Raw genomic sequence first — 904818 nt, 5'->3', positions numbered from 1 at the left:
GCGATCCTGACCGGCGGCCAGGCGATCTCGGAAGATCTCGGCATCAAGCTCGAGAACGTCACGCTCAACATGCTCGGTCGCGCCAAGAAGGTGATGATCGACAAGGAGAACACCACGATCGTCAACGGCGCCGGCAAGAAGGCCGACATCGAGGCGCGCGTGGCCCAGATCAAGGCGCAGATCGAGGAGACCACCTCGGACTACGACCGTGAGAAGCTTCAGGAGCGTCTCGCCAAGCTCGCAGGCGGCGTCGCGGTGATCCGCGTCGGCGGCGCGACCGAGGTCGAGGTGAAGGAGCGCAAGGATCGCGTTGATGACGCGATGCATGCGACCCGCGCGGCTGTCGAGGAAGGCATCGTCCCGGGCGGCGGCGTCGCCCTGCTCCGTGCTTCCGAGCAGCTCAAGGGCCTGCGCACCAAGAACGACGACCAGAAGACCGGCGTCGAGATCGTGCGCAAGGCGCTGTCGGCTCCCGCTCGCCAGATCGCGATCAACGCCGGTGAAGACGGTTCGGTGATCGTCGGCAAGATCCTGGAGAACAAGGCCTACAATTACGGCTTCGACTCCCAGACCGGCGAATATGCCGACCTCGTCAAGAAGGGCATCATCGACCCGACCAAGGTGGTCCGTACCGCGATCCAGAACGCTGCCTCGGTTGCCGCGCTCCTGATCACCACGGAAGCCATGGTCGCCGAGCTGCCCAAGAAGGGCGGCGCCGGTCCCGCGATGCCTCCGGGCGGCGGCATGGGCGGCATGGACTTCTGATCCAGCCTTTCAGGCAATCTACGAAATGCGAAACCCCGGCAGCGATGCCGGGGTTTTTGTCTGGGGGAATGCAGAAGCAGTGGCCTCGTAGCCCGGATGGAGCGCAGCGCAATCCGGGACAGTGCGTCCATCGCAGGCAGTCTTCCCGGATTTCGCTGCGCTCCATCCGGGCTACGAAGGTGCCCGAGAGGTGCCCCGGAATGACGCCCCCCTCACTCCACCTTCCCAAGCCGCTCCATGTGCGGATCGCCGTTTTCGTCGAGCGACCAGAAGATCCGCGTCACCTTGCCGACGAGGTTGTCCATCGGCACGAAGCCGAACGCCGACATCATGCGGCTGTCGGTGGAGTTGTCGCGGTTGTCGCCGAGCACGAAGAAATGACCTGGCGGCACGGCGTAGACGCTGGTGCTGTCGAGGAAGCCATTGTCGACGCAATCGTAGGTCACATAGCTCGCGCCGTTCGGCAGCGTCTCGCGCCAGCGCTTGGCCCTCGCATCATCATCGCCTCCGCAGGCGGCACCGGCGAACACCTCCTTCAGCGCTACGCGCGTCACCGGCTTGTCGTTGAGGAAGAGCTGCCCTCCCCGCATCTGCACGCGGTCGCCGGGCAGGCCAACCACGCGCTTGACGTAATCGACCGAGATGTCCTTCGGCGTGCGAAACACGACGATGTCGCCGTATTCGGGGTCGGCGGCAAGGAAGCGGCCCGAGACCCAGGACGGCGCGAAGGGAAAGGAATAGCGGCCATAACCGTAGGCATATTTGGCGGCGAACACGTAGTCGCCGACGACCAGGGTCGGCGTCATCGAGCCGGACGGGATGTTGAACGGCTGGTAGAGGAAGAAGCGAACCAGGAACGGCGGCGACCACAGCACCGGGATCAGCAGGATCAGGACGACGATCGCCTTCCAGTCGCTGGATCGCGCCGCGGGGCGGATCGTTTCCTGAAGCACAGTCATGCGCCTTCCCTGATCAAGACCATAGTCGTGCCGAGATTACGCAACCTGCGCGCGCGGGCAATCCCCAGCGAACTCCAATTGGTCGCGCGTTGCGCGGATCGCGTTCACCGCAGGGCAACGACAACATTAGATGTGAAGGGCCGCCCGTGGGCGGCCCTTCTGTTTCAAGCGCTCTCGGGCGCCTTCAGGCGCACGAGCCGGGTCAAGAGGGCATCGAGGCCCTGGCCGTCGCCGGCATGGAGGTCGATGCGGCCGACCTTCTCGACCAGCCGCTCCAGCGACTCCAGCTCCTTGAGCCGCAGCAGCAGGGGGTTCTCCTCCATCAGGCGGGCGGTGTTGAGGAGCGAACGCGTCGCCGCGGTCTCCTCCTGCCGGCGGATCAGGTTCGCCTTCGCGACCCGCTCCGCCTCCACCACCTTGTTCACCAGCTCCCGGATCTCGCCGGGCAGGATCACGTCCTTGACGCCGAGCTCGGTCACCTCCACGCCAGACTCCGCGACGCGTGCGCGCACATAGTCGCGCAGCTCCGCATCCAGCGCCGCCTTCGCAGACAGCACCTCGTCCAGCGTCCGGCCCGCGACCGCTTCGCGGATCGCGAACTGCACCAGGCGGTACAGCCACGCATCCACGTCGGGCACGGTCGCGACCGTCCGCTCGGGATCGACCACCTTACGGAACGCCGTCAGCGTCACCCGCAGCGCGATGCGATCCTTGGTCAGCATCTCCTGCGCGGTGATCTCGACCGCCTGGGGCCGCAGGTCGAGGCGCTTCACCTCGATCTTGCGGCCGACGGTCCAGAAGGCGTGCCGGCCGGGCGCGAGCCGCTCGGTGAGCCGGCCCTCGACATAGAGCAGGCCCGCCTCGTGGTTCTCGACCACCGTCTCCGACGTCACGGCCGAGCGGTTGCGCTCGATCATGGCCAGATGCCGCGCGCTGACCTTGGGATCGGCGGACACATCGATGCGCTCGACATCGATGCGCGTTGCGATCTTCCAGTAGACGCGCACTTGCCAGGGCGTCATCAGATGCACGGGCCGGCCGTCGAGGCTGACGATGGCGATCTCGTCCGCCCTGGTCTCGACCGCCTCGAACAGCTCGGCGGCCAGATCGGGCCGCGCGGCCTTCAGCACCGCGTAGCGCTCCGCGGAAAATTCGCTGCGGACCACGTCGAGCACCTCGGCCTTCAACTCGTGCAGGGGATCGAACAGCCGGTGCTTGCCGGGCGCGAGCACGCGCACGAGCTGCCCGTTGCGCGTCAGCAACGCACGCTCGCCATCCTTCACCGTCACGTTCAGCATCAGCAAATGCCAAGTCTTCTCAGACGTCATGGCACGCCTCCATCATTTGCGCCCGGCCGGATGCCGGACGACAGGTTTCGTTAGCAAAGGATTTGAGGACACGGACGACGCTTCCCATGACATCGGCGGACCGGGGCTTGAGCTTGCATGACGACGGGCGCACGCGCGCGATCGCGCGAGGTGTGTCGCGCGGCCATGCGGAGCCACCCGGCATCAGCGCAAGCGGTATCTACCCGCGGCGCAAAGCCGGTCTCACAGTGTCTAGGTTCGGACGGAAAGCCTTGCGGCAAAACGGCCGGACTGCGACTGAAGCGCGCGTCCGGTCCCCTTCAGAGGAATCAGCTTTTCAGGCTGAAACGGAGCGCTTGGAGCGGGATTCGACCCCGCGACCCGATGATTTTAACGTCACCTGCTCTACCCAACTGAGCTATCCTTCGTGGGGCAAGAGACCGGAATCGAACCGATGCCTTCGGGTGTTCAGCCCGACGCTCTCCATGAGCTACGTCCTGCTTTGTCCTTCATTCGGCGGAACACGAAACCGGAGACCGGCTCGCGCCAGCCGGGATCTCAACGAGCCCGGACACATGGCCTAGCGAAGGACGGCGCTAATAGACCAGGCACGTTCGGGTTGCAAGGGGCTCGTTCAAGATTTTTCGTCGCAGCTTGCGCGCTGTGACGCGACGATCACAGCGAGACATCGCCTCAACTGCGCGACATCTCCTGGAAACACGCCCTCACCCAGTCGATGGTCACACGCGTTGCAGCGTCGCGCTTGAGATGGTTTTGCACCAGCAGCCAGACATCGCGGCGCTTCTGCAGCAGCGTGGCGCGCAGGCGGCGATCGCCGAGCAGGTCCGCGCAAACATACTCGGGCAACACGCCGGCGGCCTGATGCGCGCGGATCAGGTTGCGGATGACGCGAACGTTGTCGGTGACGCAGCGCGCGCGGGCTTTCTTCGTGCGCAGGAATTGCATCTCGGGAATGGCCCCGAGCTCGTCCGGATAGGCACACAGCATCGGCTCGCCCTCGGTCGTCACAGGCTCGAAATAATAGATCCGGATATCGCCGAGCTTTGAGATCGCGAAGTCGCCCTTGTCGGGTTTGCGCAGGCGGATGGCGAGATCGGCCTCCCAGCGCGAGAATTTGACGTTCTCGCTCGAGGTGAGGAATTGCAGCGTCAGGCCGGGATTGGCACGCAGGAAGTCGCTCGCGCGCGGCGACAGCACTTCCTCGGCGACCGTGTTGGTGGAGGCGATGCGCAGGCGTCCCACCGGGCCTTCCAGGCTCTCACTGAGGCGACCGATCTCGGCGGCATGCGCGGCCATCGCCTCGACATGCGCCAGCACCGCCTCGCAACTCCGCGTCGGCCTGCGGACGCCGTCGGCGGCCTCGAACAGACGCAGACCGAGCGCACGCTCGATGCGCGACAGCCTGCGCCCGACCGTCGTCTCGTCGATGCGCAGCCGCGCGCTGGCGCCCGCATAGGTGCCCTCGTCCCTGACGGCAGCGATGATGCGCAGATCGTCCCAATTCATCGTGTGAGGTTATACCGATCGGGGGGAGCCTGCAATATCGCAGCCACCCGCTGCAATATCCCTGCATATCGGCAGGCGTTGCCGGGGCTATGTTTGTTCAGCCTTTTTGCCCCGGAGATTGCCAAGACCATGACGACCGCAAAGACCCTGCTGCAGCTCGCCGGCGCCGATCTCAACCCGCCGCGTCTTGCCGACGCCGCGCTGGTGCTGATCGATATCCAGAACGAATATCTCGAAGGTCCTCTCGCCTTGCCCGACGCGAGATCCGCGATCGCGCGGGCGGCGGCGCTGCTGGCGCGGGCTCGCGAGAGCGGAGCCGCGATCATCCATATTGCCCATCGCGGCAAGGCCGGCAGCCTGTTCGATCGCGGCGCTGAGCGCGGCGCCATCGTCGCCGAGCTGAGCCCCCGTGCCGGCGAGCTGGTGATCGAGAAGGAGCTGCCGAATGCGTTCGCCGGCACTGATTTGCGGGCGAACCTTGCCGCAACCGACAGGAAGAACATCGTGCTGGCCGGCTTCATGACGCATATGTGCGTCAGCTCCACGGGGCGCGCCGCGCTCGACCTCGGGTTTCGCACGACGATCGACGCCGACGCATGCGCCACGCGCGACCTGCCGGACGGCCGCGGCGGCACGCTGGACGCCCGGACCATCCACGAGGTTGCGCTCGCCGAGCTATCCGACCGCTTCGCCATCATCGCGCGCGGCGATGCACTGAAATAACGGAGCAACGCGATGCTGCAACTCTATTTCTCGCCGATGGCCTGCTCGCTTGCGAGCCGCATCGCGCTGATGGAAGCAGGCCTCGATGCGCGCTATCATCTGGTGCATCTCAGGACCAAGCAGGTCGTGGACGACGACAGCGACTTTCGCGGCGTATCGCCGAAGGGAGCAGTGCCGGTCCTCGTGCTGGAGAACGGCGAACGGCTGACCGAAAGCGCGGCGGTGCTGCAATACATCGCCGATGCGAAGCCGGAGGCCGGCCTTGCGCCGCGGCTCGGCGATCCCGATCGCTATCGCCTGCAGGAATGGCTGAGCTTCATCGGCGCAGAGATCCACAAGGCGTTCCTGTTTCCAACCTTCTGGTACAGCGACGAAGGCTCGCTCGCCAAGCCGCGCGCACGGATCCCGCAGACCCTGTCGGTGCCGTCAGCGCACCTTGCCGACCGCGAGTTCCTCGTCGGCAACGGCTTCACCGTCGCGGATGCCCATCTCACCTGGGCCCTGCTGCTGCTCCGTCCCGCAGGGGTAGACATCGCGCAGTGGCCGTCGTTGTCGGCCTATCTCGAACGCATGCAGGCGCGGCCCACCATAAAGGAAGCGGTCGCAACCGAGATGGCCTTGCGCAAGACGCTTGCGACGAGCCCGGCGTGACACGTCACTGGCACAGAGGTTGGCGATTGGGCTAGATCTTGCGACCGACTGGCATTGGACGACGGGAGCAAGATCATGGCGCCGCACGACACTACGAGGGTATTGGCCGGCAAGGTCGCGTTGGTGACCGGCGCAGGGCGCGGGCTCGGCCGCGCCTTCGCGGAGAAACTTGCCGGCCTCGGCGCTGATGTTGCCGTCCATGGCATGCGCGAGAACGGGCCGGCGGAATATGGTGAGGGCACCACCCTCACCGCGGTGGCCGCAGAAATCGGCCAGCAATTCGGCATCCGCAGCCAGCGCGTGCTGGGCGATCTCACCAAGGGCGAGGACATCGCGCGCGTGATTGCGGAGACGGAAGGCGCGCTCGGCCCGATCGACATTCTCGTGCACAATGCCGGCGGCGACATCGCAGCCGCCGGAGGCAAGCCCGATCCGAACGACGCGGTGAACATCAGGGAAGCCGACGTACGCGCGGTGCTGGAGCGCAATCTGCTCTCGACCATTCTGACCTGCCAGGCTGTCGCGCGCGGCATGATGGAGCGGCGGCGCGGGCGCATCGTCACGCTGGGCTCGGTCGCCGCTTTCAAGGGGCGCACCCAGGGCTCGATCTATGCGGTGTCGAAGGCCGGCGTCACCCACTACACGCGATGTCTGGCCGATCAGCTCCGCCCCTACGATATCGCCGTCAATTGCATCGCGCCTGGCGATACCCGCACCGGCCGTTTCCTCGGCACGCGCGCAGTGGACCCTGGCAGGATGGTCGAGACCGGCACGCTCGACCGGATCGCAACCGTCGACGAGATCGCCCGGGTCGTCGAATTCTTCGCAGGCCCCATGGGCGCGTTCGTGTCCGGCCAGGTGCTCAGGATCGACGGTGGAGGACAGTGCTGGCCGGGCTGACACGCCGCGCAAAAAGAAAGGGCCGCTGCGAGCGGCCCTTTCGATCAACCGGTATCGGCGAAGATCAGTCCACCCGCGCCAGCACCGCGAGCTTGCGGATGCCCTTGTTGCGGTAGGCGTCGAGGAACGCGTAGTAATCCTTGAACGACACGCAGCCGTTGGAGTCGCCGTTCGGCCCGAGCATGAAGGTGTGCGCGAGCAGGCCGTCGCGGCCGTAGATCGCGCTCTCGCCGCCGATCGGGGTCAGGCGCAGCGCCGGCACGCCGTGGAACAGCGCTTCGCGCGGCTTCAGCGTGTAGATGTGCGGCGGCGTCACGCCGCGCATGCGGGTGCGCTGCGAGCGCGGATCGTCGAGATTGGAGCCGAGGCCGGAATGCGCCTCGAGCTTGGTGCCATCCGGCAGGTAAACCGTCTTGGCGGTGATGTCGTAGACCGCCGTGTCGCGCTCATAGGGCGGCGCGCCGCCGAACATCGGGTTCTGCTCCTTCGGCGCGATGGCCGAGGTCACGCTGGCATCGGCCGAGGCATAGGCGAGCAGTCCCCCGGACGGCTCACGCTTGCCCCAGAGCTTTTCCACCATCGACTGGCGCGGACCGGTGATCGACATCACCGCGGCCTTGGCGCGGTCGGCGAAGGATTTTGGCTTTGCCTCGGGCGCCGGCACGATCTCGGCCGGGTCGGCCGAGGCCAGTTGCATCTGGCCCTCGGGCGCACGCTTGGCCTTGGCGGCATCGGCGACCTTCTCGGTCAACGTCACCTTGGCCGCTGCCGGCTTCAGCGCATCCGCGACCTTCGCGATCACGCTCTGCTTCGGGGCGTCTTTGGCCGCAGCAACCTGGGTCGCGGGCGTGGCGCTCGCCGCATTCGATGGCACGCCCTGCGTGGCAGCGGCGGCAAAGCGCTCGTTGAACATCTCGCGCGAGATCGGAGCTGCGACCTGGAGCCGGTCGGGCAGCAGCAGGGCAAAGGTCTCGTTGATGGCCTCACTGGCCTCGCGCAGCACCACCTTGGGTGCACGCTTGATCACGGGCTCGTCGTAGCCGATGCTGCCGACGGTCGGATAGACGCTCGCGCCGAAGACGTTGCTGTAGATGGTCCAGCCGGCGCCCATCACGACGCAGCCGATCGCCGCGGCGCCAAGCCAATTGGTGGTGGTCATTTTCCGGGAAGGCTTCCGAAGAAAATTCTTGCCAGGATTTTTGGACTTCCGTGCCGCGTTACTCTGCGCAGCGATACTCGTACTCATTCGCCTTGCGTCCAGGACGGTGTCACTCAGTCCCCCTTCGAAGCGCCGCTGGTCACGATCCGGGAACAGCATCTCGCAGAGGGTCGGAGCGTCATTAAGGCGACTTTTAGTTAAATGCGGATTAAGTTCAGGCAGATGTAGGGCAACTCGTTAACGCTGTCTCATTCTGAGAAAAAAGCCCGCAGAACTACGGACTTAGTCGCGTTTGTTAACCATAATTCTCGGCTGGATCGGGCGATCAGCGAACGTCTTACGGCCGCCTCTTTAGGTACATCCAACCAAGTCATTTTCGTGGTCTTCAATGCCCTGATGATAACGGGGAAGCATTGCGCGAGGCTGGTGCGCGCCATCGCCCATTCGCGCCTCTCCCCGCTCGCGATGAGAGGGAGAGGCTTGGCGCTCACGCGACACGGCGCCCTGACTGAAAGTTGATCGCATCGGATCTGGAAAATGCCGCAGCGCGAAAATAGCTGCGAGAAGCGGCACTATTCAGCAGCCTCTGCGTGTGATACGGTACCGTATCAGCATCGCCTTGAACTGTGCCGAGCACGCGAACGGAGGCTGGCATGAGAGGGATCGCACCCGCCGGATTTTTCATTCTGGCGTGGTCGTTGTTGTTGACGGGATACGCGGCCGCGCAGCCGGCCAATGCGGGCTGCACGCCGTCGCCATCAGCAGCCGGAACACAGACCTGGCGCTGCGACAACGGCATCACGATCGTTGCGGAGAATGGCGCCAGGTTTGAACTTAAGGACGCCAACCGCGACGGACATATTGACTCCGTGGAGTTGAGCAGCAAGGCGCTGCTGGTCGATGTGCCCAAAAAGCCCGGCGGCAATCCTTTCAAGGTGCTGACGCCACGGGCGATCGCCGCGGTGCGCGGCACGAAATGGGCCGTCGATGTCGCAGAGGCGAAGACCGCGGTGTTCGTCGCCGACGGCCGTGTCGGCGTCTCCCGCGGGAGCGGCGGGCGCGGCGTCGTGCTCGGACCGGGCGAAGGCGTCGACGTCGAGGCGACCGGCCCGTTGACCGTCAAGACATGGGGCCAGCCGCGCGTCGACGCGCTGATGGCAAGACTGGGCCAATAAGACTGGGCCAATAAGGCTCCGACAATACGATTAACGCTCGCGCAGCAAGGCCCGGGCGACAAAGAAGATTGCATGACCTAATGACTCGACGCGTTCAGATTCTGGTGGCCCTCGTCCTCACCGCGCTGTGGGGTGCCGGCATCTATGTCGGTCACGCCAACGGTCATCTGCGCTTTCTCGATCGCCTCGAGGCGACGCTGACGGATTGGCGGACGCAGGTCCGCGGCGTGCAGGCGCCGCCGGATCTCGTCACCATCGTCGCGATCGACGACACCGTGGTGAAGCGCGGCGGCAGCTATCCGCTGCCGCGCGCCGATCTCGCCCGCGTCGTCGACACCATCGTGCAGTTCAAGCCGAAGGTCGTCGCGATCGACCTCTTGCTGGTCGACCGCAGCGCCGCGATAGGCGATGCGACGCTGGCCAGCACGCTCGCCACCGGTCCCATGGTGCTTGCCGCCGCAGCGATCTTCCCGTCCGCCAGCGAGACCGTGGCGCCCAGCAGCCAGGGTCCCCTCGCCGTGCTGCCGCAAGCCGAGCGCTTCCTGCTGCCGCTGCCGGCGTTCGCCGACCACGCCGAGGTCGGCGTCGTCAACGTCGCCACCGGGCAATCGGGCTCGCCGCTTTCGGTGCCGATGCTGTTTCGGACCCACGACAAGGTCGAGCTCTCATTCCCCTTGCGCGTCGCGACCCGCGCGCTCGACAAGCCGCTGACGATCGCGCCGGACCGTCTCATGCTGGGCGATCGCGCGGTGCCGACCGACAGCGACTTCGCGCTGCCGATCACCTATTACGGCCCGCGCCGCACCATCCGCACCGTCAGCGCGCAGAGCATCTTCGACGGCACGCTCAATCGCGCGGCGATCGAGAACCGGATCGTGGTGATCGGCGCCTCGGTCGCCGGCGGCGGCGACTTCTATCCGACGCCGTTCGATTCCCTCATGCCCGGCGTCGAGGTGATCTCCACTGCGATCACGCATCTCGTCGCCGGCGACGGCATCACGCGCGACCACAAGGTTCATATCATCGATGCGCTCACTGCGATCCTGTTGCCGGTGCTGCTCGTCGGCCTGCTCGCCTGGCGACGCAGCGCGCTCGGCATTGTCGCGGCAGCCGTCGTGATGATCGCCTGGGCCGGGCTCAATTTGTTCGCCTTCACACACGGCCTCTGGCTGAACGCTGCAACTACGCTTGCAGCGACAGTGCCACCGGTTGCGGTCTTTGCCGGCGTGCAGCTCTGGGCCGGCGGCCGCAAGGCGCAATATCTCACCGCCAAGAGCAGGTCGCTGGCGCAGTTCCAGGCGCCGGCCGTGCAGGAATGGCTGGCGCGCGATCCCGATTTCCTGGCGAAGCCGGTCCGGCAGGATGCGGCCGTCGTCTTCATCGATCTCTCGGGCTTCACCGCGCTCAGCGAACGGACCGATCCCGATGCGTTGCGGGACATCCTGAATGCGTTTCACGCGCGGATCGACACGGCTGCGACCGCGTGCGGCGGCATCGTCACCGGCTTCCTCGGCGACGGCGCCATGATCCTGTTCGGCCTGCCCGGTGCGATGCCCGATGATGCGGCGCGCGCGCTCAAATGCGCCATCGAGCTGCATCGCAGCGTCGATCGCTGGATCGCATCGCTGCCGCCCGCAATCGGGGATCAGCTCGGCTTCAAGATCGGCGCGCATTGCGGCCCGATCGTCGCCTCGCGCCTTGGCGGCAGCCATCAGCACATCACGGCGACCGGCGACACCGTCAATGTCGCGAACCGGCTGATGGAGGTCGCGGCCCAGAACGGCGCGCAGCTCGCGCTGAGCGACACGCTGCTGGATGCGGCCGACTATCTCGGCGACCCCGACAGCACGTTGAGAGGCCCGCTGCGCACCCAGGTCCGCGGCCGCTCCGGCACGGTTGCGGTCTGGTTCTGGCGCGACGAGAGCAAGCCGGGCGCGTCGGCGGCCAACGCGGAGATAACCGGCTGATTAGTCACCGCTCTGCGCCCAACACTCCGCCGTCGTCCCGGCGGAGGCCGGGACCCATAACCACAGGGAGCAGTTTGGCGAAGACCGGTTATGAACAGATCTTCGCGCGGTACCGATACCCGCGCTCATCGATAGATCACGCGGTATGGGTCCCGGCCTTCGCCGGGACGACGATGAGGAGAAAGCGTGGCTTCCTCAAAACCCGCTACCGCGCTTCCGGCGGCGGCGAGCGGTCCAGCACATCGCCCCTGGCGTCCTCGAGCAGATCGATGCCGTAGGTTTCGACCACGAGCGGGCCGCGCTTGCGCTGCAATTGCGCGATTTGCGTCACCTTCGCAAAAAGGCCGTTGAGGGCGGGATGCCCCTCGCCGCGCAGCTCGTCGACATAGAGCAGCTTGCCGGCGAGCAGCTTGGGATCGGGCTCGGGCATGTTGACCCAGCGGATGCGCTGGTTCTGCTGCACCACGCAGGTGCCGCGCGGCAGATAGAAGGCGAGCCAGCCGGTGGTGCCGTAATCCGGCGCAAGCACGCAGGTCGCACCATTGCGCGCGCGCTCGGCTTCGATCTGCGCCGCGAGCTCGCGCCAGCCGACGCCGACGCTGCGCACGGTCGCGTCGCGGCGATAGCCCGACAGCCAGCCGGTGTTGGCCTGCACGATCAACGCTGCAAACATCACGATGCCGGTGGGTGCGGCCCAGCGCAGGCAGAAGTCCGCCAGGCGCCGCTGGCGCGGCTTCCACTGCACGAGATTGGCGGCGGCCGCGGCCGCGATCACGAAGGGCGGATAGACGGGCGCAAACCAGTTGGCCTCGACGCGGGCATGCAGCGAATGCCAGACGAAATAGGCGACGATGGTCCAGAACATCGTCTCGATCAGCACGCGCGAGGCCAGCGCGCCGGCCCGATGCCAGGTCAGCGCGTGCAGGCCCATCGCACCGAGGATGAAGACCAGCGGGGTCGCGAACGCGACCTGGGTCGGGATCAGCTCGGCGATGAAGACCGGACGGAAGTCCTCGATCTTGGCGCGCCCGAGCTGCTTTGCGAACGAGACCCATTGATGGTCCGCGTTCCAGAGGATCACCGGCGAGAACAGCGCCAGGGCCACGAGACCGCCGAGATAGGGCCAGGGGGAGAGAAACCACCGCCTGAGCTTCGGCACGGACGCGAGCCAGATCAGGATGGCGGCGCCAAAGAACATCGCGGTGTATTTCGACAGCAGCGCCGCGCCGACCGCGGCGCCGACCGCAAGCCACCAGACGCCGCGGCCGGTCTCCAGCACTTTTGCGAGGAAGAACAGCACGAAGCTGGAGGCGACCAGCAGCGGCGCATCGGGCGTCACGATCAGCGTGCCGACGGAGGCCAGCAGCGTCACATTGAGCAGGATGGCGCTGGTCGCGGCGACACGGGCGCCGCCGAACAGGATCGCCGCGGAGCGGTAGATCGCATAGCTCATCGGCAGCGCGAGCAGGATCGAGACCAGGCGGACGCCGAGCTCGGTGTCGCCGGCGATCATGGTGCCGGCGCGGATGACGTAGGCGACCATCGGCGGGTGGTCGTAGTAACCACCGGCCAGGTTCTTCGACCACATCCAGTAATAGGCTTCGTCGAAGGTGATCGGCGTGAAGGCGGCCGCGACGAGCCGCAAAGCCACCAGCGCGAGAATCGCCAGCGCGGTGTTGCGGACGATCCGCGCGTCAGCTCCGCCCATCTCGCGCTATTTCTTGCGCCAGACGAACAGTCCGGACATCGCGTAGTTCCACACCACGCCCATCAGCGCGCCGGCCATGCCGGCCAGCCACCAGATCGGCTCCTGGTCGTAGACCGAGAAGGCGACGCCGACGTTGGCGAGCAGACCGACGCTGCACACGATGTAGAAGGCGATCAGGCCGCGCAGCAGCGCAAATCCCTTCAGCCGCTGGTCGCGATAGGTGAGGAAGTTGTTGAGGATGAAGTTGCTGGTCATGGCAACGATGGCGCCGGCGGCCTGCGCCTCCGCGAACGGCGCCTTGAACAGCTGGAGGGCGATGAACAGCGTGGTGAGGTGCACCACGAGGCCGATGCCGCCGACCATCGCGAACAGGATGAAGCGCAGCGAGACGATGTCGTTGGTCAGCTTGGCCAGCACGAGGCCCAGGAAGTCGAGCGCGACCATGGAATCCAGCTTGCTCTCGCCGTGCTGGCGGGCGCCGAAGGTGTAGGGAATCTCGACGGCGCGCAAGCCGCCATGGGCGGTCGCGACGACGTCGAGCAGGATCTTGAAGCCGTGCACCGACAGCTTTGGCGCAAGCTGCTCGAAACGGTCGCGGCGGATCATGAAGAAGCCGCTCATGGGATCGGCGATCTCGACTCGCAGCATCTTCCTGGCGACCTCGGTCGCCAGTGCGCTGGCGCCGGCGCGCTGCTTGTTGAAGCCTTCGCTCTTGTAGCCCTCGATGTAGCGGCTGCCGACCACGAGCTCGGCCTGGTCGCTGGCGAGCAGCAGCAGCATCTTCGGCAGTTGCGTCTCGTCGTGCTGGAGGTCTGCGTCGATCACGGCCACATAGGGCGCGCTGGAGGCCAGGATGCCCTCGATGCAGGCGCCCGACAGGCCGCGGCGGCCGATGCGGCGGACGCAGCGCACGCGGCTGTCGCGCTGCGCCAGCGCGCGCACGACGTCCCAGGTGCCGTCGGGCGAATTGTCGTCGACGAACACGACTTCCCAGGCGACGTTGACGAGCGTCGCCTCCAGGCGCCGGTACAGCACCGTGACATTGTCGCGTTCGTTGAAGGTCGGGACGATGACCGACAGTTCCGGCCCCTCTTGAGCCTGCGGCGGATGGTCGGAGCCCGGTCTGATCGCTTCATTCATGACGGCAGCGTATATCCGCCGCGTCCTGCGCTGCCAAGCCGGGGTTTTGAGGGGGGACGGGCCAAAACGGGCCCTAAAATGCCAACGACCCCGGAACGGCGGACCGCGCGTACATCCGGCGCAGGCCCAAGCTATTCCAAGGTCGTCCCAGCGCCGGAGTATTTCTCTCAACGTCGCCGTTAGAAGCTAGATGGGGACGGTAAATCCGCTTTTCAAGGGGATAAAAGCCCCTTTCCGGGATTAGTTCGGGACTTCCTTGATTACCGGGCCCCGCGGCGCGGGCGCGGCAGGGGCTGCGGGTGCCGCAGCAGGAGCCGGCTCGGCCTTGGCCGGCTTGGGGGGCTTGCCGTACTGGCCGATCGGCCCGAAGACGACGGCGACCGCAAGCACGACCGCCGCGACGATCGCGCCCAGAATGCCCCCCACCGACTCAGACGACATGGAAACCCATCCCTGTTCCAGATGCGGTGAGTGATACCACGGATGAACGCAGCGCCGGAAGGGCCACGGGACCGCGGCGGTCGATCGAGCTATTTCTGCGGTGGCCTGTGTTTGACGAAGGCCGTCACGATGTCCTTCTGCGCCGACTCCACCGCCCTGTTCGCGGTCGCGAGATGGGCGCCCGCATCGATGTTTGGATATTGGCTGGTGAGATAGTCCAGCAAGGCCACCCGGTAATATTGCCGCTCGGACGGACAGGCGCCTGCGACCGAGCGGCCGAAATCCTGCTCCGACAGGCCCTGATTCGAGTCACGCGAATATTCCCGCGCCAGGCAATGCCAGTAATCGTCGCGGCCCTGCATCGCGAGCTTCTGCGCATTCTTGTCGTCGTCATCGTCAGCCATCGCACTAGTCGTCATGGCCCCGGACGTCATGGCAGCAGATGTCATCATCATGAGCGCCGCTCCCACCATCAGCATCCGCATCTTGTTCTCCTTGTGCGCAGACGATCTTCGCGAGCTTAGACGGGACGCGGCAACTGGCCAATCACAACTGGTTTGATTAGGATGCCGGCCTCCCCTCCACGTCGATGCGAGATCCTTCCGTGGCCAAAGCAAAAACCGTATCCAAAAAATCCGGCAACATCTTCATCGGCATCGGCGGCTGGACCTTCGAGCCGTGGCGCGGCGTGTTCTATCCGGAGAAGCTGACGCAGGCGAAGGAGCTGTCCTACGCGGCCTCGAAGCTGACCTCGATCGAGATCAACGGCACCTATTACGGCTCGCAGAAGCCGGAGAGCTTTCGCAAATGGGCGAGCGAGGTGCCCGAGGGCTTCGTATTCTCGGTGAAGGGGCCGCGCTTCGCCACCAATCGCCGCGTGCTGGCCGAGGCCGGCGACTCCATCAAGCGGTTCTATGATTCCGGCGTGCTGGAACTCGGCGACCATCTCGGTCCCGTGCTGTGGCAGTTCGCGCCGACCAAGAAGTTCGACAGCGCCGATTTCGGCAAGTTCTTGGAGCTGCTGCCGCGCAAGCTCGACGGACGCGCGCTGCGCCACGTGGTCGAGATCCGCCACGACAGCTTCTGCACGCCTGACTTCGTCGCACTGATCCGCGAGTTCGAGACGCCGGTGGTGTTCGCCGAGCACGGCAAATATCCGGCGATCGCCGACGTTGCCGGCGATTTCGTCTATGCGCGGCTGCAGAAGGGCAATGACGAGATCAAGACCTGCTATCCGCCGAAGCAGCTCGATGCCTGGGCGGAGCGCTTCAAGGATTGGGCTTCGGGCGGTGAACCGGACGACCTGCCGAAGGTTGACAAGACGAAGCCCAAGAAGGAGCCGCGCGACGTGTTCGCCTATGTCATCCACGAGGGCAAGGTGCGCGCACCGCACGGCGCCATGGAACTGATCGCGCGGGTGAGCTGAGGATGGTTCATGGCCAAGGCAAAAAAGCTGTTCACCATCGGCTATGAGCAGACGCCACCCAAGGCGGTGCTCGACGAGCTGGAAGAGGCCGGCGTCAAGCTCGTCGTCGACGTGCGCGCGGTGACGTCGTCGCGCCGGCCGGGCTTTTCCAAGAAGCAGCTGTCCGCCGGACTCGACGAGCGCGGCATCGCCTATGTCCATCTCGCAGCCCTCGGCACGCCCAAGGAGGGCCGCCTCGCCGCCCGCAGCGGCCAGTACGACGTCCTGGAGAAGATCTATTCAAAGCACCTGAAGACGCCGCAAGCGAAAGAAGAGATGGACGAGCTCTCGGCGCTGGTGAAGAAGGCCGGCCCGGTGTGCCTGCTCTGCTACGAGCGCGACCACACCCACTGCCACCGCCAGATGATCGCGGAGATCATCGAGGAGCGCGATGGGGTGACGGTGAAGAATCTGGCGGGGCGGCAAGTGTAGTTGCCTGTCATTCCGGGGCGCGCCTCTTGGCGCGAGCCGGGAATCCATCGAGCGGCAGGGATGGTGGATGAATGGATTCCGGGCTCGCGACTTCGTCGCGCCCCGGAATGACGTGTGGAGACTCACCCCTCGCCCGCCAGCCGGAACGTTCCCTCCATCATCTGCACGCAGCTGCCGCCGACATGGGCGGAAACGATCTTGCCGTCCTGCTTGCGCACGCGTGTCAGGAGAATGCTGGGTCGGCCCATGTCAAAGCCCTGGCCGACCGTGAGCTTCAACTCGCCCTCGCGTGTGGGATCGAGATCGGCGAACAAAGCCGCCGCTGCGACCGTGGCGCTGCCGGTGGCTGGATCCTCGGCGAGACCGCCGGCGCCGCGCATGAACATGCGCGCCTGGATATCGCTAGACGCCTCCGCCGCGGGCACATCGCGCGTGTAGAACCACACCGAGCGGGCGTCGTCGCGCGGCAAGACCCTGCCGAACGCGGCCGCGTCGGGCCTTGCCCGCTTGAGCGCATCGCGCGAATGCACCTCCGCCACGAGGAACGGCGTTCCGACGCCGACGACCTGCGGCGCATGGTGATCGGTCCTGATGTCATCAGCCGTCAACGAGATGCAGGCCGCAACGTCAGCGGCTGAAACCTCCGCCAGCCGCGACAGCGGCTGCGGCGCGGTGAGCTCGGTACTGACCACGCGCCCCTGCTCTCTCCGAATGTCGACCGGCACGAGCCCCGCCTTCTCCTCGAACAGCAGGCGCGGCTTCGGCTCCTTCGCGAGACTCGCCAGCACGAAGGAGGTGCCGACATTGGGATGGCCCGCGAACGGCATCTCCCTCACCGGCGTGAAGATGCGCACCTCGGCATCATTGGCCTTGTCGCGCGGCGGCAGCACGAAGGTGGTCTCGGAATAGTTGAATTCGGTGGCGATCGCCTGCATCTGCTGCGTCGTGAGCCCGGCGGCGTCGAGCACCACGGCGAGCTGGTTGCCGCCGAAGGCGCGGTCGGTGAACACGTCGACGGTGATGTAGCGGCGCTGCATCGTCATTTCCCCATGCAAATGGCGGCCACGACCGGCCGCATCGCGCAGCACTCTACAAGCCGAAAACATCGCTCGTCATGCCCCAAAATTGAGTGCAATCGGAGCAATGGCGGAAAGAGATTCTAGAAGCGAAAGAGCTGATGTGGCGATGCGAGCACTTGTGCGCGCTCGTTCTTGTCGACGATCAGGACATCGAGGAATTCCCGGTTCTTCGCGTAGGTCTGCGTCGCCTCGAACTGCGTGTGCGGCCAGTCGCTGCCCCACAACAGGCGATCGAGGCCGTAGGCGTTGCGCAGCAGCGGATAGGCCTGCTTTGCAAAGTCTTCGCCTGCAGCGCCGTTGCGATACGGCGCGGATATCTTGACCCAGACGTTCTTCGTCGCCCCCAGCTTCAGCACCGACTGGAAGCCGGGATCGGCTACACCGAGCTTCGGGTCGGGCAGCGTGTAGTGATCGAGCACGACAGTGACGCCATGATCGAGCAGCTGCGGCGCAAGCGCGGCGAGATCGGCCGCGTTGCGCTGGATCTCGACCTGCCAGCCCATCGCTTTCACGTGTCCGAGCAGCGCCTTCCATTCGCCGGCCGCGAGATCCGGCATGGGCTGGCCGACGAGATTGAGGCGAATGCCGACCACGCCGGCGCGGTCGAGTGCGCGCAGCTCGTCCGCAGATGTGGCGGGATCGACCACGGTGATGCCGCGCAGTCGGCCACCCGCCTGCTTCAGACACGCGACCAGGTAGGAATTGTCGGTGCCGAGAAAGCTCGGCTGCACCAGCACGCCATGGGTCATGCCGCCCCGATCGAGCTGCTCCAGATAGAGCGCCAGCGGCGCATCGTAATCGGGTGCATAGCGCCGGCTAGGTGCGAGCTTGAGACCGCGGTGAAACACATGGGCATGGGTATCGATCGTCGGCAAGGCCGCCTCACTCCTGGCTGTGGTCGCGGCCACCGTGACGAGCGACGCAAGACCCGCGCCAAACTGGCGGCGCGTGAGGCCGCGCGGGACAGATGTCATCGTGACTTCTCCCCATCCGACGTCAGGCGCGCGTCGCCGCGGCCTGTTCAAAGACCTTGCCGCGGGTTTCGGGCAGCAGCAGCACCGCGACCAGCACCAGCGAATAGGCGAAGGCCGCATCGATGCCGATCGCAGGTCCAAGCCCGATGTGATCGCTGAGGAAGCCGACCAGGAACGGGAATGCGGCGGAGACGATGCGGCCGAAATTGTAGCAGAAGCCGACGCCGGTGCCGCGCACGCCGGCCGGATAGAGCTCGCTGAACAGCGCCGCCATGCTGGCGGGGATGCCGGCGGAGAAGAAGCCGAGCGGAAAGCCGAGCACCAGCATCTCGCCATTGGTCAGCGGCGCGAAGATGTAGATCAGCACGGTGATGATGCAAGCGGTGGCGAAGAAGGCGACGTTGGCCCGGCGCCCGATGCGATCGCTGATGATGCCGCTGGTCACGCAGCCGCAGAAGAAGGCGACGATGATGACGGCGAGATAGCCGCTGGAGCCCAGCACCGACAGGTGCCGCACTTCGCGCAAGTAGGTCGGCAGGAAGGTGGTGAGCGCGGCATAGCCGCCATGGGCGCCGATGCCGAACAGGCCGCCGATCAGGGTCGAGCGCAGCACGTCGCGATGGAAGATGCCGGAGAGCGTGGCGAAGAACGGCGTCTTCTCGGCTGCGACCGCGCGCGGCGGCTCCTTCAAGCCGCGGCGGATGAAGATGATGAGCAGCGCGGGCAGCAACCCGAGCGCGAACAACAGCCGCCAGGCGATGTCGGCCGGCGCATAGGTGAAGACCAGTGCCGAGAGCAGCACGGCGGCGCCCCAACCCACGGCCCAGGCGCTCTGCACCGAGCCGAGCGCCTTGCCGCGATGCTCGGGCCGGATGATCTCGGCCATCAGCACCGCACCGCAGGCCCATTCGGCGCCGAAGCCGAGGCCCTGGATCGCCTTGAGCACCAGAAGCTGTGTGTAGGTCATCGCAAAGGCGCAGGCGAAAGTCGCGAGCGCAAAGGTGGCCACCGTGATCTGCAGCGCCTTGACGCGGCCGAAGCGATCGCCGAGCGCACCGCCGAACCAGCCGCCGAAGGCGCCGAAGAACAGCGTGATCGAGCCGAGCAGACCCGCATCGGCCTTGCTGATGCCGAACGCCGCGATCAGGGCGGGGATGGCGAGGCCGAACATCTGAACGTCGAGCGCATCGAGTGCCCAGCCGCCAAAGCTTGCCCAGAACGTGCGCCGCTCCAGCGGCGAGCTTTCGCTGTACCAATTCGACATGTTTCCTACCCCTGTACGCGTTATTGCTTGATGACGTTGAAAGGCCGCTTCACCGGATCTCGGCGTGATAGCGGAAGCGGTCGGCGGGTCCGCGCGACCGGCGCCATTCGATCGGGCGCCGCTCGAGGTCGAGCGCGAGGCGCTCGATCACGATCAGCGGCGCATGGGCCTCGAGCCTGAGCAGGCGCGCCTGCATCTCGTTGGCGGTCTCGACGGTCAGGATTTCCTCGGCCGAGACCACAACCTCGCCGCAACGCTCCTCGTAGAGCGGGTACAGGAGGTCGCCGAATTCGGCCGTGTCGATGTCGAGGATCGGCGCGAAGCGCGACTGCTGCAGCCAGATCTCCTCGGCCAGCAGCGGCACGTCGTCGATCAGACGCAGGCGCGACAGGCTGATCACGGGCTCACCGACGGGAATGCGCAGCGCGGATGCGACCGCCGATGTCGCCGGCACGCTTTTGCGCCGGATGATGCGGCTGTTCGGCACGCGCCGCTCGCCGCTCTCGGACTGGAAGCGGAAGAAGCGGAACAGCGAGGAATTGAAGCGCGCGCGGCGCACGAAGGTGCCGCGGCCCTGCTGCCGCTCCAGAACGCCGTCGCTGACAAGCTGATCGATCGCCTTGCGAACGGTGCCGATGGCGACGCCGTAATGCGCAGCCAGTTCGGCTTCCGACGGGATCGGCTCGCCCGGCCGCCATTCATTGCGGTTGATCCGCGCGGCGAGATCGTCGCGCAGGCGCTGGTAGCGTGGCAGGCGGTCGTCGAGCGGCGCTGAATTCATTTAGTCATATAGATGACTAGATGAGACGGGAGTCAACCGCTACCATAATACCGTGTGCCGTTGGGCAGCGCGGGGTCCCGAGGCCGGGCCGGCGGACTTTGCGAGCCCGGCCTCGTCTCGCCTCAGTTCGTCTTGGGCATGCAGGGTGGCTGCTTGTACGGCGCAGAGGTGAATGCCCCTACTGCTGGAGCCCGCACGCAGTCCGCAGCAGATGTCTGAGGCGGCGCGCGCCGCGGGGCGACGTCGCGTGCGGCTGCCGCCTCGGTTTGGTAGAGGGCGGCAGCAATCAGGGCGGCCGAGACAAAGCTCAATCGGGTCATTGGTTTTCTCCAGAACAAACGGAAGGCCGATGGTTCGGCTTCCTGAGTGCAGGAGCGGAGAAGGCCGCACGATATTTCATCACGCCCGTTCAACGACACGCGAGCTTCGGCGGAAGGTGCCCTACCCGAGCTGGAACACCGCCACCTTCTGCTCGTAGCCGCGCACCTCGACCTCGCCGAGCGGGACGGCATCGTCGCCGTCCGCGCCCAGCGCGTCGCGCACGGATGCGGAGATCAGGAGCTGCGAGCCGAACTCCTTGTTCAGCGCCTCCAGGCGCGACGCAAAATTCACGGTGTCGCCGATGACAGTGTATTCCTTGCGCCGGGGCGAACCGATATTGCCGGCGACGACCTCGCCGAAATGGATGCCGATGCCGATCCGAAGCGGCCAGCTCGTCTCCGCGTTGATGTGGTCCATGGCGGTCAGCATCTCGCGGCCTGCGGCAACCGCGCGGTGTGCGGCGTCGGAGGCCTCCAGCGGCGCGCCGAACAGCGCGAGGAAGCCGTCGCCCAAAAACTTGTTCACGATGCCGCCCTCGCGGTCGAGGATGTCGACCAGCACCGCGAAGGCGCCGTCGAGCCGGTCGACCACCTCCTGCGGGGTGCGCGTCTGCGCACCGGCGGTGAAGCCCCGGAAATCGACGAACATCACCGCGACGCGGCGGACGTCGCCGCCTGCGCTGGTTCCCGCCGTCATCAGCCGCTCCACCACCTGCGGGGAAACGTGCTGGCCGAACAGGTTGGTCACGCGGTCGCGCGCGGTCGCGGCAGCGATGCTCGCGGCAAACTGGCGGCGGAGCTGCGCGCCGACGGATCCTGCGAGCACGCCGCAGACCAGGATGACGGTGCTGCGCACAACGTGGAAGTAGATCAGCGGCTCGCCGGCGTCGTTCACCGAATTATAATACAGCGCGACAGCCAGGAGCTGGGCCCCAGCCACAAATCCCGTAAAGGTCGACAGCCAGAAATCGAGCCGCAGCGTCGAAAGAATGACGAAGATGAAATAGACCAGCGGCAGCACGAAACCGAGCGCGGGCCCAGCGCCCATGCTGCGGATCTGCAGGATCAGGATGATCGTCGGCAGCGACGTTTCGATGAAGGCGCCGACATAGCGCCTGATCACCGGGAGGTCGCGATCGAGCTTCAGGTTTCGCCTGATCTGGCCGTGAACCCAGGCTTCGAAGAGGATGAAGCTTCCTAAAAGGATGTATTCGCGGACGAGGCCCTCCGTGCCGCGCCAGACCCGGTTCACGAGAGCAGGGTCGATCAGGAAGGTCGAGGTGAGGAACAGGATCATGACACAGCCGGTGATGATCAGTGTCCGCACCCGCAACAGCTCGGTACGCAGCACTTCCCTCATCAGCTCGCGCTCGAACTCCTCCGACATCACGGCATGCTGCCGGGCCTTCCTGCTCGCAAAGCTGACCATTCCACCCCTCGATTCCGGGGCATTGTGCCTCAATCCAGCGTGCGGCGGAAGCGCGTCACGGCGATGGTCATGGCGATCAGCATCAGGGCCGCCAGCGCCAGCGCGTCGAAGCGCAGGTTCTCCATGGTCGCGCCCTTCAGCATGATGGCGCGGACGATGCGCAGGTAATGCGTCAGCGGCAAGGCCTCGCCGACATATTGCGCCCAGGCCGGCATCCCTGCGAACGGGAACATGAAGCCGGAGAGCAGAATGCTCGGCAGGAAGAACATCATCGACATCTGCATCGCCTGGAGCTGGTTCTGCACCAATGTCGAGATGGTGTAGCCGATCGACAGATTGGTGGTGATGAACAGCGTCGAGAGCAGCGCCAGCAGAAACAAATTGCCGAGCACGGGCACGCCGAACAGGCCGACGCCGATGCCAATGATCAGGAAGGCCTGGACGAAGCCGACCAGCACGTAGGGGATGATCTTGCCGAACATCACCTCGACCGGCTTGATCGGCATCGACAACAGGCTCTCCATGGTGCCGCGCTCGACCTCGCGCGTGACCGAGAGGGCGGTGAAGATCAGCATGGTCATGGTGAGGATGGTGCCGACGAGGCCCGGCACGATGTTGAGGCTCGAAGCTGCGGCGGGATTGTAGCGGGCATGTGCTCGGATCTCGAACGGCATCTCCGGGGGATCGCCGATGTAGAGATCGTGCTTGAGCGCGGTCTGCACGACCATGCCGAGCGAGCCGATCGCCGCGCTCGCCGCAACCGGATCGGTGGCGTCGGCCGCGACCAGCAGCGCAGGCTTGTCGCCGCGCCGCACCGCCCGTTCGAAGCCGCGCGGGATCTCGACGCCGAACAGCACCTTGCCGGATTTCAAGAGATTGTCGAAATCGTCGACGTCGTGCACCTCGTAGAGGAAACGGAAATAGGCGGTGTTCTCCAGCGCCTTCAGGATCGAGCGGGCGAGATCGCTGTCCTCCTGCAGCAGCACCGCGCTCGGAAGACGGTGCGGCGTGGTGTTGATGGCATAGCCGAACAACAGGAGCTGCATCACCGGCAGCATCACGATCATCGCGAACGAGACGCGGTCGCGCCTCAGCTGGATGAACTCCTTGATCAGCATCGCGTAGGAGCGCTTCCAGAAGCCGAAGCGTTCGCGGATTTCGTGCGTTGGGGCGGGTTGATCGGCTGCGCTCATTGGAAATTGTCCTTGGAGCGGCTCATCAGCTCGATGAAGACGTCTTCGAGCGATGGCGACGATTTATGCCAGTGCAGATCGCTCTTGTCGCGCCACGGCGCGATGCTGGCTTCGAGCGCGGCGACGTCGCGCCCGGAGACGTGCAGCGAGGTGCCGAACGGCGCCACCATGTCCACGCCCGGCTTGCCGGTGAGCGCGGCCGTGAGTCCGTTCAGATCCTCGCCGGTGACGGTGAAGGTCGTGAGCGCCGACTTCGCGATCACCTCGTCCACCGTGCCGTGTGCGAGCAGATGGCCGTAGGCAATGTAGGCGATCTCGTGACAGCGCTCGGCTTCGTCCATGTAATGGGTCGAGACCAGCACGGTGAGACCGTCGGCCGCGAGCGCATGGATCTCGTTCCAGAAATCGCGCCGCGCCTTGGGATCGACGCCCGCCGTCGGCTCGTCCAGCAGCAGCAGTTTTGGGCTCGGCAGCGTGCAGGCCCCGAGTGCCAGCCGCTGCTTCCAGCCGCCGGAGAGCTCGCCGGCAAGCTGCTCCTCGCGCCCCGAGAGCCCGAGCCGCTTGATCATGTCGCGTGCCGCACCACGCGCGTCAGTGAGGCCATAGAGCCGCGCGACGAATTCGAGATTCTCCCGCACCGACAGGTCCTGGTACAGGCTGAAGCGCTGCGTCATGTAGCCGACCTGGCGCTTGATCTTTTCGGCGTCGCGCCGGATGTCGTAGCCGAGACAGGTGCCCTCGCCGCTGTCGGGCGTCAGCAGGCCGCAGAGGATGCGGATGGTGGTGGTCTTGCCAGAACCGTTCGGCCCGAGGAAGCCGTAGATCGAGCCGCGCTTCACCTGCATCGACAGATCATGCACGACCTCGCGGCCGCCGAACGATTTCGTCAGCCCCTTGACGTCGATCGCGATGCCGTTGCCGCCGTTCATCGCTTGTCCGCCACGGGAGTCTTCGGATTGAGATAGACGTCGATCGGCTGCCCCACGCGAAGGGCGTCGGGACGCGAGGGCCGCGCCTGGATCAGATAGACGAGCTTGCTGCGCTCCTCGAGGCTGTAGATGACGGGCGGGGTGTATTCCGCCGAGGTCGCGATGAAGTAGATCTTCGCGGTGAGATCGGCGGCGCAATTGTCGCAGGCGATCCGCACGGTATCGCCGATCGTAAGCTTCGGCAGCTCGGTCTCCGGCACGAAGAAGCGCAGCTTCATGTTGCCGGGCGGCATGATCGAGAGCACCGGCCGCTGCGCCGCCACCATCTCGCCTTCACGGAAATAGATCTGCTGGATGGTGCCGGCGACGGGAGCAAAGCCCTTGCGCCGCGCCATCCGCGTCTCCGACGTCGCCACCCGCGCTTCTGCGACACGCAGGGCGGAGACGGCCGAGTCCAGATTGGCCTGCGTGCCGGAGCCGGTCTTGTTCAACGAGGCTGCACGGTCATAAGTCTGCTGCGCATTCGCCAGCGTCGCCTTGTTCTGGTTGAGATCGGCAAGCTGGAGGTCGTCGTCGACCGAATAGAGCTGATCGCCGACCTTGACCTCGTCGCCCTCGCGCACGCCAAGCTTCGTCACCCGGCCCGCTTCATCGGGGCTGACAAAGATCATGTCGGCCTCGACCCAGCCCTGGAAGCCGGGATCGCGCTTCTCCTGGCATCCGGCAAGGCCGGTTGCGAGCACGAGCGCCAATGCAAATGCAGGAAATACCCGCGACGACCTCATGTCGTCCTCCGTTCGCCAAAAATCAAATCAAGATGGACGCGCAGCATGTCCTGCGCGTCGAGCGGCGCATGCCGCGCAAAGAGACTCTGCCAGATCACCGCAATCATCGCGGGCGCGACCAGGATCTGCGGATAGCGTGCGAGATCCTTCTCGCGGATCTCGCCGCGGGCAATCCCGAGCTCGATCAGCGCACGCATGGCGGCGATCCCGCGCGAGACGACCTCGCGGTAGTAGAAGTCGGCGACCGCTGGGAAACGCGGCCCCTCCGCCACGATCAGGCGCACGAGATCGCCGCGCCGGGTGCCGATCACCTCCTTCAGGAAGTTGCCGGCGAAGGCTTCGATGAGGTCGCGTACCGAACCGGCCGGAGGCGGCAGCGCCGTCAGGCGCGCCACCACAGGCACGATGACGATGCGCACCAACTCCTCGAACATCGATTCCTTGTCCTTGAAGTGCAGGTAGATCGTGCCCTTGGCGACGCCGGCGCGCTTGGCGATGTCGTCGAGCCTGGTCGCGGCGAAGCCGCGCGCGATGAATTCCTCCATCGCCGCCTCCACGATCGCCGCACGCCGCTCCGCCGCGCGCGTAGCGCGGTTCGAGGCGGGTGTTTCCACGCTGCCAGCAGGCGCAGAGCCCTTCGCGCTGGCGCGAGTTGCGGACGGCAAAGCGGCTTGGGTCGGCTTCTTGGTCATTTGCAATATATGACTGACTGGTCAGTCATAGTCAAGACAGTGAAGCAGTCCTATTCCAACCAATGAATTAGCCTTGACTAATGCATTAGCCAACGCTAATTTAACTGCATGATCGAAGCCACGCCAAACCCCGTCACCACCGTCATGCGCGCCCTCGCCGATCCGACGCGGCGCGCCGTGTTCGAGCGTGTGTTCGAGAGCAAGGAGATCAGCGTCGCCGAGCTGACGCGCGGCAGCGGCGTCACGCAAGGCGCGATCTCGCAGCACCTGAAGTCGCTGAAGCAGGCCGGCCTCGTCGCCGAGCGCGCCGAGGGCCGCAACGTCTACTACCGCGCCGCGCCGCAAGGACTCGAACCGCTGGTGACCTGGATGGATCATTACGGCGTCTTCTGGCGCGAGCGCTTCCAGAACCTGCGTGACCTCTTGAAGGAGATCGAACCGTGAGTGCAGCCGCGTTGAAAGCCGAAACAAGAGACATCGTCATCGACGAGGTCTTCCCTCACACGGCCGAAACGATCTGGAAGGCGCTGACCAGCGCGCAGCTGATCGCGCGCTGGCTGATGCAGCCGACCGGCTTCGAGGCCGTCGAAGGCAACGCCTTCACGTTCCAGACCAAACCGGGCGGCAACTGGGACGGCGTGATCCATTGCCGGGTTCTCGAGGTCGTGGCTTTCAGGCGCCTCGTCTACGCCTGGAAAGGCGGCGATGAGCGCAACAGCGGCTACGGCGCGCCGCTCGACACTGTCGTGACCTGGTCCCTCACCCCGGTCGAAGCCGGCACGCGGATCCGCCTGGTCCATGCGGGCTTCGTTCTGCCCAGAAACGAGTCGGCCTACACGGTGATGAGCGGCGGCTGGAAGAAGGTCGTCCGCCAGCTCGACGAAATCAGTGGCGAGAAGTGAGGAGTTATCGCGATGACAAAGCCCTATACCGGCGGCTGCGCCTGCGGCGCGATCCGCTATTCGATTCTCGGTGAGCCGCTGTTCAGCAATCACTGCCAGTGCCGGGACTGCCAGCGGGAAAGCGGCAGCGGCCACGGCTCCTACGCGACCTTCGCGCGCGCCGGCGTCACGCTGACCGGCGAGGCAAAGCACTGGGACATGGTCGGCGACAGCGGCAATGTGAAGACGCGCGGCTTCTGCCCGCAGTGCGGCCTGCCCGTCTATCTGACCTTCGCTGCCATGCCCGACATCTTCACGATCCGCGCCGCGAGCCTCGACGAGCCCGCCCGCTACAAGCCGCAGGCGGTGACCTACGCTGCGCGCGGGCACGGCTGGGATCAGCTCCACCCGGACTTGCCGAAATTCGAAGGCATGCCGCCGGCATAAGGTACCGGCGCTAGCCAAAGTCCAGCACCATGCGGCCGTCGATCTTGCCGGCCTTCATACGATCGAAGACGTTGTTGATCTCGGCGAGCGGCACCTTGGTCACTTCGGCCTTGACCTTGCCATCGGCGGCGAATGCGATGGCCTCATCCAGGTCGCGGCGGGTGCCCACGATGGAGCCGCGCACGGTGATGCGCTTGAGCACGACGTCGAAGATCGGCGTCGGAAATTCGCCCGGCGGCAGGCCGACGAGGCTGACGGTGCCCTTCCGCCGGACCATCTTCAGCGCCTGGGCGAATGCCGGGGTCGAGACCGCTGTCACCAGCACGCCGTGGGCTCCGCCTCCTGTTGCCGCCAGGACCTTGTCCACCGCATCGGCTGCAAGCGCGTTCACAGCGAGCTCGGCGCCAGTCTCGCGCGCGAGCTTGAGCTTGTCTTCGGCGATGTCGACGGCCGCAACCTTGAGTCCCATCGCCTTGGCGTACTGGACCGCGACATGGCCGAGCCCGCCGACGCCCGAGATCACGACCCACTCGCCGGGCTTTGCCTCGGTCTCCTTCAAGCCCTTGTAAGTGGTGACGCCGGCGCACAGGATCGGCGCGACGCCAGCGAAATCGATCGTCGCCGGCAGCTTGGCGGCGAAGGCGGCCGAGGCGATGACATATTCGGCGAAGCCGCCGTTCACGCTGTAGCCGGTGTTGTGCTGGTGCTCGCACAGTGTCTCCCAGCCGGTCTCGCAATATTCGCAAGCCATGCAGGCGTCGTGCAGCCAGGCGACGCCGACGGCATCGCCGACCTTCAGGTTCTTCACGCCGGGCCCGAGCGCTGCGACGATGCCGGCGGCTTCATGGCCGGGGATGAAGGGCGGTACCGGCTTCACCGGCCAGTCGCCGGACGCCGCGTGCAGATCGGTGTGGCAGACGCCGCAGGCCTTGACCTTGACCAGGACCTCGCCGGGACCGGGCTGCGGCACCGGCACCTCCTCGATCACCAGCGGCTTGCCGAATTGTTTGACGACTGCGGCTTTCATGGTGGGCATGGGTCTGCTCCGTTTGAATTGCGGAAACAGACTAGCGACGACGGGCGATGCGCCTTTGATTGGAGTCAAACCGCACAAAGATTACGCAAAGCGCTCGCGCGATCGTGACATCGCGATGACAACGCGGCGCAAAGCGTGACAGGCGTGTCAGCTGTGGAACTTCAGACCGTCGACGATCTTGTCGATCACCTTGCGCTCGGCGCGCATCGCCATGCCGACGAGATTGAGATCGGTGCGCGCCACCGCCCTCACCGCCTCGCGATTGGCGGCATCGTGCGTGGTCTTGAACATGTCCTCGGTGTAGACGGCGGGCTTGACGTTGCGCGTCAGTGCACGATCGAGTGCGCGCGACAAGGCCGGGCCATCGGCGCCGTAGATCAGGATCGGCTGGCCGATCAGTGAAAGATATTTCGTGCCCGAGGCGTCCTCATAGGGCTCGCCGATGCATTCGGGAAACGCAGCCGCGATGCCGCTGGTGAGAAAGGCCGCAACGTTGAGCTTCTGCCAGGCCTGAAGATCGGTGCGGATCACGACGGCGATCTTGGTCTCGAACTGCATGTGTTTCCTCAACTGTCATTCGCAAGCTCGATGCTACGCATCGCCTCGGAATGACAGCAAGAGGAATCACCCCTTGGCGTCGCAAGCCCAGGCGCGGATCACGCATTCCTTGCCGCCGTATTTGTAGCATTCGCGCGTAGCGGCGTTGAGCGAGGCCGAGATCTTCGGCTTGACGGCATAGCCGTAAGCGCCGCAGGGGTTGGTCATATCGACCGACATCGCTGCGCAGGCGCGCTTCATCGTCACGGTGGTGCAATCGCCCCTGCACTGCTTCTGCGCCGCGGCGCGGGCTTCGTGCTCGGCGCTGTAGTCATAGGCCTGGCCATAAGCCCCACACTTGCCGACTGCGATGGCGCCGGCGGCATGCGCATGCGTGATGTGGCGAGCGCCCGCGACGCAGACCGACAGCGCAAAGAAAAACATCGCGCAACGGCGCGCGACGACGTTCGAAGCCATGGAAAAAACCCTCACCCCCAAGGCAAGTGACGGCAACTCTAAGCGGCGGTCGTTTCCAGATGGTGAACGGGTGGTTGAAATCGGGACGCGTCGCGGGATAACTTGTCTCAAGTCGCGGCACCGCCGGCCGTCACTGCAGGGTTCGAGAGGCTCCCTTGAGCTACATCAGCGTCCAATGGCTTCACGAGTTACCAGATGAACCGGTCTGGCTGCTCAGCGAGCTCGACGAGCAGAGGTGGGAAATTCGCAAGATCGAGATCTTCCGGGACGGCACCAAGGGATATGCCACGCAAGACGAAGAGGCCGGAGGTACCCGTCCCGGCGAACGCCCCGTGCCGTCGCTCGACGAGATCGCGACGGACCCGCAGTTCATTGCTCGCGAAATCACGAAGGAAGAATTCGAGCAAGCTTGGGACGCTCGCAGTTCTCTGCAATAGGAGGTGCCGTAGGGTGGGCAAAGCGACTTGTCCGCCGTAGCTCGGAGAGCGAAGGCGGAAGCGTGCCCACGAATTGCAGATGGCAACGAAGAGATGGTGGGCACGGCGCTATGCGCCTTTGCCCACCCTACGGCATCACGGCGCAGACTATCCCCGTCTCGCCGCTTCCAATGCCTGCGGCGTGTCGATATCGAGGAAGGCGCTCTCACCATCAACGGGCACTTCGGCGACGGCCTCGGTGTGCTTGGCGATCAGATGCCGCGCGCCGACGTCGCCGTCGAGCGTCATCAACTCCCTAAAGAAACGGCGCGACCACAGCACGGGATTGCCGCGGCGGCCTTCGCTGACGGGGACGACGATGAGATTGCCGCGGTCCGGCGCAAAACTGTCGATCAGGCGATCGATCAGACCGGCGTCGATCAGCGGCATGTCGCCGAGGCAGACAAGCGCGCCATCGCAGGTCTCGGGCACGGCCGCGATACCGGCCTTGACCGAGCTGGCGATGCCGCCGGCGAAATCCGGATTCCTGACGAATTTCACCTTCAGGCCCTGCAGCGCCTGCTCGACCAGCTCGGTCTGATGGCCGGTGACGACGATCACCTCGGAGGCCTTCGAGGCCAGCGCCTGCTCGGCTGCGATCCGTACCAGCTTCTTGCCGTCGAGCTCGGCGAGCAGCTTGTTCGGCCCGCCCATGCGCGTGGAACGGCCGGCCGCGAGCACGATGGCCGCGACCTGGCTGTTGCCCTCGGTCTCCGGCTGCGCACGCGGCTGCGGCCGCGTCACGATCTCCATCAAGAGGCCGCCGACGCCCATGCCCATCAGCTCGGACCGCGTCACCTTGATGCCGGCGAGGAGCCGCATCAGGACCCAGTCGAATCCGTTCTCGACCGGCGAGCGCGCGCAGCCCGGCGCGCCCAAGACCGGCACATTGCCGGCCCGCGCGATCAGCAAGAGATTGCCGGGGTCGACCGGCATGCCGAAATGCTCGATCTCGCCGCCGATTCCGGTGACGGCCGCGGGGATCACGTCACGACGATCGGCGATCGCGGACGCCCCGAACACGATGACGAGCTCGGCACCGAGACTCAGCAATTCCTTGATCGCACCCGACAGAGCGCGCTCGTCGTGCTGGACCCGCCGCTCGGCGATGATGCTGGCGCCGGCCGGCGCAAGGCGCTCGGCGGTGACGCGCAGCGTCTTGTCGATCACCTTGGACGAAAGCCCCGGCAGCAGCGTCGAGACCACGCCGACGCGCTTGATCACGTAAGGCGCGATCTTAAGGACGTCCTTGCCCGCGGCCTTCACCGCGGCATCACGCAAGTTTCCCTCGACACCGAACGGGATGATCTTGACGGTGCCGACCATCTCGCCCTCGACCACCGGCTTGTAGGCGGTCAGCGTCGCAAAGGTGATGGCTTCGTCGATATTGTTGATGCGGTCGACTGCGGCGCGGTCGATCACCAGCACGCCCGGCTGCGCGGCGAACAGATTGGCGCGGCCGGTGAAGGCACGCTCGACATGGATGCCCTCGCCGCCGACGGCAAGCGCGATGCTGGCGGCCGCGACGTCCTCGGAGACGTCGCCCTCATCCATGCGCACCACGACGATGTCCTTGATGCCGGCGCGCTCGAGCGACTCGACCTCGGCAGGGCCGATCGTCGTGCCCTTCTTCAGCACCAGCGGTCCCTGGCGCAGGGTGTGAACGGTCACCCCGCCGATCGCATCCCTGGGGCTCGCCGGGCCGAACTTCATGCCGCTTCTTCTTTTTCTTTGGGAGGCAGGCGGAGCACCGCCGTGATCTCAGCCATGATCGACACCGCGATCTCGGACGGCGAGACCGCACCGATCGCCAGCCCAATCGGCGCATGGATGCGCGCGATGTCGCTTTCCTTGGCGCCCTGCGCCCGCAGCCGGTCGCCGCGCTTGGCATGCGTCTTCCGCGAGCCGAGCGCGCCGATATAGAAGCAGTTGCGCTCGAAGGCGTGCAGCAGCGCAGGATCGTCGATCTTGGGATCGTGCGTCACCGCGACGAACGCCGTATAGGCATCGACATTGAGCGGCGGCAGCGCGGTGTCGGGCCATTCGGCAACAAGCGGAATGTCGGGGAAGCGCTCGGGGCTTGCGAACGCGGTGCGGGGATCGACGACGGTGACGTCATAGCCGAGCGAGCGCGCCAGCGGCGCCAGCGCCTGGCTGATATGGACCGCGCCGATGATCACGAGCTTTGCGGTCGGCGCGTAGACGTTGAGAAAAAGCTTCTTGCCGCCGGCCTCGACATTGGCGCTCTTGCCCATGCGAAGCTGCTTCTCCAGCTCGGCCCGCAGCGGGTCTTTTGCGAAGTCCGCAGCCTTCACCAGGCGCTGCTCGCCGCTCTCGGGGTCGGTCACCAGGATCACGGGCCGGCGTGCGGCGCGCTCGGCATTGAGTTCGTGCAAAATCGCGAGCTTCACGGCTAGCCGACCTTCTCGACGAAGACGCGGATGGTGCCGCCGCAGGATAGCCCGACATTCCAGGCGGTCTCGTCAGCGACGCCGAACTCCAGCATCTTGGGCTTGCCGCTCTCGATCACGTCCATGGCCTCGGTGACCACGGCGCCCTCGACGCAGCCGCCGGAGACGGAGCCCAGGAATGTCCCCTCGTCGTTGATGACGAGGCTCGAGCCCGCCGGGCGCGGGGCCGAGCCCCAGGTCTCCACAACCGTCGCCAGCGCGACGCCACGGCCGGCCTTCTGCCAGTCCTCCGCCGCCTTCAGGATATCCTCGTCGCGATCGAGCATGGCTGGCCTCTCAAGCTGCGGAGCGGATCAGGCTGCGGTGATGCGGCGGCAGCGGCTGGGAGAGCGTGGTGATCAGCTCCTGGATCGAACTCAAATTATGTACCGGGCGGAATTCGTCAACGTGCGGAAGCATCATTTTGATGCCCTGAGCCTTGGCCTCGAAGCCGCCGAACCGCAACAGCGGGTTGAGCCAGATCAGCCGCCGGCAGGACCGGTGCAGCCGATCCATCTCGAAGGCGAGCCTGGAATCGGCCTCCCGCTCCAGCCCATCGGAGATCAGGAGCACGATGGCGCCCTGGCTCAGCACCCGCCGCGCCCACAATTTGTTGAAGTTGTGCAGCGAGGCCGAGATCCGCGTGCCGCCGGCCCAGTCCTCGACCGAGGCCGAGCAGCTCGCCAGCGCCTCGTCCGGATCGCGCTGGCGCAGCGCACGGGTCACGTTGGTGAGGCGCGTGCCGAACAGGAACACCGAGACGCGTTTTCGCGCATCCGTGATCGCATGCAGGAAATGCAGGAACAGGCGGGTGTATTCGCTCATCGAGCCCGAGATGTCGAGCAGCGCGACGATCGGCGCCGGCTTCTCGATCCGGCCGAGGCGATGGATGTCGATGATTTCGCCTCCGGTGCGCAAAGAGGCGCGCAGCGTGCGGCGGAGGTCGAGGCGCAGGCCGCGAGCATCAGGCCGATGCCGGCGCGTCAGCAGCTCGGCCTGCGGCAGGTGCATCCGCTCGACGGCGCGGAGCGCCTCGGTGATCTCCGCCGCGCTCATCTGCGCAAAATCCTTCTTCTGAAGAATCTCCTTGTCGGATACCGACAGGCGCAGATCCTGCTCCTGGTGCTGCGGCGTCTCGGTCATGCGCGGCTGCGACATCGCCTCCTGGACGCGGCGGGCGCCGGCCTGCGGCTTCTTCTTCGCCTGCTCCGGCAGCGGCACCGAATCCAGCATGTGCTTCCATTCTTCCGAGGCGCGGAAGAACAGGTTGAAGGCCTGCTTGAAGATCAGCGCATGCTCGTGGCGCTTGACGAAGATCGCCTCGAGCGTGGTGAAGACATCGGACCGGTTGCCGATGTCGATCACCTGCAGCGCGCTCATCGCGTCGATGACCGCGCCGGGACCCACCGGCATGCCCGCCGAGCGCAGCGCGCGGGCAAAGCCGACGATGTTGTCGGCGAACTGCTCGGTCTGCTCGGGGGCAAGGTGGTTGATGGCCATGGTCAATCCTCGCTCTGTCATTCCGGGGCGTCGCGAAGCGACGAACCCGGAATCTCGAGGTTCCGGGTTCGATGCTGCGCATCGCCCCGGAACGACGACGACTAATTCTCGCTCGTCGCTTCCTTCAGCACCTTCTGCAAGGCATCGCCCTGCATGCGGGTGATGTCGTCCTGGTATTTGAGCAGCGCGCCCAGCGTGTCGCCGACCACTTGCGGGGTCAGCGAGCGGGCATCGAGCTCGGACAAGGCAGTCGCCCAGTCGATGGTCTCCGCGACGCCGGGGGACTTGTAAAAATCCTGGTTGCGCAGCGCCTGCACGAAGCGGACGACCTGCTGCGACAGCTTTGCGGAGATGCCGGGCACGCGCGTCTTGACGATCGCAAGCTCGCGCTCGGCGGCGGGATAGTCGACCCAGTGATAGAGGCAGCGCCGCTTCAGCGCGTCGTGGATCTCGCGGGTGCGGTTGGAGGTGATGATGACGATCGGCGGATGCGGCGCCTTGACGGTGCCGAATTCGGGGATGGTCACCTGGAAGTCACTGAGGATCTCAAGCAGGTAGGCCTCGAACGCCTCGTCGGCGCGGTCGAGCTCGTCGATCAGCAGCACCGGCGGGCCGGCGACGTCGGGCTCCAGCGCCTGCAATAGCGGCCGCTTGATCATGTAGCGGTCGGCGAAAATGTCGCTCGAGAGCTGATCGCGATCGGTGTCGCCGGCGGCTTCCGCCATCCGGATCGCGATCATCTGCGCCGCGCTGTTCCACTCGTAGACCGCGGAGGAGACGTCGAGGCCTTCGTAGCACTGCAGGCGGATCAGCTTGCGCCCCAGCGCCGCCGACAGCACTTTTGCGATCTCGGTCTTGCCGACGCCGGCCTCCCCTTCCAGGAACAGCGGCCTGCCCATGCGCAGTGACAGATAGGTCACCGTCGCCAGCGACCGCTCGGCCAGATAGCCGCGCGAGGTCAGGAGTTCGAGCATCGCGTCGACCGATGCCGGCAATCCAACTGAAGTATTGGCACCGGAAGTATTGGCCGCTGAAGTCATGAAAGGCCAGTCTCGTTTGCGCCCTCACACGGGGCAAGTATCGGGCCGGGGAGTGAGGTCACCTCACTCCTTGGCGTTGGCGGCATCGAGGGCGCGGCGCGTCAGCACCCCGATCAGATGGGCGCGGTATTCGGCGCTGCCGTGGATGTCGCTGTTGAGGCCGTCCGCCGGCACGTCGATGCCTTCGATCGCCTTCGACGCGAAGCGCTTCTTCAGCGCTTCCTCGAATGCGGTGACGCGGAACACGCCTTCGGACCCGGCGCCGGTGACGGCGACCCGCACGTCCGACGGACGGCGCGCCACGAACACGCCGACCAGCGCGTAGCGCGAGGCCTGGTTGCGGAATTTGACGTAAGCCGCCTTCTTCGGCAGCGGGAACATCACCTTGGTGATGATCTCGTCGGCTTCGAGCGCGGTCGAGAACAGGCCCTGGAAATACTCCTCGGCCTTGAGGCGACGCTTGTTGGTGACGATGGTGGCGCCGAGCGCGAGCACCGCAGCCGGATAGTCCGCGGTCGGATCGTTGTTGGCGAGCGAGCCGCCGATCGTGCCCCGGTGGCGCACGGCGGGATCACCGATCCCGCCGGCAAGGCTCGCCAGCGCCGGGATCGCCTCACCGACGATCGCGGAGGTCGCGACCTCCGCGTGCTTGGCGGTGGCGCCGATCACGAGCGAGCGGCCCTTCATCTCGATCGTGTTGAGCCCCTCGATGTGGGAGAGGTCGACCAGATGCGGCGGACTGGCGAGGCGCTGCTTCATGACGGGAATCAGCGTGTGGCCGCCGGCGATCACCTTGGCGTCCTCGTTCTTCACCAGGAGGTTGGCCGCCTGGCGCACGGTGCCCGGGCGATGATATTTGAATTCGTACATCTGAATGTCCTGATCGCGGGGTGCGCGTTACGCGAGATCGGATTTCGCCATCGCCTTGGCGCCGGCGGAGATCGAGGCGACGATGTTCTGGTAGCCGGTGCAGCGGCAGAGATTGCCTTCCAGCTCCTCGCGGATGGTGTGGTCGTCGAGCTCGTTACCCTTGCGGTGCACGATGTCGATCGCGGTCATGATCATGCCCGGCGTGCAGAAGCCGCACTGCAGGCCATGGTGCTCCCGGAAGGCTTCCTGCATCGGATGCAGCGGCGCGCCGTCGGCGGCCAGTCCCTCGATCGTCTTGACCTCGTGACCGTCGGCCATCACGGCGAGCGTGGTGCAGGACTTCACGGCCTTGCCGTCGAGATGCACGACGCAGGCGCCGCACTGCGAGGTGTCGCAGCCGACATGGGTGCCGGTCAGGCGCAGATTCTCGCGCAGGAACTGCACCAGAAGCGTGCGGGGATCGACGTTGGCCGTCACAGGATTGCCGTTCACGATGAGGGAGATTTTTGCCATAAGCACTCTCTATCAGCGCCCCGACGGGTCCCGTCGAAGCGGTTCTTATAATTATTCCAACCCATCATATGGACCATTGTCCCCTGGGGCAACATCACCCCGGACGCAAGGCGCCATGCCGAAAGGCGATAGGTTTCAGCCCTGTACCGCTAGCCCTGTACAGCTTTGGCGAAGTTCGCGAAAAACTCGTCGGCCAGCTTCTTGGCGGCGCCGTTGATCAGACGCTGGCCGAGCTGGGCCAACTTGCCGCCGATCTGCGCCTCGACGTCGTAGGCGAGCAGCGTGCCGCCGTCCTGCTCCGCGAGCTTCACGGTTGCGCCGCCCTTGGCAAAGCCGGCCACCCCGCCCTCGCCTTCGCCTGAGATCTTGTAGCCGTTCGGCGGGTCGAGATCTGAGAGCATCACCTTGCCCTTGAAGCGCGCCGACACCGGACCGACCTTCATTTTTGCCGTTGCACGGAAGCCGCCGTCCTCGGTCTTCTCCAGCTCCTCGCAGCCGGGGATGCAGGCCTTCAGCACCTCGGGATCGTTGAGCTTCTCCCACACGGCCTCGCGCGACGCTGCGAGCTGGACTTCGCCGTTCATTGTCATGGCCATGGGGTGCCTCCCGGGATCGCGTCAGAATAATATTGCTCAAGTAACGCACGGAGGCCGCAAAGGAAAGGGCACCCCCGGTCACGTGCAATGCATATTCGCACCTGCAAAATGCTTGCGCGAGCGGATTTGGATTGGCAGAGCCGGGCCGTGATGGTTAGGTCCCGCACGATATGAGCACATCCCTCTCCCCCCTGCTCGCGCCGATGCTGTCGAGCGCAGCCATGCGCGCCGTCTGCGACGACCAGTCGACCCTGCAGAACATGCTCGATTTCGAGGCAGCGCTGGCACGGGCCGAGGCCGCTACCGGCGTGATTCCCGCGGCCGCTGTCGGGCCAATTGAAGGCGCCTGCAAGGCGTCTCGGTTTGACATTGCGGCCCTCGCAGACGCCGCAACGCGGTCCGGCAATCTCGCGATTCCCCTGGTCAAGGCGCTGACCGCCAATGTCGGCAAGGCCGATGCGGAGGCCGCGCGCTACGTGCATTGGGGCGCGACCAGCCAGGACGTCATCGACACCGCGACCATGCTCACCCTTCGCGCCGGCATCGATGCACTCGACGCCGACTTCAGCCGCGCCATCAAGGGTTTTGCGGCGCTCGCCCGCGCCCACCGCAACACCGCGATGGTGGCGCGGACCTGGCTCCAGCACGCGCTGCCGATGCCGTTCGGGCTGAAGGCCGCCGAATATGCCGCAAGCCTCGCCCGTGCCCGCTGTCGCCTCAGGCGGCTCCGTCGCGAGGGGCTGGCACTGCAATTCGGCGGCGCCGCCGGCACGCTCGCCGCCCTCGGCGACAAGGGGCTCGTCGTTGCGGAAAGATTGGCGCAGGAGCTCGATTTGCCGCTGCCGGAAGCCCCCTGGCACACCCATCGCGACCGCATCGCCGAGGCCGCTTCCTGCTTTGCAATTCTTGCTGGAAGCTGCGGCAAGATCGCGCGCGACGTCTCGCTGCTGATGCAGACCGATGTCGGCGAAGCCTTCGAGCCCGCCGGCGAAGGCCGCGGCGGCTCATCGACCATGCCGCACAAGCGCAACCCGGTCGCCGCCGCCAGCGCGCTCGGCGCAGCCACCATGGCACCGCAGCTCGCCGCGACGATTTTTGCCGCGCAGGTGCAGGACCATGAGCGCAGCGCCGGGCCCTGGCACGCGGAATGGCCGACGCTGCCGCAATTGATGCTGGTGGCCTCCGGCGCGCTCGCGGCGATCGTCGACATCGCCGAGGGCCTCGACGTCGATGCGGCGCGCATGCGCAGCAATCTCGATGCGACGCACGGGTTGATCATGGCCGAGGCCGTCACCTTCGCGCTGGCCGAAGCCATCGGCAAGAGCGATGCGCATCACCTGATCGAGGCCGCGAGCAAGCGCGCGGTCGCCGAGAAGAAGCATCTGCGCGAGGTGCTGTCAGGCGATTCGCAGGTCACCGCGCATCTGCCGCCGGAAAAAATTGCGGCATTGTTCGAGCCGATGGCCTATCAAGGGGCGTCACAGGCCTTGATCGACCGCCTGCTCGATTCGTTGGATCTCTCCTGATGACATTGCCGGGCTTGACCCGGCAATCCATCATCCTGGATAGATTCCGCTTCTTAGATGGATGCGCGGGTCAAGCCTGCGCATGACGAGGAACATGCCATGCCCATGATCGATGCCGACGGTTGCCTCATCAACGTCTCCGTCGAGGGCCGCGACGGCGGGCCGACCCTGATGCTCTCCAACTCGCTCGGCTGCACGCTGCAGATGTGGGAGCCGCAGATGAAGGCGCTGACGCAGATCTTCCGCGTCATCCGCTACGACCGCCGTGGCCACGGCAAGTCGAACGTTCCGCCCGGCCCCTACACGATGGAGCGCTTCGGCCGCGACGTGCTCGCGATCCTCGACGACCTCAACATCGAGAAGGTGCATTGGTGCGGCCTGTCGATGGGCGGCATGGTCGGGCAATGGCTGGGCGCCAACGCGCCGGAGCGCTTCGGCAAGCTCATTCTCGCCAACACCTCCTGCTATTACGCCGAGCCGACCAAATGGCTGGAGCGCATCGACGCCGTGAAGAAGGGCGGCATCGCAGCGGTCGCCGACGCCGTGATTGGGGGCTGGCTCACCCAGGATTTCCGCGAGCGCGAGCCCGAGATCACCGCGAAAATGAAATCGATGCTGCTCGCCTCCCCCGTCGAAGGGTATCTGGCCTGCTGCGAGGCGCTGTCGACGCTCGACCAGCGCGCGCTGCTGCCTGACATCAAGAGCCCGACATTGGTGATCGCCGGCCGTCACGACATGGCGACGCCGATCTCGGCCGCCGAGCTGATCCGCTCCAACATTCCCGGCGCCAGCATGACCATCATCGACGCCGCGCATATTTCCAACGTCGAGCAGCCGCATGCGTTCACGGATGCGGTGGTGGGGTTCTTGACGCAGCGCTAGCCACAGCCGTCATTGCGAGCGCAGCGAAGCAATCCAGACTGCCTCCGCGGAAAGATCCTGGATTGCTTCGCTGCGCTCGCAATGACGAGGGAGGACACCATGGACGATCAGAAGCGCCGCGATGCCGGCATGAACGTGCGCCGAAAGGTGCTGGGCAATGCCTGGGTCGACAAGTCGATCGCGAACCGCAATGCCTTCAACACCGATTTCCAGGACCTGATCACGCGCTACGCCTGGGGCGAGATCTGGACGCGGCCGCATTTCGACGAGCGGACGCGGCGGGTGCTCGTCATCGGCACCATGGTCGCACTCGGGCAATGGGACGAATTCCGCCTGCACGTGCGCGCGGCGCTCGCCGAGGGCGGTTTCACGCCCGATGACATCAAGGAAATCCTGCTGCAGCAGGCGATCTATTGCGGCGTGCCGGCGGCGAACCACGCCGTCAAGGAAGCCTCAGCGATTGTGCAGGAGCTCGGCCTGCTCAAGAGCTAGCGGCGCGACGGCCGCGACGGCCTTGGGTGCCGCCTCCGGTCGCTCGATCACCAGCACGATCGCGGCCCCCAGCAGCAGCAGAAGCTCGGTGGCGTGCAGGCGGAGGGCGGCCATCTCGCCGACCTTCGAGGCCATGACCATGCTGGCAAACGAGATCAGGCTGCCGATCACGAGCGCAATGGCGAGCGCCTCGTCACTGCCGCCGCTCCTGCGGGTCCGGGGAATGCACAGCAGCGCGAGGTAGATCGCAAAGAACGCCACGACGGTCAGCCGTCCCAGCGCCAGCAGCCAGGCGGCCCGCACCGTGTCCATCCCCGCCATCTGGAGGTGGTCGCTGAGGAACAGCGCCACCGCGACGCTCGGACGCTCGTAGAGACCGTGCACCGGTGCAACAACGATGTTGAAGGCGACCAGCGCCCAGGCCGGGATGAAATAGGCCGCAAGCAGCGCGCCATTGACCGAGCCGATCCGCCAATTCCTGAACATGCCGCTACCCGCTTCGCCTGCCATCCGCCTTCGAGGGGAAGGCTTTGCGGGGAGCTAACTCGCATGAGACCGTGGCGGCAATTTAAACCCTTTGTTTACCTTAACCGGCCCCCCGCAGACGTCGTCATTCCGCCCAGACCCGGAATCTCGAGATTCTCTGGTGCGCAATTGCGCACCGTAGCTCGGCTCTTCGAGCCGCCCCGGAATGACGCCAAAGAAAAAAGGCCCCGCCTTTCGGCGGGGCCCTCCCACTCCCGGGCTCCCTACTCGTCCTGGCTGCGCTGGCCACCCTGCTGCTGGCCGGGACGTTCGCCCTGGCGCATCGGGTCCTGCTGCTGCTGTCCGGGTTTCTGGCCACCGCCCTGCTGCTGTCCGGGTTTCTGGCCGGGGTTCTGATTCTGCTGACCCGGATTCTGGTTCTGCTGCTTCGTCATCGGGGGAAACTCCCTTGTTGGACGTCAGAGAACGGTGATAACGGCCGATCCCGAGTTTGGTTGCCCTGGGAACCCGGTTCCTCGCAGGTGCGGAACCCGGAAACGAAAAATGACCTCTGTACAAGACCTTCTGCCGAGGCGTGAGCTGTTGCGGCGGCCAGTTCCCTCCTGTTACAAAACCAGCAGAACGCTCAAGGGCTGCCGGGGCCCGAGAAGAAACTCCATCACTCTCTCTCGAAGAGCTCCCTTTGAGCCGCGTCAGGTTTGGTAACGGCAGCCTATGGATTATTTCGCCCAGCAGCTCATCAACGGCCTCGTGCTCGGCTCCATCTACGGCCTGATCGCGATCGGCTACACGATGGTCTACGGCATCGTCGGCATGATCAATTTCGCCCACGGCGACGTCTTCATGATCGGCGGCTTCATCGCCCTGATCACCTTCCTGATCCTGGTTTCGCTCGGTCTCACCGCGATCCCCGTGATCCTGCTGGTCGTGCTGCTGGTGTCGATGGCGATCACCGCGCTCTACGGCTGGACCATCGAGCGCATCGCCTACCGGCCGCTGCGCCATTCCTTCCGCCTCGCCCCGATGCTGTCGGCCATCGGCATGTCCTTCGTGCTGACCAATTATTCGCAGGTGGCGCAGGGCGCCCGGGTCAAGCCGATCCCGCCCTTCATCACCGGGGGCTACACTTTGCATGAGAGCACGGACGGCTTCGTCATCCAGCTCTCCAACATCCAGATCATGGTGGTCGTCACCACCATCGTGCTGCTGGCGATCTTCACCTGGCTGGTGTCGCGCACGCGGCTCGGGCGCGACATGCGCGCCTGCGAGCAGGACCAGACCATGGCGGCGCTGCTCGGCGTCAACGTCGACCGCACCATCTCCATGACGTTCGTGATCGGCGCGGCGCTCGCCGCGGTCGCCGGCCTGATGTACCTGCTCTATTACGGCCTGGTCGACTTCTTCATGGGATTCGTCGCCGGCATCAAGGCGTTCACCGCCGCCGTGCTCGGCGGCATCGGCTCGCTGCCGGGCGCAATGCTCGGGGGTCTTGCGATCGGCCTGATCGAGACGTTCTGGTCGGCCTATTTCTCGGTCGAATACAAGGACGTCGCGGCGTTCTCGATCCTGATCGTCGTGCTGATCTTCATGCCGACCGGCCTGCTCGGCCGTCCCGAAGTCGAAAAAGTCTGACGGTCGCGCGTGATAGCTCCCTCGACCAATACGGCCAAACCTGCAACGGGCATCCCAGCCCTCTTCAAGACCGCCTTCATCAACGCCCTCGTGGCGCTGGTGCTGTTCGCGCTGATGGTCGGCATCCGTACCGAGGCGGGCTCCGACGGCCAGCTCACCTATTGGACGCGTTTTGGCGAACTCGCCTCCCTGGTCGGCATCGTGTTCGGCGGCTCGATCGTGATCGAGCTGCTGCGGCAATGGATCGGCCCGGCCGGAACCGAGAAGCTGGTGCCGCCCGTGGTGCAAAGCGGCCTGTCGTTCGTCGGCCGCTATCTCGCGCCGGCGCTCCTGATCTTCACCCTGCTGGTGCCTGTCATCTTCTATAACCAGCGCTACATCCTCGACCTCGCGATCCTGGTGCTCACCTACGTCATGCTGGGCTGGGGATTGAACGTCGTGGTCGGTCTCGCCGGCCTGCTCGACCTCGGCTACGTCGCCTTCTATGCGGTGGGCGCCTATTCCTACGGCTTGCTCGCCACCAATTTCGGCTGGTCGTTCTGGATCTGCCTGCCGCTCGCCGGCATCCTCGCCGCATTCTGGGGCGTGCTGCTCGGCTTTCCCGTGCTGCGGCTGCGCGGCGACTACCTCGCCATCGTGACGCTGGCCTTCGGCGAGATCATCCGCCTCGTCATCATCAACTGGCAGAGCCTGACCGGGGGCCCGAACGGGGTCTCGGGCATTCCGCGTCCCACCTTCTTCGGCATCCCGCTCGACAACAGCGATGACGGGTTAGCGGCAAAACTCGGCATCGAGTACTCCTCGACCCACCGCATCATCTTCCTGTTCTATCTGATCCTGGCGCTGGCGCTGCTCACCAACTGGGTGACGATCCGCCTGCGCCGCCTGCCGATCGGCCGCGCCTGGGAGGCGCTGCGCGAGGACGAGGTCGCCTGCCGCGCGCTCGGCATCAACACCACGACGACGAAGCTTACGGCGTTTGCGACCGGCGCCATGTTCGGCGGCTTCGCCGGCGCGTTCTTCGCCACCCGCCAGGGCTTCATCAGCCCGGAATCCTTCACTTTCCAGGAATCGGCGCTGGTGCTCGCCATCGTCGTGCTCGGCGGCATGGGTTCGCAGCTCGGCGTCGCGCTCGCCGCGCTCGCCATGATCGGCGGCTTCGAACTGTTCCGTGGCCTGGAGGGCTACCGCATGCTGGTGTTCGGCATGGCGATGGTCCTGATCATGATCTGGCGGCCGCGCGGCCTGATCGGCCATCGTGCCCCGACCGTGTATCTGACCAAGGCGCAGGCGATCTCCTCCGACCTCGTCAAGGAAGGGCACGGATGAGCGGCGACAAGACTGGCGATAAGATTCTTGGCGTCGACCGGCTGACCATGCGCTTCGGCGGCATCGTCGCCGTGCAGGACCTCTCCTTCGCCGCCGAGCGGACCAAGATCACCGCGCTGATCGGGCCGAACGGCGCCGGCAAGACCACCGTCTTCAACTGCATCACCGGCTTCTACAAGCCGACCGGCGGCACCATCCGCCTCACCCATGACGACGGCCGGGTCATCGCGCTGGAGCGGCTGAACGATTTCCGCATCGCCAAGCAGGCCAAGGTCGCGCGCACCTTCCAGAACATCCGCCTGTTTCCCGGCATGACCGCGCTGGAAAACCTGATGGTGGCGCAGCACAATGCCTTGATGCGCGCCTCCGGCTTCACCTTGCTCGGCCTCGTCGGCGCGCCCGTGTACCGGGACGCCGAGAAGCACGCGATCGATCTCGCCACCGACTGGCTGAGGCGTGTCAACCTGCTCGACCGCGCCGACGACGCCGCCGGCAACCTTGCCTATGGCGACCAGCGCCGGCTCGAGATCGCGCGCGCGATGTGCACCGAGCCCGCGCTGCTTTGCCTGGACGAGCCCGCCGCCGGTCTCAACGCACGCGAGAGCGCCGCTCTGAGCGAGCTCTTGCTCTCGATCCGCAACGAGCTCGGCACCTCGATCCTCCTGATCGAGCACGACATGTCGGTGGTGATGGAAATCTCCGACCACATCGTGGTGATGGACCACGGGGTCAAGATCGCGCAAGGCACGCCGCGCGAGGTCCGTGACGATCCCAAGGTGATCGCCGCCTATCTCGGCACCGACGAGGAAGAGGCGGTGGCCGTGATGGAGGGCGGGACGTGACGGCGGCACCCACTCCCCTGCTCGCGATCCGGTCCTTGCGCGCCGCCTACGGCAAGATCGAGGCGCTGAAGGGCGTCGACGTCGAGATCAATGCCGGCGAGATCGTGGCCCTGATCGGCGCCAACGGCGCCGGCAAGTCGACGCTGATGATGACGATCTTCGGCAAGCCGCGGGCCCGGGCCGGCCAGATCCTGTACGAAGGCCGCGACATCACCGACGTGCCGACCCATGAGATTGCGCATTTGCGCATCGCGCAATCGCCGGAGGGCCGCCGCATCTTCCCGCGCATGAGCGTGGCGGAAAACCTCCAGATGGGGGCCGATGCCACCGAATGCACCGATGCGGAGCGCGAGGCGACGCTCCAGCGCGTCTTCACGCTGTTTCCACGGCTGAAGGAACGCTACGCCCAGCGCGGCGGAACCCTGTCCGGCGGCGAGCAGCAGATGCTGGCGATCGGCCGCGCCCTGATGAGCCGTCCCCGCCTGCTGCTGCTCGACGAGCCCTCGCTCGGGCTTGCGCCGCTGATCGCCCGCCAGATTTTCGACGCGATCCGCACCCTGAACCGACAGGACGGCCTGACCGTCCTGATCGTCGAGCAGAACGCCAATCACGCCCTCAAGCTCGCCCACCGCGGCTACGTCATGGTCAATGGCCTGATCACGCTGGCCGGGACCGGCGCCGAGTTGCTGCAGCGCCCCGAGATTCGCGCCGCCTATCTGGAAGGCGGCCGGCACGGCTGAGCGCGGCCATCTGCAGCGCAATGCGGCGAGATATCTCCGCCAATGCCCGTATTTTGCCGGTGACTTCTCCTCGAATTCATTCAAGAATGGCGCCGGTTTGGACCGGGCATGCCCGGCGACTTCCACAGGCGACCACCCGCGAGGTATCTCATGAAATCACTGAAGCTCATCGGTCTGGCATTCGGCGCGTCGATCGCGCTATCGAGCGCGGCATTCGCGCAGGATGTCACCATCGCAGTCGCAGGCCCGATGACCGGCGGCGAGTCGGCCTTCGGCCGCCAGATGAAGAACGGCGCCGAGATGGCGGTGGCCGATATCAACGCCGCCGGCGGCGTCAACGGCAAGAAGCTTGCGCTCTCCGTCGAGGACGATGCCTGCGATCCGAAGCAGGCACGCTCGATCGCCGAGAAGATCGCCGGCGCCAAGATCCCCTTCGTCGCCGGGCACTATTGCTCGTCGTCGTCGATCCCCGCCTCCGAGGCCTATGCGGACGGCAACGTCCTTCAGATCACCCCGGCCTCGACCAACCCGCTCTTCACCGAGCGCAAGCTCTGGAACGTGGCGCGCGTCTGCGGCCGTGACGATCAGCAGGGCCTGATCGCGGCGCAGTACATCGCCAAGAACTACAAGGGCAAGAACATCGCCATCCTCAACGACAAGACCACCTACGGCAAGGGTCTTGCGGACGAGACCAAGAAGGCGCTCAACAAGGCCGGCATCACCGAGAAGATGTACGAGTCCTATAACAAGGGCGATAAGGACTTCAACGCGATCGTCTCGCGCCTGAAGCGCGACAACATCGACCTCGTCTATGTCGGCGGCTACCATCAGGAGAGCGGCCTGATCCTGCGCCAGATGCGCGACCAGGGTCTCAAGACGGTGCTGATGGCCGGCGACGCGCTCGCCGACAAGGAGTACGCCTCCATCACCGGCCCCGCCGGCGAAGGCACCCTGTTCACCTTCGGCCCCGATCCGCGCAACAAGCCGACGGCCAAGAAGATCGTCGATGCCTTCAAGGCCAAGAACATCGACCCCGAAGGCTATACGCTCTACACCTACGCCGCGATGCAGGTGTGGTCGCAAGCTGCCAAGAAGGCGGGCACCACCGACGCCAAGAAGGTCATGGAGGCGATGAAGGCCGGCAAGTGGGACACCGTGATCGGCCCGATCGAGTATGACGCCAAGGGCGACATCAAGCAGATCGACTACGTCGTCTACAAGTGGGACGCCAAGGGCGGCTACTCCGAGATCAAGGGCAACGGCACCTAACGCGCTTGCCGGGCCTCAGGCTGCCATCCAACCCTCACACGCCCCGGCTTGCGCCGGGGCGTTTCTTCTTGCGCCAGGGTCAGACGGCTGCGGGCAGCTCGCCGCCCGCAGCAGTCTGGGCCTTCCGCAGTGCTTGCAGGAGGTCGTTCGGCCGAAACGGCTTTTGCAGGCAGACCACATTGGCGAGGTGAGGCGCTTGGTCCAGGAAATCGAGCGTCGTCATCCCGGACACCGCAATGATGGGAAGTCCCGGCGCACGCTCGCGCAGGCTCGCGATGACGTCGACGCCGCTGGTGTCGCCAAGGAAGATATCGACGATGGCCGCGTCACACGGGCTTTCCGCGAAAGCTTTCAGCCCGGCCGCGCCGCTTTCGGCCTCCACGACCTCGAAACGATTGACCCGGAGCACGATCGCGACCATCGCGCGGACGTCCTTCTGGTCGTCGATGACGAGAACGCGGGGCATAGGGAACAACTCCCGGATATTGAGATCAAATCGAATGATTCAAACCTGGAACCCACCACGGCGGAAGGGCATTATGGCACCGTTCAGTAAAGCGCATCTTACCCGACCCTATTCCGTGTCCCCACCAAAATTAAGTAAGCTGTAACCTTCGGTTGAGTCGCGGCCGTAACGGCACACGATACGAGCCTATAACCCGCTACCATAGAGCTGGCCCACGGCAATCCGAATGACGTCGATGACGATGGCGAAGACCGGTCTGCGAGAGGTGGACGTGACCGCAACGATCGACCGAAGCACATTCCTTTCGACCCTGCCGGCCACCCCGACCGACCGCACCGCTGCATTGGCGATCGTCGGCGTATCCGCAATCCTGTTCGCGCTGGCCGTCCCTTTCGCAGGTATCCCGCTCCTGCCCTTTCCCGCCTTTGTCGCGAGTTATCAGTCCGCCCTCGCCGTCAGCGACATCGTCACCGCGGTGCTGCTGCTGTCGCAGTTTTCGGTCTTGCGGACCCGCGCGCTGCTGTGGCTCGCGACCGGCTATCTGTTCACCGCCGCCGCCGCGCTGGTCCATGCCCTCACCTTCCCCGGCCTGTTCACGCCGACCGGGCTGTTTGGCGCGGGTCGGCAGACCACGGTCTGGCTCTACATGATCTGGCACGCCGGCTTCCCGCTCTGCGTGCTGGGCTATGCCTGGTTGAAGGAGGCCGATGGCGGCGCCAGGATTCGCGGTACGACGACCGGCGCGATCTGCACCATCGTGTTCGGCGTCATCGCCGCCATGGCCTTCTTCGCCTGGATCGTCACCGCCCAGCACGACCTTCTCCCGGTCCTGCTGCGCGATGGCCGCTACACGCCGACCATGATCGGTGTCGTCTCCTTCGTGTGGTCGCTGAGCTTTGCCGCGCTCGTCTCGCTCTGGTTCCGCAAGCCGCATACGGTGATCGACGTCTGGCTCATGGTCGTGATGTGCGCCTGGCTGTTCGACATCGCGCTCTCGGCGATCGTGAACGTCGCGCGCTTCGATCTCGGCTTCTATGCCGGCCGCCTCTATGGCCTCTGCTCGGCGACCTTCGTGCTCGCGGTGCTCCTGGTCGAGAACGTCCGCCTTCAGGCCCAGACCGCGGGCATGGTCGGCGCATTGAAACGCCGATCGGACGCCGAGCGCGACTATCACGCCGAGCGCGAGCGGCTGTTCACCGCCGTCGTGGAATCCTCAAACGACGCCATCATCACCAAGTCGCTCGACGGCACCATCACGACCTGGAACAGCGCGGCCGAGCGCGTCTTCGGCTACTCCGCCGGCGAGGCGGTCGGCCGCTCCATCGACATCATCATGCCGGACGACCAGCGAGAAGACATCGCCGAGAACCTGGCGCGCACCCGCAATGGCGAGGTCATCGACCAGCAGGAGGCGGTGCGGCTGCACAAGAACGGTCAACCGATCGACGTGGTGTTGAGCCAGGTCCCGCTGCGCTCGACCGACGGCAAGATCATCGGCGCCTCCAAGGTGGCCCGCGACGTGACGGAGCGGAGGCGGGCCGAGATGGCTCTCAATCGCGAGATCGAGGAGCGCCAGCGCATCTTCGAGACCTCGCAGGACCTGATCCTGGTCACCGACGGCTTTGGCAATTTCATCCAGGTCAGTCCCAGCGTGAAGACCATTCTCGGCTTCAGCCCGGAGGACATGGTCGGGCACAGCGCGATCGAGTTCATCCACCCTGACGACCTCGAGAAGACCCGGGGCGAGATGCGCGCGGCGCGGCGCGGGGCGGTCAAGCGCAGCTTCGAGGCGCGCTACTACCACCGCGACGGTCACGAGGTCACGCTGAACTGGATGGGCACCTGGTCCGAGCCCGTGAAACGCCATTTCTTCATCGGCCGTGACCTCACCGAGAAGCAGGCCGCCGAGGCCCAGCTGAGGCAGGTCCAGAAGATGGACTCCATCGGCCAGCTCACCGGCGGCGTCGCCCACGACTTCAACAACGTGCTGACCGTCATCACCGGCACGATCGGCATCCTGGCGGACGCCGTGGCCGACCGGCCGGAGCTTGCCGCCATCACCAAGCTGATCGACGATGCCGCCGAGCGCGGCGCGCAACTGACCAAGCATCTGCTCGCCTTCGCCCGCAAGCAGCCGCTCCAGCCGCGCGAGATCGACGTCAATGCGCTGGCGCTCGAGGCCGCCAAGCTGCTGCATCCGACGCTCGGCGAGCAGATCACCATCATGCCGCAGCTCACCGAGGATGCCTGGCCGACCCTGGTCGATCCGGGCCAGCTCTCCACCGCGATCCTCAATCTGGCGCTGAACGCGCGCGATGCCATGCCCGACGGCGGCACCCTGGTGCTGGAGACCCGCAACGTCTTCCTCGACGACGGCTATGCGAGCATGAACCCCGACGTCACCGCCGGCAATTACGTGATGATCGCGGTCAGCGACACCGGCAGCGGCATTCCGGCCGATCTGATCGATCGGGTGTTCGACCCGTTCTTCACGACGAAGGAGGTCGGCAAGGGCACCGGCCTCGGGCTCAGCATGGTGTTCGGCTTCGTCAAGCAGACCGGCGGACACATCAAGATCTACAGCGAGGAAGGCCACGGCACGAGCGTGAAGATCTACCTGCCGCGCTCGACCGGCGTGCAGGAGACCGAATTCGAGGTGCTCCAGAACGTCCCCATCACCGGCGGCGACGAGAAGATCCTGATCGTCGAGGACGACGCCTTGGTCCGGCAATATGTGGTGACCCAGGTCAAGAGCCTCGGCTATGCCGCGCTGGAGGCCGCCAACGCGGCCGAAGCCCTGATCATCATCGATGCCGACAAGGAGATCGACCTGCTCTTCACCGACATCATCATGCCGGGCGCCATGAACGGCCGTCAGCTCGCCGACGAGGCGGCCCGCCGCCGCCCCGACCTGAAGACGCTGTTCACCTCGGGCTACACCGAGAATGCCATCGTCCATCACGGCAGGCTCGATTCCGGCGTGCTGCTGCTGGCAAAGCCCTACCGCAAGTCCGAGCTTGCCAAGATGCTGAGGACCGCGCTCGCCAGTTGAGCCGGCGGCATCCCTGCGCTATCGCAAAGACGAACTCCTTCAGCGCACGAGGCCTGTCTTGAAGAACCTGCTCACCGACATCGCCGGCGTCCGCGTCGGCCATGCCGAGGACGCCAAAGTCGCCTCCGGCGCGACCGCGATCATCTTCGACCAGCCCGCGGTCGCGGCGATCGACGTCCGCGGCGGCGGCCCCGGCACGCGCGAGGACGCACTGCTCGATCTCGCCAACACGGTCGAGCGCGTCGACGCGATCGCGCTGTCGGGCGGCTCTGCCTTCGGCCTCGATACCGGCGGTGGCGTGCAGGCCTGGCTCGCCGAGCAGGGCCGCGGCCACCGGGTTCGCGAAGCGCTGATCCCGATCGTGCCGGGCGCGATCCTGTTCGACCTCCTCAATGGCGGCGACAAGGCCTGGGGACGCTTCTCGCCTTATCGCGACCTCGGCTACGCCGCGGCCGCCGCGGCCGGCACGGACTTCACACTCGGCAGCGTCGGCGCGGGCCTCGGTGCCACCACGGCGACGTTCAAGGGCGGGCTCGGCTCGGCCTCGGCGGTGACGCCTGACGGCGTGAAGGTCGCGGCGATCGTCGCCGTCAACGCGGTCGGCACTGTCACAGTCGGCGACGGGCCCTGGTTCTGGGCGGCGCCGTTCGAGGTGGGCGGCGAATTCGGCGGACGCGGCCTGCCCGACAAGTTCACCGACGACATGCTGCGCATGCGCATCAAGGGCGGTCCCGCGGCGACCGCGCGCGAAAACACCACCATCGGCGCCGTCGTCACCGACGCGGTGCTGACCAAACCCCAGGCCAAGCGGCTGGCCATGATCGCGCATACCGGCTTTGCCCGCGCGATCTATCCGGTGCATGCACCGACCGACGGCGACGTGCTGTTTGCGGCGGCGACCGGCGAGAAGCCGATCGAGCCGCTGGCCGGCCTCACCGAGCTCGGCACGGTCGCCGCCAACGTCGTCGCGCGCGCGATCGCCCGCGGCGTCTACAGCGCGACGGCGTTGCCGTTCCCCGGCGCGCAGCCGGCGTGGAGGGACAGATTTGGCTAGCGCCTCACATCCGGTGTCATCGCCCGGCGAAGACCGGGCGATCCAGTATTCCAGAGACGGAAGTGATTTTGCCGAGGGGCCGCGGCGTACTGGATGCTCCGGTCAAGCCGGGGCATGACAGCGTCATTTTTGGAGAGAGCTCTCGTTTACACGCTCATCGACATGGATGAGCCGGCAGTCGCTGAGGCGCCTTGGCCCTGTCCGCCTTGCCGCTGCATCAACTGCGCGAACAGATCGTAAGCCGAATTGGCGGAGGACCTGGACGCGCCCGGCACCGTGGTCGACATCTTGAAGCCGTCGGCATAGGTGACGGTGGTGGTGGTCGAGCCGTCGGCATTGGTCGTCGTGGTCGAGGTCGATCCGCCGCTCGATGACGACGAGGAATCCGAGCCGCTGCCGGAGGCCTCGTCCGCGCCGTTCGCCCCGTGGGCATGGCGGTGACCGCTCTTCAGCGCCTTCGACATCTCATCCAGACTGACGCTGCCGTCCGAGTTCGAATCCATCTTGGAGAATACGTCGTCGGCCTGCGCCAGGTTGGTGCCACCGGCACCGAGCGCGCCCTCGAATTCCGACTTGGTGATGTTGCCGTCGCCGTCGGCATCGATCTGCGAGAACAGGTGCTTCAGCGCGGCATCGCGGCCCGACGAGATCGAGGACGTCGAGCTGGACGAGGTCGAGGTCGTCGCGCCGCTGGTGCCGTCCGAGGACTGGCTTTGCGCGGCGAACAACGCGTTCATCGTCTCCGGCGAGATCTGCGGATATTTGCCTGCATTGACCGACGAGGTCGCGCTGCCGCTCGTGCCGCTGCTGCCGCTGTCGATCGCGAACGGATTGGTCGGCGCGCTCTGCGAGGATCCCGTCTTCTGCGTCGACGACGACGATTTCGAGTTCGTCAGCGACTGGATCGCGTCGAGCGCACTCGAGACGGCACCAAGAGCGAACAACATTGCACAACTCCAACCGATGCGGCATGCCGCAGCCAATGTTCCGCAGGTGAAGTCAGCAAGCGTCGTGCCAGCGCGAAAAGTTCAATGAAATCCGCGTCCGTCACGCTGTGCAGGTCGCGGGAACACCGGCAATTCATGCCGGTCGCGGCAGAAATTTCCGCCCACAGGAAGCGCGCTCCTCCTGCATTGCCCGCCACGGAGGCCCATGTTAGGCGAGGCCCATCGTCGTCCGGCCGCCACGGGAACAGCGCCATGACCCAAGCCTTCGCCCACCGCCCCCTGGCCATCGCGCCCTCGATCCTGGCCTCGGATTTCTCCAGGCTCGGCGAGGAGGTGCGCGCGGTGGACGCCGCCGGCGCCGACTGGATCCATCTCGACGTGATGGACGGGCATTTCGTCCCCAACATCTCCTACGGCCCCGACGTCATCAAGGCGATGCGCCCGCACACCAAGAAGATCTTCGATGCGCATCTGATGATCTCGCCCTGTGATCCCTATCTCGAAGCCTTCGCGAAGGCCGGCTGCGACCACATCACGGTGCATGCGGAGGCCGGTCCCCACCTGCACCGCTCGCTCCAGGCCATCCGCGCGCTCGGCAAGAAGGCCGGCGTCTCGCTCAACCCGGGCACGCCGATCAGCGCGCTCGAATACGTCCTCGACCTTGTCGACCTCGTGCTGGTGATGTCGGTCAATCCGGGCTTCGGCGGCCAGGCCTTCATTCCCTCCGCGATCAACAAGATCCGCGACATCCGTGCGATGGTCGCGGGCCGTCCGATCGACATCGAGGTCGACGGCGGCGTCGGCCCCGACGTCGCAGGCCCGCTGGCAGCTGCCGGCGCCAACGCCTTCGTCGCCGGCACCTCCGTGTTCAGGGGCGGCACACAGGACGCCTACAAGACCAATATTGCCGCGATCCGCAGTGCGGCGCTCGGGGCGCGCGGCGAGGCCATCTGACGGCTATTCGCGCTCCGAACCGGCCTTGCGGCCGCCGCGACCAACAGGAATGGACGAAATCCGCGCCACTCCGTTTTCCGCAGGCCTGCGACGCCTGCGCGCCGAGGCCCTGCAGGACGGCGAAAAGGTGATCTGGCAGGGCCAGCCCGACGGCGTCGCCCGCGCGATGATGTGGCGATTTCTCTGGTGGATCGGATGTCCCTGGCTGTTGCTGACCGTCGTCGCCGTCAGAACCGATTGGATCGACCAGGCGGCCCACCCTCTCGCGATGCTCGGGGTTGCGATGGTTGCGGCCCCGCTGGTGATGCTACTTCAAGATCTGCAGACGCTCTATCTGATCACCGATCGCCGCGCGCTGATCCTGCGAACGGCCTGGGGCCGACGGACGGTCAGCCAGACGCCGTTCGAAGCCATGGACGCCGTCTTCGAAATCCTCGACATCGGCCGCGGCGCCGGCCACCTCAACTTCGCATCAAGGCGATCACCCCGCTCGCCCGATGCCGACTACACCGGCCGCTGTGGGTTTCGCTGTGTTCGCGACGCTCCGCGCCTGCGTGACATCCTCGAAGCTGCGCGCGCAGGCAAGTTACGGCGGCCGCCCCACGAGAAAGCTGCGGTTCTTACGGGCGCTGCGGAGCGAACTGCCTAAAATTACAACCGCGACCCGTACTCATCCGGGCTTCACTGATTCGCGCAAATCACTGCAAGTGATTCCCGCCTGCTTTTGACGGGAGCACATCATGACGACGACCCTGGTCTGGACTGGCGTGGCGTTGTGGATTGGTTTCAGTGCATTTGTCGTGTTCGGCCCGTCGGCCGGACCGGTCGAGGCCCCGGCACGTTCGGCCCGCAGCATCCGTCGCGACCGCTATCGGGCCTGACGCCCATGCAGATCGCCCTCGTGAAGCGCCTGCCGAAACGCAGGTGCCGGATTCCGCGGCGCCCGCATCCGAGCCTCGACTATTTCTTCGGTCGGCTCGAACGCACTGACGGCGCGCCGGTCGACGATAACAGGCTCGACAATTCGGAACTGGACCATCCGTCTCAGCGCCACCACTGACGATCTTCTTTTTCGGAACGCCCCCATGAAACCGCATTGCCCGAACTGCCTGAAGGAAATGACCAAGGCATCCGCGTCGCGTAACCTGTTCAATTGCGAGCCCTGCCGCGAGATCATCCAGTATTTTGGCGGCAGCGCGGACCACGGCGAGCCGGGGCCGCAATTCTCCTGGCCCATCCGCCGCAAGCGCGTCGTCCACACCGCGCACGCGGCCTGATTTCGTCTAAAGCGCGATGAAATTTGGATGAATCGTCATCGCGCTTCAGGTTGTCGTTTGCGCACGATCTTTCCGGAAAACCGCTTCGCACTTTTCCGGATCGTGCTTTAGCCGATCTCCTCTTCATCCGCGGCCATCCGCGGCGGCCGCACCACTGTGACGGTACAGGCCGCCTCCGCGGCCACCTTGGCCGAGACGCTGCCGAGCAGCGTGCGGCGGAACGAGCTCTGCCGCGCGCCGATGATGACGTGGTCGACCTGGTTGACCTCGGCGAATTCCAAGAGCGCCGCCGCGGGATCGACGGCCTCCAGCACGTGAACCGACAGCCGGCTCTCGTCGAGCTTCAGGGGCGTTGCCCAATGCCGGAGCGCGACCAGTCGGTCGATATGCTTGTTCGAGCCTTGCTCATCCAGCGTCCGGTCGATCGCGATGCGGTTCAGCTTGAGCACGTTGACGCAGGCAAGCCGCGCCGAGGGCAGCGTGGCGAGAATGCGTTCGGTGGTGACGCGCAGCGCTTCGTTCAGCTCCGGCGCGCCTTCCGCCGTGTCGAGTGCGACGGCGAGGATCGGGCTCGATGCGATCTGAGCTGCGACATCCGATTTCGCGCGCGGGGCCATGACGCCCTGGTTGAAGCGCCGCCGCCAGGCGACGCTGAGCGGATCGTGCTTCAGCCGCTCCGAACGCGCGGTGAGCCTGACCTGGTCGGGATAAGCGAGATCGAAGGCGAGCTGGGATGCCGTCGGATAGCGCCACACCGGCTCGATCTCGAGGCAGCGCAGCACCACCTCCTGGAGCCAGGGCGGATAGTCGGCGCGAAGCGCGCGCGGCGGATGCGGATCGCGCCAGAGCCTGCGCCGCATCGCACGCAGCGTCTCGCCCTCGCCGAACGGACGCTCGCCGGTGGTGAAGAAATAGAGCAGCACGCCGAGCGAAAACAGGTCGCTGCGCGGATCGTCGCGCACGCCCAGCAGCCGTTCCGGCGCCATGTACGGCGCGGTGCCGTAAGGCAGGCGGAACTCCTCCTGCAGGAGATCGGGCAGATGGTCGTGGTGCGACAGGCCATAGTCGATCAGCACCGCCTCGCCGCTCTCGCGGAACATGATGCTGCTCGGCTTGATGTCGTGATGGATCACGTTCTGCCGGTGCAGGTCGGCCAGCGCGGTCGCGACCTTGGCGACGAGTTGCCGCGCCTCGTCATACGGCAGCGGCAGGTCGGGCAACCGCTTGTAGAGCGTGGTCCCGGGGATGCGCTCGATCACGACATAGGCCTGGTGCGCGAAATCGCCGGTGCCGAAACAGGTGGGCACGTGCGGTCCCGCAAGCCGCGGCAGGATCATCATCTCCATCTCGAAGGAGACGATCGCGGCGGGGTCCTCGCCCTCCGACACCCTGGGGATCTTCATCAGCAACGGCACGTCGATGCCGGGATGGGTCACGGTCCACAGCGTCGCCATGCCGCCGGCATGGACGCATTCGCCGATGGTGTAGCCGTCGATCACCGCGCCTGACTTGACCAGGGGTTTCGGCATCGGCTTCTAGCGTCCCTGCGATAGCCGGTCGGCGAGCCAATGCGGCAGGCCGTTCTCGCGGATCCGGCTCGCGGCCGTCTCGATGTCATAGGGCGCGCGGCAATAGGTGATCTGGCACGACACCGTGTCGAACAGCACGAAGGCCGCGGACGGATCGCCATCGCGGGGCTGGCCGACCGAGCCGAGCACGGCGAGCCATTGCCGTCCGCGCAGCAGCGGCACCGCGACATCGGTCTTGGGCACGAGGCTCGTCATCTTCGCCGTCACCGACATCGAATAGAGCGCCGGACGATGGATATGGCCGCAGAAGGTGACATGAGCGGGGGTCGAGATCAGGCTCTTGGCGGCATCCGCCGTCGAGCGGACGTAATGCCAGCGCTGCGGGCTGGAGGCTTCCGAATGCACGAACAGGCGGTCGCCGTCCTCCACCAGCATCGGCAGTTCGGCCAGGAATCGCCGCTGCGCGGCGTCGAGCCGGCCGCGGGTCCATTCGATTGCGATCTGCGCCTCGGCGTTCATGGTCTCGGCCGAGGAATTGACCGCCTGGTCGTGATTGCCGCGCACGGCGACGGCCCCCTGCGCGACCAGCTCCATCGCGGTATCCACCACCCATTCCGGATCGGCGCCATAGCCGACGAAGTCGCCGAGCAGGACGAACCGCTCCGCGCCCTTCGCACGCGCGACCTTCAGGCAGGCCTCGAACGCCTGCCGGTTGCCGTGGATATCCGAGAAGACAGCGAGAAGCACGCACCCTCCACCCCAAAGGTCTTATCGGAAGCCGATAAGGCCAAATTGAGGGACGTCAAGAAGATGCGCCGGCGCGGGGCGGTTTTCCAGCTTGGTCCTGCGCCGATGGTGAAGGGCCTATTGCTCGTCTTTCGGCGGCATCCGGGGCGGCGGGATCGGCGTGAACACGGCGCCTTGCGCGCCCGCCGGCGGCGCGAGGAATTCGCCGGTCGAGGAATCGCCGCCGCTGGTCTCCAGAATGGTCTTGGGCGTCACATATTCCCGGACCATGTCGATCAGGCTGCCGTCGCCGCCGCCGAAATCGGCGGCCCGGCCGCCTTGCGGATGTCCGAGCGCGATCTCGTTCTCCGCCGCGTGGGTCTTGTCGGCGAGCCTTTCATTGTAGGGCACACGGAAGGCGCGCGGGATGCCGCTCGGGCGATTGTCCTCACCGAGCTCCTCGACCCAGAGATAGATCGAGCCGGGATCGCCCTCCAGCGAATGCGGCTCGACAATGCGGGCCTTCAGCAGCTTGAAGGAGGTGGGCAACCGGTCGGCGCTGGCCCAGCCGAGCAGGCCACGCATCTCGGTGAAGCTGACGATATAGAAGGCGCTGGTCACGACCACCGCGACTGCCTTGAGCGACCAGTGCAGCCGCGCATAGACCAGCACGACCAGCAGCAGCGCGCCGATGACGGCGTAGGCGACCGACAGCGTGAGGATGACCGTCTGCAGGCTACTCACGGCGCACCCTCACAGCGTTCTTGCTCACACCGGTCTTCGGATCGACATCAGCGCCGTTGCGCCAACTGCTGCGGAACGTCTCCAGCAGCGATTTCGGCCGCTGATCGACATTGACGACCTTGCCTTCCGCATCGATGCGGAATCGGACCGCGGTCTTCTCGTCGCCGGTGTGGTCGAGCGTGAACTTGTTGTCGAAGATCACCTGCGCGGTCGGATTGAGCTTCTGCACCTTCACATTGGCCGTCACCGGCTCGCCGGTCGTGGCGACGAAATGCGAGACGTTGACGGTGTATTCGCCGGCGAGGATGCCGCGTATCGTGACGATCTCCTCGCGGATGGGCGAGGCGATCTTCTTGCCGGCGACCATGATGAAGTCGTTGGCGCCGCCGCGGTCGTCGCGGTCGAGCGTGAGGAAGCCGGCCTCGCGGTGGCGATACCAGGCGATATTGCCGGCAGGATCCTGCACGAACAGGTCGAGATCGTCGGGGTGGTTGTCCGGCCAGTCCAGCGTGATCATGAACTCCGCCTTGGAGTCGATCTTGCCGTCCTTGGCGTCCGGGGACACCGCGAGCAGCGCGAGGAAGAACAGGAAGGCGATCACCTGGAGCGCCTTGAACAGCATCACGCCGAGCGGATCGAACGGCTCCTCGCGCGGATAGAGACCGAAATCATCCATCATGACGGCGATCCGGCGCCTTTGATTGCAGCGCCTTTGCGCTCCAGCACCGGCGTCACATAGGTCTCGGTCAGCACCACCGCATCGGAGAACACCCGCTGGGTCGCGGCATCCAGCATGTAGTACTGGATGCGGACCAGGATCGAGCCGACGAGGCCGGCCAGCGTCGTGTACATCGCGACCGCCATGCCGTCGCTCATCAGCCCCATCGAGGAGCGCATCGCGACCTTGTCGGCGGCATCGAGCCCCGCGATCGGCGCCAGCATGATGATGAAGCCGATGATGGTGCCGAGCAGGCCGAGCTTCATCAGCGTGTCCGAGACGAAGGCGCCGAAGCCGTTGGAGCCGCGCAGGCGGTCGGCGAGCGTCCGCAGCAGCAGCGTCTGGTCCACGGGGCGGTAATCCTGCGCCGCGGCCTTCGTCACCAGGCTCTCGATGTGATCGCGCACCAGCCCGCGCGGCAGCGCCGTCGCACGGGCATCGAGCACCCTGCCGCCGTCAGGCGCCGCGAGCGCCGCCCGGCAACGCCGCGCCGCAGCCCCTTCACGGGCGATCGCCCGCGTGCGCAGGAAGCAATGGCCGCAGGTGAGGACATAGAGCAGCGCGATGATGCTGGAAATGTAGGTCCGATCCGAGGTCAGCATCAGATGGATCAGGCCGAAGCGCCAGAGCAGCACGACGGCGAAGATCGACAGCCCGGTGAAGATCATCCAGAACAGCAGCGCGCTGCGCTCGGATGGATCCGCAGCAGACCCGGCGATCGGTCCAATCGTCATCGAACTCATGCTGCACCGCTCCTCGCCCGCAACGATGGGCCTATAAGATTCCTGCCCGATTAGATCAAAGCCGCCGCGCCCGGTCCAAAGACCCATGCCCAATCCGGCTTGGGAAATTTGCCCGAGCTGCAATCCTGCCGCACCCCGCAATTGGCAAGGCGCGGCGGCGTTGTTAGGCTGATCCTACCAAACGTCGGGGGTGATCGCATGCGCCTCGTGCTTCAGCTTGTTGCCCGCCTGCTGCTCATCGTGGCGCTGTGCCTGGGCGCCGCGGCCGTATGGGCCACTTTCGACGCCTATCGCAGCATTGACCGGGCGACCGCGGCCTCGGCGCAGCGGGTCGCGCAGGCGCTTCAGGCGCTGTACTGGCACGAGCTGTTGTTGCGCAGCAGCAGAGCGCGCGAGCACCTGCTGCCGGTTCCGGAATGGCGCACGCTGGAGACGATGAAGCTGATCTCGCCCGGCGTCTGCGTCGAGTTCCAGCCGGCGACCGCATTCGAGAAGCCGCTCTGCGGCCAGAGCGAGGGGCTGGGCAAGACCCCGCCGCGCTGGTTTGCAGCGATCGTGCCGACCTTCCTCGGCAGCCATGCCGAGGTGGTACGGCCCGTCAGCCCGCGCGCCGCTGCCGCCGGCACGGTGGTTGCGACGCCCGATGCGGCCGCCGCGATCTCGCTCGCCTGGGAATACATCCTCAACGTCATCGACGTCGCGCTGCTCATGGCGGCGGCGATCGCCCTGCTCGCTTCGCTCGCCATCGCGCACGCGCTGGCGCCGGCGCGTGCGATCGTCACCGCGCTCCAGCGCATGGCGCGCGGACAGTATCGCACCAAACTGCCGCGCTTCCGCTCGATGGAGCTGGCGATGATCGGGGGCGCCGTCGGCGAGCTTGGCGGCCGGCTGGAGGAAGCGACCGAACAGCGCGCGGCGCTGACGCGGCGGTTGATCGAGATCCGCGACGACGAACGCCGCGCCCTCGCCCGCGAGCTGCACGACGAGTTCGGGCAGAATCTTTCCGCCATCCTCGCCTTTGCCAACACCATCGAGACGGCGAGCGCGAAGGAGAACAAGGACAACGGCATCGCGCAGGATGCGCGCATGATCTCGCAAGCCACCCATCATCTGATGGCCTCGCTGCGCGATGCGCTGAAGCGGCTGCGCAATCCGCTGCCCGAGGAGCTCGGGCTCGAGGCAAGCCTCATCAATCTCGTCGACAGCTGGCGCTCGCACAGTACGGCACGGCCGACGATCCAGCTCGACCTCAGAGGCGACCTCACCGACATCAGCGGCCCGGCCGCCACCACCGCCTACCGTGTCGCGCAGGAGTGCCTGACCAACGCGCTGCGTCACAGCGCGGCGCGCGAGATATCGTTGCGCGTCGAGCGGCGCGCGGGCGAGGACGATGCGCTCTTGATCCGTGTCGAGGACGACGGCGGCGGCGATGCGGAGCGGGTCGCGCAGTCGGCCGGCTTCGGCCTCACCGGCATTCGCGAGCGCGTCGCGGCGGCCGGCGGATCGCTATCGATCCTCCCCGCCACGCGCGGCCTCAGCGTCGCCGCCACCATCCCGCTCGCCGCGTGAGGCCGACGTGAACGATGTCGCGGCAACAGGCATTTCCGTGCTGCTGGTCGACGACCACCCGATCGTCCGCCAGGGCTACCGGCGCGTGCTGGAGAGCCAGGGCGACCTGCACGTCGTGGCGGAGGCCGACAACGCCGCGGATGCCTACGGCGCCTTCAAGGCGCACGACCCCGACGTCGTCGTGCTTGATATCTCGATGCCCGGAGCGAGTGGGCTGGAGGCCATCCGCAACATCCGCGCCCGCAGCCCGCGGGCCCGGATCCTCGTCTTCACCATGCACAACGAGGCCGTGCTGGTGAAAGCAGCCTTCAGCGCCGGCGCCTCCGGCTTCGTCACCAAGAGCAACGAGCCGTCCGCCGTCGTGAATGCAATCCGCAGCGTCGCTCGCGGCGAGCGCGCCATGAGCGACGACATCGCCCACATCCTCGCCGAGGACAGCCTGTCGCCGACCGGCTCGGTGCTGGACCAGCTGGGCGAGCGCGAGATCGAGATCCTGCGCCAGTTCGCCGGCGGAGCTACCACCGAAGAGATCGCGACACACCTCAATCTCAGTGTAAAGACAGTCCAGAACTATCACTATCTGATCAAGACCAAGACCGGCGCGCGCACGGACGCTCAACTGGTGCGGCTCGCCGCGACGTGCGGGCTGACAAAGATCTAGCAGCGGGGCTGCCGCTTCCCCCACACTTGAAGATCTTGAATCTGCCGGGCGGGATGGAACGGAGGCCATCCAGCCCCGGTTAGGAGTAGAGTGGAGGAGTAAATCGCCATGAGTAAGGCTCATCACAAGGCAATCGACCATCCCCCGATCATTACCGTAGGCGAGCTCATCGACGAACTTTGCCGCCTGCCGGATACGGCCGTCGTCCACTTCCGCTGCCCCATGCTCGAGCAGGAGCTGACGTTCTACCGCCTTCGAAAGCGGTCAAAGGATGTCGTCGAAATCGCGGTCAATACATATCCGGAGAGCCCGCCGGTCGTACCGGCCAACAGCGGGTTTCACCCGCGCAGGCACACAACCGCCTCGCCCTCCGTTCACGAGAGCGCGCTTCTTCACAAGGCAAGAGGGTGATAGTCCGCAGCACGCATCGAACAGGTGCTGCAGTCTACCCAGCCTTCGGCCCACAAGGCACCGGTCGACATGCTGAGCTGCAAGTTCACGATGTCGCGGCCAAACCGAAGGTGACACCCGTCAGTTGTTCCGCCGCCATCCACAGGCGGCGGGCAACCGAGGCATCCTTAGCAGCATCCGGGACTCTTGCAGGCGCAGGATACCCCTTTCGCTCCTTCGCGCCGTCCGGGCCGTAATAGCCGCCGGGTTTGGCCACCGGCGAAGTGGCAGCAAACAATTCAGGCAGGGCTCCTTGCGCCGCACTCTGGCCCACCAGCGGCGTGAAAAGCGGGCCAATGAGCTTGTAGAACCCAGTCATGTTCGATTGCAGGTTGGTGATTGCGATGCCGGGATGCGCACCAAGACTCGCGATCGGCGACCCGGCGGCCTCCAGTCGTCTTTGCAATTCCAGCGCAAATATCAGGTCCGCAAGCTTTGATTGGGAATAGGTGCCGTACAACGGCACATAGTTACGCTCTGACTGGAGGTTGTCGAATTCGATGCGGCCACGGTGAACGACTTCACTCGCAAGCGTGACAATCCGTGTGCCCGGCTGCGACTTCAGGTGCGGAAAGATCAATGCGGTCAAGGCGAACGGCCCCAAGAAATTCGTCGCGAATTGGCGCTCAAAACCGTCCGGTGTCAGCTCCCGCTTGGGCACCGCCATCACGCCCGCATTGTTGATCAGCATATCAATGGACGGTCCGGGGAAACGTTGATCGACAAACCTTGCGAATGCTCGGACGCTGGCCTGGGATGCGAGGTCGAGTACCGCGGGAACGAGCCGGGCCTCGGACACCTCCAGCTGGATTCGCCGAACCGCGTCCATGGCCTTGTCTTCGCTGCGGGCCGGCAAGATGATCTCCGCCCCTCGCCTGGCGAGTTCGAGCGCCGCATGAAAGCCAACTCCGGAGTTGGCCCCGGTGATCAGGACACGGCGGCCGGTCTGAAGCGGAATATCCTGCGCAGTCCAAGTCATCAAAGATGCCTTTCGTGTTTTATGAGTGAGTAATCACTCATATGACGTGAAAAAGAGAATTCGGTCACGGGCGAGTTGCGATCGCGCGCCACAAGGTTTCAAAGCCTGCGCGCTTGTATTCTTCGAGACGATCCGGTTCGCGCGCGATGAAGTCCAATGTCATCTCTCCCAACGCTTCGAATGTCGCTCCGACGAACGCGGGCGGCTGCGAGCGTAACGCGCCAGTCTCGAGCCCTCGCAGCAACGCAGTCGCGATATCGCGCGTCGTGCGCAACGCCGCGTCTCGGCTCTCGACTGTGATGCGATCCGATACGTTAAGCTGCTTAAGGGCCTTCTGCCTCGCCGGATTCAACGCACCCCAGTCAATGTACTCGTCCCAGACCATTCGCCAGCGACCACGAAAATCGCTTTCACGCCGGAAGCCGGCAATCATCGCCATCCCGATCTCCTGCTTCAGCGTGACATAGAGTTCGTTCAACAGCGCATCCTTGCTCTTGAAATAGGAGAAGACTGTCCCTTCGGCGACCTTGGCATCGGCGGCAATCCTGGAGGTCTGCGCGCTTAGTCCGTAAGCGGCGACATTTTCCGCCGCCGCAGCCAGGATCGCATCTCGCTTTTCTTCGCTTAAAGGACGGGCCATGATCGTTTCATGAATGATTACTCACTCATTTATCATCGTAACTCATGGATGTAAAGGGACTGACCACGAGAACTGATTGGGAATCCCGAATGCGCCCCTAAACCGACTTCAACCCGCGCAGCACCAGCGCGAGCGTCGCATCGACGCGCGCCGGGAGTTCGGCGTCCTTCCACTCGTCGGCGTGCGCCGGATGATGGAAGCGGCAGGTCGCATCGAAGATCGCGCGCGCGGTCGCCTTGACGTCGTCCACGGCGAATACGCCCTGGCTGACGCCATCGGTCAGGATCGCCGCGATTTGGTCGATCATGGTGTCCTTGTGACACTTGACGGCCGCACAGGCCTCGCGCGCCAGCGTCAGATAGGTCTCGAACATCTCGGGGTCGTCGAGCACGCGCGAACGCTTGGCTGCGAACAACGTGCGCAGCCAGCGATCGAGCCTGTCAGGCGCCGAGCCCTGCTCCCTGGCGATCGCCAGAAGCGGCGCGTCGATGCGATCGAGCCAGCGTTTGGCAACGGCCTCGCGCAGCGAGGCCTTGCTTGGGAAATGGCGATAGACGCTGCCGTGGCTCACATCGAGCGCACGGGCAACGTCAACCACGGTGGCCTTGGCAAGTCCGTAGCGCCGCAAGACGTCCTCGGTGACTTCGAGGATCCGCTCCGGCGTCAGGATAACGGCTTCATTCATGCCAGCACCTTGTTCCCGTTCAGGGTTCATCCGGCGACGGCGCTGATTCCGAAGCGCCCCTCACCGGTCGTTCGGAAAGCTCTCGCCTTAATGAGGCAGTTTTGCAGCCTGCGCCGCGATCTGGCGCGCCACCAGCAAATTGAGCCAATGCCCAATCGTGCCGGTGAAATTGAGGATTTCGGTCGTCATTGTCTTCAGTCTCCATTCGTCCACGGCTCCCACCCCTTAACTAGGTCCCTCGATCCGCTGTTTTTTCGGACCTCGGGCTCCCCTGGCAGGATGGCCGCGGGACGCCCAATCGGAGCGTCCGGGAACGGATATACACGTCTCGCTGACAGATTTCAATATCTGTCAGTCAATGATCCGTGATTGACAGTTAATATTTGTGGCCCCGCGCCGCCACCCCCGCCGGCCGGTCCGGTGGATAGGTCGGCGATCCCCCTCTTCCGGGGCCCAGACCGTTTGTTTCGCTCTGCCCGCTCTGTTAAATCACGGCGTAAAAAGCATTTTGGCCGGCGCCCCCCTTGAGGACCGCCCGCCCACCTTCCTGGAGCCGTCAGATGATCCCCCGCTATACCCGTCCCGAAATGGCCTCGATCTGGGAGCCGCAGACCCGGTTCAAGATCTGGTTCGAGATCGAGGCGCACGCGGCGGACGCGCTCGCCGAGCTCGGGACCATCCCCAAGGAGGCCGCCAAGACGGTCTGGGCCAAGGCCAAGGACGCCACCTTCGACGTCGCCCGCATCGACGAGATCGAGCGCGAGACCAAGCACGACGTCATCGCCTTCCTCACCCACCTCGCCGAGATCGTCGGCCCCGAGGCGCGCTTCGTGCACCAGGGTATGACCTCCTCCGACGTGCTCGACACCTGCCTCAACGTCCAGCTCACCCGCGCCGCCGACCTCCTGCTCGCCGACCTCGACAAGGTGCTGGCCGCGCTGAAGAAGCGCGCCTTCGAGCACAAGATGACGCCGACCATCGGCCGCAGCCACGGCATCCATGCCGAGCCCGTCACCTTCGGCCTCAAGCTCGCTTATGCCTATGCCGAGTTTTCGCGGGCCAAGGAGCGGCTGATCGCGGCGCGGAAAGAAGTCGCAACCTGCGCCATCTCGGGCGCCGTCGGCACCTTTGCTCAGATCGACCCGCGCGTCGAAGAGCATGTCGCGAAAGCCATGGGCCTCGTGCCCGAGCCGATCTCGACGCAGGTGATTCCGCGCGACCGCCACGCCATGTATTTCTCGACGCTGGGTGTGATCGCCTCCTCGATCGAGCGCATCGCGGTGGAGATCCGCCACATGCAGCGCACTGAGGTGCTGGAGGCCGAAGAGTTCTTCTCCGAAGGGCAGAAGGGCTCCTCCGCGATGCCGCACAAGCGCAATCCGGTGCTGTCTGAGAACCTCACCGGCCTCTCGCGCATGGTGCGCGCCTATGTGACGCCGGCGCTGGAGAACGTCGTGCTCTGGCACGAGCGCGACATCTCGCACTCCTCGGCCGAGCGCATGATGGGCCCGGATGCCACCGTCACGCTCGACTTCGCGCTGGTGCGCCTTGCCGGCCTGGTCGACAAGCTGCTGGTCTATCCCGCCAACATGCAGAAGAACCTCGACCGCCTCGGCGGCCTCGTGCATTCGCAGCGCGTGCTGCTGGCGCTGACGCAAAAGGGCGCGAGCCGCGAGGACGCCTACAAGCTGGTGCAGCGCAACGCCATGCCGGTCTGGCGCGGCGAAGGCGACTTCCTCCAGCTCCTGAAGAAGGACGCTGAGGTGAAGAAGTATCTCAGCGACGCCGAGATCGAGGAGCAGTTCGACCTCGGCTATCACCTCAAGCACGTCGACACGATCTTCAAGCGCGTGTTCGGAGAGAGCTGACATTCTTCGTCATTCCGGGGCACGCGAAGCGTGAACCCGGAATCTCGCGCTACAATCTCCAGATTCCGGGTTCGATGCGTCGCATCGCCCCGGAATGACGACAAAACCAGCAAGAAACGGATCCCCCATGCCCATCGTCAACCGCATCGCCGCCCTCTCCGACGAAATGGCCGCCTGGCGCCATGACTTCCACGAGAACCCGGAGCTGCTCTACGAAGTCCACCGCACCGCCGGCATCGTCGCCGACAAGCTGCGCGAGTTCGGCTGCGACGAGGTGGTGACGGGCATCGGCCGCACCGGCGTGGTCGGCGTGATCCGCGGCCGCAAGTCGGCCTCCGGCAAGACCATCGGCCTGCGCGCCGACATGGACGCACTGCCGATCATGGAAACCTCGGGCGTGCCCTACGCCTCGAAAGTCCCCGGCAAGATGCACGCCTGCGGCCATGACGGCCACACTGCCATGCTGCTCGGCGCTGCAAAGTATCTCGCCGAGACGCGCAATTTCGACGGTACTGCGATCATGATCTTCCAGCCCGCCGAGGAAGGCGGCGGCGGCGGCAAGGCCATGGTCGAGGACGGCCTGATGACGCGCTGGAACATCCAGGAGGTCTACGGCATGCACAACATGCCCGGCCTGCCCGAAGGCCATTTCGCCACCACGCCCGGCGCGATGCTGGCCTCCTCCGACAACATCCAGATCACGGTCCACGGCAAGGGCGGCCATGCCGGTGCCGGCCCGCACAAATCGGTCGACAGCGTGCTGATCGGCTCGCAGATCGTCAATGCGCTGCAATCGATCGTCGCGCGCAACGTCGACCCGTTGAAATCAGCCGTCATCTCGATCACCCAATTCCACTCCGGCACCGCCTTCAACATCATCCCTGAGGTTGCCGAGCTCACCGGCACCGTGCGCACCCTCGATCCCGAAGTGCGCGATCTCGTCGAACGCCGCATCGCCGAGGTCGCCGAGAGCGTCGCCCGCGCCTATGGCGGCTCGGCCGAGACGAAATACACGCGCATGTATCCGGTGACGATGAACCATGCGCGCGAGGCCGGCCTTGCCGCCGACGTCGCCCGCGACATCGTCGGCACCGAGCGCGTCAACGACAAGTTCATCCCGATGATGGGCGCCGAGGATTTCTCCTTCATGCTGGAAGCGCGCCCCGGCGCGATGGTGCTGGTCGGCATGGGCGACGGCAACGAGTGCCACCATCCGGCGTACGTGTTCAACGACAACATCCTCGGCCACGGCGCCTCGTTCTGGGTGCGCATGATCGAGACGCGGATGCCGGCGTAGCCGACGCAATTTGCGATCCGGTGGGCAAAGCGACTTGTCCGCCGTAGCTCGCAAGAGCGGAGGCGGAAGCGTGCCCACCATCGCGGTCTCCGCTGGGATGGCGGGCACGGCGCTTCGCGCCGTTGCCGACCCTACGAGCTACATTCGGGCAACCCGTGAGGTTCCGAAGCCTTGCCCAATAGGCTCAGCGATGCATGCCTAGTCTAGTTGCAAACTTCCGCTTGCATCATCCCGGCGCTACCCGGCCTCGGATCGCGCACAATGCGACACCCTTTGGCAACCGGCCTGCATCCGGCACTCGTGCAGATGATCTGCCCTGAGGCTTGCGGGGTCGACGGCGCGGCCTCCGTTTGTTTTCGATCGGTGTCCCGCCGCCGCGAATCCTCGCGCGTGGCGACCGGCTTCTTCTCCTGGATCTTCTCGCACTCGTTGTCGTCGCCGACGCGATAGCCGGCGCGGCAGGTGATCTTCACGCATTGATCGCCGTCGGCCTTGAAGCCGAAATTGCACACCAGCGGACAGACCCGTCCCGGCTTCGCCTTGAGCGCATCGAGTGCGTCGACGCTGGCAAGCTTCGCGTCGAACTGGGTGCCGGCGTATTTGTTGAACAGCGTCAGCGAACGCTGCGCAGCCGGCGTCCACTCGCCTTCCGGAGCCGCCGTGAGGCAGCCGATGCGGCGCAACTCGCTCTGCACGGATTTCGTGAGATCGGCTGCGGATAATGTTGAGGTCGTCCCGGGCGACAGCGCCGCGACTTTTTGCTCGGGCTCGGGCAACTGCCGCTCCGCCGCCGGCTTTACCGCCTGCTCCGCTTTCTCGGCAGCTTGCCTCGCGGCAAGCTCGGCCTTCGCCTTGTCCGCCGCCTGCTTTTCGGCCAGCGCTTTCGCAGCTGCAGCCTCGGCGATCTTGCGCTCGCGTTCGGCCGCTTCAGCCTTCGCCTGCTCGATCTGCTTCTGCTTCTCCGCAGCGACCCGGGCCTCTTCGGCCGCCTTGGCGGCAGCGGCCGCCCTCTCCTGCTCGGCCTTCTGGGCGCGCTCGGCAATCAGCCTCGCCTTTTCCTGCTCGGCCGACTTGGCCTTCTGTTCGGCCGCAGCGCGCGTCTCCTCGGCTGCGATCTTGTTCAACTGCCCCTTGGCGAGGTTGGCATAGAAGCCGTCGGGATATTGCGCCAGGAATGCCTCCCAGCCGTCGCGCGTCGCGAGCTGGAGCGCAAGTTCGTAGTCTCGCCTGAGTTCTGACTGCGGATTTGCCTGCGGACCCGTTGCGACCGGCCTGGCTGGAACCAGCGGTACGTCATCGCCTCCCAGCGAGCCATATACGAAGGGTTCCTGCTTGTTCGCTGTGCTCCTCAGCACATCGTCGCGGACGAACCCGAAGGCCTTGCGCAGGTCGAGCCCAGGTTTCGGCAGATGGTCGCTCAACGACACCGCGAACGGGCTGTTGCGGGAATCGCCATCCGACGCCGTCGAGCCCGCCTTGGCCGCGAACGCGATCATGGTGTTCGGGCTGGTTGGCTCGACCTTGGCAAGGCCGCGACCGATCGCACGCGAAGCCACGGTGCGCTTCATCGTCTTCGAAAAGGGATTGTCGCGGCAGGCATCGAGGATGACGAGCCGAAGCTGCTTGGCGGGCTCGATGCTCACCAGCACGCGGTCGATCGGCAATGCTTCGTCGTAAACATCGGTATCGGACTCGAGGGCGGCATCGGTCGGGATCAGATAATTGGTGCCGTCCACTTCGAGGCCGTGGCCGGCATAGTAAATCACGGCAACATCCGCATCGCGGGTCCGCGCGCCGAACTCGCGCAGCGCCTTGCGCATTTCGGGCGCGCTCAGGTCCTGCCTGACGTCGACCGTGTCGAAGCCGGCCTTCCTGAACATGCCGCCCATCAGGATCGCGTCGTTCACAGGATTGGCGAGCTTGGGCGCGCTCTTGTAGGCGGAATTGCCGATGACCAGCGCAACGCGCTTATCGGCATGCGCGGGCGCGCAGCCGAGCCAGATCACCAAACCGAAAAGAATAATGGGCCTGAGCCCGATCACTGAAGCCCCCGAACACGATGCCTGGCCATCAATTGCAGATCTCACCGGTGATCTTATTGGCGGGGTTGGACGGATGTGAAACCAACCCGAGGCGGCAACCTTTGGAAACCGGCCTGCATCCAGCGCTCCCGCAGACCATCTGCCCCGACGCCTGCGGCGCCGATGGCGCGGCTTCCGTTTGCTTGCGATCCGTGTCCCGTCTCCGCGACTCCTCGCGCACAACGGGCTTCTTCTCCGGGATTTTCTCGCACTCATTGTCGTCGCCGACGTGATAGCCGGCGCGGCAGGTGATCTTCACGCATTGATCGCCGTCGGCCTTGAAACCGAAATTGCAGACCAGCGGACAGACACGCCCCGGCTTCGCCTTCAGCGCATCGAGCGCGTCGACGCTGGCAAGCTTCACGTCGAATTGGGTGCCGGCATATTTGTTGAACAGCGTCAGCGAGCGCTGCGATGTAGCGTTCCAGTCGCCGTCGGCGGCAGCGGAGAGGCAGCCGACGCGGCGCAATTCGCTCTGCACGGATTTCGTGAGGTCGGCCGCCGATAACGGTGACGTCGGCCCGGGCGACAGCGCCGCGACCTTTTGCTCGGCCCCGGGCAACTGCCGATCGGCCGCCGGTTTTGCGGCCTGCTCCGCCTTCTCCGCGGCCTGCTTTGCGGCAAGCTCGGCCTTGGCCTTGTCCGCCGCCTGCTTCTCGGCAAGCGCCTTTGCAGCCGCCGCCTCCGCGGCCTTGCGCTCGCGTTCGGCCGCTTCGGCCTTCGCCTGCTCGATCTGCTTCTGCTTCTCCGCCGCGATGCGCGCCTCTTCGGCGGCCTTGGCCGCCGCGGACGCCTTCTCCTGCTCGGCCTTCTGGGCGCGCTCGGCGATGAGCCTCGCCTTTTCCTGCTCGGCCGCCCGCGCCTTTTGCTCGGCCGCGGCGCGCGTCTCTTCGGCGCCGATCTTGTTCAGCTGGCCCTTGGCGAGGTTGGCATAGAAGCCATCGGGATACGCCGACAGAAACGCTTCCCACCCATCGCGCGTCGCAAGCTGGAGCGCGAGCTCGTAATCCCTGCGAATGGCCTCCTGCGGGTTGCCCTGGGGACCGGTTGCCGCAGGTTTCACGACGAGGGGCACGTCGTCGCCGCCGAGCGAGCCGTAGACATAGGGCTCCTGCTTGTAGCCGGTCGCCTTGAGCACGTCGTCGCGCACGAAGCCGAAGGCCTTGCGCAGATCGAGTCCCGGCTTCGGCAAATGGTCAACCAGCGCCGCGGCGAACGGACTGTTTCTGGCATCGCCGTCCGATGCGGTCGATCCCGCCTTGGCCGCAAAGGCAATCATGGTGTTCGGGCTGGTCGGCTCGACCTTGGCGAGGCCACGCCCGATCGCGCGCGAAGCCAGCGTGCGCTTCATCGTCTTCGCGAACGGGTTGTCGCGGCAGGCGTCGAGGATGATCAGGCGCAGCTGCTTGGCCGGCTCGACCGCGAACAGCGCACGCTCGACCGGAATGGTCTCGTCGAGCACGTCGCCGTCCGTCTCCAGCGTGGCGTCGGTCGGAATGAGGTAGTTGGTGCCGTCGAGCTCGATGCCGTGGCCGGCGTAATAGATCACCGCCATGTCCGCATCGCGCGTCCTGCCGGCAAACTCACGCAACATGCGCCGCATCTCGCTGGCGCTGAGATCCAGCCTGACATCGACGGAATCGAAGCCGGCCTTCTTGAACATGCCGCCGACCAGGGTGGCATCGTTCACGGGATTGCTGAGCTTGGGCGCGCTCTTGTAGGCGGAATTGCCGATGATGAGCGCGACCCGCCGGTCGGCATGCGCCGATCCGCAGGCAAGGCTCATCGCAAAAATCACCAAAACAAATAGTCGAACCGGAATCACTTGCGTCCCCCCGGATGCAATTCCATGAGAATATTCGGAGTATGGCCGAATGCCAAATCCTCCCTATGTGACTATTGTCACACAAGGCGTCGCGGACGGCTCGTTGATCGTGCGGCGAAGCGCCGCTCCACAGTCCGGCTAGGCCGAGGTCAGATGCGCCTCACCTCCTGCGGTTGCACCGGGGCCCGGATCGCGAAAGGCGCGTGCTGCGCAGACCCCGTCAGCGGGCAACAGAGCGCAGGCCCGTTGGCTCGTCCGCCTTCAACATGCGGGATGTAGCCTCGTCCGAGGCGAGAGGCAGGGTGAACTGAAAGACGGCGCCCCGAGGCTCGTTTGCGCCGGCCCACATCTGTCCGCCATGCGCCTCGATGATCGAGCGGCAGATGGCGAGGCCCATCCCCATGCCTGTCGGCTTGGTGGTGTAGAAGGCCTCGAACAGGCACTCGACATTCTTCGGATCCAGTCCTGGACCGGAATCGCGCAAGGTGACGTGCACGCCGTTCGATACATCCCGATCGGTGCTGATCAGCAACTCGCGTTTCCCTTCGCCAACCGCGGCCATCGCCTCGATCGCGTTGACAATCAGGTTGAGCACCACTTGCTGAAGTTGGACCCGATCTGCCTGAAGGGTCGGCAAGCCTTCGGCAAGTTGCGTTCGTACCGCAACGCCGTTCTTGAACGCTTCGCTGCGGGTCAGCGCGATGACCTCGAGCACCGCCTGGTTGATATCCATGTCCTCCTTTTGCGGCGCCGCCTTCCTTATCAGCGCCCGGATCCGGCCGATGATGTCGCCGGCGCGCATGCCATCGCCGGTGATCCAGTCGAACGTCTGTCGAACCCGCCCCAGATTTGGCGGTTGAGCTTCCAGCCAATTCAACCCGGCCTCGGCATTCGCCACGATCGCGGCGATCGGCTGGTTGACCTCATGGGCAATCGAAGCCGTGAGCTGCCCCATCGTGGTGACGCGATTTGCGTGCGCGAGCTCCATCAGGGCTTCGCGGTAGAGCCGCTCGTGCTCGCGAGCTTCGGCCTCTGCCCGCTTGAGAGGCGTCAGATCGAGGACAAAGCCGACCCCTTGATCCGCACCTGGTGCAAACATCGTCCCGCCAATCAGCACGGAAACACGGCTTCCATCCTTCCGGACATACTCCTTCTCGAACGGCTGGGCCGTCCCGACCCGCTTCAACTCCGCCACGGTTTTTACGTCGCGGTCGCGCCATTCCGGCGGCGTCAGATCGTATCGATGCAGGCGCCCCGAGGCGAGATCGTCCCGGTCGTATCCGACGATGCGCAGGAACGCGTCATTGGCCTCGAGAATGCGCCCCTCGACCTCCCAGATGATGATCCCGATGATGTTGGAGTCGAACAGGCGCCGGATCTTGATATCCCGCGCTGCAAGATCGCTCTGCAGTTGAATGTTCTCCTCGGTCGTCTGTCTCCGCCGTTTCGCTTCGAGCCGCGCGAGCGCCAACGCCGCTCCCGCCAGCGCGACGACGAGGACGACGGCGCCGGCAATCAGCCAGGTCCAGCGCTGCTCGAATGCTTCGGCATGCGTCTCCCGGTCGGCGAGCCGAAAGCGCTCGTGATCCACCATCTGGTCGATCTGCGAGCGGATCTCATCCATGCTGCGGATCATCGCCAGCGCCGCCTGCCCGGACGTGCCGGCGGTCTTCACCATCTCGTCGATCTCGCGCAGCTTGGCCGAAACGGTCAGCGCCAGGTGTTGCGCGCGCAGACTCTGCAACGGATCGTCCGCGACCAGCACCAGCAGCGCCTGCGCCTCGCGCCGCACACCTTCGTCGGAGACGCCGTAGGCTTTGAGATAGGTGGGGTCGAGGGTCATTAGATACCCGCGCCGTTCGGTCTCCAGCTCGGCGGTGATCGAACGCAACCGATCGAGTGTTTCGAGCACCTGGCGGCTATGCCCAAGCAGGTCATGAGCCGCCTGCCGCTCCTGCTGATATTGCAGACCGAGAAAGCCGGTCGCAGCGAACAGCGTCAGAAGCGCCACGACCGCCACGATCAGCGGACGAGCCAGCCATCGCAAAGACGGGACCAGAGCAGGAACTGACATCGGCCTTGGGTCTTCGATGCTCGTGTGACAGCGCGTCTTCTGGTGTCGACGCCTGAGCGTGATAGAATAATAGCATGGTTAGGTGGGGTGGAACCCGACATTCTCGCCCTCCAAGGTTACACCGGTCTGGCCAATCGTCGCGCGAAGGCCGCAACATCACCGGTATGGCTCGTGTTGCGAATGATTGCCCGTCGCAGGGAGAGGCAACATGACGTACGCACAGAGCGGTCGGAGTCCGACCAGCCGTCGCAGCTTCGTTAGGGGATTGGGGGCGGCGGGCGCAATCTTGCCGGCGCTGGCCGCGCTGCCACGCTGGAGCTTCGCCGAGGATCGCGCAGCGACGTACGCCAACGCAAACATCGATTGGCAGCAGTTTGCGGGACAGACCATCTCTCTTTCGGGCGCGATCCATCCCTGGTCGAATGCGATCACGCCGCTGCTGCCGGAGTTCACCCGGCTCACCGGCATCAACGTCACCATCGATTTCCAACTCGAAACCACGTTCCTCGGCGCCTTGGCGATCAGACTCGCCCGCGGCAGCGCGACGCCTGACGTCTTCATGTTCACGACCTATGGCCAGGGCATCGCGGGAGGATGGCTCGAGCCATTGAACGGCTATTATTCCAACCGATCGCTGACCGATCTCGGCTGGTATGACGAGAGCGACCTGCTCAAGACGGCTCGGGCCTTCCCGCTTTGGTCCGACGGCGAACGGTACGCCATACCGATCACCTCCGAAGCGATGACCATGTTCATCAACGGGGACGCGCTGGCCGCCAAGAACCTGCCCGTTCCGCAGACGTTCGAAGAGCTGCTCGTGACCGCCAAGGCGCTCAAGTCCAGCGAGATGTCGGGGATCGCCATGCGGGCCCAGGCCGGCGGCAATTCCTCCCCGCCGGCCATGGGCTTCGTGTTCTCTCACGGCGGCGCCATGGTCAAGGACAACAAGGCGGTTTTCGCAAGCCCCGAAGCGATTGCGGCCGTCGAGATGTACGGACGTCTGCTCAGCCAGGCCGGGCCTGGCGGCGTCGGCAGCTATGAATGGTACCACGTGCTCGACGACTTCCTGCAGGGACGGACGGCAGTCGCGATCGACAGCAGTAATTTCGCAACCGACATCTCCAATCCCGCCAGGAGTCGCGTCGCGAAGCAGGCCCAGTTTGCGGTCTTTCCGCATGTCCCTGGTCGCGCCCCCGTGCCCTTCATGTCGCACTGGCAGGCCTGCATCAATTCAAAATCACGAAACAAGCGGGCGGCTTTCCTGTTCCTGCTCTGGGCGACAAGCAAGCCGACATCGCTGCAGACTGCGGCAGCAGGGCTGGCGACGACACGCGTGTCGGCGTGGTCCAGCGAGGGCTTCAAGAAGGCATTCGGCCCGCAAGCCGCCGAGGCGGCGCTGACCAATTTGCAAAATGCCGATGTCGACCGCGCCAAGGCGATCCTCTTCCATCCGCAATCGAGACCGATCCTGGATGCGTTCATGATCGGCGTCAATGAAGTGGTCAACGGCGAGAAATCGGCAAAGGATGCCATGACCGGAGCGGCCGCGCAGGCCAATGCGGCGATCCGCGGGTAGCGCCTGATCGAGACGACGATGCTGGCTGAGAAGGTCGGACTCGTAGGGTGGGTTAGCCCGCGGCCGCGCGAAGCGCGGTCCGAAGGCGTACTAGCGGACTGCGCTTCGCGCAGCCGCAGAGCTAACCCACCCTACGCGTTGCTCACCCCTGATATTGCAGCACGTGCATGCCGGCGTTCCAGTCGGAGACGAACATCAGCCCGTCGGGCCGGACGTAGGCGTCACAGGTCTTGGCCGCGAGGGCGACATTCGGGCGGGGGTCGATGAGCTTCTTCGGCGTCGGCGGCACCCAGTAGGCGATCTCCTTCGGTGCGAAAGCATCCTTGACGTCGAACACTCTGACGCCGGCATTGTTGTAGGTCGCGAAGATCGTCTCCTCGCTCTGGAACGAGCCCGGGCGGTTCTCGTGGAGATTATGCGGACCAAAGGTGCCGTTCGTGCAGAAATCACGCTCGCGCGGGGTCGGCAGCGTTGCGATCGGCACCGGATTCTCCGGCGCGCGCACGTCGAGCACGAAGGTGTGGAACAGGCCCTTGGCGCATTTCTCCGCGTTGGCTTCGTCCGCGACGATCGCAAGCTGTCGCTTGGGCAGCGGCAGCGGTGTATGCGTCCCGCCGGCGAAGGGCGGCGACCAGTTGATGTGGGACAGCAGCTTTGGATTGGCGGGATCGCTGATGTCGTGGATGGTGAAGCCGCCATCGCGCCAGGCCGCATAGCCGCGATCGCCCGCCGTGATCATGTGATGAAGCGCGAAGCGCTTGCCCTTGGGCGTCGGCGGCTCGCCGGCCGCGCGGTTCATGCCGGGCAGCCACCATTTCGCGACGATCTCCGGCTTCGTGATGGTCTTGAGATCGACCACGCACAGGATGTGGTCGGTGAAGCCTTCGAAATGCGCCGACACATAGGCATAGCGGCCGCCGGGCCACCACAGCCGGTTGATGCCGAAGCCGGGCATCTCGAGGAACGCGATCTCGCGCATCTCGCCTGGTTTCGAGATGTCGTGGATCGACAGGCCGGAACGGAATTTCTTGGCCTTGGTGATGCTGTCGACCAGCGTGTTCTCGAAATAGCCGCGCATGTTGTCGTAGGACTGCATCGCGACAATGTTGGCGCCGTTGGCGACCAGCAGCAGGTCCTCCGCCGCCTGCAAATGATGGGTGCGGGTGTATTGCCCCGCGGTGAAGAAATTGACCGGCTTCAGCGCACGCGGATCGGAGGCGTCCAGGATCGTCACGCCGTCGCTGAACATGTGCCCGACATAGACGTGCTGCCGGTTGAACATCACCTGCACGCTGTCGGGCCGGCCGCCGATGTCGCTGTAGGAGACGTGCTGGATGCCCTTGCCGATGCCCTCCGGCGGAATGTCAGGCTCTGAAGCCGACGCGGATTTCGGCCACCCCGACAGCGCGGCGGCTCCGAACACACCCGACAAATGCTGAAGGTGGCGGCGACGAGAGACTTGAGGCATCGGTTTCCCCCCATTTTTTTGAAGGGATGATGCTCGCATGACGCGAGGCATGCAAGCCTCGCGTCGCGAGCCCTCAGCTAGACCTGCACCACCTCGTGCCGCATCACGAACGGTGCGAGCAGCGTATGTACTTCGCCGGCGACGATTTCGCGCTGGTCCGCCGGCACGCCTGCAAGGGTCACGGTGGCGATCGAGCCGTGGCTGCCATGCGCACCGACCTTCACTTTGCAGTCGATGCCACGCGCGGTCAGCGGCGCCAGCACCTTGGTGAACACGCGCTGCGCGGCGTCCCAGCGCAGCTGCGGCTTGAACACCTTGCCGACGCCGGTCACCGGCATCGGATCGATCGGGATGACCTGTACCGGAACGGCGGCGCGCTCGGGCGTGCGCTCCCGCACCCACGTCTCCAATTCGCCCGGCTCAACGCTGGCGCCCGGCTTCAGCTGCACGTAGCCCACGGGCAGTTCACCTGCGTAAGCGTCGGGCTGGCCGACCACCGCGGCGAAGCCCACGGCGGGATGGCGGAACATGATCTCCTCGATCGGCGCCGGATCGATGTTGTGGCCGCCGCGGATCACGAGGTCCTTGGCGCGGCCGGTGATCCAGAGATAGCCGTCGGCATCGAGGCGCCCGAGGTCGCCGGAATTGACCCAGACCTCGTCGACGAAGGCGCCCTTGTTGTGCTCGTCGTTGAGATAACCGCCGAACACGCCGGGTCCCGCCATGATGACGACGCCGATCTCGTCCGGTGCGCAATCGCGGATCAGCCGGCCGTCGGCATCGAGCTGCACGATCCGCACGCGCGCATAAGGCATGGGAAGGCCGACTGAGCCGAGCCGGATCGGCCGCCCCGGATAGGCGAGCGTGTGCACGCTCGAGGTCTCGGTCATGCCGTAGACCTCGACCACCGGCAGCTTCAGCTTGTCCTGGATCGCCGAGCCCACCGCGACGGGGATCGCCGATCCGCCGCCGGCGGCATATTTCAGGCTGGAGATGTCCGCATTGCCTGGCGGCACCGCAAGCGTCGCAGCCAGCACCGTCGGCACGCTCGACAGCGCCTCGGGCTTATAGCGCTCGACCAATCCCCAGATGTTCTTCACCGAATTCGGATTGCGCCAGCCGCTCGGCGACAGCACGACCAGCGAGCCGCCGCTCGACAGCATCAGCAGCACCTGCGTCAGCGATCCCCCGACATGAAACAGCGGCATGCCGAACAGCAAATTGGAGCCGGGCTTCGATTTGAGCAGCAGGCTGAGCGCCCAGGCCTGGTAGACCTGGTTGGCGTGGGTATGGCGCACCAGCTTTGGCGTACCGGTGGTGCCGCCGGTGTGGAAATAGGCGGCAATGTCGGCACCCGAAATCTTGCGCCCGCTGATAAGCCGGTCCGCCGGCTGCTGCTTGATCAGGTCGTTGAACGCAAAGATGCCCTTGTCCGGATCGCCGCCACCGAACACCTGCACGATCGCCTTGAGATGCTTTAGCTGCGGGCGGATCTGCTCGACCTTCTGCCAGATGTCGGTGCCCGGCATCGGCCCGAGCGCCACCAGGATCTTCGTATCCGCAGCCTCCAGGATCTCCGCGATCTGGTGCGGCTCCAGCAGCGGATTGACGGGATTGGCGATGCCGGCCGCTTCCGCACCGAACAGCGTCACGAAGGCATCGGGCACCAGCGGCAGCATGAAGCTGATGACATCGCCCTTCTCCGCGCCGAGCGCGTGAAACATGTTGGCGGCTTGCGTGACGCGCGCAATGAAGTCGCGGTAGGTGACCACGACCGGCGTGTCGGACGGATCGGCATTCTGCAGGAACTGGATCGCCGCGCCGTCGGGATTGCGCGCCGCACCAAGCTTGATGGCGTCATACGTGCTCTCGGCCGCGACGCGGTCCGCGTAAGGGACCTGCTCGAAGGCCCGGACCTCATCGTCGGTCAAAAAGTCCGGATAGTCGTTGCCGATCAGCCGATCGAGCGCATGGATGCCCGCCATGGAATTTCGTCCTCCCTCGGATTTCCTCGCCCCCTGTCTTTTGACATTTTGGTTTGGCGAGACCCGGCCGATGGCCGGCCGAGCGGGACCACAATGAGGGATGATTTGGCGCTCGTCCATGGCCTGGCGGCTGCGACGACACCGCCGGATCGAACGGAATTTGAACCTCCGCACCCGATCGGGGGACCAAGGACTGGCATCAGATTCGCCTGCCAGCGTCCTGCCGCAAGACTTAAGGTGATCATGACCACGCCCCTGCGGAATCGCATTGCACCGGTGATCGTCGCGTTTGCGATGGCATCGGCGGTCCCCCTGCCCCGCGCCGCGCTCGCCGCGGATAGCCAGCTCGAGAAGATGCGCGCCAAGATCGCGGCCTTCATCGGCGACAAGATGGAGAAGCTGGGCGGGTCGCGCATCGTTTACAGAGTGGACGCCGATGGCTTGCGCGAGAGTGCCGCCACGGACCTCCGCGATGACGTCTACAAGACCCTGCGCGAGGGCAAGATCGCTTTCTCGGGTCTTGCGATCCGCGACGGTGGGGTCGAGGTGAAGGTCGCGGACGCCAAGGGCCGCGAAGAGCTGAAGCGCAAGCTCGCGGCGGCCGCGGAGGGGTTGCCCGCGCGTGCCCTCTCCGTGATCGACGGCGGCGACGGGCAGGTCAAGCTCAAGCCGACTGACACCGCATCCGCCGCAGGGCTGCGCGACCTCGTCGAAGATTCCATCGCGATGATCGAGCAGCGCCTCAAGGATGCCGGCATCAAGCTCGCCAGCGCCCAGCCTGATGGCACGGACCGCATCCGCATCTTCGTCCCGGGGATGATGGAGCCCGAGCGCGTTACCGCGATCTTCGCCACGAAGGTCAAGGTCAGCTTCCGCATGGTCGATCTCTCGATGCCGGCGGAGCACGCCGAGCTCGGCACGCCTCCAGCGGGCTCCGAAGTCCTGTTCGGCTTCAAGGAGAAACGCGCCTATCTCGTTGCAAAGGACAGCGCGATCGAGGGGGACGACATCAGCTATGCCGGTCCGGGATTGGCGAGCGGCACGAACGAACCGATCGCCTCGTTCCGCTTCAATGGACGCGGCGCGCGGCGCTTCGCCCACATCACCGAAGAGAACATTGGAAAGCCCTTCGCCATCGTGCTCGACGACAAGGTGATTTCCGCCCCGGTGATCCGCGAGCCCATCACCGGGGGCTCCGGCCAGATTTCAGGCAATTTCACCCTGGAGGAAGCAAGCAGCGTCGCCATGTTGCTGCGCGCCGGGTCGCTGCCCGGTCACCTTGCCCTGGTCGAACAGCAGGTGATCCAGCCCGCCGCCAAGCCCTGAGGCGGTGACCGCCCCGTTCCCCTTATCAGGGCCGCCCGAAACCGTCCACGACGCCAAAGCTGCACCCCGCGCCCCCGAATCACGGGCGCTTCACGGGTCATACGCACAACCAACGGGCAATTGCCGAAACGCCCGATCAGGCTAAAATTTGCCTCTTGCGGCATGGCGGCCGAAGGCTTCATTTCAAGCGGACGTCATTCGATTTCGGCTATAGGTGCCGCAAATACCGAGCAGGACTGAAGGCCTTACGCGGGGTTAGTACCATGCCGTCCGGCAGTGCAGACATTTCCTCGATCCTCGACCGCATCCTCGATGCGGCCACGGACAATCTCAGGATCGCGAAAATCCTGGTCCAGATGGGCCTCGATCCGAACAACGTCACCTACGACGCGATCTTCAACCGGCTGCTGGAGATCTTCGTCCAGAACATCACGCTGGCGAACCTGTTCGCCGCGGTCGGCGCCGGCTTCTTCGTCGCCACGCTCCTGATGCGGACCATGGTGCCCCTGCGCGTCGCGAACATGATCGGCTGCGCGCTCTTCGCCGTGTTCGGCGCGCTCTCGGCCAATGTCTCGACGTTCCTGCTCTATCTGCTGCTGCTTCCGATCAACGCTCTTCGCCTGCGGCAGATGCTCAAGCTGGTCAAGAAGGCGCGCCATGCCGCCGAGGGCGACATGTCGATCGAATGGCTCAAGCCGTTCATGACCGAGCGCAAATATCGCCGCGGCGACACGCTGTTCAAGCTGGGCGACCCGGCCAAGGAGATGCTGCTCACGGTCACCGGCAAATTCCTGGTTAAGGAGATCAACGTCGAGATTCTGCCGGGAGCGCTGATGGGCGAGCTCGGCTTCCTGACGCCGGACAACCGCCGCACCGGAACGATCGAGTGCATCGAGGACGGACAGGTCCTGACGATCACCTATGACCGGCTGCTCGAGATCTACTTCCAGGACCCGCAGTTCGGCTATTACTTCCTGGTGCTGACCAGCCAGCGCCTCCTGCAAAACATCGATCGGCTGCAGAAGCAGCTCAACGCGGCGCGGACGACGACCACCAACAGGATCGCCTGATCCCCGCTCAGCTCAACAGCAGCGCCATGCCGGGATCGCCCTTCTCCATCGCGCGTCGATAGGCCGCCCGTGCACTGACGCGGCCGAGATATTTGACCACGTTCGGGCAGCGCGACAGATCGTAAGGCTGGAAGTAGCGCATCGTGGTGAGCGAGAAGCCCGTCATGATGTCGGCGGTGGTGAAGGTCTTGCCCGCCAGATATTCGGCATCACGAACGCGCGCATCGACCAGATCGAAGGCGCGGTCGACGCGCCCCCTGGTCGCGGCCAGCATCGGATTGTCCTCGGCGAGCTTGAGCCGGTTCAGGATCATCAGCCGGCCCATGCCGGCCTGCAGCGTGCCGTTGGCGAAGTGAAACCAGTACAGGAACTGCGCGAAATCAGGATCGTCCGGGCGGAGTGCCAGGCGGCCATTGCCGTATTTCGCCATGAGGTAATCGACGATGGCGCCGGATTCGGCGAGCACGAGATCGCCGTCGGTGATGACGGGCGCGGTCCCGATCGGATGCAGCGCCTTGTAGTCGGGCGGCGCCAGCATGGTGACGGGATCGCGGGTGTAGTGCTTCAGCGCGTAGGGGATTTCGAGCTCTTCGCACAGCCAGACGATGCGTTCGGACTGCGACTTGCCGAGATGGTGGACGGTGAGCATGGCGCCTCCTGGGCAGACGACGCGGGCGAAGGCGTCGCGTGTGTCGGTCGTGACGTTGCATCATACTCCGTCATTGCGAGCGCAGCGAAGCAATCCAGACTGCCTCTGCGGAAAGATTCTGGATTGCTTCGCGGAGCCTGTCATCGGGCCGCGCGTTGCGCGGACCCGTTGGCTCGCAATGACGGGGTGGAGAGAGCGCCCCTACCCCGCCTCGTCCGCGACCATCCGCGCCACCACGCGGTCGCGGCGGATGAAGTGGTGCCAGATGGCGGCGATGACATGAACCGCGATCAGGGCCAGCAGCACATAGGCAAAGAGGATGTGGCGATCCTCATAGGCGCGCGCGACCTCGCGGTCGGGAGAGGTGAATTGCGGCACGTGAAACAGGCCGAAGAAATCCGAATAATCCGGCGTGTGCGCGCCGGAATGCGCCCAGCCGAGCAGGATCACGACGATGACGGCAAGATACAGCGCGCCATGGCTGACGCGGGCGAGGAGCTTCTGCCAGGGCTGGCTGTCGGCCGGCAAAGCCGGCGTCGGATTGGCGACCCGCCAGACCAGGCGCAGCAGCGTGAGCAGCAGGATCGCATAACCGATATCGGCGTGGATCGAGCGGTAGAAGAAGCGGTCGGGGCGCGCCGGAATGTGGTTCATCCACCAGCCGAAGCCGATCATGCCGATGATCGTCAGCGCCAGGATCCAGTGCAGCCAGCGGGAAATGCTGCCCCACCCGGCATTCGTGTTTCTGATCATGTCGGCTCCCCGGAATTTTGCGGACATGCCCCTGCCCGCAGCGCAGCACGGCTGCTGATAGCGGGAACAGGCGGCCATCGCGAAATTGAATCGTTCCAAACTGACCCAAAGCGGGTCCGCCGCAAAACCGCCCCAAAAACCGAATGGTAACCATGACGCCTTAAGGTAACGACGTGACCAATTCCCTGACGATCCTGGTATTCGATTCCGGCCTTGGCGGGCTCACGGTGCTCCGTGAGGTCGTGGCCGCGCGCCCGGACGCCCATTACGTTTACGTCGCCGACGACGCCTTCTTCCCCTATGGCCACCACAGCGAGGACGAGATCATCGCCCGCGTCGTGCCGCTGATGGGGGAGCTGATCGGCACGCATGATCCCGACCTCGTCGTCATCGCCTGCAACACGGCCTCCACCCTGGTCCTATCGCACCTGCGCGCCGCTTATTCCCTGCCCTTCGTCGGCACGGTGCCGGCGATCAAGCCGGCCTGCGCCCTGTCGAAGACCCGCCGCGTCTCGGTGCTCGGCACCAAGGGCACGGTGAAGCGCGAATACACCAAGGCGCTGATCCGCGATTTCGCGCAAGGCTGCGAGGTGACGCTGGTCGGCTCGCCCGAGCTCGCCTCGCTCGCCGAAGCCGAGCTGAGTGGCGCTTCCGTCAGTGACGACGCCATCCGCGCCGAGCTCGCGCCCTGCTTCGTCGGCGAGGAAGCGGACGCGCGCACGGATACCGTGGTGCTGGCCTGCACACATTATCCGTTGCTGCTCGACCGCTTGAAGAAGCTCGCGCCCTGGCCGGTCGAGTGGATCGACCCGGCGCCGGCGATCGCCCGCCGCGTCTCGGACCTGCTGGGTGCGCGCATCGGCGGCCTCGCACAGTCCGCCGAGATGATCTTCACATCGAACCGCGTGCATGGTCTCAGTGCCACGCTGACGCCGTTCTTCGGCGGGCGCGCTGTGGCCTGACCTTGCGCCCCAGCAGCGCGCTGCTAGGCTCTGCCGTCGTCATCTCCGCGCAGGTCATCACATGTCGATCCCCGCAACGCCGCTCAATCGCCTCCGCCAATTGTGGACCGAGGGGCGCCCCGCCTTCGGCGCGATCGCGACCATCCCGAGCGTGCAGCTGGTGCAGATCATGGCGCGCTCGCTCGACTGGATCATCGTCGATCTCGAGCACGGACCGATCGGCCTCACCGAAGCGCATGCGATGATTGCCGCGACGACGGGCACGCCGTGCACGCCCCTGGTGCGGATCGCTGCAAACGAGCCGTGGCTTGCGAAAGCGCCGATGGACATCGGCGCCTTCGGCATCAACTTCCCGATGATCACCAATCGCGCCGATGCCGAGAAGGCGGTGCGCAGCGTGCGCTATCCGCCGCGCGGCGATCGGCTTTGGGGTCCCTTCCACGCGCCGTTCCGCTGGGGCAAATCGATGCCTGATTACATGGCCTCTGCCGACGACGAGATGATCTGCATGGTCACCATCGAGCATGTCGAGGCCGTCAACCGCATCGACGAGATCATGGCAACACCCGGCATCGACGTCGCCGTGATCGGTCCCGGCGATCTCGCGACGTCCATCAACAAGCGCGGCCAGATGGACGATCCGGAATTGCTTGCGCTGGTCGCGCGCGCCGAGGCGGGCATCCTCAAAAGCGGCGTGCCGATCGGCGGCGTGGCCCGCACCGCCGACCAGGCCAACGCCCTGATCGACCGCGGCTACCGCGCCATCGCGCTCGGTTTCGACTGGTCGCTGTTCCAGCGCGGCATCATGGCCGCGTTCGAGGGGATCAGACGTTAGCCCTTGGGCTATCGAGCCTTGCCGGGAACTGCGGCGCTGCTAGGGTCGGCCGTTTCAAGGGAGGAAAATCATGCTCAAAAAGACTTTGCTCGCTCTCGTCTTCACCGGCCTTGCCGTTGCGGCCGTCGCCCAGCAGCCTGGCATCAAGCGCACCCCGCTTCAGAAGGTCGAGTTTCCGGACGGTTACAACACCATCACCGCCATCGCCGAAGTTCCGGCGGGCGGTTCGGCCGGACGCCACACGCATCCCGGAATTGAGACGGGCTATGTCCTGGAAGGCGAGCTCAGTCTCCTGATCGACGGGCAGCCGGAGAAAACCCTGAAAGCCGGTGATTCCTACCAGATCCCGGCCGGCGTCGTGCATGACGCCAAGGCCCATGGTGATAAGGCTATGAAAGTGCTTGGAGTTTACGTCGTCGACAAGACCAAGCCGCTGGCCTCGCCGGCACCCTGATGCGGCGAACCGACCGGCCCCAAGCGGGTTGGTTCGTGCTAGAGCAGGCGGCGAGCGGGCGCCCGTTCGCTGCCCATTTTTTCATCCGCCGGAACCGAAAGAGCGATGCGCGGGACACCCAAGACCGTTTCGCTGCCGCGCCGCCTGATTTGCGACCTCATGCGCGCCTCGATGGACGTGCCGTTCGTCTCGCTCTCCCGTTCGCTCGATATTCGTCCCCTGCTGGAGGCCCGTGCCGGCGCACTGGCGCCCGCCGGCTGGGCGGCGATGTTCGTCAAGGCCTTCGCCCTGGTGGCCAGGGACGAGCCGGTCCTGCGCACCGTCTACGCCAAATGGCCCCGGCCGACCCTCTACGAGCTGCCGAAGAGCGTGGCGACGGTGGCCATTGCCAGGGTCGAGGACGGCGAGGAATGCGTGCTGCCGCAGCGAATCGCAGCCCCGGAGGCCCTGCCGCTGGCCCAGGTCGACGCCGAGATCCGCCGCGCCAAGACGGCCCCGATCGAGGACGTCCCGATGTTCCGCAAGATCATGCGGGCGACCCGCCTGCCGCTGCCGCTCCGGCGCCTGTCCTGGGCGATCGGGCTCAATTTCGGCCGGCAGCGCGGTAACTGGTTCGGCAGCTTCGCGGTGAGTTCTGTGGCCGCTTATGGCGGGGGCGAGCTCCACCCGATCACGCCGGGCCCCTTCATCGTCAGCTATGGGGTGGTCGAGCCCGACCAGACCATCCATGTCGTGATCCGCTGGGATCACCGGGTCACGGACGCGGCCCCCGTCGCCCGGGTCCTGACCCGGCTGGAACAGGTCCTGAACACTGAAATCGCTGCCGAATTGCGGGCGGCTGGACCAAAGCCGATCCGGGCGGTCAGGACTTAAAGACGGTCATTCCGGGGCAGTGCGCAGCACCGAACCCGGAATCTCGAGGTTCTCAGGTGCGCAATTGCGCACCGGAGTTCGATGCTGGCGCATCGCCCCGGAACGACGGGCTAAAGAATTGACAGCGAACCCCAAACTCCCCTAAAAGCCGCCTGCTCGCGGGCCGATTTCGGCCCGCGAAGCGTTTCGCGACCCGTGGTCCTCTCCCTCTAGCTTTGGGGATCGGACCTGTCGGTGCCGGGCCTGGCCCGTCACACAGGAGGGCGCGTTTCCTCAAACCATGCAACCGAAGAGGACGCGATGACTAAGCGCAGTGAGGCGAAGTACAAGATCGATCGCCGTATGGGCCAGAACATCTGGGGCCGCCCGAAGAGCCCCGTGAACCGCCGCGAATACGGCCCCGGCCAGCACGGCCAGCGCCGCAAGGGCAAGCTCTCCGACTTCGGCGTGCAGCTCCGCGCCAAGCAGAAGCTGAAGGGCTACTACGCCAACATTTCCGAGCGGCAGTTCCACGGCATCTATGTCGAGGCGAGCCGCCTCAAGGGTGACACCGGCGAGAACCTGATCGGCCTCCTGGAGCGCCGTCTCGACGCGGTCGTGTACCGCGCCAAGTTCGTCTCGACGATCTTCGCCGCCCGCCAGTTCATCAACCACGGCCACATCAAGGTGAACGGCCGCAAGGTCAACATCTCGAGCTACCAGCTCAAGGTCGGCGACGTGATCGAGGTCAAGGAAGCCTCCAAGCAGCTCGCCCATGTGCTCGAAGCCAGCCAGCTTCCCGAGCGCGACGTTCCCGATTATCTCGAAGTCGATCATGGCAAGATGACCGCGAAGTACTCGCGCATCCCCGGCCTCTCCGACGTGCCGTTCCCGGTGCAGATGGAGCCCCATCTGGTCGTCGAATTCTATTCGCGCTGATAGTTCGACAGGACGATCTTCAAAGGCCCCGGTTTTCCGGGGCCTTTTCGTTTGAGGCCACCACTCCATCTCGCGATCCTCGTGTGCTACAGTTGCGAGCGATGGAGCTTGATCATGACGCGTCCCCTCGACGAGACCTTTGACAAGGTAGATGATCGATCTCCTCTGAAGCTAACAACAATGGAAGAGGCCGACTTAAGAGAGGCAGAAGCTGAAATCGCCCGCGGCGAGTTAGCGAGTGCCGACGAAGTTCGCGCCATGTGGAAGAAACACGGTTTGTGATGCTCTACACCCCTCCCCCGATCGATCCCAAGGCGCCGACGGTGCGCATCAATCTGCTCTCGGACACGCAGACCAAGCCGACCGCGGGGATGCGCGAGGCGATGGCGCGGGCCGAGGTCGGCGATGAGCAGGTCGGCGACGATCCGACCGTGAATGCGCTGTGCGAGCGCGTGGCGGATCTGCTCGGCAAGGAGGCTGCGGTCTACATGCCGTCGGGCACGATGTGCAACGTCACCGCGACGCTGGTGCATTGCCGTCCCGGCGACGAGATTTTGGCGCACGAGACCGCGCACATCATCGCCCGCGAAGGCGGCGCGCATGCCGCGATCGGCGGCTTCCAGGTGACGCAGCTCAAGGGTCCCGACGGCCAGTTCACGCCGGAGACCTTTCGCAAGGCGCTGCATCCGCGCACGCGCTACCAGCCGCCGCAGACCGTCGTCAGCGTCGAGCAGACCGCCAATATCGGCGGCGGCACGATCTGGAAGAAGGCCGCGCTCGACGAGATCGTCGCGATCGCGAAGCAACACGGCCTCGTCACCCACATGGACGGTGCACGTCTCCTCAATGCCACCGTCGCCAGCGGCATCTCCCCGCGTGACATGACGGCGGGCTGGGATTCGGCCTGGATCGATTTCTCCAAGGGCCTGGGCGCGCCGATCGGTGGCGTGCTTGCGGGCTCGCGCGCCTTCATCGATGCGGTGTGGCAATGGAAGCAGCGCCTCGGCGGCTCGATGCGGCAGGCCGGCATCTGCGCCGCTGCCTGCATCTACGCGCTCGACCATCACGTCGAGCGCCTCGCCGACGACCACGCCAATGCGCGCGCACTCGCGCGCGGGCTGTCGCAGATCTCCGGCATCGAGGTGCAGGAGCCCGAGACCAATCTGGTGTTCTTCAAGCCCGACGGCGCCGGCATTCCCGGCGACAAGATGGTCGCGGCACTGCGCCAGCGCGGCGTGACGCTCGCGATGATGGACGGCCGCATCCGCGCCTGCACCCATCTCGACGTCAATGCGGCCCAGGTCGAGGAGACGATCGGATACGTCCGCGAGATCGTGCGCGGGGCGTAAAGCCCAGTCCAGTAGCCCGGATGGAGCGCAGCGAAATCCGGGATTTATCCGCGCGTGAGGAAGTCCCGGATTGCGCTGCGCTCCATCCGGGCTACGAAGACGGCGAGAGTCTACCGCCCCATCGCCTGATAGATCAGCGTCTTCAGCGCCAGTTGGATCCGGCCGCGCTGCGAGGGGGTCTGCACCATGAAGATCCCGAACAGATCGTCCTCGGGATCGATGAAGAAGAACGTGCCGCCGACGCCATCCCAGCGATACTCGCCCAGCGGCCACGAAGTCTCGTCCGGCACCGACGTGCGCACGGCGAAGCCGAGGCCGAAGCCGGAGCTGCCGCCCGGATAATAGTTCTGGTCGCGCGCGATCTTCGTTTCCGGCCCGATATGGTCCGACGCCATCAGCGCGATGGTCTCCGGCTTGAGATAGCGCCGGCCTTCAAAGGTGCCGCCATTCAGCAGCATCTGCGAGAAGCGCGCGTAGTCGCCAATCGTCCCGACGAGGCCGCCGCCGCCCGACTCCCATTTCAGCGGTTTGCGGGGATCGCGGACCTGCGTCATCGGGCTAATCGCACGATCCCCAGGCATCGGCTCGGCGATGCGCGGCCACTTGGCGGGATCGGCGACATAGTATGCGGTGTCCGTCATCCCGAGCGGATCGAGCAGCCGCTCCTTCTCGAACTGGAACAGCGATTTCCCCGAGATCACCTCGATGATGCGGCCGAGCACGTCAGTGGAGAGGCCGTAGTCCCAGATCGTGCCGGGCTGCTCGGCGAGCGGCAGCGTGGCGATCTTCGCGACGAGTTCGGCATTGGTCAAAGCCTTGTTGTCGAAAAGACCGGCGTCGGCATAGAGCTTGTTCACCGGGCCCCCGCCATAATAGCCGTAAGGAAGCCCGGCGGTGTGGCGCATCAGATCCTTGACCGTGACCGGGCGATTGACCGGCTCGAACGCCAGCGAGACCTTGCCGTCCTCGGCCTTCGTCTCGACGCCGACCTTCATCTCACCAAAGGCCGGAATGTACTTTGCGACGGGATCGTCGAGCGAGAGCTTGCCCTCCTCGACCAGCATCATCGCCATGACCGTCGTGACCGGCTTTGACATCGAGTAGAGGCGGAAGATGGTGTCGGCGCTCATCGAGAGCTCGGTCGCAGCGTCGCGAACGCCGAAATTCTCGTAATAGACCGGCTTGCCGTGCTGCTGCAGCAGCAGGATCGCGCCCGGGAACGTTCCCGCGACGATCTCCTTCTGGATGTAGTCGGAGACCTTTGCGAGGCCTTCGGGCGAGAACCTGCGCGCGGCGCGCGCCTCCGAGCCCGCTTGCGCACCGGCCGCACTCAACAGCAGAACGAGCGCCGCGAACAGCGCACGGCGCCCGCTCATGTCAATTCTCCATGGCTTCATAAACCAACAGCTTCAATGTCCGCTGCACGCGCTGGCGCTCGGTCGGGGTCTGCTCCAGCAGCACGAAGAACATGTCCTGCTTGGGATCGATCACGAAATAGCAGCCGGAGGCGCCGTCCCACTTCAATTCGCCGAGATCGCCGGGCGGCGGCGGTTTTGCGTTGCCGGGATCGGTGCGGACCGCGAGCCCGAGACCGAAGCCGAAGCCGTCGCCGGGGAAATAGAAATAATCGCGATCAACGCCGGATTTCGGACCGATCTGATCGGTCACCATCAGCTTGAACGTCTCCGGCTTGAGGATGGTCTTGCCGTCGAGACTGCCGCCATTGAGCAGCATCTGCGCAAACCGCTTGTAGTCCGCCATGGTCGTCACCATGCCGCCGCTGGCGAACATGATCTTCTTGGCGACCGTCGGATCGTTGATGCGGCCGACGCGGAAATCGGCGTCATTCGGCACCGGCTGCGCCAGCAGCTTCTGCTTCTCGGGATCGGTGACGAAGAAGCCGGTGTCGACCATGCCGAGCGGGGTGAGCAGCTTTTCCTGCATGATGTCGATCAGCGGCTTGCCGGCGGCGACCTCCATCACGCGCGCGAGGATGTCGGTGGAATGGCCGTATTGCCACAGCGCGCCCGGCTGGTTGTGCAGCGGGAGTTTCGCGATTCGCTCGGCGAACTCGGCGAGATCGAAATCGCCGGCATAGATATTGGCGTCGCGATAGGCCTTGCGCACCAGGCTGTCGCCGTAGAAGCCATAGGTGACACCGGAGGTGTGCGTCATCAAATCGTGCACTGTCATCGGCCGGTTCGGCGGCACAAGCTCGAGCGACTTGGTGCCATCTTCGGCCTTCTTCTCGACGCCGACCTTCACATTGGCGAAGGACGGAATGTATTTCGAGACGGGATCATCCAGCTTGATCTTGCCGTCCTCGATCAACTGCACCGCCACCACCGAGGTGATCGCCTTGGTCATCGAGAACAGGCGGAAGATGGTCTTGTCCGTGATCGGCGCCTTGCTGACCACGTCCTGTACGCCGAAGGCTTCGTGGTAGACCGGCTTGCCGTGCTGCTGGATCAGCACGGTTGCGCCGGCGATCTTGCCGGTCGCGACCTCGTTCTTGAAGAAGTCACTGATCCTCGAGAGCTTGTCCTGGTTGAAATGCGCGCCGGCAGGAATCTCGTAGGTACCCTCAGCGTGCGCCAGCGACAGCAGGCCGAACGACAACAATGCGCCATAGACAAATGGGCGCAGTCCAACATGAAAATTCATATCCCCTCCCCGGAACATGGTCCGGCGGAGTGTACTGACAGCGTCATCAGGCACAAGGGCTGCTGTGTTGCGCCAGCGCCTCGGCATGGAGTTTGGCGCTTGGCTCGGCGAAGCAGCAGAACACCACGCGGGTGACGGATGGCGCGGCGGCGAGCCCTTCGATGGTCGTACGCACGGCAATATCGGCGGCCCGTTCGGCGGGAAAGCGGAAAATGCCGGTCGAAATCGCGGGGAATGCCACCGAGGTCAGCTTGTGCTTGCCGCACAGCTCCATCGAGCGACGATAGCAGGAGGCGAGCAGGCCGTCCTCGCCCAGCGTGCCGCCATTCCAGACCGGTCCGACCGTGTGGATCACGTGGGCGGCCTTGAGCCTATAGCCTTTGGTAATCTTGGCGTCGCCGGTCTTGCAGCCGTGAAGCATCCGGCATTCGGCGACCAGGTCGGGCCCGGCCGCGCGATGGATCGCGCCATCCACGCCACCCCCGCCAAGGAGCGACGTGTTGGCGGCATTGACGATGGCGTCAACGCTCAGTGTCGTGATGTCGGCAACGACGACGTCGAGCTCCGCGCCGCCAATCCGGCGCGACAGCGCGGTCACGGCCTTAGGCCGCGACGACGACGCCCTTCTCGGAGAAGAGCTGCTGCAATTCGCCGGCCTGGAACATCTCGCGGACGATGTCGCAGCCGCCGATGAACTCGCCCTTCACATAGAGCTGCGGGATGGTCGGCCAGTTCGAGTATTCCTTGATGCCGTTGCGCAGCTCGGCGGATTCGAGGACGTTGAGGCCCTTATAGCCGACACCGATATGGTCGAGGATCTGGACGACCTGGCCGGAGAAACCGCACTGCGGAAATTGCGGCGTACCCTTCATGAACAGAACCACGTCGTTCGACTTCACTTCGTTGTTGATGAATTCCGCGATGCTCATATCCGTGTCCTTCTGGGGCAGAGCCCTCACCAATTGCTTCGGGCCGGCTCGGCCGATTTAACCCGATACCTGCCTATATATGTAGCCCAAACCGTTGTGCATCCAAAGTAAAATGGCGGCGAACGGCCCCCGTCGCGGGCTTCTCCCGGCCTTGGGCGGCCGGCCCCGGCAGCGCCAGGCCATTGCATGATGCCCCGAATATCATCACCGGGGAGGACTTTCATACCGTAACGGAGCCCCTATCTAGGACGAACCTTGGTTTTGGAACCGGGCAACGCCAACAACGTTCTCTTGTCCTGTCTGGAGAAAAACGTGACGAAACCAGCCTCCGCCACGGCCGCCCCCGCGCTTTCGTCACCATCCTCCGAGGAGGGCAGTATTGCCCGGCGGTTGGAAGAGGCCTTTCTCGCGGTTCGCAACCAGACCGAGCGCCGGGCCGCGCCGCTGTCGCCCGAGGACCAGCAGATCCAGTCCATGCCCGATGCGAGCCCTGCGAAATGGCACAGGGCCCATACCACCTGGTTCTGGGAGCAATTTTTGCTCGGCGAGCACGCCCCCGGCTATAGGCCCTTTCACCCCGATTTCGCGTTTCTGTTCAATTCCTATTACGTCAGCGCCGGCCCGCGCCATGCCCGCAACCATCGCGGCGACATCACCCGTCCGAGCGCGGACGAGGTCGGCGCCTACCGCAGATATGTCGATGCTGCCGTCGTCAAATTCTTCCGCGAAGCGAGCGATGACCAACTCCGGGCCCTGGCGCCACTGGTCGAGGTCGGGCTCAACCACGAGCAGCAGCATCAGGAATTGATGTTCACCGACATCCTGCACGCCTTCGCGCAGAATCCGGTCTATCCGGCCTACGACCCGGACTGGCGCTTCCCGGCGGCGACGCGTACCGGCGACGAGTGGCTGACGCTCAACGAAGGCATCCACACCGTCGGCCATGTCGATGACGGCTTCCATTTCGACAACGAGAAGCCCGCCCATCGCGCCCTCGTCGGCCCGGTCAGGGTCGCGCGCAATCTCGTCACCAATGCCGAATGGCTCGCCTTCATGCGCGACGGCGGCTACCGGACGGCAACGCTGTGGCTGATGGACGGCTTTGCCGCGGCCAGCAAGGAAGACTGGCAGGCCCCGGGCTATTGGCGCGAGGTCGACGGCGCATGGCAGGTCATGACGCTGGCCGGCCTCAAGCCGGTCGATCCCGACGCGCCGGTCTGCCATGTCAGCTATTACGAGGCGGATGCGTTCGCGCGCTGGGCAGGCAAGCATCTCCCGACCGAGATGGAATGGGAGGTCGCGGCGCGTGCCGGACAGCTCAACGACGCCTTCGGCATCGTCTGGCAATGGACCCGCAGCTCCTACTCGCCCTACCCCGGCTATCGCGCCGTCGAAGGCGCGCTCGGCGAGTACAACGGCAAGTTCATGATCAATCAGCTGGTGCTCCGCGGCTCATCGCTTGCAACTCCAGAGGACCACAGCCGTATTACTTATCGCAACTTCTTCTATCCGCACCATCGCTGGCAGTTCACAGGACTGCGGCTCGCCGATTACGTCTAGTCCTTAATCCGACGACAGATGCGCGCCGGACAGCGCGTTCAGGAGAGTATCATGAATGTGCACGCCAGCGCTTTGGCCGAAGCCCATCTTCCCGACGAGCAGACCACCGCCTTCGCCCGCGAGGCTATCGAGGATTTGTCGCAGCAGCCGAAGAAGCTGTCGCCGAAATATTTCTACGATGCGACCGGGTCAGAATTGTTCGAGGCGATCACGCGCCTGCCGGAATATTACCCGACGCGCACCGAGCTCTCGATCCTGAAGGAGCGCGGCAGCGAGATCGCGAAGATCATTCCCGAGCATGCCGCGCTGGTCGAATTCGGGGCGGGCGCGACCACGAAGGTCCGCCTCCTGCTCAGCCACTGCAAGTTCGCGGCCTATGTGCCCGTCGACATCTCCGGCGATTTCCTGGCGGCGCAGGCGAACGGGCTCAAGCGCGACTTTCCCGCGCTCGGCATCTATCCGGTCGCCGCCGATTTCACGACGCCGTTCGAGCTGCCCAAAGCGGTCGCATCCATGCCCAAGGTCGGCTTCTTCCCCGGCTCGACCATCGGCAATTTCGAGCCGCATGAAGCCCAGGCCTTCCTGAAGAGCGCGCGCCAGATCCTGGGCAAGGGTGCGCAGATGATCATCGGCGCCGACCTCGAGAAGGACGAGCGCGTGCTCCATGACGCCTATAACGATGCCGCCGGCGTCACCGCGCGCTTCAACCTCAATGTCCTGGTGCGCATCAACCGCGAGCTCGGCGGCAATTTCGACCTGTCCGCCTTCACCCATCGCGCGATCTACAATCGCGAGCGGCACCGTATCGAGATGCACCTGATCAGCAGGAAGAGCCAGACCGTGCGCCTGCTCGGCACCAGCTTCTCGTTCCGTCCGGGCGAGAGCATTCATACCGAGAACAGCTACAAATACAGCATTGAGCGCTTTGCCGCACTGGCGCAAGGCGCTGGCTGGCGGGTGCGCGAAAGCTGGACGGACCCGGCGAAGATGTTCTCGGTGCATGCGCTGGAGGTCGCGGAGTAATCCTCATCGCTTCCCGGTATTTGAGAGCGCTTTCCCCGCGGCGCATCCTTCGAGACGCCCGCTTTAAGCGGGCTCCCCAGGATGAGGGCGGAGCGTGCGGCAGCAGTTTCCACGAGCCGCGATGCTGATCAGCCTCATCCTTGTAAGTTTCGACTCACTGGATCGGATAGAGTGTCCGGTGCGGTAGCGGACGGGAGACCGCCTCATCCCAGGGCTTTGAAGCCCGAGCCTCAGCGCGGCGCCCCGTCCGTTGTTCCATTGAACCCGAACAGTCGCGAGGGCCGCCTGGCGAGCCCGATTGCGCAAGGATGGGTGCAGATGGACGCGATCTATATTGGCATTGATGTATCGAAGGACCGGCTGGACGTGCATTTGCGTCCGAGCGGGGAAGCCTTTGCCGTGGCGCGTGACGGCAAAGGCTTGGAAGACCTTGTTGCTCGTCTGCAGGCCTGTTCGCCAACGCTGATTGCAGTGGAAGCGACGGGCGGCTTCGAGACCATTGTCGCGGCGGCGCTGGCCGGCGCCCAACTGCCGCTGGTGGTGGTCAATCCGGCCCAAATCCGGCACTTCGCGCAGGCCGTTGGCCAGCGCGCCAAGACCGATCCGATCGATGCGGCAGTCATCGCGCGGTTTGTCGAGGCGGTGAAGCCGACGCCGCGTGCCATGCCAGATCAGGAAGCCCGGCTGCTGGCCGAACTGGTCAGCCGCCGACGGCAGATCATCGAGATGATCGTTGCCGAGCGCCAGCGCGAGAAGCGGGCCGAGAATGTCCGCGTTCGCAAGAGCCTTGCCCGCCACATCAAGGTCCTCGAGAAGGAGCTGCTGGAGATCGACAACGACATCGACACGCTGGTGCGCGGTTCGCCGGTCTGGCGCGCCAAGGAGGAGTTGCTGGTGAGCTTTCCGGGTGTAAGCAACACGCTCGCCCGCACCTTCCTGGCCGAGGTGCCCGAGCTCGGCACCCTCAATCGGCGCCAGATCGCAAGCCTCGCCGGCCTTGCTCCGTTCACCCGCCAATCCGGCCGCTGGAAGGGCAAGAGCATGATCGGCGGCGGGCGAGCCGCACTGCGCGCCGGGCTCTACATGGCCGCTCTCTCGGCCAGCCGACACCATCCGCAGCTCAAGCTCTTCTATCAACGCCTGCTGATCGCCGGGAAGCCGAAGATGGTGGCCCTCATCGCCGTCGCTCGCAAAGTCCTCACCATCCTCAACGCCATGCTCAGGGACCAAAAACAATGGCAACCCGCTTGACGAAGAACACAGTCGCTGAGGAGACCGCGGAGCGGTCGTCTCGAAGGACGAGGCGACGCTCAAACCGCTCGACGCCGAGGTTCAGTCCTCCCCGGCCTCCTCCACCTTCGATCCCAGCGACACCGACTCCCACACCGCCACCACGATCAGGATCACACTCGTCGCGACCGAGAGCCAGAGCGGCGACAGATCGGCTGCAAACCACCACAGCACCAGCAGCAGGATGATGCCGATGCCGTGCGACAGCTGAAGGAAGCCGCGGATCGAATGCTTGAACAGGATGGTGCCGATCAGGAACACCAGGGGACCGCCGATCGTGCTCACGATCGTCCTGAAATCGGAGTGGCCGGTCGGGTGCTTCAGCACCAGCTCGTCCGAGACCGCGGTCAGGATGATGCCGGCGACGATCGGCGTGTGCAGATAGGTGTAGGCGAGCCGCGCCAGCCGGCCGGATTCGGTGGATTTCGAGATGCGCTCGGAGCCGGCCTCGGCGCCCTTGTGGAAATAAACCCACCACATCGCGATGCTGCCGACCAGCGCCGAGACGAAGGCCACAATATTCGCAGCCGTCCATTCCAGTTCGGCAAAGGTCGCGCCGTTGACCACGACGGCCTCGCCCAGCGCGATGATGATGAAGCCGGCGCAACGCTCGGCCATGTGGTTGCCTTCGACCGCCCAGGCCTCGACCGACGAGAATCCCAGATTCGGGACCCAGAACCGGACCGCGGGCGAGACATACTCCCAGGCGACCGCCGCGATCCACAGCCATAGCCGCGTCTCTCCCTCGGAGAAACCGCCGGCGATCCACAGCACCGCCGAGATCGAGAGCCACGTCAGGATGCGGATCGCGTTGTGCCGCACCGCCGTGCGATGGCGCGGGGTCGCAAACAGCCAGAACGCGGTGCGTCCGACCTGCATGGCCGCGTAGGCGATCGCGAACCAGAGACCCCGTCCCTCGAAGGCGGTCGGGATGGTCGTCGACAACACGAGGCCACCGAGCATCATCAGGAAGATCAGGATGCGAACCGGCGTCAGATCGGGATTGAGCCAGTTGGTGACCCAGGCGGTGTAGACCCACACCCACCACACCGCGAGAAACAGCACGGTAACATGCACAGCGCCAAGCAGCGTGAAATGGTGCAGCAGCGTGTGCGAGATTTGCGTGACGGCGAAGACGAAGACGAGGTCGAAGAACAGCTCGGCATTGGTGACGCGGCTAGGCTGGTTCGGCAGGATGACGCGAAACATCGCGCCGCGCGAATTCTCGGCAGCCATCGTCGTCTCCCGTCGCGCTCGTCAGGTCAGGTGCCGGGTACCCCAGGTACCCCGGTTTGCAGCGCCAGTGCATGCAGGACGCCGCCCATCTGGCCGCGCAGGGACTGATAGACGATCTGGTGCTGCTGGACGCGGGACTTGCCGCGGAAGGATTCCGAGATCACGGTCGCGGCATAGTGATCGCCGTCACCGGCGAGATCACGGATGGTCACCTCGGCATCGGGGATCGCTGCCTTGATCATCGCCTCGATATCGTGGGCGTCCATGGGCATTCGGGTCTAGCTCCTTATCTCGGCTGCAGAGCGCAGCCTCGTCTTCGAATCGCTCGCCGGGGTCCCCGGGACCGGCGGGCCAAACTTAGCGTGAACGGTCTTCTACGTCACGCTTTCCGGCACTATATCCCTGATCTCATCGGGACAAAGGCACGACAAAGTGCCGCGCGCGGCAGATTGATCGAAAAGGCGTGAAATCATGAAGCTTCCAGGGCCGGACCACCCCATCACCATCACCCCAAATCCCCGGCGCGTCCGCGTCACGGCGGGCGACATCGTCATCGCCGAGACCAGCAAGGCGCTGACCTTGAAGGAGGCCAAATATCCGGCGGTGCAATATGTGCCGCGGGAGGACGCCAACATGGCGCTCTTGGAGCGCACCGACCGCGTCACCCATTGCCCCTACAAGGGCGACGCGAGCTATTACAGCGTCAAGGCCGACGGCAAGACGCTCGACAACGCGATCTGGACCTACGAGACGCCCTTTCCCGCCATGACCGAGATTTCCGGCCATCTCGCCTTTTATCCGGACAAGGTGAGGATCGAGGAAGTGGGCTAGGTTCAGGGCACTCTGACTCCGGGCGATCATCACCCCGTCTCAGTCGATGCTGCTATCAAATGCCGCGCAAGGCCGGAAGACTGATTGCACTCTCGTTGCTCGGGGCGGCCGGCGTCGTCATTGCGGTGACTGCTGTCGGGCTCGGGTTTCGCGCCTATCGCCAGCATCTTGCGGCGCAAACTCTCGCCATCCGCTCCCCCAAGGGGGTGCAGGAGGGAGAGTTCGTCGTCATCGGCGGCATCAAGCAATGGATTCAAATCCGCGGCGAGGATCGGGATAACCCGGTTCTGCTGTTCGTCCATGGCGGGCCCGGCGGCACTACCCTGCCCGTCTCGTCGGGCTGGCGTTCCTGGGAAAAGCATTTCACTGTTGTGCAGTGGGACCAGCGCGGTACCGGCCGCACTTATGGTGCCGCTGGAGAGACGCTCGCTCCAACGATGACATTGGAACGAATGACGCAGGACGGCATCGAACTGGCCGAATATCTGCGCGCGCACTTGCACAAGCACAGGATTGTCCTGGTCGGACACTCCTGGGGCTCATTCCTGGCAATTCACATGGCGAAGCAACGCCCCGACCTGTTCTGGGCCTATGTCGGCACAGGCCAGGTCGTCGGCAGGACGACCTTCGAGAAGGCATTCGAGCTCAAGATTGCCCGCCTGCAAACACTGGCGGCGTCGACCGGCAACAACGAGGCGCTGGCGGAGTTGGCGCCGATTGCTGCACGACCGACCATGAGCGAGGAAAATCGCCTGATCGCCGAAAAGTGGAGCCGCGTGCTGGCCCTTCCCGTCGATCGCATCCAGCTGGCTGGCGCGATCCCGCCCCGCTTCATGCCGGATTTCTCGCTGCTTGATTGGTACAACTGGCGCAAGGGCGTCGCCTTCTCCACCAAATATCTGACCGGACCGAATGGTCCGATGGTTCAGCACGAGGTGGCCTCAATAGGACTCGAATTTTCAATCCCCATGTTTTTCATCGAGGGCGATTCGGATGGCGCGACGCCGGGCGGACCTGCCGAGCAATATTTCAGTCAGATCACCGCACCGCATAAGGAATTTGTCTGGGTTCGCGGCGGCGATCATTTTCTCCCGTTCAACCGTCCCGACGAGTTTCTCGCGGAGTTGCTGGCTCGCGTCAGCGCTCGCAATTGAGGACCCTGCGCCTTGCGAGCCGGTCGAGCGGCTTCGCCGCTACGCCCGGAAGATCGTCAGCCCCAGTATCAGCAGCGCCAGGAAGATCACCACGAAGACGTAGAACAGGAAGCGGGCGACATCGGCCGAGGCGGCCGAGATGCCGGTGAAGCCGAACACACCGGCAACGATCGAGACCAGCAAGAAGATCAGTGCCCATTTCAGGATCGTCATCACCAGCTCCGAAATTGTGCCGCCACTGCGGCCCTCAAGCCCCTTTGCGCGAACGCCAACCTTGCTACGCGGAACTGGTTCCTATCGTCCCAGGAGGGTTGTGGGGCTCACACACCCCTTGCTGAATCCGGTTCCGGGCGGCACAGTCCGTCGCGGGACAGGAGCGCAATGGGGGCGACCATGACGACGATGTCACATACAGCGACGATCGGCCCGGAGGCGCAAGCTGCACCAAAGGCCAAGGCGCGCAACCTGTCGCTGGATCGGGCCCGCACCTTCCTGACCCTGGTGGTGCTGCTGCACCACGCCGTCATCCCCTATACCTACTTCGGTCATACCGATCCGAAATTCTTCTTCGGCTTCGACATGATCGTGCTCGCCACCGACAGCTTCTTCATGGCGATGTTCTTCTTCCTGTCGGGCTTGTTTGCCTGGTCGGGCATCGCCCGCAAGGGCGCGCTGAACTATCTGGCAGATCGCCTGCTTCGGCTTGGCCTGCCGTTCGTGATCTGCGCATTCACGATCATCCCGCTCGCCTATTACGCCATCTCGCTCCGACACCATCCCGAGATCGGCTTTTCGGAATACTGGTGGAATATGGTCACGAAAGGCCCGTGGCCGAGCGGGCCGATCTGGTTCCTCTGGGTCCTGCTCGGCTTCGACGTGGTAGCCTGCATACTGCATCGGCTGTCACCCAACCTGCTCGATCCGATCAACCGCCTCTCGCTGCAGGGCCGCCGTCGGCCCGAGTTGTTCTTCGCGGTCATGCTTGCCGTCACCGCGGCGTTCTATGTTCCCGGGCTGATGTATTATGGACCAAGCAACTGGTTCGAGTTCGGGCCGTTCTCGGTGCAGCACGGGCGTGTGATGCTCTATGCGAGCTACTTCTTTTTCGGCGCCGGCATCGGCGTCGCGAATATGGATCGCGGCCTGCTTGCGGCAGACGGCCGGATGGCGAGGGTCAGCTGGGACTGGCTGGTCCTGGCGATCGTTCCGTATTGCCTGCTCTGGGTGCTGATCTTCATCAAGCGTGAAATCTTGGGAAATCCGTCGCCGCTGCCGAACTGGTATGAGGGGCTCTATGCCCTCTGCTTCGCTGTCTTCAGCGTGGCCATCATGTTCATGATCCTGGCCTTTTTCCAGAGGTTCAAACAATCAGGCTCGGCCAAGCTGCTCGATCCGATGCAGGCGGACGCCTACGGCATCTTTTTGGTGCACTACCCGATCGCGCTTTGGCTGCAATACTGGCTGTTCGACTATGACCTGCCAGCGATCGTCAAGGCGACGATCGGGTTCGTGCTGACAGTCGCGTTCAGTTGGGCGCTAACGCGCGCCTTGCGCCAGATCCCCGGCGCAACGAAGGTGCTTTGAGCGGAAGATCTCTCCATTCGTCATTGCGAGCGTAGCGAAGCAATCCAGAGTCTCTCCGCGGAGACAGTCTGGATTGCTTCGTCGCTTTGCTCCTCAATGACGGAGGGCGTGGCAGCAGCTCAGGCCGCCTTGCCGCCCATATATTCCGGCAGCCAGCGCTCGAACGATTTGCGCAGCGTGTCGATCGTAACCGGCGCCTCGCCGGCAATGGCGATCGCGTCGCCACCGGTGGTGCCGATCCGCACGCAGGGCACCTCGCAGCCGCGCATCTTGGCGAGCACGCGGCCGGCTTCGGTTTCCGGCACGGTGACGAGATAGCGCGCCTGGTCCTCGCCGAACCAATAGGCCTGCGAGACAAGCGACGTCGGCGCCGCCAGCAGCTTTGCACCGATGCCGCCCGCCATCGCCATCTCGGCGAGCGCGATCAGCAGGCCGCCGTCTGAGAGGTCGTGCACGGCGGTCGCGGTGCCCGCATGGATCATGCCGCGCACGCAGTCGCCGTTGCGCTTCTCGGCGGCGAGATCGACGGGCGGCGGTGCGCCCTCCTCGCGACCGCAGATGTCGCGCAGGTAAACGGACTGGCCGAGCCAGCCATGGGTCTCGCCGATCAAGAGGATCGCCTCGCCCTCGGCCTTGAAGGCCAGCGACGCAGACTTGGTGAAATCGTCGAGCAGGCCGACACCGCCGATCGAGGGCGTGGGGAGGATCGCGCGGCCGTTGGTCTCGTTGTAGAGCGAGACGTTGCCGGAGACGACCGGGAAGTCGAGCGTGCGGCAGGCTTCCGAGATGCCCTTCAGGCAGCCGACGAACTGGCCCATGATCTCGGGACGCTCGGGGTTGCCGAAATTGAGATTGTCGGTGATCGCGAGCGGCTTGCCGCCGACCGCGGTGATGTTGCGCCAGGCTTCGGCGACGGCCTGCATACCACCTTGATAAGGATCGGCCTCGCAATAGCGCGGCGTGACGTCGACGGTCAGCGCCAGGCCCTTCGGCCCGTCCTGGACGCGCACCACGGCGGCATCGCCGCCGGGGCGCTGCATGGTGTTGCCGAGGATGACGTGGTCGTACTGCTCCCACACCCAGCGCTTGCTGCACATGTCGGGCGTGCCGATCAGCTTCTCCAGCGCACTACCTAAGCCCATCGGCGCGACCACGTCGCGCGCGTGCACGACCGGCAGCGCGGCGGACGGGACATGCGGGCGGTCATAGACCGGCGCCTCGTCGCCGAGCTCCTTGATCGGCAAATCGGCCATGACGTCGCCGCCATGCTTGACGACGAAGCGCTTGCTCGGCGTGGTGTAGCCGACAATCGCAAAATCGAGCCCCCACTTCGTGAAGATCTCCTCGGCTTCCTTTTCCTTCTCGGGCTTGAGCACCATGAGCATGCGCTCCTGGCTCTCCGAGAGCATCATCTCATAGGCGCTCATGCCGGTCTCGCGGGTCGGCACCGCGTCGAGATCGAGGTCGACGCCGAGATCGCCCTTGGCGCCCATCTCGACCGCCGAGCAGGTCAGGCCCGCCGCACCCATGTCCTGGATCGCGATGACGCAGCCCTTCTCCATGATCTCGAGGCAGGCCTCCAGCAGCAGCTTCTCGGCGAAGGGATCGCCGACCTGCACGGTCGGGCGCTTCTCCTCGGACTTGTCGTCGAATTCTGCGGAGGCCATCGAGGCGCCGTGAATGCCGTCGCGGCCGGTCTTCGAGCCCAGATAGACGATCGGCATGTTCACGCCGGAGGCGGCCGCATAGAAGATCTTGTCGGCATCGGCGAGGCCGACGGCCATCGCGTTGACGAGGATGTTGCCGTCGTAGCGCGTGTGGAAGCGCACCTGGCCGCCGACCGTCGGCACGCCGAAGGAATTGCCATAGCCGCCGACGCCGGCGACGACGCCGGAGACGAGATGCCGGGTCTTGGCGTGCTCGGGCGCACCGAAGCTCAGCGCATTCAGGCACGCGATCGGCCGCGCGCCCATGGTGAAGACGTCGCGCAGGATCCCGCCGACGCCGGTGGTCGCGCCCTGATAGGGCTCGATGTAGCTCGGGTGGTTGTGGCTCTCCATCTTGAAGACCACGGCCTGGCCGTCGCCGATGTCGATCACGCCGGCATTCTCGCCGGGGCCCTGGATCACCCAGGGGGCCTTGGTCGGCAGGCCGCGCAGATGGATGCGCGAGGACTTGTACGAGCAATGCTCGTTCCACATCGCCGAGAAGATGCCGAGCTCGGTGAAGGTCGGCTCCCGCCCGATCAGCTTCAGGATGCGCTCATACTCGTCGGGCTTGAGCCCGTGGGCGGCAACCAGTTCGGGGGTGATCTTGGGTTCATTCTTCATGGATTCGGGGCTTTCGGCGGCGGTTTGGCCGTTCTTAGGAACATCGGGGGCTCGCGAAAAGCCCTTTATGGCGCATTTTCCCGCTGTCCCACGTTTTGCGCCGGGGGCCCCGCGGGAACGGGAATTGCACGGCGCGGACGGATCGGATTTAAGGGCAATGTACCCGTAATTGAAGGCCCATTTCCTTGCACGAATTGACCAAAATGGCTGCTTCCCCCCGCCCCGAGCTGCATGTCGCGACCGAGGGGGAATTTGCGGGCTGGCAGACCTGGATCCGCGACAGCTTTGAGAATCATATCGGCCCCTTCTGGCACCGCCTGGAGGCGGACGGCAGCGTCCGCTGCGCCTTCCGGGTCGAGAAGAAGCACCTGAACGGCTCCGGGAACGTCCATGGCGGCTGCTTCATGGCCTTCGCCGACTACAGCCTGTTCGCGCTTGGCCGCCACGCCCTGGCCGGCAAAGGCGTGACGGTCAATTTCGCCTGCGAATTCCTCGATGCGGGACATGAGGGCGAGCTGATCGAGTGCACCGGCGAGGTCACCCGCGCCGGCAAGTCGCTGATCTTCCTGCGCGGGCAGATGACCGCCGGTGAGCGGCTTCTGTTCACCTTTTCCGGGACGATCAAGCGGGCGAAGTGGAAGTCGCTCCCTCAGCCAAACGCATAGCTCGGCGCCTTCCCTTTTCGCCGCCCCTCGCCCAGACTTGCGGCAAGCGCGTTCGCGCCGGGGAGCAGAAACAAGGTGCCGCAGAGCACATCGCCGAGGGGTCGCGCAGCGGCCGCCGTATCGTCGCCGCTGTCATCCATGGCCGCCACCGGCGCCCGCAACTGGCGCGACTACGCGCTACTGTTCGCGCTGGCCTGCTGCTGGAGCTCGACCTATCCGCTGGCAAAACTGGCGCTGGACACCATCCCGCCCATCACCTTCATCTCCGCGCGCTCGTTGATCGCCGCCGCCTTCCTGTTCGCGATCCTGTGGATGCGCGGCACCAAAATTCCCACCGACGCGAAGGCCTGGAAGCTGTTTGCGACCCAGCAGCTGATCAACTCGACCTTCCCGTTCCTGATCATCACCTGGTCGCAGCAATATGTGCCGGCCTCGAACACGGTGGTGCTGGCCTCGACCACGCCGATCTTCGCCTTCCTGATTACCTCGCTGATCACGCGGCACGAGCCGGCGACGCTGCTGAAGCTCGCCGGCGCGATGTTGGGACTCGCCGGCACCGTCGCCATCGTGGGGCTTGATGCGCTCCACGGCTTCGGCAGCGAGATCGTGGCGGAGATCGCGATCCTGCTCGCCACCATCTCCTTTGCCTGCGCGACCATCTTCGGCCTCAGGCTGTCCGAGTACGATCCGATGGTGGTGGCGGCCGGTTCGCTCCTGTTCGGCGGCCTCGTGCTGCTGCCGCCGTCGCTGATCATCGACCAGCCCTGGACGCTGCATCCGACGCCAACGGCGATCATCGCCACCATCGTGATGGGTATCGTCTCCAGTGCCCTGGGCCTGATGCTGTTCTACGTCTGCCTCGGCCGGCTCGGCACGCTGACCACCAACGCGCAAGGCTATTTGCGCATTCCGATCGGCGTCGGACTATCGGTGCTGCTGCTCGGCGAGAGCGTGCCGTCGAACCTGGCGCTGGGCCTTCTGCTGGTCATGGCGGGCGTCGCCGCGATGACGATTCCGGCCGAACGACTGAAGCTGCGCTAGCTCACGTCGAGAGCTGCTTCTCCGCAACCGACAGCCATTCGGCCTGCGCATCGCGCAGATATTTTGGCGCGCGGCGCATCTGGATCAGGAGCTCGTTGAAGACCATGCGCGCCTCCGCGGTGCGGCCGACCATTTGCAGCAGCATGCCGTAGCGCACCCGCGCCTCGGCGCCGGGGAAATAGCCGGCGAGCGCGTGATATTCCTCCAGGGCCTCGTCGAGCCGACCGACCTCGGCCAGCGCGCGGGCATAGAGCAGATGCGCGTCGGCGGAATCGAAATCCGGCCATTGCTTCTGGAGATCGTCCAGCGTCGCCAGCGCATCGGCCGGGCGCTTGGCGGCAAACTCGCCGCGCGCCTTGCCGAAGGCATAGGCGGGATCGTGGCCCATGGGCAGCTTCAGGATGTGAACATAGTGCGCTTCCGCTTCGCTGAAGCGGCCGATATTTGCGCACTCTTCCGCCAGCGCGGCGCGGTTGGCGATGGTGTCGGTGCCGGCCAGCCGGTCGGACAATTCGCGGTAGCGCTTCTCCGGATCGAGGCGATTGGCGAAACGCTGGCGCGCCTGCCGGGCGCCAGGGCTGGAAAACCATTCCGGAATGAGTTCGACCGCGATATAGGCCAGCGCGCCCATCATCGGGACCAGCAGGATGATGAAGGCCCAGGGCCGCAGCCGCCCCGTGCGCGAGGCGTGATAGATCAGCGTGATATCGAGCAGCAGAACGACCAAAGCGACGGGCATGTGACATCCACGGGGCACAACGACAGCGCACGCTTCCTGATATCGCAACCGGCGCGACCGAACAACCTGGAGTTGCCAGTCTTCGCGGAAATCAGCGGCCCAGGACGCATGCGCCGAGATGGCGACGTGGAGTCAGTCGCCTCAATCGCAAGGCAGGTTCACGGGATCGCAGCCAGAAAGCGGTCTACTGCTTGGCGTCGTCCGCCAGCATCTTCCGGTACTTCTCGACGTCGCGCGTCACGAGCTGCTGCAACAGCTCCGGCGTGTGCTCGTTGTCGTCAGGCGCGACGGTGGAGAGGTCGGCAAAGCGCTTCTTCACCGCCTCGGTCTCCACCGCCGTGCGAGCCGCAGCGTTCAGCTTGGCAATGACGGCCTGCGGCGTGCCCTTCGGCGCGAACAAGCCGTTCCAGCCCTGCGCCTCGAACTCCGGCAGCCCGGCTTCAGACGACGTCGGCAGCTCGGGCAGCGTCGCGAGCCGCACGGTCGAGCCGACCACGAGGCCCCTCACCAGCTTCTCGTTGATCGACTGCGAGACCGAGGCGGCGGCATCGCAGACGCCGTCGATCTGGCTGCCGACGGCATCCGTCAGCGCGGGCGCGGCGCCGCGATAGCCGACCAGCGTCGCATCGATCCCGGCGGCGGTGACGAAGCTCTTGCAGATCAGGTAGTTCGACGAGCCGACACCGGCATGGCCGAGATTGATCTTGCCCGGATTGGCCTTGGCGTAGGCGATGAACTCCTTGAGGTCCTTCGCCGGAAAGTCCTTGCGCAGCGCGATGATGCCGAACGTCTTCGCCACCATCGCGATCGGCACGAAGGAGTCGGGCGTGAACGGCAGTTTTGGATAGATCGTGTAGGTCGCGGCATTGGTGCCGGCATTGCCGATCGCAATCGTGTAGCCGTCAGGCTCGGCGCGCGAGGCGCGCGCCAGCGCGGTCGAGCCGCCGGCGCCCGCAACGTTCTCGATCACGATGGTCTGGCCGAGCGCGATGCCCATCTGCTCGGCCACCGTGCGCGCGATCACGTCCGAAGTGCCGCCGGCCGCGAACGGCACGATCATGGTGATCGGACGCTTGGGATAGTCCTGCGCGAATGCGCCTGTTGCAAACGCCAGCGCCGCGACCGCGGCGAGAGCACGCTTTACCACGAACGGGATCACGCGGCCTTTTCCAGATGCTGGGCGAGGCCGGCGAACAGGCCGCGGCCGTCGGTGCAGCCCATGATGTCTTCGACGTGGTTTTCGGGATGCGGCATCATGCCGAGCACGTTGCCCCTGTCGTTGACGATACCGGCGATCGACTGTGCCGCGCCGTTGATGTTGGCGGCCTCGTCGACCACGCCGTCGGCCGAGCAGTAGCGATAGAGCACCCGCCCCTCGCCCTCGAGCCGCTTGATGGTTTCTTCGTCCGCCTCGTAATTGCCCTCGCCATGGGCGACCGGCACGCGGATCACCTGGCCGGCATTGTAGCCGCGGGTGAACGGGGTGTCGGAGCGCTCGACGCGCAGATGCACGTCGCGGCAGATGAATTTCAGCCGCGCATTGCGCATCAATACGCCCGGCAGAAGGCCGGATTCGCAGAGGATCTGGAAGCCGTTGCAGACGCCGAGCACGAGCCCGCCCTTGGCCGCGTAATCGCGCACCGCATCCATCACCGGCGCACGCGCGGCGATTGCGCCACAGCGCAGGTAATCGCCATAGGAGAAGCCGCCCGGCACGACCACGAGATCGGTGCCTGATGGCAGCGACGTCTCGGCGTGCCAGACCATCGCCGGCTCGCTGCCGGAGATCAGCCTCAATGCGCGCGCCATGTCGCGCTCACGGTTGATTCCGGGAAAGACGAGGATGGCGGCTTTCATGGCAGAGGTTCCGACGGTGATGGGAATCGGGCTGGCCAAAGGGCCAATTCGTGAAGAGACATAGCCATTTGACGGGGATTTTACCAGTGCTAGCCTTGCCGGGCGGTCTTGTACACAGGCCATAGCCACGGCACTTTTGCCCGACGATCTTGCCCGGGATTGAAGCCATGAACGTCCCGTCGCGGCCCGCATCCCCCTCCGAGCCGGTATCCACCGAGGGCGTCATCGCTGCCGGCGCCTATGTCGACGGAAGGCGCGTCGCCAACATCGCCATCAGCGAAGCGTCGAGCTGGCGGGCCAAGCCCGGCCACGTGGTCTGGATCGGCCTGCATGAGCCCGATATGGCGCTGCTCGGCGCGGTGCAGAAGCAGTTCGACCTGCACGAGCTCGCGATCGAGGACGCCAACCACGCCCATCAGCGGCCCAAGATCGAGCAATATGGCGAGGCCCTGTTCATCGTGGCGCGCACGGCGCAGCTGATCGATGGCCGCATCGCCTTCGGCGAGACGCATATCTTCGTCGGCGACGGCTATCTGGTCTCGGTGCGCCATGGCGCCTCGACGTCCTACACCCCGGTGCGCGAACGCTGCGAAAGCTGCCCGCGGGCGCTCGCCCGCGGCGAAGACTACATCCTCTACGCCATTCTCGATTTCATCGTCGACAACTACTCGCCGGTGCTGGAGAGCATTCACGAAGAGGTCGAAGGCATCGAGGACGACGTGCTCGCCCACGCGATCACCAGGGCGCAGATCGAGCGGCTCTACATGCTGCGCCGTGACCTGTTACGGCTCCGCAACGCGATCGGACCGCTGGTGGAGGTCTGCCGCCGGCTCGAGCACGACGAGCTGTCGATGGTGCGCGCGACGATGCAGCCCTTGTTCCGCGACGTCACCGACCACGTCAGGAACATCCAGGAGCGCATCGATTCCATGCGCGAGGTCCTGGCCTTCGCCTTCGAGGCGAGCTTGCTGGTCGGTCAGGCGCAGGAAACCGCGGTGTCCAAGAAGCTCGCCTCGTGGCTCGCCATCATCGCGATCCCGACCGCGCTTGCGGGCATCTACGGCATGAATTTCAAGCACATGCCGGAGCTGGATTGGGAGTACGGCTATTACATGCTGCTCGGCGTGATGCTGGCGGCCTGCGGCGCGCTCTACTGGCGTTTTCGGCGGGTGGGATGGCTGTGAGCTGCGAAAGCGCTCAGCAATAACTTCGTAGCCCGGATGGAGCGCAGCGCAATCCGGGACGGCCTCTCCGCAGCGCGGGGCCCCGGATTTCGCTTCGCTCCATCCGGGCTACGCTCAGTCCAACCTAGACGATCTCCACGCGATAATTCTCGATCACGGTATTCGCCAGCAGCTTGTCGGCGGCTTCCTTCAGCGCGGCTTCCGCCTTGGCCTTGTCAGCACCGGCGAGCTCGATGTCGAACACCTTGCCCTGGCGGACGCTGGCGACGCCGTCGACGCCGAGCGACTTCAGCGCGCCTTCGATGGCCTTGCCTTGCGGATCGAGGATGCCGGTCTTCAGGGTAACGGTAACACGTGCCTTCACGTCTATATCCCTCTTAGCTCTTCACCAGCACCGGGCCCGTGCCCTGCGGACGCTCGTTCTCCATGAGGATGCCGAGGCGCTTTGCAACTTCGGTATAGGCCTCGAGCAGGCCGCCGAGGTCGCGGCGGAAGCGATCCTTGTCGAGCTTCTCGTTCGACTTGATGTCCCACAGACGGCAGCTGTCCGGTGAGATCTCGTCGGCGACGATGATCCGCATCATCTCGTTCTCGAACAGGCGGCCGCACTCCATCTTGAAGTCGACGAGGCGGATGCCGATGCCGAGGAAGAGGCCGGTGAGGAAGTCGTTGACGCGGATGGCGAGCGCCATGATGTCGTCGATCTCCTGCGGCGTCGCCCAGCCGAAGGCGGTGATGTGCTCTTCCGACACCATGGGGTCGTTGAGCTGGTCGTTCTTGTAGTAGAATTCGATGATCGAGCGCGGCAGCTGCGTGCCCTCCTCGATGCCGAGACGCTGCGACAGCGAGCCGGCAGCAACGTTCCGCACCACCACCTCCAGCGGCACGATCTCGACCTCGCGAATCAACTGCTCGCGCATGTTGAGGCGGCGGATGAAATGGGTCGGCACCCCGATGTCGTTGAGGTGCTGAAACAGGTACTCCGAGATCCGGTTGTTGAGGACACCCTTGCCCTCGATCACCTGATGCTTTTTCGCATTGAACGCGGTGGCGTCGTCCTTGAAGTGCTGGATCAGGGTACCGGGCTCCGGGCCTTCGTAGAGAACCTTTGCCTTGCCTTCATAAATGCGACGCCGACGGCTCATTGGGATGTACCGTGTTTTGTTGAAATCCATGAATTTGGTGTGCTCCGGTTGACTAGGATTACGACCCACAGCGGAGCTGCCGTGAACGGCCCGGAACCCATCCATAACCCAAGGAAACACTGAGGAAACAGAACGGGAACCAAGCCTTTAGGCAACCTATCCGATTGGCTGTCCGAGCACAATCGATCCGGCCGTCCGGCACCAACTTATACCGTCTTGCCTGCGGCTTAACGGCTCGTTGTTTTGCCGATTCGTGCTCCTTATCTAGGCATGCGCCGGGGCTCCCGCAACGAGGGGTCGCCGGGTCCAGTCAGCAGGGAATTGGAAGACGCATGAGCGAAATCAGCAAGCGCCAGGAAGGCTTCGAGAAGAAATTTGCCCTCGACGAGGAGCAGAAATTCAAGGCGGAGGCCCGCCGCAACCGTCTGCTCGGCCTGTGGGCGGCCGAAAAGCTCGGCATATCGGGCGACGCCGCCACCGCCTATGCCAAGGAGGTCGTCGCGGCCGATTTCGAGGAAGCCGGCGATGCCGACGTCCTGCGCAAGGTCATGGCCGATTTCGCCACCAAGAGCGTCGCGGTTACCGAGCAGGCGATTCGCGCCAAGATGAGCGAGCTGCTCGCGGTCGCGGCCGCCGAGGTGAAGGCAGGGAAATAATACGTTCAGATCCGACGCCGCCGCGCAACGACCTTGCGCGCCGGCGATTTTTTTCGCCTACCCCGGATGTTCGAAACGTCGCCCGTGGCGTAGTCGCGGCGGATGGTCTCCAGCAAGCGCTGAGCGGCCGCACTCAGAAAGCCGCCGCGACGGGTCACCAGGACGATGTGCTGGTCCGCAGCGAGATCGCCGACGGTGATCGTCGAGATCGCCCCCGCACGCAGTTCCTCCGCCACGTGGCTTTGCGCCAATAGCGCAAGGCCAAAGCCCGCCTCCACGAGCCGCTTCTGTGCGGTGAGGCTGTCCACCGCCGTCCACTCCACGTCCCCGAGGCCTTGCGTCAGGAACAGCGCGAACACGTGCGCGGCTGCGATCTCACGGCGGCCGCGCGTTTCCGGGAACGCGATCCAGCGTTCCCCGCGAAGCTCGGCAAGCCGTCTCACGCGCTTGCCGGCGAGCGGATGATCGGACGCACAGACCACCTGCAACGCTTCGCTGAGCACCAGCTCACAGGCGAGATCGCCGGCCCGGTCGGTGTTGTAACGCAGGCCGATCGTGGCCTCGCCGCGCCGGATGAGATCAGAGACCTCCGCGCTGGTCGCGGTCCGCAAGGCGAGCGCGACCGCGGGATTATCCGCGGCAAACCGTTTCATGATGCCCGACAGGCGGCCGTCGGCGAGCGTGCCGGTGACGGCCAGCGAAACCGGCCCCGAATTCTGCTTGGTCAGCGCGAGTATCGCCTGTTCGGCGTCCTGCGCCGCCGCGACGGCGCGCTCGGCATAGGGGATCAGCACGCGCCCGGCGTCGCTGAGCCGCGTACGGCCCGCGATCCTCTCGAACAGGGGCACGCCGAGCTCCTGCTCCAACAGCGCGATGCGGCGCGAGATCGCCGGCTGCGAACGATGCAGGAATTTTGCGGCATTCGAGATGCCGCCCCTGCGATGAACGATCAGGAAGGTGTTGAGGGCATCGCTGTCCATGGCGGACACCTCATGCAAAAAACTGATGATGCTGAGAGAAATAACAAATTTGGCGGATGACGAAAACGGGCCTAAGGCTGCCGCGTGTGGACGAGTTGAAGCGGAGACAAGTCATGACGAGCCAAGTGGACAAGGCGAGAGCGTTTCGCGCCCTGCATGAGCGCCCCGGCGCGTTTATCATTCCCAACCCCTGGGATGCCGGCACCGCAAAGCTGCTCGCCGCCGCCGGCTTCGAGGCGCTCGCAACCACAAGCCTCGGCCTTGCCAACATGCACGGAAGCTCGACCGTCAGTCTCGATGCAATCCTCGACAATTGCCGCGTGATCGCGAAGGCCACCGATCTTCCGGTCAGCGTCGATCTGGAGAATTGCGGCGCCCACGATCCGAGACGCGCAGCCGAAGCGATCCGGCGCACCGCCGAGGCCGGTGCGGTCGGCGGCTCGATCGAGGACTTCACCGGAGACCGCGAGCGGCCGATCTACGACTTCTCGCTCGCGGTCGAGCGCGTCCAGGCCGCCGCCGAGACAGCGCGCTCGCTGTCGTTTCCGTTCACGCTGACGGCACGCGCGGAAAACCTCCTGCACGGGCGCAACGATCTCGACGACACGATCCGGCGGCTCCAGGCGTTCGAGGCTGCGGGGGCCGATGTCCTCTACGCACCGGGGGTCCACGACCTCGCCACGATCAGGACGGTCGTCACCTCGGTCGGAAAGCCATTCAACCTCGTGATGGGTTTTGCCGATCCGACGCTGACGCTCCCGCAATTGTCCGCGGCCGGCGTCAAGCGCATCAGCGTCGGCGGCGCCATGTCGCGTTATGCGCTGGCCGCGTTCCTGAAGAGCGCGCGCGAGATGAAGGAGAACGGCTCCTTCACCTTTGTTCGCGAGATGGCACCGATCAAGCAGCTGCGCGACGCATTCGCGTCGGTCAGCCCTTCCTAAAGCCGTACTCCGGCACGCTGCCGCCGGCGCCGTAATCTTTGTACGGCAGAGACTTGCCGCTCATGGTGATCTGGACGCGATCGCCCCTCGGGTTGGCGACGCGCTCGATCCCCATGTCGAAGTCGATCGCCGACATGATGCCTCCCCCGAGCCTGGCTCCGATATTTCTGGCCAGGCTGATGGGACCATCGTCTTTCGCAACACACCCACTCTTTGCTAACACCACCTTGTGATCGACCTTTGGTTGCAATTCATCAGACTAAAATCTAAGATGTTATTGATAGCAGCCTTAAGGGGAGGCGAAAATGAACGAAATGGTTGCGAGGCAAATCACCGACCAGGCCCAGGCGGTCCAAACCCAATCCGGTACCTATACCTGGTACCTCAACGCGTATCAGCTGCACGGCAACCTTTGGCTGTCCTGGCAGACCACCGCGCCGTTCAGGGCCCAGCAGGGACAAGTCATGGTCTATTCGAGCCAGTTTTTCCCATCCAATCCCCAAGACAATGTCAAGGCATGGCAGTGGGATAACGTCAGCTCGAGTGGATGGGATTCCGGTCTGCCTTATGGCACCGGCTGGTATTGCGCGTGGAATGCGCAACGCAGTCCAAACGGACCTTACGCCTACGCTGTGCAGCTCGTTACGGCTTAGCACGGCCGGCGTCGGCTGGTTCGTCAAGGAGCGCACGGTTTCGGAGCGCCATGCCGGCGCGGATCACTTTCAACACAGAAGCCGTGACGCCGCGCTCAAAAAGCGCGGCGCGTGGTCGTGACGACGTCGCGTGGCGCGCCGTCAGGTTGCGCGCGACGGCAGCCTCCGCAAAGCAATCCATCGCCCGCGCACCACGCAGGATTGGATGGATTGCTTCGTTGCTTCAGCGCAAGTTGCTTCGCAATCTTGTTGCAAGCTCCCCGCAATGGCGGTTGAGCCCCCTCACCCTTCCTTGAAGCCGTACTCCGGCACGTTGCCGCTGGCGCCGTAATATTTGTACGGCAGGAATTTTCCGCTCATGGTGATCTTGACGCGATCGCCCTTCGGGTTGGCGACGCGCTCGATCCCCATGTCGAAGTCGATCGCCGACATGATGCCGTCGCCGAACTCTTCCTCGATCAGCGCTTTCCAGGCCGGACCGTTCACCATGACCATCTCGTAGAAGCGATAGATCAGGGGATCGGTCGGCGGCATCGGCGTGCCGGTGCCGCGCATCGGCACCTCGTTGAGCATCGCGGTCTCGGCCTTCGAGAGGCCGAACAGCTCGCCGGCGTTCGCCGCCTGCGGCTTCGTCAGCTTCATCTGGCCCATGATCGCGCCGACGATCAGCACCTCGGAATAGCCGCCGATCTTTTCGCAGATGTGTTTCCAGCTCCAGCCCTTCTCGCGCTTGATGTCGAGCAGTTTTTCGGTGAGGTCTTCGCGTTTCATGTCAGGGTCTCCTCTTCAAAAGCATGATCCGGAAAGGTGTGAAGCGGTTTTCCGTAGATCATGCGTCTACAAATCAGGCGGTCATTCCGGGATTGGTCCCGGGTGTCCAGGCCTGTCGTTGCTCTTCACCGCTGGATGCGATCGAGAGGCCAGGCTTGCCGATATGCACCAGGGGTACGTTGCGCGGATCGTGGTCCGGCGTCTCGGCGGCGAAGGTCTTGCTGCGCGCCACCAGGAAATCGATGATGTGGTTGCGCAGCGCATAGTAGAGCGGATGGCGGTGCAAATCGGTGCGGGCGCGATCCCTCGGCAGCGGATTCTCGACGACCTCGGCCAGCACCGCCCCGGGCCCGTTGGTCATCAGGAAAATCTTGTCGGCGAGATAGATCGCCTCGTCGACGTCATGGGTGATCATGAACGCGGTTTGCCCGGTCTCCAGGCAAATCCGCCGCACCTCGTCCTGCAGCGTACCGCGCGTCAGCGCGTCGAGCGCCGAGAACGGCTCGTCCATCAGCATCATCTTCGGCGTGATCGACAACGCGCGCGCGATGCCGACACGCTGCTTCATGCCGCCCGACAGCTCCGAGGGGCGCTTGTGCTCGGAGCCGGTGAGGCCGACGAGGTCGATGAACGTCTGCGCATGCGCCTTGACCTTCGCGCGGTCCCAGCTCCGCCATTTCGAGCTCACGGCATAGGCGACGTTGCCGAGCACGGTGCGCCAGGGCAGCAGCGCATGGCTCTGGAAGATCACGGCGCGGTCGAGGCTGGTGCCCGAGATCGCCTGCCCGTCCACGATGACCGCGCCTTCGCTCGGCGCATCGAGGCCGGCGAGGATGTTCAGCACCGTGGTCTTGCCGCAGCCGGAATGGCCGATCACGCAACAGAACTCGCCGCGCGCCATCGACAGCCAGAGGTTCTCGAAAATGGTGGTCGTGGCGCCACCTGCACCGGGATAGCGTTTGGCGATGCCTTCGATGGAGACGAATTTGTCGGTCACAGCCTCTACTCCGGAAAGGTGACCATGCGCGTGAAGCGCGCGAGGATCTGGTCGAGCAGCATGCCGACGATCCCGATCAGGAGGATCGCGATGATGACGTTGGTGATCGAGAGGTTGTTCCACTCGTTCCAGACGAAGTAGCCGATGCCGGTGCCGCCGACGAGCATCTCGGCCGCGACGATCACGAGCCAGGCGATGCCGATCGAGATGCGCATGCCGGTCAAAATCGTCGGCGCCGCCGCCGGGAGGATCACGGTGAAGGCGCGCCTGACGGTGCCGACCTCCAGCGTGCGCGCGACGTTGATCCATTCCTTGCGCACGCTGGCGACGCCAAAGACGGTATTGAGCAGCATCGGCCAGATCGAGCAGATGAAGATCACGAAGATCGCGGACACCGAGGAGTCCTTGATGGTGTAGAGCGCCAGCGGCATCCAGGCCAGCGGCGAGATCGGCTTCAGCACCTGGATGAACGGATCGAGCGCCTTGCTCAGCAGCGGCGACATGCCGATCAGGAAGCCGAGCGGGATCGCGACCAGTACCGCGAGCAGATAGCCGGTGCCGACGCGCGCGATGGAATAAGCGAGCTGGATGCCGAGGCCCTTGTCGTTCGGCCCGTTGTCGTAGAATGGCCGCTTCAGATGATCCCACAGCTTGGCCCCGACATCGAGCGGGCCGGGCATGGCGGATTTGCCCTGCGTGGCGGTGAGGCCCATCAGCTTGGCGTATTCCGGGCTCATCGTCGTCACCGGCGCGGTGGAGCGCGTGGCGAGATGCCAGATGCCGAGGAAGGCGGCGAGGAGCGCGATGGAGACGAGGCCGGCGCGGAGACGAAGGGAGGATGTCATCGGGCAGAACCTCTCCACCCGTCGTCCCGGCGAAGGCCGGGACCCATACCGCGGAATCTATCGATTGTTGTCAGTAGCAGTACCGAACGACGAGTCTTCGCCAAACGGCTCCCTGGGGTTATGGGTCCCGGCCTTCGCCGGGACGACGCTGAGGAGAGAGCGTGGCACATCACGACTGCTTCCTGATCTTGAAGCTCGCCACATAATCCTCAGGCTTGGCCGGATCGAAATTCTTCCCCATCACCGCGAACGACTTGTAGCTGCTCGCTGGCGGCGACAGGCCCATCTCGGTCATCAGCTTCTTGGTGTCGGTGGCGAGATACACTTGCTCGGCCACCGCCTTGTAGTCGACATCGCCCTTGATCTGGCCCCAGCGCTTCATCTGCGTCAGCATCCACACCGCGAAGGACTGCCAGGGGAACGGATCGAAATCGACGCGCTTGGCATCGGTCTTCACCCCGCCGAGGCCGTCGGCATAGGTGCCGGTGAGCACCTGCTCCAGCACCGTGACCGGCGCGTTGATGTAGTTGGCCGGCGCGATCGCCTCCGCGATCTGCTTGCGGTTCTCCGCCTTCGACGCATAGGCGGTGGCATCGACGATGGCGCGTGTCAGCGCCGCAAAGCTGTTCGGCGCTGACGTGATGAATTCGCGGCTGGCGGCGAAGCTGCAGCAGGGATGGCCGTCCCAGATCTCCTTGGAGAGCAGATGCATGAAGCCGACGCCGTCATAGATTGCGCGCTGGCAGATGTTGTCGGGCGCGAGGAAGCCGTCGATGTTGTCGGCGCGCAGATTCGCGACCATCTCCGGCGGCGGCACCGAGCGCAGTTGCACGTCGGTGTCAGGATCGAGGCCATGCTCCGCCAAATAGTAGCGCAGCAGGTAATTGTGCATGGAATAGTCGAAGGGGATCGCGAATTTCAGGCCCCTCCAGTCCTTTGGGTCACGCTTGTCCTTGTGCTTGCTCGCCAGCACGATGCCCTGCCCGTTGATGTTCTCGATCGCGGGGACGGCAAAGGGGATGGCATTGGCCCCGAGGCCGAGCGAGATCGCGATCGGCATCGGCGCCAGCATGTGCGCGGCGTCGTATTCCTTGTTGATGGTCTTGTCGCGGATCACGGCCCAGCCCGCGGTCTTGACCACTTCGACGTTGAGGCCGTGCTTGGCATAGAAGCCCATCGGCGCCGCCATGATGATGGGCGTGGCGCAGGTGATCGGGATGAAGCCGACCTTGAGGTCCTTCTTCTCGGGCGCGCCCGTCTGCGCAAGGACCTCGGTCGCCGTCTTGAGCGGGAAGAACTGCGAGAGGGCCGCGAGCGCCGTGGATGCGCCGACCGACTTCAGGAAGGCGCGCCGCGCCACGTCCTGCGGAAACATCGCGCGCATCACGGCGGAGGCGACGACGCCCTCGTAGCGCTTCTCCTCGCTCTCGACGGGGTCACAGCGCAGCGCCGTGGCCTGCTCATGCTCGGCCGCGGATTGATGCTGGCCGCAGGCGCAGCCGGCTCGAAGGTTGCGATCGGGATCAAACGGATTGTCGAACGTGGACATCGGCCCTCCTGCGCGTCATTGCGAGGAGCAATTACGCAAGGAGCATGCCACGGCCTTCAGAGCAGCCACTGCCTTGATGACGCAGCACTTTCGCCTGCCCTTGGCCACTACGAAAACTCGTGATAAACGATATTTCGTAGTTCAATGACGAGATTTCGTAATGGCAACGACGCCAATGCCCGTCCACGATGACGTGGCCCCCGCCATCGACCCGCGCATCGCGGCGTTCGAATCTTCGGTCGAGGCGACGCTGCTGGTCGATCCCTTCAGCGACCAGATCGTCGACGCCAATCCCGCCGCCTGCGTCCTGCTCGGCTATGACCGCACGCTGCTGCGGCAGACCAGGGCCAGCACGCTCCACGCCGGCGAGCTCCCGGCCCTCACCGTCTTCACCCAGGCGGTGCTGCACAAGGGCGCCTACTGGACCACGGCGCTCACGCCCCGTCACGCGACGGGGCAAAATCTCCAGCTCGAATATGCCGGCTGCCTGCTGCCGCATGACGGCCGCTCGCTGCTGCTGCTGACGCTGACCGACCTCGAAGCGCGCCGCCGCCGCAATGTCGATGCCGCCGCCGAAGACCATATGCGCGGCGGCATCTCGACCTGGCAGCGGGTCGAGCGCGTGTTCCAGGACATCGAGCGCGAGAACCAGCTGATCCTGCGCGCCGCCGGCGAAGGCATCTATGGCGTCAACGCGGAAGGCAAGACCACCTTCGTCAACCCGGCTGCCGAGCGCATGCTCGGCTGGACCGCCGAAGAGCTGGTCGGCAAGGAGATCCACCCGATCGTCCACCACACTCATCACGATGGCCGGCACTATCACAACCACGACTGTCCGATCTATGCCGCGTTCCGCGACGGTGCCGTGCACCAGGTCGATGGCGAAGTGTTCTGGCGCAAGGATGGCTCGCCCGCCTGGGTCGAATACACCTCGACGCCGATCCGCGATCGCGGCGTCGTCGTCGGCGCCGTCGTGGTGTTCCGCGACGTCAGCCAGCGCCGCGAGGCCGACGAGAAGCTGCATGCGGCCCTTGCCGAAGTCGACCGTCTGCGCGAGCGGCTCGAGCTGGAGAACGCCTATCTGCAGGAGGAAATCCGCATCGAGACCAATCCGCGCGGCATCATCGGCCAAAGCGAGGCGATCCAGAAGACGCTGCGCCAGGTCAAGCTGGTGGCGCCGACCACCGCGGCGGTGATGATCACCGGCGAGTCCGGCACCGGCAAGGAGCTGATCGCGCGCGCCATCCACGAGGATTCCACCCGCCGCGACCGCCCGCTGATCCGCGTCAACTGCGCCGCGATCCCGCGTGAATTGTTCGAGAGCGAGTTCTTCGGCCATGTCCGCGGCGCCTTCACCGGCGCAACGCGCGACCGCATCGGCCGCTTCGAGCTCGCCGACGGCGGCACGCTGTTCCTCGACGAGGTCGGCGAGATCCCACTCGAACTGCAGGGCAAGCTGCTGCGCGTGCTGCAGGAGGGACATTTCGAGCGCGTCGGCCAGGAGCGCACCCGCGCCGTCGATGTCCGCGTCATCGCCGCGACCAACCGCGACCTGAAGCAGGAGGTGCAGCGCGGCCGTTTCCGCGAGGACCTCTATTTCCGCCTCAACGTGTTCCCGATCGAGACCGTCCCCTTGCGCGAACGGCGCGAGGACATTCCCCTGCTCGCCCAGCACTTCTTGACGCGCGAGGGCAAGGCACTGAAGTCGAATCTGCGCCTCTCCGAGGGCGATGCGCGGCGGCTCGCCCGCTACGACTGGCCCGGCAACGTCCGCGAATTGCAGAACGTGATCGAGCGCGCCGCGATCCTGTCGCAGAACGGCCGCCTGCGCATCGATCTGCCCGACGCCTCCGGTGCGCAAGCGCCGAGCGGCGCCACGCGCCAGAAGGCCGACGCGCGCCCCGTGGTCATGACGTCAGCCGAGATGCGCGACCACGAGCGCGCGAACATCATGGCCGCGCTAGAGGCTTGCGCCGGAAAAGTGTTTGGCCCCGGCGGCGCGGCCGAAATGCTTGACGTCAAGCCGACCACGCTGGCCTCGCGGATCAAGGCGCTGGGAATAGCGCCTCGTCCGCGGGCCACGTGATCGCCGGCGCTCACGCCGCCTTGGTCGTCACATCAGTTGCAATCGGAAGCCCCTGCTCGATCGGCAACGAGGGATCCCGCGACCATTCGTTCCAGGAGCCGAAATACATCCGCACATCCTTCACGCCGGCGTTCTTCAGCGCCAGGAAGGTGTTCGAGGCACGCGCACCCTTGAAGCAGTAGAGATAGACCGGCGTGGTCGTCGAGATGCCGACGGTCGCGCATTCGGCCAAAATCTCGTCCTTGGACTTGAAGCGCGGACCTTCGGCGGTCGGCTTCATCATGCGGTACCATTCCAGCCACACCGCGCCGGGGATGCGGCCCTTGCGCGGGCAGAAATCCTTCCCATACGGAGAGGAGCTGTCGCCGATCCACTCGTCGACATCGCGGACGTCGAGGATGGCGATGCCGGGCTTGCCGACGGCGGCGAGCATGGTCTTGGCATCGATCAGGATCTCGCCGGCTTCCGGCAGAACCGCGAACGAAGCCTTTGCCGGCGTCGGCACATCCTTGGTGACCGGAAAACCGGCGGCCGACCAGGCGTCGAAGCCGCCATGCAGCACCTTCACCTTGGGATAGCCGAGCATGGTGAGCAGGTAATAGCCGCGGCAGGACTGGCCGAAGCCGGAGTTCATCGACTGCTCGTAAATCACGGCCGTCTCCTTGCCGGAGAGCCCGGCACCGCCGAACGCGTCGGCGAACTTGGTCTTCAGTTCGGCCATGCCTTCCGGCGTCGAGGTCGCCAGGAACGTGAAGATTTCATGCACGTTCACCGCGCCCGGCACATGGCCGGCGGCGTAGGCGTCGGGATTGCGGGTGTCGATGACGACACATGGCTCGGTCTTCAAGAGATCGGCGAGTTCGACGGCAGTGATCAGGACGTCAGTCATGGCAGCCTCTCCGTTGAGGTTGGGGGGTCACAAGGGTCGTCGTCTTAGGGTCGCGTCTTAGGTCTTCTTGGGGTTGGACTCGTAGAACTCAGGAATCGGCGAGCATCTTGCGCAGCTGCTTGGTGGCGGGCGTGACGATCGCGACGAAATAGGCCTCGCGCAGGCGCCGCTGCGCGCGGTGGCTTTTGAGGTAGCCGCGCGCGCCACAATGCAGCATCGCCGCATGCGCCGCCGCGACGCTGGCTTCGCCCGCGCGAAGCCGCAGCGCGATCACCTTGCGCCAATAGGTCTCCTCCTCGTTGTAGGGATCGCGCGCCAGCGCCATGGTCTCGGCTTCGAGCTCGGCGGCGAGATCGCGGAAATGCACCGGCTGCTGCGGCAAATAGCGGTTGATGTGGCCGAGCGAACCATCGACCTCGTCCATGATGTTGATGCAATCGCGGATCACGCCCAGCGCCATGCCGGCCTGGAGCAGGATGAAGCCGGCGCGGATCTTCTTGACGAAGGGCGCGGCGGGATCGGCGAGGATCAGCTCATCCGGCACGAAGACGTCGCGGAACTGAACGCCGTAAGTGCCGGTGCCGTCCATCGCGAGGAACGGCTTGCACGGCGTCAGCGTGATCGCGGGATCGGAGCAATCGGCGAGGAACATGACAGTGCCGGGCTCGCCACTTGCGATGCCCTGATCGTCCTCGCGCTCGAAAATCGTGCCGAAGAAATGATCCGGGCCGAGATTGGAGACCCAGGGCAGCGCACCGCGCACGATGTAGCCGCCCTCGACCTTGCGCCCTTTCAGCTTCAGCTTCTCGATGCCGAAAAAGCTCTTCATCGGATTGGACAGCCCGGTGCCGCCGAGCACGCGCCCTGTCGAGAACGCATCGCCAAAACGCCGCGCCAGCTTCAGATTGGTCGAGTTGGCGGCGTACCAGACCAGTGTGTTCTGGCACCAGGCCATGAAGGCGGTGGCGCCACAGACCTCGCCGATCGCAGCCATCGACTCGATCGCGCAGCGCAAGTCCGCGGGACCTTCCAGGGGCATGTGACTGCCCCAGGCGCCGACCGCGCCGAACGCGCGCAGCACCTCGGCCGGATAGACCGAGCCGTCGTCGATGCCGGCAGCGAGCGGCGCGAGCTGCTCCCGCGCGATCCGCGCCACCTCCCCTGCGATGGACGGTGCGGGCTGATCCAGAACTTCGACCCGCGATAAAGCCAGTGAACCCATGATCGTCTCCCGCACCGTTGTCCCTGTTGCTAGATCCCGACCTCGAGATTGACCGGGCGGGTGAACGTGTTGGCGACCGGCGACCATTTCTTCACATGGGCGACCAGCGCGTTGATCTCGTCCTGCGAGATGCCCTCGCACTCCATGTCGACCTTGACGCGCACGTCGGTGAAGCCGACCGGCTTGTCCGAGGTGTCGCCGGTGCCCCAGACCGCGGTGATGTTGAGGTCGCCTTCGAGCTCGAGCTCGAGCTTGTTGACGATCCAGCCGCGATGCACGGCGTTGGCGTGCAGGCCGACCGCAAGGCAGGAGCCGAGCGCGGCGAGCGAGGCCTCCGACGGATTGGGCGCGGTGTCGTCGCCCAAAAGGCCCGGCGGCTCGTCGACGATATAGGGCGGCAGGTTGCGGATGTAGTTGGCGTGGCGGAATTTTCCTTCCGCGACCGTCTTGCACTTCAAGGTCTTGATGACCTTCGGATTCGCCTTGCCGTTGGCGATCAGTTGCTCGAGGCCATTCTTGTCGATGGGTGCGAGGCAACCCGTCAGCACTGTCTTTTGAACGACGGCAGTCATCAATCTTCTCCCTGGCAGAAGTGGAAATCGGCAGGATACCGAACGGTCTGTTTCCTTGCATGGAGCGTGCCAGAGCCCGCCGAAAACAAAATGCGAAGCTTTGGAGCCGCTTAAGCCTCCCTGCCTGCGGATTGATCAGCGGCCGCTTGCTCAAAGGCGATGCAGATGGGCGGCCTTTGCGAATCTTTTCAGCGCGGAAGAGATGCGGCTTGCTGATGCAGCACGGCTGCGGGTAAGTTTGTCACCATGGCAAAGACGTCATCGAGAAAGCATTCGCCGCACGCCGCCGCTGGCGAAGATGAATCCGCACGCGGGCGCCTGCTCAGCGCCGCAACACATCTCTTCTGCAAGAACGGCATCAACGCCACCGGCATCGACGCGATCATCGAGGAAGCCGGCACGGCGAAAACAACACTCTACAAATTGTTCGGCTCCAAGACCAATCTCGTCAACGCGGTGCTGGAGAGCGAAGGCAAGCAGTGGCGCGAATGGTTCATCGGCGCCATGGAAGCGGGCGGCGGCGACGCGCAGGCGAAGCTGACGCGGATCTTCCCGGCGCTGAAGAGCTGGTTCGCGGAAGAGCGGTTCTACGGCTGTCCCTTCATCAACGCGGTCGGCGAGCACGACAAGGACGCAAAACAGTTCCGCAACATCGCGCTGAAGCACAAGAAGATCGTGCTCGGCCACATCGAGAAGCTCGCCGGCGAGCTCGGCTCCAGCGAGCCCGCGGTGCTGGCGCACCAGCTCGGTCTCATCATCGACGGCGCCATCGTCGCGGCGATGATCTCGCGCGATCCGGGCGTGGCCGATACGGCCGCGCTCACCGCCGGCCCCCTGCTCGGCCAGGCGAAAGTAAAGAAGAAGCGTGGGGCGGATCAGCTCGAGGCGGTGTAAACGCGCTGGTCTCGTAGCCCGCATGCAGCGAAGCGGAATGCGGGGGCACCGTCCCGGATTACGCTCCGCTCCATCCGGGCTACGAAGATCTCGTAGGGTGGGCAAAGGCGCGAAGCGCCGTGCCCACCATTCCTTGCCAGATTTGTCGAACCATGGTGGGCACGCTGCGCTTTGCCCACCCTACGAGACTGGTAGCCCGCATGAGCGCAGCGACATGCGGGACCTTGCCCCGGATGTCGCGGTGCCTGTCATCGGGCGGCGCGTTGCGCCGAACCGTTGGCTCACCGGGCTACGACGTTGTCCCAATCCGCCCCTCGCCGCACACCTGCACCAACCCGCACCTTCCTGCACAGCCGCAGTCCCGGCAGCGCCCATTTACCTTGCGTCAAGCACGGCCGGCACAATCGGCTTCTGGCTTAAAAGGCTGTTAGGAGCCGTCGTCGTTGTTGGCCCCTGGGATATTGGGACGCTCTGCAATGCAATCGAACGAGGCACTCTACAGCGCGCCGAGCTGGCGCCTGACGCGCTGGCTGGCCGATGCCGGGCCGGGCGCGCCCGACGACATCCGTGCCGCGCTGATTGCCCAGCTGCACGGCTCCCTGCCGGTGTTTGCCGCCGGCGCCGTCAACACCATTGCGGTCGCCGCCGTGATCGCAGCGCGCAAGCAGACCGCCCCCTTCATCGTCTGGCTGGTCATGGAGATCGCGATCTGCCTCGCCCGTCTCCTCGTGCTTGCCAGCGCGCATCGCAAGGCGCGTGAGCACCGCCCCACTCCCACCGACCTTCATCTCCTGCTTGCGGTCGCCTGGAGCGCCAGCGTCGGATTTGGCGCCATCGCCAGCCTTGCGAGCGGCGACTGGGTCGTCGCCATGCTGGCGTCGCTGTCGGCCGCAGCGATGGTCGGCGGCATCTGCTTCCGCAATTTCGGCGCACCACGCCTCGCCGGAACCATGATCCTCTTGAGCCTTGGTCCCATCATCCCCGGCGCCGCACTCGCCGGCGAGCCGCTGTTCTACATCGTGTATCTGCAGGTGCCGATGTATCTGGCTGCGATGACGGCTGCCGCTTTCCGTCTCAACCGGATGCTGATCGCAACCATGCGCGCCGAGCGCGAGAACAGCCATCGCGCCCATCATGACGCGCTGACGGGACTGCTCAATCGGGCCGGCCTCGTCGAAGCGCTCGGCACGAGGCTCGCGGCGCGCGCCGAACGCTCCTTCGCGGTGATGTTCTTCGACCTCGACAATTTCAAGCCGATCAACGACACGTTCGGACACGCGGCGGGCGACGAAGTGCTGAAAGCGGTGGCCGCGCGCGTGCGCCGGGTGTTGCCTGACGGCACCGTGGTTGCGCGGATGGGCGGCGACGAATTCGTCGTGGTCCTCGACGGCGTCACTCCCGTGCTGGCGCAGGAGACGGGACACCGCCTCATCGCCGAGGTTGCCGCTTCCTATGAGCTCAGTGGCGAGGTGCGCGCCAGTGTCGGAGCCAGCGTCGGCATTGCGATGTCACCGGATCACGGCGCCGAAGTCGCCGAATTGCTCGCGATCGCCGATGCCGCGCTCTACGATGCGAAGTCGGGCGGCAAATCCCGCTGCTGCCTCGCATCGGTCGAGACCAACGTGGCAGCGCTGCGCCGGATGCAACAGAGCGAGCCGGGCGGCCCCATCGCAAGCGCGGCCTGATGTGGAATTTTGTAGGGTGGGTTAGTCCTGCAGATACGCAAAGCGCATCTGCGCGGCGTAACGCACCACTTCTGTTTCTGTAGACACGAAAGCGGTGGGTTACGCCTTGCGGACTGCGCTTCGCGCAGCCGGATGGCTAACCCACCCTGCAAGAGTCTCCCTAGCTGCTCGTCACCTGCCGGACCGGCGGCGGCTTCCACGTCCCGTTGATGATCGAGGGCGACTTCTCGTTCGGCCAGTACATGCGCAGCATCAGCACGAACTTGCCCGCCGGCGCAGGAAGCCAGTTGCTCTCCTTGTCGGGACCGGGATTGTCCTTCTGAAGGTAGAGATCGACCGAACCGTCCGGATTGGCCTTGAGGTTCTGGCGGGCACTGATGGACTGGCGGTTGATCGGATTGGCGACGAAGAAATAGTTTTCGTCGTACATCGTGAGCGACCAGAAGCCTGCGACGGGAGGAAGTTGCCCCTTCGGAAAACGCATGACGTACTTGTTGCTGCCGACATACTCTTTCCCGTCGGCGTCCTTCTGGGATGTCGGATAGCACGCATCCTGGATTCGGTTGGCGCCAAGCCCGATGGCCGTGACAAGCGCACGGTTGAAATAATTGGTGCCGTAGACGCCGGCTTCGCTGTCGAAGGCCCAGCCGTTGATGTTCTTGATCGCCTTGTTGACCTTGAACTGGAGCATAATGCGGTCGAACGCCACCTGTGGGACTCGCTTGGCGAAGGCAACGTCGAACTTGCCCGCATCAAAATCCTTGCCGGGGACGAGGCCGATCTGCGCGAACCTGGCGACCTCGGGCGCATCGGCGGCGGCCGGCGGATTGCGCTTCATCAATTGCGCGAGAAGGGTGAAATAGGCCGCGGCGTCCATGCGGTTGACCTGGTCGCGAACCGGCGTCTTCATGTCGATCGACGCATCGACCTTTCCTGCCGGCGGCGTATAGGACTTGCCGTAGGCGCTGAGAGGGACGATCTTGAACTCGTCCTGCGCGGCGTGCACGGCCGCATAATCCTCCGGTGTGCCGGTGCAGTAGATGCGGCCCAGAATCCACACCATGCTCGTGGGTGATTTGTATTCCTTGACGCCGGCGGGAAGCGTTCCCTTCCAGCCCGGACCGGTGATCGCGTAAGTCTGCGCCTTGGTGCCGGTGGTGCGCTTGCCCGGCACCTGGAACACATTGGTCCAGCCGTCCAGCATCGGAAACAGGAAGTAGCGGTCTTTCATATCAGGCATACTCAGGACCCAGGGCTCGTCGCCCACGTCGATCCAGGCCGTCGTGTAGAGGGTGTCGGCATTGGGTGCCGTGACATCCCTGAAGCTGGCATCAGGGTACTTGCGCAACTTGACGAACTGCCCCATCGGCCCGTGCGTGCCCTCCACCGCCGCAACGTTCGTCATGACCCGGCGGGTCATCTCCATCGTCACCAGCGGATATCCGTAGATATAGGCGTCCTGGGCGAGCCAGAAATCGTCGCCGCCCTCCAGGGCCCTGACGACGGGGCCATCAAAGTCGGCGCGTGCTGCGCGGGACATCGCGAGAACCGATACAGCGGCGCTGAAGGTGGCAAGTGCTTGGCGACGGCTGATTGACATACCGAACCCTCCCTGTTGCGCTCAAAAGCGTAACGGGCCGGGTTCCCTGTTCTTTGACATGCATCAATGGGGCGATCTGGCCTTGGGCGCAGCGCACTTCACACATGTCGACATCAACTAAAGGTAGAAGTGGTTGTTAAGCCAACGCTAACCTTCCCGAAGACGACGCGTGCTCGCTCTTGGCGCTTCCAACTCGTAGGGTAGGCAAAGGCGCGCAGCGCCGTGCCCACCACCTCTGTCTCCGCGTCGTCGGTCAACATGGTGGGCACGCTTCCGCCTTCGCTCTTCGAGCTACGGCGGACAAAGCCCTACGAGGCCGTGCCTGAGCGCGTCAGCGGCTCGCCCGTAACGAGCTGAGCTCGAAATCGGCGGCCTGTTTCTCGATGAAGGTCTTCGGGCAATCGGCGACAGCGAGGTCGAACAACCGCAAGGCTTCTTCCCTGGAGCCGCGTTGCAGGGTAAGTTCAGCGGCAAAGAAATGCGCCTCGCAGACCTGCCCCTTTCTTTTCCTCGGATCCGGATCGTTTGCGGCGTCGAACACTTGCTCCGGCGTCTTCGTGCCAAGAAAGAGGTTGATGATCGGCGCAGGCCATTTCGTCATGTCGAGCTGCGTTGCAGCCTCGGCCAGCCGGCCTGGTTCATGACTGCGACTTGCAATGATCTCACGCCACAATGCCGCATAGGCATTCTTGCGATCGAGCCGGACTGCCTCGTCCAGGTCGGCCAACGATTTGGCAAGCGAACCGGCCTGCCAATGAGCACTCGCGCGGGCGCGATAGGCACGGACGTCCCGGGGATCGAGTTGCACGAGTTGATCGTACTCAGCAATCGAGCGGCTGAAGTCACCCTTGGCTTTGTACGCGTTGGCGCGCAGCCCGAGTGCATCCTTGTCCCTGGGATCAAAGCGGATCGCCTCATCAAAGTCTGCGATGGCGCGATCGAGGTCCCCTTTCGCGTAATGGGCTTCTCCCCGTGCACGCAGCGGAGGGCCATCCCCCGAAGCAAGTCTGGTTGCCTCACCATCGACAGACGCGGAAACGGGGTCGCCATCTTGCCCCTGAATAGGCGCCTTGCTAGGTTTTTTTCGATCCTGACGCACCTGCTGCATGGCCTCGGTATAGTCGGCAATGGCGCGGTCATAATCGCCCTTTTGTGAGCAGGCGACGCCGCGCCAGAAGTAGGCCGATGGGCTTCGTGGGTTAATCTCGACGATTCGGTCATAGTCGGCGATGGCGCGGTCGAACTCACCCAACTGAAGAAAGGATTCGCCGCGGAAATAATAGAACCCTTCGCCCTTTGGCTTGATCTGGATGGTTTGATCGAGCGCGGCCAATGCGCGCTCCCTGTCACCCTTGGCGAAGTAAACCCGGCCGCGGCACAATTGGCCGCCGCCACTTTCCGGGCTGATCTCGACCACTCGATCACAATCGGCCATGGCACGCGCCGGATCCCCGCTGCGGATGTAAGCGAGGGCCCGGTCGACACGCGCTTTGACGTTGTCCGGATGGATCTGAAGGGCCTGATCATAATCGGCGATGGCACGGACGAAATCTCGGCTCGCCTGGTAGACTTGAGCGCGCCCCAAATAAGCGTAGGTATTCTTGGGATCGACCTCGATGACTTTGGCGTAATCGGACAGCGCGGCCGCGGGCGCTCGCTTTCGAACATGCGCATAAGCCCTGCTCAGCCGGGCGGGCAGATTGTCCGGATAGCGCTCGATGATCCGATCGTAATCAGCGATCTCGAGGTCGATCTCGCCTTTCTGCTGGTAGAACATAGCGCGGCGGAGATAAGCCATGACCACGCCTTGCGACATGGTTGGAGCAGCCTCGATCATCGCGGTGCAGCCTGCGATGCGGTCATCAACGCTGAAATTTCCGACCGCGTTGCACTTGGCGGTCAGGGGCATTTCCGCACGTGCGGCTGATACTTCGATCAAAGTCGCCAGCGCCAAGACACCGAAGCTTGCTGCCGCACAAATGAGTGTGCGGCCCACCATTTCAGACATGCAGTCCCCATTTCAATTCCCGGGGACGTCATAGCAACCGGCGACGCGTCTGCACAGCCCTTGGTTGCGGCATTACAAACCACAAACGCGGTTTGGTTGGGTGGGCAAAGGCGCGCAGCGCCGTGCCCACCACTTCTGTCTCAGCTCGTCGATTGGCATGGTGGGCACGCTTCGCTTTGCCCACTCTGCGAGACCTGTGCCGACGAAACCTACGTCGCCTGCTCCACCATCCCCTGCAGCCGCACCAGCTCCGCCTCCAGATCGCGCTCGACATCCGCCGCCCGGATCTCCAGCACGCGATAGTCCCGTGCCTCGAGCCAGGTCCGCCGCGACGCGCGGTCCGCGGCGATGGCTTCCCCCTCGCCCGGGTTCACCAGCTCGATCGCGATCCGGTGCGGGAACGAGACGAAGTCGGGGATATGACGCCCGACCGGGGTCTGGCGCTTGAACCCACCTGCAAAGCGCCGGTCGCGGGTCAGGGCCTGCCAGAGCAGGCGCTCGGCGTCGGTCGGGTTGCGGCGGAGCAGGCGGGCGAGGCCGCGCACGGTCGAGCCGCTGTCGGGCACGCCGCCGCCCTGGCCGTGCTCGGCCAGCAGCGCGCGCAGGCGCGTTGCCTGCTCGCCGTCGAGCACGCCGCCCTTGGCCGGGCCCTTGCGCCCCTCGGCGATCGCCATGATGACCCCGTGCAGGGTGTGCATGTCCTGCTTGGTCGGCTCCATCCGGCTAAAAATGTTGCGCAGGTTGACCAGCATGGTGTCGCGCTTCTCGGCCGGCCGCAGGAACTCGACCTTGTCGAGCTCGCGCACGAGATTGTCGAAGAAGGCCTGCATCTGGTGCTGCGAGGCGCGCTCGGAACGCTCGGGCATGGCGTGCGGCAGCTCGCCTGATGTCATCAGCTTGAACCATTCGTAGCCGATCAGCAGCACGGCCTGAGCGAGGTTGAGCGAGGCGAAGCCCGGATTGACCGGGAAGGTGATGATGCGGTTGGAGAGCCCGACCTCCTCATTGGTCAGGCCCCAGCGCTCCCGGCCGAACAGGATACCGGCCTTGCCGCCGGTCGCGACGTGCCCGGCGATCTCGCTAACCGCGGTCTCCGGCCCGACCACGGGCTTGGCCTGGTCGTGGGGACGAGCCGTGGTGGCGAACAGCAGGTCGAGGTCGGCGACCGCCTGCTCCACCGTGTCGAACAATTCGACCTTTTCCAGAATGTGGTCGGCGCCGGCCGCGGCCCGCTGTGCCGCGATGTTGGGCCAGCCGTCGCGGGGGTTGACGATGCGCAAGGCGCTCAGAGCAAAATTGCCCATGGCGCGCGCGGCCATGCCGATGTTTTCGCCGAGCTGCGGCTCGACCAGGATCACGATGGGACCGTCGAGGGAAAGGCCCGCCTTGGTCTTGTCAGTCCCCGACATCTCGTTTCGCTTTCACACTGGTTCTCAAGGCCTTGGAAAGGCTCTCTTCAGGAATTGATTCAAAGCCGGGCCTTGCCCCGCTCCCGGGCCGTCTGCCCGTTCGCCTGTCGTTTGCCTGTCCTGACAAAATTCTCAAGGGAAATAACGGGTTGGATTCAACTTTTGAATCTCGCTTGAAACCTCACCCCGCCCCGGGCCCCGCTCCCCATCTGTGGAAGCTGGATGGGCTAAAAGTGCATAATCACTTGGCTTTCGCCCGCTGCTATCAGGTGCTAAGAGGCGGCGGATATTCACGTTGGCGCGCCAAAAGCGCCGTTCCCAAGAGGGCTTCCCCGATCATGGCAAAAATCAAGGTATCCAATCCCGTCGTCGAACTCGATGGCGACGAGATGACCCGGATCATCTGGCAGTACATCAAGGACAAGCTGATCAACCCGTTCCTGGATGTCGAGCTGCAGTATTTCGACCTGGGCATGGAGTACCGCGACCACACCAACGATCAGGTCACCATCGACGCCGCCGAGGCGATCAAGAAGGTCGGCGTTGGCGTCAAGTGCGCCACCATCACCCCGGACGAGGCCCGGGTGAAGGAGTTCAACCTCAAGCAGATGTGGAAGTCGCCGAACGGCACCATCCGCAACATCCTCGGCGGCGTGATCTTCCGCGAGCCGATCATCTGCAAGAACGTGCCGCGCCTCGTTCCCGGCTGGACCAAGCCGATCATCATCGGCCGCCACGCCTATGGCGACCAGTACCGCGCCACCGACATCAAGTTCCCGGGCAAGGGCACCCTCTCGCTGAAGTTCGTCGGCGAGGACGGCACCGTGATCGAGAAGGAAGTGTTCAAGGCTCCGGGCGCCGGCGTCGCCATGGAGATGTACAATCTCGACGACTCCATCATCGACTTCGCTCGCGCCTCCTTCAACTACGGCCTGCTGCGCGGCTACCCGGTGTACCTGTCGACCAAGAACACGATCCTCAAGGTCTATGACGGCCGCTTCAAGGACATCTTCCAGGAGATCTTCGACAAGGAGTTCAAGAAGGAGTTCGACGCCAAGGGCCTGACCTACGAGCACCGCCTGATCGACGACATGGTGGCCTCGGCCCTGAAATGGTCCGGCGGCTATGTCTGGGCCTGTAAGAACTACGACGGCGACGTGCAGTCCGACACGGTCGCGCAGGGCTACGGCTCGCTCGGCCTGATGACCTCGGTGCTGCTCACCCCCGACGGCAAGACCGTCGAGGCGGAAGCGGCCCACGGCACGGTGACCCGCCACTACCGCGAGCACCAGAAGGGCAAGGAGACTTCGACCAACTCGATCGCGTCGATCTTCGCCTGGACCCGTGGCCTGTCGCACCGCGCCAAGCTCGACAACAACGCCGAGCTCGCCAAGTTCGCCGCCACGCTCGAGAAGGTCTGCGTCGACACCGTCGAGGAAGGTTACATGACCAAGGACCTCGCGCTCCTAGTTGGCGCCGACCAGCGCTGGCTCTCGACCACCGGCTTCCTCGACAAGGTCGCCGAGAACCTGGTCAAGGCGATGGCGGCGTAAGCCGACCGTAATTTCGCCCGACTGGGCCAGACATCATCATGGGCCGCGCGACAAGCGCGGCCCATTTTTTTGAGAGCTTTCGCGGAGACCGCCATGTTCATCAAGCTTGCCGCCCCCAGCCTGTTCCTGCTCGCCGCAATGGCCGGGCCGGCTGTCGCCGATCCCCTACCTGAGGCCATCGCCGCGCCTGGCGAGACCGCCGTTCTCAGCGTCCACGCCGAGGGCGCGCAGGTCTATGAGTGCAAGGCCGGCACCGACGGCAAGCTCGCCTGGGCCTTCCGCGAGCCGATCGCCACCCTGCTCTCCGAGGGCAAGACCGTCGGCCACCACTATGCCGGCCCGAGCTGGGAGCTCGCCGACGGCAGCGCCGTCGTCGGCAAGGCCACCGGCAACGCGCCCGGCGCAACGGCTGCCGATATCCCCTGGCTGAAGCTTGAGGTCGCCTCCCGCCGCGGCAGCGGCGTGCTGTCGCCGGTCACCACCGTCCAGCGCATCAACACCCATGGCGGCAAGCTCGAGGGTTCTTGCGACAAGGGCGGCGAGTTCAAAAGCGCGCCCTACTCGGCCGACTACGTCTTCCTGAAGAAGGGCTGACCGCTCAGCGGTCGGTGTCTTCCTTCTCCGCCTGCGCCAATTCCGCCGCCGCGAGATCGCCGCTGTCGGCCAGCCGCGCCTTGGCGGTGGTATGGACGTGATCGGCCAGCGTCGGCATGCGCGCGATCAAAGCGTGAAAGTCCTGGGCGTCGAGTACGAGGAGGCGCGTCTTGCGCGTCGCCGTAACGGTGCCGCTGCGTTTTGTCTTATGCAGCAGCGCGATCTCGCCGAAGAAGGTGCCGTCGGCAAGGCGCACCTGCTGGCTCGGCAGCGCGATCTCGACCTCGCCGGCGGTGATGAAATACATCGACGAGGCCGCATCGCCGCGCCGCACCAGGATCTCGCCCTGCTCGATGGTGCGCGCGCGCAAGAGGCGCATGATGTCGGCGATCTCGGCCGCGGACAGATGCGAGAACAGCGGCACCCGCGCCAGCATGCCCCAGGTGACGACGAAGTCCCGCCGCTTCACCTCTTCGGCGAACGCCGAGGAGATGATCGCGACCGGCAGCGCGATCATGGCGAAGCCGCTGATGATGGCGAAGGTCGAGATGAATTTTCCGAGCGGCGTCACCGGCACGACGTCGCCATAACCGACGGTGCCGAGCGTCACGATCGCCCACCACATCGCCTGCGGGATGGTGCCGAGCTTGTCCGGCTGCACGTCGCGCTCCACGGCATAGAGCAGCGAGGCGAAGGTCAGCACCGCGCCGATCAGGATGACGATGCAGCCGATCAGCGCGCGCCGCTCGGCATGCACGGCGGCGAGCAGCGAACGCATCGCCGGCGAATAGCGGATCAGCTTGAAGAACGGCAGCACGCCGAGCCCGGCGAGCGTCGCGTGCCGGCCCGTGGCGAGCACGATCGCAGCCGGCAGGAACGCCATGAGGTCGATGATGCCGAGCGCGGAGAAGGCATAAGAGAGCCGATCGGACAGCGCTGAGCCTGTGCGCTGGGTGTGCCCCGCCACGGTCCACAGCCGCGCCGCATATTCCAGCGCGAACACGATGACGGCGAGGATGGCGATCGCACTGAATAGCGTGTCGAACCGCGCGTCGAGCTCCGGCACCGAGGCAAGGATCATCGCGGCCACATTGAGCACGATGACGCCGATGATGAGCTGGATGAAGCGCGACCCGACCGAATAGGCCAGGGGATCGTGCTCCAGCAATTCGTAGAGGCGATCCCGGAAGTCGGGATCGCCAAGCCCACGTCCTCGCGGAACGAGGCGCATGGGCCTTTAAGCGCCTGCCATCGCTTTTTCGATCGCCGCCAGCGCCGCGGTGGCGTTGGCGCCGTCGGGGCCGCCGGCCTGCGCCATGTCGGGCCGGCCGCCGCCGCCCTTGCCGCCGAGCGCTTCGGAAGCGACGCGGACGAGGTTCACGGCGTTGAAGCGCGCGGTGAGGTCCGGCGTGACGCCGACCACGACGCCGGCCTTGCCATCCCCGGTGACGCCGACGATGGCGACGACGCCCGAGCCGATCTGCTTCTTGCCGTCGTCGGCAAGGCCCTTGAGATCCTTCATCTCGATGCCCTCGACCGCACGCGCCATCAGCTTGACGTCGCCGACCTCGCGCACGCCGCTCGCCGCGCCGTTGCCGGCAGCAGCGCCGCCGCCCATGGCGAGCTTCTTGCGGGCGTCGGACAGCTCGCGCTCGAGCTTCTTGCGCTCCTCCATCAGCGCGGCGATGCGCGCCGGCACGTCGTCGATCGAGGTGCGCAGCTCGTTGGCCGCGGTCTTCGCCAGCGCCATGGTCTCGTTGGCGTGTTTTCGCGCGTAGTTGCCCGTCAGCGCCTCGATACGGCGCACGCCCGAGGCGACCGCGCTTTCGCCCGTGAGCGTGATCAGGCCGATGTCGCCGGTGCGCTTGACATGCGTGCCGCCGCAGAGCTCGACCGACCAGCCGAGCGCATTGGCGCCGCGCTCGCGCGCGGTCCTGCCCATTGAGACGACGCGGACCTCGTCGCCATACTTCTCGCCGAACAGCGCACGCGCCCCCGCTTCACGGGCCTCATCGACGCCCATCACGCGGGTGGTGACCTCGTCGTTCTCCAGCACCACGTCGTTGGCGATGTCCTCGACGCGGGCAAGCTCCTCCGCCGTGATCGGCTTCGGATGCACGAAGTCGAACCGCAGCCGGTCCGGCGCGACCATCGAGCCGCGCTGGGCGATGTGGTCACCGAGCACCTGGCGCAGCGCCTCGTGGATCAGATGCGTCGCCGAGTGATGCGCGCGGATCGACGAGCGCCTGGAATGATCGACCTCGAGCTGCAGCGCGGTGCCGAGCTTGAGCTCGCCGCTCTCGACGGTGCCGATGTGGACGAAGAAATCGCCGAGCTTCTTCTGCGTGTCGGTGACGCGGACCTTGATGCCGCCCTCACCCGTCAGCACGCCGGTGTCGCCGACCTGGCCGCCGGACTCCGCATAGAACGGCGTCTGGTTCAGCACGAGCGCACCGGTTTGGCCGGCCTTGAGACTGGCGACCTCCGCGCCGTCCTTGACCAGCGCGGACACGACGCCCTCGGCGCTCTCGGTCTCGTAGCCCAGGAACTCGGTGGCACCCAGCTTCTCGCGCAGCGGGAACCAGATCGCCTCGGAGGCAGCCTCCCCCGAGCCCTTCCAGGACTCGCGCGCCTTGGCTTTCTGGCGCTCCATCGCGTCGGTGAACGCAGCCTGGTCGACGCCGATGCCGCGCGACTTCAGCGCGTCCTGGGTCAGGTCGAGCGGGAAGCCGTAGGTGTCGTACAGCGTGAAGGCGACGTCGCCGTCGAACATGTCGCCCTTCTTCAAGGACGCGCTCTTCTCGTCCAGGATGGCCAAGCCGCGCGCAAGAGTCTTGCGGAAGCGGGTCTCTTCCAGCCGCAGCGTTTCCTCGATCAGCTTCTCGGCGCGCATCAGGTCGGGATAGGCCTGGCCCATCTCGCGCACCAGCGCCGGCACCAGGCGATGCATCAGGGGCTCCTTGGCCCCGAGCAGCTGCGCATGGCGCATCGCGCGGCGCATGATCCGGCGCAGCACATAGCCGCGGCCCTCGTTCGAGGGCAGCACGCCGTCGGTGACGAGGAAGGCGGAGGAGCGCAAATGGTCGGCGATGACGCGGAACGAGCCGGCGGTCTGCTCCTGCGGCCCGCTGCCGAGCGCGGACGCCGTCGCATCGATCAGATTGCGGAACAGGTCGGTCTCGAACACGCTCTCGACGCCCTGCAGGACGCAGGCCATGCGCTCCAGGCCCATGCCGGTGTCGATCGAGGGACGCGGCAGATCCACGCGCTCCTCCTTCGTCACCTGCTCGTATTGCATGAACACGAGATTCCAGAATTCGAGGAAGCGGTCGCCATCCTCCTCAGGAGAACCGGGAGGGCCACCCCAGATATGGTCGCCGCGATCGATAAAAATCTCCGAGCACGGGCCGCACGGCCCGGTGTCGCCCATCGCCCAGAAATTGTCCGAGGTCGGGATGCGGATGATGCGGTCGTCGGAGAAGCCGGCGATCTTCTTCCAGAGCCCGTGCGCCTCGTCGTCGGTGTGGTAGACCGTGACGAGCAGCTTGTCCTTCTTCAGCCCGAACTCCTTGGTGATCAGCCTCCAGGCGAGCTCGATCGCGCGCTCCTTGAAGTAATCGCCGAACGAGAAATTGCCGAGCATCTCGAAGAAGGTGAGATGGCGCGCGGTGTAGCCGACATTGTCGAGGTCGTTGTGCTTGCCGCCGGCGCGCACGCATTTCTGCGAAGTGGTCGCGCGCTGATACGGCCGCTTCTCCACCCCGGTGAAGACGTTCTTGAACTGCACCATGCCGGCATTGGTGAACATCAGCGTCGGGTCGTTGCGCGGCACCAGTGGCGAGGACGGCACGATCTCGTGGCCGTTCTCGGCAAAGAAGTTCAGAAAGGTCGACCTGATCTCGTTGACGCCGCTCATGTTCATCCAATCGGGTGTGCTTGGGCCCGCTGCCGCCGTCCAAACCGGAAATTAAGGCTGATATCTGCGGGCCAAAGCGCTTTTAGACAAGGCCAGCTTCGCTGTCCAGAAACTGTGCAAGGAGATCAGAGGGTTGCCGCAGGCGCGCAATCCGGTTGAAAGCCGCTGAAGTCGCGTTGACAGGCTTGGCTAGCCTGTGGTCTGTACCCATCTGTATCGTACGGCCACGTCGGGAGAGACCGGCTTTAGGCAGCCGGCGCCGAAGGAGCAACCGCCCCGGAAACTCTCAGGCAAAAGGACCGCGTGGCTTTGACAGCATCTGGAAAGAGGCGCCGACGGGCTTAAGACCCGGACTGCGTCCGCCGACGGGATAATACTCTCAGGCACAGCGACAGATGGGGCTTCGACTGGTGTCCATGGGGAATCCTCCCCGGGAACCGCCGAGGGCCCCTGAGATGCTAGCGCACAGCCAAGACTCCCTGAAACGTACGCCCCTCCACAGCCTCCATGTATCCATGGGCGGCAAGATGGTGCCCTTCGCGGGCTATGACATGCCCGTGCAATACCCCGCGGGCGTGCTGAAGGAGCATCTTCATACCCGCACCAAAGCCGGCCTGTTCGACGTCTCCCATATGGGCCAGATCGCGCTCCGGCCAAAGTCGGGCAAGGTCGAGGACGCCGCCCGCGCGCTGGAACGGCTGGTGCCGCAGGATATCGTGGCAATCGCCAAGGGGCGGCAGCGCTACGCCCAGTTCACCAATGCGGATGGCGGCATCCTCGACGACCTGATGGTCGCCAATTTCGGCGATCACCTGTTCCTGGTTGTCAACGCCGCCTGCAAGGAACAGGACGAGGCGCATTTGCGCGCGAATCTGTCCGACGACTGCATCATCGAGCAGCTCGCCGACCGCGCGCTGATCGCGCTGCAAGGCCCGAAGGCGGAAGCGGCGCTGGCGAAATTCTGTGCAGAGGCCCCGGCCATGAAGTTCATGGACGCCGGCCCGCATGAGGTCGCCGGCATCAAGTGCTTCGTCTCGCGCTCCGGCTACACCGGCGAGGACGGCTTTGAGATCTCGGTTCCCACCGCCGATGCCGAACGCCTCGCCAAGATGCTGCTGGACAATCCGGACGTGCTGCCGATCGGCTTAGGTGCCCGCGACAGCCTGCGGCTGGAAGCGGGCCTCTGCCTCTACGGTCACGACATCGACACCACCACCACGCCGGTCGAGGCCGCGCTGGAATGGTCGGTGCAGAAGAGCCGCCGCACCGGCGGCGCCCGTGCCGGCGGCTTTCCCGGCGCCGCGAAGATTCTCGCCCATTTCGACAATGGCGCATCCCGCCGCCGCGTCGGCCTGCTCGCCGAGGGCCGTGCGCCGGTGCGCGAAGGCGCGCTGCTGTTTGCCGACAGCGCGGGCGGCGAGCCCATTGGAAAGGTCACGTCGGGCGGTTTCGGCCCGAGCCTGAGCGCACCGGTGGCGATGGGCTACGTGCCCGTGAGCCTGAGCGCGCTCGGCACAAAACTCTTCGCCGAGGTGCGCGGCCAGCGATTGCCGCTCGCAGTCGCTGCCATGCCCTTCGTGAAAAACACCTACAAACGCTGAGGACGAGACAATGACCACGACGCTGTACACTTCCGACCATGAATGGCTCGCCATCGACGGCGATACCGCCACGGTCGGCATCACCGATTACGCACAGCAGCAGCTCGGCGACGTCGTGTTCGTCGAATTGCCCAAGGTCGGCCGCACCTTGAAGAAGGCCGAAGCCGCCGCCGTCGTGGAATCGGTGAAAGCAGCCTCCGACGTCTACGCACCTGTTACCGGCGAAGTGCTCGAGACCAACGAAGCGCTGGCCGCCGAGCCGGCGCTGATCAATTCGGATGCGCAGGGCGCGGCCTGGTTCTTCAAGATCAAGATTGCCGACAAAAGCGAGCTCGGCGGCCTCATGGATGAAGCCGCCTACAAGGCACATACGGCTTAGGGACGATGGAGCAAGCGATGACCGCGCACCGTAAATCCAGCGGCGAGACCGCCGCCAGTTTCGTTCGCCGCCACATCGGCCCCTCCGCGCGCGATGTCACCGCAATGCTCGAGGCCGTCGGCGCCAAGAGCGTCGACGCGCTGATGGCGGAGACGCTGCCGGCCTCGATCCGGCAGGCCGCCCCGCTCGATCTCGGCAAGCCGCTCAGCGAGACCGAGGCGATCGCGCATATGGCCGAGCTCGCCGCACAGAACCAGGTCTTCACCTCGCTGATCGGCCAAGGCTATTCCGGCACCATCCTGCCCGCGGTGATCCAGCGCAACATCCTGGAGAACCCGGCCTGGTACACGGCGTACACGCCCTACCAGCCCGAGATCAGCCAGGGCCGGCTGGAGGCGCTGTTCAACTTCCAGACCATGATCTGCGACCTCACCGGGCTGGACGTCGCCAACGCCTCGCTGCTCGATGAGGCGACCGCCGCGGCCGAAGCCATGGCGCTCGCCGAGCGCCACTCGCAGGTGAAGGCCAAGGCCTTCTTCGTCGACAAGGACGTGCATCCGCAGACGCTGGCGGTGATGCGCACCCGCGCCGAGCCGCTCGGCTGGAATCTGGTCGTCGGCGATCCCCTCACCGATCTCGACAAATCAGACGTGCTCGGCGCGCTGCTGCAATATCCGGGTTCTTCCGGCGCATTGCGCGACCTCCGCCCCGCGATCGCCGCGCTGAAGGCCAAGGGCGCGCTCGCGATCGTTGCCGCCGATCTGCTGGCGCTGACGCTGCTCGCCTCGCCCGGCGAACTCGGGGCCGACATCGCAATCGGCTCGGCCCAGCGCTTTGGCGTGCCGATGGGCTATGGCGGGCCGCACGCGGCCTATATGGCGGTGCGCGATGCGCTGAAGCGCTCGCTGCCCGGCCGCATCGTCGGCCTCTCCGTGGATTCGCGCGGGATGCCGGCCTACCGCCTCGCGCTGCAGACCCGCGAGCAGCACATCCGCCGCGAGAAGGCGACCTCCAACATCTGCACCGCGCAGGTGCTGCTCGCCGTGATCGCCGCGATGTATGCGGTCTATCATGGCCCCGAGGGACTTTCGCAGATCGCGCGGACCGTGCATCGCCGTACCGCCGTGCTCGCTTCCGGCCTGCGCAAGCTCGGCTTCGCGCCGCAATCGGAATCCTTCTTTGACACGCTCAGCGTCGATGCCGGCGCCAAGCGCGCCGAGATCGTCGCGCGCGCGGCGGCCGAGAAGATCAATCTCGGCGTCGGTGAAACGGCGCTTCGCATCGCGCTCGACGAGACCACCACGCCGGCGACGGTAGAAGCGGTCTGGCGCGCGTTCGGTGGCCAGCTTTCCTACGCCGAGTTGGATGCGACCACGCGCGAGGCGCTACCGGAGGCGCTGAAGCGCACCACCGCGTTCCTGACCCATCCAGTGTTCCATGCGCATCGCTCGGAAACCGAGATGCTGCGCTACATGCGCAAGCTCAGCGATCGCGACCTCGCGCTCGACCGCGCGATGATTCCGCTGGGATCCTGCACCATGAAGCTGAACGCGACCACCGAGATGATGCCGCTGACCTGGCCGGAGTTCGGCAGCCTGCATCCCTTTGCCCCGCGCGAGCAGGCCAAGGGTTATCACGCGCTGTTCGCGCGGCTGGAAAAATGGCTGTGCGACATCACCGGCTATGACGCGATCTCGCTGCAGCCGAATTCCGGCGCGCAAGGTGAGTACGCCGGCCTGCTCGCAATCCGCGGCTATCATGCGGCGCGTGGGCAAAGCCATCGCAAGATCTGCCTGATCCCCTCCTCCGCCCACGGCACCAACCCGGCCTCGGCCGCGATGGTCGGCATGGACGTGGTGGTTGTGTCTTGCGAGAAGAACGGCGACGTCGACGTCAACGATCTCCGCGCCAAGGCGGAAAAGCATTCGAACGACCTCGCCGCGGTCATGATCACCTATCCCTCGACCCATGGCGTGTTCGAGGAGCACATCAGCGAGATCTGCGACATCGTGCACGGCCATGGCGGCCAGGTGTATCTCGACGGCGCCAATCTCAACGCGCAGGTCGGCCTGTCGCGGCCCGGCGACTACGGCGCCGACGTCAGCCATCTCAACCTGCACAAGACCTTCTGCATCCCTCATGGCGGCGGCGGCCCCGGCATGGGCCCGATCGGCGTCAAGGCGCATCTCGCGCCGTTCCTGCCCGGCCATCCCGCCACGAAGGGCGACGCTCCGGTCGGCCCGGTCTCGGCCGCGCCGTTCGGCTCGGCCTCGATCCTGACCATCTCCTACATCTACATCTTGATGATGGGTGGTGAGGGCCTGAAGCGCGCCACCGAGATCGCGATCCTCAACGCCAACTACATCGCGGCGCGCCTCGATGCGCACTTCCCGGTGCTCTACAAGAACGCCAGGGGCCGCGTCGCGCATGAGTGCATCGTCGATCCCCGTCCGCTGAAGACGACGTCCGGCGTCACCGTTGACGACATCGCAAAACGCCTGATCGACTACGGCTTCCACGCCCCGACCATGAGCTTCCCAGTGCCGGGCACGCTGATGATCGAGCCGACCGAATCGGAATCCAAGGCCGAGCTGGACCGCTTCTGCGACGCCATGATCGCGATCCGGAAGGAGATCGCCGAGGTCGAGGCCGGCCGCTTCAAGATCGAGGCCTCGCCCCTGCGCAACGCCCCGCACACCGTGCATGACATCGCCGATGACGACTGGAAACGCGCCTACACCCGCAGCGAGGGCTGTTTCCCCGACGGCGTCTCACGCACCGACAAATACTGGTGCCCTGTGGGGCGCGTCGACAACGTCTACGGCGACCGCAATCTGGTGTGCTCCTGCCCGCCAGTGAGCGACTACGCGGAGGCCGCGGAGTAAGTCGCGACGGAGTTTTTCGTAGGGTGGGCAAAGCGAAGCGTGCCCACCACCTCGCGCTTGTTGGAAGATGGTGGGCACGGCGCTGCGCGCCTTTGCCCATCCTACGGCACTGCATTCTGAACGCATATCAGGGTTTGACCAGCGAGCGCGTCTCGCGATCCCATCGCCAGAGCCGTTCGTTGGTCAGCTCGGTACCGCCCCACCAGCGATAGATCCGGTTGTGGCGCCACATATCGTCCTCGCGCGCAAAAATTGAACGCCCGAGTTCGGTCAGCGTGACCTTCCACTCGCTTTTGCCGAAATAGCGAGCCTCATTGTCGAACGCCGGATCGCCCAACAGGACCGGCGGCGCCGAATGTGCCCCCAGTTCGAGCAAGGCATGGTGCGCGTCGTTTTCGTCGAACACATCGCGCATCCACCAGGCCTCGGTGACACGCCTTGGGTCCGTGTGCCCGTCGTTCACAAAGTCCAGAATATCCATTTCGCTGGCACCTAGGCCCGTCACGCTGTCCGGAAGCTCTTCAAGCAACGCGATGAGCGCCGGCCGAAGTCTCGGCAGGATCGTCAGATCCGTCATCAGAAGATCGAAACAGGGCTTTGGCGTTTCAGCCCGATAGGCTCGCCAGGCGCGGCTTGCGGCCACCAAATGGGTGTCGGTCACCTTGAAGGCCGGCAGCTTCCATTTTGCGACAGATTCTGGAGCATAGTGCGCAACATGATCGTCTGTGTGCACCAAACTCAGCTTCGTTGTGATCTCCTTGTAGGGGCGAAGCAGGTCCAGCAGCCAGACCAGCACAAGCTGATCGTTTGGTCGAGGATCGACCCATATTTCAATTGAGTCGAACTTCGCACACAGCTCGAAGAAACCGATATCACGCGCTCCGAACCCCTCCAGCGAGCCGCGACAAGCGTCATCGAGCCAATGATCGCCGGGATTACAGTGCTTTGCCGATCGGCGCTCCAGCCCCGTCAAAAGCCGCTCCTCGGAAGGCAATTTCCTCCAGACGAAGCGTGGATAGAATCCAAGCACGACGTTCGCGACGCGCGACTGGCGAAGCACGTTTTCGTCAAGATGGTTCGTGGATAAAATCAAATGGGACACGGTCGCCTCTCAAAATTGCTACGCAATACGGGAATGCTGAGAGCCATGCGCACGCCTTAGTCGAGCGCGACCAACGCGCAGGTTTCGGCGTCCCATCGCCAAAGCCGTTCGTTGGTGAGAAGCGTGCCACCCCACCAGCGGTGGATCGGGTTGTGCCGAAGGAAATCGTCTTCTCCTGCCAGCACCGCCTTCCCGAGATCAGTGAGCGATAAGCGGGACCGCTTGTATCGCCTGACGGACGGCATCCTCGTGCATGGCGAGCGAGAACGGCCCCTGCTCCAGCCCGGCTACGGCCGGCATCGGACATCGCGCAAGTCCGTCAAGCAGCGCGCCGACTACCCAATAGTCGAAGACGCGCCGCTCGTTGCGCTTCTGATGTCCCGGGAACACGTCGAAGGGTTGCACTTCGCCCAGCGCAATCAAGTCCAGCATCAGCGTTTCCGTGGTGCCAAGACCCGTCGTGGCGCCCGGGAGCTCTTCGAGCAGGTTGACGACGCAACGCTCAAGCTGCGGAAGCAGGCTCAACTCGGTCTTGAGGAGGTCGAACCAGGCCTGCGGCGTCGGCGCGCGATACGCTCGCCATGCGCGGCCAGCCAGTTCGAGATGATCTCGCCCGAGCTTGATAGCCGGCGGATCCAGCTTCGCGAGTCGTTCCGGCTCGACGTCCCCGACGGCCATGTCCAGTGACGTATGGCGAATTTGGAGATCGCCGCTCTCTCGCTGCCGCAATGGTCGAGCAGCCATTGTGCATTTGGCTTCGGCCCGATCCATAGTTCGGCCGAGTCACATTCCGACAGCAACGCGATCAGTCCGCGCCCGTTAAAGCTCCATTTTTCCAGACGCCGGATTGGCGTGTCGTCCAGCCAATGAAGTCCGTGTGGCTGCGCCATACGCGGCGCGAAGAACGCGTGAAGCTCGGCATCGGACGGCAGCGGTCCCCAGACAATCCGACGCTCGATCGCAATCACGAGATCGCCAAGCCCGGCGCTTTCGAAAGCTCCGGCGGCCGACGCGTCTGTCGTCAGAACAAGCCGCGTCATGCTCATGACCTCACGGCTTCACCAAAACAGCACCGTAACGCCATAGTCGGTCGTTGGTCAGGTGGGTGCCGCCCCACCAACGGTCGATCGGATTGTGGCGGCTGAAATCCTCCTGATGAGCCAGGACGGCTTTGCCGTACTCGGTTAGCGACAGGCGGCTGCGGAGATAGACTTGGTGCCGAGCTCCCACGTTCTCGCGGTCGATTGTGCGCAGTTCGTCGCCCAAACCGGCCACTGCGGGCTTGGGACCGAGGGCGAGGCCTTCGAGCAAATATCCGAGTTCGATCTCACCGAACACATATGTGCGCCGTTGCGAACGGAGGTGAAACAACCCATTCGTATTCGCGTAGCCTCTGGCAAGCATCTCCAGAAATCGCATCTCGGTAGCACCGAGTCCCGTCAATGGAGACGGGAGTTCTGCCAGAAGCTCGAGCAAGGCCGGCCGCAGCATCAGCAAGGCGCTCAAATCGCGGTGAAGCAGATCGATGCAAGCCTCGGGGGTCGGCGCGCGGTAGGCCGACCACGCCAGTCTGGCAATCTCGAACTCCTCCGCACCGACGTCCGCGACAGGAATATGCGGCTCGCCTTTGGCGAAATCATAGTCGGGACTGAACATCAGATCGGAGTCCAGCAATCGCAGCCCGAGCTTCTGCGCCAGCGCAGGACAGCTGCTGAGGTGATCGAGCAACCAGACGAGTTGCAGCTGGTCTCGGGAAGTCGCTCCGAACCAGAGTTCGATCGTGTCGTACGGCTCGCAAAATTCGGCCAGCGACAATTCGCGACCCTTGGCGCCCCGTGGCCAGCGGACCCAATCCGACCAGTGATCGGCCGGGCCGAGATCTGCCGTGTAGGCAGCGAAATAAGCCGAAAGCTTTTCCGCCTGCGGGAGCGGCCCCCACTCAAACTGAAAATGGAACGGTATGACGATCTCGGCCAAGCCCGATCGAGCAAGCTCACTCCCGCCGCCCCAGCCAGTCAAGATCAGACGCTGCATCGCCCCACCCCACTGTCACGCCCAAAACGAAACGGGCACCGAAGACGTCGGCAACTCAACGTCCTCAGTGCCCGCTCCTCGCGAAAGGCTTTCGCGTTAAGGCTTACTCGTCCCCCGGCTCCTCGCCGTCGGCGTCGCTCTCGGGCGTGCCTGCGAGAATCTGCTCGGAGATCAGGCCGGAGTTCTGGCGGATCGAGGTCTCGATCTTGGCGGTGATGTCGGGGTTGGCCTTCAGGAACGCTTTCGAGTTCTCGCGGCCCTGGCCGAGGCGCTGGCTGTCATAGGAGAACCAGGCGCCGGACTTCTCGACGATGCCGGCCTTGACGCCGAGATCGAGGATTTCGCCCATCTTGGAGACGCCCTCGCCGTACATGATGTCGAACTCGACTTGCTTGAACGGCGGCGCCAGCTTGTTCTTCACCACCTTCACGCGGGTGGTGTTGCCGACCACTTCGTCGCGCTCCTTGATCGCGCCGATGCGGCGGATGTCGAGGCGGACGGAGGCGTAGAACTTCAGCGCGTTGCCGCCGGTCGTAGTTTCGGGCGAACCGTACATCACACCGATCTTCATGCGGATCTGGTTGATGAAGATCACCATGGTGTTGGACTTGTTGATGGATGCCGTCAGCTTGCGCAGCGCCTGGCTCATCAACCGCGCTTGAAGTCCCGGCAACGCATCGCCCATCTCGCCTTCGAGTTCGGCCTTCGGCACCAGCGCCGCAACCGAATCGACCACCAGCACGTCCACCGCGCCCGAGCGCACCAGCGTGTCGCAGATTTCCAGCGCCTGCTCGCCGGTGTCGGGCTGCGAGATCAGGAGCTCGTCGATGTTGACGCCCAGCTTGCGGGCATAGACCGGATCGAGCGCGTGCTCGGCATCGATGAAGGCGCAGATGCCGCCCTTCTTCTGCGCTTCCGCCACCGTATGCAGCGCCAGCGTGGTCTTGCCCGAAGATTCCGGCCCGTAGATCTCGACGATGCGCCCCTTGGGCAGGCCGCCGATGCCGAGCGCGATATCGAGCCCAAGCGAGCCTGACGACACCGCCTCGATGTCCATCGACCGGTCGCTCTTGCCCAGCTTCATCACCGAGCCCTTGCCGAACTGCCGCTCGATCTGGGAGAGCGCGGCGGCCAGAGCTTTACTCTTGTCCATGGAAGATCCTTCGACGATACGCAGGGCAGTTGCGGACATTGGGTCGTGCTCCTTATGGCGAGGATTCGCTAGGGGGACAAACGATTGAGAGGCGGGCCGGCGATAAAAACAATGTACCCCATTTGTTCTAGGTTCGCAATATGTTCTTTTGGGAATTGGGGTACTGTCCGTATTTGCCCCCCAGTGTCCTAGTTTGTTCTGAGGGCTGTCCTGATTTGCAGAACCGTTGACTTGGCTCAATTGGCGCCAGTCGTCTGGCGAGACCGTGAGCCATGGTCGAGACCGCGAAACAGAGCGAGGTAAAACAGCCAAAGCCGTCCCGGCTGGAGGAGGCGCGGCGGATCATTGAAGAGTACGCCGCCGAGCTGCGGGAGTTGATCCAAAAGCTCCGCCGCAAGATGAACTAACGCTCATATCCCCAGGTATAGGTAGCGGCACAGTGCAAGGCATGAAACCCTGCGCTTATGAGAAATGAGACTGCTTGGATCGTTGTGCCCGCTGTGTTCGTGGCAGTTTTACTGGCGGGAATTCTGTTGCTGCTTGGTCACGGCTGATCTCGCCGTCATAAATCCGTAATCTTCCGGCACTGAACCTTCCCACTGTTCCTGATCTTGTCTGGGATGGGGCAACGAGAGATGGGGAGCGTAGAGTGTGATGGCTGAAAATGCGTGCATCGATGCGGCTGTGCGCAGTCGCGTTTTGGAAACTGCCCATCAAGAACTAGCGAAGTTCGAGCGGACGGAAAAAGAGTTCCGCAAGAAAGACAGAGAGGAGCGCGCCGCAGAGCTGCGGCTGCCCCTTGAGGAAATCAAAGTTCATTGAACCAGGGGCCGCCTCAGTTGGCGGCCTCTTTCATGGCTTGCGTACCAATCTTCTCGGCTGAGGAACTTTCAGCCTAGCGGCGCATCTCTACGATGCCCCCAGCACGAAAGGTGCCCCCCCGACTGCTGGAGGAAAACCCCATCAGCGGGTTGGCGGCCCCCAATTGGGGCCGTTTATATAGCGCCTCCTCAGTTGGCGGCCTCATCCATTGTCTGAGTCTTTCTCTTCGTCTTCCAATAGCGCGATATTCGCTTCAAGCCTCTCGAGCAGGCGACGCGCATCCAGGACAGCACCCGCTCTCCGCCTGATTGAATTCGAAGCGCCCCCAGGTTGCGGAACCAAGGAACCTAACATGAGTTATGCTCCCCGGATTGACCGGGAGGCGCTTATGGCAACAGGCGACTTGGAATGGCTTTCCGAACAGATCGAACTAAAAATGGAACGGATGCGCGCCAAGACGGAGCGCGAGAGGGCAATGCTTCAGCGATCTTTCGAATTGCTTGCCAAAACAAAAGAGCTGCTTAGCGAGCCTGCACCGGAGGTCTGGCCGTCGAGACAGCCCCAAAAGTAGGTCGTGCCTCAGTTTGAATTTTGCGGGTGCTTAGGAACCAATCCGCGCTTTCGTACTTGGGCCCGGTCATTGGGTTACGTCATGACTGCGCATCACGAAGAGAAGTCGTCGGCTCCGGCTCCGCCAAAGACGGCACCAAGGTGCCCGACCTGCGCATCCTTTCCCAGACTGGCATATTCGATGCTGGATCCCCGGCGCGGCCGAACTGTACGCCTTTACGAATGCCAGTGCGGCGAACGTATTTGGGACGATTAAGGCCGACGCCGTTGACGTAGTTTGTGCTCGGATTCGCTAGCAACCATCGGTTAATAGGCGCATTGTTCCTGCATCACCGGCCAAGGCTCTGCCCGTAGGCGTCGGTGGCTGAGAGACCGAGAGCGCTCCCGCCTGCAAAGCGAAGGGAGCGCCGTCATGGCCGACCATTCCCAGATCCATCGCGCGCGTAATCTGGCTGCCGAGATCGCGGAGCAGAACGACAAAATCCGCCAGATAACGGCTGAAGCGGCCGAAGCGCTCAAGCTGCCCCAGCCCGACACCTTCCTTGGGCGCAAAACCCAAGAGCCGTTCCGGGACGAAGACCCGCTGAAACGCGTGGATATTCATAACCTCATCCACAGCGAGTTGCAGCCGCCGAAGCAGTAGGGCCGCCCATAAGAACTGGCACAAGCTGCGTAGCGTTGATCCTGCTACCGCGCTGTGCTGCCGTATGGGCAATGACCCTTGGTACAAGGTTCTTGTGATCGTTTGGGACAACCTGTCGGTGGCGGTGGTTGCCGTCGCCATCCTCATGTTTGAAGGCCGCCTCCGTTGGCGGCCTCTTCCCTATCCACATCGACCGGATCGAAACTGCCCTCCAACAATTGGAGCCAGGCTGTCCGCATTTGATCACAAGTGTCCCAGTTTGCTCTGAGGGTGTCCCAACTCTCGTGGCGTCCTCAAGAAGCTTCGCGGCCTCCTTGAACCAAAGGCCCGCCATATAGGACCGAACTATCTGGATCTTGCGCCGGCTGTGCACGTCGCGGTGTTGTGCCGCCGATTCTGTTGCTGATTGGCCGCGTCACAAGCCTGTGGCATGGCCGTTGCACATTGAGCTCAACTGAGATTTCAGCGCTCAGTTAGAAAATAAAGCGCCGCCGGGACGCTTATTTCGAGCCCGGCCGCGCTTTTCTCAATCCTGATACGGCCATTCGCCGTCATAAATCCGTAATTCTACGGCACCCGAACCTTCCCGCTATTCCCGGTCTTGTCCAGGGATCAGCCACTGAAAGACGGGGAACGTGAGTGATGACGGAACCGACCCATCTTGGCGTAGCGCCAAAAGATCGCCTGTTGGACGCAGCCCGCAAAGAGCTGATCGAGTTCGAACGGCGAGAAATGGAGTTTCGCAGGAAGGACCGCGAGGAGCGTGCGGCGGAGCTTCACCTTCCTCTGGATCGGATCAAGATCCACTGAGCCGACGCCGGCAGTTGTCGCTTCCAGAACCTTTGCAATGCGCCCGGGTTATCCCGGCATGTATCGCCTCTGGTATTTTGCCGCCTTCATCGCGGTCACTGCGACCGCCTTCGGCGCCTTGGTGGCGTTCGACAAATTCCTTGGATGACCCGAGGCCGCCTCAGCGGACGGCCTCTTTCATGTGTCCTCATCACCGCAACGTCATCGCCGATGCGGGCGAACCCGCAGGCCCGTCCTCTTGAATGCGAACGAGAAATCGCGGATCAATTCCCTCACCTCCGGCGCAAGGCTCGCGGAGCCGAAGCTGACGCGCCATCAAAGACACAGCCGCCGCGTGCCGTCATGCTTCCGCAGTCCTGCGAAACGTTTCGGTGCCTAACGGTATCTAAATACTACCATCAAGCCATTGATTGCGCGTGACAATCCCACGGCGGCCTACTGTGCATGGGGTTGTTTTGCAGCTTTTTGCAGGACCTGGGGGGATGTCCATGGCGCCCCCATCCGCGCGCGGGGCCATGCTGGCCCGGAGCCGGTCGACGTCTGCCTCTGCGTCCCGTGATCCCTAAAGCAGCACCAGCAATGCGATGCCGATTACCAACACGACGAAGCCCGCCGCTGTCGCGGCGGCAAATGACCGCTCTACGTTATCCATGATGCCACCCCGTTGCCGGCGCACCACGTTTCCCCCATGGCACGACCGGACGTTGCGGAATCTCGCCTGCTGCTGTGGCTCGAGTGGTGCGATCGGGTGGCCAAATTGGGACCGGTGCGGGGCCAGTCTGCGGCCTGCTCAGCGCTGCTTTCGTTTTCGCCGTCAGGCCTCTGTAAGCCAACGCGCCTAGTGTCGATGAGCCCGGTGGACCAACACCGGGCCTCCATACCAGTCGACGACCCCGCTCTCCCCGAGCGGGGTTTTCTGTTTGCGGGCCCATGCGCGGTGACGCCGGTGCCGATTCGATTCGCGAGCGTGTCAGGCTGCCGTAAGCTCAGCCGGGTAGGCTCGCTTGGCTTATGGTGTTGCAGCCCAGCACCTCAGCCTCCAATAACCTTTGCCCCGCTTGGCTCTCCCCAAGCGGGGTTTTTTCATGCGTGCCCGCCGTTCACGCGCCGCTCTCCTCCCGCGTCAGCCGCAGCGAGAAGGCGCGGATCGCGGGCGCCGCCAGCAGCACCATGGGCAGCATCGCGGCCCATGCGATCAGCCATGACACCATCCAGTGCCGAACGAACAGCAGCGCGCCATCAGCGGGAAAGCTGGCGATTCCCGCCGCGATCAGCGAGGTCAGTCCGGACTGGATGACGCCGAAGACGAAATGACTGTAGCGGCGGGGAATGCCGAGCATGACGCGCCCTTGTGCTTACCGTCATGCGGCCAAGCAAGGCACGTGCCGCCTCGCGCACCGGGACGCACCTGATCGCCTGCCATTCAGCGCCCGCGCTTTTTGAATCCGGAGACTGATCTGGATCAAGAGTCTTGGGCAGCATCAGCATTGAACTGGCTCCGTGGTTCTCCGGCCATGAACAAAGTTCCTGGCCGGCCGATGGCGTGCGCGCTTTCGAGATTTCCGTGAGCTATCCAAGAGTTACCGGCAGATTTCACTTGTCCCTGGGAATATTATGTCGGCCAACATGTTTTCAGTGATCGAGGGTGAATCGTGGGAGGTGACCATGAATCACAGGGGCGTCGAGTTCACCGTCGCCAAGACCGCAATTCCCGGAGTCTGGCAGTGGCAGTTCCGCATCGGGGAGCAGGTCAAGTCCGGCAAGACCGAGACCAAGATCGACCTGTTGGCGATCCGGCGGGTGCAGCTGCGCATCGATCGGGAGCTCAAGGCCATCGGGCGCAAGACGGCTTGATCGAGTCGGCCTGAGGCGGAGCGGCGGTGTCGCGGACATCCTTGCGCGGCGCGACATCCCCTGACCGAAGCCGCATGTCCTCCGTAGACGCCCGGAATTGATCTGCCGGGGGTTTGGGATTGCACTGGCCCGCCCATGGCCTTGGAGGCGGGGCCTTCACGTGCGACCGGTGCCAGCCATGCCGCTTTATTTCTTCCGAATCCGCAACGGCCGCTATTCCGGCTGTGCGGACCAGGCGACGGAATTTTCCGATCGCGATTCCGCCTGGAAGGAGATGACCAGCGTCTGCGCCGACATGGCCGCCGGGATCGCCCGCAAGCTCCAGGAAAATTCCGAGTGGCACATGGAGCTCCTCGACGAGGCCAAGGAGCCGGTGTTCCGCATCCGCATCGTCGCCGAGACGCTCGACTAGGCGCGAGGGCGTGGTCCCTCAATCGGCGCTGGGCAGCCGCCGCATGGTGAATTCGATGTCGCCGCCGGGCAGTTCGCGCCATGTCTCGACCGCGCTCATATAGCCGGCCTTGGGATAGCGGGCGAAGAAGGCCTCCGCCCTCGCCCGCGCCGCCGCACGCGGCAGCGTGAAAGTCTCGCGCAGATAGCCGTCACCGGAGCGTTCGCCCGGCTTATTGCCGCCGGTGTTGCGCCGGCGCGCCATGCGCTCGGCGAGATCCCGCGGACGATCGGCCATGATCGTGCCCTCCTCTACGCAATACCTGCGCTCAATGTAGGGAGTGGCCGGGCAAGGAGGAGTCCCGGCCGGAGGGCGCCTGCCGCCCCCGGCCAAAGGCTCAGTTCGCGGCTGTGCCGGTCTTGCTCTTCTTCGGAGCGCTGGTGGCGGCCGCCTTCGGCGCCGCCGGCTGCTTCGGCGGATCGGAGCGCATGCCGCCCCAGGGATCGTTGGACGCCTTGGCGTCCGGAATCTTCTTCAGCGTTTCCTTGTAGGCTTTGTCACGCTCGGCTTCCGCAGCCTTCTCCTCCGGGGTCTTGCCCGGGCCGTCCTGCAGCAAATTGAGATTGGGCATTTGCGCATAGGCCGGTCCCGCCAGCACGGCCAGCACCGCGGCCAAACGGAAAAGCTTCATCTTTGACTCCTCAGATCATTTCATGGAGGCCCGGCTCGCCGTGCCTTGTCATCCCAGCGCGGCCGCTGGGAGGGCCGCAGGGACCGCTACGATCGGCACGATTTCGGCGCGTGCAGCCAGTCGTCCCAGATCGGGCCGCACTTTGTGCACCCGTTCAGCGCAAGACCGAGCGCAACCAGACAAAAGACGAGGACATACCGACGCAACATCGCCCACCCGTTACCCAACCACGGCATCATATCGGGCCAAGTCGGGCATTTTCAAGCCGACAGGACCGGCACGGCCGGGTGACTTTGCCGCGCCGATGCGGGCAGAATGGCCGAAACATCCGGCAACCATGGAGGAAACCACAGCAATGCCATCGCAGCCAGAAGCCGAGTTCGGCATCAATGATGCCCGACGCATCCTCGGCGAGGTCTTTGCGCCCTGGGTCCAGGATCTCAACCTCTCGGTCGAGCGCATCGAGCACGTGCCGCCGCCGGATGAGCCCGACTGGCAGCCGGGTGCGCTGCTGCGCATGGCGTTTTCGGAGCGGCTCTGCCGGAGCGGCGGAGTGGTATGCGGCCAGGCGCTGATGGCCCTCGCCGACACCGCGATGGTGATCGCCATCCTTGCCGCCAATCGCGGCTACCGTCCGATGACCACGGTCGACCAGACCACGCATTTCATGCGCGCGGCCTCCTCCTCGGACGTGCTGGCGGATGCGCGCGTCGTGCGGCTCGGACGCACCATGAGCTTCGGCCGCGTCACCCTGCTCTCCGCCGTCGACAACAAGCCGGTGGCGATGGTGTCGAGCGCGTTCGCGATGTTGCCGGGCTGAGCCTCATCCGAAAAATGAGAGCCGCGTGAGCGCAAGGCGCAGCGCGGCTCTCGATGACGTCGAAACCAGACCGAGGCACGATTGCGATCATGTCTCGGTCGGCACGCTTCAATAATTACTTGCCGAGGATCTCGTCGGCCGCAGTGACGACGCTGACGGTCGGGTTCTTTCCGCAATAGGCACCGAACTTCTTGGCGTTCTCGATGAACACCTCGGTGTCGATGATCGCGTTGTCTTCGTCGCCCTTGTACCAGCCGTCCATCCAGGTCAGCACGACCGCGATGTTGTCTTCGCCGCTATCGAGGAATTGCTTGCAGGTCATGGTCGAGAGGTCCCACTTGACGGCGTGGGCGGGCATCGACGTCAGCGAGAGCGCTGCGGCGAACAGAAGCGAAAGCGTGGTCTTCATCAGTATCTCCATCGGCGCGTAACGCCATAAAGGAAAGGATCGTGAGGAAAGTCGGCGGGACATGACGCACCGCTTCAACGTCGTAAACGAAGTCTGAAGCGCCATGCAAGTAGCGCCAGTATTGAGTTCATTTCAACGTAATTTCTATGCACTATTTCACAATCGTCACGATGGATTAACGCCGATGATCGAGAAGCGCGCAGCACAGCGTCACCGTGTTTTCAAGGGTGGAACGATCACCTTCGAAGACGGCGGCATCGGGTGCACTGTGCGAAACATGTCGGCAGGCGGCGCGGCGATCGAGCTCGAGAGCCCCGTCACATTGCCGCAATCGTTCACACTCTCGATCGCGCGCGACAATTTCGTGCGGAATTGCCGCCCCGTGTGGCGCAGCGACAAACGCATCGGCCTCGCTTTCGTGCAATAGCACTCGCGATGTGAACGAGCGTTCGCATCACATGCACAACACGATATTGCCTGCGGCGACGCCAGCGCAGTCCGACGATCACGAGCGTGATGATCGCGAGCGTGATCGCCGACGTCGCCGCAAGAAATCGTCCGCCCGGACGATCGATCGTGCGCGACCAGAGCGAAGGCGCCTCGCCCGGCCGCGCCAGGCGGAACGCAACGACGCTGTCGCCGATCGATGTGCCGGCTTCGGAATGGCCGCCGGCGCCGATCGCGACATATTGCTCGCCCTTCCAGAGATAGGTCATGGGATTGGCGACGCCCGGCACCGGCAGCCGCCCCTGCCACAGCTCCCTGCCACTGCGCGCATCGAAGGCCCGCAAGTAAGCATCCATCGCGCCGGTGAAAACGAGACCGCCAGCGGTGACCGCGAGTCCGTTGAGGAGCGGCGCGCCCCAGGGCAGTGGCACGCCGAGCGGCGCCAGATCCTCGGTGGTGCCGACCGTCGAACGCCAGAGAATCCTGCCCGCCTTCAGATCGACCGCAACCATCTCGCCCCAGGGCGGCTTGTTGCAGAGGAAGCCGAGCGGCGACGTCACCATCGCGCGCGACATCGCGAACGGCGCGCCGCGCTGCCGGCCGAAATCATGACCGGGCGGCGGATTGAAGCCGGCGGCTTCCGCGCGCGGGATCAGCTTGATGAGATGAACGGCACGGCTGGTGTTGGCGTAGAGGATCTGGTGGACCGGATCGTAGGCCGCGCTGCCCCAGTTGACCCCGCCGCCGGTGAAGGGAAACTCCAATGTGCCCTGCACTGACGGCGGCGTGAACAGTCCCTCGTTGCGCGCCGCTGCGAACTGCCGCTCGCACGACGAGCGCATCAAGCCGGGCAATAACGAGAGCACGTCATCGGTCGAGATCGTCTGTGACGTCAATGCCCGCACGTGGGTCGGAAACGGCTGCGTCGGCGACAGCTTCTCGCCTTCCGCGCCACCTTGCGGCACCGCGCGCTCCTCGACCGGCCACACCGGCTTGCCGGTGTCACGGTCGAGCACGAAGACAAAACCCTGCTTGGTCGGCTGGATCACGACGTCGCGCTGCCCGTCGCCCGTGTCGAGACGCGTCAGCGTCGGCTGCGCCGGCAGATCGTAGTCCCAGACGTCGTGATGCACGGTCTGGAAGGCCCATACGAGTTCACCGGTTTCGATGCGCAGCGCGACCACCGAATTGGCATGCTCGTTGTTGCCCGGTCGTTTGCCGCCCCAAAAGTCCGGCGACGGCGAGGTCGTGGGCAAGAACACGAGCCCGCGCGTCTCGTCGACCGACATCGGTGCCCAGACATTGGCGTGGCCGGCCTCGATGCCGTCGCGCTTGAGCGGCTCGAAGGTCCAGCGCGGCTCGCCGCTACGCGCATCGAATGCGCGCACCATGCCGCTCGGCGCATCGACGCGGCTGTTGTCGCCGATCGAGGAGCCGACCACGACGACGCCGCGCCCGACCGCCGGTGGCGAGGTGATCTGGAATTCGCCGGGCCATTCCAGCCGCATGCCGATCTCGAGCTTGATCTCGCCGCCCTTGCCGAAACCGGCACAGGGAATGCCGGTCCTCGCATCGAGCGCAATCAGGCGGACGTCGTTCGTGCCCATGAAGATCCGCGATCGGCAAACGGCATTCGCGGGCGCGTGGTCATCGACCCAGTACGTGACGCCGCGGCAGACATAGCGATTGGCGGGACGCTGATTGGTTGCGATTTTTGGATCGAAGCGCCATTTCTGCACGCCGGTGCCGGGATCGAGCGCGATCACCTCGTTGAAGGGCGAGCAGAAGATCAGACTGTCCTCGACGAGCAGTGGCGTCGCCTGGAATTTGGTTCGCCGCATCACTTCGGGTGGGCGCGCAGTGAGATCGCCGGTGTGATATTCGAAGGCGCGAACGAGTTGGCCGACATTGTCGGGCGTGATCTCTCGCAAGGGCGAGAAGCGCGAGCCGCCGGGATCGCCGCCCCAGCTTTCCCAGGCGGCGCAGGGGGGCATCGCAAGCAGCAAGAGCGCAACGAGCGCTGGCGGAATTCGCAGGCGGGTCCGCAAACGCCCGCCTCCCCCTATTTCGGCTTCTTGGCGGGTTCGCTCGGACGGGCCCCGCCCCACGGATCGTACTTTTCCTTCGGCTCGGGAATGCGCTCGAGCGCGGCCTTGTAGGCTTTCTCGTCGACCTTCGGCTTGTTGTCCGCCGGCTTGGGGCCGTCATTGGGCTGGCGCCGCCCCTGCGCCTCGGCCGAGCCGCACGCCAATGCCAGCACCGCAGCCGCTATGACCAAAATCTTCATTGATGCAATCCCCCTCGCGTGGGGTACAAACTAGCCTGCAATCCCGTAATAGCAAATGCCGCGGGTTCCGCGCCTTCAGCAAATTTTGATCGGGGCGGACTTCGCCGGATCGCATTCGTGCCTATCTGTTGGCCCGCAGGGGACTTTCACGGATGTTGCGGATCATTGCCAATGCGGCGCTGCTGGCCGGCGCGCTCGCGCTCGGTGCTTGCGGCTTTGCCGACAGCCGGGCGCCGGTGCCCGAGTTCATGCGCATCAAGGAAGCCGAGCAGCCTCCGCCGGAGCCGCCCCCGGACATCAAGCGCGTGGTGCGGGAGCAAATCGACGTGGTGTTTCTCGCCACGTCCTATCCACGTGAGATTCATGTCGCCCCGCCCCATCACGAGGCGCGTGGACCGGGCTGGACCGCCTGCGTCCGCGCGCAGCTCACCTCCGCAACCGGCACCCCGCTCGGCGCACAGACCTACGTCGTGACCATCAATGGCGGAAAGGTCATCGATCGCCGGCGCGCCGAAGCCGACGACATTTGCGGGACCGAGACTTACGAGCCGATCTAGGAACAAACCGCCGTTAACGAAGGTGCGGTTCCGGGAAAAACCAGCATTGCGAGCGGGAACGATCACCGCCTCCCCTTCTTGTTACCGCCGAGGGCAGTTTCGGAGGAGGACATGATGAGGACGTTGACTATTGCGCTATTGGCGGGCGTTGGTGCTTTGGCAGCCGCATCGGGCGTGAAGGCTTCGGATATCTACACGAGCAGCGAATACACCAATCCGGAACTCGTCCAGCAGGTGCGACTTGTCTGCGACGACGCCGGCCGGTGCTATCGCACGCGCGGCGGTTCGCGTGTCATCGTGCGCGATTCCTACAACTACATGCCGCGCGAGCGCTACTACGAGCGCCGGACGTATCACCGCGACTGGGATGACGGCCCGCGCGCCGGCGTCGGCATTCGCACACCTGGCGTCAGCGTCGGTGTGGGCGTCGGCGACGACCGCTGGTGATCGACGAAGGCTTGACGGGCGGACCGGGACGAGACAGCTCGCCCGGTCCGCTTTCGCATGCCGAATGAACGGAATCAGGCGGCGACGGATTGCTGCTGCTTACTCTGCATCGTGACTTCAGGTTTCGAGCGGATCGGCCGGCGTGACGAAGCGCGTCAATGACGGCAGGTGAGCGATGAAGCGGGCGAGCACCATGCCGGCGCACATCGCCGCAACGAAGATGACGGCGGAGACCGAGCCGAATCCGAGCGCGGTCAGCGCCGGCCCCGGGCAGAAGCCCGCCAGTCCCCAGCCGATACCGAAGATCGCGGGACCTGCGACGATCCTGGGATCGATGTCTCGTCGTGTCGGCAGATAAAACCGATCGGCGAAGAACGGACGCGCGAGCTTGAGGACGCGGCTGAAGCCGATGAAGGTCACGGCCACCGCGCCCGCCATCACGAAGGCGAGGCTCGCATCCCATGTCCCTGCCGGAATGCCGCCGATGTCGAGGAAGTTCAGCACCTTGGCCGGGTTCGACATGCCGGAGACGATGAGGCCGATGCCGAAGATCAGGCCGATCGCGAATTGAACGAGAATTGCCATTGCAATCAACTCCAGTGCCGCATCACGAAGACGGTCGCCATGCCGGCGGCCATGAAGGTCATGGTCGCGACCAGCGAGCGCACCGACAGCCGCGACAAGCCGCAGACACCATGGCCGGAGGTGCAGCCACTGCCCCACACCGAACCGAAACCCGTGAGCAATCCGCCGACGATCAGGACCGCCGGCCCTGCCGCGATCGTCTGCACCGGCAGGTCTCCGGTGACGAGCAGCACCAGCACGGGCGCGGCGACGAGACCGGCGACAAAGGCAAGGCGCCCGGCGAATTCGCGGTCCTCGTAGGGCGGAAACAGCCGCGCCGCGATGCCGCTGACGCCGGCAATCCGCCCCGTCGCCCACATCAGCAGGACGGCCGCGAGGCCAATCAGTGCTCCGCCCAGGAGCGAGGCCATTGGTGTGAAAGGTGTCACGATCATTGTGATCCTCCAGTTCGGGGAGCAATCCTATCGCATCCATCCCTACAATCGACGCTCCGATGCTCAACGAGACGTTAATATTACCACTCGAATTGAAGCGGCGTCCCAACGGTATTTTCCAATCTTTGCGCTAAGCATGACCCGTAACACGGGCTCAGCTCGCGTGAACGGGGACGACGGGACGTGGTCGACATCGCGCATCAGGCTGCGATCAATTCGGCATCGGCAAGGGATGTCGCGACAGCGCGCGCGCGCGTCCCGCTTGCGGCGATCGACACCGGCCAATGGCGCGCGCTCGCACAGCGCGCGATCGAGCCGAACGGATATTACCTGCCCGCCTGGGAGCTGGCCGTCAGTGCCACCGCGCGCGGCCGCACGGACGCCGCGGCGCTAGCCGCGTTCGACGCGCCCCGGCTGATCGGGCTACTGCCGGTGATCTCGCTCTGGCGCGCCTGGAAGATTCCCCTGCCCGCGCTGGTGAGCGCACATCCCTATGGCACGCTGTGCAGCCCGCTGATCGACCGCCATGCGCCGATCGAGGTGGCCACGCGTCTGTTGCAGCAGGCACGCGAGGCCGGCGCCCATGCGCTCGTGCTGACCGACGTCGCGCTCGACGGCGCGGCGATGGCATCGCTCGATCAGGTCCTGAGCCGCGACGGCCTGAAGCCAAGAATCCTCAGCTCCTACATCCGCGCCAGCCTCGACGCGACACAGGATGGCGAAACGCTCTTGCGCGGCGCGCTTGGCGCCAAAAAGCTCAAGGAGCTGCGCCGCCAGCGCCATCGTCTGGAAGAGCACGGCTCCGTCGTGTTCGAGGTTGCACGCAGTCCCGACCAGATCGGGCCGGCGCTCGAAGCATTTTTGCAGCTCGAAGCCAGCGGCTGGAAAGGCAAGCGCGGCACCGCGCTGATCCAGCATGCGGGCGATGCGACCTTCATCCGCCGCGCCGTACCGGCACTGGCGGAGACCGCGCAGTGCGAGATCGTCACGCTTCGTGCCGGCACGAATCCGATCGCCGCCGGCATCGTGCTGCGGCATCAGGACCGCGCCTTCTTCTTCAAGCTCGGCATCGACGAACGCTTTGCAAAATATTCGCCGGGCATGCAGCTCACGCTCGACCTCACCCGCCATCTCTGCGCCGATCCCGCCATCGCCAGCGCGGATTCCACGGCGAGCGCCGACCATCCCATGATCAACCCGATCTGGCGCGGACGCTTCGTGATCGGCGACGTGCTGATCCCGCTACGGCGGCACGATCCAATCGTGGCACTGGTTCACGCAGCACTGATCGGCCTCAACGCCGCGCACGATGCCGCGCGACGCGTGGTCCGCCTGCTTCGAAAATAAGAAGCTACTCCGCCGCCTGTGCGTTGATCTCCTCGGAGACCTGGCGGATGGCGCGGGCGAGCAGGTTCGGATCCTGCGCGCCGGAGACCGCGTATTTCTGCGCGAAGACGTAGGTCGGCACGCCGGAGATGCCCTTCTCGGCCGCCTCCTGCGCGTCCGCCGAAACGCGTGCGACGTCCTCGTCGGTGGCAAGGCGCTTGCGCACGTCGTCGGCGTCGAGGCCGACGTCGGCGGCCGCCTGCACCAGCACGTTCACATCGGTGAGATCGCCGCCGTCGCGGAAGTACAGCTCCATCAGGCGCTGCTTCATCTCGGGCGCCTTGCCGATGGCTTCGGCCCACAGGATCAGGCGATGGCAGTCGGTCGTGTTGGGCTGACGCGCGACCAGCTCGGGCTTATAGACGAGGCCCTCCTCGCTCGCGGCCGCGACGACGCGTCCCGCAATGCCCTTATAGGCCTCGACCGAGCCGAACTTCTGGGTGAGATAAGCCTCGCGGCTGATGCCCTCGCGCGGCACCCAGGGATTGAGGAAGAAGGGCCGGAAATTCAGCTTCACCGGAACGTCGGGCACCAGCGCCAGCGCGCTCTCGATCCTGTGCTTGCCGATATAGCACCAGGGACACACCACGTCGGAGACGACGTCGATCTGGAGCGGTTTCAGCGTGCTCATGTCAGGCGCCTCCTTCGGGCACTTCGAGGGTTCGTCGGAAGATAAGCCGAACCGGGGGCGGCGCAAGGCACCCGTCCTGCATGGCTCACGACTTCACCTCTGCGGTTATTGTGACCGGTCGCCCTCGCCCCGATAGTTGCGGCCACGATGCAGCCCAAGGGGAGACCGCGATGACCGCCATTTTCAAGCCGGAAGGCCATCAATTCCGGGCGACCGAGCATGCCGGCGGTCCGTGGTCGACGGACATGCTGCAGGGAAGCGCCACCACTGCACTGATGACCCGCGACGTCGCGCGGCTCGCGGCGGAATCCGGCTTTGCGGTGCGGCGCCTGACCTTCGATCTGTGGCGGCCGGCAGGCCTGCGCCTGTTCAGGACCGTCACCGAACTGCTGCGCGACGGCCGCAAGGCCAAGACCTTGCAGGTGCGGCTGATGGACGGCGAGACCGAGATCGGCCGCTGCACGGCGCTGCTGACGGCACCGAGCGCAGAATCGCCGCTCGATCCCTTCGCCGGGCCCACGGCGCTCGACACGCGGCCCGAAGCCGGCAGCCCGCCGCCGGCCTTCGCGCAGAAATGGAGCCGTTATTTCCAGAACGTCTCGGTGCGGCTGATCGAGGGCGCACTGGAGAAGCCGGGCCCGGCAGCGGCCTGGATGCGGCTCGATGCGCCGCTGGTCGAGGGCGAGCCCAACACGCCGCTGCTCCAGGCCGTGCAGGCCGCGGACTTCGCCAGCGGGGTCGCGCAGATCGTCGACATGCGCGACTGGACCTTCATCAACCCGGAGATCAGCCTCTACTTCTTCCGTCCGCCGGAGGGCGAATGGATATTGATCCGCGCCGCGACGCGCGTCGGCGCTCATGGCGCGGGCCTCACCACGGCGACGCTGAGCGACCTTAAGGGTCCGTTTGCAGAGGTGATGCAGGCCATGAGCTTCGAGCGGCGCGAAGCCGTGCAGGCTCAGGCGTCCTGAGCCGCAAGCGCGATCAGAGCTGCCTCGGATGCGACATCGACCGGCATGAACATCTCGACGCGCAGCTCCTGCAGCGTCACGTCCTGCGGCGTGCCGAGCGTCAGCACCGCACCGATCAGTCCAATGCCGACGTCGCCCTTGCACAGGCGCACCTCGCAGAGCGGCCCCGGCACGGCGTTGTCCTCGGTCACAGGCGCAGGAAGTTGCGGCAGCCGCATTAATTCGCGCCAGGTCGATTGCAGGGCCTCATCGAGCGGCGCGGCCATCGCCTCATGCCGCGCCCGCGCCAGCAGCGCGGCCGCAACGGTCGGCCAATTCTCGACGAACGGCTTGAGCTCGTCCGGCGCGAGGAACATGCGCATGTGATTGAGCGGGCGCTGCATGCGCGCCGGGCCAAGCAGCATGGTCATCAGGCGCGATGCCGCGCGATTGGCCTGCATCACGTTCCAGCGCCGGTCGGTGACGATCGCGGGGAACGGCTCGTGACGGCTGAGCAGAAGATCGATGGCACGCCGCGCCTCGGCCAGCTCCGGCGCAGACAGATCGCGCTCACCATATTGCCGCGCGAAGCCGCCGGCCTCGAGCAGCGCATTGCGGTCACGCAGCGACAGGTCGAGCGCGGACGCAAGCTGCAGCAGGATGTCCCGGCTTGCCGCCGCCTTGCCGGTCTCGACATAGCTCAGATGCTTGATCGAGATGCCGGCCTCGAACGCCAGCTCGGCCTGGCTCAGCGTGCGACGCGTGCGCCAGCCACGCAGGAGGTCACCGACGGGATTGGCCGGCCGCAATCGCCGGAACGCGCGTGTGTCCATGCGCCGATTATGCGAGCGCAGCTCCCTCCTGTAAACGGCGCTACCGCAGGCCGGCGGCCATCTGCTTCAAGCGCTCGGCGGTACGCTCATCGGCCGGGAAGAACGTTTCCAGCGCCAGCTCCGACAACGTGATGTCGACGGGCGTGCCGAACACCATGGTGGTGGAGAAGAAACTGAGGATCTCCCCGTCATGGCGCAGCTTGAAGGGGATCGCGACATTGTCGCTCGACAGCGGCGCCGATCGTGCCGGGATCGGACAGCTCTTGAGGTCGTTGTAGAGCTTGATCAGTTCCGGATCGGCCGTCGCCTCGCATTGCCGGTGCAGCCGCTCCAGCAGATGCCCGCACCATTCCGCGAGATTGACCGTGCGCGGCGCCAGCGCCTCGGGATGGAAGGCGAGCCGCAGCACGTTGACGGGTTGGCCGAGCAGCCGCTGCGGGATGCCGGCGAGCAGCGGCGCCACCATGCGGTTCGCAGAAACGAGATTCCAGTGACGGTCCACTGCAAGCGCCGGATTGGGCTCATGTGCTTTGAGGACGAGGTCGATCGCCCGGCGGGCTGACTTCAAGGCGGGATCCTCCAGCGGGCGCTGCGGGAAGGCCGGTGCGAAACCGGCCGCGACCAGCAGCACGTTGCGTTCGCGCAGGGGCACGTCGAGGCGTTCGGCGAGCCTCAGCACCATGTCGCGCGAGGGCGCGGCGCGGCCGGTCTCGACGAAGCTCAGGTGCCGCGCCGAGATCTCGGCTTCGCCCGCCAGATCGAGCTGGCTCATGCGGCGGCGCTGCCGCCATTCGCGCAAATGGTCGCCGATATGGACCGGCTGGCTACGTTCGGCCTGGGCCGTGGATGCATGTGCGTTCATGACCAAAAACCTAGCATGCGGATTTCGGCCCTTCCATTACCCACGAGGTAATCGAATTGGCCCACGCGGCGACGCATCTTCGGTCGCAACAGGAGATGACCATGATCGCGCTGCTGCTCTACCGGACCGTCGCAGACCACGTCTTGCCCTGGGCGATGGCATTCGCAACCCGGATGCTGGCGCGCAGCCTCAACATGCCGGAGCCGCTGGTGCATTCGACCGGCGACTATGTGGTCGCGCAGGTCATCGCCTTCGAGCACGGCGTCGGCAGGAGCCTCTGCCCGTTCCGTCTCGCCCGCCTGCTCCGCGCCTGGTGGCGCGGACTGCACTGAGTTTCACCCCGCGCCCACCCCAACCAAGGAGACCACGATGATCGATGCATCCACCTTCCTGCGCCGCGCCCTGCTCGCCGACGCCGTCTTCAGCGGCGTTGCCGCCCTCGGCTTCACCTTCGGCGCGAGCGCGTTCGCAGCGCTGTTCAACCTGCCCGAAGCGCTGCTGCGCGAGACCGGCCTGTTCCTGATCGCCTACACCGCCCTGGTCGGCTGGCTCGCCTCGCGGGCCACGGTGGCGAAGCCGCTCGTGCTGCTGGTCGTGATCGGCAATGCGGCCTGGACGGTCGGCAGCATCGCACTGCTGTTCTCGGGCGCGGTGTCGCCGAACCTCGCCGGCGAGCTCATGGTCGTCGCGCAGGCAATCGCCACCGGCGTGTTTGCCGAGCTGCAATTTTGGGGATTGCGGAAGAGTGCGGGTGTGGTGACGGCGTGAGGCCACATACTTTCTGTCGTCGCCCGGCCTTGTGCGCAATCGCGCACTGGACCGGGCGACCCAGAATTCCAGAGGCAGTAAACGTATGCGGAGAAGCTGCGGCGTACTGGATGACAGTTGAGCCGGAGGCTTAAGGGCGGGCTACGCCCGCGCGCGGCCGTTGGCCTTGCCGAGGGCGTGGCCGTTGAGCTTTTTCTTTTTGGCCGCCTTTGTGGGCGCCTTCTTGGCCGCCTTGGCTTCCGTGCGCGCCTTCACCTTGGCACGCTCAGCCCGCTCCTCGGCACGCAGCTTCTTGCGCTTGGCCTCGCAGGAAACGCACTTGCAGCCGATCGGCTTCAGATAGGCTTTGAAATAGTCGGTGCCGTAGTCGTAGTTGATCTCGTCGCCCGGCTCGATGTTCTTGATGGCGCGGATGAAGACCTTGCGTTCGCGCGGGCGGACGTCCGATTCCGCATTGGGCCGGCAGGAATGGTTGATGTAGCGCGCCAGATTCTTGCGCACCGAGCCGTCGATGGTCCAGCGGCCGTTGAGCTCGAACAGATATTTGTTCTCGATCTCGTCCTGCTCGGGGATTCGCGAGTCCAGGATCGGTCCGTAATAACGGATGATCCGGGTTCCCTTTTTGATCGGTTTGGTGGCGAAGAGGCCGAGCCCGGTCTTGGAGCGGCCGACGCGATAGGGTTTGTTCGACGATGTGGCTGGCATGATCAGGAGAACGAGGACGCGTACGAGGCCGCATGAGCTTCAAGCGAAGCCGCTCTTCTAGAACGATTCCGCGCCGCTGTCAGGTCTCTCGCGGGCCTGTTTGAACCTTGCCCACAATGAAGTCGTCAGATGGTACGGAGTTCCCGCTGCATTCGAGGTCTCGTGACGATCCGCATCACCTCCGCGTGCCTCGAGATCTTGCTGACGAGCACCGTCCTCGATGGCGCGAACGCCCAATCCGTGGGCACCGCCTATAGCTCGACGGCGCCGAAGAACTGCCGGCAGGTCGGCAAGCCCAGCGAGCTCGCGACGATGCGCTAAAGCGCCGAACAGCCGCTACACGGGAAGTTTCGTGGTGATAGGCGCCGTCAGCATCGACTCGAGCAGCCGCTCGGCCGTCGTTCCCTCGGGCAGCCGCTCCAGGATATCCTTCAACCGCCCGTCGAGCAGCAGCGTGGTGAAGCCGTGCACCATCGACCAGGCGCGCGCGATCGCGGCGCCCTGCTCCAGCGTCAGCGCGTCGCCGCTAATCTGCTCCTGCCGCATCGCGCCGATGGCGTTGGCGAGCCCGGCAAAAGAAGCCTCCGCCGCCTCGTGCAGGGAGGGACGGGAATAATCGAGCCGCTCGGTGCGAAACATGATTCCGTACATGCCGGGATGAGCCTGTGCATAGGCCACGTAGGCTTTCGGCCGCGCCAATGCGCGCGCAAGCGGCGTGGGGGCGGTATCGCAGGCCGAGGCCATCGCCGCATTGAACTGGCGGAAGCCGACGGCCGCGAGCTCGCTGAGAAGGCCGGTGAGATCGCCGAAATGATGGGTGGGCGCGGCATGCGAGACACCCGCCTCGCGCGCCACCGCCCGCAAGGTCAGACCGGCGAGGCCGTCACGCTCGAGCACGCGTTCGGCGGCCTGGAGCAGCGCTTCGCGGAGGGCGCCATGATGATACGGCGTCTCGGTTTTCGCGCTCGTCGTGCGGCGCGAGGTGCGCGATGCCGAGGTCGACGTCATTTTTCCGGGGGCACGCGAGCTTCGCGCCGTTTCGCTCTTGGTGTCGGTCTTGGCCATTTGCAAGCTATATGACGCAATATTGACAGTGTAAAGATTTCACTTGACGGACGCCGCGATTGGTCCTATTCGATCTTTACGATGTAAAGATAAGGAGGGATACGCCGTGCAGCACGACGCCGTCACCGAGCGCCGCAACAATATCGCGCCGATCCCGTTCGAAGCCGACGCGCCCCATCTGAAAATCGTCGGCGAATTGCCACGCGAGCTGAACGGCACGCTCTATCGCAACGGCCCCAATCCGCAGTTCGATTCTCCCGGCGCGCATTGGTTCGTCGGCGACGGCATGCTGCACGCCTTCCATCTCGATAACGGCCGCGCCAGCTACCGCAACCGCTGGGTCCGCACGCCGAAATGGCTCGCCGAGCACGATGCCGGCCGCGCGCTGTTCGGCGGCTTCGGCCGCAAGCTGCCGGATGCGCCCGCAAGCCTCACCGACGGCGGCGTCGCCAACACCAACATTATCTTCCATGCCGGCAAGCTGCTGGCACTGGAAGAGGCGCATCTGCCGACCGAGATCGAGCCGGGCACGCTGGCCACGCGCGGCTATCACAACTACCAGGGCCGCGTCGCCGGCAGTTTCACGGCGCATCCGAAGGTCGATCCCGTGACGGGCGAATTGGTGTTCTTCGGCTACAACGCCGCGGGACCGCTGACGCCTGCCCTCTCCTTCGGAACGATCGACGCCTCCGGCAAGGCGACACGCTTCGAGCGCTTCGAGGCGCCCTATGCCAGCATGGTGCACGACTTCATCGTCACCGCGAACCATGTGCTGTTTCCGATCCTGCCCATCACCGGCAGCATGGAGCGCGCGATGAGCGGACGGCCGCCCTATGCCTGGGAGCCGGACAAGGGCGCCTATGTCGGCGTGATGAAGCGCAGCGGTACGGCGAAGGACATCGTCTGGTTTCGCAGCGAGGCCTGCTACGTCTTCCACGTCATGAATGCGTGGGAGGACGGAGACCGCATCGTCGCCGACGTCATGCAGTTCGAGGAGGCGCCGTTGTTTCCGCATCCCGATGGACGGCCGACCGATCCGGAGAAGGCGCGCGCCCGCCACTGCCGCTGGACCTTCGATCTCACGGGGAATACCGACCGCTTCCAGCAGACCTATCTCGACGACCTCACCGGCGAATTCCCGCGCATCGACGATCGCCGCGCCGGGCTGAAGAGCCGTCATGGCTGGTACGCCTGCGCCAATCCAAGACTGCCGATGTTCGGCGCGTTGTCCGGCATCGTCCATGTCGACGGCAACGGCAGACGGCTCGGTCATTACCTGCTGCCGGCCGGCGACACCATCTCTGAGCCTGTCTTCGTCGAGCGATCGAAGGATGCACCCGAGGGGGACGGCTGGCTGCTCGCGGTGGTCTGGCGCGCGCGCGAGAACCGCAGCGACCTCGCCGTGTTCAATGCCACCGACATCGAGGCCGGCCCCGCCGCATTGGTGCAGCTCGGTCACCGCGTGCCAGACGGCTTTCACGGCAATTGGGTGGGTGCGGCGTAGCGCCCCCCGGAGCGACATCGCGAATGAGGTCTCCCATGCACACGCCCTCCCTCACCGCAGGTTGCCTTGCCCTCCTTGCCCTGACCGGCACCGCGCTCGCATTGCAGATGATCCGGTTGCGGCGGAGCCGCCATACCGTCTTTAACGGCGGCATTCTGCTCTGCCTCGGCCTTTTGATCGCCTCCGCGCTGCCGCTCCTGGCACGCCTCCCCTGGACGGAATTGGCCGAGGAGGCCTCAGACCAAGCCGTTGCAGCCCTTCATTTTTTAGAGGTCGCCTACGTCATTTTGACACTGTAAAGATTTTGCTTGACCCGGCATCGCCCCTGGATTACTAATCTTTACATCGTAAAGATCGGTTCGACCGAGGCGGCCCATGGCGATTTTCCTGATCCTCGCGCCCTACGGCGCTTTCACCTTCCTCATGCTGGTGACATCGGCCGCGGTCAGCGTGGTCACGGCCTCCGCGATCTGCCTCGCCACCGTCGCGATCGATGTCGCGCGCGGCCGCTCGGTGAAGGTCCTGGCCGCGGGCTCCGCAATCGTGTTCGCCGCGATCGGCCTCTATCTCGCGCTGATCGACCCCGCCCTCGGCCCGCTCGGCGTGAAGCTGTCGGTCGACATCGGCATCTTCGTCATCTCGCTCGGCTCGATGCTACTCCGCCATCCCTTCACGCTGCAATATGCGCTCGAATCCGTCCCGGCCGAGACCGCGGCAATGCCCGGCTTTCTCACGGCCAATTACGTCATCACCGGCGCGTGGACAGCCGCCGCGCTGCTGATGGCGGCCGCCAATCTCGTGCTGCTTTACGTCCCCGGCCTGCCGGTCTGGTCGAGCCTTGCGGTGGCCTTCGCCGCCCGCAACAGCGCGATCTACTTCACAAAATGGTATCCCGAGTATCGCCAGATCAAGTACGGTACGCCCGCCCGCGCTCTTCCCGACGCCGGCTGAACAGGATTGACGATGAAGGACGTATTCGCCCGCCTCGCCTCCGACTTCCTCTCCGCCATCGTCTTCCTGGCCGTCTACCTCATCACCGACAACGTCGTGCTGGCAACGTCGGTGGCGATTGCCGGCGCGATCGCGCAGGTGATCTACGCCCGGGTGAAGGGGCAGCAGCTCAACTACATGACCTATGCGAGCCTCGCACTCGTCGTCGTGCTGGGCACGGTCACGCTGCTGACCAACGATCCCCGCTTCATGCTGGCAAAACCTTCGATCGCGCATTTCGCGATCGGCGCCATCATGCTCAAGCGCGGCTGGATGCTGCGCTACATGCCGCCGATCGTCACCGAGACCGTTCCGGAATATGTGACCGCTGCTGGTTATGCCTGGGCCGCGCTGATGTTCGTGATCGGCGCCGGCATGATCGCGGTCGCCGCCACAGGCGATCTGAAGCTGTGGGCGTTCTACATCACGGTGGTCGCGGGCGGCGCCAAGATCCTGGCCTTCGCCGTGCAGTATGTGGTTCTCAGGCTCATCGTCACCAGCCGCCGGCGCGCCGCTGCCCGCGCCTAAATGCCTCCAATGCAGGGTTAGGCAGGAACTGCGAGTTGGGCTATAGGCTCGCTCAGGACTGGCCGCGGATCGTCGCGGCCCGCCGGGATTTGTTCGGGGAGACGGGAATGGCCGTAGACGGCAACTGGAATCTGACCATGACGACGCCGATGGGCGAGCGCCAGGCGACGCTGAGCCTGAAGGCTGCGGGCGGCTCGCTCACGGGCACGCAGGGCGCGGAAGGTAATACCGCCGAGATTTTCGACGGTACCGTCTCCGGCGACAACGTCTCCTGGAAGGTTTCGATCACCAACCCGATGCCGCTCACGCTCGAATTCACCGGCACGGTCTCCGGCGACAGCATCAACGGCGAAATGGGCATCGGCCCGATGGGCAGCTTCCCGTTCACGGGCGCGCGGACGTAAGCGCGCTGCACCGATGCGTGCGCTCCGTCTCATCGCGGCGACGATCCTGTGTGTCGCGACACAAGCAGCGCGCGCGGATGACACCGAACCGGCGTGGCGCGCCAGCGCGCTCGCCATGGTGCCGGCGGGCTATGTCGCCGGCCTCGCCTATCGTACCGAAGGTGCGACCGGATATCTCGCGGTCTATCCGGCGACGTCGAACGATCCGAAGACACCCGCAAGCGTGTTCGCCGCGCGCCAGGTCCTCATCGTCACGCTGACGGCTGATGCGACGCGCGCGGTCTCGGCCGAGTTGAAGCCGCGCAGCGAGCCGGCCCCCGACAACGACGACAACGATTTCGCGAAGCTGCACGCCGAACTTGCCGCGAAACGCGCAAGCCTGCCCGAAGGCACCGAGCCCTGCGATCTCGGCGCCTGGTCCATCGACAAGGATCCGAACGGCCTCAACGTGCGCGCTGAACCCTCCGTGAAAGCGCGCGTGCTCGGCACGCTCCCGCCGCCCTACCGGCTCAAGCTCGGCGGCGCCGAGAACACGCCTGACGGCGGCTGGCTCACCGAATTCCGCATCATCGGTTTCAGGGACGGCTGGTTCCTGATCGAGGGCGCCAAGCCGCCGGGCAAGGATTACGAGGACGACAAGCGATACCCACGCAGCGCGCCAAAGCCCTACGCGGGGCGCGGCTGGGTCGCTTCCAACAAGGTCGGCGCGAATTACGCCAATGGCTACACACGCGCGGGCGGGCTGTTCCAGGCGCCCTTCGTCGATGCCAAATGGATGCCCGCCCAGCACGAGCTCGGCGGCCCGATTGACGGCGACGGCGGACCAAAGCGGCTATTGGCCTGCAGCGGCTTCTGGGGCCTCGTCGAGAGCCACGACGGCGTGCGTGGCTGGTGGCGTTCGCTGTGCTCCAACCAGGTCACGAATTGCAGTTAGCTCGATAGGACGGGTTGGTGGGCGCCGGCGCTAGACCGCCGCATCCTGCACCGCAATGCAAACCGAGGCCGACTTTCGAATTGCTCCCACGGAAAACCCTGGGGTCCCTCGCGCCTGCCTCCAGCGAAATCCCGGCGATGCCGTCAAGGCTATTGTCTTCTGACGCCGAGTTAGAATAGCCTAGCAAAGATTGCAATAAACTTACCCGCAACCTTGAGGGGCATGCGTGTTTGGGATATTGGAAGATATTTATTCAGCAAACATACTCACGACTAGCGATCTAAGAACAACCCTCGCAACCGCTCTCAAGATCGCGGATTTTGAGCTGACCATCTATGCGGCGGATCCCTACGTGTCCGGTCGCTGGTGTCTGTGCTTGCCTCGCGAATCTACTGCCGGGAACGAAGATCCCATCATCCAAGGTGACGAGGCCCTGACGATCCGTGGCTACCGAATCGTCGACTTGGCAAAGTACACGATCTTCGAAAAACAGAGATGCGCTCGCCTAGCGTACAAGACCAATGTTCAATTCGAGCCGCAATCCCTGGACGTTCTGATCAAGATTGCGTTCGTCCATCTCAGCTACAACATCATCTACTTGATCCGCTCGCGGATTATCTCGCAATCCTATCGCTCGCGCGATCTGGATACGTTCTGGCACAGGGCCATCAATGACGTCATCCTGCCGCTGATTAATTGCGAGGCTGGCTCCGTATTCGTCAGGGACGACCGGAATCATCTTCTCAAGCTGCGAGGCTCATCTGGCCTTGAGACGCTATCAAGGAGCAACAGGAGCAAGCTGCAGAAAAGAGATGTGTACTACCTTCCCGACGATCAATCTTGGGTCGTTCAATCGCTCAAGCAACGACAGTCAATCTACGAATTCAATGGATTCTCTCCTCTTCCGAAGGGACGATATTCAGAGCGCGTAAGCTCGGAAATCTGGTCTCGCGCCTATGTACCCATGCTCATACGAGCTCAAGAGCGGGACATTGCGAATGACGCCGAAGCGACCGACCCACTCCCCCCCAACGAGTATCCCGCGGGCCTCTTGCGGCTCGTCAATCCAAAATTTGGAAATTGCAGGCCACGCCATTTCTCGTGGCACGACAAGTTTGTGATTGATTTTATTGTCGATGTGAACACCGTGCTGACACGCCGGTACCTCGAATTGAGCAAGGCACACGACGACATCGAGCAAGTCTGCCACGCACTTGGCTCCGAGATCGCCACGATTACACGAAATGCCGAGTTCATCCGCGACAATTTGTTTGGATCTGACGAATTTCCGGCCGTTTGCGATCTTTCACAGATCAAATTCGCGCCAGTGTTTCGAAATCTCGAAATCGCTCTGAGCGACATCAAATTGTATGTAGATGACATCCACTTTCAGTTTGAAAAGGTTCGAAAGCTCGCCATTGACGGCGACATCAAGGGAAAGACCACAGATCGGCTGTTCTCCGACGTCTTCATGAAGCTGGTAAACTCGGCAGATGCGTTAGCTCGCATCTATGGGCGCAAACGAGTGGCCATCAACAATCTGAAAGAAAGCAAGCTGGACGAGCTGCCAAGAGTAGTGGGCACCTCGGCCGCATGGCTTTCTGTGTTCAGAAACCTATTCGAGAACAGCGTCAAGTACGCCAATGCGGGCGACGATCCGGAAATCACGATCACCTGGAGCGAGATAGACGAGCAGCGCATCGCGATCGATTTCTGCGACAATGGTCCGGGCATTCCAGATGAAGAGCGTGACCGGATATTTCTCGACGGCGTGAGGGGCCGACTCGCGATCGAGTCTGGTCAAAAGGGCACAGGAATCGGCCTGGCATATTGCCGCGAAGTTGCCTCCAAATGCTCCGCTGACATCGAATTGGCCAAGCATGCGCGCGGCGCCCGATTCCGTGTTTTGATGAGGAGATCGTAGTGGCCATATTTTGGATCGATGAGGACAGCCCACAATTCGAGTTTGATCGTGAGCGCCTCAGAGCAAGAGGTTCGAAAGTCGATGACATCTTGGACGCAACGACCGCATATGCGCGACTGACAGACGTAGACCCCAATCACGTAACAGGTATGATTGTGGATGTAATGCTTCGTCCAGGGAGCGACCTTGGAAGGTTCTCTCCCGAGAAATGCGACGGCACTCGTCGCGTAGGTCTCATTCTTATAGACGAACTCAACGCCTTCTGGGGCGAGCGGCTCCGACGAAAATTCATCATCTATACCTGCGCCACGGCGGAAGACATCCGCGGTGCCATTCGGGCAACGCAGAAGAGGTTCAATATCCCGGTTCTTCCAAAGAGTCCCGACATCGTGGGCTCGAAGTTTGCGAAGATTGTCCTGAATTACTTCAAGTCTGGAGAAATCGAGGATGAGTTCATCAGACGCTAGTCACCTCATTGAAATCCTCATCCTGATCGTCGCCCTGGTAACCATGATTGCCACGATCGCCATCGGCGTGTTCGCCTTCAGAGGTTGGCGGGAGACGAGAGAGATGATGAGCCGCATCGAGAGCGGCGAACAGAAGATCTCAGAAATCCGACAGAGACTTCAAACTTACTCTCTGGTCGTAGACCTTGTACTCGAAAAGACGTCCCTGATACGAAAAACAATCGCCAGCACCAGAATGCAGCAATACGTACTGTCTCTTGACCCGGAGATTGCACGGGACGAGCTCAGCGAAGAGGTCAATACACGAGAAACATTCGACAATATTACGCAACGCCTCAACGAAATTGAGTGGCTTCTGGCCAAAAACGACCATGAGCATCGTCTCTTCTCGTCCGATCAAATTGACGTCGGCCTTGCCATCGAAGCCCTCGTCCAAAGATACGGGGACGGCGCTACGATCGAAATCTTCGATCGTCTCGCTCGTCTACCCACTGACAATCAGGAAAGTTACAAGAGGGCAAGATCACAATTGCTAGAGAGGATGACACGCGTCAACGGTTTGCGGCGTGTCTATCCCTCTAGCGCATGGACTGGACTACTCAGCCCAAATTCAACTCCTTGAAGAAGTCGTTCCCCTTGTCGTCGATGATGATGAACGCCGGGAAATCGACGACTTCGATGCGCCAGATCGCTTCCATGCCGAGTTCGGGATATTCGAGCACCTCGACCTTCTTGATGCAGTGCTCGGCGAGGTTCGCCGCGGCGCCGCCGATCGAGCCGAGATAGAAGCCGCCGTATTTCTTGCAAGCCTCGCGCACGGCCGGCGCGCGGTTGCCCTTGGCCACCATCACCATCGAGCCGCCGGCGGCCTGGAACTGGTCGACGAAGGAATCCATGCGGCCTGCGGTGGTCGGACCGAACGCGCCGGAGGCATAACCCTCGGGCGTCTTGGCGGGACCGGCGTAATAGACCGGGTGGTTCTTGAAGTAATCCGGCAGCGGCTCGCCTTTCTCCAGCCGCTCACGCAGCTTGGCGTGCGCGCTATCTCGCGCAACAATCATGGTGCCGGTCATCGAGACCCGGGTCTTGATCGGATATTTCGAGAACGTTGCAAGGATGTCCTTCATCGGCTGGTTGAGGTCGATCTTGACGACCTCGCCACCGAGCGCTTCTTCGACCTGCGGCAGGTACTGCGCCGGGTTGTGCTCGAGCTCCTCGAGATAGACGCCGTCCTTGGTGATCTTGCCGAGCACCTGGCGGTCGGCCGAGCAGGACACGCCAAGCCCGATCGGGAGCGAAGCACCGTGGCGCGGCATGCGGATCACGCGCACGTCGTGGCAGAAATATTTCCCGCCGAACTGCGCGCCGACGCCGAGCGACTGCGTCATCTTGTGGATTTCCTTCTCCATCTCGACGTCGCGGAAGGCGTTGCCGTCGGGCGAGCCGTGGGTCGGCAGTGCATCGAGATAGCGGGCGGAGGCGAGCTTCACCGTCTTCATGCAGAGCTCGGCCGAGGTGCCACCGATCACGATGGCGAGGTGATAGGGCGGGCACGCCGCGGTGCCCAGTGTCAGGATCTTCTCCTTCAGGAACGCGAGCAGCCGGTCCTTGGTCAGCACCGAGGGCGTGGCCTGGAACAGAAAACTCTTGTTGGCGGAGCCGCCGCCCTTGGCCATGAACATGAACTTGTAGGCGTCGTCGCCCTCGGCGTAGATCTCGCACTGCGCCGGCATGTTGTTGGCGGTGTTCTTCTCCTCGTACATCGAGAGCGGCGCGACCTGCGAGTAGCGCAGATTGCGGCGCAGGTAAGCATCGCGCGCGCCTTCCGACAGCGCCGCCTCGTCGTCACCGTCGGTGATGACGTTGCAGCCCTTCTTGCCCATGATGATCGCGGTGCCGGTGTCCTGGCACATCGGCAGCACGCCGCCGGCGGCGATGTTGGCGTTCTTCAAGAAGTCCAGCGCGACGAACTTGTCATTCGGGCTCGCCTCACCGTCCTCCAGGATCGAGCGGAGCTGCTTCAGATGGCCGGGGCGCAGATAATGGTTGATGTCGCCAAAAGCCGCCTCCGACAGCGTCTTCAGCGCCTCGCGCGACACCACCAGCATGTCCTTGCCGAGGACCTTCTCGACCCTGACGCCCTCGGACGAAATCTTCTTGTAGGGCGTCTCGTCCTTGCCCAGCGGGAACAGCGGGGTGTGCTTGTAGGGCGGAACGGGCTTGGACTGGTCGGGGAAGGCAGTGGGAGCGTTCATGGGGCGAATCTCGGGGTTTTGGAGCCCTGGCGGGCCGCTAGCATAGAAGCGTTCTAAGCTTTTTTGCCGCAAAGGGAAGGCGTTCTGGCGCGGTCGGGGCATCTGAATTCGGCGACAAGACGGCCCCTTTTCCGGGCCGATGTCGGCAAAGATGCGCGGCCGCCATTGTCTCCGGGAAAGGTCCGGATGCACCCTTGCGCTCCGCGCGCGACGAAGGTTGAATGCGCGCCCTCAGGGGCATTTCATCATGATTTTCAAACTGAACGTCCGCGGCGCGATTCTGGTCGCCGCCGCCATCACCGGACTTGTGGCTCTCGCCTCGCCCGCGCGCGCCGATCGCTGTGACGACAGCGCCAAGGAGCTGGCAAACCAGATCGATCGCCTCAAGGTGAATTTCCGGGCCGCCAACATCGTGTACCTGACGCACCCGGCCGCCAAGGAGCTGTCGGTGGGTTGCCGCGGCGACAAGTATTCGATCGAGCTCTATGCCAAGGGCGATCGGAAGCCGACGCCGGAATTCCTTGCGCTGGTGGGATCGATGGCGGCGATCGTCTTCACCGTGACCAAGGACGACACCACGACGGGCGCGACGCGCTGCCTGAAACGGATGGGCCTGTTGCGCGGCGACAAGATCAGCATGCGCTACCGGCGGCTCAACATGGAATGCACCCGCACTAAGACAGATGCGTCGATCGCGATCACGCGCGGCAAGGACGAGTAGAAGGGACTTCGCCTTCTCTCTTGCAGCGGACACGGCGGCGCACGTGTCGCGACACCAGCCACCACACACTCCGTCATTGCGAGCGTAGCGAAGCAATCCAGAATCCCTCCGCGGTGACAGTCTGGATTGCTTCGTCGCTTTGCTCCTCGCAATGACGGGGAGAGGTCTCGGCGTCGCCATCACATCACGCGGATGAGGCGCAAGAACAGCCTCTCCCACCCACCAATCCCTCGCATTTTAACGATTGCCTTGAAGGAAATTTCGCTCCTGTCGGGGCAGGCTGAATTGTTTCCATGTGTGAGGATTTGTGGATGAAGGTTTCCACCGTTGCGCCGCCGCCGATCGCGATCGTGGTGCCGAGCTACGACACGACCAAGCCGCAAGACGACCAGACCAAGACCAAGGACACTGATCCGACCTACAAGCCGCAGCCGCCCGCGCCGCTGCCGCCGGGTCAGGGCACGCGGATCGATCAGCTCGCCTGATCGGCTTTGCCAGAGATGAAACGCCCGATCCGGTCGATCGGGCTTTTCGCGTGTCCGGCCGCATCTTTGCCGGATAGCGGGACCACACTCGTGCGCGCTCGGGTCTGAGAGCTGCGCATGATCGTCCGCCTTCTGCTGCAGAACACGATCTTCACCGTCGCGATGGGCGCGCTGCTGTTCGCGTCCGCCGGCACGCTGCACTGGCCGTCGGCCTGGCTGTTCCTCATCACCTCCGCCCTGCTCGGTCCGCTCTGCGGCTGGTGGCTCTACCGGCTCGATCCGGCGCTGCTGGCGGAGCGCCTCCGTCCGGTCATCCAGAAGGACCAGCCGCCGGCCGACAAGGCCTTCGTCACCGCCCTCATTGCAGCGATGCTGGCCTGGCTGGTCGTGATGGGGCTCGACCGGCGTTGGCTTTGGTCCGACATGCCGCTTGCCCTGCAGGTCCTCGGCTTCGTGCTGTTCGTGCTCTGCATGCTGTTCACGATGTCAGTGTTCCGTGAGAACTCGTTCGCCGCGCCCGTGGTGAAGCTGCAAGCCGAGCGCGCGCAGCGCGTGATCTCGACCGGGCCCTACGCGCATGTGCGTCATCCCATGTACAGCGGCATGATCCTGTTCTTCGCCGGCCTGCCGCTGCTGCTGGGCTCGTGGTGGGGACTGGCGATGGCGCCGCTGTTCCTTGCGCTGTTTGTCGTTCGCATCGGCATCGAGGAGCGCACGTTGCGCGAGGGCCTGCCGGGCTACATCGATTATGCCGCGCGGGTGCGCTATCGCCTGGTGCCCGGTGTGTGGTGAGTGCGCATACGCCCGTACGACAGGCGGAGGTCTTCTGGACCGACTAATTGTCCAGCTCGCGATAGCGGCGGAAGATGCCCTGCTCGTTGAACGGAATGCGGCGTTCGCTGTCGAGATAGGCCTTGATGTTCGGGCGCGCGGCAACGCGGTCGTGCAGGCCGACGAGGCCCGGGATGTCCGTCTCGAACGCTTTCATGCGCTTCGGAAACGCGTAGCGCAGTCCGGCGACGATCTGGAATAGCGAAAGGTCGACATAGGTGAGCCGGCGACCGGTGACGTAGGCGCCGCCGTTGCCGGCGAGAAGCTGCTCGAAATAGCCGAGATATTTCGGCACGCGCTCGTCCCAGAAATCGGCCGTGCGTTTCTTCGCCGGCGCCTTCTGGTCCTCGTAGTACATCGAAGGCCCGAGCGGATGGTGGGTGTCGTGAATCTCGACCACGAAGTCGGTGATGGTGAGCTGGAGCTGGTGCACCCAGAGCCGGCCGGCTTCCGGCTTCGGCGCCAATCCGTGGCGGCTGCCGAGATAGAGCAGGATATTGGCGGTCTGGCCGATCACGAGCTTGCCCGCTTTCAGGAACGGCGGCGCAAAGGGCGGCGTGCCCTTCTGCGCTTCCATCATCTTCATCATCGCAGCCGAGCCGCGCGCAGCGCGCGCGACATCGACGTAAGCGGCACCCGCCTCCTCCAATGCCAGCCGCACATATTCGCCGCGGCCCTGGATCTCGGGCCAGTAGTAGAGTTCGTATTTCATGGGAGGGGTCCGTGAGCGTGGGGGCAACCGGACCAATCTAGCATGCAGCCGAAGGTTCCGTCAGGGTTGGACGGAACGGCGGTATTCGCCGTCATTGCGAGCGTAGCGAAGCAATCCAGAAATGCCTCTGCGGAGACAGTCTGGATTGCTTCGTCGCAAGAGCTCCTCGCAATGACGAAGGAAAGAACTCAGCCCCTCAATTCGCCGCGAAACAATACAGCAGGCCGTCGCCGCCGGTGCTCTTCAGATCGGCCTGCGAGCAGCCGCCGTCCGGACCGCGCGAGGGGTGAGAGCTGTTCCAGGACTTCGACGGCTCGTCATCGCGCAGGCCCTTACGATCGGCGTGGCCGACGACCGCCGCGCCTTGCGTGCTCGACGTCCAGTTCTTGCAGGTCTTGTCGTCGCCTGCGGCAAATGCGGTGCCGTCGGCCTGCGATCCCGTGAGGATGTCGTGCCGGTTCGGCGTGTCGCCGGCGCCGTTGATAACCTCCCCCTTCTCGCTGAGCGCGGTCTGCTTGGTGAGATTGTTGGCCGCGCTGTGCAGGTCGGCAACGTCCTTTGCGATCACCGCGCCCTTGGCGTTCTGCCACGGTCCCTTGCCAATGCGGTCGCGGGCGTTGACGGCCGGCTTGCCGTCGGCAGCCTGCGTCGACAGATAAGCGCGCCAGGTTTTGGGGCCGGCGCCGCCGGTCTGCGCGAGCCTCGCGCATTGCGCATCGGCCCCCTCCAGGCCGCCGAGATCGGCTCCCTTGCCCGGGCCGCTGGAGGTCACGAAGAACGTCATGTCGGCTGACTGCGCGTGCACGGATGGCGCTGCGAGCAAGGCCAGCGTGAGCGCGAGCCCTGAAATCGCCACGGATCTCTCGATACGGATCATCTTGTCCTCCCGGTTGTGTTTTCGTTGGCCGCCTGATTTTCAACCCGACGCACGCCCGCTTATTCCGATGCCGCGCTGCGAGACGCCCAAAAGAAAAGGGCGCCGTGCCGAAGCACGACGCCCTGGTTCCTCATCTCGTCTGCGATCAATTGGCCTGCTGGATCGCCGACAATTCCCAGCCGCCGTTCGGGCGACGAGCGAAGGTCCAGACCTCGGTGACCTCGCCCGGCTGCTCGCTGCCGGCGACGACCGCGCCGGTGTTGCGGTCCACCGTCTTGTCGGTGAGCGCGAAGCGCAGCGCCACCGTGGCGTAGTCGGTCTCGCCTTCGCGCCAGGCTTCCGCGAGGTCGCCCTGCAACAGCTTGACGTTGCTGGTCTTGTTGACGACGTTGCGCGCGCGGTTCTGATTAAGGTCCTGCTCGAAATAGGAGACCATTTCCGGCGTCGCGAGCGTGTGCAGCTTGGCCACGTCCTCGTTCGACCAGGCGGTCTGGATCTCGCCGAGCAGACGCTCGAACGCCTCGTAGTCATCCGGCTTGATCTCGAGCGGCGCGTTGTTGGCGCCGAAGCCGAAGCCACCAAGGCCACCGCCAAGTCCGCCACCGAGGCCGCTGCGATAGTTGGTCTGCGGACCCTGGCCATTACCTGCGTCAGCATTGGCATAGGCCGCCTGTGGCGAGTGGCGGCGCTGCCACCAGGACATCGCGAGCCGCACCACGAACACCACGAGCACGATCTGGATGATCAGGCCGAGGATCGACGACAGGCCACCGAGGCCGCCGAACAGGCCGCCGCCGAACAGCATGCCGAGCAGGCCTGCGCCGAGGAAGCCGGCCGCAAGGCCGCCCATGAAGCCGCCGGCGCGGCCGAACAGGCCGCCGCGCGCGGGCGCAGCTGCAGCCGAATTCATGCCTGCGCCCGGCTGGGTGTAGGTGCGGTTGAACTGCGAGGTCGAGCCCGGCGCGGTCGTGGTCGACGGCGGAGCCGAATAGGTGCGCGAGCCGCGCGAACCCGACGACATGCCGCCACCGACGCGCGCGTCGGCGGACGAGATCGCCAGCGCGGTCGGCAGCGCAAGCGCCAGCACGACGGCGATCGTCTTGAAGAGAGAGCGGGATCGTTGCGAGAAAGTCATGTGCGTTTCCCAAATCCCCGGCATGGGGACGTGCCCCTAAGATGGGCAGACTTCCCGAAAAGTGAAGCCGGTTTCGGGACCGATGGCTGCGGCCCTCAGTCGCGGGGATGTGGCAAAAGCCCATATTTGACGGGGGTTTGGCCGGGTGCGCCGGGGGAACCGTGGTCGCCGGTTACCGGCGGGTTTACGAGGTGAATTCCGCATTTTCCTCGCGTCCTTCTCATTTCGAGGAGCCATTGCGACGAAGCCCGATGTCGTCCTGGCGAAAGCCAGGACCCATTACCCCAAGAGGCGGTTTGGCGAAGACTGGTCGTTCGGGATTGGCGACGTGCGCGAACGCGAGATCACGCGGTATGGGTCCTGGCTTTCGCCAGGACGACGGTGGAGATAGTTGGGCGCCTGTGCACGGGCACGACGTTTACCCCTGCTTCGTCATCGTCTCCTTCACCGCGGCCACGAGCTGGCTGAGGGTGAACGGCTTTGGCAGGAAGTCGAACTGCTGGCCTTCGGGCAGACTCTTCTCGAAGGCGTCCTCGGCGTAGCCGGAAACGAAGATGAACTTGATGTCGGGGTTCTTTTCCCGCATCGCCTTCAGCAGCGTCGGGCCGTCCATCTCCGGCATCACGACGTCGGAGACGACGAGATCGATCGCGCCGCTTTGCTCCTCCAGCACCTCCATCGCCTCGACGCCGTTCTCGGCCTCGACCACGGTGTAGCCGCGCGAGCGCAGGCCCCGGGCGTTGAGCGCGCGCAGGCCTTCCTCGTCCTCGACGAGAAGGATCGTGCCCTGTCCGGTGAGATCGGTGCGGGGCTTGGCCTCTGCCGGCGCGGCGGGAGCAGCTTCCTTCGCGGCGCCATTGGTCGCGCTGGCCGCGGCCGCGGGCTGCTCGACCTGCACCTCCGGCTCGGCGTGATGGCGCGGAAGGAAGATGTGGAACGAGGTGCCCTGCCCCGGCTCGGAATCGACGTAAATGAAGCCGCCGGTCTGCTTGACGATGCCGTAGACGGTGGAGAGGCCGAGGCCGGTGCCCTTGCCGACCTCCTTGGTCGAGAAGAACGGCTCGAAGATCTTGTCGCGGATGTCGGCGGGAATGCCGGTGCCGGTGTCGGCGACCTCGATGCGGACATAGTCCGCGGCCGGCATGCCCTTGTAGGCGAGCTTGCCCGCATCCTCGGTCGTGACGTTGGCCGTGCGGATGATCAGCTTGCCGCCGTCGGCCATGGCGTCGCGCGCGTTGACCGCGAGGTTGACGATGACCTGCTCGAACTGGGAGACGTCGACCTTCACCGGCCAGAGGTCGCGGCCGTGGATCAGGTCGAGCTTGACCTTCTCGCCGATCAGCCGGCGCAGCAGCATGGTGAGATCGCTCAAGGCATCGCCGAGATCGAGCACCTGCGGCCGCAGCGTCTGCCGCCGCGAGAACGCCAGCAGCTGCCGCACCAGGGTCGCCGCGCGCGTCGCGTTCTGCTTGATCTGCATGATGTCCTGGAACGACGGATCGGTCGGCTTGTGCGCGTTCAGCAGGAAGTCGTTCGCCATCATGATGGCGGAGAGCACGTTGTTGAAGTCGTGGGCGATGCCGCCGGCGAGCTGGCCCACCGTCTCCATCTTCTGGGACTGGTTGATCTGGTTCTCCAGCGCGCGCCGCTCGGTGGTCTCGAGCATGTGCACGATGGCGGCTTCCGCCTCGTTCTCGGCCGCATCCACCGGCGTGACGAAGAACTGGCCCCAGCGCTCCTTGGTCCCTTCCAGCGCCACCTCGACCGGCGCGACGTCGGCCTGGCCTTCGGCGGCCTGGTTGATGGCCGTGATCAGCAGATGACGATCGCGCGAATTGACCGCGCGGAAGATCGACTTCGAGGCACTGTCGAGCCCGAGCGCCTGCCCGAGCTTGGCATAGCGCGCATTGGCACGCACGACGTTGCCGGCGCGGTCGACGGTCGCGATCGCCATCGGAGTATGGTCGAAGAAGCGCATGAAGCGCACTTCGGCGGCCCGGTCAGGATCGCTGCGCTCGTCGCGGGCGCGGCTGATGACGAGGGTGCGCGACGGTCCCGGCGCGCCGTCGGCGCCGAAGGCAAGCTTGTGATAGAGCCGCACCGGCATGGTCTTGCCGGTCCGCATACGCAGGTCGATATCGAAGACCTCGGTCTTCACCTCGCCCGGCACCGCCACGATCGCCGTCAAGAGCGAGGCGCCGTCGCCGGAAACGATGTCGGTGAGTTTCAAGCCGCCCGAGCCAATCTCAGCCAGGTCATAGTCGAGCCAGTTCGCCAGCGTCGCGTTGACATAGGCGAGCTCGCCAGCCGGATTGACCGAGAAGAAGCCGCACGGCGCGTGGTCGAGATATTCGATGGCGTGCTGAAGCTCCTGGAACACGTCCTCCTGGCGCTCGCGGTCGCGGGTGATGTCGGCGATCGACCACACCGCGTATTTCGCCTCGCGCTTGCCGGTGCCGAGCGGGCGCACGCGCATGCGCAGCCAGCGGCCCTGGCTGCCGTCCTGCCCGGAGATGCGCACCTCCTCCTGCTGGCGCTTGCCCTCGCGGGCGGCCTTGAGCAGGCGGAACACGGCTTCGGAGACGTCGGGGTTGCCGATGAAGACGCGCTCCACGGGGCGCACGTCCTGCGGGCCGCTCGCGCCGGTCAGCGTCAGATAGGCCGCGTTGGAATAGACCACGTGTCCGCGCGCATCGGTCACGGCGAGGCCGTCGAAGGCGTGATCGGAGATGCGGCCGATGATGGGATCATCGAGATTTCGGTCGGCGAAGCGGATGATGCCGGCGGCAAAGGCGAACAGATTGAACAGCCCGACCATGGCCAGCACGGCGAGGATGCCGAGGATATAGGGCTGCGCCTGCGCGCGGCCGAGCGTCATCAGCCCGACGGCGACCGCGACGAGGCCGGCGGCCACCAGCAGCACCAGCGCAATGCTGCCCGAGCGCGGCGACGGCTCGTTCGCCGCAACGGGCTCGCGTGTGAGGTCGTGGTCGGTCTCAGCAGTCATCTCGAGCTGGCGCAGCCTGTTGGCAGAGAATCAACGCGCTGCCGCGCGCGCAGGGCCTTCCCTGCCTCATCAGGCCCCGCAGGCGCAAGGGCAGCAGGGTCGAAAGGTACGCTGATTCCCAGATTACAGCCATTTCCGGTACTTTTCGGGGGTTTTAGCCGCGCCCGGCGCGGAAACCCTGTTTCAGCCGCATGACGTAGCCGATGACCTCGGCGACCGCATGGTAGTGCTCGGTCGGGATTTCCTGGTCGATGTCGACGGTGGCATAGAGCGCACGGGCGAGCGGCACGTTCTCGACGATCGGGATGTCGTGCTCGCGCGCGATCTCCCGGATCTTGAAGGCGAGATTGTCGACGCCCTTGGCGACGCAGATCGGCGCCGACATGCCGCGCTCGTAGGACAGCGCCACCGAATAGTGGGTCGGGTTGGTGATGATCACCGAGGCCTTGGGAACCGCCGCCATCATGCGCTTCTTGGCGCGCTGCTGCCGGAGTTGCCTGATCTTGCCCTTGATGTGGGGGTCGCCTTCGGACTGCTTGAACTCTTCCTTGATCTCCTGGAGCGACATCTTCTGCCGCTGGAACCAGCTGCGGTACTGGAAGAAGTAATCGGCGATCGCGACGATCGCGAGCGCCGCGACCACCGCGCCGAGCAGGTGGACGGTCATGCTGGTGGTGGCGCCGAGCATGGCGGCCGGGTCGAGCCTGACCATCGCCTCCATGCGATGCCGTTCCGGCCACAGGATCATGGTCATGACCACGCCAAGCACGATCAGCTTGCCGAGGCCCTTGAGGAAGTTCGCCGCCGCCTGCTTGCCGAAGATGCGCTTGAAGCCGGCGCCGGGCGAGAGCTTGCTGAATTTGGGTTTCAGGGATTCGGCCGACCAGACCAGGCGGTGCTGCAGCATGTTGCCGGCGATCGCCGCCAGCACCAGCATCAGCAAGGGAACGCCGACCGCCGCGAGCACGGCGACCTCGATCTGCTGCATCAGCTTGAGCAGGTTCCCGCCGTCGGTCTTGATCATCCAGGAATTGGCGAGCAGGTTGCGCATCGGCGTCACCAGCCCGCTGCCGACCGAGCCCGAGAAGGTCGAGACCACCAGCGTGCCGCCGGCGATCATGAACCAGGTGTTGATCTCCTGGCTTTTGGCGACGTCGCCACGTTCGAGCGCATCGTCGAGACGCTTTTGTGTCGGGTCTTCTGTTTGACTTTCTGGATCGTTGTCTTCCGCCATCGATCCCTCGTTACTTGAGCGGCATCATCTGGTGCATCACACCGATGAAGTAGTCGAGATAGGTGCCCATCATCGCGGTGAGCACCACGGCGAGCACCAGGAAGCCCGCGAAGATCGACAGCGGCACGCCGACGAAATAGACCTGCATCTGCGGCATCAGCCGCGCCAGCACGCCCAATCCGATGTTGAAGACGAGGCCGAACACCAGAAACGGCCCCGAGAGCTGCAGGCCGAGCCGGAACGCGGCGGCGAAGGCTCGCGTCGCGAGCGAAGCGACATCCCCGCTCGACACCGTCTCGCCCGGCGAGAAGATCGAGTAGCTGTCGTTCAGCGCAGCGATGACGAGGTGATGGCTGTCGGTGGCGAACAGCAGCGTCACTCCCAGCATGGTCAGGAAGTTGCCGACCAGCACGCCCTGCTGTCCCTGCGTCGGATCGACCGAAGTGACGAAGCCGAGTCCCATCTGCTGCGCGATCACGGATCCCGCGACCTGCAACGCGGACAGCGTTACGCGCGCGGTCGCGCCCAGCACGATGCCGATCACGATCTCATGCAGCATCAGCACCAGCAGCGGCGCCAGCGACCCCATGTCGACGTGGTAGGCGTTGCGATGCAGCGGCAGGATGATCAGCGTCAGCAGCAGCGCGATCGACAGCTTGATCCGCGTCGGGATGTTGGTCTCGCCGAGACCGGGCAGCAGCATCACCATCGCACCGACCCGGGCGAAGGCGAGCATGAAGGACGCGGCGAGCGCCGGCAGCAGCGAGACGTCGATGCGCATAGCGGCCGCATTGTGCCTCAGCCGCCGATGATTCGCGACGAGATCCGCAGCATGTGGGCGTGGAGCGAGTCGGCCATGAACGGTAATGCTAGTAGCATCGTGGCGAAGATGGCCAGGATCTTCGGGACGTAGATCAGCGTCTGCTCCTGGATCTGCGTCAGTGCCTGGAACAGCGACACGATCACGCCGACCACGAGGCCGACCACCATCAGCGGCGAGGACACGATCACGATGGTCCAGATCGCATCGCGCGCGACGTCGAGGGTCTCAGGTCCGGTCATTGCAGAATTCCTTTATTCAATTTACGCCTCCTCACCGCTGTTCCGAGCAATGCGAAGACCTATCCCCTCGTCATTGCGAGCGAAGCGAAGCAATCCAGACTGCCGTCGCGGAAAGATTCTGGATTGCTTCGCTGCGCTCGCAATGACGCCTGGGGCGAGCGCCAGCGCGAAAAATCAGATCGGCATCTTCATGATGTCTTCATACGCGGCGATCACGCGGTCGCGGACCGACACCAGCGTGGAGACGGCGACGTCGGTGTCGGCGACTGCCGTCACCACGTCCATCACGTTGGCCTTGCCGGCGGCCATCGCCACCGTCTGCGCGTCGGACTTGCGGCCGGATTCCATGACGCTGCCGACGGCGTCTTTCAGCAGCGAGGCGAAGGATTGCCCGCTCGCTTCGCTGCCCTTGCCGGTACCGCCGTTCTCCAGCACCCGGGCAAGGTTGGCATAGGCGTTCGCGGCGATTGTCGGTGATGCCATGGCTCAAATGTCCTGTTCAGCTCTTGAGGATGTCGAGCGTGCGCTGGATCATCCGGCGCGTCGCACTGATGATGTTGAGATTGGCCTCGTAGGACCGCTGCGCATCGCGCATGTCGGTCATCTCGACCACCGAGTTCACGTTGGGAAATTTGACGTTGCCGGTTGCGTCCGCCGCCGGATTGTTCGGCTCGTATCTGACACGGAAGGCGGACTGGTCAGGCTTGATCTTGCCGAGGGTGACGACCTGCGCATCGAGGGTGCGGTCGAGCGCGGAGGAAAAGGTCGGAACCTTACGCCGGTAGGGATCGCCGCCCGCGGTCTGCGAGGTCGAATCCGCGTTCGCGATGTTTTCCGAGATCACCCGCATGCGTCCGGCCTGCGCGCGCAGGCCGGAGGTCGCGATCGCCATCGAGCGGGCAAAGTCGCTGCTGTCATTCGCCATCATCTGCCTCCGCTAGTTCTGCTGTTCCCGGATCATGACCTAGCCCTTGCCGATCGCGGTCTTGAGCAGATGCAGGCTCTTGGAATAGAGCGAGGTCGCCGCCGCGTAGTCCATCTGGTTGCTGGCCGCCTTCATCATCTCCTCCTCGAGATTGACGGCATTGCCCGCGGGGCGGGTCTCGAAGCCCGCGTTCTTGTTCTGGTCGAATCCGGAGGCCGCGCCTGACGGCTTCATGTGCGAGGCGCTGGTGACGGTCATCGCCAGCGGGCCCATCGAGCCCGTGACGGCGCCTGATTTGTCGAGCTTCGGCTCGACCAGGTCGCGCGGCCGGAATTTGGGCGTATCGGAGTTGGAGACGTTCTCGGACAGGACGCGCTGGCGCTCCTGATGCCATTGCATCTTGGTGCGAAGCGCCGACAGCACCGGGAGGTCGTTGATGGACATCGTTGCGGCTCCTTCCGCCGTCGGACTTGTGTCCGAAGCTAGGCAGAATTTGCCGCCTGTATGGTTAACAGGTGGTTAAGGATGCCGCCGGGACATGTTCCGGGGCGGGACACGACCTTGCGATCCCGTGATTCTACGCATCAAAAAGCGGCATTAACCCAACCGCTTGGCGGCCCACACACGGGCCAAGAAGTCGTTTTGGATCGAGCGATTCATAGGTTATTAAGAGTTGGGGACGGCAAAACTTGCCGTGGAACGTTAAGAGATCGCAGTTTGGGGCATCGTACGCCGGTGGTTGGCGCAGCTGACCACGGGCGCGAGAAAAGCGCCATTTGTCGGGGACAAGTATGCAAGGCAGCCCTATCACCTTCATCGTCGCGTTCATCGTCGTTCTGGCGTTGATCGGCGTCGCTGCATGGCTGGTTCGCCGATTCGCCGGCAACCGGATCGGCGCCAACACCCAGCGCGGCCGCATGCCCCGGCTCGCCGTGATCGATGCTGCCGCGGTCGATGGCCGGCGCCGCCTGGTGCTGGTCCGGCGCGACAATGTCGAGCATCTCCTGATGATCGGCGGCCCGACCGACATCGTCGTCGAGCCCAACATCGTGCGCGCCGCGCCCGGCCGTGACCAGCTCCCGCAGCGCGCCAACGCCGCCGAACCGCCGCGCCTCGCCCCCATGCCCGATGCCGGCGCCTGGGCCGACGAAGCGCCACGGCCCGAGCTGCTCGATCATCCCGAACCGCAGATGCCCGAGCCGCCGCCGCGGCCCGCGCGGCCGCCCTTCGCCGACGAAGTGCGCCGGCCCGCACCCGCTTTGGCCGAACGCCGTGGCGAGCCGGCCCTGCCCGGCTTTCCGCCGGAGCCGATGGCGCCGCGTCCCGAGCGCGAGCCGCGGCCAGAACCGCTTCCGCCGCGCATTGCCCGCAGCGAGCCGCCGCTGATGCCGCGTCCGCCGCGCCAGAGCGAGCCGGTGAAGGTCCCGCCGGTGCGCGCCGAGCGCGCAGCCGCGCCGCCGCCTCCGCCGGTGCCGCAGGCCGCGCCCGTTCCGCCGCCGGCACCCGCTGCCGCTGCGCCCTCGAGCGCCGAGCAGAATCTTGCCGAAATGGCGCAGCGGTTAGAGGCTGCCTTGCGCCGCCCGGCCGGCGAAACGGTCGCGCCCCCGGTTGCGCCGGAGCCGCCAGCCGCTCCGGCGCGCGTGGCGCGCGGCGAGCCGCCGGCACCCCCGGCCCCGCCGCCGAAGCCCGCCGCGGAGAAGACCAGTTTTGAAAATCTCGAAGACGAGATGGCCTCCCTGCTCGGCCGTCCGAAGCCGTCTTCGTGAGGCTGCCGGCCCTCCCGCGTAGAGTTCTTTTTCTTTCTGTCCTGATCGGCGCGGCTTCGCTCGCGATGCCTGCGCATGCGCAGGACATCAGCATCAATCTCGGCGGCGGCGGTGCCGGCGGCGGCGGCGTTACCGAGCGCGCGATCCAGCTGATCGCGCTGCTCACGGTGCTGTCGATCGCGCCGTCGATCCTGATCATGATGACGTCGTTCACGCGCATCGTGGTCGTGCTGTCGCTGCTCCGCACCGCGATGGGTACGGCGACCGCGCCGCCGAACTCGGTGATCATTGCGCTCGCGATGTTCCTCACCTTCTTCGTGATGGGGCCGGTACTGCAAAAATCCTACGACGAGGGCATCCGTCCGCTCGTCGCCAACCAGGTCAGCGTCGAGGACGCGCTCCAGCGCGCCTCCGTCCCCTTGCGCGGCTTCATGCAGAAGAACGTGCGCGAGAAGGACCTCAAGCTGTTCCTCGACCTCTCCGGCGAGCCGCCGCCCGCCACCCCCGACGACCTCGCCCTGCGCATCCTCGTTCCCGCCTTCATGATCTCAGAGCTCAAGCGCGCCTTCGAGATCGGCTTCCTCTTGTTCCTGCCCTTCCTGATCATCGACCTCGTCGTCGCCTCTGTCTTGATGTCGATGGGCATGATGATGCTGCCGCCGGCGACGATCTCGCTGCCGTTCAAGCTGATCTTCTTCGTGCTGGTCGACGGCTGGTCGCTGGTGGCGGGGAGTTTGGTGCAGAGTTACGGGGGCGGGTAGCCTGGTTTTGCAGGAACAATCAGCGACGCATCTTCCCGTCCTCAGCGATAGCCTCCGGCCTCTCCTCGTCATTGCGAGGAGCTCTTGCGACGAAGCAATCCAGACTGCCTCAACGGAAAGACTCTGGATTGCTTCGCTACGCTCGCAATGACGGAGAATGCGGCGAAGGGTCGGGCCGCGCTTCGCGCAGCAAGACGCAGGCAGAGGCCGGGCGGTCCCCTACCCCTTCACATCATACTGCTTGCTGAGATGGTCGCCGATCTGGACCAGCATGGCGACGCTTTCGGGGAAGCCGGGCCGGTCCCGCGTCGCCTGATCGGCGTCGGCACGGAACTCCCAGCTGTCGCCGTCACGAACGATGGAGATGGCGAAGCCGTCCGGGCCATCGACATGGGCCTTCAATTCGGCCCGCGCCATGGCGATGAGTTCGGCTTCGGTCTTGGTAGGCTTGCTCATATCGTCCCTCTCCCGGCATGAAGACGTGCAGGTTGCCGCCTCGCGCGACAGCTGTCGAGAGGTCCAGAGGTAGCAGGGTTCCTAGCGCGTCATCTTGATCTGCCGCACGGCGGGGATCGTGGGCAGCGAGCCGGTGTGGTCGCTCTCGTCCCTGGCCTGCGGCGAGGCCGGCGCGCGGGCCGTGGCGTCGGGGAAGCGCTGCTTCATCTCGCGCAGGAAGCCGTCGAGCGTGTCGACGCTGGCGGCGAGCTTGGCGATCTCGGCGAATTCGGCGCTGGAGGCCGCGGCCGGCTTGCTGGCGATGTCGAAGGCGAGACGGTCGGCGCTCTCGCTCATCAACGGCGCGTATTTCTCGCGGAAGCGCGACAGGCCGATCGAGTCATCGGCGAGCGCGTAGCCGACGGCGGCGCGGATGATGTCGCTCTTCTCCACCGCGTTGAGCGGCTTGAAGTCGCGGAAACGCTCGCCGTAGTACAGCTCGATCTGCTCGGCGGACTCGCGCCAGCGCCGCGCCGCCCAGAAGATGTCGGAGCGCAGGCGGAGCACCTCGCGCCCGGAGACGTTGGAGACGATGTCGAGCGCGAGATCGTGACGGCCGACGTCGCTCTGCGCGCGCGCTTCGAGCAGCAGGCGCTGCTGCCTGAGCTCGCCGGAGAGATCGCTGATGCGGCTTGCGCGCAACGCCGAGATCGCCTTGTCCGGCCTGCGGTTGGCGAGATAGATCATCGACAGGCGCGCGGCAACCTGGGCGCGGGCGGCGCCTTCGAGGCGGTGGTCGACCTGGTATTGCAGGAGCTCGGCGGCCTGGTCGAGCAGATCGATCGAGGCGAGACGGTCGGCGAGACGCCGGATCAGCTCGTCGCCGCGACGGCCGATCGGCGTCAGCTCGCGAAACTCGTAGAACATGCCGAGCGCTTCGACCACCGGCAGCTCGTCGCCCTTGGGACCCAAGAAGATCTGCGTGAACAGCTCGGAGGCGAGGTCCTGTGCCTGGCGCGAAGCTTCGGCGTTCGGCTGCAGCCTTGTCGCGGTGCGCGCCGCCGTGAGCGCGTCACGATAGCGCCCGTTCGCGGCATACAGCTGCGACAGCATCTGCAGCGTCTTGACCTCGATCGCATCGCCGCGCCAGGTCATCGACAGCGTCTCGAGCTCGCGCAGCGCGTCTTCCTTGCCGATCTCGTCGCGCTTCTGACGCAGCGCGACCTCGAGCTGCTTGGCCTCTGCCGCAGCCAGACGATCGCTCGAGGCGACCGCGAATTTGTAGTCGTCGAGCGCATCCTTGTCGTGGCCGAGCGCCTCGGCGAGCCGGCCGCGCAACACCGCAAAGCCGGGTGCCGCCTCCGGCGAGACGCCGACGACCTCGAGCTCGCTGCGGCGCTTCGAGGCGCCGGCATAGTCCTTCACTTCGAGCGAAGCCCGCATCGCGTCCATGGTCACGATGCGCTGGATGTCGAGCGGCAGCGAGGCGATGGCGAATTCGACGTTCTTGAACTTCTCGCGCGCGTCCGCCCATTTGCCCTGACGCGCATAAGCGAGCGCCTTCCACAGCAGGGAGTCATGGCTGTTGCCGATTACAGGATTGGCGAGGTCCTTCAGGCCTTGCGCCGGCCGGCCGATCAGGATGCTCGCGATCGCGTGCATGATCAGCGCACCGCTCTCCTCCTTGTTGAGCGGATCGGCCAGCATCAATTCGGTCACGGCCTTGGCTTCATGATACATCGCGCGGGACATGTAGAACTGCGCGAGGTCGAGCCGCGGCAGCGAGCGCTGTGCGGGATCGACCGCGGAGATCGCCATGACCAGATCGCTCTGCCGCGTCCAGAAATTCTCCGACTGCCCCTTGCGCCAGCCTTCCGGGCTGAAGATCGGGCGCACTGCGGTCGGCGCGCGCTCGGCGGAGATGTCGACCGGCGACAGCGTCAGCCCACCCTTCTTGCCGAGGATGACCTTGTCGGAGCCGACCTCGACGCCGATGTCGTCGGAGTTCGGCCGGATCGCGATGCCGTGCGCGGACTCCAGCAGCGAGAGATCGACGAGGTCCTGCCGCTTGATGAAGCCGCGCACCGGCCGCTGCGCGGTGACGATGTAGAGCGTGTCGCCGGCGTCGGGATCGGTCAGCTTGTGCAGCTGGCCCGGGTTGGCAAAGGGGATCGCGATGTTGGCGAGTGCGGGATCGGTGATGTTGCGCGACATCATCAGCGGCAGCGGCGTTGCCTGGATCTTGTCGGCGAGGGTCAGCAGCCAGTTGGTCTCCTTGCCGACCTCCTCGCTCGTCAGCGAGTAGACCAGCGGCCGGGTGAGACGGATGCGCACCGCCTGTCCCTTGTCGAGTGGCACGCGTCCGACCTCGCCGATCATCGCGCCGCCCTTGGTGCGGATCGCCTCGACGTCGATCGGCTTCGGCGTGTCGAACACCAGCCAGATGGTATCGCCGCGGCGGAACGCCGCCGCAGCGGTCGAAACCTGCAGCGGGAACGTGACGCGAAGGCCATCGCTGTCGCGGCGCGCATCGACGCTGGCGACAGCGGGCTGCGGCGTCGGCGCCTCGGCCTTGGCGGCTTCCTTGACCGGCTCCTTCGCCACTTCCTTCACGAGCTCTTTGGGCGCCTCGGCCATTGCGGGAACGGCAGGCGCAGCCGGAGCTTCGGCAACAGGCGCTGGCCTCGCCACCTCCTTGGGCGCTTCCGCGGCGTGCGCAGCCTCGGTCGCGGGAGCCGGCGCCGGCTTCGGTGCTTCGGCGACCGGCATCGCGGCGGGCACTTCCGGCTTCACTTCGATCTTGGCGTCGCGCGCGATCGTCTCCGATGTCGGCGGCGTAATCTCGCGGCGAACCTCCTTCGGCTTCTCGGCAGCCGGCTTTTCCGGCGCAGGCGCCGGTGCATGGCCCGCGGGCTTGGCCTGCGCGATCGCCGCCTCCGGCGTCATGGCCGTCTTGCCCTTGTCCGGCTGGAAGGAGACGTCGACGACGTAGTTCTTGTCGTCGCGGAAGGAGTGCACGTCGGAATCGCCGATCAGCGCGATCTCGACACTGGTCTGGTCGATGTCGGCCTTCTGCTTGATCGAGGCGACGTTCGGCGGCGCGGCGACGACGGCGTCCGCGAGGTCGAAATTGAGGTTGGCGTTGAACATCAGCGTGAGCTTCTGCTCGTTGAGCACGGAGGACACGCCGACGCCGTCGGGCATCTCGAACACGAAGCGCACGAAGGTCGGCTGCACCGAGGCGCGGACACGGATCTGCGGTCGCTTCTTGGTCTCGGCCGCGGCGCGCTGGGCGCGCAAGGCACGTTCGGCGAGACGCGCGCGCTCGGCAAGTTCCTTGACCACGTCCATGGGCAGGCTCGGCGGCGGCCCCTTCCAGCCCTCCGGCAGCAGGTCGACGAAGGTGCGCTCGCCGGCATTCATGGTGTTGACGGTGACGCGTCGCGCCAGCGACAGACGGATGGCGCCGCCGTCGGGGTCGCGGCGGGCGGAGTTGACGTAGTCGGGCGCGCCTTCCGGAACGCGGTCGACGGGAACGTCGACGGGACGGTCGAAGCGGATGATGAGGATGGAGCCGGCCGTCGTCACCTCGGACGGAACATCCTCGCCGAGCTTGATGACAAGACGGGCAAAGCCGCCGCCGGCCGAAAAACTCGCCTCGCCGCGGATCGGATCGGCGGCTCCGGCTGGCACCGTGAGGCCGATCAGCAAGCAGGCTGCCAGCACCGGCGCCTTGCGGGCATGACGCGACAATCCCCGCACCAAGGCGCGGGCTCGCGACACAAATCCAGCGGCAGCCTCTCGCGCCATTTGCGGCATTTCTTCCGGTTCGGCGGTTCACGCCGGCAACTGGTGCCGGCCCATGCCCTCGAATGTAGGTTTTGCCAATTAAGGACTTCTTAAGTATGAGCCCTCAATTCGGCTTTTGCGTCGGCTTGCCGTCGATCTTGGGCAGGTCGCCAGCCGAGGCGGATTGATCGCCGCCGCCATTGGCGCGGCGGGCCATCTCGACCGTGAGCCGCTCGGCGGCCTCCGGCGACATCAATCCGAGGATGTCCGACATCTTTCGCGGCGCGATCGCCGAGGCGATCTCGATCAGCACGCCCATCTCCAGCCGGTCGAACACCCGCGCGGCGTCCTTCGGCTTCATGCCCTCATACATGGTGACGAGGCCCTTCATGCGCTGGGCTTCGGCGGCCTTCTGCTCGGCCTGGGTCGCGGAGATGCGGGTTTCCACCGCCTTCATCTCCTCGACCTTGTTCTCGATGCGCTTCTCGGCGGATTTGAGCAGGCTTTCGCGGATGTCGATCTCGCGCTGGCGGGCCTCGATCTCCTGGCGGCGCGCCTGCAGTCGCTCGAGGATCGCGCGTTCCGAGGCCGAGACCTGCGGCTGGCCTTCCTCCACCTTCACCACGGTGCCTTCGGGCTTGGTCTCGGGCGCGGCGGGCTTCGGCGCCTCCTTCGGAGCGCCATGGGTCGAGCCGGTGATGTCAGGGTCCTCGCGACCGGTCGGGAAGTTCAGATTCTCCTGCGCCCAGGACTTTTTGACCTGTTTCGGCTGGTAGTCGAAGACATAGCCGCCATTGATCATGAGGCCCGCGACCTTGAGCGTGGCGAGACCTGCGACGGCGACCAGGACGACCGGAATGACGCGGATGTTACGAAAGGACTTCATACCCTGTCTTCATGCGGCAAGGCCGTTGGATCGACGGCGCTCAGAGAAGGCTTCGGCTGCAGCCGCCACCGCCTTCGCCGACGACGGCTTGGCTACGGGCGCGGATACCGTTTCCGGATTGGTCACGGGCCGCGCGGCGATTGCGATCTTGGACAGGCGCCGCACCACGTTGTCGGCTTCGCCGAGCTGCTTGTAGAGCTGGTCCGACATCTGGGTCGCCGCCGCGAGCTGGCTGCCGAGGTTCTCGTTGACGTCCCGCACGGCGAGCTTCAGCCCGCCGATCGCGCGCTCGGCGATCTCGGTCGCGGTGATCAGCTCGGCGATGACCGCCTTCAGCGAATGCTCGTCCGCCTTCAGCCGCGTCAGGCGCTTGTTCAGCAGGATACAGTAGCCGATCGTGAGCATCAGCAAGATAGCCACCAGCGTCTCGATCGCCATTCCCAGGGAGTGGTTCATGGGGCCTCCATCATCTTGTTCTGCTCGTCCACCTTCTCGAACATCGCAAGTGTCGTACTTGGCTTGCGCAGGGGTTTCGTCACGCGGATCGCGACACGGTCGCCGACCCGGCCCATCCGCCCCTCGGTCAGCGTGACGTCGCCGCAGCGCACGGTCACGTTGGCATCGGCGCGCATGTCGAGCGGCAGCGTGTCGCCGACCTTCAGCCGCATCAGCTGCTTGAGCGGAATATCGGCCTCGTAGAGCACGGCATCGACGGCGATCTCGGCCTGGTTGATCTCGGTGGCGAAATGGCCCTCCCAGATCGGGTCGCGGCCGAACTTTTCGCCCATGAACATCTGGAGCAGCACGCCCCTGATGGGTTCGATGGTCGCGTAAGGCAGCAGCAGCTCGATATTGCCGCCGCGGTCTTCCATGTCGATGCGCAGGCGCACCAGGATCGCGGCGTTGGCGGGACGGCTGATCGCGGCGAAGCGCGGATTGGTCTCAAGCCGGTCGATCGTGAAGGTCACGGGCGACAGCGGCCGGAACGCCTGCTCGGCATCGGCCAGCACCACCTCGACCAGGCGCTTGACCAGCTCGGTCTCGATCGTGGTGTAGGGCCGGCCCTCGATGCGGAGCTGGCTGGTGCCGCGGCGGCCGCCGAGCAGCACGTCGATCATCGAGTAGATCAGGTTGGAATCGACCGTCGCCATGCCGAAGTTTTCCCACTCTTCGGCCTTGAACACCGAGAGCACGGCGGGCAGCGGGATCGAGTTCATGTAGTCGCCGAAGCGCACCGAGGTGATGCGGTCGAGCGAGACTTCGACGTTGTCGGAGGTGAAATTGCGCAAGGAGGTCGTCAACAGCCGCACCAGGCGGTCGAAGACGATTTCGAGCATCGGCAGACGCTCGTAGGAGACCATCGCCGAATCGATGATCGCGCGAATGCCGGAGTGGTCGTCGAGCGTGACGTCACCGACGGTGAAGCCGAGGAGATTGTCGATCTCCTCCTGCGACAGCACCCGCTCGCCGGAATTCTTGCCGCTGCCGAGATCGCGGCTGCCGTCCTCGACCATGGCCGCCCATTGCAGGGCCATGGTCTCCGACAGCTCGTTTTCGGCAGCGGCCTTCGCGGCCTCCGCGGGATCCTCGGAATCGAGCGACGCCTCCCATTGGGCGGCAATCGCATCCTGGTCCATTTGCTCGTTGCCGGCCATGACGCTAGCCCGTCACCTTCCGCAGCATCATCACTGGATCACGACTTCCTTGAACAGCACCGCGCTGACCTGGATCGGCGCGACCGCCGCGTTGACGCGCTTGGTCAGCTCTTCCTTGAGGCGGAAGATGCCGGCGGAGCCGTTGAGGTCGGAGGAGCGCAGCTCGCGGACATAGGTCTGGAAGATGTCGGTGACGCGCGGCATGGTCGGCTTGATCGCCTCGATCTGCTTCTCTTCCTTCAGCTCCAGCACAATCTTCAGCTTCAGATATTGCACGCGCTCGCCGGGCGCGCCGGCGAGGTTGACCATGATGTCGGGCACGTCGACGAAAGCCGGCGGCTTCGGCGGGGGCGCCGCCTCGGCGTGATGCTCGTCGTCGCCGTGACGGAAGAAGAAGAACCAGGTCGCCGCACCGCCGCCGAGGACGGCGAGCAGGCCGACAGCCATGATGATGAGCTTGAGCTTGTTCTTCGGGGGAGTGGCTTCGGCGCCTTCAGCGGCTGCGCCGCCTTCCGCTTCATTCTCTGCCATGGTCGCCGGGCTCGCTCATCTCTTAAAGGAATCGAAAGAGCGAAGCCCCCTGGCAGACAGTGACGCGATACGAATGTCCCAGCGCAATGCGCTCCTCTTGCCCGCAAACGCTACGGTAATAATGGTTAACGGTTTCTTTCGATTGGGCCCCAGCTAGGAAAAATCTGCCGGGCAAGCATGGCTAACAGAACCTTTCTGCCGCCTTCCCGCACCCTCGAAAAATCTTCAAATAATTGAAATTACATACATTTTCAGGTTGGCACGGCTTTCGCTGAGAGAGGGCCGAGACCGAAGGGTTTGGGAGAACCCGACGGTGTCGTTCACGGGGTCGGCCGAGGCGCTTGGGAGAGCGAGGTGGCAGATCCCACTCAGGGGAGATCTTCCGATGCAGAACGCGCTTCTGATCGGCTTGTCACGGCAGATGACGTTGGAACGGCAGATGGATGTCGTCGCCAACAACGTCGCCAATGCCAACACCAACGGCTTCAAGGCCGACCATTCGCTGTTCGAGGAGTACCTCAACTCGAACGCGCGTGAGGACAATTTCATCGGCTCCGACCGCCGGGTCTCCTATGTGCAGGACCGCGGCACCTTCCGCGACGTCGGCCAGGGGCCGATGGAGCCGACCAACAACCCGCTCGACATGGCGATCAGCGGCAACGCCTTTTTCGCCGTGCAGGCCAACGGCGCCGAGCGCTACACCCGCGACGGCAAGTTCACGCTCAACAGCACCGGCCAGCTCGTCACCTCCGACGGCAACCTCGTGCTCGGCACCGGCGGCCCGATCACCTTCCAGCCGACCGACCACGACATCAACGTCGCCCCCGACGGCACCGTCACCGTGCTCGAAGGGACCGCCAAGACGGACTCGATCCGCGGCAAGATCCGCATGGTCTCGTTCGACGATCCGGCCAAGCTGACCAAGCTCGGCACCAACCTCTACAGTGCGGGGTCGGCGAACCAGCAGGCCGACACCAAGTCGACCGTGCAGCAGGGCTACATCGAGAAGTCGAACGTGAACTCGGTCGGCGAGATGACCCGCATGGTCGAAGTCATGCGCAGCTACACCGCCATCGCCAACCTGCTGCAGCAGCAGAGCGACCTCCACAAATCGGCGATTGAGAAGCTCGCCGACGTCCCGGCCTGATTGAGGGAGAACTGACATGCAGGCGCTTCACACCGCAGCGACCGGAATGGCGGCACAGGAACTCAACGTTCAGGTGATCTCCAACAACATCGCCAACCTCCGCACCACCGGCTTCAAGAAGCAGACCGCGGCGTTCCAGGACCTGATCTACGAGCACGTGCGCCGCGTCGGCGCGCAGGCCTCGGACCAGGGCACCATCGTGCCCGTCGGCGTCGACATCGGCGGCGGCGTCAAGACCGTCGGCACGCCGCGCAGCATGACGCAAGGTACGCTGTCGCAGACCGGCAACGACCTCGACCTCGCGATTTCGGGCGAAGGCTTCTTCAAGATCCTGATGCCCGACGGCACCTACCAGTACACCCGCGACGGCACCTTCCAGATGGACAATCAGGGCCGCGTCGTCACCGCGCAAGGCAACCCGGTGCAGCCGACCATCACCATCCCGAACAACGCCTCGGGCATCGCCGTGAACGAGCAGGGCCAGGTCTCGGTCACGTTGCCGGGCTCGTCGACCTCCTCGATCATCGGCACGATCAACGTGACCCGCTTCATCAACAAGGCGGGCCTGCAGCCGGTCGGCAGCAACCAGTTCACCGAGACGCCGTCCTCGGGCCCGCCGCAGGACGGCACCGCCAACACCGAGGGCTACGGCAAGGTCACGCAGGGAAGCCTCGAGCAGGCCAATGTCGACGTCGTCTCGGAGATGAGCGACCTGATCGCCGCCCAGCGCGCCTACGAGATGAACGCCAAGGTCATCAGCGCTGCCGACCAGATGATGCAATCGACCACGGCGCTGTTCCGCTGAGGTGATGACGATGATCCGGACCACAATCGCCACGATCTCCGCGCTCCTGCTGCTGGCCCTGCCGGCACAGGCCGCCGACGACGGCATCGCCGCGCCGACGTTGCGCGCGAACGTCACCGTGACCTCGGACGTGGTTCGGGTCGGCGACCTCATCGACAATGCCGGTTCGGCCGCGCTGATCCCGGTCTACCGCTCGCCAGATCTCGGCACCACCGGTGCGCTGCCGGTCGCGCAAGTCCTGTCGGTGTTGCGCGCCAAGCAGGTGATCGGCGTGATGACCGGCGACATCAGGGAAGTCCAGGTCACCCGCCTCGCCCGCACGCTCGCCAACAGGGACCTCGAAAACGCGGTGGCGTTCGCGCTCGAGCGCCGCTTCGGCCTTGGCGATGCCGCCAACATCACCGTCACCTTCGACCGCGGCGTCTCCGACATGCGGCTGGACGCCTCCAACACCGGCGCGCTGCTGCCGGTCGCAACCCGCTTCGACGCGCGCAGCGGCCGTTTCGACATCGCCTTCGAGATCAACAACGACAACAACCCGACGCCGACCAAGCTGCGCTTCACCGGCACCGCGATCGAGACCGTGGAAGTCGCCGTGCTGACCCGCGACATCGACCGCTCCGACATGCTGAAAGCCTCGGACATCTCCCTGGAGCGCCGGCCCAAGGCCGAGGTCACCGGCGAGCCTGCCTCGCGCGATCGCACCATCGGCATGCAGCTGCGCCGGCCGATGCGGGCGGGCACGCCGATCCGCGTCGCCGACATCGTCAAGCCGGACTTCGTGCAGCGCGACCAGAGCGTCACCATCATCTACCAGGTGCCCGGCCTCTACCTCACCACGCGCGGCAAGGCGATCGAGAGCGGTGCCGAGGGCGACACCGTCTCCGTGCTCAACCTGCAATCCAAGCGCACGCTGACCGGGGTCGTCACCGGCCGCGGCCAAGTCACCGTGCAGGGTGCCAGCCAGTCCGCGCCGGTGGCGCCCGCGGTCGAGCAGACCTCCTCGCTCAAGCGCGATGAAGCGCCCGCGCCGGTCGACACTGCAGCCCTCATTCGTAACCTGGTCCAGGCCCCCGCCTCGCCAGCCCAGGTCGCCCAAGCCCAGATCCCGCAAGCCCGCATCTCGCAAGCTCCAGCCAAGTCAGAGTAAGTCATGTCCTCGTTCAGTTCGGCTTCCCGTCTTCGTCGCATCGCGATCTCTGCCTTGCTGCTGGCCTCCTGTGCGCTGGGTGGCTGCTCCTCGATCGACCGCCTGTCGCAGATCGGCGAGCAGCCGAAATTGTCCGCGATCGACAATCCGACGACGCAGCCCGGCTACAAGCCGGTGCAGATGCCGATGCCGAAGCCGGAGGTCGCCTCGTACAATCCGAACTCGCTGTGGCGCAACGGCAGCCGCGCCTTCTTCAAGGACCAGCGCGCCACCCATGTCGGCGACCTCCTGACCGTGACCGTGAACATCACAGACAAGGCCAACCTCTCCAACGAGACCCAGCGCAGCCGCACCAACAAGGAAGATTCCGGCATTACCGACTTCATCGGCGCGAAGACCATCACGCAGGCCAACAAGATCCTGCCCGGCCGCATCCTCACCGCCGACGCCACCGCCTCCAGCGATGGCAAGGGCTCGGTCAATCGCACGGAAGCGTTGCAGACCAATGTCGCCGCGGTCGTCACCCAGGTGCTGCCGAACGGCAATCTCGTGGTCGAAGGCAAGCAGGAGATCCGCGTCAACTACGAGATCCGCGAGCTCGTGGTCGCCGGCATCGTCCGCCCCGAAGACATCCAGAGCGACAACACCATCGATTCCAGCAAGATCGCGCAGGCCCGCATCGCCTATGGCGGCCGCGGCCAGATCATGGACGTGCAGCAGCCGCGCTACGGCCAGCAGGTCATGGACGTGCTACTGCCCTTCTAAGCCTTCAAGAGCTCCCACATCGTGTTCGCGAACCTAGGCGCGAACGACGGTGTACTACGCGGCCTCCGGTAGCTCCCCTGCCGGAGGCCGCATGTATTTTGCCTGCGCCGCCATAGCGGCGCAGGCTTCTTTTAGAGCAGCTCGATCCCGCGTGCTTGCGCCCACCGCTCGAGGATCTTGCACTCCTCGGGATGCGGTACACGGTTCGCGAACCCACGAACCTGGACCGCGCGCGCACGACGATCCAGCTCGATGGTCAACAGCCGATCTGGAGCGCCTGCGGCGCGGCGGCGCAGCGACCAGATCGACGCATGCCCGGCGATGCATTTGGACGCGTAGGTGGCAACGCAATGGCGCATGCTCCGCGTCTCAGCCACGAGATCGGCTGCGGTACGCAGTTGAACCACGACGTAGTCCTCCCGCCTGCCTCGAACCTTGGACGACGGGCTCCATGACCAGTCCGCGATCGCCGCGCCCGGCCAGCTGTCATCGACGGGACCCGTTGCCGATCGGTGCGCACGGTTCTGCGCAGCCTCCGCGCGACGGCGCGCAGCCTCGATGCGGGCGATCTCTTCGAGATCGTGATGCCACTCGCGCATCAGCCGGCCGAGCGAGGCCAGCGAGCGCCCCTTGAGGCTGAACTCCGGATCGCGCCGATAGCAAGCGGCGAGGTAATCGCGGAGATCGTCCATCTCCTCGACCGTGGTGGGATGCGCGCAGAAAAAGCGCACCACCTCACGCCAGAAGCCATGCTCGGCACGGGGCGTCTGCGTGATCCTGGAGCGTGCGATCTGCATCGCAACGCCGGGATCGCTCGCATAGGTTCGCGCGATCGCCTGCCAGATCGCGGCCTCGAAGCCGACCTTCCCCAAGGGATTGAGGAACGCGTGGACCTCCTTGCGAGACAGCCATTCGGCCGCACCGGCAGCGTAGAGCGAACCACCACTGGCCGCCACGATGTACCAGCGCTTGCGCAACACGATCTCGTGGATGCCCAGTCCCGCGCCGTCGATCCAGATCTGCTCCAGATGTTCTGCGACAGGATAGCGCGCGAAGAGATAGCGGGCGGCACCAAGACGAAGACGCGCGACGTCGCGCGTCTTCAGCCGCGGCTTCCAGGCCGAAGCGTCGCGCACGACGTCGGCCTCGAAGCCACGCCTGGCCTCTTTGATCGCATTCTCGAAATCCGGTGGAGGACGCGTCCGCTGCGACACATGCCGCAGCGAAAGCTCGTAGGCTTCAACCCGCGCGCGCTCGGCCTCCTGCCGGCGCTGAATCAACGAATGTGCCATTGTCGTTCAACATGATTGGATGACTGTCAGCCGGACGCACTGAGAGCGTCGGCACGGAGCGTGTCGATCGCCACAAAGTACTCACAGCTGGTCTCCTCATTGTTGAACGCGCAGGTTGAATGGGACGGGGCTCATATACCCGATCCCCGGCGGGCGCAAGATGCGTCCTGTCTGAAATTCAGAAACTGCAAACGGCGGGGCGGGTCCGCGACATTCTTGCAACGCCGCCACCACACATTCCGTCATTGCGAGCGCAGCGAAGCAATCCAGACTTCCTCCGCGGAAAGATTCTGGATTGCTTCGCTACGCTCGCAATGACGCCGCGGAGTGAGCACTACTTGAACTCCGCCTCCACCACGCCCAGCCCGTCCAGCTCCATCCGCACCTTGTCGCCGGCCTTCAGCCACAGCGTCTTCACGAGGCTTCCGGTGAGAACCAGCTGCCCCGCATGCAGCGCCTTGCCTTCCGCGGCGAGATGATTGGCGAGCCAGGCGAGTGCATTGTGGGGATGGCCGAGCACGTCGGCGCCGGTGCCGTGGCTGACCTCCTCGCCGTTGACGATGGCGCGGCCCTTGACCGATCTCAGGTCCGGCACCGACGAGCGCGGCACGGACGGGCCCAGCACGCAACCGGCGGCGAAGAAGTCGTCGGCGATCAGCGTCGGCGCGCCCATCGTCTCCCATTTCACGTAGCGATCGTCGACGATCTCGATCGCGGGATGGTAGGACTCGACCGCCTCACCGACCCATTCGGCCGTGAACGGCGCCTCGCCGGCGGCAAGGTCGCGCTTGAGCCGCACCGCGATCTCGCACTCGACGCCGACGCGGACATATTTGGAGGCCTGGAGCTTCGCACCGCTGTCGTGCACGCTCTTCTGGAACACGCCGCCGCCGCAGGGATGGGGGATGCCGATATACTCCTGCATCACCTGGCTGGTGCAGCCGATCTTGTAGCCGACGAGCGGCCCGACATGCGGCAGCAGGAGATCGTGCAGCGCGCGCTGGACCTGGTAGCCTTCGGCCTCGTCGGCCGGGGGAACCTCGAGGGCCGCAAGCGGCGCATGGTTGCGGCGCGCCAGCGCGATCGCCTTTGCGGCTTCGAGAATGTTGTCCATTGGCGCCGCCTCCCACGCTACGCAAATCGAGGGCGGCACTTCAGCATCCCCGCTCCGGCCTGACAAGCGCGGGCGGCGGGCAGCCTCACGGCTTGACGAGGCCAAGCCGGATCAGGCTCTCGGCGGTCGCAAGGATCGCCTCCTCATTGGACCGCGCCTGCCAGCCGAGCAGCGACCGCGCCTTGGCGCTGGTGGAATGCCGCACCCTGCCGAGCATCGGCACGACCGCGCGCAGCAGCGGAATCCGGTTCGCGGCCAGCCGCACCACCCAGTCCGGAGCCTGGAGCCGTGGAACCCGGCGCGCCGCCGGCCCCAGTTCCCGCCGCAGCACCTTGCCGATGTCGAGAATCGACATCGTTTCTCCGGACACCGCGATGAAGCGCTCGTCCTTGGCCTGCGGCGCGGTCATCGCCCGCAAGTGTAGGTCTGCGACATCGCGGACATCCACTACGCCGAAATAGACCCGCGGCACCGCCGGCATGGCACCGTCGAGCAGCGATTTGACGATCTCGATCGAGCCGGAGAAGTCCGGCCCCAGCACGGGACCGAAAATGCCGGCGGGATTGACCACCGACAGCTCGAGCCCGCCGCCCTCGCGCGCGACAAAATCCCAGGCCGCCCGCTCGGCCAGCGTCTTGGACTTGATGTAGGGCTGCACGTCACTGCCTGTGAGATTGGTCCAGTCGGTCTCGTCGAACGGTTTTTCGCGCGGCGGGTGGCCGTAGCCGATCGCGCCCAGCGACGAGGTGATGACGACCCGTTTGACGCCGGCCTCGCGCGCGGCCCGGAGCACCCGGAGCGTTCCGTCCCGGGCCGGAATGATCATTTCGTTCTCGTCCTTGGGAACACTGGTCGACAGGGGCGAGGCGACATGGAGCACGTAGTCGCAGCCCGTGGTCGCCTCCTGCCAGCCGTCATCCCGGGTCAGGTCGGCGGTGAAGAGGGCGAGGCCCTCCGGCGCAGCCGCCCCGCCCTCGCGCAACATGGCCAGCACGTCGTCACGCCGATCCGGCCGCCGCACCGTCGTCCGCACCGTGTGGCCGGCGGCCAGAAGCTGCAGGATGACATGGATGCCGACGAAGCCCGACCCGCCGGTGACCAGCACAGTGCTCATTGAAAAATTCCCTCGTTACCCAAGGCGAGCGAATAAGTTCCGCCACCCTGCTCAAGGCCGCATCTGGTCACTATCTCACCGGGGACAAGTAGAATGGATTTCGAGACCGGTATGGAAAACCTGACCAGCCCTTGCGACGGCGACTGCGATTGCAGCCCCGACCCTGCCCTGCTCGCCGACTTCAAGCGCGCCATCCATGCGCTCGGCGGCAAGTGGAAACTGGAGATCCTGTTCGCGCTGATGAACGGCGCGGTCCGCTTCGGCGCGTTGCGGCGCGCGATCGGCGGCATCACCCAGCACATGCTGACCACGCAACTGCGCGAGCTCGAGCAGGACGGGCTGGTGTCCCGAACCGCCTTTGCGGAGAAACCCCTAAGGGTCGAGTACGAGCTGACGGACGCGGCCTACGGCCTGTTGCCGGCATTTAAGGAAATATTGAGCTGGTCGAGGCTTTATGGGGACGCACGCCTCGCGGCGTCGCAAGAAGCCTGATTGCAGCGTTGCTTGATGCTGCTGGATCGGCCGTTCAGCATCCGAGCCGATCTCGTTGATGCGACTCGCAAAATCTTCCGCACCTGAAGTGAAGGCTGTTTCTCATCCGAACTCACGTGATCTCGGAGGAATCGAGTCCAGCCCATTGATCGCGATTCACTTTTCGCGATTGCGCTCGCGCGGATGCGCGCGGCGGCAGGCGACAGGCAAAATGCCGAGCACGGCGCGAAATGGCGCCTTGCGTCCAAAAACAAAGAGCCGCATCGCTGCGGCTCGGACTTATTCGTCGCGATAGACCTTCTCGCGTTTCTCGTGGCGCTCCTGCGCTTCCACCGAGAGCGTCGCGATGGGCCGGGCTTCGAGCCGCTTCAACGAGATCGGCTCGCCGGTGTCCTCGCAATACCCGTAGGTGTTGTCCTCGATGCGCTGGAGCGCTGCGTCGATCTTGGCGATCAACTTGCGCTGGCGGTCGCGGGCGCGGAGTTCGATGGCGCGGTCGGTTTCGGACGATGCCCGATCGGCAAGATCGGGGTGGTTCACGTTCTCCTCCTGCAGGGCTTGCAGGGTGAGCTTGGACTCTTTGAGGATCTCATCCTTCCAGGCGAGGAGCTTCAAACGGAAGTACTCCTTCTGCCGGTCGTTCATGAAAGGCTCTTTTTCGGTCGGTCGGTAGTTTTTCAACTTTTCCAAGGGCGGCCTATCTGTCTAAGCAACGACTCGCAAACGGAACGGGGTCCGTTGAGCGGGGCGTTATATAGCGGCCTCCTGTGACAGACAATATTGTCCTCATCGCCCGGCTGCCCGCCCCAAGCCCTTGCACAGGAAGGTTTATCCTGGAGGACCCGGGGCGCGGCCGGAGGCCTAATATCCGACCGTGAAGCGCTGCTTTTGATGGGCCGGCCGCTCGATCTCGTCAGCGAGCGCGATGGCGTAGTCGGCGAAGCTGATCCAGCTCTTGCCGTTCGCATCTGCGAGAAGCTGGTCGGTCCCGAGCCGGAACTTGCCGGTGCGTTCCCCCTCGATGAACAGCGCCGAGGGCGAGATGAAGGTCCAGTTCAGGTCCTTTTCCTGCCGCAGCAGATCCAGGAAGGCGGAGCCTGCCTCGGCTTCGGCCTTATACTGGGCCGGGAAATTGGGAGTCGTGACCAGTTTCACGCCCGGGGCGACCTCGAGGCTGCCGGCTCCGCCGACCACGAGATAACGGCCCACGCCCGACGCCTTGGCGGCGCCGATCAGCTTCTGCGGATCGCTGGCCAGGAAGTGCACGGAACTCACGGCGACGTCGTGGCCGGCCCACAGCTTGGTCAAGCCAGCCTGGTCGAGCACGTCACCCTTGGTCGGCGTGACGTTCGGCAGGGCCGCGATCTTCTCCGGGTTCCGGGCAATGGCGGTCACGCTATGACCGCGACGCGACAGCTCCTTGGTGATCTCCGACCCTGCCCGGCCCGAGGCGCCGGCGACTGCGATTTTCATTGGAAGGCTCCTTTGCTTCTGTGGTAACTAACGGTGACTAGATATCGCAAAGAATGCTGGTGTTAAGAGAGCACTTTGTGCTTACCTGATTACGCTGGAGTAACCGGCACAACGAACCGGCGCGCGCAGGCGTCCGGAATGGATCGAGGACCCCGACGATGAAGCCCGACGTCTATGCAGCGAATTGCCCCACGCGCCAGATACTCGACCGCGTCGGCGACAAATGGGCGGTGCTGATCCTCTTGCTGCTGCGCGAAGAGCCGATGCGCTTCAATCAGTTGCGCCGCACGATTGAAGGCATTTCGCAGAAGATGCTGAGCCAGGTTCTCAAGTCGCTCGAACGCGACGGGCTAATCAAACGCCGCGCCATCGCAACCGTGCCTGTGACGGTCGAGTATTCGATCACGCAGCTCGGGCTGACGCTCGCCGCCGCCGTCGATCCCCTGCGCGATTGGGCCGAACAAAATCTGAAAGACGTGCTCGCCGCCCAGCGCCGCTACGACGCGCAACAGAAGGAGGAGGCGGCGTAGGATGTGAAGTGGACTGACCGAAGACCCGTCATCCTGAGGTGCGAGCAGCGCGGAGCAAAGGGCCGCGCTGGGAGCCTCGAAGGATGCACGGCCGAGATACTTCAGCGGGGCCGTCGCCCTTCGAGGCCTCCGCTTCGCTCCGGAGCCTCAGCGACTGTGTTCTTCGTCAAGCGGGTTGCCATTGTTTTTGGTCCCTGAGCATGGCGTTGAGGATGGTGAGGACTTTGCGAGCGACGGCGATGAGGGCCACCATCTTCGGCTTCCCGGCGATCAGCAGGCGTTGATAGAAGAGCTTGAGCTGCGGATGGTGTCGGCTGGCCGAGAGAGCGGCCATGTAGAGCCCGGCGCGCAGTGCGGCTCGCCCGCCGCCGATCATGCTCTTGCCCTTCCAGCGGCCGGATTGGCGGGTGAACGGAGCAAGGCCGGCGAGGCTTGCGATCTGGCGCCGATTGAGGGTGCCGAGCTCGGGCACCTCGGCCAGGAAGGTGCGGGCGAGCGTGTTGCTTACACCCGGAAAGCTCACCAGCAACTCCTCCTTGGCGCGCCAGACCGGCGAACCGCGCACCAGCGTGTCGATGTCGTTGTCGATCTCCAGCAGCTCCTTCTCGAGGACCTTGATGTGGCGGGCAAGGCTCTTGCGAACGCGGACATTCTCGGCCCGCTTCTCGCGCTGGCGCTCGGCAACGATCATCTCGATGATCTGCCGTCGGCGGCTGACCAGTTCGGCCAGCAGCCGGGCTTCCTGATCTGGCATGGCACGCGGCGTCGGCTTCACCGCCTCGACAAACCGCGCGATGACTGCCGCATCGATCGGATCGGTCTTGGCGCGCTGGCCAACGGCCTGCGCGAAGTGCCGGATTTGGGCCGGATTGACCACCACCAGCGGCAGTTGGGCGCCGGCCAGCGCCGCCGCGACAATGGTCTCGAAGCCGCCCGTCGCTTCCACTGCAATCAGCGTTGGCGAACAGGCCTGCAGACGAGCAACAAGGTCTTCCAAGCCTTTGCCGTCACGCGCCACGGCAAAGGCTTCCCCGCTCGGACGCAAATGCACGTCCAGCCGGTCCTTCGATACATCAATGCCAATATAGATCGCGTCCATCTGCACCCATCCTTGCGCAATCGGGCTCGCCAGGCGGCCCTCGCGACTGTTCGGGTTCAATGGAACAACGGACGGGGCGCCGCGCTGAGGCTCGGGCTTCAAAGCCCTGGGATGAGGCGGTCTCCCGTCCGCTACCGCACCGGACACTCTATCCGATCCAGTGAGTCGAAACTTACAAGGGTGACGGATAACGTGACTACGCCTGCCCCGCCTTCGCCAGCTCCACCTCGACGCGCAGCTCGATCTCCGAGAGCACGGAATCCAGTCCGGGATCGCCCGAGGACGATTTCAGGTTCGCCGCGGCGTCGCGCAGCCGCATCACGGTCGAGGCGTCGAGATTGCCGGACAACAGCCCCATCTTGAGCTCGTCGAGCACGTCGAGCGCGGTCCTGCCGCGGGCGACCGAGCGCTTGCGGCGCTCGACCGGATCCTCCTCGACACCTTGCAGCGCGAGCAGTGCGTCGATGTTGGCGGCGGCCTTCGGTGCGGCAGCGCTCCGCGTCTCCTGCGCCGACGAGGTGTCGGGCAGCACGAAGGTACCGGAGCCGGTCCGTCTGGCCTGGCTGGCCGGCGTTCCAAGCGTGGTGCCGTTCGGTCCGTAGATGCGCATCGGAAGCAATCCGGGTGATCGATGCGCCACATTCGCCGTTTTATGGTTAACGACGCGTAAACAGCCCGGCAAAATCTGCCGACAGGCGGCAGTTTCGCTCCTGAAGGCGAACGCCCGCTGATACCGGTCGAAACAGATTTATTCAACCTATTCAACCGCCTAATCCCTCTGCCCCACGTTGGCACAGCGCTCGCAAGGAAAGCGCCGGACCAGCTCGTCATGGGAGTGTCGTGCAGGTCTTGTCGATTTGAGGAGGCTCTTTGGAAGCCTTGGGGAGCAGAGGATGCCAGGCGTTCGTTGGGTGAGGATTGTTGGAGTGGCCTGCGCCGCGCTGTCAGCGCTGGCGTTGTCGGTCACGTCGGCTGCTGCGACCTCGCGCATCAAGGACCTCGCCAATATCGAAGGCGTGCGGCAGAACCAGCTCATCGGCTACGGCCTCGTCGTCGGCCTCAACGGCACCGGCGACACGCTCAACAACATCCCCTTCACCAAGCAGTCGCTGCAAGCGATGCTCGAGCGCATGGGCGTCAACATCCGCGGCGCCACCATCCGCACCGGCAACGTCGCCGCCGTGATGGTGACGGGCAATCTGCCGGCCTTCGCCACCCAGGGCACGCGCATGGACGTCACGGTGTCCGCGCTCGGCGATGCCAAGAACCTGCAGGGCGGCACCCTGCTCGTCACCCCCCTCCTCGGCGCCGACGGCAATGTCTACGCGGTGGCGCAGGGCTCGCTCGCGATCTCCGGCTTCCAGGCCGAGGGCGAGGCTGCCAAGATCGTGCGCGGCGTACCGACCGTGGGGCGCATCGCCAACGGCGCCATCATCGAGCGCGAGATCGAGTTTGCGCTCAATCGGCTGCCGAACGTGCGCCTGGCGCTGCGCAACGCCGACTTCACCACTGCCAAGCGCATTGCGGCGGCGGTCAACGACTATCTCGGCGTCAAGACGGCCGAGCCGATCGATCCCTCGACGGTTCAGCTTTCGATCCCGCCGGAGTTCAAGGGCAACGTCGTCGCCTTCCTCACCGAGATCGAGCAGCTCCAGGTCGACCCTGATCTGGCCGCCAAGATCATCATCGACGAACGCAGCGGCATCATCGTGATGGGCCGCGACGTTCGCGTCGCCACCGTTGCGGTCGCCCAGGGCAACCTCACCGTCACGATCTCCGAGAGCCCGCAGGTGAGCCAGCCCAACCCGCTGTCGCGCGGCCGCACCGTGGTCGCGCCGCGCAGCAGCGTCAGCGTCGTCGAGGACGGCAAGAAGCTGGCGCTGGTCAAGGACGGCGTCTCGCTCCAGCAGCTCGTCGACGGCCTCAACGGCCTCGGCATCGGCCCCCGCGACATGATCAGCATCCTCCAGGCGATCAAGGCTGCCGGGGCGATCGAAGCCGACATCGAGGTGATGTGATGCAGACGAGCACAATCAACACTCCGCACCTCACGACGTACTCCCCGACCTTCTCGGTCGAGAGCCGCAACGGCCGGCCCGATTTCGAGCTCGCCGCGGCCCTGCAAAAGGTCTCGCCGCAGCAACAGGCCAAGTCGCAGAAGACCGCCACAGACTTCGAGGCGATGTTCCTCAACAGCATGTTCTCGCAGATGACCTCGGGCCTGAAGGGCGATGGCCCGTTCGGCAGCACGCCCGGTACCGGCGTATGGCGCTCGATGCTGACCGAGCAATATTCCAAGAACTTCGCCAATGCGGGTGGCGTCGGTGTCGCCCGTGACGTCTATCGCACCCTGATCATCCAGCAGGCGAAAACCACTCTCCGTACGGCATAAGGTCCAACGAGATGAACCAGTTCAACGCCTCACGTCAGCCGATGCAAGCGCAGCGCCCGAACAACGCGCCCGCCAGCGCCGAGGCGCGCAAGCTCGCAGAAGACCTGATGGACGCAATGAGCGCCCTGCTCAGCCTGATCGAGCGCGAGACCGAGCTGGTGCGGGCCGGACAGGTCCGCGAGGCCATGACCCTGGAGGGCAGAAAGCAGGAGCTGTCGCGCAACTATGTCGGCGCCGTCAGCCAGCTCAAGGCGAACCAAGCCCAGCTTGCGAAATCCGCGCCCGAGCTGCTCTCGACGCTGCATCGGCACCACGATGCGTTCCGCGCGATGCTTCAGGTCAACCTCACCGTGCTGGCGACCGCGCATGCGGTCTCCGAGAGCGTCGTGCGCGGCGTCAACGCCGAGATCCAGAAGCGCAACGTACCGAATACCTATACTGCCGCCGGGCGTCGCGCTGCTCCCGGCCCGCGCCACATCACTCCACTCGCGGTCAGCCGCTCGCTCTGAGCGGACGAAAAAACCGGCTACAATTTTACGAAAAACCGCGTGGCGTTGTCGTCGCGTGATTAGGCACGTTTCGTTACCGGGTCTTCAGTCCTGGTGTTCCATGGTTGCGTATTGAGAGGGGTTGGGATTTGACTCACGTAAGGCAACCAGGAGGCTGCCATGAGTACAGATTTCAGCATTAGGCCGGTGGGGATACCGGCCCCCGTGCAGATCATAACGACGTCGAATTCGGCGGCGGTCGATGCCGTGCAAACCGATTTGCCCGTGAGCCAGACGGTCGCCGCGAGCGATACCAGCGCCCCCGTCCGCAATGATCTGCCGAACAACAACGAAAACATCTCGCGACAGGTCGTGTTCGACCAGGCAGCCGCATCCTTCGTTTTCCAGGTGGTCAACGACAAGACCGACGCGGTGGTCAACCAGTTCCCCGACGAAGCGATGCTGCGCCGGCGCGCCTATTTCCATGCAGAGGACCTGAAGTCCAAGCCCTCGCGTCCGCTGAACACGGACCTCAGCGCCTGACGATCAGGTGTCGAGCATGGTCACGGTGTTGGATGCACCGGCGCGCTCCTGGCGAAGCTGCGCGCGAAATCCCGATGCTGGATCAATATGCTGTCGACGAGCCGCTCGCGATGTCGGCCGTGACAGGCCTCATCACGGACGGCCGGACAGACCCGCAGCGATGTTCCGGTTGATCTCGATCAGCGGACGGAAGTGATCGAACTGCGGGCTCATCTGCAGCGCCGCGGTCTGGCTCAAAACGAACACGCTGATGTTGGCGATCTTCTGCCGGACGTCGATCGGCTGCGGATTGCTGTCGCGCATGGCTTCGCTCAGGAAGATCGTCCAGAGCTTGCGATTGAACATCAGCGCCTGCATCGTCTGCTCACTGAGCGGATCGGCATTGTTCACCGCATCCTGGAGCTTGTTGGCGGCCTTGAGCAGAGTCTGCGCCTCGATGTCGCGAGGAGATGCGGTGGTCGTTGCGACACGCGCATAAGCCGAGGCAGCGGAATTCGACATCAATCACACCCTGGAAGTTTACCTAGCCCGTTGAACGCGCTTAAGGATTTCTTTCCCAACCCTAGGCAGCACCGCTTAAGATTTGCTTACGTGTGTGCTTGGAAGCACTCCGGATTATTACGGGTCGCGGAGTTTCTTCGTCAGCGCAAACGCTAGATGCACGCACGCGCGATGTAAACTCGCTTCGCGTGATGCGCGTCGATCTCAGCTAATCTTGTCTTAGCGATCTCCCTCAAAAGAACGGCGGAGCGTTAGCTCCGCCGCGCTATCCTCATCAGTGATCTTGCGCTGCGAAACTAGCGGAGCAGCTGCAGCACGCTCTGCTGCGACTGGTTGGCCAGCGACAGCGCGGAGACCGCGATCGACTGGCGGGTCGACAGCGCCTGGCTGTTGGCCGCTTCCTCGTTGGTGTCGGCGAGCGTCAGGTTGGACGAGCCGGTCTGCAGCACGTTGATCAGGTTCTTGGAGAAGTCCTGACGCACCTGCACGATCGAGAGGTTCGAACCGAGCGAGGAGCCTTCGGAGCGCAGCCTGCTCGAGGCGGCATTGAGGCTTGCCAGCACCTTGTTGGTGGCGCCGTTGTCGATGAAGTCGACGCCGTTGACGAGGTTGCTGAGGCCGAGGCCGGCCGCGTTGAATACCACGCCGTTGATGCTGAGCGTCGAGCTGCCGGTCTCGTTGAAGACGAGCTTCAGCGTATCGCCGTTGAGCAGGTTGACGCCGTTGAAGGACGAGTCCTGCGACGTCGTGTCGATCTGCGCCAGGATGTTGTTGAACTGGTTGACCAGGTTGGAGCGTGCGGTCTGCGCGACGGGATCCTGGACCGGCGGCTGTGCCGTGGTGAAGGCCAGAACACCGGTGATCGTGCCGCCGACGGTGCCGCCCGCAGTCGTCGAGCCGAGCGTCGAGGAGGCGTATTCGTTGACGGTCGTCACCGTGAGCACGCCGTTGGCGTCGATCGTCGCCGTCAGGTGGTTGGCCTGAAGCTGCGCGTTGAGCTGATCGAGCGTCTTGACCGTGCCGTTGGTGCCGTCCCCGAAGGTGACGTTCACCGGCGTGCCGCCGTTGAAGGAGGTGAAGGTCAGCGTCTTGCCGCTGATGCCGCCGACGCCCGAGGTGCGCGCCGCGGTGAAGGCGGTCGCCGTTCCCGTGTTGCCGCTGAGGCCGAACGCGCTGAGTGCATTGCCGGTGCCGGTGATCGAGAGGTCGGCGTTGATGCCAGTGGAGAGCGCAAGCTGGCCGCTGCTGTTGACCGACGACGGGATCTGGCCCGAGGTCGTCGTCAGCGTCGCTGCGCCATTGAAGATGCTCGCGGTCTTGACGCCGGTGGCAAGGTCGATCGAGTTGAGCAGATCGGTGAGCGTGGCGCTCTGGATGTAGACCGTCGAGTTGCCGTTGCCGTCGGTGACGACGTTGCCGCTGACGCCGTAGCCAGTGGCCACGCTTGCCGCCGATTGCGGCGTCTGCGCGTTCTTGAAGGTGATGGTGTGGCCGTCGATGTTCAGCGTCGAACCGTCTTGAACGAGACTGCCCAGCGAGCCGGCGGTCGTCGACCGGTTTGCGGTCACGTTGGCGTTGCCGGCGCCGGTCGCCGACGTCAGGCCAAGCTTGTTGAGGAAGTCGGCCTTGCCCGTCACGCTCAGATCGGCACCGGTCGAGCTCTTCAGAGTAACCGCGCCCGCCGTGATGGAAGATGCCACCTGAAGCGTGCCGACAGGACCGGCCGCGCCGCTGACGGCGATGGTCGCCGCGCTCGCGCTGATGGTGGCGGTCTTGACGCCGCTGGCGAGGTCGATCGCGCTGAGGACGTCGTTGATGGTCGCGCCGGGCGCAGTCGGCGTTCCCTCATAGACGATCGAATTGCCGTTGCCGTCGGTGGCGATGTGCCCGCTGGCATCGAGGCCCCAGCCGGTCGGCTGCGTACCCGGAGCAATGCCGGTGCGGAAGGTGATGGTCTTGCCGTTCACGGTGATGGTGTCACCGTCCGCCGGCGGCGTGCCGAAGGTGGTGGATGCCGTGGTGCCGAGCAGCGTGGCGGTTCCGGACAGCGCAGTGGTACCGTCGACGGCGGTCACTGCCGTGCCGGTAAAGGTGCCTGCGCTCGAGCCCAGCGAGGCGCCGAGCGCGGCGGTGCCGGTCACCGGGGTGACGCCTCCGGGGGCGCCGGTATAGAGCACGTTGCTCTTGGCGGTCGCGCTCGCATAGGAGGTCGTGCCGCGCAGGTCGGCGGGCGTCGCGCCGGGAATCGTGGTGGAGACGTTCGACTTGGTGGAGTAGCCGACCGTGGTCTGCAGCGCCTGGTTGGCGATCGACTTGGCGCTGTCGATCAGCTTCTGCAGCGAGGTGATGCCGGTGTTGGCCGCCTGCAGCACCTGCACACCGTTGTTGATGCCGTCGAGCAGGTTGCTGATGTCGCTCGCCCGGTTGTCCAGCCCCTGCGCCGTGAAGAAGTTGGTGGGATTGTCGAGCGCCGTGTTGACCTTCTTGCCGGTCGCGAGGCGCTGCTGCGTCGTGGCCAGCAGGTCGGCCGTCGACTGCAGCGACAACAGGTTCTGGCGAACTGACGCCGAGAGAACGATGTTGGACATTGGCGAGTCTTCCTCTTGAACCGGATACGAATCGGCCGCGCGGGTCTGGAGAGCGGGCTTTTGTCCAGTTTTAGGAGGTGTCCTTTAAAGTATGGTTAACGCCGGTTTAAGGGATAGGGTTAATGGCCGGTGAACGCCCCTGCCCGCCTCCGGACGCAAAAAAGGGCGGCGGGGCAAATCGCCCCGCCGCCCGATTTTATTGAGTAATTTCAGCCGCTTGTTAGCGGAGCAGCTGGAGCACGCTCTGCTGCGAGGTGTTGGCCAGCGACAGCGCCGAGACCGCGATCGACTGACGGGTCGACAGTGCCTGGCTGTTCGCCGCCTCGACGTTGGTGTCGGCCAGCGTCAGGTTGGAGGAACCGGTCTGCAGCACGTTGATCAGGTTCTTGTTGAAGTCCTGACGGATCTGCACCACCGAGAGGTTCGAACCGAGGCTCGAAGCTTCCGAGCGCAGCGTGCTCGAGGCGGCGTTCAAATTGGTCAGCACGCGGTTGGAGGCGGCGTTGTCGATGAAGTCGACGCCGACGGTCAGCGCTGCAAGACCCAGACCCTTGGAGTTGTAGGTCACACCGGTGATGTTCAGGCTCGACTTGCCGGTCTCGTCGAACACCAGCTTGAGCTGGTCGCCGTTCAAGAGGTTGACGCCGTTGAACGAGGAGTCCTGCGAGGTCGTGTCGATCTGATTCAGGATGTTGTTGTACTGCGACACCAGGTTGGCACGCGCCGTCTGGGCAACGCCATCCTGGACGGGGTTGGAAGCCGTCGAGAACGTCAGCGCCGAAGTGAGCGTGCCGCCGATCACGCCGCCCGCCGCAATCGAGCCGAGCGTCGAGGATGCGTAGTCGTTGGACGCGGTGATGGTCAGCAGGCCGTTGGCGTCGATCGTCGCAGCCAGGTTGTTGGCCTGAAGCTTGGTGTTGAGCTGATCGAGCGTCTTGACCGTACCGTTGGTGCCGTCGCCGAAGGTGACGTTGACCGCCGTGCCGCCGTTGAAGGAGGAGAAGGTCAAGGTCTTGCCGGCGATGCCGCCGATGCCGGAGGTGCGGGCCGCGGTGAACGCGGTCGCATTGCCGGTGTTGCCGGCGAGGCCGAGCACGTTCAACACATTGCCGGTGCCTGTGATCGACAGATCGGCGTTGATACCCGTCGAAAGCTTCAGCGCGCCGGACGAGTTGATCGTCGAGTTCGACTGGCCGGTGGCGGTCGCAAGCGTCGCGGTGCCGTTGGCATTGATCGTCGCGGCCTGCACGCCGGTGGCAAGGTCGATCGCCTTCAACACGTCGTTGACCGTGCCGGCCTGCAGATAGACCGTCGAGTTGCCGTTGCCGTCGGTGAGGACGTTGCCGCTGACACCGTAACCACTCGGAACGACCGGCGCACCGGTCGAGCCCGGGATCGGCGCGTTCTTGAAGGTGATGACGTGACCGTCGACGTTCAGCGTCGCGCCGTCCGCGATCGTCGCACCCAGCGAGGCCGCGCTCGTGGTCCGGTTGACGTCGATCGTGGCATTGCCTGCACCGGTGGACGTGGTCAGGCCGAGGGCCTTGAGCAGGTCGGCCTTGCCGGTGACGCTCAGATCTGCACCCGTCGAGCTCTTCAGCGTGACGGCGCCGGCAGCAGCGGTCGAGACCGCAGCACCGGGCTGGCTGGCGCTCACGGAGATCGTCGCAGCACCCGAAGTGATGGATACCGTCTTGACGCCGCTGGCAAGATCAATCGCGGACAACAGATCGTTGACGGTCGCCGTCGGGGTGCCCGCGGTGCCGAGATAGACGGTGGTGTTGCCGTTGCCGTCGGTGACGAGGTTGCCGCTGACGCCCGAACCGGCCGGAACAGCCGTCGACGCCGGAGCAGCACCCGAACGGAAGGTGATGGTCTTGCCGTTCACGGTCAGCGTGTCGCCATCGGCGGGCTGGGCGTTGCCGGCCAGACCGGTTGCGGTAGTGCCGTTGGTGGCGATCAGGGTGATGGCGCCGGACAGCGCCGTGGTGCCGTCGCCGGCCGTTGTGCCGGTGCTGGCAAACGAGCCGATGGTCGCGCCGAGCGTGGTGGTGCCGTTCGCCGCGGTAGTGCCGCCGGCCGTGCCGTTATAGAGCACGTTGCTGCTCGCGGTCGCGCTGGCAAAGGACGTCGTGCCGCGCAGGTCGGCCGCCGTCGCACCCGAGATCGTGGTGGAGACGTTGGACTTGGTGGAGTAGCCGACGGTGGTCTGCAGCGCCTGATTGGCGATCGACTTGGCGCTGTCGATCAGCTTCTGCAGCGAGGTCAGGCCGGTGTTGGCGGCCTGCAGCACCTGCACGCCGTTGGCGATGCCATCGAGCAGGTTGTTGATGTCGCTGGCGCGGTTGTCCAGCGACTGGGCCGTGAAGAAGTTGGTGGGATTGTCCAGGGCCGAGTTGACGCTCTTGCCGGTCGACAGACGGTTCTGTGTGGTGGCGAGAAGATCGGCGGTGGACTGGAGAGAGAGCAGGTTCTGGCGAACCGACGCAGAGAGAACAATACCGGACATGACTCTTACCCTTCTGGCTTACGCGTCTTCGTTCGATCGCTTCTGGATCGAGTGACGGCCACAGGGTGCGCTGACATGGCTAACAAAGCGTGAAACGAACATGGCCCGCATAAGCGCCGGTTCACCATAAACCATTGTGACGTGTTGGCTGGCCACGCAATCAGTCTGAAATCGTTGGCGATTCTGCGCGCTTACTCTCCATTAACCATAACCGCTGGTTACTTTTTCGATCCCTCCCCGCCTCCTCCGTTTCCGATTGGCGACAAAAAAGAAAGCGGCGGGGCCGAAGCCCCGCCGCCTGATCTTGCTTGCGATGTCAGCCGCGACTTAGCGGAGCAGCTGCAGCACGCTCTGCTGCGACTGGTTGGCCAGCGACAGCGCGGAGACCGCGATCGACTGGCGGGTCGACAGCGCCTGGCTGTTGGCCGCCTCGACGTTGGTGTCGGCCAGCGTCAGGTTGGACGAGCCGGTCTGCAGCACGTTGATCAGGTTCTTGTTGAAGTCCTGACGAACCTGCACGATCGTCAGGTTCGAACCGAGGCTCGAAGCTTCCGAACGCAGCGTGCTCGACGCGGTGTTCAGGTTGGTCAGCACCTTGTTGGTGGCGGCGTTGTCGATGAAGTCGACACCGCCGGTCAGCGCAGCAAGGCCCAGACCCTTCGAGTTGTAGGTCACGCCGGTGATGCTGAGGTTCGACTTGCCGGTTTCGTCGAACACCAGCTTGAGCTGGTCGCCGTTCAGGAGGTTGACACCGTTGAACGAGGAGTCCTGCGCCGTCGAGTCGATCTGGTTCAGGATGTTGTTGTACTGATTGACCAGGTTCGCACGCGAGGTCTGGGCAACCGCATCCTGGACGGGGCTGGAAGCCGTCGAGAACGTGAGCGACGTGGTCAGCGTACCGCCGATCGAACCACCTGCGGCGGTCGAGCCGATGGTCGAGGACGCGTAGTCGTTGGTGGTGGAGATCGTCAGCAGGCCGTTGGCGTCGATCGTCGCCGTCAGGTTGTTGGCCTGAAGCTTCGTGTTCAGCTGATCGAGCGTCTTGACCGTACCGTTGGTGCCATCGCCGAAGGTGACGTTGACCGCCGTGCCGCCGCTGAAGGAGGAGAAGGTCAAGGTCTTGCCGGTGATGCCGCCGACACCGGAGGTACGAGCCGCGGTGAACGCGGTCGAGGTCCCGGTGTTGCCGGCGAGGCCGAGCACGTTCAACGCGTTGCCGGTGCCGGTGACCGACAGATCGGCATTGACGCCGGTCGAGATCTTGAGCTGGCCGGAGGCGTTGATCGACGAGTTGGTCTGGCCAGTGGCCGTCGCAAGCGTCGCGGTGCCGTTGGCGTTGATCGTCGCGGTCTGCACACCGGTGGCAAGGTCGATCGCCTTCAGCACGTCATTGAGCGTGCCGGCCTGCAGATAGACCGTCGAGTTGCCGTTGCCGTCGGTGAGGACATTGCCGCTCGCACCATAACCACTCGGAACGCTCGGCGCACCGGTCGAGCCCGGGATCGGCGCGTTCTTGAAGGTGATGACGTGACCGTCGACGTTCAGCGTCGAACCGTCCGCGATGGTCGCACCCAGCGAGGCCGAGCTCGTGGTCCGGTTGACGTTCACGGTGGCGTTGCCGCCGCCCACAGCCGTCGTCAGGCCGAGGGCCTTGAGCAGGTCGGCCTTGCCGGTGACGCTCAGATCCGCACCCGTCGAGCTCTTCAGCGTGACGGCGCCGGCAGCAGCGGTCGAGACCGCAGCACCGGGCTGGCTGGCACTCACGGAGATCGTCGCAGCGCCGGAGCTGATGGACACCGTCTTGACGCCGCTGGCGAGGTCGATCGCGGACAACAGATCGTTGACGGTCGCAGCCGGAGTACCGGCGGTGCCGAGATAGACGGTGGTGTTGCCGTTGCCGTCGGTGACGAGGTTGCCGCTGACGCCCGAACCGGTCGGAACGGCGGTCGAGGCCGGAGCCGCGCCGCTGCGGAACGTGATGGTCTTGCCGTTCACGGTCAGCGTGTCGCCGTCGGCAGGCTGGGCATTGCCGAGCAGGCCGGTCGCTGTCGTGCCGTTGGTGGCGATCAGGGTGATGGCGCCGGACAGCGCCGTGGTACCGTCACCGGCTGTTGCGCCAGTGCTGGCAAAGGAGCCGATGGTCGCGCCGAGCGTGGTGGTGCCGGTCGCCGCCGTGGTGCCGCCAGCCGCGCCGCTATACACGACGTTGCTGCTCGCGGTCGCGCTGGCGAAGGAGGTCGTGCCACGCAGGTCGGCCGCCGTCGCACCCGAGATCGTGGTGGAGACGTTGGACTTGGTGGAGTAACCGACGGTGGTCTGCAGCGCCTGGTTGGCGATCGACTTGGCGCTGTCGATCAACTTCTGCAGCGAGGTGATGCCGGTGTTGGCAGCCTGCAGCACCTGCACACCGTTGGCGATGCCATCGAGCAGGTTGTTGATGTCGCTGGCGCGGTTGTCGAGCGACTGGGCAGTGAAGAAGTTGGTGGGATTGTCCAGGGCCGAATTGACACTCTTGCCGGTCGACAGACGGTTCTGCGTGGTGGCGAGAAGGTCAGCGGTGGACTGGAGGGAGAGCAGGTTCTGACGAACCGAGGAGGAGAGAACAATACCGGACATTGAGTGTTACCCTTCTGGTACGCAACGCAACAAACTTCGATTAGGATTAATCGATGGCCGGGACGGTGAACGTTTGGGGCTAACAAAGCATGAAGCATATCGCGCGAGTCCTTGCGCGGATTCACCATATGCGCGTTCAGGGCCAAATCGCGCTCGCTCATATCGCCATGATCGGATGACGCTTTTTGGTGCAGCGGCGAGACATTTGCGACTTGTCAACCATAACTCAGAGTGAGCAATTGGCTGCATCCGGATCCATCGTCCGCGCATCGCCGAGCGGCAATCTGATGCCGCCAAAAAGAAAGCGGCGGGGCCGAAGCCCCGCCGCCTGATCTTGCTTGCGATGTCAGCCGCGACTTAGCGGAGCAGCTGCAGCACGCTCTGCTGCGACTGGTTGGCCAGCGACAGCGCGGAGACCGCGATCGACTGGCGGGTCGACAGCGCCTGGCTGTTGGCGGCTTCAGTGTTGGTGTCGGCCAGCGTCAGGTTGGACGAACCGGTCTGCAGCACGTTGATCAGGCTCTTGTTGAAGTCCTGACGAACCTGCACCACCGAGAGGTTCGAACCGAGGCTCGAAGCTTCCGAACGCAGCGTGCTCGAGGCGGCGTTCAGGTTGGTCAGCACCTTGTTGGTGGCAGCGTTGTCGATGAAGTCGACACCGCTGGTCAGCGAGGCAAGGCCCAGACCCTTCGAGTTGTAGGTCACGCCGGTGATGCTGAGGTTCGACTTGCCGGTTTCGTCGAACACCAGCTTGAGCTGGTCGCCGTTCAGGAGGTTGACACCGTTGAACGAGGAGTCCTGCGCCGTCGTGTCGATCTGGTTCAGGATGTTGTTGTACTGATTGACCAGATTGGCACGCGAGGTCTGGGCAACCGTATCCTGGACGGGGCTGGAAGCCGTCGAGAAGGTCAGCGACGAGGTCAGCGTACCGCCGATCGCACCACCTGCGGCGCTCGAACCGATGGTCGAGGACGCGTAGTCGTTGGTGGTCGAAACGGTCAGCAGGCCGTTGGCATCGATCGTGGCCGTCAGGTTGTTGGCCTGAAGCTTCGTGTTGAGCTGGTCGAGCGTCTTGACCGTACCGTTGGTGCCATCACCGAAGGTGACGTTGACCGCCGTGCCGCCGTTGAAGGAGGAGAAGGTCAAGGTCTTGCCGCTGATGCCGCCGACGCCGGAGGTCCGAGCCGCGGTGAACGCGGTCGCGGTTCCGGTGTTGCCGGCCAGGCCGAGAACGTTCAACGCGTTGCCGGTGCCGGTGATCGACAGGTCGGCATTGACGCCGGTCGAGAGCTTGAGCGCGCCGGACGAGTTGATCGTCGAATTCGACTGACCCGTTGCCGTCGCAAGCGTCGCGGTGCCGTTGGCATTGACCGTCGCGGTCTGCACGCCGGTGGCAAGGTCGATCGCCTTCAGCACGTCGTTGAGCGTGCCGGCCTGCAGATAGACGGTCGAGTTGCCGTTGCCGTCGGTGAGGACGTTGCCGCTGACGCCAAACCCGGTCGGAACGCTCGGCGCACCGGTCGAGCCCGGGATCGGCGCGTTCTTGAAGGTGATGACGTGACCGTCGACGTTCAGCGTCGAACCGTCCGCGATGGTCGCACCCAGCGAGGCCGAGCTCGTGGTCCGGTTGACGTTCACGGTGGCGTTGCCGCCGCCCACAGCCGTCGTCAGGCCGAGGGCCTTGAGCAGGTCGGCCTTGCCGGTGACGCTCAGATCCGCACCCGTCGAGCTCTTCAGCGTGACGGCGCCGGCAGCAGCGGTCGAGACCGCAGCACCGGGCTGGCTGGCACTCACGGAGATCGTCGCAGCGCCGGAGCTGATGGACACCGTCTTGACGCCGCTGGCGAGGTCGATCGCGGACAACAGATCGTTGACGGTCGCAGCCGGAGTACCGGCGGTGCCGAGATAGACGGTCGTATTGCCGTTGCCGTCGGTGACGAGGTTGCCGCTGACGCCCGAACCGGTCGGAACGGCGGTCGACGCCGGAGCCGCGCCGCTGCGGAACGTGATGGTCTTGCCGTTCACGGTCAGCGTGTCGCCGTCGGCAGGCTGGGCGTTGCCGAGGAGGCCGGTCGCTGTCGTGCCGTTGGTGGCGATCAGGGTGATGGCGCCGGACAGCGCCGTGGTACCGTCACCGGCTGTTGCGCCAGTGCTGGCAAAGGAGCCGATGGTCGCGCCGAGCGTGGTGGTGCCGGTCGCCGCCGTGGTGCCGCCAGCCGCGCCGCTATACACGACGTTGCTGCTCGCGGTCGCGCTTGCGAACGAGGTCGTGCCGCGCAGATCGGCCGCCGTCGCACCGGAGATGGTGGCGGAGACGTTGGACTTGGTGGAATAGCCGACCGTGGTCTGAAGCGCCTGGTTGGCGATCGACTTCGCAGAGTCGATCAGCTTCTGCAGCGATGTGATGCCGGTGTTGGCAGCCTGCAGCACCTGCACGCCGTTGGCGATGCCATCGAGCAGGTTGTTGATGTCGCTGGCGCGGTTGTCGAGCGACTGGGCGGTGAAGAAGTTGGTGGGATTGTCCAGGGCCGAGTTGACGCTCTTGCCGGTCGACAGACGGTTCTGCGTGGTGGCGAGGAGGTCAGCGGTGGACTGGAGGGAGAGCAGGTTCTGACGAACCGATGCGGAGAGGACGATACCTGACATAACTCTGTTACCTTTCTGGTAAACGACGCTACTGTTACGCGTCTGCTTGGATCGAGATTGACCCAGCGACCGGCGGACCCTGGCGTCGAGACCTCTAACGAAACATGAAATGAAACCGGCGCTTTCGCCCGGTCGGCGTATGATTCGGACGATCCAGCCGCCGCCGACGCTGCGCCGCCACGCAATTCCGACGTTGATATAATTGATCTTTTCCGTCCGAACGCCGGCGATTTAGAACTCGTTAACTAATGTTGAGAGAGTATTGCACCCTGATCCGCCGCAACTCACGCTCGGTTACGAAAGCGTTGATGGAGAACAGGCAATGGCTCTCAAGGTCGAGCTCAAACCGCACGAACGCATCATCGTCGGCAATTCCGTGATCACCAACACGGACCAGCGGGCTCGTCTGCTGATCGACGGCGAGAACGTGCCGATCCTGCGCGAGCGCGACATCCTCACGCCCGAGACCGCCGACACACCCGCCAAGCTCGTCTATCTGGCGGTCCAGCTCATGTACATCTCGCCGGATCCGCAGACCCAGCACGGCACCTATTTCAACCTGGTGCGGGACATCGTCACCGCGGTGCCGAGCTCCTGGCCGATCATCGAAGGCATCAACAACAACATCCTGAACGGCGACCTCTATCGGGCGCTGAAGGAAGCCCGCAAGCTGATCGCCTATGAGGAGAAGCTGCGTAGCCAGTTCGAGGCCACCCATCCCAAGGTGGAAGCGGCCAAGGACGACGTCAGCACCGCCGCCTGACGACCGTCCGCGCGGACGACCAAGCTCCGCAAACGACAACGGCCCCGGATCGCCTCCGGGGCCGTTGTCGTTTTCAACCCTGCGTCGCGCTATTGCGCCACGAGCGGTGGCGCCTCGACGTCGATCACTCCGCCGCTCCGCCGTCCGCCGAACTCCAGCACGGCCGCAACCAGCGCATCGATATCGGTCTCGTTCGTGCGGTGATTGACGATCGCGGCGCGGATCGCAAACTTGCCGTCCAGCGTCGTGCTCGAGGGCGCGGCGATGCCGGACTCCTGGATGTCGGCAACGATCTCGCGATTGACCGCGTCGCCGCACCGATAGCGGAAGCAGACGATGTTGAGATTCACCGGCGCCAGCAATTCCAGCCGCGGTTCGGCCAGCACGCGCGCCTCCAGATATTTGGCGAGCGCGCAGCTTCGCGCGATCACCGTACCCAGCCGGTCGGTGCCGAACGTCTTCAACGTAAACCAGGTCTTCAGCGCCCGGAAGCCGCGCGACAAATCGGGGCCGAGATCGCAGGGCCAGACCGCCCCCGCCGCCAGCCCCCTCGCCTCGCGGCTCAGATAGGCCGCCGGCTGGGCGAAGGCCTGCCGGTGCTGCTCGCCGTCGCGTACCAGCAGGAAGCCGGCGTCATAGGGCACCTGCCCCCATTTGTGGAAGTCGAGCGCAATGGAGTCGGCTAGCTCAATGCCGCCGAGCAATGGCGCGAGTTCGGGAGAGAGAATTGCGAGCGCGCCAAAAGCGCCGTCGACGTGAAACCAGATTCCTTCGCCGCGGCACAGCTCCGCGACGGCCCTGAGATCGTCGATCGCACCGACATCGACCGTGCCGGCGGATGCGACGACCAGGAACGGCTTGAAGCCGACCTCGCGATCGGCCGCGATCTGCGCACGCAGCGCGGCCACATCGATGCGGTGATCTGCATCGACGCCGATCTTGCGCAGTGCATCGGTGCCGAGCCCGGCGATGTCCATCGCCCTGGAGACACAGCCATGCGCGGTCCGCGACGTGTAGGCCGTGAGCAGCGCGCCGTCATTGCCGATGCCGTGCTGCCGCGCCAGCGTGCCGAGCGCAGCGTTGCGCGCCACCAGCACCGCAATCAGATTGGCCATCGATGTGCCCGTGACGAAGATGCCGCTCGCGTCTTCCGGGAAGGCAAACAGGCGGCGCATCCAGTCGACGATCTGGCGCTCGACCTCGATCGGCATGTGGTCGCGGCCGCCGAGATTGGCATTCAGACCCGCGGCGAGCATCTCCGCGACCATGCCGACAGCCGTGCCGCCGCCATGCACCCAGCCCATGAAGCCGGGATGAACGTTGCCGGTCGCGTAAGGCGCGACATGCGCTGCGAACTCGCGATAGACATCAGCGAGCTCGCTTGCCTCGCGCGGCACGTCGGATTTGATGGCCGCGCGGACATCATCGGGAATCGGCTGCCAGACGGGGCGCGCGCGGACGTTGGCGATGCCGTCGATCGCCTCGTCGAGCATGCGATGGGCAAGCGCGCGGAATTCGCTCCAGTCCTGCGGATCGAGCGAAGTGTGCGTGACGGAGCCTTGCGTGTTGCGGATGATCTCGTTCATGCTGCAGCCCCCTCGCCCGCCTTTACGTGCCGCGACAGCATCGCCGTGAACGCGGCAAAGATCTTGCGCATCTGCGGCGGCTTGTATGGAAACACGGCCGGCGGATCCATGTTGTGCACGACGGCGGTGTTGTCGGCCTCGAACACCAGCAGCTCGCCGTCCTGGTTCTCGGCGCAGTCGACGATGAAATAGTCGAGGCCGACGCGCCGGCTCATCTCGTCGAGCGCATTCTTGTGGCGCGCCGCGAAGGCGTGATCGAAGTCTTGCATGAAGACGGCCTCTTCAGCGCGCTTCTCCTCGCTGAACGCCATGTAGGCGTTGAGATACCAGATGTCCCAACGATCGGCGATCGCCATGTGACAGGCATAAGGCTTGCCGTCGACCATGGTGAGCCGGATCTTGCGAAAGAGCCCGTCGGAGCTCGCGTAATTGACGAAACGCGCGACGAAAAAGTCCTGCTCCTGTCGCTCGGCCAGATAGGCCTTCAGCGCCGCAGCATCGTCGACCTTCGCGAGCCCGACGCCGGCGTGCGTGCCGCGCGGCCGCACGATCATTGGAAAGTGCAATTCGCTCGTAATCTCCGCGCAAGCGATCCGTCCCTCTGAGAGAGCCGTCAATTGCGCACGGGTCGCGTTGGCGGTCACGGGAATATCGAGACCGGGGATATCAGCCAGCAACCGATAGAGCTTGTCGCGATCGAGATTGCCAATCAGCTCGGGGCGATTGAGCAGCGGCCGCGGCCAGCGCGGCGCGGCCTGTTCGATGACGGCGAGTGCCTCGCGGCATTCCGCGGAATCGGAGGCGACCACGATGGCCACGTCATGCTCGGGCAACGTCTCGGGCAGGCCGACGCCCTTCACCACGTAGAGCGTCAGCAGCTCGATGTCGGAGCCTTCGAGCAGGAACTCGATCGGGGTGTTGCCGCCCATGTCGATATCGGCCGCGAGCGCCAGCACGCGCATGCGCGGTTTGGCAGCCGCGCAGGGCGTGCGAAACAATTGATGGAAGGCAAGCACCTCGGTCTGGATCACGAGGCCGGCCTCCTTTTCGCCGAGCAGCTGGGCAATCAGCGACAGGTCCAGCCCCTCGCCTGCCTCCGCGATTCCTTCCGCGATCCGCTCCAGAAGCTTCTCGCGCAACGGATGCAGATTGCCGCCCTCGAAGGCCCGGCGCGTCAACTGCGCAAAGCCGATACGGTCGGAATGGGCTGGCGCGGTGGCGCCGTTCGGGGCGGAAACAGGATGCAGCATCTTAGGCCTCGAGCACGAACTTCCCCGGCGCAGCCGTGGCACCGTCGAGCAGCAGCTCGATCTTCACCAGCATGTGGGCGATGCGATCGAGGATCTGCTGCAAATTGCGTTGCGATTGTGCGGCGTCCGCCGACCAGGCTTCGGTAACGAGCCGCGCGCCGACACACAGCCGCAGCAATCCTTGCTTGCCGTCCGCCCGCTCAAGCCGTACCGGCTGACCAACGAGGCAGCGTTGTGCGGCGACCTGCCGGTCCGCCGCACTACCGCCGATGTCGCTACTCATGTCACGCGCCAGAGCGCGATGCACCGCGCTGGTGTCCGCGATAGAGACCGGCTTGCCGTTGCGCAGCAACGCGAACGGAAAGATCGTGGCCGCCGCAAATTCCTCGTCATTCACGCCGGCCTGCCCGGATGCATTCGGAACGGCCTGAAACGATGGCGACAGCGCGATCATGCTGTCGATGCCGGTGGCGAGCTCGGCCAGCGCCTTGGCGCGGAATGCGCCCGGCACGGCATAGTAGCTGCCGATCTCCGCCAGTGCGGCCTCCCAGCGCAGCCATTGACCGAAATTCGGCCGGCGCTCGAATCGCGAGCGCAGCGCCGTCCAGGCCGTCGGCCAGTCGCAGCGGCCGGCATAGTCGAAGATGCCCGGCGCCATCGCGCCGATTCGGTCGATCGACCGCGACAGGCCCTTCGGCACCAGCAGCGCGCCGCTGAAGGCGGGGCCGCCGAAGAATTTCGAGCCTGTCATCAACACCATGTAACCGCGGTCGAGATAGGAACGCAGCCGGCGGCGACCGAGTCGCGCCTGGCAGGCATCGACGACCACCTGAACCTTGCGCGGCCAGCGCCGCGCGATCTCATCGAGGCAGGCAGCACTCGGCGCGCGCCAGCCGAGTTTTGACGAATCCATGATGTGCAGAAGAACGCACCGGCCTTGCGCGAGGCTGTTCTCGATTGCACGCATTACTGCAGCGTCGGCATCGGCGCGCATCGCGATGTCGGACGCGGCGGCGTCGAGCAGCGGCACCGCGATGCTGTCACCAGCAAGCCCGGCCACCGCATCGTCCTTGCGCACCGCAAGGCCGCTCGCCGTCAGCGTGCTGAAATGGCGCCCGCCCGCAGTATGGGCCGTCCCGCTTCCGGTCTGATCGGCGCCGACCACGATCGTCAACGGCGGTGCGCCCAGCACCGCGCGCGCCAGGAACAGGGCATGGAGCTGGGAGTCGGTGCCTGACGGCGAGAACACGATGTCGACGCGCGGCGAGAGCTGGAGATGGCCGCGCAGCTCCTCGCGCATGCCCTCGCAGCGTGCGTCGAAGGCGACCTCGACCTCGTCGAACAGGCATCTGTGCATGAGCTCTTCGCGCGCCAGCGCAGCGCGATCGTAGGCGGCTTGCGAGATCGTGGACGCGGTCGACGAAGCAAAATTCCAGATCTCCGGCTCCGGCGATGGCGCACAGCCATAGGCGTTGACGCGATCGTCAGGATCGAGCGTCAGGCGCGGATCGCCGCCGGAGACCAGCAGCGTGTCGAGCGGCGTGAAGAGATCGCGCAAGCGATAGCGCGAGCCGCCGTCGGACGCTCGTTCGATGTCTGGCAGACGGGATGCGCCGGTGCTCATCCCGAAGCGCTCAGGCCGCGTCGGCCGCCGCCGCAGGCGCCGGCGCGAACTGAGAGGCGATATCGCCGTGGAATACCGACGGCCCGACATGGTCGAGCGAGCTCTGGATGTCGGCCCAGATCTCGCCGCCGATATCGGTCCAGCGCTTGCAGAAGGCGAAGTCCTCGGAGAGATAGGTGCCGGTCGCCGGATCAATCATGCATTCGAACAGCGCAAACCGGTTCTGGCTGGCCGCCAGCGTGTCGTGCGAATGCTCGCGGAAGAACTGCAGGTTCGCATAGTCCGGATGGCGGCACATCGCTTCCAGCACGTGACGCCGGATCATGAGGAAGCCCGTGCCCGCATAACGCACGCGGGTAAAGCCGTTGACCACCACGATGCGGTCGGGATCCTCGATCTCGAGCACGTAGTCGAGCGAGGCAGCCGGCACATCCGCCCGACCTGACTGGATCGCACGCGCGGCCTTGTCCCAGTTGACCCGCTTGATCGGATAGCAGCCCGCAACGACGTCGGCGCCGCATTCGATCAGCCGGAACACCTGCTCCGGCTTGAAGCCGATATCGGCGTCGATGAACAGGAAATGCGTCGCCTTGGGATCGTCCAGGAACATCGCGACCAGATTGGCCCGCGCCCGCGTGATCAGCGCGTCGCCGTCGCGCAAGTGCACCTTGAGCTCGAGATTGGACATGCCGTGCACGGCGCGCTGGAGCGCGAAGATCGAGCTCGCATAGATGCTCGACACCTGCCCGCCGAAGCAAGGCGTTGCCACCACCAGCTGCATCCTGTCAGACATCGACCGCTCCGCCCCCGCTTGCAATCCTCACCAAGAGGTAAACAGGCATGGTTAACGACGTCTTAACGCAACCTTACAGGAACTTGACGAGCGAGAGCTGGGCGAGTTTTGAGGTGGTCTGGTAGGACGCCTGGAGCGCATTCTGCAGTGCCAGGATCTCGCTCGCGACCTGATCGGGCGAGGCCGATTCCGCCTGGTCGACGATGGTCTGGAGCTGCGCCTTGGCCTGGGTCTGGCGCGTGGTCGCGTCCTTCATCGTGTTCTGGGCCATCGCGATGTCGGTCTGGATGTCCTCGATGCGCTGCTGGCCGGGCTGCTGGGTCAGCGCCTGGGTCACCCGCAGGCTCAGCGCCGAGACCTGCCCGCCGGAATACTGCCCGGTCGGCGAGGTCGAGAACGTCCCGAACACGGCGATCGCCTGCAACTGGCGACGGATCGCGTCCTCGTTCGCCTGGGCGCCATACTGCACCGTGACGGAATCGTCGACCCGCGCCATCGCGGTGGAGCGCGGCGAGCCGGGCCCGTCATTGCCGAGGTACCATTTCACGGTGTTGGCCGAGCCGTTCACCAGCGTCGTCGCCGAGCTCGCCGGCGAGGAGCCGACGCGCAGCGGCGGCTGCGTGGCGGTCACCGGCGTCGCGCTGAAGCCGAGCGAGCCCAGCGCACTCGTGTTCGAGCTCGTGATGTTCAGGCTCGCCGCATCGTCGGTGTTGATCGTGATCGCGCCGCCATGAACCGTCGACGGCTTCGACGTTCCCGTGATCCCGTCGATCTTGCTCAGCAGGGTCTGGATGCTGTCGGTGACGTTGAGCTGGTTGCCGGTCGCGCCCGAGCTGACGAAGGTGAGCGTGGTGCCGTTGACGGTGATGGTGTCGCCGGCGACGAAGCCCGGCGAGATCGAATCCGAGGGGCTGGTGCCGGACAGCGCGGTCGCACCGCTGATCGGTGCGGGCGGAGCCGCCTGGTTGGTCTTGGCACTGCCGATCGCGGAGCTCGCCGTGTTGAAGAAATTGTCGCCGGCCGTCACGGCCGACGCCGCAACCAGCGAGGTGTTGGCGAGCTTCTTGATCGCCGTGTTCAGCGCCGTGTTGAGGTTCGCCGCGGTATTGTTCGGGTTGACCGGGACGCTCGCGTCGATCGCAAAGCTGCCGAGCGGCGTCGGCGTCGCCGAGGACGCTGTCAGGTCGATCTGCTCGGTGGTGCCGTCCGGCAGCGTGAACTGAATGCTCAGCTTGTCGCCGTTGCTGGGATTGTTGCCGTTGAGATCGACCGAGAACGACACCGGCGAGCCGCTCGGGCCGGTGACGGTCGCACCCGTCAGCGTCGAGGACACCGACTTGATCTTGAGCCCGAACGGAGATCCCGCGACGTCTTCCGATACCTGGACCGAGCTCGGCGTCGGCTGCGTCTGCACCAGCCGCCCCATGCCGTTAGCCCCTAAGTCGGCGGCCTGGCGCTCCGCCATCACGGTCTTGAAGCCCGCCTGCGTCGTGGTGCCGTTGATGATGTCGCCGGCGTCCGCAACCGACTGCGTGTTGACCGCCGTTCCCGAGAACAGATAGCGGTTGCCGGTCTGCGTGTTGAAAACGCCGACCATGGAGCCGAACTGGGCGGCGGCGGTGTTCTGCGCGATCGTCTGTCCGTTGACGTTGAGATCCTGCGCGGTGTTGGCCGAGCCCGTCTGCACCGTGCTGCGGATCTTCGTCAGCGACTGCAGCGCGGTATTGGCGAGGTTGATGCTGACGTTGACGTTCGTGATCGTGTCGGTATAGGCCGCGATGTTGGAGAGCTGCGCGCGCGAGGCGATCGCAAAGCCCTCGTTGGTGCCCATGCCGGAATAGTTCTGCGACAGCTTGCCGGTCGAGAGCTGCGTCGACAGGTCGGTGAGCTGCTGATTGATGTTGCGGATCTGCGAGCCCAGAACCGACGAGGAGTAGTTGATGCTGCTGATCGACATCTTTCAGAGCCCTGTACTGGTTACCTTTGAGCCTGGATCAACGTGTTCATCATGCTCTGCACCACCGACATCACGTGGGCGTTGGCGGCATAGGCATTCTGGAGCTGGATCAGGTTCGACATCTCCGAGTCCAGATTGACGCTGGAGGTCGAGTTGAACTTGGCCTGGAGCGTCGAGACCACGACGCTCTGGCCCTGCTGCAGCTGGGTGGCCTGGGTCGAGGCGTTGGCCTGGATGCTCAGGAACTGCTGGAGGTAGTTCGAGACGCTGCCGGTGAAGGGCTGGTTCGCCGAGCCGAGGCCGGTCGTCGGCGAATAGGAGAACACCGCACTGGTGAGCTGCGAATAGAGATAGTCCGAGCGCGTGGTGTCGCCGGCGGGCGTCACCGGCGAGGTATTGTAGACCGACAGCCGCGTGGGATCGCTGACCAGCTGCGTGTTCACGGCGATGCGCCCGGCAAGCCCGGTCATCTGCGAACCCGATGCCGTGATTGCACCGGTGTAGAGCGCCTGGCCGCCATCGGTGAACACCGCCAGCTGCGGACTGCCCGAAGTCAGCGACGAGATCGTCTTGGTGGTCGAGGCCGAATTGACCTTGGCAAGGCCGCTGTTGTCGTCGGTGACCCGCAGCGTCGTGGCGGTGGCCGGCGACGGCGCGGCGGAGAACGTCAGGTGCGAGCCCGCCAGCGCGGTATTGAGCGCGGAGGCGATCGCGCTCATGCCGCCCGAAAAATTGACGCCAACCTGCATCGGGTTGGCGTTGGTGGCGTTCTGGAGCGGCAGCGCCGCCGGATCGGTCACGTTGACGAGCGTGATCTGGCGCTGGGTGTTGGTCGCGGTGTCGGTATAGGTGATGTTGACCGTATTGCCCGGCAGCGCACCGGCAAGGTCCAGGTCGAAGCCGGCCGGCGGGCCAGCGACCTTGCTGCCGGCCGTGGTCTTGTCCGACAGCGCGCTCGACATCGCGGCGGCGAGCTGGTCGATCTGGGTCTGCGCCTGCACCAGCGTCTGGTCACGCAGCTTCAGGTCGGCCGCGATCTGACCTGAGGAAACCACATTGTTGGCGACGACGTCGACCTGCGAGCCGTTCGGCAGTTTGATGTTGAGCGCGCCGACGCCGGACTTGGCCGGGTCGGTGTTGTAGAGCGAGGTCGCCGACAGCGCGCCTGCCGAGGCAAAGGAGAATTGCGAGGCGAGCCCGGCGCCGACGAGCTGGACGCCGGTCGTGGTGTAGATGTTGGCCTGGTTCGAACCGTCGGTGGTGACGCGGACGTCGACGTATTTCGACAGCGTGTTGATGGCCTGGTCGCGCTGGTCCATCAGCGTCGCAGCCGAGGGATCGTTGGCTGACAGGCCCTGAAGCTTGGTGTTGATGTCGGCGATCTGCTGCATCGCCGCGTTGGCGGCTTGCGCCGAGGTGCCGAGATCCTGCTCGACGTTGGAGCGCAGCGACTGGATGCCCTTGGTGGTGACGTTGAGCTGCTGCGCCAGCGCCTGCGCCGCGCCAAGCGCAACGGTCTGCGCCGACGAGGCGCCCGAGCTCGTCGACAGCGCCTGGAGCGCCGTGGTGAATTTGTTCAGCGCGCTTTCGAGCGTGCCGCTATTGCCGGGCGTGCCATAGACACTCTGAAGCTGCTTCAGGATGTTGGCCATCTGGTCGGCGTAACCGCTGCCACCGGTCTCGGTGCGCAGCTGGTTCAGCACAAAAGTGTCGAGCTCCCGGCTGACGCCGGTCGTCATCGCCGTCGATCCGAAATCGCCGGTGGTGACCTCGATCTGGTTCGCCCTCTGGACGACGTAACCCGGCGTCTGCGAGTTGGCGACGTTCGAGGAGACGATCGAGAGCGCGGCCTGGTTGGCACGCAGGCCGCTCATCGCACTGGCGAGGGCTGAACTCAAACCCATGTGTACTTACCCGCCTTTGGTTACGTCACGCGCCGATCAGCGCAACACGTTCAGGAGGTCCTGCACCATCGAATTCGCGGTCGTGATCACCTTGGTGTTGGCCGAATAGGCCTGCTGGGTCACGATCAGCTTGGTGAACTCGTCGGCGATGTCGGTGTTGGAGCCTTCCAGCGACGAGCCGCTGATGGTGCCCGAAGCGCCGTCGATCGCGGGGCCCGACTGCTCGGTCGCGGCGTAGGCGCCGCCGTCGAGCGCCTTCAGGTAATTCGTGCCGTTGAAGTGCGACAGCGAGACCTGTGCGAGGTCGAGGTTCTGGCCGTTGGAGAAGGTGCCGACCACGAGGCCGTTGTTGTTGACGGCGACGGAGCGGAGCTGACCGGCGGCATAGCCGTTCTGGGTGATGGTGTTGATGGTCACCGCGCCGCTGGTGCTGGCATATTGCGTCAGGCCGCCCTGAGAGATGTTGAAAGCGAGCGAGCCGAGCTGCTGGCCGCTGACGCTGACATTGTTGATGGTGACGCCCGAGGTGCTCGGCGAGGTCAGTGAGCCGTCGGCAGCAAAGGTGAAGGCCTGCCCGGTATTGACCCAGCCGACCGTCGTGCCGGTCGCGTTCGGATCGGTCTGGTAGAACAGGTTCCAGGTGTCGGAATGGCCGGTGCCCAGCGAGGCGCTGTCGGTCTTGGCCCAACGCAGCTGCAGGTTCACCGGCGTGCCCGCGGCGTTGTAGGCGGTCACCGCACCGCCGCTGATCGATTCCTTGGTGAAGGTGGCGATGTCGTTGCCGATCACGCCGCCGGTGCCGGCCGTGCCGCCGCCGCCGCGGTTCTTGGAAATGGATGACGTGAAGCCGAGCGCGGCGAAGGCGCTGGAGTTGTTGCTCGTCACCGTCAGGGTCGGATTGGCGATACCGGTATTCAGAGTGATCACGCCGTTGGTGATCGACGAACCGCTCGCACCGCTGAGGTTGTCGATCTTCTGGAGCAGGGTCGCGATATCGTCGGTGACATTGATCAGGTTTGGGGTCGCAGCGCTGGCACCGGAATTCACGAAGGTGATCGTATTGCCGGCTCCCGTGCCATTGACCTGGATGGTATTGCCGGCCACGAACGGCGTTGAGAGGACTTCCGCACCGCCGGGCGTCGCGCTGCCGCCGAGCACCGTAGCACCCGTGATCGCGGGAGTGGACAGCACGTTACCGCCGCGCGTTATGCTGCTGAGGCCGAACAGGCCTGCCGCAGTGCCGCTGATCGTCACGTCGGCCGTGGTGCTGGTCGTGATCTGGATGTTACCGCCCGCGGTCATTGTCGCGGTGGCGGGAGCGCCACCGGCACCCAGGGTGATCGCATTCAGGACATCCGACATCAGTGCGCCGGTGGGCGAAAGCAGACCAATCGTGGTCGTGGCGCCGACCGTCGAGGCGCCGGAAACGGTGGCGTCAAAGTTGATGGTCTGGCCGTTGACCTTCAGCGTCTTGCCGGCCAGGCTGGTGAGAAGGCTTGTGTTGAGATGCGGGGTCACGGCGGAATCGAGAGACGTGGCGCCAGTTGCTGCCGCCGAAGCGCTGTCCTGCAGCGTCACCGTGCCGGTCGCGGTCGTCGCCGTATAGGCCGAGCGCAGATTGCCGGTAGCGGCTGCGCCGGAGACCGTCGCGTTCGTGTAAGGCGGCGGCGGCGTGCCGACGATCAGCGGGTTGGCGGCGAAGTCGGACGGGTTCAGGCCGCCGGCAGCCAGCAGCGTGCCGCTCGCCGCGGTCGAGCTCGCCGCCGTGTTCGGCTTGGACGGCAGGTTCGCAGCGTACTGGATCGAGGTGGTCGCCTGCGCCGGGATGAAGTTGTTCTGGAATTTCAGGACCGTCGCCACGTTGCCGGTCGGGTTGCCGGTCTTGGGGTCGACCGTGGTGCCCATCAGATAGTAGCCGGCGCCGTTGACCAGGTTGCCGTTGGCATTGAGCTGGAAGTCGCCGCGACGGGTATAGTAGGTGACGCCGCTGAACACCGGCACGTTGTCGACGACGCCGGTCGCCTTCTGGATGGAGAAGAAGCCGTCGCCGGTGATCGCCATGTTGGTGGCGACGGTGGAGCCCGAGATGGTGCCCTGCGTGGTGATGGTGGCCTTGGCGTTGGCCGTCACGCCGCCCGCGACCTGCTTGCTCGGAACCGAGGAGTCGGGAATGAGATCGACGAAGCTGGTGCCGATGCCCTTGTAACCGGTGGTGGATGAGTTCGCGATGTTGCCGGAAATGTTCTGCAGCGCGTAGGACTGCGCCTGCAGACCACCCACCGAGGTGTTCATTGCATCGAAGATACCCATAACTTTGTCTCCAAATCCGATCTCGGCGGCCGGTCGACCATGGCCGCAGTCGGAGGAGACAGTCGCAAGGGCTATGCCAATGCGGGTATCTTCATGAAATCAATGACTTAATGAAAAAGCCTCGGTCTGATGACCGGGGCACAATTGCCGGGACCGGCAACAATTGCCGGGACATCCTGTCGTTCCGGAGCGATGCGCAGCATCGAATCCGGAACCTCGAGATTCCGGGTTCGGTCCTGCGGACCGCCCCGGAATGACACCTCAACTCACTACGTCGCCGAGGCCGCAGCCGGGTGGAAAACCAGCCCGAAACCGTCGATGCAGTAGCGCAATCCGGTCGGCTTCGGACCGTCGTCGAAGACGTGACCGAGATGGCCGCCGCAACGCCGGCAATGCACCTCGGTGCGCACCATGCCGTAGGTGCGGTCCTCGGTCTTGCCGACATTGCCCTCGATCGGCTGGTAGAAGCTCGGCCAGCCCGTGCCGCTCTCGAATTTGGTATCCGATGCAAACAGCGGCAGGTCGCAGCCGGCGCAGGCGAAAATGCCCTTGCGATGCTCCTTCAAGAGCGGGCTGGAGCCCGGCCGCTCGGTGCCGTGATTGCGCAGGATCTCATATTGCTGCGGCGTGAGCTGGGCACGCCATTCGGCCTCCGTCTTGGTGATCTCGAACGTTTCCGCGGCCTTCTCGCCAGCCTCGGCAGGTGATCCTCTCAGCCAGCGGAAGGCCGAAAGGCCGAACAGGCCGGCGACAGTCGTCAGCAGGATGCGGCGGTCAAACATCTCATTCTCCGTGCGCGGGAAGTCCACGCCCTGAGATACGGGCTCTAACGGCCGACGTTACACTTCCGGGCGGAGGATTTCTCAACTTATTGCGAGACGCTCTGGTCCTGGACAGCCGGTTCCGGAGCCTGCTTCACGTCTTGGGCCGCATGTTCCGGTGCAGGCGCCGGCCGCGGCCGCACGCCGGGCGGCGGACGGCGCGGCCCGGTCCCGGCGGCGCGGTTGGCTTCGGCGAGACGGGCCTCGCGCTCCCTGTCCTTGACTCTGGCCCGTTCGCGGTAGCGGGCGAGCGAGCCCGCGGCGGCGGAGCTCGCCCTGCCCCAGATGCCGACCAATTGGCCGGCAACGCGGCCGGTCGCCCCGCCGGCCCAGACCAGCTCGAACGGCGAGAACAGCTTCCAGCGCTCATCGCCCCACAGGATGCTGCGCGCGATCAACTGTCCGGCCATGGCCGAAGTGTTCATGCCCTGGCGGCCGAATCCGCTCGCCACCCACAGGCCTTTGCGCAACTGGCCGATCTGCGGCATGCCGTGCACGGTCTGGCCGGTGGCGCCGCCGAACGTCTCGGTGATCTCGACGTTGCCGAGCTGGGGGAAGATCGTGCGGATGCGCCGCTTGACGCTGCCTGCAAAACGCTGCGGTCGCGCGGCCCAGGTGGTCTCCGGGCTCTCCCACATCAGGCGGTCGCCATCGACGATGCGGAAATGATCGACGCCGTCGGAATCCATCACCGATCCCTTGAAGGCGATGATCTCCTGCACGCGCTCGCCGAGCGGCGCGGTGATGCCGGCGTAGCGCCAGACCGGCAGCAGCGTCTCCGACAGGCGTCTCAAGGGCGCGCCGAGATGGATGTTGCCGGCGAGCACGATGTGGGTGGCGCGTAGCCGCGCCGATGGCGTGACGATGCGCTTGCGGATGCCGGAATGATCGATGCTGACGACCGGCGTGTCCTCGAAGATGCGGGCGCCTGCCCGCCGCGCCAGCCCCGCAAGGCCGTGCACGTATTTGCGGCCGTCGACCTGGAACGCCCTCGGGTAATACACGCCGTGGAAGTAACGATCGGTCTTCAGCACCTCGCGGACGCGATCGACCTGCCAACCCTCGACCTCGGTGTCGAAATCCTCGTTCAGCATCTGCAGCCGGCTGATCAGGCGGTCGCCGGCATCGACGTTGGAGACCTCCAGCACGCCGTCGCTGGGAGCGATCCCCGGCATGTTCTCCTCGGTGGCGTTGGCGCGGACGAATTCGGCCCCCTCCTTCGACAGCGCCCACAATTCGCGGGCGTCCTCGAAGCCGATGCGCTCGATCAGCTCAGTGAGCGGCAGCGCAAAGCCCGGCATCACGGTGCCGAGCTGGTTGCCGGAGGCATTCCAGCCGACATGGCGGCCCTCGAGCACTGCGACGCTGGCCCCGAGCCGGGCTGCCTCCAGTGCGATGGAGAGCCCCGCAAGCCCGGCTCCGATCACGCAGATATCGGCGTCGAGCTCGAACGACAGCCGCGTGCGCTCGCGAAGGCCGGCTTCTTCCTGGGACACGCTTGTGAAAGTCTCGCTCATGTCGTTTTCTTAGAGCATGAACCGGAAAAGTGTGCAGCGGTTTTTGCGAAAAGATCCTGCTCAAACCAACAACTTAAATCGCGATGACGATTTGTTCTTGCCTCATCGCCGCTTTAAAGAACCGATCGGGCGCTTGTCACCTTGTCCTCAACTGGCGTCTGTAGATTATCCTGGACGTGGAACGATTCGAGAATGCCATGCGCCGTTTGATGCTGCTGCGTCACGCCAAGACCGAGACTGACGCGCCAAGCGGCCGCGACCAGGATCGCCGCCTCGACGACCGCGGCCACAAGGATGCCGCGCAGATGGGCGACTGGATCGCCAGCCATCCGCCCTTCCCCGATACCGTGCTGGTGTCGCATGCCGTCCGGACACGGCAGACCTGGGACATCGCCTGGACGACGATGAAGGACCGCGTCCGGGCGCCGCAGGTCGAGGTCCTGCCCGAACTCTACGGCGCCGATCCCGCGCAGATCCTGGAATCCATTCGCACTGCAACGATTCCCGCCGATCCGAAGCGGTTGCTGCTGGTCGGGCACAATCCCGGCATGCACGAGATCGCCCTGATGCTGACCGGCGGCGGCGATCACGCCGGCGCCAAGGCGCTCGCCCACAACCTGCCCACGGCGGGGCTTGCGATCTTCGACTTTGACGTCAAGGATTGGGGGGACGTGGCCTACCGCCGCGGCAAGCTGGTGCTGTTCGTCAGTCCCAAGCTGCTTCGAACGGCCTGAGACGCGCGGGCGCCGTCTCGACCGGAAGTGGACACCGGTTCGCGTCAAGAAAACGCGTCCAAACAAGAAGCTGGAGCTCCGTTCCGATTCCATCGGAACGAAAATGGCTCTAGACTTCCTGACTGGAAGACTGGAGGCGCAGATGTTCAAGTCCATCCTCGTGCCCATCGACCTTGCCGACACCGACCTCGCCAAGCCGGCGATCGCGACCGCGGCCACGCTGTCGCAGACCTGGAGCGGCACGGTGCGCCTGCTCAACGTGCTGCCGATGACGCCGGTGATGCTCGCCGAATATGTGCCGGCCGATTTCGACGAGCAGCAGCGCCAGACTTCGGAGGAAGCCCTCGCCATCGTCGCGCGCGAATCGGGCATCGAGGCTGCTCGCATCTCCAGCGTGGTTCGCCAGGGCGGCATCTACCACGAGATCCTCGAGGAAGCCGTGCACATGAAGGCCGATTTGATCGTGATGACCTCACACCGGCCGGCGATGCGCACCTATTTCCTCGGCTCGAATGCCGGGCACGTCGTGCGCTATGCCAAGTGCTCGGTGCTGGTGGTGAGGCACTGAGGGGCAGCGGGCCCGCAATTCGTAGCCCGGGTGAGCGCAGCGACACCCGGGGCCGCTCGCTCCGCGAAATCCCGGATATCGCTTCGCTCATCTGGGCTACGAGACCGTGTGTTGCCCGACGGGCAAAACACCCAATCTCTCGGTCAATGCGCATCGCCAAAAATATTCCGCTTTACCGAATTTCGGAAACGGCGTATTCATCGCCGCAACCCGGCCCAAGGAAGAGGGGCGTATCGCGATCGTCACGAACGCGGGCCGGGCGGCGGTGGACGCGGGCCACATCGGCGCGAAGGGTTTTGCAGGGCGGGCAACCGTGAGCAAGGACGTCGCGCAAACGACCGGTGCGGCTCTCGTACGGCAAAATCGTGTGGTCCTGGCGCCCGGGGTCTGTGCGCCAAGTCTTGCGGTGATGTGGCGGCCCGACCGGGTCCGCGCGTCAGCAAGCCGTGAGGCGACGGGGGCAATAGTGCATCGCTCCCCGGGGAGAGCACGACATAAGCCGTAACACCACTGCGCAGGGAAGGCCGGATGTTTGGCTTCACCTGTATGCCGCTGTGCAAATTCTTGTCGCCACCTTCCGCACAGTGGACCGTGGGTGCCCGGCCGGCACCCGGCCTTCCCTGCGCCCTCTTTCATTGGGGGCGAGATGACAGGCAAAGCTCGGGCGAAATCAGCCGCGAGGATGCGAAGCTGTGTCTGCAGGGGCGTAGGATGGGTAGAGCTCTTGCGAAACCCATCATGCTTCCGCAAGTGGAAAGGGTCGATGGGTTTCGCTGCGCTCTACCCATCCTACGAGCTCTGCAATGAGGATACGAACTGAAAGAGCCGGGCAGGCACCCAGCACTCCGTCATTGCGAGGAGCGCTTGCGACGAAGCAATCCAGACTGCCTCCGCACAGGCATTCTGGATTGCTTCGCTGCGCTCGCAATGACGATGTCGAGAGAGCTCTGCACGAAAACTCTGCTCGTGCCCCGGACGCTGCGCAGCACGAAGTGATGCGCTGCAGAGCCGGGGCCCATGATTCAGCGAACCCTGCGGCTTGCTGGGTCCCGGCTCTGCGCAGCAGCGTAAGAACGCTGCAGCGCGTCCGGGACACAAGAGCGAGCAGCAACGCTCGCTCAGCCAAAGCTTACAGATACCGCGACAGCTCGGCCTTGAACTGTCCGTACACCGCGTCCTCGATCTGGCTGCGATTGATGCCGATGTCGCGCAGGGCGCGGTCGTCGAGCTCGTTCAGGGTCTTGACGGCGGAGCGGCGCTCCAGGCGGTCGAACAGCGCGTAGGCGGCATTGGCGAGCGTTGCAAAAAATCCGCTCGACGAGGATGGGCGTAAACTCCGCCCGGCAGTTTGCGAGATCGTGGTCATGTTTCTTCTCCGGCGTATCGTCCCGCGCGGCGAAGCAGGCGCCGTTGGCGCCGACGCTGTCGGCGCCTGCACCTCATTTGCCGTCGGATTGCTCTCGCTCCCCTCGGCTCAATCGCGGAACTTGATGGAACTTAAATGCTCCAGTACACTACTCGGAGCAAGTAAAACATTGCTCTCGGTGCAATAATGTCCAAGTTCGAGTACGTGAAGCTTGCCGATGCCATTGCCGCGGATATCTCTAACGGCACGTTAAGGCCCGGCGACCGGCTGCCGCCGCAGCGCAATTTTGCCTATGATCGCGGCATCGCGGTCTCGACCGCGAGCCGGGTTTATACGGAGTTGCTCCGCCGTGGCCTCGTGGTCGGCGAGGTCGGCCGCGGCACCTTCATCTCCGGCGACATCAGGCGCGAGGTCGAGGCGCTGAGCGAGCCGCGCGATGCTCGGATCGATTTCGAGGTCAATTATCCGTTATTGCCGCAGCAATGGGCGATGATCGCCAAGAGCCTCGCGGGGCTCGAACGCGTCGACGCGCTCGAATCCGCTTTGCGCGTCTCGACCAGCACCGGCACCAAGAGTGCGCGCCATGCGGCGGCCGCCTATCTCGCCCGCAAGGACTTCACGCCGCAAGCCGAGCAGATCGTCTTCACCGCCAACGGGAAGCAATCGCTCGCGGCCGCGCTCGCAGCGCTCGTTCCCACCGGCGGACGCTGCGGCGTCGAGGCGCTGACCTATCCTTACGTCAAAAGCATCGCAGCGCGGCTCGGCATCACGCTGGTCCCGATTCCAATGGACGAATTCGGCGCGCGTCCCGATGCCATCCAGAAGGCGCACCGCGAGGCGCATCTGTCGGCGCTGTACCTGCAGCCCATCATCCAGAATCCGCTCGGCGTCACCATGAACGCGACCCGGCGTGCCGACATCATGCGCGTCGCCGAGAAACTCGATCTCACCATCATCGAGGACGCCGTCTACGGCTTCCTCGCCGACGACACGCCGCTGGCCACCCTCGGGCCGGACCGCTGCATCGTGATCGACAGCCTTTCCAAGAAGGTCGCGCCGGGCCTTGCACTCGGCATCCTCGTCACACCGCCTCACTTGCGCGAGAGCGTGATGAGTGCGGTCCGCACCGGCGGCTGGATCGCCTCGGGCCACGCGCTCGCGTCCGGCCAGCGGCTGATGGCCGACGGCACCGTCGCCGAGCTGACGCGGCTGAAACGCATCGACGCCGCACGCCGCCAGCAGACCGCGGCAAGGCTGCTCGCCGGCTACCAGATCGCGGCCGACACACGCGCATATCATTTGTGGCTGACGTTGCCGTCGCACTGGCGCTCGCAGACCTTCGTGGCCGCAGCAGCAAGGCGCGGCATCGCGCTGACGCCGTCCTCGACTTTCGCGATCGCGCATGGCCATGCACCGAATGCGGTGCGGCTCGCGCTCGCTCCGCCCACCCCGGAACAACTCGATTCCGGCCTGCGCACAATCGTCTCGCTGCTCGGCACCAAGGAAGAGGATTTCGACTCGACGGAGTAGCTTGCTGTGAAGATTAAGGCAGCAGGGCCTTCGGGACGCGATCGAAGCTGTAGCTCTGCGGCTGGTTGCGCCGCACGAAGCCGCCGACCTGCCAGGCGAACAGCGCGGCAAAGCCGAGGATGAACAGCACGCCGGCGAATTCGCCGATCATGAGTGCGCGGATCAACAGCCCGGCCATCGCCACAGCGAGCGCCGCCAGGAACGCCAGCACCGCCGCATAGGTCTTGCGGCCGAGGCCTGCGGTCAATTCGGCGCGGCTGCCCGCTTTCGCCATCCGTGCGTGGAGCTCGATGAGAAAATCGCGAAAGCCGTTGTCCTGCGGCGCCATCAGGGCCGCGGTCTGCCAACTCGTCGACAGGATCGCGATGCGGCCGCCGCCGCTGTGGCTGACATCGGCGCGAAAGCGGTGCTGCTGCATCGACACCGGACGGAACGACAGCCGGATCGCCGAGATCTCGTCATAGCGCCACAGGCCCGAACTGCCGGCGATGTGCCAGGACAGCCCCTCCTCCGTCAGCTCGAAGCGATGCGCCGAGCCGATCAGCGAGGCCTTGTAGGCGTATCTCGTGGCCGCCTCGGCTCCGGAAACCTGCATCTCGAAATCAATCCCGTCCGCGATCCGCTTGCGCGATCGCCCTCGCCCATCCTACAAGCGAGGCATGGCTGAGACGACCTTTTTTCCGCGTCGCCTGATTCTCGGCGCCGCAATGATCTCCGGCGTGCTGCTCGCGCTCGCGGTGCACATGCTGGGCGCGCGCTACGGTCTCGACCTCGGTGGTCTCTGGCGCTCCGACACGCATGAGTTCATTCCGGCTGGCGCTGCGATCGCCTGGTGGCTGATCGCAACCGTCGGCTTCTCCGGCGGCTATTTCACCGCAAGCCTGATGCAGAGCGCAGTCTCCGGCCAGATCCCGCAGCGCATGCGGCAATTCCTGATCGCAGTCGGCGTGCTGCTGCTTGCGGGTGCCGGCCAGGTGGCCTCGGCGCCGAGCCCGATCCCGACGGTCTCGGGCGTGCTGGCCGGGCTTGCTGCATTGTGCCTCGGCGCCGTGATGGCGTTCTGCGGCGCGCATTTCGCGCTGCGCCGCGGCTGATCCTTCAGGCCGAGACGCGCAGCCGAGGCCGGTCCAGCATCATCGCGACTTCCGAGGCAGGTCGCGGCTTGCTGAACAGATAGCCCTGCGCCTGGGTGCAGCCCTCGCGCCGGAGCAGCTCGAGCTGCGCGTCGTTCTCGACGCCTTCCGCCGTGGTGACGATGCCGAGGCTGCGGCCAAGGCCGGTCACGGCGCGGATGATCGCCATGGAATCCTCGCGCGTCGCAAGCTCCGACACGAAGGAGCGATCGATCTTGATCTTGTCGAACGGGAAGCTGCGCAGATAGCTCAGCGACGAGTAGCCGGTGCCGAAATCGTCGAGCGAGATCCGCACGCCCATGGCCCGCAGCTCGTGCAGCGTGGTGAGCGTCGCCTCGCTGTTCTGCAGCAGCACGGATTCGGTGATCTCGAGCTCGAGGCGGTGCGCCTCAAGTCCCGAGGCGGCCAGCGCCGCGGTCACGGATGCGATCAGGTTCGGGCTCTTGAACTGCACCGGCGACAGGTTGACGGCGACGTCGACATCGTCGGGCCAGGTGGCCGCGTCGGTGCAGGCGGAGCGCAGCACGAATTCGCCGAGCTGGACGATGAGTCCGGTTTCCTCGGCGAGCGGAATGAAGCTGACGGGAGCGATCAGGCCGCGCTGCGGATGATTCCAGCGCAACAGCGCCTCGAAGGCGACGACCCGGCCGCTGGCGACGTCGCGGATCGGCTGGTAGTACGGCTGGAATTCGTCGCGCTGCAGCGCCGCGCGCAGATCCATTTCCAGGAGGCGCCGGGCCTGCGCGCGCGCATCCATGCCGGTCTCGAAGAAGCGATAGGTGCCGCGGCCGTCCGCCTTGGCGCGGTACAGCGCGAGGTCGGCGTTCTTGAGCAGCTCGTCCGGATTGCTGCCGTCCTGCGGCGACAGCGAGATGCCGATCGAGACACCGATCACGATCTGATGGTCGTCGATCTCGTAAGGCGCCGAGATCACCTCGACGAGGCGGCCGGCAAGCGACCGCGCAGCGGCTTCCTCCGACCGTCCGATCTGGACCACGGCGAATTCGTCGCCGCCGAGCCGCGCCACCGTGTCGTGTTCGCCGACGGTGGCCTTCAGCCTGCGGCCGACCTCCTTGAGCAGCGCATCGCCGATGGGATGGCCGAGCGAGTCGTTGATGTCCTTGAAGTGGTCGAGATCGAGACAGAGCACCGCAAGCTGGTCGTCCGACTTCGCCCGGTGCAGTCCCTGCTCGAGCTCCTCATGGAACAGCACGCGGTTCGGCAGGCCGGTCAGCGCGTCATGTCGCGCCATGTGCGAGATCTTGTCCTGCGCCGCCAGCCATTCGGTGATGTCCTCGAAGGTCGCGACCCAGCCGCCGCCCTGCATCGGCTGGTTGACGACGCGGATGGAGCGGCCGAACCGGTTGATGACGTCGGTCGTGGTGCGGCCCTCGCGCGCATCGGCGACGAGCCGCGCAAAGAATTCATCCGCATCGCCCAGCCACTGGCCCTTGGCCTGCTCCTCCCTGAACACGTCGACCAGCAGACGGCCGGTCAGCGCGATGTCGGTACGGCGGAGCATCGACGCATATCGCTCGTTGAACAGGATGATCTTGCCGTCCGCATCGAACATGCACAGTCCCTGCGACATGTTCTCGAGCGCGGAGTCCAGCACCAGTTGCTGGCGTCCCAGTTCGCCCTTGGCGCGGCGGTCGAGCAGCGCAGCAACGAGCGCAATCGCGATGATCGCAACCGCGGCGGTAGCCGTGAGGAAAGACATCGAGGCAGGCGGAACCGCGAGCCCGCTGATCGCGAGCGTCGGGTCCGGCGTCAGCAGCACGGCGCCCATCGCGGTGAAATGATGTGCGACGATGGCGAGCGTCAGCAAGGCGGTCGCGCTCAGCGCATGGGAGATATCGTCGCGTCGCGCGGCGACGAACAGCGCGAGCGCGGCAAAGACAACTCCGAGCAGCACCGAGGCGGCAACCGTGCTTCCGACCCAGCCCACGCGGGCCGGCATCTCCAGCGCCGCCATGCCGGTGTAATGCATCGCCGCGACACCGCCGCCGACGATGGCACCGCCGACGACGATCCAGGCCGCGCGCGAGGACGACACCGCGATGCTCAGCCCGACGAAGGTCACCGAGATCGCAAGGATCAGCGAAAGAATCGTGACCGGGATGTTGTAAGCGCCGGCATCGCCCGGGCCGTAGGCAAGCATCGCGATGAAATGCGTCGCCCAGACACCGCATCCGCTGACGACAGCATCCAGTGTGATCCAGGCGAGGCGCCCCGGTCCCCGCGTCGCGCGCGCCCGGTGAAACAGGCTGATCGCCGCGGCGCTGGCGAGCAGGCATACTGCTCCGCCAAGCGCAACCAGGCTCCAATCATGCTGTTCGGTGAGACAGTAAAGAACTTGATACATTGCCGGCCCCTATGGGACCCGCACTTGAACCGACAGTGGTGGACGATCGGTAACCGGCTATGTGCCGGTTCCGCGGATGGTGAACGGGAGATGTGTTCATTCGCTCGGATTGTTCATCCTCGCGAGGGCGCGCCGATCCCGATCGCCGCGGCGGCAAGCAGCAGGACGGAGGCCGATACGGCCAGCGAGGCGTGCAGGCCGGCCATGAAGGCCCCCTCCGAGGCCACCAGCGAGCCGAACAGCGCAACGCCGAGCACGCTGCCGGTCTGCCGCGTCGCGTTCAGGACGCCGGCCGCGATGCCGGAGCGCGCCTTCTCGACACTGCCCAGCAGGGTCGAGGTCAGCGGCGGCACCAGCAGCCCGAGGCCGCCGCTGATCGCGATCATCTGCGCGCAGATCATCCAATAGCGCGTGTCAGCCTCGATCCAGAGCAGGCCGAGACAGCCCAGCGCCGAGATACTGGCGCCGACGACGATGGTCGGGCACGCGCCGATGCGCTCGGCAAGGCGCGGCGCCAGCAGATTGACCGGCAGCACCGCCGCCATCATTGGCACGAAGGCGAGCCCGGTCCACCACGCCGACAGCCCGTTGATCCTCTGGAAGTAAAGGCTGAGCACGAAGATCAATCCGTAGATCGCGATGTTCACCAGCAGTCCGACGAGCGCGGTGAGGGTAAACAGCCGGTGACCGAACAACGACAGAGGCAGCATCGGTTGCGCCGCTCGGCTTTCCCGCCAGACAAACAGCACGCCCACGACCAGGGCCGCCGCGAAGGCCGCGAGCACGGCCGGATGATCCCAGCCGAGCGCGCCGCCCTCGATGATCGCGCCGGCCAGCGCCCCCAGCGCGCCGATCGCTGCGAGCTGGCCGGGCAGATCGATCTCGCGCGAGGGCGCGCGCGTGGTCTCGGTCGCATAACGCCAGCTCAGCCCAAGACCCATCAGGCCGATCGGGAGGTTGACGAGGAAGATCGCGCGCCAGCCGACCAGGGTGATCAGCACGCCGCCGACGAAGGGACCCGCGGTGAGCGCCAGGCTGGCGCCGGCAGCCCAGATCGCAACAGCCCGGCCCCGCGCACGATCGTCTGTATAGGCATGATTGAGCAGCGCCAGCGAATTCGGCACCAGGATCGCCGCCGCCAGCCCCTGGACCAATCGTGCCGCGATCAGCACGATGGCGTTGGGCGACAGCGCGCACGCGAGCGAGGCGGCGGTAAAGATGGCGAAGCCCGCCATGAAGACGCGCTTGGCGCCGATCCGGTCGCCGAGCGCGCCCGATGTCAGGATGAAGGCTGCAAAGGCGATGGTGTAGGCGCTGACCACCCATTGCAGCTCGGCCACCCCGCCGCCGAGCGTCTTGCCCATCGCATCGAGCGCGGTGTTGACGATGGTGACGTCGAGCTGCACCACGCCATAGCCGAGGCTCATCGCGGCCAGCGTCAGCAAGGTCGCAAGACGCGAGCCGGCACGCTGCGCGCGGGCCGCGTCGTCGAAGGATTCATATTTGATGGTGTTAGCTCGCATGCTGCACCTCGATTGCAGCCCCATGCGAAAACATACGCTTGCGCCGCGCCATCATGTTTCGATTATGGTCGAAACATCATCGCGCGATGAATCGTAGTCCTTCAGTAACAAACGACGAAGCGCCACGCCCTGCTCGCGGTGCAAGTCCCGTGCGCGCGCAAGCATGGGAACAGGGCGAGATTGTCTCTGTTGACCCTTTCATGTTCCCCTCTAGGCGATGAACCTCATGGCAAGAGTTGGCAACTCCTCAATTCCGTCTGGCGCACGATCAGAGTTCGGCAAGACCGCAACCATCTTTGTTGTCGGATGCCTGATCGGCGCCCTGTTCGCCGGCAGCACCATCGCAACCCCGCTCTACGTCATCTACAAGCAGCAGTTCGGCTTCTCCCAGATCACCCTGACGCTGATCTATGCCGTCTACGTCGTCGGCAATCTGACCGCATTGCTGGTGTTCGGCCGGATGTCGGACCAAGTCGGGCGGCGGCGCACGGCGGTCATTGCCATCGGCATCGCCATCACGGGCGCATTGGTCTTCCTGCTCGCACACGGTGTCGCCTCCCTTTACGTCGCACGGGTGCTGAGCGGCCTCGCCATCGGGATCGGCGCCGGAACCGGCACTGCCTGGCTCGCCGAACTGATCGCCGAACAGGACCGTTCCCGCGCCACCGTGATCGCGACGATCGCGAATTTCACCGGTCTTGGTCTCGGCGCGTTGATCGCCGGCCTGCTTGCCGAATATGTCGCGCTTCCGCTGCGAACGCCGTTCATCGCCTATCTCGCGGTGCTGGTCGTTGTCTCGATCCTCCTCGCCTTCGCGCGCGAGACCGTCGATCGGCCGCTGGCCGCGTTCGCGCAGCTGTCGATCCGGCCGCGTGCCGGCGTTCCGTCGTCGATCCGGCCGCGCTTCGTGGCGCCCGCGGTGACAGGCTTCGGCGCGATGGCCCTCGTCGCCTTTTTCGCCGCGCTGGCACCGAGCGTGCTCGCCAACGAGCTTCATGTCACCAGCCATGCCGTCGCCGGCGCGATCTTCCTCGAGCTGGCAGCCGCTGTGGCGCTGGTCATCGCGCTGACGCGCTCACTCTCCAGCCGCACCGCCATGCTGTGGTCGCTCGGCCTGATGTTGCCGAGCCTTGCCCTGCTCGTGACGGCACAATTCGTGGGTTCGCTCGCAGTCATGATCGCCTCGACCGCGACCTGCGGCGTGGCGGCGGGCCTCGGCTATCGCGGCAGCCTGCAGGTGGTGAACCAGATCGCGCCGGATGGTCGCCGTGCCGAGGTGGTCTCGGCCTATTTCATCTGCTGCTTTCTCGGAAACGCGCTTCCGGTGATCGGGATTGGCGTGCTCTCGAGCCTGACCAGCCTGACCGTGGCGAGCCTGGTGTTTGCCGTGACCATTGCGGCCTTCGCGGTGATTGCCCTGATGTTCGGACTGAAATACAAGGCCGGGCCGGCGGCGCCGCAAGACGAATAAGGGAGACGCCGCACGGCTGCACGGCGTCTCCAGACGAGACTGGGTCGCTAGCTCGCCGCGCGCAGATTCACCTTGCTCTCGGCTAGCGCCGTCAGCTTCTTGTCGGTCGCCTTCTCCTCCTCCAGCGTCTTGGCCAGCACGGTGGCACAGTCGTTGCGGCCGAGCTGCTTGGCCCAGGCGATCAGGCTGCCGTAGCGTACGATTTCGTAATGTTCGGCGGCCTGCGCCGCATTGATCAGCGCGGCGTCGAGCACCGCCTTGTCGGCGACTTCGCCGGCGGTCTCATCGGCCTCCTCGATGATGCCGTCGATGGCCGGGCAGTCGACCGCCTTCACGGCAACGCCGTGCATCCTGAACACTTCCTCGAGCCGCGTGACATGTTGCTTGGTTTCTTCGAGGTGCGTCAAAAAGCCCTGTTTCAGCTGCGGATCGGTGGCCTTGCTGGCCATTTTCGGCAGCGCCTTGGTGAGCTGCTGCTCGGCATAGTAGATGTCCTGGAGCTGGTGCACGAACAGGTCGTTCATGGTCTTGATGTCCTTTGTGAACAGTCCCATCGTTCCAATCCTCTCGGGTTTCGGGAACACGTAGACGCCGGCCTGCACGAAAAGCCGCTTATTCCGCCATGTTCGGTTACTGATGGGCCGCTAACGAGAGCCCGGCATCGACGTTCCATAAAAGCCAGCATCGCTTGAGCTGGAACAATGCAGGCGGCAGCACGATATGAAATCGTGCCGGCATGTGAACGTACGATCCGGGCCTATCTGCCGACTCATGTGCTTAACGCGCGCCCGATGTGAACCGCATATGACAAAAGTAGTCGGTCTGGCGCAGAACCTATCCTTGTCAAGGGCTGCACAAGTCACTGTTTTTGCCTTAAATGAGCTGGATCATATCCAGCGATCGACACTGCCTTCGGCAACGATCGCGCCCGACTGGCCAATGCCCGGCCGGGTCGGTCTTGCCCCCCGCCGGGAGGATGAATGCACGGACTGCTGACCGCGCTGAAACGCGGCTTCAAGAGATGGATTGGCTGGCGACGGCTCGGAATTGCCGCGAGCGTGTTCATCATCGCCTTCGCCATCACAACGCTGGTGCGGACCCTCAAGGGCATCGATACCGGCGTGATCCTGACCGCGTTAACCGAGATTCCCCGCGGCAGCATCGGGCTGGCGGCGATCTGCGTCTTCTTCGCGTTCTGTACGCTGACCTTCTACGACTTTTTTGCACTGCGAACGATCGGCAAGAAGCACGTTCCCTATCGCATCGCAGCGCTCTCCAGCTTCACGTCCTATTCGATCGGCCACAACATCGGCGCCACGGTTTTTACCGGCGGTGCGATCCGCTTCCGGATCTATTCGGACTATGGGCTGAACGCGATCGACGTCGCGAAAATCTGCTTCCTGTCGGGCCTGACCTTCTGGCTCGGTAACATCTTCGTGCTCTCGATCGGCATGGCCATCCATCCGGATGCCGCGTCCTCGATGGATCAGCTCCCCTCGTCGCTCAACCGGTTGATCGCGCTCGGCGGCCTCGCCTCGATCGGCGCCTATCTGGTCTGGCTCTGCATGGGCGAGAAGCGGCGCGAGCTCGGGCAGAAGGGCTGGAAGGTGGTGCTGCCCTCGGCGCCCCTGACGCTGGTGCAGATCCTGATCGGCGTGGTCGATCTCGGCTTCTGCGCCACGGCGATGTACCTGCTGATGCCGGCCAATCCGCCGATCGACTTCCTCTCGCTCGCCGTGGTGTTCATCTTGGCGACGCTGCTCGGCTTCGCCAGCCACGCGCCCGGCTCGATCGGCGTGTTCGACGCCGCCATGCTGGTGGCACTGCCCGAATTCGGCCGCGAGCAGCTCCTGGCGACGCTGCTGGTGTTCCGTCTGCTCTATTTCGTGATCCCGTTCGGCCTCGCCATCTCCATCATGGGCACGCGCGAGCTCTGGATGAACGTGGTCGAGCCTTGGCAGGAGCGACGGCGGCTGGCGGAGGCCTGCGCCCAGGCCAATCTGCCCAAGCAGGTGGCGCCGATGGAGCGCGAACGGCTGCTGCGGCAGGCCAATAAACGGTAGGCTGCGATCTGGAGCCGGAAGGCTTGCGGGCGGGGAGGCAATCCCCTCTTATTTCCGCCTCAACTTTGCCGTTGAAAACGCGGGCCATGATCCCTGTATCCCTTCGCACCCTCTCCGCAAGCGTCCTGCTGCTTGCCGGAATTCTGGCCGCTTTGCCGCTTCCGCGCGCAGCGGCGCAGGACGCCGGCGCCATGCAGGTTTCCTGGGAGGTGCGCAACCGCTTCCGCCTGTTCCGCGAGGAGCGCGACTTCCTGCTCCATGTCGAGAATGCGCGTAACCGCAGCATTCTGGCCGCCGAGCAGTCGCTGGAGCTGCAGAGCGAGGGTCGTGGCTGGGCCCGCAACATGGTCAACCGGCTCTGCGTCGACCTGCAGGGCCGGGTCAACCAGCCCTGCACCCGCGACAACGTCAAAGAGAACTACATCACGCCGATCGACCATCCCGTGACCGTGCGCCTCGTCGGCGCGGTGCCGGTCGGGGCCACCTGTGCCTGGTCGTTCGACGACGGCGACGGACCGCAGGCCTCGACCTTCGACTGCGCCGAGCCGGTCAATCTGCGCGTCCGCTACGGCAAGCAGACGGTTGCGACCGTCGACGTCTCAGCCGGCTCCGACCCGACCCAGCGCGTCCAGACCGAGATCCAGGTGCGCGACGTCTTCGTCGCCGGCTTAGGGGACAGCATCGCCTCGGGCGAAGGCAATCCGGACCGCCCATTGGCGCTGTCGGACGAAGGTTTCTGCTTCCGCTCCTATCTCGGCACCGCCGGTGCGCAGTACTACCGGCCGAGCCGCCACGGCTACAAGGGCGGGCGCGCCTGCGAGGCGCCGGACACACTCGCCAACTGGCAGCACTACAGCGCGCTGTGGTTCAATGCACCCTGCCACCGCTCGCTCTACAGCTACCAGGCCCGCACCGCGCTGGCGCTCGCGGTGCGCTATACCCACATCGCCGTGACCTATCTGCCGCTTGCCTGCACCGGCGCCAGCATCGGCGACGGGCTCCTGGGCTCGCAGCGTGCCCGCGAATGTCCGCCCGGCAAGACCGGCGTCTGCAACACCAGCGTGAACGCGCAGGTCGCCGAGCTGCGCGAAGCGCTCACCGCGGCAAAGAAGCGCCAGCCGGACCGCACGCTCGATCTCGTGCTGCTGTCGGTCGGCGCCAACGACGTCTATTTCTCCGGCCTCGTCGCCGACGTCATCGTCGACACGGCGACCGAGCGCGCGCTGTTCCGCCGCTCCGGCGTGATGGCGAGCGTCGACGATTCCCGCGACGCGCTGTCGCGCGAGCTGCCACAGAATTTCGTCAAGCTGCGCGAAGCGCTGAAGCCGCTGGTCGGCGGCGACCTCTCGCACGTGGTCTATGTGTCCTACGCCAATCCGGCGCTCGCCGACGGCGGCGTGCCCTGCCGCGGCGGCCGCGCCGGCTTCGACATCCATCCGTCCTTCAACGCCGATCCGCAGCGCCTCGCCCGCGTCTCGACCTTCGTCGACACGGAATTTCTGCCGCAACTGAAGGGGCTGGCCACCTGCACGCGCGGTGCACTGTGCCGCGATCCCGAAGCCGACCGCATGACCTTCGTCGACGCGCATCAGGCCGCGTTCGCCGATCACGGCTTCTGCGCCCATTCCGGCAACGATCCCGAATTCGACCGCAGCTGCTTTGCCGAGAACGGCCAGAGCTTCAACCCCGATATCGTGAGCGCGGCGAGCCAGCCGATGCTGTGCGGCCGCGGCGCCTCGGAGTACCGCGCCTATCTCCCGCGCGCGCGCTGGATCCGCGACGCCAATGACAGCTATTTCGCCGCGATGACCTATCCGCAAGGCTTGCCGGCCGCGAGCCAGCCGACCGACATCCACGATGCGACCTGGGGCGTGCTCTCCGCCGTCTATGGCGGCGCCGTGCATCCAAGCGCCGAAGGCCACGCCGCAATGGCGGATGCGGCATTGCCCGCGGCAAGCGCAGTGCTCGGCCTCGATGCCGTGCCGCCCGGCGTGACGCGCGGACTGCTCGCACCGCTGCTGCCGAGCGCAAGGCAGTAGAAGTGAAGCAAGCTCTCTCCTCGCCGTCATTGCGAGGAGCTCTTGCGACGAAGCAATCCAGACTGTTTCCGCGGATACATTTCTGGATTGCTTCGCTGCGCTCGCAATGACGAGCTTGGGGTTTGCACTTTCCACACTCTCGGTGTCATCGCCCGACTTGATCGGGCGATCCAGTACGCCGTGACGGTCGTGCTGAATCGAGAAGCCGCGGCGTACTGGATTCCCCGCCTTCGCGGGGAATGACAGCGGAATGTGTGGCAATCGTCTTCGCCATCCCCCCGTAACGTTCCCCCAACCTGCCGTTCCATCAATCCAAAAACGGCATCGATCGATACTGCCTTGAACTTGGACACCTTGCCGCACGCGCCTCTAGGACTCGCCTTGAGGAAACATTCGAGTTCTAAGGAGGCGCGTGATGAGCGCAGTGGTGTCCGCAGCGGACGTGAGAAGATCTCGCGTCAGGCTGCTCATCGTGACCATGTTGTTCCTGGTCACCACCGTGAATTATGCCGATCGCGCCACGCTCTCGATCGCCGGCCCCGCGCTCTCGAAAGAGCTGCATCTCGATCCCGTCGCCATGGGCTGGATCTTCTCGGCCTTCGGCTGGTCCTATGTCGTAGCGCAGGTGCCGGGCGGCTGGCTGCTCGACCGCTACGGCTCGCGCCTCGTCTATGCCTTCAGCATCATCATCTGGTCGCTGTTCACGCTGATGCAGGGCTGGGTCGGCTTCCTCAGCGCCGGCGCTGCCATCGTCGTGCTGTTCGCGCTCCGCCTCCTTGTCGGCGTCGCGGAAGCACCGTCCTTCCCCGCCAACGCCCGCATCGTCGCCGCCTGGTTTCCCGGCAACGAGCGCGGCACCGCATCGGCATTCTTCAATTCCGGGCAGTATTTCGCCACCGTGATCTTCGCGCCGCTGATGGGCTGGATCGCGCACACCTATGGCTGGCGCTTCGTGTTCTTCGTGATGGGCGCGCTCGGTGTCGTCATGGGCCTCGTCTGGCTCAAGACCATCTACGGCCCGAAGGAGCATCCCTCGATCAACGAGGCGGAGTTCGACTACATCAAGGAAGGCGGCGCGCTGGTCGATCTCGACGCGCCCAAGGACGATCAGCTGCGCGAGCGTGCGCCCGAGGCCGGCTCCGGCTGGGACCACATCCGCCAGCTGCTCTCCAACCGGATGATGCTCGGCGTCTATCTCGGCCAGTACTGCATCAACACGCTGACCTATTTCTTCCTGACCTGGTTTCCGGTCTACCTCGTCAAGGAACGCGGCCTGTCGATCCTGCAGGCCGGCTTCGTCGCGACGCTGCCCGCCCTGTGCGGCTTCATCGGCGGCGTGCTCGGCGGCATCATCTCGGATGCGATCCTGCGCCGGACCGGCTCGCTGACGATGGCGCGCAAGATCCCGATCGTCGGCGGCATGCTGCTGTCGATGTCGATCATCGCCTGCAACTATGTCGACGGACAGGCGATGGTGGTCGGCTTCATGGCGCTCGCCTTCTTCGGCAAGGGTATCGGCGCGCTCGGTTGGGCGGTCGTCTCCGACACCTCGCCGAAGGAAGCCGGCGGCGTCTCCGGCGGCCTGTTCAACACCTTCGGCAACCTCTCCTCGATCACCACCCCTATCGTGATCGGCTACATCCTGGCGGCGACCGGCTCGTTCAACGGCGCGCTGGTGTTCGTCGGCCTCAACGCGCTGGTGGCCGCCTTCGCCTATCTCGTCATCGTCGGAAAGATCGAGCGGGTGACGCTCAAACGTTCCTCCTGAGGGCTCCCATGGGAGCTTGACCAGGCAACTCAACGGCGGCTTCACGGCCGCCGTCTTTGTTTTGGGGATGATCGATGCTAGAAGTGCCGGGGAAACGCCTTATCCATCTAAGGCATGTATCGATGTTCGACCTCAACCAGCTCCGCTGTTTCGTCACGGTGGCGGAGGAATTGCATTTCGGCCGCGCCGCCGCGCGGCTGAACATGACCCAGCCGCCGCTGTCCCGGCAGATCCAGGTGCTCGAGCACATCATCGACGCGCCGCTGCTCGAGCGCACCAGCCGCTCGGTGCGCCTGACGCCGGCGGGACGCAGCTTCCTGCCGGAGGCGCGGCGCATCCTGAAGCTTGCCGAAAGCGCCTCGCAGGTCGCCCGCCGCATCGCGCTCGGCAAGACCGGCTCGCTGAAGATCGGCTTCACCGCTGCCGCCGCCTACGGCTTCCTGCCCGAGCTGGTCGCCGCCTGCCGCGCCAAGCTGCCCGAGGTGGACTTCTCACTGAAGGAAATGGTGTCGGGCGATCAGTTCGAGGCCCTGACCTCCGGCCAGATCGACGCCGGCCTGCTCAGGCCCCCGATCGCGCGGCCCGAGCTGACCAGCCGCCGCGTCGTCGCCGAGCCCCTGCTCGCCGCGATCCCGAAGAAGCATCCGCTGGCCAATGCCGAGAGCATCACCATCAAGGACTTCGACGACCAGCCCTTCGTGATGTATTCGCCCTATGAGAGCCGCTACTTCCACGACCTGCTGGTGGCCCTCTTCACCCGCGCCGACGTGCTGCCGCGCTACGTCCAGCATCTCAGCCAGATCCACTCCATCCTCGCCATGGTCCGCGCCGGCCTCGGCCTTGCCATCGTGCCGGCCGCGGCCGCGAGCCTGAAAATATCGGATGTGCGGCTGCGCCCGCTGAAGCTGCGCACCCGCGTCCCGGTCGAGCTGTTCATGGTCTGGCGCCGCGAGGACGAGAATCCGCTGCTGTCGGCGCTGGTCAAAATCGCCGGTGAATTGTCCTCCGCGGAGACGATGGAAGATTGATGCTGAATCCGCATTGGTCGATATAGGCTTTGGCTTGGACGCGCATCGAACGGTCTCCTAAACCACGGCGCATGGACGCGCAGCCTTCTGCTTGCGTCCTCCACAACACGCAATAAGGGAGCCGCGCCCATGAGCAAGATGACCCCGCAGGAAATGGCCCAGAAGATCGGATCGGGCCTCCTGTCCTTCCCCGTCACGCCGTTCAAGGCGGACTATTCCTTCGACGAGGCGACCTACCGCGCCAACATGGACTGGCTGTGCGGCTATGATGTCGCAGGTCTCTTCGCCGCCGGCGGCACCGGCGAGTTCTTCTCGCTGACCCCGACCGAGGTTCCTGAGGTCGTGAAGGTCGCCGTCGACGAGACCAAGGGCCGCGTGCCCGTCCTCGCCGGCACCGGCTACGGCACCGCGATCGCCCGCGAGATCGCGATTGGTGCGGAAAAGGCCGGCGCCGATGGCCTCTTGCTGCTGCCGCCTTATCTCACCCATTCCGAGCAGGAGGGCCTCGCCGCCCATGTCGAGGCGGTCTGCGCCTCCGTGAAGATCGGCGTCATCGTCTACAACCGCGACAACGCCATCCTCCAGCCCGACACGCTCGCGCGCCTCGCCGAGCGCTGCCCGAACCTCGTCGGCTACAAGGACGGCATCGGCGACATCGAGCTGATGACCCGCGTCTACACCAAGCTCGGCGATCGCCTGACCTATGTCGGCGGCCTGCCGACCGCCGAGACCTTCGCGCTGCCCTATCTCGACATGGGCGTGACAACCTATTCCTCGGCCGTGTTCAACTTCGTGCCGGAGTTCGCCACCAACTTCTACGCCGCCGTGCGCAAGCGCGACCATGCGGCGATCCACGCCGGGCTGAAGGACTTCATCCTGCCGCTGATCGCGATCCGCAACCGCAAGAAGGGTTATGCGGTCTCGATCATCAAGGCCGGCATGAAGGTGATCGGCCGCGATTCCGGCCCGGTCCGCCCGCCGCTCACCGACCTCACCGAGCAGGAGGTCGCGGAATTGGCCGCGCTGGTGAAGAAGCTGCCCGCCGCACGATCGTCACAACAGGCTGCAGAATAACAGACGACAACAGGGAGGAGCATGCGATGGCCGAGACTGAGATTTCTGGTGCACCGGTCGTCACGGCGATGCAGGTGATCCCGGTCGCCGGCCGCGACAGCATGCTCCTCAACCTCAGCGGCGCGCATGCGCCGTTCTTCACCCGCAACATCGTCATCCTCACCGACAATGCCGGCCACACCGGCGTCGGCGAGGTGCCGGGCGGACAGAAGATCTGGCAGACGCTCCAGGACGCGCGCGATCTCGTGATCGGCAAGACCGTCGGCGCGATGAACAACATCCTCGCCGATATCAGGACCGCCTTTGCCGACCGCGATGCCGGGGGCCGCGGCAAGCAGACCTTTGACCTGCGGGTGATGATCCATGCGGTCACGGCGATCGAATCCGCCCTCCTCGACCTGCTCGGCCAGCATCTCAACCTGCCGGTCGCCGCCCTGCTCGGCGAAGGCCAGCAGCGCAAGAGCGTCGAGACGCTCGGCTATCTCTTCTTCGTCGGCGACCGCCGTAAATCCAAGCTCGACTACGTCACGGGCGAGACCGGCAAGCCCGACTGGTTCAACCTCCGCCACCAGGAAGCGATGACGCCCGAGACCGTGGTCCGGCTCGCGGAAGCCACCCACGACCATTACGGCTTCGCCGACTTCAAGCTCAAGGGCGGCGTGCTCCGCGGCGAGCAGGAGATCGAGGCCGTCACCGCGATCGCAAAGCGCTTCCCCAACGCGCGCGTCACGCTGGACCCGAACGGCGCCTGGTCGCTGGATGAGGCGATCCGCCTCTGCAAGGACATGCACGGCATCCTCGCCTATGCCGAGGATCCCTGCGGCGCCGAGGCCGGCTTCTCCGGCCGCGAGATCATGGCCGAGTTCCGCCGCGCCACGGGCCTGCCGACCGCGACCAACATGATCGCCACCGACTGGCGGCAGCTCTCCCATGCGCTGCGCCTGGGCGCGGTGGACATCCCGCTCGCCGATCCCCATTTCTGGACCATGCAAGGATCGGTGCGCGTGGCCCAGACCTGCCGTGACAACGGCCTGACCTGGGGCTCGCACTCCAACAACCACTTTGACATTTCGCTCGCGATGTTCACCCATGTCGGCGCCGCTGCTCCCGGCAAGGTCACCGCGATCGATACCCACTGGATCTGGCAGGACGGCCAGGCCCTGACAAAAGAGCCGCTCCAGATCAAGGGTGGCAAGATCGCCGTGCCTGACAGGCCGGGCCTCGGCATCGAGATCGACCGCGCCGCCGTCGAGGCCGCGCATGAGCTGTACAAGAAGCATGGACTCGGCGCCCGGGATGACGCTATGGCCATGCAGGACTTGATCCCCGGCTGGACGTTTGACGACAAGCGTCCCTGCCTCGTCCGTTAAGAAACTCTGGAGGAATGAGATGACTGCGATCCTGAAGAACTTCATCGGCGGCGAATGGGTCGACGGCTCCGGCGTCACCAAGAACATCAATCCCTCCAACACCAACGATCTCGTCGGCGAATACGCCAAGGCCGACAAGGCGCAGACCGAGAAGGCGATCGCCGCCGCCAAGGCCGCCTTCCCCGCCTGGGCGCAGTCGACCCCGCAGGTGCGTTACGACGCGCTCAACAAGATCTCGACTGAAATCCTCGCCCGCAAGGAAGAGCTCGGCCGCCTGCTCGCCCGCGAGGAAGGCAAGACGCTGCCCGAAGGCATCGGCGAGGTCGCCCGTGCCGGCCAGATCTTCGCGTTCTTCGCCGGTGAAGCGCTGCGGCTGATCGGTGAGAAGGGCGCCTCGGTGCGTCCCGGCCTCGACGTCGAGCTCACCCGCGAGCCGGTCGGCGTCATCGGCATGATCACGCCCTGGAATTTCCCGATCGCGATCCCCGCCTGGAAGATCGCGCCCGCGCTCTGCTACGGCAACACCGTGGTGTTCAAGCCGGCCGAGCTGGTGCCCGGCTCGGGCCACGCGCTCGCCGAAATCATCACCCGCTCCGGCATTCCCGCTGGCGTGTTCAACCTCGTGGTCGGCTCCGGCTCGGTGGTGGGCCAGACGCTTCTCGATCATCCCGACGTCGCGGCGATCTCCTTCACCGGCTCGGTGCAAACGGGGCGCAAGATCGCGCAGGCCTGCGTGCTCTCGAACCCGATGAAGAAGTTCCAGCTCGAGATGGGCGGCAAGAATCCGCTGGTCGTGCTCGACGACGCCGACCTCAAGACCGCCGTCGAGGTCGCCGTCAACGGCGCCTATTTCTCGACCGGCCAGCGCTGCACGGCGTCCTCCCGCCTGATCGTCACCGAAGGCATCCATGATCGCTTCGTCGCGGCCATGGCCGAGCGCCTGAGCGGCCTCTCCGTGGACGACGCGCTCAAGGCCGGCGTGCATATCGGCCCCGTGGTCGACCAGAGCCAGCTCGACCAGGACCTGCGCTACATCAAGATCGGACAGGACGAGGGCGCCAAGCTCGCCTTCGGCGGCGAACTGCTCAAGCGCGAGAACCCCGGTCACTATCTGCAGCCGGCGCTGTTCACCGAAGCCAACAACAACATGCGCATCGCGCGTGAGGAGATCTTCGGCCCGGTCGCCGCCGTCATCCGCGCCAAGAACTACGAGGAAGCGCTCGCGATCTCCAACGACACCGAGTTCGGCCTCGCCTCCGGCATCTGCACCACCAGCCTGAAATACGCCTCGCACTACAAGCGCAACAGCGAGTCCGGCATGGTGATGGTCAATTTGCCGACCGCCGGCGTCGACTATCACGTGCCGTTCGGCGGCCGGAAGGGCTCGAGCTACGGCGCCCGCGAGCAGGGCTCCTATGCCCGCGAGTTCTACACCACGGTGAAGACGGCTTATACGTTCCCGGGTTGAGACATCGTAAGGTGGGCAAAGCGAAGCGTGCCCACCGCTTACGCTCGGTGTGAAGACGGTGGGCACGGCGCGTTGCGCCTTTGCCCACCCTACGGTTTCGGAGGCAAGCGCAGATGGACCAGGACGTCGCAGCGAAAGAGCAGCCCCGCTACATCAAGCTCAACGAGCGCGACAACGTCGCGATCGTGGTCAATGATTTCGGGCTTCCCGTCGGCTCCCGCTTTGCCAGCGGCCTGACGCTACGCGCCTTCGTGCCGCAGGGACACAAGACCGCGCTGGTCGACATTGCTGAAGGCGAACCGATCATCCGCTATGGCGAGATCATCGGCTACGCGCTCTCGCCGATCCTGGCCGGCGAATGGGTCGATGAAGCCCGCATCCGCATGCCGGAGGCCCCTGCCCTCGACAAGCTGGAAATCTCCACCGCCGTCCCCGCACCGCTGCCGCCGCTCGAAGGTTTCACCTTCGAAGGCTACCGCAATCCGGACGGCTCGGTCGGCACCAAGAACATCCTCGGCATCTCCTCCTCCGTGCAATGCGTCAAGGGCACGATGGAATATGCGGTGAAGCGAATCCGCGCAGAGCTGCTGCCGAAATATCCGAACGTCGACGACGTCGTGCCGCTGACGCATGCCTATGGCTGTGGCGTCGCCATCACCGCGCCCGACGCGGTGGTGCCGATCCGCACCCTGCAGAACCTCGCGCTCAACCCGAACTTCGGCGGCGAGATCCTCGTCGTCGGCCTCGGCTGCGAGAAGCTGGCGCCCGAGCGCCTGGTGCCGGAAGGCGTGAGCGATGCCATCGTCCGCATGCAGGACGAGGCCTTCGACGGCTTTGGCGCGATCGTCGATGCGATCATGACCCAGGCCGAGGCGCGGCTGAAGGTGCTCAACACCCGCAAGCGCGAGACCTGCCCGGCTTCCGATCTCGTCATCGGCCTGCAATGCGGCGGCAGCGACGCCTTCTCCGGCGTCACCGCCAACCCCGCCGTCGGCTTTGCCGCGGACCTGCTGGTGCGCGCCGGCGCCACCGTGATGTTCTCGGAAGTCACGGAAGTGCGCGACGCCATTCAGCTGCTCACGCGACGCGCGATCAACGAGGATGTCGGCCGCGCCCTGGTGCGCGAGATGGCCTGGTACGACTCTTATCTCGCCCGCGGCGGCGCCGACCGCAGCGCCAACACCACGCCCGGCAACAAGAAGGGCGGTCTTGCCAACATCGTCGAGAAATCGCTCGGCTCGATCGTCAAGTCCGGCTCGAGCGCGATCACTGGCGTGCTCTCGCCCGGCGAGAAGGCGACGCAGAAGGGCATGCTGTTCGCGGCAACGCCCGCAAGCGACTTCATCTGCGGCACGCTCCAGCTCGCCTCCGGCATGACGCTGCAGGTGTTCACCACCGGCCGCGGCACGCCTTACGGCCTCGCGGCCGCGCCCGTGATCAAGGTCGCGACCCGCAGCGAGCTCGCGCGGCGCTGGAAGGACCTGATCGACTTCGATTCAGGCAGCATCGCCACCGGCGAGAAGACCATCGAGGAATGCGGCTGGGACCTGTTCCGCCTGATCCTCGACGTCGCCTCCGGCCGCACAAAACCGTGGTCGGATCGCTGGGGCATCCACAACGATCTCACGCTGTTCAATCCGGCGCCGGTGACCTAGAAGCTCACTGACCATCGATCAGGTGCATGTCGCCCAATGTGACGGGCAGGCTGCGCGTGATCAAGTCCGCGATCGCCGCGCGCAGCCGTTCGCCCGAAGCCAAACCGCCAAATGTCTCATCGACCGGTCCGCTCGGGCCGGCGAGCCGCAGGGTCCCGGTGTTGTCGAGCGGCGCCGCCGCCCGCTTCTCGATCACGTCGAACGACTTGCCGTCGATGATGCGGACTTCGTACAGCGCGTGGATCAGGCCGTAATCGGCAAGGAGCGTCCGGTATTCGGCCATTCCGACGCCCTCGACGTTGCGGCCGTTGCCGAGTTTCGATCTTGCCCGGGTGATGACGATGTAGGCATCCAGCCCCTGCGGGGCGACGTCGCTGCGAACCAATTCCTTGAACGGATCGCTGCGCAGGAGATTGACGGGCGCGACCGCCGAATCCCTGACGGCAGCGAACGCGGCGCGCCTGTAAGTCACCGGCTGCACGCGAAAGCGTCCGCTCAAGAGCTTCGTCGCCTGCTGGACGATCAATTCATCGAGTCCCCATGCGCTGATCGAGGAACTTTGCCCGGTGTTGCCAAGCCCGGTCAGGCCGGCGCGCGTCAGGCTCATCTCCTCACCGATGGCCGAGACGATGCCGACGGTCTTGATCGCCTGGAGCTTCGTCGCGCGCGTTTCGAACGCTGCGGCGGCACCGAGGACGGCGGACGCGACCGCGAGGCCAATCCATAGAGCAGCAATGCGACGCATTGGCGGCTCACCGAATCCTGAAGTCGAACGAATAGGACGCACCGATGCCGACGGTGGTCTGGTTCGACGATCCCCGCAGCTTCACCAGCGGACTGTCCGCGGCATCGCCCAGCAGCTTCTCGTATTCGACATAGGCATGGACCTCCCACTGCGGATTGACGCGGTAGGAGATCTGGCTGCCGAAGCCGACCGAGTGCGCGCCGCCCCTGGCATTGTACATCGGCAACCCCGATGCCAGCGCCTGCACGGCGTCGACGCCGAAATACGGCTCGGTCGCCTTCGTGCTCTTCCAGGTGAAGCGCGGGCCGGCCGAGATCGTGAGTCTCTGGATCAGCGGTACGATGACGTCGGCGGAGACGTCCGCGACTGTTCCGGTATGGCCACCCATGCCCTGGCGCAACTCGCTGCGCAGGCGCAGCCAGTCCACCGGATAATATTCGACGAAGCCGCCGAGCTCATAGGCCGCCTTGACGTCGCCGAGACCTGTCAGCTCGGCATATTTGTCGCTCTTGCGCGAGGAGACGTATTTGAACGCAGGACCCGCGCGAAAATTGCCGACGTCGAGCAGCGCGATGCTGGCGCTGTCGCGCGGACCGCGAAACTGGTCGATCGATCCGGCGCGGCGGATGGTGAAGATCGGGATCGGACGAAACTTGCTGTTCTTCGATCCGACGAAGTCAGGCGTGTATTCGCCACCGATGCCGACCATGACAGTCCAGTTGCCGGACGGCGACGGCAGCATCGGCAGCTCGAATGGCGGAGCCGGCAGCGTGAACGCGGTCTGCGCCGATGCGGATTGCGCGGTCGCCATGATCGCACCGAGTGCGGCAAGACAGGCGGTCGTCCACCGCGCATTCACCGTGAGGCGGAGAGCGGCTTCGTCAATATGCTTCATTTCAGGGCCCCGGACCGGCCTTCCTGGCCGAGTCGACTGGTGTGGTTAGGAGCCCAGCATGTGGTCCGGCAAAATTGCCCCAAGATTGCAACGGCCAATCGTCCCTGCGACATTCCGCGCGGGGTGCGCCAGGGGACCAACATTGCCCGAACATTGCCCGGGACGAGTTCACGCGCACAAGTTTTGACCGCGCGTGCCGTTCAACCTCTCCGTTCCTGCCTTTTATTCGCCAAGCTCGCTGCCTTAAACGGAACCGCGCGCACGAACCGAACCGCCGGACTTCGGCCAGGAAGCGTCAAGATGGGGGCCCTGTCGCCCCAAGACAGTCAAGGACGACCCGCGTGCGCTCGCTCGTGATCGAAGACGAACCGCAGATCGGCGCCTATGTCAGCCGCCTGCTCGGGCAGTTGCACGGCGTCGTCGACCTGGTCGGCTCGATTGCCGATGCCCGCCAGGCGCTGGACAATTTCAAATATGATCTCGCGATCGTCGACCGCATGCTGCCCGACGGCGATGCGCTGGAGGTGGTCACCGCGCTGAGCCAGTCGCCGGATCGCCCCGCGATCATCATGCTGACGTCCAAGGACACCAAGGAGGACGTCGTCGACGGTCTCAACGGCGGTGCCGACGACTATCTCGGCAAGCCGTTCGAACCGCAGGAACTGCTTGCGCGGGTGCGCGCCGTGTTGCGTCGGCCCCGCCTGCTCGCACCTGCCGTGCTGTCGCTCGGCAATGTCGAGCTGCATCTCGGCAGCAACGAAGTCGTGGTCGCCGACAGGAAAATCCTGCTGCGGCGGCGCGAGGCGCTGATCCTGGGCGCACTGCTGATGCGGCGCGACCGCGTCATCACCCGCGCCGCCCTGATCGAGGAAATCTACGGTTTCGACGACGAGATCGAATCCAATACGCTCGAAGCGCAGGTCTCGCGCCTGAGGAAGAAGCTGGCCGCATTCGGCGGCGACGTCGAGATCCGCAGCATGCGCGGCATCGGTTACATCCTGCGGCTGGCAACGCCGCGATGAGGTCGATCGCCCGTACGTTTGCGTTCTCGCTCGGCATCGCCGCCACAACGATCTTTTTGATCATGGTCGCGATCTTCGTCTCGAGGTACCCGTTGGAGGAACGTGAGTTCAGGGCCTGCCGGGTCGTGGCCGCCGTTCTCGATCGCGCCACTGATATCGATGGGCAAAACCTGACGGTACGTGCGACTCCCGCCCTCGAGGAATTGAAGGCCGACAGCCCGAACCTCTGGTACGTCGTATCCGTCGGCGATCTCGTCAGCGAGTATGGTAGCGAGCGCCGGCCGGCGCTTCCTTTCGCATTCCCCTATCGCGGGCCGATCGGCTTGTCCGTCTTCAGCACCCACGACCAGAAGAGCACGTTCTGTCTCGCCGTCGAGCAACGGGGCTCCTTGCGGCTCACGACGATGGTCGGCGAGCCTCAGGTCCGCTTCGGCCGGATGGCAAGAAGCTTCCTCGTCCGCAGCAGCTTTTCGATCATCCTGGTGGCGCTGGCCTTTGCGGCGACCGTCGCCATCGGCTCCGCGCTGGCCGCACGTTTCGTCACGCGCGGTATCGAACGGGTCGCGCACCGCGCGCTCGCGATCGATCCCTCGGCCCCGCAAGGTTTGATATCGCTGTCCGAAGTCCCCTCCGAGTTGAAGCCCCTGGTCGAGGCGCTGAACCGCGCTTTCGGCGAGATCGACGCCTATATCCGGATGCAGCGCCGCTTCCTCGGCAATGCCGCCCATCAGCTCCGCACGCCGCTGACGCTGCTGCGCGCGAAGATCGACGACGTGCCCGATCCGGCCCTGAAGGCCGAGCTGGTGCGCGACGTCCGCCGCCTGACGTCGCTGGTCTCAGCCATGCTCGACCTCGCGCGCCTGCAAAATCACGCGATCGAAAAGCGGCCGATCGATCTTGCCGAGATCACGCTGGACGTGCTCGCCGATTTCGGTCCGTCGGCGCTGGACGCCGGCATCGAGCTTGCGCTCGAGCGGGCCGACGAAGGTCCGTTCCTGGTGCAGGGCGTCGATGCCGCCATACGCAGCGCGCTCGCCAATCTCGTCGGCAACGCGCTCATCCACGCCCGCGGCGCGCGGCGCATCGTCGCCACGCTCGGCCGCGGCAGCATTGCGGTCGACGACGACGGCGCAGGCCTGCCCGACGGCGCCGAGCACAAGCTGCTGGAGCCGTTTCAGACCGGCAACGGCGCAGGCGACGGTGCCGGCCTCGGCCTGTCGATCGTCCGCGAGATCATGGCCGCCCATGGCGGCGAGCTCGTGATCGCCTCCGAGCCCGGGCGCGGCACGACGATGCGCCTGTGCTTTCCGGAGGCTGCCGCCGCGGCCAGATCGCGGCACTTGGCTTTGGAGGCGCGCTAGGGCGTCGCCTTCCGTCCGCGAAACCGTCCGGAAACATTGGCACGAAAAACTTCTTTCCCGTTTCATCCTTTCGCACCAAGCAACCAATATCTGCGCCGACGGCAACAGGAATGTTCGCACACGAGCGAACCTGCCCCGGCATCATCGCGACCAAACCTCCGATTGACATCTTTCACGGAGATTTTCCAAATGCGTGCTCTCTCGATGATTGCCATTGCCGGTGCAATGATTGCCAGCTCCGCTGCCGCGTTCGCCGGCGAGCTTCCCTCCTACGAAGTGAAGTCGTTTCCGATCTCGTCGACGCAGGTGCAGGTGCTCGGCGGCGCCGGCGTCGAGGAGCAGTCGACCGCGCCCGCGATGATCATCGCCGGCATGCCCGCATCGCCCGCGCAGGTCTCGGTGCTGTCGCCGCGCGTGAAGCGGCTTGCGAGCGCGAATTCGCAGAGCGAAGCGCGCTGATCGCTGGCGCCGAGGCGCGCCACCCCATTCGTCCATTTCGCGCGCCGGCATCAACCGGCGCGCGCTCTATTTGCATGAACACCGATCCAAACCCGGCCATTGAGAAACGACTGCTTCCCTGATGCAGCGGCCGCGCGGATGGCTTGAGCGCCTGCGCTTGAATCTTCGCACCTTCTCCTGCAAATCAGTCAGCGGACCCGCAGGATTTTCATGCCATGACCCAGATGAAGGCCGCAGTGATACGCGAGGCCGGCGGACCCGAGATGCTGCGCATCGAGGATTGGCCCGTGCCGACGCCCGCCCCGGACCAGGTTTTCATTCGCGTCAAGGCGTTCGGCCTCAATCGGTCGGAGCTCTTCACCCGGCGCGGTCTGTCGCCGAGCGTGAGCTTCCCGCGCGTGCTTGGCATCGAGGCTGTCGGACTCGTCGAGGATGCGCCGGGTGGCCGGTTTCGCAAGGGCCAGACCGTCGCGACGGCCATGGGCGGGATGGGACGGCAGTTCGACGGCGGCTACGCGGAATATGTTTGCGTTCCGGCCACACAGGTCCAGGCGCTCGAGACCAGCCTGTCGTGGGAGATGCTCGGCGCACTGCCGGAGATGCTCCAGACCGCCTGGGGTTCGCTGTTCACCGCCTTGCAGCTCAAGCGTGGCGAGCGGCTCCTTGTTCGCGGGGGAACGACTTCTGTTGGCCTCGCGGCCGCGGCTATCGCGAGCAGGCACGGTGCCGAGGTGATCTCGACCACGCGCAATCCTGCGCGCGCCGAGCTGATCCGCTCCGTTGGAGCGGATCTTGCCATCATCGATGACGGCCGGATCGCCGAGAAGGTCAAGGCTGCAAGCGGCGGCGTCGACAAGGTGCTCGAGCTCGTTGGCACGACGACGCTGGCCGATTCCCTGCAATGCGCGCGAGTGAACGGCATCGTTTGCATGACGGGTATGGTCGGGGACAAATGGTGGTTCGATCAATTCAGCCCGATGGACGTCATCCCGAACGCCGTCAATCTCACGATCTATTCCGGAGGACCGGACGACTTCATGCAGACGCCGCTCCAGGAGCTGGTACGGCAGATCGAAGCCGGCGCGCTTCGCGTCCAGCTCGGACGGGTCTTTCACCTCACCGAGATCGCGGAGGCCCATCGTTGCATGGATGCCAACGCGGCCGGCGGAAAGATCGTCGTCCTCACGGATTGACGATGGCTACGTCATGCTGCCCGGCATGAAGCAGCGCACGCGCGGGTGGCCGTCGATATAGTGCTTCCACACCATGGTGCGGCCGATCTTGTTCGGCTCGGTGATCACCGCTCCCTCCGGCACGAGCACCCATTCACCGTCGAGATGCACGCGGTAGCGCCCCTTGTCGGATTCCCAGTCGACATCGGCGACCACGTAGCCGTCGGCATCCGAGCAGCATTGCCCAAATTCGCTGTGCAGGCTCTCGAACCAGGGTTTGAGCGGCGAGTTGGCGTAGCGCCCGTCGTCGCGCGCCAGCGCTGATGTCGCCAGCAGCACGGTCAGGCCGAGCAGCATCGCCGCACACGGTCTTGCAAGTGTCATGTCGTCTTCCCGCGGATCGAAGTCAGCGCCGCGAGGGACAGGCGCCACCGTCCGCCTTCCCGCACATTGGCGGCAGGCGCAGAGACGGCGACTCGCTCCCCCAGCAGCTTTGCGACAGCTATGCAAATCCGGCGCCAGCGCGCATTCCGGAGAACTACTGCCGCACGCTGTTGCCCACGCTTGCGTATGCCTGCATGCGTGGCGCGCCCGCGGTTTTGCCGCGCATTTTCGAGGCTTTCCTTGTTGCACCCAGACGTGTACGAACGTGACCGCGAAACTTATCGCATTTGTTTAACCGGCTGTTTCGATTAGAGAATCAGGTGACGGCGTGACTGGCATTGGACCGGCAGCGCTATGAATTCGAGAGAGTTGCTCCCTGGCCAGCAGGACGCGACCGATCTGCCCGCAAACCAGGTGCAGTTTGCGCTGGTGATTTCGCGCATGCTGGAGACGGTGAAGGACGACGCGGACGCGAGGCGGCAGATGGTCTACGACCTTGCCCGCTACAAGCTCCAGGAGCAGTTCACCTACGCCGACGCCAGAAACATCGACCAGATGAAGCGGGCGCTCGAGATCGCCATCGAGGAGGTCGAAAAATTCTCGCGTGACGAGGCGCCGCTGGAGCGCCTGCCGTCGCAGCAACTCGCCTCGTCCAAGGAGACCGGCGGCATTCTGTTGTCCGGCGATGCGACCGTCTTGCCATCAGGAGTCGGCAGGCCGCGCAGCAAGCTGCATGCGCTCTCGGGGCCGCTGCTCCCGGTGATCAAGCGCACGGCGGCCATTCTGCTTGCGGTCAGCGCAGTCATCCTGATCGTTTCGCAGCGGGACAATATCGCAGCGCTGCGCCGGCAGATCGCGTCACAGTCCCCCGAGATCGCGCAGGTGGCGCCCAAGCCGGAGACGACGATCGCGGTCGCCAAGCCGGAGATGGTGACGCCCGCCGCACCTGCCCCAACGCGCGTGCTGCCCACCGACTACGGCATCTACGCCCTGATCGACGACAAGTCGCTGGCGGAGCTATCCGCGACCGGCGTGATGGCGCCCGACATGCGCATTGCGATTTCACCGGAGTTCAGGAAGCCCGATCGGCCGCATCTGCCGAACGGCCGCGTCAAGTTCATCGTCTTCCGTCGCGATGCCGCGGGCGCCATTCCCGAACGCGTCGAGGTTCGGGTCGTGGCGAAGATCGCCAGGGAGTTTTCCAGCGATGCCGCCGGCAAGGCGCTCGGTGGCGGAGACGATGTCGGGGTGATCCGCAACTTCTCCTATCCGTTCCGGGTCTCGCCGATTCCGGGCAAGGCGGATATGTACGAACTTCACTCCGGCGATTCAGGGCTCGATCTGGCGCCTGGGCATTACGTCCTGAGCCTGGGATCGCAGGCCTATTATTTCCAGGTCGACGGCGAGATCACCGATCCCCGACAGTGCCTCGAGCGGGTCGTCGCCGGCAACGGCACCTTCTATGCGCCGTGCAAGAAGGCGCGGACGTATTGACGCTTACAACGACGAGATGAGCGACGAGCGCGCCAAACACTCAGCCGTCATTGCCCGCGAAGGCCGGGCAATCCAGTATTCCAGAGAAAGTGGGGGGATACGGAGAAGCCGCGGCGTACTGGATTCCCCGCCTTCGCGGGGGATGACGGCAGTGTGTAGGGGGATAGCCGTGACGATTACAGCAGTCGCGCAGCAGCCCTACTGCTTCGGCGCCGGTGCCATCATCGCGCCGCCCTTCTTGGCTGCGGGCGCGGGTGCCGGCTTGGTCGCAGCAGCCTGCGCGGGCAAATATTTGGCGACGATGGCGGGATCGACCTGGGCGATGTTGGTATCGGGCAGGCGCGTCCAGGTCTCGTCCTTGCCGAGCAGCGCGATGCCGAGATAGCCGCGCAGTGTCAGGGTCTGGCCATCGGGACTGACCTTCATGTTGGCCTTCCAGATCTGGCCGTCACGCGGATTGAGCACGTTGCCGCCTTCGTACTTCAATCCCTCGCGCTTCATGTTGCGGACGAAGGAGATGCCGAGCACCGGCGCATTCTTGCGATCGTCGGTGCACTTGCTGCAGACCTCGTTCGGATCGTCGCCGGGCCGCGGGAAGGTTTTTGCGATCACACCTTCGAAGACGCCGCTGCGATCGATGAAGAGGAACCATCCCACCGTCTTGCCGTCCTCGACTTTCTGCCAGAGGCCGGCAGCCGTCGGCTCCGCGGTCTGCGCCGCAGACGGGCTCACCACACCGACCGACAGCACGAGCGCGAGGAAGGGCAGCAGCCGAAAGCTGGAAAAGAGAATCCGCATTATCATCACCTTGCTGAGCCAATCGCCTTGCTGAGCCAATTGCCCTGCTAAGCCAAGACTTTGTCAAGCCAAGACTATCCTAAAGCCAAGTCCGGAATGGCCGCACACTACGGCGATTTCGCGAACGGTTCCAGCACCAGAAACATGGGGCATCGCCGCCCCGCCCCCGCGCCGTCAGTTGACTCCGAGCTTCTTTTGCAGGCTGGAGGACGAGGTCGTGTACTGGAACACGAGGCGCTTCTCCGGATAGACATAACGATGGGCTTTTTGCGACATCAGCGCGCCCTCGTGGAAGCCGCACAGGATCAGCTTGATCTTGCCGGGATAGGTGTTGATGTCGCCGATGGCGAAGATGCCCGGCACATTGGTCTCGAACGCGCTGGTCTCGACCGGCACCAGGTTGTTCTCGAGCGCAATGCCCCAGTTCGCGACCGGACCGAGCTTCATGGTCAGCCCGAAGAACGGCAGCATGGTGTCGCAGACGACCTCCGTGATGCTGTTGTCGTTGCCCTTGACCGTCGCACCGGTGAGCTTGCCGTCGGCGCCTGAGAGCGCGGTGACCTGGCCGAGCCGCAGATCCATCTTGCCGCCGGCGACCAGCGCGCGCATCTGCTCGACGCTGTGGGGCGCTGCGCGAAACTCGTCGCGCCGGTGCAGCAGCGTGATGCGCTTGGCGAGCGGATGCAGGTTGAGCGTCCAGTCGAGCGCGGAATCGCCGCCGCCGACGATCAGCACGTTCTTGTCGCGGAACGTTTCCATCTTGCGCACGGCGTAATGCACCGAGGTGCCCTCATAGGCCTCGATCCCCGGCACCGGCGGGCGCTTGGGCTGGAACGAGCCGCCGCCGGCCGCGATCACCAGCACCTTGCATTCGAACACCTTGCCGGCGTCCGTGGTGCAGCGGAATGCGGGATCGCCGATCTTCTCCACCGTCTCGATCATCTCGCCGAGATGGAAGGTCGGGTGGAACGGCTTGATCTGCTCCATCAGCGCGTCGGTGAGCCCCTGCCCCGAGACATGCGGAATGCCGGGAATGTCGTAGATCGGCTTTTCCGGATACAGCTCGGCGCACTGGCCGCCGACCTTGTCGAGGATGTCGACGAAATGCGCCTTCATGTCGAGAAGGCCGAGCTCGAAGGCGGCGAACAGACCGCAGGGGCCGGCGCCAATAATCAGCACATCGGTTTTGATCACGTCGCTCATGTCGTCTCTTTATCGGTCGTTATCGGTTGGACGGCGCCCGTTGGGCAGAGGTGACCCTGCCTGTCTAGCCAACGGGGATGGAACAGGGAAGGCATAAAAGCGGGATCGCCCCGCAGCCGCGCCCACTTGCCGGGCCAAAATAACTGGGCTGTAACGAGGACGGATATGACGGAGATCAATCGGTGAACGCACCAGCCCGCCTCGACACGACGCCGCGCCTTGAGGACTTTCCGTTTCGGCTCAGTGACAATGTCCGCTTCGGCGACCTCGACCCGAACCAGCATGTCAACAACGCGGTCTACGCCACCTATTTCGAGACCGGCCGTGTCACGCTGATGAAGCTTCCCGAATACGGGCTGACCCCGCCGGGCCTCGCCTGGATCATGGTGCGGCTCGACATGCATTTCCGCGCCGAGCTGCACTGGCCGAACACGATCGAGCTCGGCCTCGGCGTTGTCAAGCTCGGACGAACGTCCGTGACCTTCGAGCAGGTCGTGTTTTCGAACGGGAAGTGCGTTGCGTCAGCGACCTCCGTCGGCGTACTGCTCGACGAGGCGACGCGCCGGCCGGCACCGCTGACCGCAGAGGTGATCGAGAAGTTCAGACCCTGGCACAAGCGCGGCATCGAGGTCGCGCCGCCAAGCACCTAGTAATAGCGAGGGACGATCAGGCCTGACGTTCCGGCGTCGCCACGACCAGCCCGTCGAGGTCGTCGGAGACCTTGATCTGGCAGGACAGGCGCGAGTTCGGGCGCACGTCGAAGCCGAAATCGAGCATGTCCTCTTCCATCGGCGTCGGGCTGCCGACCTTCTCGCGCCAGGCTTCGTCGACATAGACATGGCAGGTCGCGCAGGCACAGGCGCCGCCGCATTCGGCTTCGATGCCGGGAATGCTGTTGCGGATGGCAGCTTCCATCACGGTCGCGCCGTTCTCGATTTCCACCGTGCGGGTTTCGCCCTTGTGGTCGACAAAGTGAATCTTGGCCATGTGTGCTCGTGCTGCCGCGATGTTGGGAATGAAGGAGGGTCCGGGCTGTCCTATAACGGGTCGGTTAGCCCGGCGCCATAGCGTTTTCGAGCGGCGTGGATCCCGCCTCGCGCGCAGAAAACGCGTCAAATCAAACGACTAGTGCGCAGGCCCCATATTTGTGGGGGCGACCGCCTAATGCTTCAGGATCGCCGCGATCGCGGCACGGACCTCGGCCACCGCCTCTTTCAGTGCGGCAAGCGCATGCGGTCGATTGTGGCCGGTCCGGACCGCCGTCTCGAGACTGGCGGCAGCATCGGCCACCGCAAAGGCGCCGATCCCGCGGGCCGAGCCTTTCAGCGTGTGCGCGAGCGCGCCGGTCTCGGCCGGCAGCGCCCCCATTGCGGCGAGCAGGCGGACGGCCTGCTCGGCGAACATCGCGAGCACTTCCTGTTCCAGTTCAGTGTCGCCGAGCGTCATCCGGGAGAGGTGGTCGAGATCGAGCGGGCTGTCGATCGGCGCAAGCGGGGGCGAGGGCATCCAGTCCATCCGTTGCAGTTCAGGCGTCATGGCGCTGGCCCCGGCATCGCGCGGTGGTTCCGCCGGTCCGGCGGTACGGTTCGCCCCAGCCAAGCACGGAAATGGTTAACGAAATGTTTGGGCTGATTTACGTAATTCCGCCCGTTTATTGACGAAAAGTCGCCGCAATTGGCCAAGTTCCGTGGAGAATTTCATTTATTGCTAAGGCGTTACGGCCCGATCCTGTTAACGATGATTAAGATTGTCTTAATCGCGGGCATTTCATTCGCGACGCTCTGCCAATAGGATGTTGCGGAAATTGGCGGACAAGCCGTCCGGGTGGGGACGGCTCGGAGATCCGCATAAGCGGCATGATCCGGTCTGTGGGCTTGCGTAGCGCGCAGGGCTCGCGGGGGGCGTGTACAAGTAACGAGGGCTCGGACTGAACATGGCGAACACTCCCAAGAAGGTCAAAGACCCCACAGAAGTTGCGCTTTCTGCGATCCAGGAAGCCCTGAACATCAGCGACACCGCCGCGGACACCAGCCGCAACGCCTCGATGCGGGGCGAAACGACGTCTCAGATGACGCCTCCGGCGCCCCCGGTCTTCGACGAGCCGAGCTGCGAGCCGCGACCCGCCGCCAACGAACGGGCGACCGTGTTCGACCCGGTCGAGGAGCCGCGCACCACGCGCCGCGCCGCCAATGACGACCGCGAGACCATCGGCCAGCTGCTCCAGGCGCTTCAGAAGGGCCGCCCTGCCCGCAGCGTCTATACCTTCGCCACCATCTTCGCCGGCGTCTGGCTCGCCGCCTGCGCCGCGCTGACGGTCGGCTTCCTGCCCTCGATCCAGGCCGCCATGGGCCAGAGCGGCGGCGTGCTGGTCATCGCCGGCCTGATCGCGATGTTCTTCGCGCCGATCATGCTGTTCTACTTCCTGGCGAGCCTCGTCTGGCGCGGCCAGGAAATGCGCATGATCGCGCAGGCGATGGCGCAGGTCGCGATCCGCTTCTCCGAGCCCGAAGGCTCGGCTTCCGATTCCATGGTCACCGTCGGCCAGGCCATCCGCCGCGAGGTCGCGGCGATGGGCGACGGCATCGAGCGCGCGATCGCGCGCGCCGGCGAGCTCGAGACGCTGGTCGCCAACGAGGTCGCCGCGCTGGAGCGCGCCTATAGCGACAACGAAGTGCGCATCCGCGCCCTGCTCCAGGACATCGCGCATCAGCGCGACAATCTGGTCGGCCAGGCCGAGCAGGTCCGCAGCGCCATCTCCGGCGTGCAGATCGATCTGCGCCACGACATCGCGCTGATCTCCGACGCGATCGCCTCGCGCGTCGACGAGGTCGCCAAGTCCATCACCGGCGCGCTCGAAGAGCGCGGCGCCCACATTACCAGCGCCTTAAGCAATGCCGGCGACAACATGATCCTGGCGCTCGGCGAGCGCGGCGGCGACCTGCTCGACCGCCTCGAGGAAGCCAGCAACGAGACCACGCGCGCCGTGCTCGACGCCAGCGAGCGGCTGACCACCAGCCTCAACTTCAAGACCGGGCACGTCCACGACGAGTTCGTCGACCTCGCCGACCGCGTCCACGAGATGCTGAACGAGCGCATCGACCGCATCACCGGCGAGTTCGAGCAGCGCTCCGCCGCGATCGTCGACGGCATCTCCGAGCGCACCGAGCAGGTGCACGACAGCCTGAAGAACTCGTCGGACTCGCTGCTGCTCGAGCTCGAGCTGCGCTCCAACGACATCTCCGCCAAGATCGACGACGCCGGCAGCCGCCTCGCCAACCAGATCATGACGAGCGGCGACAAGGCGAGCGAGGCGCTCGACGCCACCGTCAACACCCTCGTCGCCAAGGTCGTGAGCCAGACCGAGACCGCGCACGACTCGCTGTCGCTGCAGATGAGCGCTTTCGACGAGCTGGTGAAGAACCAGGGCACCGAGCTGGTCGAGAAGTTCGCTCGCGACTCCGGCACGCTGGGCGCGCTGATCACCCGCCACATCTCCGAGTTCGACCGCACCGTGAAGACGTTCGGCGGCGAGATCGTCGAGCGCATGGGCCAGCGTACGCAGGACATCCATGAGTCGCTGAAGACCTATGTCGACAATTTCGACACCCGCTTCACCTCCAACGGCGGCGAGATCACGGCCGTGCTCGACCAGCGCCTGGTGCAGTTCGAGACCACGATCGGCGAACGCGTCAACCATCTCGATGCCTCGCTGAACGGCAAGATCGCCGGTCTCGACGGTACGATCGAGGGCCACATCAAGACCTTCGACGAGCAGCTCGTCGGCCGCGTCGCCACGCTCGAACAGTCGTTCGACAGCCGCGCGAAGTCGATGACCGAGACCATCGACGGCCGCCTCAACACGCTCGCGACGTCGCTCACCGACGGTGCCGCGCAGGCGATCCAGTCGATCGACTCCCGCCTCACCCACCTCACGTTGTCGCTCACCGACGGCGCTTCGCACGCCATCGAGACGATCGATTCGCGCCTCAACCACCTCACGAACTCGCTGACCGATGGTGCGTCGCAGACCATCCAGTCGATCGACTCCCGCCTGACCCACCTCACGACGACGCTGACGGGCGGCGCGACGCAGGCGCTCGAATCCATCGACTCCCGCCTCACCTACCTCACCACCGCCGTCACCAACGGCGCCTCGCAGGCCGTGCAGTCGATCGACACGCGCCTCACGCTGCTGACCTCGACGCTGACCGACGGCACCGCGCAGGCGATCGAGGCGGTCGACCGCCGCATCACCGGCGTCACCGAGATCATCGACGGCCGCAGCACGCACCTGACCGACACGGTCACGGCGCGCTTCCAGGACATCCAGCAGGCCATCGAGACCAAGGTCGGCTCGGTCGCCAACGACATCGACGTGCGCGTGGCGCAGTTCGAGGACCTGCTCGGCTCGCGCGTCGAGGCCGTCGCCGGCCGCATCGAGAGCAGCGGCCGCCAGGCCAGCGAGGACATGATGTCCCGCGCCGAGATGATCTCGACCGCGATCCGCTCCCATGTCGAGGACGCCGAGCGCTCGCTCACCAACCTCGTCGTCAACACCAGCGAGACGATCCAGACCGGTGCGCGCACCGCCCAGCAGTCGCTGATGACGGTCTCCTCCGACGTCAACGCCCAGCTCAAGATGACCTCGACCGAGGTCGAGCGCGCGCTGACCGCGGTCGGCACCGGCGCCGCCAACTCGATCCTGAGCAGCGCCCGCGAGGCGCAGTCGACCCTGGTCGCGGCGTCTGGCGATGCCTCCAACCAGATCAAGGGGCTCGCGGCCGACGTCGAACGCACGCTGTCGGCGGCCGGTTCTGCCACCGCAGCCTCGATCCTGGCCGGCGCCCGCGAGGTGCAGACCACGCTCGTCACGACGTCCTCGGACGCGGCCAACCACGTCAAGACGCTCACCGCCGACGTGCAGCGCTCGCTGTCGATGGCCGGCTCCTCCACGGCGGAATCGATCACCGCCGGCGCCCGCGACGCGCAGAGCGCGCTGATCGCGGCCTCGGCCGAGACCGCAAACCAGATCAAGGCACTGTCCTCGGACGTGCAGCGCTCGCTCACGATGGCGGGCACCGCGACGGCCGAGACCATCATGACCGGCGCCCGCGAAGCCCAGAGCACGCTGGTCACGGCGTCCTCGGATGCGGCAAGCCAGGTCAAGTCGCTCGCGGCCGAGGTGCATCGTTCGCTCTCGCAGGCGGGACAGACGACCGCCGAGACCATCACGACCAGCGCCCGCGACGCCCAGAGCACCCTTCTTGCTGTCTCCGCAGAACAAACCGGACAGGTCCGTTCGCTCGCGGCCGAGATGCAACGCGCGCTGGCGACTGCCGGCGGCGCCACCATCGAGGCGCTCACCAGCGGCGTGCGCGAGGCCCAGGGCACCCTGATCTCCGCCTCGACCGATGCGGCCAGCCAGATCAAGTCGCTGACCACCGACATCGAGCGCACGTTGACCGCGGTCGGCGCCGACACCGCCTCGACCATCCTCAACAGCGCGCGTGAGGCCCAGACCTCGCTGACCTCGACCTCGGCGGATGCCGCGAGCCAGATCCGCACGATCTCGACCGAGATCGAGCGCGCCCTGAGCACGGCCACCACGAACGCGACCAGCGAGATCCAGACCAGCGCACTCAACGCCCAGAACGCGCTGATCTCCGCCTCGAACGAGGCGAGCTCGCGGGTCAAGTCGAGCTCGGCCGACGTCGAGCGCTCGGTGCTCGCCGCCAGCTCCAGCTTCGGCCAGGCCATGACCGGCAAGACCGACGAGATCGTCACCTACGTGCAGCAGCAGGCCGACCGTCTGTCGAACATGATCGACGCCAAGCGCGGCGCGCTGGTCGATGCGATCGGCTCCAAGACCAGCCAGCTCACGCTCGACATCGACCGCGTCACCTCCGACGCGCTGAAGTCGATCGAGACGCGCGGCCATGCCTTCTCGCAGACCATGATGGGCAACGGCTCGGAAGTCGCCCGCACCATCAATGCGGCGAGCGAGATGGCGACCGGCGCGGTCGGCAAGTCGCTCAAGGACCTCGAGCAGGCCTCGCGTTCCGCGATCGACCAGTCGCGCCAGGTCTCGATCGCGGCCGTCACCGAGATGCAGGAGACCAGCAAGATCCTGCGCACCGACACGGTCGCCCTGTTCGAGCGTCTGCGCGAAGGCAACATCCTCCTCCAGGAGGTGCTGACCGGGGCGCACGACAACCTCAACTCGCTGGAGCGGGCGCTGGTGACGCGCGTCGCCGACTTCGTCTCGGCGATGAACGACGTCACCTCGCGCAACGGCGCGGCGACGCAGAACCTGGAAGACCAGCTCAACGTGTTCAACAGCAAGACCACGAAGGCGCTCCAGGATCTCGGCGAGCTGTCGGTCCAGTTCGACAAGCACGGCAAGGCGCTGGTCGATGCCGCGCAGGTCGTGGAGCAGAGCAACAAGAACACCACCGCCTCGCTCGCCGAGCGCAAGCAGGCGCTGGAATCGCTCGTCACCACGATCGACCTGCGCACCGCCGATCTCGACCAGCGGCTGTCGCGCTTCACCGGCCTGCTCGATGAATCGCTGGCCGCGGCCGAAGAGCGTGCCCGCGACATCGCCCGCGTCGTCGCCGAGACCGCCGGCGCAGGCTCGGCCGCGATCACCCGCCAGTTCGAGGCGGTGCGTGCGGCGTCCGAGGAGGAGCACCGCCAGACCATCGAGGCGATGCACGACATCTACCGCCAGACCACGGACGAGGCGGATACGATGTTCAAGCAATCGACCGAGAAGTTCACCAACCTCGTCTCCAGCATGAAGCAGATGGCGTTCGAGATGCACAACGAGCTCGAAGCCACCCGCAACGAGCTGCGCCGCGGCGTGCTCGAAATGCCGCAGGAGGCCGCCGAGAGCACTGCGCAGATGCGCAAGGTGATCGTCGACCAGATCGAGGCCCTCGCCGAGCTCAACCGCATCGTGGCCCAGCATGGCCGCGGCCTCGACGTCTCGACGACGGGCCGCGCTTCTGTCGCCGTCCAGCGTCAGGAAGAACCGATGATGGCGGCCGTCGGCGGCCGGGCGACCGAGACCCGCATGCGCGACACCGGCAGCGCCTCGACGCTGCCGCCGCCGGACCTCGGCATGCCCGCCGCGCCCTCGCGCCGTACCGAAGCGCCGTCGGTTGCGCCTTCCAGCAACGACCAGGGCCGTGACGGCTGGCTGTCGGACCTGCTCAACCGCACGGACGCCAACCAGGGCGCTCCGAATGGCCGTGAGGCTCCCCGTAGCCGTGCGACCCCTGCACCGCAGCCGCAGGCCCCGCAGGCGAGCAGCAATCCGCTGGAATCGCTGTCGCTCGACATCGGCCGGCTGATGGACCGCAACCTCGCCGCCGAGATGTGGGACCGCTACCAGCGCGGCGAGAACAAGGCCTTCACCAAGCGCCTCTACACGCCCGCCGGCCAGAAGGCCTTTGACGAGGTCGCCCGCAAGTACCGCGCCGACCGCAACTTCAAGGGCACGGTCGACCGCTACGTCGCCGAGTTCGAGCGCCTGCTCGACGAAGTCGCCCGCGACGGCCGCGGCCCACAGGAGCTGCGGGGCCACCTGACCTCGGAGACGGGTTTGGTGTACACCCTGCTCGCACATGCGGCGGGTCGGCTGGGGTAAGCGACGGATAGCAACGAACAGAACAGCGAATGAAAACGGAGGCCTCGCGGCCTCCGTTTTTGTTTGGAGCGGCGTCACCGCCCCACGACCACCGTCATTGCGAGGAGCCCTTGCGACGAAGCAATCCAGACTGCCTCCGCAGTGACAGTCTGGATTGCTTCGCTTCGCTCGCAATGACGGGTGGAGAGAGCATGCACCCTCTCGTGCCCCGGACGCAGCGCATCGCTTCTTCAGCGGTGCGCTGCAGAGCCGGGGCCTATGTCGCGGCATTGTAGCACGTTGCCTTCTGGGTCCCGGCTCTGCGCAGCAACGCTAAGCGCGTTGCAGCGCGTCCGGGACACGAAGCGTGCAAACACGCGCCCGCCTACTGCCGCCTGCGCTCCGGAGTCGCCGCCGGCTTGGGCGGCTCGGGCGGCGGGGCGGCTTGCGACGAGTTGCTGGCGCCGAACAGCACGCGGGTCGGGTTGCGGTCGAAATTGTTCACGGCGCGGCTGATGTCGCCGAGCGTACGCCGGCCGTCGCTCATCAACGCGCCCGAGCGCTTGTCGAAATCGTCGGCGAGCTCGCGGATCGACTTCACCGCCTGGAACAATTCGCCGCCGTCCTTGCCGCCGGCCAGCGTGTTGAGGCCGAGCATGAGGCTGTCGGCCTTGAGCATGACGCCGTCGACCTTGGCCATCACGCCATCGATCTTCTCGGAGTTGCGCGCGAGCGAGTTGGTGAAGGTCTCCAGATTCTTCAGCGAGTTCTTCACCGATTCCTGATTGTCGGCGACGATCTTGTTGATGTTCTGCAGCGTGCCGCGGATCGCCTCGGTGACGTCCTGGAGCTTGTTGGGGTCGGCCGTCAGGGTCGGAATGCCGTCCTCGTCGAGCGGCGGCGGCGGAGCCGCCTCCTCGCCGCCCTTGAGCGAGATCGCGGCGACGCCCGTGAGGCCCTGGAATTCGAGGCCCACCAGGGTGTCCTTGCGGATTGGGGCGTTGTTCTCGACCATGGCGAGTGCGACAACCCGCCGCGGGTTGTCGAGCTTCACCGAGACGACTTCACCCACCCTGATACCGTTGAAATTGACGCTGCCGCCGTTGCGCAGGCCCGCCGCCGGACCCTCGAACACGACGCGCAAGGGGCTGCGCTGCTTGGTCGTATGCAGCGACTGGAACCAGAGCACGAAGCCGATCGCCGCGGCGATCACCGCCAGCGTGAACGATCCGATCAGGACGTAATTCGCCCGCGTTTCCATCAGGTGCTCCGGCTACTCAACTCATGACCGCGCGGGCGCGCTTCCCATGGAAATACTGCCTCAGCCAGGGATGCTGCGAGGCCTGCATGTCGGCGATCGACCCTGCCGCAATGATCTTACCGTTCCCTAAAACGGCGATGCGGTCGCAAGCGGTGTAAAGGCTGTCGAGATCGTGGGTTACCATGAAAACGGTCAGACCCAAAGTGCGCTGGAGCGTCCGCACCAGCTCGTCGAAATCACCGGCGCCGATCGGGTCGAGCCCCGAGGTCGGCTCGTCCAGGAACACGAGATCCGGATCGAGCGACAGCGCGCGTGCGAGCGCGACGCGCTTGATCATGCCGCCCGACAGTTCCGACGGGAAGCGCTCGGCAACTTCGGGCTTGAGTCCGACCATGGCGAGCTTGGCCATGGTGATCTCGTCCATCAGCCGCTGCGACACGCGAAGATATTCGCGCATCGGAAACTGGATGTTCTGCCGCACGGTGAGCGAGGAGAACAGCGCGCCCTGCTGGAATAGCACGCCCCACCGCCGCTCGACATTGCGCCGCTGCGACGTGCTCGAGGAATCGAGATCGACGCCGAACACTTCGATGCTGCCTGCGACCTTGGGCACGAGGCCGATGATGGTCCGCGTCAGCACCGATTTGCCCGCGCCGGAAGGACCGACAAAGCCCAAAATCTCGCCGCGCTTGACGTCGAGGTTGAGCCCGTCCAGCACGCGCGTTGTGCCGAACTGCACGGTGATGTCACGGACGCGGATGATCGGATTTTGAATTTCGCCTGCCATCGTCACATCCCGATCGAGGCGAAGAAGATGGCGAACACGCCGTCCATGACGATGACGAAGAAGATGCCCTTCACCACCGACGCCGTGGTGTGCTGCCCGAGCGATTCGGCGCTGCCCTGCACCGCCAGTCCCTCGACGCAGGCGACGATGCCGATCACCGCGGCCATCACCGGTGCTTTCACGATGCCGACGATGAAATGATCGATCGAGATGGCATCGCGCAGGCGCAACAGAAACGCTTCGGGATCGACGCCGCCATAGAGCCAGGCGACGAGACCGCCGCCATAGAGCGCGGCCATCGCGCCGAGGAAGGCGAGAATCGGCAGCGCCAGCACCAGGGCCAGCATGCGCGGCAGCACCAAGACCTCGATCGGGTCGAAGCCCATCGTGCGCAGCGCATCGATTTCTTCCCGCATCTTCATCGAGCCGAGCTCGGCGGTGTAGGCGCTGCCCGAACGTCCCGCGACCATGATCGCGACCAGCAGCACGCCGATCTCGCGCAGCACCAGCACGCCGAGCATGTCGACGACGAAGATGTCGGCGCCGAAGCGGCGGAAGTGGAAGATGCCTTGCTGCGCGATGATGCAGCCGATCAGGAAGGTGATCAGCACGATGATCGGCACCGCGCGCCAGCAGACCTGCTCCATGTGGTGCACGGTCGAGGTCAGGCGGAACGAGCGCGGATGGACCAGCACGCGAAAACCCGCCGCCAGCACCGCGCCGAGCATGTCGATCAGGCCTGCCACGGTGCCGCCGACGCCGGCGACAGTGCGGCCGATCTGCTCCAGCATGCCGGTGATGGTGATCGTTGAGGTCTCGACCACGGGCGTCGCCCGGACCCGCCGCACCTCGTCGACGAGGCTCGAATAATTGGCGGACAGCCCCGCGATCTGCGCCTCGACCGCGCCTTGCGTCAGGCTGCGGCGCAGCCGCTCGATCAGCCAGGCGCCGAACGTGTCGAGCTTGGCGACCTCGGAGACGTCGATGAAGATGCTTTGCGGACCGCCGGCGAGCTTCTCGGCATCCGCCACCATCCGCTCCAGGACCGGCGCGAAGCTCGCGGTCCAGGTTCCGGTGGCGCAGAGTGCCAGCGCGTTGCCCTTTGCAATCCGTTCCAGCTTCGGATCGCTGTTCAAGATGTCCGCTCCCGCGCCGGGGCGCAAGAAACAGATGAATTCAGATAGTTGCGCACGCGCCCTTACCCAGAGAAGGTATCCCCAAGTGGTTAATGTTAGTTGCTACAGGTAACCAGCAGGTTCAGATTTCGCCAGAGTTCAAAATGACTTCCAGCAAAGTTCCGGCACTTCGGGCGCGAATCGAGCGCTTTCCCATTGCCGGCAGTTTCACGATCAGCCGGGGGGCCAAGACCGAGGCCGTCACCGTTGTGGCCGAAGTGAGCCATAACGGCCTCACCGGCCGCGGCGAATGCGTGCCCTATCCCCGTTATGGCGAGACCCCCGAAGCGACCCTTGCGGCCATTGAGGCCATGCAGGGGGCTGTGGCCGGCGGCCTGATCCGGCAGGCCCTGCAAGGTGCCATGCCCCCGGGCGCGGCCCGCAACGCGCTGGATTGCGCCCTGATCGACCTGGAGGCCAAGGCGGCCGGCCGGCGGGCCTGGAGCCTGCTCGAGCGCCCGGCCCCCGGGATGCGCACCACCGCCTACACGATCTCGCTGGGCACGCCCGAGGCCATGGCTGCGGCCACGGCCAAGGCGGCGCACCGGCCGCTGCTCAAGATCAAGCTCGGCGGCGACGGCGACCCCGAGCGCATCGCGGCCGTACGCAAGGCGGCTCCGGAGTCCGAGCTGATCGTCGACGCCAACGAGTCCTGGACCGAAGCCAATCTGGAGCGCAACCTCGCCGCCTGCGACGCTGCCGGCGTCACCCTGGTCGAGCAGCCGCTACCCGCCGGCAAAGACGAGGCGTTGGCGCGGATCCGGCGGCCGCTCGCGGTCTGCGCCGACGAGAGCGTGCATGATCGCTCCTCGCTCGCACCCTTGCGCGCGCGCTACGACGCCGTGAACATCAAGCTCGACAAGACCGGCGGCCTCACCGAGGCGCTGGCGATGGCGGACGCCGCGCAAGCGCTCGGCTTCGAGATCATGATCGGCTGCATGGTCGCGACCTCGCTGTCGATGGCCCCCGCGATGCTGGTGACGCCGCAGGCGCGCTTCGTCGATCTCGACGGCCCCTTGCTGCTCGCGCGCGACCGCGATCACGGCCTGCGTTACGACGGCAGCCTGGTCTATCCGCCGGAGTCCTCGCTCTGGGGATGAGCGGTGAGCCGGTGCCGCGCCGACCAGATCACCAGCGCACCGGCCGCGGCCATCGCCGCCATGACGTAATACAGGCCATCGCCGATGCGGGCATAGATCGCCCCCGACGCGATCGAGGTCGTCGCGCCCAATAGCCCGCTGCATGCGGCGTAATAGCCCTGCCCCCGCGCGAGCTGATGCGACGGCACGCGCTGCACCAGGAGGTTCATGGTGCCGACGATGGTCATGCCGAAGGTCAGGCCATGGCCGAGCTGCACGATCGCGAGCAGCGCCAGCGGCGGCTCGTTGGCGGTGACGATCCAGCGCACCACGGCGCTTAAGCCGCCGATCGCCATCATCGAGGACGGATGCAGCGAGAAACGCGGCGACAGCGCGAACACCACGATCTCGGCGATCACACCGAGCGTCCACAATCCCGCGATCGTCAGCCCACTGATCCCATGGAGCTGCCAGTTGATGGCGGAGAAGGTGTAATAGGCGACGTGGCTGCCCTGGATCAGCGCCGCCGAGGCGATCAGCGCCCAGAAACCGACATCGCGCAGCAGCGCCGTGTCGGCCCGCGTCCCGGCGCTCTTGCGCCTGACGTCGTCGAGCGGCTGAAGCAGCAGGCTGGCCAGCACCGCAACGACCGCCCAGGCGACGATCACCCAGATCAGGTCGCGCGCCGCGATGACGTCGACGAGATAACCGCAGGCGAGCGAGCTCGCGGCGAACGCCGCCGAGCCCCACAGCCGCAAGGGGCCGTAGTCGAGACCGTAGCGGGCGACGCCGCGCAGCGCGTAGGCATCGGTGAGCGGGGTCGACGGCGTCCACATCGCGCAGGTCAGCGCGTAGATCAGGAACAGCGCCAGCGGATGCTGTTGCAGGCCGACGGCCGCAAAGCCGATCGCGGTCGCCAGCACCGACACCATCATCCCGGCGCGAATGGCATGCCGCTTTTCGGCAAAGGCGGTGATCTGCGGCAGCGTGGTGAAGCGCGTGATCGCCGGCAGCGCATTGATGAGGCCGATCCAGGCCGCGTCGATGCCGATCGCCTTCAGCCAGACCGGGAAGAACGGAAGCTGCGTGCCCGACACCGCGAACAGTGCCGAATAGAACAGGGCGAGGCTCACGGCGAATCGCCGCTTCACGGCGGCGGGCGTGGGGATTTGTGATTCGGACTGCATCAAACCAATTGCGATTCGGTCGATATCGTGGTGATCGTTAGTGTAACGCGCACTGATTTGCGCGACGAGATTGTCATGGCCAACGAAGCATTCGCCCTTTCGCCCATGTCTGCCCGCGCGGCCGAGCCGAACGAGCAGGATTACGACGCGATCCGCGAAGCCTTCATGGAGACCGCGCGCGGCCGCTGGTTCCTCGGCGAATATGCCAAGCGCAACCGCAATGCAGATACCCGCATGGTGCTGGATGCGGTCGCGAAAATCGAAGAAACCCTTGCGGCACAGCGACAACCCGTCGTCGAGGACCGCCTGCCGGAGGCGCTGGTCGAGATCCGCCGCGCCATCCGCGAGGCCGAGACGATCGCGCTCGCGGCGTTCGATCCCGCCGCGATCGAGGCGAGCCTCGCGCCGATCCCGCGCGGCGTGCGCATCATCAAGGAGATCTCGTGGCGCTGGCGCGAGATCGGCGCCGACGGGCGAATCTGCGACCTCATTGATTCGCAGCTCGCCTCGATCGAGGCCGCCTGCGGACAGATGTCGACCATCGACCCCCGCGTCGAGCTCAAGGCCGCATTCGATCTGCTCAGGGAACGGATCGAGCAGACCGAGGGCGACGCATCGCCGCAGGCGGAGCGTTCCTCGCCGGCTCCGGCGCAGGAGGCGCCCTCCGCGGTGGCTGAGGCTGCGCCTGCGCAAGCCGCACCCGCCGAGATGGCGAGCGAAGCTCCCGTGGCTTTTACGGAGGCGCCGCAGGACGTCGTAGCGACTCCCGAGCCCGAAGCAGAAATTGAGGAAGCCGGCACTGCCGAAGCGTTCGCAATGGCCGAGCAGGCCATGGATGCGACCGTCGCGCCGGAGGCCGCTGCCGACAGCAACATCGCGCCCGACAACGCCGCGGTTGAAGACGTCGCTCTTGAAGAGCCGGTCGCGGAGCTCACCGCGGTCGTGGAAGCCGCCGACGAGCTCGCGCTCGACGCCGCCGCGGAAGCCGAGGACGAGGCCATCCTCGAGGCCATCGCGCTGGAGATGGCCGCGCCCGATCCGGAGTTCGACGAGATCATCGAGCCGGTCGAGATGGCCGTCGCAGGTCCGGAGCCGATGGTTGCGGAGGCCGCAGCTTCGATCGCCGCCGCGCTTCCTGAGCCGGTCGCACCGGAGCCCGTCGCCGCCGCGGTCGTGGAAGAGCCCGCAGCCGACGCACCGATCGCGATGGACTCGCTGGCACGCCTCACCGACGCCATCGCGGAAGCCGCGGCCGAGGTGATGGAGCAGCAGGCCCCGGCAATGGCGGCCACGGCATCAATGGCCGCGGCGCCGACCGCGACGCTGCCGATGCCCACGCCGCTCCCCGAACCCTCGCTCGGCGCCACCATCCTCGCCAGCGGCATCCTGCAAAAACCCCGCGCGCCCGCCAACGACCCGCTCGCGCCGATCCGCCGCATGACCCAGGCCGAGAAGATCGCGTTCTTCTCGTAAGAGACTACGCTCTCTCCACACCGTCATTGCGAGCGCAGCGAAGCAATCCAGAAACCCTCCGCGGAAAGACTCTGGATTGCTTCGCTACGCTCGCAATGACGAGAGTATCAACTCCGTCATCCTGAGGTGCGAGGCGCACGATGCGCAGCATCGTGCGGGGAGCCTCGAAGGATGAACGGCCCCGATACGGCCGGGCCGTCGCCCCTCGAGGCTCGCCGAAGAGTCGAGCACCTCAGGGTGACGGCGATGGAGTGGAGGACCACGTCATTGTATGTAGGAGGGCCCGCAGAACCCGATCGTCACACCCATGTCCACCGAAGACACCCTCACCCTCTGGCGCCCCGTCGGCCCGAAAGAACTGGAGCTGATCCAGCAATCCGGCATGCGCGCGTTTCCGCCGCGCCTGCAGGACCAGCCGATCTTCTATCCGGTGCTGACGGAAGACTACGCCATCAAGATCGCGCGCGACTGGAATGTCCCGGCGAGCGGCGCGGGGTTCGTCACGCGTTTTGCAGTCAGGCAGAGCTTCATCGAACAATACGATGTGCAGGAAGCGGGCGGGCGCTCACATCTGGAGTACTGGATTCCGGCCGAGGACCTCGATGCGTTCAATGCCGCAATCGTCGGCTTGATCGAGGTCGTCCGCAGTTTCCCCTAGCCGCTCGCGCTTACCCGCAATTCCACACCGCACCGATCGGTGTCCGCGTCCAGCACGGGCCAAAGCTGCCGCCGTTGTAGCGGCCGCCGCCGAAGCCGGGGCGGCCGAAATAGTGCCACTCGCCGTCCCAGCGGTAATATTGCGGAACCGGGTCGATGTACCAGTGGCGGCGTTCACTGCGCGCGAGGCGCCGCATGGCGTCCTTCTGCTTGTAGAGCGGAATGCTGTTGCTCAGCGGCTGACGATAGCCGGGCAGGAAACCGTAGCCCTTCCAGACCGGCTTGGGGCGCTTTTGCACGGGCTCAGCGGGCGCGACAGCGGGCAGCAGCGACAGGATGACAGCAACGAAGAGACACACAAGGCGAGACATGGATCGACCATAGACAGGCGGATGCGAGAAGGCCACTCAAATTCGAGTGGGAGGCTTTGCGCCGCCTCGATCAATATGCTTCGCTATTTGTGGTGCCCTGTCGGAAGGAGCACACATGTCCACGGCGATCTCGACGCTCGGCGGGGTAGGTCTCTTCCTGCTCGGCATGACCGTGATGACGGAGGGCCTGAAGACGCTGGCCGGCTCTGCGCTACGCACGGTGCTCGGCATGGCTGCGTCGACGCCGCTGCTTGGCTCGTTTTGGGGGGCCGTGGTCACGCTGCTGGTGCAGTCCTCCAGCGCAACGACCATGACGACGATCGGTCTCGTCAGCGCCGGCCTCTTGACCTTCCAGCAAGGCTTGAGCCTCGTCTTCGGCGCGAATATCGGCACCACCGGGACCGGCTGGCTGGTCGCGCTGATCGGCGTTCGCGTCTCGCTCACGGCCGCGGCGCTGCCGATGATCTTCGTCGGCGCGCTGACCAGGCTTCTCGGCAGAGGACGAATCTCCGGGGTCGGCGCCGCGCTCGCCGGCTTCGGACTTGTGCTGTTCGGCTTGACGACTCTGCAGCAGGGCATGGGCGGGCTGGCTGAACGATTGCACCCGGCGGACCTGCCCGCAGTCCTCGGCAGTCCCGGGGTGTCATGGTGGTCGGGCCTCTTCGGCGTGCTGGCGCTGGTCGTGATCGGATTGGTCATGACCGCACTGATGCAATCTTCGACGGCCGCGATCGCGGTGACCCTGTCCGCCTATTTCGCGGGCGCGATCGGGTTGGACCAGGCCTGCGCCCTGATCATCGGCCAGAACATCGGAACAGCGACGAGTTCCGCCCTGGCCGCGATCGGCGCGAGCCCGACCGCGAAGCGGCTGGCCATCGCCTACGTTCTTTTCAAGCTGATTGCCGCACTTATCGCGTTGGTGGTTTTTCCCATGGTAACGCCCTTGCTGCTGCGCGCCTCCGACACGATCGATGGCGTCACGCTGCTGGCTGGCTACCACACGGCCTTCAACGTCGTCGGCGTCGCGGTCCTGCTGCCCCTGATCAATCCGTTCACGCGACTGGTCGAACGGATTCTGCCCGAGCGCGGCTCGCCGCTGACGCGATGTCTCGATCCTTCGGCGCTTGGGGCCCCGATCGTGGCGGTGGAAGCGGTACGGCGCACGATCGCGCGCGTGCTCTTGACGGTGTGCAGTTCGGTCGAGGCAAAACTGGCCGGCCGCGCTGGATCGATACGCCTGGGGAAGGAGGCTGTATCCGTAGAGGAGGCGGCCGATGCCGTGCGCCAGGCACAAATATTCCTGTCGGATGTAGCTGGACCGCCTGAGACCGACGACGAGCAACAGCGTCTGACGAGCACGCTGCACGCCCTCGACCACGCGTCCCGGCTGACGGACTTCGCAAGTGGAGAAAACAATTTCGCTTCGGTGGCAGGCGGGCCGGAGGACCTCCGCGCCAGAGAGCTATGTGCCGAAGTCATGCGAAGCGCGGCTGCGATTGCGCGCGGCGTGGCGGCGCCGCCCCGCGTCGACGGATCGCCGCACTCCGTACCCGCCTCGCGTGCCGGCGACGCCATGGCCGGTCCGCGCGCTGACCCGCCCGACGAGGCGATCGCCGAGCTCGATCGTTGTACGACACAGCTCGCAGAAATGCTGCGCATCCATCGCAGTGCGACGCTCGGTGCGGTGGCCAATGGAACCCTGACCGCCGACGCCGCCCTGCTTCGTGTCGAGGCGGTGCGAAACCTCGAAGCCCTGTCGCAGCACGCCTGGCGCTCGGCGGCTCATCTGATCGGGCGGGGCTAGCGCGGAGATATGCTCAAACAGCAGCCTGAAGCACGATGACCGTTCGCCCCAATTTCATTGCGATTCAGATCACGCCCTTACGGATCAGGAAGCAGCCATAGCCCCTGCTGTCGCCGACCTGCACGACACCAAACCCCGCCGCCGCCGCGCGATAAAAATCCGGACGCGAGAGCTTGCCGGGAGTGACAGTGCGGCCAGCGGCGCGCGCGATCTCCGCGAGCACGGCCCGCTGCACGTCGGGCACGCGGTCGGGGTCGTCCACCGGCATCATCACGCGCACCGGATCGGGATCGAAATCGTCGAGCGGATAGACCGACATGATGGCGCGGATGGCAACCTCCATGCTCATGCCCGGCAGCCGGATCAGGCGCTGCGATGTCGTGCTCTGCGCGATGCGGGTCGCGGGATGATTGGCGTCAACGAAAACGAGGTCGTCGCCGTGGCCCATCGAGGCCAGCAGCCAGAGCAGGTCAGGCGTGAGGATCGGATCGATCGATTTCAGCATGTGACGGCACTTCCCCCGAAGCATGTTCTTCGCCGGCGGAACCGGCCATTCACCATAGCAGGTTCCGAGCGTGATTCAGATCACGCAGCATACCATGGTGACTGGGATCACGGACCCCGAACTCGAACGCGGCCAGTCTGCCTCGCAACCAATCTCGCATCGAGATCAGTGCCAGAGGAGCACGCCATGTTCCGCCTAAGACCTTTCCTGATGACGGCCAGCCTCGTGGGAAGCCTGTTCGGCTTCGCCTGCGGCCCGGTTTCCGCACAAGTCGCCCCGGTCCAGCCGGCCCCAACCGCATTGCAAGGGCCGGAGCAGCGCGTGGCGCTGGTGATCGGCAATTCGAACTACCAGAACGCGCCGCAGCTCGCCAATCCCGACAATGATGCCCAGTCGATGGCGCAGTTTTTGAACTCCGCCGGGTTCGAGGTGGTCTCGGCAACCGATCTGGGCCAGAACGACATGCTCCGTGTCGTGCAGGATTTCTCCGCCAAAGTGTCCGCGCGCGGTCCGAACACCGTCGCGATGGTTTACTACGCCGGTCACGGCGTCCAGCTCGCCGGCGAGAACTATCTCGTTCCTGTCGATGCGAAAGTGTCCAGCCCCACCGAGCTCGTCAACAATTCGGTGCGCCTGGTCGACGTGATGTCGACGCTGGAGACGATCCCGAGCCGCATGCGCATCGTCATCCTCGATGCCTGTCGCAACAACCCGTTCCCGACCGTGAACGACGCCGGCCGCGGCCTCGCCATCGTCGATGCGCCGAACGGCTCGATCGTCGGCTATTCGACCGCGCCGGGCGCCGAAGCGCTCGACGGCACGGGCGGCCACAGCCCGTACACGCAAGCCTTCCTGAACGTCGCGCGCGAACCCAATGTACCGATCGAGCAGCTCTTCAAGCGCGTACGCCTCCAGGTGAACCAGACCACCAGCGGCGCGCAGATCCCCTGGGAGAGCTCCTCGCTCACCAGCGACTTCACCTTCTTCGGCGACACCGCGGTCGCCGCCAACCGCGTGCCGGTGAATGCGCCCGTCGTGCAGATGGCCTCCAATTTGCCGAGCCGCTCGACCCGCCAAGCCTATGACTATGTCGTGTCCGAGGGCCGGCCGGAGTACTATCAGGAGTTCATCCGGATGTATCCGCACGACCCGCTGTGCGACCACATCCGCTGGCTGCTCTCGAACCTGCTGATCTCGCAGGCCTGGCACAAGGCGGTGCTCGTGAACTCGCCGCTCGGCTATCAGACCTTCTACGACAGCTACGGCAACAGTCCCTATGCCGTGTCCGCACTGAAGCTCGCAGCGCAGCCGAAACTGATCCCGCTGATGCAGGCGACGAAGTTTCTCGCCCCGCAGAACATTGCCCCGACCTTCAAGATCGGCAATCTCGGCCAGCCCAAATACATGCCGCTGATGCAGCAGGGCAATGGCGGCGCGCAGGTCAATGGCAACCTGCCCGTCGTGCAGAAGCCGGTCGATGGCAACGTCATCGGCAAGCTCGGCAATGGCGGCCAGGTCGGGAGCCTGCCGGTCGGCAACAACCAGCCGAACGGCACGCCGTCGCAGACCCCGGGCAAGATCGTCACCCTGCCTGCGCCGACCAACAACGCTGGCGGTACCGGCAAGATCGTGACGCTGCCCGTGACCAACACCAAGCCGAACGGCGGCAACGCCAACGGCAATCCGGGCAAGATCGTCAGCATGCCGGTCAATGTCGGCAAGGGCGGCTCGACCGTCGACGTGAAGCCTGTTCAGACGCAGAACAACCCGATCCGCGTCAACAACGGCAACACCGGCATCGTGAAGCTCAACAACAATCCGGTGAACAAGGTGCAGGTCCAGAACAACGTGCAGACCAACCGTCCGCAGCTCAACACGACGCCGAACCGCATGGTCAACAGCAACAACAACTTCCGCCAGTCGATGAACCAGGCCCCGAGCACGGGCGGCGGCAACAACCACCGCGGCTTCATGCACTGATCGCACGGGCAGCGCACACACGACAAAGGGGCAGAGCGGAAACGCTCTGCCCCTTCTTCGTGTCGGGGAGTACATATGGTCAGCTGGACTGCGGCTCAGTTCATCGCTTCGGAACGACCGGAGCGCAGGACTCCTCCGACGACCACCGCTCGGTTCGTCGTTGGATCGATAAAATTTTCTGCTTCGCGACCAGCGCCTACGCAACCTGAGTGTGCATTCCATGTTGATCTATATCAACGGGAAGTTCGCGATTGGACGGAGACTGATGAGGGCAGTTTCAGCGAAACGGAGATCACGCGATGTCGAAATTGCGTATCGTTGTTCTTCCAGCAGCGACGTTGATAACGTCGTTGGTCGCGTTCAGCGCGCACGCGCAAACCTGCGCAGCCGGCTACACGATGCATCCACGGCTACATGCCTGCGTCGCAAAGCCAACTTGTGGCGAGGGAGCGACATTGCACCCACGGCTTCATCTCTGCGTCGCCCAACCCGCTTGCGCTACCGGCACATGGCACCCGCGCCTCAATCGCTGCGTCGGCGCTTAGAAGCGGACTGGTCGCGCCTCTTCATTTGATGGCAGCAGAAAATGCCGCCGCACCTCGCACGAACAGACGGGCGAAACTGTGCGCTCGCGCTGCTGCGGCGCGCTCCGTCCTCATCTTGAGGCCGGCCAAAGCGGGCTTCTCGATGGCTGCAGGAAAGACGCTCTCAGGCCACCAGCTTCGCGAACAGATCCGCGTCGACGTTGCCGCCGGAGAGCACGATAACGACATTCTTGCCGGCGACGTCGAGGCGTCCGGCAAGCAGTGCGGCAAGACCGACCGCCCCGCCCGGCTCGACCACCAGCTTCAGCTCACGATAGGCGAACGCCACGGCCGCACCGACTTCCTTGTCCGACGCCGTGACGCCACGCGCGAGCAGCTTGCTGTTGATCGCGAACGTCATCTCGCCCGGCATCAAGGCCATCAGCGCGTCGCAAATGGTGCGGCCGGCCGGCGGATGCGGCTCGCGATGACCTGCGGTCAGCGAGATGCCGTGATCGTCGAACGCCTCGGGCTCGGCCACCACGATCTCGGCTTGCGGATAGCGCGCCTTCACGGCCGTCGCCACGCCCGCGATCAGGCCGCCACCTGAGGCCGGCGCCACCACGATGTCGGGGGCAAGACCGAGCGTTGCCATGTCTTCCGCGATCTCGCGGCCGGCAGTGCCCTGCCCGGCGATCACGAAGGGATCGTCATAGGGTTTTACAAGTGTGGCGCCGCGCTTCTCGGCGATGCCGCGCGAGATCGCCTCGCGATCGTCCTTGTCGCGATCGTAAAGCACGACCTCGGCGCCGTAGGATTTGGTGCGCTCGCGCTTCGACAGCGGCGCATCCGCCGGCATCACGATGGTCGCCTGCATGTCGAGGATCTTGGCTGCCGCCGCCACGCCCTGGGCGTGGTTGCCGGAGGAGAACGCAACGACGCCGCCGGCGCGCTTGTCCTGCGGGATCGAGAACACCTTGTTGAAGGCACCGCGGAACTTGAAGGAGCCGGTGCGCTGGAGCATCTCCGGCTTCAGGAACACCTTGGCACCGACGCGCTCGTTGAGCACGGGAAAGGACAACAGCGGGGTGCGGATGGCGTAGGGCGCAATCACGCGCGCTGCGGCATCGATGTCGGCGGGGCCGACCGGAAGGAGCTGTTCGGTCATGGCGGAATGTTATCGTGGCCGATGAGGCCCGGGCAAGACACCTCCGCGCGATGAGCCCTGGTTTTCAGGCTACGAAACTAACCGGCTCCGCCCCATTCCTGCCTGATAGCACCGCCCCGACCGCCTGGATGCTGTCGATGAAGACCCGCGCCGAGGCCTCCCAGGTGTAGTTGGCGGCGAATTCGACGCAGTCCTGCCGGCAGACGCCGAGCGCGGCGAAGCAGGCATTGCGCAGATCGTGATCGAGCGCGCCGACCGGCGCATCGCCGATGACATCGCGGGGGCCCTTCACCGGGAAGGCCGCGACCGGCAGGCCGCTGGCGAGCGCCTCCAGAAGGACCAGGCCGAACGTGTCGGTCTTGCTGGGGAACACGAACACGTCGGCGGCGGCATAGATATCGGCCAGTTCCTCGCCGTGCTTCTCACCGAGGAAGATCGCATCGGGATAGGCCTCTTCGAGCGCGGCGCGCGCCGGGCCGTCGCCGACAATCACCTTGGTGCCAGGCAGATCGAGATCGAGGAAGGCCTCGAGGTTCTTCTCCACCGCGACGCGGCCGACCGACAGGAACACCGGCGCCGGCAGACAGAGATCGACGGCGCGGGGATGGAACAGGCCGGTGTCGACGCCGCGCGGCCACAGCACGACATTGTCGAAGCCGCGCTCGGTCAGTTCGCGGGCAAGCGCCGGCGTCGCCGCCATCACGGCGCGGCTGGGCGCATGGAAGCGGCGCAGCGCCCGCCAGATCAGCGACCCCGGCACCGGCACGCGGGCGCGGACATATTCGGGAAAGCGAGTGTGGAAGCTGGTCGTGAACGGCAGCTTGCGCTGGCGGCAATAGCGGCGGACCATCAGGCCGATCGGCCCCTCGGTCGCGATATGGATGCTGTCGGGGCGCGCCTCCTCGATCAGCTTGGCGATTCGCGCCGGACGCGGCATCGCGAGGCGCACGTCGCGATAGCTCGGCATCGCGAAGGTGCGGAACGATTGCGGCGTCAGGAACGTGAACTCGACGCCAAGACCTTCAACGCCAAGACCTTCAACGCGAAGCCCTTTGGCGGCATCAGCCAGCTTGGTCAGCGTCCGAACCACACCGTTGACTTGCGGGTGCCAGGCGTCGGTCGCGACCAGGATGCGCATCAAGTGGCCCTTGTTAAGCAGCTCTGGCTGCGACCTGCGGGACTTCTGCCGGCTTCTGCAACTGATCCGCCCAGGTGATGATCTCGAAATGGCCGTCGTCGTGCTCGACCAGGGCCGTGCAGCTCTCGACCCAGTCGCCGCAATTCATGTAGCGAATGCCGGCCTCGTCGCGGATCACGGCGTAGTGGATGTGGCCGCAGATCACGCCGTCGGCGTCGTGGCGCCGCGCTTCGGCCGCCAGCGCCTGCTCGAACGCGCCGATATAGTTGACGGCGTTCTTGACCTTCTGTTTGGCCCATTGCGACAGCGACCAATAGGGCACGCCGAACATGCGCCGGAAGAAGTTGACGAAGCGATTCATCTGGATCGCGAAGTCGTAGGCCTTGTCGCCGAGATGGGCGAGCCAGCGCGCGTTCTGCACCACGAGGTCGAAGATGTCGCCGTGGATGACGAGATAGCGCTTGCCGTCCACGCCGGTGTGGACGGTGTTCTCGACCACGTCGATGCCGCCGAAATGCGTGCCGTAATAGTTGCGCAGAAACTCGTCGTGATTGCCGGGAATGTAGATGATCTTGGCGCCCTTGCGCGCCTTGCGCAAAAGCTTCTGGACAAGGTCGTTATGGGACTGCGGCCAGTGCCAGCTCGATTTCAGCGCCCAGCCGTCGACGATGTCGCCGACGAGGTAGATCGTGTCGGCATCATGGTAGCGCAGGAAGTCGAGCAGAAGGTCGGCTTGAGAACCGCGGGCTCCGAGATGAACGTCGGAGATGAACAACGTGCGAAAGCGCCGCTCCGGGCTCTCGTCACTCACATCGTAACTTCCCATGCGCCAGCCTGTAACAATGTCCCGTGACAGGGGGATGACCGATTGAACCCTTGAGGCACCTTCAAATACGAATCACGCCTTGCCTCGCCCACCCCGCGAATATCAGTCGCATGCGACAATCAGGCGACATGGCGCCGCAGCGGTGCCCGCAAAACCGCGGAACCGCATGGCCTTATTGGTTAACGGGGGAGCAACCGCGCCGCGCGGACGCGCGCCGTCAGTAAAATTTGTGGAAATGATGGATCGGCCCATGGCCGTGGCCGACGCTGAAGCGGTCGGCGGCTGCGATCGCGGCGCTGATCCAGGTCTTTGCGTTGCGTACGGCGCCCTCGAGATCCTCACCTTTGGCGAGCCCCGCAGCGACCGCCGACGACAGCGAGCAGCCGGTGCCATGGGTGTTCTTGGTGGCGACGCGGGGCGCGGCAAGCGCGGTCGTGTGTCCGGACGTGACGAGATAGTCGATGCTCTCGGCGCCCTCGCCGTGCCCGCCCTTGATCAGGACCGCACGGCAGCCGAGCGCCAGCAGCCGGCGCCCCTGGGCTTCGATCTCGGCCTCGCTCGCCGCAATGTGCTCGCCGAGAAGAGCCGCGGCCTCCGGCAGGTTCGGCGTGATCACCGAGGCCAGCGGCATCAGTCTCGTGCGCAAGGCGTCGACGGCTTCGGACGCCAGCAGGCGGTCGCCCGAGGTCGCCACCATCACGGGATCGAGGACGATGTGGCGCGGCTGCCAGCGCGACAGCGCGGCCGCGATCGCATCGATGCTGTCGGCCTGGCCGACCATGCCGATCTTCACCGCGCCGATGTCGAGATCGGAGAACACCGCATCGATCTGCGCGGCGACGAACTCGGCCGGCACGGCGTGAATGCCGGTGACGCCACGCGTGTTCTGCGCCGTCAGCGCCGAGATCACGGAGGCGCCGTAGACGCCGAGCGCGGCAAAGGTCTTCAGATCCGCCTGGATGCCGGCGCCGCCGCTGGAATCCGAGCCGGCAATGGTGAGCGCAACGGGCGTCGTCATCGCCGGATACGTTCGTTTGAGAAGGACACGGCCATGCCCTGTCCTAGCGCGCCCCCGACGTGCCAGCAAGCCGGGCCATGGGCGAGCAAATCAGGTGGAGGGCGGCCCCGGACTGCCCGTCTTCCCGCAATCGTGCACATTCCGCGAAAATATGACCTCGGCATCGCCCGGCCTTGGCATCGATTCCGATGAATGAGAGGTTGGCCCGTGGATTCGTCCACAACGCCATGTTGCGGGCCAGCCTCGGCCCGAAATCCTCTCGGGAACCCGATCATGTGGGCCTATTTCGAACGTCTCCTCGACTCCTCGATGTTCTCCCCGCACGGCATCTGCCTGCTCTGGGAACCCGAGCTGATATGGCTGCATGTGGTCTCGGACGCCTGCATTGCGCTGGCCTATTTCTCGATCCCGTTCGCGCTTGCGATCCTCGTCACCAAGCGGCGCGACCTCAAGTTCGGATGGGTGTTCTGGGCGTTCGCCGTCTTCATCATGGCCAGTGGCCTGACGCATGTGCTGTCGATCTACACGCTCTGGGTGCCGGTCTACGGCATCGAGGGCATCGTCAAGGCGCTCACCGCCGTGGCGTCGGTCGTCACCGCGGGAGCGCTCTGGCCGCTGCTGCCGAAGATCCTGACCATCCCCTCGCCGTTCGAGCTCCGGCAGGTCCGGGCCGCGCTTGAGGAGGAGGAGACCAAGAATCGGGACGCGGCGCAGCTGCTCGGCCAGGTCAGCGAAACCCAGCGCGCGCTGCGCGAGAGCATGACGCGCCTCACCGCCGTGGTCGACACCGCGGTCGACGGCGTCATCCTGTTCGACGCGCAGGCCCGCATTCTCCTGTTCAATCCCGCCTGTGAACGCCTGTTCGGCTATCGCGCCGACGAGGTCATGAATCGCGACATCGGCATGCTGATGTCCAAGGAGAGGCCCTCATCCACCGATCGCGCGCAGCGTTTCGCAACAGGGGAGGCCGTCGGCCTGCGCAAGGACGGATCGAGTTTTCCGATGAACCTGTCGGTGGGCCAGGCGTGGCAGGACGGCGAGCTGATCCATGTCGGCATCGTTCACGACCTGACCCGGCGCAAGCTGACCGAGCAGCAGCTGCAGCAGGCGCAGAAGATGGAGACGGTCGGCCAGCTCTCCGGCGGCATCGCCCATGACTTCAACAATCTGCTCACCGTCATCATCGGCAACGCGGAACTCCTGAGCGAGCAGCTCCGCGAGCGTCCTGACCTCCGCCGCTTCGCCGACGACATCTGCCAGTCGGGCGAACGCGGTGCGGAGCTGACGCAACGGCTGCTGGCGTTCAGCCGGCGCCAATTGCTGCAACCCCGCGCGATCGAGTGCCGCGAGCTCCTGACCTCCATGCACAAGTTGCTCAAGCGCACCTTGCGCGAGAACATCGAGATCAGGACGGCGTTCGGCTCCGGCTCCATCCAGGCCTTCGCCGACCGCGCCCAGCTCGAATCCGCCGTGCTCAACCTCGCGCTGAATGCGCAGGACGCCATGCCATCGGGCGGGCATCTCACCCTCAGCACCGAGCTCACGGCGATCGACGAGCACTATCGCATGCAGCATCCGGAGGTGGAGTCCGGCAGCTACGCCCTGATCGCGGTCACCGATGACGGCGAAGGCATGGCACCTGACGTCATCGAGCGCGCCTTCGAGCCGTTCTTCACCACCAAGGAGGTCGGCAAGGGGTCTGGCCTCGGCCTCAGCATGGTCTATGGCTTCGCCAAGCAATCGGGCGGACATGTCTCGATCTACAGCGAGCCGGGCCTCGGCACGACGGTCCGCATCTACCTGCCGCATGCCGGCGGCGAGACGTCGCTCGCCGACATCGCGGCGCGCGAGGAAGCCGCACCCCGCGGCCACGAAACGATTCTGATCGCCGAGGACGATCCGTTCGTCCGCTCCTCCGTCACGCTGCGCGTGGAGGCGCTGGGATATCGCGTGATCTCGGCCGTCCACGGCAAGGAGGCCTTGCAGCTGCTTCGCACCAACCCGGCCATCGACCTCCTGTTCACCGACATCGTGATGCCCGGCGGCATGAGCGGCTGGGAGCTCGCCGACCAGGCCCGGCGCATCCGCCCCGGCCTCCCGGTCCTGTTCTCGTCCGGCTACGCCCTGGAGACCCTGGTCGAGCAGGGCCGCGCGCACGCCCAATCGATCGTCCTGACCAAGCCCTATCGCAATGCCGAGCTCGCCCGTCGGCTCAGGGAAGCGTTCGCCGCCGTGCCGCTGCCCTCCTAGGGAGGCTCCCGGCAACGGCAAGGCGGCAAGTTCGCTTGCCAAGCCACCCCGGTTTTGGCCTATTAGCCGCCCAGATGCGCTTTCGGAGTGACTGCAATGGTTCCCTTTTTCGTCCAGATCAAATGCAAGCTCGGCCAGTCCTATACGGTCGCCAATGCGCTCGCCGAAGCCGAGATCGCCTCCGAGATCTACTCGACCGCCGGCCAATATGATCTGCTGGTGAAGTTCTACGTCGACAAGGACACCGACATCGGCCACTTCGTCAACGAGAAGGTGCAGGTGCTGCCGGGCATCCAGGACACCCTCACCATCATCACCTTCAAGGCGTTCGGCACGGGCTAGAGCAGGCTGCGCTAAAGCGCGATGAGATTTGGATGAATCGTCATCGCGCTTTAGGTTGTTGTTTGCGCATGATCTTCTCGGAAAACCGCCTCGCACTTTTCCGGATCATGCTTTAGCCGCCCTCCTTCTTCTTGGGCGGCGTCGGTCCCTGTACCGGTGGCAGCGACTTCAGATAAGCGGCCATCGCGGCGCGATCTTCCGCGGTTACCTGCGCCAGGTTCTTGATCACCGGCCGCATCGCGCCCGAGGCGCTGTCGCCCTCGGGCATGTCGCCTGTCTCGAGGAAATCGGCGATATCCTTCTCGCTCCAGCTGCCGATGCCCTGCTGGGTGATGTTCGGCACCCAGCCCTCGCCTTCCGGACTGGGGCCGCCGGCAAAGCGCTGCGCCGTGATGATGCCGCCGAGCAGATTGCGCGGGCTGTGGCATTCGGCGCAATGGCCGAAACCGTTCACGAGATAGGCGCCGCGATTCCATTGCGGCGAGCGAGCAGCGTCCGCGACGAACGGCCCGGTGTCCATGAACAGCAGCTTCCAGATGCCGACATTGCGGCGGATGTTGAACGGAAACGGCAGCGCGTGGTCGCGCACTCTGCCTGATACCGGCGGCAGCGTCTTCAGATAGGCGAAGACATCGCGGACGTCGTCGATCTTTGCCAGATGGTAGGACGTGTAGGGAAACGCCGGGAAGTAGTGCGTGCCCTCGGGCGAGATGCCGCGCATCACGGCGTTGACGAAATCAGCCTCGCTCCACCGGCCGATCCCGTCGGCCGGATCGGGGGAAATATTGGGGACGTAGAACGTCCCGAACGGCGAGCCGAGCGCCAGGCCACCGCCGAGCCGCAGCCGATCGGGCTGATTGGGCACCGCATGACAGGACGAGCAACCGCCGGCATTGAACAGCTCCTGCCCGTTGGCGAGATCGGGCTTGCGTGTCGGTGCCGGCTCGGCCAGCGCCGCCGGGGCGGTCAACCACCAATAGAGGCCGAAAGCCGCGACGGCGGCAATCAGGGCGGCAAGTAGTGTTCGTCGCAGCATTCAATCATTCCATCGTGAGCGCGCGAACTTAAGGGTCATGCCGCGCCCGATCCAGCCACGAATATTTTAAATGGTCCGGCTGTAATACGGGAATAAACTGAAAGACGTACTGTTTGGAAGTTCACAGCAATCAGGCGTCAACAGGGAGAGACTCATGACCAAAGCCGTTTTTGCCACACTGGCACTCGGAGCTGCCGTTGCCTTCGCCGCCCCGGCCAGCGCGGAGAAACTGAAGGCGACACTGGACGGCAAATCCGAAGTGCCCGCCAACACCAGCAGCGCCACCGGAACGGCCGAGCTCGACTATGACGCCGCCAGCAAGAAGCTGTCGTGGACCGTCAACTATTCCGGGCTCTCCGGTCCTGCCACCGCCGCCCATTTCCACGGCCCCGCCGAGGCCGGCAAGAACGCCGGCGTTGCGGTCCCGATCGCCAATGCGGGCTCGAGCCCGGTCAAGGGCGAAGCGACGCTCACCGACGCGCAGGCCGCCGACCTGCTCGGCGGCAAGTACTATATCAACATCCACACGGCGGCGAACCCGGGCGGCGAGATCCGCGGCCAGGTGATGAAGTAACGCGAAAGCGCGGCTTCGTCGCGGAAAGGCCGGACGCAAGGAGGGAGCGTCCGGCCTTTTCGATTCGCGGCGGAGGCCGCTCCGGCAGTCCGCGCTTGTGCCTTGCCAGCCTCGCGCGTTCCGCCGTAAACTTCGGCCTCACCAATTTCCAGAGTGGCACCGTGCGGTTCGTTTCCAGCGTTCTCGATCGGCCCGACAACGCGAGCATCAGACGATCGGCGCGCGGGCCATTGTACGTTCTGGCAGGCCTCATCGTCGCCGGAGCGTTGCTTTCCTCCTCCGGGCCGGTCGTTGCGCAAAGCGACATGGAAAAGCAGGCTCAATGCGAGCTGTCCGCCATCCGCGACACGCGCTCGCCCCTTGCCGTGCAGTACATCCGCTCCGCCTGCAACTGGCTCGTCGTCAACGGCGATTCCCTGCTGAACGCATCCAGCAAGGGCTATTACATCTGCCTCGTGCGGCAGCTCTCGGGCGCGCAGAGCAACGAGGCTGCCGCGGCGATCATGTCGGCATGCCGCGCGTCCAATCCGCTTTGATCCCCCCGCTCAAGTCGCATTCAGCGCCTGGGCGAGGTCTGCGATCAGATCCGACGGGTTCTCGATCCCGATCGACAGCCGGATCGTGGAATCGAGCACGCCGATCTTTTGGCGGATGTCGGCGGGTACGCCGGAATGGGTCATGGTCGCGGGCAGGCTCGCGAGCGACTCGGTGCCGCCAAGGCTCACCGCCAGCTTGAGTATCTGCAGCGCATTGAGGAATTTCACCGCCGCCTCCTTGCCGCCGACGATGTCGAACGAGAAGGTCGATCCCGCCCCCAGGCATTGCCGCGCGAACACGCGGCCCAAGGCTGAGTCCTGCTCGTGATGACCGAGATAGTGGACTTTGGCGACTTTTGGATGGTCGCGCAGATAGCTCGCCACCAGGCGCGCATTCGCATCCGCCTTTTCCATGCGCAGGCTCAGCGTCTCCAATGAGCGGTTGATCATCCAGCACGAATGCGGATCGAGCTGGGTGCCGATGGCGCCGCGCAGCGCCTTGATGCCCTTCATGATCGCCTTCGATCCGAGCGCGGCGCCCGCGATCAGGTCGGAATGGCCGCCGACATATTTCGTCAGCGAATACAGCGACAGGTCCGCGCCGTGCTCGATCGGCCGCTGAAACACCGGGCCGAGCAGCGTGTTGTCGCAGGCGATGATCGGCGTGTGTCCCTGGGACTTGCCGATGGAATCGGCGATGCGGCGGATCATCGCGATGTCGACGAGGCCGTTGGTCGGATTGGCCGGGGTCTCGATCAGGATCATCGAAACCCGCCCCTTGCCCATCGCCTCCTCCGCGGCCTGCCTGACGGAGGCTTCATCGATGCCGTCGGCAAAGCCGACCGCGCCGATCGACAGGCGCGCAAGCGTGTTCGTCAGAAGCGTTTCCGTGCCGCCATAGAGCGGCTGGGAGTGCAGGATGACGTCGCCGGGACGGACGAAGGCGAGGATCGTGGTCGCGATGGCCGCCATGCCCGACGAGAACAGCGCGCAGCTTTCGGTGCGCTCATAGACCGCGAGCCGGTCCTCGACGATCTCGCTGTTGGGGTGGTTGAAGCGCGAATAGACCAGGCCCGCGCCCATGCCTTCCGGCGGCTCGCGCCGGCCGGCGACGTAATCGAAGAAGTCCTGCCCGTCTTCGGCGGTCTTGAACACGAAGGTCGAGGTCAGGAACACCGGCGGCTTGATGGCGCCTTCCGACAATTGCGGATCATAGCCATAGGTCAGCATCAGGGTTTCCGGATGCAGCATATGGTTGCCGATATGGGTCTTCGACGGGAACGGTTTTGCCATGGCCTGTCTCGCTGTTCTGATGCTCGCCGCGCGTTGGAACTCCTGACGTCATGAAGCAGTCGGGAGCGAGATGCGTCGACTCGTGTCAGCGCACGGCCGTTGGCACAAAGATAGCCGCTCTCACGGCGATCCGTCAGGCCTTGCGCACAGAATTTCTGCGGGCCGACTCATTGGCTGGTTATGAGTCATGTAGCCCGGATGAGCGAAGCGACATCCGGGACAGACTATCAGCTAAGGCTCCCCGGATATCGCTTCGCTCATCCGAGCTATGACGCAACAAAAAAGCGGCTGCTTTCGCAACCGCCTTAGTAGCCCGGATGAAGCGGAGCGCACTCCGGGACAGGTCCATCAAGTCACGCAGGCTTCCCGGATTACGCTGCGCTCCATCCGGGCTACAAACGAACTTCGCCCGGTTATTTCAACTTCAGGCGATAGGTTTCGTGACAATCGGTGCAGCGGTCGTTGATCGCGGTGTAGGCCGCCTTCAGGCTCGCGACGTCGGTGATCTTGCCCTTGACGTCGGCGATCGCCTTCTGCACCGGCGGGATCTTGGAGTCGAAATCGGCCTTGTTCTGCCAGACCTTCGGCGAGGCGCCATAGGTCGCGTTGACGACGTCCTGCTTGGGATTGACCTCGAAGGTCTTGGCGATCTTGGCAACATCGGCCTCGATGTTGGCGATGGCGTGATCGGCCGCCTTCTGGTCGAAGGGGATATCGCCCTTCGTCATCTTCTGGATGACGCCATACTGGTTCTTGGCGATCGAGCGCATCAGATTGTCCTGCTGGACGGCAATCTCCTGTTGCGCCATCACGGCGCCCGCGCCCAGCAGGAGGGCGCCCGCGACAATCATCGTCCGTTTCATTGGTCCGTTTCTCCGGCTCTCGAGACGTTCAGGGAATGAGACTTCACCGGCTTCACGGGAAGCCGGGACCCCATCATGGGTAGAACCCCGCGCGGCGCGTTTATTCCCGTGCGCGCGGAGATCGGGTTTTAGAGGCTGTGGCGGCGATGGTGCTCGTTGATGGCGATCCACACCCGCTCCGGCGTTGCCGGCATGTCGATGTGGTCGATCTTGTATTCGCGCCAGAGGGCGTCGACGATGGCGTTGACGATGGCCGGGCAGGAGCCGATGGCGCCGGCCTCGCCCGCCCCCTTCACCCCCAGCGGATTGGTCTTGCAGGGAACGTTGGCCGTCTCGAACACGAAGGCGGGACCATCGGCCGCGCGCGGCAGCGCGTAGTCCATGAAGGTCGCGGTGATGAGCTGCCCGTCGCCCGCGCCATAGACCACCTGCTCCATCAGCGCCTGGCCGATGCCCTGCATGGCGCCGCCATGCACCTGGCCCGCCAAAAGCAGTGGATTGAGCGTCTTGCCGAAATCGTCGACGATCACGTAGTTGACGATCTTGATGATGCCGGTAGCCGGATCGATCTCGACCTCCGCCAGATGCGTGCCGTTCGGATAGGTGCCGTCGGCGCTGGCAAAGGTCGCGCTGCCATTCAGCTTGGCCGGATCGACGCCGGGCCGCTTGGCGAGATCGGCGAACGAGACCGAACGGTCAGTGCCCGAAATGCGGACCACACCGTCGGTGATCTCGAGGTCGCCGGCGCTCGCTTCCAGCGCCTGCGCTGCAAGCTCCTTCAACTTCTTGCCCAGATCTCCGGCAGCGCGCTCCACGCAGACGCCGCCGGTGGGAATCGAGGCCGAACCGCCGGTGCCAAGCCCCGTTGCGATCTCGTCAGTATCGCCCTGGCGGATATGCACACGCTCGGGCGGCAGGCCGAACTGCTCGGCGACGATCTGCGCATAGGCGGTCTGGTGGCCCTGCCCGCTCGACTGTGTGCCGATGAGGACGGTGACGTCGCCATTGGGATCGAGGCGGACATTGGCCGTCTCCTCACCCATCACACCACAGATCTCGACATAGCTCGCGAGCCCGATGCCGCGGATCAGGCCGCCCTTCTTGGCCGCCTTGGCCCGCTTGGGAAACTCCTTCCATTCCGCGATCTCCATCGCGCGCTTGAGATGCGCGGCAAAGTCGCCGGAATCGTAGACCTTGCCGGTGGCCGTCTTGTAAGGCAGCGCCTTCGGCTGGATGAAGTTCTTGCGGCGGATGGCGTCCGGCGTCATGTCGAGTTTTCGCGCGCAGGCATCGACGAGACGCTCGATGACATAGGCTGCCTCAGGACGACCCGCGCCGCGATAGGCATCGACTGGCACGCTATGGGTGAAGATGGTGCGCACCCGGCAGTGGAAGGCCTGGATGTCGTAGAGGCCCGGCAGCATGCCGGCGCCGCCATGCGGGATGTAGGGCCCGAAGGTCGAGAGATACGCGCCCATGTCGCCCATGAGGTCGCAGTCCATCGCGAGGAACTTGCCGTCTTCAGTCAGCGCCATCTTCGCGGTGGTGACGTTGTCGCGGCCCTGCGCATCGCCCATGAAATGCTCGGAGCGGTCGGCAGCCCACTTCACCGCCTTCTTCAGCTTGCGCGCCGCAACTGCCATCAGCGCGTATTCGCGGTACGGAAACAGTTTTGTGCCAAAGCCGCCGCCGACGTCGGGGCAGATCACCCGCATCTTGTCGGTGGGAATGTTGAGCACGTTCTGGCACAGGATATCGCGCAGGCGGTGGCTGCCCTGGCTGCCGACCGTCAGCGTCAGATGGTCGCGCTTGGCGTCGTATTCGCAGACCGCCGCGCGCGTCTCCATGAAGCTCGCGACCACGCGCGGATTGACGATGGAGATTTCGGCCACCGCATGCGCCTTGGCGAACGCAGCTTCCGTCGCCGCCTTGTCGCCGATCGAGACATCGAACAGCACGTTGCCGGCCTTGTCCGGCCAGACCTGCGGCGCGCCCTTCTTCACGGCATTGACGACGCCGGTCACCGCCGGCAGCGGCGACCATTTGACCTCGATCGCCTCGATCGCGTCGCGGGCCTGGTCGATGGTCTCGGCGACGACGAAGGCGATGGAATCGCCGACATGGCGCACCTCGTCCTTGGCGAGGATCGGGTAAGGCGGGCCGGTGAACGGATCGGTCTCGAGGTTGAAAAGGCAGGGCAGATTGCCGAGATCCTTGACGTCATCCGCAGTCAGGATCAGCGCGACACCGGGCAAGCCGCGGGCGCGGCCTGCATCGATGGTGTATTTGGCATGCGCATGCGGCGAGCGCAGCATCAAGCAGCGGAGCGCGGCCTGCGGCGCATAATCGTCGGTATAGCGGCCCTTGCCGCGGATGAGCGCGTCATCCTCCTTGCGCAGCACACTTTGGCCAACGCCGAACTTGATGGGAGCCGCCATTGTCTTAACCCGTCCTATGGTTGTTTTGCCGGCATATTGCCGTGGAAAAAGTGGCAAGGCAAATGGGTTTGGGCAGGCGCATGGGTCGCGGGCGGGGAAAGCGCCGCGCGCCCGTCACCATGCCGTCTAGTTTGCGCCGCGAAACACGACCTCATCCTGAGGAGCCCGCCAAAAAGAAGACGCCGCCCACCTTAGGAAGTTACATCCCACTGCGCCTCCACAGATCCGCTGCGCGATCTCGCAGCCTTTCGATAGCACGCTCGGGCGCGATGTGCTCGATCTCGCCACGCGTCAGGCCGATATCCATCAGCTCCCTGTCGCTCAGATCGTGCAAGGTGACTCGTGATCGCTGGCGCCAGAACGCGCGCCAATATCGCCCGAGCAGGCTCAAGGCGATGGAGAAGTCCAGGCGAAGCCGCGCGGCATCGACCTCCGGCTCGCTCGTGGTGTTCGTCAATTGTGGTGGCATCGGATGCTCCTGCTGTTGTGCCGGCAGGGAGCGTGGCCAATGAAAAGGCCCCGTCCGATGCCGGCGGGGCCTGGTGGAAAAGGTGTCGTCGTCGAATTCCTAGCGCGCGACTCCTTCCACGGCCCAGCCAAAGCGGGTCATGTTCGAGAGGTTGACTTTGCGCACCAATTTAATCATGGGGCGTTACTACCACGGCAATCGCATAAAATCAAGGGATGTGCGGAGGCTGACTGCATCCTGGAGGCGAGCACCTCACTCCGGCGCCTAGCCGCGCACCAGTGAGACCAGCCACTTGCGGCCGAACAGCACGAGGATCGCGAGCGCGTAGACGATCGTGCCGCCGACGGCGAGCAGGGCCAGCGTCGCTTCGTCCTGGAAGTGCATCGAGCCCAGAATGGAATGGCTGAAACGCGCGATCAACCAGAACGCCGCAGCCAGAATGATTCCGATCAGCAGGAACTTGCCGATCGACATCAGCCAGGCGCGGTCCAGCACGAGGAAGCCGCGCCGCACGGCGAAGAACAGCACCAGCAACAGATTGGTCCAGACCCCGACGGCGGTCGCCAGCGCAAGACCGATCTGGGCCAGCGATCCCATCAAGGCGACCTTCAGTGCGACGTTGACGGCGATGCCGGTCAGCGAGGCCCGCACCGGCGTGGCAGTGTCCTTGCGCGCGTAGAACGTCGCGACCGCGCTGCGGATCAGCACGAACGGGATCAGGCCGATGGCATAGGCCGCGAGCGTGGCGCCGGCGGCGGCGGCGTCGGCCTTGGAGAACGCACCGCGCGCGAACAGCGCGCGCATGATCGCATCAGGCACGGTGAGAAACGCTGCGACGAACGGCACCGAGAACAGCAGCGTGAAATCGAAGGCGCGGCGCTGCGCCCTCATTGCGCCGTCATGGTCGTTGGCCGTGATCCGCCGCGACATCTCCGGCAGCAGCACCGTGCCGATGGCGATGCCGATGACGCCGATCGGGAGCTGGTTGAGCCGGTCGGCATAATAGAGCGCCGACAGCGCGCCCGCGGGCAGGAAGGTCGCGATGATGGTGTCGGCGAACAGCGCGACCTGCGTGCCCATCGAGCCGAGTGTTGCCGGGCCCAGCGCCTTGAAGAAGCCGCGGACGTCTTCGTCGAGCTTGAGCGGCGCAAAGCGCGGCAGGCCACCATGACGGGCGAGATCGCCTGCGAGCAGGAAATATTGCAGGAAGCCGGAGATCAGCACGCCCCAGGCGGCGGCATGGCCCGCGGTCGGAAACCAGACGGCAACCGCCAGCGTCATCATCATCGCGACGTTGAGGAAGATCGATGCGGCCGCGGCGCTCGCGAAGCGCTGCATCACGTTGAGCATGCCGCCATAGAGCGTCACCAGCGTGATCAGCAGCAGATAGGGAAAGGTGATCCGGGTCAGCTCGATTGCGAGCTTGCGCTGCTCGGCATCCTCGGAAAAGCCTGGCGCCAGAATGCTCATGGCCTGCGGCATGAACAGCCAGGCGACGATCAGCAGCAGCACCTGCGAGGCCAGCAGCAGGGTGAAGATGCGGTCGGCGAACAGTTTTGCCGCCGCCTCCCCCTTCTCGCCATGGACATGCGCATAGGCCGGCACCCAGGCGGCGTTGAAGGCGCCCTCGGCGAAGATCGCGCGAAAATGATTGGGCAGCCGCAACGCCACGAAAAAGGCGTCGGCCACCGGGCCGGCGCCGAGAATCGCCGCGAGCATGATGTCGCGGGCAAACCCCGTCAGCCGCGAGAGCAGCGTGTAACCACCGACCGTGAAGATGCGTCCGAGCATGCGGACTCTTCTAGAGGCTTATCGGGCAGAGGTCGATTGCATCTTGCGATGCGCATGGCTGCGCCCTCTCCCCTTGCGGAGAGGGCAGCGACGCTGGTAGACGCAGGCTCATTGGGGTGAGGGGTATCTCTCAGCGCATACCGTGCGGAGAGATACCCCTCACCCGGCTTCGCTTCGCGAAGCCACCCTCTCCCGCAAGGGGAGAGGGGAAGAAATCAGCCCGCGAGCGCGCCGCGCACGGCGGCGATGATTCGCTCCTGGTCGGCTTCGGTCAGATAGGCGTGCATCGGCAGGCTGATGACGTCCTGCGACAGGCGCTCGCAACCCGGCAATCCGCCTTCGGCGACCGGATACTGCTTGTAGGCGGTCTGCTGGTGCATCGACTTGCCGTAATAGATCGCGGTCGGCACGCCCTGGGCCTTCAGCGCGGCCGCAAAGCCGTCGCGGTCGGTGCCTTCAGGCAGGCGAATGGTGTACTGCGCCCAGACCGAAGTGTTGCCGGGTGCAAGGCGCGGCACGGTGACGACGTTGCTGAGGCCGCGCGCATAGCGTTCCGCGACCCTGTTGCGGGCGGCGATCTCGTCGTCAAAGATCTTCAGCTTCTCGATCAGGACCGCGGCCTGCATGGTGTCGAGCCGGCCGGTGAGGCCGAGGCGGACGTTGTCGTATTTGTCGACGCCCTGCCCGTGCACGCGGATGCTGCGCAGCGTCGCCGCGAGCTCGTCGTCATCGGTGAAGATCGCGCCGCCATCGCCGAAGCAGCCGAGCGGCTTTGCCGGGAAGAAGCTCGTTGCGGTGGCGAGCGCCAGCGTACCGAGCTTGCGGCCCTTGTAGCTCGCGCCAAAGCCTTGTGCGGCGTCGTCGAGCACGAACAGGCCTTCGGCCCTGGCGATCTCGGCAATGGCGTCGTGATCGGCGGGCTGGCCGAACAGGTCGACCGGAATCACCGCGACCGGCTTCAGGCCCGCTTTCCGGGCGGTCGCGATGCCGCGTTTGAGCGATTCCGGGCTCATGTTGAAGGTCGTCTCGTCGACGTCGACATAAACGGGCGTCGCACCGGTCCGCGCCACCGGCGACGCCGTCGCGATGAAGGTGAAGGACGGACAAAACACGGCATCGCCGGGCCCGACATTCTTCGCCATCATCACCATCAGGATCGCGTCGGTGCCGCTGGCGCAGCCGATCACGTGCTTGGCGCCTGAGTAGGCCGCCAGCTGCTTCTCGAGCTCGAAGACTTCGGGCCCGTTGACGAACTGGCAATGGTCCATCACGCGCTTGACGGCGGCGTCGAGCGAGGCGCCGAGCCGGCGGCGCTGCGAGGCGACGTCGATGAAGGGAATGGGTTCGGAACGCAGATGCTGGTTCATGACGCCTTCTTGAGTAGTCGACATGGAAAGGGATCAGCCGGCGACGCGGCGCGGCTCCTTGCGGGCGGGCGCCGTCGCGGCGGGACGCGAGGGCGTCTCCAGGCACTGCGTCGCGATCTCGAGGCTGGCAACGCCCTCATCGCCCGTGACCGCCGGCGTCTCGCCATGGCGCACGGCTTTAAGGAACGCGATCAGCTCTGCGCGCAGCGGCTCGTCATGGCCGACCGGCAGATGCCGCATCGAATAGCTGCCATCCGGCTTGAAGCCGAAGCACTCGGTGACCTGGCGCGTGAGCAGATCGCCCATCACATATTTGCCGCGGGTCGCGACCGTGACGCTGCGCGCCTTGAACGGCGTCAGCCAGTTGGTGTTGATGTGGGCGAGCACGCCATTGGCGGTGCGGAATTGGAGCAGCGCGATGTCCTCGCGCTCGGCGACCGCGCTCGACAATTGCGGCTGCACCTCGACGATGTCGGATTCGGTGAACCAGCGGATCAGGTCGATGTCGTGCACGGCAAGGTCGATGACGACGCCGACATTGGACATGCGCGGCGGGAACGGGCCGACGCGCGTGATCGCGATGGAGAGAATGTCCTCGCCTGCGATCGCCTGCTTGACGGCGGCAACTGCCGGATTGAACCGCTCGACATGGCCGACCATCAGCGTCACGCCTGCATCTCGCGCAGCGGCGACAATCTCGCGGCCCTCTTCGACCGTGGACGCAATCGGCTTCTCGACCAGGACATGGATGTTCTTGGCGATGCAGGCGAGCGCGACCTCGTGATGCAGATGGGTCGGCGCCGCGATGGTGACGGCATCGACGCCGGCGGCGAAGAGCTGGTCGAGCGTCTCGAAGCCCTGGCAGCCCGCAAGCTCGGTGGTGCGCGTCAGATGCGCCGGTGACGGATCGACGACGCCGACGAGGCTGACGCCGGGAAGACCGCTAAGCACGCGCGCATGGTTGCTGCCCATAACGCCCGCGCCAATCACGCCGACGCGCAAGCCGGCCTTTGCCGGTGCAGACCCTTTGGAACTCATCTGAGCAAACCCCGATTCAACGCAAATCCCCGGGCCGCTTCTAGCACGGGCGCCATATTTGTGGCGAATGCCGGCCTGACGGTCCGGACACGATTTGATTCAAAAAGTTACACGTTCCCCGGGCCTTAAGCCGGAAAAGAGACCGCCTTACCGGCCCGGGTCGCGTGATTCGGAGCCTGCTGGTTACGACCTTTGATAGTCGTCTTCAATCCGGATGATGTCGTCTTCCCCGAGATAGGAGCCGGTCTGGACCTCGATCAGCTCCAGCATGATTTTACCGGGGTTTTCAAGACGATGGACCGCGCCCATGGGGATGTAGATCGACTCGTTCTCGTGCACGGTCTTCACGGTCTCGTTGACGGTCACCTGGGCCGCGCCGCGGACCACGATCCAGTGCTCGGCACGATGGTGGTGCTTCTGCAGCGACAGCCGTCCGCCCGGCTTCACCACGATGCGCTTGACCTGGTGGCGCGCGCCGTTGTCGACGGACTGATAGCTGCCCCACGGACGGTGCACCTTGAGATGCTCCTCGGTGACCTTCGGCGCGACCGTCTTGAGCTTGGTCACCAGACGCTTCAGGCCGTTGGCATCCTTCTGGCGCGAGACGAGCACCGCGTCCGCAGTCGCGACCACGACGAGATCATCGACGCCTTCGAGCGCGACCAGCGCGGAATCGGTGGTGACGTTGCAGTTGCGGGAATCCTCGAACACCGCGGTGCCGTGCGCCGCGTTGCCCTGCGCGTCCTTCTCGGACAGCTCCCACACCGCATGCCAGGAGCCGACATCGGACCAGCCGCAGGACACCGGCACCACGGCGGCGCGCGAGGTCTTCTCCATCACGGCATAGTCGATCGAGATCGCCTTGGCCGCGCCGAACGCCTCGGGCTCCAGCGTGACGAAGCCGAGATCGCGGCCGGCATTGGTGACCGCGTTGGAGACCGTCTCGACGCTTGCCGCATCGACCTTGCGGTATTCGTCGAGCAGGACGGCCGCCGGGAACATGAAGTTGCCGCTGTTCCAGAGGTAGCCCGAATTGACGTAGTCGGCCGCCTTCACGGCGTCGGGCTTCTCGACGAAACGCGCGACCGCGTGAACCTCTCCGGAGATCACGTCGCCCGGGCTGATATAGCCATATTCGGTCGCGGGCCGCTCCGGCTTGACGCCGAAGGTGACGATGCGCCCGGCGCTCGCGGCGGTGAGGCCTTCGCGGCACGCCGCGACGAAGGCGGCATTGTCCTGCACGACGTGATCGGCGGCGAGCGCGAGCACGATCGCTTCACTGGCGCGGTTCTGCGCGAACACGGCGCCGGCTGCGATCGCAGGGCCGGAGTCGCGCCGCATCGGCTCGAGGATCACGTCGGCCTCGATGCCGATCTCGGCGAGCTGCTCCAGCACCATGAAGCGATAGGCCGCATTGGTGATGACGATCGGGCGATCGAACAGCGATGCATCCGAGACGCGCAGCAGCGTGTCCTGGAAGGTCGAGCGCGTGCCGAACAGCGGCAGGAACTGCTTCGGGCGCACCTCGCGCGAGGCTGGCCACAGCCGCGTGCCGGCACCGCCGCACATGATCAGGGGGATAATGCGTTTGTCCATCGTCATCTCAAACCTTGAAGTAGTCCCGATACCAGGTGACAAAATTACGGACCCCCTGCGCGATCGGCGTTGACGGCGCAAAGCCGGTGTCGCGCATCAGGTCCTTGACATCCGCGAACGTTTCCAAGACGTCTCCCGGCTGCATCGGCAGCAATTCTTTGATCGCCGTCCGACCCAGCTCCTGCTCCAGGAGTCCGACGACATGCATCAGCTCCTCGGGGTGGTGGTTGCCGACATTGTAGACCTTAGACGGCGCATTTGCGGCAGCCGGATCATCCACAGGCACCCGATCGATCAGCTTGGACACGACACGGGTGACATCGTCAATATAGGTGAAGTCGCGGCGCATCCTGCCATGGTTAAAGAGCCGGATCGGCCGGCCCTCCATGATGGCGTTCACAAACAGAAACATGGCCATATCGGGCCGTCCCCACGGGCCGTAGATGGTGAAGAAGCGCAAGGCCGTGACCGGCAGCCGGTAGAGATGGCTGTAGGACTGCGCCATCACCTCGTTGGCCTTCTTGGTCGCAGCGTAGAAGCTCACCGGATGGTCGGTGCGGTCCTTGACCGCAAATGGCAGTTTCGTGTTGGCGCCGTAAACGGAGGATGACGAGGCGTAGACGAGATGGCGGCAGCCATTGTGGCGGCAGCCCTCCAGCACGTTGAGAAAGCCCTGCAGATTGGAATCGGCGTAAGCCTGCGGCTGCTCGATCGAGTAGCGCACGCCGGCCTGGGCGGCCATGTGCACGACTTGCGTGAATCGGTGGCGCGCAAACAGCGCCGACATGGCTCCGCGGTCGGCGAGATCGGCCTTGACGAAGGCGAAGCGGGAATCGCGGCTGAGCAGTTCCAGGCGCGCCTGTTTCAGTGCCGGGTCATAATAGCTGTTGAGATTGTCGAGCCCGACGACCGGCCGGCCTTCGGCCAGAAGCTGCCGGGCGAGGTGAAAGCCGATGAATCCGGCGGCACCGGTGACCAAAATCGCCTGATCTGTCATCCTGTTCCCAGGGACCCGATCCCCGGCCTTTCTGCGCCTCTTTAGCCGCCGTATCGAGGGGGTCGCAAGTGTCGCCGTCCGGCCCGTCATAACGGCCGTTCATGACCGCCGCTTATAACCGCTCCTAATCACCGCTCCTAATCACCGCTATTGCAAGATCGGCGCCAAGACCATACCAAAGCGGCCGAATTCGGCGCCTCGCGTCGGGTTGCCACAATCTTCGCAAACCCTGTTCATGCGGGCGAGATGCGCCGAATCCTGCTTTCTGCGGCCAAGATCCTGATTTCCGCGGCGCTGCTCTACCTGGCGCTGCGCAAGGTCGATCTGTCCGAACTGTTTTCGCGTTTCACCGTGACCAGCCTGTTCTGGATCGGCCTCGCGATCGCGATCACGTTCCTGCAGATCTTCGTCGGCGTGCTGCGCTGGCGCGAGATCAGCGCCGCATGCGGCGCGCCGCTCGAGCTCGCCCGCGCGATGCGCTACAACGTGATCGGCTCGTTCTTCAACCAGACCCTGCCCTCCGCGATCGGCGGCGATGCGGTCCGCCTGTGGCTGGTCGCGCGCGCCGGTGCCGGCTGGCGCGCTGCGACCTACTCGATCTTCGTCGACCGCGCGATCGGCCTGATCGCGCTCGCGATCCTCATCGTCGCGAGCCTGCCCTGGAGCTACGCCCTCATCACCGATCCGCACGGGCGCTCGGCGCTGCTGCTGGTCGACCTCGCCGCGCTCGCGGGTGGTCTCGGCTTCCTGGTCTTCGGCGCGCTGAAATGGCGCTGGCTGAAAACCTGGTGGGCCACGCATCACATCCACGCCTGCGCCGTGATTGCGAACCGCGTGATCTTCAGCCGCACGCGCGGACCGATCGTCTCGATTCTCTCGCTTGCCGTACATGTGCTCACAGTCGTCATCGCCTGGTGCGTCGTGCAGTCGATTGCCGCTCCCGTCGGCTTCAACGACGTGTTCCAGCTCGTGCCGCCGGTGATGCTGATCACGATGATGCCGATCTCGATCGCGGGCTGGGGCGTGCGCGAGGCCACCATGGGCCTCGCCTTCGGCTTCGCGGGCCTTGCCGCCAACGAGGGCGTCAACATCTCGCTGCTGTTCGGCGCGGTGTACTTCATCGTCGGCGCGGTCGGTGGCCTCGTCTGGATCCTGAGCGCGGAGAAAGCCGCGCAAGGCTCGGCACCGATCGGAGCGCCGGAGTGAACCTGGCCACCGAAGCCGTTGCCGCCGTGCCCGCGCTGCTTGCCCTGGCGATTGCCGCGCTGATATCGGCCGTCATCACCTCGACAAGCCGCCCCCTGCTCCAGCGCTACGCGCTGGCGCGGCCGAATGCGCGGTCCTCGCATCGTGTCCCGACGCCCCAGGGTGCCGGCATCGCGGTGATATCGGCGACGCTGCTGGTCGCAGCCGTATGGGCGGCCTGGGCGAGCGTCGCGATCCCGCCGGCGCTGGTCATTGCGACAATCGCGATCGCGCTGGTCGGATTTGCCGACGACATCGTATCGCTGCCGGTGACCGTGCGGCTCGTGCTGCAGGCAGCCACCGTCGGCGCCGTCGTGTTCACCGCGCCCGAGACGGCGCGCATCGTGCCGGCGATGCCTCTTGCACTGGAGCGCGGACTCATCCTGCTCGCCGGCGTCTGGTTCGTGAACCTCGTCAACTTCATGGACGGGCTCGACCTGATGACGGTGGCGGAAGTGGTGCCGGTCACCGCGGCGCTGCTGCTGCTCGGATGGCTCGGCGAGCTCTCAGGGCCTGCAACGCTGATTGCCACCACGCTGTGCGGCGCCATGCTCGGCTTTGCGCCCTTCAACAAGCCGGTCGCAAAAGTGTTCTTGGGCGATGTCGGCAGCCTGCCGATCGGCCTCCTGCTCGGCTGGTGCCTGCTCGAACTCGCCTGGCACGGGCAAGCGGCCGCGGCGCTGCTGCTGCCGGCCTACTACCTCGCCGATGCCACCATCACGCTGTTTCGGCGCATCGCGCGCCGCGAGCAGTTCTGGTCGGCGCACCGTTCGCATTTCTATCAGCGCGCGACCGACAACGGTTTTTCGGTGTCCCGGGTGACCGGCGAAGTCTTCCTGCTCAACCTCGTGCTCGCGGGGCTGGCGATCCTCGCCGTTCGCGCCGCGACGATGGCGGTCACGCTGCCCGCGCTGCTCGCCGGTGCGATCGCGGTCGGCTTCGTGCTTCGGCGCTTCTCCCGCCCTCAAGGCTCCTGAGCCAACAGCGCAAGCCGCAGGCCCTCGTCGAGCGAGACCTCCGGCTGCCAGCCGGTCGCGAGCGCCTTGGAGACGTCGAGCTCGAGCGAGCCGATCAGGCTGTCATGCGTATCCTGCCGTCCCATCACGTTGAGGAGCATGCCGAGCAGGTCCGGCGGCATGCGGAACAGACGCGGGATCTTGCCGGAGGCCCGGCCCAGGCGCTCGATGAATTCGGGCGTCGAGACCTGTTCCCTGTCGGCCACCAGGAAGATCTCGAAATTGCTGGCGGGGTCGTGATGGGCGAGCCGGCCCAGGATGAACGAGGACAGGTTCTGCACGGCAAGGAAGGCGCGGTGATTGCGGATCGCGGCAAAGGGCAGCGGCAGTCCCAGGCTGACCGCACGCGTCAACAGCGCGAAATTGCCCTTGGCGCCGGCACCATAGACCAGCGGCGGCCTGATCACCGAGATCTTCATGGCGCCGTCGCGCGCCAGCGTCCTCAACCCCGCCTCGGCCGCGGCCTTGGACATGCCGTAGAGGCCGCGCGGCGTCAGGATATCGTCCTCGCTGAAGGGGGCACGGCCGTCGTTGCTGCGACCGTGCACGAGCACGGTGCTGACGAAGATGAACTGGCGCACGCCGGCCGTCGCCGCCGAGCGCGCCAGATGCAGCGTGCCGGCGATGTTGACGTTGCGGTAGAGCTGAACGGCGTGCTCCTCGTGCTTGTGATGCACGCGCGCGGCGAGATGGACGACGGCGTCGACGCCTTCGAGCGCCGTCTGCCAGTTGGTGTCGGGACCGATCGTCTCGATCACGACCTCGTCCTCGGCGCCTTCGGAGCTGCGCACCGCGCGGCGGACCGACCAGCCGGCGCGTGCGAGCGCGGGCACGACATGACGGCCGACAAAGCCGCTCGCTCCCGTCACCAGCACGACCGGTTTGCTCTCGCTCATCGTTGCTCCGAAAGGTCCGGGTTGCGCAACAATTCGTCGACCAGAGCAGCATAGGCGTTCATCGCGGTGGCGCGATCGAACCTCGCCGCCGCCTTCACAGCGCGCTCCGCCATGGCAGCATCGTCGGAATGGGAGGCCGCGCGGATTGCGTCTGCGAGCTGATCGGCCCGGCCCGGCGTCACGACCCAGCCGAGCCCGTTCTCCACCACCGTCAACGCGGCCTCGGCCTCCGGCTCCGAGACCAGTGCCACAGGACGGCCGACCGCCAGCAGATTGTAGAACCGGCTTGGCACCGACACCCCCGCAACGTCCTTCCGGTATGGAATGATCCAGAGATTGGCCGACGCCAGAAACGCCTCGAGCTCGGCGTCTTCGACCCGTGCCACGAAGGACACATTGGGCAGGTTTGCTTCCGCCTGCAACTGCTTCAGCCGCGCGAAGCCGATGCCCCAGCCGGACAGCAGGAAATGGATGTCCGGCTCGTCCTCGAGCAGGCGCGCCGCCTCGAACACGATCTCCGGATCATGGGTGAAGCCGAGATTGCCCGACAGGCCGACGACGAAACGCGCGGGAATCGCTTTGCGGAACGGATTGTCCTGCGACAGCGGACGCGGCCCGGGCACCAGCGTCGCCCAGTTCGGGATGAAGCGGATCTTGTTCCGTCTCATGCCGGAATAGGTCAAGAGCGGCCGCTCGGCATCGCGGCCGATGGTGATGACGGCGTTGAGCGCACGGAACATCAGGCTGTTGGCGAAGCGCATCGTCCGCGTCACGATCGAGCCCGGCTTCAGCAGGCCCGCCATCACCAGCACGTCGGGAAAGAGGTCGTGCATGATCAGCGCGGAGCGCGCGCCCTTGAGCCTTGCCGCGGCGGCGACGGCATAGGGCAGCATGAACGGCGCCGTGACGGTGAGCACGACGTCACCTGCCTTGAGCTCCCGCATCAAGGCAAGGAATGTGCGCGCCACGAACAGCAGTTCGGACACCCCGCGCCGCACCAGCGCCGCCTTGCCCGCCATCCGGTTCTTGATCGCGACGACGCGCGGCTTTCCGGGACCGGTCTGCGAGGCTGGCAGTGCGCCCGGTGAGCCCGACAGCACGACAACCTCGTGACCGGCCGCGATCCGGCAGGCGATCTCCGCCATGATCGCCGCGGTCGTGCTCGGATCCGGCGGATAATGCTGGCTCGCGACGACGATCTTGCCTTGGGGCTGCATGATCAGGCCGCGGTCGACCCGAATTCCGGGACCGCATCCTTCAGGATCGTCCTGATCGTGGCGCGATCGTCGCGGGCGATCGCCTGCTCAAGTGCCGTGATCCATTTGCGCAGCGTCTGCATCGGCGGCTCGTTCGGCTGCGCCGCCATGATGCCGGCGACGCCGATCTCGCGGGTCGGCTCCTCGGAGGCGAACAGGATCTCGTGCAGCCGCTCGCCCGGCCGCATGCCGGTGAACACGATCTCGATGTCGTAGCCCGGCTGCAGGCCGGAGAGGCGGATCATGCGCTCGGCGAGATCGACGATCTTCACCGGCTGGCCCATGTTGAGCACGTAGACCGAGACATCGGGACGCTGCGTTCCGAGCGCATGCGTTGCCGCCGTGATGACGAGGTCGCAGGCCTCGCGGATGGTCATGAAGTAGCGGACCATGTCGGGATGAGTGACCGTCACCGGACCGCCGGCCTCGATCTGGGCCTTGAATTTCGGCACCACCGAGCCGTTCGAGGCCAGCACGTTGCCGAACCGGACCGAGATCAGCCGCATCGGTGGCCTGGCACTGCTGCTGCCTGCGGCTAGATCGTGGTCGAGCGCTTGGCAGTACATCTCGGCGAAGCGCTTGGTGAGGCCGAGCATCGACACCGGCTCGATCGCCTTGTCGGTCGAGATCATCACCATGCCCTCGGCGCCGGCGGCGTGCGCGGCATCGGCAACGTTGATCGAGCCGAAGATGTTGGTCTTGACGCCCTCGCTCCAGTCGCGCTCGAGGATCGGCACGTGCTTGAGGGCCGCGGCGTGGAACACGATGTCCGGCTTGAACTCGGCCATCAGGCGCATGATGCGCTCGCGGTCGCGGATGTCGGCGATCCGTCCTTCGATCTCGGCAGCCGTACCCTGCGCGGCGAGCGCCTCCGTGACTGCGTAGAGCGCCGGCTCGGAATTTTCCACGATCAGCAGGCGCGCGGCGCCGAAGGCGACGACGCGCTCGCAGATCTCGGAACCGATCGAGCCGCCGCCGCCGGTGACGATCACCGCCTTGCCCCTGATCAGGGCCTCGAGGCGCGCATAGTCGATTGTCTCGCTCGGCCGCAGCAGGAGATCCTCGACCGCGACGGCCGTGAGGCGCGGCGTATCGCCGCTCTCCAGCGAAGGCATGCGGTTGACGATCACACCCAGCTTGCGCGCCCGCATCAGGATCGATTCGGGATGCGCCTCCGGCTCGAACGCCGACGGTGTCATCACGAGACGCGCGATCGGCTTGTTGCGCTTGGCGAAGTCGGCGATGACGTCCTCGACGTCGTCGATGCCGCCGAGCACCGGCACGTTGCGGATCAGCTGGCCGCGATCCGAGCTCGACGGCGACAGCACGCCGACCGGCCAGATCCGCTTGATCGCCCCGCTCTCGATCCCGCGCAGCAGCACCTCGGCATCCGCGGCGCGGCCGATCAGCAGCGTTGGCGCCGCATCGTCGGTGCGGGCATGACGCCGCACCCGCGTGTAGCGGAAGTAGCGATAGGTCATGCGCAGTGCGCTGAGGAACGAGATCTCGAGGAACCAGTAGAGGACGATCGTCACCTTGCCGAGGAAGAACGCGCCGCGGACATTGGGGGCGACGAAGACGTAGTCCAGCACGAGCAGGGCCACCGTCAGCACACTCGCGACGCGGATGATGTTCAGCGCGTCCGGCAGCGAGATGAAGCGCCATTTCGTCGTCGTCAGGTTGAAGACGAAGAATACGACCACGCTGAAGGCGAGGAAGTAGGGCAGGATCTGGAACAGCAGCGGCAGGCGGTCGTAGAAGCCTTCGCCGCCCTCGAAACGCAGGTAGAACGCGGCGAACAGCGCCGCCGTGGTCGCCAGCAGGTCGTGGAGCGCGATCAGAAAATTGCGCAAGGTGAGATGCGAAAGACGCGTCATCCGCCGACCGATGAATATCCCGTTGGGTGCAACCTGACCGCGCTGATAGCCCATCTTAACGGGACTTGCCAGCCGCGCGGCCGCTCAGGAACCGGCTTCCCCCATCTTCGCCTCGGCCTGTTGTGCCCGGATCACCATGCCGCCGGCAACGCCGACACCGATGACATACATCCAGCCCTCGTGAAAATCGAACAGATGGGAGTTCAACAGCGAGGTGAAGACGTTCTGCACCACGACCAGCAGGCCGACCCAGCTGGCGAGGCTATCGCCTCGAAACAAGCGCAGATGCAGGATCCAGATCGCATAGAGAATGGCGATGCCGATGATGCCCCATTGCACGGCGACGTTCAGCGTCTGGTTATGCGGGTTGCCGATCACCTCGGCGGAAGCCTGGTACTGGACCCCGGGCGTCGCAGCCCGCTCGAACAATCCGCGCGTCGAACCCGTCCCGTGCCCCTTGATCGGCGCCTCCGCGAAGAAGCCGAGCGATTTCCGCCAGAATTCCAGCCGCAGGCCCGCCGAGGTCGGCTCGCCCTTCTCCACATAGCGCGTATAGTCGCTGGCAAAGGTGTCGGCGGTCCTGCGCAATTGCGGCGAGGCCTGCCAGGCGAGAAACGCCCCGGCGACCAGAGCGGCCGAGATGATCGCGATGCTGCGCCAGCTCAAATGCAGCAGCGCGAACACGCCGAACATGATCGGAACGGTGACGAGCGCGGTGCGCGACACCACGACGAAAGCCATGTTGACGAAGAAGCTGAGCGCCAGCGCGGTGAGCAGCCCGGCGAGCCAGTAGCGCTTCTCGCGCAGCAGCATCACGACCGGATAGGCGAGCGCGACCGCGCACAGTGCGAATTCCTGGCTCTGGTCGATATAGTTCTTGACGAAGATGCCGCGCTCGGGCGGATCGGTCTTGAGCGCGAGATTCGGGTAGAAGGCGACCAGCCAGGACATCACCGACAGCAGCCCGCAGGACACCAGGAAGGCGACGAAGATCCAGCGTCCGCGCGACGAACGCTCGAAATGGTAGAGCAGGACCGGCAGCACGAGCAGCTTGACGGTCGGATTGACGGCATAGAAGCGCGCCCCCCAGGCCGCATCCGACCACAGCGTTCCGACCAGCGCGAGCACGACCAGCGCGATCGGCGCAATGCAGATCGGCCGCTTCAGCGATTGCAGGAAGGCGCGGACGTCGAGGAACGGCACCATGCAGAGGAGCATCAGGGCGTTGAAGATCCCCGCCAGCGACGTCGACCAGGGCAGCGAGGCCGCGGTGAGGATGGCAAACAGGTCGACCGTCTCGCTCCAGGCTGCCGGGCTGCGCAAGCGGCGCGACAGCATCTGGCCCGCCGTCTCCCGGCCCAGCGTCGTCGCCTGACCTGTCACTTGTGCGGTCACTTGGCCCCTCCCCGCGCGCGATGCACCAGCGCCGTCGTGCTGAAACCCTGGAGGATGTCGACCAGCACGACCACGCCGCCCGCGGCCTCGACCACCTCGTGGCCGACCACCTGCTCGCGGGTGTAGTCGCCGCCCTTCACCAGTGCGCTCGGCTTGATCCGGGTGATCAGCTCGATCGGCGTGTCCTCCTCGAAGATGACGACGAGATCGACCGCTTCGAGTGCGGCGAGCACCTCGGCGCGCGCGCGCTCGTCCTGGACCGGGCGATCGGCGCCCTTCAGCCGTCGCACCGAGGCGTCGCTGTTGAGCCCGACGATCAGGCGGTCGCAGGCGGCACGCGCCGCGGTCAGCACCTTGACGTGGCCGGGATGCAGGATGTCGAAGCAGCCATTGGTGAAGCCGACGCGGAGGTCCTGGCGCTCCCATTCGGCGAGCTGCGCGTCGAGCGTACCAGGCTCAAGCACGATCTTCTCCTCGGCCGCGAGATAAGCGTGCGGCAATATCTTCCGCCTCAGCTCGGCCGCGCTGACGCTGGCGGTGCCCTGCTTGCCGACGGCGACGGCAGCGGCGGCGTTGGCCACGCGCAGCGCCGTATCCCAGTCCGCGCACGCCGCGAGCGAGACCGCAAGCGCGGCGGCGACGGTGTCACCGGCGCCGGAGACGTCGCGCACCTTCACGGGAACGGCAGGAACGTGGACGAACCCGCCGCCACGCGGCACCAGCGTCATGCCGTGCTCGCCCTGCGTGACCAGGATCGCCTCGCAATCGGCGAGCCGCATCACGTCCTCGCTGGCATCGACGATGCTTTGCGGGGTGTCGGCGCGGCTGCAGGTTGCTTCCGCAAACTCCTTGCGATTGGGCGTGAGCAGCGTCGCGCCGCGATAGATCGCCCAGTTCAGGCTCTTGGGATCGACGATGACGGACTTGCCGAGCTTTCGCGCGGCATCAATGGTGTGGCGGATCACGCGCGCGGTCAGCACGCCCTTGGCGTAGTCGGACAACAGCACGATGTCGGCGCGCGCGATCTGCGGCAGGATCGCCTCGATCAGCTCGGTCTCGACCGCGTCGGAGGCCGCGACCGCCTGCTCCCAGTCCGCGCGCAGCATGTGCGTGGAAAAATGCTCGGAGACGAAGCGGACTTTTCGTGTGGTCGGCCGCGACGGATCGCACACCAGCACGCTTTCGATTGCACCATGTTCGGCCAGCGCCGATGCGAGCCGCTTGCCCGCATCGTCATCGCCGACGAGGCCGACGAAAATGCAGCGCGCGCCGAGCGAAGCGATATTGCGTGCGACATTGCCGGCGCCGCCGATATGGATCTCGCTGCGCTGGGCGGCGATGACCGGCGTCGGCGCTTCCGGCGAGATCCGCGACACCTCGCCATAGACGAACTCGTCCAGCATGATGTCGCCGATGCAGAGCACCGTGCGGGCTGAGATCGTTTGCGCAAGCGCGTCGAAATCCAGAATGGGCGTCGCCATGATCAAAAAGCCTCAGCGGAAACGGTCGGGCCGGTCGAGATAGTCCCCGACATAGGCTTTCACCGCGTCCTCGAGTGTCGTGAAGCCGCCGTTATAGCCGGCGCGGCAAAGGCGATCGACCTCGCTCTGGGTGAAGTACTGATAAGCGCCGCGGATGTTCTCGGGCATGTCAATGTATTCGATGTTGGGCCTGCTGCCGAGCGCGGCATAGGCGGCCAGCATCAGATCCTTGAAGCTGCGCGCCTTGCCGGTCCCGACGTTGAAGAGGCCCGAGACGGCGGGCGTTGCCAGCAGCCACATGATGACGCGCACGACGTCGTCGACGTAGATGAAGTCGCGGCGCTGGTCGCCGTCGGCGATGCCCTCGCGATGCGACTTGAACAGCTGCACGACGCGGCCCGCCTTGACGTCGTCGAAGCGGCGCGCCAGCACGCTCATCATCGAGCCCTTGTGGTATTCGTTCGGGCCGAACACGTTGAAGAATTTCAAGCCCACGCATTGCGGCGGCAGCGGATCGCCGTTCGCTACGCGCCCGGCGACCGCGAGATCGAACATGTGCTTGCTCCAGCCGTAGAGATTCATCGGCCGCAGCTTTTTCAGTGCCGGCAACGAGGCATCGTCGCCAAAGCCGGCCTCGCCGTCGCCATAGGTCGCAGCCGAGGAGGCATAGATGAACGGCACGGCGCCCGCCGTGCACCAGTCGAGCAGGCGCATCGACATCCGGAAATTGGTCTCGAACACGTGGTCGCCATCGGTCGCGGTGGTCGCGGAGATCGCCCCGAGATGGATCACGGCATCGAGCTTGCGGCCGTTCAGCCAGTCGAGCAGCTCGGCCGGTGGGACGATATCCACAAGCTGGCGCTTGGCCAGGTTGCGCCACTTGCCGTCATTGCCGAGCAGGTCGCACACAACGACGTCGCTGCGGCCGGCGTCATTCAGCGCGGCCACGACATTCGATCCGATAAAACCGGCCCCGCCGGTCACCAGCAACATTCCACCTACCTGCCCGATTTTCTTAAGGTCCGACCCTGCCGTAGCGCATCATCCGCCAAAGTGTAAGCATTTTGGGCAGGCGCTTTTGGACTCGCGCACTGCCTGCTTTACGTCCCGGCCCGGAGCGGCTAACCGAACCGCCACATCAGCTCGCCTTCGGCCCTATTAACGAATGAACAAAGATTCGCAACTTAGTGAAGATACAGATCGGGACGACACCCGCCCGATTCTGATCATTCCCTACATGTGGATCGGCGATTTCGTCCGGAATCACACCGTGGTGCGGGTCCTGAAGGAGCGCTGGCCGAACCGGCCGGTCGATCTGCTGACCACGTCCCTATGCGCCCCGCTGGTCGATTACATGCCCGGCGTGCGGGAGGGGATCGTCTGGGACCTGCCGCGCAGCCGGCTGGCCGTCGGCCGGCAGTTCGGCCTGGCCAAACTCCTTCGGAAACGGAACTACGGCACCGCCCTGGTGCTGCCCCGGACCTGGAAGGCGGCGATCGCGCCCGCGCTGGCCGGTATCCCGGAACGGGTCGGCTTCGTCGGCGAGTTCCGGTTCGGGCTGCTCAACCGCTGGCGCTGGGGCGAGAAGAAGCTGCCCCGCTTCATCGACAAGAACGCTGCGCTGGCCCAGCCCGACGGCGCCCCCCTGCCGCCGGAATGGCCGGTGCCGCAATTGCGCGTTCCTGCCGAGGACATCGTGCGCTGGCGGCAGGCCAACGGCCTCGGCGCCGGCGCAGCGGTTGCGCTCGCCCCCGGCTCGGTCGGCGTCTCAAAACGCTGGACCTACTATCCCGAGGCCGCCCGCCTGCTGGTCGAGCGCGGGCTCGAGGTCTGGGTGGTCGGCGGCCCCGCCGAAAAGGGCCTCGCCCAGGAGATCGTCGCCGCCGGCGGCCCCAAGGTCCGCGATCTCACCGGCAACGACCTTCGCAACGGCGTCCTCGCCATGGCGGCCGCCGGTGTCGCCATCTCCAACGATTCCGGCCTGATGCACATTGCAGCTGCGCTCGGCACCCCCACCATGGGCATCTTCGGCCCGACCAGCCCCTATCTCTGGGCCCCCCTCAACGGCCTCGCGGCCACCGTGGTCCAGGACAAGAGCGTGCTGTCATGCCAGCCCTGCCAGAGCACGATCTGCAAGATGAACGACCACCGCTGCATGCGGGACATTGCGGCGAGCGAGGTGGTGGGAATTGCGCAGAGGGTGCTGGGTGAGGTGGAGACGCGGTCGGAGACGTGAGGCCGCCGAGGCTCGCGCCTATGGTGACATCTTGCCACTGTTTTGCCCGACGGGTCAAATCGATTTCGTAAAATCAGCAGTTGATCGAATCGGCCGCCAAGCCATTGATTTCACTGTCACCGGCTACTGTGCATGGGGTTGTTTTCACAATTTTTGTTTGCGGCGGCTCAGAGCAGCGGCCGATAGACCTCGCCGATCCGCGCCGCTTCGGCATCGAGGCTGAATCGTTCGAGCACCCGCGCCCGCCCGCGCTCGCCCATCGCGGTTGCGGCAGCCACGTCGCGCATCAGCGGCTCGAGCGCTGCCGCGAGCGCATCGGCATCGCCTGTCGGGATCAGCACGCCTGTGACACCATCCTCAACGACGAGCTCGGCTGCGCCGGCACGCGCGGCGACGAGCGCACAGCCCGCCGCCATCGCCTCGATCAGCGTCAGGCCAAAACCCTCGTTGCGTGAGGTGAAGGCGTAGATCGTCAAGCGCTGATACCAGCGCTGCACCGCTTCGATCGGCAGCTCGCCGGTGATGACGATGCGCGGTTGCAGGCCAGCTGCTTCGATGCGTTTCTTGAGGTCGTTGGCAAAGGGCATTTGCTCGGGCGTGACCTGCCCGACGATGACGGCGGTGAAATCGGGATAGCGCGGCAGCAAGCGGCACATCGCATCGACGAACACGTCGGTACCCTTCTGCGCACGCACGCGGCCGAAGCAGCCGATGGCGAAGCGGCCTGGCAGCCCGGCTTCCGCGAAGGCAGCAGTGCGATCGATCGGCGACGCGTAGACGTCGGTGTCGACGCCATGCGGGATCACCGTCGCCTGCACCTTCAGGAACGACGCCGAGATGTCACTCGTCGCGATGATCGCGTCCATGCGCCGGATCAGCCAGCGCGTGATCCAGCTGTGATGCCGCTGCGCCGCCGAGGTGAACACGAGCTTCAGCGGCCAGCCGAGCGCGCGCAGCACGACGCCCGCGATCATCTCGTTGTTGCGGCGCGCGTGCCAGATCAGGGGTCTCCTGCGCCGCCAGAGTTTCAGCAGATCGGCAACGCTCAACCGCGCGATTCCCTCCGGCGCATCCGAGCCGAACCAGGCGGCGCGATACAGTTTCGCCAGCCGCGGCGCCACCATCCGGTTGGTCGCGGTGACCCCGGAATAGCGCCTGTGCAGATTTGGCACGATCACTTGCAGATCGCCCTGGGAATTCGCCACGTCATGCTCCGTTTCGAAAGGTCCCTATACGCAACATTAAGCATAGTGACCAGTTCAGGGCCGCCGATACCCCCTCTTCACCACGCAAGCGCTAGCTTTGCGCGTTGATCGAGGACGGGTGAGACCATGACTGTGCTAGTCACCGGCGGCGCCGGTTATATCGGAAGTCATACGGTCCTGGCGCTGGCGGAGGCCGGCGAGGACGTCGTCGTGATCGACGATCTCTCCACCGGCTTCTCCGCGTATTTGCCGGAAGGCGTGCCGCTGTTCATTGGCGATGCCGGCGACGAGAACCTGCTCGAAGGCGTGATCGCCCAGCACAACATCGAGAGCATCATCCATTTCGCCGGCTCCGTCGTCGTGCCGGATTCGATGCGCGATCCGCTCGGCTACTACCGCAACAACTTCACGACCGCGCGCAATCTGCTCAACGTCGCCGTCAAGCGCGGCATCGGCCGCTTCATCTTCTCCTCGACCGCGGCGGTCTACGGCAATCCGGACCAGGTGCCGGTGCCCGAGCACGCGCCGACGCGGCCGCTGTCGCCTTACGGCTCGTCGAAGCTGATGACCGAGATCATGCTGCACGACGTCGCCGCCGCCTACGGCATGCAGTACGTCACCCTGCGCTATTTCAACGTCGCCGGCGCCGATCCGCAGGCGCGCATCGGGCTTGCCACCGTCGGCGCCACGCATCTGCTCAAGATCGCGGTCGAGGCCGCGACCGGCCAGCGCGCCAAGATCGACGTGTTCGGCACCGACTATCCGACCCAGGACGGCAGCTGCATCCGCGACTTCATACACGTCTCGGACCTGTCGCAGGCCCATCGCTCGGCACTCGCTTACCTGCGCAACGGCGGCGCCTCGACCACGCTGAATTGCGGCTATGGCCGCGGCTATTCGGTGCTGGAAACCATCGACGCCGTGCGCCGGGTTTCGGGCCGCAGCTTCGCCGTCCAGTACGCCCCGCGCCGGCCCGGCGACATCATGACCATGGTCGCCGACACCAGCCGCATCCGCGGCTTGCTCGACTGGAAGCCGCAATATGACGACCTCGAGACCATCGCGGCCCATGCGCTGGCCTGGGAGGACAAGCTGTTCCGCGAGCGCCATGGCGAGCTCCGCCAGGCCGTCTCGGCCTAGATTCCGTCCGGACGCAAGCCCTTAATTGGGCTTGAAAAACCCCGCTTGAGCGGGCACAGAGGCCCATCGATCCCTGACGCGCGGGCAGGCTTCTCTGCGCCGTCAATGGACTACGGATGGCCCAGTTTCCAAAGAAAATCACCGACGATCCCTATGCGGCAGCGGTCCTGATTCGCCGCCTGGTCACCGAACAGGGCATCGTCTATTGGCGGCGCTACCTCGTCGCCTTCGCGCTGATGGCGCTTGCCGCCGGATCGACCGCGGGCGCGACCTATGTGCTCGGCCAGGTCATCAACCAGGCCTATGTCGACAAGAACATCCCGGGCATCGCGATGTTCTCAGGCATCACGGTGGTCCTGCTCTTCATCAAGGGCGTGGCGACCTATGGCCACATGGTGATCCTGACCAAGATCAGCAACGCGATCCTCGCCACCAACCAGCGTCAGCTTTTCGCGAAACTGATGCGCGAGAGCGTCGGCTTCTTCTCCGAGCGGCACTCCTCCGAGTTCCTGGCGCGGCTGACGGCCGGCGCAAAATCCATCACCGACGTGCTCAACATGCTGGTCAATGCCATCGGGCGCGACCTGTTGATGCTGCTCGCCATGATCGGCGTGATGGTGTGGCAGGATCCGCTGATGTCGTTCATCGGCCTCGTCGCGGTGCCGCCGGCGATGCTGGTGCTGCGCAAGCTGGTCAAGCGCATCAAAGGCCTCGCCTTCACCCAGTTCACCGGCACCGCCGACATCATGGAGACGATGCAGGAATCGCTGCAGGGCATCCGCACCGTCAAGGCGTTCACGCTCGAAGACACCATGCAGAAGCGCATCGACGAGAACATCGCGATCGTCGAGCGCAACGCCAACAAGATGGCCCGCGTCGCCAACCGCTCCAACCCGCTGATGGAGATGCTCGGCGGCTTCGCAGTCGCCGGCTGCCTGATGTACGGCGGCTATGCCGTGGTCGCGCTCAACGCCACGCCCGGCGCGTTCTTCTCCTTCATGACCGCGTTCCTGATGGCGACCGAGCCGGCCAAGCGGCTGGCGCGGCTCAACATCGACCTCAACAGCCAGCTCGTCGGCGCGCGCATGCTGCTCGAAGTCGTCGACAGCCCGGCGAGCGAGCAGTCCGACGACGACAAGCCGGCGCTGAAGCTCACCTACGCGCGGATCGAGCTGCGCGACGTCAGCTTCTCCTATCGCGCCAATGAGACCGTGCTCAACCGCATGAGCTTCACGGCCGAGCCTGGCAAGGTGACCGCGCTGGTCGGCCCCTCCGGCGGCGGCAAGTCGACCGTGCTGGGGCTGCTCCTGCGCTTCTACGAGGTGACGCAAGGCGACGTCGTGATCGACGGCCAGTCGATCTCTTCGGTCGCGCGCAAATCGCTGCGCGCGCAGACCGCCTATGTCGGGCAGGACGTCTATCTGTTCCGCGACACCATCCGGAGCAATATCGCCTTCGGCAAGCCGGGCGCGAGCGAGGGCGAGATCATCGAGGCCGCGAAAGCGGCCTGTGCCCATGATTTCATCATGGGCTTCCCGCTCGGCTACGACACGCCGGTCGGCGAGCATGGCACGCAGCTCTCCGGCGGCCAGCGCCAGCGCATCGCGGTGGCGCGCGCGCTGCTCAAGAACGCACCGATCATCCTGCTCGATGAAGCCACCGCCGCGCTCGATTCCGAATCCGAGCGGCAGGTGCAGGAGGCGATCGAGCATCTCTGCCAGAACCGCACCACCATCGTGATCGCGCACCGCCTGCACACCATCATGCACGCCGATAGCATCCTGGTGGTCGAGGGCGGCGAAATCGTCGAGCAGGGCCGCCACGACGAGCTCCTGCGCCGCGGCGGGCGCTACGCTTCGTTCTTCCGCCTGCAACATCGCGACGCCGGCGCTCTGGCGCCGATCAGCGCAACCGCATAGAGTTCCCTCCACCTCAAGAGCAGCGAGACCGCTTCATGAACGCCGCCTCCTACGTCATCCCGCTTCCGCCCCAGGCTTCGCTTCCCGTCGTCGGGGACAGCGGCCGTTTTCCGGTGCGCCGCATCTGGTGCGTCGGCCGCAACTATCTCGAGCACATCCGCGAGATGGGCAACGACGAGCGCGCACCGCCGTTCTTCTTCGCCAAGCACGCCGACATGCTGGTGCCCGATGGCGCCACCATTCCCTATCCGCCGCTGACCAAGGACCTGCATCACGAGGTCGAGCTGATCGTCGCGCTGAAGAGCGGCGGCCTCAACATTCCCGCCGAGAAGGCGCTGGACCACGTCTACGGCTATGCCGTCGGCATCGACCTCACCCGCCGCGACCTGCAGATCGCCTCGCGCAAGAAGGAGCGCCCGTGGGAGATCGGCAAGTCGTTCGACGGCTCGGCGCCCGCCTCCGCGGTGCAGCCGGCCTCGAAGATCGGCCACCCCTCGACTGGCAAGATCTGGCTCACCGTGAACGGCAAGGAAGCCCAGAAGGGCGACCTCAACGAGATGATCTGGAACGTGCCCGAGATCATCTGGCAGCTCTCCCAGCAGGTGAAGCTCGCCGCCGGCGACATCATCATGACGGGCACGCCGGCCGGCGTGTCGCAGCTCCAGCCTGGCGACAAGCTCGAATGCGGCGTCGACGGCATCGGCACGCTGAAGGTCAGCATCGGCCAGCCGGAGTAGGCTGAACGACATATCGAAATCGAAAGGCCCCGGACGTGTCCGGGGCCTTTTGCATTCTCTACCAAGCCTTCACCGGCCGATTGGCGTGGCTTGCCTGCGGCACACCGCGATTGAGCGACATGTGCGAATGCACGCACAGCCAGCCATCGTTATCTTTCGAAAACACCATCGTCGCCCGGCCCGGCCGCGGAAATGCGCTGCCATCGGAATGATAGCCCGTGCTCGTCCACGGCGCGATCGCGATCGCCATCGCTCCGTCGGGTGATGCCAGAACAGAGGTCTGGTCGAGGACGAAACGGAAGTCGGCCGTCTTCGGCCAGACGTTGTCCCATTGCGTCTTGACCCATTGATCGAGACCGGGAATGACATCGTTGTGCGTGCCGAAGGCGAGCACATCAGGGTGGAAAAGCGGCCTTGCCGAGGCGTAGTCGACCTCGCGGACATAGCCCGCGAAGGTGTCCAGCCACGCGCGAAAGAACTGCGCGATCTCGGTGTTCGCAAGTGGCAAGGGGGCCATTGCCTGCTCCATGTTTGGCGGCTCGATCAAAGGCAATCTTGTTGCCATGCAGCGAACCGTCCAGCAAGATATCTACCTTGGGAGCACCGGTGCAGATTGATCAGCGAACCGGGCTGATTTCATGGAGCCAGACTCATGAGACGCCTTCTCCTGCTTGCGGCTACCCTTGTCGCCACGTCCAGCGCTGCCAATGCGCAATCCAGCCAGCCCTATGCCGGCCTTGAGCAGCGCCCCATCAAGGCGCTGTCGCAACAGCAGATCGACGACCTCAAGGCCGGGCGAGGTATGGGCTTGGCGCTCGCCGCTGAACTGAACGGCTATCCTGGTCCGAGCCATATTCTCGAGCTCGGCGATCGCCTTGACCTGACGCCGGATCAGCGAATTCAGGTTCAACATCTCTTCGATGCCATGAAGCAGGAAGCGGTCCCGCTAGGTAACAAGCTTGTCGAGCAAGAAAGGGAGCTGGACCATCTCTTCTCTGCCCGCATCGTGACGTCGGAGTCGCTCAAGGCGGCTCTCGTTGCCATTTCAGAAACCCAGGCACTGCTCCGCGAAAGCCACCTCAAATATCATCTGTCGACCAGCGCCTTGCTCGATCAGAGCCAAATGCAGCGATACGCGGAGCTGCGAGGTTACCAGCGCGCCGACGGCGCCGAAAGACACAGGCACCATCATTAGAAAATGCTGACTGCGTGGTTTGCTGTTGTTTCGCTTCTCTATGCGACGGTAGGTCAGGCTGGAGGAACGGCATTTCTCGCCTTGATGGCATTTGCCTCGTTTCCAGCAAACGAGATGCGGCCAACGGCTCTGTTACTGAACATCGCTGCGGCAACCTATTCCACGTGGCTCTTCAATCGCGGCAGCCATATCGATTGGGCAAAGCTGAAGCCGCTGCTGATCGCCTCACTGCCGACCACGCTGGCCGGCGCATCCATTGTTCTGGCCGAAGACATCTATCACACGGTCACGGGGCTCGTGCTCATACTTGCCGCTGGCGTCCTGATAATCGGACGGAGCAATGGCGATGCTCCGGATCGTATTACTCCCCTCTGGGCTGCGATATCCACGGGCGCGGGAGTCGGCCTCGTCTCCGGGCTCACCGGCGTCGGCGGCGGTGTTTTCCTCGCACCCATCCTGGTTGGAATGCGCTGGGCCTCACCCAAACAGACTGCGGCGCTCTCCGCACCGTTCATCCTGGGGAATTCCGCTGTGGGTTTGCTTGGCACGCTCCATGCGGGACAAATGCCATCAACCCAGACCTGGCTATACGCCTTGGGTGCCCTCGCGGGCGCAATGGTCGGCACTACGATTGGTCTGCGTTGGCTCTCGCAAACAGCAACGCGTTACATTCTCGCCGCGGTCCTTGGGTCCGCCGGCGTTCAACTCGTAGCCTTCGCTGCGAGATGAAGGCAGGAATCGCAAGGCGGATTAGTTTCCGCCTTCGCTCTTCGCTCTAAGACGGGCAAGTCGCTAATCCACCCTACGCACCTCGGCCTACCGCAGCGCCGACAGCACGATGAGGCCGAGGATCAGCGCCGTCAGCGAATATTTCAGCGTGTAGTAGACGTTGCGGTTCCACTCCTTGACCTTGCGGCTGGCGAGATGGATCTCGTAGAGCTTGCCGAACACCTTGTTGAGCACGCCGACATTCTCGCCCTCGACGTTCTGGGTCGCCGACGCCTTGACGATGTGATGGCTGACCCAGCGATTGATCGCGGTCATGAAGCCGAACTTCATCGGGCGCTCGACGTCGCAGAACAGGATGATGCGGTTGACGTCGGTGGCATTCTCGGCGCTGTGGATGAAGGTCTCGTCGAACATGAAGGCTTCGCCGTCGCGCCAGACGCACTCGACACCATCGACCAGGATCCGGCACTTGTTCGAGTTCGGCGTGACGAGGCCGAGGTGATAGCGCAGCGAACCGGCGAAGGGATCGCGGTGCGCCCCTAACTTGCCGCCCGGCGGCAGCATCGCGAACATCGCGCCGTGCACGCTCGGGATCGACTTGAGCAGCTCCACCGTCTTCGGGCACAGCGTGTTCGCCGACGGCAGGAAGTCATCGTACCATTTCAGGTAAAAGCGTTTCCAGCCGCTCTTGAAGAACGAGTAGAAGCCCCAGTCGTTGTTCTTGGCTGCCGCGCGGATAAAACCTTCGTCGAACAGGCGCACGGCCTCGTCGCGGATCGTCTCCCAGTTCTCGCTGAGGGGCTTGAGCTCCGGAAACTGATCGACCGAGATCACCGGCTTGTTCGGCACCGCCGAGCCGGCGTACATCAGCACGTTGTACGGCGCGAGATAGGTCGAGTGATCGCCAAGCTGGCGCGCGAAGCGCAGCCGCTGCTTGCCGCGGAAGTGAACGTAGATCGTCGAGGCCGCAAGCACATATAAAATGACGAGTTGCGGTGCAAAAAGCTGTTTCAGCATTTCCCCAGTTTCCCAAGTGACCCAGCCGGGGACGTCATCTACTCCGACCCGGCGCGAGCAGCAAGATATTCACCGGTGGGTTGCAATCACGCCGGAGAGAGCAAGGGAACGGAATTTGGGGCTAAACCGGCCGAAACGAACCGAATCAGGCCCGCGACAGCGCCTGGAGACCCTTGAAGGTCAGCCGCTTGGGGTCGGTGACGCCGGCGAGGTAGAGCCGGCGGATGAACGCGATCACGGCATCGCGGTCGCAGTCGGTCAGCGCGACGACGGCGTCGACTGCAATCTTCTGGGCTTCCATTGGGCTCACCTCGGCCTTGCGAGTAACCCCGGCCGAGACAGGCTAGGACTCATCCGTTAAACGCGCGTTAACCGTTTGGGAACCATCGCCGATTCAGCCGGCCCGCCGTATACGCAAAACAACGCATTGCGGCCGGCGCGAAGCGGCTCAGCGCGCCTTGATGCTGTTCTTCAGCAGCGCAAACTGCTTCTTCAGCCGGGGCACGGCGAAGTCGGTAAAGGCCCGCACCTTGGGAACCGAGAGCCGGCCCTGCGGGCAGATCAGATGCGCGGGCATCTCCGGATCCTCATCGTCTGCCAGCACGATCTCGAGCTCGCCGCGCCCGACCTGCTCGGCCACCTGGTACGAATACATCCGCGCCACGCCGCGCCCGGCCACAGCGGAGGCCACCGCCGCGTAGGTGCTGTTGACGACGAGCCGCGGGGTGAACTGCACGGTTCGCGGCGCCGACGAGCCCGCCTGCGGCGCAAAGGTCCAGGAATTGGGCAGATGCGCCATCGCGACGATCTGGTGTTTTGCGAGATCGCCCGGCTCGGTGATGCGCGGATGCTGTTTCAGGTAGCGGGGAGCAGCCACCACGACACGGCTGATCCCGCCGACCCGCATCGCCACCATCGCCGAATCCGCCAGCGGACCGATGCGAAGCGCGACGTCGACGCCCTCCTCGATCAGATTGACCGCACGGTCGAACAGCAGCAGTTTTGCCGATACGGTCGGATAGGCATCGAGGAATGCGTCGAGGATCGGCCGCAGCACCATCTCGCCCGACACCACCGGAGCAGTGATCGTGAGCAGACCACGCGGCGCCGTGCGCGGTCCGGCCGCGATGTCCTCGGCTTCCTCGAGCTCGGTGAGCACGCGGCGGCAGATCGCGACATAGCGCTCGCCCTCCTCGCTCAGCTTGATCGAGCGTGTCGTCCGGTGCAGCAGCTCGGCACCGACGCGCTCCTCCAGGAAGGCGATGGCGCGGCTCACCGCCGCGGGTGAGCGGCCAAGCTTGCGGCCTGCGGCGGCGAGGCTTCCTTCGTCCACCGCAAGCACAAACACGTTCATCGCATCCAGACGATCCATGCGCGTCCCGCCGTCCCCCGAGATTTCAGCTGCAGGCTAGGCGTTCGCTGCGGTCGCGACAACCGCCACCGGGCGACGATCCGGCATTCGTTCGCGCCGCGAAAGAGTGTCTGCCGGGCAGCGGATATTCGCAAGCAAGCCGCCGCAGCGTACCTCAGCGGGCAAGCCAGCGGCTGCTGGCGCAGGTCTTCAAGCCAAAAAGAGGAGTCCGTCATGGGTATCGAGCAGAAAGTCGCCATCATCACCGGTGCATCACAGGGTATCGGCGCCGCCCTGGTGCAGGGTTTTCGCGATCGCAACTATCGTGTCGTCGCAACGGCGCGCTCCATCAAGCCGTCGGGCGACGATGACGTCCTCGCCGTCGCGGGCGACATCGCCGACCGGTCCACCGCCGAGCGCGTGGTGTCGCAGGCGATCGCCCGCTTCGGCCGCGTCGACACGCTGGTCAACAATGCCGGCATCTTCGTCGCCAAGCCCTTCACGCAGTACACGGCCGAAGATTATGCGGCGGTGATGGGCACCAACGTCGCGGGCTTCTTCAACATCACGCAGCTCGCCATTGCCGAGATGGAGAAGCAGGGATCCGGCCACGTGGTCCAGATCACGACCACACTGGTCGACCACGCCAATTCGAACGTGCCCTCGGTACTGGCCTCGCTGAGCAAGGGCGGGCTGAACTCCGCGACCAAATCGCTCGCGATCGAATACGCCAGGCGCGGCATCCGCGTAAATGCTGTGTCGCCCGGCATCATCAAGTCGCCGATGCACGCCGTCGCGACGCATGCGCAGTACGGCGCGATGCATCCCCTGGGCCACATGGGCGAGATGTCCGACATCGTCGATGCCGTGCTCTATCTCGAACGTGCCTCCTTCGTCACCGGCGAGATCCTGCATGTCGACGGCGGCCAGAGCGCCGGCCACTGAGCCGAGGAGAAAGACAATGCCCATCGTCACCATTCAAGTGACCCGCGAGGGAACGACGCCGGGTGCGGCGTCGCTCACGGCGGAGGAGAAGGCGGCGCTGATCAAGGGTTCGAGCCAGCTCCTGCTGGACGTGCTCGGCAAGCCGCTCGAGTCCACTTTCGTGGTGATCGAGGAAGTCGACACCGACAATTGGGGCTGGGGCGGCCTGCCCGTGCAGGAATTCCGGCGCCGCCGCGCCGCCCAGACAGGATGATCCGCGCGCTGTCGCGCGCAGGAGGATGACATGACCAACACAGATTCGAAGCGACACGTCGAGACCCGGCCGCAGCAGCGGCCGGGATCGGCGTCACAACAAACATCCTCACAGCAAACCTGGCGATACGCCGTGGCGGGTTTGTCCGCATCGCTGGTCGGGCTCGGCCTCGCCCGCTTTTCCTATACGCCGCTGATCCCGGCGCTGATCGCAGCAAAGTGGTTCAGCGCCTCCGATGTCGTCTATCTCGGCGCTGCGAACCTCGCCGGCTATCTCGCCGGCGCGCTCGCGGCACGCGCCGTCGCCAGCAAAGTCGGCGCAGTCCGTGCGCTGCGGGCGATGATGCTGCTCGCCACCCTCTCCTTCTTTGCGAGCTCAGCCCCGGTGTCGTTCACCTGGTTCTTCGGCTGGCGCTTCCTGTCGGGGCTCACCGGCGGCATCATCATGGTGCTGGCGGCCTCCGTCGTTCTTCCACACACCTCGCCCGCAAAGCGCGGCATCGTCGGCGGCGTGATTTTTTCCGGCGTCGGGCTCGGCGTCGCAGCATCGGGCACGCTGGTGCCGCTGCTATTGCAACAGGGTTTGCAGCAGAGCTGGTATGGTCTCGGTGTGCTCGCGGCCGTGCTGACGCTCGCGAGCTGGTGGAACTGGCCTGCGGAAACCAAAGGTGATGCCGCGCCTTCGCACCAGGCGAAGCCGCATCGCACCTCGTTCGCCGCCCGTGCGCTGCTCGTTCAGTATGGTCTCAACGCCGTGGCGCTGGTGCCGCATATGGTCTTCATCGTGGATTTCGTGGCGCGAGGCCTCGGACAGGGCATCGCCGCGGGATCGCGCTACTGGGTGCTGTACGGCCTCGGCGCGATCGTCGGCCCGCTCGTCACCGGCCATCTCGGCGACCGCTCAGGTTTTGGTCCCGCCCTGCGTGCGGCGTTCCTGATCGAGGCGGCGGCCGTGCTGCTCCCGACCGTCAGCACCGCGCCGCTCTCCCTGATTGTGTCGAGCGTCGTGGTCGGCGGCTTCACGCCGGGCATCGTGCCGCTGGTGCTCGGACGCATCCATGAGCTCGTGCCTCATTCGACCGAGCAGCAACGCGCGACCTGGAGCCATGCCACCACCAGCTTCGCGCTGTTCCAGGCGGCCGCGGCCTACGGCTTCTCCTGGATCTACGCGCAAACCGGCGGAGACTATCTGGTCCTGTTCGGCCTCGGTGGCGGCGCGGTGGTGCTGGCACTGGCGATCGATCTCGGCCTCGCCCTGATCGTCCCGCGCAGATCCTGAGCGCGATGATGGCAGGCGAGCGGCATTACCCGGCACTGGGCTTCGTCATGCTTTGAGCAAGCGACCTCAGCAACTCGGTTTGCCTCAGGACCAACTCACATTGCTTTCGCGCATGCGTGCCCGACAGCTCAACCAACTCCGCCAGCGTTTTTGCACGGCCTAGCTCCCGCGCATACTCCAAGGTCGCGCCCGCATTGACCTTCATCAGTTCGAGCACGACGGTGCGACACTCGGCTGCCGTTCCAATCACGTCGATGAGGTCGCTTTCCGCGACGACGGTTCCATTGGCCTCTGATGTCACACCGGCCAGCCGTGACTTTGCGAGGTCATTGGCGTAGTTGAGCGCAGCGCTCATGCCGTCCAAGGCGCGGGCTTGATACTCCTTGGCCATGTCCACGATGAGATCAGTGGTGGTACTGCTCGGAGGTTCAGGTCTTGCAACGATAACGGTGGCCGCTTCTTGTACCGGAACAGTCATCGCAGCAGGCGCTGCTTGCGCGATCTGCGGCGCATCCTGGGGGAAGACGGCGACCGAGCCCGGCGGCATGGCCAAGCCCTCGTCGACCGCCCGGCTCACTTCCGCCGCCAGTTCCAGCAGCGAGCGACGCCCGGCGCGGGCAGCGTCAGCAGGCAGCTTTGAGCGCGCCTTTCCCATAATCATCCGACTCCTCGGCCAAGTGCGCCGCGATCCAACCCCACAAACTGACAATTTCGTCCGAAGCTTTGCCCGCCGGTGCGAACTCGGTCACGCCCAACCCTGTTCCGAGCGCATCCTGGTGATCGTTACGCTGCGCAACAAACGGAAGCGCAAGCACACCGAGCGAGCTTAGCGATGTGGCAGCCTCGCTCAGCCGGCCTCCCCGCGTCGGCGTCTGATTGAGGATGAAGGCAAATCGCCGGTTGAGCCTGCGAATGGCGATCAGTGTAGGGATTGCGGCTTCGATATCGGCCGGGCTCGGGCGCGCCGGGATGAGACAGAGATCGGCGCAGGCGATGACGCGCATCGCCAGGCTGTTGGTCGTGGCAGCTGTGTCGATTATGGCAAGCCAGGCGCCTTCGGCCCTCAGGCGCGCGATCAACGGTTCGATCTCGGCAGGATCGGTTACGCGCTCGACGCGAGGATAGGGCTTCTCGCGGCGCTCTTTCCATTTCGAGATCGTACCTTGCGCGTCCGCCTCGATGAGAGCGACGCGCTCCGAGCGCTGCATTGCTGCCACCGCCAGTCCAACGGACAGCGTACTCTTGCCGCTTCCGCCTTTTTGCGTGACCAGGGCAAGGACGTGCATGTCCCGCGCTCCCTCAAGACGGCAACGACGCGGAACTCAGACGTCGTCGGAAATAAACTTCTTGCAGCGCAAAAACACTACCGCAAGTCGCGATTCGTCTCAAGCGAACGCGAGACTATGCCGTATCCTACTCGGCAAGCTCAGGAATACTGCATCACGCCGTCGTCGATCCGGCCAAAGCGTAAGGAGACGATGTCGACCGCGTAGTTCTGGTACAGCCGCCACGGCCGCTTCGAGCCTTGCTTGGGCATTTTCGTGACCGAGCGCTGCACGTAGCCGGAGGTGAAATCGAGCGAGGGCTGCGCGGTGATCTCGGGATCGTCATTGTGCGGCATGCATTGTCGGAAATTGTGCCGGTCCATGTAGTTGATGAGCCGGCAGACATATTCGCAGGTGAGATCGCATTTCAGCGTCCAGGACGCGTTGGTGTAGCCGAAGGCCGAGGCCATGTTCGGCACGTCGGCATACATCATGCCCTTGTAGGTCAGCGTCTTGGCGAAATCGACGGTGCGGCCGTCGACGCTGACCTCGAGACCGCCGACGACCTGGAGCACCAGCCCCGTCGCTGTCACGATGATATCGGCGACGAGCTCGCTGCCGTCCTTGAGACGAATACCGTTGCGCGTAAACGTATCGATCTCGTTGGTGACGACGGCGGCACGCTTTTCGCGGATCGCCTTGAAGAGATCGCCGTCGGGAACGAGACACAGACGCTGGTCCCAGGGATTGTAGCGTGGCGTGAAATGGGTCGCGACGTCGTAGTCGGGCCCGAGTGCCATCTGTACGCCCTTGAGGATGAGGTCCTTCACCTTCGCGGGCCTGCGCCGGCTGAGCTGGAAGAAGAACATCCCCCACATCACGTTGCGCCAGCGGATCAGATGATAGGCAAGCTGCGCCGGCAGATTGCGGCGCAGCTTGTTGGCGAGCGGATCCTGCGCCGGGCGCGACACCACATAGGTCGGCGAGCGCTGCAGCATGGTGACCTGCGCCGCCTTCTTGGCAAGCTCCGGCACCAGCGTCACCGCAGTCGCGCCCGACCCGATCACGACGACCCGCTTGCCCGCGTAGTCGATGTCCTCGGTCCATTTCTGCGGATGCACGATGCGGCCGGCGAAATCAGCCGCCCCCTTGAACTCCGGCGTGTAGCCAGCTTCGTATTTGTAGTAGCCCGAGCACATGAACAGGAAATTGCAGGTGAAGCGCACCAGCTCGGTCGCGCCCTCACCCGTGATACGCTCGGCCTCGACGGTCCAGCGTGCCTCCGGCGTCGACCACGCCGCGCTCTTGACGCGGTGGCGGAAACGAATGTGCCTGTCGATGCCGTTCTCGCTAGCGGTCTCGCGCACATAGTTGAGGATCTGCGGCCCGTCGGCGATCGCTTTCGGATCGGTCCACGGCTTGAACGAATAGCCGAGCGTGAACATGTCGCTGTCGGAGCGGATGCCGGGGTAGCGGAATAGATCCCAGGTGCCGCCGATGCAGTCGCGCCCCTCCAGGATAACGTAGCTCTTGGTGGGGCACCTGCTCTGCAAATGATAGCCCGCGCCGATGCCGGACAAGCCCGCGCCGACGATCAGCACATCGAAATGTTCTTGTTGCATGGTTTCCTCCGCGAAGGAGGATTGTCCGCCCGCCGCCGCTGGCCGTCAATTGGCAATCGGCTGTGCCGCAACTGCAAAGCGAGTTGAATTCCATGCGCCGAAACAACAAAGCCCCGGATCGCTCCGGGGCTTTGCGTCGATGGTCGGTCGAACCAGCAGATCAGTAGCGGTAGTGGTCCGACTTGTACGGACCTTCCTGCTTCACGCCGATGTAGTCGGCCTGGTCCTTGCGCAGCTCGGTGAGCTTGACGCCGATCTTGGCGAGGTGCAGGCGGGCGACCTTCTCGTCGAGGGTCTTCGGCAGCACGTAGACTTCCTTCTTGTACTTGCCGTCGTTGTTGTTGGCGAACAGCTCGATCTGCGCCAGCGTCTGGTTGGTGAAGGACGCCGACATCACGAAGGACGGATGGCCCATCGCGTTGCCGAGGTTCACGAGGCGCCCCTCGGACAGCATGATGATGCGGTGCTTGTCGGGGAACTCGATCTCGTCGACCTGCGGCTTGATGTTGGTCCACTTCAGATTGCGCAGAGACGCGATCTGGATCTCGTTGTCGAAGTGACCGATGTTGCAGACGATGGCGCGATCCTTCATCGCGCGCATGTGGTCGATGGTGATGATGTCCTTGTTGCCGGTCGCGGTGACGAAGATGTCGGCGCGGGGCGCGGCGTCTTCCATGGTCACGACCTCGTAGCCTTCCATCGCGGCCTGCAGCGCGCAGATCGGATCGACCTCCGACACCATGACGCGGCAGCCGGCCTGGCGCAGCGAGGCGGCCGAGCCCTTGCCGACGTCGCCGAAGCCGGCAACCATCGCGACCTTGCCCGACAGCATCACGTCGGTGCCGCGGCGGATGCCGTCGACCAGCGATTCACGGCAGCCATAGAGGTTGTCGAATTTCGACTTGGTGACGCTGTCGTTGACGTTGATGGCCGGCCACAACAGCGTGCCCGCCTTCTGCATGTCATAGAGACGATGCACGCCCGTGGTGGTCTCTTCGGACACGCCCTTGATGCTCTTGGCGATCGCGGCGAAGTAGCCCTTCGGCTTTTCCTTGAGCTGCTTCTTGAGAAGCGCGAAGAAGACTTCCTCTTCCTCGGAGCCGGGCTTGTCGAGGAAGGCGGTGTCGCCGTTCTCGGCGCGCAGACCGAGATGGACGTACATGGTGGCATCGCCGCCGTCATCGAGGATCATGTTCGGGTGACCGCCGCCGTGCCAGTCGAACAGCTTTGCAGTGTAGTCCCAGTACTCGGTCAGCGTCTCACCCTTGACGGCGAAGACGGGAATGCCGGCGGCCGCGATCGCGGCAGCGGCGTGATCCTGCGTCGAATAGATGTTGCAGGAGACCCAGCGGATGTCGGCGCCGAGCGCGGCCAGCGTCTCGATCAGCACGCCGGTCTGGATCGTCATGTGCAGGGAGCCTGCGATGCGCGCGCCCTTCAGCGGCTGCTTCGGCCCGAACTCCTCGCGGGTGGCCATCAGGCCGGGCATCTCGGTCTCGGCCAGCGAGAGCTCCTTGCGGCCGAAATCGGCGAGCGAAATGTCCTTGACGATGTAATCGGTGAAGCCGGGCTTCGCGTTCATGTCTGTTTCCTAATCAGTAAGGGCTGGCGTGTCAGTACCAAGGCAAGCTGAACGCTATGTGGCACCATTTCTCCCTCTCCCCGTTCTTACGGGGAGAGGGCCGGGGTGAGGGGCTCCATCCAAGCACCGAGCTTGCGGAGAGTCCCCCTCACCCGCCGCTTCGCGGCGACCTCTCCCCGTAGCGGGGCGAGGTAAGAGCATTAGAGCGCGCGCTTCAGCTGCTCGACGAGATCGGTCTTCTCCCAGGAGAAGCCGCCCTCGTTGTCGGGCGTGCGGCCGAAATGGCCGTAGGCCGAGGTGCGCGCGTAGATCGGGCGGTTGAGGTCGAGATGGCTGCGGATGCCGCGCGGGGTGAGGTCCATCGCCTTGGCGGCGGCCTTCTCGAGCTGGTCCTCCGACACCTTACCGGTGCCGTGGGTGTCGATGTAGATCGACAGCGGGCGCGCCACGCCGATGGCGTAGGCGAGCTGCAGCGTGCAGCGGTCGGCAAGACCGGCGGCGACGATGTTCTTGGCGACGTAGCGCGCCGCGTAAGCCGCCGAACGGTCGACCTTGGTCGGATCCTTGCCAGAGAACGCGCCGCCGCCGTGCGGGGCCGCGCCGCCATAGGTGTCGACGATGATCTTGCGGCCGGTCAGGCCGGAGTCGCCGTCGGGACCGCCGATGTAGAACTTGCCGGTCGGGTTGATGTGCCAGATGGTCTTCGGCGTGATCCAGTCCTTCGGCAGCGCCTCGCGCACGTACGGCTCGACGATCTCGCGGACCTGGTTCGAGCTGAGATCCGGAACCAGATGCTGGTGCGAGACCACGATCTCGCGCACGCCGACCGGCTTGCCGTTCTCGTACTGGACGGTGACCTGGCTCTTGGAGTCCGGACCGAGCACCTTCTCCTTGCCGGAGTGACGGGCTTCGGAGATCAGGCGCAGGATCTTGTGAGCGTAGAAGATCGGTGCCGGCATCAGGTCCGGCGTCTCGTTGGTGGCGTAACCGAACATGATGCCCTGGTCGCCGGCGCCCTCTTCCTTGACCTCGCCCGGCTGCAGCGCATCGACGCCCTGGGCGATGTCGGCCGACTGCGGATGCAGCAGGATCTCGATGTCGGCAGTCTTCCAGTGGAAGCCTTCCTGCTCGTAGCCGATGTCCTTGATCGCCGCGCGCACGACGCTCTCGATCTGCTCGTTGGTGACGGACTTCGGACCGCGGGTCTCGCCTGCGATCACGACCTTGTTGGTGGTCGCGAGCGTCTCGCAGGCGGCACGGATCTGCCACGGGTCGATGCCGGCTTTCGGCCCCTCGCGGTAGAACAGATCGACGATTTCATCGGAGATCCGGTCGCAGACCTTGTCCGGATGGCCCTCGGACACGGACTCGCTGGTGAAGAGATAGGACGCGCGCATCAAGTAACCCCTTGTTCCGCCAGTCGACGGCGGTTCGTTTGCGATGTTTGCCGTTGGATTGTGTCAATCACGCCGGCGCGAGATGACGTAGGATTCGTCAAGAAACCAGAGGCCGTTGTACTTTCTCAGCACGTCCCTGGCGGCATCCAGAGTGCGGCCGTTTTGAGTCATTTCTGTCAACCGGTCGTCCTCGATCTGAGCGACATACACCGCCGCATTCCACGCTGCAAAGGCCGTCGAGGTTCCGATATTGCCGGTAACCTCGTTGGGCAGAGCTTCCATATCATACCTGAAGATCGAGCGGTTATCAGCATAAGCATTAAAATTTAAGTCGCGGCCCAACGACCCAAGCTCGTACTTCACGGCGCGCAATAGCTCATGACGGCTCACCGAGAAAGGATTTTCTCCGGGCCAGATCGCCTGGATCATTTCCATGCCCGGATCCTGGCCATGGGAGTGGATACCGATCAGCCGTCCACCCGGCCGCAGGGCGCGCGCCAGGGGTGCAATGATCCGCTTTGCCCGGAAATTGACCGAGGACAGCGCACGGTAGGGCTGGGATGCGATGACGAGGTCGAAATTGGCCTCGGTCTGGCCCGGCCGCGGAATGGTCGAATCCAGCAGGAATCTATGGTCCTCGCGATAGAGCACGAGGACGACCGGGCGCTCGTAGAGCGGCATGGCTGTGCGGGGACTGATCGCGGCGCGCCAGTTCTGCTCCAGGAACGGCCGCAGCTCGGCGATCTGCTGCTCGAACTCGCCCGATGATGCGCCCCGCAGCGGGACCTCGTGCCAGACGGTGGCGGCTGCCGCCGCGGGCGAGGCCGGGGTCAGCCAGGGCGCCTCCGAATAGAACATGTTGGTGAAGACGAAAACCGACGCCGGATGCTCGAAAATGCGATCCGGCACCCTCTCGAGCGTCAGCCGCAGGTCCTCGAGGCTGAGCTCCTTGCCGGCCACATAGAACGGCATATGCGGGTAGCGCTGATGTGTCGCGCGCAGCACCCGTGCCAGCACCGTGCCGTCGCCAACGCCGGCGTCGAAAATGCGCAGCGCCGGCGGGCGCGGATGGATGGCGGAAAGCTCCAGCGCGACCCGGTCCGCGATCACCCGCTTTTCGCTGCAGGTGTGGACGAACAGCAGATATTTCTGCCGGTTCTCGAAGAAGCGGAAATTGCCGCGGGGATCGCGCTTCTCGGGCGGCACCTGAAGCCCCCGCGGCGGCGGCAGGCCGCCGGTCGTCGATGCGGCGATATAGGCCTGGATCCGCTCCAGCGTGTCGATGGTGATGCGCTTGCCCTCGCGCAGGCGCTGCACGAGCTTCCCATCGTTCACCGCACGCCGGCCAAACGTCGATTCCGCCATGCCTGCCTTGCGGCAGAACTCGATGATTTGGCTCAGGATTTCGTCGTTCTTCATGGATGGGAGAGCGGTGGGCAGAAGAGTTGGGACCAACTTCCTAGCAAATTCTGCCCACTCAGGAAATCCCTTCTGGAATTTCTCTACATCCGCCTTCTGCGGGCCCGCCCTGTGCTCCAGGAAGACACCCTCATCGTGTGTTTGGCCGCGCCCACACTTGTCGGTATAGATGGCGAAAGGGAATGTTCAGGGCAGCATATGTTGAGGTTGTTTTGGCTCGCCGCGTGTCTGCTGGCGGCGTTATCGGGCGGCGCACGCGCAGGTTACCTGGATGAGAACCCGGACGAACTATTTGCATCCGTCTATGACAAGATCGGCGCCCTGCCCGTCGCGGCCGCACGCGACCCATATGTCTGGCTGCGACTGGAAGAGCTGAAGCGCGAGCCATGCGATCAGAAAAGCATCAGCGATCTCGCGCTGATGCTGGACAAGCTCGGCTACCGGCGACAGGCCGCTGACGGGCTCTACAAGTTCGTCATGAATTGCGGCGCGCCGATCACGGCGCTGCATCGCTCGATCAACATCTACCTCAAGCTCACGGACTATCCTCGAGCTGTGGAAGTCGGCGACGAGTTCATGCGACGCGCTCCGAGCAATCACGACGCGCATTACCTGCGCGGTGTCGCGCTCGAAGGCCTGCAGGACTATCGCCGTGCGCTGGCCGATTATTCCGACGCCATCGAGCTCTATGGCGCGGACAAGAAATCGATCTCGAGCCGCGTCTTCCTGCGCATGGCGGGCGCCTATGCCGCTCTGAAGCAGTTCTGTGAGGCGACGGCCCCGATCAACCGCTGGGTCGCGCTGGATCCGGCGACGCGCGACAACAGCCGGACCCAAAAGATGATCGCCGACTACGAGCGGCAGGGCAATTGCGTCTCGTCGACCGAGGCCCGCAAGGAAAGCTTCCCGATGCACGGGCCGAAGGGCATCGTCACTGTGAAAGCCGAGATCAATGGCGTGCGCGGACTGTTCGTCCTCGACACCGGCGCGAGCTATGTGTCGGTGAAATCGGCGTTCGCAAGCAAGGCCAAGATAGCGGACGGCGGCTCCAGCGACATCACGCTGGTCACAGCCAACGGGGAAGCGAAGGCAAAACTCTCCAAAGCCGACAAGGTCCTGCTGGGCAAGCTCGAAGCGGCCAACGTACCTGTCGCGGTCCTCGGCGGCGACGACAAGGGTTTTGGCGCGGGGGTCGACGGCCTCCTCGGCATGAGCTTCCTGTCCCGGTTCGAGGTCCAGATGGCGAGCGGATCGATCGAGATCCGCACCCGCCAACCCAGGAAATAACGTTGCAGACGGTCACGCCGTGAACCCGAAAAGCGGCGCGGACGACCAAGAGCAGACACTCCCATCAAATCGCCGCAGCCGAGGTCTCCTTGCGCCGTCTGCTCCTGGTCCTCCCTGCCTTGCTCGCCGCCATGCTCTGGTGCGCGCCGGTCTACGCGCAGGCGCGCAACCAGCTCGGGCCGCTCTGCACCACCGAGACCACGCCGGCGGACCAGATGGTCGACGCCTGCACCAAGATCATCGCGCTGAAGGTCTTCAAGGGCGGGCAGCTCGCGACCGTGTATTTCTGGCGCGCCGTGGGCTGGAACAAGAAGGGCGACTACGCCAAGGTCATCGCTGATGCCACCGAAGCGATCCGGCTGCAGCCGAGCCAGGCGGTCTACAATCTCCGGGGCTCGGCCTATTACGACAAGGGCGACTACGACATCGCGATCGCCGATTTCGACGATGCGCTGAAGCTCGGCCCGCCCAGCGGCATCATCTTCCACAATCGCGGAAATGCCTGGCGCGGCAAGCGCGATTACGCCAAGGCGATCGCCGACTACGATGCCGCAATCAAGGCCGATCCGAAATCGGCGTTCTCGCTCCAGAACCGCGGCATCTCGAAGGAAGCCCTCGGCGATCTCGACGGCGCGCTCGCGGACATCAACCAGGCGATCCGGCTCGACCCGTCGCTGCCGCAGCCGCTGATCAACCGCACCGCGATCTGGCGCGCCAGGGGCGATTTCGATCGCGCCATCGCCGACGGGAGCGAGGCGATCCGGCTCGCCAAGGACAAGCCCCCGGTCAACATCATGACGCCGCCGAACAGCGTGCTGATCTCGGGCTACATCCATCGCGCGCTTGCCTATGAGGCCAAGGGCGACTACGCCCACGCCCGCGAGGACTACAAGGCGACGCTCGCGATCGTGGCGTCCGATGCCGGCAGCAAGGCCAACCAGGCCACCGCAAAGGTGCGACTGTCACTGGTGACGGATGCGGCCGCGCCGATCCCGCGCGATGCGCCTTCCCCCGCGACGCAGCCGGCGGCATCCCCTGCCCCGCAGCAGACCGGCGCGGCACCTCTCCCCTCGCCCGCTCCCGCCGGTCGCGGCACGCGCATGGCGCTGATCATCGGCAACGGCGCCTATGCGCATGTGAAGGCGCTGCCCAATCCGCCCAACGATGCGCGCGCGGTCGCCAAAAGCCTGCGCGACATCGGCTTCACCGTGTCGGAGGGCGTCGATCTCGATCGCGCGGCGATGCAGAAGATGACGCGCGACTTTCTGCGCGAGGCCGCGCGGGCGCAAGTGGCATTGGTCTACTACGCCGGTCACGGCGTGCAGGTCGACGGCCGCAACTATCTCATTCCCGTCGACGTCGAGCTCAAGCCCGGCACGGGGATGACCGAGGCGATGATCGACATGGACACGATCATGGCCGGCCTCGACGACCAGGTCCGCACCAACATTTTGATCTTCGATGCCTGCCGCAACAATCCGATGGCGCAGCAGGTGGCGAGCGCCGGCACCAATCGCGGCATTGAGGGGGCCTCAGGTCTCGCCGCGCCCACGAGCCTGGGCGCCGGCGCAACGCTGGGGGCCGGCACCCTGATCGCTTTCGCCACCGCACCGGGGCAGGTCGCGCTCGACGGCGAAGGCGCCAACTCGCCGTTCTCCGCCGCACTGTCCCGCCATATCGGCACGCCCGGGCTGGAGGTGCAGCAGATGCTCACGCGCGTGCGGGCGGAGGTGGTCTCGAGCACGAAGACCAAGCAGGTTCCGTGGTCGAATTCGTCGCTGCTGGGTGAGGTCTATCTGGCGGAGAAGTGAGGCAAGCTTGCATGGTCCACAGCCCGATGAGTGCACCCGGGAACAAGTAGGCTCGCATATCGCCACGCTCATCCGGTTGCGATTGCGGTTCTAGCGAGGGTGACGACATCAGGCACCAGCGCGCTAAAATTGCAACAGCCCACAAGATAGTCGAACGCAACCTGCGGCTGCTCTGTCCTGCCGCCTATCGTTATCCTACAATACCGGCAACACCAACGCGTTGGTGGACTGGTGGTTGGGGGAACTTGTGGGAAAATTCGTTGCCGCCGTCGGCATCGCCCTGTCTGTCTTATTCGGATCACAACCTGGTTTCTCGCAAGGTGCACAATCGAGCGAGGCGGCGCGCAAGGCGGAGCTTGCCGCCGCGTGGCAGGCAGCCGGCAATGCCGGCGCCGCCGGTCCTGCCGACATTCCGCTGATCGATCAGGCGACTTTGAAAATCCCGACCGGCAACTTCTTCGTGCCGAAAGCCGAGGGGGCACGGGTCATGCGCGCTCTCGGCAATGTCGTGCATGAGGCGACATTCGTCGGTCTCGTGCTCGGCACCCGGCAGAACGACCGGTGGCTGGTCGTGATCAACCACATCAAGGAAGGCTACATCAAAGATGATGCCGCCAAGGACTGGAATGCGGACGACCTCCTGAAGAACCTGAAGGAAGGCGTCGAGGAGTCCAACAAGGACCGCCTCGCCCGCGGATTTCCCGAGATGGAAGTGATCGGCTGGATCGAGCCGCCGAAATACGATGCCGTGTCGCACCGTCTGGTGTGGTCGGTCCTCGGCAAGGACAAGGGCGCGCCGGACAACGCCGAAAAGGACGTCAACTACAACACATACGCTTTGGGGCGCGAAGGCTATTTCAGCCTGAACCTGCTGTCGGACTCGGGCCGGATCGCAACGGACAAGGGAGCGGCTCACGAACTGCTCGCCAACCTCTCCTATCAATCCGGCAAGCGCTACGAGGACTTCAGCGCCTCGACCGACCGTATCGCAGAATACGGCCTGCTCGCCCTGGTCGGCGGCGTCGCCGCCAAGAAGCTCGGCCTGTTTGCGGTGCTGCTTGCCTTTGTGCTCAAGTTCGCCAAGGCCATCATCTTCGGTCTGGCGGTCGCCGGCGCCGGCGTGGCGAAATTCTTCCGTCGCAAGCCGCGCGGCGATTCCGCCGGCGGCACGGCATGAAGACTCTCTTTCTGCTGCTGTTCTCCGGGCTGAAATGGGGAAAGCTCGCTACCAGCGGCGGCACCATGCTGCTGTCGCTCGCGGTCTACGCGACGATCTGGGGCTGGCACTATGCGGCAGGCTTCATCGCACTCCTGTTCGCGCATGAAATGGGACACTACGTCGCCGCGCGCCAGCGCGGCCTCGATGTCGGCGCACCCGCCTTCATTCCGTTCGTCGGTGCGTGGATCGCGCTCAAGGACAAGCCGGTCGACGTCGAGACGGAGGCCTATGTAGCGATTGCGGGGCCTGTGGTCGGCACCGCCGCCGCGCTCGCGGTCTATCTGTGGGCAAGATCGGAAGACAGCGCCCTCCTGCTCGCGATCTCCTATGCGGGACTGTTCCTCAATCTGTTCAATCTGCTGCCGATCTCGCCGCTCGACGGCGGCCGCGTGACGGCCGTCCTCAGTCCGCGAATCTGGTTCGTCGGCGTGCCTATCCTGGTTGCACTGGTGCTGTACCGGCCAAGCCCGATGCTGCTCATCGTGGCAATTCTCGCGGCCCCGCAACTGATCAGCGCGTGGCGATACGATCCGCATGCGCCCGAGAACGTCGCCTATTACGGCGTGCCGCTCCAGACCAAGCTCGAATATGGCAGCGCCTATCTGGCGCTCGCAGCCCTGCTCGCGGTCATGACCTACGATGTCCACGAGATGTTGGGGCCGATGACACGGCAGGGGTAGCCGAGGCAGTATCGTCATGCCGAAAACGTCGACACTGCCGGAGGCCCAGAAGCTCCTGGGTCTGGAGGGGTTGCGCTTCCTTGCAACCGTCGCCGTTCTGCTCTGGCACTATCAGCACTTCGCCTTCGCTGGCGGCCCCCGCATCAATCTCACCAGAAGCGAGCTGCCGTTCTATCAGGCTCTGTTCCCGTTCTACGAGGCCGGCGAATACGGCGTCTGGTTCTTCTGGTGCATCTCGGGCTTCATCTTCTTCTGGAAGTATCGCGCCGTCGTCGCCGATCGCACGATCGATGGCCCGACCTTCTTCGTGTACCGGCTGTCGCGACTCTACCCGCTCCATATCGCGACGCTGGTGCTGGTCGCCGTGCTGCAGCCGGTCTATTTCGCGCAGCATGGCTTCTACTTCGTCTATCAGAACAACGATGTCCCACACTTCATCGCGCAGCTGTTCATGGCGAGCGACTGGTTGCCGCCACGCAGCGAAAGCTTCAACGGACCGATCTGGTCGGTCTCGGTCGAAATCCTGGACTATGCGACCTTCTTCCTGACGCTGCGCTTTGTGACCGCATCCCCGCTGCTCAATCTGGTCGTGATCCTCGCCTCGATCACGTTCGGCACCCAGCTCGGAACCAGCCTGGCTTTCTTCTATGCAGGCGGGGTTGCAGCCATGGCCCGGCAGGCCGTCGCCTTGTCCCGGCATCGACGAATGTTGGAGGCGATAGCCGGGTGCGCCGTCATCGCGGTGCCCGCGGCGCTCTGGCTGGCGGACATCGAGCTCGTCCCGGTCGCAGGACCGCTACTACTGACCTATGCCCCGATCCTGTTGTTCTGCTGCTCGGGCCAGCTCACCTTGCCGCGGCGGATCGAGACATTGCTGGAGGCGGCCGGCAACATGACCTATTCCTGCTATCTCCTGCACTTCCCCATCCAGCTCGTCATCGCGCTTGCCTGCGCTGCCATGCAGCGACCGATTCCCTATGGCAGTCACCTGTTCTGGGCGGCCTACGTGCTGCCGACACTCATTGCCTCGCACCTCACCTATCGCTGGTTCGAGGCGCCGGCGCAGCGGCTGATCCGCAGCACTCTGCTGCGCAAAAGAAAAGCGGGGCGGACAAGTCCGGCCCCGCTCTGATGTCGCCGATCGAGCAGCCCTGATGCATCGCTCACGCGATGGGCTGGCTGCGCCGGATCACTGCCCCCACACTTCCTTGGCAATCTCGACCGCAAGGCTCAGCTTGGCCCACTGCTCCTCCTCGGAGAGGATGTTGCCCTCTTCGGTCGAAGCAAAGCCGCATTGCGGGGACAGCGCGAGCTGCTCCAGCGGCGCGAACTTGGCGGCTTCTTCCAGGCGGCGCTTGATGTCGTCCCTCTTCTCGAGCTCGCCGAACTTCGAGGTGATGACGCCGACCACGACGACCTTGTTGCCCTTGGGCAGGAAGCGCAGCGGCTCGAAGCCGCCGGCGCGGTCGGAATCGTACTCCAGGAAGTAGCCGTCGTAATTGGTGCCGGCGAGCAGGGTCTCGGCCACCGGCTCGTAGCCGCCCGAGGAGATCCAGGTCGAGCGGAAATTGCCGCGGCAGACATGCGTCGTCACCACCATGTCGGCGGGCTTCTCGGCCAGCGCGTAGTTGATGATGCGGGCATAGATCTGCTGCAGGCCGTCCGGATTGTCGCCGCGCTCGCGCGCCTTCTGCAATTCGTCCTGCGAGCAGAGATAGGCCCAGACGGTGTCGTCGAATTGAAGGTAGCGGCAGCCGGCGTCATAGAATGCCTTCACCGCCTTGCGGTAGGTCTTGCCGAGGTCCTCGTAGAAGGCCTCGAGATCGGGATAGACGTCCTTGGAGATCGACTTGCGGCCGCCGCGGAAGTGCAGCACGGCCGGCGAGGGAATCGTCATCTTGGCGGTGACGTGGGCCTGGTCGGCGACCTTCTTCAGGAAGCGGAAATGGTCCAGCATCGGGTGGTCATCGGGGAAGTCGAGCTTGCCGATCACGCGCACCGCGTCGTGACGGGTCTGCACGCCCGTGAACTGAATGCCGGTGTCGGGGTGGAACAGCTCGCAGCCGGTGAGCTTGGCCAGGAAATCGAAATGCCACCAGGAGCGGCGGAATTCGCCGTCGGTGGCGAGCTTCATCCCGAGCGAGGCCTGCTTGTGCACGACCTTCTCGATCTCCATGTCCTCGATCTTGCGCAGATCGTCGGCCGAGATTTCGCCCTTCTCCAGACGGCTGCGGGCTTCCTTGATCTTGGCGGGGCGCAGGAGGCTGCCGACCTCGTCGGCGCGGAAGGGGGCTTTGGTTCGCTGCATTCTTGTTTCTCCCAATTTCAGTCGGCGCTCGTTGTACGCCCCTCCCCGCAAGCGGGGAGAGGCAAAGATCAGTGGGCCGCTCCGGCGACACCGAGATGGCGCTCCAGGACCGACGGGTCGGCCTTCAGCGCGGCACTCGGGGCGTCGTGGACGATCGTTCCGCGCTCCAATATCACAACGCGATCGGCAAGCCCCAGAATCTTTTGGGCATTCTGCTCGACGATGATGGAGCAGATGCCTCCAGCCCGGGTGATGGTGCCGATCGCCTTCAGCAGCTCCTCGACGATGATGGGGGCAAGGCCCTCGGTCGGCTCGTCCAGCAGCAGGACCTTCGGGTTGAGGGTCAGCGCGCGGCCGATCGCCAGCATCTGCTGCTCACCACCAGAGAGTTGGTTGCCGAAATTGCTCCGCCGCTCCTTCAGCCGCGGGAACATCTCGTAGACCTTCTCGACCGTCCAGGGGCCCGGCTGGGCCACCGCGGTCATGTTCTCTTCCACCGTGAGCGAGCGGAAGATGTTGCGCTCCTGCGGCACCCAGCCGATGCCGGCGCGCGCCCGCTGGTCGGGCCGCAAGGTGGTGACGTCGGTGCCGGCCAGCACGACGGTGCCGGAGAAGCGGCGGGTGACGCCGACGATGGAGTTGATCAGCGTGGTCTTGCCGGTGCCGTTGCGCCCGAGCAGCGCCAACACCTGCCCTTCGGCAAGACTGAGCGTCATCTTCGGCAGCACCACCGCCTCGCCATAGCCGGCGCGAAGTGCATCGATCGCGAGCAGGTCAGACATTGACCGCCTCCTCGCCGAGATAGACCGCCTTCACCTGCGGATCGCGCGCGACCTGCTCGGGCGGGCCCTCCGTCAGCAGCGCGCCGGAAACCAGCACCGAGATGCGGTCGGCAAAGGAGAAGACGAGATCCATGTCATGCTCGATCAGCAGCACCGTAACGTCGCGCGGCAGCGCGCCGACGACGGCGAGAATGTCATGGCGCTCGCTCTCGGGCACGCCGGCGGCGGGCTCGTCGAGCAGCAGCACGCGCGGCTTGGCGGCGATCGCGACCGCGATCTCAAGCAGGCGCTGCTTGCCGTAAGGAAGCGTCACGGTCTCTTCGTTCATGACGTCGAGCAGATGGAAGCGTGTCAGCAGTTCGGCGATCTCGCCGTTGACGTCGCTGCGCGTCCCCATCCGCCGCCACCAGTCGCCGCCATGGCCGAGGCGTTCGGACACGGCAAGGCCGATGGTCTCGAGCGGGGTCAGGTCGGGATAGAGCTGGTTGATCTGGAAGGTGCGCGAAAGGCCGCGCAGCACGCGCTTGTGCACGGGCAGGTCGGTGATGTCCTGACCTTCAAGCAGGATGCGGCCCGAGTTCGGCTTGAGCACACCGGTGAGCTGGTTGATCACGGTGGTCTTTCCGGCGCCGTTGGGGCCGATCAGCGCGTGGCGGGCGCCCTGCTCGATCTTCAGGGACAGGTCGCGGGTGACGCGCAGGCCACCAAAAGTCTTTTCGAGATTTTGGGTTTCGAGCGCGATGGTCATGCGTCGCTCTCCGGCACGGCGACGACGGCCTTGCGTCCCGCAACCTGCTTGATGATCAGGTTCGGCACATACAGCACCCAGCGATGCAGGCGCTGGCGGCCGACCAGCACGATCACGACCAGCACGAGGCCGATCCAGAACTGCCAGTACTGCGGCGTGATGGTGGAGAACAATTCCTGGAGCATTCGGAACACCACCGCGCCGATCAGCCCGCCATAGAGATAACCGGTGCCGCCGATCACGAGCACCAGCATGAGGTCGGCGGAGCGCTCGAAGGCGAACACGTCGAGCGAGGCGATTGCGGTGGTCTGGGTGAACAGCGCCCCCGCAATGCCGGCATAGAATGCCGCGAGCGTGTAAATCGCGATCAGGCGGCGGTTGACGGGGATGCCGATCGCGGCGGCGCGCAACGGATTGTTCTTGATGGCGCGCAGCGACAGGCCGAACGGGGAATGCACGACGCGGCGGGCGAACAGGAACAGGACGAACAGCACGGCCAGCGAATAGAAGAAGCCGGCCTTGCCGAACATGTCGAACGGGATCTCGCCGAAGATCGGCTGCATCTCGATGCCCTGCAGGCCGTCGGTGCCGCCGGTGATGTTGGAGAAGCGCTCGGCGAGCGCCTCCAGCAGCAGCGCGATGCCGAGCGTGACCATCAACCGGGTCAGGTCGACGCCGCGGATCACCAGGAAGCTGGTGGCGAAGCCGAGCACCATCGCGGCGAGGCCCGCGACGATGAGCGCCAGCACGGGCTCGTTGATGATTCCGTGCAGGGCCAGCAGCCCCGCGGCATAGGCGCCGACGCCGAAGAACGCGGCATGGCCGAGCGAGACGATGCCGGCATAGCCGAGGATCAGATCGAGCGACATCGTGAACAGCGCAAGCCGCAGGATGTCGGTCATGATCAGATAGCGCGTGGGAAATGCGAAACCGCAGGCCAGCACGATGAGCCAGAAGGCGACTTCGCCGTAGTGCCAGCGCGCCTGGCGCTGGGCGTGAAAACCGACGTCGGAAGCAGCGGTCATCGGCGAACTCAACGCGCAGCCGTGCGACCGAACAGGCCGTTCGGGCGCCAGATCAGGATCACGATCATCATGGTGTAGATCACGAAGGGCCCCATCTTCGGCACGTAGTATTTGCCGGCGACGTCGCCGATGCCGAGCAGGAGCGAGGCCAGGAACGGGCCTGTGATCGAGGAAGAGCCGCCGACGGTGACCACGATCAGGAAGTAGATCATGAACTTCAGCGGGAAATAGGGATCGAGGCCGAGGATCTCGGCACTGAGCGCGCCGCCGAGGCCCGCGAGCCCGCAACCGAACGCAAAGGTGAAGGCGAACACCTGCGGCACGTTGATGCCGAGGCCGCTCGCGGCACGCGGGTCGTCGACCGCGGCGCGCAGGCGGCTGCCGAAACGGGTCTTGGCCAGCACCATCTGCAGACCAATGGTGAGCAGGCCGCAGATCACGATGATCATCAGGCGGTAGCGGCCGATGCCGACGCCGAACACGTCGAACTGGCCCTGCAGCGCGGCCGGCAGGTTGATGAACACGCGCGAGGAGCCCTGGATGTAGTCGACGGCTGCGACCGACATGAAGGTCAGGCCGATGGTGAACAGCACCTGGTCGAGATGGCTGCGGGTGTAGAGATGGCGATAGAGCGTGCGCTCCAGCGCGATGCCGATCGCCGCCGATGAGACGAAGGCGAGCGGCAGCGCGGCGAAGAACGGCCAGCCCATCCGGTTGACCAGCACCATGCAGACATAGCCGCCGGCCATGGCGAAGGCGCCATGCGCGAGGTTGACGAAGTTCATCAGGCCGAGCGTGACCGCAAGCCCGCAGGCGAGCACGAACAGCAGCATGCCGTAGGCAACGCCATCGAACAGGTTGGTGAGGATCGCGGTCATCTTAAAGCGGGTGAACCCTGGTAATCACTCGTCATTCCGGGGCAGCGCGAAAGCGCTGAACCCGGAATTTCGTTTCAACAATTTCGAGACCCCGATGCGCGCTAAGCGCGCTCGGGGATGACGCGCTTTCGCGCGTCACTTCTTGGTCTTGCCGAGATCCTTGACGGCCTCGAAGGTCGCGAACTCGACATTGTAGAGCTCGCCGTCGACCTTCTCGACCTTGCGGATGTAGATGTTCTGCACGATGTCGCGTGTCTCGGGGTCGATCGAGATCGGACCGCGCGGGCTCTCCCACTTCTGGCCCTTCATCGCCTCGATCAGCTTGTCGCCGTTGGTGTCGCCATTGGTCTTCTTCAGCGCCTCGTAGATCAGGTGGATGCCGTCATAGCCGCTCACCGCCATGAAGCCCGGACGGTTGCCGAAGGCCTTCTTGTAGGCCGCGACGAAGTCCTTGTTCATCTGCGAGGGGTGCGCCGCCGAGTAGAGATGCGCGGTGACCGTGCCGAGCACGGCGTCGCCCATGTTGTTGAGCAGGTCGTCATCGGTGACGTCGCCCGGCCCGATCACCTTGATGCCGGCCTTGTCGAGGCCGCGCTCGGCATATTGCTTCATGAAGTTGCCGCCCTGGCCCGCCGGCACGAACACGAAGATCGCGTCGGGCTTGGCATCCTTCATGCGCTGCAGGAACGGCGCGAAGTCGGGGTTTTGCAAGGGCGTCTTGACCTCTTCGACCACCTCGCCGCCGCCCGCGGTGAAGTTCTGCTTGAAGAAGTTGAGCGCGTCATTGCCCGGCGCGTAGTCCGAGGTCAGCGTCGCGACCTTCTTGATGCCGTTCTTCACCGCCCAGTCGCCGATGATGGTCGAGGACTGCGCCAGGGTGAAGCTGGTGCGCACGATGTAGGGCGAGCGCTCGGTGATGATGGAGGTACCGGCCGCCATCACGACTTCCGGAATCTTGGCTTGCGTCGCCAGCGGCGCAGCCGCGAGCGCGGCGGGCGTCACGCCGAATCCGGCGATGAAGTTGACCTTGTCGTTGACGATCAGCTCTTGCGCGGCGGTCTTGGTCTTGTCCGGAATCGCCGCATCGTCCTTGAGGATGATCTCGACCTTCTTGCCGGCGACGGTGTCGCCCTTCTGCTGCATGTAGAGCTTGATCGCGTTCTCGATCTGCTTGCCGGTCGAGGCCTGGCCGCCGGTCATCGGCAGGATGAGGCCGACCTTGACCGTGTCTTCCGCCTTGGCGGGCGCGACGGCCGCGAGGCCCGCGATGGCAGCGGCCGCTGCGGTGCGCGAAAAAATCTTGCGTTCGAACATCAGATGTCCCTCCCCTTCATTCCTGACCTCTTGTGAGCCGGACCGAGTGCCCGGTCCTTGCCGCGCTTTACTTACGGACAAGCCATGCCGTGCGGCCACATGGCGTCCTCTGCAACCCCGTTGTCAATCGGACGTTGGGCGACCATTCGGCGCAAGCCGCGTGATCTGCCTCAACGACGGCAGGGAGAGATTTGTACGATTGTACAAATATAATGGTCCTGTCAACGAAAAAGCCCCTCGTGGCGCTGGCCAATTGGGCGGTGGTTGTTGATGCGCCATTTTAAGAAGACCGCACGACGCCGTAGATGGAGGATTCCGCCTCTCATTTGCAGAATTTGGACATCTCACCTGCTTCGCGGTGAGGCCATTTGGGTGACGCTCATCGAGGGGAAATACGTGCTGTATACCGTATCAGCTAAAGTCACCCCTTCAAGGGCAAAATTTGCTTATTATAATACCGTCTTTGTATACATCACCGCCGACCCTCGAATAGGCCAATTTTACATGTTGAGGGCTATAGTTCGTCGCTGACGGCCCATCCGGCGTCCCCTCATCCCGCGCCCGATCGGGCACGACCTAGAAGATATCCATGCGTTCCCGTTCGCTTTCGATCACTGCTGCAGTCGCCCTGCTCGCTTCCAACCTTGCAGGCTGCGGCACGGTCAACGAGAAACTCTCGGCCGGCATGGGCGACTACGTCCCGCAATGGGCCGGCGGTCTTCCGGCGGATGCTCCGCCGCGACCAGGCACGCCGCAATACGACGCCTACATGAAGGAGCGCGAACGCAAGCGGCTGATGCCGGCGGCCGATCGCGAGAAGGAAGAGCAGGCGCAGAAGGGCGCGACGGCGACGACGTCGGCTGGCGCGGTGCGCTGAGAGACAATCGTCATTCCGGGATGGTCCGAAGGACCAGACCCGGAATCTCGAGATTCTCAGGTGCGCAATTGCGCACCATAGTTGGCCTCTTCGAGGCGCCCCGGAATGACTCCCACGATCAATCCACGAACACCACGGTCTTGCGGCCGTTGAGGATCACGCGGTCGTCGAGATGGTAGCGGATCGCGCGGGCAAGCACGCGGCGCTCGATGTCGCGGCCCTTGCGCACGAGATCTTCCGGCGTGTCGCGATGGCTGATGCGCTCGACGTCCTGGTCGATGATCGGGCCTTCGTCGAGGTCGCGCGTGACGTAATGCGCAGTGGCGCCGATCAGCTTCACCCCGCGCTCGTGCGCCTGGTGATAGGGCTTTGCGCCCTTGAATCCCGGCAGGAACGAGTGGTGGATGTTGATGCAGCGTCCCGAGAGCTTTGCCGAGAGATCGTCGGAGAGGATCTGCATGTAGCGGGCGAGCACCACGAGATCGGTCCCGGTCTTGCCGACGAGATCGATGATCTGCCCCTCCTGCTCCCGCTTGGTCTCCTTGGTGACGGGCAAATGGTGGAACGGGATGCCGCCGAAATCGAGCCCGGCATAGACCTCGCGCGGATGGTTGGAGACGATCGCGGTCGGAACCATCGGCAATTCGCCGGTGCGCCAGCGGTAGAGGATGTCGACCAGGCAATGGTCGGACTTCGACACCAGCAGCATCACCTTTCGATGCGCGGCGCGGTCGCGCATCTGCCACTCCATGCCGAAACGCTCGGCGATGGCGGCAAAGCCGGTCTGCAGTGCCGCGAGCTCGACGGCGAGATCGGCCGCGGTGAACACCACACGCATGAAGAAGTTCTTGGTTTCGACGTCGTCGAACTGCTGGGCGTCGAGAATGTTCTGTCCATTGTGGGCCAGGAAGGTCGATACCGCCGAGACGATGCCGGGACGATCCGGACAGGACAGGGTCAGGACATATTGATGATCGGGCATCTTGATGAACAGGCTTGGCTCTTGATGAAGGTTTGTGCAACGGCCGCGGAACACCCCGCGATTTGCGCCCTGCTCTAGCACCGACGCTGGCCTTGCGCCAATCCCGGGCGCAGAGTCAGGATGAACGTACCATTGCGATTTATACCGGAGCTCGCCCATGGCCGACCGCTTGAACGGCACCCGCATCCTGATCCTGGAAACACGCGAGGAGGCGCAGTTTTCCAAGCTTCTGGCCGAACAAGGCGCCGAGGTCGTGCAATGCCCGATGTTCACCATCGAGGATGCGCCGGACCCCGCCCCGATCGAGGCCTGGATTCGCCGCGCCATCGACAGGCCCTTTGAGGACCTCGTGCTGATGACCGGCGAAGGCCTGCGGCGGATCATGAAGCTCGCGCGCGCTCGCGGGCTCGACCAGGCCCTGGTCACCTCGCTCGCCAAATCGCGCAAATTCACCCGCGGGCCGAAGCCCGGCAAGGCGCTGCGTGAAATCTCGCTCGAGGCGCAGCAGACCACGGAGAAGCCGACCACCGAGGGCGTGATCGAGATGCTGGGCAAGCTCGACCTGAAGGGCCACCGCCTCGGCCTGCAGCTTTATCCGGACAAGGATCACAGCGCGTTGACCGGCGCGCTCGCCGCGCAAGGTGCCGAGGTCGACACCGTGCTGCCCTATGTCTACGATTCCAAGGCCGCAGATGCCAGCATCGTCGCCGCCATCGACGACATGGCGGAGGGACGCATCGACTCCATCGCACTGACCAATCTCGGCCAGGTCCGCCGCCTGATCGAAGCCGCCAGGGCGCATGGCAGCGAGGCGAAGCTGCGGGCCGGTCTCGAACGCACGCTGATCGCCTCGGTGGGCCCGGCCGTCTCCGGCGAGCTCGCCGCGCACGGCCTGCGCACCGACGTCTCGCCGGCGGATGAGGCCTATTTCATGCGGCCGCTGATCTCGGCGATGGCGAGTGCGCTGGCGGAACGGAAGCCGCAAGGCGCAGCGAGGTAAGAGCCGAGCGCGGGGGCGGCCTGCAGCGGCTGCGATTGACAGGTGTAGCGTCAGCGCTACGTTGCCGAACAGCAAGAAGAAACAACACAGCAAGAAGAAACAACAAAGGCAGGGAATCGCCGTGACACGCGTCATCGCCTCTTGAGCAGAGGCGCGCGACCTTCAGCGCTCGCACCGTTCCGCATTCGCAACTATCGCTTCCAGTGGCCATCCGACCTGCTCACCTCCTGGGCGTTCGAGATCGAGACCCTGGTGCTCGGCTGGTACATCCTGGTCGAGACCGGATCGGTGCTGCTGCTGACCCTTCTCGCCTCGCTGCAATATCTGGGAACACTGATTGCACCGGCGCTCGGGATGGTCGGCGACCGCATGGGTCATCGCGATCTCCTCGTCGTGCTGCGCCTGACCTATACGGCGCTGGCCTCGACCATCATGGTGCTGGCGCTGACCGGGCACCTGGCGCCGCTCAACGTCATGATCATCGTGACGATCATGGGCCTGATCCGCTCCTCCGATCTCGGCCTCCGCAGCGCGTTGCTCGCCGACATCATGCCGGCCGAGCAGCTGGTCGGCGCGATCAGCCTGTCACGCACGACCCAGGATAGCGCCCGCATTGCCGGAGCGCTGACGGGCGCCGGCCTCTTCGCCGTGCTTGGCATTGGATTGGTTTATGCGGCAGTCGCCAGCCTCTACCTGGTGGCCGCGATTCTCATGTCCTGCCTGACCCGGCCGAAAAGGACCGTTGCCACGACGGACCTGCCGGCGAACAGCCGCGCCGTTTCAAAACTGCTCGACGAGTTGAAGGAAGGGATTGTCTACGCCTGGAATGGCCCTGGAATGGGCGCTGCGCTGTGCGTTGCCTTCCTCGCCAATCTCACCGCATTTCCCTTCACCGGCGGATTGCTGCCCTACATCGCGCGCGAAATCTTTCACACCGACCAGACCGGCCTCGGCTATCTCTCGGCGAGTTTTGCCGTCGGTTCGCTGATCGGCTCCATCACGCTCAGCCTGGTCGGCGGATTGCGCATTGCCCGGCTGCTGATCGGCGCGACGCTGGCCTGGTACGCCATGTTGCTGGTGTTCGTCGAGATCAGGACGATACCCGTCGCCATGGCCTGCCTCGTTCTCGCCGGCATCGCCCAGAGCATGTCGATGATCTCGGCGGCCGTGATCCTGATGCGCACGGCGAGCGCGCATCTGCGCGGCCGCGTGATGGGCGTGCGCATGATGGTGATCTACGGCCTGCCGCTCGGACTGCTCGCGGCCGGCAGCCTGATCGACATCATCGGCTATTCCGCGACGGGGTCGCTCTACGCCGCCGTGGGCGTCATCGCGATGCTGGCGATCGCGATCCGCTGGCGCGCCGACCTCTGGCCGCTGCACGCACCCGCCAACGCGCGATGACGGCGCCTAGTCCCCATAACCACGCAGCCGCTCGACATTGAGGATGGTGACGCCGCCATATTCCAGCCGCAGCAGCCCCTCCTTCTCCAGCCGGTTCAGCGCCCGGTTGGCGTTCTGGCGGGACATGCCGGAGAGCGCGCCGATCTCCTCCTGGGTGATCTCCAGATGCGCCGTCGATTCCGGATAGAGGATCGGGTTGAAAAGCGAGGCGATGCTTCGCGCAAGCCGCGAGGTGGCATCGAGGGTGCGGTTGACCTCGAGCATGCCGATGAACTGGCCGAGCCGCTCGTTGAGCTGGCGCACCAGGAAGCGATTGAAGCCGACGCTGTTCTCGAACAGCCACATGAACGCGCTGCGCTCCATCAGCGCGACGCGGCTGTTGCGCAGCGCCACCACGTCGTAGCGTCGCGGCTCGTTCTTGAGGACGCTGCCCTCACCGAACCAGGCCCCCGCCGTCAGCCCGGCAAGGCTGGTCTCCTTTCCGTCGCGCGACACCCCGCCCATCCGGGCAAGGCCGAACACCATGCCGGCCCAATAGTCGAAATTGTCGCCGCGCATGAACACGGTCTCGCCGGTGCCGTAGGACCGCTCCGTGATTCCGGCGCGGGCGACCTCGATCTCCGCGTGCGTGAGCTCGCGCGACCAGGCGGCAACGCGCTTCAGATGATCCTCTGAAATCATGATCTCGAAGCCAGCCGCACCGTGTCGTCACTCCACCCTTATGCTGCATCGCAACATCATCGTTTCGGCTTCCATCCGACGAAAGATGAAGGCCGCCTCGGTCCGAAAAACTTTGTCGCAGAATTGTCAGGCCGGAGACATTTCAAAATAGCGCTTTCCCCTATTGAGAACCACCTCGGGTGATGCGGCTTTTGATCCCAAACGGGAACGAAAGTGGCGACCGTCCGGTCGAGACCAATAGCTGCATGGTCTGGCCGGCACGGCCGTATTAGGATCGCCCGACAGAACCGACGAAGAGCGCCGCAGAATGCGCCATCACCGGGAGGGATTTGTTTGGTGGCTACCAGTCTCGAAGTGCGCGGCGTGTCCCTGCGATTCGGCGGCGTTCGTGCGCTGACCGATGTCAGCTTCGCCATCAAGGAAGGCGAGCTGTTCTCGATCATCGGCCCCAACGGCGCCGGCAAGACCTCGATCGTGAACTGTATTTCCGGTCGCTACAAGCCGACCGAAGGCCAGCTGTTCTACGGCGATCGCGACATCACCGGCCTGACCCCGAACGCACGCGCCTCGCTCGGCATCGGCCGCACCTTCCAGAATCTCGCGCTGTTTCACCACATGAGCGTGCTCGACAACATCATGGTCGGCCGCCATCACCTCCTGAAGAACAACTTCCTCACGGGCTCGCTGTACTGGCTCACCGGCGCGCGCAAGGAAGAGCTCGAACACCGCCGCAAGGTCGAGGAGATCATCGACTTCCTCGACCTGCAGTCGGTGCGCAAGGCGACCGCCGGCACCCTCTCCTACGGCCTGCGCAAGCGCGTCGAGCTCGCCCGCGCCATGGCGCTGGAGCCGCGCCTCATCCTCCTCGACGAGCCGATGGCCGGCATGAACTTCGAGGAGAAGGAAGACATGGCCCGCTACATCGTCGATCTCAACGAGGAGTTCGGGATGACGGTGGTGATGATCGAGCACGACATGGGCGTGGTGATGGACATCTCCCACCGCGTCATGGTGCTGGATTTCGGCCGCAAGATCGCCGAAGGCGATCCAGGCGCGGTGCTCGCCGATCCCCACGTCAAGCGCGCCTATCTGGGTGAAGAAGACGAGGTGCTGGTCGATCCCGACGACGCTCCTCCGGCGCAGGAGAGCGCGGCATGATGGATTATGCAGGCCGCGTCGCGCAGGCCGACACCTACCCGAAGATGCTGCGCCTCAATGCGAAGGAGCATGGCAACGAGATCGCGCTGCGTGAGAAGGATCTCGGGCTGTGGCGCATTTTCACCTGGAACGACTACCAGAGGCGGGTGCACGATTTTGCGCTCGGCCTCATCGAGCTCGGCCTTGGTCGCGGCGACGTCATCGGCATCATCGGCGACAACCGGCCGGACTGGGTCGCCGCGGAAGTGGCGACGCATGCGATCGGCGGATTGAGCCTCGGGCTCTACCGCGACGTGCTCGACGAGGAAGCCGCCTATCTCCTCACCTATGGCGAAGCCCAGCTGGTCTTCGCCGAGGACGAGGAGCAGGTCGACAAGCTGCTCGCGCTCGCCGACCGCGTGCCGCGGCTCAAGCACATCATCTATTCCGACCCGCGCGGCATGCGGAAATATGACGACCCGCGGCTGATGTCCGCGGAAAAGTTCGCCGAGCTCGGTCGTGCGCGTGCTGCACGCGAGCCGGAGCTTTACGATCGCCTCGTCGACGCAACCAAGGGCGAGGACGTCGCGATCCTCTGCACCACATCGGGCACCACCTCGCATCCGAAACTCGCAATGCTCGCCGCCGGCCGTGTGCTCGGCCATTGCGCGACCTATCTCGCCTTCGATCCGAAGGGGCCGGACGACGAATATGTCTCGGTGCTGCCGCTGCCGTGGATCATGGAACAGGTCTATGTGCTCGGCAAAGGCCTGCTCTGCCGGATGAAGATCAACTTCGTCGAAGAGCCCGACACGATGATGAACGATCTGCGCGAGATCGCGCCGACCTTCGTGCTGTTCGCGCCGCGCGTCTGGGAATCCATCGCCGCCGACGTCCGCGCCAAGGTGATGGACGCGACGCCCTTCAAGCAGCGCCTGTTCGACATCGGCATGAAGTCGGGCCTCGCCGCGCTGGAGCAGGGCAAGCGCTCGGGCTTTGCCGACGCGATCCTGTTCCGCGCGTTGCGCGACCGCCTCGGCTTCACCCGCCTGCGCTCGGCCGCCACCGGCGGCGCGGCGCTGGGGCCCGATACCTTCAAGTTCTTCCAGGCCATGGGGGTGCCGCTGCGCACGCTCTACGGCCAGACCGAACTGCTCGGGGCCTACACGCTGCATCCCGAGGGCAAGGTCGATCCTGACACGACCGGCGTGCCGATGGCCGACAGCGTCGAGATCCGCATCGACAATGCCGACGTCCACGGCGTCGGCGAGATCGTGGTGCGGCACCCGAACATGTTCCTGGGCTATTACAAGAACCCCGAGGCGAGTGTCGCCGACATCAAGGACGGCTGGATGCTCTCGGGCGACGCCGGCTATTTCAATGCCAACCGGCAGCTCGTCGTCATCGACCGCATCAAGGACCTCGCCGAGACCTCGCGCGGCGAGCGCTTCTCGCCGCAATTCATCGAGAACAAGCTGAAGTTCTCGCCCTATATCGCCGAAGCCGTGGTACTGGGCGCCGGCCGTGACGCGCTCGCGGCGATGATCTGCATCCGCTACTCCATCATCTCGAAATGGGCGGAGAAGAACCGCCTCTCCTTCACCACCTACAGCGACCTCGCCTCGCGGCCCGAGGTCTATGCGCTGCTGCAGAAGGAGGTCGAGACCGTCAACGCCACGCTGCCGCCCGCCCAGCGCATCTCGCGGTTCCTGCTGCTCTACAAGGAGCTCGACGCCGACGACGGCGAGCTCACCCGCACGCGAAAAGTGCGGCGCGGCGTCATCAACGAGAAGTACGAAGGGATCATCGACGCCATCTACCGCGGCGATGCCGACATCCCCGTCGACACCGTGATCCGCTTCCAGGACGGCACCACGCAGCGCGTACGAACGACTCTGCGCGTGGTGGATCTCGGCGGGCACGGGCACATGGCGGAGGCTGCGGAGTGAGCTTGCTTCCAGCCCAGCGCGCGCTGCCAGTCGATGCGCCCTCTCCCCTTGTGGGAGAGGGCATCTCCGCTCTTCATCACACCCTCACTCGGGTGAGGGGTGCTCTCTCCACACCGACACTGCCGAGAGAACCCCTCACCCGTCTTCGCTTCGCGAAGCCACCCTCTCCCACAAGGGGAGAGGGGAACAGCGCGCCGGATTTGTCAGTGAGCATCACGACATGAACACCGCCTTCCTCATCCAGCTCCTGGTCAACGGCCTCGTGGTCGGCACGCTCTATGGCGTGGTCGCGATGTCGTTCGTGCTGATCTACAAGGCGACGCAGGTCGTCAACTTCGCGCAAGGTGAATTGCTGCTGGTCGGCGCCTGGGTGTGCTGGGCGTTGCTCGCCAAATACCAGGTGCCGTTCTGGATCGGCATGCCGATCACGCTGGTCTTCATGTTCGTGTTCGGCATCGCCTTGCAGGTCCTGATCCTGCGGCCGATGATCGGCGAGCCCATTATTTCTGTCATCATGGTGACGATCGGCCTCTCCACCGTGCTGCAGGCCACGTTGAAGTGGATGTTCGGCGTCAACCCGCAGCCGTTCCCGCGCGTGTTCGAGAGCCAGTCAGTCAGCCTGTTCGGCCTCCAGATCCAGACCGTCTATGTGATGAGCCTTGTCGTCTCGGTCGCGATGATGATCGGCATGGCCTGGTTCTTCCGCGCCTCGAAATACGGCCTCGCCATGCGCGCCACCGCATTCAACCAGCAGGTCGCGCAGTCGCTCGGCATCTCCGTGAAGAGCGTGTTTGCGATGGCCTGGGCGATCTCGGCGACGGTGTCGGCCGTCGCAGGCGTCGTCGTCGCGGTCGTCAACGGCGTCTCCTCGGGCCTTGCCGCCTACGGCATCAAGGTGTTCCCGGCGGCGATCCTCGGCGGGCTCGATTCCGTCGGCGGCGCCGTGCTCGGCGGCATCATCATCGGACTGCTCGAGAACGTCGCCCAATATGTCGACAGCGAGTATCTGCACTGGGGCAATCTCTACGAGATCGCGCCGTTCTACGTCCTCATCATCGTGCTGATGATCAAGCCCTATGGCCTGTTCGGCACCCACGACATCGAGCGGATCTGACCCATGGCCGGCCCTGCCCTCATCCCTGCTGGTGACTTCCGCACCTCCTACGCGGCCGACACCACGATCTTCCCGACCACGACCAGCCGCAACTTCGCGATAGCAGGCGTTGCGCTCCTCTGCCTCGCGCCGCAATTCTTCAGCGGCTACTGGCTCAGCATCCTGATCCAGATCGGCATCTTCTCGATCGCGGCGCTCGGGCTGAATATCCTGGTCGGCTTCACCGGCCAGATCTCGATCGGACACGCCGCCTTCTTCCTGCTCGGGGCCTTCACCTCGGCCTACATCTCCAACAACGCGCCGATCCCGGTGTTCTTCGCGATTCCGCTCGCGGGTGTCGTCACCGCGCTGGTCGGCCTGATCTTCGGTATCCCGGCGGCGCGGCTGAAGGGCCTCTATCTCGTCATCGCGACGCTGGCCGCGCAATACATCCTGCTCGACTTCTTCTCACGCGCCGAATGGTTCACCGGCGGGTCGGTGCCGGCGAGCGCCGAGCCGTTCTCGATCTTCGGCTACACGCTGCGCGGCGACCGGCAGTATTTCTACGTCGTGCTGGCTTATGTGCTGGCGAGCTACATCCTGGTCACCAATCTGATGCGCACGCGCGACGGCCGCGCGCTGGTGGCGATCCGCGACCATTATCTCTCCGCGGAGATCATGGGCATCAACCTCACCAAGTACCGCACGCTGTCATTTGGTTTGGCTGCTTTCTTCGCCGGCATCGCCGGCGCGCTCTACGCGCACTATCAGCTCGTGGTCTCCCAGGAAGGTTTTGGTATCGAGCGCTCGATCCTGTTCCTGGCCATGATCATCATCGGCGGCACCGGCTCGATCATGGGCACGCTGATGGGCACCGCCTTCGTGGTGCTGCTGCCCGAGGGGATGGAGTTCATCAGCCACTATTTGAAGGGCGGCGCGATCGACAAGGCGCTGTCGCTCAACACCAACATCACCTTCCTGCGCGAGATCGCGATCGGGGTGATCATCATCGCGTTCCTGATGTTCGAGCCGGATGGGCTCGCGCATCGCTGGCGGCAGATCAAGGCGTACTGGAAACTCTACCCGTTCTCGCACTGAGCGCGGCAATCTCACTTAAACAATAAACAGGAGGAACCGACCCATGAAGGCAAAATCACTTTTGAGCACCGCATCGCTCGCGATCGTGATCGCCGCATTCTCGGCAAGCGCGCAGGCGCAGATCGCGATCGGGCATCTCGCCGATTATTCCGGCGGCACCTCCGACGTCGGCACGCCCTACGGCCAGGCGGTCGCCGACGCCTTTGCCTGGGTCAACAAGAACGGCGGCGTCGGCGGCAAGCAGCTCAGCGTCGACACCAACGACTATGGCTACCAGGTGCCGCGCGCGATCGCGCTGTACAAGAAGTGGTCGGCGCCTGACTCCAAGGTCGCAGCGATCATGGGCTGGGGCACCGCCGACACCGAAGCTCTGACCGGCTTCCTCGCCCAGGACAAGATCCCGGACATGTCAGGCTCCTATGCCGCGGCGCTGACCGATCCCGAAGGTGTCAGCGGCAAGGCCAAGCCCGCGCCCTACAATTTCTTCTACGGCCCGAGCTATTCGGACTCGCTGCGCGCGATGCTGATGTGGGCGGCCGAGGACTGGAAGGCCAAGGGCAAGTCCGGCAAGCCGAAGTTCGTGCACATGGGCGCAAACCATCCCTATCCGAACGCGCCGAAGGCCGCGGGCGAAGCCATGGCGCAGGAGCTCGGCTTCGAGGTGCTGCCGCCGCTGGTGTTCGCGCTCACGCCGGGTGACTACAGCGCGCAGTGCCTGAGCCTGAAATCCTCCGGTGCCAACTACGCCTATCTCGGCAACACCGCGGCTTCCAACATCTCCGTCCTGAAGGCTTGCAAGACCGCCGGCGTCGACGTTCAGTTCCTCGGCAATGTCTGGGGCATGGACGAGAACGCCGCCAAGACGGCCGGAGATGCCGCCAATGGCGTGATCTTCCCCTTGCGCACCGCGGTGAGCTGGGGCGGCGATGCGCCCGGCATGAAGACGGTGATGGAGATCTCCAAGATCTCCGACCCGACCGGCAAGGTCTATCGCCCGGTGCACTACGTCGCGGCGGTCTGCTCGGCGCTGTACATGAAGGAGGCGCTCGACTGGGCCGCCAAGAACGGCGGCGCCACCGGCGAGAACGTCGCCAAGGGCTTCTACCAGAAGAAAGATTGGGTGCCCGCCGGAATGGAGGGCGTCTGCAATCCCTCGACCTGGACCGACAAGGACCACCGCGGCACGCTGAAGGTCGATCTCTACCGCACCAAGGTGTCAGGCGCGACCGACGGCGATCTCAACGACCTCATGGCCAAGGGCACGATCAAGCTCGAGAAGGTCAAGACCGTCGAACTGCCGCGCAAGGCCGAGTTGCTGGGGTGGTGAGCCTCTAATCCGTTCGTCGTTCCGGGGCGATGCGAAGCATCGAACCCGGAACCTCGAGATTCCGGGTTCGGTCCTGCGGACCGCCCCGGAATGACGGGACAAAGCCGCGACGAGACCGTGAGAGTAATTGAGCATGAGTGAAACAGCACAGATCGAGCGCCCCTCGCCCACCGCCGTCCCGGCACCGCCCCTTCTCGCCGTGCGCAACATTGAGGTCGTCTATGACGATGTCATCCTGGTGTTGCGCGGGCTCAGCCTCGACGTGCCCAAGGGTGCGATTGTGGCGCTGCTGGGGGCCAACGGCGCCGGCAAGTCGACGACGCTGAAGGCGATCTCGGGGCTGCTGAAGACCGAGGACGGCGAGGTCACGCGCGGAGAGATCCTGTTCGAGGGCGAGCGCATCAACGGCATCGATCCCGACAAGATCGTCCGCCGCGGCATCTTCCAGGTGATGGAGGGCCGCCGGATCGTCGCCGACATGACCTCGCTGGAGAACCTCAAGCTCGGCGCCTTCACCCGCAGGGACCGCGAGGTCGATGCCGACCTCGACATGGTCTTCAACTATTTCCCGCGCCTGAAGGAGCGCACCGGGCTTGCCGGCTATCTCTCCGGCGGCGAGCAGCAGATGCTCGCGATCGGCCGCGCGCTGATGGCGCGCCCGAAGATGATTTTGATGGACGAGCCGTCGATGGGCCTGTCGCCGCTGCTGGTGAAGGAGGTGTTTTCCATCATCCAAAAGATCAACCGCGATCTCGGCGTGACCATCCTCCTGGTCGAGCAGAACGCGCGCGCCGCGCTGTCGGTGGCGAGCCACGGCTACATCATGGAACAGGGCAAGGTCGTGCTCGACGGCACCGCCGACGAGCTGCGCGACAACGAGGACGTCAAGGAGTTCTACCTCGGCGGCGCCGGCGACCAGCGCAAGAGTTTTAAAAACCTCAAGAGCTTCAAGCGGCGCAAGCGTTGGCTGTAGCGTTTTCAAGCGAAGTGGGAACCCGTTCGCGTGAAGAAAACGCGTCAAAACAAAACAGCTTTAACCTTCCAAAACCTGCTCCGCTTCCGTGACTGCGCAGAGAACATGATAGAACGACGACGCAGGAATGGTGTCGACCAGCGATTTGCCGTCGCGATCGAACTGGTCGTACCAGCCGCCCCGAACGGGATGGCTGAGATAATGCCGTTCGAGCCGCACCAGCGCCGCGCGCGCTTCCTCCGCCGCGCCCGCCTCGCCGGACTCGGCCTGCGCGATCCACGCTTTCGCAATCTCGGTCTGCGGCCACAGCCGGCGCGTGCTGCGGCGGATGTTGCCGCTCGCATCGCCCTCGTCGATCAGGCAGCCCGTCGCCTCGTCGCGATAGCGCAGCGCGGTCGCCAGCAGTTCGCTGCGTCGCTGCCCGGTCGGACAACCCGTGATGCGTTCAAATCCCTTCAGCAGCCAGACCCATTCCGCCTGATGGCCCGGCTCGACGCTGACCGGCTCGATCTTGGACCAGTCCTCCTCGAAATACTCCGACAGCACGTGCTTCTGCTTGTCGTAGAGGTTGGCGAGGAACAGCGCGAAGAACTCGCCGGCGCGGTTCTGGAACGACAGATCGTGGGTCGCATCGAAGCACGCGATCATCGCCTCGAACAGATGCATATGCGGGTTCTGCCGGCGCGGCAGCGAGACCGGCAGACCTTCGTGGACGCCGCCATGCGGCGAGCGCAGATGGCCGTCGAGGAAGGCGAGCAGCGCGTCGATCTCGGCGCGCACCTGCGCATCCCTGTCGAGCGCGTAGACCGTCGCGAGCGCAAACAGGATGAAGGCGTGGTCATAGGCGTCGCGCCGGCCGTCCAGCACCGCGCCCTCCGGCGTCAGCCGGTGCACATAGCCGGGCTTGCCGTCGGGCGATTTGGCCTTCGCCAGCAGGTGCTCCAGCCCCTTCAGCGCGATGGCGCGCCCTTCCGGATACCAGCCCATCTGCGCCGCCTTGGCGTAGCAGTAGATCTGGCGGGCCTGCACGAACACGCGCCGCGGCGCGGCGGCATCCGCCGTGCCGTCGCGGTGCAGCCGGTCGATGAAGCCGCCCGCTTCATGATCCCAGCCGACGGTCGACCACAGCGGCATCGCCTCCTCGATCATGCGGCGCTTCAGGCGCGCGACGACGCCGGCCGTCTCCTCCGCCGCCATGATCGGTTCCTCCGCCATCTCACTCTCTCCACGTCCCGACAATGGCCGTCTGATACCCATGCCAGCGGCGGCGTGCAACGGATGCCAACCCGGAAAGATCAGCCATGACCGCCCATTACGACGCCCTCGAGACGCGCGAACAGGCTGCGCGCGAGGCCGAGCTGTTTTCGCGCCTGCCCGCCGTACTGCGCAGCGCGATGACGGCACCCGCCTATGCCGAGCGGCTGAAGGGCGTGGATCCGGACGCCGTGACCACGCGCGCGGCGCTGGCGCGCCTGCCGGTGCTGCGCAAGTCGGAACTGCCGGCCCTGCACAAGGCCTCGGCGCCCTTCGGCGGCTTCGTGGCGGCGGCACCAGGCTCGTTCGCGCGGCTGTTCACCTCCCCGGGGCCGATCTTCGAGCCGGAGGGACGGCAGGCCGATCCGTGGCGCGGCGCGCGGGCGCTGTTCGCGGCCGGGTTCCGCGAGGGCGACATCGTGCTCAACACCTTCAGCTACCACCTCACGCCCGGCGGCTTCATCTTCGATTCGTCGGCGCGCGCGCTCGGCTGCGCGGTGATCCCCGCAGGTCCCGGCAATGCCGAGCAGCAATTCGAGCTGATCGAAGCCTACCGTCCCGTCGGCTACAGCGGTACGCCGGACTTCCTGAAGATCCTGCTCGATGCTGCCGCGACTGCGGGCCGCGACGTCTCCTCGATCAAGCGCGCGCTGGTCTCGGGTGCGGCCTTCCCGCCCTCGCTCCAGGCCGAGATCAAGGCGCGCGGCATCGACGCCTACCAGGCCTTCGGCACCGCCGATCTCGGCCTCATCGCCTTCGAGACCGAGGCCCGTGAAGGCATGGTCGTGAACGAGGACCTGATCATGGAGATCGTCAAGCCCGGCACCGGCGATCCCGTGGCGCCGGGCGACGTCGGCGAGATCGTCGTCACCTCGCTCGACCCGCACCATCCCTGGATCCGGCTTGCGCTCGGCGATCTCACCGCCGCGCTGCCGGGCACCAGCCCCTGCGGTCGCACCAACATGCGCATCAAGGGCTGGATGGGCCGCGCCGACCAGACCACGAAGGTCAAGGGCATGTTCGTCCGTCCCGAGCAGGTCGCCGAGATCGCCAAGCGCCATCCCGCGCTCGGCCGCCTGCGCCTCGTCGTCACGCGCCAGGGCGAAACCGACGCGATGACGCTGAAGGCGGAAACGGCGGCGGCAAGCGAGGCGCTCCGCGAGGAGATCGCTGGCACCTTGCGCGCGGTGACGAAGCTCGGCGGCGCGATCGAGCTGGTCGGCCCCGGCGCGCTGCCGAACGACGGCAAGGTGATCGCGGACGAGCGCTAGAATTTGCGGACCAGGTCGATCACCTCGTCCTGCTGTGGACGGGTGATTTCGGCAAACATCGGGAGCGACAAGATCTGCGCCTGGTCACGAGATGCGTTCGGAAACTGCTCCGTGCGGTAGCCGAGCCGCTGATAAGCGGCCAGAAATGGCAATGCAGTAGGATAGTTGATGGCCGTCTGCACACCATTGGCCTTGAGATAGGCGGCCAATGCATCACGACGCGGATGGCGGATCGTATAGAGGTGGTAGACGTGACTGCGCCTGGGCGCGACCGCGGGCACCATGATGTCCTCGATTTGGCCCAGTCCTGCGTCGTAGACTTTCGCGGCAGCCTGTCGTGCCTCGGTCCAGGCCGCCAGATGCGGCAGCTTCGCCGACAGGATGGCCGCCTGCAGACCATCGAGCCGGCTGTTGATGCCTTCGATCTGGTGCTGATGCTTCACCAACCCGCCATGGCGCGCCAGCATGGTCATGTGCTCGGCGAGTGCGCCGTCATTGGTGACCACCGCGCCGGCGTCCCCCATCGCACCGAGATTCTTGCCGGGATAGAACGAATAGGTCGCGGCCGCGCCGAAGGTGCCGACCATTTGTCCCTTGTAACGTGCCAGATGCGCCTGCGCGCAATCCTCGATCACCCACAATTTGTGCCTGGCTGCGATCGCCATGATCGCATCCATGTCGGCGGGCTGGCCGTAGAGATGGACGGGAATGATGCCGACAGTGCGCGGCGTGATCGCAGCCTCGATCGCCGCCGGATCGATCGTGAAGGTCGCACCGTCGGTGTCGCAAAACACGACCGAAGCTCCGGCGTGGGTGATCATCGCGGCCGTCGAAATCCACGAATGCGCCGTGGTGATCACCTCGTCACCCGGCTTCACCTTCAGCGCCTTCATGGCGAGATAGAGCGCATCGGTCCCGTTGGCACAGGACACGCAATGCTTCACCTCGGCGGCCTCGGCGAATTCCCGTTCGAAGGCATCGACATAGCTGCCGCGAATGAACGCGCTGTCACCGATCACGCCTGCGATTGCAGCATCGATCTCGCTCTTGATGGTCTGATGCTGCAGGTGCAGATCGGCAAAAGGCACGGCCATCGATCGTATTCCCTTAAGTTACCGGTCTAGCCGGCGCGCCGGATTGCCGGCATAGGTGCCCGGCGTTGTAATATCCTTGGTAACCACGGCGCCCGCACCGATCACGACGTCGTCCGTGATCTTCACCGGCAGGATGGTGGCGTTCGAGCCGATCGACACCCGGTTGCCGATCACCGTCTCGCGCCACAGTTCTTTGCGGCCTCGCGCCGGGCCACCGGTCGAAAACGTATCGTTGATGAACATCACGCCATGGCCGACGAAGCAGTCCTCGCCGATCGTCACCAGCTCGCAGATGAAGGCATGCGACTGCACACGGGTGCGCGCGCCAATCGCCACGTCCTTCTGAATCTCGGTGAACGGACCGACAAAGCAATCGTCGCCGATCTTGCAGCCATAGAGATTGCAGGGCTCAACGACCTTGACGCCGACACCGAACGCGACATCGCGAATAGCGGCCTGATGGATATCCGGCTTGTTCATGTGACGACACCCAGGCGGCTCAGCCGCGGTATAAATCGCAGCGGCACCTCCGCGCCGGTCTCGATCGATTCATACAGCGCGGAGATCAGTTCCAGGCTCTTGCGGCCCTCGAGTCCGTCGACCAGCGCGGCGCGCTGGTTCACCAGGCAGTCGACCACATGGTGATAATAGGCCTGATGGCCGAAGCCATAGACGTTGGGCGGATTGACCGAGAACTTCTCGACCACGTCCTTGTCGGACGGCAGCTCGTCGACGAAGCGCCAATGCCGGATCTGATTGACCGCGAAGCCCGAGATTTCCACCGTGCCCTTTTCTCCGAGGATCGAAAGCGATCCCTCCAGATCGGTCGGCCGCGCCGCAGTGGTGGCCTCGACGATTCCGAGAGCGCCGTTACGAAACTTCAGCGTCGCAACCGCAGTGTCCTCGGTCTCGATCTTCGCCAGCGCCGTCACCCCGCGCGCATGCACGCTGACGACGTCGCCGAAGAACCACTCCAGCATGTCGATGTGATGGCTCGCCTGGTTGGTGAGCACGCCGCCGTCATAGGCCCAGGTGCCGCGCCAAGCATCCTGGTCGTAATAGGCCTGGTCACGGCACCAGCGCACGCGCACGGTACCCAGGATCAACTTGCCAAAGCGGCCGGCATCGAGCGCCTCGCGCGCCTTGACGACAGGCACGTTGAAGCGGTTCTGCTTGACGATAAACATCTTCACGCCTGCCTCGTCGCAGGCGAGGATCATGTCGTCGGCATCCTGCAGCCGGAGCGCCATCGGCTTCTCGACGACGACGTGCTTGCCGGCCCTGGCGCAGGCAATGACGTGCGCCGGATGCAGCCCACTTGGTGTCAGCACCGCAACCGCGTCGATGTCCTTGCGGGCGAGAAAGTTGTCCATGTCGTAATCGGCGGGCACCCCGAACTTGCCGGCAATGGCATCGGCGCGTGCGCGGACGGGATCGCAGACCGCAACGAGGCTCGCACCCTCTACGTGATTGCCGCCCAAGAGGTCGGAGTGGCGTTTGGCAATTCGCCCGCAGCCGAGCAGCCCAAATCTAATCATGCAGAGCCTTCATCATACCGGTAAACGCCGGTGAACGCGGACGGGGCCGGCCCAGGCAAGGCCGACCGTCGGCAAGTGCCAGGTTCGTCAAATACAGGCAAAGCAGACGGCAAGGCAAGGCGAGCGCTAGACCAGGCAGCTCGATCCGCCCCGCAACGCCTGTGGCCCCATCCGGGGCAGGACACCGCGAGCGGTCCGCAACGCCCAAGCCGGCTCCTGACGAAGCCGGTTCCGGCGCTGATGCCCCCATATGCGGCGCGCGGACGCGCGATTCCGGGAAACTTGCATGATCCGGCCCCCTGCCGTATCTAACGACTCGAAAGGCGGCTCGCCGCGGGGTTAAGGGCCTGAAATTCCTTCCCCTTTTTGGATCCATCACATTGGCAGAAACGAGCCATCTCACCATCGCCGAAACCGAGACGATTGAGGAAGCCTTCCGGCGCCTCAACGCCAACATGCTCGGGATCCTGTTCGCACAGAATGCGGCCGGACGAATCGTCGGCGCGGTGACCGATGGCGACATCCGCCGACGGATGCTGACGGGCCTCACGATCCACGACCAGGTGGCAGCCTGCATCAACCGCAACTTCGTCTCGGCGCAGGCCGGCGGACCGCGGGAGCAGATCCTCAAGCTGCTCGACCAGCGCGTGCACGTCGTGCCCATCCTCGATACCGAGGGCCGGCTGGTCGACGTGTTCAGCCGCGAGCTGTTCAACCTGTCGGAGGAGAGCGAGGTCTTCGCGCGCGCCCGCTCGCCGGTGCGCATCTCCTTCTCCGGCGGCGGCACCGATCTGACGCACTACTTCGTCGCCAATGACGGCGGCGCGGTGATCAGCGCCACGATCAAGATGTACGCGCATGCAACCCTACGGCGCCGGAGCGATCCCCGCATCCGGATCTATTCGCACGATTTTCGCCGCACGGTGGAAGCCGAGAGCCTCGCCGAGCTCGGCACGGGCGGCGATCTGGCCCTGATCAAATCGGTGGTGCGCCTGATCAAGCCGACCTACGGCTTCGAGCTCGAGGTCTCCGCCGACTTTCCGGTCGGCTCCGGCCTCGGCGGCTCGGCGGTGGTCTCCTCCGCCATCATCGGCTGCTTCAACGAATTTCGCAGCGACCAGTGGGATCGCCACGAGATCGCGGAGATGGCGTTTCAGGCCGAGCGGTTGATGCTCAACATTCCCGGCGGGTGGCAGGATCAATACGCCACCGTGTTCGGCGGCTTCAATCACATGGAGTTCTCCTCCGACCAGAACACCATCGTACCGCTGCGTCTCGACTCCAACATCATCGCCGAGCTCGAGGAGAGCCTCGTGCTCTGCTACACCGGCGCAGGCCGCGACTCCGGGGCGATCCATCGCGACCAGAAGGCGCAGCACGAGACGACCGACGCAGTAAGCGCCGCCGCCAAGCAGAAGGAGGTGACGCGCGAGATCCGCAAGCACCTGCTGCGCGGCCGGCTGCAGGATTGCGGACGCCTCATCGACGAAGCCTGGCACGCCAAGCGCAAGCTCAGCTCCAAGATCTCCTCCGGAGAGCTCGACGCTCTCTACGATTTCGCCAAATCGCACGGCGCCGTCGGCGGCAAGCTGCTGGGCGCTGGCGGCGGCGGCTACTTCCTGTTTTTCGTGCGTCCGTTCGAGCGCTACCAGCTCATCGCGGCGCTCGAACAGCAGGGGCACAGCTGCTCGCGCATCATGTTCGAAGAAAACGGACTGCGGACGTGGAAATCGCGCCTTCCCGCGCGATCCGCCTGACGCGTGTGAGACGAGAATATTGATGACACCGCCCAAACAGCCAGCTCCAGTCCGTATCGGCAACCGCCTCCTGGGCGAGGGCGAGCCCTGCTACGTCATCGCCGAGATCGGCAACAACCATAACGGCGACTTCGACCGCGCCATCGCGCTGGTCGACGCCGCGGTCGCGGCTGGCGCGGATTGCGCCAAATTCCAGATGCGCAAGCTCGACGAGGTCTATCGCGCCTCCTCGCTGTCCGGAAAAGACGACGACCTCGCCGTCGAGTACACGCTCGATCTGCTCCGCCGCTTCGAGCTGACCACCGAGCAGCAGAAGAAGATCGCCGACTACTGCGCCTCGAAGGGCATTCAATATCTGTGCACGCCCTGGGACGCGAAGAGCGTCGCTGTGCTCGAAGGTTTCGGCGTGCAGGCCTACAAGGTCGCTTCTGCCGACCTGACCAACCTGCCCCTGCTCGCCCGGCTCGCCGCAACCGGCAAGACGCTGATCGTCTCGACCGGCATGAGCACCACGGACGAGATCAGGACCGCGGCGAAATTCCTCGACGACCGCAACGCCGGTTATGTGCTGCTGCATTGCCAGAGCACCTATCCCGCAGCGCTGCACAACATCCATCTGCGCTTCATGGAGACGCTGCGCCAGATCCACCCGGTCGTCGGCTATTCCGGCCATGAGCGCGGCACCGCGGTGTCGACCGCGGCGGTCGCTCTCGGTGCCGTCGTGATCGAACGTCACATCACGCTCGATCGCGAGATGGAAGGCCCGGACCATGCCGCGAGCCTGGAGCCGGAGGAGTTCAAGGCGCTCGTCACCGGCATCCGCGAGGTGGAAGCAGCGCGCGGCGAAAAGCTCGCCGAGCGCGCGCTCAGCCAGGGCGAGCTGATCAACCGCGAGAACCTCGCAAAGAGCCTCGTCGCAGCGCGCGACATCGAGGCCGGCACGGTCATCTCTGACGACGACATCGCCGTGAAGAGCCCCGGCCAGGGCTTGTCGCCGCTGAAGATGCCGGCGCTGATCGGCAAGACGCTCAAGCGCAGGATGGCGGCCGACGACTATTTCTTCCAGAGCGACCTCGACACGGGTGCCGCGAAGGCGCGGCGCTACCGCTTCGACCGGCCCTGGGGCGTGCCGGTGCGCTATCACGACACCGAGCGCTTTCTCGAGATCTGCGAGCCCGACATCATCGAATTCCATCTCAGCTACAGCGACATGGAGCGCGACCCGGCGGCCTATCTCTCCGGCACCTACGATCTCGGCTTCGTCGTGCATGCGCCGGAACTGTTCGCCGGCTCCAAGCTGATGGACCTCGCAACGCCCGACGAGGCGCTGCGCCGCTATTCGCTCGAGCAGACGCAGGCGGTGATCGACATCACCCGCGGCCTGAAGAAGTTCTTTCCCAAGACGACGCGTCCGCCGATCGTCGCCAATATCGGCGGCTTCACCATGGACGAGCCGCTGTCCCCGGAGGAGAAGGCCGAGCGCTACCGCATTTTCGCGCAGAGCCTGAAGGAGCTCGACATGGAGGGTGTCGAGCTGACGCCGCAGACCATGGCGCCGTTCCCCTGGCATTTCGGCGGCCAGCGTCACCAGAACATCTTCATCTTCCCGGACGAGTCGGCCGCGTTCTGCGCCAAGCATGACTTGCGCATGTGCGTGGACATCTCCCACACCAAGCTCGCCGCCAATCATTTCGGCTTCGATTTCGCGCAAGGCCTCGCCCAGCTCGGGCCGCACACCGCACACCTGCATTTCGGCGATGCCAAGGGACTGGACGGCGAAGGCCTCCAGGTCGGCGAAGGTGAGATCGACTTCGACGAGATCGGACAGGTGCTGCGCAAGCATGCGCCCACCGCATCCTTCATTCCCGAGATCTGGCAGGGCCACAAGAACATGGGCGAAGGCTTCTGGACCGCGCTCGAGCGCCTCGAGGGACATATCTGATGGCGCGCAAGACGCTGGCCGTGATCGCCGCACGCGGCGGCTCCAAGGGCATCCCGCACAAGAACCTGCTCGATCTCTGCGGCAAGCCGCTGATCGCCTGGACGGTCGAGCAGGCGCGCGCCGCTGAAGGCGTCGACGTGGTGGCGGTCTCATCCGACAGCGACCGGATTCTGGAAGCGGCGGAAGCTGCCGGTGCGGTCGGCGTGCGGCGTCCCGACGACATTTCGGGCGACCTCGCCTCCTCGGAATCCGCCTGGCTGCATGCACTCGAGGCCGTCGACGCGCGGATGGGCCGTTTCGAGCGCATCGTCGCACTGCAGGCGACCTCGCCGATCCGGGAACCCCGCGACATCGAGGCGGCGCTTGCGACCTTCGATCGCGAGCATCTCGACAGCCTGCTCTCTGTTTGCGAGGTCGAGGACTATTTCAACTGGCGCATCGGCCAAAACGGGCCGGAGCCGATCAACTACGACTATCGCAACCGCCGCATGCGGCAGCAGATCGAGAAGCGCTATTTGGAGAACGGCTCGTTCTACGTGTTGATTCCTTCACTCCTGCGCGAGCAGAGCAACCGTCTCGGCGGCAAGATCGGCTTTCACGTGATGGAGCGTCATAAGATGTTCCAGATCGACCGCCCGGAAGACGTCAAGCTCTGCGGCGCCATCATGCGCAGTTATGGCTATGCCTGATCTCAGCGCCTTCTCTCTTGCCGGCAAGATCGCCGTCGTCACCGGCGCCTCGCGCGGCATCGGCGCGGCTATCGCGAGCGGCCTGAAGGACGCTGGCGCCACGGTGTTCGGTCTCAGCCGTTCCGGGGCCGCGCCGCAGGGCGTCACGGCGATGGCCTGCGATCTCTCCGATGACGCCGCGATCGGGCGCGCTTTCGATGCCATCGCGGCGCAAGGCGGTCGTATCGACGCGCTGGTCAACGCGGCCGGGATCAGCCTTCCCCCGCAGGGCGCCGAAAGCGAGATCGCGCGCTTCCGGACTACGGTCGCGACCGACCTCACCGGCGTCTACGCCACGATCCTTGCCGCCTATCCGCTGCTCAAGGCCACGGGCTCGGCCGCGATCGTCAACGTCACCAGCATCAATTCGATCCGCGGTTTTCCCGGCAATCCCGGTTACGTCGCGGCGAAAGCGGGCCTCGCCGGCCTGACCCGCGCGCTCGCCGCCGACTACGCGAGCGACGGCATCCGCGTCAACGCGCTCGCGCCCGGTTACGTCGCGACCGAGATGACCGCGAAGAGTTTTGCCGATCCCGTCATGCACGAAGACCGGCGCCGCCACACCATGCTCGGCCGCTGGGGGCACCCCGCCGACATGGTCGGCGCCGCCGTCTTCCTGGTGTCGGACGCCTCGGCCTATGTGACCGGCCAGGAGATCTTCGTCGACGGCGGCTGGACCGCCAAGGGCCTCGCCATCAACTCGGATAACAAGTCGTGACCGCAACATTGCAACGCATCGGCTTCATGCAGGGACGCCTGTCGGCACTGGTCGACGGCAAGATCCAGGCGTTCCCGTGGGATGAATGGCGCGAGGAGTTTCCCCGCGCCAAGGCGCTCGGCCTGACGCGGATGGAATGGACCATCGATCAGGAACGGCTGCGGGAAAATCCGCTCACGACCGAAGCCGGCCGGGCGGAGATCATCGCCCTGGCACGCGAGAACGGCCTGCGCATTCCGAGCCTGACGGGGGACTGCTTCATGCAGGCGCCATTCTGGAAGGTCGATGCCGTCGTGCGCGACGCTCTCGTCAACGATCTCGATCTGCTGATCGCCGCCTGCAGCCGGATCGGCATCGAGTTCGTCGTGATCCCGCTGGTCGACAATGGCAAGATCGAACGCGAGAGCGAGAGCGACACGCTCAAGCGGGTGCTGATCGCCCGCCGCGAACAGCTTGTGAGGCAGAACGTCAAGATCGTGTTCGAATCCGATCTGCCGCCGCGCGACCTCGCCCGCTTCATGGAGGCGTTTCCGGCAGACGTCTTCGGCATCAACTACGACAGCGGCAACAGCGCCTCGCTCGGCTATGACAGCAGCGAGGAGATCGAAGCCTACGCTCCGCGTATCCTCAATGTGCATGTGAAGGACCGCGTTCGCGGCGGCACCACCGTGCCGCTCGGCACCGGCAACGCCGATCTCGCCAAGACGATCCGGCTGATCGAGCGTTCCGGCTACAAGGGACAGTACATCCTGCAGACCGCACGCGCGGCCGACGGCGACCATGCCGGCGCGCTCGCAAGGTATCGCGACATGACGGTCGGCTGGATCGAGGACGCGGCGCGATGAAGCTCGAGCTGGAAGGCCGCGTCGCTCTCGTCACCGGCGCCAGCCGCGGCATCGGCCTTGCCATTGCCGCCGCACTTGCCGCGGAGGGAGCGAAGGTCGCGCTGGCTGCACGCGGCTCCGATGCGCTGAACGCGGCGCGCGCGGCCGTCGGCGGACAGAGCTCGATCCATATTGCCGACGTCACCGATCCGGCCGCCGCCGCGGCACTGATCCAGGATGTCGAGCAGCACTGGGGCCGCCTCGACGTCCTCGTCTGCAATGTCGGCAGCGGCGCCTCCGTCCCGCCGGGCAAGGAAACCGCGGCGGAATGGTCGCGGGTGATGGACCTCAACTTCTTCGCCACCACCAACACGATCGAGGCCGCGCGGCCGCTGCTGGCGCGCGGCAGCGGCGACCGGTCCATCATCTGCATTTCCTCGATTGCGGGCATGGCGGCGCTCGGCGCGCCCGTGACCTACTATGCCGCCAAGGCGGCGCTGAATGCGACCGTGCGCGGATTGGCGCGGCCGCTGGCGCTCGAGGGCATCCGCATCAATGCCGTTGCGCCGGGCAATATCCTCGCCGCCGAGGGGACCTGGGCGCGCAAGCTCGCCGAGAACAGGACCGCGGTCGAGGACATGCTCGCGCGCGAGGTCGCGCTGCGCCGGCTCGGCAAGCCGGAAGAGGTCGCCGACCTCGTCGCGTTCCTTGCCTCACCCCGCGCCGCCTTCATCACCGGCAGCGTCATGGTCGCCGATGGCGGCCAGTTGCGCAGCTGAACAGGAGCCTCCCAATGGCAAGCCCCTCCTCCCGCTATGATCTCGCCGGACGCACGGCGCTCGTGACCGGCGCTGGCGGCCTGCTCGGGCGGCAGCATGTCGCCGCACTCTCCGAAGCGGGCGCGCGCGTCGTCGTCACCGAAATCGGCCTGGCGCAGGCCGAGGCGGCCGTCGCCGCCCTGAAGCAGGGCGCGCCCTCCGCCGATCTGATCGCGCTCGCGCTCGACGTCACCGCGCAGGATTCGGTGCGCGCCGCGAGCGAGCAGCTCGCGGGCCGCGGCGTCACCGTCGACATCCTCGTCAACAACGCCGCGATCGATCCGAAGGTAACGTCGAGCCCGGGCGTCATGCACTCCTCGCGCTTCGAGGCGTTCCCGGTGCCGCAATGGCAGACCGAGATCGCGGTAGGCCTGACCGGGGCGATGCTGTGCGCGCAGGAATTCGGCGGTCAGATGGCCAGGCGCGGCCGCGGCGTGATCCTCAACATCGCCTCAGATCTCGGCGTGATCGCGCCGGACCAGCGGCTCTACCGCCAACCGCATGTGACGCGCGAGGAGGAGCAGCCGGTCAAGCCCGTGACCTATTCAGTGATCAAGCACGGGCTGATCGGCCTGACGAAATATCTGGCGACCTACTGGGCCGATCACGGCGTGCGGGTCAACGCGATCTCGCCGGGCGGCGTCTTCAACAACCAGGATCCCGCTTTCGTGGAACGACTCACCCGCCTGATCCCGATGGGGCGGATGGCCGAGGTCGACGAATATCGCGCCGCCGTCCAGTTCCTCTGCTCGGACGCGTCGAGCTACATGACCGGGCAGAACCTGGTCATGGATGGCGGCCGGAGCGTGTGGTAGCGGTCCCGCGGCATTGACCAACTTCCGGTTGCTGATCAATGTGCGATCGTCCATCCTCGCGCAAGGCTGGTCAATCTCTTCCACCGGGCTCACCACCCCAAGCCGGCCTCGCCTGGCCCGACAACGCGACCTGAAATGACCGACAAAGTGAGTGACGAGCTGATCACGGCCGATGCGCGGCGCCACGGTCATCCAATTGCGGCAGCGGGCCTCGCCAATACGCTCATCGTCGTGATGGCGATCGGAACCGTGGTCTGGCTCGGCCTGCTGTTCAACACCATGCTGCGGCAGCCGTTCGAGGCGACCGACGATCTGATCTGGCTCGCCAAGCTGCGTAACGACCGCTTCCTCGACCTGCCACTGTCGCCCGCCTGGATGCTCCAGAGTCCGTTCTACCGGCCGGTCGCCGAATTCCTGCTGAAATGCCTGTATACGCTCTTCGGTCTCAACCCGACGCCGTATCGCTATGTGCAGTTCGCCATCTTCCTGCTGCTGATGGGATTGAGCCTTCAGGTGGTGCGGCGATTGGGCTTGCGCCCGGAAAGTGTGCTGCTGATCACCGTGTTCGCGATCGGCTCGCCGTTCATTTCCGGATCGGTCGTATGGATCAGTGAATTGCCGCACGTCCTCGTGCTCGTCTGCTTCGCGGCCTCGCTGCTGAGTGTTCTCTCTGACAACACCGACAGGGTAAAGCTCGCCCTGTGCGGGCTGGCGTATGCGATCGCGCTGCTCTCGAAGGAAAACGGGCTCTTCTTGATCGCGTTCTACATCTACTTCCTGCGCACCGCGCCGCTCAGGGCTGCGATCGTGTTCGGCGGCATCACGCTGGCTTATTTCGCCATGCGCGCCGTCGTGCTCGGCTCCGGCATGGGGACCGCCGGGGTCGATGAGTCCGTCGGCTATTTCTTTCAGATGTTGTCGAAGGAGGAACGTCAGACGTTGTTCCCGGGCCATGCTGTGTACAAGCTCTACGTCTACAACGTACTGGCACAGTTGGGCGCGCTCGCATTCCGCATCACCCAGTGGGGCGTCATCTTCGATCGCCCGCACTACCAGACCATCGTGGAGACCCTCTCGACCGCGCTCATCGTGGCAGGCCTTGTTGCGCTCAGGGGCCGGCCACAGCGCCATACGCTCGTCGTCGTCGTCATCGCAGCGATCGCGATCGGAGGGCCGCTCCTCTCCTATTCCTATGCGCGAGACCGGCATCTTGCCCTGCCCGCCTTCGCCTATGCTTTCTTGCTAGCGATCGCGGTCAACGAGCTTGCGAACTTCTTGCCCGGCCGCCCGCGGCCGACCGCACTGATCGCCTGCGTCTGGGTCGCCTGGTCGCTGCAGGCCGGCCTAATGCTGCGCCAGATCAACTGGGCTTCGGGGGACGTGATCGAGCGCGTCTATCGGGCAAACGAGAAACCGTTCAACCCCACTTTGCCGCCGGACGTCTGGGCCACCGCCCGCGAGCACGCGCTATCGCTGGCACCACCATCACGTCAATGACGCTGAGACTCGCCGGGACGCCTGCTCTACTCGCATCCACAGCGCGATGATGTCACGTTGACGCGGCGCATGGCCCGCGTCGAGCTCGCTGAGCGAGCGGCACAACCGTGACAGCACGTCGACCCTGGGATCGCGAGCGACCCTGGGATCTCCGGCGACCCTGGGACCGCGGGCGACCTTGGGATCGCGAACGTCCCGCTCGACCGACGCGAAGGGATCGGGCTGGTCCACGAGCGAAACGCGCGGATCCGCGGTGATCCTGAACCAGGTCTGTGGCGCGCGACTGTCGACGCGCAGCGTGAATGGCGGCAGGGCCTTGGCCGTGAACACGGCCTCCCATGACGACGTCTCAGCGTCCGACGGTCCGCCGACCACCGACGACGAGACGTCGTCGTAACCGAGCTCTGCAAGAAGCGCGATCAGATGGATGCCGTAGAAGCGGAGAGCGCCGCCGCCACTGGCGTCGAACCGCTTCCAGTTCGCGAGATTGGCGCGGTAGTGATGCGCCATGAAGCTCCAGTCCAGCGAAAGGCCATCGGTTCTCTCGCCGAGCACCGCGCGAAGCCGCTCTGCCCACGGCATGAAACGAAAGGTGTAGCCGACGCGGTAGCGCTTGCCGGTGCGCTCGAATGCCTCGATGAGCTGCGCCGCAAGCTGCGGTGTCGGCGCGACCGGCTTCTCCAGGATCAGCTCGCCGATACCGGGCATTTCTGCCAGCCTCGCCATCCAGCCGGCCTGATCGGCAGGGCGAAGCGCAATCACCGCACCGCTCGCCTGTGCCAACGCCTCCTCGGTGCCGGGACACCAGATCACCTCGGGCGCATATTGGACGAGCTCGCTTCGCCCGCTGACCACGGCGCGGTAGCGCTCCGGCAGCGCCACCCTATTCCCGCACTCGATCAGCGCAGGCAGATATCCATACATCCCGAAACCCGATCCGAGGATCGTGAAGACGGGCGCCTCAGGCATGGAAATCGTCCGCGCCGAGCACGTCGATCACCGGCCCTTTGTAACCGTTGTCCTGGAGATACTGACGGATCTCGCGCGAGATGTGCCAGGCGAGATTGAGCAGCGGCTTACCCTGGTCGCCATGCGCGAACAATTCGTCGTCGGACACGATCGGAATGCGCGTGCCCGGCACATAATGGCCGATCTTGATCGAGCCGGGTTTCTCGTGGACCGCAACGATCTCTTTTTCAGTCAGCCCCAGCAACTTGACCAGGATCGCCGCGCGGCCCGGAAACGCCTTGGCCCTGACAGGACCGTGCGCCGCGATGATCTTCTTCAGCTCTTCGCCCTTGCGCGCCTTCCAGAGCTCGACGTCGCGCGCGAGCTGGGCGAACTCGGCCTGGAAATTGTTTTCGCGCGCGACGATCTCGGCTGCGACAGTATCGCTCTTGGCCGCATGTCCGAGAATGACACGAATATTGCCGCCATAGCGCGCGGGAAATTCGACATTGACGATGTCGAGGCCGAGCGATCTTGCGATGAAGCTGAACGATTTGTACGAATAGGTGCGCGGATGCTCGTGATAGAAGGTGTCGAACTGATGCCGGTCCAGCACCGCGCCGAGATAGTGATTCTCGATCACGATCACCGTCTCGGGCCCGAGCAGCGCCTTCAGCGCCGCGAGCACGCCGTTCAGATCCTCGATATGCGCGAAAACATTGGTGAAGGTGATGATGTCGGGCGTGCCGACGGCGCGACGGATCTCGGCCGCGGTCTCGGTGCTGAGATAGTTCTGCACAACGAAATGGCCCTTGGCGGCGGCGTCCTGCGCTGCGCCGGTCGGCTCGATGCCGGCCGTTGTCGCGCCGGCCTCACGGAAGAAATCCAGCAGGCTTCCGTCGTTGCAGCCGATGTCGAGCGCGATCTTGCCGGTCAGGGGTCCCATCCGTTCCGCGCAGGTCGCCACGAGCCCCTTCATCCCCGAGAGCACGTCGGCGGTGAAGCGAGAGCGATAGTGATAGTCCTTGGGGAAAAGGTCCTCTTTCGGAACCTGGAAGCGCTGATGGCCGGTGGCGCAAGTCGCGCAGAAATCGATCTGAATCGGATATTCGCGGCATACACGCGAATCGCCGACCGCCACCAGGTCGTCGCACAGGGGATGCAGGCCGAGATCGAGCACCGGCACGAGCTTGTCGCTGCCGCAGACCTCGCAACTCTTGATCTCAGTAAGCGGTCTCGTCGACGTGGTGGCCATCATATTGATCCGATTTGAAGGGCGGCTAGTCCCGCCTTGTGTTCATGAAAGCGTCGATCTGGTCAACCATCACCGGCTTGACCGCAGCGCCCTGCTCGAACGCCTTGTACCACTCCACCACGGCGGAGGCGGCACGATCGAGGCCCCAACGCGGCGCCCAGCCGAGCTGAGCCCGCGCCTTGGAACTGTCCAGTGACAGCAGCCGCGCCTCGTGCGGATGCTCTCCCGGCTGCGGCATCTGCTGCGGCGGAACACCCCACAGCAGTGCGAGGCGATCGACCAGCCAGCGCACCGTGCGCACGCTATCTGCGTCGGGACCGAAATTCCATTCGCTGGAGAAGGCAGCCGGATCGCGCCACAGATGTTCGGCGAGCAGAATGTAGCCCGACAGCGGCTCGAGCACGTGCTGCCAGGGCCGCACCGCATCGGGATTGCGGACCGGCACCGGTTGTCCGTTGCGAATCGCGGCGATCACATCGGGGATGAGACGATCCTGCGCCCAGTCGCCGCCACCGATCACGTTGCCGGCGCGGGCGCTGGCGAAGCCGATCCCGTGAGTGCCGCTGAAGAACGACGACCGATACGCCGCTGTGACCAGCTCCGCGCAGGCCTTGCTGCTGGAATAGGGATCCTTGCCGCCGAGCGGGTCGGTCTCGCGGTAGCCCCAGACCCACTCTTTGTTGTCGTAGCATTTGTCGCTGGTGACGTTGACCACCACGCGCACGCCGGAGGTCCGCACCGCCTCGAAGACGTGCACGGTGCCCATGACGTTGGTCGCATAGGTGCCGACCGGATCATCATAGGATGCCCGCACGATCGCCTGGGCGGCCATGTGAAACACGATCTCGGGCTGGAATCGGTCGAACACCGCCTTGACCGCGGCGGGATCGCGGATATCGGCGAAGACCGACGCGATGTCCTGCGCCGTCTGCGCCAGGTCGAACAGGTTGGGCGTCGTCGACGGCGGCAGCGCGAGACCTGCTACCTCGGCGCCGAGATGGCGCAGCCACGCCACCATCCAGCCGCCCTTGAAGCCGGTATGGCCGGTAACGAGGACGCGCTTGCCGTTCCAGAAGCCAGGGTTCATTGCCATCGCTTCCAGGGGGCCTGCCCGCTCTCCCAGAGCTGCTCCAGATGAAGCTTGTCGCGCAGGGTGTCCATCGCTTCCCAGAAGCCGGTGTGACGGTAGGCCGCGAGCTGCCCGTCCTGTGACAGCCGCTTCAGCGGCTCCTGCTCCCAGATGGTGGCGTCGTCCCCGAGATAGTCGAAGATCGCCGGCTCCAGCACGAAGAAGCCGCCGTTGATCCAGCGACCGTCGCCTCGCGGCTTCTCCTCGAAATGCCGGACCACGTCGTCGCCGATATCGAGCGCGCCGAAACGCGCTGGCGGCTGGATGGCGGTGACCGTGGCGTGACGTCCATGAGCACGATGAAACTCCCGCAGCGCGCCGATATCGACGTCCGCGAGCCCGTCGCCGTAGGTCATGCAGAACGCCTCGTTGCCGACATAATCCCTGATGCGCTTGAGGCGGCCGCCGGTCATGGTGTTGAGGCCGGTGTCGACCAGCGTCACCTTCCAGTGCTCGGCGAACTTGTTGTGCACTTCCATCGCATTGTTGGCGAGGTCGAAGGTGACGTCCGCCATGTGGAGGAAGTAGTTAGCGAAATATTCCTTGATGACGTAGGATTTGTAGCCACAGCAGATGACGAATTCGTCGATCCCGTGCGACGAGAAGATCTTCATGATGTGCCACAGGATCGGCTTGCCGCCGATCTCGATCATGGGTTTCGGCTTGATGTGGCTCTCTTCGGTGATGCGAGTCCCGAACCCACCTGCCAGAATCACGGCCTTCATGCTCATACCCGCCCAGCAGAAAACGTCACATCAGAACGATTAGTCCAGTCTTGTCAACAAGATCCAACCGCCCTCGCCCCGTTCCCGGAACGGTTGAAGTTGCCGACTTACCTGCTAAAGAAACGATTGAAGGATGGCAACCCCACCACCGGCGCGCCAGTCCCCTCGGGCGGCCACCGGCTGCCGATTCCCCCACGGGGGAGTAATCCCGCTCGACGGACGTCCTGGAGGATTGATGCGGAAGAAGATCAGCCTTGTGACGCCCTGCTACAACGAGGAGGCGGGAATCCGGGAATGCTACGCGGCGGTCAAGGACATCTTCGACCGTGAGCTGCCGGATTACGAGCGCGAGCACATCTTCTGCGACAACGCCTCGACCGACCGGACCGTGGAGATTCTCAAGGAGATCGCAGCCGAGGATCCCTCGGTGAAGGTCATCGTGAACGCCCGGAACTTCGGCGTGCTGAGGAATACCTACAACGGCGTGCTGGCCTCGACAGGCGATGCCACCGTGCTGTTCATGCCCGCGGATCTGCAGGACCCGCCGTCGCTGATCCCGACTTTCGTCAAGCACTGGGAGCAAGGCTACGAGATCGTGTTCGGCATCCGGGCCCGGCGCGAAGAGCCTCTCATGAGCCGGACCGCGCGGCATCTCTACTACAAGATGATCAGCCGGATGTCCTATGTCGACTATCCGGCCGACGTCGGCGACTACCAGCTCGTCGACCGCAAGGTGCTCGACGCCATGAAGCAATTCGAGGACGTCCAGCCCTTCATGCGAATGATGCCGTTCGAATGCGGCTTTCGCTCGATCGGCGTGCCCTACACCTGGCTGGCGCGCAAGCACGGCATCTCCCGCAACCGGCTGTCGAGCCTGATCGACCAGGGGCTGCTCGGCGCCATCAGCTTCTCGACCGTGCCGCTACGTACCGCGTTCTTCTTCGGACTGATCATCTCGTCGCTGAGCTTTGCCTATGCGTTCGTCGTGTTCCTGCTCAAGATAGCCGGCTTCGACATCGGTCCGCACGGCATCCCCACGATCATCATCGGCCTGTTCTTCTTCGGTGGCGTGCAGCTGTTTTTCCTCGGCGTGCTCGGCGAATATATCGTCGCGATCTACAACCAGGTCCGGCGACGCCCGATCGTGGTCGAGCGCGAACGGATCAATTTCTGACCGACCTGACGTCTGGTGACGACCGGGCCTTCAGGGCTCGTCGGTCAGCCCCGGTCATCGACCTGCCCTCGGTCGATCGATTTCCAAATCAGTGTTGCAAAATGCCGGCGAGATTCATGTGAGCCGGGCGCGAGTGCTCGATGCCCAGTAGCGTCCGCCGGTTATCGTTCGTGCGCTGCAAATGCAGGCTCGCGAGCGTGACCCCGGTGCAGGTGGTGACTGTGCTGCCGCGACCGCCGAACGGCTTGAGGAAGTCGAACACGCGACCGCCGAACATATCCACGACGGACATCTCGCGTGCCCCGAGCGGCGGGATCTCGCCGAAATCCGCTTCGAGCTCCTCGCCATCCTCCCGGATCAGCCTCGACGTCGGCCGCGCGGCATGAGCATATTCGGGATCGGAAGAATGATTGATCAGCATCAGGCTGCTGACGATATCATCGGTCGCGATGACCTTCGGATTGATCCCGGTGAACCCGACATGCGCCTTGAGCCTGCCCTCGTTCAGCGGCCGGGCAAACGCGCCGGTGCGATAGATCGCGACGTTGTCCTGATCCACATAGGTCATGGAATAGCTTGCAGGCGAGGAACGAAATCCATCCATCCGCCCGCGCGACATCACCGCGATGACCAGATAATCGTCCTGAGGCAGCTTGAGCGACGCGAAGAGGCGCGACAGCTCGATCTCGACGGTGGCGCCCGGCGCATAGTTTTCCGGGAACTCGTAGGTCGCCCGGTAGTCACCCTGCCGCGACAGGATGTGCAGCTTGAATCTGAGCTTCTTGCTGAAACCCGAGGCGACGAGGCTGGCGAGCTCGGGAACAAGGTCCTTGACCGTTTCGCGAAAGTTCTTGCGCAGGCTGCCGGCGACGAGGCTGCGGAGATACCGGACGTCGATCGGACGGTACCAGGCGGGAATCGAGAAGCCCATGCGCGACTCGATGCCCGCAAAGGTCGGGAACATGAATCTGGGCTCGTGAGGCTTCCAGGGACGGGACGAGAAACGTGTCACGGGCGGGGCCTCTAGAAATGATGCAAGCTGAACTTGCCGTTGGCAAATTCATAATAGCTGAACGGGCTGGCGATGTTGGTGCCCTTGAACTCGAGCGCAAACCCCTCGGCTGTACCCACCAACCTTTCGGCCTCGGGGAACAGGTCCAGCGTGCTGATGCGGACCGCACCCATCGGCGCGATTTCCGGAAGTACCCGCTCGCCCAAGGCGGTGCCGTCCAGAGCCATGAGCCGGGCCGTCCCCACCGAAACGCCCTGGGGTGCCATGCAGGAGTTCACGAGCACCACACCGGACTCCTTCAGGAACCGTGTAAGATAGGACTGCATCCAGGCGGTGGTCGGAAACGGCGATGGGGCGACAGGCTCGCGCTCATGCGACAATGTGATTGCGCCGTGCTGCGAAAAATATTGTGCGTAATAGCCGGTGGTCACCTTTCGTCCGGGACGTAGCTTGGCCTCATGTTTCGGCACCAGCGCCATCGCCACCGTTCCCGAAACGCGCGGACAAAGCTCGGAGGTCTGCAACTGCAATTGCCCGTTAACTCCGAGTTCCCTGTGGAAATATCCAGCCTGCTTGCCCGCCCCGTCGAACAACCAGACGTGGGCATCCACGTCCGGATGATCCTTCATGAAGATCGAGAAGTAGTTGAATGCGCAGACTTCCGTCGTGACGGTGTCATCATTGCGCAGGTAGAGCACCGCGGGCGGATAGCCCCTTGCGACGGCCTCGCCAATCTGCAATTCACCGGGCATGCGACGAAACTCGGCGGGAAGCGACGATCAGGCCGGATTGGCCGACGGATAGCGAAGATTGCGCCCAGATATTCTCGCCCGCATGCTAAAAATCCTGCACAATTCCACGGATGTTTACGCTCAGCCGTACTTGGAATCAACTATGAACGGAGCTGCACCGCGCCTTCGGAAAACTTGGCATGACGCGGCACCCTCGAAATGACTGGCAGCCATTCGCCGCGTTGGCTCAGCCGGTCACATGCGTAGGCGTGGCCCAGGTGGCAGAACGATAGGGATGTTGCGATGTGGATAAATACGTTGCTCTTGACCTTCGTATTCGTCCTGATTCAGCTCGGCATCGGCCTTTCCATTCTGGCGATCGTGCCGCTGGAGTTGATCAAGAGGAGCCGACTGACGAAGCTCCAGTTCGTGGTGCTGGGATATGCGATCGGCGCTTCCGCCGTGGGCATTCTTCTCGGGTTCTGCTCCGTTCTGATTGACGACATATGGCTTCATCTGGCGATCATGGTTGCGCTGTCCGCCTTCGGACTGGCATGGACCTGGCCGGCCTGGAGCCCGCGCACCGGCGATGCCGGAAATATCCTGCTCTGGTGCATGTTATCGCTCCCGATCGCGCTCGCGACGTGGTGGTGGACGTTCGGTGCATTTTCGCAATTCCCCTACTCCGATATCGGCGCTGACGTTCACTGGATGAAGACGGCGCAGGAATACGCCGACAGCGGTGTCATCAACCCCTACGCGTCGCAATCGTACGTCGACCTTCGCTCTGCATTGGCCGGCGTGTTGTCGGGCACGCTCGGCCTCGATCTCCTGTATTTCGGCTGGACCTACCGCTTCGTCTCGATCCTGTGCTTTCTTCTGGCCTTCTACGCGTTCGCCGAAGGCCTCTATGCGGAACCGATCCGGAGATGGATCACCTTTTTGTTCGCGGCGGCAGGCAACGGCGTCGGGCTGCTGACGAATGGCAGCCTGGCGCTGGCCGGAAGCGTGGTCTTCCTGGGTGTCCTGTTCGCCAATGCCGGGCGGGATGCGAAAGAGGAAATCCCGGCGGGCTCAGTCGCGTTGCTGACCCTGAGTGCGGCGACCTCGCTTCTCACCGCCTTCATGCTCAACAACAACGCGCTGGTGCTGGTGCTGCTGATGGTCGGGCTGCTCCTGCTCAGGATACTGGGCAAGGGCCATCCGCGCGAAAGCATCCTTTTCGTGGGTTGCGGATGGCCCGCGATGTTGCTGCTGGCACACCGTGGATCGTACCTGTTCATCCCGACTGTCCTTGCAGCCTGGCTGAGCTACCTGCTCATCTTGCGCGAGATGTCACGCCGGCCGGCGAAGAGCCTCCGGATTCTCCGCGCCCTATCCGTCGTCCTGCCGCTGATCGTATGCGGAATCGTCGCCACGATCGTGGCGATGCGGCTCGGCTACCTGCCGTCAGCGAACGCCAACGTGGTATTTTCGCACATCACGGGACTGGTGCTGGGCAAGACGATCGAGAGTGGCGAGGAGCTGTTCCTTGGCACCGGCCCGCAGGTCGCAGTGATCGAACTGGGCCGGGCCATAGGCCCGCTGTTTGCCGTCTGCATCGCGATGGCGATGGCCTGGTGGTGGATCGATCGCGCGATCAGTCCCTTGGGCACGGCTGCCACCCCTGTCCAAACCGAACGCATGTCGAAATTGCTGTGGTCGTGGACGATCGGGTGCAGCCTTGCCGTCGCCGTGCTGTCAGGCTTTCCGTTCCTGTACCGCACCACCATGATCGTCCTGGTTCTGCTCACGGTCACGGCAACCGAAGCGTTCTGCCAGTTGCTGGTCGATCCCTCTCCCGCGTCCTTCCGGCGGCGGGCGACTGCGGCAATCACGGTTACTCTGCTCGCCGCCGGCCTCGCACTGGCGGTCTATGCCTTCACTTGGCGGCCCGACCTGCCCGCCGCGCGGTACCAGGATTTCCTGCGGCCGGCCGAGATCGCGGGAGCGGTTCTCCTCGTGGCGCTCGTGCCGGTGGCGCTCATCCGGTCGAGATGGATTCATGTCGGCGCGCTCGCGACCATCATGGGTTTGGGCATCGGCCTCGACCGCGCCGGCGTCGCCGGCATGTCCAAGAGTTACAGCTACGGGCCCCTTCCGGGCGGTGCCACCGCCATCACGCACTACAATGCCAGCGATCTCGACGCCGCACGCTGGCTGCATGGCAACCTCAGGAAAGGCATCCTGCTGTCCGATCCCTACACGCTCGGCATGATCCAGGCCCTGACCGGGGCCCCGGCGGCCTACACGTTCTCGAATCTGGATACCGTCAACGAGGCTACCGCCAAGCCGGTGCGCGCCGTGCTTTCCGCGATCGTCGAACGGGACGACGGAGCGCGGCGGCTGGCCGATGCCTGCGCCTCCATCCGGCCAGTCCTGCAGGAGATCAACCAGGAGACGTCTTTTCAGATGTACCGGGCCGACGCTCTGTCTGGAATTTTGCGACCTGTCCGCCCCCCGAAAACACCGGAGACGGACGAGCCCGAAGCGGCACCTCCGAAAACGCCCAAAGCGACGGAAGAGACGGATCGAGAGCTGATCCAGAGCGTGCTGGGGAGCGGCCAGGACACCTGGCAGCTCGTCGCCGTGATCAATCCCCGTGCGATCGGGTGGATCGATCTCGGCGCCGGTCAACGGCTCTCCTATTTTCCGCCGACGGAGCCGCTGGATCCCGGGCTCATCAAGTCGCTTCGCGCCGGGCCGTTCCAGGCGCTGTTTGCAAACAAGCAGACTGCCATCGTTCGTATCCCGTGCGAGCGCTGACCTCAGGCATTCTCCGTCACGAACCAAAGCGCATCTGGCGCGCAGATCGGTGGCGCGCTATGGACGTGGAAATGACACTCGCCTTTCACCGACAGCTCGATCGATGTCGCAAACTCCCCGACCTATGCTGAGACAGGCCGCTATCCTCGTCGGCGGGCTTGGCACCCGGCTTGGCGAGCGCACCAGGCTGGTTCCGAAGCCGATGCTCGACATCGGCGGGCGGCCGTTCCTCGACACGCTCATCGACGAACTCGTCCGCTATGGCATGTTCGATGAAATCGTCCTGCTTGCCGGCCACAAGGCGGAGATCGTCGAGACGCACTACGCCGCGGCCGCGAGGGGATCCACGCGAATCATCGTGTCGCGCGAGACCGAGCCGCTCGGCACCGGCGGTGCGCTCGTGCATGCGCGCGACTTGCTGCACGACCGCTTCCTGCTGCTCAACGGCGACTCTCTGTTCGACTTCAACCTGCTGGATCTGATCGCGCGTGCGCAGGACGGGCGCGTTCACATGGCGCTGCGCGACGGCGTGATCGGGGATCGCTACGGGCGCGTCGCCCTCGACGGCGACGTGGTCCGTGATTTCATCGCTCCGGGTGCAGGCGCCACGGGTCCGGTCAATGCCGGCATCTACGTCGTCGACAAGTCCGTTCTCGCTGATATCGCGAAGCTGCCCGCTTCGCTCGAGCAGGACGTGTTTCCCGGTCTCGTTTCGCGCGGCGAGCTGCGCGGCACGGCCTATCGCGGCTATTTCATCGACATCGGCATCCCCGATGATTTCGCGCGCGCCGATCGCGAGCTGCGCGAGAAGCTGCGGCGCCCCGCCGTGTTCTTCGATCGCGACGGCGTGCTCAACCACGATTCCGGCTACACGTTCGAGACGCACAAGCTCGAATGGATGGAGGGGGCGCGCGAGGCGGTGAAGGCGGTCAACGACGCCGGCTATTTCGCCTTCGTCATCACCAATCAATCCGGCGTCGCACGCGGCTATTACGAAGAGCATCACATCGTTACCCTGCACCGCTGGATGGCGGACCAGATGGCAGAGGTCGGCGCGCATATCGACGCCTTCGAATATTGCCCGGATCATCCCGACGGAACCGTCGCGCGCTATTGCCGCACGAGCGACCGCCGCAAGCCGGCGCCGGGCATGATCACCGACCTCGCGCAGCGCTTTCCGGTCGACATGACGCGCAGCATGGTGATCGGCGACAAGCCGAGCGACATCGAGGCCGCGCGGGCTGCCGGCCTCCCCGGCCATATGTTCGAGGGCGGCAATCTCGAGGCGTTCGTGAGAGCGCGCCTGAACCCGGCCGGCAAGGCTTAGGCGGCCTTACAAAAACTGCTGCATCCCCGGGCATTTGGCAGCTTTCGGGCGCTGCTCTGTTGCGCGCGACCGCCAGTGTGCTATAGCGGCCATCTTGTTGCGAATACTGGCTTAATCGCCTTCTGGGGTCCGGCATGGCAGATCTGAGGGACGCCCGCGTCCTCGTTACCGGCAGCGACGGCTTCATCGGTTCGCATGTCGTCGAGGAGCTGGTGAAAGCCGGAGCCCGCGTCAAGGCGGTCGTCTACTACAACTCCTTCAATTCCTGGGGTTGGCTGGACACGGTTCCCGCCGACATCATGAAGTCCGTGGAGGTGGTCGCCGGCGACATCCGCGATCCGCATTTCATGATCGCAGCCGCCAGCGGCTGCACCGACGTGCTGCATTTGGCGGCGCTGATCGCGATCCCCTTCTCCTATGTCGCGCCCGATTCCTATGTCGAGACCAATGTGCGCGGAACCGTCAACGTGCTCCAGGCGGCGCGCATGGCCGGCGTGCGCCGCTTCGTGCAGACCTCGACCAGCGAGGTCTACGGCACGGCGCAGATCGTGCCGATCAAGGAGAACCATCCGCTGGTCGGCCAATCGCCCTACTCGGCCTCGAAGATCGCATCCGACCAGATGGCGCTGTCGTTCCAGGCCTCGTTCGACATGCCGGTCGTCGTCATCAGGCCGTTCAACACCTATGGACCGCGGCAGTCGGCACGCGCGGTGATCCCGACCATCATCAGCCAGATCGCGACCGGCAAGCGCAGGATCCGTCTCGGCGCGGTCAGTCCGACGCGCGACTTCTCCTTCGTCACCGATACCGCGCGCGGCCTGATCGCAGGCCTCACCGCGCCGGCCGAACAATGCGTCGGCCAGACCATCAATCTCGGCAGCGGCTTCGAGATCTCGGTCGGCGCGACCGTCGAGATGATCGCCGATGTGATGGGCGTGAAGATCGAGATCGAGACCGACGAGGCGCGCCTGCGTCCGGCCAATAGCGAGGTCGAGCGGCTCTGGGCCGACAATTCCAAGGCCCGCCAGCAGCTCGGCTGGAGCCCGGAGTTCGGCGGGATCGACGGCATGCGCCAGGGCATCGTGAAGACGGTGAACTGGTTCACCAATCCCGCCAATCTCAGCCGTTACAAGGCGGACGTCTACAATGTCTGAGGCAATTGTGGGAACGGCCGCGACCAGATCACCCGCCTTCGATCCGAAAGCCGTGGTCGATGCCGTCCGGCGCGCTGCGGGCACGCCCAATGGCATCCTCGGCCTGCACGAGCCGGTATTTGCAGGCAACGAAGTCTCCTATCTCGAAGAGTGCATCAAGAGCACCTTCGTCTCCTCGGTCGGCCCTTTCGTCGACCGCTTCGAGCGCATGCTGGAAGAGGTGACCGGCGCGAGGCGTGCGGTCGCCGTCGTCAACGGCACGGCGGCGCTGCACGCATGCTTCCACCTCGCCGGCGTCGAGCCAGGCGACGAGGTGATGTCGCCGGCGCTGACCTTCATCGCGACCACCAACGCGATCGCCTATTGCGGGGCGGTGCCGCATTTCATCGACAGCTCGCTCACGACGCTCGGCATGGACCCGCGCGCCCTCGCCGCGCGGCTCGAGGCGATTGCTGAGCGAACGCCCAGGGGCACGATCAATCGCGAAACCGGACGCCGCATCGCCGCGATCTCGCCGATGCACACGTTCGGGCATCCCGTCGAGCTCGACGAGATCGCCGCGATTGCAAGCGACTGGGGCATTGCGCTGGTGGAGGATGCCGCGGAATCGCTGGGCTCGACCTACAAGGGCCACGCCGTCGGATCGCAGGCGCGGCTCGCGGCGCTGAGCTTCAACGGCAACAAGATCGTCACCACCGGCGGCGGCGGCGCCATCCTCACCAATGACGAGGAGCTGGGACGGCGCGCCAAGCATCTCACCACCACCGCGAAGCTGCCGCACAAATGGGCCTTCGTGCACGACGAGATCGGCTTCAACTACCGCCTGCCCAATCTGAACGCCGCGCTGGGCTGCGCCCAGCTCGAGCAGCTCGACGGTTTCCTGGCGAGCAAGCGCCGCCTCGCTGCGGCCTACGACCGCGTCTTTGCGGATGTGCCCGGCGTGCGCTTCTCGCGCGAGCCCGAGGGCACCACGAGCAATTACTGGCTGAACGCGATCCTGCTCGACGAAGCGTATGCGGGGCGGCGCGACGACGTGCTCACGGCGCTGAACGAAGCCGGCTTCGGCGCGCGCCCGGCCTGGACCCTGATGCACCGCCTGCCGATGTTCGTGCAGAGCCCGCGCGGCGATCTCGCCACCGCCGAATCGATCGAGCGCCGCCTGATCAACCTGCCGAGCAGCGCCAGCATCAGGGCCCGCGATGAATAACCGGGCGCGAAAGATCTGCTTCGTCACCGGCAGCCGGGCCGATTTCGGACTACTGATCTGGCCGATGCGCGCGATCCGCGAGACATCAGGCCTGACGCTCCAGCTCATCGCCACCGGCATGCATCTCGCACCGGAGTTCGGCTACACATTCAACACCATCCTCGACGAGGGATTCGAGGTCGACGAACGCGTCGAAACGCTGCTCGCCAGCGACACCGGCGCGGGCGTCGCGAAATCGGTCGGGCTCGGCGTGATCGGATTTGCCGACGCCTTCGCACGGCTGCAACCCGATCTCGTGGTCCTGCTCGGGGACCGGTTCGAGATGTTCGCGGCCGCACAGGCCGCGATGTTCATGCGGCTGCCGATGGCACATCTGTTCGGCGGCGACGTCACCGAAGGCGCGGTCGACGAATCCATTCGCCACGCCATCAGCAAGATGTCGCACCTGCATTTTGCCAGCAATGCGGGATCGGCACAGCGGCTGGTCCAGCTCGGCGAGGATCCGTCTCGCATTCATACCATCGGTTCGGTCGGCATCGACGCCATCAGGCATCTCGACCTCATGGACCGCGACGGTATCGGCCGCGCGATCGGCCTGCCGCTCGGCGAGCGCAATGCACTCGTGACGTTCCATCCGGTCACGGTCGAGGCCGGACGCTCGATGGCTGAGCTGGACGAGCTGTTCGCGGCGCTGTCGAAGCTCGATCCCGCCTTCCGCCTCATCTTCACGCTGGCCAATGCCGATGCCGAGGGGCGCGCGCTGAACGAGCGGACCAAGGCCTTCGCGGCGAGCCGGCCGAACACCATCGCGGTCGCCTCGCTCGGGCAGCTCCGCTATCTCAGCCTGATGAACCAGGTGGACGTCGTGATCGGCAACTCGTCGAGCGGCATCCTCGAAGCGCCGTCATTCGGCGTTCCCACGGTCGATGTCGGCGACCGCCAGAAGGGACGCGAGCGCGCGGCTTCGGTGTTCCACGCCGCGTCCGAACGCGGCGCGATCGGCAGCGCGATCGCGCAAGCGCTTCAGCGTGGCCGCGAGGACACCGTCAATCCCTATGGCGACGGCGCTTCCAGCCGGCGATTTGCCGACATCATTGCCGGCATTCCGGATTTCGGGCAGCTCCTGAAGAAAAGCTTCCACGAACTTCCGGCAAGCGGAGCGCGGCCATGATGACGCACACGCTGATCATCGCGGAAGCCGGCGTCAATCACGACGGCAGCCTGGACAAGGCACTGGCCCTGGTCGATGCGGCAGCCGACGCCGGTGCCGACATCGTCAAGTTCCAGACCTTCAATGCCAAGGCGCTGGCGGGCGGAGCGGCGAAGAAGGCCGACTATCAGCAGCGCACCACGGACGCCGCCGAGAGCCAGCTCGCCATGCTGGAGCGGCTGGAACTGCCGCAGGCCGCTCACCACACGCTGATCGCGCGCGCTGCCGAACGCGGCATCGAATTCCTGTCGACGCCGTTCGACGACGCCTCCCTCGGCTTCCTGCTGTCGCTGAAGCTGCCGCGCATCAAGATCGGATCGGGCGATCTCACCAATGCACCGCTGCTGCATGCGGCAGCGCGGGCCGGCGCGACGCTGATCCTGTCGACGGGCATGGCGACGCTCAGCGAAGTCGAGGAAGCGCTGGGCGTGTTGGCGCATGGCTATGCACAGCGTAACGATCCCGCCGGTATCGCCTCGTTCCGCGCGGCATGGCGCGATCCGGCGGCGCGCGCTGCGCTGGCGCGGCATGTCAGCCTGCTCCATTGTACGACCGAATATCCCTGCCCCATCACGGATGTGAACCTCGCCGCAATGGCGACGATGCGATCCGCATTCCAGCTTCCCGTCGGCTACTCCGATCACACCGACGGTTTCGAGGTTTCGGTCGCCTCGGTCGCGCTCGGCGCCACCATCGTCGAGAAGCACCTGACGCTGGATCGCAAGGCGACCGGTCCCGACCACGCGGCCTCGCTCGAACCCGACGATTTCAAGCGGATGGTCCGCGCCATCCGCAACGTCGAAGCCGCGCTCGGCGATGGCGTGAAGGCGCCGAAGGACTCCGAGGTCAGAAACGTGCCGGTGGCGCGCAAGAGCATCGTGGCAGCGCGCGCGCTGAAGGCGGGCGAGATCATCGGTCCGGCCGACATCACCGCCAAGCGGCCGGGCGCGGGGCGGCCGCCGATCGACTATTGGTCCCTGATCGGAACGGCGGCGCCGCGGGCGCTCGAACCCGACGATCCAGTCTAAAGCGCGATGGGGTGCATCGCGCTTTAGGCTGTTTGTTTGAGCATGATCTTTTCGGAAAACCGCTGCGCACTTTTCCGGATCACGCTCTAGCGGCGAGGCTTTGCGGGAACCCCGCGCAGGACGGACCCGGGCGGCCATGAGCCCGTGACGACCGAGCCCATCGCCACTAGCGTATCGTTGCCGATGGAGACGTGATCGCGGACGCGGCTGCCGAGACCGACAAAGCAGTTGTCCCCGATCTCTGCGCCGCCGCCGACCACCGTTCCCGGAGAAAGATGCGTGTAGTGCCCGACGCGCACGTCGTGCTCGACGACTGCGGCCGAATTGATGATGCAGTGATGGCCGATCATGCTTCGCGCATTGACGATCGCGCCCGGCATGATGACGCTGCCAGCTCCGATCGTCGCCGATGGCGAGACGAACGCACGCGGATGAATCACCGACGCCCAGCGCTTGAGCTGCAGCCGGCCGATCATCTGGCGGCGCGCGGGCCCCGCCTGCATCGTTCCGATCCCGACCACGAAGGCGGCATCCGGATAGTTCGGCGCAACATCATCGGTTCCGAGGTAGCGCGCATCCCCCAGCGTTCCCGGCTGGCGATCGAGGAAACCGACGACGTTGAACTGGCCCGACAGCAGCGCCGCCTCATAGACCATGAAGGCATGTTCGCCGCCGCCAATGATGATCAGATCGTCCATCGCGATTCCCTTGAGCCGCACCGATCTTAGCGACGGGGGCGCGGCACTTCAAACCGCCGGACCGGGCCTGAAAACGCTAGATTTAACAAGGACAACGCAGGGCAGCCTGGCGGGGTTGACGCCGCCTCCCACAGCCGCGATATAGCAGGCTCAGCCGCGGGCGGCCCCCAATATCTGGCGTATACGAGGCAGAATTGCCATGAAATCCTGGCGTAAGGCCGTCGTTGGAACGCAGGCGACCGTGGGCGAGGCCATTGCCGCGATCGAGAGCGGAAGCATCCAGATTGCGCTCGTGCTCGACGACCAGAACCGCCTGCTCGGCGTGGTCACCGACGGCGACGTCAGGCGCGGGCTGCTGCGAGGGATCCCGCTCACCGGGCTTGCCACCGACATCATGAACCGCGCGCCGGTGTCGGCTCCGGCGACGCTGTCCCGCGACGACCGCCTGCATCTGATGCGGCACAAGTCGATCAAGCAGCTCCCGCTTGTCGACGAAGGCGGCCATCTGGTCGTGGTCGAGACGCTCGACGAGCTGCTCGAGCCGCGCCATTATGCCAATCCGGTCCTGATCATGGCGGGCGGGCTCGGCGAGCGCCTGGGGGCGCTGACGCGCGACGTGCCCAAGCCCATGCTCAATGTCGGCGGCAAGCCCCTGCTCGAGACGATCGTCCGCAACGTGGTGCAACAGGGTTTTTCCAATATCTACATCTCGGTCAACTACAAGGCCGAGACGATCAAGGGTCACTTCGGCGACGGCGCCGCCTTCGGCGCCAATATCCAGTACGTGCACGAGACCGAACGCCTGGGCACCGCCGGTGCGCTCGGGCTGTTTCCGACGCCGCCGGATCTGCCGATGATCGTCACCAACGGCGACATCCTCACCACGATCAACTACGGCGCGCTTCTCGACTTCCACAACGGAACGCCGGCGGAAGCGACGATGGCCGTCCGCGAGCACAAGGTGCACGTCCCCTATGGCGTGGTTTCCACGTCGGAAGGCTTCCTCCAGACCATTCGCGAGAAGCCGACCGAAAGCTGGTTCGTCAGCGCCGGCATCTATGTGATTGGAAGCTCCGTCTTCCGCCATGTCGCGCCCGGCGTCAGGATCGATATGCCGACCGTGCTGGAGCGCGTGATCGCCGGCGAGGGACGTGTCGCGGTCTATCCGATCCGCGAATACTGGCTCGACATCGGCCGCCTGGAGGATTTCGAGCAGGCCCACGCGGAGTTTCATGAGGTCTTCCCGTGACCTCGACAAAAGCCGTCGTGATCGGCCTCGGCTCGATCGGCACAAGGCATGCCCGGATCCTGCGCGAGCTCGGCCTCGAGGTCGCGACGGTGAGCCGCCGAGAGGGCGGCGACTATGCGTCGATCGGAGAGGCCGTCGCCGGCGCGCATCCGGATTACGCGGTGATTGCCACCGAAACCGCACGCCATGCCGACGACCTGCAGGGGCTCGCGCAGGCCGGCTTCCGCGGCGCGGTCCTGGTCGAGAAGCCGTTGTTCGCGACGGCGTCGCCGCCGCCGAAATATCCGTTCGCCCATGTCTGCGTCGGATACAATCTGCGCTTCCATCCGGTCATGACGGCCCTGGTCGAGCAACTGCGCGGGCGCGAGGCGATCACGGTCGCCGCCTATGTCGGGCAGGACATCAGGGACTGGCGGCCCGGCCGCGACCATCGCACCACCGCATCTGCGACAACGGACGCCGGCGGCGGCGTCCTCAGGGATCTCAGCCACGAGCTGGATTATCTGCTGTGGCTGTTCGGGCCATGGCACCGCGTCGCAGCGCTCGGCGGCGCGTCCGGCGCGCGCGACATCGACGTCGATGACCATCTCGACCTGCTGCTCGACATGCAGCGCGCGCCGTCGGTGCATGTCCACATGGATTATCTCGACCGCCAGGGCATCCGCCGCATCCGCGTCAATGTCGACGATGACACCATCGAGGCCGATCTCGTCGGCAGCCGCCTGATCGTCAACGGCAAGGCAACGGACATCGCCAGCGAGCGCGACCAGAGCTACCGCGACATGCACGTCGCGGCGATGCGGGGCGCGCGCCCGGCCTGCTCCCTGCCCGAGGCACTCGGCGTCGTGCATTTGATCGACGCCAGCGAGCGCGCGCTGCGCAGCAAGACCTGGGTATCGCCATGAGCCTCGTCTGCACCATCTGCGCGCGAGGCGGCTCGAAGGGGGTCGTCGGCAAGAATGCGCGCGATCTCCTCGGCAAGCCCGTGCTCGCCTGGAGCATCGCGCAGGCGCGCGAGACGGGCCTGTTCGATGCGATCGCGTTCAGCAGCGATTCGGACGCGCTGCTCGAAGCGGCGCTGAAAGCCGGCGCCGATATCGGGGTCAAGCGCCCCGACGAGATGGCGACCGATACCGCGCCGAAACTGCCCGCGATCCGCCATTGCCTCGAGCAGGCCGTCGCGCAAACCGGCACGACACCGGAGATCTTCGTCGATCTCGATGTCACCTCTCCGCTCCGGCTCGCCTCCGACATCACCGGCGCGGTGGCGCTGCTGCGCGAGAGCGGCGCCCGCAACGTGATTACCGGGGCGCCGGCACGCCGCTCGCCCTATTTCAACCTGGTCGAGCAGCGCACCGACGGCAGCGTCGGCCTCTCCAAATCCGCCAATCCGCCGATCACGCGACGGCAGGATGCGCCGCGCTGCTTCGACATGAACGCGTCGATCTATGTCTGGCGCGTCGCGCCGTTCCTGGAGCAGCCCGCGGTCTTCTATCCGGACACACGGCTGTTCGAGATGCCGGAAGAACGCTCGATCGACATCGACTCCGATCTCGATTTCGCGTTGGTGGAACTGCTGCTGCGCCAACGACTGAACGCCTGAGGGGGCTTTAGCGATGACCACGAGCTTCAAGGCTCTGTTCGATCTGACCGGCCGCACGGCCGTGGTGACCGGCGGATGCGGCATTCTCGGGCGTCGCTTCGCCGAGGGCCTTGCCGAGTTCGGCGCCAATATCGCGATCGTGGATCTCGACCCGGCCGCGACCGATGCGGCGGCCGCCGACCTCGCCTCGCGCCACTCCATCCGCGCCAAAGGCTATGGCTGCGACATCACCCGGCCCGACGCCGTGCGCGCCACGGCGGAGGCGCTCGAAGCCGACCTCGGACCCGTTTCGATCCTGCTCAACAACGCCGCGAGCAAGGCGCGCGACCTCGACGCTTTTTTTGCACCCGTCGAGACATTCTCGCAGGACACCTGGCGGGAGATCATGGCGGTCAATCTCGACGGCATGTTCAACGTCGCCCAGGTGTTCGGCGGCCGGATGGCCGAGCGCGGCTATGGCGCCATCGTGCAGACCGCTTCGATCTACGGACTGATGGCCCCGGACCAGCGCATCTACGAAGGCTCCGAATATCTTGGCCGCGCCATCAACACGCCTGCGGTCTACACGGCGTCCAAAGCCGGTGTCATCGGCCTTACAAAACACCTCGCGACCTACTGGGCGGCGAAGGGCGTTCGCGTCAACACGCTGACGCCGGGCGGCGTCGAGAGCGGGCAGAACGAGACCTTCAAGCAGCGCTACGGCGCCCGCATACCGCTCGGCCGCATGGCCCGTGCCGACGAGATGGTGGGCGCGATGCTGTTCCTGGTGTCCGACGCGGCGTCCTACGTGACCGGCCAGAACATCGCGGTCGATGGCGGGCTGAGCGCGTGGTGAGCCGGGCCATGCCATGTTGAAACAGTTGATCCGGAACACGGTGATTTCCAGCGCGGCGTTCGGAATAGCGGCCGTGCTCGGCCTGATTGTCATTCCGGTCATCATCCGAACCTGGGGCGTAACCGAATTCGGCCTCATCGTGCTGGCCCGCATCCTGCTGCCGAGCGGCATGATGGGGCTGCTCGACCTCGGCCTCTCCGAAGTCACGACGCAAGCGGTCGCACGCGCGCGCGAGCATCGCAATTGGCGCGTTGCGGGCCAGCAACTCGCGCTTCTCACCGTGATGGCCGCTGTTCTCGCAGGGCTGCTCGCAGTCACGATCTGGATCAGCGCGCCCTATCTGACCATCGCGCTCCGCGTCGATAGCTCGCACGCCGACAGGTTTTCGCAAATCTTGCGCTACACCGCGCTTGCCAACCTGGTGCTGATCCCCGCGCTCGTCTGGGAAGGCATCGTCAAGGGCTTTGAGCGCTACAATGTCCTGCGGCTGGCCGAGGTGACCTCCACGATCGTCTATGTTGCCTGTACGATCTGGGCGGCCAACTCCGCAGCCTCGTTCGAGCTGGTGGCCTATATCTATCTCGCGAGCACCTTGATGCGCGCATGCCTGGTGTTCACCGCGGCCTTCGTCGCGGTCGTGCGCAAGGTCAGGCTCGCGATGTGGGACGCGCCGATCCGGCGCGAGCTGATCCACCGCTGCGCGCTGTTCGCCCAGGGCAAGCTGACGGGCGGCTTGGCGCTGCCGATTCAGCCTTTCCTGGTCGGCCTCTTGTTCGGGCCCAAGGGTGTCGGCGTGTACGATACGCTGGTCCGGCTGCCCCGGGTGTCAAAGGTCGTCGTCGGTCTCCTGACGTCCGCCTTGCTGCCGGTGGCAAGCCGCCTGGACGAACGCGGCAATGCTGCAGCGTTCCAGCGCCTCGGTGAATTCGGCCTCATCATCCTGCCCATGTTCACGGTACCGCCGCTGATGGCGGCCGCCATGCTGTCGCGCGAGATCATGCAGGCATGGATTGGACCGCAGATGGCTCCCTACGCGTTCTGGATGGGCCTGAGCTTCGTGGTTCCGATCTGCGCTCAGTACCTCGCCTTCGGCAACGTCATGTTCCTGACCCGCACGGACGTGCAGTCGCGCCTGAACCGGCTCATGATCTATCAATTGGCGGTGTGGGCCGCAGTGGCGGTTGCGACGCTGCACCTGTTCGACGAACGAGCGCTGATCCTCGGCCAGGTAGTTGGGAACGCCGTCATTCTGCCGTTGCAGATCGCGGCCGTGAGCCGCGGGTTGCAGCTTGACTCCTACCGCCTCCTTAGAGCACTTCTCGCCCAGGCCGTCATTCTCGTGGTCTTGGGCCTGCTGCTGCTCGAGCTTGCAGACCATTTGGCAATCGACAGCTTCTGGGGACTCGGGCTTGCGATCGCCTCGTTCTGCATGGCGAGCTGGGCCATTCAGTATTTTCTCGTTCTGGAAGACCGCCAGCGGGCGATCTTCGCGGAACTGGGCCATCGCTTCGGCTGGGCGTCGACCTAGCTTGTTAACCTGCACCGACATGTTCGGGAGATCGATGACCGCCTTGGTCGACACGAGGAGACGTAAACGGTGCGCATAGGCCTGGTGGTCGATCACCCCAAGCGTGACCTGCCGGGTGCAGTCATGCTCGGCTATCAACTCGCGCGGCGCGGCGTCTCGGTCGTACTGGTGCCGATGTACGAGCAGGCCGTCGACGTGCCACGGCTCGGGCTCGACGCGCTGGTCGTCAACTATGCGCGCCCGGTCAATCTCGACCTGATGCGTAGCTTCGCCAAGGCTGGCCTTGCGCTTTACGTGCTCGACACCGAAGGCGGCGTGCTCGCCGAGAAGGGCGGTAACTCGCCGCCGGCGATGGCCGCGCACGTCAAGGGCAGTGGCTACGCCGACATCCTCTCGGGCTATTTCTTCTGGGGCAGCCGGCTCCACGATGCCTTCCTGGCGGCGGGAACCATGAAGCCGGAGCAGCTTCACCTCAGCGGATGCCCGCGCTTCGACTTCGCAGCGCCCCGCTGGCGCGCGCTGCTTGACGGCGAGCCGCGCGGCTATCTGCTCGTCAACGCCAATTTCCCGCTGGTCAATTCGCGCTTTACCGGCAAGCCGGGCGGCGAGCGCGAGGCGATGGTGCGGGCCGGCTGGGACGGTGCCTATGTCGACCGCTTCATCGCGGACCTGAAGCAGGTCTTCGCGAACTACCTCGCCGAGATCGACCGGCTCGCCGCCGCGCGGCCCGACCGCACCATTCTCGTGCGGCCGCATCCCTTCGAGAGCGAGGACGTCTATCGCAACGCGCTCGCGCGCCATTCCAACGTCCTGATCGACGGCACCGGCAGCGTGCTCGACCGCATCCGCAACGCGGCCGCGGTCGTGCATCTCAACTGCGGCACCGCCGTCGAATCCGTGCTGCTCGGAAAACTGCCGCTGCAGCTCGAATATCTGAACACACAGGTCACCGCCGGTCACGCCGCGCTGCCCGCGCGCGTGAGCCGCGCGGTCGCTTCGTTCGACGAATTGCTTGGCGCGATCGACCACATCGAGCGCGAGACCGAGACCTTCGATTTCGCGCGTGTTCATGCCGCCGATATCGAGGCCTTCTTCCATCTCAACGATGGACAAGCCGCCGAGCGGGTCGCCGATGTCCTGACTGCTGCAGGCAGTTCGCGCCGGCCTTACCTCTCGCTGCTTGCGACCGTGAAGGGCACGCGCGACAAGCCGAGCATCGGCCAGATCGTCAAGGGCGCAGCCAGCGCCGTGCTCGGATCGGCCGTCACCGAACGGCTGCGCAGCCGATTCAACCCCGCCCGGCGCGACAAGCGGATCGAGCCGGTCTTCGTCAGGACGCTGCTGCAGCGGATCGCAACGCATGACCGTGCAAGCCCGTCGCAATTCACCGCAACACGCGCGCACTGCGCGACGACAGGCTTGCCGCTCGCGAGCATTGCCATCGAACCCGCCCGATAGACCATGACCACATCTGCAAGAACCATTCTCATCACCACGCTCGCCGAATACCAGACCCGGTTCTGGATTCCGGTCGCGCAACGGCTGCGCGCAGCCGGCGATGAGGTCGAGCTGCTCGCCTTCGACGATCGCAGCGCCGAGATGTCGGCGGCCGAGGGCGTGCCTGTCACGAACATGTACCGCGAGGGCCTCAAGGCCGGCCCCGCGCCCGACGACCGCAGCGCGTTCGATGCGCGCGTCGCTGCCTACTGCCTCGACGGCACCAATTTCCTGTTCAGCCATGAGCGCTTCACCTTCGGCATCCGCGATACGGCCGCGCTGCGCCGGCGCTTCATGATCTATGCCAATGCGATGGAAACGGTGCTCGACCGGCTGGAGCAGCAAGGCAAGCGCGTCGAGCTGGTGCAGGAGCTCGGCGGCTTTCTCTCGGTGATCGCGAGCTTCTACGCCGCCAGGCGCCGCAACATCCGTAACTGGTTCATCGAGCCGTCGTTCTTTCGCGGCCGCATGTACTTCACGCCCGACAGCCTCGCTGCGCCCGACGTGATGCCGACGCCGGCGGACGCGGTGTCACCGGAGGTGCGGGCCTATCTCGACGACACGCTGACGCAGCGGGCGATCGTCATCCCCAAGAAGGACCAGCATCATTATTCGGCGGCCTTCAAGAAGGTCGTGAACCTGCGCAATGCCCGCCGCCTCACCGAAAAGCTGTGGGACCAGTTCGCGCTCGGCAAGCATCAGGAGTTCGGACACAATCTGCGTCACGCCCGCGTGCACGCCGCGATGGCGCTCAATGCGACGCGGCTGCGCAAGCTCTACAAGCCGATCCCCGAGGCGCCCTTCGTCTACTATCCGTTCCACGTGCCGGCCGACATGGCGCTGACGCTGCGCTCTCCCGACTACCTCGACCAGGTCGCGACCGTCGATTTCCTGCTGCGCACGATCCCGGATTCGCATGTGCTGGTGGTGAAGGAACACCCCGCCCAGATCGGCGCGATCTCTGCCGACCGCCTGTTCGAGCTGGCGCGCCGATTCGATAATTTCGTGCTGCTGCCGCCGCAGACCAACAATTACACCGTGCTCAACCGTGCCGACGCCGTGATCTCCGTCAACAGCAAGTCGGGCGCCGAGGCCCTGCTGCTCGGCAAGCCGGTGGTGGTGATGGGCGATGCGTTCTACCGCTCCTGCCCGCTGGTCTACGCGGTCGACCGTCTCGCGGACGTGCCTGCGCGGCTGCGCGAGGCGCTCTCCGCCGGCCCATTCGATCCGGCCAAGGGGGCGCCCTATTTCGAAGCGGCCTGGCGCAAGTCTTATCCAGGCGAGCTCTACATCGGCGATCCCAAGCTGCTCGATACGTTTGCGGCCTCCTTGCGTGCCGCGATCGCCGAGCCCGCCCGCACGAATTGAACGGACCCGTCATGCCGCTCGTCTCGATCATCACCCCATCCTGGAACGTCGAAGGCCTGATCGAGGAGACCATCCGCTCGGTGCAGAGCCAGAGCTTTGCCGATTGGGAGCTCCTGATCGCCGACGACTGCTCGACGGACAAGACGCCGCAGATCATCGCCGACATCGGCGCGCGCGATCCGCGCGTCAAGCTGATCCGGCAGGCGAAGAACGGCGGACCGGCGCTGGCGCGCCAGGCCGCGATCGACCGGGCGCAGGGCCGCTACCTCGCCTTCCTCGACAGCGACGATCTGTGGCTGCCCGAGAAGCTCGAGCGGCAGCTCGCCTTCGCGAAGGCGAAGCAGGCCGCACTCAGCTACACCGCCTTCCGCCGCATCAACGAGGCCAACACGGTCACCGGACGCCTGATCGAGGTGCCGGCCTCGCTCACTTACGGTCAGCTCCTGAAGAACACCGCGATCGCGACGCTGACCGCGATGGTCGACCGCGAGATCGCAGGTCCGATCGCGATGAAGAACGAGGGCTATGATGATTTCTGCCTGTGGCTCTCGATCCTGAAGCGCGGCCACACCGCGTACGGCCTCAATGAGGACCTGGCCCGCTACCGTGTCAGGGGCTCCTCGGTCTCCAGCCGCCCGGTACGCTCGGCCAAATGGGTCTGGCAGATCTACCGCAACGTCGAGCACCTCTCCCTGGTCCGATCGGCCTGGTGCTTCGCCCATTGGGGGGCGCGGGCGTGGCTGAAGCGGCGGGAGTTCTAGGCGCATCGCCGGGCACCGAGAGCTGAAAAAAGTGCGAAAACAACCCCATGCACAGTAGAGGTATTTAAATACCCGCATCCAAGCCCACTTGGCTATTGGCGAGTCCGGCCGTTGCCGATACCACTCAGCCCGCTCCTGCCGCGGACAATCTGGAACCGATCATGCCGTTTGAAAGCTACAAGAACAGCCGCATCCTCGTCACCGGAGGCGCCGGCTTCATCGGATCGCACATCTGCGAGCGACTGCTCGATGCCGGCGCCGAGGTGGTGTCGGCGGATAATTATTTCACCGGCAGCCGGCGCAACATCGCCCATCTGATCGCAAATCCGCTGTTCGAGGCGGTCCGGCACGACGTCACCTTCCCGCTCTACATCGAGGTCGACGCGATCTTCAACCTGGCCTGCCCGGCCTCGCCGATCCACTACCAGCGCGACCCCGTGCAGACCACCAAGACCTCGGTGCACGGCGCCATCAACATGCTCGGCCTTGCCAAGCGGCTGAAGGCGCGCATCTTCCAGGCCTCGACCAGCGAGGTCTATGGCGACCCGCTGATCCATCCCCAGACCGAGGATTACTGGGGCAACGTCAATCCGATCGGCATCCGCTCCTGCTACGACGAGGGCAAGCGCTGCGCCGAGACGCTGTTCTTCGACTATTGGCGCCAGCACGGCCTGCCGATCAAGGTCGCGCGCATCTTCAACACCTACGGCCCGCGCATGCAGCCCAATGACGGCCGCGTGGTGTCGTCCTTCATCGTGCAGGCGCTGAAGGGCGAGCCGATCAGCGTGTTCGGCGACGGCGGGCAGACGCGCTCGTTCTGCTATGTCGACGATCTCGTCGAGGCGATCATTCGGCTGATGCTGACGAACGAAGACATCACCGGCCCGATCAACATCGGCAACAATTCCGAGTTTACCATCCGCGAGCTCGCCGAGAAGGTCATCGAGCTCACGGGATCGCGCTCCAGGCTGGAGTTCAAGCCGTTGCCGCAGGACGATCCGCGCCAGCGCCAGCCCGATCTCACCAAGGCGAAGGCCGCTCTGAACTGGGAGCCGAAGGTGGCGCTCGAGGACGGCTTGAAGGAGACCATCGCCTACTTCAAGCACTCGCTGGAAATGGCCTGAGCCCGCTCGCAACTCCCCTCGTCCGCAGCGAGCCTGTCCGCCATGAGCGCACCGTCCAGGATGATCAGCGACCTCCGGTCACGGCTGGACTCGAAAACTGCGCTGACGGTTCTGGTGCTGCTGCACAGCGCCCTCACCTGCCTGTCGCTGATCAAGGTCGCCACCTTCCAGTACTATATCAGCTTCAGCGTGGAGCGCCTCTGGATCGCGGTCATCGTTGCGGCCAGCTTCTCCGTCGTTTCACTGCTGTTCGTCATCGCCCGCTTCAGCTTCGGCTATTTCGTCGGGTTCTATTTCTACACGATGATCCTGGGCTTCCTCTGGATCGACGTGTTCTCGTATTACAGCTACGAGCAATTGCCCGCAGGCATCTCGGCCGCGCTGGCGCTGGTGCTGTTCCTGTTGCCGATGCTATTCGTCAGGGCGCCTCTCCGGCAAACATTGGCGTTGTCGAACGCACATTTCGAGCATCTGCTGACGCTGATCCTGGCCGTCTCGATGATCACCATCGCCGTGGCCGCGACCTACAATTTCCGCCTGGTTTCGGTCGCCCACATCTACGACTATCGCGAATCGCTCGAATTTCCGGCCGCGGTGCAATATCTGACGGGCTGGGTCTCCAGCACGTTGTTGCCGTTCGCCTTCGCCTGCTACTGGCTGCTCGGCCATCGCTGGCGTGCCGCACTGGTGCTGATCCTGCTGCTGTTGTTCTACCCCATCACGCTGACCAAGTTCGCCTTCTTCACGCCCGCCTGGTTGATCGCCCTGGCTGTGCTTTCGCGCCTTCTGGAGGCGAGAACGGCAGCCATCGCATCGATCTTCGTCCCGATGCTCGTTGGCCTCGTCGTGATCGTTGCGACCGGCGCCGCCCTCAACAGCATCCCCGGCAGATACTTCGACATCGTCAACATCCGGATGATCGCGACCGCATCCAGCGCTCTCGACATCTACAACAACTTCTTCTCGAGCCACCCGCTGACCTGGTTCTGCCAGATCTCCGTCCTCAAGCCGTTGATGCATTGCCCCTACGAGGTGCAGCTGTCCATCCTGATGCAGGACGCTTACGACCTCGGCAAATTGAATGCCTCGCTATTTGCGACCGAAGGAATCGCGTCCGTCGGAATCTATCTCGCACCTTTGACCGCGCTCGCATCGGGCTTCGTGCTGGCGCTCGGCAACCGTGCGTCTGCTGGCCTGCCGCCCCGCTTCATCCTGATGTCCGCCGGCGTGCTGCCGCAAACCCTGCTCAACGTGCCGCTCTCGGTCGCCTTGCTCACACACGGCGCCGCGCTTCTCTTCTTGCTCTGGTATGTGGTGCCGCGGAGTGTCTTTGCGCAGGAACGCTCGTCGGACCGGGAGCGCTCCTGCTCGAGCACGGCCGGCTAGCGGGCCGCTGGCGCCATCGCATCGCGAGCCAGCCGGACGAAATCCGCAACGAACGCCTCGACGCGCTGCTCGAGATTCGGCAACAGGTTACGGACGGTCGCAGGCCCGGCCGCCTGCGCAACCTCAGACAGATGATCGGCCAGCGTCTCGGCGTCGTGGATGCCGAAATAGCGCGCACGTCCCTCCGTCTGTTCGCGATGAACGTCGATATCGGACAGGATCATCGGGACGCCGAACGACTTGGCTTCCTCGACCGTCGTGCTCCACCCCTCACACTCCGAAGGATTGATGAGAGCGATCGACGCGCGCAGGAGGGCATAGACGTGATCCAGCGGAATCATTCCGAGATGCCTGAAATTCGCATCGAGACCGCGCGACCTGACTTGCCTCATCGTGGTTTCGAACAGATCGGGGTCACGGGAGTCCTGCGTATTCCCGGACGCCGCGACGACGACGTCCAGCCCGCGGCGTTTCAAAAGATCAAGCGCATCGACGACGATCCGGTGATTCTTGTGCCGCCAGAACTGGTTCGGCAGATAGAAATAGCGTGCCGGCAGGCCGTAGCCTGCGATCACGTCGGACGGATTCGTGGTCAGCAGGCTGGCTGGCGGCTCGGTCGCAAACCGGACCACGGAGACGCCGTTCGACAAGCCCGGATAGAACCTCTTGAGATCGGCAAGCGCGCTTGTGCTGCTCACCATGATGTGTCGGCCGGATGCGATCTGGACCCGAAAGCCGAGATCGCGCCGCCAATAGGCGCTCTTGGAGAAAAGGTGCGGGAGCAGGCGGTGCTGGAAATCCGGGAACCAGGCGATCGCGGGGAACGGCAGGCGCCAGCCGAAGAAGCGCGCGGATTCGAACACCATGTCGATCTTGCGCAGCTCGAATTCGGCGACGGCGCGTCCATCCAGACCAAAGGCGATCGCGCGGGCAAGATTCGTCGCACGGGCAAGACCGGCCGCAGCGTGATCGAACACCGGCGAGCGCACGACCTCGACGGCGGGAATGCCCGCCAGCGCTGCAATCTCCTCAGACTCGTCAGCCGTTCCGGCAAACAGCACGGGCGTCACCGCTCCCGGCGCGTATCTGTTGAGCGCCTCGAACAGATTGCGTTGATAGTTGTAGCCTCCCGCCCACAGGCGGCGCGGTATGTTGGTGAATGCGATCCGCAGCGGCGCAAGCTCAGGCACGAGTTTGGCCCTTGAACCATGCGACGTAGTCGGCGAGCCCCCGCTCCAGCGGAATGCGCCAGTCGAAGTTCATGTCGAGCACGCGCGCGTTGTCGGCCAGCAGGCTGGTCGGGTCGCCCGGCCGCGCGACGCCGGAAAACTGCACGGCCGTTTTGCTGCCCCAATGCCCGATCAGGCCTTCGGCAACGCCGGCGACGCTTACGCCGCGCCCGGAGCCACCATTGATCACGTCAAAATCGTCCCGCCACGCCCCCTCCGCGACACGCGCCAGCAGACGAACGACGTCGCGAACGTCGGTCCAGTCCCTGATTTCGGCCCCTGTTCCTCCGAGATTCAGCGTGCGCTGCTCGTTGCGCAGCCGCGAGCAGATATCCCAGAGCAGCTGCTTGCGAAGGTTCGGACCGTAGACCGAGAACAGCCGCACGACGGCACAGCGAATACCGAAGCTCTGGACGTAGCTTTGACACAGCTGCTCCATCATCAGCTTGTGGTGGCCGTAGGGCGACATCGGCGTCAGCACCGCGCTCTCGGGGATCGGCCCGGCATGATCGGCCCCGTAGACGGCAGCGCTCGACACCACGATCAGCCGGCTCTCGGGCGCAAAGCTTCGAAGCCATTCCAGCAAACGCGCCGTGCTGGCCACGGTCCGCGAAAAGTCCTCGAACGGGCGCTCGATCGACAGTCCGACGGACGACCCGCCGGCCAGGTGGAAGACGTGCGAGGGCAACCCGTGCGCGGCGGCAAGCGCGTTCAGATTGGCGGCGTCGACTTCGCCATTGATCCAGGTCTGCAAGCCGAGCGCGCGTGCATCGGCCGGATCGAGCGCTCCATGACCAACGCCATGGACAGCATGCCCGCCGTCCGCCAGCTCGCGGACGAGATGGCGGCCGATGAACCCGTTCGCACCGGTAACCCACATGGACATGGCGCTACCTGGCTTGCGGACGGTTGGCTTGTGAGCACATTGCAATCCCCGTCGTCATGGCTATTTCTTATCGCTCGTCCGGCGACAACTCCCTAACAATGGTGGCGGGATTGCCTGCCACGATGGAATATGCCGGAACGTCCTTGGTGACCACCGCGCCCGCGGCGACGATGCCGCCCTCACCTATCGTCACGCCTCGCATCACCATCGCACAAGCGCCAATCCACGCATCGTCGCAAATCTTGATCGGACGATCGTCGAGCGAGAGCTTGCGTGGGTGACCCAAGGTGAAAATCTGCTTCGCCTGCTCGTGCCGCTCGGCAGCACGGATCGGATGCGAAAGATTATCGAATATGTTCACCGAATGCGAGATCAGGACGCGGTTTCCGATCTCGATCGAAGCTCCCGACCAGATACGTGTACCCTCTCCGACATAGCACCACTCACCAATCGTAATCCGGCCACCGTGCCCGAGGACCTTCAGCTCGCCCCTGATGTGAGAGCGGCTGCCGATGACGATCCTGTCGCTATCGCCGAACGCGTTCCAGATCCGCGCGGAATGCGCCAGAAATGCTTCCCGGTGCAAGCGGCAGGTCGCCCGCCCCGTCAGGCGCCGGACGATATAGTGAAAGTTGAGGCCATCGATAGCATGCGCACAACGGCGCGCGAGCGTAGAAAGAATGGACATCAGCTCACCCTCTGCGCCGCAAGGCCGAACGCGTTCGGATTCTCAATTGACACCTCCGACGGAGCCATGCCCCCGCCCTCTACTGCATCAGGAAGTGGACATTCATTCAATCAATCGGATGGACGCTGCGGCAAAAATCGTGGCTCGGTCAAAGGCGCCCGACGAGGTCACTGAATGCTCTCCATTGCACGTCTTTGCTGTAAATGTCACGGACGCGGCCTCGACCCAGCGCGGCGATTTCCGCCGATCGGGGCCAGTCCTGTAGGGTTCGCGAGATCACCTCGACGGCCTGTTCCGGCGTAGCGTAGGTCTCGATGGTCACGCCCTCCTGCATGCCGTCCGGATAGCCTCCGGCGTCGGACACCAGCAGGGCGCCGCACCCCATCGCCTCGAAGCAACGCATGTTGCCGCGGTCGGTGCCGGCCATGTCAATCGCACCGTTGAGCACGATCTTCGACGATCCGATCAGCTCGTAGAGATCCCTTCCGAACACGGGGGGGTTCGCGATGGCGGCGATGGCATCCGGACGCCTGTGCCGTCCCAGTGGCAACAATCGTCCGATCGCGCTTTCGGCCAGCCTGGTCAGGCGCGATGCATCGAGACATAGCACGACATTGTGGTCGTCAGCCAGGCGTGCGACCCGCTCCAGCGTCCTGGCACGTACGCGATGATGTCGCGAATAGCCGCCGACGAAGACGACGTCGATCGGACGTTCGCCATGGCCATACTCGTCCATCACGGGATCATGCGCCGGAAAGAACAATTTGGCCCGGCATCCCTTGCCGCGCCATAAGTCGAGGATCGACGGAAAGTTGCCAAGCACGGCGCCGTAGGCCGTGAAATCGGCATTTCCCGACGGCGCCGCGCGCCAGCACAGCGTCGTCTTCACGCACCCCGGCAGCTTGGCGACGAACGCGCTCGGATAACGCACCGGATCGAGGTTGTAGAAAACCTCGGTGGCGTGATGCTCGATCTGTGCAAGCAGGATGGCCTCGAGCGTCGGCCCACCCGGCATGCCCTGCTCGCGCGCCCAGCGCCGCTGCAGGACCTCGTCGTCGCCATTGGTGAAGAAGGCCTCCGGCGATCCATCGAGCACCGGCTGGAGGAAATGCGACGCACCGAACCGGTCGTGCAGAAACACATCCCGCCGCTCCGCGAAGCTTCGGGCGTTCGCCGCGAGCTGGTTCAACCGCGGCAGATAGGACGGATAAAGAGCACTATTTTGGAACAGGCGCATTGCTCAGGCGTACCTTGCCAACATCCATTTCATGTTCAGATACGGCCAGATCCGCCCGACCGTCTCCCAATCCCACGTCTTTGACGTCGTCAAGCGGCTGACCGCTCGGCGCAGGGCCGCTTCATCCACCAGCTCGGCAAAGGCCGGCACCTCGCGGTCAAGCAGGTCTGCCGTCCAGCCGGCCAAAGGTCCGTTCAGCCACTCGGGCATCGGCGAATTGAAGCCGACCTTGCGGCGCGCGGACCGGATCGACTCCGGCATCAGGTTGGCCATCGCCCGCCGGGCGACAGCCTTGGTGTAGCCATCTGCCGACTTGCTGCTTTCCGGAAGCGCCATCGTGTAGGTCACTAGGCGCCAGTCCATGAAGGGCATACGAACCTCGACGCCGTGGGCCATCGAGAGACGATCGAAATTGCGCAGGATCGTGGGCAGCACCGTGCTGTGAAACATGCGGTAGAGCCGCCGGTTCAGGCCGCCCCATTCACGCGGCAGCACGTCGTCCTCGGCAACCAGCGGAAGCAGGCTCGGAAGTTCGCGCAGCCCGCCACGCAGAAAATAGACGCCCTGACGTTTCAAGGAGAGCACGCGCAGGAGGTCCACGCAGCGGCGCGCCAGCGGCGATCGCGAAGCCAGGTCTTCCGCGGCATTCCGGATTCGGAACGCAGCCGCCTGGCCGTCCTGCAAATAGGCCCCCATCAACTCGTCCGCCCCGTGACCGTCGAGTGACACCGTCACGTCGTTCTGCCGCAATTGCCGATAGATCAGCCAGGCCGCGCTGGGCAATCCGATATAGACGTCGTCGAGATCGTCGAGAATCCGATCGAGGTCCGTCAACGCATCGCCCTGTCCGATTTCGAGGAAGGTGGGCTCGACCTTGGCCCAGGCGGCAGCCTCCTCGGCCATCGGCCGCTCGTCATTCAATGCGCCCGGGAACGTCGCGACGAAGGCGTGACGCCACGCGGCGCTGTCGCGCGGTCCCATCCCGGCCTGCTCATGCGCCGCCATGGTGCAGATCACCGCCGATGAGTCGAAGCCTCCGGACAGGCAGGTCCCGATCGGCACGTCGCTGCGCATCCGCAGCGCCACGGCGTCCTGGAACAACTCGCGGAAGCGGGCCACGCGCTCGGATTCCGTGGCCGGCACCGAAGGCAGATGATCGATCGTCCGCCACCAGCGCCTGACGCTGACCTTGCCCTGGCGCAGCCACATGCAATGGCCGGCCTGCAGACGGCGAACCTGCCGAAACAGGGTGCGATCGCTTCCTTCGATCCCGAAAGCGTCGAGCAACAACCGCCGCGCCACCTCCAGGTCGACGGAAGCATCGATCAATCCGCTCCGCACCAGCGCCCGCTGCTCGGAGGCGAAGACAAATCGCTCCGGCGACATGGCATAGAGCAGCGGCTTGATGCCGAAGCGATCACGCGCAAGGAATAATTCGCGCGTGCTCGTGTCGAAGACCGCCAGGGCCCACATGCCGTTGAAGCGCGGCAGCATGTCTTCCCGCCAGGCCTCCCAGGCGGCGAGGATCACTTCGGTATCGGATTGGCTTCGGAACACCGCGCCCCGCGCCTCGAGCTCGCGGCGCAGCTCGAGAAAATTGTAGATCTCGCCATTGAAAACGATGACGTGACGGCCATCCGCCGACAGCATCGGCTGATAGCCGCCCTCGCCGGGATCGATGATCGCAAGGCGACGATGGCCGAATGCGAGCGTCCGGTCCGGGCTGAACCACGTGCCTTCGCCAAACGGACCACGATGCGCGATCAGGCTGGTCAGCCGCGAGATGTCGGCCGGCTCGACCGCATTGCCGCGCAAATCGACGATTCCAGCGATTCCACACATGTCCTAGATGGCCTTCAGGGGCACGAAGCGACTGACAATGGCCCGCAAGTCCTGCAAGCAGGCCCTTCGATACGGTCCCAGCTGCGACACGGCAACTTCGACGACAAAGATGATCGCAGCCGTCACCGACGCGACGAGCCCCACCGACCACCAGGACGGCGCAAGGTGGAACGGTGCGCGGTCGAGGCCGGTGCGCAGCGCCAGCGCCGTCGCGATCCCGATGCCGAGCGGCATCAGCACGCAATGGATGACGCGCGGCCAAATGCCGGAAATGTCAAAACTACGGCGCAGGAGCACGACGATGGTCGCCATCTGCGCGATCATGCCGGCGCAGGCGCTCCAGCCTGCGGCCTGCCATCCGAAGCTCGGCAGTACGATCGCGCTGGTGCCGAGGGTGACGATACCCGTGATCAACGCGATGAGCGCGTTGGAGCGCGAGCGCCCCTGCGCCAGCAGATAAAAGCCGAACACGTTCGCACTCGACCCAAGGATACCGGCAATCGACAGGACGACGAGCACCCGCGCGGCCTCGGCCGCGACCTCCGCGCCGGTCCAGACATGCAGCAGTGGACCGGCCACGGGGATCAAAGCGCCCAAGGCACTTGCCGCAAGGACATTCAATATCCACGACGATCGGAACAGCAGATCGACCTTGCGATCCTCGCTCTCTTTCTGCAGCGTGCTGAAGAACGGAAACAGGATCTCACCGACCTTGAGGATGCCGATATAGGTCGCCTCCTGGAGGCGCTGCGCCACGCCATAGAAGCCGACGAACTGCGGTTGCAGCAGCGCGCCGAGCAGATATCGATCGGCCTGCCCGGCAAGCAGTGCGCCGCCCTGTGCGGCCACCTGCCAGATGCCGAACCGGGCGAGCCTCGCGAAGGCATCGCGATGCAATGCCGGCGGTGCCAGCCACTGACCGATTGCGCTGCGGGACCAGGTCACGGCGATCAGCAGACCGGTCGCAAATCCCAGCGCCTGGCAACCAAGAAACGTCGACGCATATGGCCAGACGGGGATCAGCAAGAGCATCGAGAAAGTCGAGACCACGGTGCTCGCAATGCCGACCAGGGCGATCCGGCGATAGTCCTGACGCGCGGTGAACAGGGCAACGAAAACCGCCGACACGCACTGACATAGCCAGCCGATGCCGGCCAGCGCGAAGGCCCATCCGAGGTCGCCAGCGGCCGGACCGGCCAGATGAAATCCGAGACGCGCAAGGGGAGCCCCGGCAACCAGAAAGAAAACGCTGATCGGGCCGCCCGCGCCGATCGCAAGCATCACCGCGGTCGCGAACAGGCGTCGCGCATCGTCACGATCGGATGGCTCCAGTCGCTGCGCAAGCTCGCGCGCCGTCGAAAGTCCGAGCGCGTTGCTGAACACCAGCGCCGGCGCAATGCAGGCGGTGACCAGACCCGCCACGCCGAACGCAGCGAGGCCGAGATGAACGATCGCGAAAGGCAGGATGGCCAGGTTCAGCACCACGGCCACCAGGAAGGCCATCGCATTCCAGGCGGAGTTCCCCAGCAGATCGGGCGGTCTTTTTCTCGAAGTCATGCCAGCCACCCGGCCGTACCCTCACCAAGCCTTTGCCACCTCGTCAATCAGGGTTCCCCCAAGCAGCGCGAATTCGGGCTAGCAGCCAGTGCACGGATTGTCGATAGTCTGCGGAGGTAACAAAGGGCCGCCTGCGCCAGGCCCGTTCGGGCACGGCAAGTTGCCGGGCCGCATCACGGAATTGGGCTTCCCGGTCTCGCAACCAAGCGCTCAGAGCCCATCCGACTCGCCGTTCTTCGGCGTCGAGCGCGGCACAATGGGCGCAAAGGACGTATCGGTCGTCCCCGGCATCGTCGGCCTCCCGCCGACATCCGCAGGGGGAGCCCCAGGGGCCGCTGCCGGATCCGCCGGGCGCTGGAGCGCCAGAACCTCGCTGCGATCACCCTGCTTGAACGTCACCTCGCGCGCCTGAACCTCCGTCAGCGACCAGCCGCCGAGCGATTCGCCCTGCCGCAGGCGCACGACCTTCTGATCGATGCGGTTGACCAGAATCGCGATGGCGTCGCCCTCGCCCACCACGGCCCCCACCAGAAGCAGCGGTGGCGGCGCCTCGACCGCCTTGGGCGGCGGGGCTGCCTGCACCTCTTCGACCGGAGCCCCGGCGACCGCGCGCGGCGGTGGCCGGCGCGAGGCCGAGAAGATCGGGCGCTCCTCGGTTGCCGTCAGGGCCGAGAGCGGTACCGACCACAGCGGGTTGCCGCGGAGGACCGGTTTGCTCACAGCCGGCGCCGGCCGCGCAATCGGCCTCACTGCGCCGACATCGACGCTCTCGGCGGGACTGCCCGCGGCATCGTCGGGCAGGATGTCGATGCGCGAGGAGGTGGCAGCCCAGGTCGCGGCACTGCCCAGCACCGTCCACAGCGCAGCCAATCCCATCGCTCGAAGCCACCCGGACATTGAATTTCCTTGCAGAGAATTTTCTTGCAGGTCCCCTTCCGCAAGCCAAACTAGGCCCGAAGGGCCCGCCCATCAACCGCCTCGTGTCCGCCCCAAGTCCGGCGGACAGGCAGCAATCCGGGTCCCCACTGTTGCGACGCGTGGAAATGTTGCCCAACAGCCACGATCGGGGAAATTGCGGTCGGAACGGGCAGGAACCCTGCACTATCAAACCCCCGTTCATTGCGAGCCCATGTAAGGCCATGAGATCATGGCGCGCGGGGCCGCGCTGCACGGCTAAGTTGTATGTTTGCTTTGATTTTTTGATTTGAGAGCACCGATGTTCGGACCGGAAATGGCGCGCAAGAGGATCGGACAGCGGCTGCGGTCGGTGACGCGCCACTCGCTGGCGACCCTGCTCGCCACGACCGCGCTCGGCGTCGTCGCCGCCCACGCCGTGGACGCCACCTGGACCGGCGCCAGCACCGACTGGACGGATCCGGCCAACTGGAACCCGAGCGTGCCGGACGGAACCGCGACCTTCACCAGCAGCGGCAGCGCGAACGTCGACAACTTCAACGGCGTCGTCGTCATCGGCACGGTGCAGTTCACGAACACTGCGCAGGCCTACACGGTCACGATCGGCGATGCGTTCATCGTCAACGGCACCGGCATCATCAACGATTCGGGCAACACGCAGAACTTCGTGTCGACGTCCAACGGCATCAATATGGTGTTCCAGAACAGCAGCACCGCCAGCGGCGGAACTGGTGCCGTGACGATCACGAACAGCTCCGGTGGCACCGTCTCGTTCCTCCAGAACAGCACGGCGGGGACGGCAAGCATCATCAACGGCAGCTTCCTCACCTTCGAGGATTCCAGCAATGCCGGCAGCGCCCATATCACCAACAACGCGGGCGGCCAGATCGATTTCTTCACCAGCGCCTCGGCCGGCAACGCCACCATCAGCAATGCCGCGTCGGCCACACTGAACTTCCACAACGCCACCACCGCCGCCACCTCGTCCATCATCAACGACGGAACGGTGAATTTCGACGGCTCCGCCACCGCCGGCAGCGCCACCATCACCACCAACAACGGCGCGACGACGAACTTCTCGGGCGCGGCGACCGGCGGCAGCGCGCGCTTCATCGCCAATGCCGGCGGCACCGTCGACATTTCGGGCCTCACCAGCGGTGGAATGACCACCGGCTCGATCGAAGGCGCGGGCAATTACGTGCTCGGCGCCAACACGCTCACCACCGGCAGCCTCAACACCTCGACCCAGGTCGACGGCGTGATCTCCGGCGCCGGCGGCGGCCTGACCAAGGTCGGCACCGGCACGCTGACCCTGACCAACGTCAACACCTACACCGGTGCGACGACGATCTCGGCCGGAACGCTGGCATTATCCAGCGTCGGCAGCATCGCGAGTTCCAGTGTCGTGACGGTGAATGGAACATTCGACATCTCTGCGGCCTCGTTCCCGATCATCGCCATCACGACGCTCGCCGGCAGTTCGAGCGGCGTCGTCAACATGGGCGCCCACGGGCTGTTCGTCAGCAACGGCTCGACCGAATTCGCGGGCGTCATCCAGGGTACTGGCGGATTTGAAGTCGGCAGCGGCACTCAGACGCTCTCGGGCGTGAACACCTACAGCAACGTCACTCAGATCGACGGAGGCGCCACGCTGGCGCTGAAGGGCGCCGGCTCGATCGCAAGCTCGCTCTATGTCGCCCTCGCCGGCGCCGGCGCCACGCTCGATATTTCCCAGACCAACTCGGGGGCTTCGGTCGGCGGCCTTCTCTCCCCCAGCACCGCCGGCTTCGTCTCGCTGGGATCGAAGACGCTGACGATCACGAACGGCAGCTTCTATGGCGGCGTGATCCAGGACGGCGGCATCGGCGGCGGCACCGGCGGCAACCTCGTGATCGCGAACGGCGCGACGCAGCAGCTGTTCGGTACCAGCACCTATACCGGCACCACGACCATCGCGAGCGGCGGCGAACTCGATCTCATCGATTTCGGCGGCCTCAATGGCAGCATCGCGACCTCCAGCGGCGTCGTCGCCAACGGCGTCTTCGATATCTCGGGCCAGCTCAACGGCGGCACCTCGATCAAGGCGCTGTCGGGCTCGGGCACCGTCAATCTCGGCTTCAACACGCTGACCATCACCAACGCCAGCGGAACCTTCTCCGGCGTCATCGACGATGCCGGCTTCGGCGGCGGCCTGACGCTGACCGGCGGCATGCAGACGCTGTCCGGCAACAACACCTACACCGGCGCCACCACCATCAACGGCGGCACGCTGGTGGTCGACGGCTCGATCCTGAACAGCCCGGTCACCGTCAACACAGGCGGCACGCTCGCCGGCAGCGGCACGGTCGCCGGCGTCCAGGTCAGCGGCGGCACACTGGCGCCGGGCAGCGCAGCGAGCCCGTTCGGGCCGCTGACGGTGACCGGCAGCCTGATCTTCACCGCCGCCTCGACCTATCTGGTGCAGGTCTCCTCCACCAGTGCCAGCCTCACCCAGGTCACGGGCGCGACCGACCTCGGCGGCGCGACGGTGCGCGCGAACTTCGCCTCGGGCACGGTCAAGAAGCAGTACACGATCCTGACCGCGGCCGGCAGCCTCGTCAGCACCACCTTCAATCCGACCGTTCTGTCGAACATGCCGACGCTCAACGCGACGCTGAGCTACGACACCAACAACGTGTACCTCAACGTCAACGTCAACTTCACACCTAGCGGCGGCCTCAACGCCAACCAAAAGAACGTTGCGAACACGCTGACCAACTTCTTCAACACGACCGGCGGCATCCCAGCGGCCTTCGCCGCGCTGAGCCCGGCGGGATTGACCACCGCTTCGGGCGAGCTCGGCACCGGCATCCTCCAGGCCGCGATCAACGCCGACGGCCAGTTCATGAGCCTGATGCTCGACCCGACCATCATCGGCCGCTCCGGCGGCTTCGCCAAGGCGGGCAGCGTCGCGCAATTCGCCGAGAGCGACGACGCTAGCGCCTACGCCAGGATGCGTCCGGCGACTGCGCGCGAGCGCGAAGCCTATGCAATGGCGACCAAGGCGCCGCTGCTCTCCTCGCAGCCGAGCAGCCGCTGGAGCGTCTGGTCGGCGGGCTATGGCGGCTCGGCCGAGGTCGGCGGCAATGCTGCGGTCGGCTCGCAGGACCTGACCGCACGGGTCTGGGGCGGCGCGGCCGGCGCCGATTACAGGATTTCGCTCGACACCCTGGTCGGCTTCGCGCTCGGCGGCGGCGGGCTGAACTACTCGGTCGCGAATGCGATGGGCTCGGGCTCGGCCGACCTGTTCCAGGCCGGCGTCTATGGCCGGCACAATTTCGGACCGGCCTATATCGCGGCCGCCCTCGCCTATGGCTGGCATGACGTCACCACCAACCGCACCGTGGCGCTCGCCGGCTCCGACCAGCTCCAGGGCCGCTACAAGGCCGACAGCTTCTCGGCCCGTTTCGAGGGCGGCTACCGCTTCGCAACGCCGACGATCGGCATCACGCCCTACGCGGCGGCGCAGGTGACGAATTTCAACCTGCCGAACTATTCCGAAACGAGCCTCAATGGCGGCGGGCTGTTCGCGCTGAACTACGCCGCGCAATCCCTCACCGACACCCGCTCCGAGCTCGGCCTGCGCACCGACAAGTCCTACGCGATGCACAACGGCGTGCTGACCTTGCGCGGCCGCGCCGCCTGGGCGCACGACTACAATCCGGGCCGCGCCGTCACCGCGCTGTTCCAGACCCTGCCGGGCACCAGCTTCGTCGTGAACGGCGCCAGGGTCGACGCCGAATCCGCGCTCGCCAGCGCCAGCGCCGAGATGAAATGGCTGAGCGGCTTCTCGATCGCCGGCACCTTCGACGGCGAATTCTCCGGCAACGTCACCAGCTATTCCGGCAAGGGCGTGTTCAAGTACAGCTGGTGAGCTGGCCCTACTTCCCCGCCTGCCACTGGCCGGAGACGCCCAGGATCACCCTGACGCGGCCGGTGGGGGCATCGCCGAGCGCGGTGGTCTGCGGCACCTGGACGTCGAGCTGGTCGACGAACAGGAACGGCATGCCGGCCTCGATATCGTAGAGCAGCTTCTGCAGCGCGGGCTGCTCCAGCTCGCAGCTCACGACGAGGCCGACGAAGCCGTCCTTGGTTTGCGCACCTGATACGTCCACCTGCGAAGACTGCACCGAGCCGCCGACATTGCCGACGGCGGCTGCAACCCGCTGCAACAGATTGGCGCCCGCGACCGTCACGGTCGGCCCTTCCAGGAACGGCGTGCCGGGATGCTCGGCCGCCGACGTCGCGGCGTTCTTGGCGCCGCTCTTGCGGCCGCGCAACTGATCGAGCAGGTCGGAGCTCTCTGCCAGCGCCTGGCGGTGAGCAATGACGTCGGCGATCGAGAGGCCGGCCATCAGCAACAGCCCGCCGGCGATCGCGATGTAGAGCGAGACCGCAATCAGCGGCGAGCCCGTCAGCGCCCGCGCCACGGCGTTTCCGCTCGCAACCTTGCTGCCCATGGCACTGCTCATGGCACGTTCCTCGGTTCGATCTGCGCCTCGATGTGGAAGCGCTCGCCGGGTTCGGAGGGGCTGCGGGTCGTCGGGGCGTAGAAGGTCGCGCGGGTGAAATGCTGGGACTGCTCGATCAGCGGGATCAGCGAGGGCGCATCGCGGGTAATGCCGCCGATCTGAATCTTGTTGCCGGCAACATGCAGCTCGGTGACATAGGTGTGATCGGGCAGCAGCCGGCTCAGCGACTCCAGCACGATCACGCTCGCCGGTGTCTCGTATTTGCGCCGCTCGAGCAGCGCGAGCGGCGAGCGCTCGCCGCCGTCGCTGCCGCGCAGCGCGGCGCGGCGCTGGGTGATCTGCCGTTCGAGCTCGCTCTGCTGCGTGCTGAGGCTGTCGGCGAGATAACTTGCCGCGACCGAGCCGGTCACCGCGGCGACCGCGGCAAGCGCCAGAACGGCTTGCAGCGCGCGGCTCAGCCGCACCGGGTCGACGGCACCGCGCGATTTCTGCTCGAACACCTTGATGCGCGGGCCCTCGGCCGCCTCCGTCACGATCGCGATCGCCGAGGGGTGGAAGCCCGACAGCGCCTCGACATAGCCCATTGCCAGCCGGCGCGGCGCCGCGGCGATCTCCGTGGTGATGCTCTCGCTGCCATGCGCCACCGGCGGACTGCACCCGAACACCGCCTCGGCGGCGCTCCACGGCGTCAGCCGGTCGATCTGGGCCCGCACGATGCCGTCGAGGAAATCGGCCGCACGGGCCGGCAGCTCCAGGGGGCGAAACAGAAAGCGCGTCGGCCGCAGCACGATCTCGACGCGGCTGCCGCGGACGATCTGGGCGAGATTGGCGCCCTCGAACTTGCCGTCCTCGAAGGTGATCTCGTTCGGCACGTTCTCCGACTTCGAGGCCTCCAGCGCGAATGCGCCTGTCCCGGTCTCGACCAGCCGCACCACGCGCGGCGCCACCACCCGTTCCAGGGCGCCCACGATCGTGCCGGCCACGGTGCCGGTCCAGGCGTCGAGAATTCCGCGAAGGGAATTGAGCGAGCTCATCTCACAGAGGCTTTCCGGCAGAGCCGTCGAAGGCGTTGTGCCACGACAATACACGATAGGGCTCATCGCCGCTTTCGAGAAGCAGGATGACGATTTCGGCCGAGCTGCGGCGATGCGACGGGGCCTCGACGGCGACCGTCATCCGGTACGCCTTCGAGCCCTCGATCGTCGCATTGGCGCTGCCGGCAAGCCCGACCAGGGAGCGCGGGTCGATCTTGGGATCGGCGCGGTCGCGCAGCACCTGCTGCAGCGTCTCCGGCGTCATGCCGGGGAGCGCCGCCACCACCTGCGGTGCGGCGTCGAGCACGTTCACGGTGCGCATGTTGCTGAACACGGTGACGAACGGCATCACGCGTTCCACCACGGCGGCGGGAATGCCGCGCACGAGCCAGAGCTCGTCGCTGTGCGGAAACGGCGCGTGACGCGGCAAGTACGGTGCGCCGAGCGTGCGATAATAGGAATCCTCCGGATTGTCCTGTCCGGCCTCCGTCGACGAGCGCCAGGCCAGGATCCGATCGGCATAGGCCGGGGCATCACTCGCGGAGACGCCGAGCGCCGTCATCAGCCCGGCGAGCACCGGCTTCGGCGCCATGTTGAGGTCGATGCGCGCGGCCTCCGAGCGGAACGTCACGCTTACCCGCCCGGCCCCGACGCGGGCATTGAAGGTGCCGCTGGTCGGACGCGCCGCTTCGTTCTGCGCCGTCAGCCGGTAGGCGGCGAGCTCGAGCCCGGCGTTCACCAGCGCATCGGCCTGCAGCCGGTCGGCGTTGACGGCGACCGTCACCGCGGTGTTGGTGACATAGGTCAGATAGATCAGCGCCAGCGCGGCCAGCGCCGCCAGCATCCAGAGCACCGCGACGACGATGAAGCCGCGGCCGTCGCCAGGCGTCGTATGCTCGGACCTCGCGCCGTTCACAGCTGCTGCTCCTCTTTCGTCGGCTGTTGCGGCCGGCTGCCGGCCGCGACGCAGGTCACCGGATTCTTGGCCCGCGCGCATTCGGCCGGTGCGGTGATGTGCGGGATCACCGCGCCCGACACCGCCAGCACCTGTCCGCTGGCGCCGTCACGCACCGTGATGCGGATACGAGCCGGCAGTTGCGGCTGGCCGCGCCAGGTCGGCTGCCACTGACCGTCCTGCCCGGCATAGGCGAAGCTGACGCGGAACGGCGCCCGGATCAGCACGACCTGGTCGACGAAGCGGATCTGTCCGTCCGTCGGCATCGGCTGGAACGGCGCGCGCTCGCGCACCAGCGCGAGCCCCTGCGCGTCAGCCTTCTCGATCAAGCGGATGAATTCGAGCCCGGGGCGCGCGCTCGGGCCGAGCGCGGTGCGCAGGAACGTCACCGACAATTCGGCGCCGTCGAACAGCGGCGCCTTGGCATCGCCGTTGACCGTCATCTGCTCGGCGACCGACAGGTCGGCGATGATGCGGTCGAGCCCGGTCGCAAGTCGTTCGGCGCGCTGCACGCGGGCGATGCCGCGGTTCCAGTTCGGCAGCCATTGCGCCGTCACCGTCGCGAGCGCCGCCAGGATGACGGTCATCAGCAGCGTCGCCAGCAACACTTCGAGCAGGGTGAAGCCCGTCTCATCGGCGAGTGCGCGGCGCAGGCGCTTCATGGCCGGGCCTTCGACGGAGCCTTTCATGGAAAAGCCCTTCATTGCGAAGCCCTCGGCACCAGCTTCACCGTCGTGATCTGGATCGCAGCGCCGTCGGCGCGCTGGAGGCGCAGATTGACGGCCAATGGCACAAAGCGATCGGTGTCGGGATCGCCACCCGTCACGCTCATCGGCGCAACATCGACGCGCCAGCGGCTGCCGGCCATTTCGCCGCTCTGCCGGCCGGGCTTCAGCAGGGCGCGTGCCGGCAGGTTGGCAAGCAGGGTCTCGGCCGTGCCGGCGAGTGCGAGACGCTGGTCGATGGCACGCGTGCCCTTCGCGGTCGTGGCGATGACCGAGCCGATCGTCCCGAGCACGACGGCGATGATCGCGAGCGCGACAAGCGCCTCGATCAGCGTGAAGCCGGCGGCGTCAGAGCAGCTTCTGCGGGACAATCTCGACGCCTCCGGTCAGCCAGTTGACGCGCACCTCGTAGCCCATGCCGGGTCGCGCCAGCGCAATCGTTCCTCCGCACGACATGCCCGACGGAAAGAAGTCGATCGATCGCCCCGTTGCGCGATCGGCGCAGCGCGAGGCAAGCATCGCCTGCATGACCACGTCGCCCGGCAGGCGGATGGTCCGCCCGGTGACGCCGGAACGGATCGCGCGCGCCTCCGCGTCCACCTGCGTCGTCACCCTGACCTGGCGGCGCAGCGCTGCGCTGCGGTCGGCCTTCAGCAGCGCCGCGGTCTCGACCGCATAGCTTTCCAGCCTCGCCCGGGTCGTCGTGCGCGGGATCGCCGGCAGGATGATCGCCGCGAGCAGGCCGATGATCGCGAGCACGCACAGGATCTCGATCAGCGCGAAGCCGCGCGCATCGCGGATGTCCTCAGCGCGCGCCGCTGACAATGTCGGCTGCCGTTCCACTGCCGCCTTCCTGGCCATCCGATCCGAGCGAGATGATCTCGTAGGGCGCGCCCGCGCCCGGCGAACGATAGACGTAGATGTGGCCCCAGGGATCGCTCGGCACCACGCCGCCGCGCAAATAGGGCCCGTTCCAGCCGGACTGGTTGTTGTTGCGGGTCAGCGCCGCGAGGCCTTCATTGGAGGTCGGATAGCGGCCGAGATCGAGATAATAGAGATCGAGCGCGCTGGAAAAACTCTCGATCTGGATCTTCGCCGCCTTCGCCTTGGATTCGCTGAGATAGTTCAGCACGCGCGGGCCGACCAGCGCCATGATCATCCCGATGATGGTGATGACGACCAGCATCTCGACGAGGGTGAAGCCTGCTTCCCCTCGGCGTGCGCGCCGCCGACCGCGGCTTGCTGTTGGATGTTTGGTCACTTCAAGCTTCTCCCGTTCCCTGCCTATCCGACAATCTGGCTCACCGACATCAGCGCCGTCATCACCGACGTGATCAGGCCACCGACGACCAGCGAGATCGCGATGATCGCCGCCGGTCCGGCGATACCGACGGCGCGGTCCAGCGTACGCTGCAGCTTGGCTTCGTAGAATTCGGCGACCCGCCCGGAGAGCATCGGCAATTGGCCGGTCTCGTCGCCGAGCCGGAGCATGCGCACGGCCATCGTCGGCAACGCCGCGGTCTCGGCCAGCGCATCGGAAAGTTTCGAGCCGTGGCGGACGCGGTCGGCGGCCTCGCTCCAGACCGTGGACGGGCCGGTGGTGGCCATCATGTCGATGAGGATGCGTAGCGTGGTGGTGAGATTGACGCCGCTGCCGAGCAGCAGGCCGAGATTGCGGCAGAACAGCGCCGTGCGGTACGCGCTCATGATGTTGCGGATCGCCGGCAGATGCGTGATCGCATGGGTGATGCCGCGGCGGATACGCTCTTGCCGCAGCAGAAGCCATGTCGCGGCGATGACGGTCGCAAGGCCGGCCAGCATCACGTCGGAATTGCCGCGCAGGAAAGTCGAGATGTTGAGGAAGACACCGACGACCGGATCGACCTTGGCCCCGAAATCCTGCAACACGGATGCGAACTGCGGCAGCACGAAGGTGAGGAAGAACAGCAGCACGCAGCCGGCCGCGCCGAGCACGAACAAGGGATAGCGGATCGCATCCGACAGCCGGCGCCTCAAGGCCTCGCTGCGCGCGCGTTCGCCGGCGAGCACTTCCAGCACCTGATCCAGCGAGCCCGAGGCCTCTCCGACCCGGACCAGCGCGATGTACATCGGCGGAAACAGGCCCTCGTGCCGCGCCAGCGCCTCGGCGAAGCTCTCGCCCGAGACGACGCGCGAGCGGATGTCGGCAACGACCGGGCGCAGCCGGCCGAAATCGGGATCGGCCGCGAGCAGCTCCAATCCGTCATTGATGCGAGCGCCGGCCCGCAACAGCAGCGCGAGGTCGCGGGTGAAGATGGTGACGTCTTCCGGCTTCGGCCGGTTGAACAGGCTGGTCACGCGGCCGGCGGCGCCGCCTTCTTCCGGCGTGACGTTGTCGACGAGGACGAGGCCGAGCCGCTCGATCCGCTGCGCAACATCGCTCGCCGCGGGCGCGGCGATGGCGCCGGAGACCAGTTCGCCGTTGGCATTGAGCGCGCGGTAACGATAGTTCGGCATGGGCGTCAGCGCACCGTCGTGACGCGGAAGACCTCGGGCACGGTGGTGAGCCCGGTCCGGCATTTGGCCACCGCGTCCTCCAGCATGGTCGTCATGCCGCCTCGCATCGCGGCGGCGTCGATCGAATGGGAGTCGGTCTGCGGCCCGACCAGCGCGCGAACCTCGTCGGACATTTCGAGGATCTCGAACACGCCGTTGCGGCCGCGATAGCCGGTGCCGCCGCAGCGCTCGCAGCCGCCGGCCTCGTGCACGACCTCGCCGCATTTAAAGCCGATCACCGCAAGGCGCGGATCCTTGGCAAGATCGGCCTCGGTCAATTCATGCGGCACCTTGCAGCGGTCGCACAGGACGCGCACCAGGCGCTGCGCCACCACCGCGCGCAGTGTCGACTTCAGCAGGAAGCCCTCGATGCCGAGATCGATCAGGCGCGGCACGGCGGCGGCCGCCGTCTCGGTGTGCAGCGTCGTCAGCACGAGATGGCCGGTCAGCGCGGCATGGATCGCGATATGGGCGGTCTCGGCGTCGCGGACCTCGCCGACCATGATGACGTCGGGGTCCTGGCGCACGAAAGCGCGCATGGCCGAGGCGAAGGTCAGCCCGATCGACGGCTTGACCTGGGACTGGTTGATGCCGGGGATCTCGTATTCGACGGGATCCTCGATGGTGAGGATCTTTCGCGTCGGCTCGTTCAGGATCGACAGCATGGTGGCGAGCGTCGTGGTCTTGCCGCTGCCGGTCGGACCCGTCACGACGATCATGCCGTGCGGCATCGCCAGGAGGCGCGTCATCACGCTCTCATCGCGTGCGGCGAGGCCAAGCTTGCTCGTCTCCAGGAGACCGCGGTCGCGCGGCAAGAGGCGGATGACGGCGCTCTCGCCGTGCTGCGTCGGCATGGTCGCGACGCGGACGTCGAGCTCGCTGCGCCCGACACGCACGCGCGCGGCGCCGTCCTGCGGCAGCCGCCGCTCCGCGATGTTGAGGCTGGCGAGAATCTTGATGCGTGAGATCAACGCCTGCGGCGGGATGCCGTGCGGCGACGGCAGTGCACGCAAGAGGCCGTCGACGCGCATGCGCACGGCGAGTCCGGCGCGGAACGGCTCGACATGGATGTCGCTCGCGCGCAAGTCCACCGCGCGCTCCAGGAGATCGTTGAGCGCGCGCACCACCGGCGCACCGCTGGCGAGATCGCGCAGGCTTTCGATGTCGTCGTCGGACTGCTGCGCGACGCTCCTGCCGCTTCGATCGGCATTTGCGTCGTCGGCCTCGGCCCGTTGATCGAGCACCGTCGTAATGTCCTCATATGACGCTACGACGACATCGACCGGTGTCCCGAACACGATTTCGGCGGCGCGAATGGCAGCGGTGTCGGAGGGGTCGGCAACGGCCAGCCGAAACGCGTCATCGGTCGAACTGAAGGGAAAAATGGTGGATTCACGCAGGAAACGGCGCGAAAAGCCGTCGAGACGAGGCGCAGCCGCGAGCAGTTGCGGAAGGCTCAGCCGCGGCAGGGCAAAATAGTCGGAGACTTCATCTGCGAATTCGGCTGCGGAAAGATCGGTGGCCTCCCACAATTCGCGCAAGGGGCGAGTCAGCGCGGGATTGGCCGACTTGTCGATATGGGCGTGTGCCCGCTGCGGCAGTGAATATTTTTCCAGGAGGTGCTGCCGGAAGCTATCTGCGGAGCGGTCGCGCATCGCATTCACAGCGTTGACCTTGTTACCTGAATGCAACAACTTAGGGGTTAAGGACGACCCTTTGCCCTTGACTTATTTCTTAGCAAAAACATAATCGTGGCGCAAACAATTGCGCATCCGAACCGAGGGGGATCGGATGCAATTTCCAATCACTCCTAGCGTTGGCAGGCGTATTTTGTTTAGGGTGCTCCAGCCGCTTTTGCGCCTTCGCTCAGCGTTGCCTGGAACGCTCATCCTGTTATCGTCTGCCTTCCTGCTCGGCGCTTGCATCGTCACCGCCGACCAGTCGATCGAGGCCGATCCGAAGGATCCGCGCGCCCAGGACATCGCCGACAAGATCCGTTCCCTCGACCTGCAGCCGCGGCAACCTGCGGATGCGGGCGCGAGCGGCATTGCCCAGGCGAAATCGTCCAAGCCCGCGATCTACCTCAGCGATGGTGCAACGCCGCAAGGTGGCGCGCTCGCCGAGCGCGACGATGGCGGCGGCAGCGGCTACGACCTCAATTTCGAGAATGCTCCGGTCGCCAGCGTGGCAAAGGTCATTCTTGGTGACGTTCTGAACGTCGGCTACACGATCGATCCGCGCGTGCAGGGGACCGTGACGCTGGCCTCGGTGCGCCCCGTGCCCAAGGCGGACGCGCTCTACGTGCTGGAGAACGCGCTACGCATGTCCGGCGTCGCGCTGGTCCGCGATCGCAGCGGCTATCGCCTGCTCCCGGCGCCGGAAGCCGGTCCCGGCGGGGTCGATCGTTCGGTGAATGCAGCGGCCGGCCAGGGCATCACGGTGGTGCCGCTGCGCTATGTCTCGTCGCAGAACATCTTCAAGCTGCTCGATGCCTTCGGTGTGAAGGCCTCGACCATGCGTGCCGACAATGCCCGCAACACGCTGATCGTCAGCGGCAGCGGCAGCGATCGGGCGGCCGCAGTCGACACCATCCTCTCCTTCGACGCGGACTGGATGCGCGGACAATCCGTCGGCATCTTCCCGGTGCGCAATTCCTCGCCGGAGCCTGTCATCACCGAGATCGAGAAGATCATGGATTCCGGTGAAGGCGGCATGAGCCAGAACGTGATCAAGTTCCAGCCGATCTCGCGGCTCAACTCGATTCTCGTGGTGAGCCAGAAGCCGGAATATCTCAAGCGCGCCCAGACGTGGATCGCGCGGCTCGATCGCTCCGACACCGACGGGGTGAACCTGAAGTCCTATCCACTGCGCTACGGCAATTCCAAGCTGATCGTGTCGCTGCTGAACGAGATGCTGCTCAGCCAGGGCTCGGCGAGCTCGACGCTCGACAACGCGTCGAGCCAGATTGCACCGGGCGCCGGGATGTCGACGACGTCCTCCGGCAATCCGGTGGCGTCGCTGAGCGCAATGCCGACTGCTGCCGCGGGCGCGGCAACGCCGGTCACCACGCCTCCGGGATCATCGCTCAGCGCCCGTCCCGCTCCGGCCGCCGCCGCGACGCCGGCGCAGGACAATGGCCTCGGCGGTCCGCCGGGCGGCGGCGCCAAGTCCGGTCTCAACGGCATCCTCCAGAACGTGCGGATCACCGCCGACGTCACCAACAACGCCGTGCTCGTCTACGCCAATCAGGAGGCGCAGCGCATCGTCGAGCAGACCATCCGTCAGATTGACCGGCCGCAGCGCCAGATCGCCATCGAAGCGACGATCGCCGAGGTGACGCTGAACGACCAGCTGAACTATGGCGTGCAGTTCTTCCTCGCCAGCAAGCAGGGCTCGATCTCCAACACCATTTCGGGCATCAGCAACAGTGCCACGATCGGCAGCAACACCGAGCCGGCGAGCAACGCGGTCAATGCCGCCGCCGGCGCCCTGCTCGGCCGCGCGCTGCCGGGCTTCAACTTCCTGATCGGCGCCGAGAACTCGCCGCGCGTCGTGCTCGACGCACTGCACGGCATCACCAACGTCAAGGTGCTGTCGAACCCGTCGCTGGTCGTGCTGGACAACCAGGCCGCGACCTTGCAGGTCGGCGACCAGGTGCCGTTCTCGACGGGCACTGCGACCGTGCTGACCGCCAACAACACCGTGGTCAACACCATCGACTACAAGAACACCGGCATCATCCTGCGTGTGCTGCCGCGCGCCAACGCCAACGGCAACGTCGTGCTCGACATCGAGCAGGAGATCTCGAGCGTCGCCGCCGGCAGTGCCAACTCGTTGACGCCGACGATCTCGCAGCGCCGGGTCAAGAGCTCGATCGCGGTGACGAGCGGGCAGACCGTGCTGCTCGCCGGCCTGATCAGCGAGACCGAGAACAGGCAGCGCCAGGGCCTGCCGATCCTGGATTCCATTCCCGGCATGGGCGATGCTTTCTCGCATCAGACCAACGCGCGCAGCCGCACCGAGCTGATCCTGTTCATCCGTCCGACCGTGATCAAGGACGGCGTCGATGCGCATGTCATCGCCGAGGAGATGCGCAGCAAGATGAACGGCCGCCTGGTCGGGACCAGCAATCCCGTGGTCACCGTGAGCCCGCCCAGGGCGGCGCGCTGACGGCGTGACGGATCAGGCGGCGAACGACGGCACGGGCGCCCCGCTCGCGCTCGGCATCGCCCTGCTGCTGGGGGTGTTCGCGAGCCTCGTCACCGCGCCAGGGGCCGAAGGCCTGTACGGCGCCTTCCTGGCTGCCCTGATGCTGGCGATCGCCGCATACGATGCCCGGCACTACCTCATTCCGAACGAGCTGACGGGCACAGCTTTCGGCCTCGCCTTGCTCCGCGCCGGGGCGCTCGTGCCCGATATCGGCGTGGAGGCGCTGCTCTGGCCGCTCGCCCGCGCCGCAGCCGTGGCGCTGCCGCTGCTGCTGCTGATGGCGCTCTACCGGCGCTGGCGCGGCCGTGACGGGCTCGGGCTCGGCGACGTCAAGCTCGCCGCGGTGTGCGGCGCCTGGCTCGATCTCGTGACCGTGGCCGCGGTCATCGAGCTTGCGGCCCTGCTCGCGATCGCGGTCTACGCCGCCAATGCTGCACTGCGAAAGAGACCGCTGCGTGCGACCGCCTTTCTGCCGTTCGGATTGTTCCTGGCCCCGGCGGTCTGGCTCGGTTGGCTGGGCGAGACCTGGTACGCCAATTGGCTTGGCGGCTGGCCCGGCTAAGGCGCGGTGATAGCAGGAGGAATCGTCATTCCACCGCGCGCGGGAGGCGCCGCGCCGACGGTCGCCGTCTACTGTGCATGGGGTTGTTTTCGCAGTTTTTTGTTTGGGGGCTGGTTCGGGGGCGCGGACGGCCGGGGCAAGCCCGGCGCGGCAAGGCCGTCAGTGCTCGCGGCTCGGCGCCCATTCCAGCGCCCGCAGGCGGGCCTGGGCGATCTCTCCGCGCGTCATCTTGGTGGTGACGGCATCGCGGATCCTGGCCCGCGCCTCGCGCGCCGGCGGGGGCGCTGCGGCCGTCGACAGGTTGAGCCATTTGGAGGCCTCGACGATGTCCTGCGGCACGCCGAAGCCGCGGTCGTAGAGCAGGCCCAGGGAATATTGGGCACGGCTGTCGCCCTGCTCCGCCGCGCGGCGGTACCACATCGCAGCTTCGGTATAGTTCTGCGGCACGCCGCGCCCGGTCTCGAACAGGAAGCCGAGATAGGTCTGCGCCGCCGCGTTGCCGCGCTCGGCCAGCGGAATGAAGATGCGGGAGGCCGCCGCATAGTTCTGGCGCTGGAACGCGGAGACGCCCTGGCGAAGCGACTGGGCCTCGGCCGGCGCGGCAAGGGTAAGCGTCGCGAGCGACACGAGAATAGCGGCGACCCATCCTGTCCGTCGCGCAAAACCGCGCACCACTTCCCGCCGCATCTGTCGGCAAAACCCCTGATCGTGGCTGTCGAGGGTCCCCATCCCGCTCGCTCTCCCTGCTCCGCAGCCAGATTAGTCCGGTAGCACCGCGAAATCCAGAGTGAGTGCCGAGCACAACAACTCGCCGGGCACGGGTTGGCCTAAAGCTCGATGCGACCGAGATGAACCGGCTCTTTGTTCTACACCGATTGGACTTAGGAGACTCCCGCCGGGGCGTTCGCGGTCACCTCGCTGCGCCAGTTGCGCGCTGGTCGACCGAGAAGAGTCTTTATCGCGTTCGCCACGCGATGATAATGCCGCTCAAAAAGAACCGAGAAAACGAATGCCAAGACGTTGGCTACAACAACCGCGACCAGCAGTCGCAACACGGTTACATCCGTCCAAAAGCTGAATATCACACGCTGTATCGTGAGATGAATCAGAAAAAGCGAGAAAGAATAATCTGCAACCACCTTGATGGACGAAGCCAACCGTCGCGGCACGATTCGGATCGCCTGAGTGATCTGCACCAAGCTCACGAACGAGAGGATCAACATCGGATACTGCCGCAAATTCGCGTCATCACCAGGCGTACGCTGGATCAACCAAGTCGCCAGGGTGACTATCAAGGCCAAACACCAGAAGCCCACATTCGCCTTGTGTTCGGTTAGCGCTTTCACGACGAAGTAGGAGGCGAACGCCAATAGCCAAAGCGCGAACAGCGCCCGATCAGTGCCCGGCAAATTCGAGAAATATGCGAGGGGCATAAAAGCAAACATCGCCGCAACGACGCAGCACAGCACTACATTTCGCCCTCGGACCAGGAAGTACAGGGCACCGACAAAAAAGTAGATGTGAAATTCGAGAGCTACCGAAGTGAGCTGTCCCGCCGTCCCAAATGTCGATACACTCAGGCAGCAAGGCACGTTCTGCTGCATGAAGATATTGCCGATGAAGGTTTTCAGATTGGTTGGATCAGCCTTTATTTCGATGTCGTACCATCGAAGAAGCACGGTGACGAGGCCGATGAGCAAGATGGCCGGCAGATACGCCGTATAGATTCTTGCAAACCGTTCTATGCCAAATTCGACAATGCCGTAGCCCGTCGAAGCCGATTTGAAGTCAAGCGTATAGGCAATCAGAAAGCCAGATAGAACGAAAAACAACAACACGCCGTCGGTGGGGATGTATGTCGTTCCAAATCCACCAAAGTTGAAAGCATGACCAACGCAAACCATTTGTGCCGCAACGGCTCTCAGCAAGTCCAAAGTAACCGAGGTGTCGTTTTTTGCCGGATCTAAGCTAAACATACTCGGTCTCCCCATCCGGTCAGCCTCACTCAGGATTCCGCGTTTGGTTCGGTCTTCGGCTGGAAGTAGGTGGCGAGTCGCTCGCTACATATCAGGGCCAAAGCTCCGAGTGTTGGCCCCAGTTTATTTGTCTCAGAGAAATCAGCTATCACAAAAACCATAGCCAGATAAACGAGCGCTGGTGGAAGCATCAGCGCGGTCGTTCGCGACACACCAGGCGTCCATGTTAATATCAGCAGGACGAATAACGGCGCTGCCATACCAGCGGCTATCCGCGAGGCGGAAAGATTGCCTAGCGGCTTCGTGAAATAATCTCCATGGGTGAGGAGAAAGGAGGAGAAATCCGGGTGGACGGGAGAAAGCGCGATAAGGATTTTCGGAATGACTAACGAAATGATGAGTAGTCCAGCGAACGTCAGCCACGCCCAGGAATCCGACCAACGACGCTCAAACCAGAGTATTCCCGGGATGGCAAAAGCGGCAGCAAAAACCACGTCCGTTCGCGCGAAGCTAATGAGGAGCCCGCTCAAGAGCGCTACACCATATCTTTTGGATGCTATTAGAAACAGTTGCCAAAAGAATCCGCCTGCTAAGAAGGCCGACCCCATACGGCCGGGAACGAAGGCGGCTTCTGCGAAAAATGCAACGAAGAGGACAAAGAGAATGTGAATCGATAACGAGGCTGGCCGGACAAGGACGGTCGCCAGGGCAAACGCGGCAATGAACGACGCAGAATCGAACATATAGTTGATAGAAAGATGCGTAACGTAGGTCGAGCGTCCCGAGTTATCGTCGCCGAGAACCCAAACATAACCTTGAACGATCCGCGAAATGAGCGGTCGAATGACGCCTTCCACCAAATTCAGTTTCGTAACGTACGCGATTTCGTTATCCAGGCTGTGTTGCATTGCGGCCCGGAGATAATTGGCCTCGTTCGTGGCTACCGATAAGGCAAGACCACAACAGACCAGCAAGCCGATCCTCGTCCGAGTGGCGAAGTACTTGCGAAAATAAATCAATACCAGGAATGGGGCGAGCGCGACCGGCGCCAAGAGGGCGACCTTCATCGGCCGCCAAGGCAGACCAGTGAGCGCATGCACTACGCGCGCGGGGAACTCGCCGTAGTGCCACAAAACGACCAAGACGCTTGGCACGAGCCAATACACAAACAGCGTTTTGAGCGAAGGTGACGCGTCGTCGGTCTCATTGCCCAGTGATGCCGACATATCCACAACCCGGTTAGCAGCGCCTCGGCACCTAGGCACCGTTGACTGATCTGAAAGAACAGGAACGACGCCATTTAGCAGAGTGGCCGCTAGAACTTCAATAGCCTGGCTATCCCAACTCCTGCTCCCGAATTGCGTAGATTCCAGCGCCTGCCGAGCTTCGGCATCCGCCGCGTGATCTCTTCCAAGATAGGCCCCGGGCCGCAGTCCCGCCGAGTTCAGCAAGCAGAACGAAGGCCCGCAAAGCCGCAACGTTGTTTGCCGAGTTAGGCCTCGTACGTCCCCGCGGAGGGCATCGCAGAACAACCAATCCCGAAGTGTAGGCAAGAAAAAGCTCCGGGCGCGGACGCCCGGAGCTCGTCGAACGAAGAGTCCTAGTGATAGCCGCCTGCTGTTCCCGGCGTGGTGTCCGGATTATTGCCGTTAATCTGGTTGTCCAGGTACGACAGGACGGTGCCGGTGGTGGCCGATCCGAGGTTGTTGACGATCATCGACCGGCCAACACGCAAGCCAGCCGCGCCACTCTGAGCAATTCCCGTGCCGACGTTCTCGGAGATGTTGCTCGCATTGACCTGAATATTGGATTGGTTTTGAACGGTGAGACCGACGAAGTTCTTGTGAATGGACGTGTTGACGATCGATCCCCTGGCGCTTCCTGCAGTGGAGTCCACGAAGACGCCGCCGCCGGTGGCTGCCGCGCCGTTGTGCGAGATGACGCTGTCGCGGATCAGCAGCATCGAGTTGAAATTTGCCGGCACGAACGAAACTCCCTGTGCACTGCCAGCATTGAAGTTCCTGATGGAGCAGTGGTCGATAACCACTGACGCAGCTTGCAAGACATTTACCCCTTTGAGCCCTGTGCCGGCACCATCGATATCCAGGCCGCGCAGAACGACATGATCAGTCGCTGCTGCGTTGACATTGATTCCATTTGTGCCGGATGCCAGCACGCCACCGATGACTCCTTCGCAATAGATGGAAATCGCCTTGGTGATGGTCACAGTGCCGAAACCGGCGGAATCGAGACAATTGATTTCACCACCTGCCGCCGTCTTCGAGATCGCTCCGGCAAAGGTCTTGCAGGGCGCCGTGCGGCTGCACGGATTGACGTCGTCTCCCACGCCAGAAACCCAGGTTCTGGTAGCTTGGGCTTGAGCCGGCTGCGCCGCAATCAAGGGTATGAACAATCCAATGGCAAGGGCGAAGAAGGCAATTCGACGCATTTTATCCTCCGTAATCGCTGACATAGTCAGCTTGTTAGGATGCACTATGATCAAGCGGCCGCGCAGCTCGCAGCCGACAACACAAACGCAACGTTCTGGTGGAACTCCCGCCGCTTCCGGCGGTCGCAATTGGCTTAGGCAGCTTCCGATACTGAAATACGCAAATGCTACCGTGGGTTAAGAGACGTGAAGGTAAATTCAGTCGAGACGAGCCTCGTCGGCTATTTTGCCGGCGCGCTTGTTGCCTCGCGGCCCCCGGCCGACGATCATCGCAAATTGTTAGCTGATGGATTCATTGGAACGGAGGACCGAAGGAGAAAATGGAAGCTTCAGGCGATAGTGTCACGTCATATAATGTCCTCAGCCCGAGAACGATATCGGGAAGCACGCTGTCACCACTCCTGCGATGTCGTGGTTCGAGCTACTCAATCGCAGGGTCTTCCAGTGGTCGCACGGGATCGCGCGAGGTTCAACCTTAGCGTGACTTTTTCATTAGCCAGTTTACGTTGTCAATTTTGAATTTTCCTGCCAATCTCTGGCCGATCCGTCAGCCGAGCATGAAGCCGGCATCGTGGAGGTTGTGGAGAAGGTCAATCAGACCGTTGATCATCGCCGCGTCCTGATTCCCCGCCGCATCGGCGACAGTCGCCTGCTCTGATGGGATCTGCGCATTGGCTGGCGCGGGCATGGCGTCCGGCAGCTCAGACAAAGCGGACAGCGTCGTTCCGCCCGCACTCTGATTGAAGACAAAGCTGCCGTCGGAGACCGCGAGCGGCGCTGCGCCCACGGCACCGTCCCCATTGAGGTCCTGGTGGAATACCGGCTCGAGCGCCTTAAGGCGGGAGTCCGTTCCAGGTACTTCGGGCGTGAGCGTTGAAACGAAGTTGCCGTTGCTGTCCGTGCTCCAGACCGAGAAATAGCCGGTCGAGGCATTCTTCCATGCGACGTCGTAGCCGCCGCCAGAGACCTGCTCGGCGGCAACAGGCGACCAGGCGCCATAATTGCCAGCGATCAGCGCCGCCCCGCCATTCTTCAGGACAGGGCCGGTGCCGCCCGCGCTCGGATTGAGGTAGTAGTTATTTGCGCTCAGGATCAGGCTGGTCGTGCCCGCATTCTCGATCGTGGTGCTCGCCAGAGCGTTCGACGCACCGATACTGCCGTCCCCGTTGAGATCCTGATGAAACGACGTCTCCAGCGATACCAGAGAGGCGTTGCTTCCCGCGACCTCCGGCGTCAGCATCGACAGGAAGTTGCCGTTGCTGTCGGTGCTCCAGATCGAGAAGTAGCCGGTCGAGGCATTTTTCCAGGCGACGTCGTAACCGCCGCCAGAGACCTGCTCGGCAGCCACCGGCGACCAGGCGCCGTAGTTGCCGGCAATCACCGCCGTCCCGCCGATCTTCAGGAGGGGACCGGTGCCGCCTGCGGTCGGATTGAGATAGTAGTTGCCTGCGCTCAGGACCAGGCTGGTCGTCCCCTGGGCTTCGATGGTGATGATTGCAGCACCGATGGTGCCGTCGCCGTTGAGGTCCTGATGGAACGAGGTCTCCAGCGAAATCAGCCGGGAGTCCGTTCCGGGCACTTCCGGCGTCAACGTCGTCAGGAAGTTGCCGTTGCTGTCGGTGCTCCAGATCGAAAAATAGCCTGTCGAAGAATTCTTCCAGGCGACGTCATAACCGCCGCCCGAGACCTGCTCGGCAGCGACGGGTGACCAAGCGCCGTACTTTCCCGCGATCACCGCTGCGCCGCCATTCTTGAGGATGGGACCGGTACCGCCCGCGGTCGGATTGAGCTCGTAGTTTTGGGCGTCGAGAACGAGCGCTGTTGTGCCGACGGATTCGACGGCGACGGGGCCCGTGAGCGTCGAGCTCGCGACCGTTTGATCTGCAAACTGGAAATACTCGACCCCCGTGACCGCGTCGGTGCCGTCGAACGAACTGCCGCGCTGGTCGGCGATCGTAAAGGTCTGCGTCGCCGAATTGTACGAGACGAGATAGTTGGACTGGTTACCCGAATACACCGCCGTGTCCGTGCCGGCTCCGCCGACGATGGTGTCGTTACCGCCGCCGCCGGTGATCGTGTCGTTGCCGGAGCCGCCGTTCAGCGTGTTGGCGATGGCGTTGCCGACGATGGTGTCGTTGCCGGACCCGCCGATGGCGTTGTCGATGTAGGAGCGCGCGTCGTTGTTGTAGAGGTAGGCGTTGTAGACGTTGCCCGAGGCGTAATGGCCGTTGCCGAGATTGGCGAGCTGCGTCGCAGAGAACAGCGAGGACGCGCCGGGATTGAGGTTGATGCTCAGGTTGGTCGTGTAGTTCGACAGGTCGTAGGTATCGACGCCGCCGCCGTCCCACACCGTTTCGTAGATGCGGTTGGCCGAGCCGCCGGCGCCGCCTCCCGGCGCCAGCTGCCCGACGCCGTTGATGAACTCCTGCCCCGTCGTCGGATTCCAGGTGTAGACCGTGCTGCCGCTCTGGGTCGTGTAGTTCGCACCGTACATCGTCTGCAGCGCGAGGATATCGTTGGCCATATAGGTCTGCGGATATCCATACGACTCATTGGTGTAGCCGCTGGTCGTCGACGCACCGACATAGCTGCGATAGCTCATGACGGTGTATTCGCTGTCGTCATGCGCGCTCGGCACCGCGACGTTGGCGGGGCCACCCGTCTCCTGGCTGTGCTTGAGGCCGAGGGCGTGGCCGAGCTCGTGCAGCGCCGTCGTGAAATAGTAGTTGCCGAGCTTGGCCAGCGAGTAGTTGTATTGGGTCCCGAACCAGATGTCGCCGCCGGACGCATAGTTGCCGGGATAGTAGGCGTAGGAGGTCGGATTGGCCGACGGGGACTGCGCGATCATGATGTCGGCGCTTCCAGTCCCGTTGTACTGGATCGTGGCGTTGGTGTAGCCGAGGATCAGCCCGATCGCGTAGTTGATCGCCGCCTGCATCTGAGTGGGCGCCGAGGCGAAACCCGACGAGGTCGGTTCGCTGCTGCCGCCGCTGTAAGGATTGGAGTAATCGCTAGGCGAATCCGGAAAGCTGTAACTGATCGTGCCGGTCCATTTATAGCCCGACAGCAGGCCGTCGATCTCGGCGTTGTTGGTGGCACTGATGGAAACCGAGGTAGCCAATGAACTCTCCGAAGCAATGCATCGCGCGCGATTCGCCGCGCAGGGGCATGATTCTAGCTAGAGAGTTATACGTTTGGTTTAATTTGGGCGTCGGGCCCTCAGTCGGACCGCAACGCCGTGTTAGCCATCAACGTCCGTAATGATACGGAGCAGCGACGGCATTCAGTACCGCGTCTAGCATGTTCCGTAAAGGAAACTATGAAACTGAGCCCACTTTCGGCCGGCCTGATTGGAGCCTTAATTGGAGCCTTGGCCATGCTCGCCGGGCCGGACCGTCAGCCCATCGGAGAACAGCCAGTCATGGCTTCGAAAGCCAATGCGGACGAAAGCAGCAAGGGGAACACCAAGGGGGGACGCGCCCCCTCCATGCCAATGGCCCGCGATCCTTCCGCCGCGGTGGCCGAGGAATTCGAAGCCGCCCGTCGGACGGGAACGCGGCAGGCGTTCGAGCTCTTCATCGCGCGCCACGGCGATGACCCGCTGGCCGAGCAGGCGCGCGCCGAGCTGAAGCGCCTGTCGCGCTGATCCCTTGCGCGGCGCGACCCGCTGCGTCAGGCCAGCCCCGGCCAGTCCTTGCATTTCGACAGGCGGCATCCGCGTCGCGGCCGTCTTGCCGCCTGACGTTTCGGCACTATGGTGGCTCCGCAATCTGTCCCGGAGCCTTTCAAGATGCCTTTTCCGCATGCCTCGGAAGCCCTGTCGCGCTTCACCGTGCTCGATCTGACACGTGTCCGGTCCGGGCCCACCTGCGTGCGTCAGCTCGCCGACTGGGGCGCCAACGTCATCAAGATCGACGCACTGACCGAGGACGTCGGCGGCGAGCAGCCGGGCGGGCCGCGCCGCGGTTCCGACTTCCAGAATTTGCATCGCAACAAGCGGGCCATGACGCTGAACCTGAAGGACGAGCGCGGGCTCGCCGTGTTCAAGCGCCTCGCCGCCAAGGCCGACGTGGTGGTCGAGAATTTCCGTCCCGACGTGAAGAAGAAGCTCGGCATCGACTATGAAAGCCTCGCCGCGATCAATCCGCGGATCGTCTATGGCAGCATCTCCGGCTTCGGCCAGGACGGCCCCTATCACAAGCGGCCGGGCTTCGATCAGATCGCGCAAGGCATGGGCGGGCTGATGTCGATCACCGGCGCGCCGGGCGAAGGCCCGATGCGGGTCGGCATTCCCGTCGCCGACCTCACGGCGGGCCTGTTCTGTGCCATGGGCATCCTCACCGCGCTGCTCGAGCGCGAGGTCTCGGGCAAGGGCCAATGGGTGCAGACCTCGCTGCTGCAGGCCCAGATCTTCATGCTCGACTTCCAGGCCGCGCGCTGGCTGATGGAGAAGGAGGTCGCCAAGCAAGCCGGTAACAACCACCCGACCAGCATTCCGACCGGCGTGTTCAAGACCTCGGACGGGTACATCAATATCGCCACGACCGGCGGGCGGATCTGGGAGCGCTGTGCGCAGGCGATCGGCGCGCCGGAGCTCTACAATCATCCCGATTATGCGACGGCCCCCGCCCGCTCCAGGAATCGCGACGCGCTCAACGCCGAGATCGAGAAGCGCACCGTGACGAAGTCGACCGAGACCTGGGTCCGTGAGCTCAACGAGGCCGGCGTGCCCTGCGGGCCGATCTACGCCATCGACCAGATGTTCGAGGACGCGCAGGTCAAGCATCTCGGCATCGCGCAGGACGTGCCGAACGACGAGGGCCGGCCTATCCGCCTGGTCGGCCAGCCCGTGACGCTGTCGCGCACGCCGAGCAGGATGGTGGCGCGGCCGCCGGAATTCGGCGAGCAGACCGACGAGGTGCTGAAGGAATTCGGCCTCAGTGCGGACGAGATCGCGGATCTGCATCAGCGCAAGGTGGTGTGAAAGAGCGGCAGCTCTCGCAGCCGCCTTTCCGATCCAGCTCGTCACGGCATCACGATCGGCCCGGCGCCGACGGCTTGCGCAAGCGTCTAGATCTTGCGCAAACCGTCGAACCGCGTGTCGACATAGTGGCCAGCTGCATCGACAACCCGGCAAAGCTCTCCGCCGTCATGGTAGAGCAGAACGACCTTGGCGCCCGCTTCGAATTGCCCGGCCGGCGGCCCGCTCGGTAGACCGCGCGAGGCGTAGAACGGCTGCGATCTCGCCACCTCGTGGGTGAACTGGTTGGGCGGCGGCGAGATCAGGCAGTCCGACGGGATCAATGACGACTCCGGCAGCACGATCGCTTCCGGTCGCTTCATGCCCTCCATGTTCCCTCATCCCTGAACTACGCAAGGCCTGGCAGTGCCTTGGCTTAGCAGCGCCTTGGCTTAAGAGTCCTGACTCAAGAGCCGAGGCTGTCCTCGGGCAACGTGATCGGAATCCGCCGGAGCACGATGCCTCTTGTGCTGTCGGCCTGCGCCGCAACTATTCCTGCTTCGGCCATATGGAGGTGATTGGGCAGGTGATACGGCTGAGCGGCGTCCATGTTCACCTGATAGCCGAGATCCTGCAGGCTAGCGATCGTCATCCGGCTCATCGGATTGCCACCTTCATTGACGAAGCCGGTCATCATCTCCGCACCGAACACAGTGTCGCGCCAATGCGAATCCACCGTCCCTTCACCGCCCGTGTTTTCGACGGGAACGGGCAGTGACGTCGCGGAGCCGCGGAGCTTGCCGTATTCGTGCATGGCGTGGGCACCATGGAACGTCGGATTGTGGGTATGGGCGCCTTTCAGCAATTTCTTGTTCGTCCAGATCGTTCCAATGCCGATCACGTGCCCCATCTCGTGCGTGATGACGTCGTTCAGGGTGCCGTCGGCTTCCATGGCGGCGAGGTCGGCCGTGTCGAATTGCATGTCGCCTGTCGCCGGCAGGAACGCGGCGGCCCCGGCATTCTTCGGGCGCAGGCGGCTCGGCCCCGCCTGGCCGAGAACATTGCCGGGCCCGTCGATGTCGGTGCCCTGCGCCGTGATACGGAGATTGTTGATCCTTTCGCCGCCGACCGTGACGTCAGGCAAATCCCCGATGATGGCGTGTGTCCATCGGTTTGCCGCGAGCTTGAAAGCGGCCTTTTGCTTGTCTGTCAGTCCGCCCAGGAAGTGAACCTCGATCGTGTAGCCTCCGGCGGATACGTCCGCGACCGCGTGTGAAATCTCGGCGCCTTTGCGAGCTCGATAGCGTTCAATAGCCATGACATTCTCCAAAAAAATGAGATCAATAAATTTCTATCTACGCTTGTATTGTGATCCCGATTAGCGTCGCTGACAAGTGAGAGAAAGCGTCATGGGGTCTGACTGTTCTCATCACAAAAGCGCGAAAGCCCGGCGCGGCTGCCGGGCATTCGGACTCGCAGGCGCTTCTTGTAGAGAGCTCGCTCAGGTGCCGCTGAAGCGGTAGTTCAACGCGAAGCGCAGAATGTTGTCGGTAACGTGCGAGCGATAGTTGACGAGCAGTGGTGCACCGCTGAGTGCGATGACAGGCGTGGCGAGCGAACCCGACACCGTTCCGAGATCGACATAGAGATATTCGAGCCGGGCGCTCCAATTGTCTGCGAAGGCACCGAGGGCGCCGAGGCACGCGCGAGCGATCTCGTGCACGCAGAAACGACAAAGCCCGGCACGAGGCCGGGCTTTGCTTCTTGTTGACGCCTTGGTTGATGTCAGTACCTGGCAACCACCGGGCCGCCGAACTGATAGTTGATGCCGGCGCGCAGGATGTGGTCGGTGAAGCGCGACGAGGTATTCGCAGCGATCGCCGAAGCCGGCGCGAGCGTGAACGGACCGGCCGAGAAGCGGCCGAGATCCATGTAGAGATATTCGAGCTTCGCGCTCCAGTTCTGGGTGATCTTGCCTTCGACACCAGCGCCGACAGTCCAGCCGACGCGCGTATCGGAACTCGAGGCGGTCGAGGCGATCGCGACGCCGGCGGGCGTGAAGCCGGTCATGGTGCCAGTGGTCTTGATCTCGCCGAAGGCCACACCGCCGGTGCCGTAGAACAGCACCTTCGGGGTCGCCAGGATACCGACGCGACCGCGCACCGTGCCGAACCACTGGAGCTTCTGGTCGATCGTCAGCGTGGTGCCGGCGAGACCGCCAGCGGGAAGGAAGGTCAGCCCGGGAAGACAGGCACCACCTGCAGGCGCGACGCCGCCGCAGTTGAAGAAGGCGCTGCCCTTTTCACCCGACCATTGCAGGTCACCCTCGACGCCGAACACCCAGTTGGCGCTCTGCCAGTTGTAGCCGGCCTGACCGCCGGCGACGCCGCCGTTCATGTCGAACGACGCGCTGGTGATGGAGCCGGCCGGCGGCACGATCACCGCTCCGGTCGCCGTGTTGTTGGTGACGTCGGTGCGCGAACGGCCCCAGCTATAGCCGCCATTGGCGCCGATGTAGAAGCCAGTCCAGCTCCAGACCGGTTCGACCATGACCGGAGCCTTGACGTAGGGCTTTGCTGCCAGATCAGCAGCCAGGGCGCCCGTCGCGAACAGCGACATCGCCGCCGCAACCCCAATCACAACCCGCTTCATGGAAATTCCCCCCTCAGCACAACTTTGTGATCAACACATACCCCTTCGCCTGCCCAAAGGCTGTGCCGCGTCAGCAACATCTGGAAATAATCGAGCTTAAGGTAGCGCTGGCGCCGGAACGCCACCGCCTCCCCTAGATCATTGATTTAAAACAATGTTGGCCCACGGCGCTACCGCGATGTCGCCGTGGTCCGCTGCGTCAGTCCGACGCGGCACAGCAACCTGTCGATGACAGGCCAGAACAGCAGCACGATCGCCAGCGTGGTGATGGTGCCCACCAGGCCGTTCGACCAGAACACCTTGAGGGTCCCGCCGGAGCCGATCATCGACAGGCGGAAGGCATCCTCGGCGCGGTTGCCGAGCACGAGGGCCAGCGTGAACGGCGCCAGCGGAATGCCGATCTTCTTGAAGACGTAACCGACGATTCCGAAGCCGAGCATCAGCCAGATGTCGAACATCGCGTTCTGGATGGCGTAGGCGCCGATCGCGCAGGACACCACGATCATCGGCGCCACCGCCGCGAACGGCACGCGCAGGATCGAGGCGAAGATCGGCACCGTCGTCAGCACCAGCGCGAGGCCGACGACATTGCCGAGATACATCGAGGCAATCAGGCCCCAGACGAAGTCCTTGTGCTCGACGAACAGCAGCGGGCCTGGATTGAGCCCCCATACCATGAGGCCGCCAAGCAGGATCGCGGCGGTGCCCGAGCCGGGAATGCCGAGCGCCAGCATCGGCAGCAGCGCCGAGGTGCCGGAGGCATGCGCCGCCGTCTCAGGCGCGAACACGCCTTCGATGCGGCCCTTGCCAAAACTCTCGGGATCCTTGGCGAAGCGCTTGGCCAGATTGTAGCCCATGAAGGAGGCCGCGATCGCACCGCCCGGCGTGATGCCGAGCCAGCAGCCGATGAAGGAGGAGCGCAGCAGCGTCACCCAATATTTCGGCAGGTCCTTCCAGACGCCGAGCACGACGCGCAGCGAGATGCTCGCCGCATGTCCGCGCAGCGCGAGGCGCTCCTCCATCGTCAGCAGGATCTCGCTGATCCCGAACAGGCCGATGACGGCGACCAGGAAGTTGATGCCGCGAAGCAGCTCGGCCGAGCCGAAGGTCATGCGCAGGTTGCCCGACACCGTGTCCATGCCGACGCCGGCGAGCAGCAGCCCCAGCGACATCGAGATGACCGTCTTGTGCTTGGCTTCGCGTCCGAGACCGACGAAGGAGCAGAAGGTGAGCAGATAGACGGCGAAGAACTCGGGCGGACCGAATTTCAGCGCAAAGGACGAGATCATCGGCGCGAGGAAGGTGATCAGGAGCACCGCGACCAGCGAGCCGACGAAGGAGGACGTGAACGCTGCCGTCAGCGCCTCCGCCGCCCTGCCCTGCTGGGCCATCGGATAGCCGTCGAAGGTGGTCGCGACCGACCAGGCTTCACCGGGGATGTTGAACAGGATCGAGGTGATGGCACCGCCGAACAGCGCGCCCCAATAGATGCAGGACAGCATCACGATCGCCGAGGTCGGGTCCATCGTGAAGGTGAGCGGCAGCAGGATCGCGACACCGTTGGGGCCGCCGAGCCCCGGCAGCACGCCGACGAAGATGCCGAGCACCAACCCGACCATCATCAGCACGAGCGTCTTCCAGGTGAGCAGGACGGCGAAGCCGTGAAGCAGGAGACCGAGAGCTTCCATCGCTGGCCCGCTTAGTGGCCGAAGGCCGCTTCGAGCGGCCCTTTCGGCATGATGACGTCGAAGGCGATGTCGAAGGTGACGAACATGATCGCCGTGAACACAAGCGCGGTGAGCAGCGACTTCCACAACGCGATCTTGCCGACGAGGCGCATGAAGCCTGCGATCAAGAGGAAGCTCGCGACATAGAGGCCAAGGAACTGCGTCACCAGGCAGAACAGCAGGGTCGGCACGAACACCGCCATGACGCGGCGCGCCTGCGCGCGCGTGACGAAGGTCTCTGCCGCCTTGCGGTGGGCGACCAGCGCCACGATCAGGCCGTAGAGGCTGCCGCCGCCGAGGATGATGGAGAGATAGAACGGGAAATAGCCGGGCTCGGGCCCGGTCGCATCCCAGGACGCGCCGGTGCGCCAATTGTCGTAGCCGAGCGTGACGGCAAGCGTGAGAAGAAGGAGACAGACGATGATCTCGATCGTGCCGGAGGAGACGACGGACGGCGAATCGTCTTCGGGGGCGGTCGGATCGTCGACGACGATTTCAAGATCGGTTTTGGACATGCTCTGTTAGGGACGGAGTGCGGCCAATTCCCCCTCTCCCCGTAAGAACGGGGAGAGGGGGAAAAGAGAAAGCTACTTCGCGACGAATCCGGCTTCCGTCATCAGCGACTTGTTGACGGCATCGTCCTCCTCGAGGAATTGCACCATGTCCTTGCCGGTGAGGAAGATCGGCTTCAAGGCCTGCTTCTCCATGTAGTCCTTGTATTCGGCGGTCTGCGTCACCTTGTGGAACAGCTCGACATAGAACGCCTGCTGCTCGGCCGTGACCTTGCCGGGCAGGAACATCGCGCGCAGCATCAGGTACTGGACGTCGACGCCCTCCTCCTTGCAGGTCGGGATGTCGGCCCAGGACTGCGTGTCCGTCACCTTGGCGGTGTAGGAGATGCGCTCCTTGTCGAACACGCAGAGCGGACGCACCTGGCCTGCGCGCCAGACTTCGAGATTTTCGGATGGATTGTTGACGTTGGCTTCGGTGTGGTTGCCGACGAGCTGGGTCGCGGCCTCGCCGCCGGACTTGTAGGGCAGATAAGAGAACTTCGCGCCGGTCTTCTGCTCCAGGAACACGGTGAGCACGTGATCCTCGCGCTTGGAGCCGGTGCCGCCCATCTTGAACGGCGAGCTTGCCGCCTTCGCGGCCTCGATGAATTCCTTCACCGTCTTGGGGCCGGCGCTGTTGTCCCACAGCACGAACTGGTCGAGCGCGATCACCGAGACCGGCGTGAGCTCGCGCCAGTTGAACGGGATCTTCGCCGACAGCGGCAGCATGTAGATCAGCGAATAAGCGATCAGCACCTTGTTAGGGTCGCCCTCGCTGGACTTCATGTACATCAGCGCTTCCGCACCCGATGCGCCGCCCTTGAGCGAGACCACCATGGGCTGCTTCATCAGATTGTTCTTCTGGATCGCGGCCTGCATCATCCGGGCCATCTGATCCGAGGCACCGCCCGCACCCGCCGCCACGACGATCTCGACGGGTTTGGTCGGCTCCCAGCCGGCAAAGGCGGGCGTGCCGCAAAGCGCGGCCGCCAGCGCAATTGCCGCCTTCATTCCATGTCCCACGTGCGTCTTCCCTATGTTCTTGTTCGGATTGGAAATTCAGAGATGAATTCAGCGCCATTGTGCTGGCGAATCCGACCGAGTTCAAGCCACCCCGTGGCATCCCCCGTATGACTTTGGAATGAGACCGGCGCGCCACAAACGACGCGGGCCCCTTCAGGGCCCGCGCCTCAGAAGTTTCGCCGGGGCAGCTGCGGCTCAGACGACCAGTATGTCGTGCTGGCTGAGCAGCACGCCGTTCTGGACGGTGACCAATGCGACCGCCGCGCCTTGGGTCCCGTCGGCGCTGTAGTAGAGCGTCTGGTTGCCGGTGTCGAAATGGAATTGGGAGAAGCCCGAGAACACATCGTCGCCGGACGTCTCGAAGGTGACGTCCATTCCCGCCGTCAACCCGCCGCCGAAACCGCTCGCGGAGACGGCGATACGGTCGTGCGCGGTGGTGTTGTTGAAGTCGCCGATGGTGCTCGGCGCCGACGGCTGCTGGAGGAAGGCGAAGATGTCGTTGCCAGCGCCGCCGGTCATGGCATTGCCGCCGGCCGTTGCGATCAGGACGTCGTTGCCGCCGCCTCCGCTCATCGTCTCGGTGCCGTTGGTGGCGATCAGGATATCATCACCGCCGGTGCCGGTCAGCGCGGTTGCGCCGGCTGCGTTGTTGATGATGGTCGCGGTTGCGATGTTGGACGAGGTCGTCGTCCCGTCGGAGGTCGTGTAGCTGAACGAGCCGCCGGGCGTCGCGTCGTCGGTGAAGAAGGCGTCCCCGAACTGGACGGCACTGCCGCCGGAGCTCGTGGTGATCGTGCCGAGCGAAAGGTGGTCGATGGTGTCGGGGTCGGTGTCGTTCAAGGCGAGGGCCCAGTTGGGAATCTGGACCGTTGCGCTCGCGCCGACATCGGTGATGACAGTCTCGCTCACCGCGGTCGGCGCATCGTTGGTGCCGTTGATGGTGACGGTGACGTCCTGCGTGGTCGACCCGCCATTGTTGTCGGTGATCGTCACCAGATAGTCCTGGGTCAGCGTCTGCCCCTGCGCCAGGAACTGGATGTCGGCGTTGTCGACCGTGAAGTGCCAGGCGACGGATCCGGTGCCGCCGGCCTCGCTGACCGGATCGAGGGTGAACGTGCCGACATAACCGCTGCCGTTCGCCAGGAAGCTCGCGCTGTGCGTATCTCCGGTCTCGGCGTCGGAGAACGATAGCGAGCCCGCCGTGGATTCGCTGGCAGGTCCCGTCGCCGGACTGACATTGACGGAATCGAGGATCATGCCGGTGGCGTCGTCCTCATAGGAGAACTGCAGCAGCGTCGACGACAGCGAGGCGTCTCCAATGAGGTCGAAGGAATAATGGTTGAGGCCGGACGGCACGTTGGCGAGCGACAGGATCGTTGCGCCGTCCCACGAGACCGAGAACGGCGTGTTGACACCCTCCGGGTCGCCGATGACGTCGAAGCTGACGAAATAATGCTGGCCCGGCGTGGTCGCGACGTTCTGCGACAATGTTTCCGGGCTGCCGCTCGTCGGCAGAAGCTCGACCGAATAGTGACCGAAACTGCCGCCGAACTCGAGCTGCGCGACGTGGATGTGGCCTCCGCCGCTCACCGACCAGCCGGCGAGATTGCCGGTCTCGAAATCGCCGTTGACAATCACCGGCGGACCGGCGTCCTCGGTGACCGATCCGCTGACATTGGCGGCGGTGACCTGCGGATTGTCGTTGGCGCCGGCGATATTGAAGGTGAGCGTGGTCGAGGCCTGATGGCCCTGGCCGTCGTCGACAGTGAAGGTGAACTGGTCGGTGACGTTGTCGCCGGCGAGCAGCGCGTCGACCGCCGCATTGGCGACATAGCCGTAGGAGCCGTCTGCATTGAGCACCAGCGTGCCATAGGTGCCGGCCACGGAGTGGCCGACATTGGCGGCGCTGCCGCTGACCTCGGTGATGGTCCGCGGCGTGCTGAGGTCGACCGGCTGGGTCACGTCGAAAATGGCGCCGGTTGCGATTGCCGTGCCGGCATCAGATCCCGCGGTGTCGGATGCCGCGAGGGTCAGTGGCGTCAGAACCAGCGGATCGGCCGCACCGTCGATGGTGACGGTGACGGTCTGGGTCGAATTGGTGAAACCGTCCCAGACGTTGACGTCATACTGCACCGTCAGCGTCTCGCCGAAGCTGAGGAAGTCGAGATCGGCGTCGGCGATGCTGAAGGTCCAGTCGATGCTGCCTGTACCGGTTCCCGTGGAATCGTGCAGCACCGTTGAGAGCGCCGACTGGAGGTCTACGATCGTCTGACTCGGGACGGCAAAAGTGTTGGCCGACCACACCGCCGAATCCAGCACCACGCTGACCGAATGCGTGTCCGACAGATCGACGTCGCCGAAGCTCAGCGTTCCCGTCGGCACCGGGCTCGTGGTGTCAGGCGATTGCGATCCGGTGACGCCAGGCTGCTCCGACAGCGAAGCGGCCTGCGGCCCGCTCGTGATCACCGGCGCGTCGTTGGCGCCGGTGATGACGACGGAGACGGTCTGTGTCGAGCTGGTCGAGCCGTCGGCGACCTTGATATGGTAGTTCACCGTCAGCGTCTCGTTGGCTGCGAGATAGTCGAGATCCTTGTCGGCAATCGCAAAATTCCAGTCGATGCTTCCCGAGCCTGAGCCCGTGGAATCGTGCAGCACCGTCGTCAGCGCCGCGCCGAGATCGGCCTGCGTCGCCGCCGGCGGTGTCGGCCCGGAGGTCGAATCCAGCGTCACCGTCACGGTGTGGGCGTCGCTGGTGTCCTGGTCGGTGAAGGCGAGCGTGCCCGCCGGAACTGTCGGCGTCGTATCGGGCGCGGAAGAGCCCGTGGTGGCATCCTGCTCGACGACGGTGGAGGATTCCGGGCCGCTCGTGATGACGACCGGATGATTGACGCCGAGGATGGTGATGGTGACGTCCTGGGTGGTGGAGCCGCCATGACCGTCGTCGACCGTCACGTGATAGACGAGCTTGAGCGTCTCGCCGCCGTTGAGGAAATTGGTCGAGGCATTGGCCAGCGCAAAATTCCAGTCGACCTCGCCGAACAGATGACCGGTCGAATCCTGCAGCGAGGTGCCGAACGCAGCCAGCAGCTCCGCATTCGTCAGGGGTATCGAGCCGCCGCCCGAACGGGTCGCGGTGACCGTGGTCGAGACCGCATGCGTGTCGGCGAGATCGATGTCGGTGAAGAGCAGGCTGTCGCTGGCATGGAGGTTGCCGGAGGAATCCAGGTTCTGGTCCTCGACGAGCGCCGCCGATTCCGGGCACGACAGGAACAGCGGCCTGTCGTTGGTGCCGACCACGGTCACCGTGACGGTCTGGCTCGAGATTCCGCCGGCATGGTCGTCGAGCTGGACGGTGTAGGTGATGTCGAGATGCTGGCCGGCCGAAAGATAGTCGAAGGCGAGATCGGGCGCCGAGAAGGTGGTGTTGATGATGCCGGTCGAGGAGCCGGACGTCTTGATGACGTTGTCGACGTGGAAGAACGACATCAGCTCGGCATTGCCGAATGGCCCCGGCAGCAGGCCTGCCGTGGCGCCGGACGCGGACACGCCTGTAACCGTCGCGGTGTGCCCGGTGTTGGCGAGATCGTCGTCGGTGAAGTTGAGCGCGACGTGAACCGTGTCCGGCGTGAGCGAGAGCGTCTGGTTCGCCTGCTCGGTGACCGTCGCCGCCGTCGTCATGTTGATCACGGGCTTGTCGTCGGTTCCGGTGATGGTGATCTTGACGGTCTGGATCGCGAAGCCGCCGTGATTGTCGGAAACCTTGACGTCGTAGGTCAGGACCAGCGTCTGGTTCTTGGCGAGGAAATCGAAATCCTCGTCCTCGTCGCTGAAGGTCCATTTCAGCTGACCCGAGCCGTTAGCATCGCTCAGGATCTGCGATTGCATCGCGGTCTGGAACTGCGCAAGCAAGGCGGCAGGGATGACCGTTCCGCCCGACACCACCGCCGAATGCAGCGTCGCGGTGGTCGTATGGATGTCGGTCCTGTCACTGTCCTTGAAACTCATCGTCCCCGACAGCGTGTGCAGCGTGGTTGAATCATTGAGGTTGGCGAATTCGGTGAAGCTGCCCGTCGCGGATGACGAGGTGAAAACCGGCGTGTGGTTGGTCATGGAAAATCCCTGCCTGCGTTGCCATGAAGGCGCCGTCGCATTGGAAAGCGGCGACGTGACTAATCGGTCTGAGAAATCAGACGAAACTCAACGGCTTTGACTCAAAGGCCTTGGCTTAAGGGTGTTGGCTTAAGGGTCTAGGTTCAGGAGCTTTGGCTTGTTCGCGAGGTCGTGCCTGGCGTCGGGATGGTCAGCAGCAATGAAATTCTGGCGCGGCTCGCATGGTCGAAACTACGTCGCTACTTCTACAGCTCGATTTCAGTTCAATGACGTCCGGTTGCAGCACGGTCCGCCGGAACGCTTCACACAATTAACGTCGCCCAATCGACTGGGCCTCAACCACCCGGCCGGACCATCGCCTCGGAAAACGAGACGGTGGAATGCAACCTCTGCGATCTTATGCCGGGGCTCGGCGTGCCGTCAACGTAAACGCGTGGACGCGCGCGTTCACAATCGCGGTTCCGAATGACGGAACCGCCTGTAACGTCTGTGATAATTGGATTTGCGCGATCGCCTGGTGATGGATTGTCAGCAATCGCTTGGGCTCTGCGCGCCGCGCACCTGGCGCAAAAAACCGAGGGCGTGCGCTACTTGCCCTTCCAGACCGGCGCACGCTTGTTGAGGAAGGCGTCCATGCCCTCGCGGAAATCTTCGCTCATATAGGCCTTGAGGATCAGATCCTCGCCTTCCTCGCGCGACAGCGTGCGGCGGATGCGGCGCACCGCTTCCTTGGTCGCCTCCAGCGTGAGCGGCGCGTGGCTGGCGACGAGCTTTGCGGTCTCCTCAGCACGGCGCTGCAGCGTCTCGACGTCGGGCACGACCTCGTTGAGCAGGCCGAGGGCGAGGGCTTCCGGCGCCTCGACCAGGCGCGCCTTGAAGATCAGATCCTTGGTGCGGGCGGGTCCCACCAGTGCGACGACGCGGCTGATGTTCGACATCGAGAGACAGTTGCCGAGCGTGCGCGCGATCGGAAAGCCCATCCGCGTCGTCTCAGTGCCGATACGGAGATCGCAGCAGGCCGCGATGCCGGCGCCGCCGCCGGTGCAGGCCCCCGCGATGGCCGCGATCACGGGCACGCGGCACAGCTCCAGCGTGCCGAGCACGCGGTCGATCCGCGCCTCGTAGTCGAGCGCGTCCTGCGCGGTCTTGAACGCACGGAACTGGGAAATGTCCGTGCCGGAAGCGAAGGCCTTGTCACCCGCGCCGGTCAGGATCAGCGCCTTGATCGAGCGGTCGGCGTTGATCTCCTGGCAGATCTCCGCCATGCGATCATACATGGCGAAGGTCATTGCGTTGCGGGCCTGGGGGCGGTTGAAGGTGATCCGCGCGATGCCGTCCGTGACGGAGTAGAGCAGGTCTTCGCTAGTAGTCGTCGGTGCGTTCATCGCGCGCTCACTTTCTTCACTTCAGTTCGGTCAGGCCGCCCTTAGGCGACCTGATCCTCAAGCGACTTGATCCTTAAGCAACCTGGGCTTTGGCCATCGGCACCACGTCGCGTCCCTTGAGGACGTCCATGGCCGCCAGCACGCCACCGCTCCGGTGCGGAATCTTTGCAAGATCCAGGCCCATCTCGACGCCGGCGAGCGTGCCCATCAGCATCAGATCGTTGAAATGGCCGATATGGCCGATGCGGAACACTTTGCCCTTGACCTTGTTCAGGCCGGTGCCGAGCGACATGTCGAAGTTTTCCAGCACGACCTTGCGGAAGGCATCGGCGTCGTGCCCCTCGGGCACGCGCACGCCGGTCAGCGCCGGCGAATGCGCGGCGGGATCGATGCACTGCGTCTCGAGGCCCCAGACCTTGGCAGCAGCGCGCGTCGCTGCGCTGTGGCGCTTGTGGCGGGACCAGACGTTCTCGAGGCCCTCTTCCTCCAGCATCTTCACGGCTTCACGCAGGCCGTAGAGCAGATTGGTCGCCGGCGTATAGGGGAAGGTGCCGAGCTTGTTGAAGCTGATGACCTCCTGCCAGTCCCAATAGGACCGCATGCCCGGATTGGCCTTGGCAACCGCGAGCGCCTTCTCCGACACGGCGTTGAAGCCGAGGCCCGGCGGCAGCATCAGGCCCTTCTGCGAGCCCGCGACCGAGACGTCGATGCCCCAGGCATCGTGCTCGTATTCCATCGAGCCGAGGCCGGAGATGGTGTCGACCATCAGCAGCGCCGGATGCTTGACGCGGTCGAGCAGCTTGCGCACCTCAAGCGGCGGCGTGACGCAGCCGGTCGAGGTCTCGTTGTGGACGACGCAGACCGCCTTGATGGCGTGCTGCTTGTCCGCGGCAAGGCGCTGCTCGATCTCGGCGAGATCGGCGCCATGGCGCCAGTCGCTCGGGATGAAGTCGACGTCGAGCTTGAACTTGTCGGCGATGCCGCGCCACAGCACGGCGAACTGGCCGGTCTCGCACATCAAAACCTTGTCGCCGGGCGAGAACACATTGACCATCGCCGCTTCCCAGGCGCCGGTGCCGGACGAGGGGAAGATGATCACGGGCTGCTTGGTGCGGAACACGCGCTGCATTGAGGCGAGGACCGCGAAACCGAGCTCGGCGAACTCCGGACCGCGATGGTCCAGCGTCGGCATGTCCATCGCCCGCAGCACGCGGTCGGGCACGTTGGTCGGTCCTGGAATCTGTAAGAAATGCCTTCCAGTATGCACGGTCATAGGCGTCCTTCCCGGTCTAGCCTTGGTTTTGATGGCCGCCGAATAGCACCATTTGACCGGCTTGTCCCCTCTCCTTAAGGCGCTTCCCATGCATAAGCGGCGGACATCCGCCGCCCCTATTCCGCGGCCACCATCTTGCCGGCCGGTCCCCTGCCCTCGACCTCCGCAAACGGCCGTTCCGGGTGCATCAGGAAGGCCGAAAAGCCGCCGAGCAGTAGCAGGCCCATCGACATCAGGAACGGCAGGTACCAGTTGCCGGTCGCATCGATCACGAAGCCCGCGACCAGCGGCGAGACGATGGCGGCGAAGGCCGAGCCGGTGTTCATGATTCCCGAGGCGGTGCCCGAATATTTCGGCGCGATATCCATCGGGATCGACCACATCGGGCCGATCACCAGCTCGGCGCAGAAGAAGCCGGCCGACAGGCACAGCGCCACCACGGTGATGTCGTGGACGAACAGGATCGGCAGCAGCGAGAGCAGCGCCCCCGTAAATCCCGCAACGGTGACGCTGAGCCGCGCCAGGCGGACATTGCCCGTGCGGTCGAGAATCCTGTCCGAGATCACGCCGCCGACGCTGTCGCCGACCACACCGGCGAAGAACACGCCGGAGGCGAACAGCGCCGAGTTCTTGATGTCAAGATTGTAGTTGTTCTTGAAGAACAGCGGCAGCCAGTTGAGGTACAGCCACAGGCACCAGCCGTAGCAGAAATAGGTCAGCGTCACCGGCCACATCCGGCCGAGCAGCGGACCCCATGGCACGCGCGGCCGCTCGCCGGCCGGGCGCGGCGGCAGCGCCGCGAGCTCGGCCTCGGTGATGGAGGCATGGTCCTTCGGCTCGTTGCGGAAGTACCAGACCCAGATCACGCCCCAGATCAGGCTGACGAAGCCGAGCACGACGAAGGCGCCGCGCCAGGTCAGCCACAGGATCAGCAGCGCCACCACCGGCGGCGTCACCGCATTGCCGAGCCGGGCGAAGGAATGGGTCAGCCCTTGCGCAAAGCCGCGGCGATTGGCCGGCGTCCAGTATTGCATCGCGCGCGTTGCGGTGGGGAACGTCGCGCCCTCGCCGAAGCCGAGCGCGAAGCGTGCGACGAAGAGTGCAGCGAGACCGTTGACGAAGCCGGTCATGATGGTGGCGACAGCCCAGATCATGCCACACCAGAACAGCGTCTTGCGCGGTCCGAAATGATCGCCGACCCAGCCGCCGATCACCTGGAACAGCAGGTAAGGATAGGCGAAGGCGGAGAAGACGAGGCCGAGTTGGGTGTTCGACAGGCCCAGCTCCTTCTGGATCTCGCTCGCGGCCGTGCCGATGTTCACCCGGTCGACATAGGTGATGAAATACATCGCGCAGAGCATCGCCAGCACGACATGCGTGGCCTTGAACCGAACCCCCATCTCACCCCTCCCGTATCGCTGTTGTTATGATTGCTGCCCGCCCGTCCCGCGCGGCTTAAGTGCCGACCACTTTCAGATGCGGCGAGGCGTTGCCTTGCGGACGCTGCTCCAAGAGCTTCATCGCGACATCGACGCCACCGGAGCGGTGCGGCACGCCCGCGACCGAGAGGCCCATCTCCACGCCAGTGAGCGCGCCGAGCAGCGTCAACGCATTGCATTCGCCGAGATGGCCGATGCGGAAGACCTTTCCGGCGACCTTCGACAGGCCCGAGCCGAGTGACATGTTGTAGTTCTCAAGCACGACCTTGCGGAACGCGTCCGCATCGTGTCCCGGCGGCATCAGCACGGCTGTCAGCACCGGCGAGAACTCGGACGGTTCCTGGCAGAGCACTTCGAGGCCCCAATGATTGACGGCGGCGCGCGTCGCCGCGGCAAGCCGCTGATGCCTTGCGAAGACGTTGGCGAGCCCCTCCTCGAGCAGCATCGCGATCGCCTCGCGCAGGCCGTAAAGCAGATTGGTCGCCGGCGTGTAGGGGAAGAAGCCTTTTGCGTTGGGCTTGAGCATCTCCTCCCAGTCGAAATAGGAGCGCGGCATCTTGTTGGTCTTGGACGCGGCCAAGGCCTTCTCCGAGATCGCGTTGAAGCCGAGCCCGGGCGGCAGCATGAAACCCTTCTGCGAGCAGCTGACGCTGACGTCGACCTTCCATTCGTCGTGGCGATAGTCGACCGAGCCGAGCGAGGAGATGGTGTCGACCATCAGCAGCGCCGGGTGGCCCGTACGGTCGATCGCGGCGCGGATCTCGGCGATGCGGCTGGTCGCGCCGGTCGAGGTCTCGTTATGCACGACCATGACTGCCTTGATCGTGCGCGCCTTGTCCTCGGCAAGCTTTGCTTCGATCACCGCGGGATCGGCGCCGCGGCGCCAGTCGCCCGGAACGAAATCGACCTCGATGCCGAAGCGGCCGGCCATGTGCCGCCACAGCGTGGCGAAATGGCCGGTCTCGACCATCAACACCTTGTCGCCCGGCGACAGCGTGTTGACGATCGCGGCCTCCCAGGCGCCGGTCCCCGACGACGGGAAGATGATGACCGGGCCCTTGGTCTGAAAAATCTTCTGGCTGCCTTCGAGCACGGTGCGGCCGAGCTCGCCGAACTCCGCGCTGCGGTGGTCGATCACAGGCATGTCCATGGCGCGCAGGACACGCTCGGGGACCGGGCTCGGGCCCGGAATCTGAAGGAAATGGCGTCCCTGGTGCATGAAAACCTCCCTGTCGGCGGGTTCTGGCCGGCTCTGTTGGCTATTTTGCATTCATTTTTTGTCCTTTCAATCGAAATTTGGTATTCGATTGTGGACGTCGACGCGACCTAACGGGCAAACTACTGTGCTGCAAATGAAATCCACGATTCCCGACACTGGGGTTCCGATCACCCCGTCCGCCGGCAATGGCGGCGACCGCCAGGAGGCCTCGCTTCACGGCGAGATCCTGCTGCGGCTGCGCGACTACGTGGTCGAAGGCAACATTCCGGAGGGCGCGCGCGTTCCCGAGCGGCAGCTCTGCGAGATGCTCGGCATCTCCCGCACGCCCTTGCGCGAGGCACTCAAGGTGCTCGCAGCCGAGGGGTTGATCGAACTATTGCCCAATCGCGGCGCACGCGTGCGCCAGCTCAGCCAGCGCGACCTCGAAGAGCTGTTCGACGTCATGGCGGGATTGGAAAGCCTGGCCGGGCGCCTCGCCTGCGAGGCCATTACGGATACGGAAATCACCGCGATCGAGCAACTGCATTACGAGATGTACGGCCACTACCTGCACCGCGACATGCACGGCTATTTCCAGACCAACCAGCGCATCCACGAGAGCATCGTTGCAGCCGCGCGCAACGAGACGCTGAAGACCGCCTACGCCAATTTTGCCGGGCGCATTCGCCGCGTCCGCTACTCCGCCAATTTCGCCCGCAAGCGGCAGCGCTGGGCGGAAGCGATGCGCGAGCACGAGGCCATCCTCGACGCGCTGCGCCGTCGCGCCGGCAGCGAGCTCAGCGACATCCTGTTCCAGCACCTGCGCAACAAGCGGACGGCCGCGATCGAGCACCTGACCGAGCCCCAAGAGGACGCCCCGGCCTCGGCTTGAGGGCGGCCGGCTTGCTCATTTTGAATTCATAATATAATCGGTCAGGAACAATAATGAATAACTCAGCAAGGCTGAGCCTCGCTGAGGCAGTTCGGGATCAGGGATGACAAACGCCTCCTCGCTCGAACGGCGCCTACGGTCGGAAATGACCGGCGACGTCCTGTTCGACCCCTTCAGCCGCGGCCGCTACGCCACCGATGCCTCGTTCTATCAGATCATGCCATCAGGCGTGGTGGTCCCGAAGACCATGGACGAGGCCTTGAGGGCGCTGGCGATCGCCCGCGACGAAGGCCTGAAGGTCACCCCGCGCGGCGGCGGCACCTCGCAATGCGGCCAGACCGTCAATGACGGGCTCGTGGTCGATCTCTCGAAGCACCTGAACCGCATCCTGTCGCTCGACGTCGAAGGCCGCACCTGCGTGGTCGAGCCCGGCATCGTGCTGGACGACCTCAACCGGCAGCTGAAAAAACACGGCCTGTGGTTTCCGGTCGACGTCTCCACGGCCTCGCGCGCCACCATCGGCGGCATGGCCGGCAACAATTCCTGCGGCGGCCGCTCGCTTCGCTACGGCACCATGCGCGACAACACGCTGTCGATGGAGGCCGCGCTCGCCAACGGCACACTGATCCGTTTCGGCGAGGTCTCGCGCGATCTCTCCGACCTCGAGGCCAGCGACAGCACCCGCGCCTTGTTCCGCGACATGCTCGATCTCGGCACGCGCGAGGCCGACGAGATCTCGGCGCGCTTTCCCAAGGTGCAGCGCCGCGTCGGCGGCTACAATCTCGATGCGCTGGTGCCGCGCAACGCACCGAACAACATGGCGCACCTCCTCGTGGGCTCAGAAGGCACCCTCGCCTTCACCACCAAGGTCGAGCTGAAGCTGTGGCCGGTCATCCGCAACAAGGCGCTCGGCGTCTGCCATTTCGGCAGCTTCTACGAGGCGATGGACGCGGCCCAGCATTTGGTCAAGCTGAAGCCGATCGCGGTCGAGTTGGTCGACCGCACCATGATCGCGCTTGGCCGCGACATCGCGATGTTCCGCCCGATCATCTCCGCCGCGATCAAGGGCGATCCGGATGCCGTGCTGGTGGTCGAGTTCGCTGAAGAGGACCAGGCCGACAATCTGGTGCGCCTCAAGCAGCTCAGCGAGCTGATGGGCGACCTCGGCTTCGGCTGGAATAACGAGCCGCGCAAATGGGGCGGCGTGGTAGAGATCACCGAGCCGGCGCTGCAGAGCGGCATCGCCGATTTCCGTGCCGCCGGCCTCAACGTCATGATGTCGATGAAGCAGGAGGGCAAGCCGGTCTCCTTCGTCGAGGATTGCGCCGTGCCGCTGCCGCATCTCGCCGACTACACCCAGCGACTGAACGAGGTGTTCGCAAAACACGGCACCAGCGGCACGATGTACGCGCATGCCTCCGAGGGCTGCCTGCATGTGCGCCCGGTGCTGAATTTGAAGCTGGAGAAGGACGTCAAGGCGATGCGCGCCATCGCCGAAGAAGCCTTCGCGCTGGTGCGCGAATACAAGGGCTCGCATTCCGGCGAGCACGGCGACGGCCTGGTGCGCTCCGAATTCCACGAGACCATGTTCGGCGAGCGTCTCGTCGCCGACTTCAGGGAGGTCAAGCAGCGCTTCGATCCCGCCGGCGTCCTCAATCCCGGCAAGATCGTCGATGCGCCCAAAATGGACGACCGCACGCTGTTCCGCTTCAAGCCGGACTATCGCGTCGGCGAGCTGAAGACGAAGCTCGACTGGTCGGCTTATCCCGGCGCCGGCGGCGGATTCCAGGGCGCGGTCGAGATGTGCAACAACAACGGCGCCTGCCGCAAGCTCGAGGGCGGCGTGATGTGCCCCTCCTACCGCGCCACGCGCAACGAGAAGGATGTCACGCGGGGACGCGCCAACACGCTGCGCCTCGCGATCTCCGGCCAGCTCGGCCCCGACGCGCTCGCCTCCGACGAGATGATGGAGACGCTGAAACTCTGCGTCTCCTGCAAGGCCTGCCGCCACGAATGCCCGACCGGCGTCGACATGGCCAAGATGAAGATTGAGGTGCTGGCGGCGCGCGCCGCCAGCCATGGCTTGAGCTTGCGCGACCGCCTTGTCGGCTACCTGCCGCGCTATGCCGGCCTTGCGTCGCGCTTCGCGATGCTCGCCAACTTGCGCAACCACAGTCCACTGCTGCGAAAGCTGTTCGAGCGCTTTGCCGGCATCAGCGCGCGCCGGGCGCTGCCCGCCTTCCGCAGCGATGTGTTCGTGCCACCCGCTGGCAGCATCGGGCCTGAGGGCGGCCGCGAGGTCGTGCTGTTCACTGATACCTTCAACCGCATCTATGAGCGCGAGAATCTCGACGCCGCGCTGCGCGTGCTCGCGGCCGGCGGCTATCGCGTGCATATGCCCAAGCCTGCGAGCGGCAGCCGGCCGCTATGCTGCGGCCGCACGTTCCTCTCGGCTGGTCTCGTCGACGAAGCCAAAGCCGAGCTCGACCGGCTGGTCTCCGCCTTCGCGCCATACGCGGCGCGCGGCGTGCCGATCGTCGGCCTCGAGCCGAGCTGCCTCTTGACGCTGCGCGACGAGCTATCTTCGCTACGCAAGGACAACGACGCCAAGGCCGTCGGCGCCCATGCGCTGACGTTCGAGGAATTTCTGGTACGCGAGGCCGAGGCCGGACGGCTGCAACTGCCGCTCGGCACCGTGGCCGACAAGGCCGTGGTGCACGGCCATTGCCACCAAAAATCCTTCGGCGCCTTCAAGCCAGTCGAGCAGGTGCTGCGTCTCGTCCCCGGCCTCAAGGTCGAGACCATCGAGTCGAGCTGCTGCGGCATGGCCGGCGCCTTCGGCTATGGCGCGGACACCTACGATGCTTCGATCGAGATGGCCGAACTGTCGCTGCTGCCCGCCGTGCGGCGCGCGGACGAGGCTACGCTGGTCGTCGCCGACGGCACCTCCTGCCGCCACCAGATCCACGACGGCACGAAGCGCGAGGCGCTTCACGTCGCGCGCGTGCTGGCGATGAGCCTCGATCGCGCCACCCCTTCAATCGCCACTCCCGTTACAAAGGAACCAAGCCATGGCTGAACTCACCCTCGACATCGCCCGCAAGATCCTCGACGCCGCCTTCGCAAAATCCACCGAGCTGAAGCTCAAGCCCCTCGTCGTCACCATCCTGGACGCGCGCGGCGTGCTCAAGATCGCGGCGGCGCAGGACGGCACCAGCCTGATGCGCGCCGAGATCGCCCACGGCAAGGCCTATGGCGCCCTCGCGATGGGCATGGGCTCGCGCGCCCTGTTCCAGCGTGCGCAGGAGCAGGCCTATTTCATCGACGCCGTGAACACCATTGCCAAGGGTGCGCTGGTGCCGGTCCCCGGCGGCGTGCTGATCATGGACGGCGCCACTTTGCTCGGCGCCGTCGGCGTGTCCGGCGACACCTCCGACAATGACGAGGCCTGCGCGGTCGCCGGCATCCAGGCGGCCGGGCTGAAGGCCAACGCGGGGTAGATACTCTCCCGTAGCCCGGATGGAGCGCAGCGTAATCCGGGACCTTCGCGCCTCCAGCAAGATCCCCGGATTACGCTGCGCTCCATCCGGGCTACAAGATCGTTCGCTGCCTCTTCACCTCCCCGTCCAGACCGGTTTCCGCTTCTCGCTGAAGGCCTTCAGCCCTTCCTTGGCGTCCTCCGTCATCGCGAGCAGCGCGATCTGGCTTTCGGTGTAGGCGATGCTCTCGTCGAACGACATCGCGGCGATGGCGCGCATGGCGTATTTGCCGCGGCGGATCGCGGTCGGGGATTTGTCGACGATGCGGCCGATCAGCCAGTCGACCTTGGCGTCGAGTTCGGCCGCCGGCACCACGTAGTTGAGGAGCCCCGCAGCCTGCGCCGCCTTGGCATCGAACGGCTCACCCGTCAGCGCCCATTCGTTGACGAGCCGCGGTGGCGCGATCCTCTGCAGCAGGCTCAGCACCTGCATCGGGAACACGCCGACCTTCACCTCGGGCAGGCCGAAGATGACGTGATCGGCCGCGATCGCCATGTCGGTCATGCAGAGCAGGCCCATGCCGCCGGCCATGCAGACGCCGCCGACGCGCGCAATCGCCGGCTTGGTCGCGTTCTGCGACAGGCGCAGCAGATCGGCATAGTCGACGTTGGGTTTGGAATGATCCATCGCGAACGCCGCGCCGGAATTCTGCAGGTCCGCGCCCGCGCAGAACGCCTTGTCGCCCGCGCCAGTCAGCACGATGACGCGGACGTCCTTGTCCTCATGCGCGTCGCGATAGCCCTTGCTGATGCCGGCGATCACCTCGCCGTTCAGCGCATTGCGCTTCTCCGGCCGGTTGATGGTGATCCAGAGCGCCTGCCCGCGCTTTTCGGTGACGACGGCTGCGGTGTCGGTCATGGCACGCTCGCTTCCTTGCTCCCGTTTGCCGCCATTTGCGGCAGCTTGGGCGAGAGGTGCAAGCGCAAACTGTGGCGTGGCGCCGCTTTAGCGCCTCGACGCAATTTGCGGGGCGATCGAAGCGCGAGCCGTGCCTCAGGTCGCGGCCGCTTTCCTGATCCAGACCTTGTTGTCGTGGAACGCGGCCCCGCCGATCGGCGCGATCGTGTCCGCACCCGTCAGCATGTTGATGCCACGGCCGCCGATATGGTTCTTGTTCGGATGAACGGATTCCGCGATCAAGACGCCACGCCGCACGCCCTCGAACAACGTCGCGACCAGCGTGGTCTCGCCGCGGCCGTTGCCGAGCGTCACGGCGTCACCGTCGGCGATATCGAGGAGCGCGGCATCGAGCGGATGGATCATCACGCTCGCTTTGCCCTCGCGTGCCTGCGAGGACGGCGTCTCGTTGAAGGTGGTGTTGAGGAAGCTGCGCGAGGGGCTGGTGGCGAGCCGGAACGGATGGGCCTGGTCGGCCTGCTCGATCACCGCCCAATGGTCCGGCAGATCAGGCATCTTGTCGAAATCGCCCATCGTCACGCCGAACGGCGGGTGCGCCCAATCCGCCCTGAAGTGGAATTTCTTGTCGGCATGGGCAAAGCCGTCGAGGAAATGCGAGGTGCGGAAGTCCGGCTGCAGGTCGCGCCAGAGGTCAGCTTCGAGGCCGGCGATGTCGCCGTGGTTGCTCAGCTTCAGCGTCGCGTTGATCAGTTCGCGCGGCGTCATCTCGAAGCCCGGGTGCTTGGCGCCAAGCCGCGGCGCCAGCGCCTGCAAGACCTCATGATTGGAGCGGCATTCGCCGGGCGGGTCGATCAGCTTCGGCCCGACCGAGATGTGCTGGTGCCCACCGCCGTAATAGAGGTCGTCGTGCTCCATGAACATGGTCGCCGGCAGCACGATGTCGGCCATCTGCGCCGTCTCGGTCATGAACTGCTCGTGCACCGCGACGAACAGATCCTCGCGCGCAAAGCCCTGACGCACGAGCGCCTGCTCCGGCGCCACCGTCATCGGATTGGTGTTCTGGATCAGCATCGCCTTGACCGGCCCCTTGCCGCGCAGCGCCTCAGCGTCGCCGGTAAGGATGCGGCCGATCTTGGACTGGTCGAGCGCGCGGACGCTGTGGTCGATCGCGTCGTGGCCCTCGATGACGGATTCATTGAAGTGCCACAGCGCGTAATTGTTGAAGAAGGCGCCACCGCCCTCATATTGCCAGGCGCCGGTCACCGCGGGAATGCAATTCGCGGCGTGCATCTGCACGGCGCCGTTGCGGCTGCGCGTAAAGCCGTAGCCAAAACGGAAGAAGGTACGTTTGGTCTCCCCGACCGCTTTCGCAAAAGCCTCGATCTCCGCCACCGGCACGCCGCAGATTGCAGAAGCCCATTCCGGCGTGCGTGTCTTCAGATGCGCCTCGAGCTCGGCGGGGCAATCCGTGTACTTGTCCATGTAGGCGCGGTCGGCATGGCCGTCGCGGAACAGGACATGCATGACGCCGCAGGCGAACGCGCCGTCGGTGCCGGGACGCAGGATGATCTTGATGTCAGCCTGCTTCATGGTCTCGTTGTCGTAGATGTCGACCGCGGCGATCTTCGCACCGCGCTCCTTGCGGGCACGCGAGGCGTGCGTCATCACGTTGACCTGGGTGTTGACGGGATTGGTGCCCCAGATCACCACCAAGTCGGACAGCGCCATCTCGCGCGGGTCGACGCCGGCGATCTTGCCGGTGCCGATCGCATAGCCGATGCGGCCCACATTGGCGCAAATCGTTTGATAGAAGCGCGAATACTCTTTCACATGGGTGAGGCGGTTGAGCCCGTCGCGCATCACGAGGCCCATCGTGCCGGCGTAGTAATAGGGCCAGATCGATTCCGCGCCGAACTCGCGCTCCGCCTGGTTGAGGCGCTCCGCGATCTCGTCCAGCGCCTCGTCCCACGAGATCCGCGCAAACTGGCCCGTGCCCTTCGGCCCAATGCGGCGCATCGGGAATGTCACCCTCTCCGGGTGATGGATGCGCTCGGCGTAGCGGGCGACCTTGGCGCAGACGACGCCGGCCGTATAGGTCTGCTTTTTCGAACCGCGGACGCGGCCGATGCTGCGGCCCTCGACCACCTCGACATCGAGGGCACAGGCCGAGGGGCAATCATGCGGACAGGTCGAATGGCGGATTTCGATCTTGGCGTGCTGGTTCATGTCTCAGTTCGTAACACCAAAATACCTGTCGGCCGAGGGCATTTATCCGGCAGTGCCCATGCGATTTGCTCAAACCGCGCGCGCCGGCGGTTCCTGCCGCAACCGCGAAATGCGGCCCAATCCACCGAATCCCCCCGGATATTCCCGGCCAGATCGGCTTTGTGAGGCGTCGACAGTCCGCCTCCCCTGCCGCTACAGTGCCTGTCAACAAGAACGATATCAGGGAGGTGGGCGTGACGGCCCGACAACTCATGCTGGCGCTGGCCGCCGGCCTGCTCGGCGCATTCGCCGCGGCCCCCTCATCGGCACAGGATTATCCGGCGCGCTCGGTCCGCATCATCGTCCCCTTCGGCGCCGGCGGGCCGGCCGATGTCGCTGCCCGGCTGATCGGCAACGTGCTCCAGGAGAGCTTTGGCCAGCCCTTCGTGATCGAGAACCGCACTGGCGCGGGCGGCGTCATCGGCACGATCGAAGCTGCGAAGTCCCCGGCCGACGGCTACACGCTGCTGATGATGTCCAACACCCAGACGGCGAATGAATCGCTGCTGACGCCGGACAAGCGCAAATACGAGCTGATGCGCGACCTCGCGCCGATCGCGCCGGTCAACTATTCCGATCTCGTCATCGTGGTGAACCCGCAAGTCCCGGTGAAGACGCTTGCCGACTTCATCGCGCTCGCCAAATCGCAGCCGGGAAAGCTGAACTATGCCTCCTCCGGCCAGGGCACGCCGTATCACATGGCCGGTGAGCTGTTCAAAGCGATGGCCGGCATCGACGTCGTCCATGTCCCCTACCGCAATAGCGGCGAAGCTCGCAGCGGCGTGATCGGCGGACAGGTGCAGATGATGATCGACGCGGTGCCGGCAATGGCGCCGAACATTGCCGAAAGCCGGGTTCGCCCGCTCGCCACCACAGGCAAGCAGCGCTCCGCGGTGCTGCCGCACGTGCCGACCGCGATTGAAGCCGGCGTTCCCGGCTACGAGGCGACGATCTGGCTCGGGCTGATGGCGCCGGCCGGTACGCCGAAGCCCGTCATCGACAAGCTCAACGCCGCCGTCAACGCAATGGTGAAGCGGCCGGACATCATAAAACTCTGGACCGAGCAGGGTGCCGTACCCATGTCAATGACACCGCAGGAATTCGACAAATTCCTGCGCGGCGACATCGAGAAATGGGCCGATGTCGTCAAGAAGTTCGACAAGTCCTGAGGCCGTACTGCTCATGCCCTCCCTTCAATTCCGGCTCAACGGCGCGGTGATCGCCGTGGACGCCGATCCAGACCAGATGCTGCTCGACGTGCTGCGCAGCCGGCTCGGCATCACCGGAGCGCATTTTGGCTGCGGCGCCGGTGAGTGCGGCGCCTGTCATGTCATGGTCGACGGCCGCGCGATCGCCTCCTGCGACATGCCGATGTGGTCGGTCACGGACAAGGACGTCGTCACGCTGGAGGGCCTTGGCACAGCGGAGCAGCCGCATCCGCTGCAACGCGCTTTCATCGCCGAACAGGCGATGCAATGCGGCTATTGCGTCTCCGGAATCCTGATCAGCGCAGCGGCACTGCTGAAACGCAACCCGTCGCCGACGGAGGCTGAGGTGAGAGCGGCGCTCGATCGCAATCTGTGCCGGTGCGGATCGCATAACCGCATGGTCCGCGCGGTGTTGCGCGCGGCGTCGGAGATGGCGGCGTCATGAGCTTCCCTGCCCCGAAACTGCCGGTCAGCCTGGTGGCCAATCCAAGGCTGTCGTCCTGGGTGAAATTCACCGGTGACGGCCGTGTGGCGATCTCGCCGGGCAAGGTCGAGATCGGCCAGGGCATCGTCACGGCGCTGGCGCAGATCGCAGCGGACGAGCTCGACGTCGGTATCGGCAGGATCGAGATGGTCCGCGCCTCGACGGCGACCAGCCCGAACGAGGGCGTCACCTCGGGCAGCCTGTCGGTCCAGCAATCCGGCCGCGCGCTGCGCCATGCCTGTGCCGAGGTGCGCCAGCGCTTTCTCGCCGCGGCGTCGGAGCGTCTCGGCGTCGACGCAGCATTGCTCGATGTCGATGACGGCACGATCTCGGGTCCCGGCAATGTCAGGACCAGTTATTGGGAGCTGGCCGGCGATGTTTCGCTCGACCACAACGCCACCCCAGGCGCGGCAGCGAAGCTCGCCTCGAGGCGCGCCGTCGCCGGGCATTCCGTCCAGCGCGTGGACATTCCCGACAAGGTGTTCGCCCAGCCGCGCTTCATCCATGACCGGGCATTGCAGGGTTTGCTGCACGGACGCGTGCTGAGGCCGGACATCTCGGGCGCCAGGCTGATCGCGCTGGACGACACAGCCGCACGCGCGGACCCCGGTCTCGTCGCGATCGTCCGCGACGGCGGATTTGCCGGCGTAGTCGCTGAAAGTGAGGCAACGGCGGATGCCGCACTGAAAGTCCTGCGCAAAGGCGCGACGTGGTCGGCGAGCGAGCCGCTGCCCGATGAAGACGATCTCGCAGGCTTCCTAAAAGGCCAGCCGATCGAAACAACCATCATAGACACAAAGCCGGCGTCGTCGCCGCGCGAGCCCGCCCGAACTCTGCGCCGGCAATACACCCGACCCTACATCGCCCATGCCTCGATCGCGCCCTCCTGCGCCATGGCACAGTGGGACGGCGATCGTGTCCATGTCTGGACCCACAGCCAGGGTGTCTATCTGCTGCGCGCCGATCTCGCCATCGTGCTCAAGCTGCCGGCAGGGAACATCGTCGTCGAGCACTTGGAGGGCGCAGGCTGCTATGGACACAATGCCGCCGATGACGTCGCGCTCGATGCCGTGCTGCTGGCGAAAGCGGCCAGCGGCCGACCGGTCCGGGTGCAATGGTCGCGCCACGACGAGATGAGCCATGCACCGTTTGGTGCAGCCATGGCCATAGAGATCGAGGCCGATCTCGATGCGGACAATGAGATCGTTGGCTGGCGCCATGCAATCTGGAGCAACGGCCACGCCGCGCGGCCGGGGCGTGCAGCGCAGCCCGCGTTGCTCGCGGCAACCGAAATTGCAAATCCCTATCCGCGCATGATCTCGACCAATCCGCCCGCAACCAATGGCGGCGGTGGCGACCGCAACTCCGTTCCACTCTATGACCTCCCGGCCTGGACGATCACGAGCCACCGGCTGCTGACCATGCCGGTGCGTACCTCGGCGCTGCGGACGCTGGGCGGACAAGGCAATGTCTTCGCCATCGAGTTCTTGCTCGATGAGATCGCCGCGCTACGCGGCGAGGACCCCGTCGCATTCCGCCTGCGCCATCTCCGTGACGAGCGGGCGCGCGACGTCATCCGCGCCGCAGCCCGACGCGCGCAGTGGAAACCTCAGAAGCAGGCCGGTATCGGTCACGGCGTCGGCTTTGCCCGCTATAAGAACACCGGCGCCTATTGCGCCGCGATTGCAGAGATCGAAGGTGCCGACGACATCCGCGTGAAGCGGCTGACGCTTGCGGTCGATGTCGGAGAGGCCATCAATCCGGACGGCGTCGTCAACCAGATCGAGGGAGGTGCGATCCAGGCGACGAGCTGGGTGCTGAAGGAGCGCGTTCGTTTCGACCGGTCGCGTATCATCTCAACCTCGTGGACGGACTATCCGATCCTGACATTCAGCGAGGTGCCGGCGGTGGATGTCGAGATCATCCAGCGCCCGGAGATCGAGCCGGTCGGCGCCGGCGAAGCCGCGCACGGCCCGGTGACGGCGGCGATCGCGAATGCCGTGTTCGATTGCCTCGGCGTGCGCGTGCGCGACCTGCCGATCACGCGCAACAGGATCATTGCAGCCATGGAGCTTGCATCGTGACGACAGTGAACATCTTGAGCGGCGGCGCGGCGCAAGGCCTGGTGCGCAGCCTCAGTGATGCCTTCAAGGCTGAGACCGGCTGTAGCATTGACGGCGAGTTCGGCGCCGTTGGTATCATGGCCGACAAGCTGCGCGCGGGTACGCCGGCCGATCTCGTGATCCTGACGCAGGCCCTGCTTGCGAAGCTTACCGAGGAGAAGCTCGTTACCCCCGCCTCGATCGCGGATGTCGGCCGGGTGGAGACCGCACTGGCGGTCCGCAGCCGCGACCCCAGGGTGACGGTGAAGACAGAAGCCGATTTGCGCGACGCGCTGCGTTCCGCAGACGCCATCTACGTCCCGGACACGAAGGCGTCGACCGCGGGACAGCACGTCGCAAGGGTGCTGGATCAGCTCGGCATCGCTTACGAGGTCGCATCGCGCTTGAAAATCTTTCCGAACGGCGCGACGGCGATGCGCGAGCTTGCGAACTCGACTGCGACGCGGCCGATTGGCTGCACGCAGGCGACCGAGATCATCGCGACCGACGGCATCGCGCTGTCGGGGGCGCTTCCGCCGGGCTGCGAGCTCGTGACGATGTACACGGCCGGCGTGACCGCGCGGGCTGCACATCCGAAAGAAGCAGCCGCGCTGGTCGCGTTGCTGACCGGCGCAAACCGGAAAGACTTGCGCCAGCGTATGGGCTTTGCCGGCTAGATGCGGCTGGCCGTCCTATTTGTGCAACTGGGTGAGACCAGTCGGAGGACCATCGACCGCGGTCCAGCCGCCGTCAACGAACAACGTGCTGCCGCTGACATAGCTCGCGGCATCCGAGGCGAGATAAGCCACGGCGGTGGCGACCTCGTCGGCGCTGCTCCAACGATTGAACACGGTGTGGCCGGCATAGAGATTGTAGATGTCCGGGCGCTGCTTGAACGGGCCGGTCAGCGCGGTCTCGGCGATGCTCGGCGCGATCGCGTTGACGCGCACGCCGGCATGGCCGACCTCGGAGGCAAATCCCTTCACCAAGAGGCCGATCGCCGCCTTGGTGGAGCCGTAGACGCCAAGGCCGGGCTCGATGGTCACCGCGCGCACCGAGGAGCAGGCAATGATGCTCCCGCCCTTCTGCGCGACCATGATGCGGCCGAAGGCCTGGAAGAACCAGACCGTGCCCTTGACGTTGAGGTTGAGGACGCGGTCGAGATCCTCCTCGGTGTAGTCGAGGATGGTTTTGCGGATGTTGAGCCCGGGCGTCGTCACGGCGATGTCGAGCCGTGGGAACTTTTGCATCACGGTTTTCGCCAGTGCGTTGACGTCCGCAGCGCTCGCGGCATCGCAGCTGGCTGCTTCCGCCCACCCGCCCTTCTCGCGAATGCCGGCGGCGGTCGCTTCCGCAGCGTCAAGCGCGCGATCGGCGCAGACGACGCGGGCCCCTAACCCGGCCAGCGCCTCGGCCGACGATTTGCCGATCCCCGAGGCGGCACCGAGCACCACGGCTGTCTTGCCGGTGAGATCGAAGAGCTTGCGATAGTCGGTCACGGACAGATTTCTCCCTGTTGTCGTGGCGCAAACTACGCAAGGGCGATGCGCCGGCCAAGTGCCGGCGCACGCACGGCAGCTATCCCTTGTATCCCATCAAGAGGCGCGGCAGCCACAGCGAGAACGCGGGAACGTAGGTGACAAACATCAGCGCCGCGATCAGCGCGGCATAGAACGGCAGAATGGTGCGCATCACCGCGCCGACCGAGATGCCGCCGATGGCGCAGCCGACGAACTGCGTCGTTCCGACCGGCGGGGTGTTCAGTCCGAGCGCGCAGTTGATCAGCATCAGCATGCCGAACTGCACCGGGTCCATGCCGGCCTTCATCGCGATCGGCAGGAAGATCGGGGTGCAGATCAGGATGGTCGCCGCCATGTCCATGAACGTGCCAAGCACGAACAGGATGACGTTGATGAGCAGGAAGATCATCCAGGGCTGCGTCGAGACCTTGCTCATGAGGTCGCCGGCGAAATCTGCGACTTCATAGAGCCCCATCAGGTACTGGAACATGGTGGAGACGCCGATCAGCAGCAGCACCACGCCCGTCGTCTTCACCGCTTTGGCCGCGGCCCGCAGGAAGTTCTGCAGGGTCATGGTGCGGTAGATGAAGAAGGTCAGCAGGATCGTGTAGGTGACCGCGACGGCCGCCGATTCAGTTGCCGTGAAGACGCCGGACAGGATGCCCGCCAGGATGATGCCGACGATCAGAAGGCCGGGCAGCGCGGCGGCGAGCGAACGGAACACCTCGGCCCAACCCGGGAACTTGCCGGCCGGATAGCCCCGCTTCACCGCGACCGCGTAGGCGGCGACCAGCATGCACACCATCAGCACCAGCGCCGGCAGGAGGCCGGCGGCAATCAGCGCGCCGATCGAGACCTTGCCGCCGGCGGCCAGCGCATAGATGATCATGTTGTGGCTGGTCGGCATCAGCGCGCCGACCAGCGAGGCATGGGTGGTGACGTTGACGGCGTAGTCGGTGTCGAACCCCTCTTTTTTCATCATCGGGATCATCACCGCGCCCATCGCCGACACGTCGGCCACGGGCGAGCCGGAGACGCCGCCGAACAACGTGCAGGCGACCACGTTCGACATGCCGAGGCCGCCGCGGATGTGGCCGACGAGATTCTTGGCGAGCTTCACGATCTTGTCGGCGACGCCGCCATGCAGCATCAGCTCACCGCTGAAGACGAAGAACGGGATGGCCAGGAACGAGAAGATGTTCATCCCCGACATCATCTGCTGGAAGATGACGGCGACCGGCAGGCCTTCGTAGAGGATGGTGCAGATTGCGGAGAGGCCGATCGCGAAGGCGACCGGGACGCCGAGGATCAGGAAGCCGAAGAAAGTGGCGCCGAGAATGATCAGTTCCATGAGGGGACGACCTCTTCGCCGCGCAGGAGGGCAATGATGTGCTCGATGGAGAAGGAAACGATCAGGATGCCCGAAGCGATCAGCGGCACGTAGCGGATCACTTCAGGCAAGCCGAGATTGGGGATTTTCACCGTACCGACCGATGATCCGAGGATCCAGCCGTTATAGGCCATCGCGATGCCGAACACGGCCACCAGAACATGGATCACGATCTCGATCTTCTCACGCACATGATCCGGAAGCATGACCAGCAGACTGTCCATGCCGATATGTCCGGCATCGCGGACGCCGACGGCGGCGCCGATCAGCGTGACGTACAGAATGAGGACCAGCGCAAGGTTCTCGGTCCAGGTCGGGCTGGAATTGAGCACGTACCGTCCGAACACCTGGTAGAACACGATGGTGACGATGACGAGCAGACCGGTCACCGACAGATACATGCCCAGGCGCGCGATGGGTGCATTGATCCGCGAGAGCAGGCCGGTGGACGGGCGTCCGGCAACCGCCTCCTGCTCGTGATCTGCGACATGTGGGTCTGTCATCGCGCGCCTCCCTCGCGAGGGCCCGGTGTCACCTTGCGGCGACGCCGGACCCGCTCCGCCGTGGTTTACTTCGTGTCCTGGATACGCTTGACGAGGCCCTGCAGCTTCTCGTCGCCGGCGAATTTCTGGTACACCGGCTTCATCGCGTCGACGAACTCCTGCTTGTTGGCGACGGTCACGACCTGGACGCCGGCCGCCTCGACGGTCTTGCGAGAGGCCTGCTCGCGCTCGTCCCAGAGCTTGCGCATGACCGGCACCGATTCCTTGGCTGCCTTGCGGACCATCGCCTGATCCTCCTTGCTCAGCGTGTCCCAGACCTTTTTGGACATCACGAGAACTTCGGGGGCGAGCGAGTGCTCGGTGACGTTGTAGAACTTGGCCGCCTCGAAATGACGCGAGGACTCATAGGAGGGCCAGTTGTTCTCGGCGGCGTCCACCAGGCCGGTCTTGAGAGCGGTGTAGACCTCGCCATAGGGCATCGGGGTCGGGTTGGCACCGAGGCTCTGGATCATGCCGACCCAGAGATCAGATTGCTGGACGCGGATCTTCAGGCCCTTGAGATCCGCCAGCGACTTGACCGGTGCCTTGACGGTGTAGATGGACCGGGCGCCGCTGTCGTAATAGGCAAGGCCGACCAGACCCGCGGGCTCCATGGCCGCCAGGATCTCGTCGCCGATCGGCCCGTCAAGGACCGTGCGCATGTGCTGCGTGTCGCGGAAGACGAAGGGCAGGCACAGGGCGATGGTTTCGGGCACGAAGTTGTTGAGCGGCGATGCGTTGATGCGCATCATGTCGAGCGCGCCGATCTTGAGCTGCTCGATGGTGTCCTTTTCCGAGCCCAGGGCGCCGTTCGGAAACACCTTCACGCCCAGCTTGCCGCCGCTCGCCGTCGCGAGTTGCTTGCCCATGAACTTGACGGCCTCGACGGTCGGGTAGTCGGCCGGATGGATGTCGGCGGAGCGGAAATCGCGGGCGGTCGCCAAGGGCGCTGAGACCGCCAGCACGGCGGCTGCGATGATACCGGTAAGTGTCTTCATCTGGGCTTCCTCCTGAAGTGATTATGTCGTTGTCGGGCAGGCTGCGGGCCGTCTTGGGTCGCTCCACTTCAGGCGTGAAGTCAAGCGCCAATCTCGTCCCTAGGGCGGGCGGCATTCTCTGTCCAAGCCAAATCCAGCATCGATCAATGCAAGAGTTGCATCGATCGATTTCTGGCGCAATTCGCACTATGGTGGGTATGGCGGGCTGGCTCGACGTCGCCGGAGCGTGACTTGACGCCTCCAATGGAGGCCCCTCAAGATGTCGCAAACACCGGACTGTCGCGAGGGAATGCCTATGCCGCGGAAGCTGATCGATATTTCCGTGCCGCTCAGAAACGACGTAACGTCCGATCCGCCCGGTAATCACCCGACCATCAACTATATCGATCACCAGCAGGGCTTGCCGCGCATGCTGCAGTTCTTCGACGGCCTCAAGGCGGAAGACCTGCCGGATGGCCAGGGCTGGGCCGTGGAGCAGGTGTCGCTGTCCACCCACAACGGTACGCATCTCGATGCGCCCTGGCACTTTCATCCGACCATGAACCGCGGCGAGCGGTCATGGACCATCGACGAGGTACCGCTGGAGTGGTGCTTTCAGCCCGGCGTGAAGCTCGACTTCCGGCATCTGCCTGACGGCTATGTCGTGACTGCCGGCGACGTCGAGGCGGAGCTCAAGCGCATCGGGCACAGGCTATCGCCGCTCGAGATCGTCGTCGTCAACACCAGCGCCGGCGCCAAATTCGGCGAGGCCAGTTACGTCAACTCCGGTTGCGGCATGGGCTATGAAGCCACCATGTATCTGCTCGATCGCGGCGTGCGACTGACCGGCACCGATGGCTGGAGCTGGGACGCGCCGTTCGTCTTCACTGCGCAGAAATATGCCGAAACCAGGGACGCCGGCCTGATCTGGGAAGGCCACAAGGCGGGACGGCACATCGGCTATTGCCATCTCGAGAAGCTGCACAATCTCGATCAATTGCCTTCCACCGGATTCACGGTCTCGTGCTTCCCGGTGAAGATCGAACGCGCCTCCGCGGGCTGGACCCGCGCGGTCGCCATCATCGACAACTAGACGCGACGCATCATTCGCCGTCGAGGCCGCTCTCGGCGAGCTCGCGCAAGGCATCGGTGTCGAGCACCACGATGGCACCATGCTCGAGACGAACCCAACCGCGACCGGCCCAGGCGCGCAATTGCTTGTTGATGCTCTCGCGCGTCATCCCCACCATCTCGCTGATCTCCTGCTGGGTGATGGCGAGCGTGCCGCTACCTGAGTCGAACTTGCGCTCCTCGGTGAGGCCGAGCAGCGCGCTTGCCAGCCGCCCCGGCAGATTTTGCAGGATCACCTGCTCGACCTGCTGGCTGGTCCAGCGCAGGCGCGCGCAGAGCAGCTCGATGAACTTCATCGCCAGCGCCGGCTGACTCTTCACGAACGGCAGGAAGTCGCGGCGGTCGATGATGTAGAGCTCGCAATTGGTGTTGGCGGTGGCATCCGCCGATCGCGGCGCACCGTCAAGAACCGCGATCTCGCCAAAAATCTCGCCGGGGCCGATGAGATTGAGAATGGCATTCCGCCCGTCGGGCGATGAGGAGGATATCTTCACCGTTCCGGTGATCACCGCGAACAGGTTGTTGCCGGGATCGCCCTTGGCGGCGATCGTCGCACCGCGCTTCACGGTGGTGTGCTTGGCGTAGCGGCAGAGTTGATCGAGCGCGTCCGGCTCCAGATCCGCGAAGATCGGGTGCTTGCGCAGGACCGATAATTTGTTGCCCGCCGATTGTCGGGGGTCGCCGGTCTTGTCCTGAGGCACGCCGCTGGGCTCCTAAGGCTGCGAGGCACTGGAGTTCCTGCGTAGTCAGTGTTGTCCGGCTTTTCAACCGGAAAGCATGCCCACGGTTTGAGGCAAATGCGGCGAAAATGCCTCCGCCCGGCTCGAAGCCCGCATCCGAAGGATGCGCCAATGCACCCCCGTCGATGCAGAGTTGCAGGCCCCGCAGGTCGTTGTTGTGTTGAGGCGCTGCCGAGCGGCCAACAGCCGACTGCGCTCGAGTGGGCGGCTAGCACATTACTACTGGCACATTAGACCGGGATCTACGATCAAGAGCTTCAACGCCTGGAATCGAGGTCGATCCGGCCTGAGCTGGTTTGCCGATCCGCCCACGCCAGAGCTGCGGCGAAAGTGACGAAGATCGCCACGACGACAATGGTCATCAGCAACGCGTCTGTGGGCATCATACTCCTCCCGGATTGTTTGAGGGCATTATTTGTGACCGGTCCTCGGCGTCATTGATCGGGATCAAAAATTCGGGAGCGTTGCGGAAAGTCTCTCAGGCTGCGGCGAGGGCCTCGACTCGTGCCGGGTCGAGCAGGCTGATTCCGCCGTGAATGATCTCGATCGCACCGTGGCGTTCGAGCTTGGTGAAGGTGCGGCTGACGGTTTCGATGGTCAGGCCGAGATAGTCGGCGATGTCCTGGCGGCTCATCGGAAGCGGAACGGTGTCGGACGACCCCTTGAGCGCCAACAGCCGTTCGCGCCAGCCGAGCAGGAAAGCCGCGACCTTCTCGTCCGCCGAGCGGCGGCCGAGCAGGACCATATGGTCGCGCGCCTGGCTCAACTCGCGAATGGCCAGCTCGTTGATTCGCCTGAGCAGCTGCGGACGGTCCTCGATGAAACGGCCGAAGGGCGCTTTTGCGAACTGGCAGACAGTCACCGCGCCGATTGCATCGGCCGAAAAATTGTGACGCCCGGAAAGATTCATCCCAAGGAAATCGCCGGGCAATGCGAAACCCACGATCTGCCGCCGGCCGTCGGGCAGCAGCTTGTACAGCCGCATGACGCCCTCGAGGACGTTGTAGAACGAGGTCGTGATGTCCTCCTCGGAGAACACGGTCTCGCCCGAAGAAAAATGGACACGGCGTCCGAGATGCTCGAATTCCCTGAGCTCGGCCGGATCCAGCGACGAACAAACTGCCGATCCACGTACGGCACAATCGCTACAGAAATGCCCGCTCGGCTCAATCGTGACCACGGAAGGCTTCATCCACCGCTCCAAGCGTGGGTTCAGCTCCGCCCCCGGCCGAGTCCGCCACGCAGCTGCATTTTACTGCGCCGCCACAAACGCGATTGACCCAGATCAATTTTGGCCTCCCTCCCCCCTCTATTCTGCGCCGAGAGTTCGTCGGGGATCCCGCCTTCCATGTTTCGATACGCGCTACGCCAGGCCCTGATTGGCCTCTTTCTGATCACGCCTGCGCTGGCGGCCCCGACCGCCGAGCAACGCGGCAAGGCCTTTGCTCGGACCAATTGCGCGCGCTGTCACGCGATCGACCGCGTCTCCGAAAGCCCGCTCACGATCGCGCCCCCGCTACGTACCCTGCACCGGCGCTATCCGATCGAGACCCTTGGCGAGGCGCTTGCGGAAGGCATCTACACCGGCCACGCCGACATGCCCGCCTTCGAGCTCAGTCCGGACCAGATCCACGATCTGCTGTCCTATCTGAAGACGCTCGAATAGCTGGCCTCAGACCGCCTGCACCGTCCAGCCGATCAGCTCCTTGGCGACGCGGGCGAAAGCTGCATCGAACGCCGCAACGGCAGCCGCCGGCTCGACCTTGTCGAGCTTCTCGCTGGCCTCGACGAGGCGTGACGCGGCCACCTTGCCGTTCTTGTCGACGATCCGCGCCGACAGGGCGATCTCGACCCTTGTCTCGCCCTCCGTGGCAATCCGGAAGCGTCTGATGTCGATCAGAAGCTGGTAGTCCGCCTGGCCAAGGTCGGTGGTACGCAACGGCGCGTGGGCAATGTCGTAATTTTCAAAGCTGTCGATCAGCCGCGCCTGCACCAGCTTCGGGATGCTGTCGGCCCACAGGAAATCGGCAAAGCCCGGGTTGTCACCCACGGGAGAGAACAGCATCCGCTGGGTCTGGAGCATCGCGACCGCTGTCGGCTCGGGAATGGCCAGCGACGCAGAGAACGTCTTGCCGGCGGGACCAAGGTTCTGCGGCGCGCGCAGGTCGTAGGTGATCTTCTGCGCGGGCGTCCCGCCACCGGTCATCTTCTCGAGGCCCGCCAATATGCCGTCGATCTTGCCGGTGTTGCGCGCGAGCCCGTCGGAGAATGTCTTGAGATTGGCGATGGTGTCCTTCAGCGGACCGGAATTGTCCTCCAGCACGGTGTCGACCCGCCGCAACGCATCACGCGCGGCCTGCGTCATGCTCTGGCCGGCGCCCGCCTCGGCAATCAGGGTCAGGGGCTCGCCGGATTTGGCGACGATCGTGCCACCCTCCAGCGTCACCACCGGCACGCCGGTCAAACCCTGGAAATCGAGACCGACCCTGGTATCGGCGCGCACGGGCGTCGCCGAAGCAACGGAGATCGTCGCGTTGACGAAGCGCGGATTATCCGGCGCCAGTCCGAGCTGGGTCACCTCGCCGACGCGGATGCCGTTGAACAGCACGCCGGCGCCGACCAGCAGGCCCGGTACCGGTCCCTGGAATTGCACGTGATAATTCGTGCGCGGTCCGATGCCGCCGGTGTTGTTCAGCCAATAGACGAAGCCGAACACCGCGAGAATCGCGGCCAGCACGAAGCTGCCGATCAGCACGTAGGGAGCGCGGGTTTCCATGTCTCATCTCATCTCGTGTTGCAGCATCTGCGAGCGCTTGCCGTGGAAATAGGCGCGCACCCAGGGATGCTCGGATTGCAGCAGTTCGCGCATCGGCCCGATCGCGACGATCTTGCCGTCGGCGAGCGCGGCGACGCGGTCGCAGACCGTGGTGAGGCTGGCGAGGTCGTGGGTGACCATGAACACGGTCAGCTCCAGGGTCCTTTGCAGGGTCCTGATCAGCGCGTCGAAATCGCCGGCGGCGATCGGATCGAGGCCGGAGGTCGGCTCGTCCAGGAACAGGATCGGCGGATCGAGCGCGAGCGCGCGCGCCAGCGCCACGCGCTTGGTCATGCCGCCCGACAGCTCCGCCGGATATTTGTCGGCATCCTGCGCCCGCAATCCGACCATCTCGAGCTTGGCGATCGCGATCTCGTCCATCAGCTCCTGGGACAGGACGAGATTTTCACGCAGCGGAAACTGGACGTTCTGGCGGACCGTCAGCGAGGAGAACAGCGCGCCCTGCTGGAACAGGATGCCCCAGGCCGTAGCCGCGCCCTGCGTGCGGCCGCCGATCGGCTGTCCCATGACCTCGATCGTGCCGCTCCGGCGCGGGATCAGGCCGATGATGGTCCGCATCAGCACCGACTTGCCGCCGCCGGACGCGCCCACCAACCCGAGGATCTCGCCCCGCCGCACATCGAGCGAGAGATGGTCGAGCACGGTCTGGCGGCCGAAACCGACCACGAGGTCGCGAACCCGGATCGCGAACTCTTCCCGCTGTTCGCTCATCGTCACATTCCGATCGAGGCAAAGAAGATCGCGAACAGGCCGTCGAGCACGATCACCAGGAAGATCGACTTCACCACCGACGTCGTGGTCTGCCGTCCGAGCGACTCGGCGCTGCCCTTGACGCGCAGGCCCTCGCTGCACGCGACGATCCCGATCACCAGCGCCATGAAGGGCGCCTTCAGGATGCCGACCTCGAAATGGGTGACCGAGATCGCATCGTGCAGCCGCGCGATGTAGATCGCCGGCGCCATGCCGCCGTAGAACTGCGCGACCAGGCCGCCGCCATAGAGCGCGGCAATCGCCCCGACGAAAGCCAGGATCGGCAACGCGATGACCAGAGCCGCAACCCGCGGCAGGATCAGGACGTGGACGGGATCGAGCCCCATGGTCGAGAGCGCGTCGATCTCCTCGCGCATCTTCATCGAACCGAGCTCGGCGGTGTAGGCGCTTCCCGAGCGTCCGGCGACCATGATGGCGACGATCAACACGCCGAGCTCGCGCAGCACCAGGATGCCGACCATGTCGACGGTGTAGGACTCCGCGCCGAACCTGCGGAAGTGGAAGAATCCCTGCTGGGCGATGATGGCGCCGATCAGGAACGTGATCAGAACGACGATGGGGATCGCCTGCCACCCGATACGGTAGAGCTGGTAGACCAGCGACGTCAGCCGCAGCGTTCGCGGCCGGCGCAGCACACCGATCACGGCCATGAACAAGGCGCCAAGCATTTGCAGGAAGATCGTGATGTCCTCCCGCGCGTCGACCGTCGCCTTGCCCAGATCGTTCAACCTGAGCAGGACCGGATTGGACGCGGACGCCGGCGCCGGCGGCTGGCGGTTGACCTGGCGCACCTCGTCCATCAGACCGCTGAAATGATCGGCGACACCGACGAAGTCCGCCGATCTGCCGGATGAGGCGGCTCTGCGTGACAGTTTCTCCAGGACCCAAGCACCGAGCGTATCCAGCGCGCTGATGCCCGACATGTCCAGGGTCACAGCTCTCGACCGATCGACCTCGGCTCCGACCGACCGGGACAGCGTTTCGAGCGTCGTCACATTCGCTGCGGTCCAGGGCCCTTCCGGACGCAATCTCAACGCATCGCCAGAGGGCGTTGCCAGCAACAGCGGTTCGGAGTTCACGCTTCCACCTCATCGGGACAATTGGCCCCCATTCAGCCGCCAGTTCTAGGCCAGCGTGTGGCGGCCGGTTTGACTTGTCTCAAGTGCAGGACCTGCCGACGTCTTGACACAGGTCAAGCGCGGTCGTGCCGGCGGGCCCTAGGGTTCGCTTCATTCAAGGAGACATCAAATCCATGTTCGACAGCGACAGGATGAGCGAAGAACTGCGATCGTTGAAAGTGGACGTCACGCGCCTCTTGAGCACCGCCGGCGAGCAGATGTTCGACAGTTCGAAGGAGCGGGCCGACGCTCTGGCCGACCAGATCAAGGCCGCGCTGGCCGAACTCGGTGAAACCGTCAGCGACGAGCAGGAGCAGCTTCAGGGCCTCATTGCGGAACGCCCGATGACGTCGCTCGCCTCCGCTTTCGCGCTCGGCGTGGTCGTCGGCTTCATGCTGAGGAGACACTAGGTGAATAGCGAGAATGTCGTCAAACATCTGCGCCTCTTGTGGCGCACCGACCGGATCATCGCGGACATCAGGCTGCGCCACCTCCTGATGGGCCTCGGCCTGCGCGCCTTTGCGGCGCTGATCGCGGCGTTCGGGCTCCTGATGCTGGAGCTGTCGGCCTATTTTGCGCTGGTCCAGATCTGGAGCGCCATTGCCGCGGCCGCCATTCTCGGCGCCGTCAATTTTGCCATCGCCGCGGTCCTGTTCGTCATCGCCGGCCGCGCTCCGTCCGGCCGCGACATCGAGTTCGCCAATGAGATTCACGGCGCGTCCATCGAGGCCCTTCAGCTCGAAGCACGCGCGCTTCAGGCTCAGGTGTCAGGCGCGGTGCATCATCCGCTGAGCACGATCATGCCGGTGCTGGTGCCCCTGATCGCGATTATCATCAAGTCTTTGCGAACCACTGCCAAGACAGCTGCCAAGACATCAGCCGCCGCAAATTCGGCCGAAGCGTCCTCCTAGCGGGCGCGCTCAGAGCTTTAGCCGAACGTCGCAGATATCAGGCTCGGTCGGATCCGGCTTGACCTCGAAACCGAGCTGCCGGCACATCTCGAGCATCACGGTGTTCTCCTGGAGCACGTCACCCGAGATCGCCTTCAGCCCTTCCGACCTCGCGTAGCTGATAATCAGCTGCATCAGGGCCCATCCGAGCCCCCTGCCCTTGAGATCGGACCGCAGCAGGATCGCATATTCGCCGCTCTCGTAGATCGAGTCCGAATGGAGTCGGACGACGCCGACCATCTCGCCGGTCGCCTCGTCGAATGCGATGAAGGCCATGGCGCGGGCATAGTCGAGCTGGGTCAGCCGCGCGATGAATTCGTGGGTGAACTCCTTCATCGGCGCGAAGAAGCGCAGGCGAAGGTCGTGCGGCGTCACGTGACGCAGGAATTCATGGATGGTCGGTTCGTCCTCGGGACGCAATGGCCGCACGAAGATCCGCCAACCGTCCTTGAGCTCGAGTCGGCGCTCCCACTGCGACGGATAGGCGCGAACGGCGAAATTGGCGGGACCGGAGCCCACGAATTTCCGCTGCGACGGCCCCACCGCGACACGGGCGTCAACCGCCGTCACGCCGGTCTCATCCGCAAGCAGCGGGTTGATGTCGAACTCGCGAATCTCCGGAATATCGGCCGCCATCTGCGCAAGCTTGACCAGCACCATGGCAACTGCATCCTGCTTGACGGCAGGCACGTCCCGATAGGCACGCAGCAGCCGCGAGACCCGCGTGCGATCGATCAGATCACGGGCGAGTTGCAGATCGAGCGGCGGCAGCGCCAACGCCTTGTCGTTGATGATCTCCACCGCCGTCCCGCCTCGACCGAACACCACGACGGTGCCGAAGGTGGGATCGTCGGCAAGACCGAGGATCAGCTCGCGCGCCTTCGCCTTGACGACCATCGCCTGGACGATGACGCCGCCGATGCGGGCCTCGGGCCGCAGCTTCCTGGCCCGGGCAAGAATATCGGTCGCGGCCGCACGCACCGCCTCCGGCGTCGTCAGATTGAGCACGACGCCGCCGACATCGGACTTGTGCACGATGTCGCGCGACATGATCTTCAGCACGACGGTCCCGCCTTGTGCAAATATCTCGTTAGCGCAGGCCACCGCCTGCTCGACATCACCGGCGGCATAGGTCGGCACCATCGCGATGTCGTAGGCTTCGAGCAGGTGCTTGATCTCGACAGGCTCGAGCCATTTGCGGCCGTCGGCGATGGCTGCGGCGACGATCTGCCTGGCCCCCCGGGCGTCGGGTACAAACGTGTCGGGCATCGCGGGAGGAACCTGGCTCAGCTCCTCGACCACTTCGCGATGCCGGACCAGATGCATGAAACCGCGCACCGCATCGTCCTCGGTCGGGTAGTTCGGCATGCCGGCGTCGGACAGCGCCTGAACGATCTTCTGGTCGGCTCCAACCCAGGCGGCCAGCACGGGCTTCGACCATCGGCCGTGATGCTTGCGATATTTGCCGACGAGCTCCGTCACGGTCGTCGCGATGTCGGCAGCCGAAGCGATCGCTGTTTGCACATTGAGGACGAGAACTGCGTCATTGTCGGTGTCGGCGAGCAGCGCCTCGAGTGCAGCCGCGTAGCGCGATGCATCGGCATCGCCGACGATGTCGACGGGATTTCCGCCGGACCAGGTCGGCGGCAGCACGTCGTCGAGTTTCTTGCGAGCGTCCGCCGAGATTGACGCCGGAATCCCGCCAAGCTCGACCAACCGGTCGACGGCCAGGACGCCGATGCCGCCGCCATTGGTGAGGATGGCCAGTCGCTTTCCGGTCGGCGATTCGACGCGGCCGAGCGTCTCGGCGCAGTCGAACAGCTCGCGCAGATCGGAGACCCGCAGGACACCCGCACGGCGGAACGCCGCGTCATAGACCGCGTCGGCGCCCGCGAGCGCGCCCGTGTGGGTCGCGGCCGCCTTCGCTCCTTGCGCCATGCGGCCGGACTTCACCACGACGACCGGCTTGACGCGCGCCGCGGTGCGGGCCGCCGACATGAATTTGCGCGCGTCCTTGATCGCCTCGATATAGAGCAGGATCGCGCGGGTCTTGTGATCCATCGCGAAATAGTCGAGCAGGTCGGCGATGTCGACGTCGATCTGATCACCGATCGAGACAATGCCGGAGAAGCCAACGCCGCGCTGCGCGGCCCAATCAACCATGCCGGCGGCAATCGCACCGGATTGCGAAATCAGCGCGAGATTTCCTGCGCCCGGCATGTGCGCGGCAAAACTGGCGTTGAGGCTCACTTCCGGCATCATGATGCCGAGGCAGTTCGGGCCGATCAGCCGCATGCCGTATTTGCGGGCTGCGGCGATTGCGGCGTCCTGCAGCGATCCCGGCCCATGGCCCAATCCAGCCGAGACGATCAGCGCACCTGCCGAGCCGCGCCGCCCGGCCTGGTCGATGATGCCCGGAACCTCGCGCGCCGGCGCGGTGATGACCACCAGTTCGGGCACGAATTCCAGCCTGTCCAGGCTCTCCACCGAGGCAACGCCAGCGATCTCCGCATGGCGCGGATTCACCAGGCCAAACTGTCCCGTGAACTCGGCCTTGCGAATGTTTTCCAGGACGGCGCGTCCCACGGAGACAGGACGGGCGCTCGCTCCGACGAGCGCGACTGATCGCGGCGACAGCAGGTTCTTCAGGCGATAGGTGGACATTAAAGCAAATGCGCCCGGTCGGTGGTGGTTCCGATGGTCGAAAGATCAGGCCGGAAACGAGCGGCCAGCCTAGTGAGAGATCATAACCCAGCACGGTGGCTGGCCAATGACGGTCTTCGTCACACCGCCCCAAACGATCTCATTCAGGCGTGAATGATGGTAGGCTCCCATCACGATCGCATCGACGGCATTGGAATTCGCCCAGCTTCCAAGCACCTTGCCGATCGAGCTGCCGCCGCCCGCTGCCGTTTCGAACGAGGCGTAGACACCGTGTTCCCTCAAATGGTCGACGAGTGAGGTCCCGGACTGCACGATCTCGTCAGTCTTGTCATCCGTCACGGTCACCACGCGGACCGAGGCCGCAGCCTGAAGGATGGGCATCGCGTCGCCAACGGCGCGCGCCGCGCGCGCGGAGTGATCCCAGGCGATCATGACGTTCTCGAATTCCGGCCGCAGCACCTCCACAAGCTGTTCCGGGCACAGCAACAGCGGGCGCCCGGATTCGAACAGGAGCGTCTCGATGATGTGCTCCGTTCGGCTGTCATGCGGCTTCACGGGGACCAGGGTGAGATCGCTGAAGCGCGCATGCTCGGCGAGGATCGGCGCGATCTGGTCCGCCGCAACCTTGCCCGATCGGCTTTGGGCCCGAATGTTCGCGCGAGACGCCGCACCCGTGAAAGCATCCAGCAGACGCTGCATCTCGACCGCTCCAGGAGCCCCCTTTGCCTCGGCGGCGTCGGGATCGTCGGGGAGCAGCACCTTCGGTCTTACGAAGAGATCTTCCTCGAGCGCAAGCGCGGTGATCCTGGCACCGAGGTCGGCGGCAACGGCCACGCATTTCTCGATCGCTGCAAGGGCCGGTCCACGCGGCTGGCCGACAAGCGGCAGAAAGACGTCCTTGATGGGCATCGGAATTCTCCTTAGCTACCAGAATAGGCCGGCTTTCGTCGGGACGCTTGATCCTCGTCAAACCTCTGGAACCGCCCGACCGGCAAGGACGGGCGTTGACGGAAGTCAAGGACTGGCCGTGCGCTGCCATTCTATGGATAGTTCGATCGGAGCGGTCCGCCCCGGAGAGACTGATGCGTGCGATGGTGTTGGTGGCCCCGCGAGCGCGGCTCCGGATGGAGGAACGCTCCGATCCAATTCCCGGCGAAGGCCAGATCCGGGTCAGGGTCAGCGCTTGCGGCGTCTGCCGGACCGATCTTCATGTCCTCGATGCCGAACTGCCCGACATCCGCTATCCCATCGTGCCCGGCCATGAAATCGTCGGCCGCGTCGATCTCCTCGGCCCTAATGTCGCAACGCACGTACTGGGCGACCGGGTCGGCATTCCCTGGCTCGGATTCACCTGCGGAAACTGCCGGTTTTGCCGGGAGGGCATGGAGAACCTCTGCGACCGCCCGCTCTTCACCGGCTATACAAGGGACGGCGGCTATGCAACGCACGCGGTGGCCCATGCGCGCTACGCCTTTCCGCTGGGCGAGGCCGGCGACGACGTCGCTCTTGCACCTCTGCTGTGTGCAGGCCTGATCGGTTGGCGTTCGCTGGTCCTGGCCGGCGAGGCCGAGCGGCTCGGCATCTACGGCTTCGGCGCCGCCGGCCACATCGTCGCGCAAGTCGCGGTCTGGCAGGGGCGATCGGTCCATGCGTTTACGCGGCGCGGAGATGTGGTCGCACAGGACCTCGCGCGCCGGCTCGGCGCCGTCTGGGCCGGCGCTTCGGACGAGACGCCGGACACGCCGCTCGACGCGGCCATCATCTACGCCCCTGCCGGCGAGCTCGTGCCGGCCGCGTTGCGCGCCGTTCGCAAGGGCGGCCGCGTCGTGTGCGCGGGCATCCATATGAGCGACATTCCAAGCTTCCCGTATGATCTGCTCTGGCAGGAACGGCAGTTGATCTCCGTTGCCAATCTCACCCGACAGGACGGTCTTGATTTTCTAGGCATCGCCCCACAAGCCGGCGTACGCACCGAAACGACCGCATTCCCGCTCGATCAGGCCAATGAAGTGCTGGACATGCTGCGGAATGGACAAATTCTCGGCGCAGCCGTGCTGAAGCCCTGACCGCATCTTGGGACACCAGCTTCGATGACAGACGAAACGGCTGCCCAGGAACGAGTCTTCGCGACGCTATGTGCGCATCCCGGCGTGACGCGGATCGATACGCATGCCGCGTCGGTCTTTCTCGACGGGCCGCGCGCGCTGAAGATCAAGCGAGCCGTGCGGTTTCCGTTCCTCGACTATTCGACGCTCGAGCAGCGCAAAGCGGCCTGCGAGGAAGAGATCAGGATCAACCGGCCGCTGGCGCCGCAGATCTATCATCGCGTCGTGGCGATCACCGAGGAGATCGACGGATCGCTGAAGGTCGATGGCAGCGGCCGGCCGATCGAGTATGCGGTCGACATGTCCCGCTTCGACGAAAGCCGGACGCTGGATCATCTGGCGAAGGCCGGCCCGCTCGATGCGAACCTCGCCTCGGCAACCGCCGACGCCATCGCAGCTTCGCATGCGGTGGCCCCCCGCGCCGACGGCAAGGCATGGGTCGCCTCCATCCCCGGCCTCATCGATGGAAACAGCAACGGCCTGCGGAAGGGCAACCATATCGCGGCCGAGGCGATCGAGCAGCTCGGCGAGGCCTCGCACGCGATGTTCCTGCGCCTGCGGCCGCTGCTCGAGGAGCGCGGCCAGCAGGGCTTCGTTCGCCGTTGCCATGGCGACCTGCATCTTGCGAACATTGTCTTGATCGGCGAACAGCCAGTTCTGTTCGACGCCATCGAGTTCGATGCACAGATGGCAACCGTCGACGTGCTTTACGATCTCGCATTCGCCCTGATGGACCTGCTAAGCCATGACCAGTCGGCGGCAGCCAACATCGTGCTGAACCAGTATCTCACCATGTCGCCCGTCGAAACGCTCGACGCGCTGTCCGCCCTGCCGCTGTTCATGTCCATTCGCGCGGCGATCCGTGCGCAGGTGGCACTGGCGCGGCTGACGCGGCCCGATGCCGACCGGAGCGGAATTCTCGCCGGGGCGCGGCGCTATTTCGATCTCGCCCGGGCTCTGATCGCGCCTCCCGCCCCCCGCCTGATTGCGGTCGGCGGATTATCGGGCACCGGCAAGTCCGTCCTTGCCCGCGCCCTGGCACCCCACGTCGCGCCGCAGCCGGGAGCCGTCGTGCTGCGTAGCGACGTCGTTCGCAAGCAGCTGTTTCAGGTGGGACATACCGACCGACTGCCACCGTCCACGTACCGGCCTGAGGTCACCGCGCGCGTCTACGAGCTGCTGGCGCAGCGTGCCGGACGGGCCCTAGCGCAAGGCCATTCCGTCATCATCGATGCGGTCTTTGCACGCGAGTCCGAACGGGACGACCTTGCCGCTCTGGCCAGCGAACGCAATGTGCCGTTGACCGGACTATTCCTCGTCGCCGACCTTGCGACCCGTCAAGCCCGCATCGGCGGCCGCCATGGCGATGCCTCCGACGCCACGCAGGAGGTTGCCGCGCAGCAAGAGCACTATAATATCGGTCACATCGGGTGGGCGACCATCGATGCATCCAGCACGCGGGAGCACACGCTCCAGAGCTGCCGGGACGCGATAAGGCAAGCAAGGCAATCTGATTGACGCGGGCAAGGATGTCGCGACCCACCACGAGTTCGACGGCGGCCGCGCCCGCCAAGCCGGCGACGCGGCGCAATGTCCTGCCCGGCCGCCTCAGCCCCGGCATGGCCTGCGACACCGCGTTCCGCATCATCGCCCGCCGTCATCTCGATGCCGTCCTTGCCCAACACGACGGCACGTGCCGCGGCGATCCCGACGCGCTGCATCAGATCCGCATCGCGCTGACGCATCTGCGCACGGCCATCCGCTTCTTCTCCCCGATGGTCGATGACGCGCTGCGGCCGAGCGTCTGGGCCGAGCTGAGATGGCTGAACAGCCAGCTTGGCATGGTCCGGGACCTCGATGTCGCGATCGAGCGGGTCGTCGCCGAGAGCGGCGAAGAGCTCGCCGTGGTCGCCGAGCTCCAGCACTGGGACGAGAAACGCGCCGAGAGCCACCGCCTTCTCGCGCGCGCGCTGCAGTCCGCGCGCTTTCGGCGCTTGGTCGAGCAGACCTCGACCTGGATCGAGAGCGGCCCCTGGTCGACCCGGCGCAGCAAGGAGGCCGTCAGGTTGCGCCGGTGCCCGCTGGCCGACCATGCGACGGCCCGCCTGACCGAGTGGGAGGAGACGCTGCTCAGGAGGGCCCGGAGGCTGCGCAAGCTCGACGTCGAGAAGCGTCACAAGCTGCGGCTTCTCAACAAGCGGATGACCTATTCGGTCGAGTCGCTCGCGGACCTGTTCGCCGACGAATCCTTGACGAAGCAGAAATCGATCCTCAAGCAATTGAGGAAGGCGCAAAAATCCCTCGGACAATTGAACGACGATGCGCGTGGGCAGGCGCTGGCAGCGTCATTGAACGGCGCCGGCCCCGAGGCCGGCATTCGCTTCCTCGACCGCAAACGGGAAAGGAAGCTGTTGCGGACTGCCTCGAAAGCCTATCGGAAACTGGACAAGGCAAAGCCGTTCCGCTCGTCAGATCTTGCGCCGAATTCTACGCCTGACGATTAGGTGTGAACGTAGTCGCCCGGCGCGTCGGGCAGACCGTCGTCAATGTCTCCACCCCTGATCGACGGTGGATCGCAGGGCGCGCCTGAGCGCGCCGCCAGCCATTGGGTCCATTCAGGCCACCACGAGCCCGCGACGTGAGGCGCCAGCTTCAGCCACTCCTCCGGACCGACATAGGGCGCGTCCGCGGCTTTGGTCTTGACCTGGTAGTCGTGCCAGGACTCGTCGGGAGGCGCGACGACACCGGCATTGTGACCGCCGCTGGTCAAGACGAACGTCACGTCGGCATCGACCTGGTAGTGGATCTTGTAGACGGATCGCCAAGGCGCGACGTGGTCGGCGAGCGTGCCGACCACGAACATCGGCGTGTGAATGTCGGAGAGCGAGACGCTTCTGCATTCGACGCGATAGCGACCTTCAGCCAGATCGTTGTCCAGGAACAGCTTGCGCAGATACTCCGAGTGCATGCGATAGGGCAGCCGCGTGGCGTCGGCGTTCCAGGCCATCAGATCGCTCGGCGGCGAGCCGTCGCCCATCAGATAGTCACGCGAGAGCCGCGACCAGATCAGCTCGTTGGAGCGCAGCAGCTGGAACGCGCCGGCCATCTGTGTCGTATCGAGATAGCCGCGCTGCCACATCATGTCTTCGAGGAAGGCGACCTGGCTCTCGTTGATGAAGAGCGTCAATTCGCCGGCCTCCCTGAAATCGGTCTGCGCGGCGAGGAGCGTGATGGTGCCGAGACGGCTATCGCCGTCGCGTCCCATGGCGGCAGCGGCGATCGACAGCAAAGTGCCTCCCAGACAGTAGCCGAGCGCGTGGACCTTCCGGCCCGGCACGATCCGGCCGATCATGTCCAATGCGGCCATCACACCCAGCTTGCGATAGTCGTCGAAGGCCACATCCCGGTCGTTCTCATCCGGATTGCGCCAGGAGATCGCAAAGACGGTGAAGCCTTGATCGGTCAGATATTTGACCAGGGAATTCTGCGGCGACAGATCGAGGATGTAGTACTTCATGATCCAGGCCGGCACGATCAGGATCGGCTCCGGCCGCACCTGCGCGGTCGTCGGATGGTACTTGATCAGCTCGATCAGACCGTTGCGGTAGACGACCTTGCCGGGCGAGGCCGCCACCGTCTTGCCGACGACAAATTGATCGTCGCCCGCCGGCTTCGAGCCGGAGAGCAGGCGCATCAGATCGCTGCACCAATTTTGCCAGCCGAACACAAAATTCTCTCCGCCGCTCTGGAACGCTTTTTCCAGAACCTGCGGATTGGTCGCCGCGAAGTTGGACGGCGCCAGCATGTCGAGCATCTGGCGCATCGAGAATTCGACGATGGCTTCATTTGCATGGGACACGCCGCGTATGCCGGTCGTGGCATCGTGCCACCAGCGCTCGGTGAGCAGAAACGCCTGCGCGAGCAGATTGAAGGGCGCGGCTTCCCATTGCCGGTCCCTAAAGCGGCGATCCCGCCCCTGCGGTCGGATGACGGACCACGGCTCTTGCGACGTCGCGTGCGCGGCAGCTTCCAGGAACCGGCCGGTATCGCGAAAAATGCTGCGGGAAAGCTCCATCTGGTGCTGCGGCGCCGCCGCAAGATGCGCGCCCCAATCGAGCCAGGCGAGCGACAAGGCCACGGGCGAAATCCCGCCCGTGAACCGCGCCAGCATGGCATGAAACGCGCGATCGAGCGGATACGAATCGGATGCGGGCGGGCAATCGCAGGCAACCGGCGTCGCCGCGACCCTTTCGGGACTCGCGGCGGGGACCTGAGCGACCGGCTTGGCCGAGGGAGCTTGCAGCGGCTCTTCGGCCCGTGGAAATATCTTCACGACGCTCATGGTTGATTGTTCCTGCGGGCTTCTGGTCTACGCCTGCGGCAGGATATGGCGACGCTTCCGCTGTGCGTTGAGCTGCATCAAATCCCGGCAGGGATCACGATTGCTCAATCAGGACAAAAACGGCTTTGTCCGTTTGACCTGGGTCAAACCGCACCCCCACGCTCGGGCTAGGTTTTGCGCATTGAAATTCGACATGCCAGCGGAGTTTTCCATGCGCGCCCATCAGATCATGACCCGGTCGGTCATCTCAGTCACCCCCGACACCAGCATCGTCGAGGCGGCGAACATCATGCTGAAGCGGCACGTCAGCGGCCTTACGGTGGTCGACGAGGCCGGCCGGCTGGTCGGCGTCGTCTCGGAAGGAGATTTCATCCGCCGCAGCGAAATCGGCACCGGGCGCAAGCGGGGTCGCTGGTTGCGATTCATCCTGGGTCCGGGAACATCGGCCAGCGACTTCGTCCAGGAACACGGCCGTAAGGTTTCCGAGGTGATGACTCCCTCGCCCGTGACCATCACCGAAGATACGGCGCTTGCCGAGATCGTCGATCTCATGGAGCGGAACAACGTCAAGCGCCTGCCGGTGGTGCGCGGCGACGTGGTCGTCGGGATCGTGTCCCGCGCCAATCTGTTGCAGGCGGTTGCGGGGCTCGCCCGGGACGTGCCGGATCCGACGGCCGATGACGATCACATTCGCAGCCGCATCATCGATACCATGGAGAAGAATGACTGGTGCCCGTTTGGTCTCAACGTCATCGTCCGCGACGGCATCGTCCATCTCAGCGGCGTCATCACCGAGGAACGCGCGCGGCGGGCCGCGGTCGTCGCGGCGGAGAACGTCGAGGGCGTGAAGAAAGTGCACGACCATCTGTGCTGGGTCGACACCATGTCCGGCGTCTATCTGAACTCACCCGAGGACGACGATCTCGCCAAGGCAAGCTGAGAAGCGAACTGAAGGAGTTAGCGCGGCTCAGCGGGGAATGACGGCAGTCGCCTCGATCTCGACGCGAGCCGCCTTCTCGACCAGCCGCACGACCTGGACCAGCGCCATCGCCGGATAATGCGCGCCGAAGATGGCGCGATAGACCCTGCCGAGTTCCTTCAGATTCGCCAGGTATTCGTCCATGTCGACGACGTACCAGGTCAGGCGCACGAGGTGTTCGGGGCGTGCGCCGGCCTCATTCAGGATCGCGGCGATGTTGCTCAGGGTCTGGTGGACCTGCACGACGAATCCGTCGGCCAGCCGCTCGTCGGCATCCCAGCCGATCACGCCACCGGTGACAACGATCCGCCCTTCGGCAGCCATGCCGTTGGCATAGCCTTTCGGCACCGGCCAACCGGACGGCTGGAGGATCTGCGCCACCGAACCTCTGTCATTCTCATCGGCGGTCGGCAGCACCGCAAGCTGCGGGCTTTTCGGCGTCGTCACGGACAATTCTCTATCCTTCTCTCATTCTGCCGCGACGCCTGAGGACGTCGCCGCGGCCTGCGCGAGCTGTCGCAGGGCAAAACGTTTCAACTTGCCAGTCTCTGTCTTCGGGAGTTGCGTCACGAACTCGATGGCGCGCGGATATTTGTACGGCGCGATCTCGCGTTTGACATGCTCCTGCAACTCGGCCGCTAGCCGAGCGTCCGGCGTCACGCCGGGCGCGGCGATGACATAGGCCTTGACGATCATGCCTCGCGCCTCGTCCGGCGCACCGACCACTCCACACTCGACGACAGAAGGGTGCGTCAGCAGCGCCGCCTCGACGTCAGTGCCTGCGATATTGTAGCCCGCCGACACGATCATGTCGTCGGAGCGCGACTGGTACCAGAAATAACCGTCGCTATCCATCAAATAGGTGTCGCCGGTGATATTCCAGCCATTCTGGACATATTTGCGCTGCCGCTCGTCGGCGAGATAACGGCAGCCGGTCGGCCCGCGCACGGCGAGGCGTCCCATCGTGCCCGTCGGGACGTCGTCACCGGCATCGTCGACGATCTTCGCTTCATAGCCTGGGACGGGCTTGCCCGTTGCGCCGGGACGGATCTCGTCCTCGGTCGCGCTGATGAAGATGTGCAACAGCTCGGTCGAGCCGATGCCGTCCATCAGCTTGATGCCGGTCGCCTCGAGCCAGGCGTCGAATGTCGGCTTTGGCAATGTCTCACCGGCAGAGACGCACTTCCGAAGCGAGGAAATGTCGCGTCCCGCAAGCTTGCCGATCATCGCGCGATAGGCAGTCGGCGCCGTGAAGCAGACCGTGGTCTTGTACTGCTCGACCGCCGTCAGCATGTCGTCCGGCGTCGTCTTCTCCAGCACCACGAAAGAGGCGCCGATATGCATCGGAAACAACACGCCGCCGAAGCCGAAGGTGAAGGCGAGCGGCGCCGAGCCGATGAAGCGATCCTTCTGCTCGGCGCGCAGGATGTTGCGCGCGTAGCCATCGCAGACGGCCAGCATGTCGCGATGGAAATGCATGGTGCCCTTGGGATCGCCTGTTGTGCCCGACGTGAAGGCGATCAGGCAGATGTCGTCGGACGCTGTATCGACGCTCGTGAACTCGGGGCTGGCATCGGCGATCAGCGCCTCGAGCGAGTCGGGCGCGCTATTGCCCCAATAGACGACCTGCTTGAGACCGGGCGCAGCTAGCTTCGCCTTTTCCATCTCATCGGCGAGTTTTCCGTCGCAGAGCGCCAGCGTGATCTCCGCCTTCTGGATCGGATAGGAGAGCTCCTTGGCGCGCAGCAGCGGCATCGTCGCCACGCAAATTCCGCCGGCCTTGATCACAGCGAGATAAGTTGCGACCATCATCGGATTGTTGGCCGAGCGCAGCAGCACACGCCCGCCGGTGACGAGGCCCAGCTTGCCGACGAGCACGTTGGCGATGCGATTCACGAGCGCCTGCAGCTCGCGATAATTGTAGCTCACGGCGGGACTGATGACGCAAGGCGCATCACCGTGGCCCTGCTCCACCCACCGATCGAGAAAATAGCTGACGCAGTTCAATCGCGGCGGATAGTGCAGCTCCGGCCGCGTGAAGATGAATTCGGGCCATAGCTCGCGCGACGGCAGATGCTGCCGCGCGAATGTATCGACATGGGCCGTCGCGGCGTTGCCGTCATACGAGCCCGACGCTTGAACCTTGGCGGCGTTGGCCATCGCACGCTCCTTTGCGCATGGAAAGCACCCGGCAGCACTATCTAAAAACATTTTAGGCTTAAAACAATTTGGCGCAATAGGGGATTTTGGGCATCCCGTGCTTTTTCCTGCGGCAAAAGGGATTGGCGGGCCGGCCCGGATGCGGGCTCAGGGCCGCCTGCGCGCGGCCGATTTCTGCGCCGACGCCTTGGTCTTGGCGAGGAGGCGCATCAGCTCGCGCACGTCCTTCGGCGTCAGGTCGACGAAGAGATCGGCGATCCAGGCCTCGTGCTCCGCGGCCATCCTGCGGAACTCGGCGCGGCCGAGCTTTGTGAGGCGGATCACCTGGACGCGGCGGTCGGTCTCCGAGGTGCGCCGGTCGAGATGGCCCGATTCCACGAGACGCTCGACGAGACCGGTGACGTTGCCGTTGGAGACCATCATGCGCTTGGAGACGTCGGAGAGCGTCATGCCGTCGGGCGCCTTGTCGAGCTGCGCCATCAGGTCAAACCGGGGCAGCGTGACGTCGAAGCGCTGCCGCAGCCGGCCGCGCACCTCACCCTCGATCAGGGTGGTGCAGGTCAGCAAGCGCAGCCACAGCCGAAGCTCTTCGGCATGGTCCTCCGGCGTCTCGACGGCCTTGGTCTCGGAATCAAGCATCTGATGCGGTCATTGACGGCAGGCATTGGCGCCGGCACGGATTCCCAACGTTTTGAGCTTCAAATAAATTGAAGCCGGCCGCAAGTCCAAAGCTGCAGCAATCGACCGCACGCCGATTTCTTTAGGCTTCAAATAATTGGCGCGCCGCTTGCATGCGCGCTGTGCCGCGGGATGGCGACGTCTTGAGCCTTGCTTGCCGCGGCAGCCATCATCGGCATAAGCTTGGATTGGAGTAGGCGGCTTGCTGCGCAGGCCCTGATGTCACGAGGGGACAAAAAATGAAAATGCAAAAGACCTTGACCGCAGCCGCCTTGCTGCTCGGCACCGTAATGAGCCCCGCCCTCGCCCAGGAGAAGATCAAGCTCGGTGTGATCGTGACCCTGTCGGGACCCGCCGCCGCGCTCGGCCAGCAGGTTCGCGACGGCTTTGCGCTCGCGGTGAAGGACCTCGGCAGCAAGATGGGTGGCCGCGATGTCGAGGTCGTGGTAGTCGACGACGAGCTCAAGCCGGATGCGGCGGTAACCAAGGTCAAGGGCCTGCTCGAGCGCGAGAAGGTCGATTTCGTGGTCGGCCCGATCTTCTCCAACATCCTCCAGGCGATCCACCGGCCAGTGACGGAATCGAAGGTGTTCCTGATCAGCCCCAATGCCGGCCCGTCCACCTTTGCCGGCAAGGACTGCAACCCGTTCTTCTACGTGACGTCGTATCAGAACGACCAGGTCCACGAGATCCTCGGCAAGGTCGCGCAGGATCGCGGCTACAAGCGCATGTACCTGATGGTGCCGAACTATCAGGCCGGCAAGGACTCGGTCGCCGGCTTCAAGCTCGACTACAAGGGCGAGATCGTCGAAGAATCCTACATGCCGCTGAACACGCTGGACTTCCAGCCGGAGCTGTCCAAGATCTCCTCGCAGAAGCCCGATGCACTGTTCACGTTCATGCCGGGCGGCCTCGGCGTCAACCTCGTCAAGCAGTATCGCCAGGCAGGCCTTGCCGACAGCATCCCGGTGCTCTCGGCGTTCACGGTCGATGAATCGACCCTGCCGGCACAGCAGGACGCGGCCGTCGGCATGTTCGGCGGCGCGAACTGGGCGCCCAATCTCGACAACCCCCAGAACAAGAAATTCGTCGCAGCCTATGAGGCCGCCTACAACGTCGTGCCCGGCACCTACGCCTTCCAAGCCTATGACGCCGCGATGCTGATCAACAGCGCCATCAAGGGCGTGAAGGGCGACCTCTCGAACAAGGAGGCTGTCGGAGCCGCGCTGAAGAAGGCGGATTTCACCTCGCTGCGTGGCGCCTTCAAGTTCAACACCAACGGCTATCCGATTCAGAATTTCTACCTGACCAAGGTCGCCAAGCGTCCGGACGGCAAGTTCCAGACCGAGATCGTCCAGAAGGTCTTTGAGAATTACGGCGACCGCTATGCCAAGGACTGCAAGGCGGCGAACTGAGGCCGCGCGTCGCGTCAAGGGAGGACTGCAATGAAGAGCGAAATCACCGGCATCACGCGGGCCAATGAGGGAATCCAAGGCATTTCCTGGAATATCCTCGGCCAGACCTACGTGCCGAAGAGCTATGCCGAGAACAGCTTCTCCTGGCACGCGACGCTGCCGCCCGGCACATTCGTGCCGCCGCACATTCATCCAGACCAGGATGAATATCTCTACATGCTGGAGGGCAAGCTCGACTTCGTGCTCGGCAATTCGGAGGCGCAGGCAACTGCGGGCGACCTGATCCGTCTCGGCATGGGCGTGCCGCACGGCATCTTCAACAAATCGGAGCAGACCGCAAAGGTGCTGTTCTGGGTCTCGCCGAGCCGCAAGCTGTTCGACCTGTTCTGGGGCCTTCACAACATGAAGGAGCAGAAGCCGGAGGACGTGGTGGCGATGGCCGCCGAGTTCAACATCCACTTCCTGCCGCCGCCGCCCGGCGGCTAGCGGCCCACATCAAGCACGCACCGCCGCGAGTCCCGGGACAGCGGCGAAGCCGGCCTTGGTGGCGTAGCCGCGCACAATCGCCTCGCGCTGGGAATAGCTCAGCACGTTGTCGACATTTTCGAAACCGTCGGGCGCGAGCTGCTCGACGGCGTCGATGACGCCCTCTGGGCCGCCGCGGCGGTTGGAGCGGACGATGTCAGCTGTCATCGGCAGGCGCTTCTTCTCATATTCGAGCAGCGCCTGGCGCGGATGCTCGGCGCGCATCAGCGCGTCCGCGAGGCAGCGTGCATCGAGGATCGCCTGCGAGGCGCCGTTGGAGCCGACCGGGTACATGGGATGCGCGGCATCGCCGAGCAGCGTGACGCGCCCCGACGACCAATAGGGCAAGGGATCGCGGTCGCAGGTCGGGTACTCGTAAAATTCGGGCGTAGCCGAGATAAGACTCTTGACGTCGATATAGGGCACCGAGAAGCGCGCCACGTGCGGCATCAGCTCCTCGCGGCGGCCAGGCCGCGACCAGTCCTCTTTGCGCGGTGGTGGGGCATTGCCCTCGCCGACCTTCACCAGCACCGCCCAGTTGGTCAGTCGGCTTGCGGGGCTCGATCCCTCCGCGATCGGATAGATCACCACCTTGGCATTGAGGCCGCCAGCCACGATCATCGACTTGCCGGTGAGGAACAGCGGCCAGTCGCGAGCACCGCGCCACAGCATCAAGCCGTTCCAGCACGGCGGCCCCTCGTTCGGGAACAATGTCTCGCGGACGCGTGAATGGATGCCGTCGGCGCCGATCAGGATATCGCCTCGCGCCGTGTGGATGTGCGCGCCGGAACGATCGAAGAAATAGGCGGTGACGCCGCCCTCGTCCTGCGTGAAGGCGCCGAGCCGGCAGCCGGTGTGGATTGCGGCCGCACCGAGTCGCTCCTCGACGGCCCGATGGATGACGCCCTGAAGGCGGCCACGGTGGATGGAGAATTGCGGCACGTCGTGGCCGGCGTCGATGCCGCGCGCCTCGCGCCACACCTCCTGGCCATGGCGGTTGAGGTAATAGAGCTGGTCGGTGCGGATCGCGACATCGTCGAGCTTCTGCAGCAGGCCAAGGCCTGCCAATTCACGCATCGCATGCGGCAATGTGTTGATGCCGACACCGAGCTCGCGGATGGTCTCGGCTTGTTCGAATATCTCGCAATCGAGGCCCCGCGAGCGGAACATCAATGCTGTGGTGAGACCTCCGATACCGCCACCGACGATAATCGCCTTCATCGCCCTTACTCCACTCGAAATACGCCAGGCAATGGGGTTAACGTCGCACGGGCGGTCACTCGGCCGCAAGCGGCTTTGTCGCCTCCGCCTTCAGCTCGGCCCGGGTCTTGGGCTTAGCCCTAATTCTCAGCTCCTCGAGATCCTGCCGGTCGCGCACGCTGTTGCGGAAAATCTGATCCTTTCCGGGAAGGTATTGCGGCGGGCAGAAGGCGTCGTCCGCACCGTACCAGGCCGCCGCCTTCATGGTGAAGAAGGGATCGACCAGATGCGGTCGTCCGAGCGCGACGAGATCCGCCCTGCCGGCCGCCAGGATGGTGTTGGCCTGATCCGCCGTCGTGATGTTGCCGACGCACATGGTGGCGACCCGTGCCTCGTTGCGGACCTGATCGGAGAACGGCGTCTGGAACATGCGGCCATAGACCGGCTGCGCATCGCGCACGGTCTGCCCGGTCGAGACGTCGACGAGATCGACGCCGGCCTCGGCAAAGGCGCGCGCGATCGCGACGGCGTCATTACCGTCGATACCACCCTCAGCCCAGTCCGTCGCGGAGATACGCACGGACATCGGCTTGTGCGACGGCCAGACCGCGCGTAGTGCCTCGAAAACCTCAAGCGGGAATCGGAGGCGATTTTCGAGCGAGCCGCCGTACTCGTCGGTCCTGGTGTTTGTCAACGGCGAGATGAAGCTTGCGAGCAGATAGCCGTGGGCGCAGTGCAGCTCCAGCATGTCGAAGCCGCAGCGCTGGCCGCGCTCGGCCGCAGCGACGAAAGAATCCCTCACCGCGTTCATGCTGGCGCGGTCGAGCTCGCGCGGCACCTGGCTGTCAGGAAAATAAGGCAGAGGTGATGCCGAAACCACGTCCCAGCCGCCCTCGTCCAACGGACGGTCCATGCCGTCCCACATCAGCTTGGTCGCGCCCTTGCGGCCGGCATGGCCGAGTTGCAGGCAGATTTTCGCAGCCGAATTGCCATGGACGAAATCCACGATGCGCCGCCACGCGGCCTCGTGCTCGTCGTTCCACAGGCCCGCGCATCCCGGCGTGATCCGGGCATCGCGACTGACACAGGTCATCTCCGTGAAGATCAGGCCGGCGCCGCCGATCGCGCGCGAGCCGTAATGCACGAGGTGGAAGTCGGTCGGCACGCCCTCCTTCGCCGAATACATGCACATCGGCGACATCACCGCGCGGTTGGCGATCTCCATCTCGCGCAAGCGGAACGGCTGGAACAACGGCACTATCGGCTTGCTGGTTTCGACATCGAGGCCGCTGTTGCGAACGTGCCTTGCAAAGGATTTTTCGACCTCGGCCACAAAATCAGGCGCGCGGAGTTTCAGATTGTCGTAGGTGATCGCCTTCGAGCGCGTCATCACGCCAAAAGCGAATTGCACGGGGTCGAAATCCCAGAAGCGATCGACGTGTTCGAACCAGACCAGCGAGACGTCGGCGGCGTGCTGGGTCTTTTCGACCTCTTCACGGCGACCGTGCTCATAGACCTCCAGCGCAGCCTTGATACTGGGAGCGTTCTGCATCGCCTCGGCGAGCGCGATCGCATCCTCCATCGCGAGCTTGGTGCCGGAGCCGATCGAGAAATGCGCGCTGGCCTTGGCGTCGCCGAGCAGCACCATGTTGTCCTTGACCCAGCGCTTGCTGCGGATCATCGGGAAATTCCGCCACATCGAGCGGTTGGTCAGCAGCTTGTGGCCGTCGAGAAACCAGCCGAAGATGTCGGCCATCCGCGCGGCGGACTCCTGCTCGTTCAGCCCGGTCAGCCCTGCCCGCTCGAAGGTCTGCGGATCAGTCTCAAAGATCCAGGTCGAGTGCCCGGCCTCGTACTGATAAGCGTGGGCGATGAACGGCCCCCACTCCGTTTCCTGGAAGATGAAAGTGAAGGCATCGAGCGGCCTGGTCGAGCCCATCCAGGCGAACTTGTTGGCGCGGACATCAACCTCCGGCTGGAAATGGCCCACGTATTTTTCACGGAAGCGGCTGTTGATGCCATCGGCGAGCAGGACGAGATCGGCATCAGCGAACCGGGACTCGTCGTCGATATCCACCTCGAATTGCAGCGCGACGCCAAGCTCTCGCGCGCGCTCCTGGAGGATCAGGAGCAGCTTCTGCCGCGAGCAGCCGCAAAACCCGTTGCCGCCGACCCGGTGCACCGTGCCGCGGAAATGCACGGCGATATCATCCCAGTAGGCGAATTCCTGGGTGATGCGGCGGTAGCTCGGAAGGTCGTGTTTCTCGAAATTGTCGAGCGTGGCGTCAGAGAAAACCACGCCAAAGCCGAATGTGTCGTCGGCCCGGTTGCGCTCGTATACCGTGATGTCGGCACTTGGCCGCTGCTTCTTCAGCAGGATCGCAGCGTAGAGACCCGCAGGTCCGCCACCGATGATCGCGACTTTCATGGGAGCCTCGCCAATTCACCCGGTCATGAAACTATTTTAAGCCTAAAATAATTTCACGCAAGTCCCCGTCGCTGGCCTGGCTGCGGATAATAGCAGCCGGCTCAGTCGCCCCTGAAGACCGGCTTGACCTTGTTGGCGAAGGCCTCGAACGCGCGCTCGAAATCTGCGGTCGTCATGCACAGCGCCTGGGCAACGGCTTCCGCCTCAATCGCCTCCTCCACCGACATCGCCCATTCCATCGCCAGCATCCGCTTGGTCATGGTGTTGGCGAAGGTCGGCCCTTCCGCGACCTGCCTGGCCAGAATCTGCGCCTGGGGCAGCACCTGCTCCGGCGTGACGATCCGACTGAAGAAGCCCCAGCGCTCGCCCTCCTCCGCAGTCATGAACCGACCGGTATAGAGCAGCTCGGAGGCGCGGGACTGCCCGATAATGCGCGGCAGGATGGCACAGGCCCCCATGTCACAGCCGGCAAGGCCTACCTTGTTGAACAGGAACGCGACCTTGGCACCGCTGGCCGCAAGTCTCATGTCGGATGCCATGGCGATGATCGCGCCGGCGCCGGCGCAAATGCCTTCGACCGCGGCCACGATCGGCTGCGGACAGGCGCGCATCGCCTTGACGAGATCGCCGGTCATCCGCGTGAAGGCGGTCAGCCCCTTGGTGTCCATCTTGACGAGCGGGCCGATGATCTCGAACACATCGCCGCCGGACGAGAAATTGCCGCCGGCGCCGGTGACGACGATCGTCTTGACCGCGTCGTCAAACGCGCAGGCACGGAAGAAATCGGTCAATTCCCGGTAGCTCTCGAACGTCAGAGGATTCTTCCGTTCGGGACGATTGAGCGTCACCGTGGCAACACCGTCGACAACGGCCAACAGGAAGTGCTGCGGCGAATAGTCCGCAAGCGGCACGGTCACAGGATTTGCTGGTCTGCTCATGCGATCTCCTTAACTTCCTTGTTCCGGGCCCGCGCCTCGCGCGCTAGATTTCACCACCGGCAACGGCGATTGCTTGTCCCGTGATCGCACCGGCGCCCTCCCCGCACAACCAGAGCACTGCGTCAGCGACCTCCTGAGGCGAAATCAGCCGCCCCTGCGGGTTATGCTTGGCGATCTCGGCGATCGCCTGCTCGCGGGTTCGCCCCGTCTTCTTCATGATGTTCTCGATGCTGCCGGCGACGAGATCCGTGTCGGTGAAGCCCGGACACACGGCATTCACAGTGACATTGCTGCCGGCCATTTCGAGCGCGAGCGACCGCACCAGACCGACCACCGCATGCTTGGCTGCAGTGTATGCGCTGACATAGGCATAGCCTTTGAGCCCGGCTGTCGACGCGACCGCCACGATGCGTCCATAGGGGCGGCCCTTCATGCCCGGCAAGACCGCGCGGATGGCATGAACCACGCCCATAAAATTGACGTCCATCATGCGCGCGAAAAGGGCACTATCCGATTTCACGAATGACGCGGATTCGGCGCTCCCCGCATTGGCGATCAGGATATCGATCGGCTTTCGCGCATGGGCCTCGGCGATGGCGGCGTTGAGCGACACCTCGTCTGAAACATCGGCGACGGCTGCGAAATGCGCAGCTCCCGCCTTGATCGCCTCTTCAAGAGTTGCGGCATTCCGGCCGAGCACCGTCACGGTTGCGCCGGCCCCGACGAGAGCGGCTGCGATCGCGCGGCCGATGCCGCGGCCGCCACCGGTCACCAGCGCGTGCGGCGATTGCGGCAATGCGGACATGCGCTGGCTCCTCGGGATCTGTTGATCGCTCTTTCGGATATATTTTAAACTTCAAATTATTGCAACGAAAGCGCCGATCGTCGCCGTGAACAGCCGCGCGCCAGAGATCGGCCCGGAAATTGCTTTAAGTATAAAATTATCTCTTTCCATCCCCCACAGGCCTGTTAGCATCACGGGGCCAAGCAAAAGGATGTCGCGTGTCGCAGCCTGCGCCAATGATAACAAAGGATGGGCGCTTCGCCTATGAAGCTGCGGGCGATCCCGGCGCAATACCCTTGGTTTTCCTGCATGGCATCGGCGGTGCGGCGCGCGCCTGGCGGCGCCAGCTTGCCACATTCGGCAACCGCTTCCGCGCGATCGCATGGGACATGCCGGGTTATGGCGGGTCCGAACCGCTCGCCAGCGTCAGTATCGCTGCCCTGGCGGATGCGCTCCAGCAATTCATCGAGCAGCTAGGTGCGGCCAAGCCTATTCTGGTCGGCCATTCCATCGGCGGCATGATCGTCCAGAAATGGCTGGTGCAATCGCCGAAACTGGCGCGCGCGGTCGTTCTTGCACAAACCAGCCCCGCATTCGGGAAGGCCGACGGCGACTGGCAGAAATCGTTCATCGCCGCGCGGCTCGGGCCGCTCGATCGCGGCGAGACGATGAAATCGCTGGCGCCCTCGCTGGTGAAGGAACTTGTCGGCGACGGTCCTGATCCGAACGGCATGGAGCTTGCGCGCGAGTGCATGGCGAGCGTGCCGGAGGCGAGCTATCGCGCCATGATGCTGGCCCTGATCGGCTTTGATCAGCGCAGCACGCTCAAGGATATTTCCGTTCCGACGCTGCTGCTGTCCGGCTCCAAGGACAACAATGCGCCCGCACCAATGATGGCGAAGACAGCGACCTATGTCCCTTCTGCCAAATATGTCGAACTCGCCGGCGTCGGCCATCTCGCCAACCTCGAGCGGCCCGACGCCTTTGACGAGGCGCTCGGCTGGTTCCTGAATTCCGTCGCGACCAACGCGTAAGGTGACTACGCAATGACCATGCAAGTCAGCAAGACTATCGGCGCGAGTAACAAGGTCGCGCTGGATGCGCCGATCTTCGACCCCGTCGCATTCCGCCTTAGCGACGAACAGGCCGGCATCATTGCACGCGCGCGGGAGATCGGTCAGAGTGTGTTCGCCGGCCGCGCGGCGATCTACGATCGGGATGCGGTCTTCCCGACGGAGAACTATCGCGATCTGCACCGCGTCGGTCTGCTCGGTATTGCCATCCCCAAGAAGCATGGCGGGCTTGGCGCGAACTACCAGACTTATGCGCTCGCAGCCGCCGAGATCGGCCGCTATTGCGGCGCCACCGCGTTGACCTGGAACATGCATGTCTGCTCGACCCTGTGGTCTGGGCCCCTCGCCGACGATCTCGACATGGATACGGAAACTCGCGCGGAGCACGAGCGGCGGCGCGCGGTCCACTACAAGCGCATCGTCGAGGACGGCGCGATCTACTCGCAGCCTTTCTCCGAGGGTGGCGCGGCGGCTGCGGGCGGTGTCGCCTTCGGCACGGAAGCGAGGCCCGTCGAGGGCGGCTGGATCGTCAATGGCAAGAAGATCTTTGCATCGCTCTCCGGCCACGCCGACTATTACGGCGTGCTTTGCACCGAGATCGAGGAAGGCGAGAAGGCCTCGCGCCGCAACACGCTTTACCTCGCGATCTCCGCAAAATCGGAAGGCGTCTCCGTTGTCGGCGACTGGGATCCGCTCGGCATGCGCGGGACGGTCTCGCGAACGCTGCTGTTCAAGGATGTGTTCGTCCCGGACGATTCGGCGCTGATGCCGCGCGGCGTCTATTTCCAGGCTGCAATGCGCTGGCCGCACATGTTCCTGACGCTGTCGCCGACCTACATGGGCCTCGCGCAAGCGGCCTATGATTTTACGGTGCGCTATCTGCGCGGCGAGGTCCCGGGCATGCCGCCGGTCAAGCGCCGAATGTACCCGACCAAGCAGATCGCGGTGGCGCAGATGCAGATCAAGCTCGAGCAGATCAAGTCGATTTGGTTCCAGGCTGTGACCGAAGCACGCGCCAATCCGAGCAAGGAGCAGGTGTTGCGGGCCTATGCTGCGCAATATTCCGTGATGGAGGGAGCAAATGAGCTCGCGGCGCTCGCGATCCGCACCTGCGGCGGCCAGGCCATGCTTCGCTCATTGCCGCTGGAGCGCATTTACCGCGATAGCCGGTGCGGCTCCCTGATGCTGCCCTGGACGGCCGAGCTTTGCCTCGACCGGATCGGGCGCGAGGCGTTGTACGAGGCCGGCGAAACGGACGACTGACAGTGGACCTCTGTAGTCTGATCGACCGCAACGCGGCATTCGCGCCAGACAAGACGGCGATTGCCTTCGAAGGCGAGCGGCTGAGCTACGCGGCATTCGCCGCGCGCATCGAGCGAACGGCCATGGCCTTGAAGCAGGAGCTCGGCGTCGGCCGCGGCGACCGCGTAGCGATCCTGAGCCTGAACCGGCCGGACTACCTGGTTCTGCTCTATGCCTGCGCGCGGCTCGGCGCGATGCTGGTGCCGCTGAACTGGCGGCTGGCGGTCGCCGAGCAGCTCTTCATTCTCACCGATGCTGGTGCCAAGGTGCTGATGCTCGAGCAGGCCTTTGACGGAGTTCTTTCCGAACTTGCACCAGCGACATCTATCGTCGGCCTCGACTTTACGCCACCACGCGGCACGTCCTTCGAAGGCCTGCTGGCCCGCAGCGAGGGCAGCGGCCACAACCCGCACACCGATCTCTCCTGCCCACTCCTGATCGTTTACACGTCAGGAACGACCGGACGACCGAAAGGCGCCGTACTGCGCCAGGAAGCGTTGTTCTGGAACGGCGTCATGAGCCAGCACATGCACAACATGACGTCTGACGATCATGTGCTGACCGTGCTGCCGTTCTTTCACGTCGGCGGCCTCAACATCCAGACGACGCCAGCGCTTCAGCTCGGCGCGACCGTCACGATCCATGCGCGGTTTGCGCCAGATACGGCGCTTGCCGCTATCGAAAACGAACGGCCGACACTGACGGTGATGGTGCCGGCGATCATCCAGGCTGTGAGCGAACATCCGGCTTGGCCTACGTCCGACGTATCTTCACTCAAGGCCGTCGCGACGGGCTCGACCATCGTGCCGCCTCACCTGATCGACCGCTTTGTTGAGCGCAGCGTGCCGGTCCTTCAGGTCTACGGCTCGACGGAAACCTGCCCCATCGCGGTCTACACGCGGCTTGGCGGCGATCTCTCGCGTGCGGGATCGACTGGACTTGCCGGCCTGTGCTGCGAGGCAAAGGTGATCGACCAATCCGGCGCCGAAGTGCCGGCCGGCACGCCCGGCGAAATCGCGGTGCGCGGCCCCAACGTGTTCTTCGAGTATTGGGGCAATGCGGACGCCACGCGAGACGCGATACACGACGGCTGGTATCGCACCGGCGATATCGGCCTGTGTGACGCGGAGGGCTATTTCTGGGTCCGTGACCGCAAGAAGAACATGATCATTTCGGGCGGCGAGAACATCTATCCGGCCGAGGTCGAACGCGTTCTGCTCGAGCATCCCTATGTCAGCGAATGCGCCGTGATCGGCCGGCCAGACCCGCGCTGGGACGAGGTGCCGATCGCTTATGTCATCCGGCGGTCCGGATGCCGGCTCGAAGCGGACGAACTGAGAGTGCATGTTCAGGCGCAGCTCGCGCGTTACAAGGTTCCGCGTGACATCGTCTTCGTCACCGACCTGCCGCGTACGGCGCTGGGCAAGGTCCAGCATTTCCTGCTCAAGCAGCTTGATGCGCAGTCGCGCGCGCAAGGAGAAGCATCTTGAAGATTGCGGTTCTGGGTGGGGGAAACGGCTCTTTCGCGGCCGCCGGCGATCTTGCGCTGTCGGGGCACCAGGTCCGGCTTTGGCGCCGTGACGCAGACCAGGTGGCGGCACATCGTGACGCCGGCTCGCGCATCGTGGTGAAGGACCATAACGGCCGCCACGACGTGAAACTGACGATGGTCACGACCGATATCGCCGAAGCCATCAGTGGCGCTGAACTGATCCTCTGCCCGGCCCCGGCCTTCGCGCAGCCTGACATTGCCCGCCTGCTCGCCCCGCATTTGCGGGACGGCCAGGTCGTGTTTCTGCCGCCGGCAACATTCGGCTCGATGATCTTCGCGCAGGCCGCGCGGGAGGCCGGCAACCAGGCTTCTGCGAGCTTTGCGGAGACCGGCACACTGCCCTGGCTCACCCGCAAGCACGGGCCATTCGAGGTCGCAATCACCATCCGCGCCAAGCGGCTGCCGGTCGGCGTCTTTCCGCTGGATCAGGCGCCGCACGCGCTCGAAGTGATCGGGCGCGCCTTCCCCGATGCGATCGAGCCATGCGGCGATGCGTTGTCAGGCGCACTGATGAACGCGGGGCCGATCATCCACCCGCCGCTCATCATAATGAATGCGGGCCCGATCGAGCACTTCGAGAGGTGGGATATCCATAAGGAAGGTACGCAAGTTGCGATCCGCCGGGTGACCGACGCGCTCGACGCCGAACGCATCGCGGTGCGCGAGGCGCTCGGCTACGGCGCGCCGCATTTCCCGCTCGCCCACCACTACGCTAGGGAAGGCGAGATCTGGATGTACGGCCGCGGCTCGCATGACCGGCTGACCGATTCCGGCGACTGGCGCGAACGCATCGTGCTGACCGAGCACCGCTACATGCGTGAGGATCTGCGGCTTGGGCTGTCGCTGCTTGTCTCCGTCGCCGGTCTGGCGGGCGTAGCCACGCCGTTGGCCAAGGCTTTCCTGGCCATCGGTGGCGCGGTCTGCGGCGAGGATTTTGCACATGGCGGCCGAACGCTGGATACGCTTGGCCTTGGTAGCTTCAGCAGGGCCGAATTGCAGACGCTGCTTCGCAATGGATTCTGATCGATGACCGGTCGCGCCAACATCGCCTGTCTCGGGGCCGGCCGCATGGGGCGCGGTATCGCCGTCGCGTTCGCCTATGCCGGCCACACGGTCACGATGATCGATGTCAAGCCTCGCTCCGCAGAGGATTTTGCCAAACTGGAAGCAGACGCACTCGGCGAAGTCAGGAAGACCTTTGCCAGCCTCTCGAAGCTGGGCTTGCTGACCGAGGCAGATGTCGATCCACTCATCGCTCGTGTGTCGGTGGTGCCGACCAGCCAAAGTGGCGCAGCGCTGACCGAAGCCGGAATGGTCTTCGAAGGTGTTCCAGAAATCGTTGAGCTCAAGCGAGAGGTGCTGGGATCAGCCTCGACGCAAGTCGGTCCGGACACGATCATCGCATCGACGACGTCCACAATTCTCGTCGACGATCTCTCCGGCGCGATCGTGAACCCTCGTCGCTTTCTCAACGTGCATTGGCTCAACCCGGCCTATCTGATCCCGCTGGTCGAGGTTTCGCCCGGCAAAGCCACCGATCCCGCGATCATTGATGAGGTCAAGAAGCTGCTGGAGGGCATCGGCAAGGTCCCGGTGGTCTGCGCGGCAACGCCGGGCTTTATCGTCCCGCGCATCCAGGCGCTGGCGATGAACGAGGCCGCGCGCATGGTCGAGGAAGGTGTCGCCAGCGCCGAAGAGATTGACAAGGCGATCCGCTACGGCTTCGGCTTCCGCTACGCCGTGCTCGGGCTGCTCGAATTCATCGACTGGGGCGGCGGCGACATTTTGTACTACGCGAGCCGTTACCTCGAAGGCGCACTCGGCAGCGATCGCTATCGCGCGCCGGAAGTGATTTCAAAGAACATGCACGAGGGCCGGATCGGTCTCCGCACGGGCGCCGGCTTCCTCGATTATTCAGGCATGGACGTCGATGCCTATCGCGTCAAGCGGCTTCAGGCCATGGTGGACCTGCTCCGGCATTTCGACCTGGCTCGCCCGCCTGTGCTTGATCGCGGCTAGCCGAAGACGTCCTGGAGCACGCCTTCCCGGACCACCGCGACGCCATCGAGCTCGATGGTCGTTCCCATCATCGGCAGATCGAAATGGCCCGCTGTGTAGCGGCCGGCGAATTCATTCGCGCCGGTAGAGAACAGGAAATTACCGGAGACGGCGCGGATCTCCGTGCCGTTGGTGTCGCGCTGGTCATACATCGACAGCGCCTCGTAACGCGCGCCCGGATTCATGCCGAAGCCGACATGCGACACGGCGTAGGCCTCGCGGTCGCCCCAGGCGGCGAGATAGGCGCGCATCATCGCGGCATCCGTACCCTCGCCTTCCAGTTCGACGACATAGTCGTCCTTCAACGTCATCTTCACCGGCGAGGTCAGGTAGCGCTTGAAGGTCAGATTGATGTCGCCAGGTGCCATCACCAGCGTGCCGTTGATCGTCCCGCTCTTGGGAAAGCTGACGACGATGCCACCGGGCCAATGGGCCAGCGTGCCGGGCTTGTCGGTCCAGCCCCACACACCGACTGTTGAAGCCCCAACCATATCAACGTCGAGCGCCGTACCGGCCTTCGAGGTGACCCGCATGCGCTTGGTTCCGCGCAGCATCTTCGCCGCGGCGCGCACGCGCTTTTCGAGCGCCGTGTCAGGCACCATCCGTTCCAGCGCCTCGGGATGCTCGTTGGAGATCACTAGGATTCGCGCGCCGGCCCTGAGGATTTCAGGCGTCTCCACCGCGTGCATCAGGCCTTCGATGGTACAATCCACGACAAAGCCGGCCTGTTGAAGTGCGGTAATGACCGGACCAAGCTTTTGGATCGCCTCGCTCGCTCCGGTCGAGCGGACCGGAACGATGTTCCGGTTGCGCGGCGTCGGCATTACCACATGGAACGGCCGTGCGCCCATGCGCAGCAGCGCTAGCTCGGCCAGATGAACATTCAACGCGCGCGACTGGGTTTCCGAAAGGATCGCCGCGATATCACCGGCCTTCACGGCGCATCGCTCAAAAATCTCGCAAAATGCGTCGATCCATTTTGCCTCGATGCGATCGGCCAACATGCTTCACTCCCGGTATCGTGGTTTCTTGTTCAGTCAGATCACGCTTCGGGAAAGCCCCGCAAGAGGTACGATCGCAAGGCGCCCAGCAGGGCGTTCAAAATCAACCCCAGCAGCGAGATCGTGATCAACGGCACGAACATGTCGACGGCCTGGAACGTCCGGGCCGCCGTAACGAGGGCATGGCCCAACCCGTCCGTCGACGTGATCATCTCGGCCAGAAACACCACGATGCAGGAAATGACAAGGCCGATCCTGCAGCCGGTCAGGATCGACGGCATCGCCGCGGGCAATACCACCTTGAACAGGATTTCGTAGCGCGGCGTCCCCGCCGCCATAGCCGACCAGATCAGCTTCTGCTCGACAGTCGACGCGCCGTAATAGGTAGACAAAAGAATGGGGAAAAGTGCGTCCGCAGTCACCAACGTGATCTTCGATCCGTGGCCGAAACCGAGCAGTAGCAGGAGTGCAGGATAGAGCGCCACCTTGGGCAACGGCGCCAGTACCCGCACGATCGGCCGAACCACGGCGTTGATTGCCGGACTGGCGGCAGCGGCGATGCCGATACTGACGCCGAGCACAACCGCGATCGCAAAGCCGGCAAACAGCCGGATCAGGGTCGCCGCGATCTCCTGCTGAAACGTCCACGTCACGAGCTGTTGGAGCAACCGGCCGAAGACATAACCCGGCGGCGGCAGCAAGACTGCAGGCGCGAAGCCGAACGACACCAGACCTTGCCACAACGCGATCACCAGCACGATCGGCGCGAGCCCGAAGATGACGTTTGTGGGGAGAATGCGCGATCTCATGAGAAGCTCAGCGGCATGTCGAACTGAGGCTCGGACCAGCGTACCAGCCTGGCGCGGATCCGCTCGAAGATCGCATCGAGGCAGATGCCCATTGCTCCCACGATGATGATCATCGCGAAGACGGTGTCGTATTGCCCCATGTCGAGCGCATTGAACAGGATGTTGCCGGCACCCGACTGACGGGCGATCATCTCGCTAGTGATCATCGTGATCAGCGCCAGCACCAATCCCGTGCGGCATCCGGTCAGGATCTCCGGCAGTGCGGCAGGCAGCACGATCCGGACCAAGCGCTGCAGGGGTGAGAGACCCATCGCCGCGCCTGACCACAGCATCTTCTCTTCCACCGCCTTGGCACCCTCGAAGCTGTGATAGATCACAGGCAGGCTGACGCCGAGAAAGATCACCAGCGTCTTTGTGACGTCGCCGACGCCCAGCCACAGCATGATGATGGGCATCAAGGCTGCCTTCGGAACCGGATAGATCACCATCAGGAGCGGATTGAAAAAGGCTGCGACGGCCCGGCTGCGCCCCATCAACAAGCCAAGTGGAATCGAAAAGAGCACGGCGACACCGAACCCCATCGCCATGCGACGAAGCGAGGCCAGGATGTTGACCAGAGATTCCTTGTCGCCAAGGATATCCGGGATCGCGCGGATCGCCTCGATCGCCGTTGGAAAGCTGTCGTTCTTCAGCACCAGCGCGGCGGCCTGCCATATTGCCAATAGCCCGATGCAGGCCAGCACCGGGGCGGCACGCTTGAGCACGGCGGCCGGCGACATCATGAGGGTCCCGCGGCTCCGTCGCTCTCATCGAACATTCGCTCGATGTCCACGACGTATTTCTGGTAGCGCGGGTCGAGCAGCAGCTCGTTACGGCGTCGCGGTCGCGGCAGATCGATGTCGATGACCTGCCGGATGCGACCGGGAGACTTCGACATCATCACCACCCTGTCGGACAGAAAGACGGCTTCGTCGACCGAATGGGTGACAAACAACACCGTCTTGCGATCGCGCTCCCAGATGTTCAGGAGGTCGTTCTGCAAACGCGTCCGGGTATGAGCGTCGAGGGCACCAAATGGCTCGTCCATCAACAGGACTTCGGGATGGTAGGCGAGTGTCCGGGCGAGCGCGACGCGCTGCTTCATGCCGCCCGACAGCTCCTTGGGATAGAAGTTCTCGTAACCCTTGAGGCCGACCATCTCGATCAGCGCCCGGCTCTGCGCATCTGCTTCCGCGGCCCGCACACCCTGCTGGCGGGGCCCGTACATCACATTGCCGAGCACCGTCTTCCAGGGAAACAGCGCAAACTCCTGAAAGACCGGTCCGCGATCCGGACCGGGTCCTGTGATCGCCTGCCCCCTGATCTTCGCCGCGCCACTGGTTGGGCTGACAAAGCCTCCGACGATGTAGAGCAGTGTCGACTTGCCGCAGCCGGACGGTCCGAGAATGGAAACGAAAGCTCCTTCGTCGATCGTCAGTGAGATGTCCGACAGCGCCAAATGGTCCTTGCGCGCCGAGGTCTGGAAAACCTGTGAGACGCTCTCGATCTCGATGATCGCAGAAGCCGGCTTTTGTGACGTCACCGGTCTCACCCATTCGCTCGATCTCGAAGGCACGACATTCATCCCGCTCTCACCTCACGCGTGCAACATCGCACAACCAGTTTGCTGAATGTCCTCCATCAGCGGCCCGAGCTTAGCAAGAAACTTGCCAGACTGCGGCCATTTCCGTCGCCCACGCGGCCCGTCATTCGAACCAGGGCCATTCTGCCGGGCCTTCATGCGTAACCGCCCCGCCTGGCGCCTGCCCGACCAGCCGCGCATATTTTGCGAGTGCACCCGCACGGTGACGCGGCGGACGTTGCTTCCAATCACGTCGGCGTCCGGAGAGTTCCTGCTCGTCGACCAACAGATCCATCCGCCGGTTTGCAGCGTCAATCCGGATCTTGTCACCGCCCCGCACGAGCGCCAGCGGACCGCCCACGAACGCTTCGGGGGAGACATAGCCGATGCACATGCCGCGGGTGGCACCGGAGAACCGGCCATCGGTGATCAGGGCCACCTTCTCGCCCATGCCTTGGCCGTAGATCAACGCAGTGACCCCGAGCATCTCGCGCATGCCGGGGCCACCGACAGGCCCTTCATTGCGGATAACGAGAACCTCGCCCGCCCTGTAGCTGCGGTCACGAACCGCTTTGACACAGGCTTCCTCGTCTTCGAATACGCGCGCAACGCCCTCGAAGAACTGGCTCTTCAGCCCTGCGACCTTGATGACCGCACCGTCCGGGCAGAGATTACCCTTCAGCACCGCCACACCGCCATCCGGCATGATCGGGGTGCGCGAGGCGTAAACGACTTCTCCATCAGGCGCATTGGCAGCGCCATATTCCTCCGCGAGCGTTCGGCCTGTGATGGTCAGGCAGCTACCATCGACATGGCCACTCTGGATCAACTCGCGGATCACCACGGCAGCACCGCCGATATCGTAGACATCCTTTGCCGTGTATTTGCCGCCTGGCCGCAGATTTCCGATCAACGGTGTCCTGGCAAAAACCTCGCCGACATCATCGATCGTGAATGCGATGCCGGCCTCGTTGGCGATGGCGGGCAGATGTAACGCAGCGTTGGTCGAGCCGCCCGTCGCTGCAACGATCGCCGCGCCGTTCTCAAGGGATTTCCGCGTCACGATGTCGCGCGGGAGCGGTCCGCCGCGCTCCAGCATCTCCATGATCAGGCGTCCGGCGCGGCGCGAGATCTGCGCACGTTCGGCGTAGATACCAGGCACCATCGACACGTTGGGGATGGTCAGGCCCATTGCCTCCGACACCATCCCCATGGTGTTCGCCGTGAATTGGCCCGCGCACGCACCGATAGTTGGCAGGCAAGCCCGCTCGATCCGCTCGAGCGTGGCCGCGTCGATCTCACCGGTCATGAAACTACCGACAGCCTCGTAGGAGTCGAGCACCGTGAGAGTCCGTCCATCAACGCGCCCCGGCAGCGAGCTGCCACCATAGATGAAGATGGACGGCACATTACAACGAACCATGCCCATGATCACGCCGGGAAGCGTCTTGTCGCATCCGCCGTATCCGATCAACGCATCGTAGGCGAGGCCATGGACGACCGCTTCGATCGAGTCGGCAATCAGCTCGCGCGAAAACAGGGAAAACTTCATCCCCTCATGATTCATGCTGATGCCATCGGAGACCGACACGGTCGAGAATTCGCGCGGCGTCCCGCCGGCCTCCTCGATTCCCGTCTTGGCTGCGGCCACCTGGAAATCGTGAGTCATGTTGCAGGGCGTCTGCTCGCCCTTCATGCTGACGACGCCGACCATCGGCCTGGCAATTGCAGTGTCGTCGAGGCCCATCGCGCGCATGAAAGCGCGGTGCGGAGCCCGGTCGAGCCCGTCCGTCGTCACCCGTGATCGCAACTTCTTCATGCGTGCATCTTCTTCATGCAATGTCCCGGGCGACCGGGACGTTGCGATCTCACTCTCCAGATAGTTCGTTCGACCACCTATTGCAGCGGTGCAACGATCGTCGAATGCTTGAACTGAGCGACGTCGAGCTTCGGCAGCATTCCCGTCTCTGCGTAGATGTCGAGCATCTTCTGAATGGCGGGGAAGTTCGGCGCAGCTCCCGGGTCACGGCCGAAGTCGTTCTCCTTGAGCAGGTACGTCTCGAGAACCGGAACGGGAGCCTTCAGTACCTCGGACACGACCTTCAAGGTCTCTTCGCGGTTCGCAAGAGCCTTCTTCATGCCCGACGTGATGTCACGGACATAGGCTTTGACCAGTTCCGGGTTCTTGTCGACGAAATCGGCACGGCAGGCTTCCAAAATGTGCACGATGTTCGGCATGGCCTGCGACAGCGAGAACAGTTTCCTTGTCCCGCCCTTCGCTTCTGCGCGCGCGGCAAACGGCTGGTTCATGTTGACCGCGTCGACACGGCCCTGACGCAGCGCATCTTCAGAAACAGCAAAGCCGACCTCGACCAGCTTGATATCCTTGGCCGGATCGATGCCATTCTGCTTCAGGAGCAGGTTGAACGGCCCCTGCGTGCCGCCGCCGATCACGGAAATGCCGACAGTCTTGCCCTTGAGGTCGGCGATGGTCTTGATCGGCGAGTCATCCATCACCGCCCAATAGACCGAAAAGCCGCCGGGCTTCTCGAAGACATGCTGCGCCACGATGTAGGCCTTGAGATTGCCGCCAACCACGCCGTTGGAAAGCGACAACGGTGCCTGCGTCGCGCAATCCAGAGCGCCCGCCGCCAATGCCTGCGTCATTGGCGCGGTGCCCTGAAACTGGGTCCATTCGATGTTGTAGGTCTTGCCAATATCGGGGAATTCAGCCGGGCGGCGCATCATCCAGTACTTGGACTCCTCGGCCGGGATCGTCCAACCGACGCGGATTGTCTGCTGCGCCCGTGAGGGAGCCGCGACCGCAATCGCGGCCGCTACCGCCCCTGTTGCCAGCATCAACCTCGAAACCGTTCGCATCGCGCCCACTCCGTTGCTCCGGCGCCGACCGGCGCCACCCAACCCGACCGACCCAAATGTTTCATGGTTCAAACAATCAGGCAAGCCATGCAAGTCGGCCCAGTTTCGTCCGAGAGCGCGCAATCTATGGTATGGCGGCGGTCGTGCGCCATTGCGCCGCGACAGGAGGAAGCAACCTATGGCTGATACGAGCAAGACAAACCCGCAGGGGGCCGAGCGGCTTGGCTATGTCGGCCTCGGGCTGATGGGAACGCCCATGACCCGCCGCCTGCTCAAGGCTGGCTATCAGGTCACCGTGTGGAACCGTTCGGAGAGTAAGGTCGCTCCGCTCGTCGAAGCTGGTGCACGGCGCGCGACTAGCCCCCGCGACGTTATGACGAACGCGGACATCGTCTTCATGTGTGTGACGGACGCCGCGGCGGTTGAAGAGGTGATATTCGGAGTTGAAGGCCTTTCGGCCGCCGCCGGTGCGGGCAAGCTCGTCGTGGACTTCTCGTCGATCCATCCCGACGCTGCGCGCGACCTCGCGAGCCGATTGAGGGATACCAACGGCGCAGGCTGGATCGATGCACCCGTGTCCGGCGGTACCAAGGGCGCCGAGGAAGGCACGCTTGCAATCATGGCAGGCGGAGACATTGCCGACGTCGAGAGGGTGCGCTCTTACGTCTTCGCCATGGCACGCAGGTTCACCCATATGGGGCCTACCGGCGCAGGTCAGACGACAAAGCTGTGCAATCAGGTGATCGTCGGATGCGCGATGGCCGTCCTCGCTGAAGCAACCCGCCTTGCGGTGAACGCAGGAATTGATGCCAATCGATTGCCCGAAGCGCTCGCCGGTGGCTTTGCGGATTCCATTCCGCTTCAGCTTTTCGTGCCACGGATGGTCCAGGGCATTCACTCCCCGCCGCTCGGTCACATCGCCACGATGCTCAAGGACCTCGATACGGTCGCCGCGCTCGCGCAGACGACGTCAACGCCGGTGCCGATGGCATCGCTTGCCGGACAACTTTTCAGGCTGGCCAAGGCCGCGCGCGGCGCGGATGCGGACGCGCTGGAGATCTATAAGCTCTCAGCTACAGAACATTGAGCTTCCGAATACGACCAGAGGTCCCTTACGGCGATTTCTTGCGCTCATCATCGGCCAGGAACCGGCCATATGTCCCCTGCGCAAACAGCAGAGGTTCCCTGGCATTATAGATATAGGCCTCGACTGCTCCGAGAAAGATCACGTGATCGCCGCCATAATAGCGGTTGACGGAACGACATTGAAAACTGGCGACGCTCTCGGCGAGCACCGGAGCATTGCCGAGGCCCGGCGCCCAATCGACACCAGCGAACTTGTCTTCGGACGATTTTGCAAACTTGTTCGCAAGCGCCTGTTGCGACGTACCGAGGACATGGACGACGAAGTGGCTGGCGTTCTGGAACACAGGCAGGCTTGAGGAATAGACCCCGAGGCTCCAGAGGACCAGAGGCGGATTCAAGGAGACCGATGCAAACGAATTGCAGGTGATGCCATACGGCTTTCCATCTGCTGCCGTGGCGGTGATGATCGTTACGCCCGTTCCGTATGTGCCCAGCGCATTTCGAAAATCGCGGGGATCGATCGGCGAGCTGTCGCTCGCAAGTTCGTTGGCTGGATCGGGAACGGCCGGCTGCTTCGGCAGATCATTCATCGGCCGGCCTCACAGCGTGAGATTCTCGGACGGCAGGCCTAGCGCCACGCGTCCATAGTTGGTTCCAGCTGCATCAAAATTGAAGGCGAGATGTGAGTTGATCGCGTGTGCATCGCGGAATTGCCGCTGCAACACCCCCGTCGTGAACAAGCCGCGCGCTCCGCTCGCCGCAAACAGCATCGAGACCGCATCTGTACACAAGTTCACCGAGAAGGCCCCGTCGCGCCGATATCGGGTCTTGGCTGACATATCTGAAATATGGCCACGCCTTGCGTTCTCCATGGCATCGATGCAAGCCGAACGCATGATCAGGCGCGCAGCGTCGATCTTGGCGGAAGCCTCCGCAATCTTGATCTGCGTGCTCTGAAAGTCGCTCAGCTTGGCACGGTTGTAGGTGGAAATGCGGTGACGCACGACCTCGATATAATCGTTCAGGCACGCCTGGGCGTTTCCCAGCGCAACACCGGACAAGACGTAAGGAAATAGCGAGAACACAGGTAACGTATATAACGGATTGGGATTGACCCTGGCCCCCGGCGGCCGGCCGCCGGTAAGCTCCCCAACGGCCACCGTCATATCGTCGGCCACGAAGGCGTCCCGAACTTCCACGTCGCAAGAACCGGTCCCGCGCAGCCCGGCGACATTCCAAGTGTCGAGGACCCTATAGTCGCCCTTCGGCAGCAGAAATATCCGGTACTCGATGCCATCTGCCTCATCTTCAGAGGAGACCACGCTTGCGAGCATATTCCATTCGCAGGACGCGACGCCGGAAGAGAAGGGCCAACTTCCGTGCAACCGGTATCCGCCCTTGACCCTCGTGGCGCGGCCGGCTGGAAAGATGAATGAGGAGGCAATCAGCGTATCCGGATCACGGCCCCAGACCAGATCTTGCGCCCTCTGCTCGAACATGCCGAGCATCCAGTGATGGCTCGCCAGATTGGCGAGATTCCAGGCCACCGACGCATCCGCCTGTCCAAGCAGATCGGCGCAGTCAATCAGGGCGACATAGTCGAGCTCGGCACCGCCAATGCGCCTGGGCTGGAGCATCCGGAACAGACCGGCTTCGTGCAGATCCCGTTCGGTCTCGGGCGGAAGGTACCGGAGCTCTTCGGTTCGGGCAGCTCTCTCTCGCAGTCGTGGCAGGAGCGCCCGAGCGTTCGCGATCATTGCGGCGTAAGCGCGCTCGCCGGATCCCGGCCCCTCAGGCTGGCCCACGCTCGGCTCTTGACCAGGCGCCATTCCGCATCCCTCACTTTCCCACATTTATGCGGCGGGAATATCGCCAAATCAAGCCGATCGCTCCGAACCCGGCCGTCGGAAAGGGGGCGATATCGCGGCCCGGCATCGTGAAGCAACGCTCTGCAAGCCGCGCGATGCCAGCCCACGAGGTCAACCGCTCGGGGCTCAAACCGAGGGTTTACCTGATCCGAAGACTCCCCTCTGGACGAATTCCGCAATCCGGCGCTGGTCGTAACCAAGCGTGTCACGCAAGACGTCCAGGGTATGCTCGCCCAACAAAGGTGCGGCCACGGGATCGATCGCGGCGGTTAAACTCATGGTAATCGGCGTCTCGATGTTCGGGACCCAGTCGGCGGTAGGATGCGGAATCCGGCTCAGGCGATGGCGGTCGCGGGCCTCGGGTGCGTTAAAGCCCTCTTCGACGGTGCGGAGATAGCCGACCGGGATCTTTGCCAACTTCATCTTCGCCATCCAGTTCTCGAGGGTATCGCTTGCGAAGACTTCCGCGATGGTTGCCCGCAACAGCTCCTTGTTCTCGGAACGCGCTTTACGCGTTGCGAATTGCGGATCGGTGATGAGATCAGGCCGATTCAGCACCTCGACGACCAGCCGGCGATAGAGCCGGTCGTTGGCGCAGGCCATGTAGAGTGGCCCATCGGAAGCCTCATAGACGCCGACGGTGGGAGATCCGCTCGGCGAATTTCCGAACCGGCCGGGATTTTGACCATTGATCAGATAGGCCATACCGTAGAAACCCGTCATCGCCATTGCTATGTCGAACAAGGCAACCTCGACGTGCTGGCCGCGGCCCAGCCGATCCCGCGCCAGCAGAGCGAGAAGAATGGCGTTACAAGCCGTCATTCCCGTCGCAATGTCCACGATGGGTGGGCCGGTGCGCACCGGAGGACCGTCGGCAAAGCCGTTGAGCGACATGAAGCCGCTTTCCGCCTGGGTGATGGGATCGAAGCCGGGGCGCCAGGCAAACGGCCCGGAGCGCCCATAGGCAGATATCGAGCAATAGACCAGCCGAGGGTTGAGTGGCGCGACCGCGTCGTAGTCGAGTCCGAATTTCTTCATGACCCCGCTCGAAAAATTCTCGACGACCACGTCAGCCTTGCGAATCAGATCCAGGGCGATCTCGCGAGCCTCAGGGACAGCGAGATCCAGTGCGATGCCACGCTTGTTGCGGTTGAGGCTAAGATAAGCAGCAGTCTCGCCGCCGATCTCGGCATGCTCATATGCGCGTGTATCGTCACCGCCATCCGGGTTCTCGATCTTGATGACGCGTGCACCGAAATCAGCCAGCGTCTGCGTGCAGGCCGGGCCAGCAACCACGCGTGTAAAATCGACGACCAGCAGACCATCGAGCGCCGCAGGCCCTTCCGTGACCCGCGACGAACGTTCCGGCAATTGAGGCTTGGTGGACATCGATGACGCTCCCTTACATCGGCTTATGGTCGCCGAATTTCCTGCAAGAGCAAACTTAAAGCGCGGCGCAACCAACTACGCAAGTGCTTCAACCACATACCTGAAAACGCAAAGAGGGCCCGGCAGCCGTCAAGCTGCCGGGCCGTTCGACATTGCGCGCGTACGACGCTGTGCCGCAACTTTGAGCTGCCACGCATGACGGCTACGTTCCGCACCGCGGGAAACCCTGCTCAGCGAAGCAACTTTCGCCAATAAAGCGAATGAGACCAGGCCCAGGGCACCTCTGGTTCAAACAGTCGATAGCCCGCCTGGATGAAGTTGTTCGCAGAAACGGGATTGTCGGTCGTATCAGAGACGATGCTGCCCCATCCGATACGCCGTCCCCTCGCCTCGACCACACGCATCATCCTGCGCTGGAGGCCTCGTCCCCAGTGTCGCTGTAGCACCCCGACCCTGGAGAAGTAGCCGCCATTTCTGACGTGCGTCGACGGAAGCACACCGGCGAAGGCGACGGCATCATCGCCGTGATAGGCCAACCACCACACCCCCAACTCAAACTGAGGCATTACAGCGGCATCGAAGAACGTCAAACGATGCAGATCGGACAATGTATCGACGATGTCGTCGTCGGATGTATCGACAATGCGAATTCTGTACATGAGACGACCTATTCGCCGGGAATGGCGGATGCTGGCGCGACCACCTGAGGGTTCACTTGCTCAGCACGACCTTGACCCCGAGCCAGACGGCTCCCATCAGGCCGGTGGCAAGCACTGTAATTACGGCCTTGAAGGTATAGCTCTGTGCCTGCTCCACGCTCTTTCGCCACCTTCGCAGATGCTGAAAGTCAGCTCTCAGCTCTTTCCGATCGTCATCCTCGATTCCGAAAGAAGCCAGCACCGACGCCACCGCCTTCAATACGATCGCATCGATGTTGTCCTGCTGCAGCCTGTGCTGCTCGATCAACGTCTCTGCGACTATCGCTCTGATTTCATCATCTGGCATCTTCACCGCTTGATGATCCTCGCAACATTTTCGAAACCGCGCTTGGCGAAATAGAAGGAGACGATGAGATTGGCCGTAATCGACGCGAACCCCGCCAAAGGATCAGTGGATCCGAGGCCGAAAACCTTGTCGAAGACGAGGAGTTTCGCAAAATAGAGAGCGACGCAGTACCCCATCAGTTTGTCCGGCTCATACCAGTGCCCGATCTCCGCTCCCGGAGACCGCAGCGGCGCGGGCAACGGGCCCGGCGCCGCGGGCCGGCACGTTCGCGCGTGCACGGCCAGCAATGGTTCGGACGGCGGCACGCCGATCGGCGCTCCAAGAACGCGTATCAAGCGAGTGCGTGGCCGTGATGCGTGGGCCGCCGTCCGATTCTGGAATCGAGACGAAAAAAACCCGCAGCGGATTTCCCCCGCGCGGGTGAACCAAACTCGTCTCGATGATGTCATTCTGCCGGTGTTTTGCCCGACGTGTCAAACCCCGTGTTGCGCGCGATTGTCGTCACGCCAAGCGGACAAGAAAAAGCCCGCCACAGATTGCTCCGCGCGGGCCGAACCGTACTCGTTTCGATGATGCCATTCTGCCAGTGTTTTGCCCGACGTGTCAAACCCAGTGTTGCGCGCGATTGTCGTCACGCCAACCGGACATGAAAAAGCCCGCCGCGGATTGCTCCGCGCGGGCCGAACCATACTCGTTTCGATGATGCCATTCTGCCAGTGTTTTGCCCGACGTGTCAAACCCAGTGTTGAGCGCGATTGTCATCACGCCAAGCGGACATGAAAAAGCCCGCCACAGATTGCTCCGCGCGGGCCGAACCAAACTCGTCGCGATGATGCCATTCTGCCGGTGTTTTGCCCGACGTGTCAAATCGGCGCGCGAAGCAGGAAGTCCCTCCTCCCAGCTCAATATGTGGTGCGCAAGGGGCTTGCTTCAAGCCCCCTGACATCGCGTAGAAGCCTCGACCCGAACAACAAGTCGAGGGGTCACGACATGCCTGTATTGCTTCCGACATCCCGTTCACGAACGAGCGACAGGCGCGCGGCGGCCGCCGGCCATGCGGTCGTCATCGCCGGCGGCGGCCCGACCGGGCTGATGCTGGCGGCGGAACTCGCGCTCGCACAGGTCGACGTCGCAATCGTCGAGCGGCGCGCGGCCCAGGATCTCGTCGGCACGCGCGCCGGCGGCTTGCACGCGCGCAGCATCGAGATCCTCGATCAGCGCGGCGTCGCGGAGCGCTTCCTGCGCGAAGGACAGATCGTCCAGCTTGCCGGCTTCGCCTGGACGAGGCTCGACATCGGTGACCTCCCCACCCGCCACGCTTACGGGCTCGCACTGCGGCAGAGCCACATCGAGCGCATCCTGGCCGACTGGGCCAGAGAGCTCGCGGTGCCGATCTATGGGAATCGCGAGGTGACGGGCTTCGCACAAGTCGAGACCGGCGTCGACGTCGCGCTGTCCGGCGGTGACACGTTACGCGCAAACTATCTCGTCGGTTGCGACGGCGGCCGCAGCCTGGTGCGCAAGACGGCCGGCATCGACTTCGTCGGCTCCGATCCGACGCTGAGCAACCTCATGGCCGAGGTCGAGATGGCGCAAGAGCCCGCGTGGGGTCTGCGTCACGACGCGCTGGGCTTTCACGGCCTCAGCAAGACGGAGAGCGGACGCGTGCTGGTCGTCGTGACCGAAACAACGCGCGAGCGCAGCGGCGAGCCCGGCTTGCGTGATCTCAGCGACGCGCTCGTCGCCGTGTACGGCACCGATTTCGGCGCGCACAGTCCCGCCTGGGTCTCCCGCTTCACCGATGCGGCGCGGCAGGCCGCCTCCTATCGCAGGGGACGCGTGCTGCTCGCCGGCGATGCCGCGCATATCCATCACTCCGTGGGCGGGCAAGGCCTCAACACCGGCCTGCAGGACGCGGTCAATCTCGGCTGGAAGCTGGCGCAGGTGGTCAAGGGCATCTCGCCCGAAGCCCTGCTCGACACTTACCACACTGAGCGTCATCCCGTGGCTGCGCGCGTGCTGCGCAACACCAGGGCGCAGATCGCCCTGCTCCGCCGCGCGGATGACGGACTCATCGCCGCGCGCGAAATCGTGACCGAGCTGCTCGCCATGGACGAACCACGAAAACGCTTCGGCGCGATGATGAGCGGGCTCGACATAAGCTACGATCTCGGCGAAGGCCACGCGCTGCTCGGACGCCGCATGCCCGATCTCGACCTGACGATCGAAGGCCGCTCGCTGCGATTGTTCACGCTGCTGCACGGTGGGCGCGGCCTGCTGCTGAATTTCGGCGAGGCGCCGGATCCCGACATCGCGCCCTGGGCGGATCGCGTCAGTCTCGTGCGCGCCGGTTACGACGGCGCGTGGGAGCTTCCGGCTGTCGGGCAAGTCCTCGCGCCAAAAACCGTGCTGGTGCGACCCGACGGGCACGTGGCGTGGATCGGCGACGAGAGCCGGAGCGGACTTGCCGATGCGCTGACGACTTGGTTTGGACCGGCGGGGGCGTAGCGGACGCACCTCTCACTCGCCGTCGAAACAAACAAGCCCGCGGCATCCCGCGGGCTTGATCTCGTCTCAGTCTCGCGCGGCCTCGATTGAGGCTGCGGTCAATGTTGGATGATCGGGATGCACGATGGCGCGTTCGATTCGATGCAACAACTCGAGCGGGGCCTTGTCAGTGGCCAAGGGCTGCACCGGCCTACCCCACCCCCTGTCGAGAATAGCGTTTGCGGCGGCTACCCGCGCAAACGCATTCGTAGTCTCTCTCTGCATGATTGAAACAAGCACATTGAGCGCGGCTTCAGTCTTGGTTCTCGCCAACAACTCAATATCCACCGTCGTGGGAGCTCTAATATCTGCGCTGGCCACACGCTGAGCAATCGGCTGATATAGCTCAACTCGTCTGTTCACCTTGCTAGTCATTCCGCAATCTCCAAAATCCGCAATAAATCTCAATAAACAAAAAACCCGCTGCGGATTGCTCCGCGCGGGCTGAACCGACCTTTGTCGATGATGTCATTCTGCCAGTGTTTTGCCCGACGTGTCAAACGGACGAATTAGTTCGCCCGCAATTTGGTAGCAATAGCCTTCTGCAACTCCTCCGCTAAGACTCTGTGGTGCTCGGCAAGGCGACCGAACAAGTCTCGCTTTTCGGGGTCTGCCGCTAGGTCGCGAATGATTTCGCACTCTGCGCTGCGCACTGTCAGCCTATTCCATCCCGCCTGAAAGCCGAGAAGTGTGAAGCTGTTCACCCCCGCCGAATCTCTCCTGGCCTACAATAGGAACGTCTCCGTTCCGGATGCTTATCCGGGAATGGACGAGTCGGAGCTGGCGAAGCTGGAGGCGCGGCCATGAAGCCCCACGCCATGAGCTTGTATTTCGGTAGTGGCGCCGGCCACGTTCTGCGCCATCACAACAGTGCCGTGCTGCGATTCAGCTGGCGCGGCAAGCCCGACGGATCGGCCCGCTATGTCGAGCCTGTCAACCGCTACGCGCGCAATGGCGTGGAATATCCCAGCCTTGCCGCCCTGCTGCGCGCCGTCGAGGCCGAGCACGCTCAGAAGCAACCTTGATATGCAGCTGCCCCCAACTCAACATCAACGGTACCGCCCGCAGCGACCTCTTGGATCTGTAGATCGACACCATTCGCGCGCTGGAGCAAGCGATCGGTGCAGGCCTCTACATGCTCATGGAGATGATGGCTGCCAAGCCCACGGCGGCTGCACCCCAAGCAAGCGCATGCAACATCCAGGGCCGCATTGTCTCCTCCCATAGGAGGGAAAGATGCGGGGCGGCTCGCGTGCGCTAATTGAGACAGATCAAAGGCCAAAGACTAGCGCCGCTGCAGCGCCAACAGTGAACACACCAGCGCTAATAGCAAGCACGAGCACTAGTTGTTCTCTGCCCATGCCTCCGATCCTAACCTACGTTAGGCCAGGGCGGTTATGCAGTTTGTGCCACATTATCCTCGGAGTAACTTGAACAACCATTGGCTGTTTTGTTAAGGGTGCCGCAGTAAAATTCTCGCGGGGCGTTGAGTAAGTAAAATGCATTCGAGCAAGGTTACAGGTTGGCTCGACCGCGGCATCCGACTACGGGAGATCGTGCTGATTGCCGCCGCAATGTACGCGGTTTGGACGCCGACTTACTTCCTTCTGGAAACACACCATATCGCTGCACCGGACGGCGAACACGTCGCCCTGATTCTGCCCGCTGGCAGCAGTGATGACCACGGGAATTCCGTTCGCTACTACGGTTTCAAGCAGAGCGCCATCGGCGAAGAAGCAGCATCCCTTGTAGTCTACGAAGGCGCCACACCACTGCCGGCCGACCGCTACGCCTTCGCGCGGTTCAACCCGAAGAACACATGGCGCGCTGTTGATTTCAAGGCGAGCGATGGCAGCGATCCGAGGCACAACGGACGCACATACTATGCCGTCTTGCCGCGAAACTCGAATAGAGAGGCCGGCACCGCGCAGACTTTGGTCAACAACATTGACGGTCTGCGCACGAGAGCACGGTAAATGAGGCGAGGAAGTAGCGACGGGGCAACCGGGTACCTCGGATCTGCAGTGCCCTAGCTGCGGGCGCTAACGACAGGATCCGGTCCTGTCCGCTTGCCAACTTCGGCGGAGCTGTTCCAACCCATCTTCAATCAATCGGAGATCATCGTGAACGTGCTTGATTGCGGAACCGGACGCGGACCTCAATAATTGGCGACGAAGATCTCTCATATCTTCGAGTGCCTGCTGGTTCCTCAAGCGTACATAAGCTGAGACGATTGGTCTACACGACATGGGCGTTCCAAATGCGTTTGTAAAAATGAGTTCTCGAAAATCGAATGGTCAAATATCAGCACAGGGAGATTGTACCGCCCGGTAGCAATCTATTGCAAGCAGCACGGGTTAATGCGCCCGGAGGTTGCCTGGCCGCTATTCCCATTTTGGCACACATGCCCGCGAGCCGGGGCCATTTTTATTTTCGAACGTAGACGTCGCCCCGGATCGGCTCGGGGCCGCTCCGCTAGTACAGTGATGCGTTGCGCGGCTGGGACGGGTTCCGGTGAACCGCACGCAGCACCAACGCTGGGGAACTTTGGAAGCCCCCGCCAACTTTTAAGGGACGACAGCAAGCGCGTATGGAGGACGCTCATGTATCGGCCGTTGGCGGTTTGGGCATTTGCTATTTTTGTTCTACCTCAGAATGCGACTGCCACCGAGTTCACTTCTCGTGCCAAGTGTGCCTGCAGCACTACGTGGCACCGGCACACTGCCGTCGTGCGACACAGGCTCTACAGGGTGAGAACTGCGTATTTGATTGGCTACGACCCACTACCATACCGCTTCGGCTCGACATACGTTTTTGAACCTCCCTACCGCTATGTGCGGCGCTAAACACCGTTGCCGCGGCCAGCCGACCTGAAACGCAATCGGTCTCTCAGCCACAGGCGCCTATGGACGAATTCTCGGCCGGCGATTTTGTGCAAACTACCGGAGATTGCTTTGTTGAAAACTGAACCTTGAAAGCGTCCTTCGCGCCAAATGAGTAAGTCGCTCAAAACGCACAACATATGCGCGAAAATAAACGCCCTGCAGCATATCAAATGTTGTGACACCCACTCCGCCACAAGCGTAGCGTTAACCCATCACCGCAAGGCCCGTGGCAACGATCGGTGATGAGAACGCCAATTGCGCTCCCGTCCCACTCCAGCAAGGGAGCAGAACATGCTGACGCGGCGGCGTTTCAAGCAGACCAGAACTCTCGATCAGCGGCTTGCCGAGGAAGCGGCGCGCCTTCGCGACAAGGCGCGCGCGCTGCCGCCCGGGCGCGAGCGCGAGATATTGCTGCGCAGGGCGCGGCAGGACGAGACGGCGTTGCAGATCGAAGCCTGGCTTCGCTCGCCCGGCCTGAGGGCGCCGATATGATGCAGCAATACCGCGCCTATCTTGTCGGGGAGAACGGGGTGTTTCAGTCCGCCGAAGCTTTCGAGGCACGGTCCGATGCGTCCGCGCTTCTGTTCGCGCGGCGTTTCACGCGCCGGGGCGACGTCGAGGTCTGGCAGCTCGACCGCAGGGTCGGCCTGCTGAAACAGGCGACATTGCCCGTCGCAGCCTCGCCCGAAGACACAGGCCCCGGCAAGCAGCCGCCTCACTCCTCCGCGAGCTTCCGCTCGATATAGGCATCCACCGTTTCGGCAAAGGAGCGCTGAACGCCGACCGCGGCAACATGCAGGTCGAGGGCATCGCGCTGCAGCACGCGCAGGCCGCGCCCGCGGGCGCTGACCGGCGCCGTGTTCAGATATTGGTCGATGGCGCCCTTGGCTTGCGGGATCGCCTTCGGATCGCCCCTTGCGATCAGAAGACGCAAGAGGCTCTGGCATTCGGCCAAGCCGGGCATGGGTTTTTGCCTCAGCCTTGCCGCGACTTCGGCCGCTCGACCGGCTGGGTGTGGGTGCCGAACAGCATCAGCAGAAACGCGACTTCTTCCTTCGAACCGACCTGGATCATGATGATCTCCCTTTCGCTTGGTTGGTCGAGACGAGCGGAAAGGGCGTTCAGGACAATCGGGTTTCGGGATTGTTTCAGGACTGTTTCGTCGTCCGCGACGGGACAGCAGCAGACCAATGGGTGATCCGCGCCCCTGTAGATGTTGATCCAAGCTGGGGCGTTTTCCCGAAATCGACGCAGGGGCTGCATTCGCTTATGTGAATTCAGTTGGGAAAAATAGGTAATGCCTCTGTTCAAAAGTGAACATAAAAAGAGTCCGGGACTATTTTAAGCTTGATCCGCCTGGTGCGCTTAGCCAGGCAACCTCCAACGGCCCCGGCATTTAGGGTTGTGCTGGGGCCGTTTCTAACTGTGCGACCGCGCGGCGTTTGACGATGTTCAACGATGCCATCCTGGACCAGCTGAGGCAGCTGGAACGTGAGGTGATTGAAGGGGAGCGGCGGCTGGCCCAGCAGGAGGCGATGATCGTCGACCTGAAACGGCAACATCAAGATCCGAGTGACGCCGAGGCCGAGCTTGCAATCATGCGCGAGGACCATCGCCAGCGTCAGCAAGACCGGCAACGGCTTCTCTCATTGATGCTGCCTTAGGAAGCGAAATAGTTTTGGGAAGTCGCACATGTATACTGCCGGTGTTTTACCCGACGGCGCAAATTTTACTTAAATCCGGCAAATCAGATTCGGCGAAACAAAATCTGTTCGCGCCAAGCTGGGACATGTCGCCCGCGAGGGGCACAGGTCGAAGAGCTTCGGAGAGACTATCGATGTATTACGTCGCCGCCGCATTGCTGGTGCTGTCGGGACTGTTCTACTCCGCGGGCCATCACGAGCTCGGCCAGTTCGGCGCGGACGTGTGCCGCTATGGCGGCACGTTCTGCGACAACCCGGTGGTCGTCTTCACCGGCGCGGCGCTGGCCGCCGCCTGGGGCATGTTCGTCAGCATCAAGTAGAGGACCGCGTCTCAGGCTCGCGTGCGCCGGTCGCCGCCAACTCTTTGCGGACGGCCGCGGCGGAATTACCGACCTTGTCGACGGCCTTCTGCAGCTCTTCCTTCGACACGCCGAGCGCATGGGTCCAGTACTTGACCTCGAACGCCTCGTGCATGTTGATCTTGCTGCGGTCCGGCTGTGCGCGCTTCGTCAGGTTGTCCATGCGCTGATCCTCCTTGTCGCCAGGAAAACGCGGCAACGGAGCTGCCGTTCCCGAGCGCCGATCATGCAAGCTTTCGCGCCGGCAGCGCGTGCTTCACACGCTCAGCCACAGCATCGAGGCGAGCACCGCCGAGAACGTAAACAAGGCGATGATGGCGATTTTGAAAATCAGATCGGCTGCCAAAGCGAGCCCCCTTTTCACGTCCAACGTCCGCGCCCGAAACACGGGTGGTCCCAGTCTTTGGCGTTTCGGAAGGACAGCAAGCGGCGTGACACGCTTTGGTCACGACCATGAAACGGCAGCGCAACGGCTCCATCGCCGTTTGGTTCCTAACTTCCAGTGCGCACCCTGCGGAATGCTCAGGCCAAGTTGCCGGTGGGCGGGCTGCGACTTAACATTTGTTAGGTGCGCCCGATCTGGAAACGCATTGTCCAGTGTTGCGAAGCCTCGGCGGCCCACAAGGTCCAGGAGCTGGCGCAGTTCGACGGGCGCTACCTGCATTTGTCCTGAGCGTGCGTCATCAAGCGCTCACGGCGCGAACACCTTGCCGGTGTCCATGCGCACGTTGCGGATGGCGCGACTGGCGTGCATGGTCGCGCGGTTGCACATCGGCATGAAGCTGAGCAGGAGCGAACGTCGCCGTGCGCCGGAGCGGTTGCGATGGTGCCTTTATACAGGTGTTTTGCCCGACGGATCAAATCGGGATTCGCTTAATCGGAATCCGCTTTTCCCGGTCAAGGAACCATCGTTCCCCCGCGGCATTTCTTCCGGGCTTCCCCTTTCGCAAACGGAACGCCGGAAAGACCCGAGATCCTACATGAGCGACAGCGCCCTCGCCCCGCCGAAATCCGCCTCGACAGTGCTGAAGCGGCTGGGGCCGGGTCTCATCACCGGGGCGGCCGACGACGATCCTTCAGGCATTGCCACATATTCGCAGGCCGGCGCGCAATTCGGCTACGGACTGTTGTGGACGGTATTTCTGACCACCCCGTTCATGATCGCCATTCAGCTCGTCAGCGCGCGGATCGGCCGGGTGACGGGCAAGGGGCTGGCCGCCAACGTGACGCAGGTCGCGCCGCGCTGGGCGGTGCTGGCGCTCATCTTCATGCTCGTCGCCGCGAACACCTTCAACATCGCCGCCGACATCGCCGCGATGGCCGAAGCGCTCTCGCTCGTCATCGGCGGCCTCAACCACGAGCACGCCCTGATCTTCGCGGCCGGCTCGACCCTGCTCCAGGTGTTCGTGCCCTATCGCCGCTATTCACCGGTGCTGAAGTTTCTCACGCTCGCGCTGTTCGCCTATGTCGCGACCGCCTTCACCGTGAAGATTCCGTGGAGCACGGCGCTGCTCGCCGCAGTGTGGCCGGAGGCGAATGTCAGTGCCGGCTATTTCATGATGGTGGTGGCCGTGCTCGGCACCACCATCAGCCCCTATCTGTTCTTCTGGCAGGCCTCGCAGGAGGTCGAGGAGATGAACCAGGGCGAGCGCGACAAGCCGCTTCGCGAACTGAAGCGCGGCGGCAGTCCGGAGCTCGCGCGCATCAGGGCCGACACCATCGCCGGGATGCTGCTCTCCAATGGCATCGCCTTCTTCATCATCCTCACCACGGCGTCGGTGCTGCACGCCAACGGCGTCACCAACGTCAGTTCGGCAACCGACGCCGCCGAGGCGCTGCGGCCGCTTGCCGGCGATTTCACCTTTGCCCTGTTCGCGCTCGGCATCATCGGCACGGGCCTGCTCGCGATCCCGGTGCTGGCCGGCTCGGCTGCCTATGGCGTTGCCGAGATTTTCGGCTGGCACGCCACGCTCGAGGCGAAACCCGACGAGGCCATCGGCTTCTACACCATCATCGCGACCGCGACCGCGATCGGCTTCGGGCTGGGATTCACCGGCATCGATTCCATGCACATGCTGGTCTGGAGCGCTGTGCTCAACGGCATCGTCGCCGTTCCGATCATGGCGATGATGATGCTCATCGTCTCGAGCCGCACGATCATGGGCCGTTTCAGGGCCCGGTCGTGGCTGATCGCGCTGGGCTGGCTCGGCACCGCCCTGATGGCGCTGGCCGTCCTCGCGCTGCTCGGCTCCTCAGTGATCGGCTGACTAACCTTGCGACAATGCCGCTGTCTACAGGCCTCCCTGCCGAGGTGGGCGTAAGGCGCCCGGCGCGCTACAGCGGGCTTCACGCCGGTCCGTTGTTAGCCTAACAGTTGCAACCTGGGCCCTTTCGAGCTCGCCACAACAAACAAAAAGCCCCACCGGGCGACAGGGAGCGACATGACCAAATCATCAAAAACAACAAACATCGAAATCCTCGCCTGCGATGCCGGCTGGAGAAATTACCATTTCGTCAAGCTGACGACCGAAGACGGCATCGTCGGCTGGAGCGAGTTCGACGAGGGTTTTGGCTCGCCCGGGGTCGGCGCTGCCATCCAGCGCCTGTCCGCCCGCGTGATCGGGCAGAACGTCTTCCAGCACGAGCGCATCTATGCCGAACTGTTCGCTGCGACCCGTCCCGCTGCCGGCGGCGTCGTGGCGCAGGCGCTCGGAGCGATCGAGAACGCGCTGCTCGACGCCAAGGCGAAGTGTCTCGGCGTGCCCTGCTACGAGCTGCTCGGCGGCAAGATCCGCGATCGTGTCCGGGTGTACTGGTCGCATTGCGCGACGTGGCGGATCAATCATCCCTCCTGGTACAAGCCGCCGATCGAAAGCCTCGATGGCGTCAAAGCAATGGGCCGCGAGGTGCGCGAGAAAAAGTTCACCGCGCTCAAGACCAACATCTTCTCCTATGACGACGGCAAGCCGACCGGCTGGCGTCCCGGCTTCGGCTCACCGTTTGCGCCGGAAATCAATGTCGACCGGAAAATCCTGCGCGACCTGCGCATGCATCTCGAAGCGATTCGCGACGGCGCCGGCCCCGATGTCGACATCCTGCTCGACTGCAACTTCAACGCCAAGACCGAGGGCTATCTGAAGATCCTGCGCACCATCGCCGACCTCGACATGTTCTGGATCGAGATCGACAGTTTCAATCCGGAGGCGCTCGGCTACATCCGCAGGCAAAGCCCGCATCCGATCTCGTCCTGCGAGACGCTGCTGGGCTTGCGAGAATTCCTGCGCTATTTCCACGAGCAGGCGATGGATGTCGCGATCATCGACACGCCCTGGAACGGCGTCTGGCAATCGATGAAGATCGCTGCGGCGGCCGAAGCGTTCGAGGTCAACGTCGCCCCGCACAATTTCTACGGCCACCTCTGCTCGATGATGAACGCGCATTTCTGCGCAGCCGTACCGAACCTGCGCATCATGGAGATCGACATCGATCGCCTGTCCTGGGACCGCGAGCTCTTCACACAGGAGCCGGAGATCCAGAACGGCCATCTCGTCATTCCGGACCGGCCCGGCTGGGGCACCGAACCGAATGAGGACGCATTGCGCGCGCACCCGCCGAGAACGAGCGGCGGGCTCCTCAACTATGGCCGCAAGAGCTGACGCGGATTACGGCGTCACGGGATTGACGGTCGGGGATGTCTTCGGCCCCGGCCGCGCCGGCTCGATCGGCGACTTCGGTTCGGTCGGAAGCACTGCAGCGCCCGCGGCGCGAGCGGCTTCGCCCGTCGTCGCATACATCGCGACATGGGCCGGCTGGGTCTTGGCACGGCTCCACGGTCCGTGGTCGACGATCAGCATGGCCGCAATCGTCAAACCAGCCACGATCAGCGCGATCACGCCGGGATGACGGAGCGCCGTGGAGATGGAGTTCGCGAAACGATCAGTCATTGAGGGGTCCGCTATTTTCCTATCGCAGGTTAATTCAATTGTGCCCCTCGGAGTTCCCCATTCGGTCTAAGCAAGTTCCGCGCCAGCCTTCGGAACTTGATCCGTTCATCGTTTCACATCCGGGCGAGCATCGCCGACGAATCCGTCGCGGTTCGGCATCTTCACGGCCGCCAGCGATTTCGCATCGAGGATCGCATCCGCTCCCACCAGTCCGTTCAGGTTCAGGATAAAGGCGGACACCGCATAGACATCCTCATCGCTTAGCGACTGCGGCGCGTTCTGCGGCATGGCGCGACGGATGTAGTCGAACAATGTCGGGGCATAGGGCCAATAGCTGCCGACGGTGCGGATCGGCTTGGCCGTGCCGATCGTGCCCTGCCCGCCGGTGAGCCGATCGCCCAAACCGCCCTCGCCCTTCTCGCCGTGGCACGAGGCACATTGTTGAGCAAACACCTCGCGTCCGTGGCTGACCGAGCCGCTTCCCTCAGGAAGATTGCTGCCGTCGCGTCCGATATCGATATTCCACCCCGCAACCTCGGCGGCTGTTGCTGGTCGGCCGATGCCGTACGGGCTCTGCGCCTGCGCTCCGCTCGAGAAGGCACCCAGGCCGATTGCGAAGCCGATTCCGCAAATCTTACGCCAGCGCATTGGTCACCTCGCCGTCGGCCGCGATGCGCCAGGGCCAGATCGCGTTGTTGTGGTAGAAGTAGTTTTCTCCGCGCACGGCGAGCAACTCGGCCAGCGTCGGCTGCACATAACCGGTCTCGTCAATGGCGCGGCTCTGGATCACGGCGCGCTGGCCGTCCCATCGCCACGGCAGACGAAAGCGTGTCAGGGCGCGCGTCAGCACCGGCTCCTGCAAACGAGCCTCCTGCCAGCTCTTCCCCTCGTCGACGGACACCTCGACGCGCGCGATCTTGCCGTGCCCGCTCCAGGCGATACCCGTGATCTCGTGAAAGCCCGGGGCGCTCAGGCGCTGACCGCCGGAGGGACGGGTGATGATCGATTTGGCTTCCATGTAGAAGGAGAATTCTCGCGCCGTGCCGTCGGGCAGCAGGTCGGTATACTTCGACGTTTCCTCGCGCGAATAAACCGGCTCCGCGGTCACATGCAGACGGCGCAGCCATTTCACGCTCATATTGCCTTCGAATCCCGGCAGGAGCAGCCGCAGCGGATAGCCTTGTTGCGGGCGCAGCCGCTCGCCGTTCTGGCTGTAGACCAGCATCGCATCCTCGAGACATTTCTCGATCGGGATGCTTCGCGTCAGCGCAGCCGCATCCGCCCCTTCCGCGACCACCCATTTGGCTTCTGCCTTCAGCCCGGCCTCCTGAAGCACCAGCTTCAGGCTCACGCCGGTCCATTCGGCACAACTCACGAGACCCACGAGGTCCGAAGCTGTCTTGCCATAGGGCCTGGTGTAGCCGGGATTGCCGGAGCATTCGAGGAAGTGGATGCGCGACTCCGACGGAAAGCGCCGGAGATCGTCCATCGTGAAGACCAGGGGACGTTCGACCAGCCCATGCAGCATCAGCCGATGCTGCGCGGGGTCGATGGCCGGAACGCCGCCATGATGCCGCTCATAGAACAGCCCGTTCGGCGTGATGATGCCGTCGAGCTCCTGCAAGGGCGTCCGGCTGGACGCGGAGATGTATTGCTTGAGGGACTTCGAGATGTTCCTGACGACGCCCTTCTCGAACGGCGATGGCGCGCCATAGGGCTGACCTCCCGTCGGCTCCCCCGGCGCTTTCATCCATTCGGGAACGTTGGGTGGAAGGTTGCCTGTCTCTGCGGCAACGGAAGCGTTCGCTCCAAGAACGGCGCCTCCCGCTGCTGCGGTGGCGGCTGTCAGAAATCGACGGCGCGTGGTCGTCACGGAATCGTCGTCGGGAGGTGTCGTGCTGCTCATTGCGGCCCCTCGGCTGGCGCTGAGCCCGCATCAAACAGTCCGACGGCCGCATTTGCAATTCGCGGCCGTTTCAAAAGCAGGCGATTTCGATCAGAGCTGATCTAAATCGGACGGCAGCGAGAGCAGTTCCTTCCTCGCAGCGCACAAACGCTGCCCGGCTCGATTTACTCGCCCGGAGCAATCGCATTGCTCGGCGTGGGCCGATCAGTGATCTGCTGACCGAACAGGCTGCCGATCAGCTCGACCGCAGTGCGCGCGGTCCGGCCACGTTCGTCGAGGAAAGGATTGAGCTCAACGATGTCGACCGATCCCACCACGCCGGAATCGTGCAACAGCTCCATGATCAGATGTGCCTCCCGATAGGTCGCCCCGCCCGGCACCGTCGTGCCGACGCCCGGCGCTACGCAGGGGTCGAGGAAGTCGACGTCGAAACTGACATGCAGCACGCCGTTGCAGGCCCTGACGCGTTCGATGACACGCCGGATCAGCACCGCAACACCGAATTCGTCGATCTGTCGCATGTCGACAACCCTGATCCGGCGCGAGCGCATCAGCTCCTTTTCGAGCTTGTCGATCGAACGCGCGCCGAACAGATCGAGTCTATCAGGATCGATCGACGCGCGCGGGTCATCGCCGAGCAGGCCATCGAGACCCGGCTCACCGCACAGAAACGCCGCCGACATGCCGTGCATGTTCGCCGTGATCGTCGTCTCCGGCGTATTGTAGTCGGCATGCGCGTCCAGCCAGAGCACGAAAAGCTCCCGTCCGCGCTCTTGCCAGTGGCGCGCCATGGCATTGACCGAGCCCATCGACAGCGTGTGATCGCCGCCGAGGAAGATCGGCAGCGCACCGGTTTTCGCGATGTCATAGCCTCTGCGGCTCAGCACGCGCGTCCAGCGCTGGATTTCGCGGTAGTGATTGGCTTTTTCCGGCGGCCTGTCAGCGAGGTCGCCGACCTCCGCCACGGAGAGATCGCCGTAATCGACGACTTCAAGATCCAGGCTTTCGAGCAGTGTCGCAAGGCCCGCGGTGCGCAGCGCAGCGGGGCCCATCAGCGTACCACGCTGCGAAGCTCCCATGTCGATGGGAGCACCGAGCAAGGCGATGCGCCGGGCTCGATCCGTCATCGTCCGATCGGTCACGGCCGTCTCCCGAGAACAGCAAGGCTGGTGCCAGCCTAACAGAGATTCGCATCCGTCGTTTCACGGGGATCGCCGCCTGTCGACGGGAACAAAATCCCGCGCGCCGAATTGCCCATCCAAGGCCGGTACCCGCCGTCAATTACGGCGCCTGTCGCGGATAGCCAAAGGTCGTCAGACCCGCTGTTCAGAACGAGCGCTCGCGCGGATAGCCAAAGGTGCCGGCCTCCATCGCTTCGTCGGGTTTTGGAGGTCGCAAGCTTGAGCACGGAGATACCGCATCCCGATTCCCAGCCCGGCGTGGCCGAGCGCGCCATCGATGCCGCAACCGACGTATCGCGTACGATCGGCGAGGTTGCGGGCGGCCTGCACGCCGCGGTCGATCGCCTCACCGCTGCAATTGACGAAGCTCGAAAGCCCGGCCGGCCCCTCGCGACGGTTGCGGCCATCACGCGCGAGGCACCGTTGGCCAGCCTGTTCATCGCTTTCCTGTTTGGCATTGCCGTCGCGCGCCGGCGTTGAAATCGAAAGAGCCCGTTCAGGCAGCGCTGACGGCTTCGTACCCAGGCTGGAATTGCTTCTCGAATGCCGCAACAGGCACCGGACGGCCGAAGAAATAGCCCTGTCCTTCCTCGCACCCCATGCTGACGAGGAAATCAGCCGTGGCCCGGTTCTCGATGCCTTCGGCCACGACCGTGAGCCCGAGCTGCTTGCTGAGGCCGATGGTCGAGCCGACGATCGCGGCGTCGTCGGAATCGGCAAGCAGATCGAGCACGAATGAGCGGTCGATCTTGAGCCCGTCGAGCGGAAACTTCTTCAGATAGCTCAAGCTCGCGTAACCGGTGCCGAAATCGTCGAACAGCACGCGGACGCCGAGCTGCTGGATCCGCTTGAACATGTCGAGCACGCGGCCTTCGTCATGCAGCAGGATATCTTCGGTGACCTCGAGTTCGAGCAGCGAGGGCGTGAGCCCCGTCGCCTTGAGCAGCTCCGCAACCGAATGCGCGAGGTCGCCGGAGTCGAGCTGAGAGGGCGAGAGATTGATCGCAACGCGTACGCTGTTGCCGGACAATTCCCACGCACGCGCCTGCCGACAGGCGGTTTCCATGACCCAGCTCGCGATCCGCTCTGATAGCGCCGAGGTATTGACCACCGGCATGAACTCGCCGGGCGAGACGTAACCGCGCACGGGATGCCGCCAGCGGATGAGCGCTTCGGCTCCGAGCAGGCTGCCGTCGACCAAACGAACCTGGGGCTGGTAGAACAGCTCGAACTCGCCGCGATCCGCGGCGAGCGCCAATTCGCTCTCCAGCGTCAGCCGGTTCTCGAGCTCCTGCCTGATCGTGCTTTCGAAGATCACGTGACTGCCGCGCCGCGTCGCCTTCGCGCGGCTCAGCGCCAGATGGCCGTTGCCCAGGAGGTCGTCCGCAGTGTGTCCACCGTCGGGATAGACGGCAACGCCGATGCTGATCCGAACGCGGTGCTGTCGTGTGCCCGTGACGAGCGGCGCTTCGAACGCGCGCGCGATCCGCTCGGCGAATGCAGCAATCGGCTCGCCGACTTCCGCACAGTCGAGCGCGATGGCGAATTCGTCCCCGCTCAGCCGGGCGACGATCGCCTTGCCATCGACTTCGTTGCTGAGACGCTCGGCAACGGCCCGCAGCACGAGGTCGCCGGCCGAATGTCCGAGCATGTCGTTGATCTGCTGGAAGCCGTCGAGCCCGAGCACGAGCAGCGCGACGTCGGAAGACCGCCGCTCCGCCGCCGTGATCAGACCGGTGAGGCCCGCGTGCAGCATGTTGCGATTGGCCAGCCCCGTCAGCGCGTCATGCTCGGCCAGATATCTGACGCGTTCGGCCTCGCGCTTGCGGACCGAAATGTCGCGCAGGATCGCGCCGTACTGGAAGCCATCCGTTCCCTGCCAGCCGGAGAAGCTCGCCTCGACGGCGAAGGTCTCGCCATTCTTGCGCCGGCCTTCGAACTCGACGACGACGGCCCCGCCCGGAACCAGTAGCGCCTGACGGGCGGCATCGCCCATCGACGGCCTCGCCGCGCCGTTCGCCGGCACAGCACAAAGGGTTTCGAACGGCCGGCCAATGATCTCGGCCGGCATGTAGCCGAAGATCGCGCTCGCGCCGGGATTCCAGACCGTGATCCGGTGCTCCGCGTCGGTGCAGACGAGACCATCGCCGAGCGACATCGCGATGCGATGAAAGCGGCTTTCGGCGATGCGCCCCAACAGGCTGCGGAAATCGATCTCGTCGAGCGCGATCGCGGTCAGATAGGCGATGATCGCAATGTGGAACAGCGACGTGTCGATGACGAGGGGCCATCTTGCCTGCACGAGAACCGCGGTCAGCTCGACGGCCGCCCCGGCCGTGACGAGGATTGCGACGCGAACGCCCGGTGCGAAGCGGCGCCACGAATACATCATCATCAGGCAGATTGCGCCGAGGCCCAGGATCATACCGATGTCGGAGGTCCAGCGCAGCGTCCGGTTCTGGAGGATCGATTCCGCCGCCAATGCCTGAAGCACGGGCCCCGAGACAATGCCGCCATTTGGAACGCTGAACCGGTCGCCGAGCTCGAGCGCCGTGGCGCCGACGATGATCTTCTTGTCCCTGAGCTTGTCGAGAGTCGCAGTATCGCCGCGGATCACCTCGACATAGGAGACGCGCGGAATGGACGCCGCCTGAATACTGAAGTCGATCAGGAAAGGCGGTCTCCGGCTGGCGTCCTGTCCTGCCAACACGACGGCCATGGACGGCATCAGGGCATCGCCGAATTTCTCACCGAACGGATAACGACGAACCAACCCGTCGGATTCGACCGCAACATTGACGAGGGCCGGCCACGACTGGTTGCTGAACGGCTTGAGGGGGCGATTGAGGTGAACCGCGCCACCATGTGCCGTCGGTTGCCTGAAGGACGGCAGGATCGTCGAACCGCCGACGTCCCGAAGCGCCTTGACGAAGGCCTCGTCGGAGACCGGATCCGATGGCGTGCTGAAGTCAACGTCGAAGGCGACGTCTTGCACTCCCGCCGCCTCGAGCCTGTGCAACAGCTCGGCGTGCAGCCGGCGCGGCCAGGGCCACACCCCGACCTGGTCGATCGACGGCGCGTCGATGGCGACCACGACGACATTGCCGCTCGCCGCACGCGACTGCCAGGCGAACCGCAGATCGGTGAGCGCATTGCGAAGCGAAGCATGCCACCCCGTGGACAGCACGACCGCAAGCGCGATCACGACGAGAATATGCGGTCGATAGCGTTTCACTTTGCTCCCCTGCACCGACGGCACTTGCCGCCGAGTGCTCCCCCTGTGCCGACTGTACGGTCCTAGTGGTGGCCTCTGCCCCAGTACCAACCGTAGTGGTGGCCGTTATTGCCATTTCCGTTGTGGCCGTTGTTGCCACTGTTACCGTTGTTGCCATTGTTGCCGGTGCCGCCGCTTCCGTTGCCGGTCGCACCCGTCCCACTGCTTCCGGTCCCGGAAGTTCCGGTGGACACGTTGCCGCTCGACCCGGCAGTGGTCGCAACGGTCGTCGTCGCACCCGACGACGTCGACGTGGCGCTGGCCGTTGACGCGCTGCTGCTCGCGACGACCGCCGTCACGGTGGAGCTGTTGGAGGCTGTGGTGGTGGTGTTCGACGAGCTGTCGCTCCACACCGTAGCTGTGCTGGTACCTGTGCTGGAATTTGCGTTGCGCACGCGCCCCGTTGCCACCGCTCCGTGGGCAAGGCCCTTCGTCACCTTGTGGACATTCAGCTTGACCTCGCCGAGCGAGCTCGAGATCCGCACGACGCCAGCCCTGGGCGCCTGGCCTCCGGCCGCCTGATGCGATTGCATCGACGCGCCCGCTGCCTTGGTCCCCTTGTCGATCGGACCGAGCGCGTGGATCGCCTGGCCGTTCGCCGCGTTGCGCGGCGCCGACAATCCCGATTTCGGGACTGGGAGTCGCTCGATCGTCGAGGCGCGCGGCTTGCCATGCTCGATCGGATTGAAGGTGCCGCTGCCGCCCAGGCTGAGCCCGGGCTTGCCATGCTCGAAGGCGGTAGCCGATTGTCCCGGCATGACTTGTGCGATCTGTCCGGTCTTGAAGTCGGAGACCTCGACCTGGCCGCGGAGCACGCCGACCTTGGTGCTGCCCGCACCCACCGTGACGCTGAACTGCGTTCCCTTGACGACGGCGGCGAGATAAGGCGTCTCGACCTCGAAATGCTTGACGTTGCGCTTCTCGACTTCGAGCAGGATCGAACCCGCCTGCTGGATGATGGTGGTCGAAAGCCCGTCCTTCTTCTCGGCAGGTAAGCCCACAACGGAATTGGGCGAGATCAGGATCGTCTCCTCGCCGCGGACGAGCAGCACCCGGCCATTGCGTCCGGTGCGGATAGTGTTGCCGGGCTTGAGGGTCCTTTCCTGGTTCAGCGAGACCTGTTGCGCACCGTCGGTCGCAACCCAGACCTCACCGGTGGCCTTGCTGACCGACCAGACGCCATCGTCCGCGGCGAACGCACCGGAAGCCATTCCCAGGGTCAGCGCCGCCATGAAGGCGCACCGCATTCCAATTCTGCCGAGCATGACGATCCTCAGTCCCCGTGACAGCCGGACCTGAGGCGTATCCAAAATGACTCAAGAGAGGATTAGCAGGAAGAGGTCAGTGGAACTGCCGCATTAACCATTCATTGACCATAAAAACCTATGAAAAATCATGCGGCTAACGAACCTTTACCGCCCCGCGGCAACCACTCCGTCAAACTACGGAGACAGGTTTGTTGCGCGCGTTGAGAAGCGGCATTTCGTTACCGCATTGGCGTTGCTGGTACCGATTTTTGCGGGAGTTCCGCAAGCCTTCGCACAACAGGCGAACCAGCCGGGTTTCGATCCTCGCCAGCCCGAGAAATACTTTGAAAACCAAACCGAGCGGGAAACGCTGAACCGTCCCCCGGTCAAGCTTCCGACCGTCGGCCAAACCAACACCGGCGGCGACACCAAGCCCCAATTTGTCCTGCGCGACATCAGCGTCACCGGTGCTCATGCCATCCCTCGCGATCGTATCGCCGCGGTCTATCAACCCTATCTCGGCAAGAAGGTCTCGCAGGCCGACCTCGCCGCGATCGCCGGCGCGATCAGCGACCTCTATCGGGCCGATGGTTTCCATCTGAGCCGGGCCATCGTGCCGCCGCAAGACATTGCCGATGGCCGCGTCCGGATCCAGGTGATCGAAGGCGCCATCGTGCAGGCCGAGCTGAAAGGCGACGGCGCCGAGCAGTTCGGCGTGAGGCCGATGCTTGGGCCGGTTCTGGCCGAGCAGCCGTCGCAGCTGGCAACGCTCGAACGCCAGCTCTTCCTCATCAACGGCAGGCCCGGCGTCCGGATCACCGATACCGCGCTGGAGGAGATCGGCGGTACGACCGGCCGTTTCCGCCTCATCGTTTATTTGAAGACATGGCACGTCTTCTCGTCGTTTGGCCTGGACAATCTCGGCTCGTCCTCGGTCGGTCCATGGCAGACCTACGCGACGGGCGCGTTCAACTCCTACCTTGCGCCCGGCGATACGCTGGCGGTCAACCTGTCGACCATTGCCAACGACCCGCGCGAGCTCGGCTTTGCCCGGCTGTCCTATGACGCGCCCGTCGGCGTCGACGGCGTGCGGCTCGGCGCGTCCGTCCTCTACAGCGCGGTCCGGCCGGGCGACGCCCGCCGCCTCGACAGCGACATCACCACGACCGAAGCTTTCGAGGTGCGGGCGAGCACGGTGCCCTTCATGTCGCAATCCTCGGCGCTGACGCTGACCCTGGCCGGGACCTTCAGCAACGTGTCGGAGCATGACCTGTACGGCCCCTGGTACAACGACCACATCAGGACCGCGAGCCTGACCGCCGACTACCGGCTCCAGGATCGCTTCGGCGGCACCAACTTCGCGACGCTGACCTACCGCCAGGGCCTCGACGTCTTCGGCGCCTCACATTTCGACGACGATCTGCTATCGCGCGACGGCGCCTCGTCGAACTTTTCGGTGCTGAACCTTTGGTTCACGCGCTATCAGGTGCTCAACGACGTCTGGTCGCTCAAGCTTTCCGCGGCGAGCCAGACGGCATCGCGGCCGCTGTTCACCTCGCAGCAATTCTACCTCGGCGGCGCCGCCTTCGGCCGGGGCTATGGCGCAGCCGAGATCAGCGGCGACAACGGTCTTGCCGGCTCGCTCGAGCTGCGGTTCGACCAGAAGCTCAATTTCCGCTACTGGAGCGGCTACCAGCTCTACGCCTTCGGCGACGCTGGCGCAGTCTGGAACGACGGTTACAGGCTGAGCGACGGCCTGTCGCTGACGTCAGCCGGAGCCGGTGTGCGCTTCTTCCTGTGGGACGACCTCCAGGCCGATCTCGGCGTGGCCGTCCCCTTGAGCTACCGGGCGCCGGACAATGAACGCCGCAGCCCGCGCTTCCTGTTCACGCTGTCGAGCGCGTTTCGGCTCTGCCCCGAGCGTAACAGGGGCGGCTGCCTGTAGCTCGTTTCCTTCGTGCAGCTGACCCGGCACATGACCGTTTTGCGGACTTGCGTACAGACTTGCCTGAATTTAATCCCGTAGCCTGCTCACGATCGCTCGATCCGGGGGGCTCAAATGACCATTTTCAGTCGAAAGTGATTGGGACGGAATCATGAAGAGGGTGTTTGCAATCCTGGCGTTTTTTTGCCTCCTCGGGGTCGGCGAATATTTCATCGTCAGCCGGTTCGCGATTCGCCACGAGGCTTTGACCCTGTTCGACGCCTCGCGCCAGCGGCCGATCTCGGTCGAGATCGCGGTGCGACGCGACTACGAGACCAAGGCCAATCTCGGTCTCTGGAAGCTGCCGCTTGCCATCATCAGCAACGGCAATACCGTCAAGGCCACCGAATATTCCTTCCTCGCCAACGCGCTCGCCGCGCGCGGCTATCTCGTTGCCAGCGTCCAGCAGGACCTGCCGAGCGACCCGCCGCTGATGACCCAAGTCGGTCAGCAATATGTCGGCCGGCGTGAAGTCTATATTCGTTGCGAGGCCAACATCCTCTTCACCCTGGGCCAACTCAAGAAACGGCAAGAGAACGTCGACTACGACCACATCACCCTCGTCGGCCATTCCAACGGCGGCGACGTCTCGATGTATGTCGCCCATCAGCACCCGGAGCTGGTGTCGAAAGTCATCACGCTCGATAATCTGCGGGTCCCTTTCGTCCTCAGCGACAACATGAAGATCCTCTCGTTCCGCTCGAAGGATCCGCATTTCCTCACCGACTCGGGCGTGCTGCCGACCCCGGAAGAGGCCAAGGCGCGCGGCATCGACATCGTCCACACCGGTGCGCAGCACAACGAAATGAGCGACCGCGGTCCCGATGCGGTCAAGGAGAAGATCCAGGCGACGCTCGACCGCTTCCTGCGTGACAGCGCCAGCAGCGCACTCGCTCCGGCTGACACCAAAAGTCCGATGATCATGAACCCCGGCGACTATTAGCCGGCACCTTTGCGGCAGATCAAGGCAGCTCCGGGCCGGCAGGCTAGAAAGGCCATGCAGCGTCGGAGAGGCACGTGTCGCACTATACCGAAAGTCTTGATACGAAGGGCCTAGGCCTGCCGGCAACGAGAACGCCGTCATTCGTGCGGCATCTCTATCGTGCGACCCGCAGGCTGCTGCGGTCGATCATCGCCCGCATCGATCTCTCGCAATTTCCGGGATCATGCTGTGGATGAGCACGGCCGCCGGCGAATGCATGAAGGTTGCCCCATGCACCAGCATTTGAGACGAATTTGCCTGCTGCTCGTCGCGACCTCGAGCTTGAGCGCGTCCTCTGCTCTGGCCGCCGACGCCGGTCACGGTGCCGACCTCGCCAAGCGCTGGTGTGCAAGCTGCCACGTCGTGGCCAGTGGCCAGGCGGAAGCCAGCGCCGACGTCCCATCTTTTGCATCCGTTGCGCGGCGAGCGGAGTTCAGTTCGGAGAAGCTCGCCTTCTTCCTGCTCGACCCGCATCCGAAGATGCCGAACTTTCCCCTGAGCCGAAGCGAAGCCGGCGACATCGCGGCCTACATCGGATCACTGCGTCCTTAGAGGCGTGCCGACCGCGATACCTGCCGCAAATGCAAATCCCTGCCGGAGAACCGACAGGGATCAGCAGAAAGGATGATGGACGGCGAATGAGACATCATTCGGTGGCCCATCATGGACCTGCGCCAGCATCGAAATGCGGATCTTCATGCCGCGCAAGATCAATTTGTAGGCAGCCGGCACACAGTCCAGGAATCAGGATTTGCCCTTGCCTGACTGCATGAGACTGCCGGTCATCTGCCGCATGTGATCTCCGGCGCTGGTGAACTGGCTGCGCAGGAAATCGGACTGGATCCGCATGGCTTCCTGAAGGTCGGTGGCATGCACGAGCTTGCGTGCATGCTCGAATGCCGACTTCATGTTCTGCTCGGTGAAAGCAAGCGCCTGTTTCGACACCTCCGTCCCGGCTCCCGGAACGGACGTCATCGATTTCGTGGCGGCTTCGAAAAACATGCCGAACGCTTTCTCTGCCTGGTCAATTGTCTTCTCGGCCAGGTCGCGCAGTTCGGCCGGAACTTCGAGCTTCGGTTCGATCATGGTCGCACTCCTCCCTTTTTATTGACTGTTACCACATTTGCCTGACCGCCTTCCAGCAGCGAACGCCGGGGCAAACACCCCCGGGAGGCTGGCTTGGGCAGGAAACGGAGAGAAAAAGGCGTGAGATGCGCGGTCCGGCTCAGGACAAGGGGTGTTCGGGAAGGGCTTCTTCGGTGGCGAGGTCTTCAACGAGTTTGATCACCTCGAAACGCTGTCGAGGCGCAAGCTTCAGGAAAGCGCGGAGCAGGCGCAGGCTTTCGACCGTGCCGGTCGCAGGCGCGCCGAGCTTGAGGTGCAGTTCAGCCGCGAAGTTGAGGTTCTTCATCTCGCACCTATGACAAGCATCGGCCATCCTGAAACTGACATCGGGCTCCACGCGAGCGCTGAACACCACAACCAGACACCGTGGCCAGTTCGAACTCTCGGCCGGAGGGCCCGACAGGTTAGCACCCTCAACGACGCATCCGGGCTCAACCGAGGAGGTTGCAATTATGCCAAGGAACAACCCATCCGGCAAGCCCAACCACCGGCGTGGCGATGCTTTGCCTGCATCGCTCCACCGCAATTCCGGATAACAGGAATATGGGCCGTCGTCACCCACCTGCGTCAAGAAGCTGCATTAAATCACGCGCGCAGCACCAATTGCTGTCAACCGCACTGCGTTTCGCCTTGTTTCAGGTGTGAATGGGCATTGGTGGAGGCGCCTAGCGCTTCTTCAGCGTATACACGTAATTGTTGAGTCCCACCTCGGCGGTTGTATCGTCGACGAAATGAACGTCGATCTCACAGCCGGTTTCCAAAGTCTTGATTGACGCGCCGGCAAAGCCGAGCGAGGCAGCAAGCGCCTTCGGATCGGCCATCTTGTCGACACGCTGCATCTCGTCGAATGCGCCCTGGAAGATCATGTCGGGGCCATAATCGGTGACCTTGTACCGCGGCTTGGCACAGGCAAAGGGGCGCGGTCCCGAGATCTCTTTCGCCTTCAGAACGACCGCCTTGCCCAACAGCCGCTCCCGCTCGGTGCCGTCAGGCTTGCGCTGCGAATCGGCCCACGGCGCGACCACGGCGGCCGTGAATGTCCAGGTGCCGACGTAGAAGGGATCTGCGGCCGCAGCAGTGCCCGCGGCGCCGACACAGACGAGAAGGTAAACAGTTCCGGCGAATTTCATCCAACGTATCCCCTTGAGCCTTCGGCTTGGACTCGCCTCTTCGCATCGAGGTTCATCGCTCCCGGCGATATCTCCGCCCCGTGAACCGTTGTTCAAGATCGAACGACCAAGCGTTTGCGAAACGGCCACGCGATCACGGGCGCCATGGCTGATGAACTGATCGATTCGGGCGCGCCTCAGCACAAGGACGACGGCATGCTTTCTCGCTGCGATCTCATCAAGGGCGCCGCGGTCGCGCTTCTCACCTTCTCGATACAAGGCGCACGGGCGCAGGAGACCAAGATGAACCTGTTCAAGATCGTCACCATCAAGGACGAAATCGTCGTCGGATTGTCGGCGGAAGAGCTGCAGGCACTCGGCGGCAATGACGCGAGCGCCGTTGCACATGCGCTCGCACGGAAGGGCGACCTCACCGTCTGGCAATACAACGTGCATCGCGGCCCGAATGGCGAATTGCAGCAGGCGCCGACCGCCAAAATTGGGCTTTTGGCCAACGCCTCGCTGCGGGTCGAGCCCTACACCACGCCTTACCAGATCGTACCTCACCCCTAAGGAACAGAACGGCGCCCCGGCGGTCGGACCGCCGGAGCGCCGCGGTCACCTGCGCCGGTCCCCACGCTCTGTCCCCGTCTCGGTCGCAAAGCCGTAGATCAGCGCCAGCCGGTCCAGGCATTCGCGAAAGCGCCGCCCGAAATAATCATTCCAGCGCTGGGTACGAACGGCACGACGCTGCCCGATTTGGTCCATGGTCAAACCCAGCACCAGCACATCGTGCACCAGCGCGCTGCCGTCGGCGCCGAGTTCCCGCTCGACCCGGTTCAGTCGCAGCACCGCCTGGCGCTGGCTCTCCGTGACAGGCTCGCGCGTGCCGGTCCCATCGACATATTCGCGGGTCGTATCCACCGCCTGAGGTCCCCGCTCCGCCCGCTCCCAATCGTTCTGGAAGGCGCGCCCGCCGCGGTATTGTGCTTCATCGATCTGGTGATGTGCGTGCAGCCGGCCGAGCGGATCGCTGCGGATCGACCGAAGGGCCAGAATCTTCTCGCCAGAATCGAGCGCCAGCGGATTGTCGACCTCCACCTCCGCCACCTCGGCATTGAACGGCACCTCCCGGGACCGCCGGTCGTAGATCTGCGCCAATTTGTAGGACTTGTTGCGTCGGGGACGTGCCACTCGGATGCTCCTTGCAAGACTGACGATTGAATGGACGGCGCGGCTTCAGGCGGGGGAGACCAGCCTCAGCGCGGCCGGAGTTGCGATGCGAGCTGACGCAGCTCCGGAACGGCGCGTCAGGCGCGCATGCGGTGCGCAATAGCTGGAGCCCGGCTGGCGCGGATGGCCGCAGAAGGTGATCTCCTCCCCATCCTTGTCGCCGCCGTAGGGATAGCGGCAGTCGGCCGCCTCGAGCTCGACCAGCTCGATCAGGCGCGGCCGGACGCCGACGCAGCGCAACTTGACCCGTGCGGCGGGCTTCATTGCGGACTTCGGCGGCAGGTTCAGGTTCGGCAGTGCCGAGCGGCGTGGCGAAACCAGAGCCTCGCCCGGCAAAGGCGGAACGATCGAGGGGCTCGTCATCCATTCCGGCACGACGAGTCCGAGCCGCTTGGCGCGGCCGATCACCGCGTTGCGTGTGTAAGCCGTTCCGAATCTTGCGTTAATCTGCCTTCCGATCTCCGCATAAGACATTCCCTTGAGAAAAAAGTCGCGAAGCGCGTCGGAGTGTTCCGACGGCCAATGGCCCGGTTCCATGATGCTGTCCTGTGATGCGCCTCCTCCGACCGCACGATCCGGAGGCGGGACACACATTCCGGTATTCCGAAGTTAGTGTCAAGCTGAAATTCTGATATTCATAATTGCATCAATTCCGAATTTCGGATTACAAGAGGCGACACGATGGGCAATCGAGGGAATCACCATGTTGGACGTTGCAATGATCGAGCGGGGCCTGGAGAAGACGGGCAAGAGCAAGGGCGGCCTGGCAGCTGCCATGGGCGTGCGGCCCGGCGCGGTGTCGGAGATCCTCGGTGGCGAGCGCCTCGTGAAGGCGTCGGAAATCATTCCGATCATGGAATATCTCGAGCTCAATCTCGCGCCGATCATGGGCCGCGTCGGCGCCGGCGCGGTGATCGAGCCGGACTATGAGCAGGTTCCCCCGGAAGGCCTCGGTGACATCGCGCTGCCCTTCCCGATCATGGAAGAGACCGTTGCCTTCGAGATCGTGGGCGATTCGATGCTGCCCAAATACGAGAGCGGCGACGTGATCGTGGTCTACAAGGATCAGCGCCATCCGCTGTCGAGCTTCTACGGCGAAGAGGCAGTGGTCCGGCTCAAGACCGGCGAACGCTATTTGAAGACCATCGAGCGGGGTAAATCCCCCTCCGTCGTCAATCTCACCAGCTTCAACGCCAAGCCGATCGTCGGCGTCAAGCTCGACTGGGTCGGCGAGATCTGCCTGTCGATGCCCAAGGGGCAACTCGAACGGCTGCGCGCCAAGTCGGCGCGTCCCCGCAAGAAGGGCAAGTAGGCGCCCCGGGATTTCCGATTTCTGGAAATCCACCTTGACATTATTCTGTTTTTTAGAAATACTCTGCCGCGCACCCGACCACGGGGTGCGGCAGGATTGCATGATGCAGTATTTCGTCGTGATGATCGACTACGGGCGGCGCGGCCGCGAGGCGGTCGTCGACCCTGAAATCACCAGGCGCGAGGTCATCTCCCGCCTCGCCTCGGGTGAGTATCGGAACGTCTCATTCATCCACGAGATCGCGGAGAACTCGGTCGAGGACGTGACCGAGGCCATCCTGGCCGAGGCGGCCCTCCCCCAGGTCGAGCCTGAGGACGTCGACCTCCAGGCGATCCGCCTCGACCACGCCCGCGACCTGCGCAAGCACGAACGGACGTGATGCGGCCGCGCCGGCCTGCATCACGTCTGGACGAATATTACACCAGGAGAACGGTCGATCCCGTCGTCTTGCGCGCGGCGAGATCGGCATGCGCCTTGGCCGCGTCCTTCAGCGGATAGGTCTGGTGCACCTCGATCTTCACAGCGCCGGACTTGACGACGTCGAACAGCTCGCCCGCCATCGCCACAAGGTTCTCGCGCTTGGCGGCATAGGTGAACAACGTCGGCCGGGTGACGTAGAGCGAGCCCTTCTGGGCGAGCAGGCCGAGATTGAGCGGCTCGACCGCGCCTGAGGACTGGCCGAACAGCGCAGCGACGCCGAGCGGCGCGAGACAATCCAGCGATTTCAGGAATGTGTCCTTGCCGACGGAATCATACACCACCGGCACCTTCTTGCCGCCGGTGATCTCGTCAACCCGCTTCACGAAATCCTCGCGCGTGTAGATGATCACGTGCTCGCAGCCATGCGCCTTGGCGAGCTTCGCCTTTTCGTCGTTGCTGACCGTGCCGATCACGGTCGCGCCGAGATGCTTGGCCCACTGGCTGAGGATGAGGCCGACACCACCGGCCGCGGCATGGAGCAGGATGGTGTCACCGGCCTTCACCCGATAGGTCTGCCGGATCAGGTACTGCGTCGTCAGTCCCTTCAGCATCATCGCCGCCGCGGTCTTGTCATCGACGCCATCGGGCAGCTTCAAAAGACGGTCGGCGGGGATCAGCCGCGCCTCGGAATAGGCACCGAGCGGCGAGGCGCCATAAGCGACGCGATCGCCCGGCTTTAGATCGGTGACATCAGGACCGACCTCCTCAACCACACCGGCCGCCTCGCTGCCGAGCCCGCTCGGCAATTGCGCGGGATAGAGACCGGATCGGTTGTAGATGTCGACGAAGTTGAGGCCGACGGCCGTGTGGCGAATGCGCGCCCCGCCAGGTCCAGGCTTGCCGACACTGACCTCTTCCCAGACCAGGACCTCAGGGCCGCCGGTCTTGTGAAAGCGAATGGCATGCGTCATGGGGTTGCTCCCTTATCGTTGCAGTGATGGTTATCGTTGCAGTGATGGTCCGAGAACCGGATCGGCCTGTGAAATAGGCATTTGGTCCGCCCGTTACAGTACAGAGCCGTAACAAGAATGTCACAGCGAACGACAAACACCCGCCGTTCCGCCTCTGTTCGAAAGAGTTGATGACGGCCTTGGGGCAACCGGCAGTACCTTTTGCGCGGGGATTGGTGGTCGCCTGCGAAGGAGAGCCGAGATGCCAGCTTATGTACAGCATCATCAGGACATCGAAATCGCGCCTGTAATTTGCCCGACGTGCATGGGGTTCCTTCCGATGTATGTGCGCGAGGTCGAGCCGCATTGGAGCCTTGCCAAGATCGATTTCGTCTACGAGTGCGCCGATTGCGGCGCCGAGGTCCGGCAGACGATCTGCAAGCCGGAGCTGTTGCGGCACTGAGCGCGACCGAAGAACCGCTCAACTATTTGCGCTGAACGGAAAAAACGCCGCTCACGCGGATCTGATGTCTCCCAAACGAGGCTTGTTCTTTGCCGGGAACGCAGGCAGAACAAGCCTCAAAGCAGGATCTTTGGGAGCGCCATTTCGTGGCTGATCAGAAGGCCTCGACGTCGATCGAGGCAGTGGAGAGCGGCCTCGCCGCGCAGGGCTATATCGCGAGCCGGCAGATCGCGACCGCCGTCTATTTGTCGCAACAGATCGAGAAGCCGATCCTGGTGGAAGGCCCCGCGGGAGTCGGCAAGACCGAGCTCGCCAAGGCGATCGCCGCCTGGCGCGGCATGAAGATGATCCGCCTGCAGTGCTACGAAGGCCTCGACGAGGCCAAGGCGCTCTACGAGTGGAAATACGCCAAGCAGCTTCTCTACACGCAGATCCTCAAGGACAAGCTCGGCGAAGTGCTCGGCGGCGCGCAAACGCTGCACGCCGCGCTCGATCAGCTCCACGATTTCGGCGACGTGTTCTTCTCCAAGGAGTTCGTCGAGCCGCGCCCGCTGTTGCAGGCGCTGGAGCAGCCGGGCGGCTGCGTGCTGCTGATCGACGAAATCGACAAGTCGGACGCTGAATTCGAGTCGCTGCTGCTGGAGATCCTGTCCGACTTCCAGGTCACGATCCCCGAGCTCGGCACCGTCTCGGCGATCACCCCGCCGACGGTGATCCTCACCTCCAACAGCGAGCGCGACCTGGGCGACGCCCTGAAGCGACGCTGCCTGCATCTGCATATCGGCTTCCCCGAGCAGCGGCTGGAGGAGCGCATCGTGGAAAGCCGCGTGCCCGGCATCTCGCAGACGCTGCGCCGGCAGATGGTCGGCTTCATCCACGAAATCCGCTCGCTGGATCTGAAGAAGCTGCCCTCCGTCAGCGAGACCATCGACTGGGCGCGCGTGCTGGTGCTGCTGCAGGCGACCGAGCTCGACACCGATGTCGTCAAGGACACGCTCAACGTGCTCCTGAAATACGAAGCCGACATCGAGGCGGCAGCGCCGCAGGTGACGACCTTCATTGCCAAGGCGGCCCGGTCCAACGTGTTCGGTTGACGCCGATGCGCGAGAACCTCCATCGTTTCTTTCGGGCGGCGCGCGGCGTCGGCGTCCACGTCTCGCCTGCCGAAAGCATCGATGCGATGCGCGCGGTCTCGCAGGTCGGCTTTTCCGACCGGACCATTCTGCGCGATGCGCTGCTTTTGACGCTCGCCAAGTCGCAGGACGAGAAGCTCGCGCTCGGCGACTGCTTCGATCTGTTCTTCAGCCAGCCGGAACCCCGGCATGAGCAGCCCGAGAGCGCCGACCAGGATGCCTCGCAGGATACGGATCAACCGCCCTCTTCCGGCGCGGCCAGTGATGCCGGCGGCGGTTCACCGCAGCAGGAACTGGGCCCGCTCGCGCAGATGCTGCTGTCGCAGGATCGCAATGCCATCGCGGCCGCAATCGCCAGCGCGGCGGGCGCCGCATCCCTGTCCGACATCCGCTACTCGACCCAGCGCGGCATCTTCTCCAGCCGCATCCTCGACGCCATGGGCCTGCAGCGCCTGCGCGACGAGCTCGACGAGCTCACCGCGACCAATCCGTCGCTGGCCGAACGACTGCGCGCCGCGCTCGATGGTTTGCGTGAGGCGGTGCGCGACACGGTCTCGCAGGGGCTTGCACTCTATGCCCGCGAGGAAGCCGAAAACCTCCGCAACGAGATCCTGCGCAACGCGCCGCTGGCGCGCATCGAGCGGCGTCAGGTCGCGGAAATGCGCGCCCTCATCCGCCAGATCGCGCGCCGGCTGCGGGAACGCTATTCCAAGCCGCGCAAGCGCCAGCGCCGCGGCCATCTCGACGTCCGCCGCACGCTGCGCCGGAACGCGGCCTGGGGCGGCGTGCCTTTCCTCACGGCGTGGAAGCGCAAGCACCGCGACCGGCCGAAGATCGTGGCGCTCTGCGACGTCTCGGGCTCGGTTGCGCAGGTATCCGATTTCTTCCTGCTGCTGATCCACTCCCTGCACGAGGTCGTCGACGACGTCCGCTCCTTCGCCTTCTCCTCGCATCTGATCGAGGTCAGCGACATTCTGGAGAAGAACTCGCCGGAAGAGGCGATGGCCGAGATCATGTCCAAGGTCGGTTTCGGCTCGTCGGACTACGGCTCCTCGCTGGTCGATTTCGAGAAGGAGTTCATGAGCACGCTGACACCGCAGACCACGGTGATCGTGCTCGGCGATGCCCGCAGCAACAACCTCGACCCGCGCGCCGATATCCTGCGCCGCATCTCCGAGCGCTCGAAGCGGCTGGTCTGGCTCAATCCCGAGGGGCGGCTTGCCTGGGGCTTTGGCGATTCCGAGATGCCGCGCTATGCGACCTTTTGCAGCGTCGTGCGCCAATGCGCCACCGCGCAGCAGCTCGAGCGCGCGGTGTCCGACATCGTGGCGACTTATCAGTAGGCGGCGACGACGACCTCTCGCGTCAGGCGGCGGTCAGCTCGGCCTGAATGAGATTGCACTCCCGAAAGTGATACGCGATTTCGTCGAGCGCGCGCTGCTCCCACTCCTGGGCCTGCGCGAGCCAGAACACCCGGCGCTCCGAATCCAGCGCAGCGCGCTCACGGCACAAGGATTCCTGACTGCGAATTTCCACCAGCCTGTTCATGCACTCCACTCCTGCCGTGTGAAGCCATTCCCCGCGAATCAACGTAACAGAGTCCCGAGCCCTCGCCTCATGATTTCTGTGCATATCGCGACGCAGAATGGGACAGCGATGCTTCCCGTGCACCGCGACAATTCGCAGCGCAACATCAAATGCGGATCATCAATTAGTGATCGTCGGGACGATATTCGCGCGCAAACGATCTTAACTCCTGTGGCCGCAATGAAGTGCCGCAATTCGTGAAGAGATGTTCTAAACAGCTGACCGAATTCCCGACTCATTGTCGTCGCACGGTCTTCATGTGGCGCCGCTAACAGGGGCACGCGAACCGGACGATCGCCTGAGGCAACATGAGCAACGATTTCGACTTCGATCTTTCATCCGACCAGTGGGAAGCGCTGAAGGCGCTTCGCAACCCGGTGTCGAACGGTCGCCTCGCGAAGGCCTATGTCGTCGGAAGCCTGGTTGAGCTTGGCCTTGTCGTGGTCAATGACGGCGTTCCGGCAATCACACCGGCCGGCCGCAGGGCGCTGGTGCGCGGATCGTGCAGATTGCTGGACCTCGCCGCTTAACGCAGGCGTCAAAAGATCTGCGCGATCACGATCGCGTAAGCAACGAACACCACCCCAAGTCCCCACACCATCGCCGGAATCTGCGACCGCCGGCCGACGGCCACTTCCAGGGCGATGTAGCTCAGTGTGCCCAGGGCCATTCCGTTGATAAGGTTGTTGGTCAGCACGGTGACGAGCAGCGTCAGCACGATCGGAACCGCATTGACGAGATCGGTCATGTCGATGCGGGCGAGCCCCTGCATCATCAGCACGCCCACGAGCACCAGCGCGGGCGCGGTCGCTTGCGGCGGGATGATGACGAAGATCGGCCAGAAGAACAATGCGAGAAAGAAGAATCCCGCGACGGTCAGCGAGGTCAGTCCGGTGCGGCCGCCGGCCTGCACGCCCGTGATCGATTCGATGTAGGCCGTGACGACGGACGTCCCGAGCAGCGGTCCCACCACCGAAGCCATCGCATCGGTCGCAAATGCTGCGGTGGCGTTCGGGATCGAGCCATCGGGCTTGCGTAAGTTGGCAGCTCCCGTCACGCCGATCAGCGTGCCCAGCGTCGAAAAGAATTCGGCGCACAGGAAATAGAACAGCAGCGGCAGCGCCACGACGAAGTGGCTGAAGAGATAGCCGATGTCGAGCGCCATGAAGGTGCTGGTCGGCCAGCGCGGCCACGCCATGATGGCTGATGGCACCGAGGTCACCATCTTGCCGTTGGCACCCGGAACGAAGAAGCCGATCAGGGTCAGCACTGCGATCGACAGGATCAGCGCCGCCGGCACCCGGCGCGCCACCAGTACCGGCGTGAGCAGGAGGCCGAACAACGTCAGCAGCACCGGCGGGTTGCGCAGGGATCCCATGGCAATGTAGGTCGACGGGTTCTGGACGACGAACCCGGCGCCCCGCAGCGCAATGAAGACGATGAGGGTACCGACCGCCGCCTGGATGCCGATCTTCAGCGCTTCCGGCACGTCCTTCGCGACTTTCTCGCGCAGCTTCGACAGGCTGAGGATCAGGAACAGAACGCCGGTGAAAGCGACCATCGCGAGCGCGCCCTGCCAGGGCATGCCCATCTGCTTGACGATGACATAGGTGAAGATGACGTTCGATCCCATCGCGGGCGCAACCGCGAGCGGCAGGTTGGCCCACAGCCCCATCATGACGGAGCCGAAGATCGCGGCGAGCGCCGTGGCGCTGACGAGATCGGCGCGATCCATCCCGGCGTTGGACATGATCGCGGGGTTGACGGCGATGATATAGGCCATGGCTGCGAACGTCGTTGCTCCGGCCATCACCTCGCGGCCAATGCTCGTGCCACGTTCGGTGAGGCCAAAGGTGCGATCGAGCAGCCCCGAGGCTGCACGCGGTGCCGGCTCGGCGGAAGCGGCCTGCGGCTTCGTCATCTCGTTCATCGCAGTCTTCTCCTACCAGACCACCGGGTGCGCTTCGCCGGTCTGCACGTTGATGAAGCCGAGCGGCGCCTGCTCGCACGGCGCCACCAGCACCCAGCTCCAGGGCGCACAGGTCAGCGTTGCAAACATGAGCCGCTCTGGGAATCCCGGATACCAGCGCGGACGGAACGTCGGCTCGTACATCCAGTCGACCTTGCGGCCTTCTGCATAAAGCGCCTGCATCTCGGCATCGAGCGCCTGCGCCGGACGACAGCTCATCAGCCCGCCGACCTCGAAGCGCACGGTGGCGACGAGCTCGCCTTCGCGCACCAGCGCCCACCCGCCCTGAAGCTCGATCAGCGCGTTCACCGCCTTGGCCATCGCAGCGTCGGACGAGCCGACCACCCAGATGTTGTGCTTGTCGTGCGCGACCGAGCAGGCAACCGCCGTCTCCGGCGTGCGCGGCCCACAGCCGCGCCAGAACATCTTTGCGACGCGCCCGTCGCCGGAGAAGCGGTCGACGATGGCAAACTTGGTGACGGCCTCGCTCTCGTCGCGCTGTACGGCGCCGTCACGCACCGGCAGTTCGATTGTGTAGAATTCGGGATGCCAATGGAAGGGGCGGATCACCGCCGCCTTCATCGTGGTGCGGCCGGGCTCGGCCCGCAGCTCGAAATCTTCAGGCTTGATCGAGCGCTTGATGTTGACAGTCTTCGTTGCCCAATCCGGCCACTGGATGTCAGGCACCTTGCCGAGATAGCGCTTGCCGTCGGAAACCTGCGCGCCATCGGCCCACACCTCGGCAATCGTGAGCTTGGCAACATCCGAGAGCAGCACCACGTCGCCGAAACGCCCAGGAGCCAGGCTGCCGACGAACGGCGTAAGGCGCATGTGCCGCGCCGGGTTGATGGTGAGGCACTGGATTGCGATCTCGGGTGCAAGGCCGGCCTCGATCGCGACCCGCGCATTGTGATCGCTGGCGCCGAGCTCGAGCGTATGGCTGGCGCTGCGGTCGTCCGTGGTGAACGCGATCTGCGACCAGTCCTGCAGACCCTTCGCGAGCAGCCATTTGACGATCTCGTCCATGGCGTAGACGCGCAGCTCGACGAACAGGCCGCGGGTGAGCTTGTCCCAGGTCTCCTCTGGCGTCTGCACTTCGTGGTCGGACGCGAGCCCGGCCGCGGCAAACGCGTTGATGGAGGGCAGATCCCGCAGGCCGGAGGCATGGCCTTCGACAACTCCGCGCGCCGCGAACGTCGCCTCGATCATGCCCCAGAGCCGCTTGTAGGAGGGATTGTCTGGATTCCAAACAGCCGGCCAGTCCATGACTTCGTCGAGCCCGGTGACCATCATGCTCTCGCCCATGAAGCGCGCCTGCTCGTCGTGGCCGTACCAACCGCCACCCCATTCGTAAGCTGTCGGCGGCACCGCCGAGCCCGGCTGCGGAAAGATTTTTAGCGGTGAGCCGCGGCGGCGTGCCTCGAACCAGAATTCGAGATTGCGTGCGCCGTTGACATTCGAGAATTCGTGGCTCGCCTCGCAGGTCCAGGTGTTGCCATGCGGCAGCACCAGCGCCGCCTCCCATTCAGGCGTCAGATGCGAGCTTTCAATATGCTTGTGCACTTCGCCGAAGCCTGGGACGGCCGCGAGATCCTGCCGGTGCACGCGCTCGCGCACCTCGCCGGGATAGCTGCCGGCCGGTCCAACCCAGGCGATACGGCGGCCCTTGAAGACGATCTCCTGATCCTCATTCCAGGTGCGGCTGTGAACATCGAGTAATTTGCCGACCCGCAAGGAGCGATCGGCCGGGCGGCGGCCGAGCGCCGTCAGCACCAGGTCCTGGCGGATGCGAACCTCGTCGGGCGCGTTGATCAGGAGATCATCGGGGATCGCATTCATGGGCTCGCCTCACTCTACGCCAGTGCTTTCGCGCGCCGTGCTTCGCTTGCGCGGCGATTTGCCGGCCTTGCCGGCGCGCGCCCCAGCGGCATCGCGCCGACGGACATCCTTCAAAAGCGTCGTGAGCGCCCATTCGATCGCGTCGGCGATCTCGGCGCTGGACATGTCAAAGTCCTCGCGCATCGCATTCCAGGCCAGCACGTTGTTGAGATAGGACGCGAGCGCCTCCGCCTGGCGGACTTCCTTGGCGGGAAGATGCCGCACCAGCGGCGCCATCGCCTTGCGATGCTGGTCGATCAGGTGCCGCCGAAAGCCGGCGCGCACCCTCCGGCCCGCCCGCGTCATCGCAATGGCACGCGCCAGATGCGGATGACGGTCGAACCGCCTGCACAGCTTGCGGAAAATATCCGGCAGTTCGTCGGGCGAGGTGAAGGGAATATAGCTGAAGACGTTGTCCTCGATCCATTCGCCGGCCGCCGCGAACAGCTCCGCGCGGGTCTTGAAGTGGCGATAGATGGTTCGCTCGGCCACCTTGGCGCGCTTGGCCACCGCGGCCATGGAAACGTCGTCGGCCGCCTCGTCCTCCAGCGTCTGGACAAAAGCGGCGACGATGCGCTGCCGCGTCATCTCGGCATATTCGTCGCGAAGACTGGCGATATGTCGCTTTGCTGTACTCATGTCATAAGTCTGACATCAGGCAAATTGGAGGGTCAAGCCGAGAGTTGAGGCAGGCCGCGCCGCAACAATGGGCGTCGGCCTGCGCGTGGGGGCCGGCGCCCCACGCAAGCACATCGATCGCCGGCCGCCTGAAAAATGGACTTTTGCGCGCCGCCAAAATCGGTTTTGCTCTGCCGAGAACCGCGCGCAACGGCGCCGCGCGGACGGCAAGGGAGCTGGTCATGAACGGGCTTGGCGGATTGAACAAATCGCCTGAGGGCGTGATCGTTGGACTGGTTCAATTGCAGTTGCCTAACGTCGTGACCAAGGCCGATCTGGCCAAGCAGGCCGAGCGCATCGTCTGGATGGTCGGCAAGGCGCGCCGCAATCTCTCCACCATGGATCTGGTGGTGTTCCCCGAATACTCGCTGCACGGCCTCTCGATGGACACCAATCCCGAGATCATGTGCCGGCTCGACGGACCGGAGGTCGCGGCCTTCAAGAATGCCTGCGTCGACAATAAGATCTGGGGCTGCTTTTCCATCATGGAGTTCAACCCGCACGGCAATCCCTACAATTCCGGCCTGATCATCGACGACCACGGTGAGATCAAGCTCTACTACCGAAAACTTCATCCCTGGATACCTGTCGAGCCCTGGGAGCCCGGCGATATCGGCCTTCCCGTGATCGAGGGACCGAAGGGCGCCAAGATCGCGCTGATCATCTGCCATGACGGCATGTTCCCGGAGATGGCGCGGGAATGCGCCTACAAGGGCGCCGAGATCATGATCCGTACCGCCGGCTACACCGCGCCGATCCGCGAAGCCTGGCGCTTCACCAACCAAGCCAATTCGTTCCAGAACCTGATGGTCACGGCGAATGTCTGCATGTGCGGCTCGGACGGCTCGTTCGATTCCATGGGCGAAGGCATGATCGTCAATTTCGACGGCACCGTGCTGGCGCACGGCACCACCGGCCGCGCCGACGAGATCATCACCGCCGAGGTCCGGCCCGACCTCGTGCGCGAGGCCCGCATCAACTGGGGCGTCGAGAACAACATCTACCAGCTCTGGCACCGCGGCTATGTCGCGGTGAAGGGCGGCGCGATGGACTGCCCCTACACCTTCATGCAGGACATGGTCGCCGGCACCTTCCGATTGCCGTGGGAAGATCGGGTGAAGGTCACCGACGGCACCTCGTGCGGCTTCCCTGCCCCGACGCGGATGTTCGGCAGGACTGCCAAGGCGGCGGAGTGACTATGAACCCGACGGACCGTGCGTCCTAAGTAGCCGGCCTGAAGACGATGCAAACGGGACTTCCGACCTTCACGCTCTGGTCCGCCCGAACGATACGGCCAGTGTCGGCATTGCGGCCGAAGAGAACGGCCGTATCGCTGTCTTCATTCGCCGCAAACAGGAATCTGCCCGAAGGATCCAACACGAAAAAGCGCGGTGTCTTGCCGCCGCTCGCGGTCCAATCAACGGGCTTCAATCGTCCGCTCGCAGCATCGACAGCAAAGATCGCGATGCTGTCGTCACCGCGATTCGAGGCATAGACGAAGCGTCCATCCGCCGACACGGCGATCTCGGCGGCGCGGATGTTGCCCGTGAAGGCATCCGGAACCGCGGAAACGATCTGGAACGGGGCAAGCGCGCCGGTTGCGGGGTCGAAGTGGTAAGCCGTGACGGTCGAATCCAGTTCGTTGACGACATAAGCGAGGCGCCCGCCCGGATGAAACGCGACGTGGCGCGGTCCAGCGCCCTCGCGGGTCTGCACCGGTTTCGTTGCCTGCACGAGCTTTCCGGTCCCGGCATCGATTCGATAGGTGAAGACCAGATCGAGACCCTTGTCCGGCACGACGATGAATGCGCCCGACGGGTCGAACTCGACCTGATGCGGCTTGGCGAACGGCTGCTCGACCCGGTGCGGCCCGATCTTCCCTTCCAGCTTGACGAGATCGATCACCGCACCGAGCGAACCGTCGTCCCGGCGCGGCAATAGCGCGAGGGTGGAGGTGATGTGATTGGCGACCACGACGAACCGGTTGCCCGGGTCGACTGCGAGATGGACAGGGTTCTTTCCCTCCGTACTCTGGCGGTTGATCACGCTGAGCTTGCCGCTCGCAGGGTCGATCGCCATCGCGGTGATGTCACTGAGATCGCCATGCACCGTGTAGAGAAACCGGCGCGTCCTGTCGAAGGCGAGGAACGAAGGATTGACGAGATCACCGAGCAGCTGGACGTGGCGCCAGGCCCCGGTCGTATTGTCCATCACATAGACGTTGAGCCCGTCGCCGCGGGCATTGCGCTCCTTCGTGGTGCGCGCGCCGACATAGACGAAAGAGCGAGAGCCTTCGAGCATGGTGTCCTCCTTGTGGGCTCCCAGTGGTTGCGCATGTGCAGCGGGCAATGCAGTGGTCACGACGCCGGCGGCAATGAGCTGCGTGAACACGCGACGCGAGAGGCTCGCCCCATCGGGGCCGACGGACGACGCGTCGTGTACAACAGAATGTCCAGGCGTCATGATCTCCCCATATTGCTTTTTATTTTTTAAAACACAATTTACCGGAGAGCGCAAGGAGGACCTCCGCGCCCGCTTGTGCCGCGCCCGCCGTTGGGCGAAATCTCGATTGTCAGGACCAGCCCGAGTCGCCAATGCCACGCCCCAATCTCGCGACCCAGATGACAGCACGGATTCTCGATTACATCCGTGCCAACGGCTTGCAGGCCGAACAGCATCTGCCAAGCCAGACGCTCGCGGATGCGCTGCGGGTATCGCGTGCGCCGATCAACGCGGCGCTGCAGATCCTCGAAGACATGAAGATCGTGCGCTCCGAGCCCAACCGCGGCTTCTTCCTGGTCAAGGGCGCCGGCGAGCTTCCCGATCTGCCCGATGCGGAGGACACCGAGCCTGAGCGCGAGGACGAATGGTATTTCGCCATCGCAGAGGATCGTCTTGTGGGGAAGCTTCCGGACAAGGTCAGCGAGAACGAGCTGATGCGCCGTTACGGCCTCTCGCGCACGCGCCTGTTGAAGATCCTCACGAAAATTGCCGATGAAGGCTGGATCGAGCGTCTGCCCGGCAACGGCTGGGCATTCGGCCCGCTCCTCACCTCGCGCGAGAGCTACCAGCAGGGCTATCAATTGCGCGTGGCGCTTGAGCCGCAGGCCTTGCTGCTGCCTAGCTTCGAGATCGATCGCGCGGCCTTCGCTGCCGCACGCGAGCAGCAGCAATGGCTGCTCGATGGCGCCTATAAGCGCGCATCACGCTCAGAGATATTCGCTGCGAACGCCGAGTTCCACGAGATGCTGGTGGGCTGCGCGCGCAATCCGTTCTTTCTCGACGCGATCAAGCGCGTGAACCGGCTGCGCCGGCTGGTGGAGTACCGCATCACGGTGGACCGCAGCCGCCTGCCTATCCAGTGCCGCGAGCACATCAACATCCTGACTTTGCTGGAAAAAGGCCTGCGGCAGGAGGCGTCCGACTTCCTGCGCGTCCACATCGAGGGCGCCGGTCTGATCAAGGTCCCCAAGGTCTGATCCAGAAGGTCTGATTCAGACCGTATTGCATTTTATATTATAAAATGCATTAATGCCTGCAAGGCGCCCGCCTGCGGGGAGGTTGGCGTTGCCCGACAAGCCCCAGAAACGCAACCAGGGAACGCGCCAATGTCCGCCAGCACAGCGACCATCGAGCAGACCACCATGCGCAAGGTGCTTTGGCGCATCGTGCCCTATTGCTTCGGTCTCTACGTCATCTCCTATCTCGACCGCGCCAATATCGGCTATGCGGCGCTCCAGATGAACAAGGAGCTTGCACTATCGAGCGAAGCCTTCGGGTTCGCCGCCGGCATCTTCTTCATCGGCTATTTCATGTTCGAGGTGCCGAGCAACGTCGCGCTCAACAAATACGGCGCGCGCATCTGGATCTCGCGCATCCTGATCAGCTGGGGCATCGTCGCGACCGCAACCGCTTTCGTGCAGAGCGCGACGCAGCTCTACATTCTCCGCTTTCTGCTCGGCGTCGCCGAAGCGGGCTTCTTCCCCGGCATCATCATCTATCTGACCTACTGGTTCCGCGCCAAGGAGCAGGCCACGACGGTTGCACTGTTCACCGCCGCCATTCCGGTGTCCTACCTGATCGGCGCGCCGCTGAGCACCTGGATCATGGACCATGTCGGAGGCCTGGGCCTGAGCGGCTGGCGCTGGATGCTGCTGCTCGAAGGCGGCCCCGCCATCGTCGCCGGCATCCTCAACTACTTCATCATGACCGATCGCCCCGAGCAGGCGAAGTGGCTCACGCCGCAGGAGCGCGACTGGCTGACCGACGAGCTGCGCAAGGACCAGGCCGGCCGGCGCAACGTGCAGCACCTCGGAGTCATCGCCGCCATCACCAATCCGAAAGTGCTGTTCCTGTCGGTGATCTATTTCATCTACCAGGTCGGCAATCTCGGCATCGGATTGTGGATGCCGCAGATCATCAAGGGCCTCTCGTCGTCGCTGACGAATTTCGAGGTCGGGCTCATTGCCATGCTGCCCTACGCCTTTGCCACCGTGGTCATGGTGCTGTGGTCGCGCAACTCCGATCGCACCGGCGAGCGGCAAAAGCATTCGGCGATCCCGCTACTCTGGGGCGCGGTCGCGCTCGGGCTCACGGGGCTCGTGGTCCAGCCTGCGATCGCCATGACGCTGATCTCGCTGTCGCTTGCGGGCATCTACGCCTTCAAGTCGCCGTTCTGGTCGTTGCCCGGCCTGTTCCTGACGCGCTCGACGGCGGCGGTGTCGATCGCGGCGATCAACTCGATCGGCAATCTCGGCGGCTTCGCCGGTCCCTACGCCATCGGCGCCATCAAGGACTGGACCGGCAGCACCTATGGCGGGCTCCTGTTCCTCAGTGGCTTGCTGTTCGTATCGTTCCTGATGACCTGGTTCGCGCGGATGGAGAACGCGGACGAGACGCAGACGCAACCGGCCGAGCAACACGCCTGATCTCGCAGCCAGGATGGAAAGATGACCGCCTTCGCAACGCTTCTCAGTGGATCGCAGACCTATCGCATCGCCGACATCGCGGCCGTGGCGGGCGATAGCCTGCTTCGCCTGCCCATGATCCTGCGGATCCTGCTCGAGAACGTGTTGCGCAACGGCGGCGAAGAACAGGATGCATCGGTCGCCGCCATTCTCGGCTGGCTCGCCGACGGGCGCAGCGACCGCGAGATCGCGTTCCAGCCCTCACGCGTTCTCATGCACGACACGACTTGCGGCCCTGCGCTGGTCGATATCGCGGGCCTGCGCGCCTCGCTCGCGGAAGCCGGCGGCGATCCCAACCGCCTCAATCCGGTCCTTCCCGTCGACGTCTCGACCGATCACTCGCTCGGCGTCGACGTGTTCGCGCGCCCGGATGCGATGACGCTGAACATGGCGCACGAGCTCAAGCGCAACGGCGAACGCTATCGCTTCATGAAATGGGCAAGCCAGGCACTCGACGGAGTCCGCGTGCATCCGCCGGGCACCGGCATCATGCACACGCTGAACCTCGAGCGCCTCGCGAGTGTCGTGACGATCATGCCCCGCGACGGCCAGCTCTGGGCCATGCCCGACACGCTGATCGGCACCGACAGCCACACGCCCATGATCAATGGCATCGGCGTGCTCGCCTGGGGCGTCGGCGGGCTCGAGGCCGAAAGCGTGATGTTCGGCATGCCCGTGACCATGAGAGTCCCCGAAGTGGTCGGCGTCCGCCTGACGGGGCGCCTGCGCGAGGGCGTGCTCGCCACCGATCTCGCGCTGACCGTCACCGAACGCCTGCGCCGGATCGATCTCGCCGACCGCTTCGTCGAATTCTTCGGCCCCGGTATAGCCGCGCTCTCGGCCGGCGACCGTGCGGTTGTCGCCAACATGACGCCGGAGTTCGGCGGCAATTCCGGCTACTTCCCAATCGACGCCCGGGCGCTCGATTATCTCGGGCAGACCGGCCGGTCGCGAGAACAGCTCGCGCTGGTCGAGGCCTATGCGCGCCGCCAGAAGCTCTGGTTCGATCCGGCCGTCGAGCCCCGCTACACCGAGACGATCACCATCCACCTCGATGAGATCGAGGTGAGCCTCGCCGGCCCGCGCCGCCCGCAGGATCGCATTGCGGCCGGCAGGACAGCCGGGGCACTCGGCCTGGAGCGCTACGCTGCGACCGCAAACACGGATCGTACGAGCCCACCAGCCGACGGCGCGGTCGCGATCGCCGCGATCACGAGCTGCACCAACACATCCGACGCACGCCTCTTGATTGCCGCCGGCCTCCTCGCCCGCAAGGCGCGCCTGCGCGGGCTCAAGCCGCCTTGCTGGGTCAAGACTTCCCTCGCACCGGGCTCGCCGACTGCTGAGCGTTATCTGAAGCGCGCCGGTCTGCTCGACGATCTCGAAGCGCTGGGCTTTGGCATCGTCGGCTATGGCTGCACGACCTGCATCGGCAATTCGGGGCCGCTGGCGCCGGCCATGGCAGGCCCGGTCGCCGCGAAGCAGGCAAGGCCGGTGGCCGTGCTGTCGGGAAACCGCAACTTTCCGGGCCGTGTGCATTCGCAGATCGAGCTTGCGTTTCTCGCCTCGCCCCCGCTCGTCATCGCCTTTGCACTCGCCGGCGACGTCAACCGCAACATCCTGCAAGACCCGATCGGGCGCGATCATGCCGGCGCTGACGTGCGCCTTGCCGATCTCTGGCCGACCGGCCCTGAGATCGATGCGGCACTGGCCCGCGCCCGCGAAGCAGGCGACTTCAGCCGCGCCTACGACGCCGCAGAAGCGAGCGCCGACTGGGCCGCCTTCGAGGCCCCCGGCACGGCGCTGTTTCCCTGGGACGAGGCCTCGACCTACATTCGCCGCCCGCCCTTTGCGGATTTCGGCCGAGGCACGCGCCTCGGACATTATGCGGCAACGCCGTTGCTGGTGCTCGGCGACGACATCACGACGGACCACATCTCCCCGGCGGGCGCGATCGGAGCGAACAGCGAAGCGGCCCGCTATCTCGTCGCGCGTCGCGAGGATCCGCAAGACCTCAACGTCTTCGCCTCGCGTCGCGGCAATTGGGAGGTGATGCTGCGCGGGCTCTTCACCAACAAGAGCGTGCGCAACCTGCTCGATCCCGACTTGCCGCCCGGGCAGACGATCCTCGCAGGCTCCGGCGAACGCCTGCCACTACGTCTTGCGGCCGACCGCTATGCACAGGAGGGCCGTTCGGTCGTCATCGTGGCCGGTGAACGCTATGGCATGGGCTCCTCACGCGATTGGGCGGCGAAGGGCGTCGCTCTGCTTGGCATCCGCGCCGTGCTGGCGCTGAGCTTCGAGCGCATTCATCGCTCCAATCTGATCGGCATGGGCATCCTGCCGCTGCGCCTCCCCGCTGATCATCGGCCGCAATCGCTTGGGCTCAAAGAGGATGACACGATCGAGATCGACGCGTCCGTCGAAGCTGTCGCGCCACGCGCCGCGATCGGCGTTCGCATCCTGCGGGGCGGCGCCGAGATCGACCGCTTTACGGCCGTCGCCGCAGTCGAGACCAATCTGGAGTGCGAGACGCTGCGCATCGGCGGACTGCTGCCGCTGATCCTGCGTCGGCATTCGACTGAACCGGCCGACCAAGCGCGTAGACCGACCTCCTTACGGCCCGCTGGCGCGCCGGTTTGAGCCGCCTGAACGGCAGATTCCCGGTTTCCAGGAGGTAACCGCGACATTCTGGCACGGTTGTTGCTCCCTTTTGACGTCCAAGACGCGTCAAAGGGGAGTTCTCATGTCGACAATCGCCGCGGCATCCGCCGTCGAGCCGAAGCCGCTTTACACCTCGCTTTTCGTCCAGGTCCTGGCCGCGCTGGTGCTTGGCGTCATCCTGGGGATGGCCGTCCCGGATTTCGCGATCGGGCTCAAGATCCTCAGCGACGCCTTCCTGAAGCTGATCTCGATGATCGTGGCGCCGATCGTGTTCTGCGTCGTCGTCCACGGCATTGCCGGTGCCGGCGACCTCAAGAAGGTCGGTCGGGTCGGCGTCAAGGCGCTGGTCTATTTCGAGGTCATGACGACGGTGGCCCTCGTGGTCGGCCTCCTTCTCGCTTATCTCTTCGGCCCCGGCCACGGCATGAACATCGACCCCTCGACGCTGGATGCCAAGGCGCTCAACACCTATGCCGACAACGCTCACAAGCTGTCCGGCGGCGGCATCGGCGCCTTCCTGATGAACGTCATCCCGACCACCTCGTTCGATGCGCTGTCGCGCAACGACGTGCTCCAGGTGCTGTTCTTCGCCGTGCTGTTCGGCGTCGGCCTCGCTCTGGTCGGCGGCGAGAAGGGCGCGCTCGTCACCTCCATCATCGACGCGGCCTCCACAGTTCTGTTCCGCGTCATGGGGCTGATCGTCCGTATCGCGCCGCTCGGCGTACTCGGCGCGGTCGCCTACACCGTCGGCAAATACGGCGTGGGCTCCTTGAAGCAGCTCGTGTCGCTGGTGATGCTATTCTACGTCTCGGTCGGCATCTTCGTGCTGGGCGTGCTCGGCGGCGTCATGGCGCTCGCCGGCATCAACATCCTCAAATTCCTCGCCTACCTGCGCGAGGAGCTCACCATCGTGCTCGCGACCGCCTCGTCCGACGCGGTGCTGCCACAGATCATGAAGAAGCTGGAGCGGATGGGCGTGAAGGATTCCGTGGTCGGCCTCGTCATCCCGACCGGCTATTCCTTCAATCTCGACGCCTTCTCGATCTACCTGACACTGGCCGTCGTCTTCATCGCCCAGGCGACCAACACGCCGCTCTCGTTCGGCGATCTCCTGCTGGTGCTCGGCGTCTCGCTGATCACATCGAAGGGAGCGCATGGCGTGCCGGGCTCGGCCATCGTGATCCTGGCCGCGACGCTGAACGCGGTACCGAGCATCCCCGCGATCGGCCTCGTGCTGGTGCTCTCGGTCGACTGGTTCATCGGCATGGCCCGCGCACTCGGCAATCTCGTCGGCAACTGCGTGGCGACGGTCGTGGTGGCGGCCTGGGAAGGCGATCTCGACCGTGCCAAGGCTGCCAAGGTGCTCGAAGGCGGCGAACTCGTGGACGTGACGGCGGGATAACCCCGCCGATCAATCATTCCAGCGGAGGAGCGGCGTGCCATACGCCCTCCTCCAGACCGACAGGAAGCGCGGAAACCAGGAGTGGGCCACCGCGCCCTTGTAGGCCCAGGTGCGATATTTCAGGCCCTGCTCCGAGATCAGTTCCTGATAGCCGCCGTGGACCTCGGTCGCGGTGCGAATGTCCTTCAATATCCCTTGCGCGCAGGCCCGATAGGTGTTGCTCCCCGAGGCCTCATCGAAGTCCAGCATGCGATCCGCAAACTCGACATTGAAGGTCGGCCACGACGAACGCCCCTGATAGGCCGGCGCCGCGATCTTGTGGATCATCTTGTTGCGCGGATTATCCACCGACACCAGGAAGTGGAACGTGCTGGGGATGCGGAAGCGCGGCTCGGCGATGATCAGGTCGGCCGTCGCCGCAAACAGCGCGCGCTCGCTGGCATCGCTCATGTCCCAGAAACCGCGGTGCACGCTGACGAAATCCAGCGCGACCAGCGACACCGGCGCGCCCGCCGGACTATCCAGGGCATGCCTGACATAGCCGTCCTTGCCGAACAGGCGGAGCAGGTCCCTCTTGTACTGCGCGAGGTCGCGTCCGAGCAGCCGCTTCAGCTCGTTCTCGCCGACGATCCCGAGCTGCACGCCCCACACGAAGGTCGTGTAGACGCAGGCATTGGTGACGAAACGCCTGCGTTCGGCGCGCGTGTCCGTTGCCGCGGAGCGCGGCCCGCTGGCGTCGCACAGCAAATATCTGGTGCCGTCAGCGTCGAACGACTCCAGCTCGCTCGCGAGCTTCAGGATCGCACGCTTGAGGTCCCCGCCGTACTCGGCCAGCAACAGACGGCCGGCATGCGCGCATTGCGACATCGCCAGATAGGACGACGCCCTCTCCTCGGCAGAGAGCATCTGCTGGAGGCCGGCGATAATGCCGAGCAGCGTGTCCGAGGGCCGCGAGAAATAATTCACGCCGAGATACCGGCCGCGTCCCGCCGGAACGATGGTCGTCGTGACGACGTCGGCGCGAACCGCCTCCAGCAGCAGACGGACGCTCTTTTCGAGCAGACGGGCCCGGCGCACTGCGTCCTGCGCATCCATGATGGTCTCGGGGTCGAGGACATCGGGGTAGAACCAGGCGAAGTCGCGGGGGTAATAGGCGGAGGCGTGCGGTGCGCCGGTGACGAGGAAGGCCTCGGTCACCGAAAAGGCGCTGTCCATCGAGTGCCGGTAGAGGTCCTCGATGGCCGACAACGAATGAGGCGATTGTCGCAGAAATCGATCACCAAGAAAATTCACTGCCTGGAGAGCGTTGGCGACAAAGGTCGCAGCCATCCCCTGATAAAACCGGTTCTCACGATGTGATGGAAAAGAGATATCGCTGTTCATGTCCGTCAATCGGCTGATGTCTCGTGGCTCCGGTGATGGCGGCCACCATTTTAAACATGACTGATTCGTATCTCTACCCGGTGACTTGCGGGTTTGTGACGCTTGCCTAGGCCACCCGCGGCCTGAAATCCTCGATCACCCTGAGCAGCACCCGTGCGCCGGCGTCGGCATCAGCAAGCTCGACGTGCTCGTCCGGGTGATGGCTGATGCCGCCGCAGCAGCGGACGAAGATCATGCCGACATCGGCGATGTCGATCATGGCCATGCCGTCATGGCCTGCCCCGCTCGGCAGCTCGAACACGGAGAGACCTTCCGCAGCGATCGCCTGCGCGATCTGCTGCTTCAGCCAGGGTGCGCAGGGCGCGGTGCGATTCTCGTGAGTGACATCGAGCTGGAGTGCCAATTGCCTGCGCTTTGCGATCGCCTCGATCTGGCGGACGACGTCGGCAACCGCGCGCTTGCGGTGCATGTCGGTCGGCGCACGCATGTCGATGGTGAACGACACTTCGCCCGGAATGACGTTGGTCGCGCCCGGCCTCGCCTGGATGTAGCCGACGGTGCCAACGAGGCCGTCCTCGTCGGTGCGGCAGAACTGCTCGATGGCGCCGATGCATTCGGCAGCGCCGGTGAGCGCGTCGCGGCGTAGCGCCATCGGCACCGTGCCGGCGTGACCGGCCATGCCGGTCAGCCGCGCGGCAAGCCGTGTTGCGCCCGCAATCGCGGTGACCACGCCGACGGGCAGGTTCTGTGCTTCCAGCACCGGGCCCTGCTCGATGTGCAGTTCGAGATAGGCGAGCAGCTCGCGCCGGGCCCGCGCGGCCGCGCCGACGTGACCGGGATCGAGCCCAAACTGAACAAGGGCATCGCGCATCGACACGCCATCGCGGTCGCGCGTGTTCAAAACGCTCTCGTCAAAGGTGCCGGCCACCGCACGGCTGCCGAGCAGGGTCGAGGCAAAACGCACTCCCTCCTCGTCGGCGAAGCCGATGACCTCGATCGCAAACGGCAGGCGCTTGCCGCGGCGATTGAGATCGGCGACGCAGGCGATCGCGGTGATCACGCCAAGCGGCCCGTCCCATTTGCCGGCATCGCGCACGGTGTCGTAATGCGAGCCGAGCATCAGGCAGGGCGCGCCCGGCCGCTCACCTTCATACCGGCCGCAGACATTGCCGATCGCATCGAGATGCGCGCTCATGCCGGCGTCACGCATCCACCCCAGGATCAGGTCCGCGGCCGCGCGCAATTCCTTGCTGAGGTAGACGCGGGTGAGCTTGTCGGGCTCTTCCGAGATCGCAGCAAGCTCGTTGATGCGGCGGACGATCTCCTTGCCGAGCGATGCATCGTGAACGGTACCAGCGCCCATCTCGGCGAGCTTTCCATCTTCTGAGGACACGGCGGTCCTGACGACAATCGATACAAGTTCGGTGCCAGCGAAAATCCTCCGGCACCATCCGAGTCAGCGCGTGGTTAGCATGAATGCGCCTTGTCGGCCGACCGTCCGAAGCCGGTCATGCACATGTGGGAGCCGGTTAAGACTGCTTAACTCCACTGCATACAATCAGACAATACTGCTCATAAATTAATCTGCCACTTTCCTCACCAAGTTCTTGGTCGTTATTATATCCAATATATTTCAATAGCTTAATTGCTATTGCTCTATTCATAGCCTCTGGCACGAAGCTTGCGACATCTGATCCCGGCTCCGCCAGGCCGGCGCAGCCGCGAGATCAAGGCGGGTCATCCGCCAAGGGGAGCGAGCAATGGATATTGGCAGGATTTCACGACGTCATTTGTTGCAGGGCGGCGCGGCCCTCACCCTCGGCGCGGCGGCGGGCCTCCGCCCGGCCTTCGCGGCCGAGACCACCATCGGCTTCATCTATGTCGGCTCGCGCGACGACTATGGCTACAACCAGGCGCATGCACAGGGCGCGGCGGCACTGAAGAAGATTCCCGGCCTCAAGGTGGTCGAGGAGGAGAAAGTGCCGGAGACCGACGCGGTCGAGAAGACGATCGAGTCCATGATCAATCTCGATGGCGCCACCCTGCTCTTCCCGACCTCGTTCGGCTACTACAATCCGCACATGATCAAGATGGCCAGCAAGTACCCGAAGCTGCGCTTCGAGCACTGCGGCGGCCTCTGGAGCGACAAGGATCCCAAGAACGCCGGCAGCTATTTCGGCTACATCGACGAGGCCCAGTACATCTCGGGCATCGTCGCCGGCCTGACATCGAAGAGCGGCAAGCTCGGCTTCGTCGCTGCCAAACCGATCCCGCAGGTGCTGCGCAACATCAACGCCTTCACGCTTGGCGCCAAGTCCGTCAATCCAAAGGCCACCACGCAGGTGATCTTCACCGGCGACTGGTCGATGCCGGTCAAGGAGGCCGAAGCCACCAACAGCCTGATTGACCAGGGCGTGGACGTGCTCACCTGTCACGTCGATGGTCCCAAGACCATGGTCGAGAACGCCGCGCGGCGCGGCGCCTTCGTGTGCGGCTATCACACCAATCAGTCGGCGCTGGCACCCAGGGCCTATCTCACCGGCGCCGAATGGAACTGGGAAGCGCTCTATCCGAAGTTCGTCAAGATGATCGCGGCCGGCGAAGGCATCCCGAATTTCTACCGCGGCGGCCTGAAGGAAGAGATCGTGAAGGTCTCGCCCTACGGCGAAGCTGTCTCGGCCGAGGCGCGCAAGGCGGCCGACGAGGCCAAGGCAAAATTCCTGTCTGCGGAGGGCTTTGCCATCTTCAAGGGCGGCCTCGTCGACAACAAGGGCAAGACGGTGATCGCCGCCGGCACCGACCGAGGCCAGAAGGATCCTGAACTCGAGAAGATGGACTACCTCGTTGAGGGCGTGATCGGAGCGACTTCGTGACCGCGGAAACGGCGGATTCCACGGAAGCGGTCGGGACAGTTGCCCCGGCCGCCGATTCCGGCTTCCTCCAGCGTTACGGCGGCACGATCGAATATGTCCTGATCCCGGGCGCGGCGCTCGTCGGCGCGCTCGCGGTGTTCGGCATCTTCGTCGCGATGTTCGGCAAGAACCCGCTCGATCTCTATTTCTACATGTATTACGGCGCGTTCGGCACCTGGTTCTCCTGGCAGAACACGCTGACGCGCGCGGCGCCCCTGATCCTCACCGCGCTCTGCACGGCGCTGCCGGCGCAACTCGGCATGGTCATCATCGGCGGCGAAGGTGCGCTGCTGACCGGCGCACTGTCAGCGACCAGCGCCGCGCTCATGCTTCAGGGCATGCCGCCGCTCGTCGTGCAGATCGCCATGGTCTGCGCCGGCGTGATCGGCGGCGGCTCGTGGATCATGCTCTCCGGCGCCTTGCGGCAATATCGCGGCGTCAACGAAACCATCTCGAGCCTGCTGCTCGTCTACATCGCCCTCGCGATCCTCAACCATCTCGTCGAGGGGCTGATGCGCGATCCCGCCAGCCTCAACAAGCCGTCGACGCGTGAGATCGGCGCCGCCAACATGATCGGTTCCATTCCGGGCACCGATGTACATTGGGGCCTCGTCTTCGGCCTGATCGCCGCGATCGCCTCTTACATTCTGATCTATCACACCGTGTTCGGCTTCGCCGCGCGCGTCGCCGGCGGCAACATCCGCGCAGCGAAGATCGTCGGCCTCGGCGTCAGCAAGCTGATCCTGACCGTCTGTTTCCTCGCCGGCGGCGCAGCAGGCCTTGCCGGCATGGTCGAGGTCGCCGCCGTGCAGGGACGCACCAATGCCAACCTCGCGGCCGGCTACGGCTTCACCGGCATCCTTGTCGCCTTCCTCGCGCGGCAAAATCCGCTCGCCATCATTCCCGTCGCGATCCTGCTCGGCGGCATCAGCGCCAGCGGCGGCCTGCTGCAGCGCCGCCTGGGATTGCCCGATGCGTCCGTGCTGGTGCTTCAGGGCATCATCTTCGTCTTCGTGCTGGCCAGCGATGCGCTCTACGGCCGCATCGGATTCCTGAAAGGCAAGTCCTGATGGCAGACGGATCGATCGGCCTCTGGACCGTCCCACTCGCCGTGCTCGGCGGCGCCATTCGCGTCTCCACCCCGTTCCTGTTCGTGAGCCTGGGCGAATGCATCACCGAGCGCTCGGGCCGGATCAATCTCGGCCTCGAAGGCACGTTGGTGATGGGCGCGATGAGCGCGTACGGCATCTCTTATGTCACGGGATCGCCGTGGCTCGGCGTGCTCGCCGCCGGCATCACCGGCGCGCTGTTGGGCGCACTGCATGCCGGCATCTGCTCGCTGCCGCGCGTCAACGACGTCGCGGTCGGCATCGCCTTGATGCTGTTCGGCACCGGCCTTGCCTTCTATCTCGGCAAGCCGCTGATCGAGCCCACCGCGCCGCGGCTGCCCGCGATCGATTTCGGCTGGTGGAGCGACATCCCGCAGGTCCGCGCCGCGCTGCGCATCAACGTGCTGTTCCTGATCGGCGTGGTGCTGGCGCCGTTCCTGTACTGGGCCTTCCGCACCACGCGCTGGGGCCTGCTCATCCGCACTGCCGGCGAGAGCTCGGATGCCGCCCGGGCCATGGGCCATTCCGTGCTGCTGATCCGCCTGCGCGCGACCATGGTCGGGGGCTTCCTCGCCGGCATCGGCGGCTCCTTCTTGTCGCTGTTCTATCCCGGGAGCTGGAACGAGGGCCTCTCCTCCGGCCAGGGCATCACCGCCGTGGCGCTCGTGATCTTCGCGCGCTGGGATCCCCTGCTCTGCCTGTGGGCCTCGCTCGCCTTCGGCGGCGCCGCGGCGCTGGGACCGGCGCTGCAATCGGTCGGCGTCACCTCAGGCTATCACCTCTTCAACGCCGCGCCCTACATCCTGACGCTGGCGATCATGATCATCACCTGCTCGCCGAAGCGAACACTGACCGGCGCGCCCGCCGAACTCTCGATCACACGATAACGCACGAGTCATCCATGCCCGAGCGCTACATCAAGTCCGAGCCCTATGCCTGGCCCTATAATGGTGACCTCCGGCCCGAGAACACGGCGCTGATCATCATCGACATGCAGACAGATTTCTGCGGCGTCGGCGGCTATGTCGACAAGATGGGCTACGACCTCTCCCTGACGCGGGCGCCGATCGAGCCGATCAAGAGGCTGCTCGCCGCGATGCGGAAGCAAGGCTTTCACATCATCCATACCCGCGAGGGCCATCGCCCCGATCTCTCCGACCTGCCCGCCAACAAGCGCTGGCGCTCGCGCCAGATCGGCGCCGGCATCGGCGACCCCGGTCCGTGCGGCCGCATCCTGGTGCGCGGCGAGCCCGGCTGGGACATCATCGAGGAGTTGGCGCCACTGCCGGGCGAGCCCATCATCGACAAGCCCGGCAAGGGCTCGTTCTGCGCCACCGATCTGGAGCTGATCCTGCGCGTTCGCGGCATCGAGAACATCGTGCTATCAGGCATCACCACCGACGTCTGCGTCCACACCACCATGCGCGAGGCCAACGACCGCGGCTTCGAATGCGTCCTGCTGCACGATTGCTGCGGCGCCACCGACAAGAGCAACCACGACCACGCGCTGAAGATGATCAAGATGCAGGGCGGCGTGTTCGGCGCGGTCTCGACCTCGGATGCCTTCATCGGAGCGATTTCGTGATCATCGGCGAAACGCCACCGCCGTCAGGTGCCTTCGGCGTCGATGCCGTCGCCATGACCATGCGCTTCGGCGACTTCCTGGCGCTGGACAATGTCGAACTGAAGGTGCGACCGGGCTCGTTCCACGCCCTGCTCGGCGAGAACGGCGCCGGCAAGTCGACCCTCGTCAAATGCATCATGGGCTATTATCACGCGACCGAGGGCGACATCCTCGTCGGCGGCCGCGAACAGGCCATCGCCAACCCGAAGGACGCCCATGCACTCGGCCTCGGCATGGTCTACCAGCATTTCACGCTGGTGCCCGCCATGACGGTTGCCGAAAACCTCGTGCTAGCGCGCGACAATGTTCCGGCCGTGGTGAACTGGCCAAAGGAGATGAAGGAGCTCGAAGCCTTCCTGGCGCGGATGCCCTTCAAGGTGCCGCTCTCAGCCAAGGTCTCCGACATCTCCGCCGGCGAGCGCCAAAAGTGCGAGATCCTGAAGCAGCTCTATCTGAAGCGGCGCTTCCTGATCCTGGACGAGCCGACCTCGGTGCTGACACCGGCGGAAGCCGACGAAGTGCTCGGCATGCTCCGCGACATGGTGGTCAGGGGCGAGCTGACCATCCTGATGATCACGCACAAGTTCCGCGAGGTCATGGCCTTCGCCGACGAGGTCACCATCCTGCGCCGCGGCAAGCTCGCCGGCGCCGGCAAGGTCGCCGAGCTGACGCCGGATGCGATGGCGCGCACCATGATCGGCGCCGAGGAGCTGACCGTGCAGCCGCCGCGCACCGGCGAAGCCGGTCAGGCGCGACTGGAGCTGCAAAAGCTCCGCGCGCTCGACGATGCCGGCGCGATCGCCGTGCACGATGTTTCCCTGACCGTGCGCGCCGGGGAGATCGTCGGCATCGCCGGCGTTTCCGGCAACGGCCAGCGCCAGCTCGTCGAGGTCTTGGCCGGCCAGCGCGAGGCCGAGAGCGGCGAAGTGCGCGTCGCCGGCGATCCCTATCACGCCAGGCGCGAGGAGATGCGGCGCCACAGGATGTCGCTGCTGCCCGAGGAGCCACTGAAGAACGCTTGCGTCGGCGGCATGAGCGTCGCCGACAACATCGCCTTCCGCGAATTCGACCGCGCCCCCTTTGCAAGCGGTGGCTGGTGGCTCAATCGCAGCGCCTTCCATAGCGACGCCAGGAAGAAGATCGCCCAGTACAAGATCAAGACCCGTACGCCGGATACGCCGATCTCGGCGCTGTCGGGCGGCAACGTCCAGCGCGCCGTGCTCGCCCGCGAGCTCGCGGGCGACGTCGAGGTGCTGGTCGCGGCCAATCCCTGCTTCGGCCTCGACTTCGCGGCGGTGGCGCAGATCCACGCCGAGATCATGGCGGCGCGCAACCGCGGCGCCGCGGTGCTGCTCGTCAGCGAGGATCTCGACGAATTGCTCGAACTGTCCGACAGGCTGGTGGTGATGTTCCACGGCGAATTCGTGTATGAAGTACGGACCAGCGAAGCCGACCTCACCGTGATCGGCCGGCACATGGCGGGGCATTGATCGCGGAGGAGCGATGAGCGAGGCAACCGAACGCGACGAACACTTTTTACGTTTGTCCTTCGCGGTCGCCCGGCGCTCGCTCACCCATGGCAACCATCCCTTCGGCTGTATCGTCGTCGATGCCGACGGCAAGGTGCTGATCGAGACCGAGAACGGCTACATGCCGAACCGCGACGGTACCGCGCATGCCGAGCGCCTCGCAGCTACCCAGGCCTGCCGCACGCTCGATCGCGATGTGCTGGCCAAGGCCACGCTCTATTCCTCGGCCGAGCCCTGCGCCATGTGCGCCGGCGCAATCTACTGGGCCGGCATCGGCCGCGTCGTCTATGGCCTCAGCGAGCACCGCCTGCGCGGCGTCACCGGCAACCACCCAGAGAACCCGACGCTGGACCTGCCCTGCCGCGAGGTGTTTGCCAGCGGCCAGCGGCCGACGGAGGTGATTGGCCCGTTGCTCGAAGACGAGGCCGAAGCCCTGCACGACGGCGTGTGGACGAAGTAGCAACTCCGAAAACCGGTATCGTAGGGTGGGCAAAGGCGCCCTTGCGCCGTGCCCACCATCTCGGTGGCAGCAGAAGTGGTGGGCACGCTTCGCTTTGCCCACCCTACGGTAGCTGCGGTTCCCTCCTCAAACGAAGATGGCGCCGCGGAGGCTTGACGCGGCGCCATCGTCTTTCACCTGAAACGCCTCAGGTGATCAGAACTTCACGGTGATACCGGAGTAGAGCGAGGACTCGGTGCAGGACCCGGTGCTCACCTTCGCCCCACCGACCAGGGTGGTGCAGGCAACTGCGTTGTTGTGATCAAGGCCGAACTTGTTCTGCCAATAACGATAGGCCACCCAGACGTCCACGAAGTGCGAGTACTTGTCACCCCAGATCGCCTTCGAGGCATCCATCGTCAGGCGGATCGGCTCCGAGTTGAACTCGACCTTGGTCGGATAGACGCCGTTGGCCACGCTGGCCGGCAGCGGCTCGGTATCCGTTCCCTTCTTGCCATACCAGCCGGCGCGGCCGCTGATCGAGAAATACTGCATGTTCGGCGGCAGGAAGCCGAGGTCCATGTAGTAGTTGGTCTCGATCGCCCAGGTCGGCTTGAACGAGGTGTTGCCGTCGGTCAGACACGGGGCCATCCAGCCTGCGCCGCACTGCGAGAACGAATTGTGGTTCGCGAACTCCCAATACACCAGAGGCGCCACGTTGAAGTAGCCCTTGTAGGGAAGGTCGAAGGCAAACTGCAGACCGGCCACCACGTCGCGCTTGGCGGCGCCGAAATAGCGGTTCTCGGTGTTGGCGTCCATGCCAACCTCGAACGAGATGTTGTGCAGCGGCCCTTGCGTGAAGGCCTTGGTGTTGAAGAGCTCGTTCCAGCCGAAGGTCGAGCGGAACAGGCCATAGATTTCGGTCGCGCCGGCGCAGCTTGCCGGTGTGAATGCGAAGCCTGCCGCCGGCGAAACGATACCGCCGGTCTGCGTGCAGGGACCCGCCGGATCGTTGTGGTCCGACTTGAACATCGAGATGGTGAAGAAGTTGGTGCCGTAAGCCCAGGCGTCGAAGTGGGTGAAGGAGTAGACCTGCTTCGTCGTCTTCGAGTTGATCACACCATTGGTGTTGGTGAAGGCGCCGGGCTGGCTTGCGTCGAAGATGTAGGAGAACGTGACGCGGTTGTCGATCACCAGGAAGAACGGAAGGTCCGGCGCCTTCTTGGCGGCCTTGACCGGCAGATCCGCCGCGTGAGCCCAGCCGCCGATGGCCAGCGTAGCAAGTGACAGCGCCGTTGCTGCAACTGCCTTGAAACGAAACGACATCCTGAATACCCCCAAGTTTGGACACGTAAAAATGAACGCCCTTGGGTGCGACACTTGCGCCGATATCCCGGAGTGAGAAGCCTCAACTTTTTTCAAGGCATGCCGCTTGTTTCGGCAGTGACCGACAGTCTCCTTCGGGATTTTGAGTGCATTTGCGGGCCATGCGCATCGTCACGCGACGATACGCGGCTAGCCATTGCCAGACATTCCCGTTTGATTTTGTTCGCATTTCGTGTCGAACGAACAAGGCGGGCCGAATTACCGACGGCGCATGATGCGGCGATCCGACATTGCATACGCATTCTGGCGCGATTTTGCTCAGCGTCAGGTCAAGGCTGCACAGTGGGTTCCGATTTGGTTTGTACCGTCACAAATTTGCAACAGGCGTCACGCGCGAGCACGGCCCTCATCGGACGGTCCGAAGGGCGCGCGAGCACGATCCGCGCCCGGTGAGAGCCACGACTTGCCGACACCACGCGCCTGCCGAAGCGTTGAGCAAGGGATGACGCTTTTTCACACCTTACGCCGCGGTTCAAACTAGCCCACTATTGAGGCACTTCATCCCATGCAAGCGCATCAGCGAATGTTAGATCCGACGCCTAACGGCCTGCATTCCGGCGAGTCCCCGTTACTTCAGACGCTCGGGCTCACCAAGCGCTATGGCGATTTCCTCGCCAACGATTCCATCGACATCGACATCTGGCCCAAGGAGATTCACGCCCTGCTCGGCGAGAACGGCGCCGGCAAGTCGACGCTGGTCAAGGCGATCTACGGGCTGATCCAGCCGAGTGCCGGCGAGATCCGCTGGCAGGGCGAGCGAATCGTGCTGTCAGGCCCGTCCGAAGCGCGCAGCCGCGGTATCGGCATGGTGTTCCAGCACTTCTCGCTGTTCGACAACCTCACCGTCGCCGAGAACGTCGCGCTGGGCCTCGACGGGAAGGAATCCTTTAAGGACATGTCGGCGCGGCTGGAGCAGGTGTCGAAGACCTATGGGCTGCCGCTCGATCCCAGGCGCGAGGTCTGGCAATTGTCGGTCGGCGAGCGTCAGCGCATCGAGATCGTCCGCGCCCTGATGCAGGATCCGAAATTCCTGATCCTGGACGAGCCCACCGCGGTGCTGACGCCGCAGGAGGCCGACCAGCTCTTCATCGTGCTGGAGCGCCTCAAGGCCGAAGGCCGCGCCATCCTCTATATCAGCCACAAGCTGGAGGAGGTGAAGCGCCTCTGCGACACCGCAACGATCCTGCGCGGCGGCAAGAAGGTCGAGACCTGCAATCCCAGGCTGGAGACCGCAGCTTCGCTCGCCCGCATGATGGTCGGCGGCGAGATCAAGGAAGTGAAGGCTCCCGCCGGCCGGCAGACGACGGTGCCGCGCCTCGTCGTCAACGATCTCTCGCTCGCGCCGAGCGAGGCCCACGGCGTGCGGCTCGAGCACATCTCGTTCGAGCTGAAGGGCGGCGAGATCCTCGGCATCGCCGGCGTCGCCGGCAACGGCCAGGACGAGCTCTTTGCCGCGCTCTCCGGCGAGCGGCTCTCCAAGGATCCCGGCACCGTGGTGATCGAAGGCATCGCCGCCGGCCACCTCTCGATCACGCGGCGCCGCAAGCTCGGCGCGGCTTTCGTTCCCGAGGAGCGGCTCGGCCATGGCACCGCGCCACGCATGAAGCTGTCGGAGAACGCGTTGCTGACCGGGCACGCCGCCAGCGGCATGGTCCATCACGGCTTCATCGACACCGCGGCCACGCTGAAGACCGTCGACCGCGCAACCGAGACGTTCGACGTCCGCAAGGCCAAGCGCGATCCCGAAGCCGCGAGCCTGTCCGGCGGCAATCTGCAGAAGTTCATCGTGGGACGCGAGATCCTGCGCAACCCCGCGGTGCTGGTGGTGAGCCAGCCGACCTGGGGCGTCGACGCAGGCGCCGCCGCTGTCATCCGCCAGGCGCTGCTCGATCTCGCAACCGCGGGCGCCGCCGTGCTGGTGACCAGCCAGGATCTCGACGAGCTCGCGGAGATCGCCGATCGCATTGCCGTGATGTTCCACGGCCGGCTCTCGGCCCCGCTCGCGACAAGTGAGGCGACCCGCGAAAAGCTCGGCCTTCTCATGGGCGGCAGCAGCCTGGAGCCGAAGGAGGCCGCGCATGCAGTTGGTGCTTGAGAAGCGCGCCGAGCGCTCTGGCACGATCGCGCTGGTCTCGCCGCTGATCGCGATCGGCCTGACGATCGTCACCATGGTCATCCTGTTCGCGATCCTCGGCAAGAATCCGCTGCTCGCGCTGCATGCCTATTTCATCGCGCCCTTGACGGACGGCTACTCGCTGCAGGAGATCGCGGTGAAGGCGACGCCGCTGGTGATGATCGCCATCGGCCTGTCGCTCTGTTATCTCGCCAATGCCTGGAACATCGGCGCCGAGGGGCAATTCCTGATCGGCGCCGTCGCCGGAAGCTGGATCGCGGTGAAGACGCAGGGCACCGATGCCGGCGCCTGGGTGTTGCCGGCGATGCTCGTGCTCGCGGCCGCCGCCGGCGCGCTCTATGCGCTGATCCCGGCGATCTGCAAGGTGAAGTTCGGCGCCAGCGAGATCCTGACAAGCCTGATGCTGGTCTATGTCGCCGACCTGTTTCTCGACTATCTCGTGCGCGGTCCCTGGCGCGATCCGCACGGCTTCAATTTCCCGACCACCGCCGAGTTCGATCCGGTCGCAACCGTTCCGCTGTTGATCGAAGGCGGGCGACTGCATCTCGGCTCGATCATCGCACTGCTCGTCGTTGCAGCAGCCGCCATCCTGCTCGGGCGTACCATCAAGGGTTTTGAGATCCGCGTGGTCGGCGCCGCGCCGCGCGCAGCACGGTTCGGCGGTTTCAACGCCAACCAGCTGATCATCCTGACCTTCGCCGTCTCCGGCGCGCTGGCGGGCCTTGCCGGCATTATCGAGGTCGCAGGTCCCGTCGGGCATCTCCAGCCCGGCATTTCGCCGGGCTACGGCTTTACCGCGATCATCGTCGCCTTCCTCGGCCGGCTGAATCCGCTTGGAATATTAATTGCAGGCCTTTTTCTCGCACTGACCTTTATCGGCGGCGAGCAAGCGCAGATCGCGATGAAGATCCCGCTGGATGTCACCAAGGTGTTTCAGGGCATTCTGCTGTTCTACGTGCTCGCCTGCGACTCCCTCATCCTCTACCGCTTCAAGCTGGTCTTCCCGAACCGACAGGTGGCCAGTGGAACTCATTGAAGCCATCATCCTCGCGGTACTCGCCGCCTCGACGCCCCTGCTGATCGCCGCGACCGGCGAGCTCGTGACCGAACGCTCCGGCGTGCTCAATCTCGGCGTCGAGGGCATGATGATCGTCGGCGCGGCCTGCGGCTTTGCCGGTGCGTGGCTCACCGGCTCGATTCTGATCGGCGCGCTGTTCGGCATTGTCGCGGGCGCCCTGATGTCGCTGGTGTTCGCACTGATGGCGCTCGGGCTCGCCGTCAACCAGGTTGCGACGGGGCTCGCGCTGACCATTCTCGGCATCGGACTGTCAGGCCTGATCGGCGCGGGCTTCGTCGGCGAGCGCATCACGCCGGCCGTGCACCTCTATATTCCCGGCCTCACCGACATTCCGCTGATCGGCCGCGTGCTGTTCGGCGAGGACGGCTTCGTCTATTTCTCCATCGCACTGATCGTCGGCGTCTGGTGGTTCCTGTACCGCACGCGGGCGGGATTGATCCTGCGCGCCTGCGGCGACAACCACGTCTCCGCGCATGCGCTCGGCTATCCGGTGCTGCGCATCCGCACCTTCGCCGTGATGTTCGGCGGCGCCTGTGCGGGACTTGCCGGCGCCTATCTGCCGCTCGCCTATACGCCCTTCTTCATTCCCGGCATGACCGCCGGCCGCGGCTGGATCGCGCTGGCGCTGGTGGTGTTCGCGTCCTGGCGGCCTGGCCGCCTCGTGGTCGGCGCCTATCTGTTCGGTGCGGTGACGATCCTGCAACTGCATGCGCAAGGCTGGGGCGTCGGCATTCCCTCGCAGTTCATGTCGGCGCTGCCTTATCTCGCGACCGTCATCGTGCTCGTCCTGCTCTCCCGCGCGCGCACCGGCGGCTCGACCGCGCCGGCCGCGCTCGGCACCGTGTTCGTGCCTGATCGCTAGCGTTTCATTTCCGCGGCGTGCGCGATGGGGCGCGCACGTTGCGGATCGTGGCTTACCCCTGATGTTTGGAGATTGATGATGAGGAAATCACTTCTTGCGCTGACTGCCGGGCTGTTGCTTGCCGGGAGCGTCAGCGCAGCCTCCGCCGCCGACAAGCTGAAGGTCGGCTTCATTTACCTGGGCCCGATCGGAGACCTCGGCTGGACCTACCAGCATGACGTCGGCCGACAGGCGCTGGTGAAAGAATTGGGCGACAAGATCGAGACCACCTATCTCGAGAACGTGCCCGAAGGCCCCGACGCCGAGCGCGCCATCGAGCAGCTCGTCCGCGCCGGCAACAAGCTGATCTTCACGACGTCGTTCGGCTACATGGACCCGACGCTGAAGGTCGCCAAGAAGTATCCGAACGTGCATTTCGAGCACGCCACCGGCTACAAGCGCGACAAGAACATGTCGACCTATTCGGCCAAATGGTACCAGGGCCGCTACATCCAGGGCCTGATCGCGGCCAAGATGTCGAAGTCCGGCGTGCTCGGCTATATCGGCTCGTTCCCGATTCCCGAGGTCGTCTCCGGCATCAACGCGACGATCCTGGCGGCGCAGACCATCAACCCGAACATCAAGGTCAAGATCATCTGGGCCAACACCTGGTTCGATCCGGGCAAGGAGGCCGACGCCGCCAAGGCGCTGATCGACCAGGGCGCCGACGTGATCATGCAGCACACGGATTCGCCGGCCGCCATGCAGATTGCCAGCGAGCGCGGCAAGCTCGCCTTCGGCCAGGATTCCGAGATGATCAAGTTCGGGCCCAAGACCCAGCTGACCTCGATCCTCGACACTTGGGGCCCCTACTACATCGAGCGCGTCAAGGCCGAGCTGGCCGGAACCTGGAAGTCCGAAGACACCTGGGGCGGCCTCGACAGCCACATGTTCGCGATGGCGCCCTACACCAACATGCCCGACGACGTGAAAAAGATGGCCGAGGATGCCCAGGCCGCGATCACCGCGGGGAAGCTGCATCCGTTCAAGTGCCCGGTCATTGGGCAGGACGGCAAGGAGGTCGAGTGCAAGGGCGGCGCCAATCTCGCTGACGGCCAGATCCTCGGCATGAATTTCTACGTGAAAGGCATCGACGACAAGCTGCCGGGCAAGTAGCACGCTTCTTGCATTCCCTAAATCACCTGCTCCTCCCGGAGGAGGTTCGGAGGGGGTGGCCAGAAGCACCCGGCACTTGTGGTCGCCCCCTCTTTCAATTTTCGGCCTGATTATCCCGCCTGCATGGCCCGCGCCGCCGAACTGTGGCGGCGGATGAGATCGGCGACATCCAGGCCCGGGATGGCCCCGTCGATCACCGCCCATTGTCCCGCCACCATGACCCGGTCGGCCCGATGCGCTCCACACAGCACCAGCGCGGCCAGCGGATCGCCATGGCCGGAGAAGCGCAGCTCGTCGAGCTTGAACAGCGCGAGATCCGCCGCCTTGCCGACGGCGATCTCACCGAGCTCGGCACGGCCGACACAGGCCGCCGAGCCCTTGGTGGCCCAGCGCAGCGCATCCTTGTGACTGACCTTGGTCACGCCGTAGCGCGCCCGCTGCAGCAGGAAGGCCGCACGAACCTCCTGCATCAGGTTCGATCCGTCGTTCGAGGCCGAACCGTCGACCCCGATGCCGATGCCGACGCCGGCCTCCTCCATCTCGCACACCGGGCAGCACCCGGATGCCAGCAGCTGGTTGCTGCAGGCGCAATGGCTGACGGTCGTGCCGGCCTTGCCGAGCCGCTTCATCTCGTCCGGATTGAAGAAGATTCCATGGGCGAGCCAGGTCCGCGCATTCAGCCAGCCGCATTGCTCGAGATAGTCGAGCGGACGGCAGCCATACATATCTTGGCAAAATCTGTTCTCGTCCTCGGTCTCGGCGAGATGGGTGTGCAAGCGCACATCGAGCTTGTCGGCGAGATCGGCGGTGGCGCGCATCAGCGACGTCGTCACCGAGAACGGCGAGCATGGCGCCAGCGCGATCTGCACCATCGCATCCGCGCCGCGCTGGTGATGCTTTGCGACCACGCGCGCGCTGTCGGCCAGGATCGTGTCCTCGTCCTGCACGACGCTGTCGGGCGGCAGGCCGCCATCGCGCTGCGACAGGTTCATCGAGCCGCGCGTGAGCAGCACGCGCATGCCGAGCCGCTTTGCGACGCCGACCTCGATATCGACGGATTCCTCCAGCCCCGCCGGGAAGACGTAGTGATGGTCCGTCGTGGTGGTGCAGCCCGAGAGCAGCAGCTCGGACATCGCCACGGTGACGCCGAGTTGCAGCCGCTCCGGCGTCAGCTTCGCCCACACCGGATAGAGCGCCTGGAGCCAGGGAAACAGCTCGCGGTCCATCGCCGCCGGCAGCGCGCGCGTCAGCGTCTGGTAGAAGTGATGATGCGTGTTGATGAGGCCCGGCAGCACGACATGCTCGCCCGCGTCGAACACCGCTACATCCGCGGTCGCAGGCGTGACGCCGGCCGGCACGAGCTCGACGATCCGGCCATCCCTGACCACGATTCCACGCTCGGCACCGTTGGCGAGGATAGCCAGCGGATCCCTGATCCAGATCGGCTTTGCATCGCTCATGAGCCTGCTTCTCCTCACATCTGCTGACGACAGGCCTGCAAGCAGGACGCCAGCCCGAACAGGGTCGTTCACCACTTTGCTTGTTGCGACTTGGCTCCGGTCTTGCAAGACTCTATCGCACGATTCACCGGGCGGAAGCTTTTGGCGCAGCCATGGATTTGAATACCATCACAGCGGTCGCCCATCCGCAAACGCGCGCGCAGCTGCCCGTTTGGACGCCAGGTGATGCTTGGCTCGCGGGCGGCACCTGGCTGTTCTCGGAGCCGCAAGCGCACCTGAAGCGGCTGATCGATCTCACCGATCTGAAATGGCCCGCGCTGACGATCACGGACAGCCATCTCTCCATCGCCGCCACATGCACCGTCGCGCAGCTCGATGGCCTCGCCTGCCCGCCCGACTGGCTCGCAGCACCGCTCATCGGCCAAAGCTGCCGCGCCTTCCTCGCCTCCTTCAAGATCTGGAAGACCGCGACCGTCGGCGGCAATCTTTGCATGTCGCTGCCGGCGGGACCGATGATTTCCCTCACCGCCGCGCTCGACGGTGTCTGCACCATCTGGAAAGCCGGCGGTGGCGAGCAGCGGATCGCCGTCGTCGACTTCGTCACCGGCAACCAGCGCAACCGTCTGACGCCGGGCGACCTGCTCAGGCAGATCGACATCCCGATCGCGGCCTTGAGGCGCCGCACGGCGTTTCGCCAGATCTCGCTCGCGCCAGTCGGCCGCTCGGCCGCGCTCCTCATCGGCAGCTTCGATTCCGATGGCACGCTGACGCTGACGGTCACCGCATCGACGGTGCGACCGATCCGGCTGTCGTTTCCCGAGCCGCCCGATGCGAACACGCTTCGCGATGCAATCATGCAGCAGATCACCGATGATCTCTACCACACCGACATCCACGGCAAGCCGCTCTGGCGCAAGCACATGACGCTGCGGCTCGCAGAGGAGATCCACGGCGAGCTCCTGGGGGCAACATCATGAGCTTCGAGGTCAATGGAACGACGTTCGCGCAGGAGCCGCGCGCCGGGCAGTGCCTGCGCACGTTCCTGCGCGAGCTCGGCCATTTCGGCGTCAAGAAGGGCTGCGATGCCGGCGATTGCGGCGCCTGCACCGTGCTGCTCGACGGCGAGCCGGTGCATAGCTGCCTGATCCCGGCCTTCCGTGCCGAGGGCCGCGCCGTGACCACGATCGAAGGCCTCGGCGGTGACCGCGGCGCGCATCCAATGCAGCAGGCCTTCCTCGACGCGCAGGGCTTTCAATGCGGCTTCTGCACCGCCGGCATGATTCTGACCTGCGCCTCGCTGAACCAGGCGCAACGCACCGATCTCGGATCTGCACTGAAGGGCAATATCTGCCGCTGCACCGGCTATCGCGCGATCGAGGACGCGCTGCTTGGCAAGACCAATGTCGAGGAGAGCGTCGAGGCCGGCGCCGCCTTCGGCCGCAGCCTGCCGGCGCCCGCAGGTCCTGACGTCGTGCGCGGCAAGGCGCGCTATACCTTCGACACCGCAATCGACGGCCTGCTGCACATCAAGCTGCTCCGTTCGCCTCATGCGCACGCCAGGATCGTCGCGATCGACACGTCGGAAGCCCTTCGCGTTCCCGGCGTGCATGCGGTGCTGACGCATGAGGATGCGCCGACCGTCCTGATCTCGACCGCGCGTCACGAGAAGGACTGGATGGACCCCGAGGACACCCGCGTCCTCGACGACGTCGTGCGCTTCATCGGACAGAGGGTTGCCGCGGTCGTGGCCGAGAGCGAGGGCGCGGCCGAGGAGGCCTGCCGGCGGATCAAGATCGAGTACGAAATCCTGCCTGCGCTGATCGATCCGGAGCAGGCGATGGCGCCGGGCGCGCCGATCATCCATCCCGACCGCACCACCGCGAACCGCATCGCCGATCCCCAGCGCAATCTCGCGGCGGAGACGCATGGCGAATATGGCGATGTCGCGGCCGCGCTCGCCACCTCCGCCGTCACTTACGAGGCCACCTTCCACAGTCATCGCGTGCAGCATGCGGCTCTCGAGACCCATGGCGGCCTCGCCTGGCTCGATGAAGCGGGCGTGCTCAACGTCCGCACCTCGACGCAGGTGCCGTTCCTGACCCGGCGCGCGCTGTCGGACATCTTCCAGCTTCCCCAAGACAAGGTCCGCGTGTTCTGCGAGCGCGTCGGCGGCGGGTTTGGCGGCAAGCAGGAGATGTTCGTCGAGGACATCCTTGCGCTGGCCGCACTCAGGACCGGGCGACCGGTGAAGCTGGAGCTGACCCGCGAGGAGCAATTCATCGCGACCTCGACGCGGCATCCGATGCGGGTCCACATCAAGGCCGGCGCCGATGTCGACGGCAAGCTCACCGCGCTCCAGCTCGACGTGCTCTCCAACACCGGAGCTTACGGCAATCACGCCGGGCCCGTGATGTTCCACTCCCTGTCGGAGTCCATCGCCGTCTACAATTGCCCGAACAAGCGGGTCGACGGCTACGCGGTCTACACCAACACGGTGCCGGCGGGCGCGTTTCGCGGCTATGGCCTGCCGCAGACGCTGATCGCGATCGAGGCCGCGATCGACGAGCTGGCCAGGCAGCTCGGCATCAGTCCCTACGAGATGCGCCGACGCAACATCGTCAGGCTGGGCGATCCCATGCTGTCGCCGCCGCCGTCCGAATTTCACGACGTGCTCTATGGCTCCTATGGGCTCGACCAGTGCCTCGACCTCGTCGAACGCGCGATGCAGGCGGACGATCCGCAGCCGGACCTGTCGCCGGAATGGCTGATCGGCGACGGCGTCGCGCTGACCATGATCGACACCGTGCCGCCGGCCGGCCACATCGCCGATGCGATGATCGCGCTCAATGACGACGGCGGCTTCGACTTGACCGTCGGCACTGCCGAGTTCGGCAACGGCACCAGCACCGTCCACCGCCAGATCGCAGCGACGATCCTGGCAACCACCGTCGACAGGATTTGCCTGCGCCAGTCCGACACCGCCCATGGCGGCCACGACACCGGCGCCTATGGCAGCGCTGGCACCTTCGTCGCCGGCAAGGCGACGCAGGCCGCCGCCACGCAGCTTGCGACCGAATTGAAGGCGGCCGCCGCAGACGCCTGGCTGTGCGACGTGGAGAGCTGCGTGCTCGATGGGGACGCCGTCGTCAGCGGCGTGCGCCGCATGCCTTTCGCGGAACTGGCGAAGCTCGCGCACGAGCGCGGCCGGCCGTTCACAGGCACCGGCAATTCCGGCGGCACGCCGCGTTCGGTCGGCTTCAACGTGCAGGGCTTTCGCGTCGCGGTGAACAAGGGCACCGGCGAGCTCAGGATTCTCAGGAGCGTGCAGGCTGCGGATGCCGGCGTCGTCGCCAACCCCATGCAGTGCCGCGGGCAGGTCGAGGGCGGCGTCGCACAGGCGCTTGGTGCTGCGCTCTATGAGGAGATGGTGATCGATACGACCGGCCGAGTCACCAACCCGAAATTCCGCGACTACCACCTGCCCTCCTTCGCCGACGTGCCGCGTACAGAGGTGTTGTTCGCGGAGACGTCGGACGCGATCGGGCCGCTTGGCGCCAAGTCGATGAGCGAGAGTCCGTACAATCCGGTTGCCGCGGCGCTCGGCAATGCGATCGCGGACGCCACCGGCATTCGCTTCACTGCGCCGCCCTTCAAGCCGGACCGGCTGTTTCCGTCGCTGCTCGAGAAGTTCGGCAGTTAGCTGCCGCGATAGGTCGCGTAGCTCCAGGGCGTGACCAGCAGCGGCACGTGGTAGTGATTTTCCGGCTCGCTGATGGCGAAGCGCAGCGGAATCTCGTCGAGGAACGGCGGGTCTGACAGCGGCACATTGCGCTCGGCGTAATATTTGGCGACGCTGAAGCGGAGCTCGTAGCGGCCGATCGGCAATGGACGCCCGCTGATCAGCGGCTGGTCGGTGCGACCGTCCGCATTGGTGACGGTGCGGGCAATCACGCGGCTCTCGCCGAGCGCGGCGAGCTCGACGAGCTCCACCGGGATGCCGGGCGCAGGCTTGCCGGCGTGGTTGTCCAGCACATGGGTCGAAAGCCGGCCATGCACCTTCAGCTTGTCGTCGGCGACGACGAGCTGATCGAGCCGCAACGCCGAGATACGGCCGATCTCCTCGATCGCGCGCCGCGTCTCGGTCTTGGCGATGTTGAGCAGCCGCGTCTCGAAGTCACGCAGCACGGAATCCTTGGTGTGACGACGCACGCAGACGATATAGGGGAAGCCGAACTTTTCACGATACGCGTTGTTGACGCGTTCGAACGCGGCGTATTCGGCCTCCGACAACCGGTCGAGGCCGGCGCTGTTCTGCTCGTCGGTCGATTCTGCCGTCAGGCCCGCCGCACGCTGGGTCTTGTTGGCGAGATCGGGATGCGCCCGGATCAGCGCCAGCTGCACGTCGGGCTCGGCAGCCTGGATCGCCGCCATCAGCGCCGTGTGCAACTGGTTGATGCCGGTGAATGGCCGCTGCTCGGCAAGCTTCTCCGCAATCCACGGCGAGTATTCGACGACGTTGGCGAGCGCGGCGACGAAATCGGCCCCACTGGCGGCATTGAGATCGGCGAGCGAAATCTGCGGCATTGTCCTCACTCGATCTCGAACGCATCGGCGGCGAGATGCGCGTGCTTGTCGTGCCAATGCTGCGCGATCTGCAGCCGGGTCGGCACCCAGACGCGCTCGTGCTTGCCGATATAGTCGAGGAAGCGGATCAGGCCCGCAGCACGGCCGGGCCGACCGGCGAGACGGCAATGCAGGCCGACCGACATCATCTTCGGCGCAGTCTCACCTTCCGCATAGAGCACGTCGAAGGCATCCTTGAGATAGGTGTAGAACTGCTCGCCTTCGGCAAAGCCCTGCGGGTTGATGAACCGCATGTCGTTGGCGTCAAGCGTATAGGGAATGATGAGCTGCTTGCCCTTGGGGCCCTTGATCCAATAGGGCAGGTCGTCGGCGTAGGAGTCGCAGAGATAGAGGAAGCCGCCCTCCTCCATCAGCAGCCGGTTGGTGTTGATCGAGGAGCGCCCGGTGTACCAGCCGAGCGGCCGCGCGCCGGTCGCCTCGGTATGGACGCGAATGGACTCGGCGATCTCGGCGCGCTCCTGCGCCTCGGTCATGTCCTTGTGCTCGATCCATTTCAGGCTGTGGCTGGCGATATCCCAGCCCGCCTCCTTCATCGCGGCTACGATTTCCGGATTGCGCTTGAGCGCGGTGGCGACGCCGAACACGGTGGTCGGCCACTTCCGCTCGGTGAACATCCGCCACAGCCGCCAGAAGCCGGCGCGCGAGCCATATTCGAACATGGATTCGATGTTGGCGTGGCGCTGGCCCGGCCAGGGCTGGGCGCCGAGCACGTCGGACAGGAACGCTTCCGAGGCCCGGTCACCGTGCAAAATGTTGTTCTCGCCGCCCTCCTCGAAATTGACGACGAACTGCACCGCGACCCGCGCCTCACCCGGCCATTGCGGGTGCGGCGGGTTGCGGCCGTAACCGCGGAGATCGCGCGGGTAGCGGGCGTCAGTCACTCAGACTTCCTCGAAGCGGATCGGCAAGGCGCCCTTCCAGAGCACGCTCTTGCCGAGGGTCGCCAGATTCTCCAACCCCGAGGTCACGGTGATGAAGTGATTGCCGGCGAGCTGGCCCATCTTGCTGGCAAAGCTCACACCGCCATAGGCCATCAGGATCTCGGTCTCGCTGATGCCGCCGGGATAGAGGATGATCTGGCCCGGTGCGGGATAGCTGGTGTGGTTCTCGTAGCCGACGCCGAAATCGAGGTCACCGAGCGGCATCCACACCGCCTCGCCGCTCCAGCGCACATGGATGATGTGGCTTTCGAACGGCATGGCCTTGCGGAACGCGGCAACGGTCTTGGGTGCCGCTTGCTCCTCGAAGCGTGCGTCGAAGGTATAGTCGCCGGCGCGGATAACGAGTTTGCTCATCTCATCTCTCTGAATCGGGGGCGATGCGCCCCGCGGGGAACTTTCAGCAAAAAGCACTCCATCGGGCTTCGCGCAAGGGGCGCGGTCCGTCACCTGCGGTCGTAGGACCAGCCGAAAATGCCGCTCCGCCGCACCTCCGGCTCCGGCTCGGCGGTCGGCGCAGCCGCGGCCGGTGCTTCCTTCAGTTCCGCCTGCGGCGGCGGTGCGGGCGGTGCCGGCAGGTTCTCGCATTTCATGGAATAGACCAGCTTGCCGTCCGCGGTCCGCCCGATCGGCGCGCAGGGGTCCGGATGCGCCGCTGAACTCTTCGGGGTGGGTTTGACCTGCGCCGCCGCCGGTGCGGCGATCAGGAGAAGGACCAGCAGATATTTCGACATCGTTGTCGCCTGGAAAGCCAATTCGCCCCATTGAACCGGATTGCAGCGGGCAAGTCCATCGGCGCCGTGGGCCGGTTGCCGAATATTTAGCCGGGACCAAAAAATTTGCTCGCTCCAACGTGAAGGCGGCACCCGCTGATATTCGGAAAGGCGCATCGCCATGTCAGCCGCGACGACGACAACATTTCTCACAGCCGAAACGTCGTCACGGGAGAAACAACGATGCAAAAGACTTTCGCCCTTCTCGGCGCCATGCTGGTTGTCGCCGCCACCGTCCAAACCGCCGCCGCAAGCGACCGCCACCACGCCCGCAAGGCGCACCCCGCTCCCATCACCCAATCGGTGCGCGACTCCAACGCCGCCATGTGGCCGTCGCAGCCGAGCGTGCCAGACTGGTCACGCTACGCCAACGGCGCGATGTCGGCGCCTGCGGGACGGTGATGCTGGAAGCGTGGAGCGCTGTCCCGTCCCTCTCGTGTCCCGGACGCGCAGCAGCGTGTAACGCTGCTGCGCAGAGCCGGGACCCAGAAGCCGCAGGATGCAGTGCCGCGACATCGGCCCCCAACGTCGTCATTGCGAGCGCAGCGAGGCAACCCAGAATTCCTCCGCGGTAAGACTCTGGATTGCTTCGCTGCGCTCGCAATGACGGAGCATGAGGCAGCAGCGTCGCTCTTTCGGCTTGCATTTCAACTTACAGACACGCCTCCGCATCCTCGCGGCTGAATTCGCCCGAGCTTTGCTTGGTCTCTCCACCCTCTCTAGCCAAGAGGGCGCAGGGAAGGCCGGGTGCCGACCTCGCACCCGCGGTCCGCTGCGCGAAGATGTAGCGCAAAGGAACCGCACAGCAGCATACAGGTGGAGCCAATCACTCGGCCTTCCCTGCGCGATGGTCGGACGGCTTATGCCGCGCTCTCCCGGGAGCCGAGTTCATTCTGGCCTCCCTCACTCCCGCGAAATTCACCAGCATCGCGCCGGTTGACGCGATCACCGCATCCGCAAGAGCTTGACCGTAGCAACGACGGCCAGGACCACACGGTTTTGCCGTACGCGCGGCCCGCCATTTCCGCCGCAGTATTCCCAGCCCCGTCGACGAAGCCGGAAACTTACAGACGAGACGAACCTGTCAGCGCCGTTCGTCCGCGCGCGGCCGCGGGCTCACCGGGGACTACCCTCCCTGCCCGCACCTTTCGCGCCCGACGCTGCCGCGTCCACCGCAAACCCGGCTCGCGAAAATGACGACCTCATGATCGCCCCTCAAGGATGAGCCGGGATGGGCGACACATACGACAAATCCGAATTTCGGTAAAGCGAAATATTTTGACATCGGTCGATTGACCCAGCGATCGCGTGTTTTGCCCGACAGGCAGCGCAAGGTCTTGTAGCCCTGGTGAGCGAAGCGATACCCGGGACAGAATCCACGCCGCCTCCTGATGTCGCTTCGCTCATCCGGGCTACAAGCTGGTCGCGCTATTCCAACGGCGCAATGTCGGCGCCTGCAGGGCGTTGATGTGAAAGTGGGAATGCTGCGGGCCTGGCTTCGCGACACGACTGCGAAGCGCCAAAAAAGGAGTGGGTTACGCTTTCGCGAACCCACCCATGGCAATACCTGCGAAGCTGTCCGGCCCGACAGCCGCGTCCGAACTCAATGGTCGTAATTGCCGCAGATGGCCGAGGGGCCTCCGCCGGCACAATAGCCCCCAGGGATGTAAGGGCCCGGAGGACGGTTCGGCCCCCGATAATAGTTGGAACCGCCGTAATAGGCTGGACCACCGTAGTAGCCTGGACCCCGATCGTAATAATAACGATCCTCGTAGTAGTCGCGGCGACGGCTTTCGGCGATCGCGCCGATGGCCAGGCCGGTCGCCGCGCCCATGATGGCAAGGGCTGCAGCATTCGGTCCGCGGCGATAGTAACGGCGCCTGGCCGCGCTGAAATCGGTGGCGTCGGAGGCGGCCTGTCCAGCAACGGCGGCCTTCGGCGGCGGTGTGGTCGAAGCGGCAGCCGACGGCGACGCGGAGACCGCGGCCAGGGCGAGGGTTGCGAACGCGGCCAGCACCGTCTTGCGGCCGGCTGCGGAAATCATGCGTCCAGCACTCATTTTGACCTTCCTATGCTCTCGCCCGATGTAACGCGTGCAAACCATACATAATGCGCAAACCACTGAAATGGTTTCCTGATCGCGGCAATCTGCCACGCTTTGAATGATTGTAAACCGAACGATCCGATCCAGCTTGCGCCACTCAACCTGAGCGGATAATGAACAGCCGCGCCGTTTTTCGGTCGCCGTAAGCGTTTCACGTGAACCAACGCATCAACCGACGCCGTCGGGATCGATGCCAATTTCGAAGGTTCAACGTGACTGACGCGTCCTATTCTTCAAGAGAAATCAGATGATTGCGGTTCGCAAACTGCCGGCGCGCTATGCGCCGATCGTGATGCCATTCGTGCTGTCCATCCTCATGACGGCCGTGGTGTCGGTCATTTCGACGCTCCGGAGCCTCGGCGCAACGCCGGCGTTCCTCGCCACCTGGCCTGGTGCCTGGGGGCTGTCATGGCTCGTCGCCTTCCCAACGCTGCTCGTGGTGCTGCCGCTGGTCCGCCGGATCGTGGCCTGCCTCGTCGCTTCGCCGCCCCAACAAGGCCGATAGAAGGCGCGGACGGCGGCGCACGCAGCCCGCCGCCCCGCTTCAACGCTTTACGACAACGCCCCCAGCACGCCGCGCGTCGCCTTGTCGATCTCCTCGACATAGCGGCGGCGGGCGAAGGTCTCGGTGAGGAAGCCGACCACCTTGCGGCTGTCGGTGGAATCGACCACCGCCAGCATCTCTGCCTCGGCCTCGTCGAACACCGCCATCGCCGATTTCACGTTCATTTCCGGAATCAGCACGATGTCGATCAGGCGGGCCAGCTCGATCACCTGGATGTCGTCGGCGATGGTGTCGAGATCGCTGGAGTACAGGTCGGGCAGCAGGACGAGGCCGACATATTCGTCCGCGTTGTTGACGATGACTATACCGGGCCGCGACCCCAGCGCGAATTCGCGGCGCACAGCCGCGATCGTCGTGGTCGAAGGCACCTTGCCGACGTCCGAGCGCATCAGGCGCTCGACCGTGAGATTGCGCAGCCAGCCGACGTCGTTGGCGCTGCGGATGGTCTCGCCGCGCAGATGCAGGCGCCAGGTCGAGAAGGAGTGGCCGAACATGAAGCGCACGCAGATCGAGGTGACGATGCAGCCGGCCAGCACCACCGCGGTGACGTCGACATTGCGGGTCATCTCGAGCACGAGGAACGACATCGTCAGGGGGCCACCGACGATGGCGACGCCGAGCGTCGCCATGCCCGTCAACATCGCCACCAGCGGATCGATCACGAAGTTCGGGCTGATCAGTTCCAACAGCTCGGCGAAGAACTTCCCGATCAGACTGCCGACGAACAGCGAGGCGAAGAACAGGCCGCCGCGGAAGCCCGAGGCGAGCGAGATCAGGCAGGCCGTCACCTTCAATGCGATGATCAGCGCGATCAGGCCGATCGTCATGTCGTGAAACAGATCGAGCACCATTGCGCCGTGGCCGGCCGCCAGCACCTGCGGCGTGACAATCGCAAAACCGCCGACGATGAGGCCGCCCGCCACCGGACGGAGCCAGACCGGCAGCCAGGCGAACAGGCGCTCGAACATCGGCGAGGAACGCATCACGGCGATGCCGACGCCGCTGGTGATGAGCGCAAGCCCGATCAGCGCCAGATATTGCTCGACACCGACGGCGCTGACCTTGGGGATCTCCAATGAATACGGTGCGCCGCCGAGCCATTGCGCGGTCAGCGCGCCCGCCAGCGAGGCCGCGAGGATCGGCGCGGCGCTGCCGACCGAATAGACGCCGACGATCAGCTCGCAGGCGTAGAAGGCGCCGGTGATCGGCGCACCGAACGCCGCCGCAATCGCGGCGGCCGCACCGCAGCCGACCATCAGGCGCAAATCGTTGCGGCGCAAATTGAAGAACTTGCCGAGCAGCGAGGCGATGCCGGAGCCGATCTGGGTATAGCCGGCCTCGAGGCCGACCGACGCACCGCAGCCGTTGGAGATCAGCGTCTGGCTCGACACCACCACGCTGTCGCGCATCGAGAGATTGCCGCCGCGCAGGGCGTTGGCCTCGATCGGGTCGACCGCGTTGGAGATCTTCATGCGCCGCCGCGACCATTCCATGATGCCGAGCGCAAGTCCGCCGAGCGCAGGCGCGAGCAGCGCAGCCCAGGGGCTCACGCGGGCATTGGCCGACAGGCGAACGTCGACGGGGATGCCGTAGATCACCACATGGGCGATCTGCGCGATCTCGGCCATCAGCGTCACGATCGCGCCGGCAAGCGTGCCGATCACGAGCGCCAGCGGGATCAGGTAGAACTCGTTGCTGCGCAGCAGCGCGCGCAGCCGAACCATGGTGCGGTTCGTTCCCTTGCGATCGACGAGACGCCTGAGCCGTACGAACACCTTCTACCCGCCCCTACCCTTCCGACAGGCCGTAGCCGGTCATGCGCTGGCGGACCCGTTCGATCTCGTCGCTGGAAAGCAGCGGCGGTTGTCCGATCTGGAGGCAGCCGTGATATTGCCGCGCGAGCGTCTCGACCTCGACAGCGAGCCACATCGCCTTGTCCAGCGTCTTGCCGATCGCAATCATGCCGTGATGGTCGAGCAGGCAGGCGAGCCGCCCCTCCAGCGCCCGCACCGCATGCTCGGACAGTTCCTCCGTTCCGAAGGTGGCATAGGGCGCGCAGCGGATGCTGTCGCCACCGGCAGCCGCGATCATGTAGTGCACGGGCGGGATCTCCATGCCCATGATCGCCAGGATGGTGCAATAGGTCGGATGGGCGTGGACGACGGCGTTGACGTCGGGCCGCGACTTCAGGATGTCGCGATGGAAGCGCCATTCGCTGGACGGCTTTTGATGGCGCGCGTGCGAGCCATCCATCGCCATGAACACGATCTGCTCCGGCGTCATGGCGTCGTAGGGCACGCTGGTCGGCGTGACCAGAAGCCCGTCCGCATGCCGGAGACTGATATTGCCTGAGGTGCCCTGGTTGATGCCGAGCGCGTTCATGCGACGGCAGGCGTCGATGATGGCCTGTCTCTTGGCGAGTTCGTCCGCTGTCATCGACATCCCGATGTCCTGGCGCTGGTGAAAGGGGAAGTACGTCAAAGCAACGTGGCAGTGCAAGCGAAAGCGACCGGTCCGTCCCACCGCTGGACGGCGCGCATGCCCCTTCTCGAAATAGACCGTAAAATCAACAAATTAACAGATTGTCGCAGGCCTAGGCGAGGCTCGCCCGGACGGCGGCTATGCCGTTGATCACGAACTGCACCGAATAGGCCGCGAGCAGCATGCCGAGCACACGCGAGAGCACGGCATTTCCGGTGCGCCCGAGGGTGCGGGCGATCAGGTTTGCGGAGAGGAAGCAGAGCATGCAGAGCAGGCACACCGCGAGCACAATCGCGATGATGATCGCGAGCCGCGCGCCGTAGCCGGCGTCGCCCGACAATAGCAGCGTGGTCGCGATCGCGCCGGGGCCGGCCATCATCGGGATGGCCAGGGGAAACACCGCGACGTCGGAGGCATGCTCCGAGGTCGCCTTGTCGGCCTCGCGCGCCTCGCGATGCGGACGGTCGCCGAAGATCATCTGGTAGGAGACGCCGAACAGCAGCAGCCCGCCAGCGATCTGGAAAGCGGGGATGCCGATCCCGAGCTGGCGGAGCAGCCAGTTTCCGACCAGCGCGATCACGACCAGGATCGAGGCCGCGATCAGCGGCGCCCGCAGCGCGATCGTCCGCTTGACCTTGTCAGGCATGCCGGAGGTCGCGGCCAGGAAGGCCGGTGCAAGGCCGACCGGATCGACCACCAGCAGCAGCGTCACGAAGGCGGACAGGGCGAAGTCGAGCATTGGAAAGCGTCTCTGGCGTAGCTCAGGCAGGAAGCCATAGCGGCTCGCGGCCGCCTTCGCGAGGAACATTTGCTCATCCCGACTCTTGATCGGCTGTGGATTTGAGGAAGGCGACGCCTTCCCGTGTCACCTCAAGAGGAGGATGTATGGCTAAACGAGCGAAGAAACGCACGAGCAAGACCGCGGCTCGCCGGCCGCGTCAGGCGCCGAAGATGCTCAGCGACCTGTTCCTGGCAACGCTGAAAGACATCTATTTCGCCGAGAACAAGATCATCAAGACCCTGCCCAAGATGGCCAAGGCCGCGCAGTCGAAGGACCTCACGGCCGCCTTCAACAAGCATCTGCGCGAGACCCAGGGTCAGGTCAAGCGTCTCGACCAGATCTTCAAGATGCTGGGCAAGCCCGCACGCGGCAAGCCTTGCGAGGCCATCAACGGCATCGCGGACGAGGGCGCCGAGATCATGAAGGAGTTCAAGGGAGCCCCCGCCCTCGACGCCGGACTGCTCGCAGCGGCGCAATCGGTCGAGCATTATGAGATCTCCCGCTACGGCACGTTGCGCACCTGGGCCGAGGAGCTCGGCATGCAGGACGCAGCAAGGCTGCTCCAGGAGACGCTGGACGAGGAAGAGGCGACCGATCGCACGCTGACGGAGCTTGCCACCTCCGTCATCAACCTCGAAGCGGAAGACGAGTACCGCGCCGCTGCCTGATGCCGCGCTGTGATGACAGAACGCCGCGGCCGGGCCGCGGCGTTTGCTTGTTGGATCGCACGATGGCGCATGGCACGTCAGCGCCACTGCACTGGATTTCCGGGGAACCAGCCCCATATGCAGGCTTTCCCAGCCCCCGAGTCCGCATCATGCAACCCAAAAATCCCCTCGACTGGATGCTGTCCGAAGCCCTGGACTCGCTGACCCGCGCCGAACGGCTGCGGCACCAGTTCGGTCGCCAGGAAGCCTGCTGGGAGCCGCCGATCGACGTGCTCGAGACCGAGCATGAGCTTTTGATCCTGGTCGCGCTTCCCGGCGTCAATCCGGACAATGTCGAGACCGTCATCCATGACGGCGTGCTCGTGATCTCCGGCCAGCGCACGCTTCCGCCGGAGCTTCGCAACGCCCGCATCCACCGGCTCGAGCTGCCGCAGGGGCGTTTTGAGCGCCGCATCGCGCTGCCCCTTGGCCGCTACGCCATCAGCCGTTTCGTGATGGACGGCTGCGTCGCACTGCGCCTCGCCAAATCCTGAGGTCGATCATGGCCACCGAACAGATGAATACCGCACAGACCAATTCCCAAAACGGCTCCGACGTGAAGATTCCCGAGGACGCACTGATCATCATCCCCGTGCGCGAGATGGTGCTGTTCCCCGGCGCCATCGCGCCGATCGCGATCGGCCGCGCGAAGTCCATCGCCGCCGCGCAGCAGGCGCTGCGCGAGCAGCGCCCGGTCGGCATCGTCCTGCAGCGCAGCCCCGAGATCGAGGAGCCCGGCCCCGACGATCTCTACCGGGTCGCGACCATCGCCAACATCGTGCGCTACATCACCGCGCCCGACGGCACGCATCACATCGTCTGCCAGGGCGTGCAGCGCGCGCGCATCCTCGACTTCCTGCCGGGGACGCCGTTCCCGGCCGCGCGCATCCAGCAAATTCCTGAGCCGACCACGACCTCGCCCGAGATCGAGGCGCGCGCGTTGAACCTGCAGCGCCAGGCCATCGAGGCGATCGAGCTGCTGCCGCAGGCGCCGCCCGAGCTGGCCGCGATGTTCCAGGGCACGAGCGCGCCCGGCGCGCTGGCGGATCTGGCGACCTCGTTCATGGACATCAAGCCGCAGGACAAGCAGGAGGTGCTGGAAACCATCGACCTCGCGCTACGCGTCGAGAAGGTGTCGAAGCATCTGGCCGAGCGGCTGGAGGTGCTGCGCATCACTAATGAAATCGGCCAGAAGACCCGCGCCACGTTCGACGAGCGGCAGCGCGAGGCGATCCTGCGCGAGCAGATGGCGACCATCCAGCGCCAGCTGGGCGAAGGCGACGGCAAGGCCGCTGAGGTCACCGAGCTGACGGCCGCGATCGCCAAGGCCAACATGCCGCCGGAAGCGGAGGCGCATGCCAAGAAGGAGCTGCGCCGCTACGAGCGCATGCCCGAGGCGGCCGGCGAAGCCGGCATGGTCCGCACCTATCTCGACTGGCTGATCGAGCTGCCCTGGGCGCTGCCCGCGGAGAAGCCGATCGACATCAAGGAGGCGCGGCGCATCCTCGATGCCGATCACTTTGGCCTGGAGAAGATCAAGAGCCGGATCATCGAATATCTGGCGGTGCGCAAGCTCGCCCCGCAGGGCAAGGCCCCGATCCTGTGCTTCGTCGGCCCGCCCGGCGTCGGCAAGACCTCGCTCGGCCAGTCCATCGCACGCGCGATGGATCGCCCCTTCGTGCGCGTCAGCCTGGGCGGCGTGCATGACGAGGCCGAGATCCGCGGTCACCGGCGTACCTATATCGGCGCGCTGCCCGGCAACATCATCCAGGGCATCAAGAAGGCAGGCAGCCGCAACTGCGTCATGATGCTGGATGAGATCGACAAGATGGGCCGTGGCGTGCAGGGCGATCCCTCCGCTGCCATGCTGGAGGTGCTCGACCCCGAGCAGAACGGGACGTTCCGGGACAATTACCTGGGCGTGCCCTTCGACCTGTCGCGCGTGGTGTTCATCGCGACCGCCAACATGCTGGACCAGATCCCGGGTCCGCTGCTGGACCGCATGGAGCTGATCAGCCTCGCCGGTTACACCGAGGACGAGAAGCTGGAGATCGCGCGGCGCTACCTGGTGCGGCGGCAGCTCGAGGCCAATGGCCTCTCGGCCGAGCAGGCCGAGATCGAGCCGGAGGCCTTGAAGCTGATCGTCAAGGGCTACACCCGCGAGGCCGGCGTGCGTAACCTCGAGCGCGAGATCGGCAAGGTGTTCCGGCACGCCGCGGTGCAGATCGCCGAAGGCACGGCTGCGAAGGTCGTGGTGAGCCCGAAGGACATCGCCACGGTGCTCGGCCAGCCGCGCTTCGAGGGCGAGATCGCGCAGCGCACCAGCATTCCGGGCGTGGCCACCGGCCTTGCCTGGACGCCGGTCGGCGGCGACATCCTGTTCATCGAGGCCTCGCGCGTGCCCGGCCGCGGCGGCATGATCCTGACCGGCCAGCTCGGCGAGGTCATGCGCGAGAGCGTGCAGGCTGCGCTGACGCTGGTGAAGAGCAGAGCCAACCAGCTCGGCATCGATCCCCAGCTGTTCGAGAAGAGCGACATCCACGTCCACGTTCCGGCGGGTGCGACCCCGAAGGACGGACCGAGCGCAGGCGTCGCCATGTTCACGGCGCTGACGTCACTGCTCACCAATCGTACGGTGCGCAGCGACACCGCGATGACCGGCGAGATCTCGCTGCGCGGCCTGGTGCTGCCGGTCGGCGGCATCAAGGAGAAGGTGGTGGCTGCGGCCGCCGCCGGCCTGAAGCGGGTGATGCTGCCGGCGCGCAACAAGCGGGACTATGACGACATCCCGCAGAGCGCACGGGACAATTTGGAATTCATCTGGCTGGAGCGCGTCGACGAGGCCATCGCCGCAGCGCTCGAGCCGGCGGCAGCCCAAGTCAATGCGAACGTCGATGCGAAGGTCGAAGCGGCGGAGTGATGCGATGAAGAAACTGCTGGAAGAAGCGAAGAGATCGCGGAAAACGCAGCGGCTGCGCCAGCTGCTCGATCGCGCCATCGACCGGGTTCGCGATGCGCTCGCAGGCCCCGGGCCGCGGCTTCAGCCGGTCCCGGTCCGGGTGAAGCGCCGCAAGGGTTGAGCCCTCCGTCTCAGGCCCTCGCGGCTGCCCCAAATAAAAGGCCCCCTCGTTGCGAGGGGGCCTTTGCGTTTATCAGGCCACGGCGTCCTTGGCAGCCTTGACCGGGCGGGCGCGGACGATCTTCCGGGCCGGCTTGGCCTTGAACATCATCTCTTCACCCGTGAACGGGTTGGTGCCCTTGCGCGCCTTCGTCGCGGGCTTCTTGATGACCACGAACTTGGCGAAGCCCGGCACCAGGAACAGGCCGTTCTTCTTGAGCTCCTTGTGGCCGACGTCGGTCAGCGTCTCCATGACGCTCTTGACGTCGCGCTTGGAAAGCTCGGTGGCGGTCGCAATCTTTTCGATCAACTGCGATTTGGACATTTGGGCTGGCATCGTGTCTCCTCTGATTCGTTGCCGGTTGCATATTAGACCAAGCGGCGAAGGCCTATAGCCTTCTGCACAGTTTTGTCGCGATTTTACGGGCTTTTTTGGCCCCCTGTGGCAAAAAACCCTGCTTTTTAGCTACTTCCGGAGCGAAAGAAGCCTCGGGCAGCGGATTTTACCTTGTTTCAAAGGCCCGCACGCAACCTTGCTAAAGCTGATTCGCGGCTTTCGACAAGCGACGACCGAACGACCGCGTGCGATTCACCCTGAAAAATAAGGGTTGGATCGCACTGCAGAGGCTTTTTCTCCCGTTTTTACGGGGAGAAGCGAAGAGGAGGTAGGTTAGACGCGCTCGATGATGATGGCGGGCGCCATGCCGCCGGCGGCGCACATGGTGACGAGACCGCGCTTCAGGTCGCGCCGCTCGAGCTCGTCGAGCACGGTGCCGATCAGGATCGAGCCGGTCGCGCCGATGGGATGGCCGAGCGCGATGGAGCCGCCATTGACGTTGACCTTGGCGCGGTCGAGCTTGAGGTCGCGGATGTATTTTTCCGCCACCACAGCAAAGGCCTCGTTGATCTCGAACAGGTCGATGTCGTCGATGGAGAGCCCGGCCTTTGCCAGCACCTTGCGCGTCGCCGGCACCGGCGCGTTCAGCATCAGGGTCGGCGAGTCCCCCATATTCGCCATCGCGACGACACGGGCGCGGGCTTTAAGGCCATGCGCCCTGGCATAGGCGGGCGAAGCCAGCAGGATCGCGGCGGCGCCGTCGACGACGCCGGACGAGTTGCCGGCGTGATGGACGAAGTCGATCTTCAGGTCCGGATATTGCTGCAGGATCAGGCCGCGATAGGTCGTGCCCTTGTCGTCAAGCGCATAGTCGGCAATGGCGGGGAACGCCGGCTTCAGGCTGCTGAGGCCTTCCATCGTGGTCTGCGGGCGCGGATATTCCTCGTGGTCGAGCGCGAGGCTGCCGTCCTCGCGATGCACGGGCACGAGGCTCTTCTTGAAATGGCCGTTCGCCATCGCGTGCGCGGCGCGCTTCTGGCTTTCGAGCCCGAGCGCGTCGACGTCCTGTCGCGTGATGCCTTCCAGCGTCGCGATCGCGTCGGCGCAGACGCCCTGATGCGACTGCGGATGCTTTGCCCGCAGGCGCAGATTGCCGGAGTCCATCATCATCGGCCCGCCGCCGCGCCGTCCTTCCATCGACATCATCTCGCAGCCGCCGGCGATGACGAGGTCTTCGGCGCCCGCCATGATCGAGGATGCCGCCATGTTGACGCTGGTGATGCCGCTTCCGCAGAAGCGGTCCAGCGTCACCGCGCTGGCGCGCACGTCATAGCCGGCATCGAGCGCCGACATGCGGCCGAGATCGCCGCTTTGCGTTGCGACCTGCGCGCTGCAGCCCCAGACGATGTCGTCGACGTCGGCGGTATTGATGCCGGTGCGATCGGCGAGCGCGCGCAGCACGGTTGCGCCCAGCTGCTGCGGATGAATGCCCGACAGTGCTCCCTTGCCGGCCTTGCCGACGCCCCGCGGGGTGCGGCAGGTATCGATGATCAGCGCGTCGGTCATGGGCGTTGTCCTCTTGTTATGAGTGTTGAGGACGTTTTGAATAAGGGGGAGAGTGGTGTCAATGCGGGACCTCTGCCCTTCGCCTCTCCCCGCTTGCGGGGAGAGGTCGGATTTTACGCGCAGCGGAAAATCCGGGTGAGGGGGAGCTTCGGCAAGGACGGTGACAGATGGATTCGCGGAGAGAGCCCCTCACCCCTACCCTTTCCCCGTAAGAACGGGGAGAGGGAGAAGAGCTACACCCCCGCCGCGTTCTTCGCGATCACGTTGCGATAGAAACTCGCGCTCAGCTTTGCGGTGCGGACCTGGGTGTCGAAGTTGACGTGGTAGAGGCCGAAGCGCTTGCTGAGGCCGAACACCCATTCGAAGTTGTCCATCAGGCTCCAGAGGAAATAGCCACGTACCGGCACGCCTTCGGCGGTGGCGCGCTGCAGCTGGGCGAGATAGTTGCGCAGGTACATGATGCGGTCGGTGTCGTAGATCTTGCCGTCGGGCGAGACCACATCGTCGCCGGAGGTGCCATTCTCGGTGATGTAAATCGCGTCCGTCTTCCAGATCTTCGCCGCAAGCTTCGGCACCCAGTAGATCGTCTCTGGCGCGATGCGGAGCCAGTCCGAACTCATGTGCGGGAACGATTTCGGGATCGGCAGCGGCCTGAAGCCCGCGTCCTCCTCGGACGGCACCACATAGTTCTGCGGTGCATAGATGTTAAGGCCGAGGAAATCGACCGGCGAGGAGATGATCTTCAATTCGGCGTCGGTGTATTTCGGCGCATCGGCGCCGGCATATTTCAGGAAGGCGTCGGTGTAACGGCCTTCCATGATGACGTTGAGATAGCCGGCATTCATCTCGCGCAGCGCGATCTCGGCGGCAAGGACATGCTCGGGCGTATCGATGGCGGGAACGCAGACGTCGATGTTCTCGGCAGGTCCCACCCTGGTGCCGCGGCGGCCATGGGCCCGCACCGCCTGCACCGCGAGCCCATGCGCGAGCGCGCTGTTGTGCCTGACCTGGTTGACCTCTCGTTGCGGCAGCGTCACGCCGGGCGCGTCGATGCCAAGGCCATAGCCGAACTGCACGAAGCGGCCGCTCTCGTTCAGCGTGAACACGTTCTTCACGCGATCGGTCAGGTGCTCGGCGACATAGGCCGCATAGTCGCCGAAGATCTTGCATGTCTCGGTCGAGCGCCAGCCGCCGAAGCGGTCCTGCAGCGATTGCGGCAGATCCCAGTGATAGAGCGTCGCCCACGGCTCGATGCCGTTCCTGAGCAGTTCGTCGATGAGCCGATTGTAGAAGTCGAGGCCATTGGGATTCGGCTTGCCGTCACCATCCGGGAACACCCGCGGCCAGGCGATCGAGAAGCGATAGGCCTTGCAGCCGAGCTCCTTGATGAGCGCGATATCCTCCTTATAGCGGTGGTAGTGCTCATTGGCGCGGTCGCCGGTCGTGCCGTCCTCGATCTTCCCGGGGATGCGCACGAACTTGTCCCAGATCGAGACCCCTCGCCCGCCCTCGTTGACCGCGCCCTCGACCTGATAGGACGAGGTCGCGGTGCCCCAGAGAAAGCCCGCCGGAAAGCCGCTGTCGCGTGAGGCCGCGCCCGCCGGCCTGGCGCCAGCGCCCTCCAGAGGGTTTGCGATTGCTGCCGCGGACAATCCCGCCAGCGCGGCAAACTGGCGACGCGAGACCTTGTCCGACATGTGATGCTGCCCCCGAGGTGGTTGTTGCAGCCGCACAATGACGGGTTACGGGCAATTTGAGAAGCAGTGGAGGCAGGAGCTGACGATGCAAAAATGCAGAAGAGCGCCCCCGCGCCGCAGCGCACTATTCAGGCTCGATGCCAAGTCCCTGGATGATCTTGCCGGACGAGGCGAGCTGATCTTCGAGGAAGCGCTTTGCGCCTGCCGTCGTCACGGCATCGCCGACACGGACATCGAAGCCGAGGGTGGGTGCGCGCTCGCGCACATCGGACGATTCCAAGGCGCGCGCGATCTCGGCGCTTAGTTTCTCGACGATGTCGGCGGGCGTGCCGACCGGGGCCATGAACATGAACCAGCCCTGGAGATCGACGCTTTGCAGCATCTCCGCGATTGCAGGAACGTCCGGCAGGGAGTCAATCCGTTTGGAACCTGCAACGGCAACAGGTCGCAGCGTACCTGCCTTGATGAAGGCCTCTGCGATCGATGCCGATTGGATCGTCACCTGGATGCGACCCGAGATGGCGTCCTGCACAGCATTCGTGGTCGTGTTGTAGGGGATGAGGACAAAACCGGTCCCGGCGCTCTTGTTGATCGCTTGAGCGATCAGGCCCGAGAGGTTGCGCGCACCGTCGACAGCGAGGCTCAGCGAACCCGGTGCCGATTTTTCGAGCTTGATCAATTCCGGCAGCGTATTGGCCTTCACCTCGGGATTGACGAGGAGGACGTGGTTGCTCTTGGCCACCATCGCGACCGGCACGAAGTCCTTCACGGGATCATAGGGGAGCTTCTTGAACGTGTAGGGATTGGTGACGAGCGCCGCCGACGTGGCGAACAGGAATGTGTAGCCGTCTGGCGCTGCACGGGCGACCGCCTGGGTGCCGACAAGGTTTGCGGCGCCCGGACGATTCTCGACGACGAACTGCTGTCCGAAGGTCCGCGAGAGTTTTTCGGTGATGAGGCGACACATCACGTCCGGGCTGTTGCCCGCCGGCTGCGGCACGACGACGGCCACGGGCCGCTGCGGCCACGACTGCGCGAAGGCCGGAACAGAGAAGCAAAGCGCAACGCCGGCGAGCAGCAGACGACGCGATAGTCCGGACATGGTGTTCCTCCCTGAAAGATGCCGCTTTGCGGGCTTTTATTGGTCGCTCGCAGGCCGCAGCCGTCACCGGCTGCGGCCGCTCGATCAGGTTTCGTCTGCGACGACATTCCTGAGCACGCCGAGGCGTTCGACCTCGATCTCGACGACGTCGCCCGGCTTCATCCAGAGCGGCGGCTCGCGCCGTGCGCCAACGCCCCCCGGGGTTCCGCTGACGATGACGTCGCCGGGCTCGAGCCGCGTGAAGGTCGAGCAGTATTCGATCTGGCGCGGGATATCGAAGATCATCTGCTTGATCAGCGCTTCCTGCATGACCTGTCCATTGAGGCGGGTCTGCAGCTTGAGCTCCCCGAGCGGACCGAGCTCGTCCGGCGTCATCATCCAGGGCCCGAATGCGCCGGTATCCGGAAAATTCTTGCCCGGCGTGAATTGATGGGTGTGACGCTGGAAATCGCGGATGCTGCCATCATTGTAGCAGGAGTAGCCCACGACGTGGTCCATGGCATCCGCGCGGGAGATGTAGCGGCCGGCCTTGCCGATGATGACCGCGAGCTCGCCTTCGAAATCGAGATCGGTCGAGACGCGCGGCCGCACGATCGGTTGCAAATGTCCGGTCTGGCTGTTGGCATAGCGCGAGAAGATGGTGGGGTGATCGACCTCAGCGCGGCCGGTCTCTTTGCGGTGGGTCTCGTAATTCAAGCCCACGCACAGGATCTTGTCCGGGTTCGGGATGACCGGCAGCCAGGTGACTTTTGAGATCGGAAGGGCAGCGGCGGAAGACTTTGCATCCGCAACGCCGGCGAAGGCGGCGCCGATGGCGGCCTTGAGATCGGCATAACGCGCTTTGAGCGCGGCGCCGACATCAAAAAAGGTCTCGCCTTCGACAATGCCCCAGGTGGTGCGGCCGTCGATCGCTACGGTGGCAAGTTTCACGGTGTTCTCTCCATTTTCAGATCGGGAATGTTGTCTTGCTCGGCCGGGACGTCGCGAAGACGCATGTCGATCTCGCGCAGGAGATCGCCGAACTCGGTGGCATTGCGCGCGGTGCCGAAGACATAATGATCGGGCCGAACGACCGCCGCGACGACAGCGTGACGGTCGAACCAGTTCGCGAGCACGCCCTCGGTCTCTTCGAGCGCATTCGGCAGACCTGTGCCGGCAGGCGCGACTGCCGCCGCCGATACGTCCGGGCGCGCGGCACAGAGCGCGAGCATCGAAGCGGCAGCATTGCTGCGGCCGTCGATCAACACGCGCCAGCCGGCCCCGGTCACTTCGTCCAGCAAGCGAGCCGTACCGCCGTTCGCTATGCGCGGCTGCGGAAACAGAGTGCCGCGCGCCGGCGTTTCGTGATGTGACAGGCATCCTGCGCGCAGCGGCGGAATGATTTCCTGCCGCGTCAGCAGCAGCGGCTTGCCGCCACCTTCGGCCAGGATTTGCGCATCGCGCCGCCGGGCGGCTGCCGGATCGCGCTCGCAGATCGACTGGCCGATCGCCTTGATCTTGCCGGTCAGCTCGATGACGTGCTGCTTGCGTTCGACCGTGTAACTGTCGAGCAGGCTGTCGGAGGAGACGCTCTTGAGCACATGATCCAGCTTCCAGACGAGGTTCGTGGCGTCTCGCAGGCCCTGGCACATGCCCTGGCCGATGAAAGGAGGCTGCTGATGCGCTGCGTCGCCGGCAATCAGGATCCTGCCGTTGCGCCAATTGGCGGCAACGAGGGCGTGGAAGCGATAGGAGGCTGCCCGCCACAATTCCCCGTCCTGCGGCATGAGCCAAGGCGCGAGCAGCTTCCAGACATTGTCGGGCCGTTCCATCTGCCGCGCGTCCTCGCCCGGCAGCAGCATGATCTCCCAGCGGCGATGGCTCTTCGGGCCGATCAGGAAGCTCACGGGGCGCGCCGGATTGCAGAATTGCGCGGAGCATTGCGGCAGACGGGCAAGCGCGCTCTCGTTCACGCGCACGTCGACCACCAGCCAGGGTTCATCGAAGATGAGATCCTCGAGCGCAAGACCTGCGATCTGACGCACGGTGCTCGATGCGCCATCGCAGCCGAGCACATAGCGCGCCGTCACGGAACGATGCCGTCCGTCGCTGTCCTTCAGGCGAGCCTCGACACGATCGGACGTTTGAACAAGATCGAGCAGCTCGACGCCGAGCTCGGCCCGCACATTTGAGAATTCGGTCGCATGGCGGCGCAGCTCGGCCTCGACCGCGGGCTGGCTGAACACCATGCTCGGCGTGTAGCCGAGCGGATAGGGTCTTGCGACCATGTCGATGCGGCGGATCAACTGGCCGTCGGCGCCAAAATGCTCCGATGCGGTGAAAGGCTCGATATGGGGCGAGATCGCCTCGGTGAGGCCCATATTGTCGAAGTGACGGAAAATCTCGTGATCGAGCGCGATCGCGCGCGGCTTGTCGTACACGCCGGTCAGCCGGTCGATGACCAGCGTGCGATGACCGAGGCGACCGAGCAGGCCTGCGGCAACGGCGCCGGTCGGCCCGAAGCCGACGACGAGCACGTCATAGTCGATGGCGCCAGCCGTATCAGTCATGCGCGCGCCGTCGCGAAGGGAATGGCGAGCTGCGCCGCTTTACAGGCCTCCGACTTCGGCGGGGCGATACCCCATTGATCGGTTCGTCCGGGAGGCCAGACCCAATCATCAGGACCTTTCGCGACATAGCTGTCGTCGATCTGCAAAACCTCGGCGGTGTATTCGATGACGCTCCCTGCCGGATCGACGAAATAGGCGAACACGTTGTCGCCGGGTCCGTGACGGCCGACGCCCCAGCCGATCGGATAGCCGTGATCCACCATGCGACCGGAGCCGCGCATGACGGACTCCAGGTCAGGCATGAGGAAAGCCACGTGATTGAGGCCGTTGCGAGGGGCCTCCGCAAGCACGATCGCGTGGTGGTCGCTGTTGCAGCACAGGAACGCCATCAGCTTGGACCGATCCGATAGCCGGAATCCCAAAGTGTCCTGATAGAAGGTCGAGAGCTTTTCGATGTCGGCGCTGTTGATGTTGACATGCGCCAGCCGCTCGGGGCGATCAGCGATCACGCGCGCCGGCCTGGTACGGTCGCCATGAACGAACTCGATGACGCATCCCTGCGCTTCGCGAACCACGAAACCTGTCCCGCCCGACGGCGCTGGCGACGGCGCGGGTGAGCTGATCACCTCACAGCCGGCCTGCCGCGCACGCGCGAAAAGGTGGTGCAGATCATCATGCGAGCGGGCGCGGAAGCTGATCTTGCGCAGCGATGTCGCCTCACCCGGCGTGAGCTCGAGGATGTGGAAGTCGCTGCCCGTCGCGGCAAGATACACCGTGCCGTCCGCTTCCGCCGCGACGTCGAGGCCCCAGACCTTGCTGTAGAACTCGACCGAGCCGGCAAGCTGCGGCGTCGTCATTTCGACGCTGCGCAGGGCTGTCACCGGAAAGTCGGGCATTGGGCGTCCTTATCAGGGGATGCGAACGTCACCTCATTAATATGTACAAAATCGCACGTAAAGCAGAAATTTATAAATAATCGCCGAGAACTCTGCTAATGTACATAAGTGCTGGAGATTCTGATGGATTGCCCATGAGCACTGACATGAGCACTGACCTGCCAAGCCAAAGGGTCGAGCAACCGGCAACGCTGGCGACCACGATCTACGCACGCCTCAAGGCCGACATCCTGACGACGCGGCTCGAGCCCGGTCGCAAGCTCCAGTCGCGCTTCCTGATGGAGCAGTACAATGTCGGACAGACCCCGCTGCGCGAGGCGCTCAACCGCCTGACCACCGAAGAGTTCGTGGTCGGCATGGAGCAGCGCGGCTTCTATGTGAAGGAGGTCAGCAAGGAGGAGCTCCAGGAGCTGACCAAGACGCGGTGCTGGGTCGAGGGCCTGGCGCTGCGCGAGTCCATGCAGAATGCGACCCAGACCTGGGAAGAGGCTCTGCTGGTTGCGCATCACCGGCTCGATCGTACGCCGCGCTCGCTCAAGCCCGACACATTCGAGGACAATCCGGATTGGGAGAAGGTGCACCGCGCCTTCCACGCGACGCTGATCGGACTTTGCGGCTCACGGCCGCTGCTCGGCTTCTGCGAGCAGCTCGCCGACCGGCTCTATCGGTATCGCATGATGTCGATTGCGAAGGCCTATCCGGCGCGCAAGGTCGGCGCCGAGCACAGCGATATCCTTCAGGCGGTTCTCGCCAGGGACAGCGAGCAGGCCGTGCGCCTGCTTCAGCAGCACTATCAGCGCACGGCCGAGGTCATCTATTCCGATCTCGACGGATTGCTGGCCTAGCTTCGTCTTGGAGACATGGAGCGTTGCGGTCAGCGCGAGCGCTTCGGCAGCTTTGGAAGCTTGCCCGGATCAAACGCTGGTAGCCCGGTTTGCTCGGGCGCCGGCGGCTGCTGCTCCGTCAGAATGAGCGTACCTTGGAGAACCATTCCCGGCACTTGTTGTGCCGTCGCCGTGTAGGTCGCGATTTTGCCGGGGCAGCTTCCCTCGATGTCCAGCGTCAGCTCGTCCTCGATGCCGAAGACCGTTGCGCGTCCGTCGGTATGACGCTTCGTCGACACGGTGGCGGTGAAGCGATCTCCGTCCACCTTGCAGGAGCCGTGATAGGTCATCAGGCTGTCGCGGCCCCAGATCTGGCCGTCTGCAACATGGACGATCCCGGTGCCCTGATCGATCGGCGTCTTGTACCAAGCCGCGTAGGTGCCGTCCTTCAGCATGGGAGCAGTCTCCCCTGGTAGTCCCACACGAACAATCCGCATGATCAGCGCTAAGAAAGCGTTAATCACGCGGCCCGTGACAATCCGGGTTGTCCCTGCGCAGCTCCTCTTCAAGCTCCTCGATGATGCTGTGAAGCAGCCCCGCCGCAAGCGGATCGGTGACTTCCCGTTCCAGGCGACGGTAACGCGCGATCTGGAATTGCCGCTCTTTCAACTGGCGCTCTGTCATCAGATGGGACCCTCCGGCGAAATGACGCGGAGACAGCCCGGCAGTTTCGTTAAAGTTTTCGGATCATTTGACATGGTTTCCGATCGGTAAAGAACCAGGCCAGGTCCATCACGCGACGAGAATTGGACGCCGAATGATCATGTCCCCTCCCCCTCAGCTGCTCGCCCCACCAGTGCGCGACTGCTCAGTCTGTCGGAAGCCTCCATGAGTGCGGCCGCGTAGGACGGCTCCGTGGACGACGGACTGGTCAGGATGGCCCTGGCCCTGTTGTCGAACATCGCGCCACTGCGGCCGTCGAGATCGCGCGCCACCAGGAGCGGTATCAAGCGCTCGGCGTAGGCGTCAGGCTCGACCATCATGAAGCTCGTGAGCCATTCCAAGGCGGCGAAAAGCGCGCGCGAGCCGAGCAGATTGGCGCGGATGTTGGTTTTGACGAAGCCCGGGTTGAGACCGAACACGTCGACATCAGGAAAACGCCTGGCTGCCTCGAGGACGAGCACCTCGTTTCCGGCCACGGTGTTCGAATGCGCCGCGAAGCGTTTGTAGCTTCGCTCCGAGTTCAAATCATCGACATTCGCTTTCTGCTCTGTGCCCGGGAATCCCACGACGAAGATCCGGGGTCTCATGTCGCTCCCGGCGCGCTCCTTGCCGAGACGCGGAGCGATCTCGTTCAGGATGACGCGGCGGCTCAGATAGCTGACGGCGAGATCGCGTTCGATGCCTTCCGATGTCACCTCGCGTTTGGGGCCGGCCATGATGCCGGTCGTGAAGACAACGATGTCGATGTTTCCGGCGGGCAGCGCCTCGCCGATTCGCCTCGCCTCCCGCATCGAGCCGAGGTCGGCCTTCATGAACGTGATGCGCGGCATCTCCTGATCGCGGAAGGTCTGACCGACGACCAGGACATTCGCGCCTCTGGCCGCGAACTGATGACTGAGTGCCCGACCGATCCCGCCGGTGCCGCCGATCACCGCGACACTCAATCCGGTGAGCCGGAGGTTTTCGAGCGACGGCAAAGTCACGTTCAGGTTCTTGTCCAATTCCACGCGTTTCACTTCAGGCGCGCCTTCCGCAAGCATTGGTGAAAATGAGCGACCCGCACCGCAGTCGCGGCGCAGAGCCGATAAGTGGTGCCCCTCAGACGGCGGCCGTCGCGTCCCATGCGGGATAGTCGGTGTACCCGCGGGCATCGCCGCCGAAGAACGTCCGCCGATCGGCCTCGTTCAGCGGCGCGCCGGATTTCAGGCGCTCGATGAAATCGGGATTCGCCAGGATCATCTGGCCGTACGCTTCCAGATCGGCCAGCCCCGCAGCGACGTCCGAACCGATGCGATCGCGCGGACGGCCCGGCCTGTTTACGATCAGCTTGCCGCACCACAGTTTGCGGAGATCGGCGAGCAGGTGATCCTCGCCCTGATGCATGATGTGAAGATAGGCAAGCGAGAGCTTGTCGAGCTCGGCGACCAGATGGCGATAGAGATCCGGTCCTTCGGCGCCTTCGTCGATGCCCCACATCGTGATGCCCGGTGACAAGCGGATCGCCGTCTTGTCCGCGCCGATCTCCTCGGCGATGGCGGCCGCAACCTCGACGGCGAAACGCGCACGGTTTTCGATCGAGCCGCCATACGCGTCGGTCCGCGTGTTCGCGCTCGGCGCAATGAACTGCTGGACCAGATACCCGTTCGCGCCATGAATCTCGACGCCGTCCGCGCCTGCCGCGATGGCGTGACGCGCGGCATCGCGGAAGTCGGCAACGGTCCGCCGCACTTCGTCAATCGTCAGAGAGCGTGGCTGCGGGATATCCTGCATGCCCTTCGGCGTGAACATCGGCGTACCGGGCGCGATCGCGGACGGAGCCACACCCTGCCGGTGGTGCGACGTGTTGTCGGGATGCGACATGCGGCCGGCGTGCATGAGCTGGATGAAGATGTGACCGCCCCTGGCGTGCACGGCGTCGGTCACCTTGCACCAACCAGCGACATGCGCGGGCGTGTAGATGCCGGGCGTCGTCATGTAGCCCTGCCCGTCATCGGAGGGCTGGGTGCCCTCGGTGACGACCAGTCCAACGCCGGCGCGCTGCGCGTAATATTCGGCGGCGAGATCGCCGGGAACGCCATTTGCGTCGGCGCGCGAACGCGTCATGGGCGCCATGACCAGGCGGTTCTGAAGCGCGAGTTCACCCACGCGGACGGGACTGAGTATCGGGTTCATGGCGGGTTCCTTCTCGATGATCCGAGAAGGGAGATGGACCTTCCACTAGATGGAATAAATGCCGTAGAATGGAAATGATTGATCCATATATGGGATAATTTCATGGAGCTGTTGAACGACATGGCGCTCTTCGTCGAGGTCGTGAAGGCCAGGAGCTTTCGGGGCGCCGCAGCGATCCTCGACATGCCCAACTCCACCCTGTCGCGGCGGATCGGCCTGCTGGAGAAGGAAATCGGGCTTCGCCTGCTGAACCGGACGACGCGCCGGATCGAATTGACCGAAGCCGGCCTGCTCTATTTCGAGAGGTGCAAGCGCATCGTCGATGAAGCGCGCCTGGCACACGAGCAACTCGGCGAGATGCTGGCGCAGCCGAGCGGATTGCTACGAGTCTCACTGCCGGTGGACTTCGCGAACACCTATCTCGCGCCGCTGATCACCGAATTCGCGCAGCAATATCCCGGTATCGATTTCGAATTCGACCTGACGCCGCGACGTGTCGATCTCGTCTCCGAGCCGTATGATCTGGCGATCCGCGTCGGAGAATCCGAGGCCTCCCATATGATCGCGCGGCCGCTTGCCCGCCTGCACGGCTATCTCTACGCCTCGCCGCGCTATCTCGAACTCAACGGCGAGCCGCGCGAACCGGCCGACCTCGCGCGCCATCAATGCCTCTGCCAGACGAGGGTCAGCACCTGGACGCTGCGCAGCGGAACGCAAACGGTTGACGCCGACGTCGACGGCCGTTTTCATCTCAACAGCATCGGCAAGCTCCGCCGCCTCGCCACGCTCGACATGGGCATCACGTTCATGCCGCAGGAAATCGTGGCCGACGAAGTTGCGGCCGGCCGGCTACGCCGCATCATGCCGCAATGGCAGGGCCAGCCCATGACCATCTACGCTGTCACCGAGACCAGACTGCTCCCGGCCAAGACGCAGCGCTTCATCGAATTCTTGAGAGAACGGCTGAGCCGGGGGTAGATTCCACCGCCTCCTGGCTTGTCAATTGCGCGGCAAATTCATGTTCATGAAACGGAAGTCCAGGCGGATCCAGGATCTCACGGCACCTCGCCGCTCCTGCGCCTCTCGCCGATGCTGTGCGGCTTGTTGAGGAAGAACTCCCGATTGCCGAGAGCTGCTTCCGCGTATTGATCGATCGCGACCTGGATCGCCTCGATGTGCATGCGGCACCAGCCTTCGAGGCAGGACAGGCGCCGCGCGTGCTCGAGAGCCTTCAGAAATTCCGGAGGCTCCTGCATGTCGGAGAAGTAGGTCGGCCTCTCTCCCTTCATGCCCGCGCCACCTCTCTTGGCGGTACAAGGCTTGGCGGAACAAGGCTTGGCGGAACAAGGCGGCGCTTCCCGACACCGATGCGCGGTGGCGCCGGCCGCCGACGGGGAACGAAGAGGCTGGCGACGACGATCGGGTCGGTGTCCCCGAGAGCAGCCCGCTCCTGGACGAGCCCGCTCATCACGACGCGCATCTTCATGACTTCCTCGGCCACGAAGGTGCAGTCTTCGTCCCGGTTGATTTGCTCATGCATGATGGCCTCGGCCTCACGCATGCTCACACGTAACGCCCTGATGATCTTGCGGATTTCACTGATGCGGTTGTCCATGGCTCGCTCCTTGGCTGGACGTGCAGCATAAGAACAAATCATGAACATTGAGTCAATCGGCCGGAAGTAGAACCCGACCCGGCTCACGTCCCCTTACGGGAGGCGTCGCCGAGTGAGCAGCCTCTTTAGGACGACAGGCGAAGCCAGACATCCTTGCTCACCAGCGTACCACTCGGCGTGGCGATCTCCATGTCCACGACATGCAGAGAGCCGGGCTCGTCGGCATAGATGTACCTGAGGTGCCACATGCGGCCGAGGTCCGGTGAAATGACGAAGTCGTCCAGTCCATCGGTGATGGCTCTGATCGCCTCGCGGTGCGCCAGGGGTGCGGAAAACATCGCATCGATCAGGTTGGCGAGACTCATGCCCTCGACGAGCATGAGGCGCGCAACCTCGTCACCGTAAACGTGTCGGAGCGCCGCAACGATAGCGGCGACAGCGTCCGGATTCTTCAATGACACGACAAAGCAAGCCTCCGGGCCCATGATGCCGGAGGCAGGATATTTTACGCAAGCTCTCTGCGCATGGCGGTGCGGAGTGTTTCCGCCCTGAGCTCCCCCTCCTCTCCGTCCGGGACCCTCGGCGCGGTTAGAACGTCACCCGCATCCCCGCATAGAACGCGCGCGGCCGGGCCGGGCTCAGCGAGCGCGGATCGGTGAAGTCGGCGCCGCCATTGGTGAAGTTGGGCAGAGCTTCGCGGTCGAAGAACTGTCCATAGGTGGCGTAGCGCTTGTCGAAGATATTGTCGACGCGGCCGTAGAGCTGGACGTTCTTCGTCACCTGATAGGAGGTGTGGAGATTGAACACCGTGTAGGACGGCAGCTTCGAGTACTGGTTGGATTCGTCACCGACGAAATACTGGCTGGAGACGAACAGCGCATTGCCGCCGACCTTCCAGACGTCGGTGACGTTGTAGTCGACACCGACCTTGACCCGGTGGCGGGGAATCGCGGGAATCTGGTTGCCGGGCAGGACCTGGATCGTCTCGGTCACGGGATCCCTGAACGGGCTTTCGGAGCCGAGCTCGAAAGCGTCGAGATAGCGTGCGTCGACGAAGGCATAGCTCGCCTGGAACTGCAACGTAGGCGATTTGATGTTGACCTCGGCCTCGAGCCCCTGACGCCGCGTTCTGCCGACATTGGTGAAATAGCCGAAGCCGGTGCGCCCCACTGCGGGAACGGCGACAATGTCGTCATAGTTGGTGGCGCGGAACGCTCCGACCTTCCATCCGAGGGAGCCGATGTTCAGCTCCCTGGTGCCGCGGAAGCCGGCCTCCACGGTCTTGGACACGACCTGCTTCAGCGGCGGATCCGAAACCAGAAACGCTGCGAGCAGGCAGGGCCGGACCGGGTCGGCGCAGCCGAGTTCGAGCGGCGTCGGCACGCGATTGGCCTCGGAATAGCCGGCATAGGCTGTCAGCTCCGGCGTGATCTTGTAGGTGCCGCCGATCACCGGATTGAAGCGGGTGAAGGTGTGGTCGCCGTTGAGACTGGTGCCGAGCTGATCCTCCAGCGTGATGCGCGCCACGTTGAAGCGGCCGCCGCCGGTGATGGCGAAGGCATCCGTGACGTTGAACGTGTCCATCGCGTACAGGCCGTTATATTGATTGACGGTCCGCAGCGAGACGGGACCTGCGACGGTGTCGGGCACGCCGGTCGGCCCAAGGAAGATGCCGCTGCCGCTGACGACGTAGTTCTCTCCGATCGTGCCGATCTCGGCGGTCGCGTTGTAGCGCGTGACACTGGCGTCGTAGCTGGTGCCCATGACGAAACGGTTGTCGTGCCCGAACAGCTGATCGGTGTTGGTGGCCTGCCCCGACACGCCGAACGTGGTCGAGCGTATCGAGCTGCGGTCGATCTCGCCGAGGATCGTTCCCGGCGCAAAGGGATTGGCGAGCTGCACGCCGTTGGTGCCGTTCGCGGGCGTGGTGTCATTGCCGAAGCAGAGCAGCGCTGGATCCGCACCGCATTCCTGCACGTCGGTCGGATTGCCGTCGACCAGCTTCTGCTCGTACCTGCGCAGATGCGCAGTGCCTTCCAGCGTCCAGGTCGGCGTCGCATCGACCTTGCCGGTGAAATTGAGATAACCGACGCGGTTGCTCGTGGTCTGCGGCGTCGTGTAGGTCGCGCCCCAATATTTGTCGAGCAGCTCGGCCGGAACGGTGGCGCTGGCGCCGAAATCGTTCTTGGCGACGCCCATGTTGACGTGGAATTCGCTGTCGCCTTCCTTGTAGCCGACATCGCCGTAGAAGCGCCGCACGGTCGATTGCGAGAAGTTGCGGAAGCCGTTGTCGCGCAGGCCTTCGAGCGCGGCATAGACGCCGTAGTTCTTGTCGACCTGCTTGCCCCATTGCGCAGAACCCTGGATGCGGCCGAACGAGCCGCCCATCAGATCGAGCTCGGCACCCTGATACGTGAAGCCGTCCTTCATTTGCAGGTTGAGCGCACCGCCGAGCGCATTGAGGCCGAAGGCGGGGTTGTTGGTGACGAGCGTCACCGATCTGATCGCGGCGGTCGGGATCAGATCCCAGTTGACGGCGTCCGAGAAGGCTTCGTTGATGCGGACGCCGTTCTGGTACACGGCAAGGCTCTGCGGCGTGCCCGTGACGGGCGAGGCGACGAAGCCGCGGAACTCGACATTGGGCTGAAACGGATTACCGGTGACTTCAGTGATGTTGACGCCGGCGATGTTGTCGCGCAGTGCGTCGGTGACGTTGAGCGAGCCGGTGCGCCTGATCTGGTTGGCATCGATCGCATTGATGGCCGAAGGAACCTTGTCGACATCGAGACCCCTGCCGGTGCCCGGCGAGGTCGGGTAGACGTAGATGCGTGGCTTGGGGCGATTCGACGACGAAGCTCCAGCTTGCGCCACCGGCCGCGTTGGTGTCGTGCGCCTCGCTGTCGACGGCGACGGCGCGGCCACCTCGACCGGCGGCAAGTTCTGGACGTTGGTTTCCTCGTCCGGCGCGGCCCCGGCAGGGCTCGCGGCGACCAATCCCGACAACAGCCCCGTCGACACCGAGGCCATCAACCAACGACGCTTGACCCGAAAACGCTTGCCCATCCCAGCCTTCCCACCCGCAACCACCGGCTGTTCTGATCTTCGCCGTTTGGTGCAGACGAGTGTAATCGGCAGCAGCTCACGCGCCAGCCACAAAAGGTCGGGCAATATCCGCACCCGTTTTCCCGACCAAATCGGGAATTTTTCCCGATCGTGTCGCGCCATCAGGCCGCCGCCGTTGGCACCAGCGCCTCGACGGTCAGGCCGCCGTCGCCGGAGACGACATTGAGCGTGCCGCCCAGTGCCAGGATCCGCTCGCGCATACCGACGAGGCCGAAGCCGAGCTTCTGGCCCGGCTCCATGCCGCGGCCATTGTCGCTGACGCGCACGCGGGCGCAGAGGCGGCCGTCGCGCGTCGGCTGGTCCGCGGGCTCGATCACGACATTGACCGCGGTCGCGCCGGCATGCCGGAACACGTTGGTGAGCGCCTCCTGCACCACGCGGTAGATGGTGAGGTCCGCGGTCTCGCCGGTCGCCCCTAACCGCGGCGAGATCGTGGTTTCGATGGTGACCTCGGGATGCGACTCCCGCCACAGCCGCGACAGCGATTCGAGTGCCTGGCCGAGACCGAGTTCGGCAAGGCCGACGGGCCGGAGGCGCTCCAGCACGCGGCGGGTGAATTGCTGGAGCGCGTTGATCTGCTCCAGGAGGGCGCCGCCATGTTTGCGCACCGCCTCTGCGCTCGGCGCCTTGCCGTCCGCGAGCTTTGCCAGCGCGCTGGCATGGGCGCGCAGCGAGAACAGATACGGCCCGAATTCGTCGTGCAATTCGCGCGCGATCTCCTTGCGCTCGACGTCCTGCAGCGACACCGCGCGCTCGGCGAGGCGCCGCTTGTCCTCGACCGCCTCGCCGAGCGTCGCGGCAAGATGATTGAGCCTGGTGCAGATGGCAGCGAGCTCCGGCGCGCCGCCCGGCGCGACGCGCGCCTCGTAATGTCCGCCTTCGAGCTTCCCCATGACCTCCGCCAGCGACTGGAGCGGCGCCAGCGCCCGGCCGACCACCTTCATCATCAGGAAAAACAGCGCGAGCGCGATCACCGAGCCGACCTCGAGCTGGGTCACGATGCCGTCCCAGATCTCGGCGATCTCGTCATCGGGATGCGAGGTGATCCGCAGCGAGCCCGGTCTGCCATGGATCGACACCGGCACGCTCACGGCAGTCTGCTCGGGATGCACCAGGCTGACGAACCAGGCCGGCGGGGCGCGGGTGTCGTCGTCGGCATCGGGCCGCGGCGGCGTCAGCGGGTTCCCGCCGGCATCGTGAAGCGCGATGCTGACGTGGCGCAGGCGGCTGAGATCGCGGGCGATCTGATTCAGCCGCGCATCCGGATCGGGCGCCTCGTTGAGATCGGCAACGATCATCTCGATGAATTCGCGCGCGAGGCGGATCACGCTCTGGTCCTCGGCCTGCACGCGCGGGCCGGCCTCGGCGACCTGGCGGCCGATATTCACGGCGAGGCCCAGCGCCAGCAGCAGCGCCAGCAAGAGGTTGATGCGCCCGCGCAAGGATAGATTCTGCCACATTGATGTCGCCCATGCCTCGCGAAGGTTGGCCCGCGCCTGTCCGATGACGTTGACAGGGGCGAAGCGCCCGATATCTAATCGAAAGCGTACAGCAATCCCGGCCGGGTTGCATGAGGCGACATGAGGGCGCGCAGCGCTCCTGTTCGGTATCATGCGGCGCGACAACAGGCCGGCGCTGTTACGGGGAAACGCCTATGCGCATTCTGATCGTCGACGATCATCCCATTGTCGCCTCCGGCTGCCGTGCCGTGCTGGCCGACGAGGGCGAGATCGAGATCCTGGAGGCCGCCGACGCCGAAGACGGCGAGAGCATCTTCATCGTCGAGCGCCCCGACCTCTGCATCATCGACATCAACCTGCCGACCGTATCCGGCTTCGAGCTCGCGCGCCGCATCCTCGAGCGCGCGCCCGAGGCCCGCATCATCATGTTCAGCATGAACGACGATCCCGCCTTCGCCGCGCGCGCGATCGAATGCGGCGCCAAGGGCTACGTTTCCAAGACCGGCGATCCCGACGACCTCGTCGAGGCGATCCGCGCGGTGGGCGGCGGCGGCACCTATCTGCCTACCGCGATCGCGCGCAGCATCGCCTTTGCCGGACCGGCGCTGACGCAAAGCCCGCTGTCCAAGCTGAACGCACGCGAGATGGAGATCCTGCGGTTGCTCAGCGCCGGCAAGAGCCTGTCGGAGATCGCCTGGCTGGTGCAGTCGTCCTACAAGACGGTGGCCAACACCTCCTCGATCATGCGACAGAAGCTCGGCGTGAAGACCTCCGTCGAGTTGGTCCGGCTGGCGATCGACAGCGGCGTCGCCTGACGACACGCGCCGCCGCAAATTCGGTCACACAAGCGTTGCAATGTTGATGTGGTTAGGTGCCACTGGAGCTTAGGGCATGACGATTCAGACTGTCTCGACCAACAAATCCTACGGCGGCGTGCAGGGCGTCTATCGCCATGCGAGCCAGGCGACCGGCACCGACATGGTGTTCTCGGTCTACGTTCCGCCGCATGCCGACGGCGCCAAGCTGCCCGTGGTCTGGTACCTCTCCGGCCTCACCTGCACGCATGCGAACGTCACCGAGAAGGGCGAATTCCGCAAGGCCTGCGCCGAGCTCGGCCTGATCTTCGTCGCGCCCGACACCTCCCCGCGCGGGCCGGACGTGCCCGGCGATGCCAACAACGCCTATGATTTTGGCTTAGGGGCCGGCTTCTATGTCGATGCCACGCAGGAGCCGTTCGCGCGCAACTATCGCATGTGGAGCTACGTCACGGACGAGTTGCCGAATCTGGTCGCGGGAAATTTTCCCGTCGATACCAAGCGGCAGTCGGTGATGGGGCATTCCATGGGCGGCCATGGCGCGCTGACGGTGGCGCTGCGCAACCCGCACCGTTTTCGCGCCGCGAGCGCCTTCGCGCCGATCGTCGCCCCCTCGCAGGTACCCTGGGGCATCAAGGCCCTGACCGGCTATCTCGGGCCGAACAAGGATGCCTGGCGCAACCACGACACCGTGGCGCTGATCGAGGACGGTGCGAAATTTTCCGGCTTCCTGGTCGACTATGGCGATGCCGACAATTTCCTGAAGGAGCAGCTCAAGCCGGAGCTGCTGGACGCCGCCTGCAGCAAGGCCAACATCCCGCTGACGCTGCGGCGCCAGGCGGGGTATGACCACAGCTATTATTTCATCTCGACGTTCATGAGCGATCATCTGCACTGGCATGCGGCGAGATTGACGGCGTGATTTCTTCTTCCTTCTCCCCTTGTGGGAGAAGGTGGCGCGCAGCGCCGGATGAGGGGTTGTTTCCGCAGATTCAATGACAGTAGGACTCGCGGAGAGAACCCCTCACCCGGCTTCGCTCCGCGAAGCCGCCCTCTCCCACAAGGGGAGAGGGAAAAAGAGCCCTACTCCGGCTTGCCGTAATTCGGCGCGAGCAGGCGGTTGCGGATCAGGTAGCTCATCGTGCGCGTCCAGGATTCATCGGTGTTGCCGCGCATGTCGGCGCTGGCGGCCGTGATCATGCTGCCGGTCTTCACATCGCGCAGATAGACGTTGAGATTGATGATCAGGTTCGAGACCTTCTGCACCATGCCGGTGATCTCGAGCTCGGCGCCGAGCTGGCCGGCAAGCTTGAGGTCGCAGCCGCCGCAGGCCTGCAAATTGGCGTGACGGGCGGCGTCCCTGACCGGCGCGATGTCGAGCACCTGGAACCTGCCCGACTCTGCCAATTCCTTGCGCAGTTGCTCGCTGATGCGCTGGAGCCGCACCTCCTCCGGCTTGGAGCCGTAGAACTCGCCGGGCAGGCTGGTGTCGATCAGCTCGAAATCGAACACGGCGAGCTTCGGCGGATCGGCGAACGCGGCCGAGCCCGTCAACAGCAAAGCGATGAAACATATCAGCGCTCGCATGATCGTGATTCCGCCTCCTCTCGCCGCGACGACGAAATGCGGGGTTGCATGCCCTGACAAATCGGTCATGCTTGAAGCAGAAACAATTCTCCACCGGCGGTCAAGCCGGGGAGAACGCCTGGAGGAAATATGATCCGATGGTTGGTCGGCCTGATCGGCTGGAGTCTTGCCGCGACGAGCGCGCTCGCGGCCGACCCTGTCGCGATCGGCGTCGGCTATCTCGGAATCGCCGGCACCAGATCGACGCTGTCGCTGGTCGAGCAGCCCGCCGAGAATGACGGCGTCGCCGGCGCCCGCCTCGCCATCGAGGACAACAACACCACCGGAAAATTCACGGGCCAGCGGTTCACGCTGGAGGAGCGCCGCATCAGGGAAGGCGAGGACGCGGTGCAGGCCGCAACCGCGCTCGCCGAGAAGAACGGCTTCATCATCGCCGACCTGCCGGCTGACGCGCTCCTGAAGGTCGCCGACGCCCTGCGCGAGCGCAGCACGCTGCTGTTCAACGCCGGCGCAATCGACGAGCGGCTGCGCGAGGCCGATTGCCGCGCCAATGTCATCCATACCGCGCCGACGCGTGCGATGCTGGCGGACGCGCTCGGCCAATATCTGGTGTGGAAGAAGTGGTCGCGCTGGCTGCTGGTGGTCGGCTCGCATGACGAGGACAAGCTGTTCGCCGATGCGCTCCGGCGCACCGCGGCGCGGTTCGGCGCCAAGATCGTGCAGGAGCGGACCTTCGAGGACAAGGGCGGCGCGCGGCGCACTGACTCCGGCGTCACGCAGATCCAGCGGCAGATGCCGGTGTTCACGCAACAGGCGCCCGCCTACGACGTGCTGGTCGCCGCCGACGAGAGCGAAGTGTTCGGCGCCTACCTGCCCTATCGTACCTGGGATCCGCGGCCGGTCGCGGGCTCGGCCGGCCTCGTCCCGCGCAGCTGGGACGCATCGCAGGACCAGTGGGGCGCAATCCAGATGCAGAACCGCTTCATCAAGCTGAATTCGCGGCGCATGACTGCGCTCGACATGCAGGCCTGGACCGCAGTGCGCATGATCGGGGAAGCCACCTCGCGCACCAATTCCGGCGACGTCAAGAAGGTCACCGACTTCATCAAGGGCCCGGACTTCTCGGTCGCCGCCTTCAAGGGCACGCGGCTCACCTTACGCGACTGGAATCTCCAACTGCGCCAACCGATCCTGCTGGTCGACGGCCGCATGGTGGTGTCGGTATCGCCGCAGGAAGGATTCCTGCACCAGGTCTCCGAGCTCGATACGCTCGGCTACGATCGCCCGGAGAGCAAATGCAAGTTGAAGTGAGGACGCAGATGTTGCGCATGTGGCGTGTGGGGCTTCTCTCCGGACTGGCGCTGGCGGCGGCGCCCGCGCATGCGTTCATCGCCTATGTCTCGAACGAGAAGAGCAACACGGTCTCGGTGATCGACACCGACAATTGGACAGTGACCAAGACTATCAAGGTCGGCCAGCGCCCGCGCGGCATCGATTTCACCCGTGACGGCAAATTCGTGATGGTCGCGGTCGGCGATGACGACACCATTCAGGTGATCGATGCGAAGACGCAAACCGTGGTGGACAGCCTGCCCTCCGGCCCCGACCCCGAATTGTTCGCGCAGGATGCCGCCGGCAAGATCCTCTACGTCGCCAACGAGAACGACAACACGGTGACGGTGATCGACCTCGAGAAGCGCGCGCGCCTCGGCGACATCCAGGTCGGCGTCGAGCCCGAGGGCATGACCATCAGCCCCGATGGCAAGACGCTGATCAACACGTCCGAGACCACCAACATGGCGCATTTCATCGACACGAGCTCGCGCCAGATCGTCGCCAATGTGCTGGTCGATGCGCGGCCGCGCTTTGCCGAATTCAAGCACGACTCTTCGGAAGTCTGGGTGTCCTCGGAGATCGGCGGCACCGTATCGGTGATCGATCCGAAGAAGCACGAGGTGATCGGCAAGGTCACCTTCGAGATCCCGGGCTTGCGGAAGGAGGCGATTCAGCCGGTCGGCATCGGCATGACCAAGGACGACAAGACCGCCTTCGTCGCGCTCGGCCCCGCCAACCGCATCGCCGTGGTCGATGTCGCCTCGCGCAAGGTGACGAAATATCTGCTGGTCGGGCAGCGCGTCTGGCACATGGCGTTCACGCCTGACGAGAAATACCTGCTCACCACCAACGGCGTGTCGAACGACGTGTCCGTCATCGATGTTGCCGCGCGAAAGGTGATCAAGACCATTCAGGTGGGCGAACTGCCCTGGGGCATCACGATCGCGCCATGACCAGCCCTGCCCCCATCGCCGATCCACGCGAGACGCCGAAGCCCGATCCGGCCGCGGTGCCGGCGCTCGCGATCGATGGTGTCAGCCACTCCTATGGCCCGCGTCGCGCGCTGATGGACGTGTCTTTCAACGTGCAGCCTGCGAGTTTTACGGCGCTGCTCGGGCTCAACGGCGCAGGCAAAAGCACGCTGTTCTCGCTGATCACGCGGCTGTTCGGCATCCAGTCCGGCCGCGTCGGCATTTTCGGGCATGACGTCAGCAAAAGTCCCGGCGAGGCGCTGCGGCTGCTCGGGGTCGTGTTCCAGCCGCGCACGCTCGATCTCGACCTGTCGCTGACGCAGAACCTGCTCTATCACGCCGCGCTGCACGGCATCAGCCGCCGCGAGGCCGCTGCGCGCAGCGCCGAGTTGCTTACCCGGATCGGCCTCTCCGAGCGTGCTGCAAGCAAGGTCCGCGACCTCTCGGGCGGACAGATGCGGCGGCTGGAGATCGCACGCGCGCTCTTGCACCGGCCGCGGCTGCTGTTGCTGGACGAGCCGACCGTCGGCCTCGACGTCAAGGCGCGCGCCGACATCATTAGCCATGTCCGCCAGCTCGTGACCGAGCAAGGCATCGGCGTGCTCTGGGCCACACATCTGTTCGACGAGATCATGGCCGGCGACGATCTCGTGGTGCTGCATCAGGGCAAGGTGCTGGCGCAGGGGCCGATGAGCCGCGTCATCGCGGAGGCCAGCGCGCAGGACGTCAACACCGCCTTCATGCGCCTGACCGGCGCGCAAACCATGCCGGGAGGCGGCGCATGAGCAGCATCACCACGCGCGATGCGCCGCGCGGCTTCTCGTTACAGGAGTACATGACCTGCCTCACCGGCATCGTCTGGCGCGAGGGCCTGCGCTTCCTGCATCAGCGCGAGCGCTTCGTCTCGGCGCTGGTGCGGCCGCTGGTGTGGCTGTTCATCTTCGCCGCCGGTTTCCGCCAGGTGCTCGGCATTTCCATCATCCCGCCTTACGAGACCTACATCCTCTACGAGGTCTATATCGCGCCCGGGCTGATGGCGATGATTCAGCTCTTCAACGGCATGCAGTCCTCGCTGTCGATGGTCTACGACCGCGAGATGGGCAACATGCGCACGCTCTTGGTGAGCCCGCTGCCGCGCGGCTTCCTGCTGTTCTGCAAGCTGCTCGCGGGCACCGCAGTGTCGCTGCTCCAGGTCTATGCATTCCTGCTGATCGCCTGGTTCTGGGACATCACCCCGCCGCCGTCAGGCTATCTCACCGTGCTGCCGGCGCTGATCCTGTCGGGGCTGATGCTGGGCTCGCTCGGCATGCTGATCTCGTCGGGCATCAAGCAGCTGGAAAACTTTGCCGGCGTCATGAACTTCGTGATCTTCCCGATGTTCTTCGCCTCCTCCGCGCTCTACCCGCTCTGGCGGGTGCAGGAAGGCAGCCCCTATCTCTACTATCTCTGCGCGGCCAATCCGTTCACCCATGCGGTCGAGCTGATACGTTTTGCACTCTACGGGCAAATCAACTGGATCTCGCTGGCGGTGGTCGCGGCCTGCACAATCGTCTTCATGATCGGCGCAATTCTGGCCTATGATCCCTCGCGCGGGCTGGCGCGACGGGGGCCCGCGGGAGGCGAAGGATGAAGGTTCGGGTTCTGGCGACGGCTGTACTAGTGCTCGCTGCTGCGGGCACGGCCGCGCGCGCGGCCGATCCGCGCTACCCCGACTGGCCCTGCACACAGGCCAAAGTGCCGGAGATCTCGCTGGCCGCCGTCTGGGCCGGTCCTGCGCTCGGTGACGCCGAGACCAAGTGGAAGGACGACGCCAAGGTCAGCGCGCTGGTCTCGAAGCTGGCGGCGCGCAAGACCCCGCTGGATGAGGCCGAGAAGTCGGTGAAGGAGTTCCTGAGCGGCTCCGCCGCCGACAAGACCGCGAACGCCAAGCTGCTGTTCGCCGGCCTGTTCGACACGCTCAACGCCCAGCGCTCCCAGGTCATGCTCGGGCTCGAGCGCGTCAGCCGCAAGCAGCGCGACGCCGCCGACAAGATCCGCGAGGAAACGCTTCAGCTCCAGGCGCTACAGGGCGCGACACCGCGCGACGAAGCCAAGGTCGAGGCGCTCAGCAACGAGCTGATCTGGAAGACCCGCATCTTCGAGGATCGGCACAAGGTGGTGCGCTTCGTCTGCGAGGTTCCAACCTCGATCGACCAGCGCCTGTTCGCGCTCGGCCGCGTGATCCAGCAGGAAATGGAATAGCGTCAGCCAAGCTGACGGCTCACGAAAAGTTCCCGCGATCGCCTCGTGAGCGTTAACTTTTTGCCGCGCTATGTGCCGGAACCAAACCGATTTATGATGGCTTGTCGAAGTCAACTCCAGACGTCGGGAGACCTCGATGGGAACAACAAAATTCATCTTCGCGGGCGCTGCGGTCATCACCATGCTCGCATCCAGTGCTCTCGCTGACGACATGACCGGAATGGTCACGCGGATCGATCGGCTCAACGGCACGATTTCGATCCAGCAGACCCAGAAAGGTACGGTCGGCGCCAGCGCCGGCGGCGCCCAGGAGTACAAGACCAAGGATGCCGCAATGCTGGATGCGGTCCATGCCGGCGACAGGGTGACGTATTCGGCGACCGACACCAACGGCACGGGGACACTCACGAAGCTGCAGAAGCAATAGGCTGGGTTCTTCACCTCTCCCCGCTTGCGGGGAGAGGTCGGAATTCGCACGCAGCGCTCCGTCCACAACGTCATTGCGAGCGCAGCGAAGCAATCCAGAATCTTTCCGCGGAGGAACTCTGGATTGCTTCGCTGCGCTCGCAATGACGCGGAGAAGGCTGCGTATCTCTCTGACACCACCCCCGCGGAGCCTCCCCCTCATCCCACCTCTCTGTAAGCGGGGCGAGGGAGCACACCTGCGCTCGATCGCTACTGTTCCGGCCGAGGCTCCGGGTGCGCGTCTTCCGTGGGGAGTTTCGCGTGCTCCCAGCCATCGGTACCGTCGGGATACCAGGCAACATTGGAATAGCCGTACGCCAAAGCGCGCTTGGCGGCGTTCCAGGACATCCAGCAATCGGCGAGGCAATAGATCACCAGCAGCGCGGACTTGTCGCCGTGCGAGGCAGCCGCGAGGCCGCGCCGGAGATAATCGTCCATGGCCGGCGGCAAATTGCCGTAGCCGGTATCGGGCAGCCACAGGCTGCCCGGAATGTTCCTGCGCGGCGCATCGCGCCACACCGTGCCTTCGGGCAGGTTCTTCGGCTTCGGCGGACGCGGCATCACGTCGATGAACACGCCGCTCTTCGCGCGCCATATGGCCTCGGCGTCAGCTGTAGTGAGCACGCGCGCGCCAACGAGTGTCGCCGGCACCGGCGCGCGGTAATTATCAGTGCGATAGCCCTCGGGCTCGAACGGCTCCTGCTGCTGCGCGAATGCCGGTGCCACCAGAATGACGGCAACCAGGGCGGCGGCAACAGGCTGGCTCATGGCGTCTTCTTGGCGGTCTCCGCACCGAGCGGCCGGTCGCTCTCGTCCAGCAGCGGCACGCCGAAATCGAGCAGGAACTTGTTGATCTCGCCCTGGTTCTCCTGGATCAGCTTGTTGAGCTGCCGCTTCCAGTTCTGATCGGCGGGCCGCACGCCCATGCCGATGCGATAGACCAGCTTCGGGCCCGTCGTTTCCTTCACCAGCGGCGTGACATGGAGCGAAGAGCCGGCCTTCTTGGCATAGTAGCCCGCCATCGGCCCCCACAGCACGCCGGCATCGATCTTGCCGGCGGCGAGGTCGTCGATCATCGCCTGCGCCGAATTGTCGAAGCGCGTGTCGATCATCAGCGGATAGGGCTTTGCATCGCCCATCAGGCCTGCAAGCGCCATGTTGGTCGCCGGCGGCGTGCCGGCGACGATGCCGACATGCTTGCCCTTGAGGCGCGCGTCCTCCAGCGTGTCGACGTCCTCGAGCCCGCTGCCGGCCTTCGCGACGAGCGCATAGGTCGTGCGGTAGTAGGGATTGGTGCCCTGCACGAGGTCATCGCCTTGCGGGAAGCCCATGATGACATCGCAGCGATGCGCGCCCAGCGTCATCCGCACGAAGCCGGTGGCCTGCGGGAAGAACACGTAGTCGAGCTTCTTCTGCAGCTTGTCCGCCAGGAATTCGGCGAGCTTGTTCTCGAAGCCCTCGCCCTTCTCGTTGGAGAACGGCAGATTGCGCGGGTCGGCGCAGACGCGCAGCACCTTTGGATCGACCAGCTCGAACGAGAGGTCTCCGGTCTCGCTCGTCTGCGCCTTGGCGACGTCGCCCAGCACGCAGGCTGCGGCCAGGCTCCACAGCAAGATCAACCAGCGACGATGTCGTCCGGCCTCCGTCATCGCGCTTCCTCCTCGTTTTGTTTGAATGTTATCCATGCAACGCATGACGTGCCATGTTTTGCCAGACTTTGTGCTGGCTGTGCTTTGTTGCAGTGCAATGCGCAAAACCCTTTGAACTGAGGCGGAAAAGTGTCTCGCATTGCTCTCGTGATCGCAGCCTTGTCCCTCGGAGCAGCGACGCTAGCACGCGCCGGGGCAGCCGAATTGCCTGTGAGCGAAGTCGCGCCGGGAATCTTCGTACACTCCGGGACCATCGCCCTGATGAGCCGCGAGAACGAGGGCGACATCGCCAATGTCGGCTTCATCGTCGGCGATGATGCCGTGGCCGTGATCGACACCGGCGGCAGTTTTCGCGAGGGCGAGGCGCTGCTGGCGGCGGTGAAGGCACGCACCACCAAGCCGATCCGGTACGTCATCAACACCCACGGCCATCCGGACCATGTCTTCGGCAATGCCGCCTTCGTGGCGGAGGGAACCAGCTTCGTCGGCCACAGCAAGCTGCCGCAGGCGCTGGCCAGCCGCGGGCCGTTCTATCTCGACAATTTCAGACGCATCATGGGTGGCGAGCTGATCGATCCCGTGAGGATCGTGCCCCCCACCCTGCTCGTGACGGACACACTGACGCTCGACCTTGGCTCACGCCGCCTGACCTTGCGGGCATGGCCGGCCGGGCACAGCGACAACGATCTGACCGTGTTCGACGAGACCACCAAAACCCTGTTCGCAGGCGATCTCGTCTTTCTCCGCCACATTCCGGTGATGGACGGCAGCATTCGCGGCTGGCTCGCCATGCTGAAGGAGCTGGAGGCCATCCCGGCACTGCGCGTCGTTCCCGGTCACGGCCCTGTGAGCGCGTGGCCCGCCGCGCTCAGTGATGAACGGCGTTACCTGTCAACGCTGCTGTCCGACGTCCGCGCACTGAACAAGAAAGGCGAGCCGATCCGCACCGCCGCGGACAAGGCGGCCGCTGAGGAGCGGCCGCACTGGCAGCTGTTCGAGGACTACAACGCCCGCAACGCAACTGCAGCATTTTCGGAAATTGAATGGGAGTAGCGGGCACGCTACGCTCAGGCCGAACTCTGCTTCGCGCGTAGGACCATGACCGGACCATAACCATGACGGGATGCACACGCCGCCTGCCCCTGATCGCCCTGCTCCTCGGCATCACCTTCGCCCTGCCGGCGCAGGCTGAGGAGGCCTACGATCCCTGGCCGGGCCTGGTGCAGGACATCTTCAGCAACCGTCCGATGAACGACGGTGCCGACATCATCGGCATCGAGATGCCGTATCGTGCCGAGGATGCGGCGATCGTGCCGGTGACCCTGCGCAGCAAGCTGTCGCCGGCTGACAGCCGCCGCATCCGCTCGATCACCCTGGTGATCGACCGCAATCCGGCGCCGATGGCCGCGAAGTTCGAGCTCGGCCCGGAGGCCAATGTCACGGAAATCTCGACCCGCGTGCGCGTCAACAACTATACCGACGTCCACGCGGTCGCCGAGCTCAGCGACGGCCAGCTCTACGTCTCGAAAGTCTATGTGAAGGCCTCCGGCGGCTGCTCCGCACCGGCGGGAAAGAACATCGAGGAGGCCAGGAACCGTCTCGGCCAGATGCGCTACCGGCAATTCGCCCGTGAGGACGGTCCCGCGAGCCGCGTCCGCGAAGCGCAGATCATGATCGGCCATCCCAACAATTCCGGGCTGCAGATGGACCAAGTCACGCAGCTCTACATTCCCGCCTTCTTCATCAACCAGCTCAAGCTGACGCAGGACGACAGCCCCGTGCTGTCGATGGAAGGCGGCATCTCGATCTCGGAAGATCCCAACCTGCGCTTCACCTACGTCTCCAACGGCGCCAAGCGTTTTCGCGCGGAAGCCAAGGACACGGACGGGCACGTGTTCCGGAATGAATGGGACGTGGAGAAGCCGGGGACGTAGCGCGCGCGGCTTGCGCTGCCCTTCCCTCTCCCCTTGTGGGAGAGGGTGGCTCGCCGCAGTAGCGGCGAGACGGGTGAGGGGTATGTCTCCGCAGACGAGCGCGCCGTGAGATACCCCTCATCCGGCGCTTCGCGCCACCTTCTCCCACAAGGGGAGAAGGAAGAGACCACCGTTTGCGCAGCAGAAATCAAAAACACCTCACCTCAGCCTCCGCCTGCGCGCGGCGCAAATCATTCACGGCCGAGTTCGCCTGCTCCGAGGTGCGAAATTGCACGCCGAGATTACCGCGGACCTGGGACATGCTGAGCGCAGTCTCTGCGGTCACATAGCGCTCATAGGGCACGATCGAGGCGACCACGTCGATGGAGCAGGAACATTGCTCGATCGCCGACCGTGTCTCTCCATTGGCCTTCATGCAGCCGTAGACATATTCCGCGCGCGCTGAGGTCGGATAGTCATTGGCCTCCCCGGCCCGCGCCACGCAAGCGGTCTCCGCCAATACCGCCAATGCGGCGACAATCGGTCGTAGCTGCCCGGCCAGTTTCATGCGCGTCCTCCCGCTGGTTGCGACCAAAGCTATGCTATGCGTATTGTCCTGAAAAGCATTCTGTCAGAGGAAGCGGCTCACAAGGTGACGAGAGTTTTGGGACGAATATTGGCGCTCGCGGTGACGCTGGTGCTGACGCTGGCTGCACCGGCCCGCGCCGCGGATACCATCCGCCTTGCGGTGCAGAAGACCGGAACATTCTCCTGGGAGCTGGCCGCGATCCGCAGCACCGGCCTCGACAAGGAGGCCGACCTGTCGCTGGAGGTCACTGAGCTCGCCAGCACCGAAGCCGGCAAGATCGCGATGCGTGCAGGCAGCGCCGACATCATCCTGTCGGACTGGTTGTGGGTGTCGCGCGAGCGCGCGCTCGGCGCCAAGCTCACCTTCTATCCCTATTCCAGCGCGCTCGGCGCGGTGATGGTGCCGGCGTCCTCGCCGCTTCAAACGCTCGCCGACCTCAAGGGCCGCAAGCTCGCGGTCGCCGGCGGGGCGATCGACAAGAGCTGGCTGCTGCTGCAGGCGCGAATGAAGCAGGACGGCATCGACCTGAAGTCGGACGCGACCATCGTCTACGGCGCCCCGCCTTTGATCGCGGCCAAGGCCCTCGACGGCGAAATGGATGCGAGCCTCAATTTCTGGAATTTCTGCGCCCAGCTCGAGGCCAAGGGTTTTCGGCGCCTCGCGGGCATCGAGGAGATTTTGCCGAAGCTCGGCGCCAAGGGCGCTGTCTCCGCGGTCGGCTACGTCTTCGACGAGAGCTGGGCCGCGAGCCACAAGGATGCCGTCGCCCGCTTCATCGCGATGACCCGCAAGGCCAAGCAGCTGCTGGTCACATCCGATGCCGCCTGGGACAAGGTCGCGCCGCTCACTGGCACGTCCGATCCGGCCATGCTCAAGACCTACCGCGAGCGCTACCGCGACGGCATTCCGCACCGGAGCATCGACGACGAGGAGAAGGACGCGCGCGTGCTCTATCGCGTGCTGGCCGAGATCGGCGGCCGCGATCTCGTCGGCCCCGCGGCCGAGCTCGATCCCGGCACCTTCTATCACGCCATCCCCGGAGACTGAGGTGCTGCGCCTTCTGTCGTTCGCCCTGTTTCTCGTGATCTGGTGGATTGCCGCACTCCTCGTCGGCGGCGCGAAGCTGCCCTCCCCGCCGGCCGTGCTGCAGGTGATGGTCGCAGAAGCATCAAGCGGCGCGCTGTTCCTGCATCTCGGGGCGACGCTGGCCCGCGTCGCGCTCGCCTTCATCCTGGCGATGTCACTCGGCAGCGCCATCGGCTACCTGATGGGCCGGGTGAAGCTTGCCGACCGGCTCGGCGATCCCTGGCTGATCCTGCTGCTCAATCTGCCGGCGCTCGTCGTGATCGTGCTCGCCTATATCTGGGCCGGGCTCACCGAAGCCGCGGCCATCGCCGCGATCGCCATCAACAAGCTGCCGACGGCCATCGTCACCTTGCGCGAGGGCACGCGCGCGCTCGACCGTTCCCTGGACGAGATGGCGAGCGTGTTCGCGATGCCGCGCTGGCGCGCGTTCCGCCACGTCGTGCTGCCGCAGCTCGCGCCCTATATCGCGGCCTCGGCCCGCTCCGGCCTGTCGCTGGTGTGGAAGATCGTGCTGGTCGCCGAGCTGCTTGGACGGCCGAACGGCGTCGGCTTCGAGATCGGCATCGCCTTCCAGCTGTTCGACACGCCGCGGCTGCTGGCCTATTCGCTGACATTCGCCGCCGTCGTGCTCGTCATCGAGACCTTGCTGGTGCAGCCGTTCGAAGCCCGCGCAAACAGGTGGCGGCCCCGTGCGGCTTGAGGTCGATATCACAGGCAAGACCTTCAGGAGTGCCGCGGGCGGAACGCACGAGGTGCTGGCGCCGGTCAAGTTCGCGCTTCAATCCGGCGAGGTCGGCGTGCTGATCGGCCCGTCCGGCTGCGGCAAGAGCACGATGCTGCGCATCATCCTGGGATTGGACCACGACTTTGGAGGCCGCATCGCGCGGCCGCCGGAGGCGCGGATCGGCATGGTGTTCCAGGAGCCGCGACTGCTGCCGTGGCGCTCGGTCGAGCAGAATGTGCGGCTGGCGGCGCCCGATGTCACCGAAGCCAAGCTGTCCGAGCTGTTCAGGATTTTGGAGCTGGAAGCCCATCGCAGCCACTTCCCCGGCGAATTGTCGCTGGGGCTTGCCCGCCGCGTCGCGCTCGCGCGCGCCTTTGCGGTCGAGCCCGATCTCCTGGTGCTCGACGAGCCCCTGGCCTCGCTCGACGACGCCCTCGCCGGCCGCCTGCGTGACGAGATCGCGACGCTGGTGGCGAGCCGCCCGGTGATGACGCTTTTGGTGACACACAGCCTGGACGATGCAGTGCGCCTGGGCGACCGGCTGTTCTTCCTGTCGCCGCGGCCGGCGCGGATCGTGGCCGAGGTGCCTATCGGCATCCCGCGCGACATGCGCGGCGAAGCCGAGATTGCGGCGATCAAGTCCGGCCTCGCCCAACGGATTCACGGCGACCGCACTGAGCGAGATGTCTCATAGCCGGTCGCCTGGCGGACGTGCTAGACAGGCCGGCGGCGGAGTTGACGATGACGCGAACAGTCACCCTCGCAACGCTTGGTCTTGCAGCGCTCAGCCTCGCACTCGTTGCGATGACGGCGGGCGCGCAGGACATGATGCGTGGCGTCGACCTTACCTCCCCCGCGATGGTCTCGGCCGAAATGACGAGGCCAGAGGTCGAGGCCGTGCTGGCCAAAGCGAGCCCAGCGCAACCTGCCGATTTCACCGGCAAACGCCTGTCGGGTCTCGATCTCTCGGGGCTGGACCTGTCCAACGCGGTTCTCCGCGCCGCGCGGCTCAACAAGACGATACTCCGAGACGCCAGGCTTGACCGCGCGATCCTCGATCAGGCGTGGCTGCTGGATGCGGATCTGACCGGCGCAAGCCTGAAAGGCGCCAATCTGTTCGCCTCGCAAATGGCCCGCGCGCGTCTCGACGGCGCGAACCTGTCGGGAGCGCGCATCGCTGCCGACCTCACCGGCGCCAGCCTGGTCGGCGCCTCGATCGCGGACGCGCATCTTGGCGCCGATATGCGCAACCAGTCGATGGGACTGATGCGCGCGGTGCTGAGATCCGCCAACCTGGAACGGCTGAACGCGCGCAACGCCGATTTGTCGCGTGTCGACCTCGAATTCGCAGTCCTCAGGGGCGCCGATCTGAGCGGCGCATCACTGAAAAACGCCCAGCTCGGTGGAGCCGATCTGACCGGCGCCATCGTCATCGACGCGGACTTCGACGGCGCCGATCTCGTCTCGGCAAAGCTGATCGCACCGAACGGCCTTGACCGCGCCAAAAATTTCGACAAGGCAAAGAACCGCGAGCGCCTGATCAGGGAATGACGGCGCGCCTTTGGGAGGGACTGGCTGATGCGTTGGAATCTGGCTTTGATCGCGTTGTTGACGCTTGCCGGCGAAGCCGCCGCGCAGACCAAGGGCAAGGGCATAAGGCTGTGGAATCTGACGACGGAGACGATCTCCGGCTTCCAGCTCTCGCCCGCCGGCAAGGCCGACTGGGGACCGAACCAGTGTCTCAACGACAAGGACAAGGAGGTCGACCATGACGAGCGGCTGCGCATCACCGGCGTCGAGCCCGGCCGCTACGACGCCAAGGTCAGCTATCCCAGCGCGCGGCAGTGCATCGTCCGCGACATCGAGATCAGGGCGGACGCCGTGTTCTCGATCGCCGACAAGGACCTGAAGGACTGCACGAAGTAGCCGCAAGCACCTCCCCTCATCCTTGTAAGTTTCGACTCACTGGATCGGATAGAGTGTCCGGTGCGGTAGCGGACGGGAGACCGCCTCATCCCAGGGCTTTGAAGCCCGAGCCTCAGCGCGGCGCCCCGTCCGTTGTTCCATTGAACCCGAACAGTCGCGAGGGCCGCCTGGCGAGCCCGATTGCGCAAGGATGGGTGCAGATGGACGCGATCTATATTGGCATTGATGTATCGAAGGACCGGCTGGACGTGCATTTGCGTCCGAGCGGGGAAGCCTTTGCCGTGGCGCGTGACGGCAAAGGCTTGGAAGACCTTGTTGCTCGTCTGCAGGCCTGTTCGCCAACGCTGATTGCAGTGGAAGCGACGGGCGGCTTCGAGACCATTGTCGCGGCGGCGCTGGCCGGCGCCCAACTGCCGCTGGTGGTGGTCAATCCGGCCCAAATCCGGCACTTCGCGCAGGCCGTTGGCCAGCGCGCCAAGACCGATCCGATCGATGCGGCAGTCATCGCGCGGTTTGTCGAGGCGGTGAAGCCGACGCCGCGTGCCATGCCAGATCAGGAAGCCCGGCTGCTGGCCGAACTGGTCAGCCGCCGACGGCAGATCATCGAGATGATCGTTGCCGAGCGCCAGCGCGAGAAGCGGGCCGAGAATGTCCGCGTTCGCAAGAGCCTTGCCCGCCACATCAAGGTCCTCGAGAAGGAGCTGCTGGAGATCGACAACGACATCGACACGCTGGTGCGCGGTTCGCCGGTCTGGCGCGCCAAGGAGGAGTTGCTGGTGAGCTTTCCGGGTGTAAGCAACACGCTCGCCCGCACCTTCCTGGCCGAGGTGCCCGAGCTCGGCACCCTCAATCGGCGCCAGATCGCAAGCCTCGCCGGCCTTGCTCCGTTCACCCGCCAATCCGGCCGCTGGAAGGGCAAGAGCATGATCGGCGGCGGGCGAGCCGCACTGCGCGCCGGGCTCTACATGGCCGCTCTCTCGGCCAGCCGACACCATCCGCAGCTCAAGCTCTTCTATCAACGCCTGCTGATCGCCGGGAAGCCGAAGATGGTGGCCCTCATCGCCGTCGCTCGCAAAGTCCTCACCATCCTCAACGCCATGCTCAGGGACCAAAAACAATGGCAACCCGCTTGACGAAGAACACAGTCGCTGAGGAGCCTGCGAAGCAGGCGTCTCGAAGGATGGCTGCGAGCGAGAGCCGGGCCTGCATGGTTCGAGACGCGCTTCGCGCTCCTCACCATGAGGATCTTAGAGCAGCGCGCCCGGCTTACGCCTTGTCGTTCGGGTGCGGATATTCGCAGCGCCAGCGCACCGCCTGCCATTTCGGATGCTCGCCGACCCATTGCGCGATATAGGGCGGCGCGGCCATCACGCATTGGCGGGGCGACCCCGAATAGTTGAACACCAGATGCTGCTCCTCGCAAGTCGCAGGCGAGAGCACCGCACACACAGTCACCACAAGGTCGATCGGGTTCATTCCGGGATCCTCTCGCCGGGGGCAATCGAGACTAGCACGATAGGTTACGTGTCAGGGAGCGGGAAGTTTCAATCGGACGTCAGGATGGGGGAACTACCTCCGTCCCCTCTCCGCGCACGTCGGTAGAGGCGAAACAAGCGCGCTAAAAATTCACCCCGAACACCAGTCGCGCCTGATGGCGCTCGAAATTGACGAGGTCGAGATTGCCGCCTGCGCCGGTCGGGCGCCCCCAGGCCTGCATGCTCCAGCTCAGGGTCAGCCGCGACTTCTCCGATAGCTGGAAATAGGCCGTCGGCCCGACAAACAGAGCCTGGCCTGAGAACTCGCCGAGGCCGATGCCCTCATATTGCCGGAAATAGCGCATCTCGCCGCCGAGCAGCACATTGGGGCGCACCCGCGCCAGGGCGGCAAACGCCGCGCCGATGGTCGAACTCTTCTCGGACGTCCCCGCCACCTCGAAGCGCGCCCATTCCGGCTGATAGATCAAATTGAGCGCGCCGATGACGAAGTTCGGAACGAGCTCGCGGTCGAAGGCGAGCGTGAAGTCGGTGCCGTACATCCGCCCCTTGGCGCCGCTGGTCTCGTCGATACGGTCGCCATGGAGCTCGGCGGAGATGGTGAGACCGAACGGGGCACGCTCGCGATCAAGCAGGCGGTAACGCAGGTCGAGCGAGGCGCCCTGGAAATTGAACTGGCGGCGGTCGTCGATGTCAGGGACGCCGGTGATGTCGTGCAGGCTGGCCGTGCCGCCGAGCTCGATGCGGAAGTTCGGCAGCGGCACCACTTCGATCTCGACCTCCTGCGCGAGGGCACGATAGGCGCCGCCGCCCTTGCCGAAGCGGCCCGTGGTCTGGGTCTGGAATTCGCGCTCACCGACGTTGCCGACATCGGTGCCGATCATGAAGCCGAAGATGTGCTCGGTATCAAAACCCTCTTCGGCGCCTGCGCATGCCGGCGCGAGCGCGACCGTGCACGCGACCGCCATCCGAATTGTGTGGGCTCCAATGCGCATCCGGCGAACACTACCACGGCTCCGATGGCATTCGCCACCGAAGCCGCGGCAGGTTCGTCAGTCTTACTTGCGCGCAGCGCAGGCGTACATGTTGATTTCCATGCCGACCGGCACTTCCACGATCTTCGGAGCTTTCCAAGCCATTCGGGGTCTCCCAAGGGATTGAGCGCGACATCGCGCGGGGCAAAACCTAGGGCTGCATCATGCACAGCGCAAGCTGGAATCGAGCCGCGAATAAAGCGAACTGTCGAATATTGCTTGCGAATTTCGCTCTCGTGCAAATCGCCTTCGCTCCCAGTCAAGCGCTACCGCAGCAATCGCAGCAGCGCCCGGCCGGCGCGCGAGTTGAGCTCCTTTGCGTCCAGCGTTCCGTCCTTGTCGGGATTGGCCGCGTTGAAGCGCTGCTCCACCACGGACAGATATTCGTCGAGCGTGAGCGTGCCGTCACGATCGGGATCGGCGGCGGCGAGCTCCTTCGCCGTTAACCGTCCGCGCAATTCACGCGCGTCCAGCGTGCCGTCGTGATCGGGATCGAGCTTGGCGAACAGCGCGCTCGCAGCCTTCTTCACTTCGGCAAGATCGAGCGTCCCGTCATTGTCGGTATCGAACATCTTGACGGCGGATGCCGACCAGGCGGGGCCGGACAGAACTGCAAGCGTGAGCGCAAGTGCAACAGAACGACGCGATATCATCAAGACCTCCCAGACCAAGAGCCCCGATTCAAGCGGGATCAAGGCAACATAAGTCGGCAAGGCGAGCCCAGGAAGCGGAATTACAACCCGCGCGCCGCACAACCCCAGGGAACCCAACTGCCCGCACCTGTGCCCGAGCACTGCGCCATGCCGCGGAATTTTTCCAGCGCCTGCACGCAAGTGAGAGTCGTCTGTAAGGTCTCCGTCAGGTGACTGGCATCCGGCGTTCAACATATCCGCGTCGCGATTACGACTTTCGTATTGACGCGTTTTGCATTCGGGCGGAGTGTTGCCGTCGCAGCGTCAAAAGGCGCGCATATTGGGAGGAACGGATGAAACGCTTTGCGATGGCCGCGAGCCTCGTCATGCTTGCATCGACGTGTGCGTACGCACAGACCACCGAGCAGCTGGTCAAGGGCGCGACCGATACATCGAACGTTCTCAACTACGGGATGGGCTACAATCTGCAGCGCTTCTCGACGCTGAACCAGATCAACAAGGACACCGTCAAGAACCTCGTCCCGGTCTGGAACTACTCCTTCAATGACGATCGCAGCGAGGAATCGCAGCCGCTGGTGTACCAGGGCGTGATCTACGTGACCTCCCACAACGCGACCATGGCGGTCGATGCCAAGACCGGCAAGCAGATCTGGAAATCCAAGATCGAATATCCCGCCGAGACGCCGCGCATCGTCTGCTGCGGCATCATCAACCGCGGCGCGGCGCTCTACGACGGCAAGGTGTTCCGCACCACGTTGGATGCCAACGTGATCGCGCTCGACGCCAAGGACGGCAAGGAGCTGTGGCGGCAGAAGGCGGCCGACATCAAGGAAGGCTATTCGATGACGGTGGCGCCACTGGTCGCCGACGGTGTCGTCATCACCGGCATCTCCGGCGCCGAGTTCGGCACCCGCGGCTTCATCGACGGCTGGGATCCGGCGACGGGCAAGCATCTCTGGCGCACCCATTCGATCCCCTCGCCGGACGAGCCCGGCGGCGACACCTGGAAGGGCGACACCTGGAAGCTCGGCGGCGGCTCGACCTGGATCACCGGGTCCTACGATCCCGAGCTGAACACGGTGTATTGGGGCATCGGCAATCCCGGCCCGTTCAATTCGGCGGTGCGCCCCGGCGACAATCTCTACACCTGCTCCGTGCTGGCGATGGATCCCAAGACCGGCAAGATCAAGTGGCACTACCAGTTCTCGCCGAACAATCCGTTCGACTATGACTCGGTGGCCGAGATGGTGCTCGCCGACATGAACGTCGAAGGCAAGCCGACCAAGGTGCTGATGGACGCCAACCGCAACGGCTTCTTCTACGTGCTCGACCGCACCAATGGAAAGCTGCTCGCGGCCAACCCCTACGTGAAGGTCAACTGGGCAACCGGCATCGACATGAAGACGGGCCGTCCGATCGAGACCGATGTCAGCAAGGACGCGCGCGAGGGCAAAAAGGTGACGGTCTATCCGTCGATCCTCGGCGGCAAGAACTGGGAGCCGATGTCGTTCAACCCGCAGACCGGCCTCGCCTACGCCAACACCCTCGCCTTCGGCGGCAGGTACAAGACCGAACCTGTTACCTTCAAGCAGGGTGAATGGTATCTCGGCATGGACCTCACCGACCTCTGGGAATGGGGTGACGGCGCGCGCGGTCATCTGAAGGCGATCGATCCCATGACCGGCAAGGCCAAGTGGGAAGCTCCCGCCGACATTCCGCGCTTCTCCGGAGTGCTGTCGACCGCGGGCGGCGTCGTGTTCACGGGCGCGCTGACCGGCGAGTTCGAGGCTTTCGATGCCGACAGCGGCAAGAAGCTCTGGCAGTTCCAGACCGGCTCCGGCATCGAGGGACAACCGGTGACCTGGCAGCAGGACGGCGTGCAGTATGTCGCGGTCACAAGCGGCTATGGCGGCGTCTACTCGCTGTTCTCCGGTGACGAGCGGCTTGCCAAGGTGCCGCCCGGCGGCTCGCTGTGGGTTTTTGCGGTCAAGCAGTAACCACGGCACGATGCTGAAAGACGTAGCCCAGAAGACGGTGGCGACGATCGCCACCGTCGCGATGCTGACGGTCGCGCTTGCGGCGACCGTCCGCGCCGCCGATGACGCAACCGGCAATCCCCTGCAGACGCAGATCGACCACGGCAAGTCGACCTATGCTTCGAAATGCTCGCACTGCCACGGCCCGAACATGATGAACTCCGGCACCATCACGCCGGATTTGCGCGCCTTTCCCGACGACAAGACGCGCTTCGTCACTACCGTGAAGAACGGCAAGAACAACAAGATGCCGCCCTGGGGCGATATCCTGAGCGACGACGATATCGGTGATCTCTGGGCCTTCGTCTCGAGTCGGAGGAAGCCATGAGACGCTGGCTCGCGGTGTGGAGCGTTGCTGCGATGCTCGCGGCGGCCACCGCGCATGCGGCCGACGATCCGCTGAAAATCTGTCTCGACGAGGACCGGCCGCCGCTCTCGGTGCATCACAAGGGCAAGCCGGACGCCGGCTTCGACGTGCTGCTGGCGCAGGCGATTGCGGAGCGTCTTGGCCGGCCGCTGAAGATCCAGTGGTTCGAAAGCAAGCTGGACGAGGATTCCAGCCCGCAGCTCGAGGCCAATGCACTGCTCTCCGACGGGCGCTGCGCGCTGGTCGGCGGCTACGCGCTGACGATGGATTCCCTCGTCAAGCCCGGCATGAAGACGGCGCGCCTGCCGGACTTCGCCGGGGCCACCCGCGATGACCGGCGCCGCCGCGTCGCGCTTGGCGTGCTCGCACCGAGCCGGCCTTACGTCTATTCGCCCATGACGGTGGTGCTCGGACCGAAGGCGCAGGGGCGCAAGATCGCCGACATCGGCGATCTCGCCGGCCTCCGCCTCGTGATCGAGAGCGGCTCGCTCGGCGATGCCATCCTGATGACCTTCGACAAGGGACGCCTGATCGACAGCATCACGCATCTCGTCCCCGGCCGCGACGACCTCCTCGGCGCGCTCAACCGCGGCGACCATGACGCGACGCTGATTGACCTCGGCCGCTTCGACGCCTATCGCGCCGCGCATCCCGATACGGCGATCACCGCGTCCGGCTACTACTACCCGATCGGCGCCAATCGCGGCTATGTGGGGCTCGCCAGCGAGCCCGCGCTGATCGAGGCGGTCAACAAGGCGCTGACGGAGCTTGCCGCGGAAGGCAAGATCGCAGAGTTCGGCAAGCAGGCCGGCCTGACCTATCTGCCGCCGCGCGAGCCGGCGATCCTGGGCGATGTCTGGATGAAGATCATTCAGCGGTGACGTGACCTCACGTACCTCCACATAGCCGGTGTCATGCCCCGGCTCGACCGGGGCATCCCGTACGCCGCGGCCCGTCGATTGGACCACAACTGTCTCGGGGTGCTGGATCGCCCGGTCAAGCCGGGCGATGACAGCGGAGGGTGTGGTGCGCCCCTCGTGCGACGTTAAAGTGCCGACGTCATTCCGTGCTATGCTTTGCATTTCATTCGCCCATTCGGTGCCCTGTGAATTCACCGACCATTCCTTCTGCCGCCGATCTGCGCGACGTCCTCTCCCGGGAGATCAAGACCCGCGAGCTCGCGCGCGCGCTGATCGTCGTCGGCCCGATGGTGGCGGCCTATTTCATCGCGCGCGAGACGGCGCTGCTCAATCTCGCCCTGGTCGCGGTCTCGCTGCTCATTCCCGCGCTCAGGCTGCACCTTCCGCCCAAGGTGGTCGCGTGGCACTACCTTGCCATTCTCGTCACCTTTTCCGCGCTTTTTCTCGCTGCTCCGATCAAGCCGTTGTTCGCGGTGCTGACGGCGCTTGCCGGCTTCCTGGCGGTGGCGGGGACGCGCTATGGCGAGCATTTCCGCACCCTCGGCAATTGGGTGTTCATTCCCGCCGTCTATCTCGCCTGTGAAGTGCGGGAAGGTGTCAGCGCGTCCGAGGCGCTGCGGCATGCCGGCGTGATCATCGTGTCCTCTCCGATCGCGCTGGCGCTGGTCTGCGCCATCCAGATTTACGACCGGCGCCGGCGCGGCGGTGCCGCTTCGACCTCGTTCGGGCCGCCCGCGGACGCGTGGTTTCTGCCCGCGCTCGCAACCGCCATGGCGGTGTTCGCTGCGGCCGCGCTGGTCGAGCTCCTCGACCTTGCGCAGGGGCAATGGGTGATGTGGTCGGCCGCAAGCGTCGTCGTCGGCGATCTCGCCGCCTCCACCGGCAAGCTGAAGCAGCGGGCGATCGGCGCCCTCGTCGGCGTGCCGCTCGGCTTCCTCGCCGGCATGGCGCTGCCGCAAAGCCGGGTCGGCTATGCGGTCGCTGTGCTCGCGGCCACCCTCACGCTGATCTCGTTATCCCGCTATATCGTCGGCTTCGGCCTGCGCTGCTTCTTCATTGCGCTGGCTGCGTCCTTTGCCGGCGGCGCCAGCGGCATCGCCGAGGAGCGCATCGTCAACGTCCTGATCGGCGGCACCTTCGGCCTGATTGCAGTGGCGCTGACCGAAATCGTCTGGCTGCGGGTCGTACGAAAGGTGCGACCGTCCGGGTGACGCCCAAATGAGCAGCGCCGCTTTCTCGAATGCGCCAATCTGTCTCGCCTGCCGCCCATGCCGGCGCCAGCCCGATGCAGTACCTTCGGCAAAAACCGGGGAGAGAATCATGTCCGCCAAACTCGATCGCCGCCATTTCGTCGCCGCCGGTAGCGCCGCACTCGCGATGCCCTTTCTCTCGCGCAGCGCCTCGGCACAGGGCACACCGCAAGGCACCTGGCCGTCACGGCAGATCCGCATGATTTGTAGCTATCCCGCCGGCGGGCAGACCGACCTGCTCGCGCGCGCCTATGGCGAATTCATCTCCAAGCAGGTCGGCAAGACCGTCGTCGTCGAGAACAAGCCCGGCGCCGCCGGCGCGATCGGCACCGCGGAAGTCGCCCGTGCGGAGCCCGACGGCCACACCATCCTGTGCTCGATCTCGACCACCTACATCATGAACCGGGTGGTGATGAAGAACCCGGGCTACGACATGGACAAGGATCTGACGCTGGTCAGCGTCATTCCGGGCGCCGGCCTGTTGCTGGTGGCGAACCCCAAGACCGGCGTCAAGACGCTGGAGGATTTCGTCGCCTTCGCGCGCAAGAGCGGCAAGGTGAATTTCGGCACCTACAGCGCGGGTTCGGCGCCGCACATGACGATCAACGAGCTCAACAAGCAGTACGGCCTCACCATCGAGCCGGTGCACTATCGCGGCGAAGCGCCGATGTGGACGGGCATGCTGGAGGGCACGCTCGATGCCGCCATGGGAAGCTACACGGCCGCGCAGTCGGTTCTGCAAAGCGACCGCGGCACCGTGTTCGCGGTGCATTCGAAGAAGGTCGACGCAATCCCGACCGTGAAGACGCTGCCCGAACAGGGCGCGACCTCAAAGTTCTTCACGGTGAGCGGTTTCTCGGGATGGGCCGTGCCGAAGGCGACGCCACAGCCGGTGGTCGACCGCCTCGCCGAGCTCTGCGTCGCCGCCAACAACGATCCGAAGGTGAAGGAGGTTCTCGCGACCTTCGTGCTCGAACCCGCGATCGGCTTCAAGGAGACCAACGAGCTGTATCGGCGCGAGCTGCCGATCTGGATCGAGAGCGCAAAGTCGCTCGGGCTCGAGCCGGCCTGAACCTTGGGCAAGGCGCAGCGGAAAAGCGTCCGCTGGGCGGCCCGGCGTCCGACCAAAGCCTAGTGTTGGAAACGCATTTTCACGCTATGATTGTGCCGTTGCCGTGGGGCCGCGTGGGGCGGACAAGAAGGGCCGATCGCATGACACCGGATGCAGTCGCCGTTGGCGTTATGGTCATCCTGCTCTTTCCGATGGGCTATTTCACGCTGGCATCGCCCGCCTTCCTGCTGGTGAAGCTCGATATCCAGCCCGTCGCGCAGTTGCTGCGCGGAATGTTCAACGCCCATTTCCTGGTGATGCGCGTTGCCGGCGTCGTCGGAACGGTGATTCTCCTGCTCGACGGCCGCCTGCTTGCCGCGATGGGCGTCGGCGTGCTCGCGGCCCTGGCGATCTGGGGACGCCGCTGGTTCATGCAACGGATGGACGACCAGCTCAACGCGAGGGACGCCGGCGATACCGAGGCTCCGCGCCGGTTGCGCCGGCTGCATTGGAGCGGAATGCTGGGCAATGCGGCGCTGCTCGTCGCTCTCGTGGCGAGCATTCCCTATATTGCGAGGACTGCGTAACCCCGTCGGCCACCTCGCCGGAAATGCTCCGGCGTGCGCCTAATGTTCGCCCGAGGCCGCCGTGCCCTGCTGGGCCTTGTGGATCGAGGACGGCACCACGCCGAAATATTTCCGGAACACGCGGCTGAAATGCGATGAGCTGGAGAACCCCCAGGAGAACGCCACGTCGGTGATGGTCTTGCCGGCGTGCGCCTCGAGCTCCTGCCGGCAGTTCTGCAGGCGAGCCTGCCAGATGTAGTCGCTCACCGTGGTGCCGCGCTCGGAGAACAGCATGTGCAGATAGCGCTTGGAGCAGCCGAGTTCGGCGGAGATCTGGTCGATGCACAGGTCGGGATCGCGCAGGTGCTCGCGGATGAAGAACTGGGCACGCACATACATCGCTTCGGGCCCGACGCGGTCGAACATCGTGTCGGCTTCGCGTAGCGGCAGCAGCAGCAGGTCGATCAGCGAATCGGCGACGCCGACCGCGCTGTTCGCGGACAGTTTTGCCGCCTCGTCGAAGGTCGCATGGACGAAATCATGGGCGATCCGCCCCGTCCCCGTCTTCGCCGACAATTTGCACGCAGGCATCCGCTGCGAGGGGAATCCGCGGTCGCGCAGCAGCGCCTTCGGCACGATCACCACATCGTGACGCGTGAAGGCGGGACTGATGATCGAATGCGGGCAGGAGACGTCATAGGCGATGATGTCGCCCGGATTGATTTCGATGTGGCGGCCTTCCTGCTCGAAATACGACACCCCGTAGGTCTGGAAGTGAATTTTTATGTACGGGTGTTCATTGGCCTTGGCGCGCGCCATCGTGTGCGCGATGCGATGCTGGCTGACCTCGATCTGGCAGAGCTTCAGGCGCGAGACCGTGGTGTAGTCGATGCGACCTTCGAGCGAGGACGCCTCCAGCGGATCGACGTCGAAATACCCGCACAGGCTCGTCAGCCCGTCGATCCAACTCTGGATCTGCCGCTTCGGCGTCATTCCGGTCGTCGAAAGCGTGTGAATGGTGTCGGACATTAATCCAGCCACTGGTTTGATCCGGAGATTCGACGCGAATCGCGACCAGCGCCACCGGAGCCCTCAGCCGTGATTGCGTGACGTTTACCTCGAATTTGAGCGGTCTTTTGCAACGAGCGCCATCGTTCCATTGCCACTCTTGAAACTTAATCCTCCGCCTTAGTTGCAGCGCCGTCAAGGGGAACCTGAGCGTTGAAGGCAGTGCAAAAGGCTTACCGAAGCCGCTGAATTCGCTACTGCAAAATCAAAATCTTCGCCTCCGTGCGCTGTCAAGCAAACCGCCTTCTCTCTTGGGCAAGTTTCCCGATGGGGAAGTGGTTAGGGATTGCGGCAGGAACAACAAGAACGGGCCGCTCCTGCACGTGGACCCGTGGCTCTCATCAGGAGGAGGAAACACCACAGCATCGTTTCTGGTCCCAAAGTGACCGCCCTGCACGAGCAGACGCCGGACGAGAAGCCCGGTGATTGAGCAATGCTTCGGAAACAATAAACGAGACCAACGGAGGAAATGACTATGCGCAAGGTGCTACTGGCGACCTATCTTGGCTCCGCGGCGGCTCTCGCCGTCGGGAGCGCTTCAGCCAATGACGAGCTGATCAAGATGTCGCAGAACCCGAAGGACTGGGTAATGCCGGCGGGGGACTACGCCAATACCCGCTATTCCAAGCTGAACCAGATCAACGCACAAAACGTGGGCAAGCTCCAGGTCGCCTGGACCTTCTCGACCGGCGTGCTGCGCGGCCATGAAGGCGGCCCGCTGATCATCGGCAACGTCATGTATGTCCATACGCCGTTCCCGAACAAGGTCTACGCTATTGACCTTTCCAATGAGAACAAGATCATCTGGAAGTACGAGCCCAAGCAGGACCCGAACGTCATTCCGGTGATGTGCTGCGACACGGTGAATCGCGGCTTGGCCTATGGCGACGGCAAGATCATCCTGCATCAGGCCGACACCAACCTCGTCGCTCTCGATGCCAAGACAGGCCAGGTGGCCTGGAGTTCGACCAACGGCAACCCTGCGAAGGGTGAGACCGGCACCTCGGCGGCGCTCATCGTCAAGGACAAGGTCCTGGTCGGCATCTCCGGCGGCGAATTCGGCGTGCAGTGTCACGTCACCGCTTACGATCTGAAGAGCGGCAAGCAAGTCTGGCGCGCCTTCTCGGAAGGTCCGGATGACCAGATCAAGGTCGATCCGGCCAAGACGACGTCGCTCGGCAAGCCGGTCGGAGCCGACTCCTCGCTGAAGACCTGGCAAGGCGATCAGTGGAAGATCGGCGGCGGCTGCACCTGGGGCTGGATGTCCTACGATCCCGCTCTGAACCTGGTCTATTACGGGTCGGGCAACCCCTCGACCTGGAATCCGAAGCAGCGTCCGGGCGACAACAAATGGTCGATGACCATCTTCGCGCGCGACGCCGACACCGGCATGGCCAAGTGGGTCTATCAGATGACGCCCCACGACGAGTGGGACTATGACGGCGTCAACGAGATGATCCTCTCGGATCAGCAGATCAACGGCCAGGCGCGCAAGCTCCTGACCCATTTCGATCGCAACGGTCTCGCCTACACCATGGACCGTGAGAACGGCGAGTTGCTGGTCGCCGAAAAATACGATCCGAAGGTGAACTGGACCTCCGGCGTCGACATGGACAAGAACTCGCCGACCTATGGCCGTCCGAAGGTGCTCGACGCAGCTTCGACCGACAAGGCCGGTGAAGACCACAACGTGAAGGGCATCTGCCCGGCCGCGCTCGGCACCAAGGACGAGCAGCCGGCAGCCTACTCGCCGGAGACGCAGCTGTTCTACGTCCCGACCAACCACGTCTGCATGGACTACGAGCCGTTCAAGGTGAGCTACACCGCGGGCCAGCCCTATGTGGGTGCGACGCTCTCGATGTATCCGCCGCAGGGTGAAAGCCACATGGGCAATTTCATCGCCTGGGACGGCAAGACCGGCAAGATCGTCTGGTCGAACAAGGAGCAGTTCTCGGTCTGGTCGGGTGCGCTCGCAACCGCCGGCGGCGTGGTGTTCTACGGCACGCTCGAAGGCTACCTGAAGGCGGTCGACGCCAAGTCCGGCAAGGAGCTCTACAAGTTCAAGACTCCCTCCGGCATCATCGGCAACGTCACGACCTATGAGAACGGCGGCAAGCAGTATGTCGCAGTGCTCTCCGGCGTCGGTGGCTGGGCCGGCATTGGTCTGGCCGCCGGCCTGACCGATCCGACCGCCGGTCTCGGCGCGGTCGGCGGCTACGCGGCCCTCAGCAACTACACGGCGCTCGGCGGTACGCTGACCGTGTTCTCGCTGCCGACGAACTAGGCCTCTCAGCATCGCTCCGGCGCGTGGATCGCTCCACGCGCCGGCTCGTCTCCACCGAACGCCTTCCGAGGAAAAATCTCTTGCGTAAAATCTGCTTTGTCATTGCTGCGATGATCTTCGTTGGGTCGGGAGGAATTGCGACCGCGGACGGTCCGGGCGACCCGGCCGCCGTGAAGAAAGAAGACGACGGGAAATGGCTCGATAAGGAAGGAAACCCGACCTACAAGATTTCGGCCGACGGCACCGTGGACTGGTTCACCTATTCCGGCTACCGCCGCTATCACTCCGACTGCCACGTCTGCCATGGCCCCGACGGCATGGGATCCACCTACGCACCGGCGCTGAAGGATTCCGTCAAGACCATGAGCTATGGCGACTTCCTTGGCGTCGTCGCCTCCGGTCGCAAGAACATCTCGACCGCGCAGGAGAACGTCATGCCCGCCTTCGGCGACAACCCCAACGTCGCCTGCTACATGGATGATCTCTATGTCTATCTGCGCGCGCGCTCCGACGAGGCGTGGGGCCGACAGCGTCCCTCCAAGAAGGAGGAGAAGAATGAGGCCTACACCAAGGCCGAAGACGCCTGCATGGGCAAGAAATGAACGTTGCGAGGACCGCCGGGACTACGTCCTGGCGTCTTACGAGAATTTGAGGAGCTACCAATGAAGACACGTGCCGCCGTCGCTTTCGAAGCAAAGAAGCCGCTCGAGATCGTCGAAGTCGACCTGGAAGGGCCCAAGGCCGGCGAGGTCCTGGTCGAGATCAAGGCAACGGGCATCTGCCACACCGACGCCTACACGCTCGACGGTTTCGACAGCGAGGGAATCTTCCCGTCGATCCTGGGCCATGAGGGCGCCGGGATCATCCGCGAGATCGGCCCCGGCGTGACCTCGGTGAAGCCGGGTGACCACGTCATTCCGCTCTACACGCCGGAATGCCGGCAGTGCAAAAGCTGCCTGAGCCAGAAGACCAATCTCTGCACCGCGATTCGCGCGACGCAGGGCAAGGGCGTGATGCCCGACGGCACCAGCCGCTTCTCCTACAAGGGCAAGCCGATCTACCACTACATGGGCTGCTCGACCTTCTCGAACTTCACCGTGCTGCCGGAGATCGCGGTCGCCAAGATCCGCGAGGACGCGCCGTTCGACAAGAGCTGCTACATCGGCTGCGGCGTCACCACCGGCGTCGGCGCCGTCGTCAACACCGCCAAGGTCGAGCCGGGCGCCAACGTGGTCGTGTTCGGCCTCGGCGGCATCGGCCTCAACGTGATCCAGGGTGCCAAGATGGCTGGCGCCGACAAGATCATCGGCGTCGACGTCAACGACTCCAAGGAGGATTGGGGCCGCCGGTTCGGCATGACCCACTTCGTCAATCCCAAGAAGATCACCGGCGACATCGTCCCGCATCTCGTCAACCTGACCGACGGCGGCGCCGACTACACCTTCGACTGCACCGGCAACACCACCGTGATGCGCCAGGCGCTGGAAGCCTGCCATCGCGGCTGGGGCACCTCGATCATCATCGGCGTCGCCGAAGCCGGCAAGGAGATCGCCACCCGCCCGTTCCAGCTCGTCACCGGGCGCAACTGGCGCGGCACCGCGTTCGGCGGCGCGCGCGGCCGCACCGACGTGCCGAAGATCGTCGACTGGTACATGAACGGAAAGATCCAGATCGATCCGATGATCACCCACGTGCTCAAGCTCGAAGAGATCAACAAGGGCTTTGACCTCATGCACGAGGGCAAATCCATCCGTTCAGTCGTCGTGTACTAGCCCTAAGACATCACACCCAGGAGGATCGACCCATGACTGTTGCACTCCATCCATCGATCGACAACGGCGTCAAGCAGGGGAGCGGCAGCTTTGCCGGCGGCACCCTGGTCTGCAAATGCAGCGACCATCCGGTCAAGGTCGGCGTCAAGGGCGACGTCGCCCACAATCACGCCTGCGGCTGCACCAAATGCTGGAAGCCGCAAGGCGCGACGTTCTCCGTCGTCGCCGTGGTGCCACGCCAGAACGTCACCGTGCTCGAGAACGGCGACAAGCTCCAGATCGTCGACCCCTCGGCGGTGATCCAGCGCTATGCCTGCAAGGCCTGCGGCACGCACATGTACGGCCGCATCGAGAACAAGAACCATCCGTTCTACGGACTCGACTTCATCCATCCCGAACTGTTCCAGGAGCAGGGCTCGCAGGCGCCGCAATTCGCCGCCTTCGTCTCCTCGGTGATCGAATCCGGCGTGAAGCCGGAGCAGATGGCCGGCATCCGTTCGCGGCTGAAGGAAATCGGGCTCGAGCCCTATGACTGCCTGTCGCCGGCGCTGATGGACGCGATCGCGACCCACGTGGCCAAAGCCAAGGCCGCCTGAACAAGGCAGCTTGGACTGAACGGGCCGTCTGAACCGGCGGCCCACGCTCTCGCCACGCCCGTCCGATCGCTGGTTGCCCAACTCCCAACCGGACGGGCCTGGCCCCGGACGATCGCGGCGAAGCCGCCTCCTCGCCTGCGATGGACTGGCGAGAACCATCGGCTCCCTCAGTCCTGGTCTCTGAATGACTGCGCAGGGCCGCCAACTTCCGTCTTGAAGTTTGCGGCGCTTGCGTTTCTCCCTCCCTCGACTGAGGCATCCTGCTTCGTCCGCGCAGTCATACTGTCGGACGAAGCTTTTTTTGTGCACCTCGCCTTCGCGGCCGCAATGAACGCGGCGTGATGCCGCGCCCTGCTTTTGACAAATCATCGATGCAATCTTTTCCCGCCGAGAACACTCGGCTGTGAACGCCGGGCCGGCGCGATCTCTGCTAGGCTCGCGCCGTCACGATGCCGCACGACGTTCAATCAATTAAGAACAACACGGGGGGATCGAGCACATCCAGACATCGCCATCGGCGTTCCTGCCTCCCTCCGGGATTTGCCCGCGCGGGATGACGGCGGGATGTCGCACCACGACGCACAAACCACCGCTGACTCACGTCGGCGATTTGAATTCGGCATGCTTATGAAGAGCGAGGGACGATCATGATCAAGGTGAAGATCAACGGCCAGGAACAGAGCTGGGACGGCGACCCGGATCTCCCGCTACTCTGGTTCTTGCGTGACGAGGCCGGGCTGACCGGGACCAAGTTCGGCTGCGGCCAGGCCCTGTGCGGCGCCTGCACCGTCATCGTCGACAAGCAAGCCGTGCGCGCCTGCATCACGTCCGTGAACGACGTCGCCGGACGCGAGGTCACGACGATCGAGGGGCTGCACCCGAGCGGCGATCACCCGGTTCAAAAGGCCTGGCGCCAGGTCAACGTTCCCCAATGTGGCTTCTGCCAGGCCGGCCAGATCATGCAGGCAGCCGCGCTTCTGATGGACAATCCAAAGCCGTCGCACGACCAGATCCGCGAGGCGATGGCCGGCAACATCTGCCGCTGCGGCTGCTATCAGCGCATCGAGAACGCGGTCCATCTCGCATCGACGGGAGTGTGACATGAATTTCATCGACAATCCCCGCAAGCTTCGCGGCTTCGAAAAGCATATCAGGGTCGAGAAGGTCTCGCGCCGCAGCATCCTGAAGGGGCTCGGCGTCACCGGTGGCTTCGTGCTTGCCGCGCCCGTGATGTCGCGCCAGGCGCTCGCCTATGAGACAGGCGCCGGAAAGATGCCGCACGGCGTCGTGGTCGATCCGCGCGTGTTCGTTTCGGTCGCGCCTGATGGGATCGTCACCATCGTCGGGCACCGCTCCGAAATGGGCACTGGCGTGCGCACCAGCCTGCCGCTGATCGTGGCCGAGGAAATGGAAGCCGACTGGTCCAGGGTCAAGGTGCAGCAGGCCCATGGCGACGAGGTCAAGTTCGGCAACCAGGACACCGACGGCTCGCGCAGCACGCGGCACTATCTGATCCCGATGCGCCAGATCGGCGCCTCCGCCCGCACCATGCTGGAGCAGGCCGCGGCGAAACGCTGGAAGGTGCCGGCGACCGAGGTCAAGGCCGTCAATCACGAGGTCGTCCACAGCGCCAGCGGACGCAAGCTCGGCTTCGGCGAGCTTGCTGCCGACGCCGCCAAGGAATCGGTGCCGAGCATCGAAGGCCTCAAGCTGAAGGACCCCCGGGATTTCCGCTATCTCGGCAAGGGCCAGATCGGCATCGTCGATCTCCACGACATCACCACCGGGAAGGCGCGATACGGCGCCGACGTACGCTTGCCCGGCATGAAGTACGCGGTGATCGCGCGGCCGCCGGTGACCGGCGGCAAGCTGGTCAAGTTCGAGCCGGACGAGGCGCTGAAGGTGCCCGGCGTCGAAAAGGTGATGCAGGTGCAGGGCTGGCCGTGGCCGTCGAAATTCCAGCCGCTCGGCGGCGTCGCCGTGATCGCGCGCAACACCGGCGCGGCGATCAAGGGCCGCGATGCGCTGAAGCTGACCTGGGACGACGGCCCCAACGGCAAGTACGAGTCGGCCGCCTATCGCAAGGAGCTCGAGGAGGCCTCGCGCAAGCCCGGCCTGGTCCTGCGCCAGGAGGGCGATGCGGACGCCGCCCTGAAGGGCGCCGACAAGGTCATCGTCGGCGAGTACTACATCCCGCACCTCGCCCATGTCAGCATGGAGCCGCCGGTGGCGGTGGCCGACGTCAAAGGCGACAAGGCCGAGATCTGGGCGCCGGTGCAGAGCCCGGGCGGCACGCGCGAGGATGTCGCCAAGACGCTCGGCATTCCGGAAGCGAACGTCACCGTCAACGTGACGCTGCTCGGCGGCGGTTTCGGCCGCAAGTCGAAATGCGACTTTGCGCTCGAGGCCGCGCTCCTGTCGAAGGAGCTCGGCGCACCGGTCAAGGTGCAGTGGACGCGGGAGGACGACATACACAACGGCTTCCTGCACACCGTCTCGGTCGAGCGGATCGAGGCCGGTCTCGACAAGAGCGGCAAGGTGATCGCCTGGCGCCACCGTAGCGTGGCCCCCAGCATCGCCTCGACCTTTGCGGCCGGCACGGTGCATCAGGCGCCATTCGAAATCGGCATGGGCCTCGTCGACATGCCGTTCGAGATCGCCAACATCTCTTGCGAGAATCCGGAAGCGGCCGCGCACACCCGCATCGGCTGGTTCCGCTCGGTCTCGAACATCCCGCGCGCCTTCGCGGTGCAGTCGATGGTCGGCGAGATCGCGCAGGCCACAGGCCGCGACCAGAAGGAGACGCTGCTCGCGCTGATCGGAAGTCCGCGCATCGTCAAGCCGGCGGTGAAGGATCTCTGGAACTACGGCGAGCCCTTTGACAGCTACCCGATCGACACCGCGCGCCTGCGCAAGGTGGTCGAGCTGGTCGCCGAGAAGGGCGAATGGGGACGCCAGGTGCCGAAGGGGCACGGTCTCGGCATCGCCGTCCACCGCAGCTTCGTCAGCTACATCGCAACCATCGTCGAGGTCGCCGTCGATGAGAAGGGCAAACTGACGGTGCCGCGGGTCGACACCGCGATCGACTGCGGCACCTATGTCAACCCCGAGCGCATCGCCTCGCAGATCGAGGGCGCGGCGATCATGGGCCTGAGCATCGCCAAATACGGCGAGATCACGTTCAAGGACGGCAAGGTGCAGCAGAAGAACTTTGACGACTTCCAGGTCGTCAGGATGGACGACTCTCCTGTCGTGACCAACGTCTACATTGTGCCGCCCGGTCCGGACACGCCGCCGAGCGGCGTCGGCGAGCCCGGCGTGCCGCCGTTCGCACCGGCGCTGATCAATGCCATCTTCGCGGCGACCGGAAAACGCATCCGGAGCTTGCCGCTCGGCAAGCAATTGGAGGCGTAGACACGGAACAGAGGCGGCCTCGCGCCGTTTCCATCGATCTGACAGGAGCAGATCGATGATCAACATCTCAAGGGCGCTCGCAGTCTCGCTGTCGGGCGCCTTTCTTTTGGCTGCCGCAGGCGCATCCGCCCAGAGCAACGCCACGCCCCCGACCACAGCCACGCGCCCCACCGCGCCGGACCAGAACTCGCTACCCAACGCCAACGCTCCGCCGGCGTCGACGACCCAGACCACCGGTCAGCACAATCCGGATCCGAAGGTTCAGGAGATGAACCAGAAGGAGAAGGACAAGGTGGACCGGCAGGGGAAGTAGGCTGTACGCGCACCGACGTTTCCGCCATCGCCGATGCGCGTTGATGCGCCCTCTCCCCTTGTTGTGGGAGAGGGCAGCGACGCTGGTAGATGCGCACTCACTTGGGTGAGGGGTCTCCATCCTCATGAACGGTTTGCGCGCGGATAGAACCCCTCATCCGGCACCGTAGCCGAAGCTTGGCTTCGGCGTTCTCAAGTACGGCGGCCGAAGGCCGCCTATGCCACCTTCTCCCACAAGGGGAGAAGGAAGAAGGCCCACGCAAAATGCGGCGGACGTTGCCGTCCGCCGCATTCGCCACCCCCCTGCTGCTCCGCCTTCGTCGATCCGCCCGCGGAGCTATTTCTTCAGCGCGAACACCCAGATCACGCCGCCCTGCGGCACGTTGGCCTCGATGCCGATGTTGTTGGTCGCCAGCGCATCCTGGATACGTTGCGCGTCCACGCCCCATCCCGACTGGATCGCGATGTACTGGATGCCGTCGACCTCATAGGACACCGGCATGCCCATGATGCCGGAGTTGGTCTTCTGCTCCCACAACAGCTCACCGGTCTTGGCGTTGAAAGCGCGGAAGTTGCGGTCGTTGGTGCCGCCAGCGAAGACGAGATCGCCCGCGGTTGCCGTGACCGATCCGAACAGCTGCGACTTCGGGAAATTGTGCTGCCACACCTTCTTGCCGGTGACGGGATCCCACGCCTGCAGCTCGCCGAAATGATCGGCGCCGGGCTTTGTCTTCAGCCCGATGTCTTCGGGCTTGGTACCGAGCCAGAGCTCACCCGGCTTGAGCGCAACCTTCTCGCCGGTGAAGCCACCGCAGAAGTTCTCGTTGGCGGGCACGTAGACCAGCTTGGTCCTTTCGCTATAGGCCGCCGACGGCCAATCCTTGCCGCCCCACAGCGACGGGCAGAACTCCACCCGCTTGCCGATCACCGGCTTATGCGCGGGATCGACGATCGGCTTGCCGCTCTCGGCATCGATGCCCTTCCAGACATCGGTCGAGACGAATGGCCAGCCGGCGACGTAGTTGATTTTGGTCGGCGTGCGCTCGAGCACCCAGAAGATCGCGTCGCGCCCCGGATGGACCAGGCTCTTGATGTTGCGGCCATCGCGTTGCAGGTCGATCAGCATCGGCGCCTCGACCTCGTCCCAATCCCAGGAATCGTTCTGGTGATATTGGTGATAGGTCTTGATCTTGCCGTTGTTCGGATCGAGCGCGAGCACCGACGAGGTGTAGAGATTGTCGCCGGGATGAGTCTCGCCGGGCCATGGCGCCGCATTGCCGACGCCCCAATAGATCGTCTTGGTGTCCTTGTCGTAATTGCCGGTCATCCAGGCCGAGCCGCCGCCGTTCTTCCAGTCGTCGCCCTGCCAGGTGTCGTGGCCGGGCTCGCCTTCGCCGGGGATGGTGTAGGTCCGCCACAACTCCTTGCCGTCCTTGGCGTCGAAAGCGGCGACATAGCCGCGCACGCCGAACTCGCCGCCTGAGCCACCGACGATGACCTTGCCGTCGACGATCAGCGGCATCAGCGTCATGTACTGGCCCTTCTTGTAGTCCTGCACCTTGGTGTCCCACACCACCTTGCCGGACTTGGCATCGAGCGCGACGACGTGGTCGTCGGTGGTGGCGAGATAGAGCTTGTCCTCCCAGAGGCCGACGCCGCGGCTGGTCGGATGCAGCTGGAACAGATCATCCGGAAGTTGCCGCTTGTAGCGCCAGTATTCGTCGCCGGTCTTCGCGTTCAATGCTATCACCTGCCCCATCGGGGTCGCCACGAACATCACACCGTTGTTGACGATGGGCGGCGCCTCGTGGCCTTCGACCACGCCGGTGGCAAAGGTCCAGACCGGCGTGAGATTCTTCACGTTCGAGGCGTTGATCTGGTCGAGCGGGCTGTAGCCCTGCCCGTCATAGGTCCGCCGGTAGAGCATCCAGTTGGCGGGTTCCGGATTTTCCAGCCGCTGCGCGGTGACCGGCGTGTAGCTCTCGATCGGACCGGCGATTGCGGCGGTCGCGGCAAGACAGGTGAAGGCGACGAAGCCGGACAGGTACCATTGCTTCCTGGTCATGGACGTTCCCCTTTTCATCCGTTTGAATTCTTGTTGTGAATTCTTGTCGTTCGTCCCGTCGTCCGCCCGTCGGCGGATGCGGCCTCTCGTGACGCGGGCATACCCCGCACCGTCCATCATCCAGGCTGCGCGCCACCTACCTTTCCGATGAAGTTGCCGGCGACGCTGAGCGATCCATCAGCGAGCGCGAGCGGCAGCGCCGCGAGCCGCCGCGGCGCCGGTCCGAACACGACCTGTGCGCCCGCGCGAGGATCGTATTCGGAGTTGTGGCACATGCACTTGAACACCTCCTTGTCGCCGACATCGCTCTTGACCCAGGCGGTGACGGGACAGCCGGCATGCGAGCAGATCGCCGAATAGGCGAGGATGCCATCGACGGCACGCTCACGGGTCTTTTCGTCGAGCTCGTTGGGATCGAGGCGGATGATCAGGATCTCGTTGAGCCGGGATGCACTGCGCACCACCGATGTCTTGGGATCCTTGGGCCAGGCATGCACCGGCGGCCCGCCGGCCGCCAGATCGGCCAACGTGACCGGCTTTCCTTCCCGGTCGCCTTCGGAGAAGACGAGCACGTCACCTTTCTGAGGCCGTTCGTCGGAGCCGGGCGCATCCTCGCCGGCGCGCGCCTGAGTGGAACAGCCGAGGCATGCGGTGGTGGCGAGTGCACCGAGCAACAGCGTTCGCCGCGTCTGCTCGGTGCCCGCGTCAACTTCAGGTTCCGCAGCACTCTCGGAGGGTGAAGATGTGGTGTTGAACGATGCGCAAGCCATGCCCGCTAGCAGGCGCTGGAACTCTGCCGAAAACAAGGCGAAGACTTGGCACCGCAGTGCATCAATATGGCTTTGCTCGCGTTGATTGAATGAGAATGAACGCGAGCAAGCGTGTTTTCGCAAATTCTACTTCGCATTGCGCGAACAGCATGATGATTTTGCAGATCAGACCGATGCTACAGGAATTGGTGCAACGCGCCATCACGCGATGCGTGCTGCACGTTTCTCAGGCACGCATTTTGTATTCACGACCTGAGCACGTGACGCGGTGAAGCGATGCGGCCTGCAACAGTTGCCGACGCCATCTCAAAACTGTCGGCGATGCGACGCGCCTTGTCGATGAGGAGCGCGGCCGCCGGAGGTGGACAGACTTCGCGTGCGGTCTGTTCGAACAGATCGAGCCAGCGATCGAAATGGCCGCCGACCAGGCTCAGCGGCAGATGCGCCCGCATCGGCGAGCCATGATAGCGGCCGCTCATCAGCACGACCGACGACCAGAAATCCCTAAGCTTGGCGAGATGCTCGTCCCAATTCTGCACGATCGCAAACACCGGCCCCAGCAGCGCGTCCTCGCGCACGCGCCCGTAAAAGCGGGTGACGAGTTCCCCGATCATCTCCTCAGTGATCCCGGTCCGCTCGATCGCATCCTGGGTCAACAGGTTCCGTCGCACAGCCGCAGCTTCGCGCTCGGCCTTCAGTCGATCCGACATGTCCTTTGTTTTCCGTTCCGTTGTTCCCGCAAGGCCGCCCGTTCGACATTGTCGGGCCAATCGCGCGCGGCGTCTTTGTCGCAGCGCAAATTGCGGGATCTGGCGGCGGACGCTCGACGCCCGCCGCCGACGCCTTGATCAGGCGTTGTAAGTGTAGAAACCCTGCCCGGTCTTGCGACCGAGATGGCCGGCATCGACCATCTCTTTGAGCAGCGGCGCTGGCCGATATTTGGGATCGTTGAAGCCTTTGTAAAAGACCTCCATGACCGAGAGCATGGTGTCAAGGCCGACGAGATCGGCGAGCGCCAGCGGTCCGATCGGGTGGTTGCAGCCGAGCTTCATGCCGGCGTCGATCTCTTCCGCGGTCGCGATGCCTTCCTGGAGCGCGAAGATCGCTTCGTTGATCATCGGGCAGAGGATGCGGTTGACAGCGAAGCCCGGGCTGTTCTTGGCGGTGATCGCCACCTTGCCGACGCGCTGGGCGAAATCGAGCGCCTTGGCGTGCGTGTCGTCGGAGGTCTGCAGGCCGCGGATCAATTCCAGCAGCGCCATCACCGGCACCGGGTTGAAGAAGTGCATGCCGATGAAACGATCGGGGCGGTCGGTCGCCGCCGCGAGCTTGGTGATCGAGATCGAGGAGGTGTTGGTCGCAACCAGCGTGCGCGGCGACAGCGTCGCGCAGAGATCCTTCAGGATCTTGACCTTGAGCTCCTCGTTCTCGGTTGCAGCCTCGATGACGAGGTCGCAATCCGACAGCTTCGCGCGGTCGGTCGTGCCGGTGATGCGCTTGAGCGTCGCCTCACGGTCGGCCGCCGACATCTTCTCTTTCTTGACCAGGCGCTCGAGGCTACTGCCAACGGTCGACAGGCCGCGGTTCACCGCCGCGTCGGAGATGTCGACCATCACGACCGAGAGCCCGGCCGCCGCGCAGATCTGCGCGATACCGTTCCCCATGGTGCCTGCCCCGATGATGCCAACGCTCTGGATCATTGCCTCATATCCTTCATCCTAGCGGGCCAGCCGGCTACCGGCCCGGCCCCATTGTTTCTGCATCAGGGTCTAGCACCGCCAAGGGACGCCTGCGACCTGATCCTGCCCCTTCCTTAAAGCATCCAAGGAGGGAATAAAGCCGTTCGTCCGCGGCGAAAAGGCATGATTTGGCACCGTTGGAGCCTGTTTTTGCCCGGGTTTGCGCCACATCCCGCCTCCGCCGCCCCTCATCTCACCCGAGACGCAGCACCTTGCCCGGATTCATGATGTTGTCGGGGTCGAGCGCCCGCTTGATCGTGCGCATGATGTCGAGCTCGGTCCTGGAGCGATAGTGCTGGAGCTCGTCGAGCTTCTCGATGCCGATGCCGTGTTCGGCCGAGATCGAGCCGCCCATCGAGGTGATGAGGTCGTTGACGGCCCGTGTGATCGCCGGGGAATACTGGCCGAGCGTGGCGCGATCCATGCCCTTCGGACCCATGAAGGAGAAGTGCACATTGCCGTCGCCGATGTGGCCGAGCGGATAAGGGCGGATCGTCGGCAGGATGTCGAGCGCGGACTTCAGGCCCTTGTCGATGAATTCGGGAATCCGGGAGATTGCGACCGACACGTCGTAGCTCAGACCGGGCCCCTCGGCGCGTGAGGCCTCGGCCACGCTCTCGCGAATGCGCCACATGTTGCGCGACTGCGTTTCGGTTTGCGCGATCACCGCATCGAGCACCCGGCCCGCCTCGAGCTGATCAGCCAGAAACTGCTCCATCCTGTCCGACATGCCTGCACCGCCGTCCTGCCGCGGGCGGGCCGACGACCATTCGAGCAGGAGATACCAATCGGTCTCCGCCTTGAGAGGATCCTGGGCGCCGGGAATATGCCGCAGCACCATATCGATGCATGCGCGGCTCATCAGCTCGCAGGAGCTGACATTGTCGTCGGAGGCGGCATGCGCCTCCGACAGGAGCTCGATCGCAGCACTGGGATCGCGGATCGCGAGCCATGTCGTGCAGACGTCCTTCGGCGTGGGCCAGAGCTTCAGCACCGCCTTGGTGATGATGCCGAGCGTGCCTTCGGCGCCCATGAACAGGTGCTTGAGGTCGTAGCCGGTGTTGTCCTTCTTGAGCGCACGCAGCCCGTCCCAGACATCGCCGTTGGCCAAGACGACCTCGAGACCCAGCACCAGATTGCGCGCATTGCCGTAGCGCAACACCTGCACGCCGCCGGCGTTGGTAGAGAGATTACCCCCGATCATGCACGAGCCCTGCGCGCCCAGGCTGAGCGGAAACAAGCGGTCATGGCGCGCGGCGATGTCCTGAAGCGTCTGGAGGATGCAGCCCGCCTCCACGGTCATGGTGTAGCCGACGGGATCGACATGCAGCACGTGGTTCATGCGGCCGAGCGAGAGCAGGATGCCGCGGTGCGCAGGCCACGGCGTGGCACCACCCATCAGGCCGGTGTTGCCGCCTTGCGGCACGATGGCAATGCCGTTGTCGTGGCAGAGCTTGACGACCGCGGAGACTTCCGCGGTGCTGGCCGGTCGCACGACCGCTGCAGCCTGCCCTGCGAGCTCGCCGCGCCAGTCGGTCACGAACGGCCGTTTGTCGTGCTCATCCAGGATCAGGCCCTTGTCGCCCAAGATGACTCGCAGGCGGTCGAGAACGGCTGGGGTCACGGGCGCGGTCGGAATGGAGGGAGCGGTGACAAGGGCAGCACCCGGCATCTGTTCCTCTCTTTGCGGCTCCTCTGCGCAGCCTTGGGCTGCGCCGGCCCCTTCTTTGTTGTTTTCAGGTCTTGCGTTTGCACGATGAGGCTAGCATGAAGGCCGCGCTTGGGGGAACGTCGCCCGACATGTGGCCCGCGCGGATCTGCCGAGCATGCCGACGGAAAGTGCCCTTCCGCCGAGGCCCCGCATCCCCTAGTGTGCCGGATCAACCCGGATTGGAGATCATGAGCCGCTTCTGGAGTCCCGTCGTCCAAACGCTTTCGCCCTATGTGCCGGGCGAGCAGCCGAAGCAGGACGGCGTCGTCAAGCTCAACACCAACGAGAATCCCTATCCGCCCTCGCCGCGCGTGCTGACGGCGATCGCGTCCGCTGCGGAGCGGCTGCGCCTCTATCCCGACCCGCACGCCACACGCCTGCGCGAGGCGATCGCGGCCCATAGTGACGTTGCGCCCGAGCAGGTGTTCGTCGGCAACGGATCGGACGAGGTTCTGGCCCACACCTTCCAGGCGCTCCTGAAGCACGATAGGCCGCTTCTGTTTCCCGACGTCACCTATAGCTTCTACCCGGTCTATTGCCGCCTCTATGGCATAGCGCATGACGAAGTGCCGCTCGATGCCGCGATGAGGATCGAGATCGCCGGCTACAGGCGGCCGTCGAGCGCCATCCTGCTCTGCAATCCCAATGCGCCCACCGGTATCGCCCTTTCGCGCGAGGCGATCGCCGCACTGCTCGCGGAAAATCCGGACCGGCTGGTGGTGGTGGACGAGGCCTATGTCGATTTCGGCGCCGAGAGCGCCGTGCCGCTCGTTGCGCGCCACGACAATCTGCTGGTCATCCAGACCTTCTCGAAGTCGCGCTCGCTCGCGGGCCTCAGGGTCGGATTTGCCATCGGCCAGCGGCCGCTGATCGAGGCGCTGGAGCGGGTGAAGGACAGCTTCAACTCCTATCCCGTCGACTGTCTCGCGATCGCCGGCGCCGTCGCCGCCATCGAGGACGACGCATGGTTCCTCGAGACCCGCGCCCGTATCATCGCAAGCCGCGACGTGTTGGCGCGCGATCTCGGGCAACTTGGCTTCGAGGTATTGCCCTCGCTTGCGAACTTCGTGTTCGCACGTCATCGCAGCCGGAGCGGTACCGATCTCGCGGCCGCACTCCGCCAGCGCGGCGTGCTGGTCCGGAATTTCAAGAAGCCGCGCATCGAGGACTTCCTGCGCATCACGGTCGGAACGGATGAGCAGTGCGGCCGGCTGATTGAGGTCCTGCGCGGGTTGTTCTGACCAAGGCTTTTCCGGGCGCACGCCGGGCGCTCTGCGACCTTTTTGTGACATAAGCCACATCGGCTGGGTGCGCGACCTGTTAGCGTCGCGCACATGACGAAACCCATCAAGCTCCCCATCATCCTCGCCGCTCTGCTCGTCGCCACGCAAAGCCTCGCCGCCGAGATCGAAGGAGCCGGCTCAACCTTCGTTTCGCCCGTGATGGCGAAATGGATCGACGCGTACAAGGCCAGGACCGGAAACATCGTCAACTATCAAGCGGTCGGCTCGAGCACCGGTGTCGGCCTGATCAAGACAGGAGCCGTCGATTTCGGCGCAAGTGACATGCCGCTCGATCCCAAAGAGCTGGATAGGCTCGGCTTGATGCAATTCCCGATCGTGATCGGGGGCGTCGTGCCTGTCGTCAATATCGACGGCGTCAAGCCCGGCCAGATACGCTTCACCGGCCAGATGCTCGCCGACATCCATCTCGGCCGGCTCAAATCCTGGAACGATCCGGCCATTCGCGCGATCAATCCCGATATCAGGCTGCCGAATGCGCCGATCACGGTGGTCCATCGCATCGACGGATCCGGGACCACGTTCAACTGGTCGAACTACCTCTCGAAGGTCAGCCCGCAATGGAAGACAAGCGTGGGCGAAGGCACCTCGGTCGAATGGCCGCTTGGCCTCGGCGGCCGGGGCAATGACGGCGTCGCCTCGCTCGTCAGCCTGGTCCCAGGCGCGATCGGCTATCTCGAATACACCTATGCGCTGCAGCGGCTGGATCGAATCTCGTTTGGCATCGTGCAGAACAGCGCCGGCAATTTCGTCGTCCCCGATGCCGCCTCGTTCCAGGCGGCAGCCTCGAGCGCGGACTGGAAGGCGGAGAAGGACTTCCATCTCGTGCTCACCAACGCACCCGGCGAAGATGCCTACCCGATCACGGCCACCACCTTCGTGCTGATGCCGAAGACGCCGAAATCACAGGAGCGATCGGCAGGCGTGATCGACTTCGTCCGCTGGTCGCTGGAGAATGGCAAGCCCCAGGCCGAAACGTTGAACTACGTTCCGCTGCCCACCGCCTTGATCGGGCAGATCGAACGCTACTGGCAGCAGAACCTCGACGCCTCCACCGTCTCGGCGTCGGCAACCGCCAAACGCTGAGACTGCTCCCGGACCTGGCGTCGATCGAGATTGACGGCGAATAGCCTCGACCCGATTGACAGCGCGCCATTATTTCAATAATCGTTGAAATATGGAAAAGATGGACGCCGTCGCGGCGCTCGCCGCGCTTGCCCAGGACAACCGCCTCGACGTGTTCCGCCTGCTGGTGCAGGCCGGACCTGACGGCATGGCGGCGGGCGCGGTCTCCGAGGCGCTGGATCTCGCGCCGAACACGCTGACATTTCACTTCGACCGGCTGCGGATGGCGGGCCTTGCCACCGTGCGGCGCGAGGGGCGCTCAATGATCTATGCGGCGCGGTTCGAGACCATGAACGCGCTCGTCGGCTTCCTCACCGAGAACTGCTGTGGCGGAACGTCATGCACGCCGGCCCCCGCCTGCAAGCCCGCGCGCAAGCGCAACAGAGTGCCAGCCTGAAAGGAAGAGCATGAAGCGCCTGCACGTTCACGTGTCCGTCGAGGACCTCTCTCACTCCATCCGATTCTACTCGGCCCTGTTCGCGAGCGAGCCCTCGGTCGTGAAATCCGACTATGCCAAATGGATGCTCGAAGACCCTCGCGTGAATTTTGCGATCTCGACGCGCGGACGCGAGCCCGGTCTCGACCATCTCGGCATCCAGGTCGAGACCGGCGACGAGCTCCAGGAGGTCTATGCGCGGCTGCGTCAGGCTGGCGGCAACATCATCGAACAGGGCGAGACGACCTGCTGCTACGCGAAATCGGAGAAATCCTGGATTGACGATCCCGCCGGCATCGCCTGGGAGACATTCCACACCACCGGCGAGAGCACCGACTACGGCGACGGCACCGGCGAGAACGGCGCGCGGGTTGCACATGCCAAGCAGGCAGAAAAGCAATCGGCCTGCTGCGCGCCTCAGGCGGCGCCGAAGCAATCGTCGGCCTGCTGCTGAAGATCCAGCCATGGACGCGATCATCTACCACAATCCCGCTTGCGGCACCTCGCGCAACACGCTCGCAATGATCCGCCACGCCGGCATCGAGCCGCATGTGATCGAGTATCTGAAGACGCCGCCGTCGCGGGCAATGTTGCAGCAGCTCGTCCAGCGCATGGGGCTTTCCGTACGCGAGCTGCTGCGCGAAAAGGGCACGCCCTATGCCGAGCTCGGGCTCGGCAACGCCGCGCTGACCGACGACCAGCTTCTCGATGCGATGCTGGCGCACCCGATCCTCATCAACAGGCCGATCGTGGTCACGCCGAAAGGCGCAAGACTCTGTCGCCCGTCGGAGCTGGTATTGGATCTGCTGCCGGCGCAGCAGGGCGAGTTCGTCAAGGAAGACGGCGAGCGGGTCCGGCTGGAGCGCGGCGCCTGATGCCAGGGCTGGCGCGCCGTGCCTTCGCCGAATGGCTCGGGACCGCCTTCCTGCTTGCCGCGGTGGTCGGTTCGGGGATCATGGCACAGAAGCTTTCGGGCGGAAATATCGCGCTCGCGCTCCTGTGCAACACGATCGCCACCGGCGCGATCCTGGTCTCGCTGATCCTCACCTTCGCCTCCGTGTCGGGCGCCCATTTCAATCCGGCGGTGACGCTGGCCTTCACCCTGCGCGGCGAGATGGCCTGGAGCAATGCGGCGATCTACGTCGCCGCACAGACCACCGGCGCAATCGCCGGCGTATGGATCGCGCATCTGATGTTCGAGCTTCCGGTCCTCCAGCTTTCCCTGACGCAGCGTACCGGAGCCGGACAATGGCTTGCCGAAGCCGCAGCGACCTTCGGCCTGCTGCTGACGATCTTCGGCGTCGCGTCCCGAACACAACCCGCCGTGCCTTACGCGGTCGGCCTGTACATCACCTCGGCGTACTGGTTCACGGCCTCGACGTCCTTTGCCAATCCGGCGGTCACCATCGCTAGGTCGCTGTCCAATACCTTCGCGGGCATCGCCCCGCAGGGCGTGCCGGCCTTCATCGCTGCGCAGCTCGTCGGCGCGCTTCTCGCCGTTCCGCTTGCGTGCTGGCTTTGGGGCGGCGCGCGGGCGAAGCAGAATGCCCAGCTGCACGCATCCTGACGCCGGGACGGCTGCGGCATTTGCAGCCGGATGAATCGGGTTTTCAAAACGCTCCTGCCGAGTATGCTGTGATCGCCTTCGATGGCGGGCGATGGCTCGCTGCTTTGCTCCAGACGGCGAAATTTGCAGGGACCGCCCGTGACGCGCTTTTGCAACCTCGACATCGATGCCCCGGAGGCATACGGCCGAAACCCGAAGTTCAGGCGCGGATGAACGACTTCGCGCGATCCATCGGCGCCGCCTTCACGCTGATCGGCGAGGCCGACGCCGAGCTTCTCGGCATCGTCGCATTGTCGGTCCGCGTCAGCCTGACCGCGAGCATCGTCGCGCTGCTGATCGGCGCACCGTTTGGCGCCCTGCTTGCGATCACCCGTTTCCGCGGACGGCAAATCATCATCGTGCTGACCAATGCGCTGCTCGGCCTGCCGCCGGTCGTGGTCGGGCTCGCGCTCTATCTGCTGCTGTCGCGGTCCGGCCCGCTCGGGGCCGCCGGCCTGCTGTTCACGCCTACCGCCATGGTGATCGCGCAGACGCTGCTCGCCACGCCGATCGTGGTGGCGCTGGTGCATCGGCCGGCGAGCCTGCTCTGGGCGGAGTATGGCGATCTGGCGCGGATCGACGGTCTGTCGGCCCTGCGCAGCATGGCGCTCCTGCTCGCGCTGGGACGGACCTCGCTGCTGACGGCCTTTCTCGCGGCCTTCGGCCGCGCCATCGCGGAGGTCGGCGCCATCATCATCGTCGGCGGCAACATCCGCGGCTTTACGCGCACGATGACGACCGCGATCGCGCTGGAGACCAGCAAGGGCGACCTGCCGCTGGCGCTGGGTCTCGGGCTGATCCTGCTCGCACTGAGCGTTGCGGTGTCGACCGTCGCCTTCTTGCTAGTTGGCCGCGTTGGGGAAAAATAGCTGCTCGCCGCCGACCTTGTAGCCGGCAATCGCCTGCTGTCCCTTCGGAGACACCAGCCAGTCGATGAAGGCCTGCCCATCCTGTGCCTTCACGTTCGAATGCTTGGCCGGATTGACCAGCATGACGCCATACTGGTTGAAGAGCCGCTTGTCGCCCTCGGTGAGGATGGCGAGCTCGCCGCGATTCCTGAACGACAACCAGGTGCCACGATCCGACAGCAGATAGGCGTTCGAGGACGAGGCCATGTTCAGCGCGGGCCCCATGCCCTGGCCGATCTCGCGATACCAGCTGTCCTTGCCGGAACTGACATCGACACCCGCATCCTTCCACAATCTCAGTTCGGCTGCGTGCGTGCCGGACTTGTCGCCGCGCGAGATGAACGGGGCCTTTGCCGCGGCGATCCTGCGCAGCGCGTCGGTGACGTCCTTGCTGCCGGCAATCTGCGCCGGATCGCTTTTCGGGCCGATGATGATGAAGTCGTTGTACATCACGTCAAAGCGCTTCACGCCCTGCCCTTCCGACATGAACTTGTCTTCGGCAGGCCTGTCATGGACGAACACCACGTCGGCATCACCGCGCCGCCCGATGTCCAGCGCCTGGCCGGTGCCGACGGCAACGACCTTCACGTCGATGCCCTCGGCCTTCGAGAACAGCGGCAGCAGATGGCCGAACAATCCCGACTGCTCGGTCGACGTCGTCGAGGCCACCGTGATGGTGCGATTCTGCGCGAATGCAATGGTGGACCAGAGCAGAACTGCTCCGATGGCGACTATTCTTTTCATGCCTCGTCCTCACACCAGATGCCCGGGAGTTCCAAGCTAACCTTGAGAGCGCACCACAGGAACCCCCACATTCGGTGCAACTCACATTGCTGCGACGCGCCACGCCCGAGTTTGGAACGCCCCCTCCACGCACAGGTTGTCTCGGGCAATGCAGGAGAACAACATGAAGAAGATCATTCTGGCATCGGCGTGCATCATGGCGCTGGCGACCGGCAGCGCCTTCGCTCAGACACAACCCGCTCCAGGCGCGTCCGGTCAAGGCGAGGTCGGTCCCTCGTCGCGAGGCCCTGCCACCAAGGGGATGACGACGGGGCGTTCCTCGAACATGCAGAACGAGGCTGCCGACAGCAAGGGCAAGCAGTCGCCTTCGGCCGGCGGCAGCAACACCAACAACATGGGCAGCCAGGCCGGCGGTGGCGCAGGCTCCGGGAAGTAACCGCGATATCGTGGGAGGGGACGGATGTCCCCTCCTCTCCCACGGGAAGGCAAGATCGATCGGCAGTGTCGCGCCGCGCCACAGATTCGAATCGAGAGCCTAGCCAGCGACGCGCGCATGTTCTGCAATTGGTCCCACCTACATTGACATCGGTGTGACGGCCGGGGCAGTTTTTCACATTGCTGACGAATCAGCGATTGCCTCACGCCGAGTACCTCTTGGACAACTCCCAGTGCTTTCGAGACTGATATCGTTGCTGCACCGCATCCCTGCGGTGAAATGGGCGTTGACCCGGCTTCGGCCCTCGCCGCACGGCGGCGGCATCGACGCCGCCCCGATTGCCGCAAACGACTCACCCGCCCTCATCGTCGACGCTGCAGAAACGGCGCCGGCTCCGAGCGTCAGCATCAGCGCCGATCCACTGCCCAGTGACGCAGACGTCGCAGTCGCCGCGGACGAAGCCACAATCTCTGTCGTCGCGGAGGGCCCCTCGGCAGCGCCGACCGATGAGAGCATCACCGACGATTCATGCCGGGAGACGCCGACAGAAGCCGAGCCGGTCGTCGTGGCGGAGACTGCAATCTCGCCGGCCGACCTCGCGCCCGAGTCGACCAATGTTCCCGAGTTCATCATCGACAACGATCCGCCGGCCGAAGATTCGGCCGACGTTGCGCCCGACGAGACCGAGCAGGCCGTGGGCGCATCTGTCGAGGCCGAACGAGAATCGGTCAACGCCGAGCCCATTGCTATCAGCAGAGATCCATCTCCCGAGCTTCCGACCGGCATCGAGCCCGTCGTCGCGGAGGAGACCGAGGCCGTGTCTGTCGACGGCGCGATCGCGCCGGTTGACGCCCTCGTCGTCAACGACGATCACTCCCCTGGCATTCCCGCGGATGTCGAACCGGCCGTAGCAGACGCACTCTGCGTCGCGCTTGGCGTCAGCGAAGCCGCGGTGGAGGACGTCTCCGAAAGCGGCATCGACAACGCGCCGTCCTCCAGCGACGCGGTCGAGATCGAGCCGGTCCCCGCGAACGATCCTGCGCCGGTCGTCGCCGCAGCCGCCACTGAGAGCTCCTCGGACGACACGCCCGGAATCGTCACGGACATCGCGCCGGAGCAGGACTTGCGCCTCCGGCGCCCGATGTCCGCAGCACACCGAAAGTTCGCGCCAAGCCCGCGGAACCGGCCGATCGTGCCGCGCTGATCCGGCAGCGCTGGACCGAGACCGGGATCAGGATGTGGAATCCGCGGCTTCACGGCACCGGCGATGCCACGCTGAACATCCAGGGCAGCATCGAGCTGCTGCCGCCTGCCCCCGGTGAGACCATGCCGCGCTACGACAAGCTGGAATTCAGGATGCTCGGCGGGCAGATCGTGTGCGAGGGCGTCATCGTCGAGGCGCCCGCGCAGGCCGGCCATCGCAGCTTCACCCGGCTCGCCGAGCCGCGAGTTCCGGACCGGGTTCGTGAATCCGCGCGGGAACGCCAGGCCGCACTCGCCTGATCCTTTTCTCTGCGAAGAATGCTCGCCATATGCTAGGCTGATGCCCCGGCTATGGGAGATCGCATGCGCGCGACATCGTTGCGATTGATCGTCATCGCGGCCCTCTGCTTCTCGCAAGGAGCCTTTGCAGCGTCCAGCAAACGGCCGCGTCACGTGCCGCCAACGGCGCATGCCGCCGATGCCGCACCGCGCTACAAAGTCGACCGGCTTTCGTCCTCGCGTGGCGAGACGATCCTCAACACGCCTGGCCAGACCACCGTGCTGACGCGAGAGGTCCTCGACGACATGAAGGCGACGAGCCTGCGGGACGCCATGCGCTCGACCGCGGGCGTGACGATCGGGCGATAGGCACTTCCTCCCTTCAGGGAATTGGATAGCCCTTCCACACCCACTCCAGCGCCGACGGCAGTGTCTGCGCGATCGTCGGGCGATCGACGTGCTTGGCGTTGCGCACGAACAGGAACTGGTAATGATAGCCCTTCTCCGCCAACACCTTCGCCATCAGGGCGTTCGACAGCGTCCAGTCGTGCATGCCGTCGGGAATGGTGGGGTTCGGATAGAACAGATCCTGGTCGCCGCCGAAGAACCAGAAGCGGATCGGCTTCGTCGGTGCGGCCACCATCAGCGGCACGCCGGGCGGATCGGAGGGGGTCAGCACGCCTGCTTTCCAGATGAGGTTGGGACCGGCCGGCCCCGTCCACGCACTGTGATATTCCCAGGCGCCACCGCGTAGCGACGGATCGTGCGGCCATTGCTGGTTGACCATGGTCGGCGAGAAAGCCAGCACGCGGTGATAGAGATCTGGATAGAACCACGCCATGGTGAAGGCGGCAGCGCCGCTCGAGCTCAGCCCCATGGTCGCGCGGCCATCGGGATTTCTGGTCAGCTTGACGTCGGCGTTCTTCTCGACAAGCGGCAGCACCTCGCGTTCGACGAATTGCGCGTAGACGCCTGACACCGCGTCATATTCGCGGCCGCGCTGGCTGCCCTGCGCGTCCTGGCCGCCATTGCCGATCTGGATCGCGATCATCGGCGGCACCCGCCGCTGCGCGATCAGATTGTCGAGCGTGGTGGCGAGGTCCTTGTAGGCGTTCGAGCCACCGTCGCCGACCACGATGAACGGCGCCTCGCTGCCGCGTACATACTGCGCGGGCACGTAAACATCGACCGTGCGCGACCAGATTCCGGGATGGCTGGTGGTGATGACCATATGCGACTTGTCGTCAGGTGCCGTGACGGTCGTCATGATCGAGGAATTGGTGCAGCCGGCGACGTCGTCGCGGATCAGGCCGGGATTGTAGATCGTGCTCTCCTTCGAGGAGAGCGTGAAGGATTTCGTCGTTCCGCGCGGCACGCCCTCCTTCGCGATCGTCTCCGGCGCGGGATTGTGGGTGGGACCGATGATGAAATTGCCTTCCGCGCCCGGCGGCGGCAGCGTTCCGTCCGGCAATTCGGTCGCGCGCGGGTAATTGGCACTGAGGGGATCGCGCGTCGGCGGCGCCGTCTTGAAGTCGAGACCCGTGGTGTCGATGAAGAACGGTGCGGCCTTGTCGGTGGTGTTGGCGCCCGGCGGCACGGCCATATTCTGGGTGACGCAGGCCGGCTGCGCCACACTTGCCGAGACGGAGACGAAAGCAATCAGCGTCCCCGCGAGGACGGATAATGAAATTGTCATTTCAGCTCCCGGTGCTGACGAGTCTTTCCGGCCCGTCTTGACGCAAAGTATGGCGGCCTCCTTTCGCGCGGTCAAACGTCAACCGGTCGCGTTGCGGCAAGGCCGCCATGCTCAAACCGGAGAGGCGCGCTTATTCCGCGGATACGGCCGGATATTTGACGGCGTGAGGTGGTTGCTGCCGCAGCGAGCGCGACGTAACTTAATCGCCGGTCGCGCCGTACGAGAGTCGCGTCCGATCAAAAATGAAGAACAATTCGGGAGGCAGACTATGAGAAGGCTCGCGGCCGCGCTTTGTGCACTGGCCCTGCTCTCAACTGGCGCGCAGGCGCGGACCATCAAGGATTTCCTGGCAATCGCCATGAAGAACTGGACGGCGCCGTTCGAGCCGTTCCAGCTCATCGGAAACATCTACTATGTCGGCACCGACGGCATTGCCGTCTACGTCATCAAGACGTCGCAGGGCCTGATCCTGATGGATACGGCGATGCCGCAGTCGACCGGCATGATCAAGGACAACATCGCCAAGCTCGGCTTCAAGGTCGCCGACATCAAGATCATTCTCAACTCGCACGCGCATCTCGACCACACCGGCGGCTTTGCCGAGATCAAGAAGGAGACCGGCGCACAGCTCATCGCCGGCGAGCGCGACAAGCCGCTGCTCGAAGGCGGCTATTATCCGGGCGACGAGAAGAACGAGGATCTCGCCTTCCCCGCGGTGAAGGTCGACCGTACCATCAAGGAAGGCGACAAGGTCACGCTTGGCGACACAACGCTCACCGCGCATGCAACGCCCGGCCATTCGCCGGGTTGCACCAGCTGGGAGATGACCGTCAAGGACGGCAGGGAGGATCGCGAAGTGCTGTTTTTCTGTAGCGGCACGGTGGCGCTGAACCGCCTGGTCGGCCAGCCCACCTATCCCGGCATCGTCGATGACTACCGTGCGACCTACGACAAGGTGAAGGCGATGAAGATCGACGTGCTGCTCGGACCGCATCCGGAAGTCTATGGCATGCAGGCCAAGCGCGCGGAGATGAAGGACGGCGCACCGAACGCGTTCGTCAAGCCGGGCGAGCTCGCAACTTACGCAACCAGCCTCTCCGAGGAATTCGACAAGCAGCTCGCGAAGCAGACCGCCGCGCTGGAGAAGAAATAGCGGCCGGCAGGTGCTGCCCGCCTCTCCCCAGCGACGGAGGGGGGTCGGCAACACGTTGTGCCGGCGCCATGGTTAGCAGAGTGTAGCCGCGGCTCTGCAGCACTTTGCAGTTGATAAGGCTCGCTTCCCCCGCCTCGTATCGTTAACGCGGCCTCACCAATGCACGCGGCCGGAAATTCCTGCGGCCGCGTGCAACCTGTACTGGCCTTTCCGCATGGAACCCGTCTAACGCGCCCTTTACCCCTGCCGTGCAAGATCGCTCCCGTTTTGAAGGGATCCGGGGCGCGTATTGCAATGCCTGTCGCCAATTTGAAGTCTCATATCGCCGCCGCGACGCGGCTGTTTCGCGTGCCGGCCGACAATCCGGACCTGACGCGCGCGCAGTTCGACGCCTTCTCCAAGCAGATCCCGCTGCTCTACTTCATCCTCATGAGCAACACGATCGCCGTCGCCTACACCTTTGTGAACGTGGCGCCGGACTGGCTGACGATGATCGTGCCGAGCGTGCTCACCGTGCTGGCGGCTCTGCGTACCTTCTGGTGGCTGCGCCAGCGTCATCTCGTGCGCAGCGATGCCGACATCCTTCGCAACCTGCGCGCCACCAACTGGATGACGCTGCCGATCGGCGCGGGCTTCACCGCCTGGTCCTTCGCGCTCTTCCCTTACGGCGATCCCTTCGCCAAGAGCCAGGTGGCCTTCTACATGGCCGTCACCGTAATCGGCTGCATCTTCTCGCTGATGCATCTGCGCTCCGCGGCGCTGATCGTGACGCTGGTCGTCGACGTACCCTATGTGCTGTTCTTCTGGGCCACCGGCGAGCCGACGCTGAAGGCGATCGCGGTCAACAACCTGCTCGTCTCGGGCGCGATGGTGACGGTGCTGGTCATCTACTATCGCGACTTCGCCGATCTCGTCGCCAGCCGCAAATCGCTGCTCGCACAACAGGCTGCGACGCAAGCGCTGTCGGACGAGAATTTCCGCCTCGCCAATCTCGATTCCCTCACCGAGCTGCCGAACCGCCGCCGCTTCTTCGCCGAGCTGTCGAGTGCCTTCACCGATGCCGAGCGCAGGAACGTTCGCGTCGCGGTCGGCATCATCGATCTCGACGGCTTCAAGCCGATCAACGACAATTACGGTCACTCGGTCGGCGATCGCGTGCTGATCGAGGCCGGCCGGCGCATTCGCGAGGTCTGCGAGGGTTTTGGTCCGCAGCGGGTCGAATTCGCCCGACTCGGCGGCGACGAATTCGGTCTCGTTGTGTGCGGCGATCCCGATGATGCGGATCTGCTCCGGCTTGGCCAGCGCATCGGCGATCAGGTCAAGCTTCCCTATCAACTCGACACCGCACATACGGGGCTGTCCTGCTCGATCGGCTTTGCGTTGTTCCCGCAATCGGCGACGACGGCGGAAGCGCTCTACGAGTGCGCCGATTATTCGCTCTATCACGCCAAGCGCCATCTGCGCGGCCGCACCGTGATCTTCTCGAGCGAGCTCGAGGCCGAGATCCGCAGCCGCGGCGTGATCGAGAACCTGCTGCGCACCGCCGATTTCGGCACCGAGATGGACCTGGTGTTCCAGCCGATCGTGGACGCCATGAGCGAGCACACCGCCGGCTTCGAGGTGCTGGCGCGCTGGCACAGCTCCCGCCTTGGCCTCGTGTCGCCGGCCGACTTCATCCCGGCCGCCGAACGCATCGGCCTGATCCGGCCGCTGACCCAGGCGCTGCTGGTTCGCGCGCTCGCAACGGCCAAGACCTGGCCCGACCACATCCGCCTGTCGTTCAACCTCTCCGCTCACGACGTCTGCGCGGCCGAGGGTATCCTGCCGCTGATCTCGATCATCGAGAAGAGCGGACTGCCGCCGCACCGGATCGACTTCGAGATCACCGAGACCGCCGTTACCTTCGACTTCGTGCGTGCACAGCAGTCGATCGCAACGCTGAAGGCGATGGGCTGTGGCATTTCGCTGGACGATTTCGGCACCGGCTATTCCTCGCTGAGCCACGTGCACCGGCTGCCGCTCGACAAGATCAAGATCGACCGCAGCTTCGTCGCCGACATCAACGACAATCCGGTGAGTCACAAGATCATCAAGTCGCTCACGGGCCTGTGCGACGACATGGAGATCGCCTGCGTCGTCGAGGGCGTCGAGACGCGCGCCCAGCTCGATACCCTGCGGCGGCTGGGATGCGACTTCATCCAGGGCTATTATTTCGCAAAGCCGATGCCGGCCGACGCGATCGGCGACTACCTCGCGAACGAAGGCCGGCGCCTCGGCGGCGCCGGAGCCAAGATCGTGGCCTGAGGCGTAGCTATTTCGCCAGGCTCGGCAGATCGAGCCCTTTGTCACGAGCGCAGTCGATCGCGATGTCGTAACCCGCGTCGGCGTGGCGCATGACACCGCTGGCAGGATCGTTCCAGAGCACGCGCTCGATGCGCCTGGCCGCTTCCGGCGTGCCGTCGGCGACGATCACCATGCCGGCATGCTGCGAATAGCCGATGCCGACGCCGCCGCCATGATGCAGCGAGACCCAGGTCGCGCCGCTGGCGCAATTGAGCAGTGCGTTGAGCAGGGGCCAGTCGGACACCGCGTCCGATCCGTCCTTCATCGCCTCGGTCTCGCGGTTGGGACTCGCCACCGAGCCGCTGTCGAGATGATCGCGGCCGATCACGACCGGCGCTTTCAACTCGCCGCGCGCCACCATCTCGTTGAAGGCAAGGCCGAGGCGATGGCGATCGCCGAGGCCGACCCAGCAGATCCGCGCTGGCAGGCCCTGGAACTTGATGCGCTCCTTGGCCATGTCGAGCCAGTTGTGCAGATGCTTGTCGTCAGGCATCAGCTCCTTGACCCTGGCGTCGGTCTTGAAGATGTCCTCGGGATCGCCCGACAGCGCGGCCCAGCGGAACGGCCCGACGCCGCGGCAGAACAGGGGACGGATATAGGCGGGAACAAAGCCGGGGAAATCGAACGCGTTCTTCAGGCCCATGTCCTGCGCCATCTGACGGATGTTGTTGCCGTAATCGAGCGTCGGAATGCCCTGCGCGTGGAAATCCAGCATGGCCTGGACGTGCTCGACCATCGACGTCTTCGAGGCGCGCTCGACCGTCTTTGGATCAGAGGCGCGCTTGGCCTCCCAATCGGCGAGCGTCCAGCCCTTCGGCAAATAGCCGTTGATCGGATCGTGCGCGCTGGTCTGGTCGGTGACGATGTCGGGCTTGACGCCGCGGCGGACCAGTTCCGGAAAAATCTCCGCGGCATTGCCGAGCAGGCCGACCGAGACGGCCTTCTTCGTCTTCGCGGCGTCCGCCATGATCGCGAGCGCTTCATCGAGCGTTGCAGCCTGCCGGTCGAGATAGCCGGTGCGCAAGCGCATCTCGATGCGGCTCGGCTGGCATTCGACAGCAAGCATCGATGCGCCGGCCATGGTTGCGGCCAGCGGCTGCGCACCGCCCATGCCGCCGAGGCCGGCGGTCAGGATCCATTTGCCGGCGAGGCTGCCGCCATAATGGCGACGGCCGACTTCGACGAAGGTTTCGTAGGTGCCCTGCACGATGCCCTGGCTGCCGATATAGATCCACGAGCCCGCCGTCATCTGGCCGTACATCATCAGGCCCTGGCGATCGAGCTCGTTGAAATGATCGAGCGTCGCCCAATGCGGGACGATGTTGGAGTTCGCGATCAGCACGCGCGGCGCATCGGCGTGGGTGCGGAAGACGCCGACGGGCTTGCCGGACTGCACCAGCAGCGTCTGGTCGCCTTCGAGCTTGCGCAAGGCGGCCGTGATCCGGTCGAAGCTCTCCCAGTCGCGCGCGGCGCGGCCGATACCGCCGTAGACAACCAGCTCGCTCGGACGCTCCGCCACATCAGGATCGAGATTGTTCATCAGCATGCGCAAGGGCGCTTCCGTCAGCCAGCTCTTGGCGCTGATCTCGCTGCCGCGCGGGGCGCGAATGGTGCGGTCATTGTCCAGTCGGCGGTTCATGCGGAACACCTCTTCAGTCAAGTCGCGGAAACGGATCGGTTGGAAGCGCGGCGAGCGCTGCTGCTGGCAATGCATCGGCTTCGATCAGCGCGGCGGCCTTGGCGAGATCGCCGGCCATGTAACGGTCGGCGCCGAGTGCGGGCACCTGCTCGCGTAGCGCTGCGATGACGGCGACCAGCGGCGCGCTGGTCGCGTGCGGCGCGCGCAGCGTGATGCCTTGGGCTGCGACCAGAAGCTCAATGCCGAGAATGGCGGCGAGATTGTCGGCCATGTCGGAGAGGCGCCGCGCGGCATGCGCGGCCATCGAGACGTGGTCTTCCTGGTTGGCGCTGGTCGGCGTCGAATCGATCGAGCATGCGAGCGCGCGCTGCTTGTTCTCGGCGTAGAGCGCGGCCGCCGTCACCTCGGCGATCATGAAGCCGGAATTGAGGCCGGGATCGGGGGTGAGGAACGGCGGCAGGCCGAAATTCAGCGCAGGATCGACCAGCGTTGCGATCCGCCTCTCGCTGATCGCGCCGATCTCCGACAACGCCAGCGCGATTGCGTCGGCGGCGAAGGCGACCGGCTCGGCGTGGAAATTGCCGCCGGAGACGATCTCGCCGGTCTCGACCAGTACCAGCGGATTGTCGGTGACCGCATTGGCCTCGACGATCAGGGTGCGGGCGGCCTGCGAGATGAGGTCGAGTGCTGCGCCCGCGACCTGCGGCTGGCAGCGCAGGCAATAGGGATCCTGCACCCTCTCATCGCCTTCGAGATGCGACAGGCGGATGTCGCTGCCGTCGAGCAGCGCGGTCAGCGTGGCCGCCGCGGCGATCTGGCCGGCATGGCCGCGCAGCGCCTGGATTTCGGGACGGAACGGCGCCGTCGAGGCCATCGCCGCATCGACCGAGAGCGCGCCGGTCACGAGCGCGGCCCTCGCGAGGCGAAACGCGCGCAGCACGCCCGATATGGCGTAGGCGGCCGAGAACTGCGTGCCGTTGATCAGCGCAAGGCCTTCCTTGGGTCCAAGTGTCAGCGGCGCGAGGCCGGCGACGGCGAGCGCCTCGCTGCCGGACACCGTCTTACCGTCAATGATCGCCTGCCCCTCGCCGATCATCACCGCCGTCATATGCGCAAGCGGCGCGAGATCGCCGGAGGCGCCGACCGAGCCCTGCTGCGGCACCAGCGGGTAGACGCCCCGCGCCAACATGCCCTGCAATTGCTCGATCACCGCGCGGCGCACGCCGGAGGCACCGCGCCCGAGCGAGACGATCTTCAGCGCCATCATCAGCCGCACGATCGGCTCCGGCGTCGCCGGGCCGACGCCGCAGCAATGCGAGACGATGAGATTGCGCTGCAGCAGCGCGGTCTGGTCGGGCGGAATGCGCTTCGAGGCCAGCTTCCCGAAGCCGGTGTTGATACCATAGACGGGAACATCGGCCTGCGCGGCCTGCGCAACGATCTGCGCAGCCGCCTCCACACGCGGCCAGAACGATGGATCGAGGACGACAGGGGCGCCTTCGAGTACGCGCACGAGATCGTCGAAGCTCACCGTTCCCGGCTTGACGACGATTGCCGCGCCCTGCTCGGTCACTGTGCCCTCCATACGCGGCGATGCAGCGGATTGAAGCCGATGCGGTAGACGAGCTCGGCGGGACGCTCGATGTCCCAGATCGCGAGGTCGCACCATTTCCCGGCTTCCAGTGTGCCGGTCTCGCCCAGCACACCAAGTGCACGCGCGCCTTCACGGGTGACGCCCGCAAGACACTCGGCCACATTCATCCGGAACAGCGTTGCGCCCATGTTCATCGCGAGCAGCAACGATGTCAGCGGCGAGCTGCCGGGATTGCAGTCGGTCGCGAGCGCCATGGCAACGCCATGCTTGCGGAACGCCTCGACCGGTGGCTTCTGCGTCTCGCGGATGAAGTAGAACGCGCCGGGCAGCAGCACGGCCACCGTTCCGGCTTTCGCCATCGCCGCCGCACCGGCTTCATCCGTGTGTTCGAGGTGATCGGCCGACAATGCGGCGTATTTGGCGGCAAGCGCAGCGCCGCCGAGGTTCGACAGCTGGTCGGCATGAAGCTTCACCGGCAGCCCGAGCCCTCTCGCGGCCTCGAAGACCCGCGCGGTCTGTTCTGCCGAGAACGCGATCCCTTCCATGAAGGCGTCGACGGCATCGGCAAGGCCAGCCTTTGCCACAGCGGGCAACATCTCCTTGCAGACAAGGTCGATGTAGCGATCCTTGTCGCCATCGGCCTCCACCGGCAGCGCATGGGCGCCGAGGAAGGAGGTGCGGATCGCGACCGGCCGCCGACGACCGAGGCTGCGCGCTGCGGAGAGTTGCCGCATCTCGGTTTCAACATCGAGGCCGTAGCCGGATTTGATCTCGACCGTGGTCGCGCCCTCGCCGATCAGCGCATCGAGCCGCGGCAGCGCGCTTGCAACGAGCTCGGCTTCGCTCGCCTTGCGCGTTGCCGCCACCGTCGAGACGATGCCGCCGCCGGCGCGGGCAATCTCTTCGTAGCTTGCGCCCTTCAGGCGCAGCTCGAATTCATGCGCGCGGTTACCGCCATAGACGAGATGGGTGTGGCAGTCGACGAGACCCGGCGTGATCCAGCGTCCCTCGCAATCGATCCGATCGATCGCCTCCGCATCAACGGGAAAATCCGCCTTCGCGCCCGCATAGACAATGCGGCCGCCGCGCGCAGCGATGACACCGTGCTCGATCTCGCCGAGATCGGGACGATCGGCCAGCATCGTGGCGAGCCGGGCATTGTGCCAGATCCGGTCGAAGCGCTCTGCCATGCGGGTATCCATTCGCCGTCGGATGCTTGACTTATATGTCTAGACATATAATCGTAAGGCGGTTCTGTCCAGCCGGCGTGTCATCATGTCCCGACTGCATTTCGCTTCCGCGCTCCTGCCTTCGGGCTGGGCCAATGACGTGCAGGTGGTCGTCACCGCCGGCGCGATCGCGGCGGTGACGCCGGGCGTGCCGCCCGCCGCCGGCGACGAGCGCCATGCCATCGCGCTTCCGGGACTTGCGAGCCTGCATAGCCACGCGTTCCAGCGCGGCATGGCGGGCCTGGCGGAACTGCGCGGCGACAGCACCGACACATTCTGGACCTGGCGCGAGACGATGTATCGCTTTGCGCTGGCAATGACACCGGACGACGTCGTGGCTGTTGCGACGCTGCTTTATATCGAGATGCTGGAGCAGGGTTTTACCCGCGTCGGCGAATTCCACTATCTGCATCACAACCGCGACGGTTCGCCCTATGCCGATATCGCCGAGATGGCCGCGCAGATCGCGCAGGCCGCCGAGGCCTCCGGCATCGCGCTCACGCTACTGCCGAGTTTTTATGCGCATGGCTCTTTTGGAGGCGCAGCGCCGCATGCCGGCCAGCGCCGCTTCATCTGCACGGTCGATCAGTTCGACGCGTTGATGGCGGCCTCGCGCAAGACGATTGCAGCATTGCCGGGCGCCAATATTGGCATCGCGCCGCATAGCTTGCGCGCAGTGACGCCGGACGAACTCACCGCGATCATTCCACTTGCAGAAGGCGGCCCGATCCATATCCACGCCGCCGAGCAGGTCAAGGAAGTCGAGGATTGCCTCGCTTGGTCGGCCCGGCGCCCGGTGGAATGGCTGCTGGAGCACGCCCCGGTCGATCAGCGCTGGTGTCTCATTCATGCGACCCACATGACGACTGAGGAAGTGACGGCATTCGCGAAGACCGGCGCGGTCGCCGGCCTCTGCCCGATCACGGAAGCAAGCCTCGGCGACGGCATTTTTGCGGCACGCGAGTTTCTCGACGCGGGCGGCCGTTTCGGCGTCGGCACCGATTCCAACGTGCTGATCGGCGCCGCCGACGAATTGCGCCAGCTCGAATACGGTCAGCGGCTCAAGCACCGCCAGCGCAACGTCCTCTCCGGCGGCGCAGGTCGCTCGACCGGGCGCTCGCTGTTCGATGATGCGCTTGCCGGCGGCGCGCGGGCGCTGGCGCAGCCAACGGTCGGCCTTGCGTCCGGCGCGCGCGCCGACATCGTCACGCTCGACGCCGCACATCCGTCGCTCGCAGGACGTACGCATGACGCCGTCATCGACGGCTGGATCTTTGCCGCGAGCGGCGCTGCGGTCGATTGCGTCTGGGCCGGCGGCAACAAGGTGGTCGAAGGCGGGCGGCACAGGCTGCGCCAAGCCGCGCGCGAGCGCTTCAACACAGCGATGCGGAGGCTCGTTGCATGAGCCTCACCGCAGACGCAGCCGACCAGCCGACGCTCTACAAGCGCATCCGCGCCGATATCGAGAAGCGCATCCTGACCGGCGAGTGGCCGCCCGGGCATCGCATTCCCTTCGAGCATGAGCTGGTCGCGCGCTACGGCTGTTCGCGCATGACCGTCAACAAGGCGCTGTCGGAGCTCGCGCAGGCCGACCTGATCGAACGGCGGCGGCGCGCCGGCTCGTTCGTGCGCCGGCCTCAGCATCAGTCGGCGGTGCTCAAGATCGCCGACATCCGCGCCGAGATCACCGCGCTCGGCCGCGCTTACGGCTACGAGCTGATCGGCCGCAAGCTGCGCGCGGCGACCGCCGCCGACCGCGACCGTCTCGGCGTCAAGAAGGCCGGCAAGGTGGTCGCGATCACCTGCCGCCACAGCGCCGACAAGGTACCGTTCGCAGTCGAGGACAGGCTGATCGATCTCTCCTCCGTGCCGAATGCGGCGACCGCCGATTTTTCGCGCGAGCCGCCCGGCTCCTGGCTGCTTCACCATGTCCCATGGACAGAGGCCGAGCATACGATCAGCGCCATTGTCGCGGACGATCGCACGGCGGAAGCGCTCGACATCGCCGTCGGCGCGCCATGCCTCGTGATCGACCGCTACACCTGGCGCAGCGCGCGCACCATCACCGCGGTGCGGCTGCTTTATCCCGGTGACTCTCACCGCCTTGTCGCCCGATTCAAGGGAGGCTGAGAGAACGATGTCGGCACAATTCGTGCAACGCTTCGGGCAACGGTCTGCGTGGACCAATAGGGATCAACAGGACGTCAATCCATCGATCGGCAAGAGGACGACAAACATGCGTAGTTCAAAGGTATTTGCGACAATCATTGCGCTTACGGCCGCCACTCCCGTGCTCGCCGACGACGTCAAGGTCGGCGTTGGCATCTCCGGATGGACCGGCTTCGCGCCGCTGACGCTGGCGAAGGAAGCCGGCATCTTCAAGAAGAACGGTCTCGACGTCACCATCAAGAAGATTCCGCAGAAGGACCGCCACCTCGCGATCGCCTCCGGCGACATCCAGTGCGCGGCGACCACGGTCGAGACCTGGATCTCCTGGAACGCCAACGGCGTCGCCACCAAGCAGATCTTCCAGCTCGACAAGAGCTATGGCGCCGACGGCATGGCCGTGCGCAACGACATCGCCGCGATCAAGGACCTGAAGGGCAAGACGGTCGCAGCGTCCGCGCCGGGCACGTCGCCCTATTTCGCACTGGCCTGGATGCTCAAGAAGAACGGCCTCACCACGAAGGACGTGACCGTCGTGAACCTCGAGCCGGCAGCCGCAGCGCAGGCCTTCGTCTCCGGCCAGAACGACGCCGCGATGACCTATGAGCCGTATCTGTCGACCGTACGCGCCGCCCCCGACAAGGGCAAGATCATCGCGACCACGCTGGACTATCCGATCGTGATGGACACCTTTGGCTGCACGCCCAAATTCCTGAGCGAGAACCCGAAGGCCGCGCAGGCGCTTGCCAACAGCTATTTCGAGGCGCTCGACATGATCGCCAAGGACCAGGCCAAGGCCTATGAGATCATGGGCGCGGACGTGAAGCAGACCGGCGAGCAGTTCGGTAACTCGGCAAAGTACCTGCGCTGGCAGGACAAGGCCGCGAACCAGAAGTTCTTCGCCGGCGACTTCCTGACCTTCAATAAGGACGCTGCCGAGCTCCTGCTCGAGATCGGCATCATCAAGGCCGCGCCGAAGGTCGAAGACCTCTACGACGCCAGCTTCATCAAGTAAGCTTCACCGAGCTGCCGGTCCCGCCACGAGGCGGGACCGGCGCGTGATCGACCACCCGGATAGACAGTTTGATGCGTCCCCTGGATCCCGTGACATCGAGGCAGCGCGTGGCCTTTGGCCTCGCGTTCTTCGTGCTTTTCGTTGCCCTCTGGTCCTGGGCGACCTTCGGCGGCCATGTGTCGAAGACCTTTCTCGCTAACCCGCTGACCATGGTGCAGGAAGGTTTCGAGCTGCTGACGAAGCAGGGCTTCGTCTTCGACATCGGCATGACGATCTGGCGCGTCGTCGGCGGCTTTGCGCTCGCGGCGATCATCGCGGTGCCGCTCGGCGTTCTGATGGGCGCCTACAAGCCGGTCGAGGCCTTCCTTGAGCCGTTCGTCTCCTTCGCGCGGTATCTGCCCGCGTCCGCCTTCATTCCATTGTTGATTCTTTGGGCCGGTATCGGCGAGTTGCAAAAGCTGCTCGTCATCTTCATCGGTTCGGTGTTTCAGGTCATCCTGATGGTCGCCGTGACCGTCGGTGCCACGCGACGCGACCTGGTCGAGGCGGCCTACACGCTGGGCGCCAAGGACCGCGGCATCATCCGCCGTGTGCTGCTTCCTTCCTCTGCGCCGGAGATCGCTGAGATCCTGCGGCTGGTGCTGGGCTGGGCCTGGACCTATGTCATCGTCGCCGAGCTGATCGGCTCATCGTCCGGCATCGGCCACATGATCACCGACAGCCAGGCGCTGCTCAATACCGGCCAGATCATCTTCGGCATCATCGTGATCGGATTGATCGGGCTCGTCTCCGACTTCCTGTTCAAGGCGTTCAACGCCTGGCTGTTCCCGTGGAAGCTCGCATGACCATTCTCAAGATCGAACAGGTCTCGCGCACCTTCCCCGCCCGCCACGGCAACGCGCCGACCAGGGCGCTGGAGCCGACCGACCTCACCATCGGCAACAACGACTTCGTCACCATCCTCGGCCCGTCCGGCTGCGGCAAGTCCACACTCCTCCGCATCGTCGCCGGGCTCGACCGCCCGACCGGCGGCCGCGTCACGCTTGACGGGCGCGAGGTGACCGGGCCGGGCGCCGATCGCGGCATGGTGTTCCAGTCCTACACGCTGTTCCCCTGGCTGACCGTGCGCGAGAACATCGCCTTCGGCCTGCGCGAGCGCGGCGTGTCCGAGCAGGAGCGGAACAAGATCGCGGATGCCTTCATCCGCCAGGTCGGACTGTCCGGCTTCGAGAACCATTGGCCCAAGCAGCTCTCCGGCGGCATGCAGCAGCGCACGGCGATCGCACGCGCGCTCGCCAATGATCCAAAAATCCTGCTGCTCGACGAGCCCTTCGGCGCGCTGGACAACCAGACCCGCGCCCTGATGCAGGAAATGCTGCTCGGAATCTGGGAGCGCGACCAGAAGACCGTGCTGTTCGTGACCCACGACATCGAGGAAGCGATCTTCCTCGGCAGCCGCGTCATCGTCATGAGTGCCCGTCCCGGCCGCATCAAGGCCGAGATTACCGTGGACCTGCCGCATCCACGCTCGTACAAGATCAAGACCACGCCCGAATTCGTCCAGCTCAAGGAGCGGCTGGTCGAGGAGATCCGCACCGAGGCGCTGAAGGTTGCCGAACATGCCTGACACTCAGTCCCGCGCCAACGGCGAGCGCGTCCTCGCCGACCTCAACGCACTTCGCGCCATCGGCGCCTACAAGAGCGGCGTGCACAAGCCGACCTTCTCCGAGCCGCACAGGCAATCGCTGCACTGGCTGGTTCAGAAGCTGCCCGACGCGGGCCTCTCGGCTACGATCGACGGCATCGGCAATGTGTTGGGGACGAGCACGAAGGCTGGACCGAAGCTTCTTGCCGGCTCGCATCTGGAGAGCCAGAACTACGCCGGCTGGCTCGATGGCCCGCTCGGCGTCATCTATGCGCTCGAAGCCGCCCGCGTGCTCAATGCCGATCCCTCCGTGAAGGGCGCCGTCGAAGTCGCCGCCTGGTGCGACGAGGAAGGACATTTTGGCAGCTTCCTCGGCTCGCGCTCCTATGTGGGGCAAGTGACGGAGGCTGAAATCGACGCCGCGCGCGATCGCACCGGTGGTCGCGCCATGCGCGATGCGCTCGCCGAGATGGGTCTCTCGGGGCGCGCACGTGTCGCTGTCGAGCCGGGCCGGCACGTCGGGTATCTGGAAGCGCATATCGAGCAAGGCGACACGCTCGAGAGCAGCCATCTTGCGGTTGGGGTCGTGACCTCGATCGTGGGCATCTGGCAATACCGGATCAATTTCAGCGGCGAGCAGAACCACGCCGGCACCACGCGCATGGCCGTGCGCAAGGATGCCGGCCTCGCGCTGGCAAAATTCTGCGTCGCGATCGACGAACGTTTCCCGGCCGCATGCGGTCCGCGCACGGTCTGGACCACCGGCCGCATCACGCTCGAGCCGGGCGCACCGAGCATCATTCCGGGCGGCGCCGAGATGCTATTCCAGATCCGCGACGACAATCCGGCGGTCATCGAACGGCTCGAGCAGTTGCTGCGCACGATGGCGGACGAGGCCAGCGCGAGAGGCCCCTGCACCGTCAGCGTCGATAAAATCCGCACCGGCGCACCGGCGATGATGAACGCGGGCTTTCAGGACGCGATCGAAGCTGCGAGCAAGGCGGTTGCCGGCGGCCGATCCATCCGCATGCCCAGCGGCGCCGGCCACGATGCGCAGATGCTCGCGACCGTCATGCCGGCCGGCATGCTGTTCGTGCCGTCGATCGGCGGCATCAGCCATCACTGGACCGAAAATACCGCCGATGCCGATATCGTCACCGGCGCGCAGGTCTTCGTCGATGCCTGCCGGCGCATCCTGAGCGCTTAGCCGGACGCGGTCCTCCGCATCGCGCCGACAGGACGGCAACCAATCACATTCGTTCGACCTTGAACGCTCCTTGAGCAGGATCGTGCAAGGCCCGATCGCTTTGGGAAAGACGCCGGTTCGCACAACGCCTAGCCTGCCCGCCCCACGCGAGAAGGCTCACATGTCCGACGTCCCCGCCGCAACGCCCGCCTCCATCGTCGAAGCCCTGAAGGCCGTCGCCGGCAATCCGCCGAAGGTCCGCGCCAGCTTTGCCAAGGGCTGGTGCGTTCGCGGCACCTACACACCGTCGGACCGGGCGGGAGAAGTCACGCGATCGCAGAGCTTCACAAGGCCATCGCGCGTGCTGGCACGCTTCTCGGTCGGCGGCGGTAACCCTGCCGTCGCCGATACCAACAATCTGGTGCTGCGCGGCTTCAGCTTCAAGCTCGGCGACGACGATCACCGCTCGGACATCCTCGTGGAGAGCGCGCCCGTGCATTTTGCACGAACGCTCGACCAGATGCTGGCCTTCCTCGAGGCGCGCATCCCGGGGCCGGATGGCAAGCCTGATATGGCGAAGGTGAAGGCGTTCTCGGCGGCCAATCCTGAGACGCTCAATCAGGCGAACTACATCGCCGCGCGCCCGCTGCCCGGAAGCCTTGCCGGCACCACCTATTGGGGCGTGCATTCATTTCCTGCGACGAATGTCGCGAATGAGACGCGCTTCGTCAAATTCAAGGTCGTTCCGGCCGGCGGCGAGATCACGCTCAACGCGGACGAGGCCAGAACGAAGCCGGCCGATTTCCTGCGCGACGATCTGGGTGCGCGGATCGCTACGGGCTATGTCCGCTTCAACGTCATGGCGCTGCTCGACCGCCCGGGCGACCCCACCATGGACGTGACCATACGCTGGCCGGATGAGGATCATCGCGAGGAGGTGCGGCTCGGCACGATCGTGATCACGGGCTTCGAACCGGACCAGGCCTGCGATGCCTCCATCTTCAATCCGGCCAATCTCGCCGACGGCATCGGCCACCCGCCGGACGAGATCTTTGCCGCGCGCCGCGCCGCCTACACCATCTCTCTCGCGAAACGCCGCTGACAGGCGTCCGGCTTCACGCCTCGCTGCTGGAAGCGCCGAGCGCCTCGCGACGCCACACGGCCGGGCTGACGCCGGCGATCGAGGAGAATACGCGCGTGAAATGGCTCTGGTTGGCGAAGCCGGCCGACATCGCGATCTCCGACAGCGGCAGATCGCGGACGCCCATCAATTGCTTGGCCGCCTTCACGCGCTGATGCAGCAGCCATTGGTGCGGTGGCATGCCGACGGAGATGCGGAACGCGCGCGAGAAGTGGCTGACCGAGAGATCGAGCTCGGCCGCTACCTTCTGCAGCGAGAGCTTGCCGCCGAGATCCGCCTCCAGCCGCTCGCACGCGCGCTTCGCCTGCCAGGGCGCAAGACCGCCACGCGCGGGCGCGGACTTACGCTGCAGCCCGCCATAGGTCTGGGCGACATGGGCGGTGAGACCGAGCATCATGTGGTCGATGAAGAGCTGATTGGCCTCGTTCGGCCTGCGCAGCCCTTCCTGCAGCGACGCGCCGATGTGGCGGATGATTCCGTCATCATGGCCGACACCGACCTGGCAGTCGAGATCATCGACCCGCGGTACATGACTCTGTTCCGCGATGCTGTCGAGTGCCGAGCGTGGAATATAGAAGAACAGCGAATGGAACGGCTTGTCGATCACGTAGCGCGGATCGCGCTTGAGGTCGTAGAGGTAGGTGGTACCGGCGCGAACGTCCGCCCTCATGACGGATTTGCCGCGCTCCCAGAGCTCGCAATCCGGGTAATCGTGCAGCTTCAGGCTGACCAGGAAGGCATCCTCCGCGGACAGCGAGCCGGACAGGCCACGCTCCGGATTGTCGTTCCGGGTCTCGGTGACCGCCAGCTCGGCACTACGCAGCGAGCGCGCCACCAGCGCGGGCGGCGCATCCTTCAAACGCAGGAACTGTCCAAGCCTCTGCCCGTAGGCGCCAGCCTGTGTCATCGGGATCGTCCTTCTGTGGAAGCTCAAGTGCAGGCCCCAGGGCCCCACAATTTGCAGGACACATTATCGGACATTCGCCAAGGGCTGTCCACGCACTCGCGCACCGGCCCTATCACAGATTTTCACAAATGCACGACGGATGCCGAGACTTCCCGCCTCAGCGCCGCGACCTAGAAGGAGGTGCCGCCTCCGAACCGGAACTCCTGGACAATGTCGTATTTGCCCTTCGTGATCGGTACGGCGTAGTCGAAGCGCAGCGGTCCGAACGGCGAGGCCCAGATCAGGCCGACGCCGACCGACGAGCGCACCACGTTGCCATCGTCATATTGCAGCCCGCAGGTCGGACAGGCCTTGGTGTTGACCTCGCCGGTGGCGGTCCACGACGTCGGCCCCTGATAGCCCCAGAGCGAGCCGGCATCGGCATAGACCGCGCCCTTCAGGCCGACCTCCTTCGGCAGGAACCAGAACGGCATCTGCAATTCCATGGACGCGCCCCAGTATTTCGTGCCGCCGAGCGCATCACCGTTGGAGCCGTAATTATAGTAGGTGATGTCGCGCGGGCCGATGCCGTTGGAGGCGAAGCCGCGCACGAGGTTCGGGCCCATCTGGAAGTGATCCAGCATGCGCAGATCGTTGTTGCCGATCTTGTTGAGGATGCCGCCCTGCAGGTGGATCACGTTGACGATCTCGGACACCAGCGGCGTGTAGTATTTGGTGTCCACCGCAGTCTTGAGATAGGTGACGTCGCCGCCCACACCGGCGAAATCCTGACGGAAGTCGATCAGCAAGCCGTCCGTGGGGTTCTTGGTGTTGTCGAGCGTGTTGTAGTTCAGCGTGTAGCCGAGCGCCGACGTCCAGGTCGCGCCGTTCGCCAGTTCCTTCCGGACCGGCAGGCTCGACTCGCCATCGCCGTAGCAGCCATAACCGTAGACGCCGGAATCCGTGGCATTGGTCGGGTCCACGCCGCCCAGAACATTCTTGATGTAGGCCGGCGTCGGGTTGTAGGCCAACGACGTATTCGACGCATTGTTGTTGCAGTTGTTGTACGCGCTGGCGAGCGTGATGCTCTGCTGATAGAGCGAGTAACGGAGCTGCAGCGAGAGATCCTCGCGCAGCGCAAAGCCCAGGCGCGGCGAGAAGCCCAGCGTCGTCACGCCGTAGCTTGTATAGCTGTTAGACAATTGTTGGCGCCAATAGGTGTCGAATCCGAGCGCCAGCCGGTAGTCGAGCAGATACGGCTCGACGAAGGACAGCGAGATGCCACGCGAATACTGGCCGTAGCTGACGGACGCCTTGGCATAGAGGCCCTTGCCGAGCAGGTTGCGTTCGGAGACCGAGACCTCGGCCAGCGCGCCGTCGGTCGTGGAATAGCCGCCGGAGATCGAGAAGTCGCCGGTCGACTTCTCCTCCATGTCGACGACCAGGATGACGCGGTCGCTGGAGGAGCCCGGCTCGGTGACGATCTTGACGCTCTTGAAGTAGTCGAGATTCTTCAGCCGACGCTCGGCGCGGTCGACCAGCGCGCGGTTGTAGGCATCTCCTTCCGCGATGTCGAACTCGCGGCGGATGACGTAATCCCGCGTGCGCGTGTTGCCGCGCAGATTGATGCGCTCGATATAGGTGCGCGGGCCTTCGTCGATGTTGAACACGACGGACACGGTGTGCGCCTCGAAGTTGCGGTCGCCGCTCGGCCGCACCACGGCGAAGGCGTAGCCGCGACGCGAGGCCTCGATCTGCATCTCCTCGGTCGACTTCTCGACCGATTCCACGTTGTAGAGCGAGCCGGCACCGACGCGTGAATAGGAGCGCATCGCGCTCGCGTCGAAATTGGCGATGCTGGAGCGGAAATCGACCGAACCGACGCGGTATTGCTGGCCCTCCTCGATCTTGAAGGTGACGTTGAAACCCTTCTTCTCCGGATCGTATTCGGTGAGCGCGGCCACGACCTGGGCGTCGGCGAAGCCGTTCTTGAGATAGAAGCGGCGGATCAGGTCGCGATCGGCCTCGATGCGGTCGGGGTCGTAGATGTCGTTGTTGCCGAGGAAGCTGAGCAGATTGCTCTCATGTGTCTTGATCACGTCGCGCAGGCGCGCGGCCGAGTAGGCGCTGTTGCCGATGAACTCGACCGACCTCACCCCGGTCTTGACGCCTTCCACGATCGTGAAGATGAGATCGACGCGGTTGCTCGGCTGGTCGATGATCTCGGGCGTGACGCGCACGTCGTAGCGGCCGGAGCGGCGGTAGATCTCGGCGATTCGCAGCGTGTCGGACTGCACCAGCGCCCGCGAGAAGGTCCCGCGCGCCTTGGACTGGATCTCGGCCGACAGCTGCTCGTCCTTGATCTTCTTGTTGCCCTCGAAGGCGATGCGCCCGATCACGGCATTCTCGACCACCGACACGACGATGCGACCGCCGGCCTGGTTGATCTTCACGTCCTGGAACAAGCCCGTCGCGATCAACGCCTTGAGGCCGTCGTCGATCGCCGGCTGGTCAAGGCGCCCCCCCGGGCCGGGCTTGAAATAGGAGCGCACGGTCTCGGCCTCGACGCGGCGATTGCCCTCGACGACGATCGTCTCCACCGCCTGCGCGGCCGCCGGCTGCGGCAACAGCGCGACAGGACCCGCACTCGCAATCGACATACCGCACATCACCACCGCGATCAGCCAGGGCCGCAAAAACGACATTCCACACCTCAAGAGCACCTAGCCTGCTCTGAAACGAGACGGCTGTGGCCGCGGTGTGGCTTTGTGATTTCTGCATTGTTTCCGGTCGTTCAATTTGATTGGCGGATCAGCACGCAAAAGCAGCAGCCGTGACGATCGCGCGGGCCTGCGGCGGTGACCGAATGGCATGGAGCCCGCTGCGCATACGGCTTGCCCATGCAGACCTTCAGCAACATCGCGCAACGCTCGGATTCTTTACAGAGGTTTAAGCCGGTGCGAGAGGCCACGACATCAGGAACTCGCATGGGTATTCGTCGATGAACGCGCTTGTCATGACCAGAACGGTGCTGGTCGCCCTCCTCGCCTCGACCTTGGCCGCTCATGCCGGGACGACCGGCAAGCGCGATCAACGACAGACGACACAAAATGCGGTCTATGAGTACGGTCCGCGCGGCCCCAACCACTCCTATCAGTCCGGCCCGCACACGCGCATCTATGTCAGCAAGCGGTCCTGGCTGGATGGAGGGACCGAGTTGCTCCCCGGCGAGCGCAAGTTCAGCGACTACGCCTTCCCGCCCGGCATCTCGTTCGCACGCGAGAACAACAACCGACCGCTCGATCGCCAGCCACTGAGCCCGGGCTCGGATCTGGGCGGGTTCGTGCAGAGAATCCCGATCTCGTGGTGACCGGCTTACGGAAACTCTGCTCATCGTCTCGATGAGCGAAACGACAGTCAATTCGTTGCTTCCATCGGTATTGCGTCGGTCGTCCTCTGGCAATCGCGCGCGAGCGGAGATGACGTGCGCGTGTGCGCATCTGCCGCACGCGGCTTGACGTTCTCCACACTGCTCTCGAACCATTCCAAATCCGCTCATCGCAACTTCAAGCAATTCTATTTTGCGCGTGTGGAATTCCGATCGCTTCACCCATAGAAGTCCGCATCGCTCGACGCGCATCAGCACACAGCTGCGCGCGTTCGCGTGAATCAGTTCGGCGCAATTGGGGATCATCATTGGTGGGCGTTGCTTTGTCGGAGAGGAAACTTCGTTGGTTTGGAAGCGCAGCAGCGATCAACGCCACGATGTTCGGTTCGATCGTTTTCGTATCTGTTGACGTCCTGGCTTCCCGGGCACAGGCCCAGAACAGCAACCTGCCACCGGTCACCGTCGAAGCGCCGAGCGCGCCGAAGACGCGCAACAGCACCGCTTCCAATCAGCGCACGCGGTCGCAACGCGCGGCCACGACGAATCGGCGCGGCAATTTGGCAGCCGATCAGAAACGCGCACCGCAGGCGGCTGGAGGCGCGACTGGTACGACGATCGGCTACGTCGCGACCAGCGGCACTGCAGGCACCAAGACCAACACGCCGCTGATCGAGACGCCGCAGTCGCTCTCCGTCGTGACGAAGAAGGAGCTCGAAGATCGCAACGTCCAGACGCTGAAGGACGCCGTGAACTACACACCCGGCGTCACGACCGCGGCATTCGGTTACGATCCGCGCTTCGACGCCTTTTCCATCCGCGGCTTCGACGTGACCTATACCGGCATCTATCGCGACGGCCTGCGGCAGGGCGGCGGCAATTTCGCCATTCCCAAGATCGAGCCCTATGGAATCGAGAGCGTATCTATCCTCCGCGGCCCGGCCTCCGGCCTTTATGGCCTCGGCTCCCCCGGCGGCATCGTCGACGTCACGACGAAGCGGCCGCCGCAGACGGCGTTCGGCGAGGTGCAATTGCAGGCCGGCAATTACGATCGCTACCAGGGCGCCTTCGACGTCGGCGGCCCGGTCCCCGGCAGCGACCAGTTGTATTACCGGCTGACGGGCCTGTTGCGCGACGCAAAAACCTGGTTTCCCGGCAATGATGACGATCGCGCCTATATCGCGCCGGCCCTGACCTGGAAACCGAACCTCGATACGACCTTCACGATCCTCGGCGAGTATCAGACCAGCCGCACCGCTGCGAGCATCGGCAACGCGCGCACGGTTGATGGCAAGCTGACCAACATCTACTCGAACGATCCGGCGTTCAGCGCGATGGACCAGAAGCAGTTCCGCGTCGGCTACGCGTTCGAGCACAACGTCAACGACACCTGGACCGTCCGGCAGAATTTCCGGTTCTATCAGGTCAACACCGACGCGAAGTACACCCAGATCGATACCCTCGACTTCGCGACCCGGACCGCGACGCGTTCGGCCTGGCGAATTCTCGACAATTTCAAGACCGCCACGCTCGACAACCAGGCCGAAGCCAAGTTCATGCTCGGCGCGGTCAAGAACACCGTTCTGTTCGGCGTCGACTACAGCAATTCCCGTTACGACGACAAGATCGGGTACGGGCCGGCGCCCGATCTCAATCTTGCGACCATGAACTACGGCACGCAGGCGATCGCCACGCCGGCATTCTCGATTTTCACCAAGCAGTCGACCAACGAGATCGGAGTCTACGCGCAGGAGCAGGCCAGGCTCGGCGGATTCATCCTGACGCTCAACGGGCGCCAGAGCTGGGTCTCGCAGAGCACCACGACCACCCTGGACGGGACCCCGGACACCCAGAAGCCGTCGGCCTTCACCGGTCGCGCGGGCCTGAGCTATGTGTTCGACAACGGCGTTGCACCCTATGTCAGCTACGCCACCTCGTTCAGCCCGCAAACGGGCGTCGACGTGACGGGAGCCGCCTTCAAGCCGACCACCGGGGAGCAAACGGAAGTCGGCGTCAAGTATCAGATGCCGAATGTTCCACTGCTGTTGACCGGCGCTGTGTTCGACATCAAGCAGGACAATGTCCTGCGCACCAACCCCGACAACATCGCAGTCCTGGCGGCCACCGGACAGATCGAATCCAAGGGGCTGGAGCTCGAGGCCAAACTGGCGCTCACACCCAGCTTCGACCTCACCGCGGCCTACACCCATCTCAACGTCGTGATCACGCGGGGCAATCCCGATACGACGGGCCATGAGTATTCCGGCATCCCGAGAGACTCGTTCGCGGCGTTCGGCAAGTACACGTTCCAGTCCGGCACGCCGGTGGAAGGACTGGGACTGGGCCTCGGCCTGCGCTATATCGGCGCGAACTTCGGCAACGACCAAAATACTTTCGAGAATGCCGCTGTCACGTTGTTCGACGCCGTGGTCGACTACGATCTCGGAAAGCTCGACCGGAGTTTTCGCGGCGCCTACATGCGCGTGAACGCCACCAACCTGTTCGACAAGACGTATGACACCTGCCAGTCCGGCTATTGCTACGCCAGCGCAAGGCGCCAGGTGATCGGGACGTTGAGCTATCGGTGGTAGCGCGCGCCAGCGTTCGCGGCGCTGATTGCTTAATCTCGTCATTGTGTAATCCAGCTTTCAACACCGTCATCCTGAGGTGCGAAGCTCGCGATGCAAGGCATCGCGAGCGGAGCCTCGAAGGATGCACGGCCGAGATGCAGCCGGGCCGTCGCCCTTCGAGGGCCGCTAAAGAAGCGGCCGCCTCAGGGTGACGGGGATGGATCGACGCACTGCCACCTCGACAGCGTCATTGCGAGCGCAGCGAAGCAATCCAGAATCCCTCCGCGGAAAGACTCTGGATTGCTTCGCTGCGCTCGCAATGACGGAGTATGAGGCGACGTCCTCGCTCCTCCAGCTCGCATCTTGAATGCAGACACGCCTCCACATTCTCGCGGCGCAATTCGCCCGAGCTTTGCGTCGTTACTCCACCCTCTTGTCCAAGAGGGCGCAGGGAAGGCCGGGTGCTGACCTCGCACCCGCGGTCCGCTGCGCGAAGAGGTAGCGCAAAGGAACCGCACAGCAGCATACAGGTGGAGCCAATCACTCGGCCTTCCCTGCGCGATGGTTGGACGGCTTATGCCGCGCTCTCCCGGGAGCCGAGTTCGTTCTGGCCTCCCTCACTCCCGCGAAATTCACCAGCACCGCGTCGGTTGACGCGATCACCGCCTCCGCAAGAGCTTGACCGTAGCAACGACGGCCAGGACCACACGGTTTTGCCGTACGCGCGGCCCGCCATTTCGCCGCAGTTTTCCCAGCCCTGTCGACGGAGCCGGAAACTTACAGACGAGACGAACCTGACAGCGCCGTTCGTCCGCGCGCGGCCGCGGGCTCACCGGGGACTACCCTCCCTGCCCACACCTTTCGCGCCCAACGCTGCCGCGTCCACCGCAAGCCCGACTCGCGAAAATGACGACCACATGATCGCCCCTCGAGGATGAGCCGGGACGGGCGACACATACGACAAATCCGAATTTCGGCAAAGCGGAATCTTTTCGCCGACAGCCCTTGACTCGGCTGCGAAACAGGACCGATGTCGCCCCTGGCCGCCCACGCTCGCAGCCGCCGAGATGCCGCGCAACATCTGTTTACATTCAGCAACATTCGGGCTGCCGAAAGGCCACGATCCCTAGGCTAGTGGTTCCCGCCTCGTCCTGCCTCTCCGAGGGCCGTGAGCGCCCTCCTCCTTCCCGGGCGAGGCCAATGAATCTCAGCCGATTTGATGCCGTCACACTTGTCCGTCGAAATCCCCCTGCCTTCCGCAAAGGAGAACCGTCATCCGACGCCCCGCCTGCTGCGCGAAGTCCTGTCCCGTGCCGGGGTTTGCCTCGCGCTGATACTGAGCGGCTCATTGGCAGGCTGTGCAGTCGGGCCGGACTATGCAGGCCCGCCCAGGCTCGACCTACCGTCGCACTGGATCACCAAGACCGCTGCGCGGCGCGGCGCAGGCACGCTCGATCGCTGGTGGCTACGCCTGCGCGATCCCCTGCTCAACCGCCTGATCGAACAGGCCGTCGAGGCCAATCCCGATGTCGCCAAGGCAAAAGCGGTGGTGCGTGAGGCGCGGGCAACGGTGCAGCAGACCAGCGCCGGCCTGTTTCCGTCGGTCAGCGGCTCGGCCTCGGTGACCGACAACAAGACCAGCTCAGGCTCCGCATCAGCCGTCGTCGACAGCGCGCCCTACACGCTGCACCAGGCGAGCTTCGATTCGAGCTGGGAGCTCGACCTGTTCGGCGGCACGCAGCGAAGCATCGAGGCGGCGGCGCGCGGGGCGCAATCGGCCGAGGAGGATCTGCGCGACAGCCTCGTCACGCTGATCGGCGACGTCGCCGCCTATTACGTCGAGGCACGCGGCTATCAGACCCGGATCGCGCTGGCGCAGCGCACCGCGGTCTCGCAGCGCGACACCGAAAAGCTCACCCGCAGCAAGTACGAGGCCGGCAGCGGCAACGCCGTCGATCTCGCCAAGGCGACCGCACAGGCCGCGAGCACGGAAGCCAACGTTCCGACCTATCAAACCGCGCTCGCCGCCGACATTCACCGGCTCGGCATCCTGCTGGGACGGCCGCCGGATGGCGTCGCTTCGCTGATGGCGCGGTCCGCGCCCGTGCCGGCACCGCGCATGCCGCTGCCGACGGTCCTGCCCGCCGATCTCCTGATGAGCCGTCCCGATGTCGCCAGCGCCGAGCGCAAGCTGGCGCAGGCCACCGCCAAGATCGGCGCGGCCGAGGCCGATCGCTATCCGGCAGTGTCCTTGACCGGCTCGGTTGGTACCTCTGCACTGCGCGCCGGCGATCTCGCCAAATATTCCAGCGTGAGCTGGTCGGTCGGTCCTTCCGTCACCGTGCCGGTGTTCGATGCGGGCAAGCGTCTGGCCACGGTCAAGATCGCGGAAGCGCAGCGCGACCAGGCGTTCGCGACGTTCCACTCGACCTTGCTCACCGCGCTCGAAGATGTCGAGAACGCCCTGGTCTCGCTGTCGCAGGAACGCGTGCGTGCCGCCAAGCTGGCGGAGGCGGCGAAGAACTACCGTGAAGCCGCAAAGCTGTCGCGATCGCTGTTCGAGACCGGCAGCGCGAGCTTCATCGACGTGCTCGACGCCGAACGCTCGCTCTATTCAGCCGAGGATTCGCTCATCCAGAGCAAGGTGTCGGCGGCGAAGGATTACATTTCGCTGGCAAAGGCGCTCGGCGGCGGCTGGGCCGATCCGGTCGACGTGTCGACGCCGACCATCGTCGACACCAACACAGGACCTCACGTCCGGGAGGCGCAGAAGTGACTGTGATCATCACCGTCAAGCGCGTGAAGATCGCGGCCGCCGTGTTTGCTGTGGTCGCGACCGGCATGGTGCTGGCGACGCGGTCGCCGGGGACATCGAGCAAGGCGCAATCCTACATCACCGCGCAGGTCGCGGTCAGCGATCTCCGCGAGGAGGTGCTCGCCAGCGGCACGCTGAAGCCGGCGCGGCTGACCGCGGTCGGCGCGCAGGTGTCGGGCCGGATCACCGCGCTCAACGTGCGCGTCGGCGACACGGTCAAGGCCGGCGACGTCATCGCCCAGATCGACCCCGTCACCAAGCAGAACGATCTGCGCAACTCGGAGGCGTCGCTGAAGAACTATCGCGCGCAGAAGGCCGAGAAGGAGGCCGCGCTGGTGCTGGCCGAGGCCAACCTCGCGCGCCAGCAGGCGACGCTGGCACAGCGTGCGACCTCACGCAGCGATTTCGACAGCGCGGAAGCGACCGTGCGCCAGACCCGCGCCCAGATCGCAGCGCTGGAAGCGCTGATCGTCGGCGCCGAGGCCAGCGTCGAGACGGCGCGGGTGAACCTCGAATATACCCGCATCACCGCGCCGATCGACGGTACGGTGCTCGCCACCGTGGTGCAGGAGGGACAGACGGTCAACGCGGTGCAGTCCGCACCGACCATCGTCGTGCTCGGCCAGCTCGAGACGATGACCGTGCGGGCGGAGATCTCCGAAGCCGACATCGTCAAGGTCAGGCCGGGGCAGTCGCTCTACTTCACCATCCTCGGCGACCAGGATCATCGCTACGAGGCGCGGCTGGAGCAGATCGAGCCGGCGCCCGAATCGATCAAGAACGATGCGAGCTTCTCCTCGACCACGACGTCGAGCTCAAGCTCGTCCAGTTCGTCGAGCTCGACCAGCACGGCGATCTACTACATCGGCGTCTTCAATGTTCCCAACAAGGATTATGCGCTCCGAACCTACATGACCGCCGAGGTGCACATCATCACCGGCGAGGCCAAGCGGGTGAAAACGATCCCTGCGCTCGCCGTGATGCGCAAGTCCGATGGACGCAGCACGGTGCGCACCCTCAGTACGTCCGGCGACGTCAGCGAGCGCGAGGTCAAGACCGGCCTCAACGATCGCACCACGGTCGAGATCAGGTCCGGCTTAGAGGCGGGCGAACGGGTCGTGACCGGCGAGGCCAACGAGCAGACCTCATCGCACGGCATGCCGGGCGGACCTCCCGGCGGGGGAGGTCCCTGACATGATCGACCCGATCATCGATCTCCAGAATATCCGGCGCGAGTTCGCGGCCGGCGACACCATTGTGGTGGCGCTCGACGATTTGTCGCTCAGCATCCAGCCCGGCGAGATGGTGGCGATCGTCGGCTCATCCGGATCGGGCAAATCGACGCTGCTCAACATCCTCGGCTGCCTCGACCGGCCGACGTCCGGGACCTATCGCGTCGCCGGCAAGAATGTCTCCGAGTTAGATGCCGACGCGCTGGCCGCGCTGCGGCGCGAGCATTTCGGCTTCATCTTCCAGCGCTACAATCTGCTCGGCGATCTCACCGCCGCCGCGAATGTCGAGATCCCCGCCGTCTATGCCGGCATCAATGCGCGTGAGCGCCGGACGCGCGCGAGCGCGCTGCTCGAGCGGCTCGGCGTCGGCACACGCGGCGGTCATCGCCCGAACCAGCTTTCCGGCGGCCAGCAGCAACGTATCTCGATCGCGCGGGCGCTGATCAACGGCGCCGAGGTCATCCTGGCGGACGAGCCAACCGGTGCGCTCGACCGGCGCAGCGGCGAGGAGGTGCTGAAGATCCTCAAAGAGCTGCATCGCGAGGGACGGACGATCATCATCGTCACCCACGATGCCGATGTCGCTGCCCGGGCCGGGCGCATCATCGAGTTGCGCGACGGCAGGATCGTGGCCGATCGCCGCATAGAGAGCGCGGGCGCGTCGGAGCCGGTCGCCCGCACCGCATCGAACGGCGGCGTCGGCTGGACCGGCGCGTTGGGACGGCTGCGCGAGGCTTCGCGGATGGCGCTGGTGGCGATGGCCGCGCACCGGCTTCGCGCGTTTTTGACCATGCTCGGCATCATCATCGGCATCGCCGCGGTGTCGTCCGTCGTCGCGCTCGGTAATGCGTCACAGCGCAAGGTGCTGTCGGACATATCGAGCCTCGGCACCAACACGATCGAGGTGTTTCCGGGCAAGGACTTTGGCGATGCGCGCGCCGGCAAGATCAAGACGCTGGTGCTCGACGATGCCCGTGCGCTCGACCGGCAGGGTTTCATTGCCGGCGTCACGCCGACGGTCTCGACCAACACCACGGTGCGCTATCGCGGCAACGAATCCAACGTGCTCGTGAACGGCGTCGGCGAAAGCTATTTCCTGGTCAAGGGCGCCAAGCTGGCGAAAGGCCGCCTGTTCGACGCAGACGCCGTCCGCAACATCGAGCGGCAGGCGGTCATCGACGACAACACCAGAAAGACCTTCTTTGCCGATGACCAGACTTCCGGCATCGGCCGCGTCATCTGGCTCGGCAAGGTGCCGTGCCGCATCGTCGGCGTCATCGCGCAACAGCAGGGCGGGTTCGGCTCGAACCAGAACCTGTCGGTCTACCTGCCCTACACCACCGTGCAGGCGCAATTCACCGGCGACCGCGCGCTGCGCAGCATCCTCTTGCGCATCAGCGACGAGATCTCGACCAATCTGGCGCAGGATGCGGTGACCACGCTCTTGACGCAGCGGCACAACACGAGGGACTTCGTCATCCTCAACACCGACGACATCCGCCGCACCATCACCAGCACGACGCAGACGCTGGCCTTCCTGGTGGCGGCGATCGCAGTGATCTCGCTGGTGGTCGGCGGCATCGGCGTCATGAACATCATGCTGGTATCCGTGTCCGAGCGGATCAGCGAGATCGGCGTGCGCATGGCCGTGGGCGCGAGGCGCAGCGACATCCTCCAGCAATTCCTGGTGGAGGCGACCCTGATCTCGTCGATCGGCGGCATCGCCGGCATCCTGATCGCGGTCCTGCTCGGCATCGCCATCAACGTGGCGGTGCCCGGCTTCGAGGTCAGCTATTCCGCATTCTCGATCGGCGCGGCATTCCTGACCTCGACCGGGATCGGGATCGCCTTCGGCTTCTTCCCCGCCCGCCGCGCCGCCTTCCTCGACCCCGTAGTGGCACTGAGCCGTGACTGACCGTAGGATTGCACCATGACCGTAGTTCTTCGGACGAGACAATCGTCCGCAAATCGACCAACGATCGGCGCCCCCGATGCGATCTCAACCATGACCAACGGCACGCCCAACATCCTGATCGTCGAGGACGACCAGCCGACCCGCGATCTCATCTCGCGTTACCTGCGCGAGCATTCGTTCGCGGTCAGCGCCGTCACCAACGGCAGGGAGATGGACCGCCACCTCTCGCAGAACCGCGCCGACCTGATCGTGCTCGACCTGATGCTGCCGGGCGAGGACGGCCTCAGCCTCTGCCGCCGCCTGCGGATGGAAACGACGACGCCGATCATCATCCTCACCGCAAAGGGCGAGGACCTCGACCGCATCCTCGGCCTCGAAATGGGCGCCGACGACTATCTGCCAAAACCGTTCAACCCGCGCGAGCTGCTCGCCCGGATCAACGCGGTGCTGCGCCGGCACGCGAGCGGTCTCACGGCCGCCTCCACCGCGACGCGGCTGAAGTTCCAGGACTGGACCATCGATCTGCGCCTGCGGGAGTTACGCGACCCCGAGGGCGCACAGGTGCCGCTGACCAGCGCCGAGTTCGACCTGCTGCAAGCCTTCTGCGAGCGCGCCGGCCGTGTTCTCGGCCGCGACAGTCTCTTGAACATGACGCGCGGCCGCCCCGGCGGAAGCTTCGGCCGCAGCGTCGACGTGCTGGTCAGCCGTCTCCGCCGCAAGCTCGACCGCAGCGAAGACACCTCCATGATCAAGACCATCCGCACCGGCGGCTACATCTTCACACCAAGGGTGGAGGAAGCATGAGCCGCGCCGCCGACATCCTGGCGCTGTTCAGCTTCAGGCGGATCAGCGGTCAGATCGCCGCCCTGATCCTGGTCTCGCTGCTCCTGATCCACGTGCTGATCGCCGGATATTTCCTGCTCAACCGGCCGAAGCTGCTCACCGACACGCCGGTCGAGCAGTTCGAGCTGATCGCGCGGATCATCACCAACACGCCCAAGGCGGAGCGCGCTCTCGTCCTCGGCAGCATCAGCCGGACCTTTCCGGCGCTCAAGCTGCAATTGCGGGACGGTGTTTCGACTTCCGTTATGCCGCTGCCGGCGCGGACACCCCTGCCTATCCCGTCCGCACTCGGCGGCCGGGCTGAGCTCATTCGCGGCAGCGGCGCGGAACAGGATCGCGTCTGGTTCTACCTCGCCAAGGACGACGTGCTCGAAGCGACGATGGGATTGCCCCAAATACCGGCCTTCGTCAGCGGCCTCTGGACCTCGACGCTGCTGTTCCTGGTCGCGAGCGTCACGCTGCTCGGCGTCTGGGCCGGCCGCGCGCTGTCCTCGCCGCTCTCGGCCTTCGCGCGCGCGGCGGAGAATTTCAGCCTGAACCGGGCCACGCCGCCGCTGCCGGAAAACGGACCGGAGGAGATCAAATCCGCAGCCAGAGCGCTGAACCGGATGCGCGAGCGCATCACCGCACTGATGAACGACAGGACGCGCATGCTCGCGGCCATCAGCCACGATTTGCGCACGCCGATCACGCGGCTGCGACTGCGCTCGGAATATATCGAGGATCCGGCGCAGCGGACGCAGACCGTGCGCGACCTCGACCAGATGCAGTCGATGCTGGAATCGGTCCTGTCCCTGCTGCGCAGTGAAAGCCCGGTGAAGCCGACACTGGTGGATGTCGCGGCGCTGCTACAGATGGTCTGCGAGCAGTTTTCCGACAGCGGCCATGCGGTGACTTATTCGGGCCCAGATCGCGCCGCCTTCGTGCTGCGGCCGGACGAGATCATCCGCGCGGTCACCAACCTCGTCCAGAACGCAACGCGCTTCGGAACCAGCATCGACGTCGCGCTGTCGATATCGGGAGATCATCTCGTCATCGACGTTTCGGACAATGGACCCGGCATTCCCGACGACAGGAAGACGGCGATGCTGGAGCCCTTCGTGCGCGGCGAGGACGCCCGCACCATGGACGGGACAACCGGATTCGGCCTCGGCCTCTCGATCGCGCAGGCGATTGTGACCGCGCATGATGGAACCCTCGAGCTGCTCGACAACACGCCGAAAGGCCTGTGCGTGCGCTTGCAGCTCGCCAAGACCGGCGCGGTGCCGGAGGCGTCGCGGCCATAAAGTCGCGGCAATCGTCGGGCTTGTCGACCTCGCCCTCCTTCATCCTGCTTCCCCGGAGTTCCAATGTCTTCCGCCGACCGGCCGGCGACACGCCTTGCGACGCGGCTTGCCTTCCTCGTCGCAGGCTTCGGCATCGCATGCTGGGCACCGCTGGTGCCGTTCGCGAAGACGCGGCTCGGCGTCGACGACGGCATGCTCGGGCTGCTCCTGCTCAGCCTCGGCATCGGCTCGGTCGCCGCGATGCTGCTGACCGGGATCATGAGCGCGCGCTACGGCAGCAGGCCGATCATCATGGCCGGCGGGCTCGGTCTCGCGCTGGCGCTGCCGCTGCTGGCCATCACGAGCACGCCAGCGACGCTGGCGCTGGCGCTGTTCGCATTCGGCGCCGCGCTCGGCTCGATCGACGTCGCCATGAACATCCATGCGGTGGAGGTGGAGCGCGCCGCGAAAATTCCGCTGATGTCCGGCTTCCACGCGCTCTTCAGCATCGGCGGTTTTGCGGGATCTGCGCTGATGACCGCGCTGCTGTCGCTGCAGCTCGGCGCGCTCGCCTGCACGCTGATCTGCTCCGCCCTGATGCTGGCCGCGATGGTGGTGACGTCGCCGCGCCTGCTTCGCTCGGTGCAGGTGCAGGACGGGCCGCTTTTGGTGGTACCGCACGGATCGGTGCTGCTGCTGGCGCTGCTCGGCGCCATCACCTTCCTCGTCGAAGGCGCGATGCTGGATTGGGGCGCGCTGCTCGTGATCGGCGCCGGCCTCGTCTCCGAGGCGCAAGGCGGAACCGGCTACATCGTGTTCTCGATCGCGATGACAGTGGGGCGGCTCGGCGGCGACGCCGTCGTCGCGCGCATCGGAGACCGCGCGACATTGTTCTGGGGCAGCCTCATTGCGATCGGGGGCTTCGTGGTGCTGCTCACAGCTCCCATTGCGGCGATTGCGATGGCCGGCTTCCTGCTGATCGGCCTCGGCGCCTCGAACCTCGTGCCGGTGCTGTTCCGCCGCGCAGCCTGGCAGACGGTGATGCCAACAGGGCTCGCCGTCGCCGCGATCACGACCGCCGGCTATGCCGGCATCCTGGTGGGCCCCGCCGGCGTCGGCTTCGTCGCCCGCCTTGGCGGATTGCCGATGGCGTTCTGGCTTCTGGCCGCGCTGATGTGTCTGGTCACACTGTCGGCCCGCATCGTCACACGCCCCGCGGCGTGAGTTGTTTCAAAACCTCTCCAGCCCGATCGATTTGATCATGCCCGCGAGGGTCGCCGAAGTCGCCTCGACGAGGCGCTGGAATTCGGCCGGCTTCGAATCGCTGTCCGGCTCCATGCCCTCGGCACGGTAATTGGCCTGCATCGCCTTGTCGGCCATGGCCATGCGCGTCGCCTGGGCAATCCGGTCGATGATCGCATCGTCGGTCTGCCGGGGCGCGAACAGGCCGAACCAGCCGTCATAGCGGAGGCCCGGCATGCCGGATTCGATGGCGGTCGGGATATCGGGGGCCACGCTCAGCCGCTTCTCGGTGGCGACCGCGATCATCCGGATCTTGCCGGCCTCTCTCCACTGCTGCAATTGCACCGACATCACGGCAATGATGAGGGGGATCTGGCCGGCGAGGAGGTCGTTGCTGGCCTGAGCGATGCCCCGATACGGCACATGGACGATGTCCAGCCCGCCCGCCTGCAGCTTGAATGCTTCGCCGACGAGATGATTTCCGCTGCCGATACCGGGCGTCCCGTAGGACAGCTTTCCCGGATTGGCCTTCGCGTAGGCAATCAGCTCACCCAGATTTGTGACGGGCACCGACGGATGGACGACGAAAACCAGCGCGCTGGTGATGAGACGGCAGATGGCGCGGAAATCGTCCATCGCATAGGACGGATTTTGCGCCAGCAGCGGAATGGCCGCCTGCGTGCTGTCGTTTCCGAGCAGCAGCGAGTAGCCGTCGGGCTTCTCGCGCGCGACCGCCGCCGTCCCGATCGCGCCGCCCGCACCGGTGATGTTTTCGATGAAGACGGGTCCAAGCAGCGACGACATCTTCTCCGCCCAGGGACGCCCGATCTGGTCGCCAGATCCGCCCGCCCCATAGGGAATCACCAGCCGAATGGGACGAGAGGGATAATCGGCGGTGCGCCCGATGCGCGGAATCGCCGCAAGCGCGGCTGCGCCCGACAATGCATGGACGATCTGTCGCCGCGAGAAGGAAGACATGCCCGAATTCCGGAGGCGGTTAGTCGGGGCCCGGGACGAGACCGGCACCTGGACGATCCCATCGCAGCAATCGGCGACCGACGTCAATGCTCCGTCCGGACTATGCGGCGGCGTGACCGCCGGGTCGTGTGCTCTAACCCGCTGCTTTTAAAACAATATTTCGGAGGACGACCGACCCACGCGGTCCACGCAGGGCTGCCGGCCCTGCCCACTGCTTTCGGCCAGTTTACTGTACGGTTCGTTCTGATAGACCACAAAGAAATACCTTTTGACTCCCGTCGCGGGGGTAATGGCGCGTGCCAGATCGTAGCGAAGACTCGTCCATTTCATTTGGGCCATTTCGACTGTTTCCAAAGTCCCGGCTCTTGGAGAAGGAGGGCCTGCCGCTCCATGTCGGCGGCCGCGCGCTCGACATCCTCATCTTCCTGGCCGAGCGGCCCGGTGAAGTCGTCGACAAGAGAGAGCTGGTCAAGCGCATCTGGGCCGACGTCAATGTCGACGAGGGCAGCCTGCGCTTCCATGTCGCAGCGCTGCGCAAAGCGCTCGGCGATACCGGCAAGTCGGCGCGCTACGTCGTCAACGTGCCCGGTCGCGGCTATTGCTTCGTCGCCTCGCTCGCCCCGCCGGCCTCGCCCGCCACGCAGCCGACCATCGACATCCTGCCTCCCCGCGCCCTCCCCGCGCCGCTCTCGAAAATGGTCGGACGGGAGGAGGTCGTCGAAAAGATATCGAACGGACTCTCGCTCCATCGCTTCATGACCCTGGTCGGCCCGGGCGGAATCGGCAAGACGGCCGTCGCCATCGCCGTCGGGCACCGCCGCTCCCAGGATTTTCGCGGGCGCGTCTTCTTCGTCGACTTCGGCCCGCTCCGGGATGCCAGCCACGTCGCAACCACCGTTGCCTCCGCGCTCGGCCTGACCATCAGCGCAGAGAATCCGACGCCGGCCCTGTTGACGTTCCTCAAGGTCGGCCCGGCCCTGCTGATCCTCGACAGCTGCGAGCATGTGCTGGACAATCTGGCTCCGCTCGTCGAGCACATCGTGCGCGAGGCGCCGCAGCTTCGCGTTCTCGCAACCACCCGCGAATCGTTCCGCAGCGAAGGCGAGCGCATCTTCCGCCTGTTCCCGCTGGATTGCCCGCCCGAGCGCGAGGGGATCGATGTCGCCGAGGTCCTCGCCTATCCCGCCGCCCAGCTCTTCGTCGAGCGCATCGCGCAGAGCTCCGGCCCGTTCCAGCTCAGTGCGGACGAAGCGCCGCTGGTTGCGAGCATTTGCCGGCGCCTCGACGGCATTGCGCTCGCGATCGAGCTCGCGGCGGGGCGCGTCAATGCCTACGGCATCGCCGGCACCGCCTCGCTGCTCGACAGCCGCTTCTCGCTGCAATGGCGTGGCCGGCGCACGGCCGTGCCGCGGCACCAGACCCTCGCCGCCGCGCTCGACTGGAGCTATGACCTGCTGCCTGCGGCCGAGAGCGCGACCCTGCGCCGGCTCTCGGTGTTCGCCGGACCTTTCGCGCCGGAGGCGGCTGCCGCGGTTGCATCCGGCGACGGCCTCAGCGCATCGGAAACGCTGGAGGCCATCGACAGCCTGGTCACCAAGTCGCTGATCTCGCCGTCCGGCGCGCGGACGCTGCGCTATCGCCTACTCGACACGACTCGGGCCTACGCCCACGGAAAGCTCAGCGCGCTCGGCGAAACCAGGCAGTTCGCACGCCGTCATGCCGAGTATTTTCGCGATTTCTTCGCGCATGCGGAGGCCGACACATCGACGCCGCTGCCCGAATGGCTCGGCATCTACGGCGCGGAGCTGGACAATGTGCGCGCAGCGCTCGACTGGGCTTTCGCGCCCGACGGCGACACCGAGCTGGGAATCGCGCTGACGGCGGCCGCGGTCACGCTGTGGGTGCGGCTTTCCCTGTTCGCCGAATGCCGCGAACGAAGCAAGATTGCACTCGCGGCGCTCGGCGACACCGGCGACGACCGTATCCGCATGCAGCTCCTGTCGGCACTCGGCTGGTCGCTGATGTATGGCGAGGGCCGCGCGCGCGAGGCGCGCCCGATCCTGGAGACGACGCTCGAGCTCGCCGACAGGCTCGACGACAAGGATTTCCGGCTGCGCGCGCTCTGGGGCCTGTGCATCGACCAGTTCAACAATGGACAGTTCGGCAAGGCCCGCGCGTTCGCCGATCGTTTTGCGAACGCGGCCGCGAACTCTCCCGACAGGACCGACGTGATGCTGGGCGACCGGCTCACAGCCGTCGCGCTGCATTATCTCGGCGACCAGAACGACGCACGGCTGCGCATCGACCGGGTGCATGCATCGCTGCATGTGCTGGCGGAGAAGCCGAAGATCTTCCCGCTCGACCTGAGAATATCCACGCAATATTTCCGCGCTCGCATCCTGTGGCTGCAGGGTCTCGCCGACCAGGCCCAGGCGCTCGCCGCCCGAAACATCGAGGAGGGCCGCGCCAACGGCCACGCCCTGACCTTCTGCAGCGTGCTGGGACAGGCCGCCTGCCCGATCGCCTTCTGGTCCGGCGATTTCGACGCTGCGGAACGCCACGGCACCGAGCTGCTCGAACATACCGAACGGCACGCGATCCGGCTGTGGGGATTGTGGGCGCGGGCCTTCAATGCGGCGGTGATCGCCAGGCGCGGCGACGTCGCGAGCGGCCTGCCGCTGTTGCGCGAGGAGCTCAACCGCGCCGGCGATGCGCGCTTCCTGCCGCGCTTCCTTCCCCTGCTCGGCGAGCTTGCAGCGTGCTTTGGCGAGGCCGACCAGATCGACCGTGGCCTCGACGTGATCGAGGACGTCTTGACCCGCTGCCACGACCGGCAGGAGCTCTGGTATCTGCCGGAGCTGACCCGCATCAAGGGAGAATTGATGCGCCGGAGCGCGAAGCATTCGGGCGACGCGGAAGCCCACTTTCGCGAGGCCATGGGCATCGCGGCCCAGCAGGGCGCGCGCTTCTGGGAACTGCGCTGCGCGACCAGCCTCGCGCGGCTGATGAGCGGGGCCGGTCGGAGCCAGGACGCTCTGGCCATTCTGGAGAACGTCTCCGGATCGTTCACGGAGGGTGCCGAGATCGCCGACCTGCGCACCGCGCGCGAACTGATCGCGCAACTACGGAGCTGACCCGCGCGCTGATGCGCGCTAAAACCGCTTCGCACTTTGCGCTACGCGGCCCTTCGGGTCCGGATCATGCTTTAGCCTCCCGCCGCCACCGCGCGGCGCGGCAGCTTCCAGTCCGGCCGGATGAAGTGACAGGTGTAGCCGTCCGGATAGCGCTCGAGATAATCCTGATGCTCGGGCTCGGCTTCCCAGAACTCGCCCGCGGGCGTGACCTCGGTGACCACCTTACCCGGCCACAGGCCGGAGGCCTCGACGTCGGCGATGGTGTCTTCGGCAATCCGCTTCTGCTCGTCGCTGGTATAGAAGATTGCGGAACGGTAGCTCGTGCCGAGATCATTGCCCTGTCGGTTGAGCGTGGTCGGGTCGTGAATCTGGAAGAAGAACTCCAGCATGGTCCGGAAGTTCGTCTTCGCGGGGTTGAAGATGATCTCGATGGCTTCGGCGTGGCCTTCATGATTGCGATAGGTGGCGTTCTTCACATGGCCACCGGTGTAGCCGACCCGGGTGGAGATCACGCCCGGCTGCCTGCGGATGAGATCCTGCATGCCCCAGAAACAGCCTCCGGCCAAAACTGCGCGCTCAGTCGTCATCTGATGCTCCCAATTGATCGCTCTTTCGGTTCTGCCGCATCATAGGCTCTCGGCCGCCCCGCCGAAAGCCATCCATTGCAGGCATGTCCACCCGGTTCCTAGAGCCGGGTGGACCCAAATTGAAAGCTCGCCTCTAGCCCAATTTGGCGTCGAGCGTGATCGCGGCGTTGAGCACCTTCGACACCGGGCAATTCTTCTCGGCTTCGCCCGCGATCTTGGCGAAACCTGCTTCGTCCAGGTTCGGCACTTTCGCGCGCAAGGTCAGCGCCGACTTGCTGATCTTGAAACCCTTGCCTTCGGGCTCGAGTGTCACTGCGGCTTCCGTCGACAGCTCGTCCGGCGTGAAACCCGCCATCTGCAGGCCGAAGGCGAGCGCCATGGTGAAACAGCCCGCATGGGCTGCGGCGATCAATTCCTCGGGATTGGTGCCCTTCTCGTTCTCGAAACGGGTCTTGAACGAATAGGGCGTGCTGGCAAGCACGCCGGATTCGCTCGACAAATGGCCTGCGCCATCGCGACCCGTGCCCTTCCAGACTGCTGTTGCCTTGCGGATCATCTCAGTTCTCCTTGCTTCTTGTTGGCACCGGCGCTCCGTACCGGCCGAAGGCGACATCAGCGTGACCGCCTATCGCCGGCGCGCGGCGCCCCGCGTTCCGAGGATGCAGTTGCTTCAGGTTGGCAGCTCCTGACCGGCCTGCTCGCGCACGATGTAGTCGGCATACCAGTCCGCCCAGTTCTCGTCGTGACCGCCGGTGCGCCTCTCGTGCTCGCCATGCGCCACTGAGGCTCGGCGCATCGCCGCGGCGAGGTCAGTTTGCGATGCGAATGTCGTGTCGTCTGCCGCAATGCGTCCGGGCAGCCGTGTCGTGACCTCCTGGAACAGCCAGCCATTGCCGTCGGGATCGCTGAACGAGGCGAATGAGCTGTAGCTGCCGCGCTTCGGGTCAGCGCCGCTGACGCGAACGCTGCCGAACAGATACGGCTCATCGGGCCCGGCATGAACATCACCGCCACCGTGGAAGGGCTCGCTGACGGCAATGCCGCGCTCCAGCAGATCCTTCCGCGCAGCCTCCAGATCAGAGACGATCAGATACAAGCCGCGCGCCGAGCCTGGCGCCGCCGCCGTGACGTTCTTGCCGAAGATCACCGAGCAGGCCGAGCCCGGCGGCGTGAACTGGATCACGCGCCAGTCGTCGCCTGAGGCGAAATCGGCATCCAGTCGCCAGCCGAGCCGCGCATAGAACGCCTTGGCGCGGTCGACATCGGACACCGGAATGACAACGACTTCGAGCTTCATATCAACGCTGCGCGATGTTGAAGGCTTGACCGCGGCATCGCGGTCGATTTCGAGTGTGGCCATGTCAAGCTCCCGTGGTGTGAGTTGAGGCGATCGTTCAGGCGACGGCCGGCATCACGATGGTCATCCGCGTGCCACCCTGCCCCGCCTCGCCGTGCAGCCGTGCATGAATGCTGCGGGCGAGCCCTTCGAGGATGCGGCTGCCGGCGCCCTGGAGCGGACCAACCGCACCAATGCCGTTGTCGGCCACCGTGCAGACCCAGGCGCCGTCGCGGCGCGCGACGTCGATGCGGATCAGCCCTCCATTCTTGTTCGGGAAGGCGTGCTTCGCCGCATTCGTGACCAGCTCCGTCAGCATCAACGCGAGCCGATGACGTTGCGAGGACGGCAGTGTGTCGTCTTCGATGGCGGCTTCGCAGCGGATACCGGCCGGCTCCAGCACCGCCTCGGAGAGCGCCCCGCACAGATTTTCGAAGAATGGCGCGACGCAGACTGTCGACGGATCGTCGTTGTCGGACAAGAGCTGATAGAGCCTGCCAAAGGCAACGATGCGCCGCTCGAACCGGTCCACCGCCAGCGAGACGTCCCTGGTGCCGGCCCGCGTGAAGTCGCGGCGGACTGACGCACCCAGCAGCGTCAGCGTGTTCTTCATGCGATGGTGGGACTCGCGCAGCACGAGCTCCCAATCGCGCGACTGATCGTCGCGACCTGCGGCGAATTGAGATCGAACGGCACTGCCGTTCGGCATCGAGCCGATGGCGGACATGACAGCCTCCCGCTGCAATGAGACCTAACTCGAAAGCTATACTGAATGCATCGCCTGCGATTTGCTCGTTAGACTTTGCAAGATTCTGTTATGATCGGCGGCGTCACAATCCGGCATCGGAGACCGTCGTCGCGACGGTCAAGCACACTGACGAATTGTCGCGGGCTGCGTCGTAAGCTGCTCGCGTTTAAGCAAAATTTGCGAGTGTTATTCTCAAGGCGCTCCGGCGATCGCCACGCCATTTCGCCACTTTCGACCAGTTTACTCGCAATGTCGTTCTGCTAGACCAAAGTTGCAGACAGCATCCCCTTCATTGGAACCATTGGCTCGTGCCGGACGCTAACGACCAGGATTCGGCAATCTCCTTCGGGCCATTCCGGCTGTTTGCAAAGTCGCGGCTGCTGGAGAAGGACGGTGTTCCGCTTCATCTCGGCGGCCGCGCGCTCGACATCCTGATCTTTCTCGCCGAACGCGCCGGTGAGGTCGTGGACAAGCGGGAGTTGATCAAGCAGGTGTGGTCCGAGGTGAACGTCGACGAAGGCAGCCTGCGCTTCCACATCACGACGCTGCGCAAGGTCCTGGGCGATGCCGGGGAAGGCTCACGTTACGTCGTCAACGTTCCCGGACGCGGCTATTGCTTCGCTGCTCCGCTGCTCCGCCCTGCTGCTTCGGACGGCCGCGCCAGCCCAGTCGCCTCGCCCCACGCGCTGCCGTCACCGCTTGCGCGGATGATCGGGCGGGACGATGCCGTCGCGAAGATTTCCGCCGAGCTCGCCCTGCATCGCTTCGTCTCCATCGTCGGCCCCGGCGGGATCGGCAAGACCTCGGTCGCACTCGCCGTCGCGCATCGCGAGCTGGAGGCGTTCGACGGCCAGGTGGGCTTCGTCGATTTCGGCGCGCTCACCGACACCCGCCTCATTCCCGGAACGATCGCCGCAGCCCTCGGCTTGACGGTCAATTCCGACGACCCGATGCCGGGCCTGCTGACCTTCCTGCGCAGCCGGCGCACACTGCTGCTGTTCGACAGTTGCGAGCACATCCTCGACGAGCTCGCCCCCGTGGCCGAGCGTCTCGTCCAGGAGGCGAACGAGCTGCACGTTCTCGCCACCAGCCGCGAATCCTTTCGCACCGAAGGCGAGCGCGTGCACCGGCTGTTTCCGCTGGATTGCCCGCCCGAGCGCGATGGACTCGGCATTGCCGACATCCTCGCCTATCCTGCAAGCCAGCTCTTCGTGGAACGTATTGCCGAAAGCCTCGGCGATTTCGAGCTCAGCGAGGAGGATGCGCCGCTCGTCGCCGAAATCTGCCGGCGGCTCGACGGCATTGCGCTCGCGATCGAGCTCGCGGCCGGACGCGTCAACGCCTACGGCATCGCCGGGACCGCCTCGCTGCTCGACAGCCGCTTCTCGCTGCTGTGGCGGGGACGGCGTACCGCGATCCCACGGCATCAGACCTTGGGCGCCGCGCTGGCCTGGAGCTATGATCTGCTGCCAGAAGCCGAAAGCGCGACGCTGCGCGGATTGTCGGTGTTCGTCGGGCCGTTCACGCTGGAAGCTGCGCTGGCCGTCGCGACCTGCCAGGGCATCGGCGAAGCCGAGGCGGTCGAGGCGATCTCGAACCTGCTCTCCAAATCACTGATCGCAACCTCCCCCGCGGAGCGGCGGCTGCGCTATCGTCTGCTCGATACCACCCGCACCTTCGTCGGCAACAAGCTCGTCGAGAACGGGGAAGCGGACCGCGTCGCGCGTGCACATGCCGAGTATTTCCGCGATTTGCTGCGCGACATCGCGCTCAAATCCTCGGGGCTGCAGAGCGCGGGCGGCTTCCTGCCCTATGCGGACCATTTGCCCAATGTCCGGGCCGCGCTGACCTGGAGCTTTTCGGACGGCGGTGACCGGACGCTCGGCGTGGAGCTGGCGGCCTCGGCCGCGCAGTTTTTCCTCGAGCTGACCTTGCTGATGGAGTGTCTTCGCTGGACGCAGCAGGCGCTGGCCGCTTCCGATGCGGGCACATTGGACCGCCGCCAGGAGATGACGCTGCAGGCCGCGCTCGGCGTCTCCGTGATGTTCACGCAAGGCAATACGGAAGCGGTCCGCTCCGCGTTCGCGCGCAGCCTGCAGCTCGCCCGCGAGCTCGAGGATTTGCACTGGCAGCTCTGGCTGCTGCGCGGCCTGCACATCTACCTGACCAGGGTCGGAGATTTTCACGGCGCGCTCGGGATCGGCGTCGACGGCGAGGGTGTTGCGCGCAAGTTGAACGATCCTGCTGCCGCACTGAACGTGGAATGGATGCTCGGCGTCGCGCATCATCTGATTGGCAACCAGGACAAGGCGGTGCAGTTCTGCGAGAGCGCGATGGTGCACAATCCCGGCTCGCAGCGGCTGAATATCGGACATCTCGGCTATGACGACCGCATCGTCGCGCTGGTGGCGCTGGCGCGCGGGCTCTGGCTCACCGGCCGGCCCGATCGCGCGATCGAGGCGGCCAGATACACGGTGCGCGAGGCCGAGCTGCTCGAACAGCCGCTCACGCTCGGCATTTCCCTGATCTGGACCATCTACGTCTTTCTCTGGGTCGGCGACTGGGCCAATGCCGAAACCCTGATCGAGCGGCTGATCGATCATTCGGCGCGGCACTTCCTCGGGCCCTATCACGCGGTCGGGATCGGCCAGAAGGGCGAGCTGCTGCTGCGCCGCGGCGATCTTGCCGGCGGCATCGAGCATCTTCGCCGCAGCCAGGCAACACTCCATGCGACGCGGTACCGGATCATGACGACGGTGTTCGCGACGGCGCTCGCGGAGGGGCTCGCGTCGCAGGACCAGACTGGCGAGGCCTTGCGCACGATCAATGAGGCCATCGCCCAGATTCCCGATCACGGCGAATCCTTCGACATGCCGGAAATGCTCAGGGTCAAGGGCGATATCCTGGCCCGGTCCGGAAACGCGGCGGAAGCCGAAAGCTGCTTGCGCCAATCGCTCGATCTGTCACGCCGGCAATGCGCTCTCGGCTGGGAGCTTCGCGGAGCGATCAGCCTCGGCCGCATCTGGCACCAGGCCGGAAGAGGCCGCGACGCACGCGACCTGCTCGCCCCGCTCGTGGCGCGCTACCAGGAGGGCCTCGCGACTCGTGATCTGGTCGCCGCAACGGGACTGCTGGGCGCGCTGAATTGACAGCGTGTTCAACGAGATACCGCCCAAATCCCGGCTCGCAACTCCTAACAACTTCTAACACGCCAATCCGCAAGCGCCCCGCCATGGTGGTGGCACTTCACGGCGGATGTGACGGGACATGGCTCTTCTCGACGATGTAATCGATGCCAGCGGCGGTCTGGCGCGCTGGAACAGCTTGAACCGGTTCACGCTCCATTTGTCCGTCGGCGGAACGCTGTTCGCAAGCGCCGGACATGCCAGGGAATTCAAGGATGTGACTGCGGAAGGCTCGACCCGGACGCAATCCGTCCGTTTCACCGGCATCACCGGCGGGGAATACTCGGGCTCGTTTCAACCGGATGCGATCACGATCGAAAGCCCCGATGGCGAGGTGCTGCGGGCCTGGAGCAATCCGAGCCTGGCGTTTCCCGAGGCCGGCTCTGCTGCACTCGCGGACGAGCTGCACCTCGTCTACTTCTGCGGCGTCGCGATCTGGAATTATCTGACCAATCCATTCCTGCTCGCCCATCCCGGTGTCGTGCTGGAAGAACTGCCGCCGTGGCGCGAGAACACCGAAACCTGGCGGCGGCTGCGCGCGCAATTTCCCCCGAGCCTGATCACGCTCGCGCCCGATCAGATCTTTTATTTCGACGAGAACGCGCTGCAACGGCGAACGGATCACGATCTCTTCGGGACCAAGGTCGCTCACTACTCCTGGGCTCATGACAGTTTCGGCGGCATCGTGGTGCCGACGCTTCGGCGCGCGCAGGCGCTACAGCCTGACGGAACCGTGATCGCCAAGCCCGTGCTGATGGACGTGGAGATTTTTGATGCCGTATTCGAGTAGCAGCGGCGGCGCGGCAACGAGCGTGCAGGCTTCGGCAGACGATCTGCGATCAAGCCGTCGCTCGATCAGCTATCGCAGCGTCGATGTAAACGGCCTCAAGATCTTCTACCGCGAGGCTGGGCCCGTGGACGCGCCGGCCGTGCTGCTGCTCCACGGCTTTCCCTCCTCCTCGCGGATGTGGGAGCCGTTGCTGCCGCTGCTCGCGGACAAATATCACCTGATCGCGCCGGACTATCCCGGCTTCGGCAACAGCAGCGCACCGCCGCCATCGGACTTCAACTACACATTCGACAACATCGCCGGCGTGATCGGCGAGCTCACGGCGAAGCTTGGTCTCGCCAACTACGTCCTGTTCATGCAGGACTATGGCGGTCCGGTCGGTTTCCGCATGGCGCTGGCCGATCCCGAACGTGTCCGCGGCATCATCATCCAGAACGCCGTTTCGCATGAGCAGGGATTGAGCCCGCTGTGGGAAGCGCGCCGCAAATACTGGGCCGATCCCGCGCATGAGCTCGAGGCGCTCAGGGCCAACTTCACGTCTCTGCAGGCGACGCGGCAGCGCCATCTCGGCTCCAGTCCGCATCCCGAGCGCTACGACCCTGACACCTGGATCGACGAATACGCATTTCTGACGCGTCCCGGCCAGGCGGAGATCCAGACCACGCTGTTTCTGGACTATCGCACCAACGTCGCGTCCTATCCGAAGTGGCAGGACTGGCTGCGCAAGACGCGGCCGCCGACGCTGGTGGTCTGGGGCAAATACGATCCCTCCTTCACCGTCGCCGGCGCCGCCGCCTATCGCGACGATGTGCCGGATGCCGAAGTCCACATGCTCGAAGCCGGTCACTTCGCGCTGGACGAGGCGACCGACGAGATCGCCGGGCTCGTGCGCGACTTCCTCGCACGGCTCGACGGGCGCAAGGGCTGAACAGCGACGGCGTGGCGCTCCGTCGCACCGCACGCAAGGCCGATCGAACTTCCCCGCGCCGTCCTCGCACCACGCCGGCCGGCGCAAGAAATTGAAAAGCTTGACGAAGTCGGACCAAATGCGACGAGCTGTCACATCCTGTGCACTCGCACAAAATCTAACACATCCTAATCACCCCTAACGGGCTTCTTGTCGGGCCCACGCCTATCCTCAGAGCATGGAAAGCCTTCTCGAAAGCCGGGTGACGGGGCTTGAGAGTTTGCCGGTCGCCACCAGCGACCGCGATGCGGAGAGAATGAGCGATGTTTACCGATTTGCAGGCGGCACATGCCTGGATTGATCTTCAGGCCAGCCCGCGGGATCACCAAGAGCATCAGGCCGCACAGCCGATTCCCAGGGAGAGCGGATGGCGCCGGCTCGAGCGCGGCCTGAATGCGGCGATCGAGGACATCACGATTTCGCGATGGGAGGATGCGAGAGACGGCTCGTCGCACGAGGCGACGACACCGGAGAATAACTATTTCGTCGGCATCGCGCTGAAGACCACGCGCGCGAAATTGACGCGTGACCGTCAGATCATTTTCGACGGCACCATGCCCGCAGGCACGCTGTATGTCAGCGCGCCGTCGAAGCCCCTCCGTGCACAATTCCAGGCGCCCTGCGCCTTCCTGCACTTCCACATCCGGGCTGACCAATTCCCGGCGCAATCGCCCGCGACCGACGGGCTTGCCGACCTCGTCCTGCTACGCGATCCGCTCGCCACCGAGCTCGCCAAGGCGCTGATCGAGCATGGCGATGCCGCGGACCGTCAATTCGTGCGCTGTATCGGCCAGACCCTTGCGATGCATCTCACCCGGCTCGAGCCGCAACGCGCGCGGGTCAATGCGTTGCCGAAATGGCGGCTGCGACGCGTCGAGCAGCATATCGCCGATCATTTCGACCGCAGCATCAGCCTGTCTGAACTCGCCAGCGTGGCTGGCCTGTCCAGGATGCATTTTGCGGCGCAGTTCCGGGCCGCGACCGGCTATCGTCCGCGCGAATATCTGCTCAATCACCGGATCGAACATGCGAAGACGCTGCTGGCGACGACCGGACGGCCGCTGGCCGAGATCGCGCTTGCCGTCGGCTTCTCTACGCAGGCGCATTTTTCGACCGTCTTCAAGCGGATCAGCGGCCAGTCCCCGGCACGTTGGCGCCTCGCCGGCAACGGCGAGCGCTGTGAGATCGAACCGCTGCCGCGGCATCGGCCGGCTGCGGACAGGGACTGGATCGCCAGCGCGGCTGCCTAGCCCGTCGTTCCTGCCTTTGGCGCAGGCGCCCTGCCGCTTGCGCCGGCTCGCACCCTCCTCCTCCCGGGTCTGTGAGCCAGCTGGGGCCGTCCCTGCTCCCACACAGGACGGCCCCTTTTTCTTTCTTGGCCCCGGGAATCACCCTTGCGCGCCGGTGCGGCCCGACTCGTACAGGAACCAGATCCGTCGCTCGGCCTCGTCGATCCAGTTCTCGATCAGGCTTGCGGTTGCGACATCGCCATATTCGTCGCAGAGTTCGTGCACGCGCCGCATCTCGCGCGTGAGCTGCTGGTTGTCGCTGCGCAACTCCGCCAGCATGTCCAGGGGATCGACATAGTCGGCGTCGTTGTCGAGGATGCGCTGCTCGCGCGCGATCTGGCCGATCGAGCGCAGCGTCGTGCCACCGATCTTGCGGGCGCGTTCTGCGATGTCGTCGGTCATCGCAAAGATCTGGTCGGCCTGCTCGTCGAGCAGCAGGTGATAGTCGCGAAAATGGCTGCCCGACATGTGCCAGTGGAAGTTCTTGGTCTTCAGATAGAGCGCGAAGACGTCGGCGAGCAGGGCGCGCAGCGCGGCGGGAATGTCGCGGTTCGCGTTAGCGCCGAGATCGGTCGGGCTTTGCAGGTCTGCTTTGGTCATGTTCGTTGATCCGTCGGTGAGGGAACGAACCCTTAGCAGCGCAGCGCTTGTGGTTCTTTCGTCATGCGCGCGACGATTTCGAATTCGCACGCGGGAGCGGAAGCGGGACCGATGCTATTTCCACACCGTCATTGCGAGCGCAGCGAAGCAATCCAGAATCTTTCCGCGGAGGGACTCTGGATTGCTTCGCTGCGCTCGCAATGACGGAGGAGGACGAAACAATCCCTACACCGGATCGAACGCCCGGATCGGCGGCAAATTGCCGGTGAACTTCTCCACCTCGACCGTCGTCAGCTGCCCGGTGCAGCCCTGCGCGAAGGATGAGGTGCCGAGGTCGCGGGTGAGCACGTTGGGATTGCCGTGGACGCAGAGCGGGGCGTCGTCCTCGGGGTCCATCGGGTCGTACCAGGCGCCGGTCGGCAGCTGGACGACGCCGGCCGCGATGCCGTCGGTGACGTGGACGGCGGCAAGGCAGGCACCGCGGTCGTTGAACAGGCGGATGATGTCGCCGTCCTTGATGCCGCGCGCGTCGGCGTCAACCGGGTTCATGCGCGCGACCTCGCGGCCGCGATGCTTGGCAGCCAGCGAATGGCCGCCGAAATCGAGCTGGCTGTGCAGGCGCGTCACCGGCTGGTTGGCGACGAGGAAGCACGGCGTGCCGGGTTTGGGCATGTCGGTATTCTCGAGCCAGACCGGATGGCCGGGACAATCGGCATCGCCATGGGCGGCGATCTTTGCCGAATAAATCTCGATGCGGCCGCTCGGCGTCGGGAGCGCGTGGTTGACCGGATCGTCGCGGAAGCGGCGCAGCCGGCCGCCATCGTCCGGCTGCTGCGGCACGACCAGGCTGCCGCGGCGCCAGAACTCATCGAAGCGCGGCGCCTCCAGGCCACGCTTGGCAAGCGAAGCGCGGGTCGGCTCGTAGAGATATTCCAGCCACTGGCGCGACGTGCGCCCCTCGGTGAAGGGTTCACGCGCACCGAGGCGCTCGGCGAGATCGGCGAAGATCTCATAGTCGTCGCGCGCAAGGCCGAACGGCTCGGCGATCTGATGCATCGCGACCATGAGAGGATCGTTGGTGGAATAGCCGATGTCCTCGCGCTCGAGCGTCATCGTCGATGGCAGCACGATGTCGGCGTGCCGCGCCGTCGCGGTCCAGGCGAGCTCGTGCACAACGAAGGTGTCTGCTTTCGCAAACGCCTTGCGCAGGCGGTTGATGTCCTGGTGGTGGTGGAAGGGATTGCCGCCGGCCCAGTAGACGAGGCGGATGTCGGGATAGGTGCGCGTCTCGCCATTGTAGCGATAGGTGGTTCCTGGGTTGAGCAGCATGTCGGCGATGCGCGCCACCGGAATGAAATCGGCAACACCGTTGCGGCCCTGTCCCAGCGTCGGCCCCGGCACGTCGTTGACGCGGCGGCCGTAATAGCCGATCGCACCGAGCGAATAGGCATAGCCGCCGCCGGGAAGGCCGATCTGGCCGAGGACTGCCGCCAGCACCATGCCCATCCACACCGGCTGCTCGCCATGTTCGGCGCGCTGGAGCGAGTGCGAGACGGTGATCAGCGCGCGCTTCCCGGCGGCGCGACGCGCAAGCTTGCGGATCGTCTCCGCCTCGACGCCGCAAATCGCGGCAGCCCATTCGGCGTGCTTCGCCTGCCCGTCGCTCTCGCCGGTGAGATAGCGCAGGAAAACCGGCCACCCCTCGGTGTAGCGATCGAGGAAGGCCTGGTCGTGCAGATTCTCCGCGACCAGCGTATGGACGATGCCGAGCATCAAGGCGGTGTCGGTGCCCGGCAGGCAACTCATCCATTCGGCGCCGGCCTCGACCGGCAGATCATCGCGCAAAGGACTGACCAGGATGAACTCGCAGCCGCGCCGGCGCGCCGCCGCCATGGCGCCGCGCTCGACATGCTTGCTGATTGAGCCGCCGGCCACCATGGAGTTCTTCAGCGCCATGCCGCCGAAGGCCAGCACGACATCGGTCTCGGTCGCAATCTGCTCCCAGGTGACGTTGCGCTTGGTGATGTCCTCATAGCCCGCCAGGATCTGCGGCAGCAGCACCGAGGACGCGCCGGAGGAGTACGTGTTCACCGAGCGCACATAGCCGCCCATCGCGATGTTGAGGAAACGATGCACCTGGCTCTGGGCGTGATGGAAGCGGCCTGCGCTCGACCAGCCATAGGAGCCGCCGAACACGGCGCCGGGCCCGCGCGTGTCGCGGATGCGGCAGAGCTCGTCGCCGAGGAGGTCGAGCGCCTTCTCCCAGCTCACCGACACGAATTCGTCACGGCCGCGGCGATCGTCGGGGCCGGGGCCACGCTCGAGCCAGCCGCGGCGGATCGCCGGCTGCGCAATGCGCGCCTGATGACGGAGCGCGCCGGGGAAATTGTCGATGATGCCGTTCGGATCGGGATCGCCCGCATAGGCCCTGACCTCGAGCCCGGCCGCGCCGTTGCGCGCCGAGAATACACCCCAATGGGAGGTGTGCGGCTTGAAGCCGTCCGAGAGGTCGAGACCGGGGTCGGGGAAGCCAATCGTATCGTCCATCGCGAGATCCTTGTTCCGGGGCATGGCACGGTTCAGCGACCCCGAGTCAATTCCGGTGGCAGTATACCGATCCACCCCCCGATGTCGTCGGGCTCAGGGTCGGCGGAAATGCTGGGCTCTCGTGCGCAACTACATCTTGGTGGACGTTCAGCGGGCGATCGACGGCGATTCCACCAACAATTTATTCCTTTGTTTTCAACGCTTTATCTGATCGTCTTCGGAGTGCCCCGGTCGAACCATTTGCAAGCCCGCGAAATCTCCCGCAGCGACACCGACATGGAAATGTGCGATATGCCCGCCCCATCCCCGTAAACCAACATCGGTCCCATCATGATCCAGCGCGTTTTGCCCTATGAAGGACTCCTCCACGAGGTGGTCGAGCACAACGGTGTGCTCTACATCGGCGGAATCGTCCCCGAGGACACCAGCCTCGACATGTCGGGCCAAGCCAACGATGTCCTCGGACAGCTTGCGCGCCTGTTGAAGACGCTCGGATCCGACCTCGCCAACGTCCTGCAGGTGACCATCTACATGACCAACTTGAAGGAGAAGGCGGAGTTCAATGCGGCCTGGAAGGCGCATTTCGCGGAAGCTCATCTGCCGGCGCGCGCCGCAATCGGCGTGGCCGATCTCGGTCCGGGCGTCAAGCTCGAGATGACCGCGATCGCTGCGCGGCAGTAGCCGCGCGCGCAGGCGGTTGGTCAGATGACCTTCCTGCCCGGCGTCATTCCTGGAGCGCCTCCTCGCGCCGCGCGCGGATCGTCGGCAGAATGATCAGGATGATCGCGATGGCGGCCGCGGCCAGGAGGCTCGCCGAGATCGGCGACGTCAGCAGCACGGTGGCATCGCCCCGCGACAGCACCATGGCGCGGCGGAAGTTCTCCTCGATAGCCGGGCCCAGAACCAGGCCCAGCAGCAGCGGCGCGGCCGGCAATTGCAGCTTGATCAGGATGTAGCCGAACACGCAGAACACGGCCGCCTCATAGACCTCGAACGTTCCGCTGTTGATGGAATAGACGCCGATCGAGCAGAACACCATGATCGCGGGGAAGAGATAGCGATAGGGAATGGTGAGCAGTTTCACCCACAGCCCGACCAGCGGAAGGTTGAGGATGAGTAGCATCAGATTGCCGACCCACATCGATGCGATCAGGCCCCAGAACAGGGTCGGGTTCTTCGTCATCACCTCCGGGCCCGGATGGATGTTGTGGATGTTCATGGCGCCGACCATCAACGCCATGACGACGTTGGAGGGAACCCCTAACGTCAGCAGTGGGATGAACGAGGTCTGGGCGCCGGCATTGTTCGCGGACTCCGGGCCTGCAACGCCTTCGATGGCGCCCTTGCCGAACTGCTCGGGATGCCGCGACAGCTTCTTCTCCAGCGTGTAGGACGCAAAGGAGGACAGCACGGCGCCGCCGCCGGGTAGAACGCCGAGCAGCGTGCCGAGCGTCGTGCCGCGCAGCATTGCCGGCACCATGCGGCGGAAGTCGTCGCGGGTCGGAAACAAATTGGTGATCTTCTGGGTGACCAGCGACAGCTTGTCGTCCTGCTCGAGATTCTTGACGATCTCGGCAAAGCCGAAGATGCCCATCGCCAGCGGCACGAAATCGAGGCCGTCGAACAGCTGGGGAATGCCGAAGGCGAAACGCTGGCTGCCGCTGTTCAAATCGGTGCCGACGAGGCTCAGGAGCATGCCGAGCACGACCATGCCGATGCCCTCGATGAACGGCCCGCTCGACAGCACCGAGGCAAGGATCAGGCCCAGTATCATCAGCGCGAAGAATTCCTTGGGACCGAACAGCAGCGCGGTCGCGGTCAGCGGTCCCGCGAGGGCTGCAAGAGCGAGCGTCGCCACGCATCCGGCGAAGAAGGAGCCGATGGCGGCAGTTGAGAGCGCCACGCCGGCGCGGCCCTGCTTGGCCATCTGGTAGCCGTCGATCGTGGTCACGACGGAGGAGGACTCGCCGGGCAGATTGACGACGATGGCCGTCGTCGAGCCGCCATACTGCGCGCCGTAATAGATGCCAGCGAGCATGATCAGCGCGGCGTCCGGCTGCAACGCATAGGTGATCGGAAGCAGCATCGCGATGGTCGCAAGCGGACCGAGCCCGGGAAGCACACCGATCAAGGTGCCGAGCAGGCAGCCGAAGAAGGCGTAGAGCAGATTGGCGGGCTGGGCAGCCGTGGCGAAGCCGATCGCCAGATTGTGGAAGAGATCCATCGATCCCGCTCGCTCAGTTGAGAAGGGAGGGCCAGACGGGCAATGGCAGCCCGAGACCATAGACGAAGACGGCAAGGCACAGCAGGATGAGCACCGCCGCGTTGGTCAGCGCGCCGGTCCAGGTGAATTCGGCACTCGCCCTGCTCGACACCATGATCAGGACGAACAACGCGCCGACCAGGCCGAGCGGAAACAAGAGGGCACCGAACAGGATCACGGACCCGGTGATCCAGGCGAGGCCCTTGAGGTCCCATGCGCGCAACACCTGCCGGTCCGCGGCCGGCTTCATCGCACCGAACATCACGACGAGACCGATGGCGGCGAGCACGATCGCGAGCAGGCGCGGGAAATAGCCCGGCCCCATCTTCGCGGCCGTGCCTGCGGGGTATTGCAGCGCCGTCACGAAGAAGAAGATTGCAAAGGCAAGGAACAAGGTGCCGGAGGCAAAGGCCCTGTGATTGCGGATTGCCAATCCCTTCATTCCGGTCCTCCCTCACCCGCTCCCTCGCCTGCACCGGCCTTCGCGGCGCGCTCCTCGAGGGCTTCCATCAGAACCGGCACGCCGATGGCGCAAGCATGCACGCCGAGATGCGCGGCCATCTGGAGAACCTGACGAATCTCCCGCTGCTCAATGCCGAGCCGCAGCGCCCGCCTGATCTGGACACGCTGCCCTTGCGGATTGAGCGCGGTGAAGCAGGCGTTCAGCGCGAGTGAGATCAGGCACTGCGATCGCAGGTCGAGGCCGTCGCCTGCGGACCGATCGGCGAGGAGATCCAGCAGGGCGGCGAAATAACCGGGATCGCTCCGCAGCCATTGCTCGCAGAAATCCGGCCAGTCCCCGAATTGCGCGACGTAGGCTTCGCGTAGCGCCAGCTGCTCTTTCGTGAGTTCGAAATGATCGGGCTGGAGGCCCGCGTTAGCCAATTCCTCGGCCAGAATGCCGATACCGACGTTGCAGCCGTCCAGCCCCTGCATCGTCGCGAGGCGAAATACGTCGATGATCTCCCGCGCCGTCGCGCCCTCCTGAAGCGCGAGGCGAAGGTGCAGCGCGAGGCCGGGGCGGAACAGATGCGTCGCCGATCCATCGAGCGCGACGTAGATCAGCTCGCACATCTTGCGAGACAGCGGTCCCTTCTCTGCGGCATAGCCGCCGTATTTGCCGTAGGCTTCGAGGAACACCGGATCGAGCCGCAGCAGGCCCTCGGTCCAGGGCCGCCAATAGCCGCGCGCCTTGACATAAGCTTCCTTCAGCGCCTGCTGTTCGGGCGTCAGGTCGGACATCGCGATAGCCCCGTCAGGCAATGTTGGTCAGGGTGATGCCGCCATCGACGGTGAGCACCTGCGCCGAGATGAAGCCGGCCTCGTCGCCGGCGAGGAAGCAGATCGCCTTGGCAATGTCGTCGACCGTGCCGAGCCGGCCCAGCGGCGTTCGCGCGACGCGGCGCGCGTCGAGCTCGGCGTTGCGATTGCGCATGGTTCCTTCGGTCGGAATCGCTGAAGGGGCGACGGCATTGACACGGATGTTGCGCTCGCCGAGCTCGGCCGCGGCCGCCCGCGTGATGCCCATGACGCCGGCCTTGATGCCGCTGTAGACGATGCTGTTCTTGGCCGAGATCAGGCCGGCGACCGAGGCGACGTTGACGATGGCGCCGCCGCGCTCGGCATTCATGACCTCCGCGGCGGCCTGGATTCCCCAGATGATCGCCTTGAAGCCGATGTTGAGCATGCGATCGACGGTTTCCGGAGCGATGTCCGGGACGGATTGATAGCGCACCCATGCGGCGTTGTTGACGAGGATGTCGAAGCGCTTCTGACTCTCCGCCAATCCCAGAACCGCCTGCCGCATGCCGTCGCGGCTGGAGACGTCCTGCGTGACGGCAACGGCGTCGCCGCCGGCTGCCTTGATCGCCTCCACGGTGCTATCGACGAATTCGGGCTTCAAATCATTGACGCCGACGATCGCGCCGCGCGCGGCGAGCTTGAGCGCGGTTGCGCGGCCGATGCCGTTTCCGGCGCCGGTGACGAGTGCGACGCGGCCTGCGAGCGTCTGATCCCTGGTTTCGGTCATGGCTGTCTCCCTCACGCTCCTGCCTCGGCAAACGGAGCAACTTCCGATACGTAATTGCGGCCGAACCTGCTGATCAGGCCGCTGGCATCACCCTGGGCCTGGAGCGTGCGGATGCGGCGCAGATGGCGATGCACCGGCACGTCCCACGTGAAGCCCATGCCGCCATGGATCTGCAGCGCACCTTCGCTGATCGAACTGCCATAGGTCACCGCTGCCAGGAACGCGGCATCGCGCTGCACCGGGCCGCCATCCCTAGACAGGCTGCGGGTGATCGCATGACGAATGCTCTCGAGGCCGAGCTTCTGTCGCGCCAGCGCATGGCGGATGGCCTGGTTATAGGACAAGGCGTGGCCGAACTGGCGGCGCGTCGAGGCATGCTCCTGCGCGAGCGCCAGGCATGCTTCGGCCGATCCCAGGATGGCCGCGGCACGGAGCACGTTGGCATCCGAGCTGAGCAGATCCCAGGTGCCGGGCGGCAGGATGGAGCCGATGGGAACCTCGACCTTCTCGAGCCGCACCACGTGCTCCGGCACCGTCAGATCGAGGCCGGCCGCGTCCTCCACCACAACGCCTTTGGCGTCGGCCGGGATCAGCGCCGCGGCGCCGCCGCTCATCCGCACCAGGATATGGTCGACCGACGCCGCGCTGGGAGCGCGCGCGAGGGAACCATTCAGCAGCAGCAACCCGCCGTCCCGTTCGGGAATAGCCTCACCTTGCCACGCGATCGTTGCCAACTTCTCGCCGGACACGATCGCGGCGGCAAGACGCGTCAGCGACGACTGGAGCAGGCGGCTGACGAGAATGGTCTCCAGCAGCGGAAAGCCGAGCAGACCGGAGTGAGCAGCGGCGATCACCGGCACCGCGAAACCGAGCGGCAGGGCCAGTCCCCCCACCTCTTCATCCGCGATGATTCCGAGCAGACCATCGCCGGCGAGATTTTGCGCCTGCTCGCGGACGCCCAAACCGGCACATGCGGTCACTGCGCGTGCCGCGGTTGCCGCGAACTCGTCGGGCTGAAGTCCTTCGGCCATGCTCATCTTCGTCCTCTTCGAATACCTTGCGACAACAATCGTTCACTAGGCGAGATAACCGCCGTCGACCGGCAGGATGACGCCGTTGACATACGATGCCATCGCCGACGCCAGAAAGATCACCGGCCCCGCGATCTCGTCGGGCTGTCCCACACGCTTCATGGGGGTGCGCGCCATCAGCCCGGACAGCCTCGCCGGATTGTCGCGCGTGCTCTCGCTCATCTCGGTCGCGATGATGCCGGGCGCGACAGCGTTGACGCGGATGCCATCGGGAGCGAGATCGCGGGCGAGCGCCTGTGTGAACAGCCTCACCGCGCCCTTGGACGGCGAATAGCCGAGCGCTCCATTCATGCCGCCAAAGGCCGCCACGGATGCAACGTTGATGATGGACCCGTGCGTCTTGCGCAGCGCGGGGATGAAGGCATGAACGACGTTGAAGGTGCCGTTGACATTGACGTCGAAGACCTGGCGCCAGTTCTCGTGGGCGCGCTCGCTGTCGATCGACTCGCGAATGATGATGCCGGCATTGTTGACGATGACGTCAGCGGGGCCGATCTCCTCGTCCACGCGTTTCGCCACGTCACGACAGGCCTCAGCATCCGTCACATCGAGGGAATAGGCGACCGCCTCCTTGCCTCCGTCCCTGATCTCGCGAGCGGCGGACTCTGCCCGGTCCTGCCGCAGATCGGTCAGGACCACCCTCGCCCCGGCAGCGGCGACGCCGAGCGCGATGGCACGTCCGATCCCCTGGCCAGCCCCCGTCACCACCACCAGACGATCGTGCAGCAGGCCCGCGACCTTGCCCTGGGAGGCCATCATTTGCCTCGCGACAGCTGGAGTATCCGGTCGGCGATGATGCCGAGCTGAATCTCGGTCGTGCCGGCATAGATCGTCTCGGCGCGGGCCGCGAGATAGATCGCCTCGAACCGTCGCCGCGCCACCTTGATCGCGGGGTTCTGCGGCAGCGATGCCTGCGACAGCAATTCGATCGCGAGCGCGGCAAAGCGCTGATGCGATTCGCTCCAATAGAGTTTTGCAAGACTGCCGCGCGCGCCGATCTTGTCGCCGCTCGCGAGCGCCTCGACGGCGGTCTCGACATGCGCCTTCAGCACCTCGATCTCGACGGCGACCTCGCCGAGCCTGACCGCATAGTGCCGGTCCGCAACCATGGCCGACAGCGCCGTGTCAGCCTTGCAGGCCGAGATCAGATGGCGCAGCTCGTTCTCGAAGCGCCAGGCGCGATACATGCGGTTGGTCGCCCGCTCGATCTCCAGCACGCGGATGGCCGCGGCCCAGCCCTCGTCGGGCGAGCCGATCGCGTCAGCCTGGGCAACCTCGACCTCGTCGAAGAAGACCTCGCAAAAGCTTTCGCGACCGTCGATCGACTTGATGGTGCGCACGCGCACACCGTTGGCATCGAGCGGCACCGCGAACATGGCAAGGCCGCGATGGCGATCCTCCAGCGGTCCGGTGCGGGCGAGCACCAGGCAGCGCTGCGCGCGATAGGCGCCGCTGGTCCAGATCTTCTGGCCGTTGATGCGCCAGCCGTCACCGTCCCGCGTCGCACGCGTGCGCAGGCCCGCAAGGTCGGAGCCGGCTTCGGGCTCGGAAAAGCCCTGGCACCAGATGTTGCGCATCTCGAGGATCGCGGGCAGGAAACGCCGCTTCTGCTCCTCGGTGCCGACCGCCAGGATGATCGGGCCGGCAAGCTCCTTGCCGATCGAGTTGACGCTTTCCGGCATCGCCAGCCGGCCGATCTCCTGATTGGCGACGAGATGTTCGCGCAAGGAGCGGCCGTGCCCGCCATAGGCCTGCGGCCAGGTGATGCCGGTGAGGCCGGCGCGGTACATCGCCGCCTCCCAGGCCACCGACTGCTGCAGCGAGGGCGCCGCGAACGCGGCGCTGTCGCTGCGGAAGCTGGCGGGCAGATGGGCATTCAGCCAGCGATGCATCGCATCGCGATAGGCTTCGCCCGTCAGGTTCTCACCTGCGACGGATTGCGTCGATACCGCTTCAAGTACACTCATCGCCTGCTTCCCGCTTTCGCCATACGCACCGTCAAGTCCTGCCGGCTATTCGTTCTTCACTGCGACTTTGAGAAGGTCGCAGGCGCTCTCCGAGGCCGGCCGCCACGCATCCTCGGGCGCGATCGTGCCGGTGATCTCGTAATAGTCGTAGGTGTATTTGGATTCCGCCGGTGTCTTGATCCGCGCGACATAGAGCGGACGCATCACCTGCCCGTCGGCCCGGATGCTGACGTTCTTCATCTCGAAATCGTTGACCGGCGTATTCTTCATCTGCCGCATCACGGCATCGCCATCGTCGGAAGCGGCCGCGGCCACCGCCTTCAAATAGTGCGTGATGGCGCTGTAGGTGGCCGATTTGCCCTCGTTGAGCAGCTGACCGCCCGTCGCCTCGGCATATCGCTTGGCGAAGGCCCGGCTCTCCGGGGTCATATCCCAGTAGAACGGCGTCGTCAGCCGGACGTTCTGGAGGTCCTTCAGACCAATCCCGTGAGTCTGGCTGATCATGAGGCCGAGAGGAACGAGCAACTGCGACTTGTTCAGCCCGAATTCCTGCGCCTGCTTGATCGCATTGGCGAAATCAGAGCCCGAATTGGCGAGCGCGATCGCCTTGGCGCCGCTGGCCTGCGCCGTCAGCAGGAACGAGGACAGATCCGACGCATTCAGCGGGTGCAGCACCGAGCCGACCACCTTGCCGCCGCCGGCCTTGATGAAATTGGTCGCATCCGACTGCCAGGCCTTGCCGAAGGCGTAATCGACGGTCAGGAAGAACCAGCTGTCGACCCCCTGCGCGAGCAGCGCCTTCACCGTGGCCTTCGGCTGCGCATAGGTATCGACCACCCATTGGGTGGTCATCGGAGAGCATTTGTCGTTGGTGAAGAACGAGCCCGCCGTGCCGGCCAGCATGTAGGGCTTCTTGCGGTTCTTCATGATTTCCTGCACCGCAAGCGCGATCGACGAGGCCGAGCAGCCGACGATGGCATCGACACCTTCATTGTCGACCCAGCGCATGGCGATGGCGACGCCGACATCTGGCTTGTTCTGGTCGTCTGCGATGACGAGCTCGATCTTCTTGCCGCCAACCGTTCCGCCGAAATCGGCGACCGCCAGCTTGGCGGCCGCGACCGAACCGAGACCGCAATTGTCGGCATAGGGACCATTCTGGTCGTTCATGATGCCGATCTTGACGACGTCGCCCGAGATGCCCTGTGCGGACAGGGGCGCGTGCGCGAACAACAAGGCAATCATGCCGAGCGCCGCAATCGTCAATCTCCTCATTCTATCCTCCTGCTCCTTGCGTTTCCTCTGGGCCCGCTTCTGCGGCCTCTTTTTCGTTGAGTTCAGTGACCCCGACCGGCCGCTCTCCATGCGGGATCAGCAGCGCGTCGAGCGCCACGGCGCCCTCGCCCCTGGCGCGGAGCAGCAGCGGGTTGACATCGATTTCCGCGACCGTGTCGGCATTGGCGGCGGCAAAGCGCGACAACGCGGCGACGGCTTGCGCCGCGGCGTCGAGGTCAGCGCGCGGCCGCCCGCGCGCGCCGTCGAGCACCGCGAATGCCTTGAGCGATTTCAGCATCGCCATGGCCTGCGCCTCGCTGACCGGCGCCATCTGCACGGCGGTGTCCTGCAGGATCTCCGCGAAGATGCCGCCGAGACCGACCATCACCACCGGCCCGAACACCGGATCGATGCGGCTGCCGAGGATCAGCTCGGCGACGCCCTTGGCCATCGGCGCCAAGATCGCACCGTCGATCACTGCATTGGGCGCCCTGGTGGCGACCCGATCGCGCATCTGGGCATAGGCGCGCCGGACGTCGGCTTCCGAGCCGAGGCCCACGACTACGCCCCCGACCTCTGTCTTGTGCGGCAGGTCGGGCGAGGCGATTTTCAGCACCACGGGATAACCGATCTCGGTGGCGGCACGCGCGGCGGCGTCCGCATCCTGGACGAGACGCTCGGCCAGCACCGGCACCCCGGCATCGGCAAGCGCGCGCTTGGCACCAAGCTCATGACGAAAGGCGTCGGCAGCAAGCGGTGCCGCCTGCGCGACCGCCGCAGGCTTGTCCTGCGGGCGCTGCGCCGCGGCCTGCAACCGCGCCAGCGCGGCGACAGTTGCGCAACATCCGTCGAAGCTGGCGATCGTCGGAAAGCCCAGTGCATGCAGCTCGGCCAGCGCGTCCTCGGGACCGTCGACGCAGAGGACGATCGGACGGTGAGGAAATTGCGCGCGCATGTTGCGCAGTGTGTCCATATAGATGGAGCGCAGGCGCGGCAGATGCAGCGAGAACGGCAGCGGCAGGATCACCGTATCCGTTCGCTCGTCCGCCACGACGGCGGTCATGATCTTCTCCAGAAGATCGGGGCGGCTCGACATCTGCGCGGTGGCGTCGACGGGGTTACGGGCGGACGCAAAGGGCACGAGCTCCAGAATCTGGCGCTGCGTCTCCCCGCCGAGTTCCGGCAATGTCAGCCCGACCGCCTGAGCGGCGTCCGCGAGCAGCACGCCGAAGCCGCCCGATGCGGTGAGGATCGCGATACCAGGCCCTTTCGGCAACCGGTCCGGCAGCAGGATCGATGCGGCATGGCCGAGATCGATCAGCTCGTCGATGCTGCGCACGCGCACCGCGCCGGTGCGCGCAAACAGCGCATCGAACACCGCATCCGAGCCGGCCATCGCTCCGGTGTGCGAGGCCGCCGCAGCCTGACCCGCCTCGGATGTTCCGATCTTGATGGCGATGACGGGCTTACCCGCATCGCGCGCCTCTTCGAGTGCGGTGATCAGCCGGCCGGCGTCGCGACAGGTTTCGAGAGCACAGAGAATGACCTTCGTAGCGGGATCGCGTGCCATCCATGCGATGCCATCGGCAATGTCGATGTCGCACTCGTTGCCGGTCGTGATGAAGCGGCTGACGCCGACGCCGCGCTCGCTGGCAAGGCGCATGGTGTAGCTGCCGAGATTGCCGCTCTGCGACACGATGCCGAGCGAACCGGCGGCCGGCATGCCGTGCTCGAGCACGATCGAGAACGTCGCGATGCTCTTCTCGGCGATGCTGACCGCACCGAGACAGTTCGGCCCCAACAGGCGCATGCCGCTGCCCCGCGCAGCAACGCGCAGCCGATCCTGCATCGCGCGGCCCTGCTCGCCGAGCTCGGCAAAGCCCGACGAGAACACGACGACGCTGCGAACGCCGCGGGCCGCGCACTGTTCCACGGCCTCGCCCGCGCGCTCCGCATCGACCGCGATGATGGCGAGATCCGGCGCCTCCGGCAGGTCGGCAACGGAGGCGTAGGCCTTGAGCCCCTGCACCGTCGCGGCCCTGGGATTGACCGGATAGATGCGGCCCGCATAGCCGTGACGGCGCAGCAGATCGACCGGCCGTCCGCCGATCTTGGTCGCTTCCTGCGAGGCGCCGATGACCGCGATCGAGCGCGGCGACATCAGCGCGTCGAGACCCTCTCCCGGCCGCATCTCAGCGTCCCTTGAACACCGGCGCGCGCTTCTCGAGGAACGCCATGCGCGCTTCCTTGGCGTCTTCCGTCTTGGACAGGGCCATCGTGATGTTCTGCTCGAAGCGATAGGCATCGCGCGGCGGCATCAGCTCGACCATGTTCGCCGCGTTCTTGGCGTACTCCATCGCGATCGGGCTCTTCGAGGCGATCTCGCGCGCGAGCTTCATCGCTTCGGGGAGCAGGTTCTCCTTGGTGGTGCAGGCCTCGATGATGCCGAGACGATAGAGCTCGGCGGCCGGCACGCGATAGCCGGTGAAGAACATCCGGCGCATCAGCGAGCGGCCGAACAGCGTATTCAGCATCGCTGCACCGCCGGCGAGGCCAACGTTGATCTCGGGCATGCCGAAGACGGCTTCCTCGCAGGCGTAGAAGATGTCGCAGGAGGCCATCAGGCCGACACCGGCGCCCAGCGCGACACCGTTGATCGCCGCGATGACGGGCTTCGCGCATTCGCGGATGCAATTGCCGGTCTCGCGCGTGATGCGGTTGTGGCTGTGAAACGCGCCGATCTTGGTCGGGTCCGGCCGGTCCTTCAGATCCGCGCCGCTGCAGAACACCTTTCCGGCGCCGGTCAGGATCGCGACCCTGACGTCCTGGCGCTCGGAAATCTCGTCGAACACCGCGACGATGCGGTCGCGCATGGCACGATCGAGCGCGTTCACCGGAGGCCGGTTCAGCGTCACCAGCGCGATGTTATCGGACACTTCGAGGGTGACGATATCTCCTGACATGGGCTTCCTCCGTTGGCTTCTGTTCGTATTGCTTGCGCCGTCTCGACGGCCTGACCGATCGGTCAGCTTTTTGTGCTGATAACACCAACTGCGGCGACTTGCAACATACTGCGTCTCACCTATTGACCGACCGATCGGTCAGCCGATAGATTTCGCGGCAAGCAAGAACGACGCTCGAGGAGGATTTCCATGCCCAGGATCAGCCGACGCCAGGCGACAGCTCTGATCGCCGGCGCTCTCGCCGCGCCGCTTGGCGCGCCTGCAATCGTCCGGGCGCGCGCGTCGCAGATCTTCATCATCGTGCCTTATGCGCCGGGCGGCTCCATCGACAGCCTGATGCGCTCGATCGCGAAAGCGATGGCGGAAAGCCTGGACCAGCCGGTCCTGGTCGACAACAAGCCGGGCGCCAACGGCATCGTCGGATCGCAATACGTCGCGCGCGCGCCGAAGGACGGATCGGTTCTCTTGGCCGGCGGCACCGGGCCGATTTCGCTGAACGTCCTGCTGCGCAAGAACCTGCCCTACAAGCTCGAGGACTTCGCCTCCGTCGCCATGCTCTGCAACGGGCCGCTGTCACTGACCGTGAACGCGCGCACGCCGGCCACCGACGTCAAGAGCTTCGTCGCCTACGCCAAGGGCCGCGACAAGCCACTGTTCTACGCCACGCTCGGTCCGGGCAGCGTCACGCATTTGTTCGGGATCATGATGGGCAAGTCGATGGGATTTGCCGTCACCGAGGTCGCCTATCGCAACAATCCGGCCTCCATCATGGAGACGCTGTCGGGGGAGTGCGATCTCAATTTCGCAACGCCCGCCGCCGTGATCGAGCATGCGCGCGGCGGTCAGCTCCGCATCCTCGCGGTCTCCTCCGAAAAGCGCATGGCGAGCCTTCCAGAGATACCGACGCTGGCCGAAGCCGGCTATCCCGACCTCACGGCCTCGTTCTGGACCGCCCTGCACGCGCCCGCGGGCACGCCGCGCGACGTGGTCGCGCGGCTGAACGCGGGGGCCAACGCTGCTATGCAGAAGCCGGAAATCGCAAAGCAGCTCGAGACCGACGGCCTGATGGTGGATACCGGAGCACCGGAACGGCTCGACGCCCAGTTGACCAAGGACGCCGCGCTCTGGGGGCCGGTGATCAAGGCGCAGAACATCGTTCTGGAGTAAGGCGCGGCCGCCGCCCGCCCGGTCAGCGCGATTTGCGCCGGCCGGCCTTGGGCGGCTCCGTCGCCGGAAGTTCGACAAGCTCGCCGCTGCGCAGGCCGTTGAAGATCATGTCGAAGAAGATCTCCGCGATCTGCTCGGGGGTCGCGGACTTGTTGGGATTGTACCAGCGATGCATCCAGTTGAGCGAGGACAGGATCAGCCGGCCGGTCATGGGGACATCGACCTTGCGGATCTCGCCGGCATCGATCGCTTCCTGGATCAGGCCGCGCAGAAAGTTCTCGAAGCGGTCGCGGCGCGTCAGCCGCTCCTTGTGCCGCTGGCGATCGGGGTCGTTCCAGAACGCGGTCGTCGAGGCGATCCAGGCCCAGCGGTACCGGCGGAAATATTCCGCCGTGGCGACCATGAACGCGCGGATCTTCTGCGATGGCGGCCCGTCAGGAATCCGGTCGCGCACGAACAAATAGAGCTCGAGCGTCGAGCCGACCGCGACGCGTGCATAGATCTCGTCCTTGTTGGAGAAGTGATGATAGAGCAGCGACTTGGAGATGCCGCAGGCGAGCGCGATGTCGCGCATCGAAGTGCCCTCGAAACCCTTGCTGGCGAACAGCCGCCCGGCCTCGGCGAGGATCTGCAGCACGCGGTCCGAGGCCTCGGCCTGGTTCGCAACACCGTCCTTCATCGTTGACAGTTCAGTCATGAACTCCGCAATCCATTCGTCAGCCAGAAGAGTCTTTAGAATGAAACTAGGTTTTCACCGACCGATCGGTCAAGTCCGGCGATTCCCGCGGAAGGAACCATGAGCGCAGTCCGCATCAGGCGCCTCGGCGCGACCAGGGACCTGCTCGGCGAGAGCCCGGTGTGGGACGAGCGCGGGCAGTGCCTCTACTGGATCGACTCTCTGGCCGGATTGATCCACGCGCTAGACCCAGCGACCGGCGCGACCGAGCAGTTCAGCGTGCCCGCGCCGATCGGCTCGCTGGCGTTGCGAGGCAACGGCGGCGCGGTCCTCGCCCTGCGCAACGGATTTGCGGCTTACGATTTCGATAAACGCGCGCTGACGGAGGGCCCATCGATCGGGCTCGACCACCCCAAGGTGCGGCTGAACGACGGCAAGGCCGATCCCCAGGGCAACTTCCTCGCAGGTACGATGCACGGCGATCGTGCTCCCGATGAGGCGCCGCTCGGCGGCCTCTATCGGCTGGACGCAAAGGGCACGCTGCAACTCCTGGAGACGGACCTCGCCGTGAGCAACGGACCGTGCTTCAGCCCGGACGGACGGACCTTCTACATCGCCGACAGCGCAAGGCGGATCATCTGGGCCTATGACTACAGGGCAGACGGCCCCCTCGCCAACAAGCGCGTCTTCATCGACACGGAAGCGCTGGGGTCCGGCTGCGACGGTGCAACGGTCGATGCGGACGGTCATATCTGGTCCGTGCTGGTGCGCATCGGCAAGATCGCGCGGTTTGCGCCGGACGGAGAGATCGTGCGGACGATCGACATGCCGGTCCGTCATCCGACCAGCGTGTGCTTCGGCGGCCCCGATCTCGATGTTCTCTACGTGACATCGATCTCGCGCAGCCACGCGCTCGCCGACGATCACCCCGATGCCGGCGGCCTGTTCGCCGTCGAAGGGCTCTGCGTTCGCGGACTGCCGGCGCACAGATTCGGCCCAGGCTAGCCTTTCCGGCTACCGCGCCGATCTCTTGACCTGCTTCGGCACGTGCTCCGCCATGTAGTCCACGAACACCCTGATCTTTTCCGGCAGATAGCTGCTCTGGAGAAACGTCGCATACATGCCCTCGTCGAAGGTGGAGTTCGTCACCCGGAAACCCGGCAGCAGACGTATCAGGCGGCCACGCTTCAACTCCTCCGCCACGGTGTAATCATCCAGCAGGGCGATGCCGTGCCCGCCGGCGGCGAGATCGCAAAGCACCACCCCGTTGTTGCTGCTGAAGGATGACGGCACCACGATCTCACGCAGCCTGTTCCTGTGCATGAACTTCCAGACCACGTCGTCCGGTCCCATCCAGTAGGTCAGGCAATGGTGGCGGGTGATGTCCTCCGGCTCGCGCAATTTCGGCATCCGGGCGACATAGTCCGGTGAAGCCACGAGAATCCGCTCGCTCCTCAGCAGCCTTCGCTGCATGAGGGCCGGGTCTTTCGCCGCCTGAATCTGGAAGTCGACGTCGAATTCATCTTCGCGAAGCTGGGGGCGCCGCTCGGACAGGCGCAGCTCCACTTTCAGCTCCGGATAGAGCTTCTGGAAGCCCGGGATCAGCGGCGACAGCACCTTGATGCCGAACAGCGTCCGCGAGTGCACCCGCAACGTTCCGCGCGGCGCGGTCTGCAGCGCGAGCGCGGCGGCTTCGGCATCCTCGATGCCGTGCAGCACCTGCTCGGTGCGCTGGAAGAAGATCTTGCCGGCATCGGTCAATCCGAGATGGCGCGTGCTGCGGTTCAGGAGCTGCACGCCGAGCTGCGCCTCGAGCTCGCCGATATAGCGCGACACCGACGCCGGCGAGAGCCCGACGCGGCGGCCGGCAGCCGAGAAGCTGCCCTCGCGCACGGCGCTGACGAACAATTCCATGGCCTGGAGGCGATTCATCGATCTTTTCAGATTCTGCAAAGGACATGCTCAGATTACGTCAATTGTTCGAAAAAGCTCAAGCCCCTAACGTGATGAGAACGCGTCGCAAGAGCGACCACGATCAGCGGAGGAAGCAATCGATGGAATTCGGCGTATTCATTCTGGCGCAGCAGCGCGGCTATCATCAGAGCTCGCAGCAGGTCATCAACAATGCCGTCGAGCAGACCGTCGCCGCCGAGCACGCCGGCTTCGATACCGCCTGGTACGCCGAGCACCATTTCAACAATTACAGCCTCTGCCCCTCGCCGCTGATGATGGTCTCGCATTGCGCGGGCCTGACCAAGCGCATCCGCCTCGGCACCGCCGTCTGCGTGCTGCCGCTGTACAATCCGGCGCGGCTGCTCGGCGAAATCGGCTTTGCCGATACGGTCTCGAACGGCCGCCTCGATCTCGGCATCGGCTCGGGCTACCAGAAGTTCGAGTTCGACCGCTTCGGCGTCGACCTCGACCATTCGCACGCGCTGTTCGCCGAGTTCTACGACGTGCTCCACGCCGGCATAAAAGAGCGCATCTTCTCCTATTCGGGTGAACACCTGAAGATGCCGCCGACCGCGATCGCCGTGCGCACGGTGCAGAAGCCGATGCCGCCGATCTGGGTCACGTCCGGCCACGGCGAGACGCTCGGCCGCGCCATTCGTGACAACCACAACCTCTTCGTCACCGCGCTGCTCAACGGCCTCGACGCGATCAAGGCCTTGCGCGAACGTCTCGAGGGAATCGCGGCGACGGAAGGCCGCTCCATCGACGACACGCGCTTCGGCTTCCTGCGCTGCGCCTATGCCAGCGACAATGACAGCGAGATCCAGTCCTATCTGGACAATGCGCGCTTCCAGCGCCGGCTGTCCGAAAGCCTGAAGTTCCGGCGTGCCCAGAGCGACGACGGCTATCTGATCAAGGAGGAGGCCGGGCCGAACGACATGAGCCTGGAGACGATGCGCAGCAACCTGCCCGTCGGCAGCGTCAATCAGGTGATCGACCGCATGCTGGAAGAGATCAGCATCCTCAAGCCGACCCACATCGCGCTGCAGACCCAGCTCGGCGATTTCGATCAGCGCACGATGCTGCGCCAGATCGAATTGTGGGGCAGCAGGATCATTCCCGCGATCCGGAAGGAGCTGAAATCCGGCCGCGGCAAGGTCGCAGGCGAAGCGGTTCCGGCATAAGCGAGACCGGCGAGGCGCGAGGTTCGGAGGCACGTCATGGGATGTCAGATGGCTCAAATGACCGATTTCCGCTCGGTCGAAGCCGCCGAGTTCCGGCTGGCCATGCGCAACCTCGCGAGCGGCGTCGCCATCGTCGCAACGGGAACGGAAACCACACGGCGCGGGCTGACGGTCAGCTCCGTCACCTCGCTGTGCATGGACCCGCCCTGCCTTCTCGTCGGCGTCAATTCAAGCTCCGAAACGCATGCCGCCATCCTCGCCAACGGCCGCTTCGGGATCAGTCTGCTCGGCAGCGGGCAGGAGGATCTGGCACTGCGTTTCGCCGGCGGCGCCAAGGGCATCGACCGCTTCGCGACGGCGCCATGGGAGCAAGGCGTTCTCGACGTGCCGCTGCTCGGACCGGCGATCGGCGCACTGGAATGCGTGCTCCACCATCACCAGGTGGTAGGCACCCACGGTCTCTTCATCGGCCGGATCGTGGCCACCCGCGGCGGCAACGGCGATCCCCTCGTCAATTTCCAGGGCGCATTGCGCGCGCTGCCGCAAGCCTAGCCGCATCCCTGGTGGCGATCCTGGCATCGTCACCAGACAGGCCGTGAGCGCAAGAAGGAGCCGCGCCGTGATCATCGAATGCCTGGACGGCGGTGCCGTCCGTCTGACCGAGCCATTCGACTTCAAAAGGTTCAAGCTGGTCCTGCGCGCCGATGTCCGCACCGACGCACAGAGCTGGAATGGCATTACCCTTCTCGACGGTCGCAATGCGCTCGTCTCGATCGATCTGGTCCCGACCCTGCCAGGCCGCCCCGACGACGCAAGCTGGGATCAGGGCTATGCGGTGATGGTGGCCAAGGCCCGCGAGCATGGCTGGATCGATGCCGAACGACAGGCGATCCGCGCTCATATCGAACGAATGCCCTAGCCAGCCCTGCGGCCCGACGACGCAACCTGATTGCGCAAACCTCCTTCATGATGCTCGCGCGGTGGCTGCGTCGTCCCGGAATCAGTCAAGCTTGATCCAGACCCCCTTCGTTTGCAGGTATTCGTCGAGCTGTTCGGTGCCGCCCTCGCGGCCATATCCGCTCATCTTGTAGCCGCCGAACGGCATTGCGGGATCGATTGCGTGATAGGTGTTCACCCACACCGACCCTGCACGGAGGCTGCGCGAGATCACATGCGCCTTGCTCACGTCGCGCGTGAAGACACCTGCCGCGAGCCCGTACGGCGTCGCGTTGGCTCTTTCCACGGCCTCGTCGAGGGTGTCGAACGGCAAAGCGGAAATGACCGGGCCGAAGATCTCGTCACGGGCAATCTGCATGTCGTCGGAGACGCCGGCGAACACGGTCGGCTCGACGAAGTTGCCCTTCGCAAGACCGCCCTCCTTCGCGCGCCGTCCGCCGGCCACGACCTTTGCCCCTTCGTCGCGCCCGCTTTGCAGGAAGCCCTCCACCTTGTCGAGCTGTCGCCGGGAGACGAGAGGCCCGATCTCCGTCGTCGGATCCGCGCCATCGCCGATCTTCAGCGCCGAGGCGAACTTGCCGAGCCGTTCGACCAATTCATCGTGGATTTTACGCTCCACGAACAGGCGCGAGCCGGCGATGCAGATCTGGCCCGAGTTGGCGAACGCGGCCATCGCGGCAACAGGCACGGCCTTGTCGAGGTCGGCATCGGCGCAGACGATGACCGGTGATTTTCCGCCAAGCTCGAGAGACACCCGCTTGAGGTTGCCGGCCGACGCGCGAATGATCGCCTGGCCGGTCGCGGTGGAGCCGGTGAAGACGATCTTGTCGACGCCGGGGTGCTCGGCCAGAGGCGCGCCGGCCTCAGGCCCGGTTCCGGTCACCACGTTGACAACGCCGGGCGGCACGCCGGCCTCGTTCATCAGGTCCGCGATCAGCAGCGGAGTCAGCGGCGCCTCTTCCGACGGCTTGAGCACGATCGTGCAGCCGGTCGCGAGCGCAGGTCCGATCTTCCAGACCGATGCGGCCGTCGGTGCATTCCACGGAATGATTGCGCCAACCACGCCGATGGGCTCCTTCCGCGTGAACGAGACGATATCCCCCGGCAGCGAGTTATCGATGGTCTGCCCGTGGAGCGCGGTCGCCATGCCGGCGTAGTAGCGCAGCATGCCGATCACGCGGAGCTTGTTCGCCCGCGTCCGGACGATCGGCATTCCCATGTCGGCCGTATCGGACTGGCTGATCTCCTCCCAGTGTTTCTCGAACAGGTCGGCGACACGCAGCAGCAGCGCCTGCCGCTCGAACGGCTTGAAGCGGCTCCACGGCCCGATGAAGGCGCGACGGGCCGCGGCGACCGCGTCGTTGATGTCGGCCGCCTCGCCGCGCGGGACTCGACCGATGACTTCGCCGGTCGCTGGATTGCGCGTCTCGAAGACCTTGCCCGAGCGGGCTTCCACCCAGGCGCCATCGACGAACATCTTTCGGGTTCGGCCGTCGACCGGAAATCGGATCTCAGCTTTCGTCATCGAAGTACTCCTGTCTCGACGGAGACGAGGACGGATGCCCCACCGCCGTTTGATTTCGAGCTTTCATAGCTGTTATTCTTCGCCTCGGGCAGGGTCCGCAACGATGGCGGGGACTGCATTCTGATGCTCCGCAGTCTTCGGGTCGAACATGGGAGCAGGCGTCATAGCGAATGTCAGGGCTGACCGGCCTTGGAAGGATCGATCGAGATCTGGCGCTTCAGCGTGCGCAGGCCGAACGTCGTTCGCGACTGCCGGATGCCCGGTATCCTGTACAACGCCTGTCGCAGGAAGCGCTCGTAGTGATCGGTGTCCTGCACCACGACCTTGATGAGATAATCGTATTCGCCGGTCACCAGATAGGCTTCCATCACCTCCGGAATTCGCGACAGTGCGGTGCCGAAGCGCTCGAGCACCTTCTCGTCGTGCTTGTCCAGCGTGATCTCGACGAAGGCAATGTTGTTGTAGCCAAGATTGGCGTGATTGAGCACCGCGACATATTTCTCGATCGCGCCGTTTTCCTCGAGGCGCTTCACCCTGGTCCAGCATGGCGAGCTCGAGAGCCCGACCTGCTCCGCCAGCGCGCTCGTCGTCAGGCGGCCGTTCTCGCTCAGAGCCGAGAGAATGCGGCGATCGAGCTGATCGAGCTCCTCGACGGGGCCGCGCTTGGCAGGCATCGGATAATCCTTCTGTATCTTGGTCGTATTACGGGAAAATATTCCGAAATTTTGGCGAATCCGTCGGAATTTTGGGAAATCTTCGCGAATGAAGGGATTATCATTGTGCCGCGAGAGAACCTGACATGCAACCTCAACAGCGCCGCAGCGTCAGCGTGACGGCCACCACGTCCGACCCTTTTGACGGCATCGTCCGGCTTGTCCTCGACGCGGGGCGGTTCGGCTTCGGCCTCGACCAGATCTCGATGACCACGCGCTCCGACGGGAACCGAACCATACGGATGGTTCTTGAAGTCCAGCCGACGGCCGATTGCGCGGACCTTGCGGAACGGCTGTCACGGCATCCGGCGATCATGGACCTTCGCATAGCGGAGCTTTCGCGCGAACAGTCCGATCAACCGGGTGTTGCCGCGTCACACCCCGCAGACGAGCGGATACTCCCATGACCAGCCCCACGCCCCTTCATTTTCACGTTCCGGAGCCTGCAAGCCGTCCGGGAGGCAAGCCGGATTTCTCCGGCGTCTCGATTCCGAAGGCAGGCTCGGTCCGGCGCCCGCCGGTCGACGTGCTCCCCGAGGAGATTCGTGACCTCGCCTACTCGATCATCCGCGTGCTCAATCACGAGGGCCGGGCAATCGGGCCATGGGTGCCGGACCTCTCCCAGGACGAGCTGGTCGCCGGCCTGCGCCACATGATGACCCTGCGCACGTTCGACGCGCGGATGCAGATGGCGCAACGGCAGGGGAAGACGTCGTTCTACATGCAGCACACCGGCGAGGAAGCCGTGAGCTGCGCCTTCCGCATCGCGCTCGGCCCCGACGACATGAACTTCCCGACCTACCGTCAGGCCGGCCTGCTGATCGCGCATGACTATCCGCTCGTCGACATGATGTGCCAGATTTATTCCAATGAGCAGGATCCGCTAAAGGGCCGGCAATTGCCCGTGATGTACTCTTCGAAAAAACACGGCTTCTTTTCGATTTCGGGCAACCTCGCCACGCAGTTCGTCCAGGCGGTCGGCTGGGCCATGGCCTCGGCGATCAAGCGCGACAACCGCATTGCCGCCGCCTGGATCGGCGACGGCTCGACGGCGGAGTCGGATTTCCATGCGGCGCTTGTCTTCGCCTCGACCTACAAGGCGCCGGTCGTCCTCAACGTGGTCAACAATCAGTGGGCCATCTCGACCTTCCAGGGCATCGCGCGTGGCGGCTCGGGCACCTTCGCGGCGCGCGGCCTCGGCTTCGGCATCCCCGCGCTCAGGGTTGACGGCAACGACTATCTCGCGACCTATGCCGTCGCAAAATGGGCGATCGAGCGGGCGCGGCTCAACCTCGGGCCGACACTGATCGAATACGTCACTTACCGCGCCGGCGCGCATTCGACGTCGGATGATCCTTCCGCCTACCGGCCGAAGCACGAATCCGAGGAGTGGCCGCTGGGCGATCCCGTGATCCGGCTCAAGCAGCATCTCATCGCAATGGGGGCCTGGTCGGAAGAGCGCCACAAGCAGACCGAGGCCGAGATTCTTGCCACCGTCATCGCCGCGCAGAAGGAAGCCGAGGCCTTCGGCACCCTGCATTCCGGCGGCAAGCCCTCGGCGCGCGATATCTTCGAGGACGTCTATGCCGAGCTGCCGCCGCATCTGCGGCGCCAGCGCCAGCAGATCGGGGTCTAAGCCATGCCGCGCATGACGATGATCGAGGCAATCCGCTCGGGGCTCGACGTCTCGATGGCTCGCAACGACGACGTCGTGGTCTATGGCGAGGACGTCGGCTTTTTCGGCGGCGTGTTCCGCTGCACGCAGGGCCTGCAGCAGAAGTACGGTGTCTCGCGCTGTTTCGATGCGCCGATCAGCGAATGCGGCATCGTCGGCACCGCGATCGGCATGGCCGCCTATGGGCTGCGCCCCTGCGTCGAGCTTCAGTTCGCCGACTACATGTATCCGGCTTACGACCAGATCGTCTCGGAGGCCGCGCGCCTGCGCTATCGTTCGGCCGGCGACTTCACCTGCCCCCTGGTCATCCGCATGCCGACCGGCGGTGGCATTTTCGGTGGACAGACGCACAGCCAGAGCCCCGAGGCGCTGTTCACGCATGTCGCGGGACTGAAGACCGTGGTGCCGTCCAATCCCTATGATGCGAAAGGCCTCCTGATCGCGGCCATCGAGGATCCGGACCCCGTCATCTTCCTGGAGCCGAAGCGGCTCTACAACGGCCCGTTCGACGGTCATCACGATCGACCGGTCACCGCATGGGCCAGGCACGAGCTCTCCGAAGTGCCGGAGGGACATTACACCACGCCCCTCGGCAAGGCCGTGAGGCGACGCGCCGGCGAGGCTGTCACCATCCTTGCCTACGGCACCATGGTTCACGTCGCCCTCGCAGCCGTCGAGGAGACCGGTGTCGACGCCGACGTGATCGACCTGCGCACCCTGCTTCCGCTCGATCTCGAGACGATCGCGGCTTCCGTCGCCAAGACCGGCCGCTGCATCGTGCTGCACGAAGCAACCCTGACCTCCGGCTTCGGCGCGGAGCTGACGGCGCTGGTGCAGGAGCACTGTTTCTATCATCTCGAAGCGCCGGTGATGCGCGTCACCGGCTGGGACACGCCCTACCCGCATGCGCAGGAATGGGACTATTTCCCCGGCCCTGTCAGGCTCGGGCAGGCGCTACGCGACATCGTGGAGGCACGCTGATGGGCGAGCGCAGCGTCAAGCTTCCGGATATCGGGGAAGGCATTGCCGAAGCCGAGCTGGTCGAATGGCACGTCAAGGTGGGCGATCTCGTCCGCGAGGACGACCTGCTCGCCACCGTGATGACCGACAAGGCTTCGGTCGAAATTCCCTCGCCGCTCGCAGGCGAGGTCAGCTGGGTCGGCGCCCAGATCGGTGAAGCGGTCGCGATCGGCTCGACGCTCGTGAAGCTCAAGGTACCCGGCGACGACGCCTCGGAGCCGGCGGACGAGGCGCCGACGAAAGACGCCGCGACGCCATCGGCCGCGACGAAAGCCGAAGCCCCGGTTGCCGAGCCGGCGCCCGCCGCCCGCGTTCACTCCGCGGCGATCGAGGCCCGGCCGGCAACGACATCTGCGGTCCGCCGCGCGCCGGGCGAGAAGCCGACGGCCTCGCCTGCGATACGCCTCAAGGCGCGCGAAGCCGGCATCGACCTGCGCCAGGTCCACGGCAGCGGCCCCGCCGGACGCATCACCCATGAGGACATCGACGCCTTCCTGTCGCGTGGACCGGCGCCGCTCCACGGTCGCGGCATGAGCCCGAAGACCGCCGTCACCGACGTCAAGGTGGTGGGCCTGCGCCGCCGCATTGCCGAGAAGATGGCGCTGTCGAAGTCGCGCATCCCGCACATCACCATCATCGAGGAAGTGAACGTCTCGCCGCTGGAGGATTTTCGCGCGTCGCTGAACAGGAAGCCTGCGCCGGAGCATCCCAAGCTCACGCTGCTGCCGTTCCTGATGCGCGCCATGGCCAAGGCGCTTGCCGAGCAGCCCGCGCTCAACGCGCTCTACGACGACGAGGCCGGCATCGTGCATCAGCATGCCGGCATCCATATCGGCATCGCGACCCAGACGCCGTCGGGCCTCGTCGTTCCCGTGGTGAAGCATGTGGAGGCGCGCGACCTTCGGGACTGCAGCGTCGAGCTGAACCGTCTCGCGCAGCGCGCCCGCGAGGGCACCGCGACGCGCGAGGAGTTGACCGGCTCGACCATCACCATCACCTCGCTCGGCGCGCTCGGCGGCCTTGCGACCACGCCCGTGATCAACCATCCCGAGGTCGCCATTGTCGGCGTCAACAAGATCGCGGTGCGTCCGGTCTGGGACGGCACCCAGTTCGTGCCATGCAAGATGATGAACCTCTCCTCCAGCTTCGATCACCGCGTCATCGACGGATGGGACGCGGCCGTCTTCGTGCAGCGGCTCAAGGAGCTGCTGGAGAACCCGGCGACGATCTTCGTCGATCACTGAGGCGGTAGAAGCAATGACCGAGATCACCTGTCAGCTCGTCGTTATCGGTGGCGGCCCCGGCGGCTATGTCTGCGCGATCCGCGCCGGCCAGCTCGGCCTCGACACCGTCCTCGTCGAACGCGGCAAGCTGGGTGGAAGCTGCCTGAACGTCGGCTGCATTCCCTCGAAGGCGATGATTCACGTCGCCGAGGAATTCGAGAAGCTGACCGAGGCCGCGCACGGCAAGACGCCGTTCGGCCTGACAGCGGCGAATCCTGCGCTGGACTTCAGGCAGGCGATCGCCTGGAAGGACGGTATCGTCCAGCGGCTGAACAACGGCGTCGCTGCGCTGCTCCGCAAGGCCAAGGTCAAGATCGTGCAGGGCCATGCACGCTTCCGCGACGGCAAGACGATCATTGTCGAGACCGAGACCGGCCCGAAGACGATCAAGGCCGAGACGGTTGTGATCGCGACCGGCTCGGCGCCCGTCGAGTTGCCGTCCCTGCCGTTCGGCGGCGGGGTCATCTCCTCGACCGGTGCTCTCTCGCTCGCAGAAGTGCCGAAATCCCTTGTGGTCGTCGGCGGCGGCTATATCGGGCTCGAGCTCGGGACCGCTTTCGCCAAGCTGGGGAGCAAGGTGTCCGTGGTGGAGGCGCAGGACAACATCCTGCCGCTCTACGATGCCGAATTGACCGCTCCGATCACGAGACGCTTGGCCGCGCTCGGCGTCGAGGTGCTGACCGGCGCCCGGGCGCTCGGCCTGACCGCCCAGGGCGAGGGATTGCGCATCGAGACGGCCGATGGCCGGGAGCGCAGCATGGCGGCTGACAAGATTCTCGTCACGGTCGGCCGCGCGCCGGTTACCGCCACGTTGGGACTGGAGCAACTCGTCCTCGACATGGACGGCCGCTTCATCCGGATCGGCCAGCATTGCGAGACCTCGATGCGCGGCATCTATGCGATCGGCGATGTCACGGGAGAGCCGATGCTGGCCCATCGCGCCATGGCGCAGGGCGAGATGGTGGCGGAAATCGCCGCCGGCATGCCGCGCGCATGGGACAAGCAGTGCATCCCGGCGATCTGCTTCACCGATCCCGAGATCGTCTCCGCGGGCTTGTCACCGGAAGAGGCTCGCCGAGCAGGCATCGACATCAAGCTTGGTCAGTTTCCGTTTGCAGCCAATGGCCGCGCGATGACGCGCCATGGCGAGCCCGGCTTTGTGCGCGTCGTCGCTAGGGCCGACAATCAACGCGTCCTCGGTATCCAGGCCGTTGGACAGGGCGTCTCGGAGCTGTCTGCCGCGTTTAGCCTGGCAATCGAGATGGGCGCGGTCTTGCAGGACATCGCCGGCACGATCCACGCGCATCCCACGCTGGGCGAAGCAATCCAGGAAGCCGCCTTCAAGGCACTCGGCCACGCCATCCACGTCTAAGCCTGTCCCCCGGGCGGAGGCCAGACGAAGGGCGCCTCAAGCGCCGATAACCTCAGCCATCGGTGCCAGCGTGACGCCCGCTGCGGCAAGGCGCGCCTTCAGGCGCTGCGCCATCGCGACCGCGCCAGGCGTATCACCGTGGACACAGACGCTGTCGATGCGGGTCGGCAGCTGCGCTCCCGACAGGCACGTGATCGCGCGATCCTCGATCATGCGAATGACCCGTTCGGACGCGACCTCGGCATCGTGAATGACGGATCCGGCGAGGCGGCGCGACACCAGATTGCCATTGTCGGCATAGGCGCGATCGGCATAGATCTCGCGCGCCAGCGGCAGGCCGAATTTCTCGCCGGCCCGTTCCGTCTCCTGGCCGGGCATCACCACGAAGATCAGGTTGCGGTCGATGGTGCGGATCGCACGCGCCACGGCTTCGGCGAGGTCGCGATCCTCCGCGGCGATGTTGCCGAGCGCGCCGTGGGTCTTGACGTGGCGGACGGGGTGACCGGCGTCGGACGCCAGCGCCATCAGCGCGCCCACCTGGTAGAGCACGATCTTCTCGATGTCGGCGGGGCGTTCGCCCTGGATGGGCCTGCGGCCAAACCCCCAGAGATCGAGGAAGCCGGGATGCGCACCGGCCTGCACGCCGTTGGCCTTCGCCTCGCTCAGGGTGCGATGCATGACGAGCGGATCGCCGGCATGAAAGCCGCAGGCGATGTTGGCGGAAGTGACGGTCCGCAGCATCTCGGCGTCATCGCCGAGGGTATAGACGCCGAAACCTTCGCCCATGTCGCAGTTCATATCGATCAGAGTCATCGTCGTCCTCATTTGGCGTGCAGATTGGATATACCCATGATACGCGGTGTGCGTCACGATAAATTCGGCCCGCCCCTTGCATGGGGCGGTGACGTTTTTCGAGGAACATGCCTACGTCCAACGACCTCACCAAGGCCTCAATGAGCACGGTCAATGATGCACTCTACGCGGTGCCGCGCTTCCGCCGATCGGGTGATACCGCATTGACAGTCGAAGTCGGCGACGGCATCGACGCCGATGTCAATGCGCGGGTCGTCGATCTCGACCGCGCGCTGACCGAGCGTGCGCTGCCCGGCATCGTCGAGATCGTGCCGACCTACCGCACGCTGCTGGTCTGCTTCGATCCGGTCATGCTGTCACGGCGCGACATCGAAGCAGAGATCATGGCGCTGTGGCCGCCGGTCGCCCCGAAAGGACAGGTCCGCCGCCGCTGGACCGTTCCCGTCGCTTATGGCGGCGACAACGGGATGGACCTCGACTGGCTCGCGCGGCGGCTCGACACGACCACGGACGAGATCGTGGCGCGGCACAGCGCATCAGAATACCGTGTCTACATGATCGGCTTCATGCCGGGATTTGCCTATCTCGGCGGGCTCGATCCCGCACTTCACGTCGACCGGCGCCCGGAACCTCGGCTCGTGACGCCGCCGTGCAGCGTTTCCGTCGGAGGCCAACAGGCCGCAGTTGCGCCGCCGCTCGCCGCGCCCAGCGGCTGGCACATGCTCGGACGCACGCCGGTACGCTCCTATGACCCGCGACGCACGCACGAACCCTTCCTGTTCCGCGCCGGCGACCTGCTGCGGTTTCACCCCATCGCTGCCACCGAATTTGCCGCGCTGGAGCGCGCGGCCGAAGCGGGCGCGATCATCGCCGAGAGAGAAGAGTTGCAGGTCTGAGCGGCGCAATGTCTGTTGATCTCGAAATCGTCGAGCCCGGTCTCGCAACGACCCTCCAGGATCTTGGCCGCCGCGGCTTCCAGCGCTTTGGCATCTCTGCGTCGGGCGTGATGGATCCGATGGCGCTCGCCACCGCCAATGCGCTGGTCGGCAACAAGCTTGAGACGGCCGCTCTCGAAATCACCCTCGCGGGGCCCACGCTCAGCTGCGGCGGCGCCGATATCCGCTTCGCGCTTGCAGGCGCGGACTTCGCTATCGCGATCGACGGCCGGCCGGTTTCTTCGCACGAAACACACGATCTGAAGGCAGGCCACCGCCTCTCGATCGGGACTGCACGGGATGGCGCACGCGCGGTACTCGCCGTCTCCGGCGGATTTCAGGTCGCGCCGATGCTCGGCAGCGTCTCGACGCATTCGCGCAGCCAGCTCGGCGGGCTCGACGGTGGTCCGCTGCGTGCGGGCGATCGATTGCCGCTGGCAGCTCCCGGAGTGCCGGCCCGGCCACATCTGATGGTGTCCCCGGCGCATCGCCACCGCGCGCAAGGCGCTATTCGCGTCCTCCTCGGCCCGCAGGACGATGCTTTCAGCGCCGAGGGCATCGCGACGTTCTTCGCCTCCGACTACACCGTCACGCCGCTGTCCGATCGCATGGGATGCCGGCTCGAAGGACCGCGGGTTCAGCATGCGGGCGCAGTGGGTATCGTCTCCGACGGAACGGTGTTCGGCAGCATCCAGATTCCCGGAAATGGTCAGCCGATCATCCTGCTCGCCGATCGCCAGACCACCGGGGGATATCCAAAGATCGCAACCGTGATCTCGGCGGACCTGCCGCGGCTTGCTCAGCTCCGCCCCGGCGAACGCGTCCGTTTTCAGGCGATCGAGGAGGACGTCGCCATCCAGCTCGCCCGCGACATGCGCGAACGGATCAGGCGCATCGATGCATCCTTGATCGAGATCCAGCGGACCGCCGCGCCCACGAGCGACCATTTGCTGGCGTGCAATCTCATCGACGGCGTGATTTCCGCGCTCGATGAACAGAGTTAGCGCCGAACGCCCACGCGTCACTTCGGGTTGGGCTCTTCCAATCCTGCACCCGGTTCATCCAACCGGCCGCCCCTCGCAAGCCGGATCGCATTTCCCAGCGCGCGTGCCACGTTCAGAACCTCGTGCTGAAATTCGCGGTCTTCGTCCAGCTCCCGATGCGACGTGGCATATGTCTCCATGTAACCGACGTAGCCGTCGAGCTCGCCGAAGCGACCCGCCGAGATCAGGTGCATGTCGGTCAGCCAGTCAGACAGGGTTCTGCGCACCCCCTCGGTGCCGACACTGTCGCCGTGGACCACGAGGCCAAAATGGCGGCCGGCGAGATGACGCGGATAGGGCCAGCCTTTCAGCTCGATCGCCTTGGCCTCATCCGCCTTCTTGCCGTGCGTCGACGTCGGATCGGGATTTCCGCCATCGGCGCACACGAGCCGGTCCATCATCGCCTTGAGTCCGGCCGGGACATGGTACCAGTTCACGGGCGTCACGATCAGGATGCCGTGGGCAGCGACCCAGAGCGGATAGATCTCGTTCATCCAGTCACTGGTCTGGCCCAGCGCGTAGTTCGGATAGCAGCTGCAAGGCCAGTGGCAGAGCGGCATGGCGGTGGACACGCAGGCTTTGCAGGGATGGATGTTCTTGCCGAATTCCGAGGTCAGGCGGGAGAGATCGAGGATATCCACGGTAAAGCCCATCTCGATGAAGACGGGCTCAGCCATCTTGACCATGCGCCAGGTTTTGGACATCTCGCCGGGACAGGTGTGCTCGCTTCGGGCTGACCCGTTGATGATGAGGACGCGGAGAGGCGCAAGGGCGTCATCATGCCGCCGCTGCGCCTCGAGGACCGCGGACCGGGCATTCAGCCAGTCGACCGCGAGATCGTAATCCGGATCGGAGAAGCCCGGTCCTGCCTTTCGGGTCATCGGGGCTTTGCGCGAATGACTGTAGGCATCCCAGGCCGCCCCGATCACAGCATCCAGCTCATGCTGCAGGGGCGCAAACGAGGGATCAACGAACTGGTCCCTGTAGCGGCGTTCAAACTCCTCGCGCGGCAGTTTGACCGGCGGCATCCCCTTGCGAATGTCCGGATCCGTCATGCTGTCTCCTCTGGATATCGGTGCGATCCGATCAACCAGAGAGCGTCGCATGCGGTTCCTAAGGCGCGAGGGCCGAAGCGAAAAGCGCCCCTTGGACGCAACATATCCAGCGCCGGGACGTTTGCCGACGAGGGAGCGTGGCGACAGATGGCTCGCGTACATATCGGAACTTCGGGCTGGCACTACGCCTCGTGGCGAGGCCCATTCTTTCCAAGCGATTTACCCCTGAAGCAGCAACTCAGCTATTACGCCGGTCAATTCCACACGACCGAGCTCAACGGCGTCTTCTATCGCACGCCAACGCCAGAAGCCGTCAAGACCTGGCGATCTCAGGTCGACGGAGATTTCGTATTCGCGTGGAAGGCCTCCAAGTTCATCACGCACTGGAAACGCCTGTCCGACAACTCCAGGAACAGCCTAGCGCTGCTGGAGGATCGTATCTCCTTGCTCGGTCCGGCTGCGGGACCGATCCTGTTTCAACTTCCGCCCCAGTTCGAAGCAAACGCCGACCGCCTTGCCTCTTTCTTCAAGCTGCTCTCCAGCAAGCGCCGCTACAGCTTCGAGTTTCGGCATCCGAGCTGGTACCAGCCTCGCATCCTGCGAATGCTTGCCGACGAGAACATCTCGCTTTGCCTGTCGGACCATCACGACGCACCGGCGCCGTGGCGACGGACAGCGGATTTCGTCTACGTACGCGGGCACGGGCCGAGCGGACGCTATTACGGCCACTACCGTCGGCCGGTGCTTGCCGAATGGGCCAAGCGCATCAAGTCATGGAAGCGCCAGGGCTGCGACGTCTATGTCTATTTCGACAACGACCAGAAAAGCGCGGCACCGAGCGATGCCCTGAAGCTTCGGTCGCTGCTATAGGCCGCGCGCCGGACCGCATTGCTATTCGCACCAGAATTCCGCGAGCTCCTCAGCGGTCACCAGATCGACCTGACCGTGGAAGCGGCTACGATACATGGTCATGAGCGCGTCATGGCCGACGTCGGATGAGCTGCACAGAGCGTCCTCCACGATCACGACTCTGAAGCCGAGATCGACCGCGCTCAAGACCGTCGACAGGACGCAAACGTCGGTTTCCGCGCCAGTGATGACCACCGTCCCGATTCCTTTTTCGATCAACGAGGCTGGCAGCGCCGGATTGCTGAACGCCGAATAGGCCGGCTTGTCGATGACGCGAGCTGGCGGAACGTGGCGCGCCAAGGCCGGCACGAGGTCAAGCGCCGATGCCGGGAGATGGTTGCGGGTGGCCTGCTCCCAACGGTGGAAATAGCTGCGCCACTGCCCGGGACGGTCCTCCGGGTGGTGCGGCGTGATGAAACGTGAAAACACGGTTCTCACCTCGTAGCGCGACACGATCGTAACGATCGTTGGCAGGACTCGCTCCATCCACGGCGTCTCCCAGAGACCGCCGGGCGCAAAGATGTTCTGCATGTCGATGCAGAGATGAACGGCGCCGCGAATCTCCGCGACCTTCGACTTGCCATCCCTCATTATCTTCCACCGTCCGCCTGCGTCACCCGTACTCACGAGCCCAACCGCTCCGCTTGCAGCGCCCGCCCCAGGAGGTGCGGTGCGGCGCGCAGACTGGTTTCCGGCCACTGCAGGCCTGCCCAAGAAACCTGAAACCAGAACGCTGGTTCCAAGCCGCATCTGCGAGGAACAAGCGGGAGCCAGGCTTCTTAACCGGACAGAACGACGTCGGAGGTCAGCATGGGTGACACCACGATCAAGAAAGTTTCCGCCAGCCACTCCCCGGTCGGGGACATGGGACAAACGTACCTGGTCTCCGGAAAGCACGTTTCAATGCGCTTGTGGCAGAACGAGGCGCCGCAACAGGGCGCGACGACGCAGCGAGAATACGAGACCGTTGGCTATGTCATTGCGGGACAGGCCGAACTCACGCTTGAAGGCCAAACGATCAATCTAAAATCCGGCGATTCCTGGCTTGTTCCTGCGCAGGCAAAGCACGCCTACCGGATTCAGAAGACCTTTACCGCGATTGAGGCGACGGCACCGCCGGCACAGGTGCACGGGCGCGACGATTGAACGGCCGCGCCGATTGGCGCGAAGGTGGACCGATCAAGCTGTCATTCCGCGGCGCTCCTTGCGTCGATCGTATAGCCTTGGATGTAGCTGGCAGACAGCAAAACCGGCCGCCTTCCCCGCTGAAAGGTACGTACCGCCGACTGCTTCATGAAGCGACTGCACCGCCGGAGCGCGATGTCGTGTGGGCAGTCCTCCCGGATCGCCCCGGACTGATTAGGAACCCTCTCATCGACACGGAATTGGTCCCGCACAAATTCGGAGGATTTCCCATGGATGGGATCATCTATCTTGTCGGGTTGATCGTGATCATCATGTTCATCCTGTCTCTGTTCGGCTTGCGGTGACCACGATGGAAACGCTGGTTGCTGCCGGAAAAGCGACGGCGCTCGAGCAGGACCGAGTGCCGCCGTGGAGTTTGCAATGGACGCCTGTCGTTGCCGGCGCTTTGGCGGCATCGGCGCTCTCCCTGATCCTGATCTCGTTTGCGGCCGCCCTCGGGCTTGGCGTCGCCTCGGCGGCTCCGACCTGGCGGGACACCTCGTTTGCGCTTTGGCTGCTCTCGGGCGTTTATCTGATCTTTCAGGCCCTCATCAGCTTCGGTTGCGGCGGCTATTTTGCCGGGCGCATCCGATCGCCCTATGCATCCGTCAACGAGGACGTCGCAACCCGCGACGGGATGCATGGCGTTGCCTCCTGGGCGCTTGCCGTCGTAATCGGCGCCGTCCTGACCGCCTTGGTTGCATGGGCGGCCAGCAAGCCGTCCTCGACGATGCAGACACCTTCGGCTTCCGAGCCATCGGTTCTCAGTTTCGAGCTCGATCGCCTGTTCCGCGCGCCGCGTCGGCCGCCGAACGTCGATCTGAGCGCCGAACGAGCCGAAGCCGCACGCATCCTGATGACGTCGTCCAGCCACAGCGGCGTTGCGACCGATGATCGCGCTTACCTCGTCCAGCAGGTCACCGCGCTGACCGGCCTGACCGGGCCGGATTCGGAGAAGCGGGTCGATGCGACGATTGCGAATGCCAAGCAAGCCATTTCCAGGGCGCGCGCGGCGAGCATCATCCTGGCTTTTTCGGCAGCTGCTGCGCTGCTGTTTGGAGCCGTTGCCGCCTGGGCTGGCGCCGCGGCAGGCGGACGGCACAGGGACGGCCGGCCACTTTCTGCCTGGATGATGCATTCGAACCGCTGGTCGAGCCGCCCGGCTGAGACGCCGCAGTCCATGCCTTAGTGCGAATTGAAGGACGATCGCAAAAAAGGGCGCCCCGGTAACGGGGCGCCCTCGTTCGTCAGAACACAACGACAGGCGACCGCAGTCAACAGCCCTCGTCGGCAGCGGTTGACTTGCTGGCATCGGCCGCGGTGGACTTGGTCGATTGCTCGGCAGCCGTCGGCTGGCTCTGCATCTGACGCTGGGCATCCTGCGACGAGGCCGCGGTCCCCTCGGTCGCCTTGTTCATGGCCGAGGTCGGCGGATGCTCCTTGGCATTCGATGAAGCAACTCCCGTCGTCTCACCGGCTTTCCCTGTTGTCACCGGCCCGGAGCCGGCATCGCGGCTGGCCGTATTGCATGGACCGCCGAGCGCGATGGTCGAACTGAGCGCGAGCAGAGCGCCGACCAACATTGACTTCTGAAACATGACAATCTCCTTCCTCGCTTTCACCGGCTAGTGCTTGGCGGAGCCGGGTTCCGCCATCATGCGATGCGATCTCAACGTCGTCCCGCACCCCACGTTCCAGGCGCGGACCCGCGCCGCTATCGCTCATCCGGCTTTGCACCTCTTGCCTGAAGTCGCTTCGCTGATTTCTGGTGAAGCTGTTCCATCCGGCATTGCGAAGGCTTCTTGTCCGGGCGCCAGCGCAGGAGCTTCGTGCCGTGCCGAAATCGGTCGCCTGACACGTGGTCGTAGCAGACTTCGACGACGTGAACCGGCCGCACCGGATTCCACTCGGCAGATCGCCTGGTCGACCATCGGCTGGGCCCGCCCGGGGCCTTGCCGGTAAAGCTGCGCTTGCTGACGATCTTCTCGAATTTGTCGGTGAGGCCAGGCCTGTCGGACACCTTGATCGCCGAAGTGAAGCCGACGTGGTGCAGGCGGCCGGCGTCATCGTACAGCCCAAGCAGCAGCGAACCGATCACCTTCCGCCTGTCCTGCTTCTTCTCGCCATATCTGAAGCCTCCGACCACGCAATCGGCCGATCGCAGCAGCTTGATCTTCTGCATTCCGTCCCGCGTGCCACTGAGATAGGCGAGGTCCAGCCGCTTTGCCACGACACCATCGTGGCCATCCTCGACATGCTGGAGCCACCGCTTCGCCTCGGCAAAATTGCGGGTCGCCGGCGAAAGCTCGAATACATCATTGCCCCCGAAGTAGCGCCGCGCGAATTTTTCAAGCGCGGGCCGCCGTCTCGCAAGCGGAAGTGCTCCGACATCCACGTCACCCGATCGCAGCAGGTCGAAGGCGATGAAGCGTGCCGGCGTTTCCCGGGCGAGGCGCTTCACCCGGCTGGCCGCCGGATGTATGCGCTGGAGCAGGGCATCGAACGAGTAGCCTTCGTCGAGCTGGATGATGAGTTCCCCGTCGAGCACGTAGGAGCCGGCAGATATGGCCGACGCGGTGGAAGCGACTTCCGGAAAGTAACGTACGAGGTCGCGGCCGCTCTTGGACTGCATGCGAACGCCTCGACCGTCGCGAATGAGCAGGCAACGAAAACCGTCCCATTTCGGCTCGTATTGCCATTGCGCCCCGCGCGGAAGCTCGGTGACGGATTCGGCCTCCATCGGCTCCATGGTCAGCACTCGCAAAACGCCTTGATCAGCGAGACGCTGTTTGCACCCTCTCTCAAACGGGTTTGGCAGGATGTACCGTGCGCGGATGACGATCGTGCAGCAGTCGCGCAAGCGCTTCCCGCTCCGAGGCATGCCCCTTCATCGCCGTCTCGAACAGCGCCTCCTGGACGTCGCGCGGCATATCACCCCATACGTCCATGGCGGCCTGGCCCAGCAGATAAGCAAAGCGTTCGTCGGCCATGTCGATCCTCCCTCTCGTGCCTGAGGATAGGAACTGCAGGCGCCAGCCCGCGTTCCGTTTCCTCACGACCAATTTGAACGGGCAGAAATAGCTGCATGTCCGATCGGCCGATATCCGGCGGCCGGGACGAGACTTCGACAATTCTTAGCCAAGCGCCTGGCTTGCGAGCGCGTAGGTTACGGGCGTCTGTCCGGCGCGATCATTGGGAGCACGAAACTCGCCGCCCAGCGACATCGTCGTGACGGTGTCGAAAAAGACGAGGCCACACCGTGCCAGGAAGGAGCAGAACTCCCCGTCGGCCAGATGCGTGTCGATCCGCAGAAACTGTCCTTCGTGAGCTGCGACATGCGGCGCGACGACCAGAATCGCATCCTCGTCGCTCGACGCGACGACGGGCCCCACGACGTGCCCTCGCCCAAACGGGCGACACAATGCGAAAGCTTCGAGACGACCTTGCCGACAGAGTCCGAACGCGGCGGATTGTTCGAGCAGTGCCGCAAGCAAATCGGGGCGCGAGGCGCCAAACGCCTGCGCATCCAGCTCAGCGATGGCCGGCAGGTCCTTCCGATCCAGCTCCCGCAGCTCGGCCCCTTCGGAAGGGCTAGGCACCTCACCGAACCGCTGCGCCTCGGCTTGCCGCTGGAACACCGTTCGTTCGCGACGAAAGCCGAGCGAGAGATAGAGCTTGCGCGCTGCTCGCGTGGCATTGAGGCGGAGATTGCGTCCCTTGGCGGCGGACAGAATGCGCTTCATGAGCCATTGGGCTGTGCCAAGTGCCTGAAGACGGGGCGAGGTGATGACCATGCCGACAGTGGCGAAATCCGCCCCATGGGGAAACCACATCGCCGATCCCAGCACCCGCCCGATTTCATCATGAACGACGATGCCGTGGCCGGTGTCGCGCAGAAACTGCCAGTCCTCGGGGCGGTGCGGCCAGCCGACACCGATCGAGAGGGTGTAAAGTTGGTCGAGCTCGACCGTGTCGATGTCAACCGCACGCACATCGAATGCGTCGATCGTCAGCGAACGGGTCGTGCGGGACTTCATGTCTCCCCCTGATCGGCCGGACCTTGGTCGCGGTAGCGTGTTCCGAGTTCGCTCCAGGGCCGCTGTGGCGCTCAGCATAACCGAGCTTCGCCGCAGATTACGTTTCAGAACAGCCATCTGGCGAAACAATCCACCAAATCGCGATTGCATTCGGCACCGGATCGAACGCCGCTCCGATAGCATAGTGCAACCGGGTGAATTCGCCATGCCCTGCGTGTCCAAAGCCCCGGCGGACGGCGCCACTCGCGCGGTCATCGACAACATCAAGCGATGTGAAGCGGCCTCGACCTCGTCGGGCTGCTGGATCGGACTTGTGGTTACTGAAAGGAACCCAACTTGCTGCTGAAACGGATTGATCCCAACCCGAATTTCGCCCCGGAGGAATCCGGCCCAATCCCGGAGCGGCTCATTGCCGGCGCGCCGCACTTCAAGACCTGGGCGCAGGACGAGGCCAAGGGTGAGCTGGTGCATACCGGCGTATGGGAAGCGACGCCGGGCGAGACGCGCTCGATCAAGGGCGAGACCTTCGAATTCTGTCACATCCTCGCCGGCAGGATCGAGATCACGCCGGATGGCGGTGAGCCGATCACGTTTAGGGCAGGCGACAGCTTCGTCATGAAGCCCGGCTTTACCGGCGTTTGGAAGACCATCGAGACCGTCCGCAAGATCTACGTCACGGTGTCATAACGAGGCGCAACAGATGCAGAAACTGATTGACCAGCAACTCTTCCGCCAGCAGGGCTTGATCGGCGGCCAATGGCAAGCGGCGCTTTCGCGCGCGACGATCGACGTGATCGACCCGGCGACGCAAACCGTTCTGGGGACCGTGCCGGATATGGGCCGGGACGACACACGCGCCGCCATTGCAGCGGCCGCGAAGGCTTACGCGCCATGGCGCGCGAAGACCAATGCCGAGCGCGCCGCGCTTCTGGAAGCCTGGCACGGCCTCATGATCGCGCATCTCGACGACCTCGCGCGCATCCTGACGCTGGAACAGGGCAAGCCCCTGGAGGAGGCTAAGGGCGAGATTCGCTACGGCGCCTCCTTCGTCAAATGGTTCGCAGAGGAAGCCCGGCGGATCGCTGGCACCACGATCCCCTCGCCCACACCGGACCGGCGCATCGTCGTGCTCAAGGAGCCGGTGGGCGTGTGTGCGATCATCACGCCCTGGAATTTCCCGAACGCGATGATCACCCGCAAGGTGGCGCCCGCCCTCGCGGCGGGATGCACCGTCGTGATCAAGCCATCGGACTTCACGCCCTATTCGGCGCTGGCTCTCGGCGTGCTGGCCGAGCGCGCCGGCATTCCCGCCGGTGTCATCAACATCGTCACCGGCCTGCCGACCGAGATCGGCGCCGAGCTCATGGCCAACGAGACGGTGCGCAAGATCTCTTTCACCGGCTCGACCCGCGTCGGCTCGCTGCTCATGCGCGGTGCCGCTGACAGCATCAAGCGCGTCAGCCTCGAGCTCGGCGGAAATGCGCCCTTCATCGTCTTCGACGATGCCGACCTCGACCTCGCGGTCGAGGGTGCAATCATGTCGAAATTTCGCAATGGCGGCCAGACCTGCGTCTGCGCCAACAGGATCCTCGTGCAGGCCGGCGTGTATGATGCCTTTGCGGACAAGCTCGTCGCCCGCGTCAAGTCCATGAAGGTGGGATCGGGACTCGAGCCGGGCGTGGCGATCGGGCCGATGATCAACGAAGCGGCGATCAGCAAGATCAACCGCCATGTCGCCGACGCGCTGTCCAAGGGCGCCCGTATCGCCGCGCGACCGGCGGACTTGCCGAAGGGTCCGCAATTCACCGCGCCGATCGTCCTGACCGGGGCGACCACCGACATGGTGCTGGCGCATGAGGAGACATTTGGTCCCGTAGCGCCTCTCTTCCGCTTCGAGACCGACGAGGAGGCGATCGCCATCGCCAATGCGACGCCCTTCGGCCTCGCCGCCTATTTCTATACGCGCGATCTGAAGCGGTCCTGGCGCATTGCGGAGGCGCTCGAGGCCGGCATGGTCGGCCTCAACACCGGCATGGTGTCGACCGAGGTGGCCCCGTTCGGCGGCATCAAGCAATCGGGCCTGGGGCGTGAGGGCGCGCAGGTCGGGATCGAGGAATATCTCGAGACCAAGGCCTTCCACATTGGTGGGCTGGGCTAGGCGGCAGCGGGCGAAAGGCGTAGCCCTTTCGCCCTACTGCACGCGATCGAGCATCTTGTAGTATAGTCCCACCAGCGGCAGGAACCACGGCTTGCCGAAGTGACCGGGCACCGCGGGCCAGTCGAGGCCCTTCATCGGATTTCGATCTTCGCGTCCGAGCATCGCATCGGCGATGATCATGCCGAGATGGGTCGACAGCTGCGCGCCGTGACCGGCATAGCCCATCGCATACCACAGCCCGTCCTGATAGCCTGCGCGCGGGAAGCGGTCGCTGGTCATGTCGACAAGCCCACCCCAGCAATAGTCGATCTCGATGCCGGCGAGCTGCGGGAAGATTCGCGTGAGACCGTCGACGAGAATGGCCCCGCTCTTGGCATCGGAACGCTGGTCCGATGTCGCCGAGAAGCGCGCCCGTCCGCCGAAGATCAGACGGTTGTCGGGCGCGAGGCGGAAATAGTTGCCGACATTCATCGACGTGACGCAAGTGCGATTGCCGGGCATGGTGGCCGCGATTTCAGCCGCATCGAGCGGACGGGTCGCGATGATGAAGCTGCCGACGGCGACGAGGCGTCGCCGGAAGTAACCGAAATTGGGCGTGGTGTAGGCGCCGGTCGCCAGCAGCACCTGATCGGCGGTGACGCTGCCGCGGGGCGTCGTCAGGCGATGGCGCGATCCTTCGCGCGCCTGTGCGGTGACCGGTGCCTGCTCGAAGACGATCGCGCCGCGGCGCTTGGCGGCCTCCGCCAGCCCGACGCCATAGCGCCCCATATGCATCATCGCGCTCTTCTTCGAGAGCATCGCGCCAAAGAAGGGCGAGCCGATTTCGGCGCCGAGATCCCCGACGGACAGCAATGCGGTGTCCGGATCGACCTCGCGATGGACCGCTTCGAAATTGCGCGCGATGGCGTCGAGATGCTTCGGCTTGGAGGCGAGCTTCAGCTTGCCGGCGCGGCGAAAATCGCATGCGATGCCCTCCTCCGCGATCAGCGCCTCGAGCGTGTCGATCGAGGCATCGAGCGCGTGGTAGAGCGCGACGGCTCGCTCCTTGCCTAATTCCGCCTTGGCGGCGAGATAGCTGTGGGCGAGCCCATTGTTGAGATGACCGCCGTTCCGGCCCGATGCGCCGCCGATCACCCGGTCCGCCTCGAGCACGACAACCTTCGTTCCCGCCTTGGCAAGCTGACGCGCAGCTCCGAGGCCAGTGAAGCCACCGCCGATCACCGCGACGTCATAATGCCCTTCGACGGGGCCTTCGGCGCCGCCGGAAAAGCGCGGCGCGGTATCGTGCCAATAGGAGACGTATTTCACCGCAGATCCCGCCGGCTCAGAGTCCGAACACGCCCGGCAGGCCGCCGATATCCTTGATCTCGACATAGCCGTAATAGGGGTTGGCGGGCTCGTGCCCCCGATTGACCCAGACCTTGTTTTTGATGCCGAGGTCGTGCGCGGTCATCAGGTCGTAGCGGAAGGACGAGGAGCAGTGCACGACGTCCTCAGGCCCGCAGCCCAGCGTATCGAGCATGAATTCGAAGCCCTTCATGCGAGGCTTGTAGGACCGGGCCTGTTCGGCCGTGAGCGCGGCGTGAAAAGGCGCCCCGAGCCTGGCAACGTTGGACGGAAGCTGCGCATTCATGGCGTTGGAGAGGATGACGAGCGGAATCTCCTTGGCGACCCTGGCAAGTCCGGCAGGAACGTCGGGATGCGGTCCCCAGCTCGGCACGCGGTCATAGACCATCTGCCCATGCTCGGACTTGAAGGCGACACCGTTGCGCTTGCACGCACGCTCCAGCGCATTGTGGATCACGTCGGCATAGGGCTTCCAGTCGCCGAGAATCTCGTCGAGTCGATACGCCGCGAAATCGCGCACCAGCGCGGTCATTTGCGCTTCAGGAAGATGCGCGCGATAGAGATCCTGCGCCGCTTCCGCCATCTGGAAATTCGTCAGCGTACCGTAGCAGTCGAAGGTCACGTATTTCGGGCGAAACTGGCTCATCATCCTATCCTGGTGCGCTCGCGCAATATCAAGGCTGCAACCATAGAACGTCAACGCGGCATAAGATGCGGCTTTTTCGCCGGCTGCGGTGGAAGATATCGTTCGCGCCGGGCCCTTCAGACGATCTGCACATCACCAAGATAGGAAACTGGTGCCGGACAGGAACACGAGTCAATGACCCAGAGCACCATATCGCTCACGGCCTTTCGGCCCGACCATCTCGAAGGCGCGTTACGTCTTTCGCGCCAAGCCGGATGGCCGCACCGCCTCGAGGACTGGCAATTGGCGCTCGATCTCAGCGCGGGGGTAGTCGCCCTGAATACGGATGCTTCAACCGTCGTCGGAACGATCCTGATGACGCCCTACAAGCGGAACGTCGCAACCGTCAACATGGTCATCGTCGACGAAGCCGCCCGTGGCCGCGGATTGGGACGCCGGCTCATGGAAGCCATCATCGAGCAGGCAGGATCGCGCACGCTGAGGCTGGTTGCGACCGGCGAGGGCCTGCCGCTGTATCAAAATCTCGGCTTTCACAGCACCGGAACGATCATCCAGCACCAGGGACTGGCCTTGCCCGTCGCTGCGCCCGCCGATGTCCGGCCGGCCGAGTCGCACGATATCTTCGGCATCCTCGAGCTCGACCGAAGCGCGTTCGGCGCCGACCGCAGATGTCTGCTGCGGACGCTCGCGGAGGTCGGCCAACTCGCCGTACTCGATCGTGGCCACGGGATCACCGGATTTGCGGCGTCGCGCGCCTTCGGCAGAGGTGAAGTGATCGGACCCGTGGTTGCAGCGAATGCCGATGACGGAAGAGCCCTGCTCAGCTTCTTCATGGCCCGAAGCGAGGGACGCTTCGTTCGCGTCGATACTACCGAAACCTCGCAATTGAGCGCCTGGCTCTCGGAGCAAGGGCTGGTCCAGGTGGGCGACGGCATCGCCATGCAGCGCCCCGTCGGGGTGGGGTCCAGTCCTTCCACATTCACGACATTCGCCCTCGCCAGCCAAGCTTTTGGATAGACGGAGACTTTGATGCTGAGCAATTCGCTCGTCGAGCTCGACCGGGCTCACCTCATCCACCCGGTCGCATCGTACCGGGGCCACGAAGCGGCCGGCGTCAAGGTGCTGAAGTCGGCCAGGGGAGCGACCGTGACGGACGCTTCCGGACATCAGTTGATCGACGGCTTCGCCGGACTCTGGTGCGTCAATGCCGGCTACGGGCATGAGAGCATCGTTGCGGCCGCTGCCAGCCAGATGCGGGAGCTTCCCTACGCGACGGGCTATTTCAGCCTTGGCTCGGAGCCCGCGATCCGGCTCGCAGCCGAATTGGCGCAGCGCGCGCCCGGCGATCTCAACCACGTCTACTTCACGCTCGGCGGCTCGGATGCCGTCGACAGCACGGTCCGCTTCGTCCGCTATTACTGGCACGCTCGGCGCGAGCCGCTGCGCGAGCATTTCATCTCGGTCGAACAGGGCTATCACGGATCTTCGACGGTCGGCGCCGGGCTGACGGCCCTGCCCGCCTTCCACGCCGGATTCGGCGTGCCACTCAGCTGGCAGCACAGGATTCCCTCGCACTACGTCTATCGCAATCCGGCCGGCGAGGACGACGACGCCATCATCGCAGCCTCGCTCGTCGCGCTCGACGCGAAGATCGAAGAGATCGGCGGCGCGCAACGCGTCGCCGCGTTCTATGCCGAACCGATCCAGGGTTCAGGCGGCGTGCTCGTCCCCCCGAAGGGCTGGATGAAGGCCATGCGCGCACGGTGCAAGGCGCTTGGCATCCTCTTCGTCGCAGATGAAGTCATCACCGGGTTCGGCAGAACCGGGCCGCTGTTCGCATGCAGCGAGGACGACATCATCCCCGACCTCATGACGGTCGCCAAGGGATTGACCTCGGGATACGTCCCGATGGGTGCGGTCTTCATGTCGGATCACGTCTACGACACGATCGCCGATGCGGCGGGCGCGACCGCCGTCGGCCACGGCTACACCTACTCCGCCCATCCGGTCAGCGCCGCGGTCGCCCTGGAAGTGTTGCGCCTCTACGAAAACGGCCTGCTCGAGAATGGCGCGAGAGCGGGTGCCCGTCTGATCGCTGGGCTTCAATCGCTCAGGGATCATCCCCTGGTTGGAGACGTGCGCGGCCGCGGCATGCTGGCCGCCGTCGAACTCGTCACCGACAAGCAACGCAAGACGCCGCTTCCTGCAGCGGCCGAGCCAGCAAAGCGCATCTTCGACCGGGCCTGGAAGAACGGCCTCGTCATCCGGGCCTTCCCCACCGGCGTACTGGGTTACGCGCCGCCGCTCTGCTGCTCCGAGGCGGAGATCGACGCCATCATCGAGCGCACCGCCCGGACACTGGACGATACGTTGGCTGATGCCGAAGTTCGCGCCGCACTGCGATAATAATAGGCATGCACAACGAGCCGGCTGGAGGCAGGTCCGAAACACTGGAAACAGAGACATCTTCGCAATTTTGTGCCGCCGCTCGCGGTTTTTTCGGCCAAAGCCGCGGAACTATCCTGCGAGACTTTGATCGCAGGAAGGAAGTGCAGTTCTGAGTGGAGACACGGCACCGTCGTTACGACGGACCACGTCGGCATCCACCACAACGGCGCGGCAGAACAATCTGCCGCTCACCGCAATACGGGTCGTAGCCTTAGCCAGCGAGGGGATTGACATGAGCGACACGACGAACTGGTCCTGTTCAGACGATGCCACGATCGAGAACGCCATTCGGCGCGGGGCTTCGCGCCGCGATCTTCTGAAGCTGATGCTCGCCAATGGCGTGGCTATGGCGGCAGCCGGCACGATCTTCGGCCGCGCGTCGGACGCGGTGGCGGCGACATCCGTGAAAGGCGGCGCCCTGAAAGCCGCGGCATGGTCCTCGTCGACCGCCGACACGCTGGACCCGGCCAAGGCCTCGCTCTCGACCGACTATGTTCGCTGCTGCTCCTTCTACAATCGCCTGACATTTCTCGACCAGACCGGCGTGCCCCAGATGGAGCTCGCCGAATCGATCGAGAGCGGCGATGCCAAGACCTGGACGATCAAGCTCAAGAAGGGCGTCACCTTCCACAACGGCAAGGAGCTGAGCGCCGACGACGTCATCTTCTCGCTGAAGCGCCATCTGGACAAGGCGACCGGATCGAAGGTCGCCGCGATCGCGTCTCAGATGACCGGCTTCAAGGCCGTCGACAAAAGCACCCTCGAGGTGACGCTGGCGAATCCCAACGCAGACCTGCCGACGATCCTGTCCATGCATCACTTCATGATCGTGGCCGACGGCACCACCGACTTCTCCTCGGGCAACGGCACCGGCGCGTTCACGTGCAAGCAGTTCACCCCCGGCGAGCGCTCGATCGGCGTGCGGAATCCGAACTACTTCAAGGGAGGGCCGAATGTCGATTCATTCGAGTTCTTCGCGATTCCCGACGAAAACGCCCGGATCAATGCCCTGTTGTCCGGGGACATTCATCTCGCCGCCTCGATCAACCCACGATCGGTGCGCCTCCTCGACGGCAAGGATGGCCTTGCGCTGTCGACGACCACGTCGGGCACCTACACCGACCTGAACATCCGCATGGACATGGCGCCCGGCAACGTCAGCGATTTCGTGGAGGGCATGAAATACCTTGTCAACCGCGAGCAGATCGTCAAATCGGCTCTGCGCGGCTTCGGCGTCGTCGGCAACGACCAACCCGTCTCGCCCGCCAACGCCTACCACAATGCGGCCCTCAAGCCGAAATCGTTCGATCCGGACAAGGCAAAATTCCATTTCCAGAAGGCCGGCGTGCTGGGTCAGACCATCGAGGTCATCGCTTCCGAGGCGGCCGGTTCGTCGATCGACATGGCCATGATCGTCCAGGCAAGCGCCGCCCAGATCGGCATGAAGCTCGATGTGAAGCGCGTGCCCTCCGATGGTTACTGGAGCAATTACTGGCTGAAGGCGCCGATCCATTTCGGCAATATCAACCCGCGTCCGACACCCGACATCCTGTTCTCCCTGCTCTACAAGTCGGATGCGGCGTGGAACGAGAGCCGCTTCGTCTCGGAGAAATTCGACAGGATGCTGGTCGAGGCCCGTGGCTCGCTCGATCAAGCCAGGCGGCGCGAGATGTACAATGAAATGCAGGTCCTGGTGTCGGAGCACGCCGGCACCATCATCCCGGCCTATATCTCCAACGTGGACGCCATCACCGCCAAGCTGAAGGGACTGCAGCCCAACCCGCTGGGCGGCATGATGGGCTACGCCTTCGCCGAATATGTCTGGCTTACCGCCTGACCGGCGCAAAGGCGAGGTCCCGGCTCGGGATCCCGAGATCGGAGCCCGAGCTGAATGAAATGACGGGGCGGGGCGTGGAGGACGAATGTGAGAGGACAAGTTTCGTCGCTTGTGGTGAGGCGGCTACTCATCGCCTTGATCACGCTCGTGATCGTTTCCTTCGCCGTCTTCTTTGCGACGGCGCTCCTGCCCGGCGACACTGCCACCATCCTGCTCGGGCAGTCCGCGACGCCTGAAGCTGTCGAGGGCCTGCGTAAGGCCATGCATCTCGACGATCCCGCCATCATCCGCTTCCTGAGATGGGTCGCCGGCCTGTTCCAGGGCGATTTCGGCAAGTCTTACGCAAACAACGTCCCGGTCGCCACTCTGATCAGCGGACGGTTCGTCAACACGTTGAAGCTTGCGGGATTGACCGCTGCGATTGCCGTGCCGCTCGCGCTGACGCTCGGCATCACCGCTGCGATGTGGCGCGGCACGCTGTACGACCGCATCGTGACCGTCGGAACCATCGGCATCATCTCGGTGCCGGAGTTCATGATCGCAACGCTGGCTGTGCTGCTCTTCGCGGTCTACCTCAAATGGCTGCCGGCGCTTTCTCTCACCAACGAGGTCAAGTCGTTCCACGACCTGGTGCGGATCTACGCGATGCCGGTCATGACACTCACGTTCGGCGTTTCGGCCCAAATGATCCGCATGACACGCGCCGCCGTGGTCGAAACATTGAACACACCCTATGTCGAGATGGCGCTGCTCAAGGGCGCCTCGCGTCCCCGGCTCGTGCTGCGACATGCCCTGCCCAATGCGCTCGGCCCCATCGTCAATGCGGTCGCGCTCTCGCTGTCGTACCTGCTCGGCGGCGTCATCATCGTGGAGACCATCTTCAACTATCCCGGCGTGGCTAAGCTGATGGTCGATGCCGTTTCGACCCGTGACCTGCCGCTGATCCAGACCTGCGCGATGATCTTCTGCCTGGGTTATCTGGCACTGATCACAGCCGCCGACATCATTGCCGTCGTGTCCAATCCGAGGCTCCGATGACGAATCCGACCTCGTCAGGCCGGCTCAGCATGCGCTTGGGCTATCGCTTCAATCTCGTGGGCGTGTCGGCCCTTGGCATCATCCTCCTCTGGGCCGGCGTCGCCCTGTTCGCTCCGCAGATCATCCCGCATTCCGTGGGCGAGATCGTCGACGCCGACTATTTTGGCCCCATGAGCCGGGACCTGTGGTTCGGCTCCGATTATCTCGGCCGGGATATCTTCTCGCGCATCCTGATGGGCGCGCGCTATACGCTCGGCATCTCGCTTGCGGCCGTCTCCATTGCCTGCTTCAGCGGCGTCGCGCTCGGCATGACTGCAGCAGTCGCCGGAGGTTGGTGCGACAGCATGCTGAGCCGGTTTCTCGATGCGCTCAACTCTATTCCCAGCAAGCTGTTCGGCCTCGTCGTGGTCGCCGCGGTCGGCTCGTCGATCCCGGCACTCATTGCGACGCTCTCGGTGATCTACACGCCCGGCGCCTATCGCTTCGCTCGTGCCCTCGCCGTCAACGTCAATACGATGGACTTCATGGTGGTCGCCCGTATCAGAGGCGAACGCCTGCCCTATCTCATCGCCTCCGAGATTCTTCCAAACATTCTCGGCCCCGTGCTCGCCGATCTCGGCCTGCGCTTCGTCTTCATCGTGCTGCTGCTCTCCGGCCTGTCCTTTCTCGGGCTCGGCGTGCAACCGCCCTACGCGGACTGGGGCGCGCTGGTTCGAGAGAACATCGGCGGGCTGCCCTTCGGCGCGCCGGCGGTGATCTTCCCGTCGCTCGCGATCGCAAGTCTCACCATCAGCGTCAACCTTCTGATCGATAACCTGCCGCGCAGGATCCGCGACCGGAGCGCCGAATGACGGGAAACCTCGTCGAGATCCGCAATCTCAGGGTTGAAGCAACGACCGACGCCGGCAGGCGGGTCGAGATCATCAAGGGCGTCAGCCTCGACATTGCCGAAGGCGAGATCGTCGCCCTCATCGGCGAGAGCGGCTCGGGCAAGACCACGATTGCCATGACGCTGATGGGCTACGCCCGGCAGGGCTGCGCGATCACCGATGGCGAGGTGCGGGTGGGCGGCGTCGACATGGTGAAGCTTTCGGAAGCGGAACGCGCCAGCATTCGCGGAACGGGCGTCGCCTATGTACCGCAGAGCGCCGCGGCCGCGTTCAACCCTGCACTCACCATCATGGACCAGGTCATCGAGGTGGCGCGGATCCACAGACTCATGTCGGCCACTGAGGCGCAGGCGAAAGCCCTCTTGCTCTTCAAGGCCCTGTCGCTGCCGCAGCCCGAAACGATCGGCAACCGCTACCCGCACCAGGTCTCCGGCGGTCAGCTGCAGCGCCTCGCCGCCGCGACGGCCCTGATCGGTCAGCCGAAGGTGGTCATCTTCGATGAGCCCACCACGGCGCTCGATGTCACGACGCAGGTCGAGGTGCTGCGGGCGTTCAAGTCCGTCACGGCGCAGCACAACATCGCCGGCGTCTACGTCTCGCACGATCTTGCGGTCGTTGCCCAGATCGCCGACAGGATCGTCGTGCTCAAGGACGGTACGGTCCAGGAAATGGGAGCGACCAACGATATCCTCGAGGGGGGCCAGCACCCCTACACCAGGGAGCTGCTGGCCGCGTTCAGGCCAAAGGCCCAGCAGCGGCAGCCTGACGACGAGAGCGCGACGAAGCGCCCGTTGCTGGAGGTCGACAATCTCACGGTCGGCTACGGACCTCGCTCGCGCGATGGACAGCCGCTGATCAAGGCCGTGCAGGCGGTCAGCCTCAAGCTGGATCAGGGCCGGAATCTCGGCATCATCGGCGAATCCGGCTGCGGCAAGTCGACGCTTGCCCGCGCGATTGCCGGCATCCTGCCGGCCCATGCGGGCGACATCATCTTCAACGGGCGCGAATTGGGAAAGGCCGGCCGCAACCGCACCCGCAACGAGCTCCGCGAGATCCAGATCGTGTTCCAGCACGCGGACACCGCGCTCAACCCGGCAAAGTCGGTGGAAGACATCCTGAGGCGTCCCCTCGCCTTCTACCACGGCATGAGAGGCAAGGCGCGCGATGCGCGCGTCAACGAGCTGCTCGATCTGGTTCGGCTGCCCAAATCCGTGCGGCATCGACTGCCGGGAGAGCTGTCAGGCGGTCAAAAACAGCGCGTGAACTTTGCCCGGGCACTCGCTGCCGAGCCGACGCTCATCCTGTGCGACGAGATCACGTCGGCCCTCGACACGGTCGTGGCGGCCGCGGTGGTCGAGCTGCTGAAGGAGTTGCAGCGCGAGCTCGGCATCTCCTACATCTTCATCAGCCATGACCTGTCGGTGGTCGAGGCGATCTGCGACGAAATCATCGTGATGTATCGCGGTCAGAAGGTCGAACAGATCGCCTCGACCCGTCTGGCAGCACCGGAGCACCCTTATACGCGGCTGCTGTTCTCTTCGGTGCCCAAGCTCGATACCCGCTGGCTCGACAATCTGGAACGGGATGCCGAACAGGTACGGGCCTATGGCCATCCGTAGGCGCAGCCGGCATCAAGCCGGGAACAGGCTGGTCAGCGGCATCTGCGACCGGACGATGGGCGATTTGAGGACGACGAAGCTGAAATACTTGTCGATACCGATATCCATGTCCGTCAACCGTTCCATGATCGTCTGGTATTCGCCGATGCTGGCGGTGACGAACTTCAGCATGTAGTCGTACCCTCCAGAAACCAGATGACATTCGATCAACTGGTCGACCTTGTCGACCGCTGACAGGAAACGAGCGAAGTCGATCTGTCGATGGTTCTTCAACGTCACTTCGGTGAACACTGTCAGCGTCTGTCCCAGCTTGCGCACATTGATCTGGGCGGAATACCCCTCGATGTAGCCCTCGGCCTGCAATCTCTTCACGCGCATGAGACACGGGCTGGGCGACAGATTCACCAGCTCGGCAAGCTCGACATTGGTGATGCGACCGTTCTTCTGGAGTTCGTGGAGGATCTTGATGTCGATCCGATCCAGCTTCATTGGTCTCTCTCCATCGAGCAGGCGCCAGAAGGCACAACAGAAAATTTGGTGCAATGAGCTAAAGGCTCACCTTGCCCGCAGCCGTCGTTTCCATCGAAGGCATATTATTCGAGAAAAACGTGGTTTTGCGATGCCTTGAGGATACAGCATAAAATGCTGGACTACCATCAAATCCAGTGCCGCTCGCGCCGATGGGCGATTTACCCTGTGTGGAGCGAAATCTAGGAAACCACGATGCCTGCCCCACTCAGCCATATCGAGACCTCACCGGATCTTCCCCGTAGCGCCGACGTGGTGATCATCGGAGGCGGCATCATCGGGGTGTTCGCGGCATACTATCTCACCCTGCGCGGGCTTGACGTCGCCCTCGTGGAGAAGGGACGAATCGGGGCCGAGCAGTCCAGCCGCAACTGGGGCTGGTGCCGGCAGCAAAATCGCGATGCCCGCGAGCTGCCGATGGCCACGCAGAGCCTGGACCTGTGGGAGAAGTTCGGCAGTGAGAGCGGCGAGAGCACCGGCTTCTCCCGCTGCGGCCTTCTGTATCTCAGCAACGACGAGGCGGAGCTCGAGGGCTGGGCGCGCTGGCGCGACTTCGCTCGGACGGCCGGCGTCACCACGCACATGCTCGATGCGACCGCGGCAACCCAGCGCGGCGCGGCGACGGGACGCGGCTGGAAGGGTGGCGTGTTCTCGCCAACCGACGGTATCGCCGATCCCGCCGAGGCTGCGCCGGCGGTGGCGCGGGCGATGCTCAGGCGCGGTGGCACGGTGCATCAGATGTGCGCGGCGCGCGGGCTGGAGACCGAGGGCGGCCGCGTGAGCACGGTTGTGACGGAGCGCGGCACGATTCGCACACGTGTTGCCATATTGGCGGGCGGCGCGTGGTCGTCGTCGTTCTGCCATCAGGCCGGCATCCGTCTGCCACTCGCCTCGATCCGCTCGTCCATCCTGTCGGTGTCGCAAGGTGCGAAAGGCCTGCCGGATGCACTCCACACTGCCGCTGTTTCGGTGACGAAACGCGTCGATGGCGGTTACACGCTCGCCATCAGCGGCCGGGGCCGGGTCGATCCGACCGCGCAGCAGCTGCGCTTCGCCCCGCAATTTCTGCCGATGTTTCTGCGGCGCTGGCGCAGTCTGCTCCCGGGCGGCCTCGAAGGCGTCAGGTCCGGACACGAAACGCTCCAACGTTGGCGCGTGAGCGAGCCGACACCGATGGAGCGCATGCGCATTCTGGATCCCACGCCCGATCGGAACACGATCGAGCTCACGCATCGGCGCGCGGTCGAACTGTTGCCCGCCCTGAAGGACACCAGGATCACCGCCGCATGGGGCGGCTACATCGACTCGACGCCCGATGGCGTGCCGGTCATCGGAGAGACGTCCGGCCTGCCTGGATTGGTCCTGGCCGCGGGCTTCAGCGGCCACGGCTTCGGTATCGGTCCGGGAGCCGGGCACCTCATCGCGGATATTGTGACCGGCGCCGCGCCGATCGTCGATCCTCAATCCTATCGGCCGGATCGCTTTGCCGGACTTGCGGTCGGAAAGGTCTCGGACTTCTAGAAAAGGTCATCATGCGCACCGAAGCGGGATCTGGCGCGCCACATCAGCATCCGTTCAGGGCGAGACCAGCTTCTTGCGGACCGCATAGCGCACCAGCTCGGCGGTGGACGACATTCTGAGCTTGCGCATGGCCGAGGCGCGATGGGTCTCGACGGTCTTCACGCTCAGATTCAGGATCGCGCTGATGGATCTGTTGGTGTTCCCTTCCGCGATCAGCTGGACCACGCTCTGCTCGCGTGATGTCAGCAGCATGTCGGCCCGGTTCTGCTTGTTCGCCTGGTAATCATGCAGGAGCTTCTCCAGGAGGACGCTGGTGAAGTAGGGCCTGCCGTCGAGCAAGGCTTCGATAGCGGAAATCAGATGCTTGCGGGCATCGGACTTGAACAGGAAGCCGCGAATGCCGGCCAGGATGGCCTCAGTCAGGAGTTCCTCGCTTTCGTGCATGGTCAGGATCAGCACCTCCGTTCGCACATGCAGCGTCCTGAGGCGACGGCTGACCTCCAGGCCGTTCATGATCGGCATGGAGTAATCGACAATCACGATGTCCGGTCGGGTTTCGAGCGCCAGCGCGACGGCCTGCTCGCCGTTGGTGGCCTCTCCGCTCACGATCCAGTCGGACCGCGTTCCAACGATCGCGCGAAGGCCGGAGCGTACGATTTCATGATCATCCGCAATCAAGATGCGTTTCACGACATCGTTCCCGTTTGCCGGCTCCTATCCGACCGGGCGGACAACGGCAGTGACCGGCCGTAGGGTCGAACGATCATACGGCGCCCTACGGCCAGCGTTATCCAACAAAACCCTGAGATGTCCCGGCGAAGGTACTGACGCCCAGGGTCGGCTCGCCGACGTCACCGTTCAGGCCTCGACCAGCCCGGTCCGGACCGCGTATCGGACGAGGCCCGCCGTCGAATTCACCTCGAGCTTGCGCATCGCAGCCGCCCGATGCGCCTCGGTTGTCTTGACGCTGAGATTGAGGATCGCGCTGATCCCCTTGTTGCTGTAGCCTTCCGCAACCAGCTTGACCACGAGCTGCTCGCGCGCCGTCAGCTCGTGATGCCGCTCGCCACCAGCACCCGCCCCGCGGTCGAATTCCGTCACGCAGCTCGTGGTGCAGAACGTCCGGTGCAACAGCAACGCCTCGACCGCCGCAACCAGCAGCTTGTTGGCGTCCGACTTCACCAGGAACGCACGCGCTCCGGCCTCGAATGCCTGCTGCGCGATCAGGCCCGAATTGTGCACGGTGAAGATCAGGACCTCGGTCTGCAATGGATGGTCCTTGATCCGCCGCGCCGCCTCCACGCCGGTCATGCGGGGCATCGAGAAATCGAGGATGGCGACGTGAGGCTGGCTCTCGATCGCCGCAGCGACCGCCCGGCCGCCATCGGTGACCTCGGCCACCACCTCCCAATCCGCCCGCTGTTCGAGCACCGCACGCAAACCAGACCGCACCGCTTCGTGATCGTCGGCTATGAGAATTCGTTTCATGGCAGCACGCTCCCAATCCTTCACGGCGGTTCGGCCGCCCATCCGGCCTGCCGCCGCGGGCTAGTGTTCTTTCGCTGATCGTGTGCTGTGGGCCCTCATGATGGTCGTGGCTCTTCGCCGGTTCCGCCTGTTCGCCGCGAGACGACGCGGAAACTTCGCGCACAGGACGGTTCCGGAAAGTGGCGCGGTCCGGCCGGACCGGATGTCCAGCGTACCTCCAATCTCATGCAGCCTCACCCGCATCGCGGGAATGCCGACCCCGACTGATACCGCCTTGTGGCCGCGCCCGACCACATCGGGAAGACCGCGTCCATTGTCACTGATCGTCAGCACGAAACGGCTGTCGGCAAGGTCGATGACGATGGCCACCTCCGTCGCCTTCGCATGGCGATAGACGTTCGTGAGCCCCTCCTGAACGACGCGCAGCAGCGAACGCTTCGTTTCATACGGCAGCCGATCGACATCCGGCACGATGTTCACGGTCACGCGCAACGAAGTGCGCGCCGCAAATCCTTCCGCGTATCGCTCGATCGCGGCCTTCAATCCCTCACCCGCCAGATTCCGCGGATGCAGGAGATAGGCAAAGGCGCGGAGCTCCCGGAGGGCTTCATCGATCGACGCGTCGATGTCGTCGCATATCCGCTCCGCCAGCGCCGCATCGCCCAGATTGCTCCGCATCCGCATCAGGCCCAGGCTGGCGGCGATCAGATGCTGACAGGTCGAATCGTGCAGATCGGAGGCGATCCGTTGCTGGATGCCTTCCTGAATGGCGAGCAGGCCGACGTCGATATCGAGCCTGTCGTCGCGTGCGGCGGCGTGCTCGAAAGGACCGCTGCGCAGCTCGCGGTGGCTGCCGATCAACCGGACCACGCCGCCGTCCACGATCGGCGTAACCGTCGTTTCCATCGCCCGCGGCGACCCGCCGAGCGCGAGCCGCTGGCGGATCCTGACCTCCGTTCCCTCCGCGAGGCCGGCCTGAAGCGCCTCGCAGACGGACCTTGCGTCGTCCGCACTCATGCAATCGAAGACGTCCATGTCGCTGACGTCTTCCGACGATACGCCGAGCTCGGACTCGAATGCCGGATTGATTCCCTCATAGGCGAAGTGTCCGCGGAACGACGGACGCGCGGCGAAGAGCAGATCTGCCGAAGACGTCCAATAGAGCTCGTCGATCGATTCTTGCGAACCTATGCGCAACCAGTTCTTCAGACCGGTTCGATCCGACTCACTGTCGGGGCAGCCATGTGGCTTCACGGTACGCACTCACTATGTTCCGGCGACGCCCGATGTTGGCGACGATATCGCAGGTCCCCTCCCCGCCCCACCGGCGAGACATCCGCCACCGGATCCGGAAGACGCACGCCATTGGGGCCGACCAATCATACACCTCGCCGCGCGGCCACACCATAAGGTAGTATTATTTACAGATTGAAATCTCGAAGTCGTGAGACATGTTTTCCGCGGCGGGCGATATGCAGTTTGTGCCACGCCCGCGACGTCAAATCCGATGCAACAGAGATTCAAAATCAAGATGTGGGTAGCCGCGAGGTGATTGCGGCAACGTGGTGCACCAATACACAGCAGCACACCTACCCCAATTCACTGGCACCATTCCCGGCGCGCGGCGGTCCGTCGGGCACGTGCACGACCAGCCTAGCGGCTGCTGCTCGCGCCCGACTTCTTCTTCCTCGCTGCCTTCGCCGCTGGTGCGGGGCGAGGCGGCGCAATATCGAGAGGATGCGACGGCTGCTGCAGACGGTGTATCGCGGCATCATCCCGAAGCGCATCGGTATCGAGACGCTGGCCTCGATCCACCGCGTCGCGCGGATCGGCGAGCGCCATCGATGCCGCAAGGCTTCCGGCGACGATGCAGCTCAGCGTCAACAGGCGTCTTGCGGGCATCTTTCAGGTCTCACTCAAAAGGCGAAATCCAGGCGAGGGCCGATGCGAACGTCCCTGTACCGCCGCAACGGAACGTTCGACGTTCGCGCCTCGTATAGCACAGTGGTCGTGAGCGACACATTGCCGGCGAAATTATACTTGAGGCCTACATCGACCGAATAGAGTTGATCCTGCCGGCCGCTGTTGAGCCCATCGGTGAACCAGTAGGCCTCGAACAGCGGCGTGCTCACGATCGACCATCTGGGATCGAGCTTGACCTCGATACCGAGCACAGCGTCAAAGCGCCAGCGACGCGCTTCCGCGAGGTCTGAGAACCGATAGGTCAGCAGCAGCAGCGGCGAGAAAATCGTGTTGTCGATGCGGAAGTCGCGCGCCACCGAGCCCATCACATCATGGGACGTGAATGCGAGGTCGCGGTAAACTCCGTCGAAATCATAGCGGTTTTCATAGATTGCAGAGAAGCGCCAGCCGTTCCAATTCTCGGTCAGACGCGCGCCCATGCGCGCCACGGCAAAGTTGCCGTCCTTCTCCCGCGAAAAGGCCTCGTACTGGGCCCGTGCGTAGAGCCGGTAGGACAGATCGTTGGTCAGGTTTCCGTCGAGCCGGACACTGACGTCCGGCTCGTAGTAGATGTCCGACTTGCGGTTGTCGCGGGTGAAAAGCGCGTTGTCGGTGAAGGTCGGCGAGATGGAACCGACGACACTCCAGGACGGCGCGGAATAATAGGGTACAGCGGCAATCGGGCTCGTCTTGAATTCGGTGAGATCGAGGTCTGCCGCCGCGGCCGTGCCAGCACTGAGTAAGCCGAGGACGGGCACGCCGACGATCGGCAGAAGGAATCCAGAGCTTCGCATCGCGCCCACCTCCGATGCTGCTGCGCAGACCGGGTTTTTGCGTCACGCTGTGCAAAGATTGTGGCGTGTTAATGTCACACTTTGAAATCACCGGTTGATCAAATCAACCAGCGTCGGTGCAGACCGCCAGATCGCGCACGTCTAGTAGTCGACCGCGTCCCTGATGATTGGGCACGTCATGCAATGACCACCGCCGCGCCCCCGTCCGAGTTCCGCGCCGACGATGGTGATCACCTCGATCCCCTCCTTGCGCAACAGCGTGTTGGTGTAGGTGTTGCGGTCATAGGCGAATACGACGCCGGGGGACGCACAGACGAGATTGGCGCCACTGTCCCACTGGGTTCGCTCGCGCAGATACGCGTTCCCGCCGGTCTCCACGACACGCAGCTTCTTCAGACCGAGCGCTTCTGCGACGACGTCGACGAAGGGCTTCTCGTCCTTGCGCAATTCGAGGCCGGCCGGATTGTCGGCCGGCCGATAGGAAAATGCGGTAATGTTGTTGACGATATCGGGATAGAGCAGGACGCAATCGCGGTCGGCGAAGGTAAAGACGGTATCGAGATGCATCGCAGCGCGGAGCTTGGGCATCGCCGCCACGATCACCCGCTCGGCCGCCTTCTTCCTGAACAGCGCCGCAGCAAGCTGGCTGATCGCCTGCCGCGAGGTTCGCTCGCTGAGCCCGATCAGAACGTTGCCCTTGCCGATCGGCATCACGTCACCGCCCTCCAGCGTGGCGAGGCCGTGATCCTGCGTCGGATCTCCCCACCAGACATTGACCTTGCCGGCGAAATCCGGATGGAACTTGTAGATGGCAGCGGCGAGGATCGGCTCCTCATGGCGGGCCGGCCAGAACAGCGAGTTCAGCGTCACGCCGCCATAGATCCAGCAGGTGGTATCGCGCGTATACAGCGTGTTCGGAAGCGGCGGCAGCAAATATTCGGTCATGCCCGCCGCTTCCCGGATCAGCCGAAGCATCTCGCCGCCATGCGCCTCGGGAAAATCGTGGGTCGACAGTCCGCCGATCAGGGTCTCCGCCAGCTCGCGAGGCTTGAGGCTTTCCAGATAGCTGCGCAGCTCGTCGATCAGCCCGAGCCCGACCTGGTTGGGAACCACCTGGTTGTCGAGAATCCACTTCCTTGCCTCTGGAATGGCCACGGTGTCGGTGAGCAGATTGTGCATCTCGACGACATCGACGCCGCGGTCGCGCATCTTCTGCACGAAGTCGAAATGATCGCGCTTGGCATTGTCGACCCACAGCACGTCGTCGAACAGCAAAGTATCGCAGTTCGTGGGCGTGAGGCGCTGATGCGCGCGGCCCGGCGAGCAGACCATCACCTTGCGCAGCTGACCGACTTCCGAATGAACACCGAACGGGATCCTTGAATCCGACGCCTGTGCTGTCGCCATGGGAGATGCCTCGCCTAGATGGTGATGTAGCCGGTGGCCAGGCCATGAATCCCGACCACGGCGCCGATCACGGCTATGATGAAGATGACCCAATCGATCGACGTGAAGATCTTCGCCTTCTGCTGGAGGCGCGCCCAGAAATACAGCGCCGTGCCGGGAGCGTAGAGGATCGCCGACAGGAGCAGATATTTCATCCCGGCGGCATAGATCAGGAACAGCGTGTAGACGACGGCGATGCCGGTGAAGATCAGGTCGCGTCGCCGTTCGCCCGGGCTCTTTTCGTAGGTCTCGCCCCGCTTGACCAGCAGGAGCCCGTAAGCGGCCACCAGGAAGAACGGAATGAGGTTCATGACGCTCGTCAAATTGAGCATCAACGCAAAGGCATCCCGCGACCAGTAGGTGCTGATGACGAACAGCTGCACGACGATATTGGTGAGCCAGAGCGCTGCGGCCGGCACCTTGTTGGCATTTTCGGTGCCGAACACGCGCGGCATATCCCTGGTCCGGCCGGCGGCGGAGAGCACCTCGGCGCAGATCAGCGACCAGGCGAGATAGGCTCCGAGCACCGAGACCAGAAGTCCGATGCTGACGAACACGGCGCCCCAATGCCCGACCACCGCCTCGAGCACCGTCGCCATCGACGGCTGCCGCGCGTCGGCGATCTCGGCGCGCGGCAGCGCGGCATAGGGCAGCATCGTCACGAGCACCATGAGGCTCGTGACGACCGCGAAGCCCATGATCGTCGCGACGCCGACATGGGACCGCTCCTTGGCGTAGCGGGAATAGACGCTGGCCCCCTCGATCCCGAGAAAGACGAACACCGTGACCAGCATGGTCGCGCGGATCTGATCGAACAGACCCTTGTCCGGCATCCCCTCGCCGCCCCAGAAATTGGCGCCGAACAGGTCAGCCTTGAAGGCAAACGCCAGGATGACGATGAAGATCAGGATCGGCACGATCTTGGCGACGGTGACGATAGTGTTGATCGCGGCGGCCTGTTGCACGCCACGCAGGATCATGAAGTGGAACAGCCAGATCCCGATCGAGGCGACGATGATCGCGGTGACCGTATTGCCGTCGCCAAATACGGGAAAGAACGCGCCAAGCGTCGACTTGATCAGGACCCAGTAGGACACGTTGCCGATGCAGCTGCCGGTCCAGTAGCCAAGCGCCGACAGGAAGCCGGGATAATCGCCGAAACCGGCCTTCGCGTAGGCGTAGACGCCGGCATCGAGATCCGGCTTTCGCTCGGCCAGAGTCTGAAATACGCGCGCCATCGTGTACATGCCGCCGCCTGCGATGCACCAGGCGAAGATGGCGCCGAACGGGCCGGTGGCGATACCGAACGTCCGCGGCAGCGAGAAGATGCCTGAGCCGACCATGGAGCCGACGACCATTGCCGTCAGTGCGAACAACGAAAGCTTTTGGACCGTTGGCGTCGCAGTCATGGAGGACCTCGAACCGCGAACGATGACCGATGCCGTGACCGATCGGCCTGCTCATTCCGAGGCCGAACCATGCGCGCTGATATGAAGGCGGCCTATCAGGTGATTACCTAGTCGGAGTCCGGGATTACCCTCGCGGCCCGACGCTCAGGCCGCGCTCGCCGCTTCAGCAGCCGCGATCGGTTTCCTTTCCGCCCGACCAGGCCACATACAAGGTCGGCAGAAAGACGAGCGTCAGAACGGTTGCGACGAGCAGCCCGCCCATGATCGCAAAGGCCATCGGCCCCCAGAAGACAGTCGGCGCAATCGGAATCATGCCGAGGACAGTGGAGACCGCCGTCAGCATGATCGGACGAAAGCGGGAGCTGCTGGCATCGACCGCGGCCTCCCACGGTCCCTTCCCTTGCGCGCGTTCGGCCTCGATCTGCCCAATCAGGATCACCGCATTCTTGCTGATCATGCCGAGCAGCGCGAGGACGCCGAGAATGGCGACGAAACCCAGCGGCCGTCCTGACAGGAGCAGTGCCGCGACCACGCCAATCAGGCCAAGCGGTGCAACGCTGACGACCATCAATAGACGCGGGAAGCTCTGCACCTGGACCATCAGGACCGTGAACATGACGAACAGCATCACCGGCACGACCGCCATGACGGAGGCCTGGGACTTCCGGCTCTCCTCCACGGTCCCGCCGACCACGACATCGTAGGACGGCGGCAGCGTCGTCCTCAGCTTGGCGATGGCGGGCGCCAGCGTATTGACGATCCTCTCCGGCAGTAACCCGTCGGGAATGGCAGCTCGCACCGTCAGGGTGGGCACGCGGTCGCGCCGCCAGATCAGGGGGAATTCCTGATCGTACTCGAAGGAGGCAAACTGGCTCAGCGGAACGGTCCGCCCACCGGGGATCGGCACCTGCAGCGTTCGCAAGCTCGCCAACGAGACACGCTGTTCGTCGGTCGCGCGAACCACCACGTTGACCAGATAGATGTCGTCCCGAACCTGCGTGACGGGTGTACCGGAGATCACGGTGTTCAGGACGATGGAGATCGCCTGCGAACTCAGACCGAGAAGGCGTGCCTCATCCTGATTGACGCGGATGCGCACCTGGCGATCCGGCTCCATCCAGTCGAAGTTCGTGCTTCTGGCGCTCGGATCGGAGGCGAGGATCCGCGCCACCTCGAGCGCGATGTCGCGGACCCGCTCGACGTCGGGGCCGCTGACGCGATATTGCAACGGCCATCCGACCGGGGGGCCGAGGCCAAGCGGCGAAACCGACGAGATCGCGTTCGGGAATTCATTCGCCAGGAACCGCTCCAGCTTTGCACGCAAGCGCTCGCGCGCCGCAACGTTTCTGGCGACGACGACGGCCTGGGTGAAGAACTCGTTCGGCAGCTCGACGCTGAGAGGCAGATAGAAGCGGATCGCACCGCGGCCGACATTGCTGCTCCAATGCGCGACGTCGGGATCGCCGGTCAGCGCCTCGTCCAGGCGCCTGGCCGCGGCTTCGCTGGCGTGGATCGAGACATTCTGCGGCAGGCTGATGTCGACGAGCAGCTCCGGCCGGTCGGACAAGGGAAAGAACTGCTGCGGAATCAGCGGGAGCGCGAGCACGGATGCGACGAAGAGCGCTGCCGTCCCGCCCAGCGTCAGCCATTTGGCGCGGATCGCCTGCACCAGAAAGCGCCGATACAGCCGGAAGACCGCTCCGGGAGCCGGAGCGCCGGTCTGCTTGGGCGGCAGAAGGATGGCGACGCCCAGCAGCGGCGCGAAGATGACCGCGACGAACCACGATGCCAGCAGCGCGATCGCAACGACCACGAACAGTGAGAACGTGTATTCGCTGGCGGAGCTAGCGGCAAAGCCGACCGGAATGAAGCCGGCGATGGTCACCAGCGTACCGGCCAGCATGGCGAGCGCGTGGGTGCGGAAAGCGTAACTCGCAGCCGCCATCTTGCTGTCGCCCAGCGCCAACCGGTTGAGCGTGGCATCTGTCGTCGTCATGGCGTCGTCGACCAGCAGCGCGAGTGCGATGATGAGGGCACCAAGCGATATTCGCTGCATGTCGATGTGAAGAAGCCCCATGCTCGGAAACACGATGGCAAGCGTGAGCGGAATCGCCAGTGCGATGACGAGGCCGGGACGCAGGCCAAGGCTGACGAAACTCACCGCGAGAATGATGGCCATCGCCTGCACCAGCGAGGTCATGAACTCGCCGATCGCCTTGCCCACCACGACGACCTGATCGGCAACCAGGCTCGGCTCGATTCCGATCGGCAGGTCGACGGTGATGGCTGCCATCGCAGCTTTGACGTTCCTGCCGAGAGCGAGGATATCGCCGCCGTCGCGCATGGCGATCGCAAGTCCGATTGCCGGATGGCCGTTGACCCGGAACAGCGGCTGCGGCGGATCGGCATAGCCGCGCCGCACCGTCGCAAGATCGCTCAAGCGGAGCATGCGACCGCCGGCCGCGAAGTTGATGCCGGCGATGTCCTGCTCGGACTGGAAGCTTCCCGACACCCGAAGCGAAATTCTCTCGGACCCGGTCTGGATCGTCCCGGTCGGCATCACGACATTCTGAGCCTGCAGAGCGGCGATCAGCGCTGTCCGATCGACGCCGAGATTTGCGAACTCCTTCTTGGAGAACTCGACGAAGATCACTTCGTCCTGCGCGCCCAGCAGCTCGATCTTCGCAACGTCGGGCACGCCCAGGAGACGCGATCGGATCGCCTCGACCCGGTCACGCAGCTCGCGCTCGGTAAACCCGTCGCTGGTGAAGCCGTAGACGATGCCGAAGGTGTCGCCGAAATCGTCGTCGAACGCAGGGCCGACAACGCCCGCAGGAAGCGTATGGCGGATGTCCCCGATCGTCTTCCGCACCTGATACCAGGTGTCGGAGACATCTCGTGCGTTGGCGCTCCCCTTCAGGTTCACGAAGATCGTGGTGAGACCGGGCCGGGTGAAGCTGCGCAGGAAGTCGAGATGCGGCGTCTCCTGCAGTTGACGCTCGAGCCGCTCCGTCACCTGCTTCATCGTCTCCGCCGCCGTCGCCCCTGGCCACGCCGCCTGGACGACCATGGTCCTGATGGTGAATGCAGGGTCCTCGTTCCGGCCGAGGCGGACATAGGACAGTCCGCCGGCGAGCACGGCAACGAGCATGAGATAGATGACGAGCGAGCGGCGCTCGAGCGCCCATTGCGAGAGGTTGAAGCCGGTCATGGCTCCGACCCGAGCACGCGTACCTTCTGGCCCGGGTGAAGCGCCTGAACACCCGCGGTCACGACGATCTCGCCAGCGTCAAGCCCTCGCGAGATGATGACCTGTGCCTGATCGAACCGCAGCACATCGACGTTCCGAACCGAGACCGTCTTGGTCAGGGGATCGAGGATCCAGACGGCCGGCTGTTGGTTCATCCTGGTCAGCGCAGTTGCGGGAATGTCGATCATCGGTCCGGCGCTCGCCTCGGCGCGACCGACCACCGTGGCCCCCAGCCGCATCGCGGCGGGCGGATCGCTGAGTCCCACCCTCACCTCGAAGGTCCGTGTGACCGGGTTTGCCTGCGCGGCAACCTGCCGGATGCGCCCTTGCGCGGTCACTGCCGGATCGTCCGTCAGGCTGACGGTCACTTGCAGATTGGCGGGAGCCGCTCGCACCAGCTGGGCAGGGACCTCGAAGACCGCGTCGCGGCCATCCTGCCGCGCAATCCGCGCAATGGTCTGTCCGGCCTGGATCACCTCGCCGGCGGCGGGGCCCGTCTCGGTGATCTTGCCAGGCGCATCGGCGCGCACCTCGGTGAAATTGACCTGGTCGTGGGCGGCACTCAACTGGGCCTCGGCCGCGTCGACCTGGGACTGGGCCGTCTGTTGCGCCTGCGTTGCCGTCTCGAAATTGGCGCGCGTGGTCCATCCCTGCGCGAGCAATGTCTGCTGACGTTCGAAATGATTGCGGGCCTGGGTGAGCTGACCTTGCGCGGCGGCGAGAGCCGCTTGCGCCTGGCGCAGCGCGTTCACTTCGTTCTGCGATTCCAGTTGCGCCAGAAGCTGGCCGGCCTCGACGCGCTCGCCGAGCCTGGTGTTGTTCGCGAGCAGCCGCCCGGAAATTCGGAACGCAACGCTGATCTCGTCCTCGGCTTCGACATGTCCGGTGAAGACGAAGGGCGTCGGCGACTCCCGCTTCTCGATCGTCGCCGTGCGAACCGGGCGTGGCGCCGGCGCGACGTCGCTGGCCGCTTCCCTTTCGCAGGCCGCCAGCAGCAGCGATGCCGCGCCGGCAATAACCACTGTCCTGAGCGTCGGCATGAGATGATCACCGATCGACTTCCCCGGACCTGATTTTGCCGAGGAGCCATCGTCCTTGTATCGGTAAATCTACTGAGCGCCCGCGGATACAATCGTGATCGACGCTTCTTGCCCGACACATGATCGAGCGCGCGACGAGGACTGGATGATTCCCTCTTCCGCGTCAGGCAATCACCCAATAGCAAGAGCGTCACGGGCGGCGCATAACACCTGCACCGGCCGTCATGGTGGCGCGACCTGCGTCCGCCAAGACCGCCGGCGCGCGACGGAGCGGGTTGCTCGGGCTCCGGACGCTTCACTCGAGGACAGGAGGACTCCCCATGAAAAAGCTGGCTTTGCTGGCAGCCGCGATCACCATGACGCTTGGCGTCATGGGCGCGGCTGCGCCAGGACGCGCGCAAGATCTGGCGTGGTGCACGAAGATCAAGGGAATGACCAACTGCATGTACTCGACGCGCCAACAATGCCGCGCATCCATCAGCGGACGAAACGGTACCTGTGTTCGGAATCATCGTTCGGGGCAATAGGGCTCGGCTCGTCCAGACCTCGCCGGTCGGGCGTCGCTAGACGATTTTCCCGTCGTCTCGCGCCGCCCGACCTCCAAAGCGGGTGCACCTATTGGGACATTCATCCACCCGAGGCAGGGTTTCCTCTGATCCCGGAGGTGCCGCCCGCGGGATACCGTCCGCACCAACATTTTGGTCCGCATTTTCGATCCAACGGGAGGTCTTCATGTCCGATCTGGTCGCGATCGTGTATCCGTCCGAGGCAAAAGCGGAAGAAGTGCGTCAGCGGCTGCTCAAGCTGCAGAAGGAATATCTGATCACGATCAGCGACGCCGTGATCGCCGTGAAGACGGATTCGGGCGGCATCAAGCTCAATCAGCTCGTCAATACCACTGCCATGGGCGCGATGACCGGGAGTTTCTGGGGCCTCCTCATCGGAGTCCTCTTTCTCAATCCGATCCTCGGGGTTGCCGTGGGCGCCGCGTCGGGCGCGCTGGGCGGCGCGCTGTCCGACTTCGGCATCGACGATTCCTTCATGAAGAACCTGTCGGCCAATCTCCAGCCCGGCAACGCCGCCCTGTTCGTCCTGATCAAGCACATGACCGCGGACAAGGTGATCAAGGAGATCAAGGACGCCGGCGGCGTCGTGCTCAAGACCTCGCTCGATGAGACCAAGGAAGCGGCGCTGCGCGACGCGCTCGCAAGTAGCGTGGAGCGACCGGCGGCATGAGCCGCCGGCACCCGCGTCTCAACGGCGGCCGCCGGCAAGTCGCAGCAGCATCATGAACAGGTTGAGGAAATTGAGATAGAGCGACAGCGCGGCAACGACCGACTTGCGGCCCGCGGCGGCGTGGTCATCAGAGATGTCGTACATCCCCTTGATCCGCTGGGTGTCGTAGGCCGTCAGGCCGGCAAACACGCCGACACCGACGATCGAGATCAGCCAGTCGAGTGCGGTCGACCCCAGGAACAGGTTGATCAGGCTCGTGATGATGATTCCGATCAGGCCCATGAACAGGAAGGTGCCCAATCCCGAAAGGTCGCGCCGGGTCGTGTAACCGAGAATACTGAGCGCGCCGAACATTGCGGCCGCGATGAAGAAGACGCGGGTGATCGACGAACTCGTATAGATGTGCAGCAATATCGATAGCGATACGCCGACCAGGGCCGAATAGACGAAGAACAGGATCCGTGCCGTGGACACCGACAGCGTGTTGATGCGCGAGCCGATGAAGAACACCAGGGCGAGCGGCGCCAGGATGAAGACCCACATCAGGGGACTCTGGAGCAACTCGGGGCCGATGGCCTGATAGGTCACCCAGGCGACGAGGGCGGTCAAGCCGACACCGGCGGCCATGTAGCCGTAGATCCGCAGCATGTAATCGCGCAGCCCGGTATCCACCGCGATCGAGCCGCCGGCGGCATCGGTGGCGGTCAGGTTGTGATCATAGTTCGACATCGCTTGCCTCCTCTGGCGCTCGCCGAGTGTGGTCACGCTAGCCTTCGAACCTGCCGACCAACATCGGTCAATCCCCCGAGGCCCATCGGTGAAAACCACCGCCTTCCGATGCAAATTGCGCGGCGGCGCCGGAGCGGCCGCGGCGCCCGCGTTCACGACCAATCCGCAAGTCGGGAACCGCCGTCTGCCGCCCTTAAGTCTTTTGGCGGAGGCACCTTACACCGTTGTCACTGGAGGCCCGGCGCGGTCCGGCCTAATCGGGGGCATGCGTTTCTTCTTCCATATCGCCGACAAGTACGGTGTCTCGACCGACCGGATCGGATGCGAGTATGCCGGGCAGGACGCAGCCGTCCTGCATGCCAGCCGCCTTGCCGCCGAGCTTGCCAAGGCCGGCGAATTCTTCCGCGGCAGTGTCGTGCTCGTTGCCCGGGCTACGGAGTTCCTCGCCTGCTCCGCGAGCGAGGACGAGGCATTGCGTCCCAAGTCCTGACGCCAGCACCTGACGTCCGCAACTGACGCTCCGCGCCCGCCGATTTCCTGCCCTGCTCCCTACAGAGAATCCCTGATGGGCGCACGGGGTGCGGCCCTCTAAGGTCCGCGCATGAGGCGGCCGCTGCAACCGCGGCCGTCTTGGATTGGAAGGCCATCCGTCATGGCGGCGAACGAGGCCGATCAGAAACTCTCGCGCAACGCGCTGATTGCGCTTGTGATCGGGTCGATGGTCGGCTCCGGCATCTTCGCATTGCCGGCCCAGTTCGGACGCACCACCGGCGCGCTCGGCGCGATCATCGCCTGGGTGATTGCCGGCACCGGCATGCTGACGCTGGCCTTCGTGTTCCAGTCGCTGTCCCGGCGCAAGCCGGAACTCGACGCCGGTATCTACGCCTATGCCAAGGACGGCTTCGGTGACTATATCGGCTTTGCCTCTGCAGTAGGCTATTGGATCGGCTGCTGCCTCGCAGACGTCGCCTGCCTCATCCTGATCAAGGCCACGCTCGGGCAGTTCTTCCCCGTCTTCGGCGACGGCACGACGCCGATCGCGATCGCCTCGGCGTCCCTGCTGCTGTGGAGCGTCCACGTCCTGGTGCTGCGCGGCATCAAGGGGGCTGCCGCGCTCAATACCGCCACGACCTTCGCGAAAATCATTCCGATCGTGCTGTTCATCATCGTGGCCGCGATCGCCCTGAACGGCGAAGTATTCTCCGGGAATTTCTGGGGTGCGGAGCGGCTGGACGCCCGGGACGTGCTGTCCCAGGTCCGTGGCACGATGCTGCTCACCGTGTTCGTGTTCGTCGGCATCGAGGGCGCGAGCGTGTATTCGCGCTATGCCAGGACGCGTGCCGACATCGGCATCGCAACGGTGACCGGCTTTCTGACGGTGCTCTGTCTTCTCGTGCTCGTGACGCTCCTGTCCTACGGCATCCTGCCGCGGAGCGGTCTCGCGGACCTGCCGACACCGTCGATGGCGGGCGTGATGGAAGCGATGGTCGGCCGCTGGGGCGGCGTGTTCATCAGCATCGCCTTGCTGATCTCGATCCTCGGCAACTACCTGTCCTGGTCGCTGCTTGCGGCCGAGATCCTGCACTCGGCGGCGAACCAGCGCACCATGCCGGCCTTTCTCGCGCGCGAGAACGCGCACAAGGTTCCTGTCGGGGCGCTCTGGCTCACGAATTGCGTGATACAGGCATTTCTCCTCGTGAGCTGGTTCGCCGAATATGCCTTCACGCTCGCCCTGAAGATGACGAGCGCGATGACGCTGATCCCGTATTTTCTCGTCGCGACGTACGGCCTGAAGCTCGCATCGACCGGCGCGACCTATGATGCCGGCGAGCGCGCCCGCACCACCGACGGGATCGTCGCAGCCGTCGCGACGCTCTACGCGGCCGGCATGATCTACGCCGGCGGACCGAAATTTCTCCTGCTGTCCGCAATCCTCTACGCGCCGGGAACGCTGCTGTTCCTGATCGCCAAGCGCGAGCGCAAGGAGAGGCTGTTCAGGCCGGTCGAGTCCGTCCTGTTCGGGGCGATCGCCATCGCCGCGGGCGCCGGAATCTATGGGCTGGCTGTCGGAGCCATCTTGATCTGACCGATTGTCGCTGACCGCATGGAGGCGAGTATGAACATCTGGACCGTGTGTCGAGCCTCGATCCTGAGCGCAGTGGTGGCCGTCGCCGCACCGTCGACCATTTCCCTGGCTCAGCCGAAGGACGGCACCGTGGCGGCGCCGAAGCAGACCGGCGCGGCCGCGCCGAGCGATGCAAGGCCCAACACCAATACGAATCCGGTCAAGCACCGCTATTGGCGTCATCGCGGCGGCAAGCATCCGCACTATGGCAGCCGCCGCGTTCGCACCTGAGACATGGCGACATGACGGCGGACCGATCAATGAGCGATTCCAGGATCGGACCAGAGCGGGCCCGCGGGGTCGTTCTGCACGAGAGCCCCGTCGACGAATCCGGGCAAGCCGGAGGGCCGAGCCTCCTCGCGATCGGCCTCACTTTGCTCGCTGCAGCCGTTGCCCTGTTCCTGGTGTGGCAAACGGTGTCCAGCCTCCTCATCGTCTTCGCGGGGGTGCTGTTCGCAGCCTTTCTGGATGCCGCGGCGCGGGCTCTGGCGCCGGTCCTTCCGCTCAGCCGCATCTGGCGTCTGACATTCGTTCTCCTGCTGCTCTCGGCCCTGTCGGGCTTTGGACTGGTCTGGGGCGCCGGCAAGCTGCCGGAGCAGACGCGCCTGCTGCTGAAGGTCATGGATGCCCAGGTCGATATTCTGCAAGAGCACCTGTTGTCCTATGGCGTGGACCTGCTCGGCCCGGAATGGGGGCGCGACTTCGCCCAATGGCTGTTCGCCGATCAGGGCCGGTTTCTCAGCCACGCGCAATTCCTGCTGGGGGGTGCCTCGAGCCTTCTGACCGGTGTGCTCGTGGTCGTGTTCCTGGGGATTCTCTTTGCGTTCGATCCCACCAGCCACCGCGAGAGCCTGGTCGTGCTGGTCAGGCCATCCTACCGCGCCCGCATGCGCGCCGTGATGGACGAAATCGGCAACGTCATGCGGCTGTGGCTCGTCGGCCAGTTGATCCGCATCATCCTGATGACGCTCTGCGTCTGGCCCGCGCTCTATCTCATCGGACTGCCGGGACCGTTCCTGCTGGGCCTGCAGGCGGGCTTGTCGAACTTCATCCCCTATCTCGGGCCGATCGTCGCCGCGATCCCGATCGCGCTCGTGGCGATGCCGCTCGGCGCCTCGCTGCTGATCTGGGCCGTCGCCGTCTACACCATCATCCAGTCGATCGAAGGCTACGTGATCGGTCCCTTGATCCAGCGCCGGGCGGTCGAGACACCGCCCGCCTGGACGCTGGTTGCGATCGTCCTGCTCGGTGCCCTGTTCGGCGTCATGGGCATTGCGCTCGCGATGCCGCTCGTCGCCGTCGGACGGGTCGCGATCATCCGGTTCTATGTCGAGGACTATCTCGGCGACGGCCGCACGCCGGCAACCGAAAATCGTGAGTGACGCACCATGAGCGAAATCGATGCACAGCAACGCGATGCCCCCGAGCCTCCGCTGACGCGCGCAGGGGCCGGTCGTTTTCTCTGGCAGCAGCTTCCATACGCCGTTGCGCTGCTGCTCGCCATCGCAGGCGTCGCCTATACGAACGTCTCGCACCAACCGCTGGTCGGCTATTGGGAATTCCTGGCGCTTGCCATCGGCGTCGTCTGCGTCATCACCAAATGGCCGGAGACCGAAGGCAGGGACATGCAGATCCGCCTGGTGTGGACCCAGGCGCTGCACTGGATCGCGGTCCTGATCACGATGAACATCATGCTGGTCTCCGGTGTCCAGCAGATGCTTCCGACTCCGGCGACCGGTCTCGTGCTGTTGACGCTGCTTGCGCTCGGCACGTTCCTTGCGGGCATCAGCCTCCTGTCTTTGCAGATCGCCTTTCTCGGCCTTGCGATGGGCGCGGCCGTCCCGGCGATATCCTGGCTGAAGCAGTCCATCTTCTTCTTCCTGCTCGGCGCCGTGCTGCTGATCGGTCTCGCGATCTCGTTCTGGCTGCGCCAGGACAGCCGCCCGTCGCGCGGCACGTCGAGAGCCCAACACCAGACGGAGGGTTGAATGCGAACATTGCGCTATGTTGCGGTCATCTGCGCGTTGACCGTTCTTTGCACCACCACGTCCGCGCGCGCCGAGAGATTCAGGATTGGCAGGCTGCTGTGCTTCTCCGAGCCCCGCGTCGGGCTGGTGCTGGGATCGACGCAGGCGATGCGCTGCGTGTTCAGCGCGATACGTCCGCCGCGGCAATACGTCTACGAGGGTCGGATCAGGCGCGTCGGTCTAGACCTCGGCGTGACCAGCGCCGGCACGCTGTCCTGGGCGGTCTTCGCCCGGAATTCGCGGATTGGCCCCGGCACGCTCCGCGGCAGCTATGTCGGCGCGAGCGGCAATTTCGCATTGGGTCCCGGCCTCGGCGCCAACGTCCTGATCGGCGGCTCGCGGAGGAGCGTGATGCTGCAGCCGATCTCGATCGAACGTTCGATCGGGCTCAATCTCGCGGCTGGCGTGACCCATCTGACGTTGGGACCGCGCGGCCCGCAATAATCCGCATCCTGTCTGGTGGTTCGATGAAAACGACATGGACCATGACACGCAATCGAAAACGCTGGGTGATCGCCTTGCTCGTCGCGGCTGTCTGCGCAGGCGGGTACTTCGCCTGGCAGACGCTTGGAGGTGACAGCCTTCCGAGCGGGTTCGCCAGTGGCAACGGGCGCATCGAGGCAGTCGAGATCGACATCGCCACCAAGACGCCCGGGCGCATCCGCGACATCCTGGTGCGGGAAGGCGATCTGGTCTCGGCGGGACAGGCGCTCGCACAGATGGATACCGTGCAGCTCGAGGCGCAGTACCGCCAGGCCCAGGCTCAATTGCAGCGTGCCACGATCGGCATCGAGACCGCCAGGAGCCTCGTGACCCAGCGCCAGGCCGAGAAGAAGGCCGCAACAGCCGTCATCGACCAGCGCGGTGCAGAGCTGGACGCCGCCGATCGAAAGCTGCAGCGCTCCGAGCAATTGATCAGAACCAATGCCGTGCCCCAGCAGGTGCTCGACGACGACCGCGCGGCCGCCAACGGCGCCCGCGCAGCGGTCGCTGCGGCGGAGGCCCAGCTCGCCGCCTCGGGCGCCGCCATCAGTGCGGCCGAGGCGCAGGTGGTCGATGCGGAGGCTGCGGTCGAGGCAGCGAAGGCGGCTATCGAGAGCATCAAGGCCGATCTCAACGATTCGACACTTCGCGCACCCCGCGACGGGCGCGTCCAGTTTCGCGTCGCCCAGCCGGGCGAGGTTCTCAGTGCCGGCGGACGCGTGCTCAATCTCGTCGATCTCGGCGATGTCTTCATGACCTTCTTCCTGCCGACGGCACAGGCCGGCCGCGTCGCGATCGGTTCGGAGGTCCGCCTCATCCTCGATGCCGCGCCGCAATGGGTCATCCCCGCCACGGCGACGTTCGTTGCCAGCGTTGCCCAGTTCACGCCGAAGACGGTCGAGACCGAGGAGGAGCGGCAGAAGCTGATGTTCCGCGTCAGGGCGCATATTTCGCCGGAGCTCCTGCGCCGAAACATCGAGCAGGTCAAAACCGGCCTGCCCGGCCGCGCCTTCGTCCGCATCGATCCCAATGCCGAATGGCCGGCACAGCTGACGGAACGCCTGGTCAAATGAGCAACGCGCCGCCCGAACCTCGATCCTCCTTTGCGCCGGTGATACGCCTCGAGGCGGTCGGCCTATCCTACGGCGCGATCCGCGCACTCGATCGTATCTCCCTGGAGATTCCCTCGGCACGCATGGTGGGTCTGATCGGGCCCGACGGCGTCGGCAAATCCAGCCTGCTGTCGCTTGTTGCCGGGGCGCGCGCAATCCAGGACGGCCGCGTTCACGTGCTCGGCGGAGACATGGCCGACGCCGCCCACCGGCGGCGGACCTGCCCGCAGATCGCCTACATGCCGCAAGGCCTCGGCAAGAATCTTTACCCGACGCTCTCCGTATTCGAGAATGTCGATTTCTTCGGCCGCCTGTTCGGGCATGACAGGCGCGAGCGCGAGGAGCGAATTCGGGAGCTCCTGGGGAACACCGGCCTTGCGCCGTTCGCTGACCGGCCCGCGGGCAAGTTGTCCGGCGGCATGAAACAGAAGCTCGGGCTCTGCTGCGCCTTGATCCACGATCCGGACCTGCTGATCCTCGACGAGCCAACCACCGGCGTCGACCCACTCTCGCGCCGCCAGTTCTGGGAGCTGATCGACGAGATCCGGAAGGATCGCCCCGGTATGAGCGTCGTCGTCGCGACGGCCTACATGGAGGAAGCGGCACGGTTCGACTGGCTGGTTGCGATGAATGACGGGCATGTGCTCGCCACCGGGACGCCGGCCGAGTTGCTGCGACAGACCGGCACCGACAATCTCGATGCCGCCTTCATCGCACTGCTGCCCGAGCAGCAGCGACGGGACCACAGGGAGGTGGTGATCCCGCCTCGCGCAAGCGATCGGGGCGATGACATCGCGATCGAGGCCAAGCATCTCACCGTCAGATTCGGGGACTTCACGGCGGTCGACAATGTCAGCTTCCGCATCGCCCGCGGCGAGATCTTCGGCTTTCTCGGCTCCAACGGCTGCGGCAAGACCACGACGATGAAGGTCCTGACCGGACTGTTGCCGGCCAGCGAGGGCGATGCCCGGCTGCTCGGGCGCGAGGTCGATCCCAAGGACATGGATGTGCGGCATCGCGTCGGCTACATGTCGCAGGCGTTCTCGCTCTATTCGGAGCTGACGGTCCGCCAGAATCTCGAGCTGCACGCGCGCCTTTTCCGGCTCGCACCCGATACGATCGAGGATCGAGTCCGCGACATGGCCGGACGCTTCGATCTCACCAGGGTGATCGACGCCCTGCCCGATGCCCTGCCGCTCGGCGTCCGCCAGCGCCTGTCGCTGGCCGTCGCCATGATCCATGCGCCCGATATCCTGATCCTGGACGAGCCGACGTCGGGCGTCGATCCCGTGGCGCGCGACGGCTTCTGGCAGATCCTGTCCGACCTGTCGCGACAGGACAGCGTCACGATCTTCGTTTCCACCCATTTCATGAACGAGGCGGAGCGCTGCGACCGCATCTCGCTCATGCATGCCGGCAAGGTCATGATCAGCGATACACCGGAACGGATCGCGGCACGGCGCGGCAATGGAAGCCTCGAGGAGGCCTTTGTCGCCTACCTCAAGGACGCGATCGCCGCGACGGAGACGACCGGGGCCGCTCCCGCGCCGCACATGGCAACCACCGGCACCGCGAAGACGCACGGCGCGATGCATGGCGCATTGAGCTTCTTCGATCCACGCCGCATGTTCGCCTACACGCAACGGGAAGCGCTCGAGCTCAAGCGCGATCCGATCCGCGCCACCCTCGCGATCCTCGGCAGCCTCATCCTGATGTTCGTGATGGGCTACGGCATCAACATGGACGTCGAAGACCTCTCCTTCGCCGCCATGGACCGCGACGACACCACGGTCAGCCGGGACTATATCCTCCAGATCGCCGGCTCGCGCTATTTTACCGAGCTCGCGCCGATCACCGATTATGACGATCTCGACCGCCGCATGCGCAGCGGCGAGCTCAGCCTCGCGATCGAAATTCCTCCGGGCTTCGGCCGCGACGTCGCGCGCGGAAGCAACGTCCAGATCGGCGTATGGGTCGACGGCGCAATGCCGTCGCGGGCCGAGACGGTGCGCAGCTACGTGCAGGCGATGCACGCGACCTGGCTGGCGCAACGCGCCCGGCAACTCTATGGCAATGCCGCCACCACCGGTGACTTCCAGCTCGAGGTCCGCTTCCTCTACAACCCCGACATCCGGAGCATCGTCGCGATGGCGCCGGCCGTGATCCCAATTCTGCTGCTGATCATTCCTGCGATCCTGGCGACGCTGAGCGTCGTGCGCGAGAAGGAGCTCGGATCGATCATCAATTTCTACGTCACGCCGGTGACGCGGATCGAGTTCCTGGTCGGCAAGCAGCTTCCCTACGTCGCGCTCGCCATGCTGAACTTCTTCCTGCTGACGGCCTTCGCAGTATTCATATTCCGTGTCCCCTTCACGGGCAGCTTCGTCGCGTTCACGTCGGCCGCGCTCCTGTACGTCGTCATCACCACCGCGATGGGTCTGGTGATCTCGTCATTCATGACAAGCCAGATCGCCGCGATCTTCGCGACCGCGCTGCTCACCATGATTCCGGCCACGCAATATTCGGGACTCGTCGATCCCGTGTCCTCGCTCCAGGGCGCGGGCGCGATTATCGGGCGGATCTATCCGGCCGCGCACTTCGTCACCATCACGCGCGGCACCTTCTCCAAGGGGCTCGACTTCGGCGATCTCTCCGGACCGTTCCTGGCGCTTCTCGTCACCATTCCGGTGCTGCTCGCCCTCGGCGTCGCGCTCCTCAAGAAGCAGGCGAACTAGATGCGCAGCAGCAATATCGTTCAGCTCGGCGTCAAGGAACTGCGCGGCCTCGGGCGCAATCCCATGATGCTCGTACTGATCATCTATGCCTTTACCGTCTCGATCTACACCGCCTCGAGGGCCCAGCCGGAGACGCTCAACCAGGCGGCGCTGGCCATCGTCGACGAGGACAAATCGCCCGCCGCCACGCGCATCATCACGGCGTTCAGCCCGCCCTATTTCGCGGTTCCGCGGCTGATATCGCAGTCGGACATGATGAGCCGCATGGACGCGGGCCTCGACACCTTCGCGCTCAACGTCCCGCCGAACTTCCAGCGCGACCTGCTTGCGCGGAGATCGCCGGCCATCCAGCTCAATGTGGACGCCACCCGGATGTCGCAGGCCTTCACAGGAAGCGGCTATATCCAGTCCATCGTCAGCGACGAGGTCAGCGAGTTCCTGTCCCGCTATCGTTCGGCTGCCCCCTTGCCGATCGACCTGGCGCTGCGCGCACGCTTCAATCCCGAACTCAACAAGAGCTGGTTCGGTGCCATCAACAACATCATCTCCTCCGTCACGATGCTGTCGATCATCCTGACGGGGGCGGCCCTGATCCGGGAGCGCGAGCACGGCACGATCGAGCATCTGCTGGTCATGCCGGTGACGCCCTTCGAGGTGATGGCGAGCAAGATCTGGTCGATGGGCCTGGTCGTTCTCGTCGCGGCCAGCGTGTCGCTCATCTTTGTCGTGCAGGGACTGCTGGCCGTCCGGATCGGCGGCTCGGTCCCGCTCTTTCTGTGCGGCACCGCTCTTTATCTCTTTGCCACCACCAGCATGGGCATTTTTCTCGCCACATCCGCCGGCACGATGCCGCAGTTCGGCCTGCTCTTGATGCTGGTGCTGATGCCGCTGCAGATGTTGTCGGGCGCCACGACACCGAGGGAGAGCATGCCCGAGCTCATCCAGAACATCATGCTCGCCGCGCCGAACACCCATTTCGTGGTCATGGCCCAGGCCATCCTGTTCCGCGGCGCCGGGCTCGCCGTCGTGTGGCCGCAGCTTGCGGCATTGCTGGTGATCGGCGGACTGTTGTTCTTCCTGTCGCTGCGTCGCTTCCGGCAATTCCTGCAGTGAGGTCCCGCGGGATCATCTTGCGTCCAACCAGGTACAGACCCGAAGGGGGATGCGAACATTCCCGGCCGGCGGCTCAGGGTTTCGTCTGATGTCGGCATCGCGGGTTCGCCGCTAGGATTCACCATCTGTCGATGGAACCATCGTTGTCCGGGAGGATCGCATGACAGCCTATGACAGCCGGTCCGGCATCGCAGCGCTGGGCCCTCCGCCACTCTGGGTCTGTGCTCTCCTCGGCGCGGTCTTGATTGCCGCCGGCTTCTTTGCGCTCGGCGACCTCGCCTTTGCCACCATCATCAGCGTCAAGTTCATCGGACTGACCGCGATCGCCGCCGGTGGATTCGAGATCGCGCATGCGTTCTGGACCAAGGAATGGGGCGGCTTCCTGTGGCGGATCGTTCTCGGCGCGCTCTACCTCGTCTTCGGCCTCATCCTGCTGACCCAGCCGGCCTCCGGCGCGCTGATCCTGACCTATTTCCTTGGCGCGGTGCTGTTCGCGTCCGGCGTCATTCGGTGCGTGCTGAGTTTTGCCTACTGGCATCAGAACGGCTGGATGATGCTGATCTCCGGCATCTTTGGCGTCATCGCCGGCGTGCTCATCCTGTTCGGCTTCCCCGACATCAGTGTCTGGGCGCTTGGCTTCCTGCTCGGTGTCGACCTGATCTCGCATGGCCTCGCATGGTTGCTCTATGCGCTGCATTCGCTGCGGACGGCCGAGTCACAAAGGAGAGAAGCACAATGATTGCTCCCAACCGCCGTGCCTTCCTCGGTCTTGCAACGAATGCCATTGCCGCGGCCGCAATCGGCACCGTCGGCGCTCGCCTCATCGGCGTCGCGGAGGCGATGCCGGTCGACCCCGATCCCGGACGGGCCGGCGAGTCAGCGCTCCCTGTCATGCCGGCGCAGTGGGGACCGGGACCCGGTCCGGGCTGGGGCAGCCCGGGCTGGGGCGCGCCGCCACCGCGTCCCGGTTGGCGTCCCCCACCGCCGCGTCGTCGTCGCCGCTGGGTGTGCTGGTGGCATCGCGGTCGTCGTCATTGCGGATGGCGCTGGCGCTAGGACGCGTCCCGGGCCCTTGCCAAGGTGATGGAGGGAATCGTGCGCAACAATTACCAATGGGTCCTCGCCGCCGTGCTGGCCGCGCTTCTCGTTGCGGCGACCTGGTTTTGCGTATCGGTCTGGCGCTCGACGCCGGCGATGCCGGTCTACGGCAATGTCATCCTGGCCGGGGCCGCGGTCCTCATCCTGGCGTCGGGCTGCGGCCTGATCGCATTGATGTTCTACAGCCAGCGCAAGGGCTACGACGAACCCGCGCGCAGCGACAGGGCCGCGCGGGACTGACCCAGTCCGCTGTTCTGAGCCTGGAGCAAGGAGCGGACGATGAACCATGCGGACGTCCCGATCCGATTGCTGGCGGCAGGTCTCATGATCGTGCTGACCGGCGGGGCCGTCCGGACGCAGCCTGCCGCTCCTGCGCCTTCAGTCGGGATCGTCGAAGCGACACGGCGGCCGATCACCGAGAGCAGCGAGTTTCTCGGCCGCATCGAGGCGATCAACCGGGTCAACGTTGCCGCCCGCGTCACCGCTTTTCTGGAACAGCGGCTCTTCAACGAGGGCGCCGAGATCAAGAAAGGTGACCAGCTCTATCGCCTCGAGCGCGGTCCATTCGAAGCCGATCTTGCGGCCAAGAAGGCGCAGGTGGCGCAGCTCGAGGCAACGCTGGAGAATGCAAGGCTGACGACGGAGCGCGCACGGACTCTGCTGGGCGGACCGGCCGGACAGCAGTCGACCTATGACGCCGCGATTGCAAACCAGCGCAGCCTAGAAGCCCAGGTGCAGGCCGCGCAGGCGCAGGTCCAGGCCTCGCAGATCAACCTCGACTACACCGTGATCAGCGCGGCGATCGACGGCAAGATCGGACGTACGGCGGTGACGGAAGGCAACATCGTGAGCCCCTCGTCCGGCGTGCTGACCACCATCGTCAGCCAGGATCCGATGTACGTCACGTTTCCCGTGCCGCTACGCCAGGGACTCGAGCTGCGCGAGCGATACGGTCCGCAAGGCGGACTTGAGGCGGTGGTGATCCGATTGCGCCTGCCCGACGGGCGCATGTACGGCCAGTCCGGCAAGTTGAACTTCGTCGACAACAGCATCGCGCAAAACACCGACACGATCACGGTGCGGGGCGAAATCGCCAATCCGATCCTGCGCGCCTCCTCCGCGGCAGGCGTCATCACCCACGAGCTGACGGACGGCGAGTTCGTGACCGTCGTGCTCGAAGGGGTCCAGCCGATCGAGGTGCTGGCGATCCCGCGCTCGGCGGTGCTGTCCGATCAACGGGGCGACTACGTCCTCGTGGTGGGCACGGGCAACAAGGCCGAGCAGCGGCGCATTCAGCTCGGACAGTCGACAACGACGATTGCCGCGGTCATCGACGGGCTTGCGGCCGGCGACAAGGTGATCGCGGAAGGCCTGCAGCGGGTTCGTGCCGGCCAGACCGTCACCCCGGATCCGGCAAGCGCACTCATTCTGTCGAGCATGAAGGGCGCAGCGACCGGACCGGAGCCACCGGCCGACCACGGCACCCGCCTCCCGACACGCCCGGCGGACGGCAGCCCATGATATCGGACGTCTTCGTCGACCGCCCGCGGCTATCGATGGTGATCGCTTTCATCATCACCATCGCCGGCGCGCTGGCGCTCACCCAGATTCCGGTGGCGCAGTTTCCGGATATCGTGCCGCCTCAGGTCACCGTGGCCGCGACCTTCCCCGGCGCCTCGGCCGAAGTGGTGGAGAGCAGCGTCGCCCAGCCGTTGGAGGCTCAGGTCATCGGCGTCGACCGCGCGCTGTACATGAAATCGACCAGCGCCAACGACGGCAGCTACACGCTGACGGTCTCGTTCGCGCTCGGCACCAATCCCGACATCAACACCGTCAACGTCAACAATCGCGTGCAGAGCGCGCTGTCGCAATTGCCCACGGAGGTGCAGCAGCAGGGCGTGACGGTGCAGAAGCGGTCCTCGTCGATCCTGCAGTTTCTGGTGCTCTACAGCGCCGATGGCCAGCAGGATCCGCTCTTCATCACCAACTACGCCATCATCAACGTGCTGGACGCGATTGCCAGCACACCAGGGGTCGGCCAGGCCAATCTGTTCGCCAAGATGAACTATTCGATGCGGATCTGGTTCGATACGCAGCGGCTCACCAGTCTCGGCCTGACCCCGGCCGATGTGATCGCCGCAATTCGCGCGCAGAGCGTCCAGGCTCCCGTCGGCCGTATCGGCGCGCGTCCGATCAGCAACGATCAGCAGTTCCAGTTCAACGTGCAGACACTGGGCCGGCTCGCCACCGTCGACCAATTCGCCAACATCGTGCTGCGCGCCAATCCGGACGGATCATCGCTGCTGGTGAAGGATGTCGCCCGCGTGGAGATGGGCGCGCAAAATCTCGACAGCGAAGCGCGGATCGACGGGCGCGCCGCCGTTCCGGTCGCGATCTATCTCGCGCCGGGCGCCAATGCGGTGACCACCGCGCGCGCGGTGGCGGAGACGATGCAGCGGCTGTCCGCCCGGTTTCCCGCAGGCCTCAGCTATCTCGTGCAATACGACTCCACGAGTTTCGTCCGCGACACAATCGCGGAGGTGTTGCGGACACTGGGCGAGGCGTTCGTTCTGGTGGTGGTCGTGGTCTATTTGTTCCTCGGAAACCTTCGCGCGACGGCGATTCCGGCCGTCGCCGTACCCGTCAGTCTTGTGGGTACCTTCGCCGTCCTGCTGACCTTCGGCTATTCGGCCAACACCGTATCTCTGCTCGCGATGGTGCTCGCCATCGGCATCGTCGTCGACGACGCCATCGTCGTGGTGGAGAACGTCGAGCGCGTCATGGCGGAAGAGCCCGACCTGTCGCCGGCGGAGGCCAGCAAGAAGGCCATGAGACAGATCACCGCGCCGATCATCGCCATTACCCTGGTGCTGCTCTCGGTGTTCGTCCCGATCGCATTCATTCCCGGCATTTCGGGCACGCTGTTCCGTCAGTTCGCGGTCACCATCAGCGCCGCCATGATGATCTCGGCATTGAATGCGCTCACGCTCTCGCCGGCGCTGTGCGCCCTGCTGCTGCGCCACGGCAGCCCGCGTCGGGGCCTCATCGGCCGCGTGCTCGGCGGGATCGACTGGGTGCGCGATCGCTACAGCGGCGGCGTCCGCCACCTGGTGCGTATGGCCGCCTTGTCACTGCTGCTCGTGGCGGTCTTTGCCGGCGGGATCTTCGGCCTGTCGCTGGTCACGCCGACGGGCTTCCTGCCGGAAGAGGACCAGGGTGCCTTCTTCACCTCGGTGCAGTTGCCCGATGGCGCATCGGTGGCGCGGACCAGCGCGGTCACGCGGCAGGTCGAGGACATCCTGAAACAGATACCGGCCGTCGACCATGTCCTGGCGGTGATCGGCTTTTCGCTGCTCGACGGCGCCTCCGAGCCGAACAGCGCGCTGGTGGTGGCGCGGCTGAAACCCTTCGCCGACAGAAAGGCGGCGGCGGATTCGGCGCAGGCGCTGATTGCCAGGATGTTTGCAGCCGGTGCGCAGATTCGACAGGCCAACGTGCTGCCCTTCAACCTGCCGCCGATCATCGGGCTCTCGACCGGAGGCGGATTCGAATATCAGTTGCAGGCGCTGGAGGGACAGAGTCCGGCCGCGATTTCCAGCGTGACGAACGCGCTGATCGGCGCCGCCAATGCCGATCCACGGCTCGCGCGCGTGTTCTCGACATTCACCGCGACCAACCCGTCGCTCTATCTCGATATCGACCGCCGCAAGGCCCAGGCACTCGGCGTCACCATCAGCGACATCTTCACTGCGTTGCAGGCCACGCTCGGCGGCATCTACGTCAACAATTTCAACATGTTCGGCCGGACCTGGCAGGTCAATCTTCAAGGCGAGGCGTTCGACCGGGCCGACACCTCGGACATCTGGCGGATCTATGTGCGCAACAGCACCGGCGAGATGGTGCCGCTACGATCGCTGGCGGGGCTGAAGATCGTCACCGGACCGCAGGTCATCACCCGCTACAACAACTACCGCTCGGTGACCGTCAACGGCAGCCCGGCGCCGAACATCTCCTCGGGCACCGCGATGGCTGCCATGACCGGGATCTCCGATGCCGTGCTGCCGTCGGGCTACACGTTCGCATGGACCGGCACCGCCTATCAGGAGCAACAGGCCGCCGGCCAGACCGGAATCGTGCTGATGCTCGCCGTCCTGTTCGCCTATTTGTTCCTGGTCGCGCTCTATGAGAGCACGGTGATCCCCATCCCCGTGCTGCTCTCGGTCGTCGTCGGCGTGCTCGGATCCTATCTCGGCATCAAGGTCGCGGGACTCAACCTCGATCTCTATGGCCAGATCGGCCTGGTGGTCCTGATCGCCCTCGCCGCCAAGAACGGCATCCTGATCGTCGAATTCGCGAAGGAGCAGCGCGAGGCGGGCATGGCGCTCGATGAGGCCGCCGTCCAGGGCGCCCATATGCGCTTTCGTGCCGTCATGATGACCTCGGCCGCCTTCATCCTCGGCCTGCTGCCGCTCGTCGTCGCAACGGGCGCTGCCGCGCTCAGCCGTCGCGCGGTGGGCACGGCGGTGTTTGCCGGCATGCTGGCCGCAAGCTCGATCGGGATATTCCTGGTGCCGATGCTCTATGTGGTCTTTCAACGCGTCCGCGAGCGCACGAAAGCGGCTTTCAAATCAAGCCATCGGCCGACTTCGCCCGACCGCAATGCGGTCTAGCCGGGCTTCGACGATGCCCATTGCATCCGTCATACCCGTCGCCCGAAAACGACCTTCAGCCCGCACGCCGCACCCGGTCCGTGCGATGAGCGAAAAAGCGCGGAGATCTTTCGCAATCTGTCCTCCGGAGAGGAACAAGACGGAGCAAGCCGGCCCCCCAATCGAAGAGAGCGTTCCGATCCACAAATGCTGATAGCATCTGATTTTATGGTGGGCGCACCAGGGCTCGAACCTGGGACCCGCTGATTAAGAGTCAGCGACGGGTTGAGTACAATCAATGACTTGCCCGTCGCACCGTTGGACCTCTCCGCCGAGAATGGGCATTCGTCGCACGATCATCCTACGTCGCGCTGATTACTCGGGCTCTTTTCCCATTCGGACCGAACGATCCATTGGAGCAACAGAGCCTTACTCCGCAGCCAATGCTGATCGCAATTCCGGCTTATCGTGCGAAGCATCGTGCATATCATCTGCAGTCGGCTTGATCCGGAACCACGCGGCATAGAGCGCGGGAAGGAACAGCAGGATCAGAACCGTTCCGACCGCGGTGCCGCCGATCAGCGTATAGGCCATCGATCCCCAGAAAACGGAATGCGTGAGCGGGATGAAGGCCAAGACGGCGGCCAATGCGGTGAGGATCACCGGCCGCGTGCGTTGCACCGTGGCTTCGATGACGGCGTGATAGTCGTCAAGTCCGGCGGCAAGGTTCTCCTTGATCTGTTCGGTCAAGATCAGAGTGTTGCGCATCAGAATGCCGGCCAGTCCGATCAGGCCCAGAATCGCGTTGAACCCGAACGGCTGGTTGAAGAGGAGCAACGCAGGCACGACGCCGACAAGGCCGAGCGGTCCGGTCAGGACGACCATCGCCATCGTCGAGAAGGATCGCACCTGCAGCATGACGACGATCAGCATCGCGGCGATCATGGCCGGGAAGATCGTCGCCAACGCGTCATTGGCCTTGGTTGCTTCCTCGATCGACCCGCCCAACTCGATACGATAGCCAGCCGGAAGGGATGCGATCAGCGGTTGGAGGGCCGTCTTGATCTCCTTGGAAACCTCCGGGGGTTGGGTCGCCTCATTGATATCGGAGCGAATGGTGACGACCGGCGTGCGATCGCGCCGCTTCATGATCGGCTCTTCGAGCCGGATTTCCGAATGGCCGACCTGGTCGAGCGGAATCGCGCGGCCGTCCCTGCTCATCAATGAGAAATCCGCCAGACGCGCCGGATCGAGCCGTTCGCCGCCGGCGCTGCGTGCCACGATCGGGACATTGCGGATGTCCTCGCGAACCTGCGTCACGGCGATGCCGGTGAGCAGGAACTGGAGTTGACGGCCCACCTCGGCCGGCGACAGGCCGATCAGGTTTAGGCGATCCTGATCCGGGATGAAGCGGAGCACGGGGGTGCGATCGCCCCAATCCCGATTTGCCTGCCGCGCGTCGTGAACGCCACGCATGACCTTGAGAGCCTTCTGAGAGATGGCATATAATTGAGCGGGATCCGGCCCCATGATCCGGAACTCCACCGGGAAAGGCGTGTAAGGTCCGAACACGAGTTGGGTGACGCGCACATTGGCCTCGGGTGCAAGGCCCTGCGACACGGTTTGTCGGAGCCGGTGCTTCAAAGCCTCGCGCGCCTCTGCGTCGGGCGTCAGCACGACGATCTTTGCGAAGGCCGGATCGGGCAGTTCCGGCGCCATCGCGAAGAAAAAGCGCGGCGCACCCTGACCGACATAGCTCGTGATGATCTTGGCCTCGGGTTGATCGTGCAGCCAACCTTCGAGCTTCTCGACGGTGGCCGTCGTCGTCTCGATGCTGGTGCCTTCCGGCAGGCGAACCTCCACCAGCACTTCCGGGCGATCGGAGGTCGGGAAGAACTGCTGCTTGACGCCACCCATGCCGACGACGGAAAGCGCGAAGGCGACGGCGACGATGCTGCAGGTCAGGAACTTGTGACGGACCGCGAGGGTGATGAGGCCTCGCAGGCGCTGATAGTTGGGTGTGCCGTAAATCGCGTGATGACCGCCTTCCACCGGCTTGATCGCAGGCAGCATCTTGACGCCAAGATAGGGCGTGAAGATCACCGCGACGATCCAGGAGACGATGAGGGCGAACCCCACGACCCAGAAGATGTTGCCGGCATATTCGCCGGCGGTCGAGCGCGCAAAGCCCACCGGCAGGAAGCCTGCGATCGTCACGAGTGTTCCGGACAGCATCGGCGCGGCGGTGTGGCTCCACGCATAGGCCGCCGCCGAGATGCGGTCCATGCCTTCTTCCATCTTCACCACCATCACCTCGATCGCGATGATGGCGTCGTCGACGAGAAGACCGAGCGCCAGGATGAGAGCGCCGAGCGTGATGCGGTCGAAGAACCGGCCGGTTTCCAGCATGATGAGGAACACGACGGCGAGCGTCAGAGGGACGGCCGCCGCGACGACGATGCCGACGCGCCAGCCGAGGCTGAGCAGGCTCACCAGCAGCACCACGCCGAGCGCCATCGCGAACTTCATCATGAATTCGTCGACCGCCGAGGTGATGTTGACGGCCTGGTCGCTGACCTTGGCCAGGGTCATCCCGAGTGGCAATGTCCCAGCGATCGCTGCGGACCTCTCCTCCAGCGCCTTGCCGAGTGCCAGACCATTCCAGCCCTCCTGCATCACCGCCGCGAGCATGATGGTGGGCTCACCCTGGTGCCTGATGATGTAGGTGGGCGGATCCTCGTAGCCGCGGCGCACCTCGGCAATGTCGGAAAGCTTCAGCGTTCGCCCGGCAGCGACGATCGGCGTGTCGGCGATCGCCTGGACGCTGTCATAAGCGCCGTCCACCCGGATGAAGACCTGCGGCCCCTTGGTGTCGATCGAGCCTGCCGGGGTCAACGTGTTCTGCCGCTGCAAGGCGGCAACGATATCCGTTGCCGATACGCCGAGGGTCGTCAGCTTGGCATAGGAAAACTCGACGAATATCTGTTCGGGACGCTCGCCGAGGATATTGATCTTCTTGACGCCGGGCACGTGCAGGAGGTCCTGTCGGATGACCTCGGCTTGCCGCGCAAGTTCGCGCATCGGCATGCCCTTGGCCTTGAGGGCGTAGAGTCCGAAGCTCACATCCGAATATTCGTCGTTGACGAACGGGCCCAGCACGCCAGAAGGCAGCTTGCGCGCTTCATCTCCGAGCTTCTTGCGGGCCTGATAAAACTCTTCCTGCACGCTCGATGGCGGCGTGCTGTCCTTCAGCGTTACCGTCATGTACGCATAACCGGGCCGCGTGGTCGTCTCCACCCGGTCGTACCAGGTCAGTTCCTGAATCCGCTTCTCCAGGGGCTCGGCGACCTGGTCCTGCATCTCGCGTGCCGTCGCGCCGGGCCAAACCGTCGTGACCGTCAGCGTCTTGATGGTGAAGGACGGGTCCTCGGCCCGCCCGAGCTTGAAGAAGGCATAGGCGCCCGCGGCGGCCAACAGCAGGATGAAGAACAGGGTGACGGCCCGCTCGCGAACAGCGACCGCGGAAAGATTGAAGCTCATCAGTTGCTCCTGGTTTCGGAGGCAGTCCTGACGCGCGCGCCCTCATGCAGGAGATGAGCACCTAATGAAACAATCTGGTCGCCGGAGTTCGATCCGGAGATAACGGCCGTTTCGCTGGTCACTCGCAGAAGCTTGACGGGCTGCAAGCGGACGGTCGAGGTGGCGCTGTCGAAGACCCAAACGCCGGTCGCTCTGCCGTCATCGAGCACGGCGCCCAGCGGCACCTGGACTTCCGGCTGACCAACCTGGCTTGCAAGCCGAATGGTAACCGTCGCGCCCAGCGGTGCCGCAGCGGCCTCACCATCGAGCACGTAGCGGGCCTCATAGGTGCGGGTCTGAGGATCGGCGGAATCCGACAACTGCCGAAGATGTGCGGTATAGCGGCGCCCGTCGCTGCCATAGAGGCTTGCCTCGGCGAGCGAACCGATCGCCGGCCGCATCGTTTCGGGAAGAGCGACCACAGCTTCGCGAGGACCGGACTGCGCCAGCCGAACCACCGCTTGGCCGGCAGAGACCACTTGTCCCGGTTCGCCCAGCGTTTGGGTGACGGTTCCGTCCGCATCCGCCACCAGGACGGAATAGGTCGCCTGGTTCTCGGCGACGCCTGCTTCGGCTTCCGCAGCGGCAAGCTGCGCTTTGGCGGTGTCCGATGCGGCCTTCGCCTGCTCGTAGCGCTGTTTGGAAGTCCATCCGTCGTTCACCAGGTTGGCGTAGCGCCGCTCGTCGGCGTCGGTCTGAACGACAACTGCACGCGCAGCAGCGACGGCGTTGCGCTTCGCTGTGACCGCCAGGCGGAGGTCGGTTTCGTCGATCCGCATCAGCGGCTGGCCGGATTTGACCTGCTCACCGACATTCACGAGTCGTTCGACGATCTTCCCGGCGACGCGAAAACCGAGATTGCTTTCCACTCTGGCGCCGATGGTCCCGGTGAAGCCACGTTCGGATCCGCCGACTCGCGCGGCCGTCACCAGACGGACCATCGGCGGCTCCTGCCGCGGGTCGCTAACCGCAGAGGCTTCATGGGCAGGAATCGCAAGAGCAACGAAGGTCGCCACCCCCGCCGGCACCAAAATACCAGCTAATACCGCAATACCCCTCTTCATGACCCGCTCCTCTGGAATTAGATTTCATATGACCTCTATAATCCTCTTAGATGTCGACCGCAATCTATTTTTGATCGCTAACGGGAACGTGACCCCCATTCCCTTTTGGTCAAACGCTGCAAATCCAGGCTTGGGGATTGATAGATTGCGCTCGAACTCTATATCGAATATAGAAGTCGAACGAAATCCAAATGGAGATCCACGATGCGAGTGAGTCGCACCCAGGCGGCCGAGAACCGCCAAACCGTGATCAATGTGGCCAGTCGCCTCTTCAGGGAGCGCGGCTTTGACGGCATCGGGCTGAAGGACCTGATGAAGGGGGCCGGGCTGACCCAAGGCGCCTTCTACAAGCAGTTCGCATCCAAAGAGGATCTGGCGGTGGAGGCGTCCAAGCGTGCATTGGAGAGCGCATCCGGACGATGGTCAGACGCGGCTGCGGCACATCCTGACGATCCGCTCGGCGCGGTGATTAGGTTCTACCTCAGTGGCGACCATCGCGGAGAGAAGATGGACGGCTGCCCGATCGTGGCGCTCGGCGCAGATGCCGCCCGACAAGGCCCTGACGTGAAGGCGGAATTCGAAGCGGGAATCAAAGCGCATCTTGACGTGATCGGCCGCTTCATCGCCGGGACCGGCGAGGAGGCCTCGCGCGGCAAGGCCATGGCCATTCTCGCAACGATGGTCGGCGCGGTGACGCTGTCGCGCGTCGTCAACGACCCTGATCTGGCTCAGGCGCTTTTGGATGCCGCTGCCGAACAGGTTCGCGACGTCGCTGCCGCTTGAAAGCGCGCCCCTCGAAGCACGGAGAGATCGAATGCTCAGCATGACTGAAGCCAAACCAAGTTTGCTGAAGATATCGGATGAGCTAAGCGTACGTTTTCAAAAGACCGGCAGCGGGCCTCCGCTGCTCCTCATACATACGATCCGGACGCAGCTCGAATATTTCCGCGGTCTTGCGCCCCTCCTCGCCGAATCGCACACGGTGTACGCCATTGACCTTCCGGGTCACGGACACTCACCCATCGATCCAAGCGCAAGCTTCGATGAACCCTACTTCAGGCGGGCCGTCATACGCTTCATCGAGGAGCTGGACCTCTCGGACGTGACGCTCGTTGGCGAATCGATCGGCGGGGCATTGGCCCTCACAGTGGCGGCGTCCCTTCCGCAGCGGGTGAAGCGGGTCTTTGCGATCAACCCCTACGACTATGAGACCCGCTACGGCGACGGCATTCGACGCGGCAACTGGTTCGCGAACTTCATCATCGGAAGTCTGCAGATCCCGGTGCTCGGCGCGATCAATGCTTCGCTCGAAAACAAGATGGTCCTCGGCAAGATCATGGGCGGCGGATATCACGACCCACGCAAACTGCCGGCGGATTTGCTTGCCGAGTTCAATGAAGTGGCCCGCCGTCCGGGATACAAGCGGATCGCGCGCAAGGTGCTGGCTGGCTGGCGATCCTGGAGCAAGGCACGCGATTACTATCGGCAGATCTCAGCGCCCGTGACGCTCATTTATGGCGATAGCGATTGGTCTCGGCCGGACGAACGCGAACGCACACAGTCGCTGATTCCTGCTTCACAGATGGTGGCGCTCAAGAATACCGGCCACTTCTCAGCTGTTGAGAATCCATCGGAGCTGGCTCGCGTGATAGTGGAGACCGAATGACGGCAATGATCAACGCAAGGATGTGCGATCAGGTTCACCGCTTTGCTCGCCCTAGTATCCCATTCTACGACGGGCACATGATCGACCTGTACCATCGCATCTGCGCGCTCTATCGAATGGGGTGATACAGAAGCAAAGAAATAAGGTCGCACAACAATCGTACCGTGCGACGTCCGCCCACAAAAAGCGTCGTACGAGACGGCACTTTGCCTGCTGTCCGGCATGAAAAAACCCTGCATCAGCAGGGCTTTAAAATGGTGGGCGCACCAGGGCTCGAACCTGGGACCCGCTGATTAAGAGTCAGCTGCTCTACCAACTGAGCTATGCGCCCGAAAGGCCGGTCAAAGCCTTGCGAGGCCGGTCGTTTAGCAAAGCGATCCGGGTCTGGCAAGCGATGTGGCGCATGTTTTCCAAGGTTCTTCCAAAGGTCCCAAAAAGCGAAAAGCCGCTGGATTCCAGCGGCTTCGCCAAAGCTGATCCAAGGTTAAATCCCTCGGAAAATACGGGGTGGCTCAGAGCCGGCCCTCGCGATCCCGGTCCGGGCTGCCGTCGCGGTCGAAACGGTCCCGGTGGAAGTGCTCCATGCCCCTCTCCATCATCCGGTCCATGCCGCGTCCCATGAAGTGGTGGGGCGGGCCGTCCTCGCCGCCGCCGAACGGGCCGCGGTGGCGGGTCAGCACGGCGAGGCGCCGCTTCTGGCCCTCGTCCAGGGTCTTGTAGAGCGGGTCGGCGGCATCGGCGATCTTCTTCAGGGCGGCGGAACTGGCGCCCATGTCCTCGGCGCGCTGGCGCAGGCGGGCGATCGGATCGTCCGGCTTGTCGGCATCCCTGTTTGCGTCACCTGGGCCGGCATTCATGCGCGCATTGGCGCGATCGATGCGCAGCTTGGCGAAGTCGCGCACGGCGGCCTCGACCGGCGGCCACAGCTTTTCCTGATCGGCGTTGAGCTTCAGCCCGGCGTGGACGGCGGCGATCCGCGCGTCGACGAAGGCGGCGCGGTCTTCCGGATTCATGCGGATGTGGCGGAAGTGCTCCATCCACGGGCGATGATACTGGGCATAAACCGCGCCCGAGCCGGCAATGCTGAGCGCGGCGATGGCGGCGATGGTGAACTTCTTCATCCGAACCTCCTCTGGAAGGATGCCCGCAAGGATGAGCGCGAGGAGGCTGACGCGCAACTTACAACTTGGACAGGGAGCGCGTTCTTACGCAGATGTAACTGCCGTGAATGTCCGTTCAGATGCATACTGAAATGATTTGCAACAGAAAGGGCTTCCGTGCCGACACGGAAGCCCTCTGTTCATGCATTATTTATCCGCGCACGCGCGCGTCAGTTCGTCGTGCTCTTGGCTTCCTTCAGGAACTCGTCGATCAGCGGCTGGCCGACGCGGCCCGCGGCGTCCTTGTAGACCGGCTCCATCGCCTTGCGCATCGCCTCGTCCTGCGCGCCCGTGAGCTTGATGATCTCGCTCTTGCCGCTCTTCTTGATCTCGGCGAGCGCGTCGTCGTTTTCCTTCTGCGACTGCGCGTTGTTGAAGTCGGTCGCTTCCTTCATCGCCTTCGACAGTTGGTCGCGGATGTCGGCCGGCAAATCGTCCCAGAACTTCTTGTTCACGATCACGACGTAGCCGATGTAGCCGTGATTGGTCTCGGTGATGTACTTCTGCACCTCGTGCATCTTCTGGGTATAGATGTTCGACCAGGTGTTCTCCTGGCCGTCGACGACGCCGGTCTGCAGTGCCTGGTAGACCTCGCCGAAAGCCATCACCTGCGGCAGCGAGCCGAGCGTCTTGAACTGGGCCTGCAGCACGCGCGAGGACTGGATGCGGAACTTGACGCCCTGATAGTCGGCGGGCGCAATCAGCTTCTTGTTCGCGCTCATCTGCTTGAAGCCGTTGTCCCAATAGGCAAGGCCGGTGATGCCCTTGGTATCCAGCAGCTTGAGAAGGCGGAGCCCAAGCGGGCCTTCCGTCACCTTCCGCAGCGTCTTCAGGTCGGGCAGGATGTAGGGCAGGTCGAACACCTCGAACTCGCGGATGCCGAGCGGGCCAAACTTGGAGTTGGACGGCGCCAGCATCTGCACGCTGCCGAGCTGCAGCGCCTCGAGTTCTTCCTTGTCCTTGTACAGCGTCGAGTTCGGGTAGACCTCGACCTTGACCTTGCCGCCGGTGTACTTCTCGGCGAGTTCCTTGAACTTCTCCGACGCCTTGCCCTTCGGCGTGTCGGTGGCGACGACGTGGCTGAACTTGATGATGATCGGCGACTGCGCCAGTGCCGGCCCGGTCAGGCCAAGTGCCAGGACCGCGATGGACGCGGCGATCGCGAAGGTGCGCATAGTCTCTCCCCGTTGTTTTTTGGGCCGCCCGGCGCGCAGGCGGCCAATCGTTGCTCCGGCTGCATCAATAGCGGCTGGGAGACGGAGCCGCTATTGGCCCTTAGCAGGGCAGCTATTCATGATGAACGCCGCAAGCGCTGGTGCGCCCCCTCTCCCACTTGCGGGAGAAGGCTGGGAAGAGGGTGTCTCCGCTCCGGGACATTCTCCGAGGAGAGAACCCTGACCCGCCGCTTCGCGTCGACCTCTCCCGCAAGCGGGAGAGGTGCAACAACTCGCAGCGGTGCTTCTCAGCTCGCCGCCGCCGTCGTCACCGTGTCGCGCTGGCGCTTCATGACGATCTTGTTTAGTGCGCCCAGATAGGCCTTGGCCGAGGCCACCAGCGTATCCGGGTCCGCCGCGCGCGCCGTCATCGAGCGGCCGTCCTGCGACAGCCGCACCGAGACTTCCGCCTGTGCGTCGGTGCCTTCGGTGACCGCGTGAACCTGGTACAGCTCGAGCTTGGCCTCGTGCGGCACCAGGCGCTTGATGCAGTTGAACACCGCATCGACAGGACCGTTGCCCTCGGCTTCCTCGATCTTGATCTGGCCGTCGACGTCGAGCTTCATGGTCGCGCGCTGCGGGCCATGGGTGCCGGCGATCACGGTCAGCGAGGTCAGCTTGATGCGGTCGTGCGAGGCCGCCATCTCCTCGTCGACCAGCGCCTCGATGTCCTCGTCGTAGATGTCCTTCTTGCGGTCGGCGAGCGCCTTCATCCGCGTGAACGCATCTTCCAGCTGGTTCGGACCGAGCTTGTAGCCCATCTCCTCCAGCTTGTGCACGAAGGCGTGACGGCCGGAGTGCTTGCCGAGCACCAGCGAGGACTGCTTCAGGCCGACCATCTCGGGCCGCATGATCTCGTAGGTCGAGGCGTCCTTCAGCACGCCGTCCTGATGGATGCCGCTCTCATGCGCGAAGGCGTTCCGGCCGACGATCGCCTTGTTGTACTGGACCGGAAACGAGGTCGCCGCCGACACCACCTTCGAGGCGCGGGTCAGCTGCGTGGTGTCGATCTTGTTCCAGTAGGGGAATTTGTCGTTGCGCACGTTGATCGCCATCACGATCTCTTCGAGCGCAGCGTTGCCGGCGCGCTCGCCGATGCCGTTGATGGTGCACTCGACCTGGCGCGCGCCGCCGACGATGCCGGCCAGCGAGTTCGCCACGGCCATGCCGAGGTCGTTATGGCAGTGCACGGAGAACACCGCCTTGTCCGAGTTCGGCACGCGCTCGATCAGCGTCTTCATGAAGTGGGTGTATTCCTCCGGCACCGTGTAGCCGACGGTATCGGGGATGTTCACCGTGGTGGCGCCAGCCTTGATCACGGCCTCCACGATGCGGCAGAGGAAATCCATCTCGCTGCGGGTGCCGTCCTCGGCCGACCATTCGACGTCGTCGATCTGGTTGCGGGCGCGCGCGACCATCGCAACCGAGGTCTCGAGCACTTCTTCCGGCGTCTTGTTCAGCTTCACCCGCATATGCAACGGCGAGGTCGCGATCACGGTGTGGACGCGGCCACGCTTGGCGAACTTCACCGCTTCAGCGCAGCGGTCGATGTCGGCCGGATGCGCGCGGGACAGGCCGGCGATGACGGAATTCTTGGAGCGGCGGGCGATCTCGCTCACCGCTTCGAAGTCACCCTGCGAGGTGATCGGGAAGCCGGCCTCGATGACGTCCACGCCCATATCGTCCAGCAGCTCGGCGACCTCGAGCTTCTCCTCGAAGGTCATGGTGGCGCCGGGGCACTGCTCGCCGTCGCGCAGCGTGGTGTCGAAAATGATGACGCGGTCCTTGTCGGACTTGTTCGCGGGGGCCATTGCAAATTTCCTTTTGAGCTTTTGGCGCCGTCAGTCTTCTGGGCGCCTGAGGTGTCCGGTGATCTCGACCAGCCCCTGAGCGCCCAGGCGCGTTGCGCCCAGCCGGCCCTCAGGGGCAGCTAAGAAGAAGCCCGCCAAGAAGGAGGGTGGGCAGCGCGGCCGGGATCGTGGCGGCGGCCAGAGCCACCTCCTTCGAAATCCCATCGATTTGGCCGCGAATCAGCATTGCCAGACCCTTTTGAGCCCTCAAATCCTCGGTCAAAACCGTTGACGGTTGGTTGCCGGGAGGCTCGATGCGCCTGTTTCTAGACGAGAAACGGGCGCAACTGCAACGCCAAAAGATGGTCAGGAAGGCTGACCTGGTTGGAGGTCGACCCGTGCCTCCCTCAGCAAGCGTCCCATCAGCCCCGTCATCCTGAGGTGCGAGTGGCGCGATGCGATCAGCATCGTGCCGGGAGCCTCGAAGGATGAACGGCCGAGATGTATCCGGGCCGTCGCCCTTCGAGGCGCAGTCGCGCCGTAAGGCGCGCACCTCAGGGTGACGGTGATACAGGAGAGTTCGCGATAGCCTCCGCGTCCTCGCGATACTAAAGGCCCGGATTGATTGTGCTTCGCTCCATCCGAACTGGGGAGCAACGTCGAGCTATCCCGCGCGGCGGGCGCGGGCCCTGCTCTCCCAGCGATCCAGCATCTGGCCGAGTTCGCCGGTGGCTACCTTCGCAACTGCGTTGGAATTCGCAGCTTCGTTGGTGTTGGCGGGCGCGGCGGCGCGCAACCAGTCCGGCTCGCTATATTCGCGCCAGCGCTGCGCCTCCGCCCGACGTTTGCGGGAGACACGATCGCGGGTGAAATAGCCGGCGGCGAACGCGACGGCGAGCGCAATGACCAGTGCAACAACGGCTAACACAGTGAACTCCGGAAATTGCCCCGCCCCGTTCTGCCAGCATCGCGCGCGAGGTCAAGGCTTGACAGACCCCAAAACCGGCCCCGGTTAACAGCCCGCGGGCGAGGCGAATTGTCGCCCTGCATCAGGCGCAGCCGCAATGCGGCAATGTTGCGGCGATCTCGCGGCATCGCGCGGAGGCTGCGAACCTGCCCCTCGCAACCTGACGCGGACCGGACTAACCTTCGCCTCGCTTGGCCGGATCAACCGGCCAGCCGAACACGACCGGGAGGATGCGATGACACGCCAGGAGGCTCCTGAGCAGGAGCAGCGTGCGCAGGATGCTGCGCTTTCACGACGAACACTTGTCCGGGGATTGGCGCTCGGCGCCGCGGCCACAATGGCCGGCCCCGCGCTGGCCCAGACCGGGCCTGCCGCACCGCCGACGACGATCACGACGCCGCCGCGCGATTTCGGCCCGAACGGCGCGCCGACCACCTATTTCTGGGACCCCGACATCGTCGCGGTCGATCCGTCCTTCAACGATCTCGCGCAGCCCAACACCGCGATCAAGCGCCTCTATACCGGCCTGTTGTGGGCGGAAGGTCCGGCGTGGAGCGCACAGGGACGGTACCTGCTCTGGAGCGACATTCCCAACAACCGGCAAATGCGCTGGACCGAGGATGACGGCCGCGTCAGCGTATTCCGTTCGCCCTCCAACAACTCCAACGGCAACTCCTTCGACTTCCAGGGCCGCCAGCTCTCCTGCGAGCACCTGACGCGGCGGGTGACACGCTATGAGCATGACGGCACCGCCACGGTGCTGGCGGATTCCTATCAGGGCAAGCGGCTGAACTCGCCGAACGACATCGCGGCGCATCCCGACGGCAGCTACTGGTTCACCGATCCGCCCTATGGCGGCCAGCTCTACGAAGGCGAGCCTGACGTCGCGGGCGGTCCGAGCAATGCGGGCGGCAAGCTCAATCCGCGGATCGGACAGCCGGCCGGCTTCGTGCCGGGCAAGCGCGAGCTGCCGACCAACTGCTACCGCATCGATCCCTCCGGCCGCATCGATCTCGTCGTCACCGAGGACCAGGTGCCCGATCCGAACGGCCTGTGCTTCTCGCCCGACTACAAGAAGCTCTACATCGCCTCGACCGGCAAGGGACCCGGCGATACCGGCCCGGGCGGCAAAGGCGAGATTTTTGTCTTCGACGTCGGCACGGACAACAAGCTCTCGAACCTGAAGAAGTTCAGCGATTGCGTGATCGACGGCGTGAAGTGCGGGCCCGACGGCCTGCGCTGCGACGTCAACGGCAATCTCTGGGCCTCCAGCAACGCCGGCCGCGCCGTCGGCTACAGCGGCGTGACGGTGTGGTCGCCGGAGGGCAAGCTGCTCGGCCGCATCCGTCTGCCGGAAGTCTGCGGCAACGTCTGCTTCGGCGGCCCCAAGCGCAACCGCCTGTTCATGGCCGCGAGCCAGTCGCTCTATGCCGTGTATACGGCGACGCAAGGCGCGGGGCCGGGCTGAGCGATACAAGCTGAATGCGACGAGGCGTCAGCGCACCCCCGCTGGCGCCTCAAATATGAAGCCGATCGTTCACGGAGATAACGAAGTGACAGTCACCGTCCGTCCAATGACCTCGTCTAACCCAATCTAGGAACGCCTAACTATGCTCACCGTCTATGGCGAAGGTCGTGGCTTCCGTGTTGTTTGGCTGCTTGAGGAATTAGGGTTGGCTTATCGGCTGCGGCCGGTCGATCTGCTGGCGGCAGAGAAGGATCGCGATTTCCTCGCGATCAACCCCGCCGGCTTCATTCCGGCACTGCAGGATGGCGAGACGATCATGGTCGAATCGATCGCGATTCTTGAGTACCTGCTCGCCCGCCACGGCTCAGGTTCGCTTGCCGTCGCCCCTGATGATCCCGCCTTCGCTTCTTATCTGCAATTTCTCCACTTAGGCGAGGCCGGGCTCGCCGGGCCGATGAATGCCGTCCTTGTCGGTCGCCAACTGGCGCCCGAAGCCGAGCGAAATGCCCGGGTTACCTGCTGGGCACTCGAGACCTTCGAGAGCCGGCTGGGGTTGGTTATCCGCCGCCTCGCGGATTGCCCCTATCTCGCCGGCGACCGGTTCACTGCTGCCGATATCTCGGTGAGCTACGCCCTCCTGCTCGGCCTGCGAACTGGCAACTACGTCCCCGGTTCTACCGAGCGGGACTATCTCGCTCGCACGACGGCACGCCCTGCCTACGCCCGAGCGATGGAAAGTTGCCAGGCCACCAAGGCTTGGGCGGCGAGATCACCGGGATTGTAGTGCTCGCTTCATCGGAGCGGCCAAGCGCTGATTGAGTAGTGGCGAAGAGTTCCTGATGGGCGTCCACCAATTGGGGGGCGGTGGTCTTCCGCAGGCAGCAGGTGACTTCCGGACGGAGCGCGTGATAATTGAGCCATGGCAGACAAAATTCGCGTCGTTGTTCTCTATGGCGGCAGGTCCGGTGAGCATGAGGTCTCGCTGAAATCGGCGGCCTCGGTGTTCAGGCATCTCGACCGCAGCCGCTTCGAGGTGATCCCGGTCTCCATCGACAAGGAAGGTCGGTGGCAATGGAACGATCTTCGCTCGCTCGATCAGGCGCAGACGACGTCCTTGCCGATCCTGTCCAACGCGCCGGAGATACGGCTCGCCAGAGAACCTGATGGACGCGTCGCTCTCATGCCTGTAACCGCAGGGACGATGGACCCGCTCGAAATCGACGTCGTCTTTCCGGTCATCCACGGCCCGCTTTGCGAGGACGGCACCGTGCAGGGCCTGCTGGAATTGGCTGACGTCGCCTATGTCGGATCCGGCGTTCTCGCCTCCGCCGTCAGCATGGACAAGGATGTCGCCAAGCGGCTCGCTGAATTCGCCGGCATTCCGGTCGCGCCCTATCGCGTGCTCACCCGCAAGACCTTCGTTCAGGACCGATCTTCATCGCTTGCGAAGGCGGCCGAGGGCCTGAGCCTTCCGGTCTTCGTCAAGCCGTGCAACATGGGCTCCAGCGTCGGCATTCACAAGGTGAAGGATTGGGATGCACTCGCAGCCGCGCTCGACGATGCATTTCGCTATGACGTCAAGGTGCTGGTCGAGCAGGGCATCGACGCGCGCGAGATCGAGGTCGCTGTGCTCGAGGGCGAGACGCTGTTCGCGAGCCTCGCCAGCGAGCTGAACCCCAATGCCCATCACGAGTTCTATTCCTACGAGGCGAAGTATCTCGATCCCGACGGCGCCCGGGTCGACCTTCCGGCCAGGCTGGATGAAGCACAGATGGAGCGCGTGCGGTCGCTGGCGACGCGGGTGTTTGCGGCGCTCGAATGCAATGGCTTCGCGCGCGTCGACTTCTTCCTCGACCGGCAGGGCGGAGAGTTCTGCTTCAACGAGATCAACACCCTCCCCGGCTTCACGTCGATCAGCATGTATCCGAAGATGATGGAAGCCTCGGGCGTCCCCTATGGCGAGTTGCTGACCCGCCTCGTCGATCTGGCGCTGGACCGGCACCGGCAGCGGCAATCGCTGGAACGGGGTTACGCGAGCTAGGTTGTCTCCGCTCGGGAGCCAAGCGACCCGGGAATTGACGCGAGCCAGGGAGCCCATCATGCGCGTTGTGGTCTGCGGCGCCGGCGTGATCGGAGCCTGCACCGCTTATTTCCTGCGCCGCCGCGGCATCGACGTGATCGTGGTGGAACGGACCGAAGTCGCGGCCGCCGCGTCCGGCAAGGCCGGCGGCTTCCTGGCGCGCGACTGGTGTGCCGGCACGCCGCTCGATGCTTTCGCGCGGCGCAGCTTTGCGCTTCACGCGCAATTGCCGGAGGAAATCGCGGGCGACTGGGGCTACCGGCCGATGGCCGCCTATAGCGGTTTCGTCGCGTCCGACGGTGACGCGCGCCGGGATGCACCATCCGCGCTTGGCTGGCTCAGCGACGGTGTCGTCATCACACAGCGCATTGGCACGACGAAGACGACTGCGATCATTCATCCCCGCAAGTTCACGTCGGCCGTGATGGACGCAGCGCTCGCGCTCGGCGCGCAGCTTCGCCCAGGCCGCGTCACCGGCCTCGTGCGCGATGGCGATCGCGCGACCGGTGTCGAGGTCGAAGGTCGCGTCATCGCGGCTGATGCCGTCGTGATCGCCATGGGGCCGTGGTCGCTGCTCGCGGCGCAATGGATGAGCCTGCCCGCCGTCTACGGCCAGCGCAGCCCGAGCATCGTCTACGACACCGCCGCCGACGTGCCGGCCGACGCGCTGTTCCTGGAGTATGAGGACGGCGGCAGCGCGGTCTCGATCGAGGTCTTTCCGCGCGCCGATGGCAGCACGCACATCACGGCCCTGTCCGACATCGCACCGCTGCCGCTCGATCCCGCCGCCGTGACGCCGGACGCTGATGCGATCGCGCGGCTGCAAGGCATGTCGGAGCGGCTGTCACCGCTGTTCCGTCCCGAAAGGATCATCGCGCAGCAAGCCTGTTTCCGTCCGGTGACGCAGGACGGCTTGCCGCTGATCGGCAAGGTGCCACAGAGCGAAGGCCTCTATGTTGCGACCGGACACAATGTCTGGGGCATCCTCAACGCACCCGCCACCGGAGAAGCCCTGGCGGGCTTGATCGCCGACGGCGCAACGCGCGAGGTTGATTTGTCGCCATTCGATCCCGCCCGGCTGACACCGCTCGATCCATCCCTGCTGCAAGCACGCTGAACCGCCAACAGTTCGCTTTCTTGTAGCCCGGATGGAGCGAAGCGAAATCCGGGACCTCAGTGCCCGTTGGTGAGAACCCCGAATTGCGCTTCGCTCCATCCGGGCTACAGGAGCTTCAAGCATGCTGAACGCTTGACGACATCGCGGCGCGCCGATCGTTCACAGCCGTTGACACTCACGCATGCCCGTCGACGGAATCTGCATGCCTGCGCACGATCAGTGTCTCGCGCCTCTTTTGCCTGCAATTTACACCGCGATAGACTTTAGTCCGCCTCCCACAATCCTGAATGCAGTTTCACTTGCCGAGAAAGCCTCGGCCGGTATAGTCGCGACACAATGGCTCATAAGAGGCCTGTTCAAAGGGAGAGAACAAGATGAAGAAACGACTCTCTGTTGCGTTGCGTATCGCGTGCGACATGACCGCGACCGGCGTGCCGAAGCACGTCGCAAAGGCCGGCGCAAAGGCCAACGTCCGGCCTCCGAGCCTCGTCAAACCCATCACAGGCTGATCGGGACTGCTCTCCGGGCGTGAGCCTGGAAGCATTCACATGCGCTCCATCCAGCACCGTCCCTCAAGGAGGCAGCTCGTCTGCCTGGTCAATCATCTATGCGAGCTTTCCAGATCTTGATCGATGGCTTTGCCATCAGCGCTCTCTACGCCCTCGGTGCCACCGGCTTCACGCTGATCTTCGGCGTCTCGGGCGTCCTCAACCTCTCCCATGGTGCCATCATGGTGGCTGCAGCCGTCGCCGCCTGGGCCGCCGCGAGCATCCTCGGCGTCGGCACTTATGCTGGCGCGCTGATCGGCGTCGGTGTCGCCCTCCTCACGGCGTTTGCCACCTATTTCGCGGTGGTGAAGCCGATCCAGGACTCCCGGCGCATCCCGAACGAGGAGAAGGAGATCTTCGTCCTCACGGGAACGCTGCTCTGGGGCATCATGATCCAGGAGCTGATCGCCTATTTCTTCACCAACAACGCCAAGACCGTACTGCCGATCGTCGAGGGCGTGGTCGAGATCCTCGGCGTCCGCACGCCGCGGAATGAAATCTTCACCGCCATCGTCTGCTGCCTCGTCATCGCGCTGCTGTGGCTGCTGGTGAACCGCACCCGCACCGGCAAAGCGGTGCTGGCGGCCTCGATGAACCCGCGCGGCGTGACGCTGCTCGGCCTCGAGCTCACCAACATCTACATCGTGGTCTGGGCGATCTACGGCATCCTCGCCGGCATCGCCGGCGTGCTGCTCGGCATGTTCCTCGGCGTCAGCTCCTACAGCGTGGGACCGCTGACCGCGAGCGCGTTCTCGATCGTCGTGCTCGGCGGCCTCGGCAGCGTCTCCGGCTCGCTGATTGCGGCCTTCGTGGTCGGCTATCTCGAAACGCTGACGGCCTATCTGGTCTCGCCGGCCTATCGCACCATCCCGGCGCTCTTGCTGCTCGTGTTCGTGATGTACATCCGGCCCCAGGGCCTTCTGGGGAGGCGCTGAGATGTCCACCTTCTTCACCTCGCGTCTGTTCTTCATCTCGCTGGCGCTGGTCGTGATCGCGGCGACGTTGCCGCTCTATGTCTCCGGCTACGTGCTCGGCCTGCTCACCGTCGCCTTCTATTTCGGCGTGTTCGCGATGGCCTGGGACCTGCTGTTCGGCTTTGCCGGCGAGGTCAATTTCGGCCCGACCTTCCTGATCGGCGTCGGCGCCTACACTGCCGGCATCCTCAACGCCCAGTTCGGCTGGTCGGTCTATGCTTGCATCCTGCTCGGCGCGCTCGCCTCCGTCGTCGCGGGCCTCGTGCTGGCGCTGCCGGCGCTCAGGGTGCGAGGCCCCTATTTCGGCCTGACCACGCTGGTCGCGGTCTTGATGCTGCAGAACTTCATCGTCGTGTTCGCCGACCTCACCGGCGGTGAGATCGGGCTCACCATCCCCGACGTCATCAGCATCAATGCCGGCACCAATTACTGGATTGCGCTCGGCTTCATGACCATCTCGGCCGCGATTCTCTATGGCCTGTCGCAATCGCCCGTTGGACTCGTGCTGCAGGCCAGCGGCCAGGATCCGGTGCAGGCCGGCGCGCTCGGCTTCAACATCGTCAAGCACAAGCTCGCGGCCTTCATCGTCTCTGCGTTCTTCTCGGGTCTGTCGGGGGCGCTGCTGGTGTTCTACTTCGGCACCGCCTCGGTCGGCACCGTCGTCGACGTCGCGGTCGGCGTCAACGTGATCGTCTCGGCCGTGCTCGGCGGCCGACGCACCGTGCTCGGCGCGGCGCTGGGTGCGATCTTCCTGATCGTCGCCGGCGAATTCTTAAGGCCCACCGGCGAGCTCGCGACCTTCATCGTCTCGGCGGTCGCCCTGCTCGTCGTGCTGTTCTTCCCCGGCGGCTTCCTCGGAGCGGCCCTCTCGCGCGAGGCTCGCTCGTGATGGATATGAGGCTTTCAAACCGCGCCGTGCTCGAAGTCCGTGGCCTGACCAAGCGCTTCGGCGGACTGACCGCGGTGAAGAACCTCGGCTTCGAGGTCAACAGCGGCGAGATCTTCGGCCTGATCGGACCGAACGGCTCGGGCAAGTCGACCGCGATGAAGAGCGTGATGGGCATCGAGCGCCCAACCTCGGGCGAAGTGATCTTCGAGGGCGAGGACGTCGCCGGCCTGCCCGCGCACAAGATCGCGCGCAAGGGCTTCGGCATGGTGTTCCAGCACTCGCGGCCGCTGAACCGGCAGACCGTGCTGGAGAACATCATGGTGGCGCTCTTGCCGGACAGCCTGTTCATGCTGTTTCCGGACAAGGCGCTGGTCGAGCGCGCCAAATGGATCGCCGAGCGCGTGGGCTTAGGCAACGTCATGAACCGCCGCCCGCCGACGCTGCCCTTCGCTGACCTGCGCCGGCTCGAGCTCGCCAAAGCCATCGCCCGCGATCCCAAGGTCGTGCTGGTGGACGAACCCTTTGCCGGGCTGACGCGGGCCGAGGTCGACATCTTCTCCGACCTGATCCGCAGCTTTCGCGACGACGGCCGCGCCGTGATGCTGGTGGACCACAACGTCAAGAGCGTCGCCGCGCTCGTCGACCGCGTGCTCGCGATGTATCTCGGCGAGGAGATCGTCACCGGCAAGGCCGAGGACGTCATGCGAAACGAGACCGTACGCCGGGTCTATCTCGGCGGCGCGATCGAGACCCATGCCCGGCCCGAGACCAGCTTCAAGGACAAGGTGCCGCTGCTCCAGGTCGAGAATGTCAGCGTGTTCTACGGCAAGGCGCAGGCGCTGGAGAACGTCTCGATCCATGTCCACGAGGGCGAGTTCGTCTCCGTGGTCGGCCTCAACGGCGCCGGCAAGACCACGCTGTTCAACACCATCTCCGGCTTCCTGCCCTATAGCGGCGAAATCGTCCGCGGTGGCGACAGGCTGCGCGGCACCAGCCCGGCGAAGATCGCCCGCAGCGGGCTCGTGCAGTGCCCGGAATCGCGCGAGCTGTTCGGCGAGATGAGCGTGCGGGAGAATCTCGACCTCGGCGGCCAGCACCTCGCCGACGACAAGCGCGCCGCGCAGCTCGCCTGGCTGTTCGAGCTGTTCCCGATCCTCAAGGAGCGCCAGGGCCAGATGGCACAGACCTTGTCGGGCGGCGAGCAGCAGATGCTCGCGATCGGACGCGCGCTGATGATGCAGCCGCAGATCCTGATCCTGGACGAGCCGACGCTGGGCCTTGCCCCCGTCATCCTCGAGCAATTGTCGAAGGCACTGACCAAGCTGCGGCAGACCACGGCGATCACGGTGCTGCTCGGCGAGCAGAACGTGACCTTCGCGCTGCCGCACGCCGACCGCGTCTATGTGCTCGAACACGCCCGGATCGTCTGGGAGGGCGATCCCGGCCGCTTCGCAAGCGAAGCCGGCGCCGATTTTCTGTAAGTCCTCGACATCAACAAGAAACATAGAAAGGAAACGACCATGCGACCTTCAGTTCTCGGCAGCAGCTTCCTCGCCTCCGCGCTGGCATTGTGCCTCGCCGCGCCCGCCTACGCCCAGTCGAACGATCCGATCAAGATCGGCGTCATCGCCGAGGTGCAGTCGATCGCGGGCGCGGCAACGCCGGGCGGCGCGCAGATCGCCGCCGACGAGATCAACGCCAAGGGCGGCATCCTCGGCCGCAAGGTCGAGATCGTCACCTACGACAACAAGAGCTCCTCGGCCGATTCCGTGCGAGCGTTCCAGCGCGCGGTGAGCGAGGACAAGGTCTCCGCGGTGATCGCGAGCTACATCAGCGAGGTCGTGCTGGCGCTCGAGCCCTGGGCGGCGCGGCTGAAGATGCCACTGATCACCCCCGGTGCGGCCTCGAACGAGATCACCAAGGCGATCCACAACGACTACGAGAAGAACAAGTACACCTTCCACGGCTATCTGACCTCGGCCGCCCAGGCCCAGCTCGTCTGCGACGCCGCCAAGGACCTCCTCGTCGACAAGCTCAAGTTCAAGACGGTCGCGATCATGAGCGAGGATGCCGCCTGGACCAAGCCGCTCGACGTCGGCTACGAGGCCTGCCTGCCCAAGGCCGGGCTCAAGGTGGTCGAGCATGTGCGCTTCTCGCCTGACACCACCGACTTCACACCGATCTTCAACAACATCGAAGGCAAGAAGCCCGACGTGATCGTGACCGGCATCTCGCATGTCGGCGTGCAGCCGACCGTGCAGTGGAAGAACCAGCAGGTGCCGATCCCGATGTTCGGCATCAGCGCGCAGGCGCTGAGCCCGACCTTCTGGAAGGACACCAATGGCGCCGCCGACGGCGTGCCGTCGCTCGCGGTGGCAACGCCCGACGTCGCCGTGACCTCCAAGACAAAGCCGTTCGCAGCCGCCTTCAAGGCCAAGTTCGGCTCGCCGCCGGCCTATACCGGCTACACCGCCTATGACGAGGTCTACATCATCACCGACGCGATCAAGCGCGCCGGCTCGACCGATCCCGATAAGATGGTCACCGAGCTCGAGAAGACCGACTACGAGGGCACGATCGGCCAGATCCAGTTCTACGGCAAGAACGACGAGTTCACCCACGGCATCAAGTCCGGGCCGGGCACGATCACCGGCCTCGTCTTCCAGTGGCAGGACGGCAAGCAGGTCGTGGTCTGGCCGGAGAAGATCGCCGAAGGCAAGATGAAGTTTCCGAACTTCGTGAAGCTGTCGCAGTAACGTCCGGCGCCGGCGCGCACCCGGCAGCCAAACGTCCCCGGCAAGGCCCGTCGCATTAACGCGGCGGGCCTTCGCTTTGTGAAGAACGCAACTGGCCCGCTGGCATCAAAGGACCCATCCTGCGATCTTGCCGTTAATGCCCAAGCGGGGCTGGAGGAGCCAGATGGACGACCGACCGAGACAACCCGAGAGCCTGATGCAGGACGACGGCTTCGTCCGGGTCCGGGGCGCCCGCGAGCACAATCTCAAGAACGTCGACGTCAAGATTCCGCGCAACGCCCTGGTCGTGTTCACCGGCGTGTCGGGCTCCGGCAAATCCTCGCTCGCCTTCGGGACGATCTACGCCGAGGCGCAGCGGCGCTATCTGGAATCGGTCTCGCCCTATGCGCGGCGCCTCTTCCACCAGATGCAGATCCCTGAAGTCGACGACATCGAGGGCCTGCCGCCCGCCGTCGCGCTTCAGCAGCAGCGCGGCGCGCCGACGACGAGATCGTCCGTCGGCAGCGTGACCACCATCTCGAACCTGCTCAGGATGCTCTATTCCCGCGCCGGCGACTACCCGCGGGGGCAACCGATGCTCTATGCGGAGTCGTTTTCTCCCAACACGCCGGAGGGGGCCTGCCCGACCTGCCACGGCATCGGCAGGATGCTCGACGTCACCGAGAAATCCATGGTGCCCGACGACACCAAGACGATCCGCGAGCGCGCCGTCGCGGCCTGGCCGAGCGCCTGGCAGGGACAGAACTTAAGGGACATCCTGACGACGCTGGGCTACGACGTGGACAAGCCCTGGCGCGAGCTGCCGAAGAAGGACCGCGACTGGATCCTGTTCACCGAGGAGCAGCCGACCGTTCCGGTCTATGCCGGCTACAACGCAGCCGAAGTCAAACGGGCGCTGCGCCGCAAGGAGGAGCCGAGCTATCAGGGCACGTTCACCGGCGCCAAGCGCTACGTGATGCAGACCTATGCCAAGTCCGAGAGCGCGATGATGAAGCGCCGCGTTGCGCAGTTCATGATCACGCAGGACTGTCCGACCTGTCATGGCACGCGGCTGAAGCCCGAGGCGCTCAAGGTGAAGTTCGCCGGGCTCAATATCGCCGAGATCTCGCACCTGCCGCTGAAGCAATTGCAGGAGCTGATCAAGCCGTTCGCGAAAGCTTCGCCGGACAGGTCGGAGAAGGCTGTCGTCGCCCGGCGCATCTGCGAGGATCTGTCGGCACGCCTCACCGTCCTGCTCGACCTTGGCCTTGGCTATCTCGCCTGCGAGCGCAGCACGCCGACGCTGTCCCCGGGCGAGCTGCAGCGCTTGCGTCTGGCGACGCAGGTCCGCTCCAACCTGTTCGGCGTCGTCTACGTGCTCGACGAACCATCCGCAGGCCTGCACCCCGCCGATACCGAGGCGCTGCTGCGTGCGCTCGACCGGCTGAAGCACGCGGGCAACTCGATCTTCGTGGTCGAGCACGAGATCGAGGTGATCAGGCATGCCGACTGGCTGGTGGATGTCGGGCCCGACGCCGGCGACGGCGGCGGACGCATCCTCTATAGCGGGCCGCCGGCAGGGCTCGGCGACATCGCGCAATCGCGAACCGCGACCTATCTCGCGCATCCACGAAAGAAGCTGCCGACGACCCGTCGCGAGCCGAACGGGCATCTGAAGATCAGGGGTGTGGTCCGCAACAATCTCCGCGGCCTCGACGTCGATATCCCGCTGGGCGTGATCACTGGCATCACCGGCGTGTCGGGCTCCGGCAAATCGAGCCTGATCAGCCAGTTCCTGGTCGAGGCCGTCGCCAGGCATCTCGGCCATACGCTGGCCACCGATGCGGATGACGACAGCCTGGCTCCGACGGTCGAGACGTTGGGCGGCAAGATCCTCGCCGGTCTCGACCGTGTCGATCGCCTCGTCGTCGTCGACCAGAAGCCGATCGGCCGTACGCCGCGATCCAACCTTGCGACCTACACCGGCCTGTTCGACCACGTCCGAAAACTGTTCGCGGCAACGCCGCAGGCCAAGGCTCGCCGCTACGATGCCGGGCGCTTCTCGTTCAATGTCGTCAAAGGCAGGTGCGCCACCTGCGAGGGTGAAGGCTTCGTCTGCGTCGAGCTCTTGTTCCTGCCCAGCGTCTACGCGCCCTGCCCGACCTGCAAGGGCGCGCGCTACAACGACAAGACGCTCGAGGTGAAGATCGACGGCAAATCCATCGCGGACGTGCTGGCGATGCGCGTCGACGAGGCCTTCGACTTCTTCCGCGACGATGCCACCCTGAACCGTTCGCTGTCCGTCGTGCGCGAGGTCGGTCTCGGCTATATCCGCCTCGGCCAGTCCGCGACCGAGCTGTCCGGCGGCGAGGCCCAGCGCATCAAGCTCGCGACCGAGCTGATGCGTCCACAGCGCGGGCACACCCTCTATATCCTGGACGAGCCGACCACAGGCCTTCACCCCCGCGATGTCGAGCGCCTGATCGCCCAGCTCGATCGGATCGTGGATGCCGGCAACAGCGTGGTCGTGGTCGAGCATGACATGGATGTCGTGGCTCACAGCGACTGGATCATCGATCTCGGTCCCGGCGCCGGCGACGAGGGTGGCCTTATCGTCGCAGCGGGGACACCGCATCAGCTCGCCAAGGCGGGCGGGAAGACCGCGCGCTATCTGGCGCGCCGCCTGAAGCACTGATTGCACGATTTCGCGGCATCATTTCGCAATTGCGTTCCAGGCCCGCGGAGGACGGACCCAGACTTTCGCCATGTTGACTTTCCGCGCCCCCCCTCCCCATACTTCGCAAAAAATAACAACCAACGGTTTTGAGGGAGGATAGGATGCCGACTTCACGCAGGCAGCTGCTGAAGGGTACGGCGGCTGCCGCCGCCACACTCAGCCTCGATTGGACCAGGGCCCAGGCGCAAGCCGAGACATTGCGCATCGGCCTGATCTACGACCTCACCGGTCCGTTCGCCGCCGGCGGCTCGGTCGCCTCGTCGATCGGCGCGCAGATCGCGATCGACCTCGTCAACGAGAAAGGCGGCGTCGGCGGCAAGACCAAGATTGCCCCGGTCGCCGCGGATTCCCAGAGCAAACCCGACGTCGCGATCAACGAGGCCGAACGCCTGATCAGCCAGGAGAAGATCGACATCCTCAACGGCGTCTATGCGAGCGCGCATGCGGTGCCGCTCGCGGCCAAGGTCGAGCAGCAGAAGAAGATCCTCTGGATCACGACCGCGGTCTCGACCGCCGTGTTCAAGGACAAGAACCTGCAATACGTGTTTCGCGCGCAAATCCATTCCGACCAGTACGGCCAGGCCTTTGCCCGCTTCATGAGCGAGCACGCCAAGGCAAAGCTCGGCATGGACCCCAAGGACGTCAAGGTCGCGCTGATCCACGAAGACGGCCCCTACGGCGTCGGCGTCGCCGCCGCCGACGAGGCCTACGCCAAGGACGCTGGACTGCAGGTCGTATTGCGCGAGGGCTATTCGGCTTCGGCGCCCGATCTCTCGGTGCTGGTCACGAAAATCAAGCGCGCCAAGGCCGACGTGATCTCGCATGCCGGCTACAACCCCGACATCACCCTGTTCCTGCGCCAGGCGCGCGAGAGCGGATTGCGCTTCAAGATGCTGTTCGGCAACGGTGCGGGCTACAGCCAGCTCGACAAGCTGCGCGCCACCTTCGGCGCCGATATCGACAATTTCTGCAACATCGATCCGGTGCCGGCGCAACTGCTCGACCCCGCCAAGCTGGCGCCGGGCATGGGCGATCTGATCAACGCGATGGTCACGCGCTACAAGGCCAAGACCGGCGCCACCGACGTGCCGCCGCATTGCTCGATGGGCTTCAATCAGACCTGGGTGCTGCTCAACAACGTGCTGCCGGTCGCCAAGGAGAAGTACGGCAGCTTCGACCCCGAGGCGATCCGCAAGGCCGCGCTCGACGTCGACATCCCCGCAGGCGGCACCATCCAGGGCTATGGCGTGAAATTCTTCCCGCCGGGCACACCGATGTCCGGCCAGAACGAACGCTCGACGCCGGTGGTGATGCAGAACGCCGGCGAGCACATCTCGGTGGTGTGGCCGACCAACATCAAGACGCAGGACCCGGTCTTCCCGCTGCCGAAGGGTTCGACCTACGGGGCATAGGAAGCTGTCGCTACACGAGCGGTGCACCCTCTCCCCTTGTGGGAGAGGGTGGCTCGCCGCGTAGCGGCGAGACGGGTGAGGGGTCTCTCTCCGCGCGTGAGCCTCTCACAATGAGCAAGCGGATAGAGACCCCTCATCCGGCGCTTCGCGCCACCTTCTCCCACAAGGGGAGAAGGATTCGCGGCGTGCCTTGCCGCTACATCGCCCTACAACACCACCCTCCGTCCCTCCTCCGCCGCCCAGTACCCGGCGTAGTTCACCTTGATCGTCTCATAGGCCAGCGCGAGGTCCGACAGCGGCTGCCGCCCGGTCGCGGCGCATTCCATGAAATCCTGGATCTCCTGGAGATAGCCGCGCGTCCATTCCTCCTCGAGGCAGACATATTGCCAGCCGGTTTTGCGGTCGACCTTTTCGGTGATGTAGACGCTGGCGAGCTTCTCCTCGCTGGTCTGATAGCTCATCAGATGATTGTTCGGCGTGATGTTGGCGAACAGCGAGCCGCCGGACGTGTAGGTCTCGATCAGATTGCGCACGCCGCCCATGATCATGTCGCCGGAGAAGATGGTGGCCTTGGTGCCGTCGGAGAAGGTGGCGGTGAGCGTGCCCCAATCCTCGACGTCGACGGGATTGGCCTTGATGTAGCTGCGCTCCTCCGGCTTGAGCACGGCGGTGACGTTGCCGACATCGCCGGTGACGCTGGCGACATGGATGCTCTCGCCCCGCGCCCTGGCTTCGACCTGCTTCAGATATAGCACGGCCGAGAGCGGATGGCAGCCCATGCGGATCAGCGAGCCGCCGCCGGTCATCGCCCATTGCGCCGCATGCGCGGCGTGCGAGCCGGAATGGCTCTCTTCACCCTTCATGAACAGGATCTTGTCCTTGGTCGCCTTGATGATCTCGGCGGTCTTGGTCACCGCCGGCGCGTAGATCCAGTCCTCGGCATACATGAAGAGTTTTCCGGTGCGCTCGATCGCGGCGCGCGTCCTGTCCATCTCTTCGATCACGCGCTCATACATCAGCGCCTTGGGCACGTGCTTGCCGATCGGCTGCGTGTCGCCCTCGCGCCCGAAATAGCCGGCGAAGGGCTTTTCGCAGATGACGTGCTTGCCGGCCTGCATGCTGGCGACGATCATCTCCGCATGAAGGTTCGGCGGCGTGCAGATGTCGATGACGTCGAGCTCGCCGTCCGCGATCAGCTCGGCGAAACTCCGATAAACACGCGGGATATTGTGATGCCGGGCGAACGCGACGACCTTGTCGCCGCGCGCGGCCACCGCCGCGACCTCGACATCCACGCCATAGACGCGCCGGAACGCATACATGTGCAGCTCCGACACGAAGCCGCAGCCGACGAGTCCCACCCTGATCCCAGTCATAGCGCCCCCCTTGCTTCGGGCGGCACTATAGCGCGCTCGGAGAGCTAATCCACCGACACGCGCACCACGCCGGCGCTCATCATGCCGAGCGCGCGAGCGGCGGGTACCGAGAGATCGACGATGCGGCCGCGGATGAAGGGGCCGCGATCATTGACGCGGCACTGGATCGTGCGCCCGCTGTAGGACACCCTGAGCACGCTGCCGAACGGGCGAGTGCGGTGGGCGCAGGTCAACTCGCCGCCTTTGCCGGCCCTTCCATATCCGTAGTACGAAGCAAGCCCGCTTTCGGCGTTAGCGACGGAGATGAAAGCGAGGAATGAAGTCATCAAGCAAAACAGAAGGATCGTCTGCGCGCGCACGGCACCGCTCCCGGTTAACCCTGCCCGGCGCTGCAAACGTCGTTTTGTTCCCTCAGGTTCCAGGAACCCCGCCGGAAAACGTCCGGCAAGGTCATCACAGTTTGTTACTGCCGGTGAAACACCAGCGTTCGGACCTCGATGCTTTCACGGGGCGCCGCATCGGCGGGCGTGGTCGGATCGACGAACGCGGTGTGCGGCCCGAAACGGGTGCGGCCATCCGTTGCGGAATCGTAGCACTTCAGCAGCAGCGCCTCGTCCGGCGTCATCTCGGGAAAATAGAACCAGCGGTGGTTCGGATTGTATGTCACCGAATAGGTTTCACCGCGACGATTGGGATAGATCAGGTCGGAGGCGACGAGATCCTCGGGCTTAACCGTCGTGCCGTCGGCCATGGCGAGCGGTGAATCGCGCAAGGGTCCGCGGATGGGCCGCCACAGATTGATCACCTGCACGCGTCCCTTCAGCAGCTCCTCGGCCTCGTCAGGCAGATGCTCGCGCACGCGGTTGGCGCCGGACGAAACAGTCTGGTCGACATGGACGCGCGTCGCCGGCTGACGCGGCCCGCCGCCACGAATGTCCGTGGCGCCCTCAACGCGCTTGCGCACGGTATGGTCGAAGATGACCACACGATCGGCCTTCAGCGTCGCGCGAAGGAAGGCTTCGACGGCGGGATAATAGACCGCGCGGATTTCCTCCTCGTTATAAAAGTCCTTCACCTGCGTCGGGTGACGCACCAGCGCAAAGCCCTCGCGATCGAGCGAGAAGTTTTGCGCGATCAGCCGCGCATCGAAGATCGGGACCTGGTGCGGCTCCGGCAGCGAGGTGCTTTTCGGCTCGCCCGGCGGTGGATCGAAGGCGTAGGTGCGCGGCTTGGCCGATGTCGGCGCGAGATAGTTGAGTTCGGCAGTGACGAAGGGAAGCGATTCGATTCTTATTTCTTGCAGGCCCATGGCCGGTCTCCCGATGTGGTCGTCGGATTGATTTTTGCGGGGATACGATGGGGCGCAAGGGAGGTAGAGCAAATAGCAATAGAGGTGTTCTCGGCGGCGCAAGCAGCAGAAGGAATATTTCGAGGAAGGCGACTGCGCTGGAAAGCATCGCCTCTCCTCACGGGTCCTTGAGGTGCTCGTGAGAGCGTTTCTTCCTCTTACCCTCCCCTGGAGGGGGAGGGTCGATCGCGCACAGCGCGAGCGGGGTGATCTCTCCACTCGGGCACTATTGGATGTGGAGAGACCGTCACCCCACCCCGTCTCACGTTTCGCTGTGCTCAACGCGAGCCGACCCTCCCCCTCCAGGGGAGGGTAAGCCGACCGGCGCAGGCAGAGCCGCCTACAACCCCGCCTTCGCGATCGCATCCGCAAACGAGCGATCCACGATCTCCGCTGCATCGAGCTTCTGCTTGATCAGGCCCCAGCGGAAATACAGGTCGATCGTGCTCTGCTCGTCCGCGACGACGCCGTCGTCGATCGGCGCGATGCGGATCTTTGCGCGCGACAGCCAGTTCTGCGGCACGGCGGTCGGGATGTTCATCAACCTGCCCCATGTCGCGGCATAGCTGTCGACGTTGTTCAGCGACCACGCCCGCGCCGCGGTGAGGCGCCGGACGAAGTCGGTCAGCTCGGCGCGCTTATCGCGGATAGCATCGGGCCGCGCCACCTGGAAGCTCAGCCCCGGTGTCAGACCTTCGGAGGTGATGATGCGGCGCGATTTGAACAGCACCTCCTCCTGGCTGACATACGGCTCCCAGGTCGACCAAGCATCCACCGAGCCCTGCGTGTAGGCGATCTTGGCGTCCGACGGCGCCAGGAATGCGATCTGCACGTCACTCGCAGCCCAGCCGTTCTTCTCCAGCGCGGCGAGGATCAGCTGATGGCCGATCGAGCCGCGGCCGGTCGCGATCTTCTTGCCGCGGAGGTCGGCAAAACTCCTGATCGGCGAAGTCTCGGGGACGAGGATGGCGAGCCCCTCGCGCGTCTGCCGGATCGCGGCGATCGCCTTCACCGGCGCGCCGGAGGCGGCGGCAAAGGTGAAGGGTGCATCGCCGACGAGGCCGGTCTCGATCGCGCCCGCGCTCAACGCCTCAAGCAGTGGAGCTGCCGCCGGAAACTCCTTCCACTCGATCTTGTAGGGAACGTCCTTGAGCACACCGGCCGCTTCCATCACGGCCTGCGAATTGCCCTTCTGGTCGCCGACGCGCAGGGTGGTTTGCGCCGCCGCCAGTTCAAGCGAACCGAACAGCAGCGCGCCGGCGAGCATGAGGCGGATCATTCCGCCGCCTCGCCGCGAACGGCCTGGCGCTTGGCAACCAGCTCGCGCGTCAGTGGGATCAGCTCGCGGCCGTATTCGATGGCATCGATCAGGGGATCGAAGCCGCGGATCAGGAAATGGCTGATGCCGAGGTCGTAATAGTCGCCGAAGACCTCGGCGACCTGCTCGGGCGTGCCGACCAGTGCGGTGGTGTTGCTGTTGGCGCCGGTGAGCTTTGCGATCTCGGTCCAGAGCCGCTTGTCGATGCGGCTGCCCTGGTCGGCGAGCGCGAGCAGGCGCCGCGCGCCGGCGGTGGCATGGCCGTCGGCGGGCTTACGATAGCCGGTCTTGTCCTGGAGCGCAGTGGCGCGCGCCAGAATTTCCTCTGCCTTTTCCCAGGCCTGCTTTTCGGTCGGGGCGATGATCGGCCGCACCGACAGGCTGAAGCGTGGCGTCGGCCGCCCCTGCCGCACCGCGGCGTTATGGACGCGCGAGGTCACGTCGCGCACCTGCGCATAGGATTCGCCCCACAGCGCGAAGGTGTCGGCATGCTTGCCGGCGACGTCGATCGCCGCATCCGAGGCGCCGCCGAAATAAACGCGGATGCCTTCGGGGCGATACGGCTTCACCTGCGAGAAGGCGTTCTCGACCTGGTAGTACCTGCCCTTGTAGCTGAACGGCTTGTCGCTGGTCCATTCCAGCTTGAGCACATCGAGGAACTCGGAGGTACGGGCATAGCGCTCGTCCTTGTCGTCGAGCGTGTTGCCGTCCTGCCGCAGCTCGGTGGCATTGCCGCCGGTGATGACGTGCAGCGCGACCCTGCCGCGCGAAAACTGGTCGAGCACGGCGAACTGCCGCGCCAGCAGCGTCGGCGCGGTGAAGCCGGGCCGCTGCGCGATCAGCACGTTGAGCCTCTCAGTGTGATTCAGCACGTGCTGCGCGACCTGGAGCGCGTCCGGCGAGGTCGAATGAAACGCCAGCAGCGCACGATCGAAGCCGGCATTCTCATGCGCCTTCGCCACCGTCTCGATGTGAGTGGGGTTGAGGATCGGTCCCTCGCGAACGACAGTCTCGGACGAATTGTTATTGCTGATGAAGCCGATGAACTCGATCGACATGATCGTCTCCCTGATTGTTTTCCGGAAAAGCTAGAGACCCAATGCGGCGCGGCCGAGGCCGATGCGGGTGGAATCGTCCTGCGGCGTGTGCACGCGCCCGCACAGCACGTCGCGATAGTGCCGCTCCAGCGGATTGCTGCGGGACAGGCCGTGATTGCCGGTGAGCGACAAGGCCTCCTCGACCACGGCGACGGCGTTGTTGGTGACGGTCAACTTGATGACGTTGGATTCGCCGGCGGACAGCTGGACCCCATCATCGAAGTCGCGGGCGAACGTCTCAATCAGCCGCGCATTGACCGCGAGCCGCGCCTCGATCGCGCCGAGGCTCTCCTGCGCGCGGGCCAAGGTCGCCAGCGGCGCGCCGAGGCTGGCGGGAACGCGCTGTTTCAGGAACTTGATCAGCCAGTCACGCGCCGCGCGGGCGACACCGTCATAGATCGCGGCGACGAAGACCGTGTGGACGGTCGCCTGCGTGACGTCGGGGGCCCGCCAGTCAGCCGGCTTGCGCACGTCGACTTCGGAATCCAGCGGGATCACGACATCGTCGAAGATGACGTCATGGCTGCCGCTGGCGCGCAGGCCGTGGTGGTCCCAGGTCTCGACGATGCGCGTGCCCGGCAGGCTTGCCGGCACCAGGAACTGACCGACGCGGGGCTCGGCCTCGTCCGTTCGTGCCCAAACAAGGTACCATTTCAGGATCGGCGATCCCGTCGAATAGATCTTATGGCCGGAAAGGCGCCAACCGGTTTCGGTGCGCCGGGCGATCGTCGCCGGCAGGCGGCCGCGCGCGGGCGAGCCGAGCTCGGGTTCGACCCGAAGCGCGTTGACCAGCGCAAGGCCTTCGACACTCTCGCGCGCGAGCTTGCGCGACAGCCGCGCCGGCCAGGCCGGGCTGCGCGCCATGACGAGATGATTGATGTAATGCATCGACAGCACCAGCGCGGTCGACGGATCGGCCTTGCCGAGGATGCCGATGACGCGCGCGGCGTAGCGCGCGCCCGCCCCGGCGCCGCCATGGGCCGCCGGCACCGTCAGCGACAGCAGGCCGGCCTCGGACAGTTCGCGAAAATTCTCGAAAGGAAAGCTGCCCGTGCGGTCGTGCTCGGCCGCCCGCGTGCCGAAGGTTTCGGCCAGCACCTCGGCGCGCGCGATGTAGTCGGGTTCGCTGTGAGCCGTGCGGCCCTTGGCTGCAGGCGTTACCATGTGGCGTCCAACCCCAGCAGACCAAGGATCTGGCGGCGCAGATCGGCGAGATACGGATCGCCGCGATGGCGCGGATAGGGACGGTCGACACGGATGTCGGCCTTCACGCGCGCGGGACGCTCGCTGAAGACGACGACGCGGTTGGCAAGCACCAGCGCCTCCTCGGCATCATGTGTCACCAGCAGCGTGGTAAAGCCCTTACGCTGCCAGAGCGCGACGAGCTCGGCCTGCATGGTGATGCGGGTGAGCGAGTCCAGTTTTCCCAGCGGCTCGTCGAGGATCAGGATTTTTGGATCGTTGACCAGCGCACGCGCCAGCGCGACGCGCTGCGCCATGCCGCCGGAGAGCTGGTGCGGATAGGCATTGCGGAACGACGACAGCCCGACCAGATCAAGCGCATCATCGACGCGCTGCCGCTGGCTCCTAAGAATGCCCTGGGCCTCGAGGCCCAGGGCGACGTTGTCCCAGACCGACCGCCAGGGAAACAGCGTCGGATCCTGGAACACGACCACGCGCGAAGGATGCGGACGTCTGATGCGCTCCTCGTCCTCCCACAACCTTCCCGCCTTGGGCTTGTCGAGCCCGGCGACGAGCCGTAGCAAAGTCGACTTGCCGCAGCCGGACGGTCCGAGCAGCGCGACGAATTCGCCCGGCTCGACCGAGATGCTGACATCGCTCAGCACCGGCAGCTCGGCACCGTCGATGTCGAAGGCGTGGCTGACCTGCTCGATGTCGAGCGCGGCGCCGGCGGCCGGATGCGTGATCGCCTCCGTGAGAGCTGTGGCTACCATTTGACGGTCCCCTTCTGCCAGACCAGCAGGCGGTCGCGGATCGAAAACAGCAGCGTGATCGCGCCGGAGCAGAGCAGCGACATCACGATCAGCGCCGCATACATGTTGGCGTAGGCGGCCCAGCCCTGCGCCCATTGCAGATACCAGCCGAGCCCTGCCTTGACGCCGATCATCTCGGCGACGACGAGCACGGCAAAGGACGAGCCGAGCCCCATGAACAGGCCGACGAAGACGTGCGGCAGTGCCGCGGGGATCGCGACGTTCAGCACAAGGAAGGACGGTTTTGCGCCCAACGTGCGCGCAACGTCGTAATAGGCGTTGCTGACGCTCGCGACGCCCGACCAGGTCAGCACGGTCACGGGAAAGCCCGTCGCCAGCGCGATCAGGAAGGTCGAGGCGCTCCAGCTCGACGGGAAGGTGAAGAAGGCGATCGGCAGCCAGGCCGTCGCCGGCAGCGGGCCGATGAAGCGCAGCACAGGATGCACCCAGTAGCCGACCGCGCGCGACCAGCCGATCGAGACGCCGGTCAAAAAGCCGACCGTCGCGCCGATCAGATAGCCGCCGAGCTGGAGCTTGATCGAGGCGAACACGCTGTCCAGCAGTTTTGGCAGATCGTCGGTATAGACCTCGATGATCGCCTGCGGCGGCGGAAAGAACGGCAGCGGCAGCCAGGCGAATTTTGCAGTCGCGGCCTCCCACACGGTCAGGAAGGCACCGAGCGCGACCAGCCAGGGCGCACGCTTGTGCAACGCCTGCCCCGCCGATCCCAGATAGTCGGCGCCGACGGTTCCGAACAGTGCGATCGCCGCGATGACGAAGGCGGCAATGCCGAGCGAATGCGTGCGCGACCAGTCGCCGACATCTTCCCACCACAGGCAGGACAGGCCGAAGGCGATCCAGGCGATGCTGGCGACCACGCCGACACCGGATTCCCGGAGCCAGGTGGCCAGCAGCGGCGCGCGCGAGGAGCGCGGCGCGCCGGAGGCGAGGCCGTCAGACAGCGAATACGTCGACATAGATGCGCTCCGCGAATTTGGCGGTGTCGGTGCTCTGCTTGAACACCTGCACGCTCTTGAGATCGTCGGCATAGGCCTTGAGCTCGCGCTTGAGCACGTCGCCGACGGGATGATGGTGATGGGTGTGGTAGCGCACCATGCCCTCGATGTCGGCGAGCGTCGCCGCCTTCGGCGCGTAGGGCTGGAACGACTTTGCCGCGACCGTGGAGTTCTGCGAGGTGAACATCGCGGCATCGAGCAGCGCCTGGGTGATGGCACGCGCGACCTGCGGCTCCTCGCGCACCAGGCTGCCGCGCAGGCCGAGAATGCAGCAGCTCTTTTCGCGGTATTCGCCGTCGAGATTGGAGGCGACCTCCTTGTATTGCGTGTCCTTGAGCCAGAGATAGGCCAACGGATCAGAGGACAGGAAGGCCTGCACCTCGCCCTTCTCGACGGCAACGTTGAGCAGATTGCCGGGATAGGCGCGCCAGTCGACGTCCTTCACCGGATCGATGCCAAGTTTTGCCAGTTGGATCGAGAAGAAGTTCTTGTCGGGCCCCGCGAGATCGCCGACCGCGACGATCTTGCCCTTGAGGTCCGCGAGCTTGGCAACGCCGGAATTGGCGCGCGACAGCACGCGCATGCAGCCGCCATGGGTGCCGGCGGCGATCTTGACGTCAAAGCCCTGCTCCAGCGGCTTCAGCCAGCGCAGCGCCATGCCGAGGCCGGCATCGCTCTTGCCCGTCGCGATCGCCTCGAGCAGCTGATCGGTCGAGCCGGAATAGTTGACCAGCTCGACGTCGAGATTGTGCTTCTGAAAGAAGCCGTGCTCGATCGCGACCGGCACCGGCGCGAGGCAGACGGCGCCGGCATTCCACGACAGCTTGAGCTTGCGCGGCGCGCCGGTGAGCGCAGGTGCGTCCGAGGCCGTGCGGCACAGCGGAAAGTCCGAGAAGTCGACACCGGTTGCGATCCCGCGCGGAGCAAAAGCCTGTGCCCCGAGCGCACCGAGCGGCGCCGCAAAGGCGGCTGCAAGCCCTGCCTGGAGCAGATGGCGCCGGTCGATTGTCGATCCGCTGCGCTTGGTGTCGTCGTTCATCGGCCCCTGGCTCCTGCGCTGGCACGGCTCCGCCATTTACGCAACGTTTCGCGTTGCGCATGTTCCGTGCGGAGCTGCGTTGAGAGAAAGTTTTCCCGCCGGCGCTTTTCGCGCCGCGTTGATGCGATGCGCAAATCATGCGGCGCGTTGGCGACATCGTCAATGAAATGGAATTTCGAATGTGACGCGAAGCGAAGTCATTCTCTCCATCCGCGCGTGCGGGAACGATGAAAGGATTTTTGCAGATGCAACGGCGGGCGGTGTGCGCTTGCGCGCCCTCTCCCGCTTCATTCATGCGCATCATCGACCGCGCATGCTGCAATTTCTCGAAAGCCTCGCTTCGTTGAAACGTCCTTGCCGATCGCGCACGCGATACGGTTGGCCATTTCATTGACTGCGGATCGCGCGCTCATAGACTTGATCGTCTCGCTGCATCGTCCGCTCACGCATCGTGAGCGACGCAACAAGACGGATCCAATGAGCATCAACTCCCACGACCATTCCATCACCCGCCGGCTCGCCACCTCGTTGCTGGCCGCCGCCATCACCCTGTCGACAGCGGCCGCATCGCTCGCCGCCGACCCCGTCGTGCTGCGCGTCGGCGACCAGAAAGGCGGCAACCGTTCGCTGCTGGAGATCTCCGGCTATGCGAAGGACCTGCCCTACAAGATCGAATGGTCGGAATTCCCGGCAGCCGCGCCGATCCTCGAGGCGCTCAACGCCGGCGCGCTCGATGTCGGCTACACCGGCGATCTCTCGTTCCTCTCGGTCTATGCGGCCGGCGCACCGATCAAGGCGATCGGCGGCACGCGATCGGACGCGAAGACGCAAGCCATCCTGGTGCGCCAGGATTCGCCGATCAAGTCGGCCGCCGACCTCAAGGGCAAGCGCCTCGCCGGCACGCGCGGCGGCTGGGGCCAGTTCCTGATCGACGCGACGCTGGAGAAGGCGCAGATCAAGCTGGAGGATGCGACCTTCGCGCCACTCGGCCCCGTGGATGCCAAGATCGCGCTGGTCGCCGGCTCGATCGACGCCTGGGCGGTGTGGGAGCCCTATGTCTCGTTCGCGACGCTGAAGGACAAGGCGCGCGTGATCGCCGACGGCGACGGCCTGACGCCGACCATCACCTTCATCGTCGCCTCCGACAACGCTATAGCCACCAAGCGCGCGGCGGTGCAGGACCTGGTGCAGCGCTTGAACAAGGCGCGGCTGTGGTCGCTCGATCACCTCGGTGAATACGCGAAGAACACGGCCGAACTGACAAAACTGCCGGAGGACGTGCTGCTGTCGGCCTACACCGCGCAGCGCACCAGCCCGATCGTGATCGACGAGAACGTGGTCAAGGAAATCCAGGCCGCCTCGGACCGCTCGACGCGCTACGGGATCCTGCCGAAGCAGCTCGACGTCAGCAAAGCCGTGGACCGCAGCTTCACCGCCGCGGCCGCGGGATCAAACTAAACGGAGGCGGCGGGATGCACAGGCCTCGCCTCAAGGCCGACCCGCTGCATCTCGCCGCGATCGTGCTCATGCATTTCGCCTGCATGAGCCTGATCGTGTGGCTCTCGCTCTAGCTCCGCGAGGCGCTCACCAATATCCGCCGTAATAGGACCGGTAGTAGCCGTAACGAGGGCCATAATACGGACGATAGGCCCGATAGCCATAATAGCGGGGACGCACGTAGTAGCCGCCATAGCCGTAGCCCGGCCCGTAGCCGTAATAGGCCGGCGCGTAACCATAGCCGTAGCCCGGATATCCATAGCCGCCGTAATACGGACCGCCGCCGTAATAGCCGTAGCCGTAGGGCGCGCTGCTGGCGATGGCGCCGCCGATGATCGCGCCGGCCGCGAGGGCGCCGAACCCCAATCCCCAGCCGCCACCCCAGCCGCGGCCGCGCCAATAGACCTGCGTGACATCATCGCCGACTGCCGCCTTCATGGCTCCGACATTGGTCGGCAGCGGGGCTGCTGCGGTCTGCCCGATTTGGCCGACCATGACCGCGCCCGCCAGTGAACAGGCAATTGCAGTTGTCCAGATCCTCATCGTCTTGCTCCCTGTCTGACGTTTCGCTTGGAAAAAGGATCGCAGGCCTATGATCGGGCATCGTTGCGCCAAGTCAAAGCCTCGATTTTGCGTGCGGCGCACAAGAGAGCGGGTGCATGCCTCAATTATGGTCAAGCGGGATCGCGCCGATATGACCCCCGATACGACGGCGCCCGGTCCCGGCGACCACGGCAAAGCATTAAGCTTCCCGCGCGTTCGCAACCAACAACCATCTTCCTGATTTACTATTCGTACCGTTACTATCGGTTCCAATGGTGCGCGGCCGGGACGCCTCCCGCGACGCGCCAGAGGTGTGGGGAGGATTGCATGAGTGCCGTGGGTAATGAGCCGCTCGCGCGTCAGGCGCTGGCGTTCGTCCTGGCTGGTGGACGCGGCAGCCGGCTTTTGGAGCTGACCGATCGGCGCGCCAAGCCCGCGGTCTATTTCGGGGGCAAGTCCCGCATCATCGATTTCGCGCTGTCGAACGCGGTGAATTCCGGCATCCGCCGCATCGCGGTCGCCACCCAGTACAAGGCGCACAGCCTGATCCGCCATCTCCAGATGGGCTGGAATTTCTTCCGCCCCGAGCGCAACGAGAGCTTCGACATCCTGCCCGCGAGCCAGCGCGTCTCCGAGAACATGTGGTATGTCGGCACGGCGGATGCGATCTACCAGAACATCGACATCATCGAGTCGCACGCCTGCCGCTTCATCGTCGTGCTGGCCGGCGACCACATCTACAAGATGGATTACGAGGTGATGCTGCGCCAGCACGTCGAGAGCGGCGCCGACGTCACCGTCGGCTGCCTGGAGATGCCGCGCACCGAATCCTCGGGCTTCGGCATCATGCATATCGACGAGAACGGCTGGATCCAGCAATTCCTGGAGAAGCCGAAAGATCCCCCGCCGATGCCGGGCAAGCCGGACGTCTCGCTCGCCAGCATGGGCATCTATGTCTTCAACGCGAAGTTCCTGTTCGACGAGCTCAAGCGCGACGCCGAAGACCCGAACTCGAACCATGATTTCGGCAAGGACATCATCCCCTATATCGTCAAGAACGGCCGCGCCATCGCGCACCAGTTCTCGACGTCATGCGTCCGCTCCGGCAGCGACGAGCGCGCCTATTGGCGCGACGTCGGCACGGTCGACGCCTATTGGGCCGCCAACATCGACCTCACCGACGTGGTGCCTGAGCTCGACCTGTTCGACCGCGCCTGGCCGATCTGGTCCTACGCGGAGATCACCCCGCCGGCGAAATTCGTCCATGACGAGGAGAGCCGGCGCGGCCAGGCGGTGAGCTCGCTGGTCTCCGGCGGCTGCATCATCTCCGGCGCCTCGCTGCGCCGCTCGCTGCTGTTCACCGGCGTGCGCATCAACTCCTATGCCAATGTCGAGAACGCCGTGATCATGCCCTACGTCAATGTCGGGCGCGGCGCGCGCTTAAAGAACGTCGTGATCGACCGCGGCGTCGAGATCCCCGAGGGCCTCGTCGTCGGCGAGGATCCCGAGATCGATGCCAAGCGCTTCCGCACCACCGAGCAGGGCATCTCGCTGATCACCCAGCCGATGATCGACAGGCTCAATACATGACGCCTGTTCGCGTCCTCGCGGTCGCCTCTGAAGTTTACCCCATCGTCAAGACCGGCGGCCTCGCGGATGTCGCCGGGGCGCTGCCGCTTGCGCTGAAGGCGCATGGCGTGGAGATGCGCACCCTGATGCCGGGCTATCCCGACGTGATGCGGCTGATGTCCGACGCAGAGGAAGTCCGGCGCTGGCCGGATTATTTCGGGGGGCCGGGCCGGCTGCTCGCCGGCTCCCGTGACGGGCTCGACCTGTTCGTGCTCGACGCGCCGCATCTCTACACGCGGCCGGGCAATCCTTACGTCACCGCCGAGGGCGTCGACTGGCCAGACAACGGCGTGCGCTTTGCGGCGCTGTCGCGCGTGGCGGCCGATATCGGTCACGGCCTCGTTCCGGCGTTCGCGCCTGACGTCGTGCACGCCCATGACTGGCAGGCGGGGCTCGCACCGGCCTATCTGCACTATGACAATCGCCCGCGGCCCGGCACCGTGATGACGATCCACAACATGGCCTATCAGGGCAAGTTCGCGCGTGAGCTGATCGGCGCGATCGGCCTGCCCTGGGAGTCCTCGTTCGACGTCAACGGCCTCGAATATTTCGGCGGCATCAGCTTCCTGAAGGCCGGCCTGCAATTCGCTGACCGCATCACCACGGTATCGCCGACCTATGCCCAGGAGATCCAGAGCGACGAAGGCGGCATGGGGCTCGGCGGACTGTTGCGCGCACGCGCGGGCGCATTGAGCGGCATCCTCAACGGCATCGACACCGAGGTGTGGAATCCGCAAACCGACGCGCACATCGCCTATCGCTTCGGCGCGGAGGACCTGACGTTCCGGGCTGCGAACAAGGCGGTGCTGCAGCAGCAGTTCAATCTCGATTCCTCGGACGAAGCACCGCTGCTCGGCGTCATCAGCCGGCTGTCCTGGCAGAAGGGGCTCGATCTCCTGCTCGAGGCGATTCCGACCATTTTGCGCGAAGGCATGCAGCTCGCGCTGCTCGGCAGCGGCGACCGCGATCTCCAGGACCGCTACCAGGCCGCCGCCCGCGCCAATCCCGGCCGGATCGGCGTCGTGATCGGCTATGACGAGATTTTGGCACATCTGATCCAGGCCGGCTCGGACGCGCTTCTGGTGCCGTCGCGCTTCGAGCCATGCGGCCTGACCCAGCTTTGCGCGCTGCGCTATGGCGCGGTGCCGATCGTGTCGCGCGTCGGCGGCCTCGAGGATACCATCGTCGATATCGGCGAGGCCGACGCATCGGGGCGCGATGCGACCGGCTTCAAGTTCAGCCCGGTGACGGCGGATGCCTTCGCCGGCACGCTGCGCAAGGCCAACACCGCCTTCCACGACAAGCTGACCTGGCGGCGGCTGCAACGAAGCGGCCTTGCGACCGACGTCTCCTGGCGCAACCGCGCCGGCGACTATGCCGCGCTGTATCGCGATCTCATGGCGGCCCGCGCTTGAGGCATGACGTCGAATCCATGCTATAGAGCGCGCATGGACCCGCTATTGATCAAGCTGATCGGCTTTGCCGCCGCAACCTGCACCACCGTGGCCTACGCACCGCAAGCCATCAAGGTGTGGAAGACCCGCTCCACCGGCGACATCTCGCTCGGCATGTTCCTGGTGATGGTGCTGGGCCTGGCGCTCTGGCTGATCTACGGCCTGCTCTCGGGCGATGGCCCGCTGATCGCCTCGAACGCCGTCACCATGCTGCTCGCCGGCGGCATTCTGGTGATGAAGCTGAGATACGGGTGAGAATGTCCCTCTTCCTTCTCCCCTTGTGGGAGAAGGTGGCGCGAAGCGCCGGATGAGGGGTTGCATCCGAGCGCTCAGATGGATCGATAGGCGCGCTGAGAGAAACCCCTCACCCGTCTCGCCGCTTCGCGGCGATCCACCCTCTCCCACAAGGAGAGAGGGTTAAGGCGCAATGCCGCCACACAACTCATCCAAACATATACGACGCCATCGCGACGCTCGCGACCTCGTCGACGAAGACCCGCTTGCCCACATCCTTGCCGGCTGCCCCGGCCGCCACCATCAGCGGCAGCAGATGGTCCTCGCGCGGATGCGCAAGGCGTGCGCTCGGCGCGTTCTCCCAGTCGACCAGCATCGCATTGCGGCGCGCCGCATCGGGGTTGCTGATCGCCTCGTTCAGATAGGCCTCGAAATCATACGAGACCGGCTTCGATTCCGGCCGGTTGAAGCCGCGCATGTTGTGATAGGTGAGCCCGCTGCCGACGATCAGGATGCCCTCGTCGCGCAGCGATGCGATCGCCTCCCCGACCTTGATGTGCTCGGCCGCATCGTAGCTCGACTTCAGCGACAAGAGCACGATCGGCATGTCGGCGTTCGGATACATCAGGCCGAGCGGGACGAAGGTGCCGTGGTCAAAACCCTGATTGGGATCTTCGCGGCAATCGACGCCCACGTGCTTGAGCAGCGCCCTCACTTCCGCGGCAAGCTCCGGCCTGCCCGGCGCAGGATATTTGAGGTGATAGGTATGCTCGGGGAAACCGTAATAGTCGTAGACCATCGGCGGATGCGCCGAGGTCGACACGGTGAAGGCGTCGGCCTCCCAATGCCCGGTGATGACGAGCACGGCCTTCGGTCGTTCGGGCAGGAGCTGCGGCAGACGGCCGAACTCCTCGGCCGTCTTCGCATATTGCACCCGCCGGTCCTCCATGAAGGGCCAGGGGCCGCCGCCATGCGAAAGGAACAGGGTCGGAAATCGCGTCATGGGTAAAGGCTCGGCTCTAGGACAACATACGCGCGTGATGGTCCCACGCGACCGGCGGCGAGCATAGGCAAACCCGTATGGTTAGCAAGTCGTTAACGATTTGCCTTCCAAAATCCCCGCCGTGGCCGAAGGAGTCGGCCAGAAGACGAGGACGTGAGATGAGGAAGTTTTCGCTGGGGGACGTCGTCAACAGTGACAAGGGCCGCCGCGGCGTCGTTCGCGCCGCCTTCAAGTCGCGGGAAGGCCAGCAGTTCTATGCCGTCGAGAAGGACGGCGCGATGGACTATCTCGAGGAAGACCGGCTGAGCCCGGCGCCGCGCGTCGAGCTCGCGGCTTAAGTCCAACTCATTTCTTGCTCTCATCTGCAAGCCGGTCGAGGCGCTCTGCGAAGGGGTCGTCTCCGCTCGCGATGCGGTCGTTCGCGATCAGCAGCAGGCGATCGCGGTCTGCCGCGTCCCAATGCGGCAGGTCCGGGCCGTTGGGATCGCCGCTCTTTGCAAAATTGATCCAGTAGGCGCGCACGCGGCTTGCGACCTCGCGGTCGCGCCGCGACAGGATGCCGGCCCCGGGCACGCCCTCCGCACCGAAGATGAACTGCAATTCCCGCCCGTGACCGCCCTCGGGATTGGCGCGTCGGGCCTCCGGCACATAGGCGAAGCGATAGCGGTAGGTTGGCGCGCCGGTCGCAGCATGCAGGCGCGCGAGCAGCCGCACCGGTTCGGAGAAGACCTTGTCGGTGTAGACTTGGGCTGCAAGGTCCGAGGGTCTCGCGAGGTCGGGATAGAGCTTGAGCAATTGTTCGGGTGTCGCGCCTGACGATGCGAGTGCCTCCGCGACCTCCGGCTCGCTGTCGAATCCCGTCTCGTCATCGTTGGCGCCGATGACCAGCGGAATCCGGTTCTCATGTCCGGCCGCAAAGCCTGCGGCAATGTCTTCCGTCACGAGCCCCCCGTCGATCACCGGCGCGAAGCCGTGCGGAGATTTTTCCAGCAGCTTCCTTTCGGCCGCAAGCAGCCGCGCCGTCGCAATTCCGCGCGGGTCGGTGCCATCCGGCCCGAGCGTCGCGACGAATTGCAGGCCCGAGGCTTCCGCCTCCTGCCGCGAACGCAAGCGCACGCGGCCGGGCAGCGATTGCAGAATGGCTTTCTGAAACAGCTCTCGCGCCTCGCTGCACAGCATCAACAACGCGATCGATGTCGCACCCGCACCACTGCCGAACAAAGTGACGTTGCCGGGATCGCCGCCGAACGCCGCGATGTTGTCGTGCACCCAGCGCAACGCCGCGACCTGGTCCATCAGGCCGTAATTTCCGGAGCCGCCTTCCGACAGCACGGGATGGCTGAGCCAGCCGAGCGCGCCGAGACGATAATTCACGGTGACCACGATGAGGCCGGCCTGCGCGAGCCTGGCGCCATCGAACAGCGGATCGTTCGCGGTGCCGCCGACAAAAGCGCCGCCATGAATGAACACCATCACCGGCAATGGCCCGTCGACGCCGAAGGGACGAAACACGTTGAGTGTGAGGCAATCTTCGCGCGCGCTTCGCAGCGATGACTGCAGGCACGGCGCACCGTACTCATAGGCCGTGCGCATCTCCGAACTTTCAGGCGTGACCTGCGGCGGACGCCAGCGCAACGGCCCGACCGGCGGGGCCGCATAAGCCAGTCCCTTGAAGAAGGCCACCTCGCCTTCGACGCCGCCGAGCATCTGGCCTTCGCGCGTCAGCGCGAACGGAAACTGTCCGACCGGCTGGGCCACGGCCGGGCCGGCAAGGCAAAGACATGCGGAAGCCGTAACGAGCGCAAGCAGGGACCGCATCTTCGGGATCTCGATGCGCGGAAGGTCTCCTGCAAAGTTATGTCGGCGAGCGCCAAGGAGGCAAGCCTTGCGGCTCGCAGCTAACCGCCCTTCGCAATGATCTCCGCCAGTGCCCGTCGCGCGATGATGCCGAGTTCGCCGAGCGTGGAGTGTCCCGCCTGCGCCGCCTCGATCAGGCGCTCGGCGATGAACTTGCGGCTGTCGTGATCGCCGCCGTGCGGCAGTTGGCGGCACGTCTCCTCCAGGACGACGTCCATGTTGGCTTTGGTCCGCTCACTCAACTCTGTCATGACGCCCGGCCGGCACGCGTGGCTTGTAATCGCAAGCATACACAGAGGGATCAGGCATGATTAGCCCGGACAATCACGGCCATTGTGCATCGCGATGCGTGCAATGGAGCAACGTTCGCGCCGTCACGATGACATTGAAAACAACTACCGAGGATTGCACTTGTTCTGATGACAAGCCGGGCCTGCAGGATTAGCCTGCCGGCAAAACAAAACGCACGGGAGGAAATGCCATGCCGGACGCAATGGTTGCTGCGCGTGAGTCCAAAGCGGCGAATGGAACAACCCAGCAAGTCGACGTCGCCGTGGTCGGCGCCGGATTTGCCGGCCTCTATCTTCTCCATCGCCTGCGCAAGGCCGGATTCATGACCGTTGCCCTCGAAGAGGCCGGCGATGTCGGCGGAACCTGGTACTGGAACCGCTATCCCGGCGCGCGCTGCGATATCCAGACCATCGACTACAGCTACACCTTCGATCCCGAACTCGAGGCGGCCTGGACCTGGTCGGAGAAATACGCGACCCAGCCCGAGATCCTGCGCTATCTCGGCTTCGTCGCCGACCGCTATGATCTCCGCGGTGACATCCGCTTCAAGACCAAGGTGACCGAAGCCAGATGGGACGAAGCCACTGAGCGCTGGCAGCTCACCACCGACAACGGCGCGCCCGTCTCCTGCCGCCATTACATCATGGCCACCGGCTGTCTCTCCGCGCCGAAGCCGCCGGAGATCGACGGCGTCAAGGATTTCAAGGGCGAGGTCTATTTCACCGGGCGCTGGCCGCATGACGGGGTCGATCTCGCGGGCAAGCGCGTCGCGGTGATCGGCACGGGCTCGTCGGCCATCCAGTCGATCCCGCTGATCGCCGAGCAGGCCGCGCATCTGACCGTGTTCCAGCGCACGCCGAATTTCGCGCTGCCGGCGCACAACGGTCCCGCTCCCTCCGACCGCATGAGCCTGCTGCAAGGCGATCGCGCGATCTATCGCGAGCAGGCGCGGCAGTCGATGGCCGGCGTGCCCTATCCGCAGCAGACGGTCGTGAGCTGGCAATTGAGCGATGCCGAACGTCGCGAGCGGTTCGAACGTGCCTGGGCAGCGGGCGACCTCGTCCACATCCTGACGCAGCTCTGGGCCGACCAGGCCGTCGATGTCGACGGCAACAAGATCGTCCAGGACCTGATCCGCGAGAAGATCCGCGCAGCTGTCAAGGACCCCGAGACGGCTGCGGCACTCACACCGCATGACCATCCCTTTGGCGCCAAGCGTCCCTGTCTCGACACCAACTATTACGCCACCTACAACCGGCCGAACGTCACGCTGGTCAATCTGCGCCAGGAGCCGATCAAGGCGATCACCGCGAGCGGCATCTTCACGAACGGCCGCAGCTTCGACGTCGACGTCATCGTGTTCGCGACCGGCTTCGACGCCATGACCGGCGCGATCCGCGCCGTGCATCCGATCACGGGGCGCGGCGGCAGGTCGCTCACCGATGTCTGGGCGCAGGGGCCGCAGACTTATCTCGGGCTCACGGTGGAAGGCTTCCCGAACTTCTTCATGATCACCGGCCCCGGCAGCCCGTCGGTGCTGTCGAACATGGCGGTGTCGATCGAGCAGCATGTCGACTGGGTCGTCGATCGCCTTGCCGCATTGCGCGATGCCGGCTTCACCACAATGGAGCCGACCGAGACAGCGCAGGCGGGCTGGGGCCAGCACATGGCCGACTGCTCGATGCTGACGCTGCACCGGCTTGCCAACACCTGGTACACGGGCGCCAACGTGCCCGGCAAGGTGCAGGGCCTGATGCCCTATACCGGCGGCGTCGGCCCCTATCGCAGCATCTGCAACGAGGTGGTCAGCCGCGGCATGCTCGGCTTCAAGCTCACCGGCCCCGATGGCGCCACGCAATGCAATGACGGCGAGGTGGTGCGGCTGCAGCCGGACGTGCGGCTGGTGCTGAACCTGCTGGCAACGCTCAACCTGCCGCCGATCGAGTCGATGGGCGCAGCAGGCGCGCGCGCCTTCGTCAACGAGTTCAACAAGGGCCGTCCCGCCGGACGGCCGATCGGCGAGATCGTCGACGGCACCCTGCCCGGTGCCGACGGTCCGCTGCCCTATCGCGTCTTCAAGCCAGCAACGCCTGGCCCGCATCCGGTCGTGGTCTATTTCCACGGCGGCGGCTGGGTGCTCGGCGACGAGCAATCGGACGAGCCGTTCTGCCGCGACATGGTGCGCAGGACCGGCATGATGTTCGTCAGCGTCGGCTATCGCCACGCGCCGGAGCATCGCTTCCCCGCTGCGGCCGAAGACGGTTATGCGGCAACGCGCTGGATCGCCGAGCATGCCACTGAGCTCGGCGGCAGACCGGGCCCGGTGCTGGTCGCCGGCTGGAGCGCGGGCGGCAACATCGCCGCCGTCACCTGCCAGCTCGCGCGTGACCGCGGCGGTCCTGACATCGCCGGCCAGCTTCTGATCTGCCCGGTCACCGACTGCAGCTTCGATCGCCCCTCCTACAACGACAATGCGACCGGCTATTTCCTGACGCGCTCGCTGATGGACTGGTTCTGGGACCTCTACTGCTCGCCGGCGGATCGCACCGATCCGCGGGTCTCGCCGCTGCGCGGCAAGGTCGCGGGCCTGCCGCCGGCCTTCGTCGTCACCTGCGAGTTCGATCCGTTGCGTGACGAAGGCATCGCCTATGCCGAGGCGATGCAGGCTGCCGGTGTCCCGGTCGAGCAACTCAAGGCGCGCGGCCATTTCCACTCGTCCTTCACGATGGTGGACGTGGTGATCACAGGCGCGCCGGGCCGGGTGCAGATGGCCGAAGCCCTGCGGCGCTTCGCCGGGCTTCCGCCGGAGGTCAATCGCGGCGATGAGAACAGCCATGGTCACACCAGCCCAGGGCATAAAATCGCGGCGGCTGCGAGTTGAGCTGCAACGGATCGGCAGGCTACGGCTGGTGCTCCGGCAACAACAGCGAAGCCGCGATGAGGCCGCCTGCCGATCCAGACGCGGCAAGAAGCCAGGGCCACACGTAGCCGGTGGCCATTCCTTGGTCCGGCAGCGTTGCGCCGAGCGCCGCGATGCCCAGCGCAAATCCGGCCTGACGCATGACCACGGTGACCGCCGAGGCCATGCCTGTCTGTGCCGGAGGCACCAACGCGACGACGGCGCCAGATAACTGCGGATGTGCAAGCACTGCGCCAAGGCCGATCAGCAGCATGCCGATCGCCGCCGCAGCAAGAATGACGTCCATGTTCGGGAGCCAACCGCTCGCCGCCAGCACCAGAACGAGATTGCCTGCCAGCAGCACCAGCATCGCCGTCGCGAACAGCCCGCGCCAGCCCCAGCGTTTCGCCAGGCGGGCACCATAAGGCGGCAGCACGAGCATCGGCAATGTCGCGGAGAGCAACGCGACGCCAACCGACGAGCCTGTCCAGCCGAACGCTGCACTCAGGAACGGCGGCAGGTAGACGAGGACAGCCCAGTATCCGATGGATACGGCGACCAGCACCAACGAAATGCCGGCCATGACCGGCCGGCCAAACACGGCCGGGTCGAAAATCGGCGCGGGCCGGCGCCGCTGCTGGATCCCGAAAATGACGAACAGGCACACACTTCCTCCGAGACCAACCGCAATCCAGGCCGGTGCCGCACGTCCCATCAGCAGGCTCTCGATCGCAATACCAAGAGCGAGCGTGAGAAGAACGACGCCGCTCCAATCCAGCGGAGGGCCGGCGGGATCGCGCGACTCTGCGACCAACCTTGGAACGGCGAGAATGATAAGCAAGCAAAACGGGATGTTGGCCAGGAAGATCCAGCGCCACCCGATCCAACTCGACACCAGCCCGCCGAGCGTCGGCCCCAGCGCCATGGCAACGCCCGAGATCACACCCATGATCGCAAATGCGCGGGCGCGCTCGTCAGGCCGGGCATAGGTGCTCGCGAGCAGCGCAATGCCGCCGGTCACGACGAACGCCGCACCAAGGCCCTGGACCGCGCGGGCCGCCCATAGCTCCGGACCTCCCGTCGCAACACCGCAAGCGATCGAGCCGGCCAGGAACACGATGTTGCCGCCAAGTAGGGCTCGTCGTCGTCCATACCTGTCGGCCAGCGCGCCTGCGGCGAGCAGTCCGCCGGTGAAAGCCAGGCTATAGGCGTCCATGACCCATGCGTAGGCGGCAGCGCCAAAGCCGAGTTCAGCCGCCATGGCCGGCATCGCGACTACAACCCCCGTCACGTCGAATTGCGTCAAAAAAGCCGCCATGCCGAGCGCCGAGGCTGGCAACAGGTCGCGCCAACGGCGCTGCGGCTGCTTATGGAGGTCGAATTCGGCCATCGTTTTCCCATCGTGAAGGCGTCAGTCCGATATGCACGCGCGCGGACGCTCCGCGCCAATGCGACGTGTTCACATCGCCATGAAAATAATTCATAGTGATGCAATGCGCTCATTTCCTCCATTCGATGGCCTGATTGCATTCGAGGCTGCGCTGCGACATGCGAGTGTCACCCGTGCCTCGGTAGAGCTCGGGCTCACGCAGAGCGCGGTCAGCCATCGCCTCCGCAAGCTCGAGGATTTCGTCGGCATGCCCCTGCTCGTTCGGCAGCCGGGCGGCTTGAGCGCCACGCCCGCCGGTATAGCCCTGTCGAACGAGTTGGCGGGTTTGCTCGACAGGATGGGCGATTTCCGCGCGCTGTGCCGCGCCGCCGCGCCGCCTCCGGCCTTGAAAGTGGGCGTCGGCGCAGCGCTCGCGGATTACTGGCTCGTGCGCCGCTTGCCCGAGTTTGCGGAAGCCTGTCCCGGCGTACCGGTCGAATTGATCATTATCCAGGGCGATGGACACGCGAGGTCGGCCGATCTCGACGTGAAGGTGCTGTGGCAGCCGGCGGCCGGCTTGAGGCCAACGTCTACGCAGCGCCTGCTATTCCGCGAGCAAGTGTATCCTGTCTGCCACCCGCGCCTGCTGCCGGGTCGGAAGCCACTGACCGACCTGACGCGACTGAGATCATTGCCGCTCCTGCACAAGGGCCGAGCCGGCGAAGACAGCGGAGCCGAGTGGTCATGGACGACCTGGTTCGAACGATTGGGCCTCGGCCGTCCGCCGCCTGCGGAGATACGGTTTGCGACAATAGCCACCGCCATAGCCGCGGCCCTCGCGGGCAACGGGATCGTGCTCGCGCGCTCGCTGCTGGTCCAGGATGCGCTCAGGGACGGCAGGCTGCTGCGCGTGCTTCCGCCGTCGTGGGACTTGCCATCAAGCAAGGCCCAAATTGTCCGCTGGGCCCCGGCCATGGCAAATGACGCCCGGGTGAAGGCGTTCGTCAATTGGATATTGCAGATTCCGAAGATTCCCCGCGATTGAGCGCCAAGCCCAGCGACCGAGGATTTGCGACGGAGCAGCCGGGAACCTCTTCCCGGCTGCTGCGTTAGGTAGCCGTGGCATTGAGATGCAGCGATAGGTGTAGGCCCCGGCGCGCAAGTCCGCGCGCTGGGGTTCTTTTTGCGTGAGGCGGGACGATGGGGGCCGTTGTTGCGGAGTCAAAAGTCGATTTCGGCGCGCTTGCGGCGCTGCATAAATGGCCGTCACTCGGCAATCAGCGCCGCCCGGACCGCGAGCCCTACCAGGTGAGCGAAGGGACGCTCGACGAATGCATCTCGGCCTTCATGCGGAAGCCGGCGGCGACCCGACATCTCTATGAGATCCGCACCGCGCCGCAGCTACCGCTGGTTACCGCCGTTCTCTCCCCCGAACACGTCATCGAGCTATCACGCTGGCGGGAATTTCTCTGACGGCCTTCACAAGCACGTGCGCAGGAACCTTCTTCCGGTTTTTCCCGTTGTCGGAGATCGGAAGTCAAATCGTGAGCGCCCCACATGCTTGAAGCTGGCGTTGCATCTCCCGTCGTGCCCTATGGCGCGGACCAAACCCTCTTCGTCGTCGTCGACCGTCTCGACATAGCGACCGAAATCCGCATCGAGCGCAGCGATCTCGAAGCCACCATCGGCGAGTTCGTCGCCGGCTGCTTCAACGATCCCGTCAAGGTGATCTCGTTCAACACGCTCGAACACTGGATGAAGGACATCTCGACCGACGTCGCCGGCGCGATAAAGGCACGCTGCGACATCTATGGCATAGAGCTGCCCGACTATCTCAGCGACTTCGTCGAGAGCCATAGCTGAGGGCGCATCGCGCCTCAAACACTGCACATCGCGCCCAACAAAAAAGCGCCGCGTCCGCGGCGCTTTTCGTGTGGCAACATCAATGGTGCCAGAACAATGCCAGCAGCAGAATGATCGGCAGCGGCACGCCAAGCAACCAAAGCAAAGCACCTCGTCCAAAACCCATGATGTCCTCCTCCTCTCTCACTGCGCAGATGACGCAGGAGACGAGCGGAAGTTCCGCGCTTCGCAGGAAGCACGAATGCGCTCACGGCATGGGTTGGGGGAGTTATGCGCGCCGATACTTGCCGGCGATGACCTCGATCTCGCGGCGGCGTTCGCCGGCGAAGGTCAGGAGCTTTTCGATCGTCAGCGTATCCGTGATCCTCTTGGCGAGCCGCTCGGCACGCGCGGCCTGATCTTCGAGATACTGGATCGTGTTCAAGCGTCCGCCTCCCCAAAAGCCCGAATTGTTTGGGCAGCCATGGTGCTTGAGAAGCGCCTAACAGCCGGTTAAGCGCGGCGCCTCACCTCGACGAAACGCGTCTCATCGCACGACGTCGAGGCGGACATTGGCGAGGCCCTTGTCGACCATGCCGAGCGCTTCGGCGGCGGACGGCGAGATGTCGACCACGCGCCCGCGAACGAAGGGGCCGCGATCGTTGACCCTGACGGTGACGAAGCGGCCGGAGGACACGTCAGTGACGCGCAGCCTGGTGCCGAACGGCAGGCTCCGATGCGCCGCGGTCAGTTCGTTCTTGTCGAACTTCTCGCCGCTCGCGGTCTCGGTGTCGGAGTAGAAGCTGGCGAGGCCATGCGATGCGGTTCGCCTTGCCTCACCGTCGGGGACACGCGCCCGGCTGATCGGCCGCGGATGCAATGCCGCCACCCGGTGCGGCCGCTCGACTGTGGCCTGCCGGCTCGTTCCGGCGAGATCGGCTTTCTGGCGGCCGACCGGCGACTGCGCGCAGGCGGCGAGCGATGCGGCACCCAGGATCGCGAGCAACAATCGGCTCGAGGTTGCCAGCGACATTCGGGCAGTTTCGGCACGTGCAATGCGAGACATGATGCGCCCTCCGAACAACCCCAAGTTTCGGTGGGCAATCGGGGCAGAACCTTGTCGGAACAAAAGCGGCCTTGCGGCCGCCGCCGTTTCGCGCCGGCTGTGACGATTCCATCACAGTGTCCTGAATCGGGACAGATCAGCGGACTATCTGCCCGATACGATGCGCAAGATGGTCGATCGCGCGTCCGGTCCGGCCTCATCGGCACCGGCGTCCCGCTTCAGCAGCCGCATCAGTTCGCGCCGATAGAGCCGCCGCCAGCCGGTTTTCAGGCTGGCGAGAAAGTCGAGCTCCAATTGTGTCAGTGTGCACATGAACCCGATCCGGTTTGCTGGGGGCGCGCCGTCAGCCGACGAGGCCTCCCATCGGTTTGACGTCGACGCTGCCTGGGAAGACCGTCTCGGCGAGGATCTTCTCCTCGACGCGCAGATGATCCCTGAGCAGGCCTTTCAGCACGGCGCGCAGATCCGTGGTCGGCTTGAGATCGCGGTCCTCGAACAGTTGTGCGGACTTCAGGCCCGGCCAGTCCGCGATCACGCGGCCGCCGGCGAGCCCGCCGCCGATGAGGAAGGCGACCGTGCCCGTGCCGTGATCGGTACCTTGCGTGCCATTGATGCGCGCGGTGCGGCCGAACTCGGTGACGACGGCGACCACCGTCTCGTGCCAGATCTCGCCCATGTTGCTTTCGATCGCGGCGAACGCGCCGTCGAGCGCGCCGAGCAGATTGTAGAGCTGGCCGGACGAGGCGCCTTCGGCAATGTGCGTGTCCCAGCCGACGAAACCCATCGCGCCAACGCGCGGGCCGTCGGGCTTGGCGAGATAGCGCGCGGCGGTGCCGGCCGCTTCGGCGAAATAGGCGCGCACGCGCGCGATGCCGGGCGGCGCCAGCGTCGGATCGTCCGACATCGGATCGCCCGTGCCCATCGCACCGTCGAGCGAAGCGAGCTTCATGCGCGCCTGCAGCACGCTCGCGAGCTTCGGATCGGTGTGCTGGTAGAGATCGAGCAGGCGGTTCTGTGTGTCCTGGCTCGCCGGCAGGAGCTTCTGCGGCACCCATGTCATGACCGGCGCAGAGCCGCGCACCACCAGCGGCGTCACCGAGCCGATGCCGAGCGCGCGGCTGCCGCGCGGATCGACCCGGCCGCCGGACTCCATCGCGAGCAGTGCGCGGTTGAGCCATCCCGAAGCGGTCGCACCGGGCCTGGTGAAGCCGCTCTCCAGCACGTCCTGGCCGTCGAAATGCGAGCGCTCGCGATAGGGCGTGGCCGTGGCGTGGACGATCGCGGCCTTGCCGCTCTTGTAGAGCCGATGCAGGTTCGGCATCGCCGGATTGAGCGCGAAGAAGGAATCGAGCGGCAGCGCCGGCGGCTTGCCGTCGAGCAGCAGCGCGCGATCGCCGCGCAAGGAGACCCAGTCGGGATCGCCGACCGGCGCGACCGCGCCGAGGCCGTCGAGCGCGCCGCGCAGGATGACGACGAGCAGGCGCGGATCGCGCCCTTCCGCGCGCGCGATCCGCGGCATCTGGCTCCATGCGAACAGCGCGCCCGAGCCGGCCAGAAGTTCGCGCCGCGTGGGCAGATGACGATCAAGGCCCATGCTCACCTCCTCTGAAAATCCGCCGACATGAACAGGAGCGCCAGCGCCTGCTGCCGGCTCTCGGCACGGCCGACCGCCTGCTTCACCTCGGGTGCGATCTCGGACGCGAACACGTCCTCGATGATGATTTGCGGATCAGCCATGCCGGTGATGCGCTCAGCGAAGTTGTTGGCAATGTCGAGCCGCCGGCCGACACCGTCGATCCAGCTCGCCTCGTCGTCCGGATAACCCTTGGGCGCGGACGGACGCCACAGGGCCTCGCCGAGCAGCTCCTGGCCGCCGGTGAAGCGGACGGGATCGACGGTCGTGATGCCGGTCGCACGCACCATGCCGACGACCCATTCGCCGGGCCGCTTGAGTTTTGACGGCGGTCCGCGCCATGCGTCGTCCGACGACACCATCGCGATCGCGACCTGCTTGAGGTCGCCCTCGGTGTCGCGAAAGGTCTTCGCCATCTGCTCGACCAGCGCCGGTGGCGGCTCGTCGGCCACGAAGTGCCGCGCCAGCTTGGTCGCGACATGGGTCGCAGTGGCCGGATGCGCGGCGAGGTCGCGCAGCACGGCGCGTCCCTGCTCGGCGTCCTCCTGCTCGTAGCGCCTGCCGAGCACGGTCTGCCCGCCGGGCTCGTGCAGCCGCGGATTGAAGGTGAACTCGCCGCCGTGCTGGGGATCGGCGCCCGGCGGCACCAGCGTCCAGCCGGTCATGACATTGGCGAAGCTGATGACGTCGTCCTGGGTGTAGCCGGTGCGCACACCGAGCGTGTGCAGCTCCATGATCTCGCGCGCGATGTTCTCGTTGAGACCGCGGCTGCGGTTGATGCCCGCGATCGAGTTCGCGCCCATCGATTCCAGATTGTCCAGATAAAACAGCATCGCCGGATGGCCTTCGACGGCCAGCAGGAGATCGACGAAGCGGCCGAGCGCGTTGGCGCGAACCGCCTCGCGCTCATAGGCGCCGGACATGCTCTGGATCTTGTTGGCCGAGATGCAGAAATGGTTCGACCAGAACCACACCAGCCGCTCGGCGAAGCCGATCTCGGCGGCAAGCGCGGCTTCCGTGCGCAGCTTGGCTTCCTGCAGATACATCGGGCGCCCGGGATCGGGAACGGCTTCCGCGGCCTGCTTGGCCGCCATCTCGGCGGCGTCCTTGTCCTGGGTTTGACCTTGGCCTTGACCCTGCGCCTGGTCTTCCGACATGGCCGGCGCGGCCGCCATCTGCTGCTTCTTCGCCTGCTGCTGCGCCTGCTTGACCCGCGCCGTCCGCCGCGCATTGGCATCGGCAACGGTGCGGTAGGCCTTGGCGCTGGTGGGAAGCCCGGCCGCGGCGGTCAGCGTAAGCGGCCGGTCGAGCTCGGCGATCAGCGCGCCGCGCGGGTCGCTACCGACAGAGGCGATCGATCCCGGCCGCGGCCCCATGCCGAAGCGATGCAGCGCCAGCACGGCCTCGGCCTTTGCGGAATTGCTCATGGCGAACGCCCAATTCTCCCGAGCCTGCCGACATCGCGCCGTGCGAGGCTACGAACCGTAATGCTACACACCGTAACACTTGAGGTGCACCCGGGCAAGCGGAGATTGCGGCACCGACGTTCGGCTATCGCGAGCCGCCCATCTGATGCGACGGATGGGCGGCCGCAATTCTCCTAGAAGTTCGGCCCGAGCGCGATCTTGGTGATCGTGCCGTTCCTGACGCCGATGCGCCATTCCGCCGAGCCGTTGGCGAACTGGGCGATGTAGATGTCGCTGTCGAGCGCAGTGACGCCGCGGAACGACACCGCGCGCAGCGCGCCGAGCCGCGCCAAGATGGCCTGGTCGAACGGAAGCTGCTGGCGCGTGATGTCGGCGACCTCCGGCGTCATGTGCTCGTAGTCTGGCTGTCCCCTGCCGACGCCCTCGATGTAACGGCGCAGCATCTCCTCGCCATTGGCGATCGGAACGGCGCGGCGCGCGGCGCGCCCCGGCTTTGCGCCGAGGTTTGAAGCTTCGACATTGTGAAAGCGCGTCTGTCGGCCCGGCATCAAGACCTCGAGGCACCGCCCCGACTTGTCGGCGATCACCCAGGCATTGTTCACGGTGGTCGTGGCAGCCCAGCTCATGTTGGATCTGACCACGCTCTGGCTCCTGCGATTGCCGTCGGCATCGAGATTGAAGACACGGATGTCGTCGCCGAGTTCGTTGTAGACCATGATCCGGATCGGCGAGGTGCCGGCGCGGCCGCGCACATTGGCCTCTTCCGAGCAAGGCAGGATGCCGCCGAGCTCGTCATTGCCGTCGGCCCGGAAGATGACGTCGCCGGCCTTGCCGTCGGGCTCGAGCAGCAGGCGGAATTCAGCCGTGCCGTTCTCGAACTTGGCGCCATAGATATCGTAGCCGCCGGGGCCGACGCCGCGGAAGAAGATCGACTCGAGGGCGCCGAGCGCCACGAACGTCGCCTGCGTCTCATTGAGCTGACGGTGGACCTTGGCCGCCAGCGGCGCGCTCATCCGATCGTAGTTCGGCGTGCCCCGGCGCAGATCCTCGATCCCGCGCAGGATCATCTCCTTGCCGCCGGCGACGGGGACCTGTTCGCGGAAGCGATCCGGCACTTCCGCGACCCGGCGCGCGAAGTCGGCCTCGATCGCCTGCGCCGCGGCCGCATCGATCCGCGGCGCGAGGCGAGCGCCGAACACCGCATTCTGGACCAGCACGCGCGAGACCCTGGCCTGCTCGTCGCGCAGGAAGATCAGGAGGTTGTCGCCATGGATCGAGAAGACGTCGGCGCCTTCCGCGAGCAGTGCCGCCCGGCCCTGCACGGTTTCCTGCACCTGAAGCCGATCGCCGTCGCGGCGCACGGCGAGAACGCGGTTCGGCGCAACCTTGTACCAGCCGACATATTGATCGAGTGGCGCCGGCCCCGTCGCCGGCGTCGGCACCTCGGCGAGGCGGACCGCGCGGATGTCGCGGCCGTTCATGCGCAGCACCAGCTCGGAGGAGCGGCGCTCCGCATCAGCTGAGAACGTGATCTCGCCGGACGAGGCCGCGTAGGACGCCGTGCCGTCACTGCCGACCGTCAGGCGCAGTTTGCGCTGCCCGGTGAGCTGGCCGTAGAGCTCGTCGCCCTCGCGGAAGATCGCGAACACCGAGGCCGGGCCCATGGCGTAAAAATTGACGAAGGGGCGATAATGCTCGGCCGGCACCTCGCCGCTGTCCGCAACGGTGGGCGCAGGATCTGGCGTGCGATAGGCGATCATGCCGGTCGAGACGATCAACGCCGGCACGATCGCGGCCGCGATCCAAAGCCGCTTGCGCCAGCCGACCGCGACCGGCAACGCGGCGGCTGCGATGATGCGTTCGACGCGGGCGCGCACGGTCGAGGCCCGCGCCATCGCGAGTTCGACGGGGCGCGTTTTCACGTTGCTGGCAAAATCGAGCAGGATCTCCGCATAGGACAGGCGGTCGTCGATCACCTCGATCGCCTGCGCGTCGCTGATGATCTCGGCGAGTTCGGCGAGATGCGCGAGTTGCCACCAGGAGAACGGGCTGAACCAGAACACCGCACGATTGAGCGAGGCCAGCAGGAGAATGTAGAAATCCCGGTTGGCGACATGCGCGCTTTCATGGGCGAGCACCGCGAGGCGCTTCTTGGCATCCCAGCCTGCAAATTGCGGCGGCACCAGAATGGTCGAGCCGAAGGTAACGGGACCGCCGACGTCGCGGCTGACGCGGATGTCGGCATCGATCAACTGCGCACCCTTCACCGGCTTCGCCGCGCGCGCCAGGCGCCAGGTCAGGCCGAGGCCGACGGCGAGCCGCAGCAGCAACAGGCCGGCGACGCCGGCATAGACGATCGTCGCCACCAGCCACCAGTCGATCGGAACGCCACCTCGCGCCGGCGGCGCGACGACTGCGCCCGGCGTGATCGGCAGCGCCGGCTGCGGTGTCTCCAGCATCACGATATCGGCCGGCCACAATTCGCCCGGCACCGGCACGGACGGGGGTAGCCGGTCGATGGTGAGCGTCGCCCAATGCATCACGAACGGCATCGCGAGCGAAGCCATGAGCACGACGACCCACGCCGTCATGTGGACGTGCGGATTGCGCACGCGAAACAAAGTGAGACCGAACCAGACGACGCCTCCCAGCACAAAGGAGCGCAGCGCCGCCTCCGCCAGAGTTGCGATCATTCTTTCTTCACTCCCCTCGCCTTCTTCGCCTTGGCCACCTGGTCGGCCAGCGTGCGCAATTGCTGCTGGTCGAGCATCTTGTTGTCCACCATGCCGACGAGGACCTCCTCGATCGAGCCGTTGCAGAACCAGTCGACGATGCGCTGCACCGCCTTGGCCGCAACCCGCGAGCGCTCCTCGGCTGCGTGATAGACGTAGGTGCGGCCGTCCACCGTGTGGTTGGCGTAGCCCTTCTCTTCGAGCCGGCGCAGCACCGTGCGCACTGTGGATTCCTTCAGGCGCCGCGACAACCGCTCCCGCACGATTTCGGCCGTGACGGGACCATGAGCCCAAACCAATTGCATGACCTCACGCTCGAGGTCGCCGAGTTCAGGCAAACGATCGTCCATGGCATCTGACCTTGCGGATTGAGTTTCTTGTAACGCTACAGACTGTCGCATATACGGCCGCGCGGCACAACGGCGATTCCACCTGAAATGGTATCGCCGTGCTGACCTACCTGTGGCGGTGTGGCCGGAGCCGTTAGCTCAGTACTTCGGCTCGTACATCTGCGACTGGACCAGGGCCCTGACGTCGTTGGGCGCGGGTCCGTCCGCCAGGCCGCGCTGATAAGCAACATCGGCAACAGCGGCGGCGATCTTGGCCGAGACCTCGCGGATGCGGGGCAGCGCCGGATAGAGGCTGCCTTGCGCAAGGTCTTCCTTGCCGACGCAATTGGCGAGCGTATGGGCGGCCGCCATGAACATCTCGTCCGTCACCAGCTTCGAGCCGCTGGCGATGACGCCGAGGCCGACGCCGGGGAAGATGTAGGAGTTGTTGCCCTGGCGCGGCACGAAGGTGCGACCGCTGAGCGTGACCGGATCATACGGGCTACCGCAGGCGAACAGCGCGCGGCCGTCGGTGTAGCGATAGGCATCCTCCGCCGAGCATTCCGCCTTCGAGGTCGGGTTGGAGAGCGCGAACACGATCGGCTGCTCGTTGAGCTCGGCCATCGTCTTCAGCACCTCGGGCGTGAAGGCGCCGCCGACCGCGGCAACGCCGATGATCGCCGTCGGCTTCAGCGTCTTGATCGCGGTGAGGAAGTCAGCAATCGGCGCCTGGCCGGTGTGGGCATAGCGCAGCTTGTGGCCGGAGAGACCTTCACGGCCGCCGACGACGAGGCCGCGGGAATCCACCAGCCAGTTGCGCCGGAGCGCCTCGGCTTCCGATGTGCCCTCCGCCATCATCGCGGAGACTACGAGATCGGCGATGCCGGTCGCTGCCTCGCCCGCACCGAGGAACAGGATTTTCTGATCCTTCAGCTTGCCGCCGGAGATGCGCAGGCCTGAGAACAGGCCGGCGAGCGCCACCGCCGCGGTGCCCTGGATGTCGTCGTTGAAGACGCAGGCCTCGTCGCGATATTTGTGCAGCAGCTTGAACGCGGAATGATTGGCGAAATCCTCGAACTGGATCAGCACGCCCGGGAAGGTCTTTCGCGCGGCGGTCATGAACTCGTCGACAAAGCTGTCGTACGCCTCGCCCGTCAGGCGCCGCTCGCGCAGGCCGAGATAATAGGGATCGTTCAGGAGCTCTTCGTTGTTGGTGCCGACGTCGAGCACAACGGGCAGGCACTGCTCGGGATGAACGCCGGCGCAGGCCGAATAGAGCGACAGCTTGCCGACCGGAATGCCCATGCCGTTGGCGCCGAGATCGCCAAGTCCCAAAATGCGCTCGCCGTCGGTGACGACGATCAGCTTGGCCGGATAGGGCCAGTTCTTCAGGATCTCGGCGATCTGGCCGCGATCGCGCGAGGAGATGAACATGCCGCGCGGCCGCTGGAAGATCAGGCCGTATTTCTGGCAGGCGAGCCCGACGGTCGGCGTGTAGATGATCGGCTGGATCTCGTCGATATTGTCGACCACGACACGGAAGAACAACGCCTCGTTACGGTCATGCAGCGCGTTCAGCGCGACGTATTTTTCGAGGTCGGTCGGCAGCGCGCGCAGATTGGTGAGCACGCGCTCCGCCTGGGTCTCCATCGTCAGCACGCAAGGCGGCAGCAGGCCACGCAGGCCGAGCGCGGCGCGCTCCGCTTCCGTGAAGGCGGTGCCCTTGTTGAGCAAGGGATCGCGCAGCAGCGTCATGCCGTGCGCGGTGTCGGATGATGTCGAATGGGCGCTGACCCGAGCAGGTCTATTCACGAAATCCCCCAGGGAGTTTCTTATTGAAGGGCAACCATTGTCGGCCAGCGGTCCCCCGAGATCAAGGACGTAGCCATCGCAGCATCGATTGTGATCTCGCACCGCAGCGAGATTGGCGCGCAAACTGGCAATTGAGCACGCCCAAATGTTAACGGCGCTGGGCTACTCAGGCTTGATGTCGGCGGCCTTCACAATCGGCCACCATTTCTCGGTCTCGGCTTTCTGGAAAGTCGCGAGCGCGGTCGGCGATTGCTGATCAGGTGGCGGAATCTCCTGCCCCAATTCGGCGAAGCGCTGCTTGACGGCGGGATCGGCAAGCACGGCGACGATGGCCGCGTTGAGCTTCGCAACAATGTCTTTCGGCGTGTTCTTCGGGGCCCAGATGCCGTGCCAGTAGGAAATATAGAGCCCGGGCAGCCCCGCCTCATCGACGGTGGGAATATCGGGTGCAGATGCAAGCCGCGTCGGCGAGGTCACGGCGAACGCCTTGATGGCGCCATTCTTGTATTGTGGCAGCGAGTTCGAAGCCTGGTCGAACATGATGTCGATCTGGCCGGCGACGAGATCGATCATGGCGGGCCCGGCGCCGCGATAGGGCACGAACTGGAAATCGGTCCCGGTCTTCTCCTTGAAGAAGACGCCGGCGACATGGGCGCCGGTACCCGCGCCGGCCGTCCCGGCGGTGGCCTTGCCGGGGTGGGCCTTCAGCCACGCGATCATCTCCTTCAGGGTGTTGGCCTCGAGCGACTTCCGGCCGACGATGAGCTGCGTTCCCATCGCGATGGTCGCGACCGGCTCGAAATCGGCGATCACGTCATAGGGCAGCTTGAAGATCGCGCCATTCAGCACATGTGTGCCCCAATGGCCGATGGTGATGGTGGTGCCGTCGGGCGTCGCGCGTGCAACGCGGGCGCCGGCGATGCTGCCGGAGGCGCCCGCCACGTTCTCGACCACGACCGTCGTGTGCAGCTCGGCCGCGATCCGCTCGGACAGGATTCGCGCCAGCGTGTCGGTCGGGCCGCCCGCCGCGAACGGCACGACGAGGGTGACGGGGCGCGACGGAAAGGGCTGTGCGTTGCCAGGTGCGGCCCACACCGCACATCCGATCAACGTGCAAATGACGAGCACATGACCACGAAATTCAGCCCACCGCCCCCGCATCAGTCTCTCCCACCCTTTTTGCCGCCCGCATGTTGTCCGCGGGCTGGAGCTGGAGTGAACGCTGCCGGGTGAGCAGAGGCAAGCGGTAAGTTGACCGGCAGCTATCCGGCGGCCCGACGTGGCGTCAGGTTCGCGGCATGATCGGCCGGCGGCGCGACATGCATCAGAATGGTCTGGGTCGCGGAGGCAACCTCGATCCCGTGCTGCTGGAAGCGCTGCTTCATGCGGCGGTTGAACTCGCGCTGCACCGGCCAGCGGCCGGCCTCGGTGCAGCGGATCTGGCCGACGATCGACACCATCGCGCCGTCGACCTTGTCGACGCCCCACAGCTCGAGATCGCCGCGGATCAGTGCGCGGAAGTCCGCCTCGCGCCGCATCTCGTCGACGATGTCCTTGAGGATCTGGCCGGCGCGATCGGTGTCCTCCTTGTAGGCGACGTTGACGCTGACGGAGGCGTTGCCGGCGCCGCGGCTGGCATTGGTGATGGTGGTGACCGCGCTGAACGGCACGATGTGCACGGCGCCGTCGCCGGCGCGCAGGCGGATGGTGCGGATCGAGACATTCTCGACGACGCCCGAGAGCCCGGAGACGCTGACGGTGTCTCCGACCTGCACCGTATTCTCCAGCAGCAGGAACAGACCGGTGATGAGGTCCTGCACCAGCTTCTGCGAACCGAAGCCGATGGCGATGCCGACGATGCCGGCGCCCGCGAGCAGCGGGGCGACATTGACGCCGATCTCGCTGAGCGCCGTGAGGCCGACCACGGTGGCGATCAGGCAGAGTAGCGCGGTGCGCAGCATCGGCTGGAAGGTGCGCAGGCGCGCCGCGCGGGCGTAGTGGCCGTCGCGTGACAGCGCATTGATCTGGCGATCGAGCAGCGCGTTGCTGATTTCCCAGATGGCGGCGGCGATGAACACGGCAATGCCGATCGTCACCACCGCCGAGATCAGCCGGCCGCCGATCTGGCCGCCATAGAACCAGACGATGGCGTCCACGCCCCAGACCTCGAGCACGGCCACGAAGCCGATGAAGGCGATCACGCCGGAGACGATCTTGCGCAGCAGCGGCAGATAGCGGTTGGCGCGGGTCTCCAGTCCCGGAAAGCGCTGCAGGATCTCCGGCTTGATGCGGAAGCCGCGGTCGATCAGGCTCAGCGTCAGCATGATGGCGACGCGCGTGATCACCGCGACCACAACGGTACCGACGAAATATTGCAGCAGCAGCGAATAGCCGTTGCGGATGTTCAGCGCCCACACCGCCCACAGCGCCAGATCGAGTGCGATGGCGAGATAATGCCAGCCGCCGGCGATGCGGTTGCGCAGACGTGCCGCGATCCCCTGCCGTTCCGCCGGCGCGCGGATGGCTTCTGCGACCTGGCGACGGCATTGCAGGATGATGACGACGATGAAGAGGTGCACGACCAGCATCACCATGCGCAGCAGCGCGGCATAGCCGGCACGATGCAGGCCGAGCAGCAGCGCCACATTGGCGAAGGCGATGCCGGTGACGCCGACACCGACGATGCGGCGCGCCCAGATCTCGATATAGGCCGCAGTCTCGGCTCGCACCGGAAACAGGCCGAACGGCCCCGCCAGCGCACGAACCAGGCAGATCAACCCGCGCGAGAACGCATAGGCGTTGACGACCGCGAGGATCACGAGTCGGACGGTCGTGGGCTCGCCGATCTCCGTTCCCAGCAGCGCGGTGGCGACGCCGACGAACACGAGCACAGGAAGCAGCTCGAGCACGAAACGGCCGAGCACGAAGGGCAGCCGCAGCATGACCTGCCAGATCCGCGCCAGACTGTGACGTCGCTTCTGCAACTCAGGTGCCGGCGTCACGTCGGCGACCGACGATGGCGGATCGGCGATCGGCAGCGCCTGCGCCGGCAGGCGCGCGGTCTGCGGCACACGTCCTTCCAGGAACACGACCGGACGGCGGATCAGACGGAAGATCACCCATTCGGCCGCGAGCGCGCAGCCGAGCACCAGCGCAAGCTTCCAGGCGATCTCGATCAGGAGATTGTAGGCCGCCGGATCGTTCGCGGTGCGCATGATCCAGTAGTAGAAGGCCGGGAAGTGCGTGAGCGTCCGCGTCATGCTGGCGATCTCGCTCGAGATCTCGCCGATCTGCTCCGACACCGTGAGCATGAGCTGCGCACCGAGGCCATCGGCCGCGAGCGGGATCGGCGATTTCTGTTCAGGCGCAGGCTGCGGCGCGCCGGACGCATTGGCGATCGCACGCAGCGTGTCGATCATCTGCGCGCGCCTCTTGTCGTCCTGAAGGGTCTCCAGCGCGCGCTTCGCCTCATCGGGCGACAGCGCGGCGGCATTATTCGTCGCCGGCCGAGGCGGCTCGGCGCGGGCGCTGGAGAGAGAAAAGATCGCGAGGAAGAGAGCGGCGACGAGCGCCGGGACAAGCTTATGCGACACGAGGATTCCCTGGAAAAAATGAATGCGCGCCGGCGGCGTCGGGATCGTCACCACCGAAGCACACGCGTCATGTCGGATTGCAGCTATTCGCCCCGGCCCTGTGTCGGAAATGGGCCAATGAGACGACATTCTCTTGGCATTTGCCGCAATGCAGGATCAGGGAACCGCGCCCTCGGCAGAGCTGGCGCCTGTCAGATCGCCGGGCGCACAAAAATCTCTACCGTCATTCCGGAATTCAATCCGGAATGACGGTGAGGAGGAGGAGAGAGAGAAGCAGGATGTCGAACGGCGCACCTGTCGCGACAGCCATCTCGGCTGTCCGACACGATTGATGTGATGCAAATTACAGCGCCGGGAAGGTAGGGGCTATGCCTCACTGATGCAGCCCGCTAAACCTTGACCCGGCGTGCCGTTCGCGGTTTGCGCCGCTATGCGATAGTCCGAACGAGCTCCATCGCAATTAACGCGGCTGGATCTGCGGAGGTGGTGTCATAGACCTCCCCTTGCTCTGAGGTGGACGTTACGCGTCGCGTATTCGCGACCGTTGCAATGCTCCTCCTGAGACATAAAACTGTCAAGCGGGAACGTCGACGCAATCGCGAGATTTGAACGGCGGCAACCGGGTTCCATCCAGCCATTTCACAACCTCAAGCTGCCCCGCGCGCGGCCGTTTTGACACCGGCGCAATGCCGGCGCTAGCTTGCGGCATATTGCTTCGATCAATTGTGGTGACGCGAAATGGACTAGCGCGAACTCGTGACACTTCTCGCCGGCATTTTGCTCCCACGCCCCTCCTCTCTTGCTGGACAATCAAACATGAAGCCAATCTATTGCCTTGCCGTTGTCGTAGCCCTCGCGACCGGATCGGCCTCCGCGCAGACCCCACCGCAGACCTCGACCAGGAAGGTCGACGGCACCGACAACGTCTACGTCTTTCGCTATGGCGGCCATCAGTCGATGTTCGTGGTGACGCCGCAGGGCGTGATCGCGACCGATCCGATCTCGTATCTGCGGCCCGCGAAGCCCTATATCGACGCGATCAAGGCCGTCACCGACAAGCCGATCAAATACGTCATCTACAGCCACCATCACTACGACCACATCGCCGGCGGCCAGCCCTTCAAGGATCTCGGCGCCACCTTCATCGCGCACCGGCGAACCAAGGAGCGTCTGCTCGAGCTGAAGAAGCAGAAGTCCCTGCTCGCCGACGTCGTCATGCCGGACCAGGTGGTGGACGACAAGAAAAGCATCACGCTCGGCGGTACCACGCTGGAGCTGAATTATGTCGGCCGCAACCATTCCGACAACTCGCTGGTGATGCGACTGCCGAAGGAGAAGATCGTCTTCGTCGTCGACTTCGCACCGATCGAGAGCGTCCAGTTCCGCAACATCCCCGACAATGCCTCGCCGCTGGAGTACATCGCCTCGCTGAAGAAGCTGGCCTCGCTCGACTGGGAGCGGATGATCCCCGGCCATCCCTATGCCGGCGGACGCTTCGGCACCAAGAAGGACGTCGAGGACGACATCGCCTACATGGAGGACCTCTCCACCGAAGTGAAGAAGGCGGCGGACGCCGGCAAGTGCTTCGACACCGCGATGAAGGAGGTGAAGCTGCCGAAATACGAGAAGTGGGCGAATTACGAGGCGAGCCTTCCTGCGAATGTCGAGCGCTTCTGCTACTGGTGGGGACGGGGATACTAAGGGACGGCGTACACGGACGCGACGCGCTTCGCTCGCGCCGAGGATACGGAGATCGTAGGGTGGGCAAAGCAACGAGACGCGCAGGGCGCGGCTCGATGCGTGCCCACCATGCCGGCCGCGATCGTGGAGAGATGGTGGGCACGGCGCAAGGGCGCCTTTGCTCACCCTACGAGGTCAGAGATGGCGACGGCGCGCTCCGGCGGACACGTCGCTTTGCCACCCTGCCTGGTCCGCGGCGATGATGACATCCTACCCCTGTTTTGCCCGACGGGTCAAATGAGGTTCTTTAAATCCGAAACGATCTCGACAGACCGCCAAGCCATTGATTCGGCTGGCACCGGCTACTGTGCATGGGGTTGTTTTCGTACTTTTTTGTCGATGCCGCTCGGTCGCCTAGAGAAACATGTCGGCCAGATCGACCGTCGAGGACTTTCCGATCTGGTCGAAGTTACACGCCAGCCAGCTTCGCGCCGCCTCGCGGCCCTCATCGCGCAGGCGGCACAACAGGCTCCATTCGGGATGGAACTGCGTGGCCGTGCCGAGCTGCGACATCAGCAGGTCGTTGCCGATCCAGTGCATGTACATGCGGCTATGCTTGTCGCTGTCGAGCTCGCCATCGTCGATCAGCCGTGTGGCGAAGGCGATCGCGCGCATCTCGCGCATCAGGGACGAATTGAAGCTGATCTCGTTGATGCGGTGGAGGACGTCGGCCGCACTGGTCGGCAGCTCGTTGCGCCGGATCGCCGTGACCTGCACGATGATGACGTCGTGACTGCCCTTGCGGTAGATCAACGGATAGATCGCTGGATTGCCGAGATAACCGCCATCCCAATAATGCTCGCCGTCGATCTCGACGGCCTGGAAATAGGGCGGCAGGCAGGCCGAGGCGAGCACGGTCTCCGCCGTGAGCAGCGGGCTCTGGAACACCTTGATCTTGCCGTTGCGGACGTTGGTGGCATTGAGAAACAGCTGCGGCGCCTCGGGCGAGGAATTGAGCCGGTCGAAATCGACCACGCGCTGCAGCAGCGCGCGAAGCGGATTGAAATGAAAGGGATTGAGCAGGCCCGGCGGCAGCGTGTGCGTCAGCGTGTGGATGATGGCGTGGACCGGATGATATTCCGGCGGCAGCTTCAGGGCCTGGATCCACTGGTTCAGCGGCGACATCAAATCGTACGCCATGTCCATGCGCGACACTTCGTACCAGAATGCATGCAGGCTCTCTCGCGCGGCCTCCGCGCCTCCGTGCGCCATGCCGGAGGCCATCACGACCGCATTCATGGCCCCGGCGCTGGTCGCGCTGATCGCCTCGATCGCGAGCCTGCCGTCTTCGAGCACCTGGTCGAGCACGCCCCAGACGAAGGCGCCGTGCGCGCCGCCGCCCTGGAGCGCGAAGTTGACGGTCTTGCGGTCGGCGGTCCGGTTGGCTGTCACTTTGCTTTCTTCCTGCCTCCCGTCTCCTCTTTCTCCAGCGCCTTGCGCACCTGCTCGAACTCTACGAGGGAGGCCTTGTCGGCACGGGGAAAGCGCAGGTCGAGCTTTTCCAGCGCGGCATTGATCACCGAGCCGATCACGACGCGGGCGAACCATTTGTGATCGGCGGGCACCACGTACCAGGGCGCATGGGCGGTCGCCGTGTGGCGGACGATGTCCTGGTAGACCGCCTGGTAGCGCGGCCACAGCGCGCGCTCCTTGATGTCGTCCATCGAGAACTTCCACTGCTTGGCCGGATCCTCCAGGCGGTCGAGGAAGCGCTCGCGCTGCTCGTCCTTGGAGACGTTGAGGAAGAACTTCAGCACCACGGTGCCGTTGCGGCAGAGATAGCGCTCGAAGGCGGAGATGTCCTCGAACCGCTCCTTCCAGATGTTCTTGGTGACGACCTTTGGCGGCAACTTCTCCTTGGCGAGGATCTCCGGATGCACGCGCGTCACCAGGCATTCCTCGTAATGCGAGCGATTGAAGATGCCGATATGGCCACGCTCGGGCAGCGCGACGACGTGGCGCCAGAGGAAGTCGTGGTCGAGCTCCTTGCTGCTCGGCGCCTTGAACGCCGTGACTTCGCAGCCCTGCGGATTGATGCCCTCGAAGATCGCCTTGATCGCACTATCCTTGCCGCCGGCGTCCATCGCCTGGAACACGATCAGCACGGACCAGCGGTCCTGGGCGTAGAGCTTCTCCTGGAACTCGATCAGCCGCTTCTTGTTGGCGTCGAGAATCGCCTGCGCCTTCTCCTTGTCGAGATCGCCCTTCTCGTTCGTCTTGTGTGCCTTGAGGTGAAACTTGCCCGAGCCATCGTAGCGGAATGGCGTGATGTAGCGGTCAAGCTCCTGGGCGAGCGATTTGGACGGCTTCTTGCTCATGAGCGCGGGATACCTTGCGTTGCGGCTTCAATCGGTCGAGCAAGCTACCAAGGATGCCCTTGGGAAGGAATATGATGAAGAGCACGAGCAGCACGCCGTAGACGAGGTTGTCCCAGCCGACCGCCTTGGTGCCGAAGCCGATGCGCAAGGTTTCCGCCAGGAGGATGGTGATGATGGCGCCGACGGTCGGACCGAGCGAGACGAACAGGCCGCCGACGATCGCCGCGAACACCATCTGCAGCGACACCGCGATGCCGCTGACCGTGTCGGGGGTGATGAACATCTGGTACTGGCAGTAGATCGCGCCGGCGAGCGCCGTCATCAGCGCGCTGAGCAGCGTGATCTTCAGCTTCTCGGCGGTGACGTCGACGCCGGCCGCGGCCGCGGCGTCCTCGTCCTCCGAGATCGCCTCCAGCGCATAGCGGGCCATGCTGCGGTCGACCCAATGCCAGACCACGATGCCGAACAGCCAGACCGCGAGCGCGATCAGGTACCAGGTGATCTTGTCGTCGAATTGCAGCGCCAGCAGCTTGTTGCCGGACGCGCGGTTCGGGGTGTAGCCGAGCGAGCCGCCGGTGTAGTCGCGCGTCGCCGTGATGACCTGGAGCACGATGCCTGACAGCGCCAGCGTCACCAGCACGAAATAATGCCCGGTGATGCGGAAGCGGAAGCAGGGATAGCCGACGATCATCGCCAGCGCGCCGGCCGCCGCCATGCTGATGGGAATGCCGATCCAGGGCGACAGTCCCAGATGATTCCACAACAGCGCGGTGACATAGGCGCCAATGCCCATGAAGCCGCCATGTCCGAGCGAGACGAGGCCGAACCGCCCCATCATCGACCATGACGTATAGGCGAACGACCAGATCAGGATCAGCACCAGGATGTGCAGATGATAGGGATCGCGATAGACGAAGGGCAGCGCGACCAGCGCCGCCAGCCCGATCCCCCATGCCGCCAGACGTCCCTGCCCCTTCATCGGCGCCTCGCAAGCAGGCCCGCGGGCCGGATGAACATCATCACGATGAAGAAGGCGAAGGCGAGCACATAGCCCCATTCGAGGTCGGAGAACAGGCCGCCGAGCGAGATGATCTCGGCGAAGAGAAAGGCCGCGATGAAGCCGCCGATGAAATTGCCGAGGCCCCCGAGCACGCAGATCAGGAAGGTGATCGGCCCGAAGGAGAGGCCGACGAAGGGATGCACGTCGTATTGCAGCACCAGCAGGCAGGCGGCGAGGCCGGCGAGCGCGCCGCCGAGCGCGGAGGTGATGAGATAGATGCGCTTGGTGTCGACGCCCATCAGCGCCATGATCTGCCGGTCCTGCGAGATGGCGCGGATCGCGGTGCCGGTGAAGGTGCGGGTCATGAACAGATAGACCGCGACCATGCCGACCAGCGCGGCCACGAAGGACAGCAGTCGCGCGTAGCTGAAATTCATGTCGCCGAAGGCGAGCACCGGCAGGCGGATGCCGAGATTGCGGAAGTCGATGCCGAAGGCGACGGTGGCAAAGCTCTGCAGCACGAACAGCACGCCGCCGGTCGCCAGCAGCTGGTTGATCGGAGGTGCTGTGAGCAGCGGCGCGATCACGAGGTAGTGCAGCGCCGCGCCGAGCACGGCGACCAGCAGGATCGTGAGCGGGGCGGAAACGAAATAGCTGACGCCGTAATACTGCACCATGAAATACATGGCGTACATGCCGATCATCACCAGCTCGGCGTAGCAGATCCAGGTCACGTCGATGACGCCGAAGATCAAATTGAGCCCGAGCGCGAGCAGCGCCAGCACGCCGCCGAGCAGGATGCCGTTGATGACGGCCTCCAGCAGGTAGATGTCGAAAATGTCCAGGAACGCCTGCATGCCCATCACACCCCGAGATAAGCTTCCTTGACCGTGTCGCTCGCCAGCATCTCGGCCGAGGTGCCGGACGCCCGGATCGTACCCGCCTCGATCAGATAGGCGCGGTCGACCACCTTCAGCACCTGCTGCACGTTCTGCTCGACGATCAGCACCGTCAGCCCGCTGGCGCGGATCCGCTTCACCAGCTCGAACACCTGCTGCACCACGACCGGCGCAAGTCCGGCCGACGGCTCGTCGAGCAGCAGCAGCTTTGGATTGGACATCATGGCGCGGCCGATCGCGCACATCTGCTGCTCGCCGCCGGACATGGTGCCGGCCATCTGGTGGCGGCGCTCCTTCAGGCGCGGGAACAGGTCGAACACCACCTCCAGCCGCTCGGTATAGTGCCCCCGCGCCTCCTTCATGAAGGCGCCCATCTTGAGATTGTCGTCGACCGTGAGCTGCGGAAACAACCGCCGGTTCTCCGGCACATGCGCAATGCCGAGGCTGACGATCTTGTGCGGCGGCGTCGCGACGACATCGACGCCTTCCATCGTGATCGATCCGCGCGAGGGACGGATCAGGCCGGAGATGACGCGCATCAACGTGGTCTTGCCGGCGCCGTTGGGGCCGATGACGCCGACGGCTTCGCCGGCCTTCACGTCGAGATTGACGTCGAACAGCGCCTGGAAGGTGCCGTAGCCGGCATTGACGCCGCGAAGCTCCAGCATCATTGGCCTCCCGCGCGGCGGCGCGCTTCGGCGGCCGCGGCCTGCGTGGTCTCGGCATCGGTGCCGAGATAGACCTCGATGACACGCGGGTCGCCGGCGACCGCGCTCGGCAGGCCTTCCGAGATCTTCTCGCCGTGATCGAGCACCATGACGCGGTCGACGACGCGCATCAGGACGCCCATGATGTGCTCTACCCAGATGATGGTGATGCCGAGCTCGTCGCGGATGTTGCGCAGCATGTCGGCGGCCTGGTCCATCTCGGCCTCGTCGAGGCCGCCGAGGCTTTCGTCGGCGAGCAGCAGCTTTGGCGAGGTGGCGAGCGCCTTCGCAAGCTCGAGCTTCTTCAGCCCCGCAGCGCCGAGGCCATCGACGCTGGCATGGCGATCGGTCGGCAGTCCGACCATCGCCAGCGCGCGCTCGGCCGCCTCCGCGGCCCTGGCGCGGCTGTGGCGGCCCTGGCCGTAGAAGCCCGCGAGCGCGACGTTCTCGAAAATGGAGAGGCGACGGAACGGCCGCGGAATCTGGAAGGTCCGCCCGATGCCGCCATTGATGATCCGGTGCGGCGCGAGACCCGCGATCTCGTGGCCGGCAAACAGGATCGAGCCGGAGGTCGGGGCCAGCGTGCCGGAGAGCATGTTGAAGATCGTGCTCTTGCCCGAGCCGTTGGGGCCGATCAGGCCGAGGATCTCGCCCTGGTCGACCCTGAACGACACGTTATTCACGGCGGTGAAGCCGCCAAACCGCTTCACCAGCCCGCTGACTTCCAACACCGGAGCACTCCGCTACTGGTTGCTGTAGGTGGTGCCCTTGGGCAGCGGCAGCACGGCCTCGCGCTGCGCCTGACTCTTGGGCCACACCACATGGGACTTGTCGTCGAGATACTGGATCACGACCGGGAACGAGCGCTCGTTCTGGCCCGCCATCGGCGTGCCCTCGCCGTAGAACTTGACGCCGAAGCCGAGCATGGTGCCGCCTTCGGGGATGTCGGTATCGAGCGCAGCCTTGCGCAGCGCGTCGGGATCGACCCCACCATATTTCTTGATCGCGCGCGGCAGCACGTCGCTCATGAACACATAGGTGTTTGACGCGCCGATGCCGACATGTGCCGAGCGGATGGCGACCCCGGGCTTGATCCTGTCGAACTCCTCGCCGACCATCTTGATGACCGGCGGAAGTTTAGGATCCATGGTCTTCTGATTGGAGAGCCAGATCGAGATCGGATCGGCGTTGAAGATGTAGGTCGCATCCGCGCCCATGCCCTCCTTCAGCTTCTCGTAGACGCCATAGCCGGCGCCATGCCCCATCAGCGCAGCGAATTTCAGGCCCTGCTCGCGGGCCTGCCGCAGCAGCAAGGTGATGTCTGGATTGTAACCGGTGTGGAAGATCACATCGGGCTTGGCGCGCTTCAGCTTGGTCACCAGCGCCGACAAATCCGGCGCGGTGGCCGAATAGCCTTCCTTCAGCACGACGTTGAAGCCCGCCTTCTTCGCGCCGGCCTCGTTCCCCTTGGAGACATCGACGCCATAGGCGCCGTCCTCGTGGATGATGGCGACCCGCAGGTCCTTCGGCTCCTTGCCGAGCTTCGCGCTGGCATTCTGCGCGATGAAATCCATCGTCATCATGCCGAACTGGTCGCCGCTCGCCTGCGGGCGGAAGACGTATTTGTAGCCCTTCTCGTTGAACACGGCCGACGAGATGCAGGTCGTCATCCACATGAACTTCTTGAGCTGCTCGACGCGGGCCGCCACCGGCACGCATTGCGCCGAGGAGAAGAAGCCGAGCACCATGTCGACCTTCTCCTGCTCGAGCAGGCGAACGGATTCATTGATGGCGATGTCGGGCTTGCTCTGCGCGTCGGCGTAGACCGCTTCGATCTTGTAGCCCTCGACGCCAGACTTGGCGAAATGGTCGAGGATGATCTTGGTGCCGACATAGTTCAGCTCAGAGCCGCCGCCCGCGAGAGGCCCGGTCAGGTCGAAAACGACGCCGATCTTGATCTTTTTCTCTTGAGCTTCGGCCGAAGCCGCCAAGCCCGTCGCGGCGATCGCGACCACCAGCCCACGTACCAAGCGGGCAGCCATGCGCAGGCGCATCTAAACCTCCCTGGACGATTGTGCATTGCATTCTTCTTGCTTTTGCTTTTTCGCCCATCACATGGGCTGCGCGCGGCGATGTCAAGCCTCGCGCTCAGCGCGAGGCGAACTGCTGCTCGACGAAGGCCGTGACAAATCGCGGCATGGCCGGCGTGAGATCGCTCATCCCGCGCACGAGATGAATGGCCGACAGTTCCGGCTCGGGCTCGCGTGCAAGATTGGCTTCGATCCGGGCGCGGGCCACATCGCCCGGCACATCCAGGTTGATGACCTGCAGCATTGCAATCGAAGGACCGGTGACGACGCAATGCCAGCCCGGCTCGACCCGGTAGTCGGCCGCGGTCAGGCCGGTCTCCTCGCCGAGTTCGCGGACGACGCTGCCGGGGATGTCGAGCGTGCCGTCCCTGACATCGTCGAGATCCGGTGTGCCCGAGGGGAAATAGATGCGGCCCGCATTGGCGGTGTGGGGCGCCATCTCGCCCATGACGAAGGCGCCGTCGGAGGCGCGCAACGCGCCCATGCCAAAGCCGTTGAACACGGCCTTGTCGGGAAAGCCCCAGTCGCGCCAGGCGAGGAAGCTTGCGAAATCGGTCTCGAAATAGGTCGCGGCAAGATGGCCGTCGCTGAACACGGCATCGCGCCCGAGCAGGACGCGGCCGTTCCAGATCTTCGGCCGCTCACGCTGCTTCTCGGCGAAATGCGCCGCGATCTCGGCGCGCCGTTCCTCCGCGAACGACCAGACGATCGGCCGTACTGCAAGATCAAGCGTCGTGACGCGATGAATGACCGGTGGTGACGTCATGACGCCTGGTACCACGCCTTCGCGTCAGCTATTTGGCGCTCCCCGTGGTCTTCTTGGCCTGATCGACGAATTTGTTGGTGAAGGTCTTGCTGACGTCGATTTTGGCGTTCGCCACCTCGGGCGAGCCGACGCTGAACACCGCAAGCACGGCGTCGGCACCCTTCGGGTCCATCTTGCCGGTCTCGGAGAACATCGGAATCGTGTTCTTCAGCGCGGCGAGATAGAGGTCCTTGTTCTTGCCGACCATCTCCTCCGGCATCTTCGCCATGATCTCCTCGGGCGAGTGCGAATGGATCCAGGCGAGCGTCGCCAGGATCGCGTTGGTCAGCGCCTGCGTCTCCTTCTCGTGGCCGTTGACCCAGGCCACCGTCGAGTACAGCGCGCCACCAGGATATTCGCCGCCAAACGTCTCGAGCGTATCCTTCTGGGTGCGGGTGTCGCTGAGGATACGCAGATCCTTGTGGCTGCCCTGGAGCACGGTCACGGATGGATCGAGCATCACGGCCGCATCGATCTGCCCCTGCTCCATCGCCGCGACCGCGGTGGCGCCGAGGCCGACGCCGATCACGGCCGCGCTGGTGGGATCGAGCCCGTTCTTCTTCAGCATATATTTGAGGAAGAAGTCGGTGGAGGAGCCGGGCGCACTGACGCCGACCTTCTTGCCGGCGAGATCCTTGACCGACTTGATGTCATTGGTGCGCGAGGGCGCGACTACCAGCACGAGACCGGGATAGCGGTCATAGACCACGAAGGCCTGCAGCTCCTGCTTCTTGGCGGCGAGGTTGACGCAATGGTCGAAATAGCCGGAGACGACGTCGGCGCTGCCGCCGAGCACGGCCTTGAGCGCGTCCGAGCCGCCCTTGAGGTCGACCAGCTCGACATTGAGGCCGGCCTTCTCGTACTCGCCGAGCTGCTTGGCCAGCACCGTCGGCAGGTAGCACAGGCAGGCCCCACCGCCGACCGCGACGGTGACCTTGCTTTGGGCTGCGGCAAGCGAGGTGGTGAGCGTCAGCGCGAGCAGCGCGCCGGCAAGCTTGGCAATCGTGTTCTTCATTGGTTTCCTCCGTTCGGCCGGCGGCACCATAAAGCAGCGGGACTGGCTTGAGAAGCACTGCCTAAGTGGGCTGGCCATCGGCCCTTCGGCGCAATAGCATGGCTGAACAAGAACAATTCCTGATGGGGAGAATGATCCATGAATCGCCTTGTTGCCGGGCTGTCGCTCGCCGCCGCCTTTGCCGCCGGATGCGGCGCAAACCAGTTGCTCCGGCCGGCGCTGGCCGCCGAGAACATCACCGCACAGCTCATCCACACCGGCGAGATGGAGGGCGATGCGCTCGGCCCCGCCAACAATGTCGGCTTCCGCTCGAAAATGTTCGCGAGCGCCGACGGCGCCACCATCTCGATCCAGGTCGGCAATGTGCCCAAGCACATGCATCCCAACACCAACGAGATCCAGTACATCCTGGACGGGACCGGAACGATCTGGCTCGGCGACAAGGAGGTCACGGTCAAGCCGGGCGACCTCGTCATCATTCCGAAGGGTACGCCGCATGGCGGTACCAAGCCGATCAGCGGCCAGGTCAAGGCGATCGCCATCAAGACGCCGCCGCAGGCGCCGGATGATACGAAGCTGCTGGACTGAGCTCGCCTTCACCTCTCCCGCTTGCGGGAGAGGTCGGCGCGAAGCGCCGGGTGAGGGTTCTCTCCTCTTGGGGGCTCTCGCCCGCGGAGGCACCCCTACCCCAACCCTCCCCCGCAAGCGGGAGAGGGAGCGCAGCCAGCATGTGGCTCGCAATCAGAAACCAATTTCATCGCCTAACCCCGCCCATCCGCCGCCGTCGGCCGCCAGACCAGCAGGCGCCGCTCGACCAGCGTCACGCCGTAATCGATCAGGATGACGAAGGCCGACAGCACGAACATGCCGGCGAACACACCGGCGACGTCGAACACGCCCTCGGCCTGCTGGATCAGATAGCCGAGCCCTGCGGCCGATCCCAGATATTCGCCGACGACCGCGCCGACCACGGCGAAGCCGACCGAGGTGTGCAGCGAGGAGAACATCCACGACAATGCCGACGGCCAGTAGACGTGCTGCATCAGCTGCCGCTCGCTCATGCCGAGCATGCGGCCGTTGTCGAGCACCGTGCGGCTGACCTCCTTCACGCCCTGATAGACGTTGAAGAACACGATGAAGAACACCAGCGTCACGCCGAGCGCGACCTTGGACCAGATGCCGAGCCCGAGCCACAGCGCGAAGATCGGCGCCAGCACCACGCGCGGCAGTGCGTTGACCATCTTGACGTAGGGGTCGAACACCGCGGCGACCAGCGGCTGGCGCGCAAACCAGAAGCCGACCAGCACGCCGCCGAGCGATCCGATCACGAAGGCGAGGATCGATTCCGCCAGCGTGATGCCGAGATGCTTCCAGATCACGCCGGAGGCGAACCATTTCACGATCTGGCTGAACACGTCGAGCGGATTGGAGAAAAAGAACGGCGGTAGCAGGATCTTGCCGAACACGGGGACGGTCGACAGCACCTGCCACAGCACGATGCACACGACCGCGACCAGGACCTGCAGCGCAAACAGCGTCGGACGCGACATCAGACCGCCTCCACCGCGTGAGTGGACTGCGCGTAGCCCTTCATCACCTCGTCCTTCAGCACGCTCCAGATCTCGCGATGGAGCGCATGGAACTCCTTGTCGAGGCGCACCTCGAAGATGTCGCGCGGGCGCGGCAAGCTGACGCGCCAGTCGCCGATGATGCGCGAGGACGGCCCCGCCGACATGATCACGACGCGGTCGGCGAGTGCGATTGCCTCTTCCAGATCATGGGTCACGAACAGCACGGCCTTGCGATCGGCGTTCCACAAGTCGAGCAGCAGATTGCCCATGACCTGTCGCGTCTGCGCATCGAGCGGCCCGAACGGCTCGTCCATCAGCAGGATCTTGGGATCGCGGATCAGCACCTGCGCCAGCGCCACGCGCTTGCGCTGGCCGCCGGAGAGCATGTGCGGATAACGGTTCGCGAAGGCGCCGAGGCCCACGGAGGTCAGCCATTTTTGCGCCTGCGGCAGCGACTCGCTGCGTGGCGTGCCCTTGATCTCGAGCCCGATCGCGACGTTGTCGAGCGCGGTCTTCCAGGGGAACAGCGCGTCGGCCTGGAACAAATAGCCGGCCTCCCGGTTCAGCCCCGTCAGCGGCAGGTCGAATATCCTGACGCTGCCGGCGGCCGGCTTGAGCAGGCCCGCGGCGACATTGAGCAGCGTCGATTTCCCGCAGCCGGTCGGGCCGACGATGGCGACGAACTCGCCCTGCGCGACCGCAAGATGCGCCTTCTCCACCGCCGTATAGACCCGGCCGTCCCCCAGCCGGAATGCGACCTTGGCATCTTCCAGCGCCACTGCCGTGGGCGTTGTCATGTGTTTCCTCCGAACTCAGGCCGATGCCTTAGCCTCTCGCGCGGCCAAGTTCAATCAAGCCGCCAAGCGTGCTACGCATGGGGACTTGCCGTGCTCTTACCCTCCCCTGGAGGGGGAGGGTCGGCTCACATGAGCGCAGCGAAATGTGAGACGGGGTGGGGTGACGGTCTCTCCACCTCGAACAGTACCCGAGTGGACAGATCACCCCACCCCGCTCGCGCTGCGCGCGATCGACCCTCCCCTCCAGGGAAGGGTAAGAGAAAAGCGAGCCCACCCGCGATGCCTTCCAAGCTGGCGATCAGCTACCAAAAGGTGACCAAGAGCTTCGGCTCCCTTAGGGCTGTGGACGATGTGTCGCTCGACATTGCGGAGGGCGAATTTCTGGCCGTCGTGGGCGGGTCCGGCTCGGGCAAGACAACGCTGCTTCGGCTCGCCAACCGGTTGATCGAGGCCGATAGCGGCACCATCACCGTCGAGGGCGAGGACGTGCGGAATGTCGATCCGGTCGCGCTGCGGCGCCGGATCGGCTACGTCTTCCAGAGTGGCGGGCTGTTTCCTCACTTGAGCGTCGCCGACAATATCGGCATCACGCCAAAACTGCTGGGCGAACCGGCCGCGGCAATCACAAGCCGAGTCGACGAGCTGCTGGAGCTCGTGCAGCTCGACCGCGCGTCGCATCGCGACCGTCTGCCCGAGACACTCTCCGGCGGCCAGCGCCAGCGCGTCGGCGTGGCGCGCGCGCTCGCGGCAAAACCCCGCATCGTACTGATGGACGAGCCGTTCGGCGCGCTCGATCCCCTCACCCGCGATACGCTCGGTGACGACTATCTCACGCTTCACCGCAGGCTCGGCCTGACCACCGTCATGATCACGCATGACATGACCGAGGCGATCCTGCTCGCCGATCGTATTGCAGTGATGCGCGGCGGAAAAGTGCTGGCGCAGGGCACGCCCGCAGAGCTCTCGCGCAGCAGCGACGACTACGTGCTCGAGCTGCTGCGCACGCCGCGGCGCCAGGTCGAGCGGCTGAACGCGCTACTGCCGAAGAGCGGCGCCGCATGAGCCTCTTCACCGATCCGCGCTGGGGCGAGGCGCTGTCACATCTGCCCGATTATCTCGGCAACCATGTGCGGGTGAGCCTCGCCGCGCTCGCGCTTGGCCTCGCCGTCAGCCTGCCGCTGGCGATCCTGACACGCAACCGTCCGGCGCCGCGCGGCATCCTGCTCGCGCTCGCCAGCATCGTGCAAACCGTGCCCGGGCTTGCGCTGCTCGCGCTGTTCTATCCGCTGCTGCTGCTGGCGGCCTCGGTCACGCTCGCCTGGTTCGGCGTTTCCTTCTCGGCCTTCGGTTTCCTGCCGGCGATGCTGGCGCTGGCGCTCTATTCGATGCTGCCGGTGCTGCGCAACGGCATCACCGGCCTCAACGGCATCGATCCCGCGCTGATCGAAGCCGCGAAAGGCGTCGGCATGACCGCACGGCAATCGCTTGTCATGGTCGAGCTGCCGCTGGCCCTGCCGGTGATGATGGCGGGCATCCGCACCGCCGCGGTGTGGGTGATCGGCACCGCGACGCTCTCGACGCCGATCGGGCAGACCAGCCTCGGCAATTACATCTTCGCCGGACTCCAGACCCAGAACTGGGTGTTCGTGCTGTTCGGCTGCGTTGCCTCGGCCCTGCTCGCGCTCGCGGTTGACCAGCTGCTCGGCCTGATCGAGAGCGGCCTGCGCCGCCGCAACCGCTTGCGCAGCGGGCTCGGCGCGGTCGGAATCGCGGCGCTGGTCGCCGCAACGCTGGTGCCGACGATGGGCCGCTCATCGCAGGGCTACGTCGTCGGCGCAAAAACCTTCGCCGAGCAATATGTGCTGTCGGCGTTGATGAGGGATCGCCTCCAGGCGGCGGGCCTTTCGGCCACGGCGCGGTCGGGCCTCGGTTCCAGCGTGATCTTCGAGGCGCTGAAGGCCGGCGACGTCGATCTCTATGTCGATTATTCCGGCACGCTGTGGGCCAACCAGCTGCATCGTACCGACATCAAGCCACGCGCAGAACTGGTGGCGGAACTGAAGACGGCGCTCGCGAAGGACAACATCACCCTGCTTGGCGAGCTCGGCTTCGAGAATGCCTATGCGCTGGTGATGCCGACGAAGCGCGCCGAGGCGCTCGGCATCCGTACCATCGCCGACCTCACCGCGCATGCCGCGACGCTGTCGATTGCCGGCGACTACGAATTCTTCTCGCGTCCCGAATGGGCGGCGCTGCAAAAGGCCTATGGGCTGCAGTTCCGCGCCCAGCGCCAGATGCAGCCGGACTTCATGTATGCGGCGGTCGCCAGCGGCGAGGTCGACGTCATCGCCGGCTACACCAGCGACGGCTTGATCGCGAAATACGACCTCGTCACGCTCGACGATCCCAAGCACGCGATCCCGCCCTATGACGCCATCCTGCTGCTGGCGCCGAAGCGCGCCGGCGACGAGCGATTGCAGGCGGCGCTCAAGCCGCTGCTCGGAAGGATCGACATCGCCACCATGCGCGAGGCGAATTTGCGCGCCAGCGGCAATGACGCGAATTCGTCGCCGGATGCGGTGGCGAGGTGGCTGTGGGACAAGGTCGGCAAGCAGTAGGCCGGGATTTCGTAGGGTCGGCAAAGGCGCGCAAGCGCCGTGCCCACGGTCGGTGGGCACGCTTCGCTTTGCCCACCCTACGATCTTGCGCCGCTTGGTGAGCACCTCAGGGTAACGGTCGAGGAGTTGCGTCCACGATCCCGGCAGAGGCTACAATCCCCGGATCATCCCCGCATTGATCAGCAGCCGGTTCAGCCGCCGCGCTTCCGCGCCGTCCTTGCAACCGTAGAAGAAGCCCTTGCAGCGGAGCATGATCGCCTTCTGCTCGGCGAAGGACGGATCGAGCGGGATGCCGGCGGCTTCCTGGATCACCAGCGGCAGGTAGGGGCCGTCGACCGTGTCCATCACGGCATCGCTTTTCACCGGCTCAAAATTGACGGCGTCGATCGCGTAATAGGTCGCGTAGAGGCGCGGATCGTAGGCGTCGAGCTTCTTGCCGATCGCGCCCTCGTCGAGCCCGGGCTCGAGCAGGTTCGGCGCAAATTCGGGCTGGTGATCGCCATAGCGCACGATCAGGAAGGGCTCGCCGGGAAAATTCTTCTTCAGCCCCGCGACGAACGCCTTGTACTGCTCGGCGCTCATCGCCTGCCGGCGCAGATATTCGTCGATGGACGCCACATTGCCCGGCGCGCGCCAGTTCGGCAGCAGGTCCGGGCGGAAGCGCGTCTCCCAGGGGAAATGATTGGCGCCGAGATAGATGAAGGTGAACAGCGGCTTGTTCGGCGGCTGCTGGCCCATCAACTGGAGCGCCTTGTCGTAGAAGAAGCTGTCGGGCTCGACGTCCTTGGCGCCGAGATCCTTCGAATCGAGGAAGCGCTCGATGCCGGTCGTCATCTGGAAGCTGCGTGCGCCCATGAAGCCGCCATAGGCGGGATAGAGCGACATCGTGTCATAGCCGCAGCGGCGTAGCGCCAGCGGCAGGCCGCGCTCGACCCGGTTCGAGGCGATGCGCGTCACGAAATAGGCGAAGCGGCCGAACGAGCGCGAGGAGAGCCCTGCGAGCACGTTGTATTCGGTGAACCAGCTCGGCCCGCCATTGCTCTCGGCGAGGAAGGTGCGCTGCTTGCCGTCCCACGACTTGAAATGATCGCCATACCGCGGCGGCACCTTGATGCCCTGCGCGGCACGGATGTCGAAGCTGGATTCATCATGGATCATGATGATGTTCGGCCGGCGGCCGGCAGGATGACAGGCATCGACCAGCGGCATGTTGAGCTGCTCGTTGGTCGCGGCCGCGGACTCCATGAAACCATATTGGATGAAGTCGGAGACCGAACTGACGCCGGAGCGGAAGAATTTCGAGAGATAGCCGTCGTCGTAATAGCCGCGCCAGGCCTCATCCGGATGATAGAGCGAATAGCCGACCAGCGCGGCGAGGCAGGCGAGCTTGCAGGCGAGCGCCGGCAGGCGGCGGATGCGGAACGGATCGAGCCACCACAGCGCATACATCAGCGGCAGCGTGACGAGACCGGCCAGGATCACCGACCAGCGCAAGTTCGGGAAGATCGTGAACAGGAACGCGACGGTGTCGCGGTCGATCATCATCAGGTCGATGAAGTTGACCGTCATCTGCACGACGTCATGCTTGAGCCGCGACAGCAGCACCAGCACGACGACCATGGTCAGCGACAGCGCGCCCGACAGCGCCGGCCGGCGCAACAGCGTGATCCAGAAGAAGTTGAGGATGCCCCAGGCAAGAGCGAACGAGAACCGCGACCCGAAATCGGTCTCGGTCTCGTACATCAGCGCGAGCGCGGCCAGATGCGGCGCTGCGACCGCGAGCAGCCGCCAGATGCCGAGCGCAGCGACGCTCGCCAGCACGGCGGTTGTGGCAGAAGGACCTGGATTCGGCGCGGACGCCATCGACGGCACGCAACTCTGGTCCGGCGCGGGTATGCAAAGCCGTCTGGCCGGTCCCAAGACGGCTAGGGCGTCCGGCGCAGCCGGAAACCTGCACCGTGTCATAAAATTGTAACGGAACAGTCAAGAACAGGCAACGTGCGCAGCGGTCCGACCTTCGCTTAATGGTGGTGGGTGGCGAAGTGCCGTCCGCCTTATCCCCTCAGCGCTTCGCGATCCCGGCGATGAACAGGTCGATCACCCCTTCCGCCATCCGCTCGATCTCACCTTCCTCGACGTCCCAGCGCGGAAAATGGCCGTCGAGGTTCATCCGCGCGAAACCGTAGACCAGGGCGCGGCCGGCGATCTGGATGCGCTTGAGGTCGGCCGACCGCACCAGGCCCTGCGCGGCCGCGTCAGCCAGCATCTGCTCCGTCAGCGCGATCAGCTCGGCGTTGTCACGCGTCAGCTCCGCCGAGCTGCCATGGGCGAAGTAACGCCCCGTCGAGATGATCTCGAAATGCGCGGGGTTGCGCATGGCCCAGCGCAAATAGGCGAGGCCAAAGGCGCGGAAGCGCAGAAGCGGATCGGCGGCCGGAGCCTCGGCCAGCGCCGCCTCGATCTCGGTCCGGAAGCGCCGCTGCGCCTCCCCGGCCGCCGCCGCCATCAGCGCATCGCGGTTGGGGAAGTGCCGGAACGGCGCCCCCGGGGACACTGCGGCCCGGCGCGCGGCCTCACGTACCGAGACTTCGGCGCCTTCCGATGCGAGCTGCAACGCAGCATCGATCAACACACGGCGGAGGTCCCCGTGGTGATAGGGCCGGGCTTCAGATATCTGGCGGCGGGCGCGCGGCTTGGAGGTCGGACGGGCGGGCATGGCGCCTTCTAGCATCACCCCATCGTGAATGTAAGCAGCGATTACACCATTGACGGATGCGCGATCCCCAAATGTAATCAATGATTACATAAAGAAGGAGATCGCCATGTCGCAACGTCAAGGCTGGCTGGAAGGCTGGCGGCTGCTGGCCGCGCTCGTCGTGAGCCTGATCACACTCAGCCTATGGATCGCGGCGATGCGGCACTTCGAGGTCGAGGGCGTGCGGATGGTGATCCGCTTCACGGCGCGAAGCTCGCTCACGCTGTTCTGCCTCGCCTTCAGTGCCGCAGCGCTGGCGCGGCTGTGGCCGAATGCCTGGACGCGCTGGCAGCGTCGCAACCGCCGCTATCTCGGCCTCAGCTTCGCCGCCTCGCACGCCATCCATGCGGCTGCCATCGTCGCCTTCGCCAGAATGGATCCAGCCGGCTTCGCCGAGGCCACCTCAGTGGCCTCCTACATCTTTGGCGGCATCGGCTATGCCGTTATCGTTGTCATGAGCGCGACCTCGTTCGACCGAACCACCGCGCTGCTTGGGCCGCGCGCCTTTCGCGCGCTGCACCTTGTGGGCGGCTATTACCTCTGGATCCAGTTCATGGTGTCGTTCGGCAAGCGTGTGCCGGCGATGCCGCTTTACGCCGCCTTCCTCATTCCGCTGCTCATCGTGATGGCCCTGCGGCTGATCGCGATGGCCGCCCATCCGCGCGGACGGACAGCCGAGGCGAGCTGAACGACGGTCACCCTTGCGGCAGCAGCCCGAGCCGCTTGGCGATGATGCGATCGACAGTCCGCTTCGGCAGCACGGCGCCGATCAGGTGGCGCAGCGGATCCGGCGTGATCTGGTAGCGCACCTTGGGGCTCGCCGCCGTCAGCGCCTCGAACACGATCTCGGCGATGCGCTCGGCCGGCAGGCCCTTGGCGCCAAGCTCCATCATGAACGCCATGACCTTGTTCAGCGCGGGCAGATAGGGCGAGTTCTTGTAGACGGAGAGATCGATCTGTTCGGCCTTGCTCCAGATCGGCGTCTTGACCGCGCCGGGGGCGACGATGATGACGTCGATGCCGAACAGCATCAGCTCGCGGCGCAGGCTTTCCGACAAGCCCTCGACGGCATGCTTGGAAGTGCAGTAAGGCGCCGACAGCGGATTGCCGTTCTTGCCTGCGACCGAGCTGATCATCACGATCCGGCCCTTCGGCCCCTTCAGCGAGGGATCGGCGCCGAGCAGCGGCCCGAACGCCTGTGTCGCGATCACGGGCCCGATGACGTTGATGTCCATCTGGCGGCGGAAATCATCCGCCGACAATTCGAGCACGGGACCAGCGACCGCAATGCCGGCATTGTTGACGAGGCCAGCCAGCGTCTCCCCGCCCAGCGTCTCGCGGACTTTTCGCGCTGCAGCCAGGACTGCAGCCTCGTCGGTGACGTCGAACAGGAGCGGGGTGAAGTTCGGACCAAACTCCCCCTTGAGCCGATCGGCATCGGCCTGCTTTCGGACACTGCCGAAAACGCGATAGCCACGCCCGACCAGATACTTTGCAACGGCCCAGCCGATGCCGGTGGACGCGCCGGTGATGACGACGGATCGCATGGCCCCCTCCCCTCGAGTTCCCGCGATCATGTAGGAGGAAGGCACGGTCGCGCAATGCCGTCCAACGCTCAAGAAGGTACGGCCAGTGTCGGTTCTTAAGATGAAGCGGCGTGCGAACGTCGCGACACGAGGTCGAAGGCGCCTTAAACAAGCGGATAAAGAGCCGAATCCTTCGCCCTGAAGACGCACGGCTTTTGACGAACCCGGACTTCTAAAAAAGTTCTGAAAACGACGCGATGCCAAGAATGTGGTTTAAGCGTCAGTTCTTCGTGCTCAAGGAGCACATCAACTCGCGAAGAATTTGAATGAAGCAGCAATGCTTCGCGCGAGAAGGAAAGAGCGAGACCGCTGTCTGCGATCTCGCTCCACCATACCCGCGAAGGTTTTAAGATTTGGTTTGGCGAGCGAAGCTTGCTCTTCGCTCGCCAAACCGGGGTGCGCGTTCGCGCGAACCCGGAATGACGGCGGTACCGTCAGTTCTTGCTCTTGTCGACCAATGCGCCCTTCTTGATCCAGGGCATCATGTCGCGCAGCTTCGCGCCGACTTCCTCGATCGGGTGCGCGGCGAGCTTGGCGCGGGTCGCCTTGAACGAGGTCTGGTTGACCTTGTTCTCGAGCATCCAGTCGCGGGCGAACTTGCCGCCCTGGATGTCGGCCAGAACCTTGCGCATCTCCTTCTTGGTCTCGTCCGTGATGATGCGCGGACCGGTGACATACTCGCCGTACTCGGCAGTGTTGGAGATCGAGTAGTTCATGTTGGCGATGCCGCCTTCATAGATCAGGTCGACGATCAGCTTCACTTCGTGCAGGCACTCGAAATAGGCCATCTCGGGCGCGTAGCCGGCTTCGACCAGGGTCTCGTAACCGCCCTTGATCAGCTCGACCAGACCGCCGCAGAGCACCACCTGCTCGCCGAACAGGTCAGTCTCGCACTCTTCCTTGAAGGTGGTCTCGATGATGCCGGCGCGGCCACCGCCGACAGCCGAGGCGTAGGACAGGCCGAGGTCATGGGCGTTGCCCGAGACGTCCTTGGCGATCGCGATCAGGCAGGGCACGCCGCCGCCGCGCTGATACTCCGAGCGCACGGTGTGGCCGGGGCCCTTCGGCGCGATCATGAGAACGTCGAGGTCGGCGCGCGGATCGAGCAGGTTGAAGTGGACGTTGAGGCCGTGCGCGAACACGAGGGCGGCGCCCTTCTTCATGTTGTCGTGCAGGTGCTCACGATAGATGTCGCCCTGGAGTTCGTCCGGGGTCAGCATCATGACGAGGTCAGCCCATTTGGCGGCTTCGGCGACTTCCATCACCTTGAAGCCGGCGGCTTCCGCCTTCTTGACCGAGCCCGAGTCCTTGCGCAGTGCAATGGCGACTTCCTTGACGCCGGAATCCTTCAGGTTGAGCGCATGGGCGTGGCCCTGGCTACCGTAGCCGACGATGGCGACCTTCTTGCCCTTGATCAGGTTCAGGTCGGCGTCGCGATCGTAATAAACACGCATAGGTCGTTTCCTCGTTCAGGGCCGAAATCGGCCGATGGTCAGTGTCCGAAGGGTGAAATTTGCGGATTTCGGGGGCTGTCTAGAGCATTTTCAGCCCTGAGGGAAACCCGTTTCTGCATGGAAATCCGCGACATCATGCATCCATGAAAACGGGGTAGAGGGAGGCCAGCAGCAGGATCGCCATCAGGATATTGAAGGCGCGAACCAGCCGCTCGGAGGTCAGGACCGGCCGCAGTGCGGTGCCGAACAGCGCCCAGACCACGGTCGAGACCGTGCCGACGAGCAGGCTGATCAGGGTCTGGATCACGATGTTGATGGGAAACTGGGCAATCGCCGCGTAGGCGGTGATGGTGCCGATCACGATCACCCAGCCCTTGGCGTTGATCCACTGGAACATGGCCGCGCCCCAGAAGGTCATCGGACCGCGACCATCTTCCTGGCCCGGCTTGGTCGGACCGGACATGGCGATCACGGCGGCAAGATAGATCAGGTAGACCGCACCGGCATATTTCAGAATGGTCTGGAGGATCGGATAGGCCAGGAACACGGTGCCGAGCCCGAGGCCGACGGTGGCGACCATGAAGGCAAAGCCGATGACGATGCCGACGATGTGCGGGATGGTGCGGCGGAAGCCATAGGTCAGGCCCGAGGACAGCAGCATGATGTTGTTCGGCCCGGGCGTGAAGTACATCACGACCATGAAGGCGAGGAAGGCATAGAACAGCGAGTAGGCCATGCTCACCTCATGCGGTCTTCGGCAGGACTTGCGGGCGCTTCGCCAGCACCATCACGGCGATGCCGCCGATCACGGTCAGCATGCCGGCGAGGCGCAACGGGCCGAACCGTTCGCCGAACACGATGCTGGAGGCGGCGGAGCCGACGAACGGCACCAACAGCGCGAACGGCACCACCTGGGCCGCGGGGTAGTCGCGCAAGAGGCGGCCCCACAGCCAATAGGCGATGCTGGTGGGAATGCCGCCGAGCATCAGCATGCAGAGCGCCGATGCGAGCGACATATGCGTCAGCGACATCCAGGTCGACGCCGGTCCGTTGGCGATCAGCGCCAGCACGAACAGCGGCACCGCCGAGGCGAGGCACAGCCAGGCAAACAGGTCGAACATCGGCACGCCGCGGGCGCCGCGCAGCAGCAGATTGCCGACGGCAAAGCTGAGCGGCGAGATCATCAGCACCGCAAAGGCGGCAACGCTGAAATCATAGCCGACGGTGCCGCAGATCATCAGCAGGCCGATCGCAGCAACGACGATGCCCAGCGTCTGCATCGGCGTCGGCCGCTCGCCGAACGCAAACGCGGCAAAACCGATCGTGAACAGCGCCTGGCTCTGCACGACGACGCTGGTCAGGCCCACCGGCACGCCGTGGGCGATGCCGTAGGCCTGGGACAGGAACTGACCGAGGAACAGCGTGAAGCTGATCGCGATCAGCAGCGACCAGGCGACCTTCGGCTTGCGGATGAACAGGCACGGCACCGCGGCGATGGTAAAGCGCAGTGCCGTCATCAGCTCCGGCGACAGCTCGTCGAGCGCGATCCGGCTTGCCACGAAGGCAAGCCCCCAGATGATCGCCACCATGACGGCGATGAGGATGTCGGCCGGCTTCATTGTTGTTTCCGGTTCTGCTTTGTCGTGCAGCCCTTTTTGTTGTTCTGGTCTAGCCTTGCTCGCCGGCTTTCGGTTTTCGCAGCAGATACGTGCCGTGCATCGGCGCGTGGTAGTCGGCCGAGACCAGCGTGAAGCCGACGTCGGTCAGCATCCGCTCCATCACCCAGCCGAAGGTGGAATATTCGTCGCGCATATGCGTCACCACGCCCTCGCGCGAGAAATCGTGGTTCTTGATCTGGAAGTCGGCCCATTGCTCGACGTCCCGCTCGACGGCGTCAGGCATCGACGCATAGACGATGTCGCGCAAGTAGAAGCTCGCACCCGGCTTCAGTGCGCGATAGATCCGCGACATCGCCACCGCCTTCCAAAAATCCGGCAGATGGTGCAGCGTGAACTCGCTGACGATGAGGTCATAGGATTCCGGCCGATAGGCGAAGCTGAGCAGGCCGGCGGACTGGGTGCGCACGGGCGCCTTGCGGTCGCGTGCGTAGATCTCGGCGAGCGCCAGCATCGCCGGCGAAATGTCGATGGCGTCGACCTCGGCGCCCATCAGCGCCGCTTCGGTGGCGAGCACGCCGTTGCCGCAGCCGATGTCGGCGATGCGCCAACCGCGCTGGACCCCGAGCATTTTCAGCGCGGCGCGCGCCTGCAGATCGGCATCGTCATGGTTGTCGTAGATCGACGCCACCGCGGGCTCGATCCCCATCCGGTTCCGCTCGTTGTAGTACCAGTCGCGCGCCAACATGGCTCACATCCCTTCAGGCCCGCGACCGATCGCGGCAACACCCGTGCGCGACACCTCGACAAGGCCGAGCGGGCGCATCAGGTCGATATATTGATTGATCTTGTCCGTATTGCCTGTGATCTCGAACACAAAGCTCTCGGTGGTAGCGTCGATCACGCGGGCGCGGAACGCGTCCGCCAGCCTGAGCGCCTCGACCCGATGCTCGCCCTGCCCGCGCACCTTCACCATCGCGAGCTCGCGCTCGATCGAACGCTTGGTCTGGGTCATGTCGACGACCTGGTAGACCGGGATCATGCGATCGAGCTGGTTCTTGATCTGCGCGATCACCATCGGCGTGCCCGTCGTGACGATGGTGATGCGCGACAGGTGTTTCTGGGCCTCGGTCTCGGAGACCGTGAGGCTCTCGATGTTGTAGCCGCGACCCGAGAACAGGCCGATGACGCGCGCAAGCACGCCCGGCTCGTTCTGCACGAGCACCGCAAGCGTGTGCGTCTCGTTGGGATCGTGGCGGTCCTCGATGAAATAAGCGGATGCGGGCTGGTTCATTGTCGTCCCCTCTTGTCTCTCCGTCACGCCATCGCTGGCGCGTCCGTCCCGACCCAACGGCGGAACAGATCGAAATCGATATTGCCGCCGGACAGCACGAGACCGACGCGCTTGCCCATCAGCTTGCTCTTTTCCTGCAGCGCCGCGGCCAGCGCGGCGGCGCCGGCGCCTTCGGCGAGATTGTGGGTGTCGGTCCAGTAGGCGCGGATCGCGGCGGCGACCTCGTCGTCGGTGACCTCTACGATGCGCGAGGCGCCCTTGCGGATCAGCGCGAACGCATCCTCGTCGGGGATGCGCGTCGCCATGCCGTCGGCGCGCGTGTTGCTGGTCTCGGTCGTCACGATCCTGCCGGCCGCGAACGACAGCGCATAGGACGGCGCTTCCGTCGACTGCACGCCGACGATCTCGGTCTTCAGGCCGAGCAGGTCGCGCGCCATGATGCAGCCGCAGATGCCGGAGCCCTGCCCGATCGGCACATAGAGGATGTCGAGATCGGGCGCGGATCTGAACAGCTCCAGTGCGTAGGTCGCGACACCCAGCACGAGGTCCGGATGAAACGACGGCACCATGTGGAGCCCGGCGAACTGCGCGCGGCGCTCGGCTTCCTCGCGTGCCGCCTGAAAGTCCTCGCCGTGCTCGACGAGCTCGGCACCAAAGGCCTTCATCGCGCGGTTCTTCTCGACCGAATTGCCGCTCGGCACATAAATCACCGCCCGCACGCCGTGGCGGCTCGCGGCAAAGGCCAGGCTCTGACCGTGATTGCCGCGCGTCGCCGAGATGATGCCCGGCGTGTTCGGCCGCTCGCGCTTCAGCCGGTCGAGATAGACGAGCCCGCCGCGCACCTTGAAGGCGCCGATCGGCGTGTGGTTCTCGTGCTTGACCACGACCTCGGTGCCGAGGCGTTCAGCGAGCAGCGGCCAGCCGCGCGCCGGCGTTGCCGGCACCGCCTGCCCCACGATCGCATGTGCGCGCTCGAGCTCCCTCAGGTCGAACATGGGCTCACACCAGCGCCTTGCCGCCGGCGAACGCCTTGGCGGTGGCTTCGTCGTTGGCCTGCTCCGGCAACAGCATCTCGTTATGCGCCTTGCCGGAGGGAATCATCGGGAAGCAGTTTTCGAGCGCGGCGACGCGGCAGTCGAACAACACCGGGCGCTTGACCGAGATCATCTCCTGGATCGCGCCATCGAGATCGCCCGGCTTGTGCACCTGGAGGCCGACGGCGCCATAGGCTTCCGCGAGCTTGACGAAATCCGGCAGCGCCTCGGAATAGGAATGCGACAGGCGGTTGCCGTGCAGCAGTTGCTGCCACTGGCGCACCATGCCCATGTACTGGTTGTTGAGGATGAAGATCTTGATCGGCAGCTCGTACTGCACCGCCGTCGACATCTCCTGCATCGTCATCTGCACCGAGGCGTCGCCCGCGATGTCGATGACGAGGCTGTCCGGGTGCGCCACCTGCACGCCGACCGCGGCCGGCAGGCCGTAGCCCATGGTGCCGAGACCGCCCGACGTCATCCAGCGATGCGGCTCCTCGAAGCCGAAGAACTGCGCCGCCCACATCTGGTGCTGGCCGACTTCCGTCGTGATGTAAGTATCCTTGCCGCGCGTCGCCTCGAACAGGCTCTGGATCGCGTGCTGCGGCAGGATGACGTCGTTGCTCTTCTTGTAATAGAGCGAGTTGCGGGCGCGCCACTGCGCGATCTGCTGCCACCACGACTTGATGTCGGGCTTCTTCGCCTCCGCCTTGAACACCTGGAGGATGTCGCCGAGGATGTTGCCGCAGTCGCCGATGATCGGCACGTCGACGCGGATGTTCTTGTTGATCGAGGACGGATCGATGTCGATGTGGATCTTCTTCGAGCCGGGCGAGAACGCATCGACGCGGCCGGTGATACGGTCATCGAAGCGCGCGCCGACGCACAGCATGACGTCGCAATCATGCATCGTCATGTTGGCCTCGTAGGTGCCGTGCATGCCGAGCATGCCGAGCCAGTTCTTGCCCGAGGCCGGATAGGCGCCGAGGCCCATCAGCGTGGAGGTGATCGGGAAACCGGTGACCTCGACCAGTTCGCGCAGCAGCCTGGTCGCCTCGGGGCCGGAGTTGATCACGCCGCCACCGCTGTAGATCACGGGACGCTTGGCGTTCGCGAGCAGCGCAACCGCTTTACGGATCTGCGTCGCATCGCCCTTCACGCGCGGCGCGTAGGAGCGGTGCACGTCGGACTTGCGCGGCGGATGGTAGGTGCCGGTCGCGAACTGCACGTCCTTGGGCACGTCGACCAGCACCGGGCCGGGACGACCCGAGGTCGCGACATAGAAGGCCTCATGCAGGACTTTCGCGAGGTCGTTGACGTCGCGCACGAGCCAGTTGTGCTTGGTGCAGGGACGCGTGATGCCGACGGTGTCGCATTCCTGGAAAGCGTCGTTGCCGATCAGATGCGTCGGCACCTGGCCGGAGATGCAGACCAGCGGGATCGAGTCCATCAGGGCGTCGGTCAACGGCGTCACCATGTTGGTGGCGCCGGGTCCGGAGGTCACCAGCGCAACGCCGGGCTTGCCGGTCGAACGCGCATAGCCTTCGGCAGCGTGGCCCGCGCCCTGCTCGTGGCGGACGAGGATGTGCTGGACCTCGCTCTGCTGGAAGATCTCGTCATAGATCGGAAGCACCGCGCCGCCGGGATAGCCGAAAATGTCGGTCACGCCGTGATCGATGAGCGCGCGGACGATCATCGCGGCGCCGGTCATCTGGTTCGGATCGTGGCTCTTGTCGCTCATTGGCTTGCTCCGGATGCGCTGTTGTCAGCGGCTTCGTTCAGTCTGGTTCGGGAAATAAAAAAGGCCCCGAAGAGGGACCCTGCACACCGCCTGTCTTGTGGATGGCAGCTAGCCATCCCCGGCGGTGTGCCTGGGTACGACGGCGATAAGGAGTTTGGTAATAATGTTACGCATGGCAGGCGCCCGGCTTCCCAAAGGTTGCGCGAAACATAGCGGCCAAAGCCCGGATGTCAAGGCAATGCGGCCGTTCCCGCGCGATTTTGGCAGTGTAGCGGCGTTCCCGTGGTTCGGCGAGCGGTAAATTCGGGAACCCGGCACAAATGCGCGTCAGTGCTCGCCGTCATTCCGGGATGGTCCGCGGGACCAGACCCGGAATCTCGAGATTCCGGGTTCTCGCTTTCGCGAGCCCCGGAATGACTGTGCAGGGTGCACAGTCACATCTCGTCCCCGGCCGCGCTGACGATCGCGGCGAGCCATCCCCTCGCCTCCTCCGGCCTCACCCATTCGAATTCCGGCAATTGGTGCCGGAACCAGGTGAACTGGCGCTTGGCGTAGTGGCGGGTGTCGGCGCGGCCGATCGTGGCGGCCTCCTCAAGGCTGAGCTCTCCGCGCAGATGCCGGATCAGGGCCGGCACGCCGTGGGCCTTCATCGCCGGCAGCAGCGGATCAAGACCGCGGGCGGCGAGCCGCTCGACCTCCCTCAGGGCCCCGGCACCCAGCATGGCATCGAAGCGGGCGTCGATGCGGGCATAGAGGTCGTCGCGCTCGGGGGCGAGGAATACCGCGCGAAAACTATCTTTCGGCAGCAGCGGCGGCTGGCCCTCATGGTGCCAATCCAGCAGCGAGCGCCCGGTCGCCTCGACCACTTCGAGCGCGCGCGCGATGCGGGTGCGGTCGCGCAGGTTCAAGCGCTCGGCCGCACGCGGATCGCGGGCCGCGAGTTCCGCATGCAGCGCCTCGACGCCGTTCCGCTCCAGCCGCGCCCGCACGTCCTCGCGCAGATCGGCGGGGATTGGCGGCACCACGGAAAGGCCGGCCGTCAGCGCCTTGAAATAGAGCCCGGTGCCGCCGATGAAGATCGGCAGCCGGCCTTCGGCCCGCGCCTCCTCGAGCGCCTTCGCTGCGTCGGCAACCCAGGCCCCGGCCGAGAAATTGACGGCCGCATCGACATGGCCGTAGAGGCGATGCGGAACGCGCGCCTCATCGCCATGGGTCGGACGAGCCGTGATGATGCGGAGGTCGCGATAGACCTGCATGGAATCCGCGTTGATGACGGTGCCGCTCGCGCTGAGGGCAAGTTCGAGCGCCAGCGCCGACTTGCCGCTGGCGGTAGGGCCTGCGATAAGCACCGCCTTGCCAATAGGCCTTCCGCTGACCTGCTCCTCGCTCACGAAAACCTCAAATGTCCCTCGTCGCCACGCTGATCTGCAATCCTGACAACCCCGCGCTCGACTCCACCATCGTCGACGGCGCCCGCGCCGTGCTGCCTCAGGCAGCTCCCGCGCACTGGCTGTTCGACGGGGTTGCGGTCGACATCCCCTTCGGCGCCGACAGTAACCTCGAAGCCGACCGGCACGCCATCGAGCAGCGGTTGCGCGAGCTTCGCGGCGACCTGCCCATCGACATCGTCGTGCAGCCTGCCGGCTTCCGGCGCAAGAAGCTTTTTCTCGCGGACATGGATTCCACCATGATCGGCCAGGAATGCATCGACGAGCTCGCTGACCTGGTCGGGATGAAGGCCCATGTCGCCGCCATTACCGAACGAGCAATGCGCGGCGAGATCGAGTTCGAGCCGGCGCTGCGCGAGCGCGTCGCGCTGCTGAAGGGGCTTCCCGCCAATGTCGTCGACGAGGTGCTGGACAAGCGCATCACGCTGACGCCGGGCGGCCGTGCGCTGGTCGCGACCATGCGCGCGCACGGCGCCTATACCTGCCTCGTCTCCGGCGGCTTCACGCTGTTCACGAGCGCCGTCGCCGCCAAGATCGGCTTCCAGGAGAACCGCGCCAACGAACTGGTCGTGCGCGACGGCAAGTTCACCGGCGAGGTGAAGGAGCCGATTTTGGGCCGCGCCGCCAAGCTCGCAACGCTGGTGGATCTGATGGAGTCGTTCGATATCGACGACGTCGAATCGGTCGTGGTCGGCGATGGCGCCAATGATCTCGCGATGATCCAGGCGGCGGGGCTCGGCGTGGCCTACCACGCCAAGCCGGCGGTGGCAGCGGCCGCAGCGGCGCGGATCGATCACGGCGATCTCACCGCGCTGCTCTATGCGCAGGGTTATCGGCGGGACGAGTTCGTGGAGGGGTAGCCTCTCCTGTCGTCAGCGCTCACCACGCGCTCAGCAGCTGTAGGGTGGGCAAAGGCGCGCTTGCGCCGTGCCCACCGCTCTTGCCGCGATGGTGGAAAGATGGTGGGCACGCTTCGCTTTGCCCACCCTACGGCACCGCGCCTTACTGCACGCTCAGCGCGACAAACCGCAGCTCGCCGTCGGCGTTCGAGACCAGCAGCAGCACCGACTTCTTGCCGTCCTTCTTGAGCTGGTCGACGCGCTTCTGGATGTCGGCACCGCTGGAGACGGCTTCCTGCGCCACCTCGACGATGACGTCGCCGGCGGAGAGCCGCTTCTCGGCGGCGTCCGAATTGGCGTCGACATTGGTGACGACCACGCCCTTGACGCTCTCCTTGATCTTGTAGCGCGTGCGCAGGTCCTTGTTCAGCGCCGCGAGATCGAGACCGAGCGCCTTCTGCGTCACCGGCTTCTCGGGCGCCGGCTCGTCGGTCTTCACCGCGGCCTGCACCTTCTCGGGATCCTGCAGACGGCCGAGCGTGACCTTCTTGGTCTCTTCCTGGCCCTTGCGGATGACGACGACATCGACCTCCTTGCCGACCGCGGTGTCGGCGACGACGCGCGAGAGGTCCTTCGGGTCCTTGACGTCCTTGCCGTCGAACTTGACGACGACGTCGCCGGGCTCGATGCCGGCGGGCTTGGCCGGGCCCTTGTCATCGACGCCGGCAACCAGCGCGCCGCGCGGCGGCTTGATGTTGAGGCTCTCGGCAATCTCGTCGGTCACGCTCTGGATGCGCACCCCCAGCCAGCCGCGACGCAGCTCGCCGAACTGGCGGAGCTGGTCGACGACGCCCGCGACCGTCTTCGACGGCACGGCGAAGCCGATGCCGATCGAACCGCCGGAGGGCGAGATGATCAGGGTGTTGACGCCGATGACGTCGCCTTCGAGGTTGAACAGCGGGCCGCCGGAATTGCCGCGGTTGATGGCGGCGTCGGTCTGGATGTAGCTGTCATAGGGACCGGAAGAGATGTCGCGGTTCTTGGCCGAGACGATGCCGGCCGTCACCGTTCCCCCCAGGCTGAAGGGATTGCCGATCGCGACCACCCAGTCGCCGAGGCGCAGCTTGTCGCTGTCGCCGAACTTCACCGCAACCAGCGGCTTGGTCGGCTTGAACTTCAGCACTGCGAGATCGGTCTTCTTGTCGACGCCGACCAGCTCCGCCTTGATCTTGGTGCCGTCGTTGAGGATGACGTTAATCTCGTCGGCGTCCGCGATGACGTGGTTGTTGGTGACGACGACGCCTGACGTGTCGATGATGAAGCCGCTTCCGAGCGAGTTGGTCTTGCGCGGCGGCGGGCTGCTGCCGCTGTCGCCGCCCTTGCTGCCGCCACCGGGGCCCCTGCGGTTCTTGAAGAAGTCGTCGAAGAACTCCTCGAAGGGCGAGCCGGGCGGCAGCTGCGGCATGGTGTTGGCGCCGCCCTTGGCCTCGACGGTCTGCGAGGTCGAGATGTTGACGACCGCGTCGATCACCTTCTCGGCGACGTCGGCGATGCCCTCCGGCCCGCGCGCCTGAGCCGGGGTGCCAAGCGCGCCGAAAGCGCTGATGGCGAGCGCGGCCAGCCCAATTCGCACACCATGGCGCAAGCGGGTCGAGGCAATGATGGCAGCGGTCATTGTGATCTCCAGAGAAATAAGGATTCGGCGCCAGACTGCGCTCGAACGGGGGCACGGCGCAAGCGCGGACCTTAACGGGTCTCAAGACCCGGATAATATGGCGAAAACCGGCTTCTCGCCTTCACTTTGGCGTTGGCTCTGCGGTTTAAACCGGACGCCGCATCACCCAGATCAGGATCAGGCCGACGACGGCCGAACCGATCCCCACCGCTCGCAGGATGTGGTCGGGAGTGGCCATCGCACTCTTCATGGCCTTGCGCATCCAGTTTGGACTTGCCGCAAACATCAAGCCTTCCAGCACGAACAGGATGCCCAAGCCGATGAGGAAGTCGGCGAACGCAATGGACCTCATCGGATTGGAACCTCCCGTAGTGCTGTTCTTGTCTGGACGAAGGGCGGCAGAACTGCCGCCCCTGTCTAGCTTAAGGCTTCGCCGGCGTCTCGGCCGCCCTCTTGCCGGTCGGGTTACCGAAATACCGGAAGAAATCCGACTCCGGCCGCAGCAGGAAGCGGGTGTCGTTCGCACGCAGCCCGTTCTCGTATGCCGTCATCGACCGGTAGAAGTAGAAGAAGTCGGCATCCTTGCTGTAGGCCTCGGCGAACAGGCGGTTGCGCTCGGCATCGCCCGCGCCGCGGGTCTGGTCGGCCTGCGAATTGGCTTCCGCGATGATCACGGTCGCCTCGCGGTCGGCCTTGGAGCGGATCTCCTGCGCCTTCTGGCCGCCCTGCGCGCGGAACTCGGCGGCCTCGCGCTCGCGCTCGGTCTTCATGCGCAGATAGACCGCCTGGCTGTTCTGCTCCGGCAGGTCGGCGCGCCGGATCCGGACGTCCACCACCTGGATGCCGTAGCCGTCGGCCTCGCGATCGAGCTGGTCGCGGATGCGCAGCATCAGCTTCTCGCGATCGTCGCGCACCACGTTGATGAAGGTGACCTCGCCAAGCACGCGGCGCAGCGCCGCGTTCAGGAGCGTGGTGAGCTGGATGTTGGCAGCCTGGATCGAGCCGACGCTCTGATAGAAGCGCAGCGCATCCTTGATGCGGTAGCGCGCGAAGGCGTCGACCACGAGCCGCTTCTGGTCGGACGCGATCGCTTCCTGCGACGGGTTCTCCAGATCGAGGATCCGCTTGTCGATGTTGATCACCGAATTCCACGGCGCCTTGAAGTGCAGGCCGGGGGCGGTGACGACGTCGACGGGCTTGCCGAACTGCAGCACGATGGTCTGTTCGGTCTGTTGCACCGTGAACAGCGACATGTAGCCGACGATCACGACGAGCAGGAGACCGAGCAGCGTGACGATACCTGTAACCGGAGACCTCATCGGTTGCCTCCGCTCGGCTGCTGGCCGGCGGCAGGCGGCCGCTTGGTCGTCAATTCGTTGAGTGGCAGGAAGGGCACGACGCCCTGGCCCGAGGGGCCGCCGTCATAGACGAGCTTGTCCGCGCCACCGAGCACGCGCTCCATCGTCTCGAGATAGATCCGTTCACGCGTCACGTCGGGCGCCTTCTTGTATTCTTCGTAAACCTTCAGGAAGCGCGCGCTCTGGCCCTTGGCCTCGGCGATCGCCTGCTCCCTGTAGCCTTCGGCAGCTTGCTGGATCTGCGCCGCACGACCGCGGGCCTGCGGCACCACCTGGTTGGCGTAGGTCTGCGCTTCGTTCTGCAATTGCTCGAGATTGGCGCGCGCCGCCTGCACGTCGCGGAACGCGTCGATCACCTGCGCGGGCGGGTCGACCTTCTGCATCTGCACCTGGGTGATGAGAATGCCGGCGCCGTAGCTGTCGAGCGTCCGCTGGATCAGCTCCTGCACGCCCTGTTCGATCGTGTTGCGAGCGCCGGTCAGGATCGGCTGGATCTGCGAGCGGCCGATCACCTCGCGCATTGCGCTCTCGGCGACCGCCTTCACGGTGCCTTCGGGGTTCTGGATGTTGAACAGGAAGTCGCCGACGCCGCCGGCATCGGGCTTGATGCGCCACAGCACGGTGAAGTCGACGTCGACGATGTTCTCGTCGCCGGTGAGCATCAGGCTCTCTTCCGGCACGTCACGGATGGAGCGGCCGCGCCGCGCCGGATCGTCGATCAGGGTCATCCCGATGGAGGTGGTGTTGACGCGCAGCGCCTTCGGCAGCAGCACGGTCTCGATCGGATAGGGCAGATGATAATTCAGGCCGGGGTCCACGGTGCGGACATGCTTGCCGAACCGCAGCACGACGCCGCGCTCTTCGGACTGCACGCGGAAGAAGCCTGACAGCAGCCAGAACGCGATGATGAGCAGGATGATCAGCGTGATGCCGACGCCGGAGAAATAGCCGCCCGGCATGATCTGCTGAAGGCGGTCCTGGCCGCGCCGCAGAAGATCTTCCAGATCCGGCGGCCTTGGCCCGACCGGTTGCGGGCCTGAGCCCCATGGTCCCTTTGGACCCGAGCCCCATGGGCCACCGCCCTGATTCTTCCACGGCATTCGACGCTCTCCTCGGCAGGGTGGAATTGCCCCCGCCCGCTTTGTCCGGTCCGGCTTTATAGGGGACAGGCAGGTCCCTTACAACGCAGCCCTCGCCACCTTCCGAGCTAAGCCCGAAGGCAGAAAAGTCAATGTTAACATTGGCGAATGCGGTTAACGGGGGGGCCGCCGACGATATGTCACATAGGAGTAGTCGGCGCTGTCGTCGGGCCCGGCAGGATGACGGATGCGCGCCATCTCATCCCATTCTGCCTTGTCGATGTCGAAATGGGTGTCGCCGTCGGGCCGAGCATGCACTTCGGTGATTTCGAGGCGATCGGCACGTTCGAGCCATTGCCGGAAGATCTCGGCGCCGCCGATCACGGCGATCTCGGTGACCGAACGCCGCAGGGCATCGCCAAGCGCAACCGCGCCGGCATCCGCGGCGGATGTCGTGACGATGGCACCAGCGGCGCGATAGGCCGCATCGCGCGTGATGACGATATTGGTGCGGCCCGGCAGGGGACGGCGGGGCAGGGATTCGAAGGTCTTGCGACCCATGATCACCGGCTTGCCGATCGTGAGCGCCTTGAAGCGCGCCATGTCGGACTTCAATCGCCACGGCATCGCATTGCCCGCGCCGATGATGCCGTTTTCCGCGATCGCGACGACGAAGACGATGTCCATCAGGCAGAGCTCCCGGCAAGCTGCGTCAGCGCAGGCCCGGTGACGCGGCACAGCGTCCAATCGTCCATCATGACGGCGCCGAGCGATTTGTAGAACGCGATCGAAGGCTCGTTCCAGTCGAGCACCGCCCACTGCAGGCGCGACCAGCCGTTCTCGACGCACTCCCTGGCGAGATAGACCAGCAGCGCCTTGCCGAGGCCCCTGCCCCGATGCGACGGCCGCACGTAGAGATCTTCGAGATAGATGCCGTGGCGGCCGCTGAATGTGGAGAAGTTTGCAAACCAGACCGCAAAGCCGACCGGCTCGCCGTTCCACTCCGCGATCGCGCAATAGAGCTGCGGCCTCTCGCCGAACAGCGCCTCCGCGATGTCAGCCTCGGTTGCCTCGACCTCGTGGGACAGCTTTTCGTATTCGGCGAGCTCGCGGATGAAAGAGAGAACGAGACCGGCTTCGCCCGGGCGCGCGCGGCGAATATTCAGTGACATCTAGACCGCGACTTCCGCCTTGATGTGCGGATGCGGATCATAGCCGACGAGCTCGAAATCCTCGTAACGGAAGGAGAAGATGTCCTTCACATCAGGATTGATGCGCATCACCGGCAGCGCGCGCGGTGCGCGCGTGAGCTGAAGCCGCGCCTGCTCCAGATGGTTGGAATAAAGATGGGTGTCGCCGAGCGAGTGCACGAAGTCGCCGGGCTTCAGACCGGTGACCTGCGCGACCATCATGGTGAGCAGCGCATAGGAGGCGATGTTGAAGGGCACGCCGAGGAAGACGTCGGCCGAGCGCTGATAGAGCTGGCACGACAGCTTGCCGTTCGCGACGTAGAACTGGAACAGCAGATGGCAGGGCGGCAGCGCCATCTTCTCGACGTCGGCCGGATTCCAGGCGGTGACGATCAGCCGGCGGGAGTCCGGGGTGCGCTTGATCATGTCGATGACATTGGCGATCTGATCGATGCTGCGCCCGTCGGCCGTGGGCCAGGAGCGCCACTGATGGCCGTAGACCGGGCCGAGATCGCCATTGGCGTCCGCCCACTCGTCCCAGATGGTGACGCCGTTGTCGCGCAGATATTTGATGTTGGTGTCGCCCTTCAGGAACCACAACAGCTCGTGCACGATCGCCTTCAGCGGCAGCCGCTTGGTGGTCAGCATCGGGAAGCCGGCAGACAGATTGAAACGCATCTGATGGCCGAACACCGACAACGTGCCGGTGCCGGTCCGGTCGGTCTTCTCGGCGCCGTCTGAAAGAATCCGCTCGAGCAGGTCCTGATATTGGTGCATGTGCGACTGAGCCTTTGGGAGGCGGCGAACTTAACGGCCGCCCCCGCGCTGCGACAGCAGCGATTCGCTGCTCCCACAGATTATACAGGGAAAAGGTGAGCGTTCCCGCGGCAAACGACAAGGGGCGGAACTTGCGTCCCGCCCCTCGCCTATCGGCTTGAAAGTGCTGGTTAAGTTGCCGGCTTGAGCACCGGGGTCCATTTCGCGATCTCGTTCTTGACGAGGGTCGCCAGGGCCTCTGGCGTCCGGTCCTTGGGCGCCGGGATGACGCTGCCGAGCTCGAGCAGGCGCTTCTTCACGGTCTCGTCGTCGAGCGCCTTGATGGCGGCAGCGTTCAGGCTCGCAATGATCGCGGGCGAAGTTCCCTTGGGCGCGAACATCGCGTTCCAGGCCTGGGCCTGGAAGTTGGGCAGGCCCGCTTCCGTCGTGGTCGGCACGTTCGGCAGCGACGGATTGCGCTCCGGCGTTGCGATCGCATAGGCCTTGATGGTGCCGGCGTTGATCTGCGGCACGGCATTGACGATCTGGTCGCACATGTAATCGACCTGCCCCGCCACCAGCGCATTCATCGCCGGGCCAGTGCCGTTGAAGGGCACGCCGACCGGCTTGACGTCGAGGATGGAGTGCAGCAGCTCGCAGGAGACGTGCGAGACCGAGCCGACGCCGGCATGCGCCGCGTTCATCTTCTCGGCATTGGCCTTCACGTAAGCCACGAACTCCTTCAGGTCCTTCGGCGGAAAGTCCTTGCGCGCGAGGATCAGGATCGGTGTGCCCGCGAGCAGCGCGATCGGCTCGAAATCCTTCTCGGGATGATAGGCGAGCTTCGGATAGAGCGGCACGGACGCCGCGTGCGTACCCATATGCCCGGTGATGAGCGTATAGCCGTCATTGGCGGCACGCGCCGCACGCGTGGTCGCGGTCGTGCCGCCGGCGCCGACCACGTTCTCGATGATGATGCTCTGGCCAAGCGTCTGCGCCATATGTGCGGTGACGATGCGCGAGATGACATCGGTCGGCCCGCCCGCGGCGAACGGCACGATCATGGTGATGCTGCGCGTCGGATAGTTTTGCGCCTTCGCAGGTGCAACAAAGGCGCACAGCGATGCGAGCGCAGCAGCACATGCGCCCGTAGCAAGCGCGCGAAGAGAGGTCATATCGTTTTCCCCGGGACACAAACAAAAATGCCGGCCACAAGGGCCGGCATTTTCATGTCACGAAGACATCACACACGTCGATTCGACTTCCGAATGCGGCGTGCGGACGCAGGCCGCGCCGCGCGAACGCAGGGCGCCGCGGCTAGTTCTCGGATTCGGTGAACACCTCGTCGCGCTTGGCACGCAGTGTCGGCAACACCGTGAGCACCAGCAGGCCCAGCGAGATCGCCAGCAGCACCGCCGACAACGGCCGCGTCAGGAAGACGCTCCAGTCGCCGCGCGAGATCAGCAGCGCACGACGCAGGTTCTCCTCCATCAGCGGTCCGAGCACCATGCCGAGCAGCAGCGGAGCCGGCTCGAAATCGTGCTTGATTAGCCAGTAGCCGACGAGCCCGAACACGCCGGCGAGGATGACGTCGACGGGCGCGTTGTTCACCGAGTAGATGCCGATCGCACAGAAGATCACGATCGAGGGGAACATCAGCCGGTAAGGCACGCGCAGCAGGCGGACCCAGATGCCCACGAGCGGCAGGTTGATGATGATCAGCATCAGGTTGCCGATCCACATCGAGGCGATCATGCCCCAGACGAGGTCGGGCTGCTTCTGCATCACCTGCGGACCCGGCACGATGCCGTGGATGGTCATCGCGCCTACCATCAGCGCCATCACCGCGTTCGGCGGGATGCCGAGGGTGAGCAGCGGGATGAAGGAGGTCTGCGCTGCGGCGTTGTTGGCGCTTTCCGGCGCCGCCACGCCTTCGATCGCGCCGCGGCCGAACCGCTTCGGATCCTTCGCGAGCTTCTTCTCGAGCGTATAGGCCGCAAACGAGGCGATGACGGCGCCGCCGCCCGGCAGAATGCCGAGGATCGAGCCGAGCACGGTGCCGCGCAGGATCGGCGGCGTCGAGTCGATCAGATCCTTCTTGGTCGGCATCAGGCCGGTGATCTTCTGCTGCACGAGATCGCGGTTCATCTCGGCGCCGGCGTCGAGATTGCGGATGATCTCGGCAAAGCCGAACACACCCATCGCCACCGTCGCAAAGCCGAGACCGTCGGCGAGCTCGGGAATGTTGAAGGCCATGCGCGAGGCGCCGGTCTCGATGTCCGAGCCGACCATCGAGAGCAGGAGGCCGAACACGATCATCGCGATCGCCTTCAGCACCGATCCCTTGGCCAGCACCACCGCGAAGATCAGGCCGAGGCACATCAGCGAGAAATATTCGGCCGGACCGAACGCCAGCGCGAGTTTCGTGAGTGGCGCGCCGAGGACGGCGATCAGGACGGTCGCAACGCAGCCGGCGAAGAACGAGCCGATCGCCGCGATCGCCAGCGCCGGGCCGGCACGGCCCTGCTTGGCCATCTGGTGACCGTCGATGGCTGTGACGACCGATGTCGCCTCACCGGGAATATTGACTAGGATCGACGTGGTCGAGCCGCCATATTGCGCGCCGTAATAGATGCCGGCGAGCATGATCAGCGCGCCGACCGGCGGCAGGCCGAAGGTGATCGGCAGCAGCATTGCGACCGTCGCAATGGTGCCGATACCAGGGAGAACGCCGACCAGCGTGCCGACGAGGGCACCGATCAGGCACATCAGCAGGTTGATGGGAGAGAGCGCGACGACAAAGCCGTGAGCGAGATTGGCAAAAATATCCATCACACCCTCACTGGATCAGGAAACGCGGAAACATCGGCATCGGAAGCCCGAGCACGTAAGGGAACAGGATCGCGCAGCCGAGCGTCAGACAGGCGCCGACGATGGCCGCCTCCAGCCAGCGCGTCTCATGCGACCCTGTCGCCGCGATCATGAAGCTCACGAACGCGGTGACGACGAGCCCGAGCGGCCGGATCGCCAGCGCGAAGAACAGGATCGCAACCATCACGAACAGCGGCCCGCGCCAGGAATAATGCGCCATCGACGGCCCGTCGGCCAGAAGGCCGGTCAGGGCGATGGCGGCGGACAGGGCGACCAGAAGCCCGCCGAACATTCGCGGCGCGGTGCCCGCGCCGAAGGAGAAGCCGCGCATGCCCTGCAGATCGCTCGACGCCCACAACGCGAACAGCGCGACCGCCATCAGAATAACGCCGCCGACATAATCCTGTGCCGACCGGATGGTCATGAACAGCGTGACGATCGCCACCGCAAGGATCGGATAGGAATAGATCAGCGCCAGCAGCACATCGGAGGACGCCTTCTTGGTCTCACCGCCGGCCGCTCCGATCAGGGCCGCGGGAGCACCGGCGACCAGCGCGGTAACGTGGCTGATCAGCACGGTGGCCGGGCCGCGTCCGGTACCCCAGCCGAAGATGGTCCCGATCGACCAGATGAATTCGAAGATCTGCGGCGCTATCGCCAGCAGGCAGAAACCGATCACCACCTTGGTGTTTCGGGTGGCTGTCGCTGAGTGGCCCATCGTCTCGGCCATGCATGTCTCCTCCGCGACCCGTAAGTCACGAGCACTGTTGTTCTAAATCGGCTGGAAAGGGATCCCCGGGCCGCAGCACTGCCTAGCGATTTTCATCACACAATGCCAGCAAAACCCAACAGGCCGCCGGCGAGCAGAAGCCAGAGGGGATTGATGCGCGAGACCGATGCGATCACCGCAACCATCGCGGTCAGAAGCACTGCAGCAATCGTCCGGTCGGTCGACTGGGCCAGGATCAGGGCACTCGCCGCCATCAATCCGATCGAAAGCGGAACCAGTGCAGCCTGGATCAGGGCCGGCCAGCGCGACTGGCTGGGCCGATTCAGGAAACGGCTGACATAATAGGCAACCAACGCGGTCGGCAGGCACATCGCCAGCGTCGCCGCGAGCGCACCGGGGATGCCGGCGACGGCATAGCCGATTAACGTCACGATAAGCACGTTCGGACCCGGCGAGAGTTGTGCGATCGCATAGGCATCGGCGAACTGCTTGTCGGTCATCCAATGATGCACGTCGACCGCGATGCGGTGCATCTCGGGCACCGCCGCGGCGGCGCCGCCGACCGCGAACAGCGACATCAGACCGAAGGTCGAGATCAGCGCCCAGACCGGGTTCTCGGCGTTCATGCTGCTACCTTCCGCCGCAGGAGGAAGGTCGCGCCGATGCTCACGGGGATCGCGACCAGTAGCACGGCCTGAAGCGGCAGGCGGAGCACGCCGATGGCGAGGAAGACACCGAGCATCAGGATCAGCGCGATCGCCTCCATCCGCTTCAGGAGCGGCGTCATCATGCGGAAGACCACGGCGATCAGGAGGCCGACCGCGGCGCAGGAGATGCCTGCGAGGATACGACGCAGCACCTCGAGGTCGCCGAACCGGGCGTAGGCGATCGCGAGCACGGTCATGATCAGCGTCGGCGGCAGCAGCAGCCCGGTAAAGGCGGCGACACCTCCGGCGATCCCGCGCAGCCGCGCGCCAAAGACCATCGACAGATTGACGATGTTGGGGCCGGGCAGGAAATGGCAGAGCGCAAAGGTCTCGTTGAACTCGTCCGCCGTCATCCAGCGGTGCTGCTCGACGATCGCCCGGCGCGCAAACACCAGGACCCCGCCGAAACCGGCCAGCGACATCCGGGCAAAGGCCACAAAGAGCGCGGTCAGGCTGGGCGGGGCGGCAGCGCTGGTCGGATGGTCCGGCTCTTGGGCGACCGGTGCTGAATCGGCGGACATGTCAGGAGCTTAGAACCGAGGCCGCGGCGCGGCCAAGATCGGATCAGCCGCCATCCGGAACCTATCCAAAGGGAACCGCACGTGGCCGCTCGAAACCTCTGTTTTTTGAAACCTTTGCCCCCTATATTGGGGGCGCCGGTTCGCCGGCTATGGAAATAAACGGTCGTCGCAATAAACCATTCGGACCCGGGGGCGGTACCCGGCGCCTCCACCAAAGCCCACATCGGGCAGGCCCTGAAAGCGGGCTTTGGCGGGGGCGAAATAGGATCGACGAGGGCGTAAAGGGCGTACTTTTTCCCGGTATTGTTCCGCCGTTATCGGGCTACTGCAATAGTTGCCAACGACAACTTTGCTCCGGTTGCTCAGGCTGCGTAACGCAGTTTGAAAGACCACTTTAAAGTCCTAGCGGGTTAAGCTCCGCTAGGCGGGGTTCGGAGGCACCTGGCAACAGAAGCCTCCACTTACATTTCATTTCTTCCCGGCGGGGACTCCTGCTGACCCATCAGGCGCGGTACTATTGCGGCTTGGCGAGTCGGACCGGCAGGGTCCGGCTTGGGGGATGCAACAGGACCACCATGGCGACCGATCATATCCGATACGATGTGCTGGCCCGCGACGCGCTGCGCGGCGTGCTGCGGAAGGTGCTGACCGACGCCGCATCCCATGGCTTGCCGGGCGAGCACCATTTCTTCATCACCTTCGTATCGAAGGCCGAGGGCGTGAAACTGTCGTCGCGGCTGCTGGCGCAATATCCGGAAGAGATGACGATCATCCTCCAGCACCAGTTCTGGGACCTGACCGTGCTCGAAGACCGCTTCGAGGTCGGCCTGTCCTTCGGCGGCATTCCGGAGCGGCTGGTGGTGCCGTTCAGCGCCATCAAGAGCTTCCTCGATCCGTCCGTGAAATTCGGCCTCCAGTTCGATACGTCCGACATCGCCGAGGTGGCGCCGGAGAATTTGCCGGCAGCGCCTGCCCCGTCGGCTGTCGCCGTGCCGGCGCCCGCCGCCGAGAAGGCGGAGACCGCGGAAGAGCCGACCCCGCCGAACCAGGGCGGCGCCGAGGTCGTGCGGCTCGATCGTTTCCGCAAGAAATGATCTAGGCTGTCGCGCGGAGCCATCGCGCCTGGTCAAACTGCCTGTATAGAAGAGCACATGAAGAGGCCGCGCGGCGTTTCGCGCGGCAGAATGGATGTGCTCATGGCCAAAGCTGCCCGCTCGAAGACCGCCCGCCCCGCAACTCGCATCGAGACCGACAGCTTCGGTCCCATCGAAGTGCCCGCCGATCGCTATTGGGGGGCGCAGACCGAGCGGTCGCGGCAGAATTTCCGCATCGGCACCGATCGCATGCCGATCTCGCTCGTGCATGCGCTCGGCATGGTCAAGCTCGCTGCCGCGCAGTCCAACCTCGAGCTCGGTCTGCTCGACCAGCGCCGCGCCAATGCCATCATCCGCGCCGCGCGCGAGGTGATCGAGGGCAGACTGGACGACCATTTCCCGCTTGTCGTGTGGCAGACCGGCTCGGGCACGCAGAGCAACATGAACCTCAACGAGGTGATCGCCAACCGCGCCAATGAGCTGCTCGGAGGCGAGCTCGGCGCCAAGAAGCCGGTGCATCCCAACGACCACGTCAACATGAGCCAGTCGTCGAACGACTCCTTCCCGACCGCGATGCACATCGCGGCCGCAAGCCGCATCAACGTCGATCTCGTCCCCGCCCTCGGCGAGCTGCTCCGCGCGCTGCGCAAGAAGGAGAAGGAATTTTCCAAGATCGTGAAGATCGGCCGCACCCACACTCAGGATGCGACGCCGCTGACGCTCGGCCAGGAATTCTCCGGCTATGCCGCGCAGGTCGAAAGCGGCATCGCCCGGCTCAAGGTCGCGGTGAAGGATCTCTATCCGCTGGCGCAGGGCGGCACCGCGGTCGGCACCGGCCTCAACTCGAAGCCGCGCTTTGCCAAGCTGTTCGCAAAGCATGTCGCCGGGATTACGAAGCTTCCCTTCACCAGCGCCGCCAACAAATTCGAGGCGCTGGCCTCGAACGATGCCTATGTGCTGGCGCACGGCGCCATCAACTCGGTCGCGACCGGCCTGTTCAAGATCGCCAACGACATCCGCCTGCTCGGATCGGGTCCGCGCTCGGGGCTCGGCGAGCTGATCTTGCCGGAGAACGAGCCGGGCTCCTCGATCATGCCGGGCAAGGTCAATCCGACGCAGTGCGAGGCGATGACCATGGTGTGCTGCCAGGTGTTCGGCAATCACACCGCGATCACGGTCGCCGGCAGCCAGGGCCATTTCGAGCTCAACGTCTACAAGCCGGTGCTGGCCTACAACATGCTGCACTCGATCCGCCTGATGGCGGATGCCGCGCGCTCCTTCACCGAGCATTGCGTCAGCGGCATCCGCGCCGACGAAAAGCGCATCAGGGAGCTGATGGAGCGCTCGCTGATGCTGGTGACGGCGCTGGCCCCGAAGATCGGCTACGACAACGCCGCCAAAGTGGCCAAAACCGCCCATGCCAACGGCACCACGCTGAAGGAGGAGGCGCTGCGGCTCGGTTTCGTCTCGGCCGACGAATTCGACCGCCTGGTGCGCCCGGAAAAGATGACCAGCCCGGGCTAAATTTCCGAATTCCGATAGTCATCCGTAATGATACGGACGCCAGACGTTCAGAAATATGCGGTTTTGGGGGCGGGATTTGATTACCGTCAATGTTCCGGGGGGGCGGCGTGTTACGCAAGCCCCACCGCCCTGACGGGGCGAAATTCATCGTTTGATGGCCCGAAGGGCCGATTGACGAGGACGAGCGAATGACCATCAAGTCTTTTGGGGCGCAATGCCGCCCCCTGAATATTTCATCCTACCTGCCGAGGATCGGATGATGGAGACGCGGCATGGGGAACGTCATCAACCTGAATCGTTTCAGGAAGCGCGCCGAACGGGAAGCCTCGGCGAAGCAGGCGGACGCCAACCGGACGAAGTTCGGCCGCACCAAGGCGGAGCGGTCGGCGGAGGAGACGCGCGCGGACAAGGCGAAGGCGCACCTGGACCAGCATCAGATCGATCGCGAGGAGCAGCCATGAAGTCGCCCGTCGTGAAGCGATCGATCGTCGTCGCCGGCCACAAGACCAGCGTCAGCCTGGAAGAGGCGTTCTGGAACGGCATGAAGGAGATCTCGGGCCTGCGTAACATGACGCTGTCCGAGCTCGTCGGCGAGATCGACGGCAACCGCCAGCAGGGCAATCTGTCCTCGGCGATCCGCCTGTTCGTGCTCGACTACTTCAAGAGCCGGGCCATGGCCGCCCAGCCGGACAAGGTCCCGGCGCAGTAGCCGCCGGGCGTGTTTCCGGCGCGACTCCGGCGTCTGCACTTTAAAATCACTCTAAGGTGCAGTTTCGGCCGCCGAGGGCGCTTGACCTCAATGCCCTGCGTTGAAAATACAGGGCATGACCGACCATGATGATACGCGCCCGCATATGCCGCTGGGTCTGGCCCTGCGCGGCTATACCGGCGTCATCCAGCACCTTTCCACCAAGGATACGGGCTCTGCGCTTTCGGACATCGAGCTCGAAAGCCGCCTGATCGAGCTTGGCTTCGTCGAGGGCGCCCGGGTCGAGGTGCTGCACGAAGGGCTGGTCGGGCGCGACCCGATCGCGGTCAGGGTCGACAGCATCACGATCGCGGTCCGCCGGCGCGAAGCCATGGCCATCATCGTCGCCTAGTCAGCGACCGGATAACTGCCCCAGGCCCTTGATCCCATGGAAGCACCCCTGCTGCATCTCGCCCTGGTCGGCACTCCCAACAGCGGCAAGACCTCGCTGTTCAATGCCCTGACCGGCAGCCGGCAGAAGGTCGCGAACTATCCGGGCGTCACCGTCGAGCGCAAGGAGGGCTTCTTCGTCACCCCGCTCGGCCGCCAGGTCTCCGTGGTCGACCTGCCCGGCACCTATTCGCTGCGCGGCCGCAGCCCGGACGAGGAGATCACCCGCGACTTCGTGCTCGGCAAGGCCTCCGGCGAGACCGTGCCCGACCTCGTGCTGTGCGTCGCCGATTCCACCAATCTGCGCCTGACCATCCGCCTGCTGCTCGAGCTGAAGCGCACCGGGCGGCCGATGATCCTCGTGCTCAACATGTTCGACATCGCGTCCCGCCGCGGCATCACGGTCGACGTCGAGCGGCTCGCCAAGGAGCTCGGCGTGCCCGTGGTCACCTCGATCGCGGTGCGCAAGGGCGGCACGGCCGACCTGCTGACGCTGACCGACGAGATCTCGGCCAAGCTCGCCAGCGAGCCGCAGGAGAACAGCTGGCGCGCGCTCAGCGTCTCCGAGCTGCGCGCCACTCAGCGCGAGGCCGACCGCATCATCGCCGACTGCGTCAGCCTGCCTGCCAAGCCCGACACCTGGACCGCGCGGATCGATGCCGTCGTGCTGCATCCGGTCGGCGGGCTCATCGTGCTGGCGCTGATCCTGTTCGTGATGTTCCAGGCGGTGTTCGCCTGGGCGCAGCCGGCGATGGATCTGCTCAAGTCAGGGTTCGACGCGCTCGGCGAGCTCGTGAAAGCCACCCTGCCCGACGGCCTGCTGCAGAGCTTCCTTCAGGACGGCGTGATCTCCGGCGTCGGCAGCGTCATCGTGTTCCTGCCGCAGATCATCCTCATCTTCCTGTTCATCCTGCTCTTGGAAGATTTCGGCTACATGGCGCGCGCCGCGTTCCTGATGGACCGCATCATGGGCGGCGCCGGCCTGCACGGCCGCGCCTTCATTCCGCTGCTGTCGAGCTTTGCCTGCGCCATTCCCGGCATCATGGCGACGCGCGTGATCGACAACAAGCGCGACCGGCTGACCACGATCCTGATCGCGCCGCTGATGACCTGCTCGGCGCGCATCCCGGTCTACACGCTGATCATCTCCGCCTTCATTCCGGCCAGGGACGTCTGGGGCTTCATCAACCTGCAGGGCCTCGTGATGTTCGGCCTCTACACCACCGGCATCGTCAGCGCGCTTGCCGTCTCGTTCGTGATCAAGTTCTTCATGATCCGCGACTATGCGCCGGCGCCGTTCATGCTGGAGCTGCCGGACTACAAGATGCCCAGGCTGAAATCGATCGCGATCGGCATCTACACCCGCGCAAAAATGTTCTTGCAGCGCGCGGGCACCACGATCTTCTCGATGATGGTGCTGATCTGGTTCCTGGCCTCGTTCCCGCAGCCGCCGGCAGGCAGCACCGAGCCCGCCATCGACTTCAGCCTCGCCGCCATCATCGGCAAGGCGCTCGAGCCGCTGCTCGCCCCTGTCGGCTTCAACTGGCAGATCGCGGTGGCGCTGATCCCCGGGATGGCCGCCCGCGAGGTCGCGGTCGCCGCGCTCGGCACGGTCTACGCCATCGAAGGCGGCAAGGAAGCGGCCGAGCAGATCGGCCAGGTGCTGGCGACGAAATGGTCGCTCGCTACCGCGCTGTCGATGCTGGCCTGGTACATCTTCGCGCCCCAATGCGCCTCGACGCTGGCCGTGATCCGGCGCGAGACCGGAAGCTGGGGATGGATGGCCGTCACCTTCACCTACATGCTTGTGCTGGCCTATGCCGCTAGCCTCGTGACGTACAATTTCGCGGTAGCGCTCGGGGCAGGCTAAAGCCCCTCCAAAACAAAAAAGCGAAAACAACCCCATGCACAGTAGGCGGGGGTTGTGAAATCAACGGCTTACGCGTGGGCAAAAATCTCCGGCCGTAGCCCGGATGAAGCGCGAGCGAAATCCGGGATTCTCGCGCAACGCACCGCCGGCCCCCGGATTACGCTTACGCTCCATCCGGGCTACGGACTGTCCCGGTTGCGCCGTCGGGCAAAACAGGGGCATGATGGCATCATCGACTTGCGCTCGCATCTCCATGCACAGATCAACCGCGCCTGGCCTTGCGGCCCCGCGCTCGCGCTTTCGCCGGCACGCTCTTTCCATACTTCGTCCACCACGCCGTCAGGGCCTCCATGGTGGGGCCGAGCCCGCGCGCCTTTTCGGTGATCTCCTATTCGACAGCGATGAATCGTCATCCCGCCTCGAGTTGTTGTCAACGCGGATACCACTGACCGCGAGGATCACGCTGATGCGCGAAGGCGTAGGCCGGATTGACGCCGCAATAGGCGTTGGTGCCTGAGGCCGTTGCCATGCATTGCTCATAGGTCGCGAATTGGCAATTGCCCGGGTATCCCCAAATCCGTTCGGCCTCACGATCGAGACCGTCTCGCGGTCGCTGTCCTATTTGCGCGAGCTCGGCATCCTCCGCTTCATCGACAACAACCAGCGCCACGTCGTCATCATCGACAGGCAGCAACTCGCCGCATTCTGACCGGCGTCGCATGAAAAAGGCCCCGGTCGATGCCGGGGCCTGGATTCATCGGGATGACTTCAGGTCAATAGCGAGCCGTGACCGGCGCGCCGTAGCCGCCGAAGCGGTAGTTCAACCGCAGCGTGACCATGTCCACGTCCTGGGTGACCCCGCTGCCGGTGAGCGTGAACCCTCCGGGCGTGACCACGCCTGCGAAGGAGGTGTTGTCACGACCCATCCAGAGATGGTCGTATTCGACGCCGACCGACCAGTTCGGGGTGAAGCCATACTCCCAGCCGACACCCAGGGTACCGCCCCAGCGCGTGTGACCTGCCGAAGCGAGGCCGACGCCGGTGACGTTGTTGAAGATGTCAAAGCGATTGCGCGTCACCGCGGCGCCGCCCTTCACGTAGAGCAGCGAGGCGTTCCATGCCCAGCCGAGCTGGGCCGTGAACAACCCGATCGCATCGATCTTGCCCGTGGTCGAGATCAACGGATCGACCAGGCTGACGCGGGTGTTCTTGATCTCGGCCCAATCGCCCTGCGCTTCCAGGCCGAGCACGAACTGATTGGTCTGCCAGCGATACCCGATCTGTCCGCCGGCGAGGCCTCCGGAGCGATCGGCGCAACCACTTGCGACGGCGCCTGCGGGCGTTATCAGATCCGCACAGCCGTGGCTCCACCCATAACCTCCGTTGGCGCCAATATAGAATCCGGTCCAGTTGTAGACCGCCACCACCGGCGCTGGCGGCGGCGCTGCCTTGACAGCCATGTCGGCAGCCATGGCCGGAGCCACCATGCTCAGCGCCGCGAAGCCGATCGCAGCTATCGAAAGCTTCTTCATTGTCTCGTCCCCTTTGCTCAAATCTCTTCCGTTCAAAACGTGGGCCCGCATGCAGGCTGGCGTGCATAAGTGCTGCGAACATCCTGGAGTTTACGGGCGAGGGAGTCTGGGGCGCGTACCAAAATGGCAACACCCAAGCGCCATGTCTATGCACGGCAACGTGCTTACTCGCCATCCCCGGCTTCAGGCGCCGAGGTGCTGTCTTGTACGTCGGCAAGCCAGGCGGCGATGCGGGAGGACGGGATGAGCCGCCTGGGAAGGTGGGGATTGATCGTGCCAGCGAAGACAGCGAGACCTTCATCGAGCTTTGCGCGCGCGAACAGCTTGGCTTCATGCTCGGACGCGAAAGTCTTCGTCTCACGGGGGCTCCGCTGTCTCAACAGCAAGCCCCGCTTTCGAACTTCAAAGGTGACGTACCAAGTCGGGGTCATTGCTCACGCCAACAGATCGCCATCCAGCCGATTTGCCGTTGTGACGCGGCCGTGACCGCCGCGCTTGACGCAGATCAAATCAAATGGCTCGGCGAAATTGCGGGCGAGGAAGGCAATAGACGTCGCGGCGAGATACTCACGATCCCCTTGGAACTGCGACCATTGATTTTAGTCAATGGCGGAGGTCATCGGCCTGTCAGGCTAGCTCGTCGTCCTGCAAAGGGAGAGAGTACATGGCTGGACATGCCAAGCTGATCGGACTGTTCGTCACCGCCGCGCTGTTCACGGCAACGCCCCTGTCGCTCCACACCTCGCCGGTGGATGCGCTCACCGTGTCCGTCGACACCGCCGAGGCTCGCGTCGGGCGTCCCCTGACCCCCGGAAGCGTTGCAGGCGTCAACCGCCGGGTCCATCGGCGCGCGTATTACGGCGCAGCAGCGGCGGGAGCTGCAGCCTATGGCGCCTATGGCGCCTATGGCTATCGCCGGGCTTGCGGATATTACCCCTATCCGCCCTGCTATTGAGCCCGGCGCGATCGCATCAGCCATCGAGCCAATCAACCGGAGGCAGCTTGACCCGCCTCCGGTCTCGACACTTGGGCTGGTTGACCCATCGGGCTAAACACCGGCATGATGGCATCGTCGGGCTTCGAGCCGTCGGGATCGCAGCCAACCCAAATCGCCATCAGCATTCATGGATCGCTTCAGCACGGAACGGCTGATCGCCGAGCGACTGCACGCAGATCATCTCCCCGACCTCGTTGCGCTGCATCTCGATGCCGACGTATCGCGTTATCTCGGCGGCGTGCGCTCGGCGGAGGTGACCAGGACCTATCTCGACGTCAACATGGCCCATTGGGACCAGCATGGCTTCGGGCTGTGGGCGCTGCGAACCAAAGACGGCGCATTCGCGGGACGGGCGGGCCTCCGTCACATCATGGTGGATGACGTGGACGAGGTCGAGATCGCCTACGCGTTCAGGCGCGGCGTCTGGGGCCGGGGACTTGCGAGCGAGATCGCGACCGCGATGACGCGGATCGGGCTTTCGCACCTCAAACTGCCCTCGCTGATCGGCCTGGTGTTTGCCGGAAACATGGCATCCCGCCGTGTGCTGGAGAAATCGGATTACCTGCTCGAACGGAACACGGACCGCTTCGGCAATGACTCCGTGATCTACCGCATCCGGCTGTGAGCGCATCATCGTAGGATGGGTAGAGCGAAGCCATCGCGCTTCGACACGCTCGAAGGCAATGATGGGTTTCGCTTCGCTCTGCCCATCCAACGGACTACGACCAGGACGATCGGAACAAAGAAACCCAAGCCGATAGCAGTTCCATTGTGGCTGCGATGGTGCAGGACCTGAACAGCCATTCAAGAAAGTTTCCTGCCTGTTCCTGCAACAGGCGAAGGCGGCGGTCGTTGACTCGCGACGAACGCAAGCCAAGGAGGAACAGATGAAGAAGCTGACTTACGCACTTGCTGCGCTAGCGACGCTTGCAATCGGTACCCCCACAATCGCCAACGCGGCCGGCTTCGGCGTCTATGTCGGCGGCGACAGGGACTACTATGACGGCCCGCGGGCGCGCATCTACGAGCATGACCGCGGCTGGCACCGTGGCTGGTACCATCGCGACCGCGACTACGACCGCGGCGTCGTGATCCGTCGTTATCATCATTGGGACGATTGATGCGAGCGAGCGATCGTACAAGGAGGCCCCGCTTCGGCGGGGCCTTTTTGACGCAAGGACTTTTGCATTTGGACGCAAGGAGGGGCCGCCCGGCGAGGCGGCCTCCTGGCCGACATCAGATCGCTTTGCCTCGGCCTATCAAATCACTTGGGGGGCGACGCTCTGCACGCCGTCATTGCGAGCGCAGCGAAGCAATCCAGGATCTTTCCGCGGAGGCAGTCTGGATTGCTTCGCTGCGCTCGCAATGACGGCGTAGAAGCAGCAAGTAGCCCGTTGTCACCATCGGGCTACGAAAATCCTACCTGAAATACCCCACCACGAGATCGACATCCGAGCTGCGGGCCGCCGTGCCGTTCAGTTCGGCATCGATGACGCGGCGGCAGGCCTCGATCGCGGCGTGGTCGCCGAGGTCGTTGGCGGCTTCAAGCACGAGCCATGCGGCGTCCACCGAGGCCTTGTCGGGCGCTCCGCCGCCGAGATCGGTGGCGACAGCCGTGTTGAGGTTCTTATTCTTGCGAACTGCGGTGCCGAATTGAGGCAACATCTGCAATACTCCCCTCTCGAATTCCTGCTCAGTGCAACTGTTCAGTGAACCTGGAGCTCGGGCTGACGGCCCGAGGCGGAATCGGCACCCGCGCTGTTCTTGCGCGACTGGTAGAATTTCAGGATGCTGCGCGAGGTCTCGATCTTGAGCCGGCCGAACTCGCGTTCGTTGTCCTGGAGGTCGCGCGCCGTGATCAGGTGATCCTTGGCACCGAGGAACAGCAGCGACATGGTGGTGTCCCAGGAGAAGTCGAGCGCCTTGCACAGCACCAGGATCATCTCGCGGTTGCGGTCCATCAGCGCGCGCTCGATCACGTCAACCGGCAGCGCCGACAGCAGCGATAGGCCGATCTGCACCTCGTCGAAGCGGTGCTGGCGCGCATAGTTCGAGATCGAATCCTGGTTGAGGTTGCCTTGGCGGTACTGCGTCGTCACCACGCGCTTGGCGACGAAATAGCTGCGCGAGGACGGACCGAACTTGGATTGCAGATCGCCTGTGACCTCGGTCACCGAGCTCTGAATCTGCGCCATCATCTCGGGGCGTTCGGTCTCGAGCCGGCGGCGGACGTCTTCCGACGCCTTCGCGATCAGCTGCTGGAAGATGTGACGCGGCACGTCCTTGCGCAGGCCAAGCTGCTCGGCAAGGATCGAGTCGCCCTCGGCGCGACGGACCATGTGCAACAGGCCCGAGCCGGAGAAGCGCGCGCCTTCGTTCTTCGCAACCGAGGTCACGACCTCATGGTTGCCGCGTTTGACCAGCACGTCGGTCACGGCCTCGCCGATCGACTGGCGCTGCGAGATCGCGAGCAGATGCGCCTGGCCCTTGGTCATGGCGCTCTCGACCAGAACCTTCTCGTCGATCCGGGTGGAATCGCGCAGCACGGGACCGGCGACCTCGATCGCATCGTCGAAAGCGAGCTTCTCGATGACGTTGAGCGGAGCGTGGTCGCAGGCCGACATCAATTCGGACAGCTGCACGCGGGCGGCGACCTCGATCTCGTCGGCGAGCCGGCCGATCACCTCGCCGAACATGCTGATCTCGTCGTCGACATAGCGGCCGGTGATCAGAAGATCGGTCGCGTGCCACAACGCGCGTGCCCGGCTTTCGTCGGTGCCGCGCGCGATTGCGTCGTCCAGATCCTGCAGAAGCGATTTCGCCCCGTTCATCTCGATACCCCAGTTCTTGGTCGTTCTTTGCCGAACCGTTGCGCCTGTCTTTGCGCGACGCCGAATTCCTCTGGGATCCAACGCTAGAGATGAAACGCGAGAATTCGGTAAAATCGGCAAATCAGTTTTGCCGACTAAAATTCATTCAAATGCGAGAGAATGGGTTAACCGGCGGGCAAGGGGCTGCGCGGGACGTGCGCTCTCAATCCGCGCAAATCAATCCGCTCAAGGATTCTGCGGCGTCAGCACCAGCGGCGGCTTCGGCTTGGGTTTTGGCGCAGGGCCGGGCGCCGGCCGCACCTCGATCGGCGGCGGCAACGGCGCGACCTGCTGGCTCGCGAGTGGCGGAGGGCTTGTCAGTGCTGGACTTGTAAGTGGAGGGCTTGGCGCTGCGGGCGCGGCCTGCGGCGCCTTCGGCGTCGGCGCGGCCTTCGTCTTTGGCGGCGCGCGGCGCGGATCCTGGCCCGGCAGCGGCACATTGACCGGCGCCGGTTCGGGCGCCGCCTCCGGCGACACCAGCGTCGGCAGCGCGGCGGTCGCCGGCGGCGGCTCGCCGCGCTCGATCGCATCAAGCCGGCGCGTCTCGCGGTCGATCGTGCGCACCGCAAGCCATGACGACAGCGGCGCGAGATCGACGGTGCGATTGAGCTTGTCGGGAGGACCTGCCGCGAACAGCTGGATCTCGGGCGGCGCGCCGGAGAGTCCGGTCATGATCGGCGTCAGGCTGGCGCGGATGTCGGCCTGGTCGGCGGGAATGTCGTAGCCGCCGGAGACGATGGCGCGGGCATTCTTCGCCTCCAGCGGCGTCGCGCCGACGCGCAGCCGTCCGTCGCGGATGGTGAACGGGATCTGCGCCGAGGCGACCGCGATGGGGCCTGCCGAGAGCGCCGGCTCGACCAGCTGCCGCAGGCGGTTGTCGTCGCTGACCTGGCCGCCGTCGCTGGCGCGGATGGCGATCTCGAAGGCGCGCGGATTGAGGCCGCTGATCTCGGCGGATTCGAGCGTCACGGTACCGTTGCCGGCGAGCGCGCCGGTGAGCGCCGCGACGCTGCGGCCCTGGCTGGTCAGCGCCATCTGCACCGACGCACGCCCCTTCGGCAGCGCGAGGTCGCGGTAGCGCAGCACGGTCGCATCGACATTGCTGAGCTCGATGCGCGCGTTCAGCGCCAGGCCATTGGCGCCATTGCGTGCGTCGAAGCTTGCCGACATCTCGCCGCCGCCGACGCCGCCCTTGAGGCCATCGAGCGCGAGCGACTGGCCGTCGCTGCGAATCGTTCCGCCGAACGGGCGCAGCTCGATGCCGCCAGGCGTCGTGCCGCGCAGCGCCTGGAAGGCGATGCGGCCGCGCCAGCCACCGAGCAGCCCCGCACTCAGCGGCTCGCCCGCATCGCGTCCCGCCGCGCCGATCGCCATCGCGAGCGCAGGCCCAAGGTCGAGCGTATCGAGGCCCATCTCGCCGTCGACGCTCTTCTCCTGATCGAGCGTGACCGCGAGACGCCCGCGCAGATGCGAGCTGCCTGCGCTGCCGTCGAGATCGTTGAAGGTCAGGCGGTTGCCTGCCAGTGTGAGGCGCGAGGACAGGCTGACGCCCTGCACCGACTTGTCGGCCGTGCCAGTCCCGAACAGCGGCGCGAGGCTGACGTTGCGCACCCGCAGATTCACGCTGGCTTTTGGCTCCGACAGCTCGACAGTCCCTTGCGCATCCGCATCGAGCCCGCCGCCGCTGATTTTCGCGTTCAATTGCAGCGGCCGCCGCCAGGCACCGCTGAGCTTGCCTTCGAACTGCGACGCGCCCTCGCCCGCGGCCACCACGCGATCCAGCCCAAGCAGGGCCAGCAATGCGCCGGCCTGCGGTGTCGAGACTTTCGACTCCAGCGTGAAGTCGCTGCTCTGCAATTTGTCGAGATCGATGCCGTTGACGGCCGCTACCGGCGTCTGCACGGCCAGCGTCGCATTGGCCTTGAGCTGCGGCGCGTCGAGATCGAGCACGGCGCGGGCGTCGCTGCGATCGGCATGCTCGGCGTTCCTGTCGAGGCTGAGATCGAGCTTCAGGCGCGTCGCGCCCGGCAGCGACGGCAGGGCATCGAAGCGCGCACGCACCGACGGAGCGAACGGCTCGATCAGTGCGGTGAGCTCGTGCAGTGAGTTGCCTGAGGATTTCAGCGCGAGCTTGCCGGTGGCCCTGGTGCGGTCGAAGCTGCCGCTCGCTTCCGTGGTCACGCCGCTGGTCTGGCCGAACCGCAACTGCTCCAGCGACAGCGAATTCGGCCCGTAACCGAGCTTCGCCGCGAACGGTCGCAACTCCTGGCCGGCGGAGATGGCGCGGCCGACATCGAGCGAGAGCCTTGCCTCCTCCGGCCATTCGCCTTGCGGCCCTGCGAGCGCGCGGACAAAACTCGCGGCGGCGTCGAGATCGAGCCGGTCGGCCTTCAGCTCGGCGTCGATCCGCGAGCCCTTGCTCGCGCCGGTCTGGACGAAGGCAATCCGTCCCTCGATGGCGCCGCCTTCGATGTCGGCCTTCAGGTGGTCGACGGCGAGATGGTTGGCGGCGATGGTCACGTCGCCGGCAAGGCGCAGCGGCCGGGTGCTGCGGCGGTTGATCTCGCTGCGGCCCTGCAGCCAGGCCACCAGCGTGTCAGGATCGGAGGATTCGACGTTGAGGCGGCCGCTGAAACTGTCGGCGCCGGGCGTTGCGCCGTTGAGCGAGAGCTGCGTCGCGCCGGGCGCGCGCAACTCGAGCCGCCGGAAGGTCCAGGACCGGCCGTCGGTCGCAAGCTCCGCCGCGATGTTCTGGAGCGGGCGGCCGCCGAGCATGATCTGGTCGGAGTTGAACTCGATCTGCGCCGGGATCGGTGCCTGCGGGATCGCGGCGAGGCCTGCGCGCAGCGCCGGCAGGATGCGCAGCGGCTCGGAATCGTTTTTGGCCGCCAGCCTGTCGGCATCGATCTGGCGGGCCGACAGCACCGCGCGCAGCAGCGGTGAAGCACCGAACCTGAGGTCGCCGACGCCGCCGACTTTCAACGCGTTGTCATCAGTGCCGATGCTCGCATCGATCTGGTCGAACTTGGCGCCGGCCGGGTCGGCCTTGAGTTTTGCAGTGAGCTTCCACGGCGTCGGCCCCGCCTCGCCCGACTTCTTCGCGGGCACCGCGAGCGTCAACGCGCCGTCGAATTTCGGCAGGCGGTTGTCGAAGGCGAGCACGCCTTCGAGATCGGCCAGGATCGCGCGCTCGCCGGGATCGACGTTGAGATGCAGGCGCGTGGCGCTGCCGTCGGCGCTCGGGCCGGAGGAGACGCGGAACGGATAGCGCGTGCCTGACACCTTGAAACTGCCGTCGCCGCGCACCGAACCGGCGAGCGAGCGGACGTCGCCGGAGAATGCGATGTCGGTCAGCTCCAGCGTCGAGCGGCTGGCGGCATCATGCAGCGCGATGCGGCCGGTGAGGTTCACCCGCTCGATGGCGAGCGAGCCCAGGTTGAAGCTGCCGCTCGCGGTGGACGGCAAATCGACCCGCCCGCGCGCATCGAGGCCGAGATCGACCGCCATGCCGCCCACGGTCAGCTCGGTGGCGCGCCATTCGCCGCGCATGAGGGAGCCCAGGCTGAACTCGACGTCGAGCTTGTCGGCGCGCAGCCGGCCGAGATCGTTGTTGCCGCCGAAGGTCACCGAGCGCAGCCGCAAGGTCGGCGCCGGCAGGAGCCGCGCGTCCAGCTCGCCCGCCACCCGCACCGGTACGCCGATGATCCGGCCGGCCTCCGCCTCGAACTGGGGCCTGAACTGGTTCCAGTCGATGAAGTAAGGCCCGATCAGCGCGGCGAGCAGCGCTAAGATGAAGGCAATCGCCAATCCGAGCAGCGTCGTCTGCACGGGTCTCCCCTCGGCCAAACCGGCACCCGGGCCAAACCTTGACCCCTGCAAACCTTGGCCTTGAGGCTTCAGGCGCGCCGGAACAGCCCCTTATATAGAGGGAAGTGTGGCGAAGTCACAGCGACTGTTGCGCGCGGAGGTTAACGGTGGGGCCTCACCAGCTGGCGGGGAGCTGCGTCAGACCGCGCAGCACGAAGGTCGACCGCCATTTCGGGTTCTCGACGTCGTCGATGCGCAAGTCAGGCAGCCGCCGGAGCAGCGTGGCGATGGCGATCTCGGCCTCGATGCGTGCCAGTTGAGCCCCCAGGCAGAAATGGATGCCGCCGCCGAACGACAGCGGCTTGACGTTCTGCCTGGTGACGTCGAGCCGGTCCGGCCGATCAGGGTAAACGGCGGGATCGCGGTTGGCCGAGCCGAGCAGGCAGAGCACCGTCTCGCCCTTGGGGATCTGCCTGCCGCCGAGATCCTCGATGTCCTCCAGCGTGACACGCCCGGTCATCTGCACGGAGGAATCGTAGCGCAAAAATTCCTCGATCGCGCCCACCATCAGCTCCGGCCGCGCCTTCAGCAGCGCGAGCTGGTCCGGATTGCGGTGGAGCGCCAGCAGGCCATTGCCGATCAGATTGACGGTGGTCTCGTGACCGGCGCCGAACAGCAGGATGATGTTGGCGGTCAGCTCCTCATTGGTGAGCTTGTTGCCGTCCTCCTCGGCCTGCACCAGCTGCGTGATGAGGTCGTCGCCGGGATTTTTGCGACGCAGCTCGAACAGCTGCTGGAAATACATCTGCGCCATCATGTTGCCGGCGTTGCCCTTGGCGATCTCCTCCGGCGTGAGCGGCACGGGGTCGAGCAGCCGGCCCCCGTCACGCGAGCTCTTGTAGAAGACCTCGCGATGGTCCTCGGGGATGCCGAGCATGTCGCAGATGATGGTGACGGGCAGGCGGAAGGCGAAATCCTCGATCAGGTCCATGTGGCCGCGCGCGATCACGGCATCGATGGCCTGGTCGACGATCTCCTGGATGCGCGGCCGCATGTCCTCGACCCGGCGCGCCGTGAAAGCTTTTACGACGAGGCCGCGCAGGCGGGTGTGATCCGGGGGATCAGACTGCAGCATCCAGTGGCTCATGCTGCGGAACACCGGCTCGTCCATGATCTTTTCGCTGTAGCGGCGCTTGGAGCGTTCGACGAAATCCTTGCCGAAGCGCTTGTCGCGCATCACGAGGCTGACATCGGCGTGACGGCTGGCGACGAACTGGCCGAACGGCGTCACATGGATCGGATCGATCGCGCGCAGCCGGTCGTAATGCGGATAGGGATCGCGGATGAAATCCGGCGACAGCGGATTGAACAGCGGATCAGCGCCGGCGGGTTGCACTTGCTCGTTCATGGTGACCTCAATCGGTTGCCGCATGACACGCATACGCAAGGCGGCCCCTGCCCGGCGTAACCATCCCTTTTATTGTCAACTCGATACATTGTTGTATCGAGTTGCATTCTGCCCTAAGCTGCGCCGATGTCAAGGGTGAGAACCAGGCCGACCAGGGACGACACGCGCGACAAGCTGTTCGAGGCCGCCGCGCGCGTGTTCGAGGAGGACGGCATCGGCGGCGCCAGCATCGAGGCGATCGCGGCGGCGGCGGGTTTCACCCGCGGCGCGTTCTATTCCAACTTCAAAAGCAAGGACGAGCTGATCATCGCCATGCTCGAGGACCATGTCGAGCAGTCGATCCGCCGCAACATGGACATCCTCGCCCAGCACGACAATCTCGACGATTTCATCGCGGCACTGAAGACGATGGACCGCAGCAAGCAGGACCCGCTCGGCCGCGCGCCCCTCCTCCACATGGAGATGATCCTCTACGTCGCGCGCGCCGCGAAGCGCCGGCCCGAACTTGCAAAACGCCTGCGCGCGCGGCGCAAGCTGGTCGCCGACATCATCGAGGCGACATTGAAGGGCAACGCGAAGGGCGACACTCTGAACCCGCCCTGGATGGCCTCCGTCGTGCTGGCGCTGGAAGACGGCTTTCGCCTGCACCGGCTGATCGATCCGGAAACAACGCCGGCCGACAGCTTCTTACGCGCCATCACGGATCTGCGGCGAAGGACGGGGTTGGCGTCGGACTAGGGCGGCTACGCATGTGCCAAACCGCCGCAGCCTCGGGAACAAACGGCGCGACGCGATCAACAAATGTCCGCGGAACAGCGTGGCTGGTCGATCCCTTCAACCGACGCGATCAGTCCTGAAGCGACCGCCATCAGGAGACGCGAGACCATCGAGATGAACGCGCATTTATCTTCATGACTCTTTGCCGCTCCTGATTGCGCGTTTGCAACTTTTGCCCGTCGTTGATGTTGGCACGGCATCACAACACCAACGAGGAGGACAGCACATGAAGACCGCGCTAGTTCTGGCAACCGTCGGCACGCTCGGCATGAGCGCGGTGGCAGCACCAACGCCCGCGGAAGCCCATTGGCGTGGCGGCTTCGGTCCGGCGCTGGCAGGTGGATTGATCGCAGGCGCCGTGATCGGCGGCCTGGCCTCTTCCGCTTACGCGTATGGGCCGGGTTACGGCTACTATGGCCCGGGTTACGGCTATTACGGCGGCGGCTACGCGCCGGCGTATTACGGCGGCTACGAACCGTATCCCTGGGGCGGCTACACCACGACCTACTACAGCACTGGTTATGCCCCAGCCGATTACGGGTATCGCTATCGCCGCGTCGTGCGTCCGGCCTACGCCTATTACGGCGGACCGTTCTCGCGTCGGCACTTCTATCACCATCGTTGGCACCATCACTGGTGATGTGAAGCGCCAAGACAGGCCCAGCACGGAATGCTGAGCCCTCAGGAATGATGATCAGGTCGAGGCCGTCCGGCCTCGACGGTGAAATTCAACGCGCGCGATCGCGTCAGCGACGGAACCTGAGCGATTGCAGCGAGCAAATCAAATCAGCGAGCAAATCAAATCAAGGAGCCTCAGATGAACGCGAGAAAGAACAAGTTTTTACTGACCACGGCAATCCTGCTCGCCGGCGTCAGCCTGGCGTCGGCGCAAGGCGTGCGTGAAGGTGCCGGCGGCAGCGCCGGCGGCGGTGCTTCGGAACACGGACGATCCGACGGCGCGTCGTCGCACGGCGCCGCTGGTGCCTCGCGCAGCGAAGGAATGACGCAGGGCCGCGCGGGCGGTCGGGCCGAAGGCTCCTCTGCGGCGCACGACAGCAGCCGAGCCGCGGACAAGAGCGACAAGCAGACCATCGGTCAGGGCCGCGACGGCGCGCGGCAGTCGCAATCGGAGCAAAGCAAGCAAGGCAAGGACCAGACGGTCGGCCAGAGCCGTGACGACAGGGACCAGGCGCGTCAATCCAAGTCCGAGAGCGACAAGAGCGGCAAGCAGACCGTCGGACAGAGCCGCAGCGACCGCGACCGTACGCATCAGTCGCAGGGCGCCGAACAGAACAAGAGCACCACGACGGGCGCCAATACCAGGGACAATACCCGGGATAAGAATGCACAAGACAAGAATTCCCAGGGCAAGAACGCGCAGGGTCAGAGCACGACGACCACCGGCGCGAACACCAAGAGCACCGCTCAGGACAGGAACGCGCAAGACAGGAACGCACAAGGCACGAACGCGCAAGACAAGAACGCGCAGAGCCCGAGCACGACAACGACCGGCGCGAACACTGGCGGCAGCGCGCAGGGTAACGTCCAGAACCAGAGTGCCCAGCAGGGTCAGGGCACGACCACCGGCACCAACACGCAAGGTCAGGCCAACACTCAGGCTCAGACCCAGGGCGCGGCCACCCAGAGCATGTCCGGTCGCGTGCAACTGAATGCGCAGCAGCAGACAACGCTGCAACAATCGGTGCTGAGCTCACGCAATGTGGACCGCGTGCGGGTCAACACCAATGCCATCAACTTCGGCATCAGTGCCGGCGTGGTCGTGCCGCGGAACATCTCCGTGGTCTCGGTCGCGGCTTATCCTGCGTTGATCGACGTCTATCCTGACTACCGCGACGACAGCTTCTTCGTTGTCGATGACGAGATCATCGTCACCGACCGCAGCCGCAGGATCGTCGACGTCATTCCCGCCGGGCCGCGGACGCACTATGCCCGCAGTGGTGGCTTGAGCGGAGGTGGCGGCAGCATCGCTGCGCTCGATCTCAGCCCCGACGAGATCCGCGTTGTTCAGCGGGTCCTGATCGAACGCCACATGCTGTCCGGCGAAGCCGACGGCGTCCTCGGGCCGGGTACACGCAGGGCATTGATGACCTTCCAGAGACAGGAAGGCTTCCAGGCCAGCGGCGCGATCGATACCCGCACGGTTGCTGCGCTCGGCGTGTCCAACCAGATCCGCGCCACGCAGGGCCAGTCGACGACCGTTGGCCAGGGCCAGAACAACCAGGCGGCGCCGCAGAACACGACCGGACAAAGCACCGGCCAGAGCAACGTGCCGGCGCAGCAGAACCAGACCACCGGTCAGGCTCCGCAGAACCAGCCGTCCACAACCGGCCAGGCTCAGCAGAACCAACCGGGCACCACGGGCCAGGCCAGCACGCCGCCGCCAGGCCAGACCACCGGCCAGGCTCCGGCACAAAGCAATACGTCGTCCACCAGTCAGCCCAGCACCAACCAGAACACGCAGAGTGGACAGACCAACCAGAACAGTGCGCCGCCGCCTTCGACGTCGAGTCAGCCAACCCAGAAGTAGAGCGCTGACCATACGCTTCCGAGCCCCGCCTCCCGGCGGGGCTCTTTCGCTGCGACCTGCAGCATGAAGGCGATGACCAACAGCAGGCAGAACGCGGTTATGTCAAAACGCAACGGCAGGTATTCGGACGACGACGCCTCATTCGGCCCTGTCTCGCGCGCGTTTGCGATCAAAAGGACACACCCGACGTCCGGCGCCGCATACTGTCACAGATTTAATTTGCACCTCGCGATTGCAGGACGTAACTGCAATTCAAGAGCGACGTGATCCGGGAAGAACCGGACGAGAAGGCGCTGCACCAACAAGCAAGAAAAGCAAGCACAGCAGCTACTTTTCGTTCAGGAGAATTCAGTGCCCGGCATCGTCCATGTCGTGGATGACGACGCATCGTACCTATCGGCCATCCAACAAATTCTAGAGGCAAGCGGATACCGCGTCGCCACCTATGCATCGGCGCAGCAATTGCTGGAGCAGCAGCCCGACGAAAGCAAGGGCTGCATTCTTCTGGATGTCAGGATGCCAGGCATGAGCGGGCTCGAGTTGCAGAGCCGCCTGACCGAGCGCGGCTCGACACTGCCCATCATCTTTCTGAGCGCTTATCAGGACGTCAGCATCACCGTGAAGGCGATCAAGGCGGGCGCGGACGACTTCTTCATCAAGCCTGTCGGTGCGGATGATCTCTTAGCAGCCATCGCACGCGCGATCGCACGGCATCGCAACGCGCGCGAACTTGACGGCGAGCTTGAAGCGCTTCGGGCCCGGCTTTCGACGCTCACCCCGCGCCAACGGCAGGTCTTTGAGATCATCGTCCAGGGCAAGACGAGCAAGCAAGCCGCGCGCGAGCTCGGCAGCACCGAGCGCACCATCAAGGCGCATCG

Annotated in this window: 848 protein-coding genes, 2 tRNA genes, 1 other RNA gene, 3 pseudogenes and 1 riboswitch (2 of these 855 running past the window's edge); of the genes and pseudogenes, 403 read left to right on the top strand and 451 right to left on the bottom strand. The window is 64.8% G+C overall.

Going from position 1 to position 904818, the window contains the following annotated elements; all coding sequences use genetic code 11:
* Nucleotides 1-765, top strand: partial view of a chaperonin GroEL gene (gene groL / locus QA649_RS18705; protein WP_027560140.1) — the end only. Its footprint begins 876 nt before the window's first position; the window shows 765 of its 1641 coding nt (coding positions 877-1641); its start codon lies beyond the left edge, outside the window; the stop codon is at nucleotides 763-765.
* 212 nt (nucleotides 766-977) lie between these two features.
* Here groL and lepB read toward each other — a convergent pair whose 3' ends face one another.
* From lepB to QA649_RS18685, 4 genes are all read right to left on the bottom strand, one after another.
* Nucleotides 978-1724 (bottom strand): signal peptidase I, encoded by a 747-nt coding sequence (gene lepB, locus QA649_RS18700; protein ID WP_283025472.1) that lies wholly within the window; start codon nucleotides 1722-1724, stop codon nucleotides 978-980.
* A 164-nt stretch (nucleotides 1725-1888) separates the two neighbouring features.
* A complete protein-coding gene (locus QA649_RS18695) occupies nucleotides 1889-3052 on the bottom strand; it encodes a slipin family protein (RefSeq protein WP_283025471.1) in 1164 nt (387 codons plus the stop codon).
* A 407-nt stretch (nucleotides 3053-3459) separates the two neighbouring features.
* Nucleotides 3460-3532 (bottom strand) — tRNA-Phe (locus QA649_RS18690).
* A gap of 192 nt (nucleotides 3533-3724) precedes the next feature.
* Nucleotides 3725-4558, bottom strand: a complete 834-nt coding sequence (locus QA649_RS18685; RefSeq protein ID WP_283025470.1) for a LysR family transcriptional regulator — start codon at nucleotides 4556-4558, stop codon at nucleotides 3725-3727.
* Nucleotides 4559-4687: 129 nt separating this feature from the next.
* Here QA649_RS18685 and QA649_RS18680 point away from each other — a divergent pair, with 129 nt between their 5' ends.
* The 3 genes from QA649_RS18680 (at nucleotide 4688) to QA649_RS18670 (ending at nucleotide 6832) form a co-directional block, all read left to right on the top strand.
* Complete coding sequence (locus tag QA649_RS18680) at nucleotides 4688-5281, top strand: cysteine hydrolase family protein (RefSeq protein ID WP_283025469.1); 594 nt, start codon at nucleotides 4688-4690, stop codon at nucleotides 5279-5281.
* A 12-nt stretch (nucleotides 5282-5293) separates the two neighbouring features.
* Nucleotides 5294-5932, top strand: a complete 639-nt coding sequence (locus QA649_RS18675) for a glutathione binding-like protein (RefSeq protein WP_283025468.1) — start codon at nucleotides 5294-5296, stop codon at nucleotides 5930-5932.
* Between the two features lie 75 nt (nucleotides 5933-6007).
* Entirely contained in the window at nucleotides 6008-6832 is an 825-nt protein-coding gene (locus QA649_RS18670) for an SDR family oxidoreductase (protein WP_283025467.1), read from the top strand.
* 64 nt (nucleotides 6833-6896) lie between these two features.
* Here the strand turns inward: QA649_RS18670 and QA649_RS18665 are convergent, their stop codons facing one another.
* Complete coding sequence (locus QA649_RS18665) at nucleotides 6897-7991, bottom strand: tlde1 domain-containing protein (RefSeq protein WP_283025466.1); 1095 nt, start codon at nucleotides 7989-7991, stop codon at nucleotides 6897-6899.
* A gap of 653 nt (nucleotides 7992-8644) precedes the next feature.
* On the opposite strand from QA649_RS18665, the gene QA649_RS18660 reads away from it, so the two are divergent.
* Together QA649_RS18660 and QA649_RS18655 are read left to right on the top strand one after the other, a co-directional pair.
* A complete protein-coding gene (locus tag QA649_RS18660; protein ID WP_283025465.1) occupies nucleotides 8645-9166 on the top strand; it encodes a FecR domain-containing protein in 522 nt (173 codons plus the stop codon).
* Between the two features lie 80 nt (nucleotides 9167-9246).
* Nucleotides 9247-11133, top strand: a complete 1887-nt coding sequence (locus tag QA649_RS18655) for an adenylate/guanylate cyclase domain-containing protein (RefSeq protein ID WP_283025464.1) — start codon at nucleotides 9247-9249, stop codon at nucleotides 11131-11133.
* Between the two features lie 205 nt (nucleotides 11134-11338).
* Here QA649_RS18655 and QA649_RS18650 read toward each other — a convergent pair whose 3' ends face one another.
* The 4 genes from QA649_RS18650 to QA649_RS18635 all read right to left on the bottom strand — a co-directional run bounded on the left by QA649_RS18650 (nucleotide 11339) and on the right by QA649_RS18635 (nucleotide 14907).
* Entirely contained in the window at nucleotides 11339-12841 is a 1503-nt protein-coding gene (locus tag QA649_RS18650; RefSeq protein ID WP_283025463.1) for a glycosyltransferase family 39 protein, read from the bottom strand.
* Nucleotides 12842-12847: 6 nt separating this feature from the next.
* On the bottom strand, nucleotides 12848-13981 hold the full coding sequence (locus tag QA649_RS18645) for a glycosyltransferase family 2 protein (RefSeq protein ID WP_212343230.1): 1134 nt from the start codon (nucleotides 13979-13981) through the stop codon (nucleotides 12848-12850).
* 240 nt (nucleotides 13982-14221) lie between these two features.
* Nucleotides 14222-14422: a hypothetical protein gene (locus tag QA649_RS18640; RefSeq protein ID WP_018645823.1), complete on the bottom strand. Its 201-nt coding sequence runs from the start codon at nucleotides 14420-14422 to the stop codon at nucleotides 14222-14224.
* Nucleotides 14423-14511: 89 nt separating this feature from the next.
* Nucleotides 14512-14907, bottom strand: a complete 396-nt coding sequence (locus QA649_RS18635) for a hypothetical protein (protein ID WP_283025462.1) — start codon at nucleotides 14905-14907, stop codon at nucleotides 14512-14514.
* Nucleotides 14908-15011: 104 nt separating this feature from the next.
* On the opposite strand from QA649_RS18635, the gene QA649_RS18630 reads away from it, so the two are divergent.
* Both QA649_RS18630 and QA649_RS18625 read left to right on the top strand, forming a co-directional pair.
* Nucleotides 15012-15848 carry a DUF72 domain-containing protein gene (locus tag QA649_RS18630; RefSeq protein WP_283025461.1) on the top strand — a complete coding sequence of 279 codons (837 nt, stop codon included), beginning with the start codon at nucleotides 15012-15014 and terminating at the stop codon, nucleotides 15846-15848.
* A gap of 9 nt (nucleotides 15849-15857) precedes the next feature.
* Nucleotides 15858-16319 carry a DUF488 domain-containing protein gene (locus tag QA649_RS18625; RefSeq protein ID WP_211408933.1) on the top strand — a complete coding sequence of 154 codons (462 nt, stop codon included), beginning with the start codon at nucleotides 15858-15860 and terminating at the stop codon, nucleotides 16317-16319.
* A 122-nt stretch (nucleotides 16320-16441) separates the two neighbouring features.
* On the opposite strand, the gene QA649_RS18620 is transcribed toward QA649_RS18625, so the two are convergent.
* The 9 genes from QA649_RS18620 to QA649_RS18580 all read right to left on the bottom strand — a co-directional run bounded on the left by QA649_RS18620 (nucleotide 16442) and on the right by QA649_RS18580 (nucleotide 25765).
* Nucleotides 16442-17356 carry a PhzF family phenazine biosynthesis protein gene (locus tag QA649_RS18620; RefSeq protein WP_283025460.1) on the bottom strand — a complete coding sequence of 305 codons (915 nt, stop codon included), beginning with the start codon at nucleotides 17354-17356 and terminating at the stop codon, nucleotides 16442-16444.
* 122 nt (nucleotides 17357-17478) lie between these two features.
* The gene (locus tag QA649_RS18615) at nucleotides 17479-18372 is read right to left on the bottom strand and encodes an amidohydrolase family protein (RefSeq protein ID WP_283025459.1); all 894 of its coding nucleotides are present in this window, start codon (nucleotides 18370-18372) and stop codon (nucleotides 17479-17481) included.
* A 22-nt stretch (nucleotides 18373-18394) separates the two neighbouring features.
* The gene (locus QA649_RS18610; RefSeq protein WP_283025458.1) at nucleotides 18395-19636 is read right to left on the bottom strand and encodes an MFS transporter; all 1242 of its coding nucleotides are present in this window, start codon (nucleotides 19634-19636) and stop codon (nucleotides 18395-18397) included.
* Nucleotides 19637-19685: 49 nt separating this feature from the next.
* Nucleotides 19686-20417 (bottom strand): GntR family transcriptional regulator, encoded by a 732-nt coding sequence (locus QA649_RS18605; RefSeq protein ID WP_283025457.1) that lies wholly within the window; start codon nucleotides 20415-20417, stop codon nucleotides 19686-19688.
* 441 nt (nucleotides 20418-20858) lie between these two features.
* Nucleotides 20859-22166, bottom strand: coding sequence for an adenylate/guanylate cyclase domain-containing protein (locus tag QA649_RS18600; RefSeq protein WP_283025456.1), 1308 nt, complete (start codon nucleotides 22164-22166; stop codon nucleotides 20859-20861).
* Between the two features lie 29 nt (nucleotides 22167-22195).
* Nucleotides 22196-23359 (bottom strand): ABC transporter permease, encoded by a 1164-nt coding sequence (locus QA649_RS18595; protein ID WP_283025455.1) that lies wholly within the window; start codon nucleotides 23357-23359, stop codon nucleotides 22196-22198.
* On the bottom strand, nucleotides 23356-24288 hold the full coding sequence (locus QA649_RS18590) for an ABC transporter ATP-binding protein (protein WP_283025454.1): 933 nt from the start codon (nucleotides 24286-24288) through the stop codon (nucleotides 23356-23358). Before QA649_RS18590 ends, QA649_RS18595 begins: the two co-directional genes overlap by 4 nt.
* Nucleotides 24285-25073: an efflux RND transporter periplasmic adaptor subunit gene (locus QA649_RS18585; protein ID WP_283025453.1), complete on the bottom strand. Its 789-nt coding sequence runs from the start codon at nucleotides 25071-25073 to the stop codon at nucleotides 24285-24287. Before QA649_RS18585 ends, QA649_RS18590 begins: the two co-directional genes overlap by 4 nt.
* On the bottom strand, nucleotides 25070-25765 hold the full coding sequence (locus QA649_RS18580; protein ID WP_283025452.1) for a TetR/AcrR family transcriptional regulator: 696 nt from the start codon (nucleotides 25763-25765) through the stop codon (nucleotides 25070-25072). The genes QA649_RS18585 and QA649_RS18580 overlap by 4 nt, the downstream gene beginning before the upstream one ends.
* A 108-nt stretch (nucleotides 25766-25873) precedes the next feature.
* On the opposite strand from QA649_RS18580, the gene QA649_RS18575 reads away from it, so the two are divergent.
* The 3 genes from QA649_RS18575 to QA649_RS18565 are packed head-to-tail and all read left to right on the top strand — an operon-like array spanning nucleotide 25874 to nucleotide 27093.
* Nucleotides 25874-26209 (top strand): metalloregulator ArsR/SmtB family transcription factor, encoded by a 336-nt coding sequence (locus QA649_RS18575; RefSeq protein WP_283025451.1) that lies wholly within the window; start codon nucleotides 25874-25876, stop codon nucleotides 26207-26209.
* The gene (locus QA649_RS18570) at nucleotides 26206-26667 is read left to right on the top strand and encodes an SRPBCC domain-containing protein (protein WP_283025450.1); all 462 of its coding nucleotides are present in this window, start codon (nucleotides 26206-26208) and stop codon (nucleotides 26665-26667) included. The genes QA649_RS18575 and QA649_RS18570 overlap by 4 nt, the downstream gene beginning before the upstream one ends.
* A 12-nt stretch (nucleotides 26668-26679) precedes the next feature.
* The gene (locus QA649_RS18565) at nucleotides 26680-27093 is read left to right on the top strand and encodes a GFA family protein (RefSeq protein WP_283025449.1); all 414 of its coding nucleotides are present in this window, start codon (nucleotides 26680-26682) and stop codon (nucleotides 27091-27093) included.
* A gap of 10 nt (nucleotides 27094-27103) precedes the next feature.
* On the opposite strand, the gene adhP is transcribed toward QA649_RS18565, so the two are convergent.
* The 3 genes from adhP to QA649_RS18550 form a co-directional block, all read right to left on the bottom strand.
* A complete protein-coding gene (gene adhP, locus QA649_RS18560) occupies nucleotides 27104-28129 on the bottom strand; it encodes an alcohol dehydrogenase AdhP (protein WP_283025448.1) in 1026 nt (341 codons plus the stop codon).
* A 147-nt stretch (nucleotides 28130-28276) separates the two neighbouring features.
* Entirely contained in the window at nucleotides 28277-28687 is a 411-nt protein-coding gene (locus QA649_RS18555; RefSeq protein WP_283025447.1) for a DUF2000 family protein, read from the bottom strand.
* A 66-nt stretch (nucleotides 28688-28753) separates the two neighbouring features.
* Nucleotides 28754-29143 carry a DUF4189 domain-containing protein gene (locus QA649_RS18550; RefSeq protein WP_283025446.1) on the bottom strand — a complete coding sequence of 130 codons (390 nt, stop codon included), beginning with the start codon at nucleotides 29141-29143 and terminating at the stop codon, nucleotides 28754-28756.
* Nucleotides 29144-29298: 155 nt separating this feature from the next.
* Between QA649_RS18550 and QA649_RS18545 the strand changes: the two genes are divergently transcribed.
* Nucleotides 29299-29580, top strand: coding sequence for a hypothetical protein (locus tag QA649_RS18545; RefSeq protein WP_283025445.1), 282 nt, complete (start codon nucleotides 29299-29301; stop codon nucleotides 29578-29580).
* Between the two features lie 147 nt (nucleotides 29581-29727).
* On the opposite strand, the gene QA649_RS18540 is transcribed toward QA649_RS18545, so the two are convergent.
* The 8 genes from QA649_RS18540 to QA649_RS18505 form a co-directional block, all read right to left on the bottom strand.
* Complete coding sequence (locus QA649_RS18540; RefSeq protein WP_283025444.1) at nucleotides 29728-31332, bottom strand: molybdopterin-binding/glycosyltransferase family 2 protein; 1605 nt, start codon at nucleotides 31330-31332, stop codon at nucleotides 29728-29730.
* Nucleotides 31329-32030, bottom strand: coding sequence for an XdhC family protein (locus QA649_RS18535; RefSeq protein ID WP_283025443.1), 702 nt, complete (start codon nucleotides 32028-32030; stop codon nucleotides 31329-31331). The genes QA649_RS18540 and QA649_RS18535 overlap by 4 nt, the downstream gene beginning before the upstream one ends.
* 2 nt (nucleotides 32031-32032) lie before the next feature.
* On the bottom strand, nucleotides 32033-32356 hold the full coding sequence (locus tag QA649_RS18530; protein ID WP_008564652.1) for an XdhC family protein: 324 nt from the start codon (nucleotides 32354-32356) through the stop codon (nucleotides 32033-32035).
* A gap of 10 nt (nucleotides 32357-32366) precedes the next feature.
* Entirely contained in the window at nucleotides 32367-33569 is a 1203-nt protein-coding gene (locus QA649_RS18525) for a VWA domain-containing protein (protein WP_283025442.1), read from the bottom strand.
* A 101-nt stretch (nucleotides 33570-33670) separates the two neighbouring features.
* Entirely contained in the window at nucleotides 33671-34609 is a 939-nt protein-coding gene (locus QA649_RS18520; RefSeq protein ID WP_283025441.1) for a MoxR family ATPase, read from the bottom strand.
* A 63-nt stretch (nucleotides 34610-34672) separates the two neighbouring features.
* Nucleotides 34673-35479 (bottom strand): xanthine dehydrogenase family protein subunit M, encoded by an 807-nt coding sequence (locus tag QA649_RS18515; RefSeq protein WP_283025440.1) that lies wholly within the window; start codon nucleotides 35477-35479, stop codon nucleotides 34673-34675.
* Nucleotides 35480-35506: 27 nt separating this feature from the next.
* The gene (locus tag QA649_RS18510) at nucleotides 35507-35992 is read right to left on the bottom strand and encodes a (2Fe-2S)-binding protein (RefSeq protein ID WP_008137528.1); all 486 of its coding nucleotides are present in this window, start codon (nucleotides 35990-35992) and stop codon (nucleotides 35507-35509) included.
* A 149-nt stretch (nucleotides 35993-36141) separates the two neighbouring features.
* On the bottom strand, nucleotides 36142-36588 hold the full coding sequence (locus tag QA649_RS18505; protein ID WP_283025439.1) for a carbon monoxide dehydrogenase subunit G: 447 nt from the start codon (nucleotides 36586-36588) through the stop codon (nucleotides 36142-36144).
* 170 nt (nucleotides 36589-36758) lie between these two features.
* On the opposite strand from QA649_RS18505, the gene QA649_RS18500 reads away from it, so the two are divergent.
* The 3 genes from QA649_RS18500 (at nucleotide 36759) to QA649_RS18490 (ending at nucleotide 39488) form a co-directional block, all read left to right on the top strand.
* The gene (locus tag QA649_RS18500; protein ID WP_283025438.1) at nucleotides 36759-38114 is read left to right on the top strand and encodes a 3-carboxy-cis,cis-muconate cycloisomerase; all 1356 of its coding nucleotides are present in this window, start codon (nucleotides 36759-36761) and stop codon (nucleotides 38112-38114) included.
* Nucleotides 38115-38213: 99 nt separating this feature from the next.
* Nucleotides 38214-38996 (top strand): 3-oxoadipate enol-lactonase, encoded by a 783-nt coding sequence (gene pcaD / locus QA649_RS18495; protein WP_283025437.1) that lies wholly within the window; start codon nucleotides 38214-38216, stop codon nucleotides 38994-38996.
* A gap of 99 nt (nucleotides 38997-39095) precedes the next feature.
* A complete protein-coding gene (locus QA649_RS18490) occupies nucleotides 39096-39488 on the top strand; it encodes a carboxymuconolactone decarboxylase family protein (protein ID WP_026312440.1) in 393 nt (130 codons plus the stop codon).
* On the opposite strand, the gene QA649_RS18485 is transcribed toward QA649_RS18490, so the two are convergent.
* Nucleotides 39450-39974, bottom strand: a complete 525-nt coding sequence (locus QA649_RS18485) for a hypothetical protein (protein WP_283026050.1) — start codon at nucleotides 39972-39974, stop codon at nucleotides 39450-39452. The genes QA649_RS18490 and QA649_RS18485 overlap by 39 nt on opposite strands.
* Nucleotides 39975-40237: 263 nt before the next feature.
* Nucleotides 40238-40408, bottom strand: a complete 171-nt coding sequence (locus QA649_RS18480; RefSeq protein WP_283025436.1) for a hypothetical protein — start codon at nucleotides 40406-40408, stop codon at nucleotides 40238-40240.
* A gap of 280 nt (nucleotides 40409-40688) precedes the next feature.
* On the opposite strand from QA649_RS18480, the gene QA649_RS18475 reads away from it, so the two are divergent.
* The 5 genes from QA649_RS18475 (at nucleotide 40689) to QA649_RS18455 (ending at nucleotide 45786) form a co-directional block, all read left to right on the top strand.
* Nucleotides 40689-41606 carry a branched-chain amino acid ABC transporter permease LivH gene (locus tag QA649_RS18475; RefSeq protein WP_283025435.1) on the top strand — a complete coding sequence of 306 codons (918 nt, stop codon included), beginning with the start codon at nucleotides 40689-40691 and terminating at the stop codon, nucleotides 41604-41606.
* A gap of 9 nt (nucleotides 41607-41615) precedes the next feature.
* The gene (livM, locus tag QA649_RS18470) at nucleotides 41616-42935 is read left to right on the top strand and encodes a high-affinity branched-chain amino acid ABC transporter permease LivM (protein WP_283025434.1); all 1320 of its coding nucleotides are present in this window, start codon (nucleotides 41616-41618) and stop codon (nucleotides 42933-42935) included.
* Nucleotides 42932-43777, top strand: coding sequence for an ATP-binding cassette domain-containing protein (locus tag QA649_RS18465; RefSeq protein WP_283025433.1), 846 nt, complete (start codon nucleotides 42932-42934; stop codon nucleotides 43775-43777). Before livM ends, QA649_RS18465 begins: the two co-directional genes overlap by 4 nt.
* On the top strand, nucleotides 43774-44517 hold the full coding sequence (locus QA649_RS18460) for an ABC transporter ATP-binding protein (protein ID WP_018645856.1): 744 nt from the start codon (nucleotides 43774-43776) through the stop codon (nucleotides 44515-44517). The genes QA649_RS18465 and QA649_RS18460 overlap by 4 nt, the downstream gene beginning before the upstream one ends.
* Before the next feature lie 150 nt (nucleotides 44518-44667).
* Complete coding sequence (locus tag QA649_RS18455) at nucleotides 44668-45786, top strand: branched-chain amino acid ABC transporter substrate-binding protein (RefSeq protein ID WP_283025432.1); 1119 nt, start codon at nucleotides 44668-44670, stop codon at nucleotides 45784-45786.
* 79 nt (nucleotides 45787-45865) lie between these two features.
* Here the strand turns inward: QA649_RS18455 and QA649_RS18450 are convergent, their stop codons facing one another.
* Nucleotides 45866-46252, bottom strand: coding sequence for a response regulator (locus tag QA649_RS18450; RefSeq protein ID WP_283025431.1), 387 nt, complete (start codon nucleotides 46250-46252; stop codon nucleotides 45866-45868).
* A 226-nt stretch (nucleotides 46253-46478) separates the two neighbouring features.
* Between QA649_RS18450 and QA649_RS18445 the strand changes: the two genes are divergently transcribed.
* Both QA649_RS18445 and QA649_RS18440 read left to right on the top strand, forming a co-directional pair.
* Nucleotides 46479-49304 carry a PAS domain S-box protein gene (locus QA649_RS18445; protein ID WP_283025430.1) on the top strand — a complete coding sequence of 942 codons (2826 nt, stop codon included), beginning with the start codon at nucleotides 46479-46481 and terminating at the stop codon, nucleotides 49302-49304.
* Between the two features lie 58 nt (nucleotides 49305-49362).
* Nucleotides 49363-50358, top strand: coding sequence for a P1 family peptidase (locus QA649_RS18440; protein WP_283025429.1), 996 nt, complete (start codon nucleotides 49363-49365; stop codon nucleotides 50356-50358).
* A gap of 146 nt (nucleotides 50359-50504) precedes the next feature.
* On the opposite strand, the gene QA649_RS18435 is transcribed toward QA649_RS18440, so the two are convergent.
* Nucleotides 50505-51305 carry an EF-hand domain-containing protein gene (locus QA649_RS18435; protein ID WP_283025428.1) on the bottom strand — a complete coding sequence of 267 codons (801 nt, stop codon included), beginning with the start codon at nucleotides 51303-51305 and terminating at the stop codon, nucleotides 50505-50507.
* Between the two features lie 252 nt (nucleotides 51306-51557).
* Here QA649_RS18435 and rpe point away from each other — a divergent pair, with 252 nt between their 5' ends.
* From rpe to QA649_RS18410, 5 genes are all read left to right on the top strand, one after another.
* Nucleotides 51558-52259, top strand: coding sequence for a ribulose-phosphate 3-epimerase (gene rpe / locus QA649_RS18430; protein WP_283025427.1), 702 nt, complete (start codon nucleotides 51558-51560; stop codon nucleotides 52257-52259).
* Between the two features lie 49 nt (nucleotides 52260-52308).
* Nucleotides 52309-52908, top strand: a complete 600-nt coding sequence (locus tag QA649_RS18425; RefSeq protein ID WP_283025426.1) for a hypothetical protein — start codon at nucleotides 52309-52311, stop codon at nucleotides 52906-52908.
* A gap of 91 nt (nucleotides 52909-52999) precedes the next feature.
* A complete protein-coding gene (locus QA649_RS18420) occupies nucleotides 53000-53140 on the top strand; it encodes a hypothetical protein (RefSeq protein WP_167526316.1) in 141 nt (46 codons plus the stop codon).
* Between the two features lie 5 nt (nucleotides 53141-53145).
* The gene (locus tag QA649_RS18415) at nucleotides 53146-53319 is read left to right on the top strand and encodes a hypothetical protein (protein WP_283025425.1); all 174 of its coding nucleotides are present in this window, start codon (nucleotides 53146-53148) and stop codon (nucleotides 53317-53319) included.
* A 25-nt stretch (nucleotides 53320-53344) separates the two neighbouring features.
* On the top strand, nucleotides 53345-53536 hold the full coding sequence (locus tag QA649_RS18410; protein ID WP_211403792.1) for a hypothetical protein: 192 nt from the start codon (nucleotides 53345-53347) through the stop codon (nucleotides 53534-53536).
* A 107-nt stretch (nucleotides 53537-53643) separates the two neighbouring features.
* On the opposite strand, the gene QA649_RS18405 is transcribed toward QA649_RS18410, so the two are convergent.
* The 5 genes from QA649_RS18405 to QA649_RS18385 form a co-directional block, all read right to left on the bottom strand.
* The gene (locus QA649_RS18405; RefSeq protein ID WP_283025424.1) at nucleotides 53644-55065 is read right to left on the bottom strand and encodes a bifunctional serine/threonine-protein kinase/universal stress protein; all 1422 of its coding nucleotides are present in this window, start codon (nucleotides 55063-55065) and stop codon (nucleotides 53644-53646) included.
* A 6-nt stretch (nucleotides 55066-55071) separates the two neighbouring features.
* Complete coding sequence (locus QA649_RS18400) at nucleotides 55072-55812, bottom strand: metallophosphoesterase family protein (RefSeq protein ID WP_283025423.1); 741 nt, start codon at nucleotides 55810-55812, stop codon at nucleotides 55072-55074.
* Nucleotides 55813-55929: 117 nt separating this feature from the next.
* Nucleotides 55930-56535 carry a hypothetical protein gene (locus tag QA649_RS18395; RefSeq protein WP_283025422.1) on the bottom strand — a complete coding sequence of 202 codons (606 nt, stop codon included), beginning with the start codon at nucleotides 56533-56535 and terminating at the stop codon, nucleotides 55930-55932.
* On the bottom strand, nucleotides 56528-57214 hold the full coding sequence (locus QA649_RS18390; protein ID WP_283025421.1) for a hypothetical protein: 687 nt from the start codon (nucleotides 57212-57214) through the stop codon (nucleotides 56528-56530). The genes QA649_RS18395 and QA649_RS18390 overlap by 8 nt, the downstream gene beginning before the upstream one ends.
* Nucleotides 57211-57996: a MotA/TolQ/ExbB proton channel family protein gene (locus tag QA649_RS18385; protein ID WP_283025419.1), complete on the bottom strand. Its 786-nt coding sequence runs from the start codon at nucleotides 57994-57996 to the stop codon at nucleotides 57211-57213. Before QA649_RS18385 ends, QA649_RS18390 begins: the two co-directional genes overlap by 4 nt.
* Before the next feature lie 198 nt (nucleotides 57997-58194).
* Here QA649_RS18385 and QA649_RS18380 point away from each other — a divergent pair, with 198 nt between their 5' ends.
* The 3 genes from QA649_RS18380 (at nucleotide 58195) to QA649_RS18370 (ending at nucleotide 60637) form a co-directional block, all read left to right on the top strand.
* On the top strand, nucleotides 58195-59565 hold the full coding sequence (locus QA649_RS18380) for a histidine kinase (RefSeq protein WP_283025418.1): 1371 nt from the start codon (nucleotides 58195-58197) through the stop codon (nucleotides 59563-59565).
* A 7-nt stretch (nucleotides 59566-59572) separates the two neighbouring features.
* Nucleotides 59573-60226, top strand: coding sequence for a response regulator transcription factor (locus QA649_RS18375; protein WP_283025417.1), 654 nt, complete (start codon nucleotides 59573-59575; stop codon nucleotides 60224-60226).
* Nucleotides 60227-60334: 108 nt separating this feature from the next.
* Nucleotides 60335-60637 carry a hypothetical protein gene (locus QA649_RS18370; RefSeq protein ID WP_283025416.1) on the top strand — a complete coding sequence of 101 codons (303 nt, stop codon included), beginning with the start codon at nucleotides 60335-60337 and terminating at the stop codon, nucleotides 60635-60637.
* A gap of 85 nt (nucleotides 60638-60722) precedes the next feature.
* Here QA649_RS18370 and QA649_RS18365 read toward each other — a convergent pair whose 3' ends face one another.
* The 3 genes from QA649_RS18365 to QA649_RS18355 all read right to left on the bottom strand — a co-directional run bounded on the left by QA649_RS18365 (nucleotide 60723) and on the right by QA649_RS18355 (nucleotide 62980).
* Nucleotides 60723-61655 carry an oxidoreductase gene (locus tag QA649_RS18365; protein WP_283025415.1) on the bottom strand — a complete coding sequence of 311 codons (933 nt, stop codon included), beginning with the start codon at nucleotides 61653-61655 and terminating at the stop codon, nucleotides 60723-60725.
* Between the two features lie 64 nt (nucleotides 61656-61719).
* The gene (locus QA649_RS18360; protein WP_283025414.1) at nucleotides 61720-62295 is read right to left on the bottom strand and encodes a TetR/AcrR family transcriptional regulator; all 576 of its coding nucleotides are present in this window, start codon (nucleotides 62293-62295) and stop codon (nucleotides 61720-61722) included.
* Nucleotides 62296-62392: 97 nt separating this feature from the next.
* Nucleotides 62393-62980: a TetR family transcriptional regulator gene (locus QA649_RS18355; protein ID WP_283025413.1), complete on the bottom strand. Its 588-nt coding sequence runs from the start codon at nucleotides 62978-62980 to the stop codon at nucleotides 62393-62395.
* Between the two features lie 560 nt (nucleotides 62981-63540).
* On the opposite strand from QA649_RS18355, the gene purB reads away from it, so the two are divergent.
* Both purB and QA649_RS18345 read left to right on the top strand, forming a co-directional pair.
* Nucleotides 63541-64848: an adenylosuccinate lyase gene (gene purB, locus QA649_RS18350; protein ID WP_283025412.1), complete on the top strand. Its 1308-nt coding sequence runs from the start codon at nucleotides 63541-63543 to the stop codon at nucleotides 64846-64848.
* Nucleotides 64849-64975: 127 nt separating this feature from the next.
* Nucleotides 64976-66145, top strand: a complete 1170-nt coding sequence (locus tag QA649_RS18345) for a M20 aminoacylase family protein (protein WP_283025411.1) — start codon at nucleotides 64976-64978, stop codon at nucleotides 66143-66145.
* A gap of 203 nt (nucleotides 66146-66348) precedes the next feature.
* Here the strand turns inward: QA649_RS18345 and QA649_RS18340 are convergent, their stop codons facing one another.
* The 3 genes from QA649_RS18340 to QA649_RS18330 all read right to left on the bottom strand — a co-directional run bounded on the left by QA649_RS18340 (nucleotide 66349) and on the right by QA649_RS18330 (nucleotide 72125).
* Nucleotides 66349-68187: a caspase family protein gene (locus QA649_RS18340; RefSeq protein ID WP_283025410.1), complete on the bottom strand. Its 1839-nt coding sequence runs from the start codon at nucleotides 68185-68187 to the stop codon at nucleotides 66349-66351.
* A 28-nt stretch (nucleotides 68188-68215) separates the two neighbouring features.
* Nucleotides 68216-70012 carry a caspase family protein gene (locus QA649_RS18335; protein WP_283025409.1) on the bottom strand — a complete coding sequence of 599 codons (1797 nt, stop codon included), beginning with the start codon at nucleotides 70010-70012 and terminating at the stop codon, nucleotides 68216-68218.
* A 259-nt stretch (nucleotides 70013-70271) separates the two neighbouring features.
* Nucleotides 70272-72125: an ATP-binding protein gene (locus QA649_RS18330; protein WP_349254070.1), complete on the bottom strand. Its 1854-nt coding sequence runs from the start codon at nucleotides 72123-72125 to the stop codon at nucleotides 70272-70274.
* Between the two features lie 208 nt (nucleotides 72126-72333).
* Between QA649_RS18330 and QA649_RS18320 the strand changes: the two genes are divergently transcribed.
* Nucleotides 72334-73701 (top strand): extracellular solute-binding protein, encoded by a 1368-nt coding sequence (locus QA649_RS18320; protein WP_283025408.1) that lies wholly within the window; start codon nucleotides 72334-72336, stop codon nucleotides 73699-73701.
* Between the two features lie 142 nt (nucleotides 73702-73843).
* Here QA649_RS18320 and QA649_RS18315 read toward each other — a convergent pair whose 3' ends face one another.
* Nucleotides 73844-75169, bottom strand: a complete 1326-nt coding sequence (locus QA649_RS18315) for a hypothetical protein (RefSeq protein WP_283025407.1) — start codon at nucleotides 75167-75169, stop codon at nucleotides 73844-73846.
* A gap of 77 nt (nucleotides 75170-75246) precedes the next feature.
* The gene (locus QA649_RS18310) at nucleotides 75247-77154 is read right to left on the bottom strand and encodes an acyl-CoA synthetase (protein WP_283025406.1); all 1908 of its coding nucleotides are present in this window, start codon (nucleotides 77152-77154) and stop codon (nucleotides 75247-75249) included.
* A gap of 243 nt (nucleotides 77155-77397) precedes the next feature.
* Between QA649_RS18310 and QA649_RS18305 the strand changes: the two genes are divergently transcribed.
* Together QA649_RS18305 and QA649_RS18300 are read left to right on the top strand one after the other, a co-directional pair.
* On the top strand, nucleotides 77398-78480 hold the full coding sequence (locus tag QA649_RS18305) for a preprotein translocase subunit SecD (protein WP_283025405.1): 1083 nt from the start codon (nucleotides 77398-77400) through the stop codon (nucleotides 78478-78480).
* A 263-nt stretch (nucleotides 78481-78743) separates the two neighbouring features.
* Nucleotides 78744-79550: a cyclic nucleotide-binding domain-containing protein gene (locus tag QA649_RS18300; protein ID WP_283025404.1), complete on the top strand. Its 807-nt coding sequence runs from the start codon at nucleotides 78744-78746 to the stop codon at nucleotides 79548-79550.
* Between the two features lie 7 nt (nucleotides 79551-79557).
* Here the strand turns inward: QA649_RS18300 and QA649_RS18295 are convergent, their stop codons facing one another.
* On the bottom strand, nucleotides 79558-80199 hold the full coding sequence (locus QA649_RS18295; RefSeq protein ID WP_283025403.1) for a glutathione S-transferase: 642 nt from the start codon (nucleotides 80197-80199) through the stop codon (nucleotides 79558-79560).
* A 201-nt stretch (nucleotides 80200-80400) separates the two neighbouring features.
* Nucleotides 80401-80952, bottom strand: coding sequence for a cytochrome b (locus QA649_RS18290; RefSeq protein ID WP_283025402.1), 552 nt, complete (start codon nucleotides 80950-80952; stop codon nucleotides 80401-80403).
* A gap of 173 nt (nucleotides 80953-81125) precedes the next feature.
* Between QA649_RS18290 and murI the strand changes: the two genes are divergently transcribed.
* From murI to QA649_RS18255, 7 genes are all read left to right on the top strand, one after another.
* Nucleotides 81126-81914, top strand: a complete 789-nt coding sequence (murI, locus tag QA649_RS18285; protein WP_283025401.1) for a glutamate racemase — start codon at nucleotides 81126-81128, stop codon at nucleotides 81912-81914.
* A 61-nt stretch (nucleotides 81915-81975) separates the two neighbouring features.
* Nucleotides 81976-82749 (top strand): aldolase/citrate lyase family protein, encoded by a 774-nt coding sequence (locus QA649_RS18280; protein ID WP_283025400.1) that lies wholly within the window; start codon nucleotides 81976-81978, stop codon nucleotides 82747-82749.
* A gap of 70 nt (nucleotides 82750-82819) precedes the next feature.
* Nucleotides 82820-83203: a cupin domain-containing protein gene (locus QA649_RS18275; protein ID WP_283025399.1), complete on the top strand. Its 384-nt coding sequence runs from the start codon at nucleotides 82820-82822 to the stop codon at nucleotides 83201-83203.
* Nucleotides 83204-83308: 105 nt separating this feature from the next.
* Nucleotides 83309-84076, top strand: a complete 768-nt coding sequence (locus tag QA649_RS18270; protein WP_283025398.1) for an acyltransferase — start codon at nucleotides 83309-83311, stop codon at nucleotides 84074-84076.
* Nucleotides 84077-84376: 300 nt separating this feature from the next.
* Entirely contained in the window at nucleotides 84377-84994 is a 618-nt protein-coding gene (rpsD, locus tag QA649_RS18265) for a 30S ribosomal protein S4 (RefSeq protein WP_283025397.1), read from the top strand.
* Nucleotides 84995-85108: 114 nt separating this feature from the next.
* Nucleotides 85109-85276, top strand: a complete 168-nt coding sequence (locus QA649_RS18260) for a hypothetical protein (protein ID WP_283025396.1) — start codon at nucleotides 85109-85111, stop codon at nucleotides 85274-85276.
* On the top strand, nucleotides 85276-86343 hold the full coding sequence (locus QA649_RS18255) for a threonine aldolase family protein (RefSeq protein WP_283026049.1): 1068 nt from the start codon (nucleotides 85276-85278) through the stop codon (nucleotides 86341-86343). The genes QA649_RS18260 and QA649_RS18255 overlap by 1 nt, the downstream gene beginning before the upstream one ends.
* 110 nt (nucleotides 86344-86453) lie before the next feature.
* Here the strand turns inward: QA649_RS18255 and QA649_RS18250 are convergent, their stop codons facing one another.
* Genes QA649_RS18250 through grxD form a run of 4 tightly spaced genes read right to left on the bottom strand, consistent with a single transcriptional unit; the run spans nucleotide 86454 to nucleotide 89936 of the window.
* Entirely contained in the window at nucleotides 86454-87719 is a 1266-nt protein-coding gene (locus QA649_RS18250) for a serine hydrolase domain-containing protein (RefSeq protein ID WP_283025395.1), read from the bottom strand.
* A 1-nt stretch (nucleotide 87720) separates the two neighbouring features.
* Nucleotides 87721-89007, bottom strand: coding sequence for a serine hydrolase domain-containing protein (locus QA649_RS18245; RefSeq protein ID WP_283025394.1), 1287 nt, complete (start codon nucleotides 89005-89007; stop codon nucleotides 87721-87723).
* 46 nt (nucleotides 89008-89053) lie between these two features.
* Entirely contained in the window at nucleotides 89054-89605 is a 552-nt protein-coding gene (locus QA649_RS18240) for an O-acetyl-ADP-ribose deacetylase (protein WP_283025393.1), read from the bottom strand.
* Nucleotides 89606-89609: 4 nt separating this feature from the next.
* On the bottom strand, nucleotides 89610-89936 hold the full coding sequence (grxD, locus tag QA649_RS18235) for a Grx4 family monothiol glutaredoxin (RefSeq protein ID WP_283025392.1): 327 nt from the start codon (nucleotides 89934-89936) through the stop codon (nucleotides 89610-89612).
* A gap of 261 nt (nucleotides 89937-90197) precedes the next feature.
* On the opposite strand from grxD, the gene egtB reads away from it, so the two are divergent.
* The 3 genes from egtB to QA649_RS18220 all read left to right on the top strand — a co-directional run bounded on the left by egtB (nucleotide 90198) and on the right by QA649_RS18220 (nucleotide 93770).
* Complete coding sequence (egtB, locus tag QA649_RS18230; RefSeq protein WP_283026048.1) at nucleotides 90198-91496, top strand: ergothioneine biosynthesis protein EgtB; 1299 nt, start codon at nucleotides 90198-90200, stop codon at nucleotides 91494-91496.
* Nucleotides 91497-91547: 51 nt separating this feature from the next.
* A complete protein-coding gene (egtD, locus tag QA649_RS18225; protein ID WP_283025391.1) occupies nucleotides 91548-92519 on the top strand; it encodes an L-histidine N(alpha)-methyltransferase in 972 nt (323 codons plus the stop codon).
* A gap of 318 nt (nucleotides 92520-92837) precedes the next feature.
* Nucleotides 92838-93770: a transposase gene (locus QA649_RS18220; RefSeq protein WP_283026035.1), complete on the top strand. Its 933-nt coding sequence runs from the start codon at nucleotides 92838-92840 to the stop codon at nucleotides 93768-93770.
* An 81-nt stretch (nucleotides 93771-93851) separates the two neighbouring features.
* Here QA649_RS18220 and QA649_RS18215 read toward each other — a convergent pair whose 3' ends face one another.
* Together QA649_RS18215 and QA649_RS18210 are read right to left on the bottom strand one after the other, a co-directional pair.
* The gene (locus tag QA649_RS18215) at nucleotides 93852-95045 is read right to left on the bottom strand and encodes a low temperature requirement protein A (RefSeq protein WP_283025390.1); all 1194 of its coding nucleotides are present in this window, start codon (nucleotides 95043-95045) and stop codon (nucleotides 93852-93854) included.
* A 26-nt stretch (nucleotides 95046-95071) separates the two neighbouring features.
* Nucleotides 95072-95317 carry a BolA family transcriptional regulator gene (locus QA649_RS18210; protein ID WP_018647427.1) on the bottom strand — a complete coding sequence of 82 codons (246 nt, stop codon included), beginning with the start codon at nucleotides 95315-95317 and terminating at the stop codon, nucleotides 95072-95074.
* 199 nt (nucleotides 95318-95516) lie between these two features.
* Between QA649_RS18210 and QA649_RS18205 the strand changes: the two genes are divergently transcribed.
* The gene (locus QA649_RS18205) at nucleotides 95517-95876 is read left to right on the top strand and encodes a DUF427 domain-containing protein (RefSeq protein ID WP_283025389.1); all 360 of its coding nucleotides are present in this window, start codon (nucleotides 95517-95519) and stop codon (nucleotides 95874-95876) included.
* A gap of 59 nt (nucleotides 95877-95935) precedes the next feature.
* A complete protein-coding gene (locus QA649_RS18200; protein ID WP_283025388.1) occupies nucleotides 95936-97030 on the top strand; it encodes an alpha/beta hydrolase in 1095 nt (364 codons plus the stop codon).
* Between the two features lie 39 nt (nucleotides 97031-97069).
* On the opposite strand, the gene QA649_RS18195 is transcribed toward QA649_RS18200, so the two are convergent.
* Nucleotides 97070-97243, bottom strand: coding sequence for a DUF1328 domain-containing protein (locus QA649_RS18195; RefSeq protein ID WP_018647430.1), 174 nt, complete (start codon nucleotides 97241-97243; stop codon nucleotides 97070-97072).
* A gap of 180 nt (nucleotides 97244-97423) precedes the next feature.
* On the opposite strand from QA649_RS18195, the gene QA649_RS18190 reads away from it, so the two are divergent.
* The gene (locus tag QA649_RS18190) at nucleotides 97424-98614 is read left to right on the top strand and encodes an acyltransferase (protein ID WP_283025387.1); all 1191 of its coding nucleotides are present in this window, start codon (nucleotides 97424-97426) and stop codon (nucleotides 98612-98614) included.
* A 119-nt stretch (nucleotides 98615-98733) separates the two neighbouring features.
* On the opposite strand, the gene purL is transcribed toward QA649_RS18190, so the two are convergent.
* Nucleotides 98734-100944 carry a phosphoribosylformylglycinamidine synthase subunit PurL gene (purL, locus tag QA649_RS18185; RefSeq protein WP_283025386.1) on the bottom strand — a complete coding sequence of 737 codons (2211 nt, stop codon included), beginning with the start codon at nucleotides 100942-100944 and terminating at the stop codon, nucleotides 98734-98736.
* A 185-nt stretch (nucleotides 100945-101129) separates the two neighbouring features.
* Between purL and QA649_RS18180 the strand changes: the two genes are divergently transcribed.
* Nucleotides 101130-101609 (top strand): PaaI family thioesterase, encoded by a 480-nt coding sequence (locus QA649_RS18180; protein WP_283025385.1) that lies wholly within the window; start codon nucleotides 101130-101132, stop codon nucleotides 101607-101609.
* Here the strand turns inward: QA649_RS18180 and QA649_RS18175 are convergent.
* Nucleotides 101594-101749 (bottom strand): hypothetical protein, encoded by a 156-nt coding sequence (locus tag QA649_RS18175; RefSeq protein WP_283026264.1) that lies wholly within the window; start codon nucleotides 101747-101749, stop codon nucleotides 101594-101596. The genes QA649_RS18180 and QA649_RS18175 overlap by 16 nt on opposite strands.
* On the opposite strand from QA649_RS18175, the gene QA649_RS18170 reads away from it, so the two are divergent.
* Complete coding sequence (locus tag QA649_RS18170; RefSeq protein WP_283025384.1) at nucleotides 101685-102650, top strand: DMT family transporter; 966 nt, start codon at nucleotides 101685-101687, stop codon at nucleotides 102648-102650. The two genes, QA649_RS18175 and QA649_RS18170, sit on opposite strands and share 65 nt — an antisense overlap.
* Nucleotide 102651: 1 nt before the next feature.
* Here the strand turns inward: QA649_RS18170 and QA649_RS18165 are convergent, their stop codons facing one another.
* From QA649_RS18165 to purQ, 3 genes are all read right to left on the bottom strand, one after another.
* On the bottom strand, nucleotides 102652-103389 hold the full coding sequence (locus tag QA649_RS18165; protein WP_283025383.1) for a tetratricopeptide repeat protein: 738 nt from the start codon (nucleotides 103387-103389) through the stop codon (nucleotides 102652-102654).
* A 184-nt stretch (nucleotides 103390-103573) separates the two neighbouring features.
* Nucleotides 103574-104548, bottom strand: coding sequence for a tripartite tricarboxylate transporter substrate binding protein BugD (locus tag QA649_RS18160; RefSeq protein WP_283025382.1), 975 nt, complete (start codon nucleotides 104546-104548; stop codon nucleotides 103574-103576).
* Entirely contained in the window at nucleotides 104545-105246 is a 702-nt protein-coding gene (gene purQ / locus QA649_RS18155; RefSeq protein ID WP_283025381.1) for a phosphoribosylformylglycinamidine synthase subunit PurQ, read from the bottom strand. Before purQ ends, QA649_RS18160 begins: the two co-directional genes overlap by 4 nt.
* Nucleotides 105247-105413: 167 nt before the next feature.
* On the opposite strand from purQ, the gene QA649_RS18150 reads away from it, so the two are divergent.
* Entirely contained in the window at nucleotides 105414-106430 is a 1017-nt protein-coding gene (locus QA649_RS18150; RefSeq protein ID WP_018647439.1) for a magnesium and cobalt transport protein CorA, read from the top strand.
* Nucleotides 106431-106554: 124 nt separating this feature from the next.
* Here QA649_RS18150 and purS read toward each other — a convergent pair whose 3' ends face one another.
* Together purS and purC are read right to left on the bottom strand one after the other, a co-directional pair.
* Nucleotides 106555-106794 (bottom strand): phosphoribosylformylglycinamidine synthase subunit PurS, encoded by a 240-nt coding sequence (gene purS, locus QA649_RS18145; protein ID WP_014494125.1) that lies wholly within the window; start codon nucleotides 106792-106794, stop codon nucleotides 106555-106557.
* A gap of 13 nt (nucleotides 106795-106807) precedes the next feature.
* On the bottom strand, nucleotides 106808-107575 hold the full coding sequence (purC, locus tag QA649_RS18140; protein WP_172782948.1) for a phosphoribosylaminoimidazolesuccinocarboxamide synthase: 768 nt from the start codon (nucleotides 107573-107575) through the stop codon (nucleotides 106808-106810).
* Between the two features lie 332 nt (nucleotides 107576-107907).
* On the opposite strand from purC, the gene QA649_RS18135 reads away from it, so the two are divergent.
* Entirely contained in the window at nucleotides 107908-108231 is a 324-nt protein-coding gene (locus tag QA649_RS18135; RefSeq protein ID WP_283025380.1) for a DUF1476 domain-containing protein, read from the top strand.
* A gap of 5 nt (nucleotides 108232-108236) precedes the next feature.
* Here the strand turns inward: QA649_RS18135 and QA649_RS18130 are convergent, their stop codons facing one another.
* Nucleotides 108237-109211, bottom strand: coding sequence for a LysR family transcriptional regulator (locus QA649_RS18130; RefSeq protein ID WP_283025379.1), 975 nt, complete (start codon nucleotides 109209-109211; stop codon nucleotides 108237-108239).
* 113 nt (nucleotides 109212-109324) lie between these two features.
* Between QA649_RS18130 and QA649_RS18125 the strand changes: the two genes are divergently transcribed.
* Nucleotides 109325-110152, top strand: coding sequence for an isocitrate lyase/phosphoenolpyruvate mutase family protein (locus QA649_RS18125; RefSeq protein WP_283025378.1), 828 nt, complete (start codon nucleotides 109325-109327; stop codon nucleotides 110150-110152).
* Here the strand turns inward: QA649_RS18125 and QA649_RS18120 are convergent.
* Nucleotides 110139-110294, bottom strand: a pseudogene (locus tag QA649_RS18120) (cyanase); the annotation flags it as partial. The gene QA649_RS18125 and the pseudogene QA649_RS18120 sit on opposite strands and share 14 nt — an antisense overlap.
* A gap of 163 nt (nucleotides 110295-110457) precedes the next feature.
* On the opposite strand from QA649_RS18120, the gene QA649_RS18115 reads away from it, so the two are divergent.
* A complete protein-coding gene (locus tag QA649_RS18115; protein ID WP_283025377.1) occupies nucleotides 110458-110805 on the top strand; it encodes a hypothetical protein in 348 nt (115 codons plus the stop codon).
* Nucleotides 110806-111087: 282 nt separating this feature from the next.
* On the opposite strand, the gene cynS is transcribed toward QA649_RS18115, so the two are convergent.
* The 4 genes from cynS to QA649_RS18095 all read right to left on the bottom strand — a co-directional run bounded on the left by cynS (nucleotide 111088) and on the right by QA649_RS18095 (nucleotide 114967).
* Nucleotides 111088-111576 (bottom strand): cyanase, encoded by a 489-nt coding sequence (cynS, locus tag QA649_RS18110; RefSeq protein WP_211403748.1) that lies wholly within the window; start codon nucleotides 111574-111576, stop codon nucleotides 111088-111090.
* Between the two features lie 73 nt (nucleotides 111577-111649).
* The gene (locus tag QA649_RS18105; RefSeq protein ID WP_283025376.1) at nucleotides 111650-112573 is read right to left on the bottom strand and encodes an ABC transporter ATP-binding protein; all 924 of its coding nucleotides are present in this window, start codon (nucleotides 112571-112573) and stop codon (nucleotides 111650-111652) included.
* A 5-nt stretch (nucleotides 112574-112578) separates the two neighbouring features.
* Nucleotides 112579-113418, bottom strand: coding sequence for a nitrate ABC transporter permease (gene ntrB, locus QA649_RS18100; protein WP_283025375.1), 840 nt, complete (start codon nucleotides 113416-113418; stop codon nucleotides 112579-112581).
* Between the two features lie 169 nt (nucleotides 113419-113587).
* Entirely contained in the window at nucleotides 113588-114967 is a 1380-nt protein-coding gene (locus QA649_RS18095) for a CmpA/NrtA family ABC transporter substrate-binding protein (RefSeq protein ID WP_283025374.1), read from the bottom strand.
* 160 nt (nucleotides 114968-115127) lie between these two features.
* Between QA649_RS18095 and QA649_RS18090 the strand changes: the two genes are divergently transcribed.
* Nucleotides 115128-117053 carry a sigma 54-interacting transcriptional regulator gene (locus QA649_RS18090; protein WP_283025373.1) on the top strand — a complete coding sequence of 642 codons (1926 nt, stop codon included), beginning with the start codon at nucleotides 115128-115130 and terminating at the stop codon, nucleotides 117051-117053.
* A 10-nt stretch (nucleotides 117054-117063) separates the two neighbouring features.
* Here the strand turns inward: QA649_RS18090 and QA649_RS18085 are convergent, their stop codons facing one another.
* The 3 genes from QA649_RS18085 to QA649_RS18075 form a co-directional block, all read right to left on the bottom strand.
* A complete protein-coding gene (locus QA649_RS18085; RefSeq protein WP_283025372.1) occupies nucleotides 117064-117942 on the bottom strand; it encodes a sulfurtransferase in 879 nt (292 codons plus the stop codon).
* Nucleotides 117943-118030: 88 nt separating this feature from the next.
* Nucleotides 118031-119164, bottom strand: a complete 1134-nt coding sequence (locus tag QA649_RS18080) for an acyl-CoA dehydrogenase family protein (RefSeq protein ID WP_283025371.1) — start codon at nucleotides 119162-119164, stop codon at nucleotides 118031-118033.
* A 29-nt stretch (nucleotides 119165-119193) separates the two neighbouring features.
* Nucleotides 119194-119736 (bottom strand): OsmC family protein, encoded by a 543-nt coding sequence (locus QA649_RS18075; protein WP_061026226.1) that lies wholly within the window; start codon nucleotides 119734-119736, stop codon nucleotides 119194-119196.
* Nucleotides 119737-119982: 246 nt separating this feature from the next.
* Here QA649_RS18075 and QA649_RS18070 point away from each other — a divergent pair, with 246 nt between their 5' ends.
* Both QA649_RS18070 and QA649_RS18065 read left to right on the top strand, forming a co-directional pair.
* On the top strand, nucleotides 119983-120630 hold the full coding sequence (locus tag QA649_RS18070) for a TetR/AcrR family transcriptional regulator (protein ID WP_283025370.1): 648 nt from the start codon (nucleotides 119983-119985) through the stop codon (nucleotides 120628-120630).
* A gap of 476 nt (nucleotides 120631-121106) precedes the next feature.
* On the top strand, nucleotides 121107-122315 hold the full coding sequence (locus tag QA649_RS18065; protein ID WP_283025369.1) for a GGDEF domain-containing protein: 1209 nt from the start codon (nucleotides 121107-121109) through the stop codon (nucleotides 122313-122315).
* Nucleotides 122316-122475: 160 nt separating this feature from the next.
* Here the strand turns inward: QA649_RS18065 and QA649_RS18060 are convergent, their stop codons facing one another.
* The 3 genes from QA649_RS18060 to QA649_RS18050 all read right to left on the bottom strand — a co-directional run bounded on the left by QA649_RS18060 (nucleotide 122476) and on the right by QA649_RS18050 (nucleotide 127332).
* The gene (locus tag QA649_RS18060) at nucleotides 122476-123915 is read right to left on the bottom strand and encodes a DUF1254 domain-containing protein (protein WP_283025368.1); all 1440 of its coding nucleotides are present in this window, start codon (nucleotides 123913-123915) and stop codon (nucleotides 122476-122478) included.
* A gap of 331 nt (nucleotides 123916-124246) precedes the next feature.
* The gene (locus QA649_RS18055) at nucleotides 124247-125923 is read right to left on the bottom strand and encodes a tetratricopeptide repeat protein (protein ID WP_283025367.1); all 1677 of its coding nucleotides are present in this window, start codon (nucleotides 125921-125923) and stop codon (nucleotides 124247-124249) included.
* A gap of 209 nt (nucleotides 125924-126132) precedes the next feature.
* Nucleotides 126133-127332 carry a TrmJ/YjtD family RNA methyltransferase gene (locus tag QA649_RS18050; protein WP_283025366.1) on the bottom strand — a complete coding sequence of 400 codons (1200 nt, stop codon included), beginning with the start codon at nucleotides 127330-127332 and terminating at the stop codon, nucleotides 126133-126135.
* A gap of 338 nt (nucleotides 127333-127670) precedes the next feature.
* On the opposite strand from QA649_RS18050, the gene QA649_RS18045 reads away from it, so the two are divergent.
* Nucleotides 127671-128885 carry an NADP-dependent isocitrate dehydrogenase gene (locus tag QA649_RS18045; protein WP_283025365.1) on the top strand — a complete coding sequence of 405 codons (1215 nt, stop codon included), beginning with the start codon at nucleotides 127671-127673 and terminating at the stop codon, nucleotides 128883-128885.
* A gap of 93 nt (nucleotides 128886-128978) precedes the next feature.
* Nucleotides 128979-129479 (top strand): DUF3455 domain-containing protein, encoded by a 501-nt coding sequence (locus QA649_RS18040; RefSeq protein ID WP_283025364.1) that lies wholly within the window; start codon nucleotides 128979-128981, stop codon nucleotides 129477-129479.
* 4 nt (nucleotides 129480-129483) lie between these two features.
* Here the strand turns inward: QA649_RS18040 and QA649_RS18035 are convergent, their stop codons facing one another.
* Together QA649_RS18035 and alaS are read right to left on the bottom strand one after the other, a co-directional pair.
* Nucleotides 129484-130710 carry a cyclic nucleotide-gated ion channel gene (locus QA649_RS18035; RefSeq protein WP_283025363.1) on the bottom strand — a complete coding sequence of 409 codons (1227 nt, stop codon included), beginning with the start codon at nucleotides 130708-130710 and terminating at the stop codon, nucleotides 129484-129486.
* Between the two features lie 6 nt (nucleotides 130711-130716).
* Nucleotides 130717-133395 (bottom strand): alanine--tRNA ligase, encoded by a 2679-nt coding sequence (gene alaS / locus QA649_RS18030; RefSeq protein WP_283025362.1) that lies wholly within the window; start codon nucleotides 133393-133395, stop codon nucleotides 130717-130719.
* A 220-nt stretch (nucleotides 133396-133615) separates the two neighbouring features.
* A riboswitch (glycine riboswitch) is annotated at nucleotides 133616-133706 on the top strand.
* Between the two features lie 144 nt (nucleotides 133707-133850).
* Between alaS and gcvT the strand changes: the two genes are divergently transcribed.
* The 3 genes from gcvT to gcvP are packed head-to-tail and all read left to right on the top strand — an operon-like array spanning nucleotide 133851 to nucleotide 138260.
* On the top strand, nucleotides 133851-134996 hold the full coding sequence (gene gcvT, locus QA649_RS18025; protein ID WP_283025361.1) for a glycine cleavage system aminomethyltransferase GcvT: 1146 nt from the start codon (nucleotides 133851-133853) through the stop codon (nucleotides 134994-134996).
* 10 nt (nucleotides 134997-135006) lie between these two features.
* Complete coding sequence (gene gcvH, locus QA649_RS18020) at nucleotides 135007-135375, top strand: glycine cleavage system protein GcvH (protein ID WP_283025360.1); 369 nt, start codon at nucleotides 135007-135009, stop codon at nucleotides 135373-135375.
* A 17-nt stretch (nucleotides 135376-135392) separates the two neighbouring features.
* Nucleotides 135393-138260 (top strand): aminomethyl-transferring glycine dehydrogenase, encoded by a 2868-nt coding sequence (gcvP, locus tag QA649_RS18015; protein ID WP_283025359.1) that lies wholly within the window; start codon nucleotides 135393-135395, stop codon nucleotides 138258-138260.
* Between the two features lie 127 nt (nucleotides 138261-138387).
* On the opposite strand, the gene QA649_RS18010 is transcribed toward gcvP, so the two are convergent.
* From QA649_RS18010 to recA, 4 genes are all read right to left on the bottom strand, one after another.
* Nucleotides 138388-139362, bottom strand: a complete 975-nt coding sequence (locus QA649_RS18010; RefSeq protein WP_283025358.1) for a hypothetical protein — start codon at nucleotides 139360-139362, stop codon at nucleotides 138388-138390.
* A 198-nt stretch (nucleotides 139363-139560) separates the two neighbouring features.
* The gene (locus QA649_RS18005) at nucleotides 139561-140040 is read right to left on the bottom strand and encodes a hypothetical protein (RefSeq protein ID WP_283025357.1); all 480 of its coding nucleotides are present in this window, start codon (nucleotides 140038-140040) and stop codon (nucleotides 139561-139563) included.
* Nucleotides 140041-140412: 372 nt separating this feature from the next.
* Nucleotides 140413-141396: a hypothetical protein gene (locus QA649_RS18000; protein WP_283025356.1), complete on the bottom strand. Its 984-nt coding sequence runs from the start codon at nucleotides 141394-141396 to the stop codon at nucleotides 140413-140415.
* A gap of 103 nt (nucleotides 141397-141499) precedes the next feature.
* The gene (gene recA, locus QA649_RS17995) at nucleotides 141500-142588 is read right to left on the bottom strand and encodes a recombinase RecA (RefSeq protein WP_212023577.1); all 1089 of its coding nucleotides are present in this window, start codon (nucleotides 142586-142588) and stop codon (nucleotides 141500-141502) included.
* A 233-nt stretch (nucleotides 142589-142821) separates the two neighbouring features.
* On the opposite strand from recA, the gene QA649_RS17990 reads away from it, so the two are divergent.
* The 5 genes from QA649_RS17990 to QA649_RS17970 all read left to right on the top strand — a co-directional run bounded on the left by QA649_RS17990 (nucleotide 142822) and on the right by QA649_RS17970 (nucleotide 145394).
* Nucleotides 142822-142956 (top strand): hypothetical protein, encoded by a 135-nt coding sequence (locus QA649_RS17990; RefSeq protein ID WP_283025355.1) that lies wholly within the window; start codon nucleotides 142822-142824, stop codon nucleotides 142954-142956.
* 247 nt (nucleotides 142957-143203) lie between these two features.
* The gene (locus tag QA649_RS17985; protein ID WP_283025354.1) at nucleotides 143204-143371 is read left to right on the top strand and encodes a hypothetical protein; all 168 of its coding nucleotides are present in this window, start codon (nucleotides 143204-143206) and stop codon (nucleotides 143369-143371) included.
* Nucleotides 143372-143723: 352 nt separating this feature from the next.
* Nucleotides 143724-143942 (top strand): hypothetical protein, encoded by a 219-nt coding sequence (locus QA649_RS17980; protein ID WP_283025353.1) that lies wholly within the window; start codon nucleotides 143724-143726, stop codon nucleotides 143940-143942.
* A 411-nt stretch (nucleotides 143943-144353) separates the two neighbouring features.
* Nucleotides 144354-144584: a hypothetical protein gene (locus tag QA649_RS17975; RefSeq protein ID WP_283025352.1), complete on the top strand. Its 231-nt coding sequence runs from the start codon at nucleotides 144354-144356 to the stop codon at nucleotides 144582-144584.
* A gap of 642 nt (nucleotides 144585-145226) precedes the next feature.
* Entirely contained in the window at nucleotides 145227-145394 is a 168-nt protein-coding gene (locus tag QA649_RS17970) for a hypothetical protein (RefSeq protein WP_283025351.1), read from the top strand.
* Nucleotides 145395-146494: 1100 nt separating this feature from the next.
* On the opposite strand, the gene QA649_RS17965 is transcribed toward QA649_RS17970, so the two are convergent.
* Complete coding sequence (locus QA649_RS17965; protein ID WP_283025350.1) at nucleotides 146495-146734, bottom strand: DUF2798 domain-containing protein; 240 nt, start codon at nucleotides 146732-146734, stop codon at nucleotides 146495-146497.
* Between the two features lie 325 nt (nucleotides 146735-147059).
* Here QA649_RS17965 and QA649_RS17960 point away from each other — a divergent pair, with 325 nt between their 5' ends.
* Both QA649_RS17960 and QA649_RS17955 read left to right on the top strand, forming a co-directional pair.
* Nucleotides 147060-147248 (top strand): hypothetical protein, encoded by a 189-nt coding sequence (locus QA649_RS17960; RefSeq protein ID WP_026311954.1) that lies wholly within the window; start codon nucleotides 147060-147062, stop codon nucleotides 147246-147248.
* Nucleotides 147249-147426: 178 nt separating this feature from the next.
* On the top strand, nucleotides 147427-147660 hold the full coding sequence (locus tag QA649_RS17955; RefSeq protein WP_018642771.1) for a hypothetical protein: 234 nt from the start codon (nucleotides 147427-147429) through the stop codon (nucleotides 147658-147660).
* An 18-nt stretch (nucleotides 147661-147678) separates the two neighbouring features.
* Here the strand turns inward: QA649_RS17955 and QA649_RS17950 are convergent, their stop codons facing one another.
* Both QA649_RS17950 and QA649_RS17945 read right to left on the bottom strand, forming a co-directional pair.
* Nucleotides 147679-147936, bottom strand: a complete 258-nt coding sequence (locus QA649_RS17950; protein ID WP_283025349.1) for a hypothetical protein — start codon at nucleotides 147934-147936, stop codon at nucleotides 147679-147681.
* A 100-nt stretch (nucleotides 147937-148036) separates the two neighbouring features.
* The gene (locus tag QA649_RS17945; RefSeq protein ID WP_018642772.1) at nucleotides 148037-148330 is read right to left on the bottom strand and encodes a hypothetical protein; all 294 of its coding nucleotides are present in this window, start codon (nucleotides 148328-148330) and stop codon (nucleotides 148037-148039) included.
* A 355-nt stretch (nucleotides 148331-148685) separates the two neighbouring features.
* On the opposite strand from QA649_RS17945, the gene QA649_RS17940 reads away from it, so the two are divergent.
* Nucleotides 148686-149150, top strand: a complete 465-nt coding sequence (locus QA649_RS17940) for a PaaI family thioesterase (RefSeq protein ID WP_260389601.1) — start codon at nucleotides 148686-148688, stop codon at nucleotides 149148-149150.
* A gap of 115 nt (nucleotides 149151-149265) precedes the next feature.
* On the opposite strand, the gene QA649_RS17935 is transcribed toward QA649_RS17940, so the two are convergent.
* On the bottom strand, nucleotides 149266-149559 hold the full coding sequence (locus QA649_RS17935) for an HdeA family protein (protein WP_026311957.1): 294 nt from the start codon (nucleotides 149557-149559) through the stop codon (nucleotides 149266-149268).
* 103 nt (nucleotides 149560-149662) lie between these two features.
* Between QA649_RS17935 and QA649_RS17930 the strand changes: the two genes are divergently transcribed.
* The gene (locus QA649_RS17930; protein ID WP_349254069.1) at nucleotides 149663-149986 is read left to right on the top strand and encodes a PilZ domain-containing protein; all 324 of its coding nucleotides are present in this window, start codon (nucleotides 149663-149665) and stop codon (nucleotides 149984-149986) included.
* Here QA649_RS17930 and QA649_RS17925 read toward each other — a convergent pair.
* Together QA649_RS17925 and QA649_RS17920 are read right to left on the bottom strand one after the other, a co-directional pair.
* Nucleotides 149895-152000, bottom strand: a complete 2106-nt coding sequence (locus QA649_RS17925) for a pyrroloquinoline quinone-dependent dehydrogenase (protein WP_283026046.1) — start codon at nucleotides 151998-152000, stop codon at nucleotides 149895-149897. The two genes, QA649_RS17930 and QA649_RS17925, sit on opposite strands and share 92 nt — an antisense overlap.
* 68 nt (nucleotides 152001-152068) lie before the next feature.
* Complete coding sequence (locus QA649_RS17920) at nucleotides 152069-152293, bottom strand: hypothetical protein (RefSeq protein WP_018642777.1); 225 nt, start codon at nucleotides 152291-152293, stop codon at nucleotides 152069-152071.
* 152 nt (nucleotides 152294-152445) lie between these two features.
* Here QA649_RS17920 and QA649_RS17915 point away from each other — a divergent pair, with 152 nt between their 5' ends.
* Entirely contained in the window at nucleotides 152446-152850 is a 405-nt protein-coding gene (locus QA649_RS17915; protein WP_283025348.1) for a hypothetical protein, read from the top strand.
* 111 nt (nucleotides 152851-152961) lie between these two features.
* Nucleotides 152962-153297: a hypothetical protein gene (locus QA649_RS17910; RefSeq protein ID WP_283025347.1), complete on the top strand. Its 336-nt coding sequence runs from the start codon at nucleotides 152962-152964 to the stop codon at nucleotides 153295-153297.
* Between the two features lie 117 nt (nucleotides 153298-153414).
* Here QA649_RS17910 and QA649_RS17905 read toward each other — a convergent pair whose 3' ends face one another.
* Together QA649_RS17905 and QA649_RS17900 are read right to left on the bottom strand one after the other, a co-directional pair.
* The gene (locus QA649_RS17905) at nucleotides 153415-153882 is read right to left on the bottom strand and encodes a DUF6691 family protein (RefSeq protein ID WP_283025346.1); all 468 of its coding nucleotides are present in this window, start codon (nucleotides 153880-153882) and stop codon (nucleotides 153415-153417) included.
* A 5-nt stretch (nucleotides 153883-153887) separates the two neighbouring features.
* Nucleotides 153888-154316: a YeeE/YedE family protein gene (locus tag QA649_RS17900; protein WP_283025345.1), complete on the bottom strand. Its 429-nt coding sequence runs from the start codon at nucleotides 154314-154316 to the stop codon at nucleotides 153888-153890.
* A 183-nt stretch (nucleotides 154317-154499) separates the two neighbouring features.
* Here QA649_RS17900 and QA649_RS17895 point away from each other — a divergent pair, with 183 nt between their 5' ends.
* Nucleotides 154500-155663, top strand: coding sequence for a GNAT family N-acetyltransferase (locus tag QA649_RS17895; RefSeq protein ID WP_283025344.1), 1164 nt, complete (start codon nucleotides 154500-154502; stop codon nucleotides 155661-155663).
* 4 nt (nucleotides 155664-155667) lie between these two features.
* On the opposite strand, the gene QA649_RS17890 is transcribed toward QA649_RS17895, so the two are convergent.
* Complete coding sequence (locus tag QA649_RS17890) at nucleotides 155668-156333, bottom strand: DsbA family oxidoreductase (RefSeq protein ID WP_018642782.1); 666 nt, start codon at nucleotides 156331-156333, stop codon at nucleotides 155668-155670.
* 170 nt (nucleotides 156334-156503) lie between these two features.
* Here QA649_RS17890 and QA649_RS17885 point away from each other — a divergent pair, with 170 nt between their 5' ends.
* Complete coding sequence (locus tag QA649_RS17885; RefSeq protein WP_283025343.1) at nucleotides 156504-157304, top strand: thioesterase family protein; 801 nt, start codon at nucleotides 156504-156506, stop codon at nucleotides 157302-157304.
* On the opposite strand, the gene QA649_RS17880 is transcribed toward QA649_RS17885, so the two are convergent.
* Nucleotides 157292-158116 (bottom strand): helix-turn-helix transcriptional regulator, encoded by an 825-nt coding sequence (locus QA649_RS17880; RefSeq protein WP_283025342.1) that lies wholly within the window; start codon nucleotides 158114-158116, stop codon nucleotides 157292-157294. The two genes, QA649_RS17885 and QA649_RS17880, sit on opposite strands and share 13 nt — an antisense overlap.
* Before the next feature lie 40 nt (nucleotides 158117-158156).
* Nucleotides 158157-158978, bottom strand: coding sequence for a helix-turn-helix transcriptional regulator (locus QA649_RS17875; protein WP_283025341.1), 822 nt, complete (start codon nucleotides 158976-158978; stop codon nucleotides 158157-158159).
* A gap of 101 nt (nucleotides 158979-159079) precedes the next feature.
* Between QA649_RS17875 and QA649_RS17870 the strand changes: the two genes are divergently transcribed.
* Together QA649_RS17870 and QA649_RS17865 are read left to right on the top strand one after the other, a co-directional pair.
* Nucleotides 159080-159310: a hypothetical protein gene (locus QA649_RS17870; RefSeq protein ID WP_232993057.1), complete on the top strand. Its 231-nt coding sequence runs from the start codon at nucleotides 159080-159082 to the stop codon at nucleotides 159308-159310.
* 37 nt (nucleotides 159311-159347) lie between these two features.
* The gene (locus QA649_RS17865) at nucleotides 159348-159746 is read left to right on the top strand and encodes a hypothetical protein (RefSeq protein ID WP_283025340.1); all 399 of its coding nucleotides are present in this window, start codon (nucleotides 159348-159350) and stop codon (nucleotides 159744-159746) included.
* A 141-nt stretch (nucleotides 159747-159887) separates the two neighbouring features.
* Here the strand turns inward: QA649_RS17865 and QA649_RS17860 are convergent, their stop codons facing one another.
* Nucleotides 159888-160451, bottom strand: coding sequence for an SET domain-containing protein (locus QA649_RS17860; RefSeq protein ID WP_283025339.1), 564 nt, complete (start codon nucleotides 160449-160451; stop codon nucleotides 159888-159890).
* A gap of 162 nt (nucleotides 160452-160613) precedes the next feature.
* On the opposite strand from QA649_RS17860, the gene QA649_RS17855 reads away from it, so the two are divergent.
* Nucleotides 160614-160772, top strand: a complete 159-nt coding sequence (locus tag QA649_RS17855) for a hypothetical protein (protein ID WP_283025338.1) — start codon at nucleotides 160614-160616, stop codon at nucleotides 160770-160772.
* 15 nt (nucleotides 160773-160787) lie between these two features.
* Here QA649_RS17855 and QA649_RS17850 read toward each other — a convergent pair whose 3' ends face one another.
* The gene (locus QA649_RS17850) at nucleotides 160788-161516 is read right to left on the bottom strand and encodes a WHG domain-containing protein (RefSeq protein ID WP_283025337.1); all 729 of its coding nucleotides are present in this window, start codon (nucleotides 161514-161516) and stop codon (nucleotides 160788-160790) included.
* Nucleotides 161517-161622: 106 nt separating this feature from the next.
* On the opposite strand from QA649_RS17850, the gene QA649_RS17845 reads away from it, so the two are divergent.
* The 9 genes from QA649_RS17845 to QA649_RS17805 all read left to right on the top strand — a co-directional run bounded on the left by QA649_RS17845 (nucleotide 161623) and on the right by QA649_RS17805 (nucleotide 168889).
* Nucleotides 161623-163020 carry a carotenoid oxygenase family protein gene (locus QA649_RS17845; RefSeq protein WP_283025336.1) on the top strand — a complete coding sequence of 466 codons (1398 nt, stop codon included), beginning with the start codon at nucleotides 161623-161625 and terminating at the stop codon, nucleotides 163018-163020.
* 35 nt (nucleotides 163021-163055) lie between these two features.
* The gene (locus QA649_RS17840) at nucleotides 163056-163319 is read left to right on the top strand and encodes a hypothetical protein (RefSeq protein WP_283025335.1); all 264 of its coding nucleotides are present in this window, start codon (nucleotides 163056-163058) and stop codon (nucleotides 163317-163319) included.
* A gap of 76 nt (nucleotides 163320-163395) precedes the next feature.
* Complete coding sequence (locus QA649_RS17835) at nucleotides 163396-163971, top strand: hypothetical protein (RefSeq protein ID WP_283025334.1); 576 nt, start codon at nucleotides 163396-163398, stop codon at nucleotides 163969-163971.
* A 12-nt stretch (nucleotides 163972-163983) separates the two neighbouring features.
* Entirely contained in the window at nucleotides 163984-164538 is a 555-nt protein-coding gene (locus QA649_RS17830) for a septation protein IspZ (protein ID WP_080139138.1), read from the top strand.
* 107 nt (nucleotides 164539-164645) lie between these two features.
* Nucleotides 164646-164942, top strand: a complete 297-nt coding sequence (locus tag QA649_RS17825) for a hypothetical protein (RefSeq protein WP_283025333.1) — start codon at nucleotides 164646-164648, stop codon at nucleotides 164940-164942.
* Nucleotides 164943-164955: 13 nt separating this feature from the next.
* A complete protein-coding gene (locus tag QA649_RS17820) occupies nucleotides 164956-165876 on the top strand; it encodes an SH3 domain-containing protein (RefSeq protein WP_283025332.1) in 921 nt (306 codons plus the stop codon).
* A 226-nt stretch (nucleotides 165877-166102) separates the two neighbouring features.
* Nucleotides 166103-167800 (top strand): ATP-binding protein, encoded by a 1698-nt coding sequence (locus QA649_RS17815; protein ID WP_283025331.1) that lies wholly within the window; start codon nucleotides 166103-166105, stop codon nucleotides 167798-167800.
* Nucleotides 167800-168267 (top strand): hypothetical protein, encoded by a 468-nt coding sequence (locus tag QA649_RS17810; protein WP_283025330.1) that lies wholly within the window; start codon nucleotides 167800-167802, stop codon nucleotides 168265-168267. Before QA649_RS17815 ends, QA649_RS17810 begins: the two co-directional genes overlap by 1 nt.
* Complete coding sequence (locus QA649_RS17805) at nucleotides 168248-168889, top strand: hypothetical protein (protein ID WP_283025329.1); 642 nt, start codon at nucleotides 168248-168250, stop codon at nucleotides 168887-168889. The genes QA649_RS17810 and QA649_RS17805 overlap by 20 nt, the downstream gene beginning before the upstream one ends.
* Here QA649_RS17805 and QA649_RS17800 read toward each other — a convergent pair.
* Nucleotides 168867-170522, bottom strand: a complete 1656-nt coding sequence (locus QA649_RS17800; RefSeq protein ID WP_283025328.1) for a fumarate hydratase — start codon at nucleotides 170520-170522, stop codon at nucleotides 168867-168869. The genes QA649_RS17805 and QA649_RS17800 overlap by 23 nt on opposite strands.
* Before the next feature lie 247 nt (nucleotides 170523-170769).
* Here QA649_RS17800 and QA649_RS17795 point away from each other — a divergent pair, with 247 nt between their 5' ends.
* From QA649_RS17795 to QA649_RS17785, 3 genes are all read left to right on the top strand, one after another.
* Nucleotides 170770-171243 carry a hypothetical protein gene (locus QA649_RS17795; RefSeq protein ID WP_283025327.1) on the top strand — a complete coding sequence of 158 codons (474 nt, stop codon included), beginning with the start codon at nucleotides 170770-170772 and terminating at the stop codon, nucleotides 171241-171243.
* Nucleotides 171244-171554: 311 nt separating this feature from the next.
* Nucleotides 171555-171728 (top strand): hypothetical protein, encoded by a 174-nt coding sequence (locus QA649_RS17790; protein ID WP_283025326.1) that lies wholly within the window; start codon nucleotides 171555-171557, stop codon nucleotides 171726-171728.
* A gap of 117 nt (nucleotides 171729-171845) precedes the next feature.
* The gene (locus QA649_RS17785; protein ID WP_283025325.1) at nucleotides 171846-172520 is read left to right on the top strand and encodes an isoprenylcysteine carboxylmethyltransferase family protein; all 675 of its coding nucleotides are present in this window, start codon (nucleotides 171846-171848) and stop codon (nucleotides 172518-172520) included.
* A 43-nt stretch (nucleotides 172521-172563) separates the two neighbouring features.
* Here the strand turns inward: QA649_RS17785 and QA649_RS17780 are convergent, their stop codons facing one another.
* From QA649_RS17780 to flgB, 10 genes are all read right to left on the bottom strand, one after another.
* Nucleotides 172564-173271, bottom strand: a complete 708-nt coding sequence (locus QA649_RS17780) for a glutathione S-transferase (protein WP_283025324.1) — start codon at nucleotides 173269-173271, stop codon at nucleotides 172564-172566.
* A 196-nt stretch (nucleotides 173272-173467) separates the two neighbouring features.
* Nucleotides 173468-174148: a lectin gene (locus QA649_RS17775; protein ID WP_283025323.1), complete on the bottom strand. Its 681-nt coding sequence runs from the start codon at nucleotides 174146-174148 to the stop codon at nucleotides 173468-173470.
* A gap of 145 nt (nucleotides 174149-174293) precedes the next feature.
* The gene (locus tag QA649_RS17770) at nucleotides 174294-175307 is read right to left on the bottom strand and encodes a TIM44-like domain-containing protein (RefSeq protein WP_283025322.1); all 1014 of its coding nucleotides are present in this window, start codon (nucleotides 175305-175307) and stop codon (nucleotides 174294-174296) included.
* A gap of 394 nt (nucleotides 175308-175701) precedes the next feature.
* Complete coding sequence (locus QA649_RS17765) at nucleotides 175702-178290, bottom strand: cell cycle histidine kinase CckA (protein ID WP_283025321.1); 2589 nt, start codon at nucleotides 178288-178290, stop codon at nucleotides 175702-175704.
* Nucleotides 178291-178444: 154 nt separating this feature from the next.
* Nucleotides 178445-179524: a flagellar biosynthesis protein FlhB gene (flhB, locus tag QA649_RS17760; protein WP_283025320.1), complete on the bottom strand. Its 1080-nt coding sequence runs from the start codon at nucleotides 179522-179524 to the stop codon at nucleotides 178445-178447.
* Between the two features lie 10 nt (nucleotides 179525-179534).
* A complete protein-coding gene (fliR, locus tag QA649_RS17755; RefSeq protein ID WP_027560312.1) occupies nucleotides 179535-180305 on the bottom strand; it encodes a flagellar biosynthetic protein FliR in 771 nt (256 codons plus the stop codon).
* 17 nt (nucleotides 180306-180322) lie between these two features.
* Complete coding sequence (fliQ, locus tag QA649_RS17750) at nucleotides 180323-180586, bottom strand: flagellar biosynthesis protein FliQ (protein WP_011088555.1); 264 nt, start codon at nucleotides 180584-180586, stop codon at nucleotides 180323-180325.
* A 174-nt stretch (nucleotides 180587-180760) separates the two neighbouring features.
* Nucleotides 180761-181069, bottom strand: a complete 309-nt coding sequence (gene fliE, locus QA649_RS17745) for a flagellar hook-basal body complex protein FliE (RefSeq protein WP_283025319.1) — start codon at nucleotides 181067-181069, stop codon at nucleotides 180761-180763.
* A gap of 16 nt (nucleotides 181070-181085) precedes the next feature.
* Nucleotides 181086-181511 carry a flagellar basal body rod protein FlgC gene (gene flgC, locus QA649_RS17740; protein WP_026311961.1) on the bottom strand — a complete coding sequence of 142 codons (426 nt, stop codon included), beginning with the start codon at nucleotides 181509-181511 and terminating at the stop codon, nucleotides 181086-181088.
* A gap of 39 nt (nucleotides 181512-181550) precedes the next feature.
* Complete coding sequence (gene flgB / locus QA649_RS17735) at nucleotides 181551-181955, bottom strand: flagellar basal body rod protein FlgB (protein WP_212343004.1); 405 nt, start codon at nucleotides 181953-181955, stop codon at nucleotides 181551-181553.
* A 347-nt stretch (nucleotides 181956-182302) separates the two neighbouring features.
* Between flgB and QA649_RS17730 the strand changes: the two genes are divergently transcribed.
* Nucleotides 182303-183277, top strand: coding sequence for a flagellar biosynthetic protein FliO (locus QA649_RS17730; protein WP_283025318.1), 975 nt, complete (start codon nucleotides 182303-182305; stop codon nucleotides 183275-183277).
* Nucleotides 183274-184038 carry a flagellar type III secretion system pore protein FliP gene (fliP, locus tag QA649_RS17725; RefSeq protein WP_283025317.1) on the top strand — a complete coding sequence of 255 codons (765 nt, stop codon included), beginning with the start codon at nucleotides 183274-183276 and terminating at the stop codon, nucleotides 184036-184038. The genes QA649_RS17730 and fliP overlap by 4 nt, the downstream gene beginning before the upstream one ends.
* Nucleotides 184039-184257: 219 nt before the next feature.
* Here the strand turns inward: fliP and QA649_RS17720 are convergent, their stop codons facing one another.
* The 6 genes from QA649_RS17720 to fliL all read right to left on the bottom strand — a co-directional run bounded on the left by QA649_RS17720 (nucleotide 184258) and on the right by fliL (nucleotide 191334).
* Complete coding sequence (locus QA649_RS17720) at nucleotides 184258-184494, bottom strand: hypothetical protein (protein WP_283025316.1); 237 nt, start codon at nucleotides 184492-184494, stop codon at nucleotides 184258-184260.
* Nucleotides 184495-184575: 81 nt separating this feature from the next.
* Nucleotides 184576-188283, bottom strand: a complete 3708-nt coding sequence (locus QA649_RS17715; protein WP_283025315.1) for a tetratricopeptide repeat protein — start codon at nucleotides 188281-188283, stop codon at nucleotides 184576-184578.
* Between the two features lie 103 nt (nucleotides 188284-188386).
* Nucleotides 188387-189148 (bottom strand): flagellar protein FlbB, encoded by a 762-nt coding sequence (locus tag QA649_RS17710; RefSeq protein WP_283025314.1) that lies wholly within the window; start codon nucleotides 189146-189148, stop codon nucleotides 188387-188389.
* A 9-nt stretch (nucleotides 189149-189157) separates the two neighbouring features.
* Nucleotides 189158-189604, bottom strand: a complete 447-nt coding sequence (locus tag QA649_RS17705) for a DUF6468 domain-containing protein (RefSeq protein WP_018642813.1) — start codon at nucleotides 189602-189604, stop codon at nucleotides 189158-189160.
* The gene (fliM, locus tag QA649_RS17700) at nucleotides 189601-190803 is read right to left on the bottom strand and encodes a flagellar motor switch protein FliM (RefSeq protein ID WP_283025313.1); all 1203 of its coding nucleotides are present in this window, start codon (nucleotides 190801-190803) and stop codon (nucleotides 189601-189603) included. Before fliM ends, QA649_RS17705 begins: the two co-directional genes overlap by 4 nt.
* 30 nt (nucleotides 190804-190833) lie before the next feature.
* Complete coding sequence (gene fliL, locus QA649_RS17695) at nucleotides 190834-191334, bottom strand: flagellar basal body-associated protein FliL (RefSeq protein WP_283025312.1); 501 nt, start codon at nucleotides 191332-191334, stop codon at nucleotides 190834-190836.
* A 385-nt stretch (nucleotides 191335-191719) separates the two neighbouring features.
* Between fliL and flgF the strand changes: the two genes are divergently transcribed.
* The 4 genes from flgF to flgH are packed head-to-tail and all read left to right on the top strand — an operon-like array spanning nucleotide 191720 to nucleotide 195201.
* Complete coding sequence (gene flgF / locus QA649_RS17690; RefSeq protein WP_018642816.1) at nucleotides 191720-192481, top strand: flagellar basal-body rod protein FlgF; 762 nt, start codon at nucleotides 191720-191722, stop codon at nucleotides 192479-192481.
* A gap of 16 nt (nucleotides 192482-192497) precedes the next feature.
* On the top strand, nucleotides 192498-193286 hold the full coding sequence (gene flgG, locus QA649_RS17685; protein ID WP_283025311.1) for a flagellar basal-body rod protein FlgG: 789 nt from the start codon (nucleotides 192498-192500) through the stop codon (nucleotides 193284-193286).
* A gap of 10 nt (nucleotides 193287-193296) precedes the next feature.
* A complete protein-coding gene (gene flgA / locus QA649_RS17680) occupies nucleotides 193297-194436 on the top strand; it encodes a flagellar basal body P-ring formation chaperone FlgA (protein ID WP_283025310.1) in 1140 nt (379 codons plus the stop codon).
* A gap of 3 nt (nucleotides 194437-194439) precedes the next feature.
* Nucleotides 194440-195201: a flagellar basal body L-ring protein FlgH gene (flgH, locus tag QA649_RS17675; protein ID WP_283025309.1), complete on the top strand. Its 762-nt coding sequence runs from the start codon at nucleotides 194440-194442 to the stop codon at nucleotides 195199-195201.
* 131 nt (nucleotides 195202-195332) lie between these two features.
* On the opposite strand, the gene QA649_RS17670 is transcribed toward flgH, so the two are convergent.
* The 3 genes from QA649_RS17670 to QA649_RS17660 form a co-directional block, all read right to left on the bottom strand.
* Nucleotides 195333-196493, bottom strand: a complete 1161-nt coding sequence (locus QA649_RS17670) for a PcfJ domain-containing protein (RefSeq protein ID WP_283025308.1) — start codon at nucleotides 196491-196493, stop codon at nucleotides 195333-195335.
* A 334-nt stretch (nucleotides 196494-196827) separates the two neighbouring features.
* Nucleotides 196828-197607 (bottom strand): fumarylacetoacetate hydrolase family protein, encoded by a 780-nt coding sequence (locus QA649_RS17665; RefSeq protein ID WP_283025307.1) that lies wholly within the window; start codon nucleotides 197605-197607, stop codon nucleotides 196828-196830.
* A gap of 85 nt (nucleotides 197608-197692) precedes the next feature.
* Nucleotides 197693-198721, bottom strand: coding sequence for an aldehyde reductase (locus QA649_RS17660; protein ID WP_283025306.1), 1029 nt, complete (start codon nucleotides 198719-198721; stop codon nucleotides 197693-197695).
* Between the two features lie 93 nt (nucleotides 198722-198814).
* On the opposite strand from QA649_RS17660, the gene QA649_RS17655 reads away from it, so the two are divergent.
* The gene (locus QA649_RS17655) at nucleotides 198815-199213 is read left to right on the top strand and encodes a helix-turn-helix domain-containing protein (RefSeq protein WP_283025305.1); all 399 of its coding nucleotides are present in this window, start codon (nucleotides 198815-198817) and stop codon (nucleotides 199211-199213) included.
* A gap of 279 nt (nucleotides 199214-199492) precedes the next feature.
* On the opposite strand, the gene dksA is transcribed toward QA649_RS17655, so the two are convergent.
* Nucleotides 199493-199858, bottom strand: a complete 366-nt coding sequence (dksA, locus tag QA649_RS17650) for an RNA polymerase-binding protein DksA (RefSeq protein WP_008554760.1) — start codon at nucleotides 199856-199858, stop codon at nucleotides 199493-199495.
* Between the two features lie 216 nt (nucleotides 199859-200074).
* Nucleotides 200075-200686 (bottom strand): NAD(P)-dependent oxidoreductase, encoded by a 612-nt coding sequence (locus QA649_RS17645; protein ID WP_283025304.1) that lies wholly within the window; start codon nucleotides 200684-200686, stop codon nucleotides 200075-200077.
* A 158-nt stretch (nucleotides 200687-200844) separates the two neighbouring features.
* On the opposite strand from QA649_RS17645, the gene QA649_RS17640 reads away from it, so the two are divergent.
* Complete coding sequence (locus QA649_RS17640; protein ID WP_211408739.1) at nucleotides 200845-201216, top strand: helix-turn-helix domain-containing protein; 372 nt, start codon at nucleotides 200845-200847, stop codon at nucleotides 201214-201216.
* A gap of 166 nt (nucleotides 201217-201382) precedes the next feature.
* Here the strand turns inward: QA649_RS17640 and QA649_RS17635 are convergent, their stop codons facing one another.
* On the bottom strand, nucleotides 201383-202315 hold the full coding sequence (locus QA649_RS17635) for a transposase (RefSeq protein ID WP_283026035.1): 933 nt from the start codon (nucleotides 202313-202315) through the stop codon (nucleotides 201383-201385).
* Nucleotides 202316-202511: 196 nt separating this feature from the next.
* The gene (locus QA649_RS17630; protein ID WP_018642825.1) at nucleotides 202512-202925 is read right to left on the bottom strand and encodes a flagellar assembly protein FliX; all 414 of its coding nucleotides are present in this window, start codon (nucleotides 202923-202925) and stop codon (nucleotides 202512-202514) included.
* A 283-nt stretch (nucleotides 202926-203208) separates the two neighbouring features.
* Here QA649_RS17630 and QA649_RS17625 point away from each other — a divergent pair, with 283 nt between their 5' ends.
* The 4 genes from QA649_RS17625 to QA649_RS17610 all read left to right on the top strand — a co-directional run bounded on the left by QA649_RS17625 (nucleotide 203209) and on the right by QA649_RS17610 (nucleotide 205738).
* Complete coding sequence (locus QA649_RS17625) at nucleotides 203209-204333, top strand: flagellar basal body P-ring protein FlgI (RefSeq protein ID WP_026311965.1); 1125 nt, start codon at nucleotides 203209-203211, stop codon at nucleotides 204331-204333.
* Nucleotides 204333-204707, top strand: coding sequence for a flagellar assembly peptidoglycan hydrolase FlgJ (flgJ, locus tag QA649_RS17620; RefSeq protein WP_018642827.1), 375 nt, complete (start codon nucleotides 204333-204335; stop codon nucleotides 204705-204707). The genes QA649_RS17625 and flgJ overlap by 1 nt, the downstream gene beginning before the upstream one ends.
* An 11-nt stretch (nucleotides 204708-204718) precedes the next feature.
* Nucleotides 204719-205216, top strand: coding sequence for a hypothetical protein (locus tag QA649_RS17615; protein WP_260389568.1), 498 nt, complete (start codon nucleotides 204719-204721; stop codon nucleotides 205214-205216).
* Nucleotides 205217-205375: 159 nt separating this feature from the next.
* Nucleotides 205376-205738 (top strand): hypothetical protein, encoded by a 363-nt coding sequence (locus QA649_RS17610; protein ID WP_018642829.1) that lies wholly within the window; start codon nucleotides 205376-205378, stop codon nucleotides 205736-205738.
* A gap of 132 nt (nucleotides 205739-205870) precedes the next feature.
* Here the strand turns inward: QA649_RS17610 and flaF are convergent, their stop codons facing one another.
* The 5 genes from flaF to QA649_RS17585 all read right to left on the bottom strand — a co-directional run bounded on the left by flaF (nucleotide 205871) and on the right by QA649_RS17585 (nucleotide 216598).
* Complete coding sequence (flaF, locus tag QA649_RS17605; RefSeq protein WP_018642830.1) at nucleotides 205871-206239, bottom strand: flagellar biosynthesis regulator FlaF; 369 nt, start codon at nucleotides 206237-206239, stop codon at nucleotides 205871-205873.
* Nucleotides 206240-206535: 296 nt separating this feature from the next.
* Complete coding sequence (locus QA649_RS17600) at nucleotides 206536-208827, bottom strand: DUF1522 domain-containing protein (protein ID WP_283025303.1); 2292 nt, start codon at nucleotides 208825-208827, stop codon at nucleotides 206536-206538.
* A gap of 220 nt (nucleotides 208828-209047) precedes the next feature.
* Nucleotides 209048-211336: a DUF1522 domain-containing protein gene (locus QA649_RS17595; RefSeq protein ID WP_283025302.1), complete on the bottom strand. Its 2289-nt coding sequence runs from the start codon at nucleotides 211334-211336 to the stop codon at nucleotides 209048-209050.
* A gap of 327 nt (nucleotides 211337-211663) precedes the next feature.
* Entirely contained in the window at nucleotides 211664-213952 is a 2289-nt protein-coding gene (locus QA649_RS17590; RefSeq protein WP_283025301.1) for a DUF1522 domain-containing protein, read from the bottom strand.
* A 357-nt stretch (nucleotides 213953-214309) separates the two neighbouring features.
* The gene (locus QA649_RS17585) at nucleotides 214310-216598 is read right to left on the bottom strand and encodes a DUF1522 domain-containing protein (protein ID WP_283025300.1); all 2289 of its coding nucleotides are present in this window, start codon (nucleotides 216596-216598) and stop codon (nucleotides 214310-214312) included.
* Nucleotides 216599-216920: 322 nt separating this feature from the next.
* On the opposite strand from QA649_RS17585, the gene flbT reads away from it, so the two are divergent.
* Complete coding sequence (gene flbT / locus QA649_RS17580) at nucleotides 216921-217361, top strand: flagellar biosynthesis repressor FlbT (protein WP_212026006.1); 441 nt, start codon at nucleotides 216921-216923, stop codon at nucleotides 217359-217361.
* Nucleotides 217362-217450: 89 nt separating this feature from the next.
* Here flbT and QA649_RS17575 read toward each other — a convergent pair whose 3' ends face one another.
* The 9 genes from QA649_RS17575 to QA649_RS17535 form a co-directional block, all read right to left on the bottom strand.
* Nucleotides 217451-218947 carry an aspartate aminotransferase family protein gene (locus QA649_RS17575; RefSeq protein WP_283025299.1) on the bottom strand — a complete coding sequence of 499 codons (1497 nt, stop codon included), beginning with the start codon at nucleotides 218945-218947 and terminating at the stop codon, nucleotides 217451-217453.
* Nucleotides 218944-220197, bottom strand: coding sequence for a hypothetical protein (locus QA649_RS17570; RefSeq protein ID WP_283025298.1), 1254 nt, complete (start codon nucleotides 220195-220197; stop codon nucleotides 218944-218946). Before QA649_RS17570 ends, QA649_RS17575 begins: the two co-directional genes overlap by 4 nt.
* A gap of 1 nt (nucleotide 220198) precedes the next feature.
* Entirely contained in the window at nucleotides 220199-221821 is a 1623-nt protein-coding gene (locus tag QA649_RS17565) for a hypothetical protein (RefSeq protein WP_283025297.1), read from the bottom strand.
* A gap of 10 nt (nucleotides 221822-221831) precedes the next feature.
* The gene (locus tag QA649_RS17560) at nucleotides 221832-222614 is read right to left on the bottom strand and encodes a hypothetical protein (RefSeq protein ID WP_283025296.1); all 783 of its coding nucleotides are present in this window, start codon (nucleotides 222612-222614) and stop codon (nucleotides 221832-221834) included.
* A 73-nt stretch (nucleotides 222615-222687) separates the two neighbouring features.
* On the bottom strand, nucleotides 222688-224571 hold the full coding sequence (locus QA649_RS17555; RefSeq protein ID WP_283025295.1) for a flagellar protein: 1884 nt from the start codon (nucleotides 224569-224571) through the stop codon (nucleotides 222688-222690).
* Nucleotides 224572-224591: 20 nt separating this feature from the next.
* On the bottom strand, nucleotides 224592-226475 hold the full coding sequence (flgK, locus tag QA649_RS17550) for a flagellar hook-associated protein FlgK (RefSeq protein ID WP_283025294.1): 1884 nt from the start codon (nucleotides 226473-226475) through the stop codon (nucleotides 224592-224594).
* 36 nt (nucleotides 226476-226511) lie between these two features.
* Nucleotides 226512-228785: a flagellar hook-basal body complex protein gene (locus QA649_RS17545; protein ID WP_283025293.1), complete on the bottom strand. Its 2274-nt coding sequence runs from the start codon at nucleotides 228783-228785 to the stop codon at nucleotides 226512-226514.
* Between the two features lie 269 nt (nucleotides 228786-229054).
* Nucleotides 229055-229567: a peptide-methionine (R)-S-oxide reductase MsrB gene (msrB, locus tag QA649_RS17540; RefSeq protein WP_283025292.1), complete on the bottom strand. Its 513-nt coding sequence runs from the start codon at nucleotides 229565-229567 to the stop codon at nucleotides 229055-229057.
* An 86-nt stretch (nucleotides 229568-229653) separates the two neighbouring features.
* Nucleotides 229654-231123 carry an FAD-dependent oxidoreductase gene (locus QA649_RS17535; protein WP_283025291.1) on the bottom strand — a complete coding sequence of 490 codons (1470 nt, stop codon included), beginning with the start codon at nucleotides 231121-231123 and terminating at the stop codon, nucleotides 229654-229656.
* 197 nt (nucleotides 231124-231320) lie between these two features.
* Here QA649_RS17535 and QA649_RS17530 point away from each other — a divergent pair, with 197 nt between their 5' ends.
* Together QA649_RS17530 and QA649_RS17525 are read left to right on the top strand one after the other, a co-directional pair.
* Nucleotides 231321-231857, top strand: a complete 537-nt coding sequence (locus QA649_RS17530; RefSeq protein ID WP_283025290.1) for a histidine phosphatase family protein — start codon at nucleotides 231321-231323, stop codon at nucleotides 231855-231857.
* Between the two features lie 142 nt (nucleotides 231858-231999).
* Complete coding sequence (locus QA649_RS17525; protein WP_283025289.1) at nucleotides 232000-232425, top strand: universal stress protein; 426 nt, start codon at nucleotides 232000-232002, stop codon at nucleotides 232423-232425.
* Between the two features lie 1129 nt (nucleotides 232426-233554).
* Here the strand turns inward: QA649_RS17525 and QA649_RS17520 are convergent.
* Entirely contained in the window at nucleotides 233555-233791 is a 237-nt protein-coding gene (locus tag QA649_RS17520) for a DUF1127 domain-containing protein (protein ID WP_026311968.1), read from the bottom strand.
* A gap of 186 nt (nucleotides 233792-233977) precedes the next feature.
* On the opposite strand from QA649_RS17520, the gene QA649_RS17515 reads away from it, so the two are divergent.
* Nucleotides 233978-235321: a PLP-dependent aminotransferase family protein gene (locus QA649_RS17515; RefSeq protein ID WP_283025288.1), complete on the top strand. Its 1344-nt coding sequence runs from the start codon at nucleotides 233978-233980 to the stop codon at nucleotides 235319-235321.
* 13 nt (nucleotides 235322-235334) lie between these two features.
* On the opposite strand, the gene QA649_RS17510 is transcribed toward QA649_RS17515, so the two are convergent.
* Nucleotides 235335-235916: a hypothetical protein gene (locus QA649_RS17510; protein ID WP_283025287.1), complete on the bottom strand. Its 582-nt coding sequence runs from the start codon at nucleotides 235914-235916 to the stop codon at nucleotides 235335-235337.
* Between the two features lie 64 nt (nucleotides 235917-235980).
* On the opposite strand from QA649_RS17510, the gene QA649_RS17505 reads away from it, so the two are divergent.
* Complete coding sequence (locus QA649_RS17505; RefSeq protein ID WP_018642849.1) at nucleotides 235981-236415, top strand: hypothetical protein; 435 nt, start codon at nucleotides 235981-235983, stop codon at nucleotides 236413-236415.
* A 4-nt stretch (nucleotides 236416-236419) separates the two neighbouring features.
* Here QA649_RS17505 and QA649_RS17500 read toward each other — a convergent pair whose 3' ends face one another.
* Together QA649_RS17500 and QA649_RS17495 are read right to left on the bottom strand one after the other, a co-directional pair.
* Nucleotides 236420-238819 (bottom strand): EAL domain-containing protein, encoded by a 2400-nt coding sequence (locus tag QA649_RS17500; protein WP_283025286.1) that lies wholly within the window; start codon nucleotides 238817-238819, stop codon nucleotides 236420-236422.
* Between the two features lie 113 nt (nucleotides 238820-238932).
* Nucleotides 238933-240342 (bottom strand): MFS transporter, encoded by a 1410-nt coding sequence (locus QA649_RS17495; protein WP_283025285.1) that lies wholly within the window; start codon nucleotides 240340-240342, stop codon nucleotides 238933-238935.
* A gap of 226 nt (nucleotides 240343-240568) precedes the next feature.
* Here QA649_RS17495 and QA649_RS17490 point away from each other — a divergent pair, with 226 nt between their 5' ends.
* Complete coding sequence (locus QA649_RS17490; RefSeq protein ID WP_283025284.1) at nucleotides 240569-241813, top strand: MFS transporter; 1245 nt, start codon at nucleotides 240569-240571, stop codon at nucleotides 241811-241813.
* A gap of 47 nt (nucleotides 241814-241860) precedes the next feature.
* Here QA649_RS17490 and QA649_RS17485 read toward each other — a convergent pair whose 3' ends face one another.
* Entirely contained in the window at nucleotides 241861-242367 is a 507-nt protein-coding gene (locus QA649_RS17485; RefSeq protein WP_018642852.1) for a ferritin-like domain-containing protein, read from the bottom strand.
* A 426-nt stretch (nucleotides 242368-242793) separates the two neighbouring features.
* On the opposite strand from QA649_RS17485, the gene QA649_RS17480 reads away from it, so the two are divergent.
* The 8 genes from QA649_RS17480 (at nucleotide 242794) to garD (ending at nucleotide 254278) form a co-directional block, all read left to right on the top strand.
* Nucleotides 242794-243876: a YbhN family protein gene (locus QA649_RS17480; protein ID WP_283025283.1), complete on the top strand. Its 1083-nt coding sequence runs from the start codon at nucleotides 242794-242796 to the stop codon at nucleotides 243874-243876.
* A gap of 86 nt (nucleotides 243877-243962) precedes the next feature.
* Nucleotides 243963-245915, top strand: a complete 1953-nt coding sequence (locus QA649_RS17475) for a hypothetical protein (RefSeq protein ID WP_283025282.1) — start codon at nucleotides 243963-243965, stop codon at nucleotides 245913-245915.
* A 415-nt stretch (nucleotides 245916-246330) separates the two neighbouring features.
* Nucleotides 246331-247683 carry an MFS transporter gene (locus QA649_RS17470; protein ID WP_283025281.1) on the top strand — a complete coding sequence of 451 codons (1353 nt, stop codon included), beginning with the start codon at nucleotides 246331-246333 and terminating at the stop codon, nucleotides 247681-247683.
* Between the two features lie 122 nt (nucleotides 247684-247805).
* Complete coding sequence (locus tag QA649_RS17465; protein WP_283025280.1) at nucleotides 247806-248711, top strand: LysR substrate-binding domain-containing protein; 906 nt, start codon at nucleotides 247806-247808, stop codon at nucleotides 248709-248711.
* Between the two features lie 129 nt (nucleotides 248712-248840).
* The gene (kdgD, locus tag QA649_RS17460; protein WP_283025279.1) at nucleotides 248841-249785 is read left to right on the top strand and encodes a 5-dehydro-4-deoxyglucarate dehydratase; all 945 of its coding nucleotides are present in this window, start codon (nucleotides 248841-248843) and stop codon (nucleotides 249783-249785) included.
* Nucleotides 249786-249811: 26 nt separating this feature from the next.
* Nucleotides 249812-251155 carry a glucarate dehydratase gene (gene gudD / locus QA649_RS17455; RefSeq protein WP_283025278.1) on the top strand — a complete coding sequence of 448 codons (1344 nt, stop codon included), beginning with the start codon at nucleotides 249812-249814 and terminating at the stop codon, nucleotides 251153-251155.
* 19 nt (nucleotides 251156-251174) lie between these two features.
* Complete coding sequence (locus tag QA649_RS17450) at nucleotides 251175-252623, top strand: aldehyde dehydrogenase family protein (protein WP_283025277.1); 1449 nt, start codon at nucleotides 251175-251177, stop codon at nucleotides 252621-252623.
* 113 nt (nucleotides 252624-252736) lie between these two features.
* A complete protein-coding gene (garD, locus tag QA649_RS17445; protein WP_283025276.1) occupies nucleotides 252737-254278 on the top strand; it encodes a galactarate dehydratase in 1542 nt (513 codons plus the stop codon).
* A 4-nt stretch (nucleotides 254279-254282) separates the two neighbouring features.
* Here the strand turns inward: garD and QA649_RS17440 are convergent, their stop codons facing one another.
* Together QA649_RS17440 and QA649_RS17435 are read right to left on the bottom strand one after the other, a co-directional pair.
* Nucleotides 254283-255023, bottom strand: coding sequence for a hypothetical protein (locus QA649_RS17440; protein ID WP_283025275.1), 741 nt, complete (start codon nucleotides 255021-255023; stop codon nucleotides 254283-254285).
* Nucleotides 255024-255030: 7 nt separating this feature from the next.
* Nucleotides 255031-255918 carry a MipA/OmpV family protein gene (locus QA649_RS17435; RefSeq protein WP_283025274.1) on the bottom strand — a complete coding sequence of 296 codons (888 nt, stop codon included), beginning with the start codon at nucleotides 255916-255918 and terminating at the stop codon, nucleotides 255031-255033.
* 341 nt (nucleotides 255919-256259) lie between these two features.
* Here QA649_RS17435 and QA649_RS17430 point away from each other — a divergent pair, with 341 nt between their 5' ends.
* The 4 genes from QA649_RS17430 (at nucleotide 256260) to QA649_RS17415 (ending at nucleotide 259953) form a co-directional block, all read left to right on the top strand.
* Nucleotides 256260-256940, top strand: a complete 681-nt coding sequence (locus tag QA649_RS17430) for a response regulator transcription factor (RefSeq protein WP_283025273.1) — start codon at nucleotides 256260-256262, stop codon at nucleotides 256938-256940.
* On the top strand, nucleotides 256937-258301 hold the full coding sequence (locus QA649_RS17425) for a HAMP domain-containing sensor histidine kinase (protein WP_283025272.1): 1365 nt from the start codon (nucleotides 256937-256939) through the stop codon (nucleotides 258299-258301). The genes QA649_RS17430 and QA649_RS17425 overlap by 4 nt, the downstream gene beginning before the upstream one ends.
* Before the next feature lie 189 nt (nucleotides 258302-258490).
* Nucleotides 258491-258760: a hypothetical protein gene (locus QA649_RS17420; protein ID WP_283025271.1), complete on the top strand. Its 270-nt coding sequence runs from the start codon at nucleotides 258491-258493 to the stop codon at nucleotides 258758-258760.
* 215 nt (nucleotides 258761-258975) lie between these two features.
* Nucleotides 258976-259953, top strand: coding sequence for a zinc-binding alcohol dehydrogenase family protein (locus QA649_RS17415; RefSeq protein ID WP_283025270.1), 978 nt, complete (start codon nucleotides 258976-258978; stop codon nucleotides 259951-259953).
* Nucleotides 259954-259959: 6 nt separating this feature from the next.
* Here the strand turns inward: QA649_RS17415 and QA649_RS17410 are convergent, their stop codons facing one another.
* A complete protein-coding gene (locus tag QA649_RS17410; protein WP_018642868.1) occupies nucleotides 259960-260316 on the bottom strand; it encodes a hypothetical protein in 357 nt (118 codons plus the stop codon).
* 354 nt (nucleotides 260317-260670) lie between these two features.
* Between QA649_RS17410 and QA649_RS17405 the strand changes: the two genes are divergently transcribed.
* Nucleotides 260671-261810 (top strand): hypothetical protein, encoded by a 1140-nt coding sequence (locus QA649_RS17405; RefSeq protein ID WP_283025269.1) that lies wholly within the window; start codon nucleotides 260671-260673, stop codon nucleotides 261808-261810.
* 198 nt (nucleotides 261811-262008) lie between these two features.
* On the opposite strand, the gene QA649_RS17400 is transcribed toward QA649_RS17405, so the two are convergent.
* Together QA649_RS17400 and QA649_RS17395 are read right to left on the bottom strand one after the other, a co-directional pair.
* Nucleotides 262009-262608, bottom strand: a complete 600-nt coding sequence (locus tag QA649_RS17400; RefSeq protein WP_283025268.1) for a DUF2147 domain-containing protein — start codon at nucleotides 262606-262608, stop codon at nucleotides 262009-262011.
* 174 nt (nucleotides 262609-262782) lie between these two features.
* Nucleotides 262783-263811, bottom strand: coding sequence for an NAD(P)/FAD-dependent oxidoreductase (locus QA649_RS17395; protein WP_283025267.1), 1029 nt, complete (start codon nucleotides 263809-263811; stop codon nucleotides 262783-262785).
* A gap of 182 nt (nucleotides 263812-263993) precedes the next feature.
* Here QA649_RS17395 and QA649_RS17390 point away from each other — a divergent pair, with 182 nt between their 5' ends.
* Nucleotides 263994-264461: a thioesterase family protein gene (locus QA649_RS17390; RefSeq protein WP_018642874.1), complete on the top strand. Its 468-nt coding sequence runs from the start codon at nucleotides 263994-263996 to the stop codon at nucleotides 264459-264461.
* Between the two features lie 16 nt (nucleotides 264462-264477).
* Here the strand turns inward: QA649_RS17390 and QA649_RS17385 are convergent, their stop codons facing one another.
* On the bottom strand, nucleotides 264478-264798 hold the full coding sequence (locus QA649_RS17385; protein ID WP_018642875.1) for a 2Fe-2S iron-sulfur cluster-binding protein: 321 nt from the start codon (nucleotides 264796-264798) through the stop codon (nucleotides 264478-264480).
* A gap of 174 nt (nucleotides 264799-264972) precedes the next feature.
* The gene (locus QA649_RS17380) at nucleotides 264973-265347 is read right to left on the bottom strand and encodes an Hpt domain-containing protein (RefSeq protein WP_283025266.1); all 375 of its coding nucleotides are present in this window, start codon (nucleotides 265345-265347) and stop codon (nucleotides 264973-264975) included.
* 397 nt (nucleotides 265348-265744) lie between these two features.
* Between QA649_RS17380 and QA649_RS17375 the strand changes: the two genes are divergently transcribed.
* Nucleotides 265745-271462 carry a negative regulator of septation ring formation gene (locus QA649_RS17375; RefSeq protein ID WP_283025265.1) on the top strand — a complete coding sequence of 1906 codons (5718 nt, stop codon included), beginning with the start codon at nucleotides 265745-265747 and terminating at the stop codon, nucleotides 271460-271462.
* 364 nt (nucleotides 271463-271826) lie between these two features.
* Here the strand turns inward: QA649_RS17375 and QA649_RS17370 are convergent, their stop codons facing one another.
* The 3 genes from QA649_RS17370 to QA649_RS17360 are packed head-to-tail and all read right to left on the bottom strand — an operon-like array spanning nucleotide 271827 to nucleotide 274625.
* The gene (locus QA649_RS17370; RefSeq protein WP_130364200.1) at nucleotides 271827-272702 is read right to left on the bottom strand and encodes an MlaD family protein; all 876 of its coding nucleotides are present in this window, start codon (nucleotides 272700-272702) and stop codon (nucleotides 271827-271829) included.
* A 16-nt stretch (nucleotides 272703-272718) separates the two neighbouring features.
* Nucleotides 272719-273489, bottom strand: a complete 771-nt coding sequence (locus tag QA649_RS17365) for an ABC transporter ATP-binding protein (protein WP_018642882.1) — start codon at nucleotides 273487-273489, stop codon at nucleotides 272719-272721.
* 2 nt (nucleotides 273490-273491) lie between these two features.
* Complete coding sequence (locus tag QA649_RS17360; RefSeq protein WP_283025264.1) at nucleotides 273492-274625, bottom strand: ABC transporter permease; 1134 nt, start codon at nucleotides 274623-274625, stop codon at nucleotides 273492-273494.
* Nucleotides 274626-274768: 143 nt separating this feature from the next.
* Between QA649_RS17360 and dgcA the strand changes: the two genes are divergently transcribed.
* Nucleotides 274769-275764: an N-acetyl-D-Glu racemase DgcA gene (dgcA, locus tag QA649_RS17355; protein WP_283025263.1), complete on the top strand. Its 996-nt coding sequence runs from the start codon at nucleotides 274769-274771 to the stop codon at nucleotides 275762-275764.
* Here dgcA and QA649_RS17350 read toward each other — a convergent pair.
* Nucleotides 275734-276930, bottom strand: coding sequence for an MFS transporter (locus tag QA649_RS17350; protein ID WP_283025262.1), 1197 nt, complete (start codon nucleotides 276928-276930; stop codon nucleotides 275734-275736). The two genes, dgcA and QA649_RS17350, sit on opposite strands and share 31 nt — an antisense overlap.
* 75 nt (nucleotides 276931-277005) lie before the next feature.
* Between QA649_RS17350 and QA649_RS17345 the strand changes: the two genes are divergently transcribed.
* Nucleotides 277006-278403, top strand: a complete 1398-nt coding sequence (locus QA649_RS17345) for a hypothetical protein (protein WP_283025261.1) — start codon at nucleotides 277006-277008, stop codon at nucleotides 278401-278403.
* Nucleotides 278404-278710: 307 nt separating this feature from the next.
* Complete coding sequence (locus tag QA649_RS17340) at nucleotides 278711-279061, top strand: ADP-ribosylation/crystallin J1 (RefSeq protein WP_283025260.1); 351 nt, start codon at nucleotides 278711-278713, stop codon at nucleotides 279059-279061.
* Between the two features lie 10 nt (nucleotides 279062-279071).
* Here QA649_RS17340 and QA649_RS17335 read toward each other — a convergent pair whose 3' ends face one another.
* The gene (locus QA649_RS17335) at nucleotides 279072-279431 is read right to left on the bottom strand and encodes a hypothetical protein (protein ID WP_026311971.1); all 360 of its coding nucleotides are present in this window, start codon (nucleotides 279429-279431) and stop codon (nucleotides 279072-279074) included.
* Nucleotides 279432-279546: 115 nt separating this feature from the next.
* Here QA649_RS17335 and QA649_RS17330 point away from each other — a divergent pair, with 115 nt between their 5' ends.
* Nucleotides 279547-281235: a Na/Pi symporter gene (locus QA649_RS17330; RefSeq protein WP_283025259.1), complete on the top strand. Its 1689-nt coding sequence runs from the start codon at nucleotides 279547-279549 to the stop codon at nucleotides 281233-281235.
* 64 nt (nucleotides 281236-281299) lie between these two features.
* Here QA649_RS17330 and QA649_RS17325 read toward each other — a convergent pair whose 3' ends face one another.
* Entirely contained in the window at nucleotides 281300-281740 is a 441-nt protein-coding gene (locus QA649_RS17325) for an RbsD/FucU domain-containing protein (RefSeq protein WP_018642893.1), read from the bottom strand.
* Nucleotides 281741-281926: 186 nt separating this feature from the next.
* Between QA649_RS17325 and QA649_RS17320 the strand changes: the two genes are divergently transcribed.
* The gene (locus QA649_RS17320) at nucleotides 281927-283720 is read left to right on the top strand and encodes a caspase family protein (protein ID WP_283025258.1); all 1794 of its coding nucleotides are present in this window, start codon (nucleotides 281927-281929) and stop codon (nucleotides 283718-283720) included.
* A 708-nt stretch (nucleotides 283721-284428) separates the two neighbouring features.
* On the opposite strand, the gene QA649_RS17315 is transcribed toward QA649_RS17320, so the two are convergent.
* The 4 genes from QA649_RS17315 to thiD all read right to left on the bottom strand — a co-directional run bounded on the left by QA649_RS17315 (nucleotide 284429) and on the right by thiD (nucleotide 288394).
* Entirely contained in the window at nucleotides 284429-285412 is a 984-nt protein-coding gene (locus QA649_RS17315; protein WP_283025257.1) for a threonine/serine dehydratase, read from the bottom strand.
* Between the two features lie 64 nt (nucleotides 285413-285476).
* Nucleotides 285477-286550, bottom strand: a complete 1074-nt coding sequence (locus tag QA649_RS17310; protein ID WP_283025256.1) for a glycosyltransferase family 1 protein — start codon at nucleotides 286548-286550, stop codon at nucleotides 285477-285479.
* A 13-nt stretch (nucleotides 286551-286563) separates the two neighbouring features.
* The gene (locus tag QA649_RS17305; protein ID WP_283025255.1) at nucleotides 286564-287376 is read right to left on the bottom strand and encodes a UDP-2,3-diacylglucosamine diphosphatase; all 813 of its coding nucleotides are present in this window, start codon (nucleotides 287374-287376) and stop codon (nucleotides 286564-286566) included.
* Nucleotides 287377-287593: 217 nt separating this feature from the next.
* Entirely contained in the window at nucleotides 287594-288394 is an 801-nt protein-coding gene (gene thiD, locus QA649_RS17300; protein ID WP_283025254.1) for a bifunctional hydroxymethylpyrimidine kinase/phosphomethylpyrimidine kinase, read from the bottom strand.
* A gap of 273 nt (nucleotides 288395-288667) precedes the next feature.
* On the opposite strand from thiD, the gene QA649_RS17295 reads away from it, so the two are divergent.
* A complete protein-coding gene (locus QA649_RS17295; protein ID WP_283025253.1) occupies nucleotides 288668-290644 on the top strand; it encodes a PAS domain-containing sensor histidine kinase in 1977 nt (658 codons plus the stop codon).
* A 96-nt stretch (nucleotides 290645-290740) separates the two neighbouring features.
* Nucleotides 290741-290986 carry an Lrp/AsnC family transcriptional regulator gene (locus QA649_RS17290; protein ID WP_018642903.1) on the top strand — a complete coding sequence of 82 codons (246 nt, stop codon included), beginning with the start codon at nucleotides 290741-290743 and terminating at the stop codon, nucleotides 290984-290986.
* Between the two features lie 112 nt (nucleotides 290987-291098).
* Here QA649_RS17290 and QA649_RS17285 read toward each other — a convergent pair whose 3' ends face one another.
* Nucleotides 291099-292022 carry a cytochrome c gene (locus QA649_RS17285; protein ID WP_283025252.1) on the bottom strand — a complete coding sequence of 308 codons (924 nt, stop codon included), beginning with the start codon at nucleotides 292020-292022 and terminating at the stop codon, nucleotides 291099-291101.
* Nucleotides 292023-292176: 154 nt separating this feature from the next.
* Here QA649_RS17285 and QA649_RS17280 point away from each other — a divergent pair, with 154 nt between their 5' ends.
* Together QA649_RS17280 and QA649_RS17275 are read left to right on the top strand one after the other, a co-directional pair.
* Nucleotides 292177-292596: a CHRD domain-containing protein gene (locus QA649_RS17280; protein ID WP_283025251.1), complete on the top strand. Its 420-nt coding sequence runs from the start codon at nucleotides 292177-292179 to the stop codon at nucleotides 292594-292596.
* Nucleotides 292597-292901: 305 nt separating this feature from the next.
* Nucleotides 292902-293132, top strand: a complete 231-nt coding sequence (locus tag QA649_RS17275; RefSeq protein ID WP_244635848.1) for a VF_A0006 family four-cysteine protein — start codon at nucleotides 292902-292904, stop codon at nucleotides 293130-293132.
* Nucleotides 293133-293141: 9 nt separating this feature from the next.
* On the opposite strand, the gene QA649_RS17270 is transcribed toward QA649_RS17275, so the two are convergent.
* The 9 genes from QA649_RS17270 to QA649_RS17230 form a co-directional block, all read right to left on the bottom strand.
* Nucleotides 293142-294425 carry a cystathionine gamma-synthase family protein gene (locus QA649_RS17270; protein ID WP_283025250.1) on the bottom strand — a complete coding sequence of 428 codons (1284 nt, stop codon included), beginning with the start codon at nucleotides 294423-294425 and terminating at the stop codon, nucleotides 293142-293144.
* A 413-nt stretch (nucleotides 294426-294838) separates the two neighbouring features.
* Nucleotides 294839-295288: a cytochrome c gene (locus QA649_RS17265; protein WP_283025249.1), complete on the bottom strand. Its 450-nt coding sequence runs from the start codon at nucleotides 295286-295288 to the stop codon at nucleotides 294839-294841.
* A gap of 128 nt (nucleotides 295289-295416) precedes the next feature.
* Nucleotides 295417-297726: a xanthine dehydrogenase family protein molybdopterin-binding subunit gene (locus QA649_RS17260; protein WP_283025248.1), complete on the bottom strand. Its 2310-nt coding sequence runs from the start codon at nucleotides 297724-297726 to the stop codon at nucleotides 295417-295419.
* A 199-nt stretch (nucleotides 297727-297925) separates the two neighbouring features.
* Complete coding sequence (locus QA649_RS17255) at nucleotides 297926-298195, bottom strand: DUF1127 domain-containing protein (protein ID WP_283025247.1); 270 nt, start codon at nucleotides 298193-298195, stop codon at nucleotides 297926-297928.
* A gap of 264 nt (nucleotides 298196-298459) precedes the next feature.
* Nucleotides 298460-299986 carry a murein biosynthesis integral membrane protein MurJ gene (gene murJ, locus QA649_RS17250; protein ID WP_283025246.1) on the bottom strand — a complete coding sequence of 509 codons (1527 nt, stop codon included), beginning with the start codon at nucleotides 299984-299986 and terminating at the stop codon, nucleotides 298460-298462.
* Nucleotides 299987-300201: 215 nt separating this feature from the next.
* The gene (locus QA649_RS17245; protein WP_283025245.1) at nucleotides 300202-301353 is read right to left on the bottom strand and encodes a DegT/DnrJ/EryC1/StrS family aminotransferase; all 1152 of its coding nucleotides are present in this window, start codon (nucleotides 301351-301353) and stop codon (nucleotides 300202-300204) included.
* Nucleotides 301354-301386: 33 nt separating this feature from the next.
* Nucleotides 301387-302391, bottom strand: a complete 1005-nt coding sequence (locus QA649_RS17240; protein WP_283025244.1) for a Gfo/Idh/MocA family oxidoreductase — start codon at nucleotides 302389-302391, stop codon at nucleotides 301387-301389.
* A gap of 183 nt (nucleotides 302392-302574) precedes the next feature.
* Nucleotides 302575-303987 (bottom strand): mannose-1-phosphate guanylyltransferase/mannose-6-phosphate isomerase, encoded by a 1413-nt coding sequence (locus tag QA649_RS17235; RefSeq protein ID WP_283025243.1) that lies wholly within the window; start codon nucleotides 303985-303987, stop codon nucleotides 302575-302577.
* A 7-nt stretch (nucleotides 303988-303994) separates the two neighbouring features.
* Entirely contained in the window at nucleotides 303995-304984 is a 990-nt protein-coding gene (locus QA649_RS17230; RefSeq protein ID WP_283026045.1) for an NAD-dependent epimerase, read from the bottom strand.
* A 246-nt stretch (nucleotides 304985-305230) separates the two neighbouring features.
* Between QA649_RS17230 and QA649_RS17225 the strand changes: the two genes are divergently transcribed.
* Nucleotides 305231-306190 (top strand): lysylphosphatidylglycerol synthase transmembrane domain-containing protein, encoded by a 960-nt coding sequence (locus tag QA649_RS17225; protein ID WP_283025242.1) that lies wholly within the window; start codon nucleotides 305231-305233, stop codon nucleotides 306188-306190.
* Nucleotides 306187-307206 carry a glycosyl transferase gene (locus QA649_RS17220; RefSeq protein ID WP_283025241.1) on the top strand — a complete coding sequence of 340 codons (1020 nt, stop codon included), beginning with the start codon at nucleotides 306187-306189 and terminating at the stop codon, nucleotides 307204-307206. Before QA649_RS17225 ends, QA649_RS17220 begins: the two co-directional genes overlap by 4 nt.
* Here QA649_RS17220 and QA649_RS17215 read toward each other — a convergent pair.
* The 6 genes from QA649_RS17215 to rfaD form a co-directional block, all read right to left on the bottom strand.
* Nucleotides 307194-308141, bottom strand: a complete 948-nt coding sequence (locus tag QA649_RS17215) for an NAD-dependent epimerase/dehydratase family protein (RefSeq protein ID WP_283025240.1) — start codon at nucleotides 308139-308141, stop codon at nucleotides 307194-307196. The genes QA649_RS17220 and QA649_RS17215 overlap by 13 nt on opposite strands.
* Nucleotides 308138-309358 carry a glycosyltransferase family 4 protein gene (locus QA649_RS17210; protein WP_283025239.1) on the bottom strand — a complete coding sequence of 407 codons (1221 nt, stop codon included), beginning with the start codon at nucleotides 309356-309358 and terminating at the stop codon, nucleotides 308138-308140. The genes QA649_RS17215 and QA649_RS17210 overlap by 4 nt, the downstream gene beginning before the upstream one ends.
* A 2-nt stretch (nucleotides 309359-309360) precedes the next feature.
* Nucleotides 309361-311274: an SDR family NAD(P)-dependent oxidoreductase gene (locus QA649_RS17205; protein ID WP_283025238.1), complete on the bottom strand. Its 1914-nt coding sequence runs from the start codon at nucleotides 311272-311274 to the stop codon at nucleotides 309361-309363.
* 84 nt (nucleotides 311275-311358) lie between these two features.
* Nucleotides 311359-312612, bottom strand: a complete 1254-nt coding sequence (locus QA649_RS17200; protein WP_260424204.1) for an O-antigen ligase family protein — start codon at nucleotides 312610-312612, stop codon at nucleotides 311359-311361.
* Between the two features lie 53 nt (nucleotides 312613-312665).
* A complete protein-coding gene (gene rfaE1, locus QA649_RS17195) occupies nucleotides 312666-314150 on the bottom strand; it encodes a D-glycero-beta-D-manno-heptose-7-phosphate kinase (protein ID WP_283025237.1) in 1485 nt (494 codons plus the stop codon).
* Nucleotides 314151-314162: 12 nt separating this feature from the next.
* Nucleotides 314163-315143 carry an ADP-glyceromanno-heptose 6-epimerase gene (gene rfaD / locus QA649_RS17190; protein ID WP_283025236.1) on the bottom strand — a complete coding sequence of 327 codons (981 nt, stop codon included), beginning with the start codon at nucleotides 315141-315143 and terminating at the stop codon, nucleotides 314163-314165.
* Between the two features lie 172 nt (nucleotides 315144-315315).
* Between rfaD and waaF the strand changes: the two genes are divergently transcribed.
* On the top strand, nucleotides 315316-316386 hold the full coding sequence (waaF, locus tag QA649_RS17185; RefSeq protein WP_283025235.1) for a lipopolysaccharide heptosyltransferase II: 1071 nt from the start codon (nucleotides 315316-315318) through the stop codon (nucleotides 316384-316386).
* Between the two features lie 167 nt (nucleotides 316387-316553).
* Here waaF and QA649_RS17180 read toward each other — a convergent pair whose 3' ends face one another.
* Nucleotides 316554-317591 (bottom strand): glycosyltransferase family 4 protein, encoded by a 1038-nt coding sequence (locus QA649_RS17180; protein ID WP_283025234.1) that lies wholly within the window; start codon nucleotides 317589-317591, stop codon nucleotides 316554-316556.
* A 126-nt stretch (nucleotides 317592-317717) separates the two neighbouring features.
* On the opposite strand from QA649_RS17180, the gene galE reads away from it, so the two are divergent.
* The 3 genes from galE to QA649_RS17165 all read left to right on the top strand — a co-directional run bounded on the left by galE (nucleotide 317718) and on the right by QA649_RS17165 (nucleotide 321387).
* Nucleotides 317718-318731 (top strand): UDP-glucose 4-epimerase GalE, encoded by a 1014-nt coding sequence (gene galE / locus QA649_RS17175; RefSeq protein ID WP_283025233.1) that lies wholly within the window; start codon nucleotides 317718-317720, stop codon nucleotides 318729-318731.
* 116 nt (nucleotides 318732-318847) lie between these two features.
* Nucleotides 318848-320650, top strand: a complete 1803-nt coding sequence (locus tag QA649_RS17170) for an ABC transporter ATP-binding protein (RefSeq protein ID WP_283025232.1) — start codon at nucleotides 318848-318850, stop codon at nucleotides 320648-320650.
* Between the two features lie 35 nt (nucleotides 320651-320685).
* The gene (locus QA649_RS17165; RefSeq protein WP_283025231.1) at nucleotides 320686-321387 is read left to right on the top strand and encodes a fumarylacetoacetate hydrolase family protein; all 702 of its coding nucleotides are present in this window, start codon (nucleotides 320686-320688) and stop codon (nucleotides 321385-321387) included.
* Between the two features lie 58 nt (nucleotides 321388-321445).
* Here the strand turns inward: QA649_RS17165 and QA649_RS17160 are convergent, their stop codons facing one another.
* Nucleotides 321446-321904, bottom strand: a complete 459-nt coding sequence (locus QA649_RS17160; protein WP_283025230.1) for a nuclear transport factor 2 family protein — start codon at nucleotides 321902-321904, stop codon at nucleotides 321446-321448.
* A gap of 135 nt (nucleotides 321905-322039) precedes the next feature.
* On the opposite strand from QA649_RS17160, the gene QA649_RS17155 reads away from it, so the two are divergent.
* Nucleotides 322040-322582, top strand: coding sequence for a periplasmic heavy metal sensor (locus QA649_RS17155; protein WP_283025229.1), 543 nt, complete (start codon nucleotides 322040-322042; stop codon nucleotides 322580-322582).
* Nucleotides 322583-322585: 3 nt separating this feature from the next.
* Nucleotides 322586-323311 carry a sulfite exporter TauE/SafE family protein gene (locus QA649_RS17150; protein ID WP_283025228.1) on the top strand — a complete coding sequence of 242 codons (726 nt, stop codon included), beginning with the start codon at nucleotides 322586-322588 and terminating at the stop codon, nucleotides 323309-323311.
* An 87-nt stretch (nucleotides 323312-323398) separates the two neighbouring features.
* Here QA649_RS17150 and QA649_RS17145 read toward each other — a convergent pair whose 3' ends face one another.
* From QA649_RS17145 to QA649_RS17135, 3 genes are all read right to left on the bottom strand, one after another.
* The gene (locus QA649_RS17145) at nucleotides 323399-324328 is read right to left on the bottom strand and encodes an aspartyl/asparaginyl beta-hydroxylase domain-containing protein (RefSeq protein WP_283025227.1); all 930 of its coding nucleotides are present in this window, start codon (nucleotides 324326-324328) and stop codon (nucleotides 323399-323401) included.
* Between the two features lie 145 nt (nucleotides 324329-324473).
* A complete protein-coding gene (locus tag QA649_RS17140; RefSeq protein ID WP_014493894.1) occupies nucleotides 324474-324629 on the bottom strand; it encodes a hypothetical protein in 156 nt (51 codons plus the stop codon).
* Nucleotides 324630-324776: 147 nt separating this feature from the next.
* Nucleotides 324777-325700, bottom strand: coding sequence for a LysR family transcriptional regulator (locus QA649_RS17135; RefSeq protein ID WP_260389500.1), 924 nt, complete (start codon nucleotides 325698-325700; stop codon nucleotides 324777-324779).
* A 213-nt stretch (nucleotides 325701-325913) separates the two neighbouring features.
* On the opposite strand from QA649_RS17135, the gene QA649_RS17130 reads away from it, so the two are divergent.
* From QA649_RS17130 to QA649_RS17120, 3 genes are read left to right on the top strand one after another with little or no spacing between them, the layout of a single operon-like run.
* Nucleotides 325914-326624 carry an SDR family oxidoreductase gene (locus tag QA649_RS17130; RefSeq protein WP_283025226.1) on the top strand — a complete coding sequence of 237 codons (711 nt, stop codon included), beginning with the start codon at nucleotides 325914-325916 and terminating at the stop codon, nucleotides 326622-326624.
* A 16-nt stretch (nucleotides 326625-326640) separates the two neighbouring features.
* Nucleotides 326641-326877: a 4-oxalocrotonate tautomerase family protein gene (locus QA649_RS17125; RefSeq protein WP_211403981.1), complete on the top strand. Its 237-nt coding sequence runs from the start codon at nucleotides 326641-326643 to the stop codon at nucleotides 326875-326877.
* Between the two features lie 30 nt (nucleotides 326878-326907).
* Entirely contained in the window at nucleotides 326908-328155 is a 1248-nt protein-coding gene (locus QA649_RS17120) for an MFS transporter (protein ID WP_283025225.1), read from the top strand.
* A gap of 25 nt (nucleotides 328156-328180) precedes the next feature.
* Here QA649_RS17120 and QA649_RS17115 read toward each other — a convergent pair whose 3' ends face one another.
* The 6 genes from QA649_RS17115 to QA649_RS17090 all read right to left on the bottom strand — a co-directional run bounded on the left by QA649_RS17115 (nucleotide 328181) and on the right by QA649_RS17090 (nucleotide 335440).
* Nucleotides 328181-328816 (bottom strand): phasin family protein, encoded by a 636-nt coding sequence (locus QA649_RS17115; protein WP_283025224.1) that lies wholly within the window; start codon nucleotides 328814-328816, stop codon nucleotides 328181-328183.
* A complete protein-coding gene (locus QA649_RS17110) occupies nucleotides 328779-329441 on the bottom strand; it encodes a ParA family protein (RefSeq protein ID WP_283025223.1) in 663 nt (220 codons plus the stop codon). The genes QA649_RS17115 and QA649_RS17110 overlap by 38 nt, the downstream gene beginning before the upstream one ends.
* A 140-nt stretch (nucleotides 329442-329581) precedes the next feature.
* Nucleotides 329582-331042 (bottom strand): NAD(P)/FAD-dependent oxidoreductase, encoded by a 1461-nt coding sequence (locus QA649_RS17105; protein WP_283025222.1) that lies wholly within the window; start codon nucleotides 331040-331042, stop codon nucleotides 329582-329584.
* Nucleotides 331043-331202: 160 nt separating this feature from the next.
* Nucleotides 331203-332624, bottom strand: a complete 1422-nt coding sequence (ahcY, locus tag QA649_RS17100; RefSeq protein ID WP_260389495.1) for an adenosylhomocysteinase — start codon at nucleotides 332622-332624, stop codon at nucleotides 331203-331205.
* A 200-nt stretch (nucleotides 332625-332824) separates the two neighbouring features.
* Entirely contained in the window at nucleotides 332825-334021 is a 1197-nt protein-coding gene (gene metK / locus QA649_RS17095) for a methionine adenosyltransferase (RefSeq protein WP_283025221.1), read from the bottom strand.
* A gap of 63 nt (nucleotides 334022-334084) precedes the next feature.
* Nucleotides 334085-335440, bottom strand: coding sequence for a hypothetical protein (locus QA649_RS17090; protein ID WP_283025220.1), 1356 nt, complete (start codon nucleotides 335438-335440; stop codon nucleotides 334085-334087).
* On the opposite strand from QA649_RS17090, the gene QA649_RS17085 reads away from it, so the two are divergent.
* From QA649_RS17085 to QA649_RS17065, 5 genes are all read left to right on the top strand, one after another.
* Nucleotides 335414-336727 carry a retroviral-like aspartic protease family protein gene (locus QA649_RS17085; RefSeq protein WP_283025219.1) on the top strand — a complete coding sequence of 438 codons (1314 nt, stop codon included), beginning with the start codon at nucleotides 335414-335416 and terminating at the stop codon, nucleotides 336725-336727. The genes QA649_RS17090 and QA649_RS17085 overlap by 27 nt on opposite strands.
* An 89-nt stretch (nucleotides 336728-336816) precedes the next feature.
* Complete coding sequence (locus tag QA649_RS17080; RefSeq protein ID WP_283025218.1) at nucleotides 336817-338538, top strand: caspase family protein; 1722 nt, start codon at nucleotides 336817-336819, stop codon at nucleotides 338536-338538.
* A 247-nt stretch (nucleotides 338539-338785) separates the two neighbouring features.
* Entirely contained in the window at nucleotides 338786-339715 is a 930-nt protein-coding gene (locus QA649_RS17075) for a DUF2167 domain-containing protein (protein WP_283025217.1), read from the top strand.
* Nucleotides 339712-340437, top strand: a complete 726-nt coding sequence (locus tag QA649_RS17070) for a site-2 protease family protein (RefSeq protein WP_283025216.1) — start codon at nucleotides 339712-339714, stop codon at nucleotides 340435-340437. Before QA649_RS17075 ends, QA649_RS17070 begins: the two co-directional genes overlap by 4 nt.
* Nucleotides 340438-340453: 16 nt before the next feature.
* Nucleotides 340454-341569, top strand: a complete 1116-nt coding sequence (locus QA649_RS17065; protein ID WP_283025215.1) for an acyltransferase — start codon at nucleotides 340454-340456, stop codon at nucleotides 341567-341569.
* Nucleotides 341570-341626: 57 nt separating this feature from the next.
* Here QA649_RS17065 and QA649_RS17060 read toward each other — a convergent pair whose 3' ends face one another.
* The 6 genes from QA649_RS17060 to QA649_RS17035 form a co-directional block, all read right to left on the bottom strand.
* Nucleotides 341627-342745, bottom strand: coding sequence for a cobalamin-independent methionine synthase II family protein (locus tag QA649_RS17060; protein WP_283025214.1), 1119 nt, complete (start codon nucleotides 342743-342745; stop codon nucleotides 341627-341629).
* Nucleotides 342746-342813: 68 nt separating this feature from the next.
* Nucleotides 342814-343527 (bottom strand): ABC transporter ATP-binding protein, encoded by a 714-nt coding sequence (locus QA649_RS17055; protein WP_283025213.1) that lies wholly within the window; start codon nucleotides 343525-343527, stop codon nucleotides 342814-342816.
* The gene (locus QA649_RS17050; RefSeq protein ID WP_283025212.1) at nucleotides 343520-344275 is read right to left on the bottom strand and encodes an ABC transporter ATP-binding protein; all 756 of its coding nucleotides are present in this window, start codon (nucleotides 344273-344275) and stop codon (nucleotides 343520-343522) included. Before QA649_RS17050 ends, QA649_RS17055 begins: the two co-directional genes overlap by 8 nt.
* Nucleotides 344272-345300 carry a branched-chain amino acid ABC transporter permease gene (locus QA649_RS17045; RefSeq protein WP_283025211.1) on the bottom strand — a complete coding sequence of 343 codons (1029 nt, stop codon included), beginning with the start codon at nucleotides 345298-345300 and terminating at the stop codon, nucleotides 344272-344274. The genes QA649_RS17050 and QA649_RS17045 overlap by 4 nt, the downstream gene beginning before the upstream one ends.
* Before the next feature lie 8 nt (nucleotides 345301-345308).
* Nucleotides 345309-346178 (bottom strand): branched-chain amino acid ABC transporter permease, encoded by an 870-nt coding sequence (locus QA649_RS17040; RefSeq protein ID WP_018643262.1) that lies wholly within the window; start codon nucleotides 346176-346178, stop codon nucleotides 345309-345311.
* 135 nt (nucleotides 346179-346313) lie between these two features.
* Entirely contained in the window at nucleotides 346314-347492 is a 1179-nt protein-coding gene (locus QA649_RS17035; protein WP_283025210.1) for an ABC transporter substrate-binding protein, read from the bottom strand.
* A gap of 589 nt (nucleotides 347493-348081) precedes the next feature.
* On the opposite strand from QA649_RS17035, the gene QA649_RS17030 reads away from it, so the two are divergent.
* The gene (locus QA649_RS17030; protein WP_283025209.1) at nucleotides 348082-348369 is read left to right on the top strand and encodes a hypothetical protein; all 288 of its coding nucleotides are present in this window, start codon (nucleotides 348082-348084) and stop codon (nucleotides 348367-348369) included.
* Nucleotides 348370-348487: 118 nt separating this feature from the next.
* On the opposite strand, the gene purU is transcribed toward QA649_RS17030, so the two are convergent.
* The gene (gene purU / locus QA649_RS17025; protein ID WP_283025208.1) at nucleotides 348488-349351 is read right to left on the bottom strand and encodes a formyltetrahydrofolate deformylase; all 864 of its coding nucleotides are present in this window, start codon (nucleotides 349349-349351) and stop codon (nucleotides 348488-348490) included.
* A 157-nt stretch (nucleotides 349352-349508) separates the two neighbouring features.
* On the opposite strand from purU, the gene QA649_RS17020 reads away from it, so the two are divergent.
* Both QA649_RS17020 and QA649_RS17015 read left to right on the top strand, forming a co-directional pair.
* Nucleotides 349509-350351, top strand: coding sequence for a uroporphyrinogen-III synthase (locus QA649_RS17020; protein ID WP_283025207.1), 843 nt, complete (start codon nucleotides 349509-349511; stop codon nucleotides 350349-350351).
* 141 nt (nucleotides 350352-350492) lie between these two features.
* Nucleotides 350493-351755 carry an MFS transporter gene (locus tag QA649_RS17015; RefSeq protein WP_283025206.1) on the top strand — a complete coding sequence of 421 codons (1263 nt, stop codon included), beginning with the start codon at nucleotides 350493-350495 and terminating at the stop codon, nucleotides 351753-351755.
* Between the two features lie 6 nt (nucleotides 351756-351761).
* Here QA649_RS17015 and QA649_RS17010 read toward each other — a convergent pair whose 3' ends face one another.
* Nucleotides 351762-352436, bottom strand: coding sequence for a Crp/Fnr family transcriptional regulator (locus QA649_RS17010; protein WP_260389479.1), 675 nt, complete (start codon nucleotides 352434-352436; stop codon nucleotides 351762-351764).
* Nucleotides 352437-352772: 336 nt separating this feature from the next.
* Between QA649_RS17010 and QA649_RS17005 the strand changes: the two genes are divergently transcribed.
* From QA649_RS17005 to QA649_RS16980, 6 genes are all read left to right on the top strand, one after another.
* The gene (locus tag QA649_RS17005) at nucleotides 352773-353594 is read left to right on the top strand and encodes an ABC transporter ATP-binding protein (protein WP_283025205.1); all 822 of its coding nucleotides are present in this window, start codon (nucleotides 352773-352775) and stop codon (nucleotides 353592-353594) included.
* A complete protein-coding gene (locus QA649_RS17000) occupies nucleotides 353591-355522 on the top strand; it encodes a long-chain fatty acid--CoA ligase (protein WP_283025204.1) in 1932 nt (643 codons plus the stop codon). Before QA649_RS17005 ends, QA649_RS17000 begins: the two co-directional genes overlap by 4 nt.
* Nucleotides 355523-355742: 220 nt before the next feature.
* On the top strand, nucleotides 355743-356636 hold the full coding sequence (locus QA649_RS16995; protein ID WP_283025203.1) for a branched-chain amino acid ABC transporter permease: 894 nt from the start codon (nucleotides 355743-355745) through the stop codon (nucleotides 356634-356636).
* Between the two features lie 3 nt (nucleotides 356637-356639).
* Nucleotides 356640-357713 carry a branched-chain amino acid ABC transporter permease gene (locus tag QA649_RS16990; protein ID WP_283025202.1) on the top strand — a complete coding sequence of 358 codons (1074 nt, stop codon included), beginning with the start codon at nucleotides 356640-356642 and terminating at the stop codon, nucleotides 357711-357713.
* A 43-nt stretch (nucleotides 357714-357756) separates the two neighbouring features.
* Nucleotides 357757-359040: an ABC transporter substrate-binding protein gene (locus QA649_RS16985; RefSeq protein WP_283025201.1), complete on the top strand. Its 1284-nt coding sequence runs from the start codon at nucleotides 357757-357759 to the stop codon at nucleotides 359038-359040.
* 133 nt (nucleotides 359041-359173) lie between these two features.
* On the top strand, nucleotides 359174-360013 hold the full coding sequence (locus QA649_RS16980; RefSeq protein WP_283025200.1) for an ABC transporter ATP-binding protein: 840 nt from the start codon (nucleotides 359174-359176) through the stop codon (nucleotides 360011-360013).
* Nucleotides 360014-360073: 60 nt separating this feature from the next.
* Here QA649_RS16980 and QA649_RS16975 read toward each other — a convergent pair whose 3' ends face one another.
* Nucleotides 360074-361228 (bottom strand): AGE family epimerase/isomerase, encoded by a 1155-nt coding sequence (locus QA649_RS16975; protein WP_283025199.1) that lies wholly within the window; start codon nucleotides 361226-361228, stop codon nucleotides 360074-360076.
* A gap of 86 nt (nucleotides 361229-361314) precedes the next feature.
* Between QA649_RS16975 and QA649_RS16970 the strand changes: the two genes are divergently transcribed.
* Nucleotides 361315-362538 carry an AMP-binding protein gene (locus tag QA649_RS16970; RefSeq protein ID WP_283025198.1) on the top strand — a complete coding sequence of 408 codons (1224 nt, stop codon included), beginning with the start codon at nucleotides 361315-361317 and terminating at the stop codon, nucleotides 362536-362538.
* Here QA649_RS16970 and QA649_RS16965 read toward each other — a convergent pair.
* Genes QA649_RS16965 through QA649_RS16955 form a run of 3 tightly spaced genes read right to left on the bottom strand, consistent with a single transcriptional unit; the run spans nucleotide 362535 to nucleotide 365170 of the window.
* Complete coding sequence (locus tag QA649_RS16965; protein ID WP_283025197.1) at nucleotides 362535-363632, bottom strand: DegT/DnrJ/EryC1/StrS family aminotransferase; 1098 nt, start codon at nucleotides 363630-363632, stop codon at nucleotides 362535-362537. The two genes, QA649_RS16970 and QA649_RS16965, sit on opposite strands and share 4 nt — an antisense overlap.
* 18 nt (nucleotides 363633-363650) lie before the next feature.
* A complete protein-coding gene (locus QA649_RS16960) occupies nucleotides 363651-364112 on the bottom strand; it encodes an acyltransferase (protein ID WP_283025196.1) in 462 nt (153 codons plus the stop codon).
* Nucleotides 364109-365170, bottom strand: coding sequence for a Gfo/Idh/MocA family oxidoreductase (locus QA649_RS16955; protein ID WP_283025195.1), 1062 nt, complete (start codon nucleotides 365168-365170; stop codon nucleotides 364109-364111). Before QA649_RS16955 ends, QA649_RS16960 begins: the two co-directional genes overlap by 4 nt.
* A 380-nt stretch (nucleotides 365171-365550) precedes the next feature.
* On the opposite strand from QA649_RS16955, the gene QA649_RS16950 reads away from it, so the two are divergent.
* From QA649_RS16950 to QA649_RS16915, 8 genes are all read left to right on the top strand, one after another.
* Nucleotides 365551-366927, top strand: coding sequence for a CBS domain-containing protein (locus tag QA649_RS16950; RefSeq protein WP_260389470.1), 1377 nt, complete (start codon nucleotides 365551-365553; stop codon nucleotides 366925-366927).
* Nucleotides 366928-366949: 22 nt separating this feature from the next.
* Nucleotides 366950-368869, top strand: coding sequence for an N-acetylneuraminate synthase family protein (locus QA649_RS16945; protein ID WP_283025194.1), 1920 nt, complete (start codon nucleotides 366950-366952; stop codon nucleotides 368867-368869).
* Complete coding sequence (locus tag QA649_RS16940; RefSeq protein WP_283025193.1) at nucleotides 368869-369558, top strand: acylneuraminate cytidylyltransferase family protein; 690 nt, start codon at nucleotides 368869-368871, stop codon at nucleotides 369556-369558. Before QA649_RS16945 ends, QA649_RS16940 begins: the two co-directional genes overlap by 1 nt.
* A complete protein-coding gene (locus QA649_RS16935; protein WP_283025192.1) occupies nucleotides 369551-370315 on the top strand; it encodes an SDR family oxidoreductase in 765 nt (254 codons plus the stop codon). The genes QA649_RS16940 and QA649_RS16935 overlap by 8 nt, the downstream gene beginning before the upstream one ends.
* Nucleotides 370312-371160: a sugar phosphate isomerase/epimerase family protein gene (locus tag QA649_RS16930; RefSeq protein WP_283025191.1), complete on the top strand. Its 849-nt coding sequence runs from the start codon at nucleotides 370312-370314 to the stop codon at nucleotides 371158-371160. Before QA649_RS16935 ends, QA649_RS16930 begins: the two co-directional genes overlap by 4 nt.
* Complete coding sequence (locus tag QA649_RS16925) at nucleotides 371157-371918, top strand: SDR family oxidoreductase (RefSeq protein WP_283025190.1); 762 nt, start codon at nucleotides 371157-371159, stop codon at nucleotides 371916-371918. Before QA649_RS16930 ends, QA649_RS16925 begins: the two co-directional genes overlap by 4 nt.
* A 14-nt stretch (nucleotides 371919-371932) precedes the next feature.
* Nucleotides 371933-372772, top strand: a complete 840-nt coding sequence (locus QA649_RS16920) for an SDR family oxidoreductase (RefSeq protein WP_283025189.1) — start codon at nucleotides 371933-371935, stop codon at nucleotides 372770-372772.
* Between the two features lie 135 nt (nucleotides 372773-372907).
* Nucleotides 372908-374269, top strand: a complete 1362-nt coding sequence (locus QA649_RS16915; protein ID WP_283025188.1) for a hypothetical protein — start codon at nucleotides 372908-372910, stop codon at nucleotides 374267-374269.
* On the opposite strand, the gene QA649_RS16910 is transcribed toward QA649_RS16915, so the two are convergent.
* From QA649_RS16910 to rfbF, 4 genes are read right to left on the bottom strand one after another with little or no spacing between them, the layout of a single operon-like run.
* A complete protein-coding gene (locus QA649_RS16910) occupies nucleotides 374258-375238 on the bottom strand; it encodes a hypothetical protein (RefSeq protein ID WP_283025187.1) in 981 nt (326 codons plus the stop codon). The two genes, QA649_RS16915 and QA649_RS16910, sit on opposite strands and share 12 nt — an antisense overlap.
* Entirely contained in the window at nucleotides 375231-376472 is a 1242-nt protein-coding gene (locus tag QA649_RS16905) for a class I SAM-dependent methyltransferase (protein ID WP_283025186.1), read from the bottom strand. Before QA649_RS16905 ends, QA649_RS16910 begins: the two co-directional genes overlap by 8 nt.
* A gap of 25 nt (nucleotides 376473-376497) precedes the next feature.
* Nucleotides 376498-377559 carry a CDP-glucose 4,6-dehydratase gene (gene rfbG / locus QA649_RS16900; protein ID WP_283025185.1) on the bottom strand — a complete coding sequence of 354 codons (1062 nt, stop codon included), beginning with the start codon at nucleotides 377557-377559 and terminating at the stop codon, nucleotides 376498-376500.
* Nucleotides 377556-378326 (bottom strand): glucose-1-phosphate cytidylyltransferase, encoded by a 771-nt coding sequence (gene rfbF / locus QA649_RS16895; RefSeq protein WP_283025184.1) that lies wholly within the window; start codon nucleotides 378324-378326, stop codon nucleotides 377556-377558. Before rfbF ends, rfbG begins: the two co-directional genes overlap by 4 nt.
* Before the next feature lie 235 nt (nucleotides 378327-378561).
* On the opposite strand from rfbF, the gene QA649_RS16890 reads away from it, so the two are divergent.
* The gene (locus QA649_RS16890; protein WP_035666528.1) at nucleotides 378562-379500 is read left to right on the top strand and encodes a glycosyltransferase family 2 protein; all 939 of its coding nucleotides are present in this window, start codon (nucleotides 378562-378564) and stop codon (nucleotides 379498-379500) included.
* 88 nt (nucleotides 379501-379588) lie between these two features.
* Here the strand turns inward: QA649_RS16890 and QA649_RS16885 are convergent, their stop codons facing one another.
* The 3 genes from QA649_RS16885 to QA649_RS16875 form a co-directional block, all read right to left on the bottom strand.
* Nucleotides 379589-380464: a hypothetical protein gene (locus tag QA649_RS16885; RefSeq protein ID WP_018643231.1), complete on the bottom strand. Its 876-nt coding sequence runs from the start codon at nucleotides 380462-380464 to the stop codon at nucleotides 379589-379591.
* Nucleotides 380465-380523: 59 nt separating this feature from the next.
* The gene (locus QA649_RS16880) at nucleotides 380524-381264 is read right to left on the bottom strand and encodes a hypothetical protein (protein ID WP_283025183.1); all 741 of its coding nucleotides are present in this window, start codon (nucleotides 381262-381264) and stop codon (nucleotides 380524-380526) included.
* Between the two features lie 234 nt (nucleotides 381265-381498).
* A complete protein-coding gene (locus QA649_RS16875) occupies nucleotides 381499-381759 on the bottom strand; it encodes a hypothetical protein (protein WP_283025182.1) in 261 nt (86 codons plus the stop codon).
* Nucleotides 381760-381954: 195 nt separating this feature from the next.
* On the opposite strand from QA649_RS16875, the gene QA649_RS16870 reads away from it, so the two are divergent.
* The 6 genes from QA649_RS16870 (at nucleotide 381955) to neuB (ending at nucleotide 389974) form a co-directional block, all read left to right on the top strand.
* A complete protein-coding gene (locus QA649_RS16870) occupies nucleotides 381955-384048 on the top strand; it encodes a hypothetical protein (protein WP_283025181.1) in 2094 nt (697 codons plus the stop codon).
* Between the two features lie 124 nt (nucleotides 384049-384172).
* Nucleotides 384173-385375: an HAD-IIIA family hydrolase gene (locus tag QA649_RS16865; RefSeq protein ID WP_283025180.1), complete on the top strand. Its 1203-nt coding sequence runs from the start codon at nucleotides 384173-384175 to the stop codon at nucleotides 385373-385375.
* A 134-nt stretch (nucleotides 385376-385509) separates the two neighbouring features.
* Nucleotides 385510-386529 carry an NAD-dependent 4,6-dehydratase LegB gene (locus QA649_RS16860; protein WP_018643227.1) on the top strand — a complete coding sequence of 340 codons (1020 nt, stop codon included), beginning with the start codon at nucleotides 385510-385512 and terminating at the stop codon, nucleotides 386527-386529.
* On the top strand, nucleotides 386522-387736 hold the full coding sequence (locus QA649_RS16855) for a LegC family aminotransferase (RefSeq protein WP_283025179.1): 1215 nt from the start codon (nucleotides 386522-386524) through the stop codon (nucleotides 387734-387736). Before QA649_RS16860 ends, QA649_RS16855 begins: the two co-directional genes overlap by 8 nt.
* Complete coding sequence (gene neuC, locus QA649_RS16850; RefSeq protein WP_283025178.1) at nucleotides 387729-388907, top strand: UDP-N-acetylglucosamine 2-epimerase; 1179 nt, start codon at nucleotides 387729-387731, stop codon at nucleotides 388905-388907. The genes QA649_RS16855 and neuC overlap by 8 nt, the downstream gene beginning before the upstream one ends.
* Complete coding sequence (gene neuB, locus QA649_RS16845; protein WP_283025177.1) at nucleotides 388904-389974, top strand: N-acetylneuraminate synthase; 1071 nt, start codon at nucleotides 388904-388906, stop codon at nucleotides 389972-389974. The genes neuC and neuB overlap by 4 nt, the downstream gene beginning before the upstream one ends.
* 86 nt (nucleotides 389975-390060) lie before the next feature.
* On the opposite strand, the gene QA649_RS16840 is transcribed toward neuB, so the two are convergent.
* Nucleotides 390061-390672, bottom strand: coding sequence for an acetyltransferase (locus QA649_RS16840; RefSeq protein ID WP_283025176.1), 612 nt, complete (start codon nucleotides 390670-390672; stop codon nucleotides 390061-390063).
* 199 nt (nucleotides 390673-390871) lie between these two features.
* On the opposite strand from QA649_RS16840, the gene QA649_RS16835 reads away from it, so the two are divergent.
* The 10 genes from QA649_RS16835 to QA649_RS16790 all read left to right on the top strand — a co-directional run bounded on the left by QA649_RS16835 (nucleotide 390872) and on the right by QA649_RS16790 (nucleotide 402023).
* Nucleotides 390872-391921, top strand: coding sequence for a nucleotidyltransferase family protein (locus tag QA649_RS16835; protein WP_283025175.1), 1050 nt, complete (start codon nucleotides 390872-390874; stop codon nucleotides 391919-391921).
* Nucleotides 391918-392826, top strand: a complete 909-nt coding sequence (locus tag QA649_RS16830; protein ID WP_283025174.1) for a Gfo/Idh/MocA family oxidoreductase — start codon at nucleotides 391918-391920, stop codon at nucleotides 392824-392826. Before QA649_RS16835 ends, QA649_RS16830 begins: the two co-directional genes overlap by 4 nt.
* Nucleotides 392823-393524, top strand: coding sequence for an acylneuraminate cytidylyltransferase family protein (locus QA649_RS16825; protein ID WP_283025173.1), 702 nt, complete (start codon nucleotides 392823-392825; stop codon nucleotides 393522-393524). The genes QA649_RS16830 and QA649_RS16825 overlap by 4 nt, the downstream gene beginning before the upstream one ends.
* A gap of 13 nt (nucleotides 393525-393537) precedes the next feature.
* A complete protein-coding gene (locus QA649_RS16820; protein ID WP_283025172.1) occupies nucleotides 393538-394359 on the top strand; it encodes an SDR family oxidoreductase in 822 nt (273 codons plus the stop codon).
* 13 nt (nucleotides 394360-394372) lie between these two features.
* Nucleotides 394373-395887: a hypothetical protein gene (locus QA649_RS16815; protein WP_283025171.1), complete on the top strand. Its 1515-nt coding sequence runs from the start codon at nucleotides 394373-394375 to the stop codon at nucleotides 395885-395887.
* A 69-nt stretch (nucleotides 395888-395956) separates the two neighbouring features.
* Nucleotides 395957-397345, top strand: coding sequence for a surface carbohydrate biosynthesis protein (locus tag QA649_RS16810; protein WP_283025170.1), 1389 nt, complete (start codon nucleotides 395957-395959; stop codon nucleotides 397343-397345).
* Nucleotides 397346-397348: 3 nt separating this feature from the next.
* Entirely contained in the window at nucleotides 397349-398752 is a 1404-nt protein-coding gene (locus tag QA649_RS16805) for a capsule biosynthesis protein (RefSeq protein WP_283025169.1), read from the top strand.
* Between the two features lie 11 nt (nucleotides 398753-398763).
* Nucleotides 398764-399513 carry a glycosyltransferase family 2 protein gene (locus QA649_RS16800; protein WP_283025168.1) on the top strand — a complete coding sequence of 250 codons (750 nt, stop codon included), beginning with the start codon at nucleotides 398764-398766 and terminating at the stop codon, nucleotides 399511-399513.
* A gap of 161 nt (nucleotides 399514-399674) precedes the next feature.
* On the top strand, nucleotides 399675-400637 hold the full coding sequence (locus QA649_RS16795; protein ID WP_283025167.1) for a UDP-glucuronic acid decarboxylase family protein: 963 nt from the start codon (nucleotides 399675-399677) through the stop codon (nucleotides 400635-400637).
* Between the two features lie 42 nt (nucleotides 400638-400679).
* The gene (locus QA649_RS16790; RefSeq protein ID WP_283025166.1) at nucleotides 400680-402023 is read left to right on the top strand and encodes a hypothetical protein; all 1344 of its coding nucleotides are present in this window, start codon (nucleotides 400680-400682) and stop codon (nucleotides 402021-402023) included.
* Here QA649_RS16790 and QA649_RS16785 read toward each other — a convergent pair.
* The 7 genes from QA649_RS16785 to QA649_RS16755 all read right to left on the bottom strand — a co-directional run bounded on the left by QA649_RS16785 (nucleotide 402020) and on the right by QA649_RS16755 (nucleotide 410359).
* Nucleotides 402020-403213, bottom strand: coding sequence for a glycosyltransferase family 1 protein (locus tag QA649_RS16785; protein ID WP_283025165.1), 1194 nt, complete (start codon nucleotides 403211-403213; stop codon nucleotides 402020-402022). The genes QA649_RS16790 and QA649_RS16785 overlap by 4 nt on opposite strands.
* Entirely contained in the window at nucleotides 403206-404138 is a 933-nt protein-coding gene (locus QA649_RS16780) for an SDR family oxidoreductase (RefSeq protein WP_283025164.1), read from the bottom strand. Before QA649_RS16780 ends, QA649_RS16785 begins: the two co-directional genes overlap by 8 nt.
* 67 nt (nucleotides 404139-404205) lie before the next feature.
* A complete protein-coding gene (locus tag QA649_RS16775) occupies nucleotides 404206-404826 on the bottom strand; it encodes an acetyltransferase (protein ID WP_283025163.1) in 621 nt (206 codons plus the stop codon).
* Between the two features lie 148 nt (nucleotides 404827-404974).
* A complete protein-coding gene (locus QA649_RS16770) occupies nucleotides 404975-406063 on the bottom strand; it encodes a glycosyltransferase (protein WP_283025162.1) in 1089 nt (362 codons plus the stop codon).
* Nucleotides 406064-406066: 3 nt separating this feature from the next.
* Nucleotides 406067-407905, bottom strand: a complete 1839-nt coding sequence (gene asnB, locus QA649_RS16765) for an asparagine synthase (glutamine-hydrolyzing) (RefSeq protein ID WP_283025161.1) — start codon at nucleotides 407903-407905, stop codon at nucleotides 406067-406069.
* A 3-nt stretch (nucleotides 407906-407908) separates the two neighbouring features.
* Complete coding sequence (locus QA649_RS16760) at nucleotides 407909-409462, bottom strand: oligosaccharide flippase family protein (protein WP_283025160.1); 1554 nt, start codon at nucleotides 409460-409462, stop codon at nucleotides 407909-407911.
* Nucleotides 409463-409672: 210 nt separating this feature from the next.
* Nucleotides 409673-410359 (bottom strand): hypothetical protein, encoded by a 687-nt coding sequence (locus QA649_RS16755; RefSeq protein WP_283025159.1) that lies wholly within the window; start codon nucleotides 410357-410359, stop codon nucleotides 409673-409675.
* A 319-nt stretch (nucleotides 410360-410678) separates the two neighbouring features.
* Here QA649_RS16755 and QA649_RS16750 point away from each other — a divergent pair, with 319 nt between their 5' ends.
* Complete coding sequence (locus QA649_RS16750) at nucleotides 410679-414290, top strand: autotransporter domain-containing protein (protein ID WP_283025158.1); 3612 nt, start codon at nucleotides 410679-410681, stop codon at nucleotides 414288-414290.
* A 7-nt stretch (nucleotides 414291-414297) separates the two neighbouring features.
* Here the strand turns inward: QA649_RS16750 and gspM are convergent, their stop codons facing one another.
* From gspM to QA649_RS16705, 9 genes are read right to left on the bottom strand one after another with little or no spacing between them, the layout of a single operon-like run.
* Nucleotides 414298-414888, bottom strand: a complete 591-nt coding sequence (gene gspM, locus QA649_RS16745) for a type II secretion system protein GspM (RefSeq protein ID WP_283025157.1) — start codon at nucleotides 414886-414888, stop codon at nucleotides 414298-414300.
* Nucleotides 414885-415922 carry a PilN domain-containing protein gene (locus QA649_RS16740; protein ID WP_283025156.1) on the bottom strand — a complete coding sequence of 346 codons (1038 nt, stop codon included), beginning with the start codon at nucleotides 415920-415922 and terminating at the stop codon, nucleotides 414885-414887. The genes gspM and QA649_RS16740 overlap by 4 nt, the downstream gene beginning before the upstream one ends.
* Nucleotide 415923: 1 nt before the next feature.
* The gene (locus QA649_RS16735; RefSeq protein ID WP_283025155.1) at nucleotides 415924-416838 is read right to left on the bottom strand and encodes a type II secretion system protein GspK; all 915 of its coding nucleotides are present in this window, start codon (nucleotides 416836-416838) and stop codon (nucleotides 415924-415926) included.
* Entirely contained in the window at nucleotides 416835-417566 is a 732-nt protein-coding gene (locus tag QA649_RS16730) for a general secretion pathway protein GspJ (RefSeq protein WP_283025154.1), read from the bottom strand. The genes QA649_RS16735 and QA649_RS16730 overlap by 4 nt, the downstream gene beginning before the upstream one ends.
* Before the next feature lie 11 nt (nucleotides 417567-417577).
* Nucleotides 417578-417973 carry a prepilin-type N-terminal cleavage/methylation domain-containing protein gene (locus QA649_RS16725; RefSeq protein WP_283025153.1) on the bottom strand — a complete coding sequence of 132 codons (396 nt, stop codon included), beginning with the start codon at nucleotides 417971-417973 and terminating at the stop codon, nucleotides 417578-417580.
* Nucleotides 417951-418445, bottom strand: a complete 495-nt coding sequence (locus QA649_RS16720) for a prepilin-type N-terminal cleavage/methylation domain-containing protein (RefSeq protein WP_283025152.1) — start codon at nucleotides 418443-418445, stop codon at nucleotides 417951-417953. Before QA649_RS16720 ends, QA649_RS16725 begins: the two co-directional genes overlap by 23 nt.
* Nucleotides 418408-418863 (bottom strand): type II secretion system major pseudopilin GspG, encoded by a 456-nt coding sequence (gene gspG / locus QA649_RS16715; protein WP_283025151.1) that lies wholly within the window; start codon nucleotides 418861-418863, stop codon nucleotides 418408-418410. Before gspG ends, QA649_RS16720 begins: the two co-directional genes overlap by 38 nt.
* Before the next feature lie 23 nt (nucleotides 418864-418886).
* Nucleotides 418887-420098: a type II secretion system F family protein gene (locus QA649_RS16710; protein WP_283025150.1), complete on the bottom strand. Its 1212-nt coding sequence runs from the start codon at nucleotides 420096-420098 to the stop codon at nucleotides 418887-418889.
* Between the two features lie 5 nt (nucleotides 420099-420103).
* On the bottom strand, nucleotides 420104-421801 hold the full coding sequence (locus QA649_RS16705) for an ATPase, T2SS/T4P/T4SS family (protein ID WP_283025149.1): 1698 nt from the start codon (nucleotides 421799-421801) through the stop codon (nucleotides 420104-420106).
* Between the two features lie 127 nt (nucleotides 421802-421928).
* Between QA649_RS16705 and gspD the strand changes: the two genes are divergently transcribed.
* Both gspD and QA649_RS16695 read left to right on the top strand, forming a co-directional pair.
* Complete coding sequence (gene gspD / locus QA649_RS16700) at nucleotides 421929-424307, top strand: type II secretion system secretin GspD (protein ID WP_283025148.1); 2379 nt, start codon at nucleotides 421929-421931, stop codon at nucleotides 424305-424307.
* 4 nt (nucleotides 424308-424311) lie between these two features.
* Entirely contained in the window at nucleotides 424312-424908 is a 597-nt protein-coding gene (locus QA649_RS16695) for an A24 family peptidase (protein WP_283025147.1), read from the top strand.
* A 159-nt stretch (nucleotides 424909-425067) separates the two neighbouring features.
* Here the strand turns inward: QA649_RS16695 and QA649_RS16690 are convergent, their stop codons facing one another.
* The 5 genes from QA649_RS16690 to QA649_RS16670 all read right to left on the bottom strand — a co-directional run bounded on the left by QA649_RS16690 (nucleotide 425068) and on the right by QA649_RS16670 (nucleotide 432454).
* A complete protein-coding gene (locus QA649_RS16690; protein WP_283025146.1) occupies nucleotides 425068-425637 on the bottom strand; it encodes a tetratricopeptide repeat protein in 570 nt (189 codons plus the stop codon).
* Between the two features lie 152 nt (nucleotides 425638-425789).
* Nucleotides 425790-426884: an acyltransferase gene (locus QA649_RS16685; RefSeq protein ID WP_283025145.1), complete on the bottom strand. Its 1095-nt coding sequence runs from the start codon at nucleotides 426882-426884 to the stop codon at nucleotides 425790-425792.
* A gap of 29 nt (nucleotides 426885-426913) precedes the next feature.
* The gene (locus QA649_RS16680) at nucleotides 426914-428110 is read right to left on the bottom strand and encodes a hypothetical protein (protein WP_283025144.1); all 1197 of its coding nucleotides are present in this window, start codon (nucleotides 428108-428110) and stop codon (nucleotides 426914-426916) included.
* A 374-nt stretch (nucleotides 428111-428484) separates the two neighbouring features.
* The gene (locus tag QA649_RS16675) at nucleotides 428485-429333 is read right to left on the bottom strand and encodes a right-handed parallel beta-helix repeat-containing protein (RefSeq protein ID WP_283025143.1); all 849 of its coding nucleotides are present in this window, start codon (nucleotides 429331-429333) and stop codon (nucleotides 428485-428487) included.
* A 547-nt stretch (nucleotides 429334-429880) separates the two neighbouring features.
* On the bottom strand, nucleotides 429881-432454 hold the full coding sequence (locus QA649_RS16670; RefSeq protein WP_283025142.1) for a M10 family metallopeptidase C-terminal domain-containing protein: 2574 nt from the start codon (nucleotides 432452-432454) through the stop codon (nucleotides 429881-429883).
* A gap of 300 nt (nucleotides 432455-432754) precedes the next feature.
* On the opposite strand from QA649_RS16670, the gene QA649_RS16665 reads away from it, so the two are divergent.
* Both QA649_RS16665 and QA649_RS16660 read left to right on the top strand, forming a co-directional pair.
* Nucleotides 432755-432979 (top strand): hypothetical protein, encoded by a 225-nt coding sequence (locus tag QA649_RS16665; protein ID WP_244635966.1) that lies wholly within the window; start codon nucleotides 432755-432757, stop codon nucleotides 432977-432979.
* Nucleotides 432980-433123: 144 nt separating this feature from the next.
* Nucleotides 433124-434317 (top strand): CoA transferase, encoded by a 1194-nt coding sequence (locus tag QA649_RS16660; RefSeq protein WP_283025141.1) that lies wholly within the window; start codon nucleotides 433124-433126, stop codon nucleotides 434315-434317.
* Nucleotides 434318-434403: 86 nt separating this feature from the next.
* On the opposite strand, the gene QA649_RS16655 is transcribed toward QA649_RS16660, so the two are convergent.
* From QA649_RS16655 to QA649_RS16600, 12 genes are all read right to left on the bottom strand, one after another.
* Nucleotides 434404-434676, bottom strand: coding sequence for a hypothetical protein (locus QA649_RS16655; RefSeq protein ID WP_283025140.1), 273 nt, complete (start codon nucleotides 434674-434676; stop codon nucleotides 434404-434406).
* An 83-nt stretch (nucleotides 434677-434759) separates the two neighbouring features.
* Complete coding sequence (locus tag QA649_RS16650; protein ID WP_283025139.1) at nucleotides 434760-435611, bottom strand: leishmanolysin-related zinc metalloendopeptidase; 852 nt, start codon at nucleotides 435609-435611, stop codon at nucleotides 434760-434762.
* Nucleotides 435612-435794: 183 nt separating this feature from the next.
* Nucleotides 435795-436016 carry a hypothetical protein gene (locus tag QA649_RS16645; RefSeq protein ID WP_283025138.1) on the bottom strand — a complete coding sequence of 74 codons (222 nt, stop codon included), beginning with the start codon at nucleotides 436014-436016 and terminating at the stop codon, nucleotides 435795-435797.
* 62 nt (nucleotides 436017-436078) lie between these two features.
* Complete coding sequence (locus QA649_RS16640) at nucleotides 436079-436945, bottom strand: outer membrane protein (RefSeq protein WP_283025137.1); 867 nt, start codon at nucleotides 436943-436945, stop codon at nucleotides 436079-436081.
* A 170-nt stretch (nucleotides 436946-437115) separates the two neighbouring features.
* Nucleotides 437116-438633: a tripartite tricarboxylate transporter permease gene (locus tag QA649_RS16635; protein WP_283025136.1), complete on the bottom strand. Its 1518-nt coding sequence runs from the start codon at nucleotides 438631-438633 to the stop codon at nucleotides 437116-437118.
* Between the two features lie 11 nt (nucleotides 438634-438644).
* Nucleotides 438645-439187: a tripartite tricarboxylate transporter TctB family protein gene (locus QA649_RS16630; RefSeq protein ID WP_283025135.1), complete on the bottom strand. Its 543-nt coding sequence runs from the start codon at nucleotides 439185-439187 to the stop codon at nucleotides 438645-438647.
* Between the two features lie 72 nt (nucleotides 439188-439259).
* Nucleotides 439260-440234, bottom strand: coding sequence for a tripartite tricarboxylate transporter substrate-binding protein (locus QA649_RS16625; protein ID WP_283025134.1), 975 nt, complete (start codon nucleotides 440232-440234; stop codon nucleotides 439260-439262).
* 207 nt (nucleotides 440235-440441) lie between these two features.
* Nucleotides 440442-444356: a VCBS domain-containing protein gene (locus QA649_RS16620; RefSeq protein WP_283025133.1), complete on the bottom strand. Its 3915-nt coding sequence runs from the start codon at nucleotides 444354-444356 to the stop codon at nucleotides 440442-440444.
* Nucleotides 444357-444943: 587 nt separating this feature from the next.
* Nucleotides 444944-445741 (bottom strand): enoyl-CoA hydratase/isomerase family protein, encoded by a 798-nt coding sequence (locus tag QA649_RS16615; RefSeq protein WP_283025132.1) that lies wholly within the window; start codon nucleotides 445739-445741, stop codon nucleotides 444944-444946.
* 73 nt (nucleotides 445742-445814) lie between these two features.
* Nucleotides 445815-447014, bottom strand: coding sequence for an aminotransferase class V-fold PLP-dependent enzyme (locus QA649_RS16610; protein WP_283025131.1), 1200 nt, complete (start codon nucleotides 447012-447014; stop codon nucleotides 445815-445817).
* Between the two features lie 116 nt (nucleotides 447015-447130).
* Nucleotides 447131-448414: an MFS transporter gene (locus QA649_RS16605; protein WP_283025130.1), complete on the bottom strand. Its 1284-nt coding sequence runs from the start codon at nucleotides 448412-448414 to the stop codon at nucleotides 447131-447133.
* A gap of 55 nt (nucleotides 448415-448469) precedes the next feature.
* Nucleotides 448470-449723, bottom strand: a complete 1254-nt coding sequence (locus QA649_RS16600) for an alanine--glyoxylate aminotransferase family protein (protein WP_283025129.1) — start codon at nucleotides 449721-449723, stop codon at nucleotides 448470-448472.
* Between the two features lie 82 nt (nucleotides 449724-449805).
* Between QA649_RS16600 and QA649_RS16595 the strand changes: the two genes are divergently transcribed.
* The 3 genes from QA649_RS16595 (at nucleotide 449806) to QA649_RS16585 (ending at nucleotide 454043) form a co-directional block, all read left to right on the top strand.
* Nucleotides 449806-450543: a GntR family transcriptional regulator gene (locus QA649_RS16595; RefSeq protein WP_283025128.1), complete on the top strand. Its 738-nt coding sequence runs from the start codon at nucleotides 449806-449808 to the stop codon at nucleotides 450541-450543.
* 103 nt (nucleotides 450544-450646) lie between these two features.
* Nucleotides 450647-453622 carry an FAD-binding and (Fe-S)-binding domain-containing protein gene (locus QA649_RS16590; RefSeq protein WP_283025127.1) on the top strand — a complete coding sequence of 992 codons (2976 nt, stop codon included), beginning with the start codon at nucleotides 450647-450649 and terminating at the stop codon, nucleotides 453620-453622.
* On the top strand, nucleotides 453615-454043 hold the full coding sequence (locus tag QA649_RS16585; protein WP_283025126.1) for a heme-binding protein: 429 nt from the start codon (nucleotides 453615-453617) through the stop codon (nucleotides 454041-454043). The genes QA649_RS16590 and QA649_RS16585 overlap by 8 nt, the downstream gene beginning before the upstream one ends.
* Nucleotides 454044-454157: 114 nt before the next feature.
* On the opposite strand, the gene QA649_RS16580 is transcribed toward QA649_RS16585, so the two are convergent.
* Nucleotides 454158-454940 (bottom strand): enoyl-CoA hydratase/isomerase family protein, encoded by a 783-nt coding sequence (locus tag QA649_RS16580; RefSeq protein WP_283025125.1) that lies wholly within the window; start codon nucleotides 454938-454940, stop codon nucleotides 454158-454160.
* 135 nt (nucleotides 454941-455075) lie between these two features.
* Nucleotides 455076-457166, bottom strand: coding sequence for a molybdopterin-dependent oxidoreductase (locus tag QA649_RS16575; protein ID WP_283025124.1), 2091 nt, complete (start codon nucleotides 457164-457166; stop codon nucleotides 455076-455078).
* A 251-nt stretch (nucleotides 457167-457417) separates the two neighbouring features.
* Here QA649_RS16575 and QA649_RS16570 point away from each other — a divergent pair, with 251 nt between their 5' ends.
* Genes QA649_RS16570 through QA649_RS16555 form a run of 4 tightly spaced genes read left to right on the top strand, consistent with a single transcriptional unit; the run spans nucleotide 457418 to nucleotide 461676 of the window.
* Nucleotides 457418-458374 (top strand): tripartite tricarboxylate transporter substrate binding protein, encoded by a 957-nt coding sequence (locus tag QA649_RS16570; RefSeq protein ID WP_283026044.1) that lies wholly within the window; start codon nucleotides 457418-457420, stop codon nucleotides 458372-458374.
* Between the two features lie 13 nt (nucleotides 458375-458387).
* Nucleotides 458388-458858: a (2Fe-2S)-binding protein gene (locus QA649_RS16565; RefSeq protein WP_283025123.1), complete on the top strand. Its 471-nt coding sequence runs from the start codon at nucleotides 458388-458390 to the stop codon at nucleotides 458856-458858.
* Nucleotides 458855-460981, top strand: coding sequence for a molybdopterin cofactor-binding domain-containing protein (locus QA649_RS16560; protein WP_283025122.1), 2127 nt, complete (start codon nucleotides 458855-458857; stop codon nucleotides 460979-460981). The genes QA649_RS16565 and QA649_RS16560 overlap by 4 nt, the downstream gene beginning before the upstream one ends.
* Complete coding sequence (locus tag QA649_RS16555) at nucleotides 460978-461676, top strand: substrate-binding domain-containing protein (RefSeq protein ID WP_283025121.1); 699 nt, start codon at nucleotides 460978-460980, stop codon at nucleotides 461674-461676. Before QA649_RS16560 ends, QA649_RS16555 begins: the two co-directional genes overlap by 4 nt.
* Before the next feature lie 15 nt (nucleotides 461677-461691).
* Here the strand turns inward: QA649_RS16555 and QA649_RS16550 are convergent, their stop codons facing one another.
* The 4 genes from QA649_RS16550 to QA649_RS16535 all read right to left on the bottom strand — a co-directional run bounded on the left by QA649_RS16550 (nucleotide 461692) and on the right by QA649_RS16535 (nucleotide 465449).
* Nucleotides 461692-462498: an SDR family oxidoreductase gene (locus tag QA649_RS16550; protein WP_260389402.1), complete on the bottom strand. Its 807-nt coding sequence runs from the start codon at nucleotides 462496-462498 to the stop codon at nucleotides 461692-461694.
* 79 nt (nucleotides 462499-462577) lie between these two features.
* Nucleotides 462578-463870 (bottom strand): TRAP transporter large permease, encoded by a 1293-nt coding sequence (locus tag QA649_RS16545; RefSeq protein ID WP_080136263.1) that lies wholly within the window; start codon nucleotides 463868-463870, stop codon nucleotides 462578-462580.
* Complete coding sequence (locus QA649_RS16540) at nucleotides 463861-464412, bottom strand: TRAP transporter small permease (protein ID WP_283025120.1); 552 nt, start codon at nucleotides 464410-464412, stop codon at nucleotides 463861-463863. The genes QA649_RS16545 and QA649_RS16540 overlap by 10 nt, the downstream gene beginning before the upstream one ends.
* Nucleotides 464413-464477: 65 nt before the next feature.
* Nucleotides 464478-465449 carry a TRAP transporter substrate-binding protein gene (locus QA649_RS16535; protein ID WP_283025119.1) on the bottom strand — a complete coding sequence of 324 codons (972 nt, stop codon included), beginning with the start codon at nucleotides 465447-465449 and terminating at the stop codon, nucleotides 464478-464480.
* A gap of 295 nt (nucleotides 465450-465744) precedes the next feature.
* Here QA649_RS16535 and QA649_RS16530 point away from each other — a divergent pair, with 295 nt between their 5' ends.
* Nucleotides 465745-466521, top strand: coding sequence for a cyclase family protein (locus QA649_RS16530; RefSeq protein ID WP_283025118.1), 777 nt, complete (start codon nucleotides 465745-465747; stop codon nucleotides 466519-466521).
* Nucleotides 466522-466531: 10 nt separating this feature from the next.
* Here QA649_RS16530 and QA649_RS16525 read toward each other — a convergent pair whose 3' ends face one another.
* The 3 genes from QA649_RS16525 to QA649_RS16515 form a co-directional block, all read right to left on the bottom strand.
* The gene (locus QA649_RS16525; protein ID WP_283025117.1) at nucleotides 466532-467260 is read right to left on the bottom strand and encodes a Crp/Fnr family transcriptional regulator; all 729 of its coding nucleotides are present in this window, start codon (nucleotides 467258-467260) and stop codon (nucleotides 466532-466534) included.
* Nucleotides 467261-467556: 296 nt separating this feature from the next.
* Nucleotides 467557-467682 (bottom strand): hypothetical protein, encoded by a 126-nt coding sequence (locus QA649_RS16520; RefSeq protein ID WP_283025116.1) that lies wholly within the window; start codon nucleotides 467680-467682, stop codon nucleotides 467557-467559.
* Nucleotides 467683-467777: 95 nt separating this feature from the next.
* Nucleotides 467778-468491, bottom strand: a complete 714-nt coding sequence (locus QA649_RS16515) for a helix-turn-helix domain-containing protein (protein ID WP_283025115.1) — start codon at nucleotides 468489-468491, stop codon at nucleotides 467778-467780.
* A gap of 156 nt (nucleotides 468492-468647) precedes the next feature.
* Between QA649_RS16515 and QA649_RS16510 the strand changes: the two genes are divergently transcribed.
* Entirely contained in the window at nucleotides 468648-468965 is a 318-nt protein-coding gene (locus tag QA649_RS16510; protein WP_283025114.1) for a cytochrome c, read from the top strand.
* A 6-nt stretch (nucleotides 468966-468971) separates the two neighbouring features.
* On the opposite strand, the gene QA649_RS16505 is transcribed toward QA649_RS16510, so the two are convergent.
* The 3 genes from QA649_RS16505 to QA649_RS16495 are packed head-to-tail and all read right to left on the bottom strand — an operon-like array spanning nucleotide 468972 to nucleotide 471985.
* Entirely contained in the window at nucleotides 468972-470075 is a 1104-nt protein-coding gene (locus QA649_RS16505) for an ABC-type transport auxiliary lipoprotein family protein (protein ID WP_283025113.1), read from the bottom strand.
* Between the two features lie 3 nt (nucleotides 470076-470078).
* Nucleotides 470079-470846: an ABC transporter ATP-binding protein gene (locus tag QA649_RS16500; RefSeq protein ID WP_283025112.1), complete on the bottom strand. Its 768-nt coding sequence runs from the start codon at nucleotides 470844-470846 to the stop codon at nucleotides 470079-470081.
* Nucleotides 470847-470848: 2 nt separating this feature from the next.
* On the bottom strand, nucleotides 470849-471985 hold the full coding sequence (locus tag QA649_RS16495) for an ABC transporter permease (protein WP_283025111.1): 1137 nt from the start codon (nucleotides 471983-471985) through the stop codon (nucleotides 470849-470851).
* Nucleotides 471986-472158: 173 nt separating this feature from the next.
* Here QA649_RS16495 and QA649_RS16490 point away from each other — a divergent pair, with 173 nt between their 5' ends.
* Nucleotides 472159-472434 carry a hypothetical protein gene (locus tag QA649_RS16490; protein WP_283025110.1) on the top strand — a complete coding sequence of 92 codons (276 nt, stop codon included), beginning with the start codon at nucleotides 472159-472161 and terminating at the stop codon, nucleotides 472432-472434.
* Nucleotides 472435-472935 (top strand): phage holin family protein, encoded by a 501-nt coding sequence (locus QA649_RS16485; RefSeq protein WP_283025109.1) that lies wholly within the window; start codon nucleotides 472435-472437, stop codon nucleotides 472933-472935.
* Between the two features lie 9 nt (nucleotides 472936-472944).
* Here QA649_RS16485 and QA649_RS16480 read toward each other — a convergent pair whose 3' ends face one another.
* Both QA649_RS16480 and QA649_RS16475 read right to left on the bottom strand, forming a co-directional pair.
* On the bottom strand, nucleotides 472945-475638 hold the full coding sequence (locus QA649_RS16480; RefSeq protein WP_283025108.1) for a bifunctional acetate--CoA ligase family protein/GNAT family N-acetyltransferase: 2694 nt from the start codon (nucleotides 475636-475638) through the stop codon (nucleotides 472945-472947).
* A gap of 69 nt (nucleotides 475639-475707) precedes the next feature.
* Nucleotides 475708-476547, bottom strand: a complete 840-nt coding sequence (locus QA649_RS16475; RefSeq protein WP_283025107.1) for a universal stress protein — start codon at nucleotides 476545-476547, stop codon at nucleotides 475708-475710.
* A 173-nt stretch (nucleotides 476548-476720) separates the two neighbouring features.
* On the opposite strand from QA649_RS16475, the gene QA649_RS16470 reads away from it, so the two are divergent.
* Genes QA649_RS16470 through QA649_RS16460 form a run of 3 tightly spaced genes read left to right on the top strand, consistent with a single transcriptional unit; the run spans nucleotide 476721 to nucleotide 480247 of the window.
* A complete protein-coding gene (locus tag QA649_RS16470) occupies nucleotides 476721-477704 on the top strand; it encodes a zinc-dependent alcohol dehydrogenase family protein (RefSeq protein ID WP_283026043.1) in 984 nt (327 codons plus the stop codon).
* A 24-nt stretch (nucleotides 477705-477728) separates the two neighbouring features.
* Nucleotides 477729-479261: a bifunctional aminoglycoside phosphotransferase/ATP-binding protein gene (locus QA649_RS16465; protein ID WP_283025106.1), complete on the top strand. Its 1533-nt coding sequence runs from the start codon at nucleotides 477729-477731 to the stop codon at nucleotides 479259-479261.
* Nucleotides 479262-479272: 11 nt separating this feature from the next.
* Nucleotides 479273-480247, top strand: coding sequence for a CHAD domain-containing protein (locus QA649_RS16460; protein WP_283025105.1), 975 nt, complete (start codon nucleotides 479273-479275; stop codon nucleotides 480245-480247).
* On the opposite strand, the gene QA649_RS16455 is transcribed toward QA649_RS16460, so the two are convergent.
* Nucleotides 480244-482085: an alpha/beta fold hydrolase gene (locus QA649_RS16455; RefSeq protein ID WP_283025104.1), complete on the bottom strand. Its 1842-nt coding sequence runs from the start codon at nucleotides 482083-482085 to the stop codon at nucleotides 480244-480246. The genes QA649_RS16460 and QA649_RS16455 overlap by 4 nt on opposite strands.
* A 211-nt stretch (nucleotides 482086-482296) precedes the next feature.
* Between QA649_RS16455 and QA649_RS16450 the strand changes: the two genes are divergently transcribed.
* Nucleotides 482297-483025 (top strand): CBS domain-containing protein, encoded by a 729-nt coding sequence (locus QA649_RS16450; protein WP_283026042.1) that lies wholly within the window; start codon nucleotides 482297-482299, stop codon nucleotides 483023-483025.
* Nucleotides 483026-483052: 27 nt separating this feature from the next.
* On the opposite strand, the gene QA649_RS16445 is transcribed toward QA649_RS16450, so the two are convergent.
* The 3 genes from QA649_RS16445 to QA649_RS16435 form a co-directional block, all read right to left on the bottom strand.
* Nucleotides 483053-483511, bottom strand: a complete 459-nt coding sequence (locus QA649_RS16445) for a RidA family protein (protein ID WP_283025103.1) — start codon at nucleotides 483509-483511, stop codon at nucleotides 483053-483055.
* Nucleotides 483512-483532: 21 nt separating this feature from the next.
* Complete coding sequence (locus QA649_RS16440; protein ID WP_283025102.1) at nucleotides 483533-485224, bottom strand: benzoate-CoA ligase family protein; 1692 nt, start codon at nucleotides 485222-485224, stop codon at nucleotides 483533-483535.
* A gap of 147 nt (nucleotides 485225-485371) precedes the next feature.
* Nucleotides 485372-485863 (bottom strand): MarR family transcriptional regulator, encoded by a 492-nt coding sequence (locus tag QA649_RS16435; RefSeq protein WP_283025101.1) that lies wholly within the window; start codon nucleotides 485861-485863, stop codon nucleotides 485372-485374.
* Between the two features lie 278 nt (nucleotides 485864-486141).
* Here QA649_RS16435 and QA649_RS16430 point away from each other — a divergent pair, with 278 nt between their 5' ends.
* Nucleotides 486142-487317, top strand: a complete 1176-nt coding sequence (locus QA649_RS16430; RefSeq protein ID WP_283025100.1) for an ABC transporter substrate-binding protein — start codon at nucleotides 486142-486144, stop codon at nucleotides 487315-487317.
* Nucleotides 487318-487347: 30 nt separating this feature from the next.
* The gene (locus tag QA649_RS16425; RefSeq protein ID WP_018643141.1) at nucleotides 487348-487803 is read left to right on the top strand and encodes a cupin domain-containing protein; all 456 of its coding nucleotides are present in this window, start codon (nucleotides 487348-487350) and stop codon (nucleotides 487801-487803) included.
* A 9-nt stretch (nucleotides 487804-487812) separates the two neighbouring features.
* On the opposite strand, the gene QA649_RS16420 is transcribed toward QA649_RS16425, so the two are convergent.
* The 4 genes from QA649_RS16420 to QA649_RS16405 all read right to left on the bottom strand — a co-directional run bounded on the left by QA649_RS16420 (nucleotide 487813) and on the right by QA649_RS16405 (nucleotide 493213).
* Entirely contained in the window at nucleotides 487813-489063 is a 1251-nt protein-coding gene (locus QA649_RS16420) for a flavin-dependent oxidoreductase (protein ID WP_283025099.1), read from the bottom strand.
* A 55-nt stretch (nucleotides 489064-489118) separates the two neighbouring features.
* Nucleotides 489119-491470 carry a bifunctional salicylyl-CoA 5-hydroxylase/oxidoreductase gene (locus QA649_RS16415; protein WP_283025098.1) on the bottom strand — a complete coding sequence of 784 codons (2352 nt, stop codon included), beginning with the start codon at nucleotides 491468-491470 and terminating at the stop codon, nucleotides 489119-489121.
* A 101-nt stretch (nucleotides 491471-491571) separates the two neighbouring features.
* Nucleotides 491572-492408: an enoyl-CoA hydratase family protein gene (locus QA649_RS16410; protein WP_283025097.1), complete on the bottom strand. Its 837-nt coding sequence runs from the start codon at nucleotides 492406-492408 to the stop codon at nucleotides 491572-491574.
* Between the two features lie 43 nt (nucleotides 492409-492451).
* Entirely contained in the window at nucleotides 492452-493213 is a 762-nt protein-coding gene (locus QA649_RS16405) for an SDR family oxidoreductase (RefSeq protein WP_283025096.1), read from the bottom strand.
* Between the two features lie 215 nt (nucleotides 493214-493428).
* On the opposite strand from QA649_RS16405, the gene QA649_RS16400 reads away from it, so the two are divergent.
* The 5 genes from QA649_RS16400 to QA649_RS16380 are packed head-to-tail and all read left to right on the top strand — an operon-like array spanning nucleotide 493429 to nucleotide 499138.
* Nucleotides 493429-494226: an alpha/beta hydrolase gene (locus tag QA649_RS16400; RefSeq protein ID WP_283025095.1), complete on the top strand. Its 798-nt coding sequence runs from the start codon at nucleotides 493429-493431 to the stop codon at nucleotides 494224-494226.
* Between the two features lie 12 nt (nucleotides 494227-494238).
* Nucleotides 494239-495528 (top strand): acyl-CoA dehydrogenase family protein, encoded by a 1290-nt coding sequence (locus tag QA649_RS16395; RefSeq protein ID WP_283025094.1) that lies wholly within the window; start codon nucleotides 494239-494241, stop codon nucleotides 495526-495528.
* A gap of 2 nt (nucleotides 495529-495530) precedes the next feature.
* Entirely contained in the window at nucleotides 495531-497057 is a 1527-nt protein-coding gene (locus QA649_RS16390) for a long-chain-fatty-acid--CoA ligase (protein ID WP_283025093.1), read from the top strand.
* Complete coding sequence (locus QA649_RS16385) at nucleotides 497054-498142, top strand: NAD/NADP-dependent octopine/nopaline dehydrogenase family protein (RefSeq protein ID WP_283025092.1); 1089 nt, start codon at nucleotides 497054-497056, stop codon at nucleotides 498140-498142. The genes QA649_RS16390 and QA649_RS16385 overlap by 4 nt, the downstream gene beginning before the upstream one ends.
* Before the next feature lie 3 nt (nucleotides 498143-498145).
* On the top strand, nucleotides 498146-499138 hold the full coding sequence (locus tag QA649_RS16380) for a 3-hydroxybutyryl-CoA dehydrogenase (RefSeq protein WP_283025091.1): 993 nt from the start codon (nucleotides 498146-498148) through the stop codon (nucleotides 499136-499138).
* Here the strand turns inward: QA649_RS16380 and QA649_RS16375 are convergent.
* The 6 genes from QA649_RS16375 to QA649_RS16350 all read right to left on the bottom strand — a co-directional run bounded on the left by QA649_RS16375 (nucleotide 499135) and on the right by QA649_RS16350 (nucleotide 505488).
* On the bottom strand, nucleotides 499135-500181 hold the full coding sequence (locus QA649_RS16375) for a peptidase M29 (RefSeq protein ID WP_283025090.1): 1047 nt from the start codon (nucleotides 500179-500181) through the stop codon (nucleotides 499135-499137). The genes QA649_RS16380 and QA649_RS16375 overlap by 4 nt on opposite strands.
* A 38-nt stretch (nucleotides 500182-500219) precedes the next feature.
* Nucleotides 500220-500987 (bottom strand): ABC transporter permease subunit, encoded by a 768-nt coding sequence (locus QA649_RS16370; RefSeq protein ID WP_283025089.1) that lies wholly within the window; start codon nucleotides 500985-500987, stop codon nucleotides 500220-500222.
* The gene (locus QA649_RS16365; protein WP_283025088.1) at nucleotides 500984-501769 is read right to left on the bottom strand and encodes an ABC transporter permease; all 786 of its coding nucleotides are present in this window, start codon (nucleotides 501767-501769) and stop codon (nucleotides 500984-500986) included. Before QA649_RS16365 ends, QA649_RS16370 begins: the two co-directional genes overlap by 4 nt.
* The gene (locus tag QA649_RS16360) at nucleotides 501766-502611 is read right to left on the bottom strand and encodes an ABC transporter ATP-binding protein (RefSeq protein WP_283025087.1); all 846 of its coding nucleotides are present in this window, start codon (nucleotides 502609-502611) and stop codon (nucleotides 501766-501768) included. The genes QA649_RS16365 and QA649_RS16360 overlap by 4 nt, the downstream gene beginning before the upstream one ends.
* Before the next feature lie 121 nt (nucleotides 502612-502732).
* Nucleotides 502733-504427, bottom strand: a complete 1695-nt coding sequence (gene ilvD, locus QA649_RS16355) for a dihydroxy-acid dehydratase (protein WP_283026041.1) — start codon at nucleotides 504425-504427, stop codon at nucleotides 502733-502735.
* Between the two features lie 77 nt (nucleotides 504428-504504).
* Complete coding sequence (locus QA649_RS16350) at nucleotides 504505-505488, bottom strand: ABC transporter substrate-binding protein (protein ID WP_283026040.1); 984 nt, start codon at nucleotides 505486-505488, stop codon at nucleotides 504505-504507.
* Between the two features lie 178 nt (nucleotides 505489-505666).
* Between QA649_RS16350 and QA649_RS16345 the strand changes: the two genes are divergently transcribed.
* Nucleotides 505667-506575, top strand: coding sequence for an NAD(P)-dependent oxidoreductase (locus QA649_RS16345; RefSeq protein WP_283025086.1), 909 nt, complete (start codon nucleotides 505667-505669; stop codon nucleotides 506573-506575).
* 25 nt (nucleotides 506576-506600) lie between these two features.
* Here the strand turns inward: QA649_RS16345 and QA649_RS16340 are convergent, their stop codons facing one another.
* The 6 genes from QA649_RS16340 to QA649_RS16315 form a co-directional block, all read right to left on the bottom strand.
* Nucleotides 506601-507164 carry a flavin reductase family protein gene (locus QA649_RS16340; RefSeq protein ID WP_283025085.1) on the bottom strand — a complete coding sequence of 188 codons (564 nt, stop codon included), beginning with the start codon at nucleotides 507162-507164 and terminating at the stop codon, nucleotides 506601-506603.
* Between the two features lie 9 nt (nucleotides 507165-507173).
* Nucleotides 507174-508403: an acyl-CoA dehydrogenase family protein gene (locus QA649_RS16335; protein WP_283025084.1), complete on the bottom strand. Its 1230-nt coding sequence runs from the start codon at nucleotides 508401-508403 to the stop codon at nucleotides 507174-507176.
* A 165-nt stretch (nucleotides 508404-508568) separates the two neighbouring features.
* Complete coding sequence (locus tag QA649_RS16330; protein WP_283025083.1) at nucleotides 508569-509831, bottom strand: CoA transferase; 1263 nt, start codon at nucleotides 509829-509831, stop codon at nucleotides 508569-508571.
* A gap of 230 nt (nucleotides 509832-510061) precedes the next feature.
* Complete coding sequence (locus QA649_RS16325; RefSeq protein WP_283025082.1) at nucleotides 510062-510490, bottom strand: GNAT family N-acetyltransferase; 429 nt, start codon at nucleotides 510488-510490, stop codon at nucleotides 510062-510064.
* Between the two features lie 52 nt (nucleotides 510491-510542).
* A complete protein-coding gene (locus QA649_RS16320) occupies nucleotides 510543-510842 on the bottom strand; it encodes a hypothetical protein (RefSeq protein WP_283025081.1) in 300 nt (99 codons plus the stop codon).
* Nucleotides 510839-511141, bottom strand: coding sequence for a hypothetical protein (locus QA649_RS16315; RefSeq protein WP_283025080.1), 303 nt, complete (start codon nucleotides 511139-511141; stop codon nucleotides 510839-510841). Before QA649_RS16315 ends, QA649_RS16320 begins: the two co-directional genes overlap by 4 nt.
* A gap of 685 nt (nucleotides 511142-511826) precedes the next feature.
* Here QA649_RS16315 and QA649_RS16310 point away from each other — a divergent pair.
* On the top strand, nucleotides 511827-513344 hold the full coding sequence (locus tag QA649_RS16310; protein WP_283025079.1) for an FAD-dependent monooxygenase: 1518 nt from the start codon (nucleotides 511827-511829) through the stop codon (nucleotides 513342-513344).
* Between the two features lie 66 nt (nucleotides 513345-513410).
* Here QA649_RS16310 and QA649_RS16305 read toward each other — a convergent pair whose 3' ends face one another.
* Nucleotides 513411-513758: a hypothetical protein gene (locus tag QA649_RS16305; protein WP_283025078.1), complete on the bottom strand. Its 348-nt coding sequence runs from the start codon at nucleotides 513756-513758 to the stop codon at nucleotides 513411-513413.
* Between the two features lie 428 nt (nucleotides 513759-514186).
* On the opposite strand from QA649_RS16305, the gene QA649_RS16300 reads away from it, so the two are divergent.
* From QA649_RS16300 to QA649_RS16285, 4 genes are all read left to right on the top strand, one after another.
* Nucleotides 514187-514408 carry a hypothetical protein gene (locus tag QA649_RS16300; RefSeq protein WP_283025077.1) on the top strand — a complete coding sequence of 74 codons (222 nt, stop codon included), beginning with the start codon at nucleotides 514187-514189 and terminating at the stop codon, nucleotides 514406-514408.
* A 474-nt stretch (nucleotides 514409-514882) separates the two neighbouring features.
* On the top strand, nucleotides 514883-515359 hold the full coding sequence (locus tag QA649_RS16295) for a hypothetical protein (protein WP_283025076.1): 477 nt from the start codon (nucleotides 514883-514885) through the stop codon (nucleotides 515357-515359).
* 1200 nt (nucleotides 515360-516559) lie between these two features.
* Complete coding sequence (locus QA649_RS16290; protein ID WP_283025075.1) at nucleotides 516560-516760, top strand: hypothetical protein; 201 nt, start codon at nucleotides 516560-516562, stop codon at nucleotides 516758-516760.
* Entirely contained in the window at nucleotides 516757-517014 is a 258-nt protein-coding gene (locus tag QA649_RS16285) for a hypothetical protein (protein WP_283025074.1), read from the top strand. Before QA649_RS16290 ends, QA649_RS16285 begins: the two co-directional genes overlap by 4 nt.
* Here QA649_RS16285 and QA649_RS16280 read toward each other — a convergent pair.
* Nucleotides 516984-517232 carry a hypothetical protein gene (locus tag QA649_RS16280; protein WP_018644764.1) on the bottom strand — a complete coding sequence of 83 codons (249 nt, stop codon included), beginning with the start codon at nucleotides 517230-517232 and terminating at the stop codon, nucleotides 516984-516986. The two genes, QA649_RS16285 and QA649_RS16280, sit on opposite strands and share 31 nt — an antisense overlap.
* 484 nt (nucleotides 517233-517716) lie before the next feature.
* Here QA649_RS16280 and QA649_RS16275 point away from each other — a divergent pair, with 484 nt between their 5' ends.
* Both QA649_RS16275 and QA649_RS16270 read left to right on the top strand, forming a co-directional pair.
* Nucleotides 517717-517932, top strand: a complete 216-nt coding sequence (locus QA649_RS16275; RefSeq protein WP_283025073.1) for a hypothetical protein — start codon at nucleotides 517717-517719, stop codon at nucleotides 517930-517932.
* A 173-nt stretch (nucleotides 517933-518105) separates the two neighbouring features.
* Entirely contained in the window at nucleotides 518106-518291 is a 186-nt protein-coding gene (locus tag QA649_RS16270) for a hypothetical protein (RefSeq protein ID WP_018644767.1), read from the top strand.
* Here the strand turns inward: QA649_RS16270 and QA649_RS16265 are convergent.
* Nucleotides 518284-518493, bottom strand: a complete 210-nt coding sequence (locus QA649_RS16265; RefSeq protein WP_283025072.1) for a DUF3606 domain-containing protein — start codon at nucleotides 518491-518493, stop codon at nucleotides 518284-518286. The genes QA649_RS16270 and QA649_RS16265 overlap by 8 nt on opposite strands.
* A gap of 817 nt (nucleotides 518494-519310) precedes the next feature.
* Between QA649_RS16265 and QA649_RS16260 the strand changes: the two genes are divergently transcribed.
* Entirely contained in the window at nucleotides 519311-520597 is a 1287-nt protein-coding gene (locus QA649_RS16260) for a divalent metal cation transporter (RefSeq protein ID WP_283025071.1), read from the top strand.
* Nucleotides 520598-520771: 174 nt separating this feature from the next.
* On the top strand, nucleotides 520772-521986 hold the full coding sequence (locus QA649_RS16255) for a mandelate racemase/muconate lactonizing enzyme family protein (RefSeq protein WP_283025070.1): 1215 nt from the start codon (nucleotides 520772-520774) through the stop codon (nucleotides 521984-521986).
* A 6-nt stretch (nucleotides 521987-521992) separates the two neighbouring features.
* Here the strand turns inward: QA649_RS16255 and QA649_RS16250 are convergent, their stop codons facing one another.
* The 4 genes from QA649_RS16250 to rocF form a co-directional block, all read right to left on the bottom strand.
* Entirely contained in the window at nucleotides 521993-522274 is a 282-nt protein-coding gene (locus tag QA649_RS16250) for a hypothetical protein (protein ID WP_018644773.1), read from the bottom strand.
* A gap of 105 nt (nucleotides 522275-522379) precedes the next feature.
* Nucleotides 522380-522922, bottom strand: coding sequence for a cytochrome c (locus QA649_RS16245; RefSeq protein WP_283025069.1), 543 nt, complete (start codon nucleotides 522920-522922; stop codon nucleotides 522380-522382).
* Nucleotides 522909-524180, bottom strand: coding sequence for a sulfite dehydrogenase (soxC, locus tag QA649_RS16240; protein ID WP_283025068.1), 1272 nt, complete (start codon nucleotides 524178-524180; stop codon nucleotides 522909-522911). The genes QA649_RS16245 and soxC overlap by 14 nt, the downstream gene beginning before the upstream one ends.
* 164 nt (nucleotides 524181-524344) lie before the next feature.
* Nucleotides 524345-525322, bottom strand: coding sequence for an arginase (rocF, locus tag QA649_RS16235; protein WP_283025067.1), 978 nt, complete (start codon nucleotides 525320-525322; stop codon nucleotides 524345-524347).
* 258 nt (nucleotides 525323-525580) lie between these two features.
* Between rocF and QA649_RS16230 the strand changes: the two genes are divergently transcribed.
* On the top strand, nucleotides 525581-525841 hold the full coding sequence (locus tag QA649_RS16230; protein ID WP_283025066.1) for a hypothetical protein: 261 nt from the start codon (nucleotides 525581-525583) through the stop codon (nucleotides 525839-525841).
* 16 nt (nucleotides 525842-525857) lie between these two features.
* On the opposite strand, the gene QA649_RS16225 is transcribed toward QA649_RS16230, so the two are convergent.
* Nucleotides 525858-528596, bottom strand: a complete 2739-nt coding sequence (locus QA649_RS16225) for an EAL domain-containing protein (protein ID WP_283025065.1) — start codon at nucleotides 528594-528596, stop codon at nucleotides 525858-525860.
* A 62-nt stretch (nucleotides 528597-528658) separates the two neighbouring features.
* Complete coding sequence (locus QA649_RS16220) at nucleotides 528659-529900, bottom strand: FecR family protein (protein WP_283025064.1); 1242 nt, start codon at nucleotides 529898-529900, stop codon at nucleotides 528659-528661.
* Between the two features lie 130 nt (nucleotides 529901-530030).
* On the opposite strand from QA649_RS16220, the gene QA649_RS16215 reads away from it, so the two are divergent.
* The 3 genes from QA649_RS16215 (at nucleotide 530031) to QA649_RS16205 (ending at nucleotide 533400) form a co-directional block, all read left to right on the top strand.
* Entirely contained in the window at nucleotides 530031-531827 is a 1797-nt protein-coding gene (locus QA649_RS16215; protein WP_283025063.1) for a POTRA domain-containing protein, read from the top strand.
* 151 nt (nucleotides 531828-531978) lie between these two features.
* Nucleotides 531979-532809 (top strand): alpha/beta fold hydrolase, encoded by an 831-nt coding sequence (locus QA649_RS16210; protein WP_283025062.1) that lies wholly within the window; start codon nucleotides 531979-531981, stop codon nucleotides 532807-532809.
* 270 nt (nucleotides 532810-533079) lie between these two features.
* On the top strand, nucleotides 533080-533400 hold the full coding sequence (locus QA649_RS16205; RefSeq protein WP_283026039.1) for a cytochrome c: 321 nt from the start codon (nucleotides 533080-533082) through the stop codon (nucleotides 533398-533400).
* Between the two features lie 192 nt (nucleotides 533401-533592).
* Here the strand turns inward: QA649_RS16205 and QA649_RS16200 are convergent, their stop codons facing one another.
* The 3 genes from QA649_RS16200 to QA649_RS16190 all read right to left on the bottom strand — a co-directional run bounded on the left by QA649_RS16200 (nucleotide 533593) and on the right by QA649_RS16190 (nucleotide 535103).
* The gene (locus tag QA649_RS16200; protein ID WP_018644784.1) at nucleotides 533593-533934 is read right to left on the bottom strand and encodes a phasin; all 342 of its coding nucleotides are present in this window, start codon (nucleotides 533932-533934) and stop codon (nucleotides 533593-533595) included.
* 139 nt (nucleotides 533935-534073) lie between these two features.
* Nucleotides 534074-534259 carry a hypothetical protein gene (locus tag QA649_RS16195; RefSeq protein WP_018644785.1) on the bottom strand — a complete coding sequence of 62 codons (186 nt, stop codon included), beginning with the start codon at nucleotides 534257-534259 and terminating at the stop codon, nucleotides 534074-534076.
* A gap of 379 nt (nucleotides 534260-534638) precedes the next feature.
* A complete protein-coding gene (locus tag QA649_RS16190) occupies nucleotides 534639-535103 on the bottom strand; it encodes a hypothetical protein (protein WP_283025061.1) in 465 nt (154 codons plus the stop codon).
* A gap of 195 nt (nucleotides 535104-535298) precedes the next feature.
* On the opposite strand from QA649_RS16190, the gene QA649_RS16185 reads away from it, so the two are divergent.
* The gene (locus tag QA649_RS16185; RefSeq protein WP_283026038.1) at nucleotides 535299-535655 is read left to right on the top strand and encodes a hypothetical protein; all 357 of its coding nucleotides are present in this window, start codon (nucleotides 535299-535301) and stop codon (nucleotides 535653-535655) included.
* 45 nt (nucleotides 535656-535700) lie between these two features.
* On the opposite strand, the gene QA649_RS16180 is transcribed toward QA649_RS16185, so the two are convergent.
* Entirely contained in the window at nucleotides 535701-536276 is a 576-nt protein-coding gene (locus QA649_RS16180) for a hypothetical protein (RefSeq protein ID WP_283025060.1), read from the bottom strand.
* Nucleotides 536277-536321: 45 nt separating this feature from the next.
* Nucleotides 536322-536852, bottom strand: a complete 531-nt coding sequence (locus tag QA649_RS16175; protein ID WP_283025059.1) for a GcrA family cell cycle regulator — start codon at nucleotides 536850-536852, stop codon at nucleotides 536322-536324.
* A 166-nt stretch (nucleotides 536853-537018) separates the two neighbouring features.
* Here QA649_RS16175 and QA649_RS16170 point away from each other — a divergent pair, with 166 nt between their 5' ends.
* Both QA649_RS16170 and QA649_RS16165 read left to right on the top strand, forming a co-directional pair.
* Nucleotides 537019-537627 (top strand): S24 family peptidase, encoded by a 609-nt coding sequence (locus QA649_RS16170; RefSeq protein ID WP_018644790.1) that lies wholly within the window; start codon nucleotides 537019-537021, stop codon nucleotides 537625-537627.
* Nucleotides 537628-537730: 103 nt separating this feature from the next.
* Nucleotides 537731-538006 (top strand): hypothetical protein, encoded by a 276-nt coding sequence (locus QA649_RS16165; protein WP_283025058.1) that lies wholly within the window; start codon nucleotides 537731-537733, stop codon nucleotides 538004-538006.
* Between the two features lie 37 nt (nucleotides 538007-538043).
* Here QA649_RS16165 and QA649_RS16160 read toward each other — a convergent pair whose 3' ends face one another.
* A complete protein-coding gene (locus tag QA649_RS16160) occupies nucleotides 538044-539018 on the bottom strand; it encodes a quinone oxidoreductase (protein WP_283025057.1) in 975 nt (324 codons plus the stop codon).
* 241 nt (nucleotides 539019-539259) lie between these two features.
* Between QA649_RS16160 and QA649_RS16155 the strand changes: the two genes are divergently transcribed.
* The 3 genes from QA649_RS16155 (at nucleotide 539260) to QA649_RS16145 (ending at nucleotide 541936) form a co-directional block, all read left to right on the top strand.
* Nucleotides 539260-539460, top strand: a complete 201-nt coding sequence (locus tag QA649_RS16155) for a hypothetical protein (protein WP_283025056.1) — start codon at nucleotides 539260-539262, stop codon at nucleotides 539458-539460.
* Between the two features lie 146 nt (nucleotides 539461-539606).
* Nucleotides 539607-540554 carry a MoxR family ATPase gene (locus QA649_RS16150; protein WP_283025055.1) on the top strand — a complete coding sequence of 316 codons (948 nt, stop codon included), beginning with the start codon at nucleotides 539607-539609 and terminating at the stop codon, nucleotides 540552-540554.
* A 5-nt stretch (nucleotides 540555-540559) separates the two neighbouring features.
* Entirely contained in the window at nucleotides 540560-541936 is a 1377-nt protein-coding gene (locus QA649_RS16145; protein ID WP_283025054.1) for a VWA domain-containing protein, read from the top strand.
* A gap of 22 nt (nucleotides 541937-541958) precedes the next feature.
* Here QA649_RS16145 and QA649_RS16140 read toward each other — a convergent pair whose 3' ends face one another.
* Nucleotides 541959-542141, bottom strand: a complete 183-nt coding sequence (locus tag QA649_RS16140) for a hypothetical protein (protein ID WP_018644796.1) — start codon at nucleotides 542139-542141, stop codon at nucleotides 541959-541961.
* A 347-nt stretch (nucleotides 542142-542488) separates the two neighbouring features.
* Here QA649_RS16140 and QA649_RS16135 point away from each other — a divergent pair, with 347 nt between their 5' ends.
* Nucleotides 542489-542710, top strand: coding sequence for a hypothetical protein (locus QA649_RS16135; protein WP_018644797.1), 222 nt, complete (start codon nucleotides 542489-542491; stop codon nucleotides 542708-542710).
* Between the two features lie 8 nt (nucleotides 542711-542718).
* Here QA649_RS16135 and QA649_RS16130 read toward each other — a convergent pair whose 3' ends face one another.
* The 3 genes from QA649_RS16130 to QA649_RS16120 are packed head-to-tail and all read right to left on the bottom strand — an operon-like array spanning nucleotide 542719 to nucleotide 546666.
* Nucleotides 542719-544110: an NCS2 family permease gene (locus QA649_RS16130; RefSeq protein ID WP_283025053.1), complete on the bottom strand. Its 1392-nt coding sequence runs from the start codon at nucleotides 544108-544110 to the stop codon at nucleotides 542719-542721.
* A 12-nt stretch (nucleotides 544111-544122) separates the two neighbouring features.
* Complete coding sequence (locus QA649_RS16125; protein ID WP_283025052.1) at nucleotides 544123-545988, bottom strand: adenine deaminase C-terminal domain-containing protein; 1866 nt, start codon at nucleotides 545986-545988, stop codon at nucleotides 544123-544125.
* Nucleotides 545989-545997: 9 nt separating this feature from the next.
* Entirely contained in the window at nucleotides 545998-546666 is a 669-nt protein-coding gene (locus tag QA649_RS16120) for a TetR family transcriptional regulator (RefSeq protein WP_283025051.1), read from the bottom strand.
* Between the two features lie 221 nt (nucleotides 546667-546887).
* On the opposite strand from QA649_RS16120, the gene QA649_RS16115 reads away from it, so the two are divergent.
* Nucleotides 546888-547901 (top strand): formamidase, encoded by a 1014-nt coding sequence (locus tag QA649_RS16115; protein ID WP_283025050.1) that lies wholly within the window; start codon nucleotides 546888-546890, stop codon nucleotides 547899-547901.
* 25 nt (nucleotides 547902-547926) lie between these two features.
* Here the strand turns inward: QA649_RS16115 and QA649_RS16110 are convergent, their stop codons facing one another.
* A complete protein-coding gene (locus tag QA649_RS16110; protein WP_283025049.1) occupies nucleotides 547927-549006 on the bottom strand; it encodes a lactonase family protein in 1080 nt (359 codons plus the stop codon).
* 293 nt (nucleotides 549007-549299) lie between these two features.
* Between QA649_RS16110 and QA649_RS16105 the strand changes: the two genes are divergently transcribed.
* The 4 genes from QA649_RS16105 to QA649_RS16090 all read left to right on the top strand — a co-directional run bounded on the left by QA649_RS16105 (nucleotide 549300) and on the right by QA649_RS16090 (nucleotide 555738).
* The gene (locus QA649_RS16105; protein ID WP_283025048.1) at nucleotides 549300-550184 is read left to right on the top strand and encodes a GntR family transcriptional regulator; all 885 of its coding nucleotides are present in this window, start codon (nucleotides 549300-549302) and stop codon (nucleotides 550182-550184) included.
* A 129-nt stretch (nucleotides 550185-550313) separates the two neighbouring features.
* Nucleotides 550314-551633, top strand: a complete 1320-nt coding sequence (locus QA649_RS16100) for an MFS transporter (RefSeq protein ID WP_283025047.1) — start codon at nucleotides 550314-550316, stop codon at nucleotides 551631-551633.
* A gap of 21 nt (nucleotides 551634-551654) precedes the next feature.
* Nucleotides 551655-554315: an aconitate hydratase AcnA gene (gene acnA / locus QA649_RS16095; RefSeq protein WP_283025046.1), complete on the top strand. Its 2661-nt coding sequence runs from the start codon at nucleotides 551655-551657 to the stop codon at nucleotides 554313-554315.
* Nucleotides 554316-554418: 103 nt separating this feature from the next.
* Nucleotides 554419-555738, top strand: a complete 1320-nt coding sequence (locus tag QA649_RS16090; protein ID WP_283025045.1) for a dicarboxylate/amino acid:cation symporter — start codon at nucleotides 554419-554421, stop codon at nucleotides 555736-555738.
* 9 nt (nucleotides 555739-555747) lie between these two features.
* On the opposite strand, the gene QA649_RS16085 is transcribed toward QA649_RS16090, so the two are convergent.
* Nucleotides 555748-557121 (bottom strand): hypothetical protein, encoded by a 1374-nt coding sequence (locus tag QA649_RS16085; RefSeq protein WP_283025044.1) that lies wholly within the window; start codon nucleotides 557119-557121, stop codon nucleotides 555748-555750.
* Nucleotides 557122-557227: 106 nt separating this feature from the next.
* Nucleotides 557228-558484 carry an allantoate amidohydrolase gene (locus tag QA649_RS16080; RefSeq protein WP_283026037.1) on the bottom strand — a complete coding sequence of 419 codons (1257 nt, stop codon included), beginning with the start codon at nucleotides 558482-558484 and terminating at the stop codon, nucleotides 557228-557230.
* A gap of 397 nt (nucleotides 558485-558881) precedes the next feature.
* Between QA649_RS16080 and QA649_RS16075 the strand changes: the two genes are divergently transcribed.
* Genes QA649_RS16075 through QA649_RS16050 form a run of 6 tightly spaced genes read left to right on the top strand, consistent with a single transcriptional unit; the run spans nucleotide 558882 to nucleotide 564755 of the window.
* Nucleotides 558882-559994 (top strand): BMP family ABC transporter substrate-binding protein, encoded by a 1113-nt coding sequence (locus QA649_RS16075; protein WP_283025043.1) that lies wholly within the window; start codon nucleotides 558882-558884, stop codon nucleotides 559992-559994.
* Nucleotides 559991-561103: an ABC transporter permease gene (locus QA649_RS16070; RefSeq protein ID WP_283025042.1), complete on the top strand. Its 1113-nt coding sequence runs from the start codon at nucleotides 559991-559993 to the stop codon at nucleotides 561101-561103. The genes QA649_RS16075 and QA649_RS16070 overlap by 4 nt, the downstream gene beginning before the upstream one ends.
* Nucleotides 561103-562029 (top strand): ABC transporter permease, encoded by a 927-nt coding sequence (locus QA649_RS16065; protein WP_283025041.1) that lies wholly within the window; start codon nucleotides 561103-561105, stop codon nucleotides 562027-562029. Before QA649_RS16070 ends, QA649_RS16065 begins: the two co-directional genes overlap by 1 nt.
* 14 nt (nucleotides 562030-562043) lie before the next feature.
* Complete coding sequence (locus tag QA649_RS16060) at nucleotides 562044-562727, top strand: isochorismatase family cysteine hydrolase (RefSeq protein WP_283025040.1); 684 nt, start codon at nucleotides 562044-562046, stop codon at nucleotides 562725-562727.
* Nucleotides 562724-564256 carry an ABC transporter ATP-binding protein gene (locus QA649_RS16055; protein WP_283025039.1) on the top strand — a complete coding sequence of 511 codons (1533 nt, stop codon included), beginning with the start codon at nucleotides 562724-562726 and terminating at the stop codon, nucleotides 564254-564256. Before QA649_RS16060 ends, QA649_RS16055 begins: the two co-directional genes overlap by 4 nt.
* A 13-nt stretch (nucleotides 564257-564269) precedes the next feature.
* The gene (locus QA649_RS16050) at nucleotides 564270-564755 is read left to right on the top strand and encodes a nucleoside deaminase (protein WP_283025038.1); all 486 of its coding nucleotides are present in this window, start codon (nucleotides 564270-564272) and stop codon (nucleotides 564753-564755) included.
* 195 nt (nucleotides 564756-564950) lie between these two features.
* Here the strand turns inward: QA649_RS16050 and QA649_RS16045 are convergent, their stop codons facing one another.
* Nucleotides 564951-566060 (bottom strand): hypothetical protein, encoded by a 1110-nt coding sequence (locus QA649_RS16045; protein WP_283025037.1) that lies wholly within the window; start codon nucleotides 566058-566060, stop codon nucleotides 564951-564953.
* Between the two features lie 583 nt (nucleotides 566061-566643).
* Here QA649_RS16045 and QA649_RS16040 point away from each other — a divergent pair.
* The 4 genes from QA649_RS16040 (at nucleotide 566644) to QA649_RS16025 (ending at nucleotide 571349) form a co-directional block, all read left to right on the top strand.
* Complete coding sequence (locus QA649_RS16040) at nucleotides 566644-568215, top strand: ABC transporter ATP-binding protein (RefSeq protein ID WP_283025036.1); 1572 nt, start codon at nucleotides 566644-566646, stop codon at nucleotides 568213-568215.
* Nucleotides 568199-569290: an ABC transporter permease gene (locus QA649_RS16035; protein ID WP_283025035.1), complete on the top strand. Its 1092-nt coding sequence runs from the start codon at nucleotides 568199-568201 to the stop codon at nucleotides 569288-569290. The genes QA649_RS16040 and QA649_RS16035 overlap by 17 nt, the downstream gene beginning before the upstream one ends.
* Nucleotides 569277-570194, top strand: a complete 918-nt coding sequence (locus tag QA649_RS16030; RefSeq protein ID WP_283025034.1) for an ABC transporter permease — start codon at nucleotides 569277-569279, stop codon at nucleotides 570192-570194. The genes QA649_RS16035 and QA649_RS16030 overlap by 14 nt, the downstream gene beginning before the upstream one ends.
* 78 nt (nucleotides 570195-570272) lie before the next feature.
* Nucleotides 570273-571349 (top strand): BMP family ABC transporter substrate-binding protein, encoded by a 1077-nt coding sequence (locus QA649_RS16025; RefSeq protein ID WP_283025033.1) that lies wholly within the window; start codon nucleotides 570273-570275, stop codon nucleotides 571347-571349.
* Nucleotides 571350-571459: 110 nt separating this feature from the next.
* On the opposite strand, the gene QA649_RS16020 is transcribed toward QA649_RS16025, so the two are convergent.
* Nucleotides 571460-572809, bottom strand: coding sequence for an 8-oxoguanine deaminase (locus QA649_RS16020; RefSeq protein ID WP_283025032.1), 1350 nt, complete (start codon nucleotides 572807-572809; stop codon nucleotides 571460-571462).
* A gap of 152 nt (nucleotides 572810-572961) precedes the next feature.
* Here QA649_RS16020 and QA649_RS16015 point away from each other — a divergent pair, with 152 nt between their 5' ends.
* Nucleotides 572962-573786 (top strand): FAD binding domain-containing protein, encoded by an 825-nt coding sequence (locus QA649_RS16015; protein WP_283025031.1) that lies wholly within the window; start codon nucleotides 572962-572964, stop codon nucleotides 573784-573786.
* Nucleotides 573783-576509 (top strand): molybdopterin-dependent oxidoreductase, encoded by a 2727-nt coding sequence (locus QA649_RS16010; protein ID WP_283025030.1) that lies wholly within the window; start codon nucleotides 573783-573785, stop codon nucleotides 576507-576509. Before QA649_RS16015 ends, QA649_RS16010 begins: the two co-directional genes overlap by 4 nt.
* On the opposite strand, the gene uraD is transcribed toward QA649_RS16010, so the two are convergent.
* The 4 genes from uraD to QA649_RS15990 form a co-directional block, all read right to left on the bottom strand.
* A complete protein-coding gene (uraD, locus tag QA649_RS16005; protein WP_283025029.1) occupies nucleotides 576506-577393 on the bottom strand; it encodes a 2-oxo-4-hydroxy-4-carboxy-5-ureidoimidazoline decarboxylase in 888 nt (295 codons plus the stop codon). The genes QA649_RS16010 and uraD overlap by 4 nt on opposite strands.
* Before the next feature lie 5 nt (nucleotides 577394-577398).
* On the bottom strand, nucleotides 577399-578334 hold the full coding sequence (puuE, locus tag QA649_RS16000; protein WP_283025028.1) for an allantoinase PuuE: 936 nt from the start codon (nucleotides 578332-578334) through the stop codon (nucleotides 577399-577401).
* Nucleotides 578335-578748, bottom strand: a complete 414-nt coding sequence (locus tag QA649_RS15995; protein ID WP_008134648.1) for a DUF3830 family protein — start codon at nucleotides 578746-578748, stop codon at nucleotides 578335-578337. It lies immediately after the preceding gene.
* Between the two features lie 89 nt (nucleotides 578749-578837).
* Entirely contained in the window at nucleotides 578838-579125 is a 288-nt protein-coding gene (locus tag QA649_RS15990; protein WP_283025027.1) for a hypothetical protein, read from the bottom strand.
* A 222-nt stretch (nucleotides 579126-579347) separates the two neighbouring features.
* On the opposite strand from QA649_RS15990, the gene QA649_RS15985 reads away from it, so the two are divergent.
* A complete protein-coding gene (locus tag QA649_RS15985; RefSeq protein WP_283025026.1) occupies nucleotides 579348-579566 on the top strand; it encodes a hypothetical protein in 219 nt (72 codons plus the stop codon).
* Nucleotides 579567-580767: 1201 nt separating this feature from the next.
* On the opposite strand, the gene QA649_RS15980 is transcribed toward QA649_RS15985, so the two are convergent.
* Entirely contained in the window at nucleotides 580768-581223 is a 456-nt protein-coding gene (locus QA649_RS15980; protein ID WP_283025025.1) for a hypothetical protein, read from the bottom strand.
* Between the two features lie 292 nt (nucleotides 581224-581515).
* On the opposite strand from QA649_RS15980, the gene QA649_RS15975 reads away from it, so the two are divergent.
* Nucleotides 581516-581773, top strand: coding sequence for a DUF2798 domain-containing protein (locus QA649_RS15975; RefSeq protein WP_283025024.1), 258 nt, complete (start codon nucleotides 581516-581518; stop codon nucleotides 581771-581773).
* Nucleotides 581774-581820: 47 nt separating this feature from the next.
* Here the strand turns inward: QA649_RS15975 and QA649_RS15970 are convergent, their stop codons facing one another.
* The 3 genes from QA649_RS15970 to QA649_RS15960 form a co-directional block, all read right to left on the bottom strand.
* Entirely contained in the window at nucleotides 581821-583608 is a 1788-nt protein-coding gene (locus tag QA649_RS15970; protein ID WP_018647940.1) for a chloride channel protein, read from the bottom strand.
* Nucleotides 583609-583621: 13 nt separating this feature from the next.
* Nucleotides 583622-584275: an L-fuculose-phosphate aldolase gene (locus QA649_RS15965; RefSeq protein ID WP_283025023.1), complete on the bottom strand. Its 654-nt coding sequence runs from the start codon at nucleotides 584273-584275 to the stop codon at nucleotides 583622-583624.
* A 151-nt stretch (nucleotides 584276-584426) separates the two neighbouring features.
* Nucleotides 584427-585053 carry a MarC family protein gene (locus QA649_RS15960; RefSeq protein WP_026312812.1) on the bottom strand — a complete coding sequence of 209 codons (627 nt, stop codon included), beginning with the start codon at nucleotides 585051-585053 and terminating at the stop codon, nucleotides 584427-584429.
* Nucleotides 585054-585199: 146 nt separating this feature from the next.
* On the opposite strand from QA649_RS15960, the gene QA649_RS15955 reads away from it, so the two are divergent.
* From QA649_RS15955 to QA649_RS15940, 4 genes are all read left to right on the top strand, one after another.
* A complete protein-coding gene (locus tag QA649_RS15955; RefSeq protein WP_283025022.1) occupies nucleotides 585200-585763 on the top strand; it encodes a ferritin-like domain-containing protein in 564 nt (187 codons plus the stop codon).
* Between the two features lie 149 nt (nucleotides 585764-585912).
* Nucleotides 585913-586296 (top strand): Hsp20/alpha crystallin family protein, encoded by a 384-nt coding sequence (locus QA649_RS15950; RefSeq protein ID WP_018647936.1) that lies wholly within the window; start codon nucleotides 585913-585915, stop codon nucleotides 586294-586296.
* Between the two features lie 8 nt (nucleotides 586297-586304).
* Nucleotides 586305-588722 carry an endopeptidase La gene (gene lon, locus QA649_RS15945; protein ID WP_283025021.1) on the top strand — a complete coding sequence of 806 codons (2418 nt, stop codon included), beginning with the start codon at nucleotides 586305-586307 and terminating at the stop codon, nucleotides 588720-588722.
* Nucleotides 588723-588726: 4 nt separating this feature from the next.
* Nucleotides 588727-588882, top strand: coding sequence for a hypothetical protein (locus QA649_RS15940; protein ID WP_018647934.1), 156 nt, complete (start codon nucleotides 588727-588729; stop codon nucleotides 588880-588882).
* A gap of 72 nt (nucleotides 588883-588954) precedes the next feature.
* On the opposite strand, the gene QA649_RS15935 is transcribed toward QA649_RS15940, so the two are convergent.
* From QA649_RS15935 to QA649_RS15905, 7 genes are all read right to left on the bottom strand, one after another.
* Nucleotides 588955-589257 carry an HU family DNA-binding protein gene (locus tag QA649_RS15935; RefSeq protein WP_008139488.1) on the bottom strand — a complete coding sequence of 101 codons (303 nt, stop codon included), beginning with the start codon at nucleotides 589255-589257 and terminating at the stop codon, nucleotides 588955-588957.
* A 333-nt stretch (nucleotides 589258-589590) separates the two neighbouring features.
* On the bottom strand, nucleotides 589591-590823 hold the full coding sequence (locus QA649_RS15930; protein ID WP_283025020.1) for an acetyl-CoA C-acetyltransferase: 1233 nt from the start codon (nucleotides 590821-590823) through the stop codon (nucleotides 589591-589593).
* A gap of 233 nt (nucleotides 590824-591056) precedes the next feature.
* Nucleotides 591057-592520, bottom strand: a complete 1464-nt coding sequence (locus tag QA649_RS15925; RefSeq protein ID WP_283025019.1) for a GH1 family beta-glucosidase — start codon at nucleotides 592518-592520, stop codon at nucleotides 591057-591059.
* 124 nt (nucleotides 592521-592644) lie between these two features.
* Nucleotides 592645-593622, bottom strand: coding sequence for a tripartite tricarboxylate transporter substrate binding protein (locus tag QA649_RS15920; protein ID WP_283025018.1), 978 nt, complete (start codon nucleotides 593620-593622; stop codon nucleotides 592645-592647).
* Nucleotides 593623-593706: 84 nt separating this feature from the next.
* Entirely contained in the window at nucleotides 593707-594552 is an 846-nt protein-coding gene (locus QA649_RS15915; RefSeq protein WP_283025017.1) for a fumarylacetoacetate hydrolase family protein, read from the bottom strand.
* Nucleotides 594549-596171: a bifunctional 3-(3-hydroxy-phenyl)propionate/3-hydroxycinnamic acid hydroxylase gene (locus tag QA649_RS15910; RefSeq protein ID WP_283025016.1), complete on the bottom strand. Its 1623-nt coding sequence runs from the start codon at nucleotides 596169-596171 to the stop codon at nucleotides 594549-594551. Before QA649_RS15910 ends, QA649_RS15915 begins: the two co-directional genes overlap by 4 nt.
* Nucleotides 596168-597067: a VOC family protein gene (locus QA649_RS15905; protein WP_283025015.1), complete on the bottom strand. Its 900-nt coding sequence runs from the start codon at nucleotides 597065-597067 to the stop codon at nucleotides 596168-596170. Before QA649_RS15905 ends, QA649_RS15910 begins: the two co-directional genes overlap by 4 nt.
* 146 nt (nucleotides 597068-597213) lie before the next feature.
* Between QA649_RS15905 and QA649_RS15900 the strand changes: the two genes are divergently transcribed.
* The gene (locus QA649_RS15900) at nucleotides 597214-597912 is read left to right on the top strand and encodes a GntR family transcriptional regulator (protein WP_283025014.1); all 699 of its coding nucleotides are present in this window, start codon (nucleotides 597214-597216) and stop codon (nucleotides 597910-597912) included.
* A 29-nt stretch (nucleotides 597913-597941) separates the two neighbouring features.
* On the opposite strand, the gene QA649_RS15895 is transcribed toward QA649_RS15900, so the two are convergent.
* The 4 genes from QA649_RS15895 to QA649_RS15880 form a co-directional block, all read right to left on the bottom strand.
* Nucleotides 597942-598346 carry a hypothetical protein gene (locus tag QA649_RS15895; protein WP_283025013.1) on the bottom strand — a complete coding sequence of 135 codons (405 nt, stop codon included), beginning with the start codon at nucleotides 598344-598346 and terminating at the stop codon, nucleotides 597942-597944.
* Between the two features lie 61 nt (nucleotides 598347-598407).
* Entirely contained in the window at nucleotides 598408-598575 is a 168-nt protein-coding gene (locus tag QA649_RS15890; RefSeq protein WP_283025012.1) for a hypothetical protein, read from the bottom strand.
* Nucleotides 598576-598712: 137 nt separating this feature from the next.
* Entirely contained in the window at nucleotides 598713-599546 is an 834-nt protein-coding gene (locus QA649_RS15885; RefSeq protein WP_283025011.1) for an SDR family NAD(P)-dependent oxidoreductase, read from the bottom strand.
* A gap of 166 nt (nucleotides 599547-599712) precedes the next feature.
* Nucleotides 599713-600786 carry an alkene reductase gene (locus tag QA649_RS15880; protein WP_283025010.1) on the bottom strand — a complete coding sequence of 358 codons (1074 nt, stop codon included), beginning with the start codon at nucleotides 600784-600786 and terminating at the stop codon, nucleotides 599713-599715.
* A gap of 102 nt (nucleotides 600787-600888) precedes the next feature.
* On the opposite strand from QA649_RS15880, the gene QA649_RS15875 reads away from it, so the two are divergent.
* Nucleotides 600889-601764: a LysR family transcriptional regulator gene (locus tag QA649_RS15875; protein ID WP_283025009.1), complete on the top strand. Its 876-nt coding sequence runs from the start codon at nucleotides 600889-600891 to the stop codon at nucleotides 601762-601764.
* 77 nt (nucleotides 601765-601841) lie between these two features.
* Here QA649_RS15875 and QA649_RS15870 read toward each other — a convergent pair whose 3' ends face one another.
* The 5 genes from QA649_RS15870 to QA649_RS15850 form a co-directional block, all read right to left on the bottom strand.
* Nucleotides 601842-602075: a hypothetical protein gene (locus tag QA649_RS15870; protein ID WP_283025008.1), complete on the bottom strand. Its 234-nt coding sequence runs from the start codon at nucleotides 602073-602075 to the stop codon at nucleotides 601842-601844.
* Nucleotides 602072-602401 carry a hypothetical protein gene (locus QA649_RS15865; protein ID WP_283025007.1) on the bottom strand — a complete coding sequence of 110 codons (330 nt, stop codon included), beginning with the start codon at nucleotides 602399-602401 and terminating at the stop codon, nucleotides 602072-602074. Before QA649_RS15865 ends, QA649_RS15870 begins: the two co-directional genes overlap by 4 nt.
* A gap of 125 nt (nucleotides 602402-602526) precedes the next feature.
* Nucleotides 602527-602886 (bottom strand): hypothetical protein, encoded by a 360-nt coding sequence (locus QA649_RS15860; RefSeq protein WP_283025006.1) that lies wholly within the window; start codon nucleotides 602884-602886, stop codon nucleotides 602527-602529.
* A 103-nt stretch (nucleotides 602887-602989) separates the two neighbouring features.
* Nucleotides 602990-605464 carry a TonB-dependent receptor gene (locus QA649_RS15855; protein WP_283025005.1) on the bottom strand — a complete coding sequence of 825 codons (2475 nt, stop codon included), beginning with the start codon at nucleotides 605462-605464 and terminating at the stop codon, nucleotides 602990-602992.
* 161 nt (nucleotides 605465-605625) lie between these two features.
* Nucleotides 605626-606984: a histidine kinase gene (locus tag QA649_RS15850; RefSeq protein WP_283025004.1), complete on the bottom strand. Its 1359-nt coding sequence runs from the start codon at nucleotides 606982-606984 to the stop codon at nucleotides 605626-605628.
* A gap of 194 nt (nucleotides 606985-607178) precedes the next feature.
* Here QA649_RS15850 and QA649_RS15845 point away from each other — a divergent pair, with 194 nt between their 5' ends.
* Both QA649_RS15845 and fghA read left to right on the top strand, forming a co-directional pair.
* Complete coding sequence (locus QA649_RS15845; protein WP_018642696.1) at nucleotides 607179-607799, top strand: response regulator transcription factor; 621 nt, start codon at nucleotides 607179-607181, stop codon at nucleotides 607797-607799.
* A 76-nt stretch (nucleotides 607800-607875) separates the two neighbouring features.
* A complete protein-coding gene (gene fghA, locus QA649_RS15840; protein WP_283025003.1) occupies nucleotides 607876-608721 on the top strand; it encodes an S-formylglutathione hydrolase in 846 nt (281 codons plus the stop codon).
* Between the two features lie 161 nt (nucleotides 608722-608882).
* Here the strand turns inward: fghA and QA649_RS15835 are convergent, their stop codons facing one another.
* The gene (locus QA649_RS15835; RefSeq protein ID WP_283025002.1) at nucleotides 608883-609455 is read right to left on the bottom strand and encodes a DUF3280 domain-containing protein; all 573 of its coding nucleotides are present in this window, start codon (nucleotides 609453-609455) and stop codon (nucleotides 608883-608885) included.
* Between the two features lie 60 nt (nucleotides 609456-609515).
* On the opposite strand from QA649_RS15835, the gene QA649_RS15830 reads away from it, so the two are divergent.
* The 6 genes from QA649_RS15830 to QA649_RS15805 all read left to right on the top strand — a co-directional run bounded on the left by QA649_RS15830 (nucleotide 609516) and on the right by QA649_RS15805 (nucleotide 614360).
* On the top strand, nucleotides 609516-610697 hold the full coding sequence (locus QA649_RS15830) for an ABC transporter substrate-binding protein (RefSeq protein ID WP_283025001.1): 1182 nt from the start codon (nucleotides 609516-609518) through the stop codon (nucleotides 610695-610697).
* Between the two features lie 8 nt (nucleotides 610698-610705).
* Nucleotides 610706-611674 (top strand): YVTN family beta-propeller repeat protein, encoded by a 969-nt coding sequence (locus QA649_RS15825; RefSeq protein WP_283026036.1) that lies wholly within the window; start codon nucleotides 610706-610708, stop codon nucleotides 611672-611674.
* Nucleotides 611671-612477 (top strand): ABC transporter ATP-binding protein, encoded by an 807-nt coding sequence (locus tag QA649_RS15820; protein ID WP_283025000.1) that lies wholly within the window; start codon nucleotides 611671-611673, stop codon nucleotides 612475-612477. The genes QA649_RS15825 and QA649_RS15820 overlap by 4 nt, the downstream gene beginning before the upstream one ends.
* Complete coding sequence (locus QA649_RS15815; RefSeq protein WP_130364481.1) at nucleotides 612474-613322, top strand: ABC transporter permease; 849 nt, start codon at nucleotides 612474-612476, stop codon at nucleotides 613320-613322. The genes QA649_RS15820 and QA649_RS15815 overlap by 4 nt, the downstream gene beginning before the upstream one ends.
* The gene (locus tag QA649_RS15810; protein ID WP_283024999.1) at nucleotides 613319-613933 is read left to right on the top strand and encodes a hypothetical protein; all 615 of its coding nucleotides are present in this window, start codon (nucleotides 613319-613321) and stop codon (nucleotides 613931-613933) included. Before QA649_RS15815 ends, QA649_RS15810 begins: the two co-directional genes overlap by 4 nt.
* 136 nt (nucleotides 613934-614069) lie before the next feature.
* Entirely contained in the window at nucleotides 614070-614360 is a 291-nt protein-coding gene (locus QA649_RS15805) for a copper-binding protein (RefSeq protein ID WP_283024998.1), read from the top strand.
* A 248-nt stretch (nucleotides 614361-614608) separates the two neighbouring features.
* Here QA649_RS15805 and QA649_RS15800 read toward each other — a convergent pair whose 3' ends face one another.
* A complete protein-coding gene (locus QA649_RS15800) occupies nucleotides 614609-615166 on the bottom strand; it encodes a PQQ-dependent catabolism-associated CXXCW motif protein (RefSeq protein ID WP_283024997.1) in 558 nt (185 codons plus the stop codon).
* The gene (locus tag QA649_RS15795) at nucleotides 615163-616047 is read right to left on the bottom strand and encodes a substrate-binding domain-containing protein (RefSeq protein WP_283024996.1); all 885 of its coding nucleotides are present in this window, start codon (nucleotides 616045-616047) and stop codon (nucleotides 615163-615165) included. Before QA649_RS15795 ends, QA649_RS15800 begins: the two co-directional genes overlap by 4 nt.
* Before the next feature lie 129 nt (nucleotides 616048-616176).
* Here QA649_RS15795 and QA649_RS15790 point away from each other — a divergent pair, with 129 nt between their 5' ends.
* Both QA649_RS15790 and QA649_RS15785 read left to right on the top strand, forming a co-directional pair.
* Nucleotides 616177-617100: a quinoprotein relay system zinc metallohydrolase 2 gene (locus QA649_RS15790; protein ID WP_283024995.1), complete on the top strand. Its 924-nt coding sequence runs from the start codon at nucleotides 616177-616179 to the stop codon at nucleotides 617098-617100.
* A 62-nt stretch (nucleotides 617101-617162) separates the two neighbouring features.
* Nucleotides 617163-617981 (top strand): quinoprotein dehydrogenase-associated SoxYZ-like carrier, encoded by an 819-nt coding sequence (locus QA649_RS15785; RefSeq protein ID WP_283024994.1) that lies wholly within the window; start codon nucleotides 617163-617165, stop codon nucleotides 617979-617981.
* A gap of 187 nt (nucleotides 617982-618168) precedes the next feature.
* Here QA649_RS15785 and QA649_RS15780 read toward each other — a convergent pair whose 3' ends face one another.
* Complete coding sequence (locus tag QA649_RS15780; RefSeq protein WP_283024993.1) at nucleotides 618169-618528, bottom strand: hypothetical protein; 360 nt, start codon at nucleotides 618526-618528, stop codon at nucleotides 618169-618171.
* 36 nt (nucleotides 618529-618564) lie between these two features.
* Here QA649_RS15780 and QA649_RS15775 point away from each other — a divergent pair, with 36 nt between their 5' ends.
* The 6 genes from QA649_RS15775 (at nucleotide 618565) to QA649_RS15750 (ending at nucleotide 623418) form a co-directional block, all read left to right on the top strand.
* Nucleotides 618565-619596: an ABC transporter substrate-binding protein gene (locus QA649_RS15775; protein ID WP_283024992.1), complete on the top strand. Its 1032-nt coding sequence runs from the start codon at nucleotides 618565-618567 to the stop codon at nucleotides 619594-619596.
* A 1-nt stretch (nucleotide 619597) separates the two neighbouring features.
* Nucleotides 619598-620335 carry an ABC transporter permease subunit gene (locus tag QA649_RS15770; RefSeq protein WP_018642681.1) on the top strand — a complete coding sequence of 246 codons (738 nt, stop codon included), beginning with the start codon at nucleotides 619598-619600 and terminating at the stop codon, nucleotides 620333-620335.
* On the top strand, nucleotides 620325-621053 hold the full coding sequence (locus tag QA649_RS15765; RefSeq protein ID WP_283024991.1) for an ABC transporter ATP-binding protein: 729 nt from the start codon (nucleotides 620325-620327) through the stop codon (nucleotides 621051-621053). The genes QA649_RS15770 and QA649_RS15765 overlap by 11 nt, the downstream gene beginning before the upstream one ends.
* Before the next feature lie 47 nt (nucleotides 621054-621100).
* Nucleotides 621101-621910 carry a pentapeptide repeat-containing protein gene (locus QA649_RS15760; RefSeq protein ID WP_283024990.1) on the top strand — a complete coding sequence of 270 codons (810 nt, stop codon included), beginning with the start codon at nucleotides 621101-621103 and terminating at the stop codon, nucleotides 621908-621910.
* Nucleotides 621911-621937: 27 nt separating this feature from the next.
* A complete protein-coding gene (locus QA649_RS15755; protein ID WP_283024989.1) occupies nucleotides 621938-622285 on the top strand; it encodes a hypothetical protein in 348 nt (115 codons plus the stop codon).
* Nucleotides 622286-622485: 200 nt separating this feature from the next.
* Nucleotides 622486-623418: a transposase gene (locus QA649_RS15750; protein ID WP_283026035.1), complete on the top strand. Its 933-nt coding sequence runs from the start codon at nucleotides 622486-622488 to the stop codon at nucleotides 623416-623418.
* A 133-nt stretch (nucleotides 623419-623551) separates the two neighbouring features.
* Here the strand turns inward: QA649_RS15750 and QA649_RS15745 are convergent, their stop codons facing one another.
* The 4 genes from QA649_RS15745 to QA649_RS15730 form a co-directional block, all read right to left on the bottom strand.
* On the bottom strand, nucleotides 623552-623761 hold the full coding sequence (locus QA649_RS15745) for a hypothetical protein (protein ID WP_018642677.1): 210 nt from the start codon (nucleotides 623759-623761) through the stop codon (nucleotides 623552-623554).
* Nucleotides 623762-623903: 142 nt separating this feature from the next.
* Entirely contained in the window at nucleotides 623904-624746 is an 843-nt protein-coding gene (locus QA649_RS15740) for a hypothetical protein (protein WP_283024988.1), read from the bottom strand.
* 90 nt (nucleotides 624747-624836) lie between these two features.
* Nucleotides 624837-624917 (bottom strand): pyrroloquinoline quinone precursor peptide PqqA, encoded by an 81-nt coding sequence (pqqA, locus tag QA649_RS15735; protein ID WP_012029362.1) that lies wholly within the window; start codon nucleotides 624915-624917, stop codon nucleotides 624837-624839.
* A gap of 161 nt (nucleotides 624918-625078) precedes the next feature.
* Nucleotides 625079-625465, bottom strand: a complete 387-nt coding sequence (locus tag QA649_RS15730) for an EF-hand domain-containing protein (RefSeq protein ID WP_026311941.1) — start codon at nucleotides 625463-625465, stop codon at nucleotides 625079-625081.
* A gap of 332 nt (nucleotides 625466-625797) precedes the next feature.
* Here QA649_RS15730 and QA649_RS15725 point away from each other — a divergent pair, with 332 nt between their 5' ends.
* The 6 genes from QA649_RS15725 (at nucleotide 625798) to QA649_RS15700 (ending at nucleotide 631676) form a co-directional block, all read left to right on the top strand.
* Entirely contained in the window at nucleotides 625798-627462 is a 1665-nt protein-coding gene (locus tag QA649_RS15725; protein ID WP_283024987.1) for a methanol/ethanol family PQQ-dependent dehydrogenase, read from the top strand.
* 10 nt (nucleotides 627463-627472) lie between these two features.
* Nucleotides 627473-627829: a cytochrome c gene (locus QA649_RS15720; RefSeq protein ID WP_283024986.1), complete on the top strand. Its 357-nt coding sequence runs from the start codon at nucleotides 627473-627475 to the stop codon at nucleotides 627827-627829.
* The gene (locus QA649_RS15715) at nucleotides 627826-628749 is read left to right on the top strand and encodes a transporter substrate-binding domain-containing protein (RefSeq protein WP_283024985.1); all 924 of its coding nucleotides are present in this window, start codon (nucleotides 627826-627828) and stop codon (nucleotides 628747-628749) included. Before QA649_RS15720 ends, QA649_RS15715 begins: the two co-directional genes overlap by 4 nt.
* Nucleotides 628750-628973: 224 nt before the next feature.
* A complete protein-coding gene (locus tag QA649_RS15710; RefSeq protein WP_283024984.1) occupies nucleotides 628974-629999 on the top strand; it encodes an FUSC family protein in 1026 nt (341 codons plus the stop codon).
* A gap of 109 nt (nucleotides 630000-630108) precedes the next feature.
* Nucleotides 630109-631110, top strand: coding sequence for a tripartite tricarboxylate transporter substrate binding protein (locus tag QA649_RS15705; protein ID WP_283024983.1), 1002 nt, complete (start codon nucleotides 630109-630111; stop codon nucleotides 631108-631110).
* Nucleotides 631111-631250: 140 nt separating this feature from the next.
* Nucleotides 631251-631676: a hypothetical protein gene (locus QA649_RS15700; protein WP_283024982.1), complete on the top strand. Its 426-nt coding sequence runs from the start codon at nucleotides 631251-631253 to the stop codon at nucleotides 631674-631676.
* A gap of 39 nt (nucleotides 631677-631715) precedes the next feature.
* Here the strand turns inward: QA649_RS15700 and QA649_RS15695 are convergent, their stop codons facing one another.
* A complete protein-coding gene (locus tag QA649_RS15695; RefSeq protein ID WP_018642669.1) occupies nucleotides 631716-632684 on the bottom strand; it encodes a helix-turn-helix domain-containing protein in 969 nt (322 codons plus the stop codon).
* A 514-nt stretch (nucleotides 632685-633198) separates the two neighbouring features.
* Here QA649_RS15695 and xoxF5 point away from each other — a divergent pair.
* The 7 genes from xoxF5 (at nucleotide 633199) to QA649_RS15660 (ending at nucleotide 641102) form a co-directional block, all read left to right on the top strand.
* The gene (gene xoxF5, locus QA649_RS15690; RefSeq protein ID WP_283024981.1) at nucleotides 633199-635007 is read left to right on the top strand and encodes a lanthanide-dependent methanol dehydrogenase XoxF5; all 1809 of its coding nucleotides are present in this window, start codon (nucleotides 633199-633201) and stop codon (nucleotides 635005-635007) included.
* Nucleotides 635008-635117: 110 nt separating this feature from the next.
* The gene (locus QA649_RS15685; RefSeq protein WP_026311940.1) at nucleotides 635118-635609 is read left to right on the top strand and encodes a c-type cytochrome, methanol metabolism-related; all 492 of its coding nucleotides are present in this window, start codon (nucleotides 635118-635120) and stop codon (nucleotides 635607-635609) included.
* 60 nt (nucleotides 635610-635669) lie between these two features.
* Entirely contained in the window at nucleotides 635670-636779 is a 1110-nt protein-coding gene (locus QA649_RS15680) for an S-(hydroxymethyl)glutathione dehydrogenase/class III alcohol dehydrogenase (RefSeq protein WP_011088955.1), read from the top strand.
* Nucleotides 636780-636811: 32 nt separating this feature from the next.
* Entirely contained in the window at nucleotides 636812-637375 is a 564-nt protein-coding gene (gene gfa / locus QA649_RS15675; protein ID WP_283024980.1) for an S-(hydroxymethyl)glutathione synthase, read from the top strand.
* 647 nt (nucleotides 637376-638022) lie between these two features.
* Nucleotides 638023-638475 carry a (2Fe-2S)-binding protein gene (locus QA649_RS15670; protein ID WP_260389275.1) on the top strand — a complete coding sequence of 151 codons (453 nt, stop codon included), beginning with the start codon at nucleotides 638023-638025 and terminating at the stop codon, nucleotides 638473-638475.
* 1 nt (nucleotide 638476) lies between these two features.
* Nucleotides 638477-640789 (top strand): molybdopterin cofactor-binding domain-containing protein, encoded by a 2313-nt coding sequence (locus QA649_RS15665; protein ID WP_283024979.1) that lies wholly within the window; start codon nucleotides 638477-638479, stop codon nucleotides 640787-640789.
* Between the two features lie 55 nt (nucleotides 640790-640844).
* On the top strand, nucleotides 640845-641102 hold the full coding sequence (locus QA649_RS15660; RefSeq protein ID WP_283024978.1) for a hypothetical protein: 258 nt from the start codon (nucleotides 640845-640847) through the stop codon (nucleotides 641100-641102).
* Nucleotides 641103-641438: 336 nt separating this feature from the next.
* Here QA649_RS15660 and QA649_RS15655 read toward each other — a convergent pair whose 3' ends face one another.
* The 5 genes from QA649_RS15655 to QA649_RS15635 all read right to left on the bottom strand — a co-directional run bounded on the left by QA649_RS15655 (nucleotide 641439) and on the right by QA649_RS15635 (nucleotide 647347).
* The gene (locus QA649_RS15655; protein ID WP_283024977.1) at nucleotides 641439-643166 is read right to left on the bottom strand and encodes a methanol/ethanol family PQQ-dependent dehydrogenase; all 1728 of its coding nucleotides are present in this window, start codon (nucleotides 643164-643166) and stop codon (nucleotides 641439-641441) included.
* A gap of 116 nt (nucleotides 643167-643282) precedes the next feature.
* Nucleotides 643283-643936: a Rieske 2Fe-2S domain-containing protein gene (locus QA649_RS15650; protein WP_283026034.1), complete on the bottom strand. Its 654-nt coding sequence runs from the start codon at nucleotides 643934-643936 to the stop codon at nucleotides 643283-643285.
* Between the two features lie 245 nt (nucleotides 643937-644181).
* On the bottom strand, nucleotides 644182-644646 hold the full coding sequence (locus QA649_RS15645; RefSeq protein WP_283024976.1) for a group III truncated hemoglobin: 465 nt from the start codon (nucleotides 644644-644646) through the stop codon (nucleotides 644182-644184).
* A 138-nt stretch (nucleotides 644647-644784) separates the two neighbouring features.
* Nucleotides 644785-645636, bottom strand: a complete 852-nt coding sequence (locus QA649_RS15640; RefSeq protein WP_283024975.1) for a 3-hydroxybutyryl-CoA dehydrogenase — start codon at nucleotides 645634-645636, stop codon at nucleotides 644785-644787.
* A 232-nt stretch (nucleotides 645637-645868) separates the two neighbouring features.
* Nucleotides 645869-647347 carry an FAD-binding oxidoreductase gene (locus tag QA649_RS15635; RefSeq protein ID WP_283024974.1) on the bottom strand — a complete coding sequence of 493 codons (1479 nt, stop codon included), beginning with the start codon at nucleotides 647345-647347 and terminating at the stop codon, nucleotides 645869-645871.
* Nucleotides 647348-647574: 227 nt separating this feature from the next.
* On the opposite strand from QA649_RS15635, the gene hisC reads away from it, so the two are divergent.
* The 7 genes from hisC (at nucleotide 647575) to QA649_RS15600 (ending at nucleotide 652723) form a co-directional block, all read left to right on the top strand.
* A complete protein-coding gene (hisC, locus tag QA649_RS15630) occupies nucleotides 647575-648627 on the top strand; it encodes a histidinol-phosphate transaminase (RefSeq protein WP_283024973.1) in 1053 nt (350 codons plus the stop codon).
* A 93-nt stretch (nucleotides 648628-648720) separates the two neighbouring features.
* Nucleotides 648721-649773, top strand: a complete 1053-nt coding sequence (pstS, locus tag QA649_RS15625) for a phosphate ABC transporter substrate-binding protein PstS (RefSeq protein ID WP_283024972.1) — start codon at nucleotides 648721-648723, stop codon at nucleotides 649771-649773.
* A gap of 91 nt (nucleotides 649774-649864) precedes the next feature.
* Nucleotides 649865-650209, top strand: coding sequence for a helix-turn-helix transcriptional regulator (locus QA649_RS15620; RefSeq protein ID WP_349254068.1), 345 nt, complete (start codon nucleotides 649865-649867; stop codon nucleotides 650207-650209).
* 10 nt (nucleotides 650210-650219) lie between these two features.
* Nucleotides 650220-650702, top strand: coding sequence for an ArsI/CadI family heavy metal resistance metalloenzyme (locus QA649_RS15615; protein ID WP_283024970.1), 483 nt, complete (start codon nucleotides 650220-650222; stop codon nucleotides 650700-650702).
* 10 nt (nucleotides 650703-650712) lie between these two features.
* Nucleotides 650713-651123, top strand: a complete 411-nt coding sequence (gene arsC, locus QA649_RS15610; protein ID WP_283024969.1) for an arsenate reductase (glutaredoxin) — start codon at nucleotides 650713-650715, stop codon at nucleotides 651121-651123.
* A complete protein-coding gene (locus QA649_RS15605) occupies nucleotides 651123-651815 on the top strand; it encodes an MIP/aquaporin family protein (protein ID WP_283024968.1) in 693 nt (230 codons plus the stop codon). The genes arsC and QA649_RS15605 overlap by 1 nt, the downstream gene beginning before the upstream one ends.
* A gap of 209 nt (nucleotides 651816-652024) precedes the next feature.
* Nucleotides 652025-652723: an ABC transporter permease gene (locus QA649_RS15600; RefSeq protein ID WP_283024967.1), complete on the top strand. Its 699-nt coding sequence runs from the start codon at nucleotides 652025-652027 to the stop codon at nucleotides 652721-652723.
* Here QA649_RS15600 and QA649_RS15595 read toward each other — a convergent pair.
* Nucleotides 652697-653506, bottom strand: a complete 810-nt coding sequence (locus QA649_RS15595; RefSeq protein WP_283024966.1) for a substrate-binding domain-containing protein — start codon at nucleotides 653504-653506, stop codon at nucleotides 652697-652699. The genes QA649_RS15600 and QA649_RS15595 overlap by 27 nt on opposite strands.
* A 163-nt stretch (nucleotides 653507-653669) precedes the next feature.
* On the opposite strand from QA649_RS15595, the gene QA649_RS15590 reads away from it, so the two are divergent.
* The 4 genes from QA649_RS15590 (at nucleotide 653670) to QA649_RS15580 (ending at nucleotide 655793) form a co-directional block, all read left to right on the top strand.
* Nucleotides 653670-653942: a hypothetical protein gene (locus tag QA649_RS15590; RefSeq protein ID WP_283024965.1), complete on the top strand. Its 273-nt coding sequence runs from the start codon at nucleotides 653670-653672 to the stop codon at nucleotides 653940-653942.
* A gap of 253 nt (nucleotides 653943-654195) precedes the next feature.
* Nucleotides 654196-655146, top strand: a complete 951-nt coding sequence (locus QA649_RS15585) for a hypothetical protein (protein ID WP_349254067.1) — start codon at nucleotides 654196-654198, stop codon at nucleotides 655144-655146.
* 32 nt (nucleotides 655147-655178) lie between these two features.
* The gene (locus tag QA649_RS42950; protein WP_349254066.1) at nucleotides 655179-655445 is read left to right on the top strand and encodes a hypothetical protein; all 267 of its coding nucleotides are present in this window, start codon (nucleotides 655179-655181) and stop codon (nucleotides 655443-655445) included.
* 63 nt (nucleotides 655446-655508) lie between these two features.
* Complete coding sequence (locus tag QA649_RS15580) at nucleotides 655509-655793, top strand: TonB-dependent receptor plug domain-containing protein (protein ID WP_283024964.1); 285 nt, start codon at nucleotides 655509-655511, stop codon at nucleotides 655791-655793.
* 13 nt (nucleotides 655794-655806) lie between these two features.
* Here the strand turns inward: QA649_RS15580 and QA649_RS15575 are convergent, their stop codons facing one another.
* Nucleotides 655807-657120: an alpha/beta hydrolase-fold protein gene (locus QA649_RS15575; RefSeq protein ID WP_283024963.1), complete on the bottom strand. Its 1314-nt coding sequence runs from the start codon at nucleotides 657118-657120 to the stop codon at nucleotides 655807-655809.
* Nucleotides 657121-657388: 268 nt separating this feature from the next.
* Here QA649_RS15575 and blaBJP point away from each other — a divergent pair, with 268 nt between their 5' ends.
* Together blaBJP and QA649_RS15565 are read left to right on the top strand one after the other, a co-directional pair.
* Nucleotides 657389-658273, top strand: coding sequence for a BJP family subclass B3 metallo-beta-lactamase (gene blaBJP, locus QA649_RS15570; protein WP_283024962.1), 885 nt, complete (start codon nucleotides 657389-657391; stop codon nucleotides 658271-658273).
* Between the two features lie 294 nt (nucleotides 658274-658567).
* The gene (locus tag QA649_RS15565) at nucleotides 658568-660577 is read left to right on the top strand and encodes an EAL domain-containing protein (protein ID WP_283024961.1); all 2010 of its coding nucleotides are present in this window, start codon (nucleotides 658568-658570) and stop codon (nucleotides 660575-660577) included.
* A gap of 7 nt (nucleotides 660578-660584) precedes the next feature.
* Here the strand turns inward: QA649_RS15565 and hutU are convergent, their stop codons facing one another.
* The 3 genes from hutU to hutI are packed head-to-tail and all read right to left on the bottom strand — an operon-like array spanning nucleotide 660585 to nucleotide 665039.
* Nucleotides 660585-662255 carry a urocanate hydratase gene (gene hutU / locus QA649_RS15560; RefSeq protein WP_283024960.1) on the bottom strand — a complete coding sequence of 557 codons (1671 nt, stop codon included), beginning with the start codon at nucleotides 662253-662255 and terminating at the stop codon, nucleotides 660585-660587.
* A gap of 13 nt (nucleotides 662256-662268) precedes the next feature.
* A complete protein-coding gene (gene hutH, locus QA649_RS15555) occupies nucleotides 662269-663828 on the bottom strand; it encodes a histidine ammonia-lyase (RefSeq protein ID WP_283024959.1) in 1560 nt (519 codons plus the stop codon).
* Entirely contained in the window at nucleotides 663825-665039 is a 1215-nt protein-coding gene (hutI, locus tag QA649_RS15550; RefSeq protein ID WP_283024958.1) for an imidazolonepropionase, read from the bottom strand. The genes hutH and hutI overlap by 4 nt, the downstream gene beginning before the upstream one ends.
* 85 nt (nucleotides 665040-665124) lie before the next feature.
* Between hutI and QA649_RS15545 the strand changes: the two genes are divergently transcribed.
* The 7 genes from QA649_RS15545 (at nucleotide 665125) to QA649_RS15515 (ending at nucleotide 672192) form a co-directional block, all read left to right on the top strand.
* Nucleotides 665125-666483 (top strand): formimidoylglutamate deiminase, encoded by a 1359-nt coding sequence (locus QA649_RS15545; RefSeq protein WP_283024957.1) that lies wholly within the window; start codon nucleotides 665125-665127, stop codon nucleotides 666481-666483.
* On the top strand, nucleotides 666480-667208 hold the full coding sequence (hutC, locus tag QA649_RS15540; protein WP_018642644.1) for a histidine utilization repressor: 729 nt from the start codon (nucleotides 666480-666482) through the stop codon (nucleotides 667206-667208). The genes QA649_RS15545 and hutC overlap by 4 nt, the downstream gene beginning before the upstream one ends.
* A gap of 106 nt (nucleotides 667209-667314) precedes the next feature.
* Nucleotides 667315-668259, top strand: a complete 945-nt coding sequence (locus tag QA649_RS15535) for an ABC transporter substrate-binding protein (RefSeq protein ID WP_283024956.1) — start codon at nucleotides 667315-667317, stop codon at nucleotides 668257-668259.
* A gap of 71 nt (nucleotides 668260-668330) precedes the next feature.
* On the top strand, nucleotides 668331-669104 hold the full coding sequence (locus tag QA649_RS15530) for an ABC transporter permease (protein WP_283026033.1): 774 nt from the start codon (nucleotides 668331-668333) through the stop codon (nucleotides 669102-669104).
* Entirely contained in the window at nucleotides 669101-669886 is a 786-nt protein-coding gene (locus QA649_RS15525) for an ABC transporter ATP-binding protein (RefSeq protein WP_283024955.1), read from the top strand. Before QA649_RS15530 ends, QA649_RS15525 begins: the two co-directional genes overlap by 4 nt.
* Nucleotides 669879-671111, top strand: a complete 1233-nt coding sequence (locus QA649_RS15520; RefSeq protein ID WP_283024954.1) for a Zn-dependent hydrolase — start codon at nucleotides 669879-669881, stop codon at nucleotides 671109-671111. Before QA649_RS15525 ends, QA649_RS15520 begins: the two co-directional genes overlap by 8 nt.
* Before the next feature lie 160 nt (nucleotides 671112-671271).
* On the top strand, nucleotides 671272-672192 hold the full coding sequence (locus QA649_RS15515) for a catalase family peroxidase (protein ID WP_283024953.1): 921 nt from the start codon (nucleotides 671272-671274) through the stop codon (nucleotides 672190-672192).
* A 13-nt stretch (nucleotides 672193-672205) separates the two neighbouring features.
* Here QA649_RS15515 and QA649_RS15510 read toward each other — a convergent pair whose 3' ends face one another.
* Nucleotides 672206-673138 carry an AraC family transcriptional regulator gene (locus QA649_RS15510; protein ID WP_283024952.1) on the bottom strand — a complete coding sequence of 311 codons (933 nt, stop codon included), beginning with the start codon at nucleotides 673136-673138 and terminating at the stop codon, nucleotides 672206-672208.
* A 170-nt stretch (nucleotides 673139-673308) separates the two neighbouring features.
* A complete protein-coding gene (bamA, locus tag QA649_RS15505) occupies nucleotides 673309-675822 on the bottom strand; it encodes an outer membrane protein assembly factor BamA (protein WP_283024951.1) in 2514 nt (837 codons plus the stop codon).
* Nucleotides 675823-676118: 296 nt separating this feature from the next.
* Here bamA and QA649_RS15500 point away from each other — a divergent pair, with 296 nt between their 5' ends.
* Nucleotides 676119-676487, top strand: a complete 369-nt coding sequence (locus QA649_RS15500; protein WP_283024950.1) for a hypothetical protein — start codon at nucleotides 676119-676121, stop codon at nucleotides 676485-676487.
* Nucleotides 676488-676683: 196 nt separating this feature from the next.
* Here QA649_RS15500 and QA649_RS15495 read toward each other — a convergent pair whose 3' ends face one another.
* Nucleotides 676684-677013, bottom strand: coding sequence for a hypothetical protein (locus QA649_RS15495; protein ID WP_283024949.1), 330 nt, complete (start codon nucleotides 677011-677013; stop codon nucleotides 676684-676686).
* Nucleotides 677014-677062: 49 nt separating this feature from the next.
* On the opposite strand from QA649_RS15495, the gene QA649_RS15490 reads away from it, so the two are divergent.
* From QA649_RS15490 to QA649_RS15460, 7 genes are all read left to right on the top strand, one after another.
* Complete coding sequence (locus QA649_RS15490) at nucleotides 677063-679093, top strand: TonB-dependent siderophore receptor (protein ID WP_283024948.1); 2031 nt, start codon at nucleotides 677063-677065, stop codon at nucleotides 679091-679093.
* Nucleotides 679094-680291: 1198 nt separating this feature from the next.
* Complete coding sequence (locus QA649_RS15485; RefSeq protein WP_283024947.1) at nucleotides 680292-681848, top strand: efflux transporter outer membrane subunit; 1557 nt, start codon at nucleotides 680292-680294, stop codon at nucleotides 681846-681848.
* The gene (locus QA649_RS15480; RefSeq protein ID WP_283024946.1) at nucleotides 681845-683080 is read left to right on the top strand and encodes an efflux RND transporter periplasmic adaptor subunit; all 1236 of its coding nucleotides are present in this window, start codon (nucleotides 681845-681847) and stop codon (nucleotides 683078-683080) included. Before QA649_RS15485 ends, QA649_RS15480 begins: the two co-directional genes overlap by 4 nt.
* Before the next feature lies 1 nt (nucleotide 683081).
* The gene (locus tag QA649_RS15475) at nucleotides 683082-685034 is read left to right on the top strand and encodes a MacB family efflux pump subunit (protein WP_283024945.1); all 1953 of its coding nucleotides are present in this window, start codon (nucleotides 683082-683084) and stop codon (nucleotides 685032-685034) included.
* A 90-nt stretch (nucleotides 685035-685124) separates the two neighbouring features.
* Nucleotides 685125-685838 carry a response regulator gene (locus tag QA649_RS15470; protein ID WP_283024944.1) on the top strand — a complete coding sequence of 238 codons (714 nt, stop codon included), beginning with the start codon at nucleotides 685125-685127 and terminating at the stop codon, nucleotides 685836-685838.
* Nucleotides 685835-687163 carry an ATP-binding protein gene (locus tag QA649_RS15465; protein WP_283024943.1) on the top strand — a complete coding sequence of 443 codons (1329 nt, stop codon included), beginning with the start codon at nucleotides 685835-685837 and terminating at the stop codon, nucleotides 687161-687163. Before QA649_RS15470 ends, QA649_RS15465 begins: the two co-directional genes overlap by 4 nt.
* 63 nt (nucleotides 687164-687226) lie before the next feature.
* Nucleotides 687227-688366: an MFS transporter gene (locus QA649_RS15460; protein WP_283024942.1), complete on the top strand. Its 1140-nt coding sequence runs from the start codon at nucleotides 687227-687229 to the stop codon at nucleotides 688364-688366.
* Nucleotides 688367-688372: 6 nt separating this feature from the next.
* Here QA649_RS15460 and QA649_RS15455 read toward each other — a convergent pair whose 3' ends face one another.
* Nucleotides 688373-689362, bottom strand: a complete 990-nt coding sequence (locus tag QA649_RS15455) for a tripartite tricarboxylate transporter substrate binding protein (protein ID WP_283024941.1) — start codon at nucleotides 689360-689362, stop codon at nucleotides 688373-688375.
* A gap of 296 nt (nucleotides 689363-689658) precedes the next feature.
* On the opposite strand from QA649_RS15455, the gene QA649_RS15450 reads away from it, so the two are divergent.
* On the top strand, nucleotides 689659-692496 hold the full coding sequence (locus QA649_RS15450; protein ID WP_283024940.1) for a winged helix-turn-helix domain-containing protein: 2838 nt from the start codon (nucleotides 689659-689661) through the stop codon (nucleotides 692494-692496).
* A gap of 71 nt (nucleotides 692497-692567) precedes the next feature.
* Here the strand turns inward: QA649_RS15450 and msrA are convergent, their stop codons facing one another.
* The 4 genes from msrA to QA649_RS15430 form a co-directional block, all read right to left on the bottom strand.
* Nucleotides 692568-693083: a peptide-methionine (S)-S-oxide reductase MsrA gene (gene msrA / locus QA649_RS15445; protein WP_283024939.1), complete on the bottom strand. Its 516-nt coding sequence runs from the start codon at nucleotides 693081-693083 to the stop codon at nucleotides 692568-692570.
* Nucleotides 693084-693216: 133 nt separating this feature from the next.
* Nucleotides 693217-693639, bottom strand: coding sequence for an OsmC family protein (locus tag QA649_RS15440; protein WP_283024938.1), 423 nt, complete (start codon nucleotides 693637-693639; stop codon nucleotides 693217-693219).
* 114 nt (nucleotides 693640-693753) lie between these two features.
* The gene (locus tag QA649_RS15435; RefSeq protein ID WP_283024937.1) at nucleotides 693754-694443 is read right to left on the bottom strand and encodes a VOC family protein; all 690 of its coding nucleotides are present in this window, start codon (nucleotides 694441-694443) and stop codon (nucleotides 693754-693756) included.
* A gap of 34 nt (nucleotides 694444-694477) precedes the next feature.
* Nucleotides 694478-695146: a sensor histidine kinase gene (locus tag QA649_RS15430; RefSeq protein WP_283024936.1), complete on the bottom strand. Its 669-nt coding sequence runs from the start codon at nucleotides 695144-695146 to the stop codon at nucleotides 694478-694480.
* Between the two features lie 329 nt (nucleotides 695147-695475).
* Here QA649_RS15430 and QA649_RS15425 point away from each other — a divergent pair, with 329 nt between their 5' ends.
* The 4 genes from QA649_RS15425 (at nucleotide 695476) to QA649_RS15410 (ending at nucleotide 701359) form a co-directional block, all read left to right on the top strand.
* Nucleotides 695476-698316 (top strand): winged helix-turn-helix domain-containing protein, encoded by a 2841-nt coding sequence (locus QA649_RS15425; protein ID WP_283024935.1) that lies wholly within the window; start codon nucleotides 695476-695478, stop codon nucleotides 698314-698316.
* A gap of 118 nt (nucleotides 698317-698434) precedes the next feature.
* Nucleotides 698435-699142 carry a hypothetical protein gene (locus tag QA649_RS15420; protein ID WP_283024934.1) on the top strand — a complete coding sequence of 236 codons (708 nt, stop codon included), beginning with the start codon at nucleotides 698435-698437 and terminating at the stop codon, nucleotides 699140-699142.
* Complete coding sequence (locus tag QA649_RS15415; protein ID WP_283024933.1) at nucleotides 699126-700070, top strand: alpha/beta hydrolase; 945 nt, start codon at nucleotides 699126-699128, stop codon at nucleotides 700068-700070. Before QA649_RS15420 ends, QA649_RS15415 begins: the two co-directional genes overlap by 17 nt.
* A 302-nt stretch (nucleotides 700071-700372) precedes the next feature.
* Nucleotides 700373-701359 (top strand): AraC family transcriptional regulator, encoded by a 987-nt coding sequence (locus QA649_RS15410; RefSeq protein ID WP_283024932.1) that lies wholly within the window; start codon nucleotides 700373-700375, stop codon nucleotides 701357-701359.
* 138 nt (nucleotides 701360-701497) lie between these two features.
* Here QA649_RS15410 and QA649_RS15405 read toward each other — a convergent pair whose 3' ends face one another.
* Both QA649_RS15405 and QA649_RS15400 read right to left on the bottom strand, forming a co-directional pair.
* Nucleotides 701498-701998, bottom strand: coding sequence for a DNA starvation/stationary phase protection protein (locus tag QA649_RS15405; RefSeq protein WP_283024931.1), 501 nt, complete (start codon nucleotides 701996-701998; stop codon nucleotides 701498-701500).
* Nucleotides 701999-702223: 225 nt separating this feature from the next.
* Nucleotides 702224-704545, bottom strand: a complete 2322-nt coding sequence (locus QA649_RS15400; protein WP_283024930.1) for a molybdopterin guanine dinucleotide-containing S/N-oxide reductase — start codon at nucleotides 704543-704545, stop codon at nucleotides 702224-702226.
* Nucleotides 704546-704875: 330 nt separating this feature from the next.
* Between QA649_RS15400 and QA649_RS15395 the strand changes: the two genes are divergently transcribed.
* A complete protein-coding gene (locus tag QA649_RS15395) occupies nucleotides 704876-705226 on the top strand; it encodes a RidA family protein (protein ID WP_283024929.1) in 351 nt (116 codons plus the stop codon).
* A 43-nt stretch (nucleotides 705227-705269) separates the two neighbouring features.
* Here QA649_RS15395 and QA649_RS15390 read toward each other — a convergent pair whose 3' ends face one another.
* From QA649_RS15390 to QA649_RS15345, 10 genes are read right to left on the bottom strand one after another with little or no spacing between them, the layout of a single operon-like run.
* Nucleotides 705270-706769, bottom strand: a complete 1500-nt coding sequence (locus QA649_RS15390; protein WP_283024928.1) for a tripartite tricarboxylate transporter permease — start codon at nucleotides 706767-706769, stop codon at nucleotides 705270-705272.
* Between the two features lie 13 nt (nucleotides 706770-706782).
* Entirely contained in the window at nucleotides 706783-707250 is a 468-nt protein-coding gene (locus QA649_RS15385; protein ID WP_283024927.1) for a tripartite tricarboxylate transporter TctB family protein, read from the bottom strand.
* Nucleotides 707247-708050 carry a carboxymuconolactone decarboxylase family protein gene (locus QA649_RS15380; protein WP_283024926.1) on the bottom strand — a complete coding sequence of 268 codons (804 nt, stop codon included), beginning with the start codon at nucleotides 708048-708050 and terminating at the stop codon, nucleotides 707247-707249. The genes QA649_RS15385 and QA649_RS15380 overlap by 4 nt, the downstream gene beginning before the upstream one ends.
* A 13-nt stretch (nucleotides 708051-708063) precedes the next feature.
* On the bottom strand, nucleotides 708064-708837 hold the full coding sequence (locus QA649_RS15375) for a glucose 1-dehydrogenase (RefSeq protein WP_283024925.1): 774 nt from the start codon (nucleotides 708835-708837) through the stop codon (nucleotides 708064-708066).
* 11 nt (nucleotides 708838-708848) lie between these two features.
* A complete protein-coding gene (locus QA649_RS15370; protein WP_283024924.1) occupies nucleotides 708849-709874 on the bottom strand; it encodes an acyl-CoA dehydrogenase family protein in 1026 nt (341 codons plus the stop codon).
* A gap of 39 nt (nucleotides 709875-709913) precedes the next feature.
* Complete coding sequence (locus QA649_RS15365) at nucleotides 709914-710687, bottom strand: SDR family NAD(P)-dependent oxidoreductase (RefSeq protein WP_283024923.1); 774 nt, start codon at nucleotides 710685-710687, stop codon at nucleotides 709914-709916.
* Nucleotides 710684-711895: an acyl-CoA dehydrogenase gene (locus QA649_RS15360; protein ID WP_283024922.1), complete on the bottom strand. Its 1212-nt coding sequence runs from the start codon at nucleotides 711893-711895 to the stop codon at nucleotides 710684-710686. Before QA649_RS15360 ends, QA649_RS15365 begins: the two co-directional genes overlap by 4 nt.
* A gap of 45 nt (nucleotides 711896-711940) precedes the next feature.
* Nucleotides 711941-713170 (bottom strand): ABC transporter substrate-binding protein, encoded by a 1230-nt coding sequence (locus QA649_RS15355; protein WP_283024921.1) that lies wholly within the window; start codon nucleotides 713168-713170, stop codon nucleotides 711941-711943.
* 1 nt (nucleotide 713171) lies between these two features.
* Nucleotides 713172-715361, bottom strand: coding sequence for an acetate--CoA ligase (locus QA649_RS15350; RefSeq protein ID WP_283024920.1), 2190 nt, complete (start codon nucleotides 715359-715361; stop codon nucleotides 713172-713174).
* 1 nt (nucleotide 715362) lies between these two features.
* The gene (locus tag QA649_RS15345) at nucleotides 715363-716133 is read right to left on the bottom strand and encodes an enoyl-CoA hydratase/isomerase family protein (protein ID WP_211405885.1); all 771 of its coding nucleotides are present in this window, start codon (nucleotides 716131-716133) and stop codon (nucleotides 715363-715365) included.
* Between the two features lie 189 nt (nucleotides 716134-716322).
* Here QA649_RS15345 and QA649_RS15340 point away from each other — a divergent pair, with 189 nt between their 5' ends.
* Entirely contained in the window at nucleotides 716323-717300 is a 978-nt protein-coding gene (locus QA649_RS15340) for a tripartite tricarboxylate transporter substrate binding protein (protein ID WP_283024919.1), read from the top strand.
* Between the two features lie 22 nt (nucleotides 717301-717322).
* Here the strand turns inward: QA649_RS15340 and QA649_RS15335 are convergent, their stop codons facing one another.
* Nucleotides 717323-717997 carry a TetR/AcrR family transcriptional regulator gene (locus QA649_RS15335; protein WP_026311929.1) on the bottom strand — a complete coding sequence of 225 codons (675 nt, stop codon included), beginning with the start codon at nucleotides 717995-717997 and terminating at the stop codon, nucleotides 717323-717325.
* Between the two features lie 99 nt (nucleotides 717998-718096).
* On the opposite strand from QA649_RS15335, the gene QA649_RS15330 reads away from it, so the two are divergent.
* The gene (locus tag QA649_RS15330) at nucleotides 718097-718981 is read left to right on the top strand and encodes an SMP-30/gluconolactonase/LRE family protein (protein ID WP_283024918.1); all 885 of its coding nucleotides are present in this window, start codon (nucleotides 718097-718099) and stop codon (nucleotides 718979-718981) included.
* 9 nt (nucleotides 718982-718990) lie between these two features.
* On the opposite strand, the gene QA649_RS15325 is transcribed toward QA649_RS15330, so the two are convergent.
* Nucleotides 718991-719908 carry a LysR family transcriptional regulator gene (locus QA649_RS15325; RefSeq protein ID WP_026311928.1) on the bottom strand — a complete coding sequence of 306 codons (918 nt, stop codon included), beginning with the start codon at nucleotides 719906-719908 and terminating at the stop codon, nucleotides 718991-718993.
* 122 nt (nucleotides 719909-720030) lie between these two features.
* On the opposite strand from QA649_RS15325, the gene QA649_RS15320 reads away from it, so the two are divergent.
* The 3 genes from QA649_RS15320 (at nucleotide 720031) to QA649_RS15310 (ending at nucleotide 722032) form a co-directional block, all read left to right on the top strand.
* Nucleotides 720031-721113, top strand: a complete 1083-nt coding sequence (locus tag QA649_RS15320; RefSeq protein ID WP_283024917.1) for an LLM class flavin-dependent oxidoreductase — start codon at nucleotides 720031-720033, stop codon at nucleotides 721111-721113.
* Between the two features lie 48 nt (nucleotides 721114-721161).
* Nucleotides 721162-721665: a flavin reductase family protein gene (locus QA649_RS15315; protein ID WP_283024916.1), complete on the top strand. Its 504-nt coding sequence runs from the start codon at nucleotides 721162-721164 to the stop codon at nucleotides 721663-721665.
* A 67-nt stretch (nucleotides 721666-721732) separates the two neighbouring features.
* Complete coding sequence (locus tag QA649_RS15310; protein WP_283024915.1) at nucleotides 721733-722032, top strand: hypothetical protein; 300 nt, start codon at nucleotides 721733-721735, stop codon at nucleotides 722030-722032.
* 81 nt (nucleotides 722033-722113) lie between these two features.
* Here the strand turns inward: QA649_RS15310 and QA649_RS15305 are convergent, their stop codons facing one another.
* Together QA649_RS15305 and QA649_RS15300 are read right to left on the bottom strand one after the other, a co-directional pair.
* Nucleotides 722114-723595 (bottom strand): aldehyde dehydrogenase, encoded by a 1482-nt coding sequence (locus QA649_RS15305; protein WP_283024914.1) that lies wholly within the window; start codon nucleotides 723593-723595, stop codon nucleotides 722114-722116.
* A 173-nt stretch (nucleotides 723596-723768) separates the two neighbouring features.
* Nucleotides 723769-724269, bottom strand: coding sequence for an Lrp/AsnC family transcriptional regulator (locus tag QA649_RS15300; protein WP_283024913.1), 501 nt, complete (start codon nucleotides 724267-724269; stop codon nucleotides 723769-723771).
* A gap of 125 nt (nucleotides 724270-724394) precedes the next feature.
* On the opposite strand from QA649_RS15300, the gene QA649_RS15295 reads away from it, so the two are divergent.
* The 5 genes from QA649_RS15295 to lpdA are packed head-to-tail and all read left to right on the top strand — an operon-like array spanning nucleotide 724395 to nucleotide 729658.
* Nucleotides 724395-724715 (top strand): hypothetical protein, encoded by a 321-nt coding sequence (locus tag QA649_RS15295; RefSeq protein WP_283024912.1) that lies wholly within the window; start codon nucleotides 724395-724397, stop codon nucleotides 724713-724715.
* Nucleotides 724712-725944: a 3-methyl-2-oxobutanoate dehydrogenase (2-methylpropanoyl-transferring) subunit alpha gene (locus QA649_RS15290; protein WP_283024911.1), complete on the top strand. Its 1233-nt coding sequence runs from the start codon at nucleotides 724712-724714 to the stop codon at nucleotides 725942-725944. Before QA649_RS15295 ends, QA649_RS15290 begins: the two co-directional genes overlap by 4 nt.
* 3 nt (nucleotides 725945-725947) lie before the next feature.
* The gene (locus QA649_RS15285; protein WP_283024910.1) at nucleotides 725948-726964 is read left to right on the top strand and encodes an alpha-ketoacid dehydrogenase subunit beta; all 1017 of its coding nucleotides are present in this window, start codon (nucleotides 725948-725950) and stop codon (nucleotides 726962-726964) included.
* A complete protein-coding gene (locus tag QA649_RS15280; protein ID WP_283024909.1) occupies nucleotides 726964-728247 on the top strand; it encodes a dihydrolipoamide acetyltransferase family protein in 1284 nt (427 codons plus the stop codon). Before QA649_RS15285 ends, QA649_RS15280 begins: the two co-directional genes overlap by 1 nt.
* A gap of 13 nt (nucleotides 728248-728260) precedes the next feature.
* Nucleotides 728261-729658: a dihydrolipoyl dehydrogenase gene (gene lpdA / locus QA649_RS15275; RefSeq protein ID WP_283024908.1), complete on the top strand. Its 1398-nt coding sequence runs from the start codon at nucleotides 728261-728263 to the stop codon at nucleotides 729656-729658.
* Between the two features lie 36 nt (nucleotides 729659-729694).
* Here lpdA and QA649_RS15270 read toward each other — a convergent pair whose 3' ends face one another.
* The gene (locus tag QA649_RS15270) at nucleotides 729695-730471 is read right to left on the bottom strand and encodes a 5-oxoprolinase subunit PxpA (protein ID WP_283024907.1); all 777 of its coding nucleotides are present in this window, start codon (nucleotides 730469-730471) and stop codon (nucleotides 729695-729697) included.
* 140 nt (nucleotides 730472-730611) lie between these two features.
* On the opposite strand from QA649_RS15270, the gene pxpB reads away from it, so the two are divergent.
* Nucleotides 730612-731367, top strand: a complete 756-nt coding sequence (gene pxpB, locus QA649_RS15265) for a 5-oxoprolinase subunit PxpB (protein ID WP_283024906.1) — start codon at nucleotides 730612-730614, stop codon at nucleotides 731365-731367.
* A gap of 8 nt (nucleotides 731368-731375) precedes the next feature.
* On the top strand, nucleotides 731376-732410 hold the full coding sequence (locus QA649_RS15260) for a biotin-dependent carboxyltransferase family protein (RefSeq protein WP_283024905.1): 1035 nt from the start codon (nucleotides 731376-731378) through the stop codon (nucleotides 732408-732410).
* Nucleotides 732411-732427: 17 nt separating this feature from the next.
* Here the strand turns inward: QA649_RS15260 and QA649_RS15255 are convergent, their stop codons facing one another.
* Nucleotides 732428-733504, bottom strand: a complete 1077-nt coding sequence (locus QA649_RS15255) for a flavodoxin family protein (protein ID WP_283024904.1) — start codon at nucleotides 733502-733504, stop codon at nucleotides 732428-732430.
* Nucleotides 733505-733651: 147 nt separating this feature from the next.
* Between QA649_RS15255 and QA649_RS15250 the strand changes: the two genes are divergently transcribed.
* Entirely contained in the window at nucleotides 733652-734374 is a 723-nt protein-coding gene (locus tag QA649_RS15250; protein WP_283024903.1) for a DUF72 domain-containing protein, read from the top strand.
* Nucleotides 734375-734395: 21 nt separating this feature from the next.
* On the opposite strand, the gene QA649_RS15245 is transcribed toward QA649_RS15250, so the two are convergent.
* Entirely contained in the window at nucleotides 734396-735004 is a 609-nt protein-coding gene (locus tag QA649_RS15245) for a cysteine hydrolase (protein ID WP_283026032.1), read from the bottom strand.
* A 219-nt stretch (nucleotides 735005-735223) separates the two neighbouring features.
* Between QA649_RS15245 and QA649_RS15240 the strand changes: the two genes are divergently transcribed.
* Genes QA649_RS15240 through QA649_RS15230 form a run of 3 tightly spaced genes read left to right on the top strand, consistent with a single transcriptional unit; the run spans nucleotide 735224 to nucleotide 736787 of the window.
* A complete protein-coding gene (locus QA649_RS15240; protein ID WP_026311925.1) occupies nucleotides 735224-735559 on the top strand; it encodes a cupin domain-containing protein in 336 nt (111 codons plus the stop codon).
* Nucleotides 735556-735903: a hypothetical protein gene (locus QA649_RS15235; protein WP_283024902.1), complete on the top strand. Its 348-nt coding sequence runs from the start codon at nucleotides 735556-735558 to the stop codon at nucleotides 735901-735903. The genes QA649_RS15240 and QA649_RS15235 overlap by 4 nt, the downstream gene beginning before the upstream one ends.
* 5 nt (nucleotides 735904-735908) lie before the next feature.
* Complete coding sequence (locus QA649_RS15230) at nucleotides 735909-736787, top strand: hypothetical protein (protein ID WP_283024901.1); 879 nt, start codon at nucleotides 735909-735911, stop codon at nucleotides 736785-736787.
* Nucleotides 736788-736872: 85 nt separating this feature from the next.
* On the opposite strand, the gene QA649_RS15225 is transcribed toward QA649_RS15230, so the two are convergent.
* The 4 genes from QA649_RS15225 to QA649_RS15210 all read right to left on the bottom strand — a co-directional run bounded on the left by QA649_RS15225 (nucleotide 736873) and on the right by QA649_RS15210 (nucleotide 739635).
* Nucleotides 736873-737196, bottom strand: a complete 324-nt coding sequence (locus QA649_RS15225) for a hypothetical protein (RefSeq protein ID WP_260389186.1) — start codon at nucleotides 737194-737196, stop codon at nucleotides 736873-736875.
* A 116-nt stretch (nucleotides 737197-737312) separates the two neighbouring features.
* Complete coding sequence (locus QA649_RS15220; protein WP_283026031.1) at nucleotides 737313-738338, bottom strand: ATP-dependent DNA ligase; 1026 nt, start codon at nucleotides 738336-738338, stop codon at nucleotides 737313-737315.
* A gap of 61 nt (nucleotides 738339-738399) precedes the next feature.
* Nucleotides 738400-738588, bottom strand: a complete 189-nt coding sequence (locus tag QA649_RS15215; protein ID WP_018642579.1) for a hypothetical protein — start codon at nucleotides 738586-738588, stop codon at nucleotides 738400-738402.
* A gap of 144 nt (nucleotides 738589-738732) precedes the next feature.
* The gene (locus QA649_RS15210; RefSeq protein ID WP_283024900.1) at nucleotides 738733-739635 is read right to left on the bottom strand and encodes a GNAT family N-acetyltransferase; all 903 of its coding nucleotides are present in this window, start codon (nucleotides 739633-739635) and stop codon (nucleotides 738733-738735) included.
* A gap of 336 nt (nucleotides 739636-739971) precedes the next feature.
* Here QA649_RS15210 and QA649_RS15205 point away from each other — a divergent pair, with 336 nt between their 5' ends.
* Together QA649_RS15205 and QA649_RS15200 are read left to right on the top strand one after the other, a co-directional pair.
* Nucleotides 739972-740322, top strand: a complete 351-nt coding sequence (locus QA649_RS15205; RefSeq protein ID WP_283024899.1) for a cupin domain-containing protein — start codon at nucleotides 739972-739974, stop codon at nucleotides 740320-740322.
* Nucleotides 740323-740335: 13 nt separating this feature from the next.
* Complete coding sequence (locus QA649_RS15200; RefSeq protein ID WP_283024898.1) at nucleotides 740336-741793, top strand: NAD-dependent succinate-semialdehyde dehydrogenase; 1458 nt, start codon at nucleotides 740336-740338, stop codon at nucleotides 741791-741793.
* 33 nt (nucleotides 741794-741826) lie between these two features.
* Here QA649_RS15200 and QA649_RS15195 read toward each other — a convergent pair whose 3' ends face one another.
* Complete coding sequence (locus QA649_RS15195) at nucleotides 741827-743101, bottom strand: FAD-binding oxidoreductase (protein WP_283024897.1); 1275 nt, start codon at nucleotides 743099-743101, stop codon at nucleotides 741827-741829.
* A 16-nt stretch (nucleotides 743102-743117) separates the two neighbouring features.
* The gene (locus QA649_RS15190) at nucleotides 743118-743786 is read right to left on the bottom strand and encodes a haloacid dehalogenase type II (protein ID WP_283024896.1); all 669 of its coding nucleotides are present in this window, start codon (nucleotides 743784-743786) and stop codon (nucleotides 743118-743120) included.
* Between the two features lie 174 nt (nucleotides 743787-743960).
* Here QA649_RS15190 and QA649_RS15185 point away from each other — a divergent pair, with 174 nt between their 5' ends.
* From QA649_RS15185 to QA649_RS15160, 6 genes are all read left to right on the top strand, one after another.
* On the top strand, nucleotides 743961-744803 hold the full coding sequence (locus tag QA649_RS15185) for a GNAT family N-acetyltransferase (protein ID WP_283024895.1): 843 nt from the start codon (nucleotides 743961-743963) through the stop codon (nucleotides 744801-744803).
* A gap of 12 nt (nucleotides 744804-744815) precedes the next feature.
* Entirely contained in the window at nucleotides 744816-746192 is a 1377-nt protein-coding gene (locus QA649_RS15180; RefSeq protein WP_283024894.1) for an aspartate aminotransferase family protein, read from the top strand.
* A gap of 274 nt (nucleotides 746193-746466) precedes the next feature.
* Nucleotides 746467-748071, top strand: coding sequence for an ABC transporter substrate-binding protein (locus tag QA649_RS15175; protein WP_283024893.1), 1605 nt, complete (start codon nucleotides 746467-746469; stop codon nucleotides 748069-748071).
* Nucleotides 748072-748158: 87 nt separating this feature from the next.
* Nucleotides 748159-749109, top strand: coding sequence for an ABC transporter permease (locus QA649_RS15170; protein WP_283024892.1), 951 nt, complete (start codon nucleotides 748159-748161; stop codon nucleotides 749107-749109).
* Nucleotides 749106-749960: an ABC transporter permease gene (locus QA649_RS15165; RefSeq protein WP_283024891.1), complete on the top strand. Its 855-nt coding sequence runs from the start codon at nucleotides 749106-749108 to the stop codon at nucleotides 749958-749960. The genes QA649_RS15170 and QA649_RS15165 overlap by 4 nt, the downstream gene beginning before the upstream one ends.
* Nucleotides 749957-751618, top strand: coding sequence for an ABC transporter ATP-binding protein (locus QA649_RS15160; RefSeq protein ID WP_283024890.1), 1662 nt, complete (start codon nucleotides 749957-749959; stop codon nucleotides 751616-751618). The genes QA649_RS15165 and QA649_RS15160 overlap by 4 nt, the downstream gene beginning before the upstream one ends.
* A 12-nt stretch (nucleotides 751619-751630) precedes the next feature.
* Here QA649_RS15160 and QA649_RS15155 read toward each other — a convergent pair whose 3' ends face one another.
* Nucleotides 751631-752107, bottom strand: coding sequence for an Lrp/AsnC family transcriptional regulator (locus tag QA649_RS15155; protein WP_211405921.1), 477 nt, complete (start codon nucleotides 752105-752107; stop codon nucleotides 751631-751633).
* A gap of 234 nt (nucleotides 752108-752341) precedes the next feature.
* Here QA649_RS15155 and QA649_RS15150 point away from each other — a divergent pair, with 234 nt between their 5' ends.
* The gene (locus tag QA649_RS15150) at nucleotides 752342-753667 is read left to right on the top strand and encodes an FAD-binding oxidoreductase (protein WP_283024889.1); all 1326 of its coding nucleotides are present in this window, start codon (nucleotides 752342-752344) and stop codon (nucleotides 753665-753667) included.
* A 54-nt stretch (nucleotides 753668-753721) separates the two neighbouring features.
* On the opposite strand, the gene QA649_RS15145 is transcribed toward QA649_RS15150, so the two are convergent.
* From QA649_RS15145 to QA649_RS15105, 9 genes are all read right to left on the bottom strand, one after another.
* Nucleotides 753722-754357: a response regulator transcription factor gene (locus QA649_RS15145; RefSeq protein WP_018642565.1), complete on the bottom strand. Its 636-nt coding sequence runs from the start codon at nucleotides 754355-754357 to the stop codon at nucleotides 753722-753724.
* Nucleotides 754358-754525: 168 nt separating this feature from the next.
* Nucleotides 754526-755155 (bottom strand): response regulator transcription factor, encoded by a 630-nt coding sequence (locus tag QA649_RS15140; protein WP_283024888.1) that lies wholly within the window; start codon nucleotides 755153-755155, stop codon nucleotides 754526-754528.
* Nucleotides 755156-755215: 60 nt separating this feature from the next.
* Complete coding sequence (locus QA649_RS15135) at nucleotides 755216-756352, bottom strand: ATP-binding protein (RefSeq protein WP_283024887.1); 1137 nt, start codon at nucleotides 756350-756352, stop codon at nucleotides 755216-755218.
* A gap of 456 nt (nucleotides 756353-756808) precedes the next feature.
* Nucleotides 756809-757039 carry a hypothetical protein gene (locus QA649_RS15130; protein WP_283024886.1) on the bottom strand — a complete coding sequence of 77 codons (231 nt, stop codon included), beginning with the start codon at nucleotides 757037-757039 and terminating at the stop codon, nucleotides 756809-756811.
* A gap of 32 nt (nucleotides 757040-757071) precedes the next feature.
* Complete coding sequence (locus QA649_RS15125; RefSeq protein WP_283024885.1) at nucleotides 757072-757911, bottom strand: outer membrane beta-barrel protein; 840 nt, start codon at nucleotides 757909-757911, stop codon at nucleotides 757072-757074.
* 141 nt (nucleotides 757912-758052) lie between these two features.
* Nucleotides 758053-759318 carry an arginine deiminase gene (arcA, locus tag QA649_RS15120; RefSeq protein ID WP_283024884.1) on the bottom strand — a complete coding sequence of 422 codons (1266 nt, stop codon included), beginning with the start codon at nucleotides 759316-759318 and terminating at the stop codon, nucleotides 758053-758055.
* Nucleotides 759319-759332: 14 nt separating this feature from the next.
* Nucleotides 759333-760766, bottom strand: a complete 1434-nt coding sequence (locus QA649_RS15115) for a basic amino acid/polyamine antiporter (protein ID WP_283024883.1) — start codon at nucleotides 760764-760766, stop codon at nucleotides 759333-759335.
* 163 nt (nucleotides 760767-760929) lie between these two features.
* Nucleotides 760930-763977 carry an efflux RND transporter permease subunit gene (locus QA649_RS15110; protein ID WP_283024882.1) on the bottom strand — a complete coding sequence of 1016 codons (3048 nt, stop codon included), beginning with the start codon at nucleotides 763975-763977 and terminating at the stop codon, nucleotides 760930-760932.
* Nucleotides 763974-765056, bottom strand: a complete 1083-nt coding sequence (locus QA649_RS15105) for an efflux RND transporter periplasmic adaptor subunit (protein WP_283024881.1) — start codon at nucleotides 765054-765056, stop codon at nucleotides 763974-763976. Before QA649_RS15105 ends, QA649_RS15110 begins: the two co-directional genes overlap by 4 nt.
* A gap of 320 nt (nucleotides 765057-765376) precedes the next feature.
* On the opposite strand from QA649_RS15105, the gene QA649_RS15100 reads away from it, so the two are divergent.
* Together QA649_RS15100 and QA649_RS15095 are read left to right on the top strand one after the other, a co-directional pair.
* Nucleotides 765377-765583 carry a DUF3551 domain-containing protein gene (locus tag QA649_RS15100; protein WP_260389167.1) on the top strand — a complete coding sequence of 69 codons (207 nt, stop codon included), beginning with the start codon at nucleotides 765377-765379 and terminating at the stop codon, nucleotides 765581-765583.
* 205 nt (nucleotides 765584-765788) lie between these two features.
* The gene (locus QA649_RS15095) at nucleotides 765789-766292 is read left to right on the top strand and encodes a DUF1269 domain-containing protein (RefSeq protein ID WP_283024880.1); all 504 of its coding nucleotides are present in this window, start codon (nucleotides 765789-765791) and stop codon (nucleotides 766290-766292) included.
* 18 nt (nucleotides 766293-766310) lie between these two features.
* On the opposite strand, the gene QA649_RS15090 is transcribed toward QA649_RS15095, so the two are convergent.
* The gene (locus QA649_RS15090; protein WP_283024879.1) at nucleotides 766311-767021 is read right to left on the bottom strand and encodes a Bax inhibitor-1/YccA family protein; all 711 of its coding nucleotides are present in this window, start codon (nucleotides 767019-767021) and stop codon (nucleotides 766311-766313) included.
* Nucleotides 767022-767286: 265 nt separating this feature from the next.
* Here QA649_RS15090 and QA649_RS15085 point away from each other — a divergent pair, with 265 nt between their 5' ends.
* The 14 genes from QA649_RS15085 (at nucleotide 767287) to QA649_RS15020 (ending at nucleotide 782384) form a co-directional block, all read left to right on the top strand.
* On the top strand, nucleotides 767287-767511 hold the full coding sequence (locus tag QA649_RS15085) for a hypothetical protein (RefSeq protein ID WP_283024878.1): 225 nt from the start codon (nucleotides 767287-767289) through the stop codon (nucleotides 767509-767511).
* Nucleotides 767512-767673: 162 nt separating this feature from the next.
* Complete coding sequence (locus QA649_RS15080) at nucleotides 767674-769107, top strand: basic amino acid/polyamine antiporter (RefSeq protein ID WP_283024877.1); 1434 nt, start codon at nucleotides 767674-767676, stop codon at nucleotides 769105-769107.
* 30 nt (nucleotides 769108-769137) lie between these two features.
* A complete protein-coding gene (locus QA649_RS15075) occupies nucleotides 769138-769377 on the top strand; it encodes a hypothetical protein (protein ID WP_283024876.1) in 240 nt (79 codons plus the stop codon).
* A gap of 29 nt (nucleotides 769378-769406) precedes the next feature.
* Complete coding sequence (locus QA649_RS15070) at nucleotides 769407-770528, top strand: AI-2E family transporter (RefSeq protein ID WP_283024875.1); 1122 nt, start codon at nucleotides 769407-769409, stop codon at nucleotides 770526-770528.
* Nucleotides 770529-770534: 6 nt separating this feature from the next.
* On the top strand, nucleotides 770535-771134 hold the full coding sequence (locus QA649_RS15065) for a hypothetical protein (protein ID WP_283024874.1): 600 nt from the start codon (nucleotides 770535-770537) through the stop codon (nucleotides 771132-771134).
* Nucleotides 771135-771617: a DUF992 domain-containing protein gene (locus tag QA649_RS15060; RefSeq protein WP_283024873.1), complete on the top strand. Its 483-nt coding sequence runs from the start codon at nucleotides 771135-771137 to the stop codon at nucleotides 771615-771617.
* A gap of 41 nt (nucleotides 771618-771658) precedes the next feature.
* Nucleotides 771659-772729 (top strand): HlyD family efflux transporter periplasmic adaptor subunit, encoded by a 1071-nt coding sequence (locus QA649_RS15055; protein WP_283024872.1) that lies wholly within the window; start codon nucleotides 771659-771661, stop codon nucleotides 772727-772729.
* Nucleotides 772726-775503, top strand: a complete 2778-nt coding sequence (rbbA, locus tag QA649_RS15050) for a ribosome-associated ATPase/putative transporter RbbA (protein WP_283024871.1) — start codon at nucleotides 772726-772728, stop codon at nucleotides 775501-775503. The genes QA649_RS15055 and rbbA overlap by 4 nt, the downstream gene beginning before the upstream one ends.
* Nucleotides 775504-776616 (top strand): ABC transporter permease, encoded by a 1113-nt coding sequence (locus QA649_RS15045; protein WP_283024870.1) that lies wholly within the window; start codon nucleotides 775504-775506, stop codon nucleotides 776614-776616.
* 160 nt (nucleotides 776617-776776) lie between these two features.
* The gene (locus tag QA649_RS15040) at nucleotides 776777-777355 is read left to right on the top strand and encodes an HdeD family acid-resistance protein (RefSeq protein WP_283024869.1); all 579 of its coding nucleotides are present in this window, start codon (nucleotides 776777-776779) and stop codon (nucleotides 777353-777355) included.
* Entirely contained in the window at nucleotides 777352-777672 is a 321-nt protein-coding gene (locus QA649_RS15035) for a twin-arginine translocation signal domain-containing protein (RefSeq protein WP_145831732.1), read from the top strand. The genes QA649_RS15040 and QA649_RS15035 overlap by 4 nt, the downstream gene beginning before the upstream one ends.
* 39 nt (nucleotides 777673-777711) lie before the next feature.
* The gene (locus tag QA649_RS15030) at nucleotides 777712-777954 is read left to right on the top strand and encodes a hypothetical protein (protein ID WP_283024868.1); all 243 of its coding nucleotides are present in this window, start codon (nucleotides 777712-777714) and stop codon (nucleotides 777952-777954) included.
* Nucleotides 777955-777993: 39 nt separating this feature from the next.
* Nucleotides 777994-779235: an efflux RND transporter periplasmic adaptor subunit gene (locus tag QA649_RS15025; RefSeq protein WP_283024867.1), complete on the top strand. Its 1242-nt coding sequence runs from the start codon at nucleotides 777994-777996 to the stop codon at nucleotides 779233-779235.
* Nucleotides 779232-782384, top strand: coding sequence for a multidrug efflux RND transporter permease subunit (locus QA649_RS15020; protein ID WP_283024866.1), 3153 nt, complete (start codon nucleotides 779232-779234; stop codon nucleotides 782382-782384). Before QA649_RS15025 ends, QA649_RS15020 begins: the two co-directional genes overlap by 4 nt.
* Before the next feature lie 408 nt (nucleotides 782385-782792).
* On the opposite strand, the gene QA649_RS15015 is transcribed toward QA649_RS15020, so the two are convergent.
* Together QA649_RS15015 and QA649_RS15010 are read right to left on the bottom strand one after the other, a co-directional pair.
* Nucleotides 782793-785903: an efflux RND transporter permease subunit gene (locus QA649_RS15015; RefSeq protein ID WP_283024865.1), complete on the bottom strand. Its 3111-nt coding sequence runs from the start codon at nucleotides 785901-785903 to the stop codon at nucleotides 782793-782795.
* Nucleotides 785903-787006 carry an efflux RND transporter periplasmic adaptor subunit gene (locus QA649_RS15010; protein ID WP_283024864.1) on the bottom strand — a complete coding sequence of 368 codons (1104 nt, stop codon included), beginning with the start codon at nucleotides 787004-787006 and terminating at the stop codon, nucleotides 785903-785905. Before QA649_RS15010 ends, QA649_RS15015 begins: the two co-directional genes overlap by 1 nt.
* Before the next feature lie 204 nt (nucleotides 787007-787210).
* Here QA649_RS15010 and QA649_RS15005 point away from each other — a divergent pair, with 204 nt between their 5' ends.
* Both QA649_RS15005 and QA649_RS15000 read left to right on the top strand, forming a co-directional pair.
* Nucleotides 787211-787789, top strand: a complete 579-nt coding sequence (locus QA649_RS15005; RefSeq protein WP_283024863.1) for a TetR family transcriptional regulator — start codon at nucleotides 787211-787213, stop codon at nucleotides 787787-787789.
* Between the two features lie 31 nt (nucleotides 787790-787820).
* The gene (locus QA649_RS15000; protein ID WP_283024862.1) at nucleotides 787821-788672 is read left to right on the top strand and encodes an alpha/beta hydrolase; all 852 of its coding nucleotides are present in this window, start codon (nucleotides 787821-787823) and stop codon (nucleotides 788670-788672) included.
* A 255-nt stretch (nucleotides 788673-788927) separates the two neighbouring features.
* Here the strand turns inward: QA649_RS15000 and QA649_RS14995 are convergent.
* The 5 genes from QA649_RS14995 to QA649_RS14975 all read right to left on the bottom strand — a co-directional run bounded on the left by QA649_RS14995 (nucleotide 788928) and on the right by QA649_RS14975 (nucleotide 793764).
* A tRNA-Lys gene (locus QA649_RS14995) sits at nucleotides 788928-789003 on the bottom strand.
* Nucleotides 789004-789184: 181 nt separating this feature from the next.
* Nucleotides 789185-789793 (bottom strand): Spy/CpxP family protein refolding chaperone, encoded by a 609-nt coding sequence (locus tag QA649_RS14990; RefSeq protein WP_283024861.1) that lies wholly within the window; start codon nucleotides 789791-789793, stop codon nucleotides 789185-789187.
* 209 nt (nucleotides 789794-790002) lie between these two features.
* Nucleotides 790003-791007, bottom strand: a complete 1005-nt coding sequence (locus tag QA649_RS14985; RefSeq protein ID WP_283024860.1) for a TRAP transporter substrate-binding protein — start codon at nucleotides 791005-791007, stop codon at nucleotides 790003-790005.
* 287 nt (nucleotides 791008-791294) lie between these two features.
* On the bottom strand, nucleotides 791295-792857 hold the full coding sequence (locus QA649_RS14980; RefSeq protein WP_283024859.1) for a 2-isopropylmalate synthase: 1563 nt from the start codon (nucleotides 792855-792857) through the stop codon (nucleotides 791295-791297).
* 643 nt (nucleotides 792858-793500) lie between these two features.
* The gene (locus tag QA649_RS14975) at nucleotides 793501-793764 is read right to left on the bottom strand and encodes a hypothetical protein (RefSeq protein ID WP_283024858.1); all 264 of its coding nucleotides are present in this window, start codon (nucleotides 793762-793764) and stop codon (nucleotides 793501-793503) included.
* Nucleotides 793765-794038: 274 nt separating this feature from the next.
* Here QA649_RS14975 and QA649_RS14970 point away from each other — a divergent pair, with 274 nt between their 5' ends.
* The 11 genes from QA649_RS14970 to QA649_RS14920 all read left to right on the top strand — a co-directional run bounded on the left by QA649_RS14970 (nucleotide 794039) and on the right by QA649_RS14920 (nucleotide 807763).
* The gene (locus QA649_RS14970) at nucleotides 794039-795271 is read left to right on the top strand and encodes an SMP-30/gluconolactonase/LRE family protein (protein ID WP_260389131.1); all 1233 of its coding nucleotides are present in this window, start codon (nucleotides 794039-794041) and stop codon (nucleotides 795269-795271) included.
* Nucleotides 795272-795413: 142 nt separating this feature from the next.
* Entirely contained in the window at nucleotides 795414-796055 is a 642-nt protein-coding gene (locus QA649_RS14965) for a glutathione S-transferase family protein (protein ID WP_283024857.1), read from the top strand.
* A 135-nt stretch (nucleotides 796056-796190) separates the two neighbouring features.
* Entirely contained in the window at nucleotides 796191-797312 is a 1122-nt protein-coding gene (locus tag QA649_RS14960; RefSeq protein WP_283024856.1) for a D-alanine--D-alanine ligase family protein, read from the top strand.
* Between the two features lie 58 nt (nucleotides 797313-797370).
* On the top strand, nucleotides 797371-798468 hold the full coding sequence (locus tag QA649_RS14955) for an FAD-dependent oxidoreductase (protein WP_283024855.1): 1098 nt from the start codon (nucleotides 797371-797373) through the stop codon (nucleotides 798466-798468).
* Nucleotides 798469-798842: 374 nt separating this feature from the next.
* Nucleotides 798843-798977, top strand: coding sequence for a hypothetical protein (locus QA649_RS14950; protein ID WP_283024854.1), 135 nt, complete (start codon nucleotides 798843-798845; stop codon nucleotides 798975-798977).
* A gap of 98 nt (nucleotides 798978-799075) precedes the next feature.
* Nucleotides 799076-799951 (top strand): branched-chain amino acid ABC transporter permease, encoded by an 876-nt coding sequence (locus QA649_RS14945; RefSeq protein ID WP_018640780.1) that lies wholly within the window; start codon nucleotides 799076-799078, stop codon nucleotides 799949-799951.
* Nucleotide 799952: 1 nt separating this feature from the next.
* Entirely contained in the window at nucleotides 799953-800879 is a 927-nt protein-coding gene (locus tag QA649_RS14940) for a branched-chain amino acid ABC transporter permease (protein WP_283024853.1), read from the top strand.
* Nucleotides 800879-802360, top strand: a complete 1482-nt coding sequence (locus tag QA649_RS14935) for an ATP-binding cassette domain-containing protein (protein WP_283024852.1) — start codon at nucleotides 800879-800881, stop codon at nucleotides 802358-802360. Before QA649_RS14940 ends, QA649_RS14935 begins: the two co-directional genes overlap by 1 nt.
* A 39-nt stretch (nucleotides 802361-802399) precedes the next feature.
* Nucleotides 802400-803635 (top strand): ABC transporter substrate-binding protein, encoded by a 1236-nt coding sequence (locus QA649_RS14930; protein ID WP_283024851.1) that lies wholly within the window; start codon nucleotides 802400-802402, stop codon nucleotides 803633-803635.
* Between the two features lie 163 nt (nucleotides 803636-803798).
* Nucleotides 803799-806309: an excinuclease ABC subunit UvrA gene (gene uvrA, locus QA649_RS14925; RefSeq protein WP_283024850.1), complete on the top strand. Its 2511-nt coding sequence runs from the start codon at nucleotides 803799-803801 to the stop codon at nucleotides 806307-806309.
* A 143-nt stretch (nucleotides 806310-806452) separates the two neighbouring features.
* Nucleotides 806453-807763: an ABC transporter substrate-binding protein gene (locus QA649_RS14920; RefSeq protein ID WP_283024849.1), complete on the top strand. Its 1311-nt coding sequence runs from the start codon at nucleotides 806453-806455 to the stop codon at nucleotides 807761-807763.
* Nucleotides 807764-807969: 206 nt separating this feature from the next.
* Here QA649_RS14920 and QA649_RS14915 read toward each other — a convergent pair whose 3' ends face one another.
* The 9 genes from QA649_RS14915 to QA649_RS14875 all read right to left on the bottom strand — a co-directional run bounded on the left by QA649_RS14915 (nucleotide 807970) and on the right by QA649_RS14875 (nucleotide 816951).
* Nucleotides 807970-809139, bottom strand: a complete 1170-nt coding sequence (locus QA649_RS14915) for a Gfo/Idh/MocA family oxidoreductase (protein ID WP_283024848.1) — start codon at nucleotides 809137-809139, stop codon at nucleotides 807970-807972.
* Nucleotides 809140-809183: 44 nt separating this feature from the next.
* A complete protein-coding gene (locus QA649_RS14910) occupies nucleotides 809184-809498 on the bottom strand; it encodes a septal ring lytic transglycosylase RlpA family protein (protein WP_283024847.1) in 315 nt (104 codons plus the stop codon).
* 104 nt (nucleotides 809499-809602) lie between these two features.
* Nucleotides 809603-810448, bottom strand: a complete 846-nt coding sequence (locus QA649_RS14905) for a CmcJ/NvfI family oxidoreductase (protein ID WP_283024846.1) — start codon at nucleotides 810446-810448, stop codon at nucleotides 809603-809605.
* Nucleotides 810449-810827: 379 nt separating this feature from the next.
* Nucleotides 810828-811766, bottom strand: a complete 939-nt coding sequence (locus QA649_RS14900; protein ID WP_283024845.1) for an ABC transporter substrate-binding protein — start codon at nucleotides 811764-811766, stop codon at nucleotides 810828-810830.
* Nucleotides 811763-812863 (bottom strand): LLM class flavin-dependent oxidoreductase, encoded by a 1101-nt coding sequence (locus QA649_RS14895; RefSeq protein ID WP_283024844.1) that lies wholly within the window; start codon nucleotides 812861-812863, stop codon nucleotides 811763-811765. The genes QA649_RS14900 and QA649_RS14895 overlap by 4 nt, the downstream gene beginning before the upstream one ends.
* A gap of 30 nt (nucleotides 812864-812893) precedes the next feature.
* Nucleotides 812894-814066 (bottom strand): acyl-CoA dehydrogenase family protein, encoded by a 1173-nt coding sequence (locus QA649_RS14890; RefSeq protein ID WP_283024843.1) that lies wholly within the window; start codon nucleotides 814064-814066, stop codon nucleotides 812894-812896.
* Nucleotides 814060-814857, bottom strand: coding sequence for an ABC transporter ATP-binding protein (locus QA649_RS14885; RefSeq protein ID WP_283024842.1), 798 nt, complete (start codon nucleotides 814855-814857; stop codon nucleotides 814060-814062). Before QA649_RS14885 ends, QA649_RS14890 begins: the two co-directional genes overlap by 7 nt.
* Nucleotides 814851-815873 carry an ABC transporter permease subunit gene (locus QA649_RS14880; RefSeq protein WP_283024841.1) on the bottom strand — a complete coding sequence of 341 codons (1023 nt, stop codon included), beginning with the start codon at nucleotides 815871-815873 and terminating at the stop codon, nucleotides 814851-814853. Before QA649_RS14880 ends, QA649_RS14885 begins: the two co-directional genes overlap by 7 nt.
* Nucleotides 815851-816951, bottom strand: coding sequence for an ABC transporter substrate-binding protein (locus QA649_RS14875; RefSeq protein ID WP_283024840.1), 1101 nt, complete (start codon nucleotides 816949-816951; stop codon nucleotides 815851-815853). Before QA649_RS14875 ends, QA649_RS14880 begins: the two co-directional genes overlap by 23 nt.
* Nucleotides 816952-817428: 477 nt before the next feature.
* Between QA649_RS14875 and QA649_RS14870 the strand changes: the two genes are divergently transcribed.
* Nucleotides 817429-818409 carry an ABC transporter substrate-binding protein gene (locus tag QA649_RS14870; protein ID WP_283024839.1) on the top strand — a complete coding sequence of 327 codons (981 nt, stop codon included), beginning with the start codon at nucleotides 817429-817431 and terminating at the stop codon, nucleotides 818407-818409.
* Between the two features lie 126 nt (nucleotides 818410-818535).
* Here QA649_RS14870 and QA649_RS14865 read toward each other — a convergent pair whose 3' ends face one another.
* On the bottom strand, nucleotides 818536-818991 hold the full coding sequence (locus QA649_RS14865; protein WP_283024838.1) for a hypothetical protein: 456 nt from the start codon (nucleotides 818989-818991) through the stop codon (nucleotides 818536-818538).
* A 327-nt stretch (nucleotides 818992-819318) separates the two neighbouring features.
* On the opposite strand from QA649_RS14865, the gene glgC reads away from it, so the two are divergent.
* The 3 genes from glgC to QA649_RS14850 are packed head-to-tail and all read left to right on the top strand — an operon-like array spanning nucleotide 819319 to nucleotide 822329.
* Nucleotides 819319-820581: a glucose-1-phosphate adenylyltransferase gene (gene glgC / locus QA649_RS14860; RefSeq protein ID WP_283024837.1), complete on the top strand. Its 1263-nt coding sequence runs from the start codon at nucleotides 819319-819321 to the stop codon at nucleotides 820579-820581.
* On the top strand, nucleotides 820578-822035 hold the full coding sequence (gene glgA / locus QA649_RS14855; protein WP_283024836.1) for a glycogen synthase GlgA: 1458 nt from the start codon (nucleotides 820578-820580) through the stop codon (nucleotides 822033-822035). Before glgC ends, glgA begins: the two co-directional genes overlap by 4 nt.
* A 33-nt stretch (nucleotides 822036-822068) precedes the next feature.
* Complete coding sequence (locus QA649_RS14850; RefSeq protein WP_018640800.1) at nucleotides 822069-822329, top strand: SemiSWEET transporter; 261 nt, start codon at nucleotides 822069-822071, stop codon at nucleotides 822327-822329.
* 187 nt (nucleotides 822330-822516) lie between these two features.
* Here the strand turns inward: QA649_RS14850 and QA649_RS14845 are convergent, their stop codons facing one another.
* Nucleotides 822517-823311 carry a class III extradiol ring-cleavage dioxygenase gene (locus tag QA649_RS14845; protein WP_283024835.1) on the bottom strand — a complete coding sequence of 265 codons (795 nt, stop codon included), beginning with the start codon at nucleotides 823309-823311 and terminating at the stop codon, nucleotides 822517-822519.
* A gap of 158 nt (nucleotides 823312-823469) precedes the next feature.
* On the opposite strand from QA649_RS14845, the gene QA649_RS14840 reads away from it, so the two are divergent.
* Complete coding sequence (locus QA649_RS14840) at nucleotides 823470-823649, top strand: hypothetical protein (protein WP_018640802.1); 180 nt, start codon at nucleotides 823470-823472, stop codon at nucleotides 823647-823649.
* A gap of 7 nt (nucleotides 823650-823656) precedes the next feature.
* Here the strand turns inward: QA649_RS14840 and QA649_RS14835 are convergent, their stop codons facing one another.
* Together QA649_RS14835 and QA649_RS14830 are read right to left on the bottom strand one after the other, a co-directional pair.
* Complete coding sequence (locus tag QA649_RS14835; RefSeq protein ID WP_283024834.1) at nucleotides 823657-825129, bottom strand: carboxylesterase family protein; 1473 nt, start codon at nucleotides 825127-825129, stop codon at nucleotides 823657-823659.
* 80 nt (nucleotides 825130-825209) lie between these two features.
* Nucleotides 825210-825458 (bottom strand): hypothetical protein, encoded by a 249-nt coding sequence (locus tag QA649_RS14830; RefSeq protein ID WP_283024833.1) that lies wholly within the window; start codon nucleotides 825456-825458, stop codon nucleotides 825210-825212.
* Between the two features lie 191 nt (nucleotides 825459-825649).
* Between QA649_RS14830 and QA649_RS14825 the strand changes: the two genes are divergently transcribed.
* On the top strand, nucleotides 825650-828340 hold the full coding sequence (locus tag QA649_RS14825) for an alpha/beta hydrolase fold domain-containing protein (protein ID WP_283024832.1): 2691 nt from the start codon (nucleotides 825650-825652) through the stop codon (nucleotides 828338-828340).
* Between the two features lie 19 nt (nucleotides 828341-828359).
* On the opposite strand, the gene QA649_RS14820 is transcribed toward QA649_RS14825, so the two are convergent.
* The gene (locus QA649_RS14820) at nucleotides 828360-829748 is read right to left on the bottom strand and encodes an MFS transporter (protein WP_283024831.1); all 1389 of its coding nucleotides are present in this window, start codon (nucleotides 829746-829748) and stop codon (nucleotides 828360-828362) included.
* A 58-nt stretch (nucleotides 829749-829806) separates the two neighbouring features.
* On the opposite strand from QA649_RS14820, the gene QA649_RS14815 reads away from it, so the two are divergent.
* From QA649_RS14815 to QA649_RS14805, 3 genes are all read left to right on the top strand, one after another.
* A complete protein-coding gene (locus tag QA649_RS14815; protein WP_283024830.1) occupies nucleotides 829807-830772 on the top strand; it encodes a LysR substrate-binding domain-containing protein in 966 nt (321 codons plus the stop codon).
* Between the two features lie 155 nt (nucleotides 830773-830927).
* Nucleotides 830928-831200, top strand: a complete 273-nt coding sequence (locus QA649_RS14810) for a hypothetical protein (RefSeq protein WP_283024829.1) — start codon at nucleotides 830928-830930, stop codon at nucleotides 831198-831200.
* Between the two features lie 84 nt (nucleotides 831201-831284).
* Nucleotides 831285-831590 carry a hypothetical protein gene (locus QA649_RS14805; RefSeq protein ID WP_018640807.1) on the top strand — a complete coding sequence of 102 codons (306 nt, stop codon included), beginning with the start codon at nucleotides 831285-831287 and terminating at the stop codon, nucleotides 831588-831590.
* 268 nt (nucleotides 831591-831858) lie between these two features.
* On the opposite strand, the gene QA649_RS14800 is transcribed toward QA649_RS14805, so the two are convergent.
* From QA649_RS14800 to QA649_RS14755, 10 genes are all read right to left on the bottom strand, one after another.
* Nucleotides 831859-832014, bottom strand: a complete 156-nt coding sequence (locus QA649_RS14800; RefSeq protein WP_014493103.1) for a hypothetical protein — start codon at nucleotides 832012-832014, stop codon at nucleotides 831859-831861.
* Between the two features lie 102 nt (nucleotides 832015-832116).
* A complete protein-coding gene (locus QA649_RS14795) occupies nucleotides 832117-832635 on the bottom strand; it encodes a septal ring lytic transglycosylase RlpA family protein (RefSeq protein WP_283024828.1) in 519 nt (172 codons plus the stop codon).
* Between the two features lie 144 nt (nucleotides 832636-832779).
* Nucleotides 832780-832947 (bottom strand): hypothetical protein, encoded by a 168-nt coding sequence (locus tag QA649_RS14790; RefSeq protein WP_283024827.1) that lies wholly within the window; start codon nucleotides 832945-832947, stop codon nucleotides 832780-832782.
* Between the two features lie 31 nt (nucleotides 832948-832978).
* Nucleotides 832979-834229: a DUF1501 domain-containing protein gene (locus tag QA649_RS14785; RefSeq protein ID WP_283024826.1), complete on the bottom strand. Its 1251-nt coding sequence runs from the start codon at nucleotides 834227-834229 to the stop codon at nucleotides 832979-832981.
* 2 nt (nucleotides 834230-834231) lie between these two features.
* Complete coding sequence (locus QA649_RS14780; RefSeq protein ID WP_283024825.1) at nucleotides 834232-835695, bottom strand: DUF1800 domain-containing protein; 1464 nt, start codon at nucleotides 835693-835695, stop codon at nucleotides 834232-834234.
* A 173-nt stretch (nucleotides 835696-835868) separates the two neighbouring features.
* Entirely contained in the window at nucleotides 835869-838388 is a 2520-nt protein-coding gene (locus QA649_RS14775; RefSeq protein ID WP_283024824.1) for a M56 family metallopeptidase, read from the bottom strand.
* Nucleotides 838385-838777 (bottom strand): BlaI/MecI/CopY family transcriptional regulator, encoded by a 393-nt coding sequence (locus tag QA649_RS14770; RefSeq protein ID WP_260389095.1) that lies wholly within the window; start codon nucleotides 838775-838777, stop codon nucleotides 838385-838387. Before QA649_RS14770 ends, QA649_RS14775 begins: the two co-directional genes overlap by 4 nt.
* A 138-nt stretch (nucleotides 838778-838915) precedes the next feature.
* Complete coding sequence (locus QA649_RS14765; RefSeq protein ID WP_283026030.1) at nucleotides 838916-840511, bottom strand: NAD-dependent malic enzyme; 1596 nt, start codon at nucleotides 840509-840511, stop codon at nucleotides 838916-838918.
* 219 nt (nucleotides 840512-840730) lie between these two features.
* Nucleotides 840731-841729: a tripartite tricarboxylate transporter substrate-binding protein gene (locus tag QA649_RS14760; RefSeq protein WP_283024823.1), complete on the bottom strand. Its 999-nt coding sequence runs from the start codon at nucleotides 841727-841729 to the stop codon at nucleotides 840731-840733.
* Nucleotides 841730-841830: 101 nt separating this feature from the next.
* Complete coding sequence (locus tag QA649_RS14755; RefSeq protein WP_283024822.1) at nucleotides 841831-844161, bottom strand: mechanosensitive ion channel domain-containing protein; 2331 nt, start codon at nucleotides 844159-844161, stop codon at nucleotides 841831-841833.
* 816 nt (nucleotides 844162-844977) lie between these two features.
* On the opposite strand from QA649_RS14755, the gene QA649_RS14750 reads away from it, so the two are divergent.
* Nucleotides 844978-845862: an MBL fold metallo-hydrolase gene (locus tag QA649_RS14750; RefSeq protein WP_283024821.1), complete on the top strand. Its 885-nt coding sequence runs from the start codon at nucleotides 844978-844980 to the stop codon at nucleotides 845860-845862.
* A gap of 393 nt (nucleotides 845863-846255) precedes the next feature.
* Here the strand turns inward: QA649_RS14750 and QA649_RS14745 are convergent, their stop codons facing one another.
* The 9 genes from QA649_RS14745 to QA649_RS14705 all read right to left on the bottom strand — a co-directional run bounded on the left by QA649_RS14745 (nucleotide 846256) and on the right by QA649_RS14705 (nucleotide 854735).
* On the bottom strand, nucleotides 846256-847293 hold the full coding sequence (locus QA649_RS14745; RefSeq protein ID WP_283024820.1) for a patatin-like phospholipase family protein: 1038 nt from the start codon (nucleotides 847291-847293) through the stop codon (nucleotides 846256-846258).
* Nucleotides 847290-848219, bottom strand: coding sequence for a polyphosphate kinase 2 family protein (locus QA649_RS14740; RefSeq protein ID WP_260389088.1), 930 nt, complete (start codon nucleotides 848217-848219; stop codon nucleotides 847290-847292). Before QA649_RS14740 ends, QA649_RS14745 begins: the two co-directional genes overlap by 4 nt.
* Nucleotides 848179-849198, bottom strand: a complete 1020-nt coding sequence (locus tag QA649_RS14735; RefSeq protein WP_283024819.1) for a branched-chain amino acid ABC transporter permease — start codon at nucleotides 849196-849198, stop codon at nucleotides 848179-848181. Before QA649_RS14735 ends, QA649_RS14740 begins: the two co-directional genes overlap by 41 nt.
* Nucleotides 849195-850076, bottom strand: coding sequence for a branched-chain amino acid ABC transporter permease (locus QA649_RS14730; protein WP_026311672.1), 882 nt, complete (start codon nucleotides 850074-850076; stop codon nucleotides 849195-849197). The genes QA649_RS14735 and QA649_RS14730 overlap by 4 nt, the downstream gene beginning before the upstream one ends.
* A gap of 5 nt (nucleotides 850077-850081) precedes the next feature.
* Nucleotides 850082-850786, bottom strand: a complete 705-nt coding sequence (locus QA649_RS14725; RefSeq protein ID WP_283024818.1) for an ABC transporter ATP-binding protein — start codon at nucleotides 850784-850786, stop codon at nucleotides 850082-850084.
* Nucleotides 850786-851556, bottom strand: coding sequence for an ABC transporter ATP-binding protein (locus QA649_RS14720; protein WP_283024817.1), 771 nt, complete (start codon nucleotides 851554-851556; stop codon nucleotides 850786-850788). The genes QA649_RS14725 and QA649_RS14720 overlap by 1 nt, the downstream gene beginning before the upstream one ends.
* 12 nt (nucleotides 851557-851568) lie before the next feature.
* Complete coding sequence (locus tag QA649_RS14715) at nucleotides 851569-852879, bottom strand: ABC transporter substrate-binding protein (RefSeq protein WP_283024816.1); 1311 nt, start codon at nucleotides 852877-852879, stop codon at nucleotides 851569-851571.
* A gap of 94 nt (nucleotides 852880-852973) precedes the next feature.
* Nucleotides 852974-853681 (bottom strand): NUDIX hydrolase, encoded by a 708-nt coding sequence (locus QA649_RS14710; RefSeq protein WP_283024815.1) that lies wholly within the window; start codon nucleotides 853679-853681, stop codon nucleotides 852974-852976.
* Nucleotides 853682-853709: 28 nt separating this feature from the next.
* A complete protein-coding gene (locus tag QA649_RS14705; protein ID WP_283024814.1) occupies nucleotides 853710-854735 on the bottom strand; it encodes an ABC transporter substrate-binding protein in 1026 nt (341 codons plus the stop codon).
* Between the two features lie 138 nt (nucleotides 854736-854873).
* Here QA649_RS14705 and QA649_RS14700 point away from each other — a divergent pair, with 138 nt between their 5' ends.
* Entirely contained in the window at nucleotides 854874-855323 is a 450-nt protein-coding gene (locus QA649_RS14700; RefSeq protein ID WP_283024813.1) for a cupin domain-containing protein, read from the top strand.
* 173 nt (nucleotides 855324-855496) lie between these two features.
* Here the strand turns inward: QA649_RS14700 and QA649_RS14695 are convergent, their stop codons facing one another.
* Together QA649_RS14695 and QA649_RS14690 are read right to left on the bottom strand one after the other, a co-directional pair.
* A complete protein-coding gene (locus QA649_RS14695; protein ID WP_283024812.1) occupies nucleotides 855497-856285 on the bottom strand; it encodes an ABC transporter permease in 789 nt (262 codons plus the stop codon).
* Complete coding sequence (locus tag QA649_RS14690; RefSeq protein ID WP_283024811.1) at nucleotides 856285-857103, bottom strand: ABC transporter ATP-binding protein; 819 nt, start codon at nucleotides 857101-857103, stop codon at nucleotides 856285-856287. The genes QA649_RS14695 and QA649_RS14690 overlap by 1 nt, the downstream gene beginning before the upstream one ends.
* Before the next feature lie 279 nt (nucleotides 857104-857382).
* Between QA649_RS14690 and QA649_RS14685 the strand changes: the two genes are divergently transcribed.
* Together QA649_RS14685 and QA649_RS14680 are read left to right on the top strand one after the other, a co-directional pair.
* On the top strand, nucleotides 857383-858165 hold the full coding sequence (locus QA649_RS14685; RefSeq protein ID WP_283024810.1) for an ATP-binding cassette domain-containing protein: 783 nt from the start codon (nucleotides 857383-857385) through the stop codon (nucleotides 858163-858165).
* Nucleotides 858162-859721 carry a glycine betaine ABC transporter substrate-binding protein gene (locus tag QA649_RS14680; RefSeq protein ID WP_283024809.1) on the top strand — a complete coding sequence of 520 codons (1560 nt, stop codon included), beginning with the start codon at nucleotides 858162-858164 and terminating at the stop codon, nucleotides 859719-859721. The genes QA649_RS14685 and QA649_RS14680 overlap by 4 nt, the downstream gene beginning before the upstream one ends.
* Before the next feature lie 150 nt (nucleotides 859722-859871).
* Here QA649_RS14680 and QA649_RS14675 read toward each other — a convergent pair whose 3' ends face one another.
* Together QA649_RS14675 and QA649_RS14670 are read right to left on the bottom strand one after the other, a co-directional pair.
* Nucleotides 859872-861584, bottom strand: coding sequence for a sulfatase-like hydrolase/transferase (locus QA649_RS14675; RefSeq protein ID WP_283024808.1), 1713 nt, complete (start codon nucleotides 861582-861584; stop codon nucleotides 859872-859874).
* A 199-nt stretch (nucleotides 861585-861783) separates the two neighbouring features.
* Nucleotides 861784-862437, bottom strand: coding sequence for a TetR/AcrR family transcriptional regulator (locus QA649_RS14670; RefSeq protein WP_283024807.1), 654 nt, complete (start codon nucleotides 862435-862437; stop codon nucleotides 861784-861786).
* A gap of 106 nt (nucleotides 862438-862543) precedes the next feature.
* Here QA649_RS14670 and QA649_RS14665 point away from each other — a divergent pair, with 106 nt between their 5' ends.
* Nucleotides 862544-863164, top strand: a complete 621-nt coding sequence (locus QA649_RS14665; RefSeq protein WP_283024806.1) for a hypothetical protein — start codon at nucleotides 862544-862546, stop codon at nucleotides 863162-863164.
* A 7-nt stretch (nucleotides 863165-863171) separates the two neighbouring features.
* Here the strand turns inward: QA649_RS14665 and QA649_RS14660 are convergent, their stop codons facing one another.
* The 9 genes from QA649_RS14660 to miaA form a co-directional block, all read right to left on the bottom strand.
* Complete coding sequence (locus tag QA649_RS14660; RefSeq protein ID WP_283024805.1) at nucleotides 863172-864023, bottom strand: SDR family oxidoreductase; 852 nt, start codon at nucleotides 864021-864023, stop codon at nucleotides 863172-863174.
* A gap of 473 nt (nucleotides 864024-864496) precedes the next feature.
* Nucleotides 864497-865516, bottom strand: a complete 1020-nt coding sequence (gene ilvC / locus QA649_RS14655) for a ketol-acid reductoisomerase (RefSeq protein ID WP_060735242.1) — start codon at nucleotides 865514-865516, stop codon at nucleotides 864497-864499.
* 133 nt (nucleotides 865517-865649) lie between these two features.
* Nucleotides 865650-866252 carry a LysE family translocator gene (locus tag QA649_RS14650; protein WP_283024804.1) on the bottom strand — a complete coding sequence of 201 codons (603 nt, stop codon included), beginning with the start codon at nucleotides 866250-866252 and terminating at the stop codon, nucleotides 865650-865652.
* 7 nt (nucleotides 866253-866259) lie between these two features.
* A complete protein-coding gene (locus QA649_RS14645; RefSeq protein ID WP_283024803.1) occupies nucleotides 866260-867135 on the bottom strand; it encodes an EamA family transporter in 876 nt (291 codons plus the stop codon).
* A gap of 49 nt (nucleotides 867136-867184) precedes the next feature.
* The gene (locus tag QA649_RS14640; protein ID WP_283024802.1) at nucleotides 867185-867880 is read right to left on the bottom strand and encodes a class I SAM-dependent methyltransferase; all 696 of its coding nucleotides are present in this window, start codon (nucleotides 867878-867880) and stop codon (nucleotides 867185-867187) included.
* A gap of 3 nt (nucleotides 867881-867883) precedes the next feature.
* Nucleotides 867884-868426 (bottom strand): acetolactate synthase small subunit, encoded by a 543-nt coding sequence (ilvN, locus tag QA649_RS14635; protein ID WP_018640841.1) that lies wholly within the window; start codon nucleotides 868424-868426, stop codon nucleotides 867884-867886.
* Nucleotides 868427-868449: 23 nt separating this feature from the next.
* Complete coding sequence (locus tag QA649_RS14630; protein ID WP_283024801.1) at nucleotides 868450-869421, bottom strand: threonine dehydratase; 972 nt, start codon at nucleotides 869419-869421, stop codon at nucleotides 868450-868452.
* Between the two features lie 4 nt (nucleotides 869422-869425).
* A complete protein-coding gene (locus tag QA649_RS14625; protein WP_283024800.1) occupies nucleotides 869426-871201 on the bottom strand; it encodes an acetolactate synthase 3 large subunit in 1776 nt (591 codons plus the stop codon).
* Nucleotides 871202-871635: 434 nt separating this feature from the next.
* Nucleotides 871636-872592: a tRNA (adenosine(37)-N6)-dimethylallyltransferase MiaA gene (gene miaA, locus QA649_RS14620; protein ID WP_283024799.1), complete on the bottom strand. Its 957-nt coding sequence runs from the start codon at nucleotides 872590-872592 to the stop codon at nucleotides 871636-871638.
* A gap of 11 nt (nucleotides 872593-872603) precedes the next feature.
* On the opposite strand from miaA, the gene serB reads away from it, so the two are divergent.
* The gene (gene serB / locus QA649_RS14615; protein ID WP_283024798.1) at nucleotides 872604-873509 is read left to right on the top strand and encodes a phosphoserine phosphatase SerB; all 906 of its coding nucleotides are present in this window, start codon (nucleotides 872604-872606) and stop codon (nucleotides 873507-873509) included.
* A 142-nt stretch (nucleotides 873510-873651) separates the two neighbouring features.
* On the opposite strand, the gene QA649_RS14610 is transcribed toward serB, so the two are convergent.
* The 12 genes from QA649_RS14610 to QA649_RS14555 all read right to left on the bottom strand — a co-directional run bounded on the left by QA649_RS14610 (nucleotide 873652) and on the right by QA649_RS14555 (nucleotide 884375).
* Entirely contained in the window at nucleotides 873652-875163 is a 1512-nt protein-coding gene (locus tag QA649_RS14610; protein ID WP_283024797.1) for a Do family serine endopeptidase, read from the bottom strand.
* 145 nt (nucleotides 875164-875308) lie between these two features.
* Nucleotides 875309-875515, bottom strand: a complete 207-nt coding sequence (locus tag QA649_RS14605) for a DUF2065 domain-containing protein (RefSeq protein ID WP_212339542.1) — start codon at nucleotides 875513-875515, stop codon at nucleotides 875309-875311.
* A 70-nt stretch (nucleotides 875516-875585) separates the two neighbouring features.
* The gene (locus tag QA649_RS14600; protein WP_283024796.1) at nucleotides 875586-876482 is read right to left on the bottom strand and encodes a protease modulator HflC; all 897 of its coding nucleotides are present in this window, start codon (nucleotides 876480-876482) and stop codon (nucleotides 875586-875588) included.
* Nucleotides 876479-877621 carry an FtsH protease activity modulator HflK gene (gene hflK / locus QA649_RS14595; protein WP_063689070.1) on the bottom strand — a complete coding sequence of 381 codons (1143 nt, stop codon included), beginning with the start codon at nucleotides 877619-877621 and terminating at the stop codon, nucleotides 876479-876481. The genes QA649_RS14600 and hflK overlap by 4 nt, the downstream gene beginning before the upstream one ends.
* 153 nt (nucleotides 877622-877774) lie before the next feature.
* Nucleotides 877775-878287, bottom strand: a complete 513-nt coding sequence (locus tag QA649_RS14590) for a dihydrofolate reductase (protein WP_283024795.1) — start codon at nucleotides 878285-878287, stop codon at nucleotides 877775-877777.
* Nucleotides 878287-878772, bottom strand: coding sequence for a GNAT family N-acetyltransferase (locus QA649_RS14585; protein WP_283024794.1), 486 nt, complete (start codon nucleotides 878770-878772; stop codon nucleotides 878287-878289). Before QA649_RS14585 ends, QA649_RS14590 begins: the two co-directional genes overlap by 1 nt.
* Nucleotides 878773-879567 carry a thymidylate synthase gene (locus QA649_RS14580; RefSeq protein WP_014493053.1) on the bottom strand — a complete coding sequence of 265 codons (795 nt, stop codon included), beginning with the start codon at nucleotides 879565-879567 and terminating at the stop codon, nucleotides 878773-878775.
* 170 nt (nucleotides 879568-879737) lie between these two features.
* The gene (locus tag QA649_RS14575) at nucleotides 879738-880721 is read right to left on the bottom strand and encodes a tripartite tricarboxylate transporter substrate binding protein BugD (RefSeq protein ID WP_283024793.1); all 984 of its coding nucleotides are present in this window, start codon (nucleotides 880719-880721) and stop codon (nucleotides 879738-879740) included.
* A 142-nt stretch (nucleotides 880722-880863) separates the two neighbouring features.
* Nucleotides 880864-882378 carry a tripartite tricarboxylate transporter permease gene (locus QA649_RS14570; RefSeq protein WP_283024792.1) on the bottom strand — a complete coding sequence of 505 codons (1515 nt, stop codon included), beginning with the start codon at nucleotides 882376-882378 and terminating at the stop codon, nucleotides 880864-880866.
* Between the two features lie 7 nt (nucleotides 882379-882385).
* Complete coding sequence (locus QA649_RS14565; RefSeq protein WP_283024791.1) at nucleotides 882386-883147, bottom strand: tripartite tricarboxylate transporter TctB family protein; 762 nt, start codon at nucleotides 883145-883147, stop codon at nucleotides 882386-882388.
* 95 nt (nucleotides 883148-883242) lie between these two features.
* Entirely contained in the window at nucleotides 883243-883773 is a 531-nt protein-coding gene (locus QA649_RS14560) for a chromate transporter (protein ID WP_283024790.1), read from the bottom strand.
* Nucleotides 883770-884375, bottom strand: coding sequence for a chromate transporter (locus tag QA649_RS14555; protein WP_283024789.1), 606 nt, complete (start codon nucleotides 884373-884375; stop codon nucleotides 883770-883772). The genes QA649_RS14560 and QA649_RS14555 overlap by 4 nt, the downstream gene beginning before the upstream one ends.
* Before the next feature lie 95 nt (nucleotides 884376-884470).
* Between QA649_RS14555 and ssrA the strand changes: the two genes are divergently transcribed.
* The 7 genes from ssrA (at nucleotide 884471) to QA649_RS14520 (ending at nucleotide 890001) form a co-directional block, all read left to right on the top strand.
* Nucleotides 884471-884837: a transfer-messenger RNA gene (gene ssrA, locus QA649_RS14550) on the top strand.
* 113 nt (nucleotides 884838-884950) lie between these two features.
* Complete coding sequence (locus QA649_RS14545; protein ID WP_283024788.1) at nucleotides 884951-885469, top strand: ClpXP protease specificity-enhancing factor SspB; 519 nt, start codon at nucleotides 884951-884953, stop codon at nucleotides 885467-885469.
* 90 nt (nucleotides 885470-885559) lie between these two features.
* On the top strand, nucleotides 885560-886993 hold the full coding sequence (fumC, locus tag QA649_RS14540; RefSeq protein WP_283026029.1) for a class II fumarate hydratase: 1434 nt from the start codon (nucleotides 885560-885562) through the stop codon (nucleotides 886991-886993).
* A 272-nt stretch (nucleotides 886994-887265) separates the two neighbouring features.
* Complete coding sequence (locus QA649_RS14535; RefSeq protein WP_018640859.1) at nucleotides 887266-887454, top strand: DUF4169 family protein; 189 nt, start codon at nucleotides 887266-887268, stop codon at nucleotides 887452-887454.
* Entirely contained in the window at nucleotides 887451-887702 is a 252-nt protein-coding gene (locus QA649_RS14530) for a ribbon-helix-helix domain-containing protein (RefSeq protein WP_018640860.1), read from the top strand. The genes QA649_RS14535 and QA649_RS14530 overlap by 4 nt, the downstream gene beginning before the upstream one ends.
* Nucleotides 887703-887817: 115 nt before the next feature.
* Nucleotides 887818-888093 carry a FeoA family protein gene (locus tag QA649_RS14525; protein ID WP_018640861.1) on the top strand — a complete coding sequence of 92 codons (276 nt, stop codon included), beginning with the start codon at nucleotides 887818-887820 and terminating at the stop codon, nucleotides 888091-888093.
* A gap of 36 nt (nucleotides 888094-888129) precedes the next feature.
* Entirely contained in the window at nucleotides 888130-890001 is a 1872-nt protein-coding gene (locus QA649_RS14520; protein ID WP_283024787.1) for a ferrous iron transporter B, read from the top strand.
* A 262-nt stretch (nucleotides 890002-890263) separates the two neighbouring features.
* On the opposite strand, the pseudogene QA649_RS14515 reads toward QA649_RS14520, so the two are convergent.
* Together QA649_RS14515 and QA649_RS14510 are read right to left on the bottom strand one after the other, a co-directional pair.
* Nucleotides 890264-890398 (bottom strand): annotated as a pseudogene (locus QA649_RS14515) (transcriptional regulator); the annotation flags it as partial.
* Between the two features lie 33 nt (nucleotides 890399-890431).
* Nucleotides 890432-890581, bottom strand: a pseudogene (locus tag QA649_RS14510) (DUF3551 domain-containing protein); the annotation flags it as partial.
* Here QA649_RS14510 and QA649_RS42945 point away from each other — a divergent pair.
* Nucleotides 890534-890710, top strand: coding sequence for a helix-turn-helix domain-containing protein (locus QA649_RS42945; protein WP_349254065.1), 177 nt, complete (start codon nucleotides 890534-890536; stop codon nucleotides 890708-890710). The pseudogene QA649_RS14510 and the gene QA649_RS42945 sit on opposite strands and share 48 nt — an antisense overlap.
* Before the next feature lie 64 nt (nucleotides 890711-890774).
* Here QA649_RS42945 and QA649_RS14500 read toward each other — a convergent pair whose 3' ends face one another.
* Together QA649_RS14500 and QA649_RS14495 are read right to left on the bottom strand one after the other, a co-directional pair.
* Entirely contained in the window at nucleotides 890775-891533 is a 759-nt protein-coding gene (locus QA649_RS14500; RefSeq protein WP_283024786.1) for an outer membrane beta-barrel protein, read from the bottom strand.
* Nucleotides 891534-891697: 164 nt separating this feature from the next.
* Nucleotides 891698-891964 (bottom strand): hypothetical protein, encoded by a 267-nt coding sequence (locus QA649_RS14495; RefSeq protein ID WP_283024785.1) that lies wholly within the window; start codon nucleotides 891962-891964, stop codon nucleotides 891698-891700.
* A gap of 233 nt (nucleotides 891965-892197) precedes the next feature.
* On the opposite strand from QA649_RS14495, the gene QA649_RS14490 reads away from it, so the two are divergent.
* The 3 genes from QA649_RS14490 to QA649_RS14480 all read left to right on the top strand — a co-directional run bounded on the left by QA649_RS14490 (nucleotide 892198) and on the right by QA649_RS14480 (nucleotide 893651).
* Nucleotides 892198-892488, top strand: a complete 291-nt coding sequence (locus QA649_RS14490; protein ID WP_283024784.1) for a hypothetical protein — start codon at nucleotides 892198-892200, stop codon at nucleotides 892486-892488.
* Between the two features lie 169 nt (nucleotides 892489-892657).
* Nucleotides 892658-893155, top strand: coding sequence for a GNAT family N-acetyltransferase (locus QA649_RS14485; RefSeq protein WP_283024783.1), 498 nt, complete (start codon nucleotides 892658-892660; stop codon nucleotides 893153-893155).
* A gap of 262 nt (nucleotides 893156-893417) precedes the next feature.
* The gene (locus tag QA649_RS14480) at nucleotides 893418-893651 is read left to right on the top strand and encodes a hypothetical protein (protein ID WP_283024782.1); all 234 of its coding nucleotides are present in this window, start codon (nucleotides 893418-893420) and stop codon (nucleotides 893649-893651) included.
* A 298-nt stretch (nucleotides 893652-893949) separates the two neighbouring features.
* On the opposite strand, the gene QA649_RS14475 is transcribed toward QA649_RS14480, so the two are convergent.
* The 4 genes from QA649_RS14475 to QA649_RS14460 all read right to left on the bottom strand — a co-directional run bounded on the left by QA649_RS14475 (nucleotide 893950) and on the right by QA649_RS14460 (nucleotide 900615).
* The gene (locus tag QA649_RS14475) at nucleotides 893950-894195 is read right to left on the bottom strand and encodes a hypothetical protein (RefSeq protein WP_283024781.1); all 246 of its coding nucleotides are present in this window, start codon (nucleotides 894193-894195) and stop codon (nucleotides 893950-893952) included.
* 41 nt (nucleotides 894196-894236) lie between these two features.
* Nucleotides 894237-895361, bottom strand: a complete 1125-nt coding sequence (locus tag QA649_RS14470) for a DUF2336 domain-containing protein (protein WP_283024780.1) — start codon at nucleotides 895359-895361, stop codon at nucleotides 894237-894239.
* A gap of 225 nt (nucleotides 895362-895586) precedes the next feature.
* A complete protein-coding gene (locus tag QA649_RS14465; protein ID WP_283024779.1) occupies nucleotides 895587-899228 on the bottom strand; it encodes an AsmA-like C-terminal region-containing protein in 3642 nt (1213 codons plus the stop codon).
* A 154-nt stretch (nucleotides 899229-899382) separates the two neighbouring features.
* Entirely contained in the window at nucleotides 899383-900615 is a 1233-nt protein-coding gene (locus tag QA649_RS14460; protein ID WP_283024778.1) for a cytochrome P450, read from the bottom strand.
* Between the two features lie 126 nt (nucleotides 900616-900741).
* On the opposite strand from QA649_RS14460, the gene QA649_RS14455 reads away from it, so the two are divergent.
* From QA649_RS14455 to QA649_RS14440, 4 genes are all read left to right on the top strand, one after another.
* On the top strand, nucleotides 900742-901353 hold the full coding sequence (locus QA649_RS14455; protein WP_283024777.1) for a TetR/AcrR family transcriptional regulator: 612 nt from the start codon (nucleotides 900742-900744) through the stop codon (nucleotides 901351-901353).
* Between the two features lie 265 nt (nucleotides 901354-901618).
* Entirely contained in the window at nucleotides 901619-902032 is a 414-nt protein-coding gene (locus QA649_RS14450; protein ID WP_283024776.1) for a hypothetical protein, read from the top strand.
* A gap of 177 nt (nucleotides 902033-902209) precedes the next feature.
* Nucleotides 902210-903940: a peptidoglycan-binding protein gene (locus QA649_RS14445; RefSeq protein ID WP_283024775.1), complete on the top strand. Its 1731-nt coding sequence runs from the start codon at nucleotides 902210-902212 to the stop codon at nucleotides 903938-903940.
* 351 nt (nucleotides 903941-904291) lie between these two features.
* Nucleotides 904292-904818, top strand: the 5' portion of a protein-coding gene (locus QA649_RS14440; protein WP_283024774.1) for a response regulator. It continues 109 nt past the right edge of the window; 527 of the gene's 636 nt are visible here — the first part of the coding sequence; it begins with the start codon at nucleotides 904292-904294; its stop codon lies off the right edge, out of view.

This window comes from Bradyrhizobium sp. CB1717, assembly GCF_029714325.1.
Lineage (GTDB): Bacteria > Pseudomonadota > Alphaproteobacteria > Rhizobiales > Xanthobacteraceae > Bradyrhizobium.
Note: the sequence above shows the minus strand (reverse complement) of the source record. Positions and strands in the feature narration are given on the sequence as shown.

Bases quoted from the DNA above. Each gene is read 5' to 3' on its own strand.
- gcvT (WP_283025361.1), top strand. From the start codon at position 133,851: ATGCTAGCGCACAGCCAAGACTCCCTGAAACGTACGCCCCTCCACAGC.
- QA649_RS17000 (WP_283025204.1), top strand. From the start codon at position 353,591: ATGATGGATTATGCAGGCCGCGTCGCGCAGGCCGACACCTACCCGAAG.
- QA649_RS17260 (WP_283025248.1), bottom strand. From the start codon at position 297,726: ATGGCGGCTCCCATCAAGTTCGGCGTTGGCCAAAGTGTGCTGCGCAAG.
- QA649_RS15905 (WP_283025015.1), bottom strand. From the start codon at position 597,067: ATGCCCGACTTTCCGGTGACAGCCCTGCGCAGCGTCGAAATGACGACG.
- QA649_RS15400 (WP_283024930.1), bottom strand. From the start codon at position 704,545: ATGGACGATACGATTGGCTTCCCCGACCCCGGTCTCGACCTCTCGGAC.
- rbbA (WP_283024871.1), top strand. From the start codon at position 772,726: ATGAGCAACGCGCCGCCCGAACCTCGATCCTCCTTTGCGCCGGTGATA.
- QA649_RS17385 (WP_018642875.1), bottom strand. From the start codon at position 264,798: ATGGCCAAGATTCACTTTGTCGACCACAAGGGCGAAACCCGCACGGTG.
- QA649_RS15335 (WP_026311929.1), bottom strand. From the start codon at position 717,997: ATGACTGAACTGTCAACGATGAAGGACGGTGTTGCGAACCAGGCCGAG.
- QA649_RS15705 (WP_283024983.1), top strand. From the start codon at position 630,109: ATGTCCGCCAAACTCGATCGCCGCCATTTCGTCGCCGCCGGTAGCGCC.
- QA649_RS17110 (WP_283025223.1), bottom strand. From the start codon at position 329,441: ATGCACGTCCTTGCCCTGGTCACGCAAAAAGGCGGAAGCGGCAAGAGT.
- lon (WP_283025021.1), top strand. From the start codon at position 586,305: ATGGCCACCGAACAGATGAATACCGCACAGACCAATTCCCAAAACGGC.
- QA649_RS14565 (WP_283024791.1), bottom strand. From the start codon at position 883,147: ATGGCCGAGACGATGGGCCACTCAGCGACAGCCACCCGAAACACCAAG.
- QA649_RS18480 (WP_283025436.1), bottom strand. From the start codon at position 40,408: ATGACGAAGCAGCAGAACCAGAATCCGGGTCAGCAGAATCAGAACCCC.
- QA649_RS16345 (WP_283025086.1), top strand. From the start codon at position 505,667: ATGGCTGATACGAGCAAGACAAACCCGCAGGGGGCCGAGCGGCTTGGC.
- QA649_RS16280 (WP_018644764.1), bottom strand. From the start codon at position 517,232: ATGCCCGGCTTGGCCGAATGCCAGAGCCTCTTGCGTCTTCTGATCGCA.
- QA649_RS16455 (WP_283025104.1), bottom strand. From the start codon at position 482,085: ATGAGCGTCGTGAAGATATTTCCACGGGCCGAAGAGCCGCTGCAAGCT.
- QA649_RS16880 (WP_283025183.1), bottom strand. From the start codon at position 381,264: ATGCCCGGTGAATTGCAGATTGGCGAGGCCGTCGCAAGGGGCTATCCG.
- QA649_RS15315 (WP_283024916.1), top strand. From the start codon at position 721,162: ATGGCTCAAATGACCGATTTCCGCTCGGTCGAAGCCGCCGAGTTCCGG.
- QA649_RS17830 (WP_080139138.1), top strand. From the start codon at position 163,984: ATGAAGGACGTATTCGCCCGCCTCGCCTCCGACTTCCTCTCCGCCATC.
- hflK (WP_063689070.1), bottom strand. From the start codon at position 877,621: ATGCCGTGGAAGAATCAGGGCGGTGGCCCATGGGGCTCGGGTCCAAAG.
- QA649_RS18675 (WP_283025468.1), top strand. From the start codon at position 5,294: ATGCTGCAACTCTATTTCTCGCCGATGGCCTGCTCGCTTGCGAGCCGC.
- QA649_RS17435 (WP_283025274.1), bottom strand. From the start codon at position 255,918: ATGAAGCATATTGACGAAGCCGCTCTCCGCCTCACGGTGAATGCGCGG.
- QA649_RS15210 (WP_283024900.1), bottom strand. From the start codon at position 739,635: ATGAAGTCCCGCACGACCCGTTCGCTGACGATCGACGCATTCGATGTG.
- QA649_RS18055 (WP_283025367.1), bottom strand. From the start codon at position 125,923: ATGTCTGAAATGGTGGGCCGCACACTCATTTGTGCGGCAGCAAGCTTC.
- QA649_RS17950 (WP_283025349.1), bottom strand. From the start codon at position 147,936: ATGGCCGATCGTCCGCGGGATCTCGCCGAGCGCATGGCGCGCCGGCGC.
- QA649_RS16300 (WP_283025077.1), top strand. From the start codon at position 514,187: ATGAAGCCCCACGCCATGAGCTTGTATTTCGGTAGTGGCGCCGGCCAC.
- QA649_RS15405 (WP_283024931.1), bottom strand. From the start codon at position 701,998: ATGACCAAAGCAGACCTGCAAAGCCCGACCGATCTCGGCGCTAACGCG.
- asnB (WP_283025161.1), bottom strand. From the start codon at position 407,905: ATGTGTGGAATCGCTGGAATCGTCGATTTGCGCGGCAATGCGGTCGAG.
- QA649_RS18275 (WP_283025399.1), top strand. From the start codon at position 82,820: ATGCTCAAAAAGACTTTGCTCGCTCTCGTCTTCACCGGCCTTGCCGTT.
- QA649_RS18150 (WP_018647439.1), top strand. From the start codon at position 105,414: ATGAACGTCCCGTCGCGGCCCGCATCCCCCTCCGAGCCGGTATCCACC.
- flgF (WP_018642816.1), top strand. From the start codon at position 191,720: ATGCAGAACGCGCTTCTGATCGGCTTGTCACGGCAGATGACGTTGGAA.
- QA649_RS15015 (WP_283024865.1), bottom strand. From the start codon at position 785,903: ATGAGCTTCAATCTTTCCGCGGTCGCTGTTCGCGAGCGGGCCGTCACC.
- QA649_RS15605 (WP_283024968.1), top strand. From the start codon at position 651,123: ATGCCAGGGCTGGCGCGCCGTGCCTTCGCCGAATGGCTCGGGACCGCC.
- QA649_RS18255 (WP_283026049.1), top strand. From the start codon at position 85,276: ATGCTCTACACCCCTCCCCCGATCGATCCCAAGGCGCCGACGGTGCGC.
- QA649_RS18445 (WP_283025430.1), top strand. From the start codon at position 46,479: ATGACGTCGATGACGATGGCGAAGACCGGTCTGCGAGAGGTGGACGTG.
- QA649_RS17710 (WP_283025314.1), bottom strand. From the start codon at position 189,148: ATGAAGTCCTTTCGTAACATCCGCGTCATTCCGGTCGTCCTGGTCGCC.
- QA649_RS17660 (WP_283025306.1), bottom strand. From the start codon at position 198,721: ATGAGCACTGTGCTGGTCACCGGCGGGTCGGGCTTCGTCGGCATCCAT.
- QA649_RS16595 (WP_283025128.1), top strand. From the start codon at position 449,806: ATGAAATCCACGATTCCCGACACTGGGGTTCCGATCACCCCGTCCGCC.
- QA649_RS18050 (WP_283025366.1), bottom strand. From the start codon at position 127,332: ATGTCGGGGACTGACAAGACCAAGGCGGGCCTTTCCCTCGACGGTCCC.
- QA649_RS14445 (WP_283024775.1), top strand. From the start codon at position 902,210: ATGAACGCGAGAAAGAACAAGTTTTTACTGACCACGGCAATCCTGCTC.
- QA649_RS18615 (WP_283025459.1), bottom strand. From the start codon at position 18,372: ATGACATCTGTCCCGCGCGGCCTCACGCGCCGCCAGTTTGGCGCGGGT.
- QA649_RS15895 (WP_283025013.1), bottom strand. From the start codon at position 598,346: ATGCTGAAGGACGGCACCTACGCGGCTTGGTACAAGACGCCGATCGAT.
- QA649_RS18530 (WP_008564652.1), bottom strand. From the start codon at position 32,356: ATGCTCGATCGCGACGAGGATATCCTGAAGGCGGCGGAGGACTGGCAG.
- QA649_RS14970 (WP_260389131.1), top strand. From the start codon at position 794,039: ATGACACGCCAGGAGGCTCCTGAGCAGGAGCAGCGTGCGCAGGATGCT.
- QA649_RS18645 (WP_212343230.1), bottom strand. From the start codon at position 13,981: ATGAATGAAGCGATCAGACCGGGCTCCGACCATCCGCCGCAGGCTCAA.
- ntrB (WP_283025375.1), bottom strand. From the start codon at position 113,418: ATGACATCCTCCCTTCGTCTCCGCGCCGGCCTCGTCTCCATCGCGCTC.
- QA649_RS16585 (WP_283025126.1), top strand. From the start codon at position 453,615: ATGGCTGAACTCACCCTCGACATCGCCCGCAAGATCCTCGACGCCGCC.
- QA649_RS17160 (WP_283025230.1), bottom strand. From the start codon at position 321,904: ATGGCCCCCTTGCCACTTGCGAACACCGAGATCGCGCAGTTCTTTCGC.
- QA649_RS14545 (WP_283024788.1), top strand. From the start codon at position 884,951: ATGGCGACCGATCATATCCGATACGATGTGCTGGCCCGCGACGCGCTG.
- QA649_RS15975 (WP_283025024.1), top strand. From the start codon at position 581,516: ATGATTGCGGTTCGCAAACTGCCGGCGCGCTATGCGCCGATCGTGATG.
- uraD (WP_283025029.1), bottom strand. From the start codon at position 577,393: ATGCCGCAGATTTCGCTCGCCGATCTCAATGCCGCCAGTGGGGCCGAT.
- lepB (WP_283025472.1), bottom strand. From the start codon at position 1,724: ATGACTGTGCTTCAGGAAACGATCCGCCCCGCGGCGCGATCCAGCGAC.
- QA649_RS14935 (WP_283024852.1), top strand. From the start codon at position 800,879: ATGGATATGAGGCTTTCAAACCGCGCCGTGCTCGAAGTCCGTGGCCTG.
- QA649_RS17965 (WP_283025350.1), bottom strand. From the start codon at position 146,734: ATGCTCGGCATTCCCCGCCGCTACAGTCATTTCGTCTTCGGCGTCATC.
- QA649_RS15760 (WP_283024990.1), top strand. From the start codon at position 621,101: ATGACGCGAACAGTCACCCTCGCAACGCTTGGTCTTGCAGCGCTCAGC.
- QA649_RS16395 (WP_283025094.1), top strand. From the start codon at position 494,239: ATGACCATGCAAGTCAGCAAGACTATCGGCGCGAGTAACAAGGTCGCG.
- QA649_RS15350 (WP_283024920.1), bottom strand. From the start codon at position 715,361: ATGCGGCCGGGAGAGGGTCTCGACGCGCTGATGTCGCCGCGCTCGATC.
- QA649_RS15980 (WP_283025025.1), bottom strand. From the start codon at position 581,223: ATGAGTGCTGGACGCATGATTTCCGCAGCCGGCCGCAAGACGGTGCTG.
- QA649_RS16920 (WP_283025189.1), top strand. From the start codon at position 371,933: ATGGCAAGCCCCTCCTCCCGCTATGATCTCGCCGGACGCACGGCGCTC.
- gcvP (WP_283025359.1), top strand. From the start codon at position 135,393: ATGACCGCGCACCGTAAATCCAGCGGCGAGACCGCCGCCAGTTTCGTT.
- QA649_RS18245 (WP_283025394.1), bottom strand. From the start codon at position 89,007: ATGAATTTTCATGTTGGACTGCGCCCATTTGTCTATGGCGCATTGTTG.
- QA649_RS15410 (WP_283024932.1), top strand. From the start codon at position 700,373: ATGTTTACCGATTTGCAGGCGGCACATGCCTGGATTGATCTTCAGGCC.
- flgB (WP_212343004.1), bottom strand. From the start codon at position 181,955: ATGTCCATCAACGACCTCCCGGTGCTGTCGGCGCTTCGCACCAAGATG.
- QA649_RS15640 (WP_283024975.1), bottom strand. From the start codon at position 645,636: ATGATCCAGAGCGTTGGCATCATCGGGGCAGGCACCATGGGGAACGGT.
- QA649_RS18390 (WP_283025421.1), bottom strand. From the start codon at position 57,214: ATGATGGATGATTTCGGTCTCTATCCGCGCGAGGAGCCGTTCGATCCG.
- QA649_RS14795 (WP_283024828.1), bottom strand. From the start codon at position 832,635: ATGTCTCGCATTGCACGTGCCGAAACTGCCCGAATGTCGCTGGCAACC.
- QA649_RS17510 (WP_283025287.1), bottom strand. From the start codon at position 235,916: ATGCAGGTTTCCGGAGCCGAGGCGGCCACGAGATACGCCTACAAGGCC.
- QA649_RS18515 (WP_283025440.1), bottom strand. From the start codon at position 35,479: ATGTACGAATTCAAATATCATCGCCCGGGCACCGTGCGCCAGGCGGCC.
- QA649_RS14735 (WP_283024819.1), bottom strand. From the start codon at position 849,198: ATGAAGGGGCAGGGACGTCTGGCGGCATGGGGGATCGGGCTGGCGGCG.
- QA649_RS17545 (WP_283025293.1), bottom strand. From the start codon at position 228,785: ATGGGTATCTTCGATGCAATGAACACCTCGGTGGGTGGTCTGCAGGCG.
- QA649_RS16475 (WP_283025107.1), bottom strand. From the start codon at position 476,547: ATGCCCATCAAGGACGTCTTTCTGCCGCTTGTCGGCCAGCCGCGTGGA.
- QA649_RS14750 (WP_283024821.1), top strand. From the start codon at position 844,978: ATGAAGCCAATCTATTGCCTTGCCGTTGTCGTAGCCCTCGCGACCGGA.
- QA649_RS18090 (WP_283025373.1), top strand. From the start codon at position 115,128: ATGGCAACGACGCCAATGCCCGTCCACGATGACGTGGCCCCCGCCATC.
- QA649_RS14645 (WP_283024803.1), bottom strand. From the start codon at position 867,135: ATGAAGCCGGCCGACATCCTCATCGCCGTCATGGTGGCGATCATCTGG.
- QA649_RS18605 (WP_283025457.1), bottom strand. From the start codon at position 20,417: ATGAATTCAGCGCCGCTCGACGACCGCCTGCCACGCTACCAGCGCCTG.
- QA649_RS15245 (WP_283026032.1), bottom strand. From the start codon at position 735,004: ATGAGGGATGGCAAGTCGAAGGTCGCGGAGATTCGCGGCGCCGTTCAT.
- purQ (WP_283025381.1), bottom strand. From the start codon at position 105,246: ATGAAAGCCGCCATCCTCGTCTTTCCCGGAATCAACCGTGAGCGCGAC.
- QA649_RS15925 (WP_283025019.1), bottom strand. From the start codon at position 592,520: ATGTCGGACAAGGTCTCGCGTCGCCAGTTTGCCGCGCTGGCGGGATTG.
- QA649_RS17330 (WP_283025259.1), top strand. From the start codon at position 279,547: ATGTCCACGGCGATCTCGACGCTCGGCGGGGTAGGTCTCTTCCTGCTC.
- QA649_RS15190 (WP_283024896.1), bottom strand. From the start codon at position 743,786: ATGAGCCAGTTTCGCCCGAAATACGTGACCTTCGACTGCTACGGTACG.
- QA649_RS14640 (WP_283024802.1), bottom strand. From the start codon at position 867,880: ATGTTGGCGCGCGACTGGTACTACAACGAGCGGAACCGGATGGGGATC.
- QA649_RS15140 (WP_283024888.1), bottom strand. From the start codon at position 755,155: ATGAAACGAATTCTCATAGCCGACGATCACGAAGCGGTGCGGTCTGGT.
- QA649_RS15095 (WP_283024880.1), top strand. From the start codon at position 765,789: ATGTCCGATCTGGTCGCGATCGTGTATCCGTCCGAGGCAAAAGCGGAA.
- QA649_RS17865 (WP_283025340.1), top strand. From the start codon at position 159,348: ATGATCGATGCATCCACCTTCCTGCGCCGCGCCCTGCTCGCCGACGCC.
- QA649_RS14725 (WP_283024818.1), bottom strand. From the start codon at position 850,786: ATGCTGGAGCTTCGCGGCGTCAATGCCGGCTACGGCACCTTCCAGGCG.
- QA649_RS16105 (WP_283025048.1), top strand. From the start codon at position 549,300: ATGCCACGCCCCAATCTCGCGACCCAGATGACAGCACGGATTCTCGAT.
- QA649_RS15685 (WP_026311940.1), top strand. From the start codon at position 635,118: ATGATCTTCGTTGGGTCGGGAGGAATTGCGACCGCGGACGGTCCGGGC.
- QA649_RS14475 (WP_283024781.1), bottom strand. From the start codon at position 894,195: ATGTTGCCTCAATTCGGCACCGCAGTTCGCAAGAATAAGAACCTCAAC.
- QA649_RS16650 (WP_283025139.1), bottom strand. From the start codon at position 435,611: ATGGCTATTGAACGCTATCGAGCTCGCAAAGGCGCCGAGATTTCACAC.
- QA649_RS14865 (WP_283024838.1), bottom strand. From the start codon at position 818,991: ATGAGGATCTGGACAACTGCAATTGCCTGTTCACTGGCGGGCGCGGTC.
- QA649_RS18595 (WP_283025455.1), bottom strand. From the start codon at position 23,359: ATGAGCGCAGCCGATCAACCCGCCCCAACGCACGAAATCCGCGAACGC.
- QA649_RS18620 (WP_283025460.1), bottom strand. From the start codon at position 17,356: ATGCAGCGCCGCTACATCACCGTCGACGTGTTCACCGACCGCGCCTTC.
- blaBJP (WP_283024962.1), top strand. From the start codon at position 657,389: ATGAGAAGGCTCGCGGCCGCGCTTTGTGCACTGGCCCTGCTCTCAACT.
- QA649_RS16580 (WP_283025125.1), bottom strand. From the start codon at position 454,940: ATGACCGACACCGCAGCCGTCGTCACCGAAAAGCGCGGGCAGGCGCTC.
- QA649_RS16405 (WP_283025096.1), bottom strand. From the start codon at position 493,213: ATGTCCGCATTGCCGCAATCGCCGCACGCGCTGGTGACCGGTGGCGGC.
- QA649_RS15950 (WP_018647936.1), top strand. From the start codon at position 585,913: ATGCAACCCAAAAATCCCCTCGACTGGATGCTGTCCGAAGCCCTGGAC.
- QA649_RS16440 (WP_283025102.1), bottom strand. From the start codon at position 485,224: ATGGCCAACGCCGCCAAGGTTCAAGCGTCGGGCTCGTATGACGGCAAC.
- dksA (WP_008554760.1), bottom strand. From the start codon at position 199,858: ATGAACGACCGGCAGAAGGAGTACTTCCGTTTGAAGCTCCTCGCCTGG.
- QA649_RS14460 (WP_283024778.1), bottom strand. From the start codon at position 900,615: ATGAACGAGCAAGTGCAACCCGCCGGCGCTGATCCGCTGTTCAATCCG.
- QA649_RS16910 (WP_283025187.1), bottom strand. From the start codon at position 375,238: ATGCCTGAGGCGCCCGTCTTCACGATCCTCGGATCGGGTTTCGGGATG.
- QA649_RS18365 (WP_283025415.1), bottom strand. From the start codon at position 61,655: ATGACTTGGACTGCGCAGGATATTCCGCTTCAGACCGGCCGCCGTGTC.
- QA649_RS17525 (WP_283025289.1), top strand. From the start codon at position 232,000: ATGTTCAAGTCCATCCTCGTGCCCATCGACCTTGCCGACACCGACCTC.
- QA649_RS16505 (WP_283025113.1), bottom strand. From the start codon at position 470,075: ATGGAAACCCGCGCTCCCTACGTGCTGATCGGCAGCTTCGTGCTGGCC.
- QA649_RS16620 (WP_283025133.1), bottom strand. From the start codon at position 444,356: ATGACCAACCACACGCCGGTTTTCACCTCGTCATCCGCGACGGGCAGC.
- QA649_RS16535 (WP_283025119.1), bottom strand. From the start codon at position 465,449: ATGAAGACACTTACCGGTATCATCGCAGCCGCCGTGCTGGCGGTCTCA.
- QA649_RS15035 (WP_145831732.1), top strand. From the start codon at position 777,352: ATGATTGCTCCCAACCGCCGTGCCTTCCTCGGTCTTGCAACGAATGCC.
- egtD (WP_283025391.1), top strand. From the start codon at position 91,548: ATGAATGTGCACGCCAGCGCTTTGGCCGAAGCCCATCTTCCCGACGAG.
- QA649_RS16925 (WP_283025190.1), top strand. From the start codon at position 371,157: ATGAAGCTCGAGCTGGAAGGCCGCGTCGCTCTCGTCACCGGCGCCAGC.
- QA649_RS17875 (WP_283025341.1), bottom strand. From the start codon at position 158,978: ATGAACGCACATGCATCCACGGCCCAGGCCGAACGTAGCCAGCCGGTC.
- QA649_RS14785 (WP_283024826.1), bottom strand. From the start codon at position 834,229: ATGGGCCTTGATCGTCATCTGCCCACGCGGCGCGAACTTCTGGCCGGC.
- recA (WP_212023577.1), bottom strand. From the start codon at position 142,588: ATGTCCGCAACTGCCCTGCGTATCGTCGAAGGATCTTCCATGGACAAG.
- QA649_RS16915 (WP_283025188.1), top strand. From the start codon at position 372,908: ATGACCGACAAAGTGAGTGACGAGCTGATCACGGCCGATGCGCGGCGC.
- QA649_RS17945 (WP_018642772.1), bottom strand. From the start codon at position 148,330: ATGAAGCTTTTCCGTTTGGCCGCGGTGCTGGCCGTGCTGGCGGGACCG.
- flgH (WP_283025309.1), top strand. From the start codon at position 194,440: ATGTCCTCGTTCAGTTCGGCTTCCCGTCTTCGTCGCATCGCGATCTCT.
- QA649_RS16220 (WP_283025064.1), bottom strand. From the start codon at position 529,900: ATGCTCGGCAGAATTGGAATGCGGTGCGCCTTCATGGCGGCGCTGACC.
- QA649_RS14695 (WP_283024812.1), bottom strand. From the start codon at position 856,285: ATGTCGCGTCCGACGCTGTTTGCGCTGCAGGTCCTGGTCGCGGTCGTG.
- QA649_RS15345 (WP_211405885.1), bottom strand. From the start codon at position 716,133: ATGTCAGGAGATATCGTCACCCTCGAAGTGTCCGATAACATCGCGCTG.
- QA649_RS17415 (WP_283025270.1), top strand. From the start codon at position 258,976: ATGACCCAGATGAAGGCCGCAGTGATACGCGAGGCCGGCGGACCCGAG.
- QA649_RS15370 (WP_283024924.1), bottom strand. From the start codon at position 709,874: ATGAGCATGGCCGAAGGACTTCAGCCCGACGAGTTCGCGGCAACCGCG.
- QA649_RS18310 (WP_283025406.1), bottom strand. From the start codon at position 77,154: ATGGCGGGCATCCATGCGCTCGATCGGCTGATCGGCAACGACTATCCG.
- QA649_RS18550 (WP_283025446.1), bottom strand. From the start codon at position 29,143: ATGGCTTCGAACGTCGTCGCGCGCCGTTGCGCGATGTTTTTCTTTGCG.
- QA649_RS18305 (WP_283025405.1), top strand. From the start codon at position 77,398: ATGACCACGCCCCTGCGGAATCGCATTGCACCGGTGATCGTCGCGTTT.
- QA649_RS17820 (WP_283025332.1), top strand. From the start codon at position 164,956: ATGCGTGCGCTCCGTCTCATCGCGGCGACGATCCTGTGTGTCGCGACA.
- QA649_RS15005 (WP_283024863.1), top strand. From the start codon at position 787,211: ATGCGAGTGAGTCGCACCCAGGCGGCCGAGAACCGCCAAACCGTGATC.
- QA649_RS14980 (WP_283024859.1), bottom strand. From the start codon at position 792,857: ATGGCCCCCGCGAACAAGTCCGACAAGGACCGCGTCATCATTTTCGAC.
- QA649_RS17125 (WP_211403981.1), top strand. From the start codon at position 326,641: ATGCCCATCGTCACCATTCAAGTGACCCGCGAGGGAACGACGCCGGGT.
- QA649_RS15595 (WP_283024966.1), bottom strand. From the start codon at position 653,506: ATGAAAAGAATAGTCGCCATCGGAGCAGTTCTGCTCTGGTCCACCATT.
- QA649_RS17535 (WP_283025291.1), bottom strand. From the start codon at position 231,123: ATGAGCGAGACTTTCACAAGCGTGTCCCAGGAAGAAGCCGGCCTTCGC.
- QA649_RS16660 (WP_283025141.1), top strand. From the start codon at position 433,124: ATGCCTTTTCCGCATGCCTCGGAAGCCCTGTCGCGCTTCACCGTGCTC.
- QA649_RS16010 (WP_283025030.1), top strand. From the start codon at position 573,783: ATGAGCTTCGAGGTCAATGGAACGACGTTCGCGCAGGAGCCGCGCGCC.
- QA649_RS15175 (WP_283024893.1), top strand. From the start codon at position 746,467: ATGAGCGACACGACGAACTGGTCCTGTTCAGACGATGCCACGATCGAG.
- QA649_RS17045 (WP_283025211.1), bottom strand. From the start codon at position 345,300: ATGACCGCTGCTTCCGACGTCGGTTTTCACGCCCAGCGCCAGGCGCGC.
- QA649_RS17065 (WP_283025215.1), top strand. From the start codon at position 340,454: ATGCCGAAAACGTCGACACTGCCGGAGGCCCAGAAGCTCCTGGGTCTG.
- QA649_RS16330 (WP_283025083.1), bottom strand. From the start codon at position 509,831: ATGTCCACCAAGCCTCAATTGCCGGAACGTTCGTCGCGGGTCACGGAA.
- flhB (WP_283025320.1), bottom strand. From the start codon at position 179,524: ATGGCGGAAGACAACGATCCAGAAAGTCAAACAGAAGACCCGACACAA.
- grxD (WP_283025392.1), bottom strand. From the start codon at position 89,936: ATGAGCATCGCGGAATTCATCAACAACGAAGTGAAGTCGAACGACGTG.
- QA649_RS14680 (WP_283024809.1), top strand. From the start codon at position 858,162: ATGAGCCTCTTCACCGATCCGCGCTGGGGCGAGGCGCTGTCACATCTG.
- uvrA (WP_283024850.1), top strand. From the start codon at position 803,799: ATGGACGACCGACCGAGACAACCCGAGAGCCTGATGCAGGACGACGGC.
- QA649_RS17775 (WP_283025323.1), bottom strand. From the start codon at position 174,148: ATGATCCGTATCGAGAGATCCGTGGCGATTTCAGGGCTCGCGCTCACG.
- QA649_RS14700 (WP_283024813.1), top strand. From the start codon at position 854,874: ATGAATCGCCTTGTTGCCGGGCTGTCGCTCGCCGCCGCCTTTGCCGCC.
- QA649_RS15810 (WP_283024999.1), top strand. From the start codon at position 613,319: ATGAAGGTTCGGGTTCTGGCGACGGCTGTACTAGTGCTCGCTGCTGCG.
- QA649_RS16120 (WP_283025051.1), bottom strand. From the start codon at position 546,666: ATGAGTACAGCAAAGCGACATATCGCCAGTCTTCGCGACGAATATGCC.
- QA649_RS16085 (WP_283025044.1), bottom strand. From the start codon at position 557,121: ATGAACAGCGATATCTCTTTTCCATCACATCGTGAGAACCGGTTTTAT.
- QA649_RS14670 (WP_283024807.1), bottom strand. From the start codon at position 862,437: ATGCCCGCCCGTCCGACCTCCAAGCCGCGCGCCCGCCGCCAGATATCT.
- QA649_RS16685 (WP_283025145.1), bottom strand. From the start codon at position 426,884: ATGTTTAGCTTAGATCCGGCAAAAAACGACACCTCGGTTACTTTGGAC.
- QA649_RS17200 (WP_260424204.1), bottom strand. From the start codon at position 312,612: ATGCTGTCGCGCCGCTTGCGCAGCCCGGCAGCCTGGAGCGAGACGGTC.
- QA649_RS17825 (WP_283025333.1), top strand. From the start codon at position 164,646: ATGGCCGTAGACGGCAACTGGAATCTGACCATGACGACGCCGATGGGC.
- QA649_RS17420 (WP_283025271.1), top strand. From the start codon at position 258,491: ATGCGTGCTCTCTCGATGATTGCCATTGCCGGTGCAATGATTGCCAGC.
- QA649_RS16290 (WP_283025075.1), top strand. From the start codon at position 516,560: ATGCTGACGCGGCGGCGTTTCAAGCAGACCAGAACTCTCGATCAGCGG.
- QA649_RS16820 (WP_283025172.1), top strand. From the start codon at position 393,538: ATGACCACGAGCTTCAAGGCTCTGTTCGATCTGACCGGCCGCACGGCC.
- QA649_RS16825 (WP_283025173.1), top strand. From the start codon at position 392,823: ATGAGCCTCGTCTGCACCATCTGCGCGCGAGGCGGCTCGAAGGGGGTC.
- QA649_RS15010 (WP_283024864.1), bottom strand. From the start codon at position 787,006: ATGAAGAGGGGTATTGCGGTATTAGCTGGTATTTTGGTGCCGGCGGGG.
- QA649_RS16140 (WP_018644796.1), bottom strand. From the start codon at position 542,141: ATGAACAGGCTGGTGGAAATTCGCAGTCAGGAATCCTTGTGCCGTGAG.
- flgC (WP_026311961.1), bottom strand. From the start codon at position 181,511: ATGGCGAATGACAGCAGCGACTTTGCCCGCTCGATGGCGATCGCGACC.
- QA649_RS14885 (WP_283024842.1), bottom strand. From the start codon at position 814,857: ATGGTAGCCACAGCTCTCACGGAGGCGATCACGCATCCGGCCGCCGGC.
- QA649_RS15960 (WP_026312812.1), bottom strand. From the start codon at position 585,053: ATGCTCGACTTCGCCCTGTCCGCCTTCGTGACGCTGCTGCTGGTGGTC.
- QA649_RS16125 (WP_283025052.1), bottom strand. From the start codon at position 545,988: ATGAATGCGATCCCCGATGATCTCCTGATCAACGCGCCCGACGAGGTT.
- QA649_RS17925 (WP_283026046.1), bottom strand. From the start codon at position 152,000: ATGCCCCCCTGCGCCGCCTGGGAAAGCTGGGGCGGCGATCCCGGCGGC.
- QA649_RS18555 (WP_283025447.1), bottom strand. From the start codon at position 28,687: ATGCAGTTCGAGACCAAGATCGCCGTCGTGATCCGCACCGATCTTCAG.
- QA649_RS16035 (WP_283025035.1), top strand. From the start codon at position 568,199: ATGCAGTTGGTGCTTGAGAAGCGCGCCGAGCGCTCTGGCACGATCGCG.
- QA649_RS14490 (WP_283024784.1), top strand. From the start codon at position 892,198: ATGGCTGGACATGCCAAGCTGATCGGACTGTTCGTCACCGCCGCGCTG.
- rfaD (WP_283025236.1), bottom strand. From the start codon at position 315,143: ATGTTGCTGGTGACCGGCGGGGCCGGTTTTATCGGATCGAATGTCGTG.
- QA649_RS16100 (WP_283025047.1), top strand. From the start codon at position 550,314: ATGTCCGCCAGCACAGCGACCATCGAGCAGACCACCATGCGCAAGGTG.
- QA649_RS18040 (WP_283025364.1), top strand. From the start codon at position 128,979: ATGTTCATCAAGCTTGCCGCCCCCAGCCTGTTCCTGCTCGCCGCAATG.
- QA649_RS18520 (WP_283025441.1), bottom strand. From the start codon at position 34,609: ATGACTTCAGCGGCCAATACTTCCGGTGCCAATACTTCAGTTGGATTG.
- QA649_RS18660 (WP_283025465.1), top strand. From the start codon at position 8,645: ATGAGAGGGATCGCACCCGCCGGATTTTTCATTCTGGCGTGGTCGTTG.
- QA649_RS14950 (WP_283024854.1), top strand. From the start codon at position 798,843: ATGAAGAAACGACTCTCTGTTGCGTTGCGTATCGCGTGCGACATGACC.
- QA649_RS15375 (WP_283024925.1), bottom strand. From the start codon at position 708,837: ATGACCGAAACCAGGGATCAGACGCTCGCAGGCCGCGTCGCACTCGTC.
- QA649_RS14830 (WP_283024833.1), bottom strand. From the start codon at position 825,458: ATGCTTGCGATTACAAGCCACGCGTGCCGGCCGGGCGTCATGACAGAG.
- QA649_RS17035 (WP_283025210.1), bottom strand. From the start codon at position 347,492: ATGTTCGAACGCAAGATTTTTTCGCGCACCGCAGCGGCCGCTGCCATC.
- QA649_RS16090 (WP_283025045.1), top strand. From the start codon at position 554,419: ATGTCGACAATCGCCGCGGCATCCGCCGTCGAGCCGAAGCCGCTTTAC.
- QA649_RS16195 (WP_018644785.1), bottom strand. From the start codon at position 534,259: ATGAAGAACCTCAACTTCGCGGCTGAACTGCACCTCAAGCTCGGCGCG.
- QA649_RS14480 (WP_283024782.1), top strand. From the start codon at position 893,418: ATGAAGAAGCTGACTTACGCACTTGCTGCGCTAGCGACGCTTGCAATC.
- hutI (WP_283024958.1), bottom strand. From the start codon at position 665,039: ATGGCAGAGCGCTTCGACCGGATCTGGCACAATGCCCGGCTCGCCACG.
- QA649_RS17705 (WP_018642813.1), bottom strand. From the start codon at position 189,604: ATGAACCACTCCCTGGGAATGGCGATCGAGACGCTGGTGGCTATCTTG.
- QA649_RS15855 (WP_283025005.1), bottom strand. From the start codon at position 605,464: ATGGGCAAGCGTTTTCGGGTCAAGCGTCGTTGGTTGATGGCCTCGGTG.
- QA649_RS17115 (WP_283025224.1), bottom strand. From the start codon at position 328,816: ATGATTATGGGAAAGGCGCGCTCAAAGCTGCCTGCTGACGCTGCCCGC.
- QA649_RS17305 (WP_283025255.1), bottom strand. From the start codon at position 287,376: ATGGGAAGTTACGATGTGAGTGACGAGAGCCCGGAGCGGCGCTTTCGC.
- QA649_RS15220 (WP_283026031.1), bottom strand. From the start codon at position 738,338: ATGGAGGCCGAATCCGTCACCGAGCTTCCGCGCGGGGCGCAATGGCAA.
- QA649_RS18320 (WP_283025408.1), top strand. From the start codon at position 72,334: ATGACGTACGCACAGAGCGGTCGGAGTCCGACCAGCCGTCGCAGCTTC.
- QA649_RS14815 (WP_283024830.1), top strand. From the start codon at position 829,807: ATGCGACGTGTTCACATCGCCATGAAAATAATTCATAGTGATGCAATG.
- QA649_RS17040 (WP_018643262.1), bottom strand. From the start codon at position 346,178: ATGACCGCGATCCTCACCAACCTGTTCGATGGCGTTGCCTACGGCATG.
- QA649_RS15990 (WP_283025027.1), bottom strand. From the start codon at position 579,125: ATGTCGAAATATCTGCTGGTCCTTCTCCTGATCGCCGCACCGGCGGCG.
- pstS (WP_283024972.1), top strand. From the start codon at position 648,721: ATGACGAAACCCATCAAGCTCCCCATCATCCTCGCCGCTCTGCTCGTC.
- QA649_RS14915 (WP_283024848.1), bottom strand. From the start codon at position 809,139: ATGACTGGGATCAGGGTGGGACTCGTCGGCTGCGGCTTCGTGTCGGAG.
- QA649_RS16110 (WP_283025049.1), bottom strand. From the start codon at position 549,006: ATGCTCGAAGGCTCTCGCTCTTTCGTCTATGTCGGCGCGCGCACCACG.
- QA649_RS15390 (WP_283024928.1), bottom strand. From the start codon at position 706,769: ATGGATCTCTTCCACAATCTGGCGATCGGCTTCGCCACGGCTGCCCAG.
- QA649_RS18200 (WP_283025388.1), top strand. From the start codon at position 95,936: ATGCCGCGCAAGGCCGGAAGACTGATTGCACTCTCGTTGCTCGGGGCG.
- QA649_RS17050 (WP_283025212.1), bottom strand. From the start codon at position 344,275: ATGACCATCGCGCTCGAAACCCAAAATCTCGAAAAGACTTTTGGTGGC.
- QA649_RS16335 (WP_283025084.1), bottom strand. From the start codon at position 508,403: ATGGCGCCTGGTCAAGAGCCGAGCGTGGGCCAGCCTGAGGGGCCGGGA.
- QA649_RS14610 (WP_283024797.1), bottom strand. From the start codon at position 875,163: ATGACCGCTGCCATCATTGCCTCGACCCGCTTGCGCCATGGTGTGCGA.
- QA649_RS18290 (WP_283025402.1), bottom strand. From the start codon at position 80,952: ATGATCAGAAACACGAATGCCGGGTGGGGCAGCATTTCCCGCTGGCTG.
- QA649_RS18115 (WP_283025377.1), top strand. From the start codon at position 110,458: ATGAACGAAATGGTTGCGAGGCAAATCACCGACCAGGCCCAGGCGGTC.
- QA649_RS16605 (WP_283025130.1), bottom strand. From the start codon at position 448,414: ATGGGGGTTCGGTTCAAGGCCACGCATGTCGTGCTGGCGATGCTCTGC.
- flgA (WP_283025310.1), top strand. From the start codon at position 193,297: ATGATCCGGACCACAATCGCCACGATCTCCGCGCTCCTGCTGCTGGCC.
- neuB (WP_283025177.1), top strand. From the start codon at position 388,904: ATGATGACGCACACGCTGATCATCGCGGAAGCCGGCGTCAATCACGAC.
- QA649_RS15530 (WP_283026033.1), top strand. From the start codon at position 668,331: ATGCGTCCCCTGGATCCCGTGACATCGAGGCAGCGCGTGGCCTTTGGC.
- QA649_RS14905 (WP_283024846.1), bottom strand. From the start codon at position 810,448: ATGGGCCTGCAAGAAATAAGAATCGAATCGCTTCCCTTCGTCACTGCC.
- QA649_RS18165 (WP_283025383.1), bottom strand. From the start codon at position 103,389: ATGCCCGTCGCTTTGGTCGTTCTGCTGCTCGATATCACGCTGATCTAT.
- QA649_RS18330 (WP_349254070.1), bottom strand. From the start codon at position 72,125: ATGTCAGTTCCTGCTCTGGTCCCGTCTTTGCGATGGCTGGCTCGTCCG.
- QA649_RS18065 (WP_283025369.1), top strand. From the start codon at position 121,107: ATGCAATCGAACGAGGCACTCTACAGCGCGCCGAGCTGGCGCCTGACG.
- QA649_RS15455 (WP_283024941.1), bottom strand. From the start codon at position 689,362: ATGTCTTCCTTCTCGCGGCGACAGATCGTCCATGCATTGTCGGGCGCA.
- QA649_RS15075 (WP_283024876.1), top strand. From the start codon at position 769,138: ATGAACATCTGGACCGTGTGTCGAGCCTCGATCCTGAGCGCAGTGGTG.
- QA649_RS14930 (WP_283024851.1), top strand. From the start codon at position 802,400: ATGCGACCTTCAGTTCTCGGCAGCAGCTTCCTCGCCTCCGCGCTGGCA.
- QA649_RS17170 (WP_283025232.1), top strand. From the start codon at position 318,848: ATGGCCCAGTTTCCAAAGAAAATCACCGACGATCCCTATGCGGCAGCG.
- QA649_RS17295 (WP_283025253.1), top strand. From the start codon at position 288,668: ATGTGGGCCTATTTCGAACGTCTCCTCGACTCCTCGATGTTCTCCCCG.
- QA649_RS17405 (WP_283025269.1), top strand. From the start codon at position 260,671: ATGAATTCGAGAGAGTTGCTCCCTGGCCAGCAGGACGCGACCGATCTG.
- QA649_RS15565 (WP_283024961.1), top strand. From the start codon at position 658,568: ATGCCTGTCGCCAATTTGAAGTCTCATATCGCCGCCGCGACGCGGCTG.
- QA649_RS16115 (WP_283025050.1), top strand. From the start codon at position 546,888: ATGAACGGGCTTGGCGGATTGAACAAATCGCCTGAGGGCGTGATCGTT.
- QA649_RS17240 (WP_283025244.1), bottom strand. From the start codon at position 302,391: ATGAGTTCCAAAGGGTCTGCACCGGCAAAGGCCGGCTTGCGCGTCGGC.
- QA649_RS16965 (WP_283025197.1), bottom strand. From the start codon at position 363,632: ATGGCCGTGCCTTTTGCCGATCTGCACCTGCAGCATCAGACCATCAAG.
- QA649_RS15160 (WP_283024890.1), top strand. From the start codon at position 749,957: ATGACGGGAAACCTCGTCGAGATCCGCAATCTCAGGGTTGAAGCAACG.
- QA649_RS15700 (WP_283024982.1), top strand. From the start codon at position 631,251: ATGACACCGGATGCAGTCGCCGTTGGCGTTATGGTCATCCTGCTCTTT.
- QA649_RS17145 (WP_283025227.1), bottom strand. From the start codon at position 324,328: ATGCTGAAACAGCTTTTTGCACCGCAACTCGTCATTTTATATGTGCTT.
- QA649_RS15780 (WP_283024993.1), bottom strand. From the start codon at position 618,528: ATGAAACTGGCCGGGCAGCTACGACCGATTGTCGCCGCATTGGCGGTA.
- QA649_RS16155 (WP_283025056.1), top strand. From the start codon at position 539,260: ATGCCAGCTTATGTACAGCATCATCAGGACATCGAAATCGCGCCTGTA.
- QA649_RS17380 (WP_283025266.1), bottom strand. From the start codon at position 265,347: ATGACGCCTGAACTGCAACGGATGGACTGGATGCCCTCGCCCCCGCTT.
- arcA (WP_283024884.1), bottom strand. From the start codon at position 759,318: ATGGCGACAGCACAGGCGTCGGATTCAAGGATCCCGTTCGGTGTTCAT.
- QA649_RS16250 (WP_018644773.1), bottom strand. From the start codon at position 522,274: ATGACTGATCGTTTCGCGAACTCCATCTCCACGGCGCTCCGTCATCCC.
- QA649_RS15645 (WP_283024976.1), bottom strand. From the start codon at position 644,646: ATGTCGGATCGACTGAAGGCCGAGCGCGAAGCTGCGGCTGTGCGACGG.
- QA649_RS18405 (WP_283025424.1), bottom strand. From the start codon at position 55,065: ATGCCGAAACCCCTGGTCAAGTCAGGCGCGGTGATCGACGGCTACACC.
- QA649_RS16770 (WP_283025162.1), bottom strand. From the start codon at position 406,063: ATGCGCCTGTTCCAAAATAGTGCTCTTTATCCGTCCTATCTGCCGCGG.
- QA649_RS16875 (WP_283025182.1), bottom strand. From the start codon at position 381,759: ATGAAGCCATATGTCGTCAATCAGAACGGAGCAGAACCCGAGAAGAAT.
- QA649_RS16885 (WP_018643231.1), bottom strand. From the start codon at position 380,464: ATGTTCCCGACCTTTGCGGGCATCGAGTCGCGCATGGGCTTCTCGATT.
- QA649_RS15785 (WP_283024994.1), top strand. From the start codon at position 617,163: ATGACGGGATGCACACGCCGCCTGCCCCTGATCGCCCTGCTCCTCGGC.
- QA649_RS15105 (WP_283024881.1), bottom strand. From the start codon at position 765,056: ATGCCGACGCTCAGGACAGTGGTTATTGCCGGCGCGGCATCGCTGCTG.
- QA649_RS16795 (WP_283025167.1), top strand. From the start codon at position 399,675: ATGCCGTTTGAAAGCTACAAGAACAGCCGCATCCTCGTCACCGGAGGC.
- serB (WP_283024798.1), top strand. From the start codon at position 872,604: ATGTCCCTCGTCGCCACGCTGATCTGCAATCCTGACAACCCCGCGCTC.
- QA649_RS17720 (WP_283025316.1), bottom strand. From the start codon at position 184,494: ATGAGCAAGCCTACCAAGACCGAAGCCGAACTCATCGCCATGGCGCGG.
- QA649_RS18220 (WP_283026035.1), top strand. From the start codon at position 92,838: ATGGACGCGATCTATATTGGCATTGATGTATCGAAGGACCGGCTGGAC.
- QA649_RS17350 (WP_283025262.1), bottom strand. From the start codon at position 276,930: ATGCAGTCCGAATCACAAATCCCCACGCCCGCCGCCGTGAAGCGGCGA.
- QA649_RS16480 (WP_283025108.1), bottom strand. From the start codon at position 475,638: ATGTCCACCTATCGCCTGAAGAACCTGCTGTCGCCGCGATCAGTCGCG.
- QA649_RS17985 (WP_283025354.1), top strand. From the start codon at position 143,204: ATGGCTGAAAATGCGTGCATCGATGCGGCTGTGCGCAGTCGCGTTTTG.
- QA649_RS18095 (WP_283025374.1), bottom strand. From the start codon at position 114,967: ATGTCCACGTTCGACAATCCGTTTGATCCCGATCGCAACCTTCGAGCC.
- QA649_RS18360 (WP_283025414.1), bottom strand. From the start codon at position 62,295: ATGGCCCGTCCTTTAAGCGAAGAAAAGCGAGATGCGATCCTGGCTGCG.
- QA649_RS18135 (WP_283025380.1), top strand. From the start codon at position 107,908: ATGAGCGAAATCAGCAAGCGCCAGGAAGGCTTCGAGAAGAAATTTGCC.
- QA649_RS17340 (WP_283025260.1), top strand. From the start codon at position 278,711: ATGTCCACCGAAGACACCCTCACCCTCTGGCGCCCCGTCGGCCCGAAA.
- QA649_RS16940 (WP_283025193.1), top strand. From the start codon at position 368,869: ATGGCGCGCAAGACGCTGGCCGTGATCGCCGCACGCGGCGGCTCCAAG.
- QA649_RS17590 (WP_283025301.1), bottom strand. From the start codon at position 213,952: ATGTCCGGTATTGTTCTCTCCTCCTCGGTTCGTCAGAACCTGCTCTCC.
- QA649_RS14665 (WP_283024806.1), top strand. From the start codon at position 862,544: ATGTCGCAACGTCAAGGCTGGCTGGAAGGCTGGCGGCTGCTGGCCGCG.
- QA649_RS17585 (WP_283025300.1), bottom strand. From the start codon at position 216,598: ATGTCAGGTATCGTCCTCTCCGCATCGGTTCGTCAGAACCTGCTCTCC.
- QA649_RS16805 (WP_283025169.1), top strand. From the start codon at position 397,349: ATGACCACATCTGCAAGAACCATTCTCATCACCACGCTCGCCGAATAC.
- QA649_RS16255 (WP_283025070.1), top strand. From the start codon at position 520,772: ATGACCAAATCATCAAAAACAACAAACATCGAAATCCTCGCCTGCGAT.
- QA649_RS42950 (WP_349254066.1), top strand. From the start codon at position 655,179: ATGTGGAATCCGCGGCTTCACGGCACCGGCGATGCCACGCTGAACATC.
- QA649_RS15900 (WP_283025014.1), top strand. From the start codon at position 597,214: ATGAGCACTGACCTGCCAAGCCAAAGGGTCGAGCAACCGGCAACGCTG.
- QA649_RS18450 (WP_283025431.1), bottom strand. From the start codon at position 46,252: ATGCCCCGCGTTCTCGTCATCGACGACCAGAAGGACGTCCGCGCGATG.
- QA649_RS14500 (WP_283024786.1), bottom strand. From the start codon at position 891,533: ATGAAGAAGCTTTCGATAGCTGCGATCGGCTTCGCGGCGCTGAGCATG.
- QA649_RS14555 (WP_283024789.1), bottom strand. From the start codon at position 884,375: ATGTCCGCCGATTCAGCACCGGTCGCCCAAGAGCCGGACCATCCGACC.
- QA649_RS15870 (WP_283025008.1), bottom strand. From the start codon at position 602,075: ATGAAGGGAGAGAGGCCGACCTACTTCTCCGACATGCAGGAGCCTCCG.
- QA649_RS16640 (WP_283025137.1), bottom strand. From the start codon at position 436,945: ATGAAGCGGGTTGTGATTGGGGTTGCGGCGGCGATGTCGCTGTTCGCG.
- QA649_RS14485 (WP_283024783.1), top strand. From the start codon at position 892,658: ATGGATCGCTTCAGCACGGAACGGCTGATCGCCGAGCGACTGCACGCA.
- QA649_RS17165 (WP_283025231.1), top strand. From the start codon at position 320,686: ATGAACGCCGCCTCCTACGTCATCCCGCTTCCGCCCCAGGCTTCGCTT.
- QA649_RS17915 (WP_283025348.1), top strand. From the start codon at position 152,446: ATGTTGCGGATCATTGCCAATGCGGCGCTGCTGGCCGGCGCGCTCGCG.
- QA649_RS17055 (WP_283025213.1), bottom strand. From the start codon at position 343,527: ATGTCTGACCTGCTCGCGATCGATGCACTTCGCGCCGGCTATGGCGAG.
- QA649_RS16870 (WP_283025181.1), top strand. From the start codon at position 381,955: ATGAAGACGGCGCAGGAATACGCCGACAGCGGTGTCATCAACCCCTAC.
- QA649_RS17245 (WP_283025245.1), bottom strand. From the start codon at position 301,353: ATGAACCAGCATCTGCGTTCCGAACCCATTCCCTTCATCGACGTCGCC.
- QA649_RS17440 (WP_283025275.1), bottom strand. From the start codon at position 255,023: ATGCGTCGCATTGCTGCTCTATGGATTGGCCTCGCGGTCGCGTCCGCC.
- QA649_RS15715 (WP_283024985.1), top strand. From the start codon at position 627,826: ATGAGACGCTGGCTCGCGGTGTGGAGCGTTGCTGCGATGCTCGCGGCG.
- pcaD (WP_283025437.1), top strand. From the start codon at position 38,214: ATGCCCATGATCGATGCCGACGGTTGCCTCATCAACGTCTCCGTCGAG.
- QA649_RS16460 (WP_283025105.1), top strand. From the start codon at position 479,273: ATGTCGCGACCCACCACGAGTTCGACGGCGGCCGCGCCCGCCAAGCCG.
- QA649_RS16430 (WP_283025100.1), top strand. From the start codon at position 486,142: ATGAAAATGCAAAAGACCTTGACCGCAGCCGCCTTGCTGCTCGGCACC.
- QA649_RS18190 (WP_283025387.1), top strand. From the start codon at position 97,424: ATGACGACGATGTCACATACAGCGACGATCGGCCCGGAGGCGCAAGCT.
- QA649_RS15325 (WP_026311928.1), bottom strand. From the start codon at position 719,908: ATGAATCGCCTCCAGGCCATGGAATTGTTCGTCAGCGCCGTGCGCGAG.
- QA649_RS18695 (WP_283025471.1), bottom strand. From the start codon at position 3,052: ATGACGTCTGAGAAGACTTGGCATTTGCTGATGCTGAACGTGACGGTG.
- QA649_RS15805 (WP_283024998.1), top strand. From the start codon at position 614,070: ATGGGAACAACAAAATTCATCTTCGCGGGCGCTGCGGTCATCACCATG.
- QA649_RS18270 (WP_283025398.1), top strand. From the start codon at position 83,309: ATGCGCGGGACACCCAAGACCGTTTCGCTGCCGCGCCGCCTGATTTGC.
- arsC (WP_283024969.1), top strand. From the start codon at position 650,713: ATGGACGCGATCATCTACCACAATCCCGCTTGCGGCACCTCGCGCAAC.
- QA649_RS15935 (WP_008139488.1), bottom strand. From the start codon at position 589,257: ATGCCAGCCCAAATGTCCAAATCGCAGTTGATCGAAAAGATTGCGACC.
- QA649_RS15600 (WP_283024967.1), top strand. From the start codon at position 652,025: ATGAACGACTTCGCGCGATCCATCGGCGCCGCCTTCACGCTGATCGGC.
- QA649_RS14685 (WP_283024810.1), top strand. From the start codon at position 857,383: ATGCCTTCCAAGCTGGCGATCAGCTACCAAAAGGTGACCAAGAGCTTC.
- QA649_RS17505 (WP_018642849.1), top strand. From the start codon at position 235,981: ATGGCTGAGACGACCTTTTTTCCGCGTCGCCTGATTCTCGGCGCCGCA.
- QA649_RS14845 (WP_283024835.1), bottom strand. From the start codon at position 823,311: ATGACGCGATTTCCGACCCTGTTCCTTTCGCATGGCGGCGGCCCCTGG.
- QA649_RS17130 (WP_283025226.1), top strand. From the start codon at position 325,914: ATGGGTATCGAGCAGAAAGTCGCCATCATCACCGGTGCATCACAGGGT.
- QA649_RS17880 (WP_283025342.1), bottom strand. From the start codon at position 158,116: ATGGACACACGCGCGTTCCGGCGATTGCGGCCGGCCAATCCCGTCGGT.
- QA649_RS15065 (WP_283024874.1), top strand. From the start codon at position 770,535: ATGAGCGAAATCGATGCACAGCAACGCGATGCCCCCGAGCCTCCGCTG.
- QA649_RS16655 (WP_283025140.1), bottom strand. From the start codon at position 434,676: ATGAAGCGACCGGAAGCGATCGTGCTGCCGGAGTCGTCATTGATCCCG.
- QA649_RS17105 (WP_283025222.1), bottom strand. From the start codon at position 331,042: ATGCAACAAGAACATTTCGATGTGCTGATCGTCGGCGCGGGCTTGTCC.
- QA649_RS17290 (WP_018642903.1), top strand. From the start codon at position 290,741: ATGGTTCCCTTTTTCGTCCAGATCAAATGCAAGCTCGGCCAGTCCTAT.
- adhP (WP_283025448.1), bottom strand. From the start codon at position 28,129: ATGCCCACCATGAAAGCCGCAGTCGTCAAACAATTCGGCAAGCCGCTG.
- QA649_RS18500 (WP_283025438.1), top strand. From the start codon at position 36,759: ATGAGCACATCCCTCTCCCCCCTGCTCGCGCCGATGCTGTCGAGCGCA.
- QA649_RS16500 (WP_283025112.1), bottom strand. From the start codon at position 470,846: ATGAGCGAACAGCGGGAAGAGTTCGCGATCCGGGTTCGCGACCTCGTG.
- QA649_RS16730 (WP_283025154.1), bottom strand. From the start codon at position 417,566: ATGAAAGGCTCCGTCGAAGGCCCGGCCATGAAGCGCCTGCGCCGCGCA.
- QA649_RS16665 (WP_244635966.1), top strand. From the start codon at position 432,755: ATGGCTTCGAAAGCCAATGCGGACGAAAGCAGCAAGGGGAACACCAAG.
- QA649_RS16590 (WP_283025127.1), top strand. From the start codon at position 450,647: ATGACAAACGCCTCCTCGCTCGAACGGCGCCTACGGTCGGAAATGACC.
- glgA (WP_283024836.1), top strand. From the start codon at position 820,578: ATGACGCCTGTTCGCGTCCTCGCGGTCGCCTCTGAAGTTTACCCCATC.
- rfbG (WP_283025185.1), bottom strand. From the start codon at position 377,559: ATGAACCCTGGCTTCTGGAACGGCAAGCGCGTCCTCGTTACCGGCCAT.
- QA649_RS15320 (WP_283024917.1), top strand. From the start codon at position 720,031: ATGGAATTCGGCGTATTCATTCTGGCGCAGCAGCGCGGCTATCATCAG.
- QA649_RS15665 (WP_283024979.1), top strand. From the start codon at position 638,477: ATGAATTTCATCGACAATCCCCGCAAGCTTCGCGGCTTCGAAAAGCAT.
- QA649_RS14650 (WP_283024804.1), bottom strand. From the start codon at position 866,252: ATGGCCTACTCGCTGTTCTATGCCTTCCTCGCCTTCATGGTCGTGATG.
- QA649_RS17280 (WP_283025251.1), top strand. From the start codon at position 292,177: ATGACCAAAGCCGTTTTTGCCACACTGGCACTCGGAGCTGCCGTTGCC.
- QA649_RS18525 (WP_283025442.1), bottom strand. From the start codon at position 33,569: ATGGCCATCAACCACCTTGCCCCCGAGCAGACCGAGCAGTTCGCCGAC.
- QA649_RS17840 (WP_283025335.1), top strand. From the start codon at position 163,056: ATGCACACGCCCTCCCTCACCGCAGGTTGCCTTGCCCTCCTTGCCCTG.
- QA649_RS17395 (WP_283025267.1), bottom strand. From the start codon at position 263,811: ATGAGCGACGTGATCAAAACCGATGTGCTGATTATTGGCGCCGGCCCC.
- QA649_RS17800 (WP_283025328.1), bottom strand. From the start codon at position 170,522: ATGAACGCTCCCACTGCCTTCCCCGACCAGTCCAAGCCCGTTCCGCCC.
- QA649_RS17795 (WP_283025327.1), top strand. From the start codon at position 170,770: ATGATTTTCAAACTGAACGTCCGCGGCGCGATTCTGGTCGCCGCCGCC.
- QA649_RS15500 (WP_283024950.1), top strand. From the start codon at position 676,119: ATGAACGCGCTTGTCATGACCAGAACGGTGCTGGTCGCCCTCCTCGCC.
- QA649_RS14805 (WP_018640807.1), top strand. From the start codon at position 831,285: ATGCTTGAAGCTGGCGTTGCATCTCCCGTCGTGCCCTATGGCGCGGAC.
- QA649_RS16490 (WP_283025110.1), top strand. From the start codon at position 472,159: ATGTTCGACAGCGACAGGATGAGCGAAGAACTGCGATCGTTGAAAGTG.
- neuC (WP_283025178.1), top strand. From the start codon at position 387,729: ATGAATAACCGGGCGCGAAAGATCTGCTTCGTCACCGGCAGCCGGGCC.
- QA649_RS16060 (WP_283025040.1), top strand. From the start codon at position 562,044: ATGCCCGAGCGCTACATCAAGTCCGAGCCCTATGCCTGGCCCTATAAT.
- gspD (WP_283025148.1), top strand. From the start codon at position 421,929: ATGCAATTTCCAATCACTCCTAGCGTTGGCAGGCGTATTTTGTTTAGG.
- QA649_RS16600 (WP_283025129.1), bottom strand. From the start codon at position 449,723: ATGCAAAATAGCCAACAGAGCCGGCCAGAACCCGCCGACAGGGAGGTT.
- QA649_RS16025 (WP_283025033.1), top strand. From the start codon at position 570,273: ATGAGGAAATCACTTCTTGCGCTGACTGCCGGGCTGTTGCTTGCCGGG.
- QA649_RS18435 (WP_283025428.1), bottom strand. From the start codon at position 51,305: ATGTTGTTCGCTCTTGGTGCCGTCTCGAGTGCGCTCGACGCGATCCAG.
- QA649_RS18585 (WP_283025453.1), bottom strand. From the start codon at position 25,073: ATGAGGTCGTCGCGGGTATTTCCTGCATTTGCATTGGCGCTCGTGCTC.
- QA649_RS18125 (WP_283025378.1), top strand. From the start codon at position 109,325: ATGACGAGCCAAGTGGACAAGGCGAGAGCGTTTCGCGCCCTGCATGAG.
- flgJ (WP_018642827.1), top strand. From the start codon at position 204,333: ATGCAGACGAGCACAATCAACACTCCGCACCTCACGACGTACTCCCCG.
- QA649_RS17150 (WP_283025228.1), top strand. From the start codon at position 322,586: ATGCTGACTGCGTGGTTTGCTGTTGTTTCGCTTCTCTATGCGACGGTA.
- QA649_RS16165 (WP_283025058.1), top strand. From the start codon at position 537,731: ATGCAGTATTTCGTCGTGATGATCGACTACGGGCGGCGCGGCCGCGAG.
- QA649_RS15575 (WP_283024963.1), bottom strand. From the start codon at position 657,120: ATGACAATTTCATTATCCGTCCTCGCGGGGACGCTGATTGCTTTCGTC.
- QA649_RS15110 (WP_283024882.1), bottom strand. From the start codon at position 763,977: ATGACCGGCTTCAACCTCTCGCAATGGGCGCTCGAGCGCCGCTCGCTC.
- QA649_RS17225 (WP_283025242.1), top strand. From the start codon at position 305,231: ATGCGCCGAATCCTGCTTTCTGCGGCCAAGATCCTGATTTCCGCGGCG.
- gspM (WP_283025157.1), bottom strand. From the start codon at position 414,888: ATGAGCAGTGCCATGGGCAGCAAGGTTGCGAGCGGAAACGCCGTGGCG.
- QA649_RS17835 (WP_283025334.1), top strand. From the start codon at position 163,396: ATGGCGATTTTCCTGATCCTCGCGCCCTACGGCGCTTTCACCTTCCTC.
- QA649_RS17010 (WP_260389479.1), bottom strand. From the start codon at position 352,436: ATGATTTCAGAGGATCATCTGAAGCGCGTTGCCGCCTGGTCGCGCGAG.
- ilvD (WP_283026041.1), bottom strand. From the start codon at position 504,427: ATGAAGAAGTTGCGATCACGGGTGACGACGGACGGGCTCGACCGGGCT.
- QA649_RS16955 (WP_283025195.1), bottom strand. From the start codon at position 365,170: ATGATTAGATTTGGGCTGCTCGGCTGCGGGCGAATTGCCAAACGCCAC.
- dgcA (WP_283025263.1), top strand. From the start codon at position 274,769: ATGACTTCCAGCAAAGTTCCGGCACTTCGGGCGCGAATCGAGCGCTTT.
- QA649_RS16360 (WP_283025087.1), bottom strand. From the start codon at position 502,611: ATGAATGTCGTGCCTTCGAGATCGAGCGAATGGGTGAGACCGGTGACG.
- QA649_RS17310 (WP_283025256.1), bottom strand. From the start codon at position 286,550: ATGCGCATCCTGGTCGCGACCGACGCCTGGCACCCGCAAGTCAACGGT.
- QA649_RS16935 (WP_283025192.1), top strand. From the start codon at position 369,551: ATGCCTGATCTCAGCGCCTTCTCTCTTGCCGGCAAGATCGCCGTCGTC.
- fliE (WP_283025319.1), bottom strand. From the start codon at position 181,069: ATGGCATCACCGACAATCGCCGCGAACGCCTATGCCAACCTTGCCCGG.
- QA649_RS17610 (WP_018642829.1), top strand. From the start codon at position 205,376: ATGAGTACAGATTTCAGCATTAGGCCGGTGGGGATACCGGCCCCCGTG.
- QA649_RS18415 (WP_283025425.1), top strand. From the start codon at position 53,146: ATGCAGATCGCCCTCGTGAAGCGCCTGCCGAAACGCAGGTGCCGGATT.
- QA649_RS16470 (WP_283026043.1), top strand. From the start codon at position 476,721: ATGCGTGCGATGGTGTTGGTGGCCCCGCGAGCGCGGCTCCGGATGGAG.
- metK (WP_283025221.1), bottom strand. From the start codon at position 334,021: ATGCGCGCGTCCTATCTCTTCACCAGCGAGTCCGTGTCCGAGGGCCAT.
- QA649_RS17030 (WP_283025209.1), top strand. From the start codon at position 348,082: ATGCGTTCCCGTTCGCTTTCGATCACTGCTGCAGTCGCCCTGCTCGCT.
- alaS (WP_283025362.1), bottom strand. From the start codon at position 133,395: ATGAGCGGCGTCAACGAGATCAGGTCGACCTTTCTGAACTTCTTTGCC.
- QA649_RS16045 (WP_283025037.1), bottom strand. From the start codon at position 566,060: ATGTCGTTTCGTTTCAAGGCAGTTGCAGCAACGGCGCTGTCACTTGCT.
- hisC (WP_283024973.1), top strand. From the start codon at position 647,575: ATGAGCCGCTTCTGGAGTCCCGTCGTCCAAACGCTTTCGCCCTATGTG.
- QA649_RS17120 (WP_283025225.1), top strand. From the start codon at position 326,908: ATGACCAACACAGATTCGAAGCGACACGTCGAGACCCGGCCGCAGCAG.
- QA649_RS17770 (WP_283025322.1), bottom strand. From the start codon at position 175,307: ATGCCGGGGATTTGGGAAACGCACATGACTTTCTCGCAACGATCCCGC.
- gfa (WP_283024980.1), top strand. From the start codon at position 636,812: ATGACTGTTGCACTCCATCCATCGATCGACAACGGCGTCAAGCAGGGG.
- QA649_RS14850 (WP_018640800.1), top strand. From the start codon at position 822,069: ATGGACCCGCTATTGATCAAGCTGATCGGCTTTGCCGCCGCAACCTGC.
- QA649_RS17665 (WP_283025307.1), bottom strand. From the start codon at position 197,607: ATGGACAACATTCTCGAAGCCGCAAAGGCGATCGCGCTGGCGCGCCGC.
- QA649_RS18625 (WP_211408933.1), top strand. From the start codon at position 15,858: ATGGCCAAGGCAAAAAAGCTGTTCACCATCGGCTATGAGCAGACGCCA.
- QA649_RS15580 (WP_283024964.1), top strand. From the start codon at position 655,509: ATGCGCGCGACATCGTTGCGATTGATCGTCATCGCGGCCCTCTGCTTC.
- QA649_RS17645 (WP_283025304.1), bottom strand. From the start codon at position 200,686: ATGAAAATCGCAGTCGCCGGCGCCTCGGGCCGGGCAGGGTCGGAGATC.
- QA649_RS16755 (WP_283025159.1), bottom strand. From the start codon at position 410,359: ATGTCCGGGTGGCTTCGAGCGATGGGATTGGCTGCGCTGTGGACGGTG.
- QA649_RS17765 (WP_283025321.1), bottom strand. From the start codon at position 178,290: ATGACTGCTGAGACCGACCACGACCTCACACGCGAGCCCGTTGCGGCG.
- QA649_RS18600 (WP_283025456.1), bottom strand. From the start codon at position 22,166: ATGGTCAGCTTTGCGAGCAGGAAGGCCCGGCAGCATGCCGTGATGTCG.
- QA649_RS16205 (WP_283026039.1), top strand. From the start codon at position 533,080: ATGCACCAGCATTTGAGACGAATTTGCCTGCTGCTCGTCGCGACCTCG.
- QA649_RS17600 (WP_283025303.1), bottom strand. From the start codon at position 208,827: ATGTCCAACATCGTTCTCTCGGCGTCAGTTCGCCAGAACCTGTTGTCG.
- fliR (WP_027560312.1), bottom strand. From the start codon at position 180,305: ATGCGCATCGACGTCTCGCTGCTGCCGGCGCTCGCCGCGTCCTTCATG.
- rfaE1 (WP_283025237.1), bottom strand. From the start codon at position 314,150: ATGGCGACGCCCATTCTGGATTTCGACGCGCTTGCGCAAACGATCTCA.
- QA649_RS14675 (WP_283024808.1), bottom strand. From the start codon at position 861,584: ATGGCGTCCGCGCCGAATCCAGGTCCTTCTGCCACAACCGCCGTGCTG.
- QA649_RS16200 (WP_018644784.1), bottom strand. From the start codon at position 533,934: ATGATCGAACCGAAGCTCGAAGTTCCGGCCGAACTGCGCGACCTGGCC.
- QA649_RS18210 (WP_018647427.1), bottom strand. From the start codon at position 95,317: ATGCCCATGGACGCCCACGATATCGAGGCGATGATCAAGGCAGCGATC.
- QA649_RS17570 (WP_283025298.1), bottom strand. From the start codon at position 220,197: ATGCTGCATCCTGTTTCCGCCCCGAACGGCGCCACCGCGCCAGCCCAT.
- QA649_RS15360 (WP_283024922.1), bottom strand. From the start codon at position 711,895: ATGAGTGTACTTGAAGCGGTATCGACGCAATCCGTCGCAGGTGAGAAC.
- QA649_RS17900 (WP_283025345.1), bottom strand. From the start codon at position 154,316: ATGATCGTGACACCTTTCACACCAATGGCCTCGCTCCTGGGCGGAGCA.
- QA649_RS15020 (WP_283024866.1), top strand. From the start codon at position 779,232: ATGATATCGGACGTCTTCGTCGACCGCCCGCGGCTATCGATGGTGATC.
- msrB (WP_283025292.1), bottom strand. From the start codon at position 229,567: ATGTTTGACCGCCGCATCCTGCTGACGACTGTCGCCGGCCTGTTCGGC.
- ahcY (WP_260389495.1), bottom strand. From the start codon at position 332,624: ATGAACGCGAAGCCCGGCTTCACCGATTACATCGTCAAGGACATTTCG.
- QA649_RS15215 (WP_018642579.1), bottom strand. From the start codon at position 738,588: ATGGCCGACGAACGCTTTGCTTATCTGCTGGGCCAGGCCGCCATGGAC.
- QA649_RS14770 (WP_260389095.1), bottom strand. From the start codon at position 838,777: ATGGACGATCGTTTGCCTGAACTCGGCGACCTCGAGCGTGAGGTCATG.
- QA649_RS15695 (WP_018642669.1), bottom strand. From the start codon at position 632,684: ATGTCCGACACCATTCACACGCTTTCGACGACCGGAATGACGCCGAAG.
- QA649_RS15515 (WP_283024953.1), top strand. From the start codon at position 671,272: ATGTCCGACGTCCCCGCCGCAACGCCCGCCTCCATCGTCGAAGCCCTG.
- QA649_RS18665 (WP_283025466.1), bottom strand. From the start codon at position 7,991: ATGACCACCACCAATTGGCTTGGCGCCGCGGCGATCGGCTGCGTCGTG.
- QA649_RS16905 (WP_283025186.1), bottom strand. From the start codon at position 376,472: ATGGCCACCACGTCGACGAGACCGCTTACTGAGATCAAGAGTTGCGAG.
- QA649_RS15330 (WP_283024918.1), top strand. From the start codon at position 718,097: ATGAGCGCAGTCCGCATCAGGCGCCTCGGCGCGACCAGGGACCTGCTC.
- QA649_RS15590 (WP_283024965.1), top strand. From the start codon at position 653,670: ATGAAGAAGATCATTCTGGCATCGGCGTGCATCATGGCGCTGGCGACC.
- QA649_RS15750 (WP_283026035.1), top strand. From the start codon at position 622,486: ATGGACGCGATCTATATTGGCATTGATGTATCGAAGGACCGGCTGGAC.
- rfbF (WP_283025184.1), bottom strand. From the start codon at position 378,326: ATGAAGGCCGTGATTCTGGCAGGTGGGTTCGGGACTCGCATCACCGAA.
- QA649_RS15650 (WP_283026034.1), bottom strand. From the start codon at position 643,936: ATGGCTTGCGCATCGTTCAACACCACATCTTCACCCTCCGAGAGTGCT.
- QA649_RS17955 (WP_018642771.1), top strand. From the start codon at position 147,427: ATGCCGCTTTATTTCTTCCGAATCCGCAACGGCCGCTATTCCGGCTGT.
- kdgD (WP_283025279.1), top strand. From the start codon at position 248,841: ATGAGCAAGATGACCCCGCAGGAAATGGCCCAGAAGATCGGATCGGGC.
- QA649_RS16285 (WP_283025074.1), top strand. From the start codon at position 516,757: ATGATGCAGCAATACCGCGCCTATCTTGTCGGGGAGAACGGGGTGTTT.
- QA649_RS15395 (WP_283024929.1), top strand. From the start codon at position 704,876: ATGATCCAGCGCGTTTTGCCCTATGAAGGACTCCTCCACGAGGTGGTC.
- QA649_RS14690 (WP_283024811.1), bottom strand. From the start codon at position 857,103: ATGACAACGCCCACGGCAGTGGCGCTGGAAGATGCCAAGGTCGCATTC.
- QA649_RS14780 (WP_283024825.1), bottom strand. From the start codon at position 835,695: ATGAGCAATTCCGCAAAGGCCGAGGCCGTGCTGGCGCTGCATCGCTTC.
- gudD (WP_283025278.1), top strand. From the start codon at position 249,812: ATGGCCGAGACTGAGATTTCTGGTGCACCGGTCGTCACGGCGATGCAG.
- QA649_RS17940 (WP_260389601.1), top strand. From the start codon at position 148,686: ATGCCATCGCAGCCAGAAGCCGAGTTCGGCATCAATGATGCCCGACGC.
- QA649_RS16780 (WP_283025164.1), bottom strand. From the start codon at position 404,138: ATGTCCATGTGGGTTACCGGTGCGAACGGGTTCATCGGCCGCCATCTC.
- QA649_RS15815 (WP_130364481.1), top strand. From the start codon at position 612,474: ATGAGCAGCATCACCACGCGCGATGCGCCGCGCGGCTTCTCGTTACAG.
- QA649_RS14730 (WP_026311672.1), bottom strand. From the start codon at position 850,076: ATGCAGGCGTTCCTGGACATTTTCGACATCTACCTGCTGGAGGCCGTC.
- QA649_RS18315 (WP_283025407.1), bottom strand. From the start codon at position 75,169: ATGCCTCAAGTCTCTCGTCGCCGCCACCTTCAGCATTTGTCGGGTGTG.
- xoxF5 (WP_283024981.1), top strand. From the start codon at position 633,199: ATGCGCAAGGTGCTACTGGCGACCTATCTTGGCTCCGCGGCGGCTCTC.
- QA649_RS15725 (WP_283024987.1), top strand. From the start codon at position 625,798: ATGAAACGCTTTGCGATGGCCGCGAGCCTCGTCATGCTTGCATCGACG.
- QA649_RS16560 (WP_283025122.1), top strand. From the start codon at position 458,855: ATGAGCTTCCCTGCCCCGAAACTGCCGGTCAGCCTGGTGGCCAATCCA.
- QA649_RS15260 (WP_283024905.1), top strand. From the start codon at position 731,376: ATGTCTGTTGATCTCGAAATCGTCGAGCCCGGTCTCGCAACGACCCTC.
- QA649_RS15775 (WP_283024992.1), top strand. From the start codon at position 618,565: ATGCGTATTGTCCTGAAAAGCATTCTGTCAGAGGAAGCGGCTCACAAG.
- QA649_RS17780 (WP_283025324.1), bottom strand. From the start codon at position 173,271: ATGAAATACGAACTCTACTACTGGCCCGAGATCCAGGGCCGCGGCGAA.
- QA649_RS17485 (WP_018642852.1), bottom strand. From the start codon at position 242,367: ATGGGACTGTTCACAAAGGACATCAAGACCATGAACGACCTGTTCGTG.
- QA649_RS14660 (WP_283024805.1), bottom strand. From the start codon at position 864,023: ATGCGATCCGTCGTCATCACCGGCGCGTCCACCGGCATCGGCTGGGCC.
- QA649_RS15525 (WP_283024955.1), top strand. From the start codon at position 669,101: ATGACCATTCTCAAGATCGAACAGGTCTCGCGCACCTTCCCCGCCCGC.
- QA649_RS17905 (WP_283025346.1), bottom strand. From the start codon at position 153,882: ATGGCAATTCTCGTTCAATTCGCGATCGGCCTGATCTTCGGCATCGGC.
- QA649_RS17615 (WP_260389568.1), top strand. From the start codon at position 204,719: ATGAACCAGTTCAACGCCTCACGTCAGCCGATGCAAGCGCAGCGCCCG.
- QA649_RS14835 (WP_283024834.1), bottom strand. From the start codon at position 825,129: ATGCGGTCCCTGCTTGCGCTCGTTACGGCTTCCGCATGTCTTTGCCTT.
- QA649_RS16160 (WP_283025057.1), bottom strand. From the start codon at position 539,018: ATGACGCATGCCATTCGCTTTCACAAGACCGGCGGCCCTGAGGTCCTG.
- QA649_RS16380 (WP_283025091.1), top strand. From the start codon at position 498,146: ATGACCGGTCGCGCCAACATCGCCTGTCTCGGGGCCGGCCGCATGGGG.
- QA649_RS14605 (WP_212339542.1), bottom strand. From the start codon at position 875,515: ATGAGGTCCATTGCGTTCGCCGACTTCCTCATCGGCTTGGGCATCCTG.
- QA649_RS14495 (WP_283024785.1), bottom strand. From the start codon at position 891,964: ATGACCCCGACTTGGTACGTCACCTTTGAAGTTCGAAAGCGGGGCTTG.
- flaF (WP_018642830.1), bottom strand. From the start codon at position 206,239: ATGTCGAATTCCGCTGCCTCGGCTTATGCGCGTGTCGCAACGACCACC.
- QA649_RS18475 (WP_283025435.1), top strand. From the start codon at position 40,689: ATGGATTATTTCGCCCAGCAGCTCATCAACGGCCTCGTGCTCGGCTCC.
- QA649_RS14790 (WP_283024827.1), bottom strand. From the start codon at position 832,947: ATGTGCACACTGACACAATTGGAGCTCGACTTTCTCGCCAGCCTGAAA.
- QA649_RS18425 (WP_283025426.1), top strand. From the start codon at position 52,309: ATGGACGAAATCCGCGCCACTCCGTTTTCCGCAGGCCTGCGACGCCTG.
- QA649_RS15745 (WP_018642677.1), bottom strand. From the start codon at position 623,761: ATGAACCCGATCGACCTTGTGGTGACTGTGTGTGCGGTGCTCTCGCCT.
- QA649_RS18575 (WP_283025451.1), top strand. From the start codon at position 25,874: ATGATCGAAGCCACGCCAAACCCCGTCACCACCGTCATGCGCGCCCTC.
- QA649_RS17375 (WP_283025265.1), top strand. From the start codon at position 265,745: ATGGCGAACACTCCCAAGAAGGTCAAAGACCCCACAGAAGTTGCGCTT.
- QA649_RS16400 (WP_283025095.1), top strand. From the start codon at position 493,429: ATGATAACAAAGGATGGGCGCTTCGCCTATGAAGCTGCGGGCGATCCC.
- QA649_RS16520 (WP_283025116.1), bottom strand. From the start codon at position 467,682: ATGCCCACAGACGCGTTGCTGATGACCATTGTCGTCGTGGCGATCTTC.
- QA649_RS16530 (WP_283025118.1), top strand. From the start codon at position 465,745: ATGCCGCGGAAGCTGATCGATATTTCCGTGCCGCTCAGAAACGACGTA.
- QA649_RS15720 (WP_283024986.1), top strand. From the start codon at position 627,473: ATGCTGAAAGACGTAGCCCAGAAGACGGTGGCGACGATCGCCACCGTC.
- QA649_RS15930 (WP_283025020.1), bottom strand. From the start codon at position 590,823: ATGACCGACGCGCTGATCATCGATACCTGCCGCACCCCGCGGGGCGTC.
- QA649_RS15115 (WP_283024883.1), bottom strand. From the start codon at position 760,766: ATGACTGCGACGCCAACGGTCCAAAAGCTTTCGTTGTTCGCACTGACG.
- QA649_RS16080 (WP_283026037.1), bottom strand. From the start codon at position 558,484: ATGGGCGCTGGTACCGTTCACGATGCATCGCTCGGCAAGGAGATCGTC.
- QA649_RS15155 (WP_211405921.1), bottom strand. From the start codon at position 752,107: ATGAAGCTGGATCGGATCGACATCAAGATCCTCCACGAACTCCAGAAG.
- QA649_RS17370 (WP_130364200.1), bottom strand. From the start codon at position 272,702: ATGGAAACGCGGGCGAATTACGTCCTGATCGGATCGTTCACGCTGGCG.
- rpe (WP_283025427.1), top strand. From the start codon at position 51,558: ATGACCCAAGCCTTCGCCCACCGCCCCCTGGCCATCGCGCCCTCGATC.
- QA649_RS17320 (WP_283025258.1), top strand. From the start codon at position 281,927: ATGTTCCGCCTAAGACCTTTCCTGATGACGGCCAGCCTCGTGGGAAGC.
- QA649_RS14760 (WP_283024823.1), bottom strand. From the start codon at position 841,729: ATGCGGGGGCGGTGGGCTGAATTTCGTGGTCATGTGCTCGTCATTTGC.
- QA649_RS17090 (WP_283025220.1), bottom strand. From the start codon at position 335,440: ATGAAGAACGACGAAATCCTGAGCCAAATCATCGAGTTCTGCCGCAAG.
- QA649_RS14525 (WP_018640861.1), top strand. From the start codon at position 887,818: ATGACCGACCATGATGATACGCGCCCGCATATGCCGCTGGGTCTGGCC.
- lpdA (WP_283024908.1), top strand. From the start codon at position 728,261: ATGACCGAGATCACCTGTCAGCTCGTCGTTATCGGTGGCGGCCCCGGC.
- QA649_RS16675 (WP_283025143.1), bottom strand. From the start codon at position 429,333: ATGCGTCGAATTGCCTTCTTCGCCCTTGCCATTGGATTGTTCATACCC.
- QA649_RS15225 (WP_260389186.1), bottom strand. From the start codon at position 737,196: ATGTTTCAGAAGTCAATGTTGGTCGGCGCTCTGCTCGCGCTCAGTTCG.
- QA649_RS18005 (WP_283025357.1), bottom strand. From the start codon at position 140,040: ATGGCCGTCGGGGACGTCGAGCCGGAACGACTCGCGAAGCTGGATCCG.
- QA649_RS18215 (WP_283025390.1), bottom strand. From the start codon at position 95,045: ATGGCTGCCGAGAATTCGCGCGGCGCGATGTTTCGCGTCATCCTGCCG.
- QA649_RS16435 (WP_283025101.1), bottom strand. From the start codon at position 485,863: ATGCTTGATTCCGAGACCAAGGCCGTCGAGACGCCGGAGGACCATGCC.
- QA649_RS16410 (WP_283025097.1), bottom strand. From the start codon at position 492,408: ATGAGCAGACCAGCAAATCCTGTGACCGTGCCGCTTGCGGACTATTCG.
- QA649_RS15090 (WP_283024879.1), bottom strand. From the start codon at position 767,021: ATGTCGAACTATGATCACAACCTGACCGCCACCGATGCCGCCGGCGGC.
- QA649_RS15875 (WP_283025009.1), top strand. From the start codon at position 600,889: ATGGAGCTGTTGAACGACATGGCGCTCTTCGTCGAGGTCGTGAAGGCC.
- QA649_RS15460 (WP_283024942.1), top strand. From the start codon at position 687,227: ATGTCTTCCGCCGACCGGCCGGCGACACGCCTTGCGACGCGGCTTGCC.
- QA649_RS16775 (WP_283025163.1), bottom strand. From the start codon at position 404,826: ATGTCCATTCTTTCTACGCTCGCGCGCCGTTGTGCGCATGCTATCGAT.
- QA649_RS17515 (WP_283025288.1), top strand. From the start codon at position 233,978: ATGTCCAAGTTCGAGTACGTGAAGCTTGCCGATGCCATTGCCGCGGAT.
- QA649_RS17715 (WP_283025315.1), bottom strand. From the start codon at position 188,283: ATGGCGCGAGAGGCTGCCGCTGGATTTGTGTCGCGAGCCCGCGCCTTG.
- QA649_RS15080 (WP_283024877.1), top strand. From the start codon at position 767,674: ATGGCGGCGAACGAGGCCGATCAGAAACTCTCGCGCAACGCGCTGATT.
- QA649_RS15340 (WP_283024919.1), top strand. From the start codon at position 716,323: ATGCCCAGGATCAGCCGACGCCAGGCGACAGCTCTGATCGCCGGCGCT.
- QA649_RS14890 (WP_283024843.1), bottom strand. From the start codon at position 814,066: ATGGTAACGCCTGCAGCCAAGGGCCGCACGGCTCACAGCGAACCCGAC.
- QA649_RS15890 (WP_283025012.1), bottom strand. From the start codon at position 598,575: ATGACAGAGCGCCAGTTGAAAGAGCGGCAATTCCAGATCGCGCGTTAC.
- QA649_RS18420 (WP_167526316.1), top strand. From the start codon at position 53,000: ATGACGACGACCCTGGTCTGGACTGGCGTGGCGTTGTGGATTGGTTTC.
- QA649_RS16375 (WP_283025090.1), bottom strand. From the start codon at position 500,181: ATGTTGGCCGATCGCATCGAGGCAAAATGGATCGACGCATTTTGCGAG.
- QA649_RS18355 (WP_283025413.1), bottom strand. From the start codon at position 62,980: ATGAATGAAGCCGTTATCCTGACGCCGGAGCGGATCCTCGAAGTCACC.
- QA649_RS15845 (WP_018642696.1), top strand. From the start codon at position 607,179: ATGCGCATTCTGATCGTCGACGATCATCCCATTGTCGCCTCCGGCTGC.
- QA649_RS15415 (WP_283024933.1), top strand. From the start codon at position 699,126: ATGCCGTATTCGAGTAGCAGCGGCGGCGCGGCAACGAGCGTGCAGGCT.
- QA649_RS15165 (WP_283024891.1), top strand. From the start codon at position 749,106: ATGACGAATCCGACCTCGTCAGGCCGGCTCAGCATGCGCTTGGGCTAT.
- QA649_RS17255 (WP_283025247.1), bottom strand. From the start codon at position 298,195: ATGCCACCACAATTGACGAACACCACGAGCGAGCCGGAGGTCGATGCC.
- fliM (WP_283025313.1), bottom strand. From the start codon at position 190,803: ATGGCCGGCAACGAGCAAATGGACCAGGATGCGATTGCCGCCCAATGG.
- QA649_RS15440 (WP_283024938.1), bottom strand. From the start codon at position 693,639: ATGATCCGCAAGGCAACAGCAGTCTGGAAGGGCACGGGTCGCGATGGC.
- fumC (WP_283026029.1), top strand. From the start codon at position 885,560: ATGGATGTGCTCATGGCCAAAGCTGCCCGCTCGAAGACCGCCCGCCCC.
- QA649_RS18670 (WP_283025467.1), top strand. From the start codon at position 6,008: ATGGCGCCGCACGACACTACGAGGGTATTGGCCGGCAAGGTCGCGTTG.
- QA649_RS15655 (WP_283024977.1), bottom strand. From the start codon at position 643,166: ATGACCAGGAAGCAATGGTACCTGTCCGGCTTCGTCGCCTTCACCTGT.
- QA649_RS16570 (WP_283026044.1), top strand. From the start codon at position 457,418: ATGCTGGCGCTGGCCGCCGGCCTGCTCGGCGCATTCGCCGCGGCCCCC.
- QA649_RS18465 (WP_283025433.1), top strand. From the start codon at position 42,932: ATGAGCGGCGACAAGACTGGCGATAAGATTCTTGGCGTCGACCGGCTG.
- QA649_RS16015 (WP_283025031.1), top strand. From the start codon at position 572,962: ATGGATTTGAATACCATCACAGCGGTCGCCCATCCGCAAACGCGCGCG.
- QA649_RS16310 (WP_283025079.1), top strand. From the start codon at position 511,827: ATGCCTGTATTGCTTCCGACATCCCGTTCACGAACGAGCGACAGGCGC.
- QA649_RS17730 (WP_283025318.1), top strand. From the start codon at position 182,303: ATGCAAGGCAGCCCTATCACCTTCATCGTCGCGTTCATCGTCGTTCTG.
- QA649_RS18195 (WP_018647430.1), bottom strand. From the start codon at position 97,243: ATGACGATCCTGAAATGGGCACTGATCTTCTTGCTGGTCTCGATCGTT.
- QA649_RS15635 (WP_283024974.1), bottom strand. From the start codon at position 647,347: ATGCCGGGTGCTGCCCTTGTCACCGCTCCCTCCATTCCGACCGCGCCC.
- flgK (WP_283025294.1), bottom strand. From the start codon at position 226,475: ATGGGTTTGAGTTCAGCCCTCGCCAGTGCGATGAGCGGCCTGCGTGCC.
- QA649_RS15795 (WP_283024996.1), bottom strand. From the start codon at position 616,047: ATGACGGAGGCCGGACGACATCGTCGCTGGTTGATCTTGCTGTGGAGC.
- QA649_RS14920 (WP_283024849.1), top strand. From the start codon at position 806,453: ATGCCGACTTCACGCAGGCAGCTGCTGAAGGGTACGGCGGCTGCCGCC.
- QA649_RS16540 (WP_283025120.1), bottom strand. From the start codon at position 464,412: ATGACAGACCCACATGTCGCAGATCACGAGCAGGAGGCGGTTGCCGGA.
- QA649_RS15255 (WP_283024904.1), bottom strand. From the start codon at position 733,504: ATGACGGATCCGGACATTCGCAAGGGGATGCCGCCGGTCAAACTGCCG.
- QA649_RS15250 (WP_283024903.1), top strand. From the start codon at position 733,652: ATGGCTCGCGTACATATCGGAACTTCGGGCTGGCACTACGCCTCGTGG.
- QA649_RS18505 (WP_283025439.1), bottom strand. From the start codon at position 36,588: ATGGCCATGACAATGAACGGCGAAGTCCAGCTCGCAGCGTCGCGCGAG.
- QA649_RS17345 (WP_283025261.1), top strand. From the start codon at position 277,006: ATGGCCAACGAAGCATTCGCCCTTTCGCCCATGTCTGCCCGCGCGGCC.
- QA649_RS17520 (WP_026311968.1), bottom strand. From the start codon at position 233,791: ATGACCACGATCTCGCAAACTGCCGGGCGGAGTTTACGCCCATCCTCG.
- QA649_RS18590 (WP_283025454.1), bottom strand. From the start codon at position 24,288: ATGAACGGCGGCAACGGCATCGCGATCGACGTCAAGGGGCTGACGAAA.
- QA649_RS18650 (WP_283025463.1), bottom strand. From the start codon at position 12,841: ATGGGCGGAGCTGACGCGCGGATCGTCCGCAACACCGCGCTGGCGATT.
- QA649_RS17070 (WP_283025216.1), top strand. From the start codon at position 339,712: ATGAAGACTCTCTTTCTGCTGCTGTTCTCCGGGCTGAAATGGGGAAAG.
- QA649_RS18000 (WP_283025356.1), bottom strand. From the start codon at position 141,396: ATGCAGCGTCTGATCTTGACTGGCTGGGGCGGCGGGAGTGAGCTTGCT.
- QA649_RS15150 (WP_283024889.1), top strand. From the start codon at position 752,342: ATGCCTGCCCCACTCAGCCATATCGAGACCTCACCGGATCTTCCCCGT.
- QA649_RS17635 (WP_283026035.1), bottom strand. From the start codon at position 202,315: ATGGACGCGATCTATATTGGCATTGATGTATCGAAGGACCGGCTGGAC.
- QA649_RS15545 (WP_283024957.1), top strand. From the start codon at position 665,125: ATGTCCCGACTGCATTTCGCTTCCGCGCTCCTGCCTTCGGGCTGGGCC.
- QA649_RS16625 (WP_283025134.1), bottom strand. From the start codon at position 440,234: ATGAAGGCGGCAATTGCGCTGGCGGCCGCGCTTTGCGGCACGCCCGCC.
- QA649_RS14560 (WP_283024790.1), bottom strand. From the start codon at position 883,773: ATGAACGCCGAGAACCCGGTCTGGGCGCTGATCTCGACCTTCGGTCTG.
- QA649_RS15485 (WP_283024947.1), top strand. From the start codon at position 680,292: ATGCCGTCACACTTGTCCGTCGAAATCCCCCTGCCTTCCGCAAAGGAG.
- QA649_RS17975 (WP_283025352.1), top strand. From the start codon at position 144,354: ATGGCCGACCATTCCCAGATCCATCGCGCGCGTAATCTGGCTGCCGAG.
- QA649_RS16990 (WP_283025202.1), top strand. From the start codon at position 356,640: ATGGCCGGCCCTGCCCTCATCCCTGCTGGTGACTTCCGCACCTCCTAC.
- QA649_RS15420 (WP_283024934.1), top strand. From the start codon at position 698,435: ATGGCTCTTCTCGACGATGTAATCGATGCCAGCGGCGGTCTGGCGCGC.
- QA649_RS15000 (WP_283024862.1), top strand. From the start codon at position 787,821: ATGCTCAGCATGACTGAAGCCAAACCAAGTTTGCTGAAGATATCGGAT.
- QA649_RS18655 (WP_283025464.1), top strand. From the start codon at position 9,247: ATGACTCGACGCGTTCAGATTCTGGTGGCCCTCGTCCTCACCGCGCTG.
- waaF (WP_283025235.1), top strand. From the start codon at position 315,316: ATGAACAAAGATTCGCAACTTAGTGAAGATACAGATCGGGACGACACC.
- QA649_RS17480 (WP_283025283.1), top strand. From the start codon at position 242,794: ATGCACGGACTGCTGACCGCGCTGAAACGCGGCTTCAAGAGATGGATT.
- QA649_RS17930 (WP_349254069.1), top strand. From the start codon at position 149,663: ATGCAAGTAGCGCCAGTATTGAGTTCATTTCAACGTAATTTCTATGCA.
- QA649_RS18640 (WP_018645823.1), bottom strand. From the start codon at position 14,422: ATGTCGTCTGAGTCGGTGGGGGGCATTCTGGGCGCGATCGTCGCGGCG.
- QA649_RS17495 (WP_283025285.1), bottom strand. From the start codon at position 240,342: ATGCGAGCTAACACCATCAAATATGAATCCTTCGACGACGCGGCCCGC.
- QA649_RS14600 (WP_283024796.1), bottom strand. From the start codon at position 876,482: ATGAGGTCTCCGGTTACAGGTATCGTCACGCTGCTCGGTCTCCTGCTC.
- QA649_RS16340 (WP_283025085.1), bottom strand. From the start codon at position 507,164: ATGAATGATCTGCCGAAGCAGCCGGCCGTTCCCGATCCAGCCAACGAA.
- QA649_RS18260 (WP_283025396.1), top strand. From the start codon at position 85,109: ATGACGCGTCCCCTCGACGAGACCTTTGACAAGGTAGATGATCGATCT.
- QA649_RS16260 (WP_283025071.1), top strand. From the start codon at position 519,311: ATGAGCGACAGCGCCCTCGCCCCGCCGAAATCCGCCTCGACAGTGCTG.
- QA649_RS16710 (WP_283025150.1), bottom strand. From the start codon at position 420,098: ATGCCGAACTATCGTTACCGCGCGCTCAATGCCAACGGCGAACTGGTC.
- QA649_RS17020 (WP_283025207.1), top strand. From the start codon at position 349,509: ATGGCCGACCGCTTGAACGGCACCCGCATCCTGATCCTGGAAACACGC.
- QA649_RS14775 (WP_283024824.1), bottom strand. From the start codon at position 838,388: ATGATCGCAACTCTGGCGGAGGCGGCGCTGCGCTCCTTTGTGCTGGGA.
- QA649_RS17655 (WP_283025305.1), top strand. From the start codon at position 198,815: ATGGATTTCGAGACCGGTATGGAAAACCTGACCAGCCCTTGCGACGGC.
- QA649_RS17595 (WP_283025302.1), bottom strand. From the start codon at position 211,336: ATGTCCGGTATTGTTCTCTCTGCGTCGGTTCGCCAGAACCTGCTCTCT.
- QA649_RS17860 (WP_283025339.1), bottom strand. From the start codon at position 160,451: ATGCCAGCCACATCGTCGAACAAACCCTATCGCGTCGGCCGCTCCAAG.
- gcvH (WP_283025360.1), top strand. From the start codon at position 135,007: ATGACCACGACGCTGTACACTTCCGACCATGAATGGCTCGCCATCGAC.
- QA649_RS15985 (WP_283025026.1), top strand. From the start codon at position 579,348: ATGCAAAAGACTTTCGCCCTTCTCGGCGCCATGCTGGTTGTCGCCGCC.
- QA649_RS16980 (WP_283025200.1), top strand. From the start codon at position 359,174: ATGAGTGAAACAGCACAGATCGAGCGCCCCTCGCCCACCGCCGTCCCG.
- QA649_RS17135 (WP_260389500.1), bottom strand. From the start codon at position 325,700: ATGGATCGTCTGGATGCGATGAACGTGTTTGTGCTTGCGGTGGACGAA.
- QA649_RS15620 (WP_349254068.1), top strand. From the start codon at position 649,865: ATGGAAAAGATGGACGCCGTCGCGGCGCTCGCCGCGCTTGCCCAGGAC.
- QA649_RS16135 (WP_018644797.1), top strand. From the start codon at position 542,489: ATGAGCAACGATTTCGACTTCGATCTTTCATCCGACCAGTGGGAAGCG.
- fliQ (WP_011088555.1), bottom strand. From the start codon at position 180,586: ATGACCGGACCTGAGACCCTCGACGTCGCGCGCGATGCGATCTGGACC.
- QA649_RS16215 (WP_283025063.1), top strand. From the start codon at position 530,031: ATGCGGCTAACGAACCTTTACCGCCCCGCGGCAACCACTCCGTCAAAC.
- flgG (WP_283025311.1), top strand. From the start codon at position 192,498: ATGCAGGCGCTTCACACCGCAGCGACCGGAATGGCGGCACAGGAACTC.
- QA649_RS18610 (WP_283025458.1), bottom strand. From the start codon at position 19,636: ATGTCGAATTGGTACAGCGAAAGCTCGCCGCTGGAGCGGCGCACGTTC.
- QA649_RS16800 (WP_283025168.1), top strand. From the start codon at position 398,764: ATGCCGCTCGTCTCGATCATCACCCCATCCTGGAACGTCGAAGGCCTG.
- QA649_RS15305 (WP_283024914.1), bottom strand. From the start codon at position 723,595: ATGACGAAAGCTGAGATCCGATTTCCGGTCGACGGCCGAACCCGAAAG.
- QA649_RS16970 (WP_283025198.1), top strand. From the start codon at position 361,315: ATGACCGCCCATTACGACGCCCTCGAGACGCGCGAACAGGCTGCGCGC.
- acnA (WP_283025046.1), top strand. From the start codon at position 551,655: ATGACCGCCTTCGCAACGCTTCTCAGTGGATCGCAGACCTATCGCATC.
- QA649_RS14590 (WP_283024795.1), bottom strand. From the start codon at position 878,287: ATGGACATCGTCTTCGTCGTCGCGATCGCGGAAAACGGCATCATCGGC.
- QA649_RS16350 (WP_283026040.1), bottom strand. From the start codon at position 505,488: ATGCGAACGGTTTCGAGGTTGATGCTGGCAACAGGGGCGGTAGCGGCC.
- QA649_RS17410 (WP_018642868.1), bottom strand. From the start codon at position 260,316: ATGACACTTGCAAGACCGTGTGCGGCGATGCTGCTCGGCCTGACCGTG.
- QA649_RS18280 (WP_283025400.1), top strand. From the start codon at position 81,976: ATGTCGATCCCCGCAACGCCGCTCAATCGCCTCCGCCAATTGTGGACC.
- QA649_RS14520 (WP_283024787.1), top strand. From the start codon at position 888,130: ATGGAAGCACCCCTGCTGCATCTCGCCCTGGTCGGCACTCCCAACAGC.
- QA649_RS14880 (WP_283024841.1), bottom strand. From the start codon at position 815,873: ATGTCGACGTATTCGCTGTCTGACGGCCTCGCCTCCGGCGCGCCGCGC.
- QA649_RS14575 (WP_283024793.1), bottom strand. From the start codon at position 880,721: ATGACCTCTCTTCGCGCGCTTGCTACGGGCGCATGTGCTGCTGCGCTC.
- QA649_RS17885 (WP_283025343.1), top strand. From the start codon at position 156,504: ATGACCGCCATTTTCAAGCCGGAAGGCCATCAATTCCGGGCGACCGAG.
- QA649_RS18060 (WP_283025368.1), bottom strand. From the start codon at position 123,915: ATGTCAATCAGCCGTCGCCAAGCACTTGCCACCTTCAGCGCCGCTGTA.
- QA649_RS16420 (WP_283025099.1), bottom strand. From the start codon at position 489,063: ATGAAGGCGATTATCGTCGGTGGCGGTATCGGAGGTCTCACCACAGCA.
- QA649_RS14825 (WP_283024832.1), top strand. From the start codon at position 825,650: ATGCCGGACGCAATGGTTGCTGCGCGTGAGTCCAAAGCGGCGAATGGA.
- QA649_RS16515 (WP_283025115.1), bottom strand. From the start codon at position 468,491: ATGAAGCCTTCCGTGGTCACGATTGAGCCGAGCGGGCATTTCTGTAGC.
- QA649_RS15040 (WP_283024869.1), top strand. From the start codon at position 776,777: ATGACAGCCTATGACAGCCGGTCCGGCATCGCAGCGCTGGGCCCTCCG.
- QA649_RS18540 (WP_283025444.1), bottom strand. From the start codon at position 31,332: ATGAAGTTCGGCCCGGCGAGCCCCAGGGATGCGATCGGCGGGGTGACC.
- QA649_RS16425 (WP_018643141.1), top strand. From the start codon at position 487,348: ATGAAGAGCGAAATCACCGGCATCACGCGGGCCAATGAGGGAATCCAA.
- QA649_RS15615 (WP_283024970.1), top strand. From the start codon at position 650,220: ATGAAGCGCCTGCACGTTCACGTGTCCGTCGAGGACCTCTCTCACTCC.
- QA649_RS17560 (WP_283025296.1), bottom strand. From the start codon at position 222,614: ATGTCTGACAGGATGCAGCTGGTGGTGGCAACGCCTTGCTTCGGCGGG.
- QA649_RS17400 (WP_283025268.1), bottom strand. From the start codon at position 262,608: ATGCGGATTCTCTTTTCCAGCTTTCGGCTGCTGCCCTTCCTCGCGCTC.
- QA649_RS17205 (WP_283025238.1), bottom strand. From the start codon at position 311,274: ATGACGCGTCTTTCGCATCTCACCTTGCGCAATTTTCTGATCGCGCTC.
- pqqA (WP_012029362.1), bottom strand. From the start codon at position 624,917: ATGGCTTGGAAAGCTCCGAAGATCGTGGAAGTGCCGGTCGGCATGGAA.
- QA649_RS17630 (WP_018642825.1), bottom strand. From the start codon at position 202,925: ATGCGCATCTACGGACCGAACGGCACCACGCTTGGAACGCCGGCCAGC.
- QA649_RS15185 (WP_283024895.1), top strand. From the start codon at position 743,961: ATGACCCAGAGCACCATATCGCTCACGGCCTTTCGGCCCGACCATCTC.
- QA649_RS16575 (WP_283025124.1), bottom strand. From the start codon at position 457,166: ATGAACCAGCACGCCAAGATCGAAATCCGCCATTCGACCTGTCCGCAT.
- QA649_RS15295 (WP_283024912.1), top strand. From the start codon at position 724,395: ATGCAACCTCAACAGCGCCGCAGCGTCAGCGTGACGGCCACCACGTCC.
- QA649_RS17870 (WP_232993057.1), top strand. From the start codon at position 159,080: ATGATCGCGCTGCTGCTCTACCGGACCGTCGCAGACCACGTCTTGCCC.
- QA649_RS15060 (WP_283024873.1), top strand. From the start codon at position 771,135: ATGCGAACATTGCGCTATGTTGCGGTCATCTGCGCGTTGACCGTTCTT.
- QA649_RS17970 (WP_283025351.1), top strand. From the start codon at position 145,227: ATGACGGAACCGACCCATCTTGGCGTAGCGCCAAAAGATCGCCTGTTG.
- QA649_RS16210 (WP_283025062.1), top strand. From the start codon at position 531,979: ATGAAGAGGGTGTTTGCAATCCTGGCGTTTTTTTGCCTCCTCGGGGTC.
- QA649_RS16815 (WP_283025171.1), top strand. From the start codon at position 394,373: ATGTTGAAACAGTTGATCCGGAACACGGTGATTTCCAGCGCGGCGTTC.
- QA649_RS15835 (WP_283025002.1), bottom strand. From the start codon at position 609,455: ATGACCGATTTGTCAGGGCATGCAACCCCGCATTTCGTCGTCGCGGCG.
- QA649_RS14960 (WP_283024856.1), top strand. From the start codon at position 796,191: ATGGCAGACAAAATTCGCGTCGTTGTTCTCTATGGCGGCAGGTCCGGT.
- QA649_RS15025 (WP_283024867.1), top strand. From the start codon at position 777,994: ATGAACCATGCGGACGTCCCGATCCGATTGCTGGCGGCAGGTCTCATG.
- QA649_RS15240 (WP_026311925.1), top strand. From the start codon at position 735,224: ATGGGTGACACCACGATCAAGAAAGTTTCCGCCAGCCACTCCCCGGTC.
- galE (WP_283025233.1), top strand. From the start codon at position 317,718: ATGACTGTGCTAGTCACCGGCGGCGCCGGTTATATCGGAAGTCATACG.
- QA649_RS15270 (WP_283024907.1), bottom strand. From the start codon at position 730,471: ATGACTCTGATCGATATGAACTGCGACATGGGCGAAGGTTTCGGCGTC.
- QA649_RS15940 (WP_018647934.1), top strand. From the start codon at position 588,727: ATGAAGAAACTGCTGGAAGAAGCGAAGAGATCGCGGAAAACGCAGCGG.
- msrA (WP_283024939.1), bottom strand. From the start codon at position 693,083: ATGACGACTGAGCGCGCAGTTTTGGCCGGAGGCTGTTTCTGGGGCATG.
- murJ (WP_283025246.1), bottom strand. From the start codon at position 299,986: ATGCTCGGACGCATCTTCACGGTCGGTGGTTACACGCTGCTCTCGCGG.
- QA649_RS14985 (WP_283024860.1), bottom strand. From the start codon at position 791,007: ATGCGCACCTTCGCGATCGCCGCGTCCATCGCGGTCCTGGCACTTGGC.
- QA649_RS16615 (WP_283025132.1), bottom strand. From the start codon at position 445,741: ATGAACGCACCGACGACTACTAGCGAAGACCTGCTCTACTCCGTCACG.
- QA649_RS16065 (WP_283025041.1), top strand. From the start codon at position 561,103: ATGGCAGACGGATCGATCGGCCTCTGGACCGTCCCACTCGCCGTGCTC.
- QA649_RS18370 (WP_283025416.1), top strand. From the start codon at position 60,335: ATGAGTAAGGCTCATCACAAGGCAATCGACCATCCCCCGATCATTACC.
- QA649_RS16130 (WP_283025053.1), bottom strand. From the start codon at position 544,110: ATGAACGAGATGACGAAGCCGCAGGCCGCTTCCGCCGAGCCGGCACCG.
- QA649_RS14870 (WP_283024839.1), top strand. From the start codon at position 817,429: ATGAGCATCAACTCCCACGACCATTCCATCACCCGCCGGCTCGCCACC.
- QA649_RS16960 (WP_283025196.1), bottom strand. From the start codon at position 364,112: ATGAACAAGCCGGATATCCATCAGGCCGCTATTCGCGATGTCGCGTTC.
- QA649_RS16690 (WP_283025146.1), bottom strand. From the start codon at position 425,637: ATGGGGACCCTCGACAGCCACGATCAGGGGTTTTGCCGACAGATGCGG.
- QA649_RS17670 (WP_283025308.1), bottom strand. From the start codon at position 196,493: ATGGCACATTCGTTGATTCAGCGCCGGCAGGAGGCCGAGCGCGCGCGG.
- QA649_RS17980 (WP_283025353.1), top strand. From the start codon at position 143,724: ATGAGTTATGCTCCCCGGATTGACCGGGAGGCGCTTATGGCAACAGGC.
- ilvC (WP_060735242.1), bottom strand. From the start codon at position 865,516: ATGCGTGTTTATTACGATCGCGACGCCGACCTGAACCTGATCAAGGGC.
- QA649_RS17960 (WP_026311954.1), top strand. From the start codon at position 147,060: ATGAATCACAGGGGCGTCGAGTTCACCGTCGCCAAGACCGCAATTCCC.
- QA649_RS18490 (WP_026312440.1), top strand. From the start codon at position 39,096: ATGGACGATCAGAAGCGCCGCGATGCCGGCATGAACGTGCGCCGAAAG.
- QA649_RS17565 (WP_283025297.1), bottom strand. From the start codon at position 221,821: ATGAGCACCGGCGCATCCCGTCTGCCAGACATCGAACGAGCGTCCGAC.
- QA649_RS17890 (WP_018642782.1), bottom strand. From the start codon at position 156,333: ATGAGCACGCTGAAACCGCTCCAGATCGACGTCGTCTCCGACGTGGTG.
- rpsD (WP_283025397.1), top strand. From the start codon at position 84,377: ATGACTAAGCGCAGTGAGGCGAAGTACAAGATCGATCGCCGTATGGGC.
- QA649_RS17285 (WP_283025252.1), bottom strand. From the start codon at position 292,022: ATGCTGCGACGAACACTACTTGCCGCCCTGATTGCCGCCGTCGCGGCT.
- QA649_RS16975 (WP_283025199.1), bottom strand. From the start codon at position 361,228: ATGGCGGAGGAACCGATCATGGCGGCGGAGGAGACGGCCGGCGTCGTC.
- QA649_RS15200 (WP_283024898.1), top strand. From the start codon at position 740,336: ATGCAGAAACTGATTGACCAGCAACTCTTCCGCCAGCAGGGCTTGATC.
- QA649_RS18580 (WP_283025452.1), bottom strand. From the start codon at position 25,765: ATGACCAAGAAGCCGACCCAAGCCGCTTTGCCGTCCGCAACTCGCGCC.
- QA649_RS18250 (WP_283025395.1), bottom strand. From the start codon at position 87,719: ATGAGCGGGCGCCGTGCGCTGTTCGCGGCGCTCGTTCTGCTGTTGAGT.
- QA649_RS17935 (WP_026311957.1), bottom strand. From the start codon at position 149,559: ATGAAGACCACGCTTTCGCTTCTGTTCGCCGCAGCGCTCTCGCTGACG.
- ilvN (WP_018640841.1), bottom strand. From the start codon at position 868,426: ATGAACCAGCCCGCATCCGCTTATTTCATCGAGGACCGCCACGATCCC.
- QA649_RS18205 (WP_283025389.1), top strand. From the start codon at position 95,517: ATGAAGCTTCCAGGGCCGGACCACCCCATCACCATCACCCCAAATCCC.
- QA649_RS16370 (WP_283025089.1), bottom strand. From the start codon at position 500,987: ATGAGATCGCGCATTCTCCCCACAAACGTCATCTTCGGGCTCGCGCCG.
- QA649_RS17450 (WP_283025277.1), top strand. From the start codon at position 251,175: ATGACTGCGATCCTGAAGAACTTCATCGGCGGCGAATGGGTCGACGGC.
- QA649_RS16740 (WP_283025156.1), bottom strand. From the start codon at position 415,922: ATGAGCTCGCTCAATTCCCTTCGCGGAATTCTCGACGCCTGGACCGGC.
- QA649_RS16630 (WP_283025135.1), bottom strand. From the start codon at position 439,187: ATGTCCAAAACCGATCTTGAAATCGTCGTCGACGATCCGACCGCCCCC.
- QA649_RS15125 (WP_283024885.1), bottom strand. From the start codon at position 757,911: ATGCGAAGCTCTGGATTCCTTCTGCCGATCGTCGGCGTGCCCGTCCTC.
- thiD (WP_283025254.1), bottom strand. From the start codon at position 288,394: ATGACGACGCCCGTTGCGCTCACCATTGCCGGCTCGGATTCCAGCGGC.
- QA649_RS14580 (WP_014493053.1), bottom strand. From the start codon at position 879,567: ATGCACCAATATCAGGACCTGCTCGAGCGGATTCTTTCAGACGGCGCC.
- QA649_RS18335 (WP_283025409.1), bottom strand. From the start codon at position 70,012: ATGAGCCTTGCCTGCGGATCGGCGCATGCCGACCGGCGGGTCGCGCTC.
- QA649_RS14585 (WP_283024794.1), bottom strand. From the start codon at position 878,772: ATGTCACTGAATATTCGCCGCGCGCGCCCGGGCGAAGCCGGTCTCGTT.
- QA649_RS15070 (WP_283024875.1), top strand. From the start codon at position 769,407: ATGAGCGATTCCAGGATCGGACCAGAGCGGGCCCGCGGGGTCGTTCTG.
- QA649_RS15045 (WP_283024870.1), top strand. From the start codon at position 775,504: ATGCGCAGCAGCAATATCGTTCAGCTCGGCGTCAAGGAACTGCGCGGC.
- QA649_RS14765 (WP_283026030.1), bottom strand. From the start codon at position 840,511: ATGACGCTGCTGCGCGATCCCTTGCTCAACAAGGGCACCGCCTTCACG.
- QA649_RS15385 (WP_283024927.1), bottom strand. From the start codon at position 707,250: ATGAAGGGATTGGCAATCCGCAATCACAGGGCCTTTGCCTCCGGCACC.
- QA649_RS16680 (WP_283025144.1), bottom strand. From the start codon at position 428,110: ATGTCGGCATCACTGGGCAATGAGACCGACGACGCGTCACCTTCGCTC.
- QA649_RS18385 (WP_283025419.1), bottom strand. From the start codon at position 57,996: ATGAGTTCGATGACGATTGGACCGATCGCCGGGTCTGCTGCGGATCCA.
- QA649_RS18080 (WP_283025371.1), bottom strand. From the start codon at position 119,164: ATGGGTTCACTGGCTTTATCGCGGGTCGAAGTTCTGGATCAGCCCGCA.
- QA649_RS15380 (WP_283024926.1), bottom strand. From the start codon at position 708,050: ATGTCCGACCTGACGCCCGAACAGCAGGCGCTGAAGGAAGCTTATGTC.
- QA649_RS16275 (WP_283025073.1), top strand. From the start codon at position 517,717: ATGTTCAACGATGCCATCCTGGACCAGCTGAGGCAGCTGGAACGTGAG.
- QA649_RS18485 (WP_283026050.1), bottom strand. From the start codon at position 39,974: ATGTTCAGGAATTGGCGGATCGGCTCGGTCAATGGCGCGCTGCTTGCG.
- QA649_RS15470 (WP_283024944.1), top strand. From the start codon at position 685,125: ATGACCAACGGCACGCCCAACATCCTGATCGTCGAGGACGACCAGCCG.
- QA649_RS14965 (WP_283024857.1), top strand. From the start codon at position 795,414: ATGCTCACCGTCTATGGCGAAGGTCGTGGCTTCCGTGTTGTTTGGCTG.
- QA649_RS14705 (WP_283024814.1), bottom strand. From the start codon at position 854,735: ATGAAGAACACGATTGCCAAGCTTGCCGGCGCGCTGCTCGCGCTGACG.
- QA649_RS18295 (WP_283025403.1), bottom strand. From the start codon at position 80,199: ATGCTCACCGTCCACCATCTCGGCAAGTCGCAGTCCGAACGCATCGTC.
- QA649_RS15430 (WP_283024936.1), bottom strand. From the start codon at position 695,146: ATGTCCGCCATCGGCTCGATGCCGAACGGCAGTGCCGTTCGATCTCAA.
- QA649_RS17470 (WP_283025281.1), top strand. From the start codon at position 246,331: ATGAGCGCAGTGGTGTCCGCAGCGGACGTGAGAAGATCTCGCGTCAGG.
- QA649_RS14715 (WP_283024816.1), bottom strand. From the start codon at position 852,879: ATGCGCCTGCGCATGGCTGCCCGCTTGGTACGTGGGCTGGTGGTCGCG.
- hutC (WP_018642644.1), top strand. From the start codon at position 666,480: ATGAGCCTCACCGCAGACGCAGCCGACCAGCCGACGCTCTACAAGCGC.
- QA649_RS14470 (WP_283024780.1), bottom strand. From the start codon at position 895,361: ATGAACGGGGCGAAATCGCTTCTGCAGGATCTGGACGACGCAATCGCG.
- QA649_RS18300 (WP_283025404.1), top strand. From the start codon at position 78,744: ATGCCGTCCGGCAGTGCAGACATTTCCTCGATCCTCGACCGCATCCTC.
- QA649_RS15860 (WP_283025006.1), bottom strand. From the start codon at position 602,886: ATGGGCCCGGAGGCTTGCTTTGTCGTGTCATTGAAGAATCCGGACGCT.
- flbT (WP_212026006.1), top strand. From the start codon at position 216,921: ATGGCTCTCAAGGTCGAGCTCAAACCGCACGAACGCATCATCGTCGGC.
- QA649_RS15955 (WP_283025022.1), top strand. From the start codon at position 585,200: ATGGCTAAACGAGCGAAGAAACGCACGAGCAAGACCGCGGCTCGCCGG.
- QA649_RS17790 (WP_283025326.1), top strand. From the start codon at position 171,555: ATGAAGGTTTCCACCGTTGCGCCGCCGCCGATCGCGATCGTGGTGCCG.
- QA649_RS14450 (WP_283024776.1), top strand. From the start codon at position 901,619: ATGAAGACCGCGCTAGTTCTGGCAACCGTCGGCACGCTCGGCATGAGC.
- purL (WP_283025386.1), bottom strand. From the start codon at position 100,944: ATGAAGAATGAACCCAAGATCACCCCCGAACTGGTTGCCGCCCACGGG.
- QA649_RS15055 (WP_283024872.1), top strand. From the start codon at position 771,659: ATGACACGCAATCGAAAACGCTGGGTGATCGCCTTGCTCGTCGCGGCT.
- QA649_RS14840 (WP_018640802.1), top strand. From the start codon at position 823,470: ATGAGGAAGTTTTCGCTGGGGGACGTCGTCAACAGTGACAAGGGCCGC.
- QA649_RS16175 (WP_283025059.1), bottom strand. From the start codon at position 536,852: ATGGAACCGGGCCATTGGCCGTCGGAACACTCCGACGCGCTTCGCGAC.
- QA649_RS17315 (WP_283025257.1), bottom strand. From the start codon at position 285,412: ATGACCGAACAGCTCCTTCCGGTCGGCCCCGCCGACATCGATGCCGCA.
- QA649_RS15920 (WP_283025018.1), bottom strand. From the start codon at position 593,622: ATGTCCGGACTATCGCGTCGTCTGCTGCTCGCCGGCGTTGCGCTTTGC.
- QA649_RS15475 (WP_283024945.1), top strand. From the start codon at position 683,082: ATGATCGACCCGATCATCGATCTCCAGAATATCCGGCGCGAGTTCGCG.
- QA649_RS16860 (WP_018643227.1), top strand. From the start codon at position 385,510: ATGGCAGATCTGAGGGACGCCCGCGTCCTCGTTACCGGCAGCGACGGC.
- QA649_RS16510 (WP_283025114.1), top strand. From the start codon at position 468,648: ATGTTTCGATACGCGCTACGCCAGGCCCTGATTGGCCTCTTTCTGATC.
- QA649_RS15355 (WP_283024921.1), bottom strand. From the start codon at position 713,170: ATGAGGAGATTGACGATTGCGGCGCTCGGCATGATTGCCTTGTTGTTC.
- QA649_RS14940 (WP_283024853.1), top strand. From the start codon at position 799,953: ATGTCCACCTTCTTCACCTCGCGTCTGTTCTTCATCTCGCTGGCGCTG.
- QA649_RS16610 (WP_283025131.1), bottom strand. From the start codon at position 447,014: ATGACCGTGCATACTGGAAGGCATTTCTTACAGATTCCAGGACCGACC.
- QA649_RS15820 (WP_283025000.1), top strand. From the start codon at position 611,671: ATGACCAGCCCTGCCCCCATCGCCGATCCACGCGAGACGCCGAAGCCC.
- QA649_RS17230 (WP_283026045.1), bottom strand. From the start codon at position 304,984: ATGACAGATCAGGCGATTTTGGTCACCGGTGCCGCCGGATTCATCGGC.
- QA649_RS15100 (WP_260389167.1), top strand. From the start codon at position 765,377: ATGAAAAAGCTGGCTTTGCTGGCAGCCGCGATCACCATGACGCTTGGC.
- QA649_RS16170 (WP_018644790.1), top strand. From the start codon at position 537,019: ATGTTGGACGTTGCAATGATCGAGCGGGGCCTGGAGAAGACGGGCAAG.
- QA649_RS16265 (WP_283025072.1), bottom strand. From the start codon at position 518,493: ATGGACAACCTGACGAAGCGCGCACAGCCGGACCGCAGCAAGATCAAC.
- QA649_RS14570 (WP_283024792.1), bottom strand. From the start codon at position 882,378: ATGGATATTTTTGCCAATCTCGCTCACGGCTTTGTCGTCGCGCTCTCT.
- QA649_RS14990 (WP_283024861.1), bottom strand. From the start codon at position 789,793: ATGAAGAAGTTCACCATCGCCGCCATCGCCGCGCTCAGCATTGCCGGC.
- QA649_RS18635 (WP_283025462.1), bottom strand. From the start codon at position 14,907: ATGCGGATGCTGATGGTGGGAGCGGCGCTCATGATGATGACATCTGCT.
- QA649_RS15520 (WP_283024954.1), top strand. From the start codon at position 669,879: ATGCCTGACACTCAGTCCCGCGCCAACGGCGAGCGCGTCCTCGCCGAC.
- QA649_RS15180 (WP_283024894.1), top strand. From the start codon at position 744,816: ATGCTGAGCAATTCGCTCGTCGAGCTCGACCGGGCTCACCTCATCCAC.
- QA649_RS16450 (WP_283026042.1), top strand. From the start codon at position 482,297: ATGCGCGCCCATCAGATCATGACCCGGTCGGTCATCTCAGTCACCCCC.
- QA649_RS15825 (WP_283026036.1), top strand. From the start codon at position 610,706: ATGTTGCGCATGTGGCGTGTGGGGCTTCTCTCCGGACTGGCGCTGGCG.
- QA649_RS18510 (WP_008137528.1), bottom strand. From the start codon at position 35,992: ATGGCAAAAATCTCCCTCATCGTGAACGGCAATCCTGTGACGGCCAAC.
- QA649_RS15230 (WP_283024901.1), top strand. From the start codon at position 735,909: ATGGAAACGCTGGTTGCTGCCGGAAAAGCGACGGCGCTCGAGCAGGAC.
- fliL (WP_283025312.1), bottom strand. From the start codon at position 191,334: ATGGCAGAGAATGAAGCGGAAGGCGGCGCAGCCGCTGAAGGCGCCGAA.
- QA649_RS18045 (WP_283025365.1), top strand. From the start codon at position 127,671: ATGGCAAAAATCAAGGTATCCAATCCCGTCGTCGAACTCGATGGCGAC.
- QA649_RS15510 (WP_283024952.1), bottom strand. From the start codon at position 673,138: ATGACACAGGCTGGCGCCTACGGGCAGAGGCTTGGACAGTTCCTGCGT.
- garD (WP_283025276.1), top strand. From the start codon at position 252,737: ATGGACCAGGACGTCGCAGCGAAAGAGCAGCCCCGCTACATCAAGCTC.
- QA649_RS16635 (WP_283025136.1), bottom strand. From the start codon at position 438,633: ATGGAAGCTCTCGGTCTCCTGCTTCACGGCTTCGCCGTCCTGCTCACC.
- QA649_RS15910 (WP_283025016.1), bottom strand. From the start codon at position 596,171: ATGACTGATACGGCTGGCGCCATCGACTATGACGTGCTCGTCGTCGGC.
- bamA (WP_283024951.1), bottom strand. From the start codon at position 675,822: ATGTCGTTTTTGCGGCCCTGGCTGATCGCGGTGGTGATGTGCGGTATG.
- QA649_RS15965 (WP_283025023.1), bottom strand. From the start codon at position 584,275: ATGTCGATGACAGCGGACGAACTCGCCAAGAGACAGGCCATCATCGAC.
- QA649_RS15740 (WP_283024988.1), bottom strand. From the start codon at position 624,746: ATGGCGGTCGCGTGCACGGTCGCGCTCGCGCCGGCATGCGCAGGCGCC.
- QA649_RS17465 (WP_283025280.1), top strand. From the start codon at position 247,806: ATGTTCGACCTCAACCAGCTCCGCTGTTTCGTCACGGTGGCGGAGGAA.
- QA649_RS18345 (WP_283025411.1), top strand. From the start codon at position 64,976: ATGCCCATCGTCAACCGCATCGCCGCCCTCTCCGACGAAATGGCCGCC.
- QA649_RS16790 (WP_283025166.1), top strand. From the start codon at position 400,680: ATGAGCGCACCGTCCAGGATGATCAGCGACCTCCGGTCACGGCTGGAC.
- QA649_RS18075 (WP_061026226.1), bottom strand. From the start codon at position 119,736: ATGACTGCCGTCGTTCAAAAGACAGTGCTGACGGGTTGCCTCGCACCC.
- QA649_RS17920 (WP_018642777.1), bottom strand. From the start codon at position 152,293: ATGAAGATTTTGGTCATAGCGGCTGCGGTGCTGGCATTGGCGTGCGGC.
- QA649_RS16040 (WP_283025036.1), top strand. From the start codon at position 566,644: ATGTTAGATCCGACGCCTAACGGCCTGCATTCCGGCGAGTCCCCGTTA.
- QA649_RS18380 (WP_283025418.1), top strand. From the start codon at position 58,195: ATGCGCCTCGTGCTTCAGCTTGTTGCCCGCCTGCTGCTCATCGTGGCG.
- QA649_RS17140 (WP_014493894.1), bottom strand. From the start codon at position 324,629: ATGGAAGCCCAGAAGATTGCAGTCGACGCCGTCGTCGCGCTGACCGAC.
- QA649_RS16415 (WP_283025098.1), bottom strand. From the start codon at position 491,470: ATGAAAGTCGCGATCATCGGTGGCGGACCTGCGGGTCTCTACGCTGCG.
- QA649_RS17425 (WP_283025272.1), top strand. From the start codon at position 256,937: ATGAGGTCGATCGCCCGTACGTTTGCGTTCTCGCTCGGCATCGCCGCC.
- QA649_RS14900 (WP_283024845.1), bottom strand. From the start codon at position 811,766: ATGATCCGCCTCATGCTCGCCGGCGCGCTGCTGTTCGGTTCGCTTGAA.
- QA649_RS17270 (WP_283025250.1), bottom strand. From the start codon at position 294,425: ATGGCAAAACCGTTCCCGTCGAAGACCCATATCGGCAACCATATGCTG.
- QA649_RS14875 (WP_283024840.1), bottom strand. From the start codon at position 816,951: ATGAACGACGACACCAAGCGCAGCGGATCGACAATCGACCGGCGCCAT.
- QA649_RS16365 (WP_283025088.1), bottom strand. From the start codon at position 501,769: ATGATGTCGCCGGCCGCCGTGCTCAAGCGTGCCGCCCCGGTGCTGGCC.
- hutU (WP_283024960.1), bottom strand. From the start codon at position 662,255: ATGAACCGCCGACTGGACAATGACCGCACCATTCGCGCCCCGCGCGGC.
- QA649_RS15300 (WP_283024913.1), bottom strand. From the start codon at position 724,269: ATGCCTGCCAAGCGCGGCCCCGTCGAGGAGCTCGATCAGCTCGATCGC.
- QA649_RS16145 (WP_283025054.1), top strand. From the start codon at position 540,560: ATGCGCGAGAACCTCCATCGTTTCTTTCGGGCGGCGCGCGGCGTCGGC.
- QA649_RS15085 (WP_283024878.1), top strand. From the start codon at position 767,287: ATGCGTTTCTTCTTCCATATCGCCGACAAGTACGGTGTCTCGACCGAC.
- QA649_RS18035 (WP_283025363.1), bottom strand. From the start codon at position 130,710: ATGCGCCTCGTTCCGCGAGGACGTGGGCTTGGCGATCCCGACTTCCGG.
- QA649_RS16750 (WP_283025158.1), top strand. From the start codon at position 410,679: ATGTTCGGACCGGAAATGGCGCGCAAGAGGATCGGACAGCGGCTGCGG.
- QA649_RS15755 (WP_283024989.1), top strand. From the start codon at position 621,938: ATGCGTTGGAATCTGGCTTTGATCGCGTTGTTGACGCTTGCCGGCGAA.
- QA649_RS17910 (WP_283025347.1), top strand. From the start codon at position 152,962: ATGATGAGGACGTTGACTATTGCGCTATTGGCGGGCGTTGGTGCTTTG.
- QA649_RS18455 (WP_283025432.1), top strand. From the start codon at position 44,668: ATGAAATCACTGAAGCTCATCGGTCTGGCATTCGGCGCGTCGATCGCG.
- QA649_RS17275 (WP_244635848.1), top strand. From the start codon at position 292,902: ATGGAAAAGCAGGCTCAATGCGAGCTGTCCGCCATCCGCGACACGCGC.
- QA649_RS17155 (WP_283025229.1), top strand. From the start codon at position 322,040: ATGAGACGCCTTCTCCTGCTTGCGGCTACCCTTGTCGCCACGTCCAGC.
- QA649_RS17575 (WP_283025299.1), bottom strand. From the start codon at position 218,947: ATGAACGAGATCATCCGCAACACGCAAGGCTCCGTCACGCACACTTCG.
- QA649_RS16245 (WP_283025069.1), bottom strand. From the start codon at position 522,922: ATGCGCTGGCGTAAGATTTGCGGAATCGGCTTCGCAATCGGCCTGGGT.
- QA649_RS16305 (WP_283025078.1), bottom strand. From the start codon at position 513,758: ATGACTAGCAAGGTGAACAGACGAGTTGAGCTATATCAGCCGATTGCT.
- QA649_RS15290 (WP_283024911.1), top strand. From the start codon at position 724,712: ATGACCAGCCCCACGCCCCTTCATTTTCACGTTCCGGAGCCTGCAAGC.
- QA649_RS17490 (WP_283025284.1), top strand. From the start codon at position 240,569: ATGGCAAGAGTTGGCAACTCCTCAATTCCGTCTGGCGCACGATCAGAG.
- QA649_RS15850 (WP_283025004.1), bottom strand. From the start codon at position 606,984: ATGTGGCAGAATCTATCCTTGCGCGGGCGCATCAACCTCTTGCTGGCG.
- QA649_RS16855 (WP_283025179.1), top strand. From the start codon at position 386,522: ATGTCTGAGGCAATTGTGGGAACGGCCGCGACCAGATCACCCGCCTTC.
- QA649_RS15660 (WP_283024978.1), top strand. From the start codon at position 640,845: ATGATCAACATCTCAAGGGCGCTCGCAGTCTCGCTGTCGGGCGCCTTT.
- QA649_RS18175 (WP_283026264.1), bottom strand. From the start codon at position 101,749: ATGGATGACAGCGGCGACGATACGGCGGCCGCTGCGCGACCCCTCGGC.
- QA649_RS16565 (WP_283025123.1), top strand. From the start codon at position 458,388: ATGCCCTCCCTTCAATTCCGGCTCAACGGCGCGGTGATCGCCGTGGAC.
- QA649_RS17060 (WP_283025214.1), bottom strand. From the start codon at position 342,745: ATGCAGCGAACCAAAGCCCCCTTCCGCGCCGACGAGGTCGGCAGCCTC.
- QA649_RS15670 (WP_260389275.1), top strand. From the start codon at position 638,023: ATGATCAAGGTGAAGATCAACGGCCAGGAACAGAGCTGGGACGGCGAC.
- fghA (WP_283025003.1), top strand. From the start codon at position 607,876: ATGACGATTCAGACTGTCTCGACCAACAAATCCTACGGCGGCGTGCAG.
- QA649_RS18680 (WP_283025469.1), top strand. From the start codon at position 4,688: ATGACGACCGCAAAGACCCTGCTGCAGCTCGCCGGCGCCGATCTCAAC.
- QA649_RS17215 (WP_283025240.1), bottom strand. From the start codon at position 308,141: ATGAGCGAGAGCAAACCGGTCGTGCTGGTGACGGGAGCGAGCGGCTTT.
- QA649_RS14810 (WP_283024829.1), top strand. From the start codon at position 830,928: ATGGGGGCCGTTGTTGCGGAGTCAAAAGTCGATTTCGGCGCGCTTGCG.
- QA649_RS14455 (WP_283024777.1), top strand. From the start codon at position 900,742: ATGTCAAGGGTGAGAACCAGGCCGACCAGGGACGACACGCGCGACAAG.
- QA649_RS15830 (WP_283025001.1), top strand. From the start codon at position 609,516: ATGATCCGATGGTTGGTCGGCCTGATCGGCTGGAGTCTTGCCGCGACG.
- QA649_RS16185 (WP_283026038.1), top strand. From the start codon at position 535,299: ATGCTTTCTCGCTGCGATCTCATCAAGGGCGCCGCGGTCGCGCTTCTC.
- QA649_RS17805 (WP_283025329.1), top strand. From the start codon at position 168,248: ATGAGTTCATCAGACGCTAGTCACCTCATTGAAATCCTCATCCTGATC.
- QA649_RS14945 (WP_018640780.1), top strand. From the start codon at position 799,076: ATGCGAGCTTTCCAGATCTTGATCGATGGCTTTGCCATCAGCGCTCTC.
- QA649_RS18565 (WP_283025449.1), top strand. From the start codon at position 26,680: ATGACAAAGCCCTATACCGGCGGCTGCGCCTGCGGCGCGATCCGCTAT.
- QA649_RS15995 (WP_008134648.1), bottom strand. From the start codon at position 578,748: ATGAGCAAACTCGTTATCCGCGCCGGCGACTATACCTTCGACGCACGC.
- QA649_RS15730 (WP_026311941.1), bottom strand. From the start codon at position 625,465: ATGATATCGCGTCGTTCTGTTGCACTTGCGCTCACGCTTGCAGTTCTG.
- QA649_RS17235 (WP_283025243.1), bottom strand. From the start codon at position 303,987: ATGGACAAACGCATTATCCCCCTGATCATGTGCGGCGGTGCCGGCACG.
- QA649_RS14630 (WP_283024801.1), bottom strand. From the start codon at position 869,421: ATGTTCGACCTGAGGGAGCTCGAGCGCGCACATGCGATCGTGGGGCAG.
- QA649_RS15535 (WP_283024956.1), top strand. From the start codon at position 667,315: ATGCGTAGTTCAAAGGTATTTGCGACAATCATTGCGCTTACGGCCGCC.
- QA649_RS16270 (WP_018644767.1), top strand. From the start codon at position 518,106: ATGTATTACGTCGCCGCCGCATTGCTGGTGCTGTCGGGACTGTTCTAC.
- QA649_RS15880 (WP_283025010.1), bottom strand. From the start codon at position 600,786: ATGAACCCGATACTCAGTCCCGTCCGCGTGGGTGAACTCGCGCTTCAG.
- QA649_RS16840 (WP_283025176.1), bottom strand. From the start codon at position 390,672: ATGGACGATCTGATCATCATTGGCGGCGGCGAACATGCCTTCATGGTC.
- QA649_RS17475 (WP_283025282.1), top strand. From the start codon at position 243,963: ATGATCCCTGTATCCCTTCGCACCCTCTCCGCAAGCGTCCTGCTGCTT.
- purU (WP_283025208.1), bottom strand. From the start codon at position 349,351: ATGCCCGATCATCAATATGTCCTGACCCTGTCCTGTCCGGATCGTCCC.
- QA649_RS16465 (WP_283025106.1), top strand. From the start codon at position 477,729: ATGACAGACGAAACGGCTGCCCAGGAACGAGTCTTCGCGACGCTATGT.
- QA649_RS14530 (WP_018640860.1), top strand. From the start codon at position 887,451: ATGAAGTCGCCCGTCGTGAAGCGATCGATCGTCGTCGCCGGCCACAAG.
- QA649_RS16865 (WP_283025180.1), top strand. From the start codon at position 384,173: ATGCTGAGACAGGCCGCTATCCTCGTCGGCGGGCTTGGCACCCGGCTT.
- QA649_RS14740 (WP_260389088.1), bottom strand. From the start codon at position 848,219: ATGAGCAAGAAGCCGTCCAAATCGCTCGCCCAGGAGCTTGACCGCTAC.
- QA649_RS15865 (WP_283025007.1), bottom strand. From the start codon at position 602,401: ATGGACAACCGCATCAGTGAAATCCGCAAGATCATCAGGGCGTTACGT.
- QA649_RS16545 (WP_080136263.1), bottom strand. From the start codon at position 463,870: ATGGAACTGATCATTCTCGGCGCCACTTTCTTCGGCTTCCTGATCCTC.
- purB (WP_283025412.1), top strand. From the start codon at position 63,541: ATGATCCCCCGCTATACCCGTCCCGAAATGGCCTCGATCTGGGAGCCG.
- cynS (WP_211403748.1), bottom strand. From the start codon at position 111,576: ATGAAACGCGAAGACCTCACCGAAAAACTGCTCGACATCAAGCGCGAG.
- QA649_RS18630 (WP_283025461.1), top strand. From the start codon at position 15,012: ATGCGAGATCCTTCCGTGGCCAAAGCAAAAACCGTATCCAAAAAATCC.
- QA649_RS14625 (WP_283024800.1), bottom strand. From the start codon at position 871,201: ATGAGCGACAAGAGCCACGATCCGAACCAGATGACCGGCGCCGCGATG.
- QA649_RS16835 (WP_283025175.1), top strand. From the start codon at position 390,872: ATGAAATCCTGGCGTAAGGCCGTCGTTGGAACGCAGGCGACCGTGGGC.
- soxC (WP_283025068.1), bottom strand. From the start codon at position 524,180: ATGAGCAGCACGACACCTCCCGACGACGATTCCGTGACGACCACGCGC.
- QA649_RS17500 (WP_283025286.1), bottom strand. From the start codon at position 238,819: ATGTATCAAGTTCTTTACTGTCTCACCGAACAGCATGATTGGAGCCTG.
- glgC (WP_283024837.1), top strand. From the start codon at position 819,319: ATGAGTGCCGTGGGTAATGAGCCGCTCGCGCGTCAGGCGCTGGCGTTC.
- QA649_RS17555 (WP_283025295.1), bottom strand. From the start codon at position 224,571: ATGTCGATCAGCAGCATCAACTACTCCTCGTCGGTTCTGGGCTCGCAG.
- QA649_RS16760 (WP_283025160.1), bottom strand. From the start codon at position 409,462: ATGACTTCGAGAAAAAGACCGCCCGATCTGCTGGGGAACTCCGCCTGG.
- QA649_RS14710 (WP_283024815.1), bottom strand. From the start codon at position 853,681: ATGACGTCACCACCGGTCATTCATCGCGTCACGACGCTTGATCTTGCA.
- QA649_RS14895 (WP_283024844.1), bottom strand. From the start codon at position 812,863: ATGTCGATCGAGTTCATCGGCTTCATCAGCAATAACAATTCGTCCGAG.
- QA649_RS17530 (WP_283025290.1), top strand. From the start codon at position 231,321: ATGCGCCGTTTGATGCTGCTGCGTCACGCCAAGACCGAGACTGACGCG.
- QA649_RS14820 (WP_283024831.1), bottom strand. From the start codon at position 829,748: ATGGCCGAATTCGACCTCCATAAGCAGCCGCAGCGCCGTTGGCGCGAC.
- QA649_RS15435 (WP_283024937.1), bottom strand. From the start codon at position 694,443: ATGGCCACACTCGAAATCGACCGCGATGCCGCGGTCAAGCCTTCAACA.
- QA649_RS17990 (WP_283025355.1), top strand. From the start codon at position 142,822: ATGGTCGAGACCGCGAAACAGAGCGAGGTAAAACAGCCAAAGCCGTCC.
- QA649_RS15365 (WP_283024923.1), bottom strand. From the start codon at position 710,687: ATGATGGCCTCCCAGGGCAAGGTCGCGGGCCTGCTGCACGATCGTCTG.
- QA649_RS16075 (WP_283025043.1), top strand. From the start codon at position 558,882: ATGGATATTGGCAGGATTTCACGACGTCATTTGTTGCAGGGCGGCGCG.
- QA649_RS17625 (WP_026311965.1), top strand. From the start codon at position 203,209: ATGCCAGGCGTTCGTTGGGTGAGGATTGTTGGAGTGGCCTGCGCCGCG.
- QA649_RS17210 (WP_283025239.1), bottom strand. From the start codon at position 309,358: ATGCAGCCCCAAGGCAAGATCGTCGTCGCGAGCCAGCATTATCCGCCG.
- QA649_RS17850 (WP_283025337.1), bottom strand. From the start codon at position 161,516: ATGGCCAAGACCGACACCAAGAGCGAAACGGCGCGAAGCTCGCGTGCC.
- QA649_RS17640 (WP_211408739.1), top strand. From the start codon at position 200,845: ATGAAGCCCGACGTCTATGCAGCGAATTGCCCCACGCGCCAGATACTC.
- QA649_RS15285 (WP_283024910.1), top strand. From the start codon at position 725,948: ATGCCGCGCATGACGATGATCGAGGCAATCCGCTCGGGGCTCGACGTC.
- QA649_RS15800 (WP_283024997.1), bottom strand. From the start codon at position 615,166: ATGAGCCAGCCTGTTGCCGCCGCCCTGGTTGCCGTCATTCTGGTGGCA.
- QA649_RS18085 (WP_283025372.1), bottom strand. From the start codon at position 117,942: ATGACTGACGTCCTGATCACTGCCGTCGAACTCGCCGATCTCTTGAAG.
- pxpB (WP_283024906.1), top strand. From the start codon at position 730,612: ATGAGCACGGTCAATGATGCACTCTACGCGGTGCCGCGCTTCCGCCGA.
- QA649_RS17265 (WP_283025249.1), bottom strand. From the start codon at position 295,288: ATGAAACGGACGATGATTGTCGCGGGCGCCCTCCTGCTGGGCGCGGGC.
- QA649_RS17785 (WP_283025325.1), top strand. From the start codon at position 171,846: ATGATCGTCCGCCTTCTGCTGCAGAACACGATCTTCACCGTCGCGATG.
- QA649_RS15280 (WP_283024909.1), top strand. From the start codon at position 726,964: ATGGGCGAGCGCAGCGTCAAGCTTCCGGATATCGGGGAAGGCATTGCC.
- QA649_RS16050 (WP_283025038.1), top strand. From the start codon at position 564,270: ATGAGCGAGGCAACCGAACGCGACGAACACTTTTTACGTTTGTCCTTC.
- QA649_RS16020 (WP_283025032.1), bottom strand. From the start codon at position 572,809: ATGAGCGATGCAAAGCCGATCTGGATCAGGGATCCGCTGGCTATCCTC.
- QA649_RS18410 (WP_211403792.1), top strand. From the start codon at position 53,345: ATGAAACCGCATTGCCCGAACTGCCTGAAGGAAATGACCAAGGCATCC.
- QA649_RS17365 (WP_018642882.1), bottom strand. From the start codon at position 273,489: ATGGCAGGCGAAATTCAAAATCCGATCATCCGCGTCCGTGACATCACC.
- QA649_RS18130 (WP_283025379.1), bottom strand. From the start codon at position 109,211: ATGGACAGCGATGCCCTCAACACCTTCCTGATCGTTCATCGCAGGGGC.
- QA649_RS15680 (WP_011088955.1), top strand. From the start codon at position 635,670: ATGAAGACACGTGCCGCCGTCGCTTTCGAAGCAAAGAAGCCGCTCGAG.
- QA649_RS17335 (WP_026311971.1), bottom strand. From the start codon at position 279,431: ATGTCTCGCCTTGTGTGTCTCTTCGTTGCTGTCATCCTGTCGCTGCTG.
- QA649_RS17325 (WP_018642893.1), bottom strand. From the start codon at position 281,740: ATGCTGAAATCGATCGATCCGATCCTCACGCCTGACCTGCTCTGGCTG.
- QA649_RS16295 (WP_283025076.1), top strand. From the start codon at position 514,883: ATGCATTCGAGCAAGGTTACAGGTTGGCTCGACCGCGGCATCCGACTA.
- QA649_RS18070 (WP_283025370.1), top strand. From the start codon at position 119,983: ATGGCAAAGACGTCATCGAGAAAGCATTCGCCGCACGCCGCCGCTGGC.
- QA649_RS16190 (WP_283025061.1), bottom strand. From the start codon at position 535,103: ATGAAATTCGCCGGAACTGTTTACCTTCTCGTCTGTGTCGGCGCCGCG.
- QA649_RS16995 (WP_283025203.1), top strand. From the start codon at position 355,743: ATGAACACCGCCTTCCTCATCCAGCTCCTGGTCAACGGCCTCGTGGTC.
- QA649_RS16325 (WP_283025082.1), bottom strand. From the start codon at position 510,490: ATGTACAGAATTCGCATTGTCGATACATCCGACGACGACATCGTCGAT.
- QA649_RS16985 (WP_283025201.1), top strand. From the start codon at position 357,757: ATGAAGGCAAAATCACTTTTGAGCACCGCATCGCTCGCGATCGTGATC.
- QA649_RS16890 (WP_035666528.1), top strand. From the start codon at position 378,562: ATGCGGAAGAAGATCAGCCTTGTGACGCCCTGCTACAACGAGGAGGCG.
- QA649_RS14535 (WP_018640859.1), top strand. From the start codon at position 887,266: ATGGGGAACGTCATCAACCTGAATCGTTTCAGGAAGCGCGCCGAACGG.
- QA649_RS15465 (WP_283024943.1), top strand. From the start codon at position 685,835: ATGAGCCGCGCCGCCGACATCCTGGCGCTGTTCAGCTTCAGGCGGATC.
- QA649_RS18685 (WP_283025470.1), bottom strand. From the start codon at position 4,558: ATGAATTGGGACGATCTGCGCATCATCGCTGCCGTCAGGGACGAGGGC.
- QA649_RS14955 (WP_283024855.1), top strand. From the start codon at position 797,371: ATGCGCGTTGTGGTCTGCGGCGCCGGCGTGATCGGAGCCTGCACCGCT.
- QA649_RS16945 (WP_283025194.1), top strand. From the start codon at position 366,950: ATGACACCGCCCAAACAGCCAGCTCCAGTCCGTATCGGCAACCGCCTC.
- purC (WP_172782948.1), bottom strand. From the start codon at position 107,575: ATGAGCCGTCGGCGTCGCATTTATGAAGGCAAGGCAAAGGTTCTCTAC.